The following is a 922,746-nucleotide window of genomic DNA, read 5'->3' on the forward strand; positions in this document are numbered from 1 at the left end:
GCCCGTCGGATTGTTGGGGTTGGCAATAAAGACCAGCCGGGTATCTTCGGCAATGGCATCCAGCATGGCCGGCAAGTCATGGCCGAAGTCCCGGGCAGGCACCTGGCAATGCCGGGCACCACGCGCCTGGGTGCTGAGGCGATACACCACAAAAGCATGCTGAGCGTAGACCGCCGAAGTGCCTTCGTCGAGCAAAGCCAGGGAAGCGAGTTCAAGCAAATCATTAGAGCCATTGCCCAAAGTGACCCAGTCGGCAGGCACACGATGGTGGGCAGCCAGATCAGCCTTCAGGTCAAACCCGTTGGGGTCCGGGTAGCGGCCCTGCAAGCTGGCTGCCGCCTGGCAAAGCGCATCGCGCACACGGCCGGAGCAACCCAGCGGGTTTTCATTGGAGGCAAGCTTGATGATGTCAGCTGCATCCAGCCCATATTCGCGGGCCAGTTCTTCGATGGGTTTACCAGGTTGATAAGCAGCAATGGCCCGGACGTGCTCGGGCGCCAGAAGCGATGTCATGCGGATGCCTTATTGTCGAGGGTAGGAACCGAGAAGCTTGAAAAAAGCAACCTGTTGGCGCAGTTCTGCCAAGGCCTGCTGCACAGGTTCGTCTTGATGATGACCCAGGAGATCAACGTAAAAATAATATTCCCATTGCCCTGTACGGGCCGGCCGGGACTCCAGGCGAGTCATGGAAACCCCGTGGCGCGACAAGGGTGCCAGCATGTCGTAGACCGCACCTGAGCGATTGGGCACCGCCATGATCAGACTGGTCTTGTCACGCCCGGTAGGCCCGGAATCTCGTGCACCGACTGCCAAAAACCGAGTCTGGTTCTGAGGATCGTCCTGAATGCCGCTGGTGACGGAACTTAAGCCCCAGGCCGCCGCAGCGGCGTCGCCGGCAATGGCGGCACAGGTGGGGTCTTCGGATGCCATGCGGGCGGCCTGCGCATTGCTGGCCACAGGCAGGCGTTCGAGCCCTGGGTGGTTGCGACTCAGCCAGGCCTGACACTGCGCCAGTGCCTGGGGATGCCCCAGCACCCGCCGCACGCCCTCGAGCCCCCCGGTACGGGTCAGCAGGTTATGGTGGATGCGAATCGTGCGTTCGCCCAGGACCTTAAGGGAGGAATGCAATAGCAAGTCCAGGCTGCGGTTGACCGCACCTTCGGTGGAGTTCTCGACAGGCACCATGCCGACATCCGCCTGGGCTGCCTCGACCGAACGAAAGACTTCGTCGAAGGATTCGCAGCGCAGGCTGGTGATGGCCTGACCGAAATGCTCGTAGGCGGCCTGCTCGGAAAACGAACCCTGAGGCCCCAGGAAAGCAACCGTCAGGACGCTTTCCAGCCCTCGACAGGCGGAAATGATCTGCCCCCACACGGCAGCCACGGCGGGTTCAGGGATGGGACCGCCATTGATGGTCTGCAAGCGCCGGATAATCTGTGCTTCGCGCTCGGGCTTCAGTACTGGCCCGCTGGCATCGAAACGCTTTTTAACGTCCCCTACCTGCAGAGCCGTCTGGGCACGCTGGTTGAGCAAGACCAGGATCTGCTCGTCCAGTGCATCGATTCGGTCGCGCAAAGGTTCGAGGCTGGCCTGGAGTCTGGACTCATCAGCCATGACGTGCCTCGAAATCCTGCATGAAGGCAATCAAGGCCTGTACCCCAGCCAACGGCATGGCGTTATATAGCGAAGCCCGCATCCCGCCCACCGCCTTGTGGCCCTTGAGGGCCAACAGGCCAGCAGCATCGGATTCAGCCAAAAATGCCGCATTGAGGGATTCGTCGCGCAGGAAAAAAGGAATGTTCATCCGCGAACGCACCGTCGGATGAATGCGATTCTCATAGAGCGAAGACTGGTCGATATAGCGATAAAGTAAAGTGGATTTCTGGGTGCTGGCCGCATCCATGGCCGCCACACCGCCCTGGCCCAACAGCCATTTGAACACCAGCCCCGCCATGTAGATGGCAAAGGTGGGCGGAGTGTTGAACATGGAATCAGCCGCAGCCACCGGCGCATAATCAAAGGTTGAAGGACAATGCGGCAAGGCATGGCCGATCAGGTCCTTGCGCACGAACACCAGGGTGACGCCTGCCGGGCCAGCATTTTTCTGAGCCCCGGCATACACCACGCCCAAGCGGGAAAAATCAATGGCCCGCGAAAGAATATTCGAGGACATATCAGCCACCAAGGGAACGTCCGGCGCCCCTAAACTGGCCATATCGGGCATGACGGCTTGTTCGACCCCGCCGATGGTTTCGTTGGCGCACAAATGCAAATAAGCGGCATCCGACCGTACCTGCCATTGCGCTTGCGTCGGCAGCCAGCACCAGGGACCATATTCGCGGCCATCCAGCATCGCGGCGGCACTGGCGGTGGCGGCCACGGCGATATCGCCATAGCGACCAGCCTCGTTGAAGGATTTCTTGGCCCAATGGCCGCTGAGTACATAGTCGGCCCGGCCGCGCCCGTCTCGGCCAATGAGATTAAGCGGAATCAGGGCGTTCTGGGCGGAAGCCCCGCCTTGCATGAACAGCACCTCGAAGTCATCCGGCACGGCCAGCAAAGTACGCAGATCGGCCTCGGCCTCGTCGCGAATGCGGCTGTAGTGCTTTCCCCTGTGACTCATTTCCATAACGGAAGTGCCACTGCCTTGCCAATCACACAGATCGGCGGCTGCCTGTTGCAAGACATCCAGCGGCAGAACAGACGGTCCTGCGGCAAAATTCCAGGGACGGGTCATGAGAGGTCCTTTGGTGCGGAAGAGTCATCATCGGAGGTCGCATCCGGATCGGAGGCTGCGTCCGGCGCAGACTGATCGTCGAGCAAGATGGCTTCGTCATCAACGTCGTCTTCGTCGGCATCGCTCTCGGCCACCCGGCGCACACTGATCAAATGGCTGTCTTCATCGACATTGATGAGCGTGACACCCTGGGTGGCACGGCCCATTTCGCGGATTTCAGACACCCGGGTACGCACCATCACGCCGCTGGTGGTGATCAGCATGATTTCATCATCAGGCTGCACCAACACGGCACTGACGACCTTGCCGTTGCGCGCTGAAGTCTGGATGGCGATCATGCCCTTGGTGCCCCGCCCATGGCGGGTATATTCCACGATAGAGGTGCGCTTGCCGTAGCCGTTTTCGGTGGCGGTCAGTACGCTGTGGGTTTCATCTTCGGCCACCAGCAAGGCAATCACGGACTGGCCTTCGTCCAGCGACATGCCGCGCACACCGCGCGCGGTGCGGCCCATGGGACGGACGTCGTTTTCATCGAATCGCACGGCCTTGCCAGCGTCGGAGAACAACATGACATCGTGCTTGCCGTCGGTCAGATCGGCGCCGATCAGGTAATCACCTTCGTCCAGACCCACGGCGATAATGCCGGCCTTGCGCGGATTGGAGAAATCCGACAAGGGAGTTTTCTTGACGGTGCCGCGCGACGTGACCATAAAGACATATTGATCTTCGCTAAAGGCCTTGACGGTGAGCACGGCAGTGATGGTTTCGCCATCGATCAGCGGGAACATATTGACAATGGGACGGCCACGGGAATTGCGCGAACCCTGAGGAACCTCCCAGACCTTGAGCCAATACACCCGGCCACGATCCGAGAAACACAAGAGAAAATCGTGCGTATTGGCGATAAAGAGCTGATCGACCCAGTCGTCTTCCTTCATGGTGGTGGCTTGTTTGCCACGACCGCCGCGCTTCTGGGCACGGTATTCGGACAAGGGCTGGCTCTTGATGTAGCCGCTACGCGATAAAGTAACCACCATGTCCATGGGGGTGATGAGGTCTTCGGTCTCGAGTTCAGTCGCGTTGAACTCGATCTCGGACCGGCGCAAATCCTGGCCCGGCGCGGAAAACTCGGCCCGGATCGCCTGCAGCTCGTCGCTGATGATGGTAGTGACGCGCTCGGGGCGCGCCAAGATATCCAGCAAATCGGCAATGGTATCCATGACGCTGCGGTACTCGGATACGATCTTGTCCTGCTCGAGCCCGGTCAGGCGCTGCAGGCGCATATTGAGGATTTCCTGGGACTGGACCTCGGACAGACGATATTGACCATCGGCCTGCAGGCCAAAATGGGCTTCCAGACCATCGGGACGATAGGCGGACCGCCCACCGGAGGCGACATTGGAATCCGCCCGCACCAGCATTTCGCGCACCAGGGACGAATCCCAACTGCGCTCCATCAGGCCTTGGCGTGCCACGGGCGGCGTGGGGGCAGCCTTGATGATGGCAATGAAGTCGTCGATGTTGGCCAGCGCCACCGCCAGGCCTTCGAGCACATGGCCGCGTTCGCGGGCCTTGCGCAACTGGAAAATCGTGCGGCGCGTGACGACTTCGCGGCGATGATGCAGAAAATGCTGCACCATCTGTTTCAGATTGAGCAGGCGCGGCTGGCCATTGACCAGCGCCACCATATTCATGCCAAAGGTTTCCTGTAGCTGGGTATTTTTATACAGGTTATTCAGCACGACCTCGGGGACTTCCCCACGCTTGAGCTCGATGACCAGACGCATGCCGTCCTTATCGGACTCATCGCGAATATCGGAAATCCCTTCGATTTTTTTCTCATTGACCAGCTCGGCAATGCGCTCTTGGAGAGATTTTTTATTGACCTGATAGGGAATCGCATCGATGACGATTGCCTGGCGATTGCCATGGGGCAAGTCTTCGAAGTGCGCCTTGGCCCGCATGATGACGCGTCCCCGGCCTGTGCGATAGCCTTCGCGCACCCCTGCCATGCCGTAGATAATCCCCCCAGTCGGAAAGTCCGGAGCGGGAATGCGCTCGATCAGTTCATCTATCGTGCAATCGGGATTGCGCAGGCAATACAGACAGCCTTCGACGACCTCGGATAGATTATGCGGCGGGATATTGGTGGCCATGCCCACCGCAATACCGGCACTGCCATTGACCAGCAGATTGGGCAAACGCGATGGCAACAGCAGGGGTTCTTGCTCGCTGCCGTCGTAGTTGGGACCGAAATCAACGGTGTCCTGGTCAATATCGGCCAGAATCTCGTGGGCGATTTTTGCTAGACGGACCTCGGTGTAACGCATGGCTGCCGCATTGTCGCCATCGACCGAGCCAAAGTTACCCTGCCCGTCGACCAGCATATAGCGCAAGGAAAAATCCTGAGCCATGCGCACAATCGTGTCATAGACCGCAGAATCCCCGTGAGGGTGGTATTTACCGATGACGTCCCCGACGATACGCGCAGACTTCTTATAAGCGCGATTCCAGTCGTTGTTGAGCTCGTGCATGGCAAACAGCACCCGCCGATGGACGGGCTTGAGCCCATCACGCACATCTGGCAGTGCACGCCCCACAATTACGCTCATGGCGTAATCCAGATAACTACGCCGCATTTCGTCTTCTAATGAAATGGGCAGGGTTTCTTTAGCGAAGGATTCCATGTATATGTCCGAAACCGATGGGCCTGATGCAGCCAGAAGCAATCGCTGATTCTATCATCCGCACTGCGAGACGAAGGTGCCGCCAGTTCTCAACATGTCCCTGGGCACATTTCCACACAGACCGGCCCATGCGTTGCAAAAATCCCACAACCAGACAGTCTGGCCATGCAAAAACCTCCGCAGAGTACCGGCCTAAGCCTGGAAGACTTAACCCGAGGACTAAAAATGCCTTAAGATTTCGGCTAACACGCACCAAACCCAGCGCAATAGACAGTTTTCGAACTAGACATTGCTATACTGGAAATGTTCTATCGAGATGCGGCGGGGGTTCGCTGCGGTCACTTTCAAGCATCATGCTCAAACGAGGAGAAACATGAACAAACCCTCCAAAATCGCTATTGGACTCGCCATCGCTGCCATGTCGGTCGTGGGTTCCGCGTCGGCCTCCGACAACTGGACCAACGTTGACGGTCACGTCTGGAAAGATGCAAGCGGTGAAAACTGCTGGCGCGATGCTTTCTGGACGCCTGCCACTGCAGCCAACGAATTCTGCGGCCTGCCCGTTGCACAATCCAATGTCGTCGCCCCGACGGCTAACAAGATTGTCCTGAATGCCGATACCTTCTTCGACTTCGATAAATCCAATCTAAAGCCCGAAGGCAAGCAAGTCCTCGACCAAGTCGCCCAACAAGCCGACTCGATCAATCTGGAAACCATCATCGCTGTGGGCTACACCGACTCCATCGGTACCGATGCCTACAACCTGAAGCTTTCCGATCGCCGTGCCGCTTCCGTGAAACAGTACCTGGTCAGCAAGGGCATCTCTGCTGATCGCATCTACACTGAAGGCAAGGGCGAAGCCGACCCGGTTGCTACCAACAAGACCCGCGAAGGCCGTGCTCAAAACCGCCGCGTGGAAATCGAAATCGTTGGTACCCGCAAGTAATTTTTCGGGCATACGGTTTGCTGCGCACCACGCGCAGCGGCATTCAGGGCTCCGCGCATGCGGAGCCTTGTTTTTTTGGATTTCGACGCATGCATACAGCCAATGCCAGCCCTGCAGAGCTGGATAAATTCGGTGCTCTGGCCTCCAACTGGTGGGATCCTCAGGGCGATCTGAAAACACTGCACGACATCAACCCGCTACGCCTGGACTGGATCCGCGACCAAGCCGACACGCTGGATCAGAAGAAAATACTGGATATAGGCTGTGGCGGCGGCCTGCTGACCGAAGCCATGGCAGCCGAAGGCGCACAAGTCACCGGCATTGATCTGGCCAAGCCATCGCTACAGGTTGCACGCCTGCACGGCCACGAATCCGGCGTGCAGGTGCAGTATGAATGCATCAGCGCCGAAGACTATGCCAGCCAGCACCCCGGCGCCTTCGATGTGGTCACCTGCATGGAACTGCTGGAACATGTCCCCGACCCAGCCGCGATCGTCCAGGCTTGCGCCACCCTGGTGCGCCCAGGCGGCTTGGTGTGTTTTTCCACCTTGAACCGCAATCCGAAATCCTTCGCTTTGGCCATTGTGGCAGCCGAATATCTGCTGCGCATGGTGCCACGCGGCACCCATGACTATCGGCAATTCATCACGCCCAGCGAACTGGCCGCCGCCGCGCGCCAATCTGGCCTGGACGTCACGAATCTCTGCGGCATCCAGTACCAACCTATTACCCGCCTGTACCAGCTATGCCAGGACACCGGCGTCAACTACATGATGGCCGCACGGCGTCCGGACTAAGCCCATGTCTTCTTATTTGATCCTGTTTGATTTCGACGGCACACTCGCCGACACCGCCCCCGATCTGGCGGCCGCAGCAAACCGCCAACGCGAATATCAGGGCCTGCCCCCCCTGCCCTACGAGGCCTTGCGGCCCTATGCGTCCCATGGCGCCCGCGGCCTGCTGAAGGCTGCCCTGGACCTGGACCCCGGTACAGATACCTACGAACAAACCCGTGCACAGTTTCTACAGGATTATGCACAGGGCATGCTGGATCAAGCCTGCCTGTTTCCTGGGGTACAAGCCCTGCTGGATCAACTGGACCAGGCAGACATGGCCTGGGGCATCGTCACCAACAAGGTCGAATATCTGGCCCTCCCCATGGTGCAACACCTGGGGCTACAAGCACACTGCCGGGTGACAGTCGGAGGCGACACGACACCGCACACCAAACCCCACCCAGAGCCACTGCTGCATGCGGCTCGCCAGGCAGGATTCGCGCCCAGTCAATGCCTGTATGCGGGCGACGACGAGCGCGATATCCTGGCAGGCAAGGCTGCCGGCATGGCGACAGTGGCGGCTGCTTACGGCTACTGCAGCGACGATCCAGCCGACTGGGCAGCGGACGCCATTGCCCGCCAGCCCGCCGATCTCTGGCCGATTATCCAACGTTGGGCTGAGGCCCAACCGAACCTGCAGCCGTAAACAGCACATCCGTCGACGAATTCAGGGCGGTCTCGGCGGAATCCTGCACGACACCGATGATGAAGCCCACACCAACGACCTGCATCGCCAGGTCGTTGGAAATCCCGAACAGGCTGCAGGCCACCGGAATCAACAGCAGCGACCCCCCCGCCACGCCCGAGGCACCGCAGGCGCAAACCGCTGCCAGAATGCTCAGCAACAAGGCCGTGAGCAGGTCTACCTCTACCCCCAAGGTATGCACTGCGGCCAGCGTCAAGACCGTAATGGTGATGGCCGCACCCGCCATATTGATGGTGGCCCCCAGCGGGATCGAGACGGAATAGGTGTCTTCTTCCAGACCAAGCTTCCGGCACAAGGCTATGTTGACGGGTATATTGGCCGCCGAGCTACGGGTAAAAAACGCCGTCACGCCGGACTCTCTCAGGCAAGTGAAGACCAGGGGATAAGGATTGCTGCGAATACGAAAAAACACAATCAGCGGATTGACCACCAGCGCGACGAACAGCATGCAGCCCAATAACAGGGCAATCAGTCGGCCATAATCCAGCAAGGCGTCAAAACCGGTTTCAGCAATCGTTGAAGCCACCAGGCCGAAAATCCCAATGGGCGCCAAGCGAATCACCACCCGCACAATAAACGACAAGCCCAGGGACAAATCCGACACGACGTTCTTGGTGACCCCATGCGCCTGGCGCAAGGCCAGCCCCAAGCCCACCGCCCAAGCCAGAATGCCAATGTAATTGGCCTCCAGCAGCGCACGGACCGGATTATCCACCACACTGAGCAATAGATTGCGCAGCACCTCCAGCACCCCGCTGGGCGGATTCACGACCTCATTGCCCAACTGCAACTGGATGGTCAAGGGAAATATGAAGCTGGCCAGCACCGCCACCAGCGCAGCGGCGAAAGTACCCACCAGATACAAAATCAGAATGGGACCCAGTTGCGTCTTGGCACCCTTTTGGTGATTGGCAATCGAGGCGGTCACCAACACGAACACCAGAAAGGGCGCCACCGATTTCAGGGCCGCGACAAACAGGCTGCCCAGCAGGCCGACCGCGAGCGCCGAATCCGGCGAAATATACGCCAACACAATACCGGCCAGCAGACCAAGCAGAATTTGAGTTACTAAGCTGCCGTTACTGACAAACTGCAGCAAGGCATTGTTTTTACTGGACGAGGCCGCCATGACGATGTATCCGAATGAAAATGGCCGCCATTCTAGCACCCGCATGCCGACAGGCCTGCAAGCCGATACAATAAAATCAGCAAGCACACGCCTATTTTTCTGATCAGCACAAGGACTTCCATGGCTTCATCCCCCATCCGTATTGGCATTGCAGGTTATGGCAATCTAGGCCGTGGCGCCCAAGCCGCCATTGCCCAGCATCCCGACATGCAGTTGGTTGGCATCTTCACGCGCCGCAATCCCGCCGCCCTGGTCCAGACCGGGACAGCCGTGCCGGTCTGGTCGCTGGACGCCGCCGCTGACCACCGTGATGATATTGACGTACTGATCCTATGCGGCGGCTCCAAGGACGATCTACCGGCACAAGGCCCTCAGCTTGCCCGCTGGTTCACGACGGTAGACAGCTACGATACCCATGCACGCATCCCCGACTACTTCGAGGCCCTGGATGCTGCTGCCAAGGCAGGCGGCAACCTGTCGATTCTGGCGGTAGGCTGGGACCCAGGCCTGTTTTCCATCAACCGTCTGATGGGCGAAGCCATTCTGCCCCAAGGCGGGACGTATACATTCTGGGGCAAGGGCCTGAGCCAGGGCCATTCGGATGCCATCCGCCGCGTACCAGGCGTGGCTGGCGGGGTGCAATACACCATCCCGGTACCCCAGGCCGTGCAGCGTGTGCGCTCAGGCCAACTGCCTCAATTAAGCACCCGCGAAAAACACACCCGCGAATGCTTTGTTGTTCTGCAACCTGGCGCAGATGCCCAGCAGGTGGAACACACCATTGTCAGCATGCCGGATTATTTTGTCGACTATGACACGACCGTGCACTTCATCGACGCCGATACGCTGCAACGTGACCACGCCGGCATGCCACACGGCGGCTTTGTCATTCGCAGCGGCATTTCTGGCCAGGATAATGCTCAGGTCATCGAATATTCGTTGAATCTAAGCAGCAATCCGGGGTTTACGTCCAGCGTGCTGGTGGCCTATGCACGCGCCGCCTGGCGGTTGAAGCTGGCTGGCGACACCGGCGCCCGCAGCGTATTTGATGTGGCGCCCGGCCTGCTATCACCAAAATCAGCGGCTGACCTGCGCCGCGAATTGCTGTAGCCCTTTACCGACAGGGTCTTGGGCGCACCACAGGGCCATTCATCCACTTTCAAGGACATCCATCATGACACACGGCCAACTGCACACACCTTCTTCAGCGCACGACGCCCAGGCCATGGTGGATTTCTGGCTGGCGGCCGGGCCCCAAAAATGGTTCGCCAAGGACGAAGATTTCGATGCAGCATTTCGCAACCGCTTTCAAGAGGCGCATTTTGCAGCGGCCCGCCAGAAGCTGGAAGCCTGGCTGCAGGAGCCAGGGTCCGCACTGGCACTGATTCTGTTGCTGGACCAGTATCCTCGCAATGCTTTCCGGGATACCGGGCATATGTTCGCTACCGATGGCCTAGCGCTATCCTATGCCCGCCGCAGTCTGGTTCACCTGGCTGATATCCAGCCGTCTCTGCGCAACTTTATCCTGCTGCCATACATGCATGCCGAAGACCTGGAGGCCCAAAAAACAGCCTTGGACCTGTATCGACAACATGCCCCGGACTCCATGCCCTGGGCCCAAGAGCACCACGATATCATTGCCCGCTTTGGCCGGTTTCCACACCGTAATTCGGCCTTGGGACGCAGCACCACGGCGGCCGAACAAGCGTTTTTAAACGAAGGTGGATTCAGCGGCTAAGTATCCGATGCTGAGTACGCCATTGTGCATACCAGCCATAGCCACTCAGCAACACGACCCCCAGCACCACCAACAAGGCACCCAGCAAGAATCCTTTTCCGATGGGCTCATCCAGCAGCCAGGCCCCCAGCACCACCCCAAACAAGGGGGTCAAAAACGAAAAAACCCCCAGCCGGGATGCCAGGTATTTACGCAATAGCCAGAACCAGGTCAGATAGCTGATAAAGGCCACGAACAGGGTCTGAAATGTCAGGCTGGCCCAAACCAAGGCGGTGGGATTGAAGTGCGTCTGCCCCAGCAAAACAGCCATTAACAACAACCACGCCGCCCCGACCACCAACTGGTACATCAAGGTATGGCTGGCCGGGAGTTCCGCCAATGGCGTTACCCGCACCACCACGGTAGTGGCCCCCCAGGCCGCCCCTCCCAGCAATGCCAGAAAATCCCCCCATAACATGGCTGTCGGATCAACGGCCTGGCCGGGCTCCCGGATCAGAAAAGCCAATCCCACCCCGGTAAAGGCCAGCACCACCCCCAGCCATTGCACCCAGGCCAGGCGTTCCTCGGGCAATTTCCAGTGCAACCCCAACGCCGCAAAAATAGGGGCGGTATACAGCAGCACCACCACATGCCCAGCCGTTGTAAAACGCAGGCTTTCGCCCAGCAGCACGAATTCCAGGGCATACAGGGAGCCAGCCACCACCCCTGGCCGCCAGCAACGCAAGGCGGCCCCCAGGGCTTGGCCCTGCCAGGCCATGAACGCCCCCACCAACACGCCCCCCGCTGCGGTGCGCAGGGCAATCTGGAATACCGGGGAAAAGTCCTGGGCCGTGGCCTTCAGGGCAATCTGCTGCATGGCCCAGATCAAACACAACAGCAGCATCGTGCCGCTGGCCAGGGCATCCATGGGTTGGCGGTTCATGAAATAGGCAAGATATCAACGATGAAAGTCTGTCTATTGTAGAGGGCTTGGGCGGATTGTCCTGCCCGCAGCAGGGAGACCATGAGAGAAGGCCACCATGCAGGTCTATGATGGTGATACACCCATTCATACAGGAGTTCATCCATGTCCGACACACCGATGTTTCCCAATGCCACACCGGACCTGGCCAAACAGCGCGCCGAATTGGCGCCGGATCAGTTGGCGGCCTTCAAGGCCTTCAGCAAGGCCGTGTTTGCCCCCGGTGCCCTGGACGCCAAAACCAAACAGCTGATTGCCGTTGCCGTTGCCCATGTCACGCAGTGCCCTTATTGCATCAAAGGCCATACCGAAGGCGCGTCCCGTGCCGGCGCCTCGGGGGCTGAAATCATGGAAGCCATCTGGGTGGCCGCCGAAATGCGCGCAGGCGGCGCCTATGCGCACTCGAATCTGGCCTTGCAGACCCTGAATAGCCTGCACACACATCAATAGCCCCACCAGTGCTATGGGGCAGTCATAAACAGCCGCCTCAAGGCACCTTGGCCAGCCAGGCTTCGGTGCCGAACTTAGCCTCGATCAACTGCTGCATGGCCAGCAGCTCTGCGGGTTTTAGGGCGTCTTCGTGCAAACCATTGCGCTGGCGAAAGGTCTCCAGCATGCGCTGGATGATGACATCGCGGGCCAGCCCTGTCTGGCTACGCAATGGATCGACACGTTTTGCCGCCGACGCCGTGCCCTTATCAGAGAGTTTTTCACGGCCAATACGCAACACCTGCACCATTTTGGCCGCGTCGATGTCATACGCCATGGTGACATGGTGCAACACCGCCCCACCACGACGGGCCTGAGCAGCGCCGCCTATTTTTCCGCCCTCTGAGGTAATGTCATTCAGCGGCTGATACCATGCCTTGATACCCAGCTTGTCCAGAGTCTGCAGCACAAAACTGTCCATATAGGCATAAGCATCCTGAAAACTCATGCCCTCAATCAGAGACAGCGGCGCATACAAGGAATAGGTAATGGTGTTGCCGGGTTCGATAAACATCGCCCCACCCCCGCTGATGCGGCGCACGACCTGAATGCCATGCCGCTGGGCGGCCTGCGCGTCAACCTCGTTCTTGAGGGACTGGAAGATACCGATCACCACAGCAGGGGCCGCCCATTCCCAGATCCGCAAGGTCGGCGGCCGACGGCCGGCGGCGACCTCATCCAGCAAGACATGGTCCAACGCCATGTGTTGCAATGGCAGCAGGGGCTCGGGATGCAGCAACTGCCAGTTGTGCTCCGTCCATTGGCTACGCGGCGCAGGAGTATTCATGCCAATGCCCTCTGGATGACCACGGCAATACCTTCCGGGCTGATGCCAAACATCTGCACATCGGCAGACAAGGCGTCTTGTACGGCTTGGGCCAGGGCCTGGGCGCTGGTGCCGATGGGCAAGCCCTCCAGGGCTGCATTGATGCGATCCAAGGCCTCGGGCGGTTCGAGAAAGAAATCCCCCGATAGCCGCACCTCGACCAGCCGTCCGTGTCGGGCCTGTAGATCCACCACAACGAGCTTGCCGCCGGGGATTTTGTATTCGCCATGGCCCACCAGGGGACCGTCTGCTTCCTGATTCATGGACACATCCTATCTTGAAGGCCTCTATTATGACGGCTCTCGGCCAGGCAATGCACCATTCCCATGCGGACAACGCGCTAACATAGCCACAGATTCAGGAGCCCAAAAATCAGATCCGCCATGCGCTCGCCACCTCACACTATTCCCCCAGAGGATCACCCAGACACGGTGATGGACCGCGCACCGACACCGATGCCTCATCGGGGCTGGATTCTGGTGGCCCTGATGCTGACCATGTCGCTCGCCGCCATGGACATCACGATTGTGGCAACCGTCATTCCACAGATTGTGGGGGACCTGGGCGGCTTTGAGCAATTCAGCTGGTTATTTTCCATTTATCTGCTGGCGCAGACCATCACCATTCCTATTTATGGAAAGCTTGCCGACCTGTATGGCCGCAAGCCCGTGCTCATTGGTGGTTCCGCAGTCTTTTTACTGGGCTCCGCAGCCTGCGCGCTGGCCTGGGGCATGGTGCCGCTGATCGTCTTCCGGGCCTTGCAGGGCCTGGGTGCCGGATCCATCATGGCCACGGTCAATACCCTGGCGGGCGACCTGTACTCTACCCGCGAACGGGCGCGAGTCCAGGGCTGGCTGTCCAGCGTCTGGGGGGTCGCCGCCATCGTCGGCCCGACGCTGGGTGGCGCCTTTGCCGAATACGCGACATGGCGCTGGGTGTTTTTGATCAACTTGCCTATCGGACTGGCCGCCATTTTCCTGATCGCCCGATATCTGCATGAACACCAACCCAACCACCAGCACCACATCGATTATGTCGGCGCCATCCTGATGATGCTGGCCGGATCGGCAGGGGTTTTCGCGCTGCTGCAGGGCGGCAACGCCTGGGCCTGGTCCTCCGCCCCCAGCTTGATTGCATTTGCCTTGACGGCAGGCCTGATTCTGGCAACCATTCTGCGCGAACGCGCAGCCGCCGAACCCATCATGCCCGGCTGGATCTGGCGCGAACGCGTGATGTTGGGCTCAAATCTAGGCGTGTTGGGCATGGGGCTGGTCATGATGGCACCCGGCGCATACCTGCCTGTATTCGCCCAATCCGTGCTGGGTCTGGGGCCGATCAGCGCCGGCTTGGTGCTTGCCAGCATGAGCCTGGGCTGGGTCAGCGCGTCGGCCTGGTCAGGGCGTCTATACCTGCAATTCGGCTTTCGCGACACGGCCTTGTTCGGCGGGGTGCTGATGCTGCTGGCGGTGTTGGGCTTCGTCCTGCTGCCGCCCCAACCTTCTGTCTGGCTGGTGACCGCAGATCAGATCTTGCTGGGCGCCGGCTTCGGCATGCTGTCCACCCCGCTGCTGGTGGGAGTGCAGTCTACGGTCCCCTGGCACCAACGTGGCGTGGCCACCAGCGCCAATATGTGGTCACGCTACCTGGGGCAAAGCCTGGGCGCCGCCGTCGTGGGTGCGCTGTTCAACAATGCTGTGCAGACCTCTTTGGCCAATGCCCCCGCAACCCTGGCCGATACCCTGCCATCGGCTCAAGACGTCATGACAGCCCTGCAAGCAGGATCAGAGAGCCTGGCCGTGCACCAGTATCTCTTATCCGTCTTTGATGGTGCTACCCGCCAAGTCTATGTGGGCATGATTGCCGCAGCTATGCTGACCTTGATGCTGGTGCTGCTGGTGCCCAAGCGGCCTCGTGTGCTAGAAGAAACCTAAGTGTCCGACGCGTTCTTCGCTGCGCCAGACGCGGGACGCACAGCACAATTCAGTGCGAGAGGCCGGAGCTGCCCAAGTCTTCGCCATACTTAGGGTACAGGGTATGGGTGCCGCGAGCCGCTTGCAGATAAATTTCCGGCAGCTTCAATCCTCGGGCAGCCAGCTCATCCGGACGCAAGGCGATGAGATAATCCTGGCTGTTCTTGGGCGGCGGCAGCGCCTGAGCTGACTGAATCGCCTGCAGTGCCAACAAGGTTTGCTGCGCAGCCTGATGGCCCAGCCCACCAGGCGAGGGCACCACAGCCAAGGCCCCGCCTCCAATCACAAAGGATTCGCGGATGCCAATGGACAAGGGTTTTGCATGTTTGGCAGTCCAGCCCGACAGTTGATCGGGGTTGATATCTTCGGAAATATCGGGCGACTCAGGCAGCCCACCGGCACTGAGCACCAGCAGGATATCCACCTGATCCGTCAGAGCCAGCACCCGGCTTCGCCAATCCACAGCATCTGTGGCCAGATCCACCCCCAGGAACTGGTGTGGCCCCCAATCATGCGCCTGAACCTGCTGAGCTTCGGCGCGTCCGGTCGGGTCCTCGACACCGATGGCACGGATGCGCAAGGGGCTGCGACCCATGAATTGCAAAATATCCCCGATCTGACCCAACGGCAGGACTTCGTGCACCCCGGTGACATTCGCTGCCCCTGGGTAATCGAACAACGCCGGATTCTCGTTGATGATGTAGACCACCCGTGGCGATGCCTGCCCTGCATAGTAGCGGCCGACGTAATCCTGGGCTTCTTCGCCCACCGTGACCAGCACATCAGGTTGCCAGTTGTCAATGATTTCGCGGCTGCGCTGGCTGGCCGCCACCCATTGACGGTCACTGAGGTACTGGGAATACATCATGTAGCGCCAACGCACCGACAAAGGCTGTCGATTGTGTTCGAGTCCGCGCCGGAACCCCGCATCAAAGGCCTGTTCCCAAGGGCCTTCCTCGGAAAATCCGTGCAGGACCAGCACACGCGGTTTCTGGTGATTGAAAGCCACCAAGAACACCAGCAGCAGGACTGCCAGAATCCCCGCGCAGATGACGGCCAGACGATTTTTCATGGGTATCCCTAGTGCAGCCCTAGCCATTGCCAATAAGGAATAGAGGCATAGGCCAGCACGATGCGCAGCGGATTGAGCCACCATGCATAATGAAAAAACAGGGTTTCATTACAGCGGCTACGCAAACCTGCAGACATCGCCTGCTGCAAAGCAGAGTTCTGGTGCGGCATGAACCAGATATCAGAAAACAGCGAAGCCAGAAAGACCACCAACCAGGGGTGGATACCCTGACTAAGGCCCACCGGCAACAGAATCGTCACCGCCAGAATCATGCCTGCTGTCAGCGGCAGCACCAGCCGCAATGCCACCGTGACCATCAAGGCCAGCAGAATGAACCACCCTAGGCTGCCATCCACCCAGGCCAGCCCCCCACCGATGGCCTGAATCATCAAATCATCCAGATTCAGGTATTGCATGGCTTCCATCAAGCCATCCAGACTCAGCAGGAAGAAAATCAAAGGCCAATCGATCTGAGTCTTGAAGGAGCCTTTATTGAACAGGCCCAGCAGCAATAAGCCGACCAGCACCAAACCCGCCAACCAGGCAGCCTGCGATTGATGCCACTGGGGAATGATCGCTCCCAGCAAAAACACCAGAAAGGCAATCGCAGCCACCCATTCGGGCGGGCGCAGCGGCCCCAGCAGTGTAATCTGGGCGCGGATGCGATCAGCCGGCAACGGATGATGCGTCTCGACACGGAATAAAAACCGCATAGCCAGCAAATGGGCCGCAAACAAGCCAAATGCCACAACTGCGGCCCCTACCAGCCACTCTATGCCCTGAAATTCGCTGCGCACCTGCGAGGGCAACATGGTAAATGCGGCCAGGTTGGAGGACTTGGCGGTCAATAGCAAAGGCGAAAACAAGGTTGCCCCGGTAAAGACGGAAATCATCAGCGCGCTGGCCTGCGGCCCCTGGGCAGGGGCCTTCAGGCTTTGATCCATTTCCTGATACAAAGGCAGCAATAATGTCAGGCGGGCATTGGACGAGGGCATGACAATGGACAATAAAAACCCAAACAAGGTCAAGGCTGTGCGATGCCAAAAGGGGGAATCCGGCAACCGGACCAAAACCCAGAGCATCAGCCGATAGGCCAGGCCCGAACTGACCACGACGGCCGCCAAGGCATAGACCCCCAGCAGCAATAAGAATGTGCGCGAATAAAACCCCCGCAAGGCAACCTGAGGGGGAACCAGGTCGATGAACAACATCGCCACGACCGCCAAGATGGGCGGGATAAACTCGTCTACCAGGGCAAACAGCCACATCAGCGACATCAGGGAAAACAGCCCCAGATAGACCGCCCCCTGAGGCGGCAGGCCAGCCTGATCGGCCAACCACCAGACCACGGGCGGCAAGGCCAAGGCGGCAGGCCAGCCGATGCGCTGCTTCAATGGCAGAGATTTGACCATGGGCGTTGACTGCGGCGGCGATTCGGGCAGAGGGAGACCGCCCAGGCGAGCCGCCAGTCCCATCAACGCAGCGGATTTCAGGCCGGGATGGCGTGTCGCCAGACCCCCTAATATGCTACGAGATACCCGCAAGACCTGCACATCGGTCAATGCCAGGGCATCCGTCAGATAAGTACCCGGCTGCGACAGCTGATCGGCAAAGGCCTCGCCGCCAAAGACCTGATCTGCCTCCAGAAGCACCGGCGTCGATGGCCGTACGAGTTCGACCTGGCCGACCAATAGCCAATAACAATACTGGGCTGACTGGCCCGCCTGGTAAATGGGGTCTCCAGCACTATAGCTGCAGGGCTCTGCGGCAGCCAGCAAACGCGCACGATCCTGCTGCGATAGCCAGCCCAGCGTAGGATGTGCCTGAATAGCTGCAGCGAATTGGTCTGCCTGCATGTAAGCCCGAAAATTGATGTTTGCGTGCACTGTAACACCATCACCAGGGCCAGGTATCTGAGGATCTTCCCGTGTTTTTCAGGGCAAAAAACTAGATTGTCTGCCGCAAACAAAGCGCTTATAGTGAAGATGAAATCAATAATTGCAATTTGTCGGAGGCCCTGATGAACATCCAAGCCCTGCATTTTGTATTGGATATAGACGGCAACAACACCATCGCCGGTTGGGAGGCCCTGAACGCCTTGAAATGGGGCTTCGCCTTGCCAGGTCGCCTGCTGACCGAGGCGCTGGGCAATATTCCCTGGATTGCCGATACCGTTGGCATCCAAGCCTCTGCCGCCACGGGCTATGCCAGCTTCCATGGTCTGCTGACCACAGGATCCAGCCTGGTTTTCTGGGTACTGATACTGTATGGGCTAACCCGTATCGGCGCCCGCAAAAACACGAGTGATGCACCCGATCAGCCACCGCGCGTACCCGGCATGCCACACTACCGTGGCCCACAGCCAAAAAAACGCACGGGCTGACTCAGCGTTGGGTGAACAGCTTATAGGCCAAGAAACTTGAAGGGTTTGGTTTCCTTGAACTGATCGTTCACTAAACCGGCGTATATATGGCTCTGGTCGGGACCAAGACTAAGTTTTTTCACCTGGCCGGTAGATTCCGACAAATCCAGTGTCTTCATGTCGACCCAGAAAACATTGGGAGCAAGTGCTGACTCGAAGAAGTAAAGTTTATTCTTCTGGTCGGCCACCGTGCGCCACCGCGTGGATGAAATATTGGGCTGGTCGGGCGTGACGATGCCATAGGGAACAGAGACGTTACGAATGACACTAAAAGCACTGGCCAAGGCATCCGTGGAAGTCCCTGTCTTGGGGATTGCATTCACATAGAAGGATGCGCGCGCAAAACGATCAGAGGCGCGATTGGTGCCCGGTAACATCACCAGGCCACCAATCTGTTGCCAATAAGAATTAAGGGCTAATTGCTGTTCAAAGATCGGTGAATTAGTCATCACCTGATAGGTCCGGCTGTGGTGAATAACCTGGCGTCCATCAATATATTCGATGATTGCGCTGTCACCCGAAGCGTCCGATAAGGAAAGATGCAGGGTGGCGAGTCGATCTTCTCCGGGTACTTTGTCCGTGACTAAAGTGAAGGGTTGCTCGGCAAGCGTATCGACAGCCTCTTGCACGCTTGCAAAATTGTCGAGTACATATTGCGCCCACGCGGCGATCGACAAGCCGGGTGTCGTTCCGTCATAGGCCGGATAGGTGGACTCGACCAGCCAAAGCGCATTAGCGACCAGGCCAGCCTCATTCATGCCATCTGTGGTGGAAATGTCGTAGCCCGACGCTATGACGCTGCCATATTTCGAGGTCCACCTGATTGAATGAGGACCAGCCTCTCCGGATCGTCGCATCCCGCGCGGAAAGATCCATAGATTGGTTCCTATGTCTGATTTCCAATCCATGGACCGCGCGGTGATGATCTCATTGTCAGCGCCATGATAGACAAACCGCGTGCAGGCCTGAGCCAATGGAGCAAGCACGTAAGCCGACACCAGCACGGCAGCGCATGCAGCCGAGAATGCATACTTTTTTAAGAACATATAACGCCTCTTGTGGAAGTACAACGTGGCTATCTCACATATCCACCACCGGCCTTAGAAGCAAAAAGCCTGATAATCCGTTGAATTATCAGGCTTTTTAATACTTGGCGGACAGGGTGGGATTCGAACCCACGGTACGCTATAAACGTACGCCTGATTTCGAGTCCTGCTGTATAGCAAAACATACAACAAAAAACCTTTATTAATCAACGCCAACTGGCGCTATCCAGATATTGGATTGCTACATTTTAATGTTGTTTTGCGTCTACTGCAGGCACGTTCTGGTCACACTGGGCGGGATGAAAAGATGTTCTAACAAGCTACAAATTCGGGGTATCCGGATTTGAGTGCGGTTTCTACGGCGTCACCACGTCCGCCAGAAAGACGGGGTCTGCAATCAAGGAGAACGCCATGAGCGGCGATACAACGTAGCAGCGTAATCCGCTGAATCCCTGAACATTCGGGCGCGTAAAGCCGGGCGATATCGGCATGGGTCAAAAGTTGGCTGATGGCTGGAGGAGCACCCACCCTCTGTATGCCAGGAGACGCCGCCAAAACCACACGGGAAGTACGCGAGCCTGGGAGAAATCCACGCGAACAGGCCCATGTGGGCATGGTTAAAGCCCGTCCCTGCACGCGTCGGTTGCGGTGCAGGGTCATCAATAGTGCTGTAGCTCAGTTGGTTAGAGCGCCCCTCTTTGTGGGGAGTCGGAAAGAGAAATTCCGGGCAGGTGCACCTGCGGCACTGGTTCAATCCCAGTCGGCACTATTGATGGCAAGGGGGGTATAAGGTCCGTGCAGACGGGCTGGTATGCCACCAGTCGCTGGATAACGTAACCAGTACATACCTTGCCTGATGCGTCCTCACCCGCCTCCCACAAGCATCAGGCCACGTCACCACGTCGGTTCCATTGGCATCACACCACAAGCACAAATCATGAAAGAGACCCTTTCGGGCGGGATCTTGCATCTACGCGTCACGCCTGCGCAAATGAATCGGCTCCGATCAGGCGCTGCACTGACAGGAAAGCCCCTCGCGGACTATGTCCGCGGACTGATCGATGATGCGCTAAACCTCAGTGAACAAATCGTTGAGTTGCGCAGCATTATTCTGGACTATCAGTCCCAAGGCGCGGCCACCGAAGCAGCAAGCCCCAACACAGCAGCAACCGCCGTAGTGCAATCCGCATCGGTAGAGACCCTTTTGCTATTGCGTCAACTTGTCAAACCAGAGCACACCAGGGCAGCGCACGCGGATCTTGCACGACTCTCAATTCCTCCAATCCCATTAGCCTAATCCCAGGCAAGGAGTTTCCATGCACTCAGTTATGTGCAGGGCTGCCAGCGTCCTGGTGGCCCTGATCGTCTGCATTCCTGCAGTATCGACCGCTAAAGCACCCACACCATCCATTCGAATAAAGATCATCGATGCCGAACCACAGGCGTCAGCCCCGATCCCTACGCAAGAAATCATTGCGGCTGCGCCAACTGATGCATCTCCGAATTCCACAGCCCCGGACGAAGTGACAGATCCGGGCTTTACAAATGATGTTGTTGCCGTCGAAAACGATATTTTTCGTGAGCCAGAAGAGTGGGTGGTTACAGCAGCGGAGGTCGTACCTGTCGATGTACCAAAACCTACATGGTCAGTGACTGCAGGAACCACGTTGCACGAGGTAGTACAAAAATGGGCGGATGCAGCCGGCTGGTCTTTGGCATGGACCCTTCCTGAAAAAGAGCATTTGCGCATTGATGCGAGCAATATTTTTGTGGGGGAATTTAAAGACGCCGTAATCGAGTTATTCAACGCTCTTCCCCCAGACATTCAAATATTTGCTGAGCTGCGTATACAAAACAACCCGCCACTTATTTACGTGACGCGGCAACAGAGGGTTTACTAATGATTCCAAAAAAGGCCCTCGTGGCAATAACCACCATCGTCTTAGCAGGATGCGGCACCGTGGCAGAAGTTGCTCGGGATATTGATACAGAACAAAGCGTTCGTCATACGGAATTAAAAACACCATTTCGAATGGCACAGCGCAGCCGAGTGATTGAAGTACCTGGCGCGTTTGTCCCAGTTACCGCGATGACATCACTAAACGGTGGGCTTTGGCTACGCACAAAAATGGTTAGCTTAGACATCAAGAAGCCAACACCATTGGCTGCTATCGTATCCAAATTCGCTGAACAAGGCCTCAATATTGCAAGTGATTTGCCTTTAGACAGATATACGTACGTAGGGCGAGTAAACCGGACTGATGCCGACACAGCGCTCAAAACTGTCTTGGGCTCGCTTGGCCTGGACTATCAAGTCGACGATAGTCGTCAACTGATCACCATTCGCCCTGTTGCAACGAAATCATGGACCTTGAACATTGGTAACCGTCGTACCTCATTTGCCACCTCCAGCAATGAAAACACTGCATTCGAGTCCGATGATTCTTCAGGGGTTTATGGAAACAACGGTGCGGCCGGACGTACCGGCTCTACTCCGGCGCAGTCATCGAACTCGCGATCATCTTCAAACTCTTCAGGAAGCAGTGCGGACGGTCAGGGCACTACAGTCCAGTCAAGTGATGACTTCTGGTCCAGTTTGTCTAAGGAGCTGGAGGCACGTCTGACTATCCAAGTGCCAAGCGCTGCGGCCTCAGCGGGTGGAATGGCTGCAAATATTCCACCACCACTGCCTGGTACCACCCCAATGGTTCCTGGGATTGAAGGTGCAAGTTATTCGATGCTGAGCACTTCTGGTACCGAGTCCTATGCAGGTCAAAAGTTAGGCTCATTTTCTATAAACCCAGAGACTGGCGCAGTGTCTGTGCAGGCCCCACAGTGGGTGCTATCCGAGCTTGACACTTACTTTAAAAACGTGCAGGAAATGTACAACACGAACATTTCATTTGCTGGCGAAATAATCCTGGTCACCACATCACGTGGTGATAGTGAAGGATTTGACTTATCAGGGTTCGCACAATGGGCTGGCGGGAAGTATGGGGCCATCATTACAAATAATGCTTTAGGTGGGGTCACGGTAAGCATGCCAGAAGGAGGTGGTGTCCCTGCTGTAGCGGCCAGTGCTCAAGGCGTTGCTGGCCCGCTTATCGGTGGTCAATACCGAAGTGGTGAAAATGCACTGAATATTTTCAACGCATACTTATCCGAAGTGGGTAAGGTTTCTGTAATCCAAAAACCACGGATAACAACCACTTCTGGTGTGCCGGGAGTCTTCAGGAGAAAATATGTTGATTACTACAATGACATAACTCAGGAAGCAGCTGCCGGTGGAACCGGCTCTGCAATTACAGCAACGAAGAACCAAATCATTCCTGTAGAAACCGGCATTGACTTACGCGTGAATCCACGTGTTGATGTCAGCACCGGACTTATTCGAGTGCAGTTGTCTCTTAATCAAATTATTCGATCAGGAACCAGGGTCCTCTCACAGATGATTACCTTCGGAAATACTGCTCAATCGGTAAACACCGCGATTCCGCTATTGACCAAACAAAATTCCCAAGGCGAAGTTCTTTTGCGTGATGGTGACATGATTATTATTGGTGGCCAGACGGAGGACAGTATGAGTGCGGATGAGAGCGGTCTTCCAGGAGGGGCTCGAGGTCCTCTGGGTGGGATCTTCGGCACAAAGGAGGCCAATCGAGGAAAACAGACCTACTACTTCGCTTTGCGTGTCACCGTCAATAAGAGGCAATGATGATTGGAAAAGTGCGCCGCTGGCAAAAGCGCCGGGCGAGAGCGCGGCCTGATCGCCGCCAAGCTCAACGGGGCTTTGCTCTTCTTGAAATCATGATTTCAGTTTTGGTAATCGGAATCCTCTCGGCTGCGTTGGGGCCACTGATGAGGTCGATCATAACGATGAATGAAAGAGCGTACGAAGAGCGCCATCGTTTGAACAACCTCAGGATCGGCGCTGCATTGATGTCGGTTGCATCCAGCTCAAAGTTAGGCAGATTGCCAGCACCGGTAACATCAGGCGCATTGACGAATGCGATATACAACCCCGCAGACAGTACGCCAGCCGGGTTGGCACTATCGTCCGCGCTAGTGCAGGCGGGCGTCAATATGTCCGAAGTCAATGATGATGGACGTACAGCAGCAAATGTGCGCGTTTATCAGATGGTGTCACCGCCCGCAATGCAAACGCCGCTCTTTTTCCAAAGCGGTCCATCAGTGTTTCTTCGTTATGACGTCGGTGCGATTTACTTGACGGCGTGCTCAAAAGGAAGCGCCGACTGTAATCCGGGACCGGGCGGTGTGCCCGGTGACTCTGCGGCCATGACTGTAGCAAACCATGCCAGCTGGGCAACCTCCGGGACTGACGGCAGCCCGTTTTTGATTTCGTCTTTGCCTGTGCAGAAGATGATGCTGGCAAACACTGTTCAGCGACTGGAGCGGTTGCGCGAAGCGATGGTTGGATATCTCCGTGTGCAGCAGCTCACAGCGAGCGCTTCGGACTCTACGAACTGGTATCCGAATCAACTCGGAAACTCAGAACCTGGGTCGCTTGCTACATCTAATCCAGCTGGTAATCAAGATTGCCTGGATGGCTGGTATCGGCTGGATGACTCAAACGACATTTTGCCGACGCTTGGTCTTGCGGGAGAAGAGTTTGGTCAGACCGCTTGGGGTGGGTCAATTGAATATTGCCGCGATTATGACCCCACTGGTCTACAGGATCCAGACCAGCCACCTCACTATGCAGCTTTGCGTATTCTGCGTGATATCTCACAAGGCCTTCCGCCAGATAACGCAGTACGTGGGAACAACGTCTTTCTGACGTTCTAAGCCCTTTATTCATTAAATTTCATTTCTATCGCTCATTGGAGTTCGCATGCACACGCCTGTAGAAAATCAACAGTCAACCGTTCAAACAAGGCCGGATGACAAACATCAATCGAAGCTTCGTCGTCAACGAGGGTTCGGCCTTCTCGAAGTCATGATTGTGGTGGTGGTTGTCGGGATCCTTTACGCTTTATCTGGTCGTTCTCTTGGCGGCTCGACGGAAAAAGCAAACGCAACGGCCATGACGCGCATGTCGCAGAAACTGACCGACAACTGGACAATGATTGCCCAAACCTGCGGAACAACTACGGATCCGGCGAACAGTCCGGTCAGTGGGAATAGCGCAGCCAACGCACTTAATCTGTTGATCGGCGGAAATACTAGCGCAGCAACCGGCGGTTACACGGTTCCCGCCGCATATGAAAGTTGCTACCGCCAGTCAAAAGTACTGCCATTGACTGAATCTGCCCAATGGGATGCCACCAATACGCGATGGCTCGTGTCGAGCTATGAGGTAGTGATTGCGCGATCCACTAGCTCTGGACAAGGCTTTATTGATACCCAATATCAGAACGTACCGTCCGAGCTGGCCTTGCTGATCGTGCAGCAGTTTGTGCCGAGTGTGACAGATCTTGGTGCTGCTGCTAGCAACTCATACGTGGCCGTGCACTATGGTGCCGAAACGGCGGGCGCTCGCACAGTGACTCTGCGCCGGCCAGTCAACTAAACAGCGGAGCTGCTTCATGTACGCAGTGTTCGTCATTGCGTTATCTGCGTGGCTGGCCTACATCTCGGATGGGCTGGTCACGCACTATCGCGAACTCAGTCAGATGTATCAGGAACATGCGCGTGCAATTCAGACCAGGTTGATTGCTGAAGCGCTCGACCAGTATGTCAATGAGAGGGGCGAATTCCCGTTGTCGTTGACGGCTTTGGCAACAACACCTGGTTTTGAGTACGTGCGTGGTTTATATGGCCCTTGGCAGGGATATGACGTCACAACAGGATTAACCGATAGCGTTTGGCGTTACTCCAGAATGACGTTCTTCACAACAAATCCTAAAGACGGGATTTCTCGTGAAACCTACCTTGGCCAGAACTCATGCGGGACAGGCCCCTTTTCGTCAGCCACCAGCTGGTGTGGTTCACCCGGCAGCTCCTGGTACAGGCGCGAAAGCAAGGATTCAGTTCATAACGAGCTGGCCAATCAACGAATACGGCTGCACCGTACTCTTCAGAAACTAGCGCAGCATTACAACAGCCATGGTGCATTTCCAGCCGCGAAGTCTGATGGCTCTGTTATGTCGGATGGCTCTATCCAGACCTTGGCCGATATTGTGGGTTTTTCGTCAGCCCTTAACGACTGTATCGGCGCCTACGCCTTCGAATCGGTCCCTCTGGACTGTGTTGATTTGTACGACCAATGGGGCGGCAAGATTGAATATCAGCTGGAAAGCGACCAAACAATTGTGTTGCTCTCCCGCGCCCCGGTTTTCAATGCTGCTGGCACACAAATAACGGTCGCCGCAACTTACGACCTGTCTTTACTTTAGGCGCACTATGCAAGCAATTGACGTTGCAAAAGAATGGGGATGGAGTAGCCCACCCGAGACGGTTCTGGATGTTGCAGAACACTGCCTCTTGGCTAAAGAACTGAAATCCGGCGACCTTATGGTAAAGCTCGGCATTATCAGCGAAGAGCGTCGCGATCGGTTATTAAGCACCAAGCCCGCCGAGCAGCGCACAGTAACGTGGTTCGCTCAACACGAGTCAGGCATTGCAGCAAATCAAGATCGCATCCTGGCCCTGCAGGCAGGATATCCCTACTACTCTCAGTTAACGGAACTGTCGGTGCATGAATGTATGCATGACCGGGACGTTAAGAAGCGGGCTGATGGCATCGATGCGGCGGTCATGATGATTCAAGACACGCTGCCGGTGCTGGTTTTTGCGACATGGCCGGCGTTGCTAAGCTTCAAATCTATGGGCCGCGCTGAGCAGCAAGCCGACCCGATCGTGAAACATCTGGGTGGCGTCCCACGGTTGGCAGTCGGGGCCCGGGATGCAATCTCCGTCATCATTCGCAATGTGCTGGACAGCACCGATACATCCAGCACCGCTGAACTGGCTAACCTCTGGGTGGCTGCCAGCGCGGAGAACCGTGATAAAGAAGAGAACCGTCTGGTAACCCGTTTGATTGACCATGCGCTTAGTACGGGAGCCACTGACATCGCCCTCATGCCGCAACGAAATGGCGAGTATCGCGTACAAATCCGACGCTATAACGAAATGGTGACGGCGCCCACAATCGGGGATCGAATCAGCGCAGAACAAAGCGCACAGATAATCCAGCTGCTGCAGTCGAAGTCCGGCGCTAATCCGAGCAACACGCAACAACGATTGCCCACCAACGGGCACATTTCTTATAAGAGCTCGACGGCCGGGGATGTGTTTTTACGGCTATCGTTTATCCCACTGAATCATTTGGGCGAACTGCGCAATCTCACGTCATGTTCGATCAGGTTGTTGCCTCGCACTGATGCCAATATTTCTCTGGACAAGCTGGAGCTAGACCCGGTCGTCATAGAAACCGTACGCTTTGCGATGAGGCTCTCGTACGGTCTAGTTGTCGTAGTAGGGCCGACGAACAGCGGTAAGTCAACAACTGTCGCGGGTGCCATCGGTGAGCACGTTAATCTTTTCGGTTCTCGCCGCAAGCGTCTCTCGGTTGAGGATCCCATTGAACGGTTCTTGCCAGGTATTACCCAGGTCAATGTACCGACGCACGTTACTCGAGAGGCTGCATTTGGTGAGGTGCTGCGAGCATTCAAACGCCACGACCCAGACCTGATATGGGTAGGAGAGGTTCAAGACCAGCACACAGCAGACATCTGTGTGGCGCAAGCAAGCACAGGCCATCTGGCACTTTCCACCATGCATGCCAGCAACACGATTCAAGGATTTGATCATCTGGCCAAGATGCTGCCAGCCGATAAACGATTCCAATTGGTGGAAAGCTGCAGCGCCATTATTTCCCAGCGCCTTGTGCAGCGACTTTGTCCTCACTGTCGCATCGTCGACAAGCACACCGAAACGGAAGCGGCCGAATTCGCTGCCTATTGCGAAATGATAGGTGAGAAGGCTTCGCTACCCACTCAAATTGCTCGACCCAATCCTGATGGTTGTGATCGCTGCGGTAATTCAGGCTACGCGGGGGTAGTGCCTGTCAATGAGGTTCTGCTGATGACGCGCGAAGCAAAGGAACATGCGAGAAAGTTGATTGAAGGCGTGGCTTCCCGCGAAGGATTGGCACCCTATCGAAAGCTGACGATGCTCCAGAATCTCGTAAGCCGTTTGGATTCACACCAGGTCGGTTTCGACGCCATCTTCGAATGAAGCGGACAAAGGACTCCCGGAGCGCTCTAACGATCTGGAGTGCCGTCACAATGTCATAAAAAGGTCATCAACATGATGTCGCTTAAACAGATCAATGCAGCGGCCGATGCATTGGCAAGTATGTTTGGTGCCGGCACTGCAATCGACAAGATCATGAAACGGATGTCTTCGTTGCAGCCTGCTCAGAAAGAGTTTTGGCAGAAGGCACAGGTTTCAGTCGAACAGGGCGCCCGCCTTTCTGAACCTCTTTCTCAGGTGTGGCCTTCCAGTCTTGTGAATGCTGTGAGAGCAGGCGAGGCGTCAGGAAAGATTGAGCAAGCTCTTGCTCAAATAGCGGAAACCACTGAGCTTCAACTGAAAATTCAGGCGCAGATATCCAAGCTTGGATATCCGTTTCTGCTGATTGGATGCGGAATCGGAATCTTCATTTTCTACATGGTCGTTGTTCTGCCGAACATTGGTCGGGCATTGGGTACGAAAACACCGAGTCCGATGATGAAATTGTCAGCATGGCTCAGTGAGCTTGCGGCAAACCATGGCTTCATCATTCTTGGAGCGATTGGCATCATCGCTGTTTTGTTGACCAGCTGGTTGAGATCAGCCGAGGCCCGCACAACGATTCTGAACTGGAGCATGGCAGTTCCGGTGCTGCGTAATGCGCTTAGAGACCTGTACTTCGGAATCTGGGCGAACTACATGGCAATGATGGCTGCAGCTGGCATTTCAACCACGCACGGCTTGAGGCTGACCCAGCCAATTCTGCCCGAAGCAATGCAGGAGAGCGTTCAGCAATTTTTGCATGACCTGGAGGTCAATCACCGCTCGATGAGTGATGCTGCAGATCCAAGCTTGCAGACCGATGATCGGGCAAAGTGGTGGCCGTTTTACATCGGCCAGGCCTTCTTGATGGCCGACTCAACTGGGAGAGTGGATACAGCCTTACAAAAGGTTGCTCCATCGCTCATCAAGGAAGGAAGCCAGCTTCTTGCAGCCGTTCTGAAAGGCTTCTGGGTCGTATCGATAACCATAACTGCCATTGTGGCGGTGGCACCTTTAATTGCGTACTACTGGGAGCTTGGTCAGGCTTTCAACCAATCAGGACTGTAAACATGCTTGAAAGATTCAATCGCAAAGCCAGGCCTCAACAACCAGTCTCTGCCCGGCGCGGATACGAAGTGATTTCCGCTGTAGATGACGCACGATTTGAGAACCTCGGGTCGCGCAAGATCCTGCTGGTGGGTGAACCCGTCTTTACTTCTTTGCGAGCGGATACGCATCCAAGCAACTTTGTCTCACAACCAGCGCGAGAAGGGGCAGGTTTTGTACGGACACTTGTTGCCAAAAGCAGCCCAAAAATTCATGTGGCTGTGGATGAGCGACTATTTAAGCGTCAGCGTCATCGTTTTGCGCTCGCGCTGGATGGATACTTGTCTTGGGGTTTCTCTCAGCGGGATCCAGGCACGCTAATCCTATTGGGTGGCGGAGCCAGCGCGGACAACGGCACCAACGTTGACGTACTTGTATTTCAGGGCGGAGTGATCCATGAGGTAAACGAAAAACATCTGCCTAGCGCCGAAGCATCTAGTTTCGTAGATGCCCTGGAAAACATGATCGCGACGCTGCGCAACAGCTACCCCACAGCTCGAATCGTGCAGGCTGCGCCCCTAGCGAACTGGGGGCTGCATGATGTTGCCTACATCGGGGATGCCCCCCTGAAACGTCTGTCGTTTCGACCGTTGGTCCGATCGTATGCAAAAGGCCGTGCTTATTGGATGCCCGCCGGAATAGCAGCGGCCGGCGTTGTCGTTTACTGCGGCTTGTTGATGTTTGGTTGGGGCAGTTACAACGGCGCCCTATCGAAGTACGAGACAGCCATTACCGATGCAGCCATACGCGATGCGGGTGGTATCGACACGAACTTCCTGGACATCATGAATGCGCGCCGCTTCTACATGGAGCAACCGAGGCGGCAGGTGCGGCTGACGCAAGAAGCAATCCGCGTGGTGCGTGGAATCGGCATCGTGCCGGATGTGCAAATTGTGGAACTCAAATTGCCCGCTCCCGCGCTGGATGGTCCAAGGGCAAATGGAAACACCCTGATCTCTCCCGAGCACACACGCCAAAGGAACCAGATCATGCCTGATAGAACACCTGACGTTTGGATGGCCATTTCAGTACCTCGCCAACGGGATACTGCGATTCTCCAAGCGAAGGATGTAATGACCTCTATCGCCAACAGCACCGGAATGTCCTTGAGGCTGTCCCATCAAGGCTGGCGAGAAGACGCGGGGGCCACGGGTAATGGCGCCAGGCGCATCTTCAATATCGAAGGGTTCATTCATGATTAGTCATCAGTTTCGACGTGCACCATTCTTGATCGCCTTGGTTTTTGTGCTGTTGCTGCTGCTCAATGGTTGGGACGCCTCAACCATTTTGCGGTCCAAGGCGGCAGCTCAGGAGACCGTAACTGAAGGTGTGTATCAGTGGCGCCAAAGTTATATGGCCTTACGAGAGGTACTGGGGCAATGGGAGAAAAAATATCGGCGTGATGATTCCATCCAGGATTTGATCTCGCTGTACGCCATGGTGGGCCTTGATCGGTATGGTTTGAGAACAAATGCGGATAACGTAATCCTGAACACAATTGAACCGATTGTGCAGAACAACCTGCATATCGGGCTGACGAAGATTTGTCTCATTTCAACCCGCGGTGCCGACCACGATTCGCTGCTCGTTGAAGCACACGATTACGAGACGCTTTTCAGAGGTTTGAGCCAACTGGCGGATCAGCCCGATATCCACATCGGTAAGATCAGCATCAAGGGTGATTCCTCCTTGGCTACGGCCAACCTCGGCGACTTTTGCATCCTGCTGCGCACCAGCCAATCCTGATGGAGTTTTTATGGCTGCTCAATCATCTAAAAAATTTGCTTCTGGCATGACAGCGCGGACCATCTATATGGGCGCAGCGGTGGTGCTGTTTTTGACGTGGCAAATCACAGACCATGTCATTACTCGGATGCGTCAAATGCCGGTAAAAATGGCTCCCAAAGTCAATCACCAAGGCGACCTGGTCGATCCCAAAAGTTTCTATCCCGTTTGGGTAAAGCAGGCCGTCGCGCTTAAACCAATTGATCCCGATATGAACGTCGATGCTTTTTTCCGAAAGAAAGAGCAGCCGGCTGCACAGGAGCCACTGCCCGCGCCTGCGCCAGAGCCCGACTATGTGGCCCTATTTGCTCAGCAGGTTCGTATTGACGGCATCACTGATAACGGTGTCTTCCTGAACGGAAGGTTTGTGAAACTGGGTTCTGAATTGCAATCGTTGTCCGTGCAACGGCCAAACGGAGGTTCGGTTATACCGGTCTTGTCCGCTATCTCGATGCGGTTCATCGAATTTCGTATTGGGGAACAGTCACTGCGCATCCCATATAGGGAGCCTACGTAATGGAGTGGTTGGATACTTTACGTTATGACTACCCTCGGCTTTTTCGGGTTCTCGTCATTGTTGCACTAATCATTTCACTGGTCGGCGGCTTCATGATTATTCCCGAAGGGTCAATGGCACGAGCAATCGGAATTACTGATGTGCAGCACCGGGTTACTGCCACTTTTAACGGACTCTACTGGTCAGTTCGAGCACACGTACACCAGGACGGTCCTGAGCAACACGTTCAGCTCTACGGCAACATTGAAGGGATTGACGAAACCACACAGCTGGTTGTTTCAATACCCATCAAAGATCAGTTCCAGCAAAAAACCTTTCGGCTGGCCAATACAGAGATCATTGACGTATATGGTGCGGTTCATGCGGTCGGAGCGCTACGTCAGGAGACGGCCCGCTTCGACGTTTATGACGGAAACAATGTCGTCGTTTGGATTCGGGGCACACCTCTGAACGTGAAGTTGATCGAATCCGGTGTGGCACGCCCCGCTCCTAAACCCCCTTCCAACATCTTTGACCGGGCATTTGCCGCTTACTACTGGCGCCTGGCCAAGGCTCAATAGCAGCATCCCCCATCTTTGGAGAGAATCATGAAACTCGGCAAACTTCTTGTCGCGACGGCTGTCGCCCTTATCGTTGCTGTCCCCGCTGTTGCTAAGAATTGGATGTGGGAAACAGGCCAGCAGTCAATCAATGGATCTATCACGGTGCGCTCGACCAATGGTGGCGCTTCGCAGAATGTCGTACAGAACCCTACAGGTGCAGTTGCCAAGGTCGATCAAAGTGCAGTCACCCAGCCCCCCACCATCATCGTTCAACAAACGGGCGGCGGTGATTGCTACCTGGTTTTTTTCAATGTAAGCGGTACGCCAAAAATGCTCATGGGCAACGGGATTTTCGAGGGGAGCACGTTCACCGGCATGCTCTACGGAACCAAGACTGCTGGCTACTTTCGCGAATGCGGCACGGATGCCTCGTGCGCGTGGAATAGCGCCACCTACGGCTACAGCGGCTACGGCATCGTTTCTGTCGTGGGCCTCCCTATCACTCGAAAGGAAGCGGTAGCTTGTTTATAGACTCTAGGCCCTGGACCCTAGACCCTGGGGTGCAGGGGCAAAGCCCCTGCTTTTCGTAAAAGAGAAATGGAACAAATACAACCCACAGACCAGGAGCGAAAGGACTATGCCCTTACGCTTCGCAACAGCGTTGAGCTTGGTCTTGGTAGAGAAGACCCGCTGATCAAGACATCGGCAATGGTGTTCAAAAAATATCCGCACCACCTGGTGCTGATACAGGCCGGCGGGTTCCTCCATGCGTATGGCAAAAGTGCTTACTTCCTGCATAAGCTCAAAGGCTATCGGCTTCGGGTCGTTGGTCCGGAATCCGCACCAAGCATTCGATGCGGGTTACCGGTGTCACGGCATCGTCGTTCGCTTTGGCATGTATTTGCGGATTACAAAGTCCCGTACGTTGTTGCTCTGGGTTCCCGCGGCAACTACGAAGTCCATGTCTCTAGGGAAGAAACCACCAGCAGTCTGATCGATGAGATCCCTGACTCGATCGTCGAGCAGCTGGTCGCCGAGCTGTCGCAAACGGATCGGCTGCGCACGGCGCGAGCGGCACAGATTCTTCTTCGGCCGGAACAAAGCACCTTTCGACTGAAGCAAGCGGTCGACCAGTTGTACGAAGAGACTCACAAGGACTTGAAACGGATGCCGCGTGATCTACGCATTTTCGTCGGGCAAGATGTAGCAGACTGTTTGGGAAGAATCATTCGCATGGTGTACGGATTCTCCAGCTCCGATGATCGAACCGGCCTTCTGAAAAGGCTATCTGGAGACATCGATCTCTACCGGTACTTTTTGGACCATTGGAGGAAAGTGGGGAAACTAAACAATGACAAGTTCAACCTTCGCGCCGCCCTGATTATCGAGATGGGTAGCCTGGTTGGAGGACTGATCAACAAGTACCGGCGCTCTGCACCGGTACGTTGATGGGGTTTGTGGACCAAGTGTGCCTCGTGCGCGTGGAATAACGCCACCAACAACAACAGCAACAACAACATCGTTTCTGTCGTGGGCCTCCCAATCGTTTGAAGCAGGACCGCCGACATCACTCAGGGATGAATGATGGGCAATAATCATTCGATAACAAACTCCAGGGCTTCTGCCCGAAAGCATGTTGAGCGTCAAAGACGCTCAGCCACCCGAGGACGGGGCGGTGACTCTCTCTCATGCAGAGGAGGAGCCGCCTCAAATTCGGTACCCCATCCAAGCGATCCGGGGTATTTTCATCGAATCACCGAGTTGCACAACCTGAATCGACTCTGGTTTCGCACCAAGCAGTCTCGTTCATTGCGTCCTCGTTACGTGAAGTTCAATCTTCGACGGCTTCACTATTTATCGATCATCCAGGCTCGGTTGCGAGAAGGGCAATTCGAGTTTGGCCCGTACCAGTATTTCTGGGTACAGGAAAAAAGCCGACGCTCCATTGCAAATGCACCGCTTAAAGACCGGGTGGTGCAATGGATGCTTTATGAACATTTGATTGGACACTGGAGCCGCCGTTTCATCTACGACTCGTTCGGCAACCTGCCTGGAAAGGGAACGCATGCCGCCGTAAAGCGCGTGGCCGGCTGGGCGCGAAAGACCAGTCTGCCCTACGCGCTGCAGATCGATGTCTCGAAGTTCTTTCCGAGCATTCAGCACCACTACCTTAAACAGATCGTGCTGCGCCGAGAGGGCAATCACGCCATTCGCGAGCTGCTGATTTCTCTTATCGAATCCTTCCAGACGGGCAACGAATTTGACCATCTTTTCCCGGTCGATCATCCCTATCGAAAGACGGTGGACAAGGGGCTGCCATCCGGCAACCTGTCGAGTCCTACCCTGGCCAACATCTATCTGAATGAGTTTGACCATTGGGTGAAAGAGGTTCTGCGATTCAAGCATTACATGCGATACGTCGATGACCTGATCTTTTTCAGTGATTCCAAGGAAGAGCTGCATAAAGTGAAAGACCTGGTGCTTGCAGAACTTCTTCGATACGGTTTGTCAGCGAACCCACACAAGATTGCCATTCGCCGGGTAAAGGATGGGATTCCGTATCTTGGATATGTCGTTTGGCCCAATCACATCTCTGCAGGCAAGTACGTCCGGAAAAAATACGGCCGCTTGCTGCGCAGATCAGAAGGCCGGGACGTAACGCTTTCTCGAGCCTCCTACCAAGGAATTTTCAAACACACAGGCCCAACGAGATAGCAGCGATGCAGGGAGTTTGCGGCCGGAGTCAAGTAATGCGACAAACTCTCCATCGAATCTTATGCAGTGTGGCCGCTGCTTTGTTCCTCGGCGTGCCTGCAACCCAGGCTACCGTCCAGATGCAGTCTGATGACGTGGTAATCGACTCCCCCGCTCTTCATGCCTTGTATGAAAAGTACCCTGCCTACCACGAAGTATTTGACACTTACGCGCTAAAGCAGGGTTTCAAGCGACCCTATGAGCGTATCGGCACCGTCCTTCACGAGCTGATCCATATCGACTCCATGGTGCACCAAGGGTTCTTTATTGAGGGAGTCTATTACGAGCCATATCTTGATGCGGGCGCTTGGCCGACGTTGACCAACAAGGACATTGACGCCCTGCTGCCCAACGAAGAAAAAGACCACAGGATTTTCTGGCAGTACGTTCGTAATACGCCGTCCAACACGCTTGCCAATGCGCTTGATGAGCTTAACGCTTACTCACACGTAACGGCCTGGATGTGCCGGCACGATGAAACTGGAGCGGTTAAACAGCTTGCCAACATAAAAGGCTTCTTGTGGCTGGTACAGACGTTTCTCGATATGACTCACGAGCATACGCCGGCTGAGTCAAGGGCATTGGCGCTGAACCCAGTATCGAGCTCAGCCCTACATCTGATCGTAACTCGGGCCAAGCAGGTGCTGGCTCAGTGCGCCCTCGTTTCATATCTGAATGTCACGGAGAGTGAATGAAAGCCAAGTTTTTGTCTGCGTTTGAAGTTGCTTGCGAGCAAAACGCCTCCGATCTGCATTTGTCGACTGGTCGCGTACCTTACATCCGAGTTGACGGCGTTCTGGTTCCGTTGTCCGACCCGCCGGTGCTCGATCATGAGATCAAGTTGATGGCGCAAAGTGTTATTCATGCGGATCTGATGGAATCCTACCTGGTAAACGAAAGCGGTGATTATTCAGCGGAAATTGAGGCCGGTGGCGTGCTACGACGGGTTCGCGTCAATTTTTACCGCCACCACTTCGGCCCGGCTGCTGCGATCCGTATCCTTCCTCAACACGTCCAGTCGCTTGAAGACATCGGCGCTCCGGCCCTTCTCAGTGAGCTGGCCCAAGCACCACGTGGTCTGGTATTGGTTTGCGGGCCGACCGGGTCTGGCAAGAGCACGACGCTCAATGGGATGGTTCACCATATCAACACCACACAGCAAAGACATGTGCTGACGCTTGAAGACCCCATCGAGCTGATCCATACATCCGCCCGAGGGTTGATCCATCAACGCGAAATTGGCAAAGATACCCCCACCTTTCAAGCGGGGCTGCGTGACGCACTGCGTGAGGATCCCGACGTTATTGTCGTCGGAGAAATGCGGGACCTGGAAACAATTCGCCTTGCTTTGACGGCTGCCGAGACAGGGCATCTGGTTCTGGGGTCGGTTCATACGATGTCGGCACCAAAGGCCGTTGATCGGATCATTGACGTTTTTCCTGAATCTGAAAAAGGCGCAGTCAGGATGATCCTGTCCGAGAGCATTCAGGCAGTGATATCGCAAGTCCTGCTGAAGCGTGTTGATGGACCTGGCCGGGTCGCCGCGCACGAGATCATGGTTGCAACGCCGGCCATTCGGAACCTTATACGTGAGGGTAGGACTGAGTCGATGCGAAGCGTGTTGGCGACAGGAAAAACCGAAGGCATGAAGACACTCGATCAAGACCTGCAGAACCTTCTGACGAGCAAGCGGATTGATCGAGAAGCTGCGCTGGCCTTGGCGCAGGACAGAACATTTTTCAATCGATAGCTCGGATCCTCTCGGGTAAGAGTTGTTTCATTCCCTCACGGCTTTTCACGCATGCGTGAATTTCCCCTTGCCCTTCATCCTCAGGCGTACCGTCTAGAGCTTGCTGCGCCTGGCATTTAAAGGACAGCTTCATGGTGCTCTATAAAGCAGCGGCTGAAATTCCGCAAATTCTGGACCCGGCGCGCCGCCGTTTTCTCGGCAAGGCAGGTCTAGGTTTTGCTGCGGCCATGTTCCCTCAGGCCTTACTGGCAAATAACTTTTGGGAGCAGCCTCGCACACTGTGGATCAAACGGGCACAAACCGGCGAAACCGTGCGTGAGACCTACTGGGCTAATGGCCGCATCGTTAGACCAGGCTACGAGCGAATTTGCCACGTATTGCGCGATGTGCAGGCTGGCGTGACAGGTGAAATGACCCTTCGGGTGCTCGACATTCTGGCGGGCACTCAGGGCTACTTCAAAGCCTACGGCCAAGACCGTCTGATCCTAGCGACCTCTGGGTTGCGCATCAAAGCAACTAACGGCAAGACAGAAGGCGCAGCCAAAGACAGCGAACACACGCGTGCAAACGCGTGTGACTTCACCATGGAAGGCGTCACCCCTTCCTATCTCTCAAAGCTTGGCCTCTACCTGCAAGGTGGGGGTATTGGCTTATACACCGCCAAAAATTTTGTACATGTTGATGGTGGAAACGTTCGATTTTGGCAAGGCTGAAGCCGAGATCTATAGGATTTTTCTATGAACACAAATATTGTCATTTTTCATCGAATCGATGTGCCCTTCAGCCTCAGCGCGGTGATCGAGGTTTACGGAGGTTGCGGTGAAGGCTGGTCCGAGTGGCGAATCATCAACGAAAGCAAGACAGTGCAAGACACGGGATCTGAAGGCTCAAGCAGTTGCCCAGGTCGTCAGTACGGTAGCCCTCAAATAGCCCTACGAGATGCCTTGATGGTTGCCAGCGGCTTGCCAGATCCGTACATAGCTTCTCGATGATTCCTTCCCTCTTTTCTCAGGAGCTTTAGATGAATTATGCAATCCATGCGATGCAAATCGGCGCACTGGTCCTGTCCAGCGCCCTACCCATTTCTGCCATTGCCGATAACTCTTTAGGTGAGGTGCTAACGGGCGACACGCGCTTGGCTTGCGAAGCCATCCTGTGCCTCTCTTCCAGTCTTCGTCCAGCAGAATGCGCACCATCGCTTACCCGGTATTTTGGCATTCAGATTTTCAACAAGCACGGTCTTGATTGGCCAGCAACCGTTGACGCCCGTCGTGCGTTCCTGGGACTGTGTCCAGCAGGCTCAGAGCCTGGGATGCCTGAACGTCTGGATGCAATATCCAAAGGTGCTGGCAAGTGCGATCCGCAATCTTTGAATGCGACATATCGAAGTGTTGCCTACCGTTGGCGCATCATTGGCTATCAAAATTCTGGTGAAGGTGACCGCGCACCCATCTACGAAGTGCATGAAATCCAAACCGTGACCCCTGAAAAACTGCCGGGGTACTGCGTCACCTATAACGATCACGAATGGACATACGACCTGACGGTCAAGTATGTCGGCACTGCACTGCACGGGGGCTATTGGGTGAATGCGGCCAACTACTCAGCTGCTCTTGGTGAGTGGCAGGCAAACCATGGCAGCACTTTCACCGATGGCTGGACATTTTCCTGGACTGACCCAAGGGAAAACACCACTACTCGCCATAACGACGGCCGCTAAACAAGGGGGATAGATGCTAAGGAAGGTCTGAACAAGTCCCCTGGACCTGTCAGAATGTAGGTTGTTGAACGAGACCCAATCAGGAAGCCCCGATGAGCCAGTTGAGTTTTTCCGACGCCGAATTTGCAGGCAAGCGCAAAGTGACGCGCCGCGAGAAGTTCCTGGCCCAGATGGAACGGGCCGTTCCCTGGAAGGTCTTCGCCGACCTGGTCGAACCGCACTACCCGAAGGCCGGCAACGGCCGTAGGCCTTACCCGTTGGAAGTGATGCTGCGCATCCACTTCATGCAGCAGTGGTTCAACCTGTCGGACCCGGCGATGGAAGAGGCGCTGTACGACAGCACCTCGATACGCAATTTCGCCAAGCTCTCGCTCACGCGTGGCAGCATTCCTGACGAGACGACGATCCTGAACTTTCGTCATCTGCTGGAAAAACACGACATTGCAGCAGACGCACTGGAAGCGGTGAACTTGCTGTTGGCCGATCAGGGCATCACGGTACGCAAGGGCACGATCATCGATGCCACGATCATCGAAGCGCCCAGTTCTACGAAGAACGCCGCAGGCGCGCGGGATCCCGAGATGCATCAGACCAAGAAGGGCAATCAGTGGCACTTTGGCATGAAGGCCCACATTGGCGTGGACATGACCGGCCTGGTGCACACTGTGGTGGGCACGGCAGCCAATGTTCACGATGTCACGCAGGCCCATGCGCTGCTGCACGGTGAAGAAGAATTGGTGCTGGGCGATGCGGGCTACCGAGGAGTCCAGGATCGAGAGGAAAACCAGAGTCGCAACGTGCAGTGGCACATTGCCATGCGTCCGGGCAAACGCCGTGCGCTGGGCAAGAGCAACATGGGGCGGATGCTGGAGTCCTACGAACGAGCCAAGGCCAGCCTGCGCTCGCGGGTGGAGCATCCGTTTCGGGTGATCAAATGCCAGTTTGGATTTACCAAGGTGCGCTATCGGGGGCTGGCCAAGAACACGGCGCAGCTGAAGATGCTGTTTACGTTGGCAAACCTGTGGAAGGTGCGCCACCATTTGATGGCTACGGCGGGATAGGTGCGCCCGAAATGGGCGTAGAGGGCCCAAAACGGGCCTGTCAGGGCGGAAATCACCCTGATTCTGGCCTATTTTTGAGCAAAAGTTCTGCATTATGAAATTCAGGTCGATTGGGCTGGAAAAACAGATTCTGAAACCGGCTTGATCAGACCTTCCCTAACTTTCCAAGCCAACCAAGTACAACCAACGGCTGTTGATAACAAGCTGGCAGCACGTCAAGAAGTAGACCAGGGCCGAGACCCTTTAGACGCCTTGCATGATGCTGAAGCCCTACAAAAGGTTCTCCTATTTGTACAGCGTATCTTGCGCGACCCCAGCACGTCCTACCACCTGCGCGACCGAATCCGTGAGGATTTGGCCTGCGCGGACATGCTTCATGCCTTGGATCAAGCGAATCAGCTTGTACAGATCAACCAGGAGCGATGGGATCTGGTCGTTCGCGAATCAAGAAAGGTCGGGCCATGATCGCTGAATTTGCTGCATTGGCGATGGCGTGTGCCCCACAGGTCCACATCAGCACCCTGCATGCCCTGGTCCAAGCTGAATCAGAGGGCAATCCTTATGCCATCGGGGTGAATAGTGAGCCTCGCAAAACTCTGCGCCTTAAAAGCCATCACCAAGCCGTTACAGCCGCCAAGACTGCTTTGGCCCAGGGGCAAAATATTGATGCCGGGTGGGCTCAAATCAATTCAGCCAACTGGGATTGGCTGGGCCTGACGGCAGACACCGTGTTTGATCCCTGCACGAATCTACGGGCTGCTCAGGCAGTCTTGACCGAGTGCTACAAGCGGGCTTTAAAAACGCACGCAAGTGGCCCCCCTGCCCTCATGGCCAGCCTGTCTTGCTACAACACAGGAAACTTCAGAGACGGCCTGGCCAATGGCTATGTGCGGGGTGTTTATGCCCAGGCAAATGCCCCTATTCCTGCCATTGATCAATCCGGGCTGCCTCCGGTTCCTCCGCCATTACCGGGCACTTCCCCGCAAGCCCCTGCACCTGAAACCACAAGCGAAGGCATTGCGGACGGATTTGATGCAGCAGAAATCCAGGATGGCTTTACCAGCAACAACCTGGCTGACGGATTCAAAGACCCGCGCACAGAATCCAGCACACCGCCCAGCGATTCGACTCAATAAGCGCATTGCCAACGCCAAGAATTCAGGCTACCGGCAACTGCCCTCATCTTTTCATTTTCACTATCAACCTACCAACCCGGTTCGACCTGGCTTGGCCAAGCCAGGCGTGTCGGTTTCTGGAGCATATATGCCCAAACACACGATTGCATCCCACCCTCACCAGCCTTCTGGATTGCAGCGCAATTCAGCGCTTCAAAGGCTGATTCAATGCCTGCTGCTCACCATCTTGCTGACGACCAACGCGTACGCACAAGTCGGCGGATTGCAAAAGACCACGACCTTTTTGCAGATGATCGAGTCCGAAATTCACATCATCGTCCCGATCATCGCAATCATTGGCGGGCTGGTGCTCGTCGCGCTCTATATGAACGACATGATCCGAAAAGACACCCTGATCCAGTGGTTTATCGGACTGGTTATCGCGACGATGATCGTTGAAGTTGTTGCATTTGTATTCTAAGAACAGCCATGGACCTACCCACTTCATCTGACCCCGTCGCGGTCCAGCTTGACACCACCCACAGCTACGTTTTCAAGGGGATACGCCGATCAGCCACCATCCTGGGCATCCCCCTATGGCCAGCAGCCATTGCGTTTTGCACGGTCTGGATCATTCAGATGTTTGGTGGCCTGGTTTGGTGGCTACTGCTGCCCGCAATTTTTCCGACCATGTGGATGATCACCAAGTACGACGACAAGGCCTTTGGCATTTTGTGGCTAGGCCTGAAGACGCGCTGGAGCAACGCCAATAAACCGTTCTGGAAGGGATCTTCCTATACGCCACAAACCTATTCGCGTAATCGGCCCTGGCGCCGACGCTAACCAAGGGAGCTAAACCGATGTCTTTGGCATTGCAATTACGCGAACGCAGCTTGGCTCAATACCTGCGCTATTCGCACCACGTCACTCCTAGCATCATCTCTTGCGGAAATCTGGAATACATGAGTGTATTTCGCCTCTCCGGTCGGTCCTGGGACGCAGCCCCCATTGAGGAGCAACGCGAATGGAATAATGCCTTGCACACTTCTCTTTTGGGTCAGCGCTTCGGTGCCACGGGATTTCATACGCATATTGTGCGTAGACAAATTAATGATTATCCCCACAGCGAGTACAAGCAGCCCTTTGCTCGGCGGTTTGCCAGTCGCTATGCGGCGCAATTTGACGAACGTGCGCTGATGATCAATGAAATCTATTTCGCGATTCTGGTACGCCCCGAGGCCGACCCTGTGCTGGGCAAGTTGGCCAAGATGGAAAAATCGACTGCATCGCAGATCGAGGCTTGGCAAGCTGAGCTTGTAGAACGCCTAGAGGGGATCAATAAATCGTTTGAGTCGGCTTTCAGCCGATACGATCCTGAGGTACTAGGGGTTGTTGAACGCGACGGTATGGCGTACTGCCAAATCCAGGAATACCTGGCATTGATTCTGAATGGCCATCCCGTGGCCATGCCTGTGACACGCGGAAAAATTGCGGAGAATCTCCCGGTTGCTCGCCCGATTTTCTCTCAGTGGGGCAGCCTGGCGGAATTGCGTCATTTGGGCTCGGTGCGTACATTCGGAATGCTGGAAGTTCGAGACTTGCCTGAAAAACTGCGCCCAGGCCACCTGGATGCATTGCTGTCTGCCCCCTTTGAGTTTGTGCTTTCACAGTCCTTTGGGACTTTTTCTAAAGCGCAGGCGTTGAAATTGGCCGAACGCCAGCAGCGACTGCTGCGTGACTCAAAGGACTTCTCGAAGTCGCAAATCTTGCAGCTGAACACGGCACTGGATCACATTACCGCAGGCCGCATGGGTCTGGGTGATCACCAGGCTACGCTGCAGATCTTTGGTGGTGACTCTCAACAGGTCAACAGTGCATTAGGCAAAGCGGCAGCCATATTCTCGGATATGGGGATCAAGGCCCTCCCGCTTGGGACTGCTCTAGAAGCCGGTTTTTGGTCCCAAATGCCTGGCAATTGGGACTGGCGCCACCGTCCCGACGGCTTGTCCAGTGAAAACTTCCTGGATCTGAACAGCTTTCATAACCAGTTGTCTGGGAAACCCACGGGCAACCCGTGGGGTCCGGCCGTGGCGATGTTCAAGACCACATCGGGTGCGCCTTACTTCTTTAATTTCCATACATCATTGGATGAGGTGGACGAAACGGGCAAGCGCCGCCCAGGCAACACGGCAATAATCGGTAAAACCGGCACCGGGAAAACTGTGCTGCTGGGGATGCTGGTCACCATGGCTCAAAAATTCGGCACCTCCTTAGTGGCTTTGGATAAAGACCGAGGGCTGCAAGTGACGATCATGGCCCTGGGCGGGCGTTACTTCGTCATGCGCTTGGGGGAGGCAACAGGCTGGGCTCCATTGCAGCTACCGCAAACCCAAAGAAACTTGGCATTCATGCGTCGATTGATTGCTCATTTGGCAGCGTCACGCGGCGAACTGGTGACCACGGCTGACATGCGGCTCATTACCGAAGCACTCAATGGGCTCATGAAGATGGATCGTTCTGCGCGTCGCATCTCAACGCTCCTGACATTTTTGCCGTCAGTTTCTTCAGAGGGGCGAACGAGCGTGCATGACCGCTTATTGCCTTGGTGCGAAGGCGGTGACTATGGTTGGATGTTCGATGGACATACCGACACACTGGATCTGGGCGACGAGTCCAGTCACGATCAAATCACCGTTGGTTTTGACCTGACGGAGCTTTTTGATGATCCGATCGCCCGCAGTGCGGCAACCCTCTTTCTGGATCAACGAATCGCAGTCATCACCAATGGGCGCCGGCTGATCAAACTGGTGGATGAGTGTCAGCACCCTCTCGGTGATAAGCATTTTGCAAAAAGTATGCGAGACGACAGTCGCACCATCCGAAAGAAAAATGGGGTGCTGTGCTTTTGCACGCAGGAAGTAGCTGCACTACTTGAAGTGCCTGAAGGTCAAAGCCTGATCGACCAAGCAGCCACCAAATGCTTCTTGCCCAACCCCACGGCCAAATGGGAAGAGTTTTCTCGCTTGGGTGTCACACGCTCTGTCTTCGATCTGATCAAGTCGCTCGGCGAACATTCTCGGCAAATGGTGGTCCAGCAAGGCTCCAGCATCACCGTGGTCGATATTGGTCTGCCGGGCTGCGAAGACGAACTGCTGGTCTTCAGTGGCAGCGAAGACCTGGCCATCATCGCTGAAGCCGCCGTCGCTGAAGTGGGACCTGACCCCGAGGTCTGGCTACCGGTTTACTTAGAGCGTGCCCGCATTGCCTTGAAAAGCCACTAATCCTTTCGCTGTTCCCGCTTGACGGACCGGCTGCCGGTTCGTATCCACACCCTACAGGAGTTTTTATGAAAACCACCTTTACCCGTCTGGTATCGGCTGCATTGCTGTGCCTGTCATTTAGCTTTTCCGTTCCTGCCGGCGCTCAAGGCATTCCGGTGATCGATGCTGCCTCAATCCTCAAATTCATCGAGCAGATCGCATTGGCAAAAAACCAACTGGATATTGCGACCCGTCAGATTCAAGCGCTGACGGGGGGCCGCGGCCTGGGGATGATCATGAATGATCCCAGCATCCGCGCAACCTTGCCCCAAGATGTGCGTGACCTGCTTGGCCAGCTTGATGGGGCCATGTCCGGGTTGGGGGCATCCACAGAATCGATTCTTTCTCAGGTGCGTGAGCCAGTGACCGACTTTAAATCTGAACGCGCCCAGCTCTACGAACGCAGCGAAGAACTCTCTGCCCGCATGCAGGCCCTGAACCAGGCGGGCTATGAGGCGTTGAACAAACGCTCTGCTCAAATCGATGGCTTGCAACAACAAATCGACCAGACCCAGGACCCAAAAGCAATTGCCGAGCTGCAGGCCCGCATCCAAATCGAACAATCCAACATTGCGATTGAACAGCAACGCCTCGATGCTGGACGCAAGCAATTGGAATCCGAAAAGGAACTACTGGCTCACCGTACCAGGCGTGTCTACAGCGGCTGGTTTACGGCCCCTTTGCGCCCCGGTGATCAGACCGGGAATTAACAAGGAATACCTATGGATATCCCAGCGCCGCAAATTGAACGGATCGATGAGTGGCTGTTTTCAACAGTGGATGACATTCTGATCGATGTGGTCGCTCAATCAGTCAGCAATCTAACTGAAGTCATTTACGAGCCATTGACGCTGTTTGTGACCATTTCACTCATGCTCTACGCTTATGCAGTAATGCGCGGCCTGATTCAAGAGCCGATCAGTGATTTTTTTTGGCGCGCCACCAAAATCTCCATTGTGTCCAGCATAGTCTTTACTGGTGGAGTTTATGCAAAGGACATAGTAGAGATTTTGATATCACTTCCTAACGACCTTTCAGCTGCCGTGTTGGGTCAACAAGGACTAAACAACATAATTTCGGACATGTTGAATGAGATAACAAAGGTTTCTAAATCAAGTTTTGAGAAAATTGATTTTTGGAGTGATATTCCTCTAAGCCTCTTATTAGTTGCATCCGTCGTCATCATGACCCTTTGCGCCTCCTTTCTAGCTGTCGTCAGTAGCCTGGTATTGATTGTGGTGAAAGTCAGCATGGCGCTGCTGGCATGTGTCGGCCCAATCTTTATCGCTTGTGCTGTATTTGATTACTCCAAAGGATTGTTTGATAAATGGGTAAGCCAATGCATCAACTACACAATGCTCGGACTTCTTTTTACGTTGCTGTTTCAAGTGGTCATGAAATTAAATCTGACATTAGTCAGAGCATCAGTTGGTTGGATAGACGGCGGCAATGTGCAAGTCACCGCCATTATCTTTGCCTATATTTTTGTCTTTGGCGCAAGTATTTATATTTTCCTGCAATTGCCCACAATTGCATCCGCCCTTTCTGGTGGCTTTGGGCTGCAATTTGCAAGCCCGACCAGCATGATCAAAAACGCTTTCAAAAGCAAAAAATAACTCTGCGGAGTCTTTCCCATGAAAACCTTTTTTCTGGCCACGGCCTTGACCCTGGCCGGGTCTTTGTCTGCCTGCTCGTTTATTCCTCCCAAGGCTCCTGTGCCAGCCGATAGCACCCGTATTCCGGTCAACGCCACACCGCCGGCACCCGCCATCCAGGCAGGAGACTCACTATGAATATGTTGGAAGCTGTTGAAATGGCTGAACGCGATCGGGGGCTTGAGCGCGATCTCATATCCGAAATCACAAAATCGCGCAAAACTGCCTGGACCATTGCCATCGTGGCCCTGTTCGTGGCTGCGGTTGCCGTGGGCGCGGTCGCCATGCTGACTCCGCTCAAAGCCCCTCCGGAAATGTACGTTGTGCGCGTCGATGATGCTACCGGCAGGGTCGAGCATGTCAGTCGCCTGGGCGTTGCTGCCCAGGATTATGGCGAGCGCATGGCCCGCTACGACCTGAACCGATATATCCAGAACTGCGAAAGCTACGACTGGTACACGGTGCAATCCAAATATGACACCTGCCTGCTCTTATCGGCGCCAGGCCCAAAGGAAGTCCATAAAAAACTGTATGACGTCAATGATCGCAATAGCATCATCAATCGTCTTGGGCAAGGCAGCTACATCGAGGTCAAGGTGCATTCGATCACCTTTTCTCAGGAAGGCTTCGGCGACAACAAATCATCCACGGTTGCCACCATCCGGTTTTCAAGGGCAGAGAAATCCACCAATGGGATCGGCAACAACAAGCTGCCCGAGAGCCTGGTAGCCACGATTGGGTACTACTACACCGACGCTGCCATGAATGAAGAGGCAGCACGAATCAATCCATTGGGGTTTCAGGTGCTGCGCTACCAGGTCGACGATGACCTGACGCGGTCTTGATCCTGAAAGCCCCATGTTTTGGAGACGCGAAAATGACAAAAGCAGAAATTGATCGCCTGGCCGCGCAGCTGCAGGCGATGCGCAGCATTGGTGACATGCACGGCCCCCAAGGGGAAGCCTTGCGCCGCGACCTGGCCCGCCTGGCCCGAGAGGATCTCTACATGGCCAACCGGCTATTTGACACCCACGTGCAAGCGTCCTTGCGCGAGCAGCCCGGCGTGAAGCCCATCACGCTGAAGGTTGCAACCTTGATCGAGCGTCACTATGAGGGTCGTGCGCGTGAAGCCCGACCTCCCGTCCAGATATATAGCGAGCGTGATGCCGAAATCACGCAACCGAAATCTGGGCGAGCTTATGAGGGCGAGGTGGTTGGACGCACCCCCGACTTCATTGTCCAAAAAGTGGATGACGATTATGTGCTGCATCGCCACGCAAATCTGACGCTAGATCCTTCGATTCTGAAAGATAACGTCAGCATCCGCTACCCCTTCACTGGGCCAACGGCCATGGGCCTGGTTCGCGAACGCAACCTGACGGACCACCAGGCACTGAGCCAGTTGGCCAAGTCGGCGCATCAAAAGGACATCGGCATCAGCCACGAAGCCAAGTCCACGCCTGAGCTATCTCGGTAAGCCTGGCAGTGTTCGCATCACATCCACCGCAGCAGCGCCCGTGCGGGCGCTGCAGGAACCTACAGAATGAATAAATTGCACACATTTGCATTGGCGATTGCTTTAGCAGGCGTCTTTACACCCACCACGGTGACGTGGGCTTTGGATGTGCCTAAGTCTTTCAAGGCTGACTCGCGGGTTCGTCACGCCAGCTACAACCCGGAGAACGTCATCCAACTGGACGCGGTGCTGGGCGTGGCGACCATGATTGAGCTTGAGCCTGGCGAAGAATATGTCTATCACGTTTATGGCGATAGCAAGGCGTATGCATTTACCACGCGCAATAACTACTTGTTTTTTAAACCCATTGCGGAACAGGCCGACAGCAACCTGCTGGTTTTGACAAATCGTCGTAGTTACCAATTCAAGGTGAACTACCACGAAGAAAGCAGCAAGGCTTTGTACAAACTGACGCTGCGCTATCCAGACAGCGAAGCTGCAGCGGCGCAAGAGTACGAGCGTGCCCAACAAATCGACAGCCGGTTGGCCCAGACACAGGCCTCCGTGAATTGGCAAACATACACCATGGGTGGTGATTTAGGCCTGGCACCGATCCATGCTTGGGATGATGGCCGCCAGACGTGGCTGCAATTCCCTGCGAGCGCAGAGTTGCCAGTGGTTTACCGGGTGACGGGGGACGGCCAGGAAACGGTCGCGAATTTTCACATGGCGGGTGCCCGCACAATGGTGCTGCATCACACGGCTGCCCACTGGCATTTGCGGGCCGGGTCCATGGTGCTCGCGATCCATAACGAAGGGTTTGGCACGCAACCTATTGCGCTACAAACCGGCACGATCTCCCCTCAAGTTGAACGCTCGGTGGTCGGTGCCACGCCGGCTGCGCCAGTGCTGGAAGATCGTCCTTTGGAGCAAATCCCTGTCTTGGCCAACATGCCTGCAGCAACAGCTGCGCCCACCTCCGCGTCCCCGGTGCCCGTGGACGATGCATCAGTCGAAAGCAACCATTCGCAAGCAGCAATGCCGTCCACAGCCACCACGCCGGTGCCGTCTGCCTCGCTTTCAGCCCAACAGACAGATCCTGGCGCTACCCCCAAAACGCTTGCAACGGGCGGAGAATTTGTGGGGCAAGCCGGTGGCGATCAGCGCCTGATGCCCACCAAGATTCAAATCGAGGGAGAGGTCACGCTGATGCAGTTTGGGGATTTTGTGCCTGGCATTTTCATTTTGGATCAAAACGGCTCTGATCAACTGGTCGGTATGGATTTTCGCCCAGGCAATCTGATTGCCGTCCAGGCAGTGGCTGATCGTTGGCATCTGCGCCACGGTGGATCGTCGCTTGTGCTGGTGAAAAAGGAACCCTGAGAATGTTCAAACGAAAGAAACAGGCACAGACGATTGATGCCGCCTCCGAGCTTGCCAAAATCGAAGGGGAAATGGGACCAAGTCAGTTCATGGACACACGGCGTGCCTTACCGCCTGGCACGCGCTTGTTCATGCTAGTCATCCTGCTTATCGGCCTAAGTGTTGCCGGCCTATTTACGTGGCGTATGGTGCAGCGTGCGGGCCTGGATAAGCCCCAATCTGCTAAGTCCACGGATCGACTGGAATTGGATGCAACCGCACTTAGGAAGCCGCTTCCGCCACCCCCAGTCGAGATAGCCCCTCCAGCACCACCTATCGAGCCCTGGAAAATGCCTGAGATGCCGACTGTGGACATGCCCACCATCGATCCGATTAAAACCAGGCGTCTAAGCAGCCCTTTGAATCTCGATTCTGAGTCTGGCCAGGAAGGTGGCAGTACTGCCAGCGGTGGAGCTGGCCAATCCGCTGATGCTGGGCCTCTGGCTGACAAGCTTCGTCCGCTAGAGCTGTCTCCTGCCTCAGCAAGCATGCAGGGAGATCGCGACATGCTGCTTAGTCAAGGAACCCATATCGACTGCACGCTGATCTCGCGTGTCGTCACCACTCAGCCCGGCATGATTACCTGCATGGTTCCCACGGAAGTGTGGTCATCCAGCGGGCGGGTCGTTTTAGTGGATGCTGGGACTGTACTGACTGGGTATCAGACGGGAGACCTTAAACAGGGCCAAGACACGATTTTCGCGACTTGGTCCACTCTGCGAACGCCTGCTGGCATAGTGGTGCCCCTGAACTCGCCCGGCACCGGTCCGCTGGGTGAGGCGGGGATCAGTGGCCACGTGGACACTCATTTTGGGGAACGATTTGGCAATGCCATCTTGTTTAGCCTGGTGGGCGACTTTGGTGCGTGGGCAGCAGAGCAAGGCAGTCGCAGCCGCGGAGACGGTACTTCCATCCAGCTAAACAATACTCGCGAAGGCACCACCGAGGTCATCAGCAAGGTCTTGGAAAATTCCATGACTATCCCCCCAACTCTTTTCAAAAACCAGGGCGAACGCATTGGTGTCACCGTCGCCCGCGATCTGGACTTCAGCAGTGTCTACAAACTCAGCTCCCTCACTCGCTAGTTCTTCGCGCAACCCGATAGCGGTGCGCCACTTCATGGCACCGCTTCTGTCCTTGCTCGCTGATGCTGCAGTGACAGAACTCGCGATCGTTCGTCCAAGTGAAGTTTTTGTCCGGGTTCGCCGTTCTTGGGAGCGTCACGACATGCCGGAGCTGACAGAAGAGCACCTGGGCAATCTGGCCAAGGTCTTGGCGGTGTTCAATGGGTACGACCCGGCAACACCGATACTATCGGTGCAATTTCCAGATGGCGAACGCGGCCAAATCGTGCGCCCGCCTGCCTGCATTGATGGCACGTTCTCTGTCAATATCCGCAAGCACTCGATGGTGGTCAAAACCCTAGAGGACCTGACCACAGAGGGTGCCTTTGCCTCTTGGAAGGACGTAAGCCATGCATCTGGCGTCCAGAGCGCCCAGCCTGATCTACCGGCTGAAGACCAGGAGCTGCTATCGCTGAAAAATTCTGGCGATATTCCTGGCTTTCTTGAAGCGGCCATCCATCATCGACGAAACATCCTGGTATCGGGCGCGGCCAATGCAGGCAAAACCACTTTTGCGCGCTCGCTGATCGAGCGCGTACCGACGGCCACGCGCGTTCTCACAATCGAGGACACGCACGAACTGTTTTTGCCTAATCACCCAAACCGGGTGCACCTGCTGTACGCCAAAAACCCTGGGCCTGGCCAAATTTCAGCAGCCATGTGCGTCGAGTCGGCCATGCGCATGACGCCAGACCGGATTTTCCTGGCCGAACTGCGCGGGGACGAAACCTGGGAATACCTACAGGCCTTGAACACTGGCCATCCAGGCTCGATCTCCACCACTCACGCCAATAGCCCGTGGGATGCATTCATGCGCCTGGCGCTGCTGATCAAGTCCTCAGAATCAGGTCGCGGACTCGACCTCCCGGCCATTCAGGCCTACTTGCTATCCACAATCCATATCGTGCTGGGCTTCGAGAATTTTGCGCTGAAGGAGCTTTATTTCGACCCTGCGTATGCAAGATCACGTATTGGACTATAGGACCCCATATGAACGCTCCCTTTGAAGGCGTGGGCTACGCAGCCCAGGCATACGCCATCATGCAAAAAATTCATGACAACTACATAGGCCTGGGGTTATCTCCCAAGCAGCTGGCCCAGCAAATTGACCAGGCCTACCCGTGGCAAAAACGTCGAGGTTGGAAATACAAATGTTGGCTAGCCGCCCGTCGTGAGTTTTTCACTCGCAACCAACTGCCAGGCATCCGGGCCTCGCGCACGATTCGAGCCGTTGCCCAAGAGCGCAATCTCCTGTCTTAGCGCTTGTCGATTCACCACTTAATTGGAGGCAGCATGACTCATAAAGACTTGTGCACTCTGGCCCTGAAGTGGCTCAAGCGCCCGAACAGTGCGGGCGGCCCAGGCTGCGCCGTCGCGGTCAGCGAGTGCCGTACAGGCTGGGCTGGTGAGGTGCCGGATGCAATCGGTTTTCGCTACACCGGCCATGCCCCCAGAGACGGTAGCGTGCTGGTAGAGGTCAAGGTATCCCGATCTGATTTCCTGGCTGATGCGAAGAAGCCTCATCGGATCAGTGGTGGCGTCGGCTCCTGGCGCTACTACATGGCCCCTGAAGGCGTGCTTCAGCTATCCGATCTGCCGGATGGCTGGGGCCTGCTGGAGGTCAATGGCCGTGGGCATATCAAAATCCGCGCCGGACACGCCGTGCATTTCAAGGGCCGTCACGATGAATATATCCGGCAGGCTGCGCTGTGGCGCTTTCGGGATGTGGATCTCTTGCGCGAGCAGTTTTTACTGGTGCGCACCATCGCCAATGCAGGCGACCCACAGAAGGTTCTGGACGTGCTGCGCGACGCAAGCAATCGGAATGCCCGCTTGCTGGCCGAGGTAGAGCGCCTGCGCAACAGGAATCAAAAACTGTATGCAGAGGTGGTCGCTGGGCGGCCTGATCCTGGCGCACCGATTCCCCGGAAGGTGGCATAAAGCACATCTCATCTTCCACGTAACCCCAATTTCCCTCGCTTGTCCCACCCCTTATCGATTTTCGTACACGATATTTGTCAAATAAAGAATAGGAGTTATCCCCATGAGCGTCGCGGCCGTCAACTGGGCATTTCAACAACCCATTACCCGATCATCCTCAAAATTCATACTTGTGACACTGGCCAACCTTGTACGCCACGATGCCCCAGCCTGGTTGATGTTTGGTTCAACTGACTATCTATCCAAGGCAACAGGGTTAAACCGCAAAACAGTGCTCGATGCCATGCAGCGACTGCGTGAAGCAGGTTTAATCGTGGATACGGGACGTACAGCCGGTGGCAACCTGTGCATCCCTATTTATCGACTGGCCGGCTGTCCAGCGTCGCAGAAGCAAACCCCCGACCAGCAGGCGCCTCACCAGGGCGAGTTGATCCCCGAAGAAGCCAAAGAGCCAACAGAGCCCGAAAGTCCCTCAAGCAACGATCTGCAGCCGGCGCCGCTGAGCGTGTGTCAGTCCAGTACCTTCATCAATGCCGGCGCACCCGGCACGCCGTTGCCCGGAGTGTGGAGCTTGCCGCCTAGTTGGCGAGTCTGGGCGAAAAAACAAAGGCCGAAGTGGTCTGATGCAAAGATTGATTCTGTGGCTGCAATTTTCCATGCCCACTGGACATCGGAGCCTGGCCAAAAAGCCGAGAGTCAGGATTGGTATGCAGCTTGGCGCCGCTGGGTGCTGAGAGAACTGGAGCCTAAACAAGCAGTAGGCCTACCCCCTCTTGCGTCACAATCATCAGTCCCCCCTGATTACGAGGCGATAGGTGCCGAACTTCGTGCTCTGGTGAACCAGCATTCGCACCAACCTTCGACAAAAAATAATGGGACCAGTACCGAAAACGGGCCTAGCCCAATTTTTCATGCCACTGGTACCGAAAACGGACTTTAACCAGTACCGAAAACGGACTTTAACCAGTACCGAAAACGGACTTTAACCAGTACCGAAAACGGGACACAATAGGGTTTATAGGGTTTATAGGGTTTATAAAAAGGAGTCGCGTGCGCATCCGCGTGGTAGCCGTTGCGGCAAGCCGTCGCATTTGTCCGCCTACCCTTCGGTCGCTGCGCTCCCTTCGCCCCGACGCCTGCGTCGTCGGCCTATGACATCAGTCCCCCACCCTACGGGCGGGGAAGCAGTAGACCCCCTGCCTCACGGGCTAGCACCCTCCCAACAAACACACCTTGCTCCATCACATGTCTTTTGGATGCAAGTCCCCGTGCCTATGGCCCGGGGAACGCTACGCCCCTGCCGAGCCTTCTTGGTGATTACCTCTCACAAAGACGACCATCGCCCTATCCCACTGGCGGCGGGGCTGCTGCCCCCCGTCCAGGCCTTCGGCCTGCCGCCTCGCCCCCCGGAGGGCGCTAGCGCCCCTCCCCCGCCCTAACGGGCGCGGCACCCACCTCGCAACTTCGACACGCTTACAGCGTGTCGGAGGTCTGCAGTTGGTGAGGCGATTTTCCCCTGCTCAGTCCTCGCGCCTAGCCAGCACCCTGGCGACGGCCTCGGGGTCCCCCAGAACGTTCTGAGGATCATGCAAGTGACAAATGAAGAAATCGGCCGGCTATCAAGCTGGCTCGCGACCATTGCGGAAATGCGTGGCCGCCCACCTCCATCACCGGCCGTTCAGACCGTTTTCATCCGGCTCCTAAGCGAGTATCCCTACGATGTGGTCGATCAGGCGATTTTGGCCCATCTGGCAAGTCCTGCAGGTGCATACACATCCCCACTGCAGCCTGCCCAAATTATTGAGCACATCAATAGGCGCTGGCAGCCATCAACCCATGCCCCATCCCAAAGCGCTGGCCACGAACTTCCACCAGTACCAAAGCCCGAAGGCCGCGCCTACTTGGAAATCATCAAGACGCGTCTGAGCACCCCGCTTCAGGCTGACCCAGATGACGCCACTAAACAGGAAAAAACTTATGAGGATACAGAGCGAAGACCAGGCAGTAATTGCCAAACTCGAAGCGCTCAAACCGAAGAGCATCATCGGTCGGCTCAGGCCTCTTTTGCCAACCATTGACCGTTTATTGCAAACCGGCCTGACGCGTGCCGAGATCCTTGCAGAACTGCACAACGCTGAAATTCCAGTATCCAAACTGTATCTGGACACGGTGATTCAGCGATATCGGAAAAAGCTCAAATCAGCGCCAATTCCCTCCCATGGCCTCGCGCCGACCAACCCCACTTCAAGCCTTTCCTCTCACCAGGGAGCATTACCCACGCACCCAGCACCCGGTTCATTGGTTGAATCATCCTCTGCTGTGCCATCAGTACACAACAAGGGGGATCTAGCCCGTGTACGCAGGCGCACACCCGACTTAAACGAACTTGCCCAACTGGGCAAAAAACACAGGACCAAATTATGAAAGTTGTCACTCTCAATTATTCCGGCTCAGTCGGCAAAACAATGGTGGCCAGCCATTTGCTGGCACCACGCATGAATGAAGCCAAGATTTTCGCTGTGGAATCCACCAATGAGTCAGCTCAGGATCTGGGCCTGGTGGCCGACCAGCTGCGTGGCGAGCATTTTGGGCGATTGTTTCGCGAACTTCTCACGCTTGACAATGCCATCGTCGATGTCGGGGCCAGCAACATTGAAGCTTTTTTAGATCACCTGATGAAGTATGACGATAGTCACCTGGAATTCGATTATTTCGTATTGCCGGTCATCGGCAGTGGCAAAGCCCAGCGCGAAACCATCACGACCATTGAAACCTTATCTGAGCTGGGGATTGAAGCCTCTCGAATTCGGGTCATATTTAACCGGGTAAACGCAGATGTGCATGATGAGTTTCCGGCTATCTTCGGCCATCAGATCGCGTATGCCAAATTCATTGCCAACGAATCTGCAGCCGTCTATGACAACGAGGTCTTTGATCTTTTGGCGGCGGCCAAGACCACGATTAATGCGGTCTTGAGCGACGAGACGGACTATCGCCAGTTGCTGCGCGAAACTGACAAATCCAATGCGGCCGAGGTCTCGCGCCTGGCCAACTGCCACGCACTGAAATCCCTGGCGAGGCCGGTGGTGAGAAATCTTGACTTGGCCTTTAGCGCACTATTTGCAGCGCCGGCAGGGAGCACGCCCTCCACAGCAAGGAAGCGGTCATGAGTGAGGCCTCCGACCCCAGGTCCAAGCTGGATGTCATCTACCGGGATGTTATGGGCGAAGTGGGGACCCTGGTAGAGGCACTTGGCCAAGTTTCGCAGACGGTCAATTCTTGCATTGTTGAAGCCAAAAAATTGCCCATGGATGTGCGTCAAGTCGTTGGCGAAACCAATAGACGGCTGAACGATGAGGCCATGCAGGAAATGGCCCGCGTCTGCCAGCGTCTTGAAGCACTGATGCAGCTTACAGAACAACATCGCCGATCAGTTATGTACACCCATAAGCGCCTGGTGGCCCTAACCGCCATCTTGGGCGGTACTGCCGGGGTGCTGGGTGGCTTACTGGCCGCTGCCCTCTGGCTGTCACTTAGCTAACCAGATCTGCACGTCAAGCAAATTTTATCAATTGATATTGAGGAGCATCACCATGGCAGCAGTCAATGAGTCCATATACCTTGCAGGCCCGATGACGGGCCGAGAATATTTGAATTACCACACTTTTAATGCTGTTGCTGCCTGGGCTCGCGCCCTGGGCCGTACCGTGGTCAGCCCGGCTGAACTTGGATTGGCGCCTGACACACCCTGGGAGGATTGCATGCGTTTGGCCACGCGATCCCTGAGCCGTTGCAGCGAAATCCTGATGCTGCCTGGCTGGGAGAAGTCGCGCGGGTCACTCAAAGAAATGGATTTGGCCCAGACCTATGGCATGCCAATATCCATTTTGACATTTGATACCGTTGCAAAGAGTCTGGATGACGGCTTGCCTCGTAAGCTTGTCATTGCCACCTTGGTGTCGTTGATGCGCGCTGAACTGCTTGCGGGCAATATTGTTGAGCTTTGCCAACACAAAATTCACCCCGCAAAAACCACGGACTCTGAGATTTTTTGGGGAGTGAACCCATACGGTAACGATTTCATCGCACCCTTATCCAAGGGCCTGCAGGATTTTGCAGAGATCGGAATTTTTATCTCTGCGCTTCTTGATACCGACACCTGCTACGGTCAGTGCCCTGAAAACCTATGGCGTGCTGATGCACCCCTCCCACACAAACGATAGGTTCATTCATGTCACCTCTTACAAAACGACGCCTAGCGTCATTTTTTTTGATTCTTGGACCTATCCTGGCTTGGCTAATGATGGCCATGTATTCAAGTGGCACTGGGTTGCGTGAGCTACGCTGGCGCAGCATTTTGCATTGGGCAATGATCACGCCCGATTACCCCTTCATGTGGGGAACCTTGATCATCGGATTTTTGTTTGGCATCGCTGCAACCTTTTGGATTGGACGGGCATACAAAACAGAGGGCTTCGAAGGTGCGGGATTCACCCGATTTATCCGTGGCACCCGGGTGGTCAGCGCCAAGCGCTTGGCAAAGATATGCCGTAACCGGTGGGGCAGTACAAAGCAGCTCAACGTGGCGGGTATCCCGATGCCAAGAAAAGTGGAAAACCTGCACTTTTTAGTTGCAGGTGCTACGGGTACAGGCAAGTCCATTCTTATGCGGGATCTTGTGTATTCGGCATTGAAGCGTGGTGATCGTGCGCTGATTGTTGACCCTAATGGCGATATGCTCAGTAAGTTTTATCGCCCTGGTGACAAAATTCTAAATCCATACGACACACGCACTGAAGGCTGGGTGTTTTTCAATGACGTGCGCAAAGACTACGACTGGAAGCGGATCAGTCGATCAATCGTGCCGATGGCAGAAGACAAAAATTCTGAAGAATGGAATGATTACGGACGGCTTCTGCTCAGAGAAACAGCAAAAAAACTCTACTCTGCAGGAATCAACGACATCAAGGAGGTTTTCAATTACTGCACAATCATCGACGACAAGCAGCTTCGCGCCTACTTGACCGGCACACTGGCCGAGTCCTTATTTGCGGGTTCATCTGAGGCCAGCAAGGCTTTGACCAGCGCTCGGTTTGTGCTCTCAAATAAGCTATCGGAGCACACCAGCATGCCTGCTGGACACTTCAGCATCCGAGAGTGGATGGCAGACCCAAATGGGGGAAACTTATTCATCAATTGGCGCGAAGACATGGCCACCGCCATGAAGCCCCTGGTTTCATGTTGGGTTGATGTTTTCCTGCAAGAGCTACTGTCGATGCCGCCATCCCAACAGCGAAGGTGGGTATTGTCTCTTGACGAACTGGCTTCCCTTGATGCTTTGTCATCGTTGGTAGATGGTTTGACAAAGGGCAGAAAAGCAGGCGCCATGATTTTTGCTGGACTACAAAGTACAGCGCAGTTGGATTACATCTATGGCAAAACCATGTCACAGGTCATTCGTGCCAGCTTTCGGAGCCTGACCGTCTTAGGTGGATCAAACACCGATTCTCAAACAGCAGAAGATTTAAGCAAAGCCCTGGGTGAGCACGAAGTAGAGCGACCCGATTACTCAGTATCTCACTCTAATTCGGGGCGTAATACTTCAGACAAAATCATCCGCATTCGCGAGCGCGTTGTCATGCCTTCAGAGATCCAGAAGTTTGAAGAAATGACCGGGTATGTAAGCTTTGCAGGGAATTTTCCAATCGCAAAAGTTGAAATGAAATTCCAGCATTATGCAGAACACACGCCGGCATTTCTGGAAAACGATCAGGTGTTTGCCGTGCCTCAAAATTTGGCAAATATCCACCCTGCCCCCTGATAATTATTCACAGAACCTGTGGATAACAACCCTCACCCACTTCTGAAACCCTTGGCCTACCAGGCCTTGGGTTTTTTGGTGTTTATTTGATCGATATTGGGAATTGAATAGCCATGATTAGCGCGAAGGTACTGCACCGGGCAGATGCAGTGGATGCGGTCAAATACTATGCTGACCAAAAAGACGACTATTACAGTCACGACGGGCAAGCTGCCGTTTGGCAAGGACAAGGCGCTGCAGCCCTGGGCCTGGCCGGGGAGGTGAATCCAGCAGCATTCAAGGCGATGATTGCCGGCCATTACGGTGCCGGTATCCAGATTGCAGCCACCATTCGCAAAGACTCAAGCGCCCGCGCTGGCATTGATTTGACGTTCAGTGCGCCTAAATCTATTTCGCTGCAGGCCCTGGTTGCAGGTGATGGGCGCGTGATCGCTGCACATGACCAGGCAGTGACCGAGGCACTGCGCTTTGTAGAAGAGCAGCTGGCCATGGGTCGATACAAGGTGGATGGCCAGGCCTATGCCGAAATCACCGGCAACCTGATCATTGCTAAATTTCGCCATGAGACGGCACGCCCGACCAAGTTCTCTCGGCCAGACCCCCAACTGCACACACACGCCATCATCATGAACCTGACCCAGCGAAAAGATGGAGCTTGGGTGTCTTTGAGTAATGAAAAGATCATGCAGCTGCAGCGCATGATCGATGCGCAGTACATGAGTGTCTTAGCCACTGAGCTGGAACGCCTGGGCTACAAACTGAGGTTTGAAGCCAATCACATTGAAATTGCGGACTACACACGCCCGCAAATCGAGGCCTTCAGCAACCGGCTCCTGGACATCAACCGTGCCTTGCACGCCATCGGTTTGGATCGAATGACGGCCTCCCGTGCCCAAAAGGCATTGGCCACGATCAAGACCAGGCTATCAAAGGATCTGGTTGAATATACGCGTGAACACTTGCTATCCAGTTGGCGTTCGCTAGCCCAATCGATTGGCATTGATTTGGACAGCTGGAAGGCTCCATTGGATAAAGAAGAGCAGCAGCATGAAAAGTCCGACCAGGAGCCGGATCAGCCTCATGCACCGGACCAGCCCCATGAACCGGACCAGCCCCATGAACCGGATCAGCCCCATGCACCGGATCAGCCCCATGAACCGGACCAGCCCCATGAACCGGATCAGCCCCATGCACCGGATCAGCCCCACACCGATCTGAACGATAAAAACCAAACTGTTCCACCTACCTCTGCTGCGTTAGACGGAGGTAAAGCGGTCGATCAAAAGCAGAACTATGTTGCAAATCAAGCGATTCGCTGGGCAATCAAACATTTATCTGAACGGGAGTCGATCATGAGTGAGTCAGAGATTTTGGCAGCTGCCTTGCACCATAGTGGCGGTCGTGCGGATCTTCCCAGCCTGCGCCAAGCCCTACAGTCAAACTTGGACCGTGGTGTTTTATTAGCAGGCGATCAGATGTACCAACCGGCTGATGATCTGACATTACGCCCCATGACTCGGGCGGGATGGGAGGACACGATCAAGCTGCTTGGTCGTGATCAGAAGGAAGCATCCCGTCTGGTGACAGATGGAATCATCGCTGGTCGCCTCGTTGCGGCCGAGCCTCAATATACGACGGCTAAAGCACAGCAGCGTGAACTACAAATCTTAGCTGACGAGCTTGCCGGTCGGAAGGTATTGGCCCCTATCATGAGTGCGCAAGCCATTGATGCTGCGTTGCTCGACGAACCACTATCACCTGGCCAGCAAGCTGCTGCCCGCCTGATCCTGGGTACTGAAAATCGAATTATTGGGGTGCAAGGCTTGGCGGGGACAGGTAAGTCTCACATGTTAAATCGGACCCGAAAAATACTCGAGCATCGCGGCTACAAAATGGTTGCTCTGGCTTCCTACGGCTCCCAAGTTCGGGCCTTACGAGAGCTTGGGGTCGAAGCCAGCACCATTGCCTCGCGCCTTGAAGCCACCAAAAAAGGACGGTTTACCGGGCAAATTAACGAAAAAACCGTGTTGGTGATTGACGAAGCCGGGGTGGTCCCTGCGCGAATCATGGATAAATTGATCAAGCTGGCCGAACAAACCGGCGCCAAAATGGTGTTATTGGGTGACACTGAGCAGACACCTGCCATCGAGGCTGGAAAGCCGTTTGCACAAATGCAAAAAGCGGGCATGGCAACTGCGATCATGAGCGAGATCATCCGGCAAAAAAACCCCACCCTCAAAGCAGCCGTCGAATTGGCAGCCGCTGGGCGTGCCAGTGCATCCTTGACTCGGGTCAATGATGTCATTGAGGTTAAAGACCCCGGATCACGTTATGAAACGCTTGCCACGCGATATGCCGGAATGACTGAGCAAGACCGGGCTGCAACGCTGATCGTTACCGGCACCAATGATTCACGCAACGAGATCAACCGTGCCTGTCATTCGTTGTTGGGGCTTGCAGGCAAAGGTCGGGAGTACGATCTGTTGACCCGGCGGGACACAACACAAGCCCAGCGTCGTTACGCAAAATACTATGCAAAGGACGACATTATTCAGCCCGAACGCAACTATGCTTGTGGTCTTATACGAGGTGAAATGTACCGTGTATTGGGCGAAGGCAGTGATCATAAGCTGAAGGTATGCCACGAAGCCACCGGTGAATTGTTGGAGTTTTCACCGAGCCGCACACAAAAGATTTCGGTCTATCAGCCGGTACAAGCAGAGCTATCTGTTGGTGACTGGGTGCGTGTCACGCGCAAAAGTGCAGAGCTTGATTTAGATAACGGCGAACGATTTCAAGTCGCGGCAATTACGTCCAAATCGGTCACGATTTCAGGCAAAGGACGCACAATCACCTTACCTGCGGACTTGCCTTTGCACTTGGATCATGCTTACGCATCAACCGTTCACAGTGCGCAAGGATTGACCTGCGATCGGGTGTTGATCAACGCGGAAACCCACAGTCGTACAACCAAGCAAGATGTATGGTACGTGAGCATTTCTCGCGCCAAACATGAGGCTGTCATTTTCACGGATGACATGAAAAAACTACCGGCTGCAATTGCCCGCCGAGAGCCTAAAACAGCGGCGCTTGATCTTGTACCAAACGTGCATAAACCCCAAGTATCTTTGGTCAAAAAGGACGCTGAGTACGAGATTTAAATACCCCGACGAACTAAAAACAGGCCTTGTGCCTGTTTTTTTTGTTGCTTGCCTAGTTCTTGTGCTGGATTTGTCTGTTGTGCGTCCTGTATCTGTCTCGGTCCAGTACTATCCTCGTCTGTTTCTGTATTGAAATTGACTGTGTTTTGATTTAAGAAAGAATCTGTTTTGTCGTGTTTTGTCTTTTCGGCTTCAGATTTCATGTGTGTTTGCTTCAAAAAAACACAAGTAGGACACAGATAATATGAATCATATCAAAGCATTAGATTTGAACTGTATCAATGATGTGTTCTATTTGAAATTCATGGGTTTAGAAAAAGGTCATATAAATCAAGAAGATATTGCACCCACCAGGGTGCGTACTGTGTGTACGCCTTAAGGGACACAAATCTGAAGGATTTGAGGCTCTTAAGGGGGACTGCGGGAACGCCAGTTCACGCGGCGTATGACCCAGGGTCCCGACCACCAGGGCGGGCAACGACGCCACCCAGCAACCACAGCAGCTGCACCACGCCATAGCGACATGACGGCAGGGCAGGATGGCTGATCTGGACGCAGCGGCAAATTGCCGAAGACAAAAAAAACGCCACCAATGATGGGCAGCGGGCGCACAAGAAAATGGGCTGCATACGCAGCCCTGGTCAAGGTAGAGTTGGAGTGTTAGATCACTCGTTCAATTCAGTGGTTGTCAGTCCATGTTGGATGCTGCGGTTTCCGCAAGCAGGTCACGGGCTCGACACACCCAGGCAGGTTCGCCATGCTCTGCGGCGCGAAGGCATGTTGTGGTTTTGATTGCAGCATGATTGCTGTCCGTAGACTGGTCTGCGCCAATCCACGGACTTGTAACTACTCTGCCTGACTAGCCAACTTGATCCTCATGGGTTCTGGAAGCCATCGAGAACCTGCAAGTGCCTTTTCTGCAGCTTCAACCGCAGCCCCTTTTTTCATGGCACCCAGGGCAAGCGCGGCGTCTGCTCCGACCCCCTCGGTGACGACTTGAGTGATCATCCCTTTGCTGACATGCGCCAGGAAGGATTCACCAGTAGGGGCCCACCAATCGGCGATATCGGTTTCGGCCGTAGTTGCCAGTGCGTCCAGTGGCGTGGCGTGTTTGGTATCCTGCGTCTGAATTCCCTGCACGGTGCCTGCGATGCAGTAGGCCAGGAGATCAAGCAGGATTTGTTGATCCTGGGCCAATGCCCAAGGCAAGACCTCTGGCGTCACTTGTCCGTCTTTTGTGGGGAGAATTCCCAGCCAGTGCTGTCGCATCTGGTCCTGGGCATTGGCCGCTTTGCTGTCGTCGTAGTCTGGTGCATGTGTCCGCAGTGCTTCATTCCGCATCGAAATGCCAAGCCCAAAGCCACGCGCCCATCCGGGACCAAGTTTTTCTTGGGTAAGTTGCGCAACCAATACAGCCAGGGCAATGGCGGGCTTGCTCGCCAGATCAGCACTGACGGCACCGACTTTGTGGGCTGTTAGCTGACGCATCAGGCGCTCTGAGTAAGCGGGCCGTGTTGTTGGTGCGGGTAGTGATGTACGCAGCGCCGGGGAATCCCCCCCCCTCGTTTGCCGCCGTCTGGGCTGCTACTTGCGCCGCCCTGCGGTCTTCCGGTCGGATAAGCCCATATGTGATGTTCAATTCCCCCGTGTCACTGATGTAAGCACCGATGCCTGAGAATTTTTTTGCTTCGTCGGACCAATCTCGCGCCGAATTTTTGATTGCGTCAAGTTGATCACTCAAATCTGACATTTCATCGTTCATTTTGTCCCATGCTTCTTCATCGATCCCGTTGGGATCTTCGAGTGCATCCATTGCCGTGTCCAGGGCGTCAATCTGGGCCGTCAGCGCTTTGATTTGCGCGGTTTCGGCCTTTGTCAGCTTGCGTTCTTCGGCGTGGACACGCCCGAATTTGTTGCTATGGCCTACCCAACCGGCCTCGTCCCATGTCAGCACCGTTTCAACCCATGCCCAGCCTTCACTGTGCTGGCTCAGGTTGATCTGCATTTTTTCAAGGGCCAAGGTCTTGATGATTTCGGCATCTTGAAGATAGATACCACTCAAATCACTATCGTCTGCAAAAAGATCGCGCACCACCCTGCCCCCGGCTGCTTCATAAGCATCGAGACCCACAAATTTTGCTATGCCACGATCAGCACTGAGTGCGTTGTCTGTCAGTTTGCTGCGTATGCTTTTTGGTCGAGTATTCATACGGTCCCAGGCACCCATCCCCGCCCAAACTTCAAGCTGTCTTGCATGGTCGTCAGAAATGGTGAAGGCCATCAGCACTGAAAGAGGCATTTCCTTATTGCGGAACGCCTGCAGCAGATCGGGGGCCACAGCCGCAAGTTTCATGCGCCCCCTGACATAGCCCGGATTTCGCCCGAACCGTGCAGCGATATCCTCAATTGTGTTGCCCTGATCGATCAATTGGGCAAACGCCTCGAATTCATCGACCGGCTCCATGTCTTCACGCCCGATATTTTCTGTCAACGATGCTTCGAGGCCGTGCTTTTCTTCGATGATCAACACTGGCACAGCGCGATCATGGGGCCAGCGTCCATCCTCGATCAGAATTTGGATAGCTGCCCAGCGGCGTCCGCCGGCGACAACTTCGTACTGGCTTTTTTTCTTGGCCTTTACAACAACAAGGTTTTGCAGCAGGCCTTGGGCTGCGATGGTGTCTGCAAGCTCGGCCAGGGGCTTTTGGCCTGGAGTTTTCCGGGCCTGATAGCGGACTGACAGAAACAAGTTTTTGGGCAGGATTTCGGTACGTTCGTTGCTTATATTCATGATCACGCTCCAATCAGTGAATCGACTTGATATCGTTTGCGGCATGCTGATCTAGCAGCTTGACCAGGGCAGCAATTTCGCGGCCTTTCAGTGCAGGCAACCGCATAGGCTTGTGGGCCGCGTGGTTGTCGCGCATAAGTGCTGCGAGTTTGGTAAGATCATGGTTAATCATCGCTTTTGCTCCTTACAGTGGTAGCGGTGTTGCCCCTGGGTCGGTTGCTGCCGTCCAGGGGCTTTTGGTTTTAGGTTAAATGCAGGCCCAGACGCGACCGGCACCGAGGCAAGAAAACGGGATGTCGTCGTCCATGTCGTTCAGGCCACCGGACGATGGGGCTAACTGTGGTGCGGCAGCAGGTGCAACGGGGGGTTTCTGTTGGGGTGCTCGGCGTGCTGGTGCCTGGGAAAACCCGGTGTCACCGTCCGGTACGTCGCTGACGGAATCGCGCCCACCCAGCATCTGCATCTGATCGGCAACAACTTCTGTGCTGTAACGGTCAGCGCCGGTGTCCTTGTCCTGCCATTTGCGGGTTTTCAGGCGGCCTTCGACGTAGACTGACCGGCCTTTTTTCAAGTATTCCCCGGCGATTTCGGCCAAGCGGTTGTAGAAGACGACGCGGTGCCATTCGGTTTCTTCACGTCGTTCGCCGGTGGCTTTGTCTTTCCATTGGCTGGTGGTGGCGATGGAGACGTTGCAGATGGCAGTACCATCGGGGCTATAGCGGACTTCGGGGTTGCGCCCCAGGTTGCCGACGAGGATGACTTTATTGACTGATGCCATGGTGATGCTCCTAGATGTTTTCCGTGGATGGGAAGTTCAGCGACAGCCGCTGTCAATGCCCTGACCCGCAGAGCATTGGCCGCAGTTGTCTTTATCCATGGTGCGGGCATGGGTGCCCGTGCAAGTTGTTACAGCCGGAACATGCATTCATTTCGGCCAACTCCTCTACCCAATCTATGGCATCGTTGTAAGCCTGTTCGGCTATTTCCAAAGCTGCACTACGCTGCCCGCCCAGAAACGCCTGTTTCAAATCCGGTTCATCGATAAATAGGTTAGGGACGGGGCTGCTATAGTTGACGTATCCGAATTCGTTCGCTTCTTTCAAGGCGAACAGCCCCAAAGAACTCCAGTGATTGACCTTTGCAATTGCGTAATCGATCCTGATGTCTAGTGCTTGTTGGATGTTCATTTCCGTGGTTCCTTTGAAAAACGTTTCCGGGTTTGGTTTTGTCTGCTGACCGAGCCTGAAGATTGTTAGCCCGGATGGTGATTGGGTGGGATTGCTGGATTTTTCTTTCGCGGTTGTTGCCGCCGATCCTGTGAGTTGCTGAGCCCGTGCCGTCGATTACTGAGCTGACGCTGTACGGAGCAGGACCGTGGAATAAATGGGGGGGACCCGCTTGCGGGGGGTTCCCGTTTATGCCGCGAAAGCCTGCGCAGTGCAGAGGCAGGGCAGTAACGTCGGCGTTTTCGGGCTCAGCGGCTTGCAGGATTGGTGGCATGCGATGGAGGTGGCAGCAAGCGCCACCCGCCGCGCGGCGAGCGCCCCCAGCTGTGCGCCAGGCGCACAGCTCTAACCTGGCCAACGGCCAGCGCAAGCGAAGCGCGCAGCGCCGTCAGGCGCGAAGGCATGAGGGATGAAAGCCCGTAACCGCAGGTGCAGGGTCAGGACCCGGAACGGGGTCTGACCCTGCCAGCCCGACCCCGGCGCCGTGGGCGCCGGGGCATGCACCAAGGGCTTGGATCAACACTGACCGCGTTCTGCGAGTGAAACAGCGTCTGTGGCGCTGACAATGACATGATCCAGCAGGCGCACATCGACCAAACTTAGGGCTTGCTTTAGTTGCGCGGTCAGGGCCAGGTCTGCGCGGCTGGGTTCTGGGATTCCTGACGGATGGTTATGAGACATGATGCAAGCTGCCGCGTTCAAGCAAAGGGCAGTTTTGACGATTTCACGAGGGAACACACTTGCGGTAGACAAGGTTCCATGTGCGAGCTCTACATATTTGATCAGCCGCATTTGTGCATCGAGAAACAGCATCGCGGCGCACTCATGACCCAGGCCGGTTAATTTAGCCTGAAAGAATTCTTTGACGGCTTTGGGTTGTTCCATTGGCGGGCCACTGGCTAGCAAGCTATTGGCAGCATTTCGCCCAGCAGCGAGAATCTGTGCATCAGACGCGACCTGGTAACCGCCTTCGTTATTGCGCACATATAGGTCTTGCACCTCGTTCATATCACTATGGTTCAGAGCAGAAAAAGCATCAAAATTCAAGATGGTTTGCATGACTTTGGTCCTAGATATTGCGTCTGAAGTAGAAATATTTTGTCTGCTGACCGAGCCTGAAGATTGTTAGCCCGGTCGTAATCGGTGGGATTGCTGGATTTTTCTTTCGCGGTTGTTGCCGCCGATCCTGTGAGTTGCTGAGCCCGTGCCGTCGATTACTACGCAGACATGGCGCGGAGCAGGATCGTGGAATAAATGGGGGGGACCCGCGAATGCGGGGAGGCGACCTTTTATGCCGCGAAAGCCTGCGCAGTGCCGGGGCGGCGCAGTAGCGTCGGCGTTTTCGGGCTCAGCGGCTTGCAGGATTGGTGGCATGCGAAGAAGGTGGCAGCAAGCGGCCACTGATGCCGCGCGGCGAGCGCCCCCAGCTGTGCGCCTAGCGCACAGCTCTAACCGAGTCCTGACGGCAAGGTTTTCATCAGATCGACGACTGAACCCATCACCCATAGTGAGGACTTGGCTTGGCTGTCAGTGGTATAAAAAGTGGGGGCCGCAGAAGCGGCCCCCGCTTTTTATGGGCTCAGCTGCTTGGCCAGCTCTGTGATGTTGAGTTCGCGGGCGGCGATTTCTTCAAGTATTGGATTCGGCAGAACGGCGATGAACGCGGCGTGACGCCGATCCAGCTCTATTTTTGCCAACTTGGCCCATTGCTGGTCGCGGTTGAGTAGTTCCATGTTGTTCGGGTTGCTACGAGCATAGCCGCGCATGTAGTCCAACAAGTCAGCGGTGTTCTTTGTCGTCACGGTGGTCTCCGTTGGTGGTGGCCGGGCCCAGATGGCCTGGCCGGTCATTACTGGTTCTGGCCGACTTTGCCGACCAGGTAGGGCTAGCGGAACTTACTAAGCTGCCCATCGTTCTTGCTGATGCCCCCTGCCCTGCCAACCGATGGCTGTGATTCGTTGCTCTGCGGCCGCGTGATACTTCCGATCGAGCTCAATTCCGACAAACCGTCGGCCTGTTTGCAGGGCGGCGACGCCGGTAGAGCCAGAACCTGCAAAGGGGTCGAGCACAATGTCTCGGGGCTTGCTGAAGGTTTCGATAAGCGTGGACAGTATCGAGACTGGCTTTTGTGTCGGATGAAAGCGATTGCCCGAGTATTGCCAAGGCATGACGTCGCTGGGCGGATTGTCCGGCAGATCCGGCATCCCCTTGGCCAGCAGGTAAGCAGACTCATGCTGATAGCGCAGAAACCGACTTTTAGATGCGTAGGGCTTTGCAAAAACGATGTGCCCCACAACGCGAAAGCCTGCTGCCCGCCAGGCGCCGGAAAACTGATCAACCTGGTTCCAGCCGTAAAAGGATATGCACATCGTGTTTTGGCGTAGCACCCGATGGACTTCTTGAAACGCTGGAATCAGCCAACTGCCCTCTTTATCGCCCTCGATCGTTCGCCCGCTGCGGTCTTTGTAGTTGACTAGGTACGGTGGGTCAGTGAGAACCAGATCGACACAGCGATCAGGAAAGGTGGGCATGATGTCGAGGCAATTACCCTGGATGATTCGGCTCATGTTGCTGCTCCTTGTGGCAGCAGCGCGTCGGTGTTGCGCGCTGCACTGCACGAGGCAGGCAGGCGCAACCAGATCAGTGCGGGGTCCAGGGACCGTGGAATAAATGGGGGGACCCGCGCTAGCGGGGGGCACCCTTTTATGCCGCGAAAGCCCTGGACGGGCTGGCTTGGCTACACTTTAGGAGCCAAAGCCTGCACATCCCCGCGAAGGCTGGGGGCGACAGTATGCGTCGTGTAGTGCAGCCCCCATATGCGCAAAGCGCTTGCTTCGGGGCCTTGATGAGGCAGTGCTATCCCGTTAAAAACGGGTAGTTCAATGCGCTAATTTGCTTGATAGATTTATAATTAATCACTATGATTAAAATCAAATCATATGTGGAGGGTTTGGCTAATGAATACTTCCCCGCATAACACGGCAAACGACAAAAGCGATTCGGCTTGGGATCGTGCGGCGAATTTTGAAAAAGAGAATCGCCCAATGCTCACCATCAGCAAGATCGTGATCAAAGGTTCGGTCGATGTCGTTTTTGTTCGTGAGGCAGCGCCTCACCTAGTTGTTGCCGGCGAAAGCCCAGAGGTGATTCGCGGCATCAAAACCCGTTTCAACGGCGATAAGCTGATCATTGAAGATGAAGTCTTTTCTATTACTAGCAGCGGTGAAGCCATTGGAGTGCATCAGTCTGCAGGAGTGAACACCGGGGTGATGCAGGTTTTTTATGGTTCTGTTGGGCAGGTGGCTGGTCGCAGCATCCACGTTGTGGGCTCTGGCAATATTGTGTCTGGTAACGATATGCGTGATGCTGATGGTGCACTCGTTTTTGTGCGGGGCATCGTTCGTGTCGCGCTGCCGGCAGCTCCCAGCATTCGCATCAAGGGCAGCGGGGATGTGACTTTGTACGATCTACAGCAGGATGTACTTGATGTGGGTATTCGGGGATCAGGCAACATCACAGCTTTCGGGCAGGTTGGCCACCTGGTGATCAAGGTGGCCGGGTCAGGCGATGTAGACGTCAGTGAACTCGTAGCCACGTCCGCTGATTTTTCGATAGCGGGCTCGGGCGATATTGACGCCTACGTCACTCACTCAGTGAAGGCACGCATTGCCGGGTCTGGGGACATCGTAGTGCGCGGCAACCCGACTGACCGCGACCAGGCAGTAGCTGGATCTGGCGAAATTGAATTTCAATAGGAGAGGTTAATAATGACCGCAACCACCAAAGTGCTGACTGCCCATGTTTCGCTTCAGCTCGCTGAGAAAGTGGATCAACTGGCTTTACAGCTTGATCGTTCACGCGGCTGGATCATTAAGCAGGCGCTTTCAGCTTGGGTAGCTCAGGAAGAAGAACGCGATAAGTTGACCCGTGAGGCACTGGCTGACGTAGATATCGGGTGCGTCATTGAACACCATGACGTACATGTGTGGGCAGCTAGCCTTGGTACTGATGAGCCCTTGCCGGTGCCCCGTTGATGGAATTGAAGTGGACTAGCAAGGCGCTCTCCGATTTGGCGCGCTTGTACGAATTCCTGGCGCCGATGAACAAATCAGCAGCCGTGCGTACCGTGCAAGTGCTGACCAAAGCGCCAACCATTTTGCTGACTAACTCGCGCATCGGCGAACAGCTTTTTCAGTTTGAGCCTCGCGAGGTGCGAAAAATTCTGGTTGGAAAATATGAGATTCGCTACGAACTCCAGGAATCGATCATTTACGTGCTGCGACTGTGGCATACACGAGAGGACAGGTGAAATGACTTCGTGAATTGGAAGGACTCGCCAGAGTCCTTCCCGCGATATTTTTTGCTGACACATAACTCATTGATATTGAGTAGATTTCCAAAGAAATGTATAATTGAACAATGAATATGAACACTCGCTACAGCCTCAAATCTTCGCCACTGAGCCACGTATCAAAGAGGCGGAAAGTGGGGACCAAGGCATCACAAATGAAACGTCGGCGCTCGACGGTGACATCAGTTTTTGTTCGTGCTTTGGCTCGCCGTGCGGGCATTGCATACACAGCGACGTTCGCAGACAAATGGGCAGTTGATGTCACCCGCCTGGCGGGTGATATCGTCCAAAGCGATTCCACTGATGATTTGCTTGTTGCCCTGGCTCGCTCTGGGAAAATTACAACTGCCGAGCAGCTGAGTATGCTCGTTGCGCATCATCGCCGTGTCCGGTCAGTTTGATCCCTTTGGCGATTTCGCCACAGCTGGTTATCTGCGAAATTCGCAGCGTGAGAAAGATCCTGCAGTCATCAAGGTTTTGGAGCATCAGATTTATAGGACGATGTTGCCAAAGGCTTTAAATTTTCTAGCCGGATTGCGCCGAATCGAGTATGCGGATTTTCTGCAGGTTCATCGGATTCTGTTTGAAGACCTTTATCCGTGGGCTGGTCAGGATCGCATGCAGACTATGCCAGATCGTGCTGTTGTCAAGGGAGAGGTTCGTTTTTGTGACCCTCTTGAATGCGAACGTGCTGTGCTCCATGGCTTGGAGTTGGCACAGGACAAAGGTTTGATGGTGAGTCAGCCTGGCCTTGTCATGGGCCTGTTTGCTTATGGCCATCCATTTTTGGATGGCAACGGACGTACGATGCTGCTGGTGCATGCGGAACTTTGTTCGCGTGCTGGTATGTCGATTGACTGGCATAAAACCAACAAAAACAGCTATCTTACCGCCCTGACAAGAGAGATTGCCGACCCAAATGGCAATCACTTGGATGCATACTTGCAGCCCTTCATTGGCCCACCGATTCCTCGTGCGCAATGGCTTCAGGCAGCTTCAGACTTACGTGGTCTTGAAGGCGGTGCTGGGCCTGCTAATGAGTACGCACCAAGATATACAGACCCGGGGGTTATGGCTCAACAGAAAGAATTTGAGCGACTCCGAGGCTATGACCTAGACATGGGTTTCTAGGCATTTCGAGGTCTGGATTTCAAACTGTATTTCATATTGATTGCTGGCTGGGGGCCTGTGGGCATGTGGTAAAAGCGGGTCTGCCTGTGGGCAATACCTGTGGTCAGGCGGTGGGCAGCGTAGCTGTCCACGGTCTGTCCATCAGGTTTGTCCATAGGCCGAGCGAAGCGAGCCCGCTGGTCTGCGCCGGCACGGCGCAGATTTCCATATGTCCATAGGTTCGTTTTGAAAAGCGTGTAGGGAAGATTTGGCATTGATAATTGCACCGATTCACCGCCAAATTTCAACCACCTGCCTCCAGTCCGTGGTGTACGCCGGTGTCATCCGATCCTGACGCATATGCCAAGCGGCATCAGGGTCAGATAAGGCGCTGGCCACCGAAACTGTGGCTCTGCCAAATCGGTGATTTAAGCCGTCGATGACCCCCATCAGTCTATTCTCGGACGGTAGCGCGGCAAAGAGATTGCCCTGCGCCTGGGCCATGTCAGACGCAGCCAGGTCGAGCAGGCACGCGCCCGCTTTCGCGTACTTGAATCCCGGCCGGAAAATCTTGCGTAATCCTCTGGACATAGCAGTCAGCAGCGTTGCTGTGTCGTCTGTGGGCTGGTCTAGCTGCTCGACTATGCTGCCCGAATATTGCGGATCTGTGCGAAATGGGCTTGTGCGTATAAAAATTTGGATTGCTGAAGTGCAAGTGCCGTCGCTGCGCATCTTCTCGGCGGCTCGGGTGACAAATAGGCTTAACGCCTGCTGCAGGGAAACAATATCAAGAACGGCGTGGCCGAAACTTCGAGAGCACATAATTTGTTGCCTCGCTGCTGGCACAGCTTCCCATCTCACGCACGACATTCCGGCCAGCTCCTTGCTGGTTCTGGCCAGCACGATTGAGAAAGTATCGCGGATCTCGCGATAATCAGCTTGGGCCAGGTCAGCAGCGGTGTGGATGCCCATGGCCTGCAGCTTCGGCGCCAGTCTTCTGCCGACACCCCATACTTCACCAACTGGCACGCGGCTGAGTACGCGCATAAGGCGGGCCTGGTCGATGGTTGTCAGGTCACAGACGCCCAGCAGCCTGGGGGTCAGCTTTGCCAGGTGGTTGGCCAGCTTAGCCAGCGTCTTTGTCGAGCCAATGCCCACGCACGTCGGGATGCCAACCCACTGACGCACGCGCTGGCGAATGTCCGTGCCAATTTCTCTGCCGGTACCAGAAATGCCGGTCAAATCCAGGAATGATTCATCGATGGAGTAGATTTCTTGTCTGGGTGAGAACTGGCCGACCACATTCATCATTCTGCTGCTCAGATCTCCGTAGAGATTGAAATTAGCCGATAGAGCCATCAGGCCCTGGGTCTCAAGGTGCTTGATCTTGAACCAGGGTGCTCCCATTTTGATGCCTAAATCCTTGGCTTCCTGGGTGCGAGCGATGGCGCAGCCGTCATTGTTGGATAGCACAACTAGGGGCCTGTTTTCCAGATCTGGACGCATGACTCTTTCGCAGCTGCAGAAGAATGAATTTCCGTCGATCAGCGCTATGCGCGGTTTTGCTTGAGCGTCCACGTCACCACCCCCCAAATCACCAGCTCCTGGCCGTCACGTAGCTCGATATTTGGAAAAGTCGGATTGGCGGCCATTAATCGCACCAACCCGCGCTTGCGATGCAGCGTTTTTACCGTGAACTCGCTGTCGACCACGGCCACAACGATATCGCCATGCCTGGCCTCCAGGGATCGGTCGACGATCACATAATCCCCGTCCTCGATCCCGGCGTCCCGCATCGATGGGCCACGCACGCGCATGTAAAAAGTGGCGTCAGGCTGATGGATCAGGATTCTATTGAGATCGATGCGCTGCTGCGTGTGGTCATCTGCGGGGCTGGGAAAACCACATTGTGTAGTCGCGACCGTGGCCCAGCATATTGCTGGATTCGGTTGGAAAGGAAGAGGGGCTGACATGGTAATTCACTGTATGAACAAACAGTGTTTTTTACCATGAAATATGCGTCCCAGTCAGCCCTGATGATGGATTTGTTGTGCGTTCATGATGATCCTTGTCAGGGTTCCCGGGAACGAATTCACGCATGCGTGAATTTGCGCTTGCGCTTTATTTTTACTATATTTATAATTCATTAATTATTTCGCTTTCTTGCGAGTTCCTATGAAATCCTTTGCTATGAAAATACTGGCTATCGCCTATCGTAAAGGCGGCGTTGGGAAATCCACGCTTGCTATACACCTGGCATACACTCTTGCTGCACAGGGTAAACGCGTGCTGTTGATTGACACGGACGAAGATGATTTGTCTGAGGCTTTTCCAGATCAAGCCGACTACAGCAATTGTTTAGTGGCCAGCAACTTATTTAAAGGATCTTTGGCCTGCGCGCCCAGGCAGGTTGCTGAGAATATTTGGCTTGTTCCCGCTGATCTTGAAGTCGTCGACGTCGATGATGCGACCCAGGGTGAACTGCCCGATTTGCGATCCACCATTCTGGAAAACTTTTCCGACTCATTTGATATTGCTGTGATCGACACCCCCCCTAATCTACAGCGACGGCTGATCAGTGTCCTGGCAGCTGCTGACGCGGTGGTATCTCCGGTGACGATCAGCTCTTTTTCGATTCATCGCTTGCCGAAATTCCTGAACACCGTCGAGTTGATCAGGTCCCGCTACAATCCCGACCTAAGAAATTTGGGTCTGGTCCCCTTCCTAGTGAATAGCCGATCTCGCAACGAACTGGAGGGTATTGCCTTCCTTTTGGAAGAATACGGTGAAGAAATGGTGATCAACCAGCCCATCATGCAACGTGCATGTGTACCTACGTCGCTTGCCTTGGCAAAACCTATCTTTCAGGCGCCTCGAAGCGGCAGCCAACGCCAGGCTTCTGCCGAAATGCGCAGTGCTTGCAATGAAATCATCGCCCGGCTTTACGCCTGACATCACAAAAAGGATTACTTATGAGTGTTTTTACTAAAGGCATCCGGAAATCCAAGCTGTCTGAATTTGAAGCCCCGCGACCAGGTGAGCAACAAATTGATATCGATACTGACCTGATCGATTTCTTACCCCAGCAGCGCTCCAAAGATAACCCTGGCCTGACAACAGAGGCACTGGAAGAATTAGGTGCAAACATCGTGGCCTTGGGCCAAATCCAGTCCGCTGTTGTGCGCCCGAACCCTGATGCACCTGGCCGCTACATCATGGTTGCAGGCGAACGACGTTGCAGAGCAGTGGCGCTGAAGGGCCTAAAGCTTAAAGCGATTGTTCGTACTCTCACTGAGCTGGAGCATCTTCGCATCCAACGGGCTGAAAATATTCACCGAGAGGCCCTGACGAACGCTGAAATTGCTCAGGCCTTGCGTGCTGACAAAGAAACCTTGGGCACATTGGAAGCCGTGGCCGCCGAATGGCAAAAAAGCACCAATTGGGTTTCTGAAAGACTGCGCTACCTGACGGCAGTTGAGTCTGATCCGGTGGTGCAACAAGCCATCGAGCAAGGTGTCAGCAGTGATGTGACAACCCTCAATGAGCTGAGTCGTCTGGCAAAACAAGATCCTGCTATCGCTGAGGACATCGTCTCGCAAGCAGCTGCAGATCCTGGTAGAAATATCCGACAGGAAGTCCGGGACCAGCTGAAGAAAAAGAAACCTCGCGATCCAGCGGCACCAAAGCCTGCAACTGCTCCTTCGTCACCTACGATGCCTGCGCCACAAACTGTTGCATCAACCCGTATTGATCACACAGCACAGACTGACCTTGCCAAAGTATTGATTTCTGACACAGTTGAAGTGATCAGACATCAGTCGATGTGGCAGTTGGCTGGGCATGAAGCCATTGAATTTTCGACGCTCGATGGCTTAGTAGCTGCAGTGTGGGGCGCGAACCCAGCTATTAAAGTAGTCGTACAAGCCAGTCCTGCAAAACAATAAAGCGATCTGATCGCACAAACGACCCGATCACGTAAACTATCCTTATGGAGGTGGTATGGTATCTAAAGTTATCCTCGGGCTTTTCATAGTCGCCATCGGTGGTGTGATCGGTTGGTTTGCCCCCGAATCGTGGCGGAACTCACAGCAGAAGATGCACAAGAATATAGAGCAGTGGTTCAGAGAACGATGCAGAAAAAACGCTTAACCGACCTAGAGTTTATGAGCCTGGCTGCCGAGATGGGCGAAGTACGTAACGTCCAAGCCCAACGGCTGGCGTATGCGGCCCTGGTGGATGGGCGCACACTTGCAGACATAGCACGGGAGTACGGTGTCACGAGCCCGTGGGTGATGCAGTGTCGGGACCTGTGGTGGGACGCCTACTTGCGCCTGAAATGCTTCCCGCCGGGATGGGTCAAAGCCACCGTCATTGCCCCCGAACCCGAACTAAAGCAATTTTTGGACGATATCGAAGTCCTACGCCAGGCATACCTGGCAAAAGGTGGCGAATAATTCACGCATGCGTGAATTTGCTGTACCCTCCACTGTAATCCCATATTCGGGAATCATATTCCGCATTTGAATGTGCCTTGCTGGCACTATCCAAATATGGGAAAAAAAATCGTCGATGAACTGAGCAGAACGCTCAAACGGGTCACGGGACATGGCACTCGCTATCCTCAACTGGAAGTGATTGCGAGTCGTACGGGCGTCAGCAAATCAACGATTGCGCGTGCACGCACAGGTGAAACCGCACTGAAAATTGATAATTTGGAAGACCTGGCCAAGGCTTTCGGCATGGAGGCCTGGCAGCTCTTGGTGCCAGGCGTTGAGCCGGATAAGCCCCCTATTTTGGTGGATTCCCCTGAAGTGGCTGCCACGACGGCGTGGCCGTTTGCAGATATTGTCAGTCTTGAGGAATACAGAAGCCTGCCGGTTGAAGACCAAATGGCAATTCGCGAATATATTGAGATGAAGGTGCACAAGCACGCAAGCAAAACATTTCGTCCAGACAAAGCCGGCTGATCTAGTTCAACCAGTGGTGCTGTTGCGTTTGATTTGCATTAACGGTCAGCTTCTTGAGTGATCTCAGTTTAGCGCTTGTCTTTGTATACCGAACGCCGGTTTCCGATCCTCAAGACGAGAATACGGACTTCCCCGTTGAAGCCGCGCGCGATATTTGATCAGCTCGCCTCAACGCTACGGCCAACCGCTCTGCAGTGACCGGCCCCTTAATCCTCACCCTCATCGGTACACCTCTCTCCGATTGCCAATACGCACAACTAGGACGCGCAAGGCACCGTCCTGGATCTCACAAATCACCCGACAGTCACCCACGCGGTAACGCCAGAAACCGCCCAGCGGTCCAGTCAACGCCTTGCCCGTGCTGCGCGGGTCCTCCAGCGGGGCCACACGCTCGTCCATGAAATCAACAATACGCCTTGCCACCTGCCGATCGAGTTTACGCAGCTGCGCTCTGGCCGAATCCGCGTAATCAATTGTCCAGGCCAAGATCCTTCCTCACGGCAGCAGCCGAATGCACCTGTTCCTGTCCCTTACGGATGCGCTCCACGGTGCTTGCAGCCAGGTAGTAGTCCTCCATTTCCTCGATGCCCTGCTCGATGATCTCGCGCAGGTAATACGCCTTGGTGCGCCCCGTCTGGGCGGCAAGGTGATCCAGCCTTTTTTCAGTCTCAGGGGCAAGCCGAACGGACGTAGCCATGTTCAAACCTCCTATTGAATACATGTATTCATTGTATCAAAAACAGGGTGATTCAGACGATAAAAGACATCCCTCACAACGGAATGAGGCCGCTCGCTGTTGTAGAACGTGAAATATTCAACCAGCCCTGTGATGCCCCCCGCACCTGTCGGCAAGCGACCAATATTTACGAAGCGTTGCTAAATCCCAATAATGCGCTTAGAATTGCAACACTTTCCCATATTTGGGAATTGCTCCTTAACAACTTACACCGATATAACCGACCCTGGCGCGAACCCAGGGCGGCCACCCGAGTCGTCAGGAACCAGCCCTTCAGTTTTGGGCCAGGCCGGGGCGGCACGTGCACCTGGGTAGATAAAACAGGTGAAAACTCATCTGGTCAGCAAACCAGCAGAGATTGGCGTAACCCAGTTGAAACTGGTGCACTTTTGTTGATTTTAGTGATGACGATCCAGGCTCAAGCCCTGGACGCCGGCAGCGTCGAGAGACGTCCCTCTTGCCCTGGATGGCGCGTAATCCTGGGCTGAAGGCGGCAAATACCGCAGCCCCTGCACCCTGTCGCACCGGCTTTGCCGGGTAATGGCACCAGGCCCTGCAGGTCGTGATCAGAACACCTGGCCCCCGTCGTGGTATCTCGGCGGGCCAGGGTAAGGCCTTGGTCAAGGCCGTTCTGGCAAGTGTCTTGGTTTTCAGGACACTTGCCAGATCGAGAAGTTATTCAACGCGGACGTATTCCTTCCCCCCGATGATTAAGTGACCTGTTTTTTCCTCTATAGATCCTGTAATAGTCATTGGACCAGCGCTAACCTCAAGTTGCCCATGCTTATTTACAGTTGCTGAAGATTTTTTGTTTTCTTCATCTGCAGACCACTTCATACCTCCCGTATGGGTAATGATGAAGTCCTTGCCGTTTTTTTCAATCGTTAGGCCTAGACTACCCCTCGTGGCCTTCCAGGTTCCTAAATATTTTTCACCATCATCGCTTCCGCACGCCGTGAGGCCAAGCATTACCGCTGCGCCAGCGGCAGCCAAAAATGCGCGTCGTTTCATGGAGTGTTCCTTTTCAGTTGTGGAATATTTCATTTACGATTTGTTGATGAATGATACCAGCGTTGATTATCAGCGATATGTTTGAGTAAACATGTTGTTTGTAAAGAAACATCATGTGTATCCATAGAAGCTACCTCACAAGCACAATCCGTGCATGAAAAAGATGCATGAACACATGGCGCGGATCTATACAGCTGCCTCAAAAACAGGTCGATTGGACGAAGATCATAGACAAGCCTCCCTCGCAAGGCTACTAAACGTCAGCGTCCAAAATGTGAATAACTGGGAATCACGAGGCCCTTCCAAAGAAGGTCTCTTGCAAGCTCAGGAGTTTTTGGGCATAAATGCTACTTGGGTTCTAACTGGGCAGGGACCGCTATTAATAGAAGGCTATGACATAGGGAAAAGTGTTAAGTGGCCATTTCGTAAAATCTATCCTCAGCAACTATTCACGCTTTCTGATGAAGAACTCAACGAAATTGAAGAGGACCTTACATACCTTATTGGGAAAATCAGCAGGCGAAAAGGATAAACTGTTTGCAATTTATATAAACATGGTGTTTAATTGGTGGATAGTAGTTATCGCTATCTGCTCCTTAACAACTTGCACCGATATAACCGACCCTGGCGCGAACCCAGGGCGGCTACCCGAGTCGTCAGGAACCAGCCCTTGATCTTTTTGGGCCAGGCCGGGGCGGCACGTGCACCTGGGTAGATAAAACAGGTGAAAACTCATCCGGTCATCAAACCAGCAGTGATTGGCGTAACCCAGTTGAAACTGGTGCACTTTTGTTGATTTTAGTGATGACGATCCAGGCTCAAGCCCTGGACGCCGGCAGCGTCGTGAGACGTCCCTCTTGCCCTGGATGGCGCGTAATCCTGGGCTGAAGGCGGCAAATACCGCAGCCCCTGCACCCTGTCGCACCGGCTTTGCCGGGTAATGGCACCAGGCCCTGCAGGTCGTGATCAGAACACCTGGCCCCCGTCGTGGTATCTCGGCGGGCCAGGGTAAGGCCTTGGTCAAGGCCGTTCTGGCAAGTGTCTTGGTTTTCAGGATACTTGCCAGATCCAACCACTGAATTATTTAAAGTGAAGATATGGTCACTGATGCTGAACTGCTTCCACCCGGTAAAACCGGAGATTTTGAGGTTGTGGACAACATTGGTGGTCCTGGCCAAGAAATATGGCTGATCCGTGAGACGAACCATGGGCGCTACTTTAAGTTGGCGCCTCAGGTTATCAAGCTAGAGCTACGTACCGGCGCGATGTATTGTGGCGCCATCCCCTCTAAGGTTACTATTCGTTAATCGTTGACGGATTTTGTTGTTCCTTCCCTGTGATTTCTCCATAGGGCACCCGTCATCGGCTGCGCCGCGAGTAGCCGATGACCGCCAGGACGAAGGTAACCTGGCATCCTTTTTTGCAGTACGTCAACCGGGTAAACATCCAGGAGATCAACCATGGCTGCAAATCCACTTCCCGTGAAAAAAACATTCAGTGAGACCTATCTCACAAAGCGCAACAAGCGGGTCGCCAAGCACACCACAATTTTTCTTCTCAGAGTCATCTGGGCTTTAGGGAAGGGACTGACTAGCTTTGCTGCAGTCACGCTTTGGCATTTCTTCAGGATTCCCTTCGTTGTCGTTGGTGCGATGTTTGGCATCAGATTCTGACGGACAGTATGCCCCGGCACCTCTTTCGCGCATGCGTGAATCGGTCCGCGATGACATAGGGGGCTGACTAGTCACATCCCACAAGGAGGTTTTGATGGGCCAGGATATCTTCCCCGTGATCATTTCCCTTGGGGGTGAAAGTCGGAGGTTCAGTCCTGACTTCCAGTCCGCGAGTGAGCACGCGCCTGCTTGGAAGCACACGCTCTTAAAAGCCCACGGCCAAGCTATTGTGAGCTGCTGCTGTCAACAAAATGACCAGCCCCGTAGGCTTTCCGTAAAATATCACTCCAAGAGCGATTCGTTTTTTCTGGCCAAATTTCCAGAAACTGGTCATCAGCATGACCCCGATTGCCAGTATTACTCCCCAGACCCTTCTTCTTCCGGAATTGCGGCTTATCAGCCTGGGGTTGTTGAAGAGCTTCCCAATGGCAACCTGAAGATAAAGCTTAAAGTAGGATTGCAAGGCAGGGGTGCCGCAGATGATGATAAAACCCCTCCGCGTGCTCCAACCAAGTCCAAACCCAGTCCAAACCGTCGTCGTGGCAAGCCTGCAGTCACGCTGTTGGGCCTGCTACACCTCATCTGGACGGCAGCAGGCTTTAACAGGTGGTCCCCGAGCATGGCCTGCAGGCGTAACCTCAGCCTGGTGATGTTCCATCTGGCCAAAGCTGCATCGAAAATCGAAGCTGGCCGTGTACCGCTTGCATCCGCTTTGCTGCTAGCCACGCATCAGGCAGATAGCGATCAGGCTGAATACAACAAGGCTTGCGCCGTCGAGGCATCTAAAAACAGGGTGCGTATCGTGGCCATTGCGCCGCTGGCAAAGCACAAAGACGACTACGAAGATGTGGTTGAAAGGCCACCGATTCAGGGTTTCAACGGATTCCCGTACCTGGCTATTGATGATGCGCTGTGGAGCAATGCGCGTAAGCGGTTTGAATCGGCCTGCAGTGCATGGCGTGACGGTGCACGGGTCATGGCTATTTTGCAGCTGGACGTGCCAAAGGCACAGCGCAATGGACAATTCTTGTCCGAGGTCATCGATATCGCTTTAATGCGAGTGTCAGACGACTGGATACCAGTAGATTCTGGCTACGAGGATCAGGCGGCTGGCGCTTTGGTGGCCCAGCACCGTAGGTTTGAGAAGCCCTTGCGCTTTGACAGCGATGCAGATGCAGTTTTTCCTGACTTTTGGCTGCAAGACATTGGTCGAGACTTTCCCATGGAAGTATGGGGGATGCTGACCCCCGAGTACCTTGAGCGCAAAGCAGAAAAAATTATGCACTATGACACCACCTACGGTCCTCAGCCGGAAGGCTGGTGGGGCTGGAATGCTGCTGCCGAAGAACCCATACCGACGCTTCCCCAAAAGCCCTGAATTTTCACAAATGAAATCACTGCACTAACCATCGACGGCTTGTCGAGTCAGATGCGGCCGTTCGGTCAAAGGAGGCATCTCATGCACACGACTGTTTCGGGTGACGAAATCGCTATCAGTCTGGCCGAGGCAGCCCGACGACTAGGGCTGTCATATCAGACCGTATTTGCCAATCGATACAAGATAGCTTTCAGGCTCCCGAATTCAAGAATCTGGCGCGTGTGGCCATCTCGGCTTGAGGAAATGAGCAGGCCGCGCTATAACGTCACACGGATAGCGTCGGTTGGCATCGACAGGAACACATCATGTCAATCCGATTACGTAACGGCGTCTGGCACGTCGACTTCTGCGCGGCAAGCGGCAAAAGAGTTAGACACTCTGCTGGCACGACGGACAAAAAGCAGGCGCAGGAATACCACGACCGCTTAAAAGCCCAGCTCTGGCGACAATCTAAATTTGGTGATCAACCGGACCGTAGCTACGATGAAGCTGCAATCCGGTTCTTGGCAGCTCACGTCAATCAATCCGACTACGAGTCCAAGGCTCGGTATATTGAATATTGGCGTCAGTTCCTGGGGCATCTGACTATCGGGCAAATTACTGCTGATGAGATTTTAGATAACTTACCCACGCACAAAACGCACAAGCACAAGGGCCCCACACCGCTGAAACCAGCAACTAAAAATCGGTACTTGGCGACCATCCGCACGATGCTCAAGATGTGCGTCACTTGGGGATGGATCACTAAGGCCCCGCACTTGCCTATTCTGGACGAACCCACTCGACGAGTCCGGTGGATCACGCATGACGCTGCAGCAAACCTTATCACGGCAGTTCCTCAAACATGGCTCCAAGATGCTTGCATCCTGGGGTTCGCTACTGGCATGCGTGAGGATGAGCTGTACGGACTGGAGTGGCCACAAGTCAATTTCAAGAACCGAACAGCATGGGTCGAAGGTGAACAAGCAAAGTCTGGGCGGGCTCGATCAGTTCCGCTAAACGCTGATGCATTGGCTGTACTGTGGCGTCGTAAAGGCTTGCATGATCGTTTCATTCTGACGCGCAACAATAAACGCATCAAGGGCGGCGACGATAGGATGTTCCACAAAGCATGTGAAACCGCAGCCATCGATAATTTTCGATTCCACGATATCCGACACACCTGGGCCAGTTGGCACGCACAGGCAGGCACCCCACTACTTGTACTGAAAGAGCTTGGTGGATGGGAGACGCTGGAGATGGTGATGAAGTACGCGCACTTAGCGCCCAGCCACCTTTCGGCCCACGCAGAAGCTGTCACGTTTTGGTCACACGACGGTGAAACAGCCAAAAAAAACGGCACACAGGATATGAGCCTGCGTGCCGTAGCGTCTTGATTCCATTGTGTTTTGGCGGACAGGGTGGGATTCGAACCCACGGTACGGGGAAACCGTACGCCTGATTTCGAGTCAGGTACATTCGACCACTCTGCCACCTGTCCGGCTATGACTGCGGTCAAGCTGCGCATTCTAACATAAAATCCGGCGTGGGCAGGCCGACCCGGCGCGCTAGAACGACATCAGGCCAAGCCGACGGATCAAGCAGCCCGAATGGCCTCCAGCCCGCCCATATAGGGACGCAGCACCGGCGGGATGACAATGCTGCCATCAGCCTGCTGGTAATTTTCCAGCACGGCCACCAGGGCGCGACCCACGGCCAGACCAGAGCCATTCAAGGTATGCAGGTATTCTGGCTTGGCCTTGGGGCCTTCGGGACGAAAACGCCCCTGCAGGCGGCGGGCCTGAAAGTCCAGACAGTTGGAAACCGAAGATATCTCGCGCCAAGTGTTCTGTGCGGGCAGCCAGACCTCGAGATCATAGGTCTTGGCCGAACCGAAGCCCATGTCGCCCGCGCACAGCAGCACGACCCGATAGGGCAGGCCCAAGGCCTGCAGCACGTGTTCGGCGTGGCCCACCATCTCGTCCAGAGCCGCCCAGGACTGATCCGGATGCACGATCTGCACCATCTCGACCTTATCAAACTGGTGTTGGCGAATCAGGCCGCGCAGGTCGCGCCCGCCGCTGCCGGCCTCAGAACGAAAGCACGGCGTGTGGGCAGTGAGCTTGACGGGCAAATCCTGAGCATCCAGGATGCGGTCGCGCACCGTGCCGGTCAGGGGAATCTCGGCCGTGGAGATCAAGTACAGATCTTCAGCCTGATCATCATCGTCTGGAGTACTGCCCTGGCCGCCCTTGGTGACCGCGAACATATCATCCTTGAATTTGGGCAACTGGCCTGTGCCGTACAGGGTAGAACTATTGACGATATACGGGGTATAGCATTCCTGGTAGCCGTGTTCGCTGCTTTGCATATCCAGCATGAACTGCGCCAAGGCGCGATGCAGGCGGGCGATGGGACCGCGCAGCATCATGAACCGCGCGCCGACCAATGAACGGGCGGCGTCAAAATCCAGGCCGAAGGGCTCGGCCAGCTCGACGTGATCGCGGGGTTCGAAACCCAGGGCGGCGGGGTTGCCGGATGCGTCGGCCGCCCCCGGCAGCCAGCGACGAGCCTCGATGTTGTCGGTTTCAGATGCGCCATCGGGCACGCTGTCATCCGGCAAATTAGGAATCGTCATCAACCACTGATGCAATTCTTGCTGCACCGCGCCCAAGTCGTGCTCCAGGGTCTTCAGGCGCTCGGGAATCGCCTGGGACTCGGCCAGCACTGCAGTGGCGTCCTCGCCGCGGGACTTCAGTTGCCCGATTTGCTTGGCCAGCGCATTGCGGCGGGCCTGCAGTTCCTCGGTCTGCACCTGGACAGCCTTGCGGCGAGATTCCAGTGCGTGATAGCGGTCCGTGTCGAAAGTCAGGCCGCGACGGCCCAGAGCGCGCACGACGCGATCCAGGTCCTTGCGCAGCAGATTGGTATCTAGCATGGCGATGAGCAAATAAGGGTGACACCCAGGGAATCCCAAGGTGTACGAGACTGGGCCCAGACAGCGGGCGGGCCGAAACCGGAAGTCACGGGCAAATCGCCCGCAACCGGGTTATTGTATTAAATTAAGCCCGTGTTCATGGGCGAATTGAATTCAAGCCATCATGCAGGACATTATTCGTCTGATTCCCGCCGCCGATCTGCTGCCTGTCCCCTGGAAAAACGGGGGAGGGGTCACCCGCCAGATCGCAATTTTCCCGGTCGATGCCAGTCCGGATGATTTCATCTGGCGCGTCAGTGTGGCGGATCTGGCAGCCGATGGGCCTTTTTCCCACTGGGACGACATGGATCGCATCCTGATGCTGATTCGCGGCGGCCCGGTATGTCTGACCCGCACCGACTCTGGTCAGGAAACCCGGCTGGATACCGGCACCCGGCTGTACTTTGCGGGCGAAACCCCCTATATGGCCGTCCTGACCGACGGCCCAGCCCAGGACTTCAACCTGATGCTGCGCCGCAAACAAGCGCATGGCTGCGTGGACATGCGCAGCAGTCGCCAGAAACTGACCCTCAGGCCAGGCGAAACCATCCTGCACTGCGTGCAGGGACAATTCCAGACCGGCCTGCCCCCCCATCTGGGGGGCCAGCGGCTGCTGGATGCCGGAGACACCCTACATATCACGCTGGACTACGTGCCTTTTTTCGGGCTGGAACTGACCCCATTGACGACGGACGCCCGGCTAGTGGATGCCCGCATCAACCTGTATCCCACGACCTGAAATCCCTAGCGATAAACCGGCAAAATATCCAGAACATCGGGCGACAACAAATGAAAACCAGCCGCCAGCACTCCGTAAACCAAGACTACCCCGATCAGAAGACGCTGGGCGCGAGCGCCAAACGATAGGAGGCGGGTCTGGTCCTGCGTCACAGCTCTGGCGTGCTTCCAGTCCATCAGGGCAGGAATGATCACCGACCAGATGGCGGCGGCAAAACCCGCGAAACCAATCGCCATGATGAAGCCATCCGGGAAAAACGTACCGGCCAGCACGGGCGGCGCAAACGCCACCAGAGCGGTTTTGACCCGGCCTAACAAGCGGTCATCAAAACCGCAGACATCGGCGATATAGTCAAACAGCCCCAGTCCGGCGCCCAGAAACGAGGTAACCACCGCCAAAAACGCAAAGATGGACACCACCGGCCCCAACCAGGCACCGGCCTGCACCGATTCGACCGCTGCCAAGTAATGACTAATGTTGCCCCCTTGCGCATAGACAGATTGCAGGCCGTCACGGCCCAATACCCCAAAACCGATCAGAATCCAGACCGCATAGAACAAGGCGGCAATCAGCAGACCGTAAAAAATGCAGCGGGCAATGCGAGGCTGGTCTGGCCCGTAGTATTTGACCAGACTGGGCACGCTGGCATGAAAGCAGAACGAAGTGAGAAAATACGGCAATGTAGCCAACAGATAGGCGACCTTAGGCAAGGTATCCACAGGCTCGGTTGAAGTCGGAGGATTCAGCAGACGGTCCCACTGAAAGGCGGGCAACATGCCTGACAGCGCGACTACAAAAGCCAGCACCATCCCCGCCATCAAAATCACCGACAGACGATCTACCGCTCGGGTGCTCCAGAAGATGCAGCAGGCCAGCAGCACGCCAAAACCCAGGCTGACCAGCCCCTGAGGCCAGGGCAACCCCAGGCTGTGCTGCAAGGTCGCCCCGCCCCCGCTGGTATAGGCGTACATCAACATATACAGCACAAAGCCTACCGACAGGCCATTCAGCAGGTTCCAGCCACGGCCCAGGGTGTCGCGCACGACAGTGTCAAAGCTGGCCCCTGGGCGATAGCGTAGATTGGCCCGCAAAATCATCAGCGCACTGGCGCGCATCATGAAAAAAGACAGAACCAGCACTGCCAGCGTCCAACCAGTCCACATCCCGGCGGCAATAATGGGCAAGGTCAACATGCCAGCACCAATGACGGTGCCGGCCACAATCATGGTGCCCCCCAGAACGGACGGAGTGGCAGTCTGCCCCGGCAGCGGGGCGGATGGCTTATTCAACGAGGCTCTCCGAAACATGCGGATGTGCTGACCCAGAGGCTAAGCGCACGGGATAAGACGGATGCGTACCAGGGCTTTCAAGCGCTACCTGCCTCATCATCCCACAGCCGCAATTGGGTCAATTTTTGGGCAATCTTGATTTCCAGCCCACGCGGTACAGGCTGATACCAGCCAGGTTCGGCCATGTCGTCCGGTAGATAGGTCTCTCCGGCCGCATAAGCATTGGGCTCGTCATGGGCGTAACGATAGGCATGCCCATGGCCGAGTTCCTTCATGAGCTTGGTGGGTGCATTGCGCAAATGCACCGGCACTTCACGGCTTTTGTCCTGCTTTACAAAAGCGCGGGCTTGGTTGTAGGCCATGTAACCCGCATTGCTCTTGGCTGCAATAGCCAGATAGATGACGGCTTGACCCAGCGCCAGTTCACCTTCGGGACTTCCCAACCGTTCATAGGTCAAGGCCGCATCATTGGCGATCTGCATGGCCCTTGGATCGGCCAGACCAATGTCTTCCCAGGCCATGCGCACAATCCGCCGTGACAAATATTTTGGATCAGCTCCACCATCCAACATACGCGTCAGCCAGTAGAGAGCCGCATCAGGATGCGAGCCACGCACTGATTTATGCAAAGCTGAAATCTGGTCATAGAAATTATCCCCGCCCTTGTCAAAGCGCCGGGCATTCAGGGTCAGGGCATTGCTGATGAAGTCGGCATTCACCTGGACGATTCCGCTGGCGGTGGCGGCGGTCTGACATTGCTCCAGCAGGTTCAGCAAGCGCCGGGCATCGCCATCGGCATAGCCAACTAGGGTATCAAGCGCCAGATCATCAAACGCCAGCCCCCCCAAGGCCCGCGCCTGGGCACGCTGCACCAGGGCGCGCAGTTCGTCCTCGGTCAAAGGCTTCAGCACATAGACCTGCGCCCGCGACAGCAACGCGGAATTCACCTCGAAGGACGGATTTTCCGTGGTGGCCCCGATGAAAGTCACCAAGCCGCTTTCGACAAACGGCAGCAGGGCGTCTTGCTGGGCTTTGTTGAAACGGTGGATTTCATCCACGAACAAGAGGGTGGGTTGGCCCTGGGCTTGGTTTTGCTCGGCCTGCGTCATGGCGGCGCGGATGTCTTTAACACCGGAAAACACGGCCGACAAGGCAATAAAGGCACAATCAAATGCCGTGGCGCTTAATCGGGCCAACGTGGTCTTGCCCACGCCGGGCGGCCCCCAGAAAATCATGGAATGCGGCTTGCCGGACTGAAAGGCCAGCCGCAGCGGCTTGCCGTCACCCAACAGGTGCGACTGCCCGATCACATCGTCCAGGGTGCGAGGACGCAGGGTTTCGGCCAAGGGCGCATGCGCGGCGGCCACTGCGGGCACGCCGCCCGCCGCCGGGCCGGATGAACGCGGCGCAGGTTCCCGCCCGCCGCCGCGAAGCAGACGCTGCCCGACAGGGGAATCGGCATCCGGCGGCGTCAAGGCATCGCCCAGGAGGTCTACGGGTTCGACCATCAGTTCATCTTGACCAGATCGGCACCGTTGGGCAACTCAAACTGGAACTGGGCAGCCGGGATGGCGGGATTGGCCTTAAGGCCGGAAAACTGGATGCGCGAGGTCTGGCCAAAAGCATCCAATAGTTCCAGACGCTTGGGCAGGCCATCGGCAAAGCCAATATCCACATGGGTGAAACCGGCATCCGGGGCCTTGGGTACGGCACGCAGCCATTGCAGGCCATCGCGGTCAGGCTGGGCCTGCAGGGTAAAGGCGTCGTCCAGCGTGCCCGCCCCGAACAGCAAGGCGGCAGGCGAAGCGCCAATGGCCTGCCCTGCCGAACGTTCAGTGACCTGATCCAGGTCGGGATCATACTGATACACCCGTTGGCCATCCGACACAATCAACTGAGCATAAGGTTTCAAGACCTGCCAGCGGAATTTACCAGGGCGCTGGAAGGCAAAATCACCGGTCTGGACGCGCGGCGAGCCACCCGTCACGGATTGCTCTTGAGAAAACTGGCCCGTTGCGGATTTGACCTGATCGACAAAGGCCTGCAATTGAACCTGGGCCGTATCCACCGCCCAGGACACGCCGGGGGTGACCAGCAAACCCAACGACAACAAACCAGCGGCAAGCCAAGCATGGAGTCGCAGCCCAAGGGGGCAATTTTCGGTGAGTGCAGGCTCAGCGGTCATGCTTGCACGCGCACTATTCAACAGGGGTTTCATCAACACGTTATTCTTCCTCGACTCTGGCCGGCACCAGAATATCGCGATTGCCGTTGGGCTGCTGAGGGCTGACCAAACCGGCATGTTCCATTTGTTCCAGGATGCGCGCAGAGCGGTTATAGCCGATGCGCAGATTACGCTGCACAAAAGAGATCGACGCCCTGCGGCTGCGCATGACGACCTCGACGGCCTGATCATATAAAGGATCGTTTTCCTGGTCGGCAAACCCGGTGACAGAACTGACGCCATCACCAGTTTCACCCTCCAGAGTGCCTTCCAGCAGGCCTTCGATATAGTCGGGCTCGCCGGATTCCTTCAGGGATTCGACTACGCGATGGACCTCGTCATCATCCACAAAAGCCCCATGCACGCGGGTAGCCACGCTGGTGCCGGGCGGCTGATACAGCATGTCGCCCTGCCCCAATAGCGTCTCGGCGCCCATCTGGTCCAGAATGGTACGGGAATCGATCTTGGACGACACCTGAAAGGCAATCCGCGTCGGAATATTGGCCTTGATCAGGCCGGTGATGACATCAACGCTGGGGCGCTGCGTCGCCAGAATCAGATGAATGCCCGCCGCCCGGGCCTTTTGGGCCAGGCGGGCAATCAGTTCCTCGACCTTTTTGCCCACGACCATCATCATATCGGCCAGTTCGTCGATAACGACCACGATCAGGGGCAAGGCATCCAGCGGCTCGGGTGCGTCAGGGGTCAGCGAGAACGGGTTTGTCAGGGGCTGTTCTTGCTTCTGGGCATCACGGATCTTGGTATTGAAGCCGGCCAGGTTGCGCACGCCCAGTTTGCTCATTAATTTATAGCGCCGCTCCATCTCGGAGACGCACCAGTTCAGGGCATTGGCGGCATGGCGCATATCAGTGACCACCGGCGCCAACAGATGGGGAATACCCTCGTAGACGGACATTTCCAGCATTTTCGGATCGATCAGGATCAGCCGCACCTGGCTGGGGTCGGCCTTGTAGAGCAGTGACAGAATCATGGCATTGATCCCCACCGACTTACCCGAGCCGGTGGTACCGGCCACCAGCAGGTGAGGCATTTTGGCCAGATCCGCCACGACCGGATTACCAGCAATGTCCTTGCCCAATGCCATGGTCAACAGCGAAGCACTGCTGTGGTAGACCTGTGAACCCAGGATTTCCGACAGACGCACCATCTGGCGGCGCGGGTTGGGCAGCTCCAGGCCCATCAGATTTTTGCCGGGTATGGTCTCGACCACCCGGATACGCACCAGACTGAGCGCCCGGGCCAGATCCTTGGCCAGATTGACAATCTGACTGCCTTTGACCCCCGTGGCGGGCTCGATTTCATAGCGTGTGATGACCGGGCCGGACTGGGCCGATACCACCGTGACGCTGACGCCGAAATCAGACAGCTTTTTCTCGATCAGGCGCGACGTGAACTCGATGGTCTCGGGCGATACGGTCTCGGGAGCTTGTTCCACCGCATCCAGCAAAGACAAGGCAGGCAATCCTGCAGCCAGGGAGGGCGCTTCCTTGGGGGTGAACAAAACCTGTTGTTTTTCTTGTTCGACGCGCGGGGATTTGGGGACTGTGGTGACCGTGGGCTCTATCCGCACGGGCTGTTCGTGTACCAACTGGGTCTGACGGGTCTCGACGATTTCCTCGCGGGCGGCCTTGGCCGTCATGCCGGCCCGACGATCCTGCCAGGAATTCTTGAAATCGACCAGGCGACGCCAGGAAAGCTCCAGCACCAACCCGATGCGTTCAGCGATATTCAGCCAGGAAAATCCGAAAAACAAGCTGGACCCCATGATGATGAATGCCAGCAGCAGTAAAGTCCCTCCGGCGTTGCCTGCGGTCGCGGCCAGCATGCTGGCCAACAAATGACCCAATTGCCCCCCAGCCCCGGCAGGCAGCGACGTGCCCCAACTTTGCAGGCGCAGAGATTCAATGCCCATGCAGCCCAGGAACAATAGCGCAAACCCAATGCCGACCTCCCAGCGCACCCGTGGCAGGAGTTCTGGGATTTTGGTGGGCAGCACCACCCGGGTCAGGCGATAGAATTCCGCCACCACCCGACGCAGCAGCAGCAAGACCCACAACCAGGCCGATGCCCCGAAGAGATACAAGAGCAGATCCGCAATATACGCGCCAAACGTCCCCCCCAGATTTTGGGTAACGCCGGCATGCACGGAATGCGACCAGCCCGGGTCAGTGTGATGCCAGGTCGCCAGGACCAGCACCAGCCAAACAGCAACCGCTGCCAGCAAAATCCAACGGGCTTCGCGCAACAGACCACCCAGACGGGCCTGCAGAGCCGAGGGGCCATTGCGCACATTACGAGTCGAGCGGGGGGAGGTCACCGGAATTCTAGCCATCCCGCCATTATAATTGCCGGGTTGATGATGAAGGGAATTTCCGTGATGTCCACTGCAAAACACGCCAAAGTAATGATTTTGGGCTCCGGCCCTGCGGGTTATACCGCAGCGGTCTATGCTGCCCGCGCCAACCTGTCCCCGGTGTTGATCACCGGCCTGGAACAAGGCGGTCAACTGATGACCACCACCGATGTCGATAACTGGCCCGCCGACGTGGCCGGGGTCCAGGGCCCCGATCTGATGCAGCGTTTCATGGAACACGCCCAGCGCTTCAACACGGAAATGGTGTTCGACCATATCGCCAGCGTAGACCTGTCCAAACGCCCTTTCACCCTGACCGGCGACACAGGCGCCACCTACACCTGCGACGCCCTGATCATTGCCACCGGGGCCTCGGCCCAATACCTGGGGCTGGAAACCGAACAGGCTTTCATGGGTCGCGGGGTATCGGCCTGCGCCACCTGCGACGGATTTTTCTACAAAAACCAGGATGTGGTGGTGGTGGGCGGCGGCAATACCGCTGTCGAAGAAGCCCTATATCTGGCCAATATCTGCCGCACGGTCACCCTGGTGCACCGGCGCGATAAATTTCGCGCCGAACCCATTCTGGTCGACAAGCTGATGGACAAAGTCAATCACGGCAATATGCGCCTGAAGCTGTTCTACCAGTTGCAGGAAGTCCTGGGCGACGACTCCGGCGTCACAGGCGTCCGTCTGCTGAACACCCAAACCGGTCAGACCGAAGACCTGGCGGTCACCGGCACCTTTATCGCCATCGGCCATAAACCCAACACTGGACTCTTCGAAGGTCAGTTGACCATGGAGAACGGCTACATCACCACGCGCAGCGGCCTGCAAGGCCTGGCCACCATGACGTCCGTGCCCGGCGTATTTGCTGCCGGCGACGTACAAGACCATGTCTATCGCCAAGCCATCACCAGTGCCGGCACTGGCTGCATGGCCGCCCTGGACGCACAGCGTTGGTTGGAGAATGAAGGAATCTAAGCCCACCCTGGCCGACCTGCGCCGCCTGCGGGAAGCACCTGCCCAAGCGGCAGCCCAGGCCCAGGCAGCAGCCAAACAAGCTGCCGCCAAGCAGGCTGCGGCCGCGCGCCGGGCCAAGGTGCACCAACACCTGATGGCCGCTGCCCACCAGTCTCCCGCTACACAACGACCCGCCGCTGTTCCCCCGGAAAGCCCCAGTCCAGCATTCGCGCTGGACGCGGCGGACTGCGCCCTGTTTCGCCAGGCCATGCGCTTTGTCCAGCCCCTGCCGGATCGAGGACCGCGCGCCCGTGTGCTTAGTGCGCGCGACCCGGATGCCATACTGCAAACACGGCGCCAGCATGCGCAAGGAGACGCTACCCAGCCCTGGTCCCAGACCCCGGCCCTCCCCAAGCAACGGCCGCAAGCATTCGACCCGGAAGCGACCGAGTTTCTGCAAGCTGGCTGCGGCACTGACCTGCTGCGCGGTCTGCATCGGGGGAAATGGACTCCCCAGGCGACGCTGGACCTGCACGGCAGCTCACTAGAGCAGGCCTACGAACGCCTGGATCAATTCCTGGGCTCGTGCCTGGCACATAATATTCGCTGCGTATGCATTGTTCACGGCAAGGGTTTTGGCTCACACAAGGGAAAATCCATTCTGAAGACCCCTATCCGCCAACATTTATGCCGCCTGGAAGCCATCCAGGCCTGGGTGGAATGCAATGAACGCAATGGCGGCGCAGGAGCCGTGATCGCATTGCTGCGCATGCCTGATCCTAACCAGAGCCCCCCATGAATTCCAGCTGGACTTATTTGATCGTGGCCATCATGGCTGAAGTCATTGCCACCTCCGCCCTGAAAGCATCGGAAAGCTTCACCCGCTTGATTCCATCGGCAATCACCGTGGCGGGCTACGCGCTGGCCTTTTATCTGCTGGCCCTGGCGCTGAAAACCATTCCGGTTGGCATTGCCTATGCGGTTTGGTCAGGGGTGGGCATCGTCGCCATCGCCATCATCGGCTATTTTATTTTTGGCCAGAAACTGGACCTGGCCGCCATCATCGGCATCGGCCTGATACTGGCAGGTGTCATTGTGCTGAATGTGTTTTCGGCAGCCGGGCACTGATATCAACACAGAAAATTAAAAACGGGGCTAGTGAATCATCACTAGCCCCGCCGATTTTGGTTCTTATAGGTACAGCCTACAAATGAAAGCGCTATCTCCGTAGCGCCCGGTGCCCAAGCAGGGCATGTCTCCTCACCTGCATGGAGTGCATTATGCAGGTTGAAACACTATCTGACACCTAGGGATGTCCCTAGGACCGCACTGATCAGGCTCACCAAGCTGCCGTTATACTGTTTAATAAAAAAATACCAATAATCAGGCGACCAGCATGGGTATGGGGGATTCCTTATGAATCAAACGCACCAGCCAAAACCAGATGAAACGCCTGCGACTTCTATAGTCCCAGATCTTCGGCAATTGCAAGCATCCATCCAGCAACTGGAACACTCCGAGCGCCTGCAGCGCGCCCTGTTCGCCATCGCCAACACAGCCGCGTCCGGGCTGGATATGCAAAGTCTGCTGAAAAGCCTGCACGGCATCATTGCTCAATTGATGTATGCCGAAAATTTCTTCATCGCCTTGCATGATCCACAGCGGAGCACCGTCCGCTTCATTTATTTTGCCGACACCCAAGACGGCCAGCTATACAGTCCTGACCAGGAGTTCCCCACCAAAGACCTGGGCAACACCATTACCATGCGGCTCATCCGTCACGGAAAAGCCATGCGTGGGGGGTCAGATGAGGTTGCCGCCCATCTGGGGGTGCATACCGGTCAGGGGGTAGGCACCCCTTCGGTGGATTTCATGGGCGTGCCCATGCTGCGCGATGGCGAAGTTCTGGGCATACTGGCTGTCCAAAGCTACGAACCTGGACAGTCTTATACCCAATCCGATCAGGACGTGCTGGCCTTTGTGGCCGAACATGTTCTTAATGCAGTAGAGCGCAAGATCGGCCAGGAGGCCCTGGAGCGCCGGGTGGCGGAACGCACCCACGAATTGGCCCAGGCCAATGCCAGCCTGCAGGAACAGGTTCGCGAACGCGAACGCGCGGCCCACCTGCAAGAAACGCTATATCGTATTGCAGCACTCAGCCATGCTCAAGACACCCAGGAATACTTCTACCGCAACATCCACGAAGCGGTCAGCAAACTGCTGAATGCGGATAATTTTGTGATCGCACTGGTCAGCACGGACGGCCACAATCTGGAGTTTCCATACTATGTAGACCATTCCGGTACGGTTCTGAACACCCGTCCCATGGGCCGAGGCATGAGCGAATATGCTATCCGCCATGCCCAGACCCTGCTCTTGGACGACCGCGATATCGACCACTTGATTGTCCAGGGCGAAGTCGATGCCACCACCTACGGCACCCCAGCCACCAGTTGGCTGGGGGCTCCGCTGCTGGGGGCCCACGGGGTCATGGGGGTATTGGTCGTGCAAAGCTACTTTACCGATATGCACTACAGCCCCCAGGATGCCGACCTGCTGACCTTTGTGTCTTACCAGATCGCCAGCACGCTGCAGCGTCGCCAGCAGGACGAGGCCCTGCAGCAGCTCAATGCACAGCTGGAACAACGCGTGCTGGAACGCACCCAAGAGCTACGCCAACAAATCAGTGTGCGTGAACATACTCAACAACAGCTCAAGCATCAGGTCATGCACGACCCCCTGACCGGCCTGCCCAACCGCCTGTTTCTACGCAATCGCCTGAACCAGGCCCTGGCCAGGCAGCACGCCGACCCCAGCCAGGGGTTTGCCCTGCTATATCTGGATGTAGACCGGTTCAAACTCTTTAATGACAACCTGGGGCACCTGGCCGGAGATGCCGTCCTGAAAGCCGTGGCCGGACGCCTGGCCAGCTGCGTTCGCACTCCCGATGTGTTGGGCCGGCTCTCCGGTGACGAATTCGCCATCCTGCTGGAAAACTGCATCCATGCCGAGACTGCCAGCATGGTTGCCCAACGCATCCTGGCACGCATGGAAACCGCCATGCGTGCCGGTGATCGCCTGCTGCACGTTTCAATCAGCATCGGCATCGCCATGAGTTCCCCCAGCTATCAGACAGTCGACCAGCTACTGCACGACGCCGACACCGCCCTATACCGGGCAAAGCTCACAGGCCGACGGCGTTTTGTACTGTTTGACGAGAACCTGCAAACTACCGTCCTGAACGTGCTGGATCTGGAACAACAAATGCGCATTGCCCTGGATCAGGGACAATTCATCCCTTATTTCCAGCCTATTATTCAGTTGAAAGATGAATCCATCGTCGGCTACGAGGCCCTGATCCGCTGGCAACACCCAGAACGCGGGCTACTGGGTCCAGCGGCGTTTTTGCCTGCCGCCGAGGCCATCGGCCTGATCGAGGAAATCGACTGGCATATGTACCAGTTGGCTTTACGGGCCGCAGCGTCCTTTTTGGGACCAGATCGTATCTTGAATATCAATATTTCCCCCCGCCACTTCCAGAACCGACTTTTTTCAAAGCGCTTGCTGGATCTGCTGGCGCAGACCGGCTTCCAGCGCCAGCAGCTATGCATCGAAGTCACTGAAGGCACGCTGCTATCCGACCCGATCAGCACCGGCAATGTACTGAACGCCTTGAACAAAACCGGAATCCGCATTGCACTGGACGATTTTGGGACCGGCTACTCCTCACTCAGCCACGTCCATCAATTCCCCCTGAAAACCCTGAAAATCGACCGGTCCTTCATCACCCCCCTGGGTTCGGGACACCCAAACCGCAGCACCGCCATCGTCTCGGCGGTGCTGGGGCTGGCAACATCGCTGAACTTGAATGTTGTCGCCGAAGGCGTCGAAACCCCAGCCCAACGCGACACACTCATGGCCATGGGCTGCAGCCTTGCTCAGGGCTATTTATTTGGCCGCCCTGCTCCCGCCGCCGCCCATGTACACGACTTGACAGCCCCGGGCCACTACCGCACCATCCCTGCAGACACCCCTGAAAACTAACGGAGCAATCGCTATGACTGGTCGTGACGAAGAGGTTTTCACCTTTATGGAAGAACCCTCCATCCCGGCCAATCACTCGGCTGTCCCTGCATGGCGGATCTTGCTGGTCGACGACGAACCCGATGTCCATGCCGCCACCCAGTTGGCCCTGAAAAACATGGAGATCGAAGGCCGAACGCTGGAATTCTTCCACGCCTACTCGGCCCAACAAGCCATCGACCTGCTGCAGCGGCACGATGATTTCGCCGTGGCCCTGGTCGATGTCGTGATGGGCACAAACGATGAAGGCCTGCAACTGGTGCGCCACATCCGGGAAGACCTCCAGCAGCACGCCATCCGCCTGATTCTGCGCACGGGCCAACCTGGCTACGCGCCGGAAATCGACACCATTCGCCAGTTTGATATCAACGACTACAAGACCAAATCCGAACTCACCCAGGTGCGCCTGTTCACCAGCCTGACCATGGCGGTGCGATCTTACGCCCAGATCTGCCAACTGGAATCCAGCCGCCAGGGACTGGAACAGATTTTGGCTGCTACCACTCAGCTCAGCAAGCCCGCCGGTCTGAAAAAATTCGCCAGCGGAATCGTCACCCAGCTATGTGCGCTATTGCGGGTAAAAGCCGAATGCCTGGTTTGTGCCGCCACCCAAGAGCCCGGCACGCCCTCTTATATTTTGGCCGCAGCGGGGCACTACGACAGCTGGATAGGCATGTCCCTGCACGATATCCCGGACCAGCGCGTCAAATCCCACCTGACCCAGGCGCTGGAACACCAGCAGCACGACTTTAACGACGGCATCAGCCTGTACTTCCCCGGCAGGGGTCCGCAGGCACTGGCGGCCTTTATCGATATGTCCGCCCCTCTGCAGGACCTCGAACGTGGGCTGCTCGAAGTCTTTTGCAGCAATCTGGCGGTCGCCTTCGAAAATCTGCAGCTCTATTTGGATATCAATGACCTGGCTTATCGGGATGCCCTGGTTCATCTACCCAACCGCAATGCCCTGGTCTCAGCCATTGACGCCCATCCCTCCGGAAAAAATGCCGTGGCGCTACTGGATCTGGACAACTTCGCAGACATCAACAGCATTCTGGACGATAGCTACGGTGATGCTGTCCTGCAGATGGCGGCCGCCCGGCTGCGAGACAGCTTCTCTCCCGAAACCCTGGTGACCCGGATGGGCAGCGACCTGTTCGGCCTTTTTGGGCCTGCCGAACAACTGACCCCTCAGCGTATTGCCCAGGTCTTCGCCACCCCCATCGAGGTATCGGCTGGCGATCCGCTGCGCTTGTCGGCCACCGCCGGGCTGGTGCTGCTGAAAGACACCCAACCAGGCGTTGCCGTCCTGAAAAATGCGGGGGCGGCCCTCAAACAAGCCAAACGCTTCCAGCGCGGCAAGACCATGATCTTCGAAGCCACCCAGGCTGATGCCGCGCGGGATCGCATCCAGATGCTGAACCGCCTGCGGGCCTCTTTTTCCGAAGAACACCTGTTTTTGCATTACCAGCCGTTTGTCAGCCTGGACAACGGCCAGGTGGTGGGGGCCGAGTGCCTGTTGCGTTGGAAAACGCCAGACGGCGAATTCATCCCGCCCGACTACTTCATCCCGCTGGCCGAGCAATCCGGCTTGATGATTCCCATCGGAGAATGGGTGTTTCGCACCGCCCTGAAATGGCGCAAGAGCCTCACCGGAAAAGTAGACCCCGAGTTTCGTGTCGCAGTTAACGTCTCTCACGTCCAATTTGCCGAGCCCGACTTCGTCACCCGGTTTCTGGCCATTCTGGATGATGTCGGCATCCCCGGCTCGCAGCTGGAAATCGAACTTACCGAATCCGTGGCGATCAGCAACATCGAACGCCTGAGCACCCGCCTGGACGCCTTCAGGGCACGCGGCATCAGCATCGCCATGGATGATTTTGGCACGGGCTACTCGTCACTCAGCGTCATCCAGCGCCTGCAGGTGGACCGCCTGAAAATTGACCGCAGTTTTATCAGCGGCGAACAAAGTGTCAACGACTGCTTCGGCATTGCCCGCACAGTGATCGCCCTGGCCCGCCACTTGCAGGTAGCCACGATCGCCGAGGGCATCGAGACCGATGCCCAACGCACTGCGCTCCTGGCGTCTGGCTGCAACGAAGGCCAGGGATACTTGTTTTCACGCCCCCTGGATGCCGACGCCTTCGAGCAATGGCTGGCCAACTGGCAAGCTGACTACCAATGAGGCTGCAGCATGGTTTCCCGACGCGCCCTGCAAACTGCCATGCTGTTGACCGGATTGACCCCATGGGCAGCACGAGCCACCCCCCCATCACGCGCATTCTGGCGCGTCGGCATGCTGTACTGGTCCAATACCATTGCTGGACAACTGGCGTCCTATATCACCTCGAACAACTATCAGGCCGGATACCTGGGCGGTGAATATCTGGCTTCTTTATTCACGGCCGACACCACATTGCGCCTGGTGCTGCTTGAATACCCGGCAGTCTCCTCTACGGTAGAACGCCTGAATGGATTCTTCGATGGCCTGAAGGATCGGAACCGCACTTATCAGATCATGAACACTTACCGCGCCGTCACCCCAAAAGCGGGACGCGCCGCCGGGCAAAAAATCCTCCAGGACTTCCCTGAAAAAAACAGCATCAACGCCTTGTTCGCCGTCAGCGACGGAGGAGGCCTGTCGGTGGTCAAAGCCCTGGCTGATGCCGGGCGCCACGAAATCGCCGTCGCCTCGGTCGATGGCGATCCCGCCGACATCACTTACGCCATCCTGCAAGGCAAGCCCGTGCCACAACACATCACCATTCCTACCTTCCCCATCACTCGGCACACCCTATCCGCCTATCCGGGATGGGCCGGCCCCATCCCGCCTTCTTTCAAGAAAACCTGGGCCTCCAGCCAGCCTGTCTGGCAAGACCTGATCACCCAGACACGCCCATGAAATCCCTGAAAACCCTCAGCACAGGCAGCCTGGATTTCACCACCATGGATCGGCGCATGGCGCTGGCATTCGGACTGCTGATCTTTTCCCTGATGTTACTGGTCTCCTTGTCCATCACCTGGTATGTACGGACCTCCATGGAGCGCGAACAAAACCGTCTGGCCACCCTGACGACCCAACTGCTGTCCGACGCGGTCAGCAAGGTCAGCTTCTCCGGCCAGTATCAGGTCCGTCTGCTGCTGGATAAAATCACCCAGGAACAAAGCGATATCGCCTACGTCCGCCTGGTCAATACCCGTGGTCGCGTCGTGGCTGACAGCAATATGCCCGAACAGGTTTCCACGCGTTTGCCGCCCAGCCAATTGGCGAAAATCACCCCCTTGCTGCAAGGCGACTCACCGCCCCAGATCCACTTGCTCACCTTGCCCGACGGCAAGCAGGTGCGCGAGGTCAGCCTGGCCTACCGGGGGGGCTTCAATAATGAATTTCAGGGTGTGATGCAAGTGGGCATCTCGGAAGCCAACCAAGGGGCAGTCGCACGCAACGGCCTGCTCTATCTTGTCGGGCTGCTCAGCGTACTACTGGTGGTCGGCATGCTCATCACCCTGGCCATCAGCCGATATTTCGGTCGGCCAGTGCGAAAATTGGCTGCCGATCTGACCGACGAACGCCGCCGCCTGGGCGAAATCCTGGACGCGCTGGGGGCAGGAACCTGGGAATGGGATATCAGCAAAAACCAAGTCCGGGTCAACCAGCGCTGGGCAGATATTTGCGGCTATCCTCTTGCAGGCTCCAACATCATCGCGGCCAACACAATCCTGAGCCAATGCCACCCCGATGATATGCAACGCTTCTCGCAGGCCCTGGAAGCCCACCTATCGAGACAGACCGCCAGCTATCTTTGCGAATATCGCATCCCCCACCAGGATGGCCACCCCGTCTGGATACTGGATATCGGACAAACCGTACAAAGCGACGCCCAGGGCCAACCCCTGCGCGTCGTGGGGGCACGTTTTGATATCAGTGACCGGCACCAGGCAGAAGAAGACTTTCGCCGTGAAAATGAACGCTTCCATGTGCTGGGCCGGGTATCCAATACCGGAGTCTGGGAATGGGATGCAAAACACGGCCACCTCTGGTGCAGTCCAGAATACTTCAGCATGCTGGGCCGCGACCCTGCCGCTTACGACCAGTTGGAAACGGAAAATCTGGAAACCGTCTGGATAAACCTGCTGCATCCCGACGACCGCGAAGAAGCCAGCCGCCGCTTCGCCGAATATCTTTCCTCCGACCTGTCGGGCATGTACGAAAGTGAGTTCCGTATGGCCCACGCCAACGGCAACTGGGTCTGGATCTGGTCCCGTGGCAGCACTCTGCGAGACCCCCAGGGACGGGCCACGACCCTGACCATCGGCACCCACATCAACGTCAGCAGCCTGAAAGAAATCGAACGCCGCCTGCGCGAGAGCCAGCAGCGGCTGCAACTGATCAGCAACAACATCCCCGACAGCATGGTGTTCCAGGTCGATTGCGGCCCAAGCGGCGAGCAGCGTCAATATACCTATATCAGCGAAGGTATCCAGCATCTACGTGGCTTGTCCGTTGCCGATGTCAAAAAAGACCCCTCTCTGCTCTCTCGGCAACTGCACCCCGACGACCTGGCCATGATTGCCAGACGCGAACAACTATGCCTGAAAAACCTGTCTACTTTCAGCGCGGAGGCCCGTGCCACCTTACCGGACGGCAGCCTGCGCTGGATACACATCACATCCTCGCCCCGTCGGCTGGATAATGGTCATCTGGTGTTCGACGGCATTACCACGGACATCACCCAGCGTAAGCTGCGGGAACAAGAAATCGAGCGCCTGAATGCCAGCCTGGAGCAGCGCGTGCAGGAACGCACGACCGCCCTGCGGGCCACCCTGGATCGCCTGCGCCACACCCAGGACGAGCTGCTGCAAAATGAAAAACTGGCATCGCTGGGAGCCCTGGTGGCCGGGGTATCGCACGAACTCAACACCCCCATCGGCAATGCAGTCACGGTGGCGTCAACCCTGATCGAAACCCACCGCCGGTTCCGGACCCAGACTGAAACCGGACTGACCCGCAGCGCCCTGGCCAGTTACCTGGATGATGTCGACGAGGGCAGCCAGATCATCGAACGCAATCTCAGCCGCGCAGCCGAACTCATCAGCGGTTTCAAACAGCTGGCCGCCGACCAGACCAGCTACCAGCGTCGGCCCTTCGACCTGCATACGGTGATCGAGGAAATCATCATGGCCATGCAGCCTGCCGTGCGCAAGACCCATATCCAGCTATCCAACAACACCCCCACCGGGCTGACCCTGGACAGCTACCCCGGCCCACTGGGCCAGGTGCTGATGAACCTGATCAACAACGCCTTGATCCATGCCTTCCAAGCGCAGGAAAGCGGCAGTATCCAACTGGGCACCACCCCGGCCCTCGACCAGGACACCATCAACCTGGTGGTGTCCGACAACGGTTGCGGTATTCCCTTCGCCAGCCAGAAACGTATCTTTGATCCGTTTTTCTCGACCCGCCTGGGACAGGGCGGATCTGGCCTGGGCCTGCACATCACCCACACACTGGTCACGGGATTGCTGGGCGGACGCATCCAGGTGGACAGCACCCCAGGCCAAGGCAGCCGCTTCATCCTGCAGCTGCCCCTGCAGGCGCCCCAGGCGGAATACATCGCAAACTGATCTGCTTAGGGACTTTGCCACGATTTGACTGGCACCTGATCGGGCACAAAAAAACCCCGATTTCCTATGAAAACGGAGCCTTTCCTGACTTCAAACGACACGCTATATACCTCGCCAAATACCTCACTGTCGGCTGGCCCCCCCGCCAGCGCCCAGCCTGGTGGAAAAGGACTACTGGATCATGCATTGCCTATGGGGGGGTTCAAAGGCAGCAACCAAGAAACCAGTGAAATACCAAAGAATAATATAAACTGGTACAAACCCAAGGAGAAGACCCATGCGAAATACATCTGTATCCCTCGGACAGCACTTCACCAACTTCATTGATGCCCAGGTACAAGGCGGGCGTTATGGCTCTGCAAGTGATGTAGTCAGGGCAGGACTGCGACTACTGGAAGAACACGAAACCAAGGTGAGGGCACTGCAAGACGCGCTGAATGCTGGCCTTGAATCCGGCGAACCGCGCCCGTTCGATAGCGACGCGTTCCTGAGCCGAATGCACGCGCAGCATGGTTAAGCCTTATCGTCTCTCTCCCTTGGCCGAAGCTGACCTTGAAGAAATTTGGCTCTACACGTTAAGGCACTGGTCGATGAAACAGGCCGACACCTACCACCAGGCCTTTATGGAGGCGCTCAAGGGACATGCAGTGGGCACAAAGCAAGGCCGCCCCTCTGTCCTGCCGAACTTCCAGAAGTATCTATGTGGTTCACATGTGGTCTATTTCTTGGACTACGCCGACCACCTGGACGTTATCCGTATCCTGCACCAAAGACAGGATGCAGAACAGCACTTATAGGCCGCAAAAATCAGAAGCTGCGCGGCAAAATGCGCATGACTTGTGACCCTGAATCACCATTTTCAAAGCCAAGATAACAAGGCCCCGCCTCTCGAAAGAAGCAGGGCCCGGTCAGACGGACATGACGAAAAGCCGTAGAGGCTGGCTTTATCAACCCATCATCGATCAAGGTAAAATGCATGAAACTTCAATGTAATTTCATGCATTCCTAAGCACATCATGAGCTCACAGCACCACCACAACCTGCCACAGAAGGGCTCGGCCGCCGCGCTGGCCCACCATCTTCGTGCCGGTCACGTCTACCGGCGCGAGGATCTGACGCGCCTGTCGTCTGCGGTGGACCGCGACCTGGGCAAGCTGGTGGCCGCCGGGCGGCTGAAAAAACTGGCACAGGGCCTGTACCACGCACCCAAGGCGTCGCGCTTCGGACCACTCCCCCCGGAAGACAATCAAGTCGTGCAGTCCTTTCTGCGCGGCGACAAGGATTTTCTGCTGTTCTCACCGTCCGCCTACAACACGGCAGGCCTGGGCACCACCCAGCTGTATAACCGCACGCTGGTCTACAACCGCAAGCGCCACGGCGTCTTCAAACTGGGCAACCGGGAATTCGATTTCCGCGTGAAACCCCGCTTCCCCCACCAGCTGACGCCCGAATTCCTGTTCGTTGACCTGCTCAACAATCTGAGCGAACTGGCCGAAAATCGCGATGACGTTTTGGATCGCGCCCGAACGCTGTGGCCCGCCCGCGTATCACCCAAGCTGCTCCAGGCCGTCGAACTGTACGGCAACGCAGCCACTCGCAAACACATCAAGGCTTGGATGGATAAGCTCGTTCCTGCATGAACGCCCCGATTTCAGGGTTCTTCCAAACCTATGCCTGGTGTAGACTCCAAGCCATCCGAAGTAACGATTTGACGCAGTGCAGAATCAGGAAAACACATGACCAGTAGCCAGCAACGCGCGGAACTACAACGCCGCATTTGGCAAATCGCCAACGATGTCCGGGGGGCCGTCGATGGCTGGGATTTCAAGCAATACGTACTGGGCACCCTGTTTTATCGTTTCATCAGCGAAAATTTCGCCAGCTATATCGAGGCGGGCGACGACAGCGTCCACTATGCCCAGCTGCCAGACAGCGTCATCACCGACGCCATCCAGGACGATGCCATCAAGACCAAGGGGTATTTCATCTACCCCAGCCAGCTCTTTGGCACCATCGCGGCCCGCGCCAACACCAATGAAAGCCTGAACACCGACCTGGCCGCCATTTTCGCAGCCATCGAGGCTTCGGCCAGCGGCTATCCATCCGAGCACGACATCAAGGGCCTGTTTGCCGACTTCGACACCACCAGCAACCGCCTGGGCAATACGGTCAAAGACAAAAACAGTCGCCTGGCCGCCATCCTGAAAGGCGTGGCCGACCTGGATTTTGGCGAGTTTTCCGGCAGCCAGATCGATCTGTTTGGCGACGCCTACGAATTTCTGATTTCCAACTATGCGGCCAATGCCGGAAAATCCGGCGGCGAGTTCTTTACCCCGCAAAGCGTATCGCGCCTGATCGCCCGCTTGGCCCTGCACAATCAGACCCACGTCAACAAGATCTATGACCCGGCTTGCGGATCGGGATCACTGCTGCTGCAGGCAAAAAAACAGTTTGACGCCCACCAGATCGAAGACGGTTTTTTTGGACAGGAAATCAACCACACCACGTACAACCTGGCGCGGATGAACATGTTCCTGCACAACATCAACTACGACAAGTTCAATATCCAACTGGGCAATACCCTGATCAATCCGCATTTCGGGGATGAAAAACCCTTTGATGCGATCGTCTCGAATCCGCCGTATTCAGTCAAGTGGATTGGCAGTGACGACCCGACCCTGATCAACGATGAACGCTTTGCCCCCGCCGGGGTGTTGGCCCCCAAATCCAAGGCCGATTTTGCCTTTGTGCTGCACGCCTTAAGCTATCTGTCCAGCAAAGGCCGCGCCGCCATTGTGTGCTTTCCCGGCATTTTTTACCGGGGCGGTGCCGAAAAGAAAATCCGCCAGTATCTGGTGGACAATAATTATGTTGAGACCGTGATTTCACTGGCCCCCAATTTGTTTTTTGGCACCACCATTGCGGTCAACATCCTGGTGCTGTCCAAGCACAAGCGCGACACCACCACGCAGTTTATCGACGCCAGCGCTTTATTCAAAAAGGAAACCAACAACAATATCTTGCTGGATGAACATATTCAGCAAATTGTGCAGGCTTTTGACCAGAAAGAGGATGTGCCGCATTTTTCCCAATCGGTGACCCTAGAAGCTATTGCCGCCAACGACTATAACCTGTCGGTCAGCGGCTACGTAGAGGCTGAAGACACCCGCGAAGTGGTGAATATTGACGAGATCAATGCAGAGTTGAAAATAACGGTCGCCAAAATTGACCGACTACGGGCCGATATCGACGCGATCGTGTCTGAGTTGGAAGGAAACAAGGCATGAACCGGATTGATGCTTTGATTGCTGAACATTGCCCGGATGGGGTGGAATGGACACCACTAGGGAAAGTGGCAAGTTTTCAGCGTGGAAAAAGACTGGTCAGAAGCCAACTGGATCAATCTAGCGGATTTCCAGTTTATCAAAACAGCATGACTCCGCTTGGTTTTTATCATAAAACCAATGTGGAGGCAGGAACAGCTTTTGTTATTGCCGCTGGTGCAGCCGGTGAAATCGGCTACAGCAATGTTGATTTTTGGGCGGCAGATGACGTCTTTTTTTGCCCAAAACCAAGTGGTATAAATCAAAAGTATCTGTATCACTTCTTATTGATGAAAAGAAGTGAAATTTCATCTCAGGTGCGCAGGGCAAGTATCCCTCGTTTGTCGAAAATCGTCATAGAGCGACTGTCAATTCCAATCCCTTGTCCAAAAAACCAAAAGCATTCTCTTGACATCCAGGCTGAAATCGTAAAAGTGCTTGACACTTTCACGGAACTGGAAGCGAAGCTAGAAGCAGAATTAAAAGCGGAGCTAAAAGCACGTCGGCAGCAATACAAGTATTACCGCGACGCGCTTCTGACATTCGACAAGCGCACGGATAGCGCCAGCCAGCCAGCCAGCCAGCCAGCCAGCCAGCCAGCCAGCCAGCCAGCCAGCCAGCCAGCCAGCCAGCCAGCCAGCCAGCCAGCCAGCCAGCCAGCCAGCCAGCCAGCCAGCCAGCCAGCCAGCCAGCCAGCCAGCCAGCCAGCCAGCCAGCCAGCCAGCCAGCCAGCAATTATAAGGTGGATGATGCTGAATGAGATAGGAAAATTCATCCGTGGCCGTCGATTTACCAAAGCTGACTATGTAGGAAATGGTATCAATGCCATCCACTACGGTGATATCTATACGCAGTACGGCGTGTGGGCAGACAAAGTCGTTGCGCAAGTAAATCCGGAAATGGCAAACACCCTGCGCTATGCCCAGCCTGGAGATGTTGTCGTTACCGATGTAGGGGAAACCGTCGAGGATGTGGGCAAGGCAGTGGCATGGCTGGGTGACGAAAAAGTTGCCATTCATGACCATTGCTATGCGTTTCGTCACGGCATGAATCCAAAATTTGTTGCCTACTATATGCAAACGACCGCATTCATCGCAGAAAAAGCGAAGTATGTGATGCGCACCAAGGTCAAAACACTATTAATTGACGGTTTTTCCAAAGTTCGCATCCCAGTGCCACCACGGGAAGAACAGGATCGCATTGTCGCCATCCTGGATAAATTTGACACCCTGACCCAGTCTTTGGCCGAGGGTCTGCCCCGCGAAATCGATCTGCGCAAAAAACAATACGAATACTATCGCAATCTTCTGTTGAATTTTCCCAAGCCAACGGCCCAGCCCATCCAGGAACCCCCGCATGGATAAGATCAGCCAAACCAAACAGTTGGTCAGTGAAATCAATCGCCTGCATCATGATTTTTTTAGGGACTATTTTGAAACAGGCCGGATCGAAAAGATCAATTTATCCAGAACCATCCAACGGGTACCGGTGGATCACATCTACAAATACCGCCTGACCTTGCACGAAAGCGTCAACGATTACCTGATGCAGGCAGAGATCGATATTAAATATTTTTACCGGGTAAAAACCCGGGAAAGCATTGACGATAAAATCACCCGGTTTTCGACCCGTGAAAACCAATACCCCATAAACAACTGGTTGAATGATATTTTTGGGGCCCGCATCATCTTGGACACCGATGACATCCAGGCCATCATGGATTTATTGCATGATTGGCAAGATGAATTTGGCCTGAAAAGTTGGTATTTACGCAACACCAACGAATACCGTGGGCTACACGTCTACTTCAAGAACAAGAGCAATTATTATTTCCCCTGGAAACTGCAAATCTGGGACACAAAAGACGTCCAACACAATATTGAAAGCCACGAAAAATTCAAGCGGCATTTTATATAACCCCCTCTGCCATCATGAAAGACTACAGCCCCATTGCCGAATCCAACAATTTCATTATCCTGGATCATTACGACCGGCAGGCGCAGCTGGCGGATTGCTACCAAAGCGAGGCCGCCCTAGAGGACGAATTGATCCAGGACCTCAGCCGTCAAGGCTACGAATACCGGGACGATATCCGCAGCCCCCAGGCCCTATTGGCCAACGTGCGCGATCAGCTGCAGGGGCTAAACGCCGTCATCTTTACAAACGACGAATGGCAGCGCTTTGTGGGCACCTGGCTGGACAAGCCCAGCGAAGGCATCGTGGATAAGACCCGCAAAATTCACGACGATTACATCCACGACTTTGTCTTTGATGACGGCCACATCCAGAACATCTACCTTCTGGATAAAAAGCACGTTGCCCGCAACAAGGTACAAGTCATCCGGCAGTTTGAGCAAAGTGGCAATGCCGCCAACCGCTATGACGTGACCATCCTGGTCAATGGCCTGCCCCTGGTGCACATCGAACTGAAAAAGCGCGGTGTGGCGATCCGCGAGGCCTTCAACCAGATCCACCGCTACAGCAAGGAAAGCTTTAACAGCGAAAATTCTCTGTACAAGTACTTGCAGCTGTTCGTGATTTCCAACGGCACAGATACCCGATACTTTGCCAACACCACATCACGCAGCAAGCATAGTTTCGACTTCACGATGAACTGGGCCAAGGCCGATAACGAGCTGATCCGGGACCTGAAGGACTTCACTGCTACATTTCTTCAAAAGGAAACCCTGCTGAAGGTTCTGCTGCACTATTCCGTGTTCGATACCAGCGACACGCTGCTGGTCATGCGCCCCTACCAGATCGCTGCCACCGAACGCATCCTATGGAAGATTGCCAGCAGCTACCAGTCCAAACACTGGAATTCTACCGAAGGTGGCGGCTATATCTGGCACACCACGGGCTCGGGCAAGACACTCACCAGCTTCAAGGCAGCGCGGCTGGCCACCGAGCTGGATTTCATCGACAAGGTGTTCTTTGTGGTGGACCGCAAGGATTTGGACTACCAGACCATGAAGGAGTACCAGCGCTTTTCACCCGATAGCGTGAATGGATCCGACAGCACGGCAGGGCTGAAGCGCAATCTGGCCAAGGACGACAATAAGATCATCGTCACCACCATCCAGAAGCTGAACAACCTGATGAAAGCCGAGGCCGACTTGCCCGCCTACCGGCAGCAAGTGGTCTTCATCTTCGACGAGTGCCACCGCAGTCAGTTTGGCGAGGCGCAAAAAAACCTGAAAAAGAAATTCAAGCACTTCTACCAGTTTGGTTTTACTGGCACACCGATTTTCCCAGATAACGCCCTGGGGGCAGAAACCACAGGCAGCGTATTTGGCCACCAGCTGCATTCCTATGTCATCACGGATGCCATCCGGGACGAAAAGGTACTGAAGTTCAAGGTGGATTACAACGATGTGCGTCCGCAGTTCAAGGCCATCGAAACCGAGCAAGATGAACAGAAGCTGACGGCCGCCGAGAATAAAAAGGCCTTGCTGCACCCCGAGCGCATCCGCGAGATCACCCAGTACATCCTGAACAATTTCCGCCAGAAGACCCACCGCCTGCGACCGGGTACGCAGGGATTCAATGCCATGTTTGCGGTCAGTAGCGTCGAGGCGGCCAAGCTGTACTACCAGGCCTTCAAAACCCAGCAACAGGGCAGCGACAAGCCTCTGCGGGTTGCTACCATTTTTTCCTTTGCTGCCAACGAGGCGCAGGATGCCATCGGGGATATTGGCGACGAAAGCCTGGAGACCACTGCGCTGGACGTCAGCGCCAAGGAATTTCTGAACGCAGCCATCGCGGACTACAACGCGCTGTTCAAAACCAGCTTTTCCGTGGACAGCCAGGGCTTTCAGAACTACTACCGGGATCTGGCCAAACAGGTCAAGGCCGGAGAGATCGACCTGCTGATCGTAGTAGGCATGTTTCTCACGGGCTTTGATGCACCCAGGCTGAATACCTTGTTCGTGGACAAGAACCTGCGCTACCACGGCCTGATTCAGGCCTATTCCCGCACCAACCGAATTCTGGATGCCACCAAAACCTTCGGCAACATCGTCACTTTCCGCAATCTGGAACAGCCCACCATCGACGCCATTACCCTGTTCGGCAATGAAAACACCCGCAACGTGGTGCTGGAAAAAAGCTATCAGGAATACATGGCCGGATTCACCGACATCGCCACGGGCGAGGCCCGGCGCGGCTTTATCGACGTGGTCGAGGAACTGGCACAACGCTTCCCAGATCCCACGGCCATCGAAAGGGAGTCTGACAAGAAAGCCTTTGTGAAGCTCTTTGGCGAGTATCTGCGCATCGAGCACGTCTTGCAGAACTACGATGAATTCGCCAGCCTGCAGGCCCTGCAAACGGTCGATCTGAACAACCCTGAGGCTGTAGAGGCCTTCAAGGCCGAGCACTACCTAAGCGACGAGGACCTGGCAACGCTGCAGGCCATCAAAGTCCTGCCTGAGCGCACTGTCCAGGACTACCGATCCTCCTACAACGACATCCGTGACTGGCAGCGCCGCCAAAGGGACGCGGATAAAGAGGATCAATCCACCATCGACTGGGATGATGTGGTCTTCGAGGTGGACTTGCTGAAGTCCCAGGAGATCAATCTGGACTACATCCTGGAATTGATCTTCGAGAACAACAAAAAGATGAAAGACAAAGCCGTTTTGGTGGAAGACGTGCGCCGGGTGATCCGTGCAAGCCTGGGCAATCGCGCCAAAGAAAGCCTGGTAGTCGATTTCATCCACCAGACCGACCTGAACCAGATCGACAACAAAGCCAGCCTGATCGAAGCCTTCTTCAGTTTTGCCCAGGCCGAGCAACAACGCGAAGCACAGGCCCTGATTCAGGACGAGCAACTGAATGTCGAGGCCGCCAAGCGCTACATCAGCGCCTCACTGAAGCGCGAATTCGCCAGTGAAAATGGCACAGAACTGAATGCCATCCTGCCCAGGATGAGCCCACTGAACCCACAATATCTGACGAAAAAGCAAGGTGTATTTCAGAAAATCGCTGCCTTCGTGGAAAAGTTCAAAGGCGTGGGCGGCAAGATCTGACCGCTGCCCGTCGGTTAATCCTCCTCCGTATCCGTAGGCAATACTTCCAGATACAGCCCACCGCCATCCGTCAAGGCATAGGGCTTGTCCTTGGGTTTGGCGGCATTGATGACGATAGGGCGCAGCGCATAGGCAAAAGCACGAGACATGGGGCCATGATCCTGAAATTTTGGGGCCATGATAGCAAATATGGCCCCAAACTATGGCCCCAAACTCATGCGATGGCCCCGGATTCAGCCATACCCCACTGGACACTAAAAAGCCCCGCTCTCCTATGAAAGCGGGGCCTTTCTGGACTTCGATGAATCGATCAAAAACTGATTACATGTTGTCGATCATCACCTGACCGAAGCCGGAGCACGATACCTGGGTGGCACCTTCCAGCAGGCGGGCAAAGTCATAGGTGACCTTTTTCGACAGAATGGATTTACCCATGCTGCTGATGATCAGGTCGGCGGCTTCGGTCCAGCCCATGTGGCGCAGCATCATCTCGGCGGACAGGATTTCCGAACCTGGATTGACGTAGTCCTTGCCAGCGTACTTCGGGGCGGTGCCGTGCGTGGCTTCAAACATGGCCACGGAATCGGACAGGTTGGCGCCCGGGGCGATGCCGATGCCGCCGACCTGTGCTGCCAAGGCGTCGGAGACATAGTCGCCATTGAGGTTCAGCGTGGCGATGACGTCGTATTCCGCCGGACGCAGCAGGATTTGCTGCAGGAAGGCGTCGGCGATGGAGTCCTTGACCGTGATGTCGCGACCGGTCTTGGGGCTCTTGAATTTGCACCACGGACCGCCGTCGATCAACTGGGCACCGAATTCTTTCTGGGCCAGGGCATAGCCCCAATCGCGGAAGCCACCCTCGGTGAACTTCATGATGTTGCCCTTGTGCACCAGCGTTACCGTGGGGCGGTCGTTGTCGATGGCGTACTGGATGGCCTTGCGCACCAAGCGCTCGGTGCCTTCGCGGGACACGGGCTTGACGCCGATACCCGAGGTGGCCGGGAAACGGATCTTATTGACGCCCAGCTTATCCTGCAGGAACTCGATCAATTGGCGAGCCTTGTCGGACTCGGCCTCGAATTCGATACCGGCGTAAATGTCTTCAGAGTTTTCACGGAAGATGACCATGTCGGTCTTCTCGGGTTCGCGCACAGGCGAAGGCACCCCCGGGAAATAGCGCACCGGGCGCAGACAGACATACAGGTCCAGTTGCTGACGCAAGGCCACGTTCAAGGAACGGATGCCACCGCCCACCGGCGTGGTCAGAGGACCCTTGATGGAGACGACGTAATCGCGCACGGCTTCCAGGGTTTCTTCGGGCAGCCAAACATCCGGGCCGTAGATTTTCGTGGATTTCTCGCCGGCATAGACTTCCATCCAGTGGATCTTGCGCTTGCCGTTGTAAGCTTTGGCCACAGCGGCATCCACGACTTTCAGCATCACTGGGGTGATGTCCTGTCCCGTGCCATCGCCCTCGATGTAGGGAATGATGGGTTCGTCGGGGATGTTAAGGGAAAAGTCGGCGTTGACCGTGATTTTCTGACCACCGGCCGGGACCTTGATGTGCTGATAGGACATGAGTGCTCCAGAATTGCTGGGGTTGTTGTTTAAAAAGAGAGGGTTTGAGTCTTATATAAGAGTTTAACGTAAACTGGCTGATAAGCGACAGCCGCGTCCGATCCGCCGCAGCCATCAGGCAACAGGCTGCGTAAAATAAGGCTTAATCCAAGCACCCGATACTGTATCACCACTATGTTCAACCCCTCCAAAGAACAGGTTCGCCACTTTTTCACTGATGCGTGGCGCAAACGCCGCGAAGCCGGTGTGCTGACGCCCCTGGAAACCATGGCTGCCGACCTGGTCGAGCGCCATCCCGAATATCACGACGACCTGCAAGACCCCGAGGCCGCTGAACGCGACTACCCGGTGGAAGCCGGGCGCACCAATCCTTTTTTGCACCTATCCATGCACCTGGCCATCCAGGAACAGCTGTCCATCGACCATCCGCCCGGCATCCGGGCAGCCTGGACAGCCCTGCTGCAGACACACGACGAACACGACGCGGCCCATATCATCATGGAAGCCCTGGGCGAAGTTGTCTGGGAAGCCCAGCGCCTCGGGAAGCCACTGGACAACGACCACTACCTGGACCTGATCCGGCGGCACGCCAGCCGGACCTCCTGACACGACCATGACCAAAAATACCGCCACCCCCCAAAACCGATTCGAAGGCACGGATCAATATGTTGCCACCGATGCCCTGAAAACAGCAGTCAACGCCGCCCTGGTTCTGCAACGCCCCTTGCTGGTCAAGGGCGAACCCGGCACCGGGAAAACCATGCTGGCCGAAGAAGTCGCCCGGGCACTGGGACGTCCTTTATTACAGTGGCACATAAAATCCACCACCAAGGCTCAACAGGGTCTATACGAATACGACGCCGTCTCGCGCCTGCGCGACTCCCAACTGGGCGAGGCCCGGGTGCATGACATCCGCAACTATATTGTCCAGGGCGTGCTGTGGCAGGCATTTTCATCAGACACCCCCTGCGTGGTGCTGATCGACGAAATCGACAAGGCCGATATCGAATTCCCCAACGATTTGCTGCGCGAACTGGACCGCATGGAGTTCCATGTTTATGAAACCCGCGAAACCATCCAGGCCCGCCACCGCCCCCTGATCCTGATTACCTCGAACAATGAAAAAGACCTGCCCGACGCTTTTCTGCGCCGCTGTTTCTTCCATTACATCGATTTTCCTGACCGAACGGCCTTGGCCGATATCGTGGCGGTGCATTACCCTGAACTGCGCCAAGACATCCTGACTGCCGCCATGGATGCTTTTTTCCGCCTGCGCGACACGCCCGGCCTGAAAAAACGCCCCTCCACATCAGAGTTCCTGGACTGGCTGCGCTTACTGCTCGCCGAATCCACCCCGCCCGAGGCACTGAACCAAGAGCCCATCCCGCCTCTGGCCGGTGCCTTGCTGAAAAACGAGCAGGACTTATCCCTGCTGCGTCGGCTGGCCATGCTGGGCCAACGAGGACGCTGATTGACCCACCCTCGACAGGTCCTGAACGCACGGTAGACAGGTCACGAACATGCTGATCGATTTTTTCACCCAGTTGCGCGCCGCGGGCATCCCGGTCTCCATCCAGGAATACCTCAGCCTGCTGGCGCTCCTGCGCAGTCCGGCAGCACCGCTGACAACTGAAGACTTTTACTATCTGGCGCGTTTATCCCTGGTCAAGGACGAAACCCGCTATGACCGTTTCGACCGTGTCTTTGCCGTCTTTATCGGTCAGTTGCAGGTCCAGGCCGGGAACAGCGACGTCCCTGCCGAGTGGCTGCAACAGACCTTTCGCAAACACCTCAGCGACGCAGAAAAAAACGCCCTGGAAAAACACGGCTGGGATAAGCTGATGGAGATGTTGCGCGAGCGCCTGGCCGAACAGAAAGAACGCCACGCAGGGGGCAGCAAATGGATAGGCACAGGGGGCTCATCGCCCTTTGGCCATGGTGGATACCATCCCGAAGGCATCCGCATCGGCGGTCCGTCTGCGGGCAACCGCACGGCTGTCAAAGTCTGGGAACAACGCCACTATCAGGACTACGACGACCAACAAACCCTGGGCACCCGTAATTTCAAGATGGCGCTGCGCCGCCTGCGGCGCTTTGCCCGCCAGGGCGCTGCCACAGAATTGGATATGCCAGGCACCATCCGCGGCACTGCCGAACAGGCCGGGCTGCTGGATCTGCAATGGATGCCCGAACGCCACAATACGGTCAAAGTGCTGATGCTGCTGGACGTGGGTGGCAGCATGGACGATCACATCGCCCGGGTCGAGTCATTGTTTTCAGCGGCCCGCAGCGAATTCAAGCACCTGGAAGTTTTTTATTTTCACAACTGCCCGTATGAATCCGTATGGCGACACAATGACCGCCGCCGTGACGAGCGCCTGGATACCTGGGACCTGCTGCGCAGCTACGGCCAGGATTGGCGCCTGATCCTGGTCGGGGATGCCTCCATGAGCCCCTACGAACTGCTGTATCCGGGGGGTTCTATCGAGCATCACAACACCGAAACCGGCGCTGCCTGGCTGCAGCGGATTCTAGGCCATTGGCCCCATGCCGTCTGGTTGAATCCAGAACCGGCCGGGTCCTGGCCCTATCGACAGTCCATCGCCATTGTCCGCGAGCTCATGCACGAACGCATGGTCGGCATGACGATGGAGGGCCTGGAACAGGCCATGAAGCTATTGTCGAAATAAGCTGAAGGGCACTTGGCAAGACCTGATCCTGCTAAATGCAAAAATGGGTATCCCGATCCAGCGGAAAGACAGGTCGGCGCACGGCCCGAAAATCAAACAAGGCATAGTTCGAGCTGGTCACACCGTCACTGTCGCATTCGACATATCCTCGTGCGATGGGGAAAAACACAGGCCGACAATACATCCTGGATTTCAGCAAAACAAACTGTTTTTGCGAAACATCCAGCCCGACACAAGTAAACACCCCGAGATCCCAAGGCTCGTGGGTGCGTTCGGTCACCACGATTTCAGCCCCCTCAATTTCCAGGAGTGCTGTACGCCCCATAGAACAAGTCATGCCATGGTAGGTCGGGCCGGAGATGACGTACTTGCCATCGCTCAAGTATTTAACCTTGCCTGTCAATACAGGCGGCACCTTTCGGACTCCGATCTTGCTTAGATCCCGTTTATTGCCCAGGCCTAAGCTGACTGTGCTGCCCTGTCCCGCCCGGAACAAAAGATCCACGGCCTCGGGATCACAGACCGGTCCGACCGCAATTTCCGTCAGCCCTTGAGCCAAGGATTCCAGCAGAACATCCATCGTGTCGCAGGTCCCGCCGGACATGCAGTTATCGCTGTGATCCAGCAGCAAGACCGGCCCATTGGGATTGCCGCATTCAGCCGAAGCCAAAATAGTTTCGCGTGACATTTGCCGTGCCCTGGCAACCGACTGGGCCAGTGCTTCGCTGGTATAAATGAAGCCTTCCCGATCATCCCAGATTTCCCCGGCCAACTGATCCGCAGCCGCCTGAGCCGACGCTGCATCTTTGCCCACCACGACTACACTGAGGCAAGGCGCAGGAATATCCGCCAATGAAAAACCCGCCATGACGGTCACGGCGTAAATATCGTCCTGAACTTCCAAAGCCCTGGCTTTGTCGACAGCCACCTGCATGGCCGGAGAAAGCGTGGCGCTTTTAAGCGTATGCGTCATCAAAGGCAATTGCCGCCAGGCCAGCGCCGGTCGACAGCGCCCTTGCATCATTTCGTGCATGATAGTACCCGCCAGATAGCCGGACTCATACATATCCACGTGGGGATAGGTTTTGAAACCTGTGATGATATCGGCATGATCCACCATCTTCTGGGTGACATTGCCATGCAGATCCAGGGACACGGCAATCGGCGTATCAGGGCATGCCGCCTTCAGACGCTCAAGCAGATCACCTTCTCCGTCGGCAGACGTCTGCACCACCATGGCACCATGCAAATCCAGAAGCATCACATCACAACCAGGAGCGGCATCCACAATGGCCTGGCAAATCGTCTGGTAGGCAGCGGCATCCACCGGCCCGCTGGGCCACGCAGTCGCCGAGACGGGCGTGACGATTTCCGCCCCCCACTGTTCAGCCAGTGCGATAAACGCCCCCATGGCGGTCGCCGCCCCCTTATTGACCCGATACGCCGCCTCACCGTAGTCGGGCCCATTCAGGCCAAATGCCGACAACGGCGTTGGAACCGGTGAAAACGTATTGGTTTCATGGTTCATGCGCGCAATCAAAACTTTCATTCGGTACTCCTGCTGCGATCAAACATTGACAATGCCCGCTGCCTGCAGCATGGCTTGCAGCAAGACATTCCCGCCGGCTTCGATATGCTCAGGCAAGGCGTCTTCGATCTCGTTGTGGCTGATGCCGTCCTTGCAAGGAATGAAAATCATGGCGGCTGGTGCAACCCGCGCCAGGTAAACCGCATCATGCCCCGCCCCGCTGACAATATCCCGAGACGGCAGACCCAGCCGCTGGCTGGCCTGACGCACGGCACCAACCATATCGGCATCAAACGGTTGGGGAGGAAAATAGACTACCTGTTCCAGCTGCATCCGAACACGCCCATCGGCATCCAACTGAGCGCAAGCGCTTTTCAAACCGGCATCCAGTTGATCAAGCACATGATCATTGGCGGCTCGCAAATCGACGCTCAGGCGCACCGTGCCGGGAATGACATTGCGTGAATTGGGATAGGCGTCAATCCATCCCACGGTTGAACGTGCATCGGGCGCATGATTCAAGGCTAGTTGATTGACTGACTGGATCAATCGCGCGGCAGCCAGCAGGGCATCCTGACGCATATCCATCGGGGTTGGCCCGGCATGGGCTTCCATGCCGGCGATGACCACGTCGTACCAACGCTGCCCCAATGCCCCAGTCACGACCCCGATGGGTGTGTCCGTGGCTTCAAGAATAGGCCCCTGTTCGATATGAGCCTCGAAGTAGGCCTTGATGGGGAAATGCTTGGCTGGCGTTTTCCCGGCATAGCCGATTTTTTTCAATTCATCGCCCACCGACAAGCCCTCAGTGTCCTTTTGCTTCAGCACGCCATCCAGCCCAAAGGCATCGACGAAGACACCGGAGCCCATCATCACAGGCACAAACCGGGAGCCTTCTTCGTTGGTCCACACCACCACTTCAATGGCAGCCCGTGTTTGGATATTGCGGTCATTCAGGCTGCGCAAAACCTCAAGCCCTGCCAGCACACCATAGTTGCCATCGAACTTCCCGCCTGTCGGCTGGGTGTCAATGTGGCTGCCGGTCAGGACGGGCGGCAAGGTGGCATCCCGGCCTTCCCGGCGTGCAAAGATATTGCCAATCTGATCGATGCGCACCGAGCAACCTGCTTCTTGGGCCCAGCGAACAAAAAGGTCCCTGCCCTGTCTGTCCAGTTCTGTCAGGGCAAGGCGGCAAACCCCCCCTTTTTTGGTAGCACCAATCTGGGCAAGATCCATTAAAGAACCCCACAAGCGCTTACCGTCGATACGCATCAGGGACTGCGTGGAAGACACTTTATCCATGACTACTCCAATTCAGATTGATTCAAGCCCAGGCCGTTGGCCTGTCCGTCAGACTGCCTGCGTTTGTTCGCCCACTCCTAAATACCGGTCTTTAACATCGGTATCCTGTTTGAAGGCCTCGTTGTCGCCTTGATAGACAATGCACCCGCTTTCGAGGATATAGTGCCGATCCGCCAGTTGGGTACAGACTTCGAGGTTTTGTTCGACCAACAGGATCGTGACACCGCTGCTGCGGATATGTTTGAGCTGCTCGACGATTTCCTCGACGATAATGGGGGCCAGACCTTCGACAGGCTCGTCCAAAATCAATAAATCAGGCGAGTTCATCAAGGCACGCCCAATGGCCAGCATCTGCTGCTCGCCGCCGGACAACTGCCCGCCGCCATTGCGCTTGCGTTCCTGCAGGCGCGGAAAGATCCGGTAAATATCCGCCAAAGACCAGCGCGATCCTTTGTAGGCAGCCAGCTTGAGATTTTCTTCGACGGTCAGTTGCCGAAAAATACCCCGTTGTTCAGGAATCAGGCAAATATTGCAGCCTGCAATCCGATAGGTAGGCAAGGCAGTGATATCGACACCATTGAACTGAATCTTGCCCTGCTTGGCGGGAACGATTCCCATGATGCTTTTCAGCGTGGTTGATTTTCCAGCGCCATTGCGTCCCAGTAAACAAACCAATTCACCTTGATCGACATGCAGCGAGACATCCTGCAGTACATGGCTCTGGCCATAATAGGCGTGAATATTTTCGACAGTCAGAAACATCAGGCACCTCCGGTAATCATTTTTCCAAGATATGCCTCTCGGACCCGTGCATCGCCTTTGATTTGTGTCGGCGTGCCTTCGACCAGCACTTTTCCCAGTTGCATCACGGTGATGGTGTCGGAAATATCCATGACGATGCCCATATTGTGCTCAATCAACAAAACCGTCAGGTCTTTGCGCAAGTCGCGAATAATGGCTTTCATGGAGTCGATATCATCGATTCCCATGCCTGAGGTGGGTTCATCGAGAAAAATCATTTTCGGCTTTGCTGCCAGCGCCATCCCGACCTCAAGGCGGCGCTGCTGGCCATGAGACAATTGACCGCTGACGCGTTCCATGCAGTGCGTCAGGCCGATCCGCTGCAAGATGCTGTCGATGAGATCACTGTGGTCCGTATGACCCAGCTTGCCCCCCCAGAAATGCAGCGCTTTGCCTGGTTGGATGCCCTGCGCGGCCACGCGCAAGTTCTCACGCACCGTCAAGGATCGGAACAAGGACGTCACCTGAAATGAGCGCGCCATCCCCAATTGGACCCGCTTGTAATCCGGCAACTGTCCGACTTCCGCATCCGTAAACCGAATGGAACCAGAGGTCAGGGGAACAGTCCCTGTCAGGCTATGAAACAGCGTAGTCTTGCCTGCCCCATTCGGCCCGATCACGGAATGCACCGTATTGGGTAGAACATTCAGGCTGACACCGGAGACAGCCGTGAATTTGCCATATCGTTTCACGACATCTTTGGCCTGAAGAATTGCTTGCGTCATGGTGTCTCCTTGTTGGCGGCACGGCTATCCGGTTGTCGCTGCCTGAAAAGTCTTGCCAGCATGGTGCATGCGCCCCACAGGCCACCTTGCATGTACAGACTGACCGCCATCAGCAGCAAACCAAAAATCATCAACCAGCGCGGCCACAGATGAGACAGCCAATCCGACAAAATCACATAAAAAGCAGCACCGAGCACCGATGCAAACAAGCTGCCTGTACCCCCCAGCACCGTCACCAGCAAAATGGATTCGCTCATGTGGTAGTTAATGCTGGTCAGGGGGGCAATGCCTGTCATCATGGCGTAAATGGCCCCACCCAGCGCGGTGACCGCGCCAGACAGCATGAAGGCCACCATCTTGAAATGAATAATGTCATACCCCAAGGCAGCCGTACGATCCGGGTTGTCGCGCATGGCCAGCAAAGTACGGCCAAAGATGGAATCCACCACACGCTGCACGGCCCAGAACACGACAACGAAAATCACCGCCACAAAGGAATAAAACTGCCAGGATGTCTGGTTGGGAAACAAGGTATAGCCAAACACGGAAAAAGCCGGCATGGGGATATCCAGCAAACCGTTATCGCCCCCCGTGACTTCCGGGATGGAAAAAGCCAAAAAATAAAACATCTGCGCCAAGGCAAGCGTCAACATGACGAAATAAATGCCCTTTTGACGTATCGCCAGCCAGCCCACCATACCGGCCACGATCACACCAACAACCATGGACAGGATCAGCACCAGCGGCATGGGCAGGCCTGTCGTGGTCAACAGTATCCCCAGGGTATAACTGCCCATTCCAAAGAATATCCCCTGGCCGAACGACAGCAGCCCCGCATAGCCCAGCAGCAGATTGCAGCCCAAAGCTGCCAGGGCAAAGACCAGCACTTCGGTCGCCAGAGAGCCGGACGACAACACCAATGGCAACACCAGCACCGTCACAAGGGCCAGAATCACATCGCGTTTATTTCGGATCATGGTCATCATTGCGCTCTCCCCATCAAACCATCCGGGCGCAGCAGCAGCACCAGGGCCATGGCCACATAAATCATCAGGCCCGCGCCAGACGGCCAAAGCGTGCTCATCAGGCTTTGCACAATACCCACCAGCAAGCCACCCAGCAAAGCGCCACTGAAGCTGCCCATGCCACCGACCACGACCACGACAAAGGCAATGGCCAGGGCTTCGATCCCCATATAAGGCTCCACCCCCCTCAGCGGCGCAGCCAGCACCCCGGCCAAGCCAGCCGTCACGGCCCCCAGGGCAAAGGTCAAGCCGAATATCCGATAGACATTGATGCGCAGCAGCGTCACCATTTCCGGCTGTTCACTGCCAGCACGGATAATGCTGCCCAAGCGGGTGCGTTCCAAGAGCAGCCACAGGGCAAACGCCAGCAAGGCTGAAAATGCAATGACAAACAGACGATATTGGGGATAGATGAAATCCCCCCAGATGACCACGCCAGACAGCCCCGCAGGCGGCGAGACATTCACCCCGACAGGCCCCCAATACGAGATGATGAGTTCCTGAATGACCCAGGCCAGACCCAAGGTGAACAGGATATGGAACTCGTGCGGCAAGTCATACATCTTGCGCAAGAGCAAGCGTTCGATCACCCAGGCACAGAAACCGACGATGACCGGCCCCAGGACCAGGACCAACCAGAAACTGATGCCTGATTGCACCAAGGCATAACAAACATAGGCACCCAGAAGATAAAAGGCGCCATGGGCAAAATTCACAAATCTCAATAAGCCGAATATGATCGACAAACCGACTGCCAGCAGGAAGTAAAGCATTCCTATGCCGACCCCGTTGATCACCTGGAGGAGGTATAGACTCACGACAGTAGTTTCCTGAAAAAGAGTGCCTCGGCTGCAGAAAACAGCCGAGGAAACAACGACACTTTTTTAATGCCGCCAGAAACTAGCCACGATCAGGCAGGCATCTTGCAGCCTGCTTGCTCTGGACTCAGGAACGATTGCCCGCCATGAACAATATCGCAATAGTCATCTGAATCAGCCATGGCCGATTTGGCTTTTCCTTTCAGGAGATAGTAATTTTTGATCACTTGGTGATCTTCCTTGCGGATTACCTCGGTGCCGGTCAAGCCGTCGTAACTGGTTCCCTCCATGGCGGCGATCACCGCAGCAGGATCTGCCGATCCCGCCTTGACAATGCCATCCGCCATCATCTTGCACATGATGTAGGCACCTGCCAGGCTGTAGTTCGGATTGATATTGAATTTTTCCTTGGTCTGCTGGACAAATATCTTGTTCAGCGGGGAATCAATCTGATGCCAATACTGCACCCCAAAGTAAACGCCTTCGCACAGATCGGCCCCCAGGGTCTCGAATTGCTCCAGGCCCGATGCCCAGGCCATCAAGATCGTGGTGTTGGTTTTCATACCAAAGCTGACTGCCTGGCGCAAAGCTTCCGAGCTTTGTGAACCGAAATTCAACAAGACCAGAACATCCGGCTTGCTGGCCATGGCATTGGTCAGATAACCACTGAACTCGCGCTCATCCAGCGAGTGATAGCTATTGCCGACCAGTTCCAGGTTATTTTCTTTCAGAATATCTTTGGTCGCCGACAGCAGGCCTTCGCCAAACACATATTTCGGCGTGATGGTGTACCAGCGCTTGGCATTGGGCAGCATCTTGATCAGAGGGCCAATGGTTTCCCGAACAGCGCCGTACGTTGGCACGGACCAGCGGAATGTGGCCCGGTTGCAATCTACCCCGGTGATTTCATCTGCCCCGGCTGTCGTCACAAAAACCCCGCCCAGCTTGTCCAGCTCTTTGCCTGCAGCCAAGGCTTCAGAAGATAAAATCCCGCCCCCGAAGAACCGGGCCTTATCCTGTTCGAACAGATCCTGAACCTGGCGTACAGCAGTGGCAGGCTTGCCCTGAGTATCCAGCACCTTAAAGGCTGTTGGCCGCCCGATCAGTGTTTTGTAATGATCGAAAAAGAGTTCAGCCCCCATCGCAGCGAACTTGCCGTTGGCGGCAAAAGGGCCAGACATCGGATTGGGAATGCCAAACAAAATCTGGGGTTCTGCCGCAAAGGCGGATTTCAAGGACAGCGGCGTCGCCAGCAAGGCAAGACCACCTATTTTGAGAAGATCACGTCTGTTCATATTGTCTCCGTATCTTTTATATTGAGCGTGTCAAGAATGCCGCCCATTAATGAACATGCCATGCCTATGCGCGAGGGCGCGCTAGGCTGATGACAAGATGGGAGGGGCGGCCCCCCCGTTCAGCCTCAAGCAAAAAATGTGGATCACAGCCTCACCCCGATTCACGGATCAATCCACGGTTGCCAGCACCGTTGCCAGCGTGCCGAAAAGCTGGGCAATCTGGTCTTCGGTAATGATCAGCGGTGGCGAAACCGCAATGGTGTCGCCGGTGTAGCGCACCAACACCCCTTGATCAAAGCATTTTGAAAAGACCTCGGCGGCGCGGGCGCCCGGCGCACCAGGACGCGGCGCCATCTCGATCCCGGCCACCAACCCCAGGTTGCGGATATCGATCACGTGGGGGCTGCCCTTGAGGGCATGGGCGGCGGCCTCGAAGGGCGCAGCAAGACCTGCTGCGCGCTGGAACAGGCCTTCATCACGATAAATACCCAGGGTGGCTCGGACCGCAGCAGTCGCCAGCGGGTGTGCCGAATAGGTATAGCCATGGAAGAATTCGATGCCGGCTGCGCTGGCATCAATAATCGTGTCGTGTACAGAACGACGCACCGCCACGGCACCGGCTGGCACGGCGGCATTGCTGATGCCCTTGGCCATGGTGATGAGATCAGGCGTCACGCCGAAGAACTCGCTGGCGGTGGCGGCACCCAGGCGGCCAAATCCAGTGATCACTTCGTCGAAAATCAACAAGATGCCGTGTTTTTCTGTGATGGCCCGCAATCTTTCAAGATAGCCCTTGGGCGGCAGCAAGACACCGGTGGAGCCCGCCAGGGGTTCGACGATCACGGCGGCAATGGTAGAGGCATCGTGCAAGGCGATGATGCTTTCCAGGGCATTGGCGAAATGTTCGCCGCCCCAGGCGGGCTGGCCGTGCGACCAGGCGTTGTGGGCCAGGTCATGCGTATGCGGCAGGTGATCCACGCCTGGCAGCAACACCCCTGAAAACGCCTTGCGATTGGGCGAGATCCCCCCAACCGATATCCCGCCAAAGCCCACGCCGTGATAGCCGCGCTCGCGGCCGATCAAACGGGTGCGCTGGCCTTCGCCCCGGGCGCGATGGTAGGCCACGGCGATCTTCAGTGCGGTATCGACGGATTCGGAACCGGAATTGGTGAAGAACACCCGATCCAGCCCCTGCGGCATCATGGCGGCAACATCCGACGCCGCCAGGAACGAGTCCTCGTGGCCGATCTGGAAGCTGGGGGCATAATCCAGACTGGCTGCCTGGCGGCTGATGGCATCCACAATAGCCTGACGCCCATGGCCAGCGTTGACACACCACAGCCCCGAGGTGCCATCCAGCACCTGATGGCTATCGCCGGCGGTGTAGTACATGCCCTTGGCCGCCGTCAGCATACGAGGATGCGCCTTGAATTGGCGGTTGGCAGTAAACGGCATCCACAAATTGGACATGTCTGGGGATTTTTTCACTTCAGTTTGCATAACAGCCTCTCAATGCAGGGTTTCGGAGACCAAAAATCAGTGAATCCATTCTGGTCTGGCAGACAGGCGAAAACCATACACGGTGACAGAATCCTCAGATAACTGTACAGTCAGAACCGAGACAACTGTATTGATTGATAACGATCAGGCCAGCAATCATGATTTTTTTCATCCCGGATCGCCGACGCAAGGAAACGCCCTCCCTGGTGGATCAAACCGTCGCAGCACTGGAACACGCCATCCAACAAAAGACCCTGCGCCCCGGCATGGTCCTGCCTTCAATTCGCCAGTTTTCCCGGGATCACGGACTCAGCACCTTCACAGTCACGAACGCCTATAACCGCCTGGTCGCACGCGGCCTGGTGCAATCCCAGCCGGGGGCAAACTTCCGGGTCAGCCGCCAAAAACCCGTGCTGCAGTCCAGCGTTCCTCAGTGGGTCATGCCGCGTATTGGCTCGTCCTGGCTGCTGGCCGACGTCTTCGCCGATCACTCGATTTCGATCAAGGCAGGGTGCGGGTGGCTGCCGCCCGACTGGCACGACGAAGCCGGGCTGCCACCCGCATTGCGCCAGATCAGCCGGGCCCCCGTCAGTCAGGTATCGTCCTATGGTCATCCGCTGGGGTATCACCCGCTGCGCGAACTCATTACCCAGCGCCTGCAAGACCATGGCCTGGATGTGGAACCCAATCAGATCCTGCTGACGCACGGGGCTACCCAGGCGCTGGACATCGCGGTACGCACCATTCTGCGTCCAGGCGACCACGTCGCCGTCGAATCCCCCTGCTATGCCAATCTGTTGCAGATTCTGGCCCTCAGCCAGATCGTCGTCCATGCCGTGCCCCGCACCCGCGAAGGCATTTGCGAACAAACTCTGGAAGACCTGGCGGCACAGCATCCGATCCGCGCCATGTTTGTCACCACCGTGCTGCAAAATCCCACGGGCGCCAGTTTTTCCATGGCAGGCGCTTTCCGCTTGCTGCAACTGGCGGAACGCCATGACTTTCTGGTCGTCGAAGACGATGTATCGCGCGATCTGCTGCCCGAGCCCGCCCCGCTGTTGGCCGCTTTGGCAGGCACCAGCCGGGTGATTCATATTTCGGGTTTTTCCAAAAACGTCATGCCATCCACCCGGGTCGGCTATCTGACCTGCGCCAAGCCCTTGGTCGAACAATGCACGCACACTAAAATGTCGCTGGGGCTGACCTCAGCCGAACTCATGGAGCGCGCGGTATTTCAAGTCTTGCGCGATGGCCGACACAGCACCTATATGCGCAGTATCCGCGAACGTCTGCATCGGGCCCATGACCAAGTCGCCACCATGATGCAAACGCATGCGTTCGATATCTGGACAGAGCCTGGGGCCGGGCTGTTTCTGTGGGCCAGGCCGCCCTATCCCTTGTCCCGGGACAGCATGATCAGCCTGGCTGCCCGCGCCCTGCAGGCCGGCATCTGGCTGGCGCCCGGCAGCTACTTCGACCCCGAAGGCCAGGAAGCAGGCTGGTTCCGCTTTAATGTCGCTTATAGTGCAAACCCGCGACTATGGCAGTTCTTTCAGGAAGAACGGGAACGCGCGGAATCCGCCCCACCATCGAACCCATCGGCAAAGACTTCCAGCAGATAATCCAGCAACACCCGGACATTGCGCGGCGTGCGGGCCGAATAAGGTCGCAGGGCAAAAATCGTGCGGCCAAACGTATTGACTGCCTGCCAATCGGGCAGGATTTCCTGCAATTTCCCTTCCCGAACCGCCTGCTGCGCCGAAAAATCCGGCAAAACGGCAATGCCCAAGCCAGCGCACGCCATATCGCGCAGCACCTCGCTGTTATTGGCCACAAAACAAGGCTGAACAGGCACCGTGACGGGTTTTTCCACCGATGATGACCGGGTCGGCTTAAATACCCAATTGGTCACCCCTTGCTGGCGGGGATAATGCAAATGATGATGCCCCTTGAGCTGCCAAGGGTCCTGGGGCGTCCCCTGCCTGGCCAGATAGGCAGGGCTGGCCAACAACAGTGTGCGGGTGCTGCACAACGCCCGTGCCACATAAATATCCGGCGGCACTTCGATATGGCGCAAGGCCAGATCGAAGCCTTCGGAGGTCAGGGACACCAGGCTATCGCGCATGTCCAATTCCAGGCGAATCCGGGGATAGCGCCGCATGAATTCCGGCAGGCACGCCACCAACTGCTGACGCGCAAACGCCACTGGCGCCGTCACCCGCAACAAACCCGCCGGCACCGTGGATAAATCCTGGACCTCGGCAAAGCTACGGGCAATCTGTAAGTAGGCATCCCGCGTGTCGTCCACCAGTTGGCGGCCCGCATCGGTCAGGCGCACCGAGCGCGTCGTACGCAGAATCAGTGGGACACCTGCCACAGATTCAAGTTCGGCCATCCGTTGGCTCATGGCGGCCTTGCTGACCGCCAGCCGCCGCGCCGCCGACGTAAAACTGCCTTGTTCCGACAGAACGTTCAACCAGTGAATGTGGGGCCAGAGCCGATCAATGTTTTTGTAATCCATATGATTATTGTTCATTATTTTAAACAATGATTCCAGCTTTTTAGGCTATGCAGTCCAGCGGCCCCTTCCTACACTGGTTTGAAAATCGCGTTACCAGCCACCCACCATTCCCTGGAGACTTCCATGCAGGCTTATACAGATACCGCAGATGTAGTTCATTTCATCAACGGGCAGCGCACCTTGGGGCAAGGGTCAAAAACTCAGGCCATCTTCAATCCAGCCACCGGTGCAGTCGCCCGGCAACTGCGGCTGGCCTGTGCCGCCGATGTCGAATCCGCCGTCAGTTCCGCCGTCGCGGCATTTCCGGCCTGGGCCAACACCCCCGCCCCCCGCCGCGCCCGCGTCATGTTCAAGTTCCTGGAACTGATGAACGCACACTGCGAAGAACTGGCTGCCATCATCACGGCAGAGCACGGCAAGGTCTTCAGCGACGCCATGGGCGAGCTGGCCCGCGGCATCGATATCATTGAATTCGCCTGCGGCATCCCGCAGTTGCTGAAAGGGGACTACACCGAACAAGTCGCGACCGGGTTGGATAACTGGACTGTTCGTCAGCCCTTGGGCGTCGTGGCAGGCATCACGCCGTTCAACTTTCCGGCCATGGTGCCGTGCTGGATGTTTCCGCTGGCCCTGGCCTCGGGCAACTGTTTCATTCTCAAACCCAGCGAACGCGATCCTTCAGTCTCGCTGCGGATCGCCGATCTGTTGCGCGAAGCTGGCCTGCCCGACGGCGTCTTCACCGTGCTTCAGGGCGACAAGAACACGGTGGATGCCTTGCTGACCCACCCTGACGTACAGGCCATCAGCTTTGTCGGCTCTACCCCGATCGCCCGGTCCATCTACGAGCGCGGCGCACACCACGGGAAACGCGTTCAGGCCCTGGGCGGCGCCAAGAACCACATGGTGGTCATGCCCGACGCCGACATGAATCAGGCGGTCGATGCGCTGATCGGCTCGGCTTACGGGGCCGCTGGCGAACGCTGCATGGCGGTTTCCGTCGCAGTCCTGGTGGGCGATGCCGCCGACCGCATCGTCCCGATTCTGGCAGAACGCGCGCGCACCTTGAAGGTTTCGCACGGCATGGACCCTCAGGCCGAAATGGGCCCGGTCATCACCCAAGAGGCCGTCCAGCGCATCACCAATTATCTGGAGATCGGCGTCAACGAAGGGGCAACCCTGGTGCAGGATGGCCGCCAACTGAAGGTTCCCGGCCACGAAGCAGGCTTTTTTATCGGCGGCTGCCTGTTTGACCATGTCACGCCCGACATGCGCATCTACCAAGAGGAAATCTTCGGACCTGTCCTGGCCTGCGTGCGCGCACCCGATATCGAATCCGCGATCCAGATCATCAACACCCACAGCTTCGGCAATGGCGTGGCCTGCTTTACGCGCGATGGACACGCTGCCCGCGAATTCGCCCGCCGCATCCAGGTCGGCATGGTGGGCATTAATGTCCCCATCCCTGTACCCATGGCCTGGCACGGCTTTGGCGGCTGGAAAAACAGCTTGTTCGGCGATATGAACGTCTACGGCGAGGAAGGCGTGCGCTTTTACACGCGCCAGAAATCTGTCATGCAACGCTGGCCCGACAGCGAAGCCAAGGGTGCGGAATTCGCCTTCCCCACGCACGGCTGAGCCACAAAACCGATTGCCAGGTCGCTGAATCCCGGCATGGGCGGCCCCTTCGAGCCGCCCGCTTTGAAGAACCACCGTAAAGGCGGTTCTTTTCATGCCCGGCGGCCCAGCTTCGTCCTTATTTGAAGTAAGGTGATGAACTCTTTCCCACCTCCCGCCTGCATCCATGAATCGACTGAAAACTTGCCTGGCCCTATTGATACTGGCTTTAACTGGCCTGATGCCTGTTTATGCCAGCAACACAGCGGCGCCCGCCGACGGCATCCAGCCCATCGTCACTATCCAGGGCGTCAGCGAATACCGGCTGGATAACGGTCTGACCATTTTGCTGGCACCCGATCCATCCCGCGCCCAGACCACGGTCAATATGAGTTACCGGGTGGGATCACGCAACGAGGGGGCAGGCGAGACCGGCATGGCGCATCTGCTGGAACATCTGCTGTTCCGAGGCAGTCCCCAATTTCCGGACGCCATGGCCGAGTTTTCCCGGCGCGGACTGGCCGCCAATGGCTCCACCACCACCGATCTGACCAACTATTACGCCACCTTCGCCAGCGACCCGGAGACTTTGCAGTGGTACTTATCCTGGCAGGCCGACGCCATGCTCAATGCCAGCATCAGCCGCCAGGACCTGGATGCGGAAATGCCGGTCGTGCGCAATGAGATGGAACAGGGCGAAAACAGCCCCTTCAGCATTTTGATGCAGCAAACCAATGCCGCCGCCTATCTATGGCACCCGTACGGGCGCAGCGTGATCGGGGCCAGATCCGACGTTGAAAACGTAGATATCACCCAGTTGCGAGCCTTTTATCACCAGTACTATCAGCCCGACAACGCCGTACTGATCGTTGCCGGGCAATTCGACCCTGCCCAAGCTTTGCAGTGGATCACCCAATCGTTTGGCACCATCGCCGCGCCCAAGCGCATCCTGCCTCCTGAATACACCACCGAACCCGTCCAGCAAGGCGCACGCGCCGTCACCCTGGAACGCATAGGCGGCAGCCCCATCGCCATTGTGCAATACCATCTCCCCGCCAGCGCCAGCGATACCTTCACGGCTCTGTCCATGGGCACAGCCATGCTGGCCGACAGCCCAGCCGGCCCCCTGTATCAGGATCTGGTTCAATCCGGCCAGGCCAGCCAAGTGTTTGGCTTTGCCCGTGCCCTGCAGCAACCCGGCTATGCGGTCTTCGGGGCTCAGCTACAACCTGGCGCCGACCCTCAGGCTGCCTTGCGCGCCCTGGAAACCGCCCTGGAAACCAGCGGCATCCCCCTGCTGGACCAAGCCGCCCTGGAACGCAACCGCACGGCCTGGCTGAATCAATGGCAGAAAGTCTACGACCACTCGGCCAGCCTGGCCGACGCTTTGTCCGACGCCGTATCGCGTGGCGACTGGCGTCTGTTTTTCATCGAGCCCATGCAGGTGCGCGCCCTGACCCTGGACACCATCCGCCAAGCCCTGACTACCTGGCTGCTGCCGACCAACCGGACCAGCGGGCTTTATCTGCCCACGTCAGATCCTGTCTATGCCCCTGCAGCCCCGACCGCTGACCTGGCCCCTTGGATCGCACAGTTGGAAACCGGCACCACCCGTCCCGCCACGACGGCTTTCGACACGGACCCGCTGGCATTGGATAGCGCCACCCAGCGCAGCGTCCTGAACCTGCCCAACGGCCAGGTAGCCATGGCATTGCTGCCCAAGCCCACCCCTGGCGATCAAGTCTTCGTCAATATCAGCCTGCGGGCGGGTACTGTCCAGCAAATGCAAGGCCTGGGTCTGGTGCCCGACATCACGGCATCCATGCTGCTGCGCGGTGCCCAGGGGCTGACGCGCCAACAAATCGAAGATCGCCTGACCGAACTGGACTCCGGGCTGACATTCGGCAGCGCAGGCAATACCTTGACGGTCAGTATGCGCAGTTCGCGCCAACATCTGCCGACCCTGATGGAATTGGCCTTCACGCTCTTGCGCCATCCCAGCTTTCCGGAATCCGAACTGCAGGAAATCCAGCGCAGCCTGGAGACCAACATCGAAAACCAGGCCGTCAGCCCTGCCTGGCTGGTGCAAAATACTTTGCAACGGCACGATCAGCCATGGCAACCGGACGATGTCCGCTATACCCCAACGGCCCAAGAGCTGAGCGCCCATGCCAAGACCCTGACACGCGATCAACTGCAGGCCTTCCATCATCAGTTTTATGGTGCGGGCGACCTGCTGGTGTCCGCAGTGGGGGATTTTGATCCCCAGGCTCTGACCGACAGCCTGCGTCAGGGGCTGGCGGGCTGGCAACAGGCGCCCGCCTACCAGCGCATTCCCGATCCCTGGTATGCCGTCACCCCCGATGTATTCCACATTCCTGCCCCCGGCAAGGCCAATGCCAATTATCTGGCCGTGCTGCCCCTGAAACTGCAGGATACCGACCCACGCTGGCCCGCACTGGCGCTGGCCAACTACCTGCTGGGCGGTTCGCAGGACTCCCGCCTGTGGCAGGCCATCCGCGTCCAGGGCGGTCTGTCCTACACCGTGGGCAGTCGCGTGCAGGCCTCGGCCTGGGAGCCCTCCGGGGGCTGGTCGCTGTTTGCCACCATGGCCTCACAAAACGCAGCCCCACTGCAAACCGCCATGCAACAGGCCTTGGCCGACGCCCTGAAAACCGGCTTTACGCAGGCCGAAGTCGATCAGGGCGTCAAATCATTGCTGAACTATATGAAGCTGGGCCGATCCAGCGATAGCTGGCTGGCCAATCAGTGGCTGGACTATCTGGATACCGAGCGCAGCTTTGCCTGGCAGCAAGCCACGATCACCCGGCTGCAAGCCCTCAGCGCCGACGAGGTCAACCAGGCCATGCGCGATTTCCTGACACCGGATCAGCTCAGCATCGCGATTGCCGCCGATACCGCCCTCTCGCACTGAAATCCCAAGAAAAACCCCGCATTGCCTGAGGGCAGTGCGGGGTCTACAAGAAAAGCGCCAAAAAGATCAGGAAAAGAAGTTTTTGACCTTATCCGTCCAGGATTCGCTTTTTGGGGAATGGCGGTCACCACCATTACTGAGCGAGGCTTCGAACTGACGCAGCAACGCCTTTTGTTCGTCATTCAAACGCACTGGGGTCTCGACCGCCACGTGGCAATACAGATCGCCCGGATAGCTGGAACGAATCCCTTTGACACCCTTGCCGCGCAAGCGGAAGGTCTTGCCTGTCTGGGTGCCTTCAGGAATGGTGATCTCACCCCGCCCAGACAAGGTCGGGACTTCCAGGGAACCTCCCAAGGCGGCCTTGGTGAATGGAATCGTCAATTCACAATGCAGATCTTCGCCATCGCGCTGGAAGATACCATGCGGAATGATGCGGATCTCGACGAACAAATCGCCCGGAGGCCCGCCATTCACACCGGGTTCGCCATTGCCCGATGAGCGGATGCGCATGCCGTCATCGATCCCGGCCGGGATCTTGACCTGCAAAGTTTTGTTTTTGCGGATGCGGCCTACGCCATCGCATTCTGCGCAAGGGTTGGAGATTTCCTTGCCCGAACCATGACAGGTGGGGCAAGTCTGCTGCACGCTGAAAAACCCCTGCTGCATACGCACGGCACCGCTGCCGCCACACGTCTGGCAGGTATGCGGCGTCGTGCCGGCCTTGGCCCCCGACCCATGACAGAAATCGCAGGTTTCCCAGCTGGGAATGCGGATCTCGGTATCAAAACCGTTGGCCGCCTGCTCCAGGCTGATTTCCAGGTTGTATTTGAGATCGGCTCCGCGATAGACCTGCGGCCCGCCGCCACCGCCTCGCCGACCACCGGCGCCTCCAAATATCTCGCCAAAAATATCGCCAAAGGCATCGGCGAAACCACCCGCGCCAGCGCCCATGCCTGGGCCGGCAGCATTGGGGTCCACCCCCGCATGACCAAAGCGGTCATAGGCAGCACGCTTTTCTGCATCGGACAGCATCTCGTAGGCCTCTTTGGCCTCTTTGAATTTGTCTTCGGCTTCCTTGCTGTCCGGGTTACGGTCTGGGTGATACTTCATCGCCAGCTTGCGATAAGCCTTGCGGATATCGTCATCGGAGGCGTTCTTGGCTACCCCTAGGACTTCGTAGAAATCTCGTTTTGCCATGGCTATCGGTTACTTGCTGAATACGCTACGGTTAAAGGACAGATGCCCGGATCGGTAAACACCGAACCCGGGCGGCAGGCAGACTGCTGCACTGCGCCGACCTCCCGGATGGGATGGTCGGCGACAGGCACAGCAATATTAGTCGCGCTTGACTTCCTTGAAGTCGGCATCGACGACATCATCGTCCGCGGGCTTGGCACCGTCAGCCGCTGTTGCGCCTTCGGCGGCTGCCTGCGCCTGCATGTCGGCGTACATCTTCTCGCCAAGCTTCTGCGCAGCCGTGGCCAGGGCCTCGGTCTTGGCATCAATCACAGCCTTGTCGTCGCCCTTGGCGGCTTCCTCGAGGTCTTTGATGGCAGCCTCGATGGCTTCCTTTTCAGAGGCTTCGAGCTTGTCGCCGTATTCAGTCAAGGACTTGCGGGTGGAGTGTGCGAGCCCATCGGCCTGGTTACGCGCCAGGGCAAGTTCAGCCACGCGGTGATCTTCCTCGGCATTGGCCTCGGCATCCTTCACCATGCGCTCAATTTCGTCCTCGGTCAGGCCGGAACTGGCCTTGATCGTGATCTTGTTTTCCTTGCCGGTGCCTTTATCCTTGGCTGAGACATGCAAAATACCGTTGGCGTCGATGTCGAAAGTAACCTCGATTTGCGGCAAGCCACGCGCTGCGGGCGGAATGCCTTCCAGGTTGAATTCACCCAGGGCCTTGTTGCCGGCAGCGATCTCGCGTTCGCCTTGATAGACCTTGATCGTCACGGCTGGCTGATTATCGTCGGCTGTCGAAAACACCTGTGAAAACCGCGTCGGAATCGTGGTGTTTTTCTTGATCATCTTGGTCATCACGCCACCCAGGGTCTCGATCCCCAGGGACAGCGGCGTCACGTCCAGCAGCAGCACGTCCTTGCGGTCACCCGACAGCACCGAGCCCTGAATGGCAGCACCGGCAGCCACAGCTTCGTCGGGGTTCACGTCCTTGCGGGGATCGCGGCCAAAGAATTCCTTGACCTTTTCCTGGACTTTGGGCATACGCGACATACCACCCACCAGAATCACGTCGTCAATGTCAGAGACCTTGACGCCGGCGTCCTTGATGGCGATACGGCAGGGCTCGATCGTGCGCTCGATCAAGTCTTCGACCAGCGCTTCGAGCTTCGAACGGGTGATCTTCAGATTCAGGTGTTTCGGGCCGGATGCATCCGCCGTGATGTACGGCAGGTTGATCTCGGTCTGCTGCGTGGAAGAAAGCTCGATCTTGGCCTTTTCGGCAGCTTCTTTCAGGCGTTGCATGGCCAGCACGTCCTTGGACAGGTCGGCGCCGGAGTCTTTCTTGAATTCGTCGATGATGTAACTGATGATGCGCAGATCGAAATCTTCACCACCCAGGAAGGTATCACCGTTGGTCGACAGGACTTCAAATTGCTTTTCACCGTCCACATCGGCGATCTCGATGATGGAGACGTCGAACGTCCCGCCGCCCAGGTCATACACGGCGATTTTACGGTCACCGCGCTCGGCCTTGTCCAGACCAAACGCCAGAGCGGCAGCGGTAGGCTCGTTGATGATGCGCTTGACTTCCAGGCCGGCAATGCGCCCGGCGTCCTTGGTTGCCTGACGCTGGCTGTCGTTGAAATACGCCGGCACCGTGATCACGGCCTCGGTGATTTCCTCGCCCAGATAGTCCTCGGCGGTTTTCTTCATCTTGCGCAGAATGTCGGCAGACACCTGCGGCGGGGCCATTTTCTTGTCTTGTGCCTCGACCCAGGCGTCGCCATTGTCGGCCTTGAGGATCTTGTAAGGCATCAGGTCGATGTCTTTTTGCACCGCTTTTTCGTCGAATTTACGACCGATCAGGCGCTTGACGGCATAGACGGTATTGGTGGGGTTGGTCACCGCCTGGCGTTTTGCAGGCGCACCCACCAGGATTTCACCGTCCTGCATGTAGGCCACAATGGAAGGCGTTGTACGCGTGCCTTCGGAGTTTTCAATGATCTGGACCTTCGAACCGTCCAGCACAGCGACACAGCTGTTGGTCGTCCCAAGGTCGATCCCGATGATCTTGCTCATAGTTGATCCTGTCAATGTTTGTATAAGGGGGCGGGCTTGATCCGCCGATGTCTGTGATGTGGGGGCGTAACGACCGATTTCAAGGCTGGCCGGTCGACACCATGACCAAGGCTGGACGCAGCACCCGATCAGCGATCAGATAGCCTTTTTGCAGGCTCTGGGCCACAGCACCCTGGGGGTGTGGCGACGGCACGTTGGAAATGGCCTGATGCCGGTGCGGATCGAAGTTATCGCCCGGCTGAGGCGCGATCTCGCGCATCTGATTGCGCTCGAAAGCGGTATTCAATTGGCGCAAAGTGGACTCGACGCCCTGCTGCCAGTCTTCCGCCGTCTGGTTTTCCTGGGCCAGGGCGGCCTCCAGGCTATCGCGCACAGGAATCAGGCTCTCGGCAAAGGATTCCGTGCCGAATTTACGCGCCTTGGCAACGTCATCCTGAGCCCGACGACGGATGTTCTCGACCTCGGCATGGGCACGCAGCAGTTGATCGTGGTATTCGCCGATCTTGGCCTGCGCTTCGGCCAACAGAACCGCCAGATCCTCGGTTGGCTGTTCAGCCGGGGGGATGCCAAAGGCATCAAAAGCATCGGCTGGACCCTGGGGCGGTACGCCCGTCAATTTCGGATCCAAGTCATCCTGGGGTGCCGACATGGTGCGATCTCCAAAACAGAAAATAGAAAAGTTGCTCTATAAATAAGGGGTAAGCCAGGGATTTCAAGAGCCTGCGACAGAATCATCTGCCCACCCGGCCAGATTGTCCGCCAATAGGCCGGCAAAACCCTGAATCCAATCAGGATTGGCATTCAGGCAGGGGATATAGCGAAAATCCCGGCCACCCGCAGCCAGAAAGGCCTGACGACACTCCAGATTGATTTCTTCCAGGGTCTCCAGGCAATCCGCCACGAACCCGGGACACAGCACATCCACCGACGCCACCCCATCACGCGCCCAGGATTCCAGCGTGGGCTGGGTATAGGGCTGCAGCCAAGGGGCCGCGCCAAAGCGGCTCTGGAAACTGACATGCAGCCGGGCGCCGTCAGCACCCAGTTGCGCGCGCAGCGCTGCCGCCGTCTGCATACAGTCGCGAAAATAGGGATCACCCTGGCGCACACAGGACTGCGGCAAGCCATGAAAGCTGAGCAGCAGGCGCTCCGCCTGCCCCGCCTGATCCCAGTGCGCACGCACCGATCGGGCCAATGCCTGAATGTAGGCGGGCGCCCGGTAAAAGCGATCCAGATAACGCAAGGTGGGCTGATGGCGCAATCGGGCCAGGTGCCGACTGACCGCATCGACCGCCGTCGCGGTCGTGCTGGCGGCGTACTGGGGGTATAACGGCGCCACCAAAATACGGCCACAGCCTGCCGCCTGCAATCGCTCGATGGCGGCATCCAGGGCCGGCTGACCATAACGCATCGCCAGCTCTACCCGCACGCCCAGACCTTGCGCAGCCAACGACTGGGCAACTCCCTGGGCCAAGTCCTGACCATGCACCAGCAAGGGTGATCCGCGTTCCAGCCAGATTTCAGCGTATTTGGGCGCAATGGCGGCTGGTCGGCGCGTCAGCACAAACAGCCGCAAAATCAGTTGCCACAGCACGCCGGGGAGTTCGACCACGCGGGGGTCAGACAAAAATTCTTTCAGGTAGCGGCGCACCGCAGCCGGGGTCGGCGCATCGGGCGTGCCCAGATTGATCAGCAACACGCCCAAAGGGCCTCGGCCCGGGCCGGGCACATCAGGGTCTAGCGCCTGAGGATCAGGCGCTGAAGATAGAAAACGGGTCATGGACAACAAGATATGGAATCAGACATTGGAGGGATGACAGATCTACGAAACACCCTGCCCGAGCGCATTGGACAACATGCGGGCAGTAATATCGACAATTGGGATGACCCTTTCGTAGGCCATGCGCGTGGGGCCGATCACCCCCAAAGTACCGATGACCTCGCCATCCACCCCATAAGGCGCGGTAATGACCGACACGTCTTCCAGGGGCACCAGGCGGGAATCCCCGCCTATGTAGATCTGCACCCCCTGGGCATGGCTGGAGACATCCAGCAAATGCAATAGATCGGTTTTTTGTTCAAAAAGATCAAACAGGCGCCGCAAGCGATCCATGTCGGTCGTCATTTCAGTGACGGACAAGAGCTTGCCTTCGCCAGAAATCACCACGGACTCGTCCAGCGTATCAGGCGTACCAATCCCGGCATCCACGGCTTGCTGCATCAAGTGGGAAATATCCGTGCGCAAGGATGCGAGTTCGGCGGCCAGAGACAGGCGCACCTGATGAAAGGACTTGCCGGAAAAATGCCGGTTGAAAAAATTGGACGCTTCGAGGAGCTCGACCTCGGTGTATTCGCGTGGCACAAACAAGATGCGGTTCTGCACATCGCCGTTGGGCGTGACGATGATCAGCAGGACGCGCTTGTCGGACAGGCGAATGAATTCGATGTGACGAAAGACCTGAGTGCGTTTCGGGGTCAGCACCACCCCAGCAAACTGGGAAAGATTCGACAATAAAGTCGCTGCCGCCGTCACCGCACGTCCGGGTTCGGCAGCCGGCAGATAATCGGCAATCGAGACATCCGGAGAGAACTCGTAGGGCCGCACCGTCAGCAGGCTATCGACGAACAGGCGATAGCCCTGCGGCGTGGGCACCCGTCCTGCCGAGGTGTGGGGACTGTGGATCAATCCCAGGTCTTCGAGATCGGCCATCACGTTGCGGATGGTGGCCGGCGAGAGATCGAAAACCTTGGATAGGGTGCGCGAACCCACGGGCTGACCATCCGCGATATAGCGTTCCACCAGCGCCTTCAGCAAAGCCTTGGCTCGATCATCCATGTTGTTTCACACCCTACGTACAGGACAGTGGCGACACATCAAGCACTGCGATGGCACCCTATCCCCCTATAATCGGATACTCACTATTATTCCATTAAACGAGCGAGGCACTGGGTTTCATGCATTTCAACACCGTGGCCCTGGTCGGCCGCTACCAGGATAGCGGCATGGACGCCCCCCTGCGACGGCTGGGCGCCGTGCTGCAGGCAGCCGGCTGTACCGTCCTGATCGAGGCAGAAACCGGCCGCAATACCGGCATGACCGACTTCGCCCTGGCGTCCTACCAAGAAATTGGCAAGCGGGCCGATCTGGCCATCATCATGGGTGGCGACGGCACCATGCTGGCCGCCGCCCGCCAGCTGGCGACGTCCGGGGTGGCCATGATCGGCATCAACCATGGCCGCCTGGGCTTCATCACCGACATCCCGCTAGGCAGCGCCGACGAGGCCATCACCCGCATCTTGAACGGCGCCTACGTATCCGACGAACGCATGCTGCTGGAAGGCCGTGTCATGCGCGGCGACCAACTGATGACCACCGGGCTGGCGTTAAACGACGTGATCATCAATCGCGCCGGGCGCGGCGGCATGATAGAACTGCGCGTCGAATGCGATGGCGTCTTCATGCACAGCCAGCGTGCCGACGGCCTGGTCATCGCCACACCGACTGGCTCCACCGCCTATGCCCTATCGGCGGGCGGTCCGATTCTGCATCCTCAGGTCGACGCCCTGGTGCTGGTGCCCGTGGCCCCCCAGACCCTGTCCAACCGCCCCATCATGCTGCCCGAGACCTCTTTGCTGAATATCACCATCCGCGCCCTGGGTCGGGTCGAGTCCGGAGCCAGTGTGCACTTCGACATGCAAACGATCTCCAACTGCCAAGAAGGCGACCGCATCGACGTGCGCCGCAGTCCGCACCGCATCCGTTTCCTGCACCCACAGGGCTACAGTTATTTTTCCACCCTGCGCAGCAAGCTCAACTGGAATCGCATGCTACACCCCTGGGATGATCCAGACGAGTCCGCCACCTAGGGAAAATCACTGTTCATCCGCCCCAAGCCTGTTTCGGGGCGCATACAAACCCAGCCCAGCGCCTGCAAAAACCCCCATGCTCTGTTCCCTATCGATTCTGGACTTCGTCATCGTCGACCGCGCCGAGATCATCTTCGAGCCCGGCTTCACTGTATTTTCCGGCGAAACCGGGGCGGGCAAATCCATTCTGATCGACGCCTTGTCATTGGCGCTGGGGGGGCGCGGTGACGCCTCGCTGGTGCGCGAAGGGACTCGCCGGGCCGATATCAGCGCCGTCTTCGATATCCCCCCCGCCGCCGCAGACTGGCTGGCTGAACTCGCCATCGAGGGCGAGGAACTGATTCTGCGCCGCATCATCGACAACCAGGGCCGCAGCAAGGCCTATATCAACGGCTCTCCCGCGACACTGGCCCAACTGCGCGAACTTGGCGCTTTATTAGTGGATATCCACGGCCAACACGCCCACCAAGGCCTGTTACAGGCCGCCAGTCAACGCGACATCCTGGATACCCAGGGTGGTCACGCTACGTTGGTGCGCGACCTGAGCGAAGCATGGCAACACTGGCGCTCGGCACAGGCCGCATTGGACAGCGCCCAAGTCAGCGCCACCCAACAGGCCCAGTTGCTGGATCGCTTGCAACAAGAAGTAGATTTTCTCGATGAGATCGCCCCCACAGCCGACGAATGGCCGCAGCTGTGCGCCCGCCAGGCCCAATTGGCCCATGCCCAGGCACTGTTGGCCGGCGCCAGCCAGGCTGTACAGGCCCTGGACGGTGAGGACGGCTCGGTGGCCAGCGCCTTGCAGGCGGCACTGCAGGCCTTGCAGCCCCTCGTGCGCCACGATGCGCGCCTGCTGGAACACTGTCAGACCCTGGAAACCGCCCGCATTCTGTGTTCCGAGACCGTCTCTGGCCTGAACGCCTATGCTGACCGCCTGGAGCTGGACCCCGAAGCATTGGCGCAAGCAGACGCTCGCATGAGCCAACTATTTTCGGCAGCCCGGCGATTCCATATCGAACCCGACGCCCTGACAGCCCTGCACCAAGAACGATCCAGCCAACTGCAACAGGCCCGCACCGGACTGGATCTGGTCACCCTGACCCAGGCACGGGACCAGGCCCAGACGCGCTATCAGACCATCGCCGAGACACTGAGCCTGGCGCGGGCCGACGCGGCGGCCCAGCTCTCCCGGCAAGTCACCCAGGCCATGCAGACACTGTCCATGGAAGGGGGCTGCTTTCAGGTCGGGCTGCCCGCCTGCGAACCCTCTTCCCATGGTCTGGAAACTGTGGAATTTCTGGTGGCGGGGCACGCGGGCGTACCACCCAGGCCGCTTAGCCGCGTCGCATCAGGGGGGGAACTCGCCCGGATTTCTCTGGCACTGTCCGTGATTGCCAGCCAGGCCGCGCGGGTACCCTGCCTGATCTTCGACGAGGTGGACGTCGGCATAGGCGGCGCGGTGGCCGAGGTTGTGGGGCGCCTGCTGCACCAACTGGGTCAGCGCCATCAGGTCCTGTGCGTGACCCACCTGCCTCAGGTTGCGGCCTGTGCCAGCCACCATTTCCAGGTCAGCAAGACCACACACCAGCAACACACCCTGTCAGCCATCCACGCGCTGGATGCCAGCGCCCGGACAGAAGAAATCGCCCGCATGCTGGGCGGGCTGAAAGTCACTGCCGCCACCCTGGAACACGCCCGCGAGATGCTGCAATTATCAAAAACAGCCTGAAAACCCGATTGCCTCAGGCAAGGAGTCTTCAGGCTGGCCGACGCCCATCAAGCGCAAGCCCAGCGCGTGCCGTTATTTACCGGCCACCGCGCATTTCGGGCAGATGCCATAAAGCATCATGTGGTGGCTTTCCAGGGTGAAGCCGCGTTCTTTGGCAATGCGATGTTGGCGGCGTTCGATTTCGGCGTCGGAAAATTCTTCGACCCGGCCACAGTTGGTGCAAATCAGGTGGTCGTGGTGATCCCCATCATTGAGTTCGAACACAGCCTTGCCACCGTCGAACTGGCTGCGCAGCAAGATGCCGGCCTGTTCGAACTGGGTCAACACCCGATATACCGTGGCCAGACCGATGTCTACGTCCTCGGAGATCAGCGCCCGGTAAATATCCTCGGCGCTATGGTGCCGGGTCTCGGCCTTGCGGAAAATATCAAGAATCTTCAGGCGCGGGAAAGTCGCCTTCAAGCCCATGTTTTTAAGTTCTATTTGGTCATTCATGGTTCAAGTATCCTGGGTTCGGATAAGGAAAGCAAGTAGGGGAATCGGGACGAAACCCTGGCGCATCCGCATGCGCAAATCCGAATACCCTTTATGATAGCGGTTTTGTCGGCCACAATCCGCTGGCCAGCCATCGATCACGGGGGCCACTGTGCGCATCCAAGCTCGTTTCTTTTCTCGCAGAGCCATGTTCTGCTTGGCAGCCGGTGCGCTGTCCATCGGCCTAGCCGGCTGCGGCACAACCAACTGGGGGTTCCCGTATCGGGCCACCATTCAGCAGGGCAACTGGATCACGTCCGAACAAGTCGCCCAGTTGGCCGTCGGCATGAGCCGCGACCAAGTGCGCTTCGTCCTGGGCACACCCACCTTGCAGGATATTTTCCACGCCAATCGTTGGGACTATCCGTATTACAACCAGCCCGGCTACGGCGAAGACGTTCTGCGCCAATTCACGGTCTGGTTCGATCAAGACCAGTTGGTTCGTTGGGCGGGTTCCGAGCAACCCGACCGCCAGCCCTTTCAGCAAACGGACAATGGCGCTGAAGACATCAGCAACCAGGGTCAAAGCAGCGCCAACCAGGCTGCCCTGGACGCCACCTCACCCGGACTGAACGACTCCGCTGCGCCCAATACGGGGGGTCTGGACACCACGACCCCGGAAGCCATCATCCAAACTCAGGAAGATGAGCACACCACTTCTGACAAGGGATTGTGACCATGCGTATCGCCATTGCCGGCGCCTCTGGACGCATGGGTCGCATGCTGATTCAAGCAGTGATCGAATCTGACGACCTGACGCTGGCCGTTGCCCTGGACCGTCCCGGCAGCGACAGCCTGGGCCAGGATGCCGGGACGTTTCTGGGCACCACGACAGGTGTCGCCATCACCGACGATTTGCAGGCCCTGTCCCAAGCCGACTGCCTGATTGACTTCACCCGCCCCGAGGGCACCCTGGCGCATCTGGATGTCTGCGCCGCGCACGGCGTGAAATGCGTGATCGGCACCACGGGCTTTGATGCCTCGGGCAAACAAGCCATCCGCGCCGCCGCCCAGAAGACCGCCATTGTTTTTGCTCCCAACATGAGTGTCGGGGTCAATGCCACCCTGAAACTGCTGGACATGGCGGCCCGGCTGCTCAATAGCGGCTACGACGCCGAGATTTTCGAGGCCCACCACCGCAACAAGGTTGATGCGCCATCCGGCACAGCCCTGGCCATGGGCGAATCCATCGCCAACGCCTGGGGCGTGCCGCTGGATGAAGTCGCCGACTGGGCCCGTCATGGCGACACCGGCGCCCGCGAAACCGGCCGCATCGGGTTTTCGGTCCTGCGCGGCGGCGACATTGTCGGCGACCACACCGTCTATTTTTGCGGCACCGGTGAGCGCATCGAAATCACCCATCGTTCCACCAGCCGGGTCACCTATGCCCAGGGCAGCCTGCGGGCAGCCCGCTACCTGGCCCGCCGCGAATTCGGCCTATTCGATATGCAGGACGTGCTGGCCAGTTAAGCCGCCCCTGGTGCACCAGCGCGGCAACCTCTTGCTCGGCCCCCAAAGGCGCGTGCCAAGGCCGCTAATCCAGCAGCACTGGCTCTTGCTCCAGGCACACCCCAAAGCGGTCTTGTACCGCCTGTCGCACAGCCTGGGCCAGGGTCTGCACATCGGCAGCCCGGGCGCCGCCGTAGTTGACCAAGACCAACGACTGGTGCTGGTGCATGCCCACCGGCCCCAGGCGGCGACCCTTCCAACCTGCCTGTTCGATCAGCCAGCCCGCCGCCAGTTTTACCTGCCCATCGGCCTGCGGATACCAACGTATATCTGGAAACCGCTGCCGCAACGTGGCAGCCAGCTCGGCAGGCACCAAGGGGTTCTTGAAAAAACTGCCTGCATTGCCCAGCACTGCCGGATCGGGCAGCTTCCGGCGGCGGATATCACACACCGCTGCGTATATATCCTTTGGCGTGGGTTTGTCTTCCTGCAGGGCAGGATGCGCCTGCAGATCAGGATAATCCAGCCTGGGCACCCAGGCTTTGGGCAAGGCAAAGCGCACCCGTACAATCAGCCAGCGCCCTGCCCCAGCGCGCTTGAAACGACTGTCCCGATAGGCAAAGCCGCAATCCGCCGGATGCAGCACGCATTCGTGTCCGGCCTGCAAGTCCCAAACTACGATGGAATGCAAGCATTGATCGATTTCCAGCCCATACGCGCCGATATTCTGCACGGGGGCAGCCCCCACCGTGCCAGGGATCAAGGCCAGGTTTTCCAACCCCGGCCAGCCCTGCGCCAAGCAGTGTGTCACAAAACCATGCCAGGACTCGCCCGCCGACGCCTCGACCAGCCAATGTTCAGGGGTTTCCTGCCACAGGCGGACCCCCTGCAAAGCCACCCGCAGCACCTGCCGTCGTGGACTGTCCTGCACCACAACATTGCTGCCTCCGCCCAATATGAACAGGCCTTGGTCGGATTTCACAGCATCGCACAGGCTCGGAATCTGAGCCTCGTCAGCCAGCACAGCCATGGCCGCCTGCGCAGGCAAACCCAGGGTATTGCAGCGCAGCAACGACTGATCGGAAAAAATAAGCGGCATCGCAGTACACAAATGATGATCACGCCGGAGGTTCTCCGGCAAACGCGTAAGCATACCGCGCAGGCCGTATTTGACAGCGTCATATCTTTTGTTTTATAGTTTGCGCCTTGCTTGATTTCGTATCGGTGCAGGGCACTAAAAGCCTCTGCCCCAGTTTGGAAAAACCAATCGCTGGTTTGACAGATAAAAAAATACGATATACAATGCATGGCTTAGCTGGATTGATTTTTAATCCTAGCAACGCGGGAATAGCTCAGTTGGTAGAGCGCAACCTTGCCAAGGTTGAGGTCGCGAGTTCGAGACTCGTTTCCCGCTCCAGATTCAAAAAAGGCCCAGACTACGGTTTGGGCCTTTTTGCGTTTGGTGGTTTCGTTCTGGCGGTTTGGCTGAGTGCTTGCTTAAGACTGAAACGGACTCGCTTCTTTTCATTTCTTTCGCAGCCTTAGCTCAGCGGGCCATGAGCGCAAAAAGCATGTCGCGGTATTAAGTAGGTCGTGTTCTGCTAGCCGCACAGTGTTGCGTATCTTCTTCTCTACATGCTTTACCAGCTTGTTGTAAAGAAACGAGAAGAGTTTATCTATGTCTTTTTGGTTGTCGAAGTCTATCGATGTTCCAGCCTGCTCCCAACGTTCGACTAATATCCAGGCTTCGTTTTGTACGTCGTCGTGTTCACACTCGTTTCGAGTTGCTTTCGCAATCCGCCTAAACTTATATCGATACTTTCTTGAGAACTGCATAAACTCGGCAAGCCGATCGTCATCCATACGGCACCATTCAGTCAGAGAAAGAAGACCTCCAAGTATTTTATAGGGTGATGGCAATTTGACGAAATGAGACGGCAACAAGCCCGCGATTGCCGTCATGGGCGACACATCGCTGTCCAAAGTCCATCAGGTCATCGCCCGTATCTGCGCGTAGCCACCATCACCCAGCGCAGTTCTCAGCGTTGAAACTATAGTTTCATGCAGGCACCAATTTGACGTACAATTATGGTCTGCCTATTTACAGATGTGGAGGTATTTGCCATGAGTGCAGTGACCGATACCAAACAGGAACGCATTAATTTGCGGTTGGAGCACAGTGCTAAGCAGGCACTGGAGCGTGCCGCGCGTTTCGAGGGAAAAACGGTCAGCAGTTTTATTCTGACCAGTGCCCTGGCACATGCTGAAAAGACCATTGACGCGCATGAAGTCATGCGCCTGAACAGCCAGGATTCCGAGGCGTTCTTCAATGCTCTGGACAAACCTGTCCGACTCAACAAGAGGCTGGCCACCGCCCTCAAGGAACATGAGCAGCGCGTGACCAACAGATGACTGATTATTCGTCTCTGTTCATCTCGGCGCTGGACAGCAGCCACGAGAGATCTAGCTTTCACTGCGGCGTGCCTGCGCTGGATAATTATCTCCACAAGCAGGCCAGCCAGGATGTGAAGCGCCGCATCAGTCGCGTATTTGTTGCGACGACACCAGTGAATCCGCACACCATCGTGGGCTATTACACATTGTCCACGCTTTCGATTGAACTCGATCAATTGCCTGACAGTGTCGCCCGCAAGTTGCCTCGACATCCGGTCCCGGCGGCATTGCTGGGTAGGCTTGCTGTCGATCAGCAAGCCCGTGGCCATGGTGTGGGCAGAATGCTGTTGGTCAATGCCATTCAGCGCACGTTGGCAGTCAGCGACCAGATCGCCATTTATGCCATGATTGTCGATGCCATCGACGAGCAGGCACGTAGCTTCTATGAGCAGTTTGGCTTCTCGCTGCTGGACTCGGGCGGTCATCGCCGGTTGTTTCTGCCGCTGAAGTCTGTTTAACGTAAAAGTGGGACACCCTCAGCGGAAAAGCATCAGGGCGCCAAGTCAACGTGGCAGTTCCTGACGTAGTTGGGTGCGGGCTTCGAGCAGAACCTCAAGTGGGCAGTCCACTTCAGTCATGCCAACGAAAGCGCGTTCATATTCGGCTGCGATGTCCTTATCGTTCCCGAACAGCACTTCATGGGTGGGCCGGTTGTGCCCTGCCAAATAGACCACGAAACACTCGACCATGGCATCGGTCAGACCTCCGGTCTGGAACAACTGCCAGACGTCGAACAGATCCCGCGGATGCTGGCGATCCATGGCGGCAACCAACTTGGTGTCGCCAAGGTCTTTGCTGCGGATCAGCCGTGTCTGTACGCCAAGGCGTTCGACGCGCTGCGCGATGGAGGCCAGTTCCTGATTGATACCCTCTAATGCCTGGTCGCGTGGAGTCTGCCAAGGGCGGTACACCACATCTATATCCACCGATAGGCGGGGCATGTCCCGCAGGAACAGATTGATAGCCGTGCCCCCCTTCATGGCGAAGATGTCGTTGTCAAACACGTAGGGCGCGATGTCCAGCAACAGGCGGACGGTATCGGCGTAGTGTTTATCCATGAGGGTTCAGGCTCAACAGGGTTCCGTCATCCAGCCGGCTCATCCATCGCCTGGCGCTGCCGGTGCGTACCATGTATTGCGCCAGCAACTCATCCACGTCGATGACGCCGGTTTCTCGCGCCCAGGTCAGGAGCAGGCGCACGGTCTTGACGCTGGTGCAGCAGGCCAGCAGCCGCCCAAGCACGTCCTTGCGCGGTGAGCGCAGGCCGTCGAACAGGTTGCGGGATTCTTCGAGGCTTTCCCGCGTACCGGTGTCGTAGAGCAGTTCCAGAACGGCACGCTCGGGCACTGCCACCCGCAGCCCAGCGGGCTGTCCGGGTGGTGTGTGCAGGGTCTTGCTGGCGAGGTCATCGTCTGGCCAGACGAACAGCCTGGCGCTGACGTAGCGTGATGGAGTACGACTCGAAGGCAAAGATCATCGTCTATGCAGCCACTCTCGGCGTAGCAGGCGGCCTGTGAACGTATTCAAATTTAATTATATTGAATACAACTACCTAAACAGGAGTGATCATGTCTAGAGCAAACACCACGACTATGACGATCCGCCTCAGCGGTACTCTCAGCGACTTCGTCGCTGCCATTCAGAGCGATGGCTTGCAGCGGCTTGAAAATCTAGTCATTGGCTCTCGTGTTAGGTACAATGATATGTACATATAAAAAGGAGATTGCCATGCGCACGATCAGTTATACCGAAGCCCGGCAAAACCTATCCGCCACGATGCTGCAGACCGTCGAGGATCGCGCTCCAACCCTCATTACCCGCCAAAACGGCGAAGCATGCGTGCTGATGTCGCTGGAGGAATACAACGCGCTAGAGGAAACCGCTTACCTACTACGTTCTCCGGCCAATGCACGTCGCCTGATGGATTCGATTGACAGCCTTAAGCATGGCCAGGGCGTCGAACGGAATATCGCCGAGTGAAGCTGATCTGGTCTGAGCAAGCCTGGGACGATTATCTGTACTGGCAGGAGGCGGATAAGCGCATGGTCAAGAAGATCAACGATCTGATCAAGGAAACCCGCCGCACTCCTTTCGAGGGCAAGGGCAAACCGGAACCACTGCGCCACAACCTGGCAGGTTTCTGGTCGAGACGGATCACCGCCGAACACCGGTTTGTGTATTCGATGACGGATGAGGCGCTGTTGATCGCCGCCTGCCGTTATCACTATTGATGGCTGAAGCTCCTGCCCCCCGATACGATAAGAGCTAGAAGACGGCTTATTTCGCTTTCCGCCAGACATTGCTGACGCGGCATCGGCATCGACCCAGATCCAGCGGCCTGACAACAACATTTGATCAAATCCATCCATTTTCATTTATTTATAACTAAAACAATAACTTAATGCCAAAAACCACCATAACGCCCTACGGCGGCAGCATGGTTTAACCATGAATTGAAAGGGTGTATTGGCAGGAAACAGCGGACTCCACGCTAGCATTTCTGAATAAACTTCACTTCTAAAGTTTTTTGAAGATGAGGCACATATCCAGAATCCCCGCCAAACCGCCCGTCACGGAGGATGCATGACGCAGCGGATACAGCAGCGGTCACCAAGGAGAGGAGATGACCGAATACGTACCCACAGGGATGGATCGGCAGGCGCTGCAGCCATCCGAAAACCTGTCCACGCAGCAACTCATTGATCTGTACCGGCCCATGCGGCTGGCACGCACCTTCGAGACACGGCTTGGGCGCTTGTATCGACAGGGCAAGATCACCGGTGCAGTCTATCTGGGCACCGGCCAAGAAGCCATCGCCACCGGCGTCACCAGCCTGCTGAATCCCGACGATTATATTTCCACCGTGGCCCGCAACCTGGCAGGCTGGTTCGTGCGCGGGGTCGATCCGCGCCACGTCATGGCGCGCTGGTTCGGTCGGGATCAGGCGCCCTCGCACGGCAAGGAATTGGGCCTGTTCCTGGCCGATCTTGGACAGTATGGGATCACCCCCTATCACAACGGTTCCATGGCCGCGTGGATTCCATCGGGCGCGGGCTTTGCCCTGGCCTTCCGGCAACGGGAAGAAAGCCGCATCAACGTGGCCTTCACGGGCGACGGCGCGACCAGCCCAGGCGACTTTTATGAAGGCCTGAATATCGCCGCCATCCACAAGCTGCCCCTGCTGATCATTATCGAAAACAACGGCTACGCCTATTCCACGCCGCCGGCGCAGCAGATGCCGGTCAAGAACGTAGCTGACCGCAGCGCGGCCTTCGGCATTCCGTCGGCCATCGGCTTCGGCAATGACGTCTTCGAGGTCCGCCGACTGGCCCGAACAGCCATTGATTATGTGCGCGCCGGTCATGGCCCTTACCTGCTGGAATTCAAATGTTTTCGCATGCGCGGACACGGCGAGCACGACGACATGGGCTATGTGCCCGAAGCGCAACGCGCCTGGTGGGAGCAACGTGACCCTGTGGTCATGCTGCGCACCTATTTGACTGAACAAGGCGGCTTGTCTGAAGCCACCGTGGCCGCCATCGACCAAGACTGCGAGCAACTGGTGGACGAAGCCGTGGAATACGCACAGAACCTCCCGCTGCCGAAGCCCGACACCGCACTTCAAGGAGTGTTCAAGGTATGACCAGCACCTCATTTCTGGATGCCATCAGCCAGGCCATGCGCGAAGAGATGCGCCGCGACGAACGGGTTTTCCTCCTGGGCGAAGATATCGGCGCTTTTGGTGGCGCTTTCAAGGTCACCCGGGGTTTCCTGGAAGAATTCGGACAATGGCGCGTGATGGACATGCCGATTGCCGAAAGCGGCTTTGTGGGCATGGCATGCGCCACGGCCATCGAAGGCCGCATCCCCATCGTGGAATTTCAGTTTGCGGACTTCATTGCCTGCGCCTTTGATCAGATCATCAATTTCGCCGCCAAGGTCCATTATCGCTGGGGGCTGCCCTGCCCCATCGTCTTTCGCGCCCCCTGCGGCGGCGGCGTACGCGGCGGCCCCTACCACTCAGAATCGCCCGAAGCCTGGTTCACCAATGTGCCCGGCCTGAAGATCGTCTACCCCAGTACGCCCTACGACGCCAAAGGCCTGCTCAAGTCAGCGATCCGGGATCAGAATCCGGTGATCTTTTTCGAGCATAAGCGCCTGTACCGCAAGATCCGTCAAGACTTGCCCGAGGGCGAAATCCTGGTTCCCCTGGGGCTTGCCGACATCAAGCGTCCGGGCAAGGATCTCACCATCATTACCTACGGCGCCATGGTGCACGACTCGATCGAAGCTGCCCAGCGACTCAGCGAAGCTGGCTACGAATGCGAGGTGCTGGATCTGCGTTCACTCTGTCCGCTGGACGATGAGGCCATCTATCGCAGCGTTGCCCGAACTCATCGTGCGCTGGTCGTCCACGAAGCACACCTGACGGGCGGCTTCGGCGGCGAACTCGCGGCCCGCATCGGCGCAGAATCCTTTGCTCAGTTGGACGCCCCCGTGGCCCGCGTAGGCGCGGCGGACGTGCCTATTCCCTACAGCCCACCGCTGGAAGACGCGGTCTTGCCCAACGCAGAAAAGATCTACGCGGCGGCGCTGCGCACGCTGGAATACTGAAAACGGAGACCACCCCATGCCCTTAATCGACGTCATCATGCCCCAGTTGGGCGAATCCTTGACCGAAGGAATCGTCAGTGAATGGCTGAAATCCCCCGGCGACGAAGTCGCCCGGGATGAACCGCTACTGATGGTAGAAACCGAGAAAGTCAACACGGCCATCGAGGCTGAAGTCGGCGGCACCCTGGAAGAAACGCTGGTCGCACCCGGCACCGTGGTGGCCGTTGGTACCGTTATCGCGCGGGTCCGGCAGACAGATGCTGTGGCCTCGAAAGGCCCTGATGCCTTGCCTGACACACAGACGGTTGCTGCAGACGAAGCCCAAACCCCAGTTGCCAGCCGTGGGCATCTGGGCGCCGACAGCCAGGTCACGACCTTCCCAGCCCACGCAGACACCCACCCACAACGCGCCTCGACGCCGATTTCCTCGGCAGACGGGCACTTCGGCAGTCGTGTGCTGGAACTGGCCCAACGCTACCGCGTCACGTCTCAAGAACTGGCCCAGCTCGCCCAGACGCTGGACAGGGCCCGGCCCAGTCCCCAGGATGTCTTGCGCTATGTGGCAGACCGTAGCCTGCACACCCTGCCAACCCAGCACGCTGTCGCGCAGGCAACGGTCGCCGCGACGACACTGTCCTCGGGGCCGGGTATATCGGCACCGCAAGCACCCACGCCGCCGACGCGCTATCGGTACCGTCCAAACGACCGCGATCTGGTCCGGCACATGTCCGCGAAACGGATGGTGATTGCCGAACACATGACTTGGTCCCGGGCGATTTCGGCCCACGCGACCGCGCTGATGGAGGTCAATATGTCAGCGGCGGCAAGCTTCCTGAAGGCGCAGCGCGACCCCCATCAAGCCGCCACCGGCGTACGGCTGACCTACACATCGATCATTGCGCACGCCGCCGTCCAGGCCCTGGAAACCTTCCCGGAACTGAACGCATCGGTCGTGGATGATTCCATCGTGCTGAAACCCTATGTCAACCTCGGCATCGCCGTGGCTGTCCGGGATAATCGCGAACTTGTAGTGCCCGTGGTGCACGACGCCGATGCGCTTTCTTTTACCGAACTGGCGCAGCGCATCACCGACCTGACGGCGCGTGCGCGCGCACAGCAACTGCGCCAAACAGATGTTGAAGGTGGAACTTTCTCGTTTTCCAACCCAGGCACCGTGGGCGGGCTGGCGGGTACGCCGATCATCAACCAACCACAGGTGGCCGTTCTGGCCGCCAATGCCATCGTCCGGCGTCCGATGGTTCTGGAAAATAGCGATACCATCCAGATTCAGCCCATTATGGTGCTCTCCCTGAGCATGGACCACCGCATCATCGACGGCGCCCTGGGCTTTGCTTATCTGGCAGAAGTCCGCAAGCGGCTGGAGCAGTGGACGTCCGAACCCACCGCCTAGCAATAACATCTGCCACACACCTGGTGACGCAAGCGTCATCTGGTGTGTGGCAGATTCTCGTATCAGTCCGGCACAACCGCCGTGACTTCGATCTCGACTTTGGCGCGATCTTCGATCAAGCCGGACACTTCAACCGCAGTCATCACGGCATTGAAGCTGCCGATCAGTTCACGGAACGCCTTGCCGATCGCCGGATAGGCCGCAACGTATTCCTTCTTGTCAGTCACATACCAGGTCATGCGCACAATATGCTCAGGACGGGCGCCACCCTCATGCAGCACTTCAACAATATTCTGCAAGGCCTGGCGTACCTGTTCAGCGATATCGTCTGTTTGAAACTGGGCCTGCGCATCCCAGCCGACCATGCCCGCCACAAATATCATGCGACCACGCACAGACACGCCATTGGAATATCCTTTGGGCCGCGGCCAACCGGGAGGAAGTAGGATCTGCATGGAAAACTCCTTGTCAACAAACTAAAAAATTCGTGCTATGCCACCGAGGCACTGTTGGCCAAAGCGGCGCGGACATCCTCGGGCAGGCTGATGGCACGATGCGTATCCAGATCGGTGAACACCAAGACCTGGCGCGAGGCAACTCGCAAGACCCCATTCCCACTGGCTTCCAAAGCCAGCGTCAACGATTTACCACCGACCCGTTCGACGGCCAGGCTAAAACTGAGTGTCTCGCCCATACGGCCGATGGCGCGAAAATCGCATTCCAGACGCACGATAGGCAGGCCGATGCGACGCGGCCCCAGCATCTCTGTATAGGAAATACCCAAGCCATCGGTGAACCAATCTTCGACCAACTGGTTGAACAGCACTAGATATTGGGGGAAAAATACGATGCCGGCCGGGTCGCAATGCGAAAAACGGATGCGGTAATCACGCTCGAAACGCATGGCAGACTCAAACAGCCGATAAAGTTGGCGCCGAGCGCAGCAACTCGCGGGCAATGATCAACTGCTGTACTTCGGTCGCACCTTCATAAATGCGCAAAGACCTGATTTCACGGTATAGCTTTTCCACAGGCTGTCCGCTGACCACGCCCAATCCGCCAAACATCTGCACCGCGCTGTCAATCACCCACTGCGCGTTCTCGGTGGCCGTCATCTTCGCCATGGCGGCCTCGCGCGTCACGCTGCTGCCCTGATCGCGCAGCCATGCCGCCCGGTAGGTCAGCAAGGCGGCGCTGTCGATTGCCGTGGCCATCTGCGCCAGCTTCGCCTGCGTCAACTGGAAATCCGCCAAGACACCGTTGAACATCCGCCGCGTGGTGGCACGCGTCAGCGCTTCGTCCAGCGCACGCCGGGCGAACCCCAGCGCCGCTGCCGCCACCGAGGTACGGAATATATCCAGCGTGCGCATGGCTACCTTGAACCCCTCGCCCGCCGCCCCCAAGCGCTGGGATGCGGGAATACGGCAAGCATCAAAGCGCAGCCGCGCCAGGGGATGCGGGGCGATGACTTCGATCCGTTCGGCGATTTCCAGGCCCGGCGTATCCGCATCGACCACGAAGGCCGTGATGCCGCGCGCCCCCGGTGCCTCGCCCGTGCGGGCAAAGACGACATAAAAGTCAGCAATGCCGCCATTGGAAATCCAGGTCTTCTCGCCGTCGAGGACATAGTCGTCGCCATCGACACGCGCTGCGCAGGCCAGCGCCGCCACATCCGAACCCGCCTCGGGCTCGGACAGGGCAAAGGCACTGATCGCGTCGCCCGCAGCCACCGGCACCAGATAGCGATTGCGCTGCTCGGGCGTGCCGTGCAGTGAAATCGCCCCCGACCCCAAGCCCTGCATGGCAAAGGCGAAATCCGCCAGACCCGAATGGCGGGCCAATGTTTCGCGGATCAAACAGACGGCTCGGGTGTCGATGACTTCGCCCATGCCGCCATGCGCTGCGCCCGCGACGGCATGACGCAGCCAGCCGTCCCGCCCCAATGCACGCACCAGCGCACGGCAGTCGGCATCCACGTCCGGACCATGCGCGTTGGTCACGTGCGTGGCCGCCCAGGCATCCAGCGCCACCGCGAGTTCACGGTGACGCGGCTCGAAGAACGGCCATTCCAGGTAGGACAGATCAGCCATGTCAGTTCCCTTCGAAGACCGGGCGTTGCTTGGCCACGAAAGCCTCGTAGGCCCGCGTGAAGTCCTGGGTCAGCATGCACAGCGCCTGTGCCTGGGCCTCGGCTTCGATGGCCTGTTCAATCGTCATGGCCCACTCTTGGTGCAGCATGGTCTTGGTGATCCCATTGGCGAAACTTGGCCCTTCGGTCAGTTGTGCCGCCAGTGCCTGGGCTTCAGTCAGCAGCGCATCGGGTTCGCACAGGCGGTTGAAAAACCCCCAGCGCTCACCTTCTTCGCCGCCCAGGCTGCGACCGGTGTAAAGCAGTTCGCTGGCACGCCCCTGACCCACAAGGCGCGGCAAAATGGCGCAGGCGCCCATGTCGCAGCCCGCCAGGCCAACCCGGTTGAACAGAAAAGCAGTCTTGCTGCGCGCCGTGCCCAGGCGCAGATCGGACGCCATGGCGACGATGGCGCCCGCCCCCGCGCACACCCCGTCCACCGCTGCCACGATGGGCTGCGGGCAAGCCCGCATGGTCTTGACCAGCTCACCTGTCATGCGCGTGAACATCAGCAATTCCGGCGCCTTGAGCCGCACCAGCGGGCCGATGATGTCATGGACGTCACCGCCCGAACTGAAGTTTCCCCCGGCGCCGACCACCACCACCGCGTGCACGTCATCAGCCCATTTCAAACAATGGAACAGATCCCGCAGTTCAGCGTAACTGTCGAAAGTCAGCGGGTTCTTGCGCTCGGGACGGTTCAGCGTAATCGTCGCCACGCCCTGCACCACCTCCCACAAAAAGTGGGTGGCGCGGTAATCGGCCATAGGCCGACGATTGCCAGCCAGCAGACGGGGATCAGTACGGTCGTCACTCATGGGGGAATCTCCTTGTTGTTGCATGCAATACATATCATCGGGCTACATGACCTCGCCACCGCAAATAGGCAGCGATAGCCCAGTCAGCGCGCCTGCCCCCTCGCCGCACAGCCAAGCAGCAGCATCGGCGACTTCTTCGGGCGTGACCAAGCGGCCCTGCGGATTGGTCTTCATGAATTCGGCACGCACATCCTGCGGATCGCGGCCGGTCTTTGCCACCACACGCGCAACGCCTGTGCGCACGATGTCGGTATCGGTATAGCCTGGGCAGACCGCGTTCACGGTGACGCCTTTGGTCGCCAGTTCCAGCGCCAGCGCACGCGTCAGGCCGATCACGCCGTGTTTGGCGGCGCAGTAAGCCGTCACATAGGCATAGCCCGCCAACCCGGCGGTACTCGCCACGTTGACGATACGACCCCAGCCGCCGTCCAGCATGCCGGGCAGAACCGCCTGAGTACAGACCATCACCCCGGTCAGGTTGACCGCCAGCATGCGCTGCCATAAATCGGCATCGGTCTTCAGAAAAGGCGCGCTTTCCGCCTGACCGGCGTTATTGATCAACGCCTGTACCGGCCCAAAGCGTGCCTGGGCATCGGTCAGCGCATACCCCACCTGCACCGCATCCGCCACATCGGCGGTCACGGCATGCAAGCGCTCGGGATGACGCGCCGCCATCGCCCGGACGGACTCCAGGCTGCGGCCCAGCACTGTCACGCGCCAGCCCTCGGCGACCAAACGCAAAGCGATGGCGGCACCGATGCCGCGACCGCCCCCGGTGACCAGGGCATGGCGCCCGTCCATTGCCATGCTCATTCAGGTGCCTCCCGCCGCTGCAGCCGCCTGGATGGCCTTTTCACGGGCAAAATTGTTTTCCATCTGCTGCTTGGCCGAGCGATACTGCTTGGGCCAGGTCGTCCCGACATAACCGATCTTGGCAGCTTCGGTCAGTGTCCAGGCCGGATTGGCCAAGTGTGGACGGGCCACAGCACACAGATCCGCGCGACCTGCCGCCAGGATGCTGTTGACGTGATCGGCTTCGCTGATGGCACCCACTGCAATGGTGGCAATCCCCGCTTCCTGCCTGATCCGGTCGGCGAACGGCGTCTGGAACATGCGCCCGTATGTCGGCTTTTCTTGCTTGCTGACCTGCCCGGAAGACACATCGATCATGTCTGCACCTGCGACCTTGAAGGCACGGGCGATCTCGACCGCATCGGCAGGCGTAATGCCGCCTTCCACCCAATCGTGCGCGGAAATCCGCACCGACATTGGCTTTTCCTGTGGCCAGACCGCCCGCACCGCCTCGAACACTTCCAGTGGATAACGCAGGCGGCAGGCCAAAGAGCCACCGTACTCGTCGGTTCTCTGGTTGGTCAGCGGTGAAATAAAAGAGGACAGCAGATAGCCATGGGCGCAGTGCAATTCCAGCCAGTCGGCGCCTGCTTCGTCGGCCGCCCGGGCCGACGCCACAAACTGTGCCTTGACCTCGTCCATGTCGGCCTGCGTCATGGCCCGCGAGACTTGGCTGACCCCTTCCAGATACTGTTGTGGAGAAGCCGAGATCAGCGGCCAATTACCTGTCAGCAGCGGCTGATCCACGCCTTCCCAGGCCAGGCAAGTGGAGGCTTTGGCCCCTGCATGACCAATCTGGATGCCGAATTTGGCATCCGTATTGTCGTGAATCCAGTCGGCGATCCGTTTGAATGCCGTGGTGTGTTCAGGCAGGTACAGCCCTGGGCAGCCTGGGGTGATGCGGCCTTCCGGGCTGACGCAGGTCATCTCGGCAAACACCAGACCCGCACCGCCTTGCGCCCGCGCGCCCAGGTGCACCAGATGGTAATCACCCACCAGCCCATCCTCTGCTGAATACTGGGCCATGGGCGACACCACGACGCGGTTTTTAAGCGTCAGGCCGCGCACCGTCCAGGGGGTGAACATGGGTGGTGTGATGCAACCGGCCTGGGTGGGCACATGCGCACGCTCGGCGAACCAGCGCTCGTAGCCTTCCAGCCATTCTTTGTCGCGCAGGCGCAGATTTTCGTGGCTGATGCGCTGGCTGCGCGTCAGCATCGAATACATCAGTTGTTCAGGCTCGAATTGATCGCAGTAGCGTTCGCCGCAGACCTCAAACCATTCCATCGCATTCCAGGCTGCGTTTTGCAGACGCAAGGTCTCGATACGACGCGCTTCTTGGTAGGCGGTCAGCACTTCGGGCAAATGCGATACGTCGTCGCCCAGCAATTGGAACTGGCGCGTGAGCTCGATGGCATCTTCGATGGCCAGCTTGGTGCCCGAGCCAATCGCAAAGTGTGCTGTGTGGACGGCATCGCCCATCAGCACGACATGGCTGCCCTGGGGGTTCTTCAGCCACCATTGTTCGCACACCACGCGTTGGAAGTTCAGCCACGCAGCCCCGCGCAGATGGCGGGCGTTGGTCATGAGCTTGGCGCCTTCCAGGTTGCCATCGTTGAACAGTTTTTCACAGAAGTCGATCGACTGCTGCTGGTCGGCCTTGTCCAGGCCGTGCGCCAGCCAGACATGCTCGGGACATTCGACGATAAAGGTCGTGGTATTTTCGTCGAACTTGTAAATGTGCGCCTGGAACCAGCCGTGCTCAGTCTTGCGAAAATCGAAGGTGAAGGCATCGTAAAGCTTATTCGTGCCCAGCCAGATATAACGGTTCGGACGCATGACGATGTCTGGCTTGAACGTATCGACGTACTTGTCCCGAATACCGGAGAAGATGCCGTCGCTGGCGATGATCAGGTCCGCGTCCGCATAGGCTTCATCCGACTTCACTTCGGTCTCGAACACCAGTTCGACGCCCAGTTGCTCGCAACGCGCCTGCAAGATGTTCAGCAGCTTTTTGCGGCCAATCCCCACAAAGCCATGCCCCCCCGACCGAATGGTGCGCCCTTTAAAGAGCAGATCAATATCATCCCAGTGGTTAAAGGCTTCCTGGATTTCGTCGGCTGTTTCGCGGTCCCACTGGCGCATATTGTCCATGGTGGCATCGGAAAACACCACGCCCCAGCCAAAGGTATCGTAGGGCTTATTGCGTTCCACCACGACGACCTCGTGCCGTGCGTTCAGTTTTTTCATGAGTAGAGCCAGATACAGACCAGCCGGCCCACCACCAATGCAAACAATCTTCATCTCATGTCTCCTGGTACTTTGGGTGTAGTTTTTGTATCTAATTCACTTGTATCTAATTTACTTGTAAAGTAAATACCTGTCAATTAGAAGTATGGGTGGTTCTATGCGGATGCGCCGCCACCTTAATTTTTGGTCGATGAGGTAGGCACATCTGAGCCCACCTGATGGTAATCACGGTTGAAATACACCAATCCTTTTTGCGCATCGCCACGCCGGATATCCTGGACTTCGCACAGAAAAATGCTGTGTGATCCGACCACGCTGGTGTTCTTGATGCGACAGTCGAAGCTGACGACCGTGTCATCAATCAAGGGACTGCCCGTGGCGAGCCGGCTCCAGCGGACGCGCGTAAAGCGTTCTTCCATGGTGACGTTGCGATCCGCAAAAAGTCCCGGCGCTTCTTTGTTCGACGCGCTCAGCACATTGACGCACAGCACGTTATTGCCCTGGAAAAACCGGTGCGCAAAGGACGAACGATTCATGCAGACCAGCAGCGTAGGGGGCTGATCCGTGACGCTGCACACGGCAGTCGCCGTAAATCCGGCCAGACCGCTGGGACCATCAGTCGTGATGATGTTGACCGCACCAGCCAGCATGGCCATTGCGTCACGAAACGCGTCTACGTCTGCCATCGTGTTCTCCTGATCCGCCATCTCAGATGCCCAGCGCCAGATCATGGGTTCTGGTGTGGGTGCCGCCGCTATCTGCAATTTATTCATGATCCACTCCGTATGATGTGATCCGATCTAGCGCAATGCTGCGTACGCACCAGATCAAAACGACTACCGCATGAAAAGTCCGCCATTGACATCCCAGGTGGCGCCGTTGACGAAACCTGCCTCTTGCGAAGCCAGCCGCGCCACCATATCCGCCACGAACTCCGCATCGCCCAGGTGTCTCACAGGGATGCCCTGCACAATTTGCGCGAGCTTCTCGGGTGGCACCAGGGCATGCACTGAGGGCAGATCCATGGGTCCGGGCGAAATGGCATTGGTCGTGACGCCGCGAGGACCCAGCTCGCGCGCAAAGATCTTGGTCAGCGTGATAATCGCGCCTTTCGAGCAGGCATAGTGCGCCCCGGTGGCCGTGCCGCCGTTCTGGCCTGCCAGCGAACCCATATTGATCAAGCGCCCGTAGCCGGCCTCGGCCATGTAGGCGCCCATCACCTGACAACCAAATAGCGTGCCGCGCAGATTGGTGGCCAGCACCGCATCGAATTCCTCAGGGCCAATGTCCATCACAGGCGTGGCTTTTGTCATGGCGGCGTTATTCACCAGGACGTGCAAATGGCCCCAGCGCGCCAAGACAGCGGCCAGCGCCGTCTCGAAATCCTGCTTGCGCTTCACATCAAGCTGCAGGGGCAGTACGTTTTCGCCCCGTGCATCAATCTGCTCTGCGGCCTTCTGCGCCAGACCCAGTTGATGGTCGGTGATGACCACCTTGAATCCGGCCGAGTGCAGGCGCCTCGCGATGGAGAATCCCAGGCCCTGGGCGGCGCCGGTCACGAGTGCAATTTGATCCATGATGTTTCTCCTGGGGATGGGGTTCAATCAATGATCAATTCGCGCCCGATACGGGCCTCGACACGCATGTATTTCCACAGCTTGTACGTGCCGTCACCCACAGGAGTGGCGCGAAACAGATTGCAGGCATCCGCCACAGTCTCGAAATCCGGCACGTCAGCCAGCACATAGGTGGTCCAGGGAAATTGCACCGAGGGTCCGACCATGATCCGGTCATCGTCCAGATTGCCCAGCACCCGCACGCCGGGCAGATCGCGAATGCCGCGCATCATGGCCAGAAAAGCGACCCAGACATCTTGCATGTCCTGAGGCGTGCCATCCATGAAGTTTTGATTGACGCCGATGCAGAACAGCACACGCAATGATTTTTTGTCTTCCACGAGATTCTCCTGAAATAAGATTGAGTCGGGTTGTGCTCAGAGATAACCCGGCAGGGGCGACAGGCCGAAGCGCATGGCACCTGCATTTTGGTAGATGATGTCGCCCATGAAGGCATGCTGAGTCACCATCTGAGCATCGCGCACCTGCTGGGCCAGCGGGCTGGCTTCATAAACCCCGGTCATGCCACTGAGCATCTGCGCACGACGGGCGACGTCAGCCCCTACCCGGGCGGCGTGCGTCGCCGACAAACGCAGCATGCTGATCAGATGGTCCTCGGGTTTGTCACCCGCGACGAGCACCTGCCAGACATCGTTGATGGCCTCATAGAACCAGCTGCGGGCGGCACGCAATTCGGCCTCGATGCGCGCGACTTCCAGTTGCGCGTAAACGCGTTCACCCAGGTTTGGCGCCCCCGTCACGGACTTGCGGCCTGCGGCCATCTGCAAGACCTCATCAATTGCCCCGCGCCCGATACCCAGAGCGACCACGGCCAGGACTTGCGCCGCAAACGCCAGGGCCGGATATTGATACAGCGGTGTGTCCAGGGACGAGGCGCTGCCGCGCACGAAAGTCCAGTCTTCCTGGACCACGACGCCCTCAGCGACCAAGTCGTTGCTGCCGGTCGCCTTCAGGCCCATGACATCCCAGTTTTGCTCAATGCGGATCTGATCGCGGCGCATGACCGCCATGCGCGGCAAGGCAGCCGCCCCTTCTGCGGGCGGGATGATCCCGACACCGACCACGTCCGACCCCATGCTGCCGCTGGAAAAGTGCCAGCGACCGGAAACCTCGAAACCACCCTCGACGACCTTGACAGGCTGGGGTGGGAAGATCCCGCCAGCGAAGACCTGATCCACGCCGCCATCGGCGTACAGCTTTTCCTGCGTGGCGACCGGCAGGGCCGACAGGTAGATCCCACCGACGGCGAAGCTGGCAACCCAGCCTGTCGAGCCATCGGCCTGAGAAATCAGTTCGATCAGGCGGCAGAATTCGGCAGGCGTGCATTCGTCGCCACCGAAGCGCTTTGCCACCAGCGCGCGATAGACGCCCAGCTTCTTCAGGCGGTCGATCATATCCTGGGGAATATGCCCCAGGGCCTCGAATTCCCGTCGGCGCTTGTGGATATCCTGCAAAAGATCGGCCAGTTCGGGATTCGAACCGATGCCAGCAGGCAAAGAAGTAGTGTCAGTCATTGTCGTCTCCATTGATCGGTGCTTCATGGTGGTGATGCTTGATTGGGTCAGAAGCGATAGCTGCTCTGCACAATTTATTTCCGATTTCAATTGATTTTTGAATTAAATAACTAAAAAAACCCGGGCTCCATTCTGCACGGCAAGTCTTAGCTTTCTAAATAAATCCAAAATCATATATTTAGTTGTAATGCTATTAACCGGAACGAACTCGATCAATAGGGAATATCCCGAATCAGCTGGATATTTTGCTGCTGCGCCGCTTCGGTGCAGCCGCTACGGCCTTGGCTTCGACCTCGGCCTGACGGCTGGCCAGGAGCACCCGCAAGTGGCCCAGGTGCTCGTAGAGCGCGTCCCGGCTGTCACCCGGCAAGCCCTTGAACATCTCGACCAGCCAGCGCTCGTGTTCGGCGGCCATGTCGGTGAATTCGGCACGCCCTTTGTCAGTCAGGATCACGCGCCAGGAACGGCGATCTTCTGGATTGACAATACGACGCACCAGCCCTTCTTTGACCAACTGGTCAGTCAGACCGGTCACATTGCCGCCGGTGACCATCAGGTAGCGCGACAGCAGATTCATGCGCAAGCCGTCTGGATGCCGATCCAGCTGGGCCAGATAATCGAAGCGGGGCAGGCTGGTTGCAAACCGCACGCGCAGCAATTGACGGATCTGATGCTCGATCTGTGTGCTGCAAGCCAACAGACGCAACCAGATTTTGGTTTCCATGTGATCGTCGATCTGGGCACGCGCCTCCAGGCCGATATGATCATCGCCCAATGCCTGCACCAGACGAAAATGTTTGGCATGCGTGGTCACATTCAGCCTCTCTGCTCTATCAAATTATCTACGATTTTGGCTCAAACTGAGGGCTTGCGCGGCACCTGAGGACGTTCCCAGGTCAGTGCGCTCACCCCTCGTTCGCGCAACTTGTATTTCTGAATTTTGCCATTCTCGGTGCGCGGCAGGTCTTCCAACACATCGATATAACGCGGCACGGCAAAATGCGGCAGCCGGGATTCGCACCAGACCGCCAGATCGGGCAGGCTCAGGCTTTGGCCAGGCCGCACCACCAGTGCGGCCATGACTTCGTCCTCGGCCAGATCGGAGCCCACCGGATAGACGGCCACGGCGGCCACGGCCGGATGGCTCGACAGCACCTGTTCGACCTCGTAGGACGAGATATTTTCACCCCGTCTGCGGATCGCGTCCTTGATCCGATCCACAAAACGGAAGGCGCCATCGGCTTCGCGCAACACCCGGTCGCCCGTATGAAACCATAAATTACGCCAGGCCTCGACGGTCTTTTCGGGCATATTGAAGTAACCGGAAGCAAAAGCATAGGGTTCTTGCGCACGCAAGAGCAACTCGCCAGCCTGGCCAACGGCCACCTCCACATCGTCCTCGTCGGCCACACGCGCCTCGAAGCCCGGCAGAATCCAGCCCATCACCCCGCGCCGGGGCGAATCCAGCGCGGTGCCGATCACGAAACTGGTTTCCGTCGAGCCATAGCCTTCCAGTAATTGCACGCCAGTCCGCGCTCGGAATGCTGCGCTTGCCTCGGCGGGCACGCCCGGCCCCAAGCCAATGCGAACACGGTGCGCCTGCTCTGCCGGTCCTTCAGGCTGCGCCAGCAGGATCGGCACCATCGCGCCGAGCAAGTATACGACGGTCGCCCCACAGGCACCCATCGATGCCCAGAAACCCGATGCCGAAAATTTTGGCTGGAATACCACCTCGCAGCCGATCAAGGCCGCCTGCGCATACGTATTGAGGGCATTGATGTGGAACAGCGGCAGCGTCGTACACAAGACATCATCCTGCCGCACGCCCAGGACGCGCAAGGTGTTGACACCCCACCAGTAGTAATGCGCGTGTGGGCAGAGCACGCCTTTGGACGGCCCCGTGGTGCCCGAGGTATACAGGATCGCCAGGGTATCACCCGGCCCCACCGCCTCGGCCTCTAGTGCTGGCCCCTCGGACGGCCATGCGCTGGCCGGCACCTCGCCGATCGCCCCCACAGCATCAGAACCATCCAGCACCCAGATTTGTTGTAACGAGGTCTTGCCCAGATCGACCGTCGCCAGCCGATCCAGATACTGCGCCTCGATCACCAGCAATCGCGCCTGGCTGTTGGCCAGGAAATACTCGATCTGCGGCCCGCGCGAAGCGGTATTGATCGGCACAGCGACAGCGCCTGACCAGCCGCAGCCCAAAAAAGTCTCCAGGACTTCGACCCGATTTGAACTCATGATCGCCACGCGATCTCCCCGGCCCACGCCTGCGGCGCGCAATGCGCCCGCCCGCTGCGCGGCGCGGGGCGCTGCATCTGCGTGTGTCCAGCGGGTCGTGCCCAGCGTCAAAAGCGCTCGATCAGCGTACATCGCTGCCTGCCGCAAAAGCATCTGCGGCACAGTCCGTTGTGCGGGCGGCAGTCCTTCATACAGCATCGTCATTGGTGCCCCCTCCTAGATAAGTGGCTTGTACCCGTTCGTCCTCGGCCAGCGCTGCCGAATCACCCGACAGAGCGATTTCTCCGGTTTCCAGCACATAGCCGAAATCAGAGCTCTCCAGCGCGGCCCTGGCATTTTGCTCGACCAGCAGGATCGACACGCCATCCTCGCGCAAGGCACGCACAATAGACAGGATTTCGCGCACAATCAGTGGCGCCAGCCCCAGGCTGGGCTCGTCCAACATCAGCAAGCGCGGCGCCGACATCAAGGCACGTCCGACCGCCAGCATCTGGCGCTCGCCGCCGGACAGGGTATCCGCCCGCTGTGCGCGGCGTTCAGCCAGTCGCGGAAAACGCGCATACACCGAATCCAGACGATTGCGCAGCGCCTGTGACCGCAGCCGACGCGAATACGCCCCCAGGCACAAATTGTCCAGCACCGAGAGTTCGCCGAACAGTTCGCGCGTTTCAGGCACCAGGCACAGTCCGCGCTCGACGCGCGACTCGACATCCAGGCCGGCCAGGTTCTCCCCTTCGAAGCGCAACATGCCACGCGCGGGGAGCAGGCCCATGACCGCCGATAGCAGCGTTGTCTTGCCCGCGCCATTAGGGCCGATGATGGACACAATCTGCCCAGGCTGCAGAGTGACCGACACCCCGCGCACGGCCTCGACCCGCCCGTAAGCAACCCGCAGGTCTTCTACTTCCAGCATCGGCACACTCATGCGGTTCCTCCCAGATAGGCGTCCTGCACCCGCTTGTCGGCGCGCACGGCGGACGGCACACCTTCCACCAACTTGGAGCCGAAGTTCATCACGACCAGCCGGTCCACCAGATTCATCACAAAATCCATGTCATGCTCCACGATCAGGATGGTCATGCCTTCCTCGCGCAACTGGCGCAGTAGCTTGCTCAATGCCAGCTTTTCCTGACGGCGCAGCCCTGCGGCGGGTTCGTCCAGCACCAACAGGACGGGATCGGAGGCCAGAGCGCGGGCGATCTCCAGAATGCGCTGGGTACCCAAAGGCAAGCTACCCGCCGCTTCATGCGCGCGGTCGCTCAGGCCGATCCTGTCGAGCTGACGCCAGGCCTCGTGCATGATCCGACGCTCTTCTTCCCGGTCCAGGCGCAGCCCGGCGCGCAGCACGCTGGGACGCGTCCTGGCATGAACGCCCAATGCCACGTTATCCAGCAGACTCATGTAGGGGCGCAGCTTGACGTGCTGAAACGTGCGCCCCAGGCCCAGGCGGGCGATTTCCAGCTGCAGCATGCCGGATACATTGCGCCCCAAAAACTGAACCTGGCCGGACGTCATTGACAGCGTACCGGTCAGCAGATTGAACATGGTCGACTTGCCCGCGCCATTCGGTCCGATCAGCCCCAGAATTTCGCCCGCATTCAGTTCAAAGCTGACTTCATTCACGGCAACCAGACCGCCGAAACGCTTGACCGCGCCCTGCACCGACAGAATGGGGGTTCCTGCGGTGGGCATGACGCGACGCGGCAGCAGCCGAGCCGGTGCCACAGGCATCAGGACCGGACGGCTAGGACCATAGCGCCGCTGCCAGCGGCGTACAAAGGCCATGAGACCGCCACGGGCAAAATGCAGCAATGCGATGAACAAGGCTGAAAAAACAACGGAATCGAGCTGACCGGCTCGTTGCGTCAACCATGGCAACACATCCTGCAAAGCGTTCTTGAGCGCCAACACCAGGCCAGACCCCAGCAAAGCGCCCACCAGGCTACCCAAGCCACCTGCCACCGCCATCAGCAGGTATTCGATACTGGCGTGCACGCTGAAGGGCGAAGGGCTGACGAAGCGGTTCATGTGCGCATACAGCCAGCCCGCCAAGCCAGCCAGCAGTGCGGCAGTGACGAACAAGGACAGCCGCAGCCGGTAGGCATCCGCCCCCACGCTGGCCAACAGGGTTGCCCCACCGCGCAGGCCCCGGATAGCGCGTCCGGGACGAGAGTCCAGCAGATTGCGGCTGAACAGAAAACCCAGGCCAACCACGGTCCAGACCAGATAATACATGGCCTGCGGTTCCATCAGCGACCAGCCGCCAATCGTCACGGGCGGGATGCCCGACAGGCCGGTATGTCGGCCCAAGGCATCGATATTGCCAAACAGCATGGAGATCGACAGACCCCAGGCAATCGTCGACAGCGCCAGGAAGTGCCCTCCCAGACGCAGGGTCAACATGCCGATGGCCAAGGCGGACAGCCCCGTCAGCAGCAGCGCAAAGGGCAGGCCCAGCCAGGGCGAAATATCGTAGTTGATCGTCAACCAGGCGCTGGCATACGCGGCGATGCCCACAAAAGTTGCCTGACCAAACGAGGTCGCGCCGCCCACCCCGGTCAGCAAGACCAGCCCCAGGGCAACCAAAGCACCAATCCCGATTTCATTCAGCAACGAGACGGTGAAGGTGCCAAAAAACAGTGGCGCGAGGAGAAAAACAACGGCCAATACTGCCATCGAAATCTTGGAAGCGAGTGGTTTCATTGATCAATCTCCTCGACTTCATCTTCGTGGTGACGTGCCATATAAGAGCGCGCCATCAATACGGGAATCAATAGGCTGAACACAATCACGTCCTTGAGTGCACCGCTCCAGAAAGACGCAAAACTTTCAAAAATACCGACTGCCAGGGCCCCCAAGGCCGTGGCCGGGTAGCTCACCAGCCCGCCAATGATGGCGGCCACAAAGGCCTTCAGGCCAATCAGAAAGCCGGAGTCGTAGTAGATGGTGGTGACCGGCGCGATCAGGATGCCGATGAATCCCGCCAGCAAAGACGCATAGCCGTAGGCCAGCAACGCGGTGCGGGCGGGACGTATCCCAACCAAGCGGGCACCCACACGATTAATGGCCGTTGCACGCAGCGCCTTGCCCATTGCTGTCCGTTCGAAGACAAGAAAAAACAGCCCACTGAGTACGACTGCCATGCCCACCATCAGAATTACCTGACCGCTGACTTCGATCCCGTCACCCAAGGAAAGAGAACCCATGGCCAGAGGCGCCGTGCGCGTACCTTCGGGGCCGAAAAACAGCAAACCCAGGCCAGACAACAGAAAGCTCAAGGCCAGGGAAACGATCAACAGCACCAGCACCGACGCATCGGCGATGGGCTGAAACATCACCCGTGCCAATAGCGGCGCCATCGGCACCACCAGCAGTACCGACGCAATCACTTGGACAGGTGCCGGTGCGCCGGCCCGCGCAACCATCCAGGCAATCAGGCAGGGAATCACGGGCAGCACCCCCCACAGCAGCAAGGCCTCGGGAATGCGACGCCCCTCGCCCCGACGGACCAGACTGCCCAATTCCGTCAGCAGTGCCGCCACAGCCAGGAAAATCACTAAACCAATCGTCGGCGGCACCTGGCCCGCCTCGAATGCCGCCAGGCTGAGAGCGGCAAAGGCAGCAATGTCCCCAAACGGCACAAAGACGACCCGCGTGACTGAAAAAACCAGCACCAACCCCAACCCTGCAAGCAGGTAGATGGCGCCATTGGCCAGCCCATCGATGCCCAAAATGAGGGCGATATCCCATGTCATGATGTCAAACCTCTACGTTGATCACTGCGGGCCGCTGCTCAATGGCCTGGCGGCGTGGATGAGACCAGTTTGTACTGATGACGCAGGAACTCATCACGCCGACCTTGCGACTGCCCTCTTAGGGAACCAACTTCCATTGGCCCTTTTCCAACTGGACCACGACGCGGGAACGCTCGTCCGTGCCGTAGGTTGTGTCGGGCTGGAAGTTGTATACCGCGTGGGTGCCCACCAGTTCCTTGGTGCTGTTGATCGCATCGCGCAGCGCCAGACGGAATTCCGGTGTGCCTGGCTCTGCGGTCGCCGAAGCACGCTCAGCCGCATCCAGGAAGATCAGCCAGGCGTCGAAGGAATAGGCGGAAAAGGCATCGGCAGCCGGTGCGTTGTTGGCCTTTTGGTAAGCGTCACGATAGGCCATCGACACCTGGCGGATAGGATTGCTCTCGGGCAGTTGCTCGGCAACGATGACCGGGCCGGTGGGTGCCAGCAGACCTTCGACGGAACTGCGTGCCACATTGACAAAGGCCGGATTGATCAGGGCGTGGGTACCATACAGCTTGCCTTTGTAACCACGATCAGCCAGCGCCAGGTACGGCAATGCACCCGGTGTGCCCGAGTTCCCCGTAATCACGGCGTCAGGGCGCTGAGAGACAATCTTCAGCACTTGGCCTGCGACTGAAGTGTCGCTGCGCGCATAGCGCTCGTTGCTCACGACCTGAATGCCTGCCGCCGGTGTCGTCTTTTCAAGTGCTTCATAGACCTGATCCCCCCAGGCGTCCGAAAAACCGATATAGCCCAGGGTCTTGATGCCGTCCTGCTTCATGTGATCAACCACGGCGCTGATCATCAAGGAGGCGGGCTGCGGCACTGTCACGACCCACTCAGCCTCCTCCCCCGACAGGGACGCATGGGCAATCGAGATCAGCGGCGTCTTGGACTCGCGCGCCACGGCGGCAATCGCCAGGGCGCCGGGTGATCCAGCCGTGCCGATAATGGCATCGACCTTATCTTCTTCGATCAGCTTGCGGGCATTCCGCGCCGCTGTGCTGGGATCGGAAGCATCGTCCAATTGAATGAGCTGGACTTTCTTGCCATTGATTTCAGACTGGTAGGCTTGCCCCGCCATGATCCCTTTCTGGTAGGGGATGCCCAGGGAAGAAACCGGACCCACCAAAGAGGTGATGAATCCAACCTTGTAATCGGCTGCATGGGCCGATGGGACTGCGGCAATCAGGGCGGTGGCCGAGACCGTTGCAGCCAGGACGCGCAGGGTACGAAAAGACTTCATCATGAACTCCATCAGAAAGGGAGGGAATCAAACGGTTAATTTATAAAAAATTCACTTATAAATAATAAAAACAAGATGCTGGATTGCTGGAAGAGGAGCCTGCTTCAGGCATCCGCCACCAGGGCCAGCACTCGCAGGGGACTACCGCTGCCCTTTTCAATCTTCAGCGGCGGGCAGATCAGCACGGCACCAGAGGCAGGCAACTGATCCAGATTGCACAGACACTGCAAGCCGTAGCGCCCAGTGCCGTGCATCAGATAATGACAAGGATAGGGCGGACGCAGGTGGTATCCCTGGCCCGCATCGGTGCCGATGGCCTCGGAGCCAAAGCCCAAGACGTCGCGCTGCTCGATCAGGAAACGCACGGCCTCGGCGCTGGGCCCCGGCGTATGTTGGCCGGTTTCATCGTAATTCTGATATTCCTCGGGATCGGTGCGCTTGGACCAGTCTGTGCGCATCAGCACCCACGACCCCGCCGGAATACGGCCATGCGCGGATTCCCAGGCTTCGATGTCCTGAATGGTCAGCAGGTAGTCGGGATCGTCCTTGACCTGCGGCGAGCAGTCGATGACGCAGGCAGGCGCCACAAAATTACGCACCGGAATGGTATCCACCGAATTGTTCGGCAAATCGCGGCCAGAAATCCAGTGAATGGGCGCATCAAAGTGCGTGCCGGTATGCTCGCCGCAAGAAAAGTTGTTCCAGTACCAGCCTGGCCCGCGTTCATCGTATTTCGAGACTTCCTCGATACGAAAAGGCCAGCACTGGCCAAATTCTGGCGGCAGCGCAATCTGCGGAAACTCGGGGGTCAGGGTCTGGGTGAGATCGACCACGCGGATGCCGCCCCCCAGCAGAGCTTGGGCAAAGCCCATCAAGGCCTGCGCGCCCGTCATCGGATTGGTATGGGATGTCATGCTTTGCTTCTCCGGGCCATCAGCCACGATTCATCGAAAGTTCACGTTCCAGAACCTTGGGATTGTCGCGCCAGCGTTGCAGCCATTCCTGGGCCACATCGCCGGGATAGACATCCTCGATGCCTTCTTTCAAGGCCTTGACGATGGCATTGGCCAAGGATTCCGGACTGAGTTTGGGTGGCGGCATGTTCTGGTTCCATTCATCATCGACGGGCCCTGGATAGACATTGACGACGCGGATGCCCGCCGGCGTCATTTCCGCCCGCAGGCACTGCGCCAACGAGTGCGCCGCCGCCTTGCTGGCGCTGTAGGTGCCCTGGGGCGGGAAGTTTGCCAGCGCGTAGATCGACAGCAGATTGACCCACGCTGTAGCGCTGGTCGTGCCGTCGGCCGAGCGCCCCTTGAGCGCGGGGCCGAATTCCTGGGCCAGGCGCAACAGGCCGAAATAATTGATGTCCATCTCGGCTCGCGCCACATCCGTGCCGCGTCGCGAGGCAATGCCATGCGTCCGGTGCACCTCGGCATTATTGATGACGATATCCACCTTGCCACCAATCGAGCCGGCCTGCGCGACGATGCTGCGGCCATCACTGAGATCAAGTGGCACCAGCGACACCTGCGGCAACGCTGTAATGTCATCCAGCCCACCCATATTCTTCCAGGGCTCGGCATGGCCCACCCAGACCAGATCAGCACCGGCTGCCACCAGTGCCCGCACAATGGCCTGGCCTACCGGGGTCTTGCCATCGGTGACCAGCACCTTGCGAAACTTCGGGTCGCAACCCATCTCACGCAACATCGGATCATCTGCCATATTTGCACTTCCTTCCATCGGGAATCCAATCAAGACGGCCTGCCCGGCACGATCAAGCCGTGCCCCCACGCGTATTCGCTGCGGCGCAGCACCAACGTCGCCGTGTACATGCACCATGACGGTCGGCCCCGCATCCAAACGCACGAATCCCAAGCGCCAAGGCAGACGCTCGCGAAAGAACAGATCATTGCTGTGGTGCAGCGTTGTTTCACTGAGGAGTTCGCCCGCGCCGTCCTGTTCGCGCCAGACCAACTGGTTGGACAGGCAGTGGTGACAGGCGGAACGCGGCGGATACTGCAGGGTCCCGCAGGCATCACAGGCTTGTAACTCGAAGCGGCCTTCAGCCGCCGCAGCCGTCATGCCCAGGGCCACGCGTCCACGCGCCCAGGGGGGCAAATTCATTTGTTGGGTGCGCAGGACCGGATTCTTGCGCCGGGGCCGCATCAGAGGCATGGTCATTGGCTGCTCCCGAGGATCACCGCGCCCGTACACAGGCAACGGTCGTAAGTCACCATCCCGAACCCCGCCACCAGACCCAGCTTGGCATGGGCCACGGCACGGTCACCAGCCTGGCCTGTCAGCTGGCGTATTGTTTCAGTCAGTCCCATGAACCCCCCTGCAGCCCCTGGCTGCCCGGCCGATAGCTGGCCACCGCCCGTGTTGTTGGGAAAACTGCCATCTACGGTCAAGGTATTGGCACGCACGAACTCGGGGCCTTCACCTTTTTCACAGAATCCCAGATCCTCGAACTGCATCATTACGATGACGGGATAGTCATCATAGGATTGCAGCAGATCAATATCAGCGGGTCCGACGCCGGCCTGCGCATAAAGATCATCGCGATCCTTGCGCCAGCCGCCGCACACCATCACCGGATCATCGAAAAAAGCATTATGGCGCTCGATAGCACCGCGCACCAGAACATGGTCGAGCCCCAGGTCACGGGCACGCTCTTGTTTCATCACCAGAAAGGCCTCGGCACCGGCGCACGGCATGACGCAATCGAACAAATGCAAAGGGTCGGCGATAGGCCGCGCCGCCATGTACTGGTCCAGCGTCAAAGGCTTTTTGAACAGAGCATTGGGGTTGAGCAGCGCATTCTGGCGCTGCGCCACGGCAATGCGGCCGAAGTCCTCGCGCTGGGCGCCGTACTTGCGCATATAGTGCGCCGTAATCATGGCGAAGACCGAATTAGGCCCTCCCGATCCATACGGATAGGTGGCATCTCGGGCAAAATCACTGAAGCCCCCGAGCGTCTGGCGAAACGAATCCACATGATTGGTATCGGCCGCCACGCAGGCCACGATATCGGCATCGCCCACCTGAACCGCCCGGGCGGCACGCCGCAGACACATGACGCCGGACGCGCCCCCCGTCGGGATGTGGTCCAACCAACGCGGCGACAGGCCCAGGTGCTGGGTAACCCCCACTGCAGTATCGGGCACCAGAGAAAAACTGGACAGGCACAGCCCATCAATCTGCTCCTTGGCCACGCCGCTGCGCTCGATCAGCCCGCGCACGGCCTGGCCAATAAACCAGTGCGCACCTTCGTTCGAGAAGCGCTGGTAAGGCACAGTGACCGGCACGGCCACGGCCACATCGTCATACCCCAGGCGTGCCATCAAGATTTCCTTTTATGCATGAATAGATCCTTTGGGCTCAGGCAAACAGCCCATCGACCGGAAACCCCCGGCGCACCAGGGTGTCGCGCAGGAAGCGACCATGTTCGTCGGCCAGGGCCGCATTGCGGATTTCGCGCAGGATGGCGGGTGCCAGCGCGTTCGCATGGCGATCCAACACCGTCATGATGATTTCGTAATTACGCAGACCCCGTGTGTGCGTATCGCTGTAACCACGCACCAGCGTTTGGCATTTGGCGGCTTCCAGCGCCAGACGGGGATCGATGGCGGCTGCCGTGCGCAAGCGCTGCAGCCAGACATCGATACGCGCAGTCTCGACGGCGTAGCGCAAGGTGACGCGCCGCCAGCGCCCCCACCATGCCAGCACATACAGCAAGAAAAATCCACCCAACGAACTGGTGGCAACCACCCGGCCTTCGCGAGTGAAGCGGGCCACCAGGCGATGAATGGCATGCGGCTTGGACAGCCAGCGCCCCAGGCCGGCCGGCAGGGTTTCACAGATTTCCTCGATGCGCGGGTGCATGTATTCAGAAATCGACAGCACCTGCTCGTCGGTCGAGTGCACTTCATCGCGCACACGGTTAAAACGGCTGCCACGGATTTTGAGGTCGGCTACCCGAATAGTGTCTTCGTAGCTCATCCACAAGGCGAGATGGCGGGCTATTTCACGCATCATCTCGGCATCTTCACCGCCGGGCGCAGCTCTTTGCGCATCCAGCCGATCCAGATACAGACGTCCGTAGGCAGGGTCTTGGTAATCCACACAACGACGGATGCCCTCGATCACGATGGGCTGGATGTCTGCTGGGTAGCTGCGGGCATGTTCGACCAGCCTAGCCACCTGTGGATGGCGCGGCGCCACAGTGGCTGGGTCCGGCAAGGCCGGTTTTGCATCGACGGCTGGGCCACCATCCCGCGCCCGCACCGTGGGACGTGAAGCCTCGCTTTGTGTGATCCGCGCCTGCTCAAAGGCATCGGCAAAAGCCGCCAGACTGGCCTTGACGCCCAGGCCGCCGCGTTCGATGGTTGCTTCGAATTGGGCCCGATTGAAGGGCAGCACCCCGGCACCGCTGAGCGCGCCAAACAACACGGCGCTGACCACGCTGCCGTTGCGCTCTGCCGTGCTGGCCATGTCGAAGGCCACCAGCCGGCGGGCGGCACGGCGAATCTGCCGGTGCAGCGCATCGCTATCAACCCGGCCATCGCCCGGATGCGATTTCTCGGCAATCGAATAGACCCGGTGCGTAGACCCGATCAGCGTCGTGCGGTCCTGCGTGACGAAACCGCGCTGAACCGCACGGCCCGCTTCCATGAGTTCGGATGCCAGGACGATATCCACATCGCCCGGCATAGGCGACTGCGCCAACACTGGCACACGGGCATCGGGCCGATCCGCCCCAGGGAATAGCTCGACATAATAGATCGTGGCGCCGGTGCGTTGCGCCACGCCGGGCACGGACGCAGTCTGGGCAAACCAGCCATTGGCTTCGCCCATATCGACGATCCAGTCGGCCAGCACGCCGCCGCCTTCGCCACCCATGGCCAGAATCGCAATCTTGATCGGTTCAGAATACATATCGGCTTATCTCAATGGACCCATTAGAAGACATGCCGGTCGCGACGACGGGCCAGGCCGCGCTGCAGCCAGGCAATGACCGCCCCGCGCATGCGGTGCTTCCATTTGTCCCAACCGGTCGGGTTATTGATGATGCTGGCTTTATAAAACGATGGACACAGCACCGCAGCATGGGCGACCTCGCCGCAATGACCGCACCCCACGCAGCTATCCTCGACTGCCGTGATGGGCTCTTGGCGCAGCGGATCGGGATTATCCTTGATGGTGAGCGACGGACAGCCCGACAAGCGAATGCAGGAGTGATCGCCGGTACATGTGTCAGGATCGACCCCGAAGCGTTCACGCACGACTCGTTTGCCCTCGGCAATGGCTTTGCGCCGCAGCGGTTTTTCACGCCGCTGGAGATTGAGCATGCATTCGCTTTGGGCGATCAACACCTTGGGGCCATGTGAGAGCGTGGTCAGAGCCTCGCGCAGCGCGCGCGTCATGGCCTTGGTATCGTAGGTGCGCCGGATCGTACGCACCCACTTCACCCCCACGCCGCGCACGGCGTCCTCGATTTCGTGGCCGGTGCTGCGGGTCGGATTGACGGTATTGTGCGTGGAAAGTATGTCCTGCCCGCCGGTGGCGGCGGTGTAGTTGTTGTCCACGATAATGGTCAGGTTATCGCTTTGGTTGAACACCGAGTTGGCCACGCCGCTGGTCAGGCCGTTATGCCAGAACCCGCCATCCCCCATGATGGAAATGGCGCGGCGATTGGCGGGTGTACTGCCCGGCGCGACATTCAGGGCCGATGCGCTGGCCCCACCCAGACCATAGCCCATGGTGGTATTGCCCAGGTCGAAAGGCGGCAGGATGGAAAACAGCTGGCAACCAATATCGGCGCTGATGTGATGCACCCCCAATTCGCGTTCAACCAGTCGGATGGCAGAGAAAATAGGCCGCTCCGGACATCCGGTACATAGCCCAGGCGGGCGTGGATACACGGTTTCGCTAAGCGGCGGCAGCTCTTGCCCGGGGGGAACCTCGGCGACCGCCGTCACTTCGATAGCGGCAGTGGTTTCGACCGCCGCCACGGCTGCAACAGCGACTGCTGCTTCCGTGGATTCTGTCACGACCGGCAGTGGCGCATCAGGGGTAACTTCGGGCAAGGCCCAACCGTGCTGTTCCAGAAAAGCCTTCAGTCCGACGCGCACAACGGCGGTCGTGTATTCACCCGCCATCGGCAGCACATCCTTACCGTGCAGGCGGATATCCAGATGACGCTGCAGCACGATCGAAGCAACATTTTGTTCGATAAAGTTTGGCTGCCCTTCTTCCAGAATCAGCAGGGCTTTCTTGTCCTGGCAGAAGCGTTCGAATTCGTCTTCAATCAAGGGGTAGGCCACGTTCATGACATACAGGGGAATCTTCGATTCACCGTATACGTCTGCCAAACCCAGGCGCTGCAGTGCGCGGATCACGGTGTTATAAAGCCCGCCTTGCAGGGCTATGCCAACATCCGCCACCTTTTCGGAGAAAAACTCATTGAGCTGGCGATCCTGGACGAAGCGCACGGCAGCAGGCCAGCGTTCTTCGATTTTTTCTTTTTCGTGCACAAAGCTGGCCGGGGGCAACACAATGCGATTGACATCCCGCACGGGGTTTTCCAGCGCATCGCGCACGGAAAATGCGGGGGCCTGATTGTCGGACGCAATGAACTGCCCATGCAAGTGGCAAGAACGGATACGCACCTGCAGCATGACCGGCGTGTGGCTGGCCTCGGACAGATCAAAACCATCCTTGACCGCCTGTACGATACAAGGCAGATTCGGGCGCGGATCGAGCAGCCAGATCTGGGATTTCATGGCAAAGGCGTGGCTGCGCTCTTGCATGATCGAAGAACCTTCACCGTAATCTTCGCCGACGATCACCAGCGCACCGCCTGTAACCCCGCCCGAGGCCAGGTTCGCTAGCGCATCGGAAGCCACGTTGGTGCCGACCGTGGCCTTGAAGGTGACTGCGCCGCGCAGGGGATAGTTGACGGATGCCGACAGGGTTGCCGCCGCCGTGGCCTCGCTGGCGCTGTTCTCGAAGCGTATGCCGTATTCCGCCAGAATGTCCTGCGCATCCGCGAGAACATCCATCAAGTGCGAAATCGGCGCCCCCTGATAGCCTGCGATATAGCCCACCCCGGATTCCAGCAGCGCTTTGGTGATCGCGAGAATGCCCTCACCACGAAAGACTTCTCCCGCTGGCAATCGTAGCTTCTTGACTTCATTGACAAATGATCGTTCGGCCATTGTCTCGCTCCAGAATCATGAATTCGCCGCCTCTTCCGGGCAAATCTTGGAGCAAATTATAGTTTACGACTGAATCTATTCATTATCATGATTTACCCTAAGCCCATGTCCGGTAATCATCGGACAGGCATAGAATGGCAGCCACGACTGACAGTAGGATACAGATGTCACACGCTACGGAACCCAGCCCTTCTCCCACTCGATTCATCGATGGCTATCTGCCCGCCCTGCTGGCGCTGGCCAGCCAACTGATTTCGGGAGAATTTCACGAGGTGGTCCGCCAACACGGTTTTTCAGTCACTGAATGGCGCGTCATGGCATCTCTGGCTGATGGCAACCTCATCAGCATCGGCGACCTGGCCCAGGTTACCGTCACCAAACAGCCTACCATCACCCGCCTACTGGACCGCATGGAATCAAAGCACCAGATTGAACGGCTGCCCCACCCTAGTGATCGGCGCATCACCCTGGTTCGGATCACGCCCCAGGGGACTACCATGATCAAACATCTGATCGGGCTGGCCCGCGAACACGAAAGCCGCATCCTGGAACCCTTTGGGCTGGTCCGGGCCGAAGAACTGAAGAAGACGCTGCGCCAGATTATTGAACTACACGCAGGGCTGCCAAGCGGCAGCAGCATCCCCAACCAAAGCGACCAGCCCGACTCAGTGCTCGGATAGGTTTGCAAACATATGCTTGAGCGTTTCCATCAACTGCTCCAGTTCTTCCGCAGTCAGGCCCTGATAGCCACGCACGAAAATTCTGTGGGTCGCCTGCTCGATCTGCACGGCCAGCGCCTCGCCGTCGGGGGTGATCACGACATCGGTCACACGCGCATCTTCTGCATTGGTGCGCATCTCGATCAGCCCCGCCTCACGCATCCGCTGAAGAATACGCGTCAATGTCGAAGGCTTGATGACCACGTGCATGGCCAGCGTGGAGACGCTGACAATCCCATGCTGCCGCAAGACAATCAAGACCCGCCGCTGAGGGATACCGGTCTTCAGTCGCTTGAGCACTCTTTCCAGTTCTAGCGTATAGAGGGCATGCAGGCGAACCAGCCAGTAAAACGGGAACTCGTCGTAATGGAAGTCTTTACCTTCCGGAATAAAATGCTGTGGATCAATGCCAGCCATAGTCCCTACCTGATAGCCATCCTGAGCCCGCTTTTTCCCTACGGAACAAGCGGGATTTTCCCACGCATCATACGTCAAGCCAGACCGATATCATTGATTACGCGCCATGAAATCCAATCGACCACTCTTTGACCTGGACTTGCTGAAGGCCTTTATCACGGTGGTGGATCACGGTGGCTTCACAGCAGCCGCCACACGGCTGCATTCGACTCAATCCACGATCAGCCAGAAAATACGCCGCCTGGAAGACATGGCGGGCCATCGCTTGCTGGACCGCGGCAACCGCGAAGTGCTGCCGACCGAAGCAGGCGAAGCCCTGCTGAGCCACGCCCGCCACCTATTGGCCTTGAATGAACAGATCCTGGATGTGCTGGCCGGTGCCGCCGTTGCCGCGACCGTACGGCTGGGCGTGCCAGAAGACTTTGTGGCCCGCCGCACGACGCAGGTGCTGGCAGACTTCAGCCGCCACCATCCACAGGTGAAGCTGGAAATCACCAGCGGACTATGTTCCAGCCTGACCACCAGCTTTGACCGGGGCGAACTCGACCTCATTTTGATCAAGCAACGCCGCCACAGCCGCAGCGCCATCACCCGTCAGGCTGAATCCCTGGCCTGGATCGACAGTGCGCAGCATCCTTGCCTGCATCTCGATCCCATTCCCCTGGTGACTTTTCCCCCCAGGGGCCTGTACCGGGAAGATATGATCCGCGCCGTCGAAGCCATGGGCCGCGCCTGGCGCATTGCCTACACCTGTTCCAGCCTGAATGGCATCCAAAGCGCCGTGGCGGCAGGCCTGGGCATCAGCCTGTTGCCGCAGCGCAGCGTCACGCCGGATCACTCGGTACTCGGCACCCACCATGGTCTGCCGCCCGTGGAACAGTACGAGATTGCATTGCTGCACCGGCCAACGGCCAATGCCATGGTTCAGGCATTGGCACAGGCGCTGGCCGATATGCTGGCCGAAGAAACGCGGATTAGCCGCCCAGACCACCCAGGGTCAGGGCCGCATGGCGATTGACGTCCTTGTACAGCAAGTAGCGGAAGGGCTTGGGGCCACCGGCATAGCAGGCTTGCGGGCAGAAGGCGCGCAGCCACATGAAGTCACCCGCCTGTACTTCGACCCAGTCTTGATTGAGACGGTAGACGGCCTGGCCTTCCAGCACATACAAGCCGTGCTCCATCACATGGGTTTCGGCAAACGGGATGATGCCACCGGGCTGGAACGTGACGATATTCACATGCATGTCATGGCGCATGTCGGCCATGTCCACGAAGCGCGTCGTCTTCCAACGGCCTTCGGTATCCGGCATGGCGATCGGCTCGATGTCCTGCTCGTTGGTGAAGAAGGCCTCGGGCGCAGCCAGACCGTCCACCACCTGATAGCGCTTGCGGATCCAGTGGAAACGCACGGCTGACGCACTGCGATTACGCAAGCTCCAATTCGATGCGGGCGGGATAAAGGCATAGCCGCCCGCTTTCATGGCATGTGCGGTGCCATCCAGCGTGACTTCCATTTCCCCTTCGACTACAAACAACACACCCTCGGCCTTGGAGTCCAGCTCGGGCCGATCACTGCCGCCACCGGCGCTGACTTCGACAATGTACTGGGAAAAAGTCTCGGCAAAGCCTGTCAACGGACGGGCCAGCACCCACAAGCGGGTCTTGTCCCAGAACGGCAGATGGCTGGTCACGATATCGCGCACCACCCCCTTGGGGATGACGGCATAGGCCTCAGTGAACATGGCGCGATCGGTCAACAGGTCGGTCTGTGGGGGGTGGCCGCCTTTCGGGGCGTAGTAAGTCGTGGACATGGAGGACTCCTGGGATGTCATGTGAAGAACCCTGGCGCATCGACACTGGCGCCTTGGAATTGAAGCGAGAGTCCATACCATATCGGACGCACTTCATATTTACAAATTAAATATTGAAATTTCATCATTCATTTTATGAATACATAAACTAAGCAAATCCTGGCTTCGCATCCCCAGCCCGGATCGCATCCCCAGCCCCCCACCGGCAAAGCCCTGGGCCGACTCATCTACAATGCCGTCTTCCCTTTCAATATCAGCATGATGCAGACGCAATGGACATCGCACTTACTCTACTGGCCATCGTCGTGGCATGGCGGCTGCTGTGCCTGCGCTACCAGCGCGGCCACATCGCCTTACTGGGGCGCCATCTAGCCCGCCTGCAACTCGAACGCCACATGGAAACCCTCACGCAGGGCTATACCCGGGCCATCAACGAAAAAGAAACCAGCCGCCAACTGCAGGTACTGGCTGGGTTTGCCCAGACCGAACACGCCGTCGCCGCGCAAATGCGTACCTTGGCAGATGCCATGCACGCAGAAAATGCGCAGGACACGCGCATGGGCATACTGTCATTCTGCCTGCCGTATATCGAACGTTTTCTGCCGGCCTCCACCCGCGACTTTCGTGCCCTGCTGGAGATACACGCCACAGGCCTGCGCCACGTGGTGGACAATGAGAACCACTGGAGCCCGAAAGACCGCGCCTATCATCTTTCAGCAGAGCTATACCTGATGCAGCACAGCTGCCACTGGTACTGCAAGTCGCGGGCTGTGGCCGATGTCAGGCTGGCAGGGCGGCACCGAGTCAAACACCAAAAGGTCCTGGAGTCCGTCTCAGAGGTGACCCGGCAGGCTTATCAGCAATGGTTGCAGGGCGACAGGATATAATCCCCACGGCAACACCTTCATGGGTTCCCTTACCCCATCCACTAAAAAGGCTCATCATGACCTCCCCTTGCGCGCCGTCTTCGCGGGCTTCCAGCTATCTGACTTTGCTGGTTGCATTCCATGTATTCATCATCATCGCCAGCAACTATCTGGTGCAACTGCCCATCGACCTGTTCGGGTTTCACAGCACCTGGGGCGCCTTCAGTTTTCCTTTCATCTTCCTGGCCACCGACCTGACCGTACGACTGATCGGCAAGCATCAGGCACGCCGAGTCATTGCCCGAGCCATGGTGCCTGCGCTGATTGCTTCATATGTGGTATCCGTGCTGTTCAACGACGGCCTGTTCAGCGGCCTGGATGCCCTGGGTCACTTCGATACTTTCGTCTTTCGGATCGCGCTGGCCAGCTTCATGGCCTACGTCCTGGGGCAACTGCTGGATGTGCAGGTGTTCGACCGCATCCGACGCAGCACCGTGGTCTGGTGGGCCGCCCCGGCCGCCTCTGCCGTTCTCGGGCAGGCGCTGGATACACTGGTGTTTTTCTGGGTGGCCTTCTGGCATAGCAGCAACCCCTTCATGGCGGCGCATTGGGGTGAAATCGCCCTGGTGGACTATGCCATCAAACTCTTGGTCAGCCTGCTGCTGTTTGTTCCCTTATACGGCATCATGCTGAATGCCATCACCCGTTTCATGCAGTCTCAGCGCGCCGCTCAGGTCCCTGCGACATGATTGCCATGTGGCGGTAGGGGGTCAAAAAAATGGGGTCAGACACCATTTTTTTACGGCAAAACGGCCCATGTCGAGGACATGAGCCGTTTTTGTAAATCTGGAGGCGCAAGCCGGAATCGAACCGACGTATACGGATTTGCAGTCCGCTGCATCACCACTCTGCCATTGCGCCGATGATGCGCTGGATTGTTCCAGCCAAGTCGATCATTATACGATATTTTTCATCATCGCATTTCAAACGCCTCACGGTGCACCGCCACATCCTTCAGGCCCAAGGCCTGCAACCCGGTTTCCAACTGCCTTGCCAAGCCTGCCGGGCCACAAAACCAGACATCCATGGCATCCCCCTCCTGGACCTGACTGGCACGGTGCAACGTATCCGCCTCCAGACGCTGGCCATGGCTGGCATCGTGCACATGCAAGGTGATGCTGGGTAGTGCAGCACACAGCGCCTGCAACCGAGTCACAAAAGGATCATGGGCAGCATCCCGCACGCAGTAATGCAGTTGCGCTCGGGGAGCGGCCTCGGGACGGGCCTGCAAGGACTCCAACCAGGCCAGAAACGGGGTGATGCCAATGCCGCCCGCGACCCAGGCCTGATTAGCCTGGCCTCGTCGATGGTCAAATCGTCCATAGGGGCCTTCCACCTGCACCGCATCGCCCGCCTGCAGGCGCTGAGCCAGCGTCCGGGTGTAATCGCCCAGTGCCTTGATCTCGAAGCGCAAGTGCCCGGCCTGCTCGGCACTGGCAATGGTGTAGGGGTGGGCACCCTCACGCGCATCAAACGTCACAAAGGCAAATTGGCCCGCCTGATGCCCCGGCCAGCCGGTATTCATCACGCAGTTGACCTCGGTAATCCCCCCTGCCAGTTGGCGCACGGACTGAATATGGCCGACGTGGCGACGACGCTGGCCGATCCGCTGACGCAGGGCCGGAATGGCCGCCAGGCTGCCGCCCAGCATCAAGGCCCCCATGATCAGCCCCAAGGGCTGCAACCACCAGGCCGCCGGGGTCAAGGCCACCACATGGAACACCAGCACGAGATACAGCAACGGCATCACCCGATGCAGAATCCGCCAGGATTTATAGGGGAAAGCCTTCCATAGCGTGATCAACAGTGACACAATCAAGATATAGATCGCCCATTCGCCCACGTCCTTGGCCAAGCCATGGCTGGACACCAAGAACTCCGGCACAATGGTCTTGGGCGGTTTGTTGACTGCTGCCCCGATCAGGCTACGCAAGGTTCCCCCGCCAATTTCCATCAACCAGTGCACAATGCCCAGGCTGATGGCCAGAATGCCAGCCCATTTATGCAGCCGGTAAATGCGGTCCATACCTCCCAGCGCAGACTCCAGCCAGACGGGCCGGGTGGCCAACATCATCACCAGAGACATCAGGCCCATGGCCCAGATGCCAGTCAGGAAAATACCTTCCTTGCGGGCAACCCAGAGCCCATCCCCCGCCATGGGGTTTAAGACCAGGGCATCCCAGGCCCAGGCCAGGGTCAGAATCCCTAGGAACGAGATCAGAACAGTGCGTGTTTTCATACTGATTTCCATGCATTCAGCCAATCCAATTGGCGATGGCGTCAGTATGCAAGCCACTGCCTGAACAAACTGTGAAGCCTGCGTTCATCCGAAATTCATCAAGTATCAAATGTTCTAAGATAGCCCCCGTACATGTTTTCATTGCTTTTTGCAGGACAGGATTCACCCATGGGAACCATTTTGCCTTTGATCACCGGCACGATCTGGCTGTATATCGTCTGGCGCTTCGTCTGGCCGCTGCCTATTGGCATTGCCGGTCGGGCAGGGTTGGCACTGGTACTGTTGCTGGCGGCCCAGTACCACAAGATCATCACACTTTTTTTCGGCACCCTGGCCTCGCCCGAACTTCCCCAGTGGGTGCTGATCATCCTGGCCTGGGCCTTTGGCGTGGTGCTGTTGCTGGCCTTGCTGCTGCTGTTGCGCGACATCGTCGGCCTGCTGGCATGGCTGCCTGCCCGCTCTGTGGGACGGGCCATTCTAAAGGGGCGTAATCTGGGGATAGGGATTGGCGGGCTGGCCGTGGTGTTGTCGGCAATTGGCGTCTGGCAGGCAATCAAGACCCCAGACATCAAGACCATTGCCGTCCAGATCCCCGGCCTATCGACGGAATTCGATGGCTACCGCATCGTGCAGCTCACCGACACCCACGCCAGCCGTCTGCTGCCGGAATCCTGGCAGGCAGCCGTCGTCGCCCGCACCAATCAGCTGGACCCCGATCTGATCGTCATCACAGGCGACCTGGCCGATGGCACGCCAGAAGAACGGGCCGCCGACGTGCTGCCGCTATCCCGGCTGCGTGCCCGCGACGGCGTGCTGGCGATCCCTGGAAATCACGAATACTACTCTGACTATATCCGCTGGATGCCGGCCTATCGAGCGCTGGGCCTGACCATGCTGGAAAACAGCCACGTCCTGATTCCGCGCGGCAATGCCACACTGGCCGTGGCCGGCGTCACCGACCGTCAGGCCACCGCCTTCGGTCTGCCTGGACCAGACCTGCAGGCGGCGCTGCAAGGCATTCCCCCCAACACCCCCACCATCCTGCTAGAACACCGTCCCAGCGATGCCCCGAAGAACGCCGACAGCGGCGCGATTGCCCTGCAACTGTCAGGCCATACCCACGGCGGCCAGATCCTGGGCCCCCATCTGCTGACGAAAATGGCCAATAATGGCTTTGTGTCCGGCTTTTACCGGCTCGGCCCCATGACGCTATACGTCAGCAACGGCACCGGCCTATGGAACGGCCTGGCCATCCGCCTGGGCCGCCCTTCGGAAATCACCCAGATCATCTTGCGGCCTGGTAAATAAAGAGCAAATCTCATGAAAACACGACTATTTGGCACGACAGGCCAATCCGTTTCCGTTCTGGGACAAGGCAGCTGGTATATCGACGACGCCGATCACCATCAGGCCATCAAGGCCTTCCAGGCAGGGCTGGATGCGGGCATGTCACACATAGACACCGCCGAGATGTACGGATCGGGCGCTGCTGAATCCGTGGTGGGGGATGCCATTCGCAGCCGCCGCGACGAAGTCTTTCTGGTCTCCAAGGTCCTGCCCTCCAATGCATCCTACCGAGGCACCATCGCGGCCTGCGAGCGCTCTTTAAAAGCCCTGGATACCGATCATCTGGACAGCTATCTGCTGCACTGGCGCGGCTCGGTGCCGCTGGAAGAAACCTTCCGGGCCTTCGAGGCCCTGCAGGCCGATGGCAAGATCCTGTCTTATGGGGTCAGTAATTTCGACGTGGACGATCTGCAGGAAGCCTGGGACATCCTGGGCCCCGGAAAAATCGCCTGCAATCAGGTGCTGTATCACCTGCAGGAACGCGCCATCGAACACGCCGTCATTCCCTGGTGCCAGGCGCATCAGGTCGCCGTGGTCGCCTACAGCCCATTCGGGCATGATGATTTCCCCAACGACAGCGATGCCGGCGGCCAGATCCTGCAGTCCATCGCCCTGGCCCACCAGGCCACGCCACGCCAGATCGCCCTGGCCTTCCTGACCCGCGAAGACGGCCTGTTTACCATCCCGAAATCATCGTCGGTGGCCCACACCCAGGCCAACGCGGCAGCGGCAGGTATCACCCTGAGCCCGACTGATATTCAGCGCCTGGATCAGGCCTTTCCCAAAGGGCCGCAGCCGTCTTACCTGCCGATGATCTAAGCTCGTGGCAATAACGCCACTGGCCGGGAGACGGGGCTGACGTTCTGCTCAGCCCCGTGCTCGTCCAGGCGGAAGGTTCCCACCAACTGGGCCAGGGTATTGGCCTGATCCTGCAGGCTGGCAGCAGCAGCAGCGGACTGCTCGACCAGACTGGCGTTCTGGTGGGTAACATCATCCATCTGGGCCACGGCGGTATTGATCTGCTCGATGCCGGTGGTCTGCTCGCGGTTTGCAGCGCTGATCTCGCCCATGATGTCAGTGACGCGGCGAATGCCCTCCAGGATTTCCCGGGTGGCCTGACTGGCGCTGGCGGCCTGCTGATTGCCTTTGGCCGTGGCCTGCACCGAGGTCTCGATGAGACCGCGGATTTCCTTGGCAGATGAGGCGCTGCGCTGGGCCAGCGCCCGGACTTCGGCGGCCACGACCGCAAAACCTCGCCCCTGCTCGCCCGCTCGGGCGGCTTCGACCGCGGCATTCAGCGCCAAAATGTTGGTTTGGAAGGCAATGCTGTCGATCACCCCGATGATTTCGGCCACCTGCTGGGATTTGGCATTGATCTCACTCATGGTAGAAACCAGCTCATCGACCGTATGGTTGCCTGCCGTGGTCGTGCTGGCCGCTGCCGCCGACAGTGTATTGGCCTGCTGCACATGATCGGCATTCTGCCGTACCGTGGCGGTAATTTCCTCCATGGTGGCTGCGGTCTCTGCCAGCGAGCTGGCCTGTTGTTCAGTGCGCGACGACAAATCGTGGCTGCCGCTGGCGATTTCAGTAGCGGCAGTCTGGACAGACTGGGATGCCGCCCGGATGCGCAGAAACACGTCAGAGATTTTATTGGCAAATAAATTGAAAGCGCTGGCGATCTGAGTCAGTTCATCCTTGCCGGATTCGCCCAAGCGGCGGGTCAGGTCGCCATCCCCCGAGGCAATATCCTGCAAGGCATCGCGCACCAGCACCAGCCGTCCCAACTGCTGGCGCACGAAACCAGCCATGACCAGCCCCGCGACCAGCACGCATACCAACGCAATCACGACAGCCAGCCACAGCAGACGGTCAAGCGCAGCCGTGGCTTCGGCCCGATCCACGCCAATTCCCAATATCCAAGGCGTGCCCGCCACATTCACCGCATACAGCATCTGGGCCGCACCCCCAATTTCCACGACCAAGTGACCGCCTTGATTTGCGACGGCAGAAACGGCCTGGACGCTAAGATCGGGCGCTAGATCGGTGATCGGCTTCAAGGTCAGATCCGCATCTGGATGCGCCAGGATATTCCCGGTATCCGCATCCATCAAAAAAGCAAAACTGCTTTTATAAGGACGGATTGCCGCAATTTTTCCGATGATGGATTTCATGGTCATGTCCGTCCCGATCACGGCAGTGGTTTTCCCACCCTCGATGACAGGCTGGACAAAACTGATGGTCAACACCCCTGTAGCACTATCTGGATAAACAGGCGTGATGACTGGCTTGCCCGCAGCCTCGGCCTGCTTATACCAGCTGCGCTGCGTGCCATCGTAGCCAGCGGCAACGGGGCGGGTAAAACCATAGGTCTTATCCGAACGCACGAAAAACGCCAGATCGACCCCCGTGTCTTGTATGACTTTCAAGTAGGAAACCGGGTCCTCTTTATTCAAGGCAAGTTTGATCGAGCTGGTGATCTGCTGCTTGTCATCCACCCACTGGGTGAGTTCTCCGGCATAGCTTTTAGCGAGACGATCAATGCTGGTATCCAGTGATTCCAGCACGATAGAACGCATCACCAAAAATACCGCTGCTGTCAAAATGATCAGCGATAGCGAAACAATCAGAACACTCACGCCTGTCAATCGGGCACGCAAGCTATTGAACATGGGCTGTCTCCGGTCACTTTTATTAAAATCCGGAAACCATTCTACCGACGAATGTGGTCAATCCAAATCTATTGTTAGCGATTTGAAGACATTACAACGGTAAACCGACCATGGCCTGGGCCACTGCGGCAGTCAGGCGTTTCGCATAGGGCACATGCAAAAACTCATTGGGCCCATGGGCGTTGGACTTAGGGCCCAAAACCCCGCACACCATAAACTGCGACTGCGGGAAGCCTTGCAGCAGCAAATTCATCAGCGGAATCGTGCCGCCCTGGCCGATATAGCCACACGGCGCATCGAAGTATTGTTGTGACGCGGCATCCAATGCCTGGGTCAACCAGGGGGCGGACTGTGGCGCGTCCCAGCCGCTGGCCACCCCCGGGTCAGGCTGAAACAACACCCGAGCCTGGTAGGGCGCATCCTGCTCCAGCAGGGTTTTCAGTTCCTGGGCGGCCAAGACGGCATCGACCAGCGGCGGCAGGCGCAACGAGAGCTTGAAGGCTGAACGCGGACGCAGCACATTACCGGCGCTGGCCAAGGGCGGCAGGCCCTCGGCCCCGGTCACGGACAGGGCCGGACGCCAGGTACGATTCAGCATGGCCTGCTGCGGGTCGCGCGTCATGGGCAGCACAAAACCGTGATCTGCCCCGCACGCCCAGGGAAAGCGTTGCCATACCTCGTCGCCCAGGATACGGGCGGCCTCGTGGGCCTGATCCTGACGCTTTAGAGGTATATCGCAATAAAAAGACGCCGGCAGTACCCGGCCCGTGCCGCTGTCTTCCAGGCGATCCAACAAATGACGCAAGATCCGAAAACTGGACGGCACAATCCCGCTGGAATCCCCGGAATGTACGCCTTCGTCCAGCACCTGAACTTCCAGTGTGCCGGTCACCAGCCCACGCAGCGAATTGGTCATCCAGAGCTGGTCGTAATTACCTGCCCCCGAATCCAGACACACCACCAGGGCCACCTGCCCCAGACGGTCGCGCAACGCATCAATATAGGGCAGCAAATCGTAGCTGCCGGATTCCTCGCAAGTCTCGATCAAACCCACGCAACGCGGGCGCGGCACGCCCTGGCGATCCAGGGCCTCGATGGCGGTCAGGGACGCATACGCTGCATAACCATCGTCCGCCCCGCCGCGACCATAGAGCTTGCCGTCCTGCATCACAGGCTGCCACGGCCCCAAACCCGCCCGCCAGCCCGAGAACTCTGGCTGCTTATCCAGGTGGCCATACATCAGCACGGCCTGACCATCATCCTGACGCGTCGCAGGGGCCTCGAAAAACAGCACCGGCGTGCGGCCCGGCAAGCGCAGGATCTCGACTTTCAGGCCCCTGACCGGGCGGCTTTCCAACCACTGGGCGGCATCCCGCACCACCTGATCAATATAGCCATTGCGCACCCAATCCGGATCAAACGCCGGGCTTTTGGCGGGAATCGCAATATAGCGTTCAAGCGCGGGAATGATTTCACGATCCCATTGCTCATTGATAAAGGCCTGCAATGGCTGAGGGTCCAGCCCAACAGGCGCAATAGCATTGATGTGTGGCGTATCCATGATGGAATCCTCTGGGCTGGCAAATAGCGCAAAGCTTCATTCTACGCCGACCCAATATCCCCATGACGCCATCGGTCAGCGCGCAAATCCGCTCATTTCATGCCATGCTTACACCACACCAATCCACCGGAGAAAACACACCATGTCCGATACCTGGCTGACTACCCTGATCACCGCCACCCCCCAAGAAGGCTATGAGCTGGCCATCAAACTCTCCCGCATGGGGGTCAAATACACCCAGCCCTCCGCTGAAGTGCGCGATAAACTGCGCCCTGTATACGGCGAGGACGCCAACGCCCTGATTGCTTCATCCCAGGTCGTGGCCACAAACTTCCAGACCATCGCCGCCGCCAACAACTACTGGAAATAATCATGATGCGCTCCTGTACAGTCCGGGCCGCCCTGCGCTAATGGACGACCTGGTCCACGCTGCCATGGCCCGCTGGCCGGATGTGCCGGCGGCCTATGGCTGGCTGTCTCTTTCGCGGCGCGGCCAATGGCGGCTGCACCCGCACGGCGGCGGCTGGGGGACCGACACCCCTGAACCCGGCGAATCCATCACCAGCCCACAGATCCTGGGCTTTATCGGCCGTAACTACCAGACAGACGACAGCGGCTGCTGGTTTTTTCAGAATGGCCCCCAGCGGGTATATGTCCGCCTGGACGGTGCCCCCTGGATATTGCACACCCAGCCTGGCCCGGATACCCAATTACAGTTGGGCACCCACACAGGCCAGGCCTACGGCCCCCCCAGCCACTGGTGGCTGACCCATAGCGGTCTGCTGTATGCCCAGTCGGCCCAGGGTGCAGGGTTGGTACAGGACCACGACCTGGCCCAATTGCTTGACCACCTGCGCCTGGCCGATGGCCGCACCCTGGGGGATAGCCTGGATGGCCTCAGCGCAGACCAACACACGATGATCAGCCTGGCCGGACACGACGCCCCCCTGGGCTGGCTGGACGACAATGCGGTCGCCGACATGCTGGGATTCGTCCGATTCCCCGTTTTTTAGGATGCCTTTCGCGTGGCCGTACCTTAAAATCAGCATATGAACCAGCCTGCCCCCGATTTCTACCACCCCGCCCCCCGCACCCAGCAGTTCTGCTCGCAGTGCGGCCACCCCCTGACACGCGACACACCGCCAGACGACAATCGTCTGCGCGATCTATGCACCCACTGCGGTGCAGTGCACTATCAGAATCCGCGCAATGTCGTGGGGGTGCTCCCGATTCTGGGCGATCAGGTCTTGCTGTGTCGCCGCGCCATCCAGCCGCGCCATGGCAAGTGGACACTGCCAGCGGGATTCATGGAACTGGGCGAGACCACCGAGGAAGGCGCAATCCGCGAAAACCAAGAAGAATCCGGGGCTCAGATCCAGGTGCAATCCCTCTTTACCGTGATTGACGTGCCGTCGGTCAACCAGGTCCACCTCTATTATCTGGCGCAGGCGCTGTCGCCCGATCTGGCCCCCGGCATCGAAACCCTGGAAGCCAAGTTCTTCGATCTGGATCGCATCCCCTGGGACGAACTCGCCTTTCGCACCGTCAGCACCACCCTGCAACACTATCTGCAGGATCGCGAACACGGGATTTTCGCTACGCACCATTATGCGATCGATATCCGGTTTCCCGACTGATGCCGCATGCCTTCCGATCATCCTGCCCTGACGATCCCCTGGCTCAATCCTGATACCGCGCTCCCTGATGCCAGCCAGGCCCTACCGAACGGCCTGCTGGCGGCCGGGCTGGACCTATCCCCCGCCCGCCTGCTGGAAGCCTATGGCAAGGGTGCCTTTCCCTGGTACAGCCCCGGTGAACCCGTGCTGTGGTGGAGTCCGGACCCGCGCATGATTCTGCAATGCGATGATTTCCACCTGAGCCGGTCACTCGCAAAGCGCATCCGGCAATTTGACCGCAGCAGCCTCTCCCCTGATTTCCCAGGGCCAGGCAGTGGCCTACGCCACCCACCCGACACACAATGCGTCACGCTGAATCTGGCCTTTTCCGAGGTACTTGCGCACTGCGCCACCCGAGGTTCCCCCCGACTCAGCCTGGGGGCGGCCCGATCCGGTCTGCCCTGGATGGCCCCTGGCCGGGCAGAGGGACGGGATGCAACCTGGATCACCAGCGACATCGTGGATGCCTACACCGCCTGGCACACCCAGGGCTACGTACACAGCGTGGAAACCTGGGTTGATGGACGCCTGGCAGGCGGTCTGTACGGTGTCAGCCTGGGGCAATGTTTTTTTGGCGAATCCATGTTCAGCCTGGCCGCCGACGCCAGCAAAATCGCCCTGGCTTATCTGGTCCGCTACCTGCAGGCTCAGGGCGTTCCCTGGATAGACTGCCAACAAGAAACCCCGCACCTGGCCAGCTTGGGGGCCAGGCCGATTGCCCGCCCTCAGTTCCTGGCCCTGCTGGCCGCCGGACGCCATGCACCCGCCCCTGCCTGGGGGCGCGGGCGCTTGACCGCCAGCGGACTGGTGTCACAATGATATCTAGTCATCCTTGGCCACGGTCATGAGCAAGCCCAGCGAATCCATTTTCCACCGCCTGCAGTTCTATACCACTGCCTCCTACCCCTGCAGCTACCTGCCTGGGCGGCTGGCGCGGTCCCAGGTCGCCACCCCGGCCCATCTGGTGGACGACGCCGCCTATTCCCGCCTGATCGAACAGGGCTTCCGGCGCAGCGGCCTATTCACCTACCGACCAGCCTGCGGTGCTTGTCAGGCCTGCATCCCCCTGCGGGTCGATACGCTGCATTTCCAACAGGATCGTACCCAGCGCAAGCTCTGGCGGCGCATGCAAGCCACCCTGGATGTCACCCTCAGCCCCCTGCACTGGGACGCCCAGCATTTTCAGCTATACCTGCGCTACCAGCAAAAACGCCACCCTGGAGCAGGTATGGATCAGGACGACCAGGCCCAATACACGCAGTTCCTGCTGACCAGCCGGGTTCACACCGAAATGGCTGAATTTCGAGACCAGGGCGGCGTTCTACGCATGGTGGCCATCATGGATCGCATCGACCACGGGATCTCGGCGGTGTATACGTTTTACGACCCCGACTGGCACGGCAGCCTGGGAACCTACGGGATTTTATGGCAGCTGGATTATTGCCAGCGCCTGGGCCTGCCCTGGCTGTATCTGGGATACTGGATCGCCGAAAGCCGTAAAATGGCCTATAAATCACGCTTCCAGCCCCACCAGATCCTGCAAAATGGCACCTGGGTGGATTCGGAAACCCGACAGGATTCCTCCGACTGAAAAGGCCTATGTCTCTGCTATTCAAAGCCTACCCACTGGCCAAACGCGCCCTGTTTTCCATGGACGCCGAGCAGGCGCACGAATGGACGCTAAAAACCCTGCAGCACAGCCACAACTGCGCAACCACCCGGTTCCTGACCGCCAGCCACCAGCCGACCTTGCCGCGCACCCTGATGGGCTTGCCGCTGCGCAACCCCGTGGGGCTGGCGGCCGGGCTGGACAAAAACGGCGCCTATATCGACGCCCTGGCTGCTCTGGGATTTGGCTTCATCGAAGTCGGCACCGTCACCCCCCGCGCCCAGCCTGGCAACCCAAAGCCCCGCATGTTCCGCCTGCCACGGGCCCGCTGCCTGATCAACCGCATGGGCTTCAATAACGATGGCCTGGATGCCTTTATCGCCAATGTGCAGCGCAGCCAATGGCGGCGTCAGGGCGGCATCCTGGGCCTGAATATCGGCAAGAACGCGGCCACCCCCATCGAACACGCCGTAGACGACTACCTGCGCTGTCTGGATGGCGTCTATCCCCATGCCGACTACATCACGGTCAATATATCCTCGCCCAACACCCAAAACCTGCGCAGCCTGCAAAGCCACGACGCCCTGGACGCCCTGCTGGCGTCTTTGCAGACCCGGCGCCTGGCCCTGGCAGATCAACACGGCAAACGCATCCCCCTGGCAGTCAAAATCGCCCCTGACCTCAGTCCGGAGGAAATTGACGCGGTGGCGGAATTGATCCCGCGCCACGGAATCGATGGGATTATCGCCACCAACACGACCTTATCGCGCGATGCGGTGCGCGGTCTGCCGCACGATGACGAGGCCGGTGGCCTGTCCGGCCCTCCGGTGCATGCGCTGTCGCTGGCGGTGATTCGGCGTTTGCGCCAGCAGCTTGGCCCGGACACCGCCATCATTGGCGTGGGCGGGATTGAATCCGGCCAACAGGCGCTGGAAAAAATCCAGGCAGGCGCGGATGCGGTGCAGGTGTATACCGGGCTGATCTATCAGGGTCCGGGGCTGATCCGGGAATGTGTACAGGCACTGGACGGGTAGCCTTTCTTTTCGTTTTGCGGGATGCTGTTTGGGTTCTTCAGAGGAATCTCATCGCTGTGCGGGGGAGCTTAGAAAACCGAACGCATGTCGGTGGACAAAGAAACACCCAGGGATAGGCATCTGAAAGATAGCCGAGTGAAAATCAGCTATGACATTCCTGCCCCGACACCACCCCTGACTCCTGCGCTTCCTTGAATAATGAGGCATCCCCGCCCCAGGATGCCCGTCATGCCATCGAAGCCCGACCCTCCAAACAGAAAACCCATCACCGACGACCACGACAGCCCCTGGAAACACGCCCTGGAACTGTATTTCCCGCAGGCCCTGGCCCTATTGACGCCCAACGTGCACAAGGCCATCGACTGGGCCATCCCCGCAGAATTCCTGGACAAAGAACTACAAGCCATCGCCATCCCCAGTAAAAAGGGCCGCCGCCTGGTGGATAAACTGGCGCAAGTGCGCCTGCGCGACGGCACAGCCGCCTGGCTGCTGATCCACGTCGAGGTCGAACGCCGACTGGACGGCAAACAGGCCCTGAAGACCTTTGCCTGGCGCTTGTACGAATACCGCTTTCGCATCCAGTCGCGCATCATGCAGCAACGGCGGCTGAGCCTGCCGCCCAAGATCTACAGCCTGGGCATCCTGCTGGAAAGCAAAGGGCTAGGTTGCGAGGTATTCCACACCGACGAATACCAGGGCCAAGGGGTGCGATTCCGCTTTCCTGTCGTAGAATTGGAGACATGGCGCAGTCGCTGGGATGAACTGGAATCCCTGGCCCCAAGCAACCCTTTTGCCGTGGTCGTCATGGCGCAACTGCAGGCCAACCACTATCGGGATAAGCGCACCCGCCTGGGGCCTAAACTGCAGATGGTGCGCCAACTGCAACGCTATGGTTACGATGCGGTGGTGGCCATGCAGGTCTACCGCCTGATCGAATGGATGATCGCTCTGCCCGAAGACCTGGAACCGGACTTTTTACAGGCAGTCGATGCGCTGTCCAAGGAGAACGAAATGACGTATGTGACGCTGATAGAACGCGCTAGCCGCGACAAGTGGTTTGCCGAAGGCCAAGCCAAGGGCCGTGCTGAAGGCAAGAAAGAAGGTAGCGTGAAAGGGCAAACGGAATTACTGCTGCGGCAGGTTCAGCGTCGCTTTGGTCCACAGTCGGACGACATCAACCAGCGCATCCGGACTGCCTCGGCCGCACAACTGGAAACCTGGTCGTTGAATTTTGTGGATGCCACTGAACTGGATGACGTGTTTCGAGATTAATCAGGTTCGATGCCTCGTTGTTGCGACCTATCCTGCCGCTGTCTTCTACCTGGTGGCTGCCATCTTCCGCCCACGACGGGCACGCAGCCGACGGGCTTGCTTCAATGCCCGACCACGCACATAGCCGTGATGCAGGCGGTCCAGGTACAGATACACCACCGGGGTGGTATATAGCGTCAGCACCTGCGACACAATCAACCCGCCCACCATGGTGTAGCCCAGCGGCTGGCGTAACTCGGACCCAGCGCCCGTGCCCAGCATCAAGGGCAAACCAGCGAACAAGGCGCACAAGGTCGTCATCAAAATCGGCCTGAAACGCAGCAAACAGGCCTGGTAGATAGCCTCTCGGGGCGTCAAGCCCTGCTCGCGCTCGGCCACAATGGCAAAATCAATCAGCAAAATCCCGTTTTTCTTGACGATCCCGATCAGCAGCAAAATTCCGATCAAGGCGATCACGCTGAAATCCATGCCGCTGATCATCAAAATCAGCAAGGCCCCCACCCCCGCAGCCGGCAGGGTCGACAAAATCGTCAACGGATGGATATAGCTTTCATACAGCAGACCCAGCACGATATACACCGCCACCAGGGCGGCCAGGATCAGATACGGCTGCGATGCCAGGGATTCCTGAAAAGCCTGGGCTGTGCCCTGAAATGACCCTTGCACCGAGATCGGCACGCCCATCTCAGCCTGGGCCTGCTGGATCGCGTCCACCGCCTGCCCCAAGGAATAGCCTTCGGCCAGATTGAAGGAAATCGTCACAGCGGGAAACTGCCCCTGGTGGTTGATGGATAAATACCCCGTGCCCGAGGTATCCACCTGGACCAGGCTGTCCAGCGGCACCTGCTGTCCCGTCAAAGGCGAGGTGATATACAGTTGCGAGAACACTGCCGGGTCGCGCTGCCATTCCGGGGTGATTTCCAGCACCACGTTATAGCTGTTGATCTGCGTGAAATACTGCGCCACCTGACGCTGGCCCAGTGCGTTGTATATCGTGCTGTCGATCAGGGCCGGGCTGATGCCGAACATCGCCGCACGCGCCCGGTCTATCGTCACCACGGCCGTATTGGCGCGGTTTTGCTGGTCAGTCGCCAAGTCCGTCAAGGGGGCCAACTGAGCAAAACGCGCCAGCAGCCGGGGCGCCCAGGTATTCAGCTCGTCCAGGCTGGCGCTGGTCAGGGTGTACTGATACTGCGTGCGCGACATGCGCCCACCCACATTGATGTCCTGCCCCGCCTGCAAGAACAGCCGCACCCCCGGCACCTGCCCCAACTTCGGATTCAGGCGGCGGATGACTTCGTCCGCCGTGGCTTCACGACCCTCGCTGCGCGGCGTCAGGCTAATGAAGAACCGCCCCGTATTGAACGTGGGCGCATTGCTGGTCATGCCAAAGGCCATGATGTCCGGGTCCTGGCGCAGCACATCAGCCAGCGCCATCATGCGTGCGTTCATGGCTTCAAAAGAACTGTCCTGGGCAGATTCAGCCAGACCAAAAACCGCCCCGGTATCCTGCTGTGGAAAGAACCCTTTGGGGATGGCCACCAACAAGGCCACCGACGCGGCCAGCGTCGCCAGAAACACGCACAGGGTCGCAAAATGGTGATCAAGCACCACATCCAAACTGCGCCGGTAGGCCCCCAGTAGCGCATCAAAGCCGCGTTCGAACGCTTGGGACAGCCGCCCGCGCGGGGCATGCCGCAAGTCCCGCAGATAGCGCGAACACAACATCGGTGTCAGGGTCAGGGTGACCAGCACCGAAATCACGATCGTCATCACCACCGTGACGGCAAACTCGCGAAACAGCCGCCCAACGATCCCGCCCATCAGCAGCAGCGGAATAAACACCGCCACCAGCGACACGGAAATCGACACAATGGTGAAGCCGATCTCGCGGGCGCCCTGCAAGGCGGCCTCCATGGGCCGCATGCCTTCTTCGATGTGGCGCCAGATGTTTTCCAGCATCACCACCGCATCGTCCACAATAAAACCGACTGAAATCGTCAGCGCCATCAAAGACAGATTGTCCAGGCTATAGCCCGCCAGATACATCAGGGCAAAAGTGCCCATCAAGGCCAGCGGCACCGCCACACTGGCGATCAGCGTCCCCGCCACATTGCGCAGAAACAGGAAAATCACCAGAATCACCAGGGCAATCGACAGCAACAGGGTGATTTCGACCTCGTGCACCGAGGCCTTGATGTTCTGCGTCCGATCGATTAGGGTGCTGACCTGAATGCTGGCGGGCATGGACGCCATCAGCGCAGGCAACTCGGCCCGGATGCGGGCCACGGTGTCGATGACATTCGCCCCTGGCTGTTTGGTCACCCCCACCACCAAAGACCGGCCATCCATGACGGCATCCTGCGGCCCCGCCCCCTGCCCTGCAAAGGCCCAGGCGGCCTGCTTGGCGTCTTCTGGCCCCGGCACCGCCTGACCGATATCGCGCACCCGTACCGGCGCCCCATTGCGCCAGGCCACAATGGCGTCATTCCACTGATCCGCGTCCTCCAGCTGATCGTTGGTATAAATGGTGTAACTTTGGCGGGCACCGTCCACCGTGCCCTTGGGCTGGCTGACCGTCGTGGTCGCCATCACCCCGCGAATGGATTCCAGATCCAGCCCCAGCGCAGCGATCTTGCGCGGGTCCACCTGCACCCGGATGGCGGGTTTTTGCTGGCCGAAAATATTGACCTGACCCACGCCCTCGACCCGGGACAGCTGCTGCGCCAGAATATTGTCGGCGTAATCATTGACCACCGTGATCGGCAGCACATCGGATTGCACCGCCAAAATCAGGATTGAAAAATCCGCCGGATTGACCTTGCGAAACGTCGGCGGGCTGGGCATGGTGGACGGCAGTTGCCGGGTAGCAGCAGAAATCGCCGTCTGCACATCCAGCGCCGCCCCGTCGATATTGCGATCCAGATCAAACTGCAAAGTGATGCGCGACGAACCCAGGGCATTTTCAGAGCTCATCTGCACCAGCCCAGGGATGGTGGAAAATTCACGTTCCAGCGGCTGGGCCACGCTGGTGGCCATGGTCTCCGGATTCCCCCCCGGCAATTTCGCCGTCACCTGGATCGTCGGGAAATCCACCTGCGGCAAGGGTGCCACTGGCAACAGCGGAAACATCGCCAGACCCAGCAAAAAAATCGCCACCGCCAGCAGGGTCGTGCCGATGGGGCGGTGAATGAAGGGAGTGGATATATTCATGCCCGCCCCCGTCAGGATGCAGCGTCTGCGGCTGCTGGCGGCGTGGCATCATCTGGACGCAGCCGACCCGGCGCAGCCGCTGCGTCGATTTCAGCCACCAGGGTGCCGGGCTTCAAGCGATATTGTCCATCGACCACCACGCGATCGCCCGCCGCCAGCCCCCGGCTGATCAGACTGCCGCCGTCCTGCGATTCCAGCACCTGCACCGGCTGCACGCGCACCCGGTCGTCGGCATCCACCACATAGACAAACAGGCCATCGGCTCCGCGCTGCACGGCAGGGTCCGGCACCACCAGCGCCCCCTGACGTGTGCCCAGCATCAAATTCACGGTCACGGTCTGCCCAGGCCACAGAGCCAGACTGGGATTATCCAGGCGTGCTTTCAAGCGCAAAGTCGCGCTGCTGCTGTCGATCTGGTTGTCCACCAGCACCAGGCCACCCTGCCCCAATAAGTGCGGCTGTCCCTGCGACCAGACCTGAACCTGCAGATCGGGGACCGGTGGCGATATGCCAAGGTCATCCTGAGGAGTCATGGTTTTGGGGCGAACGGCTGCGGATTCTTGTATGGTGGCCCGGATTTGGGCATAGGCGGCATCCGGCACGGTAAAGCTGACTGCAATCGGGTCAACTTGGTTGATCACCACCAGCCCCTGGGCATCTGCTGCCCGGATCTGGTTGCCTGGATCAACCAACAAAGCGCCCGTGCGACCCGCCAGGGGCGCATGAATGCGGGTATTGTCCAGCTGAACCTGAGCCGCCTGCACCAAGGCCTGCTCTGCCCGCACCGTGGCCTGCAAGACAGCCACCTGGGCCTGCTGCGCATCCAATACCTGGCGCTCGATGGCCCCATGGCGGGCAAGTTCGGTGTAACGCTTTAAATCCTGACGTGCATTGTCCAACTGCACTTGGCTGCGGTGCTGCTGGGCCACGGCCTGCGCCAACTGGGCCTGTTGGGCGCGGTCATCCAGTTGGGCCAATAGCTGCCCCTGCTGAACGGTATCCCCTTCCTGGAAGCCCACAGACTGGAGCTGGCCATCGATGCGCGCCCGCACAGTGACCGTCTGCCAGGGCTGCACCACACCCAAGCCGGTCAAGCGAATAGGCATATCCCGCGCCTGCACCAGGGCGGTATGCACCCGCACCGGCCCACTGACCGCCTGCGGGGCGGGCGCGGCGGCGGGCCGACCCAGCCACCAAAGTGCAAGCAGCACCAGCAGAAAAACAGGCAGGCCAATCAATAACAAAGTACGACGTGTGGAAGACATGGGCTTTGGACTGTCTGCCACCATCGTGGGCGGCTAAGTGAGGGACTTTAAGAGTATAGAGTGTCACCAAATAAATGGGATCAGACCCCATTGACCTAGCCATTGACCTTCTGACGACCAGTATTAGTCTCCGAACACATCATCCAGGGTTTGTGCATCCACAAAATTCAGTGACCAGGCCTCCAACTGGGGGCTGCTGGCTGTGTGGATTTTCTCATGGAGACTATCAGGCTGGCTGCCAAAACGACGTTCGATCAAACGCAACAATAATCGGGATCTGTCCCCGACTCGCTGACATCAACAGGGCGCGATGAATCACGCCCCTACGCTTTGAACACGTCATCCAAGACCTGAGCATCCAGGATGTTCAATGACCAGGCTTCCAATTGGGCGCGGGTGGCTGCATGGATTTTTTCATGGATGTGATCGGGCTGTTTGCCAAAGCGACGTTCAAGCAAACGCAGCAACAAACCTGCCTGGCCTTCGATTCGACCTTCTTCACGGCCTTCTTTCAGCCACTGTTTGGCCCAGATACCGGGTTCTTCGGCAATTATCATATCCAGCTCCTGCAGGGTCTTGGTGGGGGGTAAGGGTTCGGGCAAAGCGGCATTGCGTTCGATCATCAGCACCAGCCAGGCGGTGATGCTGCGGTTCAGTTCCTGGCTTTCGGGCAGGGCCAAAATGGCTTGGGTCAGGGTATGCAAGGATACTTGCCACTGCTCTATCTTACGGTCATGCCGCAAGCGAAACAACAAAGTCGCCAGGTTGTGACTAGGTCGGCCGATGGATTTCAGCAAATCGCGCTCACGAACCAGCAGGTAGCGCATTTGCGGCTGGTACGCCTGCAGCGCCACCGGGACGCCGCCCGCCAGGCTGGACACATCCTGCGCTGCCGTCCAACGGCGTGATCCGCTGTAAAACACAACGGGCAACACCGCTGGCAGCGGCAGGCGGATTTGCCGAGTACGCAGCAGGGTCTGATAGCTTAGACAGGTATAGGTGGCGATGCGCAACGCCATGGTGTCGTCAGGCTGGGATTGCTGCTCGAAGATCAGCAAAATACACAGCCCGTGGGATGATACGCGGTCGGTGGCTTCACCCGCTGGCGGGTCTGTCGTATGCTCTGCATGCCCAGCGGCTGGGAGTGGGGATCTTGTACCGCACGGGTCACCGGATGGACTGCCTGCGTCTGGGGCATCCGCAGCCCAGGGGACCAGCCAAGCACAATCACCCGTGCGTTGCTTCAATCGGTCGCTGATGTGCGATGTGTTGATGGCCGCATCTGCGACCAATCCAGTGCATTGAACAAGGCAGGGTCCATCACGCAGGCCAGGATGTCGCGCAACAATTCTTTGTGTTCAAACAGGCGGCGGTACGCCGCATCCAGTTTCCCCATGATGGCCTTCCGATTGTGTTCAGAAAGAAGCATGATGGGGGGTTAGACGGCTGTTATGGGGGTGGCGGGGGCCATTTTGTCACACTGTAGACCTAAAAAACCGACCGCCTTGCCCGTAGCGCCGTGTATTTGAGCGCGACTCATCGCGACCAGCATCACAAACACGTCGTCCAGCGCCTGGGCGTCTACGAAATTCAACGACCGGGCTTCCAATTGGGAGCCGGACGCCAAACACATTTTTATTGGATCAAAGACAAGACTGTCTGCGGGATTTGATTCGCCTGGGCCAGGACGGCAGTGCTGGCTTGCATCAGGATTTGTGCCCGCGTCATATTGGATACCTCGACAGCATAGTCAGCGTCCTGAATCCGCGACTGCGCTGCCGCTGTCGCCAGCTGCTGCTGGCCCAGGTTCTGAATCGCACTTTCGAACCGGTTGGTCAAGGCCCCGTACTGCCCCCGATAGCTGTCTATCCGGTTCAGCACGTCACGCAACCCGGTCATCGCCTTGCGGGCTTCTTCAATCGGGTCCAGCTCGATTTTATCCATGCCCAGCGACACACTATCTGAAGGCGTGGGCTCGATGGTGACCTTTTCCAGCTCCTGGCCATACTGGGCACTGACCACAATGTCCGTGGGTTCACTATATGGTGGCTGGATTTGATGGCTGGGCTGGGGCATGTGCGTCCAGTTCGCCACGGCGGTGAATGAGCCATTGCCAACCACAATGATCAGCAGGTCCTCGGTCACCTCGTCGATGGTCAGGCGCTCTAGCACACCCCCAGCACCATTTGAACCATTGTTGAAGTCAACGCCAGTCTCATAGCGATCACCATCCCCGCTATAGGAAAAATTCATCCCGTTATAGCTACCAGATGCGCTGCCGTTGATATCAAATGTGGCCCCGCCTTCCAGCAGTTGACCGTCGTCATACACCGCCCCAGGCAAGAAGCCATTGGATTCGGTAAGCACCTTGCCCTTGGCAGAAGCCGCGTCCGTAATCCCTTGACTGATCCAGACATAATCCGGATCAGCCCCAAAAATTGGCGTACCCACCAAGTGCTTGCCGTCCCGAGTAAACAGCTGGATATCGTCATCTGCCCCTATAGAGTTGATATCCAATACAAAATCTGTCGCACCCGCTGGAATATACGCAGTTGACACAATGCCTGATGTGAAAGGGGCTGAGCTGCCCGGGACGGGAAATTTGGCAAAAATTGGCGGCGTATCCCCAACATTGACGGGTATTTTGGTTGATGCATCCGGCCCTAAAGGATAACGACCAAACACTTCAGTGGCCATGGCAATTCGATCAATCTCGTCTCGGACCTGGTGATATTCGGCATTGATAGAGGCCCGATCGTCATCAGACAGCGTGCCATTGGCAGACTGCACGGACAGCTGATAGGCCCTGTGTACCAGGTCATTAATGCCATCCAGCCCGCCTTCAGCAGTCTGCATCAGGCTGATTCCATCATTAATGCCACGCACCGTCTGAGCATCGGCCCGCAGATTGGCCTCCATTCGGTTGGCAATGGCCTGACCGGCCGCATCGTCCTTGGCGCTGTTGATGCGCAGGCCAGAAGACAGACGCTGAATCGCCTGCCCAAGAGCGCTTTCAGACTGCTGGTGGCGGGTTAATGTCTGCTGGGCGGGAAGATTGGTGCGAATAATTGACATATTATGTTACGTTTTGATATAAATACCCGTAGGATTCTACCCAACTTGCCAACTTGCCAACTTGTGGCTAGTCAACTGCAATAAACAAAAAATTTGGCATCTTCCCCTAAAGTTCCTAACCCCCCCTCCGTTAATGAGTCAGAACAGGAGGTCACTCAGTTTGTCATCCTGGGCAACAAGGGCGGATCTCCGCCGAACCACATAGGAGTCTCTCATGGCTGTCATCAATACCAACTACCTTGCTCTGGTTTCCCAGAACAACCTGAACAAATCCCAGTCATCCCTGGGCACCTCCATCGAGCGCCTGTCTTCCGGCCTGCGCATCAACAGCGCCAAGGACGACGCCGCTGGTCAGGCCATCGCCAACCGTTTCTCGGCCCAGATCACCGGTCTGACCCAGGCTGCCCGCAACGCCAACGACGGGATCTCCATCGCACAAACGACGGAAGGCTCCCTGAACGAAATCAACAACAACCTGCAACGTATTCGTCAACTGGCCGTTCAAGCCTACAACGGCACGAACTCCGACGACGACTTGGATTCCATCAACGCTGAAATCAAACTGCGTCTGGACGAAATCGATCGCGTTGCCAAGCAAAGCGAATTCAACGGCGTGAACGTGCTGGACGGCACGATCCCCTCCGGTGCCGGCAATGGCCTCGCCATCCAGGTTGGTGCCCGCGACGACCAAACCATCCTGATCACCGGTACTGACGCCCAGGTTTCTGCTTTGCTGAGCGGCGCCACATCCATTACCTCTGCTGGTCTGGCTCGCGCTGCCAATGTGTCCGGCGCAGGCGCTGCTCAGGGCGTGGTTTCCGGCGCTCTGGCAGAAATCGACAAGGCCATTCAGCGCGTTGATAGCATGCGCAGCGACCTGGGTGCTGTCCAGAACCGCTTCGAGTCCACCATCGCCAACCTGAACAACACCATCAACAACCTGTCAGCTTCGCGCTCGCGCATCGAAGACGCTGACTACTCGGTGGAAGTGTCCAACATGACGCGTGCCCAGATCCTGCAACAAGCAGGCACCGCCGTGCTGGCTCAGGCCAACCAGATTCCGCAGACCATGCTGTCGCTGCTGCGTTAATCTACTGTACCAAGGCGGGTCTATCCCGCCTTATGCAGAAAAAGCCGCCGGAATATTTCCGGCGGCTTTTTGTTTGCTCAGTATTCAGTCTGTTTTGCTGGATGCATCCAACGCCGCGCCCCAGGCATGTGCCCACTGATCCAAAAAAGCGCCTTCCAACAGCCAACCCGACAGCACCGCCTGTCGCAGCGCATCGCCCTTCTGAGCCAATTCATCCATATCGGACAGATGGCTGCGAATCGCCTGAATCCAATCCCGCGGGCGATTACGCACCAACGTTACCGGAAGATCACCACGATAGGGATCGATATCTGTTGCAATGATGGGCACCCCACACGCGCCGAACTCCAGCAGACGCAGGTTACTTTTGCAGCGATTGAATTGATTGATTTCCAACGGAACCACGGCCAGATCCAAATTTAAGCTGACCAATTTAGCGGGGTATTGCTCAAAACCCACCCCTGCATGGTATTCGCAAGCCACTCCGTCAGGCTTCATTCCCATGAAGACCCACTCTACTTCATCTTGTAAGTCCTGGACCACAGGGCGAATTTCCGCTAAATCCCCCGTATGGCTGATGCCCCCCGCCCACCCAACCCGGGGCTTGCGGCCCGCCCGGCGTTGACTGAGCAAATCCCCCCAGACAGCCCGAGGCAAACCATTATGCGCAACACGAATATCGTGATGATAATCACGGTATTCCTCTGCCAGCACAGTTGTAGACACCACCAGCCAATCCACTTCCTCGATCGCTCGGCGCATCTTCTTGATTTCGCTTTGCGGCATCCGCTGCCGATACACACTACGGGCGGGGATATTAGGCAGATAGTCATCGAATTCCAAGACCACCTTAGCGCCAGTCAGGCTTCTATACCGGCGAATTTCTTCCAAGATGCCATCCACGATCCAGGCCCCTTGTAAGACCAGCACGTCAGGCCGCACCCTGGCAACATCGGAAAAATAATAATTACCGATCTTCAAGCTGCCATCCAAGCGTAATTCATCGGATAAGGCCTGAAAAGGGTGTAAAACACGGTAATGTCCACAACCGTCCCAATCCGCATGCATGGCCATTAAAACCGGCAAGGGTCGGCCTGGCAGTGGTTCCTGAATCCGCGAAGCATCGCGGCTAAGCCCAAAGCCTGGGGAAAACTTATCAAAAGCGGGATGATAATTGGGGTCGCGCGCCAGTTGCGGCAACCAGGCAGCAAAAAGCCGGTCACGTTCTTCTACGCTAGGCTCGCTTTTAATGCCGAATTTCCGGGTCAGCAGACGTGTCGCCCCGCCCATATGCCGCAGGCCGGTGTCTGGTTCCAACGCCAACAGGTAACCAGCCTGCGTGGCCCGCATGCATAGATCGGCATCCCCATAGTAAATCGGGAAATCCTTGGCATCGAATCCCCCCAGTTCCTGGAACACGTCACGCCGCATCATCAGACAAGACGCGCTTAAAGCGCTGACATTCTGCTGTGCGACTAGACGGCTCATATATCCGCGACGCTCTGCAGGCTGACCATGAAAAGCCGCGCCAACGCTGCCGTTAAGCCCCAGCACCAAGCCATTCTGATCAACCTTGCCATCGGCCAGGTCCAGCCTGGGGCCTGCCGCCCCCACCTCAGGCCTTAAAGCCAGGGATAAAAGTCGCTGCAGCCAATCCGGTCGCGTCTGTTCAGTAAAACCGATGTCATTATTCAAAAACAGAAAAACATCGCCGCGCGCTTGCTGCACGGCAAAGTTATTGATGGCGGAAAAATCGAAGGCCTGAGGCCAGCGCAATACCTTGACCTGCGCGATGTCCATGGCTTCTAGTTGGGCTAAAAACTGAAGCGCATCGGCATCCCGGCTGTCATTATCCACAATCAGCAATTCATAATGCGGGTAAGTCGTGTGTGCCATCAAACCTTCGACGCAGGCGCGCAGCACGGGCAATTGATCGCGTGTGGGGATGATGATCGAGACCAGTGGCTGGGCCTGCAGCGGATAAGCGACCCGACAGATGCCTGAGTATGCAGTCACCTCCACTGCGGCTTGCGAACCCATGCGACCCAGATGCGCCTGCGTGACCATGGGCGCCCAGACCATTGCCTGGGCTGACTCCACCCAATCCAGCAGGCTGACGCCGCCATACTGCAAAACTTCCGGGATATGGCCCACGACGGGGGGTCCCACTTGTTCCACCATCCGCCACAACAAATCCACCGGCGCAAGATCAGCCAGTTGACCATCCAGCCCTCCCGCCGCCTGAATGGCGGCCGTGCTGAGGATCAGATTACGGCCAACATAAGGATAGCTGCGCAGCAGGTCTACGTTGAAATCTGGTTTTAGCATGGGATTGGCCGGTTCTCCGTCCACCAGAACTGCCTCGTCCGCATACCAGATCAACGGGTCAGGATTGCGCAGGCGGTATTCACCCATGGTCAGCGTGGCATGTGGCACCAATCGGTCGCCCGAGTACATAATCCACAGAAAGTCTGGTGCATTGCCTTCAGTGATTCGCTCAGACAAACGCTTGGGCCACCCACCCGCACCAGGCACGATTTCGATGCCATTCCCTGCAGCTGCTTGTGGTATATCATCACCAATCAGCCAAACCCCATCCACAGGGCGATGCTGAATGCCCAGGCTTTCCAAGGTATTGGCTAAAGGTTGAAGATCCTGGACATCGGGGACGATGACCACCACCCCCAAGGTGCCAACATCGGGGTTGGCTTGCAACATGGTTTGAATGGCCAGAACGCGGGCAGAGGAAGGGGTACGATCAGCTATCCAATCGGGGACAGACCAGCTTGCTGCTGCTTCCTCCTGTTTCTTCAGTTCCGTGACACATGCGCGGATACGCTCGACAAGCGGGAATGGAGTGAAGCCTTTGCTTGGATCGTTCAACGGCTTGATACGAACAAGGTGATTATCTTTTTGACGATGCCAGTCCAATTCCCGGATCATGCGCCTGAAATCACTGTGGCCTTTTTCTCCGACCCCTGGCTGGTCACGGCCTTGCTGGCTGAATTGTTCTTTCGAGACACGGAACTGAGAATAAGGCTCATGCAGAAAGGCCAAATTGCCGCGACGTAATAGTTTGACCACTACAGCCAGATCAGCAACCCACGAAATCGGTTGACGACCTAGATAATAGAGACCAGAATGCCCCCCAGACACAATGGGCTCATAATCTCGCCTGCGAAACATAATGGAGGATGGCTCACCAATGAAGTTCAGCGTTACATCACCCAAGAAAGAACCAAGATCCTTTCCATGAATAATGACATCTTCATCAAACAGAGAGCGCGTTGCAATAATATCCGGCAACTGTTCGCCCTGTTCACCCACTCTTAGCCGACGAGCGGACACCACAGAAATATGATCATCTTGGGATAGCACCTGAACAAATCTGGACAAAACACCAGACAGCAATACATCATCATCAAAAAGCGGTTTGACGTAAGTCCCACGCGCTCGCTTTACGCAAGACGATAAATTACCGCCTTCTCCGTAAGGTGTTGGATTTCTATAGTAACGGAAATTAATTACTTTATTATCTTCGACAAATTTTCTCAAAAACCCAACGACTTCATCTGTGGGGCAATCATCCCCAACCACAATTTCATAATCCGAAAAATCCTGCTCCAAGACACTCTCAAGTGCCGCCTGAAGATAGGTCACTTTATATGCAGGAAGCACCACGGAAACCAAGGGATCACGCTTAGTTTGAGTAGTTTCAAAATCCATTTTCATCAGCCTATTGCAAAAACTTGTTTAGTCAGATTTTCTGAATCAGATAACTATTTTCAAATCCGCGAACAGATCCAATAATATTGAAACCATCAAAATACCCTCCCGCCCGCAGCAGATCAACGGCAGGCCCTACTCCGGGGCTATATACAACATCCGCATAATCATCGAACACAACGAACCCACCTCGAACCAGGCTGGGGGCATATAACAGGAAATCCAGCAGGACATTTCTGCCCTCGTGACCACCATCAATGTGCAGCAATGCCACACTGGGGGAAAGCTCATAGAATCGTTCTGCACATAGCTCTGAAAACCCCCTCAATATAATTGCATCCTGAAACATCAGATTTTTGTAAAAACAGAATTCTTCGTACTGCTTTGGCAACGCGAAAGGATCAATTCCAATAACACGCCTTGAACGATTGCAGATTTCATTCATCAAAGACAGGGATTTTCCTTTCCAGACACCAATCTCGACGATATCGCCGGATACACCTTCAAGCAGCATGCACAAATACGCCAGCAGCTTAACCTGCTCATGAAAAGATATCTCTCTGCGGTCCATGGCCTGTTCAAGAGGCAATGCAGCCTGGGCACGCTCGAAATTTTCTCCCAGTAGTCCCCAGATGGTGGCCACCATTTCATTCAGTTGTGGATTCTCAAGAACCCCATGCAATGCTTCCCTGGTAACCATTTCCATCCTCAAAAATTTATCCTACACACCCATGCTGCTCTGTATCGCAGCTGGCATATTACTTTGATTCGCTCGGTTTACAGCAGTCAAAACGGCCTTCTGTGCACACTTATCCATCCACTCAAAAAACGAGTTTACCCCGAAGTAAGTTCAAGCATGAAAACCGAAATAACCCTTGTTTTTCAGGGTACTCTCCTGTGATTTCCATTCACCTCATGGAGTACAATTGGTACGGTTCTTTATGGGGCTTCCGCAGTTCTTTCCAACGCCGGACAACATGATCTCACAGCGTTGCACTCTCGTCACTGCCCCCAATGCTCAGGTCATTAATAACGCGACCCGGACTTCATGAATTACTGAAAAGGTCTTCAACCATGCCTGACGTCTACCTCAACGCCATCGCAAGTGTTCAGGGCAGCATACGCCAACGCAACGATGCCTCCACCCTGAGCATGCCCGGCTCCCAGTGCGAACGCTTGGTCAACAAGATCGGCATCTCTGAACGACCTGTCGTCGGCCCAAGTCAATACACCAGCGACCTGGCATTGGATTCGATCCATAAGCTGCTCATCGAAAATCCCTGGCTGACTACCGAGGACATCGGTGCCCTGATTGTCTGCACTCAGACGCCGGATCACCTGATCCCCGGCGTGTCATCGCTCTTGCACGGTCGGCTTCGCTTACCTACCGACTGTTTTGTACTCGATATCAATCAGGGGTGCTCTGGATTTGTGCTTGGCACTCAAATGATCACCGCCTTGCAAAAGGTTCAGGCCAAGGGAAAAAGCACCATTCTAGTCAATGCTGATACCTATACCCGGCTACTACAGCCAGATGATCTGACTACGCGTGTCCTGTTTGGCGACGGTGCTACTGCCACTGTTTTTTCGTCACATGTCCCTCGCGGACTGCGTATCATTTATTCCCACAGCTACGCTGATGGCTCGGGCTACGACGCATTCGTAGCCCATGGCTCTGCCTTGCGTCCTAATGGCGAACAGGCAGCAGGCATCCAAATGGATGGCCCCGCTATCCTCAACTTTGCTTTGCGCGTCGTCCCCGACGCCATACAACGGGCTTTGGTAGATACCAGCCTACAGATAGAGGAAATCAAGACGGTCGCCTTTCATCAGGCCAACCACTTTGTCACGTCTCAGCTGAGCAGAAAACTAAAACTAACCCCTGCCCAGGCACCAGAAAACTGTGCTCAGATGGGCAATTTGGTTTCCGCCTCAATCCCTACCCTGCTGGCTGACCAGATGCCTGAATTCAAGCCTGGCGATAAAGTGATGACTGTCGGGTTTGGCGTTGGATTATCCTGGGGGGTTTCTATATTTGAGTATGCACTGGATGAAAGCTAGCCGGCATCGATGTTATTTTTTAAAACCAATGGCGAATATCGAACGCGCGTGCCCCTTCAAGAAAGGAGGCACCCATTTAGTGTCAGATCGAAACGGCAATAAATAAAATGCTTTCCAAAATTTTAGATCCCCTTTGTAATACCACAATGGCTTGCAGCGCGGCCCCGGAAAGACCTCCACATCCTTATAGCCAGATAAACTGAGTAGTTTCTTCAGTGAGATCGGGGTATAAGGACGAACATGGGTGGGATCATTATAAAAATTTCTCCAATCATACTGGAAATTTGGAGTTGACAAGTAGATCGCCCCGCCTGGCTTCAAACACCTGTATATCTCACTTAGAAACAACTCAGGATCATGCAAATGCTCTAAAACAGCTAAACTGATCGCCGCATCGACGCTTAGATCCTCCAATGGAAATGCATCTGTTTCGAAATTTGTTGTATCAATATCCAAACCGATATAGCGGCATCGCAAGTCAGATATAGCAGGCTCTAAATGACGATCGCCACACCCAACATCCAAAAACACCCCACCATCACCCGGAATCTGCCTCCCTGTCAAGCCTAACAAGTTTTTGAAAGTGGCGATTTCCCTGCGACCAAGTTCAATTCTGTAAGAACTTAGCTCTCCAGCAGGCAGGCGAACTTGTTGATAGGCCAGCTTGATTTTTTTCATATTTTTAGAGCTTGAAGAACGTCAAGAGAGACCTTATTGTAGGGTCAAATTTATCTGGATTACGGTAACTTTGCATATGATATTCAGCAACATTCCAGTAAGTTGCCCCCAGCATCAGGGCCAGCAACACATTGGCACTGAAATAGAACTCCGTATATGGCCGATCAGTGGAATAACTTGATAAAGGAAAATCAAGTTTTTCATTATCCATTGCTATCTTTACACGCATTTCCTCTTCTTGAGGGAATGGAACTTGAGCAGATGACTTTATTATTAAATAAACATCTGATTCCGGTTTGCACACAGATTTATTTTGATAAGCCCACATATTCTTACGAGCACGATTCAGCAGGCTCTTCCATGGAAGACGCAATGCAGCGGGCCACTGCACAAGATCCAAATCACATGAAAACTGCGCAATTGAAGCAGCATAAGCCACGCGATCTTCCTCTGAATAATCTCGGTCTACCCCTTTAGTAAGGGGCTCCAGTTCAACCTTCAAAGCCCCCAGTTCCACACTGTCGCCAGTAGACAGCATACACAACTGGTCAGCATCCATCCCAGAGCTTTGCCAGTGTTCAGTAATTTGTCGAGGTGTTGGCTGAGGTTGGAAAGGCGCATGACATGCGCCTTTCCCTCCAAGCACAAATGAACCTGCTGCAGGAACAATTCGACGCGCCATGATGGTTTTGGATAACTGTACAAATTTATCCAGCTTTGCCTTGCGCAAAGCAAGCATGCGTTTACGCTTCTCCTCAGGGGAATAGTTCTTGTAAATAAATGGATAAACACTCGCTCCAGTATAAGGCAGGATTGCCAGATCAACTACGCCGTGCTCTTTCCGTATCATGTCAGCATGTCTTTCTTGCATCGGATTATCCACAGCAAAAAAACATTTCTGGCCATCAACATCCTGGAGAAAAATAGAGGTATCTACATCGACTCCAGAGTCGTTGATCAAATCATCTGATGAACCAGAAAATTGAGAATATATCCGGACCTCATGCTGACCTAACAAGGTCGTTACCCCAAATTCAATTTCAATGATATTTTCAAACCCGAGACTCTTAAGAGACAGAAACATTGCTGGAGTTGAAAATTTTCCAACTATAATCGGAGTTTTTTTGTCAAAATGCTTCAACGTCATCGCATCAAGATGATCACTGTGCAGATGACTTATATATATGTAATCCGGTCGCAATTCCAGATAACCGGATTTCAGCTCTGGTCCGATTGGCGGATAGTTAAAAATCAAACCATGATATATTCCATCAGAAAGCCACGGATCTGAAAGAATAGTCATGCCATCTGAAAATTCAAACAGAAAACAAGCATTTGTAATATATTTGGCTCGCATCTAATACCTCAAAGACTTTGATAAATCAAAAACCAAAAGCCATTTTTAATTGAATATATCCCAACTTATTGGCGTCCCCTTTTTTACGTCTCTCGCCACAATACGCCCAAGCAGAATATTGTAATATTTTGGTGCTAGACCATGCCCAGGACGAATACGCCTTAAGTTTTTCTCTGTCAGGACATCACCCGCTTTGATATCATCACCCGCATACAATGAGCGTCTGCGCAAGCGTGCCTTTTGTTCTGCAGCCGTCGGCCCATAGCTCACTTTTCCCAGCGCTTGCCAGGCTCGTTCAACCTCTTCAACCAAGCATGCCATTTCTTCTGGCTGCAAAGAAAATGTGGAATCGACCCCCCCATCCGATCGTAGCAAGGTAAAGTGCTTTTCAATCACTGTTGCTCCTAAGGCAACCGATGCTATTGCGGCGCCAACTCCCATCGTATGGTCGGATAAACCTACCTCGCACTGAAACAACTCCCGCATATGAGGAATAGTCTTGAGATTTGTATTTTCAGGTAATGACGGATAGGTGCTCGTGCACTTCAGCAGCACCAGATCAGTACACCCAGCACTACGAGCAGCGTCAACAGCCTCATCAATTTCTGCAATTGATGCCATTCCTGTCGAGATAATCAACGGTTTTCCTGTTGAGGCTGCTTTACGAATCAGCGGCAAGTCGACACATTCAAAAGAAGCAATCTTATAACATGGAACGTCCAGTGTCTCGAGAAAATCAACTGCGGCTTCATCAAAGGGCGAACTGAAAGCCAGCATTCCTTGTTTTTTTGCACGCGTAAAAATAGCCTCGTGCCAATCCCACGGTGTATATGCCTTTTTATAGAGAGAATAAACAGACTGCCCCTTCCAAATATTATTTGGATCAGTAATCATGAATTCTCCCTCATCAATATCCAATGTCATTGAATCAGGAGAAAATGTCTGTATCTTAAACCCATCCACACCAGCATTCGCAGCCGCATCGACAATTTCCAAAGCTCGCGTTAAAGATTGATTGTGATTTCCTGACATCTCAGCAATCACGAAAGGCTTCGCCTGCGTTCCGATCAAACGATCACGAATCCTCATATCCGCACCTTGAAAGCACAATAAATACAAATTTTACGAGAAAAATTTTACCAAATCTTCAATAGACTTGAGCCTCTCAGAATCGTCATCGGAAACCTTCTTTCCGGTAACCCCTTCTAATTCTAATAAAATATTATAAAAATCCAAACTATCAATACCTATATTTTTTAGAGGCTCATCTTTTTTTAAATCACTTGGATTAATTTTTAGATTGAGAGCACTATTAATTATAGTAACTATTTTTTCAATGGTCATCATGGAATAGCTCCTAATCAATTCGGTTAATAATTGCCGTGGCCCAGGACAGACCAACGCCAAAACCACTAATTAAAATACGATTAACTTCTTTTTCCAGAAGGCGGTTTTCCAGAAGCAAGGGAATCGATGATGACACAGTATTCCCTGTAGCTTCCATATCTTTTACAAAGCGTTCTTTGTGTTCGCCAAAATTTCGTGCAATAGCATCTACAATTGCATTACTGCCTTGGTGGAGGCAATACAAATCTATATCTTCGTACTTTAAGCCTTCTCGCTCTAGTAGTTTCTTAATATTATCTGCGATTTGAGAAAAGGCGAAATTGAAAACCTGGCGGCCATTCATATGAAGGACCCCACCTTCCTTTTTTAGATATTCACTTCCTGAACCATCTGTACCATAACAAACAGGGCCCAAGCCCCAACCAGGCCCACTTCCCAGCCAAGTTGCTGTCGCAGCATCACCAAACAAAAGGCTCGTCGCCTTGTCTTTCAAATCAACGATTTTTGAATATGGATCAGCTGTAAGAAGAACGCCATTTTTCAGCCCAGAGGATTCCAAAAATCCTTTTAATGCAAAGAGACCATACACATAGCCGGAACATCCCAGAGAGATATCAAATGCCGCAACCGAAACCGGCAACTGCAGCTTCCTTTGCACAATAGCCGACGTATGGGGCAATCCTTCCCCATCAGGATTCTGAGTAACAACGACAACAACATCAATATTTTCTTGATTAAGATCAGGGTTTTTATCCAATAGGTTCTGGAAAGCAGACACAGCTAAATCTGAGGCATCCTCACCTGCCGTCATGCGTGGCAAATGCAAAGCACCAATTTTATTCCGAATGAAATCCTCAGTCTCTCCGAAACCAACAGCTTGGTCAATATTATTTATCGATGACTCAGGGACATAGCTCGCAATGCTTTTTATCTTGATCATTATGGTGCTCCAACAATAAACCGAATTGACCCAACCTTTTTTTTGTCAAGATATATATTATTGACACTAAATTTATTATTGATAAGCTTGACCATATGCACTGAGACATTTTCACAAGCCTTGACCAACGGAAACATTAAGTCCAACTGTCCGAAGACCCACTTTCCATCTACATCAGGAACCACGCTGTAATTCAAGAACTTTGTTAGCGCTATTATATTTTCAATAACAGAATACTCTGAATCAAAGAGAATCTGCGCACTACTTCCCGCCGCATCAAAAACAGCATCCTGGACTATGGAGGCCTCATTGAAAGTTGCCCTACCAGTAACTGCCATTTCTGTTTCAATAATAAACGCACGAACTGGCTCTGTCATTCCACAAGCTCTATAGCGAACTTCCCCAACAACCTTCTTCTCATTATCAGGAGAAATAGTTTCAATAAAACACGATTTCCTGGCAAACCCCCTGAAAGAGAGCCTCTCGATGTATGAACCTTTCTCACCTGTCACATCATCAGCAATAGAAGAAAGACTATTAAATATGTCACTACCGTGGAGATAGTTTCTATTCCCCTTATATGGCAAATCAAGAAGCTTCTTCATCACTACCGCCTATTAATAATTCTGATTATTATTTTTTATTTTACGCAAATTTCTCAAAAACCCCAACATATGAATTTTATGATTTACGGCAAAATTTCCCGAAACAGCCTCTCCATCACTGACATGGTCTATAACAACAGATCCAGCCATCAAGTTTGCATTGCTTCCTATGCGAATATTTTCTTTGACTACCACATGAGTACCGAGAAATGAGTTATTTCCAATAACAGAACGCCTAGCCACTACACACTGATTTGAAATCACCACGCCCATCCCAACCTTGGCTTCATGCCCAATGATAGCACCCAAGCCTATCAGGGACCCATCACCTATTTCAGTAAAATCAGTATCATGTATCGACCTGACGGCCACGGAATTCGCCATCATTGTCACATGATCGCCAATACGCACATATCCTGCATGATTGATGGGAACTATTCTGTTGCTCAACCTTGAATAAAGAATGCCATCCACACCAAGCTTGACCCCTGGACCTATTTGCACATTTGATCCAATTTCAACCCCGTCTGTGATCACCACATGTTCAGCAATTGAAACATTATCACCTATACGGCACCCAGGAGAAATCACTGCAGTCGAATGAATTCGACAATTTTCACCCACCCCCGGATCAAAGGGAAGCCTATAATTACCCGCATTGATGAACTTCTGGTGAATAGCATAAAACATATCACGCGGATTTTCCGCCACCAGCAAACCAGGAATTTTTGCTGCAACTTCAGCCAGGCTGGGGGTTGTTATCAAGGCAGCGATATTTGGATTCTCTACAGCAATGAGGACATATTTTAATTTATCCGCATATACAAGCAGTCCTGCTGATAATGAATCCACATATCCCAAACGAGAAAATTCAAAATCACGGATACATAAGGCATCAGGAACAATACTCGAAAGTCTCATTACAACATCCCCACCATATAATCACCAATGCTTATTTTATGATTAGGCATTAGCTTTTCTTGGCTTTTCCGCATGGCTTTTAATTCACCAACATCCTGGCGAAAACCCTCCAGCCGGGAACGTAAAGAACCGGGCAATTTTCCTGTGAATGCCCCCAGATACACAGCCCCACCGCAAAGATCCATATTCTTTGCCAGATCAACTTGGTTATCTGCGATGCTTATTATCAGCATTGGCACTCTTAATGCACACAACTCCCAAACAGTCGTTCCCCCTGCAGTAATCGCCAAATCTGCCTGCTCCATGAGCACTGCCACATTGTCTGGTTGTACATGCAGCTTGACCGAAGCAGAATCTGTATATCTATGTTTAATTTTTGCGATATGAGGATTTTCCTTCCCCAGGAGCACATCGATAACCACAGTCGATCCAAAAAGTTTGGAGAGCATATCCACCACAGCCAGCGTTGCATTTGGCTTGTCTATACCACCAAAAGAAACAAAAAATCTTTCCATTTTTTTGATTTTCTTATCTTCTGTAATTTTCTGAATGACAGAAAACTCAGGGCGCAACAAGGCATATTCTGGCCCTGCTAATATGCGACATTCAGAAGGAACAAGCTTACTCCATCGCGCAAGTCCTTCAGGAGAATAGGTCTGATCGAGCAGCAGGTCACAAACATGGCTTCGGTTGGCATAACCGTCAATCACCATAAGTTTCATGCCAGAAATCTCTTGTTTAAGCAAGCTTTCCCACCGCCAATCAATGCTGTGATGATCAACTACAACCCAACAGGCTGTTTCATCTCGCAAAAATCCTGCTGTCGATAAGGCATCTTCATGAAAGCTTTCTCCAAGAAAAGAGTCCACATCCAAGTTGCATGAACCACCCACCTGCATAGGTAGAGCGAATACTTGATACCCAGCAGCTACGATTGAATCAATCATGTGTCCCACATGGGCACGACAGATAAAATAAACAATCGCCCCACGGGCCCTCAGCTGATCAGCCAACACTAAACACCGCATGACATGACCTGTTCCGATATCAATAGAGGCATCGACGCGGATGAACACTTTCATGGGGAAGTCTTACCTATCCATTATCTTGAACATTTTTTCCGCCCTGATCCAATCCTCCTGGGTATCTATATCTTGCACTCTATAGCTAGGCAAAACTAATGGGACAGAATGATTGGAAAAAGCCGACAAATTATCTAAAAAAGCGTCTGTTTTGCCCCAATAAAATTGCCCGGCGTCATGATACGCCGCCTCCAAATCCTGAGATCTAGTGGTGCGAAACTCAGGATTAAACATGGCAACCCGTCCGTTTTGGCAAATCTTTAATGCTCTCTGCACAGGTGCCTGAAAGGCAGCGATTGTAAAGACAAATTCACAATCGGACGCAACCAACATATCAAACCCATCTTTAAGATCTTGGGCTGTAGCAAAAGGCGCTGTCGCATACAAGCAGCAAACATAGTCTGGCTTTTTATATATGGACTCGATCTGCTTAATAGCATGATTAATTATCGGCCGAGTGGTTGTGAAGTCATCCGATAACTCTGCAGGCCGCATAAATGGCACATCCGCGCCATAATTTCTTGCTATTTCAGCGATTTTCAGATCCTCAGTTGAAACGACCACATGATCAAACAGCCCAGAACGGATAGCAGAATCAATGGACCAGGCAATCATCGGCTTACCACAAAAATCCCTTATGTTCTTATAAGGGATTCGCTTACTGCCGCCACGCGCTGGGATAATTGCTACGTTCATGTTTAGCTGAGTTCCAATATTGATTGACGAACAGCCTCGCAGACAAAGTCTTGTTGAGATTCGGAAAGTGTGGCATACATCGGCAAGCTGATTGCTTCGCAATAATAGCTTTCCGCTTCTGGAAAGTCGCCTACCTTGAATCCCATCTTTTGATAGAACGGCTGTGTATGCACAGGAATATAGTGCAGATTCACACCTACGCCCTGCTTTCTCAGCGATTCAAAGACATCATTGTGCGCATTCTTCAAGCGATCGGATTGCAATCTAATCACATACAAATGCAGTCCAGAATAGCCATCCGAACTCTGCCACGGGGTTGTAATCGGCAAATCAAAAAATTGTTCTGAATAGCGTCGTGCCAACACATGACGACGCGCCACATAGTCATCCAGTCGCTGCACCTGACTAACGCCCAGGGCCGCTTGAAGCTCTGTCATGCGGTAGTTGAACCCCAAAGCCACTTGCTGGTAATACCAAGAACCATCAGGTTCATGAGTCATCAAATCAGGATCGCGGGTAACACCATGACTGCGCAATAATGCCATGCGTGTGGCGATTGTCGAATCATTGGTCACAGCCATTCCACCTTCTGCTGTTGTGATGATTTTCACCGGATGAAAGCTGAACACTGTAATGTCACTATAGCGACTATTACCGATATATTCATCCTTATATTTCCCACCAATAGCGTGCGAAGCATCTTCAATGATCTTAAAACCATAACGCTGAGATAAGTGGTGGATCACAGCCATATTACAAGGCTGCCCGCACAAATGAACAGGAATGACAATTTTCGGTAAGCACCCATTTTTCTCTGCAAGCTCAAGCTTATACGCTAACGCAGCAGGGTCCATATTATAAGTACGCCGATCTATGTCTACAAAATCCACCTTTGCCCCGCAGTATAAGGCGCAGTTGGCTGTAGCAACAAAGGTAATGGGCGTCGTCCATAGCCAATCGCCCGGCCCCAAGCCAAGAGCGAGACACGCAATATGCAAAGCCGATGTGGCACTATTAGTCGCGACGGCATGCTGCGCCCCTACCTTTTTCATTACAGCCTGTTCAAACTCAGGAACCTTCGGTCCCTGGGTTAAGAAATCAGATCTGAGAACCGCCACGACCGCATCAATATCAGCTTGATTGATATCTTGACGACCATATGGGATCATCTTAGACTTTACCGATTCTCTCACCATTTTCATCGATCCATGCTTGCAGGGCTTCGGGTGGCATCCATTCAGGATTAGAGTCACTGGCATACACAAAGCCTTCTGGCACCTTTATCCCATTTTTGATGCGTTCCATTGAACTGCCCCACCCATTGATAGCAGGCAAAATCTTATAATAATCCTGATATTCATAGGTATAGTGAGAATCCTCGGTACCAATCATCTGCTCGTGCAGTTTTTCGCCTGGGCGAATACCAATAATTTTCTGTTCTGCATGCGGTGCAATCACGCGTGCCAGGTCAGTGACTTTCATCGAGGGGATCTTCTTGACATAAATCTCGCCTCCTTCCATGTCTTCGAATGCATGCCAAACCAACTCTACGCCCTGTTCCAGAGAAATCATAAAGCGAGTCATACGGCTATCCGTGATAGGTAGCTCTCCTTTTTCACGAATCGACATAAAAAAAGGAATTACAGAGCCACGTGATCCCATGACATTTCCATACCGGACAACAGAAAACCGGGTACCATGAGCACCTGCATACGAATTCCCTGCCACAAACAGTTTGTCAGAGGCCAGCTTAGTCGCCCCATACAGATTGATCGGACTGCTGGCTTTGTCCGTTGATAAGGCCACGACACGCTTTACACCTTGATCGATACAGGCATCAATCAAATTCATCGCCCCGATGATGTTTGTCTTTATGCATTCAAATGGGTTGTATTCAGCTGTCGGTACAATTTTTGTCGCAGCAGCATGCACTACAAAATCAACACCATCCAGAGCTCGATGAAGGCGATCTTTGTCACGCACATCCCCAATAAAAAACCGTACGCGAGGATCATCACCATATAGCTTGGCCATTTCCCATTGCTTCATTTCATCCCTAGAAAGAATAATGAGACGCTTTGGGTTATAGCAAGCCAACGTCATTGGCACAAACGAGTGTCCAAATGACCCAGTGCCACCAGTAATTAGAATGGATTTTTCTTTAAGCATGTGCTTTCATTGATGAGTTTTTATGACTCAGAAATTTTTGTCCCATACGACGATGCCAAGATCGCATTATTTCGACATAGCAATGGGATACCACCCACGATCGGATAGATCAAACCAGTTTCCCGTGCCGCAAAAACACCTTCTATAAAATCAAGGGGTGCATGTGTCAGAGGGCAACGCCACACTGTCTGAGAAGGGTTTTGTTCGTGCAATTTTTCAAGCAGAAGCACTCCACTAGGATTCAGTGGATTGAAGCAATAATCCAGCAAGCGGTAATCCAAGATTACACACCCCAGATCCTCGGCAGATTTTTTCAGATTGCGTACATATCCATGACTTCGCATTCGCGCCTGCGCAGCCGCACTTCCCAGTTCATAAATTGGCTCAATAAGAACCACGAACCGGCGAGCCACCCTCAGGAGTTCACGGATCGCCTCAAGCTCGCGACCACCGTTTGGTTCTAATGAATGGGACGTATAAACTATATCTATGCTGCTGTCCGCTAAAGGGATATGAAAAAGATCAGCAACAAACAATTCAGCACATTGACCCATTTGCTTCAGCCAGCCAAGCCCATGGGCGCATCTAGACCAACTGATATCAAACCCAAATGCAGAAATCTGGGGCAGAGAAAGGTGTGCTAACACACCAGATAGGGTGGTCGCCTCGCCAACACCGACTTCTAGCACTGAACCACCTGATTCTTGTAAGTGGGGCGACAATAAATCTGCAATCTGTGATACCCAACGAGCCTTTCCTTCCGGATTTGCACGCGCCAGCTTGACATAGCTTCCAGCTTGCAAGTCATAAGCAATCTGTGTGGCAATGAGTAGATTATCATCGCGCCCAAGAAAACTTCGCGCATACTCCATCGCATTGTCGCCACGAAAGAAAGCAGCACGCATGCCTTCCAACAATTGACGCATCTTGGCTGCATCGGCATCCGCCATGTGAAGATCCGGCTGCTCCACTTCTATGCTCCCTTCTCTGTACGAACCAAGGATTCATCGTGCATGAACTCCAGTGGAAGATTGGGCGATACTGTTATTTTCGCCAATATTCTGCCACCTTTTTCAAAATGGTGCCTGGCCACAAGAAACGCCTTGCGTATATTATCCAGTGCGCAATCTGTTGGATTCGTGCTGATCTCTGGCGAGAAAAAATAACCAGATTTTGAATAATCCAGATCCACGCCACCCACATAAACCTTTGAATAGCCCATATAATAAGCGAACTGGATAGCATCAAGCACAACCGTCCAACCTCCGAATAGCATGACAGTCGGATCATAGGAAAAATTCTCCTCGCTGTCATGCATATCTACACCAGGGGATTCTCGACATTCATAGTGAATAATATTTTGATCTTCAATATCATTTGGTCTGTTTTTATGAATAATTTTATAAACAGAATTCCGGAAGAATTTTTTCCCCGCCTGAACCTCGATGATATCATCAAGAAACATTTGAGCGCCAATCAGGTCGGCCCAAAAATAATATTTTGGCCGAAAATCAATACCTGATTTTTCAATCTCAAAAGCACGGTTGCACCAAAATGACTCGCGTGCCATCAAATCAGAAACATCAAAGCCTCTTAATGAAGGACCATTACCCAATATATAAGCTGTCTGTCCTATCTTGCTGTTTTTCAGTTTTTCTATCTCAGCAACTGACACACTTTGATTTTCTTTATTCGGAGTATTGCTGGTTATCATGCGAGCCTGTTGTCTCACTAGGTCATCGACACGTTCCCGCAACAACCCGCCACCAGAACGCTCAAAGATCGCGAGAGGAACTGTGCGTTGCCACGTCAATGCTTTTTCGTAATCCCCCCAGAGTTCCAGTGTTTCTCGACCGCAACGATGACTTAGTGCAGATAAGCGAGCTACTCTTGGAAGTTGGGCGGATGGTGTCAATAAGCAGTGCCAAAAACCAGGTGCAATAAAATCCTGGAAATGAATCTGCGAGTACGCATCTGCAGCCGATATGCCATCGCCATCCAGCGATACCTCCGATGGCACCATTTGGTGCACATTCTTTCTATCGAACCAAATCGCCTCCTGGAGAGCCGGGGCCGACAGACCAGCTAGAATAAAATTCTCATGAGCGCTCAGTACCTGATAAATACTCTGAGGGCATGGGTCCACCTGCAGCCCCAGCGCTTTGGACAATTCTGACCGAGCTTGCGCCGCAACAGTTTCGACGTTTTCTTCTGGTTTGAGATTCATCCCCCAATCGGCCAGATACAGCACTCGGTGCCCTCTCGCTAATTCATACAGTCGTTCGGCGTAATCCGTGCATTGCAGGTAGCGACCTTGACGAGTCCACAGAGCAGAATCCAACCGATGCTGGCCGACATAGATAAAGGCATCTTCCAAGTCAAAGTAGTAGCACAGATTTTCTGCTCTCCTGCCGCGATGGATGCCCATATTGGCGGCCAGTAGAGCAGCTTCCAATCGCAGCTCCTCTTTAGATACTTGATTATCTACGATACGCGTACGCAAGGTTTCATCGTTAGTGTGCAGTGCAATGTAGACATCTTGCCCAAACCGCAACGGGGAATTCCGAAAATCCAGGAATATGACCCCCCTTTCAGAACAAGCTTGTTTCATCCAAGGGGGCAGGTCGAACGACATTACGAGACTATTTTGGGGAATATATTCAAATAAATAATCCAGGGCTTTACCATTGACTCGATAATAGGTAGCATTCCATAGTGGCATGCCCTCTGGGCATCCTGCCACAGCCAGTTCCCGAAACTGTGCAACATCGAAGCCAGCCCACTTATTGTTGGCAAGTTTCTGCCCACTGAAATTCTGCTGTTCTTGTTGGCGTTTAATATGAAAATCTTTTCTCAGACTAAAAGAGGATATCTCTATACCACAGCCCTGTCGTATCGGTTCTCGGATTAAATTTAAAAACCCACTGCTCATCGAAGGTTGCCCACCGACATAGCGGGCCTTGTACTCATGGAGCAGTTCCGGAAGATAAATGACTTGTGAAAAACTCATGCTCGGGACCGTAGGTTAGGAAACACAGGGATGCATTCAGCTAAAACGACCGGACTCGATCATGGAACCCATCAGCCCGCATAAACGTAAATAGGTTCATCATACCGGGGATCAAAGAAGGTATTACTGAGCACGTCCTGCTCGTACATACGCGGCCATCCTAATTCGCAGCCTCTCCCTATGGTTACCTGGCTGCGAATCGCTGCGCCCATCCTCAGAATGCAATATGCGCCGATTTCGACGCCCGAATCAAGCTGCACACCGCTTTCCAGCCAACACGATGATTTGACCCGGCTGTTTGGGCCGATGATGACGCCGGCATGGATAATTGTATTGAAATCAACTCGGCAACCATGCCCTATGGTCGCATTCGGGCCAATGAACACGTTCATGCCAATGATTGCATCTTCGGCTACGACTGCACTAGGAGAGATCAGTGTATCCAGTCGAAACCCACGCACCATCAATGCCCGCATCAGCTCCATACGTTTCATGTTGCCGAAACTCTCATCAAAAGCAACGAACGCGGTACCGCTGTCGGGTGCCAACGCATCCAATGCCGCCGAATCGAATTCATCGTCATCAGTCTGAGGCACGATGATTTTCTCCACTTGATCACCGGGATATGCTTGTTTGCAGGCGTGAAAGATCACGTCCAGACAATCACCAGCACCCACAATCCATCTAGATTTCATGATCGGTCTCCATCAGCGTGGTGTACCAGCGCTCGATCTGACGATTGGTGCTTTCATACGCCCCCTGGGTCGGTACCGGGGCATCAATATGCAGCCCTGCTTGTACTGCCTCCAGCATGCCAATGTCTTCACTCAGGATTTTTTTGCCATAATGCATATGTGCCAGCAGCACCTGAGGAGAAAAGGCATAGCTCTTTCTTTTGCGAGCCGTCATGAAGAAAAGCTCCACGTCGGTTTTTCCTGGGGAAACTGGCACATGATTCTCGATTGCAAAGGAATATCCACCATTACCGCAAGCAATATGAAGATTCGGATACGCCAGCCAATTGAAATAGGCGTCGGTATCGCCCCAGCGCTCAACCATGTTCATCCAAGGCTCACGTTTAACCGGGTCGATCTTTCCCTCGGGACCGCCGTAGCTGAACGTGCGCATTTCCCGACGCAGCGCTGCAGGCGAACAGTCCTGTAATGGCGCCTCCGCCACATCTACATCAGCTGCCCCAAACGGGAAATTAGCAATCTTCACCAGACTCTTGGCATGCAGGTATTTGATGTGATTGAAATCACGCAAGTTTTCGTAAATCAGCTTCCAGTTGAATTTGGCATGCCAGGTGGTCATGATGACCTCTGTGTCGTATGCCTCGGCGCTGCTCTTGAGCAAAGCGATGAACCCAGGCGGGAACTGATCCTCGAGCGGCAACGGCTCAGGTGCAAGATTGATGAACAGCAGCCCACCCAGCTCGACCAGCGCAAAATTGCGCAATTTGAGAGATTTTTTTCTGTATCACCGATGCGATAGATGGCATCGCAATCCGGTATTTTTTTGACACAGCCACTGCTGTCGTAGCTCCAGGCATGATAGGGGCACACCAGCGGACGCGTTCCCGTAAACCCTTGCTGTAACGGGGCGCTGCGATGCAGACAGACGTTTTCAAATGCCCGCAACTCACCGTTGAAGTTTTGGATAACCACAGGAATCCCTACGATTTTCCGTGTAATGAACGAATTGTGCTTGGGCAAGAATGATTTCAGACCCGCAAATACCCAGGCTTTACGAAAGATTTTGCTCTGCTCTCGATCAAAAATTTCCTGTGACAGATAGTACTTGGGGTGCATCCGTGAACGCATGGTGGTCCTCAGTAACACAATGAGCGGCTATTCAGAAAATCACTCGAGCCGGGTTGCCGAACACAGTCACCCCTGGCGGTACATCCTTAACCACTACCGCCCCAGCCCCCACCGTTGCCCCCTCGCCCACAGTGATATGTGGGATAATCGTGGCATGCGGATGGACGATGGCATAGTCACCAATTCGTGCCCCGCCACCAATAAACACCATGGCACCAATCTGCGCATAATGTCCGATACGCACATCATGGCCAATAATCGTGCCGCTGTGAAAATTAGCGAAATCGCCTACCCAGACATCAGGGCTGAACTGCACTCGAGGAGCCCAGAAGCAGCCTGTTCCTAAATGCACCCCTTTGCTGAGATAACCTTCTGAGTTGAATGGCGTGTAAATATGAATGAATTCACCGCCCTTTTCAAGAATGGGCACTGCGTACTGTGCACGCCCCTTCGGTAGGCCCACCGCACAAACAAAGGCCTCGCCCGCCTGTGGCTGATGGATCAAAGGATCGCCCACAATCGAAACCCCACAGTCGATACCGTCCAACATATGCGCCCGCGTATCCAGAAAGCCCGCAATAGACCAGTCTTTGCCGTAAGCTGATGCAGTGCGCATCTGGATCAGTACCTCACGGCCCCAACCACCAGCGCCAATGATGTAAACCTTTTTCATCAAATCACCGCCCCACCATCCATGACCAGACTGGTGCCGGTGACCCAGCGGCTGGCGTCAGACAGCATATATACGACGCCGTTGGCCACATCATCCGGCGTGCCCAACCCTAGCGGGTGACGAGCCTTTTGTTCTTCGAGCAAACCCGGGTGCATAGCCCTCATGGGCGTGACGATGGTCGAGGGTGAAATGCCATTGACGCGTATCTTGCGCTCGGCCTGCTCCAACGCCAGACACTTGATCATACCCACCAGCCCTGCCTTCATGGCAGAATAGGGTCCAAGACCCCGCGTCCCAACATGAGCAGCGGTGGACAGCATGAAGACGATCGAACCCTGCTGCACCACGGCATCAGCCTGGAGCAGGCGCTGAGTCAACATCACTGGTGCCAGAAAATTGACCTGATACATCTCGCTCATAAGCGATTCATCCAGTTGGTGCACGAGACAGTGACTTTTCAGACCTGCACAATGAACCACGCCGTTCAATACCCCAGCAGTCTGAACCAGGCGGTCCCGGTCACCCTTTTGTGTCAGATCGGCCACCACCTGCACATGCCCGCCACCCGGCAGATCAGCATAAGTCGCCTGCAAGCGTTCGGCATTCCGCCCAGTGATGACCAAACACGCACCACGACGGGCCAGTGTTATGGCGACATGCCGACCCAGATCTGATGACGCACCGGTGACCAGCACGGTTTTTCCTGCAACAGAAAAGGGATAGTGTTGTGTTGTGTCACTCATGCGTAGATATCCATAGGCGTGCTTAAACCGCCATCCAGAATAAAATAATTGCGTGTGACCCAGCGACTGGCATCTGACAAGTAGAACACTGCAGTACTGGCAACATCTTCCGGTTCTCCCATACCCAGGGGGGTCAACGCAAATAATTCATCCATACTACCGCCCCCCTGCCCCAGACCGTCCAGCATCGGTGTCTGCACATAGCCTGGAGCAATGCAGTTGGCGCGTATGCCTTGCTTGGCGACCTCCAGCGCCAACGAGCGCATAGCCCCCAGCAATGCTGATTTGCTTGCAGCATAAGCCGAGGTCGCCAACGCGCCACTGTGTGATGCCAGCGCTGCAATGAACAGAATTGACCCCCCAGGGGCGATCTGTTTTTTTGCCAATAACCCCTTGGTCAGCAGCATGGGCGCGTAGGTATTGGCCGAAAAAATCACATCAAGATGTTTCTGGTTAATCTGCCTGAACGGCACCAGCTTTGAAATACCAGCAGCATGCGCCACGCCATCAAGCACACCAGCTTGTTCTACCAAGTGATCAAGGCCCTCTGGCAACGCCAGATCAGCAGCCACCACAAGGTGACTGCTACCACACAAAGCATCCGCAGTAGCCTGCAAGCGTTCTAGGTTACGGCCTGTTATCACCAGCTGTGCGCCCATTTGTGCGCAAGTCAAGGCAATCTGCTTGCCAATGCCGGAGGACGCACCTGTTACCAGAATGCGCTTGCCAGTCAGACAAAACGGATCATCTTGCCCAGTCATGCTTCAATCAATTCCGGGAAACAAGCAGACTCGATGTCTACAATAGCAGAGCCCCAAGACAGGCCCACTCCAAAGCCGCAAAACAGCAGACGTTTTTTTCCGGTCGCCAACGCATCCCTCAGTCTGACAGACACCGTGACTGGCAAAGAAGCACCACTAGTATTACCAAATTCACGCAAACTAGAGGGAACCTTATCTTCTGATAGCTTTAATTTCTTGCGAATGGTTTCATTAATCATACGATTGGCTTGATGAAAGATAAAATAATCAACTTCATCTTTAGAAACACCCGAATACTCTAAGAGATATTCCACTGCAGGTGGGACACGCTGCGTAGAAAACCCAAGTATCGCGGGGCCATCCAGAATCAAATCAAGATCTGATCGCCAAAAACCATCTTCTCCCTTGTGAGCAAGGGTATGCTCGAGCTGAATAGGGTTACGGTGCCCACCAACCGGAACAATGATGGCTTTGTAACCACTACCGTCGCTATTGAGATCAAAATACATCGGTGGAGCACCTTCCTGATACTCCAATGCAGTTGCCGTACCAGCATCTGAAAACAGCGGGTCTTTTAGCGAATCCCGGTGCTTGTAGCTGGACCGATCACCCAGCAGGATCAGGCCTTTTTTAATAGCACCTGACGAAATCAGACTACCTAAAACCTGCAAAGCAAACGGATAAGCCGAACATCCCAAATTAATATCAAATGCCATTGTGGAATGGGCCAGCCCTAACCGATCCTGTAAGATGATAGAGGTAGCAGGGACCGGATAATCTGGTGACTGAGTGACCACAATCAATGCACCAACTTCATCGCGTGACCACTCTAATTCATCCAGCAGTTTTTCTGCAGCATCGTATGCCAGATCCGAAAAACACTGCCAAGTCGGGCAAACCCGGCGTGTTTCGATGCCAATATTCCTTACTAAGCGTTCGCGCTCTGAACGCAAATGAGGGGGCGCATCGTGCACATTGTGCACTATTTGCTTAGGCACGCAGGTTGCCATACCTGCGAAACGCACATTGGATAATTTAGAGGATGCCATAGCTATGCAATCGCTAATTGATGAAGTTCAGCAATGGTAGTGACTTTAGACAAATCATCCCCAGAGATGGTTTTATCATATTCAGTATCAAACATCACAATAACTCCCAACGTGGCAAGCGAATCCCATTCTGGAAAATCCACAAACACAGAATCAGGCGCGACCGGAACGGGCTCTTGGAAATCTACCGCAATAATAAATTTTTCAATAAAATCTTCGATATTGTTCATGATTGCTCCCGCTAGCGTAATTTTAAATTAATAAATAAAAATCAATCTGTAGCATCGACAGCTAGCCGAACAGCGGCAACAACCCGATCAATTTCTGCAGATGTCATATATGGTGAAAATGGCAACCCAATCAAACCAGAGGCAATCGCTTCAGCGACAGGCGTGACCTGCCTGATCATTTGAATAAAATCAGAATTCTGATGAAGCAAAGGCTGATACCAGCGTCGGGTCGCAATTTTTTGATGTTGGCAGACTCGCTCTAGGCACTGGCGCGCTTCTGCCTTCATGCGTACACACAGCATGGTCGGTGCAGTGACAGGAACACCTGCTTGCCATTGTAAGGCATCCCCACAAGCAAGCTCAAGCGATTGCCGGTATGGACGATAGACGTCCTGACGTCGCTGAACTTGCATATCCCATTGATCCAGGCTGGCGTGAGCCACAGCAGCGTGATATTCAGATAGTTTGGCATTACTACCTACAAAAGACAGATGCCCGACAGGGAAACCTACATTAGCATCCAAATTAATGCCAAAGTTACTAAGCTGTTTAATGTGAGCATTAAGATCGGCGTCGCCACTGACAACCATACCGCCTTCGCCAGCAGCCAGGGCCTTGGTAGCATGCATGCTGTAAACAACAGGAATATCAGGTGATTCCACCCACTGACTACCAAATGCGCCTGCTGCGTCAATGAGTACACGCAGACCAGTGCTACTTTGCAAATCACTCCAAGAGTGGGTATCCAATGGCTGCCCAAAAGCAGCAACTGCAAGCACTGCCTGTGCCCCGGATTTTGAGGCAACTTCCATTGCAACTTCTGGCGTAATCAACCAACTATTAGGATCAATATCCGCAACCACAGGAATATGACCCGCGCGTATGATTGCCGTCAGAGACGCTACAAAAGTCAACGCAGGCACAACGACTTTACTTTTAGGCGGCAAACCTAGGCTACTAAGCGCCAACTCTAACCCCTGTGTTGCATTGCTAACGGTCGTAACGTGCAACGAGTGCGAGGTATGTTGTTGGAATAGCGCTGCCAAACGAGATTCAAGCGCAGTATTGAGTGGTCCAAAATTTGAATACTGTCGACTACTATCAATTTGTTCCAGATACGGCATAATCGCCATCCTGTCAGGCAGCAAAGGCGTTAACAAAGGAATAGCGATTTGTTGCTGATTCATGTGAACCTCAAGTTGCGACTATGCATAAGTAACGCATAAAGGGAAAGGCAAAAAAAGAGAATATTTTTAAAACCACTCGTTATAGTCATTTAATTTCAAGACTAACAGCACACAAGCTATAAAACTTCGAGGCCGATCCCTTTGAGCCTATGGCGACATACCCTATCTACGGCTCTCACCGGAAGGTCTTTAGGTATTCGTCATTGGCCTACTTCAGGGCATCCACCCCCTGGGTAAAGCATAATAAACAACAATGCTCGACATATCAGTGGGATGTGCCACTGAGACCCCAAGTTCCTGCCGGGAAGATTGAACCACTAAAGCAGATCCCAAAGCCAGCCTTCCCAGACCATTTCTTGAATAAATAAAAATCATTGCACCCACGACGGAGGTGCTGTCCCAGCCACGGGCGAGGCATACAGCACGGGATCGTAGTAGGCAAAGCAGAAATGTTGACGCAGTCGAAAACGGCAAGCATCCACCAGGCTGTCCAACTGTTTCATGACATCAAGCAAATCCAGAGCATATTGATAGACGCAGATGACCATCTTCAGGAACGTCAGGTTTTCCAACTCGTCAGCCATCTGGACGGGAGTGAGCCCACCCAGGGATTCATGCGGTCGTTCGTTGTTGTAAGTCCAGAGCCATTCAGTGGCATCATCTTGGGCCTCTTGCAGGCTGGCAAACAGGTTTTTGGTCGGTCAATCATAGCGTACGGTCCTGTTGTAGCGTTCGATGCAAGTGTTTTTCACGGGTTACCCGGCTGGGTATGGATCAACGTGATACGCCACCTGGCAGTCCAATCCAGCAGGATTTTGCCCACATGTTCCGGCTCGTTGTCACACCGAATGGAATCGGGCGGTCCGCGCCAAAGAGCTCGATAGTCTGTTCCTGCCCAAATTGGATAGCCTCGAAGACATTCGCCGCTACAAGAACAGCGCCCAGCAGCAATGGGACGCGCTAATGTCCACGACCGCCCCCACAGCCATGGCCAGACGCAAACGGTGACGCACAACCATTCATTTTTCACCTACTTGGGAAACATCCCCCAAATCGGCCATGCCCTGTCGGGCCTGCTTGTCGGCATACACGCGCCGGTCCACGTCCTTAAGCACGGCCTTCGGCGAACTGACAACCGGATCGACACTGACAACACCCTGGCTGGCGACGAAATAGGACGGAATTTTGAGCAAGCGAGCAATGCCAAGCGAATGGCCGACACCGTGTCATCCGATAGATTGTTCATGTAAATACGGCCATAGCCCAGGTCGTCGGATAAGGCATTCATGAAGCCGCCCATAGTGGTAGCAGCTCTCGCTGATGCCCAACGTCGTGCAAACAATACGGATGCTGACCTGCCGCTGCCCCAGGACTTGCCGCGCCGTCTCTTTGCGTCGAGACGGCCCTACCATTTTTTTGCGATGACCTCCCGGGCGATCTCCGCCTTGCTGCGGTTCAAAGGGATGATCATAGAAAGCACAAGTCCTTGAAAAACAACAATCTTAAGTTAAACTAGAGACATTGAATCCCTATTCAAGGCGCTTTCCATTGAGATAATTTCAACATGAAAAATGACCTGCCCGGCTTGCTTGTTGGCCACCTAAACGCACCGTACGGCCCAATCCTTACTGTAGAAAGCTTGCGTCTGGCGGTTGCCGATGGCTCATGCCGGGCCATCGGCATCCCTGAAGATCAACAAGCGCTGCTCGCTCCGATGTTTGTTGAATGCGCACCTGCGCTGATTGGGCGGGCCTGCATCCATCTAGGGTTTGATATTCGACACGCTCATGCGCTGTATCTTGAATGGCTCGCGCATGGGGGCCAAAAGGTAGGACGTTGGGAAGATGCCATGCGTGATCTATTGGTGTAGAAAAATGAAATCGCAATGACATTTCAGACAAAGCTCTCTCCTGCTCAGATGCAGGCACATATAGATCATGGTTCCTGGCGCAAGCTGGCTTCCATCGCACAAGAAATAACAGAGTCCGCTAGAAAAATTGGAGGATCCTTTTTTTCCCCTGTAATGGGTGGCGGCACTCGTCTTATGCTTGAGATTGCCCACCGGGTAAGTGACGATATCGATCTCTTCATCGACTCACCCAACTGGCTTGGTTACGTATCACCTCGTCTAAACGAGGATTTCGAGGATAGCCTAAGATCCTATTCAGAGGAATCAAGTTACGTTAAGTGGCAATTTGATGAAGGGGAAATCGACTTTATTGTCGGCTCCAGGCTGCTGAATACCGATCTGGATATGCAGAATGGTCTTGTAAAATTTCCGCTAGAGTCGATTGCAGAAGTATTGGCCAAGAAATTGTTCTATCGTGGCTGGGCAATTACACCCCGCGACGTGTTCGATTGGTGCATGATTGAACGACTTGCACCTCTGCCCGAAGACACCAAAGCCCTAAAAACCAACAATCTGAGATGAAGGCAGATCAGACTGACTGAATCCGTCTGCCAGCGCGGCCTAGATGCCCAGCGCCAGCGGAAACAGTCGATACAACTTAGTCATACTGCGGTCCCTCCAACAGACGTATCCTTTCATCAAGCAGGGGCTACGCTGAAGCTTAAAAGGATGCTGGCTGGCGACACTTAGCTAAGGCTTACAGCAATTCCATTATTTTGTGTACTATATAGACAATAACCCAATAAATACACATTATGTTGGATTTATCACTCAGCAAGCCAAACGAAATCGTGAAACGACTGTGCGAACGCCTGCGCACAGAACGACTGGTGCGGCAGATGACGCAGGCCGATGTGGCTGGCCGCGCCGGCATCGGCGTCAATACCGTGTCCAACCTCGAAGCCGGGCGCAATGTTGGGTTCGATAATGTCGTCCGCGTGGCGATAGTTCTTGGCCGCGCCAAAGAACTCGACAATCTGTTTCTGCCCAAACTGGATAGCCTTGAAGACATTCGTCGCTACAAAAATAGCGTCCGGCGGCAACGCACTAAAAAGAAATCTAGCGATGCTTGAACAATACAAACAGCGGCTTCCGCATGCAATCCTGAACCCATTGTCTTAGAATCAAAGGCCGACGCGACGCTGCCTTATCCCATGATTGATTCGCCCTCTTTGCAGGCTAACCTCTTTCGCCATCTCAATGCTGACAAGGCTGATCTGTACCGTCAGATCATGGATTGCTTTGCGGCCGCAAAACGCCAATTCCGCCTGCACTTGCGGCCAGACGAAGTGCTGACCGAAGGCGCCTGGTCCTCTCTGCCGCTGGCTTCACGCCCCAGGCTGGCAGACATCCAGACCGCACTCAACCAGCTAACCGACTGGGGCAATCTGGAGTCCCAGCCTGACGTCTCTCGGGTCACCAGTCTCAGCGACTACTATCGGGCGCAATACCTGTACCGCCTGTCTCAAGAAGGCGAAGCAGTCGAATCGGCGCTGGTCACTTTTGCCCAGGCACTGCACCGCCGGGCAGAGCTGCAAACTGTCGCGCTGGAAGACATCACCTATCGCCTGCAGGCTTTACGAGCACTGGCAGACGACGCTGACCCAGACGCCGCCAAGGTCCATGAAGTGCTGCGCGATTTGGTGCGCGTGTTTGAAAGCCTGACTGACAATGCCCAAGCCTTTATGGCGGGCATCGGGCGCAGCATCGAACTGCAGCAAGCACAAGTACAGGCGGTACTCGGCTATAAAAAACGACTGATCGACTACCTGGAACGTTTCATCGGCGACCTGGTCGCCCGATCAGGCGGCATTGCCCGGCACCTGGAATCTCTGACGCCTCGGATTGACGCCTTGTTATGGCTGACCGCACGCCGCGAGGCACGCGACAGCGCGCCAGGCAATGATCAAGAGCAACTGTCAGCGCTGGAACACTATCAGCATGCCTGGCACGAACGCTGGACCGGGCTGCGGCGCTGGTTTTTATCGACAGGACACGAGCCATCGCAGGCCGAACTGCTGCGCACCAAAGCCCGTGCCGCAATCCCTCAGTTGCTGATGGCCATTACCGCCCTGAATGAACGGCGCAGCGGCCGCAGTGACCGCTCGGCGGATTTTCGCACCTTGGCAGCCTGGTTTGCAGACTGCCAGGATGATGCCCAGGCACACCGTCTGGCGCGCGCCGCCTTTGCCTTGAATCCTGCCCGACACTTGGCGCAGCAGCCTCCGGGCAACCAGGATCTGCCTGCCAGCACACCTTGGGCGCAAGCCAAACCCATCCAGGTATCGCCGCGCCTGCGGGAATACGGGGAGGCCGCCCCGCGCGGGGTACTGCCCAGAATTCAAGATCGTGCCCAGGCACGCAGCCTGCTGGCTGCCCAACTGCAGGAAGAACACGATCAAATCGAAACGGCCCGACAACGCTTGGCGACGGGCCGGATCACGCGCTTGTCGGAATTAGGACCTTTGGACGCACCGACGTTTGCGCTGTTCCTGGATCTGCTGGGCGAAACCCTGACGGCGCAACCAAACCCGGACGCCATCGTCGAGGCGCAAAGCGGCGATGGGCTTTTACAAATACGCCTGCAGCCCTTGGCCGCCGACACTCAGGCCAGCATCCACACCAGCGATGGCTGCCTCAGCGGGCGCGACCATCTGATCATGATTTCCCGCACTGGGCCTGCCGATGAAACGCGATAGCCGCAGCATCCGCCGACAACAAGTCCGGTACCAGGACAATGAGCGCATCCAGGCATTGCGTGCGCTGTTGATGACCCCGCTGATGGTGTCATCGCATGACGCGTTTCCCGCCGTCTTGCACCACGCAGATACCCTGCGCACCTGGTTTTCCCGCGAAGCCGGCTGGACGCTGCATATTGAACGGGACTGCGCGCGCCTGTACAAACGCCCTGCCCAACTAGAGGATGCCAGCCGGGGGCTGCCAGGTTTCGACCGCCGCCGCTATGTGCTGTTGTGCCTGGTCTGTGCAGTGCTGGAACGCGCAAATCCCCAGATTACCCTGAAGATACTGGGCGAGCGCCTGCTGGTACAGACGGCAGACCCGGCCCTGATCGCCCGCGACTTCAGCTTTACCCTGACCACCATGCACGAAAGGCGCGAGTTGGTGGCGGTCTGCCGTACCCTGCTGGAGCTGGGAGTGCTGCGGCGGATTGCCGGCGACGAGGAAAGCTATGTACGCGCCAATGCTGCCGCTTCGGGTGAAACCAATGATGCGCTATATGATGTGCACCGACGGGCGCTGGCGGGCATGTTGGCGGCAATTCGCGGGCCCTCCACCTGGCCATCGGAACAGGCTCCAGTGACTTTATCGGACCGGCTGGATTCGCTGGTGCGAGAATACAGACCAGACACAGAAGATGGTCAACGAACTGCCTTGCGTCATCATCTTGCCCGACGTCTTTTGGACGATCCCGTCGTCTATCTGGACCCATTGACCCCGGAACTGCGCAGCTATTTCATCAACCAACGAGGTGCCATGGCCAGCCGCTTGTGCGAGGCCAGCGGCCTGCAGGCAGAACAACGCGCCGAAGGGCTGGCCCTGACGGATATTGATGGCGACCTGAGCGATATTGCCATGCCTGCCGAAGGCACCGAAGCCCATGTCACCCTGCTGGTTGCAGAATTCCTGGCGCAGGCCCACCACGCTTCCACTGCCGCCACCAGACCGATCCTCCTACAAGACATCGCCGCACATCTGGCGCAACGGCGCGAGCAGTACGGGCGCTACTGGCGCAAGTCTGCTCGGGAAGCGGGCTCCGAGCACGAACTGGCGCAATTGGCCGTCGCCCGTTTGCGGGATCTGCAACTACTGACCGATGATGGCGAGCATATCGCTGCCTTGCCGGCCCTGGCCCGGTTTGCACTGGGATCGGTAAACATGCGACCATCCAGCACCGGCCCAAGCCGCACCCAGCAGCCCGCTGCTTCCCCCATGACTCCTGACCTGTTTTCATGATCCAGGACACATTACCCAACGCCAAGACTGATCACGCTGCCCTGCCTATTCCAAGCCTGAATCGCTGGCAACCCTTGCGGCTGGGGTTAGTGAATCTGTTTTACTACGATAGTGAAGAATTTCATTTTCGGAATGGGCGATTGCTGCTGCGCGGCAACAACGGCACGGGCAAATCAAAAGTCCTGTCGTTGACACTGCCTTTTCTGTTTGATGCCCAGATTCGCCCTTCACGCATCGAACCTGATGGCGACAACACCAAAAGGATGGCCTGGAATCTGCTGCTGGGACAGCACGAACGGCGCATGGGTTATACCTGGGTGGAATTCGGTCGCCTGGATGCCGATGGCCTGCCGCATTATCTGACTCTGGGCTGCGGCCTGTCCGCAGTGGCAGCACGCAGCCAGGTAGAGGCCTGGTATTTCACGCTGACGCAACGCCGCATCGGACAAGATTTTTGGCTCATGAACCCTAAGCGGGTCGTCCTGACCAGGGACAAGCTGGATGAAACCCTGCAAAATCTGGGCGGGCAATTATTTCGTTCTGCGCGGGATTATCGGCGCGCCGTGGATGAACAATTATTCCAGCTGGGACCAGCCCGCTACGACGCCCTGATGGATACGCTGGTCCAATTGCGCCAGCCCCAATTATCGAAAAAACCGGACGAATCCAGTCTGTCGCAGGCCCTGACCGAAGCCTTGCCGCCGATTCCGTCTGAATTATTGGCCGACGTGGCGGAAGCCCTGACCCAGCTAGAGGAATACCGCCAGGAGCTGCAAGAACACGAGGCTCTGGCCCATGCAGTCACACAGTTCAATCGCCGCTATCAACGCTATGCCGCCACCCAGGCACGGCGACAGGCACGCCATGTGCGCAGCGCCCAGACTGCCTTTGACAATGCCAGCCGGACATTGAACGAACAAAACCAGGCACTGGCGGCAGCCCAGACAGCAGAAACACAGGCAGAGGCCCAACAGCAACGGGCCAATACCGACCGCGCTGTCTGTCAGACTCGGCTGGATACCCTGAAGTCTGATCCGGCCATGGCGGATGCGCACACCCTGAGCAACGCTGCCGAGGAAGCCCAGCGCCGCCAAGACGCGGCGGATAAGGCGCGGGAACAACAGCAATCCCGACGGCAACGCCGGGACGAGGAACAAGCCGCCACCAAAAATTGTCACGCTCGGACACAGCAGCTGACACAAACCTTGGCCCAAGTCCGCGCAACCAGCCGCCAAGCTGCAGGCCAAGCAGGCTTAGCAACGGACTATGACGCCAGCCTGCTATCGCGCAGCGACGATAATCGGCCGCTACCGGATCAGGAACTGCAAGCTGCCCAAGCCGACTTGCGCCGGGCGCGAGACCTGCGGCGGGAACAGATCCAGACCGTACTGGAGCGCTGTACAGCGCTGGATCAGGCCAAGCGGACACGCCACGAGGCACAAATCCGGCATGATGAACGCCGCGATGATCTCAGTGATGCTATCGCACGCAGGGAAGACGCTGATGCGCAGGTGCACGACTGCAGCGGTGCCCATCTGGACGCCTGGCGCGAACACCTGGACAGTCTGCGACAATTGCACATCGTGGATGGCGACCAGGTCATTCAGGATCTGGATATCTGGACCATGACGCTGACCGGCACCAGCCCCGCCCACCTGGCGCTACTGGCGGCCCAACAATCGGCCAGCCAGCAATTGGCGCAACAACAAGCCGCTTTGCTGGCGCAACAACAGGCCCTGAAAGACGAACAAATCCTGCTGCAATCCGAGCAAAAAGATCTGCAGAACGGCCATGACCCCCTGCCTGCCCTGCCTGGCTGGCAGAACGCGGCGACCCGCCAAGGGCAAGCCGGTGCGCCTTTTTGGCAGTTGGTGGATTTTCATCCCAACCTGGACGAAGCACAAAGAGCGGGGCTGGAAGCCGCACTGCAGGCAGCCGGCTTGTTGGACGCCTGGGTCAGCCCGCAGGGCGATCTGCTGGATCAACAGGGTGCCCCCATTGTGGGCAGCGCCTGGTGGGTGCCTCGATCCCGACAGGCGGCATCGCTAGCGGGCTGGCTGGCACCGGCCCGCATAGAAGACCTGCCTGCAACCGCCTCCATCCAGCAGGCATGTGCCCGCATCCAGGTCTTGCTGGACGGTATCGCCTGCGGGCCGCAGGATGTCCCAACGGCAGAAGCCTGGGTCGCACCAGACGGTCGTTTTCGCCTGGGCTCTCTGCAGGGTGCCTGGACCAAGCCCCAGGCACAGCACATCGGCCATGCGGCGCGGGCAGCAGCACGGACGCAACGTCTGGACATCATCCATACCCGCCTGCAGGCTATTCAGGATGCGCAACAGGCCCTGGCGCAGCAACAAACAGAGTCTCGTGCGGCCCAAGCCCAGGCTGCGCAAGAATGGCAGACTGCGCCCTCGGACGAGGCCCTGCGCACCGCGCATGCCCTGGCAACGGCCAGCATGCGAACGCACGCCTTGGCCCAGGAATACCTGCAGCAAGCGGCACAGCATCTGCAGCTGGCCGACACAGCGCTAGATCAGGCGCAGCAAACGCTGCAGCAAGATGCCGCCGATTTACATCTACCCGATACCCCAGAGGCGCTGCACAGAATCGGACAGCACCTGCAGGATTTTGCCGACACCATCGTACAACTGGCGCTGGCCACGCGTGAACGGCAACAAGCGCATCTGGAATGGCAGCAGCAGGCAGCGCGTGAACAACACGCCCGCGAAGATGCCACCCAGGCGGATGAACAAGCAGCAGAATGTGCGCTCGAAGCCCAACAGGCCCGCACACGCCTGGAAACGCTGCAAACCAGCATTGGGGCTCAGGTCCAAGCACTACAAGCGCAACTGCTACAGGCCACGCAAGCCCTGCGCCTGGCCGAACAAACCCTGAATGATTGCCATGACGCGCTGCGCCTGGCCTCTGCAAACTACGCCCGCAGCGCCCAAAAAGCCGAGGCAGCCACCGAAGTACTGGAGCAGCGACTGCAGGCACGCCAGCAGACGATCATGCGGTGGCAAGACTTTTGCGGGACAGGCCTACTGGCCTCGGCGTTGCCGGACTTGGCGCTACCCGCGCCACAGGACAACTGGTCCATCGAGACTGCCTTGAGCCTGGCGCGGCGCACTGAGCAGCGCCTGAATCAAACCACGGATGATGACGCCGCCTGGTCGCGCATCCAGGGCGAAATATCCCAGGACTACACCGAGCTGGGCAGTGCCCTGAGTGCGCTGGGCCACCAGGCACAGGCCGACACCAGCGATTTCGGTCTGGTGGTGCACATCATTTACCACAATCGGCCTGAACGTCCCGACCGGCTTGAGGCCCATCTGATTGCTGAAATCGCACAACGCAAGGAACTCCTCAGCGCCCGCGAACGCGAAATCCTGGAAACACATCTTCAGGCCGAGATTTCGAGTGCCATCCAAAAGCGTTTGCGTGATGCACAACAACAAATTCTGGCCATCAATGAGGAACTCCAGCAGCGCCCCACCACCACCGGCGTGCGCTTTCGACTGAAATGGGAAACGCTGCCAGAAGGCGTTGACGGGGCGCCAGTCGGTCTGGAGGCCGCCCGCCGACATCTGCTGAATACCAGCACGGATCTATGGTCTGCCGATGACCGTCGGGTGGTGGGCGAAATGCTGCAGCAACGCATCGAGGCCGAACGCAGCCGCAGCGACACCTTGCCCGGCTCCAGCCTGCAAGAGCAACTGGACCGAGCCCTGGACTACCGTCGCTGGCACCGCTTCCGGATAGAACGCTGGGCTGGCGAATGGCGTTCTTTGATGGGACCGGCCTCCAGCGGCGAACGGGCGCTAGGCCTGACTGTCCCCTTATTCGCAGCAGTCGCCAGTTTTTATTCTCGAGGCAGCAGCAGCCATGCGCCGCGCCTGGTGCTGCTCGACGAGGTTTTTGCCGGGATCGACGAACCTGCCCGGGCCCACTGCTGGGCCTTGATCCGGGAGTTCGATCTGGACTTTGTCGTCACCAGCGAACGAGAATGGGCCTGTTCAGCCGAACTGCCAGGTGTGGCCATTGCCCAATTGCAGCGCCGTGAGGGCATTGATGCTGTGCATGTCTCGCGATGGATCTGGGATGGACGCACCAAGCGACGGGTGCCAGATCCTGATCAGCGCTTTCCGCCCGAGACCGACGCAATAAACAAAGATGCGCATGCCTCCTGACGATGCCCGCCTGCAACGCCTGCTGGGCGGTCCCGAATTGGCAGATCTGCGCCGACGACTGCGGCGCCACTATGAACGCCACCCTGCTGGGCAACACCCCCCTATTCTGCAATTGGGCGGATTAGCGCCCCACGAACAAGCAAGGCTGGCGGCCCTGATGGGCAGGCCGGTGCGGCCCGTCAAGACCATCCGGATTGACCTGACGGACATCGATACTGCATTGCAGCACGCAGGCGTGTGTTCATCTCTGCGCGATGCCTTGGCACAAATCGACGGCCCCTTGATTGATCGACGGGCTGCCAAAACTGAGCAAATTCAGGCCTGGGCCACGCTGGCAACAGGTCAGGTCAACACCGACAGTCACGGCACGCCATCAGACCCACGACTGCTTGCCTGGCTACAAACGCCCGTGGCTATCCCTTTGCTGAAGCGGCTTGGCCGAGCCAATATCCCCAGCGCGGCCAAGCTGCTGTCGCAGGCCGATGCGGTCATGCAGCACTTGCCGGCCCCAGGCATGCCCAGGGCCCAACTTGCTGCCCGCACCCTGGGCGATGCCCATGCTCTGGATGATGGCCAAGCAGTGGCGCAAGTTGTACTGGCGATATGGACCCAAACGGATGGCAGCACATTGTCAGCACCCGACGTCAAGAACGAGCGCAACCGTGCCATCTGGGCGCGCGCCGGTGTTTTGGTCAATGAATTGGCCCGCCCCGCCTTGTGCGTGAACCTGCCCGTGCAGGACCCAGCCACCGCCACCTGGCGGCCAGGAATACCCACCTATCTATCGTTGCGCCAACTATTACGCCATCCGCCCGATTGGGCGGTGGCGGGACTCACGGTGTATATCTGCGAAAACCCCAACCTATTGGCGATTGCCGCCGATTGCTTGGCTGATCATTGTGCCCCGCTGGTTTGTACAGATGGCATGCCATCTGCCGCCCAACGCACTTTGCTGGATCAGTTATCCGCGGCCGGTGCCAAGCTGGCTTATCACGGGGATTTCGATTGGCCTGGACTGCAGATCGCCAATCATGTCCAACACCGCTGGCACGCTCTCCCCTGGCGGATGAGTGCAGCAGACTATATGAACGCCCTGCGGCACGCACCGCAGCGTCCGCCGGATCTAGGAGAACCAGTAGTCCATGCGCGATGGGATCTTGCCCTGACCCCGACCATGCAGGCCCATGGTTTGATCGTTGCCGAAGAAGCCGTCGCCGATGAGCTGATACAGGATTTGCGCCAAACCCAGGCGTCCAGGTGATGCTGAAAATCCAACAATTGTTGAATCACCACGACACAGGCTCTACAAACCATGTCGTGGCAGGCACAGAGGCCACGGTTGGCGTTGAACTCCACGCCCGCTCTTGCTACAGGCACGGCGCAGCCATGGCTGCGCCATTTTTGTCCGTGCGGATTTTTCCGATCTATCCGGCGGACAGGCGGGTCTGCACAATGGGACATCTTTCCGCAGTGGATGTCCTGCCATGCCCGCCACGCAACACCACCCGATGCCGTCCGCCGACACAGGCCAGATCGCCGATGATCACGACAGCCCATGGAAGGAAGCACTCGAATTGTTTTTCCCACAGGCCATGGCCTTGCTGGCCGTTGAGCTGCACACACAAATCGACTGGGCAGCCCCCATTGAATTCCTGGACAAAGAACTGCAAGCCATCCAACGTGCCGCCACCCCCGCCAAGGGCCGCCAACTGGTGGACAAACTGGTCCGAGTCCAGCTATTAACGGGCAGCACCGCCCTGCTGTTAGTGCACATCGAGGTCCAGGGACGCCTGTCCGGCCCCGCCCAGTCCCAGGCATTCAGCTGGCGCATCCTGCAATACAAAATCCTGATCCAGACGCGCGAAATGCGCAAACACCAGACTCCGACGCCACCCCTCATCTACAGCCTGGGCATCCTGATCGACCAGCCCCTGCCAAAGCCTGGCGCGATGCCGCTGACTGCCTTGTGCTATCAGGATAAGTTCTTGTCGCAAAAGACCGAATTCACCTTTCCAGTTGTAGAATTGAATGATTGGCGTAGTCGCCTGGAAGAACTGGACGCCTTGGCCCCGGCCAACCCCTTTGCCGTCATCCTGATCGCGCAGATACAGGCTTCAGCGCATGCCGACAAGGCAGCCCGGCTGGGGCCTTTGTTGAAAATCGTCCGTCGCCTGTACGACTATGGCTACGATGGTAATCAGATCCGGCAAATACTACGCCTGGTGGAATGGATCATCCGCCTACCACCGGATCTGGAACCAGAATACTTTGCAGCAACCGATCGACTGCACCAGGAGCACAACATGAGTTACGTCACCGTTGCCGAACGGGTATACACCCAACGCGGGCTGGAGCAGGGGTTGGAACAAGGGCTGGAACAAGGCCGCGAACAGGGCCAGGCATCCTTGTTGCTGCGACTGCTGCAGCACCGCTTTGGCGCAATGCCTGACGAAACCATTCAGCGCATCCAGGCTGCAGATACCCAACAACTGGAAATCTGGTCCCTGAACACCCTGGATGCCAAAACCCTGGACGAAGTATTTCACGACTAGACTCTGGCACCAGCCCACCTTCAGCTGGATCGCGCCTTCCCTTCGCTCCTCGGGAGGCCATCTTGTCCTGCCACACAACGATGCGCCTGCTAGACTGTCTCCTTTGACTTCTACCGGCCTTATTTGTGACCACACACGCTTTTTCCAGCTTGCCGCTGTCCCCTACCCAACTCGATAACCTGGCGCAGATGGAATACACAGCCATGACGCCGATTCAGGCGCAAAGCTTGCCGATTATCCTGGAAGGCCGTGATCTGATCGCGCAGGCCAAAACCGGCAGCGGCAAGACCGCTGCCTTTGGATTGGGCATTTTGCACCGTCTGGACCCGGCGCGATGGGTGACTCAGGCTCTGGTGATCTGCCCCACCCGCGAACTATCGGAACAGGTCGCCATAGAACTGCGCCGTCTGGCACGCGCCGAGGGCAACATCAAGATTCTGACGCTGACTGGGGGCGCGTCCGCGCGCCCGCAGACCGAGTCGCTGGCGCATGGTGCCCACGTCATCGTAGGCACGCCCGGGCGCCTGTTGGACCATTTGGCCCGCCAGACCCTGGATCTGTCCGCCGTGCACACCTTGGTGCTGGACGAGGCGGACCGCATGGTAGACATGGGATTTTTCGCGGATGTGATGGCAATTGCCAGTACATGCCCCAGCCAGCGCCAAACCTTGCTGTTTTCCGCCACCTACCCGGACAGCATCCGCAACGATGCCGAACACCTGCTGAACGACCCCGCCATGGTCAAGGTCGACGCTATACACAGCGATGCCCAAATCCAACAGCACTTCTACGAGGTCGACGAGGCTGGACGTTTCGATGCAGTGGCGACGCTGCTGCGACATTTCCAGCCCGCCTCCGCGTTGGCTTTTTGCAACACCAAGGCAGCCTGTGCCGCGCTGGCCAGCCACCTGAAACACGCAGGCTTCAGTGCGCTGGCGCTGCATGGCGACATGGATCAGCGTGATCGGGACGATGTCCTGGCGCAATTCTCCAACCACAGCTGCAATATCCTGGTGGCAACCGACGTGGCGGCACGCGGGCTGGACATACCGTCGCTGCCCATGGTGATCAACGTCGAACTGGCCCGCGACCCCCAGGTACACATCCACCGCATCGGACGAACCGGCCGGATGCAGGAAAACGGCCTGGCCCTGAGCCTCTGCGACCCGGCAGACCGCTATGTCGCGTCACGCATAGAAAAAAGCCTGGAACAGACCCTACATTGGGATGCCCTGCCCCGCCCACAGGCATCCAGAGGGCGCCCAACCCCGGCGCCTATGGTCACACTGCTGGTGCTGGGGGGCAAAAAAGCCAAGCTGCGGCCAGGCGACCTGTTGGGTGCGCTGACCGGCGACGGTGGCTTGACACGCGAACAGGTGGGCAAAATCAGCATCACGGATCAGGTATCCTATATTGCCCTCAGCCGAGACATCGCACACCGTGCATTTCCACGCCTGAGCAATATCCTGATCAAAGGCAAAACGCAGCGGATGAAACTGCTCTAGGCCTGCCGACAGGCACAGGCGGGCTCGGGACACTCTACTTAAGCTGGCGCCGCTTATGCAAGAAATACCCAATCTCCAACTCAGCCATATTGCAGGCCCGCAGCATGCCGATGCGGACCTGCACTACGAGGCGCTGGGCACGCTGGCCAGCCAGTTGGGACGCAATATGTCCATGCATCGCCATGACCGATATTTCCAGGTGCACTATGTCCTGGATGGGGCTGTGCGGGTGCAGTTGGAAGACCGCGTCTATCGTCTGCGCGGTCCCATGGTGTTTCTGACCCCCCCCCGCTTTTGTGCATGCCTTTGTCACGGACGATCAGGCCGATGGCCATGTATTGACAGTGCGCCAGCAGCTATTGTGGCCGCTCTTGAACGAGGCCGCCGCCTGGTCGGACGGGGCACACGTGGCACCGCTATGCCTGTCGATCCAGAGCCTGGCTGGGGAATCCGCCGAGGAAGCGCAGCGCCTGGATTTACTGTTTGGGCAACTGCAGCAAGAATACGCCGGTCAGCAGCCGGGCCGCGCCCAAAGTCTGGAGCTGCTGGCCCAGCTGATTTTCATCAGCCTGCTGCGCCTGTCACCCCAAGCCATGGATTCGCCGCCACCCTGCCGTGAGGAACTGCAGCTGTTTCTGGACTTTAATGCCATGATTGAAGACGGCTTTTGCCGCCACTGGACGATTCCGCATTATGCCGAACAGGTGGGGATTTCAGAGCAACGGCTGAATGAAATCTGCCACGGCATCGCGGGCAAGCCCCCAAAACGCCTGATCAACGAGCGCCTGATGCAGGAAGCCCGGCGCCTGCTGCTATACACCAACCAGCCGGTCAGTCAGGTCGGCTATCGGCTGGGCTTCGAGGACCCGGCATACTTTGGCCGGTTTTTTCTGCGGCATGCGGGACTGGCGCCGGGCAATTATCGCAGCCACATGACCCGCGATCTTATGTTGTCTGACCAGCAGCCATGATGCCCTTCAGAACGCGCTTGAAGGCAGCGATTTCTGCTTCATCGAACTGCGACAGAATCTGAGCCTCGTGGTGCTGGGCCAGCGCCCAGATATCGCAGACCCGGGCACAGCCCTCGCGGGTCAGTTCATAGCCACCATCCGCCTGGCGCACCAGGCCTCGGCTGACCAGCAGGATCAGGGTCTGTTCTACGGCATGTACCGGCATATCGGCATCATGTGCCAGGGCCGCGACATCACGGCACAAGCCATCATCCAATAGCATCAGCACGCGGGCTTCGCTGGGCCGCCAGCCGATTTTCACCTGCTCGGGCTGATAGCTTTGCTGATAGCTGCGCACAGCCTGGGTCAGCAGAAAATAGGTATGGTCCGCCAGCCGCCCACGCACACTTTTGTCGACCACCGGAGGGTTTTCTCGTTCGCGCTGAGGGTGGGACAAGACCATCGAATAAGCCCCCTGGTGATACACCAGCGGCGGGCTGCCATTATCTTCAAAATCCACCACTTGGCCAATCATGATCCAATGGTCGCCGCCATCGATGATCTGGTGCTTGCGGCACTGGAAACTGGCGCTGGTGTCTTCCAACAGCACGCAACCTCCGTGGCCGGATCGCCACTCAACCCCTGAGTAACGGCTATCGCTGGGCCGGGCAAAACGGTTGGAGAGCTCGATCTGGCCCATCGACAGGATATTGATGGCGAAATGGCTGGCCCGCTGGAATACAGGAAAGCTGCTGGAGCGTTTGTCGATGCTCCAGAGGACCAGAGGCGGGTCCAGCGAGACTGAACTGAAGCTGTTGGCCGTGACGCCCACCATGGCGTCACCGTCATTGGCCGTCACGATGGTTACCCCGGTGGCAAAGTTGCCCAGCGCACGGCGCAGCACGCGCGGATCAAAAGCTTTGGTTGGCTGGGGCCGCAGGGCATCATGCATGGTGAGGGTTCCTTGGAAAATCTGGGAGAGGCTGGCGTGCGTTTAGCTTTATAAAGCCAAACGCACGCAGACAACACCGCCGTGGGCGGTTTTACTGCTGAAATGCCTTAAATCATCGTAGGATCGGGTTCCATGCCCATGATGGAGCGCCCAAGTATCTGTGAGCACACGTCATAGTCTGTGTACGCGTGGGCCCCGGTCATGTGGCTGTCACGGAACAGCCGCTGCAGTTCGTTGCCATCGAACCAGGCGCTGGCCCCTGCCACGCTGAACAGACGATCCACGGCTTCGATGCACATTTTGACGGCATAGGCCTGATTGGTGCGCCAAGCGGTCAGCGTTTCTGCGGTGGGATATTGCTTGGCCACGCCATGCACACGATGATCTTCCCAGGTCTTTTCCAGGAAGGCCCGCGCAGCACCCACCTGATGGGTGGATTCAGCCAGGCGCATCAAGGCTGGGGTGGCCATGCCGACACTGGCCCCAGTATAGGCGCGCACGCGATTGCGGGTCTTTTCCTTGAAGGCTTCGAGCATGCGCTCGGCCACGCCCAGGCTGATGGCGGCAAAGCCACTGGCAAAATATGGACGATATGGAGTATAGAAAATCTGGCTGTCGGGATACAGACCGAAGCCGGCAGACTGGCCTTCCATCATGCCCTTGGCCGCTTGAATCCGGTGCTCTGGCACAAATACCTTATCCAGAATCAGGGTCTTGGAACCGCTGCCGCGCATGCCCATGGCATACCAGTCGTCGCGGATGGTGTAGTCCTGACGTGGCACCACAGCGAAACAATAGACCTTTTCGCCATTCGCATCGAAACGATTAAAGCCCACAATGGCCCAATCGGCATGATCACAGCCGCTGCTCCAGCCCATTTCGCCGCTGAACAGAATGCCGCCCTCGACTTCTTCTGTGCGCCCAAACGGGGCAATGCTGCTGCTGGCCGTGGCGTCGGGGTTCTGGCCCCAGACTTCATCCTGCAATTGCTTGGAAAACATGGCCAACTGGTGGCTATGCGTGCACAGCAGGCTGAATGCCCAGGAAGTACCCCCGCAGGCCCCCGACAGTGCCACCACGCATTGGGCAAAATCCGGCAAGGACATTTCCAGGCCACCGTAGTGGCGAGGCTGAAAAGCACGATGCATGCCGGTTTGCTTCAGCAGCCGGATATTTTCAGCAGGCACCTGGCGCTCTTTTTCTGCCTGATCGGCGCGTGCAGCGATGTCAGGCAGAATGGCGCGGATGCGATCCAGCATGGGATTGGGGCTAGTCATGGGGTTCTCCTTGGACAATGGGGCGATGTGCTCAGGAGAAATAGTAAATATGTTAGCGATTATCCGGAATGCACATTTTCTGAGGAACCTGGTACTTTTCTCGGAAATACGGGATAACCCCAATGAGTCAATCCTCTCCGATATCCTCATTCCATAAATCCGGATGATCCCGAATGAAGTCTCGCATCAAGGCAATACAGCCAGGGTCTTGAACAACCTCGACCTGGACCCCTCGGGCCCGCAGTAAGTCCTCATCCCCCATAAAGGTTTGGTTTTCACCAATGACCACGCGGGGAATGCCATAGAGCAGAATCGCGCCGGTGCACATAGAGCAGGGCGATAAGGTGGTATAGATGACCGACTGCTGATATATCTGAGCGGGCTGACGGCCTGCATTTTCAAAGGCATCCATCTCACCGTGCAGGATGGCGCTGCCTTGCTGGACGCGGCGATTATGGCCACGCCCCAGCACACGGCCCTGGTGCACAATCACCGACCCGATGGGAATCCCGCCCTCGGCCAGGCCTAGGCGGGCCTCATCCAGGGCAAGTTGCAAAAACTGATCCATGGCGCACTCCTTTACAAAGATTCAAATATAAAGCTTATGCATTGACAATTTTGCTAGATTGCATTAAATTTTTTGGCTGTTCTAGGGGTGTCCGAATTTTCGGGCTGAGACTTCGCCATCCATGGTGATAACCCTTCGAACCTGATCCGGCTCATACCGGCGAAGGGAAGGACCGCACCATTTGCCATTTCAGGCGACCTTCCCCCTTTTTTATCTGCTATCCGGGCACGCTGATGCCCGAACAGCCTGATCGGCGCATACGCGCCAAGGGGACATCATGTTAAGCACTTTTGCCACATTGTCGTGGCTGATCGTTTTTGCAGGCAGCTTTTCCCTGGCGGGCGTCTGGTATGCCCGCCGCAGCCACGACAACCTGGAAGACTTCATCGTGGCGCGCAACAGCCAGAGCGCGACTGCCACTATTCTGACACTGCTGGCCTCGTCACTGGGGGCCTGGATTTTGTTTTCCCCCGCCCAGGCGGCTACTTGGGGCGGGATCGGGGCCATTACCGGGTATGCGCTGGGGTCCATGGCCCCACGCCTGACCATGATCCCGCTGGGCCAGCGCATGCGCGAACTGATTCCGCGCGGCCATACCCTGACCGAGTTCGTCATGGTGCGCTACGGCCGCGGCCTGTACGGCCTGGTGTTGATCATCATGATGTTCTACCTGTTCATTTCATTGACGGCCGAGATCACCGCCATCTCGAAAATGGTCACCCTGATCGCCCCTATCCCTTTGTGGGTCACTGCGGGTATTGTGCTGGGCTGCACCCTACTGTATACCGCCTGGGGAGGCTTGAGAACCTCTATCTTTACCGACCAGGTGCAGATGATCATCATCGTGCCACTGCTGGGCATCCTGGTGCTGCTGGGCTGGCAGGCCAGTGGCGGTATCGGCGCAGTCACCCACGAACTGCAGATCAAAGCCCCTCAGTTGCTGGAATTCGATAATTTTTCAGGCATCAAAGCCGGGCTGACCTTTTTTGTGGCGATCCTGCTGACCGGCCTGTTCCATCAGGGTAACTGGCAGCGCGTCTACGCCGCGAAATCGATCCGCGCGATGCGCCACGGATTCATGCTGGGCGGCCTGCTGGTTGCCCCGGTCATTTTCCTGATGGGTTTATTCGGGCTGGTGTTTGTTGCCCAAGGCGGCGGCGACAGCTCTGTGGCGCTATTTACCGTGCTGATCCCCAATTTGCCGGTCTGGTTTTCCATTGCCCTGATTCCCTTGGGGCTGGCACTGGTCATGAGCAGCGCCGACACGGCCATCAGCGCTGTCTCCAGCATGATTGCCGTGGACGCCCGCCGCCTGATGCCGCAGGCGTCCACTGCACGCCTGATGCACTATTCACGCATGGCGATTTATCTGATGGCCATTCCCGTCTGGCTAGCCTCGGCCCAAGGCTACAGCGTGCTCTATCTATTCCTGCTGGCCGATCTGTTTTGTTCCGCCGCCGCTTTTCCCGTGTTTTTCGGCCTGTACAGCCCCCGCTACGATGGACGCACCGCCTTGATCAGCACCCTGAGCGGGCTGCTGACCGGCATTTCGGTATTCCCCGCCCCAGACGGGAACATGGATACCTTGCTGGAATCCTTTTTGTTGGCGGCCCTGGTGCCCGTAGCTGTATCGGTCCTGATGACCCGTCTATGGCCCAGCCGCCACTACGATCTTAGCCAAATGCAAGGCCGCATCCGCAGCCTGCAAGCCTAATCCGGAGAAAATCATGACCACAAATTTTGCCGCTGGACCCCATACACAGGCACTCTGGCAGCGCGTCCAACCCATCGTGGCCCGCACCGAAGCCCTGCCCTTTCTGAACCAGATGGCCAACGGATCGCTGGACCCGGTCGCTTTTGTCAATTACATCCGCCAGGACAGCCTATACCTGATCGGCTATGCCCGCGCCATGGCGCTGCTGGCTGCAAAGGCCACTACCCGCCCAGAATCTCGTTTCTGGGCCGAGTCCTCGGCCTCGGCAATCAGCGTCGAAGAAGGCATGCACGGCGACCTGCTGGCCGATACCCGCCTGGCTGCTGCCTGCCAGCAACTGGAGGTGGCCAGCAAACCCGCCCAGGCCTCGCCCACCACGCTGGGCTATGTCTCATTCCTGTTGGCCGCCGCTGCTACCGAATCCTATGGCATCGGCGTGGCGGGCGTACTGCCTTGCTTCTGGGTCTATGCCCATGTGGGCAAGGTTCTGGTCCAGCAGGCAGGCACCCTGGCGGCTGACCATCCCTACGCCACCTGGATGGCCGCCTATGACAGCGATGTCTTTGATCAGTCCACCCGCCAGGCGGTCGGCATCCTGGAACAGGCCTTGGGCGACGCCACCGATGCCGAGCGCAGCCGCATGATGGACGTCTTCGAGCAGGCTTGCGTCTACGAATGGCACTTCTGGGCCACCGCCCATGCCTTGCAGGGCTGGGATCTGAGCTAGATGATCCCACGCTGAGCCAAGTCTGACCGGCGCAGCATGGCTGCGCCATTTTTGTCCGTGCGGATTTTTCCGATCTATCCGGCAAACAGGCGGGTCTGCACAATGAGGCATCTTTTCGCACAAGCTGGTCAGAGTCCAGCTATTAGCGGGCAGCGCCGCCCCTCATCTATAGCCTGGGCATCCTGATCGACCAGCCTCCGCCCAAGCCCGACGCGATGCCGCTGACTGCCTTGTGCTATCAGGATAAGTTCTTGTCGCAAAAGACCGAATTCACCTTTCCAGTTGTAGAATTGAACGAGTGGCGTAGCCGCCTGGTCGAATTGGATGCCTTGGCCCCGGCCAACCCCTTTGCCGTCATCCTGATCGCGCAGATACAGGCTTCAGCACATGCCGACAAGGCAGCCCGGCTGGGGCCTTTGCTGAAAATCGTCCGACGCCTGTACGACTATGGCTACTCTGGTCCCTGAATACCCTGGACGCCAAAACCCTGGACGAAGTGTTCTGCGCTTGACTGCGAACGGCCCCATCTCTGTTCGCCCACGTCCCGGACAGGCCATGTAACAGGCAGGGCCTGTCCGAACCAGCGTTTTTCCTGCACAATCGGGGCTTCTGACACTGTCCACAGGAGACAAAATAATGGCTAAAAAACTATTGATGCTGGTGGGTGATTATGTCGAAGATTACGAGGTCATGGTGCCGTTTCAGGCACTGCTGGCGGTGGGCCATGCTGTGCACGCCGTCTGCCCGGATAAAAAAGCCGGGGACTTCGTCGCCACTGCCATCCATGACTTCGAGGGCGCCCAGACCTACAGCGAAAAGCCCGGCCATCGCTTTACCCTGAACCAGGATTTTGCGACCATTGATCCCGCTGCCTACGATGCCTTGGTCGTGCCCGGTGGGCGGGCGCCTGAATACCTGCGCATGAATCCCCGTGTCCTGGAAATCGTGCAGCATTTCCACCAGGCGGACAAACCCATTGCCGCAATCTGCCATGGTGCCCAGTTGCTGGCTGCCGCCGGCATTCTGCAGGGCAAGACCTGCTCGGCCTACCCAGCCTGCGCTGCCGAGGTCCGCCTGGCGGGCGGCACCTATGCCGAAATCGGCATCGATCAGGCCCATACGGATGGCAAGCTGGTCACCGCCCCAGCCTGGCCCGCGCACCCTGCCTGGATTGCCCAATTCCTGGCCGTGCTGGGCACCAAGATCCAGCACTAAGCCTCGCAACGATCTATCCCGTGCCTTGCAGCAGGCTGTCCCTGAAGCGCAGCCTGGCCCCCACTGGAATCTGGCCCAGCAGATCATGCTGGGCACGGCATACGACGGCAATCACCGGATACCCCCCCGTCAGGGGGTGATCCGCCAGAAACAACACCGGTTGACCATTGGCCGGCACCTGAATCGCCCCCACTACAGCCCCTTCGCTGGGCAGTTCCTGGGTCTTGCTGCGCACCAAAGGCTGCTCGCCCGACAAGCGCATGCCCACCCGGTTGGATTGCGGCGTCACTAACCATTCCCGCGTCAGCAGACTATCCAGGGCTGACGGATCAAACCAGTCATCACGCGGCCCCAGTACGACATCCAGCGTCACGACATCTCCGGGACGCGGCAACATGACCGACTCAGCATGATCGACCCCTTTCCCCTGCATACGTCGTACACACGGAATATGCCTCGATGCGTTCACCGGCAGACAATCCCCCCCCCCGCAACGGCTCGGGCCCAATCCGGGCCAGCACATCCGTAGACAGGCTGCCCAGCACAGCTGGCAAGCCCCAACCGCCCTGCACCGCCACATAGCAACGAACCCCGGCACGCACGGCACCAATTTTCAGAACATGACCGTCCTCCAGCCGCAGTGAATGGCCCATAGCCGCAGGCAAGCGCATGCCCGATGCACTGAAAACCGATACGGCGGCTTGAGCGCCCGTGACCGCCACCATTGCCTGCCCATGACAGCGCAGTTGCAAGCCCCCCAGGGCATTTTCCAGTACGGCGGTGTCCGGCGCATTCGCCACCAATTGGTTGGCCTGCCGCATGGCGGCACGATCCAGGGCTCCGGAAACCGATACCCCCATGCCTGTCAGTCCGGGTCGCCCGGCATCCTGCAGCAGGGTCTGCACCCCTGGCTGCAACACCGTCAGGCTGGCTGCGCTGACTGTCTGATCCGATTCGACCCTGGCCCGTTGGCGGCCCACCCTCTCCACAAGAGGGTGATTCGATCCAAGCTGGTCGGCAGACGCATGGGCAGGCCCTTCCAGTGCCCGGAAACGTACCCAATCCCCCGGCTGCAATAAGGCTGCTTGAGCCCGATCCAGATCCCACATGCGTAGTGCCGTCACCCCAAGCAACTGCCAGCCTCCAGGGCTATCTGCGGGATACACCGCGCTGAAGTTCCCCGCGACGGCCACAGACCCCGCCGGCACCCGAGTCCGAGGACTGGGTCGGCGCGGCAGGCCATGAAAACAAGGATCTCCGCCAGTCAAATATAAAAACCCCGGCGCAAAGCCGGCAAAAGCCGCCCGAAACATACTCCCCGTGTGACGCTCGATCACCTGGGTGCAACTCAAGCCCAGATAAGCGGCGACTTCTGCCAAGTCCGCCCCGTCATACTGCACAGGAATCTCAATCACCCGAGCCTGTTCAGGCGGCTGGTCTGAAGAACCGCGATCGCCCATGCTGCCAACATGAGTACCCAACCAGAACAGCACTTGGCCCCGCGTGATCTGATCCGGCGAAAACTGCACCAGCAAGGTCCGGGCAGCGGGCACCAGCGCCACGACCCCCTCGGGCCGGTGATGACCAAGCCGTGCGTACAAGGCCAGCACGGTATCCAAGGTATCCAGTTCTACCAATACGGCAGCATCCCCCGCCGGCAAATAGCGCACCAACGCCATCAAGCCCCCGGCGAATCCGCAAAAGGCCGCAGTTGCACCCCTTCGGCATCCAGCCGGGAGCGCACCGTCTGCGCCAGCGCCAATGCCCCAGGGCTATCGCCATGCACACAGATCGAATCCGCCTGCAGGCGCACCCGCGTCCCGTCAATGGCAGTGATGAAACCCGTCCGCGACCAATCCAACATGCGGGCGGCGACTTGATCCGGATCATGCAGCACGGCCCCGTCCAGTTGCCGCGACACCAGGGTGCCCTGCGGGGTATAGGCCCGATCGGCAAAAATTTCAGCCACCACCCGCAAGCCACGCTGGCGGGCTTGTTCCAGCAAGGGCGAGCCCGCCAACCCCATCAGGATGAGCTGCGGGTCCAGCGCCAGCATGGCGGCAATGACATCCCCCGCCTGCCGCGTATCGGCCGCAATGGTGTTGTACAAAGCCCCGTGAGGTTTGACATAGCGCACTTGGGTGCCGGCCACGGCGGCCAGCCCCTGCAAGGCCCCGATCTGGTAGATCACATCCGCCATCAGTTCGCGGCTGCTGGGGTCCATGGCCCGGCGGCCAAAACCCACCAGATCGGGATATCCCACATGCGCCCCCACAACCACGCCGCGCGCTGCAGCTGCCCGCAAGGTATCCAATATCCCTGCCGGATCCCCGGCGTGAAAACCGCAGGCAATATTCGCGCTGGTGACAATCGCCAGCAGGCCGGCGTCATCGCCCATGCGCCAGGCCCCAAAGCTTTCCCCTAGATCACTGTTCAAGTCCATGGTGAATCCTTATCATGTCGCTACATGCTCAAGATTGTTGAGCAATCCAGAGTCTTAAAAAACAAGTGGTGTCCCCACACACCCCAAAAAGCCCAAAACCCCATGCAATCCAGACATTATCCCAGCACCACCCCAGGCTTGAGTCTGGCGGATTCGGTCGCAGAAAACCTGCGCCAGCAACTGATACACGGCCAGCTGCATGCGGGCCAACGCCTGTCGGAGGCCAGCCTGAGCGAGCAACTGGATGTATCCCGCAATACCTTGCGCGAAGCCTTCCGCATTTTGGTGAAAGAAGGCCTGCTGCACCACGCGCCCAACCGCGGCGTTTCGGTGGTGGTCCCCAGCATTGCGGATATTATCGATATCTACCGGGTGCGGCGCCTGATTGAATGTCAGGCACTGGCCCAGGCCTGGCCCCGGCATCCCGCCCACAAGCGCCTGACCCAGGCCACCGAAGATGCCCAACAACGGCGCGAAGCGGGCGATTGGCAAGGGGTGGGATCGGCCAATATGGCGTTTCATGCAGGCATTGTGGCCCTGGCTGACAGTGCCCGCCTGGCGGCCATGTTTGCCGACATCGCCGCCGAATTGCGCCTGGCATTTGGCCTGCTGGACGACCCTGAATACTTGCACGCGCCTTTTGTGGACCAAAACAGCCACTTGCTGGGCCTGTTTGAATCCGGCGATACCAGCGCCGCCGCCCAGGCGCTGGAGCACTATCTGATCCAGTCCGAGCGCATGGTGCTGTCCGTTTATACCGGGCGCATCGACTAAATCACCACGGCCCCTCCCAGTGCGACGATCAATCGCCCAGCAGCCGCAGCGGCATAGCAAGACAGATTTGATGAGAGAAGTCCTCGGCATTCAGTTGAACGATTTTAATTAATTGATGAACATAATGAGGCTATAACAGCTACAAAAACATTCTTATTGTTGAAAACCCTGATAGCCATCAAATACGCTGTGGGCTACTGTTTCTGCTGATATCCCCAGGGTCGGCATACTGCATCCCGGCCCTCTTTCCCAGGAGACCGCCTGATGAAACGCCGCACTCTGTTTACCGTCACCCTGGCCGCCGGCCTAGGGCTGGCCTTCAATGTCCACGCCGCCACGCAATGGGATCTGGCCGCCGCCTACCCCGCCTTCAACTTCCACTCGCAAAATCTGGAACAATTTTCCAAAGACGTGTCCGCAGCCACCCAGGGCAACGTCAACATCACGGTACATGCCGGGGCATCGCTATTCAAGATGCCGGAAATCAAACGCGCGGTGCAGGGTGGTCAGGCCCAAGCCGGCGAATTCTTCATGGTCAGCTTCCAAAACGAATGGCCGCTGTTCGGACTGGATGGCCTGCCCTTTCTGGCAAGCAACTACGATGAAGCCTGGAAGCTATACCAGGCCCAGCGCCCCGCCCTGGAAAAGAAACTCGACCAACAAGGCATAAAACTGTTGTATGCCGTGGCTTGGCCACCGCAAAGTATCTACAGCAATAAACCCATTAACTCAGTCGAAGACCTGAAGGGCATGAAATGGCGGGTCTACAGCCCCACCACTGCCCGCATTGGCGAACTCGTCGGCGCCCAGCCAGTCACCATTCAGGAAGCCGAACTCACCCAGGCCTTGGCCACCGGGGTCATCGAAGGCCTGATCACCTCCAGCGCCACGGGGGCCGACAACAAGCTCTACGAGCAAATGAAATACTTCACCAACGTCCAGGCCTGGATTCCGAAAAACGCAGTGGTCGTCAACAAAAAAGCCTTTGAAGCCCTGCCCAAGGCCGAACAGGACGGCATCCTGAAAGCTGCCGCCGACGCCGAGGCCCGGGGCTGGGCCGCTTCCCGCCAGGTGGATGCCGACTCCATTGCCAAGCTAAAAGCGGGCGGCATGCAGGTCATTGAACCCTCGGATGAATTGCGTGCTGGCCTGGCCAAAATCGGTGATGTCGTCATCGAAGAATGGACCACCACGGCAGGCGACGAAGGCAAACAAGTCCTGGCCGATTATCGCGCCAACAAATAAAGCCCACCCCCCATGCGCAAAACCCTGAACTTCCTGTATGACGCCAGCGCCTGGCTAGCCGGCCTGTGCATGATTGTCCTGCTGGCCATGGTGGTTACTACCATTTTGGGGCGATTACTGGGTTTTCCCGTGGGGGGCATTGATTCCTATGCAGGGTATGCCATGGCGGGGGCTGGTTTTCTGGCGCTGGCCAGCACCCTGAAAAAAGGCGAACACATCCGTGTCACCCTGGTGTTGGGCATGCTGAAAGGCCAGCGTCGTCGCGGACTCGAACTGACGGCCTTATCGATCGCCGTGCTGCTGGCTGGTTTTCTGGCTTTTTACTCGGCACGTCTAGTCTGGCAATCATGGCTGTTCCAGGATATTTCCACCGGAATTGATGCCACCCCCATGTGGCTGCCTCAAACCTTGATGGCGACCGGCACCCTGGTTTTCTTCATTGCTTTTCTGGACGAATTTTTCCTGGAACTCCTGGGAAAAACTCGTCAGGACACACCAAAAGACCAGCACCATGAATGAAATTTCCACCAGTATTGCACTGATTGTCGTCCTGTTTGCCCTGCTGGGCGGTGGCGTCTGGGTGGGCCTGGCATTGGCTGGCGTGGCTTTGTTCGGCATGGAATTCTTTTCTGCCAGGCCAGCTGGCGACGCCATGGCGCTCACCATCTGGGGCAGCTCCAGCAGCTGGACGCTGACTGCTTTGCCACTATTTATCTGGATGGGCGAAATCCTATATCGCACCAACCTATCCGAAAACCTGTTTCGCGGCCTATCCCCTTGGGTCAACCGCCTGCCCGGTCGCCTGCTGCACACCAATGTGCTGGGCTGCACCTTATTTGCCTCGGTATCCGGCTCGTCTGCTGCCACCTGCGTGACCGTCGGCAAAATGAACCTGCCCGAACTCCGCAAACGTGGTTACCCGGATGCCCAGATCATAGGGTCTTTGGGCGGCCCCGCCACCCTGGGCCTGCTGATTCCCCCATCCATCATCCTGATCGTCTATGGCGTGGCCGCCGAAACCTCCATCGCCAAGCTTTTCATTGCCGGTGTCATCCCAGGGCTGCTGCTGGCCGCCTTGTTCAGCGGCTGGCTCATTGGCTGGGCCTTGCTGCACCCAGACCAGGTCCCTGAAATCACAGCCCGCATGGGGCTACGCGAAAAACTCCGCGAGTCCCGTCAGTTGATTCCGGTGGTGCTGCTGATTTTAAGCGTCATCGCCAGCATCTATACCGGTATCGCCACTGCCACCGAATCCGCCGCCATTGGTGTGCTGGGGGCTTTTGTGCTGTCCGCCTGGCAAAAATCCCTGACCTGGCAATCCTTCAAGGATTCTCTGTTGGGTGCCACCCGCCTGTACTGCATGATTGCCCTGATCCTGTCCGGGGCGGCCTTCATGACGCTGTCCATGGGATACATCGGGCTGCCACGTCAACTGGCGCAGTTTGTCGGCAGCCTGCAGCTATCGCCTGCCATGCTGATTATTGTGTTGGGTCTTTTCTACATCATGCTGGGCTGTTTTCTGGACGGGATCTCTACCATTGTGCTGACCATGGGGGTGGTGCTACCCATCATCCAAGCGGCCGGCATCGACCCGATCTGGTTTGGCATCTTTCTGGTAATCACCGTCGAAACCGCCCAGATCACCCCCCCGGTGGGCTTTAACCTATTCGTGCTGCAAAGCATGACTTCCAAGGAAATCACCTATATTGCGCGGGTCTGTGCCCCCTATTTCTGCCTGATGCTGCTATTGCTGGTGGCGTTGTGGTTTTTCCCCGAACTGGTCACCTGGCTGCCATCGCGCATGTAAGGCGCGCAGTCTTCGGCACACCCCATTTGTCCTGCGGACTATTTAGTGGAATGATCATGGTTTCACCTCCACATTCTTCTGCTGATGTCACACCATAAACCGCTATTACTGACCAGCCTGCTGTGCATGGCTGGCGTCATGCCACTGGCACATGCCCATATTTCCCTGCAAACCCCCAGCGCTGCGGTAGGCAGCAGCTATCAGGCGGTGCTGCGTATCGGCCATGGCTGCCAAGGGTCTGACACCACCCGCATCCGGGTGCGTATCCCCGACGGTGTACTGGCGGTAAAGCCCCAGCCCAAGGCGGGCTGGGTACTGACAGTGACCGACGGCCCCTATGCCCAACCCGAAACCCTGCACGGCGCCAGTATCGACCACGGCGTGCGCGAAATCGACTGGACGGGATCGCTGCCGGATGCTTATTTCGATGACTTCAGCTTTGTGGCAACCCTCTCGCCTTCTCTGAAACCCGGCGATACCCTGTATTTTCCCGTGGTGCAGGAATGCACCCAGGGCGTATCGCGCTGGATTGATACCAGCGGCAATAAGAAGGCCGACAATCCTGCCCCCAGTCTGAAACTCACTGCGCCGCAGCCCAAAGACGGGCACCATTCGCATTGAATATCCCACGCATTCTGCTGACTTGTCTGCTGGCCTGGGCCTGGATTCCCGCATCCTGGGGACATGCCGCCCTGGTGGCATCCGTCCCACAAAATGGGGCAATGCTGGTTCAGCCCCCCAATACGGTCCAGCTACACTTCAGCGAGCCGGTCAGCGCGACCGTGCTGCGGCTGATCGATCCAGCCGGACAGACCAGTGCGCTACAGCCCGGCCCAACGCAAGGCACGGATCTGCGCATTGCCCTGCCCGATCAGGCTGGCGACGGCACTTATTTACTGAGCTGGCGGGTAGTGTCTGCCGACGGCCATCCGATCGGCGGCACACTGGCCTACACCATCGGCGCAGGCTTGCCCAGTAACAATCCGGCTGGCGCACAGGCCGACAACCCGGCCCTGGACAGCACTGCCAGCACCCGACATTTTCTGATCTGGCTAAGTCGCTGGCTGGCTTATATATGCCTGTTCTTTGCCGTGGGCGCAGCCCTGTTCCGGGCGCTGTTTCCGGATATTCTTGGCCAAACATCCACACGGCAAGCACCGAAAAACACACAGGGGCCTGCAGTCCGGCATCACCGTCGCCGCGGGCCCAGCTATCCCATGCTGCTGGCAGGCGCATGCTTGATATTGCTGCCTTTCAGCCTGGCATTGCAAGGCCTGGACCTGCTGGCCGCACCCTGGGCGCAGGGCTTTTCAGCCGCTGTCTGGCGGCAAGCCGCGGCCAGCCCCTATGCCGTCACCCTGGGCTTGATGGCCCTGGCCCTGTTATTGGCAGCCTGCACCATGCACATACATCGCCGGGTCACCCTCAGGCGAACCAGCCTGATTTGCCTGATGCTGGCAGGCGCTGCCCTGGCCGTCAGCGGCCATGCCAGTACCGCGCCGCCCCAGTCCTGGGCCCGCACGGCGATCTTTTTACATGCCATTGCCGCCATGATCTGGATCGGCACGTTGGTGCCCCTGGCCCAGGCATTGCGGCCCGACAATCCCGTGGGAGCTTCCACCCTGGTCAATTATTCCCGCTGGATTCCCTGGGTCGTCGCACTGCTGGTCCTCAGCGGCATCGGCCTGATCTGGCTGCAGTTCCAGCGGCCCGCCGATCTATGGCAAACCGCCTACGGCCAAGTCCTGGCCGCCAAGCTGGGACTGGTGACCTTGCTGTTGTGTATCGCCGCCGTCAACCGCTGGAAGCTGACCAAACCAACACTGCAGGGCCTGCGCCCTGCCAGATTGCAGCTGCGGCGCAGCATCCAGCTGGAAATTGTGCTGGCAATCCTGATTCTGGCCATTGTGTCCTTATGGCGCTTTACCCCACCGCCGCGCAGCCTGGACCAGGCCGCCAGCCAGATTGCCAGTCTCGCACAGGATAAGCCCAGCTTCCCCGCGACCACCCTCAGCATCAGCCGCGTTGCCGCCCGGATCATCCCCGGCACGGACGGCTGGGCCATCCACCTGTCCCAGCCCGATGGTCAGCCCTTTACCGCCGAGGCCCTGACGCTGCTACTGAGCAACCCCACAGCGGGCATCGAAACCATTGAAACCCCGGCCAGCCAAAAAAATAGCGGGCTATGGACAGCCAATCCGCCTGCCCTGCCTGCCACCGGGCACTGGCTGATTGGCGTCCACATATTGGTGGACGATTTCGAGCAAATCAGCCTATCGGATTGATCGGGCCGACAATCTTGGCGCTACACTGGGCTTGGGCCGCTAGACATAAGGAAAGCCATGGATGCCACCTTGCTGATCGATCGCCGCACCCACGACCTGGGGGGTGGCTTCATCGTGGGCCGCGTATTGCCCTTTCGCAAACGCCGCATGGTCGGACCCTTTGTTTTTTTCGATCATATGGGTCCCCTGGAGCTGGCCGCTGGCATCCCGCGCGAACTGGACGTCAAGCCCCATCCGCATATTGGCCTGTCTACGGTCACCTATTTATATAGCGGCGCCATCACCCACCGCGACAGCCTGGGGTCGCTGCAGGAAATCCGGCCTGGCGCCGTCAACTGGATGACCGCAGGCCGTGGCATCACCCACAGCGAAAGGCTGGAATACGCCCGGGCGCACGGAGCCTCCATGCACGGCATCCAGGCCTGGGTGGCCCTGCCACGCGAGGACGAAGAATGCGCCCCCAGTTTCCACCACTACCACGGCGCTGAGCAACTGCCGGAATTCAACGAAGACGGCGTGCACGGACGCCTGATCGCCGGCGCCATCGACGGGCAGACGGCCCTGGTGAAAACCCATTCCCCGCTGTTCTATCTGCACTGGAACATGGCTGCGGACGCCCGCCGCAGCCTGGGCACCCAATACCCGGAGCGCGCCATTTATGTGGCCCAAGGCGCTATTGATGTCGACGGCCAGCCGCTGGCCGAAGGCCAGATGCTGGTCCTGCCGCCTGGCAAAGCAGCCCAGTTGACCGCCCACGAACCGGCCACGGTCATGCTGCTGGGCGGCGAACCCATCGGCGAACGCTATATTGACTGGAATTTCGTGTCCTCGTCCAAAGACCGGCTGGCACAAGCCCGCGAAGACTGGCGGGCTCAGCGCATGAAACTGCCCGTGGGGGATGACCAGGAGTTCATTGCTTTGCCGTCTTAAGCGCAAGGTTATGCTTGATTGCCCTGGGCAGTGCATCCATCCCAGTACCAAGCCAATAGGTCAAAACAGACGTTCTGCGTAGATGCCTTCTGGGAAAAATTGCGTCCAGGGATTGCCGCTTTCTGCCATGAACCGCGCATCCGGCTGTCTGCAAATAGCATTGACAGACGCCCAGAACGCATCATCCACCCCTGGCACCAAGGCACTGAGTTCTGCTGACAAACAAAACAGAGGCTTGTCATTCAGGCGATCGGCCAGCGCATCGGTTGCGTCTTTGTCCGGTAACTGGATGAAGGCACTGACTTGTGCACGCGCCTTCCATAAAGAATAATCAGGTTGAAGCACAAAGCCGGGCACTGTCGATCCCACCATAGCACCACTGAACAGGGCTTTCGGCAGGACGCCATTCTTATAAAAAGTCCCGGCCAACGCAGGCTTATGATCGCCATAGACAATCACGGCCAGCGGCCTGCCTTTGGCCTTGGCGGCTGCCTTGATGTCATGTAAGAACAAATTCATGTCGGCCATGGCTTCTGCAAACCTCTGTAGATAGTCGTGTTCACCAAAATCACCATCTCTGTTCGCATAGTCGCCATGCGTATGCATGGTGATCAAGTATAAAAATGAAGATTGAGAAGACGGTACTTGACGATAATGATCCAGAGCATTCTCATAAAGAATACCATCACCAGGATGCATATTGACCAACAACTTCCCACTAGGATCCATATCTTCTATAAATCTGGAATAGTTGAATCCAAATTTAGAATGGACTGTTTTTATTTTCCAAAAGCTACTTTTATAATTATTCATGCTGATCGTGTCATATCCAGCGCGAGCAAACCGATTGACCAGGGTATCGGCCTTATCCCTGAATCGATCAAAAAAATTCTGATAATCTATCCCCGGCAGCACTGCCGAAGACAAGCCTGTCAATACTTCAAACTCTGCTTCTGCTGTATTTCCACCATATACTGGACTGAGCATATAAAACGGCACCATCCCCTGATCAATCAACGACATCATGGGTGTTTTGAATCCATCATCAAAGGTCGTAAAACAGGACTCGCACAAGATCATCAATACATCAGGCTTGTCTGGATTCAGCATCGCAGGTGCAGCACGACGATAAAAGTCATGCGCCAACATCCGTGGCATTTTTACTGCTTCTGAGGTCATGACCAAATGAGCCAATGCACCGTTTATCCTGGCGTTGGCAGCCGGCACCCACGCGTAATAGCAAATATGCGATCGACACAGAAAATCTTTGGATATTTTTCCTGCATTACCATTGCTGAACATAAATACCCAGATCAATGCCAGCATGGGGACAGCCAGCGGAAGCCTGCCAAAAAACGGCTTCCAACCAGGTTCTCTGTAACGCCAGCCACAATATAAGCAGACAAGCAGCAGGCCCAGCGCAATATACAGCCCCACCGGAGCATAGCTGGTCAGCTGCATGGCCTGCCAAAATTCGATCAAGTCCCGCGCTGTCACGGGCTCACCCGCTTGACTGATTTTTACCTGATTCGCCTGCAGTAATAAAGATTCCAGCAGCAGACTGCTTAACGCCGCTGATACCGGATGAAGCAAGCAAGCCAGCAGTTGAAACAGAAGCAGGGAAAACAAGAATGGCATCAGAAATGACGCCGGATATCCAGAACCATCATCAAACAACAGTGGCAACAACACCCTGCCCAGCAGCAATAAAGCATAGGGCAGGAGCACAAAACACGAACGGATCAGTGATTCCCGATTCATAAAAACCGACCTACCAATGATTTCAATCTACTGCAAAGGCACCGCCAAATATGCCAAGCGGCGAATTTCCCGCCTGGCTCGTGCCAGAGAGTCCAGCACCACACCGACGGCAGCCAGCAATAAGCCCACCACACACAATCCTGTCACCAGCACCGCCGTGGGCAGGCGAGGCACCAGACCGCTATGGGCATAATCAATAAACAGTGGCACGGACAGGCCAACCCCCAGCAGGCACAACAACGCGCCTAGCAGGCCAAACAATATCAGGGGACGTTCCAGCATATACAAGCGCATAATCACTGCAAAAATCCGCAAGCCATCACGCCAAGTGGACAGCTTGCTGACCGAACCATTGGGTCGTGCACCATAGGGAGTTGGCATTTCTCCCCAGGGCATGGCCATTTCCAGGGCATGCACCGTCAGCTCGGTCTCGATCTCGAAACCTGCCGATTGCCCGGGAAAGGATTTCACATAGCGCCGGGAAAAAACCCGATAGCCCGATAGCATATCGCTGAACGAACCCCCAAAAATATGGCGCACAGATCCGGTCAGCAAGCGATTCCCCAGGCGGTGGCCCCGTCGATAGTTTTCCGCCTGCCCAGCATCGGATCGGCAGCCTACCAACATATCCAGATGCTGGTCGATCAAGGTCGCCAGCATGGCCGGCACACTGGCCGCATCGTAGGTCGCGTCGCCATCCACCATGATGTAGTAATCAGCCTCGATATCGGCGAACATACGGCGCACCACACTGCCTTTGCCGCGCTGTGCCACCCGGTGAACCTGGGCACCGGCAGCACGCGCTACGTCCACCGTGCTATCGTCCGATCCATTATCAAAGACATAAGCTTGGATATCGGGGATGGCTACCCTGAACTCATGCACCACCTGGGCCACGGTCAGTGCCTCGTTGTAGCAGGGGATCAGCAGGGCAATTCGGGGATTTGGTAGCATGGTCTGTTTTTTTAAAAAAGCCGAAGATAGTCCAGCGGGCATAAGTAAAAACTCAATCGAAATCAACAACGTCAATACAACATAAAGATGTTACATAATTTAAACGCAAAAAAGGCATTTTTTTCAGTACTCATTTTAATCATTATGGTGCTGGCGTTTAACATCTACCGCCAGGCTCCTACCTTGCTATCAGCGGAATTCAAAAACCCCGATAGCTATACTAGGCTAGTCCTGGTTCGCGACTGGCCAACTACCACCGATTACCAATATATGCCTCGGGACGGTGCGCCTGATGGCAGCTATCTGCATTGGTCCATGGCCCACACCTGGGTCATGCAGCACTTGGCCTGGGGGCTGCAATGGCTGGGTGTCCCATCAACACAAGCGCTGCTATGGGCAGGTGGTGGCCTGACCTTAGGCAGCTTGTTGCTATTAACTATCTTTTGCGCCATGGCCATCATCCAACTGGGCGGGCGGTTGGCCGCTCTAGCGACCGCACTGGCCCTGGTCACCAGCCAGGGTTTGATGTCCTATGCGCAACTATTGCAAATTACGCATCATATTTTTATGCTGATGCCAGTTGCGGTTGCCGTTTGGCTGATATTCAGTCAAAAAACAAATCCGATGCAAGCCAATCTCAGGCATTTCATTGCGGGCCTCTGCTTGGGGGCGGCCTTGTGGATTTCACCGGAAACCATGCCCTTAGTAGCCGCCATGGCGACCATCATGGCAGCCCGCCGACTGCAATTTTCCGATAGCGGCCACTGCTGGCCGCTGGCCGCTGGGATCGGTGCAATCACAGTCACCACCTGGTTGATTGACCCCCCACCGCCCGGTTTTTCGGCCTGGGCGCTGGACCATATCAGCCTGGCCTGGTTAGCCTGGGCAAGCGTACTGGCTATCCTGCTTTGCCTGACAGACAAGCTGGTCGCACATCGCCAGCGATCACTATCAGCCAGCGTCTTTATCCTGGCTCTGGCTGCAATCCTGGGTGGAAGCCTATGGCTTTTTGCAACACCTGGCGCCTTAGCGGGGCCGGCAGGCCTGCTGCCGCCTGAACTCAAAACGCTATGGTGGGACCATATCAAGGAACTCCAACCAGCCACAAAATTTTATCAATACTTATCCTGGGGTGGCCTGCCTGCAATCGCCGGGGTGCTGCTAATGATCCAAGCCTGGCGGCAACGCTGTCTATGGCAAGCGGTACTGGCCTGCACCGCGCTGGTATATGCAGCCATGGCCCTATGGCATCTGCGCATGGGGGCAGCCGCCAGCCTGGCAGGTGCGCTAGCCTGGGGAATCTGGTTATGCGGGCAACCGGTGTTTACCAGTGCGGAGCCCAATCAATTACCCGCAAAAGCCCAGTACCGGGCAGCAGCCATATTATTTGCCCCAGTACTGATCCTGCTCCTAACCCTGATCAGCATTGTGATCGAAAACAAAACCGACACTGACAGCCATTCCAATAAATCTGGCTGCAAGCTGGCCAATATTGCAGATGTCCTGAACAAAATCCCACCTGCCACCATCCTGATTACATTGAACAGCGCCCCGCAACTTCAATGGCTGACTCACCACCGCGTCATCGCTGGTAATTACCACCACAACACTCAGGGATTACTGGATTTTTATCATTTATGGCGCTCGACAGGTGATGACCAGGATGCGCAGGCCATTGCAAAAAAAAAGAAATATAACTTATCTGCTGGCCTGCAAAAACGAAACCGTGGCCAAAGGTGACTTCCTAGGATCGAGGGCAGAAAGAGGAGATCACATCACCTGGATGGAGTCACCGATTCGGATAGAAAACTGGTTGTTGTACAAAGTCACTCATTGAATAGACAGTTAGTGCACAAACAATGTCCTTTTCCAATTGACCAAAATCAACAAGACAAGATGCTATATCTACTTGATCAACCTGAGTTCTGTCAGCGCACCTGCAATCTGAGCAAAGGCTTCTGGCAATTTACTGGCATCTGAGACATCATAATAATTATCTCCAGAGGAGCAATTTTTCATGATGGATTTTTCCTTGACATCATTACTAAGGGTCAAAGTGAAAATACGAATTCCTTTTGCCTTAATATTGGAACACAATTGAGTCATGTAGTTATCCATGGCTGTTTTGGTAATAGCCTCTGTTCCAGGACTAGTGCCTGCCCATCCAATATCTGAATTTATTTTTGTGCAATTACTATTATAGTTAGATCCAGTGACATTATTTGGATTTAAAATTCTCAGTCCTGATACAGGACATTGATTAAAGGAACTCAAGCTACCAAGGCTTATTGTTTTACTTCCTTCATAAGTGTTATTACTTTGTTTATAAGCATAATTTAAACTAAACGCAGCGAATCCGCTGGAATACGCTTCGGATTGGCGCTTTACCACGCCGCTTGGCGCATTGTCTCCATCACTAAGCAGAACAATTACTTTATTTAATTTATCCGTATTGTAGTCGCGCGGCAGGCCTTCATTGCCCCATCCGCCTGTGCCTCGCCACGAGGGATCCAGCATACGCCAAGCCCAAATCAAACCCATACCAACATTAGTACCACCATAGCTTTGCATAGCATCCACAGACGAGCGTAAATATCCATGATCAAGCTCATCCTCTGTTCCAATAAAAAACTTGATATTGGATCTTGCACAGTACTGAGGCTCCAATGAAAAGCGGGTTCTGACTACTGGATTACTACCACTGACAAATTCAGCATTTATTCTACGGTCTTTGTCTTTATCCGAGGGTGCGCCAAATCCAACGCCAGAAGAATAATTATCATTAAAAACTAGACTTTGATTGCCACTGAGACCAAAGCTGCTTTTTCCATAATCAACACTATAGATAGAAACCAATGGTTGAAACCCAGCTGTCGGGGTCAAGGCAGCAGCAGGCAAACGATTATTTGCAGTCCAATTTCCTTCAGGCTCAACAATACAACCCGACCAATTTCTAGACACGTAATTTTCTTGATCAGGAAAACGGTTCAGCCACCCAGTCATCCAGGATTTCGCTGTGGGTATTGCAGACACATTAACCACATCGTTAAATGGCACCAGACCAATAAAAGCACCACGCACTTCGTCATCATCCACGTCCACATAGTCTCCTGCTCCTGCAGCAGCGGCATCCATCACTGTTTTAATCAAATCCTTAGTGGAGGTCTTCAGTACTTGCATCCGAGACTTACCCCCGCCCGCACCCTCATCCATCGATCCAGAATTATCCAGAGCAAGCACCAACTCCAGATCATTGCGTACTTTACGGCGAGCCTCGTTGGTTACCGCAATAGGCCAAGAAGGCTGTTTGAAATACCCCATGCTTAACAGCGGCAAGTTGGTGCTTACGCTCATGGCAACACGCTGAGCAGTGCGGAAATTAGTATTTTCAGCCTTGTCTTCCATGTAATTTATTTTTAGATCATCACAGGTCAAATTCAAACCCATGAAGCCTGAAGGCATATTTGCCATAAAATAATTACACGCATCCTGCTGCCAAATCAAATTCTGATCGGGGTCATTGGGGTTAAGGATTGCCAGCTTGCGACCAGCCGAAATGACCGTAGTGTCCAATGCACTTTGCATTTTAGCCTGTGCTACATTGTGCCTAACCATGTCAACAGCAAACAAGGAACTAGCCAATATGACGGCAAACGATAAAATGCTGATAATAGCAACAGCACCACGCTCATCATGCCGAAAATCACGTATAAAATTATTAATTTTTTGCATAAAGGCACCCATATTTTTGCCAATTACAATAAATAACACTAAATATTAATTATGAAAAAACGCTACAGCGTTGATAATTATTTAAATTATTGCAAAGCATTGAGATCATCAAAACGCGGACGGTAAAATGACGCCGCTCTAAGCGTTCTTGGACCACCTAAAGCCTGCCAGTATCTCGAACTGATCACGAAAGGCTCAAATGTCTGGAATACCTCAACAATGACTATGGTATCGTTATCATTGGGCGCAGGTGTTTCAGTGCCTGTGTATTCTTGTTTGAAGTTTACACAAGCACCTGATCCATCACAGCGCTTTCCCCATTCAGGCATTGTTTTCCATACGGTCTTGGTCTGCTTATTTTGACCTGATCCTGTTGTTATATTTTCAGTTTTCAATAAACGAATTTGTAAACTACCCCCATTTTGGTAGTCTACAGGCCGCATCAAATCAGGCATTAGTGCACCATAGGTACACACATGGTCCGATAAATTACAAGGGCCACCATCGAATAAATCTTGCTGCATGGACACGCCATCTGCTACTGAAAACGCCGCGCGTGTCATCAGAGCATCCGTACGAAAATACTGATAGAGCTCGACTACCCCCATGGCAAAAAATACCATCAAAGGCAATACAATGGCCGCTTCCACAGCGGCAATTCCATGGTCGGCACGAAAAAAATGACGGATATTCATGGTTCATTTTGCACGATAACAGTGCGTTCAAAGCGAAAGAAATCCAAACCCATCAAGGAAATCAGCCCTGTCAGGCCTGGGCGTTCAAAGCCTAATCTAAAAACCACCATATCTCCCGCATTTCCCAAATCGCAGATGATTTTGTCCTTATAATCCGGATCATTAATATCTTTGAAGCTATTATCTATCCCAGGTTTATAAACCTTTGCATCCGCATGCAGATTTTTCGCATCTGTCCAGATTGACAATGCATCTTCCATGATATTCATGACCCACTGGCGACAATCATCGTCCTCTAGCTTGACCTCATTCAGCTCTAAGACCTTGGCCTGCCTAACTACCCGACTGGCTGCGCGATCCAGGGTAGCATCCGCAATCAGCATGACGGCAACTTCCAAGCTGAGAAATATCACGATGAAAATCAAGGGCGCAACAATGGCGAATTCTAGCGCAGTAACACCTTTTTGATTGCGCCACAATCGGCGAGCGCTTATACGGATTCGGTTCATGCTTACCCTTTGAATCAATTATTTTTGATGGGTCCGCAAATAGCGATAAAACGCTAAATTGTCTTGTACCTGACCCCTGGACTGATAGCTAAGCAGGATATTTTCAGCGGTATCTTCACGGCCCAGCAAGCCATAGGCCAAAGCTAGATTATCCCGCCTTTGGGGCAAGCCATGATTGACCCCATCGTATCCCAGCAATACATTCACAGCTTCTCGTGGTTTTCCATCCAGGGCCAAAGACAGGCCCAAATTAGTACGCAATATTTCGTTACCACTATGTTTTCCCAAGCCCTTTCGATAGGTTTCTTGGGCCAAGCCTCGTTGGCCAGATAAATCATAAGCAACCCCCAGCCCTGATAGCACCAGGGGGTCGTCAGGGCTATCGACCAACATAGCCTGATATTGCAGGATCGCCTGATCCAGATTACGTACACGAATATCCACACGCGCCAGAGCTAACCGCGCCTCAAGCAAGCCCGGACTAAGCTGCAGAGCCCGGTTATAACTTGCCCGCGCCGCGGCATAATCTGCAGACAGGAAATGGGCATCTCCCAACCCTACCCAAACATCAACATTTTTTGGATGCGTTTTGCTTAATTCACTATATAAGGACAAAGCAACAGGAACATCTCCGCTTTGCAAGGCACTGGCAGCAATACGCAACTCGCCAGCAGCCAACGCAGTAGTGTCTTGCAAGGTATCAATAGGCCGAACCACTGTTTGCGGAGCAGAACATGCTGCCAGCAAGAGCACCGAAGCCCAAATCAAAGATTTCTTAATCAGTATCAGCATCGCAATCCCATCTTTATCCAGAGCCGGTTATTGGCCGGAAAAAAACCGCATCAAGTTAATTACAGCCGGGCCAGCCCCCACAATAATCACCGTTGGCAAAATAAACAGCATCATGGGGATCGTCATTTTTACAGCTAGTTTGGCTGCGGCTTCTTCCAGTCGCATCATTCGTGCTGTGCGTTCAGTTTTGGCCAGTATTCTTAAGGCCTGTGTGATTGCTGTTCCATATTTTCGAGCCTGAATTAAAGTGCTGACAAAAATACGGATGCCTTCCAAGTTTGTTCGACTAGCCAAGCCATTTAAGACGAATTCTGTATCGCTACTTAGTTTTAGCTGCGAGGCGGTTAATTTAAATTCATCCGCCAACGCCGGAGCAACCGTTTGCATTTCGATCGCTGTCCGGCTAAGGGTTGCATTTAAACCCAAACCCGCATTGGTACAGATGACCATTAAATCCAGAGCATCCGGCAATGCCTGACGGATAGCTTCCTGACGCCGCTTGACTTGATAATCCAGCACCAGGCGCGGAAAAAGGCTACCCAGGTAGGCAGCCACGATCATGCCCATGGTCCAGACTGTCTTGCCATACTGATCCAGGTAAGCCCCCCCAAACCAGGCCATCAAGCCCAACCCAGCCACCACACTGGCTACCGTTAAACCCAAAAGCACCAGCATGGCCTGATCCGAGCGATAGCCCGCTGAAACTAGTTTATTGCTGGACTCCAGCCGCTGCGCTGAGTTTAATAAAGGCAAGGCCCTGCCAAGGCGCAATAAGAACTTCATCCCCTGGCTCTGGATGTGCTGAACTGTTTTTTGCTCTACAACGGCAGACCCCTGCCGAGCAATTTCGGTCTTGATGCGGTCGCGCAAGCGCTGCCTGCGATTGGATCGTGCATACAAATACAGCACAACGCCCAAAAGAACCAGCACAAGTAATAAAGCAGACATCCACTGGTAAGAGTCTTCCATGGTCTATATTTTAATATCTGATATTTTTTGAATCAGGAAAATACCCACTATCAGCATACCTCCAACCACCCATAGCAGGGTATGCCCCGTTTTAGTCAAGAACAGAGTTTCAATATACTTTGGGTTAGATGCATACAAGACTCCTACGATAACAAATGGAATCGCAGATAATAGGCGACCAGAAAACCGACCCTCCGCGGTTAAGGCTTTGGCCTTTAGCTGCAAATCTCGCCGTGCACGGATAATCCCTGAAAGATTTTCCAGAGCTTCTGCAATCGATCCTCCCGATTCGCGCTGCAGCAGCACACAAACAGAAAAAAAGGTAAAGTCCGGCAATAGAATGCGTTGTACCGATTTATCCAACACATCTTGTAAATCTTCGCCCAACAACAAGCCATTACCTATCCGCAGGAACTCTGGCCCCAATGGAGCTTTAAACTGCAGACCCACCTGACGCAAGGCCTGAGTAATTGGTATCCCAGCCTGACTGGATCGGACAATCATATCCATTGCTTCGGGCATCTGAATAAGAAACTTCTTGTTGAAACGGCTTAATAAAAACCGATATAACCAAATACCAACCAGCAATGGCATCCCGAAAACAGCCATCCCGGCCACCCACAGGCCGCCTGGCAAGACCCCTGACATGACCAGGGCCACACCAGCCAGCCCCATTACCAGCAAGACCGACAAAAAATTTCTGACCCCATGGCTACCGGTAACCGTATCCAAGCGATTCAAGTAATAGCCCAGACTACCCAGGGACTCACGGCGGCGACGACGATGGGATTCAGTTCGGGCACGGCTCAAGTCCCGGGCAACTGCCTGGTTGTTTTTGCTCCCTCCAGATCGATCCCGGATCGATTCCAGACGCTGGCGGATCTGATGCCTTGGCCGACGCCGCAGGACATCCAGGGCCAACAACACGGCCAAGCCCAACAGGATCACCAGCAAAAAAAAGGCCAACGTAATGACATCAGCAGTGCTCATGGACGCATCGCCTCGATTAGTGCATTTTCCATCCCGAAATACCGTGCTCGATCCGCGAAAATGGGCCGCAGGCCTGTACTATCAAAAGACCCCCGGACTTCCTCGTCAAAGGAGCTGGCATCATAACTAAAGTGAAACAGATCTTGTGTCACGATAACATCGCCTTCCATGCCAGCAACTTCGGCAATGCTGGTGACCTTACGGGTGCCGTCGCGCATGCGTTCAACCTGAATGATCAGATTTACCGCACTGGCAATCTGGCGACGGATGGTAAACAAGGGCAAATTACCATTGGCCATCATGACCATGCTTTCAAGGCGGCTTAAGGCATCTCGCGGGCTGTTGGAGTGCAGCGTGGTCATGGACCCGTCGTGTCCCGTATTCATCGCCTGCAACACATCCAAGGCCTCTTGCCCACGGGTCTCGCCCAGAATAATACGATCGGGCCGCATCCGCAGCGCATTGCGCACCAGATCTCCCTGAGTAACCTGGCCTGTCCCTTCCAGGTTGGGAAGGCGGGTTTCCAAGCGCACAACATGGGGTTGCTGCAACTGCAATTCGGCAGCATCTTCGATGGTGACGATACGTTCGTGCGCTGAAATATGCCGTGACAATGCATTAAGCAAGGTGGTCTTACCCGACCCTGTCCCCCCCGATACCACCATATTCATCCGGCAGGCAGCAGCAATTTCCAGCACCCGCGACATGGCCCCCGACAAACTGCCTCGGGCAGCCAGCCGGGCCAGGGTAAGGTCCCTGCGCGAAAACTTACGGATGGAAATCGACGCACCGTCAATGGCCAATGGTGGCAGAACGACGTTGACCCGACTACCATCCTGCAAGCGGGCATCAACCATGGGGCTGGTTTCGTCCACCCGACGGCCCACCGTAGAAGCAATACGCTGCGCCACATTGATGACATGCGCATTGTCGCGAAACTTAAGCGGGGTGAGTTCGAGTTTGCCATAGCGCTCGACAAAGACCTGATCAGGTCCATTCACCATGATGTCAGTCACGCTATCGTCCTGCAGCAATGGCTCGATGGGCCCCACGCCAAACATATCGTGCAGGATTTCCTGCCCCATCAGACGCTGCTCAGACAAGGTAACAGGCAAGTTTTCTGTGCGCACCGTATCCCGGATGATGGCATCAACTTCACGCTGCACGGTCTCATGCTTTTGATCGGCGGCCTTAGCTGCATCAATCGAACTGAATACCGTACGGCGAATGCGCCCATAATGTTCAGAACGCACGACAGACTGGTTAAAATGTGCGGCAGATTGCGACGATAGACCCGCAACATCCGCCCCCGGAGGGGCGGGATCAAGCGCTATCTCTGGATATTCAGGCAAATTATCAGTAAGCAACTGACCAGACTGCAAAGCATGATTTGGCTTGGCATCCAGTAGTGTCTCGGGCTGTTCGACACCCAGCTGCACCGTAGACACAGCTGGCGCAGCAGGTCTGCGTCCAAAGCTCATTTTTTACCTTTAGCGATCCGCTTCCACCAAGGCTCTGCTTGTTGAACAGTTGCTTCACCGGTAACCAAACCTGCCAAGGCCTGAATCCCGTGACTGAATTCACAACTGTCCGGCAAGGCTTGGCCTAGATTTTCCGCCAGTGAAGGGCCTTTTGCATCATGAACAATAGTGGCCCGGATTGAATGGCCAGTCACCTCTTGGAAATCAGCATCCTGCACTTGATTGCGCACAGGTGCCCAAGGATGATTGAGAACGGCCAAGACAGTGGGCGGATTGGGCCGCGATTCAATGTGGCGCGTCAAACGGGATAAAGTACGAGCCGAATGGACAGAAGGGTCAGCCAATAAACAAACAATATTGGTACGAGTCAAAATGCTTTCAACCAAGCCACCCGTGCGAGTCGGAACATCGACCACTACATAATGAAAGTACTGACTAAGTGCATCCAGCAGCTGACTTAATGCATCAGGTGCAGGAATATATTCGTCCGAATAGTCCATTTCAGCCGCTAATACATAAAAATCCGGACTGATCTCAGCGAGGGAACGTTCCAGGTACTGGTGATCCAAACGACTGATATTGTTCAGCACATCAACCAGTCCCCCCCCCTCCTGGGCGCCCCAAGAGCCCTGGTCCGCAGCCATCATGTAAATTTAAATCCAAGTAAACCACGCGGCGACGGATGCCTCCTTGTCCCAGGATACGTGCCAGATGCGCCGCCACGGTCGTGGTGCCTACTCCACCTCGGGTGCCCATCACCGCCACGCATTTTCCATAACGGCCCTGGCGAACACTGCTGGATTTATCCTGTACCAAAAACCGTCGCACCAGATCAGCATTCAAGGGCTTGACCAGATAGTCCTGCACCCCGCGTTCCAGCAAACTGCGGTACAGGCCAACATCATTGCGTTCACCCACCACGTAAACCAGCACAGAAGGGTCACAGGCATCTGCCAATCGGGCTAAATCATCCAGCGCTCTGGTCGACGCTGAAATATCCACTAATAAGCGCTGTGGCGATTTTTCTTGTTTGACCAACCATGCAATCGCGGCATCCACCCCGCCCTTATCTACATGAATATCAGTCACTACATCGGCTTGCAAGACGCCTCGCACTTCTTGTAAGCTGGCATCATCATGTAAAAATGCCACAAACGAATACAAGCGACTGATGTCTTTGGCTTTGGTAATGCTGGTGACCATTACGTATCCCTTTAGCTTCCAGACATGCTTGTGGTGTTGGATTTCTGAATTGGTGTCGTTTTGTTTTCGCGATAGCGCGTCACAGCAGAAGCCGCTGCATCAGGCTGATGCCCAGCATAGGGATTTGGCGCAACCAGATCACGGGGCCGAGCAACACTATTGGCTAAATTGGTATAAGTGGCGCAACCAAAAGCCAGCTTTGCACGATTATCAAATGGCCCACGCAAGGCATCCTGATGCAAACTGGCGCACTGCGGCGGAATAGCCACCCATTGGCCGTTTTCTAGCTGCACCTTAATGACATCGGCATCCGGAACCAGGTGATAGTCGCGATCTGGAAAAGCGCAGGCCGACAAAGCCAACACCGCGCCGGCAACCACCAAAACCCTTAGTGATGGGATAATAAAAACCATGCCAACCCCTTAATAAACAAACCCTGCTGCCCCGCTTAAGCGCGGTACAGTGCTTTGCAAGGGATCGTAGCCCATGCGCTGACTCAATAAAAATTCGATATCACTGCTGGCCCGCATACTGGCCACCGGATTGGTCAGTTGATCCGGACTGGTTGGGCGCACCAGATAAGGGGTAACAATAATCACCAATTCGCTTTTATGATTTTTATAATTGGTTGAAGAAAACAACTTACCCAGCACGGGAATGCTACCCAGTCCAGGGATTTTATCAACCAAATCAGAAATATTATTTTGCAATAGCCCGCCAATCGCAAAACTTTGGCCGCTGGCCATTTCGACCGTCGTTTCTGCTCGCCGGACTCGAATCCCGGGAATGGCCAAACCATCCACCAAAATGCTAGCGGACGGATCCAGTTCGCTGATTTCAGGCCGTACTTTCAGGCTGATCCGATCATCAGATAAAACAGTAGGCGTAAAATCCAGAGACACCCCAAAAGGCTTGAACTCGATGCTCATGGTGTCCTTGTCCTGCTTGACGGGGATAGGAAACTCGCCTCCCGCCAAAAAACTGGCGGTCTGCCCCGAGACCGCAGTCAAATTGGGTTCAGCCAATACCGTCAGCAGGTTTTCGCGGTCCAACACATCGATCATGGCCTGGGCTGGTGCGCCAGACTTGGAGTATCCACCCAAAAACGAATACCCTTCGCCCGCCCCAATATAGCCACCAGCGCTATCCACAAAGCTGCGCCCGCTGATCAAGCCCGTCACAAATTGCCCGGGGGTGGCCACCACATTCCAGTTAATCCCCAGCTTTTGAGTAATAGCCTTGGACATCTCCGTCACCCGCACGCGCAAATACACCTGTGTCGGGCTATCTACATGAATACGATTAATCAACTGGTCTTTTTCACCCAAGTAAGGCTGGATCGTGCGAGCGATCGCTTCGGTGACCTCGGCACTGGGGGCCGAACCCGACACCATCAAAGATCCCGGCGCAGACTCCAACGACAGCCGCAGGGCTGGAAACCGCTGAGTCAGGATTTGCTGCAGTTCAGTCAGATTATGGCGCACCACGATGGATTCGCGCAGAATGCGCTTGCCGTCTGCATCCAAGGCATACAGCGTGGTTGTACCTGCCCGCTTGCCTACCACCAGGACAGACAGATTGCTGCCAGATTGCGCAGGCGGCACTTGGACATCAGCAATATTGGGATCGGCCACAAAGACAGTGCGAGCGTCTTTCATGGTTAAGACATCCCCGGCCCCGACAGCCAGATTCAGGGCCTGCGCTGCCGTTGATACCCCAAGCAAAGCCAGACACAGCAGTAAACCAGCCCGGATCGGTCGACCTGACTGAATAGGCGAATTGATGCAAACCATCAGTGACGGGCTCCGTTATTTTGGACGATATTGGACAATGCGGCATTAGCCGAAGAGTTTTGGAGTATTTCCTGAGGCTGTCCCCCTAGCACAAAAGAGGAATCTGAAGGAGCTGTCGGGAACGTATTGAGTGGCATTGCTTGTTGATCGGTTCCTCGGACCACCGTGACATAAGTAGGCTGGCGAACGCTGGCGATCGCGTCATTCACTAGACCAGTGATCGGGGAGTCATTGGCGGCAGTGGCTTGCTGAGCTTCTGCACTCGCGTTTTGACGCGCACGAGAGACGTCATTACCCCAAATAGGGCCGGTTTCGCCCACCTGCTGGTGATTGTCCCAGGCCACCACGGCAGCATCCGAGCCCTGTGCAGAAATCGTTGTATCTGTCCTGGCAAAGCTGCGTAGGGCCAAGGACAGGCTGCCCAGTTCTGAAGCAACTGTAATCGCTTCAGCAATCCGGGGCGGGGCTTCGAAGGTCACGGTATTGGCCCGGATCGGGTTGGTTTTGTCACTACCCCGCTTAAAGCTGGACCCCACAGCAATGATACGCGCCTGCTGGACAACAGTTTCACTGACCACCTGCTTATGATTGCCGCCAAAATCCCCACGGCCACCCAATTGTTGGGTCAAGATGATGTCTACATAATCCCCAGGCTGAATCAATCCGGCGTTACCTGACACGCTATTGACAGGCACCGAAACCGCCACCGTGCCTGGCCGCAATGCAGCCGCCAGAAAACCAGGGGCATCGGACTGGATGACATCATCAATTTTTAAGACTGCGCCGGAATCTACCTGGTGACGCAACAGTGCTCCCACCAATCCGGATGGGTCAGTTCCTTCGGTCAGCGCATTTTTTGGGACTTTGGATTCTGGTACCTGCTGCCAGGATAAATCGGAATCGCGCAATAACAGGCCAGCGGGCAAGTCTGCCGCCGCCACACGAATGCGCACCAGCGAATCGGATATTTGCTTTGGTGTCAGGCTACTAATATAAAAAATCCGTGCACCAATGGCCAAGATAATCGCAGCCAGTAAGATCAATAAAAACTTAAACACCGACGACATAGGCTATTGTATCCCCAGGATTTTAAAATGCTGCCACAACACATATAAACAGCCCGCAGCCAATGCAACACCATAGGGCACGCCTTTTTGAGCCGAGATCGCCCCCAAAAGACCAGCCCCAGGGCGACCACCTATCCGCTGGGCACAGCGGCGATCTGCCAACCAACCCAATATGGCCAACACACCGCCACCCCAGGCAACAATCATGGTTAAAGGCCAAGTCAAGTCGGGGCCCGCCCACAGATAGACGACGGCACCCAGCTTAACATCCCCACCGCCCATGGCACCCAGCACATACAAGGCGAACATGAATACAAATGCCAGCAGGCCGATCAGCAAGTGCCAAGCAATTGCTTGGGCACTTAGCCCATCAGCCCACCAAGCCCCAGCGGCATAAAAAATGAACAATAAGCACAAAGCCAGCACCCAGGCATTGGGTAAACGCCTGCCGTACAAATCGTAAGCAGCCAGAACCAAGGTTACTGCACCAGCTGCTATAACAAGCACAGCAAAGAATACCGGCAATTTTATCTTTTAAAAATATATATCGATTCAATCAAGCATTGACGCAATGCAAGACAATATGAGCATATGGGAACAATTATGAGCCTGAAGCATTTTCTGCCACGTTCAACCCATTCTGTGCTGCGTCGAATAAATTCGTGATGCTATTACCGAACCCGGAAACACCCGCAGCCACCGCCACAATCACCACGGCAGCCAAAATCGCGTATTCAATCGCCGACACGCCGCGCGCATCGTCTTTAAGGTTTTGAAAAGCAACATGCAGCTTACGGCAGAAATTCGTGTACATAAAAACTCCGAATAATTCATATTAAAAAAATAGAGCAGCACTGTTGGCTTATACCCCCAGTAACCCCATTAGTTGCAGTCAAATGTAGCAGAAAAGATCAAAGCCCCTAAAATTAAATCGGGCTCGCATAGCAAATCGGCATAACTCTGAGAAAAGCTAATTTTTCTATGCATATTTTGCATAATTGGTTATGTAGGAACAGATCTAAGCTACCACGGCGTTGGGCCAATACAACGAAGCACCGACGATCTACCTCTGTTTACGCCCAGCAATGCCTCACCTTTAGTTGCCTCAGCAGCAGCTACAATCATGGACTACCCCAGCATAGTCACGACCTTAGCTTCTTTTCGGCCACCTTCGCCCATGCCTCCTAGTCGCCTGCGCCGTTTGCTCCCCCTGTTCCTGCTCCCCCTGTTAAGCGCCTGTACCCCGCGAGCGCCTTCTTTCTTCATGATGGGCTCTTACTTCCCATCCTGGCTGATCGGCATTGCCCTGGGCATTCCCCTGGCCGCCGGGGTGCGGCTCTTATTCATCCGGGCAGGGATTGACGACCACCTGCCCTTGCGCCTGTTCATCTATGCCTGCCTGGCCATTATTTTTGCCCTGGTGTTTTCTTTTTTATTTTCCCCACGATGAGCCGCCCATCCAAGAAACCATTGGCCATTTCCCTGGCCGTGCTGATCGTCGGTACCGCCGCGCTGCTGGCCTGGCTGACCTGGCGTCATTTGGTTGCCCAGCCTATTTCCACAGACGCGTCCCTGTCCGCCGATGTCATCCACATGAGCGCCAGTGTGCCGGGTACCCTGCACACCCTGAATATCCAGGAAGGCAGCCGGGTGCAGGCGGGGGATCTGTTGTTTACGTTGGACGAACATAGTTACCGGCTGCGGGTCCAGCAGGCCAACGCCGAACTGGCCATGGCCCAGGCAGCACTGACGACCCGCACACGTATGATGCGCGCCGAACAGGCCAACGCCCACATCGCCCAGCAACAGATCACCCGCGCCCAGGCCAATCTGGATCTGGCGCAACGCACCGCCAATCGCCTGCGGCCGCTGGCCGCCAAGGGCTTTGCCCCCCAGCAAGAAATAGACACGGCCGAAACAGCAGTGCGCGATGCCCGCATCAGCTTGGCCCAGGCGCAGTCGCAGGCCGACGCCGCCCAGGAACTGATCGTCGAACTCGAAGCCGCCCAGGCGGCGGTCCAGCTTGCCCAGGCGACGGTGGCGCTAGCGGACAAAGCGCTGGCGGACACCCAGGTATACGCCCCGGCCAACGGACTGGTAGTGGGATTGACCGTCTCCCCCGGCGAACACCTGGCCCCGGACCAGTCTTTGTTTACCCTGATCAACACCGATGTCTGGTACGCCACGGCTTTTTATCGCGAAACCGACTTGCCTCATATCCAGGAGGGCGATTGCGCAGTGGTTTATGCCCTGATGGCACCGGACGAAACCCTGACTGGCCGGGTGGCCAGCGTGGGCTGGGGGGTCATCAGCAGCGATGCCATTCAGTTGCCGCGATCCATGCCGCTGGTCCAAAAATCCCTGAACTGGGTACGCGTGGCCCAACGGTTTCCGGTGCGGGTACGGCTGGATAATCCACCGGCTTCGCTGATGCGGGTCGGGGCCTCGGCCACCGTCATGGTGCGCCCCGGCCAAGGCTGCTAGGGCAGCGCATGCGGACAGCCACCCTATGCCGCATCCTGCAGGCCGAACTTGCCCCCTTTGATGGACGTTTGTCCACGGCGTGGCGGGTGGCGGCGACCTGCACCCTGACGGTCATGGTGTTCATGACCTATGGCATCCCGCTGGCAGCCATCGGCTGCTATCTGGTCCTGTTCTTGATGAAGCCCAATCCCGCCGAGACCATGCTGATGGCGATCGGCATCTGCGTGTTGGTGGCCCTGATGGTACCCGTGCTATTTGGCGCAACCCTGCTGGCGATCGAATACCCGGTGTGGCGTATGGCCATTATTGTGGTGCTGTCGTGCTTTTTCATGTTTCTGGGGGCAGCCAGTCAGGTTGGACCGGCGGGGGGGATTATCGCCCTGGTCATCGTTTTTGTGCTGACCATGTTGGGCGAAGTTCCCTTTGGCGAAGTCGCTACCCGGGCAATTTTATATGCCGCACTGATGGCCTTGGTCCCCATGGGCGTGCTGCTGGGCTTTAACGGTTTCTTTGGCCCGTCGGTGCCAGGCCGACTGCGCCAGGCACTGGCCCAACGGCTGGACACCGCTGCCGCCACACTGGACGGCACGGATACGAATGCGCGACATCAGGCCCTGGAAATCCTGCGCGAAGGGAACGGTGAACTGCAAAAAATGGCCTTGTTTATACGCCTGTTCCACATTACCCCAACCCTCGAGACCCAGGCCCTGACCCAAGCCATTACCCAGACCCGCGATTTACTGCTGGCGGCAGCCGCTTGCGCAGCGCCCAGTCACTTGGCCCAACAGATCCGCGCCGATGCCGCCTTATTGCGGGCTGGCCAGACGCCAGCGCTGTCATACCCGGACATCCCGTCCTGGGACGCCGCCAAATCAGCCACTAGCCCCTTGGCCCATCGCGGTTTTTTTGCGGCGGATGCCTGGCGCAATCCCCTGTATGTGCGCTATGCCCTGAAAACCACGCTGGCCGCCCTGATCTGTTATTGGATCTATACCGCGATCCAGTGGCAGGATATCCACACGGCGCTGATCACCTGCTATGTGGGCGCGCTAGGCACCACCGCCGAAACCCTGCATAAATTAACGCTGCGCATCACCGGCTGCCTGATCGGTGCGGCTCTCGGGGTGGCGTCGATTTATTTTTTTATGCCCCTGATGGATTCAATCGGCCAGTTAATGGTGCTGGTTTTCCTGGTGACGCTGCTGGCCGCCTGGGTATCGACCGGGTCTGAGCGCAGCAGTTATGCCGGGGTGCAAATTGGGCTGGCCTTTTTATTGACCGTCTTGCAGGGCTTTGGACCAGACGTCCAGATGGATGCGGCTTTTTATCGCGTGATGGGCATCTTGCTGGGCAATCTGGTGATGTACTTGGTATTCACCCGCATCTGGCCCATCAGTGCGGCAGCCGCCGTGCGCACCCACCTGCAACAGGTGCTGGACAGCTTGTCGCCGTCTGCTCAGCGCCCGCACGGGCCAGATGTCGCCCAACTGCAAACCGATATCATCCCGGCCCTGCAGCAACTGGGGTACGCCCGGGCACAGCTGGCCCTGAGCGTCTTTGAACCCGCCCACGTGCGTCCCAACCCAGCAGAGACCACCCACCTGCGGGACCTGGTGAATCAACTGGAATCCTTTTATCTGCAGGCGGTCAACCCACCAGAGGGCACCACGCCCCCCATCACCGCCATGCGTCAACGGCTGCAAGGCCAGCTGGCGGACAGCCCCCGCGCCAGCCCACCAGCCTGGCGGCCCGGCACCCACGGAGAAAGCCCTTGAACATCCGGCCCATGCTGACGGCAGCCTTGCTGACGGTTCTACTGGCAGGCTGCACCAGCCTGCCATCTGCCCCAGTTGCACCAGACCAGCCTTGGGTCGGCGCGATACCCCCTGGCCCTGACCATCCCTGGGCAGCGCAGACAGCCGCCGCTGCGGCCATCCCTCAATCCGAAAAGCGGCCGAGGCCCACTTTTGAGGTGCCCTCGGTTCCCCTGCCTGCGCAGGCCCCCAGCCAGATCCGTACCGACCCTCAACAGCCCCTGGGTTTGGTTGAGCTTATTGACATTGCCCAGCGCGAAAGTCCACTGACACGTCGCGCCTGGAACGCTGCCCGCCAAGCGGCATTGGGTGTGGACTTGGTGGACGCTACATTTTTGCCTATGCTATCGGCCAGCGTGCTGACCGGCTGGCAAGAAACCCGCTATCCCCTGCCGGATAATCTTCTGGGCATCGACCAGCTACAGGCACGCAGCCACGGCACGGTGCCCTTGCTGGCCCTGAGCTGGCTGCTATTCGATTTTGGCCAGCGCAGCGCCCTGCGCGAGGGTGCCGCGCAGCTTTCGTTTGCCGCCAACGTTCTGTTCAATGCCAGCCACCAGCAGCTGATCCGCGACGTCACCGAGCAATACTATCAATACACCACCGCCCGCCAGCGGGTGCGCTTGTCAGCGCAATCCCTGGCCCTGCAGCAACGGGTGCTGGACGCCGCCCAAGCGCGGTTTAATGCAGGCATCGGCACCACCGTGGATATTGCCCTGGCCCGCCAGGCCGTGGCCCAAGCACGCTTGCAGGTGGTCAATAGCCAAGGGCTGGAAAAAATCGCCCGCCTGGCCCTGTTGGGGACCATGGGCCTGGCCCCCGACGCCCCATTGGCCGTCGCGCCACCCAACAACCATCCCCTGCCCCCCGACGTGCAGGGCATGACGCAGGAAGCACTGCGCCTGGCGCTGACCCGACGACCAGACATCGTGGCCCAATATGCTGCCCTGAAAGCAGAAGAAGCCAAAGTCCAGGCAGCCGAAGCCGCGTTTATGCCCAAGGTCTATCTGGGCGCGGTCTATGCCCATCAGAAACAGCATTTTCAGCTTAACAGCCTGCCCGAACTGGGGATGCAATCCAGCAGCAGTGGCGTCATGCTGGGGGTCAGCCTGCCATTGTTTGACGGCGGCCTGCGGCGCAATCGCCTGCAAAACGCAAAAATATCCGCCCGCCAAGCCCAAGACAATCTACAGACGCTGCAACAAGACGCTCTACGCGAAATGGCTGCCGCCGACACCACCCTGCAATCCGCATTGGCCAGCCATGTGGCGGCCAGCGAGCTGACCCACACTGCCCAGACCGCCTACGAGGCTGCCCTGGCCGCCTACCAATCGGGCCTAGGCACCATCACGGTGGCCAACGAGGCCGCCAATCAGCTGCTGCTGGCCCGCCTGGCTCGTCTGGACGCCCGTTCGGCCAGCCAGATCGCCGCCGCGAATCTGGCGTTTGCCACCGGGGCCATGGTACGTTCCCAGCAACAATGGCTGGCCTCCGACTGATCCAGCCCACCCCATCGGCACAGCACTGGGCACTTTTACCCTCCATCACCGGAAAAACACCCCATGATTGATTTCCCCTTCGCCGTTAAAGTCTTTATGGCCTTATTCGCCATCATGAACCCAATTGCCAACGTCCCGGTGTTTCTGTCCTTTACCCAAGGCGTGCCCGACAGCGCCAGACGCAAAGTCGCCACCACCGTCTCCATCGGGGTGGCAGTCGGCTGCATCTTGTCAGCGGTGGCTGGTGGCCCATTGCTGCATGTGTTCGGCCTGCAGGTTGATGATTTCCGGCTGGCAGGCGGGCTGCTGGTACTGCTGATTGCACTGTCCATGTTGCATGGCTCGGCCAGCACGCAACAGGCCCCCACCAACGATGAAAACGCGGCAATCGCCCAGGCCGACAGCATCGCTATTTACCCACTGACCATCCCGCTGCTGGTCGGGCCAGGCACCATCGCCACCCTGATCGTGCTGGGCCATACTGCCGTCCAGGATGGACAGGAAATTGCCATGGCCCTGGGGCTGGGAGCATTCCTGGCGGTCATGACCTGCGCCCTGATGCTGGCCCCATTATTAGGACACTATCTGTCCCCCAAGATCACCGCGATCACGCAACGCCTGATGGGCATGATTCTGGCTGCCATCGCCATGCAAATGATGGTACAAAGCTTGCAAGCCTTCTTTCCAAAACTTATCTGACCTTACCCATTTTTCCTGGCTTCCAGCAAAAAATTTCTGCTCATTCCTCCAAATTTCCGACCTTCAATAAGGGTCTTGTATGCGAAATATTAAGATTGGCACCCGACTGACGATGGGGTTCGGTTTTTTGATTCTCATTGTCCTGATTGTTTCCAGCATCGGCATCTGGAGAACCCTGCAAGGCCAGGAAGAATCCGAAGTCATCCAAGAACAAAACATGATCAGCGCGGCAATCCTGCAGTGGGTGCGCCAAGTGGACGTCAATGGCACCCGCACGCTGGCGGTGACGCGCCTGGCCACTGAAAAGGACAAGGAGCTGTTCGAGGCCGACATGAAAGCCACATCAGCGCAGATTACCGAACTGCAAAACAAAGTAGACAGCCTCGTTCAGGCGCCCGAAGCAAGAGCGCTGTTTCAAAAAGTATTGGCTGCCCGGAAAAACTACACACAAAGCCGATCGACCGCACTGCAGCAGCAAAAAGATGGGGACACCGCAAAAGCCTCCGCTTTTTTTAATGAGCAACTGCCGCTGTTGTTAAGCGCCTATAAAGAATCCATCGAACACCTCTACGCATTTCAAGCCCGCTACGAAGAAGCGTTGTTTGCACACAGAAAAACACAAGCTCAAAGCACCATTGCCATTCTCGCCATCCTGGCGGCAATTTCCATCCTGCTGGGGATTATCCTGGCCTGGAAAATTCACCAATCCATCTCGCGCCCGCTACAAAAAGCCACGGGTTTGGCCGCCAGTATCGCCAGCCGGGATCTGTCCCTGGAAATCAAACCACAAGGCAAAGACGAAATCACCAAACTGGAAGTGGCCCTGGACACCATGGAAGAAAGCCTGCGTAGCGCCGTCAGCGAAGTCCGCAGCGGCGCCGTGTCCATCGCCTCGGCAGCCGGGCAGATCACAGCGGGCAATCTGGACCTGTCCTCGCGCACCGAACAGCAGGCCAGTTCCCTGGCGCAGACCGCCGCCACCATGGAACAAATCACTGCCACCGTGCGCCAGAACGCCGACAACACCCAACAAGCCAACACCCTGGCTTCGGCGGCTGCCCAGACCGCCTCCAACGGCGGCAGCCTGGTGGCTGAACTCGTCGGCACCATGGGCGAAATCAACAGCAAGTCCCAGCAGGTCGCCGACATCATCGGCGTGATCGACAGCATCGCCTTCCAGACCAACATCCTGGCCCTGAACGCCGCCGTCGAGGCCGCCCGCGCCGGTGAACAAGGCCGTGGCTTTGCCGTGGTCGCCGCCGAAGTCCGCGCTCTGGCCCAGCGATCCGCCGGTGCTGCCAAGGAAATCAAGGACCTGATCGACTCCTCCGTGCAGGCCACCACCAAGGGCAACGAACAGGCCGCCCACGCAGGCGACACCATGCAGGAAATCGTCTCCAGCATCAACCGTGTCACCGACATCATGGGCGAGATCAACGCGGCCAACCGCGAACAAACCACCGGTATCGAGGAAATCAATACCGCCATCACCCAGATGGACGACGCCACCCGCCAGAACGCCAGCCTGGTCGAGGAATCCGCCGCCGCCGCCACCAGCCTGCAGGCCCAGGCCGACAATCTGGCCAGCCTGGTGGCCACCTTCAACCTGGGGCAGCACAGCAGCGCAGCGCAATCCGCCGGTGCAGCACGCCAGCAGCGCAGCCACACCGGCAGCCAAACACGGTCCGGCACGGGCGCACACCAGCAACCCAGCGGTCAGGCGGCACGCATGCCCTCGGCCCCGGAAAAGGTGATCAGTCCGGCTCCGGGCCGCGCCCCCCGCACAGCCCAGGCCCAGGCCCCCGCCGCACCCGCGTCTGCAAGCAGCCGCCCCGCACTGCGCGCCCCCGGCAAACCTGCCCCAGCCACCGCAGATACCCAGGAATGGACTGAGTTTTAAGGAAGCCCGCAGCCAAGCAATCCCATCAACAAGGCGCGTACACTAATGCGTGTCCTCTTTTCAACAGGCTATCAATCATGCATCCATCCAGTACTGCGGTCGCTGCCCCTTGGCTGACCAGCAAATTTTCTCCTGTCCAATGGGCCAGCCTGTTGCTGGGACTGATCATGCTTTGCTGGGGTACAGCCAGCCCGGCAGCCGCTGATGCCAAACTCGAAGCCGAATCCAAGGCAGCACTGGAACAACTGTATAGCCAGCAGCCCATCGCACGCCTGATGTCCGAACACGCCAGTGCCGTGCTGGTTTTTCCGCGTATCGTCAAAGCGGGTCTGATCATCGGGGGCGAGCACGGCCAAGGCGTGCTGTTTCAGAATGGCAAAGCAAGCGGCCACTATTCATCGACCGGCATATCCTACGGCCTGCAGGCGGGGGCCCAGGCTTACGCCTATGCCCTGTTCTTCATGAATGATGCCGCGTTACGCACTCTGGACCAGCGCGATGGCTGGGAAATCGGCGTCGGCCCCAGCGTCGTGCTGATCGACCAGGGCATGGCCAGCAAGCTATCAACCACCACCATGGATAGCGATATCTACGCTTATATTTTCGGACAACAAGGCCTGATGGCAGGTATTGGCATCCAGGGCAGCAAAATCACCCGCTTGGATTGACGGACGCCCAATACAAAAGGCCGAACCCAATGTTTAAAAGGGTTCGGCCAGCGATCTAATTGTTCTGCCCGCCAAATCTGGCGAGCAAAATAATCAAACTACTTCGATCATCGTTGCTTGAGGACCTTTTTGCCCAGCGGTGGATACAAATGAAACGCGCTGGTTTTCTTCGAGGCTCTTATGACCAGAGCCCTGGATGTCGCTGTAATGAGCGAAATGATCCTTGCCACCAGACTCAGGCGAAATAAAGCCGAATCCTTTGTCATTGTTGAACCATTTCACGATACCAAATTCTTTTTTCAAGGTAAATCCTAATGTGTAATAGGGAAAAGTAATCCCGCGCTAATTATAGGGGAGCAAGTCTCTACGATACCAGAAAAATTACTAATTGATACTTTTTTATTTGCTGTGATCAATTTATGGTGATACTTACATCCTGCAGGACGCGCACCAGTTGGGCGCATACAACAAAATGCCTTGACGCTGTGTAGGCGCCAAGGCATGAGTGTTATCTGGTATTCCTGGTGGGCAGTCAGGGACTCGAACCCTGGACCGACGGATTAAGAGTCCGCTGCTCTACCAACTGAGCTAACTGCCCATCGCATATTTCGCGAAGAACAAAACTATACACCCATTTCCATACTGGTGCAAAATCAGATGGCCTGGGCCAGATCGGCAGCCAGGCCAATATAGCTGCGCGGCGTCATGGTCAGCAGACGTGATTTTGCATCCGCGGGCATGTCCAGACCACCGATGAATTCGCGCAAGGCGTCCTGGGTAATGCCTTTGCCACGCGTCAGGGCCTTCAGTTGTTCGTAGGGCTGCGGCAGACCATAGCGGCGCATGACGGTCTGGACGGGTTCGGCCAGGATCTCCCAACAGGCGTCGATGTCCGCATCAATGGCAGCAGCGTTGATTTCAAGCTTAGCCAGACCGCGCAGGCAGGCATCGTAGGCCACCAGGCTATAACCCAGCGCCACCCCAAGATTGCGCAGCACGGTGGAATCCGTCAAGTCACGCTGCCAGCGTGACACAGGCAGTTTTTCTGATAGGTGGCGCAACATGGCATTGGCCAGGCCCAGATTGCCTTCGGAGTTCTCGAAGTCGATCGGGTTGACCTTATGCGGCATAGTGGATGAGCCGACCTCGCCGTCTTTCAGGCGTTGTTTAAAGTAACCCAGAGCGATATAACCCCAAATATCGCGGTTCAAATCCAGCAATATCGTATTGGCACGCGCAACGGCATCGAACAGCGCTGCCATCCAATCGTGTGGTTCGATCTGGATAGAGTACGGGTTTTGCGTCAGGCCCAAATCACCCAGCACACTGCCTGCGAACACGGGCCAGTCGATTTCCGGGTAGGCCGACAAGTGGGCATTGTAATTGCCGGTGGCGCCATTCATCTTGGCCAGGGGCTGCACGGCACGGATAGCGGCCAGGGCGCCGTCCAGGCGGGCCACCACGTTGGCGAATTCCTTGCCCATGGTGCTGGGGGTGGCGGGCTGGCCGTGTGTGCGCGACAACAGCGGCTGGCGGGCATGCTGGTGAGCCAGCTCGCGCAAACGGGCGATCACGGTTTCCAGCACCGGCACGACCACCAGGGAACGCGCCCGGCCCAGCATCAGGGCATGCGAGGTATTGTTGATGTCCTCGGAGGTGCAGGCAAAATGGATGAACTCGGCTGCCTGGGATAGTTCGGCATCATCGGCCACCTGTTCTTTCAGCCAGTACTCTACGGCCTTGACGTCATGGTTCGTCGTGCGTTCGATGGCCTTGATGCGGGCGGCATCGGCTTCAGAAAAATTTTGCACCAAGACTCGCAAGCGGCGGCGGGCATCCGCTGAGAAAGCGGACAATTCCGGCAAGCCAGCATCAGACAAACCGATCAACCAGGCAATCTCGACCTCGACACGGTGCGCCATAAAGCCAGCCTCGGACAGATATGGCCGCAAAGAATCGGCCTTGGCCGCATAGCGCCCATCCAGGGGAGAGAGCGCATTCAGGGCGCTTAACGAGGTAGCAATCTGCATAAATGATCCGGGCAAGTCGATGAGTAGTCTGTGAGCAAGGTTTTGATTCTAACATTTTGCCGCGCTGTCAAGGCTTTCAACAGATAAACCACAGCTATATAACAAACCCCTCTAAAAACCCATCCCCGGGCAGCCTATGCCCGGAACCATTGCGACACCCTGATATACTTTTTGAGCCTTAGACTACCTCGGTTTGACATGAGATTAATCGGTTCACTGACTAGCCCTTACGTCCGCAAGGTCCGCATCGTGCTGGCAGAGAAAAAGCTGGACTACGAACTGGTGCTGGACGACCCCTGGGGGGCGGCCACGCAGCTCACCGCCCATAATCCACTGGGCAAGGTCCCCTGCCTCATCCTGGACGAAAACGATTCTCTGTTTGACTCTCGCGTCATCGTCGAATACTTGGATACGCTATCGCCCGTGGGACGACTGATCCCGCCGCCGGGCCGCGAACGCATCGCAACCAAACACTGGGAAGCCGTGGCCGATGGCATCATGGATGCCGCAGCTGCGGCTTTCATGGAATCCCACCGTCGACCCGAGGCGCTGCGCAGCCCCGATTGGGTAATACGCCAGAACGCCAAGATCACTGCCGCCCTGGCTTATATGGATACGCTGCTGGGCGACCAGCCCCACTGCATGGGGGTCAACCTGTGCCTGGCGGATATTGCCGTGGGGGCCGCTCTGGCCTATCTGGACCTGCGCACCCCGGACCTGGGCTGGCGTGACCAGCACAAAAACCTGGCCCGGCTGGCCGAAAAGCTGGATACCCGCCCATCCTTTGTGTCCACCCGACCGCCTGCCGCCTGATCAGATAATCACGCCGCCACCCAGACAGACAGCGCCGTCATACAACACGGCTGACTGACCTGGCGTCACGGCCCACTGCGGCTCATCAAAGAATAATCCAAAAGCCTGGGCACCCTGCGGTGCCAGCATGCAGGCGGCATCACTTTGCCGATAACGGGTCTTGGCGCCATAGGCACCCGGCTGGGGAGGCTCGCCCGCCACCCAGCTGGCGTCCTGTGCCGACAAGGCGGGCGTCAGCAACCAGGGGTGATCATGTCCCTGAACGACATACAAAGTATTGTCGGCCAGGTCTTTGCGCGCCACATACCAGGCATCAGCCGTGCCATCATCGCGCTGACGGCCCTGCACCCCCCCGATACCCAGGCCCTTGCGTTGGCCCAGCGTATAAAACGCCAGACCCTGGTGCTGCCCCAGAGACTGACCTTCCGGGGTGCGCATAGGCCCTGGCTGGGTGGGTAGATAACGATTCAAAAATTCGCGAAACGGGCGTTCGCCGATAAAGCAGATCCCGGTGGAGTCCTTTTTAGCGGCATTGGGCAAGCCGATTTCCTGTGCAATACGGCGCACTTCGGTCTTGGGGATTTCACCCAATGGAAACAAGGTGCGCGACAGCTGTGCCTGATTCAGGCGATGCAGAAAATAGCTTTGGTCCTTGGTCTGGTCGCTGGCCTTCAAGAGCTGGCTGCGCACCCCGCTGTCGGTCGACACCCGACGTACCCGGGCGTAGTGCCCAGTCGCGATGTAGTCCGCCCCCAAGCCCATGGCATGGTCCAGAAAAGCCTTGAACTTGATTTCGGCATTGCACAGCACATCGGGATTGGGCGTGCGCCCAGCGGAATATTCGCGCAGGAATTCGGCAAAGACACGGTCCTTGTATTCGGCAGCGAAATTAACGGCCTCGATGTCCACCCCGACCACGTCGGCCACGCTGGCGGCATCCAGCCAGTCCTGGCGCGACGAGCAGTATTCGCTGTCATCGTCGTCTTCCCAGTTTTTCATGAACAGGCCGATGACCTGATAGCCCTGCTGCTTCAGCAGCCAGGCTGTGACGGAGGAGTCCACCCCGCCAGACATGCCCACCACCACCCGCGCCCCTGGGGGCGGCAACTGGTCGGGCAGTACGGAAAAATCAGCCATGCATGGCCTCGTCTAGGGTTTCGATCCAGTGGCGCACTGGGGTATCCGTGCCGCTTTGCAGATGGCAGATGCAGCCAATATTGGCCGACACAATGGTATCGGGCAGAGTTTCCTGGATGGCTTGAAGCTTGCGGTCGCGCAGGCCTTTGGAGAGCGTCGGTTGGGTGATGGAATAAGTGCCGGCTGAACCACAACATAGATGGGCTTCGCCAAAAGTCTGCAGATCAAACCCCAGATCCGCCAACAAGCGTTCCGTCAGGGGGCGCAGCCCCTGCCAGTGCTGCAGCGTGCAAGGCGGATGAAACGCTGTGCGCCCGGGTGTACGCCGCATTTTCGCGCGCACCTGGGCCGCCATCGGCGCCAGGAATTCAGCAATATCCAAGACATAGGGCATCAGTCGGGCTGCACGATCCGCGTAGGCCGGGTCATGCTGTAAGTGATGGGCATAGTCCTTGATCATGCCACCGCAGCCCGTGGCATTGACGATGACAGCCTCCACCAGACCGGATTCCAGCAGCGGCAGCCAAGCATCGACATTGGCACGCATCTGGTCGCGGGCGGATGCTTGGGCATCCAGGTGAAAATTGATGGCCCCGCAACAGCCTGATTTTGCTGCAAAGCGCGTCCCCACCCCCATGGTGTCCAGCACTCGCTGGGTAGCGGCATCAATAGAGGGCAGCATGGCCGGCTGCACGCAGTTGCTGAGCATCAGCACCTGACGGGCATGTCGTTGGGCATGGACTGGTATCGGGCCGGCGGGCCTGGGCACGGCAATCTTGCCCTGCAATACGGCGGGCAATACGGGCCGCACCCAGCGGCCCACCCGATACAAAGGCCCAAAGGCAGGCGACAGCATCAGGTGCCGCAATGCGCCACGCAGCCAGCGTTGATACCAGGGGCGCTGCACTCTGTCGCTGACCAGCCGCCGCCCGATATCGACGAGCTTGCCGTATTCCACCCCCGAAGGACAGGTGGTTTCGCAGTTACGGCAGGTGAGGCAGCGATCCAGGTGCTGCTGCGTGACATAGGTAGGCTGCACGCCTTCCAGCACTTGCTTCATCTGGTAGATGCGCCCACGCGGACTGTCGAGCTCGTCGCCCAGGATCAGATAGGTGGGACAGGTGGCCAGGCAAAAACCGCAGTGTACGCAGCGGCGCAGGATTTCTTCGGCCTCGCGGCCATCATCCGTGTCGCGGGCCCACTCGGCGAGTTGGGTTTGCATGATGAGTCCTTAGAGCTCCGGGGCCAGACGCCGGGGATTGAAGATCGTCGCCGGGTCGAACTCTTGTTTTAGCCGGCGGTGGATCTGCATGACCCCGCCCGCCAGCGGATGAAAGGTCGTGATATCGCGCGAGACACCCCCACGATGATACAAGCAGGCTGAACCGCCCAAAGCCTGTACCCGGGCCCGCAACGTGGCCGCATCGGGCTGGCCAGCCAGCCAACGCCGCCCCCCGCCCCACTCGTGCAGGCAAGGCCCCAGGCCCAATACGGGGGCTTTGGGCGGCAGACTAAGACGCCACAAAGGCCGCTGCTGAAAGAATGCATGGGTTTGATCGCGCAGGCCCAGCCAGACAGCGGCGGCCTGTTCGTCGACCAAGGCTTCGCCGCCAATCACTGCCTGTGCCTGGCGCACGGCAGAGCCGTTGCCCGAGAGCCGGACCAGCAACTGCCCTGCCCCTCCATCGGCAGCAGGCAACCAGGCAGTGGCCGAAATAGGCAAGGGCTGGGCACGCCAGCTCAGGCAATGCGCCAAGGCGGCGGCCTCGTCCATGACCAGCACCCGAGTGGCCTCGGCATGCGGCTGGGGCATGACCTTGATGGAGATTTCTACCAAAGCCCCTAATACCCCCAGCGACCCAGCCATCAGACGCGACAGATCGTAGCCCGCCACATTTTTCATGACTTCGCCGCCAAAGCGCAACACATTGCCATCGGTGCCCAGCACCTGCGTGCCCAGAACAAAGTCGGCCAAAGGCCCGGCCGCCATGCGGCGCGGCCCCGACAGGCCAGCGGCCACACAGCCGCCCAGCGTGCCGTCGCCGCCAAAACGCGGCGGCTCAAAAGCCAGCATCTGGCCCTGATCGGCCAGCAGCGTCTCGATCTCGGTCAGCGGCGTACCCGCGCGTGCGGTCAGCACCAATTCGGAGGGTTCGTAGCCCACGACCCCGTGATAAACCGATATATCCAGCCAGTTGAGCGTGTCTTCGGGAGGCAGAGGCTCGCCATAAAACAGCCGGGTCCCGCCGCCACGGATCATCAGGGGGCGTTTTGCCGCCCGGGCCGTGACCACCTGTTCGCTGAGTTCTGAGAGAACGAATTCCATAGCATGACTTTAGAAACGGGGAATATCGGGAAAGCGCAGCTGGCCCTGATGCACGTGCATCTTGCCGTATTCGGCACAACGCACGAGCGTCGGGATGAGCTTAAGCGGATTGAGCAGGCCATAAGCATCGAAGGCGCGTTTGAAGGCCGAAAACGCATCCAGTTCTTCGCGGGAAAACTGAATGCACATCTGGTTGATTTTTTCTATCCCCACGCCGTGTTCGCCCGTGATAGTGCCCCCCACCTGTACGCAAAGCTCCAGGATGGCGGCCCCGAAGGCCTCGGCTCGCTGGATTTCATCCGGCTGATTGGCATCGAACAGAATCAAGGGATGCAGATTGCCGTCGCCCGCATGAAAAACATTGGCGCACCGCAAATCAAATTGCGTCTCCATCTGGGCAATGGCAGCCAGGACCTGGCCCAGATGGCGGCGCGGAATGGTGCCGTCCATACAATAATAATCCGGCGAAATCCGCCCGGCTGCCGGAAAGGCGTTTTTACGTCCCGCCCAGAACCTCAGGCGCTCGGATTCGGAGGTCGAGACCTGCAGGCGACTGGCGCCCACATCACGCAACAGAGCCTCGACCCGCGCGATTTCCTCGGCTACCTCGTCGGGTGTGCCATCGGATTCGCAAAGCAGGATGGCTTCGGCATCCAGATCGTAGCCTGCCTGGACAAAGGGTTCGACCATGTGGACCGAGCGCTTGTCCATCAGTTCCAGGCCAGCCGGGATGATGCCGTCGGCGATGATGCGCGTCACCCCCTGGCCGGCCAGCTCGACACTAGGGAAGCTGGCCATCACCACCTGGGCCAGCTGCGGACGTGGGATCAGACGCACGGTGACTTCCGTCACCAGGCCCAGCATGCCTTCGGACCCGATAAAGGCCTGCAGCAGATTCAATCCGGGCGCATCCGGGGCCTCGCCGCCCAACTCGATGACCTCGCCCTCGATGGTGACCATGCGAACGCGCAGGACATTGTGCACGGTCAGGCCGTATTTCAGGCAATGCACTCCACCGGAATTTTCAGCCACATTACCGCCGATCGAACAGGCGATCTGGCTGGATGGGTCCGGTGCATAGTACAGGCCATGCACGGCGGCGGCCTCGGAAATCGCCAGGTTACGCACCCCCGGCCCCACGACCGCCATACAGGCTTCCGGGTCCAGCCGGATGATGTGGTTCAGCTTTGCCAGCCCCAGCACCACCCCCTGCGGGTGCGGCGTGGCGCCACCAGACAAACCCGTGCCCGCACCGCGCGGCACGACCGGCACGTTGAACTCGCGGCAGGCCTTCAATATCTCGATGACCTGGGCCTCGGTTTCCGGCAGCACCACCACAGGAGGTAATTCGCGATACAGCGCCAGGCCGTCGCACTCGTAGGCACGGGTCTGGTCCACCCGCGTCAGGATGCAATGGGCCGGAACCTGCGTCCCGATCCGGGCCAGGAAGCCGGCAAAGTCCGGCCAGGCGGCTGGGGGGGGGAGTCAAAGGAGCAATGGCAGCATCCATGGGTGACTGTCCTGTCGGTTCAGGCCGAAGCCGCAGGCAGTATCTTGCCTGGGTTGAGGATGTCGCGCGGATCCAGCGCGGCTTTCAGGGCGCGCATCACATCCAGGGCATCGTCGCCGTGCTCGGCCCGCATAAAGACCTGTTTGTGCAGGCCAATGCCGTGCTCGCCCGTGCAGGTGCCGTCCATCTCGATGGCGCGCTGCACCAGACGATGGTTCAGACGTTCGGATTCGGCCCACTCGGCGGGATTGTCCGGGTCCAGCAGCATCAGCACGTGGAAATTGCCATCACCCACATGGCCGACAATGGTGTATGGAAAGGAAGCCGCATCCAGTTCGCGGGCGGTCTCGCCTACACATTCAGCCAAGCGGGAAATCGGCACGCAGACATCCGTGGTGCTGGAGCGGCACCCCGGACGCAGGCCCAGCCCAGCGAAATAAGCATTATGCCGGGCAGTCCATAGGCGACTGCGATCCTCGGGGCGTTCGGCCCATTCAAAATCCAGGCCACCATGATCACGCGTGATCTGCTGTACGGTTTCGGCCTGTTCACGCACGGCAGCAGGGCTGCCATGGAATTCGAACAACAGCAAAGGCGATTCGTTCAGCGTCAGATGACTGTACTGGTTAGTGGCCCGCACCGCACCGCTATCCATGAACTCGACGCGCGCCACCGGAATCCCCATCTGGATGACGTCAATCACACTGCGCACCGCCGAGTCCAGATCTGGAAAATTGCAGATAGCGGCCGAAATGGCCTCGGGCTGGGGATACAAGCGCACAACGACCTCGACAATAATGCCCAGGGTACCTTCGCTGCCGATGAACAGGCGCGTCAGGTCGTAGCCCGCCGAGGATTTCCGCGCGCGATTGGCCGTGGTGATGACCCGTCCATCGGCGGTCACGACCTTCAGGGACATGACGTTATCGCGCATGGTGCCGTAGCGCACGGCATTGGTCCCCGAGGCCCGGGTCGCCGCCATACCGCCCAGGCTGGCATCGGCCCCAGGATCGATCGGAAAAAACAAGCCGGTATCACGCAAGGAATCGTTGAGCTGCTTGCGGGTGACCCCGGCCTGGACCGTCGCGGTAAAGTCCTCGGGGTGCACCTGCAGAATTTGATCCATGCGGGACAGATCCACACAGACCCCGCCCTGCACAGCCAGGATATGGCCCTCTAGAGAAGACCCGGCACCAAAGGGAATCAGCGCAATGCCATGGGCATGGCAATGGCGCGCCACCCAGGCGACGTCGTCCACCGATTGGGCATAGACCACCGCATCAGGCGGCATGGTCGGATATGGGGATTCGTCACGGCCATGGTGCTCGCGCACGGATTGGGCGGTCGAGCAGCGCTCGCCGAAATAATCCTGCAAGGTCGATAAAAACCCTGCAGGCAACGGCCGGGGCCGTTGCGCCAGATGCAATGTGTCCATTGATTCATCATCCCGGAAAAACTTAGATGATACTCGGCATACTCTGCCGAAGCCCCAATTGGCAGCGCAGGCATTGGCGCCAGCGAGACGTCAACAGACGCAGCAGCATACGCCAAACACCATCAGGCGGCACTGCCGACTGCCTTGGAATTGGCCTGGGCCAGTCGTTGGCGGCGAACCTGCACCGCCGTGGCCAAGCGTTCGAGCAAGGCAACCGACGCATCCCAATCCACGCAGCCATCGGTGATGCTCTGACCATACACCAAAGTGCGGCCCGGCTCGAGATCCTGGCGTCCCCCCACCAGATGGCTCTCGATCATCACCCCGAACAGGCGAGCATCACCCGCCTCTATCTGCTGACAGATGTCTTCGACGACTTCGGGCTGACGGCTGTAGTCCTTATGGCTGTTGGCGTGGCTGGCATCGACCATGATGCGGGCCGGGATACCGAATTTTTCCAGGGATTCGGCAGCAGCCTGGACGAATTCAGCCTGGTAGTTGGGGGCCTTGCCACCGCGCAGAATGACGTGGCAGTCGTGATTGCCTCGTGTCGCCACGATGGCCGAATGGCCGCCCTTGGTGACAGACAGGAAATAATGGGAATTGGCAGCGGCCTTCAGGGCGTCGATGGCAATCCGGATATCGCCCGTGGTGCCGTTCTTGAAGCCCACCGGGCAGGATAGGCCGGAGGCCAGTTCGCGGTGTACCTGACTTTCAGTGGTGCGTGCCCCGATCGCCCCCCAGGACACCAAATCGGCGATGTACTGCGGCGTGATCATATCCAGGAACTCGGTGCCGGCAGCCCCAGGGCATTGATGTCGATCAGCAGTTGCCGTGCAGTGCGCAAGCCCTGATTGATGTCGAAGCTGCCGTCTAGGCCCGGATCATTGATCAACCCCTTCCAGCCCACCGTGGTGCGGGGCTTTTCGAAATATACCCGCATGATGATCTCTAGGTCACCGGCAAAACGCTGGCGCTGTTCGGCCAGGCGTTGGGCATATTCCAGCGCGGCTTTGGTGTCGTGAATCGAACATGGGCCAATGACCACGGTCAGACGGTCATCCTGGCCTTGCAGCATATTGTGCACGGCATGCCGAGAATTATGCACGGTGCGGGAAATGTCCGGCGTGCAGGGAAATTCACGCATCACATGCGCGGGCGGGGCGAGCTCGCGGATTTCTCGGATGCGAATATCGTCGGTATTGTGTGACACGGTCTTGCTCCAATGATGTATCCGGTATTCCAGGCGGCAACAAAAAAGCCGCCTGGCTGCGCCGGCGGCTTTTGGGAAATTTGTTGACTACCTAGATGTACAACGAATCCCTTCCTGCGCCAGCGGCGTTGGAAAAGTAAAAAAATAAAAGAAATAGGAAGTCGCGTTCATTTGTTGATCCTAGCACAACAACCCTTATCAGGCAAGCCGCAACCGACCCATTGTTGACCCGATCCCGTCTTGGTTCCGCCGACGGCATCCGTGGACAAATACGGCCATGACACCGTCGATCCGCACCGCCTGTGCGCAGCCGGGTATCCGCTGCATCGGCATCAGCCCTCTGAACACCGATGACCAATCACGCTGATAATTAATTTGTGTTCTAATCATTCTATATGAATATAATAATTGAACGAATGATTTGATGCATATTCATTTACCGTCTAATCATGACAGACCATCCGATCAGGAAATTCTTATGAGCAAAGCACTGAAAACCAGCCTGCTGGCCGCGGCCACTTTCGTGACACTGGGCATCGCCACCAGCAGCCACGCCGCCAATCTGGCCGATATCCAAAAAACCGGCACCTTGCGGGTGGCCGTGGCCAATGAAATCCCCTATGGCTATATGGACCTGAACGACGAAGCCAAGGGTGTGGGGCCCGACACCATCAAGCACATCGCCGATGCCCTGGGCATCAAGAACATCCAATGGACCACCACCAGTTTCGGTTCGCTGATCCCCGGCCTGCAGGCCGACCGCTATGACATTGTGGCCGCCGAAATGGCCATCCTGCCGCAGCGCTGCCAGCAAGTCAGCTTCTCCGAACCCAACAGCTCGTATGGCGAAGGCCTGCTGGTGGCCAAAGGCAACCCGGAAAACCTGCACGATTACGCTTCATTTGCCAAATCCGGCCACAAAGTCGCCATCATGGCCGGGGCCAACCAATTGGAAATGCTGCAAGCCCTGAAAGTTCCCGCAGATCAAATCGTCACGATCGCCAGCAATGCCGATGCGATATCCACCGTCGCCACGGGCCGCGCGGACGGCTATGCGGCCACCAGCCTGACCGTCAGCCAACTGGCCGCCAAAGGCAAAGGCAAGGTCGAAGCGGCCACCGACTTCAAGGACCCAGTGATCGACGGTCAGCCAGTGCGCAGTTGGGGCGGATTTACCTTTGCCCAGAACTCCGATGCCCTGCGTCAGGCCGTCAACCAGGAACTGGCCAAATTCAAGCAAACCGACGGCTGGAAACAGATTCTGGCCAACTATGGGTTTTCGGCGGAAGACGCCACGCAGTCTTTCGAGCGCACGACCGCCCAGCTGTGCAAAGACTAAACCGCTGACTCATGGACTGGACCGATTATCTGCGTCCCTTGCTGACGGGCGCCGGGGTCACGGTGCAACTGACCGTGTACTCCACGCTTCTGGGGGCGCTGTTTTCTTTTCTATTCGGTGTGGGACGGCTGTCGCGCAACCTGGCTTGCCGCTGGGCATCCATCGCGGTGATCGAGGTCTTTCGCGGCACCTCGTTGCTGGTGCAGTTGTTTTGGCTGTTCTTTGCCCTGCCGGTTCTGGGCCAGGCCCTGGGCATCGACCTGCGTCTGCCGCCTGTGGCGGCGGGTACGCTGGCCCTTAGCCTGAACATCGGGGCCTACGGGGCCGAAGTCGTGCGCGGCGCCATCCAGGCGGTGCCCCACGATCAATACGAAGCCGCCAGGGCGCTGGATTTCACCCCCCGGCAAATTCTGTGGCGCATCGCCCTGCCTCAGGCGATTCCTGAAATGATGCCCAGTTTCAGCAATCTGACGGTGCAGAATCTGAAAGACACCGCCCTGGTGTCGCTGATCGGCCTGAGCGACATGGCTTTCCAGGCCGAGCGCATCCGCAATATCACCCAGGACAGTGTATCCGTCTACACCTTATTGCTGCTGATGTACTTCGGCATGGCCCTGGCATTGGCCGGTGCCATGCGCATCCTGGAAATCCGCGTCGGCCGCTGGCGCAGCCGGAGAACCTGAATCATGCTGTTTGGTATCGAATGGAACACAGCCAACGACTGGACCTTTGCCTGGTCGATTCTGCCGATCTTGCTGCGCGGCATGGTCATCACGATCAAAGCGACCTTGCTGGGCTTTCTGGTCGGGGCAGTGCTGGGACTGGCGCTGGCCGCCTTAAAGGGGGCACGCCTGAAAATCGTTTCCTGGCCGGCCCGTCTGCTGACGGAATTTCTGCGCGACACGCCGCTGCTGGTGCAACTGTTCTTCCTGTACTACGTGCTTCCGGAGTATGGCCTGGTGCTGCCTGCTTTCCTGACGGGCGCCCTGGCCCTGGGGGTGCAATACAGCGCCTACATGTCCGAAGTCTACCGGGCCGGCCTGGAATCCATTACCCATGGCCAGACCGAAGCCGCCCGCGCGCTGGATATTTCCCCTTTGCGCACTTTCGCCGTCATCATCCTGCCCCAGGCCATCCCGCGCATCATTCCGGCGCTGGGCAATTACCTGGTTTCCATCATGAAGGACGTGCCGGTGCTGTCGGTGGTCTCGGTACTGGAAATGCTGAATGTCGCCCGCATCATCGGTGACCGCAGCTTCAATTACATGGTGCCGCTGACCATGGTCGGCGGACTTTACCTGATCTTGACCCTGATCGCATCCGCCGGGGTGCGCTATCTGGACGAACACCTGCCCAAGCGCGGCATTCCTTTGCGCGGGTAGTGAAAGGCTGAATAATCATGTCGGAAAAACCCACCCCCTCAGACGATTCCCCCATCATTGTGATGGACAAGGTGGTTAAACGCTTCGGCGCTGCCACCGTGCTCGACCGGCTGGACTTTCAGGTCGCCAAAGGCGAAAAAGTAACAATCATCGGGCCGTCCGGGTCCGGCAAGTCCACCGTGCTGCGGATTCTGATGACGCTGGAAAACATAGACGGCGGCCTGATCCAGGTAGCCGACAAACCGCTGTGGCACGAATACCGCCATGGTCAGACCGTCCCGGCCAGCGAGGCCCATTTGCGCCGGATGCGCAAGGAAATGGGCATGGTGTTCCAGCAGTTCAATCTTTTCCCTCACATGACGGTGTTGCGCAACATCACCGAATCGCCCATCCATGTGCTGGGACTGTCCCGCGAAAAAGCCCGCCAACGGGCCTTCGAATATCTGGATCTGGTGGGCATGACCGATCACGCTGAAAAATTTCCCAGCCAGTTGTCCGGGGGCCAGCAACAGCGCGTGGCCATTGCCCGCGCCTTGGCCACCCGACCCAACATCATGCTGTTCGACGAACCAACATCCGCCCTGGACCCTGAACTGGTGGGCGAAGTCCTGAGCGTGATCCAACGTCTGTCCGAAGAACACGACTTGACCATGCTGCTGGTAACCCACGAAATGGAGTTCGCCCGCCAGATATCCGACCGGGTGTGTTTCTTTGACAAGGGCGTGGTGGTGGAGCAGGCCCCCCCTGAGGATATCTTCAATAACCCCCAAGAGGAACGCACTCGGGATTTTCTGAAAAACTTCATGGAGGCCCGCCAAGGCATCCATTGAAGGCGCTCAAGCGTTCTTCGGGCGCGGTGTCAGTATCTCGTCCGCCCGACGCGATGCGATATGCGCAGGGCGTGGCTGCATGCCGTGAAACGGGGCCACCAGACGATTTTCCACACTGTTGTAGACCATGAACACATTGCTGCGCGGCCAGGGCGACAGATTGCCACCCGACCCATGCAAGGTGTTGCAATCGAAGAACACCACAGATCCCGCCGGGGCAGTCACCGCCCGCAAGCCGCCTTGTTCGGCCAGCAGGCGCAAGCTGACGGGGTCCGGCACGCCGACTTCCTGACGTCGCAGAGATTTTTTATAGTTATCCTCCGGGGTCTCGCCCACGCAGGCCACAAACTGCCGGTGCGAACCCGGGATCAGCATCAAAGGCCCATTGAACGGCGTGTTGTCCGTCAACAAGACCGAGCAACTGAGCGCCCGCATGGCCGGCATGCCGTCTTCCACGTGCCAGGTTTCAAAATCCGAATGCCAATAGAATTCCTTGCCATCCAGCGCGGGTTTCATGTTGATCCGGGACTGGTGGATATAGACCTCGGAACCCAGAATCTGGCGCGCCACATCCAGCAGGCGCGGATCACGCGGCAGATCGGCCAGACGCCTGCCCAGCTCGTGCACCCGAAAAATCGAACGCAGGGCCGTCCCGCCGGGTTCGCGCACGACTTCTTCCCCCTCGCGGACAGCGGGCTCGTGTTCCAGGACATCGGCTTCCTCGCGCAGGGCGCGGACTTCATCCTCATCGAACAGGCCCGGCAGGATCAAAAAGCCATCTTCCTCATAGCGCCTTAATTGGGCGGCCTGCAGCGCCTGGACATAGCGGCCTTCGCCATATACCACAGGGTCCGCCCGCGCAATCAGGGCCGCAGAACGGCTCGTCCGCGATTCATAAAAATCTTTCATCGTGAATACTCCTTTTAAAAACAGGCGGCCCACCATCGCTGGTGGGCCGCCTCCGCCACCCGGCGCACGCGCCGGGACATGCGGTTCAGGACGCGGTTTCCAGCGGGTAGACACCAGCGGCGTCGTGCACCTCGCGCCCGGTCAGCGGCGGGTTGAAAACACAGATGACGCGCAGCGGCGCCGTCCCGCCGCGCAGCCAGTGTTCGTCGTGCTGGTCCAACGCATACACCACCCCCGGTCCCAAGGTATATTTCCGGCCATCGGCAATGGTCTCGATTTCACCATCGCCCTCGATGCACCATACCGCCTCCAGGTGGTTCTGATAGTGGATATGTGTCTCGGTCCCCGGTGCAATTACGGTTTCGTGAAACGAGAACCCCATCTTGTCATCCGCCAACAAAACCCGGCGGCTGGTCCAGTTGGGCGTGACGATTTCCTGATCGGTCCCGATCACTTCGCCGACATGGCGCACAATCATGCATTACCCCCGGCGACCTTGAGCAACCGAGGCCGGCGGCCCAAGGAGGCGAGCACCTCGTTGGTGCTGCGTTCAATGACTTCCAGCCCCTGGATCAGCTGTTCTTCAGGGATGGTCAGGGCAGGCAGGATTTTCAGAACCTCATCATGCGCCCCCGAAGTTTCGATCACCACCCCTTGCTCAAAGGCGCGCCGGGCGATCTGGCTGGCCAGACCATCGCCCACCGGCGTCACCAGCCCCTGAATCAAGCCCCGGCCACGCACCGACAGCCCCGCCGTCCGGCAGCTGTGCGCCAGATTTTCCAGCCAATCGCGCACCAGGCATTCTTTGGCCGCCACAGCCTCGGACAGGACCTCATCGGCCCAGTAAGTCTCCAGGGCCTGGGCGGCGGTGACGAAGGCCAGATTATTGCCCCGGAACGTGCCGCTGTGCGCCCCCGGTTGCCAGACATCGAGTTCGGGCTTGAACAATACCAGCGACATGGGCAGGCCAAAGCCGGACAGGGACTTGGACAAGGTGACGATATCGGGCGAAATCCCCGCTGTCTCGAAACTGAAAAAATGACCGGTGCGCCCGCAGCCCACCTGGATATCGTCCACGATCAGCAGCATGTCGTACCGGCGGCACAGACGTTCGAGTTCGCGCAGCCAATGTTGCGACGCCACGTTCACGCCACCCTCGCCCTGCACGGTCTCGACAATCACCGCGGCGGGATGATCCAGGCCGCTGCTGGGGTCGTCCAGCAGGCGTTCCAGGTAGGCGGCCGTATTGACATCAGGCCCAAAATATCCGTCAAACGGCATGAAGCTGGTATTGCCCAAAGCCACGCCAGCGGCCTGGCGGAATTTTTGATTGGCCGTGGCGGCCAGCGATCCGCCCGACACCCCATGAAACCCATGGGTGAATGAAATGATGTTCTGGCGCCCTTTGATCTGGCGGGCAAGCTTCAGCGCCGCCTCGACTGCATTGGTCCCGGTGGGGCCGGTGAACTGCAGGGTATAGTCCAGTCGGCGGGGTTTCAGGATCAGCCTGTCCACCGTCTGCAGAAAGTATTTCTTGGCGCTGGTGGCCATGTCCAGACCATGCACCACCCCATCCGAATCCAGGTATTCCACCATGCGCTCGCGCAGGATCGGGTTGTTGTGACCGTAATTCAGGGTGCCGGCCCCGCTGAAAAAATCAATATAGCGGCGACCTGCCTCATCGAACAGCTCCGCCCCCCGCGCCTTGGAAAAAATCACCGGAAACGACCGGATGTAGCCCCTGACTTCAGACTCCATCCGGTCAAATATTTCTAAATCCATGCTGTTGCTCCTTGTTGACGTTCGAATAGACGACAGCAACTTATTTCACTGCCGACAAGGAAATGGGCCCAATGCGCAGCAGCGGCTCCGCCTCGTGCGCACCCGCCCCAAACAAAGCCGCCTCGAACAGCGGCAACTCGACCAGCGGGGCCGCCAGCCGATCGGCCAGCCGCGCAAACAAGCGCCGCGAAGCCTGGTTTTTCGGGCCGACGGTGGTTTCCACCCACCGCACCCTGCGCAAAACGCGGCGCAGCAGCAGCTGCCGCAGCATGCGGCCCCCTATGCCCTGACCCCGGATGCGCGGATGCACGGCCACCTGCCAGACAAACAGCACACGGCTGCGCCCCGACGGCAGATACGCCGACACCATGCCCACTATGCCCTGGGCATCTTCGGCCAACACGCAGGTTTGGGGGAAATGTTCCGCCAGCAACAAGTAGAGGTAAATGGAATTCAGGTCCAGCGGCGGGCACTGGGCAACCAGCGCATGCAAGGCGGGGCCATCCGCCTTGCGCGGAGGCCGGAACCGAAGCTGGAATTTATCCTCGGCCGCCGCAAACGGACGGTCGGCCTCTGTTGAATTCAAACCACCAACCCCGATTCGGGCGCTACGCCGGTGACGGGCACATCCAGCATGGGCGACTGCGCATCAGCCACCGGGAGCACGCCGCTATCGGACTCGATCAAACCCACCACGCGTTCGAGCGACAAGGTAATCGTCGCCTGTTCGAGTTCAGGCAGGGCCTTCAGGGAGTCCGCGAGCTTCTGCTGCAGCGGCGAAGGCGTGTCCTGGGCCAGCTTTCGCCCGGCATCCGTGGCGCTGACAAACACAATGCGCCGATCGGCGCGACCACGCTCGCGCACGATCAGGCCTTTGTCCTCCAGGCGGTCCAGGATGCCGACCACGGTGCTGGCGCTGACGTGAACATCGCGGCTGATGGCGGTGGCGGTCAGCGGGCCTTTGTCGATGACGGTGCGCAAGCAGACCAACTGCGGCCCGGTAATGTGGCCGCAGGCTGAAAGCTGCCTGGAATGCAGGGCAACTGCCCGGGTGATTCGGCGCAAGGCCCGCAAGATACGCAGGTCGTAGGCCTGCTGCGCATCCATTTGAGTGTTCATGATGGTGACGTGTTCCTGAAAAATTGATTTCTACTGAAATAATAAGCTAGCTGAACATTATGGTCAAGAACAAATAATCCGGATGCATGGCAGATCAAAAGCCCGGTGCTTGGCGGAACGGGCACGGCATGCGTCTGTGTGCCAGGAATGGGCTGAAATGCTGGCCATATCATAAGTAAAAATGATTTTTATTCGTATTTGCAATTAATAATGATTCTTATTAAGATACCGCAACATCTTTTTTCATGCCTCTGAAAAAACCAACTTTCTCTTGCCCTCGCCGAAGCACCATGAAACTCGTCCCACAGCATTCCCTCCCCTTTGCGCTGTCCCTGCTGACCGCCGCCCTGGGCGCCCCCGTCCTGCAAGCCCAGGAAAACATCACTCAGCTGGACCGGGTGGTCGTGTCGGCTACAGGTTATGAACAGACCGTAGAAGACGCGCCGGCTTCGATTACCGTGCTGCCCCGCGCGGAATTGCAAAAACGCGCCTACAAGGACGTCACCGATGCCCTGAAGGATGTTCCCGGCGTGGTGGTGACCGGCGGTGCCAGCAACAGCGATATCAGCATCCGCGGCATGGGCTCGGCTTATACCCTGATCCTGATCGATGGCCGCCGCCAGAATTCGCGCGAAACCCGCCCCAACAGCGACAATGCAGGCATCGAACAGGGTTGGCTACCCCCGCTGGACGCCATTGAACGCATCGAGGTGATTCGCGGCCCGATGTCGGCGCTGTATGGGTCCGACGCCATGGGCGGGGTGATCAACATCATCACGCGTACAGTTCACCAGGAATGGACCGGCTCGGCGCGGGCTGAAGCCACCATCCAGGAAAATCACAACGCAGGCAATATTTACCAGGGCAGCGTCTATCTGGCCGGGCCCATCAAGTCAGACCTGCTGGGCTTGCAGTTTTATGGGCAATACGTCAATCGCGAGGAAGACCACATCCTGAATGGCTTCAATGATCAGCAACAAAACGCCGGAACGCTCAAGCTGACCCTGACTCCCGATAAAAACCACGATATCGCTGCCGAAATCAGCCGCACCCTGCAAACACGTCGCGCCACTCCGGGCAAATCCAGCGCGGCCACGGGCTGCCGTGGCGGCTGCGATGTGTCGGAAAGCAAATATGGCCGCAACACCTATGCGCTGCGCCATACGGGCCGCTGGGGCTGGGCGACATCCACCACCTATGTGCAGCGCGATGAAACATCCAATGAAGGCCGCAATATGTGGCTGGACAACACCGAGTTCAACACTCAGTGGGTCGTGCCCCTGAAAGCTCACACCCTGACGATGGGATATCAGTTCCTGCGCGAGACCCTGCGCGACGATGGCAACCAGTACGCCACCAGCAGCACCAACCGCCTGGCACGCAACCAATGGGCGATCTATGCCGAAGACGACTGGTACCTGAGCGATACATTCACGGTGACGGCGGGCCTGCGCACAACCAACGACCAGGACTACGGCACCCACTGGACGCCACGCCTGTACGGCGTCTGGCATGCCACCGACAGCCTCAGCATCAAAGGCGGGGTCTCCACCGGCTTCCGGGCCCCCAGCCTGCGCCAAAGCGTGGCCGACTGGGGGCAGATCACCGGCGGCGGGGGCACACCCGCCATCATCATGGGCAACCCGGACCTGAAGCCGGAAACCAGCATCAGCCAGGAACTGGGGCTGATCTGGAACAACGGCAGCAATCTGGACGCCAGCGTGATGCTGTTCAATACGGAATTCAAGGACAAGATTTCCGAGATCCGCCTGTGCACGGATGCGGGACAACAGCCCACCTGCCATGTGATACCGGGCGACGAAGGCTATAAGTTCATCAGCACCCGCACCAATGTGGACCGGGCCACCATGCGCGGCCTGGAAGCCACCATGACCTGGGCCATGACCGACAGCCTGCGGCTGGCCACCAATTACACCTATACGTACTCCAAGCAGAAAACCGGGGCATTTTCCGGCCAGCCGCTGAACAAAATGCCCAAGCACATGATCAATGCCACGCTGGACTGGGACGCCACTGACAAGCTCGGCCTCTGGTCCCGGGCCAATTTTCGCAGCCGCACATCCGAATACCTGAGCCGCACCAGCATGGCGGAAGGCACGCCGTCCTACACCTTTGTGGATGCGGGCTTCAATTATCAGATCAACAAGAAAACCAGCGTGGGCGTGGGGGTCTACAACCTGCTGGACAAACAGATCGGCTACGACGACTACGATACCGTGCTGGACGGGCGCCGCTACTGGGCGCAACTGACGGTGGGTTTCTGACGCTTTCCCTCCATCGACAAAGGCCCCCACAGGGGCCTTTGTCTTATCCGGATCATCCGTGAACGATGTGGCCGATGACGGCAATCACGGATGGATCGCGATCGCGCATCAATGGCCGGAATTCGGATCGATCGCCTCGTCGCTGTGGAAAATGGTGTGGTCCGCCTTGCCCTTGACGGTCAGGAAGCCGGCCACACCCTTTTCAACCCGCGAAAGCGCATGGTCCACCAGCAGGTATCGGCCCGGGTAGTCGGTGACGAACTCGACCATGGTGGCTCCGCCAGGCGGAACCATGGTGGTTTGCACGTCGGTCAGGGGCTTGCTGGTCAGGGACGCCTGATCGTAGACCTTGTCGAAGACCTCGCCAATCACGTGGAAGCTGGAGATCAGGTTGGGGCCGCCCACGCCAAAGAAGATGCGGACATTGTCACCCACGTTGGATTCCATGCTGTAGACCTTGGTCAGGGCATCCATGGAGCCATTGAACATGACGTGCTCCGGATTTTCCGCCAGGAGCTTTTCCAGGGAAAATTCTTGCAGGCCGCTGGCACCGTAGGGCTGGGCGGTATAGAGCTCGCCTTGCATGACATAGAACTCTTTGTCGACTGCGGGCAGTCCGCCCTCGGGCTCGACCAAAATCATGCCGTACATGCCATTGGTAATGTGCTGGGCGACCATGGGCGTGGCGCAGTGATACACAAACAGCCCCACATGGTTGGCCTTGAAGCTAAAGGATTTGGTCTGGCCCGGCGGGACCTGAGTCACGGCGGCGCCGCCGCCTGGGCCAGTCACGGCATGCAGGTCGATCGAGTGGATATGCGTGCTGTCCGGCGCATTGGTGATGTTGAAGGTCACCGTGTCGCCCACCCGTACCCGCACAAACGGACCAGGGACTTTATTGTTGAATGTCCAGAAGCGATACGTGCTGTTATCGCCCAAACGGCCTTCGATTTCGGTGGTCAGCAAGTCAACGGTGATGTCCTTGGGGCCGCGTTTGCCCACCGGAGTGCCGACCTGGCTTGGATCATGGGCAATCTGCGGGGCTTTGACCTGAATTTCATCAGAGGGCTCGCCCACGATGATGTTACCCACCATCCCGGCGGCCTTGTGGCCAGGCAAAGTGCACAAGTATTCAAAGGTGCCGTTCTTGGTCGCCCTGAATACAATCGCCGTAGCGGCACCCTTGCCGGAAATTTGATCTGACTGCGCCTTGAAATCAGGCACTGCAATATCGTGCGTGGCGCCATCGCTATTGATCAGGTTGATCTGCACCACAGCACCCTCGGGGACCTTCAGGTCGGGATTCACCTGGTCCAGAATATCGCCGCGATCACCGATGAAGACGAGCTTGCCGTCGGCAATCGCGGTGCGCAAGGTGAAGGTGACATCGGGCTTGTAGGTGACGGACTGGCTATCGTGGGTGACGGGGCCATGCTCAGCCCAAGCAGGGCCAAGCCCTAGTCCTGCTGCCAACAACAGGCCTGACAGAATATAGCGGATCAATCGCATACTTACCCCCGGAAACTAATTGATATCGAAACAGTTGCCATTTAGACCTTATAGGCCTAATGTCATGATCTCTACTGTACTGCACCCAGGCTGACGGTAGCAGGCAGTTGGGGGAAGACCACGACAAAAAGCAAGACTTCCACACAACAAAATCGGGTGATTAATACTGTAAGCTACAAATATCCTGATAAGGAACTTATAATCCCCCTGGAAGCACGGGGGCTTTTTCTTCCCGTTGCTTATTTTTTTGCGGGCTTCATTATTTTGGCTGACACTCCCTCCCCTGGGCCTAGCACCCGGATCACCATGCTGAGACGTGTCCCGGTGGCTCCCGAGTCCACGCGGTGTTCCACCTGTATGCTCAATGCCATCTGCCTGCCCCTGGGCATGGCGCGCCAGGATGTCGCGAAGATGGACGAGCTCATCAAGGAACGCATTCGTCTGCCCAAAGGCGGCTCCCTGTATCGCCAGGGCGACGCAGCAGAGGCTATCTACGGGCTGCGCTCGGGGTCCATGAAAACCCAGATCGAAGACGCCAGCGGCCAGGTCCAGATCACGGGGTTCTTGCTGCCAGGCGAAATCCTGGGCATGGATGGCCTGATGCACGCGCAGCAGGCATCCCATGCCATTGCTCTTGAAGACACCGAAGTCTGCGTTATCCACCTGGACGAAATGGACCGTCTGACACCCCAGCTGCCCTCACTGAATCTGCAACTACGCAGGCTGATGAGCAAGGAAATCAGCCGTTCGCACCAGCAGTTGCTGTCCTTGGGCAGCCTGCGCTCTGAACAGCGCGTGGCGGCGTTCTTATTGAATCTATCCCAGCGGCTACAGATACTGGGGTATTCACCACACGAATTCATCCTGCGCATGAGCCGCGAGGAAATCGGGAATTTCCTGGGTCTGACCCTGGAAACCGTCAGCCGCCTGTTTTCCCGGTTTGCCCGTGAAGGCCTGATCCGCGTTCAGCAGCGCGAAGTCCAGATCCTGGATGTCGCCAGCCTGCAAGCCCTGTCCGGCGCGGATTGCGGATAATCCACTGACCGCGCAGCCCCCTTCAGTTCAGGGGGTCGCCAAAATCATCCAAGATGACCCCGCGCGGGGCCAGGCGCAAGGTCAGGGCGCTGGATAATGCCGTCATGATCCAGAACAAAAAGAAACCCAGTGTGTATACGGTCAGGCGATTGGCGCGCAGTTCGCCTAAAAACACCAGATCCAAAGGATCGACCAGCACAAACACCACCCCGCTGACGATCCCCGCCATGAGAAATGAAGGCCATAAAATCCACATCAAATCGCGTGTGTGCAGCATAGAGGCCCCCCGTACTTACTGTGTGGATGAGGCTGGCGAAGTCACCACCAACCCTTGCCGGACCCCGCCATCGAATATTTCCTGATCGCCGTAGGACTGGAATGCCAGCACAATCGTGATGACGCAGCCCACCACCGCCACGGCAGGCCCCAACAACAGCAGCCAGGGCCAGCGATGCTGCCACCAGGGGCGGCCTTCGGACAGTTTTGACAGGTCTTTTTGGCGGGCTGGCATATCGGAGGCCTTATTAGTTAGGAACATAAAAACTGGATTTCTCAATGACCTGGGTGGTGTCACCCGGTGTCCGGGAACCCTCGGTCTTGATGCTGATATCGTACAGGCCGGGCTTCAGGTCGCCAATCGGTGCGCGCAGCACCACCGGCACCAAGCGGTTGGACGAACCATCGACCTGCACCATGCTGTCACCGTGGTCAGCCGTCACCAGCACCAGACCCGGCACACCGCTGGCAGACAGATCGAGCACAATGGGTTCCTCGGAGGAATTGATGATCTGCAGCCGATAAACGTTTTCGATCTGACCACCGGCGACTTCCCGACCCAAGGCCCCGCGATCACGAATCACATCTACCCGTAGTGTGGTACGAGTCGCCAGCGAAAACACGAAGCCGATGAAAATCACCCCCAGCAGCGCTGTATACGCCAGAACACGCGGGCGCAGCATGCGACGACGCACCTGCGGCTGCGTCAGACGTTCGGTGATGGCATTGCCTGAGGTATAGCGGATCAGGCCGCGCTCGTAGCCCATTTTATCCATGACCGAGTCACAGGCATCGACACAGGCGCCGCACCCGATACACATGTATTGCAGACCATCTCGGATGTCGATGCCCGTGGGACAGACCTGCACACACAGGCTGCAATCCACGCAGTCGCCCATGCCGGCTTCTTTGTGATCGATCTTGCGTGAACGCCCACCTCGCGGCTCGCCGCGCACGTGATCGTAGGTCACGACAAAGGTATCGTTATCCACCATGACGCTTTGAAAGCGCGCATAAGGGCACATGTACTTGCATACGGCCTCGCGCATAAAACCGGCATTGCCCCAGGTAGCAAAGGCATAAAACAGCATCCAGAACCACTGCCAGGGGCCCAGATCAAAGGCCAGCAAGTGCGCGCCAAGATCACGGATGGGGGCAAAATATCCGATGAAGGTATAGCCGGTCCATAGCGCCAACACGACCCACAGGCTGTGCTTGATGGCCTTCAAGCGGAATTTACGCGCATTCCAAGGCTGCTCGTCCAGGCGGATGCGCGCCAGGCGGTCGCCCTCGACCCGCGCCTCGATCCACATGAACAATTCAGTGTAGACCGTCTGGGGGCAGGCATATCCACAGAATAGCCGCCCCGCCATGGCGGTAAACAGAAACAAGGCGAACGCCGACAGCACCAGCAAAACAGCCAGGTAAATGACATCCTGGGGCCACAGCACCATGCCGAACAAATAGAATTTGCGAGCGCCCAAGTCGAACAGCACCGCCTGACGGTCATGCCACTGAATCCACGGCAGGCCATAGAACACAGCCTGTGTCAGAAAGACCATCAGCACCCGGATGCGGGCAAAATGTCCTTGCGCCGAACGCGGATAGATTTTCGAACGCACATCCGCCAAGGCCTTTTCCACCTGAGGAGACGCACCGCCCCCCGAGCCCTTGCGTATCCGGCGCACGGGCTTCCAGGCCGGGTCGTCACGCGATTCTGGCGTGGCGGCCTGTGGGGGGGATTGCTTCTGCATGGTGTCCTCTGTGTGGCTAACTGGTCTGCGTGACAGGCCCTTGTGGTTGATATGAGATCGGCAGGAGGCAGCCATCCATGATCGAATGGCTGCCTGACTGACTTAGCTGGGATTGGATTGACCCCAGACCCAGGCGGCCAGCAGACGGATCTGCTCTGGCGTCAGGTGGTTTTCCTGGGCCGGCATCTGGTTATCGCGCCCATTGTTGATGGTCTCGATGATGGTGCCCTCGGAGCTGCCATACAACCAGATATCATCCGTCAAATTAGGCGCACCCAACATCGTGTTGCCCTTGGCATCCACCCCGTGGCAAGCCACACAATAGGTATCGAATCCGCGCTTGCCGGCATTGACCCGCAAGGGGTCGTGCGCCAGACCAGACAAGGACCGGACATATTGGGCAATGGCGGCCGCTTCTTCGGGCTTGATCACGGCCCCCCAAGGCGGCATGATGCCGTGGCGACCCTTGGCAATGGTCTCCAGGATTTGCTCGGGTTCGCCCCCCCACAGCCAATCGCTATCGGTCAGGTTGGGGAAGCCCCGCCCGCCTTTGGCATCTGAACCATGGCACTGGGCACAGTTGTTCAGAAACAGACGCTGACCGATATCGCGTGCCTGCAGATCGGCGGCGATTTCTGGAATCGGCATTTCGCGGAAGCGTTCGTAGATGGGCTGAACCTGGGCATTGAGGGTTTCTTGCTGTTCCAGCACCTGTTTGCCTGCCGTAAAGCCCAAGGTACCCTTGAAGCTGCCCAGACCCGGATAAAGCACCAGATAGCCAAAGGCAAAAACACACAACAACAGGTAGAACACCGTCCACCAACGCGGCACCGGATTATTCAGCTCGGTCAGGTCTTCGTCCCAGACGTGGCCGGTGTCTTCGACCACCTTGACGTCGGACTTCAGCCATTGACGCTGTGAAAACAGCAGATACACGCACCAGACAATCCCGCCAAGCGCAATGACGGAAATGTAATAGCTCCAGAAACTATTGATGAAATCACTCATGGGTATCCCCGGCTTTCTTGTCGTTTGGATGCTTGCCTAGCTGGTATTCCTCGGGCAAATCGAAAGGGAGTTTTGCGGATATGCGGTTCGCCTCGGCGCGATGCGACGACCAGGCCCACCAGACAATGCCGATGAAGGTCAGCATGGCCAACACCGTCATCACCGCGTTGATCACGGCCATCATGTCATTGCTCCCCGGTTTTCATGATTGCTTCGGCGGCTGCACGGCTGGCTACGCCCAGGCCCTGCAGATAGGCCACCACGGCATCTTCCTCGGTCTTGCCGACCAGCGCCTGCGGTGCAGCCTCGATGTCCGCATCGGTGTACGGCACGCCAATCATGCGCAAGGCCTTCATGCGATCCTGGACATCAGCCCCTTCGACTGTGTTTTTCTGCAACCAGGGATACGACGGCATATTGGATTCCTTCACCACATCACGCGGGTTGCGCAAGTGAATGCGGTGCCACTCGTCCGAATACCGTTGGCCGACCCGGGCCAGATCAGGGCCGGTGCGCTTGGAGCCCCACAGAAATGGGTGCTCGTAGACGGATTCGCCTGCCACCGAGTAGGGCCCATAGCGCTGAACCTCGGACTGCAGCTTGCGAATCTGCTGCGAATGGCAGCCCACGCAGCCCTCACGAATATAGATGTCGCGCCCCACCAACCGTAAGGATTCGTAGGGGACCACACCCTCGACGGGCGTGGTGGTGGAGTGCTGGAAAAACAGCGGCACGATCTGCGCCAGACCAGAGAAAGACACCACCAGAATGCTGAAGAAAATCAGCAGCCCGACGTTGCGCTCCAGCAACTCGTGAGAAAAACGTTTTTTTGTACCAGACATGGTGGTGAACTCCTTAAGCCGATGCCGGCACGGCAGTGAGGGGAACGTCACGGGGGTCTGCGGTTTTCAGCGGCACAGGCGGATTGATGCCTTCTTGGCCACGCACGGTCAGCCAGGTATTCCAGGCCATCAAGCACATACCCACCAGGAAGAACAGCCCACCCAATGCCCGAATGGCATAGAACGGATAGGTAGCCTTGACGACCTCGACGAAGCTGTACGTGAGCATGCCATCGGCTTCGGTGGCGCGCCACATCAGACCCTGCATGACCCCGGCAATCCACATGGCGGCGATATACAGCACCACACCCAGGGTAGCCAACCAGAAATGCAGGTTGATCAGGCCCGGCCGCGCCATGGATTCACGGCCGTACAGGCGCGGAATCAGGTAGTACAAGGAGCCAAAGGTAATCATGGCAACCCAACCCAAGGCGCCTGAGTGCACATGCCCAACGGTCCAGTCGGTGTAGTGCGACAGGGCATTGACTGTGCGGATGGCCATCATGGAGCCTTCGAAGGTGGACATGCCATAGAAGGACAGCGCCACCACCATGAATTTCAGGATAGGATCGGTGCGCAGCTTATGCCAGGCGCCGGACAGGGTCATGATGCCGTTGATCATGCCGCCCCAGGACGGTGCCAGCAGAATCAAGGAAAACGCCATGCCCAGGGATTGCGTCCAATCGGGCAGCGAGGTATACAGCAGATGGTGCGGGCCGGCCCACATATAGGTGAAGGCCAGCGACCAGAAGTGCACAATCGACAGACGATAGGAATAAATGGGCCGTTCGGCCTGTTTTGGCACGAAGTAATACATCATGCCCAAAAAGCTGGTGGTCAGGAAGAAGCCCACCGCATTGTGTCCATACCACCACTGCACCATGGCATCCTGCACCCCAGGATAGATGGAATAGGATTTCCAGGCCGACACAGGCATTTCAAGATTATTGAATATGTGCAGCATCGCGATCGTCAGGATATAAGACCCAAAGAACCAGTTCGCGACATAGATGTGCTTGACCCGGCGCTTGACGATGGTGCCAAAGAAGACCACGGCATAAGCCACCCAGACCAGCGTGATCAGGATGTCCAGTGGCCATTCGAGTTCGGCGTATTCCTTGGTGGAGGTGAAGCCCATGGGCAGCGTGATGACCGCCCCCACCAGCACGGCCTGCCAGCCCCAGAACGTGAACGCGGCAAGCTTATCCAGGTATAGCCGCGCCTGACAGGTGCGCTGCACCACGTAATAAGAAGTGGCGAACAATGCGCTGCCGCCAAAGGCAAAAATCACAGCATTGGTGTGCAAGGGCCGCAGGCGCCCGTAGCTCAGCCATGGCGTGTTGAAATTAAGCTCGGGCCATATCAATTGCGAGGCGATAAAAACGCCCATCCCCATGCCCACAACCCCCCAAAATATGGTGGCTATCGTGAACTGGCGGACGATTCGATAATTGAAAGTTTCGGCCGATGCTCCGGAGCTCCCGGTCGTGCCCATAGGTATTCCCCTCGAAACAAGTTAAAACGAAATTTTTATAAACCTGAATGTTCCCTGAACCAGCAGGAATTGGCCTTGATTTAAATCAATCTTGTGCAGAACACCCCCTGTCGTCATCGTCCAGGACGGATTGGGCGGCAGCCTGGGTATCATCGAATTGACCGGAAAATATCGCCCACCAAAGCGCCACCCCGATCCCCAGGACAAACAGCAGCGAAATCGGCAGCAGCAGAAATAAACCGTCCACGGAAGGCCTCAGGCAAGTTCGACGGCGGATTGGCGGCCCTGCCCGCCCAGCGAACCGATACGGGTCAACCGCCAGGCATTGGCAGCCACCGCCAGAGAAGACAGCAGCATCGTAATGGCGGCCAGCCAGGGTTGCACCAGACCAAAAGCAGCCAACGGTGTCATCAGCACATGCCAAGCCAGTGAGCCATACAAATTCTGGAGAGCGACGCGACGGGTGGCCTGATCCAGCTGTGCGGGCTGCGGGTTGGGCGAAGTATCTGCCAGTCGCAGCCACGCCGCCCGGCGGGCCGCCAGGGCGGACGGCACCGACATGGACATGGCACAGGGACAGCTCATGACCAGCAAGGCTACTGTCACTGCCAATGCTTGCGAGGAACCGGCCTGCCACCACCAGGCGCCGACCAGCGCGGCCAGCAGGATCTGGATGCAGACGAACCAAAAGGCCACGCGATCTGCCTGCGCCAACAAATGCGCGTCGGCGGCCATCTGGCCGGACGGAGTTTGATCAGGACTTGGATCGGCGTCATCGGACATGCCGACTGACTGGCGTGCGCAAAATTCCAGAAAACGGGCACTCAGCAAAAAGGCCACGAACATGGAGACCGAGTCGAAATAGACCTCGCCCACATCGTTCCAGGTCGCCCACACGCTAGGAATGAATGCCGCCAAAATACCCAAGGCCACCGGCACATCCATGCCTACCTTGGCCTGAGCCAGACTGCGCAGCGCGCCGCGCCACACAGGCCAGGCGCAATACAGCACCAGGGGCACACAAAGGATCAGGCTAAGCCAATTCATCAATAGAATGGCTTGCTCCAGTGCCTGCTGGGAATCCGCCGAACGTGCGCCATGGCGCAGATAGCCAGGAAAAGCCAGCATCATGACCTGCATCATGATGAGCCAGGCCAAGCCAGTACGCGCCAGCATATGCCGACGGGACCGGCGCATGGCGTCGCTCATGAATGGCGGTGGCGTCAGCAAGGATAACGTGGACATGAGTGGACTATAGCCAGTCGATCTCACCCTGGCTTTGACTTAAATCAAAATTGATCCAGATCATGGCCGGGCTGAATTTGAAGATTAAAAAAGCCGCCCCAAAAGGGACGGCCTTAAAGCGATGCCGCCGACTGCAGAGCCGACGGCAATCAGCGAGACAACTTAGTTGGCCGAGGTGCGCTTGGCGGTGACGGGCTTGGCAGCCTTGGTCACATCAGCAGCGGCCTTCAGGGTGGCGTTGGTGGCTGCCGTGAAGTTCGACTCGGCGGCGCTGGCGGCCTGACGAGCGGCCTTGGTGGCGGACTCGTAGGCGTTGTTGGCGGTGGCCAGGGAAGACTTCAGGATGGCGACAGCGCCTTCCGAGCCCGTGGGGGCGTTGCGAGCGATTTGCTCGACGACTTCAGCCACGCGGTCCTGGTTTTGGGACAATTGGGCTTCGGCCAACTTGCTCAGTTCACCTTGCATGCCGGTCAGGATTTCGTAGACGTCCTTGCCGTAGGACACGGCCTGCTCGGGGCGCACCCAGGCGGAGGTCAGAGCCAGCAGCTCTTGGGCGTCTTTCAGCTCGGTGGCGTCTTGGGATTTCTGGGCCACGTCGTCCAGAGCAGCCTTGGTGGCCTTCAGGTTCAGGTCAACCAGCTTTTCGAAGCTGCTGAAAATCGTGCCTTGCACGGCCAGGAAATTGTCGACGACGGCTTTTTGCGAGACCAGCAGGTTTTGGGGGGTTGCGCTCATGATGACTCCTTGTCAGTAAGTGAAGGCTGCCATAGAGGCATAATGCCTGGGGCCTTCTCGATCGCAGCTTAATTGCTGCATCGCACAAATGAAATTTTAAAGGAATCCAGCTGTATGTCAAGAGTTATTTGCTGCAACGCAACAAACTAATGTTGTGCCTCGTAGCCCAGGGCTTCGGAAATACTGGAGGTGGCCGTCAGCAGCAGGGGAATCCAATCGTCGCGCATGCGCTCGGCGGGGGCCGATAGGGAGAGCCCCGCCAGCAAAGTTCCGGTGTCGTCATACACCCCGGCGGCAATGCAGCGCACGCCGAGTTCGAGTTCTTCGTTGTCGCGTGAATAACCATGGCGACGCACCAGGGCGAGTTCGCGTTCGAGTTGATCCAGCTGGGTGAGGCTGTTGCGGGTGGTGCCTGACAATCCTGTGCGCATGGCATAGCTGCGCACGGCGCGCGCGTCCCAGGTGGCCAGGAAAAGCTTGCCGGTGGAGGTCAGGTGCAAAGGCGCCCGCCCCCCGATGGCACGCACCACTTGCATGCCGGAGCGTTCGCTCCAGGCACGCTCGATATAGACGATTTCGTCACCCTGGACCAGAGACAGATTGACCGTCTGGCCGGTCTGGCGATGGAGTTCGCGCATGGGGCCGATTGCCGCTGTGCGCACATCCAGGCGACCCTTGACCAGGGAGCCGAGTTCCAGCAAGCGCATGCCCAGGCGGTACAGGCCGCTGTCCACGCGCTCGACATAGCGGCCCACTGCCAAGTCAGCCAGAATGCGGTGGGTGGTGGAGGCATGCAGACCAGTAGCGGCCGCCAGATCCTTCAGGGCGATGGGATCGCGTTGACTGGCCAGCGCATCCAGAATACGCATGGCCCGATCCAGCACCTGTATGGTGACAGGACCTGACTCAGTCGCTGAATCATGCAGCGCTGGTGAGAGAGACGACTCGGCGGGACGAGAGCTGGATAAACGGGCCATGATTTGCTTTTGTTGCGTTGCCACAATTCCATATTATGAAATAACATTCCATATAGCAAGCCCTGATTAGCAATCAAAGGGGTGGATTCAGGCTGCCGCCCAGGGCTTGAACCTGATCGCGCAGCCAGGCCAGCGCCTGGGCAGCGGCTTCGGGCGCGCCCTTGACGCCTAGTTCGATATGGGGGTGGCCACCACGATCCCCCACATTGGGCAGGCTGAAGGCACGGATACCCGGCCAGTGCTGCTCCAGGAATTCCAGTGCAGGGGTGATGCGGGATTCTGGCAACCCAAATACCAAAAAAGAATGTTCGATGCGAATTTCCTGGTGATGCCAGCAGGCGTAGCGCGTGTCCAGCGTCCAGGCCATCATGGCATGCGCCATGACAGGAAAGCCCGGCATGAAACTGTGATCGCGGATAAAGAAGCCCGGAATCCGGTTATAGCTGTTGGGAATGATCTCGGCCCCCAGCGGGAATACCCCCATCTGCAGGCGCTGTTGATTTTCAGGGATGGACATATCGGCACTGCCCTGGCCTTTGGCTGCAGTCTCGGCACAGCGTTCGCCAATCAGGCGAGCGGCCTCGGGGTGTAGCGCCAGACCCACACCCAGGGCACGCGCAGCCGCCTGACGGGTGCGGTCATCCGGCGTCGCGCCTATGCCCCCGCAACAAAACACCAGATCCGGCGTCGCGAAACTGCGCTGCAGACAAGCCACGATATCGTCCTCGTCATCGGAAATGAATTCGGCGGCGTGCAGGCGCATGCCACGGGCCTGCAGCAGTTCGATGAGCTTGGTGAAATGCTGATCCTGACGGCGCCCGGACAGTATTTCGTCGCCGATGGCGATCAGGCGCACCCGAGGCACAGGCAGGCCGGACGAGGCGGGCTCGGGGGCTGGCGCATGCAAAGCATGTTGTGACACATCTGGCTGGGTGGGCATGATGGAAATCCAAATAAGCTTAGTATGGTGCAGCCGATCCGGCAGATACGGCTCGCCGATTACATATCAATCACGGTCTCGGCCCGCAGGCGGGCGATGGCGGTGAGGCAAAAATGGGCATATACCAGCGCCGAAAACACAGGCATGACCAGCCAGAACAGAGGAATCAGATTGATCAAGCCCAGAATACCGGCGATCAACCACAACTGACGGCTATGCCGCCGCCACAACAGGCGACGTTCTGTTGGGCTGGCATGTTCTATCATGGCATCCACCCGCAACATGCGGTTTAACGCAAAAGCCCACCAGAACACGGGCAGGATCAGCGGCATCGGGGGGATCAGCCACAAAGGCATGGTAATGATCCAACCCAGGCAAAACAGAATGGCCACCCAGATGGCATTCCAGGTGCCCAACACCGTAGCATGCTGGCCCTGACGGCCAAGGCCCTGGTACTGGCGGTGTTCCAGATGCTGCAGCACCAGCGGCATGACAAAAACAGCCGCAATCACCAAGCCCAATATACCGGCCATGGGCAGCAGCAGGCCGACGGCCATCAAAGGCACCAGCCAGAGTTTCAGGGAAAACAGCCCGACCGCCACCAGCCAGCCATCCACGGTGTTGAACACCCCCCAGGACGAGGCTTCCTGGTTCAGCCAGTCGGTCAGGGGAGTCCAGAAAAACCACAGCAGCAGCACCGCCCCCAAAGTGGCGATCAAAAAAGGCAAAAACAGCGCCGCCAGCATGCGCGGATGCAGCTGACTGCGCAGTGCGCGCCGAAAAGCCTGTCCGACCAGGGACAAACCATTGGATACTTGTGAATCCCGCACGGCGGGAACTGGATGCCTCATGTGGCACACACCTGTCAGAATGTAGAAAGAAATTCCATACTATATTGCGCCTATGAAACTATTCAACCCCCACACTGACTTGTCGGCCCTGCGCACCCGTTTGACGGAAGATCACGGACTGCGCGTGGTCTGTTATTGCGCCGCCTGGTGCCGCACCTGCGATACCTATAGGCCTGCCCTGGAGACCCTGGCTGGGCAGTTGCCGCACTGGACTTTCATCTGGGTGGATATCGAAGACAGCCCCGGCTGGCTGGGGGATGAAGACATCGAAAACTTCCCGACGGTCCTGGTGCAAGACCGCGTCGGCACCCGTTTTTGGGGCGTGCAACTGCCATATGTCGAACACCTGCAGCGCCTGCTGGAGGGGGCGGAACACCTGCCTGTCACTGCCGACGGCCCTGGTCAGGTGGATCAGTTGGTGCAAACCTGAATCAGATGGGCTTGCGGGCGCCGCCCAGCAATACACCCACCGAATACCGGGCGGGGGCGGCAGCGGGCCGTACATTGGCCCCAGACACCGCCTGGCCGGCTGGGGCAGGCACATAGGGCTTGGTGAAAAAATCATCCAGCGGCGCCTCGGCGGCGCGCCAGCCACCACTGGACCGATGCCCACCCACGGGGTGGCGGCGGGATACCCGGGGCAGGTCCAGCTCGCCGCGCGGAATCTTGGTCTTGATGAATTTTTCGATATCCAGCAAATAGCGTTCTTCGTCGGGCGTGAACAAGGCAATAGCCTCGCCCTCGGCGCCGGCTCGGCCGGTACGGCCAATGCGGTGCACATAGTCCTCGGGATTGCGCGGAAGGTCATAATTGATGACGCAGGGAATGCCCGCCACATCCAACCCTCGGGCGGCGACATCGGTGGCCACCAGGACCTCCAGGGTGCCGGCCTTGAAGGCGTCCAGCGCCTTCATGCGTTCGATCTGGGATTTATTGCCGTGTATGGATTCGGCGCTGACGCCGTCTTGTTCCAACTGGCGGGCCAGCCGACTGCAGCCGATCTTGGTGTTGGAAAACACGATCACCTGGCTGAGCTTGCGGGATTTGACCAGATGCACGACCGCCCGGCGTTTGGCATCGGTATCCAGCGGATAGGCGATCTGGGTGACCGTATCCGCCGTGGCATTGGGGCGGGCGGCCTCGATTTCGACGGGCGTGCGCAGAAAACTGCGGCCAAGCTTGCGGATCTCGGGGCTGAAGGTTGCGGAAAACAGCAGACCCTGGCGCCCCGGCGGCAGCAGCCGCATGATGCGGTCCAGATCCGGCAGAAAGCCCATATCCAGCATGCGGTCGGCCTCGTCCAGCACCAGAATGCCCACCTGGCTGAGGTTGACGTTGCGCTGTTCTATGTGGTCAAGCAATCGACCAGGCGTGGCGATGAGGATTTCGCAGCCCTGCCGCAACTGTTCTTTTTGGGGACGAATATCCACCCCGCCAAACACGACAGCTGCCCGCAAGGGCACAAACTGGCTGTAACGCTGCACGTTTTCGTGGATCTGATCTGCCAGTTCGCGCGTGGGTGTCAGGATCAGGGCCCGTACCGGGTGGCGCGCCGGCGATGCACTGGTGTTGGCAAAAGGCATCAGACGATGCAGAATGGGCAAGGAAAATGCAGCGGTCTTGCCGGTACCGGTTTGGGCGGCCCCCATGACATCGCGCCCAGACAGGGCAATGGGGATGGCTTTGGCCTGGATAGGCGTGGCAGACACATAGCCAGTGGCCTGGATGGCCTGCATAATGCCTGGATGCAGGCCAAACTGGCCAAACTGAACAATGGGTTCGGCGGTGGAGTCGGTAGGGGTGGATTCGGTCATTCGTAGCCAGGGGAACACAGGTGCCCGAATTGGCTCTGTGCGTTATGAACACATCATTTTACAGTGCATCGTCGCCAGGCGGGCAATTGGTACAATATGACCCAACTAATTATGGGAGAAGGCAATGTCCATGGCTGACCGCGATGGGGTGATCTGGTATGACGGCAAGCTCGTGCCTTGGCGCGACGCCACCACCCACGTCCTGACACATTCCCTGCATTATGGCCTGTCGGTCTTCGAAGGCGTGCGCGCCTATAAAACCGACCACGGCCCGGCAATCTTCCGCCTGGAAGAGCACACGCGCCGCCTGTTCAATTCTGCGCATATTTACCAGATCAAGATCCCCTACACCCACCAGGCGATCTCGGACGCCCAAATCGAAGTCGTGCGCCGCAACCAGCTGGACTCCTGCTACATCCGGCCCATCGTGTTCTATGGCTCCGAAAAAATGGGGGTCTCGCCCAAGGGCTCCCAGGTGCACGTCGCCATCGCCGCCTGGTCCTGGGGTGCCTACCTGGGCGAAGAAGCCCTGAAACAAGGCATTCGCGTCAAGATCTCGTCCTATGCGCGCCAACATGTCAACGTCACCATGCCGCGGGCCAAAATCGCCAGCACTTACGCCAATTCCATCCTGGCAAACGCCGAGGCCCTGGACCACGGCTACGACGAGGCCATCTTGCTGGACACCAATGGTTTCGTGGCCGAAGGCGCGGGTGAAAACCTGTTCATCGTGCGCGACGGCGTCCTGATCGAACCCGACATCGCCTGCGCCCTGACCGGCATCACGCGCGCCTCCATCCACCAGCTGGCCGCCGACCTCGGCATCCAGGTGGCCTCGCGCCGCCTTACCCGCGACGACCTTTATATCGCCGACGAAGCCTTCTTCACAGGCACCGCCGCCGAAGTCACGCCCATCCGCGAGATCGACGGCCGCCAGATCGGCGCAGGCGAACGCGGGCCCGTCACCGCCCAGCTCCAAAAAGCCTTCTTCGATGCCGTCACGGGCAAAACCCCTAAATACCACCATTGGCTCTCAAAGGTCTGACAGGAACAAGCATGAGCAGCACATCCAACCCCACCCAGAAACCCGACCCCATCGTGGTCGGCGCCGCCGATCTGCCGGTCTATTGCCCCGGCCCGGATGCACCGCTGTGGCGCATGCACCCGCGCACCTACATCGAGGTCCTCAAGAACGGCGTGGCCAAATGCCAATACTGCGGCACTGAATACGTGCTGCGCGAAGGCGATCATCCCCATAGTCACGAACAGGCCGGCATTCGCCTGTAGCCTCCTGAACCGGCCCCTTTGCGGGGCCGATTTTTATCCTACCGCCTGAAAGGCTCCAGCAGGGCCCGCCGGTTTTCCAGGTGATCCCGCAGCTCGCGGATCAGCATATCCAGGCGCGACTGCTCGTAGAAATCCTGAGACAGGTTACGCGCCTGCTGCAGATGTTCCATCGCTGTGGGCAATGCCCCGGTCTGCTCAAAATACCGGGCCATGACCTCGTGGGCCTGAACCTTGTCGCCCAGGCGCTCCAGGCTATTGGCCAGCAACTCCAGGAAATCAGGCACCTGCGGCCACTGCTGGACGACGGCTTGTAGAAACTTGACTGCGGCCTGATCCTGCCCGGCCGCCTGCAAGGCACGCGCCCGGGCATCCGCCACCCCCTGGTTTTGAGGCCAACGCTTCCAGGCCTGGGCCGAGGCCTCCAGGGCCGCAGCAACGCCCTGCTGGCGCGCCAGACTGATCAACAACATATCCAGCTGTGGCGCACCCTGGATTGCCTGAGCCTGCTCAATCCGCTGGCGGGCAGCAGCCATATTGCCAGCCTTCCAGTCCAGCCAGGCCAGGCCAAATAAAGCGGCGGCCTTGCGACTGCCCTGATCGTCTCGGATATCGCCCCGAAATGCCTGTTGCAAGCGCTGCAGGGCTTCGTTGCTGCGCGCCTGGATCAGGGCCAGCCGGACCCGGATAAACCAAAATTCGGCGTCCATGGTCGACACACCACCGGTATCCTCCGTGAGACGATTTTCAATATCGGACATGCGCTGGATCGACAAGGGATGGGTGGATGCATAGCCGCCCCCCGTGCCTTCGTTCAGACGCGACGCATTCATCAGGCGACGAAACATATCCAGCATGCCCCGGGGATCAAACCCCGCCTGGCGCATCATTTGAAAGCCTGCGCGGTCGGCTTCCTGTTCGGCGCTGCGCGAAAACCCCAGCTGACGATCAATCGTGGCGGCCTGGCCAAAGGTGGCCATCCCCATGGCCAGATCGCCCTGCCCGGCCAGGGCCGCCAGCAAGGCCCCGATCATGCTGGCCACCATCAGGCCGGTGCCCTGGGCCTGTTGCGTGATGCCACGCGCAATATGGCGCTGCATCACGTGCCCGATTTCGTGGGCCAGCACCCCGGCCAATTCAGATTCGCTCTGGGCGGCCAATACCAGACCGCTATTGATACCGATATAGCCGCCCGGCAAGGCAAACGCGTTGATCGCGGGATCGCGCACCGCAAACACCGTGATGGTCTGTTCCAGGGGCTGTGGGGCTTTGGCAGCCAGTTTGCGCCCCAGATCCGTCAGATATTGATTCACATCCAGGTCGGCGATGTAGGTCGGATCGTGACGGCCTTGTTCCATGATGGCCTGCCCCAGCGTGCGTTCGACCAGGGGTGAAAGCTCGGCAGCCGAAGCCGCCCCCAGAGAGGGCAAGCCCACGGGCTGCGCCTGCAGCGGAGCCACGCCTGACAGGCCCAGTGCCAGGCAAAGCGCCTGGGCGGCAAAACGCTGCCGAATCGGCTTCATGAGGCGGTTCCTAGCTTGCGCGGCAAGTGCCGGATGCCTGGTTGCCGCAAACGCCCCTTGGAGGACAAGCGCAGCCAGGTGGCCAGGGCCACCAGCAGGCCAAAGGTTTCGACCAAGGCGGCAGGCACCCACATCACCAAGCCGCCGATCACCTGATCATCCAACGCGGTAAAGCCAGGCAAGGCCCGTCCGCAAAGATCAAACAAAGGATAAAGATCCACCGTGGAAAAAGCGATGAAAGCCCCTGCCACCATCTGCGGCGCCATTGTCAGCACCGGCGATAAAATCCGGCCCTTTGGGGTCATGGCTGCCGGGAGATGCGGTCGGCGATCCAGAATCAGGTTCCAGTACAACAGCCCGCTGATCACGACCGACCAGTTCATGAAGCGGTAGATCCGCCAATCCAGCATGGAATAAAACTGCACGGTGGGCTCCAGCCAGACCAGCACCAGCAGGACAAACAACAAGGGAATCAAAATACGGTGCGTGGCCAGGTGTTCCAGCACGCGCAGCGCACTATGCCGCCGCGCCGCCGCCAGCCTGACCCGCCAGGACAAAGGCAAGCCGGCCCGCAAGACTTGCCCCGGATAGGCCGCCATCACCAGCAAAGGCCCCAGGTGGTGCAGCACCAGGTGCTGAATGCGATGAATGAAGAACATGCGCTCGGCGTAGTAGTCCACCCGCGTGTGCAAGGACAAATACAGCATGATCCAACCAAGCCAGAACAGCCATTGCCGCAAGCGACCCACCCGGTGTGCGCGGCACCCCCGCACAAACAGCCAGGCCGTCGCGATAAAGGCCAGCACCAGCGTGGGAGAGGATTCCCAGGGCTGCAGCCAGGCAAGCAAATCGATCACCGCACAGTCATCCCAAAAACATAGCGCTTCATTGTAATAGACCCGAGCGCACCCCAGCGCGTTAAAATGCCTGTTTTCCCACCCCATTCCTCCATGCCTGCCCCGACTTACGACATCGCGATCCTGGGTTCCGGCCCGGTTGGCTGCGTACTGGCCCTAAGCCTGGCGCGCCACGCCCCCGATCCCCGGCGTATTGCCCTGATGGGTCCGGCCCCGGCCACCCGACAGCCGGGGCAATCCATCGACCCGCGCGCACTGGCACTGAATCACGGCAGCCAGCACATCCTGCAGCATCTGGGGGCCTGGCCCGCGCTGGCTGCCGATATCCTGACCGTACATGTCTCCCAGGTGGGGCACTTGGGCCGTACGCTGATCGATCAGGCGGAATTGGCCGCCCCCCGGCTAGGCAGCGTGGTGGCCTATGACGACCTGCTGGATACGTTGCAGGCGGCGGTCCAGACCAGCGGCATTACCCGCATTCTTGAACACCCGCCCCGGCCCCTGGCCGGTCGGCCTGTCACCTTGGCCCTCGCCGAGGGCCAGGCCCACAGCCGACTGGCCTTGATTTCCGACGGCGCCCGCCCCAAAGGCCTGCAGCGCCAATATCAGCAAAGCGCCGTGCTGGCCACCATCCGAGCCAGCCGCCCGGCTGTCGGCCGCGCGTTTGAACGCTTCACCCGCACAGGTCCTCTGGCCCTGCTGCCGCACCCCGCAGGCCCCGATCTATACAGCCTGGTCTGGTGCATCCACCCCCAGCAAGCCCAAAAGCTGGCGGCACTGCCCGACGCGGCCTTTGACCAAGCGCTGCAACAGGCCTTCGGCCAGCGCCTGGGCAGCCTGCAACGCCTGGGCCCAGCCAATACTTTCCCGCTCTCGCTGCACGTCGGCCCCAGCCTGCAAGGCCAGGGCATCGTGGCCGTCGGCAACGCCGCCCAAACCATGCACCCGGTCGCCGGCCAAGGCCTGAACCTGGGACTGCGCGATGCCATGCAACTGGCCCACACCCTGCAGCCCTGGCTGACCGCCCCCGAACAGGATGCCCAGCCATTGTTGGCCCAATTCGCCCGGGCACGCCGCCTGGACCGTGGCCTGACCATCAGCATTACCGACACCCTGCCGCGCTTGTTTGCGACCGAAAACCCGTTGATCCGCCACGCCTGCGGCCTGGGCCTGCTTGCCCTGGACCTGATCCCCGCACTGCGTAAGCCACTGGCTCGTCACCTCCTGCAGGGCCAGCGCCTGTAAGGCGCCCGACATCATGCACATTGGCCCCTGGACATTTCCGCATCCGGTCTTTGCCGCCCCCATGGCCGGAGTCACGGATCGCCCTTACCGCCGCCTGTGCAAGGCGCTGGGGGCGGCCTATGCGGTTTCTGAAATGGCGGCCAGCAACCCCAGGCTCTGGGACAGCGTCAAGACCGCCAGGCGCCTGGATCACACAGGCGAATCCGATCCCATCGCGGTACAGATCGCCGGAGCCGATCCCGACATGCTGGCCGAGGCCGCTTTATTCAATATCCGCAAGGGCGCCCACATCATTGATATCAATATGGGCTGTCCAGTGAAAAAAGTCTGCCAGGTGGCGTCCGGCTCGGCCCTGCTGCGGGATGAAGCCCTGGTGGCCCGCATTCTGCAGCGCGTGGTGGCCGCCTGCGCCCCCCTGAACATCCCCGTCACCCTGAAAACCCGCACCGGCTGGGATCGTGAAAGCCGCAATGCCATCCGCATTGCCCGCCTGGCCGAAGACTGCGGCATCGCCGCCCTGACCCTGCACGGACGAACCCGCTGCGACCTATACCAGGGCGAGGCCGAATACGACACCATCCGCGAGGTCCGCCACGCCATCAAGATTCCCTTGATTGCCAACGGCGACATCACCAGCCCCGAGAAAGCCCGGCGAGTTCTGGACTACACTGGGGCCGATGCCATCATGGTCGGTCGCGCCGCCCAGGGGCGCCCTTGGATTTTCCGCGAAATCGCCCACTACCTGGCACACGGCCAATATCTGCCGCCCCCGACGTACGGCGAACTCCGCGAACACCTGCTGGGCCACCTGGAAGACCACTACTCGTTTTATGGTGAACACACCGGGGTACGCACGGCACGCAAGCACATCGGCTGGTACTTGGCCGATCTGCCCGGCGCCAGCACCCTGCTGCCTTTGCTGATGACGCTGGGCAGCACCGCACAGCAATCCCTGGCCCTGCAGCGCTGGCTGGATGCCCAACCCGCCGATGCGCCCATCACGGCAATGGCAGCAGCCCTGCATTAACTCCACATCCGACGTTACCCCTGAAATTCCACCCATGCATACCACTACGCCTCTGGAACAAGCCGTCCGCGACCAACTGGACCAATATTTTGAAGACCTCGGGGATTCCATCCCGGGCGACATGATGTCCATGGTCAATCTTTGTGTCGAGCGCACAGTCTTGCAAGTCGCCCTGGAACGTACCAACGGCAACCAGACCCGCGCCGCCGAGATGCTGGGAATCACCCGCGGCACCCTGCGCAAAAAACTCCAGCTGCACCAGTTGTCCGCCTGATTTTTTCTTCTGCTCATCGCTACCATGACTATCCAGACTGCTTTGATCTCCGTGTCCGACAAAACGGGCATTGTCGAATTTGCCCAGGCCTTGGCCCAACGCGGCGTCGCCCTGCTCTCCACCGGCGGCACCGCGCGCCTGCTGCTGCAGGGCCTGCCGGTCACCGAAGTCGCCGCCCACACGGGCTCGCCTGAGATCCTCGATGGCCGCGTCAAGACCCTGCACCCGCGCATCCACGGCGGACTGCTGGCCCGCCGCGACGACCCGCAACACATGCAAACCCTGAAAGACCAGGACATCCCTCCCATCGACCTGCTGGTGGTCAATCTGTATCCTTTTCAGCAAACCATCAGCCGCCCGGACTGCATTCTGGCCGACGCCATCGAAAACATCGATATCGGCGGACCGGCGATGCTGCGCTCCGCCGCTAAAAACCACGGCTCGACCCAAGGTGGCGTCACCGTCATCATCGATCCATCGGACTATCCGCGCGTGCTGGCCGACATGGACGGGCCCAGCCACCAGCCGTCCTATGGCCTACGTCTGGAGCTGGCCGCCAAGGTCTATGCCCACACGGCAGCTTACGATGGTGCCATCGCCACGTATCTCAGCAGCCTGGCCGAGGCCGAGCCTGCTCCGGCTCAGGTCCCAGCCCGCGAGGCCTGGCCCCGGGTACTGACAGTGCAGATGCAGCGCCAGCAGGCCCTGCGCTACGGCGAAAACCCACACCAGGGGGCAGCCTTCTACCATGACCTCTCCATAGGCGAGGGCCTGTTGGCCGCGTACCGCCAGATTCAGGGCAAAGAGCTGTCCTACAACAATATCGCCGACGCCGATGCCGCCTGGGAATGCGTGCGCAGCTTCAGCAGTACTGCCTGCGTCATCGTCAAACACGCCAACCCCTGCGGCGTGGCCTTGGGTACTGATGCACTGAACGCCTACCAACAAGCCTTCAAGACCGACCCGACTTCGGCCTTTGGCGGCATCATTGCATTCAACACCACCGTAGACGAAGCCACCGCCCAGGCGGTCAGCAATCAGTTCCTGGAAGTCCTGATCGCCCCGGCCTACACTGGCGCCGCCCTGGCCGTGCTGGCAACCAAGAAAAACGTCCGCGTGCTGCAACTGCCCGCGGGCGCGGCACGCAACCCCTTCGACGTCAAGCGCGTTGGTGGCGGCTGGCTGGTGCAAGACCCGGATGGCCGCCCCCTCAGTGCCGCCGACGTGCGCGTGGTGACCCAACTGGCCCCCAGTGCCGATCAAATGCAAGACCTGCTGTTCGCCTGGAATGTCGCGCAATACGTCAAATCCAACGCGATCGTCTTCTGCGGCCAGGGCATGACCCTGGGCGTCGGGGCTGGCCAAATGAGCCGCATCGACTCGGCCCGGATTGCGTCCATCAAGGCTGAAAAGGCCGGCCTGTCGCTACAGGGTTCCGCCGTGGCGTCGGATGCCTTCTTCCCGTTTCGGGATGGTCTGGACGTGGTGGCCGAAGCAGGCGCCACCTGCGTCATCCAGCCCGGCGGCAGCATCCGCGACGACGAAGTCATCGCCGCCGCCAACGAACGCGGGGTCGCCATGGTGTTCACCGGCACCCGGCATTTCCGCCACTGATGCGTATCTTGGGCGTAGATCCAGGCCTGCGTCGCACGGGCTTCGGCGTGATCGAAGCCCACGGCGCACGTCTGCGCTATGTCGCCAGCGGCACCATTGTGGTGCCGGCCGCCCTGCCCTTGCACGCCCGTCTCAAGGTCATTCTGGACAATCTGCGCGAGGTCGCCCGCGACACCCAGCCTGATCAGGCCGCCGTGGAAAAGGTTTTCCTGAATACCAACCCGGCCTCGACCCTGCTGCTGGGTCAGGCACGAGGGGCAGCCCTGTGCGCCCTGGCCGACAGCGGCCTGGCCGTGCAGGAATACACCGCTCTGCAAATCAAAAAAGCCGTGGTGGGGACAGGACGCGCCAGCAAGGAACAGATCCAGACCATGGTGCGACATTTACTGAGGCTGGACGGCACCCCCGCGCCAGACGCCGCCGACGCCCTGGCCTGCGCCATCTGCCACGCACATTGCGCCCCGCTGGCGGCCCGGCTGCAGGCCCTGGCCCCCGAGACACTCTCGGTACGCGGCCGACGCCTGCGCACTGGCCGACTGGTATCCTGATCGGCATGTTGTCCCTTTTTTTACCTCTACCCCCACGGAGCCTGCCATGATCGGCCGCATCACCGGCACCCTGGTCGAACTCACGCCACCCACCGTCTGCATCCAGACCGGCGGCCTGGGCTACGAAATCGACGTCCCCATGAGTACGCTGTATAAGCTGCCGCCCGTCGGACAAACCGTCACCCTGCATACGCACCTGGCCATCCGGGATGACGCGCACGTGCTCTATGGGTTTTCCGCCCCCGCCGAGCGCCTGGCCTTTCGGGCGCTGATCAAGGTCACCGGCATCGGCGCGCGCACCGCCCTGGCCGTGCTGTCGGGCCTCAGCGTCGAAGACCTGGCCGACGCCATCGACCGCCAGGAGTCCGGCCGCCTGATCAAAGTACCCGGCATCGGTAAAAAAACCGCCGAACGCCTGCTGCTGGAACTGCGCGACAAGCTCTCTCCCCTGGCGGGCAGCCCCCGCCCCGATGGCAGCCTGGCGCCCGCCGGATCGGGGGACGTGCTGAATGCCTTGCAGGCCTTGGGTTATTCCACCGCCGAGGCGCGCCGCGCCATGGCGACCCTACCCGACGACTTGAACGTCTCGGACAGCATCCGCCAGGCCTTGAAAGCCCTGTCCAAGGCCTAGGCAAGCAAACACCATGCACGACCAAACCATACCCATGTGGGATGAAACCGGCGACCTGCTCGATGGGCTGGACGCGGCATCGGACACGGGCCGCAGACCTGCCAACAACATGGCTGGGCCAGGCCGTTACAGCACCGCCCTGGATGCCTTGCGGGAAGTCTTTGGCTACGATGCCTTTCGCGGTGAGCAACAGGCCGTCATCGACCACATCATCGCAGGCGACAACGCTCTGGTACTGATGCCCACGGGCGGAGGCAAATCGCTGTGCTACCAGATTCCGGCCCTGGTGCGCCCCGGCACCGGGGTGGTGGTGTCCCCCCTGATCGCCCTGATGCAAGACCAAGTGGATGCCCTGCAAGAACTCGGTGTACGAGCCGCCTTTCTGAATTCCAGCCAGACCTCGGCACAGGGCCGCGAAGTCGAACGCGCCTTTTTGCGCGGCGAGCTGGACCTGCTGTACGTCGCCCCAGAACGCCTGCTGACCCCGCGCTGCCAGGACTTGCTGGATCAGGGAAAAATCGCCCTGTTTGCCATCGACGAGGCGCATTGCGTATCGCAGTGGGGGCATGATTTCCGCCCGGAATACCAAGGCCTGAGCCTGCTGGCCGAGCGCTGGCCCACGGTGCCCCGGGTGGCACTGACCGCCACGGCCACAGCAGCCACCCGACGCGACATCATCAGTTGCCTGGCGCTGGACGACGCCCCCCAATTCGTCGCCAGCTTCGACCGGCCCAACCTGTGCTACCGCATCATTGAAAAACAAGAAGTCCGCCGCCAGTTGCTGGGCTTCATCCAGGCCGAACACAGTGGCGAGTGCGGCATTGTCTATGCTTTATCGCGCACCCGGGTCGAGCAGACCGCCGAATTCCTCAGCCGCCACGGCATCATCGCCCTGCCCTACCACGCCGGGCTGGATAACCGCACACGAGCAGCCAACCAGGCCCGCTTTCTGCGCGAAGACGGCATCGTCATGGTGGCCACCATCGCCTTCGGCATGGGGGTGAACAAACCCGACGTGCGCTTTGTCGCGCATATCGACATGCCGAAATCCATCGAGGGCTATTACCAGGAAACCGGCCGAGCCGGGCGCGACGGCCTGCCGGCAGACGTCTGGCTGGCTTATGGCCTGCAGGATGTGGTGCAACAACGCCGCATGATTGATGATTCGGACGGGGATACGCTGCACCAACGCCGTCAGGTACGCCAACTGGACGCCATGCTGGCCCTGTGCGAGACCGTGACCTGCCGACGCCAGGATCTGCTGGCGTATTTTGGTCAGACTATTGCGCCCTGCGGCAATTGTGATACCTGTCTGGACCCCCCGGCGGCCTGGGATGGCACCGTGGCCGTGCAAAAACTACTGTCGACCATCTACCGCCTGCTGCGCGAACGCGGCCAGCGCTTTGGCGGCGGCCATGTGATTGATATTCTGCGCGGTCAGCTGACGGATCGGGTCAAGCAACTCGACCACCAATCCCTGAGCGTCTTTGGCGTGGGTGAAAGCCTGTCGGTGGATGCCTGGCGCAGCATTTTACGCCAGGCACTGGCCCTGGGGCTATTGACGGTAGACCTGGAAGGTTATGGCACGCTGGCACTGACCGAGTCCAGCCGAGGGGTGCTGAAGGGCGAACGCACGCTGATGCTGCGCCCGTTAGCGGTGAAGAAAGCCAAGGTCAGCCGTCAACGCACGACCACGGCAGCTCAGCTGGACGCCCTGCCGCCGGACGCTCTGGCGCGCTTCGAGCATTTGCGGGCCTGGAGAGGCCGTGTGGCACGCGAACACAGTGTGCCGGCCTATGTGATTTTCCATGATGCGACCCTACGAGAGATCGCCTTGCAGTGCCCGGATGATCTGGATGCGCTGGCAGGCGTCAGCGGGGTGGGGGCACGCAAGCTGGAGACCTACGGAGAGGCGGTGATTGCCTGCATCCGGGAAGTCGCCCGCTAGAGCAACAGAGGTTCGGTGCCGCCGGACGGGGCCTGAAGGCCCAGATGCTGCCAGCAGCGACGGGTAGCCATACGGCCCCGAGGGGTGCGTTGCAGATAGCCATGCTGGATCAGGTACGGTTCGATCACGTCTTCGATGGTGTCACGTTCCTCGCCGATGGCAGCGGCCAGGCTGTCGACCCCGACAGGACCGCCATCAAATTTATGGACGATGGCTTCGAGTAGTTTTCGGTCCATCAGGTCCAGCCCCTGGGGGTCGACCTCGAGCATGGCCAGGGCGGCCTGGGCGGTAGCGGTGTCGATGCGGCCATCCGCACGGACCTCGGCGTAGTCGCGCACGCGGCGCAGCAGGCGGTTTGCGATACGCGGGGTGCCGCGCGAACGGCACGCGATTTCAGCCGCGCCATCCGGCGTGGTATCGGCCCCCAGCAAGCCGGCACTGCGCCGGACAATATGCGCGAGGTCTTCGGCTGAATAGAATTCCAGCCGCGAAACAATGCCAAACCGATCACGCAGCGGATTGGTCAGCATGCCGGCACGCGTGGTGGCCCCCACCAGGGTAAAGGGCTGCAGGTCGATCTTGACGCTACGGGCGGCGGGGCCTTCGCCAATCAGGATATCGATCTGAAAGTCTTCCAGCGCAGGGTAGAGTATTTCCTCGACGACGGGCGACAGACGATGAATTTCGTCGATGAACAGCACGTCGTTGCGTTCCAGGTTGGTGAGCATGGCCGCGAGATCGCCGGGACGTTCGAGTACCGGGCCGGAGGTCTGGCGCAGCTGGACGCCCATTTCGTGCGCCACAATATGGGCCAGCGTGGTCTTGCCCAGGCCTGGCGGACCAAACAGCAGAACATGATCCAGAGATTCGCCGCGCCGACGGGCAGCCGCGATGAAAATATCCAGTTGTTCACGCACACGATGCTGACCAACGTAATCCCCCAACGATTTGGGCCGCAGGGCGCGTTCGATGGAATCCTCGGCGTGCGAAGCCACGTCCGGCGTGACCAGGCGGGATTCGGCAGGACCGGAAGACAAGGAATCGGGTTGTATGGCCATGAACGCTGTCTATGCAATAAAAGGGGATGCCATCATTCACCCCCAAGCCTGTCGAAGCGCACATGAGGGGGCTGATACCAGAAAAACCGCAAACTGTCTATAAACACAGTATATTATATTCTGCCCAAAGCCCTCTGGTCAGGCCTTTGCCAAGTCTGACCAGAGGGCTTTGGGCCGCTGAAGCCAGCCAATCATCTTATACTGATTCCAGTCTTATCACGGGATCTCACCCATGCGCAGTTTTAATGATGCTTCGGGGCAGCAGTGGGATGCCGCCCTGCTGGATGCCTCGTATGGCAATATCCTGCTGATTTTCAGCGCCCGCCGGGGCCAGGACAACCGCCAACTGTTACTGGCGGCCGAAAATCAGGCCCAGGCCGAGGCCCAATTGGCGGCATATTCAGATGATGAACTGTGCGCCCAGCTGAACCAGGCCCAAGCCTGGGACCCGACCCGGCTGTTTTGATTGGCCTCGGATAGCACGACAAGCTGCTCACCGAAAAATCCGCCCAAAACCCAATCATTTCTTCCGGTGCTGCAGTATCAGCGCCGACGTGGGGTCAGGACAAAAGCATCCTCGCTGTCCACGGCACGCTTCAGCTGAGAATAGCGTTCCAGCAGATCGGATTTATAGACCACCCCCAACAGACGGGCCGGACGATCACGGCTGACGACCGGCAGGCGTTCGCCCTGAAAAGCACTGAACCGGGCCTGCGCTTCATCCAGGCTCAGGTCTGGGTACAAAGGCGTGACAAAATCCAGCCGCAGCACGTCGCCGCAGGTCTTGGTGGCCACGTCCACCTCGCCCAGCATCATGCGGGTCAGGTCCTGCTGGGCGATCACCCCCTGCCAGCAGGACTCCTCGTCCACCACATACAGGTATTTGACCGGATAATCCAGAAACATCTCCTGGGCCTGCCGCACTGAAGAAGTCGTCCGCACCACGGTCTCGGCAGGGCGCAACAGACTGTCCAGCCGCGCCTGGCGCAAGCGCTGGCGCAAAGCCTGATTGTCCTCATGGTGCAGCGTGACCTCGTACATGACCGCCTGCGCCAGGCCACGCGACACAAAATACGCCACCACACAGGCCAACACCAGGGGCAGCACCACCTGGTAGCTCAAGGTCATCTCGAAAATCATCAAAATTGCCATAAATGGCGCACTGGTGGCCGCCGCCAGAAAGGCCCCCATGCCCACCAGGGCAAACATCGCACCATGCCCCGCCAACACCGGCCAAGCTTCAGCCAGCACCTGACCAAACAACATGCCTAGGGCGCCCCCCACAAACAGCAAGGGTGTGAAAACCCCGCCAACCGCCCCCGAGCCGACCGTCAACGAGGTGGCCAGGACCTTGCACAGCAGCATCAACAAGACGGTCTGCCAGGCCCATTCATTGTGCAGCAGCGACAGCACCACCCGATTGCCGTTGCCTGCCATCTCCGGCAACTGCGTCAGCACAGCACCCAGCAGCAAGCCCCCCAGCGCCAGCCGCAAGGGCAGCCCCAGGCCGGTGCGATCAAATACCGTGCGCACCCCATGAATGGTACGTAGGAACTGGGCCGCCCCCACGCCCGCCAGCACGCCCAAGGCCAGACAAGGCAGCAACAGCTCGACGGGCATGGCCTGCAGGTCCGGCATGGGATAACGCACCGCGTAATCGCCGCTCAGGTGCATCACCAAGCTGGCCACCGCCGAGGCCACCAGCAAAGGACCAAAATTCTGAAAAGACATGGACCCGAGAATGATCTCGCCCACGAAGACCGCCCCGGCCAGCGGCGCACCATAGGCCGCCGACACCCCCGCCGCTGCACCACAGGCCGCCAGCAAACGCAAATGCGCCGTATCCACCCGCAGAACCCGGCCCAGACCCGACGACCATAGCGCCGCCAGATGAACCATCGCGCCTTCCCGGCCAATCGAGCCGCCCGACGCCACCGTGCACAGAGAGGACAAGGAGCGCAACAGCCCCTGACCTAGCGACATGCGGCCATCGCCGATCGCCACGGCTTCCATGTAGCTGGAGTGTTTGTCCTTGGACACGCGGCGTGCTGCCAACAATAAAAACCCGGCGCACAAACCACCCAGCGCAGGCACCCCCAGACGCAAAGGCCAGGACAAACTGGCCATGACCTGGGTGATCTGACCGGACTCGTCGGCAAACAAGCGCTGGAGCGCATGAATACCCGCATGAAAGGCGATGGTGACCAGCGCTCCACCCAGGCCAGCCAGCGCCGCCCAACACAACATCGCCGCCACGCCATCGGCGCGCATCCGCCAATCAGGCATGAAAATCCGGCGGGACAGGCGGGCGCGAACGCCCCAGCATGCGCCAATACACCCATAGATTGAAAATCAAGGCGACGGGAAAGGCGATCACGGCAGCTGACAAGGTCAGACGCAAGGTCAGCACGGGCGCCGCCGCATCCCACAAAGTGACCTCGTCCAGCACCACATAGGGGAAAAAACTATAGGCCAGTCCGCCAAGGAGCAACAGGCAAATGACCAGCACCAGGGCGTAAGGCAGGGCCGAGGCCCGGTAGCTTTGGGCGATCATGCGCTGCAAGGTCATTTCGGTCAGGACGAAGCACAGCAGCAATACCCCCCAGACTAGACCCACGGCCCACCAGTGATCCCCATCACCCCATTTCAGAAACACCCCGGCGTTGGAAAAATCCAGCACCACCGAAATTCCGACGGCCCCGACTGCGCTCCAGCGCAGAGTGCGCCGCGCCCAACCCACGGCCCGCACGCGCAGCTCTCCTGCCTCGCGCATCATCAGCCAGGACGCCCCCAACAAGCCATAGATAGCAACCGCGCAGGCACCCATCAGGAGCGCAAACCCGGTATAGCCAGCGCCGGCCTCGTAGGCCACGGCCACCTGGGCCAGCAGATAGCCATGTGAAAAGGCGACCAACACAGCCCCCAGACCAAAACCGAACTGCCAGCGGCCCTGCTGCTGCGCTGGCGCACGCAAGCGCCATTCGAAGCACACCGAGCGCAGCAAAGTACCCAGCCCCAGCAAAGACAAGGGAATATACAAACGGCCCAGGGTCTGGGACCAGGCATACGGAAAAGCCGCCGCCAACAACCCCACCCCCAGAAACAGCCAGAACTCGTTGGCGTCGCGCCAGGGATTCAACAAAGACAGCATGCGCGGGCGCAAGGCTGCGGGCGCCACCAGGGACACGCAGCCCACGCCAATATCGAAACCATCCAGCAGCACCCCTGCCACCAGAATGAAAAAAAACATGCCCATCAGCGCCAAGGGCATCCAAAAAGCAGGGTCTTGCGCCCCCAGGCCCACCAGTGCAGCCAGCGAATCAATCATGCGCGCCCCCGATGACGGGCAACCGGCACCACGCCATAGCGCAGCGTATGCCCCAACAACTGCCGAAATCCCAGAATCAAAGCGCCATACACCAGCACCTGCAAGCCCAGCATCAGCCACAGGCCGCCATTGCTCTGCGCCGTGCCGATCTCGCGCAGGGTGACCGTGCCATAGACCGCATAAGGCAGGCTGCCAATCATGAGATGGCCCCAGCCCAACGCCTGGGCCAGCAGCGCCACCCAGGCCATCGAACGCAGGCTGAAGCGCCCCATGCCGTTGAGCTTGTCGGGTTCGAAACCCAGACGCCACGCCCGCCACAGCCCCCACAGCCCCATCAGGCCCAAGAGCATCATCAGGCCGACTGTGAGCCGCGAACTGAGATAAGTAGGCCAGACTGGCGGACGCATGCCAATCAAGTCATCCAAACCCTGGATCATCGACCCCGTGGCGGCTTCAGCCGCATCCGGGGCCACCGACGGCGCCAGCCAGCCAGTCGGCGGCAAGGCCCCCAGCCAGGCCCAGGTATTGCGCCCATTGGCAACATCCAGTCGGGCCAGCAGCGCAATCGGGTCGGGCGTGCCGCTATGCCACTGGGGGATGACAGCCGCCAGACGCGCAGGCTGTACCGGCAGCAATTGGCTGCCCAGACGGGCGGCCAGTCCTGCCTGGGCCACCACCGCCAGCAACAGCAGCCCGATGGCACCGGCAAACATCGCCCGATCGCCAGCGTCACTGGGCCGTATCCGGGCACGCTGCGCGGTAATCGCCAGAATCATGGTCGCGGCGAGCATCAGCCCCCCCGTCAGCAGGACGCCAAACAAGGCAGGCGCAGCCCCATTCATGACAGCCAGCCAGCTACTGATCTGATAGTGTTGCTCTACCAGCACGGCCCCCACGGGCCACTGCAGCCAAGCCAGCAAGACGACCACCCACCAGGCGGTCAACGAGGTGCCCAGCGCCACCATGCCGACCACGATCATGTGTGCAAGATTGGACAGACCACGCTGACCATACAGCATGGCCCCCAAAAAGCAGGACTTGAAGATAAAGGTGGTCAGCACCGCCATGGCCAGCAAGGGCCCGATGATTTCACCCGCACGATCCATCAGGCCCTGCCACAGCGTGCCCAGCTGCAGAAGCAGCGGCAAACTGGCGGCAAACCCAATCGTGAGGGTCAGCGCATAGACGCGCACCCAGAAGCGATATGCCAGCATCGCAGCCCCTGTACGGCGGGCGCGCAGGCGCAAAATAAACAGCACCCACACCAGGCCGAGTTCCAACGCCAGGAAGAACAACAGAAAGCCCAGGCTGAGGTAGAACTGGGTCAGCGACAGAACCCATGCAGTTTGAGTCATAATGTGCGCTAGTTTATTATGCACCGGACCGTATGACCACCGAACCAGCGCTTGTTTCCAATTTTCTGCGCACCATCATCGACAACGACCTGAAATCAGGCCAGTATCAGGGACGCCAATGGGCGCCGCCGCCCAGCCCGGCAGCGGTACGCCTCGCGGGTGCCATCGATCCCGCCCGCATCCGCACGCGCTTCCCGCCCGAACCCAACGGCTATCTGCACATCGGCCACGCCAAGAGCATTTGCCTGAATTTCGGCTTGGCCCGCGATTACCAGGGCATCTGCCATCTGCGCTTCGACGACACCAACCCCGAGAAAGAAGAAGACGAATACGTTCGTGCCATCATCGAACTCGTGCAGTGGTTGGGCTTCAGCTGGACCGTGGATGGCGCCGAGCACCAATACTTTGCCAGCGACTACTTCGAAACGCTGTACCAGTTTGCCGAATCCCTGGTGCAGGCGGGCCACGCCTATGTCGACGAGCAGTCCGCCGACCAGATGCGCGCCACCCGCGGCACTCTGACCGAACCAGGCACCAACTCGCCCTGGCGCGACCGTCCCATGGCTGAATCCCTGGCGCTGCTGCGCGATATGCGGGCAGGAAAATACCCCGATGGCGCCCTGGCACTGCGTGCGCGCATCGACATGGGCTCGCCCAACATCAACCTGCGCGATCCGGTCCTGTACCGCATCCGCCACGCCAGCCACCACCGGACAGGCGATGCCTGGTGCATCTACCCCATGTACAGCTGGGCACACCCGGTCGAAGATGCCCTCGAAGGCATTACGCACAGCATCTGCACGCTAGAATTCGAAGACCAGCGCCCGTACTACGACTGGATACTCGAACGCCTGACCGAACTCGGCCAGTTGGCGGCACCGCTGCCGCGCCAGTACGAATTCGCCCGCTTGAACCTCAGCTACGTCGTGACCAGCAAACGCAAGCTGCGCCAGCTTGTTCTTGAAGGCCATGTGCAGGGCTGGGACGACCCCCGCCTGCCCACCCTGGCGGGCCTGCGGCGCCGTGGCTATACCCCGGGTTCCATCCGTCTGTTTTGCGACCGCATCGGGGTCTCCAAGGCGGATTCCCGCATTGATTACAGCGTGCTTGAACAGGCTTTGCGCGATGATCTCGACCCCGTGGCCGCACGCGCGGTGGCCGTGCTGGACCCGATCAAACTCATCATCACCAATTTCCCGGCCGACCTCACGGAGCCCTGTTCGGCGCCAGTCAATCCGCATGACCACGACGGCCCTCGGCGCGAATTCCCGCTGACGCGCGAACTCTGGATCGAACGCGATGATTTCCGCGAAGATCCCCCTAAAAAATACTTCCGCTTGTTTCCCGGCAACCTGGTCCGCCTGAAATACGGCTACGTGGTGCGCTGTACCGGCTTTCTGAAGAACGAGCAGGGCGAGATCACCGAAGTTCACTGCGAATACCTGCCCGAGACGCGCAGCGGCACCCCCGGCGCCGACGCCATCAAGGTCAAGGGCGCCATCACCTGGGTCAGCGCAGCACATGCCGTGGCTGCCGAGGTTCGCCTGTACGACCGCCTGTTTCGCGAAGCCCACCCCGACCGCGGGGATCAGGATTTCCTGCAAGCCATCAACCCGGACTCCTGCCGCACCGTGCAGGGCTGGCTGGAACCCGGCATCCAGGCTGAACCGGGCCATTGCTGGCAATTCGAGCGCCTGGGCTACTTCGTCGCCGACCGGCACGACTCCAGCATCGAACGTCCCGTGATCAATCGTGCCATCACCCTGCGCGATACCTGGATCTGACGCGCGCATGGCATCCCGATCCGACGTTCTGGACTTTAAAAGCGCTACCCTGTATATGGTGCGCGCCGTCTTGCACACCGCTGATACTGCGGCCCTGCTGCAGGCGCTGGAGCAGCGCCTGCAGCAGGCAGGCGCCTTCTACGAAAACGAGCCCGTCATTCTGGATGCTCAGGCGCTGGGCCAAGCCCCCGATTGGGCAGCACTGGCTGCCGCCCTGCGGCGGCACCATCTGCACCCCATCGGCGTCCAGGCCCAGGCGGCGCTGCTGCCCTCCATCCTGCAGGCGGGCCTGGCCCCCCTGGTGGCCTCGACCGGCCGCACCACCGGACCCAGCACCGTAGAGCCCCAGCCTCCTGCCAGCCCACCGGTCCCGCCAGAAACACCCGCCCAGGCTGACAGCGGCAGCGACCTGCCGGTTTCAGGCCATACGCTGGTCATCCGCCATCCGCTGCGCTCAGGCCAGCGCATCTACGCCAAGGGCAGCGACCTGATCGTCATGGGACTGGTCAGCCAAGGGGCCGAAGTCATCGCCGACGGCCATATCCACGTTTATGGCCCGCTACGCGGCAAGGCCATCGCCGGCGCCCAGGGCCGTACCGACGCAATGATCATGACCACCCAACTGGACCCGGAACTGCTGGCCATCGCGGGCGTCTACCGGATCATCGAGACCCGGCTACCGGACACCTTGCACAATCACCCGGCCCAAGTGCATCTGGATGGAGACACCTTGCGCATCCGCGAAATTTAAATACCTGGTCACACACAGAAACCTTCTTCCACGACTGACTGAATATCCACTGACATTTTGCTTTACGATGTCATGAACTTGAAAATTACAGGGAAATACTGACACTATGGCGCGCATTGTTGTAGTCACCTCCGGCAAAGGCGGGGTCGGCAAAACCACCACCAGTGCCAGCTTTTCAGCCGGGCTGGCCATGCGTGGCCACAAGACCGCAGTGATTGACTTCGACGTCGGCCTGCGCAATCTGGACTTGATCATGGGTTGCGAACGCCGGGTCGTGTATGACTTCGTCAACGTCATCCAAGGCGAAGCCAGCCTGAATCAGGCCCTGATCCGCGACAAGCAGCTGGATAATCTATATATCCTGCCGGCCTCCCAGACCCGGGACAAGGACGCCCTGACCCGCGAAGGCGTGGAAAAAGTCCTGACCGATCTGCAGGCCATGGATTTTGAATACATCGTCTGTGATTCTCCGGCCGGCATCGAGACCGGGGCCGTCATGGCCTCGTATTTTGCCGATGATGCCCTGGTGGTGACCAACCCGGAAGTCTCCTCGGTGCGGGACTCCGACCGTATCCTGGGCATCCTGTCCGCCAAGTCCCGCCGCGCCGAACAGGGCGACGAACCGATCCGGGAACACCTGCTGCTGACCCGCTACAACGCCAAGCGCGTGGCGGATGGCGAAATGCTGTCGCTGGGCGACATCGAAGACATTCTGCGCATCCGCCTGATTGGCGTGATCCCAGAATCCGAAATCGTGCTGCAGGCCTCCAACGAAGGCATTCCGGCCATCCACAAAGACAATTCCGACGTGGCCCACGCCTACCAGGACGTCGTCGCCCGCTATCTGGGCGAAGAAAAACCACTGCGTTTTGTCAACTATGAAAAGCCCGGCCTGTTAAAGCGGCTTTTCGGGGGGAAATAAGCATGGCGTTCCTGGATTTCCTGCGTGGGCAGAAAAAAAACCTCGGCCAGCGTGGCCAAAGACCGCCTGCAGCTCATCCTCATCAACGAACGCAGCAGCGGACACAGCCCCGATTTTCTGCAAAAATTGCAGGCTGAACTGATCGCGGTCATTTCCAAATACGTGCAGATCAACCCGGACGACATCAAGATCAACCTGGACCGCCAGGACTCTTTGGAAGTCCTGGAAGTCAAGATCGAAATGCCCCAGGCCGACAGCCGCGATTAAGGGCGCCAAGCCCGGCTAGATCCACGTCAGCGTCGCCCATACCACCAACGGGATGGTGACGACAGACAGCACATTGCCCAGCAATACCACGCTGGCCACGGTGCGGGGTTCCACCCGGTACTGTTCGCACAGCAGGTAATTCAGTACCGCCGGCGGCAGCATGACCGACAGCGCCACCATGCGAGCCCAGGCCGGAGTCAACGGCAACAGCCACAGCACCAGCGGCAGGGTCAGCAGGCCCGCCAGCAGATACAGGCCATTGATGCGCAGCGCCAGGCCCAGCTGTTCGATGCGATCCTGCGACAGACGCACCCCCAGACCAAACAGCATCAGCGGAATCGCGATCTGCCCGGTCAGGTCTATAGAAGTCGTGACAAAATCAGGAATCCACGCTCGGTGCGGCGCCAGCAGCACCCCCAACAAGGCCGCCCAGATATTGGGATTGCGCAGCCACAGCCAACGGTTGGTGCCGCGCGACAGCAAGAACAGCCCCAAGGAAAAGTGCAACAAATTGGACAGCACGAACAGCACGATAATGTCGCCCAGCATCTCCTTGCCATAGGCCAGCATCATCAGGGGAATGCCGATATTGCCGGTATTGCGGAACATACCCGGCACCAAAAATGCGGTCCGGGATATTCCTGCACAGCGCACTCCGGCCAACAGCAGCCCCGGGATGATGATGATCAGTATCCCGGCCACCACCAGGGGCCAGCCCTGGCCCAGGTCCACCGGATTGGCCACCAGCGCAGAAAACACCAATGCCGGGCAAAACACCATTACATTGGCATAGTTGATGAAGCTCATGTCGGGCGCCCGCGCCTGGCGCCGCCCAAAGGCAAACCCCAGGACCGCCACCGCAAACACCGGCAACACAATGTTCAACAACGTCAGCAGCATATCCATGCCCAACACAAAAGCGCCAGTGTACCGCCAGCCGCTGCCCGGCTCCTGACACGACTTGGCGACAGGGCCGCATGCAGCAGCCCTGTCGCCAAGTCACAAGCCAGCCAGCAACCCGCTGGATCAATAGCCCAGTGCGAAGTCCTCGGCAGGCAGATCCAGCAGGACTGCGGGACCGGCCTTCATGGCTTCGGCATGCGCCAAGGTACGCGGCAAGATACGGGTGAAATAGAACCGGGCCGTATGCAGCTTGGCCTGATAAAAAGCCTTGTCACCTTCGCCGGCCTTGATCTTTTCAGCCGCCACTCGTGCCATGTCGGCCCAAAAATACGCCAGCGTCACATAGCCGGAATACATCAGATAATCGACCGAGGCCGCCCCCACCGCGTCGCGATTGGTCATCGCCGACATGCCGATCTTCATGGTCAAGCTGCCCCATTCCTTATTCAGTTCGGCCAAGGGCTTGACGAATTCCGAGATCGCCCGGTTACCGCTTTGGGCCTTGCAGAACTTGTGCACGACTTTGGTGAAGGCACGCAAAATCTCGCCTTGCGTCATCAGGACCTTGCGCCCCAGCAGATCCAGCGCCTGAATGCCGGTCGTACCCTCGTAGAGCATGGAAATACGGCTATCACGCACATTCTGCTCCATGCCATGTTCGGCGATGTAGCCATGCCCGCCGAATATCTGCACCCCATGATTGGCAGCCTCGAAACCGGTTTCCGTCATGAAGGCCTTGGCGATCGGCGTCAGGAAACTGAGCAGTTTTTCAGCCGTTTCCCGAGCCTCGGCATCCTGGCTGTAATGCTCGATATCGACCTGCTGCGCGGCGTAATACAGCAAGGCCCGGTTCCCCTCGGCAAAGGCCTTGATGGTCAGCAGCATGCGGCGCACATCCGGGTGCACGATGATGGGGTCGGCGGGCTGATCGGGGAATTTGGCGCCGCTCAGGGCGCGCATCTGCAGGCGCTCGTGGGCATAGGCATTGGCCCCCTGGAAGGCGACCTCGGCGTGCGCCAGGCCCTGGATCGCGGTGCCCAGGCGTGCCGTGTTCATGAAAGTGAACATGCAGTTCAGGCCTTTATTGGCCGGGCCGATCAGAAAGCCCGTGGCGCCATCGAAATTCATCACGCACGTGGCATTGCCATGAATCCCCATCTTGTGCTCGATAGAGCCGCAACTGACCGCGTTGCGAGCGCCCAGGCCACCCTGCCCGTCCGGCATGAACTTAGGCACGATGAACAACGAGATGCCCTTGGTGCCCGCAGGCGCATCCGGCAGACGGGCCAGCACGATATGCACGATGTTTTCCGCCATATCGTGTTCACCCGCTGAAATAAAGATCTTGGTGCCGCTGATTTTGTGGCTGCCGTCGGCCTGGGGTTCGGCCTTGGTGCGCAGCATCCCCAGGTCGGTGCCGCAATGCGCCTCGGTCAGGCACATCGTGCCGGTCCATTTGCCGGACACCAGCGGCTCCAGGTAGGTCTTTTGTTGCTCTGGGGTGCCATGCGCCTGCAAGGTATTCATGGCGCCATGCGACAGGCCAGGGTACATGCCCCAGGCCCAATTGGCCTCGCCCATCAGCTCGCTGATCGCCATGCCCAGGGATTCGGGCAGGCCCTGGCCGCCATGGGCCGGGTCATGCGACAGCGCCGGCCAGCCGCCCTCGATGTACTGGGCATAGGCTGCTTTGAAACCTTTCGGGGTGGTGACACCATCAGCCGACCAAGTGCAGCCCTCGTGGTCGCCGACCTGGTTGAGCGGAGCCAGGACTTCCTGGCAGAATTTTGCGCCTTCTTCAAGAATGGCATTGACCATATCGGGCGTCGCGTCCTCGCAGCCCGGTAAAGATTGGTAGTGATCGGGGTAGTTCAGGAGCTCGTCGCGCACGAACTTCAGGTCACGCAGGGGGGCTTTGTAGTCAGGCATTTCCAGGTCTCCAGATGGGCCACCGTCAGCCAGCAGGATATTGCCCACGGCTGACAGTCATTCAATTATTATTCAAACAATCGTTTGAATTTAAGTCAAAAGACCCTGGAAAGTCAAGAAGTATGCTGCTCTCGCCCATTAAAAAAAGCCTGCAACAGGCTTTTTTAATGCTGCACGAATGCGCCATCCGGCGCATCTGATGGATTATTTCTTTTTTCCGACCTGATCACCGACAACACCACCGATGGCAGCGCCACCGACCGTGCCCAGGACTCCGCCCCCGGTGATGACGGCGCCTGCCACCCCACCGATACCCGCGCCCGTGACTGCGGATTTCTGGCGGTGGCTCATGTTATCCCAAGAGGAACAACCCGCCATGGCGCCTGCCAGCAGCAATACTGCACCGAATTTTCCAAGGGTATGAATGGTCATGAAAGGGCCTCCTACAATAATTTCCTGACTCTTTTATAACGGAACAAACCCCTGGAAACTGTAAGCTCAGTGTGCTTTTTGGTGAGAATAAATTGGGGTTTGCCCTTACTTAACCAGTGACAGTACCTGCCGGAATGCAGGATTTTCAGGGGTTTCCAGCCACTCATACATGGCCATTTCCGAGGTGATGGTCTCCAGTCCATAGCGGCGCCAGCGGTGGCAGGCTGCTTGCAGGTCCGCAGACCGGCGCGACCCAATCCCATCAACCACCAACACAGGGTCGTAACCGGCCTGTGCCAGCCCCAAGCCGGTCTGCAGCACGCAGATATGCGCCTCGGTGCCGGTCAGCAGCACCCGGCGACGACCTGCTGGCCAATCCTGCAGAAATTCAGGTTCGCGGCAGGCATTGAAGTGGGTCTTGGTCACGACACTATCGTCTGGTAACAATAAACCAGCATGTGTAGGCCCGATTTTCTCAGGCCAATGCTCAGTCGCCATGACCGGCACGGACACCAACCGCGCCGCCTGGGCCAGCCGCCCCACCCGGACGCACAAGGCATCCGCATCCTGGATGGCGGGCAGCAGTTTTTCCTGCATATCCACAATCAGCAGCAAGCTGGTATCCGCCGATAGCAGGGCCTGGCTCAAGTCCATGTATTTCATCGCCTAGTTCCTTTGTGATCACCCCGACTCCAAATACAGCGCGAGCCCGAATTACCGATTATTTCAGCGCCTTGTACCGAATGCGCTTGGGTCGGGAGGCTTCTTCGCCCAAGCGCTGGCGTTTGTCGGTTTCGTATTCCTGATAGTTGCCATCGAAGAACACGACATTGGAGTCGCCCTCGAAGGCCAGAATATGGGTCGCGATGCGATCCAGAAACCAGCGATCATGGCTGATCACCAACACAGAACCGGCGAATTCCAGCAAGGCGTCTTCCAGGGCTCGCAGGGTTTCCACATCCAGGTCGTTGGAGGGTTCATCCAGCAGCAGCACATTACCCCCGGCAATCAAGGTCTTGGCCAGATGCAAGCGGCCACGTTCGCCGCCAGAGAGCTTGCCTACCTGCTTGTTCTGGTCGCCGCCCTTGAAATTGAAACGCCCCAGATAAGCCCGCGACGGCATTTCAAAGCGCCCCACGGTCAGGAGGTCTGCCCCATCGGAAATCGCATCGAACACGGTCTTGTCATCCGGCAACGAATCGCGCGACTGATCCACAAAGGCCAGGTTCACGGTCTTGCCCAGAACGACTTCGCCGGCATCCGGGGACTGCTGCCCGGCAATCATGCGAAACAGCGTGGATTTACCGGCGCCGTTGGGGCCGATAATGCCGACAATCGCCCCAGCGGGGACCTTGAAGCTGAGATCGTCGATCAGTACGCGATCACCAAAGGACTTGGATACGTTCTTGAATTCGATGACTTCATTGCCCAGACGTTCGGCCACGGGAATGAAGATTTCCTGGGTTTCGTTGCGCTTCTGGTAATCATGCGAGGACAGTTCCTCGAAGCGGGCCAAACGCGCCTTGGCCTTGGCCTGACGGCCTTTGGGGTTCTGTCGCACCCACTCGAGTTCTTTCTTGATTGTGCGCTGGCGCGCGGACTCGGCGGATTCCTCATGTTTCAGGCGGTCTTCTTTTTGTTCCAGCCAGGAGCTGTAATTACCCTTCCAGGGTATTCCATACCCGCGATCCAGTTCCAGAATCCATTCTGCCGCATTATCCAGGAAGTAGCGGTCATGGGTAACGGCCACCACGGTGCCGGGAAACTGTCGCAAAAAGACTTCCAGCCATTCGACGGATTCGGCGTCCAAGTGGTTGGTGGGTTCGTCCAACAGCAGCATGTCGGGTTTCGACAGCAGCAGACGGCAGAGCGCCACCCGGCGTTTTTTCGCCCCCGGACAGGGTGGCGACCGCAGCATCCCAAGGCGGCAGGCGCAAGGCATCAGCGGCAATTTCCATCTGCGTCTCGATGTCGTCGCTGCCGCTGGTCGCGGCGGCGGCAATCACGGCTTCGAGTTCGGCCTGCTCGGCGGCCAGCGCATCAAAATCTGCGTTTTCATCGGCATAGGCCGCATAGACCTCATCCAGCCGCTTGCGTGCCTCGAAGACCTGGCCCAGGCCAGCTTCGACGGACTGGCGCACGGTGTGTTCCGGGTCCAACTGCGGTTCCTGGGGCAGATAGCCGATCTGCAGGCCCGCCATCGGGATGGCTTCGCCCTCGATGTCCTGGTCTACCCCCGCCATGATTTTCAGTAGCGTAGATTTACCCGAACCATTCAGGCCAAGCACACCGATCTTGGCTCCTGGAAAAAAAGACAAGGAAATATCGCGCAGGATCTGGCGCTTGGGGGGCACGATCTTGCCCACCCGATTCATTGAGTACACATACTGTGCCATGGCGTCACCGTCAAAGCTGTGGCCAAGGGATTCGGCCGCACAAACCAGTTATTGTAGGCCGGACCCGGCGATGCAGCACAGTCCGGCCCGGTTTGACATGCCCTTTCCAATCCAGGCTTCTCGGCTATCCGCCAGCCTCGTACAATCTCCCCAAACTTGCCAATCACGGAGGCTCCGATGCCCCTTAGCTTCACCCCGAAAGACGCCGACCTCCTGGGCCGCACCGCCGACGCTCTGTGCGCCTACATGGGAAAGCCCGTCATCGCCGAAATCATTGCCGAACCGGATGAAGGTTTTGAATGGGTATTGTTTGCCCTGCCCCTGGCGCCCAACGATGAGGACGAGCGCCCGCACGTCCAGGCTGGTGGCCCAGGTGCCCGGTTCGTAGGCAACAACGGCGGGCTGGACCTGGCTGACGGACAGCCCATTGATTGCGAATTTCTCTGGGCCATCCAACTGAGCGAACTGGAAGGCTGCCGCTATACCAAGGTAGACGCCAGTGGCGAAGAAACCGGCTGGTCCGATAACCTGGCCGAACTGCTGCCGTTTCAACTGGTGGATGACCCGCAGCCCGACGATCAGGATGACCCGACCGAACTGGAAGACTGAGCACGCGCCTGTCGCAGGACAGGCTACAACATCGTGCGCCCCGCCGCGCCGATAGAAAAGCAATCACGCACAAATAGCCCCGCCCCGATCGGCCACATGCACGCCACCAGACAACGCGACAGCAGATGCGTCAGCCGCCGTCCCGTGGGCCGAGTCACGTGGCGCCGCCGCAAATGCAGGGAAAACCGCGTATATCGGGCGGCGGCGGCCAAAAATGTCATCGGCTGATAGCGCAGCCAGGGCAGACAGCACTCTACCGTGTCATAGGCCAGCAACCACAGGCCCAAGGCATGCCGGGCGCCATCCGAGCTGCGGCCCTGGCGCGACAGGCTATCGGCACTGTCGTGATAGACCCGGAAAACCTGATTGACGAAACGGGTCAGGTAGCCCGCCCGAGCGATTGCCCGCCAAACCAGGCTTTCGGGCACAAAGCCGGGGATATCTTCCGGAAAAGGAAACTGACGCAGCACATCGGTACGCAGGCAACCGAATTTCTCGCCCCGCACATGATGCCGAAACGTCATGTCCAACGAAGTGATATCCATCACATCCTGCGGATACATATCTCCCACGATTTGCCCATCGGGTCGGGCACACAAACCGGTAATCGCCACATAGCGATGGCGTTGCGCCGGAGAAATCTGGTCCCACACTGATGCCATCTGATACAAGGCATTGGGGTCCAGCTCATCATCGCTGTCAATCGCCACCAGCCATTCGCCACGCGCCTGCCGCACCCCGTTGTTGAACGCGGTTTTCTTGTGCTGATTGGTTTGCCAGACATAACGGATCGGAAAGCTGGCCTCGGCCTGCCACGCCTGGATCAGATCCCGGGTATGGTCGGTGGAACCATCGTCCACCACCACCCATTCAAAGTCCTGAAAGGACTGTTCGCGCAGGGAATGATATACACGCTCTAGGGTGTGGGCCCGATTGTAGGTGGGGGTAAGCACGGTAAACAAATGACGCCAACATGCCATTCAGATGGACTCCTCTCCTGTCTTATTGAGGGTCGCCAAACCAGGAAACAGGGCGGCAACCGCCAATGGGACTGAATCAGTCGACCGATGAAAGCCATGATAGCGGCAAAAAAAAACCACGAACTGCAATGTCCGTGGTTTCCCTGATGCCGAATTGTATGAAAACAATACGGCAAGATAGGCGCGGTTTAGACGCGCTTGACCTTTTCCAGCATCTTGAAGACGCCTTTGGGTGCGCGCACAAAAAGGCGCTTGAAGGCCTTGCCTAAACAACGGCGTTCCAGGGTGTTGCGCCGGTTGCGTTTGATTTCTGCCATGAGGATCTCCGTGAGGGCGGGCAATGCAAAACACGCCATTTTAGCAAATTGCAGCCCAAGCCATCAAAATACCTTAAACAAGTCCAATACACGCGGCCAAACAGCACGCTGCAGCACTTACCCACAATGATAGACAAGGTCTTGCTGCAAGCACATTTCGGGCGGATTATGATGGCGCCATGAACGCACCCATTCGCATTATCGGCGCCCGCCAGAACAATCTGAAAAACCTGGATGTCACTATCCACACCGGCGAACTGCTGGTGATGACGGGCGTTTCCGGGTCAGGCAAATCCTCCTTGGCCTTCGACACCCTGTATGCCGAAGGCCAGCGGCGCTATGTGGAAACTTTTTCTCCTTATGCCCGCCAGTTTCTGGACCGCATGGACAAGCCCCAGGTCGATCGCATCGACGGAATTTTGCCCGCGATCGCCATCGACCAGGTCAACCCGGTCCGCAATTCGCGCAGCACCGTGGGCACGATGACCGAGCTGAATGATCACCTGAAGCTGCTGTATGCCCGGGCGGGACACCTGCACTGCGCCCAATGCGCCCGGGCGGTTCGACGCGATAACCCCGCCAGTATCCGGCAACAGCTGGACACGCTGTGCGCCCAGGCCGACCCCCGGCTGGTCGTGAGCTTTCCGATCACGGTGCCGGACAACTACACCGAGGATGAGATTCGCGGTTTTCTGCAGCAACAGGGCTACACCAGGACACACGCGCCCGCCACCGCAACGACTGCAAGCGACAGTGCTGATCCCGTGCTGCCCAAAACCCGTCGTCTGTATGTCATCCAGGACCGATTCCGACTTGGCAACGCGGAGCCCGCCCGGGTCGACGAGGCCCTGGAAACCGCGCTGCACCAGGGCAAAGGACGGCTGACGGTCTTTGCCCTGAGCGACGATCACGAAACTGCCTGGCGTTTCAGCGCGGGCCTGCACTGCGCCCACTGCGACATCGAATACAGCACGCCGCTGCCCAGCACTTTTTCCTTTAATTCACCGCTGGGGGCCTGCGAGGCCTGCAAGGGCTTTGGCCGGGTCATGGGCATCGACTACGGCCTGGTGATACCAGACGAACGTCGCACGCTGAAGGACGGTGCCATCAAACCCTGGCAAACGCCCAGCTACCACGAATGTCAGGAAGAACTGGAAAAGTATGCCGCCAAGATCGGCATCCGGCTGGACGTGCCCTGGCAGGCCCTGAACGCCGCCGAACAATCCTGGGTCATCCACGGCGCCCCCGACTGGAAGGGCGGGCCATCCGCCTGGAAGCATCAGTGGTACGGCATTCAGCGCTTCTTTGATTGGTTGGAAACCAAAGCCTACCGCATGCATGTGCGCGTGCTGCTGTCCAAATACCGCAGCTACACCCCCTGCCCGCAATGCCGCGGCGCCAGACTGAAGCCCGAAGCCAGCCTGTGGCGCCTGGGCCGCAGCACGGACGCCATCCCCGGCTATCCCCGCTTCAGCCCGGCAGGCACCCATTGGACGGCAGCGCAGTTGGCGGCCTTGCCTGGCCTGGGACTGCACGACCTGATGCGCCTGCCCATCGAACGGGTGCGCGACTGGTTCAATGACATTGAGCTGGGCCAGACACTGGACGATGCCCTCATCGAACTGCTGGACGAAGTCCGGGCCCGGCTGCGCTTTCTATGCGATGTGGGACTGGGCTATCTGTCGCTGGATCGCCAGAGCCGCACCCTGTCCGGCGGCGAGGTACAGCGCATCAACCTCACGACGGCATTGGGCACCTCGCTGGTGAATACCCTGTTTGTGCTGGATGAACCCTCGATCGGCCTGCATCCACGCGATATTCACCGCATTATCCAGGTCATGCATCGACTGCGCGACCACGGCAATACCCTGGTGGTGGTCGAACACGACCCGCAGGTCATGGTGGCGGCTGACCGCATTCTGGATATCGGCCCGGGGCCGGGCGAACGCGGCGGCCAGATCATTTTCGACGGCAGCCCTGCCCAACTAGCCGCCGCCGATACCCTGACCGGCCGCTATTTCAGTGGTCGGCAACGCATCGAGGCGCCACGTCCCATGCCCGTGGCCAAGCAGACGCCACGCTTGCTGCTGCAGGGCGTGCGGGCCAATAATCTGCACAATATCGACCTGTCTTTGCCCCTGGGCCGCCTGGTGTGCCTGACGGGGGTTTCAGGGTCGGGCAAATCCACGCTGGTGCAGGATGTGCTGTACCCCGCCCTGCTGAAGCGCCTGGGGCGGCCCACCGAAGCCCCCGGCGAATTCGACATGCTGCTGGGCGCCGAGCAAATCGCCGACGTGGTGTTGGTGGATCAGACCCCCATCGGCAAAACTGCCCGCTCCAACCCCGCCAGCTATGTAGGCGCGTTCGACGCCATCCGCAAGCTGTTCGCCGCCGCCCCCTTATCCCAAGAGCGAGGCTACACCGCAGGCACCTTTAGCTTCAATACGGGAGACGGACGCTGCCCAGGCTGTGGCGGCACCGGCTTTGAACACGTCGAGATGCAGTTTCTATCGGACGTTTATCTGCGCTGCCCAGACTGCGATGGCCGACGATTCCGGCCCCAGATCCAAGAGGTACGCATCGAACACCTGGGCCGTAGCGCCTCCATTGATGAAGTGCTGGCCATGACGGTCAGCGAAGCCCTGGAGTTCTTCAAGGGCCTGCGCGACGTGCAATGGGGGCTGGCGCCACTGGCGGATGTCGGCCTGGAATACGTCCGCCTGGGCCAACCCGTGCCAACCCTGTCGGGCGGCGAGGCCCAGCGCCTGAAGCTGGCCGGACACCTGGCCCAGGCGGCGCGCTCCCGGGCGCCCCGCAATCTGTTGAAGGGCAGCCTGCTACTGTTTGACGAACCCACGACCGGCCTGCATTTCGACGATATCGCCCGCCTGATGCAGGCATTTCGCAAGCTGCTGACAGCCGGGCACTCTCTGCTGATCATCGAGCACAACCTGGACGTCATCCGCGCCGCCGACTGGATCATCGATCTGGGCCCGGAAGGCGGCGACCAAGGCGGCCGCATCATGGCCCAGGGCACGCCGGACGAGCTGATGCAGACGGCGGCATCGCATACCGGCCAGGCGCTGGTGGACTATTTGCGCCAATTGGATAACCCGGCCTTGCCGCTGCGGGAACCTGCCCCAGCCATCAACTCCCCGACGATCAGCCAGAACATCCAGATCATCAATGCCCGCGAACACAACCTGAAAGGCATCGATGTCAACATCCCCCGCGACGTCTTTACCGTCATCACGGGTGTGTCGGGTTCTGGGAAATCCACCCTGGCATTCGATATTTTGTTCAACGAGGGCCAGCGCCGCTACCTGGAATCCCTGAACGCCTACGCCCGCGCCATTGTCCAGCCAGCGAGCAAACCCGACGTGGATGCCATCTACGGTATTCCGCCCACCGTCGCCATCGAACAACGCACCAGCCGGGGTGGGCGCAAATCCACCGTGGCCACCATGACGGAAATCCACCATTTCCTGCGCCTGCTGTATGTGCGCCTGGGGACGCAAATGTGCCCGGACTGCCAGGTGCCGGTGGCCCCCCAGACTGCCGAGCAGATCGTCGCCCAACTGCTGCGCGACCATGCCGGCGAACACATCGGCCTGCTGGCACCGCTGGTGGTGGCCCGCAAGGGCTATTACACGGATCTGGCCAAATGGGCGGCCAGCCATGGTCATAGCCACCTGCGGGTGGATGGCCAGTTCATCCCGGTCAAACCCTGGCCACGCCTGGATCGCTATCAGGAACACAACATCGAACTCCCGGTGCGCGATCTGATCGTGGACGTACGCGATGAACCGGCGTTGCGCGAAGCCGTGCGCGAAGCCCTCGCCCTGGGTCATGGCACCTTCCGGGTGCTCAGCGGGCTGACGGTGGCCGGGCCGCAGACCATCGATGCCCGTCGCGCCGCCGGACTGGCCCCCAATCCGCTGGTCCTGACTTTCTCGATCAAGCGCGCCTGCCCGCAATGTGCGACCAGTTTCCCAGAGCCGGACCCCCGTCTGTTTTCCTATAACTCGCGCCACGGTTGGTGCCCTGGCTGCTTTGGCACAGGTTTGTCGCTGACGGGCTTTACCGCCGATCAAACCGGCGAGGAGGCCAGTTGGCTGGAGGATGACCCAAACGCCCAACTGCCCTGCCCCCAATGCCACGGCCAACGCCTGAACCGGGTGGCGCTGGCGTTTCGCTGGCACGATCGATCCATTGCCGCCCTGGCCGCCCTGCCCATCAGCGCTGCCCAGCGGTTTTTCCTGGGGCTGGGCATGCAGGGGCGCGAGGCCGAAATCGCCCGCGATATTCTCAGCGAGATACGCGGACGCCTGAACTTCATGATGGAGGTAGGGCTGGGCTATCTGGCGCTGGACCGTGCCGCGCCAACTCTATCCGGCGGCGAAGCCCAGCGCATCCGATTGGCGGCCCAGCTAGGCTCCAACCTGCAAGGCGTCTGCTATGTGCTGGACGAACCCACCATCGGGCTGCATCCGCGCGATAACCGTATTTTGCTGGATGCCCTGGGCCGTCTGGAGGGTAATGGCAATACCCTGGTGGTAGTCGAACACGACGAAGACACGATCCGGCGTGCCGGGCACGTCATCGATATCGGCCCAGGCGCCGGTTCCCGAGGCGGCATGGTCGTCGCCCAGGGCACGGTGGACGATATCGCCCGCCACCCGGCATCCCTGACCGGACGCTATCTGCGCCAGCCGCTGGCCCACCCCATGCAGCCGCGCCGCCCCGTGGACAAGCAGACCCCCGCCATCGACATCGTGGATGCTTCCCTGCACAACCTGCGCCATGCGCGGGCACGCATCCCGCTGGCACGCCTGAGCGTCGTCACCGGCGTATCGGGCTCCGGCAAATCCACCCTGGCGCGCGATGTCCTGCTGGACAATCTCAGTCGCCGCATCGGCAGCCGCCTGAGCACCCCCTGGCAGGGTTGCCACGACATCCGTGGCTGGGAAGCCATCGACCGGGTGCTCGAAGTCGATCAGACACCCATCGGCAAGACCCCTCGCTCCTGCCCGGCCACCTATGTGGGCTTCTGGGACGATATCCGCAAGCTCTACGCCAGTACCCGCGAGGCCCGGATGCGCGGCTGGACGGCCTCGCGGTTTTCATTCAACACCGTCGGCGGGCGCTGTCCGGAATGTGATGGCCAGGGCATGCGGACCATAGAAATGAGTTTTCTACCCGACGTCAAAGTCCCGTGCGAAGCATGTCATGGGGCACGCTTCAACCACGAAACCCTGTCCGTGCAATGGAACGGCCACAGTGCCGGGGATGTACTGCGTATGGAGGTCGATGATGCCATCGGGCATTTTTCGGCTCACCGCAAAATATCCCGCGCCCTGCAACTGATGCAGGATGTCGGACTTGGATATCTGACGCTGGGCCAGCCATCGCCCACCCTCTCGGGCGGCGAGGCCCAACGCATCAAGCTCGTCACCGAGCTGACCAAGGCGCACCTCGATGAAGGCGTGATCCGCACCGGCCGGGCCTCGCGTATTCCACACACCCTGTATGTGCTGGACGAGCCCACAGTCGGTCTGTCCACCGCAGATGTGGAAAAACTGATCGACGTACTGCATCGCCTGGTGGACGCCGGACATACAGTGGTGGTCATCGAGCACAACCTGGATGTCATGGCCGAAGCCGACTGGATCATCGACCTCGGCCCCGAGGGCGGCGACCAGGGAGGGCAGGTCGTCTCCCAGGGCAATCCCGAGGCCGTCTGCCAGGACAGCACCCACACAGGCCGCATCCTGGCCGAATTCCTGGCACGCCAGACACCCGCCCCATGAACCCGACTACGGATATCCCGGTGCTGACATCCACGATGCCTACACCGCCAGACAACGACCACCAGACCACCTGCCGCTTCGATGACGGTCTGGCGGGCTGGTCGCTCTGCCTGGATCATTGCATCGAACGCATCGCAGTACATCGCCGGGCCGACCTGCAGGCCGCCTGGAGCAGCATCGAAAGCGCGCGCCAGCGCGGCCACTGGATCGCCTTGCTGCTGGACTATGAACTAGGGGCATGGCTAATTGACACACCTGAAGCCGAGACGCCATCACAGCCAGTCACCCCGACGCCGCTGCTGACCGCTCTGGTGTTCGGGCACGCCCAAGAACAGGGACAGCGCCCCAACGTTCTGGGCCCTGCGACGGCCCCCCATCCGCCGACGCCCGCACAGGCATCGGCATCCCATCCTGTTTCAAGCTATGGAACGGCACACCCCAGCCAGACCCAAGTTCAATACCGTCAGGCCATCGAGACCATCCGTCAGGGTATCGCCCGAGGGGACTACTACCAAGTCAACCACACCTTGTCCCTGCGACTGGACTGGCCAGCGGCGCTGGCCCCCGAGGCAGTCTACCGGACGCTGATCCGCCAACACCCAGTCGCCCACGCGGCCTATATTCGCGATGGCGAACGCCAGATTTTGTCCCTATCCCCAGAACTCTTCGTGGCCCGTCAGGGCAGTACCCTGTACGCCCGCCCCATGAAGGGCACGGCCCCCCGACATGCGGACCCGGTCCTCGACCAGGCAGCCGCCCAGGCCCTGCTGCACAGCGAAAAAAACCGGGCCGAAAATCTGATGATCGTCGACCTGCTGCGCAACGACCTGGGCCGCATCGCCATTCCCGGCAGCGTCCGGGTGCCTGCCCTGTTCAAACTGGAAGCCTACCCATCCGTCTGGACGCTGACCTCATCCATCCAGGCCGAAGCACCAGGGATTTCGCTGGCCAGCATCCTGCAGGCCCTGTTTCCCTGCGGCTCGATCACCGGCGCGCCAAAGCTGGCAGCCATGCAGGCCATCCGCACGCTGGAGGGCCGACGGCGCGGCATCTATTGCGGCAGCATCGGCTGGCTGGCCCCAAACGGGGATTTTTCTTTGAATGTCGCCATCCGCACCATCGAAATCCAGGCTGAACAAGCCCAGTTCGGTGTAGGCGGCGGCATCGTCTCCGACTCAGACGCCGACGAGGAATGGCAGGAATGCCACTGGAAGGCCCGTATCCTGAATGGCTGGAACACGACACATGCAGCAAACACACCCGGCACTGATTGAAACCATGCGGCTGGCCGATGGCCAAATCGCCCTGTGGCCAGGTCATCGCTCACGCCTGCTGGCCTCGGCGCAGGCACTGGGCTACCGCCTAGACCCCGCACAGATCGAGCAGCAGGTGGCCCTGGAAACTCACCGGCTGAACGACCTGCCCCGCCAAGCCGCCTGGCGCGTCCGACTGCTGCTACAGGAAAATGGCCTGTGCACGCTGAACAGCAGCCCGCTGCCCGACACCCCGGTGCCCGTGCAACTGGCCTGGGCCAGCGACGCCTTAGCAGGCCATACAAGCCCTGTCCTGCTGGATGGCGACGACACCTGGCGGCGACACAAGAGCACCCACCGCCCCTGGTTTGCTGCAGCCCAGGACTGGTTGCAGCAGCACTCGGATCATTTTGATCTGGTCTTCTGCGATCTGGCTGACATGCCTTGCGAGGGCAGTCGCTGCAATCTTTACGTCCGCGACGCACAGGGCACCTGGTTGACCCCCCCAGCCAGCATGGGCCTGCTGCCAGGCGTGCAGCGCCAGTCCCTGCTGGCGCAGAAACTGGTCCAGGAAGCCCCCCTTAGCCGACACGATCTGCAAACCGCCCCTGCATTGCGGGTATCCAATGCTTTGCGCGGCTGGCTGGACGCCAGACTCAGTTGAACTGGTCGGATACACAGCTTTACCTGACCAGACCGTTCCATTAGAATCGAAGGATTTCCCGCTGGGCGGGTAATATCGATTAGATCCGCTGATCAGGTCCACAAAGTAGATCTGTTCATCCGTTGCATTTATCAGACCTGCCCCAAAAAACGATCACTCATGCCTCCACCACATCACGCCCACGTCAGATCCTCATCCATGATTGTCTTGTCCCGCTGGGCGCGGCTTGCCTTATGCGCAGGCCTGGTCGCCCTGGCGGGATGCGCCACCCAACCGCGCCAGACAGCCGATGCCAGTTCCAATCACCTGTTGCGCGACAGCTATCTGCTCAGTACCCAGGCCGACCCACTGGGCGCCTGGCTCGACAGCAAAGACAGCCTGGCCATCGACTACCCTCGGTCCTCGGCTCAAAACACCACCACCCCCTCAAAAACCATGGCCAGCACCGCGCTCAGGTTTCTTGGGGTCAAATACCGCTACGGCGGTGACGGACCAGGCGAGGGCTTCGATTGCAGCGGCCTGGTTGCCTATGCAGCCGAGAAATCCCTGGGCTTGAAGCTTCCCCGCACTGCCAGCAGCCAGGCCCAGGAAGGCATCTCGGTCGGCCGCAATGAACTACGGCGCGGCGACTTGGTGTTCTTCAATACCCTGGGACGTCGATTCTCCCATGTGGGCATCTATCTGGGGAATCAGAAATTCGTGCACGCCCCGCGTGCCGGTGCCGCCATCCGGGTCGAGAACATGGATATCAGCTACTGGCGCAAACGCTATAACGGCGCCCGTCGCCTGAAGCCCGAATCCGCCACCGCACGGCGCTGATCACACCAAGCCTCCACCACAGGGGGTTACTGGTCAGCGGCCAGTATAAAAAAAGCCGATCAATACACATTGATCGGCTTTTTTTTTATACCCAGATGATTCAATGCATGCTGACCATCCGTTGGTCCAGGGCCTGCTGGCGCAGCGGGCATGCCTTACAGAAGCCACATTGATCCAGGGCCTGCTGCATGCTGCACACCGAGCGTCGGCAGGTCATGACCCGAACACCGGCGCGCTGCGCGGCCGCCCGAAATGTCTTCATGACGTTATGGCCCAGAAAATCCGTTAGCAAAATCACCAATTCCGTGCCGGACGGCAGATTGGGGGCTTTTTTCTGATGCGCCGTGTCCCGGCCGCTGATGTGATGCGAGATGGCGATATTGTGATCACGCAGCAAATCCGGGATATTGCCCAGCCGATCTGCACCGACGATTAAAGCACTGACTTGAGACTGCTCCATGAGGATGGCTCCTGAACCGAAAAAGGGAGGAATTCATTTCCTTCCAGCACATACAAATAATAATCATTCTTATTTAGAAATGCAATTGGTTCAGTAGGGTTTTATCAGAAAAAATGAAACAGTCGGGATCAGGCGACCTCGCGCACCGCTGGCGTGGGCTGCGCCACGGCCTCGGAGACCCGGTCGCGGCTGAGTTCTGGCGCCAGCATTTCCATCAGCACATAGACATAGTCCCGCAGGAAGACCCCGCGCTTGATGGCGACGCTGGTGGTGTGCTTGCCAAACAGGTGACCAGCCGGCAAGCCGACCAGCCCTTTGTCTCGGCGAGGATCAAAGGCCACCCCCGCGATAATGCCAATGCCCAGGCCGATATCGGCATAGGTCTTGACGACATCCGCGTCAATGGCTTCCAGCACGATATCCGGCGTAATGCCGGCCTTTTCAAAGGCCGCATCAATCGCACGTCTGCCCGAAAAAGCCCGGTCATAAGTAACGATGGGGTACTGGGCCAGGTGTTCCAGCGACAAATTGCGCGCAGCGCTGGACGTCAGGCTGGTCAGGGGGTGATCCGGCGGCACCACCAGGGTGTGTTCCCAGGAATACACCGGCAATGCCACCAGACCCGGTGTGTCGGCCAGGGTTTCCGTGGCAATCGCCAGATCCGCCTGTTCGTGCAGCACCAGCTTCGCCAGATGTTCGGGGTTGCCCTCGGCCAGGGAGACATGCACCTTGGGAAAACGAGCGCGAAACGAGGGGATGACACGCGGCAGCAGGTAACGCGCCTGGGTGTGGGTGCAGGCAATGACCAGCGCGCCTTCGTCGCGTTGGGCGAACTCGTCGCTGACCTTTTTCAGGTTATCGACCTCGCGCATGATCCGGTCGATGACGCCGGAGACAGCATGCCCAGGCTTTGTCAGGCCTTTCAGCCTTTTACCGTGGCGTTCGAAGATCTTGATGCCCAGTTCGTCTTCGAACTCGATGATGGCTTTGGAAACCCCAGGCTGCGAGGTATACAAGGCCCGCGCGGCTTCAGTCAAATTGAAATTGCGCCGGATAGTTTCGCGGACGAAACGGAATTGCTGGAGATTCATATGCCATCATCCTGTGAGATGGATTCATTATATGGAATATGGAAAGCCTTTTATATGACTTTTTGTTATTAACTTAGGAGCAGCCCAGAATCAAGCGCCTGCACCAGACAGGCAGGCTGCTAAACCCGTTTTGCCAAACGCAATCACTGCTGTCTGGGCGGGATTGCCCAGACAGCAAAAGCCAATAGCATCAGACAAATCCCGATGCTCATGATGTTGGTCCCATTCCACCCCATCCAGGTCAGCAAAAACGCAGGTGCAAACGCGCCCAGCGTCGCCATCACGGCAATGCCCAGATCGTTCAAGCCCTGGACCTTGACGGCAAAACCAGACCAGTCTTCGAGCCCTTGCGTCAGCAAAGCGCTGCCGCCCACATAAGTGAAATTCCAGCCCAAGCCCAGGACGACCAAAGAAAGGGTCAAGGTCAGGTAATCATGGGCAACTATGTTGATGACGCTGCTTAGAAGCAGCAATAAGATGCCACCGTAAACAATCGCCCTTAAGCCAAGCCGTTGGATGAGCGCGCCGGTAAAGAAAGAAGGCGCAAACATCGCCAGCACATGCCACTGAATGGCGGTGCTGATATCGGAAAAATGCACCTGCCGGTCGGACATATACATAGACGACTGGATCATCAGCAAGTTCATCAAGCCATAGCCCACCGCCGCCAGCAGGATTGCCAGTGCCACGGCCTTGTTTTTCAGAACCGCATACAAGCCGATAGACTGAGCGGCTGATTCATGCTCAGCACCGCGCTGAGGAGGAATGGCTTTGACACACAAGTTCAGCACCAGCGAGACCAGCGCCAAACCGACGAACGCGGCATAGCAAGCCGCAAAAGCCGGCAACGCACCAAAATCCTTCAGATACGTCGTCAATAAAGGGCCAAAAACGGCCGCCAGCACACCCCCCGCCACCACCAGTGAAATTGCGCGCGGCTTCAGGTGGGCAGCAATCGCGTCCGTTGCGGCAAAACGGTTGAAATTGGCAAATGCAATATAGACGCCCAGCAAGGCATGGGCCACGATCAGTAAGGAAAAAATCTGCTTTTCGATAGCCAGAAAACCTGCAACCCCCGACGCAGCCAGCGGGATGGTGGCCAGCAGAAATGAATTTTTTCTGCCTATCCTGGTCATCAAGCGGGCGGCCGGGTAGGTCATCAACATGACAAAAAGAAACTGAAAACCATACGGCACCGTGGACAGCCATAGTTCTGGCGCCAAGGTCGCCCCCACCAGGGCAGCCATAGTCACCGACATCACGGCGGTGGTCAGATTGACCGACTGCGCCAGAAAATAAATGTATGTCTTAAAAGGCAGACTATCTCTCATCATCCAGGTCCATTGATCCAGCCACCGGGAGTGTAGCCTTCATTACCCCGGTTCATAAGCGGTATCCCATTAAAAAAAGGCCCCGCAGGGCCTTCTGATGTGCAGTAGAGGATTACTGCATGGCAATCGTGGTATTGATATCCGTGGGGTGTGCCTGCCAGCGAGCCGTAATGGTCTTGGTTTGAGTCCAAAAATAAATCGACTGGCGGCCATTGGGGCCCAAATCGCCTAATTTGGATGCCCGCGAACCGGTAAAGCTGAACCAGGCGACTGGCACCGGAATGGGAATATTGATGCCCACCTGACCGACGTCGATGTGGTTCTGGAAATAACGGGCATGACCGCCATCCTGGGTGAAGATGGACGTGCCATTGCCGTTTGGATTGGCATTGACGAATTCAACGGCCTCTTCCAGGGTATCGACCAGGACCACGGACAAGACCGGTCCGAAGATTTCTTCTTCGTAGATGGTCATGTCGGCCTTGACCTTATTGAAGATGGTCGGACCGACGAAGTTGCCGTGCTCGTAGCCGGGCACCTGGACACCCCGGCCATCCAGCAAGAGTTCCGCGCCTTCATCCACGCCTTTCTGGATCAGGCCTTCAACGCGTTTTTTGGCGGCGGGTGAAATCAGCGGCCCCAGATCGGCCTGACGGTCAGTGCCAACGTTGATCTTCAGCTTACGGGCGCGTTCGACAAAATCCGGCAGCCACTGCTGGGCCTCGCCCACCAGCACCAGCACGGAAATTGCCATGCAGCGTTCTCCGGCGGCGCCAAAGGCAGCCCCCAGCATGGAGTTCAGGGCGGCTTCGCGATCGGCATCCGGCATGATGACGCTATGGTTTTTAGCACCCATCATGGCCTGGCAGCGTTTTCCGGCATCCGAGGAACGGCGGTAGATTTCGGTGCCTACCCGCGTGGAACCAATAAAGGACACGGCCTTGATGTCAGGATGATCGCACAGAGTGCCTGCCACGTCCTGGCCACCATGCACGACATTCAGCACACCAGGAGGCAGGCCGGCCTGCAAGGCCAGCTCGGCCACCATCAGGGATGCGGTGGGGTCTTGTTCGGAGGGCTTATAGACAAAGGTATTGCCCATGGTGACGGCAATGGGAAACATCCAGCACGGCAACATCACCGGAAAATTGAAGGCCGTGATGCCGGCGCAAACCCCCAGCGGCTGCAGCACGTTGTAGACATCGATGCCGGTGGCCGCATTTTCTGCGTAATCCCCCAGTTGCAGAACATTGGCCGACACGGCATGTTCGACGCCTTCGAGGCCGCGGGCGACCTCGCCTTCTGCATCAGGCAAGGTCTTGCCGTGTTCACGCGACAGGACTTCAGCGATTTTTGTGGCATTCTGGCGCAGCAAATAGGCCAGATCGGTCATGATCTGGCGGCGCTTGGCCTGGCTGACATTGCGCCAGGTCTTGAAGGCTTCTTTGGAGTTGGCAATGGCCCGTTCGACCTCGGCCGGGGTGGCAAACGGTACCCGCGCAACGATTTCCTGGGTGGCCGGATTGATGATGTCGCGCCATTCCTGGGTTTCGGACTGGACCAGTTTCCCGTCGATCAGTAGTGGGACGCGTGGGATATCGCTCATGCAAAGCTCCTTAGTAGGCAGATCGGGCCGCCTGGCAAGCCAAGCCGGATTTGTCTCGGTGTGTGGGCTGTGCGTGTCAGGCCAATCATTGCCCGCCGCCAGCTATTCAAATCAGTGTAGTTGTGTAAAAAACTTATTACCAGCAAAATATTTGCACATTGCTTGACGAATTTTGCACAAGGAAATCCATGCACGACTGGGATGCCATTCGCTATTTTTTAGAGGTCGCCCGCACGCAACGCGCCAGCGCTGCGGCCCTGCGGCTGGGGGTGCAGCACAGTACCGTCACCCGCCGCATCCGGGCGCTGGAAGCCGGGCTGGGCGTCATGCTGTTCGAGAAATCCCGGGCCAACGGCTTTACCCTGACCGAAGAAGGCCAGCAGTTCTTTGTCTATGCCGAGCAGGTTGAAAGCGCCCTGCTGGCTGCCCAGGAAGCCCTGTCAGGCGCGGCCCAGGGTTTGACCGGACACCTGCGGATTGGCTCCACCGAGGGCTTTGGCAGCACGATCCTGACACCCCTGATGGTGGATTTCCAGCGCCGCCACCCCGGCATCACGCTGGATATCATGCCGGTGCCCCGCTATATCAGCCTGTCAAAGCGCGAAGCCGACATCGCCATTGCCCTGGAGCGCCCCCAGCACGGCCCCTATCTGTGCACAAAACTCGCAGAATATGCCTTGAAGCTATACGGGACGCGCGACTATCTGGACCGCCACCCGCCCATACACCAACGATCCGACCTCAGTCACCACACTTTTATCGGCTACGTGGACGAACTGCTGTTCAGCGACCGGCTGCGATATCTGGATGATTGGGTACAGGCCAGCCAGGTGGTGTTTCGCAGCACCAGCGTGCTGGCCCAGTATCAGGCGGTTTTAGGAGGCCAGGCGCTGGCCATCCTGCCGTGTTTTCTGGCGGCCCAGGACAGCCGTCTGGCGCCCGTGCTGAATGCGGACATCCACGTCAGCCGCAGCTTCTGGATGTACTGCCACGAGGATCTGCGCCAGACACGACGGGTCATGGCCATCTGGGACTATCTGAAGCAAGCGATCAAGCTGAACCAGGACTTGCTGCTGGGCGAGCAGCGCACATTGCAGATCCCAAGCTGAGCTAAGCAGTGGCAGGAGCTGCGGCGCGGCGCGGCTTGCGCATGCGCGTGCGCCGCCACAGCAGCCCCAACCCCAGGGCCAAGAACAAAACGTGCACCAACCAGACTCCGACCCCGAAAGACAAGGTCCCATTGGCAATCCAGCCGCGCGAGAGATTGATCAGATTCATGTAAAACAGCGCCAGCAGCCCCGCCAACAATAAATCGCCCGAACGCCCCAGGCGGGGATTGACCGCCCCCAGGGGCAGCGCAATCAAGGCCAGGTTCAGGACGGCAATCGGCAGCGCCAGACGCCACATCAGCTGTGACAGGGATTCGTCATCGCCCCGCACCAGCAGGTCTGACGTAGGACGGGCCTTGATTTCCTGCAGGGCTTTCTGGCGGGCCGCTTCCAGGGCGCCTGGGCCGGTCCGGCTCTCGATGCGCACCCCGTAATTATCAAAATCCAGCAGGCGCAATTCCGGCGTACCGGGCTTCAGGTCGTAGCGATGACCAGGCCCCAGCACCAGAAACCTGTCGCCGTTGTCCTCGGTGCGGATGGCGGCGCTGTCTGCCGTGATCACGCTGAGCCAATCCGGCTCGATCACCCGGGCGACCACCCGCCCCAGCTCATCGTCCGGGTTTTTAGGGGATTCGGCAAAAAACACCCGCTGGCCGTCGTCGGTCTCGATGAACTGTCCAGCCGTGACCTTGGATAAATCAGAGCGCTGCTCGAAGCGCTGGCGGTATTCGGCAATCTGGCCATAGGCCCAGGGCGAGGCCACCAAGGTCAGCACTGCGACCAGCGCCGCCACGGGCACGGAAAACATCATCACCGGACGCAGCCAACTGCCCAGAGACAAGCCGCTGGCAAACCACACCGGCATTTCGGATTCGCGATAGCTGCGGGTCACCGTCGTCAGCACGGCCACAAACAGGGCCACCGATAGAATGACCGGCAAGGCCGTGATACTGGAAAACGCAGCCAGCCCCAGCACCACATTGGCCCCGATGTCACCTGCGGCAGCCTGACCCAGCAAGCGCACCAGCAACACGCTGAGCCAGACCACCAGCAACGTGGAAAACACGATGCCGGCATGGCTGGTGATCTCGGAAAAAACAGCGCGTTTAAACAATGACATGGGAAAATGCGGAATAATGAACTGTTAATCCCGAAAGCGTGTGATGCCTGAAGCGACACACGGATAGCTGGACCAAAGGAAAATACGAATGGAATTTAGCACAAGCACCGCAACCGCCCTGCATACCCTAAAGACCCAGGCGCTGGCCGTGGGTGTCTTTCAGGACGGCATCCTGAGCCCTGCCGCCGATGCATTGGATCAGGCCACCAATGGCGCGATTCGTGCCGTCACACAAGCCGAATTCGATGCCGCGCCCGGCAGCAGCCTGACCCTGCATGCGCCGCCGGCGTCACGGCGGCACGCGTCATTTTACTCGGTCTGGGTAGCCAGGAAAAACTCTCTGCCGCCACCCTGGCAAAAGCCCACCAGACGCTGGCGGCGTATTGCGTGCGCGCAGGCGTCGCGACCGCCGTGTCCACCCTCTGCAGCCTGGATTGCCCCGGCGCGCCGGTCGCCGACTTGGCCCGCACCACAGCCCGCCTCGTCAGCGCCGCCACGTACCGCTACAACCAGACCTTCAGCCAGGCCAAGCCCACTGTGCAGTTGCGCAGCTTCACGCTGATCCTGTCCCGCAGCCAGGCAGCCCAGGCCAAAATCGGCCTCGCACAAGGCGCCGCCATCGGTGCCGGTGTCAATCTCGCCCGCCTGCTGGGCGATTTGCCGCCCAATGTCTGCACCCCTACCTATCTGGGTCAGACGGCCCGCGATCTGGCCAAGCAATACAAAACCCTCAAGGCCGAAGTCCTGGATCAGAAAAAAATCGAAGCCCTGAATATGGGCTCCTTTCTGTCCGTGGCCCGCGGCTCGGTGCAACCGCCCGCCTTTATCGTGCTGCGTCACAGCCCCAGCCAGCCAGCCGACCGCAAGGCCGCCCCGATTGTGCTGGTGGGCAAAGGCATCACCTTCGATGCGGGCGGCATCTCGCTCAAGCCCGGCCCTGCCATGGACGAAATGAAATTCGATATGTGCGGCGCAGCCAGCGTACTGGGCACCATGCGCGCAGTGGCCGAACTTGACCTGCCCCGTGAAATCATCGCCATCGTCCCCAGCTGCGAGAACCTCCCCAGCGGCGCGGCCCTGAAGCCCGGCGACATCATTACCAGCATGTCTGGCCAGACCATCGAGGTCCTGAACACCGACGCCGAGGGCCGTCTGATCCTGTGCGATGCCCTGACCTACGCCGAACGCTTCAACCCCGCCGCCGTCATTGACGTTGCCACCCTGACCGGGGCCTGCGTCATTGCGCTGGGACATGTCAACAGCGGCCTGTTCACCCAGGACGAGACCCTGGCGACCGATCTGCTGGCCGCTGGTCACCAAGCCCAGGACCCCGCCTGGCGCATGCCCCTCGAAGACGCCTACCAGGATCAGCTGAAATCAAATTTTGCCGATATGGCCAATATCGGCGGACGACCCGCCGGCTCCACCACAGCCGCCTGCTTCCTGTCGCGTTTTACCGGCAAATACCGCTGGGCACACCTGGACATCGCCGGCACGGCGTGGCTGGAAGGCAAACAAAAAGGCGCCACTGGCCGCCCCGTCCCACTGCTGATGCAATACCTGTTGGGCCAATCCCAGGCATGAGCCGGATTGACTTTGCCTATGGTGCGGCACACCGCCTGCTGGCGGCATGCCGCACCACGGCCCGGCATGTCCAGGCCGGGCACCGTCTACTGGTCTACTGCACTGACCCAAAGCGCCTGCGCCGCTTCGATGGCCTGCTCTGGGAATTCGACCCGATCAGCTTCATCCCGCATGCCCTGCCGGATGATCCCCTGGCTGATCAGGTGCCCGTCATTTTGTTGCCGGACGCCGCTGCACTGGCACAGGCGCCGGACGCAAAATGGCTGCTCAACCTGGACCTGGACTGCCCACCCGACGCCCAACGTCACGCGCGCATCCTGGAAATCGTCTCGCACCACGCAGCCGATCAGCAGGCCGCCCGCCAGCGCTGGGCCCACTACCGCCAGGCGGGCCACGATGTCCACGGCCACCAGTTACCGGCGGGAACCTGAGCCATCAACTTTGGTCTAATCCTTATCTCGCTGGACGTTGACGTTCAGCTTCATGTAAGATTCAAGAAACCTTCGGCTATCCTCTATACTGCAGGATTAGACTGATCCGACACTAGACAGGAAAACATCATGTCCGATTTTCGCCAATCTCTACCTCGTGCCGGCACTTACGACGGTTCGGTCACCGCGCGTAACCGCGTGCTGCGCAATACCTACTGGCTGCTCGCCCTCTCTTTGATCCCCACAGTATTGGGGGCCGCGCTGGGCCTGACATCCGGCTTCAACCAGTTCATGCTCGACAGCCCCGGCACCAGCACCATGGTGTTCCTGGTGGGCGCATTCGGCCTGATGTTCCTGGTCGAACGGAATAAGAACTCATCCCTGGGGGTGGCCCTGCTGCTGGGCTTTACCTTCTTCATGGGCCTGATGCTGTCACGCCTGCTGGGTCATGTGCTGGGCATGGGCAACGGCGCCCAACTGATCATGCTGGCCTTTGGCGGCACTGCGGCGGTCTTTGGCACCATGGCCACGGTAGCCAGCACCACAAAACGCGATTTCACCCACCTGCAGAAGTTCCTGTTCGTCGGTGTCATCCTGCTGCTGGTGGCCATGGTGGCCAATATGTTCCTGCAGATCCCAGCCCTGATGCTGACCCTGTCCGTCCTGGCCATCGGTATTTTCTCTGCCTTCTTGCTGGTTGATTTGCAGCGCATCATCAATGGCGGTGAAACCAACTACGTCTCGGCCACGCTGGCGGTCTACCTGGACCTGTACAACATCTTCACCAATTTGCTGATGCTGTTGGGGATCTTCGGCGGCAGCCGCGACTGATATACACATCATCGGTACAGCATGGCGGGCTCCGGCCCGCCATTTTTTTGGGTGCTCAAGCGTTTCTGGCTGGCAGTTTCCTGACCCCTTCAAGGGCGATCAGCCCCACCGCCAGCCAGATCGGCCCGTAGGTCAACCACTGGGACGGCGCCACCGGCTCGCCCATCAGCAAAAATGCCACCCAGAACAGCAACACCGGCTCTACATAGCTGAGCAGACCAAACAGGCCCAGCGGCAACAGTCGGCTGGCCGCCAGATACATGGACAGCGAAACGACGCTCAGCAAGCCCAAAAACGGCACCTGCAGCAGCAAACGCGGGTGGTCTGCAAAAATACGGGCGGCCTCGATCGCCTGAGCCTGCAGAATCAGGACCGCAACCGGCAGCAAGAACAGCATATCGAACCACAGGCTGCTAAGCGCATCGACCTGCAGGCGGCGGCGCAGCATGAAATACGGCGGATATCCCAGCGCCACCAGTGCAGTGGCCCAGGACACCGAGCCCAACCGCCACCATTCGTGGCCGACGCCCAGCAAGGCAAACCCGACTGCCCAGAGCTGCCAGTTGCTGAGGCGTTCGCGATACACCAGCCGACCCACCAGCACCATGACCAGCGGCAGCAGAAAATAGCCCATGGATACGTTCAGGGCATAGCCGTGCAAAGGCGCCCAGACGAACAGCCAAAGCTGCACCCCCAGCAAAGCCGAGCACAACAGCATTGCCGCCAAGAAACGTCCTCGTTTGAATCGATGCACCGTCGTGCGCAATGCCGTCCAGCCCCGTGCGCGGTGCACAACCAGCGCCATCATGGGCAAGCCCATCAGAATGCGCCAGGCAAACACAATGTCGCCGTCGAACGGCTGCATCAGCGTCGCATAAAAATACATGCCTGCAAACAAGGCCGAGGACGCGACCGACAGAATGATGCCACGCTGCATAAAAGACAAACCTGGAAAGAGACTCAATAACGCTGCAGATCCATGAGAACCTGGCGAGTACGCAAGGGGGTATCCAGCAGTTCATCCAGACGCTCCCGCAATGCCTGTCGCAGGACTGGTTCAGTGGTGGCGTCGTCGAAATCGGGCGCAGGCGTATCCAGCCCATAGCCCGCCTGTTCCAGCAGCAGCCATTCGAAGCGCCGCAAGACAGCGGCATGTGGCCGACTGTCGCTCAAGGCATTCAAGGCGGTTTCATAGGCATCATAGACGCCGGGATGCGGGTCTTCCCGAGCCAGCAGCCGCATGATCAGTTCATTCAGGTACCAAGCCGACATCATGGCGCGCCCAGCCAACAAGCGCACCGGGCCGGATTCGGCCCGCGTCAGGGTATGAATATCACCCGCGCCGACCGACCAGGACAACCATAAGGGCTGAAATGCCACCAACACCGGACGCAACACTGAATAAGGCCGTTTGGCCCCTTTGGCCACCAGGGCCAGCAGGCCATGGTCCCGGCTGAAGCACTGAACAATCAACGAGGTCTCACGCCAGGGACTGGCATGCAGCACATACGCGGACGCATCCTGGATGCGCGTTCCGCGTTTACTCATAGCCCAGTTCGCGCAGCGTCGCCTCGCGCCCGGACCACCCCTTGCGCACCTTGATGTAAATTTCCAGATGTACGGGCTTGTCCATCAAGCGCACAATATCCTGACGCGCTTCAGTGGCAATCCGCTTCATGTGCTGGCCACCCGCCCCCAGCAGAATAGGCCGATGCGTATCGCGCTCGATGACGACGCAGGCTGCAATGCGCGCACCCATGTCGTTTTCCTCCCATTGCTCGATGACGACCGTACACCCATACGGAAGCTCATCCCCCACCAGTCGGAAGATTTTTTCCCGGATCAGCTCGGAGACCAGAAAACGCACCGACCGATCCGTAAAGGCATCTGCCTCGAACAAGTGTTCGCCGGCAGGCAGGTAGCGGGAAAGTTCCTGCATCAGAATATCGAGCTGCACCCCCCGCAACGCACTAAGCGGCACGACAGCCGCATAAGGAAATTCCTGGGTCAGGCGCGTCACGTAGGCGAACAAGGCGTTCTTGTCCTTCAAGGTATCAACCTTGTTGACCGCCAGAACCACTGGCCGCTGACGCGGCAGCAAGGGCACGACGGCAGCGTCGCCCGCCGACCATTTACCGGCCTCGACCACATGGACCACCACATCGACCTCGGCCAGCGCCTGGGTGACCACGCGATTCATCATGCGGTTCATCGCCCCACCGTGGCGGGTTTGAAACCCCGGCGTATCCACAAAGACAAACTGATCGGTCCCCTGGGTCAGCACACCATGAATACGATGGCGCGTGGTCTGGGCTTTACGCGAAACAATAGATAGTTTTGTACCGATCAGGGCGTTGCCCAGCGTGGACTTACCCACATTGGGCCGCCCCACCAGCGCTACAAACCCGCAACGACTGGTCGGCTGGCCATCCCCCTGGGGAGCATCCGCGTCCGAAGCAGTAGAAGAATCTGGATGAGTCATGGTTTCTCCGGGGAAACGGGGGGGGACTGAAACGAGATGGTCGGCTTATGGTGCCGACGCCGGGACCGCTTGACGGGCCCCAGGGCCTGCAAGACGGCAATCACCTGCGTGGCGACCGCCTGTTCTGCGGCACGTCGGCTGCTGCCTGAGGCCTGCAGCTGGATATCCAGCGACGGTACCGCACAACAGACCTCGAAGATCTGGTCGTGCGCCGCGCCATGGATGGACAGAACATCGTAATGCGGCAAATCCAGGCCCCGTCCCTGCAGAATTTCCTGCAACTGGGTCTTGGGGTCCTTGCCGCTGGCCCGAACGTCCAGATGATCCAATAAGGGACGGTATAAATGTTCGATAACGCCCCGCACCTGATCGTAGCCGCCATCGAGATACAGAGCACCCAAAATGGCCTCGACCGCATCGGCCAGAATGGACGGGCGGCGAAAACCACCACTTTTCAGTTCGCCTTCTCCCAGGCGCAGATAATCGGACAAAGACAAGCGCTGAGCAATATCAGCCAGCGTGGATTGCTTGACCAGATTGGCCCGAACCCGCGACAGATCGCCTTCGTCCATTTCTGCGTGTTCGGCAAACAACAGGGTGGAAACCACGAAATTCAGCACCGAATCGCCCAGAAATTCCAGGCGTTCGTTGTGCGGCATGCCATGGCTGCGATGCGTCAGGGCCTGCACCAGCAGCCCCTGATCCCGATAGTGATAACCCAGGGCTGTCTGCAATCGATCCAGACCGGCCATCAACGGAACCCTCCGATGCGGCTGGGAGAGCCAAAATTCATCCAGACGAAGAATGCCCGACCTACCAGATAGCTGTCTGGCACAAAACCCCAGTAACGGCTATCCAGACTATTGTCGCGGTTATCCCCCATCATGAAATAATGGCCCGCAGGGACGGTGCAGCGCACCCCATCGCTTAGATAATCACAGTTTTTGAAATCAGGAAAGCGCGTGATCGGCATGATGTCCTGAGCACTCGTGGCGTTCAGCAAGATCCGATGGGACGCCTGCCCCAATTGTTCTTGGTACTGGCCTACATACACGGCCCGGTCAGGTTCGTAGTAATCGCCATCGCGGGTGCGCGGCACCGGCTGGCCATTGATCGACAGATTTTTATTGCGATATTCGACTACATCACCCGGCAAGCCGACCACGCGCTTGATGTAGTCCACATTGGGGTCCACCGGGTAGCGGAACACCACCACGTCGCCACGATCAGGGGTGCCCAGAGGAATAATTTTCTGATCGACGACCGGCAGCCGGATGCCATACTGAAATTTATTCACCAAAATCAGGTCGCCGTTCTCCAGGGTGGGCAGCATGGACCCGGACGGAATTCTGAAGGGCTCGACCACAAACGAGCGCAGCACAAAAACAAACAAGATCACCGGAAAGAAACTGACGCAGTATTCCACCCACCACGGGGCCTGAAATGCCTGGTCGTAGGCTTGTTTGCATTCAGCCTGCAAAGCCTGGTCATCCAGGCCACCTGCATTATTGCGGCAGGCCTGGGCAGCGGCCTCGGCCCGCGTCCGACGGCTGGCCCGCAGGCGAAAACGATCCAGCAGCCAGACCAGGCCAGTCACCACCAAAGCAATAAACAGCAACAGGGCAAAATCCCAACTCATTGAGTATCCTTACTTATCGTCGGTCTGCAAGACGGCCAGGAAGGCTTCTTGGGGGATTTCGACGTTACCGACCTGCTTCATGCGTTTCTTACCGGCCTTTTGTTTTTCGAGCAGTTTTTTCTTGCGGGAAATATCCCCGCCATAGCACTTGGCCAGCACGTTCTTGCGCATCGCCTTGACGCTCTCGCGGGCCACGATTTCGACGCCGATCGCCGCCTGGATGGCAATATCGAACATCTGGCGCGGAATCAGGCCGCGCATACGGGTCACCACATCGCGCCCTCTGATGCGCGCATTGGCGCGGTGCACAATCATGGACAAGGCATCGACCCGATCGCCATTGATCAGCAAATCAACCCGCACCACATCAGCCACCCGGTATTCCTTGAACTCGTAGTCCATGGAGGCATAGCCTCGGGAGACGGATTTCAGGCGATCAAAGAAATCCAAAACGATCTCGGCCAGTGGAATCTCGTAGCTGAGATGCACCTGGCGGCCATGGTAGCTCATGTTCAGTTGCGTCCCGCGCTTGGCGGTGCACAGCGACATCACGGGGCCAACATATTCCTGCGGCATGAACAGCGTGACCGTCATGATGGGTTCGCGGATCTCTTGGATATGGCCGACTTCCGGCATGCGGGCCGGGCTGTCCACCATGATCAGGGTGCCATCGCGATGCAGGACCTCGTAGACCACGGAGGGCGCCGTGGTGATGATGTCCATATCGAACTCGCGTTCGAGGCGCTCTTGCACAATATCCATGTGCAACAAGCCCAGAAAGCCGCAACGAAAGCCAAACCCCAGCGCCTGGGAGACCTCGGGCTCGAACATCAGCGCGGAATCGTTGAGCTTGAGTTTTTCCAGAGAGTCGCGCAATTGGTCGTATTCACTGGATTCAATCGGATAAACACCGGCAAAAACCTGCGGCTTGACTTCCTTGAAGCCCGGCAAGGGGGCGCTGGCGGGCTTGCCCGCCAAGGTGATGGTATCGCCGACCTTGGCGTGTTCGAGTTCCTTGATGCCGGCAATGACGAAACCGACCTCGCCTGCGGACAAAGACGTGCGCGGCTGGGATTTCGGAGTGAATACCCCCAGTTGTTCACACAAATGGGTGGCGCCGGCGGCCATCAGCAGGAGCTTGTCCTTGGGACGCAAAGTGCCGTTGACGATGCGCACCAGCATGACGACCCCGACATAATTATCGAACCAGGAATCGATGATCAAGGCCTGCAACGGGGCAGCCGGGTCGCCCTTGGGCGGCGGCACGCGCGCCACCACGGCCTCGAGTATCTCGTCGATACCCAGGCCGGTCTTGGCGCTGGCCTGGATGGCATCGGTAGCGTCGATGCCGATGACATCTTCGATTTCGGCAGCGGCGGAGTCCGGATCCGCCGAGGGCAGATCCATTTTATTGAGCACCGGCACGACCTCGACGCCGAGTTCGATGGCGGTATAACAGTTCGCCACCGTCTGGGCCTCGACCCCCTGGGTGGAATCGACCACCAGCAAGGCGCCTTCGCAGGCCGACAGCGAACGGCTGACCTCGTAGGAGAAGTCGACGTGGCCCGGCGTGTCGATCAGATTCAGGGCATATACCTGGCCATCGGCGGCGGTATAGCTCAAGGCGGCGGTCTGGGCCTTGATCGTGATCCCGCGCTCGCGCTCGATATCCATGGAATCAAGCACCTGGGCCGCCATCTCGCGGTCTTGCAGACCGCCACAGCGATGGATCAGGCGATCGGCCAGGGTCGATTTACCATGATCGATGTGCGCAATGATGGAGAAGTTGCGGATGTGGTCCATAAACAGGGGGCAGGAGTAAGATAAAAATCAGGTAAGGCGGGGCGCAAGCGCTGCCAGTGAAAAAGGGAGCGCTTCGGGGCGCCCCCTTCCGTTTAGACTGTATTTTAGCTTTTTCCCGACAGGGGGGCGTACACCCCCCCAGAGCCAGTCATCAGGGCTTGAGAATCACCCACTGGGATTGCTGATCACGGCTGACCAACAGCACGACGGGCTTGTCCTTGGGCAGGGCTTTGACCACTTTTTCGTACTGTTTCGGGCTGGTGATGTCGTTATCGTTGATGCGCAGAATGATGTCGCCGGCCTGGATGCCAGATTCGGCAGCCACCCCCTCAGCCAGGCTGACCTCCACGCCTTCATCCGTGCCTGCATCCGCGGGCAAGGCCTTGACGGCAAGACCCAGACGATCGGTGCCCTCCGCTTCTGGAGCCTGCTCACCGGACTGATCAGCGGCCGGCTGTTCGAGTTCGGCAACCTTGGCCTTCAGATCCACGGTCTTGCCCTTGCGCCAGACCTGGATGGTGGCATCCGTGCCAGGCTTGGAGGCCCCCACCAGACGGGGCAGATCGGACATGTGCTTTATTTCCTGGCCATCGAATTGCGTGATGACGTCGCCCGGATGCACCCCGGCCTTGGCGGCTGGGCCATCGGGGTCCACGCTGCTGACCAATGCCCCATGGGCATCACCCAACCCCAGCGCAGTGGCGACTTCGTCCTGAACTTCGGTGATTTGCACCCCGATACGGCCACGGATAACCTTGCCATGGGCCTTGAGCTGATCCACCACACGCATGACTTCATCGATGGGAATCGCCAAGGAAATCCCCATAAAGCCGCCGCTGCGCGAGACAATCTGTGAATTGATCCCCACGACATGGCCTTCGAGATTGATCAACGGACCACCCGAGTTACCAGGATTCACGGCGACATCCGTCTGAATGAACGGCAGATAATCGCCGGTATCGCGATTGATGGCGCTGACGATGCCCGCCGTGACCGTGGAGTCCAGGCCAAAAGGCGACCCGATTGCCAATACCCACTGACCTTTTTTAAGGGTATTGGAGTCACCGATCGGCAAAGGCTTCAGGTCCTTGGCATCGATCTTGAGCAGAGCAATATCAGTACGGGCATCGGTGCCGATGACCTTGGCTTTGTATTCCTTGCCATCCGTCATGGTGACGAAGATGCCATTGGAATTATCAACCACGTGGTTGTTGGTCAGGATATAGCCATCCTGGGACAGGATGAAGCCCGAGCCGATGCCACGCGGCACTGTGCGTTCTTTAGGGGCAGCCTGATTGGGTTGATTCGGCTGGGCGTGCGGGCGCGATGGCTTTTGTGGCGCAGCCCCAGGGGGCGCGAAGTCCGGGCCGAAGAACCAGCGAAACAGATCAGAGGGGTCGCCGCCTGGTCCACCCTGCATGCGCCCGACGGGCACGGTCTCGGTGGTGCGAATATTGACGACGGAGTTTTCGGTATCAGCGACTATCTGGGTGAAATCCGGTAGCCCTGCCACCGTCGAGATGGCAGGCTGGGCCTGTGCCGCCGCCATAGGCGAGGCGGACACCAGGAACAGGCTGGTCGCTGCGCAGGCAACCAGTCGCTTGACAAGCGGTGCACTGGGCAAAGTTAAAGCCATGTAATTCTCCTTGGAATTGGGTGCTTAGTGGGCTGCTTGCGGCACATATTGCACTGCACGCACCAGATCCCGGACAGTCCGGGCTGGGACTTCGCCAACAGCGGTCAGCCAATAGGATGCAAGACGCATCCGGTAAACATTGACGGTTCCCTGTCGCGAGTCTCCCTGTCTGATGTTTTGATCACGTTCGGGGTCAAAGGTTTCAATAAAAATTGAAATAGCAGCCAAACCGTCTGAAATCACATACTGATTGACCGCATGCGCCCGGCCAATCTGGCGGGTCAATTGGATCACAGGCAGGAAACCCGCAGGCAAGGTAAAGCGCCAGCCCTGGGCCTGCAAATTGGTCTCGGCAACGGATTCGGTGACCAACCGCCAGCTACGCGTGTCCCAGGAGGGCACCAGCGTCGCAGGCTGAGCATCGGCCCCCAGTTGAATATTGCTGAAGGCCGTCTGGTCGATCACCTGGCCTTCCGTGTCCAGCGTCTGGAGCTTGAGCAATAAATGGGTCTGGGTGTCGGTACAAAGACGATAGCTGTAGCGCAGATCGTCGCGCGCCTTCAGATCAGAGACAGCGCATTCACGCCCGGCCACCCGATAGTGATGCGGCAGAGGCTGCCAATCGTAGTGATTGACGATGGACTGCGCATTATCCAGCAACAAACCCGGAAAATGGTCGCTGCGGGCGGGCTGGCTGACGATCAGTTTGGCACCCGGATGCAGGCATTGCTCGATGCCGTTCTGGCGCAGGCATTCGCGTGGGGGGCCGTCCAGGACCTCTAGACGTTCGCGTTCGCCCATGCCATCCAGCATATGCGTCAGGTGGAAAGCCATCAAATGATGGCCTTCCTGATAGGTATAGGTGCCGACGTAGTCCAGCTTGCGAGCCGAGTCCTGAACCTGCTGCAAAAACGCCAGCACATCCGGGGCGGCCTGAGGGCTGGGCTTGGGATCTGCGGCATAAGCCCCCCCCAGCAACAGGCCGAGCAGCAGGCCTACCCCCCAGCGAGCCACGCCGCCGGGGCTGGTCATTGGTCCGGTCCCATGCTGTCGAACGACACCTGACGCACGGGTTCTGCCCCCGCCATGGCCTGATGCGCCGCCATATAGCCCGCCAATGAAGGATCATTGACATCGGCCTCTGCCGCCTGCGCCAGCACGGGCGTAGCGGCCACGGGCGGTGCATCGGCCCCCATCAGGAAAGGCCTGGCCACCCAGACCACCGACGCCACGGCGGCGGCCACCGCCAGGCCGGACAGGCCCAGGCGCCAGGAATGATGCCGACCCAGACGTGCTGGTGCCAGGACGGTGGGCTCGGCGTCCAGCGCTGCAGAGACGCGGGCATAGAAGCGCTCTGAAGGCTGTAAAGCGAGGTCCTGACTGCGCATGACGTCACCGATCAAATGATAGGTATCCCAGACCTGTCGGCCATAGGGACTGTCCAGTTCGTCGGCGCGCAGGTCTGCCTCGCCATCTACCCAGGTGGAAACAGCAGCCTCCCAGGCGTGATCGGCGGGGATGGGTTCGGGTTTGGTGTTCATGAGCATTCCTTACCAGCGGCGGGCCGGGTCTTGTTCCATGACAGGACGCAGACGCGCCGCAATGGCCTCTCGGGCCCGGAAAATACGTGATCGGACCGTCCCGATCGGGCACTGCATGGTGTTGGCGATGTCTTCATAACTCATCCCTTCGATTTCTCGCAACACAATGGCCGTGCGCAAATCATCAGGCAAGTCTTCGATGGCTGCATTGACCGTCTGCGCAACCTGACGGCTGGCCATCATGGATTCGGGCGTGTTGCTATCACTTAGGCCATCGATTTGGTCAAAAGTTTCACCGTCTTCGTTTTCGAGCGCGGAAACCGTGACCGGACGCCGAAAATTGGCAGCCTGCCAGTTACGGGCCGTATTGATGGCAATGCGGTATAGCCAGGTATAAAAGGCGCTGTCGCCGCGAAACTGGGGCAAGGCCCGATAGGCCTTGATGAAAGCTTCCTGGGCCACATCTTCGATATCGGCGGAATCGTTGATCATGCGCGACAGCAGGCGCATGATTTTTCGCTGGTATTTGATGACCAGCAGATCAAAGGCATGCCGGTCGCCGCGTCGCACACGCTCGACCAGCGCGAGGTCGACCTCGCGCTCGCTCATGCCGCTGCCCTTACAGACGTCCCACGATCATGGAACCGTTGGTGCCGCCGAATCCAAAGGAATTCGACAAAGCCACATCGATTTTCAGATCGCGTGCCTGATTGGCGCAATAATCCAGGTCGCACTCGGGGTCCTGATTGAAAATATTGATGGTGGGTGGCGACACCTGGCGTTGGATGGCCAGGGTGGTGAACACGGCTTCAATCCCCCCGGCAGCCCCCAGCAGGTGTCCTGTCATGGACTTGGTGGAATTGACCACCAGGCGACGGGCATGATCACCAAAAGCAAGCTTCAGCGCTTCGGTCTCGTTTTTGTCGCCCAAGGGGGTGGATGTCCCGTGTGCATTCACATAACTGATCTGCTCGGCATTGACATGGCTGTTACGCAAAGCGTGCAGGATGCCGCGCCGTGGGCCGTCCTGATCCGGCGTGGTGATGTGGTGCGCGTCGGAGCTCATGCCAAACCCAAGGAATTCGGCATAGATGCGGGCACCACGCTTTTTGGCGTGTTCGTATTCTTCGAGCACCAGCACCCCGGCTCCTTCGCCCAAGACGAAACCATCGCGATCCCGATCCCAGGGACGTGAGGCCGTAGCGGGATCGTCATTGCGGGTGGACAGGGCGCGCATCGCGGCAAAGCCCCCCATGCCCAGGGGCGACACGGAGCTTTCGGCCCCGCCAGCCAGCATGACGTCAGCATCGCCGTATTCGATCAGGCGGGCTGCGTCGCCAATACAGTGCAGTCCCGTGGTGCAGGCCGACACCACCGCATAACTGGGGCCCTTGAGGCCCAGCATGATGGAAATCTGGCCGGAAATCAGATTAATCAGGGAGGCAGGCACAAAAAACGGCGATATCCGCCGTGCACCGCGCTGCAGGAATTCAATCTGGGTTTCTTCGATGCGCGGCAGTCCACCGATGCCAGAGCCAACGATCGTCCCGATGCGATCCGCGTCCTCGCGCTCGATATCCAGCCCGGAGTCGCGCCAAGCCTGTATACCCGCTGCCACGCCATAATGGATGAAGGTATCCATTTGCTTGGCTTCCTTGATGCCGATGTAGTCTGTGACCTGAAAGTCTTTGACTTCACCAGCGACCTGGCTGTTTAACACCGAGGCGTCGAATCGCGTCACCCGACCAATCCCTGATCGGCCATGAATCAGATTGTCCCAAGCAGTTTCGACATCATTTCCCACCGGCGACACGATGCCTAGCCCGGTTATCACGACTCGTCGTTTCACATATGGCTCCTGAAATAAAAAAAGCAGCTCATGGCAGATCATCAGGTCGGACACGCAAGCCTGCCTGCCCGATGATCACCCGTCACGAACTGCCCGTGGCCCGGACGCGGCCCACTGCCGGCGTCGGGTCGGAAAAAGATTACTGTTTGCTATGCGAGGTGATGTAATCGACCGCCTGCTGCACCGTCGTGATTTTTTCGGCTTCCTCGTCGGGAATTTCTGTTTCGAATTCGTCTTCGAGGGCCATCACGAGCTCGACCATGTCGAGCGAATCGGCACCGAGGTCGTCAAGGAAGGAAGATTCGTTTTTGATCTCGGCTTCATTGACGCCAAGTTGCTCAGCGACGATCTTCTTGACGCGCTGTTCGATGCTTTCCATGCATATCTCCAGTTAGGAAAAATCCCGCGAATTATAGCCAAACGAGGACAGCTGGGCTGCGGGGTTGTAGTCAAAAAAAAGCAGCTCGGGACCAGACGCATATACGCTGGCAAGTAAAAGCACCGAGTCCTGCCTACAGAATCTGAACGGATTTTACCTTAGACAGCAATATCCGTTCTTAATGGATTACATGTACATACCGCCATTGACGTGCAGCGTAGTGCCTGTTATGTAACCTGCCTGGGGGCTGGCCAGGTAGGAAACTGCGCTGGCAATGTCTTGATCCGTGCCCAGGTGCCCCAGGGGAATCTGCTGCAGAATGGCGGATTTTTGGGCGTCAGTCAGGGTGCGCGTCATGTCGGTGTCGATAAACCCGGGGGCCACGCAATTGACGGTAATGCCCCGGCTGCCGAGCTCCTGGGCCAGTGACCGCGACAGGCCAGCAACACCAGCCTTGGCGGCAGCGTAATTGACTTGGCCGGGATTGCCGCTGTAGCCCACCACCGATGAGATATTGATGATACGACCCCACCGGGCCTTCATCATGGTCCTGGCCACTCCGCGCGACAAGCGGAACACGGCGGACAGATTGGTGTTGATCACCGCGGCCCAGTCGTCGTCCTTCATGCGCAGCACCAGACCATCTCGGGTGATGCCCGCGTTATTGACCAGGATATGCGGCCCGCCTTGGCTGGCCAGCTCGGCCAGCAGAGCGTCGCAGGCAGCGCTATCGTCTACATTCAGCACAACCCCGCGGCCACCCTGAGCCGACAATGCAGCCGTAATGCCATCGGCGCCAGCCGATGACGTGGCAGTACCGATCACGGTCGCGCCTGCGGCAGCCAACTGCTGGGCGATTGCCCGGCCTATACCGCGTGATGCACCCGTCACCAGGGCGATTTTTCCAGTCAGACTATGGTCTTCCATGTCAGGCTCCCAGGGCGTCCAATGTTTGCTGCAAGGACGCCGGATCAGTAATGTTGTAAGCGACCAGATCGCGGTCGATGCGCTTTACCAGGCCAGAGAGCACCTTGCCTGGGCCACATTCGACCAGGTGGGTGATCCCCTGCTGTTTCATGGATTGGATGGTCTCTACCCAGCGCACTGGATGCCAGGCCTGACGCACCAAAGCATCCCGGATCGCAACCGGGTCGGCGGGCATGGCCACATCGACGTTATTGATCAACGGAATGTTCGGTGTATGAATCTCGATGGCAGCCAGCGTGTCTTGCAGCACCTGGGCGGCCGGTTGTAGCAAACGCGAATGAAAGGGCGCGGACACCGGCAAGCTCAGGGCGCGCTTTGCCCCGGCAGCCTTGGCAAGCTCGCAGGCCTTTTCGACGGCAGCCACATGGCCTGCAATCACCACCTGCGCAGGCGCGTTGTAATTGACGGCCTCAACGATCATCTGATCCCCGCTGGCCTGGGCACAGACCTGACGCACGGCCTCGTCATCCAGCCCCAGGATGGCAGCCATGCCCCCCTGGCCCACCGGAACCGCCGATTGCATGGCCTGAGCCCGCACCCGTACCGTGCGCACGGCATCGGCCAGATCCAAGGCACCGGCCGCCACCAGCGCCGAATATTCACCCAGACTATGACCAGCCACCAGCGCGGGCGTCAGGCCACCTGCCTGTTGCCAGGCACGATACATGGCCACCGAGCACAGCAACATGGCCGGCTGGGTATTGGTGGTGAGATTGAGCGCATCAGCCGGGCCATGGGCAATCAGGCCGGTCAGGTCTTCGCCCAAGGCATGGTTGCCTTGCTGCAAGACAGCCTGCACGCCAGCATGCTCAGCCCAGGCATCCATCATGCCGACTGACTGAGAACCCTGACCAGGAAATAGAAATGCAACTTTCATGCGTAGTCCTTAGAGTTTGACAAGCACGGAGCCCCAGGTGAAGCCACCCCCCACCCCCTGCAGCAAGACCAGTTGACCAGCCTGCATGCGGCCATCGCGCCAAGCGACATCAAAGGCCAACGGTACGCTGGCTGCCGACGTATTGGCGTGCCGGTCCAGCGTGACGATGAGTTTTTCCTCGGGCAGATCGAGCTTGCGACCGATGAAGTTGAGAATACGGATATTGGCCTGATGCGGTACCATCCAATCCAGCTCGGAGAGCTGGACACCGGCTTCCTCGCAGACTTGGCGCGCCGAGCGTGTCAGAGAATTGACCGCCAGCTTGAAGACGGCTTGGCCATCCATGCGCAAAAACGGATCGCCCGTGATCTGCCCCCCGGACACATTGCCTGCGGCACACAGGATATGCTGTTGGCGGCCATCGGCATTGAGCTGGGCCGCCAGGATGCCTGGCTGATCAGAAGCGCTCAGGATCATGGCCCCCGCACCATCACCGAACAGCACACAGGTGCGGCGATCAGACCAATCCAGGATGCCGGAAAAAACTTCGGCGCCAATCACCAGCGCGTGACGTGCACGCCCCGCACGTATCATGGCATCCGCCGTCGCCATGGCATAGACAAAACCGCTGCAAACCGCCTGGATATCAAAAGCAGCCGCCCCCCCGACACCCAGATTGGCCTGCACCACGCAAGCAGTGCTGGGAAAAATAAAATCCGGGGTGGAGGTGGCCACGATGATCAGATCGATGTCCTCGGCCCGCAGGCCGGCATTTTCCAGCGCGGCCTGAGCCGCAGCGGTGGCCAGAGTACTGGTCTTGGTGCCCGGATCAGCGATATGGCGCTGGCGGATGCCGGTGCGCTCTGTGATCCAGGCGTCTGAGGTCTCGACACCACGTGTCGCTAGATCGGCTGCCAGCTCGTCATTGGTGACGACATGAGTAGGCAGATAACCGCCGGTTCCGGCAATCCTGGCGTAGGGCATATCGATTCCGAATAAAGGTCTAGACAGCCGATGTCGCATCGCCCGACTGCGGGGACGGCATCCGACTGCGCAAAGCATCCAAGCGCTGGATAGTCCCCTGAAGCAGACCATTAAGGACTGCTTCACGGGCGCGTTGCAGAGCCTGCCCATAGGCATAGACATCCGCCGAGCCGTGGCTCTTGATGACGATGCCACGCAGCCCCAGCAGCGCTGCGCCATTGTAGCGACGATTGTCGACCCGGGCACGGAACCGCCGCAACACCGGCGTGGCCACCAGGCCGGAGGCCATGGTGAGCGGGTTGCGGCGGAACTCCTCACGCATCATGGTGCTGATCATGCGCGCCAGACCTTCGACGGATTTCAAGACGACATTGCCGACAAAGCCGTCGCAAACGACCACATCGACTGTCCCTTTGAAAATATCGTCGCCTTCAACGTTGCCGTAGAAGTTCAGACCGCTGGCACGCAGCAACTCGGCAGCCTGTTTGACGACCTCGTTGCCCTTGATGAGTTCTTCACCAATATTGAGCAAGCCCACCGAAGGCTGAACCTGTTTATCCACTGCCGATACCAGGGCCGCGCCCATCAGCCCGAACTGCAGCAGATGGTCCGCCGTGCAATCGACATTGGCCCCAAGATCCAGCACCGTGGTGGCCCCGCCTTTTTGGTTGGGCAGCGCCGTGGCAATGGCTGGCCGATCAATGCCTTCCAGGGTCTTCAGGACATAACGGGAAATTGCCATCCAGGCCCCGGTATTGCCTGCCGATACTGCAGCATCGGCGTGACCGTCCTTCACCGCCTGGGCAGCCACCCGCATGGACGAGTTTTTCTTGCGGCGCAAGGCGACCTCGACCGAATCGTGCATCGTGACGACTTCGGAGGCATGCAAAATATCAAGCTGCCCCGCCAAGCGCCCATGATCGACCAGCAAGGGACGGATCTGAGATTCATCGCCCACCAACAGACAGCGGGTATCGGGGTATGCCTGGGCAAACGCCACCGCCGCCGGCAAAGTCACGGGCAGGCCATGGTCGCCGCCCATGCAGTCGATGGCAACGGTAATAGTACGATCAGGCATTGAATGAAAATTCAGCCGATAACCTGATTATTCGTCGTTCTTGGTCTTGAGGACCTTGCGGCCACGATACACCCCGTTAGGGCTGATGTGATGACGCAGATGCTGTTCGCCCGTGGTGGGCTCGATGGCCGTGGCGGGCACCGTGAGGAAATCGTGTGAACGATGCATGCCGCGCTTGGACGGGCTCTTTTTGTTTTGCTGAACAGCCATGGTGACTCCTGAGATCGGGGCCGCTCATTTTAAGATAAGCATGAGCCCGCGAGTTAAATAAGGTGTTAGTGTTTCCTGAGCTGTTCGAGAACAGCAAAGGGTGATGATTTATCCTGAGCAACCGAATCCGCCTGATCCACAGCTACCGGACAGACATCGTGCCGGGGCGCATAAGGCAAAACCAGAATCAGCTCGTCTTCGATCAGCGCCAGCAAATCCAGCCGCTGGTCCGCCAAAACGTATTCGATATCCGACCCTTCGCCACTGGAATCCAAGGCGTCCAATGCATCCAAACGCGCCTGATCACGGGCCAGACCGACGACATTATCCACCTGCAGCAGCACAGGCATGGCCTCAAGACAGCGCTGGCACACCAGACTGACCTGGCCTTGGGCCTGGATACCCAGCCCCATGCGCCCGGTTGGGACATCGTGCCGTCCGGATACCTGCCAGCTGATTTCGCCATCCTGAGGTTGGGGCAAATCCTGACACAAACGGGTGAATTCATGCGCTACTGTGCGCCCCTCGGCCACACGCATCGCCCGCGAAAACTCCAGGGCATCAATATGCATCGATCATGGCCTCTAGGAAAACATTAGATTTTAATTGACTTCGACAAGCCAAGTCAATTTGAACCCGCAACGTAGCGCAGTAAACTGCCTGTTTTGCACAGAAACCATGACGCTTATCCTGGCTTCCAGCTCGCCCTACCGACGCGAACTGCTGCAACGCCTGCAGTTGCCCTTTCAGTGCTGTTCACCGGAGATCGACGAACAGCCACAGCCCGATGAATCACCGCGCGATTTGGCCAAGCGACTGGCTGTGGAAAAAACCCGCCGTATTTTGGCTGATTTCCCCGACGCGCTGGTGATCGGGTCCGACCAAGTGGCTGATTTCAATGGACAGGCCATTGGCAAACCGGGTTCACATCAGGCCGCCCAAGCACAGCTACAAAGCTTTAGCGGGCACACGGTATTATTCCACACAGCGGTCTGTGTCAGTGATGGGAAGCAATTCCTGCTGGAAGAAATCCCCACCGAATGCCGTTTTCTGCCGCTGTCCGCCGCCCAGATCCAATATTATCTGGAAACAGAGCAGCCTTACGATACGGCAGGCAGCGCCAAGGCCGAAGCCCTGGGCATCGCCCTGATGGACAGCATGCGCAGCGATGACCCGAGCGCGCTGATCGGCCTGCCGCTGATGGCTGTCTGTCGCATGCTGCGCACCTTCGGCGTCGATCCCTTGAACCCATTATCTCTTGCCAAACCATGACGATTTTGCATCTTATCCCTGTCGGACTGGGGGATAGCGCCCCCGAACGCTGGCTACCCCAGACTGCACGCGAAATCGCCGCCCAGCTCAGGTTTTTTATCGCTGAAAATGCGAAATCCGCCCGAGCCTTCCTGAAGCTGATCGGCACTGCAGTGCCGCTGCAGGAAATCACGATTCACACGCTGCGGGCTGATACGACGGCACAGGAAATTCGCGACTGGCTGGCCGCCGTGCCCACAGACCAGGACCTGGCGCTGGTATCAGAGGCTGGCTGCCCGGCGGTGGCCGACCCTGGTGCGCTGGTGGTCGCACAGGCACAGGCACGCGGACTGCGCGTGCAGCCCTGGACCGGGCCATCATCGATCATGCTGGGCCTGATGGCCAGCGGCCTGCAAGGTCAGCGATTTGCCTTTCATGGCTATGCGCCAGTCAAAGCCCACGAACGCGATGCGCAGTTGCGAGCCTGGGAGTCTCTATCGCACAAACACCAGCAGACGCAGATTTTGATTGAAACCCCCTACCGCAACCTGGCGTTGTTCGAGGCCTTATTGAGCGTCTTGCGAGAATCGACGCGCCTGTGCGTAGCCAGTTCCCTGACCTGCAAAGAAGAATCCGTACGCACCTTGAGCATCCAGGAATGGCGCAAGGCAGGTGCGCCCGACTTCGAGCGACAGCCCACATTATTTCTGTTTTTGGCCGGATAAATGCTTTGCTTCAAGCCGTACGGGCTTTGATCCAGGCCTGCATGTCCGGTACCGTCTTCACCAAAGCGGTGGGACGGGCGGATTCGAGCAAATCGGCCCGATGCGCCCCATAGGCAACCGCCAGACTATCGAGGCCCGCCGCCCGCGCCATCAGGACGTCGTGGGTGGTATCGCCCACCATCAAAGTGGCGTCCGGCGTCAGATCAAGCTCGGACAATAGCTGATTCAGCATGTCGGGATCGGGCTTGCCATGGGCCTCGTCGACGGTGCGGGTGGCCTGGAACAGGCCTTGCAGGCCCAACTGCTCGATGGATTGATCCAAGCCACGACGGCTCTTGCCGGTGGCGACCCCCAGGATAGTCCCATTGGCATGCAGCGCGCGCAGCAGTCCGACCTGGCCGTCAAAAAAGTGGATCTCCCCCTGGCGCTGCATGAAATGAGCCCGATAACGGTCAACGAAGGGGTCAATCTGCTCTGGCTTCAGCCCTGGCACCAACTGCTCAAGGGCGGCCTGCAGCGACAGACCAATGACCCAGCCCGCCGCTTCGCGGCTGGGTTCTGGCAGGCCCAGGTCCCGGCAGGCGCCGATCAGGGCACTGACAATATGATGGGTGGAATCCAGCAAAGTGCCGTCCCAGTCGAAAATGACAGCGCGATAGGCAGAGAGACTGTGGTGTGTTTGCATCATGGTTTTCCAGCAGAGCGCACATAACCCTGGCTGAGGCTGTCCAGAAACGCCTGGCACATGGCAGGCAATGGCGCTTCCAGTCGCAAGGGTTCGGCAGTGATGGGATGGGGGATTTCCAGGCGATGCGCATGCAGAAACATGCGCCGCAAGCCCTGCGCGAACAAGGCCGTGCGGATGGACTCAATGCCATATTTCTCGTCGCCCGCAATGGGGTGGCCTTGTGCGGCCAGATGCACCCGGATCTGGTGGGTGCGCCCTGTGCGCAGCTCGGCATCCACCAAGGAATACGCACCGCCATAGCGATGTTTCAAGCTAATGATGGTGTGGGCGGCCTTGCCTTGGGCATCGACCCGCACGCGGCGCTCGCCGCTGGGGGTTAGATACTTCAATAAGGGCAGACGAATATGCTGGCGGTCATTGACCCAATCGCCGACCACCAGGGCCAGGTAGTGCTTATGACCCTGGCTATTGCGCATCATCTCGTGCAAGGCCAGCAGCGCCTTGCGGCTACGGGCAATCATCAGCACGCCGGAGGTCTCGCGGTCCAGTCGGTGGGCGAGTTCCAGCAGACGCTCGTCGGGGCGGGCAGCACGCAGTTGTTCGATGACCCCAAAGGACACGCCACTGCCACCATGCACGGCCACCCCCGCAGGCTTATCGATAACCAGCAGATGGGGGTCCTCGTAGAGCACGGGAAAACTGGCAGGCGGCACCGGGCGTCGGGCACCAGGATCGGGCAGCCGCAGCGGCGGAATACGCACCTGATCCCCCACCTGCAAGCGTGTATCCGCCCGGCAACGGCCTTTATTGACCCGCACCTGACCATCGCGAATGGCTTTGTAGAGATGGCTTTTGGGGACGCCTTTGCTGAGGCGCAACAAGAAATTATCCAGCCGCTGCCCCTCTGATTCGGTATCCACCACCACCTGGCGCACCTGTGGCGCGCTCGTCTCTTTGGGGTCGGATGAAGTATCTATTTTGCGCATAGGGAAAAGCAGCATATAATCGCCGTAGCCTTATAGAGGCCGAAAACCGCCATACGTAGAGACACGACACACGCGTCTCCGGCTGGCTGCAGGGACACCATTGTACTGCCTGGATTTCGGCCTTCGGGTCTTTGGTCGCCGGCCTCGTCCTGGTTGACTGTCTGCTGGATCAGACAGCAATCGACACATCGCCGCGTGCGACGCTGCAGATTTCTGCTCGTTCTTCCGCACCGAACGCCGCGCTATGCGCGTTCGCCGTTCCCAGCAACTCTTCGTCAACCACGACCGTGACCCTGACTCCCATGCTGCCAGAACCACGCGCCTACCAGCGCACCGTGCCATCCCCACCGGAGACTGGCGCGGCCTGAACACGTCCGCAGCCACCTCTCCCCGCAGACTGCCGCATCGCAACCAAGTGACCCGTGGTCGTGCGCCGAATCCGGCGCACCCTGACAACGGAGAAACCCACTCATGAAACGCATGCTGTTCAATGCGACGCACCAAGAAGAACTACGCGTCGCGATTGTCGATGGTCAAAAACTCATCGACCTGGACATCGAAACCGCCGGGCGCGAGCAGCGCAAAGGCAATATTTATAAAGGTGTCATTACCCGCATAGAACCAGGTCTCGAAGCCTGCTTCGTCAGCTACGGCGAGGAACGCCACGGCTTTCTGCCCTTCAAAGAGGTCGCTCGCAGCTACTTCAAGGAAGGCGTGGATGTGCGTTCCGCCCGGATACAAGATGCCCTGACTGAAGGTCAGGAACTCATTATCCAGGTCGAAAAAGAAGAACGCGGCAACAAGGGCGCTGCCCTGACCACGTTTATTTCATTGGCGGGCCGCTACCTGGTCCTGATGCCCAATAACCCGCGCGGCGGCGGCGTTTCGCGCCGCGTCGAAGGCGAAGACCGCCAAGAACTGCGCGAAGCCATGGACCAGCTGGATATCCCGGCCGGCATGAGCATGATTGCACGCACGGCCGGCATCGGCCGCAGCGTCGAAGAACTGCAATGGGATCTGAACTACCTGATGCAGCTCTGGACGGCCATCGACGGGGCTGCCCGTGAAAACAAGGCTCCCATCCTGATTTATCTGGAATCCAGCCTTGTCATTCGCGCCATCCGCGATTATTTCTCGCTGGAAATCGGCGAAATCCTGATCGATACCGACGACATCCACGACCAGGCCCTGGCCTTCATGAGCGTGGTCATGCCGGATAACGTCAGCCGCGTCAAGCGTTACCACGATGACGTGCCCCTGTTTTCCCGCTTCCAGATCGAACACCAGATCGAAACGGCCTACTCCCGCACGGTGACCCTGCCTTCAGGCGGCGCCATCGTCATCGATCACACCGAAGCCCTGGTGGCCGTGGACGTGAACTCGGCACGCTCCACACGCGGTGCCGACATCGAGGAAACTGCGGTACGCACGAACCTCGAAGCAGCCGACGAAGTCGCCCGCCAGTTGCGCCTGCGCGACTTGGGCGGCCTGATCGTGATCGACTTCATCGACATGGAAGACGGCAAGAATCAGCGCGCCGTCGAGCAGCGCCTGCGCGATGCCTTGCACTTTGACCGAGCCCGCGTACAGATGGGCAAGATCTCCCGCTTCGGCCTGATGGAGCTATCCCGCCAGCGCCTGCGGCCAGCCCTCAACGAGGGTTCGCACGTCACCTGCCCACGCTGCACCGGCACCGGTGTCATTCGCGACGCCGAGTCCAGCGCCCTGCATGTGCTGCGCCTGCTGCAAGAAGAAGCCATGAAGGAAGGCACCGCCGCCCTGCACGCCCAAGTGCCGGTGGACGTCGCCACCTTCCTGCTGAATGAAAAGCGCCACGACATCAGCCAGATCGAAGCACGCCTCAAGGTCAATCTGGTCCTGATCCCGAATAAATCCCTGGAAACACCGCACCACCACATCGAGCGCCTGCGCCACGACGATCCACGGCTGGATGACAATAAAACCAGCTTCGAACTCGCCCAGGAACCTGAAGACAAGCTCGTCTGGCAGCCCAATAAAGCCCAAGAGGCCGGCACCCGCCCCGAGGCGCTGGTCAAAAGCATCCAACCGGCCCAGCCTGCGCCACCGCACGTCGACCGGCCTGCAAAGTCCGCGTCGGCCGCTCCGGCGCCAGCCGACACCGGTGGTTTCTTCAAGCGCATCCTCGCCTGGTTCTCCGGCGCTTCTGCGCCAGCCAGCACACCGACGGAAAAGCCGTCAACCAGCCCCGCCAGCTCGGACGAAAAACCACGCCGTGGCGGCGGTGGTCGCCACCAGGGCCGCCGCGCCGATGGCCGCAATCACCACCGAACCGACCGCGCCCCACGCGGTGAAAAGTCCGAATCCACCGAAGCGCGCACAGATCGCTCGGACCGATCGGACGAGGCTCGTCACGAACCACGCCACGGCGCACGCCGCGGCCGCAGCGGGTCGGATCGCAATGCCGAAGAACGCGATATCCAGTTGGACAAGCCGATCGCACAGGCATCCCCGGAAGCCAGCACGGACGGCGGCGATTCCCGCCGTGGCCGCAATAGCAACAGCCGCCGTGGCCGTGGCCGCACGCGCCAGGACGAGGTCCAGGATACCGTGGCAACGCCCGAGGCCGAGAGCAGCGTCAGCACTGTGGTCGAAACCAAGCTTGCTGTTGCAGCAGCCAGCACGGCACCTGCATCCAACTTCATCGACATCCTGCCGCCACAAGCAGAGACCATGGCCTCTGCGGGCCCTGACATCGACATAGACGAAGATGGCGATACCGAGACCCCTGATCCCGAGCGCAAGCGCCGCCGCCGCCGTGGCCGCCGTGGCCGCCGCACCAACGAGGCTGGCGAGTCCACCAACAGCCACGATGGCGACGACAGCACCATGCCCAACGAAGCATCGGATCTCGAAACGCACGAAACACCACGCTTCGATCCCCAGGCCCTGGATGTGACGACCGAGGCCCCACAACCCGTGGTTGCACCGCTTGTCGCTGTCGAGACGGCCCAGGTCATCACGACCATCGAGACAGTCACCCCTGCTGAGATCCATCCTGTGGCTCAAACTCCCGCAGCGGCAGAAACTGCTGTTGCAGTCGAAACTGCTGTTGCGGTAGAAACTGCTGTCGTGATCGAACCCGTCACGACGGAGGTCACCGCCGCTGCCGACGCCATCAAGACGACAGCCGCGGCAGAAAACGCCGCAGCCGAACCCATCGAGACCGTCGATACGGTGCAGGCAGTAGAAACCGAACAAGCCGCTCAAGCCATTGAAACAGTCTCCTCGGTGGATACAGTGGCCCAGGCGGACGCAGAAATCGTGGCGACGGCGGCTGTCCAAGCTGTCCAAGTCATTGACGCGCCACAGCAAGCCGTCGAAGCAGCCCCACAGGCCTCGACCTCGGCGACAGCAGCAGCCAGCCAAGCAATCGTCCTGCCCCCCCTGGCTGAGTCCCTGCAAAATACCGGCATGCAGATGATTGAAACCCGGACAAGTGCAGCCCCGGCAGCGCCTGTTGACGCCCCGAAGCTTGGCCGCGCCCGTAAAACCGTCGCACAACGGACAGAGGAACCCCTGCAACAGGTGGAAACCTCACACTGACAGGTGCAAACACGGCCCTCTGACAACCAGAGGGCCGGTACTGAACAGTGTCCGATATAGAAAGACCCGAGATTCCAAGAATCCCGGGTCTTTCTATATACGTTAAAGAGAGATAAAGGATAAAGGGGTCAGACTCCATTTTTGATAAAGGGGTCAGACTCCATTTTTCAAAAAATGGAGTCTGACCCCTTTATCCTGACGTGACCCCTTTATCAGGCGATCTTGGCGACGACCTCGATGGGCTGGCGCGTGAACAAAGCCAATAGATGGGCGACTTCGGCCTGGAGTTCGCGACGGTCGATGACCCGGTCGATAGCGCCTTTGGTCAACAGAAATTCAGCCCGCTGAAAGCCTTCCGGCAACTTTTCACGCACGGTCTGCTCGATGACGCGCGGCCCAGCAAAACCAATCAAGGCATTGGGCTCGGCAATCACCACATCGCCCATGAAGGCGAAGGAGGCCGACACGCCCCCCATGGTGGGATCGGTCAGGATACTGATGAACGGCAGGCCCGCATCGGACAACTGATGCAGCATGGCAGTGGTCTTGGCCATCTGCATCAGGGAAAACAGGGATTCCTGCATGCGCGCACCGCCCGAGGACGACACACAGATAAAAGGCATGCGCTGCTCAATGGCGGCCTGGATGCCACGTGCGAAACGTTCACCCACCACAGAGCCCATGGAGCCCCCCATGAACGCAAATTCAAAGCAGGCCAACACGGCGGGCACCGACAGAATGGTGCCACTGACCACAACCATGGCCTCGGATTCACCGGTTTGTTTGGTGGCCTCGGTGACGCGCTCGGGATATCGACGCGAGTCCTTGAATTTCAGCGGGTCCATGGGGCGCGTCTGGGCACCGATTTCGGTGCGGCCCTCTGGGTCCATCAGGGAATCGATCCGGGCACGAGCACCAATCCGCATATGATGGCTGCACTTGGGGCAGACATTGAAGGTGGCCTGCAGGTCTTCCTTATAGAGTACGGACTCGCAGGATGGGCACTTGACCCATAGGCCTTCGGGCACGCGTTTGGACGTGGCATCGCTATGGCGATTGATGCGGGGAGGCAGTATCTTTTCGAACCAGCTCATGGTTAGCCTTTTTGAATTTTATCGATGTCCTGGCGCACGTCGGCCAACCATCCAGCCACGGCCTGAATAGCCGCCTGGGGGCCATCGCGGCGCGAGGTATCTTCGAGGATTTGGATGAGTTTGCTGCCGATGACGACAGCATCGGCATGGGCGGCGACACGCGCCGCACTGGCGGCATCGCGGATGCCAAAACCCACCCCGACGGGAATGGCAACATGGCGGCGAATGGTGGCCAAATGTCGCGCCACATCATCGGTATCCAGATTGCCAGCCCCCGTGACCCCCTTGAGGGACACATAATAGACGTAGCCACGTGCCAGACGGGCGATGGCTTTCATGCGGGCTTCGGTGGACGTAGGCGCCAACAGATAAATCGAGTCCAGGCCGACAGCGGACAACCGGGCGGCAAAGTCGGCGGATTCTTCCGGTGTGTAATCCACCACCAGAACACCATCCACGCCGGCAGCAGCAGCCTGATCGGCAAAAACTTGCTGGCCGAGGCACTCGACCGGATTGGCGTACCCCATCAAGACCACCGGGGTCCGCTTGTCGCGTTGACGGAATTCAGCCACGATGGCCAGCACCCGGGTCAAGCTGACCCCAGCGGCAATGGCACGCTCGCCTGCCTGCTGGATCACGGGGCCATCGGCCATGGGATCAGAGAACGGCACCCCCAGCTCGATGACATCCGCCCCGGCTGCCACCAGAGCATGCATGAGATCAGGTGTGGACCCGGCCAGCGGATCGCCTGCGGTAATGTAGGGAATCAAGGCCGTGCGCCCCGACAGGCCGCCGAAACAAGCGGCCAGGCGTTGATTGGATGCTGCAGCTGTCAAAGCGGGCTCCTAAAGCGTAATGCCGCTGTATTCGGCAACGGTATGCATGTCTTTGTCGCCCCGCCCCGAGACATTGACCAGAATGATCTGGTCGGGCGACAGCGTGGGGGCGAGCTTGGTGGCATAGGCAATTGCATGCGCGGATTCCAGTGCCGGCATAATGCCCTCGATGCGGCAGCACTCATGAAACGCGGCCAGGGCTTCTTGGTCGGTAATGCCCACATACTGGGCACGGCCGACATCCTTCAGCCAAGCGTGTTCCGGGCCAACGCCCGGGTAATCCAGGCCAGCGGAGATGGAATGGGTCTCGGTGATCTGGCCATTGGCGTCCTGCAGCAAATACGTGCGATTGCCGTGCAGCACCCCCACCACACCGCGATTAAGCGATGCGGCATGATGCCCGCTGTCCAGGCCCTGACCGGCAGCCTCGACCCCGATCAGATGGACGGATTCGTGTTCGATATAGGGGTGGAAAATACCGATGGCATTGGAGCCCCCTCCGACCGACGCGACCACGTAGTCGGGCTGGCGGCCCGCATCACGCGGCATTTGCTCCAGGCATTCACGGCCGATGATGGTCTGGAAGTCGCGCACCATCTGGGGATAAGGATGTGGCCCAGCCACCGTCCCGATAATATAAAAGGTGTCCTCGACGTGGGCAACCCAATCCCGCATGGCCTCGTTGAGTGCGTCCTTGAGGGTGCGCGAGCCGGATTCGACCGGCACCACCTGGGCGCCCAAGAGCTTCATGCGGTAGACATTGGATGCCTGACGGCGGACATCTTCACTACCCATATAGACCACGCATTCCAGGCCGTAGCGTGCCGCCACGGTGGCGGTGGCCACCCCATGCTGACCGGCCCCGGTCTCGGCAATGACGCGGGCTTTGCCCATGCGTCGGGCCAGCAAGGCCTGGCCAATGCAATTATTGACCTTATGGGCGCCGGTGTGATTGAGGTCTTCACGCTTGAACCAGATCTGGGCGCCGCCCAACTGTTGCGACCAGCGTCGCGCATGATAGACGGGGCTGGGACGCCCGACAAAGTGTTCAAGTTCGTCGGCGAACTCGCGCAGGAACTCCGGATCGTCACGGTATTGCTGATAGGCATCCCGCAAGGCATCCAGGGCATGCACCAGGGTTTCGGCCACGAACGAACCGCCAAACTGTCCGAAATGCCCCTGGGCATCCGGCAAATGATAGGGTTTCAAATCCAGACTCGCTTCTAAGGTGCCCAAGTCGGGCGGACAGACCACTGCGGCCAGCCAAACAGCCATTTTAGCAGCGCCCATCGTGATGCGTCGGGCTGCGCAAACTGGAGGTCAATGCCGACTGGCCTGAACCCCGGGCAATTCGTTGACCGCATCCAGCGCCTGACGGATCTGAGCGCCATCGCGGACCTCGATGGTGAATACCATATGGGCCAACGAACGACGGCTATGAGTCGTGACCCGCACCACACGCAGCCGCAAGCGGGCAAAGACCTCGGACAGGTCGCGCAACAAATTGGGCCGATCCTGGGCATGGATATTGAGGTCGACCGGATACATGGCCTGGCCGGTTTCGCCCCAATCCACCTGTATGCAGCGTTCTGGATGACGCAATACCAAGGCAGCCCAGGCGCTGCAGTCGCGACGGTGAATCGACACGCCTCGACCCCGGGTGACAAAGCCCTCGATGGCATCGGGCGGCGCTGGGCGACAGCAGCGCGCCAGCTGTGTCATCAGGGAATCCACCCCCACCACCAGTACGCCGCTCTTGCCGGTGCGCGATACGCTGCTGGCCTCGCTGGCATAGACCCGCGCCGCATCCGGCAGCGGTGCGCCGGGCTCGGCTTCGCGAAAGGCCTGATCGATCTGACGCAGGCTGAATTCTTCTTTGGCGGCGGCCACATAAAGATCATCGGCACGGGCAAAGCCGAGCTGCTGCGCCAAGTGTTCTTGATTGATGGCGGTCTTGCCCAGGCGCTGCAATTCCTTTTCGACCAGGGTCTGGCCTTGGGCGATACGCTGTTGCAGTTCGACCGCATTGAACCAGGCCCGGACCTTGGCCCGTGCCCGGGGGCTGGCCAAATAGGCCAGTTGCGGATTCAGCCAATCGCGCGAAGGTCCGCCGGACTTTGCGGCCATGATCTCGACGGTCTGCCCTGTACGCAGCCGGGTAGACAAGGGCACCATCTGGCCATCCACCCGCGCACCCCGGCAGCGATGCCCCAGATCGGTATGCAGCAAATAGGCAAAGTCCACCGGCGTCGCCCCAGCGGGGAGTTCGAGCACCCGGGCCTGGGGCGTCATGACGTAAATATGGTTGCTGACGGGCGGGGCCTCGGGGGCGGGCGCCGGGCCACCGTCCTCCTTCCAGGCCAGCAACTGGCGCATCCAGGATATCTTCTGGTCATCGGCGCCTGCCGCCGACACCTGCCCACCCCGGGCACCGGCTTCTTTATAGCGCCAGTGCGCGGCCATGCCGTATTCGGCGAAGCGGTGCATCTCGTGGGTGCGGATCTGCACCTCGAAGGCCCGGCCTTCCGCATCGGCCACCACGGTATGCAGGGAACGATAGCCATTGGGCTTGGGGCGGGCGATATAGTCGTCGAATTCCTCTGGCACAGGGATCCACATGGCATGGACCAGGGCCAGTGCGGCGTAGCAGGTACGCTCGTCAGCCACAATCACCCGCAAGGCACGCAGGTCAAAGAGCTGGTGGAATTCAAGATGCTTGATCCGCATCTTGTTCCAGATGCTATAGATGTGTTTGGGTCGGCCACTGATGTCGGCCCGGATATGCGCATCATCCAGTGCCGCCTGGAGGCGGCTCATGACCGCCTCGATGAAGGCCTCGCGCTCGATGCGTTTTTCCTCGAGCTGACGCGCAATCGACTTATAGGTATCGGGCTGTAAAAACCGGAACGACAGGTCTTCCATTTCCCATTTCAGTTGCCAGATCCCCAGGCGATTGGCCAATGGCGTATATAAGGCCATGGTCTCGCGGGCGAACTCGGGGGGGCACGGCGTACGGCTGGCGGCATACCAGCGCAAGGACTGCAGCCGCGAAGCCAACCGCATCAACACGATGCGCAGATCCGCCGCCATGGCCAACAGCATCTTGCGCTGCATTTCTTTTTGGTCGGCCCCGGAATCCGCCCCGGCACGCCCAGCCACCGCCCCCAGCATCAGCAGGGCGCGCGCCCCCTGAACCAGCGTGGCGACATCTGGGCCAAAGGCCTTGCGCAAAGGGTCCGTGCGGGACAACTGGCCCGCCGGGACGGGCTGCACCGCCAGCAATGCCCCCGCCCGGGTGGCAGCATCCGAGCCCAGCTCGGCAAGAATCAGCGCAACTGCGGCGCAATGCGCATCCAAGGCCTCGCCTGTGCTGGCCATCGCCTGCTGCAAAGGTAGACGCACCCAATCCACCGCCTGCTGCAGCAAGGCTACCCCGGCCTCGTCCAGCCCCTGGGAGGCAGCCCGAAACCAGTCCGCATCGAAGGGATCAGAAGGTGCTACGACGGTAGAGTGGCTCATGACACGAGAAACATTCAGATAGGTTCGGCGGATACTAGACTCTATACTACTTGAGTCCAGCGGGCGGCACCCCTACCTGCATATCAGGCTCTGGCTGCCAAGGCACGTAAATTAGGTAAAATCCCGGATGGCCTTTGTTGGCTTTGTTTTTCTGCCGGAGCACCTCATGACCCACGTCGTCACCGAAAACTGTATTAAATGTAAATATACCGACTGCGTCGATGTCTGTCCGGTGGACTGTTTTCGCGAAGGGCCTAATTTTCTGGTCATCGACCCCGAAGAATGCATCGATTGTGCTGTCTGCGTGCCAGAATGTCCGGCCAACGCCATTTTCGCCGAAGAAGACGTCCCCCAGGATCAGGTCGATTACATCCCGCTGAACGCAGAACTTTCTCCTACTTTTGGCCCCATCAATCGTTCGCTCACCCCGCTGGATGGCGCCGACGACTGGAATGGCGTGGCTGACAAACTCAAGTATTTAGAGCGTCCCTGACGCTTCTGTCTGCAAAAGGCAACTCTTGCGACCGGGTATTTACTCACATCGGGTAATCCCGCTAGCGCATCGTCATGTTTACCGGTACTTTATATCTGCACGCAATATACCTTGGCGCACGATCTGCGCCGCTGCAGACCACCGGAACGCACCACTATGCTGTATGACCTTCATGAACTCCAGCGCACTATTCTTGCGCCTCTGACTGCCTTTACCGAAACTGGCTCACAGCTGTTCTCCAATCCCTACAGCCCCCTAGCGTATACCCCGCTGTCGCGTCAATTCGCCGCCACCTACGAACTGGCCCACCGCATGGGCAAAGAATACGAAAAACCCGCCTGGAACCTGCACACCACAACAATCGACAAACAAGAAGTCGCCGTCACCGAAGAAACCGTCCTGGCGCAGCCCTTCTGTCGCCTGGTGCATTTCCGCCGTGACACACAAAATCAGGACCCCTGTATTTTGCTGGTGGCCCCCCTATCGGGCCACCATGCGACACTGTTGCGCGACACGGTCCGTACCCTGCTGCCCAACCACGATGTCTACGTCACCGACTGGATCGACGCCCGCATGGTGCCGGCCAGCGAAGGCACCTTTGGCTTGGACGACTACGTTCACTATGTCCAGACTTTCCTGCGCCACCTGGGACCGGATACCCACGTCATTTCCGTCTGCCAGCCCACAGTGCCGGTACTCGCTGCCGTATCGCTGCTGGCCAGCCACAACGACCCCTGCCAGCCGCGCACCATGACCATGATGGGCGGCCCGATCGACGCCAGCAAATCCCCCACCCAGGTCAATCGGCTGGCCACCACAAAATCCTACTCCTGGTTCGAGGACAACCTCATCCACCGTGTTCCCGCCCGCTACCCGGGCATAGGCCGCCAGGTCTATCCCGGGTTTCTGCAGCACACCGGCTTTGTCGCCATGAATCCGGATCGCCACCTGAAATCACACTACGATTTCTACCTGCACCTGCTGCGCGGCGACGATAACGACGCTGAGGCCCATCGCCGTTTCTACGACGAATACAACGCCGTTCTGGACATGCCAGCGCAGTTCTATCTGGACACCATTCGCACCGTATTCCAGGACTTCCGCCTACCCCAGGGCACTTGGATCATTGATGGCGACCTGGTCGACCCGACCGCCATTCGCCACACCGCCTTGCTGACCATCGAAGGCGAACTCGACGATATCTCCGGTTCCGGCCAGACGCATGCCGCCCAGGATTTGTGCAAAAACCTGCCAGACTCCATGCGTGAAGCCTACACCGCCGCCGAGTGCGGCCATTACGGGATTTTCTCCGGCCGCCGGTGGCGTTCGCGGATCTATCCTAAAATCTCCGCTTTCATCCGCGCTCACCCATAAATCCAGCCCTTCTCGTACTGCCCTGCCCCAAACGGCAGGGCATGCGCATTGCGCGGCACTCTTTTACACTGGCCGTGCCATGTCTTCCCTGATCGATACGCTTGACGCCCTGCTGCCCCAGACTCAATGCGGCCAGTGCGGCTTCGACGGCTGCCGTCCCTATGCGCAGGCCATGGCCGACGGCCAGGCTGAAATCAACCGCTGCCCACCGGGCGGCCCGCAGACCATTGCTACCCTGGCCCAGGCCCTGGGTCGTCCCATCCTGCCGTTGGACCCCGACTGTGGCACCCACCAGCCGTTTCGCGTTGCCCTGATCGACGAGGAACACTGCATCGGCTGCACCCTCTGCATCCAGGCATGCCCGGTGGATGCCATTCTAGGGGCCAACCAAAGCATGCATACCGTGATCGAGGACGACTGCACAGGCTGCGAGCGCTGTGTCGCCCCCTGCCCGGTCGACTGCATCAGCATGGTGCCCGCCGGACGCGACTGGACGATACAGGACGCAGATACCGCCCGCGTGCGTTATATGGCCCGCAACGAACGCCTGCAAGCTCGTCACGCCGAAGCCGATAGCCCAGCCGCCCGCACCCTGGCCAACAAACCCACCCTGGCCGCGCCCACATCCGACCACGACAAACAAGACCGCATTGCCCAGGCTCTGGCTCGGGCACGCGCCCGACGCCCATGAAGCGCACCGCCATCGAAGAATGCTTTCGCCGCTGGCAAGCAGCCAACCCCCACCCGGAAACCGAACTGGAATACGACAGCACCTTCCAGTTGCTGATTGCCGTCATCCTGTCGGCTCAGGCCACCGACCGATCCGTCAACCTGGCCACCCAGCGATTCTTCCCCAAACACGGAACCCCCGAAGGCCTGCTGGCCCTGGGCGAAACAGGGCTGACCGAGGCCATCCGCACCATCGGCCTGTACAAGACCAAGGCACGCAACATCATCCGCACCTGCGAACTGCTGCTGCAACACCACGCTGGCCAGGTGCCTGACCAGCGCGAAGCCCTGGAAGCCCTGCCTGGCGTGGGCCGAAAAACCGCCAATGTGGTCTTGAACACCGCCTTTCGTCAGCCCACCATGGCAGTGGACACGCATATATTCCGGGTCTCCAACCGCACCGGCATCGCCCCGGGCAAGACCGTGCTGGCCGTAGAGCAGGCCCTGCTGCGGCGTGTGCCCAAGGCCTATCTGCTGGATGCCCATCATTGGCTGATTCTGCATGGCCGCTACGTCTGCGTGGCCCGCAAGCCCAAGTGCCCGCAATGCCCCATTGCCGATCTGTGCGACTACCCGGACAAAACGCCCCTCTGATGTAAAACCCCAATGGCGATCCGCAAACTGTTATCTCATACTTAAAGCACTTCGCCACACGGGCATGACAAAAAGTTTCGACACATCAGGGCATCATGGGCACAGATCAATCCATCATCCTCGAAACCCGCAACCTCACCAAGACTTTTCTGGGGTTCGTCGCGGTCGATGCAGTCAATCTTCAGGTGCAGCGCGGCCATATTCACGCTCTGATCGGTCCCAACGGCGCAGGCAAGACCACCTGCTTCAATCTCCTCACCAAATTCATCAAACCCACCCAGGGCCAGATCTATTTCGACGGCCAGGAGATCACCCACGATCAGCCCGCCGACATCGCCCGCAAAGGCATCATCCGATCTTTCCAGATCTCCGCCGTATTTCCTCAGCTGTCCGTGCTAGATAACGTGCGTATCGCCTTGCAGCGCAACACCGGCCTGTCCTTTCACTTCTGGCGCAGCGAACGCAGCCTCGCTCCCCTGAACCAGCGGGCGCAGGCGCTGCTCGACGAAGTCGGCCTGGGTGGCTTTGCCGACGAAATCACCGTGAATCTGCCCTATGGCCGCAAACGCGCCCTGGAAATCGCCACCACCCTGGCCATGGAACCCAGCCTGATGCTGCTGGACGAACCCACCCAAGGCATGGGCCACGAAGACGTGGACCGCGTCACCCAGCTCATCAAACAGGTCAGCGTCGGACGCACCATCCTGATGGTCGAGCACAATATGAAGGTCGTTTCCTCGATTGCCGACCGCATCACGGTACTGGCCCGAGGGGCCGTCCTGGCCGAAGGCGATTATGCGGCTGTGTCCAACAATCCAGCCGTGATGGAAGCCTACATGGGCACCACCCAAGGGGAACTCGAAGGAGCCCAAGCATGAACAGCAGCACCCCCGCCCTGGAAATCTCCGACCTGCAAGCCTGGTACGGCGAATCCCATGTCCTGCACGGCGTCAATATGCGCGTTGAACCTGGTCAGGTCGTCACCTTGTTGGGCCGCAATGGCGCGGGACGCACCACAACGCTGCGCGCACTGCTGGGCCTGACCAGCCGGCGCACTGGCTCCATCCGTATCCAGGGCACCGAATCCATCCACATGCCCACTTACCGTATTGCCCACCTGGGCATCGGCTACTGCCCCGAAGAACGCGGCATCTTTGCCTCTTTATCGTGCGAAGAAAACCTGCTGCTGCCACCCACTGTAGGCAATACGCTGGGCGGCGGCATGTCGCTGGCTGAAATCTACGATATGTTTCCCAATCTGCTGGAACGCCGCCACTCCCCCGGCACCCGCCTGTCCGGGGGTGAACAACAAATGCTGGCCGTGGCCCGCATTCTGCGCACCGGCGCCAACCTGCTGCTGCTCGACGAGATCTCCGAGGGCCTGGCCCCCGTCATTGTCCAGGCCCTGGCCCGCATGATCACCACCTTGAAGGCCAAGGGCTACACCATCGTCATGGTCGAACAGAACTTCCGTTTCGCCGCCCCGCTGGCCGATCACTTCTACATCATGGAACACGGCCAGATCATCGAAGAATTCCCCGCTGCCCAGCTCTCAGAAAAAAAACACACGCTCGACAGCCTGCTGGGCGTCTGACGTTCTTTACCTCATCCGCCGGCATCGCCGACTACTTCAGGAGACTTCCCATGAAATTGCGTACCCTATCAGCCGCACTCGCTGCGGTCGGCCTGGGTCTGAGCCTATCCGCCCAGGCTGCCGGGATATCCAACGATGTCATCCGCATCGGTTTCATCACCGATATGTCCGGGGTCTATGCCGACGTGGATGGCAGTGGCGGGGCCGATGCCATCCGCATGGCCATCGCCGACATGGGTGGCGAGATCGACGGCAAGAAAATCGAATTCCTGGCCGCCGACCACCAGAACAAGCCGGATATCGCCTCGGCCCGGGCCCGCGACTGGTTCGATACCGAAAACATGGACATGCTGATAGGCGGCACCAATTCGGCCACCGCACTGGCCATGGCCGGCGTCGCCGCCGAAAAGAAAAAACCCTTTATCGCCATTGGTCCGGGGTCTTCTCTGCTGACCAACGATAAATGCACCCCCTATACCATCCACTACGCCTACAACACGACCGCTCTGGCCAATGGCACGGGCTCGGCCGTGGTGAACGAAGGCGGCAAATCCTGGTTCTTCCTGACGGCCGACTATGCGTTTGGCCATTCGCTGGAACAAGACACCGCTAAGGTCGTCAAGGCCAACGGCGGTACGGTCGTGGGCCAGGTCCGCGCCCCCTTGTCCACCACCGATTTTTCTTCGTTCCTGCTGCAGGCTCAGTCCTCCGGCGCCCAAGTCCTGGGCCTGGCCAACGCCGGGGGGGACTTCATCAATTCGGTCAAGGCCGCCAAGGAATTCGGCATCACCGAAACCATGAAACTTGCCGGGCTGCTGGTGTTCATTAACGATATCCATGCCCTGGGGCTGGACAACACCGCCGGCCTGTACCTGACCACGCCCTGGTACTGGGATCAGTCCGATGCTTCCCGCACCTGGGCCAAGCGTTTCTTCGACAAGCTGGACCGCGCCCCGTCATTCGTCCAGGCCGCCGATTACTCCGCCGCGCTGAACTACCTGAAAGCCGTCAAAGCCACCGGATCGGATGATGGCGACACCATCATGAAATACCTGAAATCGAACAAAATCAACGATATGTTCGTCAAGGACGGCTATGTCCGCAAAGACGGCCTGTTCATGCACGATATGTACCTGGCTCAAGTCAAACGCCCAGATCAATCCAAAGCACCCTGGGACTACTACAACATCGTGCGCGATCTGCCTGCAGAAGCCGTCTACGGGGCAGAATCCACCTCTACCTGCCCCTTGCTCAAGGGCTGATTGCCACACCTGAACCGGATGGCCCTGCACCTGCGGCAAGGCCATCCCATCGTGTACTCCGGTCACCCGCCTTTGTTGCAGCCCTATGATTGAACTCTTTGGTGTACCTATCCAGGCTTTGCTGGGCCAGCTGTTGCTGGGCTTGGTCAATGGCTCGTTTTATGCCGTGCTGTCCCTAGGGCTGGCCATTATCTTTGGCCTGCTCAACATCATCAACTTCACCCACGGCGCCCTATACATGCTGGGTGCTTTTGTGGCCTGGCTGGGGCTGCAATACCTGGGTCTCAATTACTGGGTGATGCTGGTGCTCTCGCCCATCGTGGTGGGGCTGTTCGGCATCATCCTGGAGCGCCTGCTGCTGCGCCACTTGTACAAACTCGATCCACTCTATGGCCTGCTGCTCACCTTTGGTCTGGCCCTGATCATCGAAGGCCTGTTTCGCAGCATCTACGGCGTATCCGGCCAGCCCTACTCCACGCCTGCCTTGTTGCAGGGCGGGGTAAATCTGGGCTTTATGTACCTGCCCATCTATCGCGGCTGGGTCGTGATTGCCTCCATTCTGGCCTGCCTGTCCACTTGGTTCCTGATTGAAAAAACCCACTTGGGGGCCTTGCTGCGGGCCGGCACTGAAAACGCAAAACTCGTCGAGGCTTTCGGCGTCAATGTTCCCTTGATGATCTCGCTCACCTTTGGCTTGGGCGTGGGCCTGGCCGCCTTTGCCGGCGTGCTGGCCGCCCCCATTCTGCAAGTCTCGCCGCTCATGGGCTCCAACCTCATCATCGTCGTGTTCGCCGTGGTCGTCATCGGCGGCATGGGCTCCATCCTGGGGTCTATCGTCACCGGCCTTGGATTGGGCATCATCGAGGGCTTCACCAAGGTCTTCTGGCCTGAGGCCTCCAGCACCGTGGTCTTCATCATCATGGTGATTGTCTTGCTGCTGCGCCCGGCAGGGCTGTTCGGGAAAGAATCATGAATCGTCAACTTATCGGCTACCTGATCGCCATTCTCGTCATTGCGGCGCTGCCTGCCATCGGAGCCTATCCGATCTTCATCATGAAGGTCATGTGCTATGCCCTGTTTGCCTGTGCCTTCAATCTGCTGCTGGGCTACACCGGGCTGCTGTCCTTTGGTCATGCGGCGTTTCTGGGGCTGGCAGGCTATGCCTGCGGCCAGGCCCTGAGCATCTGGGGCTGGCCCACGGCCAGCGGTCTGTTATTCGGCACGTTCAGCGCCGCCTTGCTGGGGCTGGTGTTCGGCCTGCTGTCCATCCGGCGCAGCGGCATTTATTTCGCCATGATCACGCTGGCGCTGGCGCAAATGCTGTTCTTCTACTTTCTGCAGGCGCCCTTCACGGGCGGCGAAGACGGCCTGCAAGGCATTCCACGTGGCAGCATCCTGGGCCTGGATCTCAGTCAGGACATCAATCTGTATTATGTGGTGATGGCGATTTTCGTCCTGGGCTATGCCCTGATCTGGCGCACAGTGCATTCACCCTTTGGTCAGGCCCTGAAGGCCATCCGCGAAAACGAGGCCCGCATGGTCTCCCTGGGCTACCACGTCGATCGCTTCAAACTCCTGGCCTTTGTGCTGTCGGCCGCTTTATCCGGCCTGGCGGGTGCCACAAAATCCGTGGTCTTCGTCTCGGCCACGCTGTCTGACGCCACCTGGCAGATGTCCGGCATGGTCATCCTGATGACCCTGATCGGCGGCATGGGCACCCTGACCGGGCCGGTACTGGGGGCCATTATCGTGGTGGCACTGGAAAACAAGGTCGGTGACATCGGTCGATTTCTGATGCAGGAAACCGGGATCGTCTGGTTCCGGGTGCTGGGCGAATCCGTGACCATCGTCATCGGCCTGATCTTTGTCATCTGCGTACTGACCTTCCGCCGAGGCATCATCGGCGAATGGCTGCATCGTCACCAACTGCGCAAGGCAAAAACCTGATAATTGGCAGCTATTGCATTGATTCGGCCTTGGCTGCCCTGGTTTCCCAGGGTGCCAAGGCCGAACTTTTAGCCTGAAACGCATGCTTCGCTAGTCAGGCAAGTTGAAAAACAGCCGTGATCAGCCTTTGACCAGCGGACAAGTGCTGTCGGCCAAAGGGATAGACACGAGATCAGCCGGCAAGGTGCGCAGGATATTGTAGTAATCCCAAGGGCCCTTGGATTCGGCAGGGGTCTTGACCTGCACCAGATACATATCGTGCGCCATCCAACCGTCCTTACGTACCACCCCGTTTTCAGCAAAGAAATCATGCACGGGAAGTTCGCGCATTTTTTCGGCCACGACCTTGCCATCCGTACTGCCCGCCGCCTTCACAGCCTTCAGGTAGTGCAAGGTCGATGAATACACACTGGCCTGCACCATACCGGGCTGGCGGCCGGTTTGCTCCATGAAGCGAGCAGAGAATTTCCGGCTGGCATCATCGCGGTTCCAGTAAAACGGCGTGGTCGCCACCAGCCCCTGGGCCTTTTCCAGCCCCAGCGCATGCACATCGCTGATGACGATGCCCAGAGCGACCAGCTTCTGGCCTCCTTGGGTCAGGCCGAACTCAGCCGCTTGCTTGATGCTGTTGCTGGTATCGGCCCCGGCATTGGCCAAAGCCACTGCCTGCGCCTTGGAGGACTGAGCCTGCAGCAGGAAGGACGCAAAATCCGACGTCCCCACCGGATGGAAGACCTCGCCCACGATCTGGCCGCCGTTTTTCTCCACGACCTTGGTCAGGTCAGCTGCCAATTGCTTGCCATAGGCATAATCCGCCCCCAGAATAAACCAGCTCTTGGCACCTTCCTGGACCAAGCCAGTTGCGGTACCGACCGACGAGGCATAAGTGTCGAACGCCCAATGAAAACCCGTCGGCGAGCAGGCCTTGCCGGTCAAAGCGGCAGAAAACGGCCCGGAAGCAATCGTGATCTTGCCTTTTTCCTGGGCCAGGCCCTGCACGGCCAGCGCCACGGCGGAATTGGTCAAATCCCCAATCATCTCGACATGATCGACATCGAACCACTTACGCGCGACCGACGTCGCAATATCGGTCTTGTTCTGGTGATCAGCGGAGACAACCTCGATTTTGCGCCCCAGGACCTCGCCGCCAAAATCCTTGACCGCCATCTGCGCCGCTGTGACGGACGTTGCGCCGCCAAAATCAGAATACAGACCGGATTGGTCATTCAAGATCCCAATACGCAGTGGCTCGGTGCCCGCAGCACCAGCCCACGATGGAATCGCCGCCGCCAGCGCCATCCACAGCAATAGCTTCTTCGTCTTCATGGGTGTTGTCTCCGATGTCGTTATATGGTGGACCTCGGACCCCATCCAAGTTGGCACTGCCTCATGAACCACAGGGGCGCGATGTCCTCAGACAACCATCCGAAGCTTCCCTGTCGAGGTTATCGCCATGCAGACAGACATGTCAATGTGACGTAAGGTGAGTCGGCAGTGCGAGGCTCACACCATCGATAATCGTGTCGCTCTTTTGGCCGCCGATCCAGCCCTTGAGTTCGAGCAAACCTCCGGGCCGACCATATCGCCCCTTCGGCAATCAGGGTGGCCAGGCGCCTATCTTTGCGGCAATCGGGGTGGCCAGGCACCTGGCCACCCCGATGAGGTCTCGAACGAAGGCAGAGCTGGCCTGCAGGGCGCTCCGACTCGCCTGGCGCAAAACAGTCCTCAAGGACTGTTTTGTGTCCCGGTCTCCCCACCTCGCGCCTTGCAGGGCGCTCCGACTCGCCTGGCGCAAAACAGTCCTCAAGGACTGTTTTGTGTCCCGGCGAGTCCCAGATAACTTTCGATGATTCGGGGATGACCAGACAGCGAGGCAGCATCGCCCTGCAGCACCAAAGAGCCAGTTTCCAGAACATAACCAGCATCCGCAACGTGCAAAGCGGCGCGGGCATTTTGCTCGACCAGCAGAATCGACACCCCGGTACTGCGCAAGTGGGAAATCGTCTGGAATATTTCGCGCACCACCCGGGGCGCCAGGCCCAGGCTGGGTTCATCCAGCATCAACAAAGAGGGCCGCGCCATCAAGGCCCGTCCCACAGCCAGCATCTGACGTTCGCCGCCGGACAAAGTCCCCGCCGCTTGCTGGGCGCGTTCTTGAAGCCGGGGAAACAGATCAAATACCTGATCCAGCGTGTCCTGCCAGCCATGCTCGCCGGCGCGGTACAACCGGAAGCCCCCCAGCAATAAATTATCGTGCACCGACATGCTGGCAAAGAGTTCGCGCTTTTCTGGCACCAGGCTGAGTCCCAGGCCCACCCGGCGCTCGATATCCCAATCCTGGATCGCCTGCCCCTGGAACAACACCTGCCCCTGACTATGGCCGCGCTGCGGCAAAGCCCCCATCAAGGCATTGAGCAAAGTCGATTTTCCGGCCCCATTCGCGCCGATCACCGTGACAATCTGTCCGCGTCCCACCACCAGATCAATCGGATCCAGCGCGGCCACCTTGCCGTACTGGGCCGACAGGCCCTTGACCGTCAGGACGGCATCCGTCGTGTTATTCATGAATGGGCCTTTTGCTGGATCGCCGAGTCGGCAGGCGGAGGCGTCTGCGCAGCAGCCGAGACATCCCAGTCCTCGTCCACGCCGCCCAAATAGGCCTCCAGTACAGCGGGGTCATGGCGGATATCGGCCGGAATCCCCTCGGCCAGACGTGTCCCGAAGTCCATGACCAGCAAATGATCCGTGAGCTTCATCACAAAATCCATGTCGTGCTCCACCAGCAGCAGGCTCATGCCTTCTTGACGCAGTTGATCCAGCACCGTCGCCAAGGCCTGTTTTTCCTGGAAACGCAAGCCGGCGGCGGGCTCATCCAGCAACAGCAGAATTGGATCGCCACACAAGGCCCGCGCAATCTCGACGATGCGCTGACGACCCAACGGCAGACTGCCTGCCGGCCGATCCATCACATCCCCCAGCCCGACGCGCTGCAGTTGGCGGGCGGCTTCTTGCATCAACGACGCCTCGCTGGCGCGATCCAGCCGCAAGGCCGCTGACATCACCCCGGCCTGACTGCGCAGATGCGCCCCCAGGGCCACGTTGTCCAGTACCGTCATATCGGGCAACAACTGCACGTGCTGGAAGCTGCGCACCAGGCCACGACGGGCGATCTCATGCGCCGACTGGCCATCGATGCGTTCGCCCATGAACCGAACCTGCCCCGCGCTCAGTGCCAGCACACCGCTGATCAAATTGAAGGTCGTGCTCTTGCCGGCCCCATTGGGACCGATCAAGCCCATGATTTCACCGGCACGCAAGCTGAAGCTGATGTCGTTGACGGCCACCAGGCCGCCGAATTCTTTGCGAACCTGATCGACCTCGAGCACCAGTGAACCGGCGGCAGGCAAGGCGCGCCGGGGTAAATCGGCGGCAGGCGCTGCATTGCGCACGGCTTTTTGCGCCTGCGTGTCCGGCCCGCCCCCCAGCCAGTGACCCAGCCGCGCCAGCCACGGCCACAGGCCATCGCGAGCAAACTGCAGCACCAGGATCATCAGCACACCAAAGACCAGCAAATCGAGATTGATGCCTGTACCCACCAGCTTGGGCAAGACATTCTGCAACTGGTCCTTGACCAGCAAAATCGTGGCGGCCCCAACAACAGCCCCCCAGACGCTGCCCGCGCCGCCCACCACGGCCATGAACAGGTATTCGATACCATATCCAAGCCCAAAAGGGCTAGGACTGACGGCCCGCTGCATGTGGGCATACAACCAGCCTGATACGCTGCCCAACAGGGCAGCATAGACAAAAATGACGACTTTATAGTGCGCCAGGTCCACCCCGAAGGATTCGGCCATGGCACCGCTGCGCAAGGCCCGGATGGCCCGCCCTGAACGGGAATCCAGCAAATTATGCGTGGCCCACAGAGCCAGCAACAAAGCCAACCAGATCAAGACATACATGGATTCGCTGGCCCCCAGCGACCAGTCGCCCAGGCTGATGGGCGGAATCCCGGCAATGCCGTCGTAGCGTCCGAGAAAATCCAGGTTGCCGTACAGGTAGTACAGCGCCAGACACCACGCCAGGGTGCATAAGGGCAGATAATGACCTGACAAACGCAACGTGATCAGGCCCAGACCATAGGCCACCAGGCACGTCAGCAACAAACCCGCCAACAGCCCCAGCCAGGGCGAGACGCCCACCGCCGTGGTCAGCCAAGCCGTGGAGTACGCCCCCAGCCCCACAAAGGCGGACTGTCCAAACGAGGTCAGGCCCCCGACCCCTGTCAATAGCACCAGCCCCAGCACCACCAGGCTGTACAGGCCGATGTAGTTCATCTGGGTAATCCAGAAAGCCGGTATTCCGGGAATCCAAGGCAAAAAAGCCAACACCAGCAGGGCTGCGCCTGCAATCAAACGGCTGCGCATCGGCTAGTCCTCCTCGTCGAGATGCACACTGCCGAAGGAACGCCACAGCAGGACAGGAATGATCAGGGTAAAGACAATGGCTTCCTTGAATGGGCTGGCCCAGAACGACGAAAAGGCCTCAAGGATACCCACGAACAAGGCACCGATGGCGGTGACGGGATAACTGACCAAGCCACCAAAAATCGCAGCTACAAAGCCTTTTAGCCCGATCAGGAATCCGGTGTCGTAGTAAATCGTGGTAATGGCGGCAATCAGCATGCCCGACAGGGCCCCGATGGCGGCCGCCAGCGTGAAAGTCAGGCTGCCCGCCACGCGGGTGCTGATGCCCACCAGCCTGGCCCCTCGACGGTTGACGGCGGTGGCCCGCAAGGCCCGACCATACAAGGTACGGCCAAAAAACAGCCACAGACCGACGATCAATACCGCATACAGGCCCAGCACCGCGAAAGTCTGTGCCGTCCAGGTGACTGGCCCCAACTGGACGCTGCCCTCGACCAGGGCAGGCGTGCGCCAGCCTTCGGCCCCGAAAAACAGCAAGCCCAGGCCGGTCAGGGCAAAATGCACCGCCACGGAAATAATCAGCAATACCAGCACACTGGCCTGCTCGACTGGCTGATAGACCAGGCGATACACCATGGGGCCCATGGGCACCACCAAAGCCAGGGAGAACAGCACCTGCAGCAGCAACGAGACGTCTTTACCCGCTACCCACGGTGCCAGGGCCAGCAAACACAGCGGCAACACCAAAGCCCACAACAGCATGCGCCCATAGCCCTGCCAATGCCGGGTGCGCCAGGCCGACACGGCCTGGACCAGACAAACCAGCACACCCATGCCAACCAGCAGGTAGGCTGTCCCCGGCACCCGGCCATTGGCCAGAAAGGCCAACGTCAGGGCGCCAAAGGTGACGAACTCGCCCTGGGGGATAAAAATCACCCGGGTCACCACAAACACCAGCACCAGGGCCAGCCCCAACAGGCCATAAATGGCCCCATTCAGCAAGCCATCCTGCAGGAGGATCAGCGCAATCGTCAGATCCACCAGCGCCTCCCGGGCTTATGCAGCAGTCGTTCAGTGTGAAACATCATCAGAGATCCGGCTGATAGGTCCATTTACCATCCACGACCTTGACCATCACCCGGGCGCGCTTGTCCAAGCCAGCGTGATCGGTCGGGCTCATGGTGAAGATACCCTGGGAGACAGCCAATTCATTGACCTGTTCCAGCGCATCGCGCAGGGCCGCGCGGAACTCGGGCGTACCAGGCTTTGCACCGGTCTTCAAAGCGCGAGGAATCGCATCGGCGATCAGTTGGCCCGCATCCCACATATGACCGCCAAAGGTATTGGTTGTCCCTGGGCCGTATTTACCTTCGTAGGCCTTGACGTAGACCAAGGCGCTGTCTTTGACCGGATTGCTGTCGGGCAGTTGTGCAGCCACCAACAGGGGGCCAGCCGGCAGAATCATGCCTTCGCAGGCCTGGCCGCAGACCCGCAGCACATCATTATTGGCAGCCCCGTGGGTCTGGTAGATCTGACCTTTGTAGCCACGCTCGATGAGTTCGCGCTGCGGCAGGGCCACCGGCGTGCCGGAAGCGGCGATCAGAATGCCATCGGGCTTCGCCGCCAAGAGCTTGAGCGTCTGGCCGGTCACGCTGGTGTCCGGACGGGCAAAGCGCTCGGTTGCCACAAGCTTGATGCCCTTGGCTTCGGCCGCTGCCTTCATTTCCTGCAGCCAGCCCTCGCCATAAGCATCGCTGAAACCAATGAAACCCAGCGTCTTGACGTTTTGCTTGACCATGGCATCGGCCAGGGCGCTGGCCATCAAAGCATCGTTTTGCGGGGTCTTGAAGACCCATTTGCGCGGCCCATCGACGGGCTCGACCAGTTTGGCATTGGCCGCCACACTGACCATCGGCGTACCGGTCTCGGCGGCTACGTCCGACATCGCCAGCGAAGCCGGGGTAATCGACGTGCCCAGCACCACATCCACGTGGTCGTCCGCCGTGAATTTACGGATGTTCTTGACTGCCTGTGTGGTGTCGGTCGCATCATCGAGAATGATGTATTCCACTGCCTGACCGCCGATTTCAGTGGGCAGTAAAGCCACGGTATCGCGCTCTGGGATACCCAGCGAGGCGGCCGGGCCTGTGGCCGAGACCGTCACGCCCACCTTGATCTGTGCCGAAACGGCCAGCGGCAAGGCCGCCAACAGGGCAGCAGCACCCAGGGTCAATCGAAATGAAGTTGCTAAACGCATGCTTGTCTCCGTGTAGTATTTGGGGCATGAATAGCCAGCATCAACCGCAGCGCACCATGTGCCGCTACGCAATCCATATTTATAAATCAGCTACTTCCCAGCATGAATCATAAATGGGGGTCATATTATCCCAGCCACACGCAATCTGCTGCTAATTTCTTAGGTAATCCACAAAAACAGCGGACTGGCCCGAAAATCCGGTATGAAATGCAACCAGCAATGACCCCGCCCGCACTCGCTGCGCAATCTCGTATAAGATAAAGCTTTGTCTGTTCAGACATCTATCTGTTACTGCCTGTTTTCCGTGAACAAGATCACCCGCACCGACGCTCAATGGCGTGCTCAGCTCTCCCCCGACGAATTCAACGTCACCCGCCTGAAGCACACTGAACGCCCCTTTACCGGCCGCTACTGGGACAGCACACAAGCTGGCACCTATGTTTGTGTCTGCTGCGGCACCCCGCTGTTCGTCTCCGACACCAAGTTCGATGCAGGCTGCGGCTGGCCCAGCTATTTTCAGCCCATCCGCCCCGACAGCATCCGCGAAGAACGCGACGACAGCCACGGCATGGTGCGCATCGAAACCCTTTGCGCCACCTGCGATGCCCACTTGGGGCACGTGTTTCCGGATGGCCCCGCGCCGACCGGTTTGCGCTATTGCATCAACTCTCTTTCTCTTAAATTCATCCCGGCCGAATGAAAAAATTTCTCTTCGACCTTTTCCCGCTGATCCTGTTTTTTCTGGCCTATAAGCTAGGCGACAGCTATGTGGGCAAGGACGCTGCCATTTATGTGGCCACCGGCATCGCCATTGTTGCCTCTGTCTTGCAAATTCTCTGGCTGGCCCTGACCCGCCGAAAAATCGAGGCCACCCACTGGATCAATGTCTCCATTATCACGGTGTTCGGCGGGGCCACAATCCTGCTGCACGACGATACTTTCATCAAATGGAAACCCACGGTGCTGTACTGGCTGTTCGGGGTGATCTTGCTGGGTACGCGCCTATTTGCCGGACGCAATCTGATGCGCCGCCTGATGGGGGAAAAAATCGCCCTGCCCGACCACGCCTGGGCCCGCCTGAACGACAGCTGGGCCGGGTTCTTCATATTTTCCGGCATGCTTAACCTGTATGTGGCGTTTTCCGGGCGTTTCACCGAATCCCAATGGGTGGACTTCAAGGTCTTCGGCCTGACGGCGCTGCTGGTGGTGTTCGTCATCGTGCAGTCCCTATGGCTGGGCCGGCATATGCAAGCCCAGCCCGACACTGCCCCCGAACATCTTCCGGCCAAGCCCACGGACCCCTCATGAGCACCCCTGCCGACTTACCGTCTGCTGCGGTTTTATTACGCGACCAATTACTGCAGCGCCTGCAGGTTCTGTCGCCCAGCACCCTGAATCTGATCGACGAATCGCACTTGCATATCGGTCATGCCGGCGCCGAAGGCGGCGCACGGCACTTTCGGCTGCAAATCGTGTCCAATCAATTTCATGGGCACTCTACTCTCGCACGCCATCGTCTTGTGTATGATTGCGTGCGCGATCTGATGCCTTATCCTGTTCACGCATTGGCCATCGAGGCCAGCACTCCCCCCTCCGAAGGACTTTCATGAAACGTTTTGCTGTTGTTGCCCTGGCAGCCTCTCTTGCCCTACCGGTCTACGCCAAGGATATTGCCACTGTCAATGGCCAAGGAATCACCCAAGAAAAATTCGATCAGTTCATCAGCCTGCTCGTCACCCAGGGTGCCCAGGATTCCCCCCAGTTGCGCAGCCAGGTCAAACAAGAAATGATCAACCGTCTGGTCGCCGTCCAGGCCGCTGAAAAAGCCTGCAAAAAGACCCTGCCGTCAAACAAGAAGCCGAACTCGCCACGCAAAGCATTCTGGTGCGTGCCCTGATGGCCAAATACCTGAAAGACAATCCAGTCACCGAAGCTGACCTGAAAAAAGAATACGACACCATCAAGGCCGAGCAAGCCAACCGCAAGGAATTCAAGCTGCGGCACATTCTGGTCAAGACCGAAGACGAAGCCAAGGCCTTGATCAAAGCCATCAAAGCGAAGAAAACCACCTTCGAGGCAGCGGCCAAGAAAGACTCCATCGATACCGGCAGCGGCCAAAATGGCGGGGAACTTGGCTGGGGCCCCACCACCAACTACGTGCCTGAGTTCGCCCAGGCCGTCGAAAGCATGAAGAAAGGCCAACTCAGCACGGATCCGGTGCAAACCCAGTTTGGCTGGCACGTGATCCAAGTCGAGGACGAACGTCCGGTGGCCTTCCCCTCATTCGACGAGGCCAAGCCCCAGCTGGAAGAAATGATGCGCCAGCAAGAACTGTCCACCTATCAAAAGAAACTGATGGCAGACGCCAAGATCGTGGATAACAGCGACGCTAAATAATTCGCTTTTGGTCTGGCGGTACAGCGGGGCGGTCTTTTCAAGAAAGACCGCCCCGCTGCTTTGGCCTAGCCTTTTTATGCGTCCAACAATTTCAGCAAGCCCGCCTCATCCAGGATCGCGACGCCCAGCTCCTGGGCTTTGGTGAGTTTGCTGCCGGCATCGCTGCCGGCCACCACCCAGGCGGTTTTGCGCGAGACAGAGCCGCTGACCTTGCCCCCGGCAGCCAGCACCCGACGGGTTGCCTCGTCACGACTCAGGGTGGGCAAGGTACCGGTCAGCACCAAAGTCTTGCCTGCCAGGGCCTTGAGACCCTGCGGAGGGGCTTCAGTCTGGGGCTGAACCCCAGCCTCCTGCAAGGCGGTCACGACTTCGCGGTTATGCGCTTCGGCAAAAAAACGCCGGATGGAAGCAGCGACGACAGGGCCGACCTCAGGTACCTGCAGCAGGGCGTCCTCGGACGCATCCATCACCGCCGACAAGGTGCCGAAGTGGCGCGCCAGATCACGCGCCGTGGTATCCCCCACATGGCGGATGCCCAAGGCATACAGCAACCGCGATAAAGGCGGCTGGCGGCTGGCGGCAATGGCCTGCACCAGATTGGCGGCTGATTTACGCCCCATGCGTGGATATGTGGAAAGTTCCAGTTCGGTCAGGCTATAGAGATCGGCCAGCGTGTGCACCCGCCCGCCATCGACCAGTTGTTCAATGAGCTTGTCACCCAGACCATCAATGTCCAGCGCCTTGCGGCTGGCGGCATGCCACAGGGTTTGTTTGCGTTGAGCAGGACAGAACAAGCCGCCCGTGCAGCGCGTGATGATCTCGCCCTCCGGGCGCTCGACCGCCGAGCCGCACTCCGGACAGACAGGGCAGACCGCCAGCAAATCGAAGACTTGCGCATCGGCGGGACGATGCTGCAGCACCGGCGCCACGATTTCAGGGATCACATCGCCCGCGCGCCGCACGACCACGGTGTCGCCGATGCGGATGTCCTTGCGGCGGATTTCGTCCTCGTTGTGCAAGGTCGCATTCGTGACGGTCACCCCACCGACAAACACCGGCTGCAGCCGCGCCACGGGCGTGAGCGCGCCGGTGCGGCCCACCTGCACATCGATCCCCAGCAAGCGGGTGGTTTCTTCCTGGGCGGGGAACTTATGGGCAATGGCAAAACGCGGGGCGCGCGCCACAAAACCCAGGAGATCCTGAGCCTGCAGACTGTCGACCTTATAAACCACCCCATCGATATCGAAGGGCAGTGTGGGCCGAAGCGCCCCGACCGTCTGGTAAAAATCCAGCAAGGCCGCCGCCCCCCGGCAGGCCTGACGCCCCGGACTGACGGCAAACCCAAAGCCTGCCAGCCAGTCCAGCATGGCGGCATGGGTGGCATGCGGCAGCATGTTCTGGCCTGTGCCATCTTGAATCTGGCCCCAGCCATAGGCATAAAAGCGCAAAGGTCGGCTGGCTGTAACGCGCGGGTCCAACTGGCGCAGACTGCCTGCGGCCGCATTGCGCGGATTGACAAAGGGTTTTTCGCCACGGACGAGCTGCTGTTGATTCAGGTGCGCAAAATCTGCACGCGCCATCAGCACCTCGCCCCGGACTTCCAGGATTTCAGGCGCCTGAGCATCCCCATGCAAGCGCAACGGCACAGAACGCAAAGTACGGATATTCGCGGTGATGTCCTCGCCTTCGGTGCCATCGCCTCGCGTGGCGGCCTGGACCAGTTGACCATGTTGATAGCGCAGACTGACGGCCAAGCCATCGAATTTGTATTCGGCCAGATAATCCACCCCGGCAGGCTGTGCTGACCCAGGCGCAAACAAATCGGGCTGGGGACTGTCCGATTCGCCTGTCGGCTGCCGGGCCAGCAGGCCGGATTCGATCAGGATGGACTGCACCCGCTGGTCGAAGGCATAGATATCCTGGTCCTGGAAAGCATTGCCCAGAGACAGCATCCGCACCGCATGATGCACCGGCGCAAAGTGCCCGACAGGTGCCGCCCCCACCCGCTGGCTGGGAGAATCCTGTGTGATCCAGTCCGGGTGGGCTTGCTCGATGGCCTGCAACTGCTGCATCAGGCCGTCATATTCCGCATCCGAGACAGACGGATCGTCCAGCACATAATAGCGGTGGTTATGCGCCCGAATCTGCTCGCGCAAGCCCAGCAACTGCTGATGTAAAGCCGTATCGTTCACGAAAATATCCGGGCCGTGCGCTCAGTGCCTGCCAGAAAGCCGGATTTATCCAGCTGATCATACAAGGCACTGATCTGCCGGTCGATGGGTGGCGCTGAGCTGTCCTGGAACGTCCGCCCCTGATCATCCAGCACGTGGGCGTCCAAGCGTCCGGCCAGATCCCGGCCCACCGCCACCATGCGGCTGAAGGCCTGATCATCCGGGATGCTATTGGGTACATCCAGCAAGAGATCCACCCGATGCGTGTCTTCCCGGGCTGCAGCACCCAGCAGCAGGACAAAACGAGGCAAACCATTTTCAGCCATCCAGGCCCAGCCCTTGCTGGTCTGGACAAAACCGACCTCGGCTGCCGCCTGGGTGATGGCGGCCACCGAGCGCGGCGAGGCCAGCTGCAAAATCAAACCGACCTGCGCATCCATGGCAGCACAGCGGGCGTCCAGATCCGCCGCTTGGCTGAGGACGACAGATTGTTCGGGCGCCTCGATCTGGCCCTCGAAGCGTTCCGCCAGATTCTGGGCCTGGTTCCAGAGCTTGGACCATTCGATCGCCGTCAGGGGCCCACTGCGGTTGGCCATGACCACCGCCAGCTGCACCGACACATAGGACTCATCGGGCTGCACCTGAGCACCATAGCCCCCGCCCTCGCACTGGGCAAACACGCGCACAGGTTTCTTGCCGACCTGGGCCACATCTTGCAAGGCTTCCGCCAATGCAGCGCCCGGCACGGGATGCGCCAGCGCAATATCAATCACGGCCTCGCAGGCCGCATCAATATCCGCTGTGTCATCCAGTGGCGGGACTGGAGCAGGCTCGCCATCCCACAGGCCAGGTTCGCGCCGTTGCACGGTATTTTGCAACAGCACATCCTGGCCGGCATCGGACAGGGTGGGCCGCATACTGCGGCGCGCACGCCATTCCTGCCAGCCGTTATACAGCAGTACCAGGACGATCAGTGCCGCCCCTATCGAAATCAGCAAAATCTGCAATTCGCTCATGTGAACCTCGGTTGCGTGCCTAGCCTGCCGCAGCAGCCCACTGCAAGGCAGAATCCATATCTACCGCCACGATACGCGATACCCCTTGTTCCTGCATGGTGACACCCACCAGTTGACGGGCCATCTGCATGGCGATTTTATTATGTGAAATAAAGAGAAACTGAGTTTGACTGCTCATGCCACGGACTAAATTGGCATAGCGCTCGGTATTGGCATCGTCCAACGGAGCATCGACTTCGTCCAACAGGCAAAAGGGGGCTGGATTCAGTTTGAACAGGGCAAACACCAAAGCCGTGGCCGTCAGGGCTTTTTCGCCCCCCGACAGTAAATGGATGGTGCTGTTGCGTTTACCGGGCGGCTGCGCCATCACCTGGACCCCGGCATCCAGGATTTCATCGCCCGTCATGCTCAGGCGGGCTTCCCCACCGCCAAACAACTGCGGAAACAACTGGCCAAAATGCTCATTGACCGTATCGAAAGTCTGTACCAGCAATTCGCGAGTCTCGCGGTCGATCTTGCGAATGGCATTTTCCAAGGTTTCAATGGCGGACAATAAATCCTGGTATTGACTATCCAGAAAGCCTTTGCGTTCCTGGGCGACCTGGAGTTCCTCTAGTGCAGCCAGGTTCACCGCACCCAAGGCATCGACCCGCCGTGATACGCGCTGCACCTCGGACTGCAACCAATCCAGTTGCTGCCATTGGGGAGACTGTTCGGCCAGTTGCCGCTGCAAGGCTGCCCTATCCACCTGCTGGGCATCCAGTTGCTCGGCGTATTGTTCGATGGCCAGCCGCGCTGCCTGTTCTTTAAGCTGCAATTCGGTGATCCGGGCGCGCAGCGGGTCCAATTCATGCTCCAGGGTCAGCCGCCCCTCGTCGGCCTGACGCAGGGCCGCTGCCGCGTTGTCCTGCTGAATGCGCGCCTCGCGCAGAGTTTCTTCGGCCTCGGCACGGGTCTCCAGGGCATCTTGCAAGCCCGCCTGGGCGACCGACTCATCCAGTTCGAAGAGTTCGCCTTGCAAGGTATCCAGTTCGGCCTGAGCACGACGCCCCTGATCAGCGGCCAGCTGCAGATTGCGCCGCAACTCATCCAGACGGTGATGCAGGGTGCGCACCGCATACTCTGCCTCCTGGGCGGCACGTTCGCGTTCACGGCCCTGTTGACGGGCCTGTTCGGCCTGCTGCGCCAGCGCCTCGATCTGCTGATCCAAAACCGCATGGTTTTCCTGCTGCTCAGCCAGCACGGCATCCAGGGACTCGAAGCGAGCCTCGGCCTCTTCGCGCTGCCCCGCCAAAAGCTGCATTTGGGTCTGCGTCTCGTCCATGTCCAATGCCAGACGTTGGGCTTGCTCGTCGGTCTGGGCCAGTTGCTGCGTCAAGCGATGCTGCTGCAGCTGTGCCTCGTGCTGCGCCTGCATGCGTTCGGCAATCTGCACCCGCGCAGGCTGCAGGGCCTGATCCAGCGCCCTGCGGCGGGCCTGCGCCTGGGCCTGGGCATCCAAGGCCTGGTCAGCCACCAGTTGGGCGGCCCGGACTGCTCTGGCCAAGTCATCGATCTGCTGCTGGCGGGCCAGCAGCCCGGCCTGTTCGGAATCTGCGGCATAGAACCGCACGCTGCACAGATCGACCTGGTGCCCGGCGGGCAGCACCCAGCGCCCCCCGGGAGGAAGCTCGGCACGCCGGGCCAGGGCCTGCGCCAGGTCATCGCAAATAAACACGCCCTGCAGCCAGACTGACAGCAGAGGCGTCAGGGCAGAATCCCGCGCCTGAACCTGATCCAGGAGACGTACAGCCCCTGCAGGTGCAGGCAGGGCCGCAGCCTGGGCGTCTGGCAGTTGATAAAAGGCCAGCCGCGTCGGCGGGCTGTCCTGGGCAAATGCACGCACATGATCCAGCGTCCGCAGCCCCAGGGCATTCATGCGTTCGTGCAAAATGGACTCCAGCGCCGTGGCCCAAGCAGGCTCTACCTGCAGTTGCTGCCATAGACGCCCGAGTTCCTGCAAGCCCTGATGCTGCAACCAGGGCTGCAAGGCATCGTCGGATTGAATTTTTTCCTGTAATGCCAGCAAAGCCTGACGCCGGGCATCCAGACGATCCAGGTGCTGGCGGGCGTCCTGGCTGGCCTGTTGGGTCTGGGTCAGATCGGCCTCCAGCACCGACTGGCTGGCTTCAAGCGCCAGTACATGCGCCTGTGCCTCAGCCAGGCGCGACTCGGTGACCTTACACTCGCCGACCCAACGCTGCAATTCAGTGGGATCTGGCGCCCCCAGCGTCTGGCGCTCGTGCTGCAGGCGCGCCAGACGTTCGGCCAGCCTGCGCCATTGATGGTCCGCATCGCGCTGCGCCTGTGCCAGCAAGGCCAGGTCCTGCTCGGTACGGGCCAGGGTACGGCGCGATTCATCCCGTTGCTGATTGAAGGTACGCAGTTGTGCGTCCAGGCCGGGCAGGCCGTCTTGTGCAGTCTGGGACTGATCAGCCAGGATTTCGGCGCGGGCCTCGGCCTCGTCGCGCTGATCCTGGGCGGTCTCCAGGGCGGTCGTGCCATGGGCATGCTGATCCGCCCATTCCTGGATCTGGGACTGCAACTGGGTGCGCCGCGCCTGCAGGCGGTGGCGGGCATCCACGACATGGCGGATTTCGGCCTCGAGGCGGCTGACCAGGGCACCCGCCTCGAACAGGCGGCCTTGGGTCTGGTGAACGGCTTCGCCGGCGGCAAAATGCGCCTCGCGCTGGGACTCCAGACCTGCTTCCAGCGCCCGCAGCCGCGCGACGGCGGCATCGAGCTGGCTCTGGGCCTGCTCTGCCTGCAGCGCCAGGGCCTGGCGGCTGTCTCGGGCTGCTTGTTCGCGCAGCAACCACAGGGCTTGTTGCTTGAGTTCACCCTCGGACTGCAGGGCGCGATAGTCCGCTGCCACCTGAGCCTGGACCTGCAGCTTGTCGAGTTGGCGGGTGAGTTCGCGCAGGATATCGTCCAGGCGAGTCAGGTTTTCCCGGGTGTCCTGCAGGCGGTTTTCGGTTTCCCGGCGGCGTTCTTTATAGCGCGATACCCCGGCGGCTTCTTCAAGATAAACGCGCAGTTCTTCGGGGCGGGCCTCGATCAGGCGATTGATCATGCCCTGACCGATGATGGCATAGCCCCGCGTTCCCAGGCCTGTACCCAGAAATATATCGTGGATATCGCGTCGGCGCACCGCCTGGTTGTTGACAAAATAGCTGCTGGTGCCATCCCGGGTCAGGACCCGGCGCACGGCAATCTCGGCAAAGGTGGACCACTGGCCCGCAGCCCGGCCCTGGCTATTGTCGAAGACCAGTTCGACCGAAGCCCGGGCGGCGGGCTTACGCTGGCCCGAGCCATTGAAGATCACGTCCTGCATCGACGCACCGCGTAATTCAGAGGCTTTGGTTTCGCCCAAGACCCAGCGTACGGCGTCAATGATGTTGGATTTGCCGCAGCCGTTAGGGCCCACCACGCCCACTAATTCGCTGGGCGTAGGGATCACGGTCGGATCTACAAAGGATTTGAATCCGGCAAGTTTGATCTGCGTGAGGCGCACGGGAATCTGGCAGGCTGAAGGTCGTATCGACAGGAACGAACAGCATATGATAACGCACCCCAAAAGCAGACCCCCGGCACAGCCACCATGAAGCTGCCATGAAAACCCACGTTAACCGCTATACTGCAAATCCATTTCACAGACACGCACTCCCATCAGGAATGCCGATCTACTACCGATTACCTTGGGGTTGACGCTTGAACAAGGGCTTTTATATGGTCATGGCGGCACAGGCGCTCTCGTCTGTTGCAGATAACGCCTTGCTGATTGCGGCCATCGGATTGATCGCCGACCTCAGCGGCCCAGACTGGATGGCCCCCATGATGAAATGGTGGTTTGCGCTGGCTTATGTGGTGCTGGCGGCATTCGTGGGCGCCTTCGCGGATTCTTTCCCCAAAGGCCGGGTCATGTTCGCCACCAACGCGCTGAAAACCTGTGGCTGCCTGCTGATGTTCAGCTATGGGGCTTTCAACTTTACCCACGAGCACCAACTGGTGCTGATTTTCGTGGCTTACACCATTGTGGGGGTGGGCGCCGCCGCCTACTCGCCGGCCAAATATGGCATCGTCACTGAAATGCTGCCGCCCGAACTCCTGGTCAAGGGCAATAGCTGGATCGAAGGCCTGACCGTGCTGTCCGTGATTGTCGGCACAGTGCTGGGTGGCGTCTTGATCAGCCCGACTGTGTCAACCTGGCTGATGTCCTTTGACTGGGTCAACACCCTGGCCAACAACACGGCGCAGTGCGCCATTCTGATGATCAGCCTGGTCTATGTAGCGGCTGCAATCTGCAATCTGCTGATCCCCGACACCCATGCCTATTACCCGCGCCAGCAAACCCGTCCCAGCGCCCTGATCCGAAATTTCATCCGCTATGTGCGCGTCCTCTGGAGCGACAAGCTGGGTCAGATTTCATTGGCGGTCACAACCTTGTTCTGGGGGGCGGGGGCCACCTTGCAATTCATCGTGATCGAATGGGGTGCCCAGCATCTGGGATACCGCCTGGACCAGGCTTCGATTCTGATGGGGGTGGCGGCCTTTGGCACCGTGATCGGTGCCATGATTGCCGGGCGTGTACCCTTGCGCAAGGCGCTGTCCGTGCTGCCTATCGGGGTGGCCATGGGGTTGGTGGTTTTGCTGATGCCGCTGGTCTATACCCCCTGGACGGTCTATGTCCTGCTGCTGCTGATCGGCGGCCTATCGGGATTCTTTGTAGTCCCCATGAATGCGATGTTGCAGCATCGCGGTCACGTGCTGCTGTCGGCCGGGCATTCGATTGCCGTGCAGAACTTCAATGAACAGCTGAATATCCTGCTGATGCTGGCCGTCTATAGCCTGATGTTATGGCTGGGCCTATCCATCAATATCATCATTGCCCTGTTTGGCATCCTGGTGGCCTGCCTGATGCTGGTCTTCATCCAGTGGAATCGCCTGAACCACCGTGCCAATCCCGATCTGGAAAAACAGATCGGCCAGACCGGGCACGGGACCGCACTGGACTAATCCACGCCGACAGGGCATCCGGGACAAAAACAACCGCCCTCCTCAGGCCCACCTCCGCTGCGACTCAATCCACGATCTGGCTGGCTTGCACGGCCTGCGCCAAGCCAGCCAGATCCCGCCAGGCCTGGGATTTCAAGGCACCGCGCACCAGCATCGAGGCTGGCTGATGTGTCACCCAGACCGGTGTTTCCACGCCATCCGCAGCGCGATGGGTTTGCGCCGCCCCGCGCACGGCATCGAAATCCACCGTAGCGCCCAGCACCGCCTGGGCAGCCACCCGCCCCAGCGCCAGAATCCAATGTGGCCGCAAGACAGCAATTTCGTGCTGCAGATAGGGGATGCAGGCAGCGATTTCCCCCACATCGGGCTGCTGCCCGCCCAGGGCGCGGCATTTAACCGCATAAGTACCATACCGCGATGCCGCCTGCGGCAGCCGCACCGCCGCCAGCATTGCATCCAGCAAACGACCCGCATCCCCCTGAAACGGCAGGCCTGCGACCTCGTCCTCGATGCCCGGCTGTTCGGCCACAATCAGGTAAAAGGGACGATCCGCCTGCCCCGCACCCGGCACGGCCCGCAGCCGCTGCTCGTGGCGCGGACACTGTCGACAGGCCTGGATAGCCGCCGCCAAGGCAGGCAAATCGAGGTCCGCCAGGACCACCCGATCACCCTCTGACACAGGTGGCGTGGCCGTTGGCAGTGCCCGGACGCCAGCGCCGCCTGGCGGTTGCAGCCGTCCAAGCAAGGACTTGACCGAGACAGGACCGACGGGCGCGGCAGAGGCGACTGGCCGTGTCTCGGATGCGGGCGGTGCCGACTCGACCGTCGGCAACGACACGGCAGCCGCCGGAGCAGCGGCCATTGGCTGAGTCTCCAGCCAATGCATATCCACGCCGATTTCAGCCAGCCAGGCGGCCTGCTCCAGACGCAACACAGGTTTCATGGGGACTCCGGCAGGGTAAGCGTCATGATCCAGGCATCTTCGCGCACGCCCTGAACAGCCGGATAATAAGCCCGCCGCAAGCCCTGTTGCACAAACCCATGCTGCTGATAAAAGGCAATCGCCTGCGTATTGCTGGGGCGGACTTCGAGGGTCAGAGCAGGCAAACCGGCCTGGCGGCAATGCGCCAGGCAATGCCGCAAAAGTACCGCGCCCACGCCCCGGCGCTGTGCGTCGGAACGCACGCCGATAACTAGCAAATGGACCATATCCGGCGTATTCATGACCAAGGCAAAACCCAACATCGCTCCCAGGCGGCGCACCACCCAGCCACGATATCCTGCGGACAGGGCATCCGCAAAATTCTGTCGTGTCCAAGGACTGGCTTGCACCTGGCGCTCGATCGCGGCGACCTCATCCACATCACTCAGGGCCATATCATGTACGCTCCAGTGCGCCGCATCGGCCTGCGGATTGCCCCCCAGGCCCTGCGCGCGTTCCACCGTGGTGTAGGCGACCTTGTCGCGCACATAGGCAGGGGCAGCCAGGGCGGGGTCCAGGTATTGACCATTTTGCCAGGCATGCGCAGCCAGGCGCGCCACCGTAGCGGCCTGCGCCCAGACCGGGGCCCCGTCATCCAGGGGGATCACCGCCCCCAGCGACCGCAGTTCGTCGGCCAGCCCATCAAACACCTGAACCGCGTCTCCGTGGACGGCCCAGCCGCCCCCCGCCTGCATGGTCCAGGCGGCAGATTCATGGCTGGCCCAGGCGACAATATCATGCCGGGCAATCAGCGCGGGTGCCTGCAAGGTAATCCAGTCTGTCCCTTGGGCCTGATAGGCTGCCGCATAGAGTTCCTGCATGCGCGCGTCCTGCAACACCACCTGCACCCCGACTGGATCAGGCCCGGCCTGCTGCACAGCAACGGCGCACAGCGAATCCACCGGCAGCACAGGGATATCCAGGGCCACCGCCAAGCCCTGGGCCACACCGCACGCCACCCGCAGCCCAGTAAACCCGCCCGGCCCCTGGCCAAAGGCCACGGCCGACAGGTCACGACGAGCGAGGCCCGCCTGCGCGAGCAGGCCGTCTGCCAGCGGCAGAATGCGTTCTGCATGCTCTTGGCGACCCTGGTGCTGAGCCGTATACAAGTGCACGCGCCCAGCCTGTTGTGACCATAAAGCCACGCTGCAAAAAGTGCTTGATGTCTCAAAGGCTAGAATGTGAAAATCGTCCATCATCTTGATATTTTAGTATTGTGTAAGCGCTTGTGATTCATGCTGGTGCCTTCTTCCTGTCCCTGTTACATTTAATCTATGAACACACATAATCAGACCCTCACCCGCAAAATTCTCATCGTCGACGACGACCCGCGTCTACGGGACCTGCTGCGGCGGTATCTGTCCGAACAGGGGTTCAATGTCTACGTTGCTGAAGATGCCAAAGAAATGGCAAAACTCTGGCAACGTGAACACTTCGACCTGCTCGTGCTCGACCTGATGCTACCCGGTGAAGACGGCCTGTCGATCTGCCGCCGTCTGCGCGGCAACCACGACAATACCCCGATTATCATGCTGACCGCCAAGGCCGAGGAAATCGACCGCATCGTAGGGCTGGAGATGGGCGCCGACGATTATCTGACAAAACCCTTTAACCCGCGCGAGCTCCTCGCCCGGGTCAATGCCATTTTGCGCCGCCGAGGCACCGATGAGCACCCCGGCGCCCCCAGTCAGGAAAACGAATCCGTCGAATTCGGCCCCTACCTGCTGAACCTATCCACCCGCACCCTCACCAAGGACGGGGAATCCGTGCCCATCACCACAGGCGAGTTCTCTGTCCTCAAAGTCTTTGCGCGCCACCCCAAAGTCCCTCTGTCGCGCGACAAGCTGATGGAGCTCGCTCGTGGGCGCGAATACGAAGCCTTCGACCGCAGTCTGGACGTGCAGATTTCACGCCTGCGAAAACTCATCGAACCCAACCCATCCAAACCCGTCTTTATCCAGACTGTCTGGGGATTGGGCTATGTCTTTGTCCCGGACGGCGGACAATAAACGACTCCTTGCCCGCAGGGTAAATCCCTGCGGGTCATCCGCATGACACTCCCAAAACGACTCCGGCACGCGATCCTGCCGCGCTTGCGCCTGGGCCTGTTCACCCGGTCATTTCTGCTGATTGCCAGCCTGATGCTGGTCAGCCTGGGCGCCTGGCTGCAGATTTTCTTCGATATCGAACAAGGCCCGCGCGCGATGCAGCTGGCCCAACGCATCTCCACCACCGTCAGCATCACCCGCTCGGCGCTGGTCTATGCCCCGACAAAAGTCCGTCCAGCCCTGTTGCTGGACCTGGCCACCCAGGAAAGCCTGCGGGTTCAGCCCCGCGAACACACGGATGTCCTGGAGCCCTTGCCGCACACCGACTATTGGGATAATGTCTCGGCAGAAGTGCGTAACCGCCTGGGCTCCCAAGCGAGCATAATGTGGGCAGTCAACGAAATGCCCGGCATCTGGGTCAGCTTTCATATCGACGACAAACAATACTGGCTGGTCTTTGACCGCGACCAGTTGCGCATGACCAGTGGCCGCGAATGGCTGGGCTGGATTACCGCTTCCCTGATGCTGGCGCTGCTGGGCGCAGCCATCAGCGCCCGCTTTGTGAATCACCCCCTATCCCAACTGGCCAAGGTCGCCCAGCAATTGGCGCGGGGCCAGACCCCCACCCCATTGCCCGAAAAAGGCCCCGTCGAAATCCGCGACATGAACGCGGCGTTCAACCGCATGGCCCGGGACATACGCCAGAACGAAGCCGACCGCGAGATCATGCTGGCGGGTATTTCACATGATCTGCGCACGCCATTGGCCCGCATGCGCCTGGAAATCGAAATGGGCCACCTCAGCGACGAGGCCCGGCAGGCCATCGACGACGACCTGGCTCAAATCAACCACAGCATCGGCCAGCTCATGGAATATGCCCGCCCGGCAGGACTGGTGCCGGAAATCGGCATCGATGTATCCCGTGTTCTGGAAGACCTGGCTGAACGCGAGCGCAGCCACACCGAGACCCTGGGCGGCCACCTTCAAACCAGCATCGAGCCCGGCCTGCAGGCGCGCATCAGCGCCAACGACTTGAAACGCATCGTCAGCAATCTCATCGAAAATGCCCGCCGCTATGGCCGCAGCCCACACGACAACCAGGCGCATATCAGCCTCCATGCCTACCAAAGCGGCCCCGTGCTGCGCATCGAGGTCCAGGACCAAGGCATCGGCATCCCGCCGACCGATATCCACCGCTTGCTGCGGCCCTTCGCGCGCGGCGATCTGGCACGCACCGGGGTCAGCGGCGCCGGCCTGGGGCTGTCCATTGTCGAACGCCTGCTGGGCCAGGTCGGCGGCAAATTCGAGCTGCACTCACAACCTGCTCAGGGCCTGCTGGCACGTATCGAAATCCCCAAGGCCAAGGTCCGCCCGACCGACAAGCCTATGACGTAGAATGAGGTGGCGGCCCTGTTGGCCGCCCCCATCTCAGGAGCCCCGATGAAAACCATAGGCGACAAACTCGAGGCCTTTCGTGTCACGGGCGTCAAGCCCGGCTTCAGCCAACCCGAGGAAAAAGGCGTTTCCGCCTTCGAGGACATCACCGAGTCTTCCTTTCCCGGAAAATGGAAGGTCATTTATTTTTACCCAAAGGACTTCACCCAGGTCTGCCCCACCGAAATCATCGGCTTCAATGCCCTGGCGGATGACTTCGAAGAACGCGACGCCATCCTGATGGGAGGGTCCACCGACAATGAATACGTCAAGCTGGCCTGGCGGCGCGAAAATCCCGACATCAACAAGCTCAATCACTATCAGTTCGGCGACACCAACGGCGCCCTGATCGACCAGCTAGGCATACGCGACAAAATCGAAGGCGTCGCCTTGCGTGCCACCTTCATCATCGATCCCGACAATATCGTCCAGCATGTGTCGGTCAATCATGCCAACGTAGGCCGCAACCCAGAAGAAACCCTGCGCATCCTGGATGCGCTGCTGACTGACGAACTCTGCGCCTGCAACCGCGCCATCGGCGGCGCAACGCTGTAAGGCCTGTGCCCGTGGACCGCCCCTAACAAGGGGCTGGTTCAGCCGCGTCGGCCCAGTGCTGCCTCTACTGATGTGCCAGCAGCACCACTGCGCTCGCTGCAATGCCTTCGCCGCGTCCCAGATAGCCTAGTCCTTCGTTGGTCTTGGCCTTGATGTTGACGTCCGCCACAGACACCTCCAGATCCTGGGCCAGGCAGGCTGCCATGGCAGCGGCATGCGGACCGATCTTGGGCGCCTGCGCATGCACCGTGGCATCCACATTCACCACCCGCCAGCCTGCTGCCTGAGCCAAACGAACGGCCTCACGCAAGAACACGCGGCTGTCGGCCCCTGCCCAGCGCGGATCACGGTCAGAAAAATGGCGGCCAATATCGCCCTGGCCCGCCGCCCCCAACACCGCATCGGTCACGGCATGCAGCAAGACATCGGCATCCGAATGGCCTGCCAGGCCACGCTCAAAAGGAATGGTGACGCCACCAATAATCAAGGGACGATCCGGCACCAGCACATGCAGGTCATGGCCCTGGCCAATACGGAAAGGGAAAGGGTTGGACATCAGCCGGGCATCCTTGGAAAAAATAGTGGGTGAATTTTGCAGCCAGGTCTCGTACCAGTCGAAATCTTCTGGCCAGGTCAGTTTGTCGTTGCGACGACTGCCTCGCACCAGCAAGGGCGAACGCCCACCAGAATACTCCAGCGCAGACGCTTCATCCGTAATGCGATCGTCTTGCGCACAAGCATCCAGCGCAGACAATAGCTCTGCCGCAGGGAACATCTGCGGGGTCTGAGCCAGCCAGAGATGATCGCGGGCCAGGGTCCGGCAGACTTCAGGCGCAATCGGCCCCGTCCCCGCGCAATCCGCAGCAAGCTTCACCGTATCGGCCACCGGCAAGGCCAACAAGCCTCCGCAATCATGCCGCCAGCAGGTCTCAATCAGATCCGACAAAGCCTGCGCGGGCAAACCTGGCCGCGCAGCATCATGCACCAGCACCCAGGCGTCAGGCGGCAACTCCGCATCGTGCAATGCTGCTCGTACCGTATCCGCCCGGCTTGGCCCACCACAGGGCCGCCAGACAGTGCGTGGCAGCCCCGCCAGCGCTGCATCGACCCACGGGTCACCCAAGGCCACGGCAACCCGCACCTGAGCAATACGCGCATCCGCCAGCAGCGCACACACCGTGCGCCGCAGCATGGGCTGGCCACCAAGCAGGGCATATTGTTTGGGCAGCCCCTGAGCCCGCGCCGCCCGCGCACCGATTCCGGCGGCAGGCACCAAGGCAATCAAAAGAGGATTCATGGAGAGGATTCTAATGTTTCCAGAAAATGTAATCCATCAAAACAAATAAGCCTAAAAACACAAGACGAACGGAATAAATGTAATATAGCTACATTATTTATCCCTGATCAGGAATCCTGTACTCATGTCCCCACTAGACCTACTCAAAGCCAGCCCGGTCATGCCGGTCATCGTCATCCAGGACCCCGATACCGCGCCCGAACTGGCGCAAGCCCTGGTCGACGGCGGGATTCGCACGCTGGAAATCACCCTACGTTCGACAGCGGCACTGACCGCCATCCGCCGGATTCGCGATCAGGTGCCCGAGGCGCTGGTGGGTGTGGGCACCGTGCGTGACCCCCAGCAGCTGGACGCCGCCATCCAGGCAGGAGCCTGTTTTGGGGTCAGCCCCGGCTGCACCGAAGCACTGGCCCTGGCCGCCAGCCAGGCCGGAATCCCCTTTTTACCAGGGGTGTCGACAGCCTCCGAGGCCCTGCGCGCCGCCGAGCTGGGTTTTACGGTACAGAAACTATTTCCGGCGGAGGCAGTCGGCGGGGTCGCCCTGCTGAAGGCCTGGTATGGCCCGCTGCCTGATCTGTCTTTTTGTCCCACCGGGGGTATTCATGCGGGCAATGCTGCCAACTATCTGGCTCTGCCCAACGTCGGCTGCGTCGGGGGATCATGGCTGACCCCTGCCAGCGCCATTGCAGCCCGCCAATGGGAGCAAATCACCCAACTGGCGCGCCAGGCCTGCAGCCTATAAACACACATCAATACCCAGCGGCCTGCAACTGAGCGAGGCTCGGCAGGCCCTCGGTATCGCCCAATACCTGCACCGCCCGGGCACCGATCCAAGCGGCCCGGGCCACCGCGCGTTCCGGCGACAGGCCTGCCAGCAAGCCGCTGATCACGCCCACGGCAAAACCATCGCCCGCCCCCACGGTATCGACTACCTGTGCCACGGGGCAGGCCGGCACGACACCATGCTGCTGTCCATCATCAAAATAAGCCCCTTCGGGACCGAGCTTGACCACCACCAGACTGGCGCCCTGGTCCAGATAGAAACGCGCAATATCCGAGACCTGGCGATAGCCCGTCAGCAAGCGACCTTCCTCGATGCCGGGCAGAACCCAGTGCGCCTGCGCGGCCAGCGCATTAATGCCCTGGCGCATGGCGTCGCGCGAGGCCCATAATGTAGGCCGCAAATTCGGATCAAAAGACACCGTGCGCCCTGCCTGGCGCATGCGTTTCATGGTGTCCAGATTCAATTGGTAGGTCGTGTCAGACACGGCGGCAAACACCCCGGTAGCATGCAAGTGGCGGGCGGCCAGCAGCCAGGCCAGATCCACATCCGCCGGTCCCATCTGGCTGGCGGCCGACCCGGCCCGATGATATTCGATGGGGGGGTCACTGCCATCGCTGACCTGCCCCTTGAACATCATGCCGGTGCGCCCCCCGGCCAGCAAGGACACCCGGCTGCAATCCACCCCTTCCCGCTGGATGCTGTCCAGCAGGAAGCGCCCCATGGAGTCCTGCCCTAAACGACTGGCCCAGCCGACCTTCAGCCCCAGCCGGGCCAGGCCGATGGCTACGTTGGTTTCAGCGCCGGCCGTGCGCTTGTAAAATGAGTCTGCGGCCTCTAGTGGACCGGCCTGGCCGGCCACCAACAGCATCATCGCTTCCCCAAAGGTCACGACATCCAAAGGCTGCGTCATCCCATCTCTCCCCATGCTTAATCACAGCGGATTATAGTGAAACTACTTTTTAAACCACATTTAATTTCATAACATGGCTTAATGTAGCTTAACTACTATTCAGATTCCATCGCAACCAGGTTGAATTGCCCTGAACCAGCCCGCTTATATGCCCCCCATCCTGCCCGACCTGCATGGCCGCCTGTCGCAACTCAGCCGTGCAGCGGCACGGGTTGCCCAGTTCATCATTGCCCAGCCCGCCGACGCCTCGCGCATGGCCATCAGCGAGCTTGCCGAGGTCGCCCAGGTCAGCGAGCCCACCGTCATCCGCTTGTGCCGCACGCTGGGCTATGGCGGTTGGCCGGATTTCAAAGTTCAGTTGGCGGCCAGCCTGATCAGTGGCGTGCCATATGTACACTCGGCCCTGAACCCACACGATGACATCCCCACCCTCAGCAACAAGATATTCGACAATGCTGTGTCAGCCTTATTGCGTGTGCGCGATACCCTGGCGCCCGATCAAGTCGCGCGCGCCATCGACAGGCTGAGTCAGGCGCGGCGCATCGAATTCCATGGCCTGGGCAATTCCGGCATCGTCGCCAACGATGCCCAACTGAAGTTCTTTCGTTTCGACCTGGCCGTCGTGGCCTATACGGACAGCCATACTCAAAGCATGGCGGCTGCATTGCTGGGCCCCCAGGATGTACTGATCGCCATTTCGCATTCTGGCCGTTCGCGTGAGCTGCTGGACGCCACGGCCTTGGCGCAGTCCAACGGCTGCCCTATCATCGCCATCACCGCATCGGGTTCGCCCTTGGCGGGGCTGGCTGATATCCTGCTGCAATCCGACATCCAAGAAGACACCGATCTCTATAGCCCGATGATTTCCCGGCTAGCCCACTTAGCCATCATCGATGTGCTGGCCCTGGGCCTGGCGCTGCGCTGCGGCGCACAGGCCAGCCACGCACTGGGCCGCACCAAGCAGGGCCTGAAAGGCAAACGATAAGCACGCCGCCCCGACACCAGACTAGCGTTAGCAATTTCCATGGCAATGACCGATACCGCATCCTCTATTACCCTCCCTTCGCTGAACACCACCCTGACGGCGCTCAAGCCAGGCCAACGCTATACCCAGCCGCGCCCTCCTGGCTCTGGCGATGCCCTGTGGCTGGCTGCACTGGCACGGCAGTCCCGACACCCGCTGGCGGCCTTCTGCGCCGATCCGCTGGCAGCCCAGAGGCTGGCGGACGAAGTCGCGCTGTTCGACCCCGATCTGCGCGTGCGCTTTCTGCCCGACTGGGAAACATTGCCCTACGACAGCTTTTCTCCCCATCAGGACTTGATTTCAGAACGGCTGCGCACCCTGCACGCCCTGGGGCAGGGTGCGGTGGACATGCTGATCGTGCCGGTCACGACTGCCCTGGTGCGCCTGGCCCCCCCTGAATTCCTGGCGGCCTATACCTTTCAGTTTCGCCAGGGCGATAGCCTGGACGAAGAACGCCTGCGGGCGCAACTGACCCTGGCCAACTACAGCCACGTCACACAGGTCAGTGCGCCTGGTGAATTCTGCATCCGGGGCGGACTGATCGATTTGTTCCCCATGGGCTCGGCCCTGCCTTACCGCCTGGATCTGTTCGACCAGGAAATAGAATCGATTCGCAGCTTCGACATCGACACCCAGCGCAGCCTGTATCCCGTGCGCGAGATCGAACTGCTGCCCGGCCGCGAATTTCCCATGGACGAGGCCGCGCGCAATCATTTCCGGGCCCGGTTTCGCGAAATTTTCGAAGGCGATCCTTCCCGCGCCCTGCCCTATAAGGACATCGGCAACGGCATGGCCTTTGCCGGCGTCGAATATTATCTGCCGCTGTTTTTCGAACATACCGCGACCTTGTTCGACTATCTGCCGGCCAATACGCTGGCCGTCACCTTGGGGGATATTTCAGGGGCCATCCAGCGATTCACAGAGGATGCACAGAAGCGCTGGCAGTTTCTGAAATCCAACCCCGAACGTCCCGTCCTGCCGCTGGACATGCTGTTTCTGGATGACGAAGGCTTTCACGGCCAACTGCGTCAACTGGCCAGACTGGCCTTGAACAACGACCAGAGCCATCCGGATTTTGCCGCCAGCCCGGATGTCGCCATCAACCGCCGGGCAGACGATCCTCTGGCGGGGCTGCGCCGCCACCTGGACAGCAGCCCGCTGCGCACGGCGTTGTGCGTGGATTCGGCGGGTCGGCGCGAAACCATGACCGAATTGCTGGGCGACTACCAGATCCAGCCGGATGCCGCCTTTGATACCTGGCAGGATTACCTGAATAGCGACACGCGCTTTGCGCTGATTGTTGCACCCCTGACGGCGGGATTCCTGATGCCCGATTCGGGCCTGGCCATCCTGACGGAAAACGACCTGTATCCCGCCCAGGCTGCCCGCCCGGCGCGCAGCCGACGCCGTCGCAACGAGCAACACAGCGACATCGACGCCATGGTACGGGATCTGGCCGAGCTGCACGTGGGCGATCCGGTGGTGCATGTGCAGCACGGCATTGGCCGCTATCAAGGCCTGGTCAGCATGGACCTGGGCGACGGCCCGATTGAGCTGCTGCACCTGGAATACGCCCGCGAAGCCACGCTGTATGTGCCGGTGTCGCAACTGCACCTGATCGCCCGCTACAGCGGGGCCGATCCGGATCAGGCTCCGCTGCATCCGCTGGGCTCTGGCCAATGGGAAAAAGCCCGCCGCAAAGCGGCCAAGCAAGCGCGCGACACCGCCGCCGAGCTGCTGGCCCTGTACGCCCGACGGGCGGCCCGCGAAGGTCTGAATTTCCAGTTCCCGGCACGCGATTACCAGGCTTTTTCCGAGGGTTTCGGCTTCGAGGAAACCCCCGATCAAGCCGCCGCCATCGCGGCCGTCATCCAGGACATGACCTCGGGCCACCCCATGGACAGGCTGGTCTGCGGCGACGTTGGCTTTGGCAAGACCGAAGTCGCCTTGCGGGCGGCCTTTCTGGCCGTCATGAATGGACGCCAGGTCGCCCTGCTGTGCCCCACCACCTTGCTGGCCGAGCAACACGCGCAGAACTTTGCCACGCGCTTTGCAGACTGGCCGGTACGCATTGCCGAACTATCCCGCTTTCGCACGGGCAAGGAAACCGCCAAGGCCATTGCCGGGCTGGCGGATGGGTCCGTCGATATCGTCATCGGCACCCACAAGATCCTGTCCAAGGACGTGCACTACAAGCAGCTGGGTTTGGCCATCATCGATGAAGAACACCGTTTCGGCGTGCGTCAGAAAGAAGCCCTGAAGGCCTTGCGGGCCGAAGTCGATGTGCTGACCCTGACCGCCACCCCGATCCCGCGCACCCTGGGCATGTCGCTGGAAGGCATTCGTGATTTTTCCGTGATCGCCACCGCCCCCCAGAAGCGCCTGGCCATCAAGACCTTTGTACGCCGCGAAGACGGCAGCACCATCCGCGAGGCCATTTTGCGCGAACTGAAACGCGGCGGACAAATCTACTTTCTACACAACGAAGTCGATACCATCCAGAACCGCCGCGCCCGCCTGGAAGAACTGGTGCCCGAGGCCCGCATTGCCGTCGCCCACGGCCAGATGGGCGAGCGCGAACTGGAAGACGTGATGAAAGGCTTCTACCAGCAACGCAGCAATGTGCTGCTGTGCACCACCATCATCGAGACCGGCATCGATATCCCCTCGGCCAACACTATCATCATCCATCGCGCCGACAAACTTGGTCTGGCTCAGTTGCACCAACTGCGGGGCCGGGTCGGGCGTTCACACCACCAAGCCTACGCCTACCTGCTGACGCCCGGCGAGGACGCCATCACGGCCAACGCCAAGAAACGCCTGGAAGCCATCCAATCGATGGAAGAACTGGGAGCCGGTTTCTTCCTGGCCATGCACGACCTGGAAATCCGAGGCAGCGGCGAAGTCCTGGGGGAATCCCAATCCGGCAACATCCAGGAAATCGGCTACACGCTGTATAACGACATGCTGGCCGCCGCCGTGCGCGCCCTGAAATCCGGCGAGGAGCCCGATCTGGATGCACCCTTCGGCAGCCAATGCGAGATCAACCTGCACGCACCCGCCCTGCTGCCCTCCGACTACTGCGCCGACGTACAGGCCCGCCTGGGGCTGTATAAGCGCCTGGCCCACGCTGCCGACAGCGATAGCCTGAGCCTGATCCAGGAAGAGCTGGTGGACCGCTACGGCAAACTGCCGGAAGCCGGCCAGACCTTGCTGGCGCTGCACCGCCTGCGTCTGCTGGCTGAATCCCTGGGCATTATCAAAATCGACGCGGGCGACAGCCAAGCCGCCATTCAGTTCAGCCCCCAGCCCAAGGTCGAACCCCTGCGCGTCATCGAGCTGGTACAGCAAGACCGCCAAGTGCGCCTGAACGGGTCCGATCGCCTCAAAATCAGCTTCGGCGGCAACGTGGACGTGCCTGGCCGGGTACAAAAACTACGGGGCTTGTTACAACGTTTGGGAGGCCAAGCTGCCTGAACCCTTATAAATCCGTTTGAATTGATAACAATTCTCGTTTAGAATCCAATCCGAAATAAGAATGATTTTCATGATCTTTATCAATATCTGGAGAGGACCTTGGATTTACGCGCGGACAATCATTTCGGCAAATTAAGCGGCGGGCTAGTCACCGCGCTGGCGACACCCTCCCTGCTACTGGCCTCGGCGACTGCAACGGCGCAGGATGCCGAGCCAACCACCCTGAGTCCCATCAAGGTTGAAGGCACCCGACCTGCGCCTTTCCTGGTCAAGGAATCCGCCTCGGACAAATTTACAGCGCCCGTACTGGATACGGCCAAATCCCTGCAGATCATCCCGCAGGAACTGATCCAAAGCCAGGCAGCCACCACATTGACCGATGTGCTGCGCAATTCCCCCGGCATCACATTCGGGGCCGGCGAAGGCGGCAATCCCCTGGGTGACCGCCCCTTCATCCGAGGCTATGACGCGCAATCCAGCACCTTTATCGACGGCATGCGCGACATCGGCGCCACGTCACGCGAAGTTTTCAACCTGGAACAGGTCGAGATCATCAAAGGCGCAGACGGTGCCTATACAGGCCGCGGCGGGGCGGGCGGCAGCATCGACTTGGTCAGCAAGACCGCCAAGCTGCGCGACTTCACCAATGTGTCCCTGGGCGCGGGCTCGGCCAAATACCTGCGCCAGACCGTGGACAGCAATTGGCAGTTGGGCGAAACCACCGCGTTTCGCCTGAACGCCATGCACCACAACCAGGACGTGGATGGACGCGATTCCGTGGACTACCGCCGCTGGGGCGTGGCCCCTACGCTCTCCTTCGGCCTGGGCACCCCCACCCGCGTGACGCTCAGCTACTTCCATCTGGAGACCGACGACACGCCAGACAGCGGTATGCCCTACACCTTGCCGGGGGGTAAGCACATGCGTACCCCGGTCGACGTGGACCGCGATAATTTCTATGGCCTGGACAGCGACTATCGCCAGACCCGCAACGACATGGGCACGCTGCTGATCGAGCACGACTTCAGCGACACCCTGACCCTGCGCAACCAGACCCGCTACACGCGCGGCACCCAGCGCTATGTCGTCACGCAACCCGACGACAGCAAGGGCAATGTCAACAATGGCACGGTCTGGCGCCGGGCCAATACCCGCGACAGCCGGGTCAGCACCTGGGCCAACCAGACCGAGCTGCTGGGCGAATTCCGCACTGGCCAGTTGAAACACCGCTTCCTGAGCGGCATCGAACTGTCTTCGGAAGACGGACGCAAGGACGCCCTGGCGGTCAATCGCGGCAAGGCCAACTGCCCCGACGGCATAGGGGCTGCCGGCAACTACACCTGCACCAGCCTGTATGCCCCCAACCCCTCCGATCCCTGGGTCAATACCCTGAGCGGCGGACCGCTGGGCGAACCCACCTATACGCGTACGCTGACGAAATCCATCTACGCCTTCGATACCATCGAATTTCATCCTCAGTGGCAGACCACGCTGGGACTGCGGCTGGATGACTACACCACCCGCGTCAATCCCTATGCCGGTGATCGGATCGACCGCCACGATACCTTGCTGAACTACCAGTTGGGTCTGGTCTACAAGCCCGCTGAAAACGGCAGCATCTACCTGTCTTACGGCACCTCGTCCACCCCGGCAGGCGCAGGCCTGAATGAAGGCAGCGGAAACTCTGTCACACCTGGCGGACGCACGCCCCTGAATGCCGCCGATACCGCACCGGAGAAAAACCGAACTATTGAACTGGGCACCAAATGGGACGTGCTGGACGGCAAGCTAGGATTGACCGCAGCCATCTTCCGGGTCGAAACCACCAACGCCCGCATCACGGATGCCTACGGCCTGTACACCATGGGCGGCGACCGTCGGGTCGATGGCTTCGAGCTGGGCTTTTCCGGCAGCGTGACCCCACAATGGCAGGTCTACGGGGGCTATACCTACCTGAAAAGCCGCATTGGGGAAAATGGGGCAAACAGCCAATATGAAGGCAATGCCTTCCCCAATACCCCGGAGAGCAGCTTCAGCCTGTGGAATACCTATGCCTTTACGCCGCAGTTGAGTGCCGGGCTGGGCGCCTACTACGTTGACCAACAATTCGGCAACGAGGCCAACACCATCAGCATCCCTTCCTACTGGCGCTTCGATGCCATGGTGGGCTACCAGTTCAGCAAAACCGTCGATCTGCAGGTCAACGTCAACAATCTCGCCAACAAGACTTATTACGACAAGGCCTACGCGTCACACTACGCCTCGATTGCGCCGGGACGCTCAGCAGTGGCCACGCTTAACCTGCATTTCTGATGCCTACGACAGCCTCACCCGCAACCCAGCAGAGTGCCGCCCTGACAGGCGCCTCTCTGCTGAACAAGCACTCTATCGATCAATTACCGCCTGAACGCTTGGCGGTCCGATTGACCAGACTTCTGGCGGGTCCCCCCGGCCCGGCTGCCGCCGCCTTGCATCGCGCGGCCCAAGGCGGGGTGGTGCAGGCACAACTGGTGTACGGTCAATGGTTGCTGGACGGGCGCGGCGTCACCCGCAATCCAAACCAGGCCGTACAGTGGTTTGCATACGCTGCCCGCCATGGCGAACCCATGGCCTTGAATATGCTGGGCCAATGCCACGCACACGGCTGGGGTGTTGACCGCAACCCGCTGATGGCGGCGTACTGGTTTCGGTTGGCAGCCCTGGGCAGCCTGGACTGGGGCATGTACAACTACGCCACTGCGCTGGCCCTGGGCCAAGGGGTGGAGACAGACCACCCTGCCGCGCTGGGCTGGTTTGAAAAAGCCGCTGCCCTGGGCCATGCCAAATCCATGAATATGGTAGGCAGCTTCCACGAAGACGGCTGGGCCGTTACGCAGAACCAGGACATCGCCCTGCAATGGTACCGGCAAGCTGCCGAAGGCGGCGACTTTCGCGGCCAGTTCAATACGGCCCGATTATTGCTGGAGCGCGGAGAGGCCCAAGCGGCCCTGTCTTGGCTGGCGCATGTGCCGGACACCGCTACCCCGGCTTTTTTACGCCAGGCCGCCCACTGGCTGCAATCATCCCTGAATCATCCGACATCTATCCCCGCTGCGGTCCAGGCGCCCCTGGCTGCGCTGATCCGGCAATACCACGACAAGGCTGTCTTGCACCATGCTGATCACCCTGCCTGATCTTCTCAAGCCGGAATTGGTATGCCAGTGCCGACAAGCCCTGGAAGCCGCCGACTGGACGGCTGGCAGCCTCACGGCTGGGCACGTGGCCGCCCATGTCAAGGCCAACCGCCAGTTGGCCCTGGACGATCCCATCGGCCTGCAGATCGGCCAACGCATCACCCAGGCCCTGAACCAACATCCGGTCTTTCAATCCGCCGCCTTGCCGGCGCGCATCCTGCCGCCGCGCTTCAACCGCTATGAAGGCGGTGAACACTACGGCGATCACATCGACAACGCGATATTCCGGGTTCCCGTGATCGAACGGGCAGGCGCTGCCAGCATAGGCTATCGCGTCGCGCCGCCCGATATGCTGCGCACGGATATCTCCACCACGGTATTTTTCAGTCACCCTGATGAATACGAAGGCGGCGAACTGATTATCCAGGATACCTACGGTGAGCAGCGCATCAAGCTACCCGCCGGTCAGGCGGTGGTCTACCCCGGCACCAGCCTGCATCAAGTCACGCCAGTCACTCGGGGCGTGCGCTATGGGGCTTTTTTCTGGACCCAGAGCCTGGTGCGCGACGATACGCGCCGCAGTATTCTGCTGCAGCAGGATATCGCCATCCAGCGCCTGATCCAGGCTGGCGGCGACCCGACCATCGTCAGCCAGTTGACCGGGGTCTATCACAACCTGCTGCGCCAGTGGGCCGAAACCTGCTGACGCCAGGCCGATCAGACCCGCCTGATGAACAGCCTAATGCTGACGCCGAAACCAGTTCAGCACCGCATCCAGCGGACTGACGTTCAGGGAGAACCGCGCCTGGGCGCGCACCACGGGCTTGGCCCGGTAAGCCACCGAGTAATAAGCGAGGCCCATCATCTGCAAATCGTTGGCACCATCCCCCAGCACAATAATCTGCTCGGGACTCGCCCCCAGAGATCCGGCCATGGTCTGCACGTGACGGGCTTTTGCGGCCTCATCCAGAATCTCGCCCAGCACCCGCCCCGTCAGTACGCCATCCACGACCTCCAGCGTATTGGCGTGGGCCGCATCCAGCATCAGGCCGCGCCGCAGGCGCTCGGTAAAGAAGGTAAAGCCCCCCGACACCAGCAGCGTCTTCAGGCCGTGTTCGCGTGCCGACTGGATCAATTTCTCAGCCCCCGGATTGAGTCGCAAGCGCTGAGAAAAAACCTGTTCCAGCGCGGATTCCGGCACACCTTCCAGCAGGGCCACCCGCCGCCGCAAACTATCGGCGAAATCGCGGATTTCGCCCCGCATACTGGCTTCGGTAATCGCAGCCACCTGCGCCTTGCGGCCCACGACATCGGCGATTTCATCAATGCATTCGATATTGATCAGCGTCGAATCCATGTCCATGGCCAACAGCTTGCAATCCGCGAAGCGATGCACCTCATCCAGCCAGGCCGCATCCATCCGCGCCGTCTGAGCCATCGCCAGGACCTCGGCCTGGGTGGACGGGTCGACATTCAGCAGGCGATAGGCAGTCGGCCCCATTTCCTGGACGCCCTCGGCGCAGGCCATCGCCGCCAGCCGTTCGATATCCGCAGCCAACAGGCTCGGAGCCTGCAAGATAATATGTGCCATGAATCCATGCCTCCGCTATAGTGCGCGGCTATTTTACCCGTCCCCACCAATCACACCATGCCCGCTTCTGCCTTGCCTCCCAATTGCGCTCAGGATTACGCCGTCCTGGCCCAACAACAGCTGGACCCTGCTACCTGGGCCTGGTTAGAGTCGGGCGGCGCTGATGAAATCACGGCCCGCGCCAACCAGGCGGCCTACGCCAGACGGCACCTGCGCAGCCGGGTACTGCGACCACTGGCGGGTGCCCATACACGACTGAATCTGGCGGGTCTGGCCCTGCACCACCCCATTTTGATTGCCCCCACGGCGTGGCACGGCCTGGTGCACCCGGAGGCAGAGTCCGCCACTGCCCTGGCTGCCGCCGCCACCCACACGCCCTACATCGTCAGCGCCCAATCGGGCACCCCGATTGAAACCCTGGCCACCCTGCCCGGGCCACCCTGTCTGTGGTTTCAGTTGTATGCCCAGACCCGACGCGAGGACACCCTGGCCCTGGCCCTGCGCGCGCTGGCCGCAGGCGCCAGGGCGCTGGTGCTGACGGTGGACGCGCCGGTCAATGGCGTGCGCAATGCCGAACAACGCAGCGGATTCCGTCTACCCGACTCTATCCGGTCCGTGCATTTGCAAGGCCTGTCGCCCGCCACCGCACGGCCGGTGCCCCCCGGCGGCAGTCCTTTGTTCGACAGCGGCCTGCTGGACGCAGCCCCCACCTGGGACGACATCGCCAGTCTGCGCGCACAATTGCCCGGCACACCCCTATGGCTGAAAGGCATTCTGGACCCGGATGACGCCTTGATGGCATTGGATCGACAGATTGACGGCATTATTGTTTCGAATCACGGCGGCAGATGCCTGGACACCTTGCCCGCCACCCTGGACGCCCTGCCTGGCATCGCCAGCGTTGTCCAAGGCCGCGTTCCCATCCTGCTGGATGGCGGCATCCGGCGCGGCACCGACATCCTGAAGGCCCTGGCCCTGGGGGCTCAGGCTGTCCTGCTGGGCCGCTCCATTCTGCATGCCCTGGCAGCCGGGGGCGCCCCTGCCGTGGCCCATTTGATCCAGACACTGCGCGGGGAGCTGGAAGTCGCCATGGCCCTGACGGGCTGCCGCACCCTGGCCGATATCAGCCCGGACAGTCTGCTGTCAACAGACTGTCCAATGCGCTCTGCTCAACCGCGCTGATAGGCAAGCCGTGCCGCGCCATCGATGGGCAACGTCTGATCGTCATGCAGCTGAAAGCTGGACACCAACTGCAGCAAGGTGTCCGCCTGGGTCTGCAGGCTGGCGGCAGCCGTAGCCGAGTGTTCGACCAGGCTGGCATTTTGGCGGGTAACCCCGTCCATCTGCATGATGGCCGTATTGATTTCCTCGATGCCGGAGGCCTGTTCGCGGCTGGCGGCGCTGATTTCGCCCACTATATTTGTGACCTGGTGAATAGCCGCGACGATTTCCTGCATGGTCGCCCCGGCGTGATCTGCCTGCTCATTGCCTTTATGACTGGAAGCCACCGATGCCTCGATCAGCAACTTGATTTCCTTGGCCGCCGATGCGCTACGCTGGGCTAAGGCTCGGACCTCGGAGGCCACCACGGCAAAGCCGCGCCCTTGTTCACCGGCGCGCGCGGCCTCGACGGCCGCATTGAGCGCCAGAATATTGGTCTGGAAGGCAATGCTGTCGATCACGCTGATAATGTCGACAACCTGCTGAGCCTTGCCATTGATCTCGCCCATGGTGCCGACCAGCTCAGCCACAATCACCCCGCCGTTGCTGGCGATCTGTGCCGCATTATTGGCCAGCGTATTGGCCTGCCGGGCATTATCGGCATTCTGGCGCACGGTGGCAGTGAACTCCTCCATGGTGGCGGCGGTCTCTGCCAGCGAACTGGCCTGCTGTTCTGTGCGTGCGGACAGATTGAGGTTTCCGCTATTGATCTGCCCCGAGGCAGTCGCCACATTGCGGGCGCCAGTACGCACCCGCGCAATCATATCAATCAGGCTGGACTGCATGGTGCGCAGGTGATACATCAGACTGAAATCATCCTGGCTCTGCACCTGGACCGTGTGCGTCAAATCCCCCTGGGCCACATGCATGACCAGACGATTGGCCTCGGCTGGTTCGCCCCCCAGGGGACGCAGCACCAGGCGGCCAATCGCCCCGCTCAGGCAAAGTACCGTCAAGATGACGCTCAGCAGGCCCAAACCCGCTGAAAGCCACTGCAGGCTACGTACATCCTTCAAAACCTGGTCATTCGGCAAGGTCACGGCAAACGCCCAGGGCGCTGTCACACCCGGAAAATAAACGGGCACCTGAATCACCGTGGCCTCGGTTTTGAGCAAGGGGTCATACAAGCGTGTGGCCAGGGTGCCTCCCTCGGCGATGGTGCTCAGGGCTGCCTCAAGATCCGCTGGGCTAAGGCCCAGGTCTTCGCTAAGACGCACGCCCAACAGGCTGCTATCACGGTCACCCGCAAAATACCCCTGATTGGACAGCAGGCTGGCATAGCCGGTTTCAAAAGGCTGCAGTTGACTGACGACCTGCTGCAGACTGGCCAGATCAATGTCGATGTCGACCGCCCCCACCCAAACCCCCTGCCTGAAAATTGGCGCGGAAATTGTGGCCACCAGTACGGTGCGGCCATCTTCAGTGCGCATGGTTGGGTCACTGACGGTCATGTCGCCAGTCTTCTGCGGACTCAAGCCAGCGTCCAACTGGCCAACGCGATCCGCAGCCGCCTGGACAATGCTGCCGTCAGGCTGGCGATCCAGGCGTATCTGATAGGGCTGGTCTGTATCCTGCGATGCTGCGCCCACGGGCTGAGCCCCATGCCCGCCAAAGGCATTGGATTCCCAGGCCACCCGCACGCTCAGATAGGCTGTCTGCTGTTGCAGCACTTGTCGCACCAGGGCGACGGCCTGGGCACGACCTGCCGCACCGGCTGCGCCGAGGACATCCAGAGCGACTGTCAGCGTGCGGGCGGTTTCCACCGCCTGACGCATCTGCTCTGTGGCGTCCATCCCTTCGCTGCGGGCTAACTCTGTGCCATAGCGCGTGGCGCTATCAAGCTGGAAATGGGCGGCCTTACGGGTAAAGACTGTCAGCGTGATTGCAAAACCAGCAATCACGATGCAGGCGACAATCAGCATGAGTTGCTGACGCAACGTGAATCGATGAAACAGGGTTTTCATGGCAATCAATAAGTCTCTGGTGTTTCAGCGGGAAAATTTACCGGATGACCAAATACACTGAGCTAAATAATGAAGACAATCGGGCCAGATAGAATCTTATAGGACGGGCTGAGCACAGATTTGCACAAGCCTGCCAGGAACTTTATCCCTGGCTGTCATCAGGCTGAAAAAAGCCAGATCTCGAAAGAATCACGGCCAGCCTGATATCTTTCAGCGACGACGACGCTGCAACAGGTAATGCCAGACAAAACCAGGATATCCCAGCACCAGGAACAGGGCAAGCGTCACCGCATAGAATTCCCAACCCTGGGGAAACGCGTTGCCCAGGTCGAGTTCCAGCGTAAAGCCTATCGTGCCGATCAACAGATAGCCGACCAGCGCCTCTAGGAAGCGATCAATAAAGGGCTTGGGATCGATAGGCTTGCCCCGCAGCGCAGGATCGGTATCCGCCACCTGATGCGTCCGCGCCAATATTCCCGGCAAAGACAACAGTACGAACAGCAACACCAGGCTGACCAGCAATTTGACGATGAAGAATAAATTGCCCACGCCGCCAAAAGCCCCACCCACCAGGCGCAGAGTGCCCCAGGCCCACAAGGCCAGCAAGGCCAGAAATCCCAGTGCAGAAACCCAGCGCATCAGCCCGCCAAACGACTGCAGCGTCCGCCCCCATGGCCAGGGGGCCAAGGGGCGGTCGATCAGAAACGGTAGATTGGCCAGTGCCAAAGCACCCAGAATGACCAGCCAGACTGAAAAATCAAGGGGCATAGAACCAACCTAAACTGGCATCAGAAGCGCAAGGATTGCTGAATCACGCTGATGCACAAAGCCATCAATCCACCTGGCAAAATGCCCAGGCCGATCACCAGCAGGCCATTGAGCGACATGATCCCCCGGGTAGCCACCGTTCCTGAGCTGAGCATGACATTGTCATCGGGCTCATCAAAGTAGGCGGTCTTGACGATTCGCAGGTAATAGAAGGCGCCGATCAGTGACATCATGACCGCAAACACTGCCAGCCATACATAGCCTGCGCCGATCAGCGCCTGCAGCACGACCAGCTTGGCATAAAAACCAGACAGCGGCGGAATGCCTGCCAACGAGAACATGGACAGCAGCAGTACCCCCGCCAGCAGCGGATTGCGACGGTTCAGGCCCTTGAGGTCGGAGATTTCCTCGCACTCGAAGCCCTGCCGCGACATCAGCAGAATCAAGCCAAAGGTGGACAGCGTCGTCAACACATAAATGACGATATAGAACAACGACGCCCCATAAGCAGCTGCGCTGGCCCCCGGTTGGCCATCATAGACGCCCGACAGCAGGCCCAGAAAGACAAAGCCCATGTGGGAAATGGTGGAATACGCCAACATGCGCTTGAAGTTGGTCTGGGCAATGGCGACGATATTGCCGATGGCCAGCGACAGTGCCGCCATGATCAGCAGCATGGGCTGCCAGTCGATGGCAATGCCGTGCAAGGCCTCGATCAGCAGGCGCAGCATAATCGCAAAGGCAGCGAATTTCGGTGCAGCACCCACCAGCAGCGTGACGGTGGTCGGCGCTCCTTGGTAGACATCGGGCGTCCACATATGAAATGGCGCAGCGGTCAGCTTGAAGGCCAGGCCCGACACAATGAACACGACGCCAAACACCAGCGGCAGGCGCTCGGCGCCGCCTTCGCGGATGACCTGGGCGATTTCAGCCAGGCCGAGTTCCCCGGTGGCGCCATAAATCATGGACATGCCGTACAGCAGGATGCCCGAGGCCAGGCAGCCCAGCACATAGTATTTCATCGCCGCTTCGGTCGCGGGCAGATGATCGCGTCGCAGGGCCACCAAGGCATACAGGGCGAAGGACATGAGTTCGACCCCCAGATACACCGTCAGCATGCTGCCTGCCGAGATCATGATGAACTCGCCCAGCAGCATCAGCAAGGACAGGGAGTAAAGCTCGCCCCCGCGCAACAGCATATCGCGGTTCTCAGCATAGGCCCGGCCATAGATCAAAGTGACGGCCACCGCAATGGCAGACAGGATCTTGAGAAAGTGCGCCAGGGAATCCGTGACGTAAAGATTACTGAAGGTACGTCCCTGGACGCCTTCGCCCCACTGGCCCCAGGAGACCACCACGGCCACCAGCAAAGTGCCCATGGTCAGCATGAACGTCATGCGTCGCTGAGGTTCAGTACCAAAGGCGTCGATCAGCAGTACTGCCCCGGTCAGCACCAGCAGAACAATCTCGGGGGTCGCCAGTGCGAAGTCGAAAAGATTTTGCATCGTGATTCCGGTCTACAGTTTGGATTGAGCGACGTGATCCAGCAGCGCCTGCACCGAGGGGTGCATCAGATCCGTGAAGAAACTGGGGTAGATCCCCATGAATAGCGTCAGGATGGCCAACAAGCCCAGAATCAGGAATTCGCGGCTGCAAATGTCCTTCATGCCATCGACCTGTTCGTTGACCACGGGGCCAAAGGCCACGCGTTTTACCATCCACAGAGAATACCCGGCACCCCAGATCAAGGCCGATGCGGCCAGCAGACCGATCCAGAAGTTGTATTCCACAGCCCCCAGGATGACGGTGAATTCACCGACAAAACCACTGGTGCCGGGCAGACCGGCATTGGCCATGGAAAACAACACAAAAAAGGTGACGAAGCGCGGCATGCGATTGACGATGCCACCGTAGGCATCAATGCGACGCGTGTGCAGCCGGTCGTACATCACGCCGATACACATGAACATGGCCCCGGACACAAACCCGTGCGACAACATCTGGATGATGCCGCCTTCGAGGCCGGTGACGTTGAAGACAAAGAAACCCAGCGTGACAAAGCCCATGTGCGCCACAGACGAATAGGCCACCAGCTTCTTCATGTCGTCCTGGACGATGGCGACCAGCCCGATATAAATCACCGCTACCAGCGACAGGGCGATCATCACCCCGGCCAGGCTGTGCGAGGCATCGGGTGCGATGGGCAGCGAGAAACGCAGGAAAGCATAGGCCCCGAGCTTCAGCATGATGGCGGCCAGTACGATGGACCCCCCGGTGGGGGCCTCGACGTGGGCGTCAGGCAGCCAGGTGTGGATGGGCCACATCGGGATCTTGACGGCAAAGGCTGCGAACAGCGCCACGAAGATGAACATCTGCTCGGTGTAGCCCAATGGCAGTTGGTGCCAGGTTGCCACATCGAACGAGCCATTGGCCGCATGCCACAGGTAGATGAAGGCGATCAGCGTGAGCAGCGACCCCATCAGGGTATACAGGAAGAACTTGAACGCAGCATACACGCGGTTGGGACCGCCCCAGGCGCCGATGATGATGTACATCGGAATCAGGGTGGCCTCGAAGAACACGTAGAACAGCATGCCGTCCTGCGCGCTGAAGACCCCGATCATCAGTCCCGACAGAATCAGAAAAGCCGCGTTGTACTGCGCCACACGGGATTTGATCACTTCCCAGCCCGCCAGAATGACGATGATGGTGATGAAGGCCGTGAGTAATACGAACCAGACCGAAATCCCGTCGATCCCCAGGTGGTAATTGAGGTTGAATGCCTCGACCCACGGGGTATTCTCGACGAACTGCATATCGGCCGTGCGGGGATTGAACCCCGTGTACAAGGGCAAGGTGACCAGCAGGCTGAGGATAGAGCCGACCAGCGACAGCACCCGGGCGGGGCCTAGATTGTTGTCGCGGCCAATCAGCAGGACGAGCAGACCAAAGAAGATCGGTAAAAAGATCGACAGGGTCAGCCAAGGAAGGGTAGAAGACGCCATTTCGCTAGCCATCAAGGAACCATCAGGACGAAGAATGTGAGAAACACCATGATGCCGATGATCATGGCGAAGGCGTAGTGGTAGATGTAGCCGGACTGCAGCAGACGGACAGTGGCGGCGGTCGCCCCCACCAGCCGAGCACTGCCATTGACGATGATGCCGTCGATGATGCCGCGATCACCACCCTGCCACAGGCCTCGGCCCAGAGCACGGGCGAAGCGGGCCACGATCTGCTCGTTGAACCAATCAAAGTAGTACTTGTTGTCCAACAGACGATAGACCGGCGCAAAGACGCGGGCGAAGGCCGCCGGCACCGCCGGATTGACCAGCCAGCAATACCAGGCCACCACCAGCCCAGCCAGCAACAGCACGATCGGGAACGCCGTGAAGCCATGCAGGCCATAGGCGACCCAACCATGCCATTCGGCGGTCAAGGCAGCCATGGCGGGGTGCTGGGCCAGTACCGTGATGGATTGCCCAAAGTAGCCGTCGAACAGCAAGGGATCAACAAACCAGACACCCGCCACGACCGACATAAAGGCCAGAATGACCAGCGGCACGGTGACCACCCAAGGAGATTCCTTGGGTTCGGCACCATGCAGAGCATGGATGCCCGGACCATCGCCATGGTTGGTCCAATGACCTTCATCGTGAGCATGGTCTTCGTGGTGATTCTGGTGGTAGCGGGGTTTGCCGTGAAATACCAGGAACAACAGGCGGAAGGAATACAGCGAGGTGACGAACACACCGCACAAGGTCATGACGTAGGCAAAGCCCGCGCCTGGGACGTTCGCGGCATGGACAGCGGAAATAATGCTTTCCTTGGAGTAATAGCCGGAGAAGAACGGCGTCCCGACCAAGGCCAGACTGCCGATCAGCATCGTGATCCAGGTGATCGGCATGCGCTTCCACAGCCCGCCCATGTGACGCATGTCCTGATCGTGCAACATGCCCATGATGACCGAGCCGGCGCCCAGGAACAGCAGCGCCTTGAAGAAAGCGTGGGTCATCAAGTGGAAGATGGCGACCGAGTAGGCCGAAGCGCCCAGCGCCACCACCATATAGCCCAACTGGGACAGGGTGGAATAAGCCACCACGCGCTTGATGTCGTTCTGGATGACCCCCAGGATACCCAGGAAGAAGGCCCCAAAGGCACCGATCACCAGCATCACGGATAGCGCTGTGTCGGAGAGTTCGTAGAGTGGTGAAAACCGCGCCACCATGAAGATACCGGCCGTCACCATCGTGGCGGCGTGGATCAGGGCGGAAATCGGGGTCGGGCCTTCCATCGAGTCGGGCAGCCAGACGTGCAGCGGCGCTTGAGCGGATTTACCCATGGCACCCACAAACAGGCACAGACAGGCCACCGTCAGCATCTGCCAGTCGGTCCCCGGGAAGACGATTGCCCCCAGACGGTCAGCCTGGGCAAAGACCTCGGTGTAGTTCAGGCTGCCGGTGTAGGCGTACAGCAGGCCTATGCCCAGCACAAAGCCGAAATCGCCCACGCGGTTGACCATGAAGGCCTTGAGGTTGGCGAACACAGCGGAGGGCTTCGAGTAATAAAAACCGATCAGCAGATAGGACACCAGACCGACGGCTTCCCAGCCGAAGAACAGCTGCAGCATATTGTTCGACATCACCAGCATCAGCATGGAGAACGTGAACAGGGAAATATAAGAGAAGAAACGGTTATAGCCGGGGTCTTCTGCCATGTAGCCTATGGTGTAGATGTGCACCATCAGCGACACGCCGGTGACCACCACCATCATCAGGGCAGTCAGGGAATCGATCAGAAAGCCGATCTCGAACTTATACGGCCCGATCATGGACCAGGTATAGATGGTGCCATTGAAGGTCTGCCCATCCATCACCTGTTGCAGCACGATCAACGAACCGACAAACGAAATCAACACCCCCAGGATGGTCAGGCCATGGGCAGCGCGTCGACAGATCCAGGACCCCATGAAGCCGGTGCCGAAAAAACCGACCACCAGCGCTGTCGCCAGCGGAGCCAGCGCAATCAATAAATAAAGACTTTGTGCAGACATGGTGTCCTTACCCCTTCAGCTGGTCAAGCTTGTCAACACTGATGTTGCTGAGATTACGGAACAGCAGCACCAGAATGGCCAGCCCGATGGCAGCCTCGGCGGCAGCGACGGTCAGCACGAAAAACACGAATACCTGCCCGTCAGGATTGCCCGACCAGGCGGAAAACGCGACAAAATTCATGTTGGCGGAGAGCAGAATGAGCTCGATCGACATCAGCAGCACGATCAGGTTGCGCCGATTGAGAAAAAACCCGAATACACCCGTGGCAAACAGGATTGCCCCGACAATCAGATAATGGCTAAGTCCGATTTCCATCATTTTTCGGCTCCTTCGGATTCGGCTGGGGTATCCACCACGGTGGCCATCTGCACCACGCGGATGCGATCGGCAGCCTTGACCCGAACCTGGCGGTTGGGGTGGGTGCGTTTATAGTCGGTGCGGGCGCGCATGGTCAGGGCAATGGCGGCAATCATACCCACCAGCAGGATCAGCCCACCAATCTGCACGGCATACGCGAAATGCGTGTACATGGCGGTCCCCAGCACCAGGGTATTGTCGACGTTATCAGCCGGCAATTGCAGCGGCGGCGCATTGCCCCAGGCACGCAGCACCACAAAGACCATTTCGGCCACCATGATCCCACCGATGACCAGCCCCAAAGGCAGATAGACCTTCATGCCGCTCTGGAGGCCTTCCAGGCGCATGTCCAGCATCATCACCACGAACAGGAACAGCACCATCACGGCGCCGACATAGACGATCACCAGGGCCAAGGCCAGGAACTCGGCCTGGATCAGCATCCACATCATGGAGGCTGTGAAAAAGGCCAGAATCAGGTGCAAGACCCCAGTGACGGGGCTGGTAGCCGTGATGACGCGAAACGCCGCCACGACCAGCACAATGGCCAACAGATAAAAAAGAATTGAATCAAAACTCATGGTCGGTCTTCCGGCATCAGCGATAAGGTGCGTCGGCGGCGCGACGGGCGGCGATTTCCGGCTCGTAGCGATCCCCCACGGCCAGCAGCATGTCCTTGGTGTAGTACAGATCACCTCGTTTTTCGCCGTGGTATTCGTACAGATGGGTCTCGACGATGGCATCGGTCGGACAGGCTTCTTCGCAGAAACCACAGAAGATGCACTTGGCCAGATCGATATCGTAGCGTGTGGTGCGACGGCTGCCGTCCTCGCGCTGTTCTGATTCGATGGTAATGGCCAATGCCGGACAGACGGCCTCGCAAAGCTTGCAGGCAATGCAACGTTCCTCGCCGTTATCGTAGCGGCGCTGCGCATGCAGACCACGGAAACGCGGCGACGTAGGCGTGTTTTCCATCGGGTAGCGCAAGGTGATCTTGCGCTTGAAGAAGTATTTGCCCGTCAGGCGCATGCCTTCGAGCATTTCCTTCAGCATCAGACTGCCGAAGAAGTCTTTGATTGCTTCCATGATGATCCCCTTACTGCTGCCAGATGTTCCAGGGCGTCTGCATCCAGATCGCCACCACCACCAGCCAGACCCCCGTCAGGGGGATGAAGACCTTCCAGCCCAGACGCATGATCTGGTCGTAGCGGTAGCGCGGGAAGGTGGCGCGGAACCAAATGAACATGGATACGACGACAAAGGTCTTGATGCCCAGCCAGAGCCAGCCCGGCACCCAGGTAAAGGGCGCGATATCCAGCGGCGGCAGCCAGCCGCCCAGGAACATGACCGCTGCCATGGCCGACAGCAAAATCATATTGGCATATTCGCCCAGGAAGAACAGGGCGAAGCCCATGCCCGAGTATTCGACCATATGGCCGGCGACGATTTCGGACTCGCACTCAGCCATGTCGAAGGGGTGGCGGTTGGTTTCGGCCACCGAAGCGATGATGTAGATGATGAACAGCGGGAACAGCGGCAGCCAGTTCCAGGACAGAATGCTGACGCCATGATCGGCAAACCAGCCCATCCCCTGCCCCTGGACGATGCCAGAGAGATTCAGTGTGCCCGAGACCAGCAGCACCGTCACCAGGACAAAGCCCACCGCCAATTCGTAGGAAACCATCTGAGCCGAAGCGCGCAGGGCAGCCAACAGAGCGTATTTGGAATTGGACGCCCAGCCAGCCACAATCACGCCGTACACACCGACCGACGTGATGGCCAGGATGAACAGCAGTCCGGCATTGATGTTGGCCAGCACGACTTCAGGCTGGAACGGAATCACCGCCCAGGCCGCCAGCGCCGGTGTCAGCGTCACAATGGGCGCCACAATATACAGGACCGGGTTGGCTTTGCTGGGGACGATGAGTTCCTTGGTCAGCAGCTTGAACACATCGGCAAACGGCTGCAACAGGCCGCGATAGCCGACGCGGTTAGGCCCCAGGCGCACGTGCATGAAGCCGATCATCTTGCGTTCCCAGTACGTGAGATAAGCCACGCACAGGATGATGGGGACGGCAATGACGACGATTTTCACCAGCGTCCAGACCACCAGCCAAGGGGTGGCACCGATCATCTCGGTACCGTAGGCGTTAAGGATATTCAACCAGTCCATTAGCGTCGCTCCAGCTGGATGGCACCTGAGCCCATGCCCAGGGCTGCGGTCTGTTCAAAGGCGCCGGCGATACGCACAGCATCGTCAGCCACGGTATCGTCCCGGGCAGCAGTCAGGTCCACCGATCCGTGGACACTGGACACCCGCACGGCATCACCGGCGGACAAGCCCTGCGCCTGCAGCGTGGCGGCATTCATGGCGGCCTGCGGCGGCGCCGAATTGATGTGTTCCTGCAGCGGCTGCGATCGGCGCACCAAGGCATCCGTGCGATAGATGGGGAGTTCGGCCACACGTTCGAGGCCAACTGCCTGAGCGGCGGCCACGCCCGGTGCCTGGCGGATCTCGTTGGACAGGCGTCCATCCACCCCACCGACCATCACCGTGTCGCGCACAGATTCGGAGGTCTCGTCGTCGAAGCCTTGCAGCCCCAGGAGATTGCCCAGCACGCGCAGCACCTTCCAGCCCGGACGGGTATCGCCCACCGGGGCAGCCACGCCCTTGAAGCTTTGCACTCGGCCTTCGGCATTGACAAAAGAACCGGAGGTCTCGGTGAACGGCGCGATCGGCAGCATGACGTCAGCCCAATCCTCGGCCGCCGAACGGAACGCCGTGAAGGCCACGGCCATGGCCGAGCCTTGCAGCGCACGCACGGCGCGTTCGCCGAGCTCGCTGTCCAGGCGCGGTTCGGCATGCAGCACCAGATACGTCTTAAGCGGATCACCACCCAGCATCTGGCGGGCATTTAAGCCGCCAGCGGCAGGCACTGCACCGGCCAGATAGCCACCCACCGTATTGCCGCCCGAGGTCAGGAAGCCGAAGCGTCCTCCTGCCAGTTGAGCGATCAACTGGGCATTGGCAGCCAGCAAGGCAACCTGATCGTCGGACACGGCCAGGTTGCCCATGAAAACAGCCACGCGTTCGCCCGAAGCCAGGCTATCGGCGATGGCGCGAGCGGCATCGCCTGGTTGGACGCCCGTGAGGGTGTCGGGCAGCGGCTGGGACTTCAGTGCGGCCAAGGCCACGGCGATTTCAGCCAGTGCCTGAACCACGCCGGAGGGCTTGACCGTGATGCGACCGGCGACAGGCACCAGCGGGTCCGTCGCCACGCTATCAACCAGCGAAAGTTGCATGCCCTGTTTAGCGGCCTGGCGCAGACGCTGGGCCATCAGGGGGTGGTCTTTGCGCAGGAAGGAGCCCACCACCAGGGCGCGGTCCAGCGTATTGAGATCGGCAATCGGCATGCCCAACCAAGGAGCACCACCCCGCACGGCGTCCAGGGCCGCGCTATCGCCGCGCAGACGGAAGTCGATGTTCTCGGAGCCCAGGGCGCGAGTCAGACGCGCCAGCAAGGCGAGTTCTTCAAGAGTAGCGGTTTCGGTGCCCAGGACACCGATCTGGCTGGCGCCACCGTCTTCGCGCACCTGATTCAGGCCGGTCACCACGGACTGCAGGGCGTCGGACCAGGAGGCCTCGTGCCACTGGCCATCGCAGCCACGCACCATGGGGTGCTGCAGGCGATCCTCGACGTACAGACCAGCATACGAGAAGCGGTCACGGTCGCTGATCCAGCATTCGTTGATCGGCTCGTTTTCAAAAGGCACCACGCGCAGGACGCGGTCCATCTTGCTTTGCACGACCAGATTGGCCCCAACGCTGTCATGCGGGCTGATGGAACGGCGACGGGCGAGTTCCCAGGTACGCGCACCCATCATGAAGGGCTTGGACAGCAAGGCCCCCACCGGACAGACGTCAATCATATTGCCGGAGAGTTCGGATTCGACGGCCTCGCCCACAAACGTGGTGATTTCGGAGAATTCACCCCGATTGAGCATGCCGATTTCCATGATGCCGCCGATTTCCTGGCCCACGCGTACGCAGCGGGTGCAGTGAATGCAACGCTGCATTTGTTCGGCTGAAATCAGTGGGCCCATGGGCTTATGGAAGACCACGCGCTTGGTTTCCTTGTAGCGCGAGGCGGATTCGCCATAGCCCATGGCCAGATCCTGCAGCTGGCATTCGCCACCCTGATCGCACACGGGGCAATCCAGGGGGTGATTGATCAGCAGGAACTCCATCACGGCGCGTTGCGCCTCGACGGCTTTGGGAGATCGCGTGTACACCACCATGCCGTTGGTGACTGGTGTGGCACAGGCCGGCAGTTGTTTGGGGGCCTTTTCGACCTCGACCAGACACATGCGGCAGTTGGCGGCAATGCTGAGTTTCTTGTGATAACAGAAATGCGGAATGTACAGCCCGGCCGCATGAGCAGCCTGGATGACCATGCTGCCTTCTTCGGCTTGGACTTTGAGCCCATCAATGGTGAGTTCTACCATGGCTTGTCCTGACCCTACAGATACTTGGCAACCACACAGTCTTGGTGGTCGACGTGGTGGACGAATTCGTCGCGGAAGTGCTTGATGAAGCTGCGTACCGGCATAGCGGCGGCGTCGGCCAGCGCACAGATGGTGCGACCCATCATGTTGTGCGCCACCGAGTCCAGGGTTTCGATGTCTTCCATCGTGCCCTGGCCATGTTCCATGCGCTGCATCATGCGATACAGCCAGCCTGTGCCTTCACGGCACGGCGTGCACTGACCGCAGGATTCTTCCATGTAGAAGAACGACAAGCGCATCAGTGATTTCACCATGCAGCGGGTTTCATCCATGACGATGACCGCGCCTGAACCCAGCATGGAGCCGGCCTTGGCAATGGAGTCATAGTCCATGTTGGTGTTCATCATGATGTCGGCAGGCAGCACGGGCGACGAGGAACCACCCGGAATGACGGCTTTCAGCTTACGTCCGCCCTTGACCCCGCCGGCGAGTTCCAACAAGGTAGAAAACGGCGTGCCCAGGGGGATTTCGTAGTTTCCGGGCAGTTCGACATCACCCGAAATGGAAAAGATCTTTGTCCCGCCGGCTTTTTCGATACCCGCCTCCAGGTAGGCCTGGCCCCCCATCTGAAACACAAAAGGCACCGAGGCGAATGTTTCAGTATTGTTGATGGTGGTGGGCTTGCCGTACAGGCCAAAGCTGGCTGGAAACGGCGGCTTGAAGCGCGGCTGACCTTTTTTTCCTTCCAGGGATTCGAGCAACGCGGTTTCTTCGCCACAGATATAGGCGCCAAAACCATGGTGGGCATGCAGCTGGAACGAAAAATCCGTCCCCAGAATGCGGTCGCCCAGAAAGCCGGCCTGACGGGCCTGTTCGAGGGCCTCTTCGAAGCGGCTGTAAACCTGGAAGATCTCGCCGTGGATATAGTTGTAGCCCACGGATGCGCCCATGGCGTAACCGCCGATGATCATGCCCTCGATCACGGCATGCGGGTTGTAGCGCAGCAGATCGCGGTCTTTAAAGGTACCGGGTTCGCCTTCGTCGGAATTGCACACCACGTATTTCTGGCCGGGAAGCTTGCGCGGCATGAAAGACCACTTCAGGCCCGTGGGAAACCCGGCTCCCCCGCGCCCACGCAGGCTGGAGGCTTTGAGCTCGGCGACCACGTCGTCAGGCGTCATGCCGGTCGAGAGGATTTTTTTCAGGGATTCATAGCCGCCGCGCGCCACGTAATCCTGGAGCCCCCAGTTGTCGCCGTTCAGGCCGGCCAACATCATGGGTTTGATATGGCGACCATGGAAGATCATGCTGCGCGCAGGATTATCACCCAAGGCAGGATTCAGCGCATCCGTGCCGTATTTTTGCAAAACATCCAGGGCGCTCATGCCGACTCCTTCAGTTCGCGGATCAGGGCATCGATTTTTTCAGGCTGCATGCGGCAGCACATATGTTTGCCATTGGCAATCATCACCGGCGCATCGCCGCAGGCGCCCATGCATTCACCCTCGAGCAAGGTGAACATGCCATCCGGCGTGGTCTCGTGAAAATCGATCCCGAGCGTGTCCTTGAGGTGCTGGGCCGACTGCGTGCTGCCCTGCAAGGCACAGGGAAGATTGGTGCAGATCGTCAGCGTGTAACGCCCTACTGGCTGGGTGTTGTACATACCATAGAAGGTCGCGACTTCCTGGACGGCAATGGGCGGCATGCCCAGGTAGTCCGCCACGTCGCGAATGACTTCGGGCGACACCCAGGATTTTTCATCCTGGGCAATGGTCAGCGCAGCCATTACGGCGGATCGTTTTTGATCCGCCGGATATTTAGTGATTTCCCGGTCGATATCCCGGTAGGCTTGTTCGGAAAGCAGCATCGTCATGGTTCCTGTGGTGTCCGGGCCTTTAGCGATCGATTTCGCCAAACACGATGTCCTGGGTACCAATAATGGTGACCACGTCGGAGATCATGTGGCCCTTGGACATTTCTTCAAGCGCGTGCAAATGGGCAAAACCCGGCGCACGAATTTTCATGCGATAGGGTTTATTGGCGCCATCGGACACCAAGTAGATGCCGAACTCGCCCTTGGGGTGCTCGACGGCGGCATAGGATTCGCCTTCAGGCACGTGCATGCCTTCAGTGAAGAGCTTGAAATGGTGGATCATGTCTTCCATGCCGGTCTTCATGTGCTCGCGCTTTGGCGGAGCGACCTTGTGATTGCCGGTGATGACGGGGCCGGGATTGTTGCGCAACCATTCGATGCACTGGCGAATGATGCGGTTGGATTGGCGCATTTCCTCGATGCGGCACAGGTAGCGGTCGTAGCAATCGCCATTGGTACCCACGGGAATATCGAACTCGACGCGGTCATAGACCTCGTAGGGCTGTTTCTTGCGCAAATCCCACTCGATCCCCGAACCGCGCAGCATGGGGCCGGTGAAACCCAACGCCAAGGCGCGCTCTGGCGATACCACCCCGACATCGACCAAGCGCTGCTTCCAGATACGGTTATCGGTCAGCAGCACTTCGTACTCGTCCACGCAGGCGGGGAAGCGATTGGTGAAGTCCTCGATGAAATCCAGCAAAGACCCGGAGCGCGCCTCGTTCATGGCACGCAGTTCTTTGTCGGAACGGTATTTGGAGCCCTTGTATTGGGGCATGGTATCGGGCAGATCGCGGTAGACGCCGCCTGGCCGGTAGTAGGCTGCGTGCATGCGCGCACCGGAGACGGCCTCGTAGCAATCCATCAGGTCTTCGCGCTCGCGGAATGCATACAGAAACACCGCCATGGCACCCACGTCCAGCGCATGCGAGCCCAGGGACATCAAGTGATTCAGGATACGGGTGATCTCGTCGAACATCACGCGTATGTACTGCGCCCGCAGCGGGATCTGAATGCCCAACAGGCGCTCGACCGACAGGCAATACGCGTGCTCATTGCACATCATGGACACATAGTCCAGGCGATCCATATAAGGCAAGGTCTGCAGAAATGTGCGGTGTTCGGCCAGTTTTTCGGTGGCGCGATGCAGCAAACCGATATGCGGATCCGCCCGCTGGACGACTTCGCCGTCAAGTTCGAGCACCAGGCGCAGCACCCCGTGCGCAGCCGGATGCTGAGGGCCGAAGTTAAGGTTGTAGTTCTGGATTTCTGCCATATCAGTACCGCTCTATGCCGTAGTGGTCCTCGCGCACCACGCGCGGCGTGATTTCACGCGGCTCGATGGTGACGGGCTGGTAAATGACGCGTTTTTGTTCGGCGTCGTAGCGCATTTCCACATGCCCGGAAATCGGGAAGTCCTTGCGGAAAGGGTGACCGATGAAACCATAGTCAGTGAGAATCCGGCGCAGGTCCGGGTGGCCTTCGAAGACGATGCCATACAGGTCGAAGGCTTCGCGTTCGAACCAATTGACAGCCGGCCAGATATCGACCAGGGATGCCACCACGGGGAACTCATCGTGCTCGGCGTAGACCCGCACGCGCAGGCGCCAGTTATGGGTGACCGACAGCAGATGGATAACCACCGCAAAGCGATGCGGATGGATATGGCTGTGGTCTGCGCTGTAAGTGGGGGCCTTCCAGGCGGAATAATCCAGTCCGCACAGGTCCATACAGGATTCAAACCGCAGGTCGGCGTGATCGCGCAGCGTGCGGCAGACGTCGACCCAAGCAGACTGGGGTAATTGCAGGGTAAGCTCGCCCAGGGATTCGGTCAGGTCGATCGAATTCCCCAGGACATCGCGTAAATTGGTTTCTAAGGTCTGTAGCCGTGTCATATGCGGATCGTCATGGTCGGATCAAAAGGGAGCTGCCAGGCGAAGAACGGAGATACTCCCGGCCTTCGGGCATCCCGCTAGCGAGCAATGGTATTGGTCAGGCGGATTTTGTTTTGCATCTGCAACAAACCGTAGACCAGGGCTTCAGCCGTCGGCGGACAGCCCGGCACATAGACATCGACGGGCACGATACGGTCACAGCCACGCACCACCGAATAGGAATAATGGTAGTAGCCGCCACCGTTGGCACAGGACCCCATGGAAACCACCCAGCGGGGCTCCGGCATCTGGTCGTAGACCTTGCGCAGGGCCGGCGCCATCTTGTTGCATAGCGTACCGGCGACGATCATCAGGTCGGATTGACGAGGACTGGGCCGGAAAATAATGCCGAACTGATCCAGGTCGTAGCGCGCCGCGCCCGCATGCATCATTTCGACCGCACAGCAGGCCAGACCGAAGGTCATGGGCCACAGCGAGCCGGTTTTCGCCCAGTTGAGGAATTTATCCGCACTGGTTGTCATGAAGCCTTTTTCCATGACGCCTTCAACAGCCATTTTGCTTACCCCTTATTCCCAATCCAGCGCACCGCGGCGCCATTCGTAGATGAAGCCCACCGTCAGGATGCCCAAAAAGATGGCAACCGCCCAGAAGCCCACCATGCCCACTGCGCCATTCGCCATCGCCCAAGGGAACAAAAATGCGATTTCCAGGTCAAACATGATGAACAGAATGGCCACCAGGTAGTAGCGCACGTCGAATTTCATGCGCGAATCACCGAAGGATTCGAAGCCGCATTCGTAGACGGAGAGCTTTTCGGCATCGGGGATATTGCGCCCCAGCAAACGCCCCGCCACCAGCAGTGCCGAGCCAATCAGCGTGGCAACGATGATGAAAAGCAGCACCGGAAAGTACTGTTCTAGATTCATGGATGGCCCCTGCCAAAGAAGATCAAACTACAGGATTGTAGCATTTCGACAAGCACTGTCGTGGGGAAAACCAGTAGGCTGCGCATTTGGTCGCGATGGGGTCAGAGAAGCACAAACAGGCTTTCAGAGACCTGAAAGCCTGTATCAAGATACTGCAGGCTTAAAGCACGTACACCGGCAGCAAATTCGCCATGTTCAGCAGGTGGAAGATTGCCGCCAGCACCCCGAAAGCAATCACGATCCAGGCCAAGGCATTACCGCCGGGGCATTTGAAGCCAGTATCCCGACCGGCCTGCAAGCGACGACTTTTAATCACCAGCCAGCCCGGGATGATGCACGTCCAGATGGTCGCCACAGCACCTGCGTAGCTGATGGCAAATACAAAGCCGAAAGGCACCAGCAAAGATCCCAGCAGCGGCGGCAAAAAAGTAACCAGGGATGTTTTCAGACGTCCCATGCGGGTGTCTGCTATACCCAGCAGATCGGCCATGTAATCAAACAGCCCCAGCCCCACGCCGATGAACGACGATAAAATGGCCGCCATCGAAAAAGCTGTCAGCATATTGTGCACAAACGATGAATTGACGGTGTCGCCAATGGCTGTCAGCAAGGTATCCACATCCCCACCCGCCGCCATCACCGGACCGAACTCTGGGCGCGGCACATTGCCAAACACCCCCAGCAGCCACACCACATAAAAGACGACTGCAATGCCCGTACCACCCAGGATGGCCAGACTGGCGCGCCGCTCGTCGCGATAATAAATCCGCATGGAAGCCACCGAATGGTGGTAGCCGAATGACGTCACCGCCACCGGCACCAGCACCAGGGCGTACTTGGCATAGGATTCATCCATCTGGCTGTGGTTCAGCAAGACGGCAAGATCGATATTCGCCACCAAGCCATAGACGCTCAGGCCGAAGGTGCCCAGCATCAAAATGATCAACAAGGTAGAGACGCGATCCACCAGGCGGGTCGACCACCAGACCAAGGCCCCAAAAACAATGACATACAAGATGGCGGCGAACTTGCTCTGCAAGCCCAACAAGCCCTGCAAAATATTACCCGCCGTGGTGGTGTACGCATACAACAGGATGGCACCCACAAAATAGACGGCCAGGTTGTTGATGACGCTGACCACCGGACCCAGCAGTTCCTTGGTCACCGTATGAAACGATGCCCGGAAATTCGGAAAGGTCTTGAAGGTTTCCAGCAACATCCAGCCCGACGCCGTCATCACGATCATGGTCAGGATAATCACCAGAATGGACCAGGCAGTCCAGGCGCCTGCCCCCGCGCTGGGCAGGGCCAGAATCCCCGCCCCCACGCAAACCCCTGCCACAATGCAGGCTCCGCCAAAAATTGAAGGCGAACGCGCCATGTTGTCTCCTTGGTATCGGCTTGGTCCCGATATGTAAAACCATGCCGCAAAGGCATGGTTATTTATTATGTGATGCCAGCGTGCGCTGGCGGCAAACCGACCCGGGCAAGCTGCACCCAGGCCCTGGAAGCGGATCTTTAAGCGATTTCTTTCAGGCGCGCAGTAAAGTGGCGCAGCACCGGAGGTTCATAGATGAAGTCCAGACCCTTGATGTTGCCAGCCCCTTCCTTGACCTTCTGGAATGCCTCGATGATGTAGTCCATATGGGTCTGCGTGTAAGTGGCGCGCGGAATGGTCAGCCGCAGGAGTTCTGCCGGGCAGGCCATTTGCTCGCCGGTCTTGGGGTCGCGGCCTTGCAGCAACGAACCGATTTCCACCGCCCGCACCCCACCGACCCTATAGAGCTCGCAGCTGAGGGCATGGGCCGGGAATTGCGTGCTGGGTATATGCGGCAACAACTTTTGAGCATCCACAAAGGCTGCATGTCCACCTGCCTGCTGGCACTGAACGCCCACGCTTTCCAGCCCGGCCACCAGGTATTCGATCTGGCGGATCCGGTAGGCCAGCCAGTCTTCACGCATGCCGTCATGCAGGCCTACGCTGAGGCGCTCCATGGCGCCGCCCTCGAGACCGCCATAGGTCGGAAAGCCTTCTTGCAATACGCACAAAGTCCGGCATTCGTTATAGACGTCTTCAAGCGACTCGTCTTTGATGCAAAGCAGGCCGCCCATCGGGACCATCGGGTCTTTTTTGGCGGACATGGAAATCACATCGCCGTATTGGTAGGTTTCACGCGTGATTTCCGCGATCGTCCAGCCCTGGTATTCAGCTTCGCGCTGCTGGATGAAATAGGCGTTCTCGGCAAAGCGAGCCGAATCAATCACCAGGGGAATGTCGTATTTCTTGGCGATGGCATGGACTGCCTTGATATTGGCCAGCGATACGGGCTGGCCACCTGAGGAATTATTCGTGATGGTGGCGACGATATACGGCACGTGCTGAGCACCGACTGCCTGGATGGTGCGCTCGACCTGATCCAGATCGAAATTGCCCTTGAAGTCGGCGCGTGCTGCCGTATCAAAAGCTTCTTTGGTATAGGCATTGACGACCTGACAACCATTGATCTGGGTATGGCCCTGGGTGGTATCAAAGAAATAATTGGAGATCGCCGTCATCTTGCTGCGATCCAGGCCTTTTTCTTTTTCACGCTTTTGGATCAGCACTGGGATATAGAGCTGCTCGGCACCACGCCCCTGGTGAGTCGGAATCGTGTATTGATAACCGAAGATATCCTTGACCGTATCGCGCAGGCGGTTGTAGCTGCGGCTGCCGGCATAGGCTTCGTCGCCGCGCAACATGGCTGCCTGCATATCCTGAGTGACCGCACCCGTGCCGCTGTCCGTCAGCAGATCAATGAACACGTCCTCACTATCCAGCAGAAACGGGTTCATCCAGGCCTTTTTGATGGCCTCTTCCCGATAGGCGCGGGTGGTGCGTTTGACGGGCTCGATTACACGAATCCGAAAGGGTTCCGGCAGGTGCTTAAAATTTTCCACGACGTTATCCTGGCTTTGATAAAAATAAATAGGGCCACGCACTATCTGAGAAAACAATAATTTTGTTTAGGCTCACTGGGAATAGTTTCCATGCTTCAGAAACATAATGTGAACCTGTCTCAAATAATACGATTAAATGATATTAATTGAGCAGTAATTTATCAAATACTAGGGTTTATATCTAATTAATTGATAATTTATCAATAATATAATAATTATTTATCAATTAATCGCGATCAGGAGATAGAAATGCGGCATAACATTGGCTTGATCGATTTCCTGGGCCAGGTATTAGGGCCAGACTACGGCATCGCTCTGTACCAGCATACCGGCACAGACTTCACCGTCATCGCCGTCAGTAATGGCCACATCTGTGATTGCGGGCTGGGTGCCACGCTGCCCGCCGCATTGCGGCTGCGCCTGGAACAAGACGCCAGCCAGGCCAGCACGCGGGTCACACCGATGGCCCACGTGACGCATCAGCAAAAAATACTGCGCGCCTCGATCCACCCGCTGCACAGCCCCGATGGCCAGCTAACGGGGGCCATCTGTATTTATTTCGACGACAGTCGCTATCGCAACCTAAGCGCCCAATTGCTGCGCTTGCGCCATCCGGATAGCTTTGTGGATCATTATTTTGAAGCATCACCCCCGCACGATCCAGCCCTGTCGTCCATTGCCTCCGCGTCTGGCACCGAGGCCCTCAGTCCGGAACGGATCTTGCAGAAATATCTGTCTCCCTGCGCCCTGCCCGCCCCCGGCAAACTCAGCACCAAAGAACGCAAGGCGCTAGTCGGGAAGCTGATGGAGGCGGGGTTTTTCGAGCTTAAAGGGGCCATCCCAGCACTGGCCAAAAGCATGGCTTGCTCGCCTGCCACTGTGTACCGTTACGTCGCAGGCCACAAAAGATGAGCTGGCAAAGAAATGGAGATCAAGGGCGAAATACATCGCCCAGAACTTTGGCATCCACAAAATTGATCGACCAGACTTCCAATTGTGGTGCCTTGGCATGGCGAACACGCTCGGCCATTTCTGCCGAGATCGGACCGAAGCGGTGTTGGAGCATGCTTAGCAATTGCTTTGCCTGACCTTGTTCTATGCCTTGTTCTATGCCTTGTTCTATGCCTTTTTCCAGGCCTTTTTTCATGCCTCTTTCTATGGCGAATTCTTCCATAATGGTTAGTCGCATCACGTTGGGCTCCTGTCGCAGGGTATTCAGTGCCTGCATATAAACGGGTTTCAATACCGTGGGCAAGGTCAGCATCCATTCCACCAAGCTTAAAATCTGGCGAGTTTCCTGAGGACTATAACCGTAGCTCAATAATTGCTGGACCATGTGTTTCAACGGTCCCAGCCGGGTGCTCTTTGTGGGATGGCGGCTGGCCAATAACTGGGCCATCAGCACCACGGCAAACGGGTTGCTTGGAGCTTGAGTCTGCAGCATCGCCCAGCGGCCCCACCACCTGTCCAATTCTACGACAGGAAAGGTGAACCAGATACCTTGGCCCAGGAATTCATTGGCATGCACCAGATACACCAAATCAGACTCATCCACCTCAGCGCCAACACGCCCTTGAATGAGAATACCCAAGCTATAAATCAATGGTGAAGCTGGGCTGCCCGCCAATTGCCTGCCATGCAGCTGCAAGGGCAGACGGTAATCCACCATGCGCTGGCTGAATGCCTGCACACCCCTGGGGCCACGCAGGCGGCCCTGGACTTCGATATGAATCAGCAGCCAGATGCAATCACCGTTCAGCAAACGCACACTGGCCAATTTATCCACATATTTGCGACCCTTCACCCCAGGCGGACCAATGGATTGCAGCTCCTTGTCCAGGAATTGCGGTGCGACCGACCAGTCGATGGCGGCATGCAAACTGGGAACCAACAAAGCCAGCGCCTGAGGCAAATAGCATTCCAATGCCACCTTCCAAGGGCTGTCGTAGTCATCCGCTGGACTATGGATCGCTGCAGGATCGACATGCAAGCCCGCAACCGCGTCAGCAGAAAAGGCAGCCCCGCATCGGCTATCGTCATCCGGGATGGTGTTGGCGTGAGAGGGCTTGTGATGATTTGTGCCGGACATAGCGCACCTCTAAAAATAGGCATGCCCGGATTGTGGACGACACAGCAAGCGCGAACCAGATCGGAAAAATACGAACGGACAAAAATGGCAACCCACCGTCAGGGAAGTTTCCCTAGCGATTGAAAAAAGTCGACAAAGCCGGATGGACCAGCCAACAAAAAGCCACCCCGAGAGGTGGCTTTTTGTTGGGGACCAAAGTCCCCGTGTTCATGACAGCCTGCCGAGGCGAGCCGCATCGCTGCGTGGACAAGCCACGCGAGGCGATTAGAACTTGTGGTTCAGGCCGACACCGGCTTCCGTACCCTTCAGGTCGCGGACGTAGCCAATGTTCTTGCCGTACGTAGCGTAGGTGTAGACACCGGTGCGCTTGGACAGCGGGTAGAAGTAGTTGATCTGATAGGTGCTGAGGTTACCAGCATCATCGCCCCACTTATCGCCATCATCCAGGTTGCTGGTGGAGTAGTTCACGCCAGCGTACAGCTTACCAGCACCCACCGGGGCGCTCAGGCCAATGTGGTAGTTGTTGGTCTTCAGGTCGTTGTAGGCGCTCAGATTAGCAGCATTGCCGAGGGCATTGACGAAATTGCCGCCATTGCCGCCCCAGCCCAATTTGCCGTTACGGTCCTGACCGAAGGCCAGGGACAGTTTTACGACTTCAAAGTCGTAAGCACCGTTGATGTGCCAGCTGGTGATGCTGTCTTCAACGTTGGTGGTGCCTTGACGATCATAGCTGGCAGCGCCGCTGATCGGGCCGTTGGCGTAGGTAGCAGCCACGGACACGCGCGAATTGCGCTCGGAGCCACCATAGGACTCGCCGTCGATACGGTCGATGCGATCGCTGCCGCTAGAGCCGTACAGAGCGATGAACTTGAAGCCGGACAGATCAGGCGTCACGTACTTGAAGGAGTTGTCAATGCGGTTGCCGTAGCCCACGCCACCGAAGACCTTGTCCATATCGCCCAGGGACCAGCCGTTGACGTTCATGTCACCAGCCATCACGCCAGCGGAGTACTGACGACCCATGCTGAAGGTACCCCAGTTGTCGCTGGACAGACCAACGAACGACTGACGATGGAATTGCTTGCCGGAGCTAGGAGCGCCGGTACCCAGATCGAAGCCTTGCTCCAGTTGGAAGATGGCGCGCAGGCCGTCGCCCAGATCTTCGGATCCCTTCAGGCCCCAACGGTTACCGTTGACGATGCCGCTGACCAGACCCGAGGACTTCGAGGTGGCTTGGAAGCCATCACGATCATATTTGTAATTCGAGTAGCCGTAGCCGGTATCCACGATACCGTACAGCGTCACGGACGTTTCTGCTTGAGCAACGCCAGCGGTAGCAAAACCGGCCAGCAGAGCAGCAGCGAGCAGAGTCTTTTTCATGTAAGAAATCTCCGTAGATTTGTGAGAATCAGAGCAGGCCAACATCATCCTGTGCTGCTGCTCTTTCTAACTCCGCAAAGGGAAGTTGTTGGTATTGCATCAAAAAACCGGGCCTTATGCCATGCTGGGCGTTCGAAACCACTCAGTTTCCCCGAAAGACGTTGCAGAACCACAACAACTCGTGGGTTTCACCCAGGGGGCTGGTGATATGGACAAGGCACCACATCCGAGTCCCGGCGGGTCGTCCGGCGACCCCCACACCAAGCCTCAAACAGCAGCATACAATGCTTCCACAGATAAGATGGCCCCCCTTCATGATGCGACTGAATACCCCCTTGGTTTGGGATTTACCGGACGAGCAAGCCACCGACACCCTGGCCCGCCAACTGGCAGCGCTGGTCTGCGGCCAGTCACCCCAGTCTTTGGCTGCCGGGGGCCGCATTCACCTGCGCGGCGAGCTTGGTGCAGGCAAAACCAGCTTGGCGCGGGCGTTCTTGCGAGCGGCTGGGGTGACCGGCCGCATCAAAAGCCCTAGCTATGCGCTGCTTGAAAGCTATAATGTCTCTAGCTTGTATTTCTATCATTTTGATTTCTATAGATTTAGCGATGCGCACGAGTGGCGCGATGCGGGGTTCGACGAGCTGCTGGCCGACCAGGCAGTCATTCTGATTGAATGGCCTGAACAAGCCGGCACCCGCCTGCCACCACCCGACCTGGATATTCTGCTGGAATATGCCGACAACGGTCGACGCGCCTGGCTACGCGCCTGCAGCGAAAAAGGACAGCTATGGCTACAGCACCTGACCCCATCGCCCTGATGAATGCTCCCGCCCCTTTGCGGCGTAAATTTCTCGTCGGCAGCAGCGCATTGCTGCTATTGCCCGTCATTCCGCGCCTGGCGCACGCTGCCACCATTCTGGCCGTGCGTACCTGGCCTGCCGACGAGTACACCCGCGTGACCCTGGAAATGGATCACGACCTGAAAGCCGAGCATTTCACCCTGGATGGCCCGGACCGCTTGGTGGTCGATATCCAGGGCCTGCGCCTGAGCCCCGCCATCGACCGCCTGGTCTCGCAGATCAAGCCCAACGATCCCTACATCAGCGCAGTGCGCGTGGGTCAGAACACGCCCAACGTCGTACGACTGGTGTTCGACCTGAAACAAGACGTCGCGCCCCAGGTGTTCACCCTGAAACCCATTGGTGAATACAAATACCGGCTGGTGCTGGATCTGTATCCGAAAATCGCACAAGATCCGCTGATGGCCCTGCTGAAGGATGCGGATAACGATCCTCTGGCGGGGATTCTCGAAAACCTGGCCCAGAACAGCCCCACCGAAGCCCCGATCCCGTCCGTAGAGGGGCAGAAGCTGCCCCCGCCGCCCAGCCCACCACCAGTGGCGGTCGCGCCAAAGCCCACGCCACCTGGTTCGCGCAACGACCGGCCCATCCTGATCGCGCTGGACCCCGGCCACGGTGGCGAAGATCCTGGCGCAATCGGCAAACGCGGCACCCGCGAAAAAGATATTGTGCTGCAAATCGCCCAGCGCCTGAAGAAAATGATCGACGCGCAACCCAATATGCGTGCGTACCTGACCCGTGATCGCGATTATTTCGTGCCGCTGAACGTACGGGTGCAAAAGGCGCGGCGGGTGCAGGCAGATCTGTTCATCTCCATCCACGCGGATGCCTGGATAAAGCCCTCGGCTCGGGGATCGTCAGTCTGGGCGCTGTCCCAGAACGGCGCCACCAGTTCGGCTGCCCGCTGGCTGGCCAAAAAAGAAAACGATGCCGACTTGATCGGCGGGGTGAATCTGGGATCGCACAATCGGCAGGTGGCGCAGGTGCTGCTGGATCTATCCACAGGCGCACAAATCAACGATTCAATTCGGGTGGGGTCGCAGGTCTTGCAGGAAATCGGCAAGATCAACCGCTTGCATAAAAGCCACATCGAACGCGCCGGTTTTGCTGTCTTGAAAGCGCCGGATATCCCATCCATCCTGATCGAGACAGCCTTTATCAGCAACCCCGAAGAAGAATCTCTGCTGCGCACCCCGGCACATCAACAGAAAATCGCCTCGGCGGTATTCAGCGGTGTGCGGGATTACTTTGCAGCCAACCCCGCATTGGCCCGGCGGGCCTGATTCAATTCAGGACAGGTCTAAACCAGCCCCAGCCAAATCGGCAGGGTGACGGTCGACAGCAGAGTTCCCAGCGACATCGTCACCGCGACCAATCGCCCATCCCCGCCCATGCGGGCGGCCAGCACATGCGCCGCCGACGAAGTAGGCACCGCTGAAAACAGCAGCAACACGGCGGATTCACGCGCCGGCAACTGCATCATCCACGCCAAGGCCAGGGTCCACAGGGGCAATAACAGCAGTTTTGCGCTGGTCATCCAGGCGATCAGCGGCGCGTGCTGGCGGCCACCCTGCAACGAGAGCGCCGCGCCCACGCACAATAAGCCCAGGGCAATTGCACAGGCGCCCAGGCCCTCTAAAGCCCGGCCCAGCACCTGCGGCACCGGGATCTGGAAAAAATTGCACGCCAGGGCAGCCAGGGTGGACAGGATAAAGGGATTGACGGCAAGCTGCCGTAGCGTCCGGCCACCATGGCGGCTGGCCAGCGCATGCACGGCCCCGACATTGCTGATGGGCACGGCAAACCCCAGAATCACCGCCATGGTGGCCTGGGCATCGGCCCAGCCCAAGCCGGTGGCCAGCGACAAGGCCAGATAGCTGTTGAAGCGAAACGCGCACTGGGCCGTGGCCGCGTGCGCCCCAGCATCCGGGCGCACCAGCAAGCGCCCCAACCAGGCCATGGCAATACCCCCCAACATCACCCCCAGGGTCGCGGCCAGCAGCACGGTGGCGCTGCCCAACGCAATGGGTGCGCGGGTGATCGAATGAAACAGCAAGGCCGGAAACAACACAAAATAGACCAGCTTTTCGGCCTGGGTGAAAAAATGCCGGTCGAAACCAAAGCGATGCAGTAACAGCCAGCCCAGGGCGATCAGCAGGAAATCCGGCAGGATCAGCAGGATGACGGACATACGACAGAATCAGGCGGTATCCGGGTGGCGGCGCAGCATTTTCCAGAGCACCCCCAACACGGCAGGTATGACCGCCGCCCCAATACCGATCAGCACAATGGTGTTCAGGTGTTCCTTAACTATCGGCACATTGCCGAAAAAATACCCCAGCGTCACCAGGCCAGCAATCCAGGCCACCGCCCCGATGACGTTGTATAGCTGAAACATGGCAATTCGCATGCCCGCCACCCCTGCCACAAAAGGCGCAAAGGTACGAAACAAGGGTAGAAAGCGAGACAGCACGATGGTCTTGCCGCCGTGCTTCTCGTAAAAAACATGGGTTTTCAGCAGGGCCTTGCGGTCCAGAAAGCGGTAGTCATGAGAAAAGACCTTGGGGCCGATGTAGCGGCCCACGGCATAATTGACGGTATTGCCCAAAATCGCCGCCACGATCAGGATGCCAGCCAGCAAGACCGGGTCCAGCAGTCCATTTGCGCCAAAGGCCCCGGCAATGAACAGCAAAGAATCCCCCGGCAAAAAAGGCAATACGATCAGGCCAGTCTCGCCAAAGATGATCAGGGCCAGAATCAGATAGATCCAGGCGCCATACTGGGCCACCCAGACCCCCAGAGACTGGTCGATATTAAGCAGCAAATGAAAAAATTCGGCCATGACCGTTTGAAGCCCCATGCATGGTGTTGATGGACGTGTAAAACTTTCTTGGTGAAGCCTATCACTATAATCGTTTTATGACGCGTCCCATCTCTGCCCTGCCCGACACTCTGATCAGCCAAATCGCCGCTGGCGAGGTCATCGAGCGCCCCGCATCCGTCCTGAAGGAACTGCTGGAAAATGCCCTGGACGCAGGCAGCCGGGCGATAGAGATCCGCCTGGACGGCGGGGGCATCCGGCGCATTCTGGTGGCCGATGATGGCCACGGCATCCCACCGGATCAACTCAGCCTGGCCTTGCAGCGTCACGCCACCAGCAAGATAACGACCCTGGCTGAACTCGAATCCGTGGCCACCATGGGATTTCGCGGCGAGGCGCTGGCCTCGATCGCCTCAGTGGCGCAGTTGACCTTGGTTTCCCGCACCGCAGACACCGATCAGGCCTGGCAACTCGGCCCGGACCAGGCTGACCCCAGCCCGGCAGCGGGGCCGGTAGGCACCCGGATCGATGTCCGGCAACTGTTCGACCATATCCCCGCGCGACGTAAATTCCTGCGCTCCGAGGCCACGGAATACAGCCACTGCCTGCAGGCCATCGAGCGCATCGCACTGGCCCACCCGGAAATCGCACTGCGGGTATTCCATAACGACAAGCCGCAGCGCAACTGGCCGGTCAGCGATATTTTGGGGCGCATCCACGATGTCCTGGGGGCTGAATTCCAGGCACAAAGCCTGCCAGTCACGACCGATCAGGGCCTGATCACGCTGGAAGGCTGCATCACGCGACCGACGTTTGCCCGCCCCCGGGCAGACCGCCAATACCTGTATGTCAATGGCCGTTATGTGCGCGACCGCACGGTGTCACACGCCATCCGCCAGGCCTATGCCGACGTGCTGCACGGAGACCGCCAGCCTGCCTACGTGCTGTTTCTCAGCCTCGACCCGACCGGCGTGGACGTGAATGTGCATCCGGCCAAGAGCGAGGTTCGATTCCGCGACAGCGGGGCCATCCACCGCTACGTCAGCCAGACCTTGGGCCAGGCCCTGGCCCAGCGCGGTGGTGCGGCAGGCGAGGCGGCAGACACCCCGCCCGACCCGTCTAGCGCAGAACCCCGCCCGCCCATCAACCTGGCCCTGCAACCGGGCACGCTGCCGCCCAGCCACCGCCCCCCTGCATATCCGCAGCGGGTGCCTGTACAGCAACGGTTCTCGCTGCATGATGCCCAAGCGGGCCAAGACTGGAAAAAACTATATCAGCCACTGGCGACGAACCGGGATCTCAGCCCTGTGCATCCCGCAGGCTCGACCATCGGCCCAGACAAAGCCCCCGCCACCGACGAGTTGCCCCTGGGCCTGGCCCTGGGCCAACTGCACGGCATTTATATCCTGGCGCAAAACAGCCGTGGCCTGGTGCTGGTGGACATGCATGCCGCCCACGAACGCGTGGTCTACGAACGGCTGAAAACCACCCTGGATACGGCTGCGCTGCCCACCCAGGATTTGTTGGTACCCGTTGTCTTTACCGCGACCGAAACCCAGGTGACTACCGCCCAGGAACATCAAGACACCCTGGATAGCCTGGGCCTGCGCATCCACGCCACCGGCCCCGCATCCTTGGCTGTGCGCGCCGTCCCCGCCCTATTGGCCCAGGGTGACATCGAAGCCCTGGCCCGTGGCGTGCTGGCTGATATTGAGCGCTTTGGCGAATCAGCCCGCCTGACCCAGCAACGCAACGAACTCTTGTCCACCATGGCCTGTCACGGTGCCATTCGCGCCAATCGCCGCCTGACACTGGATGAAATGAATGCCCTGCTGCGTCAAATGGAACGCACCGAACGCGCCGACCAATGCAATCATGGCCGCCCCACCTGGTTCCAGTGGAGCCTGTCCGACCTGGATAAGCTGTTCATGCGAGGACAATAAGTCCAACACCACCCAGAGTATTGCCATCGTGACTCCCTCCCCCTCTCTGCTCTGCCTGGCTGGCCCGACGGCCTCGGGCAAATCGGCTGCTTCCATCGCGCTGGCGCAGCGCTGGCCGATCGAGTTGATCATCATGGACTCGGCCACCATCTATCGCAGCATGGATATCGGCACGGCCAAGCCCAGCCCCCAAGAGCAAGCCCTGGTGGCACATCACCTGCTGGATATCCGTGATCCAGCGCAATCGTATTCGGCGGCGGACTTTGCCCATGAGGCCGCCGCCCTGGTGCAGGCTATCCATGCGCGCGGCAACATCCCGGTGCTGTGCGGCGGCACCATGCTGTACTACAAGGCACTGCGCGAAGGCCTGAACGATCTGCCCGAGGCCGACCCTAGTATCCGCCAGGCCCTGGATGCCGAGGCACAGGCGCGCGGCTGGCCTGCCTTGCACGCTGAACTGGCCCAGGTTGATCCGGTCACTGCCGCCCGCCTGGCCCCCAACGACAGCCAGCGCCTGCAGCGCGCCCTGGAAATCTGGCGCAGCAGCGGACGCCCCATGAGCGACTGGCTGGCCCAGCCTCTCCAGCCCGTGCTGCCCGGTTGGCGTTTTCTAACGATCAGCCTGGAACCCTCCGATCGTGCCGTGTTGCATGCGCGGATTGCCCAGCGTTACCGAGTCATGCTGGACATGGGGCTGTTGGATGAAGTGCGTGCCCTGCACGCCCGGCCAGACCTGCATCCTGGCCTGCCATCCGTGCGCTGCGTCGGGTATCGCCAACTATGGGATCACCTGGACGGGCACGTACCCCTGGACACCGCCATCGAGCAGGCCATTGCCGCCACCCGCCAATTGGCCAAGCGCCAGATCACTTGGCTGCGCAGCCTGCCCCAGCGTCATATCGTGGATTGCCTGTCGGACCAGGCAGTGCCGGAAATAATCCGGCACTGCGAGCAGACATGGGATGCCGCACCATCATGACCCCCTGTCCGAGCAAAAACGAGATTGGTAAAACCGATCAATTCACGATGGTCTGGGGGCCATCGGGTTGTTGGGCTTCCACCTGGCCCAGGGTATAGACCGTTTCGCCGTGGGACTGCAGCGTAGCGGTAATGGCGGCTACCTGGGCGCTGTCCACCACCAGTACCATGCCGATGCCGCAGTTGAATACACGGGCCATTTCGTGGTCGGACACCCCGCCCTGGGCCTGTAACCACTGAAACAGAGTGGGCCACTGCCAGGCGTCGCGATGCACGTGGGCGCACAGACCAGCGCGCAAAATGCGGGGGATGTTTTCCAGCAAGCCCCCACCGGTAATATGCGCCAGACCCTTAATCGTCCGGCGATGGGCAGCCAAAGCAGCCAGCACGGATTTCACATAAATCCGGGTGGGCTGCATGACCACATCACCCAAGGGGCGCCCACCCATATCCTGATCGGGGTGGGCATTGGCATGCTGCAGGATTTTACGCACCAGCGAATAACCATTGGAATGTGCGCCGCTGGAGGCCAAGCCAAGCAGCGTATCGCCCACCTGGATATCGGATCCGTTAATCAGATCGGATTTCTCGACGGCACCCACGGCAAAGCCGGCCAGATCGTATTCACCATCCGGGTACATGCCCGGCATCTCGGCGGTCTCACCGCCAATCAGGGCGCAGCCGGCCAGTTCGCAGCCGTGGGCAATCCCGCCTACCACCTGGGCGGCCGTATCCACAGAAAGCTTGCCGCAGGCAAAATAATCCAGAAAATAAAGGGGCTCTGCCCCCTGGACCAGAATGTCGTTGACGCTCATGGCGACCAGATCAATACCGACAGTATCGTGGCGCTGCCATTCAAAGGCCAGGCGCAACTTAGTGCCTACGCCATCGGTGCCGGACACCAGCACGGGTTCGCGCAGATGCGGGGGTACCTGGAACAAGGCCCCAAAGCCGCCGATGCCGGCCATGACGCCAGGACGCATCGTACGAGCCGCCAATGGCTTGATGCGGTCGACCAGGGCGTCGCCTGCATCGATATCAACACCCGCATCGCGGTAGGTCAAGGAGGGGGAGGTGCCGTGTGTCATGAGAAAAGCCGCCGAATGTGCAAGAATTGCAGGTTTGGACAATAGTGGCCTGATTTTAACCCGGCCAGCCGGACTGCACGATACGCATGGCATGACACAGCAATTATTACTGGACCTTCTGCCTGGGGCGCTGCCTACCCTGGATGGTTTCGTGGCGGGCGCCAACCAGGCGGCCCTGGATGCAGTGCGTGCGCTGGCTCCTGGGCGCGCACTGTATCTGTGGGGCGGAATCGGTTCGGGACGCAGCCATTTATTGCGCGCCTGCGTGCAGGCCAATGGTGGACACTATCTGGATGCACGCACGCCGGCGCACTGGCTGCAGGGCATGGCCACGGACGAGGACCAGGCCCTGAGCCTGGTCGCCGTAGACGATGTGAATGACCTGAACGATGCAGCCCAAGCAGCCTTGTTTGCCCTCTTCAATCGCTGGCGCGCCACGGCCAGCACGCCGGATGCCTTTGCGCTGCTGACCGCAGGTGATCGCGCGCCACTGACCATGCCGCTGCGCGAGGACCTGCGCACCCGATTGGGCTGGGATCTGGTCTTCAGGGTCGAGCAGCTGTCCGACGAGGAACGCGTCCAGGCGTTGCGTGACCGCGCCCGACAGCGCGGCCTGGTCCTGCCCGACGATGTTCTGGATTGGATACTGATTCACCACGCTCGCGACATGGAAGGCCTGAGCAGCCTGATCGACCGGTTGGACCAATATTCCCTGGCACGCCACCGACCGGTTACCCTGCCCCTGCTGAAAGCGCTGCTTTCCGATCAACACTGACCCCCCTGACGCCAGGATTGACCCAACGCGATGCACGCGTCCCTCGACAGGCTCAGATTTTTATAGATGAAACCGATGAACACGTACTCACACCTGGCCTTATTTGATCTGGACCATACCCTGCTGCCTTTCGACAGCGATTATCAATGGGCGGAATTTCTGGCCCGCACGGGGCGTGCTGGCGACCCCGACTTGGCCCGCCAGCGCAACGACGATTTGATGCGGCGCTACAACGAAGGCACGCTGTCAGCCGAAGAAGCTGCCGACTTCATGCTGGGCCTGCTATGCCTGGGTTCCCCCCTGGAACTCGCTGCCTGGCATCAGGAATACATGCGCGAAGTCGTCGCCCCCGGCCTGCTGCCGACAGCCCAGGCCCTGGTCGCCGAACATCAATCCCGTGGTGGCCTGTGCGCCATCGTGACCGCCACCAACGCCTTTGTCACTGAGCCGATTGCCCAGGCGCTGGGCATTGAGCACCTGATTGCCACGATTCCCCAGCGCGACGCCCAGGGCCGCTATACCGGACGCATCGAAGGCACGCCCAGCTTCCAGGCGGGCAAAGTGCTGCGGGTACGCAACTGGCTGCAGGACCTGGGCCTGCAACTGGAAAGCTTTGCCGAATCCTGGTTTTACAGCGACTCCATGAATGATCTGCCGCTGATGGAGGTCGTGACACATCCGGTCGCGACCAACCCCAGCGACAGCCTGCGAACCCTGGCTGAGGGCCGTGGCTGGCGTATTCTGGACTTGTTTGCGGACATGCAGGATACAAAGTCCTAAAATACGCGACATGCTCAAGCAGACCATCAAAACTTTCGTCTCCCGCCTGTTTGCCACACCGCCCAGTGGCCCAGTGCGCCTGTCCTATGACAAACACGGCATTGACCGCCGCCTGGTGTCGCGTCACGCCATCAAGGTCTGTGAAGTCCTGAACCAACAGGGATTTGACGCTTATATTGTGGGCGGGGCCGTGCGCGACCTGATTGTCGGCCTGCAACCGAAAGACTTCGACGTGGCCACCAACGCCACGCCCAACCAGATCCGGCCGCTGTTTCGCCGGGCACGCATCATCGGCCGACGATTTCAGCTGGTGCACGTGGTGTTTGGTCAGGAAATCATCGAAACGTCCACATTCCGGGCGCCGGCCTCCGGCACCCAGGAAACCGACGAGCACGGGCGCATCCTGCGCGACAACGAATTCGGCACGCACGAAGAAGACGCTGCACGGCGCGACTTCACCATCAACGCCCTGTACTACGACCCCCTCAAGGAAGAAGTCATCGACTTCCACCAAGGGGTGGCCGACCTGAAAAACCGCGTGATACGCATGATCGGCGACCCCGACACCCGCTACCGCGAGGACCCGGTCCGCATGCTGCGTGCCCTGCGGTTTCAGGCCAAACTCAGCGCCCGGATCGACCCGGCCACCGAAGCCCCGATCACCCGGCTAGCCAACCTGATCGAGCACGTCCCTGACTCGCGCCTGTTTGACGAGACGCTGAAGCTGCTGACGTGCGGCCATGCCATGGACTGCCTGCGCGAACTGCGTCGGTCAGGACTGACCAAAAGTCTGATCCCCCTGATCGACCGCATCTTCGCAGAAGACGGTGGCGAGGCCTTTGTCGAAATCGCCCTGTCGCGCACAGACGCCCGGATTCGTGCCGGCAAGCCCATCAGCCCCAGTTTCCTGTTTGCCGCCCTGCTGTGGCGCCTGGTCCAAAAGCGCTGGGTCAAGCTCATGGCCCAGGACGTCCAGCGCAACGAAGCCCTGATCCGCGCCGCAGATTCGGTCATCGAAGAACAAATGCACAATCTTGCCATCCAACGGCGGCACCAGGCGGATATGCGCGAAATCTGGTTGATGCAGGCACGTTTTGAACGCGCTACTGTGCGATCCATTTGGCGCATGATGGAACAACCCCGCTTTCGTGCCTCGGTGGATTTCCTGCAGTTACGCGCCGAATCCCGCGAAGTCGACAGCGTGCTGGCCCAATGGTGGATGGATCTGGCCAATAGCGGCGACGAACGCCGCAGCGAAATGATCGATGCCTGGCAGGCTGGTCATACCGGCGCCCGACGTATCGGCGCAGGCAACCCCAGCCGAAAACGACGGCGGCGGCGCAAATCAAGCAGCGACACAGGTGATCAAGCACCATATCCCGCGTCTGATCAGTCAGACTGAGTCCTGCCCGGCCTCAATCCGCCGGGCTATGTTTTATCCGTAGCGTATTCCCATGAGCCATCCTCACCCCAGTGATCCGGTGCAATCCTATATTGGCCTGGGGGCCAATCTGGGCAATGCACGCGCTACACTCCGCGCTGCTGCCCAGGCACTGGCCGCCACCCCCGGCATCAATGCGGTGCGCCTGTCGCCGTTCTACCGCACCGCTCCGGTGGGCTGTGATGGCCCGGATTATGTCAATGCCGTTGCGGAAATCAGCACCACCCTGGATGCGCTGGCGCTATTGGATATTTTGCAGGGCATCGAATTGGCCCATGGGCGGCAACGCCCCTACCGCAATGCCCCCCGGACACTGGATCTGGACCTGCTGTGCTACGGCAACCAAACCATCCAACTGCCGCAACTGACCGTGCCCCATCCCCGCATGCACGACCGCGCCTTTGTGCTGCGCCCGCTGATGGATCTGGCCCCCTCCCTCAGCCTGCCCGGCCTGGGTAGGGTGGCAGATCTGCTGGCGGCCTGCGCCGGACAGGAAATCCACCGCCTGCCCCCTATCCGCCTGGTGGTAGCCTACACGGACAACCGCATCATTGGTCACGATGGTGGCATGCCCTGGCATCTGCCCGGCGATCTGGCGCACTTCAAACGCAGCACGCTAGGACACCCCATCCTGATGGGCCGCAAAACCTGGCTGTCGCTGGGCCGTCCCCTGCCGGGACGACGCAATCTGGTGCTGACCCGGGACGCTGAATTCAAGGCCACAGGGGCTGAATGCTTCGGGTCGCTGGAGACAGCCTTGGCCACCTGCCCAGAGGCGGAATGCGTCTGTGTGATTGGCGGGGAACAGATCTTCAAGCTGGCCCTGCCCTTGGCCGATGAATTGATTGCCACCGAAATCCACGCCCAAATCAATGGCGACACCTGGTTTCCCCCTCTGCCGGATGGGCAGTGGCAAGAAACCGAGCGCCAGCCGCAGGCCCCCGATGGCGATCTGCAATACGATTTCGTGACCTACCGGCGCGTAATCTGAAACAGATTCCCTCTGGGATCTGATCCCGCACAGTCTGGCCGGAGTGGCCTGTCGGCCCAGATACGGTCAAGCCGGTCAAGTGCCCTGTTTTTCCCGCGCCCGGATAGCGGTGACAGGTTCGCCTGCAATCCCCCAGTTATCGGTATCAACTTCTTCGATGACGACGAACGTGGTTTTGGGGTTCTTCCCCAGCACGTCCACCAATAACTGCGTGGCCCCCTGCATCAAACGGGCTTTCTGTTCGGCAGTCACGCCTTCGCGGGTGATCTTGATATTGACGTACGGCATGGTGAGTCTCCTAGGTATGGTGCAATGCGATTTGCGGTGGCTGGGCCAGCCCTCTGGGCGGTAAGTCTGTAAAAAAGGGAGGTTGCCCCCCCTTTTTTACAATCAGCCTGGCAACATCAGACCACGCTTGCTTCAGTGGCCGACGATGCGTAAGCCTCCATCGGCGGGCAGGCGCAGTTAAGGTTGCGATCCCCCCAGGCATTATCCACCCGAGACACGGGTGGCCAATACTTACGGGCAGCCATGCCAGGCAGCGGATAGGCCGCCTGTTCGCGTGTATAGGGATGCGACCAGTCCTGCGCCAGCAACAGATGCGCCGGATGCGGTGCATTGACCAGGACGTTGTCCTGCAAGGGCTGCTCGCCGCGCTCGACAGCCGCGATTTCCTGGCGGATGGCAACCATGGCATCAATGAAGCGATCCAGCTCTTCGATGCCCTCGGACTCGGTGGGTTCGACCATCAGTGTGCCCGCCACCGGAAAGCTCATGGTGGGCGCATGAAAGCCATAATCCATCAGGCGCTTGGCGATGTCCTCGGCACCAATGCCGCTGGAATCCTTAATGGGGCGGATATCCAGAATGCATTCATGCGCAACCCGGCCATTGGCCCCGGCGTACAAAATCGGATAGTGCGGCGCCAGTCGTGCGACCAGGTAATTGGCGTTGAGAATCGCCACCTGGGTAGCGCGACGCAGGCCAGCCGCCCCCATCATCATGATGTACATGGTGGAAATAGGCAGGATGCTGGCCGAGCCGAATGGTGCCGCCGAGACCGGCCCGGACTGGCCCGCCGGCAGGCGGCCGTCTTCGCCGACCACGCCGGGCAGATAAGGAGCCAGGTGGGCGCGCACCGCCACAGGGCCGACGCCCGGGCCGCCGCCGCCGTGCGGAATGCAGAAGGTCTTGTGCAGGTTCAGGTGCGAGACATCGGAACCAAAGCGACCGGGTCGGGCCACGCCAACCATGGCATTCATGTTGGCGCCATCCAGGTAGACCTGGCCACCGGCTTCATGGATCAAATCGCAGATTTCGGTAACCGTGGTCTCGAATACGCCATGCGTGGACGGATAGGTGATCATCAGCGCGGCCAGATGGTCGCCCACCTCGGCGATCTTGGCACGCAAATCGGCCATGTCGATATTGCCGTTGTCGTCGGACGCCACCACCACCACATCCATACCGGCCAGGTGCGCCGAAGCCGGGTTGGTGCCATGGGCAGAGGCCGGAATCAGGCAGACATTGCGCTGGTGTTCGCCATTGGCCTGGTGATAGCCACGGATGGCCAGCAGACCAGCATATTCACCTTGAGCGCCGGAATTGGGCTGCAGGCTGATGCGGTCGTAGCCGGTGATTTCGCACAGGGCCGAGGACAGGCGGTCGATCATTTCCTGGTAACCCTGGGCCTGACCTGCCGGCGCAAAGGGGTGCATATGCGCGAATTCTGGCCAGGTGACCGGGATCATCTCGGCGGTGGCGTTGAGCTTCATGGTGCATGAGCCCAGCGGAATCATGGTGCGATCCAGGGACAGATCCTTATCGGCCAGGCCGCGCAGGTAGCGCAGCATGTCGGTTTCGGATTTGACCTTGGAGAAAGCCGGATGCGCCATGATGGCGCTCTGGCGACGCAAGGCTGCCGGAATGCCATCAGCCGTGCTGGAGAAGTCAGGCGCCACCCGCTGGGTGCCAAGGCCCGCAGCCAGTACGCCCATCAGGGTTTCGATGTCCGACTGGCCAACGGTTTCGTCCAGCGACAGGGCAACGTGCGTGTCGTCCACGCGGCGCAGATTGATCCCGCCATCCACCGCTGCATCCAGCACCGCCTGGGTGTGGCTGCCGGTATCCAGCTGCAGGGTATCGAACCAAGAACTATTGCACACCGACACCCCCATGGCACGCAAGGCCGTGGCCAGTTGGGTGGTGTGCGTGGCGACCCGCTGCGCAATGCGACGGATGCCATCAGGGCCATGCCAGACGGCATACATGGATGCCATCACGGCCAGCAGCACCTGGGCGGTACAGATATTGGACGTGGCTTTTTCGCGACGGATATGCTGTTCGCGAGTCTGCAGGGCCAGACGCAGGGCAGGCTGGCCCTGCGCGTCCTGGGACACGCCAATCAGACGGCCGGGCAGGTTGCGCTTGTAGGCGTCCTTGCAGGCCATGAACCCGGCGTGCGGGCCGCCATAGCCCATGGGCACACCGAAACGCTGGGCCGAACCCACGGCGATATCGGCACCCCATTCGCCCGGCGGCGCCAAGAGCGCCAGAGACAGGAGATCGGTGGCGACAGCCACCACAGCACCGGCATCATGCGCAGCCTGCGTCAGGGCGCGGTAATCGGCCACACCGCCCAGGCTGTGCGGGTACTGCAGCAACACGCCAAAGCAATCCGGCAATCCGGCAGCCTCGTCACCCACCACAACATCGATGCCGATACCGGCAGCGCGGGTACGAACGACTTCCAGGGTCTGGGGATGGACGTGGATCGAGACAAAAAACTGGCTGGATTTGGCACGCGACACGCGGCGGGCCAGCGTCATGGCCTCGGCGGCGGCAGTGCCCTCGTCCAGCAGGGAAGAGTTGGCAATATCCAAACCGGTCAAATCAGTGACCAGGGTCTGGAAAACCAGCAGGGCTTCCAGACGGCCTTGGGAAATTTCCGGCTGGTAGGGTGTGTAAGCCGTATACCAAGCGGGGTTTTCAAGGATATTGCGCAGAATAACGTGCGGCACATAGGTGCCGTAATACCCCTGGCCGATATAGCTGCGCAACACCTGATTGCGCGACGCGATGGCTTTCAGATCAGCCAGCGCCTCGACTTCGCCCAACGGACCGGGTAGATCCAGGTAAGGAACATCGGACAGGATGTTTTCCGGGACGACTTCCGCGATCAGGGCATCCAGGCTGGATGCGCCGATAGCAGACAGCATGGCCTGCTGGTCGGCGTCGGATGGCCCGATATGGCGGGCAATGAATTCAGAATGCGTGGCGGGGTCGCGCAGCATGGGGTAACTCCTTAGACCTGGGCCTGGTAGGCGGCGGCATCCAGCAGTGCATCGACGTCGGCGGCATTATCGGGGCGGATCTTGAAGATCCACTGATCGTAAGCAGCTTCGTTGACCAGGGCAGGCTGCTCGTCGAGGGCTTCGTTGAAGGCCACGATTTCACCGGCGATCGGCGCATAAATGTCGGACGCGGCCTTGACGGATTCAATCACGGCGGCGGTTTCGCCAGCCTCTAGGTGCGCGCCGACCTGCACGTCGCCGACAAAGACCAAGTCGCCGAGCTGGTCCTGGGCATCATCGGTGATGCCGACCAGAAAACAATCGCCGTCGGCTTTGACCCACTCGTGCGATTCCGTGTATTTGCGGTCATTGGGAATGGACATGGTGTACCCCGTTTATAGTGTTGGTATAAAACAAAAATGATGTGATGACTGGCAGCCCAGCAACGCCAGGCTGCCAGGGTTGAATGATTTAGACCAGCGCCTGGCCGTTGCGCACAAAAGGTGGGCGCACGACCTGGGCAGCCAGCCACTTACCGCGGATCTCGACCTCGATCGGATCGCCCGGCTGGGTACCGGCGGGCACCCGGCCCAAGCCGATGGAAAAACCCAGGGTGGGCGCCATGGAGCCGCTGGTGACTTCGCCTTCGCCATGCGGCGTGCGGATCTTCATGTGGCTGCGCATGATGCCGCGATCCAGAAGTTTCAGCCCGATCAGTTCGCGGGATTTATCGGCGGCCTGCAGGGCGGCGCGGCCGATGAAATCGCGGGACTCGTCTTTAAAAGAAACTGTCCAGGACAGGCCGGATTCCAGTGGATGAACGGATTCGTCCATATCCTGGCCATAGAGATTCATGCCGGCTTCCAGGCGCAGCGTATCACGCGCACCCAGGCCGCAGGGATGGACCCCGGCCGCGACCAAGGCATCCCAGAAGGCCTTCACGACGGTGGCCGGCAGCACGATCTCGAAACCGTCCTCGCCGGTATAACCCGTGCGGGCCACCAGAACGTTTTCGTCGACCATGGTGCCGGTAAAGGGTTTCAGGTCTTGGGTGGGGGCCTGCCATTCAGGGTGCACAGACCAGACGATTTCGCGGGCCTTGGGGCCCTGAACAGCCACCATGGCCAGGTCGCGGCGCGGCGTGATAGTGACGCCGCCAAAGGCCTCGGCCTGCTGCTGCATCCATACCAGGTCTTTCTCGGCCGTACCGGCGTTGACGACCACGCGCCAGAAATCGGAGGCAAAGAAATAAACAATCAGATCGTCGATCACGCCGCCTTCGGGACGCAGCATGCAGGAATACAGTGCCTTGCCCGGCACGCCGGCAATTTTGGCGACGTCGTTGGCCAATAAATGACGCAAAAAATCAGGGGCCGACGCGCCTCGCACATCGACATTCAACATGTGCGAAACATCGAACACGCCTGCGGACTGTCGCACCGCGTGGTGTTCTTCAAGCTGCGAGCCATAGGCCAGGGGCATGTCCCAGCCGCCGAAATCGACGATTTTTGCGCCCAGGGCGACGTGAGTATCAAAAAGAGGTGTCTGTGCAGACATAGGAAGAGGCTCCATAGGCAAAGGGACGGCAAGCAATACCGCAGCGCCCTTCTGTCCTTTTGCCTGAGAGTTGCCCCATCAAGAGGGGTTTCACCTTCGGCGCCCACCCCAGCAAATGGGGGGAGTCTCTCCAGAATGCTGCGATGCACTGACGGCATCATGGGGATGGTACGGGGTGCCTGAGCGATTCTGGGCGAATTGCGCCTTCGGCGGCTGCCATAAACCGGGCAGCGCTCTCCCACCCACATCGGGTGACAGCAAAGGCAAAATATACCCCGAAACAGGGATGTTTAACAATCAGATGTAGCCTTTCTGACGCCAACGTGCCTTTGTATCAGCATCCACCCCCAGTTGTTCCAGGATGGCGTCCGTGTGCTGGCCCAATGTGGGCGCGGGCGCATCGATGCCCCCCGGCGTGGCGGAAAGCTTGGGCACAATGCCGGGCACCTGGCAGGGCGTGCCATCCGGCAAAGGCTGATCCAGAATCATGTCACGCGCTCGGTAGTGCGGATCAGCGGCAATATCGGCGATATCGTAAATGCGCCCGGCGGGGATGCGGGCGTCATTCAAGATCGCCAGGACCTCGTCCTGGCAACGACCCGCCGCCCAATCACCAATCGCAGCATCGATGCGGGCCACATCAGCCACCCGTCCGGCATTGTGGGCCAAGGCAGGATCATTGCTGAGGTCTTCGCGGCCAATGGCCTGCATCAGGCGCTGAAAAATACTGTCGCCATTGCCCGCAATCAGCACATAGCCGTCCTGACAGGCATAGGCATTGCTGGGGGCGATGCCGGGCAGACTGCTGCCGGCGGGCTGACGCACGGCATCGAATACCGCGTACTCGGGCAGCAGGCTTTCCATCATATTGAAGACAGACTCATACAACGCCACGTCGATCATCTGTCCCGCACCATCCCGATCCCGCACCCGCAGAGCCAGCAGCACGCCAATCACGCCGTGCAGGGCCGACAATGAATCCCCGATGGAGACCCCCACCCGCACCGGTGTGCGGCCAGGTTCACCGCTTAGGTGGCGCAAGCCCCCCATGGCCTCGGCCACGACGCCAAAGCCCGGCCGGTCGCGATAAGGGCCGGTCTGGCCGTAGCCAGAGACACGCAGCATGACCAGGCGGGGATTGATGGCCTGCAGATCATCCCAGCCCAAGCCCCAGGACTCCAGGGTGCCGGGCTTGAAGTTCTCGACCACGACATCGCATTCGGCCACCAGACGGCGCACCAGCGCCTGGATCTCGGGCTGGCGCAGATCCAGCGTCAGGGATTTTTTATTGCGCGACTGCACCTGCCACCAGACCGAGGTGCCTTCATGCAGCAAACGCCAGTTACGCAAGGGGTCGCCCTGGCCTGGGGGTTCGATCTTGATGATGTCGGCGCCGAACTCACCCAGGATTTTCGTGGCGAAAGGGCCTGCAATGAGCTGGCCCATTTCCAGCACCCGAATGCCGGTCAGGGGTTTGGTCATGTCTGTACTCTGGACTGGTGATGATGCTGCTGATTCTAGCGCGGCTGCAAGGCCCGGCCACAGGCCACGCCTGAGGCCCAGGCCCACTGAAAGTTATAACCGCCCAGCCAGCCCGTGACATCAACGGCTTCGCCAATGATGTGCAGACCGGGACAACGGTGCGCCTGCAGGCTGCGCTGATCCAGTTCGTCGGTATCGACCCCGCCGCGCATGACTTCGGCCTTTTTATAACCCGCCGTGCCGGTGGGATACAGCGCCCAGCCATGAATGGCGTCAGCCAATGCCTGCAGACGGCGATCCGGCAGATCGGCCAGCCGCAAGGCGGCCTCGTCGCCCAGCCAGGACTCTGCCAACCGCCGCGGCCAGTGCGCAGCCAAGGTGCTCAACAAGGTCTGGCGACTGCCTGTTTTGGCGGCAATCAGGTGACGAGCCAGCGCCTGATCAGGGGCCAGATCGATGTGGATGGGATCACCCGGCTGCCAATAGCTGGAGATCTGCAGAATCCCCGGACCCGACAGGCCGCGATGGGTAAACAGCAGGTCTTCCAGGAACTCGGCGCGGGCGGCGGCACGCACACGCTTGCGCACGGTGCGCGGCGCGCGGCCCACCGGCTTGCCATCCACCGAGGCGGACAAGGCTGGATCGTTCTGCATGGACTGCGCGGCGGTCGCCGGTAAGCGTGGCTCGTGCGACAAGCGAACCTCCAGCGCCATCCCGGCCAAAGCCGCGTAGGGCTGCCACTGCGTCGCATCAAAGGTCAGGGGTACCAAGGCAGGCCGGGGCTCGATGATGCGCAAGCCGAACTGACGGGCAATACGCAGGCTGAAATCCGTGGCTCCCAACTGAGGAATAGCCATGCCGCCGGTGGCCAGCACCAACTGGATGGCCCGAATTGGCCCGGCATCCGTGTCCAGCACAAAACCAGAGCCCTGGTGAGCCACGGACTGTACCTGACACGGCATACGCCAACTGACCTGCCCGGTCTGACACTCGCGGCGCAAGAGTTCGATGATGGCTTCGCTGGAGTCGTCGCAAAACAACTGTCCCCGATGCTTTTCATGCCAGGCCACCTTATGCTGACGCAACAGATCCAGAAAATCCTGCGGCCCATAGGCACGCAGCGCCGAACGGCAAAAATCGGGATTGCGCGACAGAAACTGCGCCGGGCTGGTGCCCAGGTTGGTGAAATTACACCGTCCGCCGCCGGAAATACGGATTTTCTCGGCCAAGCGCCGGGCGTGATCCAACAGCACCACCCGCAGGCCGCGCTGGCCGGCCACGGCGGCAGCCATCATGCCGGCCGCCCCCGCGCCGACAATGGCCACATCAAAATCCGTGTCGGTACGCGCCATGAATGATTTAGTTTTCGCGGATGCAATCGACGTAATAATGGCGCTGGCCGTGGTCGCCGGTCTCGTAGGCCAGACCATGCACGTCGGTCTCAAAGCCCGGGAATTGCAGATTGAATTCGCGGGTAAAGGCCAGATAATCGACGATATCGCGATTAAAGCGCTCGCCGGGGATCAAGAGCGGAATACCGGGCGGATAAGGGGTCAGCAGCACCCCGGTCACGCGGCCTTCAAGCTGATCCACCGGCACACGCTCGACCTCGCGGTGAGCCATGCGGGCATAGGCATCGGCCGGCCGCATGGCGGGCACCATGTCGCTCAGGTATACACGGGTCGTCAGGCGGGCGAAATCATAACGACGATAGGCTTCATGGATTTCCTGGCAAAGATCGCGCAGACCCATGTGCTCGTAGCGTTTATGCGCCCGGTAGAATTCCGGCAGCACGCGCCACAGGGGCTGGTTGCGGTCGTAGTCGTCCTTGAACTGCTGCAAGGCGGTCAGCAGTGTATTCCAGCGGCCTTTGGTAATGCCGATGGTAAACAGGATGAAAAAAGAGTACAGGCCGGTTTTTTCGACCACCACCCCGTGTTCGACCAGATAACGCGACACCAGGGCGGCAGGAATGCCGGAATCCGCAAACGTGCCGGAGATATCCAGGCCCGGCGTCACCACCGTGGCCTTGATCGGGTCCAGCATATTGAAGCCATCGGCCAGATCACCGAAGCCGTGCCATTCGTCGCCGGATGCCAATAACCAGTCATCGCGATTGCCGATGCCTTCGGACACCAGGCGGTTCGGTCCCCAGACCTTGAACCACCAGTCGTTCTTGCCGAACTCGGATTCGACCTTGCGCATGGCGCGACGGAAATCCAGGGCTTCGCGGATGGACTCCTCGACCAGGGCGGTGCCGCCGGGGGGCTCCATCATGGCGGCCGCCACATCGCAGGACGCAATAATGGCGTACTGCGGCGAGGTGGACGTATGCATCAGGAATGCTTCGTTGAAGATATTGCGATCGAGCTTACGGGATTCGGAGTCCTGCACCACGATCTGCGAGGCCTGCGACAGACCCGCCAGCAGCTTATGGGTGGAGTGCGTGGCATACACCATGGTGTCATGGCTGCGCGGCCGGTTGGGGCCGATGGCGTGCATGTCTTCGTAGAACGTATGGAATGCCGCATGCGGCAGCCAGGCTTCGTCAAAGTGCAGCGTATCGATTTCCGAACCCAGTTTTTCCTTGATCATTTCCACGTTGTAAATGACGCCATCGTAGGTGCTTTGCGTCAACGACAGGATACGCGGACGCTGATTGACGGCTTCGCGGGCAAAGGGATTGGCCTCGATTTTCTTGCGGATGTTTTCGGGATCGAACTCTTCCAAAGGGATCGGCCCGATGATGCCCAGGTGGTTGCGCGTGGGGCGCAGAAACACCGGGATGGCACCCGTCATGGTGATGGCATGCAAAATGGATTTATGGCAGTTGCGGTCCACCACCACCACGTCACCCGACGCCACATTGGCATGCCAGACGATTTTATTGGAGGTAGACGTGCCGTTGGTGACGAAAAAGCAGTGGTCCGCATGAAAAATACGGGCGGCATTGCGCTCGGACTCTGCCACCGGGCCGGTGTGATCCAGCAGTTGGCCCAGCTCTTCCACGGCATTGCAGACATCGGCGCGCAGCATGTTTTCACCGAAAAACTGGTGGAACATCTGCCCGACCGGGCTTTTCAAAAAAGCCACCCCGCCCGAATGCCCTGGGCAATGCCAGGAATACGAGCCATCCGAGGCGTATTCCAGCAGTTCGCGGAAAAACGGCGGTGCCAGGCTGTCCAGATAGGCGCGTGCCTCGCGGATGATGTGGCGCGCCACGAATTCGGGGGTGTCCTCGAACATATGGATGAAGCCATGGAGTTCGCGCAGGATATCGTTCGGGATATGCTGCGAGGTACGCGTCTCGCCATAGAGATAAATGGGGATGTCTTCGTTGCGAAACCGCAACTCACCGATGAAGGTGCGCAGGTTCTTGATGGCGTTGGCCACATCCTCGGGGGAATCCTCATCGAATTCTTCATCGTCGATGGACAGAATAAAGGCGCTGGCGCGGCTTTGCTGCTGCGCAAACGAGCTGAGATCCCCGTAGCTGGTTACCCCCAGCACCTCGACGCCCTCGGCCTCGATGGCCGAAGCCAGGGCGCGAATGCCGAACCCCGACGCATTTTCGGAACGATAGTCTTCGTCGATGATGACGATGGGAAAACGAAATTTCATGGCTGTCACCGTCGGGGCTGACCATGCAGCCCCCTATCCCCGGCAGGCATCCTGAAACCAGGCCGGGATTGTGTCTGTGTTCAGGACACTAAGTACGAGGCAAGGTGACCCCTTGCTGACCCTGGTATTTTCCGTCCCGATCCGCATAAGAAGTCTCGCAGACCTCGTCGCTCTCGAAGAACAGCATCTGGGCGCAGCCTTCGCCGGCGTAGATCTTGGCCGGCAAGGGGGTGGTGTTGGAGAATTCAAGCGTCACATGGCCTTCCCATTCGGGTTCCAGCGGGGTGACGTTGACGATAATGCCACAGCGAGCGTAGGTGCTCTTGCCCAGGCAGATGGTCAGCACCGAACGGGGAATACGGAAATATTCAACCGTGCGTGCCAAAGCAAACGAATTAGGCGGAATGATACAGACATCGCCCTCGAAGTCCACGAAAGAACCCGCATCAAAGGCTTTTGGGTCGACAATGGACGAATTGATGTTGGTAAAAATCTTGAATTCCCGCGCGCAACGGACATCATAGCCATAGCTGCTGGTGCCATAACTGACGATCTTCTGCCCATCGACCGAGCGCACCTGGCCGGCCTCGAAGGGCTCTATCATGCCGGATTCCTGCGCCTGACGGCGAATCCAGCGGTCGTTCTTGATGCTCATGGCCATCCTTGATTCGTGATTGCCGTATTTTAGAAGAAAACCCCGGCGCGTCGATGCTGCCGTCCGGCACAACGGCGCTGAGCGCAAAAATCATCAATCCATGGAAAACCAGCGATACACCAGCGCCAGCCCGCTGACAGTGCCAACCGTCATTTCCGCCCGCAAGCCGCGCATCAATCGATAGCTGAGACGGGCCACGGTTCCGGTCTGGGACAATGCCTGTTCCAGGCTGACCTTGAGGTCCTGGCTCAGGGTTTTGCTGGCCATGACAAAGCGCTGCTCGATGGGACTGACACCGCTGTCCAGGCCGCTGACCACGCTCTGGACCGGCAAGATACTGCCCGTACTGCCAAGTTCACCAGAACGGAGGCTGAGCTCATCGAGGCCAAAGCGCCTGTAAAAAGGTTCGCCATCCGCCAAAAACGAGCTGCCGACGGAAAACAGCAACGACATATCCGCCCCGCCCTCGTCGGGCCCATGCCCCAGCAGCAGCCAGGTCAGCTTTTCAGTTTCGCTGACCTCGGGAACCGAGATCAGGTCAATGCGCGGGCGCCGCGCCGTACCGACCACCTGCACCCCGGCCTGGACGGCAACATTGGTGCGCAAAGCCTGAATATCCAGGGTTGGATTGCTGATGTCGCCCTGGAAGGTAATGGTGCCACGACGCAGCTGCAGGTGCTGGCCATAGGCATCAATGGCCCCACCGCGCGTGCGCAAGGCTCCCAAGGCGGTCAGCTTATCATCATGCAGCCGCAGATCCAGGCTGCCCACCAAACCCGAATCCAGTCCATAGCCGGTCAGGTAAAACCGTGGCCCCAGGTCGACCGTCAGGGCAACCTCCATATTCAGAGGAGGCGAGGCATCGGTTTCGACCTGCTTCTGACCAGGTTTCAGCACCACCACATCGCTATCCAAAGAGGGGATATTGTTCAGCATATCCAGATCGAACCAGCCAGCATCCGCGACGATTTTTCCTGTCAGGTCCACCCGTGGCAAGGCAGCGCTGATCCGCAAGTCGCCGCTGATCATGGCGTAGCGGTCGGCTCGTTGTAAGATCGGATAACGATGAAATTCAATATTGACGAGGCCATCGTTGGCGCCCAGATCCCACTGGCCGCCCAGATCCAGGTAGCCATCCTGAGCATCCGGATTTTCAGCCACCCAGGTGGCTGTGCGCCATTCTTTGGGGGTCACCCGGCGCACCGCCGGGAAACGCAGATGGTCCAGCACCAGGTTCATGCCCTCGAAATGCGCCTGCAAGGTGCCATCCAGCAGGCGCACGCCCTCGTCGACCATCATGAAACGCATGCCTTCGCCACGCACCGGCCCCGTCAACAGCCACTGGCCATCGGGACGGCTGCGGCCCTGAACATCGGCGTGCACCGTGCCGCCAACCTCCAGCGCCCCGCCCAACAGCAGATTGACCCATGCCAGGTCTTCGGATTCAGCCACCAGATGCACACGTTTTTCGTCCTGGGCGCGCAACCCCAATGTGCCATCGGGGGAGACATGAACGGGCGATTCAGCCTGTATCCGCAGACTGCCCATTTTCTGGGTGCCGACCTGCAGGTCCAGCAGCGCACGACTGAGCGTATCGCTGCCGGGCTTCAGCGTGAGGTCCAGCTGCGCGGCCTTCAGGCCCAACTCGATGGGCACGTCGCCCGGCACAACCAGATCCCCATCCAGACGCTGCAGTCGGATATTGCCGCTGAGGGCCGGATTGCGCAGCACATGCCAATCCAACGCCAGCGTCAGGCGGCTGTCGCGCGCCTGGGCGGACAGCGCTGTCTGCACCCCACCCTGGCGCTGCTCCGCCTTTTGCCCCAGCCAAGCCTGAATCCGCTGGATGCGCTCTGGGGTAATCAGCAAAGGATCGATACGGCCCTGAGTCTCCCAGTGTCCAGCCTGGCCGCTGGAAGCCCGATGCTGTACCTGCAGCAAGGCCTGGCCATCCAGTTGCAGGTCAACGAGGCCCCGGCCTACTTGCCAGCCCCCCGCCGCATCGAACTGCAGCGGCACATTGCCTTGGGTATCCAGCTGAACCCCTGCGTGCCGGCCCTGCAGACGGGTCACAGCCCCTTGCCAGCCATGCTCTGCCGACCAGCCACCCAGCAAGGCCAGATCCAGATCGATGGGGGCCTGCCCAGGTTCGGTGAGCTGTTCATCCGCAGGCACATAACGAGCCTGAAGCTTGATCTGCTGCTTTGCCAGCGCCCCCTGAAGGTCCAGGGTGACCCGCCCGCCGCCCGGAATATCAGGCCACAAGACATCCAGGGCGGGCAGCGTGGCCTGCAACGCCAGCGCCGTCTTATCCACAGAGAGCTGGCCGTCGAGCCGGATCTGATTGGCGCCCATATCCAGCGCGACCTGCAAGTCCTGAGCGCGAATCCCGAACAAATCGGTCAATGGGTCCTGCCCGTCCAGCAAGGGTCCTTGGGCACGCGACAAATGCGCAAGCCGTACATGACCGGCCAGGGGATGTCCATTCCAGCGGCTGGGTGTATTGATGTCCAGTTGCAGGCCCAGGTCCTGCAACTGATGGGTCGGTGTCAAGCGGGCCTGGATCTGTCCCTGAAAATCCAGCAAGGTCGCGCCGATGGTCGGCGGCAACCAGGGATTCAACGACAGGTGCCGCATGGCCCAGCTGGCCTGCAAGGGGCGCAAACCATCCGGGCCGGGAGCCCCTGGCTGTATCTGCAGGGACAGGCCCGCCTGGTCCGGCAAGGTCAAATCCAGCGTGGTCTGACCCAAGGGAAAGGCCTGAGCAGGCAGAATCCTGGCATCGGCCTGCAAGGACATGCCTTCGCCCTGCCCCTGCGCCTGCAACTGAAAAACATCGGGCGTGCCTGCCAAGCGTACATCCAGGTCGATACGGCAAGCTTGGGAAGCTGCGGGCCTGATCGCCTGACGGTCGGTGGCCGGCCATTGCTGGCTCAGGCAGACAGGGGACTGCGCGCCGCGTCCCAGCGCCGTGCCATGTAGATTGACCTCAAAAGGCCAGGGCGCCGCCAGGCCGCGCAAGGCCACATTGCCATTGAGCGTCAGCAAAGTATTGTCATACGCCATCTGCAGCTGATCCAGCGTCACCGCAGCGGTGTCGGCATCCAGCGTCAAGGCGGTGGACACAGACAACACGTCGACAGGAAGCTGCGCTGCGCCGTGCAAGCCCAGGCCACCCAGCGACAAGCGATCCACCCGCAGGCTGACGGGTAGCGACGGCATGCTAAAGGATTCGGCGGGCGCGGCATCCGAGGCGACGCCAGGCCGTACGGTAATATCCACCCGCACCGCTGATAAGTCGTTGATGTGCAAGCGGCGGTTCAGGAGTTCGTGCCACAGCACCTTCAGGTGCAGCCCAGTGACCCGCACGTCGGCATCCGGCAGGGACAGGCTAAGGCCCTGCACATACAGCCCGCGACGAATCGTGCCGTTGACCCCCTGGACCTGGCCGTCGAACTGCGCAACCGCCGTCTGCAACAGCCAGCGCGTGCCTGCCGTGCTGGCCACGCACCACCAGGCAAATCCTAGCACCAGCGCCAGGGCCAGCACCAGAGGGGGCAGCCCCCACAGACTAAAACGCCGCAAGCCACGGCCGAGGCGACTCAGCCAGGACACGCGTCTGCTCAAAATGCGATGCCCATGGAAAACTGCAGCCGCAAACGACTGTCTTTCTGAGCCCAGGCCAGATCCACGCTGAAGGGGCCGGCAGGCGTACGCACGGCCAGACCCACCCCATAGCCCAGATGCCAGTCAAACTGGCTGAAAGAGGGAGCTGCATCACCCGCGTCAATAAACACATTACCCCCCAGCATCTCGGTAAAGTAATGAGTGTATTCCAGACTGACCACCCCCAGCGTCGGCGCGCCGACTACTGCGCCGCTGCGCTGCAGGCCGATGCTTTGATAGCGATAGCCGCGAATCGTGCGCGACCCCCCGGTGCGCCAGGAAAAATCCTGCGGCAGCCGATCCGTGTCGGACCAGACCTTGCCGATTTCACCGCGCAAGGTCAGCACATCCAGATCGCCAATAGGCCACCATTGCTGGACACGCAGGCTACTGCGATAAAAAGGCTGCCCATCGTCCAGCGTGGTCCCTAGGCCGACGCCGAACTCAATCAGATTGCCCTCGCGCGGATCGTATTTTGCGTCCACGTCCCGGCGCAGCCATTGCCAGGTCATGGCCCAACTGGGAACCTCGTAGCGATACGCGCCTTCGGTGCGGTTTTTGTCATAGGACACCAGGGCGGCCAGGGCGGTTTCATAATCCACCCGGCTATTGCCCGCTGCCTGGCGCTGCTGAACACGCTTCCAGCCAATCGCGGCACGACTGGTCTGCAAGCCCTCGATGTCGGATTGATCGTAGAGCAAGCCAAAACTGTCACGATAGTTATCGAGGGTCGGCGGCAGGTGTACATCAAAAAACGCACGCTGACGATTGATGTCCACCCCGGCCCCGGTTTCGATCCAGACCGGCAAGCCATAGACCACATTCTGGCGGTACAGGCCCTCGACCCGGATGCCGTGATCGCTATCCGCCCCCAGGGACGCACTGGCATAACGGGCGGGGGCCTCGGTGACTTGCACCCGCACCGGCAGGGTGACCGGCGCAACACCCGCCGCTGCCGACGCAGGGACGCTATCAGCATCGGCCAAGGTGACAAACGCCCCCCGGAAAAAGGCCGTGGACTGCAAGGCCTGCTGCCAGTCCTCAAGCTGAGTCCGATCATAGGGGTCGCCGGGCTCGTAGCGCACATAGCGACGGATCAAGGACTCGGGCACACGTTTCAGGCCGATGATCTGTAAATCGCCAAAACGCACGGGGGGACCGCTATCGACCGTCACAGATAAATCAGCCTGCGAGTCCTGCGGGTCCACCACTGCCCGCGTAGGGTTCAGCCGGGAAAAATAAAAATCCTGCTGCGCCACCGCATCCTGCAAATCGGATTTGGCCGTGGACCAGTCATCGTTGATAAAAGGCATGCCCGGCTTCAGCAGCCAGCTATCACGCAAAGCCTGGCGGCGGGCGACATAGTCCTGACCCGCCAGCGCACCCCGAAAAGACAAGCCCAGATGCCGCACCCGGGCACGCGTACCCGGATCAATGGTGATATCCCAGTACTCGCCCCCCCCCCGGGGCGTCGGGCGTGACGTCCAGCACGACCTTGGCCGCGAAATAGCCCTGCGTCTGCAAGGCCGCCTGGACGGCATCCCAGGCACGGCGGCGCAGGCGCGAGACTTCACGCACGTCCTGATCCTCCGCAAGGCGGGTAATGGCCCCGACGGCGTCCGTGATGGATCGCAGTACCTTAGGGGGCGCACCGCCCGGATCGATAATGACCTGGGGCACGACAGCCTGGGCCGGATGCCCAAAAAACAAAGCCAGCAAAAAAACACCGCACAGGCCACAACGGATACCCATGTCGGCCTGGATGCCGCGAAGCCAGACAGGTTTGCTCTGCCTGCCCAGCATCAGGTGCTGCGCGCCACGACCCGGGGCCGGACACCGGAGTCGTCCAGTGGCTGGCCCGCCACATGAATGGCCAACTGGCGGGCAATCTGATGATAGAGCCCGGCCGCCTTGCCCTGGGGCGAGGCCACCACGCTAGGCCGCCCAGAGTCGGTTTCCTGGCGGATATCGAGTTGCAGCGGCAAGGCCCCCAACCAGGGCAGATGATAGGTAGTTGCCAACTGGCGACCGCCGTCCTGTCCAAAAATAGGCTCTATGTGTCCGCAATTCGAGCACACATGCACGGACATGTTTTCCACGATGCCCAGCACCGGTACGTCCACTTTCTGGAACATGATGAGGCCCTTACGGGCATCGGCCAAGGCCAGATCCTGGGGGGTTGTGACGATGATTGCACCCGTCAACGGGACTTTTTGGGCCATGGTGAGGGCGATATCGCCCGTGCCGGGCGGCATGTCCACAATCAAATAATCCAGGTCATCCCACTGGGTCAGCGATAATAGCTGAGTCAGCGCCTGGGTGACCATGGGGCCGCGCCAGATGGCCGGGCCGTCGTCATCCATCAAAAACCCGATGGAATTGGCCTGCAGGCCATGGCCGATCATGGGTTCCATGCTCTTGCCATCAGTGCTTTTGGGCTTGCCCGACAGGCCCAGCATAATGGGTACGCTGGGGCCATAGATATCGGCATCCAGCAGACCGACCCGCGCCCCTTGGGCGTGCAGCGCCAGGGCCAGGTTGACTGATGTGGTGCTCTTGCCCACGCCGCCCTTGCCCGACGCCACTGCGATGATGTTGCGCACGGAATCCAGCGGCCGCAGGCCGCGCTGCACCGCATGGGTAGCGATCCTGGACTGGAAGCTCAGCGCCCCTATTGGTGCCGGGATAGCAGCCAGCGCGGACTCGATCACCTGACGCAGCGCGGACTCGCCATTGAATATGGGATAGCCCAGGGTTACAGTGATATCAAAGGCCGCCCCAGCTGGCGTGATCTGCAGCGCGGATTCGGTGACCGCCAGTGTCTTGCGGGTATCCGGGTTGATGACTCGCGACAAGGCGGTGCGGATGTCCTGGAGGATGGTGCTCATGAAATATCCGGATGAAAACAATCGAAACCACAAGCATAGCGGATTCCCCTGGAAATCTGCGGATTGACCCCAATATGGACACAAGCACATCCATGAAACTTTTTCCGGCCACAGAGGTCCCATCGCCATGAAAATCATTCAACAAGCCCTGCGCGCCGCCCTGTTCCTGGTGCTTGCCTTCTTTGGCCTGATCATGGCCATCATCTTCATGGCATCCACGCTATTGGCCATCGGCGTACTGTATATCGTGGCCCGGCTGCAAGGTCGGCCCTTTGGCGTCAAGGCCTACTGGGCCGAGCGCCGCCGCCCGCCCATGCCTACCCGGTCCGGCCAGACAAGCCCGGCCCGCCCCCAGGACGTCACAGACATCGAGATGCGCGAAATCCCCTGAATGCACCAACAGCCTGCCAAGTAACAACAGGCACCCGGACCGCAGGGACCAGCAGAGTGCCACTAGACTGCTAGAATCAATCTCTTTTGATCTCTCGGCTATTTTCCATGTCGCGCACGATATTCGTCACCACTGCCCTGCCCTACGCCAACGGTTCTTTTCATATCGGCCACATCATGGAGTACATCCAGGCGGATACCTGGGTGCGGACCATGCGGATGGCGGGCCATACCGTGCACTTCGTCGGGGCCGATGACGCCCACGGCGCACCCATCATGCTCAAGGCCGAAGCCGAAGGCATCACGCCGCAGGCCCTGGTGGCACGCTACGCCAGCGAACGCCCGAAATACCTGAATGGCTTTCACATCCGCTTCGACCACTGGCATTGCACGGATTCGCCGGAAAACATCCAACTGTCCCAGGATATCTACCGCGCCTTGAAATCCGCCGGCTTCATCGACAGCCGCGAGATCGAGCAATTCTACGATCCTGTGAAGGGCATGTTCCTGCCCGATCGTTACATCAAGGGCGAATGTCCCCGCTGTCATGCCAAGGACCAATACGGTGACGCCTGCGAAGTCTGCAGCGCGGTCTACAGCCCCACCGAGCTGATCGAGCCTTATTCCACGCTGACCAATGCGCGGCCCGTGCTGCGCAGTTCAGAACACTTTTTCTTTCGCCTGTCCGATCCGCGCTGTGTGGCTTTTTTGCAGGAATGGACCACCAGCCAACAAACTGACGGCAGCCCGCGCCTGCAGCCCGAGGTCCTGGGCAAAACCCGCGAATGGCTGGGCACCACCGAAGGCGAGCCCGCCAATCTGGCGGACTGGGACATTTCCCGCGACGAGCCCTATTTCGGCATCCCCATCCCGGACGCCCCCGGTAAATACTTCTATGTCTGGCTGGATGCTCCGGTGGGCTACCTGGCCTCGCTACAGGCCTACTGCCAGACCCAAGGTCTGGACTACAATGCTTTGCTGGACCCGGATGGCAAGACCGAACAGGTGCACTTCATCGGCAAAGACATCGTCTATTTTCACGCCTTGTTCTGGCCCGCCATGCTGAAGTTCTCCGGGCGCAAAACCCCGGATATGCTGCACGTCCACGGCTTCATCACGGTCAGCGGCGAGAAAATGTCCAAAAGTCGCGGCACAGGGATTTCACCGCTGCGCTATCTGGATATCGGCATGGACGCCGAATGGATGCGCTATTACATCGCCGCTAAACTTAACGCCCACGTCGAAGACCTGGACTTCAATCCCGATGACTTCGTGGCCCGCGTCAACAGCGACCTGATCGGCAAATACGTCAATATCGCCAGCCGTGCCGCCACCTTCATCACCCGGCACTTCGATGGCGCCCTGGCCTACGCGGGCGACACGGACGCCCTGCGCACCGAGCTGCAGTCCTGCGCCCAGCAGGTCCAGGCCGACTTCGAGGCGCGTGAGTATGGCCGCGCCATTCGCCGCATCATGGCCCAGGCCGACAAGATCAACCAGGCTTTCGATACCGCCCAGCCCTGGGTCCTGGCCAAAGGCATCGCCCAGGCCGATGACGCCCAGAAAACAGCGCTGCAGGATATCTGCTCGCGGGCGCTGGCCGGGTTCCAGGCTTTGTCGGTCATGTTGACGCCTGTGCTGCCTGCCCTGACCGACCGCGTCGCTCGCGAATTATTCGGCCGCCAGCAGGCCTACGTATGGGCGGATGCGAGTGACTTGCCCGGGCATATCAATGCCTTCAAGCACCTGATGCAGCGGGTCGATCCGGCTCAGCTGGACGCCTTGTTCGAAACCCCCGAAGAACCCGCCTGCGTGCCGGGCGGCGAGCCCATTGCCGAGACCATCGACATCAAGGACTTCGCCCGCATCGACCTGCGCATTGCGCGCATCGTGGAATGCACGGCGGTGGATGGGTCGGACAAGCTGCTGCGCCTGTCGCTGGACGTCGGCGAAGGCCGCCTGCGCCAGGTGTTTTCCGGCATCAAATCCATGTATCAGCCCGAAGACCTGACCGGCAAGCTGACGGTGGTGGTGGCCAATCTGGCCCCGCGCAAGATGCGCTTTGGCGTCTCCGAGGGCATGGTGCTGGCCGCCAGCCACGCCGACGAAGCATCCCAGCCCGGCATCTATGTGCTGGAACCCTGGGAAGGCGCCCAGCCCGGCATGCGGATTCACTGATCCGGCGTTTTCTCGCCAAACAGCAGGCGCGTGATCAAAGCTTCGTCGATGGTCTCGCCGCTGAGGGTACGCGCCAGAATCTCGCTGCCCAGCGCCTGCAGAGAAATCACAATATCCGGATTAACCATCCGGATCTTGGCCAGATGCACGGGCGAATTCACCAGGGCAACCAGCTTGGTGTCGGGGCCGCCGGCCTCGCGCCCCGCCATGATGATGAAAGCGTTTTCGGCATCATCATGGCGCAGCGCCAAAATATACCGCGCCTGTTTAGCCCCGGCCTGCAGCAGCGTGTCCGTATCGGACGCATCGCCTTCCAGCACATCGGCACCCGCAGGATAAGGGTGACCATCGACGGACGGCAAAATCACCGTGACATCATGCCCACGATGCAACAGGGCCTCGTGCAGGCTTTGCGCCAAAGGGCCGCTACCGGCCAGAATAATGTGGTTTTTGCGCATGGTATGCGAGATCCTCCCGTGCATCAGCCGCTGAATATTACCCCCCACCAAGGGCCCCACCACCGCACTGATCGAGGTGGCAAACACCGTAATCCCCAAAATAATGATGGACACCGAGAACATCCGGGCGGCATCGGTCTGCGGACTGATGTCACCGTAGCCGACGGTAGACATGGACACGATAGAAAAATAAAAAGCGGTTAGGGGATCGTGGATAGGCGGGGAAAATTCGGCCCCCAGATACAACACGCCAAAAACCGCATACACCAGCAGGCTGAATACGCTGAGAACGGCGAACAGACTGCCGGCAGTCAGGCTGGCGCGATTGAAATGCCGCCAATAGGCGACCAGCACCACCACCAAGAAGATGGTGTAGGCCAGCAGCACCGTATGCGTCTGCCCCTGCCACCATGAAAAAACCGCCACACCGGCCAGCAGCAGCAGGCTGATGACCCAGGCAATGCGCGCCCGATACAGCAGGCCTACCGCCATCACCTGGATACCCAGCCCCAGCATCAGCGGCATCATCTTCTGGATACCGCCGGCCTCCAGAAAGGCGGCGACTGTGGCCCCGTCACGCACCTGCAGCGCCTGTAACAGACCCTGCTGTCGAATCAACTGCCACAGGGGTTCCAGAAACAGATACCCATCCACCGCCACCAACACCGCGATCAGCCAATGCCAGGGAAACTGACGCATCAGGCGCAGGCGATGTGTCGCCAGAGGTGAAAAACGAAGCCGCATCCAGGGTGATCCTGTATGTCCGATAAGCCTGTCAGTGTACTGCACGGATTTCAGAGAGACGCCCGTATACTGACGCGTATGTCTTCCCCATCGAACCATCCCCCTGAGACCCCCGAACGCCAGCAAGCCGCCAAACGCAGCACCTGGGTCAGTGTCTGGGTCAACCTGATCCTGACCGCTGTCCAACTGGTGATCGGCGTATTTGCCCAGTCCCAAGCCCTGGTGGCTGACGCCATCCACTCGCTGTCCGACCTGGTGTCCGACGGCATCGTACTGTTTGCCAACAAGCACAGCGCCAAGGCCCCGGATGCCGGCCATCCTTATGGCCACCTGCGCTTTGAAAATGCCGCCACCCTGGGGATCGGCCTGATCCTGATCGCGGTGGGTCTGGGCATGCTGTGGCGCAGCTTCGAACGCCTGCAGGCGCCTGAACTTATCCCCGTGGTGCACCCCATTGCGCTTTTGGTCGCGCTGCTGGCCATATTGTCCAAAGAGCTCTTGTTTCGATATATGCTGCGCGTCGCCCGGCGTGTGCGCTCCACCATGCTAGTGGCCAATGCCTGGCACGCCCGATCAGATGCAGCGTCATCCCTAGTCGTGGCCCTGGGGATCGGCGCCAACCTGGCCGGGCTGCCCTTGGCAGACCCCCTGGCAGCCCTGATCGTGGGCCTGATGATTACCCGCATGGGCTGGAAGTTTTCCTGGCAGGCCTTTAATGACCTGGTGGACCGGGCCGCCGACAGCGATACCGAACAAGCCATCCGCGAGCGCCTTCTGGGCACGCCGGGCGTGCGCGGCATCCACGATCTGCGCACCCGCAAGATGGGCGACATGATCTGGGTAGAAGTGGATATCGAAATGGATGGCCAGCTAACGATTGAAGCCGGTCACGCGATTGCGGTGGACGCCCGTGAACGGGTCATGGCCGACCTGCCGGTGCTGGATGTGATGACGCACTTTGATCCGGTGTGATGGCTAAAGATGCGTGCTGTGCAACGGTTTTTCAGCCGTTTCCATCTGGCTGAGGCCCCGCACAATCCCGCAGTCATCCACCGCCTGTTCAGCCGGACACTGTTCGCGCAGGCCGATCAACTGGCGGCGTAAGTCCTGAAGTTCCTGCAAGCGCACCTGCACATGGGCGATATGCTCGTCCAGCAGGTGGTTGATGTTGCCGCAATCCCGGGCGGGATGGTCGACCATGGCCAGCAGGGCGCGGATTTCGTCGTGGGCCATGTCCAGGGTTCGGCAGTTGCGGATAAAACGCAGGCGTTCCAGGTGGGCCGGGCCATAGTGTCGGTAATTACTGTCTGTGCGCCCAGGGGCGGGCAGCAAGCCGGTTTTTTCATAGAACCGGATAGTTTCTGTGGAGCAGTGGGCCGCGCGGGCCAGTTCGCCGATTTTCATCAGATTCTTCCTGTGAATCAAGGCTTGACCTTGAAGCAGCTACAAGGTTTCTACTGTCATCATCATAGAACACCTGATGGATGATCACCATGCCTCATCAGCACGAAGAACATACTGAACACGCGCACTGCTGTCACAGCAGCAAGCCTGCCGATGCCACCTCATCACCTACTGCACTGGCCTCGACTACGGTTTCGGGGGAAAACCTGCGCACCCAGTTGCGCATCCTGCAAATGGACTGCCCCACCGAGGCCGAGCTGATCAAGCAGGCACTGGGGCGTCTGCCTCAGGTAAAAACCCTGGAATTCAACCTGATGCAACGCGTGCTGACGGTTGTTCACGCGCCGGACGCCTTGGATGCGATTTTGCAAGCGATCCGCAATCTGGGCTTTACGCCCGAACAGGCCACCGATGAGGCCGCCCCCGTCCAGCCCCCCCCAAAACCCTGGTGGCCGCTGATTGCCGCCGGGGTGGCCGCCCTGCTGGCAGAAGCCGCACACTGGCTGGATACCCCCTGGTTCATCCCTGCCACCCTGGCAGCCCTGGCGGTGCTGGGCGCTGGCCTGGGCACTTACCGCAAGGGCTGGACCGCAATCCGCCATGGACAGCTGAACATCAATGCCCTGATGAGCATTGCCGTCACCGGCGCCCTGCTGCTGGGCCAATGGGCCGAAGCCGCCATGGTGATGGTGCTGTATGAACTGGCCGAACGCATCGAGGCCTTATCCCTGGACCGCGCCCGCAATGCCATCCAGGGCCTGATGCAGTTGACCCCGGACCAGGCCAGCGTACGCCAGAGCGATGGGCAATGGCTGGAGATGCCCGCCACCCGCGTGGCGGTGGGTGCCTTGGTGCGCGCCCGACCAGGTGAACGCATCGCCCTGGATGGGGAAATCCTGGCAGGCCGGTCCACCATCGACCAATCGCCCATCACCGGCGAAAGCCTGCCCATCGACAAGACCCCCGGCGACCCGGTCTATGCCGGCACCATCAACGGCGCTGGCACGCTGGAATACGAAGTCACCAGTGCGGCAGGCGAATCCACGCTGGCGCGCATCATTCGCGCCATCGAATCAGCGCAGTCCGCCCGCGCACCCACGCAGCGTTTCGTTGATCGCTTTGCCCGTGTATACACACCGCTGGTCGTGCTGCTGGCCCTGATCATCGCCGTTGCGCCACCCTTGTTCGGCCTGGGTGGTTGGTACGAGTGGATCTACAAGGCCCTGGTGCTGCTGGTGATTGCCTGCCCCTGCGCCCTGGTGATCTCCACACCGGTGACCATCGTCAGCGGCCTGGCTGCCGCCGCCCGGCACGGGGTGCTGGTCAAAGGCGGGGCGCACCTGGAGCAAGGCCGATTGTTGCGCTGGCTTGCGCTGGACAAGACCGGCACCGTCACGCACGGGCGTCCTGTCCTGACCGATCAAATCATCCTGAATGCTCAGAACCCTGAGGCTATTCACGCCCTGGCCACCCGCCTGGCCAGTCACTCGGATCATCCGGTTTCGCGGGCGGTGGCCCAGGGCCTCACGGCTTTGACCGGCGACCCCGTCGACGATGCCCACGTTACACAACAAGAACAGATCAGAGACTTTGAGGTCCTGCTCGGGCGCGGCACTCAGGGCTGGTTGGGCGATACCCGCTATCAATTGGGCAATCATCGCCTGATTCACGAACAAGGCCTGTGTTCCCCCGCGCTGGAATCCCAACTGGAGACCCTGGAGCGACAAGGCAAGACCGTGGTGATGCTGACCGACGAACAGCAAGTGCTGGCTCTGTACGCCGTGGCCGATACGGTCAAGCCCGAGAGCGCCGCCGCCATCCAGGCATTGCATAATCAGGGCGTGCGCACCATTATCTTGTCGGGCGACAACCCCCATACGGTGGCTGCCATCGCCGCGCAGGTGGGCATAGACCGCGCCGAAGGCAATCTGCTGCCCGAGGACAAGCTACAGACAATTGCCCAGCTGACGGCCAATGACACGGTCGTGGGCATGGTGGGCGACGGCATCAACGATGCCCCCGCGCTGGCACGGGCGAATATCGGCTTTGCCATGGGCGCCATGGGCACCGACGCCGCCATTGAAACCGCAGATGTGGCCCTGATGGATGATGACCTGCGAAAAATCCCCTGGTTCATCGGCCTGTCGCGCGCCACGCACCGGATTTTGCTGCAGAACATTGCCCTGGCCCTGATCATCAAGGCGGTCTTTCTGATCCTGACCGTGATCGGCCTGGGCACCATGTGGATGGCGGTCTTTGCCGACGTGGGGGCCAGCCTGCTGGTGGTGGCCAATGGGCTGCGGCTGCTGCGACACCCAAAGGTCAGTATCTGACCCATGCATCATGGGACGGGGTGGCGATCAGCCGCCCCGGTTTTATTTGACCGAGGCAGGCTTGCCTTCCAGGGTCAGCACATCGCCACCCGCCGTGGTCAGCACCAGCACCGGCGTCCGGGCGTCGCCCAGCAGGCCGGCTGCCAGATCGCCCTTCAGGTGCAGCGCCACGGCCTGGTCCAGCTCCATCAGCGCTGAGTCACAAGCCATCATGGTCGAGGCCAGGCCCTTGAGCTGCAAAGCACCCGCTTTCAGGACGTAGCCGCCGAACTGGGTATTACAGCCCCCCCGGACAGAAATGGACTGATCGGAAAATGCCAGATACAGCGCGGCATTCACGCCAGTCTGCAAGGCGGGAATATCCCGCCCTCGAGCGTCTTCGGCCTTGACCAGATACCAGTGATAGGCTGACAAAGTGGTGGCATTCAGACTAGGGCTGGTCATGACGGCAGTGCCTGGGGCAGAAGAAGAAACAGGGGCAATCTGGGCGCAAGCCCCCAGCAACAAGGACAAGGCACTGACAACAAGGATTTTTTTCATGGAATAAGACATCAAAAACCGACGAACGACCTGGCATGAACATCCTGCATGCAGCCAAACCGCGAATTGAGAAAAGCAGGCAGAAAATCAGTATATTGCATTCAATGGGCCCACGTACCTGGGCCAAGACAGGCCCCGGCACGCGACCGGCAAGAAAAATCAGGGCAAAGAGAATATGGATCTGACTTATCAATGGCTGTATGACACCGTGCGCAAGCGTTTTGATTCCGAACAGGCCATGGAATCCTTTCTGCCCCAGGTGCTGACGGCGGAACAGCTGCAACACAAAACGGATGACCGCTATCTGTCTGCCATGACACTAAGGGTATTTCAAGCAGGCATGCAGCACACCGTCGTCGAGGCCAAATGGCCTGCCTTCGAGGAAGCTTTTTCAGGTTTCCAGCCGGAGGCCATGGTGTTGCTGGATGACGAGGACATCCAGCAACACATGCAGGACCCACGCATCATCCGCCATCTGGTCAAGCTGCAAAGCATCCCTAAAAACGCCCGCTTCATTCTGGATATCCGCCAAGATCGAGGCAGCTTCGGGGCCTTTATCGCCAACTGGCCTGATACAGATACGATTGGCCTGTGGCGTCTGCTGGGCCAGCGCGGCGCCCGCCTGGGAGGGCGTTCGGCGGCTGGATTTCTGCGCCTGGCGGGCAAGGATACTTTTTTCCTGACCAGCCACGTGGTAGAGCGCCTGGTGACTGCAGGCATTATTGCCCGTACACCCACCAGCCAGCGCGACCTGCAAACTGTGCAAAACACTTTCAACGCCTTGCAGCAGGAATCCGGCAGGCCGCTGTGTCAGCTGTCATCCATGCTGGCTCTCAGCATTCATCCGGCGTTCTGACACCTGACTACTGAACACAACAAGAGGCACACGATGCACATCACCGAAATCGAAGCACGCGAACTGGCACCCAACGGCATTTTGCGGGCCGCCATCAACACGGGCAATGCCGTCCTGGCGCGCCGTGAACCGGCGCCGGTCGGCGCATCCGGGGTTTCCGTGGACCTGGCGCAGCACCTGGCACAACAAGCCGGGCTTGCCCTGGAACTCGTGATCTACGCCACGGCACGCGACTCCGTCCAGGGGGTGAAGAATGGTGCCGCAGACTTCGGGTTTTTCGCCATCGACCCAAAACGCGGCCAGGATATTGCGTTCACCGCCCCCTATGTGCTGATCGAAGGCAGCTATCTGGTGGCCGAAGCATCGCCCATCCAGGATATCGCCGAAGTCGATCAACCCACGCACACCGTCGTGGTCGGGCAAGGCAGCGCCTATGATTTGTTCCTGACGCGCGAACTGAAGCAAGCCACCATTGCCCGCGCTGCAACCTCACCTGCGGTGGTCGATACCTTTCTGCAATCGGGCGCCGATGTCGCCGCCGGCGTGCGCCAGCAGTTGGAAGCAGACGCGCAGCGCCTGGGCGGCTTGCGCCTGTTGCCCGGCCATTTCATGCTGATCCGCCAGGCAATGGGGGTGTCTCACAACCGAGGGCCGCGCGTGGCGGCACTGCTGTCCCGCTTTCTGGAAGACGCCAAGGCAAGCGGATTCGTCGCCGAGGCCATCGCCCGCCACCGCATCCCCGGGGTTGCGGTGGCGTCGGCGGCAAACACATTGGCGTGACAGCGCCAAAAAAGAAAAGCCCAGGCCTGATGGGGTCTGAGCTTTTCTTGAATCCTGGAGCGGGTGATGGGAATCGAACCCACGACGCGAGCTTGGGAAGCTAGAGTTTTACCATTAAACTACACCCGCATCAGCGCAATGAACTGATGTGTAAGGATTTATGGGTAAAATCAGATACCACAGACATCCTTGAAGCCCTGTAGTTTACCTTATTTTGAATCAGCCTAAGCCCCCCCCACCCATTGTCACGGCGCAAGAGCCTTCCGGCAGCACGCACATCCGCAGCTTTGTCCATCGCCGCGCCCACATCACTCCCAGCCAGGAACAAGCCATTGCCAGTTGGCTGCCCCGCTGGGCGATCACCTATCAGAATCATCTGCTGGACCTGGAGGCCGCTTTTGGCCGCCAAGCGCCTACGATTCTGGAGATCGGCTTTGGCATGGGCGAGACCACCCAGCAAATTGCTCAGGCCCGGCCTGACGATAATTTCCTGGGGGTAGAGGTCTTTAACGCCGGGGTGGGTGCCCTGCTGAAGCGTATTCACGAACACGAACTGGACAATATCCGCATCATTCAGCACGACGCCGTCGAAGTGCTGCGCGACATGATCGCGCCAAACACCTTGGCGGGTGCGCATATTTATTTCCCTGACCCCTGGCCCAAGAACCGCCACCATAAGCGCCGCCTGATCCAACCCGCATTCATCCAGTTGCTGGCCAGCCGGCTGGCGCCCGGTGCTTATATCCACTGCGCGACAGACTGGGAACACTATGCCCAGCAAATGCTGGAGGTATTGTCGGCAGAACCCGGACTGCAGAACACCTGCACGGATTATGCCCCTCGTCCGGACTATCGTCCCCTGACCAAGTTCGAAAACCGGGGCCTGCGCCTGGGGCACGGGGTCTGGGACCTGATCTTCACGCGTCGCCCCCAGGGGGACGACGCTCATGACACAAAGGCAGATTGATGTATCCAGAAATCCAACCATACGCCCAGGGCTACCTGGATGCCGGCCAGGGCCACCGTGTGTACTGGGAATTATGCGGTAATCCTCAAGGCACGCCTGCCGTATTCCTGCATGGCGGGCCAGGCGCCGGATGCTCTACGGCACACCGGCGGGTATTCGATCCCAGCCGCTACAACGTCCTGCTGTTTGATCAACGCGGCTGTGGCCGTTCCACCCCATCGGCCTATCTGGAACACAATACGACCTGGGACCTGGTCGCCGATATTGAGCGCCTGCGCACCGAAGTGCTGCAGGCCGATCAGTTGGTGGTATTTGGCGGATCCTGGGGGTCCACCCTGGCGCTGGCCTATGCGCAAACCCATCCAGCCCGGGTACGCGCCTTGATTGTGCGCGGTATTTTTCTGCTGCGCCAGGCCGAATTACGCTGGTTCTACCAAGAAGGCGCGTCATGGCTGTTTCCCGATATCTGGGAAGGCTACCTGGCCCCGATCCCAGAAGCCGAGCGCCACGATCTGATCGCCGCCTACCACCGCCGACTGACCGGCGACGATCCCCAGGTCCAGCTACAGGCCGCCCATGCCTGGACCCAATGGGAAAGCCACACCATCAGCCTGCTGCCCAACCCCCAGCACATCCAAGCCCATGCAGCCGACCAAGCCGCCCTGGCCTTTGCCCGCATCGAAAACCATTATTTCGTGAACAAAGGCTTCATGGAAGAAGGCCAGCTGTTACGCGACGCCCACAAACTGGCCAATATTCCCGGCGTGATCGTACAAGGCCGCTATGACGCCTGCACCCCGGCAAAATCCGCCTGGGAACTGCACCGCGCCTGGCCCCAGGCCGAATTCCATATGATCCCCGATGCGGGCCACGCCTTCGATGAACCCGGCATCCTGAAGCAGCTATTGGCCGCTACCGACCATTTTGCCTAAGCGAGATCCATCATGAGCCTGAGCATCCATTTGAATGGCCAAGCCACGACCCTGGACAATGTGCAAACAGTACAGGACTTGATCACCCACCTGGGCTATCAGGACAAGCGCATCGCCGTAGAACGCAACGGCGACATCGTGCCCCGCAGCCAACACGCCACCACCCAACTGGCCGACCAAGACCACCTGGAAATAGTCATCGCCGTGGGGGGTGGATAAATCCGGACATATGACAGCCCCTGCGGGCTGTCATATGTCCGGATTTATCGGAGCGCCTTGCAAGGCGCGAGGTGGGCGAGATTGGACACGGCATAGTCCCCTGCGGACTATGCCGTGCCTATCGAATCGAAGCGGCCTGCAGGCCGCGCCGTGGAGAGATGCCACAATCCAAAACAAGCCCCTGCGGACTGCTGCTTGCGTTACTTCAACCCGCCGCGCCCCAACCCGGCCAGCCCTTTCATGCCCCCCATGGCGCGCATCATTTTCGCCATGCCGCCTTTTTTCATTTGCTTCATCATCCCCTGCATCTGCTCGAATTGCTTGAGCAGGCGGTTGACCTCCTGAACCGGCACGCCGGAGCCCGCCGCAATGCGGCGCTTGCGCGAAGCCTTGATCAGATCGGGTTTGGCGCGTTCCTGGGGGGTCATGGAATTAAGGATGCCTTCGGTGCGGGCCAGCTGCTTTTCAGCCTGACCGCCCTGCACCTGGGACGCCGCCTGGGCAAACTGAGCAGGCAGCTTTTCCAGCAAAGACCCCATATCGCCTAGTTTTTTGACCTGTTGCAACTGATCGCGAAAATCGTTCAAGTCGAATCGGTCGCCGGATTTCAGGCGGGCTGCAAGCTTTTGCGCCTCGGCGACATCGATATTTTTCTGAGCCTGCTCGACCAGCGAAATAATATCGCCCATGCCCAGAATCCGCTGGGCCATGCGCTCGGGGTGAAAAGGCTCCAGGCCATCCAGTTTTTCAGAAACCCCGACGAACTTCAGGGGCTTGCCGGTGATCTGGCGCACCGACAGGGCCGCACCACCCCGGGCATCGCCATCGAGCTTCGTCATGACCACCCCGGTCAGGGGCAAGGCATCGGAAAACGCACGGGCGACATTGACCGCATCCTGACCCTGCATGGCATCGACCACGAACAGCGTCTCGATGGGATTCAACAACTGATGCAGAGTGCGGATCTCGTCCATCATGGCCTGATCGATCCCCAGGCGACCCGCCGTATCGACGATCAGCACATCATAATGATGACGTTTGGCGTGATCCAGCGCGTCACGGGCAATATCCTGAGGCTTTTGCTCTGTGGTGGTCGGCAGGAAATCCACCCCGACCTGAGCCGCCACGGTTTTCAACTGCTCGATGGCCGCCGGGCGGTAGACGTCGGCACTGACCACCAGGACTTTTTTGCGGCTGGTCTTGCGGCCATGCTGGACATGATTGCCCTCGGCCAGCCATTTGGCCAATTTACCGGTGGTGGTGGTTTTCCCCGCGCCTTGCAGGCCCGCCATCAAAATGACGGCTGGGGGCTGGGCAGCCAAGGACAGCTCGCCGGCCTCTGGGCCCAGGTCGCCACCCATCAGGCTGGTCAGTTCCTTATGCACCAACCCCACCAAGGCCTGGCCGGGATTCAGGCTGTCGGCAACATCCTGACCCAGGGCTGCGGTCTTCACCCGAGCCACGAATTCACGCACCACGGGCAAGGCAACGTCGGCCTCCAGCAAGGCCAGACGCACCTCGCGCAGCATTTCCTGCGTGTTGGCCTCGGTCAGGCGCGCCTCGCCGCGCATCGTCTTGACGATGCGTGACAGACGAGAAGTCAGGTTATCAAGCATGGGGGATTTTCCGTAAAACTGGTTGATCTGCCGGGCAGCGCATAAAATGGAAGTTTTTGGGGCGCACACCGTGCGCCGGACACCGACAGGACTATGTCAGTCAGCATTGTATTTCACTTGCTTGCCGCGCTGGCTTATGCCGTGCTGGGCTTGGCGCTATGGCGCCCAATCATACACACCCAGGCGGTGCGTCCCAGCAGCGCCATTGGCCGCAGCTGCCTGCTGGGCGCCATCGCCTTGCAGGGTATCGCCCTGGCCACAGCCATTATCGTCCCCACAGGCCTGTTTCTAGGCTGGGCCTTGGCCCTGTCCACTGCCATGTGGCTGGGCATGCTGGTCTTCTGGGCCGAGAATCTGCTGCGGCGCCTGGATAGCCTGCTGCTGATCCTGCTGCCGGCTGCCGCCCTGATCAGCCTGTTGGCCGCCCTCTTTCCATCCGGCCACCTGGTGCCGCACGCCAACAACGACTGGCTGCGCATCCATTTGTTGATCGCCATGATGGCCTACGGCCTGATGACCGTGGCGGCCCTGCATGCCATGCTGATGACGGTATTGGACCGACACCTGCATCGCCCCATCGAGACCGAGGCCCAGCAAGGCCTGCTGGGGCGCAGCATGGACGCCATGCCGCCGCTGCTGACCTTGGAACAACTGCTGTTCCGCCTGATCGGCATTGGTTTTCTGGTGCTGACGCTGACTGTCATCACAGGAATTTTTGTCTCGCTACGCATCAGCGGGCAGGCATTGCCCATGGATCATAAGACCGTCTTCACGCTATTGTCCTGGGCGATTTTCGGTATTCTGTTGGCCGGTCGACGTATCCAGGGCTGGCGCGGGCGCACCGCCTTGCGCTGGACACTGACCGGCTTCGCATTTTTACTGCTGTCCTATACAGGCAGCCGTTTTGTTCTGGAAGTCATCCTCCAAAGAGGCACACTTGGGTAAATTTCTGCTGTGGGCGATCATTATTTTGGCCGTCCTGATTGTTTCACGCGTACTCAGCCACCAAAAGGCCCAGGCCCGTCAGGCAGCCAACCGACGCCAGGAAGCCGTTGCCCGCGACGCGGCAGAGGCCATGGTGCGCTGCGCCCATTGCCAGATTTTCCTGCCCAGATCCGAGGCCTACATGAGCCAGGGAAAAACCTGGTGCAGCGCAGATCATGCGCGGCTGGGGCTGAGAAGATGACAGCGGCGGAGCCGTTTGCCGATAATCCAGCAGACGCCGCCTTTGATCTGACGATCCAGCCAGACGGCTGGCTGCCCCTGCAAGCCGGGGTACTGCATCACCCATCCCCCAACCACGACCAGCGGCCAAACAGCGAAGACCCCTATCTGCTGGTGATACACAACATCAGCCTGCCCCCCGGCGTGTTCCAGGGGGATGCCATCATCGATTTCTTTCAGAATCGATTGGACCTTAGCGCCGACCCCTGGTTTGAGAACATCCGCGACCTGCGGGTATCCGCCCATTTCCTGATTCGCCGCGATGGCGTGATCGTGCAGTTCGTGCCGACGCTGCTACGGGCCTGGCATGCGGGCATATCGTCCTTTGAAGGCCGCGAACGGTGCAATGATTTTTCCATCGGCATCGAGCTGGAAGGCACGGATACCTTGGCGTACACGGATGCGCAATATGCGCGATTAGGTGCGCTGGCGGCGGCGATCCGGGTGCGGCATCCGATCCGTGCCGTGCAGGGGCACGAGCATATTGCGCCGGGTAGGAAGACTGATCCGGGGTTGGCGTTTGATTGGAAACGGTTTGGGCAAGGCCAAAACTGAAAACCGGGTGCCTTACACTTCCTCTACAAAAGCACTTTCTAGCAATATCTAACAGTATATAGCCTTGTATATCATGGAATAGATATACATGACTATAAGCCCTTATCAAGAATCATTCGCTGCTCGCGGGAAAATCCTGAACTCATCATATGACATACTACGATGAAGCTGTATTACGCATGTCATTTTGAACATCCGCCAAGAGAGGAGCATCGTGGAAATCCAAATAATCGCATCAGAGTTACTGGCTGAGGCTGTTAAACGGCACATTGGCTAGTCTGTCCGACCACGTGATCGAGGTGCAGATGGCGCTCCAGTATCGAGCGTTTGAGCTGTATGGATGGTATCCAGAAGAGGTGACGAGGCCCGTGAAACCCGACTTCTATCCCTCAAAATGGCGGGAGCCGCAACCAGACACCGTAAAGGTGAGGGAACCCCGTATGGCCTCTGCGCCCTCACGATCCACAAGCAGGCAGCCGACTCACGAAAATCATCGAGAACTCAGAGACCGGATTGTCAACTGGTCTCACAAACCAGCTTTGAACGTGCACAAAATTATTGCTCTCGTCGTTCAATCACCCGATGGGATCAGCCGCAGTAACCTAGTCAAACAAGTTGCTAGATACACGCAGTCAAGGAATCCAGACGGCGCGGTAGCAAGCCTGCTGACGAACAGCGGCAACGCCTATGGGCGGGTCTTCAACATGAATGATGAAAGAGTAATTACCCTTCACCCGAAGATTGAGAAAGAGGTTCGTGCGCTTACGTGGAACGTCGATTAGCACCTGAACATCCAAACCCAAGCAGAACCCTATTCTGAACATAGGTTCAGACCATATCTCTCCGCACGCCTGTTAGGATGGCTTCAGTCCCTGAGGAAACACCTACCCCAGGGCTCATGGTGCCCTGGGTTCCATCACAGGGCGGGCTGCAAGCAACCCTTCCGGAGACTCTCATGACCAACACAACCATACAGGCCTATATCAACCGACATAAGTACCTGCTGGCCGCACCGCTGATAATTGCCGCCCTTACCTTGGGCTGTATCAATATCGCCTCGGCGGAAAACAAGACCGAGGCCAAGAAGCCCGCTGGTCTGACCACGCTGATCACGGAGACCCCGGAGGCAGGCTTCGCATTGGCGGTCAAGCTGTCTCAAAAAGGGGTCAGCACGGTCCAGACCGACCCGGAAGTCCGCAAAAAACAGCGGCCAGAATATTCGCATGATGCAGACAGCTTGATTGCGGTGTCGCAAGTGGTTGCCATCAATTTCCAGACGGTGGCGGCTGCGAACAACTACTGGCGCAAATAATCAGACCGGCTTCAGGGCTGCCGCGTGGTGGGCGATGTGATCACCGATGAAGCTGGCGATGAAATAGTAGCTGTGGTCGTATCCCGCCTGACGGCGCAGCGTCAGGGGGTGACCGGCCTCGCGGCAGGCGGCCTCTAGCAGGTCCGGGCGCAACTGGCTATCCAGAAACTCGTCGTCCAGCCCCTGATCCACCAGAATCGGCAGGCGTTTTGTCGCCGTGCGGATCAATTCCACAGCATCCCACTGGGCCCAGGCCAGGGGATCATCGCCCAAGTAGGCGGTGAATGCCTTTTGCCCCCAAGGGGCCTGGGTAGGCGCCACAATAGGCGAAAACGCCGATACGCTGTGATAACGGCCCGGATGGCGCAAGGCAGTCACCAGCGCCCCGTGTCCGCCCATGGAGTGCCCGCTGATGGCGCGGGCTGACGTCGCCGGAAAATGCTGTTCGATCAGGTCGGGAAGCTCGTCCGCCACATAGTCCTGCATACGGTAATGATCTGCCCAGGGCGCCTGGGTGGCGTTCAGGTAAAAGCCCGCCCCCTGCCCTAGATCGTAGGCTGAGTCATTGGCGACGACATCGCCCCGGGGGCTGGTGTCCGGCGCCACCAGAATCAGGTTATGCAAGGCGGCATAGGCCTGGGCACCCGCCTTGGTGATGAAGTTCTGCTCGGTACAGGTCAAGCCAGATAGCCAGTACAACACAGGACACGGTTCGCCGCGCACGGCGGCGGCGGGCAGATAAATGCCGAAGCGCATGTCGCAGCCCAGCGCGGCGGACGCATGCTGCCAGACTTCCTGGCGGCCGCCAAAAATCGCGTGCTGTTCAATACACGCCAATGCAGTTTCCTGATGAGTAGCGGTCATGGGGGAATTCTCCTGTCGGCAATAACACTTGGCAGGGACACGCCCTGCCAGGATATTCAACGACTGTTGTGGTTTATTGGACTGCGCTCAAGACGCGCGACGGCGTTATTGAGGGTCGTTTTGGTAGTGCACGACCGAGCGGATGGATTTTCCCTGGTGCATCAGGTCAAAGGCATGATTGATGTCGGTCAGCCCCATGGTATGAGTGACGAACGGAGCCAGATCGATGTCGCCGCGCATGGCTTCCTGCACCATGCCGGGTAGTTGGGAACGGCCTTTGACCCCGCCAAATGCCGTGCCGCGCCAGGATCGGCCGGTGACCAGTTGGAAAGGACGGGTGAAGATTTCCTGACCGGCGCCCGCCACGCCGATGATGATGGACTGGCCCCAGCCCCGATGGGCGGATTCCAGGGCGGCGCGCATGACATTCACATTGCCGATGCACTCGAAGCTGTGATCCACGCCCCAGTCGGTCATGCCGACGATGACCTGCTGGATGGGTTCGGCATGGTCCTTGGGATTGACGCAGTCGGTGGCACCAAAGACTTTGGCCAGGGCGAACTTATCCGGGTTGGTATCGACGGCGATAATGCGCCCCGCCCCTGCCTGACGGGCGCCCTGCACCACGGCCAGACCGATGCCGCCCAGCCCGAAGACTGCCACAGTATCGCCGGGTTGGACCTTGGCCGTGTTGCGCACGGCACCGATGCCGGTGGTCACGCCGCAGCCCAGCAAACACACCTGTTCGGGGTTGGCAGTGGGATCGATCTTGGCCAGTGAGACCTCGGCCACCACCGTATATTCGCTGAAGGTAGAGCAGCCCATATAGTGGTAAATGGGCTGACCCTGATAGGAAAACCGTGTAGTGCCATCCGGCATCAGGCCCTTGCCCTGGGTGGCCCGCACGGCCACGCACAGGTTGGTCTTGCCGGATTTGCAGAACAGGCATTCGCCGCATTCGGCGGTATACAAGGGGATGACATGATCGCCGGGCGCTACGCTGGTGACGCCTTCGCCCACCTGCACCACGATCCCCGCGCCTTCGTGCCCCAACACGGCGGGGAAGACGCCTTCCGGGTCGTCCCCGCTGAGGGTGAACGCATCGGTATGGCAGACCCCGGTATGGGTGATTTTGACCAGAACCTCGCCTTTGCGGGGCGGTTCCACGTCGATTTCAACAATCTGCAGGGGTTTACCAGCCTCGAAGGCCACAGCGGCGCGGGATTTCATCTATACGGCTCCAATTCTATTCAATAGCACGACATCAAGAGCCGATTATGGACAGTTGCGGGCCATAAGACAAACGGGCCGGGGTCCAAGATTTCAGAATTAGCCGGAAGCATAGTTTGAATCCACAAAGACAAAGTCCCGAGCCACCGGCTCGGGACTTTGTCTTACCTCGTAGAAATCAGGCTTTCAACAGCAAGCCATTCATCCGCTTCACAAATGCAGCCGGGTCTTTCAGCGCTGCGCCTTCGGCCAGCATGGCCTGATCCAGCAGCAGTTCGGCCCAATCGCCAAACGCTTCGTCAGGCTGCGCTTCCATGCGCTTGACCAAGTCATGATGTGGATTGACCTCCAGAATCGGTTTGACGTCAGGAGCTTCCTGGCCGGCCGCCTTCAGCATGCGCAGCAGATGCGGACTGAGTTCGTTCTCGTCCACCACGACGCAGGCGGGCGAATCCACCAGGCGAGCCGTGGCGCGGACTTCCTTGACCCGATCACCCAGGGCAGTCTTCAGACGCTCGATGGTCGGCTTGAAGGCCTCGGCGGCTTCGGCTTGCTGCTTTTTTTCTTCCTCGTCGGCCAGGGCGTCCAGATCCAGGCCGCCCTTGGCGACGGAGACCAGCGATTTGCCTTCGAATTCGCGCAGATGGGACAGCATCCACTCGTCCACGCGATCCGACAGCAGCAGAACTTCCAGCCCCTTGCGGCGGAAAACTTCCAGGTGCGGGCTATGCGCCGCAGCGGCATAGGAATCCGCCGACAGGTAGTAGATCTTGTCCTGGCCGTCTTTCATGCGGCTGATGTAATTGGACAAGGACACCGTCTGGGCGGGGCTGTCGGAATGCGTGGTGGCAAAGCGCAGCAGCCCGGCAATGCGGTCCTTATTGGCGGGGTCCTCGCCAATGCCTTCTTTCAGAACCTGGCCGAACTGAGCCCAGAATTCGGCGTATTCATCAGGTTTGTTTTCGACCAGATCATCCAGCAAGCCCAGGATGCGCTTGGCGCAGCCTTCGCGGATCGAGCGCACATCGCGGCTTTCCTGCAGAATTTCGCGTGAGACATTCAGCGGCAGGTCGGCGGAATCCACCACCCCGCGCACAAACCGCAGATAGGCCGGCAGCAGTTGCTCGGCATCATCCATGATGAAGACGCGCTTGATGTAGAGTTTGACGCCACGGCGGGCATCGCGATCATACAAATCGAACGGCGCGCGTTTGGGCACATACAACAGCTGCGTGTACTCGCTGCGGCCTTCGACACGATTGTGCGTCCACGCCAGCGGATCGTCGAAATCATGGGCGACGTGCTTGTAGAATTCCTGGTATTGCTCGTCGGTAATCTCGGATTTGGAGCGCGTCCACAGGGCATTAGCCTGGTTCACGGTTTCCCATTCGTCCGTGCTTACTTGCTCGGATTTTTCCGCATCCCATTCTTCCTTTTTCATTTGAATAGGCAGAGAGATGTGATCGGAATAACGGCGCAGGACCTCGCGCAGCTTCCAGCCCGACAAAAAATCGTCTTCGTCGGCGCGCAAGGTCAGGGTGACAGAGGTGCCACGAGCTTCGCGATCAATGGCGGAGATAGAGAATTCGCCCTGGCCATCGGACTCCCACAACACGCCCTCAGTGGCCGGCAAACCGGCGCGGCGGCTACTGACCGAGACCTTGTCGGCCACGATAAAAGAAGAATAAAAGCCCACGCCGAACTGGCCAATCAGTTGGGCGTCTTTTTGTTTGTCGCCGGTCAGCTGGGAAAAGAACTCGCGGGTGCCGGACCTGGCAATCGTGCCCAGATTGGCAATCGCCTCGTCGCGCGACAGGCCAATGCCATTATCGGTAATGGTGATGGTGCGGGCGGATGGATCGAATTCGACCTGAATGCGCAGTTCGCTATCAGTTTCCAGCAAATCGGGATGGTCGATGGCCTCGAAGCGCAGCTTGTCGCAGGCATCAGAAGCATTGGACACAAGCTCGCGCAAAAAGATTTCCTTGTTGCTGTACAAGGAATGGATCATCAGATGCAGCAGCTGTTTGACTTCGGCCTGAAAGCCCAGGGTTTCGGCCGTTTGGGTATCGGTTTGGCTCATGGTGCGTACACGTGTATTGGTTGATATCGCGAAACTCTCTGCTTGTCGGCCACTTGGGCCGGTCAGCAGGAAGACTGCTACCTTAGTTGGGGATAGCCGGTCTGATTTTCAAGCCCGTGCCCAGAGGCATGGGTATTTCCCCTGATACGCCGCAAGTTCATGTGGCTGAGCAAATAAACCCTATTTCAGGGAAGACATCCACCCTTTTCAATAATCCCGGTAAGGTTACGATATCCGGGATCAGGGCCACGCCACCACGTATCCCCGTCCGATGCACTCATTCGCTGGGAGACCCACTTATGCACGCGCCCAAAACCCAAAAAACAGGCAGGATGACCCGTGCCACACTGGCGACCCAGCTGTTTCTAGCCGCATCCCTGATCACCATCGTCGTCATGGCCATTTTGGCCTCTCTCATCACCTGGCAAAGTCGGCAGACTGCTATCGCCAACGTCAGCGCCGCCAATCAGATGGGCATGCAGGACTACGATCGCACCTTGCAGCTGATCTTCAATATCGGCCAGAATCGCAACCAATCTCTATATCCGGTGCTGATGCGCTACATGGGAGGCACCCCCACGCCCTCAGGCCAGACGGAAAACGGCATGCCGGTCTTCAAAGCAGGCGACAAGGTAGTGAATGGCGACCAGACGCTGATGCGCAGCGTCACCGGCATGACCGCCGAAATCTATGCCCGCACGGATCGCGGCTGGATGCGCATCGCCAGCGCCTATCAGGATCAGCCCGGCTACGCGCTGGGCCAGACGCTGGACCCGGCCGACCCGATCGCAATAGCTCTGGATAACGGGGCCGTGATCAACCTCCCAGAGCTGGTCAACGACAAATGGCATCTGGTCACCACAAATCCCCTGAAAAACAGCAGTGGCGCGATCTACGGCGGCATCATCAATCGACTGGACATCAGCGCACAGATCGACCCGGTGCTGCAGGATCTGATCCAGACCAAACTCGCAGGGTATGGCCAACTGTTTGTGCTGCGCGCCAGCCATGACAATAAAGACTGGGTACGGGTGGCGGGCCAGTTCGGCAAACCTGGGGACTTACTCAGCGCCAGCAACCCAGCGGCCGACTTTACGGTACTGGACAGCTCGTTTCGCAGCGCACCCATTGGGGCCGAGCAGGTCACGATCAAAGGCGAACCCATTTTTCTATCCTGGAAAGCCATCCCGAACTGGAACTGGATGATTTACGCCTTTGGGCCCATGGACAGCTATCTGGCCGACAGCAACCGCCAGATGTGGATTCAACTGGCCCTGATGCTGGCGGGTACCTTGCTGATCGGCGCGGCAATTTTCTGGCTGGCGCGTCATACTCTGGCGCCGGTGGATGCGGTTGTTAACGGCATGCGGCGACTGGGTGCCGGGGATCTCAGCCAGGATATCCCCGATAGCCCGGCCAATAGCCACAATGAAGTCCACTTGCTGCTCAATAGCCTGAACAGCACCCAGGAAGCCCTGCGCCAGATGATTCGCCAGGTGCGCTACAGCGTGGGCGAGATCCACACGGGCGCCCACGAGATCGCCGTCGGCAATACGGATCTGTCCAGCCGCACCGAAGAACAGGCAGCATCCCTGCAACAGACCGCTGCGAGCATGGAAGAGCTGGCCAGTACGGTGCGCCAGAATGCCGACAACGCCCGCCAGGCCAATGCGCTGGCCACCGGCGCTTCGGACACGGCGCAGCACGGCGAACACGCCGTCGAAGGCATGGTCGACACCATGCAGCGCATCGCCGACAGTTCCAGCCGTATCACCGACATCATTGGGGTGATTGACAGTATTGCCTTCCAGACCAATATCCTGGCCTTGAATGCAGCCGTCGAGGCTGCCCGCGCGGGCGAACAAGGCCGCGGCTTTGCCGTGGTGGCCTCCGAGGTTCGCGCCCTGGCCCAGCGCTCAGCCGACGCCGCCCGCGAAATCAAGCACTTGATCGAAACTTCCTCTAACGAAGTCCAGGCAGGCACCCGTCAGGCGGGCGAAGCCGGCACCATCATGGTCGAGGTCCTGTCCGCCGTCAAACGCGTCACCAGCATCATGGGCGAAATTGCCGCAGCCTCCAACGAGCAATCCACCGGCATCGACCAGATCAATCTGGCCGTCATGCAAATGGACCAGGTCACCCAACAAAACGCGGCCCTGGTCGAAGAGGCGGCCGCAGCGGCAGATTCCCTCAGCGAACAGGCAAACCGACTGGCCGACAGCGTCTCTGTGTTTCAGACCGGACACGACGACACAGGCACAGCACCGGCAGTACAACAACGCGGTCAGGCCACACCACTGCGCTTGACTGCCCGCTAGCGTACAGCACGCGGCCATGCAAACACGGCCCCGTGACCTGCCTCGGACGTCTGGCTGATATCATGAGCGAAATCATCCAAAGCCCTTGCCGTGCCCGCCCCTGATATCACCAGTGAATTTCTCCACGTCCTGTTCCTTATTGCCATCGCCGCCGAGGCCATGACCGCTGCCCTGGCGGCTGGACGGCGCGAAATGGACTGGCTGGGTGTCTGTATGCTGGGCTGCGTCACAGCCCTGGGCGGCGGATCGGTGCGCGACGTATTGCTGAATCACCACCCGCTATCCTGGATCGCCCACCCCTATTACCTGCTGATCACAGGCGGGGCCGCACTGATCACCATTGCCATTGCCCGCTTCGCGCACTCCTTGAGCCGCCTGTTTCTGTTCCTGGACGCGGTCGGTCTGGTGGTGTTTACCATCATCGGAGTCGATATCGCCCTGGGTCTGAGCCTGCCCTGGGGGATTGCAATCATCTCGGGCATGATTACCGGCTGCGTAGGCGGGGTGCTGCGCGACGTGCTGTGCAACGAGGTCCCGCTGCTGTTTCGGGCCGAACTCTACGCCACGGTATCCATCGTCAGTGCAATGCTGTATCTGGCCGGTCTGGCGATGGCCTGGAACCATAATATAGTGGTGGGCGGGTCGCTGCTGATCGGTCTGTCCCTGCGGCTGCTGGCCCTGCGGTTTCGCTGGAGCATGCCGAAATTCGTCTATACGCGGGATTTGCACTGAGGAAACGGGGTCATGGAAACGGGGTCAGACACCATTTTCCGAGGAAAATGGTGTCTGACCCCGTTTCCTCCCCCGTTTCCTCCCATTTCCTCTATCCCTTTATGGACAGCCGCTGTGAAAGCGAAATTCTGGGTCGGGGGATTCGATCAGATGTTGCTCCTGGCGGCGAATGCGGGCGATGGCGCGGTCTACGTCTGCAGCTTCTCCAAAGCGCCGGGCAAAGCGCAGATAGCCTTGGTAGTGGCGGCTTTCAGACTGCAGCAAACCGGCATAGAACGCAGCCAGTTCTTCGTCCAGATGCGGCACCAGCGCGGCGAATCGTTCACAGGACCGGGCCTCGATAAAGGCCCCGACAATCAGCAAATCAATCAGTTTTGCGGGTTCGTGCGTACGCACCACCGTCCGCAGGCCTGCGGCATAGCGACTGGCCGTCAAAGGCCGCTGGGGGATGCCCCGGCGCTTCAGCAAACGCAGTACCTGTTCGTGATGCACCAGTTCTTCGCGGGCCAGTTTGGAGAGCGCCATGGACAAGTCCATGTCCTGATGACCATAACGGGCGATCAGGCTCATGGCTGCGGCAGCCGCCTTCAATTCGCAGTTGCGATGGTCCAGCAGCAGAATATCCTGCTGTTCCAGGGCGGCCTGCACCCAGGCGGCAGGGGTCGGACAAGACAGGAATTCGATCAGATCGGCAGGCAGGGACATGAAATGGGACGGCTTATGGCAAATGTTGCGCCATCTTATACAACAAATGGGCGCGGACTTCCGGCCATTCGCCCGCCAACAGGCTGTACATCACGGTATCGCGCACCGTGCCATCCCGGCGCAAGGCATGGTGGCGGATGGCGCCATCGCGCTTGGCCCCCAGGCGTTCGATGGCCCGCTGCGATGCCAGGTTGAAATTATCCGTGCGCCAACCCACCACCGCCGCCCCCAGCGTATCGAAGGCATGCTGCAGCAGCAGTAGCTTGCAGGCGGTATTGACCTGGGTGCGCTGCACGGACTGCGCATACCAGGTGTAGCCGATCTCCAGTCTGGCCACGGCAGGCAAAATATCGTGATAGCGGGTGGTCCCCAGCACCGCCCCGGTGTCGGCGGCCAGCACGGCAAACGGCAGCATATGGCCGTCCGCCTGCCCTTGCAGGGCAGTGGCGACATAGGCCTCGGTGTCGGCAGGTTCTGGCACCGATGTAACCCGCAGATTCCAGAGCTCGCCATCGGCAGCAGCGATGCGCAGGCCGGGGATGTGATCCAGAGACAAAGGCACCAGGCGCACGCCATGGCCTTGTAGGGTGGTGGGGGCTGGCGCTTGAGTGAAGGATGTCGTCATGGGAATCAGGGGCTAGCACACGATCTGCCAGTGTAGCCCCGATTCACAGCAAATCAGATCGGTGAAAGTTCTCAGCCGTCAGACGTTGAAGGGAAAATAACGAAGTATCTCGTTGATAAATAATATAACTATTTGTACTCGTTTTTATACTCATTTCTGTGATAGCTTCTTTTTAGATAGCGCCTTGGCGTGCTGGGCGGCAGGTTCTGAATAACGAGATCTAGGCAGGACTCCGCCTCTGATGCTCACGCAAGCATTTGCACAAGACGTCATTGGTCCGTTACAGGTTCTCGACGGAAACTTCAGCGCCCGTCGATTGCAGCAAACTCACCAGCCGCTTAGCCTGAGATTTAGGGGTCGCGATCACCAGTAACCTTTGCGCACGCGAGACACCAACATAAATTTTGCGAACCTCTTCATTATCAGCCGCCCCCGTCTGGCCAACGAGCGAGTCCATGATGCCCTTCGCCGTGGCCGACGATAGCACAACACAGACCGCAGGAAACTCCATTCCCTTCACGCTGTGAATAGTATGGGCGGAATGCCCAGTGAGGGGAGCGTTGATCAGCACATTGGCAATATCTACATTCCGACGCAAACGCTGATTGATAGTTTGCTCACTATCGGCGGGCAAACACGGCGCGAGCAATTGACGCGCACACGCAAGCCAGGCATCTACCGTAGCGAAGCGCACTGGATCAAACCGCAAGGCTTCGGCGACTTGCAACACCTGGGGGCGCCAGACATCAGGCGTCAACCCCGACTCAGCTATATATTGGTGGTTTTACGGTAGCCGCCAGATGCGCAACCACCTGAACCGGCAGGGCCACGCGGTCAACCGCAAGCGCGTGCAACGCCTCATGGGAGTGATGGGGCTACAAGCTGTGGCACCGGGGCCGCACACCAGCGTTCCACATCCCGAGCACAAGGTCTACCCGTACCTGCTGCGCGGGATGATCATCGACCGGTGTCAATGGCCATTTATTTTGACCCACTTTTGGCCAATAAAATTGACCCACCCCTAAGCCCTATTCGGGCATTTTTTGTCTTAAACGGTAGCTCTCTCCTCCCAGCATGAATACGTTGGAATGATGGATGATGCGGTCGATGATGGGGATGGCCACGTTATCGTGATGGAAGAACGCCCCCCAGTCAGCGAACCCCTTGTTAGTAGTCAAGATAATCGACCGGTACTCATACAGGGTATTGACCAACTGGAACAGGTTGAAACGGGCCTGCGGTGTCATGGGTAGGTAGCCCAGCTCGTCGATTACCAGCAGGTCGAATTTGGCCAACTGATTGATGCGTTTTTTCAGTTCCCCCTTCATCTCGGCCAACTCCAAGTCCTCGACCAAATCCAAGGCAGTGCGAAACAACACCTTGTAGCCACTGGCCACGGCCTTGTGGCCAATGCCAATGGCCAGGTGGGTCTTGCCAACGCCGGGAGGGCCAATGAATATGATGTTCTCTCGATTGTCAATGAAGCTGAAATCCAGCAATGTGTTGACTTGGCGCTTGCTGATCGTCGTCTGGTGACGGTAATCAAACCCCTCCAGGTATTTGCCGGTAGGCAGTCCCGATGCACGGCGGTGCCGTTCAATACGTGTGCTTGCACGCTCGGCCAGTTCGTGCTCGGCTAGCAGGTGGGCAAAGTCCAGGTAGGATAGTTCTCCCGCCTCGGCCCGGGCGACCAGATCCACTAGGTTGTGGCCAATCGCATTCAGGCGCAGGGCACGATACTGGGTGCGGGCTATCTCAAGCGCACTCATGGTCCACCTCCTGGCCACCCGGTTGGCCAACCTGGGCGTAGACGGTCAGATCCAGCGGCTCAGCCCCATCCGCTCTGGACTCCCACAATGCGCCAGTGCGCCCACGGGCATGTGCCGATGCACTGGCTTGCAGATAACGCTCCAGCTGTGTGGCCGTCATACTTGGCCGACGAGCTAGTGCGGCAATCAGCCCGGCGTCTGTCTTCGCGTATACGCGAAGCATCTTGCAGACAGCCACCAACTGGTCTTTATAGATCCGTGGCGATGTATGCTTCAGGGTCGCGCACAGGGCCTGAGCATCCGGCGATGGAATCAGGGTGGCAATCTCCTGCTCCAAGTCAGTGATGCGTTGTGCATGGTCGCGGTAATGGTGATTGTTCTTGGCGATTTGTCCGCGCCCGACGCATAGGGTATGGGTGGCGATCACAGAACCAGATTCCAGGTCTGTAATAACTAGGCCACCATCTTGCTCGACCACGCCCACATAGGCCCGCTGCCAGGCCAGCGGGACAGAATATTTGTTGGACTGCCACGAGATCAGCCCCGTCTTGTCTGCCCGGCGGCGCTGCCAGACAGCCGACTGGGTGGTCAAGTCAAATGATGGGTTGTAAGGGCGCAAATGCTTGCGCTCTTCCTTCTCAAAAAGTTCACGCGGAATCTGTCCTGTGGTGCCATGCAGCCGGGCATTGGCTACGTCCTCCAACCATTGGGCGAGGTGTTCGCGCAGCGCCTGCTCGCTGGCAAACTCCTCGCCATATAGGCAGTCCGTCTTGACGTACTTGACGCCTGCCTCGACCTTGCCCTTGCTCTCGGGGTCATAGCCCTCGCAGGCATGGATACGAAACCGGGCATGGGTGGCGTATTCATAGAAACGCGCGTTGACAGTCAGTTCGCGGTAGCGCTCGTCGATAACCACCAGCTTGGTCTGATCATAGATGCACTCCTCTGGTACCCCGCCAAAGTAGCGCATCGCTTGGTCATGCAGTTCGATGAAGGCTGCTGTATCGAGCGCCTTGAACGCCAGCCCCACATACAGCAGCCGTGAATACGACAGGACAAACACTACAAAGTGCACCGTGCGTGCCTGGCCGCCAATCAGCACCTCGCGCAGTTCACCCGGGTCCACCTGGCACTGCACGCCAGGCACCGTCTGTAAAACCGGCTCGTAATAGCGCAGTTGCCCGCAGGCGACCTGTTGCTTCAGGTCCTGTACATAACGCCGGATGCTGCGATCTGATACAGCCAAATCGCCAACCTTCGCGCGCAGGCGTCGGGCAAGCTTCACTGCCGTGAGCTTCGGATAACGCTTCAGTTCAATGGCCAGGTAATCCCGGTAGGTATCGAGCGATTTGCTGCGTGACTGATAGGCTTGCTTGTCACTGATCTGCGTCTCGTCCATCTGCAGGTACTTACGCACCGTGTTGCGCGAGATCCCCAGCTCGGCGCTGATGGCCCGTATCGACATCCCGTGACCCTGATCGTACATCCCTTTTATCTTGTGAATCACAACCCACTCCTTCATCTGTGCGCTCCTTCCTACCTGCCATTGCGGGGTCGGAACGCTATACGGTTTGTGGCCTCATGGCCACCCGGGAGGTGGGTCAAAATTATTGGCCATTAGTGGGTCATTTTATTTGGCCATTAACAACCGGCCCAACCAGGTCTGGGCTACCGACATCAGTTATATTCCGCTGGCACACGGCTTCATGTATCTGACAGCGGTCATCGACTGGGCGACGCGCAAAGTCCTGTCATGGCGCGTCTCGAACACCATGGAGACGTCGTTTTGCGTGGATGCCCTCGAAGAGGCGTTACATCGTTATGGCACGCCGGAAATTTTCAACACGGATCAAGGCTCGCAGTTCACCAGCGACGAATTCACGGGTGTTCTCAAAGACTACGGGGTGAAGATCAGCATGGATGGACGCCGCCGCTGCTATGACAATATCTTCGTGGAGCGGCTCTGGCGCTCGGTAAAATACGAATGCGTCTACCTGAACGCCTTCGAGGATGGACGGGAGCTGCGCCGCGCACTCTCGAGCTATTTCGACTGATACAACAAAGAGCGCCCGCACAAAGCGCTGGATAGGAAAAGTCCAGATGATGTGTATTTTGCCGGTGGGCAGAATCTGTTGGTAGCCTGAGCCAGAAACTATGGATCAGAGCTTACGAACCCCTTCAGGCTGTCTGATGAAAGGGGGCCACTTCAGTGCTCTCGTCGTACTTCAAGCCAAAGACACACCCGGAGATTGCCTGATCTGATGCTGCAGTGATCAGACGCCCCTGTTGCCCAGGGCTAAGATCAGTAAAATTTCCTATAATTTCGAACTTACGATCTGCGCCGCCAAACCGAATATCCGTAGGCTCACAGTACAACTCACGCCGACCGCCGAGAGGCATGGTCAACAAGCGGATGGCATCTATCGCATTGCTCTTGCCGCCATTGTTCTCCCCAACCAGAATCGTCAAGTCTCTACAAAGCGGAATTTCCGCATGCTCAAAAGATCGAAAATTCTCCAGTGTGAGTTTCTCGAAATACATCGCTTCCTCATGTTTGCCTAAGCTCACCAATGATATATGAGCATTGAAACAAGCATTCATCGAAATCAATGCTCATTTGCATGCTCGAACGCATAGAAACCATCATTGCTTGAATACATATCGGGCTCCTTGGCCCCGCCCCGGCGGCTGCACGCCTGGGTTTTCCTGGCGAAGCTCCGCCATCAAGCGATACACCTGGTTGCGGTCGAAGTGCGTGATCTGCCGGATTTCCTGGTTGCTCAAACCGGGCTCGCCCCGCTTGACACGCTCCATCAGGATGCTGAGCACACGAACCTTGGCCGCGTCCCAATCGATACGACGACGTTTTTCGCTCTGCCCATCGCCCGTCAATCGGCGATACAGCGCCGGTGACAGACACCAATAAGTCCCCCTGCCCGTGCCCCCATGCTCGACATAGTCATTGGACTCCATCCCGGACAAACGTTCCCGGATTTCGGCTTCACTACGCTGGCACAAAACTGCAGCCGCTGCGGTATCTACCTCGGGATGCTGGCGCAAGTGGCCCAATAACAGCAGTTCATCCACGCCCAGAATATGGCCTTTCTCCGCTTCTTCGGCGACAAAAAGGCGCATGGCAGCATCGAACTCCCGCTTGGCAAAACTGACCAGTACAGAATCACCGATCTCACGAATCACCGGTGGCTCCTTGCCTTCCACTAGCAACGATGAAAACATTCGGTTGATGCCGAGATTGCTGCGGTTGACCAAACGCAAACGGGTGAGCGCTTCTACCAACAGGGGGTTCCGGGCCGCAGGCTGATGGTGCAGGATATTCTCGGGCGTAATACCTGCGATAAACCCGCCGTTGTTGCTGATCTCCAGCCGGTCACGGTACAGCTTTACCATCACCGGCCCCGCAATCCGCAGATCCGCGTGACAAAATGCGTTCATCAGCGCCTCGCGCAAGGCAATTTCCGGCCAGGTGCGATATTCGTAGTGGAACAGGCCCTGCTTGTAAGTCGTGATCGGGTTGAACGGCAACAGTAGCTCTTCCAGCCGCTGCACCGCCAGGGGCAACGCACTGACACGGTCTTCACGATTGGCGTAATCAGTGTCGGAGGCCATGTGCAGAAAGGTCCATCCGTGGCCAGGCACATATTCGCGAATCGCTTCCTCCGTTCCCGCCAAGAGCAGCGCTGCCCGGGTCAAGCTGCCGTTCTTGATCAGACCCAGGGTACGCAAAAGCTCTATATCACCCAGCCTGAGAAGCTCGTCGGGTGCGCGTTCCCGACGCGCCTGATTCCGCAAGGCCTCCAGCGCGGTCGCCGACAGAAACCGAGGATTGGCTTCAGCAACAAGCTGGCCGGTATAGTCTGACTCGCCTGTTTCCACGCCAATCTTGCGGCGCAGTGTGCCGGTCAGAGGCTGGCAATCCTTACCGATTCGGATGGTGCCTTTACCGGCGCTATCGGTGTAGGGTGGCATGCCCGGATGAATCTGCATCAGCAACAGGCGCCCGGTGCCTTCCGACACCGGCAGCTCTTCAAACACAGGCATGATTTTCGGATCAGTCTGATCGTAGACCGCCGCCTTGAGCATATTGGTGTCAATTTCCGGTGGAACACCCAGAATCGCCCTACCGCGCCCCTTCACCCGATCAGCCACACCAAACACAACTGTGCCGCCGCCACCATTAGCCATGCACACGGCCATTTGCACCAAAGTCTTCACAGCCTTGTCTCGGCTTTGCGTATCCCATTGTTTGAAGTCGAGATCCTGGTCTTCCAGGTCATCCGCAACGCACAGCTCCAACTCGGGCAGCAAGGCTTCTATCTGGGCTGCAGAACGCATGAATGGCCTCCCATAAATGAATATTTTGTGTCTACATACATAGTAGCCATGAATGCAAATTGTCCAACACGCTGTTGGACATCTTTTGCCTGGCAGCACCATGCACGGCACGTGGCCGCAACTCGATGCCAATCAGAGAGGATGGACGCATCTGTCATTCGATTTTCCCCACGCCGTAGCCCCTGATTTCTACAGAAATCGAGCGCAGCGGCCACATTCTTTGTGCTCTGGCGCAGCAGCACAAAGAATGTGTGAACTGCCGTGGGGACATCAGCATCCATAGCCGCGTCCATCCCTGAATGCTGTCGACATTGAGTGGGTATTGTGGATTCATTGCGCCATACCAGTGGCGCCAACGTGTCGATACAACGGTTGCTTTGTGTGCGCAGCGTGTTAAACAGAAAGGCAACAATGTGTTGACTCTGCGGCATCATGCCGTCTGCTATCTGTCTCATAGTGACACCCATGCCGATCATTTCGACCAGGCATTGGACAACAAAGCCGCCTGCTCAAGCACCAACTCAACCGCCTCAGGCTGTTTGTCGGGGGGGTACTTCCAACGTTGCAGCGTCCGTCGCACCAAAATCCGCAACTTGGCACGCACGCTTTCACGCACCTGCCAATCCACAGTCGTGCTATTGCGCAGCTTCTCGGTGATCTCAACAGCGATTTTCTTGAGAATATCGTCGCCCAGCTCCCGTACCGCGCTTTCATTATTGGCCAAGGCATCATAGAAAGCGACCTCGTCTGGGTTCAGCCCCAGCGCCGCTTCACGTTCCAGCGCCGCCTGGAAGTCCTTGGCCATCTGAATCAGTTCCTCGACGACCTGCGCCGTCTCCACCGCCCGGTTGTGGTACTTGCGCAGGGTTTCCAGCAGGCGGTCGCCATACTTCTTCTCCTGCACCACGTTGTTGCGTGCCCGCGCCCTGATCTCATCGCGCATCAGCTTTTCCAGCAACTCCACCGCCAGGTTGCGGCTCTTCATCTGCCGCACGTCTTCCAGGAATTCATCTGACAGCAGGCCGATATCTGGTTTATCCAAACCTGCCAGTTCGAAGATATCTGCAACCCCATCAGCCACAATGGCGTTGTCCAGGATCTGTTTGAGCGCGCTGTTCTTGTCCGCATTGGTGCGCTTGCGATCCACCGTCGTGAACTTGACGATGGCGGCCTTGACGGCAGCGAAGAAGGCTATTTCCGTGCGCAAGGCGGCGGCTTCGTCCAACGTGCTGCACAAGGAAAACGCCTTGCTCACGGCCAGCATGGCATCGAGGAAGCGCTGCTTGCCGTCCTTCAGCCCCAGGATGTGGTTGGCCACTGGCACCAACAGTTGCAGCGCATCGGTTTCGAACCCGCTGTAATCGAAGCCGTGCATCAGCCCGCGCACGATGTCCAGCTTCTCCAGCAGCACGGCCAGGGCTTCGGCCGCGTTGTGCGCCGGGTCGCCCTTGCCCTTGGATTCGGTGTAGGTCTTGAGCGCTGCTTTCAGCTCGTTGGCGATGCCGATGTAATCCACCACTAGGCCACCGGGCTTATTGCGGAACACTCGGTTCACACGGGCGATAGCCTGCATCAGGTTGTGGCCCTTCATGGGCTTGTCCACATACATGGTATGGCAGCAAGGCGCGTCGAAACCAGTCAACCACATATCGCGTACGATCACCAGTTTCAGCGGATCCGCCGGGTCCTTGAATCGTTTTTCCAGGCGCTTCTTCACTTGCTGGCTGTACAAGTGCGGCTGCAGCAGCGGCTTGTCCGCGGCCGAGCCAGTCATCACCACCTTGATCGCGCCCTTTTCCGGGTCGTGTTCATGCCAATCCGGGCGCAAGGCCACAATGGCGTTGTATAGCTCGGCACAGATGTCGCGGCTCATGCAGACGATCATTGCCTTGCCTTCCAGCGTAGCCGTGCGCGTCTCGAAATGCCGCACCAAATCCGCTGCCACCTGCTCCAGCCGTGGCTGGGCGCCAACTAGCTTGGTCAACGCCGCCCAGTCGCTCTTGGTCTTTTCGCGGGCGGTGAGGTCCTCCTCGTCCTCGATGACTTCATCCACCTGCGCATTGAGCGCGTCGATCTCGGCCTGGTTCACGTCCAGCTTGGCCAGGCGGCTTTCGTAGTAGATCGGCACCGTAGCGCCATCATCCACCGCATCCTGGATGTCGTAAATGCTGACATAGTCGCCGAACACCGCCCGCGTGTCCTTGTCTTCCAGGGCGATGGGCGTGCCGGTGAAACCGATGAAGGTAGCGTTGGCCAGCGCGTCACGCATGTGCTTGGCATAGCCGAACACGTACTTACCGGTCTTGGTATCCAATCGCCCCTTCATACCGTACTGGCTACGGTGCGCCTCGTCGGAAATCACCACAATATTGCTGCGATCCGACAGCAGTGGGTGCTGTTCCTCATCGTCCAGCAGAGCGAACTTCTGCACCGTGGTGAAGATGATGCCGCCCGCCTCACGCGAGGCCAGCATCTCCCGCAGTTCCTCGCGGCTGCCTGCCTGCACGGGCATCTGCCTGAGCAGGTCTTCGGCGGCACAGAAGGTGCCGTATAACTGCCCGTCCAGATCGTTGCGGTCGGTCACCACCACCAGCGTGGGATTCTTCATCTCCGGCTGCTGCAACAGTTTGCCGGCGTAGCAGGCCATGGTGATGCTTTTGCCCGAGCCCTGCGTATGCCACACCACGCCGGCCTTGCGGCTGCCGGGTTGTACTTCCTTGCCATAGGTGGCACGCGGCTCCTGCACCTCCAGCATGCCCTTGTTCGGGCTGCTGGCGGCGATCACCGTCGCCTGCACCGCTTCGCGTGCCGCGTGGAACTGGTGGTAGCCCGCGATCTTCTTGATGATCTGGTCGGCATCCTGCTCGAACAACACAAAGTGGCGCACATAGTCCAGAAACAGCGCGGGCTCGAAGAAACCGCGAACTAGTGTTTCCAGCTCGAACTCCAGCAGAGGCCGATCATCCTCGTTGGAAATCGCCCGCCAGGGTTGCATGCGTTCCTGGTTCGCCGTGAGTGACCCCAGCCGCGCCGTGAAACCGTCGCTGATCACCACCGCCACATTGGTGTTGAACAGGTCGCTGATCTCATCCTTGTAGGTCTGGATCTGGTTGAAGGCATCCCAGATGTCGGTCTGCTCGTTGGCCGGGTTCTTCAACTCAATCACCGCCAGCGGCAGGCCGTTGACGAAGGCCACCAGATCGGGGCGGCGCGGCTGCTTGATGCCACTCACGGTGAACTGGCTGACCAGCAGGAAATCATTGTTGCGTGGGTTGGCGAAGTCGATCAGGTTGACCAGATCGCTGCGCTTTTCCTCGCCTTTGGAGAACTCGACCGGGATGCCGGACAGCAGCAATCGATGCACACGGCGGTTGCGGGTGATCCGCAGGGGTTCGCTCGCCGTCAACAGTTCATGCACTGCCTGTTCCAGAGCAGCGGTAGGAATGCTCGGATTGATGCGGGCCAACGCAAGCAGCAGGCGCTCGCGCAGCACCACTTGGCGGTAATCGGTGCGTGCGGGCTGCTCGCCATCTGGAGCAAGATCGAGGCCGAATTCAAAACGCCAGCCGATTGCTTGAAACCACTCCAAACATAATTCTTCTAGCCGCTGTTCATTTACCATGGGAAAACCTATGTTTGAGTGACTCATTCAAATACCACTTGCCGGCGCGACACAGCAATAGCAAGCCTCAAAATTTGTTCCAACAAACTGTGATCATGGCTTCCATCGTCAGCAACAGATGTTGAATACCATATAGGCCGAATCTTCAGTTGTAGTAATCGAGCCTCTTTTTGAGCTCGCTCTTGCGGTGTAGCCGGCTCATTGAGTAGGGCGAAGTGATCAGGTATTTCGAATGCAGCCTCATCAACGACTGATTTGAACAGATCAAGAGTCTTGTCCTGCTCCAAACTGCAACCTAGGAACAACAAGGAATGGCTGATGAAAATCTGTCGCAGTGCCCGTGGCAACTGATTTTGGAATGAAAAAGGCTCGCCGTAGGCAATCCGGTATTGCTCTTGTGTAAAGACATATGTGTTATCTTGGCGCGCGTCACCATGCAGCTTTAAGATGCAGCGCTCACCGCGCAGCAAACGCTGAACGAAAGCATTGCCAGGCTGCATTCCATACATATACCCATCCAACGCCTGGCCACGCTGTTGGAAAAGATCTTCGATCATTGAGTCGAAGTTGGTCGTGACGATACAACCTTGTGCCAATTCGGGTAGTAAAAGAACTGGTCCTGCAATTGCGCCCGCCCGCTGACGGAATTCCGTTTTTATGAAGTGTTTCACCTGATCTGCCGCTGCTTCGTATAGCAGCTGTGCAGCTTGCAGATAATCATATTGCGCCATCAAAGGCTCAATATCTTGGACCCCCACGCCATTAATCTTTTGCGCTATTTTGCGTAGAGCTTCACCCCACATCGGGTAGCCACACGCTTTTGATATACCTGCTCCTACAAAGGGTGAAATTCGCGCTAAGCGAACGGCATCTACCAGATCGAGGAACACAGCCACCTGATCCGAATGCTTAATGAAGCGTATTGCAGCGTCATGCTGACTGATCTGACAACTGCCTTCCCACTGATCAAGTTCGTCGAGATAAGCATCCCGATCTGTCCAGTACAACACCTCGCTGATTGGGTAGGCATATTGATGCTCGGGGTCTTTCAAACTCCTGAACGCAAGAGGCTCCGCTTCATCCAAGACGGCATTGAAGTCCCCGTTGGATGAGTACGCCGCCTGCAAAGCTTCCTCGATCTTGTCGACGATAAGTTTGTTCTCACGGAGCTTCTTAATGTCCATCAGATGGCTCCAGTGGTATCAGCAAGCCCAACTATTTTGCCGATAGCTAGCTCCCCTGAAAGCAGTTTTGGAAGGAGGGCGTCGCGGAGGTCGGCCAATTTCCCTGACTGCAATCGCAGGGAAATAACTTGATTAAATATAGGGGAAATATTTTCTGAAGCAGCTCTCATCACATCAGGCTTGGGAACTGCAGTTTTTGCATCCGATAAATGCTTGCGTTGAATATGTCCCATAGTTGTGGCTTTATCTGCTGCTATTTCACGGAACTGCGGCAAATAGTGCTTTGTGGCGAAGTAGTAGAACCACTTCGGCACGCTTTCCGATGTGATTTTGAACAGGTGTTGATTGAGTGCTCCCACTCCACCCGTCCATACGTCCACCTCCAATGAACCAGACCACGAAAACAAAACATCTCCATCTTGCACGATGTATTCGGGTTTAATGTTTTTTGAGGCACGATCTGCTCCGCTCGCATATCCAGCGCGCAACTGAGCAATCTTTATAACTGACAAGTATTCATCTTCACTTTCAGGGGGGAATTTTTGCAATGCAAGCCCATTCAAATAGGAAGCTATTTGATCTAGCGATTTTTCCTCCCACCCCTGCGGAATCTCCCCTAACTCCGACTCTTCCATTGTCTCGGGAAAAAGCGCGGCAGTGGTAGCGAGTTGATCGTGTTGCTCGCGGGGTATCTGGTCAAGTTCGGCATCGGTTTTGCCGCTAATGGCGCACATGGCGGCGCGCAGCGGGTCTTGGCCTTGTTCGATGGCAGCCATCTTGGCCTTGACCGGGTCAAAGTCGACAAACCAAGATTTGAAGATGACTTTCGCCATGGCTTCGAGGGTTTGGTTGATGTGGCGATTGAGGTCGATCTTCGAATCAAGCGAACCAAGTGCTTTCGCAATACTCGTTTCCGCCTGATCATGGCGTGGAATCTCAATTTTTTCTAGGACAGGTATGCGAATATTGCTGACCGTTGAGCCTGTTCCCTCATTCCATCGGATCTGGTTCTGAACGAATGGGGACTGAAGCGCATAAAGTAAGTAGTCCGCATCAACATCAGCTTTGGGTCGTAGCAGTACTTGTCGTTGCCCGAGGCAGCACGTCAATCCTTCTGGAATTTTGCAGACTTCTCCCATAGGGGCTTCGCGAGTGATCACAATGTCGCCGGGCTGAGGAGCCATACGTCGAATGCGTTGTTTGAAGTGCTCCCCGTCGGTAAAACTCGGCTCGGAAAGATCTAGCCTGCCATCCTTAATGTTTTTATTTCGCAGTACGACATAGCCGGATTTTGACCAAACAGGTGTGGAATGCGGGCAATCAATGACAGCCTCGCACATTGATGCTAGCGATTCAGTCTTCAACGACATAACCCAGCCCTGCCAAATTCTTCTTGATCTCTGCCTCCAGCTTCGCACTCTCCGTAAACTGCTCGGCCAGTTGCGCGGTCAGCCGCTGCATCTTTTCGGCAAAGGGCTCGCCGTCATCTTCTTGCTCCTCTGCTCCCACATAGCGCCCCGGCGTGAGCACATGCTCGTGCTTGCGCACGTCTTTCAGCGTGGCGGAGTAGCAGAAGCCCGGTACATCTTCATACCTCTCGCCCTGCTGCCAAGCATGGAAAGTATCGGCGATTTTCTGGATGTTGTCCGAGGTGAAATCGCGTAGTACGCGGTCTTTCATGTAGCCCAACTGGCGGGCGTCGATAAACAGGAGCTCACCGCGCCGGTCGCGCTTCTTCTTGTCCAGCGCGAAGCCGTTCTGCTTGTCGCGGGTCAAAAACCAGATGCAGGCTGGGATCTGGGTATTGGTGAACAGCTGGCCGGGTAGTGCAACCATGCATTCCACATAGTCGTCCTCGATTAGCCGCTTGCGGATTTCGCCTTCGTTGTTGGTGTTGGAGCTCATGGAGCCATTAGCCAGCAGCAATGCCATGCTGCCGGTGGGCGCCAGATGCCAGAACATGTGCTGCAACCAGGCAAAGTTAGCGTTGCTTGGCGGCGGCGTGCCGGCGATCCAGCGCGGGTCGGCTGCCAATTTTTCGTTCCACCATTCCTTCATGTTGAAGGGTGGATTGGCCATGACGAAGTCAGCACGCAAATCCGGATGTAGGTCGTCGAGTAAAGTGTCCGCCGGGCCGCTGCCGAAGTTGAAGTCGATGCCGCGAATGGCCATGTTCATGGCGGCCAACCGCCAGGTGGTGGGGTTGCTCTCCTGGCCGTAGACGCTGATATCGCGTTTGCCGTTCTTGATCTGCCCAGTGTGGCGTTCGACAAATTCCTCGCTCTGCACGAAGAAACCGCCAGAGCCCATGGCGGGGTCATAGACACGACCCTTGAACGGTTGGAGCATTTCCACGATCAGGGTGACGATGCTCTTGGGCGTGTAATACTGGCCACCCTTCTTACCTTCAGCCAGGGCGAACTGGCCGAGGAAGTATTCGTAGACGTGGCCGAGGATGTCCTTGGATTTCAGGTCCAGCAGCTGGCCTTTGTATTCCTTGGCACTGAAGTCTGTATCCGAGAAGTGGCTGATCAGCCCGGCCAGCTTGCTGGAGTCGAGCTGCACGCGGGCGAAGTCCTTGTTGAGCACATTCTTCAGACGGATGTTCTCGCGCTCGACAGCTTCCATGGCATTGTCGATCAACCAGCCGACCGAGCGCATTTCCTCCGACTCGTCCTTGCCCGGTTTATTCCAAGGCAGAGCTGCCTTGGGCGGCAGTTGCGCGCAATCGCGTAGGGTTTGCCAGCGTGCTTCCACCGGCACCCAGAACACGTTCTTCTCGGTGTAGTAGTCGCGGACTTCCAGCTCGGCGGCGATGTTCTCTTCGTACTCCTGCGTGCCCGCGCCACCGTATTCGTCCGGGTCCATGTAGTAGTCATGGTCTGGATCGGTGAACTGTTCGCGCAGTTCGCGTTGCCGTTCTTCGAAGGCATCGGAAATGTATTTGAGGAAGATCAGCCCGAGCACGATGTGCTTGTACACGGCTGCATCAAGGTTGGATCGCAACTTGTCGGCAGCGGTCCAGAGCTTTCTTTCCAAGTCGTTGAAGAATTGTTGTTCTATGGGTTTCATGTACAAATGCCTTGTTCTATATGTTTCATACCATTATGCGATCATCGCCCTACGCCCGGTGCAATACGCACCGGCTGCTTGATACGGGCGCGGACTTGCTGATAGATCGGAATGTCTTCCTTCGCTTCCAACGTCACAGCGAGCCCGTAGGGAATGACAGCATCGAGGCGTGCAGTTGCGTCCTTTTTGCAGGTGACGCGAATGCGCAAGGTCTCGCCATCCTCGAAGGCCTGGATCTGCTTCTTGCCTTCGAGCACTTCATGCTGCACGGTGCCACGCTCCACCTGCCGCCAGTCTCCGTCTTGGCGCTCTAGACCCAGAGTTTGGTTTGCCCAATTCCCCCCGCCGGGCTCTAGCGTCAGTTTGGCCTCCCGGAGATTGCGATGGTCCGGATTGATCGGTGTCAGCCAAGCCAAGGTCACGATTAGCCGCCGCCAAATCTTTTGGGAAGAGAATCCGGGAGGGATAGGGAAGGCATACTCATGCACCTCGTTTTCTCGTATCTCTCCGCAGCCGAGAACGGTTGCTCGCTGGGCAGTACATGTCAGCACACGCTCGATATCCACGGCTCCATAGCCAAGGTAGCGCGTGATGACTCGTTTGAACTGACGAGAGTTGCGCGCATCTTTCAGCGCTTGTTCGATGTGTTGCTTGCCAGCGTCGTCTTGCTTAGCGCCATGTACCAGTAGCGCCTTCATCAGCACCGACATCAACGTCTCGGGAATATCCTCCCCCTCCTCGTTACGTAGTCTGTCCAGCATGTCGTACAGCCGCACCGCACCTCGTGTGGCTAGGGCCGTCGCATTGCTGGTGCCACGCCAGAAAGCTACTTTGTTCAAAACGCCTTGCTGCTCGCTGTCCAGTGCGACCTTTTGGCCTGGCGCACCGATGGAGTTGTTGACACTGTATTGGGTAGAACCATTCAGCACAGGGGCATTGTAGAGTTGCCGACCTCCGGGCATGAGGATGTCAGGCTTTATGGAGCGTTTAAAACCAAAGCCCAGGCGGGTGGCAGGGCTGAGCAGTGTTGGTGAAGGCAGCACATCGACACGCTGGCCAAATTGCGGATATGCATCTCCAGAATCATCGGCGTGAGCAGCTCCTACCGTAATGGCGTTCATCGCTTCTGCCGGCGAAAGCAGACGCCGGGAGGTCAGGCTATTTGATATCGCTTTGACGGTGGCGCTTATCTTTTCGACATCAGAAAGAGCGGCGAACTGCTGTTGATTGAGTCCGATATCAATTTCGTCGCAGTAGTTGCCCGCGCTGACGCAGAACAGCACGCGGTGGCGGTAGGCCAACCAGTCAAGCAACCGTGCCCAGGGACTCGGCGTGTGGATAAATTCCCGTGCTGTATCACCAATGGAAAGATTGATGACCTTGACCGTAGGCGCTTGCGCGGGGACGTCGCCAGAGCCTTCGAACATGCGCCGAACGGCAATCTGGATGCGGTCTTCAAAGAAAACTTCATCCGGCACATGTTCATCATGTTCGCGTGTCTGATGGTCAGGCTGCATCACCGGGATGCAATACAGTCTGTGCGGTAGCGGTTCGGACTCGGGATTGCTGCGATCCCCATGAAGAATTAAGGAAGCCATGGCGGTGCCATGCTTACGCTCGCCAGGTTGATAAGTGGCCTCCAAGCCAAAGGTGTCATCAACCAGCAGTCGGTCTTTCAGCGCTTCATGCAATTGCAAGGGAGCGCCATCAAGGAGCGCTGCGACAGGAGGAAGTTCACTGACACTTTCGGGGAACGCAGCCGGCTCTCCCTCGCCCTCCCCAGAAACCGCCAGGCTTTGCCCGGTAGGGCGGAAATACATGATGCCGGCGAATTTGAACAGTTCGATGTCGATATCAGTTCTATCCGCAGCTACTTGATCGAGCAGCGACTGAATGGCGTGAGCAGGCAATTCGGCCTTGACCGCATGGAATGCGATCTGAGGCATATCAAGGAACTCCGAAAGCGTTTGGCCTCCGAGGCCTTCAAGCAATGAACGAATTGCTGCTTCATTATTTCGACGCCTCTCAGCCCTCTTGCGGTAGAAAAGCTCAATTTGAAATCGTATTTTCTCTTCGGGGTTGAGGGGTTCAAGCAGGTCCTGCCAGCGGTCGATCATTCCTGTTTCGACCAATGTCTCCTCAATACCCCAGCGCCTCAACACGTTCAATTGCTCGAAAACGGCTTTCCACTTTGTTTTTCCGTGGGGCAGGCTTTTATTAGCTTTCCATTGCTCCCAAAGTGCGAGAATCTCTTGCATGCCCGCCATGTTGCTCATGGCCAAAAACATGCGACCGCTCAGCGGCTTAACTGCAGGTTGACCGGCAGCATCTCGCTCATGGAAACCATCATCCTCAGCCTCCAGGTCGTCGATTTCCGTCTCTCCTAGCCACTCCAAGCCCGCAGCTTCAACGGCTTGTCGGAAGTCGTCCAGGCGTCCAACGATCTCGATGACCAAGACCATTTCAGGTTCGAGCCCGGCCAGTGCACCAGTCAGGCTGGCCTGATAGCGTGCGAAGTCTTCTTCCAGATGCTCGATCTGTCTTCCAATACGGGCTACTTGGGCATCATGACCGGGCAAATTCTGTTTTCCCGGAGAAAAACCGTTGCCCTTTTCTGGCTGGAGAATTCGCTTTTCAGGAAAAACCAGCAACGGCAAGTACTCATCAGGCATATCTCCCCTCCTTGTGCCTTATTCGTCTGATGCGTCTTTATTGGCAGGTTTCAACCGTTTCTTCCATTGCTCCAGCCTGGAAAAAACGATGGTTTTAGCGTTATCTACTGATTGATCCAATACCGCTCGCCGAACTACCCCCAGGCAGAACTCTTCCACCTCTGAAAAGCTGAGGCCTAAGAGTCGTTTCGCGATGGTCTCAGGTGCCAAGCCAAAATTGACTTTGCCGCGTTCGCTAATCGAGGCGACGAACGCAGTCAACTGTGCGCGTGTGGGAAGGGGGAGTTCCAGTCGAACCTGAAAGCGTCGCCAAACGGCTCTATCCAAGAGTTCTGGGTGATTGCTAGCAGCAACGACAACGACATAATCTGGAAGATCATCGAGTTGAAGCAGCAAAGAACTGACGACACGCTTTATCTCCCCCGTTTCATGAGTGTCACCTCGCTCTTTGCCCAATGTCTCGAATTCGTCAAAGAGCAACACGCAGCGCCGTGTTCGAGCGTAGTCAAGCAAGGCTTTCAAGCGGATAGAAGTTTCACCCAGGTAGCTGCCAATCAACGACTCATAGCGCACAACGATCAGCGGCACCATCAATTCAAATGCCAACGCTTCAGCAACCGATGTTTTACCGTTCCCTGGCGCCCCAGCCAGTAAGATTCGATGCCTTGGGCTCAAGCCGTGAGCATGCAGCAACTCAGCACGATGCTGCTCTTCGACAACTTCTCGTAACTGCCCGCGAATACTCTCACTAAGCACCAAGCTTTCCAGTGAACGCTCTGGTATTAACTCGGCAATCAGATCTTTCGGTGCGATACCCCCTGTCTGGGTTGGTCGCGCCGTTGTCACGGAAGACTGGAACGAGGTTGGTTGATGAGCAGACGCTCGTAATGCCTTTTCCAGACGCTCGGCTAGGATTCGGTGTCCTTTGCCGCGTTCTTCTTGAATCAAGGCTTCGGTCAACTTTCGAAAAGAAGATTGGTCGCCGCTGCTGGCTGCTTTTACCAGGGCGACCAAGGTATCAGCTTGTGCCATATGTATTCACCTTGACGAAGGGTTTAGGTGGCATTTCCGTGCTCATGTCTTTCATTGCCACCTCACGCGGGCCAGTACAGCCGCTTCAGTGGCACGATGCGTTTGGTTTCGGCGTCCGTAGCATCGTAGTGCTCGATCAGGGCACGCACCACATGATCCAGCGTCCACATCGCCAGGGGGATAGATGCCCGGTCTGCTTCGTACTGGGCATCCTTGGTGAAGCCGCCAGTGCTGACATACAGTCCACGATCATCCTTGTGGCGGCCACCAAGGAAGCTACGAATTTCCTGGCTGCCCATCTGCCCCTTGCGGTGTTTGACCTCCACGACGATGCGCGGGTGTTCAAAGCCAAAGCCATCGGGTGAGGCGACGATATCCTTGCCCCGGTCGGAACCGGGTGGCGAGACCTGGGTCTTGTAGCCCATGGCGCGCAGGATGCCGGCGACCAGTTGCTGCATATCGTCCCAGTCGAGTTCGTTGACCTGGTCCTTGATGCGCTCCAATGCCTGGGAGTCAATGTCAGCCAGCGGGTCGGCGATGACTTCTTCGGCTTCATCTTCCGCCGCCGATATCGGTTTACCCTTCAGTGCTGCAAGCACTTCGGCTGCCGCGCCGGACGGCACCTCGAACAGGGTCAAGGTGGAACCCAGGCTGTTTTTTGTACTGGTGCCCAAGCTGTCGCGCGGTAGTTCCTGCGTTTGCCACTGCACCTTGCGCGCCAGCGGCATACCTTGCTCGGCCCACTCCGGATGATGTTCGGCTGGGCCAATGACCTTGCCAATTGAATACAGACGATTGGCTGGTGAATAGGTGATGACCCAATCGCCACTCTGGATGTCGTTGACAAATCGCCAGACCTGGGATGCACCCGACACCACTGTGCCTTGTTTTGCCTGAGGCTCGGCGGACTGATACAGGGTGATTAGCTGCTTGCGCCCGACACCGGGTTTAGCATGGGCCGCTAATTGATTCCAGCCCACAGCGGCCACGCCGCGCTCACGAAAGGCATCGTACAGGCTGCCGCCTTCACCGCGCACCATCCACATCCGTGCCATTGCATTCCTTTTTGTGTTCATAGCCATCAATCCAGCACAACCAAAAATTCGATCGCCAACACGGTGGGCTGAACATCTCGGACATTGCGTTGTAGCGACACCAGTCCATAATCGGCCATCAACCGCAAGGTGCGTGACAGGTTCGACAGTTTGCGTCCGCTCAGTGCTGCCAACTCTGTCAGAGACTTGGGCTGCTTGTCATGGATCAAACGCAGCAGACGACGATTGTCATCCGAGAGCACGGCTGCCAGCGACGCAAATGACGGAAACCAGATACTGGGTGGCTCGCACCAATCGGGAACAGAACACGAACCATTAACTTGACATATGCCGATGACACATCGCTTCATGGCTATCCATTCAGATTGATACAAAACGTTATATTATCATCTTCTGATAACAATGAACAATGGCATCTCAAGGCCCAAGTAGTGTCAATGAACCTCGGCTCGAAACCATCTTCTCTGGCCGGACCAGACGAGGCGCTTCGATCGAAAAAGGCGATAACACGCCTGATGATCTCGCCTGTCCAGCCAGCCCATAATACCGCCGCGTCTTCGCCGACAAGTGACCCAACCCACGACTAACCACATCACCAGCTTGGGTACTCTTAATGTCTGCAGCCCACTGGTGCCGAAAGCAATAAGCAGTCACGGCATGAGGGTGTGTTGGCCACAAACACTTGGCCAGTCGCCGGACTTCCACAGTGAAGTTCCCAGGACGTTCGATTTGCACATTCAGAGGCAGTTCGGCACCATCGCTATTCAGCAGATCCACGATGGCACGCATCAAGGGATGCGGGTCATTGGCTCGATAAGCAATCAACCGATAGGGTTGCCCGTGCCCTTCCTTGACCTTGACGCCATCAACCCTGAAAACGATCAGCTCTTCAGTACTTTCAGTGTGTTGCTCACGCGAGACGACAATACCCGCCTGAAGCTCTGCAGGGCGGCAGCCTGTCAACGCAGCAACCAGCATCGCATAAGCGTATTTCCCGTTTCTTGCACGCACGCAGAGTTGGTCTCGCCAATCGTCTGGCAGACCACGCAGGGCCTGCCGCTTACTGGCGCGTTTTCGGCGCGTCGTAGTAAAGCCTAGTTTTTGCCGGTCGTGATACCCACGAAGCAGACCGCAATGGTTCCGCCAACGACAGAACCACTCAGGATCAGACCTTTCCTCCACACGGCAGCGAGTCTGTGCTTCCAAGAGCAACTGTTGGTGCTGAGTGGCCAGCAGATATCGGACCGCCGCCATCCGCTTGTGATAGCTTGACGAACGCGAGGTCGCCAGTACCATAGTCATCAAATCAGCTCCAGATCTCTGGGCCTTTCGCACCAACCCCAAAGTCAACTTTGCATAATCCATTCGCGTTTTCTTTGACACTGACCCCAAGGGATTCCTGCCTCGGCAAATCTGCTCAAACAAGTCTTGGCACTCACGGACTAAACCGGCTACATCATCCTCAACCCCCGGCATACCGGCCTCTACCAACTGAAGCGCCGGGCTGCAGATACTTTGCCAGATGCAGGGTCATCGGATATGCCGACCTGGGCGGGCTGGGCGATCGGTAGCGTTCCACCATCGCATTGATCACCGATTGGGGATCATGCCGGATTGAACCTTCCTGAATTGCCACCTGGATGGCTCGGTGGACCTCTCCCTGAAACTCAAGCGGAATGCCCGACATATCCACAGATTGTGGATAACTATTTTCCGTTGTCGTTTCAGTTAATAGTTTCTGTTGTTTGTTAGTGTTATGCCGAACTTTTCCTGCAGAGGTATCGATACCATATCCATACCCTTCGGCAGAAGTATCAACCAACCCCGTCAGGACCGCACTGAGCCAGTGTCGCTGCTCCTCCATCAAGCGGCTGCGATAGTCCGTCAGAAATTCGTCCAGCCAGGAAGCCGGAATACGGTTTATCTCCTCCACAGCTCGGCCGCGCAACTTCACACCCATCGTTTGCCGAGCATTATGGTGTTCCCACCAGACGCGTACCCAGACCATGAGGCGTTCATCATCGTAGCGAGCCAGAGCCCTCTCCTGCAGCCGATTGACGACATCCCGCCACTGCTCCTGCGTCCAGCCAAGCTCAGCCCCTGCATGGCGTGGTACGAGCGTATAGACCCCCGTAATGTTGCTCTTCGGCCCAGTCAACAGATGGATGAGCGCAAACTTGTCTTCGGAGGTGCACCCCTCCAGCCGGGGCGCATGCCAAAAGTTTTGGTCATTGATTGTTCGTTGGCGCCCCATTTCAGTCCTCCCGGGACGAAACTGGACGCGCAGCCGCTTGGTTCTCCAGCCATCGATCGATCTCGTGCTCCAGAAATCCGACGGCGCGACCGCCCAGATTGATCGGCTTGGGAAAATCTGTTTGCTGACACAGACGCCATAGGGTCGTACGGCTGAGAGAAATCTTGTTGCAGGCTTCCTGGATACGCAGAATCTTCATGGTGAACCTCGAAACGAATTGAACGTGAGGCCATGATCCATGCGATACGGATAAAAGTCGCGGGCATTAAAGCCGAAGAAATCTCAGCTTTAATGCCCGCACAATTTTTTGCAGCCTAGCCCGAGCGTCTGATTACCGGCGATCCTCCGGAATGAAATTTGGAATCCCCTTCCATTGCTCGCTGACGCAGTTTTGAAGGCTGACCTCGAACCACTCCTCTTCGCCGTGTTCGCCTTCCCAGCCAGACGTCCACCTGACCGCATGCGGCACGGGAGTCGTGCGCAATGCACGCAAGACGGTCATTGCTCGGCTCTTGGTCAAGGACTCCGCAACTCCAGCCATCTCGAACACGGCAGCAAGGCAACGCACAGCGTCCGGCAGATTGGGCTCTGCTTGATGCTTCACCTCATTGCTGCCATTGGCCATCCGAATCGGAGACCATCCCGTCGCATGGCAAATTCGGACGAACTCTCGCGCAGCCCAGTGCTCGGCGTGTAATTTCGCACGCCCTGATGACGATGCTCGCGACAATTTTGCCGAAGCCTTCTCTAGTTCACCCAAAGAATCAGTCTGGATCGTCAATGGTAGGGCTTGAAACGGCCAATCGCCCGAGCAGAGCCTGTCTTCACGATCTTCCTTCTCACTTACACTGGCGTGAGTCCATTGCAACGTCATTTGCTCGCCCAGCGTGCGGATCTCTTTGGGAGCGAGTTCGGCCAGTAAGGCAGCAAGCTGCTGTGATCGGGCTGATATCCTGGCAAACTTGGCCCGAGCATCATCTTGCTCAGATTGCCGTAGCTGCCGATATTGATACTCTTTTGCCAGTCCGAACATGTGTCGGCAAAATCGACCCCGATCACGGAAAACGGCGAGGCCCCTTCTGCGAAGGCGGATTTGTGTCTCTACGGCGATCTGCGCGAATTTTCGCTGCGCCTCGGTCAGTTGGCCCTCATACCCCTCAGGTAAATACGGTAATTTCTTCATTTGTTTTTCCACGCCTCCAAGTGATCCGCCCAATCCTGCATCATCGCTCTACGCTCATCAAAGTAAGTCGCATGGTTGTAGGCGCGGCGCACGTTATTCTGATCCGCATGGGCCAGCTGAGCTTCGATAGCATCCGGCCGGTATCCCATTTCATTCAATCGCGTGCTACCGGTTGTTCGGGTGGCATGCGGGCTATATACCCCGCTCCACCCTAGCACCTTCAAGGCCTGGCGCAAGGAGGCCACCGACATCGGCCCATTACGATTATCCCGGCCCGGGAAAAGGTTTCTGCGGCCGCCTGTCAGCATATGCAGTCCTTTGAGCATTTCCACTGCCTGGTTCGGCAAAGGCACGGTATGAGCTTTCTTGGCCTTCATCCGTCGTGCAGGAATGCTCCAGGTAGCTGCGGCTAGGTCAAACTCGGACCACTCCGCTTCAGCGGCCTCAGAAGGCCGTACCAGTGTCCACCACATCAGTTGCATGCAGTAGTTAACCTGAAAAGTGCAGCGGTGATTGTCAAAATCGCGCAGCAGCTTGCCGATCTGCTCGACCGTCAGCGCCGTTTTGTGCTGGGTTTTATTGACCGGGATTGCCTTGCGCACTGGCCAGACAGGATCCGTATCTGCACGCAAGGTCGCCACAGCGAACTCAAATACAGCCGACATTGTCCGCCGCGCCTCGGCCGCCACCGAGGGCGCTCCACGTTTCACTGTGGCCTGCAGAATGCCCAGAACATGTGCCGGGGTAACATCGCGCACCGGCATCTTGCCGATACTCGGAAAGACGACGCGCGTCAGCATGTCCAAGCGTCGATCCTTGGTCACATCCTTCCAGTCTTTCGTCTGCAGCCATTCCCTGGCGACTGCTTCAAAGGTATTTTTCGCCTCGCTGGCCCGCCTGACGCGGTCGAGCTGCCGTTGCTGGGCGGGGTTGATACCCTGCTTCACAAGCTTGCGCGCAGCTTCACAAAGCTCGCGAGCCTGGGATAGCGTCACTTCGGAATAATTGCCCAAGGCATACATGCTGGCCTTGCCACTGAGGGTATAGCGATAGCGCCAAGCCTTTACGCCAGAGGGCTTGACCTCCAGATAGAGACCACGATGGTCATTGAGCCGATACAGCTTGTCCCGAGGCTTGGCATTGCGGCAATGCGCGTCCGTGAGCATGGTGTGCTACCTTTGAAAGCAGGGCAATTTCACCACTGTACTCATATCTTATGCTTACATCAACCACATGTACTCAGTTATGTACTCACAAAGCACTTAGTAACCACAGAAAGACACAGGAACAGATCGAAACCAAAAAACCGCGTATTCACACTGTTTTTCAGACGAATTGATGCTTTCATCTTGCTCCAGGAAACCCCACGGAACCGACTATTCCGTCTAGACGTTAAACAGGAAATTCAGCACATCCCCGTCTTTAACAATATAGTCCTTGCCTTCAGCCCGCATTTTCCCGGCTTCCTTGGCGCCTTGTTCACCCTTATAAGCGATGAAGTCGTCAAAGGCGATGGTCTGGGCGCGGATGAAGCCGCGTTCAAAATCGGTGTGAATGACGCCAGCGGCCTGCGGGGCGGTGGCGCCGACGTGTACCGTCCAGGCGCGGACTTCTTTGACACCGGCAGTGAAGTAGGTCTGCAGGCCCAACAACTGGTAGCTGGCGCGGATGACGCGATCCAGGCCCGGTTCGGTCATGCCCATGTCTTCCAGGAAGACGGTTCTGTCGTCTTCGTCCAGATCGGCGATCTCGGCTTCGATGGCGGCGCACACGGCCACCACGGGAGCGTTTTCGGCGGCGGCGTAGTCCTGCACGACTTTCAGATGAGGGTTGTCCTGGAAACCATCGTCGCGCACGTTGGCGACATACATGGTGCGCTTGGCGGTGATGAAGCAGTAGCCGCGAATCAACGCCTGCTCGTCTTCGTCCAGCCCCAGGCTGCGCACGGATTTACCCGCGTCCAGCGCAGCGACCACGCGCTCCAGCAAGGCGGTTAGCTGGATGGCTTCCTTGTCGCCGGAATTGGCCAGTTTGCGATTTTTCTGCAGGATTTTGTCGGCAGTTGCCAGGTCGGCCAGCGCGAGTTCGGTATTGATGACTTCGATGTCGGAGATCGGATCGATCCGACCGGCGACGTGCACCACGTTTTCGTCCTCGAAGCAGCGCACCACGTGCACAATGGCGTCTGTTTCGCGGATATTGGCCAGGAACTGATTGCCCAGGCCCTCGCCCTTCGAGGCCCCGGCCACCAAGCCGGCGATATCGACGAATTCGACCACGGCGGGCACGACACGCTCGGGTTTGACGATGGTGGACAACTGGGCCAGGCGGGGATCGGGCACCTCGACCACGCCGACATTGGGCTCGATGGTGCAGAAAGGGTAGTTTTCCGCCGCGATGCCAGCCTTGGTCAGGGCGTTAAACAGAGTGGATTTACCGACGTTGGGCAGGCCAACGATGCCGCATTGCAGTGCCATGGGGTTCCTGAAGGAAAATAAGATGAAAAATCAGGACGATATTGTAGCCCGGACCAGGATTTGGCAGGCTGTTTGCTCTGATCCGGGACCGTCCGCTTTCAATACGCCGCCAGTTGGGGGGCAAAGTGCAGCACCAGGCCGATCAGCAGCAAAGGACCGCCATTGAAAATGGCATGCAGCGCCATCGAAGCCCCGATACCGCGCTTCACCCGAATCCAGCCCAACACCAGGCCGGTGACCCACTGCGGCAGCACCAGCAAAGACATCAGCACCAGATTGATGGACGTATGCCGGAAGTTATACAAATGCACCGCAGCAAAGGTCAGGGCGACCACATGAAATAACAGGGGATAGAGTCGGCGCACACGTCGACGCCAGCGCCAGGGCGTCACCCAAGCCGCCTGCCAGCGATAGCCAGCGGGATACCACTGAGGCGCCAGCGCCAGCAGCAAGGCCACCCCGGCCAACAAGATCGGCACAGGCCCCACCCCCTGGACCATGATCATGGCCATGATCGGGACAAACCACAGCAGCATGACAGGCCGCCGCAGCGCAAAACGGAACGTGAGTTCTTCGACGATCGGCGCCCAGATCAGGGCGGTCAGCCAGGGCAGATTATGGATATCCAGGCGGTGTTGCGCCCCGGAGGCCTCGGCGGCGGACAACGCCAGCGGGGCAAAGACAAAAATATTGACCATCCACAGCAGGACCGCCCAGTGCACCAGCCGCCACAATGGCGCGTTCAAGGAAAAATCGACGCGAACGCCCGGCCCCAGGCGGTGCGCACCCAGCCGTGGCCCTGGTTTGGGGTGTACGACAAAACGCAGAAAATCCACGATTTCCTGCCCCATGGTGGGCAGGCCAGCAGGACGATTCAGCAAGGCCGATACAGTCATTGACATCCTCCGACGACAGCCTGTGGCCATCTGGACAAGCCTTCGCGGTGCGGGCTTCTGTGGGCCCGGGCGGTTTCTGGCAAGACATCATGCCACCGACCACGCCCGGGCGGCCACGGGCGATTTCCCGGATCAGGCTTCAGCGCGGTTGCCTTGGTGCAGGCGCTCGGTGACGCGATCGAATGCCCCATCCAGCAGCGCGGGAAGCTCGACCCGGCAACGGCGGATGACTTCGTCGATATCCGGCATCTCCTGTTGACGCGGCGGATGCAGCACAAAATTGACGACGGACTGCGCCAGCCCCAGGCTGCGCGGATGGCCGATGCCAATGCGCAAACGCCAGAATTTCGGCGTCCCCAGCACGGCCTGGATATCGCGCAAGCCATTGTGTCCGGCATGACCGCCGCCGAACTTGAGCTTGACGGCACCGGGCAGCAAATCCAGTTCGTCGTGCAGAACCAGGATTTCCTCGGGCTGCAACTTATAGAATCGCGCCAACGCACCCACCGCCTGGCCGGATTTATTCATGAAGGTAATGGGCTTGGCCAGGATGACCGCCTGCCCAGCATGACGCGCGCGCGCCACCGAGGCAAAGAACGACTTATCCAGCGTAAATCCGGCATGCAGATCATCGGCAAAATGATCGGCCAGCCAAAAGCCTGCGTTATGGCGAGTGGTTTCGTATTCGGGACCGGGATTGCCCAGGCCCACGATGAGACGGATGGGCGTGGTCATCGAAGATAGTCAGGAAAGAATTTGGCGGCCTCCATCATACGACAAAGACCGGCAGGCACAGGCAGCGCGTCGCCCTGCGGATAATAAGCCAATGCCCATGGCTGAAGACAGATTCTGTCACCAGGCACATGGACATTGAAAGGCTTGGTGCCCCAATCAGGCACCAGGCGCAGGCTGAGGATTACTCGGCAGCCGGGGTTTCGGCGGCGTCATCAGCGGCCGCGCCCTTGGGGGCGGCTGCCTGAGCCAGCAGCGGATTGACGTCATCGCCATGCGGCACGAACTTGACACCGATCGGCAGGGTGATGTCGGCCAGATGCACACGCGAATTGCCGATCATATTGCCCAGATTGACTTCGATGAACTGGGGCAGATTGGCCGGCAGGCAGGTGATGCCGAGTTCGGTGGGGCCATGGGTAATGACCTGACCAGCGAGCTTGACGGCAGGGCTTTGATCAGCGTTCAGGTAATGCACGGGGATTTTGGTGTTGACGGCCTGGGAGGCATCAACGCGCTGAAAATCCACATGCAGGACTTGGGCCTTGTAGGGGTGCCATTGCACAGCACGCACCAACACGGGTTCGATCTTGCCGTCCAGGCTCATGTCCAGGATGGAAGCGTGGAATTCTTCCTTGTGCAGGGCATGGTAGATTTCGTTGTGATCGAGCTCGAGGTTGGCGGGGGCGGATTTGCCACCGTAAACGATGGCAGGCACCCGACCGGCGCGGCGCAGGCGGCGGCTCGCACTCGAACCCTGAACGCTACGCGAAGTGGCGGTGAATTTCATGGAAAACTCCGGTATGGGGCCTATGGCCCCTGAATAACGCAGACTACGCTGCAAATCACCCCCCGCCGCGACCAGCAGAGGGCAGAAAAATCAATCGGCGAACAGCGAACTGACGGATTCGGCCGTGGCGATACGCAAGATGGTTTCACCCAGCAGCGAAGCACACGACAGCTGGCGGATCTTGGGGCACTGGCGGGCGGTATCGGACAGCGGGATCGTATCGGTGACGACCAGTTCGTCGAGCGCGGATTCGTTGATGCGCTGTACGGCTTCGCCCGACAGCACCGGGTGGGTGCAATAGGCATAGACCAAGCCCGCGCCACGGTCTTTCAGGGCTTGCGCGGCCTTGCACAAAGTGCCGGCGGTGTCGACCATGTCGTCCATGATCAGGCAGGTACGGCCATTGACATCGCCAATGATGTTCATGACTTCGGAGACATTGGCACGCGGGCGGCGCTTGTCAATGATCGCCAGATCGGATTCCAGCTGTTTGGCCAGCGCACGCGCACGCACCACGCCGCCGATATCCGGCGACACAACCACCAGGTTCTGAAAGTTGCGGCTCCAGATGTCGCCCAGCAAGATCGGACCCGCGTAAATATTGTCCACCGGGATATCGAAGAAACCCTGGATTTGGTCGGCATGCAGATCCATCATCATGATGCGATCGACGCCGACGGACTGCAGCATATTGGCCACGACCTTGGCCGAGATGGAGACCCGCGCCGAGCGCGGCCGACGATCCTGGCGGGCATAGCCGAAATATGGAATGGCGGCGGTGATGTTGCGTGCCGACGCACGGCGCAGCGCATCGACCATCACCATGATTTCCATCAGGTTGTCGTTGGTGGGGGCACAGGTGGGCTGCAGCACGAAAACGTCCTTTCCGCGGACGTTTTCATTGATTTCGACCATGACTTCGCCATCGGAGAAGCGACCGACGGTCATCTTGCCCAGCGACATATCCAGATGATTGACTACATCCACCGCCAGCCTGGGATTGGCTGTACCGGTGAAAATCATGAATCTGTCTTGTGCCATGGTGCCGAGCCAATGTCTCAAATGACAAGGCTGTTGACGATTAGCCCCACACAGGGCATGTTCAACAGCCTGAATTGATGTTTGCGTATAAGCGAATGGCTGGGGAAGAAGGATTCGAACCTTCGCATGCTGGAATCAAAATCCAGTGCCTTAACCAGCTTGGCGATTCCCCAACTAATCCATTACCCAATCCCGCAGTGGATGATCATCCAGCCCCTGGCATAGCCAACTGCCGTTGATGACCACATCGGGTAGGTCATGCATTTTACCGATTATCTGGTTTCTTTGCACCCGGGCAAGCCGCGCATCAGAAAAACCCACAAAAACACAAGACCCCGATCCCGTCATGCGTGCCGCCAGACCTGCCCCACGTAGCGTAGCCAATAACTGGTCTACCATGGGCTGCTGCCGACACACGACTGTTTCCAAGTCGTTGCGGCCAAATAAGCCGCTGTGTTGTGTTTGCCAATCAGCAAAGACCGAGATTTTTACCGATTCTGAATCTCTTGTCAAATCGGGGTCATTAAACACCGCCGCAGTCGAGACCGAAGCATCTGGGTGCATGACCAAATAGGCCTGTGGCGGCAAGGATATCGGGGCCAGATCCTCGCCTATCCCTTGGGCAAATGCGGCCTGTCCAAACACGAAAACGGGCACATCCGCCCCCAGCGGCAAGGCCAGACGCAGCAGCTCGGCGCGCCGCAGGCCAGTGCCCCACAGCCGATTCAGGGCAATCAAGGTGGTGGCCGCATCGCTGGACCCGCCCCCCAGGCCACCACCGGCAGGAATGACCTTGCGGTAACGGATGCGTGCCCCATACCGCGTACCCGTGGCTTGTTGCAGGGCGTGCGCCGCCCGCAAGACCAGATCCTGGGCTGCCGGCAGGCCCGCCAGTCCGTCGCCATCGCGCTGGATACTGCCATCCGGAGTGCGTTCGAAATCCAGGCGATCACACAGATCAATAAATCGAAAAACCGTCTGCAACTGGTGATAGCCATCCGGGCGGCGTCCCACCACGTGCAAAAAAAGATTCAACTTTGCCGGTGCGGGAACATCCAGCAGCGTGGTCAGAGGCAAACCGCCTGCGCCCGGAGGGGCCGATGAGCCAGCCGAAGGGAAATCCACCATCAGGGCCGGTCCATGATCAGTTGCAAACGCCATTGCCCCTGGGCATCCTGACGCAGCAGGCGCACCCGTCCCGGCCCTTGGTCGTCGTAATCGGACAGGCGGATTTCCCAGCCATCCTGCTGCAGGGTGGTCAAGCGGCCCTGGGCGTCACGCTGCATGGCCGTGGCAGGCGACCCAGGGGTGGCCTGGCCCTGAATCCAGTACCGCAGGCCGGTGACCGGCATGGGATAGCCCCAAACCTGGGCCAGCAGCGTATCGGCACTGGCGGCAGACGTTTGACTGCCATCGCTGCGCTCCAGCACCGCTTGACCCGGTATGACCTGTATACGGGCCAGCACACCGCCCAGAGGGCTGCTGAGGTCCAGGCGCAGCACCCGACCATCATCGCGCCAGGAAAACCCGCCTTGGGCGGCATAAGGGGGCTGCGCCATGGGCTGCAGATTGACTGCAAAGCGGCCTACCCGATCAAAGGCCGTCCCCTGGCCCGCGATCCGGCTGGGGGTGGCGCAAGCCGCCAGCCAGAAGGCCAGACACAACACCAGCCACAGCCGAATGACGCGCAGGCCTTGGTAAAGGCTCATGGCAGCGACACGCCCAAGCGCCGCAAGGTGGATTTCAGGGTCTCGTTGTCGGGATCGGCCTTCAGGCCCTCGGCCCAGATCCGACGCGCCTGTTCCGGGCGCTTCAGCATCCACAAGGCTTCGCCCAGATGAGCCGCCACATCGGCAGCCGGCAATTGATCGTAGGAGCGCCGCAAGTATTCCAGCGCCCCTTGATAGTCTTCTGTGCGAAACAGGTACCAGCCCACGCTATCGAGGATAAAGGGATTCTCCGGGTCCAGATCCAGGGCGCGCTCCAGCAGATCCCGGGCCTCGGGCAGATTACGGTTGGTATCGGCATAGGTATAGCCCAGCGAGTTATAGGCGTTGGCATCATCAGGGTCCAGCTCGATGACGCGCTTCATCAGGGTTTCGAATTCGGCGGTCTTGCCCTGCTGATGCAACAACATACCCAGCTCGTATTTGATTTCCGGCATATCCGGCATGGCCAGATCAGCGGCCTTCAGGGTGTCCACTGCCTGGTCCGTGCGCCCTGCCCCCCGATAAATGGACGCCAGCGTCAATTGGATGACGACCCGTTCACGCCGGTCGATGGGCTTGATGGCATCCAGTGTGGCCCGCGCCTTAGGCAGGTCGCCCAGCTTGCCGTACAGCACGGCCTCGTGCGTCCGGGCCTGGAAACGCAGGCTGGACTCGTCGATGGCATGCAACTGGCGGATGGCTTCGGCCAGATCATCCTGGCGCTCGGCGATCTGCACCAACAGCAAGCGAGCATCAGAGACATCGGCCTGGGCGCTGGAGGCCCCTTCGGCCAGCGACCGGCGGCGCTGCTGCTGGATGGTAATGTATTCGTTCAACAGGGATTTCGCGGCGACATAGCGCCCCGCCCGCGCATTGACCTCGGCCTCGGTGTACAGCAAATCGAAATCCTCGGGGGCCTGACGGCGCATATCGCCCAACAGCTTCAGCGCCTCGTCGAACTGCCCCCGCCCCGTCAGGCGGCTGACCAGCAAAAGTTGCAGGCCCCGGTGACCGGGATGGTCGGCCAGATAGCGATAGGTATCACGAATTGCCTCTCGGGGCTCAATGCGCAGACCATATTCCAGGATGCGTTCGGCGGCATCCAGAGAATCAGGCGCCAAGCCTTGGGCGCGATAGGATTCGTCCAGCGCGCGGCGCGGCTCGCCGGCAGCCCAGGCCGTATCGGCCAGGGCGAGGTGCGCGAGCGCCGAAGTATCGATCACCCCCGCCACCGCCTTATCCAGCACATCCAGGGCCAGGCGTTTATCGGTCATCTTGGAGACAATACCGACCGCCTGCGCCACAGCTTGTTCTTTATCGTCTGCCGAATCGATGCGGCGCGCCAAGGTACGCGCCAGGCCATCGGTCTGGCCACTGGAGGCAGACAAGGCCAGCGAGGCGGCAACGGCCTCGGGGTTATCCGGGTTCAATCGGGCCCACTCGCGGGCGGCCTGCAGGGCCAGGGCCAGATTGCGACCCGACATGGACATCTGAAAAGCCCGTTGAGCCAGGCGAGGATCCAGGGTGTCGCGTGCCAACGACAGCAGCCCCTGAGCCGCATCATCGTACTGGCCCTGCTGGGCAGCGAGTTCAGCGACTAAAATACGGTAGAGAAGCTCGGGCGTGAGGCTGACGGCCGGGAGTTCGCCCGGGCGCAAACGGATCGTTTCAACCGCATCTGGCGGCGCAGGCACCGGTGACGCAGCCCATCCCATCTGGGGCAGCGCGGCAAGCGCCAGCACCATAGGCATGACAGAGGCAGAAATTCTCATCGGCGGTAACCAGGGCCGCAACGCGAGAAATGCCCGCGTCTGGTGGCAAAATTGCTTCATCGAAAGAGGATGTTATCACCCCGCCATGCCTGAACTGCCAGAAGTCGAAACCACCCGTCGTGGAATTGCCACGATCATGCCAGGCCGCACACTGCGCCAACTGCTCGTGCACGAGTCCCGATTGCGCTGGCCAATCCCGCCGGATCTGCCCGCTCTGCTGGCCAATCAGGTGGTCTTGGCCTGTGATCGGCGGGGCAAGTACCTATTGATTCAATTCAGTCACGGCACACAAATCGTGCACCTGGGCATGTCGGGGTCATTACGCCGGGTGCCGCTGGATGCGCCCCTGCGCAAGCACGATCATGTGGAATGGATATTCGACGATGCGCGGTTTTTATTGCACGACCCGCGCCGCTTTGGCGCCGTGCTGTGGCATCCGGCCAACGCTGGTCCCATCGACAGCCATCCCTTGCTGGCCAAACTGGGGGTAGAGCCTTTTGATGCAGCATTTACCCCGGCCCTGCTGCACGCCGGGGTCCACACCCGCCAGCAATCCATCAAGCAACTGCTGCTGGCCGGACACCTGGTGGTGGGGGTGGGCAATATCTATGCCTCTGAATCCTTGTATTTGGCCGGTATCGACCCGCGCACACCCGGCAAACGGCTGTCCCGCCCGCGCTGCGCGCGCCTGCACGCTGCGATTCTGCAAACCCTGAGCCAGGCCCTGGAATCCGGCGGCAGCACCCTGCGCGATTATGTCAATGCCCAGGGCACCCCCGGGGCATATTTCACGCTGCACGCTGCGGTGTACGAACGTGCGGGCCAGCCCTGCTCCCATTGCGGGCAAGCCATCCGCCGTATCGTCCAAGGCCAGCGGGCGACCTATTTTTGCCCACACTGCCAAAAACGATGACAACCAGGCTGGCGCACGTCCGCATAACAGGCAAGCACACCGCAGACGGCGCCATTGAGCCACCCTCTTGGGTAGTATCATGGCGCCGTCTTTCCTTTAATTTAGAGCACACTCCATGACGATTCAACGCATTGAACCTGGTGTCCGCATGAGCAACGCCGTCGTCCACGGCAACACCGTCTACCTGGCCGGCCAGACCGGCGAGGGCGAGGATGTCCAGGCCCAGGCGCGCTCTGCCTTGGCGGCAGTGGACGCCCTGCTGGCGCAGGTCGGCAGCCATAAGTCAAAAATCCTGCAGGCCACGATCTGGCTGCGCGACATCGCGGATTTTGCCGCCATGAACACCGTCTGGGAAGCCTGGATCGACCCATCCAATCCTCCTGCCCGCGCCACCGGCGAGGCCCGTCTGGCCGCCCCCGAGCTGAAATTCGAGGTCATCGTCATCGCTGCCCTGGATTGATCCCCAAGGCCCGCGACTTACAAGACTTTGCCTGGATTCATCATCCCCGATGGGTCCAGCGCGTCCTTGACGCGCCGCATCAGCGCCATTTCCACCGGGTCTTTATAGTGCGGCAAAGCATCTCGCTTTAACTGCCCCACTCCGTGTTCGGCGCTGATGGACCCACCCACCGCATGCACGCGGGCATGCACCAGGGCATACACGTCCTCCTGGTGCGCCAACAACTGCCCTTCGGCCCAGTTCGCCCCGCGCGCCACGTTGTAATGCAGGTTTCCATCCCCCAAATGCCCGAAGATCACATTGACGATCCCAGGAAATGCCGCCTGCAGCGCCGCATTGGTCTGTTCAACGAACTCGGCCATGCGCGACACCGGAACGGAAACATCGTGCTTGATGCTTTTGCCGGTTTCCTTCTCGGCCAGGGGGATGCTCTCGCGCAGGTGCCACAGGGCATGGCTTTGGGCCATGGACTCGGCAATCACCGCATCCTGCACCTCGCCCGCCTCGATGGCATCGCCCACGACGACCTCGAAGCGCTCGCGGGCATGCGCCTCGGACTCGCTATCGGAAATTTCCAGCAAGGCATACCAGGGCAAATCCGCTGAAGGGCCGCTGAACGGCAGGCGCTGCTGGGGAAAACAGCGCACGACGGCTTGCAGGCAATTGCCCGCCATCAGTTCAAAGCCGGTCAGGGATGGTCCCAGCCCGGCGCGCGCCCGGCCCAGCACGGCAATCGCGGTTTCGATGGAATCCAGTGCCAACAAAGCCGTGCAACGCGCCACGGGCAAGGGATGGAGCTTCAGCGTAGCCGCCGTGATGATGCCCAGCGTGCCTTCGCTGCCGATGTACAGGTCGCGCAGGTTGTAGCCGGTATTGTCCTTGCGCAGGCCGCGCAGGCCATGCCAGATCTCGCCCTGGGCGGTAACGACCTCCAGCCCCAGGGTGAGTTCACGCATATTGCCGTAACGCAACACCTGGGTGCCGCCCGCATTGGTGGCCAGATTGCCCCCAATGGTGCAACTGCCCTCGGCGGCCAAGCTTAGGGGGAACAGGCGCCCGACATCCCGTGCGGCCTGCTGCACCGACTGCAAAATGCAGCCGGCCTCGACGTCCATGGTGTCATTATCGGTGTCGATGCTGCGGATTTGATTCAGCCGCTGCAGCGACACGATCACTGCCTGGCCGGAATCATCCGGCGTGGCTCCGCCGCACAGACCGGTATTGCCGCCCTGAGGAATGACGGGCAGCCCGGCATGGGCACAATACCGCACCACAGCAGCGACCTCGGCGGTGCTGCCAGGACGCACCACCGCCAGCGCCCGGCCTCGGTAGCGTTCCCGCCAATCAACCTCATAGGCCTGGGCATCCGCCCCGGTCAGTACCTGCGACGCACCCACTGCCGCCCGCAACGCATCCAAGTGTTCCATAAACCATCAGTCCTCTATCCAGTCCCGTATCATCGGGCCAGCCAGCACATTGTCCTGCCCATGCAAGACTCTGCATTTTAATCGGCGATAATAAGCCTTTGCTCATATCGAACGAGAGTCACCGTGTCTGACGCCCTGCCTGCCTCTGTTTTCAAAGCCTATGATATCCGCGGCACCGTGCCGACGCAGTTGAATGATTTCTTTGCCCATCGACTGGGCCTGGCGCTGGCCGCGCTGGCACGCCAGGAAAACGTGCGCAGCCTGGTCGTGGGCCACGACGGGCGCCTCAGCAGTCCAGGGCTATCCACGGCCTTGCAGGCCGGCCTGCATGCCGGGGGCATCGATACCGTGGACGTCGGGTTGGTGCATACGCCGCTGGTGTATTTTGCCACTCACCTGGATGGCAGCGGGTCCGGGGTCGCCATTACAGGCAGCCATAACCCCCCGGATTACAACGGCTTCAAGATGATGATGGCGGGACGCACCCTGCACGGGGCCGATATCCAGGCCCTGCACCAGCGCATGAACGATATTCAGCCCCCCACCGGCATCCAGCCCGGACAGTCTCAGTCGCGCAACCTGGTCGATACCTACATCAGTCGCATCACCGACCACATCCAGCTGGCGCGCCCCATGCACATCGCCATCGACTGCGGCAACGGCGTGGGCGCCGTGGCCGCCAGCCGATTGTTCCAGGCCCTGGGCTGCACGGTGGACGAGCTTTATTGCACGGTGGACGGACACTTTCCCAACCACCATCCGGACCCCGCCGAACCGAAAAATCTTCAGGATCTGATCCACCACCTGCAGCGCACCGACTGTGAAATCGGCCTGGCCTTCGATGGCGACGCCGACCGCCTGGGCGTGGTCACCAAGTCCGGCCAGATCATTTGGCCCGACCGCCAACTGGTGCTGTTCGCCCGCGACATCCTGCAGCGCGTGCCGGGGGCCTCGATTATCTTTGACGTCAAATGCAGCCGCCACCTCAGCCAAGCCATCCGCGATGCCGGGGGCAAGCCCCTGATGTCCCAGACCGGGCACTCCCTGATCAAAGCCCGCCTGGCCGACACCGGCGCCCCGCTGGCCGGTGAAATGAGCGGCCACCTGTTCTTCAAGGAACGCTGGTACGGGTTCGACGACGGCCTGTACGCAGGCGCGCGCCTGCTGGAAATCCTGTCGCGCAGCGACGATCCCGGTCAGTTGCTGGAAGCCCTGCCCCAAGGGATCTCCACCCCCGAACTCAAGCTTCCCATGGCCGAAGGCGAACCCCATGCCTTTGTGGCCCGTCTGCAGGCCGAGGGCCAGTTTCCTGGCGCCCTAGAACGCATCACCATCGACGGCATCCGGGCCGAATACGCAGATGGTTTCGGCCTGGCACGGGCATCCAACACCACTCCGGTGGTGGTGCTGCGCTTCGAAGGCGATACGCCTGCCGCCCTGGACCGGATTCAGGCTGAATTCCGGGCTGCCATCAGCGCCTTGCTGCCAGGGCGCGAACTACCGTTTTAAGGCGCCGGGATCAACGGCCCAGCAGCTCGCCATACACGGCCAGATGTCCCTGCACAATACTTTGCAGGCCATAGTCGCGCTCAGCCAACGCCCGGCCTGCCGCCCCCATTTGCATGCGCAATTCAGCATCCCGGGCCAGGCGGCCGATGGCATCGGCCAGCGCCTGGGCATCGCGCACCGGCACCAGCAGCCCACTGACATTGGGCTCGATCACATCCCGGCAACCCGGCACATCGGTGGTCACCACCGGACGGCCACAAGCTGCGGCCTCGATCAGGGATTTAGGCAAGCCCTCGCGGTAAGACGGCAAGGTGACAATATGCGCCTGGGCATAAAAACCCGCCACATCCGGGCATTCGCCCACATAGTCCACGATCCCCTCGGCCTGCCAGGCCTGCAGTTCGGCGGGCTGTACCGATGCCGGGTTATCCAGGTCCAGGCTGCCTGCCAGACACCAGCGCAGGGCTTCACCCCGGGCTGCCGACAGGCGTGCGGCCTCAATGAATTCGCGCACCCCCTTGTCGTGCAACAAGCGCGAGGCCATGGCGACTGTGATGGGTCCATCCGGCCAGGGCGCCGGAGAGAAACGACCCAGATCCACCCCGGAACCGCGCAGCATGACGACTTGCGTCGGACGCACCGCCCCCGCCTGCACCAGCACATCGCGATCGGCCGGATTCTGGAAAATCACCCGACTGCGTGGATGCCCCAGGGCCAGACGATATAAAACCAAGGCCAAAGAACGCAGTACCCGGCGCTTGCCGGTGCCCTGAATAAACACGTAGCCCAGGCCGGAGATCGCCGCCACATAGGCTGGCACTTGTGCCGCGCGCGCAGCGATCCCGCCATATAGCACGGACTTCAAGGTCACGGCATGCACCAGATCGGGCCGTACCCGGCGAAACAGGCGCCAGACGGCCCATAGGCTGCGGGCTTCGGTCCAGGGTCGCATGCTGGTGCGCGACATGGGCAAGACGTGATGCGTCAGCCCCAGGGATTCCAACTGGGCGACAGCAGGCCCCCCCATAGACGCCACGTGCACCTCGTATCCGGCATCCCGCGCGGCCAACGCCACGGGCAGCCGGTGCGACACCAGAAAGGCGGGGTTGGTGATGAAAAAGAGCACGCGGCGCGGCGCGGCATCCACAACATAAGCAGTCTCTGCTACCCCGGCAACCGCTTGGCCACGATGATCGCCACGGCGCTGCCCCCAGCCGGGGTAATCCTGCGCCAGGCGTCGCCAGACTTCGGCATAGCGGTCTGTCATGGCCTGCAGGCCATAGCGGCGAGCGACTGAAGCGCGTGCCCGGTCACGCTGACGCCCCCAGTCAGGCCCCCGCACGGCAGCAATGGCCTGGTCCAGGCCATGCGCCAGGGCCATGGCATCCCCCGGCGGCACCACCCAGCCATATTCTCCGACGATTTCAGCCGCATCCCCGACATCGGTGACGACACAAGCCACCCCCGAGGCCATGGCTTCGGACACCACATTGGGAAAACCTTCTGCCTTGCTGGACAGCACATGGATATCAAGTGCCGGCATCAGGGCGGGCACGTCATCGCGCCGCCCCAGAAAGATCAGCTGATCCAGCACCCCCAGGTCACGCGCCTGGGAAACCAAGGCGGCATTATCACGCGACATGCCCAGGCCGATCAGTGCGCAGCGCAGTTGCGGGTGTTTTTGCAGGCTGATGGCCAGGGCCGCCAACAGATTCGCGTGGTCCTTCAGGGGATTCCAGCGCGCCACGCAGCCCAACAGCACGACATCATCGGGCACCTGCCACTGCCCCCGCACCGCCGCCCGCTGCGCGGCATCCGGCTGCCAGACTGATAAATCATAGCCATTCGGAATGACCATCAGGCGATCAGCACGATAGCCCCAGCCCTGGTGCACCTGGGCCGCCCGCCGGGCGCACGCCACGATCACCCCAGGCACCCAGCCCGACAGCCGGGCGCACAACCAGGCGGCCACGCGCGAGGAACGACTGCTTTCCGCCAGGCTGACACCCGAATTGCGCACCCCCCAGGCCACGGCCCGCACCCCAGCCAGACGCGCCACAAGCCCACCCAGCAAATCCGCGTGATACATCCAGGTCTGGACCACGTCCGGGCGCTGAGCGCGCAAACGTCGATACAAGCGCCACAAACCCCGCAAGCTGCCCCAGGCACCCTGCATATCCAGGGTAACGACTTCGATGCCGGCGGCCCGCAACGAAGCCCCCAACACGCCTTCTCCGGTCATGGAAATCACGGTATGACGCACGGGCGCATCCGGCTGAACGGGGGCCGTAACCAGGCGCTGCAGGACGGTCTCCGCCCCGCCATGCAGCAAGCCGGAAATAATATGCACCACCTGCAGGCCCGCCGTTGGCCCAGGCCACCCCGCATCCTGCGACCCCAAGCCATCATCATCCGGCACGGCCACATCGGCCTGCGTCATCAGCGACTGAGCACGATCACACGGCGGCGTGGCGGCCCACGCCTCATCCCAGGCTGCCAGCACGGCATCCAGCGCAAAACGCGTCCGTACCGATTCGGCAGCGGCACGGCCCCAGGCCTCGCGCTGGGCGGGGTCGGCCTGCATGACACGAGCCAAGGCCTGCGCCAGGGCAGGCTCATTTCCCAAAGGCACCAACGCAGCCAACTGCCCACCCTGGGTCAATTCAGCAGGGCCTGAGGGGCAATCCGTCGCCACGCAGGGCAGGCCCAAGGCCATGGCTTCCAGCAAGGCATTGGGAAAGCCTTCGACGCGGGAGTTCAACACAAAGGCATGGGCGCTGGCCAGGTCCGCCCAGGGGGTCTGGCTATAGCCCGGCAAATGAATACGATCCGTCAGGCCCAAGGCCTGCACCCGGGCCAGACAATCGGCACGCTGTGCCCCATCCCCATAAATGACCAGATCCCAATCCGGGTGCGCTGGCGCCAGTCCGGCAAAGACCTCGATCAGGCGGTCGAATTGTTTGATGGGGCTAAAACGCCCCAGAGCCACCAACTGATAAGGGCGGCGCACAGGCATCCGGCCATCGTCCGCCTCGTCGAGCGCTATTCCCGCAGAAGGCTCGTGTTCGCGCACGCCGGACAAGCCGTCGGGCAAGGGGTTGGGAATGGCCATCAGGCGACGCACCCGAGGGGCGACCTGCAGCAAGTGCGGCAGGCTATGGGGCGTCTGTACGACCACCTGTTGCGCCCACGGATAGGTCCAACGGCGCAGCCAGCGCAGGGGTTTTTCCAGATTGACGCTATGGGCGGGATCGGTGCGTTCGCTGACCACCACCGGCAAGCCCAGACCGCGCAAGGCCACCAAGGCAGTCACATTGACGTTGGTCAGAAACGACAGCACGCGATCCGGCTGCAATTCGCGGGCCAGGCGGCGCAGGGCCAGCAGCTTATGAACCGGACGCAGCCACGCAGGCCCGCGCAGCCGATCCGCCAGCCAGATCAGACGCACATCGGGGTCCAGTTGCTGCTGACAGTGCCCCCGCCCGGAATAACAGCACACCAGGGTGACCTGATCGCCGCGCCGAACCCAGGCATTGGCCAGGGTGGCTGCCACCCGTTCGGCCCCGCCGCCATGCATGGAACTGACTAGAAACAGGAAGTGCATTCAGGCCAACCCTTGTCCTTGGAAGATTTGTTGCCATAGCGCCATAATACGCGCGGTGCTGAAGCGGTCCCGCACGTCCAGCGCACGATCGGCATAGCGCGCGCGCAGGGCGGGGTCCATCATCAATGCCACCAAATGCCCAGCCAGGGCCTCGGGATCTTGTACCGGACGCACCAGCACGCCATCAATCCCATCGCGGATGATTTCACGCGGCCCGGTATCGCAATCGAAAGCCACGCAAGGCAGGCCGCTGGCCATGGCTTCCAGCAGTGTATTGGATAGACCCTCGGCCCGGGAGCTGAGCACATAGAGATCCGCCGCCGCGTACCAATCGCCCATATTGCCGACCCGCCCCGGAAAACTGACCCGATCCTGCAGCCCCAGGGCATCGCGCTGAGCCTCCAGCGCGGCCCGTTCTGGCCCCTCGCCGAGAATGGTCAAATCCCAATCGGGACAAAAAGACGCCAGTTGGGCAAAGGCCTGCAGCAGGCAATCGAAGCCCTTGACGGGATGCAGGCGGCCTACCGCCAACAAGCGCAGGCGACCGGGCGGACGCGCGGCATCCAGACGGGGTTCTTCATTGGCCGGTGGCCAATGCACGGCATTGGGGATGACCTGGGCCTGCACACCGGGCACCTGAGCATCCAGCCACTGCGCCGACCCCTTGGTCAAGGCAATCACGGCATGCGCGCGCGGGTAGGCCCAGCGGCGCAAGCGCTGCCAGGATGACGGCAGATTTTGAATGGGAGGATGCGTATGCTCGGTGACCACCACCCGGCAGGACAGGCCTCGGGAGGCCAACACCGAGAGCACCGAGCCACGCGTCATCATGCCCAGCACCACGGCCGGGCGCCGGCGCCGCAGCAGATGCCGCAAGGCCAGAAAACGGCGCAAGTTCCCCCACAAGGCTGCCAACGGCCCTCGACTATCGCCCGCCAAGCCCAAAGCCCGGCGCTCGACCCCATCGGGCATGGGGTACGCATCCTGGCTGGCATCAGTCTGAGTCACCAGACAGACCCGACAACCCCGTGCCTGCCAGTAGGCTGCCATATCCACGGCAACGCGCTCGGCACCGCCGCCGCGCAAGGAGTGAATCACAATCACCAGATCAGACCGTGCACGCATTATGTGCCACCCCCCGCTGCAGGCGTGGCCGACGGCATGCGCAAGGCCAGAAATAAATAACCCAGGTACGACATTGCATACATGACACTGGTTGCCAGCATAATGCCCGCCACCCCCATCTGCGGTGCCAACACTGTATTCAGCACCGCCTTGACCAGAAAATTACCCACGGCAATCGCCGCCATCCAACCGTAGCGGTTCTGGCTGGCCAGCAACTGCACCAGGATCAACACCCCAAAAAAGAACGGCAACTGCAACAACCCCCAGCGCAGCGCCTGCGCCACGGCCAGGGTGTCCTGGGCGGTAAAGGCGCCGCGCTCGAACAGCAGCGCCACTCCCCAGGGGGCCAACCACCAACCCAGCAGCACAGCGACTGCGCCTGCGCCCAACATGGCAGCCGACCATTTCAGGGCCATGGAACGGGCATGCGCGGCATCGCCCCGACCCTGGATATCAGCCAGGACGGGCAAGGCTGCCCGCCCCACCGAAGCCGCCCCCAAGCCGATCAGCAGCGAGAGCAGCCGCGCAGCATAACCCAGCGTGGCATTGGCGTTATTGCCCAACTCGGCAGCGGTATATTGGTCAATCGGGCCGACAAAGCTCATGGCCAACTGCCCCACCAACATGATGCCCGCAGCGGCCGCAAGGCTGGACCAGGGTGGCGCCCGACGGCTCAGGCGCAAACGCGTGGGCACGCCATCGGCACGCTGCGCCAACTGCCGTTGCCACCAGGCTTGCAGCATATAGCCCAGCACCGTGCCCCACAGCAGCGGCATGACGCCAGCATCCGCAGGCGCCGCCAGCACCCAAATCAGAATCATCAACGCCGGCACGCTATCCAGCAGGGTATTGATGTGGCGCTCATGCGCCCGCAGACGCGCAGCGCTTAGCCCCGTCCAGATCGTGCACAAAGCGGCAGGCGCAAAGCCCAGAATCAGCAGGCGACTCATGGACTGGACCTCGGGGGACAGGCCCTGCCCCGCCACCTGCAGCACCAACGGCCAAGCCAGCAGCAGCACCCCGGCCACCAGCACGCCCAGCAACAGCGCCCAGGCCTGTAGCTCGCCCAAAAAACGGCCATGCACGCTGGGTTCGCGACGGCTGCGCACCAAGGCGGGAATCAGCACCACCGAACAGGCCCCGACCAAGGTCACCGGCAACCAATTGGCCAGCGTCAAGGTGAATTGATAAGCATCCACCACATCGCTGATGCCGTAGCGGTAGGCCACCGCCATTTCCTTGAAGGCCCCGACGGCCTTGCCCATCAGCAAGAAAAAGGCGACCCGCGCCGCCCCCAGTGCGATGCGTCTATGATCCGCGTGCAGCGCCGCCAAGCGGCGCTTCAAGGCAGAGATCAACGCAGAAACTGGATATACCAAGGCATGGCAATATCCAACCCTTGTTGGATATTGAACTGCGGTGCATACCCCAGCAAAGCACCCGCCTTACTGACGTCAGCCTGCGAATGGCGCACGTCGCCCGCCCGGAAATCGCCATGACGGGGGGCGCGCGCATAGGCAATCTGATTGCGCCCCAGCGTATCGCGCAAGAGATCAAAAAGCTGATTCAGGCTGGTACGGGCGTTGAAAGCCACGTTATAGACCTGATTGCGGCCTTCCGCACCCGCCACCGACGCCAGCAGATTGGCCTGCACGACATTGTCGATATAACAAAAATCCCGGCTGGTTTCGCCGTCGCCGTTGATCACGACATCCTGGTCGAGAATCATTGCCGCCACCCACTTCGGGATCACGGCAGCATAGGCCCCATCGGGGTCCTGGCGCTGACCAAAGACATTGAAATAGCGCAAACCGACTGTCTGGAAATCATAGGCGCGGGCAAACACGTCAGCGTAGAGTTCATTGACGTATTTGGTGACCGCGTAGGGCGACAGGGGTTTACCGATACGGTCTTCGACCTTGGGCAGGCCGGGATGGTCGCCGTACGTAGAGCTGGACGCCGCATACACAAAGGACTGCACCCCGGCATCCCGCGCCGCCACCAACATATTCAGCTGGCCGGCGACATTGACGGCATTGGTGGTGATGGGGTCGGCCAGGGACCGGGGCACCGAACCGAGGGCCGCCTGATGCAAGACGTGCTGCACCCCGGTGACTGCCTGACGGCAGGTGTCCAGATCGCGGATATCGCCCTGGATGAAACGAAACCGCGCCCATTGCTGCGGACTGACGCGAGACTGGACCTCGTCCAGATTATGCTGATAGCCCGTAGAAAAATTATCCAGCCCAACAACGGCCTGATCCAGCCCCAACAGGCTTTCCAGCAAATTTGAACCAATGAAACCGGCGCAGCCAGTCACCAGCCAGGTACGGGGTTGGGTCTGCAATTGGATGCGCAGTGCTTCGTAGCGTGTCATCAAGGTCATCTCTTACAAACGTAGGTCGGATTGGTCTGCATCCAGCACATATTTCAGGTCATACAGGACGTGATCGGGTTTGCCCAGCGCGCGCAAGGCAGCAGCCCCCATGGCGGCAAATTGTTCGTGGGCCACGGCAATAATGATGCCATCATAAGCACCAAGCGACGGCTCGGAGACGGGCGTGATGCCGTATTCGTGCAGGGCCTCGGCGGGCTCCACCCAGGGGTCGTACACATCCACGGCAATGCTGTATTCGCCCAATTCGCGGACGATATCCACCACCCGGGTATTGCGCAGATCTGGGCAGTTTTCCTTGAATGTCAGGCCCATCACCAAGACATGCGAACCTTGCACCTGAATGCGGCGCTTGGTCATGGTCTTGACCAGTTGCGACACCACATAGCCCCCCATGGAGTCATTCAGACGGCGGCCTGCCAGGATGATTTCCGGGTGATAGCCGATGGACTGGGCCTTGTGGGTCAGGTAGTAGGGATCGACCCCGATGCAGTGCCCGCCCACCAGGCCTGGGCGAAACGGCAGAAAATTCCATTTTGTGCCCGCTGCCTGCAGCACATCCAGGGTATCGATGCCCAGGCGATTGAAGATCAGGGCAAGCTCGTTGATCAGGGCGATATTGACATCGCGCTGCGTATTTTCAATGACCTTGGCGGCTTCGGCGACCTTGATGGAGGAAGCCTTGTGGGTGCCTGCTGTGATGACCTGGCGATACAGGGTGTCGATCAGCTCGGCGACCTCGGGGGTAGAGCCAGAGGTGACTTTGCGGATAGTGGCCACCCGATGTTGCTTGTCGCCCGGGTTGATGCGCTCTGGGCTGTAGCCCGCGTAGAAGTCTTCGTTGAAGCGCAGGCCGGAGGTTTCTTCCAGCACAGGCACGCAGACTTCTTCGGTGGCCCCTGGGTATACCGTGGATTCATAGATCACGATGTCGCCGCGTTTCAGCACGCGGCCGATGGTCTCGCTGGCCCGCACCAAGGGTGACAGGTCGGGCTGCTTGAAGCGGTCGATGGGCGTAGGCACCGTGACGATAAAGACATTGGCCGACGCGAGTTCGGCCATATCGCTGGCGTAGCGCAGATAGGCTGCCTGGGCAAGTTCGGGGCCGGAGACCTCCAGGGTATGGTCCCGGCCGGCGCGCAGTTCTTCGATGCGGCGCGCATTGATGTCAAACCCCAGTACATCACGCTGCTTGCCGAATTCGACGGCCAGCGGCAGGCCTACATAGCCCAGGCCGATCACGGCCAGACGGACGTCCTGAATGTTCATGAATTTCTCCCCGGCACAATAGCCGTATTGATCGAAAGCATTTTAATCGTGCCGGTCCCGACGGCCCAGGGTGGGCAGCAACAGCCAACGTGGCCGGCGCCAGGTCACCAGGCGGATATAGAGCCAGATGTAGACCCCGGCGAACACCGCCATGCTGAAGCACAGATACCAGGCGTTATCCCACCAGATGGTGGCTGGCACCAGGCCAATCAAGGCCAGCACCCACAGATAGGGGGATGTCATGGCATTACATAAAGCCGGTACGGCATGGCGGCGGTCACGGCTGAAAGTGATCCGCACCAGACGCCGAAAGACCAGTTGGTGCAGATGCAGGGCATCAGGTTGATCGACCGGCACGCCGCGCTTGAATTTGCGCCGCCAGATGGAAAACAGGGTCTCGAATACCGGATAGAACAGCACGGCCAGCGCATAGAACGGCGACACCCCCGGATTGCGCACCACCAGTTGCACAGCCAGCTCGGCCAGCATGAAGCCCAGGAAATAGGCCCCGCCATCGCCCAGAAACACGCGCCCAAAGGGAAAGTTCCAGACCAAAAAGCCCATCGTGGCTGAGGCCAGCGCCGTGGCGATCAGAAAAATGGGGATGTCCTGCACCTGCAGGGCCACCAAGGCCAAAGAGACCGCCATCAGCGTCGCAATCATGCCCGCCAGGCCATTCATGCCATCGATGATATTCAGCGCGTGGGTACAGCCCCCCACCGCCACCATCGTGAACACCAAGGAAATAATCGGCCAGTTCGACAATAAGGCATCAGCCCAGGGCAGACCCACGCGCGATACCCCGCCCAACACCCACCAGGCAATACCCGCCGATACAAACGCCGCCAACAGGCGTTTGCCTGAACCGATGTCCTTGGTGATGTCTTCGAGCAGACCCGCCACGAATACGGGCAAGGCCGCGACAAACAAGGCAGGCCATAGCCAAGTGAGAGTCATATTATGGGGCCCCAGCACCAGCAGCCCAGCCAAACTGCCGGCCACCACGGCCAATCCGCCGACTCGGGGGGCCGCGCGTTTATGCATGGCCTGGGGCTTGTGCATGTCGGTATCGCCCGTGAAGCGACCATGCCAGCGCTCGGACATGACAATCAAACCGCCCACCATAAAGGCGACGACCCCGATCAGGGGCCAGCTAAGAGAAGCGGACAGGCTGGCAGCGTTCAAGGCAATCCCGAATAGACAAATGCAGATTATCGACGATATTTGTAACTCATGCTGTTGTGCAACCGACACAGATGCAACAAAAGCGCCACATCTGTGCATGTGCTGATTCTACCTGCGCAGCACCAGAAAACCAGGGGGTCATGCGGCAGTCATGATTACAATTGAGGGTTGGTTTGCTTTTGAAGAAGTGACGCATTGTCACCCGGAGTTTGTATGGAAATCACCCTCAATGCCCACTACACCCTGATTATCGCCGCCGTCGTGATGCTCGTGGGGCATTGACTGGTCTTTCGCGTCAAGACGCTGTCTGCATTCAATATCCCGGAGCCCGTGGCTGGCGGCCTGCTGGCCGCTGCCATCATCACGCTGCTAAATGCCACCCTTGGTCTGAAACTCAAGCTCGATACCGACTTGCAGACGACTTTCATGCTGATGTTCTTTGCCTCCATCGGCCTGAGCGCGGACTTCACCCGCCTGAAAGAAGGCGGCAAGCCTCTGATCAAGCTGCTGATCCTGGTGTCTCTCTTTATCATCATCCAGAACATAGTCGGCGTCGGGCTGGCGACCCTGCTGGGACTCAAGCCCTTGATCGGTCTGGTGGTCGGTTCAATCACCCTGACCGGCGGCCACGGCACCGCCGGGGCCTGGGGGCCAGTGCTGGAAGCCAAATATGGCATCGCCGGCGCCACGACACTGGGGATTGCCACGGCCACCTTCGGTCTGATCTTCGGCGGTTTGATCGGCGGACCAGTGGCACGCCATCTGATGCGTAAAAAACAACGCCAGCCCCTGCAACAGGCCCAGGCGCGCAGCAACATTGACACAATTTCCGGTCAGCCTCGCCACGCGCAAGCCAATCCCGACGCTGAATCAAAGCGTCTGACATTTGAACTCTTTGATCAGCCTCGCCTGATTACCGCCTACGTCGTGATCGAGACCCTGGCCATGTTCGCTGCCTGCCTGATCTGTGCCGACCTGCTCGGTCGCTGGACCCACGGCACGGCGCTGGAATTGCCCGCCTTCATCTGGGCACTGGCCAGCGGCGTGGTAATCCGCAATATCCTGACCCATCTGTTTCGTTTCGAGATGTTCGACCGGGCGATTGACGTCTTTGGCAATACCTCGCTGTCGCTATTCCTGGCCATGGCGCTGGTCAGCCTGCGTTTATGGGAGTTGGCCGACCTGGCCGGCCCCGTCGCCATTATCCTGACAGCTCAGGTTGTCATCATGATGTTGTACGCAACCTTCATCACCTACCACTTCATGGGGGCGGATTACGATGCCACTGTCATCGCGGCGGGCCATTGCGGTTTCGGCCTGGGGGCCACCCCCACCGCAATTGCCAATATGCAGGCCGTCACGGATCGTTTCGGGGCGTCATACAAGGCTTATCTGATCGTGCCCCTGGTGGGTGCATTTTTTGTGGATCTGATCAACGCCACTGTGCTACAGGCTTTCACACAGATTCCATTCCTGCAATAGCCACGCTGGCGCACAAAAAAAAGCCCAAGATCCGAAGATCCTGGGCTAAATCCACCAAAGGAGGAGGGTGGAGGAGACAATCGTGGCATGTCTGGCTGCTAAGGTCTGGGACCTGAGCCTACGCGCTAGGGTTTTCCCTTTGCAATCGCGTTTCGACATCCGATAAAGAGATTATATAGACTATGTTTGCTGCAATGCAAGATTTTTTTGATGTCAATAGATGCCGACCATAGGTTTGTTGCTTTTAAGGAACAATCCAGGGTAAACCTTAGCCTGCTGCCACCCAGTTTTTGATCAAATCCGATAAGCCGTCGTGGTCATGATGCGCGACATCAGCCGCATCGCCCCGCGCACCAAGGTCGGCAAGGGCGCTGCGCCATGATTCTCGGCTGTGGTGCGGTGACCGATCTCATCGTCGCGCATCTGTGTAACGACCTGACGCGAACGTCGATCCTGATCAGGCAACGTCGTCAAATGGCCATCCAGATGTTCCTCGACCTGGCGCTCGGTCTCGGCCATAAAGCCCAGGTTATAGGGGATGCCGGCACGGCTGGCGAGCAGCCCCAAGCCAAACGAACCCGCATACCACAAAGGATTCAGCAAGCTGGGGCGATCATGCAGTTCGTCCAGCCGCCGACGGCACCAGGCCAGATGATCGACTTCCTCGGCGGCAGCCTGCAGCAACACCCCACGGATGCGTTCATCGCGGCACAGCAAGGCCTGCCCGCGGTACAGGGCCTGAGCGCAAATCTCGCCCACGTGGTTCACCCGCATCAGGCCAGCAGCATGGCGCGACTCGGCGTCGGACAGCACCGGATCATCCGCCTGGACCGGACCGACAGGATAGGCGCGATCATGTGCCACAGTGCCATCAAGCACCTGCAAAGCGCGTCCGGCCTCGGCCAGCAAAGCATCCAATGGCCCCTGGCGGCGTTGCCAACGCGTCGCATGGGACTGGGCCGTGTTATCCATGATTACCCCCTATCGATTCAAGAAACGCCAGATCGGCCGCAACGACGCGACCAGCCAGCACGAGGGTAACACGATCGCCAGCACAATCAGCCCGCGTCCCGCCCAGTCCTGGTCATCCTGCAGATAGGCATTGCACAGACGGATGGGTTGATCCAGATAGACCATGCCGACAATTGCGCTCATCCAGCAGAAATTGCCCAGAAAGAAGAGCTTGATGACCACATTGGCCTGGCGCACAGAGGCGCGCAATAGCCAGCCGCAAATCGGCAAGCCCACATACTTGAACGCCGCCACACGCCAATCCACCAAAGCATCATCCAGCGCCTTGGGAATCATCCAGCCCGCGCCGACCAGGCTGACCAGTAGCAGCCCTGGGATGCCATAGGCGTTATAGGACCACCGAATGCGTCGACCAGAAGTAGGCTGCCACATCAGGTTCGGCTGTTCGTCCTGGGCGCGACGGCGGCTGATGGCCGTCGAGGTCTGGTGTTCCGGGCGCGTCACGCACCAGGCATGCCAGGCCTGTTCTGCCAATACCCCCGCAGCTACCAGCAAGGGAATCTGAACCAGCATATGCAGGCTCATCAGGGCTGTCAGGGGGCCACGCAAGCCCAGCGCCAGTCCGGCGCATAAAAACGCCAGCAGCAGCGAGGTCAGGCCAATGCCGTGCGCACGCATCATGGCTGCCCTCGTGCGACACCGTCCTGTGGCGCCAAGGTGCGAGCGGCCTGCAGGGCCAACCCTGGCTCGTCCAGATCAAGAATACGCACCAAGCGCCCATCAGGCGTCACGATATGAAAGGCTGCGTTATGCTCGAATTCGCCCAATGGCGCAGGCACCACCACAATACCGAACTGATCCAGCAGGCCTTTGCGCTGGTCTGCATCAGCCAGCGTCAGAAACTGCCAGACAGACGGATCAGCCCCCATGCGCACGCCATAACGCGCCAGATCGTCGGCATCATCACGCGCATCAAAACTAAGGCTGATCAGCCGGATGCGATCCTGCAGCCCCTCGGTTTCGATGGCCTGTTGGAGTTGCTCGGTCAACGACCCTTGCGCCAGACACAGGGCATTGCAGCGTGAATAAAAAAAATTGACGATGGCCACTCGGCCATCGTCGTGTAAATTTTCTGCAAGGGATTGCCCCCCCCCAACGGCATCCAGCACCTGGGCGGGCAGCAAGGCCCGAGGTTGCGCCGCAATCATCTGGCGACGGGCGGCCTCGGCTGTCAGGACGGTAAACCCGTCCGTCAAGCCATAGAGAACCCCAATACCCGCTGCCAGAGACAGCACCAACGCAAACACCCACCGCATGACATCAAGCTGCGATTATTTTTTGTCGAGCAGCGGGCGCAAATCCTCGTCACCCTTCCAGGGCGTGGTCTGAGACTTGGTTTCCTCGCGCACCTGTGCCGCAAACTTCGCGTCGATGGTGGAGGCGGAATTACCAAAGCTGGTGCGGACATGGCTGACAATGGCAGCGACTTCCTCGTCGGAGAACTTATCCTGGAAGTGCGGCATCTCGCCGTTATATTGAACGCCTTCGACGGTCAGCGGGCCATGGATGCCATGCAGCACGATCCGCACCATGACCCCTGCGTCTGCCGCATCCACCCATTCGGATTTGGACAAGGGCGGGAAGACGCCAGGCACCCCGCTGCCGTTGGCCTGGTGACAGGCCACGCAGTTGGCCGTGTAGAGCTGCCCACCGTCGGCACTGACCGGCACCATGAAGTCGGCGGCAATCCGGTCATCGCCTACATCGGCCGGCATGGGGGTATAGCTGGCATACAAATGCCAGACCGCCCACAACAGCAAAGCAGCAATAATGCCCAGCACGACCAGGGGAATTGGATGGCTGCCTTCGTAGGGCTCCGCATGTTCGCGGCGCTGTTGGGTAAATTTCTTACTCATTTGCGGCTCCTTCGACTGGCTTTTCAAGCTGATCTTTTACCGTCGTCGGCAGCGTGGCATCGGGGTTGAACGGATAGGTATGATTCAGGCCGATCAGGTAATCGACCAGCGCCAGGGCATCGGGCGTGGCCACCACGACCTGCCCATTGGGTGGCGCATAACTGGGCGGCAGATTAACGACCTTATCACCCGGTGCGGCCTTGTCCTTGATTTCGAACATAAAAGGAAAAGACGGCATATTGCTGCCTGGGGTATAGGCCCGCGGCTGGTACAAGTGGCCGAGGTTCCAGTCGACGCTGGGTTGGCGCGCCCCGATATTGAACAGGTCAGGCCCGGTACGCATGGTGCCCAGCAAGTGCGGCGAATCATAGTAATAATCGCCGGCGACCGGCGCACGACCCCAGCCGCGCTCAAAGTCAGGCGCAAAGGACTGGCTGCGTGGCTGCTGCGTATGGCAGTAGACACAACCCATCTCGATGTAGACCTGACGCCCGCGCAATTGCTGCTCGGTGTAGGGCTGGAGTCCCGGCGGCGGCTGGACCGAGCTGAGCTGCAAGTACGGCACCACGACCAGGGTGGCGGTGGCCAAGGCAAGGGTGACCATCGCCCCGCTTAGAAGTTTGTATTCGCTTTCCATGATCAGGCACCTGCAATCGCCTGAACACCAGGCTGAGACTTGTTTGTATGCAACAGGGCGGGGCCCACGCGATGGGCGCCGTAGCGCAATGCCATCAGCACAAAGTGCACGGCAAAGACCAAGTGGCCCAGCGTCATCAGGCTACCGCCCAGCGTACGGGCTTCGAGATAGGGCATGGTGACCAGCACAGACTCCATGAAGGGCTTGGTCGCATCCAGCATCGCCAGGCCCTGCAGCCAGCCACCGATGGACAGGCCGACGAAATACACGCCGATGCCGATGGTGACCAACCAGAAATGCAGGCTGATGAGCTTTGGATAAGGCCATTCCCAGGACATGACGCGCGGCATGACGAAATAGATGGCGCCGAACATGACGATGGAGAAGAAGGCATACAGCCCCAGGTGCGCATGCGCCACCGTGAAGTGCGTGAAGTGAGCCACCCGGCTGATGGAACGCAGGGCCTCGAGGGAGCCCTCGAAGGAACTGAGCGTATACATCATCGCGCCCAGGACGATAAAGCGCAGCGTGGGCGAGTAATACATGGTTTTGAAGTGACCGCGCATCGTCAGGTGCTGGTTGACCGTGAAGGCCAGCACCGGAATGATCATCATCATGGACTGCACGATGGACAGCGAAATGAGCCAGTGCGGCACAGGCCCACCGACCAGGTGGTGTCCCCCGACCTGTCCGTAGAAAAAGGCCAGCCCCCAGAAACCAATCAGCGACAGGTTATAGGATTGAATGGGACGACCGATGATTTTTGGCAAGAAGTAATACACCGAGGCCAAGGCAATCGGGGTGTAGTACAAGCCCAGCACATTGTGGCCGAACCACCAGTTCATGGCGGCCTGTTCAACCCCGAAGTGAACCCCGGGGACCTTGCCCACCAGATACAGCACCGGGAACCAGAACAAAGCCGCCCCCATGTACCAAATGGACACGTACAGGTGATCGACCTTGCGGTTGCGCAGGGTAAAAACCAAGGGGAAAGCGATGCAGGCACCGCCCAGCACGATCAGAATGCTGATCTGCCAGGGCACTTCAAGCCATTCCAGGCCATCGTTGATCCCGACGGCAATGGCGCCCAGGCCTGCGATCAGGCCTGCATTCCAGAGAAAACAGCCCAGCAAGGCAAAGCGGGCACCATAGAGGCGGGTTTTCAGCAGGCGCGGCAACACCCAGATCGCGATCCCGAAGGCCGCCATCGGACACCAGCCGTAGGCCACCATGTTCAGATGCAGCGTACGCGTGCGGCCGAACGTCAGCCAGGCGTATTCTGTGAGGAATTCCGGATTATGCAGCTTGATCGAGCTGATCAAGCCAAAGGTCGAGGCGGCCACCAGCCAGACGATGGCACAGGCCAGGAACGTGAACGTGACAAAGGCAGTAGACTGATCCGCCTCCAGGCGCTCGGCCAGCTCGACTTTCAGCTTATCTGCCAGCGAGGGGTCAATGACGGCCTTGCCGCTTTCAGTGACGATCCGCTGCAGACCAGCCCGCTGTTCGGGCGTGGCGGACGGGTCCTCGACGTGACCGATTTCCCCAGTCGAGAAAATCACCCCTGCCGCTGCGGGGTTGTCGTCAAATAAATTCCGCCGCAGCGACCAGATAAAAATACCCAGCCCGGTGACGGACAATATGAAGGTCATGAGTAATACGGTGACGGTATCCACAGCGCTTCCAGTGAAGGACAATCAAGGCCCACGCGCAGACCAAATCCACGCAGTGGTAGCTCGCAATTGTAGCGTTAGTTTTGATCTATGATAAATCCAGCGACTCAAACATCATTCATAAGTCCCCTCGAAACTCAGGGGCTTTCTGAGATTTTCCCCTTTTTTTCCTAGCGCATGACTAGGGAAAACACCTAAAACATCACATCGAAAGGATAGGACCATGGAGTGCACCCTGGATTGGCAAGGCCCCGAGGGCATGCTGTTTATTTCACGCACGGGCAGCGGCCATGTGCTGGCCATGGATGGCGCCCCCGATGGTGGCGGGCAAAACCTGGCTGCACGCCCCATGGAGACCCTGCTGACCGGCGCGGGTGGCTGCGCGGCCTATGACGTAGTGCTGATTCTGAAGCGTGGTCGCCACGCAATCACAGGCTGTCAGGTCAAGCTGACGGGTGAACGCGCCGACACAGAGCCCAAAGTCTTCACCCACATCCATTTTGAATTTCGCGTGACAGGCAAGGGCCTGCCCCTGGCCGCTGTCGAGCGGGCAGTGCATCTATCGCATACGAAATACTGTTCAGCCGTGGCGATGCTGGAAAAAACCGCAAAAATCACGCATTCGATCACGCTGATCGACGCCTGACGCGCACCCTGCGGCGGCTTACACCGCCATTGGTGCTGTCAGCGGAGGATGATGCTGATAACCATCCAGGGAAAAATCGGATGGCTCGACCTTTTCCAGCCAATCGGGCTCGAATCGGCCGGTCTGGGCGTACGCCGGGATGCGCTCGGACAAAAGCAGCTGCGGCGCAGGATATGGGGTACGCCGCAGCTGTTCGCGCAGCATGCCTACATGAGTCTCGTAGATATGCGCATCACCGATGAAATAAGTCAGCCAGCGCGGCTTGTAGCCGGTCAGGCGAGCCACCAGATGCACCAGAGCAGCGCCCTCGGTCAGGTTGAAGGGGGTGCCCAGCCCGACGTCGTTGCTGCGCACATACAAGCACATCGATAGTTCGCGTGTGCCTGGGTTGGCCAAAAACTGATACAGCAAATGGCAGGGCGGCAGCGCCATTTCTTCCAACTGAGCCCAATTCCAGCCATGAAACAAGATGCGCCGACTGCCGGGGTCGTGCAGCAACGTATCCAGGCAACGGCGCAATTGGTCGACGGCCTTATAGAGCAGCACGCAATCCTGATCCTGGTCACGCACCGGGCCAATCAGCCGATAGCCAGCAGCCTGTGCAGCCTGAATGCGGGCCAGGGCATCGGCCGGCAAGACCTTATACGCTGGCCATTGGCGCCATTGCACGCCATACACTGGCCCCAGGTCATCCGCCCCATCGCGCCAGGGACTGTCCAGCCAAGCCTGATTCTCGTTGGCATTTTGATCCCAGACGCGGCAACCCAACTGGCGGAAATCCGCAGCACTATCGGCCCCACGCAAAAACCCGACAAGTTCGCCAATGGCGGACTTGAAGGCGAGACGTTTGGTCGTGACAGCGGGAAAGCCACGCTGCAGATCAAACCGCAGGCAGGCACCCGGCAGGCTGAGCGTACGCACCCCGGTGCGGTTATCCTGCCAGGCGCCCTGGTCGAAAATGGATTGCACAAGATCCAGGTAGGCTTGCATGCCGGAGGCTTCCTGTTTGTTGTTAGTGATTGAACAGCGTCAGGCGGCGCGTTCCAGCACACGGCGGGCACGCTCGATCAATGCCAGATCCACCATGCGGCCATCCAGCCTGAAGGCGTATTCGCCCGTGCCGTCGGCGTGGTCCACCACCCGCCGCGCCCAATCCAGCTCTTCGGGCAAGGGACGATAGACCTGATGCACCACGGGCACTTGACTGGGGTGTATGCACAGCATGCCGCCAAAGCCCATGTCACGCGCGAGTTCGGCTGACTGGGTCAGTCCGGCGGCATCTGAAAAGTCCGCAAAAATAGTATCCAGCGGATCGGCCAGGCCATGCATGCGACTGGCCTGGAGAATCTGAAATCGAACCTGATCCAGAACCCGCCCGGCACCTTCGGTATGCGGACGAGAGCCGAATTCGACCATGATATCCAGAATGCCAAAGGTCAGGCGCACCACCCCGTTGGCGGCGGCGATGCGATCCATGACCCGCAGCCCCGAGGCGGATTCGATGGCCGGCATCAGGGGCTTGCCGGCCCCCGAGACTATATACACGTGATCTGCGGTCTGGGCCTTGGGCAGAACGATCCCGGCGACCGACGGCAAGGACCGGCAAACCGCCAGGTCATCCTCGAACCAAGGTGTCGTGCCATCATTGATGCGCACCCACAAAGGCTCATCGGGGTGGGCTTCCGCATAATTGGCCAAGGCATCGCGGCCCGCTGATTTTGCACCTGGCGCCACCGAGTCTTCGAGGTCGATGATGACGGCATCGGCCCCGCTGGCCACGGCCTTGGGGAAGCGATCCGGCCGACTGGCCGGCACGAACAGGGCACTGCGCATCAGGGTTTTATGCATGGTGGTGGGCTCCGGTTATTTCCCCTGCCACACGGGGGGGCGTTTTTCGGCAAACGCCGTGGCGCCTTCGCGGGCATCGGCAGAAGTGAAAATATGCGCAACCCGCGAACGCTGCAGATCGAACATGTCGTCCGGACGCCAGTTTCGCGACTGGGCAATGACGGACTTTGCCGTGCGTACCGCCAGCGGGCCATTGGCCGCAATCGTGCGGGCAAGCTGCAGCGCCACATCCAAGGCCTGGCCTGGATCGGCCAGACGATTGACAAAGCCCAACTGATAAAGACGTTCGGCGGTGAAAAAATCGCCCGTCAGTACGGCTTCCATGGCGATATGGTAAGGAATGCGCGACGGCAGGCGCAGCATGCCGCCCGACCCCGGCACCAAACCGCGCTTGACCTCTGGCAGGCCAAAGCTGGCCTCGCGCGAGGCCACGATCAGATCGCAGGCCAGGGCAAGCTCGCAGCCGCCCGCCAACGCATAGCCTTCGATGGCGGCAATCAGGGGTTTTTCGGGGGGGCGTTCACACAGCCCGGCAAACCCGCGATCCCCGACATAAGGGCGCTGGCCCGTCGCCGCAAAGGCCTTGAGGTCCATGCCTGCACAAAAATTTCCACCAGATCCTGTCAGCACACCCAGGCGCAACTGATCATCGCCATCCAGTTCGTCCAGGGCCGCTGCCAGCGCCTGGGCAGTTTCCAGATTGATGGCATTGCGCGCCTGAGGGCGATTCAGGCGGATGACTAGAACTCCGTCCAGCCGTTGAGTTTCCAGGCAGTCGCTCATGATTTCTCCGACAAAAAACAGAAGTGGATAAAATGGCCGTTTTGGGCACAGTCTGAACTGTACCCGAGTTTCGGACACGAACCCTGCGAAGACCCGCCACGTCATGCTTACATTTCAACAACTAATTCTATCGCTCCAGCAGTATTGGGACCGTCAGGGTTGCGCCTTGCTGCAGCCCTACGATATGGAGGTCGGGGCCGGAACCTCGCATACGGCGACCTTTTTGCGGGCCATTGGCCCCGAGCCCTGGCGTGCCGCCTATGTACAGCCATCCCGGCGCCCCAAAGACGGCCGCTACGGCGACAACCCCAACCGCCTGCAGCACTACTATCAGTTCCAGGTGGTGCTCAAGCCCGCGCCTCTTGATATCCTGGACCTATATATCGGTTCTTTGCAAGCCCTGGGCATCGACCCCCAGCAACACGACATCCGCTTTGTCGAAGATGACTGGGAAAACCCCACCCTGGGCGCCTGGGGTCTGGGCTGGGAGGTCTGGCTGAACGGCATGGAAGTCACGCAGTTTACGTACTTCCAGCAGGTCGGCGGCCTGGACTGCAACCCCACCATGGGCGAGATCACCTACGGACTAGAGCGTCTGGCCATGTACCTGCAAGACGTAGAGTCCGTCTACGACCTGGTCTGGACCAAGGCCCCCGATGGCCGGGTGGTTCACTACCGCGACGTGTTCCACCAAAACGAGGTCGAACAGTCCACTTATAACTTTGAATACGCTGCCACCCCCATGCTGTTTGCCCATTTCAACGACTACGAAACCGAGGCCAAGCGCCTGATCGACGTGCCCCTGGCGCTGCCCGCCTACGAAGCCACCCTGAAGGCCGCCCACACTTTCAACCTGCTGGATGCCCGAGGGGCCATCAGCGTCACTGAACGCGCCACCTACATTGGCCGCATCCGCAACCTGTCCCGCGCCGTGGCTCAGGCCTATTATGATTCCCGCGAGCAACTGGGCTTTCCCATGCTGGAGGCCCAACCATGAACACGCAAGCCCTGCTGGTCGAACTGCTGACCGAGGAACTGCCCCCCAAAGCCCTGCAGGCGCTGGGCGAGGCCTTTGCCAACGGCATCCAGCAAACCCTGGAAAAGCAACATCTGCTGGCCGACGGTTGCAGCCTCACGGTCTATGCCACACCGCGCCGCCTGGCCGTGCACCTCAGCGCAGTACTGGACCAGGCACCGGACCAGTCCTATGCAGAAAAGCTCATGCCCGCTGCCATCGGCCTGGACGCAGAAGGCAATGCCGCCCCCGCTCTGCTGAAAAAACTGCAGGCCAAAGGCCTGTCGCATTTACAGCCAGCCGATCTGGCCCGCCACCACGACGGCAAACAAGACGTGCTCTACGCCGAGGGCACCGCCCCTGGCGCACAACTGAGCGATGGACTGCAACAGGCGCTGGATTACGCCGTCACCCACCTGCCCATCCCCAAGGTCATGCAATACCAATTGGCGGATGGCCACACCAACGTCAAATTCGTGCGGCCAGCCCATGCGCTGCTGGCCTTATGGGGTGACACCGTGGTGCCGGTTCAGGCCCTGGGCCTGCAGGCCGGCCGCATCACCCGCGGCCACCGATTCCTGTGCACCGATCCGATCTCGATTGACTCGGCAGACGACTGGGCCACGCAACTGTCCTCCGGGGGCTACGTCGTCCCCAGTTTCGACGAACGTCGCAGCCGCATTGCGCAACAACTGGCCGACACCGCCGCCAGCCTGAACACCACCATCGGCCACACCCCGGAAACGCTGGCCCTGCTGGATGAGGTCACGGCCCTGGTCGAATGGCCCACGGTGTATGTGGGGGCTTTTGATGCGGCCTTTCTGGCCGTACCGCCCGAGTGCCTGATTCTGACCATGCAGCTGAATCAAAAATATTTTCCGCTGTTCGACCCGACCAACAATCGCCTGACCCACCAGTTCCTGATCGTCAGCAATATGCAGCCAGCCGATCCAGCGCTGATCATCCAGGGCAACGAGCGCGTCGTGCGTCCGCGCCTGGCCGACGCACAGTTCTTTTATCAGACCGACCTGAAGACGCCGCTGACTGACCGCGTGGCGGATCTGGCCAACAGTGTCTACCACAACAAGCTCGGCACGCAGCTGCAACGCACTGAACGCGTGCGCAAAACGGCCCGCTGGCTGGCCCCGCTGGTGGGCGGCGACGCGCTGCTGGCGGCCAGATCCGCCATGCTGGCGCACGCGGATCTGGGCACCCTGATGGTGGGCGAGTTCCCCGAACTCCAAGGCATCATGGGGGCTTATTACGCCCACCACGAAGGCCAGCCGCCCGTCGTGGTGCGCGCCCTGCGGGACCAATACCGCATCCGCCTGGACGAACCGGTCACCCCCGACACACTGACCGCTACCGTGTTGTTCATGGCCGAACGCGCCGAGACCCTGATTGGTATCTGGGGCATCGGCCTGGCCCCCACCGGCGAACGCGACCCTTACGGCCTGCGGCGTGCCGCACTGGGCCTGATCAGCGCCTACGAACAGCTGACCGTCGGCGGTTGGCTGCAGGACAGCCAGGACAGCCCTGCCAATCTGGCCGAACTCCTGGCCCAGGCAGCCACCAATTTTCCAGCGGGCGTGCTCGACAAGGACACCATTCCCGCCGTCCAGGACTTTATTTACGAACGCTATCGTCACCAGTTGGCCGCGCACCACGAACGTGCTGCCATCGATGCTGTGCTGGCGCTGCGCCCGCCACTGCACCAAGTCAATGCCCGGGTCCGTGCCTGCATGGAGTTCATTCGCCTGCCCGAAGCCGAATCTCTCGCCGCCGCCAACAAGCGCGTCAGCAATCTGCTGAAGAAAGCAGACCAGACACTGCCGGATTTCGATCTGGCCCTGCTGGCCGAGCCCGCCGAACGCCAACTGGCCCAGACCATCACCACGCTGACGCCCAAGGCCCAGGCCGCGCTGCAGGCGGGCAACTACACTGACAGCCTGGCAATTCTGGCCCAGGCGCGCACGGCGGTGGATACCTTCTTCACCGAAGTCATGGTGATGGCCGAAGACCCTGCGATCCGCACCAATCGCCTGGCCTTGCTGCAAGCCCTGCACCAGTTGATGAACCAGGTGGCCGATCTCTCAAGGCTAGCCCAGTGAAACTCATAATTTTGGATCGCGATGGGGTAATCAACCAGGACAGCGACGACTACATCAAATCCCCCGACGAATGGGAAGCCATCCCAGGCAGCCTGGAGGCCATTGGCCGCCTTAGTCAGGCAGGGTGGCGGGTGGTCGTGGCCACCAATCAGTCGGGGCTGGCGCGCGGCCTGTTCAGCATGGAAACCCTGGGGGCCATCCACCAGCGGATGCACCAGGCCGTCAGCGCAGCCGGGGGACAGATCGACGCTATTTTCTTCTGCCCCCACAAGCCTGATGAAAATTGCGACTGTCGCAAGCCCAAACCCGGGATGCTGCACGATATCGCCCGACGCCTGGATGTACGCCTGGAGGGCATTCCCTTTGTCGGCGATACCCTGCGCGACCTGCAAGCAGGCGCGACAGTGGGCTGCGCTCCCTGGCTGGTTTTGACCGGCAAGGGCCGCCAAACCTGGGAGACCTCGGGCACTTGCGGCGAACTCCCGGCCGGGACTGAAGTTCGAGATGATCTGGCGGCAGTGGTCGACGCCCTGCTAAAGGGCTCACCATGATATTTCTGCGCTCCGCCCTGTACATGACGTTTCTGGTCGTGACGATCATCCCCTATGCCGTTTGTTGCGTGCTGTGGGCCCCCCTGCCCCTGACCTGGCGCTACCGCCTGACCCTGGGCTGGCCTGCACTGGCGCTGTGGGGGGCTCGCTGGATTCTCGGTATCCGTTACCAGGCGCGGGGCACCGAACACCTGCCCGATGGGCCGGCGATCATTCTATCCAAGCACCAATCCGCCTGGGAAACTCTGTATTTCGCCGTCAAACTGCCTCGCGATGTTGTTTTTGTCTATAAAAAAGAACTGCATCACGTGCCTTTTTTCGGTTGGAGTCTGGCGCTGCTCAGCATGATCCCAGTGAATCGCGCCAAGGGCCGCGAGGCCTTCGAGCAAGTCGTCCGCATCGGCAGCCAACGGCTGCAAGAAGGCCGCTGGCCCGTGCTGTTTCCCGAAGGCACCCGGGTAGCACCCGGCGAAATCGGCCGCTACAAACAAGGCGGCACCATGCTGGCCTGCAAGACCGGCGTGCCGGTGATCCCTGTGGCCCACAATGCCGGCGAACGCTGGCCGCGCAACGCCTTCATCAAGACCCCAGGCCTGGTGACGGTGTCCTATGGCCCACCGCTGGACCCCGCCAACTACAATTCTGTGACGCTGAACAATGCCGTGCGCGATTGGATCGAAGCCGAAATGCGGGTACTGAACCCCGAGCGCTATGCGGACGCCAAGCCGTCCGGCGGTCAGCGCGCAAGCTCCCATTCGTGAATCAGAACACAGAGACTTCCAGGCAGCTGGATTTGTTTGATACGGCTCCGTTCACGGCCAAGACCGGCGCCAGCAAACGGCCGCCCGTTGCCGTTCAGCCCGCCGCCAACGCCCTACCCGCCTATGTCTTGCGTCGTTCCCGGCGCAAGACCATCGGCCTGACCCTGCGCGATGCCCAACTACACGTACAGGCCCCCACCTGGGTCACCCGCCGCCAGATTGAAGACGTCATTCGCGAAAAAAACAGCTGGATTCAAAAAAAACTGGCCATCCAGCAGGAACGACTGAGCCTGCTGGCCCTGCAAAACACCCAATGGCGGAATGGCGGACGCATTCCGTACCTGGGCACGATGATCCGCCTGGCCCTGGACAGCACGGCCCAAACTCATTTCGATGATTCGATCGACCTGCCGGAAACGGGGCGGGTGCTGACGCTGGCACTGCCGGATAGCGCCGACAGCGCGCGCATCCAGGACCTGACTCAGGCCTGGCTACAAGCGCAGGCCACCAGACGATTCAAGCAACGCCTGCAGCATTATCTGGATCTGGCGGGACAGCAAATCCGCAGTTGGGGCCTGTCCGGCGCCCAAGGCCGCTGGGGCTCATGCTCGGGACAGCGCCGCATCCGCCTGAATTGGCGCCTGATCCACCTGCCACCCGATCTGATCGATTATGTGATTGCCCACGAAGTGGCCCATTTAAAGGAAATGAATCACAGCCCCGCTTTCTGGCGCGAAGTGGCCTGCCTGTATCCGGATTACAAGCAGGCCCGCGACACCCTGAAGCAGCACCACCCAGCGACCTTGCCGCTGTTTTAAGCGCGGCTGCTGTGGGGGTCGATCTGTATCCGGCCCCGCATGGCGATCCAGTGGAAGAAGCCCCCCAGGAATGCCCCGATGATCCAACCGAAGCCACCCAAGGTTTCACCCACCACCGGCACCCAGACAGTGGCCATCGAAAACACCGCCGCAAGCCCCACCGCCGCCAAGGCCCGGTAGTTCCAGCCGTTATTGAAGTGGTAGACGCCCTTGTCGGACATGGTGAACATATCGGCCACATACAAGCGGCCCTTGCGCAAGATATAGTAATCACATACCAGCAAGCCATACAGTGGTGCCAGCACTGCCCCCAAGGTATCGACGAATTTGTCAAAGCCCATGGGAGCAATCACGGCAACCCACAGCACCGCGATCACGAAACCCACTGTGGCGGTGATCAGGCCCCCGATCCGAAAGGAAATTTTCGAGGGCCAAAGATTGGCCAGATCGTAGGCGGGCGGCACAAAGTTGGCCACCAGATTGATCCCCACCGTCGCGATGAAAAAGGTCACCGCCGCCACCAGGGTCAGGTAGGGATTGCCCACCAGCCCGACAATATCAGCGGGGTTGGTCAGTGGCTGGCCACCGCCATGCTGCAGGGCAATATAGGACCCCGCCGTGATGAACAGGGCCAGGAACGTAAAAAGCGTCAGTGACACCGGCAAGCCATAGAAATTACCCCGGCGCATGTGCGACAAAGACCGTGTAAAGCGCGAGAAGTCGCCGTAATTAACCACCACGGCAGCAAAATACGCCACCATGGTGCCCATCACCCCAAAAAAGGCCGATATGGCTGCCCAGCCGGAGAGTTCAGCCGACTGGAACATGGTGCCAACCCCGGTGAGCAGCTCGTCGCCGGCCTCGGTCCAGAGGAAAATCAAGAGCAGAATCATCACCACATAGACCGCCGGTCCTGCAAAATTCAGAAAGCGGGAAATCCAGCCTATGCCGCGCATGAAGATCAGCAACTGGAAAAAACTGACGATGATGATGGATAGCCAGCCCACCCAGGTCAGGGACAGAAAGGTCTCGGCAGAGTGATGCGGCACAAAGACATTGATCGCCAGTGCCACGGCGGTAGAGGCGAAATAGGTCTGGGCACCAAACCAGAACATGCCCACAATGCCGCGCAGCAGCGCCGGGAACCGCGCCCCCAGCACCCCCATATTGGTGCGGGCAATGACGGCATAGGGAATGCCGTAGCGTACGCTGGGCTTGCCCGATAGATTGACCAGAAACATGACCAACACGCTGGCCAGGATAATGGCCAGGAATACCAGCCAGCCGCTGATACCCGCCGTGATGAACAGGCTGGCCGCCAGGGTATAGCCCGCCAGCGACTGCACGTCGTTCGTCCAGACATTGAAAATCTCCAGCGCCCCCCAGGTGCGCTTGGAGGCCGGAACAGGCGCCAGGTCTTCATTAAAGAGCTTTTCGTTGCGGTCGGTGATGGTGTAGTCACCATCAGCCAGCAAGCCCGTGGTGGTGGATATACGCTGATGCAGATCCTGAGAACTCATGACGCCCCCTATTAGTGGCACGGCCGCTATCAACCCGCAGGGCCGCCCAGCCCTGCCAGCATGGCCTGGTGCCAACTTAACATGGCATTAACAAGAAATCGACAGCGTATTTATGCTATGCAGAATATGCGGTAACGTCAGCTGTGTGGTTCCCAGATCAATCAGCCTGCAGGTAACAACATGAGCGCAACACAGAAAGACCAGCTGATCGTGGTCGGCTTCGATGGGTCACGCGAAGGTGATTTTGCACTGGAATGGGCCGCACGCGTGGCTCAGCGGCGGGCTTGCCCCCTGCTGATCATTTCAGCCACCGAGGTCGACCCCGACAGCGTCGAGCTCGCCCGGCCCGGCATCCAGGAAATGTACCTGCGCCGGGCTCAGCAGCTTGCCGAATCCGGTATTCCTCGGGCACGCATGTTCACCGACACCGAGGTCAGGGCCAGTGGTCAGCCAGGCGATGCCGCCAATGCCCTGGTCGAGGGCGCGGACCACGCAACCTTGCTGGTGATCGGCCACCGCACGCGGGGGATACTGCCGGACATCATCCTGGGCTCGGTGGCCTTCAAAGTCACCAGCCATGCCACCTGCCCAGTGGCCGTGGTGCGTAAATCACCACGCCCCCTGCCCTCTGACAAGTTCCCGGTGGTGGTCGGCGTGGACGGCTCGAAATTCGGGGTGCGCGCATTGGACGAAGCTGCCCACCTGGCGGCTGAAACCAACTCATTCCTGCGCATCGTGGTGGCCTGGAAACGCCCCAACTGGGATCTCTGGTCGCTGGCGTCTTCCCTGCGGCCCGCCGACAACCGCAGCCTGGCCGATCAGGCCGCCGACGAAAAAATCTATCAGCAGGTCGTGGCGGATACTTCGCGCCAGGCCGAGACCATCGCCCAGCAAGCCATCGACCAGATCCAACAGCGCTACCCGGACCTGCGCACCGAGTCCGTCATTACCGAAGGACCGGCTGACCAGGCCATTCTGGCGGCGGCCAGCGATGCCAGCATGATTGCGGTGGGTGCCCGGGGCCTGGGCGACTTGCCCGGCCTGCAAATCGGTTCCATCAGCCGCAAGGTCATGCAGCGCGCCGAATGCGCCGTCTATGTCGTGCGCTGACCCGGCACAATCCGCAGCGCCCCCGGCAGCCGCCTTCTGGCGGGGCCGAGGAGACAGCGTCACAGATTCCAGTCGCGCAGGCATAAAACCTGCGTATCATAGGTCTGTCAATACTGTCTGATCAGGAACACATCATGCGACTTCTACACACCATGCTGCGCGTCGGCAATCTGGACCGGTCCCTTATGTTTTACACCGACATCCTGGGGATGCGGCTGCTGCGCCGCAAGGACTACCCCGATGGCCGGTTTACGCTGGCCTTTGTCGGCTACCAGGACGAAGACGAAGGTGCCGTGCTGGAACTCACCCATAACTGGGACACCGAGACCTACGACATCGGCGATGGCTATGGCCATATCGCCATCGCAGTCGAGGACGCGTATGACACTTGCGCCACCATCAAGTCCCGCGGCGGGCTGGTGGTGCGCGAGGCCGGCCCCATGAAGCATGGCAACACCGTGATTGCTTTTGTGCAGGACCCCGACGGCTACAAGGTCGAACTGATTCAGCGCAGCGGCCGAGAGGACTGATCCAAAGCCCTGCTAAACGGCCCTGGAGGGGGTCAGCGCATCCGCCATATCCATGAGTTGGGCGACCGATAGTTCCTGGGGACGCGCCGTGGGGAAAACACCCAAGGCCTCCCAGTCCAGCTGTTGGGCCCAGCCGCCCAGGCTGCCGCGTATCATCTTGCGGCGATGCTCGAACACCCGCGACACGAGTTGATCGAACACGGCAGGGTCCAGCGGCAAGCGGCGCTGATCAGCGGTCAGGGGGCGCATGCGCACGATGGCCGACATCACCCTAGGAGGGGGATCGAAGGATTCCGGCGGCACATCAAACAAATGCGTCATGCGATAACGCGTCTGCAGCATCACCGACAGCCGCCCATACTGGCTGTCGCCCGGGCGGGCCACCATGCGATCGATGACTTCCCGCTGCAGCATGAAATGCTGGTCCTGCACCAGATCGGCCCACTGCATCAAATGAAACAACAGCGGTGTGGAGATGTTGTAGGGCAGGTTGCCGACCACCCGCAATCGCCGAACCGGCGCATCGGGCTGCCCGGGGGACTCCACCGATCCGGTAGTGGGCGGCAGCAGCTCGGAAAAATCGACTTTCAGGGCATCAGCCTGCACCAGCGTCAGGCGATCCGCAGGCCAGGCATGACGCAGCCGCCGGGCCAGATCACGATCCAGCTCGACGGCAGTCAAGTGTCGCAAGCGACCCAGCAAGGGTGACGTCAGGGCCGACAGCCCTGGGCCGATCTCGACCATGCAATCATCCGGCAGGGGATCGATCGCCCGCACGATGGCATCCACGACGGATTCATCACTCAGAAAATGCTGGCCGAAACGCTTGCGTGCCTGATGTTGCATAGGATTATTGCTGCCCGCTGAGGGTGTTGTCCAAGCGGTTATCGATATAGGCCTGGCTGCGCAACTGATCCAGCCAGTCTTCGTATGCCGGGCCGATGCGCCGCTGCATGAGTTCGCTGCGAGCCTGCATGCGGCGGAACTCGTTTTCCATGTTTTTGCTGCGACGTTCCTGTACCTGGATCAGGTGCCAGCCAAAGGGCGATTTGACGGGCAGACTGACCTGGCCGTCCTGCAGATCGTTCATGGCCTGTTCGAATGCGGGCACGGTCTCGCCGGGGCTCAGCCAGCCCAAATCGCCGCCCTTGGGGGCAGAGGCGTCTTGGGAATAGCGCTTGGCCAGCTCGGCAAAGGACTCACCATGCTCGATACGCTGGCGCAGCCCATCCAATGTGTTGCGTGCCTTATCGTCATCCACCACCTGGGTGGTCTTGATGAGTATGTGACGGGCATGCGTCTGGGTCACCATCATGGGCCCAGTGGGCTGCTGAGTCTGAGCCTGGACCTGTGACGGAGCAGCAGGCTTGGCGGCCTGTCTGGGCGCTGGCTGCTGAGCATAGCCACGCCGCAGAACCTTGAGAATATGGAAGCCTCGACCGCTTTGAACGATTCCGCTGAGGCCGCCGGCCGGCGTATTCTGAATCGCCTGAGAGAACAGATCAGGCCATTCTTGCAGGGGACGTATCCCCATCTCGCCCCCTTGCAGCGCCTGAGGACCATTGGAGGACGCAGCGGCCACCCCGGCGAAATCCGCACCTGTCTTCAGTTTGCGCAAGATGGCTTCAGCCTCTTGGCGTTTTTCCATCACCACGGACTGAGCGGCATAATCGGGGACCTCGATCAGTATTTGCGCGAGTTCGATCAATTCCGGGCCGGTGGCAACAGGCGCAGCGGCGGATTCGGGCGCGGGCGCTGTCATCGCCTGCGGCGGGGGCAACTGGCCGCCCTGAGATTGCAAGAAGGCATCGATATCATCATCGCTGATGCTGATGCGATCTTCGACCAAGCGCTGGCGCAGCATGTCGTCCTGTATCTGCGAACGCAGTTCTGACTGGTATTGCTCCCAGCCCATGCCGCTGCCCAGGATTTCCTTGCGCAGTTGGTCGACGCTAATCCGGTTACGCTGCGCCACGGTCTGGATGGCATGGGTCACCTGGGCATCGGTCACGCGAATGCCTAGCCGCCGGGCCTCGTTATTTTGCAGCATCGTATTAATCATTTGCTGCAGCACCTGATGTCGAAGAATCGTAGTCTCCGGCACCGGAATGCGCTGCTGCTGCATTTGTCGGCGCACTTCTACGATCTTGTCGTCCAGTTGGCCCAGGGTGATGACCTGCTTGTCGACAATGGCAGCAATGCCATCGACAAACTGCTGGGCCGGGGCCGCCTGACGCGCAGCGGATTTACCCGCTGCCAGGGCCGGGGAGGCCAGAACGCTGCCGCCCAGCACCAAGGCCAGGAACATCGTACCAGCGGGATGACGCAAGCCAGACATCATTCATACCTCTCGAAGACAGTTTTTTCGGGCGTGGGTGAAATCACGGACTGATACCCGGTAATCCGCTGGGACAGCAGGGACATGGGATCAGTACCCAATGTCCCCAGACCTGTGAGTTCCAACTGCAGGAACAAAGCTGTATTGGCTTTTTCGGTGGACACGGCATAGCGCTGCAACACGGCGCGCGCCGCCCAGCCCCCATCGCCGCGATATTCGAGCCCGACGATAGACTGGGTATTGCGTTTCTCAGCCAGGGAGTAATCATAGCGGCCTACGCCGAACCAGTGGGGCGTCAGCGGCCATTGTGTACTGAGGCTGATCTGCTCATGCGACTGCAAGGATGCATCGGGCGGCAAAACGCGATAAGGGTCCGTGTATAAATTGGGGTCGCGCTCGTAGCGATAGGCCAGGGCCAGGGAAGCAAGGCGTTTAGGTGCCCAACGCACCCCTGAGCTGAGACGATTGCGTTTATTGGTCTCGTGGTCGAACTGACCGTCGAAATACATGGAAAAGCGATCTGTCAGGGCAAGATAGGCACCCACCAGATAGTCTGATTCAGATGCCTTGCGCGGCGTCTGGCTGGGCAAGGTGACCCTTTGATCTGCGAAATAAAAGCGCTGGGCCACCGACAAGGACATGCGTTCGAAGCCCGTATCCGCATCCAGCCAGTTGGTGGTCAGGCCTGCCGTCAACTGATTGGCATTGGCAATGCGGTCCCAACCGCCGCTGAAGATGTTTTCGTCGAAGGCCTGCTGGTAGCTGAACGAGGCCATGCCGGTATCAAACACCGGCAAGCCGGATTGGTCGCGATACGGCACATACAGATAATACAGGCGCGGCTCCAGGGTCTGGATGGCTGCGTTGCCAAACAAGGTTGCTTCGCGCTCGAAGGTCAGCCCGGCATCCAATGAAGCGATTGGCAAGACCCGCGACTGGCTGCTGGGCTGGCCCATGAGTTCGGGCGGCAGGCTGCGGATGCTGTCATAAAACCAGTCGGTCTGATATTGGCTGAGATGCATGCCGATCTTGGGGGTAATGTAGGCCCCCGGCCACACAAAGGGCCGCGCCACCGAGGTATAAGAGGTCGCGCGCATGCCATTGGGCATCAGGCGCTGGTCGGCTTCCTGGGGGAACGCATCGCCCTGGTAGATCGGAGCCAGGAAGCGAGTGGCATAGTTGTCCGACACCACATCAAAGCCATTCCAGTTGTAGTGCTGGGCACGCACATGGAGTTCGGGCAATTTATTGTAGGGCGGTGCCAGGAAGGTCCCGGTGGAGTCCTGCAGGGTCTGGTAGGTATAGAACTGCAACGAGGCACTGAGGTACGGACTGCCGGCCCACGTCAGCATTGCCTGGCTGGGCATATAGGTAATGGCCGCATCCGTCATCCCGAAAGAGGAAAAGTCACGGAAATAGTCATCATCAGAGACTTTGCGGGCATCCAGATAGGCCTGCACGCCACCGCCCAGGTTCTGGGTGTGCTGGACGGAGTACAGCCAACGATGGTCGCCGGTCTGGCGGTCGCGCATGATGTAAGTGCCGAACAGTTCGGAATGCGAACGCTCGCTGAGGTGGCGGAACTCGGCCCCCAGCAGCACCCCGCGCTTGCTCATGAAGCGCGGCGACAGGGTGGCGTCGTAATTTGGGGCCAGATTGAAATAATACGGGGTGGTGAGTTCGATGCCAGCGTTGCTGGATGTGCCATAAGTGGGCAGCAAAAACCCGGATTTCCGATCCTTGCCCAGCGGAAAGCTAAGATACGGCGAATACAGAATGGGGACGCCTTTAAAGCGCAAGACCCCGTTGCGCGCCACTCCTTCGTTTTCGTCCATGTACAGATCGACCTGCTTGGCATCGATATACCAGGCAGGATTCTGGCCGGTCCAGCCGGTATAGCGCACATCATCCAGCCGCATATGCTGGCGGCTCAGCACATCCGCATACGCGGCATGCCCTTGGCCCGCGGACGCCCCCAGCCAGAACTCGGGTGCCTGAATGGCCCCCTGGCTGGTGCCGGTGTTATAGCGCAGATGCGGGGCCTTGATGATATTGCCATCGCGCATCATCAGGCCATGCCCGCTGACTTCGATTTCGCCGGTGTCCTGATCGTAGTCGATGCGGTCGCCCTTGATGACCCCATCCAGCCGCCGCACCTGGGCATTGCCCTGCAGGCTGACACGCCCTTGGGCGTCGCGACTGATGTCATCGCCGATCAAAAAGGCCGGCAGTGCGTCATCCTGAGGGGCGGAATGCAGGCGCAGGCTACCCACCGTGCGCAACTCGCCCGTCGGCGCCACTGGCTGATCTGCCATCGCCGGGGCGGATATGAACACGCTGACAAGAATGATGCGGCTAATCCAATGCACGTAAACCGGACCCTTAAAAAGGAGGGAGGAAGAAAGCACTGGTCTGCGCACCACAGAGACCAGCGACCCGGTATTATAAAGAAGCCACGCCTTAGGCGTACGACTTGCTGATTTCATGGTGCAAAATTCTTCATGACCTCTCCTAATGCTTCCGACCCCCGCCTGATGGCGCTACATCTTTGGCTAGACCAACAGGACAGCGCCCTGGGCTTGCAGGCCGATAGCCTGGTGCCTGTGTCTGGCGATGCCAGCTTTCGGCGGTATTTCCGCCTGCAGGCAGCCAAAGGCCCCCTGATCGTCATGGATGCCCCGCCCCCGCACGAGGACTGTACGTCTTTCGTCGAGGCCGCAGCACGATTGGCCGCCGGCGGGCTGCGCGTCCCCGATATTTTGGCCCAGGACCAGACCCACGGCTTTTTACTACTGACCGACATGGGACGCCAGACCTTTTTCCAGGCGATCCAGGCGGGGGCCACCCAGGACGACGCCACCTGGCAGCAGCACATGCGGGGGGCCTTGCGTGCCTTGGTGCGCCTGCAGCACTGCGACACAGACGGGCTGCCCACCTATGATGCCAGCCGCCTGCTGCAAGAACTTTCCCTATTTCCCCAATGGTACCTGCAGGCCCACCTGGGCGTCACCCCGGACGCCGACACCCAGGCCATGCTGACCCGCACCTTCGCCCTGTTGGTCGGCCAGACAGCGACCCAACCCCAGGTGTTCGTGCACCGCGATTATCATTCACCCAATCTCATGATCGGCATGGGCGCCCCGGATTTCGTCCCTGGCATTATTGATTTTCAGGATGCTGTGCTAGGCCCCATCAGCTATGACCTCGCCTCGCTGGTGATGGACGCCCGCACCACCTGGGACGAAAGCCAGCAATTGGACTGGGCCATCCGCTACTGGGAACACGCCCGCACCGCCGGCTTGCCTGTCCCTGCGGATTTCACTGAATTCCATACCCAATACGAATGGATGGGACTGCAGCGCAACTTGCGCATCCTGGGCATATTCGCCCGACTCGCGCTGCGCGATGCCAAGCCTCAGTATCTGGACCACATCCCGCGCGTCCGAGCTTATGTCAACCAAGTCGCCAGTCGCTACCAGGTGTTCCATCCCTTGCTGCGCATGCTGGAACACGCCGAGAACGCCCCCACCCGCGACGGCTATTCATTCTGATGCGCGCCATGATCCTGGCTGCGGGACGCGGCGAACGCATGCGCCCCCTGACCGACCATTGCCCCAAACCCCTGCTGCCTGTAGGCGGCCAGCCCCTGATCACCTGGCACCTGCAGGCCCTGGCCCAGGCCGGCATCCGGGATATCCTGATCAACCACGCCTGGTTGGGCGAGCAGATCGAGGCCGCCCTGGGCAATGGTCAACCCTGGAGCGTCCGTCTGCAGTATTCGCGCGAAACCCAGGCGCTGGAAACCGCCGGCGGCATTGCCCGCGCGCTGCCGTTCTTCCAGGACCAGCCCTTTTTGGTCGTCAACGGCGATATCTGGTGCGACTGGGACCCCGCCCAGGCACTACGCTGGGCCGACAAGCTATCCCCCCGCGCCCAGGCCCATCTGCTGCTGGTCGACAATCCCGATCACCATCCTGACGGGGACTTCTCCCTGTACCCAGATGGCCGGGTGGATGAAAAGCAGGCCGCCTCTGCAGACATCCCGTGCCTGACCTTCGCCGGCATCGGCCTGTACCGCCCCAGCCTGTTCGCCACGACATCCCCCGACCACCCCGCCCCGCTGGCCCCCCTGCTGCGCCAGGCTATGGCCGGACAAGCCGTCCAAGGCACCCACCACCTAGGCAGTTGGGTCGATGTCGGCACCCCTCAACGCCTGGCTCTGCTGGATGCCCGTCTGCGCGGAAAAATTCGCAACCAACTGTAGACATCGGGGCAAACACTCCCCTTAAACCGTTTATGCTTATGGGTTTCAGCACAGGCATCCACCGAGGATGCCCAGTACCCCGCCTTGCCCCCAGGAATGCTTATGTCTTTTGGATCCAACCGCCCCACGTTCAAGCCCACCCCCTACGGCTATACCCGCCGCAGCCGGGGCATTCCACGCTGGTTATTGCTGCTGATCACGGGCATCGTGCTGGGCGCAGGCGGCGTATTGTTCCTGCAACGCAGCTATGGCCCTCAGCGCCTGACCGTCGAGCAATCCGAGCAGCTGCGCATGGACCTGAACACCACCAACCTGGAAAACCAGCGCCTGAACAACGAAGCCAAGACCATCCGCCAGGATATTTCTCAGGTCAAGGAGTCCCAGGCAGCCCAGGACGTCCGCATGCAGCAGTTGCGCAAGCAAACTGCCGATATGGAAGCTGGTGTGGCCAATCTGATTGCCGCCATTCCGCCTGATCCGCGCGGCACGACCCCCGGCATTCGCTACGCCGACCTGACCGTCCAGGACGGTCAACTGGACTACCAGATACTGCTGATTCAGGACTTGGCCGAAGGCCAGACCGAAACCCCCAATCTACGGGGCGAGATCAAGCTGGTCGGCGTGGGCACCTACCCCAATGGCAATACAGGATATGTGGATCTGATTGCGCAACCCCTGGAAATGGGCCGCTACATCGTCGTCAGTGGCCAGGCCGATCTGCCCAAGGCCTATCGCCTGCGCCAAGTCACCATCCAAGTCGTGGGCGAGGGTTCGGATACGGTCATCGCAACCCGCACCCTGAGGGTCACCACCGTCAAATAAAGCCCAGCAACACGTCAGCTGACGTGTTGCAGAAAGTCCTTCAGGCGCTGGCTGGGAGGATTGTTCAGCAGGACCTCGGGCACGCCGTCCTCGGCGATCTTGCCCTGGTCCATGAAGATCAAGCGGCTACCGACCTTGCGAGCGAATTCCATTTCGTGCGTGACCACAATCATGGTCATGCCTTCCTCGGCCACATCCTGCATCACCCGCAGAACTTCGTGGCGCAGTTCAGGGTCCAGAGCCGATGTAGGCTCGTCAAACAGCATCAACAGGGGCTTGATGGCCAGCGCCCGCGCAATCGCCACGCGCTGTTGCTGTCCGCCGGAAAGCTGTCCGGGGTAGTGATTCGCACGTTCGGCCAAGCCGACCTTGGCAAGCAGTTCCTGGGCCTGCTGGCGAGCCTGGGATTTTGGCACGCCCCGTGTGTGCACGGGGCCGAACATGACGTTTTCCAGCGCCGTCAGCTGAGGAAACAGATTGAACTGCTGAAATACCATGCCGGCCTCGCGGCGCAGTTCACGCACCTCAGAGGCCTTGCCCAACACGCTGAGGCCATTGACGATGATATCCCCGCCCTGAATGGTTTCCAGGACATTAATGCAACGCAAAAATGTGGATTTGCCCGAGCCCGACGGCCCGACCACCACCACGACCTCGCCCGCATCAATAGAAAGGCTGATCCCATCGAGCACCACATTGTCGCCAAAGCTTTTGGTGACATTTTTGAATTCAACAATGCTCATACGATGCGGGTCCGGTGTTCGATGAATTTAAGCGCCAGGGCAATGAACCCGGTCATGATCAGATAGATGACGGCCACCGCCCCCCAGATCTCGACCGCCCGGAAATTGCCCGCAATGATTTCCTGGCCCTGACGGGTGAGCTCGGCCACCCCGATGACGATAAACAGCGAGGAGTCCTTCAGGCTGATGATGCACTGATTGCCCATGGTGGGAATCATGCGGCGCAAGGCCACAGGCCCGATGATGTGGGCCAGGATCTTATAGAACGGCAAGCCCATGGCCTGACCGGCTTCTTGTAAACCTTTAGGGACGGACAACAGCCCGCCGCGAACGATTTCGGCGATATAGGCGCCGGAATTGATCATCAGGGTGACGGTCGCCGCTGTAAAGCCATCAATGCGCAGATTGACCAGCAAGGGCAGCGCAAAATAAATGAACATCACCTGCACTACGATCGGGGTGCCGCGCACGACAAGAATATAAATCTGGGCAATCAGCGACAACACCACAGGCGCCCAGGCCATGCCGCGCCAGACAATCAGCACCAGCACCAGCAGGCGCAATCCCCACCAGACGGCGCTGGACAAACCGGCCAAGGGGCCTGTCTCCAGCCAGGAAAACACCCACATCAGGGCGTACAGCAGCACCAGGCCAACAGCGCCCCAGCCCAAATTGCGGCGGGTGATGGGGACTGGCACATAAGTGACGACCACCCCGGCCAAGCCGCCGATGATCGTCCCCCCTACCAGCCCGATCAGCGTGATCTGGACGGTCATCCAGGCGCCGGCCATGAGGTCGGGCCAGGCAGCCCAGATAGCAGACCATTCAAAAGTCACGATGATGTCCTGTCCTGATTAATCGGGCTTCTTGCCGAACCAGGTTTCGTAGAGCTTGTCGTAGGTGCCGTCGGCTTTGATGTCGGCCAGCGCTTTGTTGACGACGACGACCAGATCGCTGCCCTTCGGGAACGCAATACCATAGAAGTCGCCGCTTTTCAGGGAACCCACGACCTTGACCTTGCCTTTACCGGCGGTATTGGCGTAGTACTGGACGTTCGGGGTATCGTGCACCACGGCATCCACCCGGTTCGTGGCCAATTCCAGGAAGGCATTGTCGATATTGGGGAAGAGTTTGAGCTTTGCCGAGGGCACATTGGCCTTCATGTAGTCCACTGTCGCGGTGCCGATCTTGACGGCCACGGTTTTGTCTTCCAGGTCTTTGGCGGTCTTGATGGTGCTGCTTTCGGGCACCAGAATGGCCAGGCCGGACTCATAGTAGGGATCGGAGAAGTCGATGACTTCGGCACGATCGGGACGAATGGTGATGCCAGCCAGCGCAGCATCGATATTGCGGGTCTGCAGGCCCGGAATGATGCCATTGAAGTCCATCGGCTGCAGGCGGTATTTGAGACCGGCCTTGTTGGCAATGGCTTCCCATAACTGGATGTCAAAGCCGGTGTATTTGCCGTCTTGCTTGAACTCGAAGGGCACGAAGGCCGTATCGGTGGCGATGATGAGTTCTTTGTCGGCGGCCTGCGCGGTGGGCAGCACCAGGGCAAAGGCCAGCCCCATCAGGGCTGCTTTAAAGGTTTTGGGCAACATCCAGGTCTCCTTGTGGGATGGGTTGATCGCAGCCAACAGGCCACATCAGGCGTTCATGTTAACTGAAAGACCCGGGCGGTCCGCCAGCACATTGGCGAAAATCCCGGGTCTGGTCATGGTTTTTCGGGAAATCCCCTACGGATCGTTGAGGTTTCCAGGAATACGCCCGGCTTAGAAAGCTGGGACGATGGCACCCTTATATTGGGTCAGGATGAATTCGCGCACCTTGTCCGACTGCAGGGCCTGAATCAGCTTCTTCACGTCCGCATTATCAGTCTGGTCAGCTGGCACCACCACCAGGTTGGCATAAGGAGAATCCTTGTCTTCGATGAACAGGGCATCCTTGATCGGGTTCAGCTTGGCTTCCAGCGCGTAGTTGGTGTTGATCAGGGCCAGATCCACATCAGGCAATACACGCGGCAGGGTGGCGGCCTCCAACTCGCGGAATTTCAGGTTCTTGGGGTTGTCGGCAATGTCGCGCGAAGTCGCCAGGATATTGCTGGGGTCTTTCAACGTCAGCAGGCCTTGCTTTTGCAGCAGCAGCAAGGCACGGGCACCATTCGAGGGATCATTGGGGATGGCGACCAAGGCGCCGTCCTTCAGATCCTTGATGTCCTTGATCTTGACTGAGTAGCCGCCAAAGGGCTCGACGTGCACAGCACCCACCGAAACCAGCTTGGTGTCGTGTTCTTTGTTGAAGGAATCCAGATAGGGCTGGTGCTGGAAGAAATTGGCGCCGATTTGTTTGTCAGCCACCTGCAGGTTGGGCTGGACGTAGTCGGTGAACACCTTGATGTCCAGGTCCACGCCTTCCTTGGCCAAGTCGGGTTTGATGAATTCCAGCAGTTCGGCATGGGGCACCGGCGTGGCGGCCACCGACAGGGTAGCGGCATGGGCGGGTGCGGCAAAAGCCAGCGGCAGCGCCAGCACCAGGGCGGGCACGAATTTCTTCAACATGAAAATCTCCTGAGTATCAGTGAATAAACAAAATTGCTGCCAGGGCGGGGCATGAGCATGCCGGCGCCCCGCCGCATTACTTGCGATTAAGCCGGGCAACCCAACGATCGCCCAGTACTTGAAACACCTGCACCATGATGACCAGAATGACCACAGTGACGGCCATGACATCGCCCTGATAGCGCTGATAGCCATAGCGCACGGCCAAATCCCCCAGGCCACCCCCGCCGATCACACCCGACATGGCCGAATAGCCCACCAGGGTGATGGCAGTCACCACGACGGCAGCCAGGATGCCGGTAGTGGCCTCGGGCAGCAGCGCCCACAGCACCGTCTGGCGCGACGTGGCGCCCATGGAACGGCAGGCCTCGCTGACCCCTGGGTCCAGTTCACGCAGGACATTCTCGACCAGGCGGGCAAAAAACGGCGCGGCGCTGGCCACCAAGGGCGGAATCGAGCCCTGCACCCCCAGCGCCGTCCCCACCAGCAGACGCGACATGGGAATCATCACGATCAACAAAATCAGAAATGGCACGGAACGCAGCACATTGACGATAAAAGCGACGCTCTGGTAGGTGCCTCGGTGGCTCATCATCTGACCAGGGCTGGTCAAAAACAGCAGCACCCCCACCGGCAGTCCGATCAGGATGGTGAACAGCAGGGAAAAGCCGGTCATCAACAAGGTATCGACCGTGGCTTCGCCGATCAACCACCAATCTACATTGGCCATCATGTCCGTAGTACCTCGTAGTGCACCCCGGCTTGGTCCAGCATGCCCCCCAGCGCGGCCAGATCCGCCGGCGCACCTTGGGCGGCCACGATCAACTGACCGTAGGGCGTGTCCTTGATGCGCCCGACCGACCCCTGAAGAATGCTGAGATCCAGGCGCAAGTCCCGGCTGATACGACTGAGCAGCGGCTGGGTCGTGGCATCACCACGATAGCTCAGGCGCAGCAAATGCCCCGTCAGCCCATCAGCCATGGCGCGCCAGCCTTCTTCGCCCTCGTCCAGTCCGCTTTCGGACAGCAGAGAACGCGTGGCGTCGTGCTGCGGATGCAAAAAGACCTCCAGCACCTGGCCGGACTCGACAATGCGGCCCGATTCAATCACCGCCACCCGGTCACAGACCGTGCGGATCACATCCATGCTGTGTGTGATCAGCACAATGGTCAGGCCCAACCGTTGATTGATATCCCCCAGCAAACGCAGGATGGACTGGGTGGTTTCCGGGTCCAGTGCAGAGGTCGCCTCGTCGCACAACAATAAACGGGGCTTGCTGGCCAGCGCCCGGGCAATGCCCACGCGCTGCTGCTGGCCGCCCGACAACTGACCGGGATACTTGTGGGTCTGATCGGACAGGCCAACCAAGGCCAGCACTTCCTCGGCGCGGGCAATACGTGCCGCACGCGACATACCGGACAAGCGCAGCGGAAAGCACACATTGTCCATGACCGTGCGCGCCCGCAAGAGATTGAAGTGTTGAAACACCATGCCCACCTGACGGCGGTATTCGCGCAGCTGGGCATCGGTATAAGCGGTAATGTCGCGGCCATCCACCCGCACGGCGCCTTCGGTGGGCCGTTCCAGCAAGTTCAGCATACGAATCAGCGTGCTCTTGCCTGCGCCAGAGCGGCCGATGATGCCAAAGACTTCGCCTTCGCGGATATTCAGATTGATATCGGCCAGCGCATGCACGGTGCGCCCAGCCGAAGCAAAGGTCTTACGGATGTTCTCGAGATCGATCAAGAGTCAGGGTCACTAAAATTACAACGTCCCGGATCAGCAGGACCTGAGCCGAGAATTTACCATGGGGATTCCTAGGATTAACCCTGTAGCATATAACAAAATCTTATTTAACGCCGCCGACCGGATGGCTTGTTGGCATACATATCCGTATCCGCGTGCTTCAGCAGGGTCTCGGGATCACGCACATCGTCAGGCCAGCAGGCCACGCCTATGGCCGCCCCCAGCCGAGCTGTCGCGCTGGCAGGCAGATCCTTCAAGGTTTCCAGCGGGGCTTCAATCAGAGCCTGGAGCTTGGCCTTGAAGGCCGATAAGGTGCTGGACGACTGTTGGGCGGAAACCGGCACACCTTCAGGAAAAGCAGCCTCCAGCACGGAGGACGAGCCATGCACATGAAAATGCACGGCCTGCGCGATGCGCGATGCGCGATGCCATGGCCCGCATATATTGATCTGAAAACTGGCCAATATTGCGGCTGGCGGACCAATAAAAGGTGCCGCCCAGCGTAACCGCCACCAATATAATCAGCAGCACATACGGCAGGATCAGAGAAACCCGCAAGGATCGCAAATTCATTAGACTGTCTGGAGATCGCAAATAGCCACGCAAGGCAGTGCACAGGATGATATGCATGCACCACTAAAAAGCACATTCATAATGTGTTATTGGCCATACCGCCCTGGCCCGACTTTCCTATTGAGGCTGCGTCTTTCATGATGATGGACCATTTTTTTCTAACGGCTGCCGATGGCACGGATTTTGTGGTGGGCACCTATCACCCAGGGCTGGTGTTGCTGTCGGTGCTGGTGCCGGTCTGCCTGTCGCTCATGGCGCTGCACACCGCCCACATCGCCCTGCAGACCCAGAACCGCCCCTACCGGCATATTGCCATCGGCATGGGCGGCATCGCCCTGGGTGGCGGCATCTGGTCCATGCACTTTATCGGCATGCTGGCCTTCAGCCTGCCTGCCCCGGTGCGCTATGACCTGCCACTGACCACGCTATCGCTGCTGCCGGGCTGGGCGGCCTCCTGGTTGGCGCTGTACATCCTGTCGCGCCGCCAGATCTCGCCTGGCCTGCTGCTGGGCAGCGGGGTGTTGGTGGGGGCTGGCATTGGCATGATGCACTACACCGGCATGATGGCCATGGACACCCCATTGTTGATGCGCTACGACGCCTCCCTGTTCCTCTTGTCCATCGGTGTGGCTGTGATACTGGCCATGCTGGCCCTGTGGATCAATTTTGGCCTGCGGCGCACCCACTTGAATCCACGCCTGCGGTTTGTCCTGAGCGGCATCATCATGGGGGTGGCGATTACGGGCATGCATTACACCGGCATGGCGGCGGTCCGGTTTCTGGGCGAACCTACCCTGGCGGACAACACGATCCGCGTGGATGCCGCCTACGGCGCACTGGCCCTGTCGTCCCTGACCATTACCATCGGCGTGCTGGTGGCTGCGCTTAATGGCCTGATCCATACCCGCGAGCTATACCGCGAGATGGAACTCAGCAAATCCCGGCTGCGCGCCATCGTGGATACCGCTGTGGACGCCATCATCACCATCGACGGCAAGGGCACGGTACAAGAATTCAGCCGCTCGGCCGAGCTCTTGTTTGGCTATGCCGCCGCCGAAGTCATCGGCCAGAATGTCAAGATGCTGATGCCCGAACCCTATCATTCCGAACACGACGGCTACCTGCAACGCTACCACGACACCGGCGACCCGCACATCATCGGCACGGGCCGCGAGGTCATCGGTCGCCGCAAGGACGGTGGCCTGGTGCCGGTGCGCCTGGCCGTGGGCAAGGTCGACCTGACCGGCGCCGACCGCCTGTACGTGGGCCTGCTGGCCGACATCAGCGAACGCCAGGCCCTGGAGGCATCCCTGCGCGATGCCGCCCAACAGGCCGAGCACGCCGCCGCCACCAAAACACGCTTTCTGGCCAACATGAGCCATGAAATCCGCACGCCCATGAACTCCATCATCGGCTTTGCCACGCTGCTGCAGCAAACCGACCTGACTCCTTTGCAACGCAGCCACCTGAATACCATCAGCCAATCGTCCCGATCCCTGCTGCGCCTGATCAACGACATCCTGGACACCACCAAACTCGAACACGGCCGCCTGGATCTGGAAGTCCGGGACTTTTCGCTCAAGGCCCTGGCGCACCAGATCGAATCTTCGCTGCGCCTGAGCGCCCTGGCCCGCCAGCTACACCTGAACACGCACTACCCAGCCGATATGCCGGAGTTTTTCCAGGGCGATACCCTGCGCCTGCTGCAAGTGCTGACCAACCTGGTGGGCAATGCCATCAAATTCACAGAAACCGGCGGCGTGGATATCTACTATGCTTATGACGACCAGCAGATCCACGTGCGGGTGCGCGACACCGGCATTGGCATGACACCGGATCAGGTGAGCACGATTTTCGAACCCTTCACGCAAGCCGATGCCTCCATCAGCCGACGTTTTGGCGGCACAGGCCTGGGTACCACCATCGCCCACCAACTGGTGCAGGCCATGAACGGTCGCCTGCAAGTCGACAGCCAGCCGGGCCTGGGCAGTACCTTTCATGTCTGGCTGCCCTTGCCGCTGGGTAAGCCGCCAGCGGCGCCCGCCTCCACCACATTGGCGATCAACCTGCCCCCTTTGCACGTACTGATTGCAGATGATGTTGCGCAAAACCTGGAATTACTGACCCTGGTGCTGCAAGCCAAGAACCACCGCGTCAGCGCCGCCCATGACGGGGCAGAAGCCGTCCAGCTGTTCTTGTCCGGGGAATATGATGTGGTGCTGATGGATGTGCATATGCCGGGGACGGACGGCCTGCAGGCCACGCGCCTGATCCGCCAGCACGAACGGCTGCAGAACCTGTCCCCTACCCCGATCATCGCCCTGACGGCCAGCGTCATGGCCCGCGACCGGCGCGAGGCCCGCCAGGCGGGCATGGACGGCTTTGCCGTCAAACCCCTGGACGTTGAACATTTATTTGCCGAAATCGCCCGGGTACTGAACCACCAGCCCAGCGGGGCCGAGGACGCCGCTGAATTGCTGATACCTGGCACCACACCCTTGATCGACTGGGATCGCGGTATCGGTCTTTGGGGGGATCGCGTCCGACTGGCCCAGCGCATCAGCCAGTTCCTGGATCAGGCAGCCACCCAATACCCGCTGCCCGCCCCTGGCGCGCCACCAGACGCCGAGGCGTTGCGCTTCAGCTTGCATGGGCTGAGAGGCGCCGCCGGCAACCTGGCGCTGATCGCGATTGCCCAGTTGGCCGCCAGCCTGGAAGAATGTGTCCGCAACGGCCATATCGACGAGGCATTACAGCAACTGCCCTACCTGCAGGCCCTGATCGCTGCCAGCCGACAGCAGGCCCACACCGATCAGCCCATGGCCGCAACCGCCGCTTCCACCATGCCGTCAGGCAATACGGCGGGGAATCCTGTCCCTACCCTGCCTGAGCTGCAATCCGCCATGGCCGCGCTGGCGGCTGTCCTGGCCCATAACGAGCTGGATGACAGCCTGCTGGAGACCGTGCGCGCCGGTCTGAAATCCCAGGGCTTATCGGCCCAGGCCCAGTCTCTGGATGCCGCCCTGGATGCATTTGATTTTGATCGAGCCAAAAATCTATTGGACACCATCCTGAACCATGACTGAGCATTCCGATACCAGCCGCGCCACCATTTTGCTGGTGGATGATGAGTCCACCAACCTGCAGGTGCTGCGCCATACCCTGCAGGCCGACTATCGCCTGCTGTTCGCCAAAGATGGCCCCACCGCCCTGGCGCTGGTGGAAAAAAACCACCCGGACTTGATCCTGCTGGATGTGATGATGCCTGGCATGTCTGGCCACGAAGTCTGCACGACCCTGAAAAGCAAGTCCGATACCCGCCATATCCCGATCATCTTCATCACGGCGCTGAGCGACCCTGATGACGAACGTCGAGGGCTGGAACTCGGCGCGGTGGACTACATCACCAAACCTTTCAGCCCACCCATTGCGCAAGCGCGGGTGCGCACGCATTTATCCCTGGTTCAGGCTGATGAAGTCCGCCAGACACGCCTGCAAATCATTCGCTGCCTGGGGGCTGCCGCCGAATACCGCGACAATGAAACCGGTCTGCATATTGTGCGCATGAGCCACTATGCCTGGCGTCTGGCCAAGGAAATCGGCTATAGCGATGCGGACGCCAACGAGCTGCTGCACGCAGCGCCCATGCATGATGTGGGCAAGATCGGCATCCCGGACAGGATTTTGCTGAAACCCGGCAAACTGAACGACGACGAGTGGGCAATCATGCGCCAGCACCCCGCCATTGGGGCACATATCCTGGGCGAGCACCCCAGCGGACTGCTGAAACTGGCCGCCACCATCGCATTGCGCCATCACGAAAAATGGGACGGCACCGGCTACCCCGATGGGCTGGCTGGCGAAACCATCCCGCTGGCGGCCCGCATCGTGACCTTGGTGGACGTGTTCGATGCGTTGACCAGCGTGCGGCCCTACAAGCGCGCCTGGTCGATCTACGAAGCCATGGATTTCATCCGCGAACAATCGGGGCGGCATTTCGACCCGAAGCTGGTGATCGCTTTTGAACGCTGTCTACCGGACGTGCTGGTTTTCAAGGATCGCTGGGCAGACGATGCGGTACAGGACAGCACGGGGCATATACCCTAAATCAGTAGCTTCGTCCTTCGCCGACCTCTTCGTAGGTAACACCATCGCGGATGTGATAAATACGTTTAAATGTCGGGATGATTTTTTCGTCATGTGTCACCACGATCACAGCCGTCTGATATTGCTGCGCCATCTGATTCAGGATGCGCACGACGGCCAGGGCGCGTTCGGAGTCCAGCGGGGCCGTGGGCTCGTCGGCAAGAATCACCGGCGGTCGATTGATCAAGCCCCGGGCAATCGCAACGCGCTGCTGTTCGCCCCCAGACAAGCGCACTGGCTGGGCCTGCGCGCGGTGCTGCATGTCCAAGGCCGCCAGCAATTCCTGGGCACGCTGCCGGGCAAGCCCATTGGGCACCCCCGCCAGCATAGGTAACAGGGCCACATTATCCAGCACATTCAAAAACGGGATCAAATAGGGCGACTGGAACACAAAACCTATCTTGTCTCGGCGCAAACCTGCCAGATCTCGTACCTGCCACGTCTGATCAAAAATGACATCATCCCCCAGCATCATGCGACCCGTGCTTGGGCTGATGACAGCCCCCAGGCATTTCAGCAAGGTGCTTTTGCCCGACCCTGACGGCCCAACCAGGCCCACGACCTCGCCGGGCTGCACCTGCATATTGACGTCCTTCAAGGCCGTGACCGCAGTATCCCCAGAACCAAAACGCTTGCTGAGGTGCTCAATATAAATACCATGACGCATGCGTTCACCCGATCGCATCAGCCGGGTCGACTTTCAAGGCAACCCGAATAGCAACCAGACTGGACAGCACACAGATGGCCAGGATAGCAGCCAAGCCAACCCCCGTATCAGCGGGCACCAACCAGACAAATTTAGGAAAGATCGGAGCCGACCAGGTCGCAGAAATTTTTCCCACGGCAAAACCGATCAATCCCAACACCAACGCTTGCTGCAGAATCATCCCGGCAATCGTACGATTGCGCGTGCCCAGCAGCTTGAGCACCGCAATTTCACGAATTTTATCCATCGTCAGGGTATAAATAATGAATGCAATAATGGCGGCGCTGACAATGGCCAGAATGATCAAAAACAAGCCAATCTGTCGGGCCGAACCGGCAATCATTTTGCGCACGACGATGTCGTCCATTTGGGCTCGATCGTATACGGTCAGACGCAGCCAGCGCCGGACGGGTTCTGCAACGGCAGAAGGTGAATACCCAGGCTTCAGCCGCACCAGCATTGCATTGACCTGATGATTGCTGCTCTGGCTGGCATTGACGGCATCCAGCACCCCAACAAGCCCAGGCTGCTTGAAAGCCGGGTTTTCGGCATTTCGGCGGCGCTGCATCAGAATGGCCTGATTATCTTTCAGAAATTGAATTTCCTGTGCGTCCTTCAGTGGGATAAACAGCATGGGATCACCGCTGGAAGACACCATTCTTTGCGTCAACCCCACCACCGTATACACATTGCGCCGCACCTGAACGGTATCCCCCACTCTGAAACCACTGGCCTGGTCAGCAACGGCCTCGTAGTGGCCCCGCGTGATCTGGCGCCCGGCAATCAGTTGCCGGGGCCAGCCGGGCGTCCCTGGACCGCTGGCCTCGATCCCCACCACCATGAGGCGCAAGTCAGTCTTATCACGGCGCACCTGCAGGGTTTGGTAGGTGACGTTGGCAGCCCGATCCACCCCTGGCATCACGGCTACGCTGCGCCATAAATCATCGGGGATGCTGGAAGATTCTGCATAGGGGCCCAGCGTGTCTTTTTGGACAATCCAGAGATCGGCCCCACTCCCATCCAGCAGGGCCCTGCCGTCTTCGATCAGCCCCCGATACACCCCGGCCATCACCAAGGTGACGCCAATCAGCAAACCCAGGCCTATCCCCGTGAAAACGAACTTGCCCCAGGAATGCAAAATATCCCGACCAGCCAGACTGATCATCCCGATCCCTTTTGAAGCTGCGTCTGCACCAGCACTTTCGAGGTCACCGTCAAGGTGGACTGGCTATAGACCACAAACTGATCGTCAGGGCCCAGACCATCCTGGACCAATACCCCACCAGCCAGATCACTGGCCCCCAGGTCCAGCGCACGGAATACCAGCTTGCCATCCTGGTATTGCCACACCCCAAGCGCCCCATTCTGTGCCTGAATCGCTGCATTGGGAATGACCAGCGCTGCCGGATATTCGACCAATTGGACTTCGACCTCAGCCAGCTCTCCGAGTGGCGGCAAAACCGACAGCGGCTGATCCAGCACGATTTTGGCCAAGGTTTCTTCGGTAATGGCATCCGCCAACGGCTCAATCCGATCAACGCGGCCGACCAAGGCCTGAGATGGCCGTGAGCGCAAGCGTATCGTCACAGGCAATCCAGGTGCCAGACCACCAGCCTGGGATTGATCAAACCGTGCATCCACCCATAGTTGGCCAGGGTCAATCAGTTCCAGAGCCGTTTGTCCGGCCATCAAAGTCGACCCTGGTTCAGCCTGGCGCGCAACCACCAGTCCGTCCACTGGCGCCTTGATCTGCAACTGAGCGCGCTGGGATTGCAATGCTGCTTGTTCGGCTTTCGCCTGATGCAGCGCTTGCACTGCAGCCTGTTGGTCGGCTACCGCGTAAATGGATTCCTGTTGCTTGCTGAGGGCTTCTTCCTGGCTGACACCGTTAAGGCTCAGAAGCTTGCGATACCTCTCTGACTGCGTTTGAGCATAGCGTGTCTGGGCTTCGGCTTTACCCAGACGTGCCTGGGCAGCGCTTAGGGCAGCTTGCTGAACACGAATGCGATCATCCAGGTCGACCGGATCCATATCCACCAGGATCTGCCCTGCGCGGACCGAGTCACCAACCTGCGCCGACAAACTGGCTACCCGACCCGCGGCCGTGGGCCCAATCGCATAGCGGTAGCGCGCCTGAACTGTACCCAGACCGGACACAGCAGAGGTCAGCGAACGGACTTCGGCCTGCTGCACAGTCACCGGCACGGGGGCCAGCGGCCCGGTACGCAGGGCCACATAAACAAAAAGCCCCAATAACGGCATGACCACCGCCAGCAGCCCCATCATGCGCCGCGACCAAAGCAGTTGTTTCATACTTGGCCCTGGATTCCACGTGCATACAAGGCAAAGACACCATCGGCATGGCGTTGGACATGCAAGGAATCATTGGCAATCAGCGACTGGATCACTAGACCTTGGATCATGCCGAGAAACTGCACGGCAGCTGCGTCGACGTCCAGATCAGCGGCCAATTCGCCATTGGCCTTGCCCGCTTGCAAATATTCCCGCAAGGCTTTGCCATAGGCCGTGGTCATGGCCTTGACCGCCAATTTTTGAGGAGAATCATCAGCACTTTGGAGTTCGCCAAAGACCAATCGAGGCACACCGGGATGCCGTGTGACGAAATCAACATGCGCGGCAAAAATGGCCCGCAAAATAGCCAGGGTACTGTCTTGCCCTGCGGCTACCTCTTGAATCCGCGCGAACAGACTGTGGGATATCCAGCTGATGACCGCCTGCAAAATGGCATCCTTGTTGGCAAAATGGCGGAACAAGGCGCCCTGGGTCACACCCATACGCTGTGCAATAGAGGCTGTCGTGATACTGCTTGGGTTCTGTTCTGCAGCAAGGCCCACTACTGTTGCTACGGTGACTGCCCGTCGCTCATCGGCAGAAAGATGTTTGCTATGCGCTGTCATGACAAGCCCAAAAGATAGTAATCAATTACTATCTTACGCATTTGCTTTTGAGCCAGCAAGTGCAGTTACTTTTGCTTGCCGCATAAACAGAAAAAAACCCTTTATCGCGCACACGGCTGTCACATGCGGGGAAACACATATTCACAGGCGCGCCAACTGGCCGCAAAATACAAGGGTATTGGTGCCCGCATGTTTGGGGCAAGATATCTGGCATGAATGCCAGAAAAAAGAAATTGGTGGGTCGTGCGCGGTTCGAACGCGCGACCAACGGATTAAAAGTCCGGTGCTCTACCGACTGAGCTAACGACCCAACCTAAGCCCGCAATTATTGCACCATATTAAAATAATGTCAAGCAAGCCCTTGGAGACCCACCACCATGTCAGAGCACCATGATCCCAGTATCCTGCGACTGCATATTCTGTCGGATCTGCACCTCAGCATGCAAGGCCTGGCATTGCCTGACATCCAGGCAGACATCACGATACTGGCCGGTGATATTGCCCGCCCCCAAAAAGCCATGCAATGGGCATCACATATTCAGCGTCCTGTGCTGTATGTGCCGGGCAACCACGAATTCTACAGCGGCGCCATACCCGAGGTTCGCGCGCAATTGGCCCAAGCCGCCACCGAGCACAGCATCCATCTGCTGGACCAGCAGGCACTGATCATCCAGGGCGTGCGGTTTCTGGGGACGACGCTATGGACAGACTTTGAACTGTTCGGCACGGACCAGCGCGACCAGGCCATGGAGCAAACCAGGCATTTCATGCGGGATTTTCAGGTAATCCGCAACGGCGACGGTGCCACCTTCAGCCCCCAAGACTCGATCGGCCTGTTCCGACAACAATATGATTGGCTGGACAGCCAGTTGGACCAGGCTTTCGATGGGCCTACCGTGGTGATTACCCATCACGCCCCCAGCCTGCGCAGCGTCCATCCGCGCTTCGAGGATTCGCTGGTCAGTGCAGGGTTTGTGTCGGACTGCACCGGCCTGATGGGGCGGGCCTGTCTGTGGGTACACGGCCATACCCACGATAGTTTTGATTACGTGGTGCGCGGCACCCGGGTGTTATGCAATCCCCGGGGTTATTGCCGCGATGGCATCAACGAAAACCCGGCATTCGATCCGGGCTTATGCGTCAGTATTCCGGTGACCAATGCCCTGCATGCATAAGCATCCGCCCCCAACGGATGGGGGCGGAACAAGCATCAACGCGCCCGGGATATCCGGACTTCAGCCCCCCGGCGCTTGACCTCCAAGCCTTCGGAAGGCAGGATTTTCAGGCCTTCCAAGCCTTTGATGTAGCTGGACCCTTGCATTTGCATGACGCGGATTTTGTTGCGCATGACCACCGGATTGTGTTCCGGCATGCCGAACATCCAGACTTCCTCGAGGATTTTGGCGGAATTGATTTCGCCCGTGTGCTGGGCCACCGGCCCCAGGCACAGCATATGGCCTTCGCGGCCAAACACCGGCAGCGCATCCAGGCCGGGATTCAGGGTCCAGCGGGTGCCACCTTCGTAGCGCCAGCCCGTGGCCAAATCCCACCAGGCATCACCCTCGGGCAGATAGATCTCGGCCTGGCCGCCTGGCTGCATGACAGGCGCCACCAATAAGGCCGGCCCAAGCAAATACTGGGTGTCCCAGGCATGCGCCTGCGGATCGGCCGGGTAGGCCTGCGCCATGGAACGCTGTACCGGCAGCCCGGTGCGTACCGCATCGTCAATAATGCCGGCCACATAGGGCAAGAGGCGATAGCGCCATTGCAGCCAATGACCGATCAAGTTCCGCGTAGACGCATCGAAGGCATCGGGCATCAGGTCTGGATGGCCCTGGAAACTGAAATTGGCCGAAAACACGCTCATGGCCAGCCAGCGCAGATAAAGCTCGGGGGTCATGGTCCGCATGGATCGACTGGCACAGCCCAAGGCATGAGTCTGGACGGCCACCCCCGCATTGCCTACCGACAGGGCGGCCCGCAAGGTCTGAGCATAACCATCCCAGCTATTGTCCACATCCGGCCCCTGCTGCCAGGCAAAGCGCTGTACCCCAGGGAACAGGTCGCGGCTGAGCATCACGCCTTCCTGAGGGGTGCGCGGCCCGGCGACGGCATCAAACAGGGCGCGACGCGCCAAGTGCGGGTACGACGTGCGCAACACGGCGCCGGCTTCGCCACTGCGGGCTTCCAACTGTGCCGGAAAGTCGAAGCGCGCCTGACAAACGGGGGCCGCCAAACCATCATCCAAGGCCTGTTGATGACGCTCGGCCCAAAACCGGGCGGTGTCCTTGTGGGTGAGGTCCAGCAATGCAAAGGGACGATCCCCCGAGGCAGCCGTACCAGGACACACCCAGGCATTGCCATCTTCGTCGCATAGCAGCCAGCCGCGGTCTTCCCATTCGTCGAACAAGTCTGTGCCCTGCAGGACGCCGGGAATGCAGCTGCCCGCCAAGTGAATGTTCTGTTCTTGGGCGGCCGCCACGATCTCGCGCCAGTCATCCACGGCGGCAGACCATTCGAAGACCGGCTTATCCGCCTGAAATCCGAGAATCGCCGGATCAGCCAGTCGCAAGGCATCCAGCGCCAATCCCTGGGCACGCAGGCTGCGCACCTGCTGCAGACTGTGGGCAATGGTCTGCCCAGGGGCCTGATCCAGCCAAACCCCCAGAGGCCAGAGGTTGGGCTGGCCGGCTCGTCCGGTCAAGGCCGTGTACTGATTGAGGATTTCGCCCGGATCACCGACAAACAGGAATACATCCAGCCCTGCCCCATGCACCTGCATCTGCAGGCGCGACGGCGCACGCAAATCGTGCACCACGCGGTCCAGGGTATTGGCGTACACCCCCCAGCCCGCTGGCGTCCAGGCCAAGGGCAGGCAGCGGTCTGCCGCATCGTCAGAGACCAGCCGCAGGCCCCGTCGATCGGGATCGGCGCAAGTCTCGCCCAAGCCAAAGACACCCTCGGTGTCGCCCAGCGTCCAGTCGATGGACCAGACAGGGTCGCCGGCATCATCTACCACAGGCTGTAGCGATAGCTGCGCCCGCGCAACAGGCTGCTGCTGGCGCATCAGCTGTAATGCAAACCCCTGATCCCCCAGTGTCAGGCAGGCATCGCCCTGAGACAAATGCCAGCCTCCGGTATCTCCTGCCTGGCACTCCAGTTCGCTGACGGCCTCGTGACGGGCCAGCAACATGTCGGCCTGACGCTGCGCGCGCGCAGTAGCTTTAGGGGGTTCCAACCAAGCGATCGGACCGCAGCGCAGCCGAAAAACGCCTGGCGCATGGGCCTCGATGCGCAGACACCATTCGTCTGACTGATAGACCCACTCGACGCAGGAAGACGTCCTGGTGACCGGGCCAGTCTCGAATAATTGGTCCGCCAATTCAATGGTGGGCGACACAGCGTAATCCTCTGGGCGGTTCGCCCACGTGAATCTTGTAAAAGACCCTATTTTGACGGATTTGCGCCATAAAATAAAATCCAGCCTGATTTCAGGGTAATTGAGTAGCCTACCACGACCACTCAAACACACGAAAAAACTGTTTGACGCATCCTTAACGCAAGCGAATCCGATGCTGCAATTCCCGTTCGATCGGCCAGGGTTCATCATCCAGCCGGGCGGCCATCAAATCCCCCGCCAAGGCCGACCAGCTAAGGCCGCGCGACCCATACGCGCAGGCCAGCCACAACCCCGGATGCTGCGCAACCGCGTCAATGATCGGCAAATGATCGCGGGTGGCCGCCCGCCAACCCGCCCAGCCTTCCGGCGCTGCCGCGCCCAACCAGGGAAGGGCAGCGTCCGGCAGCCACCCGCCTATGCGCCTCAGAATATCTCGATGGCCGGCCTCATCGACCTCGGCCACCGACACATGGGGCCGGTACGTGCTGCCGGCCACCGCCCAGCCCTGCCGGGGCGGCAAACAATAGCCCTGGCCGGACACCACACAGCGCGGCACGGCCGGCATGTCGGCGGGCACCGGATACAGGCTGACCTGCCCGGCAAGCGGCGTCAAACCAGACAGCACGGGCCAGGCGGAGATCTCCGCCACCCTGGCCAACAAGGCCGGTGTCTGGCGCGCAGTGGCCAAGACGACCTGGTCCGCCTCGCCCAGCAGCCGACCATCGGCACTCTTGAACTGCCAGCCACCGGAAGATAGAGGCAGGAGTTCTGTCACCGTCCCCGTCCGATACTGCACCCCGGGGCTGGTCAACAAGGCAGCCTGCAGCTCGCCCGGACACACCCGCAAGGCCTGGGCAAACCATAATCCGCCATACGCAATCGGGATGCCCGCCTGTCGGCTGGCTTGGGCCGCATCCAACCAGCGCACCCAATCGGCCGGAAAGCCCAGCCGGGTCAAGGCCTGCTGCTGGGTCAAGGCCTGCTGCGGCGACTGCGCGCACACCAAAGCGCCACAAGGGTCTGGCCGCGCATCTCCAGCCAGGCCCGCCCAGCGCGCCCAGGCCCGCTGCAACCCCACCCGGGACAAGCGGGAACGCGTGTCATCATCCGGACTGAGGGCCGGCACCAGCGCCGCTGCCCCCCGGCTGCGCACGGCGGCAGGCACACGATCAATATCCAGCGGGTCCCAGACCTGCACCTGATGACCCCGCAAGGCCAATGACTGTGCCAGCCCCGCCCCAGCCAGGCCGGCGCCCACCACGGCCACCGACAGGCGCCTGCGCGGACCTGGTGTCTGGCCCAACCCAGGGCGCAGCACAGCAATCGTCATGTCGCGCTTACCGGCAACCCCCGGAACTTTGTTGACCAAAAATCCGGCATCGCGCAAGTCGCGGCGCACCTGACCCGCCGCACACCAGGTTGCTGCCGTCGCCCCTGCCCGCGCCAGCCGCCGCAGTTGGCCGAACAAGGCAGGCGACCACATAGCCGGATTGACGCGCGGCGCAAAACCATCCAGAAAAAAAGCATCCACACAGGCCTGCACCTGACGCGCAGTGCGGCGTATATCCCCAAACACCAGGGTCAGGCTGAGGCCGCCCGACTGCAGCGTCAATTGGTGCAGGCCCGGCAACAAGGGGGGCCACTGAGCCGCCAATTCGTCCGCCAGCGGCTGCAATCCTGCGGGCAGCCCAACCCAGGCGCGACGCAAATCCGGCAACGCAAAGGGATGGGCCTCAAAGGACAGATAATGCAGGCGCGCACTGCGCTGCGGGTCATCGCGCCAGGCCTGCCAGGCAGCCAGAAAATTCTGCCCCAGGCCAAACCCGGTCTCGCAGATCGTGAAGGCATCCCGCCCACGCCAGCGTGCAGGCAGCTCATTGCCCCGTAAAAAAACCTGCTGCGCCTGCGCCAACGGCCCGGCTGCGCCATGATAGACATCATCGAACAGGGTGCTGCACGGCACGCCCTGGGCATTCTCCTGCCAAACAGCGGGAGTCAAAGGTTCATAAGGGCCAGACATAAGGGACACTCAGGGACTGCTCACGTACAATGGGTTAAGCGCCAGGCGGGCGTATCACAGGAACGACACAGAATGACACCGCATCTCCTGTCGGCTGACTACTTGGACGCCGCTGTCACGGCGGCCCATGCAGCTGCGGCCATTTTACAAAGCCACGCGCTGCACCGCTCCGATCTGATCATCGACACCAAACAACGCAACGACCTGGTCTCTCAGGCCGACCGCGAAGCCGAACAGGCCATCATCCAGATCCTGCAGGCCCGCACCCCGGACATTGGCATCATCGCCGAAGAATCCGGCGGCCAGGCGGGCAGCCAGGCCACCTGGTGCATCGACCCCCTGGATGGCACCACCAATTTCCTCAGCGGCATCCCGCACTATGCGGTTTCCATTGCCCTGATCGCCCACGTCGGCAGCCAGCCCGACGGCCAGACGCCCCTGCCCCAGGACACCCCTTTGATCGGGGTGATCTACGATCCGAATCGCGAAGAGCTTTTTACCGCCCTGCACGGCATCGGGGCCTGGCTCAATGGCCGACGCATCTACTGCTCCGACACCCGCTTGCTGGCGGATTCCGTATTGGCCACGGGTTTTCCATTTCGCGATTTTTCCTTTGAATCCCAATACATGCCGGGCTTCACCGACGCCATGCATCAAACCCGGGGCGTGCGCCGCTTGGGGGCGGCTTCGCTAGACCTGGCCTGGACCGCCTGTGGGCGCTACGACGGCTATTGGGAAATGGGTCTGGCCCCCTGGGACGTAGCGGCGGGCACCGTGCTGGTACGCGCCGCCGGCGGCGTCTGCGAAGACCTGCACCACCAGGCCCCCTGGCCCGACAGCGGCTATGTCGTGGCCAGCAATGCCCATATTGCCACTGCCCTGGACATTCTGATCAGCAGACACTTATGAAACAAGCCCTATTCGATACCCTGGGCAGTTGGCTGCCCGACATGACCGAGATCCGCCGCGCCATCCATGCCTGGCCCGAACTCGCCTTCCAGGAAATCCGCACGGCCGACACCGTGGCCCAGTTGCTGGAATCCTGGGGCATCCCCACCCACTGCGGCCTGGGCACGACGGGGGTGGTCGGCTGCATCACCGGCCAGCGCCCCGGCCCCAGCATTGGCCTGCGTGCCGATATGGATGCCCTGCCCATGCCTGAAGCCAATACCTTTGCCCATGCCAGCCAGAATCCAGGCGTGATGCATGCCTGCGGTCATGACGGCCATACCGCCATGCTGCTGGCGGCGGCTCGCTACCTGGCCCAGCACCCGGACTTTCCTGGCACCGTGGTGCTGATCTTCCAGCCCGCCGAAGAAGGCGGCGGCGGCGCCCGCCACATGATCGAGGACGGCCTGTTCGATCTTTTCCCCATGGATGCGGTGTTTGGCATGCATAATTGGCCCGGCCTGCCCGTGGGCACGTTCGGCCTGACGGCAGGCCCCATCATGGCCTCCAGCAACCGCTTCCAGATCACCTTGCAGGGCAAGGGCGCACACGGCGCCATGCCGCACCTGGGGGTAGACCCCGTGGTTGCAGCCGCCCAGTTGACCCTGGCCTTCCAGACCATCCTGACCCGCGACCAGGACCCCCTGGACGCAGGGGTGATCAGCGTCACCCAGATACATGCGGGTTCCGCCGATAATGTGATCCCCGATCAGGCCATTCTGCGCGGCACTGTTCGCACCCTGTCCACCACCGTGCTGGACCAGATCGAAACCCGCATGCGCGACCTGACCCTCCACCTGGCCCAGGCGCTGCGCTGCACGGCGGATTTCCATTTCAGCCGTGAATACCCGGCCACCATCAACCACCCTGCCGAAACCGATCTCAGCACCCAGGTGCTCACGGACCTGGTCGGTGCAAATCACGTCCGTACCGGCGTACGGCCATCCATGGGAGCCGAAGACTTCGCCTTCATGCTGCAGGCCCGGCCCGGCTGCTACATCTGGATTGGCAATGGTGAAGGCGACCATCGCACACCAGGCCATGGTCTAGGTCCCTGCACCTTGCACAACAGCAGCTACGACTTCAATGACGACCTGATTCCCCTGGGGGCTGCCTACTGGGTCATGCTGGCTCACCGATTTCTGCAGTCAGGCCAGGATTGATTTTTAAAATTAATGGCCCTGCCCCCGGCGCGTTGACGTCTATCGCCTAAAATACGCGTGACACCGGGCAAGTCACGCGGACTGCCGTACCCCAAACTCACCGAGGTCTTCATGTCCACACCCCTGCCCCCCCACGATCACCCCCCTGTGATTCGCGTCATGCCCATGCCTGCGGACGCCAATGTCCATGGCGATGTCTTCGGGGGCTGGATCATGTCTCAGGTCGATATCGCGGGCTCGGTCCCGGCATCCCGCCGTGCCGGCGGGCGGGTGGCCACCGTGGCTGTCAATGCCTTTACCTTCAAGCAGCCGGTCTTCGTGGGCGATCTCGTCAGTTTCTATGCCAGCATCATTCGCACAGGGCGCACCTCCATCACCGTCGCGGTCGAGGTCTACGCCCAGCGCCAGGGCCTGGATGCCGAGGCCATCAAGGTCACCGAGGCCACGCTGACCTACGTCGCGACCGACGAAAGTCGCAGAAGCCGCCCCCTGCCCCCCCTCTGAGGAACCGGATTCATGGCTGATCAGCCGGTTGAACAAACCGCTACCTCTGTTGTCATCCCTCGCCGCCTGGACCCGGAAGACGCCCAACTGGCCTTGCAGGAGCTGCAGTCCATCCTGAAGCGCCAAGAGGTCGTGGAGGCGATCGCCCAGCGTCAGCACGACACCGAGGATGAAGACGGCTCCAACCTGCTGGAAGGCATGCTGCAACGCCAGCACGAAGACGAAATCCGCCTGATCGTCAACACCCTGCATCCAGCCGACATCGCTTTCATCCTCGAATCCCTGCCCGTTGCCCAGCGTCAGATCATCTGGGAACTGGTCAGCCAGGAATACGACGCGGATGTGCTGCTTGAGGTCGAGGACTGGGTGCGCGAGTCCCTGATCGAGTCCATGGACCACGAGGACCTGATCGCAGCCACCGGCAATATGGATGCCGATGAGATCGCCGATCTGGCTCCCGACCTGCCCCCCGGCATCATCGCCGAGGTCCAGAAGGGTCTGACCGACGCGGAGCGCGCCCAACTGATTGCAGCGATGGGCTACCCCGAGGACACCGTCGGCGCCATCATGGACTTCGATATGGTGCGCGTGCGCGAGGACGTCACCCTGGAGGTCGTGCTGCGCTACCTGCGCCGCCTGCACGAACTACCCGACCATACCGATCAGATTTTCGTGGTGGATCGCAGCGACCTGCTGCGCGGCACCCTGTCTCTGTCGCGCCTGCTGGTCTCCGAACCCGACACCCTGGTCAATGCGGTCATGGAGCCCGACGTCCTGAGTCTGAATCCCCTGGATTCGGACGCTGACGCCGCTGGCGCCTTTGAACGCTATGACTTGGTGTCCGCGCCCGTGGTAGATGAACAAGGCCGCCTGATTGGCCGCGTCACCATCGACGAGGTGGTGGACGTGCTGCAGGAAGACTCCCAGGAACAAGAACTATCCCGCGCCGGCCTGCAAGAAGAAGACATCTTTGCCCCCGTGCTCTCGGCCCTGCGCAACCGCGCCCCCTGGCTATTGGTCAATCTGTGCACCGCCTCGATTGCCTCGTTGGTGGCCTCGCGCTTCGAGGACACGGTCAGTCATATCGTGATCCTGGCCTTTTTGATGTCCATCGTCGCCGGGATTGGCGGTAATTCTGGCAATCAGACCATGACCATGATCATCCGCGCCATGGCCACAGGCCGGGTCACTGGCGCCAACATCCGGCAACTGGTCAAACGCGAACTCCAGGTGACTTTCCTGGTGGGTTCCTGCGGCAGCCTGGTTGCCGCCACCTTCGCCTGGATGATCTCGGATTCCTACGCCATCGCGGCCGTGATGATGGCCGCGATGGTGGGCAATATGCTGATCGGCGCCGCTCTGGGGGTATTGATCCCTCTGCTGCGCGACCGCTTCGGCAAGGACCCCGCCATGGGGTCTTCAGTGCTGCTCACCTTTGCCACCGATTCCCTGGGGTTTTTCCTGTTTCTGGGACTGGCAACCGTGTTCTTGCTGTAGTTTGAAAGGGGACAGACCCCGATTTCTGAAAGAAATCGGGGTCTGTCCCCTACGCCAACTTGCCGTGGCAATGTTTATATTTCTTGCCGCTGCCGCAGGGACAAGAATCATTGCGACCCACCCGAGGCACCGCCCCGGCATCACCCGCCTGGGCAGCAGGCGCTTGATCCAGGCCAGGGTCTTCGCCGCGCAACGCGGCATCATAATCCGCATGGTGATAGCGCACGTTTTCCAATGCCGGAGCGGCGGGTTCCTCGACCTCGACCTGTTCGGCTGATTGGATGCGTACCGTCATCAGAACGCGCACGGTTTCATTGCGCACCCGGTCCAACATATCGGAGAACAGGGCAAATGCCTCGCGTTTGTAGGCTTGCTTTGGATCGACCTGGGCATAGCCACGCAAATGAATGCCCTGGCGCAAATGATCCAGCGACGCCAGGTGCGAGCGCCAGTTGGAGTCCAGCGCCTGCAACAGGACCGAGCGCTCGAAGGGCTCCCAGCCTTCCCGGCCAACCAGGGTGATTTTTTCGTCGTACAGGCGGCGGGCCTCGGCCAGCACGCGTTCCAGCAAATCGTCATCCGTCAGGTTCGGTTCTTGTTCCAGCATGTCCGCCAGCGCCATCGGCATGGCCCAGTCGGACTCCAGTGTCGTCTGCAGTGCCGACACATCCCACTGTTCCTCGACGGTTTCCTCAGGGATATACCGACGAAATACAGCGGTGATTTCAGCATCACGCAAATTGGCAATGATGTCGGCCACCGACGAGGCCTCCAGGACCTCGTTGCGCTGGCCATACAGGACCTTGCGCTGATCGTTGGCCACATCATCGTATTCCAGCAGTTGCTTGCGGATATCGAAGTTACGGCCCTCGACCTTGCGCTGGGCGGATTCGATGGAGCGCGACACCATGCGCGCCTCGATGGGCTCGCCCTCGGGCAGGCGCAAGCGGTCCATGATGGCCCGTACGCGATCACCGGCAAAGATACGCATCAGCGAATCATCCAGCGACAGGTAGAAACGCGAAGAACCCGGATCGCCCTGGCGCCCGGCGCGACCGCGCAGTTGATTATCGATACGGCGCGACTCGTGACGTTCAGTGCCGATGATGCGCAAACCCCCGGCCGCCTTCACGGCCTCGTTGAGAGGCACCCATTCGGCACGAATCGCCGCAATGCGGGCATCCTTGTCGGCAGCCGACAAATCGGGATCAGCACGCACCAGATCGATTTGTTTTTCGATGCTGCCGCCCAGCACGATGTCCGTGCCCCGGCCGGCCATATTGGTGGCGATGGTGATGTGGCCCGGCTTACCGGCCCCGGCGACGATCTCGGCCTCGCGGGCATGCTGTTTGGCGTTCAGCACCGCATGGGGCAGGCCATCCCGGGTCAGGGCATTGGACAGGAGTTCGGAGTTCTCGATGCTGGTGGTCCCCACCAGCACGGGCTGACCGCGCTTGTGGCAATCGATGATATCCGCCAGAATCGCCTGGTATTTTTCGGCATCGGTCTTGAAGACCTGGTCATTCTGGTCATCACGCGCCATGGGACGATTGGTCGGAATGATGACGGTTTCCAGGCCGTAGATTTCCTGGAACTCGTAGGCTTCAGTATCCGCCGTCCCGGTCATGCCGGACAGCTTGTCATACATCCGGAAGTAGTTCTGGAAGGTAATCGAGGCCAGCGTCTGGTTTTCGTTCTGGATCCGCACACCTTCTTTGGATTCGACCGCCTGATGCAGGCCATCGGACCAGCGGCGCCCGGCCATCAGGCGCCCGGTGAATTCGTCCACAATGACGATCTCGCCGTTTTGCACGACATACTGCTGGTCTTTGTGAAACAAATTATGCGCACGCAGCGCCACCAACAGGTGATGCATCAGGGAAATATGGCGCGGATCATACAAGGATTCGCCCTCGGGCAGAATGCCTTGCTTGATCATGATTTGTTCGGCCTTGATCTGGCCGGCCTCGGACAGGTGCACCTGCTGGGCCTTTTCATCCACCCAGAAATCACCCTCGGGTTCAGGTTCGTGGGACTTGGGCTCTTCGGTCATCCGCACCATCAAAGGCGGCACGGCATTCATGCGTACATAGAGTTCGGTATTGTCGTCGGCCTGACCGGAGATGATCAGCGGCGTGCGGGCCTCGTCGATCAGAATGGAATCGACCTCGTCGACGATGGCGTAGGACAGACTGCGTTGGCGGCGGTCTTCCGGACGGAATTCCATATTGTCACGCAGGTAATCGAAGCCGTACTCGTTATTCGTGCCGTAGGTGATGTCGGCCTGATAGGCGGCGCGTTTTTCTTCGTTTTCCTGCTGGGGCACGACCACGCCGGTGCTCATGCCCAGGAATCCGTATAGGCGGCCCATCCAGTCGGCATCGCGCCGGGCCAGGTAGTCATTGACTGTGACCACATGCACGCCACGGCCTGACAGGGCATTGAGATACACCGCCAGGGTCGCCATCAGGGTCTTGCCCTCGCCGGTGCGCATTTCGGCGATCTTGCCATTATGCAAGGCAATGGCACCCAGCATCTGCACATCGAAGTGGCGCATGCCAAACACACGCTTGCTGGCCTCGCGCACAACGGCAAAGGCCTCGGGCAGCAAGGAGTTGAGGGATTTCCCATCCGCAATGCGCTGGCGAAATTCCGCAGTCTTGGCCCTGAGCTCGTCGTCGGACAGCGTTTGCAGTGAGGGTTCAAGCGCATTGATCTGCGCGACCTGCTTGCGGTACTGCTTTAGCAACCGGTCGTTGCGGCTGCCAATAATTTTTTTGAGCAGAGAAACCATAGTATGTCGTCGCTGGGGTGGGTACCAGCTCCGGGGTCTGCAAGAGCTGGCAACCGAAAGAATTGTCAGGCACGGCCACCGGACGGCGACCGCAGGTAAACGATGCAGTTTAACGCAGCTGGGAGTCTGTCGCTTTGACTGGGTTTGCCCCTGCCAGTTGAACGGGATTGCCAGCTTGCAAGGTAGGTGTTCCCGGCTGGATAAACAAGGTCGGGTCCAGCGGATAATCCGCCATGCGGATTTCGAAGTGCAAATGCGAGCCGGTGGAACGGCCCGTGCTGCCTACTTTAGCGATCAAATCTCCTTGGCGAACCAAGTCGCCGGCCTTGACCAGCAGGCTGGAGGCATGGGCATAGCGAGTGCGCAAGCCGTTGCCATGATCGATCTCGACCATTTTTCCATAGCCGCGGATGGCCCCTGCACGAACCACCAGGCCACCGGAAGCCGCCCGGATGGGTGTGCCACGCGGTGCGACGAAATCCAGGCCTTCATGCATGCTGCGCCGACCGCTGACCGGATTGCGCCGCCAGCCAAAGGAAGAACTGAGGGCGGGATAATCAACCGGTGCCAAGGTGGGCAAACTGGCCTGAAACCCCGTCTGCCGGGACAAGGCGGCATCCACCAGGGCATAGGCATCTTCCTGCTGGTCCAACTGGGTGCCCAGCGCGTCGATATGACGGCCTAGCGCCTGGGCTGAACCCGTCATATCCAGAGGCTCGGCATCCATGTCGTCCAGCACCTGGGCAGGATCGGCCTCGGGGTGCAGCCCAATGACAGGCGCGGTCGCCAGCGGCGCGAGTTCAGGAGCGCTGTAGCTCAGGCCCGCCGCCTGCGCGATCCGCCCGCGCAAGGCATCCATGGCCAGGACACGCCCCTGAAGCTCACCGACCTTGCCCGCCAGACCGGTAATGCTGCCCTGCAAAGTTGCGACGTCTTGCAGACGCTGTGCATCCAGCGCCAAACGCTGCGCAGGATCGGGCTGCTGCGTGCGCCAGGCCTGCCAACTGGCCCCACCCCATGCAGCAAGCGCCAAAGCCAGCAATAATCCGATTGGCTTTAGAAACCTCGCGTTAGAATGGTTCAGCTTGCTTGCTGCTTGCTGATCCCTAGACTGCATATTCATTCAATCGTTCCTTTATGTCCTCGGCCTCTCGCCATCGCAGCTATTCCGCCGGGGTATCCGCCCTGGATTGGCTCGACCATCATCCCCAGGGCGCCCAACTGATGCAGGCAGCCCATCAGTTGATGGCAGCGCAAGCCGTGCTGGCAGCCGGCTTGCCGCCTGCCTTGCGGGCATGGGCCCGAGTCGCCCGTATTGATGGACAGCAAATGACGGTGGTAGTTCCCGGCCCGGCGCACGCCGCCCGGCTGCGCCAGTTGACCGGCCAGGCAGCCCGCCACCTGCAAAACGCAGGCTGGGCCATTGACAGTATTGTCGTGCGCATTGACGCGGCCATGGGGCGTGACGTGACACAAAAGCCCCAGCGCGATGCCCAACCACTGAACGCCCAGGCGTTGCAGGCGTTCGAGGCCCTGGGCCAGCAGCTAAGCCCCAGCCCGCTGGCCGATGCGGTATCCAGATTATTGCGGCACCATCGCGGCTAACGCCGCTTAAGCCAGCTGCCAATCACGGGTGAAGGCGGCAGGGGCGGTCTCGGCCGATTCGTAGCTGATGAGTTCCCAGGCGTCCTGTTGGGCCAGCAAGGCCCGCACCAGGCGGTTATTCATGTCGTGACCGGATTTATTGGCCACATACCGCGCCACCAATGGATGCCCAATCAGATACAGGTCCCCGATGGCATCCAGGATTTTATGTTTGACGAACTCATCGTCGTAGCGCAGCCCATCGGTATTGAGCACGCGGTATTCGTCCATGACGATGGCGTTATCCAGGCTGCCGCCACGCGCCAAGCCCATGGCCCGCAGGGCCTCGACCTCGGAGGCAAAGCCGAATGTGCGCGCCCGGGCGATGGTCTTGACGTAGGAGTCCTGGGAAAAATCCACCTGCGCCTGGTTGGCTGTGGCGTTGATGGCCGGATGGTGGAAATCAATCGCAAATGACAGGGCAAAGCCATGATGGGGTTCCAGCCGGGCCCATTTGGCGCCGGGACCCTCGCCATCACGAATCTCGATGGGCTTGAGTACGCGGATGAAGCGCTTTGGAGCGGGCTGTTCGACCAGACCTGCGCTGCGCAGCAGATACACAAAGGTTCCTGCGCTGCCATCCATGATGGGGACTTCTTCGGCGTTCAGGTCGATGTGCAGATTATCGACCCCCAAGCCTGCCAGGGCAGACATCAGATGCTCGACGGTGGATACCCGGACGGCACCCTGCTGCAGCACCGAAGCCAGGCGGGTATCGCCCACGGCATCCGCGCGTGCCGGCAAATCGACCACCTGAGGGAGATCGACACGATGGAAAACAATGCCGGTATTGGGCTGAGCCGGACGCAAGGTGATTTCCACGCGGCTGCCCGAGTGCAGGCCTACGCCTTTAGTGGAAATGGATTGCTTGATGGTGCGCTGTAGGAGCATGGGCAATGACTGGTTGGCAATGGGGTATGACAAAAACATCACACACCAAGATAATCCCGCCATTGTACCCCGGCCTAGGGTTTTCCACGAATTTAATCGGTAGCAAAATCAAACAGCTAAGCCCCCAGGACGTGCGAAGACACATGCTCCCCCAGGGGCCAGGGGGGCATGTGTCAGGCGCCGCGACCGGCACAACAGCCGCGATGTGAGGTAAAAACGGTCAGGCCTGCCTGTAGGTCAGTCCGCCTGTTTACGCAGAAACGCCGGGATGTCGAAATGATCCATTCCGGCACCTTCCAGGGCGCGCACCTGGGCCGAGGCATGTGTGCGCGGATTGCGAATCACCGAAGGCACATCGGTGCCGGAGAAATCATGGCCCAGATGCACAGGCTGATCGTCCGTTCCGGTGCGCTGGGCCTCAGCCGGCGTGGTCACCAGCTGCGGACGGCTGTTGGCGGCACCCAGGCCCGTGGCGACCACGGTGACCCGCAGGGTTTCGCCCATGGATTCATCATAGGCTGTCCCGAAAATCACGGTGGCATCTTCCGACGCATAGCTGCGGATGGTCTCCATGATTTCACGAGTCTCACGCATCTTCAGAGTGCGGCTGGCCGTAATATTGACCAAGATGCCACGGGCACCATGCAGATCCACGCCTTCCAGCAAGGGGCAAGCAATCGCTTGCTCCGCAGCGACCCGGGCGCGATCGGCACCAGCCGCCACGGCGGTGCCCATCATGGCCTGTCCCTGCTCGCCCATGATGGTCTTGACGTCCTCGAAGTCAACGTTGACGTTGCCTTCGACATTGATGATTTCCGCAATGCCTGCGCAGGCATTGTGCAGGACATCATCCGCCGCCTGGAAGCAGTCTTCCTGGGTGGCATCGTCATCCATCAAGTCATACAGGTTTTCATTCAGCACCACCACCAAAGAATGCACGTGGCGAGACAGTTCGCGTATGCCTTCCTCGGCCAGGCGCATGCGCTTGTTGCCCTCGAAGATAAAGGGTTTGGTCACCACGCCAACCGTCAGAATGCCCAGTTCCTTGGCGACCTCGGCCACCACGGGCCCCGCCCCGGTGCCAGTGCCCCCGCCCATGCCGGCGGTGATGAATACCATGTGCGCGCCATTGAGGGCGGCACGGATTTCCTCGCGTGCGGTTTCAGCCGCCGCGCGCCCCTGATCGGGCTTTGCCCCCGCCCCCAAGCCGGAGCGGCCCAGGCGGATCTGCACCGGGGCTTCACTGGTGGCCAGGGCCTGAGAATCGGTATTGGCGCAGATGAACTCCACCCCTTGCACCCCGGCATTAATCATATGAGACACGGCATTGCCACCGGCACCACCGACGCCAACGACCTTGATCACGGTCCCGTTGCGGCTGGTATCCAGCATTTCAAAATTCATCATGTTTGACTCCCTCACATACGGATAAACAAAACATTCCCCTGAAGATCCATGGTTAATTCATGAACCACTCTTTCATTCGCGTCAGAATGGACTTGACTGCTCCTTTCTGCTGCGCGACTTTGCGACCGCGTGCCCGCTGCATGCGCGCCTCGGTCAACAATCCCATCACCGTCGAGAAGCGCGGATTGCGCATCACATCGGCCAAACTTCCTTCATACATCGGCACGGCCACGCGCACCGGCTTCAAAAACACATCCTCGGCCAGCTCGACCATGCCCGGCATCAGGGCAGTCCCGCCCGTCAGCACGACCCCGGAAGCCAGCAATTCTTCGTAACCGGATTCACGCACCACCTGCTGCACAAAACCAAACAGCTCTTCCATGCGCGGCTCGATCACCGCGCCCAGTGCCTGACGCTTGACGCTGCGGTTAGGACGGTCGCCCAGACCCGGCACCTCGATCATCTGCTCGGCATCCACCAGGACTTGCTTGGCCACGCCATAGCGCAGCTTGATTTCTTCGGCATCCGGCGTTGGGGTGCGCAGCATGGCGGCAATATCGCTCGTGACCTGATCACCGGCAATCGGCACCACCGAGGTATGACGGATCGCCCCCCCCGTGTAGATTGCAATATCTGTGGTTCCGCCACCGATATCCACCAGCACCACACCCAGTTCTTTTTCATCCGCCGTCAGGCACGACAAGCTGGAGGCCAGCGGCTGCAGAATCAGATCCTGGACTTCCAGGCCGCAACGGCGCACGCACTTGACGATATTTTGTGCCGCACTCACCGCGCCGGTGACAATATGCACCCGGACTTCCAGACGCATGCCGCTCATGCCGATGGGTTCGCGAATGTCATCCTGCGCATCGACAATGAATTCCTGGGTCAGCACATGCAGTACCTGCTGATCCGTCGGAATATTCACCGCCTTGGCCGTCTCCACCACCCGGGCGACATCGGTCGCGGTCACTTCCTTATCCTTGACAGCAACCATGCCGCTGGAGTTGAAGCTGGTGATGTGGCTGCCGGCGATGCCGGTATAAACTTCGCGGATCTTGCAGTCCGCCATCAGTTCGGCTTCTTCCAGGGCGCGCTGGATGGAATTCACGGTGGATTCGATATTGACCACCACCCCCTTGCGCATGCCTTCGGACTCATGCTGGCCCAGACCCAGCACTTCGAAGCCGCCGCTGGGCAATATCTCGGCCACGACAGCCACCACCTTGCTGGTGCCGATATCGAGAGCAACGATCAGGTCTTTGATGTCACGGGTCATGGTTTGAGCGGTTCAGAGTGAGCAGCGGTTTCAGGGGCCAGCGTGATGGCGAATCCATTCGGATAACGCAAGTCGGCACTGGCAATCAATCGATCGCCCAGGCGCCGGGTCAAATCCGGCCAAGCCTGAACAAAACGTTCTATACGGGCGGCAAAGGGCAAGGCCCCCGAGCGGCCATGCGGGTCAGTTGCATCTGCGGCAGGGTCGCGGCCCAGGTTCAGCTGCACACCGTCCGACAAGGCCACTTCCCAGGCATAACGGGGCGTCAGGGTGGCCTCGCGCACGCGCAACCCCAGCGGAGCAAACCAGCGAGCGATTTCCGCATAGCGCTGCACCACCAGCCGTTCGGAATTGACGGGGCCATTAAGCTGCGGCAGCACGACCTCATCGGGCAATTCACCCGCACTGGCCGTGAAGGCTTCGCCCCAGGTATTAATCATCTGGTTCTCGTTCCAGAGCGCCAAAGGCTGTTGTTCTTCCACGTGCACCAGCAAGGTCGCAGGCCATACCCGGCGCACGGTGGCATGGCGCACCCAAGGGACGTTCTCGATCTGTTGACGCACCTGATTCAGATCCAGCAGGAAAAAATTACCCCGAACCTGGCCTGCCAACGCAGCCTGCATGCTGCTGGGCGAAACATACTGCAGGCTGGCATCGGCAATGGGCGCCAGCTCGATGCGGTTGATCGAAAAATACGGCCGCCGGATCGTCCACGCCAGGACACTGATCAGCATGGCCGACACTGCCAGCAAAGCCAGCAGGTTAGCGATCAGATTGGTCAGGCGGGCGTCGGCAAACATCAAAGTCTCCAGCGTCTCATTGCCCAGCCACACGGTGCACTTTGCAGCGCGCCGTGGCCAGGATCGCCACACACAATTCGCCATAGCTCATGTCCAGCGCCTTGGCGGCCATGGGCACCAACGAATGGCTGGTCATGCCGGGCGACGTATTCATCTCCAGCAGCCAGGGGCGGTTTTCTGCATCCAGCATCAGATCGGCGCGGCCCCAGCCCTCGCAGCCGAGTACCTGGTATGCCCGCACGGAGAGTTCCTGGATCTGTTGGGTCAGCGCCGCAGGCAAGTCCGCCGGGCAGATATAGCAGGTCTCATCGGAGACATATTTATGTTCGAAGTCGAAATTCCCCTCGGGCGCAATGATCTCGATAACTGGCAATGCCCGCGCCTGCTTGCCAGTCCCCAACACACTCACGGTCAGTTCGCGTCCGCGAATCAGGGGTTCGACCAGCGCCCGGTCATCGTGCCGGCAGGCCAGGGCCAGCGCGGCGTCCAATTGATCCAGAGACTCGACCCGGGTCAGCCCCAGCGATGAGCCCTCGTGGGGCGGCTTGACGATCAGCGGCAGGCCCAGGGCCTGCACGGCGGGCAAATCATCCGCCTGGCGGTATACCGCGAAATCAGGAGTAGACAGACCGTGCTGCAACCACAAGCGCTTGGTCGCAATCTTGTCCATCGTCAGGGATGAAGCAAGCACGCCACTGCCGGTATAGGGAATACCCAGTAATTCCAGCACCCCCTGGATCGTGCCGTCCTCGCCAAATCGTCCATGCAAGGCGATAAAGACTCGCTCAAATCCGGCTGCAGCCAGCTCGGCCAGGTCTTGACGCCCGGTATCGAACAAATGCGCGTCCACACCAGCATCACACAGAGCCTCGCAGACCCCCTGCCCGGAAATCAAGGACACTTCGCGCTCAGCGGACAAACCGCCATACAGCACGCCAACTCGGCCAAAATCCGTTGTCATAGTGGACTCCCTAGTTGTGCGGGCACACGGCTGACAGAGCCGGCCCCCATGATGATGACCACGTCGCCATCACGTGCGAAATCCTGGATGGCGGCTGCCATATCACCGACCTGCTCGATAAATACAGGTTCGACCTTGCCCGCCACCCTCAAGCCACGCGCCAGCGCACGGCCATCGGCGGCGATCAACGGCGCTTCGCCTGCGGCATAAACCTCGGTCAACAAAACCGCATCGGCCTGACTGAGCACCTGAATGAAATCTTCGAAGCAATCGCGAGTGCGCGTGTAGCGGTGCGGCTGAAATGCCAGCACGATGCGCCGGTCCGGCCACGCCCCTCGGGCCGCCGCCAGCGTGGCGGCCATCTCTACCGGATGGTGCCCATAGTCATCCACCACGGTGTAGCGGCCACCGCCATGGCCTGCGGCAACTTCAAACTGGCCGACCTGGGTAAAACGACGTCCTACGCCGCGGAACTGCACCAATGATTCCACGATTGCCTCGTCGGATACCCCCAGCTCGGTGGCCACGGCAATCGTGGCCAGGGCATTGAGCACATTGTGCCGCCCCGGCAGATTCAGACAAATATTCAGGGGCGCCAACGCCCCATGCGCCCCTTGGCGCTCGACCACAAAGCACATAGATGTCCCCTTGGCCTGCAAATCGTGAGCACGCACCTGGGCCGGCATATCAATGCCATACGTGGTGATGGGCCGGGAAACAAAGGGAATGATCTCGCGTACGTTCGGGTCATCCAGGCACAGAATGGCGCTGCCATAAAAGGGCAGGCGCTGGGTGAACTCGACAAAGGCGCTTTTCAGCCGCGCCACATCATGACCATAGGTATCCATGTGGTCCATGTCGATATTGGTGATCACCGCCATGACCGGCAGCAGGTTCAGGAACGACGCGTCCGACTCGTCGGCCTCGACCACGATATATTCACCCTGCCCAAGCCGGGCATTGGCATCCGCGGCATTCAAACGTCCGCCAATCACAAAGGTCGGGTCCAGGCCGCCAGCCGCCAAGACGCTGGCCACCAAGCTGGTGGTCGTGGTCTTGCCATGGGTGCCGGCCACCGCAATACCGCGCTTCAGGCGCATCAGTTCGGCCAGCATCAAGGCGCGCGGCACCACCGGCACATGCGCAGCCCGCGCCGCCAGGACCTCTGGGTTATCGGCATGAATGGCCGTGGACGTGATGATTGCCCCCGCCCCCTGGATATGCTCGGCGGCATGGCCGATGCTGATGCGCGCACCCAGGGCCGCCAGACGGCGGGTGACGGCGGTTTCCTGTACGTCGGAACCGCTGATGGCATAGCCCAGATTCAGCAGCACCTCGGCAATGCCGCTCATGCCGGCACCGCCAATGCCGACAAAATGAAGATTATGTATCCGATGTTTCATGCCGATTCCTCTTTGGTATGAACGCAGGCCTCGGCAATCAGCTGCGTGGCATTCAAACTTGCGTGTTCATGGGCGTGTTGGGCGACCGCAGCCAGCTCGTCCCGGCTGCGAGCAGCCAGCCAGTCCGCCAGCCAGTCCGGGTCCAGTTCTGCCTGGGGCTTTAGCCATCCCCCCTGACAGTCCGACAGATATCGCGCATTGGCGGTCTGGTGATCATCAATCGCAGACGGCAGAGGAATGAATAGCGCAGCCACCCCGACGGCGGCGATCTCGGCCACCGTCATGGCGCCCGCCCGACAGATCACCAGATCCGCCTCGGCCAGCGCCTGCGCCATGTCGTCGATAAAGGCGACCGGGCGCGCCTGTACGCCCAGCCGCTCGTAATGTTGCTGCACCTGAACCAGATGGCGCTCGCCAGTCTGATGCAATACCTGCGGGCGCGCGGCGGAATCCAGCCGCGCCAGCGCATCCGGCACCAGGGCATTGATGCGGGCAGCCCCCAAACTGCCGCCCAGCACCAACAGGCGCAAGCCCCCTTGGCGCTCAGCGTAGCGCTGCGCGACGGGGGCTACCGACAGCAAGGCCTGGCGCACAGGATTCCCCACCATCACGCACCCCGGCAAAGCACCCGGAAAGCCCGCCAAGCTGCGTCGGGCCAGACGCGACAGCAGCCGATTGGCGGTTCCCGCCACGGCGTTCTGCTCGTGAATGACCAGGGGGATGCCTCCGAGGCGGGCCATCAGCCCGCCCGGCACTGCCGCATAGCCGCCCATGCCCAGCACCACATCCGGGCGATGCAGGCGCAACAGCCGATGCGCCTGCAAACAAGCGGACGCCAGCGTAAACGGCAGCTTCAGCAAAGCCATCAGGCCCTTGCCACGCACCCCGCCAAAATACAAAGGCAACAAGGTAATTCCCTGGGCGGGCACCAGGCGCCCTTCCATGCGATCCGGATTGCCCAGCCACAACACGCGCCAGCCCTTTGATTGCAGCGCCTCCGCCACGGCCAGACCCGGCATGATGTGCCCGCCAGTGCCGCCTGCCATGATCAGAATCAGGGCTTGCTTCATCGCCTTTTCCCCCGCATCATGCTGCGCGTCTCGTAATCCACCCGCAGCAACAAGGCAATGCCGACCAGATTCAGCACAATGCCCGATCCGCCATAGCTCACCAAGGGCAGGGTCAGGCCTTTGGTGGGCAACAGGCCCAGGCAGACACCGATATTGATGAAGGCTTGCACGCCGATCCACAATGCCACGCCCTGAGCCACCAGCCCGTCAAACACGCGCTCCAGCACCATGGCCTGGCGGGCGATATCAAAGCCCCGCAAGACGATGAAGATGAACACCGCCACCAGACAGGCCACCCCGACAAAACCCAGTTCTTCGCCGATCACCGCCACGATAAAGTCCGTGTGGGCCTCAGGCAGATAATGCAGTTTTTCAATACTGGCACCTAGGCCCACGCCAAACCATTCTCCGCGCCCCAGGGCGATCAGGGAATGGGAAAGCTGATAGGCGCTGCCGTACGTATTTTCAGGATTCCAGGGGTCCAGATAAACGAACAGGCGTTCCCGGCGCCAGGGCGACATCCAGATCAACAAGAAAAAACACGACATCACCCCCGCCAGCAGCGTGATGAAAAGCTTGAGGTTGATGCCGCCAATAAACAAGATGCCCACCGCAATCGCACCGATGACGATGAAGGCCCCCAGATCAGGCTCGGTCAGCAACAAGAAGCCCACCACGCCCAGCGTGGCGGCCATCGGCATGAAACCGCGCAAAAAACCTTGCAGGTGATCGCGTTTGCGCACGACATAATCTGCCGCGAACAGCACCACCGCGACCTTCATCAGTTCGGATGGCTGGAAATTGATGGGTCCCAACGGCAACCAGCGTCGCGCGCCATTGACCTCGCGACCGATGCCAGGCACCAAAACAACCATGAGCAGCAGCAGGGTCAGGGCAAACAAAGGCAAGGCAAGCTTTTGCCAGACCCGCATGGGCACGCTGGCGGTAAATAGGGCTGCCAGCAAACCCACCATGATAAATATGGCATGTCGGATGACAAAATAGAACCGGCCGTAGCTTTCATAGCGCGGGCCATCCGCCAACGCAATGGAGGCCGAATACACCATTAACAAACCAAACAAGGCCAAGGCACTGACCGCCACAATCAGCCCCATATCAATGCTGGACATGGTGGTACGCCCCGGCGGCACCGTATTCAAACTGGCTCCGAGGCCGGCGAGCACGCTCACGACACCTCTCCCCGATCCGCCGCCAACTCGCGCACCGCTTCAACAAAGCAGGCGCTGCGATGTGCATAATTGCGAAACATATCCATGCTGGCGCAGGCGGGCGACAGCAATACCGCATCCCCTGGCTGGGCCAGATCCAAGCCCTGGCGAACCGCGTCCTCCAGGCTGCTGCATGACCGCAATGGCACCTCGCTGGCAGCCAGCGCCTGGCGGATCAGGGGGCCGTCCTGGCCGATCAGCAGCACGGCGCGGGCGTGGGCCTGTACTGCCGGCAACAAGGGAGAGAAATCCTGGCCTTTGCCCAATCCCCCGGCGATCAACACCACCGGCTGCCCCAAGCCCTGCAAGGCTGCCAGCGTGGCCCCGACATTGGTGCCCTTGCTGTCATCAATAAAATCCACCCCGGCAATAGCCTGAATGAACTCCGTGCGGTGGGCCTCACCGCGATAGCTGCGCAAGGCATGCAACATGCCTGCCCAATCCCACCCCGCCGCCGCCCCCAACGCCAACGCCGCCTGGGCATTCAGCGCATTGTGCCGCCCCCGGATCTGCAAGGCATCGACCGGCATCAAGGCCTGCGCTGCACCGTTCGGGCGGCTATTGATCACGGGAACATTGGATTTACGCCGGGAAGCGGGCATCCCCCCCTCTAGCGCCGTCGGCGTCACCGTCGCCAGCCAATCCAGGCCATGACGCGACCACAGTCCCAAATCGCCCTCTAGTTCAGGGGTATCCAGACCAAAGCTGCGCACCTCCGCTGCGGCCAGATCAGCCACCATGGCGCGCACCACCGCATCGGCGCGATTGACCACCCGCACGCGGCTCATGCCCAGCAAACGGGCCTTGGCAGCAGCATACGCAGCCATCGAGCCATGCCAATCCAGATGATCCTGCGTGACATTCAAGACGACTGCGGCATCCGCTGCCAGCGAAAAAACCGACTCCAGCTGGAAACTGGAAAGTTCCAGCACCCAGACCTCCGGCAAATCATCGGCCTGCAAGGCATCTTGCAGGCTCGCCAGAGCAGCAGGGCTAATGTTGCCGGCCGCCCGGACGCTGCGCCCACAACCTTCGGCCAGATGTCGCACCAACGACGTGACCGTGGTCTTGCCATTGGTGCCGGTGATCGCCAGCACAGCAGGGGCATAGCCCTGGGTCTTCAGATCGTTCAAGGCCCGGGCAAACAATTCGATCTCGCCCAGCACCTCGACTCCCCGGCTACGCGCCGTGGCCAGCAGGGATGATAAAGGCTCAGTATGCGGATTCAGCCCCGGACTCAGGACCAGGGCGACGACCTCTTCCAGCACAGCATCCTGCAGCGCATCCGGCCCCAGCTGAAAATCCGCTTCGATGCCCAAACGCTGGACGTCGGACAGCCCGCTGGGGGCAAGTCGCGTATCCGCGACGCGCAGACCCACCCCCTGGCTGGCGCACCAATGGGCGGCAGCCACGCCGGTCTCGCCCAACCCCAGAATCAGGGTCAGGCCATCGCGGCGCAAGGAGGGGAACTGGTACGCGGCCATCATCGCAATTTCAGACTGGACAGACCAATCAACACCAGCATCATGGTGATGATCCAGAAGCGCACCACCACCTGGGTTTCCTTCCAGCCGGAGACCTCGAAATGATGATGCAAAGGGGCCATGCGAAAAATACGCCGACCCTCGCCATAGCGTTTTTTGGTGTATTTGAACCAACTGACCTGCAACATCACCGACAGGGTCTCGACCACGAAGACCCCGCCCATGATGAACAGCACGATTTCCTGGCGCACGATGACCGCAATCGTGCCTAAGGCCCCGCCCAGGGCCAACGCCCCCACATCGCCCATGAAGACCTGGGCCGGATAGGCGTTGAACCACAAAAAGGCCAGCCCGGCCCCTGCGATGGCGGCACACAGCACCATCAGTTCGGAAGCCCCGGGAATATAGGGAAACAGCAGGTATTTGGAATAATCCACCCGGCCCACCACATAGGCGAAAATCCCCAGCGCCGAGCCGATCATCACGGTGGGCATGATGGCCAGGCCATCCAGGCCATCCGTCAGGTTGACCGCATTGCTGGTGCCCACGATGACCAGCCAAGTCAGCGCCACAAAGCCGAATACCCCCAGGGGATAGCGCACGCTCTTGAAAAACGGCACGATCAGATCAGCCTGGGATGGCAGCGGCATGGCAAAGCCACTGAACACCCAATCCCGAAACAAGGGCCAGAGTTCAGTATTGGCAGGCACCGAGACGGCAAAACTCAGGTACACAGCCGCCACGGCGCCAATCAAGGCCTGCCAGAAAAACTTCTGCCGCGCCGGCATGCCTTCCGGATCATGGTGCACGACCTTGCGATAATCATCGGCCCAACCTATCCAGCCAAACCCGAACGTCACCAGCAAGACCACCCAGACAAAACGATTGGTCCAATCGGCCCACAGCAGCGTACTGATGGCAATGGCAATCAGGATCAAGGCGCCGCCCATAGTGGGCGTGCCGTTTTTCTGCAGGTGCGTCTGGGGGCCGTAGCTGCGTACCGACTGCCCGATCTTCATGGCGGTCAGGCGACGAATCAGCCACGGCCCTGCCAGCAAGCCAATGGCCAGTGCCGTGGCCGAGGCCAGCAAAGCCCGAAAGGTAATGTATTCAACAACACCGAAGGCCCGAAAGTGATGATCCGCCAGCCAGCGGGCAAGCTCAAGCAGCATGGTCACCCCCCTGGGAGGCAGCCTTGCTGGCGTGCAGGGCCTGCACGACACGTTCCATCTGCATGCTGCGCGACCCCTTGACGAGAATATGCGCAGGCCGCGCAGCCAGCAGCACTGGCAGCAATGCTTCAATCTCGTCAAAGGCCTGGGCGCCCTCGCCAAAAGCCCGAACGGCTTCGTGGCAGGCCGGTCCCAGTGTCAACAAGACCTGTATGCCGCACTCGCGGGCATACACTCCGACCTCGGCATGCATGGCAGGCCCCTGATCACCGACTTCGGCCATATCGCCCAGCACCAGCACCCGCCGCCCATCCAGTCCGGCCAGCACGTCAATCGCGGCACGCACTGAATCAGGATTGGCATTGTAGGTGTCGTCGATCAGTTGAAAGCCGTCGGCCATGACCTCGGGGTGCATGCGCCCCCCGACCGGACGAAATGCGGCCAGCCCAGCGGCAATGACCGCCATGGGGGCACCCGCCGCACCCGCGCAAGCAGCGGCGGCCAGGGCATTATGCAGATTATGTCGTCCGGGCGCGTGCAGCGTCACCGCCACAGAATCGTGATTGATCTGCAGGCGGAATTCGGTCTGCTCGGTGCCGGCACGGATCTGCGCCGCATGCACCGGCGCCGAGGCTCCGAAACCAAAGCGCTGTACGGTGCGCGCGCCCGCCAAATCCTGCCAGATATCGCTATAGGGTTCGTCATCCGGAAAGACGGCCACCCCATCGGCGGGCAAGGCCTGCAGCACCGCCCCGTTTTCCCGCGCCACCGCTTCGACCGAACTCATGAACTCCTGGTGCTCGCGCTGGGCATTATTGACCACGGCCACTGTCGGTTGGGCGATCTTGGCCAGCACGGCGATCTCGCCTGGGTGGTTCATGCCCAGTTCCAGCACGGCGGCCCTGTGTTCGGGGCGCAAACGCATTACCGTCAGCGGCAGACCAATGTCATTATTGAAATTCCCACGGGTAGCCAATCGGCTCGCCTCACCCCACCAGGCCGCCAGAATGGCACTGAGCATTTCCTTGGTGGTGGTCTTGCCGTTACTGCCGGCCACCGCGATCACCGGCATGGTGAACAGGCTGCGCCAGACAGTCGCCATGCGTATCAACGCCTGGCGGGTATCACCCAGCACGATCTGGGGCAGTTCGGCCCCATCCACGCGCTCGGCCACAATCGCCGCCCGGGCGCCCGCTTGGGCAGCCGCCGACAGATAGTCATGGCCATCGAAGTATTCCCCACGCAAGGCCAAGAACAGCGCCCCCTCGGGCAACTGGCGGCTATCGGTGGACAGCGGCTGACCGTGTTGCCACGTCAGTGCAAAGCGCGCCCACTCCCGATCATCGAAGGGGCTGCGGACGTGCTGGACTTCCTGGTAGGTCTCGTGACCCTTGCCCGCCAGCAGCACCACGTCTTTTTCACTGGCGCGCCAGATGGTGTCCAGAATGGCCGTGGCCCGATCCGCCTGGACCTGAGCCCCGTGGGGCATGCCGGCCACAATGGCGTCGATAATGGCCTGCGGGTCTTCGGTGCGCGGATTATCCGTGGTGACCACGACGGCATCAGCCAAGCGGCTGGTGATCTCGCCCATCAGCGGACGTTTGCCGACATCGCGATCGCCGCCGCAGCCAAACACACACAGCAAGCGCCCCCCGCGGCCCTGGGCCAGCGGACGCAGGGCCAGCAGCACGCGCTCCAGCGCATCCGGCGTGTGGGCATAATCCACCACCACCAGCGGCTGTCCGGCGCTGCTGCCGCCCACGGCACTGACCAGTTGCAAGCGGCCTGGCACAGGCTTCAGGGCAGACAGCGCCCGGGCGGTGCGGCTCAATCCCCAGCCCAGCTCGCGCAAAACACCCGCCACCAGCAGCAGATTAGAGACATTGTGTTCGCCCACGACGGGGGCCATGATCTGCACCCGTCCGCCGGGCGTGATCAGATTGAACATCAGGCCATCGGCGCCATGCTGAATATCTTCGGCCCTGAAACCGGCCCCACTGTCGCTGCGCAGGCTATAGGCCACGCGATGCATATCCGGCGCACCGGCCAGCAGCTCGACGCCCGCCGCATCATCGGCATTGATGACGGCACTGCGCAACCCGACGCGCGTAAACAAGGCGAATTTCGCCTGCTTGTAGATCTCGAAGGTGCCGTGATAGTCCAGGTGATCCCGAGTCAGATTGGTAAAACCCGCCACCTGAATATGCACCCCATCCAGCCGTCCCTGTTGGAGGCCGATGGAGGACGCTTCGACAGCAGCCGCCTGGCCACCAGCCTGGGTGATGGCCGCCAGGCTGCGATGCATGGTCAGCACATCCGGGGTGGTCAACATCCCGCCCAGATTGCGGCCATCCGCCAGCGTGACCCCCAGCGTGCCTACCGTGCCGCAAGGCATGCCTTCGGCATTCAGGGCATCGGCCAGCCAGCGCGTCGTCGAGGTCTTGCCATTGGTGCCGGTCACGGCAATCACCGCCAAGGCATCGGATGGTCGGCCATACCAGAGATGGGCAGTCTCGCCCAGCAGCGTATTCAAGCCATCGACTTGCAGCAGCGGAACCTTGGGTGGCGCACTCTGTCCGCCCCCGGCCATGCACACAATGGCGGCGGCCCCGGCATCAACAGCCTGCTGCAGGTAGTCGCGGCCATCGGTGGCTTCCCCCGGACAGGCAAAAAACACATCACCGGGTTGAATCTGGCGCGAATCCAGACAAAGATGCGCCTGGCGATTCACACGCTCGTCCAGCCAGGCCAAAATATCAATTGCATTCATGGTGTACGTCCCTTCTGCCCCGCCACCGCCACCAGGGAATCCACTGGTGCATCAGGCCGCACGCCCAAGCGGCGCAGAGTGCTGGAAACAATATCGGAAAAAACGGGTGCGGCCACGCGGCCGCCATAATACCCCCCCGCACTGGGCTCATCGATGGACACAGCCACCACAATGCGTGGATCAGACACGGGCGCCAGCCCCACGAATGATCCCCGGTATTTATTCGTGCTGTATTGCCCATTGACAATCTTGCGGGCTGTCCCGCTCTTGCCGGCCACGCGGTAGCCCTGCACCTGAGCACGCCGTGCGCCGTCAGGCCCCGCTGCGGCTTCCAGCATGCCGCGCATCATCCGGGCAACCTCGGGGGTATAGACCTGCACGCTGGTCGGTCGGCCCTCGCGGCGCAAGAGCGACAAAGACACCATATCGCCATTGCGCGCAAAAGCCGTGTATGCATGCGCTACCTGGATCAGGGACACCGACAGGCCATAGCCATAGGCCATGGTGGCGCGTTCAATGGGACGCCAGCGCTGCCAGGGCCGCAGCAGGCCGGCAGCCATGCCCGGAAAATCCGTCTGCAATACCCGGCCAAAACCCAATTCGGAAAACTTGGTCCACATCGCTTGCGATGTGAGCAGTTCGGAAATCATCGTCATTCCGACATTGCTGGAATGCTGGATGACCCCGCCCACGTCCAGCACGCCATAGCGTCCGACATCAGAAATCAAGGCGCCCTGATAGCGATACCGCCCATTGCCCGTATCAAAACGGGTCTTAGTGGTAATAATGCCGGAGTCCAGCGCCAAGGCTGCGGTGAACGGCTTCATGATGGAGCCGGGCTCGAAGGTATCGGTCATGACCCGATTGCGCAGGGCTTGGCCGGTGCGCTGCGCGGTGTCATTGGGATCGTAAGAGGGCAAATTGACCATGGCCAGGATGTCGCCCGTCTGGGCATCGACCACAATCGCGGCACCAGCGCGGGCCTTGTGTTCCTGGATAGCTTCGCTCAGGGCCGTATAAGTATCGAACTGAATCCCCGCATCAATCGACAACTGCAGATTCTGACCATCCACCGGCGGCACCACCGCCTGCACGTCTTCCACCACCCGGCCTAAACGGTCCTTGATGACGCGCCGCGACCCAGGCTGCCCCGACAAAAGGTCATTAAAGGCAAGCTCTATGCCCTCAATTCCACGGTCTTCGATATTGGTAAAACCCACGATATGCGCCATGACCTCGCCTTCGGGGTAATAACGCCGGGTCTCGGGCAACTGCTGAATACCAGGGATCTTCAGCTGACGGATCTGGTCCGCCACATCCAGGGCGACCTGGCGCTGCAGGTAGACGAAGTTCTTCGCCTCGTCCTGCGTGCGCTGAAGAATATCCTGAGCCTTCATGCCCAACAACTGCGCCAGGGACGCTACCTGGGCATCGCTGGCCTTGTGGAAATCCTCGGGGATGGCCCAAACGGCACGGGCCGACATGCTGGAGGCCAGCACCACCGAACCGCTGCGATCGAAAATCTTGCCGCGCGAAGCAGGCAATACCAAAGTGCGTTCGTAGCGCCGTTCGCCTTGGCGCTGCAAAAACTCATTGGATAGAATCTGCAGGCTGATGGCTTTGGCAATCAAAGCGGCAAACGCCAGCATCAGCACAATCACGACCAGGCGCGCACGCCAGAATGCCGGACGGCCCGCCAGCACCGGACTTTCATGAAAGCCAAAACGCTTCACCGGGGCCTCCCTTCAGGAACGGAAGCCGCAGGCATCTGCAAATAAATCGTGCGATCCGGCGTGACCGAAACCAGGTGCAATTCGGTTCTGGCCAAGGCGTCGATACGGGCATTACGCGCCAGCTCGGCACGTTCCAGTTGCAAGCGGCGCCATTCCGTGTCAAGTTCCTGGGCCTGGGACTTCAGACGTTCGGAGGACACGAATAATTCGCGTGTCTGAAAACGCACCGTCACCAGTGAAATCGCAGACCCCATCAGGATCACTGCCAACAGCAGGACCGCCCGAGTCATCGAGCCGCCCTCCGGCCGGGCCGGGCCGCAGGCCGTCGCCCCGGCACATGGACCAGATCGCGAGCCTGTTCGATGCTCAATGGCCGATCCGTGCGCTGTGCGGCACGCAGCACCGCCGAACGCGAACGGACGTTATCCTGCACCTCGGCCGCATCGGCCTGCACTTTACCCAGCAAAGTCACCCAGGGCTGCGGCATATCCTTTTCTGGAATCGGCAGACGCGCCTGTTCCTGGCCGGGCCGGGCCGCCATCGCCAGACACTGTTTGACCATGCGATCTTCCAGAGAGTGGAAGCTGATCACCGCCAGGCGCCCGCCAGGCCGCAGGTGGGTTAAAGCTGCCGGGAGGGTGTGCGCGAGCTCCTCGAGCTCCGCATTGATGTGAATCCGTATAGCTTGAAAGGTGCGGGTGGCCGGGTGCTGACCCTTTTCGCGCGTGCGGACGACACCGGCGACGAGCTGGGCCAATTCGCCCGTGGTGCACAGCGGGCGGGATTCGCGGCCCGCAACAATCGCCTTTGCAATCTGGAAAGCAAACCGTTCTTCGCCATAATGTGCGATGACCTCCTTGATCTGATCCTGTTCAGCCTGGGCCAGCCACTCGGCGGCAGTCTGCCCCCGCGTGGTGTCCATGCGCATGTCCAGCGGGCCATCCCGCATAAAAGAAAAACCACGGGTGGCATCGTCGATCTGGGGTGACGACACCCCGAGATCCAGCAACACGCCATCCACGCCAGTCAACCCCAGCCGGTCCAGTTGGTTCGCCAAGGTGGCAAAACCATCATGGATGACCTCGACCCGGGCGTCCTCCCGACTAAGCGCCTGGGCCACTTCGATGGCGACAGGATCTTTATCGAATACCAGCAGACGTGCATCAGGGGCCAGGCGCTGCAACAATAGGCGGCTATGTCCGCCCCGCCCGAATGTGCCATCCACATATACCCCTCCGGCCGACGGCGGCGTCATGCCCGAACGACGGCCGAACGCAGAACTCAACAATGCGTCGATAGCCGGTTCCAGCAGAACGGTACGGTGGGAATACGTCATGAGGGGACTCAGAAAGAGATCTGCTCAAGTATGGCTGGATCTAGTTGTTTGACATCCTGCAGGCTGCGCGCCTCCCATTGCTCGCGATCCCACAGTTCGAAATTGGACCCCAGCCCCAACAGCATGACTTCGCGCGACAACCCTGCTGCCGCCCGCAATTCGGGCGACACCAGGATGCGTCCTGCGCCATCCATATCCACATCCATCGCAGACCCCAGCAACAAGCGCTGCAAAGGTCGGGCGCTGGCTGGCAATGCGGCAATCTGGGCGCGTTTGGTTTCCCAGATCGAGCGCGGATAGAGAATCAGGCAGCCATCGGGATGCTGGGTAAGTGTCAGGCCGCCGCGTTCATCCGCCAGCAGCGCGTCACGATACCGGGCCGGAATTGACATCCGTCCCTTGGCATCTAACGTCAACGCATTGCTTCCCTGAAACACGCGGACTCTTCCCCCACTTTGATCCACAAAATTCTACTTTGGCCCACTCTACGGGAACTCGCCCCCCCGGTCAAGTCAAAAGCGGAATTTATCCAATGACAACAAGCACTTACAACTATTTTCCATAATATCTCAAAAAGCAAAAACGTTGAAAAATCAACATGCTGCATGTTGAACTGAATGTCCTTTATTAGAAAATCACGCTGCCCGCTCCCACCCAGCCCACCACCGACCTGCACCAATCCCTCATTGACACAGCACAGGACAACCTTTGTAATGGATTCAAGCCTCGCCCGAGGCGGCCTTACCGGCACCCAGGTGCCAGACTCGAAAGCATCCGAGCCTTTTACGCGTTTGCCTGTCCTGTGCCAGCTAACCAAAAGGAGACTCTTCATGTCGGATCATCCCTTCCCGCACCCCGCATCTCGCCGCCAATTTCTACTCAGTCTAGGCGCAGCTGGCGGTACCTTGGTGCTCAATACCCTGCCGTTTTCACGCGCTATGGCCGCAGGGGCTCCACCCGCCATCAATCTCGGTCAGGTGCTTCCCATGACGGGTTCCGCCGCAGAGTTCGGCCCCTATTACCGGGATGCCGTCGCCTTGGCTGTCAACCAGATCAACACCGCAGCCAAGCAAGTCTTTGGCGGGCCCATCATTGCCAACCACGTCACGGCAGATAGTTCCACCCTGCCCACGGTGGGTGTGCAGGCTGCCCGCCAGATGGTCGACACCCAGCACACACCTGTCATCATCAACGGCTGGTCCAGCGGCGTCACAGTGGCCATTGCCACGTCCGTCACTATTCCGTCGGGGGTTCTGCAAATCGGCAATGGCACCACCTCGCCCCTGGTCACCGTGCTGCCCGCCGACGCCAAAGCTGATCTACTGTTTCGCACCAGCGCATCCGATGCCATGCAGGGCGTCGTGGCTGCCCAGTTCGTCAACGGTGAAATCGACCCGGACTACAAGTTCAAGCGCGTCGCCACCATCTACATCAACAATCCCTACGGCCAGGGTCTGTCCAACGCCTTCACGGCAGCCTTCAAAAAGCGGGGCGGCACTGTTCTGGCCGAAGTCCCACACCCCGAGGAAGTCCAGCCCACCTATAAATCCATGCTGTCGCAAGCCCTGAAGGACAAACCGGATCTCCTGCTGATCGTCAGCTATCCCGCCCACACCATCGCCATCTGCAAAGAATCCCGCGATACCTTCAGCTTCACCAAATGGCAGTTCACCGATGGCAATGCCAGCATCGACATCATCAAGGAAGTCGGCGCCAAGGACATGGATGGCCTGTACGGCACCGCCCCCGGCGAAGACACCAGCACCCAGTCCTACAAGGACTTTGCCAAAACCTATCTTGGGACATACCAACGCGACCACTTCCCGCCGTTCACTACATGTTCCTATGATGCGGGCATGGTGGCCGGTCTGGCCATGGCGGCCGTCGTGGCCAATGGGGCCACTGACGCCTCGAAAATCACCGGCACGGTCTTGCGCGACCAACTGCGCAACATCGCCAACCCGCCGGGTGAAATGATCGACGGCGGCGATCAGGCCCGGATCACCCAAATGCTGCAGGCCCTGAAGGACAAGAAAAAAATCAATTACAACGGCGTCGCAGGCCCCTGCGACTTTGATAAAAACGGCGATGTCATTACCCCGGTCAATATCTGGAAATACACCGGCGACAAGATCGACACGGTCAAGATGGTCCCCGCCAAGGACATCCCGGCTGAATAACACATCCGTAACAGGCATGAAAAACACCCCAAAGGTTGAATCAGTGTCCAACTTTTGGGGTGCAGTTCACGACGTGGTCTTTTTTCATGCCTGGGAACAACCCGCCTCAGTCTTCCGGCACGTCTTTCAAAAACCGGGACACGCGTTTTTTCTCGGGCAAGATCCCCTGAGGCCGAAACAACACAATCAACGCCAGCAGCAGCCCCACAAAGGCCCAGCGCAGGAACGACATCCGCGCCGCCATATCCGGCGCCACACCTTGCAAAGCCACCTGCAGATAATCCGTGACAAACCCGGTGCCGCTCCAGACTGCCCAGATCACAAAAGCCCCCAAGATGGCGCCTTTATTGTTGCCACTGCCCCCCAGCATCAACATCACCCAGACCAGAAAAGTCGCAAACAGGGGCTTGAAGTGGCTGTAGTCAATCGTGACCATATAAGGCGCATACAAGGCGCCGGCGACCCCGATGACCACGGCCCCCAGCACAAAGGACTGCACCCGCAAGGATTTGACCGGCTTGCCATTCATGGCCGCCGAATCTTCCTCGTCGCGCACAGCTCTTAAGGCCCGCCCCCAGGGAGAACGCACCATGGCTTCCAGTACCCCATACACCAGCGCCAAGGCCAAGGCCACAATCGCCAGGTACAAATAGCTGTAATCCCGGGGCTGCAGGGCCGACAGCGTCTGATTGACAGCGTCAGGCAACCAACTGCAGCCTTCGGCATCGAAAACACAGGACAGAGGCTGGGTAATCCCCGAGAGCGGCTGCGGCCCATTGGCCAGCCAGCGTTCGTTCTGGAAAATCAACCGGATGATTTCGGCAATGCCCAGGGTGGCAATCGCCAGAAAGTCAGCACGCAAGTGCAAGATGGGCTGGGCAATGAAATACGCCACTACCCCGGACATGATGCCAGCGGCAGCCACCCCCACCAGAAAGGGCGCATTGAAGCCGAACCACTGCTGGGCATACGCCGCCATCACGCCCGCAGGCATCGAGGTGACAAACAAGGCCATGGTAAACGCCCCCACGGCAAAAAACCCGGCAATGCCGAAATTCAGGTGGCCGTTATACCCCCACTGGGCATTCAGGCCCAGGGACAAGATCGAGTAAATCATCGCCATGATGCTGAAGGACACCAGATAATCCATGATGCCCGGCAGCCACCCCGCCACCCCGAAAGCCAGCACCCCACCCAGCACCAGAGCCGCCGACAGGCGCAAAGGCCAGCGCCAGCGGGAAAACAGCAGACACCCCAGCAAAAACGCCGGCACGAACAGGAAGCAGGCCTTGAGCAAATGCGCAGCATCCATGACGGTCTCCTAGCGTTGAGCAAACAGGCCCTGGGGCCGCATCAGCAGCACCAGCACCATCAAAACAAAAGCCACCGCCGGGCCATAGGCGGGATTGAGAAAGGCCGAGGTCAGCTGCATGGCCACCCCGATGATGATGGCCCCTACCAACGCCCCCCAGGCGCTGCCTATGCCCCCCATGATCACGGCGGCAAACAGCGGCAACAACAACACAAAACCCATGTCCGGCCGCATCTGCGATGCCAGCCCGTACATGACCCCGCCCACGGCGGCCAGCCCGGCGCCAATCGCCCAGGTCCAGGCAATGACCTGTTCGGTATTGATGCCACGCACCTGGGCCAGGTCCGGGTTATCTGCCGTGGCGCGCATGGCCTTGCCGATCCGGGTTCGGGTCAGCATCCAGTACAGCAGAGCCACCAGCACAATGGCCAGCACAAAGACGAAGATCTGGTCCGCCTGCAGGCGCAGCCCCAGCGGCAAGGACAGGGCGGGGTTGGATCGACCCGAATAATAAAAATGGAAATCCGAGCCCCAGATCAGATAGACAATGCCGCGCAGCAAGAACTCCATGCCCAGGGATGCCATGGCCAGCAACACCAGCGGCGAGCGATGCCTGCGCAAGGGGCGATACAGCAGGCGGTCGATGAGTATGGCCACCAGGGCCGTCACGACGGCAGCCACCAGAATCCCGGCCAGGAGTTCCCAACCGAAGGAAAACTGCCAGATGGGATTGGACTGCGGCAGGACCAACACCATCCCGTAGGTGATGTAAGCACCCAGGGTCAGGAACTCCCCGTGGGCGAAATTGGGGAATTTCAGCACCCCATAGCACAGGGTCAATCCGATCCCCCCCAAGGCGATAATCCCCCCCAGCATGACGCCCCAGGCAGTCAGCGACAGCATCTCCTGGGCATCCGTGCCTGAAAGCCAGCCGGCCACCCACATGCCGACCAGCACCAGCAATAACACCCCGCCGACAAAACGGCTGCTGCGTGCGCCAGCGGCATCCCGTGCATCCACCACGGCATTCTCGAGAGGATCGGTGGCATCCAGACTATTGTTTGCAGATTGTGCAGAATCAGCCATCGGAATCAGCCCCCCAGATAAAGGCGCCCTACATTGGGATCATCGAGCAAGTCGCGCCCCGTGCCCTCGTGGCGGTTTTCGCCATTCGCCAGAACATAGCCGCGATGCGCCATGCCAAGGGACTGGCGGGCATTTTGTTCGACCATCAACACGCCAATCCCGGATTCATTGATCCGGGCAATGCGCTCGAAAATCTCGTCGACGAGCTTGGGCGATAAGGCAGCAGTGGGTTCGTCCAGCAGCAGCAGTTTTGGATTCATCATCAAGGCGCTGCCCATCGCGACCATCTGCCGTTCTCCGCCTGACATTTTCCCCGCCAACTGACGCCGTCGCTCGCGCAGTTTGGGGAACATCTCGTAGACACGGTTTTTGTGCTCGGCAAGATCCGCCGCCCCCAAAGGGAAGGCCCCCATTTCGAGGTTTTCCTCGACGGTCAGCGTGGTGAACACATTGGCCACCTGGGGCACATAGCACATGCCCAGGCGCACGATCTGGTGAGGCGCCGTCCGGGAAATATCGTGCCCATCAAATGTGATGCCCCCTTGGCGGGGATGCAACAGGCCAAAAATGGTCTTCATCAAGGTGGACTTGCCCGCGCCATTGGGCCCGATGATGGAAATGACCTCGTCCGCGTTGACCACAATGGATAGATTGCGCAGGATTTCGGTATCCCCGTACCCTGCCGTGATGGCATCAACCTGCAGTAGCGGCATATTGCCCTCCCAGGTAGGCTTCCAGCACTGCCCGATTGTTGCGCACGGCCTCGGGCTCACCTTCGGCGAGCTTGCGTCCCTCGCTCATGACAATCACCGGATTGCACAGGCTCATGACCATGTTCATGTCGTGTTCGATCAGCAAAAAAGTAATGCCACGGTCACGGGCCAGCGCCTGAATATTATGGATAATGCTTTGCAGCAAAGTGCGGTTGACCCCGGCGGCAGGCTCGTCCAGCAGAATGATTCGTGGATCGGCCATCAGCATGCGGCCCATTTCCAGCAGCTTCTTTTGGCCGCCTGACAGATTGGCGGCGTACTCGTATTTGACGTGCGACAGCTGCAGATAATCCAGGACCTCGAGGGCTTTGGCCAGATTGGTGGATTCTTCGGCACGCACCTGCGCCGGACGCAGCAAGGCATTCCACCAGTATTCGCCGGACTGTCCCGCTGGCACCAGCAGCAGGTTTTCCAGGACGCTCATGGTGCCGTGTTCACGCGGAATCTGAAAAGTACGGCACAGGCCACGCGCAAAGACCTGATCGGGCCGCAAATGCGCGATATCCTGACCATCCAGTAAGATTTGGCCGGAATCTGGCCGAATGAAGCCTGTAATGAGATTGAATGCCGTGGTCTTGCCCGCGCCATTCGGGCCGATCAAACCGGTAATGGTGCCCTGCTGAACCTGAAAGGAGCAGCGATCCACCGCCCGCAGGCCGCCGAAGCTTTTCGCCAGATCGCGGACTTCAAGCAGCGGAGGTCGCTGGCTGAGGGCCGTGCCCGACAGGGATGTAACTGTCGAATCTGTCACCGAGGTCTCCTGCTGGATATCCGTGTATGGAATCCGGCAGGCGTACCCGCCCTATACGAAACTTATCCGACCTGGGCAGGCCGTCGGTTCGAAAGTTGTATTCAGGGTAGCACAGGCGCAGCGGCTGCCGCATACGCATAATTCCCTATGGGCGGCACAGCAGAAAGAAAAGTGCGGAACAGATCTATAGGCCGGATTTTGTACGCCGGGCGAACCCGACGGGCAATCATTCCTCTGGTCTGGCCATTACTGACCAGCTCTAGCCATCTACCCGCATGCTAGGGCGGGCCGCCCTGTCGGCACGAAGCCGGCGCATGCCTATTTGATGTTGCTCCGGATAGAGGTTACCGCGTTTCACCCTGCCACGCCCTATCGGCCAAGCCGACAGGCAGTACGGAGTGGCCGTACCGGAGTGCCCTATTGGACACCCTCGTGGCAGTCTCGTCTCTGTGGCCCTGTTCCTCGGCTTGCCGTAGCTCGCCGGACGGCTGTTAGCCGCTACCCTGCCCGATGGAGTCCGGACCTTCCTCGGAATTTTCATCCCGCGATTGCCCGATCTGCCCCGCAGCCGCATTGTACGCCAGGCAGCACAAACTGCGACAATAGGATTTTGGCTGAATTCACCGGCCCTGCCTGACGCGTTTACAGAGATTTCATTGATATGTCCGATACCCTGCTTGCTCTCACCCAGGCTCAGTTGGCCTATGGCCACCACCCCTTGCTCGACCGTGCCGACCTGGCCCTGCAAAACGGCGAGCGTATTGGCCTGATCGGGCGCAATGGAGCAGGCAAATCATCCCTGTTGCGGGTGCTGGATGGACGCACCCAGCTGGATGATGGCGACATCCGCCGTCAAAAAGGCCTGCGTGTCGCCACAGTCGAACAAGAACCCAGCCTGCCCGAAGACCAAACTATTCTGCAGTATCTCCAAGGGGACTATCTGGCGGCCGAAGACTGGTCGCGTGGCGCCCGCGCGGCATCCCTGATTGACTCCCTGGGCCTGGATGGCGACCTGCTGATTGCCGGCCTGTCCGGCGGCACCCGCAAGCGCGTCGCCCTGGCCCGGGCCCTGGTCGAAGAACCCAATCTGCTGCTGTTGGATGAACCTACCAACCATCTGGACTTCGAGGGGATTGCCTGGCTGGAAACCCTGCTGCGCCAGGCCCGCATGACAATCGTGCTGATCACCCACGACCGGCGCTTCCTGGACGAGGTCGCCACGCGCATCATTGAACTCGACCGCGGCCAGCTATTCAGCTTTCCGGGAAACTTCTCGGACTGGCAAACCCGCAAGGCCCAATGGCTGGAAGCCGAGCAACAGGCCAATGCCCGCTTCGACAAGCTGCTGTCCCAAGAAGAAGTCTGGATCCGCAAGGGTGTCGAAGCTCGCCGCACGCGCAACGAAGGCCGCGTCAGGCGCCTGGAAGCCTTGCGCCGCGAACGCACGGCACGGCGCGATCAGCAAGGCCAGGTGCGCTTTGCCGTCAGTGACGGCCAACGCTCGGGCAAGCAAGTCGCCGAACTCGAAAACGTTACACACGGCTTCGATGACCGCGTCCTGATCCGCGACTTCAGCACACTGATTCTGCGCGGCGACCGCATCGGCCTGATCGGCCCCAACGGCGCGGGCAAAACCACACTGCTGCGCATCCTTCTGGGGGAACTCACCCCCCAGCATGGCAGCGTGCGCCTGGGCACGAACCTATCCATCGGTTACTTCGACCAGATGCGCGATCACCTGGATGAGTCCGCCACCCTGGCCGACACCATCAGTCCAGGCAGTGACTGGGTGGAGATCGGCACCCAGCGCAAGCACGTCATGAGCTACCTGGAGGACTTTCTGTTCCCCGCCGCCCGCGCGCATTCCCCCGTATCCAGCCTTTCTGGCGGAGAACGCGCCCGCCTGGCCTTGGCTCGGATGTTCGCCCAGCCGCATAACATTCTGGTGCTGGACGAACCCACCAACGATCTGGACATTGACACGCTGGAGCTCTTGGAAAGCCTGCTGCAGGACTACCAGGGCACTGTCTTGCTGGTCAGCCACGACCGCAGCTTCCTGGACAATGTCGTCACACAAACCATTGCCGCCGAAGCAGATGGACACTGGCAGGAATACGTCGGCGGCTATGCCGACTGGGAAGCCCAGCGGCCCCAAGCATCGGCCTCCGCTGCCGCCCGCAAGCCAGACGTTGTTGCTCAGCCAGCCCAGGCGCCAATGTCAGGCCCGTCCGGCGCAGTGTCTCCCGAACCCGAGTCCTTGGCCGATCGCCCACGGCGCAACCGTCTGGCCCCCTGGGAAGCCGACGAGCTGGCCAAGCTGCCCGACCAGATCGCCACCCTGGAGGTCGAACAGGCCAAGCTTGCCGCTGCGCTCTCTGATCCTGATCTCTATCGTGAAGGCCCCGATGAGGCCAATCGCATTCAGCTTGAGCTGGATACCCTGGAAACGCAGCTGGATGCCCTGTTCGAGCGCTGGACCACCCTGGAAGAAAAAAACAGCGACTGAAGCCGAGCCACCTTAATCCTGTACCCGCCAATCCAGCGATTCCCCTGCCGCCAAGGGCACGAGTTCTTCGCCCGCCAACGGCAGTGTCGCCGGAATCACCTCGGGGGAACGCACTAAAGTCAGCGTTCCCTGATTCACTGGCAAGCCATAGAAGGCCGGCCCGTTCAGGCTGGCAAACGATTCCAGTCTATCCAGCCGTCCAACGGATTCAAAGGCTGTCGCATACAACGCCATGGCATGGCGCGCCGTATAACAACCCGCACAGCCGCAATCCTGCTCTTTTGCCCCCCGAGGATGCGGTGCGCTGTCCGTGCCCAGAAAAAACCGTGCATCCCCGCTGGTGGCAGCATCCAGCAAGGCCAAGCGATGGCGTTCGCGCTTCAGGACAGGCAAGCAGTACCAGTGAGGCCGCAACCCACCCTGGAACAGGGCATTGCGGTTGTACAGCAAATGGTGTGCCGTGATGGTCGCCGCCACCGGGCCTTCGGCCTGACGCACATAGGCCACCCCTTCTGCCGTTGTCAGATGCTCGAACACGACCTTCAGTGCCGGATAAGCCTGACGCAAGGGCCGCATCACCTGATCGATAAAGACCGCCTCGCGATCAAACAGATCGATCGCCGGATCGGTGACCTCGCCATGCACCAGCAAAGGCATCCCACAGCGCTGCATGGCATCCAGCGCGGCACGACAATGCCCCAGCAGATCCGTCACCCCGGCATCCGAGTGCGTCGTCGCCCCGGCCGGATATAGCTTCACCCCATGCACCAGGCCGCTGTCCTTGGCGCGCAGGATTTCGTCCGCAGGCGTATTGTCCGTCAGGTATAAGGTCATCAGCGGCTGAAAATCCCCAGCGGACAGCCCCACAGCCTGCAAGGCGCGCAAAATCCTATCCCGATAAGCCTGCGCATCAGCAGTCGTCAGCACAGGCGGCTTTAAGTTAGGCATGATGATGGCGCGGCCAAACTGGCGTGCAGAGTCTGCCACCACGCTGTGCAGCACCGCGCCATCACGCAAATGCAGGTGCCAGTCATCCGGGCGCGCCAGGGTCAATCGTTGTATGGCAGTGCTGCCCGCTGCGGCATGGGCCGCCTGCACATCAGATAAAGGGATTTTAGAGGTCATTTTTACTACACCAGAGGAAAAACCTGCTTTTTTTAGGCAGGCGCTTTGTCTTTGAGGGGAACACGCGTTAAGCTTCGGGGGCTATTCATTCAATCAAGTAGGAGCCTGTTTCATGGCAACCACCGAAAAACCCGGACGCAAGCCCAATGCGGCCTTCATGAAGCCCCTGACACCCAGCGCTATCCTGGCTGCCGTCATTGGCGATGAAGCCGTGCCCCGCACGGAAGTCACCAAACGAATCTGGGAATACATCAAGAAACACGACCTGCAAGACCCAGCTAACCGTCGTAATATCAATGCCGACGATAAGCTGCGTCCTTTGTTCGGCAAAGACCAGGTCTCAATGTTCGAGCTGACCAAACTCGTCAGCCAACATCTGAAATAAGCCTGTTCTGCCCCAGGGCCATCCCATGGCCCAATGGGTGATCCCAACCAGGCATCACCCCGCCCAGGGCAGCACACAGGCCGGTCAGGATGCAGTGACCGGGGTGTATTACCCCCCACGAACCGCATCCTGCACCAAAACGCTTACAGGCCAGGCAGGGGGGTCTCACCCGAGAAATGCGCCAGCCAGCCTTTCATGATGCGATAAATAATCCAGATAAAGGCCACCAGGCCCGTGGCATAGCCCACGAAGATCAGCATCAGGGCGGCACTGATCAGCATCCACAGCAAGCCCCACCAGAATGTACGAATAATCCAGTCGATGTGGCCGGCATAGACCGTCCCCACCATGTCGCTGCGCTTAAGATAAGCCAACACCACCGCCGCAATGGCTGCCGCGCCCAGTAAGCCGGCTGACAGCACGCCGATGGCAAACAGGGCATACATCAAATGAACCAGTTGGCCTTGCGTCAGGCCCCTGTCGATGTGGGGGCTGTGGGGGCTATCGTCTTGAGTCATGAAACCTCCGGGGCGTGCAGACGCCGCAATTAGATCGGAGTTCATTCTAACGAATATTCAACTGAAAAGACAAAACCCCTGCAGCGGATAAGCTGCAGGGGTTTTGCGGAATAAAAGCCTGACGATGACCTACTTTCACAGGTGTCCACCCACTATCATCGGCGCGAAGGCGTTTCACTGTCCTGTTCGGGATGGGAAGGAGTGGGGCCACCTTGCTATGGTCGTCAAGCATAACTGGTTGTGTGCTAGTTTTTTAAGGACTAGCGCACGAATTTGGAAGAAGCACACTGTGCATTGCTGTGCGGCGTGTCGATTTGACAGCGGCGCAGTGTAGCAGGTTTTAGGCCTGCTTTGCACGGGTTGTTTTGTACGATTGTTTGTTGCGTTCGAATTGAATTGGGCTTTACACACGATTCACTATTCTCATACAGGCAAGCCTTTGGCTAACCTGCAAGGTTATAGGATCAAGCCGCACGGGCAATTAGTACTGGTTAGCTGCACGCATTACTGCGCTTCCACACCCAGCCTATCAACGTCCTGGTCTCGGACGACCCTTCAGGGGGGTCAAGCCCCCGGGATACCTAATCTTCAGACGAGTTTCGCGCTTAGATGCCTTCAGCGCTTATCTCTTCCGCACGTAGCTACTCGGCAATGCCATTGGCATGACAACCGATACACCAGCGGTGCGTCCACTCCGGTCCTCTCGTACTAGGAGCAGGCTCCGTCAAGTATCCAACGCCCACGGCAGATAGGGACCAAACTGTCTCACGACGTTTTAAACCCAGCTCACGTACCTCTTTAAATGGCGAACAGCCATACCCTTGGGACCGGCTACAGCCCCAGGATGAGATGAGCCGACATCGAGGTGCCAAACACCGCCGTCGATATGAACTCTTGGGCGGTATCAGCCTGTTATCCCCAGAGTACCTTTTATCCGTTGAGCGATGGCCCTTCCATACAGAACCACCGGATCACTATGACCTGCTTTCGCACCTGTTCGACTTGTCAGTCTCACAGTCAAGCACGCTTATGCCATTGCACTATCAGCACGATTTCCGACCGTACCTAGCGTACCTTCGTACTCCTCCGTTACACTTTAGGAGGAGACCGCCCCAGTCAAACTGCCCACCATGCACTGTCCCCAACCCGGATAACGGGCCAAGGTTAGAACCGCAAACAGACCAGGGTGGTATTTCAAGGTTGGCTCCACTGCATCTAGCGACACAGTTTCAACGCCTCCCACCTATCCTACACAGGCCGGTTCACAATCCAATGCAAAGCTACAGTAAAGGTTCATGGGGTCTTTCCGTCTAGCCGCGGGTAGATTGCATCATCACAAACATTTCAACTTCGCTGAGTCTCAGGAGGAGACAGTGTGGCCATCGTTACGCCATTCGTGCAGGTCGGAACTTACCCGACAAGGAATTTCGCTACCTTAGGACCGTTATAGTTACGGCCGCCGTTTACCGGGGCTTCGATCAAGAGCTTGCACCCCATCACTTAACCTTCCGGCACCGGGCAGGCGTCACACCCTATACGTCGACTTTCGTCTTGGCAGAGTGCTGTGTTTTTAATAAACAGTCGCAGCCACCGATTCACTGCGGCCCCTTCATGCTCAGTGCGCAGGCACCTCACACTACCAGGGCATACCTTCTCCCGAAGTTACGGTATCAATTTGCCGAGTTCCTTCTCCTGAGTTCTCTCAAGCGCCTTGGAATATTCATCCCGTCCACCTGTGTCGGTTTGCGGTACGGTCTCGTGAGACTGAAGCTTAGAGGCTTTTCCTGGGACAACTTCCGATCAGTCCAGGAACCGAAGTTCCTGTTCACCCACACCCTTGAATTACGCGCCCGGATTTGCCTAAGCGCCTTCTATGATGCAGCAACGGGGACATCCAACACCCCGATGATCTTGCAGTCATCCGTCCCCCCATCGCATCTCACGACGGTGCTGGAATATTAACCAGCTTCCCATCAGCTACGCATCTCTGCCTCGCCTTAGGGGCCGACTCACCCTGCGCCGATGAACGTTGCGCAGGAAACCTTGGACTTACGGCGAGGGGGCTTTTCACCCCCTTTATCGCTACTCATGTCAGCATTCGCACTTCTGATACCTCCAGCAGACCTCTCGATCCACCTTCGCAGGCTTACAGAACGCTCTCCTACCGCGTGCGCCCAGTGGCGCACACCCGCAGCTTCGGTAACTGGCTTAGCCCCGTTACATCTTCCGCGCAGGACGACTCGATCAGTGAGCTATTACGCTTTCTTTAAAGGATGGCTGCTTCTAAGCCAACCTCCTGACTGTCTATGCCTTCCCACTTCGTTTCCCACTTAGCCCGTTTTAGGGACCTTAGCTGGCGGTCTGGGTTGTTTCCCTCTTGAGTCCGGACGTTAGCACCCGGTGCTCTGTCTCCCACACTGTACTTGCCGGTATTCGGAGTTTGCCATAGGTTGGTAAGTCGCCATGACCCCCTAGCTATAACAGTGCTCTACCCCCGGCAGTAATCATGTGAGGCACTACCTAAATAGTTTTCGGAGAGAACCAGCTATCTCCAGGCTTGTTTAGCCTTTCACCCCTATCCACAGTTCATCCCCTAATTTTTCAACATTAGTGGGTTCGGTCCTCCAGCACGTGTTACCGTGCCTTCAACCTGACCATGGATAGATCGCCTGGTTTCGGGTCTACACCCAGCGACTAATTCGCCCTATTCGGACTCGCTTTCGCTACGCCTTCCCTATTCGGTTAAGCTTGCCACTGAATGTAAGTCGCTGACCCATTATACAAAAGGTACGCAGTCACCCCCCTTTAAGGACTCTCTACAAATCCGCTCGGGATCTGCTTCAGCCTATGATCTTTTGATGCGGCTGCGCCGCACCGAAAGCCCTTAAAGGGGGGCTCCTACTGTTTGTATGCATACGGTTTCAGGATCTATTTCACTCCCCTTCCGGGGTTCTTTTCGCCTTTCCCTCACGGTACTGGTTCACTATCGGTCGATTACGAGTATTTAGCCTTGGAGGATGGTCCCCCCATCTTCAGACAGGATTTCACGTGTCCCGCCCTACTTGTCTGACGCCTAGTCTCACACTCCAAATTTCGTCTACAGGGCTATCACCATGCTACGGCTGGCCTTTCCAGACCATTCGACTATTTGAAGTGCTATCTCGTCACGGCTCTTCCGGTTTCGCTCGCCGCTACTTCCGGAATCTCGGTTGATTTCTTTTCCTCGAGCTACTGAGATGTTTCAGTTCACCCGGTTCGCTCCGTGCAGCTATGTATTCACTGCACGGTACGCCATTGCTGGCGTGGGTTTCCCCATTCGGACATCTGCGGATCAAAGCTTGTTTGCCAGCTCCCCGCAGCTTTTCGCAGGCTACAACGTCCTTCGTCGCCTGTAATCGCCAAGGCATCCACCATATGCACTTATTCGCTTGATCCTATAACTTTGCAGGTTATAGGAATTTGAGTTTCGCGTGTTTGTGCCGTTCAATTCCATTAAAGGCTCATCAACCTTGCATCCCGAAGAACGCAATGTTGCTTGAATCTTAGAACTTTTGAACAATTGATTTTGCAATCACAACCCGTAAATTACCCATCACGACAATTAAGTCGATCATGATATTTACATTTGTTGTGCTTCTTCCAGATTGTTAAAGAACATGGTAATACTACTGAATTCCCACTCGGGCAAAAACCCGAAGATGAAACCCAGTCAGCAGTATCCTGATTTACAATCAAGCGCAGCACTAAGCTGCGATCAATTCAATCAAGCCACTCTTGACTGAGCGCCTGGTGGAGGATGACGGGATCGAACCGACGACCCCCTGCTTGCAAAGCAGGTGCTCTCCCAGCTGAGCTAATCCCCCGTTTTTAAGCCTATCGCCAAAAACCGTGGTGGGTCAAGATGGATTCGAACCATCGACCCCCGCCTTATCAAGACGGTGCTCTAACCGACTGAGCTACTGACCCCCTAGTCGTGACCACTGCCGTCTGCGTTGACTGCAGTGCTTGGACTTCAGACCATGTTACTAAACAAACAGCCGATAAGCGTGGACGCTATGACAACAAGCACAGTGGCTTGCTCTTAAAGGAGGTGATCCAGCCGCACCTTCCGATACGGCTACCTTGTTACGACTTCACCCCAGTCATGAATCTCACCGTGGTAAGCGCCCCCCTTGCGGTTAGGCTACCTACTTCTGGTGAAACCCACTCCCATGGTGTGACGGGCGGTGTGTACAAGACCCGGGAACGTATTCACCGCGACATTCTGATCCGCGATTACTAGCGATTCCGACTTCACGCAGTCGAGTTGCAGACTGCGATCCGGACTACGATCGGGTTTCTGAGATTGGCTCCACCTCGCGGTTTGGCATCCCTCTGTCCCGACCATTGTATGACGTGTGAAGCCCTACCCATAAGGGCCATGAGGACTTGACGTCATCCCCACCTTCCTCCGGTTTGTCACCGGCAGTCTCACTAGAGTGCTCAACTGAATGTAGCAACTAATGACAAGGGTTGCGCTCGTTGCGGGACTTAACCCAACATCTCACGACACGAGCTGACGACAGCCATGCAGCACCTGTGTTCCGGTTCTCTTGCGAGCACAATTCAATCTCTTGAATCTTCCAGACATGTCAAGGGTAGGTAAGGTTTTTCGCGTTGCATCGAATTAATCCACATCATCCACCGCTTGTGCGGGTCCCCGTCAATTCCTTTGAGTTTTAATCTTGCGACCGTACTCCCCAGGCGGTCAACTTCACGCGTTAGCTGCGCTACTAAGGTTAATAAACCCCAACAGCTAGTTGACATCGTTTAGGGCGTGGACTACCAGGGTATCTAATCCTGTTTGCTCCCCACGCTTTCGTGCATGAGCGTCAGTATCATCCCAGGGGGCTGCCTTCGCCATCGGTATTCCTCCACATATCTACGCATTTCACTGCTACACGTGGAATTCTACCCCCCTCTGACGTACTCTAGCCCGGTAGTTAAAAGTGCAGTTCCGAGGTTAAGCCCCGGGATTTCACACCTTTCTTTCCGAACCGCCTGCGCACGCTTTACGCCCAGTAATTCCGATTAACGCTTGCACCCTACGTATTACCGCGGCTGCTGGCACGTAGTTAGCCGGTGCTTATTCTGCAGGTACCGTCATTAGCCCAGGGTATTATCCCAGGCCGTTTCTTCCCTGCCAAAAGTGCTTTACAACCCGAAGGCCTTCATCGCACACGCGGGATGGCTGGATCAGGGTTTCCCCCATTGTCCAAAATTCCCCACTGCTGCCTCCCGTAGGAGTCTGGGCCGTGTCTCAGTCCCAGTGTGGCTGGTCGTCCTCTCAAACCAGCTACAGATCGATGCCTTGGTAGGCCTTTACCCCACCAACTAGCTAATCTGATATCGGCCGCTCCAATAGTGAGAGGTCTTGCGATCCCCCCCTTTCCCCCGTAGGGCGTATGCGGTATTAGCTGACCTTTCGGCCAGTTATCCCCCGCTACTGGGCACGTTCCGATATATTACTCACCCGTTCGCCACTCGCCACCAAAGAAAGCAAGCTTCCTTCGTGCTGCCGTTCGACTTGCATGTGTAAAGCATCCCGCTAGCGTTCAATCTGAGCCAGGATCAAACTCTTCAGTTCAATTCCTGTAATCGTAGTTCCTTGTCTATAAATAGACAGAAAGCTACGGTTCGCTTGCATCACTCAAAAGAAATGACAAAGCTTGGTGTTAACCTTACTTCTTCATTTCTATCTGTGCGAGCACTTGGTATAACTTGTTTGCATTTCCAACACAGGACCGGTTCGTGAGAACCAAATCCGCGTCGGGCCATGCTGCTTGTTACCCAGCGCCCACACTTATCGGCTGTTAAGTTTTTAAAGAACAAATCTGCCAGAAGCAGAGAAACGAGATTATGAAGCAGTTTTTATTTCCTGTCAAGCCGCTGACCCGGGAAGGTATAAGTTCGCGATTCCGCTTACCTAAACCACATCCTGCCGCTGCCTGACTAAAAACAACCCATATCCCGAGAACGAAGCCCCTGTCGCAATAAGCGACAGGGGCTTCGAGGAATAAAAGCCTGACGATGACCTACTTTCACAGGTGTCCACCCACTATCATCGGCGCGAAGGCGTTTCACTGTCCTGTTCGGGATGGGAAGGAGTGGGGCCACCTTGCTATGGTCGTCAAGCATAACTGGTTGTGTGCTAGTTTTTTAAGGACTAGCGCACGAATTTGGAAGAAGCACACTGTGCATTGCTGTGCGGCGTGTCGATTTGACAGCGGCGCAGTGTAGCAGGTTTTAGGCCTGCTTTGCACGGGTTGTTTTGTACGATTGTTTGTTGCGTTCGAATTGAATTGGGCTTTACACACGATTCACTATTCTCATACAGGCAAGCCTTTGGCTAACCTGCAAGGTTATAGGATCAAGCCGCACGGGCAATTAGTACTGGTTAGCTGCACGCATTACTGCGCTTCCACACCCAGCCTATCAACGTCCTGGTCTCGGACGACCCTTCAGGGGGGTCAAGCCCCCGGGATACCTAATCTTCAGACGAGTTTCGCGCTTAGATGCCTTCAGCGCTTATCTCTTCCGCACGTAGCTACTCGGCAATGCCATTGGCATGACAACCGATACACCAGCGGTGCGTCCACTCCGGTCCTCTCGTACTAGGAGCAGGCTCCGTCAAGTATCCAACGCCCACGGCAGATAGGGACCAAACTGTCTCACGACGTTTTAAACCCAGCTCACGTACCTCTTTAAATGGCGAACAGCCATACCCTTGGGACCGGCTACAGCCCCAGGATGAGATGAGCCGACATCGAGGTGCCAAACACCGCCGTCGATATGAACTCTTGGGCGGTATCAGCCTGTTATCCCCAGAGTACCTTTTATCCGTTGAGCGATGGCCCTTCCATACAGAACCACCGGATCACTATGACCTGCTTTCGCACCTGTTCGACTTGTCAGTCTCACAGTCAAGCACGCTTATGCCATTGCACTATCAGCACGATTTCCGACCGTACCTAGCGTACCTTCGTACTCCTCCGTTACACTTTAGGAGGAGACCGCCCCAGTCAAACTGCCCACCATGCACTGTCCCCAACCCGGATAACGGGCCAAGGTTAGAACCGCAAACAGACCAGGGTGGTATTTCAAGGTTGGCTCCACTGCATCTAGCGACACAGTTTCAACGCCTCCCACCTATCCTACACAGGCCGGTTCACAATCCAATGCAAAGCTACAGTAAAGGTTCATGGGGTCTTTCCGTCTAGCCGCGGGTAGATTGCATCATCACAAACATTTCAACTTCGCTGAGTCTCAGGAGGAGACAGTGTGGCCATCGTTACGCCATTCGTGCAGGTCGGAACTTACCCGACAAGGAATTTCGCTACCTTAGGACCGTTATAGTTACGGCCGCCGTTTACCGGGGCTTCGATCAAGAGCTTGCACCCCATCACTTAACCTTCCGGCACCGGGCAGGCGTCACACCCTATACGTCGACTTTCGTCTTGGCAGAGTGCTGTGTTTTTAATAAACAGTCGCAGCCACCGATTCACTGCGGCCCCTTCATGCTCAGTGCGCAGGCACCTCACACTACCAGGGCATACCTTCTCCCGAAGTTACGGTATCAATTTGCCGAGTTCCTTCTCCTGAGTTCTCTCAAGCGCCTTGGAATATTCATCCCGTCCACCTGTGTCGGTTTGCGGTACGGTCTCGTGAGACTGAAGCTTAGAGGCTTTTCCTGGGACAACTTCCGATCAGTCCAGGAACCGAAGTTCCTGTTCACCCACACCCTTGAATTACGCGCCCGGATTTGCCTAAGCGCCTTCTATGATGCAGCAACGGGGACATCCAACACCCCGATGATCTTGCAGTCATCCGTCCCCCCATCGCATCTCACGACGGTGCTGGAATATTAACCAGCTTCCCATCAGCTACGCATCTCTGCCTCGCCTTAGGGGCCGACTCACCCTGCGCCGATGAACGTTGCGCAGGAAACCTTGGACTTACGGCGAGGGGGCTTTTCACCCCCTTTATCGCTACTCATGTCAGCATTCGCACTTCTGATACCTCCAGCAGACCTCTCGATCCACCTTCGCAGGCTTACAGAACGCTCTCCTACCGCGTGCGCCCAGTGGCGCACACCCGCAGCTTCGGTAACTGGCTTAGCCCCGTTACATCTTCCGCGCAGGACGACTCGATCAGTGAGCTATTACGCTTTCTTTAAAGGATGGCTGCTTCTAAGCCAACCTCCTGACTGTCTATGCCTTCCCACTTCGTTTCCCACTTAGCCCGTTTTAGGGACCTTAGCTGGCGGTCTGGGTTGTTTCCCTCTTGAGTCCGGACGTTAGCACCCGGTGCTCTGTCTCCCACACTGTACTTGCCGGTATTCGGAGTTTGCCATAGGTTGGTAAGTCGCCATGACCCCCTAGCTATAACAGTGCTCTACCCCCGGCAGTAATCATGTGAGGCACTACCTAAATAGTTTTCGGAGAGAACCAGCTATCTCCAGGCTTGTTTAGCCTTTCACCCCTATCCACAGTTCATCCCCTAATTTTTCAACATTAGTGGGTTCGGTCCTCCAGCACGTGTTACCGTGCCTTCAACCTGACCATGGATAGATCGCCTGGTTTCGGGTCTACACCCAGCGACTAATTCGCCCTATTCGGACTCGCTTTCGCTACGCCTTCCCTATTCGGTTAAGCTTGCCACTGAATGTAAGTCGCTGACCCATTATACAAAAGGTACGCAGTCACCCCCCTTTAAGGACTCTCTACAAATCCGCTCGGGATCTGCTTCAGCCTATGATCTTTTGATGCGGCTGCGCCGCACCGAAAGCCCTTAAAGGGGGGCTCCTACTGTTTGTATGCATACGGTTTCAGGATCTATTTCACTCCCCTTCCGGGGTTCTTTTCGCCTTTCCCTCACGGTACTGGTTCACTATCGGTCGATTACGAGTATTTAGCCTTGGAGGATGGTCCCCCCATCTTCAGACAGGATTTCACGTGTCCCGCCCTACTTGTCTGACGCCTAGTCTCACACTCCAAATTTCGTCTACAGGGCTATCACCATGCTACGGCTGGCCTTTCCAGACCATTCGACTATTTGAAGTGCTATCTCGTCACGGCTCTTCCGGTTTCGCTCGCCGCTACTACCGGAATCTCGGTTGATTTCTTTTCCTCGAGCTACTGAGATGTTTCAGTTCACCCGGTTCGCTCCGTGCAGCTATGTATTCACTACACGGTACGCTATTGCTAGCGTGGGTTTCCCCATTCGGACATCTGCGGATCAAAGCTTGTTTGCCAGCTCCCCGCAGCTTTTCGCAGGCTACAACGTCCTTCGTCGCCTGTAATCGCCAAGGCATCCACCATATGCACTTATTCGCTTGATCCTATAACTTTGCAGGTTATAGGAATTTGAGTTCGCGTGTTTGTGCCGTTCAATTCCATTAAAGGCTCATCAACCTTGCATCCCGAAGAACACAATGTTGCTTGAATCTTAGAACTTTTGAACAATTGATTTTGCAATCACAACCCGTAAATTACCCATCACGACAATTAAGTCGATCATGATATTTACATTTGTTGTGCTTCTTCCAGATTGTTAAAGAACATGGTAATGCTACTGAATTCCCACTCGGGCAAAAACCCGAAGATGAAACCCAGTCAGCAGTATCCTGATTTACAATCAAGCGCAGCACTAAGCTGCGATCAATTCAATCAAGCCACTCTTGACTGAGCGCCTGGTGGAGGATGACGGGATCGAACCGACGACCCCCTGCTTGCAAAGCAGGTGCTCTCCCAGCTGAGCTAATCCCCCGTTTTTAAGCCTATCGCCAAAAAACCGTGGTGGGTCAAGATGGATTCGAACCATCGACCCCCGCCTTATCAAGACGGTGCTCTAACCGACTGAGCTACTGACCCCCTAGTCGTGACCACTGCCGTCTGCGTTGACTGCAGTGCTTGGACTTCAGACCATGTTACTAAACAAACAGCCGATAAGCGTGGACGCTATGACAACAAGCACAGTGGCTTGCTCTTAAAGGAGGTGATCCAGCCGCACCTTCCGATACGGCTACCTTGTTACGACTTCACCCCAGTCATGAATCCCACCGTGGTAAGCGCCCCCCTTGCGGTTAGGCTACCTACTTCTGGTGAAACCCACTCCCATGGTGTGACGGGCGGTGTGTACAAGACCCGGGAACGTATTCACCGCGACATTCTGATCCGCGATTACTAGCGATTCCGACTTCACGCAGTCGAGTTGCAGACTGCGATCCGGACTACGATCGGGTTTCTGAGATTGGCTCCACCTCGCGGTTTGGCATCCCTCTGTCCCGACCATTGTATGACGTGTGAAGCCCTACCCATAAGGGCCATGAGGACTTGACGTCATCCCCACCTTCCTCCGGTTTGTCACCGGCAGTCTCACTAGAGTGCTCAACTGAATGTAGCAACTAATGACAAGGGTTGCGCTCGTTGCGGGACTTAACCCAACATCTCACGACACGAGCTGACGACAGCCATGCAGCACCTGTGTTCCGGTTCTCTTGCGAGCACAATTCAATCTCTTGAATCTTCCAGACATGTCAAGGGTAGGTAAGGTTTTTCGCGTTGCATCGAATTAATCCACATCATCCACCGCTTGTGCGGGTCCCCGTCAATTCCTTTGAGTTTTAATCTTGCGACCGTACTCCCCAGGCGGTCAACTTCACGCGTTAGCTGCGCTACTAAGGTTAATAAACCCCAACAGCTAGTTGACATCGTTTAGGGCGTGGACTACCAGGGTATCTAATCCTGTTTGCTCCCCACGCTTTCGTGCATGAGCGTCAGTATCATCCCAGGGGGCTGCCTTCGCCATCGGTATTCCTCCACATATCTACGCATTTCACTGCTACACGTGGAATTCTACCCCCCTCTGACGTACTCTAGCCCGGTAGTTAAAAGTGCAGTTCCGAGGTTAAGCCCCGGGATTTCACACCTTTCTTTCCGAACCGCCTGCGCACGCTTTACGCCCAGTAATTCCGATTAACGCTTGCACCCTACGTATTACCGCGGCTGCTGGCACGTAGTTAGCCGGTGCTTATTCTGCAGGTACCGTCATTAGCCCAGGGTATTATCCCAGGCCGTTTCTTCCCTGCCAAAAGTGCTTTACAACCCGAAGGCCTTCATCGCACACGCGGGATGGCTGGATCAGGGTTTCCCCCATTGTCCAAAATTCCCCACTGCTGCCTCCCGTAGGAGTCTGGGCCGTGTCTCAGTCCCAGTGTGGCTGGTCGTCCTCTCAAACCAGCTACAGATCGATGCCTTGGTAGGCCTTTACCCCACCAACTAGCTAATCTGATATCGGCCGCTCCAATAGTGAGAGGTCTTGCGATCCCCCCCTTTCCCCCGTAGGGCGTATGCGGTATTAGCTGACCTTTCGGCCAGTTATCCCCCGCTACTGGGCACGTTCCGATATATTACTCACCCGTTCGCCACTCGCCACCAAAGAAAGCAAGCTTCCTTCGTGCTGCCGTTCGACTTGCATGTGTAAAGCATCCCGCTAGCGTTCAATCTGAGCCAGGATCAAACTCTTCAGTTCAATTCCTGTAATCGTAGTTCCTTGTCTATAAATAGACAGAAAGCTACGGTTCGCTTGCATCACTCAAAAGAAATGACAAAGCTTGGTGTTAACCTTACTTCTTCATTTCTATCTGTGCGAGCACTTGGTATAACTTGTTTGCATTTCCAACACAGGACCGGTTCGTGAGAACCAAATCCGCGTCGGGCCATGCTGCTTGTTACCCAGCGCCCACACTTATCGGCTGTTAAGTTTTTAAAGAACAAATCTGCCAGAAGCAGAGAAACGAGATTATGAAGCAGTTTTTATTTCCTGTCAAGCCGCTGACCCGGGAAGGTATAAGTTCGCGATTCCGCTTACCTAAACCACATCCTGCCGCTGCTCGACAAAAAGACTCCATCTTCTCGTCGAAGGCCAGAATTGAAACACATTTAAGTTTCAACGTCAAGCCCTACCGCATTCGGCCTAGACCGAATCTTCGTCGTCAGCGGGAAATCCTGAATCGGGCTTTAGCCTGCAAACTCTGGCTTTCCTGCCTGGCTATCCATCGGTGTTACCCGGTGAATTCAGGGTTAACCCCTGGGTGCCTGGCGGCGAAGAGGTCGAACTATAGCACGGTTTTTTTGAGTTGTGCAAATGGGTCTGAAAACCACGATCGAAGCCTTGGGTGGGGCAGGCAAGCCTGATTCAAGCCGCACAGGAAGAACGCCGCCAGATCGCTGACCTGTATGCGCAACAGGTAATCCATATCGCCTGATATGGTGCAGCACTGGATGATCTCGGGCCACATAGCGACGGACATAACCTGGCTCTTCGAGGCGCTTGTCGCGCTGCAAACATGGGTTGGGCGAAAGGCCCGCTGACGGGGTTCGTTTCGTCCAGATCAGCAGAATGCGTCATGAGGTATTCAGGGAGTCACCAAGTAAGCTGCAATTGGCAATCCGAGTGCATACAATGGGCGCTATATTCCGCTAAGCCGCTCTGTTGCACACCTGCGGATTGATCTGGTCGCCTTTGTTATCCCGCCCCAACCTGCCCCGCCCCCTTCCCATGATGCCCCTTCTGTCCTATCTGAATACGATCCGCCAGCGCAGCACACATATGTTCATGACCATTGCCCGCATCATGGTGCCGGTGATGGTCATCGTGTATGTCGCGGATCGCCTGGGACTGGTCAGGCTGGCGGGCGAAGCCCTGGCGCCCGCCATGGCGCTGCTGGGCCTGCCGCCCCAGGCCGGCATCATCTGGGTGACCACGGTCATTACCAATATCTATGGCGGCATGGCATCCATGGCGGCGCTATCGGACGGATTGGACATGAGCGTCGCCCAGGTCAGTGCGCTGGGGGCCATGATGCTGTTTGCCCATAACATCCCGACCGAACAAGCCATTGTGCGCCGCGCCGGGGCCAGTGCGCTGGTGACCGGCAGTCTGCGTATCGGGGTCGGGATTTTATATGGCGCGGCAGTGACCTGGACCTGTCATGCGCTGGGATGGCTGCAGGAACCGGTGTCATTTGCCTGGATGGGGCAGGATGCGGGGCTGAACCAGGGCCCACCGGACTTTCTGCCCTGGTTATGGACCACAGCAGAATCACTGCTGCTGGTGCTGGCGGTGATCGTGGTACTGGTGGTGTTGCTGGATTTGCTGGAACGCCTGGGCATCACACGGCTGGTGACACGGCTGCTGACGCCCGTGCTGCGTCTATCGGGCCTGGAAGAACGCGCCGCACCGCTGACCACGGTAGGCGTACTGCTGGGGCTGGCTTACGGCGGGGCCTTGATCATCGAGGCGGCAGAGCGCGAGAACTTCAGTCCACGCACGCGATTGCTGGCCCTGTCATGGTTGTCGCTATGCCATGCACTGATCGAGGATACTTTGCTGATTATGGCCCTGGGGGCCGATATCTGGGTCATTCTGGTGCTGCGCAGCCTGGTGACGCTGGGCATACTAGCGGGCATGGCGGCATTGACTCAGCCGCATACCCGGTGGGGCCGACGCCTGGCCGCGCGCGCAGTTGGCGCCGGGCCGTAGCAATCGCCCAAGCGAATGCTCACTTCTCTTAGTGGGTTCAGCAAGAATGACGAATCACGCGACAGGCAGAGCGATTACTGGCTGCTGTCCAGCAGATGGGCGTAGCGTTGGCGGAATTTTGCCATTTTCGGACTGATGACAAAGCGACAGTAGCCCTGGTCGGGATAGCGCCGGTAGTAGTCCTGGTGTTCGGGCTCGGCAGGCCAGAAATCACCTGCGGCCTGGATGCGGGTACAGATCGGCGCATCAAAATACGTCTGTGCCTGAGCCCGTGCATCGTTGGCGATCTGATGCTGATGGTCGTCCAGATAGAAAATAGCCGATGCGTACTGTGGGCCGATATCGTTGCCCTGCCGGTCCGGGGTCGTGGGGTCATGAATGCCGAAGAAAACATCCAACACTGCACGATAGGATATTTTTGCAGGATCGAACCGCAGCCGCACGACTTCGATGTGGCCGGTGTCCTGACCACAAACCTGTTGGTAGGTGGGCGACGGCACATGCCCGCCGCAATAGCCAGGCTGGACATCCTGCACCCCCGCCAGCGCACGGAATACGGGCTCCAGGCACCAGAAGCAACCGCCGCCCAATACTGCATGTTCCATCTGATCCCCCTACCAAATAGCGCGTCAAAAGCCCAACTAAACTATTATCCATGATTGTTCTATCTTGCGGTGCCTGACATGCTTTTTCCTCATATCGACCCCGTTGCCTTGCAGATCGGCCCGGTGGCCATCCATTGGTACGGACTGATGTACCTGGCAGGCTTTGCCCTGGCCTGGCTGCTGGGACGCTGGCGCATCCATCACCATCCCTGCGGACTGAACCTGCGCGACCTGGAGGACATTATTTTCTATGGTGTGCTGGGTGTGGTGCTGGGCGGGCGCCTGGGGTATGCGCTGTTTTATAAATTCGACGACTATCTGGCCCACCCGACCTCGCTGCTGTATGTCTGGCAAGGCGGCATGTCTTTTCATGGCGGCCTGCTGGGTGTTGTGATTGCCATGCTGATTTTTGCCCGCAAGCGCGGCATGAAGCTGCTGGCCATCGGGGATTTCATTGCCCCGCTGATCCCCTTGGGGCTGGCCGCCGGGCGGCTGGGCAACTTCATCAATGGGGAACTTTGGGGGCGCCCCACAGATTTACCCTGGGCCATGGTGTTTCCGGGCAGCCAGGACGGGATTGCACGGCACCCGTCTCAGTTGTATGAAATGGGGCTGGAGGGCTTTGTGCTGTTTGCCGTGGTGTGGTGGTTTGCCCGCAAACCCCGCCCCACGGGACAAACCAGCGCCGTGTTTCTGATGGCTTACGGGGTATTGCGGTTCTTGGTGGAATTCACCCGCGAGCCCGATGATTTCCTGGGCCTGCTGACGGGTGGCCTGTCGATGGGGCAGTTGCTGTCTATTCCAATGGTGTTGATTGGCCTGGGTCTGTTTTGGCGGGCTGCAAAACAATCACCCCCTGCACCGACACGCTGATGGTTTGCTGGCCTGCTTCCAGAGGGGCTGCAACCTTGTCGGCTGCCATGGCGCTCATCATCATGCGCGGCGCAGGTGCATACGAGATTTCGCCCGAGCCGCCCAGATCCAGGGAATGTAAACGGTAGCTGGGAAATTGCAGCGCCTGTGTCAGGGCCTGAGCACGATCCCGGAAGGCCTGCACGGCCTGTTGCATGAGTTTTTGTTCCTCGGCCGCCTGGCGTTTCCGGGAGACGGAAAACGACAGGCCATCGATGGACAGATGCGGGGACATCTGGGCCGCCAACTGCGACGTGGCATTGAAGTCCTGGGATTTCAACAGGATTTCGGCACGGCCGCGCCATTCGGCTATTTTTCCGTCACGGTCGTTGGAAGGCCAGATGCGATAGGCGCCGCTGCGGACCTCGATATTGTCATGCCCCTTGGCCTGTTTCATCGCGGCATCCAGTCGTGTGTTGAGCTGATCCGAGACCTGCTGCTGAGTCGTCCCGGAAAGTTCGGCCGACAGCGTGACCTGTACGGTGTCCTGCTGGACTTCGGTACTGGCCTGGGCCGACAGCGTGGCTCGGGGATAGGAATCGGCGGGTTCGTGCGCCTGCGCCAGCGGCGCCAATGCCAATAACCCACCCAAGACCATCGCGTGCCATGAAAGCCGGGCAGGTTTCAAGGCCGATTGATGCCAGAAGGAACGACCAAACCGGCCGCAAGCGTTGGAGGAAGAGATGGTCATGAGTGGCCCTAAAAAAAAGGCCTGCCGTATTTCACGGCAGGCCTGCTGTAAATGCCCCGCCTGTGCCGTCTAGGCCGGCATCCCGGAACCGGAGTTCACGGTGGTCGCTTTCAGTCAGATTTCGGGCTATCCAGTGAAGGTAGCTCTCCTAGCTGTCAATCCAGCAACCGTATGCCAATAGCATTGGTTCAAGGAATGTATGGCCAGGTCTCGAACACGGCAGGGACTTGGAAGGCAGGATGCCTGAAAGGGCATCCCAAAATCAAATACAAGAGCAAGGCTTCTAGTTTACGCGCAATTTTACCGGGTGACAGGCAAACCGTCGTTAATCGGCGCCCCCGAGGATTTCGTCGAGCATATGGTTCATGCCTTCGATTTTACCCCTGAAGTCGCCCACGGCGATCTCGCTGAGTGGGCCATCGGGTGCGCGCAGGGTAAGAAGTTCATTGGCAATATGAATCGCGGCCATGACGGCGATGCGTTCATTGCTGGCGACTTTGCCGCTGCCCTTGATGGCCAGCATGCGCTGATCAACCTGGCGTACTGCGGCCAGAAGGGCGTCTTTTTCGGAGGCGGCGCAGGCCAGCGAATAATCGCGGCCCAGAATAGAGACATCTACGCGTTCCATGGATCAGACCTCCGCGCCGGGCAGGCGTTCTAGGATGAGTTCAATTTGTTCTTGGGCCCCGGTAGCAGCAACACGCAGACGGTCGCAATCGGCCTCGGAAGCCAGCAAGCGCTGCTGCAGGGATTGTGCACGCGCGTGCTGTTCGTGCAGCTGGGTTTCAAGAGTACCGTGCGTCTGAGTGGCTTCGTTGCGCACGGCCTGAAGCTCGAGGTCGTGGCGGGCAAGCCGTTCGGACATACGGGCGAACTCGTCGCGCTCGGTGGCCTGCTGGGCCTGGAGTGCCAGGTATTGCTGCTGGAGTTGCTGGATTTTAGCCTGCAGGGCAGCGCGTTCGGCCTGCAGGCCCTGTGCCAGCTGGACGGTCCGCTGTACGCGCTGCGACAGGGCGTCGAGATCTTCGAGCATGCGATCTATCCTGTGTTAGGTGGTGGACTGGTTACGGGAAGGCCCGACAAGTGTCGGCGACTGGCTGACGGGCGCAGTGCCGCGATGCCCCCGGTGACGCAAATAGCGGTTCTCGCGCCCGCGCCGAAACAACAGGCTGGAGAGCTCGTTGAGGGCCAGGGTGTAGACTTCGCGTTTGAATTCGATCACAGCGTCTAGTGGTACCCAATAGGCATTCCAGCGCCAAGCGTCGAATTCGGGCGTATCGCTGGCGCGCAAGGACACATCGGTGTCTCGTCCGACCATACGCAGCAAGAACCAGATTTGTTTCTGGCCTTTGTAGTGGCCGCGGAGTTCTCGGCGCACATAGTGGTCTGGCACGGTATAACGTAGCCAGTCCCTGGTTCGCCCCAAAATGCGGACATGATCGGCCTGCAGGCCGGTTTCCTCGTGAAGCTCGCGGTACATCGCCTGCACGGGAGTTTCGCCGTGCTTGATGCCGCCCTGCGGAAATTGCCACGCGTGTTCGCGGATGCGTTTACCCCAGAAAACCTCGTTTTTCTGGTTCACGAGAATGATGCCGACATTGGGACGGTAGCCTTCGCGATCCAACATGGGCCACCTCGGTTGTGAATTCAATACAATTACCTTCGATTATACGTACCCAGCGGGATCCCTACCATGTACGCCACCAAGTACCACCTGAACACCCTGAAAGAAGCCCCTGCCGATGCTGAAGTCGTCAGTCACCAACTGATGACCCGCGCCGGCATGATTCGCAAAATAGCCGGCGGCGTTTATACCTATATGCCCATGGGGCTGAAGGTTTTGCGCAAGATCGAGGCCATTGTGCGCGAGGAAATGAACCAGGCGGGCGCCATCGAGCTGCTGATGCCCGTCGTCCAGCCCGCCGAACTATGGCAAGAATCTGGCCGCTGGGAACAATACGGCGCCGAACTGCTGCGCATCAAGGACCGCCATCAGCGTGACTTCGTGCTGCAGCCCACCTCTGAAGAAGTCATTACGGACATTGCACGCAATGAAATCCACAGTTGGCGTCAACTGCCGCTGAACTTCTACCATATCCAGACGAAGTTTCGCGATGAACGCCGACCACGCTTTGGCCTGATGCGCGGGCGCGAGTTCACGATGAAGGATGCCTATTCGTTCGATCGTGACGAAGCAAGCGCCCTGGCCAGTTACGACATCATGTACGCCGCCTACCAGCGCATTTTCACGCGCCTGGGCCTGACTTTCCGGGCGGTAGCGGCGGACACGGGTTCGATTGGCGGTTCGCGCAGCCACGAATTCCAGGTGATCGCCGACACGGGCGAAGACCTGATCGTCTATAACCCGGACTCAGATTATGCGGCCAACATCGAGCTGGCCGACGCCCCCTGCCTGTTGTCGGGCCGCGAACCGGCCCGCGAAAGCATGGAAAAACGCGCCACGCCAGATGCCCCGAAATGCGAAATCGTGGCCGAGCAACTGGGCTTGCCGCTGGCGCGCACCATCAAGTCGGTGGTTCTGGCCTCCGACCCTGCCGATGGCCCTGCCCGTCTATGGCTGCTGATGCTGCGCGGCGATCACGACACCAACGAAATCAAAGTCGGCAAGCTGGCCGGCCTGGAAGACGGCTATCGGCTGGCCACCGAGGCTGAAATTCAGGATGTATTTGCCTGCACCCCCGGGTATCTGGGCCCCGTGGGTCTGGATCGCAGCAAAATCACCGTCATTGCCGACCTGACGGTGGCCTATATGGGTGATTTTGTCTGCGGCGCCAACGAAGCCGGTTTCCACCTGAGCGGCGTGAACTGGGGCCGCGATCTGCCCGAGCCTGATCGGGTGGCGGACTTGCGTAATGTGGTGGCGGGCGATCCCGACCCCCAGGGCGGCACGCTGGCGATCCAGCGCGGTATCGAGGTCGGCCATGTGTTTTTCCTGGGCGACAAGTATTCCCGCGCCCTGAATGCGACATTCCTGGATACCGATGGCAAGCCCGTGGTCCTGCAGATGGGCTGCTACGGCATTGGTGTCAGCCGCATTGCCGCCGCCGCCATCGAACAAAACCACGACGAACGCGGCATGATCTGGCCGCGCGCCCTGGCGCCCTTCGAGGTCGTGCTGTGCCCCATCGGCATCGGCAAAAGTGCAACCGTGCGCAACGCCGCCGAGACCCTGTACCGGGCCTTGCTGGCCCAAGGCGTGGATGTGATACTGGATGATCGCGACAATCGCCCAGGCACCATGTTCGCCGACTGGGAGCTGATCGGGGTGCCGCTGCGCGTGACCCTGGGTGACCGAGGACTGAAGGAAGGCATTGTCGAGATCCAGACGCGCCGCGAAAAGGAGGCGGCAAAAATCAGCCCGGACCTTGCAGTGCAGCATATTCTGCAAGCCCTGGAATCGCTTTGAAAACCAGGCCCGTCCCCTGATATGTCACACCGGTTAACGAAAAAATGAGCAGCAATCCGCCCAATTCTTCCGACGAACTGGCCATTCGCGTATATTACGAGGACACCGATACCGGTGGCGTCGTGTATTACGCCAATTACCTGAAATTCTTCGAGCGCGGCCGCACCGAATGGCTGCGCGCGCTCGGGGTCGACCAACGCGAACTTGCTGCTCGGGAACAAATGATGTTTGTAGTCAGACATGCGGACATTGCCTATCGGCAGGCGGCACGTCTGGATGATGTCATCCACATCCGAACTTCGGTCTCGCAACTGCGGGCGTCCCTGCTGGAATTTCACCAGCAGGCTTGGCGCGACGATCAACTGCTGGCTTCGGCCACAGTCCAGATCTGCACCATACACGCCCATACTTTCAAACCCATCCGTCTGTCTCCTGCCCTGCGGGATCTTTTGAACAAGGCCATTCATTAACCATGGAAGCTTCTAGCGATTTGTCGCTGCTGTCCCTGATCGGCGACGCCAGCCTGCCCGTGCAGATCGTCATGCTGATCCTGCTGGGCGCATCAGTCCTGTCCTGGACCTATATTTTCAGCAAGCGTGCCGCCCTGAAACGCGCCAACGCCCAAACTCGGCAATTCGAGGATGATTTCTGGGCGGGCGGCGACCTGACGGTGCTGCAGCAGGCCATTGCCAGCCGCCGCAACGAACATGGCGCCCTGGCGCGCATTTTCGATGCGGGCATGACCGAGTTCATCAAAGCCCGGCGTTCCTCGAATCGCGGCGACACCATGCTGGATGCCCCCCGGCGGGCCATGAAGGCCGCCTTTCAGCGTGAAATGGACAGCCTGGAGTCGCACCTGGACTTTCTGGCTTCTACCGGCTCCGTCAGCCCCTACATCGGCCTGCTGGGCACTGTCTGGGGCATCATGCACGCCTTCATGGGTCTGTCCACCATGCAGCAGGCAACTCTGGCGGCCGTGGCCCCCGGCATCGCCGAGGCGCTGATTGCAACAGCCATCGGCCTGTTTGCCGCCATTCCGGCGGTACTGGCCTATAACCGCTACACCAACGAAATCGACCGCTTGTCGATCCGCTTCGAAACCTTTGTCGAAGAGTTTCTGAATATCCTGCAGCGCCAGGTGCACTGACATGACTTCCCTCAGCAATCGCCGCGCACGCCGCATGAAGAACGACATCAATGTCGTGCCCTACATCGATGTCATGCTGGTGCTGCTGGTCATCTTCATGGTGACCGCCCCCATGATCACCCCGGGTCAGATCGAACTGCCTTCGGTGGGCACGGCCTCCGAGGTCCCCGTCCAGCCGGTCGAGGTCCAGATCGACGCGCAGGGTGCCTTGGCGATGCGGGTACGCGAAGGCGGCGCATCGTTTCAGCCGGTCGACAAGGCCAACCTGCTGGCCGCCGTGCGCGCCGCCGTCACCCCGGATACGCCCGTGGTGATCTCGGCGGACGGCAAGGTTCCTTACGAGACTGTCATGCAGGTCATGGACCAGCTGCGTGAAGGCGGCATTTCCAAGCTAGGCCTGTTGGTCAACCAAAACGCCGCTGGCACGCGCCAGTGACGCAACACGCAGGCAGAGTCCCCATTTCATGACATGGCTTGATCGTTTCCGGCGCGACAGTGACAACCCAGATCGACGCGACGACCGCTTCGGTCTGTTATGGTCCGCAGCGGCCCACGGTGCCCTGATCTTGCTGATGGTGCTGGGCTTTTCCTCGGCGCCGGATAATGCCGGACCGGTCCAGGTCGAACTGTGGGCCAAAGGCACGGTGGCCGAGGCGACATCGCCCAGCGAACCCGCTGAAGCGCCACCCGCCGAGCCCGCCGAAACACCGACGGAACCCAGCCCGGACGAGGCCGCTGAAGCAGCCGAACGCGAGGCGGCCCAAGCCCGCGCCGAGGCCAAGGCCCAAGCCGAGGCGGCTCAGGCAGAAGCCGCCCGCGCCGCTGCCGCCGAACAGGCCAAGGCCGCACAACAGGCACAGCTGGCCGAGGCCCAGGCACGCGCCGAAGCCGCCGCCAAGGCGCAGGCCGACGCCGAAATCGCGCTGGCCCAAGAACGCAAAGCCCGCGAAGAAGCCGAGCGCCTGGCTCAGGAACAACTGAAAAAGGAAAAAGCGCGCCAGGAGGCTGAAGCCACGGCTGCCAAGGAAAAAGCCGCAGCCGAGAAGGCAGCCGCTGAAAAGGCGGCTGCCGAAAAGGCCGCAAAAGAAAAAGCTGCCACAGAGCAAGCTGCTGCCGAAAAAGCCGCTGCTGAGAAAGCAGCAGCTGAGAAAGCCGCAAAAGAAAAAGCCGCCGCCGAAAAAGCGGCAGCGGAGAAAGCCGCTGCTGAAAAGGCAGCAACCGAGAAAGCCGCTGCCGAGAAAGCTGCCGCTGAGAAAGCCGCGACAGAAAAAGCCGCTACTGAAAAGGCGGCAAAAGAGAAAGCAGCGGCGGACAAAGCGGCCAAGGAAAAAGCAGCAGCAGCCAAGGCAGCAAAAGAAGCCGCCGCCAAGCTCGAAGCCGCAAAGGCCGCCCTGCGGGGTGCCGCGTCTGAAGCGGCAGGCATCCCCGAGGGCAATGCGGATCGTAATCAACGCGGCGGCGGAGGCGGCAACGATGGCTACGCCGCCAAGGTTCGCGCCTGCGTCAAGCCCGGCGTCATCTATAACCCGCCTCCTCGCAGTGGCGGCAGCAATCCGACCGTGGAATTCCGCACCCGCCTGGGCTCAAATGGCCAGGTCCAGGGCGCGACCTTGATCCGTTCGTCCGGCATTCCGCGCTTCGATGACGCCGTTCAAAAGGGGATCTCGGCCTGCTCGCCCTTCCCCAAGCCGCCCAGCGGCAATTATCCGTCGTATATTGACGTCCAATACAGCATGTATGAGCCTACAGATTCAGAAAGGAGATAGCCCATGACCCTCCATACAGCCTCCGGCTTTCTAGGGCGCCTATGGCGGCGCGCAACGGCAGCCGGCCTGGGCCTGGCCTTGGTCGCACTCGCGTCCGGCCCTGCCCAAGCCCAATTACGTGTCGATATTTCCGGTGTCGGCGCCACCCAATACCCCATTGCCATCGCCGATTTTTCCGGTGACGCCAGCGGCACGTCTGTCCCGGAAGTCATCCGCGCCGACCTGACACGATCTGGCCAGTTCCGGCTGATCAACACAGCCGGGGCCGACCTGAACCTCCAGAGCGCCGTGGACTACGCCACCTGGCAGGCGCGCGGCGCCGACTATCTGGCCCTGGGCACCATCGCTAAAAACGGCGACCAATACTCCGTCAGCTACCGGCTGGTGGATAACGTGCGCAAGGCCGAATTGGACACTGCGGTATTCAATGGCACAGAGGCCGAATTGCGCCGGATTTCCCATCGTATCGCCGATCGGATCTACGAAAAGATCACAGGCATCCGAGGTGTTTTCTCCACTCGCATCGCCTATGTGTTGCAGAGCAGCAACGGCTATGAGTTACAAATTGCTGACGCCGACGGCCAGAATCCCCAGGTGATGCTGCGCTCCAAACAGCCGATCATCTCGCCCGCCTGGTCGCCGGACGGCTCGAAGCTCGCTTATGTCAGCTTTGAATCCGGCAAGTCCGTCATCTATGTTCAGACCTTGGCCACCGCCCAACGCCAACCGGTGTCCAACTACAAAGGCAACAACAGCGCACCGGCCTGGTCGCCCAATGGCCAACAGATGGCGATTGTGCTGTCAATGGACGGTATTTCACAGATTTACACCATTAACGCCGATGGCTCGAATCTACGCCGCGTGATGCGTTCGCCCCTGATCGACACCGAACCCTACTTCACCCCCGACGGGCAATCCCTGCTCTTTACCAGCGACCGCGGCGGCAGTCCCCAGATTTACGAAGTCCCTGTTGCCGGTGGCGAAGCCCGCCGCATTACCTACTCCGGAAGTTACAATATTTCACCCAGGGTCTCGCCGGATGGGCAGCAACTGGTGTACGTTACACGTAGAAATGGTGCTTTCAGAATCGCCAGCCTTGCCTTTGGCTCGGGCTCCGAACAGCTCCTGACGGACGGACCGGACGATCAATCGCCCAGCTACGCGCCCAATGGCATGCAGGTACTCTACAGCTCCATCCAAAATGGACGCAGCGTACTGGCAGTCACATCCATTGATGGCCGCGTTCGCCAGACCCTGTCGATGCTCAACGGCAAAGTCCGCGAGCCCGGCCTGGGGCCCTTTCACTAATTGATTTTTTCGTGTGACGCTTTTTTCTTAAAGGATATTAAATGAGCTCGCGCATCACCAGGACCCTGACCATTGCCGCTTTTGCTGCCTCACTGGCCGCTTGCAGCTCCGTGCCGCTGGACGAGAACGCCGGCGGCGCCGGATCGGATTCCGCATCCGCCGGGCAGATTATGGATCCCTTCAATCCACAAAGCCCGCTCGCGCAGCAGCGTTCGGTTTATTTCGACTTCAACAGCTACACTGTGCCCGAGCAATACCGTAGCGTGGTCGAAATGCACTCCAACTACCTCAGCGGCCACCCGCAGCAAAATGTGCGCGTCGAAGGCAACACTGACGCTCGCGGCAGCACCGAATATAATCTGGCCTTGGGCCAGCGCCGTTCGGACGCCGTGACACGCATGATGCGACTTCTGGGGGTTAACGCCAACCAGATCGAAGCCATCAGCTACGGTAAGGAACGCCCGAAGGCATTGGGCACAACCGAAGCCGACTACGCCGAGAACCGCCGCGCTGACATCGACTACCAACGTTGATCGTCAATAGGCCATGACGACGCCGTAGCGGTAACGCTACGGCGTTTTTTCTGCCGATTTCCTGCACGGAAGGAACAAGCTATGCATGCAATGATTCATCGACTGGCTGTTGTCTCAGCCACCACCGCCTTGATGCTGGGCGCATCTGCCGCCCATGCTTTTTCTGACGACGAGGCCCGCCGCGCCATTCTGGAACTGCGCACACAAATCCAACAGCTGAAAGACCAAAATCAACAAGCACGCCTGCAGCTGGCCGACCAGATGGATATGCTGCACCAGGAAATCGCCACGATGCGTGGCCGCGTGGAAGAACTGAACCGCCCCGCCAATAATACCAATGGCCCGGCCAATGCCCCGCAGGTCTCGGTGCAGACCAACGACCCGCAACAACAGGCGGTCTATCAGGCCGCTGCCGATCAATACCGCAATGGTCGCTACTCAGAAGCCGCCACCAGCTTCGCCGCCTTTGTGGATGCCTATCCAGACAGCGAACTGGCTGCCGATGCACAGTTTTACCTGGGCAGCAGCCAATATGCGTCCAAGGACTTCAAGAAATCCATCCAGAGCATGCAGGCGCTGGTTCAGTCACACCCGGATAATGCCCGCGCGCCGGATGCATTGCTGGTAGTGGCCGCCGATCAGATCGAGCTGAACGACTTGAAAGGTGCCAAGGCCAGCCTGCAACGCATCATCAAGGACTACCCCAGCAGTGCCGCCGCTGAAACCGCCAAAAGCCGTCTGAAGCTGCTGTAATGCCGCCGCCGGATCTACCTCATCATATCCTGCCCCTGGCAGACACCCAGCTGCACTACACCCAGCATGGCAGCGGGGATTCTGCCGTCCTCTTGATCCACGGGTCTCTGTGCGACTACCGCTACTGGCGCTGGCAAATCCCGGCCCTGTCTGAACAGCACAAAGTGCTGGCCCCCAGCCTGCGCGGTTGCTGGCCCACAGGGCAGCAGCATCCTCAACCGGGCTATAACATTCATACCCACGCGCAGGATCTGGTCCATCTGGTACGCGCTCTGGACCGGCAGGATGGCGTGCATGTGGTGGGGCATTCACGGGGTGCCCAGGTCGCCATGGTTTTTGCCACGCTGGCCCCGACGCTGTGCCGTTCACTGACACTGGCTGATCCAGCCTTCCGCTTCGAGGACGAGCCGGAAACGCCCGCTTTTTATACCGAGACCGTGGCCCAGTTACAGGCAGGCCAGATCGACACGGCCCTGGAAGGCTTTATTGATACGGTCAATGGCCTGGATACCTGGCGGCGCATGGTGCCGTGGTTCAAAGACATGAGCCGCGACAATGCCCTGACGCTGCTGTCGCAGATCCGCGAGGCCAATACGCCAATCGCTTTGCAAGATGTGGCAACCTTGGCGTGCCCGCTACTGCTGGTGGGCGGGGCCAACAGCCCGGCTAAATATGGCACCCGTCAGGACCGCTTGCAGCAACTGGTGCCGCGCGCCCAGCGGGTGCGGATTGCCATGGCCTCACACGGCATGAATCTGGCTAACCCCCGGGCATTCAATCAGGCCGTGCTGGATTTCACGGTGGCTGCCGAGCAAGCCGCTGGTTAGTGCTTGTGCTGATCCATGCCCGGCATAGCCTTGGGCGAGCGGATCTCGCATTGTGCATTGACCTGGCTGCCGTCGGCCAAGGTAAAAACCAGCGGAATGTGATCACCCACCGCCAAGCCATCGCGGGGTTGCTCCAGCATCAGGTGATAGCTGCCGGGCTTGAATGCCAGGTCGGCGCCCGCAGGCAGGCTGACCTGATGCACCATGGACATCTTGCTAAGGCCGTTTTCCTCGGTGGTCTGGTGCATCATGGCATGACCGTAATCAGCCGCATGCACCCCCGTCAGCGCAACATCCTGAGCACCCTTATTATGAAACAAGAGAAACCCGCCCGATGGCGCAGGCGCAGGCATCTGGCGTATCCAGCAGTCGCTGGCGGTGACGGTATTGGACACCGGCAAGCTGGCAGACGCGGCCTGATGCGCGTCATGCCCTGCTGCCCAGGCAGAAGTGGCCAGCGTCAGTGTGGCGGCCAAGGCTGATCCGTAAGCAAAAACTCTGTTCATTGTGCAACCTATATTCCAGGCCCGACCGATGCCCCCATGGCAGCGAAATCCGACCCTGCGAGCCAGTGTACTATGGACTTTTCCGTGTTCATTTGAGCCATGTCTAAGCCAACCGTCTTAGCCGCAGCCCCAGACCAGGAAGCTGCGCCTGCGTCGCATATCACTCTTGAAGAATTCCGCGATCTGCTGACTCGCCTGCACCCTTTCGCTGCGGCGCTGGGGATCGAAATACAGGATATTCGCCACGGCCAGGCTACCTTGCGGCTACCGCCCAACCCGGCCAATCAGCGCCTGGGGGGCATTGTGGCCGGCCCCATGCTGATGGGCTTGGCCGACCTGGCCCTGTATGCGGCGGTGGTCAGCGCCACCGGCGTGCCCGAATCGGTCACCGCCAGCCTGACGATCAATTTCCTGCGCGGGGCGCCCGCCGGCGGCATTATCGCCCAGGCGCGCGTACTGAAAACCGGCCGTATGACGGCCGGTGAGGTTCTGCTATTACCCGAGGGCGGCGGAGAACCCGTGGCCCAAGTGATCAGTACCTGGTCGGTACCCCGCAAGACTGCCTGAGACACTTCGTCCAGACCGCACGCGGGGCCCCCGTCAAGGCTGGCCTGAATCAGTTCTTGCTGAGCTGGCCAATCACCCCTTCAACGTAGTAGTCCATCGCGTTCAGGCCAGCATCATCCAAAGCGCCTTCTGCCAGGATGACCTTGCCATCGTTGGTCTTGATCGGGGCAGCAAAGACATTGAGCGTGCCATCGGCGATGGCCTGCTCTTGGGACAGGAGTTCTGCCTTCAGCTTGTCATCGACATCGGGGCCCAGGCCCTCGAAGGCCACCATTTCTTCCTTAAAGCCGCCCCATACCTGGGTGGGTTTCCAGGTACCATCCAGCACGGCCTGAGCCTGGCTGGTGAAATAAGGCCCCCAGTGATGGGTGACCGCCCCCAACTGGGCCTTGGGGCCATATTTGCTCATGTCGGAGTGGTAAGCCACAGCCCATTTACCGCGTTCTTCGGCGGCCTGTACCGTGGCGGTGGAGTCCGTGTGGTGCGTGACGACATCTGCCCCCTGATCCAGCAAGGCCAGAGCCGCATCACGCTCTTTACCTGGATCGAACCAGCTGTTGACCATGATGACGCGCACCGTGGCATCCGGTTTCACGCTGCGCAGACCACGGGTGAAGGCGTTAATACCCTGCAAGACTTCGGGAATGGGATAAGCGCCGACATAGCCGACCACGCTGGTCTCGGTCTTATGGCCTGCCAGCACCCCGGCGACATAGCGAGACTGGTAGAAGCGGGCATTGGTGGTGCCGACATTGGGCGCAGTCTTGTAGCCTGTGGAGTGGACGAATTTGACGTCCGGGAACTGACGCGCGACCTTGATAGTGGGGTTCATGAAGCCAAACGACGTCGTGAAGATCAGCTTATTGCCTTGTTGGGCCAGATCCCGGATGACGCGTTCGGCATCTGCACCTTCGGGCACATCCTCGACGTACTGGGTCTTGATTTTGTCACCCAGCTTTTCTTCCATGTATTTACGGCCCAGGTCCTGCTGCCAGGTCCAGCCGGCCTCGCCAATGGGGCTGACATAGACAAAGCCGATTTTCAGGGGCTCTTCGGCCATGGCCGGGCCAGCCGCCCAGAGACAGGCAGCTGCGGTCGCAGCCCCCAGGGTTTTGAGTAGGGTGTGTTTTTTCATGTGAGCAAGCTCCGTGATCAATGGTTGGGGTTGAAGACGCGCCCCAGCGAAGCGGGCATGTTGATACGTATCCAGTTGACGTTGCGAGATATCAGGACCAGCACCAGGATGGTAGCCAGATAAGGCAGCATGGACAACAGTTGCGAAGCAATGGGCACCCCAAGGGCCTGCATGTGGAAGGTCAGGATGGTAATGCCGCCGAATAAATAGGCGCCCACCAGCACGCGCAAGGGCCGCCAGGTAGCAAAGGGCGTCAGGGCCAACGCGATCCAGCCGCGTCCGGCCACCATGCCCTCGACCCACATCGGGGTATAGACCAGCGACATGAAAGCCCCGGCCAGGCCGCAACAGGCCCCGCCAAACAATAGAGCCACCAAACGAATGCGGCGCACGGAATAACCCAGGGCATGCGCGGATTCGGGGGATTCACCCACGGCACGCAGCACCAGGCCGGCCCGGGAGCGATACAGGAACCAGGTCAGCCCCACAGACAGCAGCAAGGCACCATAGACCATGGGGTGATGCTGAAACAAAGCCGGGCCGATAAAGGGGATATCGCCCAGGAACGGGATCGACCAGGAGGAGGCCTGAATCGTGGCCCCGACATACGGCAGGCCGATGGAGGCCGAAGCCCCCACGCCAAACAACGACAAGGCCAGGCCGCATGCGACCTGGTTGGCGCCCAACCACACCACCAGCCAGGCAAACAGGCCAGCCATCAGGGCACCTGCCAGCGCCCCCGCGGCAAACCCGATCGCGGTATTACCCGTGTGCACCGTGATGGCGAAACCGAGGGCGGCCGCCACCAGCATCATGCCCTCGGAACCGAGATTGATCACCCCGGATTTTTCATTGATGAGCAAACCCAACGCAGCGAGCATCAGGGGGGTGCCGGCATTCATGGCAGCGGCAATCAGAGGGGCCAGAGCATCCATGGTTCAGCGCCTCCAGCGCAAGCGTTGATTGATTAAAACATCACAAGCCAGCAGCGAAAACAGCAAGATGCCCTGAAAAATGCCGGTGATGGCACTGGGCATGCCCAGCCGTGTCTGGGAGAGTTCACCGCCGATGTAGAACAGCGCCATGATGAAGCTGGCGAATATCACCCCGATGGGGTGCAGGCGCCCCACAAAGGCCACAATGATGGCGGCAAAGCCATAGCCGGGCGACACCGAGGGAGTGAGCTGCCCGATGGGGCCCATGATCTCGGCCGCCCCGGCCACCCCGGCCAGTGCCCCTGAACCCAGCATGCAGCCCCAGAGCGCCTGACGCGAGGAAAACCCGGCATAACGCGCGGCCATGGGAGCCAGGCCGCCCACCGTCAGCCGATAGCCTGCAAACAGACGAGACAGCAGCAGCCACGCCAGCAGCGCAGCCAGCAAGGCCAGTGCCAGCCCCAGATGCAGGCGCGTCCCAGGCCAGACCGGCAGCAGAAAGCCGAAGTCGAACAACCTGGACTGGGGAAAGCCAAAGCCATCGGGGTCGCGCATGACCCCATGCACCAGATAGCTGAGCAGGAGTTCGGCCACATAAACCAGCATCAAGGAAACCAGGATTTCGTTGGCGTGATAAAGATCGCGCAGCCAGGCCACCAACGCGGCCCAAAGCGCACCGCCGACGGCCCCGGCCAGCAGGGCCAGCGTCATCATCAAAGGCCCGCCACCACCACCCATCCCATCATCAAACTGCAGGATAAAGGCACCCGAGGCAATGGCCCCCATCACCAGTTGGCCTTCGGCACCGATATTGAAGATATTGGCCCGAAAACAAAGTGCCAAGCCCACGGCGCAGAGCAGCAAAGGCGCGACCTTGACGCCGATTTCAGACCAGCCTTGTACGCTGGTCAGCGGTTGGATAAAAAAAACATTCAGGCCTTGCAGCGGGGATTTACCCACGATCAGGAACATGAAGACGCCGCACAGTGCCGTCAGGCCCAAAGCCAGGATCGGCGAAATCCAGGCCATACGGCGAGAGGGTTCGGCCCGGGGGATGAGTTCAAGCATGGACGGACTCCTGGGCAGAGTGGACGACATCGGCATCGGCACCGGGCCACAGGCCGCTCATCCACTGTCCGATCTGTTCACGGTTGGCTTGCTCTCGCGTCACCGGCGGCGACAGGCGGCCCTTGGACATCACCAACAGTCGATCGGAGAGTTCGAGCAGTTCGTCGAGTTCTTCGGAAATCAGCAAAATGGCGCAGCCGGCATCGCGCAAGGCCAGCAGTTCGCCATGGATCTGGGCAGCGGCCCCGACATCGACCCCCCACGTAGGCTGGGCAATCAGCAGCAGACGCGGCTGTCGCACGACCTCGCGGCCCACAATGAATTTTTGCAGATTGCCGCCGGACAGGCTGCCCGCCAAGGCATGCGGGCCAGAGGCCTTGACGTGAAAGCGCTGGATGATTTCGCTGGTAATGCGTTGCACCACCCCAGTGCGAATCCAGCCATGGCGGATGGTATCGGCCCCCTGGTGCGACAGCAGCAGATTACGCGCCAGAGAGAGTTCAGGCACTGCACCGCGACCAAGACGTTCTTCAGGCACGAATGCCAGCCCCTGGGTGCGTCGCCAAGCTGACGATTGGCGTCCAATCGGCTGGCCGTCGAGGATGATGGTATCGCGTGCCACACGGCGATCCTCGCCGGAAAGAACACCCATCAGTTCTTGTTGACCGTTGCCGGACACCCCCGCTATGCCCAGGATTTCCCCGGCATGCAGATCGAAAGACAATTGCGACAGCGCCGTGGCAAAAGGATGGGCCTGGGGGAGATCCAAGTGGCGCACCTGCAGCAAGACCGGGCCGGCCTCGCGAACCTGGCGCTGCTGCACGGGCAGATCCGCCCCGATCATCATGCGCGACAGACTGGCGTCGGTTTCCTGGCGCGGGTCGCAAATCCCGGTGACCCGGCCAGCCCGCATGACGGTGCAGCGGTGACACAGGCTGCGGATTTCATCGAGCTTATGGCTGATGTATAGAATGCTGCAGCCTTCTTCGGCCAACTGGCGCAGCACCTGAAATAAACGCTGTACCGCCTGGGGCGTCAACACTGACGTGGGCTCGTCCAGGATCAGCAGCTTGGGTTTGCCCAGCAGGGCCCGCACGATTTCCACACGCTGGCGTTCGCCCACCGACAGCGTATGCACATGACGATGAGGCTCGACATCCAGACCGTACTGGTGGGCGGTGTCGGCAATGCGGCCAGCGAGTTCCTGCAAGTCGATATCGGGCGATAGGCCCAGGGCAATGTTTTCCACCACAGTCAGGGTGTCGAACAGAGAAAAATGCTGGAACACCATGCCCAGCCCCAATGCCCGGGCCGCAGCGGGATTGGCAATATGCACGTCGGCGCCATCCCACTGCACCGTTCCACTGTCAGGACGCACAACCCCATAGATGATTTTCATCAAGGTGGACTTGCCCGCCCCGTTCTCGCCCAGCACCGCGTGGATTTCGCCCGCTTCGACGGTGAGATCCACCGCGTCGTTGGCGCGCACGGCGGGATAGGATTTAGATATTTGATGTAAGGCCAGTCGCGGTGGCATGCAGGCGTCCTGTTCGGAGGGTTCGTGAAACGCTGAAGTCCGAAAAATTCTACTCAGGAAGCAGGATTAGGCCTAAAGGGGATTAACCCCTAGGCTGACGGAATCGACCCGGATGAAACGGGCTGACAACCGCGCTATCTCGTCTTGTTCAGTGATTTTGCGCGGGAACATCACGCTGAATGAATGTTCAATATTAGCGCACAATGATGACACCCCGCCCGACGATGCTTCAGGCTTCAAACGCCATGCGCCCGGCGAACCACAGGAACAACAAACCAACCATGCCACTGCCGCTACGCGCCAGTCCCTGGCGGCGTCGAAAGGCCGCAGCCAGACGCGAGCCGCCAAAGATCAAGGCAGACAGATAGATGGCGCTGCACGCCTGCAGAATCAGGGCCAGGATCAGAAACGACAGGGATGGGTGGGCATAGGCCGGGTCCACGAACTGCACGAAGAACGACAGCAGGAACAAAATCGCCTTGGGATTGAGCAGGCTGAGCAGCAAGGCCTTTTGAAATGGACTGCCCGAGGCAATCGAGACGGTCTTGGGGTTGTCATGCGCAGGCCGCCAGGCCGACCACAGCAGCCGGATGCCCAGATAGCTGAGATACACCGCGCCCACTGCCTTCAGGGCCAGAAACACCACCGGCAGCAGTTTCAAAACCGAGGCTGCGCCTGCTGCCGTCAGCGTCATCAGAATGGTGTCCCCCAGAAACACCCCGCACGCGGCCTGATAGCCAGCCCGCACGCCACGACCAGCCCCCACCGCCAGCACGAACAACGAGTTCGGCCCTGGCAGCAGCACAATAAAAATCACGCCGGCCAGATATGTCCAGACATCCAATACACCATATTCAGAAAACATGAATGACCCACCCTCAGAATGAGCAATAGTTTATGAGGCAGGGACGGCCTTCGACAAGTTCAAAATGAACGGCAGGCACCAAGGGAACCTCTGAATAAGTCGAGCGGTAAGCAGGCGTTGTCGTTCGGGATGGGATGCAAGACGCAAACCACAGCGATAGCCGTAGCTATCGCGAGGATTTGCAACGCAGCAGACTGCCCGAATCGACAAATGCCAGCGGCGCGAGGACTTGTTCAGAGGTTCCCAGGGGATAGGCGGCCAACGCACGCCTAAAAAAACTCCCCCTGATTAAAGGGGGAGTCCAGTATCACCGGGAAAGATATTTACGCGGCGGCTGTTTCGTCCGCATCCACGGAACTGCGGATCAAATGGTCGAAGGCGGACAAGGCGGCCTTGGCCCCATCGCCCGCGGCGATGATGATCTGCTTGTAGGGCACCGTGGTGGCATCCCCTGCGGCAAACACACCAGGCACCGAGGTCTGGCCACGGGCATCAACGATAATCTCGCCATGCGGCGTCAGATCCACCGTACCCTTGAGCCATTCGGTGTTGGGCACCAGACCGATCTGGATAAAGACCCCGTCCAGGTCAACCCGATGATCTGCCCCGCTACTGCGATTCTTGTAGCTAAGACCAACCACGCGCTTGCCATCGCCATGAATTTCTGTGGTCTGGGCCGAGACCAGAATCGTGACATTGGGCATGCTGCGCAATTTGCGCTGCAGCACATCGTCGGCGCGCAACGCAGCGCCGAATTCCACCAGGGTGACATGGCCCACGATCCCGGCCAGGTCGATCGCGGCTTCAACGCCCGAGTTACCTCCGCCGATGACTGCCACGTGCTTGCCCTTGAACAAGGGGCCGTCGCAGTGCGGGCAGTAGGCCACGCCGCGATTGCGGTATTCGTTTTCGCCCGGCACATTGATCTGGCGCCAGCGGGCGCCGGTGGACAGGATGACGGTCTTGGCCTTCAGCACGGCGCCGCTGGCAAGTTCGAGCTGAATCGATTTGCCGGGCACCAGGCGATCCGCCCGCTGCAGGTTCATGATGTCGACCTCGTAGGCCTTGACGTGCTGTTCCAGCGCCACGCCGAATTTTGGCCCTTCGGTTTCCAGCACGGAGATGTAGTTCTCGATGGCCATGGTGTCCAGCACCTGACCGCCGAAACGTTCGGCGACCACGCCCGTGCGGATGCCCTTGCGGGCGGCATACACGGCAGCGGCGGCACCGGCTGGCCCACCGCCCACCACCAGCACGTCGAATTCTTCACGGGCATTCAGGGCATCGACCTTGGCGCTATCGTCGCCGACGTCCAGTTTCGCCAGGATTTCCTCGACCCCGGCGCGGCCTTGGTGAAAGATTTCGCCATTGAGGAACACGGCCGGCACAGACAGGATCTCGCGCTGCTGGACCTCGTCCTGGAACAAGGCGCCATCAATCGCCACATGGCGGATGCGCGGATTGATGACCGACATGGCGTTCAGCGCCTGGACCACGTCCGGGCAATTCTGGCACGACAGGGAGAAATACGTTTCGAAATGGTAGTCGCCCGGCAATGCGCGGATCTGCTCGATGACGGCATCATCCAGTTTCGGGGGGTGACCACCCACCTGCAACAAGGCCAGCACCAGCGAGGTGAATTCGTGCCCCAGCGGCATACCGGCAAAGCGCACACCGATATCGGTGCCCGCCCGGGCGATCTCGAAGGAAGGAACCCGCATATCGGCAACGTCGAGCAGCGTGATCTTATCGGACAAACTGGCGATTTCTTCCAGAAAGGCACGCAATTCCTGCGCCTGAGCGCTGCCGTCCACAGAGGCACGCAGCTCGACAGGTTGCGTGACCCGTTCGAGGTAAGTTCCTAATTGTCCTTTGAGGTTTGCATCCAGCATATATGTACCTTTTTGGAAAAAAACACGCCCTTGTGGGGAGAGACCGGCCTTTGCTGATCTGCCTCAGCACCCTTGATCGGAACCGAGGCGGATCATGCCGCCGGAGGGAGAGGCCCTGATGAAGGGGCCTCTGTGCCTGTCAGGGCTTTAGATCTTGCCGACCAGGTCCAGGGACGGGGTCAGGGTCTTGGCGCCTTCTTCCCATTTGGCGGGGCAGACCTCGCCGGGGTGGGCAGCGATATAGAGTGCAGCCTTGACCTTGCGCAGCAGTTCGGAAGCATCACGGCCGATGCCGTTGTCGTGGACTTCCAGGACCTTGATTTCGCCGGCAGGATTGACCACGAAGGTGCCGCGCAGGGCAATGCCTTCTTCTTCGATCAACACTTCAAAGTTCTTGGACAGCGCATGGGTCGGGTCGCCGATCATCGGGTAGTTGACCTTCTTGATGGCTTCGGACGTGTCGTGCCAGGCCTTATGGGCGAAATGCGTATCGGTGGACACGGAGTAGACTTCCACGCCCAGCTTCTGGAATTCAGCGTAGTGATCAGCCAGGTCTTCGAGTTCGGTCGGGCACACAAAAGTGAAGTCGGCGGGATAGAACACGAACACGGCCCACTTGCCGGCAACGCTTTCGTTGCTGACTTCCACGAACTTGCCATTGTGATAAGCAGTGGCCTTGAAGGGCTTGATAACGGTATTGATGAGAGACATGTGGACTCCTGGTTCAGTAAATGGCCTGAGTGGCAACAAATTCAGTGTAGGCAATCTCTATTGATAAGTAAAATGAATAGTTTTTATTGATGTGATTGCTTTAGACTATGAGCAACGCTTGGTCTCCCGGCCTGAATGAGGCCTACGATGAATAGCCCTTTATTCTTGATGTCGATATACCTATGAATTTTTTGTCTCCTGTTGCTCTTGTCACTGGTTCCACTTCCGGTATCGGGGCCGCCATTGCTCGACGGCTATCCAACGAGGGATTCGCCATCATCTTGCATTCGCGCAATTCAGTCGATGCTGGGCATGCATTGGCCAGCGAGTTAGGCATGGCTGCTTATATACAAGCTGATTTGGCGAATGAGGCGGACCGAGAGAGGCTTGTGCGCGAAGCAGTTGCCATGTGGGGACGACTCGATGTGCTGGTCAATAACGCTGGCGTCAGTCGCGTCATCCCCCATGCAGATATCTTGGCGGCCACGCCGGATATATGGCAGGAACTGCATGAAATCAATGTCGTAGCCCCATTCCGTTTGGTGGCGCACGCTGAATCCGCGCTCCGTGATGCGGCTGCGCGGGGAAAGCCTGGTTGCGTCATTAATGTCAGTTCGCATGCCGGCGTCCGACCAAAGGGTGCGTCCATTCCTTATGCAGCGACCAAGGCGGCGTTAAACCATGTGACCCGCCTGCTTGCTCTTTCGCTTGCCCCGCATATTCGGGTGAACGCTGTCGCACCAGGCCTGGTCGATACGCCCATGACAGCGAACTGGATGCAGGCACAGCAAATTTGGAAAGAACAGGCGCCTATGCGTCGGGCGGCTAGCCCAGAAGATATCGCACAAGCTGTTGCAATGCTGGTCGCTTCAGACTACCTGACGGGTGAAATCCTACTGTCGGATGGCGGCTTAAACCTCACATAAGCCTACGCGTATCAATCGACCAGCCATTTCGGACTCCATTGGTCGTCCGCTTCGGGTTGATGGCAGACGCCTCAAATGGCCGATCTGAGTAAGCCGTTGGCAGTTGTCGAACGCCACTGAGCTCTGAATCGCCACCTCTTTGAAATCAGTACGTTACAGGGAAAACACCATCGTGTCTCGAACAACATAGTCATTCAGTTCTGAAATTTCCGTACTTTCCGTCGTTTAGTTTTGAACTTTCCGGATTGTTCTATATGAACGGCTGCTATCGGCTGCCAAAAGCCGACATTCGCTGCCGCAGCCTTGTGGTCAGAATAGCCCAAATGCAGCCATTTAGGCGTGAAGTTCCTTGGGCGAAAACCTAGGTCGGGCTACGAAGCCAATTCGCGAGATCACTCCCCAGGCGGCAACGCAAGTACTAACCCCTTCGGTCCAACTTCGACGAGCCGGACTTGAACCTTGGTTCCCTTGGGAAAACGAGCTGAGTACGACCCGACATCACCCAAGTATTTGGCGTGGACAAGACCCTTTTGCCCACGGACCTCCACGAAGATGCCGTATCCCTGGTGCCCTGTAACCGTGCCCTCATAGTTTCCACCCGGGAATAGATCTTCGAGCGGCAATGGCGATGCTACCCCTCGGTAGGGCGAAACAACGACTCGATCGAGATGAGTCTGGACCTTGGTTACCACCACTTCAAGGTCTCGCCCTCGCCGACGGCTGAAGCCCTCGTCAACGAGAAGCAGGGCAAACAGTCCCCCTTCGAGCTCGACAGTCATGTTCTGCCCGACCTGCTTCGTAACTGTTGCCTTGATCGGTTCACCCGATTGCAGCTTGCGCGCAACTTCGTCCCAAGCTGGCGCAGACTTGCGCCGCGCCAGAGCGACTTGAACCGACTCCAAAGACTGACTTGCGCTCGCCGAATCATCCGATTCAAGGATAGTCTGCAACCGATACCAGGCGCCGGCATTCGGGTGGCGTTCGATGGCTTGGACGAGGTCCTTCGCAATTGCCCGAGCGCGGTCGTCATCGCGAAGGCGTCGCAGGCATTTGCCGGCAATGAGGGGCCAAGCAGGGTGCGACCGATCAGCCTGCAACCAATCGAACATAGCATCGACGACTTCAACATCTGCGAGTCCGGTATCCATCATGGACTCCAAGAGATGTCCGGCTTCGCCGCGCGAGAAGTTCTCCAATTGAGCCAACAGTTTCGGTGCGTGATCCTTCAGCCCTAGGGCATCCCCCGCAGGCAAGCGGTTCCTCCGCTTAAGCACCTCCAGGAACGTCGGCAACCAATCCGACCGATCTTCTCGACCAGTCAACCACGAGCAGGCCTGCGCGACCAGGGCGCGCTCGTCGACGGTCTCGGGTAGCAGCTGGGGACGCTCCAGCAGAGCCTGCCAGACGTGGGGCCATTCAGCGCGATCTTCTCGACCAGTCAACCACGAGCAGGCCTGCGCGACCAGGGCGCGCTCGTCGACGGTCTCGGGTAGCAGCTGGGGACGCTCCAGCAGAGCCTGCCAGACGTGGGGCCATTCAGCGCGATCTTCTCGACCAGTCAACCACGAGCAGCCCTGCACGACCAGGGCGCGCTCGTCGACGGTCTCGGGTAGCAGCTGGGGACGCTCCAGCAGCGCCCGCCAGACGTGGGCCCATTCAGCGCGATCTTCTCGACCAGTCAACCACGAGCAGCCCTGCGCGACCAGGGCGCGCTCGTCGACGGTCTCGGGTAGCAGCTGGGGACGCTCCAGCAGCGCCCGCCAGACGTGGGCCCATTCAGCGCGATCTTCTCGACCAGTCAACCACGAGCAGCCCTGCACGACCAGGGCGCGCTCGTCGACGGTCTCGGGTAGCAGCTGGGGACGCTCCAGCAGAGCCTGCCAGACGTGGGGCCATTCAGCGCGATCTTCTCGACCAGTCAACCACGAGCAGGCCTGCGCGACCAGGGCGCGCTCGTCGACGGTCTCGGGTAGCAGCTGGGGACGCTCCAGCAGAGCCTGCCAGACGTGGGGCCATTCAGCGCGATCTTCTCGACCAGTCAACCACGAGCAGGCCTGCACGACCAGGGCGCGCTCGTCGACGGTCTCGGGTAGCAACTGGGGACGCTCCAGCAGAGCCCGCCAGACGTGGGCCCATTCAGCGCGATCTTCTCGACCAGTCAGCCACGAGCAGCCCTGCGCGACCAGGGCGCGCTCGTCGACGGTCTCGGGTAGCAGCTGGGGACGCTCCAGCAGCGCCCGCCAGACGTGGGCCCATTCAGCGCGATCTTCTCGACCAGTCAGCCACGAGCAGCCCTGCGCGACCAGGGCGCGCTCGTCGACGGTCTCGGGTAGCAGCTGGGGACGCTCCAGCAGCGCCCGCCAGACGTGGGCCCATTCAGCGCGATCTTCTCGACCAGTCAGCCACGAGCAGCCCTGCGCGACCAGGGCGCGTGCTTCATCTTCGCCCGCCGAATTTACGGCGAGAGCGAGCATGTCTTGGAGCACAAAAGCCCAACACGGCACATCCGGCAGCTCAAGTTCGGCAAGCGCCAGTCGACGCGACGTCTCAAGTGCGTCCAGACCTTGGAGTGACAGCTTCTTCCACACGAAGTGCCAGTCCGCTTGTTCTTGACTGCATTCAAGCCAGCGTACCGCGACATTGGCCATCTCAGACGGAACGCCCTGCGTAAAGGATTGGTGCTCGGCAAGAGCCTCCCAAATCCGAGACCACTGCGGGATCTTCAATCCTTCATCCGACACGATTCGGCGTATTGCCCAGCCCGCCAATGATTCGTCATTCGGATGAGATCTCCAAAGCCGCCACCAATACGCCGGCCAGTGGGCTTGGCGCGGATCTGAATCGCGCCACTGGTTCAGAGTCTCAAGCGCCTTCTGAATCAAGTCGTTCACACCTGTACCCAGGCTTGCATGCGCTGCGCGCCAACAGGCCCAACTGGTGGCCATGTCGGACTGAATCCTCCGATCTCCCCCGGGTGGCAACGTCCGCCACTTCGCAACGCATCGCGCGGCCAGCCCGTGCATGTCGACGTCTACCAAACGATCAGCCAGCAGACTCCGGTCGGAAGCGGAAAACGTCCGCAGCAGCCGAGCGGCAAGGGCATGGTCCCCCTCGTCTACCGAGCGCTCGAATGCCAAGGCAAGATCACGGGCGTATGCCTGCGGGGTGGAGGGTCTGACGAGTACCCGGTAGATAGCATCGCTTAAATGCGGATGGGTGAGACGTACAAGTTGACTTGCTGGCTGGAGTTCAAGCACTGAGAAGTCACCATCGCGATTCAGTGCCTCCAGTCGTTCCCGGTCCGATTCCTTTAGCCATCTGTAGGGCGCCCGCAGGTACAGTCGGTTGAGCGCGAGCAAGGGCCGCAGCGGTTCCTGCAAAGAAGCAGCTGCGAGACGATCGCAGAACCGGGCGCCAAACTGTCTGAGGTCCCCAAACTCCAGTTCGGTGGCCATAGAGACAAAGAGGCCTTGGCTTTGCTGCGCTTGCGCAAACGCCGCGCCTTGGCCGGACGCCGCTGATCCGCGCCTCTCGCTAACCCAGTGCAGAACATCGGCGGCTTCGCTGCCGCCAACTGGATCGATCGGTGCGGCTGTGACCTCGAACCCACGGAATCGCGTCGCATCTACAAATGCCTCCGCGAACTCAGTCGGGCCACAGGTAACGAGTAGAGGCCACCCGCGGGGTCCCTGCTCGTCGACATAACTTGCGAGTCTGGACAAATCCAGTTGCTCACGCGCATCTCGATCGTAGATGTCGTCGGTAGCGATGAACTCAGGCGCTTCGTGCGGCGGCAAATTCTCCATGTCCCGGAGTGCGCGATCTAACAAGCTGGCGTCACCGCTAAGCCACTGTACCCGGCGTCCGCTCAAGACCAGATGCTCAAGCAGTTGAAGCAGCAGCACGCTCTTGCCGACACCGGACCGTCCTCTCAGCCAAAGCACCCGTATGGCTGCCTCTGGAGAGAGCGCGGCGAGATCGCTGAGCGCAGTCGCCCGCTCTGCCAGTATCGCGACTCGCGCGTCACGAGGCATGTACTGACCAGCGCGCATGCGCGCCAGAGTTGCCTGCCGGCCCACCTCAAGGCGAAAGCGCTCCACTCGCCTGTCCGGCGCGAAGTCGGCGACCGAAAGCAACTGCCCCACGCGAGGTCCCGTGCGACGTGAAGCTGCGTAGCGCTCGGCGATCGCATCTCTGCACAGACGGGCGTCGTCAGGGTCAACTCGCCTCAGCAGTACGCGCTCAAAGGCGAATCTGGCGAACGAATACGGATCATCAACGTGAGGCCAAACTGCAGTGACAGCGCGCCACCACGGATCTTGTTCAATGCGGGGCGAAACGAGACGCCCCTGTGCCTCCAAGTTCCCGATCAGATTTTTGTGAAGCGACCCCTTGGGCAGATCAGTCCATTGCGTTGCCCCGGATGTGAAGGCAGAAACAACTCCGTACTTGAGCGCTCCCTTCAATTCGGGTCTGGTCGTGGAAACGAACGACTCGATTGCATTGACCTCGCCCGCAGCCGAGTCAAGGGTGGCAGACGTCAGCGTGCGCTTTACCTGAAGCAGCACGAGTCGCTGAGCCGCATCCCACCTAGCGATGTCTGACAAAGCCTCGACAAAAACATCACCCTTGCTACGTAAGTCATCGCCCGATCTAGCGAGAGCCTCAGCTAGTTCCGCAACGTAGACCCGCGCTTGGAAGGCAAAGCCAGCCATCGCATAGATGCCACCCGTGGCCCGCCGCGGCTCGGCGCTTGCATATTGACCAAGCAGACTTGTGATATCTGAATCCATACTCCATAACGGTAAGGGCCACGATCAATCGCCTGAGCGCTTCTTCCCCGCATCTAACTCGAAGTGGGGACCGCATGTCAAGCCGACTGGACTCAGCAACATGGTAGCGCACACGATTCTGGTGGAACTCGGCGAAATTTCGGTCGCTCAGGTGGATGTTGCGAACGGCAGCAACGGGTCGAGGCTGTGTGAAAACTCATTTGTAGAGAACTCACGAGGGTCACTACCCCCTCCTTGACCTTTGATCGTGCAATACAGCACGATCTGAGAGGTCGGTTTTGCTCAAAAGACTTCTTGAACGCTCAGATTTTGCGTTTTCACACAGCCTCGGCCCAAAGCAGCCAACATGGCTGGTCTGCCCCGAAAAGGGCATCCAAGCCCAGAAAACCACCAAAACAAGGTTTTCTTGCAGACTACCTCAGTCCCATTTTTGACTGGGAACCCGCATTAGCACTCGCTTTAGGTGTTTTTCGGAGTTCCAAACTGAGCGGCGGAAGTTCCAAACTCAGCGGCGTTCGACAACAGTATCAATTAGCCCGATCAAATGTAACTGCTGTGAACACCCCCTTGAAATAGACAGAATCGTCCTTATAATTAGCACTCGATGGGGTTGAGTGCTAACAACTACGACCCCCACCTTTTTCAATCACTAATAGAACAGGAGTTCCTCCATGGCACTGCGTCCTTTGCACGATCGTGTGATCGTCAAGCGTCTGGACAACGAGCGCACCACTGCCTCGGGTATCGTCATCCCCGAGAGCGCCGCCGAAAAACCCGATCAGGGCGAAGTCCTGGCCGTTGGCCCCGGTAAGAAAACCGAGGACGGCAAGCTCATCGCGGTCGACGTCAAGGTCGGCGACAAGGTGCTGTTCGGCAAATATGCCGGCCAGTCCGTCAAGGTCGATGGCGACGAAGTTCTGGTCATCCGCGAGGAAGAAATCCTCGCCGTGATCCAGTAAACACACGTGCCGAAGAAACCGCCGCATCTGCAAGGCGGTTCTTCCTGCCCCTGGCCTTGTCCGCAAGGCCAAACTGTCCTGAATCATCCCAAGGAATTTCAACATGGCTGCAAAGCAAGTTTATTTCGGTGACGATGCCCGTTCGCGCATCGTCCGTGGTGTCAACATCCTGGCCAACGCCGTCAAGACCACCATGGGCCCCAAAGGCCGCAATGTGGTGCTGGACCGCTCGTTCGGCGCCCCCACCGTGACCAAGGACGGTGTGTCCGTGGCCAAGGAAATCGAACTGAAAGACAAGTTCGAGAACATCGGCGCCCAGTTGGTCAAGGAAGTCGCTTCCAAGACCTCCGACAACGCTGGTGACGGCACCACCACCGCCACCGTGCTGGCCCAATCCATCGTCGAAGAAGGCCTGAAGTACGTGGCCGCCGGCATCAGCCCGATGGACCTCAAGCGCGGCATCGACAAGGCCGTGGCCGTGGCCGTGGCAGAGCTGCATAAGCTCTCCAAGCCCTGCACCACCAGCAAGGCCATCGCCCAGGTCGGTTCCATCTCGGCCAACAGCGACGCCTCCGTCGGCGAGATCATCGCCAACGCGATGGACAAGGTCGGCAAGGAAGGCGTCATCACCGTCGAAGACGGCAAGTCGCTGGAAAACGAGCTGGACGTCGTCGAAGGCATGCAATTCGACCGTGGCTACCTGTCTCCCTACTTCATCAACAACCCGGACAAGCAAGTCGCCATCCTGGACGACCCGTTTGTCCTGATCTTCGACAAGAAAATCAGCAACATCCGCGATCTGTTGCCGGTGCTGGAACAAGTTGCCAAGTCCAGCCGTCCGCTGCTGATCGTGGCTGAAGACGTCGAAGGCGAAGCCCTGGCCACCCTGGTGGTGAACAACATCCGCGGCATCCTGAAGACCACCGCTGTCAAGGCCCCGGGCTTCGGCGACCGCCGCAAAGCCATGCTGGAAGACATCGCCATCCTGACGGGCGGCACGGTAATCTCCGAAGAAACCGGCCTGTCCCTGGAAAAAGCCACGATCGAACTGCTGGGCCAAGCCAAGCGCATCGAAGTCGCCAAGGAAAACACCACCATCATCGACGGTGCCGGCCAAGCCGCCAACATCGAAGCCCGGGTCAAGCAGATCCGCGCCCAGATCGAGGAAGCCACGTCCGACTACGATCGTGAAAAACTGCAAGAACGCGTCGCCAAGCTGGCGGGCGGTGTTGCCGTGATTCGCGTCGGCGCAGCCACCGAAATCGAAATGAAGGAAAAGAAGGCCCGTGTTGAAGACGCCCTGCACGCCACGCGTGCCGCCGTCGAGGAAGGCATTGTTCCGGGCGGCGGTGTTGCGCTGATCCGCGCCAAGGCCGCTGTGGCCCAGGTCAAGGGCGACAACGCTGACCAGGACGCCGGCATCAAGCTGGTCCTGCGCGCCATCGAAGCCCCGCTGCGCACCATCGTCAGCAATGCCGGCGACGAAGCCAGCGTGATCGTCAACGCCGTTGAACAAGGCGAAGGCAATTACGGCTACAACGCCGCCACCGGCGAATACGGCGATCTGGTCGAGCAAGGCGTGATCGACCCGACCAAGGTCACCCGCACCGCACTGCAAAACGCGGCCTCCGTGGCCAGCCTGTTGCTGACGACCGAAGCCGCTGTGGCCGAAATCGTCGAAGACAAGCCTGCTGCCGGCGGTATGCCCGACATGGGCGGCATGGGTGGAATGGGCGGCATGGGCGGCTTCTAAGCCCCTGCGCTCCGCTGGTCGGCCCCCGTGCCGACCAAGCCTGCATGAAAAACCCCCGCAACAGTTTGCTGTTGCGGGGGTTTTTCTTTTCAGACACGGATCTCAGGGGGCCAGTGTGCGTGTACGCTGCCAGTGCAGCCACTCACCGACAATGCCACGCCGGAAAGCGAGGACGCAAACCACGAAAATCAGGCCGATGACGATAGTGACGGATTCGCCCAGGACGCGGAACCACTGGATGCCGGTTTCTTGCATCAAAAAGCGGCCCAAATCGCCCACCTTGTTTTCGAGGGCCACCACGACCACGGCGCCCAGTACAGGGCCGACCAGCGTGCCCATGCCACCGATCAGCGTCATCAGCACGACCATGCCTGACATATGCCAGGTGGCATCGGACAAGGTCGCCGACACAAAGACCAAGGATTTGGTGGCGCCCGCCAAGCCGGATAAAGCGGCTGAAAGCACGAAGGCCAGGAGTTTGAAGCGATCGACGTGGTAGCCCAGGGAGACCATGCGGGCCTCGTTTTCGCGGATGGCCTTCAGGGCCTGGCCAAAGGGTGAATGCACCGTGCGCCAGATCAAGGCATAGCCCAGGACAAAAATCGCCATCACCACATAATATAGATTGATGTCCTGGCTGAGATTCAGGCCCAGAATGCTGCCGCGCGGAATACCCTGCAAGCCGTCTTCACCGCCGGTGAAAGGCGCCTGAAGAAAATAAAAAAACAGCATCTGCGCCAGCGCCAGGGTAATCATGGCGAAATAAATACCACTGCGCCGGATGGACAGCAGGCCGAACACCAGCCCCAGCAAAGCAGCACTGGCCGTGCCAAACAGCAGGCCGCTGGCAGTGGACCAGCCCCAGACGGTCAGCGCCTGACCGCAGGCATAGCCCGCCAACCCCAGGAATGCCGCATGACCAAAGGACAGCAGGCCGGTATAGCCCAACAGCAGGTTAAAGGCACAGGCAAACAGGGCGTAGCACATGACCTTCATGATGAAGACCGGGTAGGCCCCGAGCGCAGGCAAGGCCGCCAGCAACAAGAAAATGAGCAGATACGCAAGCAGTTGACGATTCATGATTTTTTCCCGAACAGCCCGGCGGGGCGCAGTAACAGCACGATCACCATAATGACGAACACGACAGTGCTGGATGCCTCAGGCCAGAACACCCTGGTCAGGCCTTCGACGATGCCCAGGCCAAGGCCTGTGATGATGGACCCGAGGATGGAACCCATCCCGCCGATGACCACCACGGCAAAAACCACAATGATGAGATTCGAGCCCATCAGGGGTGAAACCTGCAAAATCGGAGCAGCCAACACACCGGCAAACGCGGCCAACCCCACGCCAAACCCGAAGGTCAGCGAAATCATCAGCGGCACATTCACCCCGAAAGCCTCGACCAATTTGGCGTTTTCAGTCCCGGCACGCAGCAATGCGCCCAGGCGCGTTTTCTCAATCACAAACCAGGTCAGCAAGCAGGCCAGAACAGAAGCCACCACGACCCAAGCACGATAAATGGGCAGAAACATGAAACCAAGATTGATGCCGCCGGTCAACAAGGCGGGGGTGGGGTAAGGCTGGCCCGACACGCCATAGAAGCTGCGGAACAGGCCCTCGATGAGCAAGGTCAGACCAAAGGTCAGCAACAAGCCATACAGATGATCCAGCTTGTATAGTCGACATAACAGGACGCGCTCGATCAGCACACCGAACGCCGCCACGACCAGCGGCGCAAGCAGCAGCATCACCCAGTAGTTCAAACCCAGATACTGCAACCCCATCCAGGCAATGAAAGCGCCCAGCATATACAGGGCACCATGCGCGAAGTTGATGATATTGAGCAGGCCAAAAATAATGGCCAAACCCAGCGAGAGCACCGCATAGAAGGAGCCATTGACCAGGCCCAGCAGCAACTGGCCCAGCAAGGCTTGAATGGGAACACCGAAGATCAGCATCTCTTGAATTCCTCCCTCAGACGCCCAACAGGCTGTCGAGCGTGTTTTGTTTTTCGGCCAGTTGAGCGGCGGAAAATTCTTCGATGATCTGGCCGTGTTCCATGATGTAGAAGTGATCGGCCAACGGGGCGGCGAAACGGAAGTTCTGTTCGACCATGACCACGGTGTAGCCCTTGGCCTTCAGGGTGGTGATCATGCGGGCCAGGGCCTGGACGATCACGGGGGCCAGGCCCTCGGAGATCTCGTCGAGCAGCAGCAGGTTGGCGCCGGTGCGCAGAATGCGGGCCACCGCCAGCATCTGCTGCTCTCCCCCAGATAAGCGGGTGCCAGGGGAGTGGCGGCGTTCCAGCAGATTGGGAAACATATCGTAGATTTCGGCCAGCGACATGCCGCCGCCCAGCGTATTGCCTACGGTGGGCGGCAGCAGCAGGTTTTCTTCGCACGATAAAGAGGCAAAGATGCCGCGTTCTTCGGGACAGTAGCCGATGCCCAGGTGGGCAATGCGGTAGGTGGGCAGGTGGATGGATTCGGTGCCCTGGATGCGGATGGAGCCCGTGCGCCGGCTGGTCAGGCCCAGCAGCGCGCGCAGCGTTGTGGTGCGTCCCGCGCCATTGCGGCCCAACAAGGTGACGACCTGACCAGGTTCGACACGCATATTGACGCCGTGCAGGACATGGGATTCGCCGTACCAGGCTTGCAAGTCGGAGATTTCCAGGGCGGGGGTGCTGCTGTTCATGCATGGGCTCCTTCGAGTTCGCCCTGTGTGGTACCCATGTAGGCTTCCATCACAGCGGGATTGCTGGATACGGCGGCGTAGTCGCCTTCGGCCAGGACGGCCCCCCGGGCCAGGACGGTAATGCGGTCAGCAATGGAGGAAACGACCTTCATATTGTGCTCGACCATCAGGATGGTGCGTCCGGCGCTGACCTGCTTGATCAGTTGGGTGACGCGGTCCACGTCTTCGTGGCCCATGCCCTGGGTGGGCTCGTCCAGCAGCATCAGGCTGGGTTCCATGGCCAGGGTGGTGGCGATTTCCAGGGCGCGTTTGCGTCCATAGGGCAGATTCACGGTGATTTCGTCGGCAAAACCGCCCAGGCCGACTTCGTCGAGCAGTGCCCGCGCCCGTGCATTCAGGGAGGTGAGGCTGCGTTCGCTGCGCCAGAAGTGAAAGGACAGGCCGGTGTTGCGCTGCAGGGCGATGCGCACGTTATCCAGCACGGAGAGCTGGGGGAAAACGGCGGAAATCTGGAAGGATCGGATGATGCCTTTGCGGGCGATGTCGGCAGGCTGATCGTGGGTGATTTCCTGGCCGTCGAAATAGATCTGGCCCTGGGTGGGCTTGATGAATTTGGTCAGAAGATTGAAGCAGGTGGTCTTGCCTGCGCCATTGGGGCCGATCAGCGCATGGATCTGGCCGCGTTGCACCTGGAGATTGACCGCATCGACGGCGACGAAGCCCAGAAAAGTCTTGGTGAGGTTGCGGGTTTCGAGGATGATGGAGGTTTTCATATTGAACGTTAGCCTCTTTGATACGAACGCACGGTGCCATCAGCCATATGCCTGGTCACAGACGATCGGTTGTTTTGCCTGGACGGAAATCGACTGAGCAGCGCTTCTATTTTTTTCTTTGCCTCCAACAGCAACGGAACGTAGCGGTTTTCGACTTCTTCTAGTTTCACGATTCTGGCAATGGCAATCATATTGATCACACAAACCACTTCGCCGTCATGCATGATGGCTGCAGCAGCGCCCCGATTTGATTTCAAAAATTCCTGATCTGAAAGTGCATAACCCCGGCTGAGGGTTTCGCTGATGATCCGGCTGGTGGCGGCCTGGTCTTTGGCCAGCTGCTCGTATGGGTCGTCCGATAGGGCCAAGCGTTTCAGCAGGGCCTGCTGCTGTTTTTCCCCTATATTTGCCAGATAGGCCCGGCCGGTGGCAGACGCCATCATGGGCACGCGCGAGCCCACGCTGCGATTGGATGACAGCATCCCGGGCTCCCGGTTCGTATCCACAATGACCATTTTGTCGTGCTGAAAAACAGTCAGATCAGACGGCCAGCCCAAGTCCTCTCGCAAACTGGAGATGACGGGGGCGGCAATCTGCAGAAGCTGCTGCCCATACGACACATTGTTGGACAACGCCAATGCGCGCAGGCTGACCTGATAAACCTGGCTGCTGGGGTCATAAGTGACATAACCATGTTCATGCAGGGTTTCCAGCATACGGAACACGGTTGCCTTCGGCAGCCCGGTTTTACGCCAGATATCGGACAGTCCTGCTGGGCCGGACGCGTTCAGCGTTTCCAGCACCAACAGGCCCCTGACGAGTGCATTGACAGGTATGACGGAAGTGCTCACCTTGATCTCCTTGTGCCGCACATGGGCTGCACCCGAATGCTTTTATATGATTTCTTTTTGATCGAAGCTCGGCGCATGTCGTGAGATGCCGCACGGCGTTTTTGAAAACCGGATCGGCGGACGAGTGACGACAATGTCCCCCTCGGTGGGATGCTTCAACCGCATGAAAAAGCCAACAGCTCGCATATGATCATCATCCAACAGCTCCTCCAGGGAATTGACAGGCGAACAGGGGATATCTTCCGGAGCCAGCAGCCTCATCCATTCTCCTGTGGCGCGCTGCACCAGTATGTCTGCCAGACGCCCATACAGATCATCGATCATGGCGGCCCTTGCCTGTGTACTCAATAGCCGCGCATCGGCTGCCCATTCCCCGCGTCCCGCCAACTCGAAAAATGCTTTCCATTGCTTGCCGGTATATGGCATGACACTGATGTAGCCATCCAGTGTCCTGTAAGGTCGCCTGTGGCGCGACAGCAGCCTGGAATAGCCTGTATGTCCCAATGCCGGCTGGAAAGTCTTACCGGCCAGATGCTCAACCAGGAGGAAAGAAGCCAGGGTCTCATACATCGGCACCTCGACATATTGGCCTTCGCCAGTCCGTTCGCGGTGCAGCAAGGCCGCATTGATGGCACTGACGGCGTACAGCGCCGATATCTTGTCGGCCACAATCGTGCTGGCGTATCTGGGTTCACCCTGGGTACGGCCTTCGAGCTCGGCCCAGCCGCAAGCCGCCTGGATGATATCGTCATAAGCGGGGCGATCACAGTAGGGGCCGTCCTGACCATAGCCCACAATCGCACAATAGATCAGCCGGGGATTGCATGGCGCGAGATCCTCGAAAGCCAGCCCCAGCCGTGCAATCGCTCCCGGCCTCATGTTGTGCAGCAGCACCTGAGCATTGGCGGCCAAATCCAGCAGCCTGTCTCTGTCCCGGCCATTCTTCAAGTCCAGCGTCACGCTTTGTTTGTTGCGATTGCAGTTCAAGAATGCTGCGCCCATCCCAGGGGATCTGGATGGGCCAGGCCCGCGCATGATATCCCCGCCGGGCGACTCGATCTTGATTACCGTGGCCCCCATGTCTCCAAGAATCTGGGCCGCATAGGGACCGGCGATCACTGTGCTGAGATCCAGCACGGTCATTCCATGCAAAGGACCTTGCGGGGCATTCAAATGCATATGTTGCTCCTTGTTGCCAGTGCACAGAACACGGCCTGTCTGTGGCTCCGCACCGGCATCAGTTCTTGCAGCACCTTGCCGAACGGCACCCAACCATATTTGCGGCGAGGTTAGCATCGGATTTCACGACCGTAAAGAAAATGAGACTATGGTCCGCCAGATGAACCAGTGAAGCCTCAAAAGGACGGGAAGTGAACCAACGGTTGTGACCCGGAATAGTCTTGGTTAGGATTGCCGTGACTGCACCCAGCGCCGTAAATATTTCTATACCCGCCAGCCCGCTGGCGGCCCCGTTTCACGGCATGTCTGGATTTAAAACAGGAGACATGTATGTCAAATATCGTCAAAGTGGCTGCCGCCCAACTGCAGCCAGCCTTCATGAACCTTCAAGGCTGCATCGATATCGCAGAGTCGGCCATTCTGGAAGCCGGTCGCCACGGGGCAAAACTGATTGCTTTCCCGGAAACCTGGCTGCCTGGTTTTCCAGTGTGGACTTTTTTCGAGACCGGCTGGAAAGACCCCAGGCACCTGCAGGCGTATGCACATCTGACCGCCAACTCAGTCGAGGTCGGTGGCCCGGAAACCGATCGTCTGTGCGAGGCTGCGCGCAAGGCGGGCATCAATGTCGTCATGGGCATGAATGAACGAGACACCCGATTCTCACGCGGCACCCTGTATAACTCGCTGCTCTATATCTCGGACCAGGGCACCATCCTGGGGGTGCGCCGCAAACTGAAGCCTACCCATGGAGAGCGCATCATCTGGGGCGAAGGCGATGGCAGCAGCCTGCAGGCCTACGACACCACCGCCGGACGGGTCGGAGGGTCCATCTGCTGGGAGCACTGGATGCCGCTGAACCGCTTTACCATGCATGCGCTTGGCGAACAGATTCATGTGGCGGTTTTCCCGGATATTGCCGAGCACAATATGATCGCATCCCGCCACTACGCGTTTGAAGGCAGGTGCTTTGTCATCGCCATGGGCATGGTCCTTCGCCGCGCCGACATCACGGAAGACTTCGGCTTGCCGATCGACATGTTGACCAGCCCGTCAAAAACCAGTGATCGCGACGAATTTGTCCTGGCTGGCGGCTCGGGGATCATCGGGCCGGATGGACGCTGGATTGTCGAGCAGAAATTCTATGAAGAAGAAATCATCTATGCCGATATCGACCTGGATGATGTATCCAAAGGCAAACTCTCTCTTGACACGGCGGGACACTATAACCGGCCCGACGTCTTTCAACTCTATGTCGACAACAGACGCAAAGACCCCGTCAACTGGAGCGTGCCCATGGCAGCCTCGACAGAGGCGAAGATCCAGACAGTCGAAAAACAGACCGAAATCCCGGGCCTGATATTCAAGCAATAAGCAACGGATACACACCGCAGGCTTTTGCTGCAGAAAAAATCATCTCGCCCCCCTTCTGACAGGCCTCAGTGTCGATTCCGACATCCTGAGCAGAAGGGTATTTTTATAAATTGGAGACATCAAAATGAAATTTTCCAGACATTTCCTCTACGGCTGCCTGCTCCTGGCCGGCATGGGCATCTCCTCCGTTCATGCTCAGGACGTTGTCCGCATCGGCGTCGGCAATGACCGATCCGGCGCGTATTCGGATCTTGGCGGCATTGGTTCGGAAATTGCTGTGCGCATGGCTGTCGAAGACTTCGGCGGCAAAGTGCTGGACAAAAAAATTGAAGTCATCGGCGGCGATAATCAAAGCAAGGTCGACGTGGCTTCCGGCATGGTGCGCAAATGGTTCGATACGGAAAACGTCGTAGCCTTCATTGATGGCGGTGCCAGCTCCACAGGATTGGCATCCATGCACGTCGCGGTGGAAAAAGGCGGTTCGGCCCTGATGACTGCGGGTTTTGCCAGCATCTTCAGTGGCAAGGAATGCTCGCCACGCAGCACCCAATGGGCCCCGGATACCTATGCGCTGGCCAATGCAGTGGTCAGCAACACCATCAAGAACGGCGGCAAAACCTGGTATTCCATCACAGCGGATTACGTTTTTGGCAAGAGCCTGGAAGCCTCGGCCAACCAGTTCGTCAAGGACAACGGCGGACAGGTGCTGGGCAATACCAGATATCCTTTTGGTTCGACAGAGGACTACGCCTCGTTCCTGCTGCAGGCTCAATCCTCGGGGGCTCAGGTGGTCGGCCTGGCCAGTGCTGGCAAAGACTTGGTTTCTCTGGTCAGGCAGGCCTATGACTTTGGGATCGCCCAAAGCGGCCAGAAACTTGCCGCCTATCTGGTTTTTGTCACGGATGTCCTGGGCATGGGCCTGACCAATGCACAAGGCCTGCGATTCGCGACTCCGTTTTACTGGGATGCTGACGAAGGGACGCGCAACTGGAGCAAACGCTGGCAGGAGCAGACCGGCTTCAGCCACCCCCCCACCATGGTGCACGCCCTGGGCTATGCCGCCACGACCCATTACCTGAAGGCAGTCGAAGCCGCCGGAACCTTCGAGGGTGATGCGGTCAACGCCAGGATGCGTGAATTCAAGATCGATGATCTGCTGATCAAGAATGCGCACATCCGCCCAGAAGATGGCCGTGTGATCATGGATATGTACGAGGTCGAAGTCAAAGACCCGAAAGCCTCAACATCATCGAACGATATTTACAATATTGTCTCGACGATCTCCGGTAAGGATCTGTTCCTGCCTTTATCCGAGAGCGAGTGCCCGTTGGTGAAACAGGGCTGATCCCACCACACAGGAAAAAAAACGCAGTCCGGCGGGATGCCTGACATGGGCGGCATGGGTGGCCGCTAAGTCCCTGCCTGCCTCGACCGATACGCCATGATGCATCTTGGTCGCCCCCGGCAATCTCCAGCCCCCAGGCGCTGAACAGCGCGATGGGGGCTTTTTTGCGCCTGACCCAAAGCATTACGATCTTCTCATTGTGACAATGACATAGCGAGTGTTACGCTGCTCTCACGTTTACCTTTAAACCTCAAGCAGGAGTCCCCTATGGCCCGTCGAAACCACGCACTCGATACAGCCGCTTCGCCAGGCAGGCGACGCATCCTGCAAGCGGCCCTGGCGGGTTCGGCCCTGGGGCCTTTGGCCGCCTGCAGCGATGGCGGCACCAGTTCAGGCAACACCGACTATACAAACACCATCCGCGACGGTCAGGCTGCGATTGCGCAAGCCATGGCCGATACCGACACCTCATCAGTATCGGTCGCGCTGCTGGATGGCCAGCATGTCGTCTGGCAAGAAGCATTCGGCGTCATTGACAGTGCCAACAAGCAGCCGGTCGGCATCAACACGCTATATAACATAGGCTCGGTCAGCAAAGTCTTCTCGGCGGTGGCCATCATGATCCTGGTGGATCGGGGGCTGGTGGATCTGGACTCGCCGGCCTCTGACTACGTCCGTGATTTCCGGATGCTATCGCCAGATTTCGCCAAAGTAACGGTCCGCATGCTGCTGAGCCATACGTCCGGGTTCGCAGGCGCAAATTACAGCAATATTTTTACCTTCGAACCCATCCTCGACTATGCCCGCAACACGCAAGCCATCCTGGCGGGGCAACATCTGAAACACACGCCGGGCGAACTGGCCGTGTACTGCAACGACGGCTTCACCCTGGCCGAACGCGTTGTCGAGGAAATCAGCGGCAAACCCTATTCGACCTTTGCGACACGGGAAATCCTGGAACCACTGGGGATGAGCCTCAGCCGCTTTCCGCTGGCGCATTATCCGGCTGGCAGCTTTGCCCACGCCCTCGTGGGAGGGACCGATCAAGGACAGGAGTTCGTTAACGCCTACGGCTCTGGCGGCCTGAGCAGCACGCCGTCTGAAATGATGAACCTGGCCATTATGTTTCTGCAAAAAGGCGAATTCAGGGGCCGACGCATCCTCTCCGCTGAAGCCGTGGCGGAAATGGGCCGCGATCAGACCGGCGACGTGGTGCTCAACCCTGCTCCAAGCTGGAAATGGGGCCTGGGTTGGGATCAAACCGATCACCCAGGCATGCGCGCAGCCGGCTTTAACTGTTGGCAGAAAAACGGCGGCACCAATTTCTTTGGCAGTGATTTTTTTGTCATGCCCGACACGGGGCTGGCGGTGATGATCACCGGCACCTCGCTGGCCTATGGCGCCGGGGCATTGGCCGAGCGCATTTTGCTGCACGCCCTGGTCGATCAAGGCAGCCTGAAACACCTGCCGCCGCCCTTGCCCACCGCCCTGCCGCCAATCGCCGCCACCGACCCAGCAGTCCTCGGGGCCATCGAAGGCTATTACGGCAGCTTCGAAGGCGTCAGCCGAGTGGCCAGAAACGATAGCGGCTCGGTCACGCTATCGCGTCATGAATCAGGCCAGTGGATCAACATCGCGTCTGGCCTGAGCTACCGGGAAGACGGCTGGTGGTCTGCCGATGGCCTGCCGCTGTCCTACCGCACCTCCGACAACGGCCCATATCGCTATCTGATGATGCGGGTGACTGCGGGCAGTGGGCACTACCAGATTCTCCTGCCCTACGGCCAGCAGATTCAGGCGGCACCAGCCCTGCCCGCCGCCTGGCGCGCACGCCTGGGCAAACACTGGGTGCTGATCAACGAGCATGAATCCTCGACGGTATTCAGTGCAGAATCGCCGCTGTTCACCCTGACAGAGATCGCCGACCTGCCCGGCTACGTGCAGATCGACGGCCGCCAGCCCCTGCTGCCGGATACCGCCCAGCGCACCCGTCAGTTCATGAAAATCCCGGTCAACCATGGGCGCGATCTGTACGAGCTGATTGCACAATCACAGAATGGCGCCGAATGGCTGACCTTCGGGGGATACCACTATCAATCCCTGGACTCCATTCCCTATGCTGCCTTGGGCACACAAACCGTCACCATCGGCGCGGACGGGTATTGTCAATGCTTGAAAACGCGCGGCGCAAGCACCCTGACCATCACGGGCGCACGCGCCTGGCGGCTGTTCGACAGCCAGTGGAAGGCGCTGAAATTCGTACAGGGAACCGGCAGCGCGACACTATCCGCCGATCAGAATTTCTTTATCATGATCCACGGCGAAGCCACCAGCCAGGCCCATGTCTCGTTAGCCTGAGCGCAATTGTTTACAATGCCCGCACATTCCCCAGGCAGTGATTGCGATGACTCCGTCTTCTCCCTACAAAAGCACAGGCGGCCTGATCCGCATCATTCGCGCCTTGCGCTACTCGCTGCAGGGCCTAGGGGCCGCTTGGCGACATGAGGCCGCCTTCCGTCAGGAAACCATTCTGGCGGTGATCCTGATCCCGCTGGGCCTGTGGCTGGGCAATACAGCGGGCGAACGACTGCTGCTATCAGGCATGCTGGTGGGGGTATTGATCGTCGAACTGATCAATTCCGCCATCGAGGCGCTGGCCGACGCCATCAGCACGGACCAACATCCTTTGCTGGGACGCGCCAAAGACATAGGCAGCGCAGCGGTATTGCTGATGCTGTTGCTGACCGGCGCCGCTTGGGCCAGTGTGCTGATTCCCCGCTGGATTTTTTAATGGTGTCTGACCCCATTGTGTTGTGACCCCATTGTTGTTGGGAAGCCGTCTACAATCGTGACGACACGGCCCGAGGGATTACCCATATAGTTCATCGGGTCATTGCTTAACTCATTCAATTTTGCCGCCATGAACTTCATCGACAAACTGAACCGCGCCTGGATCAGCCAGGACTCTCTGCTGATGGTGGGGTTGGACCCTGATCCCCGCCGTTTCCCAGACGAACTGGCTGGCCGCCCGGATGCCGTCCTGGAGTTTTGCCGCCGCATCGTCGACGCCACCGCGCCTTTTGTCTGCGGTTTCAAGCCGCAGATCGCCTATTTTTCAGCCCTGGGGGCCGAGGACCAGCTACTGGATCTGTGCCAGCATATCCGCCAGCAGCATCCCACGCTACCCATTGTGCTGGACGCCAAACGCGGCGATATCGGCAGCACCGCCGAACAATACGCCCGCGAAGCCTTCGAGCGCTACGGGGCCGACGCCGTCACGGTCAATCCTTATATGGGGCGCGACTCGGTGCAACCCTATATCGATTATGGTGACAAGGGCGTCATCATCCTGTGCCGCACCTCGAATCGCGGCGGTGCCGATCTGCAGGACATGCGCCTGGCCAACGGCACCCCGCTGTACCTGCACGTGGCCGACCAGATCGCGCGCGTCTGGAATACGACGGGCCAATGCGCCCTGGTGGTGGGAGCAACCTTCCCCGAAGAAATCGCGCAAGTGCGCCGCCGGGTGGGCGACATGCCCCTGCTGATCCCCGGCATCGGCGTCCAGGGGGGCGATATCCAGGCCACCGTGCAAGCCGGCCGCACCCCACATGGCAAGGGCATGATGATCAATTCATCCCGAGCCATCCTGTATGCCAGCAATAAGGAAGACTGGGCCGAGGCAGCCACCAAAACCGCCCGCGCCACCCGTAGCGCCATCCGCCAAGCAGTTAGCGACACAGAGAGCTAAACCCGCTGCCGTAAAAACTACATACATTTCCCCCAAGATTCAGTAGAATCTTCGCATCATGTGCCAGTCTATTGCCAGCAGCCTGTCTTGGGCCCGGCGATCAGGCCCGTTCCTGTCGCTGACAGCTCTTGCGTTTCTGCTGATTTACTTCAGCTTGATGTTCCACCCTCTATTGGGCGATATCGGTTTCTGGCCGGCCAACGCATTATTGGCCGGTGCTTTGTTGCGCGTATCATCCATCCCCCACCGCTACCGGTGGCCCGGCGTCATTTTGGGGGTCATGGCCGCTTACGCATACTGGTACGACGGCTGGGATGTCGCACTGCTCAATACCCTGGTCAACCTCTCCGGCGTATGGCTGGCGTGGTTTCTGTTGCATCGGGTCTGGCCGCTGGACACCATGCGTACCCCAAGGGCCATCACCCATGTCTTGCTGGCAGGGCTGGCGGCGTCGGCCTGCACGGCGCTGGCAGGGTTGATCGGCTACCAGACCTCCACCCCGCTGCCCCTGGATATGCCGCTGCGCCCGATCATCGGGATCTTTTTTCAGCAATGGCTGGGCTATAGCGCCATTCTCCCCGTCTGTCTGCTGGCCACATCACCGGGCCGCAGCCTGATCGACCGACGCCGGTCTTTGGCCCGTATCCTGCATCAGTTGCTGGCAGGCAGCCGCCAATGGCCCTTGCTCGTATTGCTGGGATCGATCTTGCTGGCGGCTTTACTGGGCGGACCCGGCACGGCGGCATTCCCAGTCCCGGCCTTGCTGATCTGTGCCTATGCCTATCAGCAAAAAACCTGCGCCTGGCTGACGCTGGCAGCATCCATTGCCCTGATGGTCAGCCATACCCAGGGCTGGGCGCTGGTCGCCTCAGATATACCCTCGGTCTGGGTGCAGGTGTCCTTGCAAATCGGGCTGCAGATGATGGTGGCCACCCCCCTGATGGTATCCAGTTCGCTGATGGCGCGCAACGACCTGGTGCAGTCCCTGAACCAGGCCCTGGACCATGACGAACTAACCGGGGCCATGTCGCGTCAGGCATTTATGCGGGGGGCCACCGAATACCTGCAGCAATCCCCTGCCGCGTTTTATGGCAACTGTGTGATGATGTTGGACATCGACCATTTCAAGCGGCTGAACGACAACCACGGCCACGCGGCAGGCGATAGCGTGCTGCGTGAATTCGCCCGCATCATCCAAAACGCCATCCGGCCCGAAGACCTGTTTGGTCGTCTGGGGGGCGAAGAATTTGGCATTGTCCTGCCCAACACAACCCTGCGCGATAGTCTGGAAATCGGCGAACGCCTGCGCAAAGCCGTAGAAGAAATCCGCCTGTACTACGACAGCGACGAACCATTGCGAGTCACTGTCAGTATCGGCACCATCCACGACAGCCAGAAGCCCCACGCCACCATGACCCAACTGCTGGCGCTGGCCGATCAGGTCATGTATCAGGCAAAACACGAAGGCCGCAACCGCGTTTTGTCCCTATCAGCCGGCCAGTTGCGGGATCTCAACCCGGCACCACTGACCTAAGCGCCTAAAGACCTATAACTGCGGCAGGCCTTCGATGGCGGTCTGCAGCACAAAGCGCACCGCCGCCAGACGCACGGCATCGCGATCACCATCAAACACCCGGGTGACTGCCCGAGTATTGATGCCATCCCCTGCCCGATAGGCAATCCCGAAGCACACCATGCCCACCGGCTTACCCGGCGTGGCGCCTCCTGGCCCGGCAATGCCAGTAGTCGCCAGCCCCAAACGGGCGGCCGGGGTAGTGGCCAGCACGCCAGCCGCCATTTCCATGGCGGTTTCCTCGCTGACGGCCCCGTGGCGCTCTAGGGTGTCGGGTAAAACCCGCAACTGTTCTGTCTTGGCGCTATTGCTGTAAGTGATGAAGCCGCGATCGAACCACAGGCTGGCCCCAGGACAGGCCGTGATGGCCCCTGCCAATAGTCCTCCGGTACAGGATTCGGCGGTGGCGCACAGCCAGCCCAGCGCCCGCAATGCAGCCCCCAGTTCGCCCGCCAGCGCGCGAGATTCTCTGTCCATCATGGCGATCTCCTAGTGTTCATGACTCTGCGCCAGTCAGCCTGAAACCATCATGGCCACCACAGCCCGAAGCGTATCAGCACGGCGGCAAGCAGCAAGGCATACAGTGCAGCAAAGATGTCATCGATCATGACGCCAAAACCATTCTTGAAACGGCGATCCAGCACGCTGACCGGTGGGGGCTTAAGAATATCGAAGCCACGAAACAGCGCAACCCCGGTCAACTGCGACCAAAACCCTGCAGGCAGCAGCCACAAAACCAGCCAAATCGCAACGATTTCATCCCAGTTGATGCCACCGTAATCGGCCACGCCCAGATCCTGGCCAGCACGCTGTGCCGCCCAGCAACCCACCAGAAAGGACAGCAACAAGAGCGCCGCGATCCAACCATCGGGCAGGCCCTGCAGGCACAGCGCCCAGATCAGCCAACCGACCAAAGTCCCCCAGGTGCCGGGGGCCGGATAGATCAGGCCGGAACCAAAGCCAAAGGCCAGGATGCGTTCCGGTCGCGAAAACACCCAACGCGCTGTCGGGCGGGGGATAGGGGCGCGTGTACTAAAACCAAAGGACATAGTATCGAGATCAAAGAGGCGCAGCGAAATGATCAAAACCACGGCGCTGAATGGAGACTTCCTGGCCCTGTGCGTCCAGGACGCGCAGGCCCGACCCACTGCGCAGCGTACCGACCCGGGTAATGGGCAAGGCCAACTGGCGCGACAGGGTATCGATTTGTTCGCGCCGCCGCGGATGCGCAGCAAAACATAATTCGTAGGCATCGCCACCCGCCAGCAGTGCATCGCGGCGCACGGCTTCGTCCAGCCCCTGCAAAGCGGCATGAGCGGGCAAGAAGTCCAGCCAGAGATCAGCCGCGCACTGGCTGGCATCCAGCAGATGGCCAAGATCCTGCAACAGACCATCGGAGATATCAATGGCGGCATGCGCCACCCCCGCCAGGTAGCGGCCAAGCTTCAGGCGCGGCATGGGCGCCTCGAGGGCGTTACGGCACAAAGCCAGGCGGGCCGGGTCTGGTGGCAAACTGCCCAGCATCAGCCGCAACGCGATATCAGCCGCCCCCAGTGTCCCTGACACCCAGAGATCATCGCCCAGACGGGCCGCAGCGCGGCGCAAGGCCTGGTGGCGACGGACCTCGCCCATGACGGTAATGCTGAGAATGATCTGGTCGGCGCCGCCGGTGGTATCCCCGCCGATCAGCGGGCAATGCGCATCACGCGACAGCGCATGAAAACCATCCGCAAAGGCCTGTAGCCAATCGGCATCCACCCGTGGCAATGAAATCGCCAGGGTGCAGGCCAGCGGGCGCGCACCCATGGCAGCCAGATCAGAAAGATTGACCGCCAGGGCCTTGTGGCCCAGCAAACGCGGATCGCCATCGGCAAAGAAATGCCGCCCTTCGACCAGCATATCGGTGCTGACGGCAAGATCCCAGCCCTGGGCAGGGGACAACAAGGCGCAGTCGTCGCCGATGCCCAGCATGCCACTGGGCGCCGGGCGTTTGAAGTACTGCGCGATAAGATCGAATTCGCCCTGTGACTGCATAGGCTTATCCTGGGTTGCTTAGCCGCGGCCAGCGGACTGGACCTCGGGGGCACGGACCTCGGCGGCCAGCTTATCCAGCACCCCGTTGACAAAGCGATAGCCATCGGTGCCGCCAAAGGATTTGGCGAGTTCGACGGATTCGTTGATTGCCACGCGGTAAGGGACCTCGGGGTGCTGAACGAGTTCGAAGGTGCCCAGCAACAGGACGGCATGTTCGATGGGGGAGAGTTCGGGCAAGGGCCGGTCGATGTAGGGCACAAAGCGGGTGCGCAAGGCATCGGCCTGATGCGTGGCCCCCTGGAGCAGGGTGTGATACCACTGGGTATCGGCCTGGGAGAAATCATCGGCGTCACGCACATGGGCGTCGATCTCGCCGAGTTCGGCAAGGTCAACGCCCCCCCGCAGCAGCCAGGCGTACACCCCTTGGAGGGCGAATTCTCGGGCCATGCGACGAGCGCTGCGGGCGTTGCTGCGCCCGTTGCGCGGTTTGGACGACTCAGTCATCGACTTCCTCTTCGAAGTCGTCACCTTCATCGTCCTCGTCATCGTCGTCGTCGTCGGACTCCGGTTCCAGAGCAGCAACGAGATTGGCCATTTCGACAGCGGCACGGGCGCAATCGCGGCCTTTGTCGGCGGCACGGGTCTGGGCCTGTTCGTCGGTTTCGACCGTGAGCACGCCATTGGCCACCGGGATGCCGGTTTCAAGGGCAACGCGGCTGATGGCGGATGCGGATTCGTTGCTGACGATCTCGAAGTGATAGGTCTCGCCACGGATCACGGCACCCAACGCAATCAGGGCATCAAATTCGAAGGATTCGGCCATCTGTGCAAGAGCCACGCCGAGTTCCAGCGCACCCGGCACGGAAGCCACCATGATATCCCGTTCATCCACACCCAAGGCAGCAAGCTCGTCCAGGCAGGTTTGTAGTTCGGCTTCGCCGATTTCGGCATTGAATCGGGCACGCACGATGCCAATGTGCAGGCCTTCGCCGTTCATGTCGGGGGTCATCACATAAGGGTTCATAGCCGTGATTCCTATTGGGTTGGGGCGTTATCGGCGCCCGGTTCATTATGGTAACCCGTAATGGTCAGGGAGAAGCCCGCCATACTGGGCATTTTGCGTGGTCGCGCCAGCAGCCGCGCCTGGCCCACACCCAGGTCGCGCAGGATCTGGGCGCCAATGCCGAAAGTGCGCAAGCTATGGCGCTCGCCACTGAGCACGGCAGCCGCAACCGGCGTGGCGTCAGGGCTACGGGCCCAGGCGTCGAATTGGGCAAACAGCAGGTCGGCCTGTCCATGGCAGTTCATCAGCACGACCACCCCGCTGGGCGCAGCGGCAATGGTGCGCAGCGCCTGGGGGATCGTCCAGCTATGGTTGGTCGTGCATTCGCATAAAAGATCCATCACACTGGTGGGTTCGTGTACCCGCACCAGGGTTTCCTGGTCTGGCTGGATATGGCCATGAACCAGCGCCAGATGTGGTGCGCCAGATGCCCGATCACGGTAGGCAACCGCCTGGAATTCACCCCATGGCGTGGTGACAGAGCGCGTGACCAAGCGCTCGACCATGGTTTCGTGCTCGCTGCGATACTGGATAAGATCGGCGATTGTGCCGATTTTCAGGCCGTGTTCTTGGGCAAAGACCATCAGGTCCGGCAGACGGGCCATCGAACCATCGGGCTTGAGAATCTCGCAGATGACCGCTGCCGGGGTCAGGCCAGCCATGGCAGTGAGGTCGCAACCGGCCTCGGTGTGGCCTGCCCGCACCAGCACGCCGCCGGGCTCGGCCCGCACGGGAAAAATATGCCCGGGCTGCACCAGATCGGCCGGGCGGGCATCGCGGGCCACAGCGGCCTGAATGGTACGCGCCCGGTCGGCGGCGGAGATCCCGGTATCCACCCCCTGGGCGGCCTCGATGGACACGGTGAAGTTCGTGCCATAGCGGGTGCCGTTCTGGTTTGCCATCATCGGCAACTGCAGTTGATTGCAGCGATCCTGGGTCAGGGTCAGGCAGACCAGACCACGGGCATGGGTGACCATGAAATTAATGGCATCGGGGGTGACGAAATCAGCCGCCATGACGAGGTCGCCCTCGTTTTCGCGGTCTTCTTCGTCAACCAGAATGACCATATGACCGGCGCGCAATTCGGCCACGATTTCCTGTACGGAGGAAATCACAAAGGGCGATGCCGGATCAGGCAGCGCCTGGGTATCCGTATTCATTGATGCTATTCCTGTAAAGAGGCGGTTCTGCTGGAAAACCCCATATTAGAACCATCCTGAATTCTTCATTTTAGCGAGTCTGGGCGGCCACCCAGCAGGGCGTCGGCAAATTCAGCGGCCACAAAAGGCTGCAGGTCCTGCATGCCCTCGCCCACCCCGATCCAATAGACCGGCACCGGGCGCACCCCCTGGCTACCCGCAGCCACCGCCGCCAGCGTGCCACCGCGTGCGGTGCCATCCAGCTTGGTGACCACCAGACCGGTCAACCCCAGGGCCGCATCAAAGGCGCGGATCTGGGCCAGGGCGTTCTGGCCGGTATTGCCATCGACCACCAGCAGGATTTCATGCGGCGCACCAGAATCGGCCTTGGCAATGACCCGCTTGATTTTCTTCAGTTCTTCCATCAGGTGCAACTGGGTGGGCAGGCGTCCCGCCGTATCCACCAGCACCACATCCGCCGACCGGGCCCGTCCGGCGTTAACCGCATCAAAGGCCACGGCAGCGGGGTCCCCGCCTTCCTGGGCAATGACGGTGACGCCGTTGCGCGTTCCCCAGGCGACCAACTGTTCGCGCGCAGCGGCACGAAAGGTATCGCCCGCCGCCAGCAGCACACTGGCCTGACGCGCCTGCAGGGCATGGGTCAGTTTGCCGATGGAGGTGGTCTTGCCCGCGCCGTTGACCCCGGCAATCATGACCACCATCGGGGCGGCTTCGCCCACGACAAAGGGCTTTTCCAGGACTTTCAGATGATCCGTCAGGATGTCCTGCAACGCGGCCCGCACGGCATCAGGCTGGTCCAGGCGCTGTTTGCGCACCCGGGCGCGCAACTGGGTCAGCAATTTTTCCGTGGCCTCGACGCCGGCATCCGCCATGATCAAGGCGGTTTCCAGTTCTTCGAACAGGCTCTCGTCGACCTTGACGCCCACAAACAGACTGCCCAGGCTTTGACCGGTCCGCGACAGGCCTTGCCGCAGCCGCCCCAGCCAGGAGGTGGATTCGGCAGCGGGCGCAGGGGCGGCGGTCTTGTCCAGGCGGGCCAGAGGGTCCGGCGAAATATTGGGCGTGCCATCGGACCAAGGATCGGGCGGCTGGACGACGTCGGCCTGATCGGCGGGCGGGACTGCTGCTGCACGGGTGTCGGGGGCCGGAAGATCGTCGGCAACCAGCGGGGCCGCCTCAGGCGGCGCAGCCGCGGTCTCCGGCAGCGCGGGCTCAGTCTGAGGCTGAGCCGCAACGACCGCCAGGGTCTCTGGCGGAAGCTCGGTAGGCGCCACTGGCGCAATATCCGGGGTATCGACCAAGTCCTGAGAAAGATCAGGGACGGGCGGAGATTTTTTGCGTTTAAAGAAACTGAACATAGGCTTTACACTGAACGGTCCGGCGAGTGCCCGACGCCGTATCAGAGATCACGGGCCGCGCATGAAAAAACATCAGATTCGTATTGTAGGCGGTGACTACCGCCGCACACCCATTACTGTGCCAGATGGCGCACATCTGCGTCCCACCCCAGACCGGGTGCGCGAGACGCTGTTTAACTGGTTGACCCATTTCTGGGGCGGAGATTTCGCCTCGCGACGGGTGCTGGACCTGTTCGCCGGCAGCGGAGCCCTAGGCTTCGAGGCGGCATCCCGAGGGGTCGCCCAGGCCCAATTGGTGGAACAGGCCCCTGCCGCTCTGGCTGGCCTGCGGGCGGTACAACAGCGTCTGCAGGCACCGGCCATCCACATCCACGCGGGCGACGCGCTGGCGTATTTACGAGCTCAGGCCACGCCGACCTTCGACCTGCTGCTGCTGGACCCGCCTTTTGGCAGCGACTGGCCTGCACGCATCCGGCCCTGGCTGGGCCAGGCACTGCGGCCCGAAGGCCTGTTGTACCTGGAAAGCGACCGCCCGGTGGACGCGCACTGGGCGGACGACTGGCACGTGCTGCGCCGAGGACGCGCCAGTCAGGTACATTACGCTCTGTTGCAGTTTGCTGCAACGCAGAAAAATCGTAATAATGGCCCCTCGGCATCGGCCGATGATATTCCTTCCCCACCGGAGCACATATGATCACCGCCGTTTATCCCGGAACATTCGACCCCCTGACCCGTGGGCATGAAGACCTTGTACGCCGCGCCGCCAGCCTGTTCGACCACGTCGTGGTCGGGGTCGCTGTCAGCCAGAATAAAAAACCTTTCTTCAGCATCCAGGAACGCCTGGAAATCGCCGAAGAAGTCCTGGGACACTATCCCAATGTCCAGGTGCGCAGCTTTGGCGGGCTGCTGAAGGATTTCGTCCGGGAACAAGAAGCCCGGGTCATCGTGCGCGGTCTGCGGGCAGTGTCCGATTTTGAATACGAGTTCCAGATGGCAGGCATGAACCGCCACCTGTTGCCCGAGGTCGAGACCCTGTTCATGACGCCATCCGATCAGTACCAGTTTATTTCGGGCACCATCGTGCGCGAAATCGCGATTCTGGGCGGAGACGTCAGCAAATTTGTGTTCCCCTCAGTAGAGCGCTGGCTGCACGCCAAGGCCAAGGCCCTGCGCGAACAACAATCGACCGAAAACTGAGTCTGCCAGCCAGGGCTTCATGCCCGCTGGCACACGGATTGCTTAGGCTGGATCAGGCCACTGCACCGCAGCGGCATCGGGATGGATTTTCAGCAGGCGGCAGGGCTGGCCCAGCCATTGTGTGAACCAGGCGGCGGCCAGATCGCCCTCGTCGACGGCACGCACGGCCTGCCGTCCCACCTGTGCCTGGCATTCGACGCTGGTATCGTCCTCGATGACATCCAGGGGGATATCCAGGCGTAGCATGCCCGGAGCGCGCACCACCAGATAGCCAAATCGCAGGCTGAGTTCAAGGCCCGACAATCCCGGGGCCTGCTCGGTGTTCAGGCAGGCATGATCCGGGCCAACCAACAGCCAGCGACGATCGTAGGCCTGGGCCCGTTCGTCGGCCACGGGGCTGGCGCCGACAATTGGTTGTGCGGTGGTGTGATTCATGATGATCCTTTTCATTGGCCCAGCAGGCCTTTCAGGGCGTTGCCGATGCGCTCGACGGGGTCTTTGTCGACGGCAGGCGCGGCGGGTTCGGTCTCGGGTTCAGGCAGCAACTGGTCGATGGGGTCATTGCCCTTCAGTAGCCCCATCAAGCCGGATTTGACCACCTGCTGGATGGTTTGATTGCGAATGGCATCCCACTGCACGGCATAATCCGGCGCAACCCAGGCACCGGTGAGCTGCACGGGGATCGTCACCCCGGCCAGGCTGCGCAGGGCATCTTGCAGGGCTTTCGGCGGGCGAGTCGCCACCTGAATCAAAAGCTGCAAGTCCAACTGTTGTCGGGGCACATCCAGCGTGGCGGGCTTGCCTGCCGTTACCCGCACAGAAGCGGTATTGACCTGCAGCTTTGTGACCTGTCCCTGGCCGTTTTTCAGGTCTACCCGGCCATCCAGGGTGCTGAACAAGGTACTACGTCGAAGATCAAAGGGCGAGGACACCGCATCCATGCGGCCCTTGGCGATATTGCCCAAGGAAGCCGCAAGCTCGGTCAGGGTCTGGGCGGCATCCACCCCATGCACTGCACCCTCGCGCACCTGCCAGGACACCCGCCCCGACAGCGCCTGCATCCAGGCCTGCAGGCTGGTCCCCTGTGTTTTCAAATCCAACTGTGCTGCCGCCCGCCCGGACAAGAGATTATGGCCGGTCAGCGCCTGCATCAGGGGGGCGGCCGAGACCTTGTCCAGATCCATTTTCAGCGCCAGCGTCTGGGCAGCCGCCTGATTGACGGCCAGTTGCAACTGGCCGACGGCGGAACCCCCATAAAGATCCGCCGAGAACGCAGGCACCGCCAGCACACCACCAGCCAGTTGAATCGGCAGCGCCACCTGGGTCAGCTGCATATCATGCACGCGCAAATCAGCGATGCTGACATCGCCCTTGATGTTCTGTCCTTTGAGCCAGGCCAGGTCGATCGGCGTCTCTGCAGGGGGCTGGGCTGCGGCAGGCTGATCTGCCGTATCCGGCTGGACTGCGGGCGCGCTGTCTGGCGCCACGGGCGCCACCGCTGCATCCCGGGGCAGCCAAGGATCAAGCAAAAGGCGCTCGGCACTCAGGGAAAATATGGTCTGCGGATCATCCAGACCGGTGGTCGTGGACTTTAAAATCGCCTGGCTGCCATCGATCACAGCACTAAGGTCCACGTCCAGAACATCTTGAAGCAGGTCCAGGTGCAGGCTGCCGATCAAGGGAAATTCAGCCAAGGCCTGCTTCTGAGCAGACTCGCGCAGACTGACATCGCCCTGGATGGCCGTGAGGGCGCCCTTGCGCAGGCTGGTGTCCCAGGCCAATGGCGACGTGAACTTCAGGCGCAGCAAACGCTGGTCCTGGGTCAGGGCGGTGTCCAGGCTGGCCGTGCGAAACTGCCATTGTCGGGCATTGCCGGTCAGCCCCTCCAGGCCCAGCGACATGGCCAGGGCGACCTGATCGTTCGTGGATTTGAAGGTGGCGACCAAGGGGTCGGCCTGGGCGGACTGTGGCGAGATCGCCAAGGACGGCGCATCCACGGCAAGCACCAATTGACGGCCTCGATCCTGACCCTCGGCGCGCAAGGCGAGCTTGGCGACCTGGAGTTCCATCTGCGCCTGATCCAGCCTCAGCTGACTGGCACCAAGACTGGCCTTCAGGTTGGCAATGGGGTGCGCCCCTACGATCTCGCCACGAATGGTCAAGGCCAGATTATCGGCGGCAAAGCGGCGCTCCGCGCCCTTATAGGCCAGACTGCCCTTCAGGGCGGCTTCGGCCTGATCCAGATTGCCCAGACGGCCATTCAACTGGACGTTGATCTTCTGGGCTGAATAGCCCTGTCTAGCCGGGTCCAGCCGCAACAGAGCCTGTGCCTGCAACTGGGCGTCCTGAACGGGGTCGGCACCCGCGATCTTCGCCCGCAGCGAAACATCAAAAGGCTGATCGAACGTGACCCGCCCGGTATTGGCCTCGATGCCCGACAGCGTGGTGGACAGGCCATCGGCCTGGTCCAGATAGTGGATCTGCCCACCTTTGAGTTCTAGTCCGGCAATGTCGATATTCAGGTCGGAACGCCCCCCAGGCCGGGGGGCGATGGCCCGCGCCACCACCGCCAGCGGGCCAGTGACTTCGGCAGCATCCGGCGCAGCGCGCTCGTCGGCACCCAGCAAATCGCTGAAATTGAATCGGCCATGGGAGTCGCGCACCAACCAGGCCTTCAGGCCCGTGATGGCGACGTGATCCACCACCAACTGGTTGGACAACAGCGGCCAGATCGCCACCGCAAAGCGGGCACTGTCGATCGAGATAAACGTGTCATCGGCCTGACGGTTGGACAATGACACCTGACTGACGGCCAGGCCGATGCGCGGAAACAAGGACAGGCTGATGTCGCCGTCTATCGTGAGGGTGCGCGCATAGCGATCGAACACAATCTGTTCAAGTCGGGATTTATAGGCATTCGGATTAAAGGTCAGCAGGAAAATAGCCAAACCGACCACGGCCACCAGCAAGGCCAAGACCAGACTGAATACCCCCCGCTTCAACCAGACGTTCATAAAAATCCCGTGATTTCAAACCGTGCAGACCGCGATCATGCGGACAATAGCCGAAATGCTAACCCATGCCTGACCCTGACCGTGCAGGAATCGAAGACGAAACGATACGTTTGCGCCTCTACATATAAGCATGGCTGAATAATCCATATTTATATTACTTATAGCTATATACAAAGCGCAGCAAAATGCTGTGTTCAAACGCGGTTCGCCATTACCATGGACGTTTGCTCGACCACAACATATCGCAGGAGGCGACATGAGCCGAAAATTCGAGACCCTGGCCATTCATGCGGGCTACGCCCCCGACCCCACCACAAAATCGGTCGCGGTCCCGATCTATCAGACCACATCCTATGCATTCGATGATACTCAGCATGGTGCCGATCTGTTCGATCTGAAGGTGCCGGGCAACATCTACACGCGCATCATGAACCCCACCACGGCGGTTCTGGAAGAACGTGTGGCTGCCCTGGAAGGCGGCGTAGCTGCCCTGGCGGTGGCCTCTGGCATGACGGCCATTACCTATGCCATCCAGACCATCGCCCAGGTGGGCGACAACATCGTCTCCACCAGCAAGCTCTATGGCGGCACGTATAACCTGTTTGCGCATACCTTCCCGCGCCAGGGGCTGGAGGTCCGCTTCGCGGCCCACGACGACATCGATGCCCTGGAAGCCCTGATCGACGACCGCACGCGCGCGGTGTTCTGCGAATCCATCGGCAATCCGGCAGGCAACATCATCGACATCCAGGCCCTGGCCGAGGCTGCCCACCGTCATGGCGTGCCGCTGATCGTGGACAATACCGTGGCCTCGCCCGCCCTGTGCCGCCCCATCGAATGGGGCGCCGATATCGTCGTGCATGCCCTGACCAAATACATGGGCGGCCACGGCACCAGCATCGCCGGGGCCGTGGTGGATGCCGGGACTTTCCCCTGGGCCAAGCACCGCGACCGCTTCCCCATGCTCAACGAGCCTGATCCGTCCTACCACGGCGTGGTCTACACCGAGGCCTTCGGCCCAGCGGCGTTCATCGGACGCTGCCGCGTTGTGCCGCTGCGCAACACCGGTGGGGCGATCTCACCGTTCAATTCGTTTCTGATCCTGCAAGGCATCGAAACCCTGCCGCTGCGCATGGAACGCCACACCGCCAATGCCATGGCGGTGGCACAATTCCTGCAGTCGCATCCGCAAGTCGCCTGGGTCAATTATGCGGGCTTGCCGCAGCATGCCGAACACGCCTTGGCGAAAAAATACATGGGCGGCGCCCCCGCCAGCATTCTGTCGTTCGGCATTAAAGGCGGACTGCCGGCCGGCACGAAATTCATCGATGCGCTGCAACTGATCCTGCGCCTGGTCAACATCGGCGATGCCAAATCCCTGGCCTGCCACCCGGCCTCCACCACCCACCGGCAACTCAACCCCGAAGAACTGGCCCGCGCCGGCGTTGGCGAAGACATGATCCGCCTGTCCATCGGCATCGAACACATCGACGACATCCTGGACGACCTGCGCCAGGCACTGGACGCCAGTCATTGAATAACGGACAGATCATGTTCTTGCTCATACATAAGCACAGGAGATCACAATGCAGATAGGCATTCCGCGTGAGACCCTGCCCGGGGAAACCCGGGTGGCCGCGATTCCGGATACCGTTAAAAAACTGGTTCAAGCCGGCCATCAGGTGCGGATCGAACGCGATGCGGGCCTGGCGGCACGATATCGCGATTCCGATTACGAAGCCGTCGGGGCCACCCTGGTGGATAGCGCTCAGGCGCTGGGGGCCGAACTCGTCCTGAAGGTCCGCCGTCCTGACGCTGCCGAGCTGGCCCACATGCCATCGGGCGGCGTCTTGCTGGGCATGCTGGACCCCTTCGATCTGGACGGGCTGCGGCCGCTGGCCGACGCGGGCCTGACGGCCTTTGCCCTGGAAGCCGCCCCACGCACCACCCGGGCACAGAGCCTGGACGTGCTGTCCTCGCAGTCCAATCTGGCTGGCTATAAAGCCGTACTGCTGGCCACCCAATACTATGGTCGCATCTTCCCCATGATGATGACGGCAGCCGGGACGCTGAAAGCCGCCCGCGTCGTGGTGTTGGGCGCTGGCGTCGCCGGTCTGCAGGCCATCGCCACAGCCCGGCGCCTGGGCGCGGTGGTCGAGGCCTCCGACGTGCGTCCGGCGGCCCGCGAACAAATCGAGTCCCTGGGCGGGAAATTCATCGACGTGCCCTACGAGACCGACGAAGAACGCGACATCGCCCAAGGCGTCGGCGGTTATGCCCGCCCCATGCCCGCCGCCTGGATGGCGCGTCAGGCCGCGCTGGTGGCCGAACGCTGCAAACAGGCCGACATCATTATCACCACGGCCTTGATCCCGGGGCGCCCTGCCCCCGTGCTGATCCAGCCAGAAACCGTGGATGCCATGAAACCCGGTTCCGTCATCGTGGACATGGCAGTCGAACGTGGGGGCAACTGCCCGCTGTCGGTCGCTGGACAGGTCATCGAACACCAGGGGGTGACCCTGGTCGGCCTGACCAATCTGCCCGCCCTGCTGGCCACGGACGCATCCGCCCTGTATGCCCGCAACCTCCTGGATTTCCTGAAACTCATCATCAATGCCGAAGGCCAGCTTGCCCTGCCGGACGATGACGACATCATCAAAGCCTGCCTGGTGTGCCAGGGCGGCCAGCTACTAAGGAGCGCCTGATGGAAGCCGTGAATCCCACCCTGATCAACATCATTATTTTCGTGCTGGCCGTGTATGTCGGCTTCCACGTGGTCTGGAATGTCACCCCGGCCCTGCATACGCCGCTGATGGCGGTCACCAACGCCATCTCGGCCATCGTGATCGTGGGCGCCATGCTGGCCACAGCCCTGACGGACGGCGGCCTGGCGCAAAGCATGGGCGGCATTGCCGTGGCGCTGGCGGCGGTCAACGTGTTCGGCGGTTTCCTGGTCACCCAGCGCATGCTGGAAATGTTCAAGAAAAAGGAACGCAAGGGGGGTCAGTCATGATTTCAGCCAATCTTGTCACCCTGCTGTATCTCGTCGCCTCGGTGTGCTTCATCCAGGCCCTCAAAGGCTTATCGCACCCCACCACCTCGCGCCGGGGCAATGCCTTCGGCATGATCGGCATGGCCATTGCCATCCTGACCACCGCCGTGCTGATTATCGGCCTGGCCCGCGATGGCACCACCACCCTGGGTCTGGGGCGCGTGATCCTGGGCCTGCTGGTCGGCGGCAGCATCGGCACCCTGCTGGCACGCAAGGTCGAAATGACCAAAATGCCGGAACTGATCGCCTTCATGCACAGCATGATCGGCCTGGCAGCCGTGGCGATTGCCGTGGCCGTGGTGGCGGAACCTCACGCCTTTGGCATCGCGGCAGCGGGCGATCCCATCCCCACCGGCAACCGGCTGGAACTGTTCATCGGCACTTTTGTCGGAGCCATCACGTTCTCGGGCTCGGTGATTGCCTTTGGCAAGCTCTCCGGGAAATATAAATTCCGCCTGTTTCAGGGGGCCCCCGTGGTCTTTCCCGGCCAGCATCCGCTGAATCTGATCCTGGCCATCATCATGTTGGCCTGCGGTTTCTGGTTCATGGCCACCCAATCCTGGCTGCCGTTCGTGTTGATGACCGCCATCGCCTTCGTTCTGGGCGTGCTGATCATCATCCCCATCGGCGGGGCCGACATGCCGGTGGTGATCTCCATGCTGAACAGCTATTCGGGCTGGGCGGCGGCGGGCATCGGCTTCTCCCTGAACAACCCCATGCTGATCATCGCCGGGTCGCTGGTGGGTTCGTCCGGGGCGATTCTGTCCTACATCATGTGCAAGGCCATGAATCGCTCGTTCTTCAATGTGATTCTGGGCGGCTTCGGGGCCGAAGCATCGGCTGGGGCCAGCGCCGCCACGGGCCAGCGCAACGTCAAATCCGGCAGCCCGGATGACGCCGCCTTCCTCATGAGCAACGCCGACACGGTCACCATCGTGCCGGGCTACGGCCTGGCCGTGGCCCGCGCCCAGCACGCCCTGAAAGAACTCGCCAGCAAACTGTCCGACAAGGGCATCACGGTGAAGTACGCCATCCACCCGGTCGCCGGCCGCATGCCGGGCCACATGAACGTACTGCTGGCCGAGGCCGAAGTCCCCTACGACCAGGTCTTCGAAATGGAGGACATCAACAACGAGTTCAGCCAGACGGACGTCGTGCTGGTGCTGGGGGCCAACGACGTGGTCAACCCCGCTGCCAAAAACGATCCGGGCTCGCCGATTGCCGGCATGCCCATCCTGGAAGCCTACAAAGCACGCACCATCATCGTCAACAAGCGATCCATGGCTGCGGGTTATGCCGGACTGGACAACGAGCTGTTCTACATGGATAAAACCATGATGGTGTTCGGCGATGCGAAAAAAGTGCTGGAGGACATGCTGAAAGCCCTGGAATAAGGCGGCGCAGCAAGCAGCCGGGGTTTCCCAGATGCCCTGACGGCAAGCACTGAATCAGGTGACCCCTGGCATAACGGCCCGCGTTTGCGGGCCGTTATCGTTTAGAATCAACACTGGAAACATTCAGTCCTTTATTTTTCTGATTATGGCCTTTGCAGAAGACGACCCCTTCGCTGTATCACAAAAATTCGAAATCCAAAGCCTGCTTCAAGGGCTGCTGGATAAGCACGTCCTGGTGCGCCTGGATGTGCCTGGTCATGCCGTGTCGATTATCTCCACGGTTCTCGACCTTGACCCCAAAAAAGGCTTGGTCATCCTGGACAATGCTTCCGAAGACGCCCTGAACCGGCAGCTACTGCAGGCACCGGCCGTGCGGCTGCAGGGCCTGCTGAATCGGGTCATGATCGAATTCCAGGGCCCCATGCACCCAGCCTCCCAGGGCGGCAAGCCCGCCTTGGCTCTGGAATGGCCCACGACCGTGCGGCGCATCCAACGGCGTGAATCTTTCCGCATGGACGTGCCCACCACCCGGCCCGCCACCTGCCTGATCCGCGATCCAGGCCTGCCCGAAGGCGAACTCAGCTTCAATCTGGCCAACATCAGCGCGGGCGGGCTGCAGTTGATCGACCGCACCGGCTTGCTGGCCAGCCGGGAAGTCGGCACTTTTTTCGATGACGCCATCCTGAGCATGCCCGACGTCGGTGTCCTGGATGTCAATCTGCGCCTGCTGCGCCACGACCAACTGATCCAAGAAGGCGGCAAGCCGCCCATGCAACTGATCGCATTGCGCTTCTTCAACCTGGCCTCGAACCTCCAGATCACCATACAGCAGTACGTCAGCACCCTGGAACGCGCCGTCCTGGCGCGACGCTGGGGCGGCGATTAATATACTGATTGCATATTTAATGACGCTGTGCCACCATGGGGGGAGACTATCCAATCGACCCCCAAGGACTCCATGCACGCGACTTCCTGCGACATCGCCATCGTTGGTGGCGGCATCATCGGCGCCAGCTGCGCCCTGGCCTTAAGCGATCTGGGCCAGGATGTCCTGCTGATCGAACCCCAGGATCTGGCCAGCGGCGCCAGCAAGGGCAATGCCGGGGGGCTGGCATTTGCCGATATCCTGCCGCTGGCTTCGCCGCGCATCATCCGCCAGGCATTGCATTGGCTATCCGATCCCTTGGGGCCATTAAGCCTGCCACCGGCATATCTGCCGCGCATGCTGCCGTGGCTGGTGCATATGTGGCGCGCCAGCCTGCGCGACCGCTATTCAGCCAACATCCGCGCCCAGGCGGCCCTGATGACGCTGGCGCACGACGAAATGATGGCCATGCTGGAACAAGCCGGCTTAATGAACCATCTGCACAGCCAGGGGGTGCTAGAGGTCTACGAAGGCGAAAAACGCTACCAGGCCTCGATGGACAATACCCACTGGCGCACCCGCTATGGCATCGAAAGCCAGACCCTGCAGGGCGCGGATTTGGCGCACTGCCAACCCGGCCTGTCACCGCAGTTCACCCACGGCATCTATATCCCCAGTTGGCGCAACGTAGCCGACCCGCAGGCATTAGGCCAGGCCATCGGCCAGGCAGCGATAGATCGCGGGGTACGGCATCTGCGCCAGTCCGTGCGCTGGCTGCAGCCCATGGGCGCCGGGGCACGCCTGATCCTGGAAGACGGCAGCCAACTGCAGGCACGTCAGGTCGTGCTGGCGGCGGGCGCGCACTCGCACCTGCTGGCGCGTGGCCTGGGGGACCGCATTCCGCTGGAAACCGAGCGCGGCTACAACACCACCCTGGCGCCCGACGCGCTGGACCTGCGCCAGCAGATTACCTTTGGCGATCACGGCTTTGTGATTTCGCCGCTGACCTGCGGCATCCGCGTCGGCGGGGCGGTCGAACTGGCCGGCCTGGATCGGGCGCCCAATTATCGCCGCGCCCAGGTCATGCTGGATAAAGCCAAGGCATTTTTTCCAGACCTGAAAGCCGACGGCGGCACGCAGTGGATGGGGTTTCGCCCCAGCCTGCCGGACTCGCTGCCAATCATTGCGCGTTCGCCCCGGCACCCCGCCGTGGTGTACGCCTTTGGACACGGCCACCTGGGTCTGACACAAAGCGCAGCCACGGCGCGGTTGGTGCACGACCTGATCAGCGATCAGACCCCGGCAGTCGACTTGCAGCCATATCGGGTGGATCGCTTCCGCCTGCTGTAAACAAAAGACAGAAAAGGGAATTGATGGCATGAAACGTATTTCGATCTTGGATTCGCACACGGGCGGAGAACCCACCCGGCTGGTGCTGGATGGGTTTCCGGATCTGGGCACAGGCGACATGGCGCAGCGCCGCGACGTGCTGGCCCAGCAGCACGATGCCTGGCGACGCACGGTCATTCTGGAGCCGCGCGGCCATGATGTGCTGGTCGGCGCCCTGCTCTGCCCGCCCCAGGACCCCACGGCGGCGGCCGGGGTGATTTTTTTCAACAATACCGGCTATCTGGGCATGTGCGGACACGGCACCATCGGCCTGATCGCTTCGTTGGCGTACCTGGGCCGTATTCAGCCGGGCATGCACCGCATCGAAACCCCGGTGGGCACCGTCGAGGGAACATTGCACGAAGACAGCAGCGTCAGCGTGCGCAATGTGCCGTCCTACCGCTATCGTCAGGCGGTACAGGTCTCAGTCCCCGGCGTGGGCCAGATTACAGGCGACATTGCCTGGGGGGGAAACTGGTTCTTTCTGGTCGATGCCCCGGATCTCGTGCGCCCAGGGGCCGATACGCAAAAACTGACAGACATTACCTGGGCCATCAGCCAGGCACTGCAAGACCAAGGCATCCACGGCCGCGACGGGGCAATCATCGACCACATCGAGCTTTTCGGTCCGGATGAGCACGCCGACAGTCGCAGTTTCGTGCTGTGTCCCGGCAAGGCCTATGATCGATCGCCCTGCGGCACCGGCACCAGCGCAAAAATCGCCTGTCTGGCCGCCGACGGCAAGCTGCAGCCCGGCGCCACCTGGCAGCAGGCCAGCATCATCGGCAGCCGGTTCTTCGCCAGCTACCAGCCTGGGGACGACACCGGCACCGTGATTCCAACCATTCGGGGATCAGCCCATATCAGCGGGGAAACCACGCTGATTCTGCAGGACGACGACCCATTCATCTGGGGGATCAGCGCCTGATGACGCCCGCACCGACCAAACAAAGGGCCACCGAGTCAGCCTATGATGCCATCGAACAGCTCATTGCCACCTTGCAGCTGGAACCCAACCAGCCCATTGTAGAAAGCGACCTGATCCAGCTTACCGGCCTGGGTCGCACACCGATTCGCGAGGCCTTGATGCGGCTGGTAGCCCGCGGGCTGATCGAACAACAGCCGCGCCGAGGGCTGCGGGTCAGCGAGATCCGCATTGCCGAGCACCTGATCCTGATCGACACACGGCGGGTCCTGGAGCGCCTGATCGCAACTTCGTCCGCCCGCCGGGCCACACCGGATCAACGCGCACGCCTGCTGCAGTGCGGACAGGATATGATGGATGCTGCACAACGCAGCGATCTGACGGCTTATATGCAGGCAGATCAGGCGCTGGACCGGATCAACCACGAGGCCTGCCGCAACCCCTACGCGGTACAGGCCATCGTGCCGATGATCATTCAGTGCCGTCGATTTTGGTATGCCTATCAGCACGAGGGCGATCTGGAACGCGGCGCGCGCAGCCACCTGATGGAAGTCGAGGGCATCCATGCCAACGACGCAGAACGCGCAGTCGCCGGGGCCGATGCGCTGATGGATTATCTGACGGAATTCACACGGACGGTAATCGAGGCCTGATGGGGCTTGCGCTTCAGCGAATGCCCCCACTGCCGCCATGGTGGTGCCATTGCCAAGACTGGGCGACAATGGACCGTCTGAACCACATGCGGGCAGGCTGCGATGGTCATCCAGCAAATTTCTCGTCGGCGATTTCTCCAGACCGGGCTCTGCGGCCTGACCGTGGGGGTTGGTCTGGGTCTTCCGCTGATGTTCCAGCCCTCGCCAGCCTGGGCGCTCAACCATATTCGCCCACCGGGCGCCCTGGACGCCAATGCTTTTGATGCGGCCTGCATACGCTGCGGGCTGTGCGTCCAGGCCTGTCCCTACGACACCCTGCGCCTCTTTGGCCTGGACGGCTCAGCCCAAGGCGGCACCCCTTATTTTGTCGCCCGCGAAGTCCCCTGCGAAATGTGTCCCGACATCCCCTGCCTGCAGGCCTGCCCGACCGGGGCGCTAGACCCCGGCCTACAAGACATCAATGACGCCACCATGGGCGTGGCCGTCCTCAGCCATCCCGAACTCTGCAACAGCTACGTCGGCAATTCCTTTTGCGACAGCTGCGTGCGTGCGTGCCCCTTGCAGGGCCAGGCGATTTCGCTGGTGGTAGGCCCTACGGCCATGGGTGGCTTGTTCACGCCCACCGTCGATCCCGATATTTGCACCGGATGTGGCAAATGCGAACATGCCTGCATCGCCGAACCTGCCGCCATCCGGGTCGTGCCGCACCATGCTTGAAAAGAAAAAGTACCTCTTATTGCGTCGCATCTGCCAAGGTCTGATTCTGCTCGCCTTCACCCTGAGCGCCTGGCTGGGCACGTCCATCGCCCAGGGCACCTTGGCCAGCAGCGTCTGGTTTGGGGCGGTGCCACTTTCTGATCCCTTCGTGCTTTTGCAAAGCCTGGCGGCGGGCCACCCACTGGCAGGCAGCGCGCTTTGGGGCGGGCTCATCATTCTGGTGTTTTACGCACTGGTCGGCGGACGCGTTTTTTGTGGCTGGGTCTGCCCGATCAATCTGGTGACCGACGCGGCCCAAGGGCTGCGCCGTGCCCTGGGCTGGCGCAAAGCCCGGGTGCTGCGAATCGACAAGCGGCTGCGCTATGCGATTCTGGTGCTGGGTGTGCTGGGCAGCGCCATCAGCGGCCTGGTGCTCTGGGAACTGGTCAACCCCATCAACCTGGTGATGCGATCACTGGTATTTGGCTTATGGCTGGGCGGGCTGACTGCGGCCATCGGCATCTTTCTGTTTGATTTCTTACTGCTATCCAACGGCTGGTGCGGGCATGTCTGCCCAGTCGGTGCCTTTTACGGCACCCTGGGCCGCTACAGCATCGTGCAGGTGGCGGCCGTGCGGCGCGATGACTGCAACGATTGCGGTGACTGCTTTACCTATTGCCCCGAGCCACAAGTCATCAGCCCCGCACTGCGGGCCATCGGCGGGCATGGCGTACAGATCGACGAAATCGACTGCCTGCGTTGTGGCCGCTGCATCGATGTCTGCGAACAGCAGGTATTTGAATTCTCGGTGGTCGGGCTTGCAAAGTCAGGGGCGCGCGGCCCATAAGCACCGCGCGCCCCTGACTTGCAACAACGCTGGTGACCTTAATTCACGTACCAGATGGTTTTGGTTTGCTGGTACTGGTCCAGCGCTTCCAGGCCATTATCGCGGCCCCCGAAACCAGACTGCTTATAGCCCCCAAAAGGCGTGGTGATATCGCCCTCGGAAAACCCGTTGATGGACACCGTGCCCGCCTGGATGGCGCGGGCAACACGCTGAGCGCGGCCCACGTCGCGGGTGTACAAGGATGCCGCCAGACCATAAGCGCTGTCGTTGGCCAGCTCAATGGCCTGTTCTTCTGTGTCGAAAGGGGTCACGGCCAAAATCGGGCCGAAGACTTCCTCGCGGAACAAACGGGAACCTGCGCTGACCTGGTCGAAAATGGTGGGTTCGACATACCAGCCGCTGCCCAGCTCGGCATGAACGCGTCCGCCATGCACCAATCGGGCGCCTTCGGCAACCGCATCGTCCAGGAAACTGCGGACCTTCTCGAAGTGGGCACGTTCGACCATCGGGCCGATCTGCACCGACTCATCGGTCGGCAGGCCGACCTTCCAGGTGGACAGGCGGGCCTGCAGACGCGCCAAGAGTTCGTCCTTGATGCTGCTGTGCGCAATCAGGCGCGAACCGCAGCTGCAGTTTTCACCCATGTTCCAGAAGGCAGCTGCCAGGACATGATCCACCAAGCCATCCAGATCCGCATCGCCAAAAATGATCTGAGGACTTTTGCCACCGCACTCCAGCACGATTTCCTTCAGATTGCTTTCGGCGGAATACTTCAGGAAATAGCGGCCGACCTCGGTGGACCCGGTAAACGACACGACATCCACGTCCATGTGGCGGCCCAGGGCCTCGCCGACGTCCTCACCCAGGCCAGTCACCAACTGCAAGGCACCGGCGGGCACGCCGGCCTCGTAGGCCAGTTGAGTCATGCGATAGGCGCTGAGTGACGTCAACTCAGCGGGCTTGACGATGACCGCATTGCCTGCCACCAGGGCGGGAGCAACCTTCCAGGCGTACATCTGGGCCGGGAAATTCCAGGGCAGCACTGCGCCCACGACCCCGATGGGTTCTTTAATGATCAGGCCCATAGCGTCCGGGCCAGTGGGCGCCACACGGCCATAGCATTTGTCGATTGCCTCGGCGTACCAGCGAAAGGTATCCAGCGTGGCGGGCAGGTCAGTGTTCAGGCACTCGGTGATCGGCTTGCCGGCATCGATGCAATCCAGGGCGGCGAGCTCTTCGGCGTGTTCGGTCATCAGATCGGTCCAGCGCAGCATCACGCGCTTGCGCTCGGCAGGGGGCAGTTGAGCCCACTCGCCGGACTTGAAGCTGGCGCGGGCATTGCGCACGGCCAGATCGATATCGGCGGCGGTGCCGGCCTCGATGGCGCCGATCACGCTATTGTCGATGGGGGTGGTGTTTTCCAGGCGCGCTCCGCCTGTAGTGTGCCCCGGCATCAGGTGCCCGGCCCAGAGCTTCCCGGCACGGGCCAGTTCGAAGATTTGTTCTTTAGTTTGTGGCATGAAGCGCCTCCGGTTGCCTGGAAAATCGGGCCAAAAACAGCCCGACCCCAGTAAAAACAAAGTAGTGATCCCACAGAAACGCGGGTGATCAGCCCTTATACGCGTTCAGGGCCTTCAGGAATTCCTGGCCATCGGCATCGGACAAAGGCGCCAGGGGCAGACGCACCGTGCCTGCCTCGATCCCGTGACGACGGCAGCCGAGTTTTGCTTTTTGGTTGTAGTCGCCGGATTCCATGGCCAGAATGACCGGATACATGCCGGCCATCAGGGAACGAACCTCGTCCCAACGGCCATCAACGGCGGCCTTGACCATGGCGACCTGCTCAGCCGGGAACACGTTGGCCCCGCCGCTGATCCAGCAACGCACACCCCAAAACAGGAAGTCAGCCGCCATGTCGTCAGACCCGCTGATGATCTGGAAGTCTGGAATGCGGGACTGGATCAGGTGCAAAGCGCGGTTGAAATTGCCGCTGCTTTCTTTAATGCCGACAATATTGGGGACCTTGGCCAGCTCGAGCACGGTTTCAAGGGCAATCTGCACCCCCACGCGCTGCGGGAAATCGTACAAGATGATGGGCAGCGGCGTGGCGGCGGCCACCGTGCGGAAGTGCTGCAAAATACCGGCCTGTTCGGGCAGGCTGTAGGGCGGCGTGGCCAGCATCAGGCCGTCGTAGCCCAGATCCTGGGCCTGCTTGGCATACAGAATGGATTGCGGCGTGGACAGCGCATTGATCCCGGCGATGATCTTGATGCGGCCCTGGGCCGTGTCGGCCACGGTGCGCAGCACCAGTTCGCGCTCGGCCTCGTCCAGCGCATAGTATTCGCCCGTGGTGCCGCAGGCCACAATGCCTGCCACCCCAGCCTGGATGAAGTGATCCACCAACTGACGCAGTGCATCAGCGTTGACGCGGCCGTCGTCCGTGAACGGCGTAATGATGGGGACGAGGATACCTTCGATGAACATATGCTTTCCTAAAAAATGTGAAAGTTAGAAGCCGACGATACGCTGCGGCAGCCAGGTAGCCAAGGCGGGGAACATCGCCACAATGGCCAAGGTAAGAAACTGAACCAGAATAAAAGGCACCACGCCACGGCAGACCTGAGCATATTTCATGTCTGGCGGCGCGATCGATAACAAGTAGAAAATCGACGATGCCATGGGCGGCGTCAGATAGCTGGTCTGGATGACAATGATCACCATGGTGCCAAACCAGATCGGATCGACACCCGCAGCAACCAGCACAGGCAGGAACAAAGGCACACAGATCAGGACGTTGGCCGTCCAGTCCAGCACGAAGCCCAGCAAAAACACCACGCACAGAAACAGCACCAGCGTCCCGGTCAGCCCCAAGCCCATATCCGAAATCAACATCTGAATCAGTCGCCCGCCGCCATTGGCCGCAAAGATCCCGGTGAACATGATGCCGCCCGCCACAATCAGCAGAATCATGGCGGAAATCCGAACGGTAATCGCCAGCGACTGGCGCAGCATCAAAATACTGAACTGGCCATAGAAAATACACAGGATCAGCGCGCCGATGGCGCCGACAGCCGCCGCCTCTGTCGGCGAGGCAATCCCGGCCATCAAGGAACCCAGCACCGCGAAAATCAGCAGCATCGTCGGCAGCAGCCCACTGGCGGTGATTTTTAGTTTTTCCGACAAGGGCAGGCGCATGTCGGGGTCATCCGCCCGAGGCCCTTTCTTGGGGTCCAGCAAACATATGCCGACGATATACAGGATGAACAAGCTCACCATGATCAGGCCGGGAAACAGCATGGCGGCAAACAGCTCGCCGACCGAGATCTGGGCCAGCGACGCATAAACCACCGCGACGACAGAAGGCGGAATCATGGTCCCCAATGAACCACCGGCACAAATCGTGCCCGCGATCAAAGAGTTGTCATAGCGAAACCGCTGCATGGCCGGAATGGCCATCAGCCCTACCATGACCTCTACGGCCCCCACCACCCCAGCCGCCGCGGCGAACGTAGCCCCCATGGCGATGGTGGCCACTGCCAGCCCGCCGGGCAGCCGACCCAGCCAAAGCTGCATGGTGCGAAACAATCGTGCCGCAATCCCCGAGCGCTCGAGAATGGCCCCCATCAGCACAAACATGGGAATCGCCGACAGAATGTAGTTGGTCGTGGCGGAATAAAAACTGCCATACAACTGATTGAAGACCTGATCGCCAAAGGCAAACCAACCAGCGACCAGGGCAGGGATAATCAGTGAAAAAGAAACTGGAATGCCCAGGAAGATCAGCAGGAACATCCCTGGGAACATGAGAGCGGCAACGGTCGGGTTCATGCATGTTCCTTTTTGGCGTTCAGGCTCTGGCCGGAAAACCCACGCAGGCCTTCTGCCACCAGTTGCAAAGTCAGCGCAATCAAACCGATTGCAATCATGAGATAGAACGGCCACATAAAGGGTGCCCACGGGCTGACGGTTTCAACCTCGTGGCGCACCCAGGCCCGCCACGTATGCGTTGCCGCGATCCAGGACAGCATCCCGAAGAACGGCGCCAGAATCAGCAGATAGGCAACCCCCTGCACAACGCCATTCAGGCGTGCCGGCAGGCGATTGCGCAGCACGTCGATGCGGATATGCGCATCTTCGCGCAACACATAGGCCACCCCCAGCACGAACACTGCGCCGTTGGCCATATAGGCAATATCAAAAGCCCAGACCGTCGGCGCATCAAACAGATACCGGGCAAAGACCTCATAAACCATCGACAAGGTAAGCACCGCCACCGCCACACTGGCCAGTTGCGTCGCGCACCACGAAAAACCGTCAATCAATCGATTCAGGGTATTGAGCATCTTTGCCTCCCTCGCATTTATCCTGGCTTCAATCGCGAATCAGATAGTTGCTTTCGGCCTTCCAACGCTTGTGATAGGCCTCGTAATCAGCCAACACCTCTGCCATTTCCGGCTTGCCGGCGGTCTTTTGAGCCTGGGCGGTTTTATTCATCCAGTCATACCCCGCATCCGACAGCTGCTTGACGAAGGCTGGGTCCAAGGTGATGACTTCATTGCGCCCACTGCGATATTTCTCCATGGCCTTCATGTCCGCGTCATAAAAATAATCCAGGCTTTGCTCTGTCGTCAGTTGGGCAGCGGCCTCGATCAGGGGTTTCAGGTCATCAGGCACTTTCTGCCAGGTTTCGTCCTTGACCACGACTTCCCACATAAAGGTAGGCTGGTGCACGCCAGGCACCACAATGTATTTGGCGGCCTGGTGAAAACCTTCGGGCATATTGGCTGAAGGCGGGGCCCACTCGACGGCATCCACCCCCTTGCGTTGCAACAAGGTATAGGTTTCACCGGCTGGCACAACCGTGGGCACGGCGCCAAAATAGTCGCGCATGACTTCGGCCCATGCGCCGGAAGTGCGGTATTTCATGCCTTTCAGGTCTTCGGCACTGCGAATGGGCTTATTCGAATGGGCCAGGATTTCAGTCGATCCGATCCCGACAATCATCGTCTTCAGACCTTGCTCGGCACGCAGCTTTTCCAGCTTCTCTTTGCCGCCGCCCTGATACAGCCAAGCCTTATAGGCATCCGGCCCCATGCCGCCGGGAAAGCCTGCAAAAATGGCATTGATCGGATTTTGATTGACGAGATAGCTGGAGGTGGAGTGCCCGGCCTCGACCACGCCATCCTGCACCGCCTCATAGACTTTCAGCGCAGGCACAATGACCCCGGCCCCAAAAGGCTGGATATCCACCCGGCTGGATGTCAGCGTTTGCACATTATTGGCGAAGCGCTCTAAAAAATTCTGATAGAAGGGCGAGCCTTCCGGCACTGAAGTAGGCACACGCCAAGTGATCTCGGCAGCGCTCGCCGCACCGACTGCGAAAGCGGACAATGCCGCGACTGCCAGACTACGAAAAATGAGTTTCATGTTTCCCCCTGATGGTGTGGACAGCGGCATTTGCGCTGAGACATCAGTCTAATATGCCCTTAATATATTTACAACATATTAAGGGTAAACGTGTACAACACGGCAAGCGCGCTCACGGACACTCTCCGAAAAACGGCGGGTACACTAGGCTTCTTGTTTTGACACTGAATGGATGCCCCATGCCCACGCTGCATATCGAACTGTTCGAAGGCCGTACCCTCGAAAAAAAACGTGAACTTGTTCAGGCCCTGACTGAACGCACCTGTGAAGTGCTGGGCTGTCAGCCGGATGGGGTGGACATTATCCTGACCGAAATCCGCAAGGACCTCTGGGCCACTGGCGGGGTGCTGTGGTCCGAGAAGTCCTGACAAAAACCCCTAAGGCAACTGCTGGCTGACCAGCCGCTCGACCTTCTTGCGCAAGTCCGGGCTTTTGTTCACCGCATGGCTGATGCCGTTGTATTCGGCCACGCTCATGCCGCCGGACTCCACCTGGTCCATCATCTTTTGATCCGCCTCGGTGCGCACGGCCTGCTTGGCCTGCTGGCCCTGGGCGCTGGCCAGTCGTGGCTGATACTCAGCCACGACATCGCTGACTTGACGCACGGCCGAGGCATAGCGCTGCAGCTGTTCGTCCGTGGGCTGCTCAATGACTTCAAAATTCGCCGCTGCACCGGTTGCACGCACTGCGGTCATAGGACCGGCCAGCCCTAAGGCAATCACGGATGCCGCCATAAAAGCCTTCATCATCTGGTTCATACTTGACTCCTGATACAGGTGAGTGACGGTTTCATGATGGCGAAGGCCCAGGCCGGATACAAGTTTCTCGATCTACAGTCCTGTCACGGCATGCTACGAGCCAAGGCACACGGATCGGCATTACACTGAAGCGCCTGGTGGTGCCCCTCTCCGTCCCCCGACAGCCTGCCTCGCTGGCCAACGGAGCACTGAAGCACCCTCCTTATCCTAGGGTTTATCCCTAGCATTGATGAACCCGAGTGAAAGTTATGGATACGAATTTCTGGCTGCAGCGTTGGCAGAACGGACAAACCGGTTTTCATCAGGACCGGGTCATGCCACTGCTGCAAAAACACTGGTCAAGCCTGGGCTTGGCGGCAGACGCACCGGTGCTGGTGCCCTTGGCTGGCAAATCCCTGGATGTGGCCTGGCTGGCAGGTCAGGGGCATCCCGTGTTGGCGGTCGAACTATCTCCGCTGGCGGTGACACAGTTTTTTGCCGATCAGGGTTTGACGCCCACTGTGCACGAAACACCCCAAGGGCGCTGGTATCAGGCGGGCAATATCCGCTACCTGTGCGGCGATATTTTTAATCTCAGCACAGCACAGCTGGCTGAATTCCAGGGCTGCTATGATCGCGCCGCCCTGATTGCCCTGCCGCCTGATTTGCGGCAACGCTATATGGACCACGTGTACGGCCACTTGCCAGTGGCTTGCCAGACCTTGCTATTGACCCTGGATTACCCGCAAGAACAAATGGACGGGCCACCCTTCGCCGTGCCCGATACCGAAGTACAGCAATGTTTTCACCCCCTGTGGCAAATCCAACAGCTGGAATCCCGCGATGTACTGGCCCACGAGCCAAAATTCGCCGCCAGGGGCTTAAGCCGCATGGAGACAACGGTCTATCATTTGACCAAGACATGATCTCCACCGCCTGAAAACGCGGCCCAGTCCCGACAAGTAAGCCATGATTCGGCGACTGCTAGACCAATCAAATACTCCGGGTTTACCCTAATATATTGGGTACCCGGTTCAGGTCCGTCCGTAGTCAATAAAGGATCTGCGGAAAAAACTGCATTTTCTTATTACTTACGTTTGCGCCATGCCCTGCCTGCTTTGGCAGCGACTTCGCATGGCACAGACCCACACAGGCGACCCTGATCAATACCCATGAAAAACCTGACTATCCGAGCGCGGCTGGCTGCCGCATTTGCATTTTTGTTGTTTCTGTCCCTGGTGGTTGCTGCGATTGGCATCTGGAACGCCCGCAGCGCACAGGCGCTTTCGCAAGAAATCGTTGAACGCCAGGAAATCAACCAACTGATGACGGAATGGGCACGGGCGGTCGATGTCCGCGCCAATCAAGTCATCGGCTATGTGCTGATCTCTGACCCCGATGTGCTGGAGCACATGAAAACCGGCATTGACACTGCCACAGAAAACATCACTAAATATGATGCTCGTGCACGCATCCTGTTGACGTCCGGCGCGTCACTGCGCATGTACGAAGACATCATGAATTTGCGCCAGCAATACCTGACGGCAATGAACGCGGCCTTCGACGCACTAAAACAGAATCAGTCAATGCGTACCATCGAAATCGTGCGCGACCAGTTGCCCGCCCTAGGCACGCCATATATACAGAGCATCGACAAACTACGCCTCTACCACCAGAACGGCATCAGCAACGCGCGGACCGAGTTAAGTGATCGGGCCGCGCTCAGTGAAAACATCTTGCTGTTGGCCACGATTTTGGCCTTTATCCTGGGACCGTTGTTCGCCTGGCGTGTCATGATTGCCATCACCCGTCCCTTGGCTAACGCCGTATCGATTGCTGAAAGCATTGCCAAAAACGACCTCAGCCGCGATATCAACACGGATTCCAACGATGAAATCGGCCAATTGCTGCGCGCCTTGGACACCATGGAAGACAGCCTGCGCGACACGGTTGGCGAAGTCCGCAGTGGCGCCAACACGATTGCCTCGGCAGCCGGACAGATCACGGCGGGCAATCTGGACCTGTCCTCGCGCACCGAACAACAGGCCAGTTCCCTGACACAGACCGCCGCCACCATGGAACAAATCACCGCCACCGTGCGCCAGAACGCCGACAACGCCCAGCAGGCCAACTCCCTGGCCACCGCTGCCGCTCAGACAGCGTCCAACGGCGGCAGCCTGGTGGCTGAACTCGTCGGCACCATGAGCGAGATCAACAGCAAGTCCCAGCAGGTCGCCGACATCATCGGCGTGATCGACAGCATCGCCTTCCAGACCAACATCCTGGCCCTGAACGCCGCCGTCGAGGCCGCCCGCGCCGGTGAACAAGGCCGTGGCTTTGCCGTGGTCGCCGCCGAAGTCCGCGCCCTGGCCCAGCGATCTGCCGGCGCCGCCAAGGAAATCAAGGACCTGATCGATTCCTCCGTGCAGGCCACCACCAAGGGCAACGAACAGGCCGCCCACGCAGGCGACACCATGCAGGAAATCGTCTCCAGCATCAACCGCGTCACCGACATCATGGGCGAGATCAGCGCGGCCAGCCGCGAACAAACCACCGGCATCGAGGAAATCAACTCCGCCATCACCCAGATGGACGATGTCACCCGCCAGAACGCCAGCCTGGTCGAGGAATCCGCCGCCGCCGCTGGCAGTCTGGAAACCCAAGCCGACCACTTGGCTGGCTTGGTTGCCACCTTCAACCTGGGCGATCAGGCCAGCGCACAGCACAGCAAAATCCGCGCCGGGGCGTCCGCCCGGACACAGTCGGGGGACACCGCAGGTACTCAGGCCCGCCGCGCAACCGCCGCACGCCTGCCCTCAGCCCCGGCCAGCCCTTGACAAGCCCCCAGGCCTTCGCCTAATTTGTCGCAACCCAATTTTGACAAAAGGCAGTCATGTCGATCCGTTCGTTACCACTTGTCACCCTGCTCGCCAGCCTGATCCTGGCCGGATGTAGTGACGGATCGGGTTCATCTGATTCGCCCCCCGCCCCCCAAGACCCCCTGGCAGTCTACAAAAACCAAACGGTCCAGTGGCACGATTGCAACGCCTATTTCTCTCCCAACGACCCAAATCCCAACAAAGCCTACGAATTCCAGATCGCCACCGACCTGGGCCAGCGCTTGCAGTGCGCCGACATCCAGGCCCCGCTGGACTACGCCCACCCTGATCAAGCGCAAATTTCCCTCGCCATGATGCGGGTGCAGGCCACAGATTCCCCCGCAAGCAAACCCAACCTGTTTTTCAACCCTGGTGGCCCAGGTGTGGATGGACAAACTTTGGCCATGCAATACGCCTATATCCTGGACAACGGCAGCGAAGCCACGCTCTTGGGTCAAAAATACCAAGAAATGGCGCAGTCCTATAACTTTGTCGGGTTTTCACCCCGAGGAGTAGGCGGTAGCACCCGCCAGATCTGTGCCGGCAACGAACTCGTCTATCAAACCGACCCCACCCGCTGGGGGAACACCCCGGAAAACATCCAGAAACTGACAAACGAAGCCCGCTACACCGCAACCAACTGCCAGAAAAACCCCATATCGGATTTCATCAATACCGATGCAACGGCACGCGACATGGACTTGATGCGCCATCTGCTGGGTGATACGCAGCTGCATTATTTTGGCATTTCATATGGCACCTGGCTGGGCTTCTGGTATGCGGGTATTTTTCCTGACCGTATTGGCCCCATGGTACTGGACAGCAATATGGACTTCAGCCAAGCCATGGCGGATGCATCCATCCTGTACAAAAAAGGGCAGATACTGTCTTTCATGGACTTTGTCGCACCCTATATGGCCCGGCACGACGATATCCTGGGCATGGGTAAAACCGCCCCTGAGGTCATCGCTCATGTGCAATCCCTGGGCCATGAAGCCACTGCGGCATTATTGGGCCTGGGCGTGGGCTTTCGGGTCGAACCCGCTGAAATCCCCGCCTATATTGCCGCCCTGAAGCTGATGACGATCACCCAAGACATGCTGGCTCAGGGCATGCCCTTGGACGACATCCAGCAAGCCTTGGCCGCCGTCCCCCCCATCGCCGACCCAGCCATCGACGAAACATTTCGCGACATGATAGACCCCGCAGTCCAGCAGATCGAAGCCCGTCGGTCCCCCTTGTTCTACACCACCTCAGACTTCTTCGCGCTGGATAATAGCGACTCTGTGTGGAATACCGTGGTGTGCAATGACGAAGCTATGCCCAACGGCCAGGATCAGGCCTATTGGACTCAAACCGCCCTGGATCTGGCGGCACGGGTACCCATCATCTCCAATTCTCTGATCGAACAGCCCTGCCTGCATTGGATGCGCCCCGCCAACATCACCAAACCGTCCATCGACAGTCTGAAGGACGCCCCACTGCTGATGCTGCAAAGCCAGTACGACGTACCCACCCCCTTGGAGGGAGCCCTGCGAACCTTTGATCAACTCCCCGCCACCAAAATGGTGCAGGTGAACAACGAAGGCACGCATGGGCTGATGATTTACGAAACCGAATGCGTGGACCTGCCCGTGATGGACTACCTGCTGGGCACTCCACCGGCTCAACGCCTGACTACCTGCCCAGGCAAACCTCTGACACTGGATCAGCAGCACAGCCAGCTCCAGAAAGCCCAGATGCCTGCGCCATCCAACTTCAAAAACCCGGTACTGGTCGAGGCCGTGATCAAACAACTGCGCCAATCGATTCGATAAGCCAAGGCGGCTTGCCACACCAGGTCGGCCGCCATTTTTTCACCAAAACAACAGAACTATTGTGTAACAGGGCCTCTGTTAAAGTATTCAGTTCCAGATACACTTCATACAATCCATAAAACACATTGGTCCATGCGGGTTGGCTGCCCGCGCGGCTCCATATTGCCCTTACACCCCGAGGACTCCATGCGCAACCTGAAAATCGGCACCCGGCTGGCACTGGGTTTTGGCTTCATCATTGTTTTACTGATCATCATGTCCGGCATCGGCGCGTGGCGCATGATATCCACAGAGTCCGGCAATGCGTCTCTGCAACACCTGCAGACCAACAACGCCCTGATTCTCCGTTGGGCGCGTCAGGTCGATGTCAACGCCAACCAGGCCTTGGCGGCAGCCAACCTGACCAATCCGGATGTACTGAAAATCTTCCGCGACGGCATGGCCGAATCCGACCAGAGGTCCGATGAATTACAGACCACCATCCAGAAAAACCTGGAAACGCCTGCCGCCGTGGCCCAATTCAACAAAGCCCTGAGCGTGCGCGAAACCTATCACACAGGCCGCGAGCAAGCCTTCAAAGACCTGGACAACGGCGACTACGCCAAGGCCGATACCTTCTTTAACCAAGAGATGCCCAAAATCACCGCCGAATATATCGGCGAAATTGACAAGCTCTCCCAGATACAAGGTACCGAAGTCCGGCACACTTTCACTGAATCCGCACAGACCAACCAACTGGGCCTGAGCCTGCTCGGCATCGCCACCTTGCTGGCGCTGATTTTCGGGCCGCTGTTCGCCTGGCGTGTCACCCGTTCGGTCACCCATCCTTTGCGCCACGCCATCGGGCTGGCAGAATCCGTGGCCCAGCGGGACCTCAGCCACGAGGTTCACGCCACCGGCAAGGACGAAATCGGCCAGTTGTTGCGCGCCTTGGACACCATGGAAGACAGCCTGCGCAACGCCGTCAGCGAAGTCCGCAGCGGCGCCGTGTCCATCGCCTCGGCGGCCAGCGAGATCTCCGCCGGCAACCTGGATCTGTCCTCGCGCACCGAACAGCAGGCCAGTTCCCTGGCGCAGACCGCCGCCACCATGGAACAAATCACTGCCACCGTGCGCCAGAACGCCGACAACACCCAACAAGCCAACACCCTGGCTTCGGCGGCTGCCCAGACCGCCTCCAACGGCGGCAGCCTGGTGGCTGAACTCGTCGGCACCATGGGCGAAATCAACAGCAAGTCCCAGCAGGTCGCCGACATCATCGGCGTGATCGACAGCATCGCCTTCCAGACCAACATCCTGGCCCTGAACGCCGCCGTCGAGGCCGCCCGCGCCGGTGAACAAGGCCGTGGCTTTGCCGTGGTCGCCGCCGAAGTCCGCGCTCTGGCCCAGCGATCCGCCGGTGCTGCCAAGGAAATCAAGGACCTGATCGATTCCTCCGTGCAGGCCACCACCAAGGGCAACGAACAGGCCGCCCACGCAGGCGACACCATGCAGGAAATCGTCTCCAGCATCAACCGTGTCACCGACATCATGGGCGAGATCAACGCGGCCAACCGCGAACAAACCACCGGTATCGAGGAAATCAATACCGCCATCACCCAGATGGACGACGCCACCCGCCAGAACGCCAGCCTGGTCGAGGAATCCGCCGCCGCCGCCACCAGCCTGCAGGCCCAGGCCGACAATCTGGCCAGCCTGGTGGCCACCTTCAACCTGGGGCAGCACAGCAGCGCAGCGCAATCCGCCGGTGCAGCACGCCAGCAGCGCAGCCACACCGGCAGCCAAACACGGTCCGGCACGGGCGCACACCAGCAACCCAGCGGTCAGGCGGCACGCATGCCCTCGGCCCCGGAAAAGGTGATCAGTCCGGCTCCGGGCCGCGCCCCCCGCACAGCCCAGGCCCCCGCCGCACCCGCGTCTGCAAGCAGCCGCCCCGCACTGCGCGCCCCCGGCAAACCTGCCCCAGCCACCGCAGATACCCAGGAATGGACCGAGTTTTAAGATTCAAGCAACCTGGACCACACCGCCTACAATTGCATACAATCAGCTTGCGATCTGCACCACTTGGCCCGCATCCTGCGGGCCTTTTGACACCAGGGAATCACTTGCGATGAAGAACTTGAAAATCGGCACCCGGCTGGCATTGGGCTTTGGCGTGGTTATTCTGTTGCTGGTGGTGCTTTCCTCTATCGGCTTCTGGCGCATTCTGGACAGCAACACGGCCAGCGCCAATTTGCGTGAACGCCAACAAATCAACACCCTGGTCCTGCAATGGGCGCGTCAGGCTGAAACCAACACCAGCCTGGCGCTGGGCGCGGCCAACATGAACGATCCAGAGGCCCGTGGCCGCGCCGAAACAGGCATGGCCAAATCCGACGAGGCCATCATGGCAGCGCGCAAGGCCCTGCAAGCGCACAATACGCAGCCAGAATTCACCGCACTGTTCAAACAAGCCAGCACCACCCAGGATGTTTTTTTTGCGGGTCGTAAAAAGGCCTTCGAGGATCTGGAAAACTGGGAAATCGGGCGGGCCAATGATTTCTTCAACCACGAAATGCCCAAGCTGACCCAGACCCTGATCCAACAGGTGGATCAACTGGCTACTTTTCAGCAAGGCTTAATTGATCAGATCAATCAGGAAACCCAGTCATCCAATCAATTGGGGCTGATGGTCCTGATCACCGCCACCTTGTTGGCGCTCTTGATCAGCCCGCTGCTGGCCTGGCGCACGACCCGCAGCATCACCCACCCCATGCACAATGCCATCGGGCTGGCTGAAGCCGTCGCTCAGCGGGATCTCAGCCACGAAATCCACGCCACCGGCAAGGACGAAATCGCCCAGTTGCTGCGCGCCCTGGGCCGCATGGAAGACAGCTTGCGCAGCGCGGTCGGCGAGGTCCGCAACGGAGCCAACTCGATTGCCTCGGCAGCCAGCGAAATCTCGGCCGGCAACCTGGACCTGTCCTCGCGCACCGAACAGCAGGCCAGTTCCCTGGCGCAGACCGCCGCCACCATGGAACAAATCACTGCCACCGTGCGCCAGAACGCCGACAACACCCAACAAGCCAACACCCTGGCCGCCACTGCCGCCCAGACCGCCTCCAGCGGCGGCAGCCTGGTGGCTGAACTGGTGGGCACCATGGGCGAAATCAACAGCAAGTCCCAGCAGGTCGCCGACATCATCGGCGTGATCGACAGCATCGCCTTCCAGACCAACATCCTGGCCCTGAACGCCGCCGTCGAGGCCGCCCGCGCCGGTGAACAAGGCCGTGGCTTTGCCGTGGTCGCCGCCGAAGTCCGCGCTCTGGCCCAGCGATCCGCCGGTGCTGCCAAGGAAATCAAGGACCTGATCGATTCCTCCGTGCAGGCCACCACCAAGGGCAACGAACAGGCCGCCCACGCAGGCGACACCATGCAGGAAATCGTCTCCAGCATCAACCGTGTCACCGACATCATGGGCGAGATCAACGCGGCCAACCGCGAACAAACCACCGGTATCGAGGAAATCAATACCGCCATCACCCAGATGGACGACGCCACCCGCCAGAACGCCAGCCTGGTCGAGGAATCCGCCGCCGCCGCCACCAGCCTGCAGGCCCAGGCCGACAATCTGGCCAGCCTGGTGGCCACCTTCAACCTGGGGCAGCACAGCAGCGCAGCGCAATCCGCCGGTGCAGCACGCCAGCAGCGCAGCCACACCGGCAGCCAAACACGGGCCGGCACGGGCGCACACCAGCAACCCAGCGGTCAGGCGGCACGCATGCCCTCGGCCCCGGAAAAGGTGATCAGTCCGGCTCCGGGCCGCGCCCCCCGCACAGCCCAGGCCCCCGCCGCACCCGCGTCTGCAAGCAGCCGCCCCGCACTACGCGCCCCCGGCAAACCTGCCCCAGCCACCGCAGATACCCAGGAATGGACTGAGTTCTAGCGCCGATGAGCATGTCGAAGATGGCAAATCATGGCCATCTTCGCCTCAATGTCCGGGGACCATGATTTCATGCCAAAATGGCCTGAAATTCTTAATATTGTGCCCACACGAACTGGAGACATCCCCGTGCGTTTTCCTCTCTTGACCATGGTGCTTGGCGCCGCATTATTCAGCAGTTCCCCGATTGTGCTGGGGCAAGTCAAAATAGGCGTCGTCACCTCGGCCACCGGCCCCACGGCACTGGTAGGCATCCCACAAAAAAACACGGTGCCGCTGCTGCCCCCAAAAGCAGGGGATCTCAGCATCGAATATATCAGCCTGGATGACGCCAGCGACCCCACCCAGACCGTCACGGCATTCAAAAAACTGATCAGTGAAAACCACGTCGATGCCCTGATTGGCCCCACGGGTTCGCCCAACTCCATGAGCGTGCTGCAGTTTGCCGCCGAATCCGGCACCCCCATGCTGGCGCCCGTCGGGGCGGCATCCATCGTGCTGCCCATGACAGACGATAAAAAATGGGCCTTCAAGACCACACAGAACACCGACATCATCGCCCAGGCGCTAGTCCAGGACATGGTCAAACGCGGGATCAAGACGGTAGGCTTCATCGGCTTTGCCGACGCCTACGGAGAAGACTGGTACCAGGTATTCAGCAAGCTCGCCCAGGATAACGGCCTGCAACTGGTGGTCGCCGAACGCTATCAGCGCACAGACAGCTCCGTCACGGGCCAGGCCTTGAAGGTGCTGGCCGCCAAACCTGACGCCGTGCTGGTGGCGGGCACCGGCGGCGCAGCCGCCCTGCCCCAGACCACACTGGTGCAACAGGGCTATAAGGGCCAGTTCTACCAAACCCACGGTGCCGCCCTGCCGGCCTTTCCTGACCCTGGGCGGCCCTGCCGTCGAGGGCACCATCCTGGCTGCCAGCCTGATGCTGGTACTGCCCGAAATCCCCGACAGCAACCCATCCAAGCCCATCGCCCAGGACTACATCCAACGCTATCAGGCCAAGTACGGCGAAAAGCCCGCCACCTTTGGGGCCAATGTCTACGACGCCGGCCTGCTGCTGCAACACGCCATCCCCATTGCCGCCAAAACCGCCCAACCGGGCACACCTGAATTCCGCCGGGCTCTGCGCGATGCGCTAGAACAAACCCACGAACTCACCGCCACCCAGGGGGTCTACAACATGAGCCCCGCAGACCACAGCGGCTTTGACAAACGCGGACGCGAACTCATCACCGTCAAAGACGGCAAATGGGTATTGGTGAAATAACCGTCCTTACAGCCAGGCCAATTAAAGGGGTCAGACACCATTTCCCGGAGCAATTAAAGGGGTCAGACACAATTAAAGGGGTCAGACACCATTTCCCGGAGGAAATGGTGTCTGACCCCTTTAATTTTGCGCCCGGTATATCTGCCGGGTGCTGAGGCGCTAAAATTGACATCTACACAGACTGGTGATGTCGATGAAAACAAAAGCATGTGCTGGACGGCCACAATCGCTGCGCAACTTCTTGTTGATCGTCCTGCCCCGGTGCCTAGGCCATGTGCCCTTGTTCATCAGGGTCTCATTGGCTTATTTACTGGCGATTGCAGTGGCCTGTCTTTCGTTAGGTATGTTTGTGTTTGTGCTGTTGGCCATGCAGCACATTTTTTAATGGGGTCATTTTAATGGGGTCAGACACCATTGCTTCAACAGCAGTGAATGGTGTCTGACCCCATTGTTTGGTCCTTAGCAAAAAATCACACGGGTAGGGCAACGCCTGGATTGCCCAGCATGGGATCATCTTTTCTGGATGCCAGCGCCCGATCCAGATCCAGCCCCAGCGCCTGGGCTACGCCTGCCCCATAGGCCGGGTCTGCGGCATGGCACTGACGAATATGCCGGAACTTCACGAACTCGGGGGCATCCCCCATGCCACGGGCCGTGTTGCCAAATAGAACGGCCTGTTGTGCGGGACTCATGAGCCGGAACAAGCGCCCTGGCTGTTCAAAATAATCCGCATCATCCTCGTGGAAGGGCCAGCAAGCGGCATCTCCCTGAATTTTCAGGGGAGGTTCGGCAAAGTCCGGTTGGCTTTGCCATTGACCGAAGCTATTGGGCTCGTAGTGCAGGGTCGACCCATAATTGCCATCCACCCGCCCCTGTCCGTCACGATGGTTGCTGTGCACAGGGCAGCGTGCCTGATTGACCGGAATCTGCTGGTAGTTGCTGCCCAGGCGATAACGCTGGGCGTCGGCATAATTGAACAGCCGCGCCTGCAGCATGCGGTCGGGGCTGGCGCCAATGCCGGGCACCAGATTGCTGGGGGCAAACGCGCTTTGTTCGACGTCGGCAAAAAAATTATCCGGATTGCGGTTCAGCTCGAATTCCCCGACGGGGATCAGCGGATAGTCGCTTTGGTACCAGACCTTGGTCAGGTCAAAGGGATGCACCCCATAGGTTTCAGCCTCGGCCTCGGGCATCACCTGGATGTACATGGTCCATTTCGGGAAATCTCCGCGTTCGATCGCCTGATACAGGTCACGCTGATGACTCTCGCGGTCCTGCGCAATCAGGGCGGCAGATTCTTCGTCTGTCAGGGTTTTGATGCCCTGCTGGGTCTTGAAATGCATTTTTACCCAGAAGCGCTCGCCGGCGGCATTCCAGAAACTGTAGGTATGGGACGAAAACCCATGCATGTGGCGATACGACGCGGGGATGCCCCGGTCGCTCATGACCACTGTGATCTGGTGCAGCGCCTCGGGCAGCAGCGTCCAAAAATCCCAGTTATGGCTGGCTGACCGCAAATTCGTGCGCGGATCGCGCTTGACGGCTTTGTTCAGATCGGGAAACTGACGCGGGTCACGGACGAAAAACACTGGGGTGTTATTGCCCACCATGTCCCAGTTGCCTTCCTCGGTGTAGAACTTCAGGGCGAAGCCGCGAATATCGCGTTCAGCGTCGGCCGCGCCGCGCTCGCCCGCCACCGTGGTGAAGCGGGCGAATAGTTCGGTTTTTTTACCAATGGATTCAAAGAGTTTAGCTCGGGTATAGCGTGTGATATCGTGCGTGACCGTGAAGGTGCCAAACGCCCCCGAGCCTTTGGCGTGCATGCGTCGCTCGGGAATGACCTCGCGCACGAATCCGGCCAGTTTCTCATTCAGCCATAAGTCCTGCGCCAACAGCGGGCCGCGTGGCCCAGCCGTCAGGCTGTCGCGGTTATTCGGCACCGGGGCACCAAAATCAGTGCTCAGGTGGGTAACGGGACAATGTTGAGCATCCGTTTTTTTCATCAAAACCTCCGGTTTCAGGGGAACAGGCAGTCTGTATCCAATGTATCGGTAATAATATTAAGATCGTACCTTATGCTACCAATATGTTTGCCACACGCAGCACCCACCATCTAATACCGGGCCCCAAGGATCGGCCTCGGTCAACATGACCGCTGCGCGTTCCTTTTTGAAAAACGCAGGGGCGTTGTACTTGGTCCAGATATTGGCGTTTCTGGTGCCTGTGCTCGAAATCCCTTTGTTGGCCAGGACCCTGGGCGTCAGCTTATATGGTCAGATCCTTTTTTGCCAAGCCCTGGCAATTACCTTGTCGCTGTTGGTAGAGTACGGCTTTGGCATCAATGCCGCACAGCAGACTGCGCTGGCGCACGGCAAAAAGAAAGTCCTGAACCGTTTGGTTTCCCAGGTATTGCTGGCCAAATCCATGCTGGCCGCCCCCATGGTGGCGCTGATCCTGCTGGTATGGGCGGCTGGCTGGTTGGATACCTACCTAGAGCATATCGCCTTGCTGGGCTTTGTGCTGGCGTATTTTCTGGCCTTCGGCTTTAGCCCGCTTTGGTATTTTCAGGGGCGTGAACAAATGGCGCTGCCTGCCTCTCTGGATATCATCCTGCGCCTGGCGGGGCTGGGGGTGCTGGCGATCTGGGTCCAAGGCCCACAGGATTTCATCCTGGCCTTGCCATTGCTCTGCGTGCCCACCCTGCTAAGCACCGCTGGAACGCTGCTGTGGTGCCGCCGCCAAGTCGGTCCACTGCAGCTCGATTTCGCCGGCGCCTGGCAACAGATCGTGCAGGGCTTTCATTTCTTTGTCTATCGTGGCGCCAGCAATCTGGCGATTGCCGCTGTGCCGGTGCTGCTGGGATTGACCTCTGGCAAGCGCGCAGTGGGCGAGTTCGCTCCAGCGGAAAAACTCATCAAGGGCATGACTGGCCTGGGCATGCCCTTTCTGACAGCGGTGTTTCCGATTTTTTCCAGGCGGCTGCAGGGTCCGGCGAATGCCGCTGCCTTGCGCCTGCCCTTGCTGGTGCTGCTGGGGGTGATGGTGGTGGCGCTGGCTGGCACCGCCTTGGCCTGGTGGCTGGGCCCCTGGGTGCTGGACACCATGCTGGGAACAGGCTATCCGGGCGCCGGCACCATCTACCAAGCGCTGCTGGCCCTGGCCCCCTTGCGCATCCTGAACCAAAGCATTGCCATGGTGCTGCTGATCCCCGCTGGTCGCTCCAGATCCGTCAGCTATGTGGTGCTGATGTTTTCCTTATTGGGCTTGGGCACGGGCACAACCCTGTCTGTCTTCTTCGGCGGCATCGGCATGGCTGCAGGCCTGGTCGGAATAGAAGCCTTGCTCTTGCTCGTGATGCTGTTGCTGGCCAGAAGAACCGTGCGCTTGGCTTAAGGATGGATGCACTATGATGCGTAGTTCAAGCAGCACCGCCGCAGAAAACCCAACAACATCCATGACAGGAAATGAATAAATAGTGCCAGATACGCAATCATCGACAGATTCCTCTGCCTCTCACGTCGAACGGCGACATTCCCGCTGGTACGAGATCGTTTTGCTCAGCACGCCATTTCAGATGCTGGCCGGCCTGATCGTCGTCCTGCTGCTGCCTGCCATGGGCGCCTGGGGGCTGGACTTCTGGCGCTACCCGGACGGCCCCCGGGTCAATACCCAGTGGGTCGTGGGGCTGTCTTTTATTCTGATCGTACTGGTGTTGCGCCGCTTATCCGGGTTCGCCGGAGGCGGCTTGATCGCCCATGTCGCGCCGGTGGTCAGCGTGATTTATCTGCTGGCGTTTGCGGGGCTGTTCTTTACCCGCAGCGATTATTCCCGGCCTGTGCTGTTATCGGCCTATGTGCTCAGCCTGCTGTGGTGCTACGCAGGATATTTTGTTGGTCGCCGCTACCGCAAGGTCAAGCTGGCCGTCTTGCCCATGGGGCAGGATTGCACACTGCCCTCGGGGCCCAATCTGGAAGTTCGCCATCTGACTGAACCCGATCTGCATGGGGTGCGCTACGACGCGCTGGTAGCGGACCTGCGCAGCCCAGCCATGACCGCAGAATGGGAACGCTTCGTGGCTCGCTGTATCCTGGCACAGATTCCGGTGATTCATGTGCGCCGGGTGATGGAAAGCCTGAGCGGCCAGGTGCGCCTGGATCATCTGTCGGAAAACGAAGTCGGCACCTTGCTGCCATCGCCGCTGTACGTGATGTGCAAACGGTGGATGGATATTGCCGTGGTGCTGTTGGCTGCCCCACTGGCGCTGCCCGTGATGGTGGCCACGGCGGTGGCGATCCGCCGCGACAGCCCCGGACCGGCCTTGTTCGTGCAAAACCGCGTAGGCCTGGGCAATCATGACTTTCGCATCTATAAATTTCGCAGCATGCGGCTGGATGCCGAATCAGCCGGGGCGCGGCTGGCGGCGGACGGTGATGAGCGCATCACACGCGTGGGCGCCTTCATCCGCAAAACCCGCCTGGACGAACTACCGCAATTATGGAACGTCCTGAAGGGCGACATGAGCCTGATCGGCCCCCGCCCCGAGCAGCGGGTATTCGTCGATCAGTTCGACGCCGAAATCCCGTTTTATATCTATCGCCACGTCGTGCGCCCCGGCATCACTGGTTGGGCGCAAGTGATGCAGGGCTATGCGGGTGACGCCGACGCCACCCGCATCAAAATCCAGCACGACTTTTACTACATCAAACACTTTTCATTATGGCTGGATATCCTGATCCTGTTCAAAACCGTGCGTATCGTCCTGACCGGCTGGGGCGCGCGATGAAATAAAGGGCTCAAAATAAAGGGGTCAGACACCATTTCTCTGAAATGGTGTCTGACCCCTTTATTTCTCGGGGACAGACCCCGATTTATTAAATCGGGGTCTGTCCCCATTATTTAGTTCTTGATTAAATCGGCTCGTCCAACCCGAACTGGACTTGTTCGGCAGCACGCAGCAGGGCACGCGCCTTGGCCTCGGTTTCCTGCCATTCTTTTTCCGGGTCCGAATCGGCCACGATCCCGGCGGCGGCCTGGACATAGAGCATGCCGTCACGGATGATGCCGGTGCGAATAGCAATGGCCATGTCCATTTCACCGCCATAGCTGAGATAACCCGCTGCCCCGCCATAAATACCGCGCTGCACGGGCTCCAGCTCGTCGATGATTTCCATGGCGCGAACCTTGGGGGCGCCGGTCAGCGTACCCGCCGGGAAAGTGGCCCGCAATACATCCAGGCTGCTCATGCCGTCTTGCAGTTCGCCGCGCACATTGGATACCAGGTGCATCACGTGCGAATAGCGCTCGATCGTCATGGTGTCCGTGACCTCGACCGAGCCGGTCTTGGCCACCCTGCCTATGTCGTTGCGGGCCAGATCGATCAGCATGACATGCTCGGCGCGCTCTTTCGGGTCGGCCAGCAGTTCTTGTTCCAGGCGCAGATCCTCGTCTTGGGTGGTGCCGCGCTTGCGCGTACCGGCCAAGGGGCGGATGGTGACCATCTCGCGGGTGTGGCCGGAGACAGTTTCGCGGTCCTGACGCACCAGGATTTCTGGCGACGCCCCCACGACATGGAAGCTGTCGAAGTTCCAGTAGTACATATAGGGCGATGGATTCAGCGAACGCAACGCCCGATACAAGGACAGGGGTGAATCGCGGAAAGGTTTGGCAATCACCTGGCCCACCTGAACCTGCATCAGGTCGCCTGCGGCAATGTATTCCTTGGCCTTCAAGACAGCGGCAATGTAGTCGTCTTTCTTGAAGTCGCGCTCGGTGGGGGTCTGCATGCTGGCGTAGGCATAGGGGATGACCACCGGCGTGCGCAGTTTCTCGCGCAGGGCACGCAGGCGACGGCGGCCCAGAGCGTAGGCCTCGGGCTGGGCCGGATCGGCATAAACAATCAGGTAAGTACGCCCGGCCAGATTATCCACGATGACCAGTTCATCCACCTGCAACAGCATCATGTCGGGCGTGCCCGGCTGCTGGCCCGCAGGACGGGGTTTCACGCAAGGCCCCAGACGCGGCTCGATGTGGCGCACCGTGTCGTAGCCAAAATAACCTGCCAGACCGCCCGCAAAGCGCGGCATGCCGGGGCGCAATGCGACCTTGAAGCGCTGCTGGAATGCCTCGATGAAGGCCAGCGGATCGCCTTGGTGGGATTCCACCACCTGGCCCTGGTGCACGACCTCGGTGGTATTGCCGGTGGCACGAATCAGGGTCTTGGCCGGCAAGCCGATAAAGGAATAACGTCCGAAGCGTTCGCCGCCCACCACGGACTCCAGCAGGCAGCTGTTGCGACCGGCCTCTGGGCCCGCATGGGCAAGCTTCAGATAAATAGCCAACGGAGTGTCCAGGTCGGCGTAGGTTTCCGCAATCAATGGAATACGGTTGTAGCCTTGGGCGGCCAGTGCATTGAATTCGATTTCTGTCATGGAGGTCGATGTGGTGAAGTTACAAAGGACCGGGACAGAAAAAAGCCCGGCCAAAAGAAGGTCCGGGCGGTGCGTACAGGGCGGCGCGGCCATAGGACCACGCGCGCCAGGAAGCCATTACCCGGAACGCCAGCGCCACCAGCGCCAAGTGGCGCGGGTGACGATCGGGTAATAGGACAAAGGTGTCATGTGGCTTGTGGGTGAGTCTGGGCTGCCCATTGGGCGGCCTCTAGGATGGTTTCCACTATAGCATCCACCGGCAAGCTCTGCACAGACTGGCCTTCGTTGTACCCATACGGCACGGCCAGCACCGGGATACCGGCGGCTTGTGCTGCCTGGGCATCATTGATCGAATCCCCGATGAACAGCGCCTGTGCGGGCTTGATGCCCAGCAGGTCGCAGGCATGAAACAAGGGCAGCGGATCGGGTTTCTTGCGCTCGCAGGTATCCCCGCAGACAACGGCGTCGAAATAATCGGCCAGACCCATGTGCTGCAACAACGGGGCGGTGAATGCCTTGCCCTTGTTGGTGACCACGGCCAACCGGGCGCCCTGGTCGCGAAAAGCCTGCAAACCGGCAAGCACATCCGGGTAGAGCTGGCTGTAACGACCATTAAGCACTCGGTAATGGTCCTGGAACCGTGCTAGGCCACGCATGACGAAGTCGATGCTGGGGGCCGGGCTGTCGTGGCCCAGGGCCCGCATGACCAGTTGTTCGACGCCTTTGCCGACAAAAGTGGCAATCAGGGCCTCGGGCAAAGGAGGCTGTCCCATATCCAGGCGCATGGCATTGACGGCAGCCGCCAGATCGGGAATGGTATGCACCAAGGTGCCATCCAGATCAAACAGTATTCCGGAAAACTGCATTTTTTAGCAAATCCAGGACGCAAAGCCTACTATCGTAACACGAAACGACGGATAAAGGGCTTATTTATGTATCAAATGACGGGCGTCCCCCTGGGCAATGCCCTGGCGCAGGGTGGCGATTACCTGGGCATAGTCCGGTTGCCCGAAAATCGCGGAACCCGCCACAAAAACATCAGCCCCGGCGGCGCGGATATCAGCGATGTTATCGGCCTTGACCCCGCCATCGACCTCCAGGGCAATCGGCTGTCCACCCTGGGCCTGCCAGGCATCGATGCGCGCCCGCGCCTGGGTCAGCTTGGCCAGGGTGTGGGGAATAAAGGACTGGCCCCCGAAACCGGGGTTGACGGACATCAGCAAGACCAGGTCCAGGCGTTCCATCAGGTGGTCCATCCAGTGCAGCGGCGTGGCGGGGTTAAAGACCAGCCCGGCCTGACAGCCATGATCGCGGATCAGGGCCAGGGTGCGGTCCACATGGCGCGAGGCCTCGGGGTGAAAGCTGATGATGTTGGCCCCGGCCTGAGCAAAAGCAGGGATCAAAGCATCCACGGGCTCGACCATCAGATGCACATCGATAGGGGCCTGGGTATGCGGGCGCAATGCAGCACACACCATGGGCCCCATGGTCAGGTTGGGCACGAAATGGTTATCCATCACGTCAAAATGAATCCAATCGGCACCGGCGGCGATCACCGTCGTGGTTTCATCACCCAGGCGAGCAAAATCAGCGGCGAGCAGGCTGGGGGCAATGCGGGCGGCAGGCAATGGGGAAGTCATAGGAAAAATGGTCACAGGTTGATTAGAATCTGGCGGGCACCCCCGGCAAGCAAGTCGCGGGATGTGTCATGATGGCGATGGTTCGATTTCCTCATTTTAAATCAGCTGGTTCTGAATGAATAAACTGCTCTGGTCTGCGGCCGTATTGGCTCTGTTAAGCGCTTGCTCCTCGATCCCCGAGCATGAGGCGTCCGCCCCTCTGACGGAATCCGCAGCCCTCAAGCCGCTGGTGGTCCCCGCCTTGGCAGCCCTGCCCGAAACTCCGCCCCGCGCCCTGAAGGGCCACTTGGCGGCGGCGTCCTGGCAACAGCTGCCCGGCTGGGGCAACGATGATTTATCCCACGTCTGGAAGGCCCTGCTGAATGACTGCCGAGGGCTGATGCGACCCGTCTCAGGGTCGCTGGCGCTGCCGACGCGGGCCGCCCCCCGAGCCTGGCAGCCCGTCTGTCAGGCAGCCGTGCAGGCTGGCCTGGGGCCCAATGCAGCGGGCCAGCCTGTACGCCAGTTCCTGCAGGCGCATCTGCGGCCCTGGCGGCTGGATCAATCCCCCGGCCAGGCGGCCAGCGGCACGGTCACCGGCTATTACGAGCCCCTGATTCGCGCCTCGCGCAACCAGGAAGGACAGTATCAATGGCCGCTGTATGCCACGCCGTCTGATTTGCTGATGATCGATCTGGGCGCAATCTACCCGGATCTGGCCGGCAAACGCGTGCGCGGCAAGCTGGATGGGCGGCGCGTAGTACCCTACGACACGCGGGCTCAGATCGCGGCCAATCCAGCCCGCCAGCCGCCGGTCATCGTCTGGGCCAACGATCCGGTCGAGGCGTTTTTCCTGCAGATTCAGGGCTCGGGCCGCGCCCTGCTACCCGATGGCGGGGTACTGCGGTTGGCCTACGATGACCATAACGGCCAGCCCTACGTCTCCATCGGTCAATGGCTGGCACGCCAGGGCGAAATGCCGTTGGCACAGACCTCCATGCAAAACATCAAACAATGGGCACGCAATCACCCGGACCGGGTGCAGACCCTGCTGAATGTGAACCCGGCCATGGTGTTCTTCCGGGCAGAATCCATTACCGACCCCGAACTCGGGCCGAACGGTGCCTATGGAATTCCCTTGATGGCACAGCGTGCCGTGGCGGTGGATACCGAATTCGTGCCCCTGGGAACACCGCTGTGGCTGGACACTAAACAACCGGGCGGGGCACCCCTGCAGCGGCTGGTATTCGCCCAGGATACCGGCGCGGCCATTCGCGGCGCGGCACGGGCCGACTTTTACTGGGGCACGGGCGACGAAGCCGGTGCGGCGGCGGGGCGCATGAAACAACCCGGACGCATGTGGCTATTGTGGCCAACGGCGGCAGGCACACCGTCGGCTCGATGAACTCAAAGGCAGCATCATGAACCCTCCTATTCTGGTTTGCGGCACCGGCATCGCCGGCTTGGCATGCGCCCTGGGCTTATCACGCGCCGGCCTGCCCGTCGCCCTGCTGGGGCCGCGCCACCCCCCTGCCCTGCGCCCCGCAGACGACTATCATCCCCGGGTATATGCCATTTCAAGCGCCAGCCAGGCACTGCTGGATCGCCTGGGGGCATGGCGGTTGATGGACATGCGCCGCGTCACGCCGGTCGAAACCATGGAAATCCACGGCGACGCCCAGGGCACGCTGGACTTGTCCGCCTGGCAGGATGCCCGCGACACCCTGGCCTGGATTGTCGAATCCGGCGAGATCGAACGCGCTTTGCAGCAGGCCGTACAAGTCATGGGGCTGGCCTGGCACGAGGACCACTTCCTCAGCCTGAACACCAGCCCCGACGGGGTGCAGGTCACGACCCAACAGGGCCGACAATGGCACACGCCGTTGCTGGTGGGGGCCGATGGGGCGCGATCCCCCGTACGCCAGGCCGCCGGCATCCAGCACGATTACACACCGTATGGCGACATGGGGGTGGTGGCGCATCTGGATATAGGCCGCGCGCACCAAAACTACGCCTGCCAGTGGTTTACCGGCGATAGCGTATTTGCCCTGCTGCCCATGCCGGACACGGCCAATGGTCCACAGGCCTCGCTGGTCTGGTCCATGCCAGAAAGCCAGGCACGCCAGTGGATGGCCATGGATACCGATGCGGCCCAGACCTGGTTTGCCAGTCACGCCCAGGCCATCACAGGCGGGCGGCTGGGGGCTTTGCGCCTGCGCACCCACCCCCAGGGCTTCCCCTTGACGCTAGAGCGCAGCGCCATGACGGCGCCGGGCGTGGCACTGGTGGGCGATGCCGCGCACCGGGTACATCCCCTGGCCGGACAAGGACTGAACCTGGGATTAGGCGATGTGGATACCCTGCTGCAGGTGCTGTCCACCCGCGAAGCGCACCGCCCACTGGGCGACCCACGCCTGCTGGCCCGCTATCGCCGCCGCCGCGCCGAACCCGTCATCGCCATGGGCCTGGTCACCCACGGCCTGCACCGCTTGTTTGCCACCCCGTGCGTCCCGCTGGCCTGGGCGCGCAACCAGGGCATGCTGGTGGCCAACCAGATCCCTTTTCTGAAGCGCCAACTGATTCGCGCCGCAGCGGGCAACTGATCAAGACACCCACCCGGATTGCATCCTCGCATTAAAATGCGGTTCAACACACCAAAAGTATTTGCCATGAAATTTCAAATTTATCTTGCCGCCCTGATCCTGGGCGCAGGCCTGTCCGGCGTGGCATCAGCAGCCCCCGCCGATGCGGACACCCCCGACGCCGTCGTGATTGGCACCAGCGGCACCGCCAACGCGCCCGATGCCAAAGTCCTGTCTACGGCAGCCACCCCCGAGCAAATTCAGACGATCAGCCAGGCGTTTGGCCAGCGCTTTCCTGGTATCCAGGTAGACGCCGTGCGCCTGACGCCGATGCCGGGTATTTTTGAAATCCAGGTCGGGCTGGATCTGGTCTATGCGGACGACCAGGTCAATTATGTCCTGCAGGGTTCGCTGATCGACGCCAAGGCGCGCCGCGACCTGACCGCCGAACGCCTGGAACTCCTGCAGCAGGTGGCATTCGACAGCCTGCCCCTGGAACGCGCCATCCGCCAGGTCAAGGGCACCGGCGCCCGCCAGATCGCGGTATTCGAAGACCCCAACTGCGGCTACTGCAAGCAGCTGCACCAGACCCTGGAAAGCATCGACGATGTGACGGTGTATACCTTTCTATATCCCATTCTGTCGCCTGATTCCAATACCAAATCACGCGATATCTGGTGCGCCTCCGACCCGGCTGCCACCTGGAAATCCTGGATGGTCAGGGGCGAAGTCCCCGCCACCGCCGATTGCTCCACACCGATCGACGAAAACCTGGCCCTGGGTCGTCAGCTGAATGTACGCGGCACACCCGCCATCTTCTTTGCCGACGGCAGCCGCGTCAATGGCGCCCTGCCTCTGGACGCCCTGAAGCAAAAGCTGGATGCGCAGGGCGCAGGCTAAATCGCATCGGCCAGCGTCGCCGATCTAGGCACCTGGTACATATGGTGTCTGACCCCATTACATATGGGGTCAGACACCATTTCCTCCGCAGCAGTCAAACCACGAAGGCGCAGGCCTCAAGCGCCTTATTGTGTTGCTGACGGGTGTGTTCGACCAGATAATCCAAAAAAACCTGGGACCGCTGTGGGATGAATTTGCGGCTGGGCATGGCCGCGTACATCGCCAGCCGCCCGGTGACCCAGGGGCTCAGCACGCGGACCATTTCGCCCCGGGCAAGATACGGCGCGACAATGTCCAGCGATATCGACGTAATGCCCGCGCCATCCAGCGTGGCGCGCAGCAGGGTATCGGTATGGTTTGCAATCAGCACGGGTTCGGCATTGACCTGAGTCTGGTCAGCGCGACCCGGCCCGCGCCACATGCGCCAGATATTCAGCGCTTCACCTACCTTGTTAAGCCGCAGGCATTCATGTTTGCTTAAATCCTCTGGGATTTCCGGCTGGCCCTTGCGCGCCACATAACCCCGCGACGCCACCAGCACCACATCGGACTCAATTACCTTGCGGGCTACGATATCCGCATCAAAGCCGACATCGGCGCCCAACAAGGTAATGTCGTAGTTCTCGATGGGCGAGTCTGTGTATGTTTCGACATCGATGTCGATCACGATGCCGGGATGGCACTGACGAAAGCCGGACAGCAAAGGCGCAAGCACGTAGCTTGCCAGGACCGGCTGCGTATGCACACGCAAACGACCGGCGAGGGCTTGGGTGTGGGCGCTGGCCATGGCATCCGCCTCGGCCACGTCCTGCAGAATCTGGCGCACGCGTGCCAGATAGGCTTCTCCGGCCTCGGTCAGTGTCACGCGCCGTGTCGTCCGCTGAAACAAGCGGGTCCCAAGCTGGGTTTCCAGTTCGGCAATCAGGCGTGTCACCACGGGCGGCGACAGATGCAGCGCCCGCGCCGCCGCCGCAAACCCGCCTTCGGTGGCGACCTGTTCAAAAATTCGCATTGCGCGTAAACGCCCCATACCCGATCAATCCATCATTATTCCATTAATAGGAATAGTGTATATCTATTTTGACTATTTATTCTATTAAGCAAAATTATTAAAATTCTCTTGTCGATACCTATAAAGATCAAGCATCAAACAACAAAACATGCAAACCTTATCGCAAAAACCCCCGCGCTATACCCGCACAGCTATTTTTCTGCACTGGCTGGTCGGGTTGGGCCTGATCGGCACCTTTTCTCTGGGCTTTTATATGGAAGGCCTGCCCTTGTCGCCCAGCAAGCTGCAGCTGTATTCGTGGCACAAATGGGCAGGTATGACATTGCTGCTGCTGGCCGTGGTGCGCCTGGCCTGGCGCATGAGCCACCCCGCCCCCGCGCTGCCCCTGTCCATTAGCCCCACCGCTCGCCTGGCCGCACATGCCGGGCATTGGGTGCTGTATGCACTGATGCTGGCCATTCCGGTCAGTGGCTGGTTGATGAGTTCCGCGCAAGGTTTCCCGGTGGTGTGGTTTGGCGTGCTGCCTTTGCCCGATTTGGTTTCAAAAAGCACCGCCCTGGGCGATATCCTGCACAGTACCCACGTCGCATTGAACTACGCGCTGGTGGCGGCGGTTGTCGGACATATAGGCGCGGCCCTACACCACCATCTCGTCAAAAAAGACACAATCATGACCCGGATGCTGCCGTTTGTCGGTCAGGCCTGAAGCCCTGCAACCACCACCCATCTCAAAGGACACCCCGATGAAGTTTTCTTTCCTGCGTCCGCTCGTGCTTTCCGCCGCATTGGGCCTGGGCTTGCTGGGTAGCGCCCACGCGGTCGAATACACCACGCTGGATTCCGCCGCCAGCACGGTCACCTTTGGCTATAGCCAGATGAATGTCAAAATGGATGGCAGCTTCAGCGAACTGAAAGCCACCAAACTGAGCTTTGATCCCGCCGCCCCGGAAGCCGCCGAAGTTGCCATCGAAGTCGCCTTGGCAAGCATTGATGCGGGCTACGCAGAAGCCAATACCGAACTGGAAAAAGCAGAATGGCTGGGACTGGCAGCGCATCCGCTGGCGACGTTTACCTCAAGCAAGGTCACCCCCCTGGACGAGAACCGCTATCAAGTCACCGGCGACCTGTCGATCAAGGGCATCAGCAAAGCAGTCACCGCGCCTTTTACCTTCACGCAAGACGGCGAAACAGGCATTTTTGAAGGCAGCTTTACGTTCCAACGCGCCGATTTCGGCATAGGCGAAGGCGAGTGGAAAGACTTCAGCATCGTTGCCAACGATATTCAAATCACTTTTCATATTGTGGCAAAACCGTAATTGCCAGACATTTCCCCTTTCATGATTCAATTAAACACAGGACCTCTGATGAAAAAGACTCTGATTGCCGCAGCATTTTCCGCTTTCTTTGCCGCCCAGGCCATCGCTGCCCCGCAAACCTATGTACTGGACTCCACCCACACCTTTCCGCGGTTTTCGTACACCCACATGGGCCTGTCCAAGCAGATCCTGCGCTTCGACCAAACCACCGGCACCGTGGTGCTGGACAAGGACGCCAAGCAAGCTCAGGTGGATGTCACCATCGACATGAGCACCATCAGCACCGGCTTCGATGCCTTTAACGGCCACATCCAGGGCCCGGACTTTCTGGACACCAAGCAGTTTCCCACCGCTACGTTCAAGTCCACCAAAGTTGTGTTTGACGGGGATAAGCCCACCAGCATCGAAGGCGACCTGACCATCAAGGGCGTGACCAAACCGGTCACCCTGACCGTCACGTCGTTTTTCAATGGCCCGCATCCCATGCTGAAGAAAGACGCCATCGGCGCAAACGCCACTGCGGTGATTTCGCGCAGCGAATTCAATGCCGGAAAATTTGTCCCCGCCGTGGGCGACGAGGTGACCCTGGATATCGCACTGGAAGCCATCGTCGAATAAGCAGGCACAGAATATCGGGCCAGGCAAGCGCCACGGCCCGGCATACAAGGGAAATCATGGGACTTTTAGTTGATGGCCAGTGGCACGATCAATGGTATGACACCAGCAGCACAGGCGGGCGCTTTGTGCGCAGCGACGCCCAGTTCCGCCACTGGATCACCCCCGACGGCAGTGCCGGGCCCAGCGGCGATGCGGGTTTCCAGGCCGAAGCCGGGCGCTACCATCTTTACGTTTCCCTGGCCTGCCCCTGGGCGCACCGCGTCCTGATTCTGCGGGCGCTGAAGGGCCTGGACAGCATGATCAGCGTATCCGTCGTGAACCCATATATGGGCCAGCATGGCTGGACTTTTGAAGCTGGTCCGGGCGTGATCGCCGACCCCGTGGGCCAGGCCCAATACCTGTACCAGGTGTACCTGCGTGCGCAGCATGACTACAGCGGGCGCGTAACCGTGCCTGTCTTGTGGGACTTGCAGCGCCGCACCATCGTCAGCAATGAGTCCTCGGAAATCATCCGCATGTTGAATTCCGCCTTCGACGGCATCGGCGCCAAAGCAGGCGACTACGCACCGACGGAGTTGCTGCCGGAAATCGATGCCATCAATGCAAGAATCTACGATGCCATCAACAACGGCGTCTACAAGGCCGGTTTTGCCACCACGCAGCGGGTCTACGAACAAGAGGTCAACGCGTTGTTTGCCTGCCTGGATCAGCTGGAAGACACGTTGGGCCAACAGCGCTATCTGCTGGGTGACCGCATCACCGAGGCCGACTGGCGCTTATTCACAACCTTGATTCGCTTTGATGCCGTCTACCACGGCCATTTCAAATGCAATTTGAAGCGCCTGATCGACTACCAGCATCTGTGGCGCCACACCCGCGAGCTATATCAATGGCCGGGGGTGGCGGACACGCTGAACTTCGACCACATCAAGCAGCATTATTACCGCAGCCACGGCAGTATCAACCCCAACGGCATCGTGCCGTCGGGACCAGTGTTGGATATCTTGTCGCCTACCCGTATGTAATCGTTAATGTTTGTACCGCCTGAGCAGATTCAGCGCCGCGCAGTTGTCTCTGGATACAAGCCGTGTTGTTAGGTAGGGTTTCTACCAGAGAGTTGAACCACAATGCTTGGACTTGAACTGCGCAAAGGCGACTCATGAAAAAAATGATACTGGCTGCCGCCGTGACACTGGGCCTACTGACGGCTTGGCCTGCCGCGCAAGCGGGCGATATAGATTTGAGTATCGGCATCGGCATCCCAGGCCTGATGTTTGGCGGCCCCCCTGTGTACTACGCCCCCCCACCCCCTCCGCGTGTCGTCGTGGTGCCGCAACCTATGGAAGGTCTGAACAAGTCCCCTGGACCTGTCAGAATGTAGGTTGTTGAACGAGACCCAATCAGGAAGCCCCGATGAGCCAGTTGAGTTTTTCCGACGCCGAATTTGCAGGCAAGCGCAAAGTGACGCGCCGCGAGAAGTTCCTGGCCCAGATGGAACGGGCCGTTCCCTGGAAGGTCTTCGCCGACCTGGTCGAACCGCACTACCCGAAGGCCGGCAACGGCCGTAGGCCTTACCCGTTGGAAGTGATGCTGCGCATCCACTTCATGCAGCAGTGGTTCAACCTGTCGGACCCGGCGATGGAAGAGGCGCTGTACGACAGCACCTCGATACGCAATTTCGCCAAGCTCTCGCTCACGCGTGGCAGCATTCCTGACGAGACGACGATCCTGAACTTTCGTCATCTGCTGGAAAAACACGACATTGCAGCAGACGCACTGGAAGCGGTGAACTTGCTGTTGGCCGATCAGGGCATCACGGTACGCAAGGGCACGATCATCGATGCCACGATCATCGAAGCGCCCAGTTCTACGAAGAACGCCGCAGGCGCGCGGGATCCCGAGATGCATCAGACCAAGAAGGGCAATCAGTGGCACTTTGGCATGAAGGCCCACATTGGCGTGGACATGACCGGCCTGGTGCACACTGTGGTGGGCACGGCAGCCAATGTTCACGATGTCACGCAGGCCCATGCGCTGCTGCACGGTGAAGAAGAATTGGTGCTGGGCGATGCGGGCTACCGAGGAGTCCAGGATCGAGAGGAAAACCAGAGTCGCAACGTGCAGTGGCACATTGCCATGCGTCCGGGCAAACGCCGTGCGCTGGGCAAGAGCAACATGGGGCGGATGCTGGAGTCCTACGAACGAGCCAAGGCCAGCCTGCGCTCGCGGGTGGAGCATCCGTTTCGGGTGATCAAATGCCAGTTTGGATTTACCAAGGTGCGCTATCGGGGGCTGGCCAAGAACACGGCGCAGCTGAAGATGCTGTTTACGTTGGCAAACCTGTGGAAGGTGCGCCACCATTTGATGGCTACGGCGGGATAGGTGCGCCCGAAATGGGCGTAGAGGGCCCAAAACGGGCCTGTCAGGGCGGAAATCACCCTGATTCTGGCCTATTTTTGAGCAAAAGTTCTGCATTATGAAATTCAGGTCGATTGGGCTGGAAAAACAGATTCTGAAACCGGCTTGATCAGACCTTCCCTATCTATGTGTCTCCGCCACTACCATACTATTATGATAAGCATGCCTATAAGCATGCCGAAAAACGCTGGCGAAAACAGCAGAAAAGAGCCTGGAAGGAATATCGTCACGGGCGGCATGGCGACCGCGACGATTGATTAATGGTGATTAATGGGGTCAGACACCATATTTTTTTGGCCTGCCGAGGCCTTTTGATTCTGTTTGCCTGCTTGTCAGAGCCATAATTTGCTGTTTGAAACGATCACTGCCGATTGCCCAGCCTTTATGGGTCAATTCACGAATCACCTGCAGATCCTGGCCAGACAACGCTTCGTGGAACAAGGCCCGATACGCTGCACGACGAGATTGATCACAACGACCCAGGCGCATATATTGCATATGCGGCTTCAGCCACTGCGTGTTGACTCCGGTTCCTCCCCAAGCATTGAATGCGTAACTGGACCAGGGATAGCTGCCTGGCAAGGCCACCATCCCAGCACGAACGGGATTGAGTTCGATATATCGCATCAAGGTCAATAGATATTGCTCGGTGTCCACCACCGTGGCGCGATAGCGTCCTTCCCAAAGAGTGCCGCTGCGCCCATATTTGTCATTGAAATAACGCACATATCGCCTGCCTGCCGACTGAAAGACCTTGCTGATACTACCCACCTGCCCAGGCGTTGCCAGCAGGTGCACATGATTGATCATCCAGACATAGGCATGAATCGCCAAATCGTATTCCTGTGCCGCCAGAACCAAGACATCGCGAAAATATTCATAATCTTCTTTAGCGACAAAAATAACCTGTTTATTATTGCCGCGCTGGATTATATGCTGCGGTTGCCCCGGAATCACATAACGAGGAAGGCGCGCCATGATTATTCCAATAATATAAAACAAACAACCAGCGTAGCATTGATATTGACCCCAAGCCCTGCAGCAGGATATTTGTGTCATTGAAATAATTTATGGGGTTTATGGGGTCAGACACCATTCATCCTTGAAAATGGTGTCTGACCCCATTTCCTTGTTCGGCCGCTCTGACGTTAAAATGGTGTCTGACCCCATTATTTTCGGGAATTTTTGCTATGCAAATCAAGAGTCAGAAGGATTTTTTTTCGGGCTTGCTGTTTTTCATGACTGGTGCAGCGTTTGCCTGGGGGGCGGCCCAGTACAGGCTGGGTACCAGCGCGCATATGGGGCCAGGGTATTTTCCCTTGCTTTGCAGCATTTTATTGATGGGGATCGGGGTGGTGCTTTGCATCAAGGCTATTTCCTTGACGCCCCAGGATGATGGCTTGATCGGGCGGTGGGCGCTGCGGCCTGTTGTGCTGATCACAGGGGCCAATATTCTGTTCGGCATTTTGCTGGGCGGATGGTCCCAGCTGCATATCCCCGTGTTTGGCTTTGCCGTGGCGGCACTGATTCTGGTGGTGGTAGCCGCAATGGCGGGCCCCGAATTCAAAGCCCGAGAAGCCCTGATCCTGGCCTTGATCCTGACCATCGGCAGTTGGCTGGTCTTTATCTTTGCGCTGAACATGCAAATGCCCAGCTGGCCCAGTTTTCTTTCCCTCTAAGCATCACCTGACAGAACTGAAACCATGGAAATTCTCGATCATCTCGCGCTGGGGTTCAGTGTCGCCTTTACGATGCAAAACCTGATGTATGCCTTTGTGGGCTGTCTACTGGGCACCCTGATCGGTATTTTGCCCGGATTGGGCCCCACCGCCACCATTGCCATCCTGTTGCCCAGCACCTATGCCCTGGACCCAACCTCGGCCCTGATCATGCTGGCCGGCATTTATTACGGCGCGGCCTATGGCGGTTCCACGACATCCATCCTGGTCAACCTGCCTGGCGAAATCTCGTCCGTGGTGACCACCTTGGACGGCTACCAGATGGCCCGCAAAGGCCGCGCTGGCCCCGCATTGGCGGCCAGCGCCATTGGATCTTTTGTCGCCGGCTGCTTTGGCACGCTGGTTATTGCCGCCTTTGCAATCCCGCTGACCGAACTGGCCTTCAAGTTCGGGCCGGCCGAGTATTTTTCCTTGATTGTCGTCGGGCTGATCGGCTCGGTCATCCTGGCCTCCGGCTCCGTACTCAAGGCACTGGGCATGATCGTTCTGGGCCTGCTGCTGGGGACCATGGGCACAGACGTCAATTCGGGGCTCCAGCGCTTTACTTTCAATATCCCGGAAATGAGCAGCGGCATCAACTTCGTCGTGATCGCCATGGGCCTGTTTGGATACGGCGAGATCATTTCCAACCTGTCCCGTGGTCATGAAACCCGGGAAGTCTTCAAGGTGAAACTCTCGGGGCTTTATCCCAGCCGCGCCGATTGGAAACACATGATGCCGTCCATCGGACGCGGAACAGTGATTGGATCGATCCTGGGAATCCTGCCCGGCGGCGGTGCGGTCCTGTCATCTTTTGCCGCCTATGCCACCGAAAAGAAAATCCGGCTTCAGCCCGATGAGGTACCTTTTGGCGAAGGCAATATCCGCGGAGTCGCGGCTCCCGAAGCTGCCAATAACTCTGGCTCTCAGACGTCATTCATTCCTTTGTTGACCCTGGGGCTGCCACCCAACAGCGTGATGGCGCTGATGATGGGCGCCATGATCATCCACGACATTCAACCCGGCCCCCAGGTCATGTCCAGCAATCCCGAACTATTTTGGGGGCTGATCGCGTCGATGTGGATCGGTAATGCCATTCTGGTGATCCTGAACCTGCCCCTGGTAGGCCTGTGGGTCAAGCTGCTGACCCTGCCCTATCGATGGCTGTTTCCCGCGATTGTGCTGTTTTGCGCCGTGGGCGCGTATTCCTTGAGCAACAGCACCTGGGACATCTGGATGCTGGGCTGGTTTGGCATCATCGGCTATGTCTTCATCAAACTGGGACTGGAAGCCGCCCCTTTGTTGCTGGCCTTGATTCTGGGCCCCATGATGGAAGAAAACCTAAGGCGCGCACTGCTGCTGTCACGCGGCGACTGGAGCACGCTGGTCACCCGGCCGATTTCCGCCAGCCTGCTGATATTGGCCCTGGTGCTACTGCTGGCGCTGCTGCTGCCATCCATCCGCAAGCGCCGTCAGGACGCCTTTGTAGAAGAAAATTAATGGGGTCAGAAAATTAATGGGGTCAGACACCATTTTGATGCGGTCTTTCTGATGCGTAAATGGTGTCTGACCCCATTAATTCCGGTCTGTCCCTTATTCCAGACGGATATTCTGGGATTCAATGATGTCGCCCAGCAGTTTGGCCTCGGAGGCGACACGCTGCTGCATGCCTTCGGGGGTTGACCCCACTGCCGTCCAGCCCTGATTAAAGAGCTTCTGGCGGATTTCAGGAGTCTGCAGAATCTGCATGATGGCGGTCGAAACCTGTTGCTGTACGGGTTGGGGCATGCTGGCAGGCCCCACCAAGGCGTCCCAGACCTCTAGGTTGAAATCTTGGACACCCGCATCGGCCAGCGACGGCACGCCTGGCACCAGATCGCTAGGTCCGGCGCTAGTCACGCCAACGGCATTCAGTTTGCCCGCCTTGACCTGGGGCATCGCCACCCCCGGCGGCATCAGCGCCATCTGTACCTGTCCGCCAATCAGGGCCGTCACCACCGCCGGATTACCGCCGGTATACGGCACCTGCATCGGTAGGAAACCAGGGACGCGGCTCTTCAGAAGTTCCATGCCCAGGTGCGAGACTGAACCGACCCCTACCGAGCCGTAGTTCCAGCGGTCGCCTTCGGTCAGCGCCTTGTCAAAGAAGGCCTTGCCTGTTGGCTCCGCCTTGGGGACGACCAGGACCAGCGGCGCGGTGGCCAGCAAGCTGATGTAGCTGAAGTCCTTCAGCGGATCGTAGGGCAAGCTGGGATAAAGCTGCTTGGACGAGGTCAGGTTGCCATTGATCACGATGCCTAAGGTATGGCCGTCCGTGGACTTTGCCACATAATCGGCCGCGATATTGCCACTGGCGCCCGGCTTGTTCTCGACAATCACGGGTTGCCCCAAGGCCTGGGACAGAGGGTCGGACAAGGTCCGGGCAATCACGTCCGGCGTAGACCCACCCCCGAAACCGACCACCAGCTTCACCGGTTGCGTAGGCCAGCCCTGAGCCTGCGCAGAAAAAGACACTGCCAATGAGGCAGCTATCGCAGCAATCACAAAAACACGTCGTTGCATATGAGGATCTCCGGAGTGAAAATGGGGTCAGACACCATTATTCCATGTTAAGGGGGTTAATGGGGTCAGCCACTGTTTCCACTTTAATGGTGTCTGACCCCATTAATGTGAGAAAAAGGGTCAGACACCATTTCGCGTTTGGAAATGGTGTCTGACCCCTTTTTTTTTGTTGCGGGAAAACTTAGTTGGTGAAGTAATCAGTGGCAGCGGTAGCGCCAGTGACTCCGGTCAGTTGCACCACAATATCTCCGTCGCCGCAATCAAGATCGCCTGAAGCAATACCATAGGTATCGCCATCATATTCAACAAAACCATTGGCAATCAATATTACTTCGCTGGCGTTTACTGTGATGTCTTTCAGTTCGGTAAGGTATTCAGCAGCGTTTACTGCACTATTGATACTGGCGGACAAGGTGCCGATGCCCACAGCGGCGTCAGTATTAACATCAAAGTCAGTGATCGTGACAACTGTCAGGCCAGCGCCCGGAAGAACGGAAACAGAATCGCTACCAAGACCTGTCGTGACGGTGAAAACCGCACTGGCCCCCACGATGGAAGCACCTGTGATATTGATTACATCAGCAGCGCTGCCAGTGGTCACATCAGCCTTGGCGGCGGCTGTGATATTAAGCCAGTTTTGGCCAAGGGCCGAGCCCAAGAAGGTCGCGGTATCGGCGTCGATCACGACCGCTATCGAGCCACCCACCGTGCCCTGGGCATCTGCAGCATTGACGGTAACGGCTTTGGCAGTCAATTTGCCCAGTCCGATATCGCCGGGGATACCGCTGACCTGAACGTTAATAAGTCCGGTGTGTGCACCACCAGCGTCGTCAGCCACCGTGATGTTGCCCAGCGTGACATCACCCGACATCTTGGTGGCCAAGACAGTGACAGAATGATCGGCGCTGGTATCAATCGTGCCAATCGTCAGGCCTTTCAAGCCATTGGCAGTGACTGTGATGTCTTGATTCAAAGCAACAGAGCCCAGATTACCAAGCGTGACCGTACCACCACCCTTAGTATCAAGCAATGAAATCGAGTGAATCTCAGTCAATTCAGTATCGAGCGTCAGTATGCCATTGGCGCCGACATGGGCCGTCAGGGATGTCAGAGCAGTCAGGGTGGAACCCGTCAGATCAAGCTCATCGTCCGCCGCCACGGTGGCCTCCAAAGTCACCAACCTAGTTGTGGTCAGCTTAAGCGCCGATGCACCTGTGGTGTTCAACGTGGCACCACCGGCCACCTTAGTAACGATGGTGGCGCCATCCACCAAGCCATTGGCCGTGATATTAGAAGCCGAAGACGCGGTAATCGTGCCCGTGTATGCGGTATTGGTATCTATATCCAGCGTCAGATCGCTGCTGCTGCTCACCCTGATGTTGGTGTCATTGCTGTCCGGCGTGGCCGTTGTGGCCGTTGCGCCCGCCACAACATTAACGACTGTCGTGCCTCTGTGATCCGAAATCACGGTGCCAGCGCCATCACCCAGCAGCTTAAACCCCAAGTTGGCCGTAAGCGGTGCATCTCCCCCATTATTCCCAGGCGGCGAGATTCATGGCTAAATCTTGGTCATGAGTATTCCACGGCAACAGCGCCTCGATTTCGTCCACTGTTTGGGCCATCGGCAGGTGTTCCAGCACAAAGCGCAGCCACGCATAGGGCTCGCGCCCGTTGGCCTTGGCCGTTTCCAGCAGCGAATACAGTACCGCGCTGGCGTGTGCACCCGCCGGGGTATCCGCAAAAAGCCACGCTTTTCTGCCAATCACAAACGGCCTGATGGCGTTTTCTGCGGGGTTGTTATCGATGGGTAAATCGCCGCACTCGGTATAGCGGATCAGGCGCGGCCAGACCTTGTGCAGATATCCCAACGCTTCGCCCAGCTTGCTCCTGGGCGTGACCCCCGGCAGGGTTTCATCCAACCATGCACGCAGCTTTTGCAGGATCGGCAGGCTGTGGGTCTGGCGCGCCTCGAAGCGCTGCGCATCGCTCGCTGTTTTCAGCTTGGCCTCGATACGATACAGCCGGGCGAACAGATCCAGCGCGTGGTCTGCGCGGGCACTCTTGCCTTTGGGGCTGACCCGTTTGGCTTCGACGAACTTGCGCCGAGCATGGGCTGCGCACGCCAGGTGCTCCACACCGGGCAGGCGCGCCACCGGCGCGTAGCCTTCGTACCCGTCGGTCATCAGGTAACCCTGCCAGCCTTCGAGCAGGCGTACCGGTATCTGCCCCGAACGGCTCGCCTCGTAATCAAACAACACCACCGTGCGCCCCGGCGGCCCGCCGCGCTGCACCCACATATAACTTTTAGAGGTCGGACTTCGCCCTGGTTCTTTCAACACTTGAACCGTGGTTTCATCCATGTGGATGACGGGCGCATCCAGCAAGGTGTCGCGGGCCAGATTGTGCAGCGGCTGCAAGGCCTGGGCGAGCCTGATCATGGCCCGCGTCATGCTCTGGCGTGGGACGTCCACCTGGTGGCGGGCCATCACCTTCTCGAAGCGCGCCAGAGGCAGGCCGTCGACATACTTCACCACCGCCATCATCGCCAGGAACCCGGCGCTGAAGTTGCTGCGCGGCAGGACCTGCGCCGGTGCCGGCTGCTGTACCGGTGCCTGATCGCCCTTGGGGCAGGCGTAGCGCGGGCGCACCGTGCGGATCACGCGGATTTGCATCGGCACGATGTCCAGCTGTTCACTCACGTCTTCGCCGATACGCACCATGGGGGTGCCGCAGGCGCATTGGCGTTCTGCTTCGGGGACATCGACCAGGAACTCGACGCGGGGCAGCTCGGGCGGCAAAGCGCGGCGATGACCGCGCTTGGGGCGAGGCGTGTTGTGCGCGGGCGCGCCCTCGTGTGCGTCTTCGAGATCAGCGGCCTGCTCGGCCAAGGCTTCCACTTCGTTAAACAGCTCGCCCTGGTGCGACTCGCTACTGGGGCCGAACACCTGATGCCGGGCCAAGCGCCATTGCTCAAGGATGCGTTGCACCGCCTCGGCGACCCCTGTGGCGACGCCGGCGGCAATCCCTTCTTGCAGTTTCCTCTCGAACTCGGATTGCATCGCCGAACGCAAGGCGTGAAGGTGGGTTTCGTTCTGCGCCTGCAGCGTGGCCCGTAACTCGGCCAGCGTCTTTTCGCGCTCGGCTTTCAATGCCGCCTGGAAGGCTTCAACCGAGGTCGGCACAGCGCCGATTTCGGGGCTGTGCTCAGGGGGGAAGGATGGGGTGGCTGCAGGGCGATCAGACATGCATAATTATACCAGAATTATCACATAACTGACTGATATTTCAGTGTTTTATGAGGATGATTCGCCCATAAATCAAACCCTTCCAACAGCCACTCCAACTCTTTGGGGGTGAGTGTCACGGTCGCTTGCGCGCCTGGCGCGGGCCAGGCAAAGCGCTCTTTCTCCAGCCGCTTCTGCCAAAGGCAAAAGCCGTTGCGATGCCAATACAGAATCTTGATGCGGTTGCGCTGGCGATGCACGCAGCACAAGTAGACCTGCCCAATCGCCACTCCCGGGTGCATCAATGCACCTGCTCAGTCAGCGCCTGACGCACCTGCGCCAGCCACTGCGGGCTGGGCAAGCCGGGCAGCTCCAGACGCAGGCCAGCGCCCAGCACCAGTACATGGCGATCCGCCGCGACAGGGTGATCGACAGCGGCGAGCGGACCCACGCTGACCGGCACAAACTGGCGCGCAACCGGCGCAGCCACCGCCTTGACGGGCACCTGAGCCTTCCGCTCCAGGGCTTTGAGGCGCCGGCGCCAATAATACAGGCTTGAGACCGGCAACCCCTCACGCTGCGCGTAGGCCGTGGCGCCAATGCCCTCGCGCGCTATCGCGTCAAGGTGCATTTCCCACCAGGCCTGCCCTGGTCCTCGACTCGTCGACATCCTCGGTTCTCCTGTTTGCTTGCAGAACCGATACGATGCCCCACAGAGCGGGCGCGAACAATCATGGGAAAAATGGAGCGTTTATGTTCTTGATGGTCGGCATCGTACCGGTGATATTGCCACCGTAGAATTTGAATACGTCATTGCCGCCCGCGCCGTCGAGCTGGTCAGCTGGGCCTGTTGTATTCGCAGCGCCATTTCCGCCGATAAAGGTATCGTTGCCGGAAGTGCCGGTGAAGTTATCGATACCCACAGTGAGCGTAATAGCCAGCTACTCTGCAATCCATTTATAAATCAAAGACTTACGCGCGTTTTGAAGCCTCCTAAGCGCCCACTTCCGACCATTTTCCTACCGCAAAAGGCATATTTTCAGTCTGATCGTATATTTTCTTTGTCTTTTCAAAGACTTAGCCGCGTCACCTATCTATATAGACGCAATTTGCAGCCAATCAGACGTACCAACTACCTACCAACCGAAGCCATCGAGTGCAAAGGCCACCCAATGTGTCTCATCAGGTGGCCTTTGTGCCTTTTGGGTGGCTCGGGATGCTGTACTCATTGTGGCGCATCAGGCGGGTTTTGTGCCTTGAGAATGACGCCAATCGCCCCGTCATCGCGGGTGACGAATTCGATGCCGGCCAGGGTCAGGGCCTTGGCCACCTTGTTGAGCGTGGAGCCTCGGCTGTCGGCCAGCGCCCCTTCCATGCGCAGCAGCGCCGACATCGAGATGCCCGAGGCCTTGAGCAGGTCCTCTCGGCTCCAGCCCAGCATCGCGCGTGCGGCGCGGATCTGTCTTCCGTCGATCATGGTCGACTCCTCTTCTTTTTACTCAGTCTTGGTAGGTGAATATTTCTGTTTGATTAGACGTTTTTTGTGTCCTTTTCGGCGCATTGTATCGTAGCATGACCCTCGTTAGATAGAGGAGCACGACGATGCCAGCACAAGCGTTGACGACCGAATTCCTGGCCACGCTGCCAGGTCGCGAGCCTGCCTCCGGGGCCGTGAGTTACTTCGATACGGAGATCAAGGGCTTCTTGCTCGAGCATCGCGCCAGCGGCGGAGCGACCTTCTACTTCCGCTACCGCGATGCCGCCGGCAAGGTGCGACTGAACCGGATTGGTCGGGCCGATGAGATTTCAGTGTCGGACGCCCGGGCCAAGGCGCACAAGATGAAGCAGATGGTCACCGAGGGTGGCGACCCAAAGGTGGAGAGCCACCGCTTCAAGGATGTGCCGACCTTCGGGGATTTCGTGGCCGAACGCTATCTGCCCTACGCCAAGACAAGGAAGCGGAGCTGGGCAACTGACGAAATCATGCTGCGATGCCATATCCTGCCGGTGTTTGCCGATTTCCGGATGAACCGGATCACCCGCTCGGATGTGGTGGCCTTCCACCACACGGTGTTCGAGAAGGGCTACGCGGCCGGGACCTGCAACCGGATGATCGTGCTGATGAAGTTCATCTACAACTGCGCGATCCGCTGGGACATCCTGCCGCCCAAGAGCAACCCCTGCGATGGCGTGGAGCCCTTTGAAGACCACGGTGCGCGAGAGCGTTACCTGACCACCGAGGAGGTGCAGCGACTTTTTGACGAGTTGGACACCAACAGGAACGTGCAGGTCGGCCAGGTGATCCGGTTGCTGCTCTACACCGGCGCTCGCAAGCGCGAGATCCTGGATGCCCGGTGGGACGAGATTGACTTCAACCGGCGGATGCTGACGGTGCCAGCGGCGCGCTCGAAGTCGAAGAAGCCGCGTCACATTCCGCTCTCCGATGCGGCGGTGGAACTACTGCTATCGCTGCCCCGGCAGGATGACATCCCCTGGGTGTTTTTCAATCCGAAGACCAAGAAGCCACCGGTGTCGATCTTCTCGGCCTGGAACACTATTCGAAATCGTGTCGGAATGCCGGAACTACGACTGCACGACCTGCGCCACAGCTACGCGAGTTTCCTGGTGAACGCCGGGCGGTCACTGTACGAGGTGCAGAAGCTCCTCGGCCATCACGATCCGAAGGTGACAATGCGCTACGCACACCTGTCGCCGCAGGCGATGCTCGAGGCGGTCAATGTGGTGGGGAATGTGGTCGCCGGGGCTAGGGCGGGTCGGACTGTGGTGGGTGCGAATCAGCCGCAAACGGCAGTGGCCACCGCCTGATTTGTCCGAATAGTGTTGCTTACTTTCGGACAAGAGTCCTCGATGCCTCGCATTTTGTCCGATTTGTGTATATACTATTCGGACAGGAGGGCGCCATGCGAGGTCCCAGTCTCAATCTCAAATCACAGATCAGCCATCGCGTAGCTGGGCATCAGCCGGGCTACGTTTGGACGCCTGTCGACTTCCTCGACCTCGGGCCACGCGATGCCATCGACAAAGCGCTACAGCGCCTGGTGGCAACGGGAGATTTGCGGCGTGTGGATCGCGGCCTCTACGATCAGCCCCGACACAATGCACTGACCGGCAAGACTGCAGCACCAGACTACCGCAGCGTGATTGATGCTGTCAGCCGCCGAGATCAGGTGCGTGTGTTGGTCGACGGCATGACCGCTGCCAATGCCCTCGGGCTGACCGATGCGGTGCCTGCCCAGGTGGTGGTGCATACCGATGGACGCCTGCGTCCCATTCAACTTGGCAACCTCACCATCCAGTTTCGCTTGACGGCCGCCAGCAAGTTGTACTGGGCTGGCCACCCGGCCATGCAGGTCATCCAGGCATTGCACTGGTTGCGCGACACCCTGTCTGAGCAGCGCGATGCCGTCATCGCCCGACTCACGCGATTGCTCGCCAGCGACGCCAGCGGAGTGCTGAAAGATGACCTCCGGCAAGGACTGCCCACACTGCCTGCGTGGATGCAGGATCTGCTGCGCGAAATCCTGAAAGAAACCGACGAGGCCGATGCGAGCGGCAAGGCCTATTTGATGGTCCCAATGCCATCAGCGCCTCACGCTGAGCGGCACGTCGCACAAGGAGCCCATCAATGACGCCCGGATTCCAGGACATCATTGCTGCAGCAGAAGCGGATCGCCGTGACTTGTTTCTGAGCACGTCAATGCGACTGGGTACGCCCATTCAGAATGTCGAGAAAGACTTCTGGGTGTGCTGGGTACTGGACCTGCTGTTCAACGGGGCCGGTGCTGATGAGCCCCGGCTGTTGTTCAAGGGCGGCACGTCCCTCTCGAAGAGCCATGGCCTGATCTCCCGGTTTTCCGAAGACATCGACATCACCGTGTTCCGTGAAGATCTCGGTCAGGCGGTTGATGTGGAAGCCTTGGAAGGCCTGAGCGGAAAAAAGCAGCGTGCGCATCTGAATGCAATCAAGGACGCCTGCCAGCGCTACATCACCTCGACGCTCAAGACACGCCTGACCGCCAGCATTGCGTCGGCGTTTGAGAAGGCTGGGCTGCTCTTCAATCCGTCGGCTGTCGCCTTGGACCCTGACGATCCGGATCAGCAAACCCTGCTGATCGCCTATCCCGCCGTCAGCGCCCAGCCTGGGGACTACAACCCGCCGACCGTGAAAATCGAAGCGGGGGCCAAGTCAGCACTCGATCCGCACCGCGCCACGATGGTCACGCCCTACCTGGCAGAGGATGTGCCGAACCTGATGCTGAGCGTGACCAACGTCGTGACCATCGACGCCGAGCGGACGTTCTGGGACAAGGTGGTCATTCTTCACGGTCAGCGTCGCTGGTTTGAACGACGCGGTGAGCTGCGTCGCCAAGGGCAGCGCGTCTCCCGTCACTACTACGACATCTACCGCCTGCTGCGCAGCGATGTCGGCCAGCGTGCGGCGCGCGATCTCGGCCTAGCGAGGGACTGCGCACGTCACGCCCGGATGTTTTTCAACAGCAACGATCTGGATCTGGCCACCGCCCATCCTGGGACATTTGCGCTGTCGCCACTGCCGGAAATGGATATCCAACTGCGCAGAGACTACACGGCCATGGCTGGGATGATCTTCGGCGAAGTGCCTGAGTGGGAGAGCATTGTCGAAACCATTCTGCAATTCGAAGAGCAGGTCAACGCGGGCACCAGCCAGTGACGAACACCGCACTGATCGAGTAATTGCGCAAATTTGCGCATTTCCCGACAGCCACCCTGGGCCGGCTCTGGCCAAAAATCCGCCAATTGGCGGATTTATCAGTTGGCCATCTGCACAAGGATGCGCAATTTTGCGCACCCACCAAGGCGGCAGCGCGCCTGCACAGCGTTACGCAAATTTGCTGATCGGCGGCCACCCCGACAAGTTCCGCCCATGGGCGGATTTCCGGCAGCAATCTCCGATGTGCAAATTTGCATCGCGGGTGGAGCCACGAGCGCCGTTGGCAGCTGACCACCACCGAAACCGTGCCAATTGGCATCTCCTGGCTCTTTCGTCCCCACCATCCGGAAACCGGCAAATTTGCCGGATTTCACCTCCCTCCTGAGTCCAGCGATGTGCTGACCACCTTCCGCAAATTTGCGGAAGGTCCGTCCTGCTCCGTCCCAGTACGCCACCCGATCTCCACTGCCCAGCGCTGCCTGCGCCAATTGGCGGAGCCAACACTCCCTCATCACCCGCGCGCATTGCGATGCAGGCGGCCTGATCGAGCCGCTGCTCGACCTCAAGGGCGGGGCCAAACTCAAGATGATCGCCAGCCTCGCCAGCCGCCACCTGATCGAACAGGCTGATGGTCAATGGCGCCTGACCGCCACGGCCATCGCGATCATCAAGGGCGAGGCCAAGCCGGAAGATGTGCTGCCGCCAACCGCGACGGTGGCACCGGCCACTAACTCAGCTACGCCGGCGCAGACAACGCCGCCGCCCGATGACCCAGAGATGGAAGCCGCCGTCACCGCCGCCGAGGCGTCCTGGCAAACCGTGCAGGAAACACCCCGGGTGCGGGTCGACAGCAAGCAGGCCCAGGTCATCGCCCTGCTGCAACGACCGCAAGGCACCTCGATTGCCGAGATCATGGCGCTCACCGGCTGGCAAGCGCACAGCGTTCGTGGCCTCTTTGCCGGAACGCTCAAGAAGCGCGGCATCGTGGTCACCTCCGAGAAGACCGAAGGCGGCGAGCGGGTGTATCGGGTCGCGGCACCTGAAGCCGCCCTCGCCTGATCAAATGGACGCAGACCGGGTTGCCAGCACCTGCGCAACCCGGCGCCCTCACTGCGTCAAGCCCTCACGCCACCAACTCCTCCAGCGCCTGGTGGATCGCGCGGTCAATCAGATCGGCCACGCCCCGCACATCAGGCTTGTCGACCACCAGCGCGACGATCTCGGGGGCCACCTTGTTGGGGATCTGCTGCATCCTGTCCCGCAGCTGACGCGCCAGCGTAAAGACCTTGGCATCCACCTCGTCCTTGCTCACCAGCTTGTCGCTGCGTTCCTCGAACTCCAGCTTCGCCAGCCGCGCGGCGTAGGTTTCTCGCACGGCACGGGCCTTGTGATAGTCGACACCACGCGCTTCGTCGACAGCCGAAGGGGTGGGCGGCGCGGTGGATGGGCGGGAGGTTGCCACAGGCGTTGCCACCCGGGTTGCCACGTTTTTTTCGCTGGGCAGCGGCGCAGGCCGGGTGTGCTGCAGCCATTGCGCATCGGCTTTGGCCGGATCGATGCTGCCATCGGCTTCTTTGTGGATACGCCCGGCAGCAATGGCCTTGCGCACGGCTTCGTGGCTGACGCCACGGTGTTGGGCATAAGCCCGTATAGACATTCCCATGAGTGAGCCACCAAGTTGACGTCAAAGTATTATGGCGTTAAATCAACTACTTAAAGATATTTTTAATGTCTTTTTAGGGAAATCCTACCCTTTTCCTACTTCGCGGCAGACCCACGCCAAGCGCAAAACCCCGACAAAAAAACATAACCCTTTGTTTAATAAAGAAGTTATTTGAATTGGCCCGCAAAAAACCACCTACCAATTCAACCCCACCGATCAACGCTTCAAAGACGAAAGACCTCGTCCAAGGTCATCGACTCCAACACACGATCTCCCCACAGCTCCAGTTGCGCTGAAGTTTCTTCAGAAATCCGGCCAACAAGCACACAGGGGAGCGCACCAAAGCGACGGATAAGTTCAACGGTGCAGCGAAAGAGCCTCGCTTTTAGTTATGCCCTTTGCCTGGTTTGCGCCGGTCAGACCATTTTGATGACCAGCCGCTTACCGCAGGCATGAGCGTACTTGCGCAATGTGGCGAACGAAGGAGAATGGTTTTCGCTGCGGATCGAGGCTTCCAGACGCGACACGGCACTTTTGGTTGTACCCATGCGAGCAGCGACTTCTTCCTGTGTGAGCCCTGCCTGCTTGCGGGCCTGAAGTAACTCGTTGAGTGCGGTGTACTCCTCTTCCAGTCCGTCCCAGGCGGCTTTGAATCCCGGCCGTTGCATAGCGCGGGCCAACTCGGCCTTGGTGTCCAGGCGAACCGGTTTGAATTGCTCACTTTGCATGTTTGGCCTCCTTAAGCCGTTTGCGGGCTGTTTTCAGTTCCCGGTCGGGGGTTTCCTGCGTTTTCTTGATGAAGCTGTGCAGGATCACGATCTCGCGCCCGATCACCGTGCAGTAAAACGCACGACCTATTCCTTCTGCACCCTTGCACCGTAATTCGAAAAGCCCCCCACCCATCGCGCGTGAGTGCGGCAGGCGCAAGTCAGCACCGTGCTCTTCAACGAGCAAGATGAGACGTAGATAGTCGGCATAGATGCCAACGGGCCACTCGGCGATCTCACGTTGCACGCGTTCGTTAAAGTAACTGACGGCCCAATTCATGCGCTGAATGTTAGCAATTTTGCTAACTTTGTGCAACTGTTCGCCCATGGTTAAAACGATGCCCTGCCACCTCGGTGTTCGGGTGGGAGTAGGCCACGAGGGTTAGCACACTACACCAAAGCAGAGGCCTACCCCAGGCGATGCGAACGCTCGCAACAAGCCCCTACTTGAACGTTGCATGACATCAATCGTCCAAACCCTCATCCCCAATACGGCGGCCTTCAATCTGACGCGCTGACGTCTGTACTGCCAACGGCTGGACCATCATCGTGTAGCCCCCTTGAGGCTGATCATCCAGCATTCGCACCCCGGCAGTGGCAAAGGCCTCCTTCAATTTGGAGACCGTGGACAGACGCGGACTGGCCGCACCTGACTCCAGACGGGCAATCGCCACAATGGAGACGCCCGAATGATGTGCCAGATCGGGCTGAGACCAACCCAGCGCGGCACGTGCAGACTTCACGAAAGATATGATACGAGCCTCTTGCGACATGATTACTTCCTGTGTATGCTGTATTTAGACATTATTCATGTCTTTTTGAATGTGGTCAATATCGCAGGAGAACAAAATGCCGTCACTCATCTTCACCGCCAAGGCACTCAAGGATCTGGTCTGCCCGGCCGGCACCGCCAAGATCGACTTTCATGACAAGGGCTGCAAGGGCCTCATGCTGGAGGCGAGGATATCCGGCAAGCGCACATGGTACCTGCGCTATCGGGATGCTCGCGGCACACAGCGCCAGTTTCGTCTGGCCGATGCGCAGGACCTGCCCCTTGAGCAGGCGCGCAAACGGGCCGATGAGCTGCGCGGGCAAATTGCCCTGGGACACGATCCGGCAGCTCAGAAAGCGGTGCTGCGCTGCGTACCCACCTTTCAGGAATTTGCCACCCGCTACCTGGACTACGTCAGACACAGCAAACGCTCATGGCAAACCGATGAGAGCCTGCTGCGCAACCACCTGCTGCCGCGCTTTGGCACCCGCCATCTGGACGAAATCCGTAAAGACGACATCATTGCCCTGCACCACGGCCGACGGGCTGAAGGCGCGGCACCCGGCTCAGCCAACCGTCTGTTGATTCTGCTGCGCTATATGTTCAACCTGGCACTGCGCTGGGAGGTACCGGGCCTGACCAAGAATCCAACCGCCAGCGTTCCCTTGTTTGAAGAAAACAACAAACGCGAACGGTACCTGACCCAAGATGAGGCGCGACGTTTGTACGAAGCGGTATCCAAAAGCGAAAACACCATGCTGGCGTTCATTGTCCCCGCCCTGATCATGACCGGCGCACGCAAGCGCGAGTTGCTGGACGCACAGTGGTCGCACCTGGATCTGACCCAACGGCTCTGGCGCATACCCATCAGCAAATCCGGCAAAGCACGCCATGTGCCGCTTTCGGACGGACTGATTCAACTACTGGCACAGATCAAAGACCTGCAAGCAGGCTGGCCTGCACCACTCAATGCGTGCCCTTGGGTGTTTGCCAACCCGGCAACCGGCAAACCTTATGTGTCGATCTTTCAGGCGTGGAATACCGCGCGCAAACGAGCCGGATTGCCCGAGGTTCGCATCCACGACCTGCGCCATTCCTTTGCTTCGTTTTTGATCAACAACGGGCGCAGCCTGTACGAGGTGCAGAAAATTCTGGGCCACACCCAAGTGCGCACGACACAGCGTTATGCTCATCTGGCGCAGGAAACCCTGCTTGAAGCGGCCAACACCGCCGTCAATGCCTTGGGGGATGCGTTTGCGCCGCCAACGGTCGCGCGGAAAACGTCCGACCCGTGTCCGCTGTTGGAACATGCGTAGCTCAAGGCAGGCGCTTCACTTGTTGCACTTATTGCACTTGAGATATAGTACTGATGAGCGCCTGATGGACGTCAGGCCCATCATTGGCACACCAGGATAGCGATAATGCGCATTATCGGCAGAGTTCGCGAGGCTTCGCCACCGCTACTCAACCCGAAAGATCAGGAGATGGCCCGTGCTGCGCACCGCTGCATCGTGGCAGCACTCGATCACTCGCGCGCGGCCACCATCACGTTAACAACGGACACGGGCGAACGTCCAACCGTTGAACTTCCGCCTGCCGCCTTGAAACTGATCGGGCAACTGCTGGGAGCCATGAGCCAAGGACGTCCTATTACACTCATGCCCACTGAGCAGGAATTCTCCACGGTCGAAGCGGCTAACTTCCTGAATGTATCGCGACCGTTCGTCATCAAGGAAATCGAGGCAGGGCGCCTTGCACACCGCAAAGTGGGATCGCACCGCCGCATTGCCTTTGACGATTTACTCGAATACGCCCAGCAGATGCGTGCCCGCCAGGCCAATGCCTTAGAGCGTATGGCAGAAAACGCGCGTGAACTGGGCCTGGATTACTGATTCTTGAAGTGACGCACACTTTCTGCCATCGTCGTCCCGTTAACCATCCGCACCAGAGGCTCCCATGTGGCTACTGACCCCCGAAGGCTTTTTCTCCATTGTCCAGAAACCCGGCGATGCAGCGCGCGGCACACTGACGGTACGCGCTCGCGTGGCCGCTGACTTGGACAACCTGCGCCGCACCGTTCTGCCGACTCTTGAAGCGACCGAAGCCGGCATTGGCACCGATTACCGATTTCGGGCCACTGCGCCGCGTGAAGAGGTGGCTCGTGCGTTGGGTGAGCTTGCCTTGCGCACGACCTACAGCAACTTCAAAAATGAGGTCGCCAAAAGGCAAGGCCCGCAACGGGCGGCGCTGTACCATGACGTGTGGGATGTCCTGTACACGTTGCAGGATAAACAAGCCTGATTCGACCACCACGACGCCCATATCTGCTTTGACACCATGACGACCCATACCTGCTACCACCCGCGCTGCAACGATCATGGCCAGCGTGTACGGCTCAAGCATCCCAGCACACCCACACCCCTTGATGCATGGGACAATGCCCGCCAAAGCGCCTGTGTGGTGCCCGATGGCCCCATGCCCGCGCAGGTGAACGGGATCGTCGTTGAGTCCTGGCGCCATGCTCCCACCACGCCAGACGGCTGGGAAGCGCTGGCCTGCAGCACAGTCATTGCGGAGCCCGCCTTTAACGCCCCGCCCGGCTACAAGAAGTCCGCAGGAGCGGTGATTATCGAACCGGATCACCGCGTCTGGCTGGTGGCGCCCAGCAATGCCTTCGCGGGCTATCGGGCCACCTTTCCCAAAGGCACGTTAGAGTCCGGGGTCAGTGCCCAGGCCAGCGCCCTGATAGAAGTCTTTGAAGAAACCGGGCTGCAGGTTCAATTGCAACGCCACCTGATCGACGTGCCGCGTAGCTTGAGTTACACCCGCTACTACGTGGCCCAGCGCGTGGGCGGCTCACCCGCCGACATGGGCTGGGAGAGCCAAGCGGTGCTGCTGGTGCCGGTGGATCACCTGGCCAGGCATTTGAACAGCCCCTACGATGTGCCCGTTATCAACGCCCTATTGAACGTGCTGGGTCAGATCCCTTAACTGGGCGCGATTGGCCTGCAGGTGGTTCTGCCATGCGGGCACCAGACCTGCCTCATTGCGCTGGATCTGCGCCACCAACTGCGCATAGGTTCGTCGGTGCATGCGTGGGGGGCGCTGCGGCACAGGAAACATCAAACAGTTACCCGGATCCAGCCGGCGACGCAGGCGATTGGCCCGGTCCATCTGGCGCAGCAAAGCGTTCTCCCATTGGCTCGGGTAAGCCAGCGCCGCACACGTTCGGCAGCGCCAGCCGTGCCCCACCTCGCCATACAGCAGGTAAGCGTAGCGGGGGCAGGTCGGGCATTGGAAGATGGGCCGATGACCACCAAAGCGGCAGGCTCGCCAGAGCACGGGCAGTCGTTGCTGACCCTGCAAAGGCGGTGTTGATGAAGGCAGCCGGTCATGGCGGTAACTAACCAGCCCCTGATCGGTCACATCCAGTCTGCAGCCCAAGGCGGGCACCCACAGCCGTGTGCCTGGCTGCAGCGTCCCTACGCGCGCCAGTTGACGGATATCCAGCTGCACACACGCCGTGACCGTTTTCTTGCGTGTGGGGCGCACCCAACGCCCGCTACCCAAAGCACCCATGACGTTTTTTCTCCGAAATCGCTTGCCAACCAGTGTGGGATCACGACAGGGTGTCGCCAAGAACGGCGACCTGTGCCAGCCGGCGATTATTCTGGCGAAAAAAAACGCCGTACCCAATTACGGGTAAAACGGCGTTCACAACCCCGGATCAGGGGAGATCAGGGAGGTGGGGAGGTTGTTCTACCCGCTGAAAAACTAAAGAACACAAAACATTAATATATTCAGGAGTGGGAAAGCACTCCCCTACCTCCCCAACTCCCCTTTTAATGTTTCGCCAAACGGTCAGCGGCCGGCCCAGGCCCGCGCCGATTCAGAAGACCGTCTCCAGTTCCACCAGACTCCAGCGCGCCGTCTTGTCCGCACCCGCATGCTTGCAAAACTGCATATCATTCGTGCGGCGGTTCTGCTGGCTACCCAGCCACTTACCCAAGGACACGCTGTTAATGGCGCCATTTTTGCCCGCCACCACCAGCAAGGCTTCGCGCAGGGTTTCAGACGCCTCACTGCGATCACCATAAGGGTTTTGAAAATGTTGCGTGGCACGTCGAATCACCTCGGCCACGGTCACCTTGTCACTACCAAACACCGCTCGCCACGCATGCATCACGTCTCGCAGGGCTTCGAGCTTGGGGTCATTCTCACGGGTGAACGTCATACTGTCTACCGGGTCCGCTTGGTTCAACCAAAGCAGTGCGCCACGGACCCAATCGCTCCAGTCCTCAAAACTGCCCAACAGTGGACGCTGACGTGGCCGACCGGCCAGATGAAACGAGCGCAGCACGATCAAGGCATCACGCACATACGCGGCACGTTGCCGACGCACAGACTGCAGTGGGTTGGTGTCAAACTGGCGCAGTTCCGGACGCTCACACTGGGGGTCAAGACGACATAACAACGCGCGGCGCGTCATATCGCCCTGGATGACCAGCGCATTGCCCGTGGCGAACATGGCGATGGTGGTCGGCACATCACGTAACTGAGACCCCCCCAAGGGACGCACACGCACCGTTGGCTGGGTATGAATCTGGCACAGTAAATCACCATCCAAGGGCTGAGTGCAATTATCCAGGCTGATTAACGCATCCCCGGCAAGCAGCGCACCGTGCAACCGCTTTTCCATTTCGGCATCATCGCGGCCCTGACTCAATACCGGTGCTTGGTGACCCTGCGCAATCAGACTGCACACATCCACCAGCATGGACTTCCCGGAGCCTGCAGTCGGTGCTGTGAACGCATGCATGGGTGCGGTGGGCAACGCCCTGCGAATACACGCGGTCAGGATGCCACTGAGCGCTACCGCTCGATCCACCTCACTCACGAAGGCAAACTCCTTGAGCAAGACCAGAAGTCGCGCCAATGCGGCTTTTGCATCGTCCCGCGTCAACTGCTCGGGTAGAGGCTCAAACATTATTGCCCCGGGGTCAAAATACAGTCGAGTGACCGGGTCGTAACCCGGCTGATCCAACACACTGCCATCGAGCCGCAAGGTGGGCGCATTGATGACCCCAATCAATGGCGGCAACGCCCACTGGCCGACACGCGCCAGGTACGTTTCAGCAATTTTGAGCGGCGGGTCGACCGGCACCGGCAGCTGATCCTTACCCCGAAGCCTTTGCCACACCGCAATCCGCCCCAAACGTTCGGACAGGTGGTGCTTGGTCACAGGCACCAGTCGTACCATCGTCACGCTTGTACCTGCCCCATCGGGTAGCGTATCGCGCGTAACACACACGACGGCCCCTGCACGCTGGAATATGTACGGGCAGTACTTCAACAACAAGCGCTCGGCCTGATCCACCAGCGCAGGCAACTGTCCCTGTTCAAGCGTAATGATGGGCAGCGCCTGCGCCGCGTGGGCAGACGATGGCGCATCAAGCGCGTCAAGCTCGAACGTTGAATCGCAGATCCAATCTGTTGACTCGTCATGGTTCATGGTTTCACCTTTGAACACAGATACAAAAATTGCCAAAAAACGATCCGGCACTGAGCTGGTTTGCGCGTCTTGACGATTTCCCACAAGAGGAACATGTCCGAACCGCGCGTGTGATTCAGGATGATCGCCATACGGTCTCCACGAAAAAATGGGTGGCGGGTGTACACAATTCGTAGGACTTGATGCTTGAGGCCGCCGACAAAAGTGGCGCAACAACCTGGGCAAACCCTGCCAACCGCTCGCGGGTCGGCTCCAGGTCGTTCCAGCCCAATGGCACATCGATCAGATCGAGCATAGCCTCGTGCAGCAGTTCGGCCTGCTCCGTTGCATCATGGCAAAGGGTCAGGCGAGCCAGCACACGCACGGCGGCTTCGTGGCCTTCGGCGCGAGGGGTAGTGGACAGCGTGCTCATGGCTGGCTCTCCTCGCATGGCATGATGACCATGAACGCATCCAGGTCAGCCTGGCGGTACCTCACCGCCCGCCCCACGCGGACAAACCGGGGCCCACGGCCAAGGGAACGCCATGAGATCAGCGTGGTTTCAGACAACGCCAGATACAGCGCGGCTTGCCGGGTATCGAGCAACGGACTCGGTGAAGGAAGAACGTGATTACGCATGGAATGCTCCTGAAAATCATAAGTAGGAGCACGCTGCAGCATGCTGTAATTATATTAGTCAAGGTCATCGGCACATACCTCCCCGATTTAATCGACACCCTAATTCAAGCGCTCAGTCGTCCAGGAGTTTCTCCAGCGGAATCAAGCCGTTACCGAGTACGCCTTTTCCGGACAAGTCGGCTTTGAGCGCATAGTACGCGGCCTCGATTTTCTTGCGAAGATTGTTTACGCGAATCTCCCGAGCATCGAAACCAACGGATGAACGTGGGCGTGTCGGCTGACCCGGATTGGAGAGTGCATCGCGTGCCAACGCAACGCGCCGGATGGCCTCGGCTTCGGACAAGGGTTGGCCCGACTTCACAGCGCGCTGCAACTGCGCCCACACATCCATCGCCAGATCAGCATGATGGCTGTGTTTCGGTGGCTGACTGCGCCTGCGCCGTTTAACCGGGGTGTTTTTTAACTGCTCCAGTTCGTCCTGCAACACCCTAAGTGCCGCCCCGTGCTGCGCTGGATCCGGGCGATTCTGCGCCGCCAAGTCAGCGCACAATGCCGCCAGAACCTGCCTCTTGATTTCGCCCCTAGAGGGCGCCTGCGGACGACCCACCGCGCCCTTACGCTTGCTCTTGCGCTCCAGCCAGCGCGCGTGCTGCTTCCTGGCGCCTTCGATCAACGTTGTCACGATCCGCAAACCGTACTCACGCACTCCAACGGGCATGCGGCGTCGATGCTGGATGTTGTCGATCAGCAGCGCAAGCAGTTCGCGATACGCCCGGACACTGCCTTCATCAAACGCGACAAATAGGCTCGCATCAGGATCGAGAGGATGATGACGGAAATAGGCCCAGACATGGGCGTTATGAAGGACAGGCAGGCTTTTATCTACGGACATGATCAGCCGATTCTAAATGCAACTTTGACATTTTCTTGAATAAGAATCATTCCACCTGTGGCCTATAGGAAAGCCCCACAACCTTGCGATTATGAGGCTATCTTGCTGAAGCAACTTTGTCATTCCATTTGCGCTGAAACTCAGAACTCCCGATTGGGCTTCATTCGACAGCACTTCAGAACATACTTTGCTACATCAGCGATTTCTTACTAAGACTTCAGAAAGTAGGGGCAGTACGGTAAACCGTGGTCTGACCCCCTTTTCGTTAGACGACGTAGTCCACCTGGATTTGCGCTGCGCCTCCAACGATGGTGATGGCATATGTATCGGCGGTGCCAACTGAAGCATCGTATTGAATATTGGTAGCGAACTCGCCTGCCTCAATAATACCGTTGCCGTTGGTGTCTTGGTAAAGAACAGCGTTGGTGGTTTGACCTGTTGTCGTGCCTGCAGCGTTTACCAACAGGAAGCCGTTAGCCGCCACAGTGGTCGTGCCCAGATTAACAGTCGTAGCCGCAGCAATGGAAGTTGCTGCTACGCCCGTCTTCAGGGTGATGCTGTAATTATTGAGGGCTACTGCTGCAACGTCAGATATGAAAACTGTGTCAGCAGTGTTTGCCAGCGTAGACACAGTGGTAACAAAGGAATCTGCTGCGGACGTAATCAAAGTCACAGCGGTCCCGTGTGCGACAGTATTGCCCAAGCGAGTAGCCACCAAGCTAATCTGATCAGCACCAGCGCCGCCGGTAATCACGTCGTTGCCACCACCGCCAATGATGGTGTCGTTGCCTTTGCCGCCATCGATCGTGTCATCACCTTTGCCGCCATCGATCGTGTCGTCACCTTCGCTGCCCGTTAGCGTATCGTTGCCGTTTCCGCTTTGGATATAAACACCAAACCCGGATCCTGCCGCTGCGGTCACAGAGATTGATCCGTATGTCAGACCGGCTGCCTGGATATCGCCTTTCAGGTTGACGATATCAAACCTGTGCCCTGCGGTTGCCACGATAAATTCATTCAGCACCAGATCTTTACCGTCGGCCAGCGCCGCCGCATCCACTGTTATGGTGCCAACGGCGGCATTATCGTAGCGCAACGTAGTTTCACCATCACCCAATACAATGGTCTTGATCCCCGCAATGGGGAAAACATCCCCCAGATTGATGTGGTTTGAACCAAATAGCTCGATCCGTTCCACATTGCGGACTTTTGAAAAATCAGCATGAAAATTACTGCCTTGGCTACCGCCATGTAAGGTATCGATTTCTAAGGTGAACCTAATGGTATTGACGCCCGCATCGCCAAGCACTTGGCTGTCACCGCGCAGCTGGACATTATCGGTATACACAAAAACATCATCACCATCCCCACCATTGATGGCGTTTTCCCCATTGCCACTGTAAATTATGTCATCACCAGCCCCGCCATCGATCGTGTTATTGCCAGCGCCGGCGCGGATCTCCAGCGCTTTGGTATAAGCCACCGCGCTGATGGTAGCGTCAACGTCTGCGCCGTTGATCTGTAATGCACCATCTGCAATCGCCGCGTTTAGGCTGGCGGCATCGGCGGCGTCAAATTCGGTATTGCTGAGTGTGATTGCGGTGATGCCATTGGCCTTGACCTTGGCAAGATGACCGATCAGGCCGGCCTGATCGGATGTCACCGCTCCCAGCGTGGCCGCACCATCAGCCAGTGTTGCAGCCAGGTGCGGGGTCACCAGCGTGGCGGCAGTCATCGTCACCCCGGGGACAGCGGTAATGCCGCTAACTGCCACATCAGCGATGGCCGGTTGATTGGTGGCCTCAATACCGCCACGGGTAAAGATCAAGTGAGTCCCGTCCGTGGTCAGGTTGATGGGGCCGGTTTCTGTCCCGCCAAACGTGATCATGTGCGTGGCAGCATCCCACATCACCGTAAAGGCTTCCGGGGTGCCGCCACCGCCATCGCCACCATCATGGGGCACGTCGAATACATCATCCGACAGCACTAACCCATCGGGGACCATGACTTCGGACGGGACCACCAGCCGCAGCGACGAGCCCGCGGGCGGCAGAAAATCCACCGGGATAAACGCATCGGTACCCGGCGCCCAGCCGTCCGGACGCTGAAAATCGGGAAAAAACGGCGCCACGGCTTTGACACGCAGCAAGGCTTGTTCGATATCGCCCGTGGCCAGAAGCTGGGCAAAAACCGGGTCGCCGGAAAAATCAGACAGGGCTACGCCATTGCCCAGGTCGCGGGCTTCTTGTACGCCATAGTTCAGCAGGTGTTCATAGGGGCTGTTGCCGCTGGCGGCCACATCGGGATTAGCGTTTAGATATTGGCCCAAGTTAATTGCCGGGTTGATCACGCGCGGTTCGGTATAACCGTGCAAGACAAAATGCTGGGCGGCGGACTGCACCGTGCCGTGGGCAATTGCGGCGGCCACATCCGGGTTTTGTTGCAGATAAAAGGCGGCATCAAACAGCGGCGTGGGAATCCGGCCCTCGGCAGCGCCGTAGTCCTGGAAATGACCCCATGCCGTGGTCAGCCCCGCGTTGACCGCCGCGGCCACATCCGGGTACTGGTTCAGGTATGTCTGCGCATCGAACATAGGTGAGGCACTGCGGCCTTCGGCGCGTCCCAACTGGTCAAAGTGGGTTTCGGCATCGATCAGGCCGGCGTTGACGGCAGCCGCCACGTCGAGATTTTGACCAAGGTACCAGGCTGCGTTGAACGGTAACGGAGTAAACATACTTGGATCCCGAGTGTGAAAGGCAAACCTAGCGCATTAGTCATGCACCGAAATGATATCAACGTACCTTATCACTTCTCATGAGATTAAATACCATTAACCCATTAATTTGTCGTCCCTGAAAAATTCATTTGCCCTGTTTCAGGCCGGATTTCCGGCGATCTGAGGCCACGGATTTCGATAGGGCAGGCAGCCCACCGGATCAACCCAATCGCCTCTCGAGCCCATCATGGGCATCAGGCGTTGAATCTGACGACCAATCCACGCAATAAATCGGCACAAAAATAAAGGGCCGATGCCCTTGCGGGCAATCATGCGCAGCAGCCACTTGATATTGAAGCCTGCCGCGCACAACACCGCATGGATCGCATCACCCGTTTGGCCTTTCAAATGACAGCGATTCATTCCATGATCGCTTTTCAGATGTCCAATGATCGGCTCCACCGCCTGCCGTCGTTTAAGCATTCGACGCTCCTGGTCGGTGAGGCGTTTGAATTTGCCTCGGTGTTTAAGGCTATATTCCGGGATCTCGGCATCAACGCCTCGATAGCCCAGATCCGTGTAGACGGTCTGCGGGGCCACGTCCACCGCCTCCATCAGGATGCGGGACTGCTCCAACTGCTCGGCCAGCGTGTGGCCATCGTACGGATTGCCAGGGAAGCTGCGTGCTCCCACGATCAGATTCCCCTTCAAGGTGGTGACAATGCCCACCTTCACTCCAAACTCATAGGGCGTACGGGCCTTGCCCTTGCTGATGCACTCCACCTCATCGGCGTGCCAGCTGTAGACCTTGTCTTTTCCCTTCACCTTGGCACCCCGACGGCTCTGAGCCGCGATCTTATGTGCGCGAGCTAATAACGGGTCCAAGGCGTCCTGGATGCTCTGCGCCAGCACTGTCTTGTTGCGCCCAATGTCACGCGCCAGACGGCCCAGAATCGTGCGCTGGCGCTTGATCGTCTTATGCATGCGCCGATACTGCTTGGCATGCGCATAGCGGCCCGCTTTCCTGGCCAACTCCCGGCCTTCCTTGGCGTAGCTCTGCTTTAACGCAATGCCGTGCGCCTTGGCCGCGCAGGCGATCTTCTGGCGAGCCACCTCCAGCAGACGGCTGTCGGTGGGATGCGCCACCGCCTTGGCTTGCACGGTGCTGTCCACTATCACCGACTGCATCGCCGTGCGCTCGATCAGCCCCAGTTTGATGGCCACCACCAAGGTCTGTACCAGCAGCTCTTCGACGCCTTCCTCACCCAGTAGCCCCCGGAATCGGCTGATGGCGCTGGGATCGCACGGCAGGCGGTTCTCGAAATACTCCTGACCCGAGAAGTACTGCCAGGTGGGCGCATCGCTCCACCGTTCGCACACGCCTTCGTCGCTTTCGTTGAAGGTGTGTTTCAAATAGAGAAGCGAAATCATCAGTCGCATCGGCAGCCGAGGGCGCCCCGCGTTTGAATGACCGGTTCCCACCACCGCCACCGTCGGACCAAATAGATCACTATCCTCAACCTTTCTGCCGGTGCGCACCTGGCGAGCGAAACGGTGCGCGACGGCGGCCTCCAATTCTTGCCAGGGAATATGCGTGGCAAGCACCGCCAGCGGTTTACGCAGATCAATCATCTGATCCAGGCGGCTGCGGAAAAAATCGTCGATTTGATTCATGCGAATTTAGGGCAATCTCCCAGAAAATCGTGCCAAAAAGGCTATTTTTGAGAGATTTGATAGACCGGAAGGATTGTATTTTACATTGAAATCAATGCGTTATTGATATTTCATGGCCAACTAATTTATTCAAGCTCAAAGCATAATGGAAGAAAATAGTAAGCGGTGCATGTTCCCCATTATTCTCCGGCAGCCAGATTCATGGCTAAATCCTGGTCATGAGTATGCCACGGCAACAGCGCCTCAATCTCGTACACCGTTTGGGCCATCGGCAGGTGCTGCAGCACAAATCGCAGCCACGCATACGGTTCGCGACCATTCGTCTTGGCCGTCTCCAGCAGAAAATATAGTACCGCGCTGGCGTGAGGGCCTGCTTGGGTATCGTCGGTTCCGTCTTGATTATGCCTGTGCTGTCGCTACGGCCTAATCAAGACGGCCAGGGGTAACCGTTTTTTTACGAGTCTCGGAGGCGCACAAGCCCTTCACTGATTGCTCAGGCAATAACTGATTGATGGCAAAACAGGTCAGACCGTGGCTGGTCAAACCTTTTGGGGTCTATGTGCTGTTGAGCACGATGGTCTGTTTAGAAACCAGCCAGCACATTGCCTCAGGGACAGAGGCGACGGCCTCACAGAAAGTGCGGATATATGGCTGCAATCTGCTACCGTTACGACATCTTGAAATTATCGCTTGGCAAAACAGGGGCGACCATATATGACCCCTATTTTCTTCTTAAATCAGCGCTTCGAGGCCTTTACGTTCAAGCAGGTTAAGCAACTTCTGTGATGGGCCACTTGGGCGTTTGTCACCCTGTTCCCACTGACGTACCGCTGACGGACTGGTATTAAGCAATGATGCTAATACGGTCTGGCTTAATTGATAATGCTCACGTAGGGAGCGTATTTTTTCCCGGTCGTAGATCGGAATAGGCTCAAGACAGAGCGCATCAAATTCACGCATTTTGCGTTGATCAATAAAGCCTAAGCGGTGGAAGTCTGCCGCCGTTTCATGAACGGCCTCCAAGATACGGCTTTTTGCTTTAGTTTTAACAGTCATAGGATACCTCTTGTAGAGCGCCGTCCTTAATTGCGGCTGCCAACTGTTCGCTCGTGTGCGATAGCAGGCTCTGAGCAAGAACCTGAATAGTTACCTTCTCTTGCTCACTGATGTTGGCTCGTTCATTCTTCTCGAAACCAAAAACGAAAAACCATTGGTTCCCCTTATTGGTCGCCACAAGGGTACGGGCACCGCCACTCTTGCCACGACCTGCTAAACCGACGCGTTTTTTCACAACGCCGCCGCCTAGATCAGCATCTATCAACCCCTGCACCATTTCTTGTACGGCTTTATAGAGAGCATCATCGGTAAGATCCGTCTTACGCATCCAGCGAAAAAAGTGACGAGTTTTATAGACGCGAAGCATGATCAAACTATACCACTAAGTGTTATAGTAAACAAGATTTTCTCCTCATGCCATTATTTCAACGTAGGGTCGCATTATATTCGCTACTCGATATCCCTAGCGGCACTTTCCTTGTCGTCGCGTCGGGTTTGTATGTCATGCTCCAGCGCGTCGACAACTATCGAACTATCGTGGTCTAGTTGAATGGTCGCCCCTACCCAACACGGCATCAAAGTGCCAAAGTAGGCTTGCGCCAGTGCCCACTACTGGGGTAGGAAACTTACTGAGTTAGGTCATGAGTTGATGCTCCTGCTGGTGGAGCACTTTAAGCTGCTATGTGAATCGAACCGGGTTTCACGGAGGCTGTTTGGTTAAAGTAAAACGGGTTCTGCAGCCTGCTTTGTGAGCTGTTGATAGTAACGTTCTTCAGCCTCTGCCGGCGGGATATCACCGATCGATTTCAGCAGGCGTTGGTGGTTAAACCAGGACACCCATTCCAGAGTAGCCAGTTCGACGGCAGCCTTGGTCTTCCAGGGGCCTCTGCGATGGATCACCTCAGTCTTGTATAAGCCATTAATAGTCTCGGCTAGTGCGTTGTCATATGCGCTGCCGGTGTTGCCCACGGAAGGATTAATACCCGCCTCGCTCAGGCGCTCGGTGTACCGAATGGACACGTATTGCGATCCACGGTCGCTATGATGAATCAATCCATCCGATTCCTTTGGTCGTCGGTCATACAAGGCCTGCTCCAGGGCATCCAGAACGAAATCCGTTGTCATGCTGCTGCTTGCCCTCCAGCCAACGATCCGTTTAGCAAAGGTGTCAATCACGAAGGCCACATATAGCCAACCCTGCCAAGTGGAAACATAGGTGAAATCTGCTACCCACAGTTTGTTTGGACGGTTTGTATCGAAGCGCCGATTGACTAGATCCCGTGTGCATACATCCGACTTGCTTGGCACTGTGGTTCGTACCCGTTTGCCACGGCGCACACCCTCGATACCGTGTCTACGCATCAAACGCTCGACCGTGCAGCGAGCAATCGTGAGGCTTTCGCGATTCATCTGGCGCCATACCTTGCGAGCGCCATAGACTCGAAAGTTCTGATTCCAAACCCGGTAGACATCGACCATCCGCACCTCGTCGCTCTTGGCTCGGGAGCTGCGCAGCTCCGGATTGCGGCAACGGGCTGCATGCAGTCTGTAAGCTGATGGGGAAACCTGCAGTACTTTGCAGATCGGCTCGACCCCATAGAGATCCCGGTACTCGTCAATGTAGGCATTTATCTCTTCAGTTGGCGGTCGAGCTCCGCCTGGGCGAAAAAAGCGCTCGCCGTCTTCAGGATCTCGTTGGCACGGCGCAATTCCTTGACCTCGCGCTCCAGAGCCTTGATGGTAAGCGGTGCATCTCCCCCATTATTCCCAGGCGGCGAGATTCATGGCTAAATCTTGGTCATGAGTATTCCACGGCAACAGCGCCTCGATTTCGTCCACTGTTTGGGCCATCGGCAGGTGTTCCAGCACAAAGCGCAGCCACGCATAGGGCTCGCGCCCGTTGGCCTTGGCCGTTTCCAGCAGCGAATACAGTACCGCGCTGGCGTGTGCACCCGCCGGGGTATCCGCAAAAAGCCACGCTTTTCTGCCAATCACAAACGGCCTGATGGCGTTTTCTGCGGGGTTGTTATCGATGGGCAAATCGCCGCACTCGGTATAGCGGATCAGGCGCGGCCAGACCTTGTGCAGATATCCCAACGCTTCGCCCAGCTTGCTCCTGGGCGTGACCCCCGGCAGGGTTTCATCCAACCATGCACGCAGCTTTTGCAGGATCGGCAGGCTGTGGGTCTGGCGCGCCTCGAAGCGCTGCGCATCGCTCGCTGTTTTCAGCTTGGCCTCGATACGATACAGCCGGGCGAACAGATCCAGCGCGTGGTCTGCGCGGGCACTCTTGCCTTTGGGGCTGACCCGTTTGGCTTCGACGAACTTGCGCCGAGCATGGGCTGCGCACGCCAGGTGCTCCACACCGGGCAGGCGCGCCACCGGCGCGTAGCCTTCGTACCCGTCGGTCATCAGGTAACCCTGCCAGCCTTCGAGCAGGCGTACCGGTATCTGCCCCGAACGGCTCGCCTCGTAATCAAACAACACCACCGTGCGCCCCGGCGGCCCGCCGCGCTGCACCCACATATAACTTTTAGAGGTCGGACTTCGCCCTGGTTCTTTCAACACTTGAACCGTGGTTTCATCCATGTGGATGACGGGCGCATCCAGCAAGGTGTCGCGGGCCAGATTGTGCAGCGGCTGCAAGGCCTGGGCGAGCCTGATCATGGCCCGCGTCATGCTCTGGCGTGGGACGTCCACCTGGTGGCGGGCCATCACCTTCTCGAAGCGCGCCAGAGGCAGGCCGTCGACATACTTCACCACCGCCATCATCGCCAGGAACCCGGCGCTGAAGTTGCTGCGCGGCAGGACCTGCGCCGGTGCCGGCTGCTGTACCGGTGCCTGATCGCCCTTGGGGCAGGCGTAGCGCGGGCGCACCGTGCGGATCACGCGGATTTGCATCGGCACGATGTCCAGCTGTTCACTCACGTCTTCGCCGATACGCACCATGGGGGTGCCGCAGGCGCATTGGCGTTCTGCTTCGGGGACATCGACCAGGAACTCGACGCGGGGCAGCTCGGGCGGCAAAGCGCGGCGATGACCGCGCTTGGGGCGAGGCGTGTTGTGCGCGGGCGCGCCCTCGTGTGCGTCTTCGAGATCAGCGGCCTGCTCGGCCAAGGCTTCCACTTCGTTAAACAGCTCGCCCTGGTGCGACTCGCTACTGGGGCCGAACACCTGATGCCGGGCCAAGCGCCATTGCTCAAGGATGCGTTGCACCGCCTCGGCGACCCCTGTGGCGACGCCGGCGGCAATCCCTTCTTGCAGTTTCCTCTCGAACTCGGATTGCATCGCCGAACGCAAGGCGTGAAGGTGGGTTTCGTTCTGCGCCTGCAGCGTGGCCCGTAACTCGGCCAGCGTCTTTTCGCGCTCGGCTTTCAATGCCGCCTGGAAGGCTTCAACCGAGGTCGGCACAGCGCCGATTTCGGGGCTGTGCTCAGGGGGGAAGGATGGGGTGGCTGCAGGGCGATCAGACATGCATAATTATACCAGAATTATCACATAACTGACTGATATTTCAGTGTTTTATGAGGATAATTCGCCCATAAATCAAACCCTTCCAACAGCCACTCCAACTCTTTGGGGGTGAGTGTCACGGTCGCTTGCGCGCCTGGCGCGGGCCAGGCAAAGCGCTCTTTCTCCAGCCGCTTCTGCCAAAGGCAAAAGCCGTTGCGATGCCAATACAGAATCTTGATGCGGTTGCGCTGGCGATGCACGCAGCACAAGTAGACCTGCCCAATCGCCACTCCCGGGTGCATCAATGCACCTGCTCAGTCAGCGCCTGACGCACCTGCGCCAGCCACTGCGGGCTGGGCAAGCCGGGCAGCTCCAGACGCAGGCCAGCGCCCAGCACCAGTACATGGCGATCCGCCGCGACAGGGTGATCGACAGCGGCGAGCGGACCCACGCTGACCGGCACAAACTGGCGCGCAACCGGCGCAGCCACCGCCTTGACGGGCACCTGAGCCTTCCGCTCCAGGGCTTTGAGGCGCCGGCGCCAATAATACAGGCTTGAGACCGGCAACCCCTCACGCTGCGCGTAGGCCGTGGCGCCAATGCCCTCGCGCGCTATCGCGTCAAGGTGCATTTCCCACCAGGCCTGCCCTGGTCCTCGACTCGTCGACATCCTCGGTTCTCCTGTTTGCTTGCAGAACCGATACGATGCCCCACAGAGCGGGCGCGAACAATCATGGGAAAAATGGAGCGTTTACAAAAGAAATGGTGTCTGACCCCATTTTTTTCTGGCTCCATCATAAGCATCCGGTCAGGGCCGTCTTGACGATTTTATCTGATGGCATCAACGACTAAGCCGAACCCGTCTGTCTTAACAGATGGGTCCGGCTTAGGGTGTTTCTTATAGCCTAAGCGATCAAATGATCTGTGCTCCATTTGTCTTGCCATCTGGGAAAACCCCTGCAGCTTGACTTCAGAACATTAAACTTTGATCTGCTGAGTTAGAAGCAGGCCGAGTCTTCCCGGCCTGTCAAACCAAGGTTTAGATTAGGCAAGCAGGATATGACCAGCCAAGTTAGCTGCGACATCACCGGCCAACTCGATCACCATGTCACCAGCATTAAAGCCGTCGGTTGTAGCCTCATCAACATAGACATAGGTGTTGCCCTCGAAAAGAAAGTGAGTGACAACATTATTCCCTGCGGCGTTAGCGTTTGTCAAAGCACCAACCGCTGTCAGTGCCCCAACAAGATCCATACCAGTGAAATCTATGCTATTGACCTGCGCCTGTAGCGTCGTATTGGCCACCTTGGCACCAGTAAAGCTGGTCAAATCAAGATTATCAGCCCCAACACCAAAATCGGTGACCTTGACCGTGGACACGAAATCAGCAATTGTGGCACCAACATTAGTACCAGCAACTACAAACGTATCGGCGCCATCGCCGCCCGTCAGGGAAAACGCCTTGGTTGTGGCAGTGATGGCCGACACGGAGATAGCGTCAGCACCGGCACCAGCATCAACTTCTAGCGCTTTCCCAGCAGCAGCTGCGGTGATGGTGATCTGGTCGTTACCAGAGCCAGTAGACAGAGCCGTCAGAGCAGTGAAACTTGCTTGAGCTGCTGTGATGGCCAAGTTGCCGCTGGAGTCAGCGCCATCAATGACCTTCAGTTTCCCAGCATCTGCAATAACAACATTAGTATTTGACGTCAGATCTACGTCCAAAGTGGTCAGTTTGGCGAGGCTGTTAAGATCCACATTCAGCGTGGAATTAGCCGTACCTGCCACGACGTTCAAGTTGCCATCAATATGCAGAGTGCCCAGCTTGGCGTTAGCAGGAGCAGCAGCATTCAGCACAACATTAGATGTGGAGCCCACACCATTCAGGTTGACTGTGCCTTCTGTTGCGGTAGCACCGAAATTAACGGTTGCAGCAGCTGCAATAACTTGAGCATTCGCGCTGCTGAAGCCGACCTCGACGCCACTGGCTGCAGTAACCGCACCAAAATTCGCAGCCCCATTACTGATTTGGTTCAGGTTCTGAACACCAGCATAGGAAGCAGCAGACAGGATTGTGCCAGCGGCAGCCGCTGCAGATACATCCAGATTGACTGTGTCAATGTTGGCAATCTTCACGCCAGCAGGGATGCCCGTAGCGCCAGCGCCAATTGCCAGGTTCAGAACATCATTGCCAGAAACGCCGTCAATCTGGTCACCCATATTCAGGGTGCTAGTGGTGACAGTACCATCGCCCAGCACAGCATAGAACGTATCGTTGCCGATCGTGCCATTTACGACTTCACCCACAGCATTAGTGAGCGTGAAAGTCTGGCCTGCATCTGGGTTGCTGTCGAACGGAGCACCAGGACGACCTTCTTCGTAGCCAAAAGCGTAGAACTGGTTAGCCAGTTGATCTTGCTGGGCGTCGGTCAGTGAAGTGGCTTTGGAGTCGATGCCAAAGGCAGTCTGCAGATCTGGGTTAGCCAGAGCATAGGCCAGCAGATTAGCGGGGGTCAGTTGGGCACTAGCGGAAGGAGCACGGCCTTCATTGATGCCAAACGTGGTGAAGTGCGAGAACAGATCGGCAACGGTCAGGCCGGCATCGATCAGGTCTGGGTTATCGGCCAGATAGAACTGGCTGTCAAACCACGGAGCAGGCTTACGGCCTTCGTTGGCGCCGAAAGCGATGTAGTGGTCCCAAGCGCCTTGGCTGGACAGACCGACCACAGCGGCTACGTCAGGGTTGTTGTTCAAATAGTATTGTGCGTTGAAGTACGGATTAACCATAGTGATAGTCGTCCTAGTTTGTTTCGGGTTACACCCATCGATGGATGTTATCTAAGCAGGTACCCGACGACCGTCGTAAACCTACCCATCAATAACACCGGCGAAGTTTAACACTATGCCACTGGCTGTCAATACAGGGAATTGCAGTCCTTTTGGGTATTCAACCAAGGTACTACAAGACAATACAGCCCGGAAAGCAGGCAAGTAGGGAATCGTAAAATTGCGGCGGAGATGTTGCATAAGCACAACGGCACGGATTCCTATGCTGGCTTAGGCTTACGACAAAGCAAAAGGTTCCGCTATGTTATTTAGCAGGAATTAGTGGTACAGGCGGTCAGGTGCCGTTGCCACGACAAGCAAAGCTAAAACTAGATGGTGCGGAGAACAATTGAGGGGGACAGTTCAATGGCTGGGGCGGCAGTCGCCAACCTAAGCCGACTCCGCCTCTGTACTGTGTCGACGTAATCACCGGGTAAGCGGTGCATCTTTCCTGTCGTAGAATTGGAGACATGGCGCAGCCGCTGGAACGAACTGGAATCCCTGGCCCCCAGCAACCCTTTTGCCGTGGTCGTCATGGCGCAATTGCAGGCCAACCACTATCGGGACAAACACTGCCGAAGGCAAAAAAGAAGGCAGCATCGAGGGGCAGGCTCAATTTCTGCTGCGATTGATTCAACGCCGCTTTGGCCCACAGACGGACAACATCAACCAACGCATTCGGACCGCGACGGTCGCACAGCTGGAAACCTGGTCGTTGAACATTCTGGACGCCACTGAACTGGATGACGTGTTTCGAGATTAATCAGGTCTGATTGGCGATATCTATACATTTTATATATTAAAAATGGTGTCTGACCCCATTTAGCCCTACGCCATAGTTTTGCCAGCTTTCTGGTGAATGCCGGACGCAGCCTATACGAGGTACAGGAACTACTGGGACATGCCGATATCCGAACAACCAGTCGATATGCCCACCTAAGCCGCGAAAGGCTGCGCGAAGCGGTGGAAACAGTGAGCTTGGTGATTTAGTAAATCAAACTCAGCCCCCCGGCAATATCAGACAAGGACAAATCCCCGATGACTGCCAGCAGTTGGATGCCGCTGCTGCCCTGGCTGCCATCACCATCCAATCCCAAGCAGACCTGGCCCGTCGCGTCCTGCCAGTAAACCAACAAAGGATCACTGGCACCGTGCCGGGCCGCCAGGGCAACATCCACGCTGGCGGACGTATGTTGACCATAGAGCACGACGGGGGCATCCAGCACGGGCGTGCCCAGGCCTTTCAGCACCAGGGTGTCACGACCACCGCCAGTGGATAGATGGATGGGCTGCTGGATGCTGATGGCATAGGCATCGTCCCCTGCCCCTCCGTGGATGGCCAAACTGGCGGTTTTGACCAGCGATAGATCCACGGCGACACCAGCCAGGGATGCGCTGGCGTCCAGCAGCTTTAGATGCGGGGCGGCCAGCACGCCCAGATCGACGGCAGCCTGGGCGTCGACACGCACGGTGTGCAGGCCATCCAATACCGTGGATGGCTGACCGCCAAAGCCTGGGCCAGGGGCCCCGGCAATGCCCCCCAACGCCGAAACCCCACTGACGCTGATGTCCAGGATATTCAGGCTGGCGGGGCCATGGGTATTGAAATACAGCTGGGCGCCGCCGGGCTTTAGCCAGACATTGTCCAAGCTCAGATGCTGTACTGCGCGGCCATCCAGCGCCTGAGGCTGGTAGCCCAGGGTGATGTGGTTGGGCTGGCCTGCCGGGTCCTTCACAGAAACCAGATTGTTCAGGTGCACGTCCACCAGGTCGGGCAACTGCTGGATGGTCAGCGGCGCCAGGGATTGGGTAATGGTCAAGTCCGCCAGCCCTTGGATGTGGGCGGCCAGCACGGTGGTGGGGTAATAGGCACTCAGTTGCAGATGCTCGATGCCAGTCAGTTGCGGGGCGATTGTGCCGCCCGCCAGATCGGCGATCAGGGTATCGGTGCCCGCGCCGCCATCAATGCGGTCGCCCAGCTGCAGGGTGCTGGTGTGGGTGGCGTCGACCTGGACAATGGGCGCATGAAAGACCTCATCGCGGTCGGTACCGGTCAGGGTATCCGACTGGATTGTCAGGCGGTTGGGCTGGGGGCTGCGGCCTTCGGCCATGCCCCAGGTCAGATAATGGATGAACAAGTCCGGAGGGGACAGCCCCGCCATGGCCAGATCGGGATTCTGGGCCAAATACCAGACGGCGTCGAACCAGGGGGCCGGGGCGCGACTGGTCGCCCCCTGCAGGGACTCTGCCGCGCCATAGTTGATGTAATGCTGCCAAGCGGCGGCAGGGGTGTTCAGGCCTGCGGCATAGACATCTGGATTCTGGGCCAGATAATGGGCAGCGTCAAAGGCCTGCGGGATCGGATATTGCATGTGATTTCCTTACACTAGATTAATGCACTGGATTTAGTGCAAATCTAGTGTAAAAAAAACACACCATTTGATTACTTTGAAATATAGCTTTAAATGACTGATTTCTAATGAAATTATTAACCATCAGGCACAGGACGATAGGGCGTTTGGTGGCAAACAGCTATAATATGGGCACCTGTACTTTCACCTTTTAATAGGCTGGCCCCTTATCGGCCCAGTTCTTGACCTACGCTGCTCATGCTATCCAATCCTGTGCGTCGTTTTCTTACTCGCGCCCGCAACGCCCTGGGCTATGTCGCCCGCGGAGAATTCAGCAGCCTGATTGCCCGTATCCAGCATCTACGTCATGCCACGCCGATGTACGCAGAACACCCCGGCGACATCCTGCCCGGCACAATCCTGCAGTGGTGCATCATCACCCCGCCGCACACTCTGTTCATCGCCCATCTGCTGGCTCGTCGGCTGGCCCAGTTGGGCTGCAGCACACAGATCACCACCCAGGTTCCCGACACGATCCAGGCTCATTTCCATATCGTGCTGTGCCCGCAGGTTTTTACGCGGCTGCCCCCACCAGAACGCACGTTCTTTTTCCAGATGGAACAATCCGTCAGCTCGCGCTGGTTTACCAAGGCATACCTGAACACCCTGCTGAACTGCCGGGGCGTGCTGGACTATGCGCTGGTCAATCTGGATTTCCTGCAAGACAAACAGATCCGGTTTCCGCACACCAATTACCTGCCGATTGGGTCAGACCCGGATTATCTCGACGGACAGCCCCCCGAACCCAAGCAATACGATGTGCTTTTTTATGGCGATGCGGCCAGTTCGCCGCGCCGCCAGGCCCTGTTGCAGGCACTGCAGAAACGCTTCAATGTGCATTGCTGCAGCGAGGTCTTTGGCGACGACATGAAGCGCGAAATCCGCCGCGCCAGGCTGGTAATCAATCTGCACTATTACGAAAACGCGCTGCTGGAAACCCCCCGCATCCAGGAATGCCTGGCCCTGGGCGTGCCTGTGGTGTCAGAATCAGCCCAGGATCAGGCAGATTACCCAGAGCTGGACGGCGTGGTGCGGTTTTTCCCCGAAGGCGATGCCAATGCCATGCTGGACGCAATCCAGGGCGCGCTGGACAATCCAATCCCAGCCGACGCCATTGCCCGCAGCACCCGCCAAAGCTGGCAGCGTTTCTGTTTTTTGTTTGACCGATTCATGGTGGGGGCCAAATTACTGCCTTATCATCATCTGAATCACCAGCCGCCCTATCTGAACCCGCCCATACAGCCTGTCGATGCCAACCCCCGGCTGATTCTGTCCATGCCCGAGACCATCACCCGGCGGCGCGACTACATGACCACCCCTGTGCGCAACAGCATCGTGTTCGACGGTGTACGGTATACGCCTGGCTGGATCGGCTGTGGACTGTCGTATGGGGCCATGGCAAACCATGCCTTGCGCCAGCAACTGAAGCGCCTGACGGTCCTGGAGGACGACGCCGAGGTCGGCCCGGATTTCGAGGAAAAAATGGCAATCATCCATCGCTACCTGGATCAGCTGGACGAGCAATGGGACGTATTTTGCGGCCTGATTGCCGTGGTCCACGGCGACACCCAGATTTCGCGGGTGGATGACTTCGAGGGCATGCGCTTTATCACGGTCAACCGCATGATCAGCGCAGTCTGTAATATCTATAGCCCCCGCGCCCTGCAACTGCTGGCTGACTGGAACCCAGGCACTGCCGACGAGCACAGCAACACCATTGACCAATACCTGGGCAGCCGCACCCAGTTGCGGGCAGTGATTGCCTTGCCGTTCGTGGCCAGCCTGCGCAAAGAACTGGACTCCACCCTATGGGGCATCGGCAACAGCCGTTATCTGACCATGATTACGGATTGCCAGGAAATCTTGCAGAAAAAAGCGGCGGATTTCCTGCAACAACAGACTAGCGGCTAAGGCCTGGCACGCTGGTCACGGCAATCTGCACCCCCTGTGCCTGGGGGACAGCCCCAAACAGGCGCTCCAGCGCATGCAGGACGCTGCCATCCACCGGCAGCGGTTCGTCCGGGTAATCGTCGTACTGCAAGCCCAGATCCAGAAAAGGCTGCAGTACCTGGGGCCGCAGCCAGAACATGGTGCCTGCCGGAAACAAAAATTGCTGGGGCAAGTTGGCAACGCCCATCCACTGGGCCAGCAATTGGGCGCATTGCAAATTGCCATCCCAACCCAACAGCAGTGGATCATCCGCAAAGGCCATCCCCCATTGGGGATGCGCCGCCATCTGTGCGACGATCTGATCCAGCATGGCCCCCCCTTGTGATCCACCCAGCAGATTTTCCATCAGAAACACCCGCCAGCGCTCGATGACCTGACGATCTGCATGGGGGCTGCGCTTGGTGTGAATATGACCGATCAAATCATAATCACGCGCCAATTGTGCCCCGAACGTGCTGATGAACGGCCCGATATCGCGCCCCCGATTGGGGACGATCTCGATGGACAACACCCGTCCCTGGTAATCCGCCAATAGATCGGTGGCCTGTGCCTGCTGGACGGCCCCGGGCACGCTGATGAATAAATCAGGCCGGGTCCGGTTGAGGTGCAGACGATCGATCATGTCCACCAGCATATCGGGGTAATAGGCGTGGATATGCAAGGCCGTGCGCAAGGCAGGGCGCCAGTGTTCAGGCAAAGCCCCTGGCCGGATGACGGGAAAATCCCAAGGGCCGACGGGGCAGCCCTGGCGCAGATAATCTGCAAAGGGGGTGGGCTGCAATATTGGCGGCGATGCGGCCCCATCGGCGGCATCCAGCTTCGCGACATGGTGTTGCGCATAAATGCCAGGATGAAACCCAGCCCTGGGCTTGCGCGCCCCCATGCCGCAGCGCCAGGCATGAATGTAGCTAAGGGCATCACTGCAAACAGGCTCGTCCTTCAGGTTGACGATTTCCCCCATGAATGCCGCATCCAACTGGCCGGATTGCGTCAAGACGGCCTCGTCCTGCCATGCCTGTTGCATCCGGTCTTTGGCCTGGGCGCACAGGCCCAGGATGGCGTCCGCATAGGCGCCTTGGCCCAGCGCCCGCCAGTCGGCCTGCGCCAAGGCCGTCGCCAGCCCCTGACGGGCCTGATCATCGCCCACCAAAACCAGCAAGCGCTGGGCCAGAGCGGGAATGTCTCCCAGGGGGGCCAGGCAGGGCTGGGCAAAGCCCTGATCAGCAATGGCCTGGGGTGCGCCATCGACCCCGGCAAACCCCAGTACCGGGATACCCTGGCCCAGCAAATACCCCGCAGGCGATTGGGATAGCGGGGTGCGATGGGGCAGCAGGCACAGATCCGCCTGCGGAAGCACTCCGCCATCAGCCCTGGTTTTTTCGGTCAGATAATCCAGAGAAATCAGATTAGACAAACCTGCCAGGGCGATTTCTTCGCGCAGGTCGAGCAGGAATTCGGGGTCTGGCGCAGTACCGGCATCATCCAGCAGCCACAGGAAATGCCAGTTGGATGCGGCATCGCCCGCCTGCTTCAAGGCCAATGCGCATTGCACGAAGGCGTCCAGCCCCCCGGCACGGCTGGCCGGCCCCAGCCCAGAACCTGCCGTATAGCGGGAGGTTCTGGGGTAGCGGGTATATTGGTCGCGGCAGGCTGGACGGCAGGCGCCCAAGGCGCCCCCGGCAACAAACCGACATGATCAAGCCGCAGATAAGAACAAATCGCCAGCGCCTGGCGACGGGCCGAGGCGGAAACAAAAGCCGTGTAGTCCGCCCAAAAAAACAGTTCTTGCCAAAAATAAATGTCGTCGGCATAGACGGCGGCATCCGGCAGCACGCACAACACCGGCACCCGGCAGCCCACCAGCGCGGGCAAGACGCTTTTGCAGTGCTGGCCCAACACCAGGGCCGTGCAATCGGGCGCATGCTGGGCCAGCCAGCCGTGGGCCTGGCGCACATATTGCCGTGCCAGGGCATAGTCTTCCCTGGCGTCCGGGGCCGTCGCATAGCCTGCAACGCTGTCCTGGATGGCAGCTTGGACGGCATCGCCCAGGTTCCACAGAAAGATATTGGCCCGGTTTTTCAAAGTGGCCAGCATCTGCTGCAGTTGCGCATCAACAGCCGGAGACTGCCCCAGGGCAGTGATCAACCAAAGGTCGGGCAAGCTATCCTGCCGGGCCTGCGCGCCTGCGACAAAAGCGGGATTTTCCGGTGCCGCATCAGGGCTGTCCGACGCGAGCACGGTGCCGGTGTTTTCCGGTGCGGTGACGGGGGCAGCCAACCCTGCTGCCGGACGGCCCTGATCCAGGGCGGAGCCCAGGGCTTGTTGCCGTAAGCGCGCCCGGATCTGCCGCAGCGCACGGCGCATTTTCCCCATGCGCCACAGACGGATTTGTTCCTGCAACCAACTGATGTCTCGTTGCTGGCGACTGATCTCCGCATCCCGCACATCCAACACGGCATTGAGTTCATCGATATGGTGCTGCAAGCGGCGTGCCACTACTTGCTGCTGTTTTGTCTGGGCGTCCAGGCGCGCTGCCCGCTGCCGATGCAAGACCGCGCCGGTTTCCACCTGAGCCCGCCAGACATCTGCCGCCTGCGCCCGCGCCTTGGCCAACTGTAAGCGCCGGTCGGCATCCAGCTTGTCACCCATTGCCATCATCCCGATTATTGATTCATGAAAAGTTGATGCGCGCGCTGCTTCTTGCTGCCTGGTGGCCAAGATTTTCCGCGCCAACTGGTAAACTTGGATTCTACCTGTCGTCACCCTCTATCCAGCCTTGAAATCCACCCTGACTACCCAATTTCCTGCCCTGTGGCAACACCGGCAGTTGATCGCCCGCATGGCCTGGCGCGACATCCTCGGGCGCTATCGCGGGTCGGCGGGTGGCCTGGCATGGTCGCTGCTGACCCCCATCCTGATGCTGGCGGTGTATACCATTGTGTTCAGCGGCATCTTCAAGGCCCGCTGGTCGGCGGACTCTACATCGCCACTGGATTATGCCCTGCAGCTTTTTGTGGGCTTGATTATCCATGGCTTGGCCGCCGAATGCTTTAACCGCGCTCCCGTTTTGGTCGTGTCCAATGTCAGCTACGTCAAACGCGTCCTGTTTCCGCTGGACACCCTGCCAATCGTCAATCTGATCTCGGCGCTGTTCCACGCCGCCATCAGTGTGGTCGTCCTGCTGGTGTTTTTTGCGACGCTGGAACATCACCTGTACCTGACGATCCTGTGGCTGCCGGTTGTGCTGCTGCCTTATCTGGTGATGTTGGCAGGCATCAGCTGGCTGCTGGCCGCCCTGGGGGTTTATCTGCGTGATATCGCCCAGCTGATGGGGCTGGTCAGCATGGTGTTGATGTTCTTGTCGCCCGTGTTCTATCCGATTTCCAATCTGCCGGCGCGTTTTCATATTTTCTTTCAGCTGAATCCCTTGACTGTCATCATCGAGCAAGCCCGCGCCGTCATTTTGCATGGCCAAGCCCCCGATTTCACAGCCCTGGGGCTGTATATGCTGGTGGCCATGGCCGTAGCCTGCGCCGGACTGGCTGCTTTCCATAAACTGAAAAAAGGCTTTGCCGATGTGCTCTGATCTCAGCCAGCCGACAACGCCCGCCCCAGACAAACAGGCCGACATTGCCATCGACGTGCGTGGCGTGGGCAAGACCTTTCGCCTATATAAACGCCCCCAGGATCGTTTATTACAGCATTTCACCCGGCGCACTTTGTTTCGCGAATTCCACGCCCTGGACGACATCAGCTTCCAGGTGCGGCGCGGCGAAACCATTGGGATCATCGGGCGCAATGGCTCAGGAAAATCCACCCTGCTGCAAATGATTTGCGGCACCCTGACCCCCACCCAAGGCCAAGTCACGGTGCATGGCCGCATCGCTGCGCTACTGGAACTGGGCGCAGGCTTCAATCCAGAATTCACCGGCCGCGAAAACGTCTATCTGAATGCCTCTATTCTGGGGCTCAGCCCCCGCCAGGTGGATGAGCGCCTGGATGATATTTTTGCATTTGCCGATATTGGCGAATTTGTTGATCAGCCGGTCAAGACCTATTCGTCAGGTATGTACGTGCGTTTGGCGTTTGCCGTGATTGCCCATGTGGATGCCGACATCCTGGTGATCGACGAGGCCCTGGCAGTAGGGGATGCACTGTTCACCCAGAAATGCATGCGGTTTTTGCGAAAATTTCGCGAAACAGGAACAATTTTATTCGTCAGCCATGACAGCAGTGCCGTCACCAATCTGTGCCAGCGCGCCATCTGGCTGGCCGATGGGAGCATCCGCCAGCATGGCAGCGCAAAAGACGTCTGCGAATCCTACCTGGCCTGGTTGTTCGGCAGCCAGAATCAGCGCCAGGCGGTGCGCGGCAGCCAGACCGAAACCGCCCAGCCCCAGCAATGGCACGATGCCCGCCTGCCCTATATCAATGCCAGCAATTTGCGCAATGACCTGGAAATCTTTCGTTTCGATCCTCAACAAGCCAGCTTTGGCCAAGGCGGGGCGCAGGTCACCGATGTTTTTCTGAGCAATCCGGAAGGTGAACGCCTGGCCTGGGTCGTGGGGGGGGGAAATCACCATCCTGACCATCCATATTGCCATCCATCAGCCCCTGGATCGCCCGATTGTGGGTTTTTATGTGAAAGACCGCCTGGGGCAGACGCTATTTGGTGATAATACCTATCTGGATTATGCCGATAGCCCGGTAGCCGCCACGGTCAACCAACAACTGATTGCCAATTTCCGGTTTCCCATGCCGTTGTTGCCAGTAGGCGATTATTCGATTGCCGTGGCCGTGGCCGATGGCACCCAGGAAGACCACGCCCAGCACCACTGGATTCACGACGCGCTGCTGTTTCGTTCACAATGCAGTGCAGTGTCGGCGGGGCTGGTGGGTATCCCCATGCTGGCCATCGAACTGAAAACCGCTCCGCCCGAACCCGCCCCAGAGGCCTGAAGTATGCCAGCGACATCACGCTACGATTATCAATTCGATCCGGATGACGACAGCACCCCCGCGCAAATCTGCCGCCTGATCGGCCATGGGCAGCGGGTGCTGGAATTAGGCTGTGCCGCCGGGGCGATGTCGGTGGTGCTGACCCGGCACTATCAATGCCAACTGATCGGCCTGGAAGCCGATCCCGCCGCCGCCGAGGCCGCCCGCGCCCACGGCATTGATGCCCGCGTCGCGAATCTGGAATCGCCCGATTGGGCCGCAGGCCTGGCCGACGCGTCATTTGACACGGTATTGGCCGCCGATGTGCTGGAACACCTGCACGACCCCCTGGGCTGCCTGCTGCAGCTGCGCCGCCTGCTGTCCCCTCAGGGGCGCTTGGTCGTGTCAGTACCCAATATCGCCCACAGCGGGGTGCTGGCGGCGCTGCTATGCGACGCCTTCCCATACCGCGACACCGGCCTGCTGGATCGCACACATGTGCACTTTTTTACCCGGCAAAGCCTGCAGCAGATGCTGCATCAGGCAGGATTTGCAGTCACCCAGGTGCAAACCGCCGATACCGGGCCGCATCACCCAGAGTTTGTCGCGTATTGGGATGCCCTGCCCTCCCCCCTGCGCCACCACCTGGCAGCTAATCCGGTGGGCCGGGCCTACCAGGTGATCATGCAGGCAACGCTGGCGCCTACGACGATATCCGAGACCGATAGTCCGCGCGCCCAGGAAGCTGATGTTTCTGTCCGGCAGACGCAGCCAGAGCACCATCAACAAACCTGGCTGAAGTCTGTGTCCGATCGGCTGGCCCAGGTCGATACCCTGGAAGAACAGCTTGCCAGTTTGCAAGCATCCCTTCAGTCCACAATGGTCGAACACGAACAACTGATCAAGCAACTAGAAGCCATGCAGCGGTCACGATCCTGGCGCTGGACGTCTTTTTTACGCCGCAAAAACCATTAATCGGGCTGTTTGAGATCCCGCACATAAACACGCCGGTATTGCAGGAAAGGCTTTTCGATCAGGTGGTACGTCAAAAGAGAAATCAGTAGCGTGGCCGGCAGGGCGACCAGCAGGCCATTCAGCACCACATTGGTGGCCTGATCATGTAGCAAGGGAATAAGCGGGACGTGCTTTGCCACGACCATCACCACAAACATATGCACCACATAGATGGAAAAGCTGAGTTCCCCGAGCTTGGCCAGGATTCGACCAGGTGCCGTTGGCAGACGGAACCGAAAGTACATATAGGACAGCACCAGCAGCGCCCAGGCCAGGCCTTCGACCAAGGGCCAGACAATCCACCAGGCCGCATCCATATTGGGCGAGCCACCATGATGATTCAACCAACGGACGGCAAACAGCAAAATGGCAAAGGACACCGGCAGCGCCAATGCATTTGAAAACAGACGCCGGCCTTGTCCACTGCTGTACATCCAGCCGCATACATAACCGATCAGGAATTGATCCAGACGGCCAAACAAGGTTTCGTAGGCCAAAAACCGCACTGAGCCGAATTCCAGATAAACACCTGACCGCACAATCAGCAACAACAGGGAAATACCGACGAAGTATTTAAGCCCCCAACGCTGAAAAAACGCATGCAGAAAGGGAAACAGCAGATAAAAGGAAAACTCGACTGGAATCGTCCAGAGGTGGGAAAAATAGGATAACTGGGCAATGGTTTCAGGCCTGAAGGCCAGCAGCCAGGCAATAATATCGAATACGCTGCGGCTTTGCCCCTGGTTATAGACCATCAGGGTCACAGCCAGGAAAACCGCAAAAATATACAACGGGTAAATCCGAATGAACCGGTTATAAACAAACCAACCATAACGGACGGTCTTTTGCTGGGCAATCACAGAAAAAATAAACCCGCTAAGCACCATGAAAAGGCCGATCCCCACATGCCCTTCATTGATCAGGCTGGCAATCGGATTGGAAAACTGCACATTCCCGATAAACTGATGGAAATAGTGATAAAGCAGGACCAAGGCAGCGGCATAAAATCTAAGATGATCCAGACGGGGCAGATAGCTTGTATTCAGGCTTTTCATTTTTTATGATCTAAAAAGACGGTTTATCCACGAGTACGGCGCACGGTCAGGGCCCGAATGTTTTTCTTGATCATGGTGTATAGCTTGAATTCCCCCAAGCCATAAATAATAGAAACCACCATTGAAAACACCAAGGAGGCCAGCATCAGGGGATAAAATCCAGTCAGTTGGTCTTGCACAAGCGCAATAAACAGCACAATCACCGGAGCATGAACCAGATAAATACCATACGATGCATCCCCGATGCGTTCCAGCCAAGGGATATTCAAATGCCGCACCCCCAGCAACAAGACTGCGGCAAGACCCAAGGCATACAGCATCAGCGCTCCTGCCGACGAGGTAACATACAGAATTTCGCCCAATGCACAAAGCACAATCGCTGCCAAAGCCAAAGGCAGCGAGGGCAGGTTTCGCACATAGTGATAATGCAGGCCCAGCAAAAATCCAGCAATAAAAAATATATTATAAGGAGACAGCCAGAGCCAGAGACCGGGAGCCACCACAGAAACTGATGTGTACCTGGATACCAGCACAATCATCAGCAGCCAGATCACACAAAGTCGGGTAATGGTCTGCACCGAGCAGCGCAAAGCAATCACGCTGGCCACCAAAAAATAAAACCCAAGCTCGTAGGCCAGTGTCCAGTAAGGAATATGGTAGCTATGATTCAAATCGGTTGGCATCAAGAAAAAACTGGTCCAGCTGAACGACCACTGATAGACCGGATTAATCAATAACAATGCTGACACCGCAATGGTCAGCCAATACCCTGGATAAATACGCTGGATTCGATTCCAAAAAAACCGATTTCCCTGGGATAGGCAACCCGCCATGACGAACCCTGAGATCGTAAAAAACAGATTGACGCCAATACCGCCAAAGCCAATTTTCAGGTACTGCATATAATCCAGACCAAGCGCTTGGCAAGCATAATAAATTGCATGCTGCAAAACGACCCCAAATGCTGCAATGGCACGCAGACACTGCAAACCGCCAAGACGTTGCTGCAGGCTGACCACCCCAGGCGGCTGGGCGGTGGATGTTTGACGGAACAGATACATGGCGAAAGCCCCAGTGGCAGGAAGGTCGCCCCAAAAAGGGCGACCCTTTTTTACTTTAACTCGCTATGCAACCTGCAGCGCCTTGAGCACCGGCAAATTCTTCACGGCAAAATCCGCAGCCTGCTGATTCAGCTCGGCCAGGTTTTCCTCGGGGGTTTCCAAGGTTTTAGCATCTTTCAGCAAACGCTGGCCCTGGGATTCAATGATCTGCCAAGCGTGTTGCGCCCATTCAGGCGGGTTTTTTCGACCCAGTGCCCGAGCCAGCAGAAATAGCTGGTGGAAACGCCCTACGGCAACCCCCCCGCCCAGCACCGGACTGGCCAGTGCGTCGATATCGTTGGAGTATTGTGCGCGCTCCATCAGGTGACGGTTCAGCTGATCGCAGCGCTTATGCACCTGGCGGGCGGCAGCGTCAGTCTGGCAGGGGGCTGCCACCCCCGTGCCCACCAGCACAATCAGGGCCTCAAGCACCTGGGGTTCTGCTAAACCGGGTAAGGCGGCAACCAGGTCGCGCAGGGTCTTGGGGGCATGTTGCTGGCCGGCCAATGCGTCCAGCAGGGGGCGATAAACGGATTCCTGTAAGGTCGCCTCACCCCCAGCGGTATTGACTTTCAGGGGCACATCCGGCGCGTGCTTCAGCAGCACAAACCGCGTTTGCAGCAGCTGATGGCGACGCTGTGCCGGCGACAGCGTGATGGGGCCGCGCATATATAGGTCTTTGCGGAATTGCTGATTGATGAAGTAGTCGCGCGCCTGTTCACGCAGGATGGGGTGCGCGATGGAGGCCAGGAATGTCCGCGCTTCGGCGGTCAGGTTGACCGATTCGACGATGTCCAACGGAACAGCTGTGCAGGCATAATCCAGCTTTGCTGGCCCCAACGCCTCGACGACGTCAGAAAAATACATGCAGTTCCATTCATGGTTCAGGTATTCGTGTGCCAGATAATGGCGGTTCTGCTTCACGATCTGCTTCAGTCGCTCGGGCAGGCTGGGCACGGCCTTAAGATAGGCGGGGCCAGCTGCCAGCAAATCCTGGGAAAACTTCATAGCGCTATCTACCCGCGCGGTCACATCACTTCCGCCTGGGATATAGCGATCGTGCAAGGCAAACAGCTGACGCAGCGGATAGGCAGGCGACCAACCCGGAAAGCAGTTATAGCTGACGTATAGATAGCCACCAGGCTTCAAGTGACGTCGGGCAAATTCAGTGACGATTTTTTGATTATCCAGACTGATCCAGGTCCAGATGCCATGCAGGCTGATGCTGTCGAACTGCGGCAGATCCGTGCGTTCCAGCAGTTGCTCGAAGCTGTCATCCCATACCCGGGCGCCACTACCAGACGCCTGGACCAATTGGTTGGCATGCGCGGCGTGGGTGGGGTTGAAGTCCGTGCCGACGTAATGGCCAGGATTCGCGGCCGCGTGGATGCTGAAAGACACCCCCTGGCCAAACCCCAGTTCGCAGTGCTGCGGCGTGGAGGATTCCTGGGCGGCAAAGCCGCGCAACAAAAGACAGAACCGCTGAAATACTGGATTGATTTCGCGGTAATAGCCGTAGGTATAAGTGGCGTCAGTGAAATAGCCTTCGTTCCAGACTGTGCTGCTCATGTGTGTTTGCCAATAAGTTGTGGGGAGTCTGAGGATTGTATTAGAGGATGATGGGAAATGTCGGAAATGGGGTCAGACACCATTTCCTATAAACAGGAAATGGTGTCTGACACCATTTCCTATAAAAATGGTGTCTGACCCCATTGTTTACGCAGGGGCAAAAGTGTCCCACGACCAGTCTGCTGGGCGCGTGATCCCCTGACAATCAGGGGCATGGTCAAACCACATGATGCTTCGTACAAGCTGCTGTTTTCCTCGCCCGAGATGGTGCGCGATCTGATCGTGGGTTTTATCCCCGATGAGTGGCTGCATCAGCTGGACTACACCACCCTGGAACGGGTCTCTGGCAGTTACATCACTGACGATCTGCGCGAACGCGCTGACGATATCATCTGGCGGGTACGGGCTGATGATCAGTGGGTTTACCTATACCTGCTGATCGAGTTCCAAAGCCGCGTCGACCCCTGGATGGCGGTTCGCATCCTGACCTATGTGGGCCTGCTATATCAGGATCTGATCCGCCGAGGCGAGATATTATCCGACTACCGTTTGCCGCCGGTGCTGCCTATCGTGCTGTACAACGGCGAGCGGCGCTGGCGGGCGGCTACCAATATCGCGGACTTGATCCCCAAGCTGCCAGGTCGCCTGTCACGCTATCTGCCCCGCCTGGAATATGTGCTGATCGACGAGAAACGCTATACCCCGGCACATCTGGCTCAACTGCATAACCTGGTGGCAGCCATGATGCGTGTCGACCGCCCCGAAAGCAAGCAAGACCTGATTGGGCTGGTAGACCTGATCAGCGAAATGCTGCAAGATAAACCAGAATTACGGCGGACATTCGCCACCTGGATACGCAGTGTGCTGGTACGCCGCAGCGACTACGCTTTAGTTTTGCCGCAGGTCCAAGACCTGGAGGAGATAAAAATGGGACTGTCGGAACGACTTGACCAGTGGGCTGAACAATATAAACAGGAAGGTCGTCAGGAAGGCCGCCAAGCTGGTGAGGCGCTGTTGCTGCAGCGTTTATTGGCCAAGCGATTTGGCCCGTTGCCCACCAATATCACCCATAGGATCTCATCGGCTAATGCTGCCGATCTGGAAGCCTGGTTTGATCGACTACTGGATGCTGAGACCTTGGACGAGGTATTCGCGCTGTAGCTCTGTTTATGTATTCTGCAGCCACTGCTGCGGATTAGCCGCCTGATCGTAGCCAGGATCGCTGGGAAACCGGCCATGTTCGTCGGCCCAGAGAATCTGCATGACGCGGATGTGTGCGCCGAATCGATTGCTGGCCTGCGCAACGCGCTGGGCCAAGACGAATGGCGTGGTGACGTCCACGACGCGCACGGGGATGCGCACGGCATCTGTCGGGGTTTCGCCATCTGCCAGGCCATCACGGTGTTTAGCATGGGCGACTACGTCGCTGATGACGTCCATGGCCAGGGCATGATCCAAGACGCCGGTGATGATGAGCTCGGGCAGATTGGATCGGGCCAGACCGATGGTGTGGATAAACCATTCTGCCTGGGGCATGTCGTCATCGGCCACCACCAGATGGGTATATTCGTGCCATTTCAGCTTGTCTTCCAGGAAACCCTGGAGTTTCTGGCGGTTGCGTTCCGCTTCGGTCATTTCATTACCTATCGTTAGCGGGAAGATAATGGGGTTGGCAAACAATGGGGTCAGACACAAAAAAATGGGGTCAGACACCATTTTGATTTCAAAAATGGTGTCTGACCCCATTTTTTTCTTTGAGGTGTAAAACGGGGTCTGACCCCATTATTATCAGCCCATCCCCGGAATCGTGTTGGAGAAACCGCAATCTACGTGCAGGATTTCGCCGGTGATACCGGCTGCCAGGTCGGACAGCAGGAAGGCGGCGGCGTTGCCGACGTCTTCGATGGTGACGTTGCGGCCCAGGGGGGATTGGGCTTCGACGAATTTCAGCATGTTGGAAAAGTCCCGGATGCCGCTGGCGGCCAGGGTCTTGATTGGGCCAGCGGAAATGCCGTTGGCGCGCAGGCCCTGCTTACCCAGGGATTTTGCCAGATAGCGCACGCTGGCTTCCAGGGATGCTTTGGCCAGGCCCATCATGTTGTAGTTGGGAATGGCTTTTTCGGCCCCCAGATAGGTCAGGGTCAGCACGGAGCCCTGGCGCCCCTGCAGCAAGGGCAAGGCGGCCTTGGCCAGGGCGGGGAAACTGTAGGCGGAAATATCGTGTGCCACGCGGAAGTTTTCGCGGGTCATGCCGTCCAGGAAATCGCCTTCCAGGGCATCGCGGGGTGCAAAGCCGATGGAGTGCACCAAGCCGTCCAGGCCGTCCCAGCGCTGGCCCAGGCTGTCGATGGCCGCCGCGATCTGGGCGTCGTCGCCAACGTCGCAGGGGATGACGATGTCGCTGCCCAGGTCTTTGGCAAACCCCCGGACGCGTTCTTCAAAGCGTTCGCCCACATAGGTCAGGGCGATTTCCGCACCCTGGGCACGGCAAGCGTGCGCAATGCCGTAGGCGATGGATCGATTGGACAGCACGCCCGTGACTAGGATGCGTTTGCCGTTGAGAAAGCCCATGATGTGAAATCCTGTGGTTGAAAGTTAATTGGGCACCTGCAGGCGCTTGCCGGTGGACAGCGCCGAGCTTTTGAGGTTATTGAGCTTGCGCAGGGAATCGACCGAGGTGTTATAGCGCCGTGCCAGGGCATACAGGGTATCGCCCTGGCGCACAGTGTGGGTGCGTGCACGAGGGCTGCTGCGTGTTTCGACGATGCGCACCCGGGAAGCGGGCTGATCGGCCTTGGTGCTGGCGGCGGCAGTCTGGCCTGGGACGGTGACGTGGCGGATAGTGCGGCTATTGTCGTCAGCGGCTGGCGGGCTGTAAGAGGCCAGGCGAAAGCCGCTGTCGGCGGGAATATTATCGGCGGGGATCAACAGGGCGGCAGCGCTGGCCTGGGTTTGTTTGCTGCCCAGATTATTGGCCTGGCGCAGCTGGTTCAGGGTGATGCCGTAGGTTTTGGCGATGCCTGCCAGAGACTGGCCGCGTTTAGGGTGTACGACCTGCCAGGAGGACAGTCGGCCTGTGTAGGCTTTCAGGTTGTCGTTGAAGATATCGACCTTATCCAGGGGCAGATGCAGCGCGGGCTTGTGTTCGGCCAGCATCATGGGCCGGTTATAGGCTGGGTTCAGCGCCTGGAAGTCTTCCAGGGGCATTTCAGCCAGGGCGGCGGCCACGGCGATGTCCATGTCGCGAGACTTATGCACCGTGGTGAAATAGGGCACGTTGCTGACATTGGGCAGGGTAATGCCGTATTTTTCGGGCTGGGCGATGATGTTTTTGATGGCCTGCAGCTTAGGAACGTAGTTCCGGGTCTCGTCAGGCATGGTCAGCTGGGTATAGATGGGCTCCAGGCCGTTGTCCTCGGCTTTGTCCATGGCGCGTTTGACAGAGCCCTCGCCCCAGTTATAGGACGCCAGGGCCAGATACCAATCGCCCTGAAATTCGTATAGGTAGCTTAGGTAATCCAGCGCAGCCTGGGTCGAGGCAACCGGGTCGCGGCGCTGGTCGCGCCACCAGTCCTGCTGCAGCTTGTAGTGCAGGCCCGTACTGGGAATGAATTGCCACAGGCCCGAGGCCTGTGAACGTGACAGGGCATTGGGGTTGTAGGCGGATTCCACAAACGGCAGCAAGGCGAGTTCTGTCGGCAGACCGCGGCGGCTTAATTCATCCACGATGTAGTACAGGTACTTGCCGGCCCGCTGGCTCATGATCAGGACCGATTGGGGGTGTCCGGCATAGTAGTCCGTCCAGTAATCGACGCGTTCGCTGCGTAGATTAGGGATGGAAAAACCGCGTCGGATGCGGTCCCACATGTCGCGCGGCGGGTGGGTGAGGTCTACCGTGCGGGAGGTGTCTGCGGCCACGTAGGGCTGGCTGCTTTTGGTGTCTTGGGGGCCTGTGGCGCAACCAGCCAGGATCAAGAGGGCCAGTGGCAGCAGGTATCTCAGGATTTTCATGGGTGGATTATTTATATTTTATGGCACCGGTGTTCTTAAGCCTTGTTTTTCCAGGCCCGCAGGCTGGCGAATACCGCCTGGGGGGTGTCCAGCATGGTGCCGTCATGCTGGCTGGCCGCTGCCATGATGGCCGGGTGGCTGGTGCGCAGAAATGGATTGGTCTGATGTTCCAGGGCCAGGCGTGAGGGCACGGTAGGCAGCCCCTGAGCACGCAGCCGGGCGGTATCCCGGGCGCGGGCCTGCAGCATGGCGTTATCAGGATCTACCTGTAATGCCCAGCGGATATTGGCAGCCGTGTATTCGTGCGCGCAGCACACCAGGGTGTCTGGCGGCAGATGTCCGATTTTACCCAGGGATTGCAGCATTTGGGCAGGGGTGCCTTCAAATAGCCGACCACAGCCCGCCGCAAACAGGGTATCGCCACAAAAGACAACGGTCTGGTCGGCATCCAGCTGGCCTGCATAGGCGACATGGCCGGCGGTGTGACCCGGCACGTCCAGCACATCGAATTGCAGCCCGCTGCCGGGCAGCGTGATGCGGTCGCCCTGCCCCACAGGGATGTCGCAATGAGGGATTTTTTCGTGGCGCGGGCCATAGACGCGGGCACCGGTTCGCTGGTGTAATGCCAGCACGCCACCCACGTGATCCTGGTGGTGGTGAGTGACCAGAATGGCTTCCAGGGTGATGCCTGAGCCCAGATGCGCCAGCACCGGGGCGGGGTCGCCCGGATCGACGATGATGGCGTGATGGTTTTTTTGTACCATCCAGATGTAGTTATCGGACAGTGCCGGAATGGGCGTCAGCGTGGCCGGGGTGTCTGGATTGGGTGGATTCATGTGTAAGGAGCGATGGTGGCACCGCAACGCGCTATGCCGATAAAACTGGCTGAATGGCTGGAAACCCCAATGGGGCAATATGTGCGCGCCTGGGAGCAGCGCCAAGTCGATGCGATGGTCAGTAATGCCTTTGGGTATCATGCCATACAAATCGGCCTGCCGCACTGGGATCTGCTGCAAGCCAACCGCATCCCTTATAAAGCCTGGGCGCACAGCCCGGATGCGCCTTTCGGCACCCGCGCCGGGCGCCTGATCTGCGAACCGGAACAACTGCCGTTCGATAGCCAAAGCGTGGACCTGATGGTGATGCCGCATACGCTGGAATGGTGCGGCGACCCGCACCAGGTGCTGCGCGAAGTCGAGCGCGTGCTGATGCCCGAGGGCCGGGTGGTGATGACGGGGTTCAATCCCTACAGCCTGTGGGGCCTGCGCGAATCCTTACCCGGCCTGGCGCTGCAATTGCCGGTGCCGGTGCCGTCGCAGGTGTCGCCTACGCGCCTGAAAGACTGGTTCAAGCTGCTGTCCTTCGAGCTGGATCGCGGACGTTTCGGCTGCTATGTGCCGCTGTGCGCCACCGAGACCTGGCTGCAGCGCTGGCAGTTCATGGAACATGCAGGCGACCGCTGGTGGCCTGCGGGCGGCGCGGTCTACGCGATTGCCGCCGTCAAACGCGTGACCGGCATGCGGCTGGTGGGCCCGGCATGGCGGAAATCCAAGCGACGGCGCGTGCGCCGAACGGTGGTGCCCGTGGCGAATCAGGTGCGCTCAGACCCGGATACGGACCAGGCTTTATGATGTGCGCCCGAAGCCACTGAATACCGGCTTCATATTCTTTAGGAAACCCAATGGCGGAACCCATCGTGGATATCTGGACGGATGGCGCCTGCAAGGGCAATCCCGGTCCTGGCGGCTGGGGCGCCCTGCTGCGTCAGGGACCACACGAAAAAACCCTGCACGGCGGCGAACCGCTGACGACGAACAACCGCATGGAATTGATGGCGGTGATCCAGGCACTGCGGGCACTGAAGCGCCGTTGCGTAGTGACAGTCCACACGGATTCGGTGTATGTGCAAAAGGGCATGACGCAATGGTTGGCCAACTGGAAGCTGCGCGATTGGCGCACAGCGGATAAAAAGCCGGTGAAGAACGCGGATCTCTGGCAGGATCTGGATGCCTTGGCCGGACAGCATGAACTACACTGGCGCTGGGTCAAAGGCCATGCGGGCGACCCCGGCAATGAACGCGCCGACGCCCTGGCCAACCAAGGGGTTGCAGAACTCGGTTCTGGCTGATCCCTCATAAATGGGGTCACATCATTAAATGGGGTCAGACACCATTTACCCCAAGCCGCTGTGTTGCCGATAATAATGGTGATAATGGTGTCTGACCCCATTTATTCTTCAACGGATATTGTTTTATGCGTCAAATCGTCCTGGATACTGAAACCACTGGGCTGGAGCCGGAGCAAGGGCATCGCGTGGTCGAGCTGGCTTGCGTGGAGATCGTCAATCGTCAGGTGACGGATCACCATCTGCATCTGTACCTGAATCCGGATCGTGACAGCGACCCGGAGGCTCTGCGGGTGCACGGCCTGACGACCGCGTTCCTGTCGGACAAGCCGCGTTTTTCGGCGGTAGCCCAACAACTGGTGGATTTTGTGCAGGGCGCCGAGGTCATCATCCATAACGCAGCGTTTGACGTGAAGTTCCTGAATGCCGAACTGAAGCGCGCCGGGCTGCCGCCGTTTACGGACCTATGCGCCCAGGTGACGGATTCCTTGATGGTGGCGCGCGAGATGTTCCCCGGCAAGCGCAACAATCTGGATGCGCTGTGCGACCGATTCGAGATTTCCAATGCACACCGTACGTTGCACGGGGCGCTGCTGGATTCCGAACTGTTGGGCGAGGTCTGGCTGGCGATGACCCGCGGCCAGAACTCTTTGCTGGGTGGCGATGCGGACGATGCCGTTGGCCGTCAGGGGGTGAACGCAGGCGCCTCGATCCAGCGTTTTGATGCGTCCGGCCTGCCGGAGGCGCAGCTCAGCGCAGCGGATCGGGCGGCCCACGAAGCCTACCTGGACGGCCTGGACAAGGCTGTCGGCGGACGCAGCCTGTGGCGTGAAATCGAGGCCGGGCGAAACTGAGACTAGTGGCACGCATGTCCCTGGGCAGATTCTGAATGGGTAGGACGCCAGAGCCGTGATACCACTTAAATTTATGTATAATGGCGATCTTTCCAGTCGGCTGTTACTGCGCTTCCTGCGCACATACTGACAGCGTCCGATTGGGCGGTTAGCTCAGTGGTAGAGCACTGCCTTCACACGGCAGGGGTCACAAGTTCGAACCTTGTACCGCCCACCAGAATTTAAAAGCCAGATCAAGCGTTTAGCTGATCTGGCTTTTGTTCGTCATGCATCCCAAGGCAGATAGCCCGCCTAAAACAAAACCCTGGTTTCTCGATACACTAAAACCCACTTCAACCAAATGGGTATCATCATGTCCATGCTTCTTGCGCCTGCCAGGCTTTTTACCCGACGCCAACTGGTTTGCGTGCTGTCCGCCCTGGCCCTGGCCCTGACGGCTTATGCCACCCAAGCTGCCGGGGCCTCGTCAAGCCAGGCCTCCAGCTATATCATTGGCGGTAAAACTTATCAGGCACTGCCTGCCACTACCACCCCGCCCGCCGGGGCGGTCTCGAAATCCGCACCTGGCAATACCGACACGCAAACCCGCCTGAAAGACGAACGCGGTCTGGTCGGGGTCAGCCACCATAAAGTCGTTACCCTGGGGGCATCCGAGTCCCAGATACAGGCGATTCTCAGGGACGCGGCAATCCAGCCCACCCAGATACTATCCAGCCCACCCTCCGGCATGATTTTCATTCAGTTTGCCAGCATGACACAGGCTGTCCAGGCCTTCGATCTGCTCAAGACCCGCCTACCCGACGCCCAGGTGTCCCTGCCAATTCAATACAGCAAGCCCGTCTTGAAATAACTCATATCTCATTGCCATGGCCATCACTCTTCCTCCTTTCAAGCGGTTTTCGATTTTGCTGGGGGCCGTCCTGGCCATCAGCCTGAGCGCGTGCAGTGATTCGGGCGGTGGCGACAACCCAATCCAGCCTGTCCCGCCTCCTCCTGATCCAGACCCCACCGCCTTCCAGACCGGGGCCACTGAACCCTTATATCCATTTCAGTGGGCGTTAAATCACAAGGACAGCTATTTCAGTGCCTTTGCCTCCGCAGCCAACGGGACGGATCTGAACGTCGAAGATGCCCACCGGGCGGGTGTCAAGGGGCAAGGCGTCCGGGTGCTGGTGCTGGATTCCGGGGTGGACCTGCACAATGAAGACCTGGCCTCCAACGCCGACCCAAGCATGTCCTGGAATTTCGTGAATAACAGCCATGATCCTTATCCGACCATTCTGAACGACCATCACACCGCCCCCCACGGCACCGCCGTGGCCGGCATTATTGCAGCCGCGCAAAATCAAAAAGGCGTGATGGGCATCGCCCCTAGGGTGAGTCTGGGTGGCGCCAACGTGCTGGATGCAGATGACAGCGTCAACGCAGAAGACTTACAAGCTCGCTTCGCTCTGGCCTACGGGGGGGCCGATTGGTCGCGCCAGGCCGACCTGATCAATGGATCGTACGGAGAGGACGAAATGGCCAAACCCTACGATGACGTTGATTCGGACAATATGCAAGACCTCGAAACCCCCTTGGTTCGCGGGCTGAAAACCTTGCGCGATGGGCGTGGGGTGGTCTTTATCAAATCCGCAGGCAACGAATACACCACCAATGGGGATCAAACCATCGTGTGCGACGGCCCCACAGCCAGCCGGGCATGCGTAAACGTAGCCAATGACCCCCTCTCCCTGGAACCCAATGTCTTGCATATTGCAGCGCTCACCGCACAAGGGCAGGCGGCGACCTATAGCAGTGCGGGGTCCGTGAATTGGGTCAGTGGCATGGGGGGCGAATACGGCGACTATGGTCTGTATGGCGAAAACCCCGATAACCAACACCAAGGACGTGGCCCTCTGGACGGCCCCACCTTGTTTTCCACTGACATGCGCGGTTGTGCGGCAGGCTATAGCTACCAGGGCGGCAAAGTCCCCGCCGCCACGCCTTTTCTGCGCGGCGAAACCCAACGCAATGGGATGGCTGACAATCCCGCCTGCGATTACAGCTACATGAATGGCACCTCTGCAGCCGCCCCCAGCATCAGCGGGGTGGCGGCGCTGATACTCAGCGCCAACCCTGAACTCAGTTGGCGCGATGTGCGCGATATTCTGCGGCTATCGGCGCGCCGGGTGGATGTCGATTATCTGCAGCGCCGCCCGGACGGGCCAGAAGGCACTCTGCCCCGATTCGGGGATCAGCTGGATCTGAGCAACAATCAGTGGGTGAATGCCCTCAGCAGCCCGACGGACATCGCAGCAGCAGCCACCCGCGTCCCGCTGGACCTGGGCTGGCAAACCAATGCGGCTGGGCTGGCTTATTCCAATCGCTATGGTTTTGGTCTGCCCGATGCCAGCCAGGCCGTGGCGTTGGCCCAGGCCTATGCCCGCGATCCCAGCCTGGGACGGTTGGCCGATGTGCATATCCCAAACTTCACGACCACGGTGTATTGGCATAAAAATATGGGCGATCTGATGGAAACCCAAGACCTGGCAGGGGTCGTACCTGCCGAGTTGCCTGGTGGGTTCCCCTATCGCCAGGTATCCCTGCTGGGCACATTCAAGGTCGCGCAGGGCAACGCCATCGTGGATGAGTTCCAGCTACGCCTGTCCGGGCAGGGTGTCTGTCTGGGGGCGATCGGCCTGGCGGTGAAATCCCCCAGCGGCACGATGTCCTTGCTGAAGCTGCCCAACGATCATTTCAGCGGGGGCGCAGAGTCAATCGACGACGGCACCCGCATTCCGGTTGATGAGTTCCTGCAATACGGGCTAGGCAGCTACGCGTTCTACAACGAGGCCGCAGCAGGCGACTGGTCCTTGTATATGCTGGCGGCCAACCCGGATACGGCCAGCGCCATCAAGACCTTTATCGACTGCCCCTCTGTCCTGGACGACGCCCCCAGGGACTTTGCCTTTATTGTTGAATCCCGGGTGATTACGCAGTAAATCAAACTGCCTGAGGACAACACCGCCCTGTGCAACGCGCAGGTTACGCGGCGCGGCAATAAATGGGGTCAGACACCATTCCTAGAAAGAAATGGTGTCTGACCCCATTTCTTTGATCTCATTCATTGCTTGTTTTGGCAGGCTCGAGCCATGAATTCGTCCGCCACCGCCCGGGGCGCCCGAGTACACAGGCTGACGACCACGAACAGCACAATCGACACCGGCAGGACCCAGACCCCAGCGGACAGGCCCAGGGGGCGCATGCCGGTGGCAAACATGGTCAATACCACGGCGCTGCCACCCAGAATACTGGCCAGCGCCCCGGCAGCAGTGCCTCGGCGCCAGAAGAACGCGCCGATAATGGCCGGGACGACCACCGCCAGGCCGGTGGAGGCCGCCACGGACAGCACGGCAATCAAATTAAGCTGCAGTTCGGCGAACATCAGGGCCAGGGCGGCGATCACGGCCAGCACCAGTTTGCCGAAGCGCAATTGACGGGCATCGTCACGGTGGCCCGCGACGTGCGCGTAGACATCGCGCGACAGCATAGATGACAGGGTCAGCATGATGGAATCAATGGTGGAAATTGCCGCTGCCAGAATGCCGATCATGACGACTTCCGCCAACAAGGGCGGAATGACATCCGAAGCCAGCAGGCTGGGGGTGGCCAGGTCTGCCTGCGACAAGCCAGGCAAAATCAGCAAAGCACCAAACCCCCAGGTGACCGACACCAGGGTATAGACCAGGCCAAAGCACAGAAAACCGATCAACATCACGCGCAGAGCGGACAGTGATTTAGGCATGAACAGCCGCTGGCTGACCTGGGGGTTGGACAAACTGAAGAAAAACCACGGCAGGGTCAGCCCCAAAAAAGTGGCAAAGGAAAAAAAACCCGGCCCTGGGACGGTCAGTACATTACCCTGAACGGCGGATAGCTGATCGAACATGGGCCCCAGCCCCCCTAGGTGCCGCACCACCAGCCAGGCGACCACCGAGGCCGAGATCAACATGAATGCAGCCTGCAAGGCATCGGTCCACATGACCGAGCGCATGCCGGCTATATACGAGAACACCAGCGCCACGATGGTGGCAAATATGGTGCCGGTGGTGAAGCTGATCGCGCCGTCGCTCATCCCAGCCAGCAGATAGCCGACCCCGGCCAGTTGCACGGCAGCATAAGGGATCAGAAACAGGCAGTTGGTCAGGGCGGTAGAGACGGCGACAGAACGGCTCTGGTAGCGGTGGCCCAGCATTTCGCTGGGGGTGATGAAGTTATAAGCGCGGCCGACCCGCCAAAAACGCGGGCCGAACACGGCCACCAGCGACACACCCACGAAATACACGATTTCGAAACCGAAGGCACCCACCCCCGCCGTGTAGGTCAGCCCGGCCAGCCCCACCATCATGAAGGCGCTGTACGTGGTGGCGCTGTAGCTTAGCGCGGAGACAAAACCGCCAAAGCGCCGCGCCCCCAGGAAATAGCCCGACATGCTGACGCTGCGGCCATTGGTGGACTCATCCCGCGCCAGCCAGGCCACGGTGACCGCAACCAGCAGATAAACGGCCACCCCCAACCAGATTGCGGTCGCGCTCATTCGTCTTGCCCCTGGAAATCCCGCGTGGCGATCAAATTGCAGATAATCACCAGCACCCCGGCTACCCCCCAGAACAGGAAGCTGCCATACCAGGCGTTAACCTGATCCAGCACCCAGTAAGGCACCACGAAACACAAGATCGCCAGCACCCAGACGCATGCAAGACTGATTTTTCTAGCCATGGGGAATCAGATATAAGATACAAGACTGCTAATGCTAGCAGCTTCAAGCAGCTTTCTGGGGGACAGCCATTTTGGCAGTACTGGAACCAGCGTGCCCCGCCCATGCCAGAAAGAGAATTTCGGGGCCAGCCTTGCTGATAAAGTAGGGGGCATTCACCTCTTGAAAGAGATACGCGTATGACCAGAACATTGCTGCAATCCTGGCGCCGCCAGGTGCTGGCGCACCGGGGGCCGGCGCTGGGCCTGTTGCTGGCGCTGGCGGCCATGGCCTGGCTGCTGCTGGATAGCGCGGCGCAATCATTTGCCGGACATAACCGCACGTATCTGGGATATGCCGCATTGGGCGGGCTGGTGGGGTTTGGAGCCACAGCCCTGGGCGCACTGGGGGCGCTGACGCTGAGGCAGGTGGACAACCGGACGCAGGACTGCATGCTGGGATTTGCCGCTGGCATGATGCTGGCGGCGGCGTCTTTTTCCTTGATTCTGCCGGGGCTGGATGCGGCGCGAGATCTATTTGACAGCAGTGTTGCCGCCGCTACCACCGTGGTGGTGGGCCTGGGACTGGGGGTGCTGCTGATGCTGGGACTAGATTATTTCACGCCCCATCGCCATGAAAGCAGCGGCCTGTCCGGCCCGGAGACCAGCCGGATCAGCGGCGTATGGCTGTTCGTGCTGGCCATTATTCTGCACAATTTACCTGAAGGCATGGCGATCGGCGTAGGCTTTGCCCAAGGGGACCTATCCGTGGGTGTGCCATTGACCATGGCGATTGCCATTCAGGACATCCCGGAGGGCCTGGCCGTGGCACTGGCGCTGCGGGCGATTGGCCTAGGCTCTGGCCGAGCGGTGGGGGTTGCGGTGGCCTCTGGCTTGATGGAGCCCTTAGGCGCCCTGATCGGCGTAGGCATGGCCAGCGGCCTGCCCATCGCCTACCCGGTCAGCCTGGGGATTGCGGCGGGCGCCATGATTTTTGTGGTATCCCACGAGGTCATTCCCGAGACTCACCGCAACGGCCACCAGACCGCCGCCACCGTGGGCCTGATGGCAGGGTTCGGGGTGATGATGTTTCTGGATACGGCGCTGGGTTAAAAGAAAAAGGGAAAATGGGGTCAGACACCATTACTAAAAACAATGGTGTCTGACCCCATTTCCACCATTTCCAAGCTTAGGAGTCGGCCTTGCCCATCTGAGTCAGCAGGTCTTTCAGCAGCGCATACGCTGGCCGCCCCTGATTGGAGATCAAATCCCGAACCTGGGCAAATTGTTCTGCGCGGGCGCTATCCAGAATGCGCGCACGCGTCTGGCGATAGGCTTGCAAGGCCTGCTGGAACGGCTGACGGGTTTCAGCTTTTGGGTGGCGGCGGCAATACTGCACCCAGGCGCGGTCCAGCAATTCATCGATCTGGCCAATGCGCTGGACGACGGGTTCGACCTGGGCATAGGACTCAGAATTTTTGATCAGGATATTGCAGGCGCGCAATTCCTCGGCGCAGGATACCAGCACGTCCAGGGCACGCTGTTCCGGCAGCAAGGCTGAAACATCGCGCTTGAACGAACCGACCAGGTTTTGGATATCGCGGATCTCAGTGTTGCTCTTGGCCACCCATTCGAGCGATTTATCGGTGGCCTGAGACAGAGCTTCGACATCGCGGGCCATGGTGTGGCCCAGTTCGACTTGGGCCTGCGCCACGGCAGCCATTTCGTCCGACATCTGGCCGGTATGCTGGGAGTGCTGGCTGATATCCGCCAATAGATCTTCGACCTGGGAGGTCTGCTCGGCACCCAGCAGGATGTCCTCCAGGACGGCCTTCAGAAAGCCATCGGCCGCCGACGTGCTGGCGGTGATGCCGACAATCATCTGCCGGATTTCGGTTGTGGCTGCTTCAGTGCGGGAAGCGAGCTTGCGGACCTCGTCGGCCACCACGCCAAAGCCCCGGCCGTGTTCGCCGGCACGGGCGGCCTCGACGGCAGCATTGAGAGACAGCAGATTCGTCTGCATGGCAACGTCCTGAATCAAGCGCAGAATGGATTCGATCGCGCCGGCCTGCCGGGAGACTTCGGCAAAGCGCTCATTGAGTTCCTTGGCGGAATCCACCTGGGCACGCGTGCGCGCCGAGGCCTCGACCAGCAAAGCGTTACCCCGCAGCGCCAATTGATGCACGCTGTTGACCTCTGTTTGGGTAGTCTGGGCGGACTGATTCACGGCGTCCACCTGATCCACCAGTTGCCCCATGTGAGCCCGGAGTTGCGCCAATACCGTCGATTGCTCGTGGGAGGCCGACACGACGTTGGTAAAGGCCGACATCATGCTGGCGTTACCCATCACGACCTGCAGGGCCTGTGTGTCCAGGCGCTGCAGGGCAGCTGTGTGGCGGCGCGAAGCCCATGGCAACATAGCAGTCTCCTTTTTAGCTAACATGTTAGCAATAGATGCTTATGATAATAGCTAAATACGAAACAGCAGGCAATCTACGTAAACCCTAGACAGAAACCTTAATCTGGAAGAGGATTTACGCCCCCTCCAGCCCGATGCGCTATTCCTCAGTCACCGGTGCGTCAGGTGCCCCTTTTTTCACGGACTCGATGCTGTGCTGCGCACTTTGTTTGCTTGAGTACCCCTCGGAGCTGATGCAGACGATGTTTCCATTGGCCGCCTTCAGCCGCCAACGCCACTCTCCGCGTGCGTCTTTGTATAGGGTAAATTTCATGGCTGCTCCTGCATATTTTTATGAGCGCACATCGCGCACATTTATCGTAGGATTGCGCCATGCCAGCCGGTATTGGGGTTTTTACCTGATCATTGCGGCGCAGCATGACAGACAAGGGACATTTGCAGAGTCATACCCACCAAGGCCACATTAAAGGCGAGAAAAAACCCAGCAAAGCTTCTCCAATCTGAAATTTAGCTGTATAAATACACAGCTAACAAGTGGAGTAAGCCATGTACACAATCACCCTTCAAGACGCCCCTGCCGACATCCCCGAGAAAGCCCGCCAGGACGCCGAACGACGATTTCAGCGAACCCTGGACCGCGCTCTGGGCGGGCCTGATGAAGTCCTGGCCGCTTACCAGGCCTGGGCAACAATCGAGGACACCGCAGAAGACGAAATGAGCCCCGAAGATGTAGCGCTGGCCAAACAGTGGATCGCAGCGGCTGGCCGGGCGCGGGATGATGCGTTTCAGAACCTGGGGGAGACTGAGGCCTGGTTTGAGGTGAAGGTGGAAAAGTAGGCCACTTGGCACCATTGCCGTTTAACAAGAATCACTTCTTTTTTGCCTGCTCCGCCTTGGCAGCCATTTCCTCGTCTGAAATGTTGTAGCGATTCTGCTTAGGAATATGGGGAAACTGCTCCCACTCTCCGTCAGGCAGGAGATGCCAAGCGGTGTTGTCGTCACACAGCGCTGCAATACTATTGCCGTACGACGCAATTTGAATGATTCTTTTCATGAAAGCACCTCTCTGCAAGATGCTTTCATTTAACTACGTATCACCCTACTTAGGGCAGCACCTCCCGTTTATGGGGTAGCGCCTAGAGCCCGGAACAAGAAAATGGGGTCAGACACCATTATTTTTTAATAATGGTGTCTGACCCCATTTCGGATCCTGGCGGACAGAGGGGGATTCGAACCCCCGATACGCTATTCACGTATACACGCTTTCCAGGCGTGCGCCTTCAACCGCTCGGCCACCTGTCCTGCATGTCTGGTAAAACCAAACAAACGAAGTCCGTAATTCTAGCACGATTTAGATGGCAGGCATGATGACGGAGCCCATGCTGCCGACCATGCGTTCGACGTAGCGGGCAATCAGGTCGATTTCCAGGTTGACGTTGGTGCCGACCTGAAGATTGCGCAGGGTAGTGACCTGGATGGTGTGGGGGATCAGGTTGATGGAAATTTCGGTGCCTTCCTCCTGATCATCGACGCGGTTGATCGTGAGGCTGACGCCGTTGATGGTGACTGAGCCTTTGTAAGCCATGTATTTGGACAGGTGGGCGGGCACGATAATACGCAGTTCGGTGGACTCGCCGACCGCGTCAAAGCAGGTGACCTGGCCGATACCGTCGACGTGGCCGGAGACCAGGTGGCCGTCCAGGCTGTCGCCCACGCACAGGGCGTGTTCGAGATTGACCTCGCCAGGTGCTTCCAGGCCGCAGGTACGCACCAGGCTTTCGCGCGAGACATCGACTTCGAATTGTTCATCGTGCAGGGCAACGACGGTCATGCAGGCACCCTGAATGGCGATGGAGTCGCCCAGACGGCTGGAAGTCAGCGGCAAGCCGCCGGCATCGATCATCAGACGCACGCCGGATTCGGCCTGGTCGCCCAGCGGGCTCACCTGGGTAATGCGGCCTACCGCCGCGACGATTCCTGTAAACATGATCATGTCATCCTTTTTGAGAATGGGTGGTTTTACGCACTGCTGGGCAGGCCACAAGCGGTACTCAGGGCCTGCCAGCGGGCAGTGTCACGCAGATGCAGGCGCAGGTCGGGACCAATGGGCCGGGCGTCCAGAAACTGGTATCGAGGGGCCTGGGCCAAGGTCTGCAATGCGCTGGGCAATGCGGCCAGACCCTGGCCGTCGCCCAGAATGCAGGGGGCCACATAGACCAGCCATTCATCGATATGGCCTCCGGCCACCAAAGCACCCTGCAGGCGGGCACCGGCCTCGACGTGTACCTCGTTGATGTCGTGCTGGCCCAGCCACTGCATCAGGGCATCCAGATCTAGTGCCCCGCTGACAGACGGAGGCAGGATGATAACGCGGACATTGCGTCCGGCCAAACGGGCGGCCTTGGCGCCATCAGGGCGTGAGGTGAAAATCCAGACGGGGTTGCCGTTGAAGATCCGCGCCTGTTCGGAAATAATGAATTGGCTATCCAGCACCGCGCGGATGGGCTGGCGCGAGGTGGGTACGGCGCGCACATCCATTTGGGGGTTGTCGGCCAGGATAGTGCCGATCCCGGTCAGCACCAGGCAGGCGCGGGCACGCCAGTGGTGGCCATCGGCGCGGGCATGGTCGCCGGTAATCCATTGGGACTGGCCGTCCGGCAGAGCAGTGTGGCCATCCAGGGACATGGCGGATTTCAGCCACAACCAGGGGGTACCGCGCGTCATGCGGGCGCAGAACCCAGGGTTCTGCAGCAAAGCGTCCTGAGCCATCAGGCCTGCATCGACCTGGATGCCAGCCTGGCGCAGGCAGGCAATGCCGCGGCCGGCCACCAGGGGATTGGGGTCCTGCAAAGCCACGACGACGCGATGAATGCCTGCGTCGATCAGGGCCTGGGCGCAAGGCGGGGTGCGGCCCTGATGGCTGCAGGGTTCCAGGGTGACATAGGCGGTGGCGCCAGCGATGTCTATGCCCTGCTGGGCCGCCTGCCACAGGGCCTCGGCTTCGGCGTGACGTTCGCCGACCCGCTGTGTGTGGCCTTCGGCCAGCCAGCGGCCATCCCGCACCAGCACGCAACCCACGCGGGGGTTGGGGCTGCTGAGAAACAGGGATTTTTCAGCCACAGCCAGTGCCCGGCGCATCCAGCGGTGGTCTTCGGTGGAGAAATCAGGGGGTATGATCATCCGGGGAGCGAAACTCATCAATGGTGTGGGCGAATTCGCGGATGTCTTCGAAGCTGCGATAGACCGATGCGAAACGGACATAGGCGACCTGGTCGAGCTGGCGCAATTCGGCCATGACGAGCTCGCCGACCTGATCGGAGGTGATTTCGCGTTTGCCGCTGGTCAGGAGTTTTTCCTGGATGCGGACCACGGCGGCGTCCAGCGCGGGAGCGCTGACGCTGCGTTTGCGCAAGGCCAGCGCCATGCTGGCGCGCAATTTTGCGGGATTGAAGTCCACCCGCGAACCATTGCGCTTGACCACGGCAGGCATCATCAGATCGACGCGTTCGTAGGTGGTAAAGCGCCGGTCGCAGGCCGTGCAGCGCCGCCGACGGCGGATGGTATCGCCTTCTTCGGAAACCCGGGAGTCAACCACCTGGGTGTCGGGACAACTGCAAAATGGACACTTCATCTGTGTACCGGGCGCCCGCAGGCGCCCGTCCTGTTAGCGGTAGACCGGCAGACTGGCTGTCAGCTGGTTGACACGCTCGCGCACACGGGCAATGTTGGCCTCGTCGTTGGGGTTATCCAACACGTCGGCGATCAGGTTGCCGGTGAGCTCGGTCTCGGATTCCTTGAAGCCGCGGGTCGTCATGGCGGGGGTGCCCAGACGGATACCGCTGGTGACAAAGGGCTTTTCAGGATCGTTGGGAATGGCGTTTTTATTGACCGTGATGTGGGCCTGGCCCAGCACGGCTTCGGCGACCTTGCCGGTGATGCCCTTGGCACGTAGATCGACCAGCATCAGGTGGCTTTCGGTGCGCCCGGAGACAATGCGCAAACCGCGCTTGACCAGGGTTTCGGCCAGCACGCGGGCATTGGCGGCGACCTGGGCGGCGTAGGCTTTGAACTCGGGCTGCAAGGCCTCGCCGAAGGCAACTGCCTTGGCGGCGATGACGTGCATCAGGGGGCCGCCCTGAATCCCCGGGAAGATGGCCGAATTGATGATTTTCTCGTATTCGGATTTCATCATGATGACGCCACCGCGCGGACCACGCAGGGATTTATGGGTGGTGGTGGTGACGAAATCGGCGTGCGGCACGGGATTGGGATAAATGCCCCCGGCCACCAGCCCGGCATAGTGGGCGATATCGACCATGAACAGGGCACCGTTGTCGTGCGCGATGCGGGCCATGCGTTCGAAGTCGATGTGCAGGGAATAGGCCGAGGCGCCGCCGACGAGGAGCTTGGGCTTGATGGTGCGCGCCAGTTCTTCGAGCTTGTCGTAGTCCAGGACTTCGTTGGCATCCAGGCCGTAGGAATGAAATTCGTAGAGCTTGCCTGAAGCGTTGACCGGCGAACCGTGTGTCAGGTGACCGCCTTCGGCGAGGCTCATGCCCAGGACCTTGTCGCCGGGCTTCAACACGGCCATGTAGACGCCCTGGTTGGCCTGCGAGCCGGAGTTGGGCTGGACGTTGGCCGATTCGGCACCGAAGATTTCCTTGACCCGGTCGATCGCCAACTGTTCGACGATATCGACGTATTCGCAACCACCGTAATAGCGCTTGCCCGGATAGCCTTCGGCGTACTTGTTGGTGAGCTGCGAGCCTTGGGCCTGCATCACCGCCGGGCTGGTGTAGTTTTCCGATGCGATGAGCTCGATGTGTTGCTCTTGGCGGATGTTTTCTTGTTGGATGGCTGCCCAGATTGCGGGATCAGCCTGATCAAGGGTACGGGAGCGGTCAAACATGAGGGTTCCTGGAAAGGAGGGAAGAAAAGGGATGCGCGTACGCTGCGCGGCAAATCCGATCATTCTAGCGCGAACGACTAGCGGCGGACACTGTGCGCCTTTTAGCATGGTCCACCTGAAAAGGCAGCCAGCCCAGGCGCGTGGCAGATAGAGCAGCAGCGGGCTACAGGGCGTGCAGGCGCGGATTGAGCGTGTAGGTGCCGGTAATGCTGGCGCTGGCCAGCGTATGGCCCTGCAAAGCGGCTAGCGCCTGGGCGCCGGTAAATCGGCCATCCAGGGGAAATTCGGCAATATCCAGGGCATACACCGTGAAAATATAGCGATGCATCAGGGCGTCGTTCCAGGGCGGGCAAGGGCCGTCGTAGCCGAAGTAATCGCCATTCATGTCGCGGTCAGCGGCAAACCAGCCGGTGAAGTCGTTCAAGCCCTGGCGGGTATTGTCCAGCGCCAGAGGACCGGCCTTGCCTCGCGGCGTGATGCCATTGGCATAACTGCCTTCGGGCAGGCTGCGCACATCGGGGCCGACATCGACCAGCACCCAATGATAAAAATCCACCCGGGGCAGGTCAGTGGGGACCTCGCGCCCAGGCTGGTTGACGTCATCGGGCCGACTCGGCACATCAGGGTCGACACACAGAATGGCAAAAGAGCGCACGCCATCAGGCACATCGGACCAGGCCAGATGCGGGTTGCGGTTGCCCGCCAGGGCCACATGGGTTTGCGTATCGATGCGCCCAAAGGCGTTTTGTTCGGGGATGATCCCCTGATCGGGGAAAGATTCGCTATGCAGTTTCATGAGGCCTCCGTGCGGTGCGGCTAGGTCAGGGTGACCCGGGCGTATTTGCGTTTACCAACCTGCATGACATAGGTGCCGGCGGGCAACTGCAGGGATTTGTCTTCGATGCGGTCGCCGTCGATACGCACCCCTCCTTGTTGGATGTTGCGCTGGGCTTCGGTGGCTGAGGCAGCCAGACCGGCTTCGCGCAGAATTTTCAAGATCCCCATGGGGGCGGAGCCCACGGTGATTTCGGGCATGTGTTCGGGCATTGCGCCATCGCGAAACTGGGCATTGAAGTGCGCCAGCGCCGTCGCGCCCTGCCCTGTCCCATGGAAGCGATCGACGATTTCCTGAGCCAGCAAGACCTTGGCATCGCGGGGATTGCGGCCACCGGCGATATCGGTTTGCAGAGCGGCGATGTCTTCCAGGGTACGGAAGGACAGGAGTTCGAAGTAGCGCCACATCAGGGTGTCGGAAATGGACATGAGCTTGCCGAACATGGAGTCCGGCGTTTCGGAGATGCCGATGTAGTTGCCCTTTGATTTGGACATTTTTTCTACGCCATCGGTGCCTTCGAGTAGCGGCATGGTGAGAATGCACTGAGGTTCCTGGCCATATTCCTTTTGGAGTTCGCGGCCCACCAGCAAATTGAATTTTTGGTCGGTGCCGCCGAGTTCCAGGTCGGCCCGCAGGGCGACGGAGTCATAGCCCTGCAGTAAAGGGTAGAGGAATTCATGGACTGAAATGGGCACGCCGCCGCGAAAACGCCGGGTGAAGTCGTCGCGTTCCATCATGCGCGCCACGGTATAGCGCGAGGCAAGCTGGATCAGGCCCCGGGTGCCGAGCTTATCGTTCCATTCGGAGTTATAGCGGATCTCGGTGCGGGCCGGGTCGAGCACCAGGCTGGCCTGGGCATAGTAGGTCTTGGCGTTTTCCTGGATTTGTTCGGGCGTCAGTGGCGGGCGGGTGGCATTGCGCCCGCTGGGGTCACCGATCAGGGCGGTGAAGTCGCCAATCAGGAAAATGACGGTATGGCCAAGATCCTGCAGCTGGCGCATTTTATTCAACACCACCGTATGGCCCAGATGGATGTCGGGGGCGGTGGGGTCCAGGCCGAGCTTAATGCGCAGAGGCACACCGGTTTGACGGCTGCGGGCAAGTTTCGCGGCAAATTCGGAGGCAACGAGAAGTTCGTCGCAGCCCCGCTGAGCCACGCGCAGATCCTGGGCAATCTGGGGGTCCTCGGGGGCGATGGGGGACGGCATGACTGGGTCTTTATCAGAAAAGTTTAAAAAAGGCTCGATATATCGGGCACAATGCGCTAGCATAACGTGCCGCCGCAGCTTATGTACAACACATTCGACGTTCGGGCATAGGCGCAGCCTCATATTAGCAGAGGCTCCGCCTGCCTGGTGGCCCCCCCGGCAGGTCTGCGGGCACCTTTGGGCGCTTTGCATGTCGGGCAAGCAACACCCCGATTCCGCCCATCCCTACCCGTTTTTACCCATGACGCCTGCAGACAAGCCACGCCATCGCCATATCACACGCAGTTTTCTGTTCGCCGCCGCAGGCCTGTTCCTGACAGCCGCCGCCTTGGCTGTCGTCCAACCTGCCCAGCCCCCTGAACCGGTCTATCAGGCCCGCCAGACGCTGGACCTGCCCGCCACGGGCAGCGCTACAGAAGCAGCCACACCAGCCCCTTACATTGCCTCCACGCGCATTCGCCGGGGCGACACAGTGTCCGATCTGCTGCATCGGCTAGGGGTCAACGAGGAAGGGCTGCTGACCTTTTTGACGCACGACGAAGGCGCACGATCCATCTATAAGCTCTACCCCGGGCGCACGGTACAGGCCGCGCTGAACGATCAAGGCAATATGGTCTGGCTGCGCTATGCCCACACCCCCGGCGCTGCCATGAAATCCGGTATCCAGTCCGCCTGGCTGGAAATCCGTCCTGACGCAAAAAACCAATTCACCGCCCACGAACGTACCACGGCCGCCGCACGCGAGACCCGGGTGGCCGAAGGCGAAATCACCAGTTCACTATTCGGGGCTGCCGACGATGCCGACTTGCCCGATGCCATCACCATGGAAATGGTGGACATCCTGGGCAGCCGCATTGATTTTCTGAAAGATCTGCGCAAGGGCGACCGTTTCCGCATCGTCTACGACGCCTATATGCACGATGGTGAACAGGTGGGGTCCGGCCATATCCGCGCCCTGGAGTTCATCAACAAGGACAAGACCTACAGCGCCGTGTGGTTCACCGACGCCCAGGGCCAGGGCGGGTATTACGATTTTTCCGGCGCCAGCCTGAAGGGCGCGTTTCTGCGCACCGCCATCAAGTTCACCCGCATCAGCTCGCGCTTTGGCATGCGTAAACACCCGATTCACCAAAAATGGACAGGTCATAAGGGCGTGGACTACGCCGCCCCATCGGGCACGCCGATCCATGCCACGGCAGACGGCACGGTGGAATTCATCGGCTGGCAAAACGGCTATGGCAATATTATTGTCTTGAAGCATTTCGGCCAGTATTCCACGGCTTATGCCCACCAAAGCCGTTTTGCCAAAGGCCTCAAAAAAGGCGACCGCGTGCAGCAAGGCCAGTTGATCGGCTATGTTGGCTCGACTGGCTGGGCCACTGGCCCGCATCTGCACTACGAATTCCGTATCGCCAAAAAACAGGTGGACCCCCTGGCCGTCGATCTGCCGGTGGCCCGCCCGCTGGAAGCCGCCGATAAAAAGACCTTTGCCGCCCAAGTCGAGCACTACCAACCCCAGATCCAGATGCTGGCCCGTCTGCAGGACAGTCGGGTAGACCTGCTGGCCGAACGCTAAATAACAGCTTCTTGAATCGTGCGCCCGCATTACATCGGCCTGATGTCGGGCACCAGCACAGACGGCGTGGACGGGGTGCTGGTGCGGGCGGACGATGCACATCCCGTGTCGGCTGCGCCGTCTGATGCGCCTGGCTATGCCCTGACACTGATGGCCGAAGCCAGCCTGCCCCTGCCGGACGGGCTGCGCCAACAACTCCTGACCTTGAATACCAGCGGCCCCGACGAACTCGTCCGCAGCGCCCTGGCGGCCAACGCGCTGGCCGATTGCTATGCCCAGGTTGTCCATACCCTACTAGACGAAACCGGCCTGCGGGCGGCGGACGTGCGTGCCATCGGCGCCCATGGTCAGACCGTGCGCCATAAGCCGCAGGCGGGCTACACCATACAGATCAATGCCCCGGCGCGATTGGCCGAGCACACGGGCATCGCGGTGGTGGCGGATTTTCGCAGTCGGGATGTGGCGGCGGGGGGCCAGGGTGCGCCCTTGGTTCCGGCCTTTCATGCGGCATGTTTTGGCTTGGATTCGGGACGCGTGATCCTGAACCTGGGGGGGATCGCCAATGTGACCCTGCTGGATGGCGGGGTCCGAGGTTTCGACACAGGGCCGGCCAATATGCTGATGGATGCCTGGGCGCAATTGCATCTGGGTCTGCCGTATGACCGCGAAGGGCGCTGGGCAGCCAGCGGACGCTGTCATGCGGGCTTGTTGGCCGCGCTGCTGGCCGAACCCTGGCTGGCATTGCCACCCCCCAAATCCACCGGGCGCGATTTATTCAATCTGGATTGGCTGCATACGCGCCTGGATGCGTACCAGACAAGCCCGGCTGCTGCCGACAGACCGCGCGGCAGCACCGCCGCATATCACCCGCCCGTGGCGCCAATATCCGCCGGGGATATCCAGGCCACCCTATTGCAGTTGACGGTGCAGACGATCTGCGAGGCCGTCCATCAATATGCCCCCACAGCGCGCGAGGTGCTGGCCTGCGGCGGGGGGGCGTTAAATCCGGTGTTGATGGATGCCTTGGCGGGCGCCCTGCCCTGTCGGCTATCGACAACCGCCGACTATGGAATCCCGGTGCAAAGCGTAGAAGCGCTGGCCTTTGCCTGGTTGGCGCAGGCGCATGTGCAGGGCCAGGCCACCTGCCTGCCGGCTGTGACGGGCGCCAGCCATGCCAGCGTGGCTGGCTGCCTGTATCCTGCCTGAAACACAGGATGATGCGCCCGGCTTAGGGTGCGAAGGACGAGCCGCAGCCGCAGGTGGTATTGGCGTTGGGGTTGCGAATCACGAACTGCGAGCCTTCGAGATCGTCTTTGTAGTCGATTTCCGAACCGATCAGATACTGGAAGCTCATGGCATCGACCAGCAACTGGACACCATCGCGCTCGATGGTGGTGTCGTCGTCGGCCACGTCTTCGTCAAAGGTAAAGCCATATTGAAAACCGGAACAGCCGCCGCCCTGGACAAATACGCGCAATTTCAGGGCGTTATTGTGTTCCTCGGCGATGAGTTCACGGACCTTGGCCACGGCGGCATCGGTAAAGACCAGCGGGCTGGGCGGTACGGCGAGATCGACGTGTTGGAGGGTAGTCATGATTGGGGCTCCTGCACGGAGGGTGCCGTGCGATTCAAGACGGTATCCTGGCTGGCCCGCACGGTGTCGCCTTCCAGGATTTCGAGGCGGATGTGCTGGATTTGCAGGTCGGCGGGAACCTGCAGCACCCCGGTGCTGCGCTGAAACTGGTCGAATGCCAGCGCCAGCGAGCCATCCGTGGCCGTTGTTGTAGCGGCTGCATCGGACGCGGATAGCGGGCTTAGGTCTATTCTAACGGGTTTACCCTGAGATTGGCCCTGCGCCACAAACCGCATGCGGCCTTTGAAGGCATCGGCACCCACCGGAGCGTTACGCGTGAGCAGCACCCGGTAGCGCAGTTGATCGCCTTCGGCCTGAATATCAAAGGCACGAATGGCGACCGCCCCCGCAGGGCCTGGGGGGATGAGCTGTTCGTAGAAGGCCAGTTGGTCGCGTACCTGACCCAACTGCTGTTGCAGGCTGGTCATGGTGTCCTGCAAAGTGCGCTGGCTGGCCGACTGGACATCGGCCTGGCTGCGCGTGGCGGCCAGATCGGCGCGAGACTGGGTCAGGTCTGCCTGCAGGGCGGCCAACTGGGCCTGCTGGGCCCGGATCATGTCCTGATCACCCGCGTGCATGCCCAAGTGCATGGTGGCGGCCCCAGCCAGGAACACCAGTGCCAGCAGCAGTAAAAAACTGAGCTTGCGGACCAGCCAGCGGCTTAAGCCGCCTGATTTTTCTGATTTTGACATATGCCCCCCTACTGGGATCAAGGCAGGATGGCGACCTGCTGCAGGCCGGTGGTCTCGGGCAAACCGAACATCAGATTCATGTTCTGCACGGCCTGGCCGGCCGCGCCTTTGACCAGATTATCCTGCACCACCAACACCACCAGGGTGTCGCTGCCAGCCGGACGATGCACCGCAATGCGCAGCATATTCGAGGCCCTGACGGAACGCGTCTGGGGCAGGCTGCCCGCAGGCATGACGTCGACAAAGGGTTCGTTGGCGTAGCGGTTTTCGTACAGGGCCTGAAAATCGGTATCCAGCGCGTCCGGCAAAATGCGCAGGTACAGGGTAGAGAACATGCCCCGGATCATGGGCACCAGATGCGGGACAAAAGTAAGCCCCACCGGCGTGTCGGCAATGCGGGTCAGGCATTCGGCAATTTCGGGGTGGTGGCGATGGCCGGCCACGCCGTAGGCGGAGAAATTATCACCGGCTTCTGCGTACAAAGAGCCGACCTGGGCCTTGCGCCCGGCCCCGGAGACGCCGGATTTGGAGTCGGCAATGATGTGACCGACATCCACCAGCGGCTGGGCAGCCTGCAGCACCGGCGCCAGGCCCAGCAGAACGGTGGTGGGATAGCAGCCGGGGTTGCCTACCACCCGCGCCTGACGAATGCGATCGCGGTCGAGTTCGGGCAGACCATAGACTGCGTCGCGCAGCACAGCAGGGCAGCTATGGGGCATTTTGTACCAGTGCTCGAAGGCGTCTGTATCCTGCAAACGGAAATCAGCCGCCAGATCGATGATGCGCACATCATGCTGCAGCAACGCGGGGGCTTGCTGCATGGCCACGCCATGAGGAGTCGCAAAGAACACCACATCGCATTGGTCCAGGGCCGCGTCTTCCGGGGTCTGGAAACACAGGCTGACATGACCGCGCAGATTGGGGTACATATCGGCCACCGGCAGGCCGGATTCTTTGCGGGAGGTGATGGCGTGCAACTGGACGCCGGGGTGCTGGGACAGCAGCCGCAGGAGTTCGACCCCGGTGTAGCCGGTGCCGCCGACAATGCCGACCTTGATGCGCGATGTGCTCATGGATGTAATGCCCTGAAAAAAACTCGGTATGGTTCATTATGGCATGCTGCCGGATGGAATGACCTGCCGCTGAGCAACAAAAAACCCCGACACGCGGCCGGGGTTTTTTGTTGCAAAGGGTGGCGCAAGGCCACCCGGCAGGCGGATTAGCGCTTGCTGAATTGCTTGCGGCGACGGGCCTTGTGGAAGCCGACCTTTTTACGTTCGACTTCACGGGCATCGCGCGTGACCAGCCCAGCTTGTTTGAGCGAGGGCTTGAGGGTTTCGTCGTACTCGATCAGAGCACGCGTGATGCCGTGACGCACGGCACCGGCCTGGCCGGATTCGCCGCCACCGTGGACATTGACGTGAAAGTCAAAGGATTCCAGGTGGTTGGTGAGTGCCAGCGGCTGGCGCACAATCATGCGGCCGGTTTCGCGGGCAAAGTATTCGTCAACGGGACGACCGTTGACGGTGATCTTGCCCGTGCCTTTTTTAAGAAACACCCGTGCCACCGACGTTTTGCGGCGGCCAGTGCCATAATTCCAATTACCGATCATGATGGCCTATCCTTAGAAATCCAGGGTTTGTGGCTGCTGCGCGGTATGCGGGTGCTCGGCACCGGCGTATACCTTGAGCTTTTTAGCCATGGCGTAGCCCAGGGGGCCCTTGGGCAACATACCCTTGACGGCTTTTTGCAGAGCCCGGCCCGGAAAACGCTGTTGCATTTTCTGGAAGTTGGTCTCGGTGATGCCGCCCGGATAGGTGGAGTGACGGTAGTAGCGCTTGTCGGTAGCCTTGGCGCCGGTGACAACGATGTCAGCGGCGTTGATGACGACAATGTAGTCGCCGGTATCGACGTGCGGTGTGAATTCGGGTTTGTGTTTGCCACGCAGACGGCGTGCGACTTCGCTGGCCACACGGCCGAGGACCTTGCCCTTGGCGTCGATCACAAACCAGTCACGCTTGACTTCATGCGGCTTTGCCACAAAGGTCTTCATGATGGTGTTCCTGAGAAAATGAATAAAGGCGTTTACATCCGGGTAGACCGGGGCGCGATGCCGGGGTCTTATCGGACTGGCCAGGGCTTTATGTGTAAGAGTCACAGGCGGGGGTGCTACTGGGTGCTGCCAATGCCGTGGCTCTGAAACCCGTACCAATACGAATCCAGAAAGAAAACCCGACGATTTTACATGGATTTTTGGTTTGGTTCAATGAGCGGTCAGGATTCTACGCAGCAGGCCGGAACAGCGGGGAGAGAGAAACGGGGAGAGAAACAATGGGGTCAGACACCATTTCCTTTTCGGGAAATGGTGTCTGACCCCATTGTTTTTGGGGAATCAGGATTTTTTCTGGCGGGCCAGGGCGGCACCCAGGTAGTTGTCGTAGGAACCTTCGGCGACGCGGAACCAAGGGACGATGTTGTCGCGAAAGCCCATGTAGTTGTCGTAGATCTTCTTGAAGCCTGCGTTTTTGTCGCAGAATTCTTTGTAAAGATCATTGGAGGCCTGGAAGGACGCATCCATGACATCACGCGGGAAGCTTTTGAGTACAGCGCCCGAGGCAATCAAGCGGCGCAGGGCTTCGGGGTTGTGGGCGTCGTAGTCCTCGACCAGCTTGGTACCGGCGGCACGGGCAGCGATCTCGACGGCAGCCTGGTAGGGCTTGGGGAGTTCGGCCAGGGCCTTGTCGTTGACGTACAGCGAGACTTGGGCGGAGCCTTCCCACCAACCCGGGTAGTAGTAGTACTTTGCGACCTTTTGGAAGCCGAGCTTTTCGTCATCGACCGGGCCGACGAATTCGACTGCATCCAACGCGCCTTTTTCGAGCGACGGATAAATATCACCAGGGGCAACCTGCTGAGGAATGACCCCCATGCGCGAGAGGACCTCGCCAGCGAAGCCGGCGGTGCGCATCTTCAGGCCTTTCATGTCTTCGATGCTGTTGATTTCCTTGCGGTACCAGCCGCCCATCTGGGTGCCGGTATTGCCCAGGGGGAAGTTGACGATGCCATAGGGGGCAAAGAGTTCGCGCATGAGTTTCATGCCGTCGCCTTCGTACATCCAGGCATTCATCTGGCGCACGTTAAGGCCGAAAGGCACGGCGGTGTCGAAACACAATGAAGGGTCTTTGCCGTAGTAATAGTAGGACGCGGTCTGGCCGCATTCCACGGTACGGTTGCCGACGGCATCCAGAACGCCAAAGCCGGGGACGAGTTCGCCAACCGGGTATAGACGGATATTGAAATTACCATCAGTGAGATCTTTGACCATGCTGCAGAACAGTTGCGCCGTGGAAAATAGCGGCGGCAGGGACGGCCCGTAGGTAGAGGTCATTTTCCAGTTTATCTGGGGGCTGGACTGAGCAATGGCGGGGGCGGCCACGACGGCGGTACCGGCCATGGCACCCAGCCCGGCTTTTTTCAGGAATGCACGACGCTGCATGATGGGAGATCTCCTGTGGGTATTGGAATGTGTGCCCCGATATTACACCGCGCATCGGGGTCTTGGGCAGGCCGCGCCTTAAAGCCCGGCCACGGCCATTTTTTCGATCAGGATGGAGCCGGTGGATTTTGCGCCCCGGTGGTGGACGTCCGCACCAATGGCGATGATCTGGCGGAACATATCGGACAGATTGCCGGCAATGGTGACTTCGTGAACCGGGTGGCTGATCTGGCCGTCTTGCACCCAATAGCCAAATGCACCCCGAGAATAATCGCCGGTGACGTAATTGACGCCCTGGCCGATGAGTTCGGTGACCAGCAGGCCAGTGCCCATTTTCTGCAACATGGCGGCCAGGGTATCGTCCGGCTGGGTCAGGCGCGAACGCAAGCTGAGGTTATGCGAACCCCCGGCGTTGCCCGTGGTGGACATGCCGAGTTTGCGCGCCGTGTAAGTGGACAGAAAATAGCCGGTCAGCAGGCCGCAGTCGACCACGCGGCGGGCCTGAGGGCGAACCCCTTCGCCATCGAAGGGCGAGCTGCCCTGGGCGCCCGGAATATAGGGATTTTCGACCACATCCAGGTGATCGGCCAGGACGGTTTTTCCCAGGCTGTCCAGCATGAAGCTGGCCTTGCGGTACAGCGCGCCGCCGCTGGTAGCCTGGACCAGCGCGCCCAACAGGCCCACGGCCAACGGGGCTTCGAAAAGCACCGGATAGTGGCCGGTCTTGATGCTGCGGGCATTCAGGCGCGACAAGGCGCGCTGGGCGGCATATCGGCCCACCTGGAGGGGGGCAGCCAGCGTCTGGGCATCGCGGGCAGCGGTATACCAGTAGTCGCGCTGCATGCCGTCGCCATGACCAGCGATGGGCGCCACCGAGAGGCTGTGGCGCGAATACGGATAGCCCCCTAGAAAGCCCTGGGTATTGCCCAGGACGAAATGGCCTTCTGAGGTGTCCAGCGAGGCCCCTTCGGTATTGGTGATCAGGTCGCTGGTGGCCAGGGCAGCACGTTCGGCGCGGATGGCCAGGCGGGCGGCCTCGGGGACATCGATGGCCCAGGGGTGATGCAGATCCAGATCCGGATAGTGCAAGGCCAACTGGTCGGGGTCCGGCAGGCCGGCGGCGGGGTCTTCGGCGGTGTGCCGGGCAATGTGCCAGGCGGCCTCGACGGTGCGACGGATGGCATCGGCGGAAAAATCCGAGGTGGAGGCCGAGCCACGGCGCTGCCCGGCAAACACCGTAATCGCCAAACCGCGATCACGGGTCTGTTCGATGGTTTCCAGTTTGCAGTGGCGCACCGCCACCGACAAGCCACGGCTCTCGGAGATCTCGGCAGCGGCGTCCGAGGCACCCACCTGGCGCGCGCACTGCAACGCATCGCTGATCAGGTCGCGAAACTGCGCCTGCTGTGCGGGGATATCGAGGAAATCGTCGGTAGATTTTGTCATGCGCGGTCCGTCCAGAGTCAAGACGGTTATCATAGTCAATTACCAATCATTTTATGCCCGAACCCATGGATGAGCACCCACAGGACGATGATCCAGACGCCTACCGGGGCCCCAGCAAATCTCAGGTCAAGCGCGATATGCATGCCCTGCTGGACCTGGGCCGCGAACTGATTGCCCTGCCTCAGGGAAAACTGGCGCAGTTGTCATTGGATGAAAAACTGCGCGATGCGATTGCGCTGGCCCAGCGCATCAACAGCAACGAAGGCCGCCGCCGCCAGGTCCATTATGTCGGAAAACTGCTGCGCCAGACGGATGCCCTGCCGATCCGCCAGCAATTGGCCGAGTGGGCAAACGGATCGCATGAACAAGCGCGTGCCATGCACCGTCTGGAAGCCCTGCGCGAACGCCTGCTGACCGACGACGCTGCCCTGACTGAATTGCTGGATGCGTTTCCAGACATGGACATCCAGGCGCTGCGCGCCCAGATTCGGGCTGCCCGCAAGGAAGCCCACGACAACCAGGCCCGCCAGGCCACCCAGGAACCTGCCCGCAAGCATTACCGGGCGCTGTTCCAGACCTTAAAGCAACTGGATTTCGAGGACAAGACCCCTGATGGACACAATGCTGGAGACTATTGAACGCACCACTGGCCCCAACCCCACGCACAGCGTGATCTGGCTGCATGGCCTGGGGGCCGATGGGCATGATTTCGAACCCATCGTGCCGGATCTGGCAGACCCCCGGCTGCCGGCCATCCGGTTTGTGTTTCCGCATGCGCCGGTGCGCCCGGTGACGCTGAACCAGGGCATGCCGATGCGGGCCTGGTATGACCTATACGGTCTGGACCGCGATGCGCGCGAGGACGTGGATGGCATCCGCGCGACGCGGCGCGCTGTTGAGGCGCTGATCACGCGCGAGGCCGAGCGCGGCGTGCCGCATAAGAACATCGTGCTGGCGGGGTTTTCGCAGGGCTGTGCGATGGCGCTGTACACGGGGCTGCGGCTGGATGATTCGCTGGCCGGGATTCTAGGGCTATCGGGGTATTTGCCGTTGCGCAATACGTTGGCGGCGGAGCATCATCCGGCCAATGCGCAGACGCCGGTGTTTTTGGCGCATGGGACTCAGGATATGGTGGTGCCGTTGACGTATGCGGAAATCAGCCGCGATGTGCTGGAGGGGTTGGGGCAGCCGCTGCAGTGGCAGACGTATCCGATGCCGCATGGGCTGCATCCGCAGGAGCTGGATGATATTCGGGAGTTTCTGGTGCGGGTGTTTGCTGCTGAGGTTTGATTGCTGGCTTTTGTTGCTGATGCTGGCGTTGATACGCTGGTTTTTGTCACTGTCGCTGTCGCGATTCAGTGCCTGATGTTTTCGGCCCAACCAGCGGTCCGCCCGATGGGCGGACTACCCGGATCTTCCTCGTACGCCGAGGCGTCGGGCGAACTCGGCCTGCGGCCTCAGACACGCCCGACGAAGGCCCCCCGGCTCCCTTCGGAAGCATCCGGCGCTGGTCGACCGTCCGAAAACATCAGACACTGAATCACAACGGGGTGGTGGCACATGTTGCCGTTTTCGCGTTGCCGCTAGTTGGTGACTTCGGTGCTATCGGCATGAAAATCGGCGGGGCGTGGATGGTGGCGCCGAACGTCACTGAACTTTCCAAATCGATGGACATAAACGACTGCTTTCGGCCAAAATCAGCCATTTGAACGAAACACTCCATGTTGGGCAAGCATCCATGTCAATATCTTGGTTGGTTTGATATTAAAGGAATAATCTTGAAGAAGAAAGTCATACCTTTTGACGGATTCGAGTCATTTTATGGCCGCGACTATAAGCTGGAACATACTCAGCAGGAATCAAAAAAATTTCGAATCGATTGATAAATGGTTGTATCTGGGCACCGATGCAGTAGATAAGAATTTCGCCAAAATTGGCATGACGACGGGGAACCTCGCGTCAAGATCGTATAGTTCAAGCCGCCCAAGCTATCATTTATTTTGCGCCTTCAAATTTAGGTACAACATATCCATGCAGGAAGTTAAGCGTGTGGAAGTAGATGTTTTGTCAAGGATTGATGGGCTGCATCGTGATGAGGATGGCTCATCTAAGAGAATGACTCACTACGAGTCGGGTCTGCCTTCAGAATGTTTTTACCCTGTAGATTTTTTTGCTTTTTACAAAGATTTGCATGATCAGATTTATGATCATCATCGAGGCGGCTTCGTGATTTCTGGTCATGAAAACGAATATGGCGTAGATGACGGAGAGTTTGTGGACTGTATTTTTAACCCGCGCCAAAAGAAACGCCATAACGAATATATAAAAATGATTCTCCGATATGATTGAATTGAAGCAAATATTAGAATCAAAGTAGCGGCTGACTGCTCTGGGCCGAAAGCAGCCAGTCACGGATGGCGGCTTTCGACCCGAAGCCGACGGTGGACAACAATACCAAAAGCGAAAGTTCGATGGGGATAGCCCGGCGACTGCTTTGCAGCGACTGCCGTTACTCATCCTCACTCACTCTAGATACGCAATCTGTCGTTTCTAGCCCGACGCGCTGTTTTTTCATTGAGCGCCCGCATTGTGCATTGACCTTTGCATTGCGAATTCTTTCAAGGGGAGAACTCAAAAATAGTGAGTGCCGCTGCACCCTGGCTGAGCCACTGTAGCAAATCTCGGTACAAAATCAGCAAACGGGCTTAACCAGAGAGGAAAATCTTCACTTAAAGACTTTTCCGAGATTCAATGCTTTGGTGAGGCCATAGAACACCTCGTATTCTTGGCCTGTTTTGACCTTGGGCGAAATATTGGAATAATTTCTATCTTTGAAGCACCAATGAATGAATGGCTTATGCTGCTCGGTCCGCTCTATGTAGCAAATAATATTTAAATCATAGAGAAACTGTAGAAAATCATTTGCCGTGGACATGAAATTTGGCGGATCTACCGAAATTGTTTTAATGTAGGATTTGAGATTTTCAAATGCCTTGAGGTAGGTGGAATAATTAAATTTTCCTTGACCATTCAAGAATTCAAAAAATTTCAGAAATATGTCGTAGTGATCTGCGCCATAGTAAAATGAGAGGTGATCCTTTACCTCTCCAAGAAGATAGTTTGAATAAGCACGCTTGAAATGTGGATCTTCAAAATCATCAACAGTGAATGACTGTTTGCTGGTATCGCTGTTTGAATTATTTATCAGCAGATCCAGCATTGTGATTATGTCGCGAGGCCTATAGTAAGACCAACGAATAAAACTCAGAAAGGATGTGGGGCGGTCGTATTCCTCAAATACATTTGGCGAGTTCCAGGGGAAATATGAATCCCATGTATCTCCCAGATGGTGCCTAGTCTGCTGCTGCATTTCCAGTAAATTATCAGTTACCGAAAAGATCTCTGATTTTCTGTGATTCACATACTCCGTCCGCCAGTCCAGAAAGACCGAATTATCTCTAATTTTCGTATTCTGGTTTTGCAGACCCAGCTTGTCGAAGATATCGGGCCTAATTAATAGAACTGTCCTTAGTCGCTTAGAGTCCTTGATTCCCGGGAAAAAATCATTATTTACTTCCCAGACTGCATTTGCCAATCCCTTAATGCAATCTAAATATTCCGCGTACGGGATAGAACTGGGGCGGATGTCAATGCCATCAATGAATAGCAAGTGATCTTGGGAGAGCTTTATCTGCCCAAGTGCCAGCTCAAACTGCTTTTGAATATAGAACAGGTTGAGTTGAAATTTACTCTCAACGAATGCTAACGACTCCTTCTGCTCTCCTGAAGCCTTGGCATGCTTTGCAATGAGTTCGGCTGCTAGCTTTGACTCTTGAATAAAGTTTAGTGCATAAATTATTTCCGGCGAGAAGGCATTTGAGTAGTATTCATCGATTGCATCATTTAGTGCCTTGAATCGCCTGTAGTTCAGTAGCTTTGATGTGACTGGTTCCTTTTCCAGAACCTGCTTGGCCAACAGAAGATATATTATCACCTTCCATATGCTGGAAAATTCGGAAAGATTTAGATGCCTCTCTTTTTTCATTGAGACGAATTTTTGATATTCAGTCTCGCGAATATATTTCGTAGCGGCGAATATATTTTTGTAATTATTATTGGATAGAAATATGGAGTAGGCGGTCTTGCCGGTTCCTTTTTCTCCAACCAAGAATGAGACATTGGGCCGGCAAAGCTCATCTAGAAACTCATTGCGAATGAATACCTTGTTGAAGAGGTCTTTGTTTTCTCGACGCTTATAATTTTCGGCATCGGCATACCCTGTTTCCAAGTCTTTGATTAGCCTCATAATTCTATTCCTTAGTGTCTGGAAGTTATTATTTTTATTGCTGGATTAACGTGTAATTCGTATTTCTATTTTTCAATGCGGCGGTCATAATTGATTCCACGAGTTGGTGATATAAAATATCCAATTTTTTGCAGCCTTCGCACCTACACAGCCCTCCGTAATTGAACACACAGAATAACAGTAGCACGGCCCCTAATACACAGTCCGGCTTTACTCTTTGCAGTTAGTTGCAGACCCCGGAGTAATAGACTCAAGGACAGCATCCAGTCTTCACTGGGCATTGGCTCAACGAAGGCGAATGTCAGCTCCTGGCCGAAAGCAGCCAACAAATTGATCTGCCCCAGAAAGGACATCCAAGCCCAGAAAACCACCAAAACAAGATTTTCTTGAAACCTACATCAGTCCAATTTTTGACTGAGAGCCCGCATCAGCACTCGCTTTAGGTGTTTTATGGTGGATGGCATTCAGGCACAGCAGCATGGGCGGCCTCATGATTTTTCGACCGGTCGACCAGCGCCGGATGCTTCCGAAGGGAGCCGGGGAGTCTTCGTCGGGCGTGTCTGAGGCCGCAGGCCGAGTTCGCCCGACGCCCCGGTGGACGAGGAAGATCCGGGTAGTCCGCCCACGGGGCGGACCGCTGGTTGGGGCGAAAAATCATGAGGCTGCCCATGCTGCGGCTTAAGAACCCCATCAGGCGCTCCGATGAACCAGGCACGAAATAGTCCACTCGGACTTATTTCGTGTCCAGGTTCATCCACACCCTCCGCATGCCTGGGTCTTCTGCGTCGGGTTCGTTAGTCATGCCCAGCGAAGTCATCAAGCCCAGCATGGCGCGGTTGGAGGACAAAACGATGCCTTCGATGTAGACCAGCCCCTGGCGGCGGGCGACCTGCAAAAGACTGGTCATCAGCTTTGAACCCAGGCCCCGGCGTTGCCAGTCGTCGGCGATGACCAGGGCGTATTCGGCGCCCTGACCGTCGGCATTGCGCAGGTAGTGCGCAAAGCCGACAATGCGTTCACGCAGCAAGCCACGGTTTTCTGGATTGGGCACCTGCACTGTGGCCACCAGCGCCACTTCGCGGTCGTAGTCGATGCGGGTGTAGCGGGCCAGCATACGGGGGGTGAGTTCGCGCAACATCGACACAAAGCGCATGTAGCGGGACTCGTCGGATAGATTGCGGATGAACTCCTGCAACAGCGTTGCGTCTTCTGGGCGGATCGGGCGCAGCAACCATTCCTGGCCATTATCCAGAACCATGGGGCGTACCTGGCGACGCGGATAAGGGTGGATGGCCATGTGCCGATAGGCCTGGTTTTCGGGGCGCTCGCCATCGTAATTCGGGTCCAGGGTGATCTGGATGTTTTCGGCAAACAGGCTGGTGTCATCCCACCAGATCGGGTCGATGCTCAGCGTCCGCACACCCGGCAGTTGGCTGATGATTTCAGAAATGCGCTCCAGCGCCTCGCGCAGTTGTTCGAATACGGCGGAACTCAGGTCTCGTTCGAGGACGCGGGACCAGAATTTCCCGCGCTGGATGAGCTGGCGCGCCAGGTAGTTATTCAGCGGCGGCAGTTCGATCTCGCGGTGGGCGGTGGCCAGTTGCGCGGGTCGGCCACCAGGGCCGAACTGGATATATGGCCCGAAGCGCGCATCCTGATGCACATGAATGGCCATGGGCAGGTTTTGCCGGGCCAGTTCGGACACGGGCTGATCTTCGGCCAGAATAGGCACATGGAAACAGTCCAGCAGCCAGCGGCAGGCGGCGCGGTCCAGGGTCAAGCGGCCCGACATGATGGCGTCGCCCAACAGCGTGCGGGCCTCGTCCAGCCGGGGCGGCCGATTCAGCATCTCGGGCGGCAGTGCCTGCTGGGCCAGGGTCTGGTTGTAATGATAGGCGGCCAGAATGCTGAAAGCATTGGCAGCGGATTCGGGGGTGCGAAAGGCCGGCAGCCCCACGCTGTCCAGGCGGTGGCGCAGCGAACGCATCGAGGCATCGCCGATGAAACACGAAATGATGGGTTTGTTGGCCGCGTCGGAGAACTGTGCCAGGGCGTCGGCGGCAGCATCCATATCGGATAGGGCATCGGGCGCAATCAGCACCAGAACCCCATCGACATTGGTATCCGCCGACAACAGGGTCAGGGCCTGCTGCAAGCGCGCGGCATCCAGCGGCGCGTGACTGACCACCGGGTTATCGACCAGGGCGCCCGGTTCCAGCAGTGCAGCCAGATCGCGGCGGGTCTGCGTGGCCAGATCCGCCCGGACGAGGGCATCGGCGGGGTTCATGGCATCCAGGGCCAGATGCGCAGCCCCATAGCCGTTGGCAAACAGGGCAAGGCGTCGGCCGCGCTGGTGTTTGATATGCACCAGAACCTTCAGCGCTGAGAACAGTTGGACGAAAAAACGGATACGCACGGCGCCGGTGCGGCGCAGCAAAGCGTCAAAAACGGCATCGGCGGCAGCGCTGCCACCCGGCCCCTGGCGGCCGGTTTTCAGGACAATGACGGGCTTGACACTGGCTGCGGCCATCAGGGCGCTGGTGAAGCGGCGCGAGGAATCCGCTTCTTCGAGGTACAGCACGATGCTGTCGGTGCGCGAGTCCATGGACAGGAATTCCAGGACCTCGGCGACGGTGACGCCGGAGGTGTCGCCGGTGGAGACCACGGCGGAAAACCCCAGTTGGATGTCGCCTGCCCAATCCAGCACCGCAGCGGCCACCATGCGCGACTGGGCCACCAGCGCCACCCGCCCCGGGGGGGCGGCATGATCCACCAGCCCCAGGTTAAGCCCCAGGTGGGGGCGCTGTACGCCCAGCGCCCCAGGCCCCAGCACCAGGCAGTCGTTCAGCCGACCCCAGGCCTGGCAGTCGGCGCGGGTTTTCGGCGGGTTGGCCGACGGCGTCTGGTGGGGCAGCAGCATCAGGGCGCGGGGCCGGTGGATGCGCAAGGCATCCAGCGCCGCAGGCAGGGTAGCCGGGTCCAGGCACAGCAAGGCCATGTCCAGGCGCTGCCCGGACTGGAGAAAATCCAGGGTGGCCGGAAAATCCCATTGACCATCCGCCGAGACCGGCACATCGGCGATACGGCCGCGCAACAAGGACGGCGGGTCCTGCACGACCGGCAAACGCCGGGTACTCAGCACCAGGAGGGAGCGCGGCTCGAACAAAGCCGCCAGACGATGACGCAACATGATTAGGCCTCGGACCCCCAAAAATGGGGTGTCCCTTAAAATACACGATTTCCATCCTGATTTTACAGGGATCGGACTCCGTCCCCCCTGCCATACCCAATACCACCATGACCGCTGCTACTCGCCCTGTGCGTACCCGTTTTGCCCCCTCTCCCACCGGCTATCTGCACCTGGGCGGCGCCCGCACGGCGCTGTTTTCCTGGGCCTTTGCCCGCCATTACGGCGGGACATTCGTGCTGCGCATCGAGGACACCGACCTGGAGCGTTCCACCCCCGAGGCCGTACAGGCCATTCTGGATGGCATGCGGTGGCTGGATCTGCAGCCCGACGAGGGGCCGTTCTATCAGATGCAGCGCATGGACCGCTACCGCCAGGTCATCGCCGACATGCTGGCCCAGGGCACGGCCTATCATTGCTACAGCACCCCCGCCGAGGTCGAGGCCATGCGCGAACACGCCCGCGCCATCGGGGCAAAGCCCCGCTACGACGGCACCTGGCGGCCAGAGGCCGGCAAGACCCTGCCCCCTATCCCGCCGGATGTCTCGCCGGTGGTGCGGTTTCGATGCCCCCTGGACGGCGTCACCACGTGGGATGACCTGGTCAAAGGCCCCATCAGCTTTGACAACAGCGAACTGGATGATCTGGTGATCGCCCGTCCGGATGGCACGCCCACCTACAATTTCTGTGTGGTGGTGGACGACTGGGATATGGAAATCAGCCACGTCATCCGGGGCGACGATCACGTCAACAACACCCCGCGCCAGATCAATATTCTGCGGGCGCTGGGGGCCGAACTCCCCCGCTATGGCCACGTCCCCATGATTCTGGGGCCGGACGGCGAGAAGCTATCGAAACGCCACGGCGCCGTCAGCGTGATCGAATACGACCGCCTGGGCTACCTGCCGGAGGCCATGGTGAATTACCTCGCCCGCCTGGGCTGGAGCCACGGCAACGACGAGCTGTTCACCCGCCAGCAGTTCGTGGAATGGTTTGATCCGAAACACCTCAGCCGATCAGCGGCGCAATGGGACCCGAAAAAACTGAACTGGGTCAACGCGCATGGCTTGCGTCAGCTGGACCTGGATGATCTGGCTCGCCGCGTTGCACCGCGCATCCTGCGCCTGGGCGGCCAGCCCGAAGCCATCGACCTGGAGGCGGTGCTGGCGCTGCTGCGTGACCGCAGTGAAACCCTGGAAGACCTGGCCGACGGCTGCCTGCTGTTCTGCGGCCCCTACACCCCGGCAGATGCCGAGCTGCGCGCCGAGGTCCTGGATGCAGCGGCCCTGGACCTGCTGCAGGATTTTTCAGCCCAGGCCCGTGCTCTGGACGCCTGGGACGAGGCCACCCTGGATGGCTTGGTCAAGGCCATGCTGAAAACGCACGGTGTGAAAATGCCCAAGCTGGCGATTCCTTTGCGGGTGGCAGTCACGGGACGCAAGCACACGCCGTCCATCGGGGCGGTGTTGGCTCTGTTGGGGCGCGACGTGGTGCTGCAGCGCCTGGATATGACGCTGGCGGGTTAAAACGGCAGGCGATAGCCGGGCGACATGCGCTTGGCCTGCACCCGGCCTTGCGGCCCCTGCAGGCGCAAGGCATTGGCATCGGCCCGGTCGACCCGGTAGCGGTTGGTGTAGATCGGGTCGTCCAAGCTGACGGGCAAGCCGTTGGACTGCAGGGTGCGCAGCAGCAGATCCGCCCCTTGTCGCGACCAGCAGCCGGATTCTTCCAGCCCCTGAGAAGGCGTGCGCGGGCGCTTTACCTGCTCGACATAGCTCATGGTGCCATCCGGATTCAGGGTATAAAGAGTGCGCACCGATCCGGCCACGCCTTTTTGGGTGCTGACGGACAGCCAGTTGCCCACCAGCGCATCACCGGCTGCTGCCGGCACGCAGGCCGGCGGGGTTTGAGCCGTCGCATCAGGCGAACTGGCGGGCTGCAGCGGCGCGCAGGCAGCCAGAATCCCCAAGGCAACCGCACCGGTTGCCCACATCGAAAGACGAATGAATCGCATTACTTTGCCTCTGTTCATGACAAATGTCATCCTAGCCCCCGCCCATGGCAGGGTGAATCCTGCGTATCCGGTGCGTCGGGCCTACAATTTTCACGTCCCTGTGCAGACTGCAGGAAAACCATTATTTTACTGACATGAGCCATTTCATACTTGTGACTTTGCATCTGTTTGCCGCCATCATGTTCGTGGGCACGGTGTTCTTCGAGGTATTGATTCTGGAGGGCATCCGCAAGCCCCTGGGACGCGATGCGATGCGCAATGTAGAGCTATCCATCGGGCAGCGCGCACGCAAGCTGATGCCTTTTGTGATGCTGGTGCTGTTTGGTGCCGGGATCAGCATGGCCTGGCAGTTTCGCGAAGTCCTCTCGCAGCCTTTTGCCAGCCATTTTGCCACGCTGCTGTGGCTAAAGATCATTCTGGCGTTCAGCGTGCTGGGGCATTTCATCTTTGCGATGACCATGAGCGGTAAGGGCAAGCTGAAATCACGCCACTTCCAACTGATCCACCTAAGCGTGTTTTGTCATGTGGTGCTGATTGTGTTTTTGGCGAAAGCGATGTTTTATCTATGATGTTGCGATAGACTGCAGGGTGTTATTTCTCATGCGCCCCAGGAGCATCACTATGGCATCTGCCAAACCCGCTGCGGCCAAGCCCGCCACAAAGTCACCCGCCACAAAGGCCGTCACGAAAAAATCGACGCCCAAATCTGCGGCGGCCGAGGCGGCTGTGGACAGCAAGAAAACCGGGGCCGCCAAGGCAGCGGCGACCAAGACCAGTACCAAGGCCGTCGGAAAGGCCACTGCAAGCAAGGCCTCCACCGCCAAAGCCAGTGCCAAGCCTGCCGAAAAAGCAACGGCAGGGGCCAAGGCCGATAAGGCGACTGGCGTCAAGGCCAAAACAGCGGCTAAGGCCACACCCAAAACAGCCACCTCAAAGACCGCCACGCCCAAGAAAGCCGCACATAAGCCAGAGGATGCGGCACCGGCAATCCGCACGGATGCAAACCCTGCCGGCAACTGGCCGTTTCCGCTATTTGAACGACCCTGATGGCCAACGCACGGCTGCAAATCGAAGCTTGGTGGCCTGCCTGCGGTGGCAAAAAACTTCGCTTGCCCGGCTATTCGTGCAAATGCGACAATGACCGACTAATTGCTGTCTGAGAACAAGGCATGGTCCGCGATATTCTGATTTTCCTGCTTGATATTGTTTTTTCGCTGTTTGGCATCGTATTGATTCTGCGCGCCTGGATTTTTGCCATCCGGCTGCATCCGTTCAATCCCTATTCGCAGGCTGTACTGCGGGCCACCGATTGGCTGGTGCTGCCGATCCGGCGGGTGATTCCCGTCAGCGGGCGTTTCGATTGGCCCAGTATTCTGGCGTGCTGGATAACGGCGATCCTGTATTTGCTGCTGACCTGGCTGATCGGTATGGGCGGGGCGCTGCCGCCCGCCAGCGCCATTGGTGGGCTGCTGTTGTCCGGCCTGCTGGTGGGACTGAAGTGGCTGTTTAATGTGATTGTCTGGGTGACGCTGATCCAGGCGGTGTTGTCCTGGGTCAATCCGCTATCGCCGGTGATGCCGGTATTGTTTACCCTGACGGCACCTCTGCTGGACCCAATCCGGCGGATTTTGCCGCGCATGGGGGGGCTGGATTTATCCCCGCTGGTGCTGCTGGTGATTGCCCAAATCGTGATGATGATTCTGAACCACCTGGCATTTACGGCATTCGGGCTTTAAGGCCGTGCGCCACACAGGGCGCTGCTTTTTTGGATCTGTGATCGGGGCTGGCCTTGCTTTCTTTGGAAAGCAGGACCAGCCCCGACCTTTATGACGACTACAAAGGCACGACGCGGGCGGGGCCTGGCGCCGCTGATGACCTGAACACGCTGGCCAGAGCTTAAAACGATATCATTGGCCTGGGCAATGACGCGGGTTTCGCCATTATCCAGGCGGATAGTGATTTCCAGGCCCTGGGTTTTATTGATCTGGTTTTCGACGGCATTACCGGCCAGACCGCCCAGCAAGGCACCACCGATGGAAGCCAGCACCTGGCCAGTCCCCCCACCGATCGTGCTGGCGGCGACGCCGCCCAAGGCGCCACCCGCCACGGCGCCGACGCCGGAAGACTGAGCAGATTGAATGACGATGGGACGCACGGACACAACGGTGCCGTAGCGCACGATTTGTTCTTGCTGTGCCTGCCCGTAGGTATAGACGGACCCGGAGGCCGACTGATTGGCGCAGCCCACCAGGGCCACAACAGACACTGACAAGGCGGCAGCAAGCGTCAGACGCATGGCGCGCGACGGGACCGTGGAAATCAGATTCACCATAAGATGGTTTCCTGTGAGAAAGACGCGAGGGATTCGCTAATTATGTGGTGACGTGCGTTCTTCAACAAGTCCAAGGAAAGAACGCGGTACAACAAGAAAGATATCAGCTGAAGCTGGCCTGTATGCCGTAATTGCTGTGCAAGGCAGCGGCGATCTGCTGGGGCTTGGGTTGGTGATTTTGCGGCCCCTGGCTGGCGATCTTGAAGCCGCCCATGATGTTGGCCAGGCAGCAGGCATCGTACAGCGACCAATCATTGACCAGACCATACAACAGACCAGCCCGGTGGGCATCGCCGCAGCCGGTGGGGTCCACCACCTGAGTGACTGCGGCGGCGGGAATGTCGGTCTGCTTGCCCTGGGCATACAGAGTGCTTCCCTGCGCGCCCCGGGTGATGACGGCGGCCTGCAGGTCGGCTGCGATGACGGCAATGGACTGGCCAGTGCGTTCTTCGATGACGCTGGCCTCGTAGTCGTTCGCAGTCAACATGCTGGCCATGGCCAACATGCGACGCAGATCGTCGCCATCAAATAAGGGCATGGCCTGCCCCAGGTCGAAGACAAACGGGATACCCTCGGCATGCAGCCGCTGTGCATGGGCAAACATGCCGTCTTTGGAGTCGGGCGAGACAATCGCCCAGCCAGCCGCCCTGCCTGTGAGATCATTTTCGGCCGAGCGCAACATGGCGCCCGGATGAAAGGACGCAATCTGATTGTTGTCCTGATCGGTGATGATATGGCACTGGGCGGTATAGGTGCCGGACAGCACGCGCACCAGGCTATCGTCTATGCCCAGGCTGCGCAGGCGCTGCAGATAATCTTCGGCATCCTGGCCCACGGTGCCCACCGGCACCGGCTGGCCACCCAGCAGCTTCAGGTTATAGGCGATGTTGCCGGCACAGCCACCGTAGTCACGGCGCAGGCTGGGCACAAAAAACGAGACGCTGAGGGATTTGAGGTTATCCGCATGCAGATGGTCGCGGAACAGGCCTTCGAACACCGCAATGGTGTCAAACGCCATCGAGCCACAAACCAGCACGTCCTTATTGAGTGTCATGGTGAGCCTTCAGGGATAAAACAGGTCTAGCTGATAGCCATTGATGATCAGGCCATTCAGGGTAAAGGGCAGACGGATCAGCACATCGCTGTGGGCCGCGAACGGTTGGCGGGCAGCATCGGCCCCCAGGTATTCAGCGGCGGTCACATTGCGGCGCACCAGCAAGGTGCCCGCCGCGTCCTTCAGATCCAGGATCAAACTGGGCCATTCCTGAGGATAGTCGGCCTGATTGCGCAAGGTCGCCTGCAGCACATAGTGCTGGGCGGTATCTGCCAGCGGGTCAACCGGCGGTGTGTCCGCTGCCGCCGCATCGGCGGTATCAGGAGGCGCGTTGGGCAAGGGGTCCTGGAGCTTCAACGCCGAACCGGTAATCGTGAGCTGACCCAGGTTGCGGGCATACGGCACCTGGCAGCGCAAAGGCACACAGGCCTGCAGCAGCCAGGGCCGCAAGGCCGGGACAGCCTGTGCCAGATTAGTCCGATAGACATAGGCCAGCTGGGCCACGGCCAGCAACAGCAGAATCAACAACACCAGGCCCGACAACAAGCGGACCAGACGATCCCACCAACCGGGCCCCTGGCGGGCGGATTGCATCAAGGGCGCTGCGCTCCCCCCCTGGCTGCGATGCCCTGGCCGGGCTTCGACCACAAAGGGTTCAGGGGGACGGCGGTCCGAATCAAACTGGGGCTCGACCCGCCAATGTGGAGGCTCGAGCGGGACTTCAGGCGGAGGAACGCTGCGTCCAGAGCGAAAAACCTGTGGGCCATCGGGATCGGGCCGTGCCGAATCCGGCACATAGAGCTCATCCGGCTGGATGTCTGGTGCATGGGCAGGCGGCGGCACCGAGGGCACGGTATGGGGCGGTCTGTCTACCGCAACCGCAGGGGACGTTGGCGGCGCGGCCACAGGAAGGGATGGCTCAGACGGTTCGGGCGGTGCAGACACGACCTCGGCATAGCCATCGAAAATATGGGCGCACTGCACACAGCGGATATAGCCCTTGCGCAGTTGCAGATCAGCCAGACTGGCCTGAAATTCTGTCCCGCAACGGGGACATCGGGTGGTCAGGTCCATCAGAGGCCTCCGGCGCTAGGGTTGCTGTCCAGCCAGGCAGACCCAGCCTTCGCGGGCAGCCCAGACCTGCAGGGGCAGCCACGGGGCGTAGGCGGCGATGACTTCGTCGGCCTGTCGTTCAAGCACCCCGGAAAGCACCAGAGACCCACCTGGGGCCACCCGGGCACTGAGCATGGGCGCCAGGATTTTCAGGGGATTGGAGAGAATATTGGCGACGACGATCTGGTGAGTGCCGGACGGCAAATCATCTGGCAGGCAGGCCTGAATATCGACGTGGTTGGTGGCGGCGTTTTGGATGCTGGACAGCACGGCCTGTTCGTCGATGTCTACGCCCAGCGTGGGACCCGACCCCAACAAGCGGGCGGCAATGGCCAGAATACCGGAGCCGCAGCCATAATCCAGCACGGTTTCACCGCCCTGCACGTGGCTGGAAAGCCATTCCAGACATAAATGGGTCGTGGGATGGCTGCCGGTGCCAAAGGCCAGGCCAGGGTCGAGCTCCAGGCGCACAATGCCATCGTGGCTGCCGACGGCAGGCAAACCTGCATCCTGGCGGTGCCAGCTGGGCACGATCCAGATACGTTCGCCCACGGTGATAGGGCCGAATTGAGACTGAGTCAAGCGCACCCAATCCGCATCGGGCACATCCCGCAAGCACCAGTCTTCCGCCGTAGGCGCGGGGCCAGCCAGACCATCCAGCGCGGTCAGCAACTGGTGGGGGTCGTCGCCATCGGCCAGCAGGGCCACCAAGCGGTTGCGCTGCCAGGCCTGGGTATCAGGCTCGGTGCCGGGTTCGCCAAACAAGGCCTGTTCGTGATCGGTATCACGGTCGGCGTCCTCGACTGAAACCGACAGCGCGCCGGCACTCAGCAGCGCATCGGACCAGGGTTCGGCCTGTTCGTGGGCACAGTTCAGCACCAGTTCTCGCATGGCTTGCCTTTAGGGCCGTTGGGCCAGTTTATGTTCCAGGTAGTGGATGCTGGTGCCACCCTGGATGAAGTGTTCGTCCTGCAGGAGTTCACGATGCAGCAGAATATTGGTGCTGATGCCTTCCACAATCATCTCGGACAACGCGATGTCCATCCGCATCATGGCCTGATGGCGGGTATCGCCGTAGGTGATGAGCTTGGCCACCATGGAATCGTAATAAGGCGGCACGGTGTAACCCGTAAAGACGTGTGAATCCATCCGCACCCCGGGGCCGCCGGGCACGTGCCAATTGGTGACCTTGCCGGGGCTGGGGGTGAATTTATGCGGGTCTTCGGCGTTGATGCGGCACTCGATGGCGTGGCCATGCAGGTGGATATCACGCTGGCGCAAGGTGAACTTCTCGCCGGCGGCGACGCGGATCTGCCATTGGACCAGATCCAGGCCGGTAATCATTTCGGTGACGGTGTGCTCGACCTGAATCCGGGTGTTCATCTCGATGAAGAAGAACTCACCGTTTTCATACAGGAATTCAAAGGTGCCGGCGCCGCGATAGCGCATCTGGCGGCAGGCCTCGGCGCAGCGTTCGCCAATGTGGTCGATCAGGGCGCGATCAATGCCGGGCGCGGGGGCTTCCTCGATGATTTTCTGGTGTCGACGCTGCATCGAGCAATCGCGCTCGCCCAGCCAGACGGCCTTGCCCTGGCCATCGGCCATGATCTGGATTTCGATGTGGCGCGGGTTTTCGAGGAATTTTTCCAGGTAGACCTCGGGGTTGTTGAAGGCAACCCCGGCCTCGGTGCGGGTCATGGCCACGGCATTGATCAGGGAACCGGCATCGTAGACCACGCGCATGCCACGACCACCGCCGCCGCCAGCGGCCTTGATGATGACCGGATAGCCGACTTTTTCGGCAATGCGCTGGATCTCGGCGGGGTCTTCGGGCAAAGCACCTTCGGAGCCAGGCACCACGGGCACCCCGGCGGCAATCATGGTCTGTTTGGCAGTGACCTTATCGCCCATGGTACGGATGCTGTCGGGACGCGGCCCGATAAAGACGAAACCGCTTTTTTCGACGCGCTCGGCGAAGTCGGCATTTTCCGATAGAAAGCCATAGCCGGGATGGATGGCTTCGGCGTCGGTGACTTCGGCAGCGGAAATAATGGCCGGCATGTTCAGGTAGCTGTCACGCGGAGAGGCCGGGCCGATGCAGACGGATTCGTCAGCCAGGCGCACGTATTTAGCATCGCGGTCGGCTTCGGAGTGCACCACCACGGTCTTGATGCCGAGTTCGCGGCACGCACGCTGAATCCGCAGGGCGATTTCCCCGCGATTGGCAATCAATATTTTTTCGAACATGGCTTAAGCAATAATGAATAGCGGCTGGCCGTATTCAACGGGTTCGCCATTGTCGACCAGGATTTCCTTGATCGTGCCGGATTTGTCGGCCTCGATTTCGTTCAGGAGCTTCATGGCTTCGATGATGCACAGCGGATCACCTTCCTTGACGGTCTGGCCGACCTCAACAAAAGAGGGCGAGTTGGGGTTGGGGGCGCGATAGAAAGTGCCCACCATGGGGGCCTTGACCTGATGGCCCTGGGGAACCGTCGGCGCAGCCGGGGCGGCTGGCGCAGCAGCGGGAACCGCTGACGCCACCACCTCTGTTGGCGCGGCGACGACGGGCGCCACCACGGGCGGCGTCTGGGAAAACTTGACAATACGGACCTTACCATCGCCCTCAGTGATTTCCAGCTCGGCAATGCCTGAGTCGGCCACCAGGTCGATCAGTGTCTTGAGTTTTCGAAGATCCATGAGAAAAATTCCTGTGTGCAGGCCACCCAGCAGGTGGCCGATCAAAATTGGAGGCGGGCGCTAAAAACAAAGATGCCGTCGGGTCATCCCGAGACCGGGAAGATCCACGACGGCCACATCTGCAGCGACGTCGGCAGGCGATTCTGGGGAGTATCGTCACCCGAATAGCCATGCGCATCAGCCCTTAGACCGCCTTTTTACGCTAAAACCAGCGATTTGTCTATTAAAGCAGGGCTGAAAAGCCTATTTACAGCGCTGGTTCAAGCCTCAAGTATTTTGTCGATGCGGGCCTGCAAATCGTCGTGTTTGAGTTCGCCCATGGCCGCCGATACCAAGTGGCCATCGCGGTCGTAGAAAGCGGTAAACGGCAGGCCACCTGACTTGTTGCCAAGTTCGCGCATCAGCGGAATACCCTGCGTGCCGGTCAGCAGCACGGGGTAGGAAACCTGGACCTTATCGAGAAACCGCACGACATTGGCGCGGGTATCGACGGCCAGGCCCACCAAGGCCAGATCCGGGTGCTGATGATGCAAGGCTTCCAGCAGGGGCATTTCGCGCACGCAGGGCGCGCACCAGCTGGCCCAGAAATTGAACACCACCGGACGCCCGACATACGCCGATAAAGCCTGGCCCACGCCCTGAAGATCATCAAAGGTACGGCCAAAGACGGGATCGGCGGGCAGCAGCGCGGCCCGTGCCAGTGCCGGGGCCGCCAAAGCCCCCAAGATCAAGGTGGATGCTGCGTGTAAAAACAGGCGCCGATTCATGATGCTGTTCCAGGAAAATCACAGGCCAGGCCATCATAGCACTGGCCCTTTACAATACAGACTGGAACGCTGCGTCGTGGTCGGCAAGACACGTCGGGACGGGAAGAAAGCCGTGCGCGCGTCCGCGCATATTTGGGATAGCAGGATAACGATGCACGTACATATACTGGGAATTTGCGGCACATTCATGGGGGGACTGGCCCTGATTGCCCGCGCGGCCGGGCATCGGGTGACCGGCTGCGATGCCGGGGTGTATCCCCCCATGAGCACACAGCTGCGCGAACAGGGCATTGAACTGATCGAAGGCTTTGAGGCTGATCAGACCCGGTTGGCCGCCGACCTGTACATCATCGGCAACGTGGTCAGCCGCGGAAACCCCCTGATGGAAGCCATTCTGGACCAAGGACTGGCCTATACGTCCGGCCCGCAGTGGCTCGCCGACCATATCCTGCCTGGCCAACACGTATTGGCCGTGGCCGGCACGCACGGCAAAACCACCACCAGCGCCTTGTTGGCCTGGATTTTCCAACATGCCGGGCAGCCTGCCAATTTCCTGATCGGCGGCGTGGCCCCCGATCTGCAGGTATCCGCCAGCTATCAGCCGCAGCGCCGCCATTTCGTCATCGAGGCCGACGAGTACGACACGGCTTTTTTCGACAAACGATCCAAATTCGTTCATTACCGGCCACGCACGGCGATCCTCAATAATCTGGAATTCGATCACGCGGATATTTTCCCCGATCTGGCCGCCATCGAAACCCAGTTCCATCATTTGGTGCGCACCATCCCGGCCAGCGGGCTGATTCTGCGCCCGGCCATCTGCCCACCGCTGGATCGCGTGCTGGCCCGGGGCTGCTGGACGCCAGTCCACAGCTTTGGTCCCGAGGGCCGCTGGCAAGCACAGCCCGACCCGGCAGACAGCCGCCGTTGCACCGTTTTCCTGGAAGGCCAGGCGCTGGGTCTGCTGGACTGGGACATGGCTGGACAGCACAACCGCGACAACGCCTTGGCGGCGATCGCCGCCGCCCACCATGCGGGGGTGCCTGTTGCGGCAGCATTGGATGCCCTGCACGCTTTCCAGGGTGTGCGTCGCCGCCTGGAGCTGCGCGGCATCCGGCGCGACATCGCCGTCTATGACGACTTTGCCCATCACCCCAGCGCCATCGCCACCACCATTGCCGGCCTGCGCCAGCGCATCGGCCCCCAGGGCCGCATTCTGGCGGTGCTGGAACCCCGATCCAACACCATGAAACTGGGCACCATGGCCCAACGCCTGCCCGCATCCCTGATGCTGGCCGATCAGGTTTATTGTTATGGTCAGGCCGACGGCAAGCAATCCCTGGGTTGGGAACCAACCCAGGTGCTGGCCCCACTGGGGCCCAAACTGGCCTGGACGGGCCATGACCTGCCTGCCCTGGTAGCCGCGCTCTGCGCCAATGCCCGCGCCCAAGACCATATTCTGATCATGAGCAATGGCGGTTTTGGCGGCATTCACACCCTTTTGCTGGACGCCCTGGCGTCCGCCCCCCAATAGGCTCTTACAGACACCCTATGCATGTTCTCTACGAAGACGCCGGCAAACTAAAGGCCGAAACCATATTCTCCGAAGCAGATACCTCCTTGCAGGTGGAATCCGCTTCGGGCAAACGCAGCAAAATCAAGCGCAATGCCGTGCTGCTGACCTTTGCCCAGCCAGCGCCCGATGCCCTGCTGCCTGCGGCCGAAGCACTGGCAGCCACCCTGGAGCCTGATTTTCTCTGGGAAGTCGCCCCCCAGGAAGAATTCGAGGCAGCCACCCTGGCGCAGGACTATTTTGGCCATGCCCCCGATGCCATCGAAAAGACCGCGCTGATTTTGGCACTTTCGGCCGCGCCCGCCTATTTTCACCGGCGTGGGCGAGGCACCTTCCGCCCCGCCCCGCCCGACATCCTGCAGGCCGCTCTGGCGGCCATCGAGAAAAAACGTCTGCAGGCCCAGCAGCAGCAGGAATGGACCGATGCCATGGTGGCGGGCCAGTTGCCCGACGCCGTGCGCCCGATGGCCGTGACCTTTCTGGATCAGCCCGACAAGAACACACAGCAATGGAAAGCTTTTGATGCCGCTGTCCAACAACTGGCCATCAGCCCGGAAAAACTGCTGTTGTCCCTGGGGGTATGGGCCAATCCGCTGGCCATGATGGTGCAGCGCTTTCTGGCCACACATTTCCCCAAGGGCGCTGAATGGCCGCCGGTGGCCGTAGAGGACTGGGGGGCCGACCTGCCCCAGGTCGAGATCGAAGCGTATTCGGTGGATGACTCCAGCACCATTGAAATCGACGATGCGCTGTCGGTCACCCAAACAGATGCCGATACCATCCGCGTCGGCATCCACATCGCCGTGCCGGCCCTGGCCACGCCGCGCGGCAGCGAATTCGACACCATGGCCCGCAGCCGCATGTCCACGGTTTATATGCCGGGCGACAAAATCCCCATGCTGCCACGCGAACTGATCAGCGCTTTTTCTTTGGACGAGGGCCAGTGGCGCCCGGCACTGTCGCTCTATGTCACGGGCAAGCTGCAGACCGGCGAGATCCTGGACACAGAGACCCGCCTGGAGCGCATCCAGGTCACAGCCAATCTGCGCCATGATCAGTTGGGTGATCAGGTCACCGAAGCCGCTCTGGACGATCCGGATGCCGCACTGCCCTATGGCCACTGGCTGCGGCCTCTGTGGCAGTTCGCCCTGAAACTGTCCGCCGCCCGCGACCAAGTTCGCGGCAAGCCCGAAAACAACGATCGCATTGAATACAGCTTCGAGCTGGACGGCCCTTCTGATGACCCGGACTCGGTGATCCGGCTGATTCCCCGGCGGCGCAATGCACCCCTGGAGCGCCTGGTCGCCGAATATATGATTCTGACCAACACCCAATGGGGGGCTTTGCTGGCCCGCCACGGTGTGCCAGGCATTTACCGATCCCAGCAAATGGGACGCACCCGCATGTCCACCCAGGCGCTGCCGCACGAATCCATCGCTGTGCCGCAGTACATCTGGTCGACCTCGCCGCTGCGTCGCTATGTGGACCTGATCAACCAGGGCCAGATTGTGGCAGCGGCCCAGCACGGGGTGTCGGCCCGGCTGGTGGCCCCCTTCAAGCCCAAAGATGCCGACCTATATGCACTGATCGGCGCCTTTGATTCACAATACACGCTATGGGGCGAGTTCCAATCAGCCATGGAACGCTACTGGTGCATACGCTGGCTGCAGCAGCAAGGCCTGAAAGAAGTCCGCGCCCATGTGCTGCGCGAAAACCTGGTGCGCCTGGCCTGCGCCCCCTTGGTCACCCGGATCAATGGCCTGCCCAGTTTCGAGCGCGGCCAGGAATTGGTGCTGGACATCCTGGGCTACGACGAGATGGGGCAGGATATCGAATGCCGCCTGCGCGAGGCGGTTTAAGGATAGCGAACCACCATGACAGAGCCTGCCAGCCCACTGTCCCTGCAACTGCTGCAACCCTCGCCCGAGGGCCGCAGCCGCATGGCGCTGGCTCTGCTGCTGTCAGTCTGCGCACATGGCCTGTTGCTGCTGTGGCATCAGGCCACTCCGCCGCCACCCCCCCGCACCGCGCCGCTGGAGATCACCCTGGTCAACAGCCGCAGCCCGCAGGCGCCGCTAAACCCTCAGGCCCTGGCCCAGCACGATCTGGATGGCGGCGGCGACCAAACAGAAGGCATGGCGGCCACTGTCTTGCCACACACCACGGATGCGCCAGTCAACGAAACCGTGCTGGAGGCAGCACGCAGCCGCCAGGCCGAACTGGAGGCAGAACAACAGCGCCTGCTGACGCAACTGGAAGCGCTCGATCAGGTGGCTCAAGCCCGCCCCAATCCCGAATGGCTGGGTCAGAGCCCGGACGCGGGCCAGGATGACCGCGAACAGGACAGCTTGGTGTTGAATGCCCGCATCGCTGCCCTGAAAGAACAGATCCAACGCTATAACGCCCTGCCCAGGCAGACCTTTGTGGCGCCGTCCACACAGGCGACGGAGATGGCCACCTATGTCGAGGCCTGGCGCCAGCGCATCGAACAAATCGGCACCGAGCACTACCCGCCACAGGCGCGGGGCCGCATTTACGGCGACCTGCAGCTGACTGTCTATATCCGCCGCGACGGCCAACTGGAGCAGTTGGTTTTTGACCGGCCATCCAGCCAAGCGGTCTTGAACAGTGCCGCCCGGCGCATCGTCGAACTGGCGGCTCCGTTTCCACCGCTGCCCGAGGCGATTGCCCGGGACACGGATATTCTGGCGATTACCCGAACCTGGCACTTCACCCGGGCTGGCCTGCTGGATACGGGCCGACCATGACGTCGCGCCTGCGATTCTGGATCTCCGGCCTGGCGCTGCTGGCCCTGTGTGCAGGCTTTCTGTACCAGATTGGACTGTTCGGCATGGTGGTGTGGTTCAATTTCCGCGATCCGGGCAGCACCCCGATCATGCAAGACACGCTGCAGGCCGTACGTTTGCATGACCCCACAGCGCCGCTGCAATACGAATGGGTGCCTTATGACCAGATCAACAAAACCCTGAAGCAGGCGGTGATTGCCTCGGAAGACGCCGGTTTCATGGATCATGACGGGATTGAATGGGATGCCATTCGCAAGGCCTGGCACTATAACCAAAAGCAGGAAGCCCAGGGCAAAACCCGGCGCCGCGGCGGGTCCACCATTACCCAGCAGTTGGCGAAGAATCTGTTTCTGTCGAACTCCCGCAGCTATCTGCGCAAGGCCCAGGAACTGATCCTGACCTATATGATCGAGCTGGTCATGAGCAAGCGCAGGATTCTGGAGCTGTACCTGAATGTTGCACAGTGGGGCCAGGCGACTTTCGGCGCCCAGGCTGCCGCACAGCACTATTTCAAGACCAGCGCCGCCCGGCTATCGACCCGCCAGGCCGCCCAGCTGGCGGCCATGCTGCCCAACCCGGCCTATTACGACAAGCACGGACAGACCCGTTATCTGCGCGCGCGCATCGCAACTGTACAGGCCCGCATGCGCCAGGCCGAAGTCCCCTGAGGCGAACAAAGGGATCGGGGTACTATGTGGGTTTTCGCTGCACCTGCACCCATGCGCACGGCCCGTCACTATCTCGCTCGTGAAATCTACCGCTCTACCCTGGTCGTCCTGGTGGCCCTGGTGGGCCTGTTCATGTTCTTTGCCCTGATCGAGGGCCTGGACAAGGTCGGCGAGCGCCTGTCTCTGGTCAACCTGCTGTATCTGCAGGCGCTGGATCTGCCCAATCACCTGTACGAACTCCTGCCCATCGGGCTCTTGATCGGCGCGGTCCTGGCGCTGGCGGGGCTGGCGCAGCGCAATGAACTCACGATTCTGCGGGCTTCTGGGGTCAGTGGCCTGAAGCTGCTGGGCACCTTGTGGCTGATCGCCATTCCCTTGATGGCCGGAGCCTATGTGCTGTCGGAATACATCACACCCGCCGCTGAACTGCACGGCAGCGAATCCCGTCTGGCCCTGCTGGGACGTACCGATGGCGGACGGCTGTCCAGCGGCTATTGGTTCAAGGAAAGCGACCCTGCCACAGGCGGCACACGCGTCATCAACATCCACCGGCTGGACGGCAAAGGCCGAGTTCAGGGCGTGGTGCTGTATGAGTTCAGGCCGGACGATACCCTGCGGGCCTATGTGCAGGCCGAACGCGGCGAATTCGACCAAGGCAGCCTGATCCTGGATGATCTGACCGAGACCCGGATTCATTCCCAGTCCGCCAGCGCCCTGTCCGATGCCCAGGTGCCACAGACCCCGATCGCGCAGGTCGTGCACCTGGACCAGCGCAGCATCCCCACCTCGCTGACCCCGGAACGCCTGATTGCCCGCATTCTGACCCCGGAACGCATGGCGATCACCGATCTGCTGGACTATATCCAATACCTGCAAAGCAACCATCTGCAGACAGACCGCCAAGAGGTCGCGCTATGGCGCAAATTGGCCTACCCATTTACCTTGCTGGTGATGATGACGATTGCCACGCCCATCGGCTTCATGCAGACGCGGCGCGGCGGCGCGGGCGCCAAGGTATTCCTGGGGATTATCCTGGGGGTGGGCTTTTTCATGCTGAACCAACTGGCCTTGAATGCCGGGATGCTGGGCGACTGGCCGCCTTGGGCCACGGCCCTGGTACCCAGCCTGCTGGCGCTGGGACTGGCATTTCTGATCTTGCTGCTGATGGAGCATCGCCACCCGCTGGCTTTATGGTGGCGCCAGCGGCGGCTGCAGCGCAACACGACTTAAAGCACATCCCCAAGAGGAAAAATGCCTGACTCATCACGCCCCGCCGCCCCATCCGCCGCAAGCCCTGAAATCTGGGTGATCGGCGACGTGCAGGGCTGCGCGGGTGCCCTGCAGACGCTGCTGGCCCATCCGGCGCTGGCCACACCGACAGCGGAATTCTGGTTTGCCGGCGATCTGGTGAACCGGGGACCGGACTCGCTGGGGGCATTGCGCCTGATCCGCAGCCTGGGGGCGCGCGCCAAGGTGATCCTGGGCAATCACGACCTGCACTTGCTGGCGGTGGTGACAAAGGTGCGCAAACACGCCAAATCCGACACGCTGCAAGATATTCTGCAAGCGCCGGACCGCGACGAGTTGATCGACTGGCTACGCCACCAGCCGCTGATGGTGCGCGCACACGGACATGTCATGGTGCACGCCGGCATCTTGCCGTCCTGGACGCTGGATCAGGCCCAGGCGCTGGCGGGCGAGATCGAATCAGCTTTACGCCAAGACAGCTGGCCACAGGCAGTGCATGATTTTTACGGCGAAGAACCTCTGCTGTGGGACGATGGCCTGCAAGGACCAGCGCGCATGCGGGTCATCGTCAATAGCCTGACACGCATGCGGATGTGCCATGCCAGCGATGGACGGATGGAGTTCCGCCACAAAGGCGAGCCCGTGGCGGCGGATGGCCTGGTGCCATGGTTCGATTTGCCGGGACGGCGGGACCTGTCCGAGCCGATCGTGTTCGGCCACTGGTCGGCGCTGGGCCTGATGATCCGGCCGGATGCGATCTGTCTGGATACGGGCTGCGTCTGGGGGCGGGCCTTGACTGCGTTACGACTCCGCGATCACCAAGTCGTGCAGGTGGATTGCACACGTTGTCGCTGATGCTCAACGACGCTGATCAATATCACAGCGTATCCAAGTAACGCTGCAAAATGACGGCGGCAGCCATGGCGTCGTCGGGGGCGTTGGTACCCAGGATTTGCTGGGCTTCGCGGCTGGAGCCGCGTTCGTCCACCAAGACGACCTGCACGTGGAAACGGCCTTCAAGCTGATGGGCGAAGCGCCGACTATGCTGCGAGGCAAGCTGCTCACCGCCATCCAGGGTCAGTGGCAGGCCCACGACCACCCGATCCGGCTGCCAGGCTTCCAGCAGGGCCGCGACCTGAGAGAAACGCTGATCACGGGTGCCGGGTGTCAGAATGCATAAGGGCCGGGCCTGGGCCGTCAGGGTATTGCCCAAGGCCACGCCAATTTTTTTCAAGCCAAAATCAAAGGCCAGCAAGGTTTCTTCGGACACGGTCAGTGCTGCCTATAAAGACCGCGTCCGGGCGTGCGCCATCGGCGACCAAACGGATTCAGGCATGCCCCGCATCGCCTGTCAGCATGGAAGAATGAATCCCCAACTGGGCCAGGGCGGCATCGTAGCGCTGGTCCGCCGGGGTCTCGAAGAGGACTTCGTGAGAAGCCCCGACATTCAACCAGGCGTTGCGGGAGATCTCGTCTTCAAGCTGACCCGCGCCCCAGCCGGCATAGCCCAGGGTGACCAGCAGACGGGCAGGACCGTGACCCGCCGCGACATCCTGCAGCACATCGCGCGATGTCGTCAGGGCGACATCCTCGCCCAAGGGAATGCTGGAGCTATATTGACCGCGTGGCACATGCAGCACAAAGCCCCGATCGGTCTGGACGGGACCGCCGAAAAAAACCGGGGCTTCGCGCACGGGGCCGATCTCTAGCGACAGGGGCAGATCAATGCGCTGCAACAAATCCCCGATGGTCAGGTCGGTGGGACGGTTGACCACCAGCCCCAAAGCGCCGTGTTCGGTATGTTCGCAGACGTAGATGACGGTATTGGCAAGTTCGCCCGCGACCATGCCCGGCATGGCCAGGAGAAACTGCCGGGACAGATCAATACGCGTACCGTTGGCGGAATCATGTGGTTCTGTCGTCATGGCAAACCTCCTGAGATAAGGCATCAAGCCTATACGCCTAGAGTATCAGATATGGGGCAATCCATTAGAATGGACGCCATAGTACCCAATCCAGCAATTCCGCTGCTGTTTTTTGTCTGTTCCATGGTGTCTCCCCTGATTTCTTCTCTATCCCTGCCCCTGATCATCGGCCCCCACGACCCCACAGGGGCCGCCAATCTGCCCGTGGACGCTGTCATTTGCGCCGGCCAAGGCCTGCCCGCCGGCTCGGTGATCACGGCGATCCATATCCAGGACACCAGCGGCGTCGAAACCATCCAGCGGCTGTCACCCGAACTCATCGACGACCAGGCGCGCTGCCTGCTGGAAGACATGGCCATCAGTGCCATCAAGATCGGCCCCCAATACGACCCGGAAACCATTGCAGTGCTGGCCCAGATCGCCGCCGACTACTCCACGCTGCCGCTGGTGCTACAGTTGGCCACGCCGCCCAGCATGCCGGACCTGGACGATCTGGACCCGGACGACACACTGGGGGCCATGCTGGACCTGTTGGTGCCCCAGGCCAGCATCGTCATCATGGCCCCGCGCCAGGCCGAACAATGGGCGCAACAGGGCCTGATGTCGGCAGCCAGCGCCGCCAACCCCATCGATGCTCTGCTGGAATTGGGGGCGAGCCATGTGCTGTCGTGCCAGCCCACCCCGCACGCGGGATTCAGCCTGACGCTGCAGTCCGCTGAATCCGGCGGGCGCCACTGGCCGTGGCCCGCATCGCTGGTGCGCCCAGACGACCGCGACAGCCTGCTGGCGACCCTGTTGGTCTGCGGCCTGGCTCGAGGCCTGCCCATGGTTGAGGCCTGCCACCAAGCCGTCACGACAGCGACCACGATGATGGCCCACACCCTGCACCCCGGCATGGGACAACACATACTGCGACACACCACATCATGACTGCCTTGAGATTTCCCCGCGGACTATACGGGGTGACCCCGGACTGGTCCGATACCGACCGGCTGCTGTCCGCCATCCGCCTGGCCCACGCTGGTGGCATGCGCGTGCTGCAGTGGCGCCGCAAAAGCGACACCGAACCCCAACGCCAGGCTCAGGCCCAGGCGGTACTGGACGTATGCCGATCCCTGAAACTGCCCCTGATCATCAACGACGATTGGCAACTGGCCGCCATGCTGGACGCCGATGGTGTCCACCTAGGGTGCGACGACGCACCCGTGGGCCAAGTGCGCCAGGCGTTGGGCGCCCATAAGCTGATCGGCGTGTCTTGTTATAACCAGCCTGATCTGGCCCGCCAGCACCTGCAGGAATCCGTGGACTATATTGCCTTTGGCGCGGTTTACCCATCCCAGGTCAAGCCCGACGCCGCGCGCGCCACCCTGGCAGACCTGCGCACTGGCCGCCAACTGACCCAGGCACTGTCGCCCCGTCCGGCGGTGGTGGCCATCGGCGGCATCACGCCGGACAACGCCGCCCCGCTGATCCAGGCCGGAGTAGACAGCATCGCCGTGATCAGCGCCCTGTTCGACGCCCCTGACATCCAGGCCGCCGCCCTTGCCTGCAGCCGCCTGTTTTCCTGAACCTTTTTTGCCACTCCACACCATGTCCCGTAATACCGAACTTTTCGACCGTGCCTGCAAGGCCATCCCCGGTGGGGTCAATTCCCCCGTGCGCGCCTTTCGTTCCGTGGGCGGCACCCCACCCTTCATCCAACGCGCCCAGGGGCCCTACCTCTGGGACGCCGAGGGCACGCGCTATATCGACTATGTCGGCTCCTGGGGGCCTGCCATCCTGGGACATGCCGACCCGGAAGTCGTCCAGGCCGTCCAGGCCGCCGCCAGCGGAGGCTTATCGTTTGGCGCCCCCACCGAGGCCGAAATCGAGATCGCCGAAGCCATCATCGAGCGCATCCCGTCCATTGAACAGGTGCGCCTGGTCAGTTCGGGCACCGAGGCCACGATGTCCGCCATCCGTCTGGCCCGAGGCCACACCCAGCGCCATAAAATCATCAAGTTCGAAGGCTGCTATCACGGCCACTCCGACAGCCTGCTGGTGAAAGCCGGATCGGGCATGCTGACATTCGGCAACCCGTCCTCGGCCGGCGTGCCCCCCGAATTCGTCCAACACACCCTGGTGCTGGACTACAACGACCTGGCTGCCGTCGAGGCTGCGTTTCAGCAGTACCCCGACGAGATTGCCTGCATTATTGTCGAACCCATGGCCGGCAATATGAACCTGGTGCGCCCGGCGTCCGGGTTTCTGGAAGGCCTGCGCAGCCTGTGCACCCAGTACGGTGCCATCCTGATTTTCGACGAAGTCATGACTGGCCTGCGCGTCGGCCCTCAGGGCATGCAAGGTTTATGCGGCGTGACGCCGGACCTCACGACGCTGGCGAAAATCATCGGCGGCGGCATGCCGGTGGGCGCTTTTGGCGGACGTACGGACATCATGGCCGACATCGCCCCCCTGGGGGCCGTATACCAGGCCGGCACGCTGTCCGGGAACCCCGTGGCGGTGGCCGCCGGGCTGGTCACCCTGCGGCGACTGGCCCAGCCTGGGCTCTATGAACAACTGCACCACCAGACCGGCAAGCTCATCCAAGGTCTGGTGGAACGCGCCCGCCAGCATCATGTACCCCTAAGCGGCGACTGGCAAGGCGGGCTGTTCGGCATCTATTTCAGCGACGCCATCCCCACCAGCCTGGCCGAGGTTTCCGCCTGCGACCAAGAAGCTTTCAAGCGCTTCTTTCATGGCATGCTGGCTGGCGGCGTGCATTTTGCGCCTTCGGCCTTCGAGGCAGGTTTCGTGTCCACAACGCACGACGACACAGTGATCCAGAATACCCTGGACATTGCCGACCAGGTGTTTGCCCGACTGAAATCCTGAAAACCTCAAATTTCTTGACCCAGAACAAGGACATCTGAAACATCGGCACATACACTCGGTCTATCACTCACCACTTAGTGGCCGCTGCAACGGCCCCAGGCGCCATGACCGACTACGCCCAATATGCCGCCACGCAACACCCTGCGGTGGCACCCGATGTCCCGGATCTAGAAACCCGCGCCACAGGCCAGGCCGCTGACCTGCGCCTGTGGCTGCGCATGCTCAGCTGCTGTACCCTGATCGAAAACGAAGTCCGCAGCCGTTTGCGATCCGAATTCAGCACAACCCTGCCGCGCTTCGATCTGATGTCCCAGCTCACCCACGCCCCCAAAGGCCTGAAAATGAGCGAACTCTCGCGCCTGATGATGGTCACCAACGGCAACATCACCGGCATCACCGATCAGCTCGAAAAAGACGGGCTGGTCGAGCGCATGAAAGACGACAGCGATCGCCGCAGCTCGCTGATCCGCCTGACGCCAAAAGGCAAACGCTATCACCGCCGCATGCAGCGGGCCCACGAAACCTGGATAGAAACCCTGCTGGGCGGACTGGCGCCGGCCTCACGCAATACGCTGTTCGATCTGCTGGGCGACCTGAAGCAATCGACCTACGCGCGCCTGCCCGCCGCCTAACAAGCACGGGCGCTCACGCGCGTCCAAAACGCCCCCATTCGGCATAGAATGGGGGTTTTCTGTTTGGGCGTTTTTGCACAAGACCATCATGGCCATCAATCTGCATATCCCGGCGCGTGACGCCATCTTTCCAGTCGCGGGTATTCGCATCGGCACCGCCGAGGCCGGCATCCGCAAGGCGGGCCGCCGCGACTTGACGGTTCTGCTGCTGGACGCCGACACCAGCGTTGCCGGCGTGTTCACCCGCAACCGCTTTCGCGCCGCGCCCGTGCAGGTCTGCGAGGCCCACCTGGCCGATGGCCAGAACATCCGGGCGCTGGTCATCAATACCGGCAATGCCAATGCAGGCACCGGCGCCCCCGGCCTGCAAGCCAGCCACGACACCTGCCAGGCCCTGGCCGACGCGCTACAGCTGCAACCACAACAGATCCTGCCGTTTTCTACCGGGGTGATTCTGGAACCCCTGCCGGTGGACCGCCTGATTGCGGCCCTGCCCGCCGCCCTGGCAGATGCGCAGCCCGACCACTGGTTCGAGGCCGCGCACAGCATCATGACCACCGACACCCAGCCCAAGATCCATTCCCGGCAACTGGATCTGGGCGGCACGACGGTCACGATCACCGGCATCAGCAAAGGCGCGGGCATGATCCGCCCCAATATGGCGACCATGCTGGGCTACCTGGCCACGGACGCCGGCCTGGCACCCGCCCTGCTGCAGGCCCTGACGCGCCAGATCGCCGATCAGTCCTTCAATCGCATCACGGTCGATGGCGACACGTCCACCAACGATTCCTTCATCATCATGGCCACGGGGGCCAGCGGGGTCCGCATCGAATCCGCCCAGGACCCGCGCTACGCCCCCCTGGCCCAGGCCCTGACCGACGCTGCCCGCGACCTGGCCCAGAAAATCGTGCGCGATGCCGAAGGCGCGACGAAATTCATGACCATCCAGGTGGAACAGGCCGCCAACACCCAGGAAGCCCTGAAGATCGCCTATGCGATTGCCCATTCGCCGCTGGTCAAGACCGCTTTTTATGCATCCGACCCCAACCTGGGGCGCATTCTGGCGGCGATCGGCTATGCCGGGGTGGATGATCTGGATGTCAGTCGACTGACCTTGTGGCTGGGGGACGTGCAGGTCGCCACCCAAGGCGGCCGAGACCCGGATTATCGCGAAGAAGACGGCCAGCGCATCATGGCGCAGCCCGAAATCCTGGTGCGGGTGGCGCTCGGGCGCGGCGAAGTCAGCGATACGGTATATACCTGCGATTTTTCGCATGACTACGTCAGCATCAACGCAGATTACCGATCTTGAAGACCCTCTGAAAAATCCCGCGTCACCGCCAACGGTGGATGCGGGCGGTCTGCCGCGCCGCAAGCCACAGAAAGCCCTGAATCGTCGTAAAAAGCCAAAATCCTGTTGATTTGAAAACGAAAATCTGGGAAAATGACGGGCTTGGCTATGGTCATCAAAAGGCCATTGTCATTTTTAGCAAACCCAGGCGTGATTCCTGCGTACCGATATCTGCCCTGATGCATACTGTCAGCGGCCTTGTCGGCATCACAGCGGAGCACCATGAAACCTGGGCAATTTCACAGGAAAAACCCATGTACGCGGTCATAAAAACCGGTGGCAAGCAATATCGCGTTTGCGCCGGCCAAAAATTGAAAATCGAACAGATACCGGCTGACATTGGACAAGAAATCTCGCTGGACCAGGTACTCTCGGTCGGCGAAGGCGAAACACTGCAAATCGGCACGCCCTTCGTCGCCGGTGCTGCAGTCAAAGCCACGGTTCTTGCCCAAGGTCGTCACGACAAGGTCAAAATCTTCAAGATGCGCCGGCGCAAGCACTACCAAAAGCACCAGGGCCATCGTCAGAACTACACCGAAATCCGCATCGACGCAGTTGCGGCCTAACCCCTCAGGAGCACAATCATGGCACACAAAAAGGGCGGCGGCTCAACGCGTAATGGTCGCGACTCAGAATCGAAACGCCTGGGCGTTAAGGTCTACGGCGGCCAACTGATCTCGGCAGGCGGCATTATCGTTCGCCAGCGCGGCACTCAGTTTCATCCCGGCGTCAATGTCGGCATCGGCAAGGACCACACTTTGTTTTCCCTGGTGGAAGGCAAGGTGAAGTTCTCGATCAAGGGCGCGCTGAATAAGCGCACCGTCTCGGTCGACGCTGTCAGCTGATCCACTCAGGATCACCCAAAAGACCCTGCCCACCCGGTAGGGTCTTTTTTTTCATAGAATAAACAACATGAAATTCGTAGACGAAGCCACCATCGAAGTCGTTGCCGGCAAGGGCGGCAACGGCGTTGCCAGTTTCCGCCGGGAAAAATTCATTCCCATGGGCGGTCCCGATGGCGGCGACGGCGGGCGCGGCGGCTCCATCTTGGCGGTGGCCGATCGCAATATCAATACCCTGATCGACTATCGCTATGCCCGCCTGCACCGCGCCAAAAATGGCGAAAATGGCCGCGGGTCGGACCAATATGGGGCTGGGGCGCCGAACATCGTCCTGCGTGTCCCGGTCGGCACCGTCGTACACGACGCCAACACCGGCGAACAACTGTTCGATCTGGCCCAGCACGGCCAGCAGGTCACGCTGGCCGCCGGCGGCGAGGGCGGACTGGGCAATCTGCACTTCAAGTCCAGCACAAACCGTGCACCCCGCCAATTCACCCCAGGGCGCGAGGGCGAGGAACGCCGCCTGCGGCTGGAACTCAAGGTCCTGGCGGATGTGGGCCTGCTGGGCATGCCCAATGCGGGCAAATCGACACTGATCGCCCGGGTCTCCAACGCCAAACCAAAGATTGCCGATTACCCCTTCACGACGCTGCACCCCAACCTGGGGGTAGTGCGGACATCGCCTGCGCACAGCTTCGTCATTGCCGACATCCCCGGTCTGATCGAGGGCGCCTCCGAAGGCGCCGGCCTGGGGCATCAATTTCTGCGACACCTCAGCCGCACGCGCGTGCTGCTGCATCTGCTGGACGTGCAATCCCCCGATCCCGACATCGACGCCTGCGCCCAGGCCATCCAGGATGCGCGTGCCATCATCCAGGAACTGCACCACTACAGCCCGGAACTCGCGGCCAAGCCGCGCTGGCTGGTGCTCAATAAGCTTGATATGGTCGAAGACCCGGGCGCCGTGCAGGCACGCATCTGCCAGGAACTGGATTGGAACGGCCCAACCTTCAGGATCTCGGCGCTGACAGGCGATGGCACCCAGGCCTTGATGAGCGCCATCCAGTCGTGGCTGGACGAGCAGCAACGCGCCGCCCACGCCCACGATGAAGACCCGCGCTTTGCCGCAGACCGCACCGACGATCCATCCTGACCACTCAGCCACTGTTCACCCAGCACTACACATGTCTACTTCTGCCTTGCCCCCCTCGGTCGCCCGGAACGCCCACCGGCTGGTCCTGAAGGTCGGATCGTCCCTGGTCACCAACGAAGGTCGCGGCATCGATCTGCAGGCCGTGGCCCAATGGGCCGAACAAATCGCCGCCCTGCACGCAACTGGCCGCCAGTTGGTGCTGGTATCCAGCGGCGCCATCGCCGAGGGCATGGCCCGCCTGGGCTGGCCCCGGCGCCCGAAGATCATGTCCGAGCTGCAAGCCGCCGCCGCCGTGGGCCAGATGGGCCTGATCCAGGCCTACGAAGCCGCCTTTGCCCGCCATGGCATCCGCACGGCCCAGATTCTGCTGACCCACGAAGACCTGGCCGATCGCCGACGCTACCTGAATGCCCGCAGCACCCTGGTCACCTTGCTGAACCTGGGCGTCGTGCCCATCGTCAACGAAAACGACACTGTGGTCACCGACGAAATCCGGGTGGGCGACAACGACACCCTGGGCGCCCTGGTGACCAATCTGGTCGAAGCCAGCGTCCTGATCATCCTGACGGACCAGGCCGGCCTGTTCAGCGCAGATCCACGCAAGCATCCGGATGCGCAGTTCATCCACCAGGGCCAGGCGGGAGACCCCTCCCTGGAAGCCATGGCAGGCGGCTCTGGCAGCGCCATCGGCACCGGCGGCATGCTGACCAAAGTCCTGGCCGCCCGACGCGCCGCCAACAGCGGCGGGCATACGATCATTGCCTCTGGGCGTGAAGCCGCCGTGCTGCAGCGCCTGACGGCAGGCGAACCCATCGGCACCGAGCTACAAGCCGTCCTGCCCGTGCGCTCCGCCCGCCAGCGCTGGATGGTGAATCACCTGCGCCTGCGCGGGCGCGTCACCCTGGACGTGGGGGCGGTGCGCGCCCTGACCCAAGGCCATCGCAGCCTGCTGCCCATCGGCGTCACCGACGTCGAGGGCGACTTCGAACGCGGCGATGTCGTGGCCTGTGTCGACGAACATGGGGTGGAATGTGGCCGCGGACTGATCAATTATTCCGCCGCCGACACGGCCCGCATCCTGCGCCAGCCCAGCGCCCGCATCGCCGAGATCCTGGGACACGTCAGCGACCCGGAACTGATCCACCGCGACAACCTGGTGGTCACGCGACCACGCGTGGAAGTCCCGGTTAGCGCTGCGCAGGCACAAACAAGGTCTCCTTGACCTCCTCCATCACCACGCAGCTTTTGGTCTGCGTTACCCCCGGCAAGCGCAGCAGGATATTGCCCAGTAAATTCCGATACTGGCTGATTTCCTTGATGCGCGCCTTGACCAGATAGTCAAAATCACCCGATACCAGATGACATTCGAGCACCTGGGGCACGCACAGCACCTCTCGGCGAAACTCCTCGAAGGTGCGCTCGGACTTGCTGGACATGCTGATCTCTACAAACACCAGCAGTCCTGCATCCAACGCAGCAGGTGACACGCGGGCATAGTAGCCGGTGATCACCCCGTCGCGCTCCAGACGCCGCACTCGCTCGATGCAGGGCGTGACCGTGAGGCCCACCGCATCCGCCAGCTCGGTCATGGACAAGCGCCCGTTTTGCTGCAATAAATCCAGAATTCGCCGGTCTATCTTATCCAGCGTATGCACGGATTCTTTTTGAACACGCATAAGAGTCTCCAGAAGATACCAAGGGGCCATTCGGGGTGATTGACTGCCATCCGAAAAAACAATACCCGGATGCCCCTTGCAAGACCTGAGGATTCGGCCTAAAACAAACACATAGAAACAATCAATAAACAGGAAAAACCCCTGAAAAACAGCGTTTATCAGTATGCGCAGATATTGCCAGCAATTTGTCCTGCCCGCCAGTAAACGCCACGACCAAACGCATCAATTTTCCTGAAAAAATGATTTTTTCATGAAAAATAACCTGAAGATATTGCCTATCATCATTAAAATTTAACCCAATCGAGGTTCATCATGAAGGTTCTGGTTTTAGGGGCCGGCGTTGTGGGTGTCACAAGCGCCTATTACTTGGCACTCCAGGGGCACGACGTCACCGTCATCGACCGCGAAATCGCCACCGCAGAGGAAACCAGTTTTGCCAATGCAGGCCAGCTATCCTTTGGTTATTCCTCTCCGTGGGCAGCGCCAGGCATCCCCCTGAAGGCGATCAAATGGCTGTTCACCCAACATGCACCGCTGACGATCCGACCCGATGGCAGCCTGTTTCAGCTGCGCTGGATGTACGATATGTGGCGCAACTGCACTCCGGCGCGCTATGCCATCAACAAAGAACGCATGCTGCGCATGTCGTCCTATAGTCGGCAATGCCTGCACCAGCTGCAGGCCGATACCGACATTCAGTTCGAAAGCCGCCGCCAGGGCACCCTGCAGGTATTTCGCACCCAAAAGCAAATGGACGATGCCCAGCGCGACGTACAGGCCCTGAGCGACGCTGGCGTGGCCCACGAACTGGTCCCCAGCGACCGCCTGGTCGAATACGAACCCGCCCTGCATCAGGTGCAACATAAGCTGGTGGGTGGCTTGCGCACCCCCGACGATGAGACCGGCGATTGCCACCTGTTCACGCATGCCCTGACCCGCCTGGCCGAGGGCTTGGGCGTGAAATTCCGCTACGGCGAGCTCATCCAGGCCGTACATCAGGCGGGCGGCCAGATCTCGGGTGTGCAATGCGCTTCGGGCCTGATGCAGGCGGATGCTTATGTGGTGGCGCTGGGTTCGTATTCGACGCCATTGCTGCGCGGCATTGTCGACCTGCCCGTCTATCCCATGAAAGGCTATTCCATCACCGTCGACATCGACGATACGAATCGTGCCCCGATATCCACCCTGCTGGACGAGACCTATAAAATCGCCCTGACGCGCTTCGACCAGCGCATCCGGGTCGGCGGCATGGCCGAGGTCGTGGGCTACGACACGCACCTGGACAGCCGCCGTCAGCGCACCCTGGAAATGGTCTTGAACGACCTGTTCCCCGGCAGCTACAAACCCGGCGACGTACACTTCTGGACTGGCTTGCGCCCCAAGACTCCGGACAGCACCCCGATCGTCGGACGCACAAAAATCAGCAACCTATACCTGAACACCGGCCACGGCACCCTGGGCTGGACCATGTGTTGCGGCAGTGGCCAGTTGATCGCCGATATCGTGTCGGGCAAGGCCACCGCCATCCGCAGCGAAGACCTGGGCGTACAGCGCTATCTCTGATGCACGGGGTTGGCCCGCATGCCGGGCCAACCCCGTGCAGCTTATTCAGATTGCCCAGGCATAGCCGTAGTCCCGCAAGGACTCGATGGGCGGCCTGGGCAGGCCTGCACGTTCGGCGCGGCCCCGCAAGCGGCTGAACAGATCCCGGCAGCCCGTCAGCTGCAGGGATTTATGGCGGTTTTCGGGCCAAATCTGCATGACGGCATCCAGCAGAACCTGATGCGGCAGCACATGGCCCGGGGCCTCGAACAGGCCCAGCAACATGACGCGCTCGGCGGGAGTCAGACGCAGACTGGCCTCGCCGTGCATCAGCAGCCAGCCCTTTTCGGCCAACTGCCAGGGGCCGATGCAGTAGCGGCTGTCAATCATTCCTTTGGGCAAGCGCCAAGGGGCCTCGACGGAGGCTGTCTGTTGTGCCCGACGATAATCCAAAGCCCGCAATACGGCCAACAGGCAATCCGCCGTGTCTTCAGGCCGCAGAACGCAATCCACCCCCTGACTGAGCAAGGCCGCGATTTCATTACCCAACGGCAACTGCGCGCGCGCCACCAAGAACAGCCCATGCCCCCGCGACCTGATCTGCTGCGCAACCCGGCAGTTGGCCGCAACATCCCCCATCAGCACCACGGCATGCACCGCCTGATCGGCCAGCATCCGATACTGGCGGCAAAGATCCGACGCCTGTTCAAAGCAGCGCAGTTGGTAGCCATTGTGAGCCAGGCCGCTGCCCCAGCTATTTTCTTCTGGAGCCAGCATCCAGACTGACAAATGATCTTTCTGATTATTCTGCATGGTTTCTTGCGTTCAGGCTACGAGAACGGTAATCGGCGGTCATCAAAAAAAGCCATCGTGATCGCCCAAGTACTGGGGGTGGATTTTACTGGCTGATGCACGGCGACATCAATAAGCCTCTGACACTGCCTGCCCATCATATCCACGAGCAAACCCAGCCTTGGCCGTTTCCCAGCATCGATCCGCATCAGTTCTGGGCATTGAAGATCAAGGACCGCAGCGCCATCGAATCGGCAGTTGCGGTCCTGATCGAGAAGCTGCAGCCATTTAAACCGAAACCAGACTAGCCTGGACGGTTATTTCACCGCATACAAAAAGAGCTCGACGCGACGATTCAGCGCCCGACCCTGCGTGGTGTTGTTATCGCCAATCGGATTGGCCGAGCCCAGGCCTTCGGTCATTAGCCGCCCCTGAGCCACTCCCTGGCCAGCCAGGTATTGGGTGACTGCCTGTGCGCGGCGCTGCGACAAGGGCAGGTTAATGGAGTTGTTACCGGTGGAATCGGTGTAACCGATGGCCTTGGCACGCAATTCCGGGTGCTGGTTCAGGGCGCGTGCCACGCTGTCCAGCACGGGCAACAAGGCGGGCTTCAGGGTCGATTGATTGGTATCGAAAGATACATTGCTGGGTATATTGACCTTCAGGGTGCCGTCTGGCATCTCGATGACGGCAACCCCCAGGCTGGATGCGCCGGACTGCTCGACATCACCCTTGATGGCCTTCCAGTTATAGCCGACCACGCCGCCGATTACAGAACCAATACCAGCACCGATCAGGGCAGCTTGGCTGCTGTCACCAATCAAGACCCCCAACCCAGCCCCGAGTGCGGCGCCTGCGCCAGCACCAAGCGCCGTATTCTGCCCCTGCGGAGAGACATTGGCACAGGCAGTCAATAGAGCCAGACTGCCAATCGCAGCGGCCCGAGAGACATAAGTGATGCTTATATTCATGGAAAGGCTCCTGTAGCGATCGAAACAGCCATCAGAGTAACAATTTGCCCTGTACCAATTGCTACATTTTGAAAGCTTGGCACGCATCTCTGCGCCAGACACACAGAACAGGCCCAGCCAGCATACAATCAGGCCGAATAGTCCCTCGGGCCTGAAGCAGGGTTCCATGATCGAATTTCAGCACGTCTTCAAATCTTATGGGCGTGGCCGCAATATCCTGGCCGACGTCAATTTTTCCATTGCCCCCGGCGAATTCATTTTCGTCTCCGGGCCTTCTGGCGCGGGCAAATCCACCCTGCTGAAGGTCGTCGGCGGGCTGGAACCCGCCAGCCGGGGCAGCGTCACCGTCAATGGCCACCGACTCGACCATCTGTCCGCCCGTGCCTTGCCCTATTTGCGCCGCACCGTGGGGCTGATCCTGCAAGACGCACACCTGCTGTTCGATCGCCATGCCTTTGACAACGTATTGCTGCCCCTCGCGGTCCAGGGTCTGGACTCATCCATGGCAGCGACCCGCGCCCGGGCAGCCCTGGAAAAGGTCGGCCTGCGCGGCAAGGAAAACCTGTTGCCCATTGAACTATCAGGCGGTGAGCAGCAGCGCCTGGCCATTGCCCGGGCCATCGTCGGACGCCCGGCCATCCTGATTGCCGACGAACCCACCGCCAACCTGGATCACGATAGCGCCACCCACATCATGGATGTTTTCCGAGACTTCAACCGCGTCGGGGTCACCACCCTGATTGCTTCGCACGATACGGCCCTGATGGCCCGTTATGCCCAGCGCACACTGCATATCGATAACGGACGCTTTACCGATCTGCCGGGAACGCCGCAATGAAACGCTGGCTGCGCCACCACCGTTATGCACTCCTGCTGGCCTTGCGCCGCCTGCGCCTGCATCCTTTTTCATCGCTGGCGAATATCGTGGTCATTGCCCTGATGCTGGCCGTGCCGATCCTGGGGGCGGCAATCCTGCAGTCCAGCCAGCCGCTGGCCAGACAGCTGTCGGTCACCCCAGAACTCACCCTGTTCCTGGCTTCGGGCACCAGCGCCGATCAGCAACAGGCGCTCTTGCAGCGCGTACAGGCTGAATCCGGCGAGGAAATCACCGACGCCCAACTACTCCCGCGCGAGCAGGCCATGCGTCAGCTGCAAGCCGATCCGGCCTGGGCGCAAGCGCTGAATGCCTTGGGCGACAACCCACTGCCCGATGCCTTGATCGTCACGCTGCGCGACTCCGACACCCCGGTGCAGCAGGCCCGCCAACTGGCCGAGACCTGGCGGCAATGGCCCGGGGTCGAACATGTGCAGATGGACAGCGAATGGGTCCGACGCCTAGAAACGCTGCTGTCCTTTATCCGGGTCGGCCTGGGCATGCTGGCCGTGGCCGTGGCCGTGGTGGTGCTGGCCACCGTATTCAATACGGTGCGCCTGCAGGCGCTGACCCAGCGCGATGAAATCGCCGTGGCGCGGCTGGTGGGGGCCACCGAATCTTTCGTGCGGCGGCCATTTTTGTATCTGGGGGCTCTGACGGGCCTGGCTGCCAGCCTGCTTGCCCTGCTGCTGGCATGGCTGGCCCTGGTGCCGCTGAATACCCTGCTGGGCCATTTTGCCCAAAGCTACGGCATCCACTGGTCCATGCAGCTGCCTGCCACCCAGGACTTGCTGTTGGCGGGTGCGCTGGTGGTGGTGCTGGGGGCGGTGGCGGCCCGGCTGTCGGTCACCCGACACACCCGGTTCTGATGTCCGCAGGCGATCCGGCATCGCTGATCGCCGCCTGGCAGGCCCTGGCGGGCCGGCACGACCTGCCCTGGCAAGACACCCGGGACGCCTACCGCATCTGGTTGTCCGAAATCATGCTGCAACAAACCCAGGCGAATACGGTGATCCCGTATTTTCACCGTTTTCTGTCCCGCTTCCCTGATGTGTGCAGCCTGGCCGATGCGCCGCTGGACGCTGTGCTGCAGGCCTGGGCCGGGCTGGGGTATTACGCCCGCGCCCGCAATCTGCACCGCTGCGCCCAGCGCATTCGTGATGAGCACAGCGGCCAGTTCCCGGCGCAGCCCGAGACTCTGGCTCAGTTGCCTGGCATTGGCCGCTCGACGGCGGCAGCCATTGCTGCCTTTGCCCATGGGGTGCGCGTGCCGATCCTGGATGGCAACGTACGCCGCGTGCTGATCCGTTATCTGGCCCTGGCGGGCGATCCGCAATCGACCGCCATGAACCGCAGGCTCTGGGCCCAGGCCCAGGCCTGGCTGGATCAGGCGCCGGCAAATCTGGACATGCAGGCCTACACCCAGGGGCAGATGGATCTGGGGGCCATGGTCTGTACCCGCAGCCGGCCCGACTGTAGTCGCTGTCCATTGCTTGAAAGCTGCGCCGCCCACAGGTTGGGCCAACAAGACAGCTTGCCCAGCCCCAGGCCGCGCAAGGCACAGCCACAGCATCAGGTCTGGTTGCTGATCATGGAATACCAGCAGCAGCTCTGGCTGCAGCGCCGCCCGGATACGGGCGTCTGGGGCGGCTTATGGACGCCGCCGCTGCTGGGCAGCCCCGCCGCCCTGCAAACTGTGCTGCAGGGCCTGGGCCAGCCCGACACGGTTGCGCTGGCTGGCTTCGAGCATGTATTCACGCATTTTCGGCTGACGATGCAGCCCGTCTGGCTGCGGCTACCCAAGGCCGCGCCTGCGATCCAGCCAAGCTGGCAGCAACTGCCCGCGGGCAAGGGAGCCACCGCGCGCAATCCTGTCCTGATCGACCTGGACGCAGGCCAATCAAGCTGGACCCCGCTGACGGCCCTGAATGGCCTGGGCATGCCCGCGCCGGTAGCGACCCTGCTGGACGGACTGTATCCCGCCGCTGCAGCGCTATGACGCCCCAGGCCGTTGATCAGGCTGATGCGCCCCGATGCTCATCAACAGACCGCAGGCAATCCCCAAGGTCAGCAAGGCCGTGCCGCCGTAGCTCATGAAGGGTAAAGGCACCCCCACGACCGGCAGAACACCGGTGACCATGCCGATGTTCACAAAGACATAGACAAACATCATCATGGACATGGCCCCGGCCAACAGGCGGCCGAATTGGGTGGGCGCACGCACGGTGATGGTCAGGCCGCGCAGCACCATCAGGGCATACAACACGAGCAAGGCCACCCCGCCATACAGGCCGAATTCCTCGGAAAAGACAGCAAAGATGAAATCGGTGGTGCGTTCCGGGATGAAGTCCAGGTGGGTCTGGGTGCCCTGCATATAGCCCTTGCCATAGACACCACCAGACCCCACGGCAATCATGGATTGAATCGTGTGAAAGCCTTTGCCCAGGGGATCGGTGCCCGGATTCAGCAACACGCAAACACGGTACTTCTGGTAATCATGTAAAACCACCCAGTCCACATCGGGTTGACACAGTTGGTCCTCGTAGGCAATCAGGGTACCCAGCCCCAGCACGACCGCCAATACCACCGGCACCAGCAGCTTGAATGAAAACCCCGCGAAATAAATCACACAAAAACCAGATGCCAGCACCAGCAAGGCAGTGCCCAGATCCGGCTGATCAATGATCAGGCCAGGCTGGTACCAGCAGCAGCACGCCCGCCACCAGAAAATCCCGGATGCGAAACCGGCTGCCCGACTGGCGCTGGAAATACCAGGCCAGCATCAACGGCACCGCAATCTTCAGCATTTCCGACGGCTGCACGCGGATGAAACCCAGGTCCAGCCAGCGGGTTGCGCCTTTGCTGGTGACTCCGAAAAACATCACGGCCAGCAAGAGCAACACGCCCAGCACGTAGAAGTACGGGGCAGTCCGCATAATGAAACTGGGACGCAGCAGGGCAACGGTCCACATGACCGCAAAAGCGATCAAAAAATTACGCAGCTGATCGGCAAAACGCCAATCCGTATTGCCCACCGCCGAGTGCATGGTGGCCATCCCCACCAGGGCCATGACAATCAGCAAAATAAGCAAGGGCCAATCCAGCACCATCAACAGTCGGCGCGCGGCCAGCACGATGAACTTCATAGGGGTTCCTCTTGAGCGCCATCCCCAGCGGGCGTATCCACATCCGGCAGGGGAGCCGCTTCGGGCGCAGGCCCCTGATCCGGTTCGGGCAATGCCACTGGCATATCGGCGAGCAGATGCCCTTCATCCGTTGCAGCATGCAGCGCGGATGGCGTCATGGCCTCCAGGCGCTCGCGGCTGCGTTGTTCTTCGTCAAGACGCTGCTGGCGGTGTGCGATGCGCGACGGGGCCAGCCAATAATCAAACAAAGTACGCGCAATCGGGGCGGCCACCGACGCCCCCCAACCACCATTTTCCACAATCAGGGCCAGCGCAATCTGCGGGTTATCGACTGGCGCATAGGCCATGAACAGCGCATGATCGCGCAGCCGTTCGTCCACTGCCTGAGCCTTGTATTTGGCACCCTTCAGACTAAAGACCTGCGCGGTACCGGTCTTGCCGGCGGCCTGGTAGGTTGCCCCCACGAAGGCGCGCCGCGCGGTGCCCTTGCGCACCACATCCACCATCGCATCTTGCACGACCTTCAAGTTTCCAGGCTTAAGCGGAATGGTGTATTGCGGCGCGCGCACCGGATAGGTGAACTGCCCGGTCTGCGGGTCGATCATGCGCCGCACCAGATGCGGCTTCATGTAGACGCCATTGTTGGCCAGCACCGCCGTGGCCTGCGCCAGTTGCAACAGGGTAAATGCGTTATAGCCCTGCCCTACCGCCACCGAAACAGTCTCGCCCTGATACCAGTGCTGCTGCGAAGGTTTTTTATAAGCCTCGCGCTTCCAGGCACGCGAAGGCAGCACCCCACGGCGCTCGCCATCCAGATCAATGCCGGTGATCTGCCCAAAGCCGAATTGCTTGCTGAAGTCGTGCAAGGCGTCCACGTCCATCATGGCGCCCAGAGAATAAAAATAAGTGTCGGAGGATACGACAATCGCCCGATGCATGTCGGTAGCGCCATAGGCCGCCCCCCCGGCGTTACGAAAGCGCTGCCCGCCAAGCTCGAAATAGCCTGGGTCCGACAGGCGCTCATGGGGGCCGCGCAAGCCCATTTCCAGTGCACCCAGTGCGACAAAAGGCTTGTAAGTGGAACCAATGGGATAAGTGCCGTACAGAGGACGGTTGATCAGCGGATGATCGGGCGATTCATTGAGTTTGCGCCAGTTTTCTACGTCTATGCCATCAATAAATAAATTGGGATCAAAAGACGGTGACGACACAAAAGCCAGGATTTCACCGGTCTTGGGCTGGATGGCCACCAACGCACCCCGTCGTCCCTGGAATTGGGCTTCCGCCAGTTTTTGCAGGCCAATGTCCAAGGCAAGTTCCAGGTTATCCCCTGGAATCGGATCCGTGCGATTCAGTTCGCGCACCGGCCGCCCCGTAGCGGTGACCTCTAGTTCCTCGATGCCAGTGCGCCCGTGCAAAACGGTTTCCCAGGTTTTTTCTATGCCTTTTTTACCGATTTCCTGGGTGCCGCGATAATTGCCTTCCTGGTCGGTGGCCTCCAGGTGCTGCTCGTCGGCCTCGGAGATGCGCCCGACAAAACCCAGCACATGCGCGGCGGACTCTTTCTGGGGATAGGATCGCACCCAGCGCGCCTGCAGATTCACCCCAGGGAACTCGAAAGCATACACAGCAAACCAGGAAGCCTCGATGTCGTTCAGGTTATTGCGCAGCAGCACAGGCGCATAACGACCGCTTTGCTCATAGAGCCGCAGAAATTTACGCTGGTCGCTATCGCTGATATAGACCAATTCGCGCAGACGATCCAGCAGGTCTTCGATCTTGCCCTCGACCTGGGCACGGGTCACCACCAGCGTGTAGTCCCGTAAATTGGTGGCCATGATCCCGCCTTCGCGATCCGTGATCTGGCCGCGCCGGGGAGGCACAGGAACAATCGTAATGCGGTTCTGATCGGCACGTGCAGATAGATTGTCATAACGATCCACCTGCAAAAACCACAGCCGCCCCACCAGCAACAGCAAGCAGATCAGGGCAAAGATGCCAGCCACCCAAGCCCGCAACAAAACAGTTTGGCGTTGGTGCAGGCCGGTTTTGCGAAACTCGAACATGGCAGCGGGCTAGACAGCCCCGACGTCGTCGCCATCCAGACGACGCTGGGGCAGAAGCAACAAGACATCGACCAATGGCAGCAAAGCCCCGGTGATCAAGGCCGACCACAACCAGTCCCAGCCTACCCATTCGCCATTGAGCCAGGCCCCCAACAGACGTGTGATCAGGGCCGCCCCCACCAGTAACGGAATGATATGAAACGTCTGGACCCAGACATTGAAATGCCGCAAGCGTCCGTGCAGGCGCAAAACCCCATAGGCACACAGCAGATAATTCAGCGCGTGCAGACCCAGCAGACTGGCGTCGTGTGCGTCCATCAACAGGCCCAGCACCACGGCGGTTACCAGGCCCACGCGGTTGGGTTCGTGCAGGCACCAGAACACCAGCACCAGCAGCAGCATGTCCGGCACCGGATTCAACAAACGCCAAGGCAACAGGGACACCAGCCAGACCAGAAACAAGGAACCCCACACCAGCCAGGCTGAAGATGGCCGTTGGAACGGAGCCGCATCCACGGGCTGCAGGGACATCAGCGAAGACGAACCTGCGCGGGATTTATGGCTGGGCAAGGGCATGTTCTAGCTCCTCGGATTGGGGGATCTTCGAGACATCCACCCGCAGCACCAGAAAGTGACGGTAGCGCTCTGGGTGCGACAGGGGCTCGGCGATCGCCATGGCAAACCCAGTGCCCGGATCGCGATCCACCGTGTCCACCCGGGCAACCGACAGCCCAGCGGGAAACAGGCCGCCGATCCCGCTGGTGACCAGCGTATCGCCGGGCTGCACGTCCATACTGGCGGTCAGATAGCGGACCTCCAGTTTGCCAACCTCGTCGCTGCCAAAGGCGATCAGGCGCAGGCCATTGCGCAGCACCTGCACCGGAATGGAGACTTGGTCGTCGATCAACAGGGCGGCCTCAGAGGTGTATGGCGTGACGCGCACGATCTGGCCCACCACACCGCCCTCATCAATGACCGGCATGCCAGGCTGAATCCCGGCATCGGTGCCTTTGTTGAAGATCAGGCGGTGGCTGAAGGCATTGGGCGGTTCGTAGAAGACCTCGACCGCCACCGACGACTGGGTGATGGACTCGGAGATCGTCAGCAGGCGGCGTAGTTGTTCGTTTTCGGTGGTCAGTTGGGCGGCATGCGTCACCAACTGGGCCATCTCGATCTGCTGGCGGCGCAAAGCATCTTGTTCTTCGCGGGCCAGAGCAGCCGCATGAGACCAGCTATTGACGTATTCCAGCGCCTGACGCGGCGCCATGACAAATTGCTGAAACGGGTAGACGGCCACCGACAACGCCTGCCGCACAGGTCGTAAAACCGACCAGTGCGCATCCGTGATGATCAGGCCCATACACAGCACCAGCAGCAGGACCAGCCGGACCTCGATGCTGGGCCCGCGCTTGAAGAGTCTGAGATTACCGGGTTCGCGCATCACGACACCAGTCTTGCGTCAATCAATCGTAGATGAACACCCCACCCAGGCGTTCCAGGTGTTCGAGGGCCTCGCCGCAGCCGCGCACCACGCAGGTAAGCGGGTCTTCGGCCACCACCACGGGCAGACCGGTTTCTTCTTGGAGCAAGCGGTCTAGGTCGTGCAACAACGCGCCGCCGCCGGTCAGGGAGATGCCCTTGTCGGTAATATCCGCGCCGAGTTCCGGTGGGGTCTGTTCGAGGGCGGTCTTGACGGCCGACACGATCTGGTTGAGCGGATCAGTGAGGGATTCGAGAATCTCGTTGGACGACACGGTAAAGCTGCGTGGCACGCCCTCGGAGAGATTGCGGCCCTTGACTTCGATTTCGCGGATTTCAGAACCGGGAAAAGCCGAGCCGATTTCTTTCTTGATCAATTCGGCAGTGGGTTCGCCAATCAGCATGCCGTAATTGCGGCGAATATAGTTGATGATGGCTTCGTCGAATTTGTCGCCGCCGACCCGGACCGAGCCCTTGTAGACCATGCCGCCCAAGGAAATCACGGCGACTTCGGTGGTGCCCCCGCCGATGTCCACCACCATGGAGCCGCTGGCATCGGACACGGCCAAGCCTGCCCCGATGGCAGCCGCCATGGGTTCCTCGATCAGGTAGACCTGGCTGGCACCCGCACCCAAGGCGGATTCGCGAATGGCGCGGCGTTCGACCTGGGTGGAGCCACAAGGCACGCAAACAATGATGCGCGGGCTGGGGGCCAGCATGCTGCGCGGATGCACCATGCGGATGAATTGCTTGAGCATTTGCTCGGTGACGGTGAAGTCGGCGATGACGCCGTCCTTCATGGGGCGGATGGCCTCGATGTTGCCGGGCACCCGGCCCAGCATTTGCTTGGCCTCGTGGCCCACCGCCTGAATGATTTTCTTGCCATTGGGCCCGCCATCGTGGCGGATGGCAACAACAGAGGGCTCATCGAGCACGATGCCCTTGCTGCGAACATAGATCAGCGTATTGGCCGTACCAAGGTCAATCGCCATATCGCTGGAGAAATAGCTGCGTAGGAATCCGAACATGGGCGCACAAATAAAATGAAAATGGAACGATCCTGCGCTAAAAATCACCTGAACGATCAAGCGCTTGGCTGACGGTTCAGATAGTTCTTAAATGGCCCGGAGTCGCTGGCGATCAGAGGCTGACGTGGCAGCACAGTCCAGGCAAGCCGCATCGAATCGCTAATGATAACTTATAATCCTCTATGGTCAGGGCATGAATTGCAGGGAAAGTATTGCAAAACATCCTCTTTTCTTGACCTCGACACATCCGCACACACCCGGCTGTCCCGCAACGGCAGCCTACAGGGCTAGATAACATGGCACTCACAGAACAGGATATCGCCCGGCTGGCACGGCTTTCAGGCCTGCAGCTGGATTCCACCGAGCAATCCCGCGCACAACAAGAACTCTCCCGCATCCTGGATCTGATCCAGGAACTGCAGGCAGTGGACACCAGCGGCATCGAACCCATGGCGCACCCGCTGGCCGCCCACCAGGCCATCACTTTGCGCCTGCGCGACGATGCTGCCGATCCGGCCCAATCCACCGCCCAGCGCGATGCCTATCTGAAAAATGCCCCGGCCGCCCATCAGGGCCTGTTTCTCGTGCCCACCGTCATCGAATGAAGCCCATGCCCTCGTTATCCCAATTTCGCAGCATCCAGGCACTGGGCGCTGCCCTGCGCAGCCGCCAGATCAGCGCAACAGAACTCGCCACCGACGCCCTGCGCACGGCGCACCAGCACCCGGACCCCAACGTCTTCCTGCACATCGACGATGACCTGACCCTGGCCCAGGCCCAGGCAGCCGACCAGGCCTTGGCGCATGACCGGGCCGGCCCGCTGACCGGCATCCCCATTGCCCATAAAGACCTGTTTGTCACCCAGGGCTGGCGCACCACCGCCGCCAGCCGCATGCTGGCCAACTACGTCAGCCCTTTCGATGCCACCGTCGTCAGCCAACTGCAACAGGCCGGGGCCGTGTCCCTGGGCAAGCTCAGTTGCGACGAATTCGCCATGGGCTCGGGCAATGAAAACTCCGCCTTTGGCAGCGTCCAAAATCCCTGGGACACCCAGCGTATCCCCGGCGGCTCGTCGGGCGGCTCGGCCGCTGCGGTGGCTGCCGGCCTGGTGCTGGGGGCCACTGGCACCGACACCGGCGGCTCGGTGCGCCAGCCTGCCGCCTATTGTGGCGTCAGCGGCATCAAACCCACCTACGGCACCGTCTCGCGCTACGGCATCATTGCCTACGCGTCCAGCCTGGATCAGGCTGGCCCGCTGGCCCGCAGCGCCCAGGATCTGGTGCCGCTGCTGGACGCCATGAGCGGCTTCGATCCCCAGGATTCCACCAGCCTGGAATCCTGCGACGGCCAGGCCAACGCTCAGGGTCGCGTCCAGGCCGACTACACCGCCGCTCAGGCCCGTTTCCAGGCAGCCGGGGCGCTGCCCCTGCAAGGCCTGCGCATTGGCGTGCCGCGCGAATTCTTCAACGAAGGCCTGGCTGACGATGTCGGTGCAGCCATCGAGGCCGCCCTGCAGACATTTGAATCTCTGGGCGCCGTGCGGGTGGATATTTCCCTGCCACGCACCCGACTGGCGATTCCGGCCTACTACGTGATTGCGCCTGCCGAGGCCTCCAGCAATCTCTCGCGCTACGACGGCGTGCGCTATGGTCATCGGGCCGATTCCTATACCGACCTGGCCGACATGACCAGCCGTTCTCGGACCGAGGGCTTTGGCGACGAGGTCCGCCGCCGCATTCTGGTCGGCACCTATGTGCTGTCGCACGGTTATTACGATGCCTACTATCTGCAGGCCCAGCGCGTGCGCCGCATGATTGCCGACGACTTCCAGCGCGCCCTGTCACAAGACTGCGATGTGATCATGGGGCCGGTCACCCCCACCACGGCCCGCCTGATCGGCGATAACCGCCAAGACCCGATTGCCGACTGGCTCAGTGATATCTACACCCTGGGTGTCAGCCTGGCGGGCCTGCCCGGCATGTCGATCCCCTGCGGCTTTGGCGGCCCCGGCGCACGCCTGCCGATCGGCCTGCAGATTATTGGCCGCTATTTCGACGAAGGCCATTTGCTGGCCCTGGCCGACCGCTACCAGCAAGTCACCGACTGGCACCAACACTCACCGGAATACGCATAATGGATTGGGAAATCGTCATCGGGCTGGAAACCCACGCCCAACTGTCCACTGAGTCAAAGATATTCTCGCGCAGCAGCACGTGCTTTGGTGCCCAACCCAACACCCAGGCCAATGCCGTCGATATGGCACTGCCCGGGTCTCTGCCTGCCATGAACCGTGGCGCAGTAGAACGCGCCATCCAGTTCGGCCTGGCCGTGGGCGCCCGCGTGGCCGAACGGTCCGTGTTTGCGCGTAAAAACTACTTCTACCCGGACCTGCCCAAAAACTACCAGATCAGCCAATTCGAGCTTCCCATCGTGGTGGGCGGCCAGTTGTCTTTTTTTGTGGGCGAGACCGAACACACCCTCAACCTGACGCGAGCCCACCTGGAAGAAGACGCCGGCAAGTCCCTGCACGAACACTACACCGGCCCGCACGGCGAATCCTCCAGCGGCATCGATCTGAACCGCGCAGGCACTCCTTTGCTGGAAATCGTGACCGAACCCGAGATGCGTTCCGCCGCCGAGGCGGTGGCTTATGCCCGCACCCTGCATGGTCTGGTGGTCTGGCTGGGCATCTGCGATGGCAATATGCAGGAAGGATCTTTCCGCTGTGATGCCAACGTGTCTGTGCGTCCACGCGGCCAGGCCGAATTCGGCACCCGCTGCGAAATCAAGAACCTGAATTCTTTCCGCTTTCTGGAACGCGCCATCCAATACGAAGTCCGCCGCCAGATCGAACTGATCGAGGACGGCGGCAAGGTCGTGCAGGAAACCCGTCTGTACGACCCGGATCGGGACGAAACGCGCAGCATGCGCACCAAGGAAGATTCTGACGATTATCGTTATTTTCCAGACCCGGATCTGCCGCCGCTGGTCGTGTCGTCCGACTGGATCGATGCCGTGCGCGCCACGATGCCAGAACTCCCCGCAGCGAAGCGCGCACGCTTTGAGGCCGACCTAAGCCTCAGCCCCTACGACGCCGCGCAACTGACGCTACACCGTGCCATGGCCAATTATTTCGAGGCCACCGCCGCTGCCCTGCCCGCCGACCAGGCGAAACAAGCCGCCAATTGGGTACTGGGCGAGTTATCCGCCGCGCTGAACCGCGATGATCTGGAGATTGCCCAGTCGCCGGTATCCCCCGCCCAGTTGGCTGCCTTGATCCACCGTATCCTGGACGGCACGATTTCCAACAAGATCGCCCGCGATGTCTTTGCCGCCATGTGGACAGGCGAATCGGGCGGCGCGGCGGATGCCATCATCGAATCCCGCGGCCTACGCCAGATCAGTGATACGGGGGCGATTGAAGCGATGATCGTCTCGGTGCTGGCTGACAATCCCGCGACGGTGGCTCAGTACCACGAGGGTAAGCAAAAGGCGTTCAATTCGCTGGTGGGTCAAGTGATGAAGGCGGCCAAGGGCAAGGCAAACCCGCAGCAGGTGAATACGCTGCTGAAGCAGATGCTGGATGCTTGATTTTGGGTTTTAAGGTTTTATGCTTTGAGGTTTTAGGTTTGGGTTCTTGACACGCCCATGCAGAGGGGGTGGTCAGTGAGCGCAGGTCGGCCGGTCCCGCCCTTGCCGGGACTGCTCGGGCGAATGCGCATGATTGGGGCGCTCACCAAACGCGCGGGGCGCACAGTCCACTGGACTGTGCGCAAGCGTCCCGCTTGAACGGTGGTTCGCTTGCACCCCCAATCATGCGCATCCGCCCGACGGCCTCCAACAGCGCCCACTGACCACCCCCTCTGCATGGGCTTCAACAGCGATTAGTCCGGGCTGTCCTCATGGCAGTCTCCACCTGGCCTCTGCATAGATTTGCCCAGGCTGGACAGGGTCAGGCAATTTTTGGCGCTGTTGGAGGTCGTTGGCCATTGCCCGGCAATCGGGGAGGCAAGCGAGCCACCGTTCAAGCGGGACGCTTGTGGACAGTCCGGGGGACTGTCCACCCCGCGCGTTTGGCGAGCGCCCCGATTGCTGGGCAATGGCCAAGCAGTCCCGGCGCAGCCGGGACCGACCGACCTGCGCCAAAAATTACCTGACCCTGTCCAGCCTGTTTAGAACCCAAACAACAAACCCCAAAAAGCACCCAAACCATCAAACCCCATACCGATCCCGATAATCCCCCACCGCCCCCCGGTATTCCGCCAGCGTGGCATCGCCTTCCAGCAGCGCCATCACATCCACCAAAGATGCAATACTGATCACCGGAATCCCGTAAGTCTGCGCCACATCCTGTACCGCCGAATGCGCGGACAAGGCCCCGTCGGCCCCCGCACGTTCCATACGGTCCAGTGCGATCAGCACCGCCGCCGGGCGCGCCCCTGCCGCCCGGATCAGGGCGACGGATTCGCGCACCGACGTCCCCGCCGTGATGACATCATCGATAATCACCACCCCGCCCTGCAACGGCGCACCCACCAGGACCCCACCCTCGCCGTGGTCCTTGGCTTCTTTGCGATTAAAAGCAAAGGGCACGACCCGGCCCGCCATGGAAGGCTGCTGGGCCAGGGCCACTGCAGTGGTGGTGGCCAGCGGGATACCCTTATAGGCCGGCCCGAACAACATGTCGAAATCCAGCCCGGCAGCCACCAAAGCCTGGGCATAGAACTGCCCCAGCCGTCCGACGCTCGCACCATCGTTGAACAGGCCCGCATTGAAAAAATACGGACTGAGACGGCCGGATTTTGTCTGGAATTGACCAAAACGCAAAACCCCTTGGTTCAGGGCGAAGCGAACGAATTCTTGGGCGTGCGAACCAGGCATGGCATTATCTCGATCTGGGAAAACCCATATTATCGGTCATCGATATGCTCTCTGGCATCAAGCCCTGCGGTCTTTGTGTGCCCCGCATGATTTGTGCATGGCAGCGTCCTGTGTTTACGCCTATGATGACAAACCATCCAAATAGCTCCAAAAACAAACAAACCTATGCGTCAACCGGTGTATTTCATTTCCCACGGCGGCGGTCCCTGGCCCTGGATGCCTGATCCCGCAGGCAACTACGTCAAGCTGGCCCAGGCTCTGCGCGGCATTCCCGCCTCTCTGCCTCAAGCACCCCGCGCCATTCTGATGGTCTCCGCCCACTGGATCACCCGCGACAAGCTCAAGGTCAGCGGCCATCCGCAACCCGGCATGGTGTACGACTATCATGGGTTTCCTGCCGACACCTACGACATCCACTACACGTCGCCGGGTTCGCCCCGTCTGGCCGCCCGGGTTCATACCCTGCTGTCGGCCAGCGCTATCCCGATTGTCGAAGACAGCCGCCGCGGCTACGACCACGGGGCCTTCGTGCCTGCCTATGTCATGCTCCCCAAGGCACAAATACCCATGGTGCAGCTCTCCATCAATGCCAATTTCGACCCAGCCTGGCACCATGCCCTGGGGGTGGCATTACAGCCGCTGCGCGATGAAAACATCCTGATCATCGGCAGCGGCCTGAGCTTTCACAACATGAAGGGCTTTAACGCCGCCGGCGCCGAACCCTCGGCCCAGTTCGATGCCTGGCTGCAGGACACCCTGGCCTGCCCGACAGCCCCCGAACGCAAAGCCCTGCTATCCCGTTGGGAACAAGCCCCGGCCGCCCGTATCTGCCACCCCATGGAAGATCATCTGGTGCCGCTGTTCGTGGCCAATGGTGCGGCCGGCGACGACACCGCCTCCTGCTTTCACCACGACACAGAAGTATTTGGCGGGCTTACCATCTCCAGTTTCCGTTTTGGCTAAAGGACGCTTGTGCTGCGCATCACCTCCCTCAATGTCAATGGCATCCGTGCCGCCTTTCGCAAAGGCCTGGCCAACTGGCTGCAGGCCCAGCAACCCGATATCGTCTGCCTGCAGGAAATCAAGATCCAGGATGCCGATCTGGTCGACGAACTGCGCCACCCGGACGGCTACAGCGGTCAGTTTCATCACGCCCAGAAAAAAGGCTATAGCGGCGTCGGCCTATACATGCGCCAGCCTGCCGATGTAGTCACCATGGGCATGGACTGCCCGGAATTCGATGCCGAAGGCCGCATTCTGCGGGCCGACTGGCCGGGGCTCAGCGTGATCAGCGCCTATTTGCCATCGGGCTCCAGCGGCGACCCGCGTCAGGATGCGAAATATCGATTCCTGGATCACTTCGAGGGCTGGCTGGACGGCCTGATGCAAGAACACCGCAATACCGAACGCGAATTCATCATCTGCGGCGACTGGAATATCGCCCACCACGAGATCGACCTGAAAAACTGGAAAGGCAACCTGAAAAACAGCGGTTTCCTGCCCGAAGAACGCGCCTGGCTAAGCAAAATCATTGACCAGCACGGCTGGGTGGACGTCTATCGTCGCCTGCATCCAGACACCACCGGAGAAGCCTACACCTGGTGGAGCAATCGTGGCCAGGCCTGGGCCAATAATGTAGGCTGGCGCATCGATTACCACATCGCCACCCCCGGCATCGCCGCCCGCGCCCAGTCCGCCGCCATCTACAAAGCCGAACGTTTCAGCGACCACGCGCCCCTGACGATTGATTACGACTACCCTGCTTGATTGCATGCACAGCCGCCAACTATGTCATAACCGGATGGAATGCCGTATAATCAAGCTCAATAGTCATACTACCGCTAGTCTCAGCAGGAGAACCCCATGTCAGAATCCGTTCAAAGCGCTGTTGCCGCCGCATCAGGTCTGCAAAACTGGACCATGATGCAAGAAAAGCAAAACCTGCTGCTGAATAAGGTGCTGGACAGCCAAGCCAATACGATTCTCAGCCTGGTCAATTCCGTTCCCAGCACCCCGCAGCTGGCCAGCAGCGGCTCTGTGGGCACCCTGCTGCACACCACCGCCTAAATTCCCAGTTTCTGTTTGGTGACAGCCATACAGTTATAGACCCGGCAGCATCAGGGTCCATTTAAGCCCCGCATTCGTGCGGGGCTTTTGCATGCTGACCATCCTGACGCTGATAATGCTGTGCCAACACAGCGCATACCATCAACTGGATCTGGTGAAAAATCATCAACGGCAGCAGTACCGGCCCGATGGCGCTGGCGCTGAACAGCACCCCTGCCATGGGCACGCCGGTGGCCATGCTTTTCTTGGAGCCGCAAAACACAATCGTGATTTCGTCCTGGCGGTTAAAACCCAAACGACGGGTAGACCAGGTATTCAGCACCAGCACAATGGCCAGCAGCACGCAACAGCTGACGATCAGCCATGCCAGGGATAGCGTATCGACCTGGCTCCAGAGGCCAGCCACCACGGATTCGCTGAACGCCGTGTACACCACCAACAGAATCGAGCTTTGATCGACCTTGGTGACCAGCGGGCGGTGCCGATCCATCCAGCGCCCAATCAGCGGACGCATCAGATGCCCCGCCACAAACGGCAGGAAAATCTGCTGGCCAATGCGCAAGATGGACTGCAGCAAGGATGTGCTGTCCAGCGCCGACGTATCGGTTTCCAGCAACAGTTGCAATAGCAGCGGGGTAATCACAATACCAATGATGCTGGACGCCGACGCGGCACAAACCGCTGCGGGGACATTGCCCCGGGCGATGGAGGTAAAGGCGATTGCCGACTGCACGGTACCCGGCAGCACACACAAATACAGAACCCCGACATATAAAGGCTCGCCCAGCAAGGGCAGCAGCACCGGGCGCATCGCCCAGCCCAGTACCGGGAAAATCACAAAGGTCCAGATGAAGATGACGCCATGCAAGCGCCAATGCGTGGCCCCGGCAATGATGGCCTCGCGCGAGAGCTTGGCCCCGTGCATGAAAAACAGCAGGGCAATCGCTACTGTCGTCAGCCAATGGAAAAACACCGCACCCTGGCCATGCGCTGGCAACAGGGTCGCCGCAGTCACCACCGCGATCAAAATCAAGGTAAATCGGTCGAACAGCAGACGTAACTTAGAAACCATTTGGGCTTTTCCAAGAGAACCAAGCAAGCGGAACGTGCCAGCTTAAACCACCTTGGGTCTGGCGCTTAACGATAAACAACGCATAATTGGCGATGAACAGACATTCACCGGATATCGGCATCCAAGCGATTCACCAGTTCCCGCATCCACCACAGCAGCACCAGACCAGGCAGTGCAATGCCGACCGTCACCACGAAAAATACCGGCCAGCCCAGGTGCTCGACAAATACCGGCGTTAATGGTCCCGCCAGATAAGTACGTCCCACTGCCGACAAAGCCGACAGCAAGGCAAACTGTGTCGCAGAGAACTGCTGGCGACACAAAGCCATCAGCAGCGCCACGAATGCCGCCGTCCCCAAGCCGCCGCAGAGATTCTCCACCGCCACCACCAAGGCCATGGAATACAAATGGGGCGGCGTCACTGCCAACATCCAGTAACCCAGGTTGGAAACCGCCTGCAGCAAGCCAAAGGCCAGCAATGCCCGATACAAGCCCAGGCGCAGCATCAAGCCACCGCCCGCCAGCGCCCCGATAATAGTGGCGACCAAGCCGAAAACCTTGTTGACCATGCCAACCTCGGTCACATCGAAGCCGGCTCCCCGAATCAAGAACGTCGTGGATAAAGCCCCCGCAAAGGCGTCTCCGAGCTTATACAACACGATCAGCAACAAAATGGACCAAGCGCCGGGACGGCCAAAGAATTCTCGCAATGGCGCCACCACCGCCTGCTGCAAGTCGCGGGGCGGCAGGCTGCTGTGTTCGGGCTCGGGCGCCCATAACGTGGCCAGGGACGATATTGCCATCAGCCCGCCCATCACCAGATAGGTATTGCCCCAGCCCAACCACTGGTCGGCCATGATCAGAGCCAGGCCGCCCGACACCACCATGGCCAGGCGATAGCCCATGACCTTTAGTGCAGCCCCTGCGGCACGCTCCTCGTGGCGCAGCACATCTGTGCTGTAGGCGTCAAAAGCAATATCTTGTGTGGCTGACAGAAACGCCACCCACACCGCCAGCAGGGCCAGAGTTTCCAGCTGCGAGCCCGGCGAAAAAAAGCCCATGGCGGCAATCGAAGCCGCCAGCAGCCACTGGGTCAGAAACACCCAGCTGCGTCGACGCCCCAACCAAGGGGGGGCATAGCGATCCACCAGGGGTGCCCAGAGGAACTTCAACGTATAAGCGGTCCCCGCCAGCGTCAGAAAACCGATGCTTTGCAGAGAGACCTGTTCGACCGTGGCCCAGGCCTGCAGCGTGCCGGTGGTCAGCGCCAGTGGCAATCCGCTGGCAAAACCCAGCACCAGCAAAGGAGCAACCCGGCGCTGGCCGTAGACTCGCCAGCCAGTGGTCACGAACGCTCGCCCAGGGGGGACTCGAAGCGATAGACCGCCAGCGTGCTGCGCCAGCCGCGCAGCCAATGGATTTCCCGGTCGCCTCGGAAAGTCGCGAAGTGAGTAATGCGCAGCCCCAGCTGCGCCGCCAGCAGCTGGAAATCGCGCAGCGTGCACAAATGAATATTGGGCGTGTCGTACCACTGATACGGCATCTGATCGTTGACCGGCATGCGGCCCCGCAAAATGGACCAACCGTGAGGCCAATAGCCGAAGTTGGGGAATGACACGATGCCGTAGCGCGCCACCCGCGCCATTTCCTGCAGGATATGTTCCGTGTGATGCATGGACTGCAGGGTCTGGGACAGCACCACGGTATCGAACTGCTGGTCGTCGAACAGCGCCAGGCCTTCTTCCAGGTTTTGCTGAATCACCCGCACCCCGCGGCGCACAGCAGCGATCACCTGATCATCGCTGAGTTCCACCCCGGCACCCTGTACCTGGCGGGTGCGCTGCAGATAGGACAACAGATAACCATCGGCGCAGCCCAGATCCAGCACCCGACTGCCAGGCGCGACCCACTGGGCGATGCGCTGCAAATCGATGCGCGGAACAGCATCAGTCTGTGCCGAGGTGCCGACAGGCATGGTATTGCGCCCCTGCGTAGTCGCAGTTGAGTTCATGCCAGCACCCCCGTGGTCTGACGGCGTTCGCCCAGCCCCAGGCGCAGGGCGATCTGGTCATAGTAGCCTTGCACAATGGCATGGTAGCGGGCATCGTCCAGCAAAAAGGCATCATGCCCATTCGGCGCATCGATTTCGGCATAGGTGACCTCGCGCCGGTTCTTCAGCAAGGCCTGCACGATTTCACGCGAATGCGCAGGTGCAAAGCGCCAATCGGTGGTAAACGACACCAACAGAAAGCGCGCCTGGACGGGGGCCAATGCCTGAGCCAGATCCCCCCCCCGTCGCCCGGGCAGGGTCGAAATAATCCAGTGCGCGAGTCAGCAGCAAATAGGTATTGGCATCAAAATGGCGCGAGAATTTCTCGCCCTGATAACGCAGATAAGACTCGATCTCGAATTCGACTTCGTAGTTGTACCGATAATCGCCGTCAGGCCCCGGCGCACGCTGAGTGCGGCCGAATTTGGCGGCCATGACCTCGTCGGACTGATACGTAATATGGCCCACCATCCGGGCTACCGACAGGCCGTTGGTGGGCACCACGCCCTGGGCACTGTAGTCGCCCCCCCGAAAATCCGGGTCGGTCAGGATGGCGCGGCGGGCGACCTCGTTGAAGGCAATGTTCTGGGCTGTCAGGCGGGCGGTGCTGGCCACTACGATGCAATCACCCACGCGATCCGGACAGGTAATGGCCCAGCTCAGTGCCTGCATGCCGCCCAAGGACCCGCCCATGACGGCAGCAAATCGCTGAATCCCGAAATAATCGGCGACGCGGGCCTGGGCGTGCACCCAGTCCTCGACCGTCAGCAAGGGAAACGACGCCCCCCAAGACTGACCAGTGGCCGGATTGATCGTGGTGGGGCCGGTGGAACCAAAACAAGACCCCAGATTATTCACCCCGATCACAAAAAAACGGTCAGTGTCCACGGCCTTGCCGGGGCCAACCATATTGTCCCACCAGCCAATCTGACTGGGGTCATCGGCATTCATGCCCGCCACATGATGCGAGGCATTCAGGGCATGGCAAACCAGCACGGCATTGCTGCATTCAGCATTCAGCGTGCCATAGGTTTCGATGGCCAGAGAGTAAGACGGCAGCACCTGGCCGCTGGACAAGATCAGCGGCTGATCAAAATGCAGGTATTGGGGCGTGACATAGCCTACGCTGCCCGGTGGCACCGACGCATGCGGGGATTTTGGGGGCGCCACGGCAGCGGCGCAATTGGAAGAATCGACAGGTGTGGTCATAGGACCTCTTTAGCTGGATTTATGGGGCGCCCGCAAGCGGATCAGGCAAATCGGCGCCAAGTCAATCTTCATTCTAGCACCAGGGCTTGCGGGGATCAGGAAAACCCGCTTTCACGCCACGGGACTTACCCTGAGCCCCGACCATCAAATGCGCAAGCATTGACTTATCGCAAATATGTTAGCCAAACAACCCATTAATCACTAGGGTTTGTGTTTTCTACGTAAACACCGTGATACATTCATTAACGAAAACGAGTTGTTACAAATTAGGATGCCTACAGAGGAAACCCCATGGTAAAGCTGACTTCTCGCCATCGCGCCTGCCTGTATTGGGCATCCCAGGGCAAGACCAGTTGGGAAATCGGTCAAATTCTGGGCATCACCGAGCGCACCGTCAATTTCCATTTCGGCAAGCTCTACGACCTGCTGGGCGTGCATACCCGCCAGGCCGCCATCACCGCCGCCGTGCAGCGCCAACTACTGGATCTGAACCAAGTCCCCATCCCCGGACTGACGCATCCACAAACCCTGACGATCCCCGACAGCATCCAACCCTCTCTATTTCAGTAAGCCCTTATTTCCCCCGCCAGCTCGGCTAAAATCATTCCATTCAGACTAACCCGGTACTCTTTATCATGACACAGGCTTCCGATCGGCGTGCCCGCATCGCTGCGCACCCAGAACTGCTGCGAGGCATCCGGCGGGGCATCGAAAAAGAAGGCCTGCGGGTGGATGCTCACGGTCGATTGGCGCACACCCCCCACCCGCTGGCGCTGGGATCGGCCCTGACCAACCCCCACATCACCACCGACTACTCCGAATCCCTGCTGGAACTCGTCACCAGCCCTGACGCATCGACCGCCGCCCTGGTGCAGGAACTCACCGATATACATGCCTTTGTGGCGTTGCGCAATCCGACTGAAACCATCTGGAATCAATCCATGCCAGCCCACCTGCCGCCCGAGGCAGACATCCCCGTGGCCTGGTACGGTCCCTCGAATACCGGCATGCTAAAGCACGTCTATCGCCAAGGTCTGGCCTGGCGCTACGGCAAAATCATGCAATGCATTGCCGGCGTGCACTATAACTACTCGCTGCCCGAGGCGGCCTGGGATTTTCTGGCGACGGGCGATACCGAAAAAGATCGTCGCAATTCGGGCTATATGGGCCTGATCCGCAATTTCATGCGCTATGCCTGGCTGCTGATGTATTTATTCGGCGCAGCGCCCGCCGTATCACGCAGCTTTCTGCAACACGCCGGCCTGGAATCCCAACTGACCCGCCTGAGCCCGGACACCTATTGCCTGCCTTGGGCCACCAGCCTGCGCATGAGCGACCTGGGCTATAAAAGCCCCATCCAGTCCGAACTGCAGCTTTGCTACAACGACCTGGACACTTTCACCGCCCGCATCCACAGCGCTGTCACCACGCCCTGGCCCGCCTACGAGGCCATCGGCACCCACCGCGACGGCCAACGCATCCAGCTCAACACGAATATTCTGCAGATCGAAAACGAGTACTACGCCACGATCCGGCCCAAACAAACTGCCGGACGCTGCGAACGGCCCAACACGATTCTGCACGAACGCGGCATTCAGTACATCGAGGTGCGCTGCATGGACATCGACCCCTGGGAGCCTGCGGGCATCGCTGCCGACACCTGCCGGTTCCTGGATGCATTCCTGCTGTTTTGCGCCCTGGAAGACAGCCCCCTGTTTCCCATCCCCGGCACCTGCCAGGAAAGCCAGGCCAATTTTGGACTGGTTGCGCGCGAAGGACGCCGCCCCGGCCTGATGCTGCAACACGACGAACAAGCGATCGGTTTGCAGGACTGGGCTCAGGACATCCTGCAGCGCATCACCCCCTATGCCGCACTGCTGGACGCACACACCGACGACCCGCACCACGGCGCTGCCCTGCAACTGCAACTGGCCAAGACCCAGGACCCGGCACTGACACCATCGGCCCGCCTGCTGGCCGCGCTACAGGATAGCGGCCAGGAATTTCACGACTGGACCCTGGCCCAAAGCCAGGCCCACTGGGCCGCATTACAGGCACGCGGCCTGCCCGCCAGCACTCTGGCCGCCTACGACCGAACCGCCCAGGCATCCCTGGCCGAGCAGGCCACCCTGGAAGCCGAGAACACCGAAAGCTTCGAAAACTATGTGGCGCGGTTTCATGCAGCGCTGGCAAAGGCCGCCTGAACGCATATGCCCCGCCAGGGCCCCTTGATTCTTCGCAGCCTGACTTGCCAAGTCCTGATTTGGGGCCTGCTCTTGCTGCTCGCGGGCGGCGCGCTGGCGGCTTGGCAGTACCAATCGCTGATCAGCACGCTTGAAAACGAAAGCAACGCCCTGCATCGGTCGGCCTCACAAAGGGCCGATCAGCACGATGCGCACTTGACGGCCCTATCGGCTGTGGCCAATGCCTCAGCCGACCCGAGCCACAAGCTTTTTCTGGATGTGGCCACGACCGTCGCACAGTTCTATCCGCGGATCGACGATATACAACTGGTCCCACTCGACGCCCGCGAGGCGTCCGCAGGCCTCCATCCACTCTCGCCCGACCTCGCACAGCGCATACGCGCAGCCGTCAATGCATCCAATGGGCAAATTGCCGTCTTGCCTTACCCTGAACGCCCAGAGCACTACATCTTGCTCAAGCGCAGCCCTAATACCCCAGCAGCGCGCTACGGCCTGATGCTCGGCATTGATGCCCATCAGCTGATTGGCGAGGCCAGTCCCTTCTGGTCAAAACCAGGCGTCAATTTGCGCTTGTCCCTGCCCGACGGCCAAGTGCTGGTCAGTCGCGCACCTGCATCGGCAGGCACCCTTCACTTTTCCAAGGCGCTGGCCAGCGCGTCGCAGCCACTCATGCTTGCGACAGGGATGACGATCGGGCCAGGCGACCTTTTCCCTCTGATGCCGACCACATTGGCGCTGCTGCTGGTGAGCGCCGTCTACATCGCCGTGCTGGCCGCCTGGCGCCAACGGCTGAGCACACGCGCAGCAGTCGAACAGGCACGCCTGAGCGCGCTGGAATCCCGTCTGGCGCACGCCTCGCGCGTGAACGCGCTGGGCGAAATGGCCAGCGGCCTGGCGCACGAACTGACGCAGCCCCTGACCGCTATTCTGGCTCAGACACAAGCCAGCCGCAGGATGTTCACGCAAGGCAATCCCGCTTTGGGATCGGTGTTTGAAGACACCGTTGCCCAGGCAAAGCGGGCCTCCGCCATCCTGGAGCGATTCCGCAATTGGTCACGCCCTCAGCCGGCCAACACGGCGGTGTTCGACCTGCGCGAGGCCCTGGGCAACGTCCAGGCCTTGCTGGCCCCTCAGGCTGCCGCATCACAGGCCAGGCTGACGTTTGACCTGCCTGCCCAGGCGGTGCTCATCCAGGCAGACCCCATCGAAATGGAGCAAGTGCTCTTCAACCTTGTGCGCAACGCCCTCGAAGCAGTGGCTCAGCAAGACGCCGGACAAATTACCGTCACCCTGCGGCAAACTGGGACTGACGTGGTGCTCGATGTGTCTGATAATGGCCCAGGGGTTGCGCCAGAAATCCAACACCGGCTGTTCACCCCCTTTACGACCAATCGGCCCGACGGCACAGGCCTGGGTCTTGCCCTGAGCCAGCGTCTGGTAGAACGCGCAGGCGGGGATGTTTTTCTGGCTGACAAAGGTCCTGGCACCACCTTCAGGGTCACGCTGAAGGCACAGACCCCGCCCAAAGAGGAAAACGTATGATGCACCCGGTCTATCTGGTCGATGACGACGATGCAGTATGCCGCGCACTGAGCCTTTTGCTATCCACCGTTGATATCCAGGTGACCGCCTTTACCGACCCGCAAGCATTCCTGGCCCAAATGACGCGACTGACGCCCGGCTGCCTGATTCTGGATATCCGCATGCCGGTCATTTCAGGGTTGAAGCTGCAGGAACGGCTGACCGACAGCGGCGTGGACTGGCCCACGATCATCATCTCCGGGCACGGCGATATCGAAGCCTGTCGGCGGGCATTTCGCAACGGCGCCGTCGATTTTCTATCCAAACCCATCGACGAACAGGATCTCATCGAAGCAATACAAAAAGGGCAAGACGTCCTGGACCGCAAGCTGCGACAACAGGCACAGCAGGCCGAAACACTGAGTCTGCTGGCGCACCTGACGCCGCGCGAACACCAGGTGCTGGATCTGGTCGCCCAAGGCTTTACCACGCGGCAGATTGCAGATGCCCTGAACCTGTCCTCGCGCACCATCGACACACACCGCGCCAGCATCGGCACCAAGCTGGGCACGACCTCACAGGCTGAACTCACCCGGCTGTGGCTGGAAGGCAAAGGCCCCTAAAGCAGCGAGCCCCCATGTCCGACTCGGTATAACTGCGTAGTACCGCGCTAGCCCTACGAATAGCTGCGCAATGGGGCAGACAGTAAGCTTTCCCTGTCTGTTCACTTGAAAGGAAAACAACATGATCCGCACGCTCTCTATTGCCGCATTGCTCTGCGCCCCCATCGTCGCCTCTGCTGCCACAGCGCTGCCCAGCGCGCCCTATCTGCCGCTTGAGCTGGCGACCAAAGCTGCGCAAACCGCCTTGCAGACCTGCAGCGACCAAGGCTACAACGTCAGCGTCGCCATCGTGGCGCGAGATGGCTCGACCAAAGTGCTGCTGAAGGCCGATAACGCCGGCCCGCACACCGCCAGCAGCGCACAGGGCAAGGCCTTTACCTCGGCAGCCATGGGCCGCGATACCGCAGGGCTGGCCAACTTCATCGCCAGCGAGCCGGCCAATAACGGCCTGCGCGACATGGACTCCCGCATGGTGATTCAAGCCGGTGGTCTGCCGATCAAGTTCGACAAAGCCCTGGTGGCTGGAATTGGCGTGGGTGGTGCCCCCTCGGGCGACATCGACACAAGTTGCGCGGCAGCAGGCCTGAAGGCAATCGGCGCTGCGTAAACAGGAGGCCCTATGACCAAATCACTGCTTGCGATCATCTGCGCCGTCTTGATGCTTGCAGGGATGCAGGCGCGTTCAGGAGAATCCGTGCAGCAGTATCCCTTGCACGCCGCAGCCCGGCAGAACGATGTACAGGCGCTTGAGCAACTGCTTGCGAAAGGCACCGACATCGAAGCGCGGGACGCATCGGGTTCGACCGCGCTGCTGGTCGCAACCAGGGAAAATCAGGTCAATGCCGCCCGCGTGCTGATGGATGCCGGTGCCGATGTGAATGCAAAAGACCGCATCAACGACAGCGCCTATCTGTATGCGGGTGCGCGGGGTCATCTGGACATACTCAAGATGACGCTTGCGCACGGTGCCGATCTGCAAAGCACAAACCGCTATGGGGGCACCGCCTTGATTCCAGCCGCCGAGCGCGGTCACGTCGAGACGGTGCAAACCCTGATCGAAGCCGGTGTCGCCGTCGATCACGTCAACAAGCTGGGCTGGACTGCGCTGCTTGAAGCCATTATTTTGGGGGACGGCGGTGAACGCCACCAGCAGATCGTGGCCCACCTGCTGCAGGCTGGCGCCGATCCCAGCCTGGCCGACCGCGAGGGCGTCACGCCTTTGCAACATGCCCGCGCACGCGGCTACCGCCAGATCGCCAGCGAGTTGGGGGGTTAGGCCTATAGCGGTGGTATGCCAGATGTGTGCAATATGGCGCGCCCGACAGGAATCGAACCTGTATCAGAGGCTTCGGAGGCCCCTATTCTATCCATTGAACCACAGGCGCACTGGACGTCAGCCAAGATGCTGACGCAAGCCGTGCATGCTGACGACGCACGGGTCGCACATTGTAGCGGGTTTATCCTAAGCCTGCATCGTCCTGGGGCTGTCGCTATAATCGAAGATTGAGGCCTGTAACAGAAGCCGCCCGGCTGACAGGACACGGGCTGCCGTCCAGGCCGTCGGCCGCATTCACTATCCCAGGAAACCACCATGAGTCTCCCAGAACACGCAGGAAACGGGCACAAAAGTGCCACCAAGTCCCCAAAGCAGCTGCTGATCACGATCGTGCTGGCTTTCCTGATCCCGATTGTGATCGTCGTCCTGCTGTATAACCTGCTGAGCAATCTCATTGTCACCAACTACGGTTCCAACAGCCTGTCTGAAGAAGCCATCGCCAAGCGCATCCAGCCCGTGGCCGGCTTCAAACTCGTCGATGCCGACGCCCCAAAGGTCTTGAAGACTGGCGAACAGGTCTACGAATCCACCTGTTCCGCCTGTCACAGCTCGGGCGTAGCGGGTGCCCCCAAGTTCGGCGACAAAGACTCCTGGGCTCCCTTCATCAAACAAGGCTACGAAGACCTGCTCAAGAACGCGCTCCACGGTATTGGCGCCATGCCACCCCGGGGCGGCAATGCGTCGTTGGCTGACATCGAAGTCGCCCGCGCCGTGGTCTACATGACCAATCACTCGGGCGCTGACTTCCCGGAACCCCAGGAATCCGGCGACGGCCAGTCCGCTGAAGCCGCCCCGGCAGCAGCACCCGCAGCCGACGCAGCACCGGCACCTGCCGCTGATGCCGCCCCGGCAGTCGCTGCAGCGCCCGCCGCCGCCGACGCAGCGCCCGCCCAGGATGATGCTAAAAAAATCACCTCCGACAATGTCGTCGGTGAAAAACTCTACAAGTCCGTCTGCATCACCTGCCACAGCACCGGGATTGCAGGGGCGCCTAAATTCGGCGATGCCGCCGCCTGGGACCCCTTCGTCAAAACCGGCCTGGACACCATGCTGAAAAACGCCATCTCCGGTGTGGGCGCCATGCCCCCGCGCGGCGGCTCGCAGGCCACCGATGACGAACTGAAGGCTGCCATCGAATATATGCTGGCCGCCAATCAATAAGGCTTTACGCCGCTGTCCTACAGGCCTGTCATTGCAAGATGACAGGCCTGTTTTTTGTGCCGCGCCAACCCAGACAGTGATGCGCCCGAGCTTGATGTCCCTCGATCCAGGATTACCCGAATGATTTCAAACGGTCGTTTGATTTAAAATGGGGGATTATTCCCAGGAGATAGCCCATGCCCCGCTCACTTGCCGCCTTGCTGCACCAGTCCATGACACTGCCAGCCATGGCAGCCCCCATGTTCATCATATCGAACCCGGATCTGGTCATTGCCCAATGCGCCAATGGCATTATCGGATCGATGCCGGCCCTGAACGCCCGCCCCCAAAGCCAGTTGGATAACTGGCTGACCCAGATTGAAGACGGCCTGGCTGCGCTGCGTAACACCCACCCGGACCGCCCTATTCCGCCCTACGCGATCAATCACATCATCCATCAATCCAATGACCGCCTGCAGGCGGACCTGGAAACCTGCGCCCGGCATCAGGTGCCCCTGATTATTACCAGCCTGCGCGCCCCCAATCAGGTGGTGGACGCCGTGCACGCCTGGGGCGGCAAGGTATTCCATGACGTGACCACCCTGCGCCACGCGCAGAAGGCCATCGAGGCCGGCGTGGACGGCCTGATCCTGGTGTGTGCCGGGGCCGGTGGCCATGCTGGCACCCTCTCGCCCTTTGCCCTGCTGGGCGAAGTCCGACGGATTTTCGATGGCCCCATTTGCCTATCGGGTGCCATCAGCCGGGGACAGGACATTCTGGCCGCACGCGCCATGGGCGCGGATTTCGCCTATATCGGTACGCGTTTCATCGCCAGCACCGAAGCCCACGCCCAACCCGAATACAAGCAAATGATTGTAGACAGCGCCGCCGCCGATGTTGTCTATACCCCGTATTTCACCGGCATTCCCGGTAATTATCTGAAGCCCTGCATCCGCAATATCGGGCTGGACCCCGATGCCCTGCCCGATGCCCAAGGCACAAATTTCGGCAGCGACAGCAAAAAGACCTGGCGCGATGTCTGGGGCGCGGGTCAGGGGGTGGGCAATATCGACAGCATCCTGCCCACCGCCGACATCATCGCCCAGCTACGTGACGAATACCAACAAGCCCTGCTGTCTCTGCAGGACGGCTTCCTGACACAGGTGCGCGCATGATCCGCCTAAGCCGCAACGGCCCCATCCTGGAAATCCAGATCGACCGCCCGGAACGGCGCAATGCCCTGACTGACGCGATGTACCGCGAGATCAATCAGGCCCTGCTGGATGCCGATGCCGATCCCGCCTGCTCCGCCGTGATTCTGCACGGGACCGGCGGGCATTTCACAGCCGGCAATGATCTGGCCGAGTTCCAGACCCTGCCCGATCACAAAGATGTCGGATCGATTGCATTTCTGCACACGCTGGCTCAGATCAATGTGCCGGTGATTGCCGCCGTGCAGGGCCAGGCGGTGGGAGTGGGGGTCACGCTGCTGGCACACTGCGACTTTGTCTATGCCGACACCAGCGCCGTGTTCCACCTGCCTTTTGTGCCGCTGGGCTTATGCCCGGAAGGCGCATCCAGCTACCTGCTGCCGCGCCTGGCTGGCGCCCGCCGCGCCACCCGCTGGTTGCTGCAGGCCCAGCCTTTCGATGCCCAGGAAGCCCTGGCGGGGCAGTTATTGACGGATATCCAGGGCGATCCCCTGGCCGCCGCCCGGGCATGCGCCCAAACCCTGGCCGCCCAGCCCACGCAGGCCGTGCGTACCAGCAAACAACTGCTGCGCGCCCCGGATCGCGATCTTGTCCACCAGGTTCTGGATACCGAAGCCGCCCTGTTCTTTGAACGCATCCAGTCCCCCGAAGCCCAGGCGGCCTTCCAGCGCTTCTTCGCCCGCAAAAAACCCTCCTGATCAAACCTGAGGGCAAAGGTGCCCTCAGCTCACGCCGGCTGGCGCGCATTGCCGCATAAACGCAACAGTATTTTTACGGCAGAGGCTGGGCGTGGCTGTTTTTGCCTGAATTTCTCATCAAATGCTCAACACTAGGGTTTACCCCTATCTTTATTCTAGGGTTTACCCTATACTGACCTTGTTGAAATCTGAAGCTTCTGAAACAGGAGTCAGTTGTGAATATTGTGATGACCACCCAAAACTTGATGATGTCCGATGCGCTGGAGCGCGCCTATGCCCAAACGATTCTGAGCGAATCCGAATCCCTTTCCCTGAAAAAGGGCTTGTTTGCAGCGGGTCGTGCCCTGCGTCGGGGGGCCAAGGCCTTCGCCCGTGGTATCGCTGCCGTCATCAATGCCCAGGCCGAAGCCCGGGCCCGCAGCATGCAGTACACCCGCAGCCCCTGGTAATCCGACCAGCGCTGACGCGCCCGAAAAGCCACCTTGGCAAAATCCAATGTGGCTTTTTAACGTTCTGACATCAAGTTCAGCGCTTCAATAAATTCTTCAGGCTGCTCAAGGCCCGATCCGGGTCCATTTCCGGCGCCAGGCTGGGACTATCTGCCTGGGCTTGCAGTCCCATTTCGGCAATAAACCGGGATGGCTCGCACATCACGTCCTCGCGCGCCCGACGGCGCTTGCGGCACCAACTGATCTGCAGGCTGCGCTGCGCCCGCGTAATGCCCACATACATCAGTCGGCGCTCTTCTTGGATATGGCGCACCCGCGCCGCCATGGCCGCCTCGCTGACATCGCCCTCGTCATCCCCTCCCCGGTGCGGCAACAGACCTTCCTCGACCCCGATCAGGTAGACGTGCGGAAACTCCAGGCCCTTGGAAGCATGCAGGGTAGACAGCTTGACGGCATCAGGTTCTTCCTCGTCCGAGCGCTCCAGCATCGTGACCAGGGCGACATGCTGGACCAGGTCCAGCACGGTCAGGTCGCCCTCGTCGGCCTTGCGCTTCAGCCATTCCAGCAGTTCCAGCACATTGCTCCAGCGCGCCTGGGCCTGGCGTTCGTCCACCATGTCATACAAATAGCGTTCATAGTCCATGGCCGACAGCAAGTCATCCAACACCTGCGACGCGGAATCCTCTCGGGCACCATCAATGCCCACCGTTGGTTCTAATGCGGGTTCTGAATCCAGATCGAAAGCCAGCAGATCCCCTTGAACCGCAACGCCCGGCAGCGCCGGAATGGTCCCGCCACGGCGTTCGGCCCGGGTCTGAAAATGCTGGATCAGTTGGACAAAAGACTGCACTGCCTGACGTTGTCTGGGCACAGGCAACAGACCTTCGGTCACCTGGGCGGCCACGGCGAACAGCGATACACCAAGACGCGCGGCTTCGGTGCCCAAGGCTTGCAGCGTACCCTGGCCAATACCACGGCGCGGGGTGGTGGCGGCACGGATGAAGGCGGGGTCTTCGTCCTCGTTGGCCACCAGGCGCAGCCAGGCCAGCACGTCGCGGATTTCGGCCTTGTCGAAAAAAACTCTGGCCACCCGAGACCGTATAGGGAATTCGCAAGGTGCGCAGGGCCTGCTCCATCACCCGCGCCTGATGATTGCCGCGATACAGCACGGCAAAATCCTTCCATTGCGCCTGACGCTCGAAGCGCGATGCCGAGATCCGCATGGCAATGGATTCGGCCTCGATCAGATCCGAGCCCATCGGCGTGATGCCAATGGGCTCGCCCGTACCGAGTTCCGACCACAGGGTCTTGTCAAAGGTCTTGGGGTTATGACTGATGACCTGATTGGCAGCCTGCAGAATGCGCTGCACAGAGCGGTAGTTCTGCTCAAGCTTGATGACTCGCAGGCGCGGATAATCGCGTTCTAATTGGGCCAGGTTTTCAACGGTGGCTCCGCGCCAGGCATAAATGGCCTGATCATCGTCCCCCACCGCCGTCAACATGGCCCGATCCCCGCACAGCAGGCGCACCAGCTGATATTGGCAGGCATTGGTGTCCTGGTATTCGTCCACCAGCAAGTACTGAACCCGGGCCTGCCAGCGCTCGCGCACGGCCTCGTCCTGCTGCAATAACTGCGCCGGCATGCGGATCAAATCATCGAAGTCCACCGCCTGATAGGCGCGCAACGTGGCCTCGTAGCTGCGGAATACCCGCACGGCCTCGGCCTCGTCGGCACCCTGGGCCTGGCGTGCCGCCGCATCCGGGTCCAGCAAAGCGTTTTTCCACAGAGAGATCGTCTGCTGCACCGCCCTGAGGCGGGCGCGGTCGGTGGTGGCCAGCAGTTCCTGGATGATCCCCTGGGCATCGGTGGCGTCCAGAATGGAAAACCCGCGCTTCAGCCCCAGATGGAGAGCTTCTTCGCGCAAAAACCGCAAGCCCAGGGAATGAAACGTGCCCACGGTCAGGCCGCGCAGCAGCCTGGCCTCGACCAGCGTACGCACGCGCTCATTCATTTCGCGAGCGGCCTTATTGGTGAAAGTCAGCGCCACGACATGGCGTGCCTGATAGCCGCATTCACGCAGCAGATAGGCCATCTTGCGGGTAATCACCCGGGTCTTGCCACTGCCCGCCCCCGCCAGCACCAGACAGGGGCCATCCAGGTACAGCACGGCCTCGTTCTGGCGTGCGTTCAAATCCATCCTAAATCTCCTGGGGGTCGATTTCGACCCCCCAGCGCACGGGTCGGCTGGCGGGCAAGCCATCCAGTTGGGGCAGCAACGCCTGCAGCAAAGCATGCAGGGGACGACGGTGATCGGACTCGATCAATAACTGAGCGCGCTCGACCCGGGCCACCCGCACCACCCGCAAAGGCACTGCATCATAGAGCCGCACGCCCGCAGACGTCGGCAAGGTCCGGGCCAGATCCAGCACCACCTGCAGAAACCCCAGCGCATCGGCCAAATGCGTGGCCTGCGCCGTCAGCAAAGCCTGGTGAGAAAAGGGCGGCAGCGACAAAAGCTGACGTTCTTCCAGCGCCGCCTGGGCAAATCGCTGGTAATCGTGCCGCAACAAGGCCTGATAGACCGATTGCTCCGGGTAATCGGTCTGCACCAGGACTTCGGCACCGTCCATGCGCCGCCCGGCCCGCCCAGCCACCTGCATCAGTTGGGCAAATAGGCGTTCGGGCGCCCTGAAGTCCTGGGCAAACAGCATGGCATCGGCGTTCAGTACCCCGACCAGCCCCAGGCGGGCAAAATCGTGACCTTTGGACACCATCTGCGTACCCACCAAAATATCGGCTTGGCCGTCGTGTACCTGAGCAAACAAGGCCTGGGCGCTGCCCTTGCGCCGGGTGGCGTCGGCATCGATGCGCACAATACGGGCCTGGGGATAGCGTTCACCCAGGAATTCTTCGACCCGCTGAGTGCCCCGCCCCATGGGCTGCAGATCCTGATCACCGCAATCGGGACAGGCCCGGGGCACTGGCCGGGCGTCGCCACAATGGTGGCACTGCAGCACAGCGCGGCGCCCCGTTGTCCGGTGCAGGACCGTGTGCGCCGTGCATTGCCGACATTGACTGACCCAGCCGCACGAAGCGCAGCGCAAGACCGGCGCATAGCCCCGACGATTGAGAAACACCAGACTCTGGTCGCCGCACTCCAGGCGCTGGTCCAGGGCCTGCAGCAACTGGGGCGTAAAACCCTGCTCCAGCTGCGCCCGGCGGGTATCCACCAGGCGGATGGTCGGCAAGGACTGGGCCTGGGCCCGCTGCGGCAGGGACACCAGTTGGTATTCGCCGCGCTGGGCCTGACGCCAGGATTCCAGCGAAGGCGTCGCCGACCCCAGCACCACAGGAATGCCCAGATCGTGACCACGCCAGACGGCCAGATCCCGGGCGGAATACCGCAAGCCGTCTTGTTGTTTGTAGGATGGATCGTGTTCCTCGTCCACCACGATCAGGCCCAGGCGCGGCATGGGCGTCATCAGGGCCAGGCGCGTGCCCAGCAACAGCCCGGCCTGACCACGCACCACCCGCAACCAGGCGCGCAGCCGTTCGCCATCCGCCAGACGGCTGTGCAACATGGCCAAGCCGCCAGGCCCCAAATCCAGCCGGGTCCGCACCACCTGTTCCAGCTGTGGGGTAAGGTTGATCTCGGGCACCAACAGCAGCACCTGGCGCCCCTGGGCCAGCACCTGGCGAGCCAGATGCAGATAGAGTTCGGTCTTGCCGCTGCCAGTGACCCCGTGCAGCAAAGCCACCCCACGCCCCCGATCCAGCAGCGCCTGCAAGGGCAAGAGCGCCTGCTGCTGCCCTGGTGTCAGTGGCGGCGGTGGCGTGACAGCGGGCAGCGGCGTCCGATCGACAGCGCCCGGACGCCGGTCCGCCCGGCACACCGGCCCGCCCGCCGCCCGGGCCCCGGTATAGGCGGCGGGTTTGCGCAAGCTGGGCGGCAGCGCCGGCAAAGCGACCTCGCCCAGGGGGCGGTGGTAATAGCGGGCGGCAAAATCCACCAGCCGCAACCAATCCTGGGCCAAAGGAGGTAAATCATCCAATACGGCTTCGATGGCCCGCACCCGATCGATGGCCACGACCGGGCTGGTTCGCACGGCCCACACCAGCCCCACCATGACCCGTCGACCGAACACCACCCGCACCCGCACGCCCGGCATAACCGGCACATCATGCCAGTAATCAAACAAGCCCGGCAGCGGCACATCCAAGGCCACCGCCAGATATACGCGGTCTTCGGTCATGAAATCTTGTGGTGGGACGCTATCCCGGCCAGCCTGTGGATAACTTTGTGGAAAAAGTGGGTGTAATGACACCGACAACGGGATCAGAGAAGCGTCAAGACCTGATATAAATACAGTAGTTGATTAAATTTCTTTTATAATCAATTACATACAATAAAAATACAGAACGATTCGCGAATCATCAGTACAAACCCCAATCCCATGAAAATTGTGCATAAGCACATAAACCTAGGAGACATCATGCGGCACCCAGCGGCCAAATCATCAAAAACCAGATAAACCGCCCGTCTTGGGCGGACCAACGCGCAACGCCAGTCAGCCCAGGACGAATGGACGATCAGGCGTGGTAGGCCCGGCTGGCGCTATGGACCTCGTCGACCAGCGACAGCACGGATTCTGGCGGGGTGAATTGTGAAATCCCATGGCCCAGATTAAAGACATGGCCACCATCGCCCACCGTGCCAAAATCAGCCAGTACGCGACGGACCTCGGCCCGGATGGCGGCATCCCCGCCAAACAAGGCCATGGGGTCCAGATTGCCCTGAAGAGCAACCCGATCACCCACCACCTGGCGAGCCCTGGACAGACTGGCGGTCCAGTCCAGCCCCACGGCGTCGCAGCCCGATTGGGCGATATCCGCCACCCACTGGCCCCCGCCCTTGGTAAAGACGATGGCTGGAATACGTTGGCCATCGTGTTCACGCAGCAAGCCATCCAACACCAGGCGCGTGTAATGCAAAGAAAATTGCTGGAACAAGCCATCGGCCAGCACCCCGCCCCAGCTGTCAAAAATCATGACCGCCTGCGCGCCCGCCCGGATCTGGGCATTGAGATAAACCTGGACGGCTTGGGCGTTGACTTGCAGGATATGCTGCAGCAAATCGGGGCGCTGATACAGCAAGGTCTTGATCTGACGGTAATCCGAGCTGCCCTGCCCCTCGACCATATAACAGGCCAAGGTCCAGGGGCTGCCGGAAAACCCGATCAGCGGCACGGCGCCATCCAATTCCCGGCGAATCAGGGATACCGCGTCAAACACATAGCGCAGATCGTCCATGTCGGGTACTCGCAAAGCCTGGATGGCCGCCTCGTCGCGCAAGGGGCGCTCGAAGCGCGGGCCTTCGCCGGCCACGAACTGCAGGCCCAGACCCATGGCGTCCGGCACCGTCAGGATGTCGGAAAACAGGATGGCTGCATCCAGCGCAAAGCGACGCAGCGGCTGCAGCGTGACTTCACAGGCGTATTCGGGGTTTTGGGCCAAATTCAGAAAAGACCCGGCCTGGGCGCGTGTCTGGTTATATTCAGGCAGATAGCGCCCCGCCTGGCGCATCATCCAGACAGGCGTATAGGGGACTGGTTGGCGCAGCAGCGCCCGCAGAAAAATATCGTTTTTTAATTGGGTCACGTAGGAGTTCCTGTGGCCTATTGCATGAGCCATGCAATATCGGCTGGGTCATGGGGGAGAGCCCCAGATTTTACCCGCCTTAGGCGATGATGGGTCCTCGACATCCACCCGATAGGGAGTCGGGTCGATATCGTGCTTGCGCATCAGGGTCCAAAAGGCCCGGCGATGCTTCTGAGCCATGCGTGCAGCCAGCGTGATATTACCGCCATGACGCCCCAGCGCCGCCCGGATATAGGCGCGCTCGAAGCGGGCCACCACCTGATTTTTGGCGTCCCGAAACGAATCCTGGGTCGTGGCACGCTGCATGGCCAAGGCCACGGCATAGGCCTCCAGCTCGGCCCCGGAGCGATCCAGAATCGTATCGCACAGATCCGTCTCGGTCAGGGGCTGGTGATGCAAGCCGACATTGGTCTGGCCGTAGTCAGGCAGCGGCTCGGCAAGGCGCACAGGAATCAGGCGCTGCAAGGCCGCCTGCAGCCGCGCACGAAGTTCTTCCGGGCAAAATGGCGGCCGGACAAAATCAGCCACCCCCAGAGAAATAAGATCATGCACCGCCTGGGCCCGCAAACCCACGGCATACACCAGCAGCACCGCCGGCAGCCGCCCGGCCCGCGCCGCCAGGATTGTGCGCCAGACCGACAGCGAGGCTTCGTCGGCATACAGCAGGCCGGCATCGTAGCGACCGCGCACCAAGGCGGAATCATCCATCAAAGCTTGCGCACTACTGCGCTGCGGCTGCAAGGCGTGCAGATGCAAGCGCCCCCCCAGGTGCGCCCCCTGCAGGGCATTTACCCAATCACCCCGGCCTGGGGCCAGCAAAGCGCAATCCAGTCGTTCTCGCATATCAAGTCTCCGTATCGGTCTTAGTGTGTACAGCGGGAAACCACAGGATAGGAAAGCGCCGGGCTTTGTCATAGTCGCAAGACTACGTCAGTGATAACCCTAGGAGATGGGCGGGATTTGCCCTATTTAGAGGAATTTCCTGCATTCGCCAAATTTTTAGACATTTCGACTGAAATCATGGTGGTAGCATGGCGGCAATTTTAATCGGGTAAGCAGGAGACTCACTTGGAAACCCTTATGTCGCTCATCAATCAGGTCAATGGCCTGGTCTGGGGCCCCCCCATGTTGGTGCTGATCCTGGGCACTGGTTTTTTCTTGATGATTTTGCTGAAGTTCATGCCGTTGCGACGCATCGGCACGGGCTTTGCCATGATCTGGCGGGGCCGCAAACGCGGTGACGCCAGCACGGGTGAAATCAGCCCCTTCGAAGCCCTGATGACCTGCCTGGCCGCCACGGTCGGCACCGGCAACATCGCCGGGGTCGCGACCGCCATCGCCCTGGGTGGCCCCGGCGCCCTGTTCTGGATGTGGTGCACCGCCCTGGTCGGCATGGCCACAAAATACGCCGAGGTCGTGGTCGCGGTCCATTTCCGTGAAAAAGACGAACGCGGCGAGCATTCCGGTGGCCCCATGTATGCCATCAAGAACGGCTTGGGCCGCAAATGGCTCTGGTTGGGCGTGGCCTTTGCCATCTTCGGCGGCTTCGCGGGCTTTGGCATCGGCAACATGGTGCAGGTCAACAGCATGGCCCTGGCGCTGGAATCCACGTTTTCTGTACCGACCTGGATCACCGGTGTGGTCACCATGGTGCTGATCGGCCTGGTGATTCTGGGCGGCATCAAGCGCATCGGCGCAGTCGCAGCATCCCTGGTGCCCTTCATGTGCGTGGCCTATGTGTTGGCTGGCCTGGCCGTGCTGATCGTCAATGTGGATCGCATCCCCGCCGCGCTGGATCTGATCTTCACCCATGCGTTCTCGCCCATCGCCGCCACAGGCGGCTTTGCCGGAGCCGCCGTGATGGCTGCCATCCGTTTTGGGGTGGCACGCGGGATTTTCTCCAACGAAGCCGGCCTCGGTTCCGCCGGGATCGCCCAGGCCGCCGGCACAACCAGCAACGCAGTCGAATCCGGCCTGATTGGCATGATGGGTACCTTTATCGACACCATCATCATCTGCAGCATCACCGGCCTGGCCATCGTCTGCTCGGGTGTGTGGAGTTCCGGTGAAAGCGGCGCAGCGCTGTCGGCAGCCGCTTTCGAAGCCTCCTTGCCTGGCTTCGGCGGCATCGTGCTGACGATCTCTCTGGTGATTTTCGCCTTTACCACGATTCTGGGCTGGAGCTACTACGGCGAAAAATGCTGGGAGTTTCTGCTGGGTGCAAAATCCACAGTGCCTTACCGCATCGTCTGGGTGGTGGCCATTCCGTTTGGTGCCATCACGCAGTTGGACTTTGCCTGGTTGCTGGCCGATACGCTCAATGGCCTGATGGCGCTGCCTAACCTGGCTTCGCTGATTTTGCTCAGCCCGGTGATCGTGAAGCTGACGCGGGATTATTTCCGCGGCCAGAGCACGGAACTCAGCGCCCAGACACGCTAAGGTTTTCCCGCCCGACGCCTGTTTCTGTTGGGCAACAAAACTGCACCACGAGAATGATCTTGCGGTGCAGTTTTTTTATCCTCAGACAGCCTCAGGACGAAGACGGATGGGCCTTGGCCAATGCCACATGACAGCGAAACTGATGGGCTGGGTCGCCTGTTGGCGCCTGCAGCACCTGGGGCTGTTCACAGCCAGCGGTCGCCCAAGGGCAACGGTCGCGGAAAAAACAGCCCGTCGGCAATAGACGGTTGCCTGGTAATTCGACCGGCGCAACCGGCCCATCATCCTGCCAAACCCGGTGCAATCGAGGCACCGCGTCCAAAAGCTCACGAGTATAGGGATGACGCGGGGTTTCCAGCACCGCCGCAGTCGGACCCTGTTCGACGATCTGGCCCAGGTACATGACCGCAATGCGGTCACAGAGATGGCGCACCACCGACACATTATGAGAGATCAGGATATAGGTCAGTCCATGCTGGCGGCGCAGGTCGTGCAAGAGATTCAAAATCTGGGCCTGCACCGAGATATCCAACGCCGACGTAGGCTCATCCAGGACAATGACGTCGGGGTCGGACGCCAAGGCCCGGGCGATCGCAATGCGCTGGCGTTGGCCCCCGGAAAACTCATGTACATAGCGACCCAGCGCCTCTGGGTGCAGTCCTACACGCACGGCCAGTTCGGCGGCGCGGGCACGCAAGTCCTGTCCACGACGGCCAGCCGCCTGACGTCCACGAACCACCAGGGGCTCGACGATGACTTTCCAAGTCGGCAGCCTGGGGTCCAGCGAGGACTGCGGGTCCTGAAAAACAATCTGGATATTGGCTGTCCGGCCATCCGTCCGCGCAAGATGAACCACCCGGCCGGCCGTGGGCGGCAGCAAGCCCATCAGGACTTGGGCCAACGTGCTCTTGCCACAGCCGGACTCCCCCACGATGCCAAAGGCCTCGCCGCGCCGAACCTGCAGATCAATGCCATTGAGCGCATGCGCGGACTGCACCACGCGACCACGCCAATCGCGGCGCACGGGAAAGCGCACCTGCAACCCTTGGATATCCAGGGCCAGATCGACCCCTGGCTCAATGAACGAAACTGACGGCATGGCTCAGCCCTCCCCCAGAGGATGCCAGCAGGCCAACTGGCGGGTGGCCGCGCCCTGATCTGGCCCCTGGCCCGCCAGGGCTTGCAACGCCGGACGTACACGGCAGGCTTCGTCGGCATAGGCACAGCGATCGTAGAACAGGCACCCTGCCGGAGGATGACGCATATCCGGCACCTGGCCTGGGATGGCTGCCAGCGCGGCACCCGGGGCGGCGTCATCGGGCAGGCCATCCAGCAGGCCGCGTGTATAGGGATGACGCGGATCACGCAGCACCGCCTGGGCAGGGCCTTGCTCGACCACCATGCCGGCATACATGACATAGATCCGATCACACAGCTGCGAGACCACCGCCATATCGTGCGTAATGAAGAGAATGGCAGTCTGCCGTGCCCGCGCATGATGCCGTAAAAGCTGCAGCACCTGACGCTGCACGGTCACATCCAACGCGGTAGTGGGCTCGTCGGCGATCAGCAAATCCGGCTGACAAGAAAAAGCCATGGCCACCATGACTCGTTGGCGCATGCCACCAGACAGCTCAAACGGATAGGCCCGCAACACTTGAGCCGGGTCAGGGATCATCATGTCCCGCAGCAGCGTCTCTGCCTGGGCCAGGGCCTGGCGGCGGCCCAGGTCCGGCTGATGCACGCGCAGCACGCCAGCCATCTGATCGCCAATCCGCTGCGTGGGATTCAAGGCGGTCATGGGTTCCTGGAAAATCATGGCGGCTCGGCGGCCCCGCCACTGACGCAGGACGGACTCGGGGGCCGTCAATACATCATCGCCCGCCAGTCTTACGCTGCCCTGCAGGACCTGGTAGCCACCAGGGGGCAGCAGGCGCAAGGCAGTCATGGCAGTGACGGATTTACCTGAACCGGACTCACCGACAATGCCGACAATTTCGCCGGGCATGACCTGAAGGCTGACACCATTGAGCGCCTGCACCGCCCCGCCAAACACCGGAAAGGCCAGAGACAGGTTGCGGATATCGAGAATAGGGTCTTGGGCCATTATTTCACCCTGGACTTAGGGTCCAGCATGTCGCGCACGCCATCGCCCACCAGATTGCAGGCCAGTGCCGTGACTAAAATCGCACAGCCCGGCATCACCGTATACCACCACTGATCCAGCAGATAATTACGCCCCGTGGCCACCATGGCCCCCCATTCGGCGGTGGGCTGCTGCGCGCCCAGGCCAATAAACCCCAGCGCTGCCGCCATCAGAATGGCCCCGCCGACATCCAGCGTGGCCTGCACCACAATGGGCGAAACCGCATTGCGCACCACATGCCACCGCACTACATGACGGCGGCTGGCGCCGAAGGTCCAGGACGCCTGCACATAGGCCATTTCGCGGATGCTCAGGGTCTGGCCACGGGCCAGGCGTACATAAAAAGGGATACGCACCACCGTGATCGCCAGCATGGCATTGAACAGGCTGGCCCCCAGGGCGGCCGCCAGCGCCATGATCAACACCAGCGAAGGCACCGACAGGACCACGTCCATGGCCCGCATGATCAGGCCATCCAGCCGCCCACCCAGAATGCCGGAAAAGCAGCCAATCACCGCCCCCACAACGCTGGCGCAGGTCGCCACAAACAAGCCGACCCCAATCGACTGCCGCCCGCCATACAGGACCCGGCTGAAAATATCGCGTCCGACCTCGTCGGTCCCGAACCAATGCTGGGCGGACGGCGGCGCCAGTCGCCGAACCAGATTGATCTGATCCGGGTCGTATGGAGCGATCCAGCCAGCCAGCGCCACCGCCAGGCACACGGCCAGCAATACCAGCAAGCCCACCAACATCAAGGGACTATGGCGTAACTGATACAGAAAATATCTCAAGCGGCCCCCCGAATTCGCGGGTCCAGCCAGCGATAGACCAGATCAACCACCAGGTTCAGCAGAACATAGGCAAACGACACCACCACGGCAAAACCCATGACAGCCGGGAAATCCAGGGCCTGGATGGAGTCCACCACATAGGCGCCCATGCCAGGCCAGCTGAACACGGTTTCGGTCAGGACGGCCCCATAGAGCAAATCGCCCAACGCCAACCCCAGCACAGTGACCGAAGGAATCATGGCGTTGGGCAGCGCATGGCGCAGCACCACGACCCAGGCCGACAAGCCATAGGCCCGCGCCGTACGGATGTAATCCTCGGATAGCTGTTCAAGCATGGATGAGCGCACCTGACGCGCGACCACCCCCAGATGCACAAAGCTCAGCGTCAGGGCCGGCAGCAGAATATGCCGCAAGGCACTGCGCCAGACATCCCATTGCCCCGCCCAGGCCGCATCGATCAGATACAGGCCGGTGACGGCAGGCGGCGGTGTCATGCCTTGCGCCAGGCGCCCACCACCTGGTAGCCAGCCCAGTTCGCCATAAAAAATGACAATCAGGCCCAAGCCCAGCCAAAACGCCGGGGTGGAAATACCCGCCACCGCCAGGGTGCGGGCAATATGGTCAGTCAAGCGATTGCGATAGACCGCAGAAAGCACCCCCAGGGGGATGCCCAGCAAGGTCGCCAGGAACAACGCCACCAGCGCAAGTTCCAGGGTGGCTGGGAAAAAGGCCGCCAGGTCCTGCAACACGGGCCGGTGCGTACGAATCGATACCCCCAGATCGCCATGCAGCAATTGCCACATATACCGCAGGTATTGCTGCGGCAAAGGTAAATCCAGCCCCAGCTGCGTGCGGATATGGGCAACGATTTCCGGGGTGGCCCGGTCGCCTGCGATCAGGCGGGCCGGGTCCCCTGGCACCAAATGCGAAATGGTGAAGGTGATGAGGGACACCCCCAGCACCACCCACACCAGGCTGAACAGGCGTCGGCCAATAACCGGCAACCAGGCGCCATTCATGCGGCCTCCGATTTATTTCGTCATGTCGGCAACATTGAAGACACGTTCCAGCATGGGGTTAAAGACAAAGCCCTGGACATTCGCCCCCAGCCCGGCCTGGTAGTTTTTTTGGTACAGATAGGCGTAGGCTGCGTCCTTCATGACCTGATCCTGGACTTTTTTGTACAGCGCCACCCGCTGGGCCTGGTCGCTGAGGGTGGCGGCCTCGCGCAGCCATTGGTCAACCTGGGGGTTGGAGTAGAACGACCGATTCCCCGCCAGCCCTTTTTTATCTGAATCAAACCAATAGCTGGTGAACATATACGGATCGGCGAAGTCCGGGCTCCAGTTGCCGATGGATATGTCGAAATTGCCCTGGCCCAGGTTCTCGCGCAACGTCGCGTTGGCCAGTTTTTCGAGTTTGACCGGCATGCCGATCTGGTTGAGGTTGGCCTGCACCGTCAGGGCGATGGGTTCCCAGGCGGGGTCCTGGGTGGAATAGCGCAGCAGCAAGGGGGTCTTGACCCCACCCGCCTTATCGACCAGAGACTTTGCAGCCGCCACATCCTGCTTGGGCTGAGGCAGGCTTTCATCATGGCCCCACATGCCTTCGGGAATAGGGCCACGCATGGGCTTGGCCTGGCCCAGCATGATGCCATCCACGATGCCGTTGTAATCCAGGGCATCCACTACCGCATGGCGCAGATCGGGGTTTTCCAATGGGCCTTTGGCATTGTTCAGGTACAGATAGGTAACCCGCAGCGAGGGATATTCAGCCACCCGCACAGCAGGGTCTTTTTTCAAGGCCTGCAACTGATCCACCGGCAGTTCCTCGGCAACGTCCAGATCGCCTTTTTGCAGTTGCAGGCGACGAGCCGAGGATTCAGGCACGATCTTGACGACGAACTTGTCCAGTGTCGGTTTTTTGGAACCGGCATAGTGCGGGTTGCGCTCTAGCGACAGGGCCTGGCCTTTTTGCCAGGACATCAGCTGGTAAGGCCCGGAGCCCGCCGTATTGCCCGACAGCCAGACATCGGCGTCATCGCGCTGCATGGCCTTGGGATTGACGATGGATGCGCCATTATTGGCCAGCGTGTACAGGAACGGGGCAAAGGGCTGCTTCAGGGTGAAGCGCACGGTATTTGCATCCACGGCCTCGATCAGCATGTCGGCCGGAAAGGCTTCGGACGGGCCTTGTTTTTTATCCAACAGGCGCTGGAACGACAGCTGCACTGCCTTGGCATCTACTGGCGAGCCATCCGAGAATTTTTGGCCATCGGCCAGAGTGAATGTCCAGACCAGGTTATCCGGCGATGTGGCCCAACTGGCGGCCAGATCGCCCTCGACCTCGGTGGAACCCTTGCCGTCCACCTGCTTATAGCGCATCAGGCGCTGATAAGCCGGATAGGTGACCGTCCAGTCGTTGTTGTCTATTGTCACGGCTGGGTCCAGGGTCTGGGGGTCGGCGGGCTTGCCGATCACCAGGGTGTCGGCCGGCGTCGCGGCCCAGGCCCCACCCGACAGGGCCAAGGCCCCAACGCCCAGCAGGGCAGCCATCAATGCGCGGCATACACGAGTCTGAATCATGGATTGCATGGTGTCTCCTAGGGGGTGTGCTGTATGAGTCAGTGCGTCTGGTACACCCGGACCATGTCGCTCTCCGGTAGTAAGGCATATTCCTGCGCATTCGGCAACTCGTAGTGCCACCATTCCGTGGAAATCGAGCAGAACCCGGCCTGCAGCATAATGCCCAGCAGCAGGTGGCGATTGCGCTGGACCTCGGGCGACAGATCGTCGCGGTCGTGATGGGACTGGTCGCGCATATCGTCGAAATCCGTGCCCATATCCAGTGGCTGGCCGCTGGCTTCCAACAAGCCGACATCCACTGCCACCCCACGGGTGTGGTTGGACCCTAAAGCCGCATCGGCCACATAGCGCGGATCGGGCATCGTCGCCCAGAATATGGCCTGAGCGGCTGCGGGCCGGTAGGCATCGTAAACGACCAACATCAAGCCGGCACGACGGGCTGCTTGCGCCGCTCGGCGCAGGCAGTCGGCAGCCTGGGGGCGCAAGGCAGCCCGAGCCCCCGGCGCGTATACCGGCCGCCCCGCAAGATTATCCGGCGTGGCGTAGACCAAGGAAATCTGCACGCCATCGGCGGCAGTCAATTCAATCAGATCAGTCATTAATACTCCTAGGGCCTAAAGCGTTCTTCAGGGGGAGTCAGCCCCGCAATTGGTGAATCCAGTGACGGGTAGAAATATCATGCTCCGTGGCATCCTGCGCAGCATCCGCCGTTGGCGACAAAGCCTGCACAATGCCACGCGCCAGTATCTTGCCGTATTCGACGCCCCATTGATCAAAAGAATCTATGCCCCAGATGATCCCCTGTGTGAATACGCGGTGCTCATACAGGGCCAGCAAGGCCCCCAGCGAGTAGGGCGACAGGCGCGGCAAGGCGATCAGATGATTGGGGCGCCCTCCGGGATGAACACGGTGCGGTGCCAGCGTGGCGGCTTGTTCAGGACTCAGGCCTTCCGCCAGACACTCGGCCAGCGCCTGGGCCTGGGTCTTGCCGCGCATCAGGGCTTCGCGCTGGGCCAGGCAATTGGCCAATAGCTGGCGGTGGTGGCCAGGCCAATGATGATCGGCATGGCAGCACAGAATGAAATCCACCGGGGCGCCATCGCTGCCCTGGTGCAGCCACTGGAAAAAAGTATGCTGGGCATCGGTGCCCGGCATACCCCAGACAGCGGGCCCGGTGGGCACCCCCACGGGGCGGCCCGCCTGATCGACGGATTTACCCAGCGACTCCATGTCCAGCTGCTGCACGTAGGGAACCAGATTGACCAGGCGGGAATCATAGGGCGCGATATTCAGCGACCCGTGTCCCAGGATGCTGCGATTGACGACCCCGGCCAGCGCCATCCGCACAGGCGCATTGACGGCCAGCGGCGCTTGGGCAAAATGTGCATCCATGGCTGCTGCCCCCATGCGCAGGCCCGCCAACACATCAATGCCGACCGACAGGGCGGTGGTCAGGCTGACGGCAGACCACAGCGAAAACCGGCCCCCCACCCAATCCCATATCTGGAAAACCTGGGCTGCCGGAATGCCCCACGCCCGGGCGCGCTCCGGCTGCGCGGTAATCGCCACCATGTGGCTGGCCGGGTCCAGTCCTGCCGCCTGCAGCCATTCGCGGGCACGCGTGCCGTTTTCCAGGGTTTCGGTCGTGGTAAAGGACTTCGACACCAGCACGACCAGGGTATCGCGCGGGTCCAGGCCCGCCAGGCCGCCCTCGATGGCGTGGCCATCGATATTGGCCACAAACCGCACCTCGCGCCAAGTCCCGGCATAGCCAAAGGCGGTCACCGCCAGGCGCACCCCCCAGTCCGAACCCCCGATCCCGATATGCACAATATGCCGCCAGCGGCGTTCGGTATCGGCCCGGCGCACCCAGGCATCCATGCGCTCGCGTTCGGCCAACACCTCGGGCGGAGCGGTAGGAGCGCGCAGCACCGTATGCCAGGCAGCGCGGTTTTCAGTGATGTTGACGATCTCTCCGGCCAGCAGACGACGGCGTTGCTCGTCAAAGCCGCGCGCCTGCAGCAGGGCCTGCCCGGCCGCCAGCAAAGCGGGTGAATGGCGCTGACCGCTGGCATCCAGCGTCAGGCCGGGAGCCTCGATCAGATCCATGCCGTCGGCCTGACCAGGACAGGCATGGGCGGCCTGCACAAAGCGCTGCCACTCGGGCAGCGCAGTCAGAGGGGCAAAATCCATCGGGAAAGCAGAGGTAGGGGTCGTCGACATCTGCGCAGTATAAAAGCATGCGCCCGTTTGGTCAGCCTTTGCGCCGCTGCATCAGCAACGCGCAAAACTGATAAGGGCGGGTTTTAAACCCGCCCTTATCGCGCTTGCACGGCCATCCAGGCCGCACAAACAATCAGCAGCGTTCGTAAATCCCGGCTGCCCCCATGCCCGACCCTACGCACATGGTGACCATGCCATATTGCAGATTATGGCGGCGCAAGGCATGAATCGTGGTAGCTGAACGAATCGCGCCAGTTGCCCCCAGCGGATGCCCCAGGGCAATGGCACCGCCCATGGGATTGACCACGTCTTCATTCAGGCCCAGATCGCGGATCACCGCCAGGGACTGCGCGGCAAAGGCTTCGTTGAGTTCAATCCAGCCCATCTGATCCAGCGTCAGGCCCGCCTTTTTAAGGGCCGCCGGGATGGCTTCCTTGGGACCAATGCCCATGATGTCGGGCGGCACGCCGCGCACGGCAAAGGAGACAAAGCGCGCCAATGGCGTCAAATTATGCTCTTTCAGGGCGCGTTCGGACACCACCAGCAGGGCGCCGGCGCCGTCCGAGGTCTGGGAACTATTGCCTGCCGTGACGCTGCCCTTGGCGGCAAACACCGGCCGCAGGCGCGCCAGGGCCTCCAGGGTGGTATCGGCACGCGGGCCTTCGTCCAGCGTCACGATCCGGTGGCTTTCATGGATTTCGCCCGTGCGCAGGTCCGGCACTCGGCGCACGATATCCACCGGCAGCATTTCATCGGTGAATTCGCCCGCCTGCTGGGCCGCCAGGGCACGCTGATGGGAACGCAGGGCAAACGCATCCTGATCCTGGCGCGAAATATCCCAACGGTTGGCGACTTGTTCGGCGGTGGCACCCATGCCGTAGGCAATCCCGATATTGTCATCATTCAGGTAGACATCGGGGCTGAAAGACGTGTTGATGCCCATGGTGGGCACCAGACTCATGGATTCCGTGCCGCAGGCCAGCATGACATCGGCTTCGCCGACGCGGATGCGATCAGCCGCCATGGCCACCGCCGTCAGGCCCGAAGCGCAAAAGCGGTTGACCGTGACGCCGCCCACGGAATGCGGCAGGCCGGCCAGCACCACGCCGATGCGGGCGACATTCAGCCCCTGGGGGCCTTCGGGGATGGCGCAGCCGACGATGGCATCCTCAATCGCGGCGGGGTCCAGGCTGGGCGCCTGGGCCAGCACGCCCTGGATGACCTTGGCCAGCAGTTCGTCCGGCCGGGTGTGGGAATACATGCCGCGCGGGGCCTTGCCGATGGGGGTGCGGGTAGCCGCGACTATATAGGCTTGTTGTAAAGCAGTCATCGAAGGTCTCCTTAGTTGCGCACAGGCTTGCCGGTTTGCAGCAGCCCGGCAATGCGTTCTTGGGTCTTGGGGTTGGCGAGCAGGCCCAGAAAGGCCGCACGCTCCAGTTTCAGCATCCAGGCTTCATCCACGAGGCTGCCCGGGTCCACATCCCCACCGCAAATGGCGGTGGCGACCTGCTCGGCAATATGGAAATCGTAGTCGGTGATGTAGCCACCCACGTGCATATTGACCAGTTGGGCCTTCAGGGTAGCAATGGCATCGCGCCCGGCCACCGGAAAGCGTGCGGGCAGCGGCGGACGATAGCCCTGTTCGGCCAGGTTGGCGGCTTCACGCACCGCGACATACAGCAGTTCGTGACGATTCATGACGATAGGATCGGAATCGCGCAGATAGCCGATTTCACGGGCCTCAAGGGCGGATTTCGACACCCGCGCCGTGGCTACGGCCAGGACGAATTCCTTGATATAAGCCAGCAGCGGGGCGTCTGGCGCCGACTGAGCCTGGACTTCTGCCGCACGGCGGGCGCTGTAGGTGATGCCGCCCGCCCCCGGCACCAGGCCAATGCCGACCTCGACCAGGCCGATATAGGTTTCCAGGTGCGCCACGCGACGGGCGCAATGCACGGAAAGCTCGCAGCCCCCGCCCAGCGCCAGACCGGCCACAGCCGCCACCACCGGCACCTGTGCATAGCGCAAACGCAACACCATGTCCTGCATTTCCTGCTGGATGGGTTCGACGGCCTTGACCCCGCCCTTCATGAAGGCGGGCAGCATGGCCTTGAGGTCGGCGCCCGCCGAGAAGGGGTCTTCAAGCTGACCGATGACCAGGGCTTTATAGCCTTGCTCTGCCAGATCGACAGCATGGATGACGCCGCGCACCACATCGGGACTGAGCGTGTGCATCTTGGTCTTGAAGGACGTGATCAGCACATCTTGTGGATGCGGAGTCGGCAAGGTCCAGCACAGCACGGCGTCGTTTTCGTAGACGACCTGGGGCACGATGGCCGGGCCTTCGCCCACCAGGCGGGGAGCACCCACCTGGCGTTGGTAGACCGGCAACGCACTGCGCGGTACATAGGTGTTTTTGGCCGGAGAAAACGAGCCACCCGGGGTATGCACAGCCTGTGTGTCCCAGACCGGGCCGCTGGTGACCCAAGCAGGCAGGGGGGCGGAAGACAGGGTCTTGCCCGCTGAAATATCGTCGTTGATCCAGCCCGCCACACGCTGCCAGCCCGCCGCCTGCCAGATTTCAAAGGGGCCGAAGCTGTGGCCAAAACCCCATTTCATGGCCTGGTCGAGTTCGCGCGCGCTGTCGGCGATATCGCCCAGGTGCACCGCGCTGTAATGGAAAGTATCGCGCAGCACCGCCCAGACGAACTGGGCCTGCGGGTGATCGGAATCATGCAGGGCCTGCAGGCGGGCAGCCGGGTCGCGTTCCTTCAGGATGTCCTTGATCTCGTCATCGGCTTTTTCGTCAGCCGGCACGTAGGTGCCCGCCTTCGGGTCCAGGCGCAAAATGGCCTTGCCTTCTTTCTTGAAGAAGCCGGCCTTGGTTTTCTGGCCCAGGGCACCCTTTTCGATCAGGCCAGCCAGCACGGGCGGGATACCGAAATGCGCATAAAAAGGATCGTTGGGCAGTTGTTCCTGCATGGTATTGATGACATGCGCCAGGGTGTCCAGACCCACCACGTCGGCGGTGCGATAGGTGCCGGATTTTGCCCGGCCCAAGCGCGTGCCGGTCAGGTCATCGACCAGCTCATAGGGCAGGTCAAAAGCCTGCGCGTGATGGAACACCGACAAAATGCCAAAGACGCCGATACGGTTGCCGATGAAGTTCGGCGTGTCCTTGGCGCGCACCACGCCCTTGCCCAGTTGCGACACCAGAAAGGTTTCCAAGTGATCCAGCAAGGCGGGTTCGGTGGCGGCCGTCGGGATGAGTTCGACCAGCGGCATGTAGCGCGGTGGGTTAAAGAAGTGCACGCCGCAAAAGCGATGACGCAGGGTCTCGGGCAGGGCCTCGGCCAAAGAGGCAATCGACAGCCCGGAAGTATTGCTGGCCACGATGGCATGCGGGTTCAGTGCGGGGGCAAGCTTATGGTACAGGTCGTGCTTCCAGTCCAGGCGCTCGGCAATGGCCTCGATGACCACGTCGCAGTCGGCCAGTAAACCCAGGTCTTCTTCGTAGTTGGCTGGGGTGATCAGGTCGGCCAGGCGATTGACGCCCAGCGGCGCGGGGCTCAGTTTTTTCAGCTGGGCGATAGCGCGTGCCACAATGGCGTTCTTGCTGCCTTGGCCGTCGTCTTTGGCCAAGTCGAACAGTACGACCGGCACACCGGCGTTAACACAATGGGCGGCAATCTGCGCGCCCATGACCCCGGCACCGCACACCGCCACACGGCGGACGAACAGGGGGGCGGACTGACTGGTTTGCATGATGGTGTCCTTCACGATGATGGAAAATCCCGGCATGACAGGCCTGTTGTGGTCTGCTGTGCCAGCCCTGACGGGTGCCGGGTGGATGCAGCAAATCCGGGCTGGGCTTTGATGGGCGAAACCGCCGCTTGCCGATGACCGATTTTTCGATTGTCGCTGATTTATGGATAAAATTCAAACAATCGTTTGATTTTCTTTTTTTCGGTTTTTCTGCCATATTTTTCTTTCCTCCGCGCAGACCCCTCAGACCATGTCCCGCCTGTCCCGACTCTATGCGCCGCGCATCCCCCAACTGATCCAGGCTCGGTTCCACCAGCCACTGGCCGTCTATGACGCCCCCATCCCCAGCGCTATGCTGGACACCATCGCCCGTTGGCTGGCCGAAGCTATCCGCAGCACGGCCATGCCAGCGGCAGGCGCAGCCCCAGGCATGACCGCGCTGGCCGTCCATGCCTGGGTGGTCTTGCCGGATCAGATCACCCTATTGGCCACGCCGGGGGACGCACAATCGTTGCCGCGCCTGATGCAGGGCCTGGGCCGACGCATCGGATCGGGCTTGCTGCGCAGCCGCGTGCTGACTGGGCGCTACCACAATGCCCTGCTGGAACCGGGCCGCTGGGTACTGCCCGCCATGGTGTGGGTCGAATCGCGGGCAGTCGTCAGTGGCCGGGTCATGCAGGCGACCCAGTGGCCATGGTCTTCGGCAGCGGAACACGCCGGAGACAACGCGATGTTCAGCGGCTGGCTGCGGGATCATCCGGATTTCTGGGCGGAAGGCGATACGCCTTTTGCCCGTCAGGCGGCCTGGCGCAAACGCCTGGTCTCAGGCCTGAGCCCGATACAGGCACAGCAGATAGAAGCTGCGCTGCACGGTCAATGGGCCTTGGGAGAAAAAATATTCCTGGCCCACCTGGAGCGTCAGGCATCCCGACGGATCAGCCCTGCCCCCCGAGGGCGGCCAGCGCACACGAAATAACTCGGCCCCCTCCACCCTGAGAACCGGGATGGAGGGGGCCTTGGCCACCGATCAGAACGCGCTGCTGACTTCCATATAGAAGGTGCGACCAGGCTGGTTATAGGTGTAGGCACCGGCTCCCTGGATTTCATTGACGGCACCCAGGTTCACGCCAATGGCATTGCCCCGTCGATGAATCCGCTTATCCAGCAGATTATCGACCCCGGCGGTGACGCGCAGATTTTTGTTCACCTGGTATTGCGTGCTCAGGCCAAACAGGGCATAGGCCGGGACGGTATCCGTGGCGCTGCCCGTCAGGGGATGGCCGTAGTAGTCGTATTTAGGGCCTTCCTGTTCGCCATAGACCGTGGCCTTGGCACGCAGGGACCAGGCCGGGGTTACCGTCCAGTCCAGGGTGCTGTTGATGGTGTATTTCGGGATGGTGGACAGATGCTCGCCAGTGTCCTTGTTCTTCGATTCGATCATGTAGGTGAAGTTCGTGGACCACAGCCAGTCCTGAGCCACCGGCCAGGTCAGATTGCCTTCCAGACCCTGGACCACCGCGCGCGGGACGTTTTCCCACTGGAACACATTGGTCACATCGCCCAGGCTGTTGACGAAGCTGTCGACAGGCGTACGGCCGGCTTCGATCTTGTTGCGGTAATCATTGTGGAAATACGTCAGGCTGGCACCCAAGCCGGAAGGATCGAAGAATTCGATCCCCAGTTCCTTATTGATGCTGGTTTCGGCCTCCAGGCCCGAATTGCCCAGCAGGAAGCAGCCTGTCGTCCCGCCCGACACATTGCCCCAGCAGCCATTGCCTGCGCTATATAGGGCATAGCCAGCATTGTTCTGGTACAGATTGGGTGCCTTGTAGGCACGGGCGATGCCGGCCTTGACCGACCATTGCTCATTGACCTGATAGGACAGGTTCAAAGACGGGCTCCAGTTACTGCCCTGGATGCTGTGATAGTCGTAGCGCAGGCCGGGGGTGACGGTCCAGTTCTCGCCGATATACAGGTTGTCCTCGGCAAAAACGGAATAAATGCTGGCATGGATCTTGGGTTGATAGGAAAAAGGCACGGCGGGCATCTTATTGTTGGAAGGGTTACGCCCGCCCAGATCCGAGGCCCCATCATCCAGGTCCTGGCGCACCCATTCCAGACCGAAGGTCCCCATTTGGTCGATACCGCCCCAGTTCAGCCGACGATTGAGTTCGGTGTGAGCAGTCAGGGTGCGCAGGTCGGAATCACCAAAATCATTGCCGGCGAAAATGCCTTCGGTGCCACCGGCCAGACCTTCCAGCACGCGGGTATTGCGGGTGGTTTCGTATTGCAGATAGCTCAGGCTATGAGTGTCTGGGTTCCAGTCGCCATTGTGGGTGATAGCGTAGGCCTGCCGATAGATGCGGTTGGTTTCATTGCCCAGTTGGGCTTGTACATTGGCATTGGTATTGGTGTTCTGGGTGTCGCCCACATAGACATTGCCGTCGCGGCCATAGCCGGCCTCGAAATCCAGACGATGTCCGGCGGCAGGCCGCCAGCTAAGCGCACCGCGGATATCGCGGTTCTTGAAGCCCTCGCGTCCGGCGGGAAAGGTGTCTTTGACAGATGGATGGCTGCCTCGCTGGGATTGGTAGCCTTCGTTGATGTCCCAATCGTCCCCCTGGAAATTAGCGGCGCTGCCGGTCAGGCGAAAATCCAGGCTCTCGGAAATCGGGCCGGTCAGACTGAAGGTCGTGCGGGCGGTAGACCCTTCGTCGCCGTGCTGCGGCGCATTGGCATAGACGGACACCGAACCACTGAGCTTGTCTGCCGTCGGTTTGGTGATGATATTGACCACCCCGCCTGCGGCCCCGTTGCCATAACGGGCGGCGGCCGGCCCCCGCAGCACTTCGATGCGTTCGACCTGTTCAGGCGGCACCCAATTCGTGTCACCTCGGGTGTCGCGTTCGCCACGCCAGCCGAAACGCACGGCGCCGCGCGACGACACAGGTTTGCCGTCGATCAGAATCAGCGTATTTTCCGGCCCCATGCCGCGAATATCAATCTGCCGATTATTGCCGCGTTGCCCGCTGGAGGAATTGCCAGTCAAGTTCACGCCCGGCATGGTGCGGATGATCTCGTTTATATTGTTGGCGGGAGGGGATTTCTGGATGTCTGCTGCTGTAATGGTGGACGCACCCGGCGTCTGCTTTAACTCCTGCTCGGCATTGACGACGACGCGTTCAAGCTGAGCAACATCTTCAGGCGATTGCGCCACGGCAGGCGCGGCACCCAGGCCCAGGGCAATCAGCAGGCCGATAGGCGGCAGGGCGCGGCCCTGGTTTTTGGAGACAGACATGAGATTCCTTGAATGATGACAAGACATCGAAAATCATGTGAATATAAACGATAACTATTCTTATTTACAATAACCATACTCAATAAACAAGTTATTGGGCGATGATCACAATCAAGCAGACAATAACCACCGCCAACCAGGCATCAGCGAGTCTGCCGAAGCGCTTTGGTGGTGGTGGCCGGGCAGCACGGCAGCGTGCAGCCGCAGGCCGGGGCAGCGGGCAAAATCCGCTGCCAGGTTCTGCAGGCCATCCACCATGGCGCGCGACTGACGCTGCCTCAGACGATGTTCACGCGTCATGGCATCCAGGGCAGGATCAGCCTGTTCCTGGGGGCTCAGGCCCTGCTCATGTGCGCCCACCGTCAGCCATAGGCCCAGCGGGGGCAAGCCCTGGCCGCAGAGCCAGTCCAGGCGCCGCCGCCGCAGACGATCCAGGTACTGTTGCCCCCACCAGACGGAAGGACTGGACAGCGCATAAGCACTGAAAGCGCGCGGGCGATGCAATAAGACATACAAGCCGAACAAGGCCCCCAGTGAATGGCCACAAAACACCTGCCGGCCAGGGTCCAGACGAAAATCACCGGCAATTAGGCCACGCACCTGATCCAAGGTGCGCAGCCAGGCCGCTGCACCCGCGCGTCCGGCGACAGCCTGCGCGGACATCGGGCTGTCCGGCAGCAGATCGGCGGATGCCACGGTATCACCCGGGCCTTGCCTGCGCCGCCAGCCGGGCAGGCACATATTCAAGCACCCGATCCTGCGGCACTTGTGGCCCCAGGCCCACCAACAAGCCCGGCAGGCCCGCAGAATCGGCGCGCATCACATCGAACTGCTTCAAGTCCAGCACATAGGCCACCGGCCAGCCCTGGGGTGGCATCAATCCGGCAGGCAACGCCACGCGCACCGCGCAGGGACGGCAATCGGGCGCAGACAGGTTAAATTCGCGAAGTACGGACATAGCACCAGACCAATCGGGCAGGGATAAAACCGGCATCGTCAAGACGCAGGGCAGTGTCATCCTCTATACTTTCACAATTGTAAACGGTTCTCATTCTTTTCAGACTTGCAGCGCATCTTCCGCTCCCCTATCTCGCGGCCGACCAGCGCCGGGTCCCGTCTCTCCCTATTCCCTGAATGGACGCATCCCTGACACGCCCCCCCTCCGCCCTGGAAGACTATCAACGCATGCTGCGCCGCCGCTGGCTGATGGTGGCCGTCTTGCTGATCATTATCTTGGCCTCGATCCTGGCCGACTTCATGCTGGGCCCCTCCGGGCTAGGTTGGGCGGAACTCAGTCACGCCTTGCTGCATCCCGATCAGGCGGACCCCACCACGCGCGTCATTGTCTGGGATATCCGCCTGCCGTTTGCCCTGATGGCGGTGGCCATCGGCCTGGCCCTGGGCCTGGCGGGCGGCGAGATGCAAACCATTCTGAACAACCCACTGGCCAGTCCCTTTACGCTGGGCATTTCATCGGCGGCGGCCTTTGGTGCCTCGCTGGCGATTGTGCTGGGCCTGTCGCTGCCCGGGGTGCCGCAGTCCTGGACCATTGCCGCCAACGCCTTTGTCTTTGCCCTGGTTTCGGCCATGCTGCTGGATGCGGTGGCGCGCTGGGGCTCCATGAGCACCTCCGGGCTGGTCCTGTTTGGCATCGCCCTGGTTTTTTCCTTTAATGCCGCAGTGTCGCTGGTACAGTTCGTCGCCAGTGCCGAGGCCCTGCAAGGCCTGGTGTTCTGGACCATGGGCAGCCTGGCGCGATCCTCTTGGCCCAAGGTCGGCCTGATGTTGCTGACTTTTGTGATCCTGCTGCCCTTGTCGCTGCGCGACACCTGGAAGCTGACGGCCCTGCGGCTGGGCGAAGACCGCGCCGCCAGCTTCGGCATCGACGTCCCCCGACTGCGGCTGACAGCCCTGGTGCGTATCAGCATCCTGGCCGCCATGGCGGTATCGTTTGTCGGCACCATCGGCTTCATCGGCCTGATCGCCCCGCATATCGCCCGGCGCATGTTCGGCGAAGACCATCGTTTTTACCTGCCGGGCAGCGCCCTGGTGGGGGGTACTATTCTGTCGCTGGCGTCCATCGCCTCAAAAAACATCGTGCCCGGCATCATCATCCCCGTGGGCATCGTGACCTCTCTGGTAGGGGTGCCGTTTTTCCTGGCCGTCGTGTTACGACGGCAAATCAAATAAGCCATGCTGCAGATACAGGACCTGTCGGTGGCCTATGCCCGCCGCACCATTATTCACCACCTGTCTGCCGGGCCGCTCATGCCGGGTCGGCTGGTGTCTTTGATCGGGCCTAACGGCAGCGGAAAATCCACGCTGCTGAAGGCCTTGGCAGGGCTGCTGAAGGCCAGCCACGGCCAGGTCATGCTGGATGGGCAGGATCTGACCCGGCTATCCTTCGAACGCCGCGCCCAAAGTGTGGTCTACCTGCCGCAGTCCCTGCCTGCCTCGGTGCATTTGCGGGTATTCGAGTCCGTCATGGTGGCGGCCCGCGCCTCGGACCTGGACCCCGCCGCACAGGCAGTGGACCCACAGCGCATCCTGGATGTACTCAAGCGCCTGGGCATCGAACACCTGGCCATGCATTATCTGGACCAGCTCTCGGGCGGACAAAAACAACTGGTGGGTCTGGCGCAGGCGCTGATCCGCACGCCGCGCCTGCTGCTGCTGGACGAGCCACTGTCCGCGCTGGACCTGAACTATCAATGTCATGTAATGGATCTGCTGGCCCAGGAAACCCGCGAACACGGCCTGACCACCCTGATCGTGCTGCACGATTTGAATATCGCCCTGCAGCGCAGCGACGAAACCTTGCTGATCCGCGCAGGTGAACTGGTGGGCCATGGCTTGCCCGCCGACGTGATCACCGCCGAATCTCTGGCTGACGTCTATCAAGTGCGTGCCCGGGTCGAGACCTGCTCGCGCGGCTTATCCCATATTTTGATCGACGGCCTATGTTCGACTACGCCCTGACCCGATTGTTTCAAATCACGACGACGCTGCTGCTTGGCCTGACCTTCAGCCTGGCGGGGCCGGTATTGGCCGAACCCATCCAAGTCACGGATATCCTGGGCCGCCAGGTAACCCTGCCCAAACCCGCCCAGCGGGTGGTGCTGGCCCAAGCGCGACATTTCCAGGTGCTGTCCCTGCTGACGCCAGATCCCGCTGCCATTCTGGCCGGCTGGTCCGACGAATTCCGGACCTCGTTCAAACCCGACTACCAGGCTGCGCTGGCGCGTTTCCCCAGCCTGGCCGACGTCCCGGTGGTGGGACGCCACACGGCGGACTCCTTCTCGGTCGAGGCCACGCTGGGCCTGCGCCCAGACCTGGTGGTGATGACGGTCTCCTTCGCCGGTCTGGCCCCCGGACAATCCGCCGATGAGTCCCCCTTGATCCGCCGTCTCGAGGCGGCGAACGTCCCCGTCATCGTGATCGATTTCTTCATGCAGCCCATGGAAAACACCGTCCCCAGCCTGCGCGCCCTGGGCCGGGCCATCGGCCATGAAGAGCAGACCGAATCCTTCATTCAGTTCTATCAGGCACATATGCAAGCCATCCGCGACCAGTTGGCCGACCTGCCTGAAGATCAGCGTCCGCCGGTTTTTGTCCACGCCCATGCGGGCAGCACCGACTGCTGCAATTCCCCCGGCGTGGGGACGTTCAACGACATGATCACCTACGCCGGGGGACATAATATCGGCGCAGACGCCCTGAAAAGCGCCACCGGCAAACTCAATTTCGAATTCATCAACGCCAAGGCCCCTCTGGTCTATGTGGCCACGGGCACGGGATCGCGCGCCGCCACTGGCCTGGCCATCGGCGCCGGGGTCAGCCAGGGCGAAGCCCGCACCAGCCTGCAGCGATTGATCGACAGCAATCACCTGGGCGCACTGCCCGCCGTGCGCTCGGGCAATAGCCACGGCATCTGGCATGCCTTCAATGATTCACCGTTGCACGTGGTCTTTATCGAAGCGCTGGCCCATTGGACGCACCCGGATCGCCTGGTCGATATCCATCCAGCCAAAACACTGGCTGAAATCAATCAACGATTCCTGGCTGTCCCGCTGCAGGGCACCTATCTGGTGGATCTGCAAGCCCCATTGGCCAAATGAGCCTGCACGCAACACAGCTGTCGGATTCACCCGCGATGGGGGGCATGGCGCGACGACTGCGCCTATATGCGCCGGACGCCCCGCCACCGCCCCAGGGCTGGCCCTTATTGACCTTGCTGGACGGGGACTGGGTCTGGCCGCTGGCCAATCAGGCCCTGCAACACTGCGCCGTCCTGATCCCCAGCCACGGGCCACTGGGATCTGCGGGGCCGGAGGCCCTGGCGCGCCGCGCCCTGGACTACACCCCCCCTGCGCCAGATGGCGGGCATTGGCCTGACCCGCGCACGCCACAGTGGCAGGGTGGCGGCGCCCCTGCGTTTCTGGATGCGCTGCTGGGCCCCATGCTGGCCTGGGCCAGCATACAGACCCGTCTGGACCCCGCCAGACATGCACTGTACGGGCATTCGTATGGCGGCCTGTGCGCCTTGTTTGCCTTAAGCCACAGGGCGGATGACTTCGCCCATATTCTCTGCGCCAGCCCATCCCTGTGGTGGCACGACCAGGCCATCCTGAAGGTGCTGGATCGGCTGGGAGACCACCCGCCTGTCCGGCCGATCCGGCTGACCCTGATGGCAGGCACCGACGAGCGCTGGTACCCGCAGCCAGTCAACCCGCACGCACCGCGCACCCGTCAAAACGGCATCCCCACCTTGCCCGCCATGCAGGTTCTCATGCGCAAACTGGCCTGCATTCCACGCCTGGACTGCAGGCTGGAACTGCTGGACCAGATGGGCCATGGCCAGGTCTTGCCCGCTTCGGCCCAGCGCGCTATCGCGCTGGCGGCAACCTAGAGCACCCATGGAACCATGTTTTGTCCTGGCGTTGAGCGGTCTGCCGGATGCAGCGCTGGCCGCACGGCTATGCCGTGTTCTGCCCGCCGCCGAATGGCAATGGATTCAGCGCCTGCATCGGCCTGAGGACCGTCTGCGCAGCCTGTGCGGACGGGCGGCCCTGCGGATTTTGCTGGCCCCCAGGCTGGGCTTGCCCACCACCAGCATCCCGCTGTGCACCGGCCCTTGGGGCAAACCCATGCTGGCCAGCCCAGCCGGAACGCCGCCAGATTGGCATTTCAATATTGCCCACAGCGCAGACCAGGTGCTGCTGGCCATCGGACGTCAAGCGCTGGGCGTTGATGTCGAGGCCTGCCCAAAACAGCCGGACCACGCGCTGTACCGGCTGGTGACAGGCCACGCCCCGCAGTCCACCGAGCAAGCCCAAAATCCGCTGGATTTTTGCCGACAGTGGGTCTGTCGGGAAGCGATTCTGAAAGCCTGTGGCATGGGGCTGAACGCCCCTATGGGTGCCCTGCGGCTGCACCCCAGCGAATCAGGTTGGTGGCGGGTATCAGGCCTCCCGGCTGCTGAAGGGCTGCTTGTCCGACAGCTCTGGCAATCAACGGCACACTGCGCCGCCCTGTGTCTGCCGGATACGGCTTCCTGGCAGTTGCAGCAGCACGACGGCACATCGTGGTTTTATACTAGAATATAATCATTCTCATTATCATAAGCATGGTCAATATGATCTCTATGCTTCCCACACAAATCTGGCCGGACGACTTGGCTGCCCGCTATCGCGCGGCGGGATACTGGCGCAACGAAACTTTCGGCGCCTGGCTGCACGAGCGTGCCGTGACGCATCCGGACCGGCTCGCTGTCGTAGGCGGCGCACAACGTTGGACATACGCGACCCTGGATCAGCGAGCGTCTTCACTGGCGGCCGGATTCCTTCAGGCCGGCCTGGTGCGCGGCGACCGCGTACTGATCCACCTGCCCAATATCCCGGATTTCATCGCTGTCGTGATGGGCCTGTTTCGCGCCGGTCTGATTCCGGTATACGCCCTGCCCGCCCACCGCATCACCGAAATCGAACACTTCGCCAGGGGCTCGGACGCCCGTGCCTATATCGCTGCCGATCATCACGCCGGCTTCGACTACCGGGCGTTGGCGACAGAATTGCGCCAGCGCTGTCCAACTATTCAACGGATCTGGGTCCATGGCGATGCCGGGCCATTTTCATCCCTGGAAACTCTGGTTGCCACAGATGGCAGCGCCGTCCCACCCAATATATCGCAGGGTACGGATGTCGCTTTTCTGCAGATTTCGGGCGGCAGCACGGGCTTGTCCAAGCTTATCCCCCGCACCCACGACGATTACATCTACAGCTTGCGAGAATCCGCACGCATCTGCGGCCTGGGGCCCGACACCGTGTTTCTGGGTGCCTTGCCGATCGCGCATAACTTTCCCATGAGTTCCCCTGGTTTTCTGGGCACGCTGTATGCCGGAGGCCGCGTCGTCCTCAGCCTTGCGCCCGACCCCGAATCCGCTTTCGCCCTGATCGAGCGCGAACACGTCACCGTCACCAGCCTGGTGCCGCCCTTGCTGCTGCAATGGTTGGATCTGGCCGCCGACACTGCATACGATCTGCACAGCCTGCGCACCATCCAGGTCGGCGGGGCAAAGCTGTCGGCGGAAATCGCCCGCCGCGTGCGTCCGATGTTAGGCGCCACCCTGCAGCAGGTTTTCGGCATGGCCGAAGGCCTGGTCAACTACACCCGCCTGGATGACCCCGAAGACACCATCATCCATACCCAGGGCCGCCCCATCAGTCCAGACGACGAAATCCTGATCCTGGACGACGATGGCCAGGCAGTGACCCCAGGCCAGGCGGGCCACTTGCTGACCCGCGGCCCCTACACCATCCGCGCTTATCACAACAACCCTTCGGCCAATGCCCGCTCCTTTACTGCGGACGGCTATTACCGCACCGGCGACGTGGTACGCATGACCCCCGATGGCTACCTGGAAGTCCAGGGCCGCGCCGGGGATCATATCAACCGGGCCGGTGAAAAAATCTCCGCCGAGGAAATCGAGGACTACCTGCTGTCGCACCCACAGGTCTTCGATGCCGCCGTGGTGTCTATTCCCGACGAATATCTGGGTGAGCGCAGCTGCGCTTTCATTATCCCAAAGGGCGCAAGACCCCGGACCATCGAACTGAAGACATGGATACGCGGACGCGGCATCGCCGACTTCAAGATCCCGGATCAGATTGTCTTCGTCGATCAGTTTGCCACCACGGCTGCCCTGAAGCTCAGTCGAAAAGCCCTGCGCGCCGAGCTGCGCACACGCTTGCTGGACCAAGGCGCCGACCAGACGCCGCCGTCCTCGCTGCCTCAGTAAATTTATTGTCACTCGCCACTGTACACGATGAACAGCCTGTCCCTGGAGCGCATGCGCGCCGATATTGCCCACCTGCTGCACGAACCCCCCGAAGACATCCATGACGACGATAATCTGATGGATCTGGGGCTGGACTCGATGCGTTTGATGAAACTGGCCTCGCTCTGGCGTAAGGCCGGCGCCCAGGTGGAGTTTTCCGACCTGGCCGCCGACGCCACGCTGGCCCAATGGTGGGCGCTGGTCAGCGCCGGCAACGACGCACCATGACAGCAGAGACACTGCCTTCCAACACGGCGGCTGCTCTCCTGCTGGATTGGGTGCCCCTGACCGAAGCCCAGGAAGGCCTGTGGTACGCGCAACGGCTGGACCCGGCCAACCCAATCTTCAACCCGGCCCACTGCACGACCCTGCGCGGTCCGCTGGATGTGCCGCGCTTTATCCGGGCGGTCAATCAAGCCTTGGCCGAGGCGCAAGCCCTGTCACTACGATTCAGGGAACTGCCCGACGGTCCCGTGCAAGCACTGGACCCCGGACTGAGTCCCAGCCTGGAAGTCCACGATCTGCGCCATAACGCACCCGATCGGGCGCAAGCCCACGCCTGGGCTTGGATTCGGGACGATCTGGCCCGTCCGGTCGATCCCCTGCGTCAAGCCCTGTCACACCAGGCATTGTTTCTGTGTGGCCCCACCCTGACGCTTTGGTATCAACGCGTCCACCATCTGGCGGCGGACGGCTATGGCATGGCCCTGATCGAGGGCCGCGCCACCCGCCTGTATGCGGCTCTGGGCAATACTGCGACGCCTGTCGAGCCTCCGCTGGCGCCGCTGGCACCGGTCTGGGCCGAAGACCAGGCATGGCGCGCCAGCGAGGCGCGCCGCCGGGCTCAGGCTTTCTGGCGCGACCACTGCCAAGGCCACCTGCCTGCCGCCAGCCTGACTACCGACACAGCACTCAGCGCCCATGTCTGCCTGCGCCATGAAACCGATGCAGATCCCAGCTTAGTCGCGGCACTGCAAGCTCTGGAAGCCAGCACCGAGGTCAGCTGGCCGGATATTCTGACAATTCTGGGCGCGGCCTATATAGCGCGCCATCTGGGACCGGCCGAATGCAGCGTCGGCGTTCCCGCCATGGGTCGCCTGGGTAGCCGTAGCGCCCGGGCCGTGGCCACCGTCATGAATATTGTCCCCTGGGTATGTCAGCTGGCCGAAAACATCCCCCTGGCCGATACCCTGGTGCAGGGTGCCCGCAGCCTGCGCACCTTGCGCCGCCACAGCCGCTATCGGGCAGAGCATCTGCGCCGCGATCTGGCCCTGCCGGGCGGTCTGCCGCGCCTGCATGGAGCCATCCTGAATGTGCTGCCGTTCGACGCCCCCTACGCCGCCGTCGGCCTGGACGCTGCCCAGACGGTCCTGTGCACCGGCCCCGTCGAGGACATTACTTTCAGCTTTCGCGCAGCGCCCGATGGCAGTGCCCTGCGCCTGGAAGTCGAGGCCAACCCTAGCCTCTATACATCAGCCCAGGCCCAGGCATACCTGACGCGCCTGGCCGTGTTTCTGTCTGCCGCCCTACAGGCCCAACAGCTGGCCGATGTCGCCACCTTAACCCCCGCCGAACACGAGCGCTGGGCCTTGGCGCCAAATCGCACCGACCACCCCCTGCCGGACGGCACACTCTGGTCGCGCATCCAGACTTGCCTGTTGGCGCAGCCCGACCATATCGGGCTGCAGGATGCCACAAAAGGCACCCACCCCTGGACCTACGCTGAGATCGACGCCTGGACTGCCCAAGCAGCCTGGCAACTGCAGCAACGAGGCGCACGACCCGGCACCCGCATTGCCGTGGCCATGCCTCGCTCTGCACTACGGGTGCTGTGCCTGCTGTCGATCCTGCGCAGCGGAGCCGCCTACCTGCCGCTGGATGCAGCCCAGCCGCCAGCCCGCCTGCGCCATATTCTGGACGATGCCCAGGCCCTGTTACTGATCTCGTCGCTGGATCTGTGCGACGGTCTTGTCACCCAGGCGCTGGACCCTGACACGTTGGGGCAGATGACAAATTTCAGCCCTGCCGCTCCGCGTCCCGATCCTTACCCTGCCAGCCCCCAGGACCCTGCCTATCTCATCTATACCTCGGGTTCGACCGGCGCCCCGAAAGGCGTCATCGTGTCCCATGCCGCCATCGTCAATCGGCTGGAATGGATGCGTATGCACTATGCCATCGACGCTGCCGACCGCATCTTGCAAAAAACCCCAGCGACCTTCGACGTGTCGGTCTGGGAACTATTTCTGCCCTTTTTATCCGGCGCACGTCTGGTGGTCGCTCCGCCCGATGCCCATCGCGACCCAGCCTGGCTATGCCGTCTGATCCGCCAGCACACCATCAGCGTGCTGCATTTCGTGCCATCCATGTTGGCTGCCATTCTGGAAGAACCCGACGCCCAGGGGCTGGAAACCCGGCTGGTTTTCTGCAGCGGCGAAGCACTGCCAGCCGTGTTGCGCGACCGATTCAAACGCACCATCACGGCCCAGCTGCATAATCTTTACGGCCCCACCGAGGCCGCTGTTGATGTTTCATATTGGCCAGCCGATAGGGATGACTACAGCCAGCCTGTCCCCATCGGCTGGCCGGTCTGGAATACACAAATGCACGTCCTGGACGTCGGCTTGCACCCCGTACCGCCGGGTGTGACCGGACAGCTGTATCTGGGCGGCTGCCAATTGGCCATTGGCTACCTGGGGCGGCCAGACCTGACTGCCGAACGCTTCATCCCGGCCCCAGTCGGCCTGCCCGGCCCCCGGTTGTACGCCACCGGCGACCTGGCCAGCCGCCGAGACGACGGGGCCATCGTCTACCTGGGACGGCTGGACCACCAAGTGAAACTACGCGGCCAGCGTATTGAGCTGGGTGAAATCGAAGCGGTGCTGACGGCCCACCCGGCAATTGCGCAGGCCGCCGTATTAGTCCGCGAGGACGAGCCCGGCCATACTCTGTTGGTGGCCTATCTGGTGATGACCGAGCCCGGCCAGACCGCCGAGCCCGTCGCCCTGAAGGCCTATGCCGCCAGCCTGTTGCCGGACTAC

At 59.1% G+C, this 922,746-nt stretch carries 833 protein-coding genes, 15 tRNA genes, 6 rRNA genes, 2 other RNA genes, 27 pseudogenes, 4 riboswitches and 1 other annotated feature (2 of these 888 cut by a window edge); of the genes and pseudogenes, 384 read left to right on the forward strand and 499 right to left on the reverse strand.

Features of this window, described 5'->3' with window-relative positions:
- The 4 genes in view from hisC to gyrA are tightly spaced (at most 9 nt apart) and all read right to left on the reverse strand, a layout consistent with a single transcriptional unit that may run on beyond the window.
- Window positions 1–513 carry the 5' end (the start) of a histidinol-phosphate transaminase gene (gene hisC, locus VDP81_RS02790; protein ID WP_322994519.1) on the reverse strand. Its footprint begins 600 nt before the window's first position, so 513 of the gene's 1,113 nt are visible here — the first part of the coding sequence; it begins with the start codon at window positions 511–513; its stop codon lies beyond the left edge, outside the window.
- Window positions 514–522: 9 nt separating this feature from the next.
- A complete protein-coding gene (gene pheA, locus VDP81_RS02795) occupies window positions 523–1,614 on the reverse strand; it encodes a prephenate dehydratase (protein WP_323011455.1) in 1,092 nt (363 codons plus the stop codon).
- On the reverse strand, window positions 1,607–2,737 hold the full coding sequence (gene serC / locus VDP81_RS02800; protein WP_323011456.1) for a 3-phosphoserine/phosphohydroxythreonine transaminase: 1,131 nt from the start codon (window positions 2,735–2,737) through the stop codon (window positions 1,607–1,609). The genes pheA and serC overlap by 8 nt, the downstream gene beginning before the upstream one ends.
- Window positions 2,734–5,424: a DNA gyrase subunit A gene (gyrA, locus tag VDP81_RS02805; protein ID WP_323011457.1), complete on the reverse strand. Its 2,691-nt coding sequence runs from the start codon at window positions 5,422–5,424 to the stop codon at window positions 2,734–2,736. The genes serC and gyrA overlap by 4 nt, the downstream gene beginning before the upstream one ends.
- Before the next feature lie 373 nt (window positions 5,425–5,797).
- On the opposite strand from gyrA, the gene ompA reads away from it, so the two are divergent.
- The 3 genes from ompA to VDP81_RS02820 all read left to right on the forward strand — a co-directional run bounded on the left by ompA (window position 5,798) and on the right by VDP81_RS02820 (window position 7,852).
- Window positions 5,798–6,370 (forward strand): outer membrane protein OmpA, encoded by a 573-nt coding sequence (gene ompA, locus VDP81_RS02810; protein WP_323011458.1) that lies wholly within the window; start codon window positions 5,798–5,800, stop codon window positions 6,368–6,370.
- Window positions 6,371–6,459: 89 nt separating this feature from the next.
- Window positions 6,460–7,167, forward strand: a complete 708-nt coding sequence (gene ubiG, locus VDP81_RS02815; RefSeq protein WP_323011459.1) for a bifunctional 2-polyprenyl-6-hydroxyphenol methylase/3-demethylubiquinol 3-O-methyltransferase UbiG — start codon at window positions 6,460–6,462, stop codon at window positions 7,165–7,167.
- A 4-nt stretch (window positions 7,168–7,171) separates the two neighbouring features.
- Window positions 7,172–7,852 (forward strand): HAD-IA family hydrolase, encoded by a 681-nt coding sequence (locus VDP81_RS02820; protein ID WP_323011460.1) that lies wholly within the window; start codon window positions 7,172–7,174, stop codon window positions 7,850–7,852.
- Here the strand turns inward: VDP81_RS02820 and sstT are convergent.
- The gene (gene sstT, locus VDP81_RS02825; protein WP_323012382.1) at window positions 7,809–9,041 is read right to left on the reverse strand and encodes a serine/threonine transporter SstT; all 1,233 of its coding nucleotides are present in this window, start codon (window positions 9,039–9,041) and stop codon (window positions 7,809–7,811) included. The genes VDP81_RS02820 and sstT overlap by 44 nt on opposite strands.
- 120 nt (window positions 9,042–9,161) lie before the next feature.
- Here sstT and VDP81_RS02830 point away from each other — a divergent pair, with 120 nt between their 5' ends.
- Together VDP81_RS02830 and VDP81_RS02835 are read left to right on the forward strand one after the other, a co-directional pair.
- Window positions 9,162–10,151, forward strand: a complete 990-nt coding sequence (locus tag VDP81_RS02830) for a diaminopimelate dehydrogenase (protein ID WP_323011461.1) — start codon at window positions 9,162–9,164, stop codon at window positions 10,149–10,151.
- Window positions 10,152–10,215: 64 nt separating this feature from the next.
- A complete protein-coding gene (locus VDP81_RS02835; protein ID WP_322994511.1) occupies window positions 10,216–10,779 on the forward strand; it encodes a DUF924 family protein in 564 nt (187 codons plus the stop codon).
- Here the strand turns inward: VDP81_RS02835 and VDP81_RS02840 are convergent.
- Window positions 10,769–11,701: a DMT family transporter gene (locus VDP81_RS02840; RefSeq protein ID WP_322994510.1), complete on the reverse strand. Its 933-nt coding sequence runs from the start codon at window positions 11,699–11,701 to the stop codon at window positions 10,769–10,771. The genes VDP81_RS02835 and VDP81_RS02840 overlap by 11 nt on opposite strands.
- Before the next feature lie 144 nt (window positions 11,702–11,845).
- Between VDP81_RS02840 and VDP81_RS02845 the strand changes: the two genes are divergently transcribed.
- Complete coding sequence (locus VDP81_RS02845; RefSeq protein WP_322994509.1) at window positions 11,846–12,190, forward strand: carboxymuconolactone decarboxylase family protein; 345 nt, start codon at window positions 11,846–11,848, stop codon at window positions 12,188–12,190.
- Between the two features lie 37 nt (window positions 12,191–12,227).
- Here VDP81_RS02845 and VDP81_RS02850 read toward each other — a convergent pair whose 3' ends face one another.
- Both VDP81_RS02850 and VDP81_RS02855 read right to left on the reverse strand, forming a co-directional pair.
- Complete coding sequence (locus VDP81_RS02850) at window positions 12,228–13,016, reverse strand: biotin/lipoate A/B protein ligase family protein (protein WP_322994508.1); 789 nt, start codon at window positions 13,014–13,016, stop codon at window positions 12,228–12,230.
- Window positions 13,013–13,318 (reverse strand): biotin--protein ligase, encoded by a 306-nt coding sequence (locus VDP81_RS02855; protein ID WP_322994507.1) that lies wholly within the window; start codon window positions 13,316–13,318, stop codon window positions 13,013–13,015. The genes VDP81_RS02850 and VDP81_RS02855 overlap by 4 nt, the downstream gene beginning before the upstream one ends.
- Before the next feature lie 120 nt (window positions 13,319–13,438).
- Here VDP81_RS02855 and VDP81_RS02860 point away from each other — a divergent pair, with 120 nt between their 5' ends.
- Entirely contained in the window at window positions 13,439–14,986 is a 1,548-nt protein-coding gene (locus VDP81_RS02860; protein WP_323011462.1) for an MDR family MFS transporter, read from the forward strand.
- Window positions 14,987–15,035: 49 nt separating this feature from the next.
- Here VDP81_RS02860 and VDP81_RS02865 read toward each other — a convergent pair whose 3' ends face one another.
- Window positions 15,036–16,097 carry a hypothetical protein gene (locus VDP81_RS02865; RefSeq protein WP_323011463.1) on the reverse strand — a complete coding sequence of 354 codons (1,062 nt, stop codon included), beginning with the start codon at window positions 16,095–16,097 and terminating at the stop codon, window positions 15,036–15,038.
- A gap of 8 nt (window positions 16,098–16,105) precedes the next feature.
- Window positions 16,106–17,953 (reverse strand): SLC13 family permease, encoded by a 1,848-nt coding sequence (locus VDP81_RS02870; RefSeq protein ID WP_323011464.1) that lies wholly within the window; start codon window positions 17,951–17,953, stop codon window positions 16,106–16,108.
- A 164-nt stretch (window positions 17,954–18,117) separates the two neighbouring features.
- Here VDP81_RS02870 and VDP81_RS02875 point away from each other — a divergent pair, with 164 nt between their 5' ends.
- Window positions 18,118–18,480 (forward strand): hypothetical protein, encoded by a 363-nt coding sequence (locus VDP81_RS02875; RefSeq protein WP_322994503.1) that lies wholly within the window; start codon window positions 18,118–18,120, stop codon window positions 18,478–18,480.
- A 20-nt stretch (window positions 18,481–18,500) separates the two neighbouring features.
- On the opposite strand, the gene VDP81_RS02880 is transcribed toward VDP81_RS02875, so the two are convergent.
- Window positions 18,501–19,565, reverse strand: coding sequence for a linear amide C-N hydrolase (locus tag VDP81_RS02880; RefSeq protein WP_323011465.1), 1,065 nt, complete (start codon window positions 19,563–19,565; stop codon window positions 18,501–18,503).
- A 664-nt stretch (window positions 19,566–20,229) separates the two neighbouring features.
- Between VDP81_RS02880 and VDP81_RS02885 the strand changes: the two genes are divergently transcribed.
- The 43 genes from VDP81_RS02885 (at window position 20,230) to mobF (ending at window position 60,054) form a co-directional block, all read left to right on the forward strand.
- Window positions 20,230–20,334 (forward strand) — tRNA-OTHER (locus tag VDP81_RS02885).
- 168 nt (window positions 20,335–20,502) lie between these two features.
- Window positions 20,503–20,862 carry a hypothetical protein gene (locus tag VDP81_RS02890; protein ID WP_323011466.1) on the forward strand — a complete coding sequence of 120 codons (360 nt, stop codon included), beginning with the start codon at window positions 20,503–20,505 and terminating at the stop codon, window positions 20,860–20,862.
- A gap of 19 nt (window positions 20,863–20,881) precedes the next feature.
- Window positions 20,882–21,466: a TcpQ domain-containing protein gene (locus tag VDP81_RS02895; RefSeq protein WP_323011467.1), complete on the forward strand. Its 585-nt coding sequence runs from the start codon at window positions 20,882–20,884 to the stop codon at window positions 21,464–21,466.
- A 59-nt stretch (window positions 21,467–21,525) separates the two neighbouring features.
- Window positions 21,526–23,280, forward strand: a complete 1,755-nt coding sequence (locus tag VDP81_RS02900; protein ID WP_323011468.1) for a hypothetical protein — start codon at window positions 21,526–21,528, stop codon at window positions 23,278–23,280.
- Window positions 23,277–24,371 carry a type II secretion system protein gene (locus VDP81_RS02905; protein ID WP_323011469.1) on the forward strand — a complete coding sequence of 365 codons (1,095 nt, stop codon included), beginning with the start codon at window positions 23,277–23,279 and terminating at the stop codon, window positions 24,369–24,371. Before VDP81_RS02900 ends, VDP81_RS02905 begins: the two co-directional genes overlap by 4 nt.
- A gap of 46 nt (window positions 24,372–24,417) precedes the next feature.
- Window positions 24,418–25,095 (forward strand): type II secretion system protein, encoded by a 678-nt coding sequence (locus VDP81_RS02910; RefSeq protein ID WP_323011470.1) that lies wholly within the window; start codon window positions 24,418–24,420, stop codon window positions 25,093–25,095.
- 16 nt (window positions 25,096–25,111) lie between these two features.
- Window positions 25,112–25,921: a hypothetical protein gene (locus VDP81_RS02915; protein WP_323011471.1), complete on the forward strand. Its 810-nt coding sequence runs from the start codon at window positions 25,112–25,114 to the stop codon at window positions 25,919–25,921.
- A 7-nt stretch (window positions 25,922–25,928) separates the two neighbouring features.
- Window positions 25,929–27,764, forward strand: a complete 1,836-nt coding sequence (locus tag VDP81_RS02920) for a GspE/PulE family protein (protein WP_323011472.1) — start codon at window positions 25,929–25,931, stop codon at window positions 27,762–27,764.
- A gap of 72 nt (window positions 27,765–27,836) precedes the next feature.
- Entirely contained in the window at window positions 27,837–28,871 is a 1,035-nt protein-coding gene (locus tag VDP81_RS02925) for a type II secretion system F family protein (protein WP_323011473.1), read from the forward strand.
- A 2-nt stretch (window positions 28,872–28,873) separates the two neighbouring features.
- Window positions 28,874–30,112, forward strand: a complete 1,239-nt coding sequence (locus VDP81_RS02930; RefSeq protein ID WP_323011474.1) for a hypothetical protein — start codon at window positions 28,874–28,876, stop codon at window positions 30,110–30,112.
- Entirely contained in the window at window positions 30,105–30,656 is a 552-nt protein-coding gene (locus VDP81_RS02935; protein WP_323011475.1) for a hypothetical protein, read from the forward strand. Before VDP81_RS02930 ends, VDP81_RS02935 begins: the two co-directional genes overlap by 8 nt.
- A gap of 10 nt (window positions 30,657–30,666) precedes the next feature.
- Window positions 30,667–31,212 (forward strand): hypothetical protein, encoded by a 546-nt coding sequence (locus tag VDP81_RS02940; RefSeq protein ID WP_323011476.1) that lies wholly within the window; start codon window positions 30,667–30,669, stop codon window positions 31,210–31,212.
- A complete protein-coding gene (locus VDP81_RS02945; protein ID WP_323011477.1) occupies window positions 31,212–31,772 on the forward strand; it encodes a hypothetical protein in 561 nt (186 codons plus the stop codon). Before VDP81_RS02940 ends, VDP81_RS02945 begins: the two co-directional genes overlap by 1 nt.
- Window positions 31,773–31,799: 27 nt before the next feature.
- Window positions 31,800–32,285 carry a hypothetical protein gene (locus VDP81_RS02950; RefSeq protein ID WP_323011478.1) on the forward strand — a complete coding sequence of 162 codons (486 nt, stop codon included), beginning with the start codon at window positions 31,800–31,802 and terminating at the stop codon, window positions 32,283–32,285.
- A gap of 66 nt (window positions 32,286–32,351) precedes the next feature.
- Window positions 32,352–33,203 carry a hypothetical protein gene (locus VDP81_RS02955; RefSeq protein ID WP_323011479.1) on the forward strand — a complete coding sequence of 284 codons (852 nt, stop codon included), beginning with the start codon at window positions 32,352–32,354 and terminating at the stop codon, window positions 33,201–33,203.
- 375 nt (window positions 33,204–33,578) lie between these two features.
- Window positions 33,579–34,469, forward strand: coding sequence for an RNA-directed DNA polymerase (locus VDP81_RS02960; RefSeq protein WP_323011480.1), 891 nt, complete (start codon window positions 33,579–33,581; stop codon window positions 34,467–34,469).
- A gap of 35 nt (window positions 34,470–34,504) precedes the next feature.
- Window positions 34,505–35,203 carry a hypothetical protein gene (locus tag VDP81_RS02965; protein WP_323011481.1) on the forward strand — a complete coding sequence of 233 codons (699 nt, stop codon included), beginning with the start codon at window positions 34,505–34,507 and terminating at the stop codon, window positions 35,201–35,203.
- The gene (locus VDP81_RS02970) at window positions 35,200–36,258 is read left to right on the forward strand and encodes a PilT/PilU family type 4a pilus ATPase (RefSeq protein ID WP_323011482.1); all 1,059 of its coding nucleotides are present in this window, start codon (window positions 35,200–35,202) and stop codon (window positions 36,256–36,258) included. Before VDP81_RS02965 ends, VDP81_RS02970 begins: the two co-directional genes overlap by 4 nt.
- Window positions 36,259–36,389: 131 nt before the next feature.
- Window positions 36,390–36,971, forward strand: coding sequence for a YcbK family protein (locus VDP81_RS02975; protein ID WP_323011483.1), 582 nt, complete (start codon window positions 36,390–36,392; stop codon window positions 36,969–36,971).
- Window positions 36,972–36,995: 24 nt separating this feature from the next.
- Window positions 36,996–37,250 carry a hypothetical protein gene (locus VDP81_RS02980; protein ID WP_323011484.1) on the forward strand — a complete coding sequence of 85 codons (255 nt, stop codon included), beginning with the start codon at window positions 36,996–36,998 and terminating at the stop codon, window positions 37,248–37,250.
- 29 nt (window positions 37,251–37,279) lie between these two features.
- Window positions 37,280–37,978 carry a TrbM/KikA/MpfK family conjugal transfer protein gene (locus VDP81_RS02985; RefSeq protein ID WP_323011485.1) on the forward strand — a complete coding sequence of 233 codons (699 nt, stop codon included), beginning with the start codon at window positions 37,280–37,282 and terminating at the stop codon, window positions 37,976–37,978.
- 92 nt (window positions 37,979–38,070) lie between these two features.
- Window positions 38,071–39,039, forward strand: coding sequence for an IS5 family transposase (locus VDP81_RS02990; RefSeq protein WP_323011486.1), 969 nt, complete (start codon window positions 38,071–38,073; stop codon window positions 39,037–39,039).
- Window positions 39,040–39,500: 461 nt separating this feature from the next.
- Window positions 39,501–40,175, forward strand: coding sequence for a lytic transglycosylase domain-containing protein (locus tag VDP81_RS02995; RefSeq protein WP_323011487.1), 675 nt, complete (start codon window positions 39,501–39,503; stop codon window positions 40,173–40,175).
- Window positions 40,176–40,302: 127 nt separating this feature from the next.
- Complete coding sequence (locus tag VDP81_RS03000; RefSeq protein ID WP_323011488.1) at window positions 40,303–40,635, forward strand: TrbC/VirB2 family protein; 333 nt, start codon at window positions 40,303–40,305, stop codon at window positions 40,633–40,635.
- Window positions 40,636–40,643: 8 nt separating this feature from the next.
- Window positions 40,644–40,997 (forward strand): VirB3 family type IV secretion system protein, encoded by a 354-nt coding sequence (locus tag VDP81_RS03005; RefSeq protein WP_323011489.1) that lies wholly within the window; start codon window positions 40,644–40,646, stop codon window positions 40,995–40,997.
- A 17-nt stretch (window positions 40,998–41,014) separates the two neighbouring features.
- A complete protein-coding gene (locus VDP81_RS03010; protein ID WP_323011490.1) occupies window positions 41,015–43,435 on the forward strand; it encodes a VirB4 family type IV secretion/conjugal transfer ATPase in 2,421 nt (806 codons plus the stop codon).
- 65 nt (window positions 43,436–43,500) lie between these two features.
- Window positions 43,501–44,184: a type IV secretion system protein gene (locus VDP81_RS03015; protein ID WP_323011491.1), complete on the forward strand. Its 684-nt coding sequence runs from the start codon at window positions 43,501–43,503 to the stop codon at window positions 44,182–44,184.
- A gap of 12 nt (window positions 44,185–44,196) precedes the next feature.
- Window positions 44,197–45,090, forward strand: coding sequence for a type IV secretion system protein (locus VDP81_RS03020; protein WP_323011492.1), 894 nt, complete (start codon window positions 44,197–44,199; stop codon window positions 45,088–45,090).
- A gap of 18 nt (window positions 45,091–45,108) precedes the next feature.
- Window positions 45,109–45,267: a conjugal transfer protein gene (locus VDP81_RS03025; protein WP_323011493.1), complete on the forward strand. Its 159-nt coding sequence runs from the start codon at window positions 45,109–45,111 to the stop codon at window positions 45,265–45,267.
- On the forward strand, window positions 45,264–45,974 hold the full coding sequence (locus VDP81_RS03030) for a type IV secretion system protein (protein ID WP_323011494.1): 711 nt from the start codon (window positions 45,264–45,266) through the stop codon (window positions 45,972–45,974). The genes VDP81_RS03025 and VDP81_RS03030 overlap by 4 nt, the downstream gene beginning before the upstream one ends.
- Before the next feature lie 32 nt (window positions 45,975–46,006).
- Entirely contained in the window at window positions 46,007–46,606 is a 600-nt protein-coding gene (locus VDP81_RS03035) for a hypothetical protein (protein ID WP_323011495.1), read from the forward strand.
- Between the two features lie 66 nt (window positions 46,607–46,672).
- On the forward strand, window positions 46,673–47,968 hold the full coding sequence (locus VDP81_RS03040) for a TrbG/VirB9 family P-type conjugative transfer protein (protein WP_323011496.1): 1,296 nt from the start codon (window positions 46,673–46,675) through the stop codon (window positions 47,966–47,968).
- 2 nt (window positions 47,969–47,970) lie between these two features.
- Window positions 47,971–49,092, forward strand: coding sequence for a type IV secretion system protein VirB10 (gene virB10, locus VDP81_RS03045; RefSeq protein WP_323011497.1), 1,122 nt, complete (start codon window positions 47,971–47,973; stop codon window positions 49,090–49,092).
- Between the two features lie 34 nt (window positions 49,093–49,126).
- A complete protein-coding gene (gene virB11 / locus VDP81_RS03050; protein WP_323011498.1) occupies window positions 49,127–50,113 on the forward strand; it encodes a P-type DNA transfer ATPase VirB11 in 987 nt (328 codons plus the stop codon).
- 8 nt (window positions 50,114–50,121) lie between these two features.
- Window positions 50,122–50,391 carry a hypothetical protein gene (locus VDP81_RS03055; protein WP_323011499.1) on the forward strand — a complete coding sequence of 90 codons (270 nt, stop codon included), beginning with the start codon at window positions 50,122–50,124 and terminating at the stop codon, window positions 50,389–50,391.
- Between the two features lie 33 nt (window positions 50,392–50,424).
- Complete coding sequence (locus VDP81_RS03060; RefSeq protein WP_323011500.1) at window positions 50,425–51,072, forward strand: adenylosuccinate synthase; 648 nt, start codon at window positions 50,425–50,427, stop codon at window positions 51,070–51,072.
- A gap of 103 nt (window positions 51,073–51,175) precedes the next feature.
- Complete coding sequence (locus VDP81_RS03065; RefSeq protein ID WP_323011501.1) at window positions 51,176–52,012, forward strand: hypothetical protein; 837 nt, start codon at window positions 51,176–51,178, stop codon at window positions 52,010–52,012.
- A gap of 1,037 nt (window positions 52,013–53,049) precedes the next feature.
- Window positions 53,050–53,496 (forward strand): hypothetical protein, encoded by a 447-nt coding sequence (locus tag VDP81_RS03070; protein WP_323011502.1) that lies wholly within the window; start codon window positions 53,050–53,052, stop codon window positions 53,494–53,496.
- Complete coding sequence (stbB, locus tag VDP81_RS03075) at window positions 53,493–54,242, forward strand: StbB family protein (RefSeq protein WP_323011503.1); 750 nt, start codon at window positions 53,493–53,495, stop codon at window positions 54,240–54,242. The genes VDP81_RS03070 and stbB overlap by 4 nt, the downstream gene beginning before the upstream one ends.
- On the forward strand, window positions 54,239–54,613 hold the full coding sequence (locus VDP81_RS03080; RefSeq protein ID WP_323011504.1) for a hypothetical protein: 375 nt from the start codon (window positions 54,239–54,241) through the stop codon (window positions 54,611–54,613). Before stbB ends, VDP81_RS03080 begins: the two co-directional genes overlap by 4 nt.
- 52 nt (window positions 54,614–54,665) lie before the next feature.
- Window positions 54,666–55,295, forward strand: coding sequence for a DUF4406 domain-containing protein (locus VDP81_RS03085; RefSeq protein WP_323011505.1), 630 nt, complete (start codon window positions 54,666–54,668; stop codon window positions 55,293–55,295).
- An 8-nt stretch (window positions 55,296–55,303) separates the two neighbouring features.
- On the forward strand, window positions 55,304–56,893 hold the full coding sequence (locus VDP81_RS03090; RefSeq protein WP_323011506.1) for a type IV secretion system DNA-binding domain-containing protein: 1,590 nt from the start codon (window positions 55,304–55,306) through the stop codon (window positions 56,891–56,893).
- 113 nt (window positions 56,894–57,006) lie between these two features.
- On the forward strand, window positions 57,007–60,054 hold the full coding sequence (gene mobF, locus VDP81_RS03095) for a MobF family relaxase (protein WP_323011507.1): 3,048 nt from the start codon (window positions 57,007–57,009) through the stop codon (window positions 60,052–60,054).
- On the opposite strand, the gene VDP81_RS03100 is transcribed toward mobF, so the two are convergent.
- The 10 genes from VDP81_RS03100 to VDP81_RS03145 form a co-directional block, all read right to left on the reverse strand.
- Window positions 60,051–60,257, reverse strand: a complete 207-nt coding sequence (locus VDP81_RS03100; protein WP_323011508.1) for a hypothetical protein — start codon at window positions 60,255–60,257, stop codon at window positions 60,051–60,053. The two genes, mobF and VDP81_RS03100, sit on opposite strands and share 4 nt — an antisense overlap.
- Window positions 60,258–60,488: 231 nt before the next feature.
- Window positions 60,489–60,683 carry a hypothetical protein gene (locus VDP81_RS03105; RefSeq protein ID WP_323011509.1) on the reverse strand — a complete coding sequence of 65 codons (195 nt, stop codon included), beginning with the start codon at window positions 60,681–60,683 and terminating at the stop codon, window positions 60,489–60,491.
- Between the two features lie 217 nt (window positions 60,684–60,900).
- The gene (locus tag VDP81_RS03110; protein WP_323012425.1) at window positions 60,901–61,542 is read right to left on the reverse strand and encodes a hypothetical protein; all 642 of its coding nucleotides are present in this window, start codon (window positions 61,540–61,542) and stop codon (window positions 60,901–60,903) included.
- Window positions 61,499–62,845, reverse strand: coding sequence for a ParB/RepB/Spo0J family partition protein (locus VDP81_RS03115; RefSeq protein WP_323011510.1), 1,347 nt, complete (start codon window positions 62,843–62,845; stop codon window positions 61,499–61,501). The genes VDP81_RS03110 and VDP81_RS03115 overlap by 44 nt, the downstream gene beginning before the upstream one ends.
- A 13-nt stretch (window positions 62,846–62,858) precedes the next feature.
- Complete coding sequence (locus VDP81_RS03120) at window positions 62,859–63,017, reverse strand: hypothetical protein (protein WP_323011511.1); 159 nt, start codon at window positions 63,015–63,017, stop codon at window positions 62,859–62,861.
- A gap of 75 nt (window positions 63,018–63,092) precedes the next feature.
- Complete coding sequence (ssb, locus tag VDP81_RS03125; protein WP_323011512.1) at window positions 63,093–63,623, reverse strand: single-stranded DNA-binding protein; 531 nt, start codon at window positions 63,621–63,623, stop codon at window positions 63,093–63,095.
- A gap of 91 nt (window positions 63,624–63,714) precedes the next feature.
- The gene (locus VDP81_RS03130; protein ID WP_323011513.1) at window positions 63,715–64,032 is read right to left on the reverse strand and encodes a hypothetical protein; all 318 of its coding nucleotides are present in this window, start codon (window positions 64,030–64,032) and stop codon (window positions 63,715–63,717) included.
- A gap of 555 nt (window positions 64,033–64,587) precedes the next feature.
- The gene (locus tag VDP81_RS03135; RefSeq protein WP_323012383.1) at window positions 64,588–65,079 is read right to left on the reverse strand and encodes a JAB domain-containing protein; all 492 of its coding nucleotides are present in this window, start codon (window positions 65,077–65,079) and stop codon (window positions 64,588–64,590) included.
- Between the two features lie 563 nt (window positions 65,080–65,642).
- The gene (locus VDP81_RS03140; RefSeq protein ID WP_323011514.1) at window positions 65,643–65,921 is read right to left on the reverse strand and encodes a hypothetical protein; all 279 of its coding nucleotides are present in this window, start codon (window positions 65,919–65,921) and stop codon (window positions 65,643–65,645) included.
- A gap of 48 nt (window positions 65,922–65,969) precedes the next feature.
- Entirely contained in the window at window positions 65,970–66,638 is a 669-nt protein-coding gene (locus tag VDP81_RS03145; protein WP_323011515.1) for a DNA methyltransferase, read from the reverse strand.
- A gap of 390 nt (window positions 66,639–67,028) precedes the next feature.
- On the opposite strand from VDP81_RS03145, the gene VDP81_RS03150 reads away from it, so the two are divergent.
- The 5 genes from VDP81_RS03150 to VDP81_RS03170 all read left to right on the forward strand — a co-directional run bounded on the left by VDP81_RS03150 (window position 67,029) and on the right by VDP81_RS03170 (window position 69,553).
- Window positions 67,029–67,826 carry a GIN domain-containing protein gene (locus tag VDP81_RS03150; protein ID WP_323011516.1) on the forward strand — a complete coding sequence of 266 codons (798 nt, stop codon included), beginning with the start codon at window positions 67,029–67,031 and terminating at the stop codon, window positions 67,824–67,826.
- A 12-nt stretch (window positions 67,827–67,838) separates the two neighbouring features.
- Complete coding sequence (locus VDP81_RS03155; protein WP_323011517.1) at window positions 67,839–68,105, forward strand: ribbon-helix-helix domain-containing protein; 267 nt, start codon at window positions 67,839–67,841, stop codon at window positions 68,103–68,105.
- Window positions 68,105–68,380: a type II toxin-antitoxin system RelE/ParE family toxin gene (locus tag VDP81_RS03160; RefSeq protein WP_323011518.1), complete on the forward strand. Its 276-nt coding sequence runs from the start codon at window positions 68,105–68,107 to the stop codon at window positions 68,378–68,380. The genes VDP81_RS03155 and VDP81_RS03160 overlap by 1 nt, the downstream gene beginning before the upstream one ends.
- 197 nt (window positions 68,381–68,577) lie before the next feature.
- The gene (locus VDP81_RS03165) at window positions 68,578–68,823 is read left to right on the forward strand and encodes a hypothetical protein (protein WP_323011519.1); all 246 of its coding nucleotides are present in this window, start codon (window positions 68,578–68,580) and stop codon (window positions 68,821–68,823) included.
- Window positions 68,792–69,553: a Fic family protein gene (locus VDP81_RS03170; RefSeq protein WP_323011520.1), complete on the forward strand. Its 762-nt coding sequence runs from the start codon at window positions 68,792–68,794 to the stop codon at window positions 69,551–69,553. The genes VDP81_RS03165 and VDP81_RS03170 overlap by 32 nt, the downstream gene beginning before the upstream one ends.
- A 270-nt stretch (window positions 69,554–69,823) precedes the next feature.
- On the opposite strand, the gene VDP81_RS03175 is transcribed toward VDP81_RS03170, so the two are convergent.
- A complete protein-coding gene (locus tag VDP81_RS03175) occupies window positions 69,824–71,110 on the reverse strand; it encodes a Y-family DNA polymerase (RefSeq protein ID WP_323011521.1) in 1,287 nt (428 codons plus the stop codon).
- Window positions 71,083–71,505 (reverse strand): translesion error-prone DNA polymerase V autoproteolytic subunit, encoded by a 423-nt coding sequence (locus VDP81_RS03180; protein WP_323011522.1) that lies wholly within the window; start codon window positions 71,503–71,505, stop codon window positions 71,083–71,085. Before VDP81_RS03180 ends, VDP81_RS03175 begins: the two co-directional genes overlap by 28 nt.
- Before the next feature lie 202 nt (window positions 71,506–71,707).
- On the opposite strand from VDP81_RS03180, the gene VDP81_RS03185 reads away from it, so the two are divergent.
- From VDP81_RS03185 to VDP81_RS03200, 4 genes are all read left to right on the forward strand, one after another.
- A complete protein-coding gene (locus VDP81_RS03185; protein ID WP_323011523.1) occupies window positions 71,708–72,484 on the forward strand; it encodes a ParA family protein in 777 nt (258 codons plus the stop codon).
- 20 nt (window positions 72,485–72,504) lie between these two features.
- Entirely contained in the window at window positions 72,505–73,476 is a 972-nt protein-coding gene (locus tag VDP81_RS03190; RefSeq protein WP_323011524.1) for a ParB/RepB/Spo0J family partition protein, read from the forward strand.
- A 186-nt stretch (window positions 73,477–73,662) separates the two neighbouring features.
- Window positions 73,663–73,986 (forward strand): TrfB-related DNA-binding protein, encoded by a 324-nt coding sequence (locus VDP81_RS03195; RefSeq protein ID WP_323011525.1) that lies wholly within the window; start codon window positions 73,663–73,665, stop codon window positions 73,984–73,986.
- A 96-nt stretch (window positions 73,987–74,082) separates the two neighbouring features.
- Window positions 74,083–74,499: a helix-turn-helix transcriptional regulator gene (locus tag VDP81_RS03200; RefSeq protein ID WP_323011526.1), complete on the forward strand. Its 417-nt coding sequence runs from the start codon at window positions 74,083–74,085 to the stop codon at window positions 74,497–74,499.
- Window positions 74,500–74,718: 219 nt separating this feature from the next.
- On the opposite strand, the gene VDP81_RS03205 is transcribed toward VDP81_RS03200, so the two are convergent.
- From VDP81_RS03205 to VDP81_RS03215, 3 genes are all read right to left on the reverse strand, one after another.
- Window positions 74,719–74,985: a type II toxin-antitoxin system RelE/ParE family toxin gene (locus VDP81_RS03205; RefSeq protein ID WP_323011527.1), complete on the reverse strand. Its 267-nt coding sequence runs from the start codon at window positions 74,983–74,985 to the stop codon at window positions 74,719–74,721.
- Complete coding sequence (locus VDP81_RS03210) at window positions 74,969–75,196, reverse strand: ribbon-helix-helix protein, CopG family (protein ID WP_323011528.1); 228 nt, start codon at window positions 75,194–75,196, stop codon at window positions 74,969–74,971. Before VDP81_RS03210 ends, VDP81_RS03205 begins: the two co-directional genes overlap by 17 nt.
- Before the next feature lie 714 nt (window positions 75,197–75,910).
- Window positions 75,911–76,246, reverse strand: a complete 336-nt coding sequence (locus VDP81_RS03215) for a hypothetical protein (protein WP_323011529.1) — start codon at window positions 76,244–76,246, stop codon at window positions 75,911–75,913.
- A gap of 154 nt (window positions 76,247–76,400) precedes the next feature.
- Here VDP81_RS03215 and VDP81_RS03220 point away from each other — a divergent pair, with 154 nt between their 5' ends.
- The 4 genes from VDP81_RS03220 to VDP81_RS03235 all read left to right on the forward strand — a co-directional run bounded on the left by VDP81_RS03220 (window position 76,401) and on the right by VDP81_RS03235 (window position 80,673).
- The gene (locus VDP81_RS03220) at window positions 76,401–76,778 is read left to right on the forward strand and encodes a helix-turn-helix transcriptional regulator (protein WP_323011530.1); all 378 of its coding nucleotides are present in this window, start codon (window positions 76,401–76,403) and stop codon (window positions 76,776–76,778) included.
- Window positions 76,779–77,706: 928 nt separating this feature from the next.
- Complete coding sequence (locus VDP81_RS03225; RefSeq protein WP_323011531.1) at window positions 77,707–77,919, forward strand: hypothetical protein; 213 nt, start codon at window positions 77,707–77,709, stop codon at window positions 77,917–77,919.
- 94 nt (window positions 77,920–78,013) lie between these two features.
- The gene (locus tag VDP81_RS03230) at window positions 78,014–79,297 is read left to right on the forward strand and encodes a DUF1173 family protein (protein WP_323011532.1); all 1,284 of its coding nucleotides are present in this window, start codon (window positions 78,014–78,016) and stop codon (window positions 79,295–79,297) included.
- Between the two features lie 305 nt (window positions 79,298–79,602).
- On the forward strand, window positions 79,603–80,673 hold the full coding sequence (locus VDP81_RS03235; RefSeq protein WP_323011533.1) for a site-specific integrase: 1,071 nt from the start codon (window positions 79,603–79,605) through the stop codon (window positions 80,671–80,673).
- Window positions 80,674–80,686: 13 nt separating this feature from the next.
- On the opposite strand, the gene VDP81_RS03240 is transcribed toward VDP81_RS03235, so the two are convergent.
- Together VDP81_RS03240 and serS are read right to left on the reverse strand one after the other, a co-directional pair.
- Window positions 80,687–80,777: transfer RNA gene (locus VDP81_RS03240), tRNA-Ser, on the reverse strand.
- Window positions 80,778–80,873: 96 nt separating this feature from the next.
- The gene (serS, locus tag VDP81_RS03245) at window positions 80,874–82,214 is read right to left on the reverse strand and encodes a serine--tRNA ligase (RefSeq protein WP_323011534.1); all 1,341 of its coding nucleotides are present in this window, start codon (window positions 82,212–82,214) and stop codon (window positions 80,874–80,876) included.
- Between the two features lie 163 nt (window positions 82,215–82,377).
- Here serS and VDP81_RS03250 point away from each other — a divergent pair, with 163 nt between their 5' ends.
- Window positions 82,378–82,992, forward strand: a complete 615-nt coding sequence (locus VDP81_RS03250; protein WP_323011535.1) for a HutD family protein — start codon at window positions 82,378–82,380, stop codon at window positions 82,990–82,992.
- Between the two features lie 5 nt (window positions 82,993–82,997).
- Here the strand turns inward: VDP81_RS03250 and VDP81_RS03255 are convergent, their stop codons facing one another.
- The 4 genes from VDP81_RS03255 to VDP81_RS03270 form a co-directional block, all read right to left on the reverse strand.
- On the reverse strand, window positions 82,998–84,281 hold the full coding sequence (locus VDP81_RS03255) for an aromatic amino acid transporter (RefSeq protein ID WP_323011536.1): 1,284 nt from the start codon (window positions 84,279–84,281) through the stop codon (window positions 82,998–83,000).
- Window positions 84,282–84,358: 77 nt separating this feature from the next.
- A complete protein-coding gene (locus VDP81_RS03260; protein WP_323011537.1) occupies window positions 84,359–85,789 on the reverse strand; it encodes a replication-associated recombination protein A in 1,431 nt (476 codons plus the stop codon).
- Window positions 85,789–86,499, reverse strand: coding sequence for an outer membrane lipoprotein chaperone LolA (lolA, locus tag VDP81_RS03265; protein ID WP_323012384.1), 711 nt, complete (start codon window positions 86,497–86,499; stop codon window positions 85,789–85,791). The genes VDP81_RS03260 and lolA overlap by 1 nt, the downstream gene beginning before the upstream one ends.
- Before the next feature lie 7 nt (window positions 86,500–86,506).
- On the reverse strand, window positions 86,507–88,858 hold the full coding sequence (locus VDP81_RS03270) for a DNA translocase FtsK (protein WP_323011538.1): 2,352 nt from the start codon (window positions 88,856–88,858) through the stop codon (window positions 86,507–86,509).
- Between the two features lie 45 nt (window positions 88,859–88,903).
- Between VDP81_RS03270 and trxB the strand changes: the two genes are divergently transcribed.
- The 14 genes from trxB to VDP81_RS03340 all read left to right on the forward strand — a co-directional run bounded on the left by trxB (window position 88,904) and on the right by VDP81_RS03340 (window position 107,900).
- Window positions 88,904–89,863, forward strand: coding sequence for a thioredoxin-disulfide reductase (gene trxB, locus VDP81_RS03275; RefSeq protein ID WP_323011539.1), 960 nt, complete (start codon window positions 88,904–88,906; stop codon window positions 89,861–89,863).
- Entirely contained in the window at window positions 89,850–90,641 is a 792-nt protein-coding gene (locus tag VDP81_RS03280; RefSeq protein WP_323011540.1) for a Smr/MutS family protein, read from the forward strand. Before trxB ends, VDP81_RS03280 begins: the two co-directional genes overlap by 14 nt.
- On the forward strand, window positions 90,638–90,970 hold the full coding sequence (locus VDP81_RS03285; protein ID WP_322994493.1) for a multidrug efflux SMR transporter: 333 nt from the start codon (window positions 90,638–90,640) through the stop codon (window positions 90,968–90,970). The genes VDP81_RS03280 and VDP81_RS03285 overlap by 4 nt, the downstream gene beginning before the upstream one ends.
- Before the next feature lie 357 nt (window positions 90,971–91,327).
- The gene (locus VDP81_RS03290) at window positions 91,328–93,886 is read left to right on the forward strand and encodes an EAL domain-containing protein (protein WP_323011541.1); all 2,559 of its coding nucleotides are present in this window, start codon (window positions 91,328–91,330) and stop codon (window positions 93,884–93,886) included.
- Window positions 93,887–93,899: 13 nt separating this feature from the next.
- Window positions 93,900–96,107, forward strand: coding sequence for an EAL domain-containing protein (locus tag VDP81_RS03295; protein WP_323011542.1), 2,208 nt, complete (start codon window positions 93,900–93,902; stop codon window positions 96,105–96,107).
- Window positions 96,108–96,116: 9 nt separating this feature from the next.
- A complete protein-coding gene (locus VDP81_RS03300; RefSeq protein WP_323011543.1) occupies window positions 96,117–96,824 on the forward strand; it encodes a substrate-binding domain-containing protein in 708 nt (235 codons plus the stop codon).
- Entirely contained in the window at window positions 96,821–99,547 is a 2,727-nt protein-coding gene (locus VDP81_RS03305; protein WP_323011544.1) for a PAS domain-containing sensor histidine kinase, read from the forward strand. The genes VDP81_RS03300 and VDP81_RS03305 overlap by 4 nt, the downstream gene beginning before the upstream one ends.
- Before the next feature lie 277 nt (window positions 99,548–99,824).
- Window positions 99,825–100,064: a type II toxin-antitoxin system ParD family antitoxin gene (locus VDP81_RS03310; protein WP_322994488.1), complete on the forward strand. Its 240-nt coding sequence runs from the start codon at window positions 99,825–99,827 to the stop codon at window positions 100,062–100,064.
- Window positions 100,057–100,344, forward strand: a complete 288-nt coding sequence (locus tag VDP81_RS03315; protein WP_323011545.1) for a type II toxin-antitoxin system RelE/ParE family toxin — start codon at window positions 100,057–100,059, stop codon at window positions 100,342–100,344. The genes VDP81_RS03310 and VDP81_RS03315 overlap by 8 nt, the downstream gene beginning before the upstream one ends.
- 219 nt (window positions 100,345–100,563) lie before the next feature.
- Entirely contained in the window at window positions 100,564–101,187 is a 624-nt protein-coding gene (locus tag VDP81_RS03320) for a hypothetical protein (RefSeq protein ID WP_323011546.1), read from the forward strand.
- Between the two features lie 96 nt (window positions 101,188–101,283).
- Window positions 101,284–102,834 carry a type I restriction-modification system subunit M gene (locus tag VDP81_RS03325; protein WP_323011547.1) on the forward strand — a complete coding sequence of 517 codons (1,551 nt, stop codon included), beginning with the start codon at window positions 101,284–101,286 and terminating at the stop codon, window positions 102,832–102,834.
- Window positions 102,831–104,234 carry a restriction endonuclease subunit S gene (locus tag VDP81_RS03330; RefSeq protein ID WP_323011548.1) on the forward strand — a complete coding sequence of 468 codons (1,404 nt, stop codon included), beginning with the start codon at window positions 102,831–102,833 and terminating at the stop codon, window positions 104,232–104,234. Before VDP81_RS03325 ends, VDP81_RS03330 begins: the two co-directional genes overlap by 4 nt.
- Window positions 104,227–104,787 (forward strand): hypothetical protein, encoded by a 561-nt coding sequence (locus VDP81_RS03335; RefSeq protein ID WP_323011549.1) that lies wholly within the window; start codon window positions 104,227–104,229, stop codon window positions 104,785–104,787. The genes VDP81_RS03330 and VDP81_RS03335 overlap by 8 nt, the downstream gene beginning before the upstream one ends.
- Before the next feature lie 14 nt (window positions 104,788–104,801).
- Window positions 104,802–107,900: a type I restriction endonuclease subunit R gene (locus VDP81_RS03340; protein ID WP_323011550.1), complete on the forward strand. Its 3,099-nt coding sequence runs from the start codon at window positions 104,802–104,804 to the stop codon at window positions 107,898–107,900.
- 14 nt (window positions 107,901–107,914) lie between these two features.
- On the opposite strand, the gene VDP81_RS03345 is transcribed toward VDP81_RS03340, so the two are convergent.
- The gene (locus VDP81_RS03345; protein ID WP_323011551.1) at window positions 107,915–108,049 is read right to left on the reverse strand and encodes a hypothetical protein; all 135 of its coding nucleotides are present in this window, start codon (window positions 108,047–108,049) and stop codon (window positions 107,915–107,917) included.
- A 172-nt stretch (window positions 108,050–108,221) separates the two neighbouring features.
- A complete protein-coding gene (gene icd / locus VDP81_RS03350; protein WP_322994481.1) occupies window positions 108,222–109,478 on the reverse strand; it encodes an NADP-dependent isocitrate dehydrogenase in 1,257 nt (418 codons plus the stop codon).
- A 174-nt stretch (window positions 109,479–109,652) separates the two neighbouring features.
- Between icd and VDP81_RS03355 the strand changes: the two genes are divergently transcribed.
- From VDP81_RS03355 to VDP81_RS03365, 3 genes are read left to right on the forward strand one after another with little or no spacing between them, the layout of a single operon-like run.
- Complete coding sequence (locus VDP81_RS03355) at window positions 109,653–110,084, forward strand: DUF1841 family protein (protein ID WP_322994480.1); 432 nt, start codon at window positions 109,653–109,655, stop codon at window positions 110,082–110,084.
- 7 nt (window positions 110,085–110,091) lie between these two features.
- Window positions 110,092–110,949 (forward strand): MoxR family ATPase, encoded by an 858-nt coding sequence (locus VDP81_RS03360; RefSeq protein WP_322994479.1) that lies wholly within the window; start codon window positions 110,092–110,094, stop codon window positions 110,947–110,949.
- Window positions 110,950–110,998: 49 nt separating this feature from the next.
- A complete protein-coding gene (locus tag VDP81_RS03365) occupies window positions 110,999–112,168 on the forward strand; it encodes a vWA domain-containing protein (protein WP_322994478.1) in 1,170 nt (389 codons plus the stop codon).
- 31 nt (window positions 112,169–112,199) lie between these two features.
- Here the strand turns inward: VDP81_RS03365 and VDP81_RS03370 are convergent, their stop codons facing one another.
- The 8 genes from VDP81_RS03370 to VDP81_RS03405 form a co-directional block, all read right to left on the reverse strand.
- Window positions 112,200–113,717 (reverse strand): M81 family metallopeptidase, encoded by a 1,518-nt coding sequence (locus VDP81_RS03370; RefSeq protein ID WP_322994477.1) that lies wholly within the window; start codon window positions 113,715–113,717, stop codon window positions 112,200–112,202.
- Window positions 113,718–113,735: 18 nt separating this feature from the next.
- Window positions 113,736–114,998, reverse strand: coding sequence for a Zn-dependent hydrolase (locus VDP81_RS03375; RefSeq protein WP_322994476.1), 1,263 nt, complete (start codon window positions 114,996–114,998; stop codon window positions 113,736–113,738).
- A 48-nt stretch (window positions 114,999–115,046) separates the two neighbouring features.
- Complete coding sequence (locus VDP81_RS03380; protein WP_322994475.1) at window positions 115,047–115,760, reverse strand: ABC transporter ATP-binding protein; 714 nt, start codon at window positions 115,758–115,760, stop codon at window positions 115,047–115,049.
- Window positions 115,760–116,524 carry an ABC transporter ATP-binding protein gene (locus VDP81_RS03385; RefSeq protein ID WP_322994474.1) on the reverse strand — a complete coding sequence of 255 codons (765 nt, stop codon included), beginning with the start codon at window positions 116,522–116,524 and terminating at the stop codon, window positions 115,760–115,762. Before VDP81_RS03385 ends, VDP81_RS03380 begins: the two co-directional genes overlap by 1 nt.
- Window positions 116,521–117,510 (reverse strand): branched-chain amino acid ABC transporter permease, encoded by a 990-nt coding sequence (locus VDP81_RS03390; RefSeq protein WP_322994473.1) that lies wholly within the window; start codon window positions 117,508–117,510, stop codon window positions 116,521–116,523. Before VDP81_RS03390 ends, VDP81_RS03385 begins: the two co-directional genes overlap by 4 nt.
- Window positions 117,507–118,367, reverse strand: coding sequence for a branched-chain amino acid ABC transporter permease (locus tag VDP81_RS03395; protein WP_322994472.1), 861 nt, complete (start codon window positions 118,365–118,367; stop codon window positions 117,507–117,509). Before VDP81_RS03395 ends, VDP81_RS03390 begins: the two co-directional genes overlap by 4 nt.
- Before the next feature lie 92 nt (window positions 118,368–118,459).
- Entirely contained in the window at window positions 118,460–119,662 is a 1,203-nt protein-coding gene (locus VDP81_RS03400; protein ID WP_322994471.1) for an ABC transporter substrate-binding protein, read from the reverse strand.
- A 168-nt stretch (window positions 119,663–119,830) separates the two neighbouring features.
- Window positions 119,831–121,162, reverse strand: a complete 1,332-nt coding sequence (locus VDP81_RS03405) for an aspartate aminotransferase family protein (protein WP_322994470.1) — start codon at window positions 121,160–121,162, stop codon at window positions 119,831–119,833.
- Window positions 121,163–121,320: 158 nt separating this feature from the next.
- Here VDP81_RS03405 and VDP81_RS03410 point away from each other — a divergent pair, with 158 nt between their 5' ends.
- Window positions 121,321–122,784 carry a PLP-dependent aminotransferase family protein gene (locus VDP81_RS03410; RefSeq protein WP_322994469.1) on the forward strand — a complete coding sequence of 488 codons (1,464 nt, stop codon included), beginning with the start codon at window positions 121,321–121,323 and terminating at the stop codon, window positions 122,782–122,784.
- On the opposite strand, the gene VDP81_RS03415 is transcribed toward VDP81_RS03410, so the two are convergent.
- Window positions 122,715–123,698, reverse strand: a complete 984-nt coding sequence (locus tag VDP81_RS03415) for a LysR family transcriptional regulator (RefSeq protein ID WP_322994468.1) — start codon at window positions 123,696–123,698, stop codon at window positions 122,715–122,717. The genes VDP81_RS03410 and VDP81_RS03415 overlap by 70 nt on opposite strands.
- Window positions 123,699–123,806: 108 nt before the next feature.
- Between VDP81_RS03415 and VDP81_RS03420 the strand changes: the two genes are divergently transcribed.
- Together VDP81_RS03420 and VDP81_RS03425 are read left to right on the forward strand one after the other, a co-directional pair.
- Window positions 123,807–125,318: a CoA-acylating methylmalonate-semialdehyde dehydrogenase gene (locus tag VDP81_RS03420; protein WP_322994467.1), complete on the forward strand. Its 1,512-nt coding sequence runs from the start codon at window positions 123,807–123,809 to the stop codon at window positions 125,316–125,318.
- Between the two features lie 166 nt (window positions 125,319–125,484).
- Window positions 125,485–128,232: a pitrilysin family protein gene (locus VDP81_RS03425; RefSeq protein ID WP_323011552.1), complete on the forward strand. Its 2,748-nt coding sequence runs from the start codon at window positions 125,485–125,487 to the stop codon at window positions 128,230–128,232.
- Window positions 128,233–128,298: 66 nt separating this feature from the next.
- Here the strand turns inward: VDP81_RS03425 and dnaJ are convergent, their stop codons facing one another.
- The 5 genes from dnaJ to hrcA form a co-directional block, all read right to left on the reverse strand.
- Complete coding sequence (gene dnaJ / locus VDP81_RS03430) at window positions 128,299–129,432, reverse strand: molecular chaperone DnaJ (protein ID WP_322994465.1); 1,134 nt, start codon at window positions 129,430–129,432, stop codon at window positions 128,299–128,301.
- Window positions 129,433–129,570: 138 nt separating this feature from the next.
- A complete protein-coding gene (gene dnaK / locus VDP81_RS03435) occupies window positions 129,571–131,493 on the reverse strand; it encodes a molecular chaperone DnaK (protein ID WP_322994464.1) in 1,923 nt (640 codons plus the stop codon).
- Window positions 131,494–131,572: 79 nt separating this feature from the next.
- Window positions 131,573–132,142, reverse strand: coding sequence for a nucleotide exchange factor GrpE (gene grpE, locus VDP81_RS03440; protein WP_322994463.1), 570 nt, complete (start codon window positions 132,140–132,142; stop codon window positions 131,573–131,575).
- A gap of 63 nt (window positions 132,143–132,205) precedes the next feature.
- The gene (gene hemH / locus VDP81_RS03445) at window positions 132,206–133,273 is read right to left on the reverse strand and encodes a ferrochelatase (RefSeq protein ID WP_322994462.1); all 1,068 of its coding nucleotides are present in this window, start codon (window positions 133,271–133,273) and stop codon (window positions 132,206–132,208) included.
- Between the two features lie 42 nt (window positions 133,274–133,315).
- Window positions 133,316–134,329, reverse strand: coding sequence for a heat-inducible transcriptional repressor HrcA (hrcA, locus tag VDP81_RS03450; RefSeq protein ID WP_322994461.1), 1,014 nt, complete (start codon window positions 134,327–134,329; stop codon window positions 133,316–133,318).
- Between the two features lie 119 nt (window positions 134,330–134,448).
- Between hrcA and VDP81_RS03455 the strand changes: the two genes are divergently transcribed.
- Both VDP81_RS03455 and recN read left to right on the forward strand, forming a co-directional pair.
- Window positions 134,449–135,360: an NAD kinase gene (locus VDP81_RS03455; RefSeq protein ID WP_322994460.1), complete on the forward strand. Its 912-nt coding sequence runs from the start codon at window positions 134,449–134,451 to the stop codon at window positions 135,358–135,360.
- Window positions 135,361–135,436: 76 nt separating this feature from the next.
- Window positions 135,437–137,089, forward strand: a complete 1,653-nt coding sequence (gene recN / locus VDP81_RS03460; protein WP_323011553.1) for a DNA repair protein RecN — start codon at window positions 135,437–135,439, stop codon at window positions 137,087–137,089.
- Between the two features lie 72 nt (window positions 137,090–137,161).
- Here the strand turns inward: recN and fur are convergent, their stop codons facing one another.
- Window positions 137,162–137,584, reverse strand: coding sequence for a ferric iron uptake transcriptional regulator (gene fur, locus VDP81_RS03465; RefSeq protein WP_322994458.1), 423 nt, complete (start codon window positions 137,582–137,584; stop codon window positions 137,162–137,164).
- 187 nt (window positions 137,585–137,771) lie between these two features.
- Between fur and VDP81_RS03470 the strand changes: the two genes are divergently transcribed.
- Together VDP81_RS03470 and dapB are read left to right on the forward strand one after the other, a co-directional pair.
- Entirely contained in the window at window positions 137,772–138,299 is a 528-nt protein-coding gene (locus VDP81_RS03470) for an outer membrane protein assembly factor BamE (RefSeq protein WP_322994457.1), read from the forward strand.
- A 2-nt stretch (window positions 138,300–138,301) separates the two neighbouring features.
- Window positions 138,302–139,093 carry a 4-hydroxy-tetrahydrodipicolinate reductase gene (dapB, locus tag VDP81_RS03475; RefSeq protein WP_322994456.1) on the forward strand — a complete coding sequence of 264 codons (792 nt, stop codon included), beginning with the start codon at window positions 138,302–138,304 and terminating at the stop codon, window positions 139,091–139,093.
- Between the two features lie 64 nt (window positions 139,094–139,157).
- On the opposite strand, the gene murB is transcribed toward dapB, so the two are convergent.
- Window positions 139,158–140,171 carry a UDP-N-acetylmuramate dehydrogenase gene (gene murB / locus VDP81_RS03480; protein ID WP_322994455.1) on the reverse strand — a complete coding sequence of 338 codons (1,014 nt, stop codon included), beginning with the start codon at window positions 140,169–140,171 and terminating at the stop codon, window positions 139,158–139,160.
- Between the two features lie 242 nt (window positions 140,172–140,413).
- Here murB and VDP81_RS03485 point away from each other — a divergent pair.
- Window positions 140,414–140,489: transfer RNA gene (locus VDP81_RS03485), tRNA-Gly, on the forward strand.
- Between the two features lie 107 nt (window positions 140,490–140,596).
- Here VDP81_RS03485 and VDP81_RS03490 read toward each other — a convergent pair.
- Complete coding sequence (locus VDP81_RS03490; RefSeq protein ID WP_322994454.1) at window positions 140,597–141,034, reverse strand: hypothetical protein; 438 nt, start codon at window positions 141,032–141,034, stop codon at window positions 140,597–140,599.
- A gap of 162 nt (window positions 141,035–141,196) precedes the next feature.
- Here VDP81_RS03490 and VDP81_RS03495 point away from each other — a divergent pair, with 162 nt between their 5' ends.
- Complete coding sequence (locus VDP81_RS03495; RefSeq protein WP_322994453.1) at window positions 141,197–141,484, forward strand: DUF1778 domain-containing protein; 288 nt, start codon at window positions 141,197–141,199, stop codon at window positions 141,482–141,484.
- The gene (locus tag VDP81_RS03500) at window positions 141,481–141,984 is read left to right on the forward strand and encodes a GNAT family N-acetyltransferase (RefSeq protein WP_322994452.1); all 504 of its coding nucleotides are present in this window, start codon (window positions 141,481–141,483) and stop codon (window positions 141,982–141,984) included. Before VDP81_RS03495 ends, VDP81_RS03500 begins: the two co-directional genes overlap by 4 nt.
- Window positions 141,985–142,032: 48 nt before the next feature.
- Here the strand turns inward: VDP81_RS03500 and VDP81_RS03505 are convergent.
- Window positions 142,033–142,584, reverse strand: a pseudogene (locus tag VDP81_RS03505) (nucleotidyl transferase AbiEii/AbiGii toxin family protein); the annotation flags it as partial.
- Window positions 142,577–142,990, reverse strand: a pseudogene (locus VDP81_RS03510) (type IV toxin-antitoxin system AbiEi family antitoxin domain-containing protein); the annotation flags it as partial. The pseudogenes VDP81_RS03505 and VDP81_RS03510, both read right to left, overlap by 8 nt.
- A gap of 264 nt (window positions 142,991–143,254) precedes the next feature.
- On the opposite strand from VDP81_RS03510, the gene yefM reads away from it, so the two are divergent.
- The 5 genes from yefM (at window position 143,255) to VDP81_RS03535 (ending at window position 147,551) form a co-directional block, all read left to right on the forward strand.
- Window positions 143,255–143,506: a YoeB-YefM toxin-antitoxin system antitoxin YefM gene (yefM, locus tag VDP81_RS03515; protein WP_322994451.1), complete on the forward strand. Its 252-nt coding sequence runs from the start codon at window positions 143,255–143,257 to the stop codon at window positions 143,504–143,506.
- Window positions 143,503–143,757: a Txe/YoeB family addiction module toxin gene (locus VDP81_RS03520; protein WP_322994450.1), complete on the forward strand. Its 255-nt coding sequence runs from the start codon at window positions 143,503–143,505 to the stop codon at window positions 143,755–143,757. Before yefM ends, VDP81_RS03520 begins: the two co-directional genes overlap by 4 nt.
- 392 nt (window positions 143,758–144,149) lie before the next feature.
- The gene (locus VDP81_RS03525) at window positions 144,150–145,169 is read left to right on the forward strand and encodes a thiamine pyrophosphate-dependent dehydrogenase E1 component subunit alpha (RefSeq protein ID WP_323011554.1); all 1,020 of its coding nucleotides are present in this window, start codon (window positions 144,150–144,152) and stop codon (window positions 145,167–145,169) included.
- Complete coding sequence (locus tag VDP81_RS03530; protein ID WP_323011555.1) at window positions 145,166–146,140, forward strand: alpha-ketoacid dehydrogenase subunit beta; 975 nt, start codon at window positions 145,166–145,168, stop codon at window positions 146,138–146,140. Before VDP81_RS03525 ends, VDP81_RS03530 begins: the two co-directional genes overlap by 4 nt.
- A gap of 16 nt (window positions 146,141–146,156) precedes the next feature.
- Window positions 146,157–147,551, forward strand: a complete 1,395-nt coding sequence (locus tag VDP81_RS03535; protein WP_322994447.1) for a dihydrolipoamide acetyltransferase family protein — start codon at window positions 146,157–146,159, stop codon at window positions 147,549–147,551.
- A 62-nt stretch (window positions 147,552–147,613) separates the two neighbouring features.
- Here VDP81_RS03535 and VDP81_RS03540 read toward each other — a convergent pair whose 3' ends face one another.
- The 21 genes from VDP81_RS03540 to VDP81_RS03640 all read right to left on the reverse strand — a co-directional run bounded on the left by VDP81_RS03540 (window position 147,614) and on the right by VDP81_RS03640 (window position 171,263).
- Window positions 147,614–148,006: a RidA family protein gene (locus VDP81_RS03540; protein WP_322994446.1), complete on the reverse strand. Its 393-nt coding sequence runs from the start codon at window positions 148,004–148,006 to the stop codon at window positions 147,614–147,616.
- Between the two features lie 35 nt (window positions 148,007–148,041).
- Window positions 148,042–148,455, reverse strand: coding sequence for a thioesterase family protein (locus VDP81_RS03545; protein WP_322994445.1), 414 nt, complete (start codon window positions 148,453–148,455; stop codon window positions 148,042–148,044).
- A gap of 7 nt (window positions 148,456–148,462) precedes the next feature.
- On the reverse strand, window positions 148,463–149,641 hold the full coding sequence (locus VDP81_RS03550; RefSeq protein ID WP_323011556.1) for an acyl-CoA dehydrogenase family protein: 1,179 nt from the start codon (window positions 149,639–149,641) through the stop codon (window positions 148,463–148,465).
- 1 nt (window position 149,642) lies between these two features.
- A complete protein-coding gene (locus VDP81_RS03555) occupies window positions 149,643–150,497 on the reverse strand; it encodes an enoyl-CoA hydratase family protein (protein ID WP_323011557.1) in 855 nt (284 codons plus the stop codon).
- Between the two features lie 42 nt (window positions 150,498–150,539).
- Window positions 150,540–151,310, reverse strand: a complete 771-nt coding sequence (locus VDP81_RS03560; protein WP_322994442.1) for an SDR family NAD(P)-dependent oxidoreductase — start codon at window positions 151,308–151,310, stop codon at window positions 150,540–150,542.
- Entirely contained in the window at window positions 151,311–153,653 is a 2,343-nt protein-coding gene (locus VDP81_RS03565) for a bifunctional salicylyl-CoA 5-hydroxylase/oxidoreductase (protein WP_322994441.1), read from the reverse strand.
- Between the two features lie 122 nt (window positions 153,654–153,775).
- The gene (locus tag VDP81_RS03570) at window positions 153,776–154,372 is read right to left on the reverse strand and encodes a flavin reductase (protein WP_322994440.1); all 597 of its coding nucleotides are present in this window, start codon (window positions 154,370–154,372) and stop codon (window positions 153,776–153,778) included.
- A gap of 63 nt (window positions 154,373–154,435) precedes the next feature.
- The gene (locus VDP81_RS03575) at window positions 154,436–155,176 is read right to left on the reverse strand and encodes an SDR family NAD(P)-dependent oxidoreductase (RefSeq protein WP_323011558.1); all 741 of its coding nucleotides are present in this window, start codon (window positions 155,174–155,176) and stop codon (window positions 154,436–154,438) included.
- A gap of 23 nt (window positions 155,177–155,199) precedes the next feature.
- On the reverse strand, window positions 155,200–155,499 hold the full coding sequence (locus VDP81_RS03580) for an IacB protein (protein WP_323012385.1): 300 nt from the start codon (window positions 155,497–155,499) through the stop codon (window positions 155,200–155,202).
- A 93-nt stretch (window positions 155,500–155,592) separates the two neighbouring features.
- Window positions 155,593–156,750, reverse strand: coding sequence for an acyl-CoA dehydrogenase family protein (locus VDP81_RS03585; protein ID WP_322994438.1), 1,158 nt, complete (start codon window positions 156,748–156,750; stop codon window positions 155,593–155,595).
- Between the two features lie 232 nt (window positions 156,751–156,982).
- A complete protein-coding gene (locus VDP81_RS03590) occupies window positions 156,983–157,564 on the reverse strand; it encodes a MarR family transcriptional regulator (RefSeq protein ID WP_322994437.1) in 582 nt (193 codons plus the stop codon).
- Between the two features lie 41 nt (window positions 157,565–157,605).
- Window positions 157,606–159,201 (reverse strand): ATP-dependent acyl-CoA ligase, encoded by a 1,596-nt coding sequence (locus VDP81_RS03595; RefSeq protein WP_323011559.1) that lies wholly within the window; start codon window positions 159,199–159,201, stop codon window positions 157,606–157,608.
- Window positions 159,185–159,922 carry an ABC transporter ATP-binding protein gene (locus VDP81_RS03600; protein WP_322994435.1) on the reverse strand — a complete coding sequence of 246 codons (738 nt, stop codon included), beginning with the start codon at window positions 159,920–159,922 and terminating at the stop codon, window positions 159,185–159,187. Before VDP81_RS03600 ends, VDP81_RS03595 begins: the two co-directional genes overlap by 17 nt.
- A complete protein-coding gene (locus tag VDP81_RS03605; protein ID WP_323011560.1) occupies window positions 159,919–161,700 on the reverse strand; it encodes a branched-chain amino acid ABC transporter ATP-binding protein/permease in 1,782 nt (593 codons plus the stop codon). Before VDP81_RS03605 ends, VDP81_RS03600 begins: the two co-directional genes overlap by 4 nt.
- Entirely contained in the window at window positions 161,697–162,752 is a 1,056-nt protein-coding gene (locus tag VDP81_RS03610; protein ID WP_323011561.1) for a branched-chain amino acid ABC transporter permease, read from the reverse strand. The genes VDP81_RS03605 and VDP81_RS03610 overlap by 4 nt, the downstream gene beginning before the upstream one ends.
- Before the next feature lie 118 nt (window positions 162,753–162,870).
- A complete protein-coding gene (locus VDP81_RS03615; RefSeq protein ID WP_323012386.1) occupies window positions 162,871–164,037 on the reverse strand; it encodes an ABC transporter substrate-binding protein in 1,167 nt (388 codons plus the stop codon).
- 104 nt (window positions 164,038–164,141) lie between these two features.
- Entirely contained in the window at window positions 164,142–164,951 is an 810-nt protein-coding gene (locus tag VDP81_RS03620) for a cyclase family protein (RefSeq protein ID WP_323011562.1), read from the reverse strand.
- A 19-nt stretch (window positions 164,952–164,970) separates the two neighbouring features.
- Window positions 164,971–166,224 (reverse strand): SDR family NAD(P)-dependent oxidoreductase, encoded by a 1,254-nt coding sequence (locus VDP81_RS03625; RefSeq protein WP_323011563.1) that lies wholly within the window; start codon window positions 166,222–166,224, stop codon window positions 164,971–164,973.
- Window positions 166,221–167,387 (reverse strand): thiolase family protein, encoded by a 1,167-nt coding sequence (locus VDP81_RS03630; protein ID WP_323011564.1) that lies wholly within the window; start codon window positions 167,385–167,387, stop codon window positions 166,221–166,223. Before VDP81_RS03630 ends, VDP81_RS03625 begins: the two co-directional genes overlap by 4 nt.
- Before the next feature lie 37 nt (window positions 167,388–167,424).
- On the reverse strand, window positions 167,425–168,981 hold the full coding sequence (locus VDP81_RS03635) for an indolepyruvate oxidoreductase subunit beta family protein (protein ID WP_323011565.1): 1,557 nt from the start codon (window positions 168,979–168,981) through the stop codon (window positions 167,425–167,427).
- A gap of 23 nt (window positions 168,982–169,004) precedes the next feature.
- Window positions 169,005–171,263 (reverse strand): indolepyruvate ferredoxin oxidoreductase subunit alpha, encoded by a 2,259-nt coding sequence (locus VDP81_RS03640; RefSeq protein ID WP_323011566.1) that lies wholly within the window; start codon window positions 171,261–171,263, stop codon window positions 169,005–169,007.
- Between the two features lie 164 nt (window positions 171,264–171,427).
- On the opposite strand from VDP81_RS03640, the gene VDP81_RS03645 reads away from it, so the two are divergent.
- Entirely contained in the window at window positions 171,428–171,943 is a 516-nt protein-coding gene (locus VDP81_RS03645; RefSeq protein WP_322994427.1) for a MarR family winged helix-turn-helix transcriptional regulator, read from the forward strand.
- Here VDP81_RS03645 and VDP81_RS03650 read toward each other — a convergent pair.
- Window positions 171,929–172,399 (reverse strand): MarR family winged helix-turn-helix transcriptional regulator, encoded by a 471-nt coding sequence (locus VDP81_RS03650; RefSeq protein WP_322994426.1) that lies wholly within the window; start codon window positions 172,397–172,399, stop codon window positions 171,929–171,931. The two genes, VDP81_RS03645 and VDP81_RS03650, sit on opposite strands and share 15 nt — an antisense overlap.
- A gap of 106 nt (window positions 172,400–172,505) precedes the next feature.
- On the opposite strand from VDP81_RS03650, the gene VDP81_RS03655 reads away from it, so the two are divergent.
- Window positions 172,506–173,417, forward strand: coding sequence for a LysR family transcriptional regulator (locus tag VDP81_RS03655; RefSeq protein ID WP_323011567.1), 912 nt, complete (start codon window positions 172,506–172,508; stop codon window positions 173,415–173,417).
- On the opposite strand, the gene VDP81_RS03660 is transcribed toward VDP81_RS03655, so the two are convergent.
- Window positions 173,374–174,210: a bifunctional allantoicase/(S)-ureidoglycine aminohydrolase gene (locus tag VDP81_RS03660; protein ID WP_322994425.1), complete on the reverse strand. Its 837-nt coding sequence runs from the start codon at window positions 174,208–174,210 to the stop codon at window positions 173,374–173,376. The genes VDP81_RS03655 and VDP81_RS03660 overlap by 44 nt on opposite strands.
- Before the next feature lie 272 nt (window positions 174,211–174,482).
- Here VDP81_RS03660 and VDP81_RS03665 point away from each other — a divergent pair, with 272 nt between their 5' ends.
- The gene (locus VDP81_RS03665; protein ID WP_323011568.1) at window positions 174,483–175,097 is read left to right on the forward strand and encodes a hypothetical protein; all 615 of its coding nucleotides are present in this window, start codon (window positions 174,483–174,485) and stop codon (window positions 175,095–175,097) included.
- A 56-nt stretch (window positions 175,098–175,153) separates the two neighbouring features.
- Window positions 175,154–175,825, forward strand: a complete 672-nt coding sequence (locus VDP81_RS03670; RefSeq protein WP_323011569.1) for a 7-cyano-7-deazaguanine/7-aminomethyl-7-deazaguanine transporter — start codon at window positions 175,154–175,156, stop codon at window positions 175,823–175,825.
- A 98-nt stretch (window positions 175,826–175,923) separates the two neighbouring features.
- Here the strand turns inward: VDP81_RS03670 and VDP81_RS03675 are convergent.
- Both VDP81_RS03675 and VDP81_RS03680 read right to left on the reverse strand, forming a co-directional pair.
- Window positions 175,924–175,997 (reverse strand) — tRNA-Cys (locus VDP81_RS03675).
- A gap of 52 nt (window positions 175,998–176,049) precedes the next feature.
- Window positions 176,050–177,375 (reverse strand): ferric reductase-like transmembrane domain-containing protein, encoded by a 1,326-nt coding sequence (locus VDP81_RS03680; RefSeq protein WP_323011570.1) that lies wholly within the window; start codon window positions 177,373–177,375, stop codon window positions 176,050–176,052.
- Between the two features lie 168 nt (window positions 177,376–177,543).
- Here VDP81_RS03680 and VDP81_RS03685 point away from each other — a divergent pair, with 168 nt between their 5' ends.
- Window positions 177,544–178,683 (forward strand): metallophosphoesterase, encoded by a 1,140-nt coding sequence (locus VDP81_RS03685; RefSeq protein WP_323011571.1) that lies wholly within the window; start codon window positions 177,544–177,546, stop codon window positions 178,681–178,683.
- Between the two features lie 12 nt (window positions 178,684–178,695).
- Entirely contained in the window at window positions 178,696–179,541 is an 846-nt protein-coding gene (locus VDP81_RS03690; RefSeq protein WP_322994418.1) for an aldo/keto reductase, read from the forward strand.
- On the opposite strand, the gene VDP81_RS03695 is transcribed toward VDP81_RS03690, so the two are convergent.
- Together VDP81_RS03695 and VDP81_RS03700 are read right to left on the reverse strand one after the other, a co-directional pair.
- Window positions 179,538–181,394: a methyl-accepting chemotaxis protein gene (locus tag VDP81_RS03695; RefSeq protein WP_323011572.1), complete on the reverse strand. Its 1,857-nt coding sequence runs from the start codon at window positions 181,392–181,394 to the stop codon at window positions 179,538–179,540. The two genes, VDP81_RS03690 and VDP81_RS03695, sit on opposite strands and share 4 nt — an antisense overlap.
- 91 nt (window positions 181,395–181,485) lie before the next feature.
- Entirely contained in the window at window positions 181,486–182,955 is a 1,470-nt protein-coding gene (locus VDP81_RS03700; RefSeq protein WP_323011573.1) for a M20 family metallopeptidase, read from the reverse strand.
- A 142-nt stretch (window positions 182,956–183,097) separates the two neighbouring features.
- Between VDP81_RS03700 and VDP81_RS03705 the strand changes: the two genes are divergently transcribed.
- The 7 genes from VDP81_RS03705 to VDP81_RS03735 all read left to right on the forward strand — a co-directional run bounded on the left by VDP81_RS03705 (window position 183,098) and on the right by VDP81_RS03735 (window position 188,546).
- Entirely contained in the window at window positions 183,098–183,325 is a 228-nt protein-coding gene (locus VDP81_RS03705; protein ID WP_323011574.1) for a hexameric tyrosine-coordinated heme protein, read from the forward strand.
- A gap of 40 nt (window positions 183,326–183,365) precedes the next feature.
- Window positions 183,366–183,968 carry a DUF2946 family protein gene (locus VDP81_RS03710; protein WP_323011575.1) on the forward strand — a complete coding sequence of 201 codons (603 nt, stop codon included), beginning with the start codon at window positions 183,366–183,368 and terminating at the stop codon, window positions 183,966–183,968.
- Window positions 183,969–184,004: 36 nt separating this feature from the next.
- Window positions 184,005–184,592, forward strand: coding sequence for an NUDIX hydrolase (locus VDP81_RS03715; RefSeq protein ID WP_323011576.1), 588 nt, complete (start codon window positions 184,005–184,007; stop codon window positions 184,590–184,592).
- Between the two features lie 6 nt (window positions 184,593–184,598).
- A complete protein-coding gene (locus tag VDP81_RS03720) occupies window positions 184,599–185,450 on the forward strand; it encodes a leucyl/phenylalanyl-tRNA--protein transferase (protein WP_416233203.1) in 852 nt (283 codons plus the stop codon).
- Window positions 185,451–185,475: 25 nt separating this feature from the next.
- Window positions 185,476–186,222 (forward strand): arginyltransferase, encoded by a 747-nt coding sequence (locus VDP81_RS03725; RefSeq protein WP_322994412.1) that lies wholly within the window; start codon window positions 185,476–185,478, stop codon window positions 186,220–186,222.
- A gap of 8 nt (window positions 186,223–186,230) precedes the next feature.
- Window positions 186,231–187,274: a quinone-dependent dihydroorotate dehydrogenase gene (locus tag VDP81_RS03730; protein ID WP_323011577.1), complete on the forward strand. Its 1,044-nt coding sequence runs from the start codon at window positions 186,231–186,233 to the stop codon at window positions 187,272–187,274.
- Window positions 187,275–187,502: 228 nt separating this feature from the next.
- Window positions 187,503–188,546, forward strand: coding sequence for a DUF4351 domain-containing protein (locus tag VDP81_RS03735; RefSeq protein ID WP_322994410.1), 1,044 nt, complete (start codon window positions 187,503–187,505; stop codon window positions 188,544–188,546).
- Window positions 188,547–188,591: 45 nt separating this feature from the next.
- Here the strand turns inward: VDP81_RS03735 and VDP81_RS03740 are convergent, their stop codons facing one another.
- The 6 genes from VDP81_RS03740 to VDP81_RS03765 all read right to left on the reverse strand — a co-directional run bounded on the left by VDP81_RS03740 (window position 188,592) and on the right by VDP81_RS03765 (window position 196,099).
- Window positions 188,592–191,759 (reverse strand): efflux RND transporter permease subunit, encoded by a 3,168-nt coding sequence (locus VDP81_RS03740; protein ID WP_323011578.1) that lies wholly within the window; start codon window positions 191,757–191,759, stop codon window positions 188,592–188,594.
- Window positions 191,760–191,770: 11 nt separating this feature from the next.
- Window positions 191,771–193,024: an efflux RND transporter periplasmic adaptor subunit gene (locus tag VDP81_RS03745; RefSeq protein WP_323011579.1), complete on the reverse strand. Its 1,254-nt coding sequence runs from the start codon at window positions 193,022–193,024 to the stop codon at window positions 191,771–191,773.
- Between the two features lie 123 nt (window positions 193,025–193,147).
- Window positions 193,148–193,288, reverse strand: a complete 141-nt coding sequence (locus VDP81_RS03750) for a DUF4351 domain-containing protein (protein ID WP_322994408.1) — start codon at window positions 193,286–193,288, stop codon at window positions 193,148–193,150.
- Window positions 193,289–193,347: 59 nt separating this feature from the next.
- Window positions 193,348–194,082 (reverse strand): Rpn family recombination-promoting nuclease/putative transposase, encoded by a 735-nt coding sequence (locus VDP81_RS03755; RefSeq protein WP_323011580.1) that lies wholly within the window; start codon window positions 194,080–194,082, stop codon window positions 193,348–193,350.
- Between the two features lie 185 nt (window positions 194,083–194,267).
- The gene (locus VDP81_RS03760) at window positions 194,268–194,420 is read right to left on the reverse strand and encodes a hypothetical protein (RefSeq protein WP_323011581.1); all 153 of its coding nucleotides are present in this window, start codon (window positions 194,418–194,420) and stop codon (window positions 194,268–194,270) included.
- A gap of 239 nt (window positions 194,421–194,659) precedes the next feature.
- Window positions 194,660–196,099: a flagellin gene (locus VDP81_RS03765; RefSeq protein WP_323011582.1), complete on the reverse strand. Its 1,440-nt coding sequence runs from the start codon at window positions 196,097–196,099 to the stop codon at window positions 194,660–194,662.
- Between the two features lie 214 nt (window positions 196,100–196,313).
- On the opposite strand from VDP81_RS03765, the gene VDP81_RS03770 reads away from it, so the two are divergent.
- On the forward strand, window positions 196,314–197,189 hold the full coding sequence (locus VDP81_RS03770) for a flagellin (protein ID WP_323011583.1): 876 nt from the start codon (window positions 196,314–196,316) through the stop codon (window positions 197,187–197,189).
- 84 nt (window positions 197,190–197,273) lie between these two features.
- On the opposite strand, the gene VDP81_RS03775 is transcribed toward VDP81_RS03770, so the two are convergent.
- Window positions 197,274–200,921: a glycosyltransferase gene (locus tag VDP81_RS03775; protein ID WP_323011584.1), complete on the reverse strand. Its 3,648-nt coding sequence runs from the start codon at window positions 200,919–200,921 to the stop codon at window positions 197,274–197,276.
- A 25-nt stretch (window positions 200,922–200,946) separates the two neighbouring features.
- On the reverse strand, window positions 200,947–201,621 hold the full coding sequence (locus VDP81_RS03780; protein ID WP_323011585.1) for a class I SAM-dependent methyltransferase: 675 nt from the start codon (window positions 201,619–201,621) through the stop codon (window positions 200,947–200,949).
- 368 nt (window positions 201,622–201,989) lie between these two features.
- On the opposite strand from VDP81_RS03780, the gene VDP81_RS03785 reads away from it, so the two are divergent.
- Window positions 201,990–202,976, forward strand: coding sequence for a ketoacyl-ACP synthase III (locus VDP81_RS03785; protein ID WP_323011586.1), 987 nt, complete (start codon window positions 201,990–201,992; stop codon window positions 202,974–202,976).
- 12 nt (window positions 202,977–202,988) lie between these two features.
- Here VDP81_RS03785 and VDP81_RS03790 read toward each other — a convergent pair whose 3' ends face one another.
- From VDP81_RS03790 to VDP81_RS15330, 25 genes and pseudogenes are all read right to left on the reverse strand, one after another.
- A complete protein-coding gene (locus VDP81_RS03790) occupies window positions 202,989–203,654 on the reverse strand; it encodes a class I SAM-dependent methyltransferase (RefSeq protein ID WP_323011587.1) in 666 nt (221 codons plus the stop codon).
- Window positions 203,655–203,658: 4 nt separating this feature from the next.
- The gene (locus VDP81_RS03795; RefSeq protein WP_323011588.1) at window positions 203,659–205,011 is read right to left on the reverse strand and encodes an MBL fold metallo-hydrolase; all 1,353 of its coding nucleotides are present in this window, start codon (window positions 205,009–205,011) and stop codon (window positions 203,659–203,661) included.
- A gap of 45 nt (window positions 205,012–205,056) precedes the next feature.
- The gene (gene pseI / locus VDP81_RS03800) at window positions 205,057–206,100 is read right to left on the reverse strand and encodes a pseudaminic acid synthase (RefSeq protein WP_323011589.1); all 1,044 of its coding nucleotides are present in this window, start codon (window positions 206,098–206,100) and stop codon (window positions 205,057–205,059) included.
- A 33-nt stretch (window positions 206,101–206,133) separates the two neighbouring features.
- Entirely contained in the window at window positions 206,134–206,358 is a 225-nt protein-coding gene (locus VDP81_RS03805; protein WP_323011590.1) for an acyl carrier protein, read from the reverse strand.
- A 10-nt stretch (window positions 206,359–206,368) separates the two neighbouring features.
- The gene (locus tag VDP81_RS03810; RefSeq protein WP_323011591.1) at window positions 206,369–207,298 is read right to left on the reverse strand and encodes a ketoacyl-ACP synthase III; all 930 of its coding nucleotides are present in this window, start codon (window positions 207,296–207,298) and stop codon (window positions 206,369–206,371) included.
- Entirely contained in the window at window positions 207,298–207,903 is a 606-nt protein-coding gene (locus VDP81_RS03815; RefSeq protein ID WP_323011592.1) for a hypothetical protein, read from the reverse strand. The genes VDP81_RS03810 and VDP81_RS03815 overlap by 1 nt, the downstream gene beginning before the upstream one ends.
- A gap of 12 nt (window positions 207,904–207,915) precedes the next feature.
- Complete coding sequence (locus VDP81_RS03820) at window positions 207,916–208,824, reverse strand: DapH/DapD/GlmU-related protein (protein ID WP_323011593.1); 909 nt, start codon at window positions 208,822–208,824, stop codon at window positions 207,916–207,918.
- Complete coding sequence (gene pseG / locus VDP81_RS03825; RefSeq protein ID WP_323011594.1) at window positions 208,824–209,906, reverse strand: UDP-2,4-diacetamido-2,4,6-trideoxy-beta-L-altropyranose hydrolase; 1,083 nt, start codon at window positions 209,904–209,906, stop codon at window positions 208,824–208,826. Before pseG ends, VDP81_RS03820 begins: the two co-directional genes overlap by 1 nt.
- Window positions 209,907–209,915: 9 nt before the next feature.
- Window positions 209,916–210,602 carry a pseudaminic acid cytidylyltransferase gene (pseF, locus tag VDP81_RS03830; protein WP_323011595.1) on the reverse strand — a complete coding sequence of 229 codons (687 nt, stop codon included), beginning with the start codon at window positions 210,600–210,602 and terminating at the stop codon, window positions 209,916–209,918.
- A 2-nt stretch (window positions 210,603–210,604) separates the two neighbouring features.
- Window positions 210,605–211,771, reverse strand: a complete 1,167-nt coding sequence (gene pseC, locus VDP81_RS03835; RefSeq protein WP_323012388.1) for a UDP-4-amino-4,6-dideoxy-N-acetyl-beta-L-altrosamine transaminase — start codon at window positions 211,769–211,771, stop codon at window positions 210,605–210,607.
- A gap of 1 nt (window position 211,772) precedes the next feature.
- Complete coding sequence (pseB, locus tag VDP81_RS03840; RefSeq protein ID WP_323011596.1) at window positions 211,773–212,771, reverse strand: UDP-N-acetylglucosamine 4,6-dehydratase (inverting); 999 nt, start codon at window positions 212,769–212,771, stop codon at window positions 211,773–211,775.
- Window positions 212,772–212,791: 20 nt separating this feature from the next.
- Window positions 212,792–213,721 (reverse strand): methyltransferase domain-containing protein, encoded by a 930-nt coding sequence (locus VDP81_RS03845; protein ID WP_323011597.1) that lies wholly within the window; start codon window positions 213,719–213,721, stop codon window positions 212,792–212,794.
- A gap of 23 nt (window positions 213,722–213,744) precedes the next feature.
- The gene (locus VDP81_RS03850) at window positions 213,745–215,781 is read right to left on the reverse strand and encodes a hypothetical protein (protein WP_323011598.1); all 2,037 of its coding nucleotides are present in this window, start codon (window positions 215,779–215,781) and stop codon (window positions 213,745–213,747) included.
- Between the two features lie 71 nt (window positions 215,782–215,852).
- A complete protein-coding gene (locus tag VDP81_RS03855) occupies window positions 215,853–216,476 on the reverse strand; it encodes a UDP-3-O-(3-hydroxymyristoyl)glucosamine N-acyltransferase (protein WP_323011599.1) in 624 nt (207 codons plus the stop codon).
- On the reverse strand, window positions 216,466–217,239 hold the full coding sequence (locus VDP81_RS03860) for an RHO alpha subunit C-terminal catalytic domain-containing protein (RefSeq protein WP_323011600.1): 774 nt from the start codon (window positions 217,237–217,239) through the stop codon (window positions 216,466–216,468). Before VDP81_RS03860 ends, VDP81_RS03855 begins: the two co-directional genes overlap by 11 nt.
- Before the next feature lie 98 nt (window positions 217,240–217,337).
- A pseudogene (locus VDP81_RS03865) lies at window positions 217,338–217,604 on the reverse strand (Rieske 2Fe-2S domain-containing protein); the annotation flags it as partial.
- A 31-nt stretch (window positions 217,605–217,635) separates the two neighbouring features.
- Window positions 217,636–218,277, reverse strand: coding sequence for a NeuD/PglB/VioB family sugar acetyltransferase (locus VDP81_RS03870; RefSeq protein ID WP_323011601.1), 642 nt, complete (start codon window positions 218,275–218,277; stop codon window positions 217,636–217,638).
- Window positions 218,277–219,020 (reverse strand): SDR family oxidoreductase, encoded by a 744-nt coding sequence (locus VDP81_RS03875; RefSeq protein ID WP_323011602.1) that lies wholly within the window; start codon window positions 219,018–219,020, stop codon window positions 218,277–218,279. The genes VDP81_RS03870 and VDP81_RS03875 overlap by 1 nt, the downstream gene beginning before the upstream one ends.
- Window positions 219,017–219,781 carry an SDR family oxidoreductase gene (locus VDP81_RS03880; protein WP_323011603.1) on the reverse strand — a complete coding sequence of 255 codons (765 nt, stop codon included), beginning with the start codon at window positions 219,779–219,781 and terminating at the stop codon, window positions 219,017–219,019. Before VDP81_RS03880 ends, VDP81_RS03875 begins: the two co-directional genes overlap by 4 nt.
- Window positions 219,778–220,830 (reverse strand): ketoacyl-ACP synthase III, encoded by a 1,053-nt coding sequence (locus VDP81_RS03885; protein WP_323011604.1) that lies wholly within the window; start codon window positions 220,828–220,830, stop codon window positions 219,778–219,780. Before VDP81_RS03885 ends, VDP81_RS03880 begins: the two co-directional genes overlap by 4 nt.
- A gap of 2 nt (window positions 220,831–220,832) precedes the next feature.
- A complete protein-coding gene (locus VDP81_RS03890) occupies window positions 220,833–221,060 on the reverse strand; it encodes an acyl carrier protein (RefSeq protein WP_323011605.1) in 228 nt (75 codons plus the stop codon).
- A gap of 41 nt (window positions 221,061–221,101) precedes the next feature.
- Window positions 221,102–222,247, reverse strand: coding sequence for a DegT/DnrJ/EryC1/StrS family aminotransferase (locus tag VDP81_RS03895; RefSeq protein WP_323011606.1), 1,146 nt, complete (start codon window positions 222,245–222,247; stop codon window positions 221,102–221,104).
- 371 nt (window positions 222,248–222,618) lie between these two features.
- The gene (locus VDP81_RS03900; protein ID WP_323011607.1) at window positions 222,619–222,831 is read right to left on the reverse strand and encodes a hypothetical protein; all 213 of its coding nucleotides are present in this window, start codon (window positions 222,829–222,831) and stop codon (window positions 222,619–222,621) included.
- Window positions 222,832–222,843: 12 nt separating this feature from the next.
- Window positions 222,844–222,936: pseudogene (locus VDP81_RS15325) on the reverse strand (integrase core domain-containing protein); the annotation flags it as partial.
- 330 nt (window positions 222,937–223,266) lie between these two features.
- On the reverse strand, window positions 223,267–223,440 hold the full coding sequence (locus VDP81_RS15330; RefSeq protein WP_416233251.1) for a hypothetical protein: 174 nt from the start codon (window positions 223,438–223,440) through the stop codon (window positions 223,267–223,269).
- A 371-nt stretch (window positions 223,441–223,811) separates the two neighbouring features.
- Between VDP81_RS15330 and VDP81_RS03910 the strand changes: the two genes are divergently transcribed.
- From VDP81_RS03910 to VDP81_RS03955, 11 genes and pseudogenes are all read left to right on the forward strand, one after another.
- A complete protein-coding gene (locus VDP81_RS03910; RefSeq protein WP_323011608.1) occupies window positions 223,812–224,117 on the forward strand; it encodes a hypothetical protein in 306 nt (101 codons plus the stop codon).
- 15 nt (window positions 224,118–224,132) lie between these two features.
- Entirely contained in the window at window positions 224,133–224,678 is a 546-nt protein-coding gene (locus tag VDP81_RS03915; RefSeq protein ID WP_323011609.1) for a nucleotidyl transferase AbiEii/AbiGii toxin family protein, read from the forward strand.
- Window positions 224,679–224,914: 236 nt separating this feature from the next.
- The gene (locus VDP81_RS03920) at window positions 224,915–225,229 is read left to right on the forward strand and encodes a helix-turn-helix transcriptional regulator (RefSeq protein ID WP_323012389.1); all 315 of its coding nucleotides are present in this window, start codon (window positions 224,915–224,917) and stop codon (window positions 225,227–225,229) included.
- A gap of 81 nt (window positions 225,230–225,310) precedes the next feature.
- Entirely contained in the window at window positions 225,311–226,855 is a 1,545-nt protein-coding gene (locus VDP81_RS03925; protein WP_323011610.1) for a TIGR02677 family protein, read from the forward strand.
- A complete protein-coding gene (locus VDP81_RS03930) occupies window positions 226,842–228,131 on the forward strand; it encodes a TIGR02678 family protein (protein WP_323011611.1) in 1,290 nt (429 codons plus the stop codon). Before VDP81_RS03925 ends, VDP81_RS03930 begins: the two co-directional genes overlap by 14 nt.
- A complete protein-coding gene (locus VDP81_RS03935) occupies window positions 228,128–232,321 on the forward strand; it encodes a TIGR02680 family protein (protein WP_323011612.1) in 4,194 nt (1,397 codons plus the stop codon). Before VDP81_RS03930 ends, VDP81_RS03935 begins: the two co-directional genes overlap by 4 nt.
- A complete protein-coding gene (locus tag VDP81_RS03940; protein ID WP_323011613.1) occupies window positions 232,305–233,582 on the forward strand; it encodes a TIGR02679 family protein in 1,278 nt (425 codons plus the stop codon). Before VDP81_RS03935 ends, VDP81_RS03940 begins: the two co-directional genes overlap by 17 nt.
- 223 nt (window positions 233,583–233,805) lie before the next feature.
- Window positions 233,806–234,873: a DUF4351 domain-containing protein gene (locus tag VDP81_RS03945; protein ID WP_323011614.1), complete on the forward strand. Its 1,068-nt coding sequence runs from the start codon at window positions 233,806–233,808 to the stop codon at window positions 234,871–234,873.
- Window positions 234,874–234,998: 125 nt separating this feature from the next.
- Window positions 234,999–236,378: an ATP-dependent RNA helicase DbpA gene (gene dbpA, locus VDP81_RS03950; protein ID WP_323011615.1), complete on the forward strand. Its 1,380-nt coding sequence runs from the start codon at window positions 234,999–235,001 to the stop codon at window positions 236,376–236,378.
- A 166-nt stretch (window positions 236,379–236,544) separates the two neighbouring features.
- Window positions 236,545–236,655: pseudogene (locus VDP81_RS15335) on the forward strand (AraC family ligand binding domain-containing protein); the annotation flags it as partial.
- 19 nt (window positions 236,656–236,674) lie between these two features.
- Window positions 236,675–237,349: a helix-turn-helix domain-containing protein gene (locus VDP81_RS03955; RefSeq protein WP_323011616.1), complete on the forward strand. Its 675-nt coding sequence runs from the start codon at window positions 236,675–236,677 to the stop codon at window positions 237,347–237,349.
- Here the strand turns inward: VDP81_RS03955 and VDP81_RS03960 are convergent.
- The 3 genes from VDP81_RS03960 to VDP81_RS03970 all read right to left on the reverse strand — a co-directional run bounded on the left by VDP81_RS03960 (window position 237,324) and on the right by VDP81_RS03970 (window position 240,125).
- Window positions 237,324–238,280, reverse strand: coding sequence for a p-hydroxyphenylacetate 3-hydroxylase reductase component (locus tag VDP81_RS03960; protein ID WP_323011617.1), 957 nt, complete (start codon window positions 238,278–238,280; stop codon window positions 237,324–237,326). The two genes, VDP81_RS03955 and VDP81_RS03960, sit on opposite strands and share 26 nt — an antisense overlap.
- A gap of 107 nt (window positions 238,281–238,387) precedes the next feature.
- On the reverse strand, window positions 238,388–239,557 hold the full coding sequence (locus tag VDP81_RS03965) for a p-hydroxyphenylacetate 3-hydroxylase oxygenase component (RefSeq protein ID WP_323011618.1): 1,170 nt from the start codon (window positions 239,555–239,557) through the stop codon (window positions 238,388–238,390).
- A gap of 127 nt (window positions 239,558–239,684) precedes the next feature.
- Window positions 239,685–240,125 carry a nucleoside deaminase gene (locus VDP81_RS03970; RefSeq protein WP_322996916.1) on the reverse strand — a complete coding sequence of 147 codons (441 nt, stop codon included), beginning with the start codon at window positions 240,123–240,125 and terminating at the stop codon, window positions 239,685–239,687.
- A gap of 73 nt (window positions 240,126–240,198) precedes the next feature.
- Window positions 240,199–240,310: riboswitch (TPP riboswitch) on the forward strand.
- A gap of 92 nt (window positions 240,311–240,402) precedes the next feature.
- Between VDP81_RS03970 and VDP81_RS03975 the strand changes: the two genes are divergently transcribed.
- From VDP81_RS03975 to VDP81_RS03990, 4 genes are all read left to right on the forward strand, one after another.
- Entirely contained in the window at window positions 240,403–241,839 is a 1,437-nt protein-coding gene (locus tag VDP81_RS03975) for a sodium:solute symporter family protein (protein ID WP_322996915.1), read from the forward strand.
- A gap of 13 nt (window positions 241,840–241,852) precedes the next feature.
- Window positions 241,853–242,566 carry a TenA family protein gene (locus VDP81_RS03980; protein ID WP_323011619.1) on the forward strand — a complete coding sequence of 238 codons (714 nt, stop codon included), beginning with the start codon at window positions 241,853–241,855 and terminating at the stop codon, window positions 242,564–242,566.
- Window positions 242,567–242,817: 251 nt separating this feature from the next.
- Window positions 242,818–243,033 (forward strand): hypothetical protein, encoded by a 216-nt coding sequence (locus VDP81_RS03985; protein ID WP_322996913.1) that lies wholly within the window; start codon window positions 242,818–242,820, stop codon window positions 243,031–243,033.
- A 169-nt stretch (window positions 243,034–243,202) separates the two neighbouring features.
- Window positions 243,203–243,781, forward strand: a complete 579-nt coding sequence (locus tag VDP81_RS03990) for a DJ-1/PfpI family protein (protein ID WP_323011620.1) — start codon at window positions 243,203–243,205, stop codon at window positions 243,779–243,781.
- Between the two features lie 13 nt (window positions 243,782–243,794).
- Here the strand turns inward: VDP81_RS03990 and VDP81_RS04000 are convergent.
- Together VDP81_RS04000 and VDP81_RS04005 are read right to left on the reverse strand one after the other, a co-directional pair.
- Window positions 243,795–245,460, reverse strand: a pseudogene (locus VDP81_RS04000) (5-oxoprolinase/urea amidolyase family protein).
- Window positions 245,460–246,224 (reverse strand): 5-oxoprolinase subunit PxpA, encoded by a 765-nt coding sequence (locus VDP81_RS04005; RefSeq protein WP_323011623.1) that lies wholly within the window; start codon window positions 246,222–246,224, stop codon window positions 245,460–245,462. Before VDP81_RS04005 ends, VDP81_RS04000 begins: the two are co-directional and overlap by 1 nt.
- 102 nt (window positions 246,225–246,326) lie before the next feature.
- On the opposite strand from VDP81_RS04005, the gene VDP81_RS04010 reads away from it, so the two are divergent.
- The 7 genes from VDP81_RS04010 (at window position 246,327) to VDP81_RS04040 (ending at window position 253,265) form a co-directional block, all read left to right on the forward strand.
- On the forward strand, window positions 246,327–246,998 hold the full coding sequence (locus tag VDP81_RS04010; RefSeq protein ID WP_323011624.1) for a GntR family transcriptional regulator: 672 nt from the start codon (window positions 246,327–246,329) through the stop codon (window positions 246,996–246,998).
- Between the two features lie 264 nt (window positions 246,999–247,262).
- A complete protein-coding gene (locus VDP81_RS04015) occupies window positions 247,263–248,243 on the forward strand; it encodes a TRAP transporter substrate-binding protein (RefSeq protein ID WP_323011625.1) in 981 nt (326 codons plus the stop codon).
- Window positions 248,244–248,255: 12 nt separating this feature from the next.
- Complete coding sequence (locus tag VDP81_RS04020) at window positions 248,256–248,762, forward strand: TRAP transporter small permease (protein WP_323011626.1); 507 nt, start codon at window positions 248,256–248,258, stop codon at window positions 248,760–248,762.
- A complete protein-coding gene (locus tag VDP81_RS04025; RefSeq protein ID WP_323011627.1) occupies window positions 248,755–250,050 on the forward strand; it encodes a TRAP transporter large permease subunit in 1,296 nt (431 codons plus the stop codon). The genes VDP81_RS04020 and VDP81_RS04025 overlap by 8 nt, the downstream gene beginning before the upstream one ends.
- 84 nt (window positions 250,051–250,134) lie before the next feature.
- A complete protein-coding gene (locus VDP81_RS04030; RefSeq protein ID WP_323011628.1) occupies window positions 250,135–250,671 on the forward strand; it encodes a YcnI family protein in 537 nt (178 codons plus the stop codon).
- Entirely contained in the window at window positions 250,668–252,335 is a 1,668-nt protein-coding gene (locus tag VDP81_RS04035) for a copper resistance CopC/CopD family protein (RefSeq protein WP_323011629.1), read from the forward strand. Before VDP81_RS04030 ends, VDP81_RS04035 begins: the two co-directional genes overlap by 4 nt.
- Window positions 252,336–252,392: 57 nt before the next feature.
- Entirely contained in the window at window positions 252,393–253,265 is an 873-nt protein-coding gene (locus VDP81_RS04040; RefSeq protein ID WP_323011630.1) for a pirin family protein, read from the forward strand.
- Window positions 253,266–253,325: 60 nt separating this feature from the next.
- On the opposite strand, the gene VDP81_RS04045 is transcribed toward VDP81_RS04040, so the two are convergent.
- Together VDP81_RS04045 and VDP81_RS04050 are read right to left on the reverse strand one after the other, a co-directional pair.
- The gene (locus VDP81_RS04045) at window positions 253,326–255,026 is read right to left on the reverse strand and encodes an LTA synthase family protein (RefSeq protein WP_323011631.1); all 1,701 of its coding nucleotides are present in this window, start codon (window positions 255,024–255,026) and stop codon (window positions 253,326–253,328) included.
- A gap of 27 nt (window positions 255,027–255,053) precedes the next feature.
- Window positions 255,054–255,980 carry a glycosyltransferase family 2 protein gene (locus VDP81_RS04050; RefSeq protein WP_323011632.1) on the reverse strand — a complete coding sequence of 309 codons (927 nt, stop codon included), beginning with the start codon at window positions 255,978–255,980 and terminating at the stop codon, window positions 255,054–255,056.
- 315 nt (window positions 255,981–256,295) lie between these two features.
- Between VDP81_RS04050 and VDP81_RS04055 the strand changes: the two genes are divergently transcribed.
- Window positions 256,296–257,720, forward strand: a complete 1,425-nt coding sequence (locus VDP81_RS04055) for a hypothetical protein (protein WP_323011633.1) — start codon at window positions 256,296–256,298, stop codon at window positions 257,718–257,720.
- Between the two features lie 165 nt (window positions 257,721–257,885).
- Here the strand turns inward: VDP81_RS04055 and VDP81_RS04060 are convergent, their stop codons facing one another.
- The 14 genes from VDP81_RS04060 to VDP81_RS04125 form a co-directional block, all read right to left on the reverse strand.
- Entirely contained in the window at window positions 257,886–259,724 is a 1,839-nt protein-coding gene (locus VDP81_RS04060) for a hypothetical protein (RefSeq protein ID WP_323011634.1), read from the reverse strand.
- A 74-nt stretch (window positions 259,725–259,798) separates the two neighbouring features.
- Window positions 259,799–260,407, reverse strand: coding sequence for a TadE family protein (locus tag VDP81_RS04065; protein WP_323011635.1), 609 nt, complete (start codon window positions 260,405–260,407; stop codon window positions 259,799–259,801).
- The gene (locus VDP81_RS04070) at window positions 260,404–260,916 is read right to left on the reverse strand and encodes a TadE/TadG family type IV pilus assembly protein (protein WP_323011636.1); all 513 of its coding nucleotides are present in this window, start codon (window positions 260,914–260,916) and stop codon (window positions 260,404–260,406) included. The genes VDP81_RS04065 and VDP81_RS04070 overlap by 4 nt, the downstream gene beginning before the upstream one ends.
- Before the next feature lie 18 nt (window positions 260,917–260,934).
- A complete protein-coding gene (locus tag VDP81_RS04075) occupies window positions 260,935–261,708 on the reverse strand; it encodes a tetratricopeptide repeat protein (RefSeq protein ID WP_323011637.1) in 774 nt (257 codons plus the stop codon).
- Window positions 261,709–261,735: 27 nt separating this feature from the next.
- Entirely contained in the window at window positions 261,736–262,677 is a 942-nt protein-coding gene (locus VDP81_RS04080; protein ID WP_323011638.1) for a type II secretion system F family protein, read from the reverse strand.
- Window positions 262,678–262,680: 3 nt separating this feature from the next.
- On the reverse strand, window positions 262,681–263,667 hold the full coding sequence (locus VDP81_RS04085; protein ID WP_323011639.1) for a type II secretion system F family protein: 987 nt from the start codon (window positions 263,665–263,667) through the stop codon (window positions 262,681–262,683).
- Window positions 263,664–264,920, reverse strand: coding sequence for a CpaF family protein (locus tag VDP81_RS04090; protein ID WP_416233204.1), 1,257 nt, complete (start codon window positions 264,918–264,920; stop codon window positions 263,664–263,666). Before VDP81_RS04090 ends, VDP81_RS04085 begins: the two co-directional genes overlap by 4 nt.
- A gap of 224 nt (window positions 264,921–265,144) precedes the next feature.
- Complete coding sequence (locus VDP81_RS04095) at window positions 265,145–265,795, reverse strand: hypothetical protein (protein ID WP_323011641.1); 651 nt, start codon at window positions 265,793–265,795, stop codon at window positions 265,145–265,147.
- Complete coding sequence (locus tag VDP81_RS04100; protein WP_323011642.1) at window positions 265,740–266,351, reverse strand: hypothetical protein; 612 nt, start codon at window positions 266,349–266,351, stop codon at window positions 265,740–265,742. Before VDP81_RS04100 ends, VDP81_RS04095 begins: the two co-directional genes overlap by 56 nt.
- Before the next feature lie 11 nt (window positions 266,352–266,362).
- Window positions 266,363–266,764 carry a CpaD family pilus assembly lipoprotein gene (locus VDP81_RS04105; protein ID WP_323011643.1) on the reverse strand — a complete coding sequence of 134 codons (402 nt, stop codon included), beginning with the start codon at window positions 266,762–266,764 and terminating at the stop codon, window positions 266,363–266,365.
- 9 nt (window positions 266,765–266,773) lie between these two features.
- Complete coding sequence (locus VDP81_RS04110) at window positions 266,774–268,144, reverse strand: type II and III secretion system protein family protein (RefSeq protein ID WP_323011644.1); 1,371 nt, start codon at window positions 268,142–268,144, stop codon at window positions 266,774–266,776.
- Window positions 268,144–269,211, reverse strand: a complete 1,068-nt coding sequence (gene cpaB / locus VDP81_RS04115; protein ID WP_323011645.1) for a Flp pilus assembly protein CpaB — start codon at window positions 269,209–269,211, stop codon at window positions 268,144–268,146. The genes VDP81_RS04110 and cpaB overlap by 1 nt, the downstream gene beginning before the upstream one ends.
- 3 nt (window positions 269,212–269,214) lie before the next feature.
- Entirely contained in the window at window positions 269,215–269,688 is a 474-nt protein-coding gene (locus VDP81_RS04120; protein WP_323011646.1) for an A24 family peptidase, read from the reverse strand.
- 124 nt (window positions 269,689–269,812) lie between these two features.
- Window positions 269,813–270,025 carry a Flp family type IVb pilin gene (locus VDP81_RS04125; protein WP_323011647.1) on the reverse strand — a complete coding sequence of 71 codons (213 nt, stop codon included), beginning with the start codon at window positions 270,023–270,025 and terminating at the stop codon, window positions 269,813–269,815.
- Window positions 270,026–270,475: 450 nt separating this feature from the next.
- Between VDP81_RS04125 and VDP81_RS04130 the strand changes: the two genes are divergently transcribed.
- From VDP81_RS04130 to VDP81_RS04160, 7 genes are all read left to right on the forward strand, one after another.
- Window positions 270,476–270,661: a YtcA family lipoprotein gene (locus VDP81_RS04130; RefSeq protein ID WP_416233205.1), complete on the forward strand. Its 186-nt coding sequence runs from the start codon at window positions 270,476–270,478 to the stop codon at window positions 270,659–270,661.
- The gene (mdtN, locus tag VDP81_RS04135) at window positions 270,658–271,695 is read left to right on the forward strand and encodes a multidrug transporter subunit MdtN (RefSeq protein WP_323011649.1); all 1,038 of its coding nucleotides are present in this window, start codon (window positions 270,658–270,660) and stop codon (window positions 271,693–271,695) included. Before VDP81_RS04130 ends, mdtN begins: the two co-directional genes overlap by 4 nt.
- Window positions 271,696–271,703: 8 nt before the next feature.
- On the forward strand, window positions 271,704–273,470 hold the full coding sequence (locus VDP81_RS04140) for an FUSC family protein (protein WP_323011650.1): 1,767 nt from the start codon (window positions 271,704–271,706) through the stop codon (window positions 273,468–273,470).
- Window positions 273,467–275,008: a TolC family protein gene (locus tag VDP81_RS04145; RefSeq protein ID WP_323011651.1), complete on the forward strand. Its 1,542-nt coding sequence runs from the start codon at window positions 273,467–273,469 to the stop codon at window positions 275,006–275,008. Before VDP81_RS04140 ends, VDP81_RS04145 begins: the two co-directional genes overlap by 4 nt.
- A gap of 63 nt (window positions 275,009–275,071) precedes the next feature.
- On the forward strand, window positions 275,072–275,707 hold the full coding sequence (locus VDP81_RS04150) for a MarC family protein (protein WP_323011652.1): 636 nt from the start codon (window positions 275,072–275,074) through the stop codon (window positions 275,705–275,707).
- 79 nt (window positions 275,708–275,786) lie between these two features.
- On the forward strand, window positions 275,787–277,607 hold the full coding sequence (locus VDP81_RS04155) for a methyl-accepting chemotaxis protein (RefSeq protein WP_323011653.1): 1,821 nt from the start codon (window positions 275,787–275,789) through the stop codon (window positions 277,605–277,607).
- A gap of 77 nt (window positions 277,608–277,684) precedes the next feature.
- Window positions 277,685–278,275, forward strand: coding sequence for a YSC84-related protein (locus VDP81_RS04160; RefSeq protein ID WP_323011654.1), 591 nt, complete (start codon window positions 277,685–277,687; stop codon window positions 278,273–278,275).
- A gap of 93 nt (window positions 278,276–278,368) precedes the next feature.
- On the opposite strand, the gene VDP81_RS04165 is transcribed toward VDP81_RS04160, so the two are convergent.
- The 3 genes from VDP81_RS04165 to purB form a co-directional block, all read right to left on the reverse strand.
- A complete protein-coding gene (locus VDP81_RS04165; RefSeq protein ID WP_322996895.1) occupies window positions 278,369–278,578 on the reverse strand; it encodes a cold-shock protein in 210 nt (69 codons plus the stop codon).
- Window positions 278,579–278,797: 219 nt separating this feature from the next.
- Window positions 278,798–278,873, reverse strand: a tRNA-Lys gene (locus VDP81_RS04170).
- A gap of 55 nt (window positions 278,874–278,928) precedes the next feature.
- On the reverse strand, window positions 278,929–280,305 hold the full coding sequence (gene purB, locus VDP81_RS04175; RefSeq protein ID WP_323011655.1) for an adenylosuccinate lyase: 1,377 nt from the start codon (window positions 280,303–280,305) through the stop codon (window positions 278,929–278,931).
- Between the two features lie 198 nt (window positions 280,306–280,503).
- Between purB and VDP81_RS04180 the strand changes: the two genes are divergently transcribed.
- Window positions 280,504–281,118, forward strand: coding sequence for a glutathione S-transferase N-terminal domain-containing protein (locus VDP81_RS04180; protein WP_322996893.1), 615 nt, complete (start codon window positions 280,504–280,506; stop codon window positions 281,116–281,118).
- On the opposite strand, the gene mnmA is transcribed toward VDP81_RS04180, so the two are convergent.
- The 6 genes and pseudogenes from mnmA to aroG all read right to left on the reverse strand — a co-directional run bounded on the left by mnmA (window position 281,119) and on the right by aroG (window position 288,739).
- Window positions 281,119–282,255 (reverse strand): tRNA 2-thiouridine(34) synthase MnmA, encoded by a 1,137-nt coding sequence (gene mnmA / locus VDP81_RS04185; protein ID WP_323011656.1) that lies wholly within the window; start codon window positions 282,253–282,255, stop codon window positions 281,119–281,121.
- Window positions 282,248–283,477, reverse strand: a complete 1,230-nt coding sequence (gene glcF, locus VDP81_RS04190) for a glycolate oxidase subunit GlcF (protein ID WP_323011657.1) — start codon at window positions 283,475–283,477, stop codon at window positions 282,248–282,250. The genes mnmA and glcF overlap by 8 nt, the downstream gene beginning before the upstream one ends.
- A gap of 9 nt (window positions 283,478–283,486) precedes the next feature.
- On the reverse strand, window positions 283,487–284,581 hold the full coding sequence (glcE, locus tag VDP81_RS04195; protein ID WP_322996891.1) for a glycolate oxidase subunit GlcE: 1,095 nt from the start codon (window positions 284,579–284,581) through the stop codon (window positions 283,487–283,489).
- A 9-nt stretch (window positions 284,582–284,590) separates the two neighbouring features.
- A complete protein-coding gene (locus VDP81_RS04200) occupies window positions 284,591–286,027 on the reverse strand; it encodes an FAD-linked oxidase C-terminal domain-containing protein (protein WP_322996946.1) in 1,437 nt (478 codons plus the stop codon).
- Between the two features lie 83 nt (window positions 286,028–286,110).
- Window positions 286,111–287,526 carry an FAD-binding oxidoreductase gene (locus VDP81_RS04205; RefSeq protein ID WP_323011658.1) on the reverse strand — a complete coding sequence of 472 codons (1,416 nt, stop codon included), beginning with the start codon at window positions 287,524–287,526 and terminating at the stop codon, window positions 286,111–286,113.
- Window positions 287,527–287,648: 122 nt separating this feature from the next.
- Window positions 287,649–288,739: pseudogene (gene aroG / locus VDP81_RS04210) on the reverse strand (3-deoxy-7-phosphoheptulonate synthase AroG).
- A 478-nt stretch (window positions 288,740–289,217) separates the two neighbouring features.
- On the opposite strand from aroG, the gene ehuB reads away from it, so the two are divergent.
- Genes ehuB through ehuA form a run of 4 tightly spaced genes read left to right on the forward strand, consistent with a single transcriptional unit; the run spans window position 289,218 to window position 292,290 of the window.
- Window positions 289,218–290,078, forward strand: coding sequence for an ectoine/hydroxyectoine ABC transporter substrate-binding protein EhuB (gene ehuB / locus VDP81_RS04215; RefSeq protein WP_322996888.1), 861 nt, complete (start codon window positions 289,218–289,220; stop codon window positions 290,076–290,078).
- 11 nt (window positions 290,079–290,089) lie between these two features.
- Window positions 290,090–290,761 (forward strand): ectoine/hydroxyectoine ABC transporter permease subunit EhuC, encoded by a 672-nt coding sequence (gene ehuC, locus VDP81_RS04220; protein WP_322996887.1) that lies wholly within the window; start codon window positions 290,090–290,092, stop codon window positions 290,759–290,761.
- 3 nt (window positions 290,762–290,764) lie between these two features.
- Window positions 290,765–291,460 carry an ectoine/hydroxyectoine ABC transporter permease subunit EhuD gene (gene ehuD, locus VDP81_RS04225; RefSeq protein ID WP_323011659.1) on the forward strand — a complete coding sequence of 232 codons (696 nt, stop codon included), beginning with the start codon at window positions 290,765–290,767 and terminating at the stop codon, window positions 291,458–291,460.
- 17 nt (window positions 291,461–291,477) lie between these two features.
- Window positions 291,478–292,290, forward strand: coding sequence for an ectoine/hydroxyectoine ABC transporter ATP-binding protein EhuA (gene ehuA, locus VDP81_RS04230; protein WP_322996885.1), 813 nt, complete (start codon window positions 291,478–291,480; stop codon window positions 292,288–292,290).
- Window positions 292,291–292,296: 6 nt separating this feature from the next.
- Here ehuA and thpD read toward each other — a convergent pair whose 3' ends face one another.
- From thpD to VDP81_RS04255, 5 genes are all read right to left on the reverse strand, one after another.
- Window positions 292,297–293,199: an ectoine hydroxylase gene (gene thpD, locus VDP81_RS04235; protein ID WP_322996884.1), complete on the reverse strand. Its 903-nt coding sequence runs from the start codon at window positions 293,197–293,199 to the stop codon at window positions 292,297–292,299.
- 85 nt (window positions 293,200–293,284) lie between these two features.
- Entirely contained in the window at window positions 293,285–293,677 is a 393-nt protein-coding gene (locus VDP81_RS04240; protein WP_322996883.1) for an ectoine synthase, read from the reverse strand.
- Window positions 293,674–294,981: a diaminobutyrate--2-oxoglutarate transaminase gene (gene ectB / locus VDP81_RS04245; protein ID WP_322996882.1), complete on the reverse strand. Its 1,308-nt coding sequence runs from the start codon at window positions 294,979–294,981 to the stop codon at window positions 293,674–293,676. The genes VDP81_RS04240 and ectB overlap by 4 nt, the downstream gene beginning before the upstream one ends.
- Window positions 294,982–295,021: 40 nt before the next feature.
- Window positions 295,022–295,567, reverse strand: coding sequence for a diaminobutyrate acetyltransferase (gene ectA / locus VDP81_RS04250; protein WP_322996881.1), 546 nt, complete (start codon window positions 295,565–295,567; stop codon window positions 295,022–295,024).
- Window positions 295,564–296,100 carry a MarR family transcriptional regulator gene (locus VDP81_RS04255; RefSeq protein ID WP_322996880.1) on the reverse strand — a complete coding sequence of 179 codons (537 nt, stop codon included), beginning with the start codon at window positions 296,098–296,100 and terminating at the stop codon, window positions 295,564–295,566. The genes ectA and VDP81_RS04255 overlap by 4 nt, the downstream gene beginning before the upstream one ends.
- Before the next feature lie 290 nt (window positions 296,101–296,390).
- Here VDP81_RS04255 and VDP81_RS04260 point away from each other — a divergent pair, with 290 nt between their 5' ends.
- Window positions 296,391–298,385, forward strand: coding sequence for a ligand-gated channel protein (locus VDP81_RS04260; protein ID WP_323011660.1), 1,995 nt, complete (start codon window positions 296,391–296,393; stop codon window positions 298,383–298,385).
- A gap of 108 nt (window positions 298,386–298,493) precedes the next feature.
- Here the strand turns inward: VDP81_RS04260 and nirK are convergent, their stop codons facing one another.
- Window positions 298,494–299,894, reverse strand: a complete 1,401-nt coding sequence (gene nirK, locus VDP81_RS04265) for a copper-containing nitrite reductase (RefSeq protein ID WP_323011661.1) — start codon at window positions 299,892–299,894, stop codon at window positions 298,494–298,496.
- 306 nt (window positions 299,895–300,200) lie between these two features.
- Between nirK and VDP81_RS04270 the strand changes: the two genes are divergently transcribed.
- Complete coding sequence (locus VDP81_RS04270) at window positions 300,201–300,929, forward strand: helix-turn-helix domain-containing protein (protein WP_322996877.1); 729 nt, start codon at window positions 300,201–300,203, stop codon at window positions 300,927–300,929.
- 22 nt (window positions 300,930–300,951) lie between these two features.
- Here the strand turns inward: VDP81_RS04270 and VDP81_RS04275 are convergent, their stop codons facing one another.
- The 13 genes from VDP81_RS04275 to VDP81_RS04335 all read right to left on the reverse strand — a co-directional run bounded on the left by VDP81_RS04275 (window position 300,952) and on the right by VDP81_RS04335 (window position 311,052).
- Window positions 300,952–301,206, reverse strand: coding sequence for a hypothetical protein (locus tag VDP81_RS04275; RefSeq protein WP_416233206.1), 255 nt, complete (start codon window positions 301,204–301,206; stop codon window positions 300,952–300,954).
- Between the two features lie 15 nt (window positions 301,207–301,221).
- Complete coding sequence (locus VDP81_RS04280) at window positions 301,222–301,440, reverse strand: hypothetical protein (protein ID WP_322996876.1); 219 nt, start codon at window positions 301,438–301,440, stop codon at window positions 301,222–301,224.
- 13 nt (window positions 301,441–301,453) lie between these two features.
- Window positions 301,454–302,959: a cytochrome c oxidase accessory protein CcoG gene (gene ccoG, locus VDP81_RS04285; protein ID WP_322996875.1), complete on the reverse strand. Its 1,506-nt coding sequence runs from the start codon at window positions 302,957–302,959 to the stop codon at window positions 301,454–301,456.
- 102 nt (window positions 302,960–303,061) lie between these two features.
- A complete protein-coding gene (gene ccoP / locus VDP81_RS04290) occupies window positions 303,062–303,967 on the reverse strand; it encodes a cytochrome-c oxidase, cbb3-type subunit III (protein WP_322996874.1) in 906 nt (301 codons plus the stop codon).
- Entirely contained in the window at window positions 303,960–304,151 is a 192-nt protein-coding gene (locus tag VDP81_RS04295; RefSeq protein ID WP_322996873.1) for a CcoQ/FixQ family Cbb3-type cytochrome c oxidase assembly chaperone, read from the reverse strand. The genes ccoP and VDP81_RS04295 overlap by 8 nt, the downstream gene beginning before the upstream one ends.
- 1 nt (window position 304,152) lies before the next feature.
- A complete protein-coding gene (gene ccoO / locus VDP81_RS04300; protein WP_322996872.1) occupies window positions 304,153–304,809 on the reverse strand; it encodes a cytochrome-c oxidase, cbb3-type subunit II in 657 nt (218 codons plus the stop codon).
- A 13-nt stretch (window positions 304,810–304,822) separates the two neighbouring features.
- The gene (gene ccoN, locus VDP81_RS04305) at window positions 304,823–306,304 is read right to left on the reverse strand and encodes a cytochrome-c oxidase, cbb3-type subunit I (RefSeq protein ID WP_322996871.1); all 1,482 of its coding nucleotides are present in this window, start codon (window positions 306,302–306,304) and stop codon (window positions 304,823–304,825) included.
- An 85-nt stretch (window positions 306,305–306,389) separates the two neighbouring features.
- Window positions 306,390–306,551, reverse strand: a complete 162-nt coding sequence (ccoS, locus tag VDP81_RS04310; protein WP_322996870.1) for a cbb3-type cytochrome oxidase assembly protein CcoS — start codon at window positions 306,549–306,551, stop codon at window positions 306,390–306,392.
- 8 nt (window positions 306,552–306,559) lie between these two features.
- On the reverse strand, window positions 306,560–307,549 hold the full coding sequence (locus tag VDP81_RS04315) for a hypothetical protein (RefSeq protein ID WP_322996869.1): 990 nt from the start codon (window positions 307,547–307,549) through the stop codon (window positions 306,560–306,562).
- Between the two features lie 162 nt (window positions 307,550–307,711).
- Window positions 307,712–308,284, reverse strand: a complete 573-nt coding sequence (locus tag VDP81_RS04320; protein WP_322996868.1) for a phasin family protein — start codon at window positions 308,282–308,284, stop codon at window positions 307,712–307,714.
- Between the two features lie 146 nt (window positions 308,285–308,430).
- On the reverse strand, window positions 308,431–309,261 hold the full coding sequence (locus tag VDP81_RS04325) for an IclR family transcriptional regulator (protein WP_322996867.1): 831 nt from the start codon (window positions 309,259–309,261) through the stop codon (window positions 308,431–308,433).
- Window positions 309,262–309,334: 73 nt separating this feature from the next.
- On the reverse strand, window positions 309,335–310,201 hold the full coding sequence (locus tag VDP81_RS04330; protein ID WP_323011662.1) for a competence/damage-inducible protein A: 867 nt from the start codon (window positions 310,199–310,201) through the stop codon (window positions 309,335–309,337).
- 59 nt (window positions 310,202–310,260) lie between these two features.
- Window positions 310,261–311,052 carry an EI24 domain-containing protein gene (locus VDP81_RS04335; protein ID WP_322996865.1) on the reverse strand — a complete coding sequence of 264 codons (792 nt, stop codon included), beginning with the start codon at window positions 311,050–311,052 and terminating at the stop codon, window positions 310,261–310,263.
- 52 nt (window positions 311,053–311,104) lie between these two features.
- Between VDP81_RS04335 and VDP81_RS04340 the strand changes: the two genes are divergently transcribed.
- Window positions 311,105–311,482 (forward strand): thioredoxin family protein, encoded by a 378-nt coding sequence (locus VDP81_RS04340; RefSeq protein WP_322996864.1) that lies wholly within the window; start codon window positions 311,105–311,107, stop codon window positions 311,480–311,482.
- Between the two features lies 1 nt (window position 311,483).
- Here the strand turns inward: VDP81_RS04340 and VDP81_RS04345 are convergent, their stop codons facing one another.
- On the reverse strand, window positions 311,484–312,866 hold the full coding sequence (locus VDP81_RS04345) for a DEAD/DEAH box helicase (RefSeq protein WP_323011663.1): 1,383 nt from the start codon (window positions 312,864–312,866) through the stop codon (window positions 311,484–311,486).
- Window positions 312,867–312,990: 124 nt separating this feature from the next.
- On the opposite strand from VDP81_RS04345, the gene VDP81_RS04350 reads away from it, so the two are divergent.
- Window positions 312,991–313,911 carry a branched-chain amino acid transaminase gene (locus tag VDP81_RS04350; RefSeq protein ID WP_322996862.1) on the forward strand — a complete coding sequence of 307 codons (921 nt, stop codon included), beginning with the start codon at window positions 312,991–312,993 and terminating at the stop codon, window positions 313,909–313,911.
- Window positions 313,912–313,922: 11 nt separating this feature from the next.
- A complete protein-coding gene (locus VDP81_RS04355; protein WP_322996861.1) occupies window positions 313,923–314,153 on the forward strand; it encodes a zinc-finger domain-containing protein in 231 nt (76 codons plus the stop codon).
- Between the two features lie 38 nt (window positions 314,154–314,191).
- Here VDP81_RS04355 and VDP81_RS04360 read toward each other — a convergent pair whose 3' ends face one another.
- Both VDP81_RS04360 and VDP81_RS04365 read right to left on the reverse strand, forming a co-directional pair.
- Window positions 314,192–315,673, reverse strand: a complete 1,482-nt coding sequence (locus VDP81_RS04360) for a M48 family metalloprotease (protein ID WP_323011664.1) — start codon at window positions 315,671–315,673, stop codon at window positions 314,192–314,194.
- Window positions 315,670–316,527: a cytochrome c oxidase assembly protein gene (locus VDP81_RS04365; protein ID WP_322996944.1), complete on the reverse strand. Its 858-nt coding sequence runs from the start codon at window positions 316,525–316,527 to the stop codon at window positions 315,670–315,672. Before VDP81_RS04365 ends, VDP81_RS04360 begins: the two co-directional genes overlap by 4 nt.
- A gap of 96 nt (window positions 316,528–316,623) precedes the next feature.
- Here VDP81_RS04365 and VDP81_RS04370 point away from each other — a divergent pair, with 96 nt between their 5' ends.
- The 7 genes from VDP81_RS04370 (at window position 316,624) to recQ (ending at window position 323,817) form a co-directional block, all read left to right on the forward strand.
- The gene (locus VDP81_RS04370; RefSeq protein ID WP_323011665.1) at window positions 316,624–317,775 is read left to right on the forward strand and encodes an FAD-dependent monooxygenase; all 1,152 of its coding nucleotides are present in this window, start codon (window positions 316,624–316,626) and stop codon (window positions 317,773–317,775) included.
- Between the two features lie 13 nt (window positions 317,776–317,788).
- On the forward strand, window positions 317,789–318,802 hold the full coding sequence (gene dusB, locus VDP81_RS04375; RefSeq protein WP_322996858.1) for a tRNA dihydrouridine synthase DusB: 1,014 nt from the start codon (window positions 317,789–317,791) through the stop codon (window positions 318,800–318,802).
- 34 nt (window positions 318,803–318,836) lie between these two features.
- Window positions 318,837–319,076, forward strand: coding sequence for a helix-turn-helix domain-containing protein (locus VDP81_RS04380; RefSeq protein ID WP_322996857.1), 240 nt, complete (start codon window positions 318,837–318,839; stop codon window positions 319,074–319,076).
- Window positions 319,077–319,100: 24 nt separating this feature from the next.
- Window positions 319,101–320,690: a bifunctional phosphoribosylaminoimidazolecarboxamide formyltransferase/IMP cyclohydrolase gene (gene purH, locus VDP81_RS04385; protein ID WP_323011666.1), complete on the forward strand. Its 1,590-nt coding sequence runs from the start codon at window positions 319,101–319,103 to the stop codon at window positions 320,688–320,690.
- Window positions 320,690–321,238 (forward strand): crossover junction endodeoxyribonuclease RuvC, encoded by a 549-nt coding sequence (gene ruvC, locus VDP81_RS04390; protein WP_323011667.1) that lies wholly within the window; start codon window positions 320,690–320,692, stop codon window positions 321,236–321,238. Before purH ends, ruvC begins: the two co-directional genes overlap by 1 nt.
- A 46-nt stretch (window positions 321,239–321,284) precedes the next feature.
- Window positions 321,285–321,869 (forward strand): Holliday junction branch migration protein RuvA, encoded by a 585-nt coding sequence (gene ruvA, locus VDP81_RS04395; RefSeq protein ID WP_322996854.1) that lies wholly within the window; start codon window positions 321,285–321,287, stop codon window positions 321,867–321,869.
- 109 nt (window positions 321,870–321,978) lie between these two features.
- Window positions 321,979–323,817 (forward strand): DNA helicase RecQ, encoded by a 1,839-nt coding sequence (gene recQ, locus VDP81_RS04400; protein WP_322996943.1) that lies wholly within the window; start codon window positions 321,979–321,981, stop codon window positions 323,815–323,817.
- Here recQ and ruvB read toward each other — a convergent pair.
- A complete protein-coding gene (gene ruvB / locus VDP81_RS04405) occupies window positions 323,814–324,875 on the reverse strand; it encodes a Holliday junction branch migration DNA helicase RuvB (protein WP_322996853.1) in 1,062 nt (353 codons plus the stop codon). The genes recQ and ruvB overlap by 4 nt on opposite strands.
- Before the next feature lie 232 nt (window positions 324,876–325,107).
- Between ruvB and VDP81_RS04410 the strand changes: the two genes are divergently transcribed.
- Window positions 325,108–325,341 carry a hypothetical protein gene (locus tag VDP81_RS04410; RefSeq protein ID WP_322996852.1) on the forward strand — a complete coding sequence of 78 codons (234 nt, stop codon included), beginning with the start codon at window positions 325,108–325,110 and terminating at the stop codon, window positions 325,339–325,341.
- A gap of 77 nt (window positions 325,342–325,418) precedes the next feature.
- On the opposite strand, the gene VDP81_RS04415 is transcribed toward VDP81_RS04410, so the two are convergent.
- The 3 genes from VDP81_RS04415 to VDP81_RS04425 are packed head-to-tail and all read right to left on the reverse strand — an operon-like array spanning window position 325,419 to window position 329,558.
- Window positions 325,419–327,161, reverse strand: coding sequence for a ClcB-like voltage-gated chloride channel protein (locus VDP81_RS04415; RefSeq protein ID WP_322996851.1), 1,743 nt, complete (start codon window positions 327,159–327,161; stop codon window positions 325,419–325,421).
- Window positions 327,154–328,203 carry a cytochrome d ubiquinol oxidase subunit II gene (locus VDP81_RS04420; RefSeq protein ID WP_322996850.1) on the reverse strand — a complete coding sequence of 350 codons (1,050 nt, stop codon included), beginning with the start codon at window positions 328,201–328,203 and terminating at the stop codon, window positions 327,154–327,156. Before VDP81_RS04420 ends, VDP81_RS04415 begins: the two co-directional genes overlap by 8 nt.
- Window positions 328,200–329,558 carry a cytochrome ubiquinol oxidase subunit I gene (locus VDP81_RS04425; protein ID WP_323011668.1) on the reverse strand — a complete coding sequence of 453 codons (1,359 nt, stop codon included), beginning with the start codon at window positions 329,556–329,558 and terminating at the stop codon, window positions 328,200–328,202. The genes VDP81_RS04420 and VDP81_RS04425 overlap by 4 nt, the downstream gene beginning before the upstream one ends.
- 32 nt (window positions 329,559–329,590) lie before the next feature.
- Between VDP81_RS04425 and VDP81_RS04430 the strand changes: the two genes are divergently transcribed.
- The 4 genes and pseudogenes from VDP81_RS04430 (at window position 329,591) to minE (ending at window position 333,282) form a co-directional block, all read left to right on the forward strand.
- Window positions 329,591–331,342 (forward strand): glutamine--tRNA ligase/YqeY domain fusion protein, encoded by a 1,752-nt coding sequence (locus VDP81_RS04430; RefSeq protein ID WP_322996848.1) that lies wholly within the window; start codon window positions 329,591–329,593, stop codon window positions 331,340–331,342.
- A 7-nt stretch (window positions 331,343–331,349) separates the two neighbouring features.
- Window positions 331,350–332,093: a septum site-determining protein MinC gene (minC, locus tag VDP81_RS04435; RefSeq protein WP_323011669.1), complete on the forward strand. Its 744-nt coding sequence runs from the start codon at window positions 331,350–331,352 to the stop codon at window positions 332,091–332,093.
- 106 nt (window positions 332,094–332,199) lie between these two features.
- Window positions 332,200–333,015, forward strand: coding sequence for a septum site-determining protein MinD (minD, locus tag VDP81_RS04440; protein WP_322996846.1), 816 nt, complete (start codon window positions 332,200–332,202; stop codon window positions 333,013–333,015).
- 2 nt (window positions 333,016–333,017) lie between these two features.
- Window positions 333,018–333,282 (forward strand): annotated as a pseudogene (minE, locus tag VDP81_RS04445) (cell division topological specificity factor MinE).
- 15 nt (window positions 333,283–333,297) lie between these two features.
- On the opposite strand, the gene VDP81_RS04450 reads toward minE, so the two are convergent.
- The 5 genes and pseudogenes from VDP81_RS04450 to ettA form a co-directional block, all read right to left on the reverse strand.
- Complete coding sequence (locus VDP81_RS04450; protein WP_322996844.1) at window positions 333,298–334,188, reverse strand: AEC family transporter; 891 nt, start codon at window positions 334,186–334,188, stop codon at window positions 333,298–333,300.
- A 120-nt stretch (window positions 334,189–334,308) separates the two neighbouring features.
- On the reverse strand, window positions 334,309–336,114 hold the full coding sequence (locus VDP81_RS04455; protein WP_323011671.1) for an acyl-CoA dehydrogenase C-terminal domain-containing protein: 1,806 nt from the start codon (window positions 336,112–336,114) through the stop codon (window positions 334,309–334,311).
- A 204-nt stretch (window positions 336,115–336,318) separates the two neighbouring features.
- Window positions 336,319–336,546 carry a glycine zipper 2TM domain-containing protein gene (locus VDP81_RS04460; RefSeq protein ID WP_322996841.1) on the reverse strand — a complete coding sequence of 76 codons (228 nt, stop codon included), beginning with the start codon at window positions 336,544–336,546 and terminating at the stop codon, window positions 336,319–336,321.
- A gap of 105 nt (window positions 336,547–336,651) precedes the next feature.
- On the reverse strand, window positions 336,652–337,209 hold the full coding sequence (locus tag VDP81_RS04465) for an isochorismatase family protein (RefSeq protein WP_322996840.1): 558 nt from the start codon (window positions 337,207–337,209) through the stop codon (window positions 336,652–336,654).
- Between the two features lie 58 nt (window positions 337,210–337,267).
- Window positions 337,268–338,942 (reverse strand): annotated as a pseudogene (ettA, locus tag VDP81_RS04470) (energy-dependent translational throttle protein EttA).
- A gap of 177 nt (window positions 338,943–339,119) precedes the next feature.
- Here ettA and VDP81_RS04475 point away from each other — a divergent pair.
- Window positions 339,120–339,551 carry a hypothetical protein gene (locus tag VDP81_RS04475; RefSeq protein WP_322996838.1) on the forward strand — a complete coding sequence of 144 codons (432 nt, stop codon included), beginning with the start codon at window positions 339,120–339,122 and terminating at the stop codon, window positions 339,549–339,551.
- Window positions 339,552–339,574: 23 nt separating this feature from the next.
- Here the strand turns inward: VDP81_RS04475 and VDP81_RS04480 are convergent, their stop codons facing one another.
- Window positions 339,575–340,531, reverse strand: coding sequence for a glycosyltransferase family 2 protein (locus tag VDP81_RS04480; protein ID WP_323011672.1), 957 nt, complete (start codon window positions 340,529–340,531; stop codon window positions 339,575–339,577).
- 188 nt (window positions 340,532–340,719) lie between these two features.
- Window positions 340,720–340,848, reverse strand: a complete 129-nt coding sequence (locus VDP81_RS04485; protein ID WP_268248096.1) for a hypothetical protein — start codon at window positions 340,846–340,848, stop codon at window positions 340,720–340,722.
- Window positions 340,849–341,027: 179 nt separating this feature from the next.
- Between VDP81_RS04485 and uvrA the strand changes: the two genes are divergently transcribed.
- The 4 genes from uvrA (at window position 341,028) to VDP81_RS04505 (ending at window position 349,394) form a co-directional block, all read left to right on the forward strand.
- A complete protein-coding gene (gene uvrA, locus VDP81_RS04490; protein ID WP_323011673.1) occupies window positions 341,028–346,658 on the forward strand; it encodes an excinuclease ABC subunit UvrA in 5,631 nt (1,876 codons plus the stop codon).
- A complete protein-coding gene (pabB, locus tag VDP81_RS04495; protein WP_416233207.1) occupies window positions 346,655–347,932 on the forward strand; it encodes an aminodeoxychorismate synthase component I in 1,278 nt (425 codons plus the stop codon). Before uvrA ends, pabB begins: the two co-directional genes overlap by 4 nt.
- The gene (locus tag VDP81_RS04500; RefSeq protein ID WP_323011674.1) at window positions 347,904–348,575 is read left to right on the forward strand and encodes an aminotransferase class IV; all 672 of its coding nucleotides are present in this window, start codon (window positions 347,904–347,906) and stop codon (window positions 348,573–348,575) included. Before pabB ends, VDP81_RS04500 begins: the two co-directional genes overlap by 29 nt.
- Before the next feature lie 159 nt (window positions 348,576–348,734).
- Window positions 348,735–349,394 carry a C40 family peptidase gene (locus VDP81_RS04505; RefSeq protein WP_323011675.1) on the forward strand — a complete coding sequence of 220 codons (660 nt, stop codon included), beginning with the start codon at window positions 348,735–348,737 and terminating at the stop codon, window positions 349,392–349,394.
- A 100-nt stretch (window positions 349,395–349,494) separates the two neighbouring features.
- Here the strand turns inward: VDP81_RS04505 and VDP81_RS04510 are convergent, their stop codons facing one another.
- From VDP81_RS04510 to VDP81_RS04525, 4 genes are all read right to left on the reverse strand, one after another.
- Complete coding sequence (locus VDP81_RS04510) at window positions 349,495–349,854, reverse strand: DUF2325 domain-containing protein (RefSeq protein WP_322996833.1); 360 nt, start codon at window positions 349,852–349,854, stop codon at window positions 349,495–349,497.
- Window positions 349,855–349,982: 128 nt separating this feature from the next.
- A complete protein-coding gene (locus VDP81_RS04515; protein WP_322996832.1) occupies window positions 349,983–350,945 on the reverse strand; it encodes a CysB family HTH-type transcriptional regulator in 963 nt (320 codons plus the stop codon).
- A 143-nt stretch (window positions 350,946–351,088) separates the two neighbouring features.
- Window positions 351,089–352,279 carry an MFS transporter gene (locus VDP81_RS04520; protein ID WP_322996831.1) on the reverse strand — a complete coding sequence of 397 codons (1,191 nt, stop codon included), beginning with the start codon at window positions 352,277–352,279 and terminating at the stop codon, window positions 351,089–351,091.
- Window positions 352,280–352,388: 109 nt separating this feature from the next.
- Window positions 352,389–353,882 (reverse strand): CoA-acylating methylmalonate-semialdehyde dehydrogenase, encoded by a 1,494-nt coding sequence (locus VDP81_RS04525; RefSeq protein WP_322996830.1) that lies wholly within the window; start codon window positions 353,880–353,882, stop codon window positions 352,389–352,391.
- A 188-nt stretch (window positions 353,883–354,070) separates the two neighbouring features.
- On the opposite strand from VDP81_RS04525, the gene VDP81_RS04530 reads away from it, so the two are divergent.
- Entirely contained in the window at window positions 354,071–354,991 is a 921-nt protein-coding gene (locus tag VDP81_RS04530; protein ID WP_323011676.1) for a LysR family transcriptional regulator, read from the forward strand.
- A gap of 1 nt (window position 354,992) precedes the next feature.
- Here VDP81_RS04530 and lptF read toward each other — a convergent pair whose 3' ends face one another.
- The gene (gene lptF, locus VDP81_RS04535) at window positions 354,993–356,111 is read right to left on the reverse strand and encodes an LPS export ABC transporter permease LptF (RefSeq protein WP_322996828.1); all 1,119 of its coding nucleotides are present in this window, start codon (window positions 356,109–356,111) and stop codon (window positions 354,993–354,995) included.
- An 88-nt stretch (window positions 356,112–356,199) separates the two neighbouring features.
- Between lptF and VDP81_RS04540 the strand changes: the two are divergent.
- The 3 genes and pseudogenes from VDP81_RS04540 (at window position 356,200) to VDP81_RS04550 (ending at window position 358,957) form a co-directional block, all read left to right on the forward strand.
- Window positions 356,200–357,695 (forward strand): annotated as a pseudogene (locus VDP81_RS04540) (leucyl aminopeptidase).
- Entirely contained in the window at window positions 357,692–358,126 is a 435-nt protein-coding gene (locus VDP81_RS04545; RefSeq protein ID WP_322996827.1) for a DNA polymerase III subunit chi, read from the forward strand. Before VDP81_RS04540 ends, VDP81_RS04545 begins: the two are co-directional and overlap by 4 nt.
- Before the next feature lie 129 nt (window positions 358,127–358,255).
- Complete coding sequence (locus tag VDP81_RS04550) at window positions 358,256–358,957, forward strand: Bax inhibitor-1/YccA family protein (RefSeq protein ID WP_322996826.1); 702 nt, start codon at window positions 358,256–358,258, stop codon at window positions 358,955–358,957.
- Window positions 358,958–359,012: 55 nt separating this feature from the next.
- Here the strand turns inward: VDP81_RS04550 and rarD are convergent, their stop codons facing one another.
- The 18 genes from rarD to VDP81_RS04640 all read right to left on the reverse strand — a co-directional run bounded on the left by rarD (window position 359,013) and on the right by VDP81_RS04640 (window position 374,994).
- Window positions 359,013–359,894: an EamA family transporter RarD gene (rarD, locus tag VDP81_RS04555; RefSeq protein ID WP_323011677.1), complete on the reverse strand. Its 882-nt coding sequence runs from the start codon at window positions 359,892–359,894 to the stop codon at window positions 359,013–359,015.
- A 23-nt stretch (window positions 359,895–359,917) separates the two neighbouring features.
- The gene (recO, locus tag VDP81_RS04560; RefSeq protein ID WP_322996824.1) at window positions 359,918–360,505 is read right to left on the reverse strand and encodes a DNA repair protein RecO; all 588 of its coding nucleotides are present in this window, start codon (window positions 360,503–360,505) and stop codon (window positions 359,918–359,920) included.
- Window positions 360,498–361,439, reverse strand: a complete 942-nt coding sequence (gene era, locus VDP81_RS04565) for a GTPase Era (protein WP_323011678.1) — start codon at window positions 361,437–361,439, stop codon at window positions 360,498–360,500. The genes recO and era overlap by 8 nt, the downstream gene beginning before the upstream one ends.
- Window positions 361,436–362,191 (reverse strand): ribonuclease III, encoded by a 756-nt coding sequence (gene rnc, locus VDP81_RS04570; RefSeq protein ID WP_322996822.1) that lies wholly within the window; start codon window positions 362,189–362,191, stop codon window positions 361,436–361,438. The genes era and rnc overlap by 4 nt, the downstream gene beginning before the upstream one ends.
- Window positions 362,191–363,078 carry a signal peptidase I gene (lepB, locus tag VDP81_RS04575; protein WP_323011679.1) on the reverse strand — a complete coding sequence of 296 codons (888 nt, stop codon included), beginning with the start codon at window positions 363,076–363,078 and terminating at the stop codon, window positions 362,191–362,193. The genes rnc and lepB overlap by 1 nt, the downstream gene beginning before the upstream one ends.
- Window positions 363,079–363,087: 9 nt before the next feature.
- On the reverse strand, window positions 363,088–364,881 hold the full coding sequence (gene lepA, locus VDP81_RS04580) for a translation elongation factor 4 (RefSeq protein WP_323011680.1): 1,794 nt from the start codon (window positions 364,879–364,881) through the stop codon (window positions 363,088–363,090).
- 151 nt (window positions 364,882–365,032) lie between these two features.
- Window positions 365,033–366,517, reverse strand: a complete 1,485-nt coding sequence (locus VDP81_RS04585) for a Do family serine endopeptidase (RefSeq protein WP_322996819.1) — start codon at window positions 366,515–366,517, stop codon at window positions 365,033–365,035.
- A gap of 24 nt (window positions 366,518–366,541) precedes the next feature.
- Entirely contained in the window at window positions 366,542–367,549 is a 1,008-nt protein-coding gene (locus VDP81_RS04590) for a MucB/RseB C-terminal domain-containing protein (RefSeq protein WP_322996818.1), read from the reverse strand.
- The gene (locus tag VDP81_RS04595) at window positions 367,546–368,058 is read right to left on the reverse strand and encodes a sigma-E factor negative regulatory protein (RefSeq protein WP_322996817.1); all 513 of its coding nucleotides are present in this window, start codon (window positions 368,056–368,058) and stop codon (window positions 367,546–367,548) included. The genes VDP81_RS04590 and VDP81_RS04595 overlap by 4 nt, the downstream gene beginning before the upstream one ends.
- A 9-nt stretch (window positions 368,059–368,067) precedes the next feature.
- Entirely contained in the window at window positions 368,068–368,667 is a 600-nt protein-coding gene (rpoE, locus tag VDP81_RS04600; protein WP_322996816.1) for an RNA polymerase sigma factor RpoE, read from the reverse strand.
- A gap of 10 nt (window positions 368,668–368,677) precedes the next feature.
- Window positions 368,678–369,907 (reverse strand): beta-ketoacyl-ACP synthase II, encoded by a 1,230-nt coding sequence (fabF, locus tag VDP81_RS04605; protein ID WP_322996815.1) that lies wholly within the window; start codon window positions 369,905–369,907, stop codon window positions 368,678–368,680.
- 139 nt (window positions 369,908–370,046) lie between these two features.
- Window positions 370,047–370,286 (reverse strand): acyl carrier protein, encoded by a 240-nt coding sequence (gene acpP, locus VDP81_RS04610; protein WP_043680887.1) that lies wholly within the window; start codon window positions 370,284–370,286, stop codon window positions 370,047–370,049.
- A gap of 186 nt (window positions 370,287–370,472) precedes the next feature.
- On the reverse strand, window positions 370,473–371,213 hold the full coding sequence (gene fabG, locus VDP81_RS04615; RefSeq protein ID WP_322996814.1) for a 3-oxoacyl-ACP reductase FabG: 741 nt from the start codon (window positions 371,211–371,213) through the stop codon (window positions 370,473–370,475).
- Between the two features lies 1 nt (window position 371,214).
- On the reverse strand, window positions 371,215–372,150 hold the full coding sequence (fabD, locus tag VDP81_RS04620; RefSeq protein ID WP_323011681.1) for an ACP S-malonyltransferase: 936 nt from the start codon (window positions 372,148–372,150) through the stop codon (window positions 371,215–371,217).
- 9 nt (window positions 372,151–372,159) lie between these two features.
- Window positions 372,160–373,134 (reverse strand): beta-ketoacyl-ACP synthase III, encoded by a 975-nt coding sequence (locus tag VDP81_RS04625; protein WP_323011682.1) that lies wholly within the window; start codon window positions 373,132–373,134, stop codon window positions 372,160–372,162.
- Between the two features lie 19 nt (window positions 373,135–373,153).
- Entirely contained in the window at window positions 373,154–374,212 is a 1,059-nt protein-coding gene (plsX, locus tag VDP81_RS04630; RefSeq protein ID WP_323011683.1) for a phosphate acyltransferase PlsX, read from the reverse strand.
- Between the two features lie 27 nt (window positions 374,213–374,239).
- Window positions 374,240–374,422: a 50S ribosomal protein L32 gene (rpmF, locus tag VDP81_RS04635; protein ID WP_322996810.1), complete on the reverse strand. Its 183-nt coding sequence runs from the start codon at window positions 374,420–374,422 to the stop codon at window positions 374,240–374,242.
- Window positions 374,423–374,487: 65 nt separating this feature from the next.
- A complete protein-coding gene (locus VDP81_RS04640) occupies window positions 374,488–374,994 on the reverse strand; it encodes a YceD family protein (protein WP_322996809.1) in 507 nt (168 codons plus the stop codon).
- A gap of 106 nt (window positions 374,995–375,100) precedes the next feature.
- Here VDP81_RS04640 and VDP81_RS04645 point away from each other — a divergent pair, with 106 nt between their 5' ends.
- Complete coding sequence (locus tag VDP81_RS04645; RefSeq protein WP_323011684.1) at window positions 375,101–375,694, forward strand: Maf family protein; 594 nt, start codon at window positions 375,101–375,103, stop codon at window positions 375,692–375,694.
- Window positions 375,691–376,398, forward strand: a complete 708-nt coding sequence (locus VDP81_RS04650; protein WP_323011685.1) for an SAM-dependent methyltransferase — start codon at window positions 375,691–375,693, stop codon at window positions 376,396–376,398. Before VDP81_RS04645 ends, VDP81_RS04650 begins: the two co-directional genes overlap by 4 nt.
- Window positions 376,399–376,408: 10 nt before the next feature.
- Here the strand turns inward: VDP81_RS04650 and VDP81_RS04655 are convergent, their stop codons facing one another.
- Together VDP81_RS04655 and VDP81_RS04660 are read right to left on the reverse strand one after the other, a co-directional pair.
- A complete protein-coding gene (locus VDP81_RS04655; RefSeq protein WP_322996806.1) occupies window positions 376,409–377,086 on the reverse strand; it encodes an HAD-IA family hydrolase in 678 nt (225 codons plus the stop codon).
- The gene (locus tag VDP81_RS04660) at window positions 377,083–378,087 is read right to left on the reverse strand and encodes an RluA family pseudouridine synthase (RefSeq protein ID WP_323011686.1); all 1,005 of its coding nucleotides are present in this window, start codon (window positions 378,085–378,087) and stop codon (window positions 377,083–377,085) included. Before VDP81_RS04660 ends, VDP81_RS04655 begins: the two co-directional genes overlap by 4 nt.
- A 456-nt stretch (window positions 378,088–378,543) precedes the next feature.
- Here VDP81_RS04660 and VDP81_RS04665 point away from each other — a divergent pair, with 456 nt between their 5' ends.
- Window positions 378,544–381,657 (forward strand): Rne/Rng family ribonuclease, encoded by a 3,114-nt coding sequence (locus VDP81_RS04665; protein WP_323011687.1) that lies wholly within the window; start codon window positions 378,544–378,546, stop codon window positions 381,655–381,657.
- 212 nt (window positions 381,658–381,869) lie between these two features.
- On the opposite strand, the gene accD is transcribed toward VDP81_RS04665, so the two are convergent.
- The 4 genes from accD to VDP81_RS04685 form a co-directional block, all read right to left on the reverse strand.
- A complete protein-coding gene (gene accD / locus VDP81_RS04670) occupies window positions 381,870–382,751 on the reverse strand; it encodes an acetyl-CoA carboxylase, carboxyltransferase subunit beta (protein ID WP_322996804.1) in 882 nt (293 codons plus the stop codon).
- A gap of 2 nt (window positions 382,752–382,753) precedes the next feature.
- Window positions 382,754–383,587, reverse strand: a complete 834-nt coding sequence (gene trpA, locus VDP81_RS04675) for a tryptophan synthase subunit alpha (RefSeq protein WP_323011688.1) — start codon at window positions 383,585–383,587, stop codon at window positions 382,754–382,756.
- A gap of 9 nt (window positions 383,588–383,596) precedes the next feature.
- A complete protein-coding gene (trpB, locus tag VDP81_RS04680) occupies window positions 383,597–384,796 on the reverse strand; it encodes a tryptophan synthase subunit beta (protein WP_322996942.1) in 1,200 nt (399 codons plus the stop codon).
- Between the two features lie 111 nt (window positions 384,797–384,907).
- Window positions 384,908–387,106, reverse strand: a complete 2,199-nt coding sequence (locus VDP81_RS04685) for a bifunctional (p)ppGpp synthetase/guanosine-3',5'-bis(diphosphate) 3'-pyrophosphohydrolase (RefSeq protein WP_322996802.1) — start codon at window positions 387,104–387,106, stop codon at window positions 384,908–384,910.
- A 166-nt stretch (window positions 387,107–387,272) separates the two neighbouring features.
- On the opposite strand from VDP81_RS04685, the gene fdxA reads away from it, so the two are divergent.
- From fdxA to VDP81_RS04730, 9 genes are all read left to right on the forward strand, one after another.
- Window positions 387,273–387,599, forward strand: coding sequence for a ferredoxin FdxA (fdxA, locus tag VDP81_RS04690; RefSeq protein ID WP_322996801.1), 327 nt, complete (start codon window positions 387,273–387,275; stop codon window positions 387,597–387,599).
- A 156-nt stretch (window positions 387,600–387,755) separates the two neighbouring features.
- Window positions 387,756–388,973 carry a polyhydroxyalkanoate depolymerase gene (locus tag VDP81_RS04695; RefSeq protein WP_322996800.1) on the forward strand — a complete coding sequence of 406 codons (1,218 nt, stop codon included), beginning with the start codon at window positions 387,756–387,758 and terminating at the stop codon, window positions 388,971–388,973.
- Window positions 388,864–389,664 carry an RnfABCDGE type electron transport complex subunit B gene (locus VDP81_RS04700; protein ID WP_323011689.1) on the forward strand — a complete coding sequence of 267 codons (801 nt, stop codon included), beginning with the start codon at window positions 388,864–388,866 and terminating at the stop codon, window positions 389,662–389,664. Before VDP81_RS04695 ends, VDP81_RS04700 begins: the two co-directional genes overlap by 110 nt.
- Window positions 389,661–390,296, forward strand: coding sequence for an endonuclease III (gene nth / locus VDP81_RS04705; protein WP_322996798.1), 636 nt, complete (start codon window positions 389,661–389,663; stop codon window positions 390,294–390,296). The genes VDP81_RS04700 and nth overlap by 4 nt, the downstream gene beginning before the upstream one ends.
- Window positions 390,297–390,391: 95 nt before the next feature.
- On the forward strand, window positions 390,392–391,174 hold the full coding sequence (locus VDP81_RS04710) for an ABC transporter ATP-binding protein (RefSeq protein WP_322996797.1): 783 nt from the start codon (window positions 390,392–390,394) through the stop codon (window positions 391,172–391,174).
- Window positions 391,171–391,890, forward strand: coding sequence for an ABC transporter ATP-binding protein (locus VDP81_RS04715; protein ID WP_322996796.1), 720 nt, complete (start codon window positions 391,171–391,173; stop codon window positions 391,888–391,890). Before VDP81_RS04710 ends, VDP81_RS04715 begins: the two co-directional genes overlap by 4 nt.
- A gap of 50 nt (window positions 391,891–391,940) precedes the next feature.
- Window positions 391,941–393,152, forward strand: a complete 1,212-nt coding sequence (locus VDP81_RS04720) for an ABC transporter substrate-binding protein (RefSeq protein WP_323011690.1) — start codon at window positions 391,941–391,943, stop codon at window positions 393,150–393,152.
- 85 nt (window positions 393,153–393,237) lie between these two features.
- Window positions 393,238–394,125, forward strand: coding sequence for a branched-chain amino acid ABC transporter permease (locus VDP81_RS04725; RefSeq protein ID WP_322996794.1), 888 nt, complete (start codon window positions 393,238–393,240; stop codon window positions 394,123–394,125).
- The gene (locus tag VDP81_RS04730; protein WP_323011691.1) at window positions 394,122–395,099 is read left to right on the forward strand and encodes a branched-chain amino acid ABC transporter permease; all 978 of its coding nucleotides are present in this window, start codon (window positions 394,122–394,124) and stop codon (window positions 395,097–395,099) included. Before VDP81_RS04725 ends, VDP81_RS04730 begins: the two co-directional genes overlap by 4 nt.
- 120 nt (window positions 395,100–395,219) lie before the next feature.
- Here the strand turns inward: VDP81_RS04730 and VDP81_RS04735 are convergent, their stop codons facing one another.
- From VDP81_RS04735 to VDP81_RS04755, 5 genes are all read right to left on the reverse strand, one after another.
- Entirely contained in the window at window positions 395,220–396,425 is a 1,206-nt protein-coding gene (locus VDP81_RS04735) for an ABC transporter substrate-binding protein (RefSeq protein WP_322996792.1), read from the reverse strand.
- Window positions 396,426–396,902: 477 nt separating this feature from the next.
- Window positions 396,903–397,664: an ABC transporter ATP-binding protein gene (locus VDP81_RS04740; protein WP_323011692.1), complete on the reverse strand. Its 762-nt coding sequence runs from the start codon at window positions 397,662–397,664 to the stop codon at window positions 396,903–396,905.
- The gene (locus VDP81_RS04745; RefSeq protein WP_323011693.1) at window positions 397,661–399,526 is read right to left on the reverse strand and encodes a branched-chain amino acid ABC transporter ATP-binding protein/permease; all 1,866 of its coding nucleotides are present in this window, start codon (window positions 399,524–399,526) and stop codon (window positions 397,661–397,663) included. Before VDP81_RS04745 ends, VDP81_RS04740 begins: the two co-directional genes overlap by 4 nt.
- 3 nt (window positions 399,527–399,529) lie before the next feature.
- On the reverse strand, window positions 399,530–400,567 hold the full coding sequence (locus tag VDP81_RS04750) for a branched-chain amino acid ABC transporter permease (RefSeq protein ID WP_322996789.1): 1,038 nt from the start codon (window positions 400,565–400,567) through the stop codon (window positions 399,530–399,532).
- Window positions 400,568–400,613: 46 nt separating this feature from the next.
- Window positions 400,614–401,783 (reverse strand): ABC transporter substrate-binding protein, encoded by a 1,170-nt coding sequence (locus VDP81_RS04755; RefSeq protein WP_322996788.1) that lies wholly within the window; start codon window positions 401,781–401,783, stop codon window positions 400,614–400,616.
- A 304-nt stretch (window positions 401,784–402,087) separates the two neighbouring features.
- Between VDP81_RS04755 and msrB the strand changes: the two genes are divergently transcribed.
- The 4 genes and pseudogenes from msrB (at window position 402,088) to VDP81_RS04775 (ending at window position 404,180) form a co-directional block, all read left to right on the forward strand.
- Window positions 402,088–402,483: a peptide-methionine (R)-S-oxide reductase MsrB gene (gene msrB, locus VDP81_RS04760; protein WP_322996787.1), complete on the forward strand. Its 396-nt coding sequence runs from the start codon at window positions 402,088–402,090 to the stop codon at window positions 402,481–402,483.
- Window positions 402,480–403,091: a septation protein A gene (locus VDP81_RS04765; RefSeq protein ID WP_322996786.1), complete on the forward strand. Its 612-nt coding sequence runs from the start codon at window positions 402,480–402,482 to the stop codon at window positions 403,089–403,091. The genes msrB and VDP81_RS04765 overlap by 4 nt, the downstream gene beginning before the upstream one ends.
- A complete protein-coding gene (locus VDP81_RS04770; RefSeq protein ID WP_322996785.1) occupies window positions 403,088–403,393 on the forward strand; it encodes a BolA family protein in 306 nt (101 codons plus the stop codon). The genes VDP81_RS04765 and VDP81_RS04770 overlap by 4 nt, the downstream gene beginning before the upstream one ends.
- Window positions 403,390–404,180 (forward strand): annotated as a pseudogene (locus tag VDP81_RS04775) (peptidylprolyl isomerase). Before VDP81_RS04770 ends, VDP81_RS04775 begins: the two are co-directional and overlap by 4 nt.
- Window positions 404,181–404,254: 74 nt before the next feature.
- Here VDP81_RS04775 and ligA read toward each other — a convergent pair.
- From ligA to smc, 3 genes are read right to left on the reverse strand one after another with little or no spacing between them, the layout of a single operon-like run.
- Window positions 404,255–406,372, reverse strand: coding sequence for an NAD-dependent DNA ligase LigA (gene ligA, locus VDP81_RS04780; protein WP_322996783.1), 2,118 nt, complete (start codon window positions 406,370–406,372; stop codon window positions 404,255–404,257).
- Entirely contained in the window at window positions 406,369–407,367 is a 999-nt protein-coding gene (locus VDP81_RS04785) for a cell division protein ZipA C-terminal FtsZ-binding domain-containing protein (RefSeq protein ID WP_323011694.1), read from the reverse strand. Before VDP81_RS04785 ends, ligA begins: the two co-directional genes overlap by 4 nt.
- 19 nt (window positions 407,368–407,386) lie before the next feature.
- A complete protein-coding gene (gene smc, locus VDP81_RS04790) occupies window positions 407,387–410,920 on the reverse strand; it encodes a chromosome segregation protein SMC (protein WP_322996781.1) in 3,534 nt (1,177 codons plus the stop codon).
- Window positions 410,921–411,117: 197 nt separating this feature from the next.
- Between smc and lplT the strand changes: the two genes are divergently transcribed.
- Window positions 411,118–412,422 carry a lysophospholipid transporter LplT gene (lplT, locus tag VDP81_RS04795; RefSeq protein ID WP_322996780.1) on the forward strand — a complete coding sequence of 435 codons (1,305 nt, stop codon included), beginning with the start codon at window positions 411,118–411,120 and terminating at the stop codon, window positions 412,420–412,422.
- 64 nt (window positions 412,423–412,486) lie between these two features.
- Here the strand turns inward: lplT and VDP81_RS04800 are convergent, their stop codons facing one another.
- Window positions 412,487–413,365: a uracil-DNA glycosylase gene (locus VDP81_RS04800; protein WP_322996779.1), complete on the reverse strand. Its 879-nt coding sequence runs from the start codon at window positions 413,363–413,365 to the stop codon at window positions 412,487–412,489.
- On the reverse strand, window positions 413,362–414,600 hold the full coding sequence (gene tsaB / locus VDP81_RS04805; RefSeq protein WP_323012391.1) for a tRNA (adenosine(37)-N6)-threonylcarbamoyltransferase complex dimerization subunit type 1 TsaB: 1,239 nt from the start codon (window positions 414,598–414,600) through the stop codon (window positions 413,362–413,364). The genes VDP81_RS04800 and tsaB overlap by 4 nt, the downstream gene beginning before the upstream one ends.
- 78 nt (window positions 414,601–414,678) lie before the next feature.
- On the opposite strand from tsaB, the gene ompR reads away from it, so the two are divergent.
- From ompR to VDP81_RS04820, 3 genes are read left to right on the forward strand one after another with little or no spacing between them, the layout of a single operon-like run.
- A complete protein-coding gene (ompR, locus tag VDP81_RS04810; protein ID WP_322996778.1) occupies window positions 414,679–415,413 on the forward strand; it encodes a two-component system response regulator OmpR in 735 nt (244 codons plus the stop codon).
- A gap of 42 nt (window positions 415,414–415,455) precedes the next feature.
- Complete coding sequence (locus VDP81_RS04815; RefSeq protein ID WP_322996777.1) at window positions 415,456–416,847, forward strand: sensor histidine kinase; 1,392 nt, start codon at window positions 415,456–415,458, stop codon at window positions 416,845–416,847.
- A 45-nt stretch (window positions 416,848–416,892) separates the two neighbouring features.
- Window positions 416,893–417,441, forward strand: a complete 549-nt coding sequence (locus tag VDP81_RS04820) for a peroxiredoxin (RefSeq protein WP_322996776.1) — start codon at window positions 416,893–416,895, stop codon at window positions 417,439–417,441.
- 64 nt (window positions 417,442–417,505) lie between these two features.
- On the opposite strand, the gene ispF is transcribed toward VDP81_RS04820, so the two are convergent.
- Entirely contained in the window at window positions 417,506–418,738 is a 1,233-nt protein-coding gene (ispF, locus tag VDP81_RS04825; RefSeq protein ID WP_323011695.1) for a 2-C-methyl-D-erythritol 2,4-cyclodiphosphate synthase, read from the reverse strand.
- 124 nt (window positions 418,739–418,862) lie between these two features.
- On the opposite strand from ispF, the gene VDP81_RS04830 reads away from it, so the two are divergent.
- On the forward strand, window positions 418,863–419,480 hold the full coding sequence (locus tag VDP81_RS04830; protein ID WP_322996773.1) for a bifunctional 4-hydroxy-2-oxoglutarate aldolase/2-dehydro-3-deoxy-phosphogluconate aldolase: 618 nt from the start codon (window positions 418,863–418,865) through the stop codon (window positions 419,478–419,480).
- Between the two features lie 7 nt (window positions 419,481–419,487).
- Here VDP81_RS04830 and VDP81_RS04835 read toward each other — a convergent pair whose 3' ends face one another.
- The gene (locus VDP81_RS04835) at window positions 419,488–420,432 is read right to left on the reverse strand and encodes a sugar kinase (protein WP_322996772.1); all 945 of its coding nucleotides are present in this window, start codon (window positions 420,430–420,432) and stop codon (window positions 419,488–419,490) included.
- A 148-nt stretch (window positions 420,433–420,580) separates the two neighbouring features.
- On the opposite strand from VDP81_RS04835, the gene VDP81_RS04840 reads away from it, so the two are divergent.
- The 5 genes from VDP81_RS04840 to VDP81_RS04860 all read left to right on the forward strand — a co-directional run bounded on the left by VDP81_RS04840 (window position 420,581) and on the right by VDP81_RS04860 (window position 428,812).
- Window positions 420,581–421,417, forward strand: a complete 837-nt coding sequence (locus VDP81_RS04840; protein ID WP_322996771.1) for an SIS domain-containing protein — start codon at window positions 420,581–420,583, stop codon at window positions 421,415–421,417.
- 45 nt (window positions 421,418–421,462) lie between these two features.
- Window positions 421,463–424,933, forward strand: a complete 3,471-nt coding sequence (gene mfd / locus VDP81_RS04845) for a transcription-repair coupling factor (protein ID WP_322996940.1) — start codon at window positions 421,463–421,465, stop codon at window positions 424,931–424,933.
- Between the two features lie 99 nt (window positions 424,934–425,032).
- A complete protein-coding gene (locus VDP81_RS04850; protein WP_416233208.1) occupies window positions 425,033–427,246 on the forward strand; it encodes a TonB-dependent receptor in 2,214 nt (737 codons plus the stop codon).
- Window positions 427,246–428,106 carry a tetratricopeptide repeat protein gene (locus VDP81_RS04855; protein WP_323011696.1) on the forward strand — a complete coding sequence of 287 codons (861 nt, stop codon included), beginning with the start codon at window positions 427,246–427,248 and terminating at the stop codon, window positions 428,104–428,106. The genes VDP81_RS04850 and VDP81_RS04855 overlap by 1 nt, the downstream gene beginning before the upstream one ends.
- Window positions 428,087–428,812: a Fe2+-dependent dioxygenase gene (locus VDP81_RS04860; protein WP_322996769.1), complete on the forward strand. Its 726-nt coding sequence runs from the start codon at window positions 428,087–428,089 to the stop codon at window positions 428,810–428,812. The genes VDP81_RS04855 and VDP81_RS04860 overlap by 20 nt, the downstream gene beginning before the upstream one ends.
- Before the next feature lie 33 nt (window positions 428,813–428,845).
- On the opposite strand, the gene serB is transcribed toward VDP81_RS04860, so the two are convergent.
- A complete protein-coding gene (gene serB, locus VDP81_RS04865) occupies window positions 428,846–429,697 on the reverse strand; it encodes a phosphoserine phosphatase SerB (protein WP_323011697.1) in 852 nt (283 codons plus the stop codon).
- 57 nt (window positions 429,698–429,754) lie between these two features.
- Between serB and VDP81_RS04870 the strand changes: the two genes are divergently transcribed.
- Window positions 429,755–430,879 (forward strand): alpha-hydroxy acid oxidase, encoded by a 1,125-nt coding sequence (locus VDP81_RS04870; protein WP_323011698.1) that lies wholly within the window; start codon window positions 429,755–429,757, stop codon window positions 430,877–430,879.
- On the opposite strand, the gene VDP81_RS04875 is transcribed toward VDP81_RS04870, so the two are convergent.
- The 18 genes from VDP81_RS04875 to tnaA all read right to left on the reverse strand — a co-directional run bounded on the left by VDP81_RS04875 (window position 430,867) and on the right by tnaA (window position 451,198).
- The gene (locus VDP81_RS04875) at window positions 430,867–432,882 is read right to left on the reverse strand and encodes a methyl-accepting chemotaxis protein (protein WP_323011699.1); all 2,016 of its coding nucleotides are present in this window, start codon (window positions 432,880–432,882) and stop codon (window positions 430,867–430,869) included. The two genes, VDP81_RS04870 and VDP81_RS04875, sit on opposite strands and share 13 nt — an antisense overlap.
- 210 nt (window positions 432,883–433,092) lie before the next feature.
- On the reverse strand, window positions 433,093–433,650 hold the full coding sequence (locus tag VDP81_RS04880) for a DUF2818 family protein (protein WP_322996765.1): 558 nt from the start codon (window positions 433,648–433,650) through the stop codon (window positions 433,093–433,095).
- Window positions 433,651–433,670: 20 nt separating this feature from the next.
- The gene (gene nuoN / locus VDP81_RS04885) at window positions 433,671–435,155 is read right to left on the reverse strand and encodes an NADH-quinone oxidoreductase subunit NuoN (RefSeq protein ID WP_322996764.1); all 1,485 of its coding nucleotides are present in this window, start codon (window positions 435,153–435,155) and stop codon (window positions 433,671–433,673) included.
- Window positions 435,156–435,167: 12 nt separating this feature from the next.
- The gene (locus VDP81_RS04890) at window positions 435,168–436,655 is read right to left on the reverse strand and encodes an NADH-quinone oxidoreductase subunit M (RefSeq protein WP_323011700.1); all 1,488 of its coding nucleotides are present in this window, start codon (window positions 436,653–436,655) and stop codon (window positions 435,168–435,170) included.
- An 11-nt stretch (window positions 436,656–436,666) separates the two neighbouring features.
- A complete protein-coding gene (gene nuoL, locus VDP81_RS04895) occupies window positions 436,667–438,703 on the reverse strand; it encodes an NADH-quinone oxidoreductase subunit L (RefSeq protein WP_323011701.1) in 2,037 nt (678 codons plus the stop codon).
- A gap of 7 nt (window positions 438,704–438,710) precedes the next feature.
- Window positions 438,711–439,019 (reverse strand): NADH-quinone oxidoreductase subunit NuoK, encoded by a 309-nt coding sequence (nuoK, locus tag VDP81_RS04900; RefSeq protein ID WP_322996938.1) that lies wholly within the window; start codon window positions 439,017–439,019, stop codon window positions 438,711–438,713.
- A complete protein-coding gene (locus VDP81_RS04905; protein ID WP_322996761.1) occupies window positions 439,019–439,642 on the reverse strand; it encodes an NADH-quinone oxidoreductase subunit J in 624 nt (207 codons plus the stop codon). Before VDP81_RS04905 ends, nuoK begins: the two co-directional genes overlap by 1 nt.
- Window positions 439,643–439,658: 16 nt before the next feature.
- Window positions 439,659–440,147: an NADH-quinone oxidoreductase subunit NuoI gene (gene nuoI / locus VDP81_RS04910; protein WP_322996760.1), complete on the reverse strand. Its 489-nt coding sequence runs from the start codon at window positions 440,145–440,147 to the stop codon at window positions 439,659–439,661.
- A gap of 10 nt (window positions 440,148–440,157) precedes the next feature.
- Window positions 440,158–441,234 (reverse strand): NADH-quinone oxidoreductase subunit NuoH, encoded by a 1,077-nt coding sequence (gene nuoH / locus VDP81_RS04915; protein ID WP_322996759.1) that lies wholly within the window; start codon window positions 441,232–441,234, stop codon window positions 440,158–440,160.
- Window positions 441,234–443,567 carry an NADH-quinone oxidoreductase subunit NuoG gene (gene nuoG / locus VDP81_RS04920; RefSeq protein WP_322996758.1) on the reverse strand — a complete coding sequence of 778 codons (2,334 nt, stop codon included), beginning with the start codon at window positions 443,565–443,567 and terminating at the stop codon, window positions 441,234–441,236. Before nuoG ends, nuoH begins: the two co-directional genes overlap by 1 nt.
- 14 nt (window positions 443,568–443,581) lie before the next feature.
- Window positions 443,582–444,874 carry an NADH-quinone oxidoreductase subunit NuoF gene (gene nuoF / locus VDP81_RS04925; RefSeq protein ID WP_416233240.1) on the reverse strand — a complete coding sequence of 431 codons (1,293 nt, stop codon included), beginning with the start codon at window positions 444,872–444,874 and terminating at the stop codon, window positions 443,582–443,584.
- A gap of 74 nt (window positions 444,875–444,948) precedes the next feature.
- Window positions 444,949–445,434, reverse strand: a complete 486-nt coding sequence (gene nuoE, locus VDP81_RS04930; RefSeq protein WP_322996937.1) for an NADH-quinone oxidoreductase subunit NuoE — start codon at window positions 445,432–445,434, stop codon at window positions 444,949–444,951.
- A 28-nt stretch (window positions 445,435–445,462) separates the two neighbouring features.
- The gene (locus VDP81_RS04935) at window positions 445,463–446,716 is read right to left on the reverse strand and encodes an NADH-quinone oxidoreductase subunit D (protein WP_322996756.1); all 1,254 of its coding nucleotides are present in this window, start codon (window positions 446,714–446,716) and stop codon (window positions 445,463–445,465) included.
- Between the two features lies 1 nt (window position 446,717).
- A complete protein-coding gene (locus tag VDP81_RS04940) occupies window positions 446,718–447,335 on the reverse strand; it encodes an NADH-quinone oxidoreductase subunit C (RefSeq protein WP_323011702.1) in 618 nt (205 codons plus the stop codon).
- A gap of 77 nt (window positions 447,336–447,412) precedes the next feature.
- Window positions 447,413–447,889: a NuoB/complex I 20 kDa subunit family protein gene (locus VDP81_RS04945; RefSeq protein WP_066457841.1), complete on the reverse strand. Its 477-nt coding sequence runs from the start codon at window positions 447,887–447,889 to the stop codon at window positions 447,413–447,415.
- A gap of 12 nt (window positions 447,890–447,901) precedes the next feature.
- Window positions 447,902–448,261 carry an NADH-quinone oxidoreductase subunit A gene (locus VDP81_RS04950; RefSeq protein ID WP_322996754.1) on the reverse strand — a complete coding sequence of 120 codons (360 nt, stop codon included), beginning with the start codon at window positions 448,259–448,261 and terminating at the stop codon, window positions 447,902–447,904.
- Between the two features lie 160 nt (window positions 448,262–448,421).
- A complete protein-coding gene (locus VDP81_RS04955) occupies window positions 448,422–449,642 on the reverse strand; it encodes an aromatic amino acid transporter (RefSeq protein ID WP_323011703.1) in 1,221 nt (406 codons plus the stop codon).
- Window positions 449,643–449,779: 137 nt separating this feature from the next.
- The gene (gene tnaA, locus VDP81_RS04960) at window positions 449,780–451,198 is read right to left on the reverse strand and encodes a tryptophanase (protein ID WP_323011704.1); all 1,419 of its coding nucleotides are present in this window, start codon (window positions 451,196–451,198) and stop codon (window positions 449,780–449,782) included.
- A gap of 249 nt (window positions 451,199–451,447) precedes the next feature.
- Between tnaA and VDP81_RS04965 the strand changes: the two genes are divergently transcribed.
- Window positions 451,448–452,110, forward strand: coding sequence for a PAS domain-containing protein (locus VDP81_RS04965; RefSeq protein ID WP_323011705.1), 663 nt, complete (start codon window positions 451,448–451,450; stop codon window positions 452,108–452,110).
- Between the two features lie 19 nt (window positions 452,111–452,129).
- Here the strand turns inward: VDP81_RS04965 and VDP81_RS04970 are convergent, their stop codons facing one another.
- Both VDP81_RS04970 and VDP81_RS04975 read right to left on the reverse strand, forming a co-directional pair.
- On the reverse strand, window positions 452,130–453,287 hold the full coding sequence (locus tag VDP81_RS04970; protein ID WP_323011706.1) for a DUF4351 domain-containing protein: 1,158 nt from the start codon (window positions 453,285–453,287) through the stop codon (window positions 452,130–452,132).
- Between the two features lie 264 nt (window positions 453,288–453,551).
- Window positions 453,552–454,667, reverse strand: a complete 1,116-nt coding sequence (locus tag VDP81_RS04975) for a porin (RefSeq protein ID WP_323011707.1) — start codon at window positions 454,665–454,667, stop codon at window positions 453,552–453,554.
- 314 nt (window positions 454,668–454,981) lie between these two features.
- Here VDP81_RS04975 and tsaE point away from each other — a divergent pair, with 314 nt between their 5' ends.
- Together tsaE and VDP81_RS04985 are read left to right on the forward strand one after the other, a co-directional pair.
- Window positions 454,982–455,485, forward strand: coding sequence for a tRNA (adenosine(37)-N6)-threonylcarbamoyltransferase complex ATPase subunit type 1 TsaE (gene tsaE / locus VDP81_RS04980; RefSeq protein WP_323011708.1), 504 nt, complete (start codon window positions 454,982–454,984; stop codon window positions 455,483–455,485).
- Complete coding sequence (locus VDP81_RS04985; protein WP_323011709.1) at window positions 455,455–456,810, forward strand: N-acetylmuramoyl-L-alanine amidase; 1,356 nt, start codon at window positions 455,455–455,457, stop codon at window positions 456,808–456,810. Before tsaE ends, VDP81_RS04985 begins: the two co-directional genes overlap by 31 nt.
- 17 nt (window positions 456,811–456,827) lie before the next feature.
- On the opposite strand, the gene VDP81_RS04990 is transcribed toward VDP81_RS04985, so the two are convergent.
- Complete coding sequence (locus VDP81_RS04990) at window positions 456,828–457,718, reverse strand: AEC family transporter (protein ID WP_323011710.1); 891 nt, start codon at window positions 457,716–457,718, stop codon at window positions 456,828–456,830.
- A gap of 9 nt (window positions 457,719–457,727) precedes the next feature.
- The gene (locus VDP81_RS04995; protein ID WP_323011711.1) at window positions 457,728–458,369 is read right to left on the reverse strand and encodes a VTT domain-containing protein; all 642 of its coding nucleotides are present in this window, start codon (window positions 458,367–458,369) and stop codon (window positions 457,728–457,730) included.
- 77 nt (window positions 458,370–458,446) lie between these two features.
- On the opposite strand from VDP81_RS04995, the gene mutL reads away from it, so the two are divergent.
- Window positions 458,447–460,291 (forward strand): DNA mismatch repair endonuclease MutL, encoded by a 1,845-nt coding sequence (mutL, locus tag VDP81_RS05000; protein WP_323011712.1) that lies wholly within the window; start codon window positions 458,447–458,449, stop codon window positions 460,289–460,291.
- Window positions 460,292–460,319: 28 nt separating this feature from the next.
- Complete coding sequence (miaA, locus tag VDP81_RS05005) at window positions 460,320–461,270, forward strand: tRNA (adenosine(37)-N6)-dimethylallyltransferase MiaA (RefSeq protein WP_322996743.1); 951 nt, start codon at window positions 460,320–460,322, stop codon at window positions 461,268–461,270.
- A 37-nt stretch (window positions 461,271–461,307) separates the two neighbouring features.
- Here the strand turns inward: miaA and purM are convergent, their stop codons facing one another.
- Window positions 461,308–462,357 carry a phosphoribosylformylglycinamidine cyclo-ligase gene (gene purM, locus VDP81_RS05010; RefSeq protein ID WP_323011713.1) on the reverse strand — a complete coding sequence of 350 codons (1,050 nt, stop codon included), beginning with the start codon at window positions 462,355–462,357 and terminating at the stop codon, window positions 461,308–461,310.
- A 91-nt stretch (window positions 462,358–462,448) separates the two neighbouring features.
- On the opposite strand from purM, the gene hda reads away from it, so the two are divergent.
- The 5 genes and pseudogenes from hda to VDP81_RS05035 all read left to right on the forward strand — a co-directional run bounded on the left by hda (window position 462,449) and on the right by VDP81_RS05035 (window position 466,344).
- Window positions 462,449–463,132, forward strand: a complete 684-nt coding sequence (gene hda / locus VDP81_RS05015; RefSeq protein ID WP_322996741.1) for a DnaA regulatory inactivator Hda — start codon at window positions 462,449–462,451, stop codon at window positions 463,130–463,132.
- Between the two features lie 75 nt (window positions 463,133–463,207).
- Window positions 463,208–463,912, forward strand: a complete 705-nt coding sequence (locus VDP81_RS05020; protein ID WP_323011714.1) for an HAD family hydrolase — start codon at window positions 463,208–463,210, stop codon at window positions 463,910–463,912.
- 10 nt (window positions 463,913–463,922) lie between these two features.
- Window positions 463,923–465,314: a polynucleotide adenylyltransferase PcnB gene (gene pcnB, locus VDP81_RS05025; protein WP_323011715.1), complete on the forward strand. Its 1,392-nt coding sequence runs from the start codon at window positions 463,923–463,925 to the stop codon at window positions 465,312–465,314.
- A 52-nt stretch (window positions 465,315–465,366) separates the two neighbouring features.
- Window positions 465,367–465,861 (forward strand): annotated as a pseudogene (folK, locus tag VDP81_RS05030) (2-amino-4-hydroxy-6-hydroxymethyldihydropteridine diphosphokinase); the annotation flags it as partial.
- The gene (locus VDP81_RS05035) at window positions 465,850–466,344 is read left to right on the forward strand and encodes a dihydrofolate reductase (RefSeq protein WP_322996936.1); all 495 of its coding nucleotides are present in this window, start codon (window positions 465,850–465,852) and stop codon (window positions 466,342–466,344) included. The pseudogene folK and the gene VDP81_RS05035, both read left to right, overlap by 12 nt.
- 75 nt (window positions 466,345–466,419) lie before the next feature.
- Here the strand turns inward: VDP81_RS05035 and VDP81_RS05040 are convergent, their stop codons facing one another.
- The 11 genes and pseudogenes from VDP81_RS05040 to apbC all read right to left on the reverse strand — a co-directional run bounded on the left by VDP81_RS05040 (window position 466,420) and on the right by apbC (window position 483,506).
- Window positions 466,420–466,632: a 4-oxalocrotonate tautomerase family protein gene (locus VDP81_RS05040; RefSeq protein ID WP_322996738.1), complete on the reverse strand. Its 213-nt coding sequence runs from the start codon at window positions 466,630–466,632 to the stop codon at window positions 466,420–466,422.
- 116 nt (window positions 466,633–466,748) lie between these two features.
- Window positions 466,749–469,637: an aminomethyl-transferring glycine dehydrogenase gene (gene gcvP, locus VDP81_RS05045; RefSeq protein WP_323011716.1), complete on the reverse strand. Its 2,889-nt coding sequence runs from the start codon at window positions 469,635–469,637 to the stop codon at window positions 466,749–466,751.
- Between the two features lie 11 nt (window positions 469,638–469,648).
- On the reverse strand, window positions 469,649–470,020 hold the full coding sequence (gcvH, locus tag VDP81_RS05050; RefSeq protein ID WP_322996736.1) for a glycine cleavage system protein GcvH: 372 nt from the start codon (window positions 470,018–470,020) through the stop codon (window positions 469,649–469,651).
- 88 nt (window positions 470,021–470,108) lie between these two features.
- A complete protein-coding gene (gene gcvT, locus VDP81_RS05055) occupies window positions 470,109–471,194 on the reverse strand; it encodes a glycine cleavage system aminomethyltransferase GcvT (protein WP_323011717.1) in 1,086 nt (361 codons plus the stop codon).
- 41 nt (window positions 471,195–471,235) lie between these two features.
- Window positions 471,236–471,338, reverse strand: a riboswitch (glycine riboswitch).
- 12 nt (window positions 471,339–471,350) lie between these two features.
- Window positions 471,351–471,445, reverse strand: a riboswitch (glycine riboswitch).
- Window positions 471,446–471,491: 46 nt separating this feature from the next.
- Entirely contained in the window at window positions 471,492–472,676 is a 1,185-nt protein-coding gene (locus VDP81_RS05060; protein WP_323011718.1) for a CoA transferase, read from the reverse strand.
- 35 nt (window positions 472,677–472,711) lie between these two features.
- Window positions 472,712–474,028: an aminoacetone oxidase family FAD-binding enzyme gene (locus VDP81_RS05065; protein WP_322996733.1), complete on the reverse strand. Its 1,317-nt coding sequence runs from the start codon at window positions 474,026–474,028 to the stop codon at window positions 472,712–472,714.
- A gap of 7 nt (window positions 474,029–474,035) precedes the next feature.
- On the reverse strand, window positions 474,036–476,297 hold the full coding sequence (locus tag VDP81_RS05070) for an arginine/lysine/ornithine decarboxylase (protein WP_323011719.1): 2,262 nt from the start codon (window positions 476,295–476,297) through the stop codon (window positions 474,036–474,038).
- Window positions 476,298–476,385: 88 nt separating this feature from the next.
- A complete protein-coding gene (gene dcd / locus VDP81_RS05075) occupies window positions 476,386–476,952 on the reverse strand; it encodes a dCTP deaminase (RefSeq protein ID WP_323011720.1) in 567 nt (188 codons plus the stop codon).
- Window positions 476,953–477,045: 93 nt separating this feature from the next.
- Complete coding sequence (locus VDP81_RS05080) at window positions 477,046–480,567, reverse strand: translocation/assembly module TamB domain-containing protein (protein WP_323011721.1); 3,522 nt, start codon at window positions 480,565–480,567, stop codon at window positions 477,046–477,048.
- 8 nt (window positions 480,568–480,575) lie between these two features.
- A pseudogene (locus tag VDP81_RS05085) lies at window positions 480,576–482,370 on the reverse strand (autotransporter assembly complex protein TamA).
- A 50-nt stretch (window positions 482,371–482,420) separates the two neighbouring features.
- Window positions 482,421–483,506 carry an iron-sulfur cluster carrier protein ApbC gene (gene apbC / locus VDP81_RS05095; protein ID WP_323011724.1) on the reverse strand — a complete coding sequence of 362 codons (1,086 nt, stop codon included), beginning with the start codon at window positions 483,504–483,506 and terminating at the stop codon, window positions 482,421–482,423.
- Between the two features lie 127 nt (window positions 483,507–483,633).
- Here apbC and VDP81_RS05100 point away from each other — a divergent pair, with 127 nt between their 5' ends.
- Both VDP81_RS05100 and metG read left to right on the forward strand, forming a co-directional pair.
- Entirely contained in the window at window positions 483,634–483,897 is a 264-nt protein-coding gene (locus VDP81_RS05100; RefSeq protein ID WP_322996728.1) for a hypothetical protein, read from the forward strand.
- A 107-nt stretch (window positions 483,898–484,004) separates the two neighbouring features.
- A complete protein-coding gene (gene metG, locus VDP81_RS05105) occupies window positions 484,005–486,074 on the forward strand; it encodes a methionine--tRNA ligase (protein ID WP_323011725.1) in 2,070 nt (689 codons plus the stop codon).
- Here the strand turns inward: metG and kch are convergent.
- Window positions 486,068–487,276 (reverse strand): voltage-gated potassium channel protein, encoded by a 1,209-nt coding sequence (gene kch / locus VDP81_RS05110; RefSeq protein WP_323011726.1) that lies wholly within the window; start codon window positions 487,274–487,276, stop codon window positions 486,068–486,070. The two genes, metG and kch, sit on opposite strands and share 7 nt — an antisense overlap.
- 78 nt (window positions 487,277–487,354) lie before the next feature.
- Here kch and VDP81_RS05115 point away from each other — a divergent pair, with 78 nt between their 5' ends.
- Window positions 487,355–488,248, forward strand: coding sequence for a cation diffusion facilitator family transporter (locus tag VDP81_RS05115; protein ID WP_323011727.1), 894 nt, complete (start codon window positions 487,355–487,357; stop codon window positions 488,246–488,248).
- A 3-nt stretch (window positions 488,249–488,251) separates the two neighbouring features.
- On the opposite strand, the gene cadR is transcribed toward VDP81_RS05115, so the two are convergent.
- On the reverse strand, window positions 488,252–488,680 hold the full coding sequence (gene cadR, locus VDP81_RS05120) for a Cd(II)/Pb(II)-responsive transcriptional regulator (RefSeq protein WP_322996724.1): 429 nt from the start codon (window positions 488,678–488,680) through the stop codon (window positions 488,252–488,254).
- A gap of 89 nt (window positions 488,681–488,769) precedes the next feature.
- Between cadR and VDP81_RS05125 the strand changes: the two genes are divergently transcribed.
- A complete protein-coding gene (locus VDP81_RS05125; RefSeq protein ID WP_323011728.1) occupies window positions 488,770–491,013 on the forward strand; it encodes a heavy metal translocating P-type ATPase in 2,244 nt (747 codons plus the stop codon).
- A 42-nt stretch (window positions 491,014–491,055) separates the two neighbouring features.
- Here the strand turns inward: VDP81_RS05125 and VDP81_RS05130 are convergent, their stop codons facing one another.
- Window positions 491,056–491,553: an META domain-containing protein gene (locus VDP81_RS05130; RefSeq protein WP_323011729.1), complete on the reverse strand. Its 498-nt coding sequence runs from the start codon at window positions 491,551–491,553 to the stop codon at window positions 491,056–491,058.
- Window positions 491,554–491,728: 175 nt separating this feature from the next.
- On the opposite strand from VDP81_RS05130, the gene VDP81_RS05135 reads away from it, so the two are divergent.
- Together VDP81_RS05135 and VDP81_RS05140 are read left to right on the forward strand one after the other, a co-directional pair.
- Window positions 491,729–492,409 (forward strand): DNA-3-methyladenine glycosylase I, encoded by a 681-nt coding sequence (locus VDP81_RS05135; protein ID WP_323011730.1) that lies wholly within the window; start codon window positions 491,729–491,731, stop codon window positions 492,407–492,409.
- Window positions 492,410–492,442: 33 nt separating this feature from the next.
- The gene (locus VDP81_RS05140) at window positions 492,443–493,189 is read left to right on the forward strand and encodes a transporter substrate-binding domain-containing protein (RefSeq protein WP_323011731.1); all 747 of its coding nucleotides are present in this window, start codon (window positions 492,443–492,445) and stop codon (window positions 493,187–493,189) included.
- Window positions 493,190–493,244: 55 nt separating this feature from the next.
- Here the strand turns inward: VDP81_RS05140 and VDP81_RS05145 are convergent.
- Window positions 493,245–493,318, reverse strand: a tRNA-Gly gene (locus VDP81_RS05145).
- Between the two features lie 85 nt (window positions 493,319–493,403).
- Between VDP81_RS05145 and trmB the strand changes: the two genes are divergently transcribed.
- Genes trmB through thiS form a run of 3 tightly spaced genes read left to right on the forward strand, consistent with a single transcriptional unit; the run spans window position 493,404 to window position 495,307 of the window.
- Window positions 493,404–494,156: a tRNA (guanosine(46)-N7)-methyltransferase TrmB gene (trmB, locus tag VDP81_RS05150; RefSeq protein ID WP_323011732.1), complete on the forward strand. Its 753-nt coding sequence runs from the start codon at window positions 493,404–493,406 to the stop codon at window positions 494,154–494,156.
- Entirely contained in the window at window positions 494,153–495,088 is a 936-nt protein-coding gene (gene pip, locus VDP81_RS05155) for a prolyl aminopeptidase (RefSeq protein WP_323011733.1), read from the forward strand. Before trmB ends, pip begins: the two co-directional genes overlap by 4 nt.
- Window positions 495,089–495,106: 18 nt before the next feature.
- Window positions 495,107–495,307: a sulfur carrier protein ThiS gene (thiS, locus tag VDP81_RS05160; RefSeq protein ID WP_323012393.1), complete on the forward strand. Its 201-nt coding sequence runs from the start codon at window positions 495,107–495,109 to the stop codon at window positions 495,305–495,307.
- 200 nt (window positions 495,308–495,507) lie between these two features.
- Here the strand turns inward: thiS and ffh are convergent, their stop codons facing one another.
- Entirely contained in the window at window positions 495,508–496,923 is a 1,416-nt protein-coding gene (ffh, locus tag VDP81_RS05165) for a signal recognition particle protein (protein ID WP_323011734.1), read from the reverse strand.
- A gap of 93 nt (window positions 496,924–497,016) precedes the next feature.
- Between ffh and VDP81_RS05170 the strand changes: the two genes are divergently transcribed.
- From VDP81_RS05170 to VDP81_RS05185, 4 genes are all read left to right on the forward strand, one after another.
- Window positions 497,017–497,868: a cytochrome C assembly family protein gene (locus VDP81_RS05170; protein WP_322996715.1), complete on the forward strand. Its 852-nt coding sequence runs from the start codon at window positions 497,017–497,019 to the stop codon at window positions 497,866–497,868.
- Entirely contained in the window at window positions 497,861–498,109 is a 249-nt protein-coding gene (locus tag VDP81_RS05175; protein ID WP_322996714.1) for a PP0621 family protein, read from the forward strand. The genes VDP81_RS05170 and VDP81_RS05175 overlap by 8 nt, the downstream gene beginning before the upstream one ends.
- Window positions 498,106–498,702, forward strand: a complete 597-nt coding sequence (gene ampD / locus VDP81_RS05180; protein ID WP_323011735.1) for a 1,6-anhydro-N-acetylmuramyl-L-alanine amidase AmpD — start codon at window positions 498,106–498,108, stop codon at window positions 498,700–498,702. Before VDP81_RS05175 ends, ampD begins: the two co-directional genes overlap by 4 nt.
- Window positions 498,703–499,657: 955 nt before the next feature.
- The gene (locus VDP81_RS05185) at window positions 499,658–500,014 is read left to right on the forward strand and encodes a hexameric tyrosine-coordinated heme protein (RefSeq protein ID WP_323011736.1); all 357 of its coding nucleotides are present in this window, start codon (window positions 499,658–499,660) and stop codon (window positions 500,012–500,014) included.
- On the opposite strand, the gene fghA is transcribed toward VDP81_RS05185, so the two are convergent.
- From fghA to htpG, 3 genes are all read right to left on the reverse strand, one after another.
- A complete protein-coding gene (gene fghA, locus VDP81_RS05190) occupies window positions 500,015–500,878 on the reverse strand; it encodes an S-formylglutathione hydrolase (RefSeq protein ID WP_416233209.1) in 864 nt (287 codons plus the stop codon).
- Between the two features lie 105 nt (window positions 500,879–500,983).
- Window positions 500,984–502,108 (reverse strand): S-(hydroxymethyl)glutathione dehydrogenase/class III alcohol dehydrogenase, encoded by a 1,125-nt coding sequence (locus VDP81_RS05195; RefSeq protein ID WP_323011737.1) that lies wholly within the window; start codon window positions 502,106–502,108, stop codon window positions 500,984–500,986.
- Between the two features lie 178 nt (window positions 502,109–502,286).
- Window positions 502,287–504,191 carry a molecular chaperone HtpG gene (gene htpG, locus VDP81_RS05200; protein WP_323011738.1) on the reverse strand — a complete coding sequence of 635 codons (1,905 nt, stop codon included), beginning with the start codon at window positions 504,189–504,191 and terminating at the stop codon, window positions 502,287–502,289.
- A 299-nt stretch (window positions 504,192–504,490) separates the two neighbouring features.
- On the opposite strand from htpG, the gene VDP81_RS05205 reads away from it, so the two are divergent.
- Both VDP81_RS05205 and VDP81_RS05210 read left to right on the forward strand, forming a co-directional pair.
- Complete coding sequence (locus VDP81_RS05205; protein ID WP_323011739.1) at window positions 504,491–506,509, forward strand: methyl-accepting chemotaxis protein; 2,019 nt, start codon at window positions 504,491–504,493, stop codon at window positions 506,507–506,509.
- 90 nt (window positions 506,510–506,599) lie between these two features.
- Window positions 506,600–507,241, forward strand: coding sequence for a trimeric intracellular cation channel family protein (locus tag VDP81_RS05210; RefSeq protein ID WP_322996709.1), 642 nt, complete (start codon window positions 506,600–506,602; stop codon window positions 507,239–507,241).
- A 99-nt stretch (window positions 507,242–507,340) separates the two neighbouring features.
- On the opposite strand, the gene VDP81_RS05215 is transcribed toward VDP81_RS05210, so the two are convergent.
- The 3 genes from VDP81_RS05215 to VDP81_RS05225 form a co-directional block, all read right to left on the reverse strand.
- Window positions 507,341–507,946, reverse strand: a complete 606-nt coding sequence (locus VDP81_RS05215) for a tRNA-(ms[2]io[6]A)-hydroxylase (protein ID WP_322996708.1) — start codon at window positions 507,944–507,946, stop codon at window positions 507,341–507,343.
- Window positions 507,947–507,959: 13 nt separating this feature from the next.
- Entirely contained in the window at window positions 507,960–508,571 is a 612-nt protein-coding gene (locus tag VDP81_RS05220; protein WP_323011740.1) for a GNAT family protein, read from the reverse strand.
- A gap of 280 nt (window positions 508,572–508,851) precedes the next feature.
- Window positions 508,852–509,301, reverse strand: a complete 450-nt coding sequence (locus tag VDP81_RS05225) for a 3'-5' exonuclease (protein ID WP_323011741.1) — start codon at window positions 509,299–509,301, stop codon at window positions 508,852–508,854.
- 52 nt (window positions 509,302–509,353) lie between these two features.
- Here VDP81_RS05225 and VDP81_RS05230 point away from each other — a divergent pair.
- Window positions 509,354–509,539 (forward strand): annotated as a pseudogene (locus VDP81_RS05230) (IS3 family transposase); the annotation flags it as partial.
- Window positions 509,540–509,599: 60 nt separating this feature from the next.
- Here VDP81_RS05230 and istB read toward each other — a convergent pair.
- Both istB and istA read right to left on the reverse strand, forming a co-directional pair.
- Window positions 509,600–510,340 (reverse strand): IS21-like element helper ATPase IstB, encoded by a 741-nt coding sequence (istB, locus tag VDP81_RS05235; RefSeq protein WP_323011742.1) that lies wholly within the window; start codon window positions 510,338–510,340, stop codon window positions 509,600–509,602.
- A complete protein-coding gene (gene istA, locus VDP81_RS05240) occupies window positions 510,327–511,847 on the reverse strand; it encodes an IS21 family transposase (protein WP_323012395.1) in 1,521 nt (506 codons plus the stop codon). The genes istB and istA overlap by 14 nt, the downstream gene beginning before the upstream one ends.
- Before the next feature lie 142 nt (window positions 511,848–511,989).
- On the opposite strand from istA, the pseudogene VDP81_RS05245 reads away from it, so the two are divergent.
- Window positions 511,990–512,484, forward strand: a pseudogene (locus VDP81_RS05245) (IS3 family transposase); the annotation flags it as partial.
- A gap of 34 nt (window positions 512,485–512,518) precedes the next feature.
- On the opposite strand, the gene VDP81_RS05250 reads toward VDP81_RS05245, so the two are convergent.
- The 24 genes from VDP81_RS05250 to VDP81_RS05365 form a co-directional block, all read right to left on the reverse strand.
- A complete protein-coding gene (locus tag VDP81_RS05250) occupies window positions 512,519–512,941 on the reverse strand; it encodes an AAA family ATPase (RefSeq protein WP_323011743.1) in 423 nt (140 codons plus the stop codon).
- A 42-nt stretch (window positions 512,942–512,983) separates the two neighbouring features.
- Window positions 512,984–514,795: an RNA-binding domain-containing protein gene (locus VDP81_RS05255; RefSeq protein WP_323011744.1), complete on the reverse strand. Its 1,812-nt coding sequence runs from the start codon at window positions 514,793–514,795 to the stop codon at window positions 512,984–512,986.
- A gap of 370 nt (window positions 514,796–515,165) precedes the next feature.
- On the reverse strand, window positions 515,166–518,315 hold the full coding sequence (locus VDP81_RS05260; RefSeq protein WP_323011745.1) for a type I restriction endonuclease subunit R: 3,150 nt from the start codon (window positions 518,313–518,315) through the stop codon (window positions 515,166–515,168).
- A 23-nt stretch (window positions 518,316–518,338) separates the two neighbouring features.
- Window positions 518,339–519,499 (reverse strand): SIR2 family protein, encoded by a 1,161-nt coding sequence (locus VDP81_RS05265; RefSeq protein WP_323011746.1) that lies wholly within the window; start codon window positions 519,497–519,499, stop codon window positions 518,339–518,341.
- A complete protein-coding gene (locus tag VDP81_RS05270) occupies window positions 519,499–520,869 on the reverse strand; it encodes a restriction endonuclease subunit S (protein ID WP_323011747.1) in 1,371 nt (456 codons plus the stop codon). Before VDP81_RS05270 ends, VDP81_RS05265 begins: the two co-directional genes overlap by 1 nt.
- Window positions 520,853–522,571 (reverse strand): class I SAM-dependent DNA methyltransferase, encoded by a 1,719-nt coding sequence (locus tag VDP81_RS05275; RefSeq protein WP_323011748.1) that lies wholly within the window; start codon window positions 522,569–522,571, stop codon window positions 520,853–520,855. The genes VDP81_RS05270 and VDP81_RS05275 overlap by 17 nt, the downstream gene beginning before the upstream one ends.
- 41 nt (window positions 522,572–522,612) lie before the next feature.
- Window positions 522,613–525,243: a S8 family peptidase gene (locus tag VDP81_RS05280; RefSeq protein ID WP_323011749.1), complete on the reverse strand. Its 2,631-nt coding sequence runs from the start codon at window positions 525,241–525,243 to the stop codon at window positions 522,613–522,615.
- Between the two features lie 18 nt (window positions 525,244–525,261).
- Window positions 525,262–526,275 (reverse strand): ATP-binding protein, encoded by a 1,014-nt coding sequence (locus VDP81_RS05285; protein WP_323011750.1) that lies wholly within the window; start codon window positions 526,273–526,275, stop codon window positions 525,262–525,264.
- Between the two features lie 62 nt (window positions 526,276–526,337).
- Window positions 526,338–527,330, reverse strand: coding sequence for a restriction endonuclease (locus VDP81_RS05290; RefSeq protein WP_323011751.1), 993 nt, complete (start codon window positions 527,328–527,330; stop codon window positions 526,338–526,340).
- A 26-nt stretch (window positions 527,331–527,356) separates the two neighbouring features.
- Window positions 527,357–527,680 (reverse strand): helix-turn-helix domain-containing protein, encoded by a 324-nt coding sequence (locus tag VDP81_RS05295; RefSeq protein ID WP_323011752.1) that lies wholly within the window; start codon window positions 527,678–527,680, stop codon window positions 527,357–527,359.
- Window positions 527,681–527,747: 67 nt separating this feature from the next.
- Window positions 527,748–528,632 (reverse strand): hypothetical protein, encoded by an 885-nt coding sequence (locus tag VDP81_RS05300; protein WP_323011753.1) that lies wholly within the window; start codon window positions 528,630–528,632, stop codon window positions 527,748–527,750.
- 160 nt (window positions 528,633–528,792) lie between these two features.
- Window positions 528,793–529,584: a hypothetical protein gene (locus VDP81_RS05305; protein WP_323011754.1), complete on the reverse strand. Its 792-nt coding sequence runs from the start codon at window positions 529,582–529,584 to the stop codon at window positions 528,793–528,795.
- A gap of 1 nt (window position 529,585) precedes the next feature.
- Window positions 529,586–529,783, reverse strand: coding sequence for a helix-turn-helix transcriptional regulator (locus VDP81_RS05310; RefSeq protein ID WP_323011755.1), 198 nt, complete (start codon window positions 529,781–529,783; stop codon window positions 529,586–529,588).
- A 132-nt stretch (window positions 529,784–529,915) separates the two neighbouring features.
- On the reverse strand, window positions 529,916–530,767 hold the full coding sequence (locus VDP81_RS05315; RefSeq protein WP_323011756.1) for a hypothetical protein: 852 nt from the start codon (window positions 530,765–530,767) through the stop codon (window positions 529,916–529,918).
- Window positions 530,764–531,933: a tyrosine-type recombinase/integrase gene (locus VDP81_RS05320; RefSeq protein ID WP_323011757.1), complete on the reverse strand. Its 1,170-nt coding sequence runs from the start codon at window positions 531,931–531,933 to the stop codon at window positions 530,764–530,766. The genes VDP81_RS05315 and VDP81_RS05320 overlap by 4 nt, the downstream gene beginning before the upstream one ends.
- 219 nt (window positions 531,934–532,152) lie before the next feature.
- Complete coding sequence (gene ychF, locus VDP81_RS05325; RefSeq protein ID WP_323011758.1) at window positions 532,153–533,244, reverse strand: redox-regulated ATPase YchF; 1,092 nt, start codon at window positions 533,242–533,244, stop codon at window positions 532,153–532,155.
- 98 nt (window positions 533,245–533,342) lie between these two features.
- Entirely contained in the window at window positions 533,343–534,140 is a 798-nt protein-coding gene (locus VDP81_RS05330) for a type II CAAX prenyl endopeptidase Rce1 family protein (protein WP_323011759.1), read from the reverse strand.
- A 132-nt stretch (window positions 534,141–534,272) separates the two neighbouring features.
- A complete protein-coding gene (gene pth, locus VDP81_RS05335; RefSeq protein WP_322996676.1) occupies window positions 534,273–534,875 on the reverse strand; it encodes an aminoacyl-tRNA hydrolase in 603 nt (200 codons plus the stop codon).
- Between the two features lie 181 nt (window positions 534,876–535,056).
- On the reverse strand, window positions 535,057–535,662 hold the full coding sequence (locus tag VDP81_RS05340) for a 50S ribosomal protein L25/general stress protein Ctc (protein ID WP_323011760.1): 606 nt from the start codon (window positions 535,660–535,662) through the stop codon (window positions 535,057–535,059).
- 90 nt (window positions 535,663–535,752) lie between these two features.
- Window positions 535,753–536,703 (reverse strand): ribose-phosphate pyrophosphokinase, encoded by a 951-nt coding sequence (locus VDP81_RS05345; protein ID WP_323011761.1) that lies wholly within the window; start codon window positions 536,701–536,703, stop codon window positions 535,753–535,755.
- Between the two features lie 96 nt (window positions 536,704–536,799).
- A tRNA-Gln gene (locus tag VDP81_RS05350) sits at window positions 536,800–536,876 on the reverse strand.
- Window position 536,877: 1 nt separating this feature from the next.
- A complete protein-coding gene (gene ispE / locus VDP81_RS05355; protein ID WP_416233241.1) occupies window positions 536,878–537,831 on the reverse strand; it encodes a 4-(cytidine 5'-diphospho)-2-C-methyl-D-erythritol kinase in 954 nt (317 codons plus the stop codon).
- A complete protein-coding gene (lolB, locus tag VDP81_RS05360) occupies window positions 537,831–538,412 on the reverse strand; it encodes a lipoprotein insertase outer membrane protein LolB (RefSeq protein ID WP_323011763.1) in 582 nt (193 codons plus the stop codon). Before lolB ends, ispE begins: the two co-directional genes overlap by 1 nt.
- Window positions 538,409–540,184: a tetratricopeptide repeat protein gene (locus VDP81_RS05365; protein ID WP_323011764.1), complete on the reverse strand. Its 1,776-nt coding sequence runs from the start codon at window positions 540,182–540,184 to the stop codon at window positions 538,409–538,411. Before VDP81_RS05365 ends, lolB begins: the two co-directional genes overlap by 4 nt.
- Window positions 540,185–540,269: 85 nt before the next feature.
- On the opposite strand from VDP81_RS05365, the gene mutM reads away from it, so the two are divergent.
- Together mutM and VDP81_RS05375 are read left to right on the forward strand one after the other, a co-directional pair.
- Window positions 540,270–541,097 carry a bifunctional DNA-formamidopyrimidine glycosylase/DNA-(apurinic or apyrimidinic site) lyase gene (gene mutM, locus VDP81_RS05370; RefSeq protein WP_322996671.1) on the forward strand — a complete coding sequence of 276 codons (828 nt, stop codon included), beginning with the start codon at window positions 540,270–540,272 and terminating at the stop codon, window positions 541,095–541,097.
- A gap of 115 nt (window positions 541,098–541,212) precedes the next feature.
- Window positions 541,213–541,557 carry a RidA family protein gene (locus VDP81_RS05375; protein ID WP_322996670.1) on the forward strand — a complete coding sequence of 115 codons (345 nt, stop codon included), beginning with the start codon at window positions 541,213–541,215 and terminating at the stop codon, window positions 541,555–541,557.
- Between the two features lie 17 nt (window positions 541,558–541,574).
- Here VDP81_RS05375 and VDP81_RS05380 read toward each other — a convergent pair whose 3' ends face one another.
- The gene (locus VDP81_RS05380) at window positions 541,575–542,984 is read right to left on the reverse strand and encodes an FAD-binding oxidoreductase (protein ID WP_322996669.1); all 1,410 of its coding nucleotides are present in this window, start codon (window positions 542,982–542,984) and stop codon (window positions 541,575–541,577) included.
- A 123-nt stretch (window positions 542,985–543,107) separates the two neighbouring features.
- Between VDP81_RS05380 and VDP81_RS05385 the strand changes: the two genes are divergently transcribed.
- Window positions 543,108–544,493 carry a phosphomannomutase/phosphoglucomutase gene (locus VDP81_RS05385; protein WP_322996668.1) on the forward strand — a complete coding sequence of 462 codons (1,386 nt, stop codon included), beginning with the start codon at window positions 543,108–543,110 and terminating at the stop codon, window positions 544,491–544,493.
- Between the two features lie 10 nt (window positions 544,494–544,503).
- Here VDP81_RS05385 and VDP81_RS05390 read toward each other — a convergent pair whose 3' ends face one another.
- From VDP81_RS05390 to VDP81_RS05425, 8 genes and pseudogenes are all read right to left on the reverse strand, one after another.
- The gene (locus tag VDP81_RS05390; RefSeq protein WP_322996932.1) at window positions 544,504–545,640 is read right to left on the reverse strand and encodes a glycosyltransferase family 4 protein; all 1,137 of its coding nucleotides are present in this window, start codon (window positions 545,638–545,640) and stop codon (window positions 544,504–544,506) included.
- Between the two features lie 213 nt (window positions 545,641–545,853).
- Window positions 545,854–546,933 (reverse strand): annotated as a pseudogene (locus VDP81_RS05395) (glycosyltransferase); the annotation flags it as partial.
- A 45-nt stretch (window positions 546,934–546,978) separates the two neighbouring features.
- A pseudogene (locus VDP81_RS05400) lies at window positions 546,979–548,097 on the reverse strand (glycosyltransferase family 4 protein); the annotation flags it as partial.
- Window positions 548,098–549,222 carry a glycosyltransferase family 4 protein gene (locus VDP81_RS05405; RefSeq protein WP_323011765.1) on the reverse strand — a complete coding sequence of 375 codons (1,125 nt, stop codon included), beginning with the start codon at window positions 549,220–549,222 and terminating at the stop codon, window positions 548,098–548,100.
- Window positions 549,222–550,577, reverse strand: coding sequence for a murein biosynthesis integral membrane protein MurJ (murJ, locus tag VDP81_RS05410; protein WP_323012396.1), 1,356 nt, complete (start codon window positions 550,575–550,577; stop codon window positions 549,222–549,224). Before murJ ends, VDP81_RS05405 begins: the two co-directional genes overlap by 1 nt.
- Window positions 550,577–551,599, reverse strand: coding sequence for an NAD-dependent epimerase/dehydratase family protein (locus VDP81_RS05415; protein ID WP_323011766.1), 1,023 nt, complete (start codon window positions 551,597–551,599; stop codon window positions 550,577–550,579). Before VDP81_RS05415 ends, murJ begins: the two co-directional genes overlap by 1 nt.
- 12 nt (window positions 551,600–551,611) lie before the next feature.
- Window positions 551,612–552,886: a Vi polysaccharide biosynthesis UDP-N-acetylglucosamine C-6 dehydrogenase TviB gene (tviB, locus tag VDP81_RS05420; RefSeq protein WP_322996665.1), complete on the reverse strand. Its 1,275-nt coding sequence runs from the start codon at window positions 552,884–552,886 to the stop codon at window positions 551,612–551,614.
- Between the two features lie 42 nt (window positions 552,887–552,928).
- A complete protein-coding gene (locus VDP81_RS05425) occupies window positions 552,929–554,011 on the reverse strand; it encodes a glycosyltransferase (RefSeq protein ID WP_322996930.1) in 1,083 nt (360 codons plus the stop codon).
- 273 nt (window positions 554,012–554,284) lie between these two features.
- On the opposite strand from VDP81_RS05425, the pseudogene gltS reads away from it, so the two are divergent.
- Window positions 554,285–555,553, forward strand: a pseudogene (gltS, locus tag VDP81_RS05430) (sodium/glutamate symporter).
- 294 nt (window positions 555,554–555,847) lie between these two features.
- Here gltS and coq7 read toward each other — a convergent pair.
- The 6 genes from coq7 to VDP81_RS05460 are packed head-to-tail and all read right to left on the reverse strand — an operon-like array spanning window position 555,848 to window position 560,754.
- Entirely contained in the window at window positions 555,848–556,525 is a 678-nt protein-coding gene (gene coq7 / locus VDP81_RS05435; protein ID WP_323011767.1) for a 2-polyprenyl-3-methyl-6-methoxy-1,4-benzoquinone monooxygenase, read from the reverse strand.
- A 9-nt stretch (window positions 556,526–556,534) separates the two neighbouring features.
- On the reverse strand, window positions 556,535–557,206 hold the full coding sequence (locus VDP81_RS05440; RefSeq protein WP_323011768.1) for a hypothetical protein: 672 nt from the start codon (window positions 557,204–557,206) through the stop codon (window positions 556,535–556,537).
- Window positions 557,203–557,841 carry an SCO family protein gene (locus VDP81_RS05445; protein ID WP_323011769.1) on the reverse strand — a complete coding sequence of 213 codons (639 nt, stop codon included), beginning with the start codon at window positions 557,839–557,841 and terminating at the stop codon, window positions 557,203–557,205. Before VDP81_RS05445 ends, VDP81_RS05440 begins: the two co-directional genes overlap by 4 nt.
- 15 nt (window positions 557,842–557,856) lie before the next feature.
- Entirely contained in the window at window positions 557,857–558,441 is a 585-nt protein-coding gene (locus tag VDP81_RS05450) for a cytochrome c (RefSeq protein ID WP_322996660.1), read from the reverse strand.
- Window positions 558,434–559,078 carry a cbb3-type cytochrome c oxidase subunit II gene (locus tag VDP81_RS05455; protein ID WP_322996659.1) on the reverse strand — a complete coding sequence of 215 codons (645 nt, stop codon included), beginning with the start codon at window positions 559,076–559,078 and terminating at the stop codon, window positions 558,434–558,436. The genes VDP81_RS05450 and VDP81_RS05455 overlap by 8 nt, the downstream gene beginning before the upstream one ends.
- 2 nt (window positions 559,079–559,080) lie before the next feature.
- Window positions 559,081–560,754: a cbb3-type cytochrome c oxidase subunit I gene (locus VDP81_RS05460; RefSeq protein WP_322996658.1), complete on the reverse strand. Its 1,674-nt coding sequence runs from the start codon at window positions 560,752–560,754 to the stop codon at window positions 559,081–559,083.
- 220 nt (window positions 560,755–560,974) lie between these two features.
- On the opposite strand from VDP81_RS05460, the gene VDP81_RS05465 reads away from it, so the two are divergent.
- The gene (locus VDP81_RS05465) at window positions 560,975–561,397 is read left to right on the forward strand and encodes an OsmC family protein (RefSeq protein ID WP_322996657.1); all 423 of its coding nucleotides are present in this window, start codon (window positions 560,975–560,977) and stop codon (window positions 561,395–561,397) included.
- A gap of 18 nt (window positions 561,398–561,415) precedes the next feature.
- On the opposite strand, the gene VDP81_RS05470 is transcribed toward VDP81_RS05465, so the two are convergent.
- Genes VDP81_RS05470 through VDP81_RS05480 form a run of 3 tightly spaced genes read right to left on the reverse strand, consistent with a single transcriptional unit; the run spans window position 561,416 to window position 564,028 of the window.
- The gene (locus VDP81_RS05470) at window positions 561,416–562,387 is read right to left on the reverse strand and encodes a thymidylate synthase (protein ID WP_322996656.1); all 972 of its coding nucleotides are present in this window, start codon (window positions 562,385–562,387) and stop codon (window positions 561,416–561,418) included.
- A gap of 39 nt (window positions 562,388–562,426) precedes the next feature.
- Window positions 562,427–563,245, reverse strand: coding sequence for a CoA ester lyase (locus VDP81_RS05475; RefSeq protein WP_322996655.1), 819 nt, complete (start codon window positions 563,243–563,245; stop codon window positions 562,427–562,429).
- A gap of 15 nt (window positions 563,246–563,260) precedes the next feature.
- Window positions 563,261–564,028 carry a crotonase/enoyl-CoA hydratase family protein gene (locus VDP81_RS05480; protein ID WP_323011770.1) on the reverse strand — a complete coding sequence of 256 codons (768 nt, stop codon included), beginning with the start codon at window positions 564,026–564,028 and terminating at the stop codon, window positions 563,261–563,263.
- Window positions 564,029–564,131: 103 nt separating this feature from the next.
- Between VDP81_RS05480 and glyQ the strand changes: the two genes are divergently transcribed.
- The 5 genes from glyQ to VDP81_RS05505 are packed head-to-tail and all read left to right on the forward strand — an operon-like array spanning window position 564,132 to window position 569,284.
- Window positions 564,132–565,025, forward strand: a complete 894-nt coding sequence (gene glyQ, locus VDP81_RS05485) for a glycine--tRNA ligase subunit alpha (RefSeq protein ID WP_322996653.1) — start codon at window positions 564,132–564,134, stop codon at window positions 565,023–565,025.
- Window positions 565,022–567,154 (forward strand): glycine--tRNA ligase subunit beta, encoded by a 2,133-nt coding sequence (gene glyS / locus VDP81_RS05490; RefSeq protein ID WP_323011771.1) that lies wholly within the window; start codon window positions 565,022–565,024, stop codon window positions 567,152–567,154. Before glyQ ends, glyS begins: the two co-directional genes overlap by 4 nt.
- Window positions 567,151–567,705 carry a D-glycero-beta-D-manno-heptose 1,7-bisphosphate 7-phosphatase gene (gmhB, locus tag VDP81_RS05495; protein ID WP_323011772.1) on the forward strand — a complete coding sequence of 185 codons (555 nt, stop codon included), beginning with the start codon at window positions 567,151–567,153 and terminating at the stop codon, window positions 567,703–567,705. The genes glyS and gmhB overlap by 4 nt, the downstream gene beginning before the upstream one ends.
- Window positions 567,702–568,466 carry a lysophospholipid acyltransferase family protein gene (locus tag VDP81_RS05500; RefSeq protein ID WP_322996650.1) on the forward strand — a complete coding sequence of 255 codons (765 nt, stop codon included), beginning with the start codon at window positions 567,702–567,704 and terminating at the stop codon, window positions 568,464–568,466. Before gmhB ends, VDP81_RS05500 begins: the two co-directional genes overlap by 4 nt.
- Window positions 568,463–569,284: a SprT family zinc-dependent metalloprotease gene (locus tag VDP81_RS05505; protein WP_323011773.1), complete on the forward strand. Its 822-nt coding sequence runs from the start codon at window positions 568,463–568,465 to the stop codon at window positions 569,282–569,284. The genes VDP81_RS05500 and VDP81_RS05505 overlap by 4 nt, the downstream gene beginning before the upstream one ends.
- Here the strand turns inward: VDP81_RS05505 and VDP81_RS05510 are convergent.
- Complete coding sequence (locus VDP81_RS05510) at window positions 569,281–570,804, reverse strand: NCS1 family nucleobase:cation symporter-1 (protein WP_322996648.1); 1,524 nt, start codon at window positions 570,802–570,804, stop codon at window positions 569,281–569,283. The genes VDP81_RS05505 and VDP81_RS05510 overlap by 4 nt on opposite strands.
- A 180-nt stretch (window positions 570,805–570,984) precedes the next feature.
- Between VDP81_RS05510 and VDP81_RS05515 the strand changes: the two genes are divergently transcribed.
- Entirely contained in the window at window positions 570,985–571,914 is a 930-nt protein-coding gene (locus tag VDP81_RS05515; RefSeq protein WP_323011774.1) for a universal stress protein, read from the forward strand.
- A 134-nt stretch (window positions 571,915–572,048) separates the two neighbouring features.
- On the forward strand, window positions 572,049–572,444 hold the full coding sequence (gene gloA, locus VDP81_RS05520) for a lactoylglutathione lyase (RefSeq protein ID WP_322996646.1): 396 nt from the start codon (window positions 572,049–572,051) through the stop codon (window positions 572,442–572,444).
- A gap of 12 nt (window positions 572,445–572,456) precedes the next feature.
- Here gloA and rsmA read toward each other — a convergent pair whose 3' ends face one another.
- Genes rsmA through VDP81_RS05535 form a run of 3 tightly spaced genes read right to left on the reverse strand, consistent with a single transcriptional unit; the run spans window position 572,457 to window position 577,151 of the window.
- Window positions 572,457–573,290, reverse strand: coding sequence for a 16S rRNA (adenine(1518)-N(6)/adenine(1519)-N(6))-dimethyltransferase RsmA (gene rsmA / locus VDP81_RS05525; RefSeq protein WP_322996645.1), 834 nt, complete (start codon window positions 573,288–573,290; stop codon window positions 572,457–572,459).
- A gap of 4 nt (window positions 573,291–573,294) precedes the next feature.
- Window positions 573,295–574,785, reverse strand: a complete 1,491-nt coding sequence (locus VDP81_RS05530; protein WP_323011775.1) for a peptidylprolyl isomerase — start codon at window positions 574,783–574,785, stop codon at window positions 573,295–573,297.
- On the reverse strand, window positions 574,782–577,151 hold the full coding sequence (locus VDP81_RS05535; protein ID WP_322996643.1) for an LPS-assembly protein LptD: 2,370 nt from the start codon (window positions 577,149–577,151) through the stop codon (window positions 574,782–574,784). Before VDP81_RS05535 ends, VDP81_RS05530 begins: the two co-directional genes overlap by 4 nt.
- Window positions 577,152–577,283: 132 nt before the next feature.
- Between VDP81_RS05535 and VDP81_RS05540 the strand changes: the two genes are divergently transcribed.
- From VDP81_RS05540 to VDP81_RS05550, 3 genes are all read left to right on the forward strand, one after another.
- The gene (locus VDP81_RS05540; protein WP_323011776.1) at window positions 577,284–578,333 is read left to right on the forward strand and encodes an aminoglycoside phosphotransferase family protein; all 1,050 of its coding nucleotides are present in this window, start codon (window positions 577,284–577,286) and stop codon (window positions 578,331–578,333) included.
- Window positions 578,333–579,046 (forward strand): N-acetylmuramate alpha-1-phosphate uridylyltransferase MurU, encoded by a 714-nt coding sequence (gene murU, locus VDP81_RS05545; protein ID WP_323011777.1) that lies wholly within the window; start codon window positions 578,333–578,335, stop codon window positions 579,044–579,046. The genes VDP81_RS05540 and murU overlap by 1 nt, the downstream gene beginning before the upstream one ends.
- Before the next feature lie 102 nt (window positions 579,047–579,148).
- On the forward strand, window positions 579,149–579,868 hold the full coding sequence (locus VDP81_RS05550; protein WP_323011778.1) for a hypothetical protein: 720 nt from the start codon (window positions 579,149–579,151) through the stop codon (window positions 579,866–579,868).
- Between the two features lie 14 nt (window positions 579,869–579,882).
- On the opposite strand, the gene glnQ is transcribed toward VDP81_RS05550, so the two are convergent.
- The 7 genes from glnQ to VDP81_RS05585 all read right to left on the reverse strand — a co-directional run bounded on the left by glnQ (window position 579,883) and on the right by VDP81_RS05585 (window position 585,379).
- Window positions 579,883–580,611: a glutamine ABC transporter ATP-binding protein GlnQ gene (gene glnQ / locus VDP81_RS05555; RefSeq protein WP_322996640.1), complete on the reverse strand. Its 729-nt coding sequence runs from the start codon at window positions 580,609–580,611 to the stop codon at window positions 579,883–579,885.
- Window positions 580,608–581,447 (reverse strand): ABC transporter permease subunit, encoded by an 840-nt coding sequence (locus VDP81_RS05560; protein WP_322996639.1) that lies wholly within the window; start codon window positions 581,445–581,447, stop codon window positions 580,608–580,610. Before VDP81_RS05560 ends, glnQ begins: the two co-directional genes overlap by 4 nt.
- An 18-nt stretch (window positions 581,448–581,465) precedes the next feature.
- Complete coding sequence (glnH, locus tag VDP81_RS05565; RefSeq protein ID WP_322996638.1) at window positions 581,466–582,212, reverse strand: glutamine ABC transporter substrate-binding protein GlnH; 747 nt, start codon at window positions 582,210–582,212, stop codon at window positions 581,466–581,468.
- 171 nt (window positions 582,213–582,383) lie between these two features.
- A complete protein-coding gene (locus VDP81_RS05570) occupies window positions 582,384–583,169 on the reverse strand; it encodes a MetQ/NlpA family ABC transporter substrate-binding protein (RefSeq protein WP_322996637.1) in 786 nt (261 codons plus the stop codon).
- A gap of 76 nt (window positions 583,170–583,245) precedes the next feature.
- Window positions 583,246–583,902 carry a methionine ABC transporter permease gene (locus VDP81_RS05575; protein ID WP_322996636.1) on the reverse strand — a complete coding sequence of 219 codons (657 nt, stop codon included), beginning with the start codon at window positions 583,900–583,902 and terminating at the stop codon, window positions 583,246–583,248.
- Window positions 583,899–584,915 (reverse strand): methionine ABC transporter ATP-binding protein, encoded by a 1,017-nt coding sequence (locus VDP81_RS05580; protein WP_322996635.1) that lies wholly within the window; start codon window positions 584,913–584,915, stop codon window positions 583,899–583,901. The genes VDP81_RS05575 and VDP81_RS05580 overlap by 4 nt, the downstream gene beginning before the upstream one ends.
- 107 nt (window positions 584,916–585,022) lie before the next feature.
- The gene (locus VDP81_RS05585) at window positions 585,023–585,379 is read right to left on the reverse strand and encodes a diguanylate cyclase domain-containing protein (protein ID WP_323011779.1); all 357 of its coding nucleotides are present in this window, start codon (window positions 585,377–585,379) and stop codon (window positions 585,023–585,025) included.
- Window positions 585,380–585,625: 246 nt separating this feature from the next.
- Between VDP81_RS05585 and VDP81_RS05590 the strand changes: the two genes are divergently transcribed.
- Together VDP81_RS05590 and VDP81_RS05595 are read left to right on the forward strand one after the other, a co-directional pair.
- Window positions 585,626–588,574 (forward strand): MHYT domain-containing protein, encoded by a 2,949-nt coding sequence (locus tag VDP81_RS05590; RefSeq protein ID WP_323011780.1) that lies wholly within the window; start codon window positions 585,626–585,628, stop codon window positions 588,572–588,574.
- A complete protein-coding gene (locus tag VDP81_RS05595; RefSeq protein ID WP_322996631.1) occupies window positions 588,567–589,595 on the forward strand; it encodes an HD domain-containing phosphohydrolase in 1,029 nt (342 codons plus the stop codon). Before VDP81_RS05590 ends, VDP81_RS05595 begins: the two co-directional genes overlap by 8 nt.
- A 1-nt stretch (window position 589,596) precedes the next feature.
- On the opposite strand, the gene VDP81_RS05600 is transcribed toward VDP81_RS05595, so the two are convergent.
- The 5 genes from VDP81_RS05600 to VDP81_RS05620 form a co-directional block, all read right to left on the reverse strand.
- The gene (locus VDP81_RS05600; protein WP_322996630.1) at window positions 589,597–590,301 is read right to left on the reverse strand and encodes an ABC transporter ATP-binding protein; all 705 of its coding nucleotides are present in this window, start codon (window positions 590,299–590,301) and stop codon (window positions 589,597–589,599) included.
- Between the two features lie 4 nt (window positions 590,302–590,305).
- A complete protein-coding gene (locus VDP81_RS05605) occupies window positions 590,306–591,505 on the reverse strand; it encodes an ABC transporter permease (protein WP_322996629.1) in 1,200 nt (399 codons plus the stop codon).
- Window positions 591,502–592,653, reverse strand: a complete 1,152-nt coding sequence (locus VDP81_RS05610) for an efflux RND transporter periplasmic adaptor subunit (protein WP_322996628.1) — start codon at window positions 592,651–592,653, stop codon at window positions 591,502–591,504. Before VDP81_RS05610 ends, VDP81_RS05605 begins: the two co-directional genes overlap by 4 nt.
- Window positions 592,650–593,258 carry a TetR/AcrR family transcriptional regulator gene (locus VDP81_RS05615; protein WP_322996929.1) on the reverse strand — a complete coding sequence of 203 codons (609 nt, stop codon included), beginning with the start codon at window positions 593,256–593,258 and terminating at the stop codon, window positions 592,650–592,652. The genes VDP81_RS05610 and VDP81_RS05615 overlap by 4 nt, the downstream gene beginning before the upstream one ends.
- 234 nt (window positions 593,259–593,492) lie before the next feature.
- Window positions 593,493–593,568 (reverse strand) — tRNA-Lys (locus tag VDP81_RS05620).
- A gap of 67 nt (window positions 593,569–593,635) precedes the next feature.
- On the opposite strand from VDP81_RS05620, the gene VDP81_RS05625 reads away from it, so the two are divergent.
- Window positions 593,636–594,433 (forward strand): metallophosphoesterase, encoded by a 798-nt coding sequence (locus VDP81_RS05625; RefSeq protein WP_322996627.1) that lies wholly within the window; start codon window positions 593,636–593,638, stop codon window positions 594,431–594,433.
- Window positions 594,434–594,468: 35 nt separating this feature from the next.
- Here VDP81_RS05625 and VDP81_RS05630 read toward each other — a convergent pair whose 3' ends face one another.
- Both VDP81_RS05630 and mnmC read right to left on the reverse strand, forming a co-directional pair.
- Window positions 594,469–596,658, reverse strand: a complete 2,190-nt coding sequence (locus tag VDP81_RS05630; protein WP_322996626.1) for a glycoside hydrolase family 31 protein — start codon at window positions 596,656–596,658, stop codon at window positions 594,469–594,471.
- Window positions 596,659–596,812: 154 nt separating this feature from the next.
- Window positions 596,813–598,678 (reverse strand): FAD-dependent 5-carboxymethylaminomethyl-2-thiouridine(34) oxidoreductase MnmC, encoded by a 1,866-nt coding sequence (gene mnmC, locus VDP81_RS05635; RefSeq protein ID WP_323011781.1) that lies wholly within the window; start codon window positions 598,676–598,678, stop codon window positions 596,813–596,815.
- A 72-nt stretch (window positions 598,679–598,750) separates the two neighbouring features.
- Here mnmC and VDP81_RS05640 point away from each other — a divergent pair, with 72 nt between their 5' ends.
- From VDP81_RS05640 to mgtE, 4 genes are all read left to right on the forward strand, one after another.
- Window positions 598,751–599,587 carry an inositol monophosphatase family protein gene (locus VDP81_RS05640; protein ID WP_323011782.1) on the forward strand — a complete coding sequence of 279 codons (837 nt, stop codon included), beginning with the start codon at window positions 598,751–598,753 and terminating at the stop codon, window positions 599,585–599,587.
- On the forward strand, window positions 599,584–600,789 hold the full coding sequence (locus VDP81_RS05645; RefSeq protein ID WP_322996623.1) for a M20 aminoacylase family protein: 1,206 nt from the start codon (window positions 599,584–599,586) through the stop codon (window positions 600,787–600,789). Before VDP81_RS05640 ends, VDP81_RS05645 begins: the two co-directional genes overlap by 4 nt.
- 111 nt (window positions 600,790–600,900) lie before the next feature.
- Window positions 600,901–601,293: an acyl-CoA thioesterase gene (locus tag VDP81_RS05650; RefSeq protein ID WP_322996622.1), complete on the forward strand. Its 393-nt coding sequence runs from the start codon at window positions 600,901–600,903 to the stop codon at window positions 601,291–601,293.
- 12 nt (window positions 601,294–601,305) lie between these two features.
- Window positions 601,306–602,790, forward strand: coding sequence for a magnesium transporter (gene mgtE, locus VDP81_RS05655; protein ID WP_322996621.1), 1,485 nt, complete (start codon window positions 601,306–601,308; stop codon window positions 602,788–602,790).
- 49 nt (window positions 602,791–602,839) lie between these two features.
- Here the strand turns inward: mgtE and secA are convergent, their stop codons facing one another.
- Together secA and VDP81_RS05665 are read right to left on the reverse strand one after the other, a co-directional pair.
- A complete protein-coding gene (gene secA / locus VDP81_RS05660) occupies window positions 602,840–605,584 on the reverse strand; it encodes a preprotein translocase subunit SecA (RefSeq protein ID WP_323011783.1) in 2,745 nt (914 codons plus the stop codon).
- Between the two features lie 109 nt (window positions 605,585–605,693).
- Entirely contained in the window at window positions 605,694–606,617 is a 924-nt protein-coding gene (locus VDP81_RS05665; protein WP_322996619.1) for a M23 family metallopeptidase, read from the reverse strand.
- Window positions 606,618–606,721: 104 nt separating this feature from the next.
- On the opposite strand from VDP81_RS05665, the gene VDP81_RS05670 reads away from it, so the two are divergent.
- Window positions 606,722–607,189 (forward strand): DciA family protein, encoded by a 468-nt coding sequence (locus VDP81_RS05670; RefSeq protein WP_322996618.1) that lies wholly within the window; start codon window positions 606,722–606,724, stop codon window positions 607,187–607,189.
- 6 nt (window positions 607,190–607,195) lie between these two features.
- Here VDP81_RS05670 and lpxC read toward each other — a convergent pair whose 3' ends face one another.
- The 15 genes from lpxC to mraZ form a co-directional block, all read right to left on the reverse strand.
- Window positions 607,196–608,119 carry a UDP-3-O-acyl-N-acetylglucosamine deacetylase gene (lpxC, locus tag VDP81_RS05675; RefSeq protein ID WP_322996928.1) on the reverse strand — a complete coding sequence of 308 codons (924 nt, stop codon included), beginning with the start codon at window positions 608,117–608,119 and terminating at the stop codon, window positions 607,196–607,198.
- 237 nt (window positions 608,120–608,356) lie between these two features.
- Entirely contained in the window at window positions 608,357–609,526 is a 1,170-nt protein-coding gene (gene ftsZ / locus VDP81_RS05680; RefSeq protein ID WP_322996617.1) for a cell division protein FtsZ, read from the reverse strand.
- 52 nt (window positions 609,527–609,578) lie between these two features.
- Window positions 609,579–610,805: a cell division protein FtsA gene (gene ftsA, locus VDP81_RS05685; RefSeq protein WP_322996616.1), complete on the reverse strand. Its 1,227-nt coding sequence runs from the start codon at window positions 610,803–610,805 to the stop codon at window positions 609,579–609,581.
- On the reverse strand, window positions 610,802–611,605 hold the full coding sequence (locus VDP81_RS05690; protein ID WP_322996615.1) for a cell division protein FtsQ/DivIB: 804 nt from the start codon (window positions 611,603–611,605) through the stop codon (window positions 610,802–610,804). The genes ftsA and VDP81_RS05690 overlap by 4 nt, the downstream gene beginning before the upstream one ends.
- A 16-nt stretch (window positions 611,606–611,621) precedes the next feature.
- Window positions 611,622–612,566 carry a D-alanine--D-alanine ligase gene (locus VDP81_RS05695; protein ID WP_322996614.1) on the reverse strand — a complete coding sequence of 315 codons (945 nt, stop codon included), beginning with the start codon at window positions 612,564–612,566 and terminating at the stop codon, window positions 611,622–611,624.
- On the reverse strand, window positions 612,563–613,969 hold the full coding sequence (gene murC, locus VDP81_RS05700) for a UDP-N-acetylmuramate--L-alanine ligase (RefSeq protein WP_322996613.1): 1,407 nt from the start codon (window positions 613,967–613,969) through the stop codon (window positions 612,563–612,565). The genes VDP81_RS05695 and murC overlap by 4 nt, the downstream gene beginning before the upstream one ends.
- A complete protein-coding gene (gene murG, locus VDP81_RS05705) occupies window positions 613,966–615,039 on the reverse strand; it encodes an undecaprenyldiphospho-muramoylpentapeptide beta-N-acetylglucosaminyltransferase (protein ID WP_322996612.1) in 1,074 nt (357 codons plus the stop codon). Before murG ends, murC begins: the two co-directional genes overlap by 4 nt.
- On the reverse strand, window positions 615,036–616,229 hold the full coding sequence (gene ftsW, locus VDP81_RS05710; protein ID WP_322996611.1) for a putative lipid II flippase FtsW: 1,194 nt from the start codon (window positions 616,227–616,229) through the stop codon (window positions 615,036–615,038). Before ftsW ends, murG begins: the two co-directional genes overlap by 4 nt.
- Window positions 616,226–617,752, reverse strand: a complete 1,527-nt coding sequence (gene murD, locus VDP81_RS05715) for a UDP-N-acetylmuramoyl-L-alanine--D-glutamate ligase (RefSeq protein ID WP_323012397.1) — start codon at window positions 617,750–617,752, stop codon at window positions 616,226–616,228. The genes ftsW and murD overlap by 4 nt, the downstream gene beginning before the upstream one ends.
- Complete coding sequence (gene mraY / locus VDP81_RS05720) at window positions 617,752–618,924, reverse strand: phospho-N-acetylmuramoyl-pentapeptide-transferase (protein ID WP_322996610.1); 1,173 nt, start codon at window positions 618,922–618,924, stop codon at window positions 617,752–617,754. The genes murD and mraY overlap by 1 nt, the downstream gene beginning before the upstream one ends.
- Window positions 618,914–621,694, reverse strand: a complete 2,781-nt coding sequence (murF, locus tag VDP81_RS05725; protein WP_323011784.1) for a bifunctional UDP-N-acetylmuramoyl-L-alanyl-D-glutamate--2,6-diaminopimelate ligase MurE/UDP-N-acetylmuramoyl-tripeptide--D-alanyl-D-alanine ligase MurF — start codon at window positions 621,692–621,694, stop codon at window positions 618,914–618,916. Before murF ends, mraY begins: the two co-directional genes overlap by 11 nt.
- Window positions 621,691–623,427, reverse strand: coding sequence for a penicillin-binding protein 2 (locus tag VDP81_RS05730; protein WP_322996608.1), 1,737 nt, complete (start codon window positions 623,425–623,427; stop codon window positions 621,691–621,693). The genes murF and VDP81_RS05730 overlap by 4 nt, the downstream gene beginning before the upstream one ends.
- Window positions 623,424–623,717 (reverse strand): cell division protein FtsL, encoded by a 294-nt coding sequence (ftsL, locus tag VDP81_RS05735; RefSeq protein ID WP_323011785.1) that lies wholly within the window; start codon window positions 623,715–623,717, stop codon window positions 623,424–623,426. Before ftsL ends, VDP81_RS05730 begins: the two co-directional genes overlap by 4 nt.
- Window positions 623,714–624,763, reverse strand: coding sequence for a 16S rRNA (cytosine(1402)-N(4))-methyltransferase RsmH (gene rsmH / locus VDP81_RS05740; RefSeq protein WP_323011786.1), 1,050 nt, complete (start codon window positions 624,761–624,763; stop codon window positions 623,714–623,716). Before rsmH ends, ftsL begins: the two co-directional genes overlap by 4 nt.
- 8 nt (window positions 624,764–624,771) lie before the next feature.
- Entirely contained in the window at window positions 624,772–625,200 is a 429-nt protein-coding gene (gene mraZ, locus VDP81_RS05745) for a division/cell wall cluster transcriptional repressor MraZ (protein ID WP_323011787.1), read from the reverse strand.
- Window positions 625,201–625,593: 393 nt separating this feature from the next.
- On the opposite strand from mraZ, the gene VDP81_RS05750 reads away from it, so the two are divergent.
- Entirely contained in the window at window positions 625,594–626,943 is a 1,350-nt protein-coding gene (locus VDP81_RS05750) for an ABC transporter substrate-binding protein (RefSeq protein ID WP_322996604.1), read from the forward strand.
- A 106-nt stretch (window positions 626,944–627,049) separates the two neighbouring features.
- Here the strand turns inward: VDP81_RS05750 and VDP81_RS05755 are convergent, their stop codons facing one another.
- The 5 genes from VDP81_RS05755 to rnpB all read right to left on the reverse strand — a co-directional run bounded on the left by VDP81_RS05755 (window position 627,050) and on the right by rnpB (window position 631,429).
- Window positions 627,050–628,255: a branched-chain amino acid ABC transporter permease gene (locus VDP81_RS05755; protein WP_323011788.1), complete on the reverse strand. Its 1,206-nt coding sequence runs from the start codon at window positions 628,253–628,255 to the stop codon at window positions 627,050–627,052.
- Window positions 628,256–628,264: 9 nt separating this feature from the next.
- On the reverse strand, window positions 628,265–629,341 hold the full coding sequence (locus VDP81_RS05760; protein ID WP_323011789.1) for a branched-chain amino acid ABC transporter permease: 1,077 nt from the start codon (window positions 629,339–629,341) through the stop codon (window positions 628,265–628,267).
- A gap of 5 nt (window positions 629,342–629,346) precedes the next feature.
- Window positions 629,347–630,054 (reverse strand): ABC transporter ATP-binding protein, encoded by a 708-nt coding sequence (locus VDP81_RS05765; RefSeq protein WP_322996601.1) that lies wholly within the window; start codon window positions 630,052–630,054, stop codon window positions 629,347–629,349.
- Window positions 630,035–630,865, reverse strand: coding sequence for an ABC transporter ATP-binding protein (locus VDP81_RS05770; RefSeq protein WP_322996600.1), 831 nt, complete (start codon window positions 630,863–630,865; stop codon window positions 630,035–630,037). Before VDP81_RS05770 ends, VDP81_RS05765 begins: the two co-directional genes overlap by 20 nt.
- Window positions 630,866–631,036: 171 nt before the next feature.
- An RNA gene (gene rnpB / locus VDP81_RS05775) (RNase P RNA component class A) lies at window positions 631,037–631,429 on the reverse strand.
- 97 nt (window positions 631,430–631,526) lie between these two features.
- Between rnpB and VDP81_RS05780 the strand changes: the two genes are divergently transcribed.
- On the forward strand, window positions 631,527–633,371 hold the full coding sequence (locus VDP81_RS05780) for an ATP-binding cassette domain-containing protein (protein WP_322996599.1): 1,845 nt from the start codon (window positions 631,527–631,529) through the stop codon (window positions 633,369–633,371).
- Between the two features lie 12 nt (window positions 633,372–633,383).
- Here VDP81_RS05780 and pyrC read toward each other — a convergent pair whose 3' ends face one another.
- Window positions 633,384–634,496 (reverse strand): dihydroorotase, encoded by a 1,113-nt coding sequence (gene pyrC, locus VDP81_RS05785; RefSeq protein ID WP_323011790.1) that lies wholly within the window; start codon window positions 634,494–634,496, stop codon window positions 633,384–633,386.
- Between the two features lie 112 nt (window positions 634,497–634,608).
- Here pyrC and VDP81_RS05790 point away from each other — a divergent pair, with 112 nt between their 5' ends.
- The gene (locus tag VDP81_RS05790) at window positions 634,609–634,881 is read left to right on the forward strand and encodes an SWIB/MDM2 domain-containing protein (RefSeq protein ID WP_322996597.1); all 273 of its coding nucleotides are present in this window, start codon (window positions 634,609–634,611) and stop codon (window positions 634,879–634,881) included.
- Window positions 634,882–635,024: 143 nt separating this feature from the next.
- Here the strand turns inward: VDP81_RS05790 and VDP81_RS05795 are convergent, their stop codons facing one another.
- From VDP81_RS05795 to VDP81_RS15340, 12 genes are all read right to left on the reverse strand, one after another.
- A complete protein-coding gene (locus tag VDP81_RS05795; RefSeq protein ID WP_322996596.1) occupies window positions 635,025–635,399 on the reverse strand; it encodes a hypothetical protein in 375 nt (124 codons plus the stop codon).
- A gap of 116 nt (window positions 635,400–635,515) precedes the next feature.
- Window positions 635,516–635,628 (reverse strand): 5S ribosomal RNA (gene rrf / locus VDP81_RS05800).
- Window positions 635,629–635,859: 231 nt separating this feature from the next.
- Window positions 635,860–638,833 (reverse strand): 23S ribosomal RNA (locus VDP81_RS05805).
- Between the two features lie 353 nt (window positions 638,834–639,186).
- Window positions 639,187–639,262, reverse strand: a tRNA-Ala gene (locus VDP81_RS05810).
- A gap of 26 nt (window positions 639,263–639,288) precedes the next feature.
- A tRNA-Ile gene (locus tag VDP81_RS05815) sits at window positions 639,289–639,365 on the reverse strand.
- 117 nt (window positions 639,366–639,482) lie between these two features.
- Window positions 639,483–641,025, reverse strand: a 16S ribosomal RNA gene (locus tag VDP81_RS05820).
- Between the two features lie 435 nt (window positions 641,026–641,460).
- Window positions 641,461–641,573 (reverse strand): 5S ribosomal RNA (gene rrf, locus VDP81_RS05825).
- A 231-nt stretch (window positions 641,574–641,804) separates the two neighbouring features.
- Window positions 641,805–644,778: ribosomal RNA gene (locus VDP81_RS05830) — 23S ribosomal RNA — on the reverse strand.
- A gap of 352 nt (window positions 644,779–645,130) precedes the next feature.
- Window positions 645,131–645,206, reverse strand: a tRNA-Ala gene (locus VDP81_RS05835).
- 27 nt (window positions 645,207–645,233) lie between these two features.
- Window positions 645,234–645,310, reverse strand: a tRNA-Ile gene (locus VDP81_RS05840).
- A gap of 117 nt (window positions 645,311–645,427) precedes the next feature.
- A 16S ribosomal RNA gene (locus tag VDP81_RS05845) occupies window positions 645,428–646,970 on the reverse strand.
- The 16S, 23S and 5S rRNA genes sit together here with 4 tRNA genes alongside, the layout of an rRNA operon.
- Before the next feature lie 586 nt (window positions 646,971–647,556).
- Window positions 647,557–647,751, reverse strand: coding sequence for an Lrp/AsnC ligand binding domain-containing protein (locus VDP81_RS15340; protein ID WP_416233210.1), 195 nt, complete (start codon window positions 647,749–647,751; stop codon window positions 647,557–647,559).
- 248 nt (window positions 647,752–647,999) lie between these two features.
- Here VDP81_RS15340 and VDP81_RS05850 point away from each other — a divergent pair, with 248 nt between their 5' ends.
- The gene (locus tag VDP81_RS05850) at window positions 648,000–648,983 is read left to right on the forward strand and encodes a nucleoside recognition domain-containing protein (RefSeq protein WP_322995461.1); all 984 of its coding nucleotides are present in this window, start codon (window positions 648,000–648,002) and stop codon (window positions 648,981–648,983) included.
- A 74-nt stretch (window positions 648,984–649,057) separates the two neighbouring features.
- Here the strand turns inward: VDP81_RS05850 and msrA are convergent, their stop codons facing one another.
- Window positions 649,058–649,588, reverse strand: a complete 531-nt coding sequence (gene msrA, locus VDP81_RS05855; RefSeq protein WP_322995462.1) for a peptide-methionine (S)-S-oxide reductase MsrA — start codon at window positions 649,586–649,588, stop codon at window positions 649,058–649,060.
- A gap of 78 nt (window positions 649,589–649,666) precedes the next feature.
- Here msrA and lgt point away from each other — a divergent pair, with 78 nt between their 5' ends.
- Window positions 649,667–650,461 carry a prolipoprotein diacylglyceryl transferase gene (lgt, locus tag VDP81_RS05860; RefSeq protein WP_323011791.1) on the forward strand — a complete coding sequence of 265 codons (795 nt, stop codon included), beginning with the start codon at window positions 649,667–649,669 and terminating at the stop codon, window positions 650,459–650,461.
- Here lgt and VDP81_RS05865 read toward each other — a convergent pair.
- The 5 genes from VDP81_RS05865 to VDP81_RS05885 form a co-directional block, all read right to left on the reverse strand.
- Entirely contained in the window at window positions 650,385–651,191 is an 807-nt protein-coding gene (locus tag VDP81_RS05865) for an SIMPL domain-containing protein (protein WP_322995464.1), read from the reverse strand. The two genes, lgt and VDP81_RS05865, sit on opposite strands and share 77 nt — an antisense overlap.
- 49 nt (window positions 651,192–651,240) lie before the next feature.
- Window positions 651,241–651,420: non-coding RNA, 6S RNA (ssrS, locus tag VDP81_RS05870), on the reverse strand.
- Between the two features lie 96 nt (window positions 651,421–651,516).
- On the reverse strand, window positions 651,517–651,819 hold the full coding sequence (locus tag VDP81_RS05875; protein ID WP_322995465.1) for a cell division protein ZapA: 303 nt from the start codon (window positions 651,817–651,819) through the stop codon (window positions 651,517–651,519).
- 3 nt (window positions 651,820–651,822) lie between these two features.
- Window positions 651,823–652,224, reverse strand: coding sequence for a hypothetical protein (locus VDP81_RS05880; protein ID WP_322995466.1), 402 nt, complete (start codon window positions 652,222–652,224; stop codon window positions 651,823–651,825).
- Between the two features lie 15 nt (window positions 652,225–652,239).
- A complete protein-coding gene (locus tag VDP81_RS05885; RefSeq protein WP_322995467.1) occupies window positions 652,240–652,818 on the reverse strand; it encodes an RNA pyrophosphohydrolase in 579 nt (192 codons plus the stop codon).
- Between the two features lie 66 nt (window positions 652,819–652,884).
- On the opposite strand from VDP81_RS05885, the gene VDP81_RS05890 reads away from it, so the two are divergent.
- The 9 genes and pseudogenes from VDP81_RS05890 (at window position 652,885) to VDP81_RS05930 (ending at window position 660,952) form a co-directional block, all read left to right on the forward strand.
- On the forward strand, window positions 652,885–654,618 hold the full coding sequence (locus VDP81_RS05890) for a proline--tRNA ligase (RefSeq protein WP_322995468.1): 1,734 nt from the start codon (window positions 652,885–652,887) through the stop codon (window positions 654,616–654,618).
- 44 nt (window positions 654,619–654,662) lie between these two features.
- Window positions 654,663–655,088: a tol-pal system-associated acyl-CoA thioesterase gene (ybgC, locus tag VDP81_RS05895; protein ID WP_322995469.1), complete on the forward strand. Its 426-nt coding sequence runs from the start codon at window positions 654,663–654,665 to the stop codon at window positions 655,086–655,088.
- 2 nt (window positions 655,089–655,090) lie between these two features.
- Complete coding sequence (gene tolQ, locus VDP81_RS05900; protein ID WP_322995470.1) at window positions 655,091–655,765, forward strand: protein TolQ; 675 nt, start codon at window positions 655,091–655,093, stop codon at window positions 655,763–655,765.
- Between the two features lies 1 nt (window position 655,766).
- Window positions 655,767–656,201 carry an ExbD/TolR family protein gene (locus VDP81_RS05905; protein WP_322995471.1) on the forward strand — a complete coding sequence of 145 codons (435 nt, stop codon included), beginning with the start codon at window positions 655,767–655,769 and terminating at the stop codon, window positions 656,199–656,201.
- A gap of 28 nt (window positions 656,202–656,229) precedes the next feature.
- The gene (gene tolA / locus VDP81_RS05910; RefSeq protein ID WP_323011792.1) at window positions 656,230–657,531 is read left to right on the forward strand and encodes a cell envelope integrity protein TolA; all 1,302 of its coding nucleotides are present in this window, start codon (window positions 656,230–656,232) and stop codon (window positions 657,529–657,531) included.
- A 3-nt stretch (window positions 657,532–657,534) separates the two neighbouring features.
- Window positions 657,535–658,843: pseudogene (gene tolB, locus VDP81_RS05915) on the forward strand (Tol-Pal system beta propeller repeat protein TolB).
- Window positions 658,844–658,880: 37 nt separating this feature from the next.
- Window positions 658,881–659,372 carry a peptidoglycan-associated lipoprotein Pal gene (pal, locus tag VDP81_RS05920; RefSeq protein WP_322995474.1) on the forward strand — a complete coding sequence of 164 codons (492 nt, stop codon included), beginning with the start codon at window positions 658,881–658,883 and terminating at the stop codon, window positions 659,370–659,372.
- A gap of 81 nt (window positions 659,373–659,453) precedes the next feature.
- Window positions 659,454–660,125: a tol-pal system protein YbgF gene (gene ybgF, locus VDP81_RS05925; protein ID WP_322995475.1), complete on the forward strand. Its 672-nt coding sequence runs from the start codon at window positions 659,454–659,456 to the stop codon at window positions 660,123–660,125.
- Window positions 660,125–660,952 carry an alpha/beta hydrolase gene (locus VDP81_RS05930; protein ID WP_322995476.1) on the forward strand — a complete coding sequence of 276 codons (828 nt, stop codon included), beginning with the start codon at window positions 660,125–660,127 and terminating at the stop codon, window positions 660,950–660,952. The genes ybgF and VDP81_RS05930 overlap by 1 nt, the downstream gene beginning before the upstream one ends.
- On the opposite strand, the gene VDP81_RS05935 is transcribed toward VDP81_RS05930, so the two are convergent.
- A complete protein-coding gene (locus VDP81_RS05935) occupies window positions 660,949–661,428 on the reverse strand; it encodes a copper chaperone PCu(A)C (protein WP_322995477.1) in 480 nt (159 codons plus the stop codon). The two genes, VDP81_RS05930 and VDP81_RS05935, sit on opposite strands and share 4 nt — an antisense overlap.
- A 129-nt stretch (window positions 661,429–661,557) precedes the next feature.
- On the opposite strand from VDP81_RS05935, the gene VDP81_RS05940 reads away from it, so the two are divergent.
- On the forward strand, window positions 661,558–662,025 hold the full coding sequence (locus VDP81_RS05940) for a PaaI family thioesterase (RefSeq protein ID WP_322995478.1): 468 nt from the start codon (window positions 661,558–661,560) through the stop codon (window positions 662,023–662,025).
- A 49-nt stretch (window positions 662,026–662,074) separates the two neighbouring features.
- On the opposite strand, the gene VDP81_RS05945 is transcribed toward VDP81_RS05940, so the two are convergent.
- The 7 genes from VDP81_RS05945 to ahpC all read right to left on the reverse strand — a co-directional run bounded on the left by VDP81_RS05945 (window position 662,075) and on the right by ahpC (window position 670,168).
- Window positions 662,075–663,160 carry a BMP family ABC transporter substrate-binding protein gene (locus VDP81_RS05945; RefSeq protein WP_416233211.1) on the reverse strand — a complete coding sequence of 362 codons (1,086 nt, stop codon included), beginning with the start codon at window positions 663,158–663,160 and terminating at the stop codon, window positions 662,075–662,077.
- A 17-nt stretch (window positions 663,161–663,177) separates the two neighbouring features.
- A complete protein-coding gene (locus VDP81_RS05950; RefSeq protein WP_322995479.1) occupies window positions 663,178–664,095 on the reverse strand; it encodes an ABC transporter permease in 918 nt (305 codons plus the stop codon).
- Window positions 664,096–664,098: 3 nt separating this feature from the next.
- Complete coding sequence (locus VDP81_RS05955; RefSeq protein WP_322995480.1) at window positions 664,099–665,163, reverse strand: ABC transporter permease; 1,065 nt, start codon at window positions 665,161–665,163, stop codon at window positions 664,099–664,101.
- The gene (locus VDP81_RS05960) at window positions 665,156–666,700 is read right to left on the reverse strand and encodes an ABC transporter ATP-binding protein (protein WP_323011794.1); all 1,545 of its coding nucleotides are present in this window, start codon (window positions 666,698–666,700) and stop codon (window positions 665,156–665,158) included. Before VDP81_RS05960 ends, VDP81_RS05955 begins: the two co-directional genes overlap by 8 nt.
- Before the next feature lie 229 nt (window positions 666,701–666,929).
- On the reverse strand, window positions 666,930–667,565 hold the full coding sequence (gene leuE / locus VDP81_RS05965) for a leucine efflux protein LeuE (RefSeq protein ID WP_322995482.1): 636 nt from the start codon (window positions 667,563–667,565) through the stop codon (window positions 666,930–666,932).
- A 323-nt stretch (window positions 667,566–667,888) separates the two neighbouring features.
- Complete coding sequence (gene ahpF / locus VDP81_RS05970; protein WP_322995483.1) at window positions 667,889–669,457, reverse strand: alkyl hydroperoxide reductase subunit F; 1,569 nt, start codon at window positions 669,455–669,457, stop codon at window positions 667,889–667,891.
- A 147-nt stretch (window positions 669,458–669,604) separates the two neighbouring features.
- Window positions 669,605–670,168: an alkyl hydroperoxide reductase subunit C gene (gene ahpC, locus VDP81_RS05975; protein ID WP_322995484.1), complete on the reverse strand. Its 564-nt coding sequence runs from the start codon at window positions 670,166–670,168 to the stop codon at window positions 669,605–669,607.
- A 182-nt stretch (window positions 670,169–670,350) separates the two neighbouring features.
- Between ahpC and VDP81_RS05980 the strand changes: the two genes are divergently transcribed.
- Window positions 670,351–671,094, forward strand: coding sequence for an SDR family oxidoreductase (locus VDP81_RS05980; protein WP_323011795.1), 744 nt, complete (start codon window positions 670,351–670,353; stop codon window positions 671,092–671,094).
- Between the two features lie 392 nt (window positions 671,095–671,486).
- On the opposite strand, the gene VDP81_RS05985 is transcribed toward VDP81_RS05980, so the two are convergent.
- Window positions 671,487–673,568 (reverse strand): hypothetical protein, encoded by a 2,082-nt coding sequence (locus tag VDP81_RS05985; RefSeq protein ID WP_323011796.1) that lies wholly within the window; start codon window positions 673,566–673,568, stop codon window positions 671,487–671,489.
- 2,990 nt (window positions 673,569–676,558) lie between these two features.
- Between VDP81_RS05985 and VDP81_RS05990 the strand changes: the two genes are divergently transcribed.
- Both VDP81_RS05990 and groL read left to right on the forward strand, forming a co-directional pair.
- A complete protein-coding gene (locus VDP81_RS05990; protein WP_322995485.1) occupies window positions 676,559–676,846 on the forward strand; it encodes a co-chaperone GroES in 288 nt (95 codons plus the stop codon).
- Window positions 676,847–676,949: 103 nt separating this feature from the next.
- A complete protein-coding gene (gene groL, locus VDP81_RS05995) occupies window positions 676,950–678,599 on the forward strand; it encodes a chaperonin GroEL (protein ID WP_323011797.1) in 1,650 nt (549 codons plus the stop codon).
- Window positions 678,600–678,701: 102 nt separating this feature from the next.
- Here groL and VDP81_RS06000 read toward each other — a convergent pair whose 3' ends face one another.
- The 6 genes from VDP81_RS06000 to VDP81_RS06025 are packed head-to-tail and all read right to left on the reverse strand — an operon-like array spanning window position 678,702 to window position 684,099.
- Complete coding sequence (locus VDP81_RS06000; protein WP_323011798.1) at window positions 678,702–679,679, reverse strand: branched-chain amino acid ABC transporter permease; 978 nt, start codon at window positions 679,677–679,679, stop codon at window positions 678,702–678,704.
- Entirely contained in the window at window positions 679,676–680,560 is an 885-nt protein-coding gene (locus VDP81_RS06005) for a branched-chain amino acid ABC transporter permease (RefSeq protein ID WP_323011799.1), read from the reverse strand. Before VDP81_RS06005 ends, VDP81_RS06000 begins: the two co-directional genes overlap by 4 nt.
- 16 nt (window positions 680,561–680,576) lie before the next feature.
- A complete protein-coding gene (locus VDP81_RS06010; protein WP_323011800.1) occupies window positions 680,577–681,296 on the reverse strand; it encodes an ABC transporter ATP-binding protein in 720 nt (239 codons plus the stop codon).
- The gene (locus VDP81_RS06015; protein WP_323011801.1) at window positions 681,293–682,069 is read right to left on the reverse strand and encodes an ABC transporter ATP-binding protein; all 777 of its coding nucleotides are present in this window, start codon (window positions 682,067–682,069) and stop codon (window positions 681,293–681,295) included. Before VDP81_RS06015 ends, VDP81_RS06010 begins: the two co-directional genes overlap by 4 nt.
- Before the next feature lie 8 nt (window positions 682,070–682,077).
- On the reverse strand, window positions 682,078–682,920 hold the full coding sequence (locus VDP81_RS06020; RefSeq protein WP_323011802.1) for a helix-turn-helix domain-containing protein: 843 nt from the start codon (window positions 682,918–682,920) through the stop codon (window positions 682,078–682,080).
- Between the two features lie 42 nt (window positions 682,921–682,962).
- Window positions 682,963–684,099, reverse strand: a complete 1,137-nt coding sequence (locus VDP81_RS06025; RefSeq protein WP_323011803.1) for a CoA transferase — start codon at window positions 684,097–684,099, stop codon at window positions 682,963–682,965.
- 330 nt (window positions 684,100–684,429) lie between these two features.
- Between VDP81_RS06025 and VDP81_RS06030 the strand changes: the two genes are divergently transcribed.
- The 6 genes from VDP81_RS06030 (at window position 684,430) to VDP81_RS06055 (ending at window position 692,100) form a co-directional block, all read left to right on the forward strand.
- Entirely contained in the window at window positions 684,430–685,470 is a 1,041-nt protein-coding gene (locus VDP81_RS06030) for a carbon-nitrogen hydrolase family protein (RefSeq protein ID WP_323011804.1), read from the forward strand.
- A gap of 124 nt (window positions 685,471–685,594) precedes the next feature.
- Window positions 685,595–686,815, forward strand: coding sequence for an ABC transporter substrate-binding protein (locus VDP81_RS06035; RefSeq protein WP_323011805.1), 1,221 nt, complete (start codon window positions 685,595–685,597; stop codon window positions 686,813–686,815).
- 267 nt (window positions 686,816–687,082) lie between these two features.
- A complete protein-coding gene (locus tag VDP81_RS06040) occupies window positions 687,083–689,173 on the forward strand; it encodes a serine hydrolase domain-containing protein (RefSeq protein ID WP_323011806.1) in 2,091 nt (696 codons plus the stop codon).
- Between the two features lie 46 nt (window positions 689,174–689,219).
- On the forward strand, window positions 689,220–689,606 hold the full coding sequence (locus tag VDP81_RS06045; protein ID WP_322995488.1) for a diacylglycerol kinase: 387 nt from the start codon (window positions 689,220–689,222) through the stop codon (window positions 689,604–689,606).
- 129 nt (window positions 689,607–689,735) lie between these two features.
- Window positions 689,736–690,566 (forward strand): orotidine-5'-phosphate decarboxylase, encoded by an 831-nt coding sequence (gene pyrF, locus VDP81_RS06050; protein ID WP_322995489.1) that lies wholly within the window; start codon window positions 689,736–689,738, stop codon window positions 690,564–690,566.
- 58 nt (window positions 690,567–690,624) lie between these two features.
- Window positions 690,625–692,100: a GGDEF domain-containing protein gene (locus VDP81_RS06055; RefSeq protein ID WP_323011807.1), complete on the forward strand. Its 1,476-nt coding sequence runs from the start codon at window positions 690,625–690,627 to the stop codon at window positions 692,098–692,100.
- 12 nt (window positions 692,101–692,112) lie between these two features.
- Here VDP81_RS06055 and VDP81_RS06060 read toward each other — a convergent pair whose 3' ends face one another.
- The 7 genes from VDP81_RS06060 to ftsY all read right to left on the reverse strand — a co-directional run bounded on the left by VDP81_RS06060 (window position 692,113) and on the right by ftsY (window position 697,754).
- Window positions 692,113–692,619 carry a CinA family protein gene (locus VDP81_RS06060; RefSeq protein ID WP_416233212.1) on the reverse strand — a complete coding sequence of 169 codons (507 nt, stop codon included), beginning with the start codon at window positions 692,617–692,619 and terminating at the stop codon, window positions 692,113–692,115.
- A 47-nt stretch (window positions 692,620–692,666) separates the two neighbouring features.
- Entirely contained in the window at window positions 692,667–693,188 is a 522-nt protein-coding gene (locus VDP81_RS06065; protein WP_322995491.1) for a phosphatidylglycerophosphatase A, read from the reverse strand.
- A 10-nt stretch (window positions 693,189–693,198) separates the two neighbouring features.
- The gene (gene thiL, locus VDP81_RS06070; RefSeq protein ID WP_323011808.1) at window positions 693,199–694,173 is read right to left on the reverse strand and encodes a thiamine-phosphate kinase; all 975 of its coding nucleotides are present in this window, start codon (window positions 694,171–694,173) and stop codon (window positions 693,199–693,201) included.
- Between the two features lie 18 nt (window positions 694,174–694,191).
- On the reverse strand, window positions 694,192–694,677 hold the full coding sequence (gene nusB / locus VDP81_RS06075) for a transcription antitermination factor NusB (RefSeq protein WP_322995493.1): 486 nt from the start codon (window positions 694,675–694,677) through the stop codon (window positions 694,192–694,194).
- A complete protein-coding gene (gene ribH / locus VDP81_RS06080) occupies window positions 694,670–695,197 on the reverse strand; it encodes a 6,7-dimethyl-8-ribityllumazine synthase (protein ID WP_322995494.1) in 528 nt (175 codons plus the stop codon). The genes nusB and ribH overlap by 8 nt, the downstream gene beginning before the upstream one ends.
- A gap of 11 nt (window positions 695,198–695,208) precedes the next feature.
- On the reverse strand, window positions 695,209–696,396 hold the full coding sequence (ribBA, locus tag VDP81_RS06085; RefSeq protein ID WP_322995495.1) for a bifunctional 3,4-dihydroxy-2-butanone-4-phosphate synthase/GTP cyclohydrolase II: 1,188 nt from the start codon (window positions 696,394–696,396) through the stop codon (window positions 695,209–695,211).
- Window positions 696,397–696,461: 65 nt separating this feature from the next.
- On the reverse strand, window positions 696,462–697,754 hold the full coding sequence (ftsY, locus tag VDP81_RS06090) for a signal recognition particle-docking protein FtsY (protein WP_322995496.1): 1,293 nt from the start codon (window positions 697,752–697,754) through the stop codon (window positions 696,462–696,464).
- Between the two features lie 61 nt (window positions 697,755–697,815).
- On the opposite strand from ftsY, the gene VDP81_RS06095 reads away from it, so the two are divergent.
- Both VDP81_RS06095 and coaD read left to right on the forward strand, forming a co-directional pair.
- Window positions 697,816–698,448 carry an RsmD family RNA methyltransferase gene (locus VDP81_RS06095; RefSeq protein ID WP_322995497.1) on the forward strand — a complete coding sequence of 211 codons (633 nt, stop codon included), beginning with the start codon at window positions 697,816–697,818 and terminating at the stop codon, window positions 698,446–698,448.
- A complete protein-coding gene (gene coaD / locus VDP81_RS06100) occupies window positions 698,445–698,951 on the forward strand; it encodes a pantetheine-phosphate adenylyltransferase (protein ID WP_322995498.1) in 507 nt (168 codons plus the stop codon). The genes VDP81_RS06095 and coaD overlap by 4 nt, the downstream gene beginning before the upstream one ends.
- 42 nt (window positions 698,952–698,993) lie before the next feature.
- Here the strand turns inward: coaD and VDP81_RS06105 are convergent, their stop codons facing one another.
- Together VDP81_RS06105 and VDP81_RS06110 are read right to left on the reverse strand one after the other, a co-directional pair.
- Window positions 698,994–699,386, reverse strand: a complete 393-nt coding sequence (locus tag VDP81_RS06105; RefSeq protein ID WP_323011809.1) for an MOSC N-terminal beta barrel domain-containing protein — start codon at window positions 699,384–699,386, stop codon at window positions 698,994–698,996.
- An 11-nt stretch (window positions 699,387–699,397) separates the two neighbouring features.
- Window positions 699,398–701,965, reverse strand: a complete 2,568-nt coding sequence (locus VDP81_RS06110; RefSeq protein ID WP_323011810.1) for an AsmA family protein — start codon at window positions 701,963–701,965, stop codon at window positions 699,398–699,400.
- Window positions 701,966–702,221: 256 nt separating this feature from the next.
- On the opposite strand from VDP81_RS06110, the gene VDP81_RS06115 reads away from it, so the two are divergent.
- The 10 genes from VDP81_RS06115 (at window position 702,222) to napH (ending at window position 711,786) form a co-directional block, all read left to right on the forward strand.
- Entirely contained in the window at window positions 702,222–703,502 is a 1,281-nt protein-coding gene (locus VDP81_RS06115) for a bifunctional O-acetylhomoserine aminocarboxypropyltransferase/cysteine synthase (protein ID WP_322995501.1), read from the forward strand.
- A gap of 49 nt (window positions 703,503–703,551) precedes the next feature.
- On the forward strand, window positions 703,552–704,670 hold the full coding sequence (locus VDP81_RS06120) for a Re/Si-specific NAD(P)(+) transhydrogenase subunit alpha (protein ID WP_322995502.1): 1,119 nt from the start codon (window positions 703,552–703,554) through the stop codon (window positions 704,668–704,670).
- Window positions 704,670–704,978, forward strand: a complete 309-nt coding sequence (locus VDP81_RS06125) for an NAD(P) transhydrogenase subunit alpha (protein ID WP_322995503.1) — start codon at window positions 704,670–704,672, stop codon at window positions 704,976–704,978. The genes VDP81_RS06120 and VDP81_RS06125 overlap by 1 nt, the downstream gene beginning before the upstream one ends.
- Window positions 704,975–706,411, forward strand: coding sequence for an NAD(P)(+) transhydrogenase (Re/Si-specific) subunit beta (locus tag VDP81_RS06130; RefSeq protein ID WP_322995504.1), 1,437 nt, complete (start codon window positions 704,975–704,977; stop codon window positions 706,409–706,411). The genes VDP81_RS06125 and VDP81_RS06130 overlap by 4 nt, the downstream gene beginning before the upstream one ends.
- A gap of 145 nt (window positions 706,412–706,556) precedes the next feature.
- Entirely contained in the window at window positions 706,557–707,297 is a 741-nt protein-coding gene (locus VDP81_RS06135; RefSeq protein WP_322995505.1) for a flagellar brake protein, read from the forward strand.
- A 72-nt stretch (window positions 707,298–707,369) separates the two neighbouring features.
- Window positions 707,370–708,626: an FAD-binding oxidoreductase gene (locus VDP81_RS06140; protein ID WP_323011811.1), complete on the forward strand. Its 1,257-nt coding sequence runs from the start codon at window positions 707,370–707,372 to the stop codon at window positions 708,624–708,626.
- Between the two features lie 28 nt (window positions 708,627–708,654).
- The gene (locus tag VDP81_RS06145) at window positions 708,655–709,593 is read left to right on the forward strand and encodes a 4-hydroxyproline epimerase (protein WP_323011812.1); all 939 of its coding nucleotides are present in this window, start codon (window positions 708,655–708,657) and stop codon (window positions 709,591–709,593) included.
- The gene (locus VDP81_RS06150; RefSeq protein WP_323011813.1) at window positions 709,593–710,243 is read left to right on the forward strand and encodes a GntR family transcriptional regulator; all 651 of its coding nucleotides are present in this window, start codon (window positions 709,593–709,595) and stop codon (window positions 710,241–710,243) included. Before VDP81_RS06145 ends, VDP81_RS06150 begins: the two co-directional genes overlap by 1 nt.
- Window positions 710,244–710,345: 102 nt before the next feature.
- Window positions 710,346–710,960, forward strand: coding sequence for a MauM/NapG family ferredoxin-type protein (locus tag VDP81_RS06155; protein WP_322995509.1), 615 nt, complete (start codon window positions 710,346–710,348; stop codon window positions 710,958–710,960).
- A complete protein-coding gene (gene napH / locus VDP81_RS06160) occupies window positions 710,953–711,786 on the forward strand; it encodes a quinol dehydrogenase ferredoxin subunit NapH (protein ID WP_322995510.1) in 834 nt (277 codons plus the stop codon). The genes VDP81_RS06155 and napH overlap by 8 nt, the downstream gene beginning before the upstream one ends.
- A 38-nt stretch (window positions 711,787–711,824) precedes the next feature.
- Here the strand turns inward: napH and VDP81_RS06165 are convergent, their stop codons facing one another.
- The 5 genes from VDP81_RS06165 to dctP all read right to left on the reverse strand — a co-directional run bounded on the left by VDP81_RS06165 (window position 711,825) and on the right by dctP (window position 717,213).
- Window positions 711,825–713,306, reverse strand: coding sequence for an aldehyde dehydrogenase (locus tag VDP81_RS06165; protein WP_322995511.1), 1,482 nt, complete (start codon window positions 713,304–713,306; stop codon window positions 711,825–711,827).
- A gap of 88 nt (window positions 713,307–713,394) precedes the next feature.
- Window positions 713,395–714,270 carry a 4-hydroxy-tetrahydrodipicolinate synthase gene (dapA, locus tag VDP81_RS06170; protein WP_322995512.1) on the reverse strand — a complete coding sequence of 292 codons (876 nt, stop codon included), beginning with the start codon at window positions 714,268–714,270 and terminating at the stop codon, window positions 713,395–713,397.
- Window positions 714,271–714,294: 24 nt separating this feature from the next.
- The gene (locus VDP81_RS06175) at window positions 714,295–715,614 is read right to left on the reverse strand and encodes a TRAP transporter large permease subunit (protein WP_323011814.1); all 1,320 of its coding nucleotides are present in this window, start codon (window positions 715,612–715,614) and stop codon (window positions 714,295–714,297) included.
- Window positions 715,611–716,129, reverse strand: a complete 519-nt coding sequence (locus VDP81_RS06180; RefSeq protein ID WP_322995514.1) for a TRAP transporter small permease subunit — start codon at window positions 716,127–716,129, stop codon at window positions 715,611–715,613. The genes VDP81_RS06175 and VDP81_RS06180 overlap by 4 nt, the downstream gene beginning before the upstream one ends.
- A gap of 28 nt (window positions 716,130–716,157) precedes the next feature.
- The gene (gene dctP, locus VDP81_RS06185) at window positions 716,158–717,213 is read right to left on the reverse strand and encodes a TRAP transporter substrate-binding protein DctP (RefSeq protein WP_322995515.1); all 1,056 of its coding nucleotides are present in this window, start codon (window positions 717,211–717,213) and stop codon (window positions 716,158–716,160) included.
- A gap of 179 nt (window positions 717,214–717,392) precedes the next feature.
- On the opposite strand from dctP, the gene VDP81_RS06190 reads away from it, so the two are divergent.
- Entirely contained in the window at window positions 717,393–717,581 is a 189-nt protein-coding gene (locus VDP81_RS06190; protein WP_322995516.1) for a 4-oxalocrotonate tautomerase, read from the forward strand.
- Between the two features lie 9 nt (window positions 717,582–717,590).
- On the opposite strand, the gene VDP81_RS06195 is transcribed toward VDP81_RS06190, so the two are convergent.
- A complete protein-coding gene (locus tag VDP81_RS06195; RefSeq protein WP_323011815.1) occupies window positions 717,591–717,971 on the reverse strand; it encodes a DUF4168 domain-containing protein in 381 nt (126 codons plus the stop codon).
- A gap of 248 nt (window positions 717,972–718,219) precedes the next feature.
- On the opposite strand from VDP81_RS06195, the gene VDP81_RS06200 reads away from it, so the two are divergent.
- The 6 genes and pseudogenes from VDP81_RS06200 to VDP81_RS06225 all read left to right on the forward strand — a co-directional run bounded on the left by VDP81_RS06200 (window position 718,220) and on the right by VDP81_RS06225 (window position 727,847).
- On the forward strand, window positions 718,220–718,876 hold the full coding sequence (locus tag VDP81_RS06200) for a thiopurine S-methyltransferase (RefSeq protein WP_322995518.1): 657 nt from the start codon (window positions 718,220–718,222) through the stop codon (window positions 718,874–718,876).
- Window positions 718,877–719,122: 246 nt separating this feature from the next.
- Window positions 719,123–720,787, forward strand: coding sequence for a methyl-accepting chemotaxis protein (locus VDP81_RS06205; protein WP_323011816.1), 1,665 nt, complete (start codon window positions 719,123–719,125; stop codon window positions 720,785–720,787).
- A 56-nt stretch (window positions 720,788–720,843) separates the two neighbouring features.
- The gene (locus VDP81_RS06210) at window positions 720,844–722,646 is read left to right on the forward strand and encodes an alpha/beta fold hydrolase (protein ID WP_323011817.1); all 1,803 of its coding nucleotides are present in this window, start codon (window positions 720,844–720,846) and stop codon (window positions 722,644–722,646) included.
- Window positions 722,647–722,832: 186 nt separating this feature from the next.
- The gene (locus VDP81_RS06215) at window positions 722,833–724,647 is read left to right on the forward strand and encodes a methyl-accepting chemotaxis protein (protein WP_323011818.1); all 1,815 of its coding nucleotides are present in this window, start codon (window positions 722,833–722,835) and stop codon (window positions 724,645–724,647) included.
- Window positions 724,648–724,756: 109 nt separating this feature from the next.
- The gene (locus VDP81_RS06220) at window positions 724,757–726,571 is read left to right on the forward strand and encodes a methyl-accepting chemotaxis protein (protein ID WP_323011819.1); all 1,815 of its coding nucleotides are present in this window, start codon (window positions 724,757–724,759) and stop codon (window positions 726,569–726,571) included.
- 147 nt (window positions 726,572–726,718) lie between these two features.
- Window positions 726,719–727,847 (forward strand): annotated as a pseudogene (locus tag VDP81_RS06225) (ABC transporter substrate-binding protein).
- 470 nt (window positions 727,848–728,317) lie between these two features.
- Here the strand turns inward: VDP81_RS06225 and VDP81_RS06230 are convergent.
- Complete coding sequence (locus VDP81_RS06230) at window positions 728,318–729,850, reverse strand: catalase (protein WP_323011820.1); 1,533 nt, start codon at window positions 729,848–729,850, stop codon at window positions 728,318–728,320.
- Window positions 729,851–729,995: 145 nt separating this feature from the next.
- Here VDP81_RS06230 and VDP81_RS06235 point away from each other — a divergent pair, with 145 nt between their 5' ends.
- Window positions 729,996–731,240 (forward strand): oligosaccharide flippase family protein, encoded by a 1,245-nt coding sequence (locus tag VDP81_RS06235; protein WP_322995524.1) that lies wholly within the window; start codon window positions 729,996–729,998, stop codon window positions 731,238–731,240.
- A gap of 82 nt (window positions 731,241–731,322) precedes the next feature.
- Window positions 731,323–732,630, forward strand: a complete 1,308-nt coding sequence (locus tag VDP81_RS06240) for a sugar transferase (protein WP_323011821.1) — start codon at window positions 731,323–731,325, stop codon at window positions 732,628–732,630.
- Between the two features lie 124 nt (window positions 732,631–732,754).
- Here VDP81_RS06240 and trpE read toward each other — a convergent pair whose 3' ends face one another.
- The 3 genes from trpE to rpe form a co-directional block, all read right to left on the reverse strand.
- Window positions 732,755–734,275: an anthranilate synthase component I gene (gene trpE / locus VDP81_RS06245; RefSeq protein ID WP_322995526.1), complete on the reverse strand. Its 1,521-nt coding sequence runs from the start codon at window positions 734,273–734,275 to the stop codon at window positions 732,755–732,757.
- A gap of 185 nt (window positions 734,276–734,460) precedes the next feature.
- Window positions 734,461–735,141 (reverse strand): phosphoglycolate phosphatase, encoded by a 681-nt coding sequence (locus VDP81_RS06250; RefSeq protein ID WP_323011822.1) that lies wholly within the window; start codon window positions 735,139–735,141, stop codon window positions 734,461–734,463.
- Between the two features lie 60 nt (window positions 735,142–735,201).
- The gene (gene rpe / locus VDP81_RS06255; RefSeq protein WP_322995528.1) at window positions 735,202–735,915 is read right to left on the reverse strand and encodes a ribulose-phosphate 3-epimerase; all 714 of its coding nucleotides are present in this window, start codon (window positions 735,913–735,915) and stop codon (window positions 735,202–735,204) included.
- Between the two features lie 115 nt (window positions 735,916–736,030).
- On the opposite strand from rpe, the gene VDP81_RS06260 reads away from it, so the two are divergent.
- The 3 genes from VDP81_RS06260 to VDP81_RS06270 all read left to right on the forward strand — a co-directional run bounded on the left by VDP81_RS06260 (window position 736,031) and on the right by VDP81_RS06270 (window position 739,376).
- Window positions 736,031–737,299 (forward strand): murein transglycosylase A, encoded by a 1,269-nt coding sequence (locus tag VDP81_RS06260; protein WP_323011823.1) that lies wholly within the window; start codon window positions 736,031–736,033, stop codon window positions 737,297–737,299.
- Between the two features lie 16 nt (window positions 737,300–737,315).
- Window positions 737,316–738,497 (forward strand): FAD-dependent monooxygenase, encoded by a 1,182-nt coding sequence (locus VDP81_RS06265; protein ID WP_323011824.1) that lies wholly within the window; start codon window positions 737,316–737,318, stop codon window positions 738,495–738,497.
- 66 nt (window positions 738,498–738,563) lie between these two features.
- The gene (locus tag VDP81_RS06270) at window positions 738,564–739,376 is read left to right on the forward strand and encodes a thioredoxin fold domain-containing protein (RefSeq protein ID WP_323011825.1); all 813 of its coding nucleotides are present in this window, start codon (window positions 738,564–738,566) and stop codon (window positions 739,374–739,376) included.
- A gap of 94 nt (window positions 739,377–739,470) precedes the next feature.
- Here VDP81_RS06270 and VDP81_RS06275 read toward each other — a convergent pair whose 3' ends face one another.
- Window positions 739,471–740,388, reverse strand: coding sequence for a LysR family transcriptional regulator (locus tag VDP81_RS06275; RefSeq protein ID WP_323011826.1), 918 nt, complete (start codon window positions 740,386–740,388; stop codon window positions 739,471–739,473).
- A gap of 148 nt (window positions 740,389–740,536) precedes the next feature.
- Here VDP81_RS06275 and VDP81_RS06280 point away from each other — a divergent pair, with 148 nt between their 5' ends.
- The 6 genes from VDP81_RS06280 to VDP81_RS06305 all read left to right on the forward strand — a co-directional run bounded on the left by VDP81_RS06280 (window position 740,537) and on the right by VDP81_RS06305 (window position 744,704).
- Window positions 740,537–741,094, forward strand: coding sequence for a cytochrome b (locus VDP81_RS06280; protein WP_322995533.1), 558 nt, complete (start codon window positions 740,537–740,539; stop codon window positions 741,092–741,094).
- A 37-nt stretch (window positions 741,095–741,131) separates the two neighbouring features.
- Complete coding sequence (locus tag VDP81_RS06285) at window positions 741,132–741,704, forward strand: YceI family protein (RefSeq protein ID WP_322995534.1); 573 nt, start codon at window positions 741,132–741,134, stop codon at window positions 741,702–741,704.
- 48 nt (window positions 741,705–741,752) lie between these two features.
- Window positions 741,753–742,322, forward strand: a complete 570-nt coding sequence (locus VDP81_RS06290) for a YceI family protein (protein ID WP_323011827.1) — start codon at window positions 741,753–741,755, stop codon at window positions 742,320–742,322.
- A 56-nt stretch (window positions 742,323–742,378) separates the two neighbouring features.
- Window positions 742,379–743,347: a glutathione S-transferase family protein gene (locus VDP81_RS06295; RefSeq protein ID WP_323011828.1), complete on the forward strand. Its 969-nt coding sequence runs from the start codon at window positions 742,379–742,381 to the stop codon at window positions 743,345–743,347.
- Between the two features lie 134 nt (window positions 743,348–743,481).
- Window positions 743,482–743,703, forward strand: a complete 222-nt coding sequence (locus VDP81_RS06300) for a hypothetical protein (protein ID WP_323011829.1) — start codon at window positions 743,482–743,484, stop codon at window positions 743,701–743,703.
- Between the two features lie 32 nt (window positions 743,704–743,735).
- Complete coding sequence (locus VDP81_RS06305; RefSeq protein WP_323011486.1) at window positions 743,736–744,704, forward strand: IS5 family transposase; 969 nt, start codon at window positions 743,736–743,738, stop codon at window positions 744,702–744,704.
- Window positions 744,705–745,016: 312 nt separating this feature from the next.
- Here VDP81_RS06305 and VDP81_RS06310 read toward each other — a convergent pair whose 3' ends face one another.
- Entirely contained in the window at window positions 745,017–745,718 is a 702-nt protein-coding gene (locus VDP81_RS06310) for a transposase (RefSeq protein ID WP_323011830.1), read from the reverse strand.
- Window positions 745,719–745,930: 212 nt separating this feature from the next.
- Here VDP81_RS06310 and VDP81_RS06315 point away from each other — a divergent pair, with 212 nt between their 5' ends.
- On the forward strand, window positions 745,931–746,419 hold the full coding sequence (locus VDP81_RS06315; RefSeq protein WP_323011831.1) for a tripartite tricarboxylate transporter TctB family protein: 489 nt from the start codon (window positions 745,931–745,933) through the stop codon (window positions 746,417–746,419).
- Window positions 746,420–746,443: 24 nt separating this feature from the next.
- Window positions 746,444–747,958 carry a tripartite tricarboxylate transporter permease gene (locus tag VDP81_RS06320; protein ID WP_323011832.1) on the forward strand — a complete coding sequence of 505 codons (1,515 nt, stop codon included), beginning with the start codon at window positions 746,444–746,446 and terminating at the stop codon, window positions 747,956–747,958.
- Window positions 747,959–748,051: 93 nt separating this feature from the next.
- Here the strand turns inward: VDP81_RS06320 and VDP81_RS06325 are convergent, their stop codons facing one another.
- From VDP81_RS06325 to VDP81_RS06355, 7 genes are all read right to left on the reverse strand, one after another.
- A complete protein-coding gene (locus VDP81_RS06325; RefSeq protein ID WP_323011833.1) occupies window positions 748,052–749,020 on the reverse strand; it encodes a Bug family tripartite tricarboxylate transporter substrate binding protein in 969 nt (322 codons plus the stop codon).
- Between the two features lie 181 nt (window positions 749,021–749,201).
- A complete protein-coding gene (locus tag VDP81_RS06330; protein WP_323011834.1) occupies window positions 749,202–750,524 on the reverse strand; it encodes a hypothetical protein in 1,323 nt (440 codons plus the stop codon).
- A gap of 28 nt (window positions 750,525–750,552) precedes the next feature.
- Window positions 750,553–752,079, reverse strand: a complete 1,527-nt coding sequence (gene tnpC, locus VDP81_RS06335) for an IS66 family transposase (protein WP_322995367.1) — start codon at window positions 752,077–752,079, stop codon at window positions 750,553–750,555.
- Between the two features lie 206 nt (window positions 752,080–752,285).
- A complete protein-coding gene (tnpB, locus tag VDP81_RS06340; RefSeq protein WP_323011835.1) occupies window positions 752,286–752,546 on the reverse strand; it encodes an IS66 family insertion sequence element accessory protein TnpB in 261 nt (86 codons plus the stop codon).
- A complete protein-coding gene (tnpA, locus tag VDP81_RS06345) occupies window positions 752,546–752,914 on the reverse strand; it encodes an IS66 family insertion sequence element accessory protein TnpA (protein WP_269360395.1) in 369 nt (122 codons plus the stop codon). Before tnpA (VDP81_RS06345) ends, tnpB (VDP81_RS06340) begins: the two co-directional genes overlap by 1 nt.
- Window positions 752,915–752,975: 61 nt before the next feature.
- Window positions 752,976–753,167, reverse strand: coding sequence for a hypothetical protein (locus VDP81_RS06350; RefSeq protein ID WP_323011836.1), 192 nt, complete (start codon window positions 753,165–753,167; stop codon window positions 752,976–752,978).
- A gap of 302 nt (window positions 753,168–753,469) precedes the next feature.
- Window positions 753,470–753,721, reverse strand: a complete 252-nt coding sequence (locus VDP81_RS06355; RefSeq protein ID WP_323011837.1) for a helix-turn-helix domain-containing protein — start codon at window positions 753,719–753,721, stop codon at window positions 753,470–753,472.
- Between the two features lie 125 nt (window positions 753,722–753,846).
- Between VDP81_RS06355 and VDP81_RS06360 the strand changes: the two genes are divergently transcribed.
- The 4 genes from VDP81_RS06360 (at window position 753,847) to VDP81_RS06375 (ending at window position 758,014) form a co-directional block, all read left to right on the forward strand.
- On the forward strand, window positions 753,847–755,070 hold the full coding sequence (locus tag VDP81_RS06360; RefSeq protein WP_323011838.1) for a tyrosine-type recombinase/integrase: 1,224 nt from the start codon (window positions 753,847–753,849) through the stop codon (window positions 755,068–755,070).
- Between the two features lie 95 nt (window positions 755,071–755,165).
- Window positions 755,166–755,894 carry a DUF6088 family protein gene (locus VDP81_RS06365; protein WP_323011839.1) on the forward strand — a complete coding sequence of 243 codons (729 nt, stop codon included), beginning with the start codon at window positions 755,166–755,168 and terminating at the stop codon, window positions 755,892–755,894.
- The gene (locus tag VDP81_RS06370) at window positions 755,891–756,955 is read left to right on the forward strand and encodes a nucleotidyl transferase AbiEii/AbiGii toxin family protein (protein WP_323011840.1); all 1,065 of its coding nucleotides are present in this window, start codon (window positions 755,891–755,893) and stop codon (window positions 756,953–756,955) included. The genes VDP81_RS06365 and VDP81_RS06370 overlap by 4 nt, the downstream gene beginning before the upstream one ends.
- Before the next feature lie 417 nt (window positions 756,956–757,372).
- Window positions 757,373–758,014 carry a DUF3489 domain-containing protein gene (locus VDP81_RS06375; RefSeq protein ID WP_323011841.1) on the forward strand — a complete coding sequence of 214 codons (642 nt, stop codon included), beginning with the start codon at window positions 757,373–757,375 and terminating at the stop codon, window positions 758,012–758,014.
- A 64-nt stretch (window positions 758,015–758,078) separates the two neighbouring features.
- Here VDP81_RS06375 and VDP81_RS06380 read toward each other — a convergent pair whose 3' ends face one another.
- The 4 genes from VDP81_RS06380 to VDP81_RS06395 all read right to left on the reverse strand — a co-directional run bounded on the left by VDP81_RS06380 (window position 758,079) and on the right by VDP81_RS06395 (window position 760,128).
- Window positions 758,079–758,618, reverse strand: a complete 540-nt coding sequence (locus VDP81_RS06380; RefSeq protein WP_323011842.1) for an elements of external origin — start codon at window positions 758,616–758,618, stop codon at window positions 758,079–758,081.
- A gap of 416 nt (window positions 758,619–759,034) precedes the next feature.
- Window positions 759,035–759,286, reverse strand: a complete 252-nt coding sequence (locus tag VDP81_RS06385) for a helix-turn-helix domain-containing protein (RefSeq protein WP_289175758.1) — start codon at window positions 759,284–759,286, stop codon at window positions 759,035–759,037.
- A 49-nt stretch (window positions 759,287–759,335) separates the two neighbouring features.
- Entirely contained in the window at window positions 759,336–759,713 is a 378-nt protein-coding gene (locus VDP81_RS06390; protein ID WP_323011843.1) for a type II toxin-antitoxin system RelE/ParE family toxin, read from the reverse strand.
- A 136-nt stretch (window positions 759,714–759,849) separates the two neighbouring features.
- Window positions 759,850–760,128, reverse strand: a complete 279-nt coding sequence (locus VDP81_RS06395) for a helix-turn-helix transcriptional regulator (RefSeq protein WP_323011844.1) — start codon at window positions 760,126–760,128, stop codon at window positions 759,850–759,852.
- A gap of 106 nt (window positions 760,129–760,234) precedes the next feature.
- Here VDP81_RS06395 and VDP81_RS06400 point away from each other — a divergent pair, with 106 nt between their 5' ends.
- The 4 genes from VDP81_RS06400 (at window position 760,235) to VDP81_RS06415 (ending at window position 763,148) form a co-directional block, all read left to right on the forward strand.
- Window positions 760,235–761,473 carry a tyrosine-type recombinase/integrase gene (locus VDP81_RS06400; RefSeq protein WP_323011845.1) on the forward strand — a complete coding sequence of 413 codons (1,239 nt, stop codon included), beginning with the start codon at window positions 760,235–760,237 and terminating at the stop codon, window positions 761,471–761,473.
- 105 nt (window positions 761,474–761,578) lie between these two features.
- Window positions 761,579–762,049, forward strand: coding sequence for a helix-turn-helix domain-containing protein (locus VDP81_RS06405; RefSeq protein ID WP_323011846.1), 471 nt, complete (start codon window positions 761,579–761,581; stop codon window positions 762,047–762,049).
- A 64-nt stretch (window positions 762,050–762,113) separates the two neighbouring features.
- Window positions 762,114–762,458 (forward strand): hypothetical protein, encoded by a 345-nt coding sequence (locus VDP81_RS06410; RefSeq protein ID WP_323011847.1) that lies wholly within the window; start codon window positions 762,114–762,116, stop codon window positions 762,456–762,458.
- Between the two features lie 36 nt (window positions 762,459–762,494).
- Complete coding sequence (locus tag VDP81_RS06415; RefSeq protein ID WP_323011848.1) at window positions 762,495–763,148, forward strand: NUDIX hydrolase; 654 nt, start codon at window positions 762,495–762,497, stop codon at window positions 763,146–763,148.
- On the opposite strand, the gene VDP81_RS06420 is transcribed toward VDP81_RS06415, so the two are convergent.
- The 15 genes and pseudogenes from VDP81_RS06420 to VDP81_RS06490 form a co-directional block, all read right to left on the reverse strand.
- Window positions 763,119–763,736 carry a hypothetical protein gene (locus VDP81_RS06420; protein WP_323011849.1) on the reverse strand — a complete coding sequence of 206 codons (618 nt, stop codon included), beginning with the start codon at window positions 763,734–763,736 and terminating at the stop codon, window positions 763,119–763,121. The two genes, VDP81_RS06415 and VDP81_RS06420, sit on opposite strands and share 30 nt — an antisense overlap.
- Before the next feature lie 310 nt (window positions 763,737–764,046).
- Window positions 764,047–765,669 (reverse strand): hypothetical protein, encoded by a 1,623-nt coding sequence (locus tag VDP81_RS06425; RefSeq protein WP_323011850.1) that lies wholly within the window; start codon window positions 765,667–765,669, stop codon window positions 764,047–764,049.
- Between the two features lie 115 nt (window positions 765,670–765,784).
- Complete coding sequence (locus VDP81_RS06430; RefSeq protein WP_323011851.1) at window positions 765,785–766,081, reverse strand: hypothetical protein; 297 nt, start codon at window positions 766,079–766,081, stop codon at window positions 765,785–765,787.
- Window positions 766,078–766,287, reverse strand: a complete 210-nt coding sequence (locus VDP81_RS06435) for a helix-turn-helix domain-containing protein (protein WP_323011852.1) — start codon at window positions 766,285–766,287, stop codon at window positions 766,078–766,080. Before VDP81_RS06435 ends, VDP81_RS06430 begins: the two co-directional genes overlap by 4 nt.
- A 112-nt stretch (window positions 766,288–766,399) precedes the next feature.
- Entirely contained in the window at window positions 766,400–767,179 is a 780-nt protein-coding gene (locus tag VDP81_RS06440) for a hypothetical protein (RefSeq protein ID WP_323011853.1), read from the reverse strand.
- 265 nt (window positions 767,180–767,444) lie between these two features.
- Window positions 767,445–769,607 (reverse strand): hypothetical protein, encoded by a 2,163-nt coding sequence (locus VDP81_RS06445; protein WP_323011854.1) that lies wholly within the window; start codon window positions 769,605–769,607, stop codon window positions 767,445–767,447.
- 447 nt (window positions 769,608–770,054) lie between these two features.
- The gene (locus VDP81_RS06450) at window positions 770,055–771,569 is read right to left on the reverse strand and encodes an IS5 family transposase (protein WP_322996249.1); all 1,515 of its coding nucleotides are present in this window, start codon (window positions 771,567–771,569) and stop codon (window positions 770,055–770,057) included.
- Window positions 771,570–771,748: 179 nt separating this feature from the next.
- Window positions 771,749–771,910, reverse strand: coding sequence for a transposase domain-containing protein (locus tag VDP81_RS06455; protein WP_416233242.1), 162 nt, complete (start codon window positions 771,908–771,910; stop codon window positions 771,749–771,751).
- A 391-nt stretch (window positions 771,911–772,301) separates the two neighbouring features.
- On the reverse strand, window positions 772,302–772,625 hold the full coding sequence (locus tag VDP81_RS06460) for a DNA-binding transcriptional regulator (RefSeq protein WP_323011855.1): 324 nt from the start codon (window positions 772,623–772,625) through the stop codon (window positions 772,302–772,304).
- Window positions 772,615–772,992, reverse strand: a complete 378-nt coding sequence (locus VDP81_RS06465) for a type II toxin-antitoxin system RelE/ParE family toxin (protein ID WP_323011856.1) — start codon at window positions 772,990–772,992, stop codon at window positions 772,615–772,617. The genes VDP81_RS06460 and VDP81_RS06465 overlap by 11 nt, the downstream gene beginning before the upstream one ends.
- A gap of 350 nt (window positions 772,993–773,342) precedes the next feature.
- Window positions 773,343–774,364 (reverse strand): annotated as a pseudogene (locus VDP81_RS06470) (IS3 family transposase); the annotation flags it as partial.
- Window positions 774,183–774,299, reverse strand: a sequence feature (AL1L pseudoknot). Its footprint overlaps the pseudogene before it by 117 nt.
- A 22-nt stretch (window positions 774,365–774,386) precedes the next feature.
- On the reverse strand, window positions 774,387–775,913 hold the full coding sequence (gene tnpC / locus VDP81_RS06475; RefSeq protein WP_322995367.1) for an IS66 family transposase: 1,527 nt from the start codon (window positions 775,911–775,913) through the stop codon (window positions 774,387–774,389).
- Between the two features lie 206 nt (window positions 775,914–776,119).
- Window positions 776,120–776,380, reverse strand: a complete 261-nt coding sequence (gene tnpB / locus VDP81_RS06480; RefSeq protein ID WP_323011857.1) for an IS66 family insertion sequence element accessory protein TnpB — start codon at window positions 776,378–776,380, stop codon at window positions 776,120–776,122.
- Entirely contained in the window at window positions 776,380–776,748 is a 369-nt protein-coding gene (gene tnpA, locus VDP81_RS06485; RefSeq protein WP_269360395.1) for an IS66 family insertion sequence element accessory protein TnpA, read from the reverse strand. The genes tnpB (VDP81_RS06480) and tnpA (VDP81_RS06485) overlap by 1 nt, the downstream gene beginning before the upstream one ends.
- 374 nt (window positions 776,749–777,122) lie before the next feature.
- Entirely contained in the window at window positions 777,123–778,862 is a 1,740-nt protein-coding gene (locus VDP81_RS06490; protein WP_323011858.1) for a hypothetical protein, read from the reverse strand.
- Between the two features lie 559 nt (window positions 778,863–779,421).
- Between VDP81_RS06490 and VDP81_RS06495 the strand changes: the two genes are divergently transcribed.
- Together VDP81_RS06495 and VDP81_RS06500 are read left to right on the forward strand one after the other, a co-directional pair.
- Window positions 779,422–779,664: a DUF4351 domain-containing protein gene (locus VDP81_RS06495; RefSeq protein ID WP_323011859.1), complete on the forward strand. Its 243-nt coding sequence runs from the start codon at window positions 779,422–779,424 to the stop codon at window positions 779,662–779,664.
- 74 nt (window positions 779,665–779,738) lie between these two features.
- A pseudogene (locus VDP81_RS06500) lies at window positions 779,739–779,891 on the forward strand (tyrosine-type recombinase/integrase); the annotation flags it as partial.
- On the opposite strand, the gene VDP81_RS06505 reads toward VDP81_RS06500, so the two are convergent.
- A complete protein-coding gene (locus tag VDP81_RS06505; RefSeq protein ID WP_323011860.1) occupies window positions 779,888–781,273 on the reverse strand; it encodes a hypothetical protein in 1,386 nt (461 codons plus the stop codon). The pseudogene VDP81_RS06500 and the gene VDP81_RS06505 sit on opposite strands and share 4 nt — an antisense overlap.
- A 237-nt stretch (window positions 781,274–781,510) precedes the next feature.
- Between VDP81_RS06505 and VDP81_RS06510 the strand changes: the two genes are divergently transcribed.
- Window positions 781,511–783,223: a hypothetical protein gene (locus VDP81_RS06510; RefSeq protein ID WP_323011861.1), complete on the forward strand. Its 1,713-nt coding sequence runs from the start codon at window positions 781,511–781,513 to the stop codon at window positions 783,221–783,223.
- On the opposite strand, the gene VDP81_RS06515 is transcribed toward VDP81_RS06510, so the two are convergent.
- Together VDP81_RS06515 and VDP81_RS06520 are read right to left on the reverse strand one after the other, a co-directional pair.
- Window positions 783,213–784,814, reverse strand: a complete 1,602-nt coding sequence (locus VDP81_RS06515; protein ID WP_323011862.1) for a rhamnan synthesis F family protein — start codon at window positions 784,812–784,814, stop codon at window positions 783,213–783,215. The two genes, VDP81_RS06510 and VDP81_RS06515, sit on opposite strands and share 11 nt — an antisense overlap.
- On the reverse strand, window positions 784,793–785,920 hold the full coding sequence (locus tag VDP81_RS06520) for a hypothetical protein (RefSeq protein WP_323011863.1): 1,128 nt from the start codon (window positions 785,918–785,920) through the stop codon (window positions 784,793–784,795). Before VDP81_RS06520 ends, VDP81_RS06515 begins: the two co-directional genes overlap by 22 nt.
- A gap of 181 nt (window positions 785,921–786,101) precedes the next feature.
- Here VDP81_RS06520 and VDP81_RS06525 point away from each other — a divergent pair, with 181 nt between their 5' ends.
- The 3 genes and pseudogenes from VDP81_RS06525 to VDP81_RS06535 all read left to right on the forward strand — a co-directional run bounded on the left by VDP81_RS06525 (window position 786,102) and on the right by VDP81_RS06535 (window position 789,175).
- Entirely contained in the window at window positions 786,102–786,848 is a 747-nt protein-coding gene (locus VDP81_RS06525) for an ABC transporter permease (protein ID WP_323012398.1), read from the forward strand.
- Window positions 786,838–788,221: pseudogene (locus VDP81_RS06530) on the forward strand (ABC transporter ATP-binding protein). The gene VDP81_RS06525 and the pseudogene VDP81_RS06530 overlap by 11 nt, the downstream one beginning before the upstream one ends.
- A gap of 3 nt (window positions 788,222–788,224) precedes the next feature.
- Window positions 788,225–789,175 (forward strand): class I SAM-dependent methyltransferase, encoded by a 951-nt coding sequence (locus tag VDP81_RS06535; protein WP_323011864.1) that lies wholly within the window; start codon window positions 788,225–788,227, stop codon window positions 789,173–789,175.
- On the opposite strand, the gene VDP81_RS06540 is transcribed toward VDP81_RS06535, so the two are convergent.
- The 3 genes from VDP81_RS06540 to VDP81_RS06550 form a co-directional block, all read right to left on the reverse strand.
- On the reverse strand, window positions 789,172–790,269 hold the full coding sequence (locus tag VDP81_RS06540; protein WP_323011865.1) for an acyltransferase: 1,098 nt from the start codon (window positions 790,267–790,269) through the stop codon (window positions 789,172–789,174). The two genes, VDP81_RS06535 and VDP81_RS06540, sit on opposite strands and share 4 nt — an antisense overlap.
- 23 nt (window positions 790,270–790,292) lie before the next feature.
- Window positions 790,293–791,330, reverse strand: a complete 1,038-nt coding sequence (locus VDP81_RS06545) for an acyltransferase (RefSeq protein ID WP_323011866.1) — start codon at window positions 791,328–791,330, stop codon at window positions 790,293–790,295.
- 63 nt (window positions 791,331–791,393) lie between these two features.
- Window positions 791,394–792,938: a class I SAM-dependent methyltransferase gene (locus VDP81_RS06550; protein WP_323011867.1), complete on the reverse strand. Its 1,545-nt coding sequence runs from the start codon at window positions 792,936–792,938 to the stop codon at window positions 791,394–791,396.
- Between the two features lie 213 nt (window positions 792,939–793,151).
- Between VDP81_RS06550 and VDP81_RS06555 the strand changes: the two genes are divergently transcribed.
- Window positions 793,152–794,099, forward strand: coding sequence for an Rpn family recombination-promoting nuclease/putative transposase (locus VDP81_RS06555; RefSeq protein ID WP_323011868.1), 948 nt, complete (start codon window positions 793,152–793,154; stop codon window positions 794,097–794,099).
- Between the two features lie 6 nt (window positions 794,100–794,105).
- Here VDP81_RS06555 and VDP81_RS06560 read toward each other — a convergent pair whose 3' ends face one another.
- The 4 genes from VDP81_RS06560 to gloB all read right to left on the reverse strand — a co-directional run bounded on the left by VDP81_RS06560 (window position 794,106) and on the right by gloB (window position 797,785).
- Window positions 794,106–794,573, reverse strand: coding sequence for a DUF4262 domain-containing protein (locus VDP81_RS06560; protein ID WP_323011869.1), 468 nt, complete (start codon window positions 794,571–794,573; stop codon window positions 794,106–794,108).
- A gap of 153 nt (window positions 794,574–794,726) precedes the next feature.
- The gene (gene fabI, locus VDP81_RS06565) at window positions 794,727–795,509 is read right to left on the reverse strand and encodes an enoyl-ACP reductase FabI (RefSeq protein ID WP_322995571.1); all 783 of its coding nucleotides are present in this window, start codon (window positions 795,507–795,509) and stop codon (window positions 794,727–794,729) included.
- A 24-nt stretch (window positions 795,510–795,533) separates the two neighbouring features.
- Window positions 795,534–796,949, reverse strand: coding sequence for a transglycosylase SLT domain-containing protein (locus VDP81_RS06570; RefSeq protein ID WP_322995572.1), 1,416 nt, complete (start codon window positions 796,947–796,949; stop codon window positions 795,534–795,536).
- A gap of 35 nt (window positions 796,950–796,984) precedes the next feature.
- Entirely contained in the window at window positions 796,985–797,785 is an 801-nt protein-coding gene (gene gloB, locus VDP81_RS06575; RefSeq protein ID WP_323011870.1) for a hydroxyacylglutathione hydrolase, read from the reverse strand.
- Window positions 797,786–797,800: 15 nt separating this feature from the next.
- Here gloB and VDP81_RS06580 point away from each other — a divergent pair, with 15 nt between their 5' ends.
- The 6 genes from VDP81_RS06580 (at window position 797,801) to VDP81_RS06605 (ending at window position 802,912) form a co-directional block, all read left to right on the forward strand.
- Window positions 797,801–798,580: a class I SAM-dependent methyltransferase gene (locus VDP81_RS06580; protein ID WP_416233243.1), complete on the forward strand. Its 780-nt coding sequence runs from the start codon at window positions 797,801–797,803 to the stop codon at window positions 798,578–798,580.
- 50 nt (window positions 798,581–798,630) lie between these two features.
- Window positions 798,631–799,077, forward strand: coding sequence for a ribonuclease HI (rnhA, locus tag VDP81_RS06585; protein WP_323011871.1), 447 nt, complete (start codon window positions 798,631–798,633; stop codon window positions 799,075–799,077).
- A 125-nt stretch (window positions 799,078–799,202) separates the two neighbouring features.
- Window positions 799,203–799,928 (forward strand): DNA polymerase III subunit epsilon, encoded by a 726-nt coding sequence (gene dnaQ, locus VDP81_RS06590; RefSeq protein ID WP_322995576.1) that lies wholly within the window; start codon window positions 799,203–799,205, stop codon window positions 799,926–799,928.
- A gap of 142 nt (window positions 799,929–800,070) precedes the next feature.
- Window positions 800,071–800,145: transfer RNA gene (locus VDP81_RS06595), tRNA-Val, on the forward strand.
- Window positions 800,146–800,280: 135 nt separating this feature from the next.
- The gene (locus VDP81_RS06600) at window positions 800,281–800,778 is read left to right on the forward strand and encodes a hypothetical protein (protein ID WP_323011872.1); all 498 of its coding nucleotides are present in this window, start codon (window positions 800,281–800,283) and stop codon (window positions 800,776–800,778) included.
- Between the two features lie 16 nt (window positions 800,779–800,794).
- The gene (locus VDP81_RS06605; protein ID WP_323011873.1) at window positions 800,795–802,912 is read left to right on the forward strand and encodes a S8 family peptidase; all 2,118 of its coding nucleotides are present in this window, start codon (window positions 800,795–800,797) and stop codon (window positions 802,910–802,912) included.
- Window positions 802,913–803,034: 122 nt separating this feature from the next.
- Here the strand turns inward: VDP81_RS06605 and VDP81_RS06610 are convergent, their stop codons facing one another.
- Both VDP81_RS06610 and VDP81_RS06615 read right to left on the reverse strand, forming a co-directional pair.
- A complete protein-coding gene (locus VDP81_RS06610; RefSeq protein ID WP_323011874.1) occupies window positions 803,035–804,507 on the reverse strand; it encodes a sodium:solute symporter family protein in 1,473 nt (490 codons plus the stop codon).
- Complete coding sequence (locus VDP81_RS06615) at window positions 804,504–804,689, reverse strand: hypothetical protein (protein ID WP_323011875.1); 186 nt, start codon at window positions 804,687–804,689, stop codon at window positions 804,504–804,506. Before VDP81_RS06615 ends, VDP81_RS06610 begins: the two co-directional genes overlap by 4 nt.
- A gap of 177 nt (window positions 804,690–804,866) precedes the next feature.
- On the opposite strand from VDP81_RS06615, the gene VDP81_RS06620 reads away from it, so the two are divergent.
- Entirely contained in the window at window positions 804,867–805,778 is a 912-nt protein-coding gene (locus VDP81_RS06620; RefSeq protein WP_323011876.1) for a ZIP family metal transporter, read from the forward strand.
- A 76-nt stretch (window positions 805,779–805,854) separates the two neighbouring features.
- On the opposite strand, the gene VDP81_RS06625 is transcribed toward VDP81_RS06620, so the two are convergent.
- Both VDP81_RS06625 and VDP81_RS06630 read right to left on the reverse strand, forming a co-directional pair.
- Window positions 805,855–807,084, reverse strand: coding sequence for a methyl-accepting chemotaxis protein (locus VDP81_RS06625; RefSeq protein ID WP_322995405.1), 1,230 nt, complete (start codon window positions 807,082–807,084; stop codon window positions 805,855–805,857).
- Between the two features lie 139 nt (window positions 807,085–807,223).
- Window positions 807,224–807,397, reverse strand: a complete 174-nt coding sequence (locus VDP81_RS06630) for a YegP family protein (protein ID WP_323011877.1) — start codon at window positions 807,395–807,397, stop codon at window positions 807,224–807,226.
- Window positions 807,398–807,630: 233 nt separating this feature from the next.
- On the opposite strand from VDP81_RS06630, the gene VDP81_RS06635 reads away from it, so the two are divergent.
- Window positions 807,631–807,921: a hypothetical protein gene (locus VDP81_RS06635; protein WP_322995407.1), complete on the forward strand. Its 291-nt coding sequence runs from the start codon at window positions 807,631–807,633 to the stop codon at window positions 807,919–807,921.
- A 31-nt stretch (window positions 807,922–807,952) separates the two neighbouring features.
- On the opposite strand, the gene VDP81_RS06640 is transcribed toward VDP81_RS06635, so the two are convergent.
- From VDP81_RS06640 to tyrS, 8 genes are all read right to left on the reverse strand, one after another.
- Window positions 807,953–808,138 (reverse strand): hypothetical protein, encoded by a 186-nt coding sequence (locus tag VDP81_RS06640; protein ID WP_322995408.1) that lies wholly within the window; start codon window positions 808,136–808,138, stop codon window positions 807,953–807,955.
- 157 nt (window positions 808,139–808,295) lie between these two features.
- Window positions 808,296–808,386: transfer RNA gene (locus VDP81_RS06645), tRNA-Ser, on the reverse strand.
- Between the two features lie 49 nt (window positions 808,387–808,435).
- Window positions 808,436–809,071, reverse strand: coding sequence for a riboflavin synthase (locus tag VDP81_RS06650; protein WP_323011878.1), 636 nt, complete (start codon window positions 809,069–809,071; stop codon window positions 808,436–808,438).
- A 32-nt stretch (window positions 809,072–809,103) separates the two neighbouring features.
- Window positions 809,104–810,264: a bifunctional diaminohydroxyphosphoribosylaminopyrimidine deaminase/5-amino-6-(5-phosphoribosylamino)uracil reductase RibD gene (gene ribD, locus VDP81_RS06655; RefSeq protein ID WP_323011879.1), complete on the reverse strand. Its 1,161-nt coding sequence runs from the start codon at window positions 810,262–810,264 to the stop codon at window positions 809,104–809,106.
- On the reverse strand, window positions 810,248–810,715 hold the full coding sequence (gene nrdR, locus VDP81_RS06660; RefSeq protein ID WP_323011880.1) for a transcriptional regulator NrdR: 468 nt from the start codon (window positions 810,713–810,715) through the stop codon (window positions 810,248–810,250). Before nrdR ends, ribD begins: the two co-directional genes overlap by 17 nt.
- A gap of 33 nt (window positions 810,716–810,748) precedes the next feature.
- Window positions 810,749–811,993 (reverse strand): serine hydroxymethyltransferase, encoded by a 1,245-nt coding sequence (glyA, locus tag VDP81_RS06665; RefSeq protein ID WP_323011881.1) that lies wholly within the window; start codon window positions 811,991–811,993, stop codon window positions 810,749–810,751.
- 163 nt (window positions 811,994–812,156) lie between these two features.
- Window positions 812,157–812,789, reverse strand: coding sequence for a YbhB/YbcL family Raf kinase inhibitor-like protein (locus VDP81_RS06670; protein WP_322995600.1), 633 nt, complete (start codon window positions 812,787–812,789; stop codon window positions 812,157–812,159).
- 20 nt (window positions 812,790–812,809) lie between these two features.
- Window positions 812,810–814,036, reverse strand: coding sequence for a tyrosine--tRNA ligase (tyrS, locus tag VDP81_RS06675; RefSeq protein ID WP_322995601.1), 1,227 nt, complete (start codon window positions 814,034–814,036; stop codon window positions 812,810–812,812).
- A 190-nt stretch (window positions 814,037–814,226) separates the two neighbouring features.
- Here tyrS and VDP81_RS06680 point away from each other — a divergent pair, with 190 nt between their 5' ends.
- Entirely contained in the window at window positions 814,227–815,612 is a 1,386-nt protein-coding gene (locus VDP81_RS06680; protein ID WP_322995602.1) for a peptidoglycan DD-metalloendopeptidase family protein, read from the forward strand.
- Between the two features lie 18 nt (window positions 815,613–815,630).
- The gene (locus VDP81_RS06685) at window positions 815,631–816,818 is read left to right on the forward strand and encodes an anhydro-N-acetylmuramic acid kinase (RefSeq protein ID WP_416233213.1); all 1,188 of its coding nucleotides are present in this window, start codon (window positions 815,631–815,633) and stop codon (window positions 816,816–816,818) included.
- A gap of 22 nt (window positions 816,819–816,840) precedes the next feature.
- On the opposite strand, the gene erpA is transcribed toward VDP81_RS06685, so the two are convergent.
- The 7 genes from erpA to pmbA all read right to left on the reverse strand — a co-directional run bounded on the left by erpA (window position 816,841) and on the right by pmbA (window position 822,879).
- The gene (gene erpA, locus VDP81_RS06690) at window positions 816,841–817,206 is read right to left on the reverse strand and encodes an iron-sulfur cluster insertion protein ErpA (RefSeq protein ID WP_322995603.1); all 366 of its coding nucleotides are present in this window, start codon (window positions 817,204–817,206) and stop codon (window positions 816,841–816,843) included.
- Window positions 817,203–817,937, reverse strand: coding sequence for a DUF6776 family protein (locus tag VDP81_RS06695; RefSeq protein ID WP_322995604.1), 735 nt, complete (start codon window positions 817,935–817,937; stop codon window positions 817,203–817,205). Before VDP81_RS06695 ends, erpA begins: the two co-directional genes overlap by 4 nt.
- Window positions 817,938–817,954: 17 nt before the next feature.
- On the reverse strand, window positions 817,955–819,019 hold the full coding sequence (gene argC, locus VDP81_RS06700) for an N-acetyl-gamma-glutamyl-phosphate reductase (protein WP_416233244.1): 1,065 nt from the start codon (window positions 819,017–819,019) through the stop codon (window positions 817,955–817,957).
- A gap of 137 nt (window positions 819,020–819,156) precedes the next feature.
- A complete protein-coding gene (gene rpsI, locus VDP81_RS06705; RefSeq protein ID WP_322995606.1) occupies window positions 819,157–819,549 on the reverse strand; it encodes a 30S ribosomal protein S9 in 393 nt (130 codons plus the stop codon).
- A gap of 12 nt (window positions 819,550–819,561) precedes the next feature.
- Window positions 819,562–819,990 (reverse strand): 50S ribosomal protein L13, encoded by a 429-nt coding sequence (gene rplM, locus VDP81_RS06710; RefSeq protein WP_322995607.1) that lies wholly within the window; start codon window positions 819,988–819,990, stop codon window positions 819,562–819,564.
- 339 nt (window positions 819,991–820,329) lie between these two features.
- A complete protein-coding gene (locus tag VDP81_RS06715; protein ID WP_322995608.1) occupies window positions 820,330–821,433 on the reverse strand; it encodes an ABC transporter substrate-binding protein in 1,104 nt (367 codons plus the stop codon).
- Window positions 821,434–821,511: 78 nt separating this feature from the next.
- Window positions 821,512–822,879, reverse strand: coding sequence for a metalloprotease PmbA (gene pmbA / locus VDP81_RS06720; RefSeq protein ID WP_322995609.1), 1,368 nt, complete (start codon window positions 822,877–822,879; stop codon window positions 821,512–821,514).
- A gap of 53 nt (window positions 822,880–822,932) precedes the next feature.
- Here pmbA and yjgA point away from each other — a divergent pair, with 53 nt between their 5' ends.
- The 3 genes from yjgA to VDP81_RS06735 all read left to right on the forward strand — a co-directional run bounded on the left by yjgA (window position 822,933) and on the right by VDP81_RS06735 (window position 825,228).
- The gene (yjgA, locus tag VDP81_RS06725; protein ID WP_416233214.1) at window positions 822,933–823,517 is read left to right on the forward strand and encodes a ribosome biogenesis factor YjgA; all 585 of its coding nucleotides are present in this window, start codon (window positions 822,933–822,935) and stop codon (window positions 823,515–823,517) included.
- On the forward strand, window positions 823,492–824,169 hold the full coding sequence (locus tag VDP81_RS06730) for a carboxylesterase (protein ID WP_323011884.1): 678 nt from the start codon (window positions 823,492–823,494) through the stop codon (window positions 824,167–824,169). The genes yjgA and VDP81_RS06730 overlap by 26 nt, the downstream gene beginning before the upstream one ends.
- 741 nt (window positions 824,170–824,910) lie before the next feature.
- The gene (locus VDP81_RS06735) at window positions 824,911–825,228 is read left to right on the forward strand and encodes a hypothetical protein (protein WP_323011885.1); all 318 of its coding nucleotides are present in this window, start codon (window positions 824,911–824,913) and stop codon (window positions 825,226–825,228) included.
- A 376-nt stretch (window positions 825,229–825,604) separates the two neighbouring features.
- Here VDP81_RS06735 and VDP81_RS06740 read toward each other — a convergent pair whose 3' ends face one another.
- On the reverse strand, window positions 825,605–827,185 hold the full coding sequence (locus VDP81_RS06740; protein ID WP_323011886.1) for a P-loop ATPase, Sll1717 family: 1,581 nt from the start codon (window positions 827,183–827,185) through the stop codon (window positions 825,605–825,607).
- Window positions 827,186–827,918: 733 nt separating this feature from the next.
- Complete coding sequence (locus VDP81_RS06745) at window positions 827,919–830,375, reverse strand: GNAT family N-acetyltransferase (protein ID WP_323011887.1); 2,457 nt, start codon at window positions 830,373–830,375, stop codon at window positions 827,919–827,921.
- 107 nt (window positions 830,376–830,482) lie between these two features.
- Between VDP81_RS06745 and gltX the strand changes: the two genes are divergently transcribed.
- Window positions 830,483–831,898, forward strand: a complete 1,416-nt coding sequence (gltX, locus tag VDP81_RS06750) for a glutamate--tRNA ligase (protein WP_323011888.1) — start codon at window positions 830,483–830,485, stop codon at window positions 831,896–831,898.
- Here the strand turns inward: gltX and VDP81_RS06755 are convergent.
- Window positions 831,895–832,386, reverse strand: a complete 492-nt coding sequence (locus VDP81_RS06755; protein WP_322995615.1) for a hypothetical protein — start codon at window positions 832,384–832,386, stop codon at window positions 831,895–831,897. The two genes, gltX and VDP81_RS06755, sit on opposite strands and share 4 nt — an antisense overlap.
- A gap of 134 nt (window positions 832,387–832,520) precedes the next feature.
- On the opposite strand from VDP81_RS06755, the gene VDP81_RS06760 reads away from it, so the two are divergent.
- The 3 genes from VDP81_RS06760 to VDP81_RS06770 all read left to right on the forward strand — a co-directional run bounded on the left by VDP81_RS06760 (window position 832,521) and on the right by VDP81_RS06770 (window position 834,122).
- Window positions 832,521–832,955 carry a hypothetical protein gene (locus VDP81_RS06760; RefSeq protein WP_322995616.1) on the forward strand — a complete coding sequence of 145 codons (435 nt, stop codon included), beginning with the start codon at window positions 832,521–832,523 and terminating at the stop codon, window positions 832,953–832,955.
- A gap of 52 nt (window positions 832,956–833,007) precedes the next feature.
- Entirely contained in the window at window positions 833,008–833,433 is a 426-nt protein-coding gene (locus VDP81_RS06765; RefSeq protein ID WP_323011889.1) for a histone, read from the forward strand.
- A gap of 122 nt (window positions 833,434–833,555) precedes the next feature.
- Entirely contained in the window at window positions 833,556–834,122 is a 567-nt protein-coding gene (locus VDP81_RS06770) for a YggT family protein (RefSeq protein ID WP_322995618.1), read from the forward strand.
- A gap of 97 nt (window positions 834,123–834,219) precedes the next feature.
- Here the strand turns inward: VDP81_RS06770 and VDP81_RS06775 are convergent.
- The 7 genes and pseudogenes from VDP81_RS06775 to VDP81_RS06805 all read right to left on the reverse strand — a co-directional run bounded on the left by VDP81_RS06775 (window position 834,220) and on the right by VDP81_RS06805 (window position 840,352).
- Window positions 834,220–834,682 (reverse strand): annotated as a pseudogene (locus VDP81_RS06775) (glycine zipper 2TM domain-containing protein).
- Between the two features lie 139 nt (window positions 834,683–834,821).
- The gene (locus tag VDP81_RS06780; protein ID WP_322995620.1) at window positions 834,822–835,772 is read right to left on the reverse strand and encodes a carbohydrate kinase family protein; all 951 of its coding nucleotides are present in this window, start codon (window positions 835,770–835,772) and stop codon (window positions 834,822–834,824) included.
- A 9-nt stretch (window positions 835,773–835,781) separates the two neighbouring features.
- Entirely contained in the window at window positions 835,782–836,846 is a 1,065-nt protein-coding gene (locus VDP81_RS06785) for a zinc-ribbon and DUF3426 domain-containing protein (protein WP_322995621.1), read from the reverse strand.
- Window positions 836,847–836,861: 15 nt separating this feature from the next.
- Window positions 836,862–837,776 (reverse strand): 50S ribosomal protein L11 methyltransferase, encoded by a 915-nt coding sequence (gene prmA, locus VDP81_RS06790; RefSeq protein ID WP_322995622.1) that lies wholly within the window; start codon window positions 837,774–837,776, stop codon window positions 836,862–836,864.
- Between the two features lie 9 nt (window positions 837,777–837,785).
- On the reverse strand, window positions 837,786–839,132 hold the full coding sequence (accC, locus tag VDP81_RS06795; RefSeq protein WP_322995623.1) for an acetyl-CoA carboxylase biotin carboxylase subunit: 1,347 nt from the start codon (window positions 839,130–839,132) through the stop codon (window positions 837,786–837,788).
- A 3-nt stretch (window positions 839,133–839,135) separates the two neighbouring features.
- The gene (accB, locus tag VDP81_RS06800; protein ID WP_323011890.1) at window positions 839,136–839,585 is read right to left on the reverse strand and encodes an acetyl-CoA carboxylase biotin carboxyl carrier protein; all 450 of its coding nucleotides are present in this window, start codon (window positions 839,583–839,585) and stop codon (window positions 839,136–839,138) included.
- 260 nt (window positions 839,586–839,845) lie between these two features.
- Window positions 839,846–840,352, reverse strand: coding sequence for a TlpA disulfide reductase family protein (locus VDP81_RS06805; RefSeq protein ID WP_322995625.1), 507 nt, complete (start codon window positions 840,350–840,352; stop codon window positions 839,846–839,848).
- Between the two features lie 151 nt (window positions 840,353–840,503).
- Between VDP81_RS06805 and mpl the strand changes: the two genes are divergently transcribed.
- The 6 genes from mpl to VDP81_RS06835 are packed head-to-tail and all read left to right on the forward strand — an operon-like array spanning window position 840,504 to window position 847,503.
- Window positions 840,504–841,886 carry a UDP-N-acetylmuramate:L-alanyl-gamma-D-glutamyl-meso-diaminopimelate ligase gene (gene mpl, locus VDP81_RS06810; protein ID WP_323011891.1) on the forward strand — a complete coding sequence of 461 codons (1,383 nt, stop codon included), beginning with the start codon at window positions 840,504–840,506 and terminating at the stop codon, window positions 841,884–841,886.
- Window positions 841,887–841,903: 17 nt separating this feature from the next.
- Window positions 841,904–843,784, forward strand: coding sequence for a ribonuclease catalytic domain-containing protein (locus tag VDP81_RS06815; RefSeq protein ID WP_323011892.1), 1,881 nt, complete (start codon window positions 841,904–841,906; stop codon window positions 843,782–843,784).
- A gap of 15 nt (window positions 843,785–843,799) precedes the next feature.
- The gene (locus VDP81_RS06820) at window positions 843,800–844,693 is read left to right on the forward strand and encodes a TonB family protein (protein ID WP_323011893.1); all 894 of its coding nucleotides are present in this window, start codon (window positions 843,800–843,802) and stop codon (window positions 844,691–844,693) included.
- Window positions 844,690–845,400 (forward strand): monofunctional biosynthetic peptidoglycan transglycosylase, encoded by a 711-nt coding sequence (gene mtgA, locus VDP81_RS06825; RefSeq protein WP_322995629.1) that lies wholly within the window; start codon window positions 844,690–844,692, stop codon window positions 845,398–845,400. The genes VDP81_RS06820 and mtgA overlap by 4 nt, the downstream gene beginning before the upstream one ends.
- A gap of 51 nt (window positions 845,401–845,451) precedes the next feature.
- Window positions 845,452–846,630 carry an LPS export ABC transporter permease LptG gene (gene lptG, locus VDP81_RS06830; protein WP_322995630.1) on the forward strand — a complete coding sequence of 393 codons (1,179 nt, stop codon included), beginning with the start codon at window positions 845,452–845,454 and terminating at the stop codon, window positions 846,628–846,630.
- Between the two features lie 21 nt (window positions 846,631–846,651).
- Window positions 846,652–847,503: a symmetrical bis(5'-nucleosyl)-tetraphosphatase gene (locus VDP81_RS06835; RefSeq protein ID WP_323011894.1), complete on the forward strand. Its 852-nt coding sequence runs from the start codon at window positions 846,652–846,654 to the stop codon at window positions 847,501–847,503.
- Window positions 847,504–847,525: 22 nt separating this feature from the next.
- On the opposite strand, the gene ruvX is transcribed toward VDP81_RS06835, so the two are convergent.
- Window positions 847,526–847,918, reverse strand: a complete 393-nt coding sequence (gene ruvX / locus VDP81_RS06840; RefSeq protein WP_322995632.1) for a Holliday junction resolvase RuvX — start codon at window positions 847,916–847,918, stop codon at window positions 847,526–847,528.
- A gap of 58 nt (window positions 847,919–847,976) precedes the next feature.
- The gene (locus tag VDP81_RS06845) at window positions 847,977–848,573 is read right to left on the reverse strand and encodes a YqgE/AlgH family protein (protein ID WP_322995633.1); all 597 of its coding nucleotides are present in this window, start codon (window positions 848,571–848,573) and stop codon (window positions 847,977–847,979) included.
- Window positions 848,574–848,642: 69 nt separating this feature from the next.
- On the opposite strand from VDP81_RS06845, the gene VDP81_RS06850 reads away from it, so the two are divergent.
- The 9 genes from VDP81_RS06850 to proB all read left to right on the forward strand — a co-directional run bounded on the left by VDP81_RS06850 (window position 848,643) and on the right by proB (window position 856,650).
- Window positions 848,643–849,503 carry a bifunctional hydroxymethylpyrimidine kinase/phosphomethylpyrimidine kinase gene (locus tag VDP81_RS06850; protein ID WP_323011895.1) on the forward strand — a complete coding sequence of 287 codons (861 nt, stop codon included), beginning with the start codon at window positions 848,643–848,645 and terminating at the stop codon, window positions 849,501–849,503.
- Complete coding sequence (thiE, locus tag VDP81_RS06855; protein WP_322995635.1) at window positions 849,500–850,141, forward strand: thiamine phosphate synthase; 642 nt, start codon at window positions 849,500–849,502, stop codon at window positions 850,139–850,141. The genes VDP81_RS06850 and thiE overlap by 4 nt, the downstream gene beginning before the upstream one ends.
- A 22-nt stretch (window positions 850,142–850,163) precedes the next feature.
- The gene (gene hemL, locus VDP81_RS06860; RefSeq protein ID WP_323011896.1) at window positions 850,164–851,447 is read left to right on the forward strand and encodes a glutamate-1-semialdehyde 2,1-aminomutase; all 1,284 of its coding nucleotides are present in this window, start codon (window positions 850,164–850,166) and stop codon (window positions 851,445–851,447) included.
- A gap of 104 nt (window positions 851,448–851,551) precedes the next feature.
- The gene (locus VDP81_RS06865; protein WP_323011897.1) at window positions 851,552–852,079 is read left to right on the forward strand and encodes a MarR family transcriptional regulator; all 528 of its coding nucleotides are present in this window, start codon (window positions 851,552–851,554) and stop codon (window positions 852,077–852,079) included.
- An 88-nt stretch (window positions 852,080–852,167) separates the two neighbouring features.
- Entirely contained in the window at window positions 852,168–853,394 is a 1,227-nt protein-coding gene (gene argJ, locus VDP81_RS06870; RefSeq protein WP_323011898.1) for a bifunctional glutamate N-acetyltransferase/amino-acid acetyltransferase ArgJ, read from the forward strand.
- A 293-nt stretch (window positions 853,395–853,687) separates the two neighbouring features.
- Entirely contained in the window at window positions 853,688–853,999 is a 312-nt protein-coding gene (gene rplU, locus VDP81_RS06875; protein WP_322995639.1) for a 50S ribosomal protein L21, read from the forward strand.
- An 18-nt stretch (window positions 854,000–854,017) separates the two neighbouring features.
- Window positions 854,018–854,278, forward strand: a complete 261-nt coding sequence (rpmA, locus tag VDP81_RS06880; RefSeq protein WP_322995640.1) for a 50S ribosomal protein L27 — start codon at window positions 854,018–854,020, stop codon at window positions 854,276–854,278.
- 67 nt (window positions 854,279–854,345) lie between these two features.
- Complete coding sequence (obgE, locus tag VDP81_RS06885; protein ID WP_323011899.1) at window positions 854,346–855,428, forward strand: GTPase ObgE; 1,083 nt, start codon at window positions 854,346–854,348, stop codon at window positions 855,426–855,428.
- Window positions 855,429–855,459: 31 nt separating this feature from the next.
- Complete coding sequence (proB, locus tag VDP81_RS06890) at window positions 855,460–856,650, forward strand: glutamate 5-kinase (protein ID WP_322995642.1); 1,191 nt, start codon at window positions 855,460–855,462, stop codon at window positions 856,648–856,650.
- On the opposite strand, the gene VDP81_RS06895 is transcribed toward proB, so the two are convergent.
- Window positions 856,616–857,104 (reverse strand): winged helix-turn-helix transcriptional regulator, encoded by a 489-nt coding sequence (locus VDP81_RS06895; RefSeq protein WP_322995643.1) that lies wholly within the window; start codon window positions 857,102–857,104, stop codon window positions 856,616–856,618. The genes proB and VDP81_RS06895 overlap by 35 nt on opposite strands.
- 312 nt (window positions 857,105–857,416) lie before the next feature.
- On the opposite strand from VDP81_RS06895, the gene VDP81_RS06900 reads away from it, so the two are divergent.
- Entirely contained in the window at window positions 857,417–858,667 is a 1,251-nt protein-coding gene (locus VDP81_RS06900; RefSeq protein WP_323011900.1) for a D-amino acid dehydrogenase, read from the forward strand.
- Between the two features lie 45 nt (window positions 858,668–858,712).
- Here VDP81_RS06900 and VDP81_RS06905 read toward each other — a convergent pair whose 3' ends face one another.
- On the reverse strand, window positions 858,713–859,459 hold the full coding sequence (locus tag VDP81_RS06905) for a hypothetical protein (protein WP_322995645.1): 747 nt from the start codon (window positions 859,457–859,459) through the stop codon (window positions 858,713–858,715).
- 95 nt (window positions 859,460–859,554) lie between these two features.
- Here VDP81_RS06905 and VDP81_RS06910 point away from each other — a divergent pair, with 95 nt between their 5' ends.
- The gene (locus VDP81_RS06910) at window positions 859,555–859,746 is read left to right on the forward strand and encodes a hypothetical protein (RefSeq protein ID WP_323011901.1); all 192 of its coding nucleotides are present in this window, start codon (window positions 859,555–859,557) and stop codon (window positions 859,744–859,746) included.
- A gap of 9 nt (window positions 859,747–859,755) precedes the next feature.
- Here VDP81_RS06910 and VDP81_RS06915 read toward each other — a convergent pair whose 3' ends face one another.
- The gene (locus tag VDP81_RS06915) at window positions 859,756–860,409 is read right to left on the reverse strand and encodes an OmpA family protein (RefSeq protein WP_322995647.1); all 654 of its coding nucleotides are present in this window, start codon (window positions 860,407–860,409) and stop codon (window positions 859,756–859,758) included.
- A gap of 166 nt (window positions 860,410–860,575) precedes the next feature.
- Here VDP81_RS06915 and VDP81_RS06920 point away from each other — a divergent pair, with 166 nt between their 5' ends.
- From VDP81_RS06920 to mutY, 3 genes are read left to right on the forward strand one after another with little or no spacing between them, the layout of a single operon-like run.
- Window positions 860,576–861,247, forward strand: coding sequence for a cell division ATP-binding protein FtsE (locus VDP81_RS06920; protein WP_323011902.1), 672 nt, complete (start codon window positions 860,576–860,578; stop codon window positions 861,245–861,247).
- Window positions 861,244–862,152, forward strand: coding sequence for an ABC transporter permease (locus tag VDP81_RS06925; RefSeq protein ID WP_323011903.1), 909 nt, complete (start codon window positions 861,244–861,246; stop codon window positions 862,150–862,152). Before VDP81_RS06920 ends, VDP81_RS06925 begins: the two co-directional genes overlap by 4 nt.
- Window positions 862,152–863,282, forward strand: coding sequence for an A/G-specific adenine glycosylase (mutY, locus tag VDP81_RS06930; protein ID WP_323011904.1), 1,131 nt, complete (start codon window positions 862,152–862,154; stop codon window positions 863,280–863,282). Before VDP81_RS06925 ends, mutY begins: the two co-directional genes overlap by 1 nt.
- On the opposite strand, the pseudogene rodA reads toward mutY, so the two are convergent.
- The 5 genes and pseudogenes from rodA to VDP81_RS06955 all read right to left on the reverse strand — a co-directional run bounded on the left by rodA (window position 863,277) and on the right by VDP81_RS06955 (window position 869,002).
- Window positions 863,277–864,429 (reverse strand): annotated as a pseudogene (gene rodA / locus VDP81_RS06935) (rod shape-determining protein RodA). The gene mutY and the pseudogene rodA overlap by 6 nt on opposite strands.
- Window positions 864,426–866,495 (reverse strand): penicillin-binding protein 2, encoded by a 2,070-nt coding sequence (gene mrdA / locus VDP81_RS06940; protein WP_323011905.1) that lies wholly within the window; start codon window positions 866,493–866,495, stop codon window positions 864,426–864,428. The pseudogene rodA and the gene mrdA overlap by 4 nt, the downstream one beginning before the upstream one ends.
- A 9-nt stretch (window positions 866,496–866,504) precedes the next feature.
- Window positions 866,505–867,071, reverse strand: a complete 567-nt coding sequence (mreD, locus tag VDP81_RS06945; protein WP_323011906.1) for a rod shape-determining protein MreD — start codon at window positions 867,069–867,071, stop codon at window positions 866,505–866,507.
- Window positions 867,052–867,936 (reverse strand): rod shape-determining protein MreC, encoded by an 885-nt coding sequence (gene mreC / locus VDP81_RS06950; RefSeq protein WP_322995654.1) that lies wholly within the window; start codon window positions 867,934–867,936, stop codon window positions 867,052–867,054. Before mreC ends, mreD begins: the two co-directional genes overlap by 20 nt.
- A 22-nt stretch (window positions 867,937–867,958) precedes the next feature.
- On the reverse strand, window positions 867,959–869,002 hold the full coding sequence (locus VDP81_RS06955; protein WP_322995655.1) for a rod shape-determining protein: 1,044 nt from the start codon (window positions 869,000–869,002) through the stop codon (window positions 867,959–867,961).
- Window positions 869,003–869,298: 296 nt separating this feature from the next.
- On the opposite strand from VDP81_RS06955, the gene gatC reads away from it, so the two are divergent.
- The 3 genes from gatC to gatB are packed head-to-tail and all read left to right on the forward strand — an operon-like array spanning window position 869,299 to window position 872,593.
- On the forward strand, window positions 869,299–869,607 hold the full coding sequence (gene gatC / locus VDP81_RS06960; protein WP_322995656.1) for an Asp-tRNA(Asn)/Glu-tRNA(Gln) amidotransferase subunit GatC: 309 nt from the start codon (window positions 869,299–869,301) through the stop codon (window positions 869,605–869,607).
- A 5-nt stretch (window positions 869,608–869,612) separates the two neighbouring features.
- Window positions 869,613–871,136, forward strand: a complete 1,524-nt coding sequence (gatA, locus tag VDP81_RS06965) for an Asp-tRNA(Asn)/Glu-tRNA(Gln) amidotransferase subunit GatA (protein WP_323011907.1) — start codon at window positions 869,613–869,615, stop codon at window positions 871,134–871,136.
- On the forward strand, window positions 871,136–872,593 hold the full coding sequence (gene gatB, locus VDP81_RS06970; protein WP_323011908.1) for an Asp-tRNA(Asn)/Glu-tRNA(Gln) amidotransferase subunit GatB: 1,458 nt from the start codon (window positions 871,136–871,138) through the stop codon (window positions 872,591–872,593). The genes gatA and gatB overlap by 1 nt, the downstream gene beginning before the upstream one ends.
- Window positions 872,594–873,214: 621 nt before the next feature.
- On the opposite strand, the gene pyrE is transcribed toward gatB, so the two are convergent.
- Window positions 873,215–873,883, reverse strand: a complete 669-nt coding sequence (gene pyrE / locus VDP81_RS06975) for an orotate phosphoribosyltransferase (protein ID WP_323011909.1) — start codon at window positions 873,881–873,883, stop codon at window positions 873,215–873,217.
- A 216-nt stretch (window positions 873,884–874,099) separates the two neighbouring features.
- Here pyrE and VDP81_RS06980 point away from each other — a divergent pair, with 216 nt between their 5' ends.
- The 3 genes from VDP81_RS06980 (at window position 874,100) to VDP81_RS06990 (ending at window position 875,950) form a co-directional block, all read left to right on the forward strand.
- Window positions 874,100–874,846 carry a class III extradiol ring-cleavage dioxygenase gene (locus VDP81_RS06980; RefSeq protein WP_323011910.1) on the forward strand — a complete coding sequence of 249 codons (747 nt, stop codon included), beginning with the start codon at window positions 874,100–874,102 and terminating at the stop codon, window positions 874,844–874,846.
- 9 nt (window positions 874,847–874,855) lie between these two features.
- Window positions 874,856–875,650, forward strand: coding sequence for an exodeoxyribonuclease III (locus VDP81_RS06985; protein ID WP_322995661.1), 795 nt, complete (start codon window positions 874,856–874,858; stop codon window positions 875,648–875,650).
- Window positions 875,651–875,746: 96 nt separating this feature from the next.
- A complete protein-coding gene (locus tag VDP81_RS06990; protein WP_323011911.1) occupies window positions 875,747–875,950 on the forward strand; it encodes a hypothetical protein in 204 nt (67 codons plus the stop codon).
- A 61-nt stretch (window positions 875,951–876,011) separates the two neighbouring features.
- Here VDP81_RS06990 and VDP81_RS06995 read toward each other — a convergent pair whose 3' ends face one another.
- The 4 genes and pseudogenes from VDP81_RS06995 to metX all read right to left on the reverse strand — a co-directional run bounded on the left by VDP81_RS06995 (window position 876,012) and on the right by metX (window position 880,281).
- Entirely contained in the window at window positions 876,012–877,022 is a 1,011-nt protein-coding gene (locus tag VDP81_RS06995) for a bile acid:sodium symporter family protein (protein WP_323011912.1), read from the reverse strand.
- A gap of 104 nt (window positions 877,023–877,126) precedes the next feature.
- A complete protein-coding gene (locus VDP81_RS07000; protein ID WP_322995665.1) occupies window positions 877,127–878,371 on the reverse strand; it encodes a muropeptide transporter in 1,245 nt (414 codons plus the stop codon).
- Complete coding sequence (metW, locus tag VDP81_RS07005; RefSeq protein ID WP_322996412.1) at window positions 878,368–878,997, reverse strand: methionine biosynthesis protein MetW; 630 nt, start codon at window positions 878,995–878,997, stop codon at window positions 878,368–878,370. The genes VDP81_RS07000 and metW overlap by 4 nt, the downstream gene beginning before the upstream one ends.
- Window positions 878,998–879,029: 32 nt before the next feature.
- Window positions 879,030–880,281, reverse strand: a pseudogene (gene metX, locus VDP81_RS07010) (homoserine O-succinyltransferase MetX).
- A riboswitch (SAM riboswitch) is annotated at window positions 880,270–880,348 on the reverse strand. (Overlaps the previous pseudogene by 12 nt.)
- Before the next feature lie 224 nt (window positions 880,349–880,572).
- Between metX and VDP81_RS07015 the strand changes: the two are divergent.
- From VDP81_RS07015 to VDP81_RS07040, 6 genes are all read left to right on the forward strand, one after another.
- On the forward strand, window positions 880,573–880,851 hold the full coding sequence (locus VDP81_RS07015) for a helix-turn-helix transcriptional regulator (protein ID WP_322995666.1): 279 nt from the start codon (window positions 880,573–880,575) through the stop codon (window positions 880,849–880,851).
- Window positions 880,852–880,916: 65 nt separating this feature from the next.
- The gene (gshA, locus tag VDP81_RS07020; protein ID WP_322995667.1) at window positions 880,917–882,485 is read left to right on the forward strand and encodes a glutamate--cysteine ligase; all 1,569 of its coding nucleotides are present in this window, start codon (window positions 880,917–880,919) and stop codon (window positions 882,483–882,485) included.
- 6 nt (window positions 882,486–882,491) lie between these two features.
- A complete protein-coding gene (locus VDP81_RS07025; RefSeq protein WP_323011913.1) occupies window positions 882,492–884,027 on the forward strand; it encodes a sensor histidine kinase in 1,536 nt (511 codons plus the stop codon).
- Window positions 884,024–884,629 carry a response regulator transcription factor gene (locus VDP81_RS07030; protein WP_323011914.1) on the forward strand — a complete coding sequence of 202 codons (606 nt, stop codon included), beginning with the start codon at window positions 884,024–884,026 and terminating at the stop codon, window positions 884,627–884,629. The genes VDP81_RS07025 and VDP81_RS07030 overlap by 4 nt, the downstream gene beginning before the upstream one ends.
- 121 nt (window positions 884,630–884,750) lie before the next feature.
- Window positions 884,751–885,236, forward strand: coding sequence for a GlcG/HbpS family heme-binding protein (locus tag VDP81_RS07035; protein ID WP_323011915.1), 486 nt, complete (start codon window positions 884,751–884,753; stop codon window positions 885,234–885,236).
- 12 nt (window positions 885,237–885,248) lie between these two features.
- Window positions 885,249–885,905, forward strand: coding sequence for an ankyrin repeat domain-containing protein (locus VDP81_RS07040; protein ID WP_323011916.1), 657 nt, complete (start codon window positions 885,249–885,251; stop codon window positions 885,903–885,905).
- A gap of 34 nt (window positions 885,906–885,939) precedes the next feature.
- Here the strand turns inward: VDP81_RS07040 and VDP81_RS07045 are convergent.
- Window positions 885,940–886,014, reverse strand: a tRNA-Arg gene (locus tag VDP81_RS07045).
- A gap of 206 nt (window positions 886,015–886,220) precedes the next feature.
- On the opposite strand from VDP81_RS07045, the gene VDP81_RS07050 reads away from it, so the two are divergent.
- The 4 genes from VDP81_RS07050 to VDP81_RS07065 all read left to right on the forward strand — a co-directional run bounded on the left by VDP81_RS07050 (window position 886,221) and on the right by VDP81_RS07065 (window position 889,463).
- Entirely contained in the window at window positions 886,221–887,126 is a 906-nt protein-coding gene (locus tag VDP81_RS07050; protein WP_323011917.1) for a c-type cytochrome, read from the forward strand.
- A 176-nt stretch (window positions 887,127–887,302) separates the two neighbouring features.
- A complete protein-coding gene (locus VDP81_RS07055) occupies window positions 887,303–888,280 on the forward strand; it encodes a nitronate monooxygenase family protein (protein ID WP_322995676.1) in 978 nt (325 codons plus the stop codon).
- Complete coding sequence (locus VDP81_RS07060; RefSeq protein ID WP_323011918.1) at window positions 888,277–889,014, forward strand: enoyl-CoA hydratase/isomerase family protein; 738 nt, start codon at window positions 888,277–888,279, stop codon at window positions 889,012–889,014. Before VDP81_RS07055 ends, VDP81_RS07060 begins: the two co-directional genes overlap by 4 nt.
- Before the next feature lie 227 nt (window positions 889,015–889,241).
- On the forward strand, window positions 889,242–889,463 hold the full coding sequence (locus VDP81_RS07065) for a hypothetical protein (protein ID WP_323011919.1): 222 nt from the start codon (window positions 889,242–889,244) through the stop codon (window positions 889,461–889,463).
- Window positions 889,464–889,539: 76 nt separating this feature from the next.
- Here the strand turns inward: VDP81_RS07065 and VDP81_RS07070 are convergent.
- The 4 genes and pseudogenes from VDP81_RS07070 to VDP81_RS07085 all read right to left on the reverse strand — a co-directional run bounded on the left by VDP81_RS07070 (window position 889,540) and on the right by VDP81_RS07085 (window position 895,965).
- Window positions 889,540–891,661 (reverse strand): annotated as a pseudogene (locus tag VDP81_RS07070) (UvrD-helicase domain-containing protein).
- 1 nt (window position 891,662) lies between these two features.
- Window positions 891,663–893,717 (reverse strand): primosomal protein N', encoded by a 2,055-nt coding sequence (locus tag VDP81_RS07075; RefSeq protein ID WP_323011920.1) that lies wholly within the window; start codon window positions 893,715–893,717, stop codon window positions 891,663–891,665.
- A gap of 337 nt (window positions 893,718–894,054) precedes the next feature.
- Entirely contained in the window at window positions 894,055–895,155 is a 1,101-nt protein-coding gene (gene hemE, locus VDP81_RS07080; RefSeq protein ID WP_416233215.1) for a uroporphyrinogen decarboxylase, read from the reverse strand.
- A 15-nt stretch (window positions 895,156–895,170) separates the two neighbouring features.
- Window positions 895,171–895,965, reverse strand: a complete 795-nt coding sequence (locus tag VDP81_RS07085; RefSeq protein WP_322995682.1) for a helix-turn-helix domain-containing protein — start codon at window positions 895,963–895,965, stop codon at window positions 895,171–895,173.
- A gap of 237 nt (window positions 895,966–896,202) precedes the next feature.
- Between VDP81_RS07085 and VDP81_RS07090 the strand changes: the two genes are divergently transcribed.
- The gene (locus VDP81_RS07090; protein WP_322995683.1) at window positions 896,203–897,561 is read left to right on the forward strand and encodes a sodium:alanine symporter family protein; all 1,359 of its coding nucleotides are present in this window, start codon (window positions 896,203–896,205) and stop codon (window positions 897,559–897,561) included.
- Window positions 897,562–897,652: 91 nt separating this feature from the next.
- On the opposite strand, the gene VDP81_RS07095 is transcribed toward VDP81_RS07090, so the two are convergent.
- The 9 genes from VDP81_RS07095 to VDP81_RS07135 all read right to left on the reverse strand — a co-directional run bounded on the left by VDP81_RS07095 (window position 897,653) and on the right by VDP81_RS07135 (window position 909,074).
- Window positions 897,653–898,660: an ABC transporter ATP-binding protein gene (locus VDP81_RS07095; protein ID WP_322995684.1), complete on the reverse strand. Its 1,008-nt coding sequence runs from the start codon at window positions 898,658–898,660 to the stop codon at window positions 897,653–897,655.
- Window positions 898,661–898,663: 3 nt separating this feature from the next.
- The gene (locus tag VDP81_RS07100; RefSeq protein WP_322995685.1) at window positions 898,664–899,668 is read right to left on the reverse strand and encodes an ABC transporter ATP-binding protein; all 1,005 of its coding nucleotides are present in this window, start codon (window positions 899,666–899,668) and stop codon (window positions 898,664–898,666) included.
- Window positions 899,668–900,501, reverse strand: a complete 834-nt coding sequence (gene ddpC, locus VDP81_RS07105) for a D,D-dipeptide ABC transporter permease (RefSeq protein WP_322995686.1) — start codon at window positions 900,499–900,501, stop codon at window positions 899,668–899,670. The genes VDP81_RS07100 and ddpC overlap by 1 nt, the downstream gene beginning before the upstream one ends.
- A complete protein-coding gene (locus VDP81_RS07110) occupies window positions 900,498–901,520 on the reverse strand; it encodes an ABC transporter permease (RefSeq protein WP_322995687.1) in 1,023 nt (340 codons plus the stop codon). The genes ddpC and VDP81_RS07110 overlap by 4 nt, the downstream gene beginning before the upstream one ends.
- Before the next feature lie 12 nt (window positions 901,521–901,532).
- Entirely contained in the window at window positions 901,533–903,095 is a 1,563-nt protein-coding gene (locus VDP81_RS07115) for an ABC transporter substrate-binding protein (protein ID WP_322995688.1), read from the reverse strand.
- 29 nt (window positions 903,096–903,124) lie between these two features.
- Window positions 903,125–903,685 carry a D-alanyl-D-alanine dipeptidase gene (gene ddpX, locus VDP81_RS07120; RefSeq protein WP_323011921.1) on the reverse strand — a complete coding sequence of 187 codons (561 nt, stop codon included), beginning with the start codon at window positions 903,683–903,685 and terminating at the stop codon, window positions 903,125–903,127.
- Between the two features lie 37 nt (window positions 903,686–903,722).
- Complete coding sequence (pgi, locus tag VDP81_RS07125; protein ID WP_323011922.1) at window positions 903,723–905,279, reverse strand: glucose-6-phosphate isomerase; 1,557 nt, start codon at window positions 905,277–905,279, stop codon at window positions 903,723–903,725.
- A 163-nt stretch (window positions 905,280–905,442) separates the two neighbouring features.
- Window positions 905,443–906,639 (reverse strand): acetyl-CoA C-acyltransferase, encoded by a 1,197-nt coding sequence (locus VDP81_RS07130; RefSeq protein ID WP_322995691.1) that lies wholly within the window; start codon window positions 906,637–906,639, stop codon window positions 905,443–905,445.
- Window positions 906,640–906,650: 11 nt separating this feature from the next.
- The gene (locus VDP81_RS07135; protein ID WP_323012400.1) at window positions 906,651–909,074 is read right to left on the reverse strand and encodes a 3-hydroxyacyl-CoA dehydrogenase/enoyl-CoA hydratase family protein; all 2,424 of its coding nucleotides are present in this window, start codon (window positions 909,072–909,074) and stop codon (window positions 906,651–906,653) included.
- Window positions 909,075–909,324: 250 nt separating this feature from the next.
- On the opposite strand from VDP81_RS07135, the gene VDP81_RS07140 reads away from it, so the two are divergent.
- Window positions 909,325–910,050, forward strand: coding sequence for a hypothetical protein (locus VDP81_RS07140; protein WP_322995693.1), 726 nt, complete (start codon window positions 909,325–909,327; stop codon window positions 910,048–910,050).
- 51 nt (window positions 910,051–910,101) lie between these two features.
- Here VDP81_RS07140 and VDP81_RS07145 read toward each other — a convergent pair whose 3' ends face one another.
- The 3 genes from VDP81_RS07145 to VDP81_RS07155 form a co-directional block, all read right to left on the reverse strand.
- Window positions 910,102–912,372: a TonB-dependent siderophore receptor gene (locus VDP81_RS07145; protein WP_323011923.1), complete on the reverse strand. Its 2,271-nt coding sequence runs from the start codon at window positions 912,370–912,372 to the stop codon at window positions 910,102–910,104.
- Between the two features lie 111 nt (window positions 912,373–912,483).
- A complete protein-coding gene (locus tag VDP81_RS07150) occupies window positions 912,484–913,113 on the reverse strand; it encodes an alpha/beta hydrolase-fold protein (RefSeq protein WP_323012401.1) in 630 nt (209 codons plus the stop codon).
- Window positions 913,073–913,330 carry a hypothetical protein gene (locus tag VDP81_RS07155; RefSeq protein ID WP_323011924.1) on the reverse strand — a complete coding sequence of 86 codons (258 nt, stop codon included), beginning with the start codon at window positions 913,328–913,330 and terminating at the stop codon, window positions 913,073–913,075. The genes VDP81_RS07150 and VDP81_RS07155 overlap by 41 nt, the downstream gene beginning before the upstream one ends.
- A 176-nt stretch (window positions 913,331–913,506) precedes the next feature.
- On the opposite strand from VDP81_RS07155, the gene VDP81_RS07160 reads away from it, so the two are divergent.
- The 8 genes in view from VDP81_RS07160 to VDP81_RS07195 are tightly spaced (at most 38 nt apart) and all read left to right on the forward strand, a layout consistent with a single transcriptional unit that may run on beyond the window.
- On the forward strand, window positions 913,507–914,562 hold the full coding sequence (locus VDP81_RS07160; protein WP_323011925.1) for an iron ABC transporter permease: 1,056 nt from the start codon (window positions 913,507–913,509) through the stop codon (window positions 914,560–914,562).
- A gap of 3 nt (window positions 914,563–914,565) precedes the next feature.
- Window positions 914,566–915,351, forward strand: a complete 786-nt coding sequence (locus VDP81_RS07165) for an ABC transporter ATP-binding protein (protein WP_322995697.1) — start codon at window positions 914,566–914,568, stop codon at window positions 915,349–915,351.
- Window positions 915,333–916,490: an ABC transporter substrate-binding protein gene (locus tag VDP81_RS07170; protein WP_323011926.1), complete on the forward strand. Its 1,158-nt coding sequence runs from the start codon at window positions 915,333–915,335 to the stop codon at window positions 916,488–916,490. The genes VDP81_RS07165 and VDP81_RS07170 overlap by 19 nt, the downstream gene beginning before the upstream one ends.
- Complete coding sequence (locus tag VDP81_RS07175; protein ID WP_323011927.1) at window positions 916,487–917,281, forward strand: alpha/beta hydrolase; 795 nt, start codon at window positions 916,487–916,489, stop codon at window positions 917,279–917,281. Before VDP81_RS07170 ends, VDP81_RS07175 begins: the two co-directional genes overlap by 4 nt.
- A 7-nt stretch (window positions 917,282–917,288) precedes the next feature.
- Window positions 917,289–917,978: a hypothetical protein gene (locus tag VDP81_RS07180; protein WP_323011928.1), complete on the forward strand. Its 690-nt coding sequence runs from the start codon at window positions 917,289–917,291 to the stop codon at window positions 917,976–917,978.
- Window positions 917,979–918,016: 38 nt separating this feature from the next.
- Window positions 918,017–919,669, forward strand: coding sequence for a (2,3-dihydroxybenzoyl)adenylate synthase (locus VDP81_RS07185; protein WP_416233216.1), 1,653 nt, complete (start codon window positions 918,017–918,019; stop codon window positions 919,667–919,669).
- 27 nt (window positions 919,670–919,696) lie between these two features.
- Complete coding sequence (locus tag VDP81_RS07190) at window positions 919,697–919,936, forward strand: phosphopantetheine-binding protein (RefSeq protein WP_322995702.1); 240 nt, start codon at window positions 919,697–919,699, stop codon at window positions 919,934–919,936.
- Window positions 919,933–922,746, forward strand: the 5' portion of a protein-coding gene (locus tag VDP81_RS07195; protein WP_323011930.1) for an amino acid adenylation domain-containing protein. Its footprint extends 1,170 nt past the window's final position; 2,814 of the gene's 3,984 nt are visible here — the first part of the coding sequence; the start codon lies at window positions 919,933–919,935; its stop codon lies off the right edge, out of view. Before VDP81_RS07190 ends, VDP81_RS07195 begins: the two co-directional genes overlap by 4 nt.

Source organism: Castellaniella sp., assembly GCF_034675845.1.
In the GTDB taxonomy this organism is placed as follows: domain Bacteria; phylum Pseudomonadota; class Gammaproteobacteria; order Burkholderiales; family Burkholderiaceae_B; genus Castellaniella.

Coding starts and splice junctions, on each gene's coding strand:
- VDP81_RS04460 (WP_322996841.1), bottom strand. CDS start 336,546: ATGACCATTCATACCCTTGGAAAATTCGGTGCAGTATTGCTGCTGGCA.
- VDP81_RS02965 (WP_323011481.1), top strand. CDS start 34,505: ATGCGACAAACTCTCCATCGAATCTTATGCAGTGTGGCCGCTGCTTTG.
- VDP81_RS02905 (WP_323011469.1), top strand. CDS start 23,277: ATGATGATTGGAAAAGTGCGCCGCTGGCAAAAGCGCCGGGCGAGAGCG.
- VDP81_RS03400 (WP_322994471.1), bottom strand. CDS start 119,662: ATGAACAGACGTGATCTTCTCAAAATAGGTGGTCTTGCCTTGCTGGCG.
- VDP81_RS05140 (WP_323011731.1), top strand. CDS start 492,443: ATGCACATCACCGAAATCGAAGCACGCGAACTGGCACCCAACGGCATT.
- VDP81_RS03635 (WP_323011565.1), bottom strand. CDS start 168,981: ATGTATTCTGAACCGATCAAGATTGCGATTCTGGCCATGGGTGGCGAA.
- rpe (WP_322995528.1), bottom strand. CDS start 735,915: ATGACTTCCCCATTGCCTGCCGCCCGCATTGCCCCCAGCCTGCTCGCC.
- VDP81_RS15340 (WP_416233210.1), bottom strand. CDS start 647,751: ATGTCCGTCGCTATGTGGCCCGAGATCATCCAGTGCTGCACCATATCA.
- mreC (WP_322995654.1), bottom strand. CDS start 867,936: ATGCGCGAACCCGGTAATCTCAGACTCTTCAAGCGCGGGCCCAGCATC.
- dapA (WP_322995512.1), bottom strand. CDS start 714,270: ATGTTCATCGAAGGTATCCTCGTCCCCATCATTACGCCGTTCACGGAC.
- ccoN (WP_322996871.1), bottom strand. CDS start 306,304: ATGGGCACGACCGGGAGCTCCGGAGCATCGGCCGAAACTTTCAATTAT.
- VDP81_RS06205 (WP_323011816.1), top strand. CDS start 719,123: ATGAAAAACCTGACTATCCGAGCGCGGCTGGCTGCCGCATTTGCATTT.
- VDP81_RS05305 (WP_323011754.1), bottom strand. CDS start 529,584: ATGGGGCGCCAACGAACAATCAATGACCAAAACTTTTGGCATGCGCCC.
- VDP81_RS06405 (WP_323011846.1), top strand. CDS start 761,579: ATGCGCATTATCGGCAGAGTTCGCGAGGCTTCGCCACCGCTACTCAAC.
- VDP81_RS06370 (WP_323011840.1), top strand. CDS start 755,891: ATGACGCCCGGATTCCAGGACATCATTGCTGCAGCAGAAGCGGATCGC.
- VDP81_RS03280 (WP_323011540.1), top strand. CDS start 89,850: ATGAAGGAATCTAAGCCCACCCTGGCCGACCTGCGCCGCCTGCGGGAA.
- VDP81_RS06730 (WP_323011884.1), top strand. CDS start 823,492: ATGGACACAATGCTGGAGACTATTGAACGCACCACTGGCCCCAACCCC.
- ribBA (WP_322995495.1), bottom strand. CDS start 696,396: ATGAATACGGATACCCAGGCGCTGCCTGATCCGGCATCGCCCTTTGTG.
- VDP81_RS05270 (WP_323011747.1), bottom strand. CDS start 520,869: ATGTCGTTGAAGACTGAATCGCTAGCATCAATGTGCGAGGCTGTCATT.
- VDP81_RS05880 (WP_322995466.1), bottom strand. CDS start 652,224: ATGCTCGAAGATCTCGACGCCCTGTCGCAGCGCGTACAGCGGACCGTC.
- tsaE (WP_323011708.1), top strand. CDS start 454,982: ATGATGCGACTGAATACCCCCTTGGTTTGGGATTTACCGGACGAGCAA.
- gyrA (WP_323011457.1), bottom strand. CDS start 5,424: ATGGAATCCTTCGCTAAAGAAACCCTGCCCATTTCATTAGAAGACGAA.
- VDP81_RS02970 (WP_323011482.1), top strand. CDS start 35,200: ATGAAAGCCAAGTTTTTGTCTGCGTTTGAAGTTGCTTGCGAGCAAAAC.
- VDP81_RS04020 (WP_323011626.1), top strand. CDS start 248,256: ATGCGCAAAACCCTGAACTTCCTGTATGACGCCAGCGCCTGGCTAGCC.
- rpmF (WP_322996810.1), bottom strand. CDS start 374,422: ATGGCTGTTCAGCAAAACAAAAAGAGCCCGTCCAAGCGCGGCATGCAT.
- pabB (WP_416233207.1), top strand. CDS start 346,655: ATGAACCCGACTACGGATATCCCGGTGCTGACATCCACGATGCCTACA.
- VDP81_RS03615 (WP_323012386.1), bottom strand. CDS start 164,037: ATGAAGTCTTTTCGTACCCTGCGCGTCCTGGCTGCAACGGTCTCGGCC.
- VDP81_RS03415 (WP_322994468.1), bottom strand. CDS start 123,698: ATGAACAATAATCATATGGATTACAAAAACATTGATCGGCTCTGGCCC.
- VDP81_RS03885 (WP_323011604.1), bottom strand. CDS start 220,830: ATGGCATCCTCTAAATTATCCAATGTGCGTTTCGCAGGTATGGCAACC.
- VDP81_RS04515 (WP_322996832.1), bottom strand. CDS start 350,945: ATGAATCTCCAGCAATTCCGTTTCGTCCGCGAAACTATCCGGCGCAAT.
- ftsZ (WP_322996617.1), bottom strand. CDS start 609,526: ATGATGAATTTTGAAATGCTGGATACCAGCCGCAACGGGACCGTGATC.
- mnmC (WP_323011781.1), bottom strand. CDS start 598,678: ATGTCTGGCCCTTATGAACCTTTGACTCCCGCTGTTTGGCAGGAGAAT.
- VDP81_RS06805 (WP_322995625.1), bottom strand. CDS start 840,352: ATGAATCGGCGCCTGTTTTTACACGCAGCATCCACCTTGATCTTGGGG.
- VDP81_RS02975 (WP_323011483.1), top strand. CDS start 36,390: ATGGTGCTCTATAAAGCAGCGGCTGAAATTCCGCAAATTCTGGACCCG.
- VDP81_RS04260 (WP_323011660.1), top strand. CDS start 296,391: ATGAAACTCGTCCCACAGCATTCCCTCCCCTTTGCGCTGTCCCTGCTG.
- VDP81_RS06155 (WP_322995509.1), top strand. CDS start 710,346: ATGGTCATCCAGCAAATTTCTCGTCGGCGATTTCTCCAGACCGGGCTC.
- VDP81_RS04800 (WP_322996779.1), bottom strand. CDS start 413,365: ATGAAACCTGTGTTGCGTCTGGAGCAGGCCGCCTGGCTGGCTGAAATC.
- VDP81_RS04130 (WP_416233205.1), top strand. CDS start 270,476: ATGATGGGCTCTTACTTCCCATCCTGGCTGATCGGCATTGCCCTGGGC.
- VDP81_RS07025 (WP_323011913.1), top strand. CDS start 882,492: ATGCCCCGCCAGGGCCCCTTGATTCTTCGCAGCCTGACTTGCCAAGTC.
- VDP81_RS04520 (WP_322996831.1), bottom strand. CDS start 352,279: ATGATGAGAGATAGTCTGCCTTTTAAGACATACATTTATTTTCTGGCG.
- serB (WP_323011697.1), bottom strand. CDS start 429,697: ATGGCACATATTATCTTGCAGGCTCCGAGCCTGTTGGCTGCGGATATC.
- VDP81_RS06535 (WP_323011864.1), top strand. CDS start 788,225: ATGCCAGCGACATCACGCTACGATTATCAATTCGATCCGGATGACGAC.
- VDP81_RS06610 (WP_323011874.1), bottom strand. CDS start 804,507: ATGAGCGCGACCGCAATCTGGTTGGGGGTGGCCGTTTATCTGCTGGTT.
- VDP81_RS07145 (WP_323011923.1), bottom strand. CDS start 912,372: ATGTCTGTCTCCAAAAACCAGGGCCGCGCCCTGCCGCCTATCGGCCTG.
- VDP81_RS03850 (WP_323011598.1), bottom strand. CDS start 215,781: ATGAGTTTTTCACAAGTCATTTATCTTCCGGAACTGCTCCATGAGTAC.
- VDP81_RS04370 (WP_323011665.1), top strand. CDS start 316,624: ATGCCTGCCCCGACTTACGACATCGCGATCCTGGGTTCCGGCCCGGTT.
- VDP81_RS02980 (WP_323011484.1), top strand. CDS start 36,996: ATGAACACAAATATTGTCATTTTTCATCGAATCGATGTGCCCTTCAGC.
- VDP81_RS05600 (WP_322996630.1), bottom strand. CDS start 590,301: ATGCGTCATGGTATTTATATTGAGCACCTCAGCAAGCGTTTTGGTTCT.
- icd (WP_322994481.1), bottom strand. CDS start 109,478: ATGTCCTATCAGCACATCAAGGTCCCGGCCGGTGGTCAGAAAATCACG.
- hemE (WP_416233215.1), bottom strand. CDS start 895,155: ATGGCTCATGCAATAGGCCACAGGAACTCCTACGTGACCCAATTAAAA.
- VDP81_RS06300 (WP_323011829.1), top strand. CDS start 743,482: ATGAAAAAAATGATACTGGCTGCCGCCGTGACACTGGGCCTACTGACG.
- VDP81_RS06410 (WP_323011847.1), top strand. CDS start 762,114: ATGTGGCTACTGACCCCCGAAGGCTTTTTCTCCATTGTCCAGAAACCC.
- VDP81_RS05255 (WP_323011744.1), bottom strand. CDS start 514,795: ATGGTGCTGCCAGGCAAAAGATGTCCAACAGCGTGTTGGACAATTTGC.
- VDP81_RS05575 (WP_322996636.1), bottom strand. CDS start 583,902: ATGATGGCCAATGTAGATTGGTGGTTGATCGGCGAAGCCACGGTCGAT.
- VDP81_RS03595 (WP_323011559.1), bottom strand. CDS start 159,201: ATGACGATGCTGTATGAAGGACTGCCGCCCGCACAACGGACTGTGCCG.
- VDP81_RS05530 (WP_323011775.1), bottom strand. CDS start 574,785: ATGATGTCTGGCTTGCGTCATCCCGCTGGTACGATGTTCCTGGCCTTG.
- VDP81_RS03845 (WP_323011597.1), bottom strand. CDS start 213,721: ATGGCGGATGCCGATGCAGCCAAGATGCGTCAATTGTTGGAAGGCATG.
- VDP81_RS03340 (WP_323011550.1), top strand. CDS start 104,802: ATGAAAGACTACAGCCCCATTGCCGAATCCAACAATTTCATTATCCTG.
- VDP81_RS06095 (WP_322995497.1), top strand. CDS start 697,816: ATGAAAAAACATCAGATTCGTATTGTAGGCGGTGACTACCGCCGCACA.
- VDP81_RS06760 (WP_322995616.1), top strand. CDS start 832,521: ATGAGCCATTTCATACTTGTGACTTTGCATCTGTTTGCCGCCATCATG.
- VDP81_RS03940 (WP_323011613.1), top strand. CDS start 232,305: ATGCGCATGCCTCCTGACGATGCCCGCCTGCAACGCCTGCTGGGCGGT.
- VDP81_RS06295 (WP_323011828.1), top strand. CDS start 742,379: ATGGGACTTTTAGTTGATGGCCAGTGGCACGATCAATGGTATGACACC.
- ftsL (WP_323011785.1), bottom strand. CDS start 623,717: ATGACTCGGGCGGTCCTGCTGTTGGCAGTGATCCTGATGGGGTCTGCG.
- VDP81_RS03160 (WP_323011518.1), top strand. CDS start 68,105: ATGGAATTGAAGTGGACTAGCAAGGCGCTCTCCGATTTGGCGCGCTTG.
- VDP81_RS03935 (WP_323011612.1), top strand. CDS start 228,128: ATGATCCAGGACACATTACCCAACGCCAAGACTGATCACGCTGCCCTG.
- ehuD (WP_323011659.1), top strand. CDS start 290,765: ATGCTGTTTGGTATCGAATGGAACACAGCCAACGACTGGACCTTTGCC.
- VDP81_RS02990 (WP_323011486.1), top strand. CDS start 38,071: ATGAGCCAGTTGAGTTTTTCCGACGCCGAATTTGCAGGCAAGCGCAAA.
- glnQ (WP_322996640.1), bottom strand. CDS start 580,611: ATGAGCATTGTTGAATTCAAAAATGTCACCAAAAGCTTTGGCGACAAT.
- dnaK (WP_322994464.1), bottom strand. CDS start 131,493: ATGAGCAAGATCATCGGGATCGACCTTGGGACGACCAACAGCTGTGTC.
- VDP81_RS03330 (WP_323011548.1), top strand. CDS start 102,831: ATGAACCGGATTGATGCTTTGATTGCTGAACATTGCCCGGATGGGGTG.
- istB (WP_323011742.1), bottom strand. CDS start 510,340: ATGAGTGCGCTTGAGATAGCCCGCACCCAGTATCGTGCCCTGCGCCTG.
- VDP81_RS06125 (WP_322995503.1), top strand. CDS start 704,670: ATGGAAGCCGTGAATCCCACCCTGATCAACATCATTATTTTCGTGCTG.
- VDP81_RS05905 (WP_322995471.1), top strand. CDS start 655,767: ATGACTTCCCTCAGCAATCGCCGCGCACGCCGCATGAAGAACGACATC.
- VDP81_RS07060 (WP_323011918.1), top strand. CDS start 888,277: ATGATCCGCCTAAGCCGCAACGGCCCCATCCTGGAAATCCAGATCGAC.
- VDP81_RS06110 (WP_323011810.1), bottom strand. CDS start 701,965: ATGAACGTCTGGTTGAAGCGGGGGGTATTCAGTCTGGTCTTGGCCTTG.
- VDP81_RS03040 (WP_323011496.1), top strand. CDS start 46,673: ATGAATAAATTGCACACATTTGCATTGGCGATTGCTTTAGCAGGCGTC.
- VDP81_RS06680 (WP_322995602.1), top strand. CDS start 814,227: ATGTCGGGCAAGCAACACCCCGATTCCGCCCATCCCTACCCGTTTTTA.
- VDP81_RS06045 (WP_322995488.1), top strand. CDS start 689,220: ATGACTCCGTCTTCTCCCTACAAAAGCACAGGCGGCCTGATCCGCATC.
- gcvT (WP_323011717.1), bottom strand. CDS start 471,194: ATGTCTGCACAGACACCTCTTTTTGATACTCACGTCGCCCTGGGCGCA.
- VDP81_RS06385 (WP_289175758.1), bottom strand. CDS start 759,286: ATGCAACGGCCGGGATTCAAAGCCGCCTGGGACGGACTGGAAGAGGAG.
- VDP81_RS07055 (WP_322995676.1), top strand. CDS start 887,303: ATGCCCCGCTCACTTGCCGCCTTGCTGCACCAGTCCATGACACTGCCA.
- VDP81_RS05515 (WP_323011774.1), top strand. CDS start 570,985: ATGAGCGCAACACAGAAAGACCAGCTGATCGTGGTCGGCTTCGATGGG.
- lptF (WP_322996828.1), bottom strand. CDS start 356,111: ATGTCATTGTTTAAACGCGCTGTTTTTTCCGAGATCACCAGCCATGCC.
- mreD (WP_323011906.1), bottom strand. CDS start 867,071: ATGCCCTTGCCCAGCCATAAATCCCGCGCAGGTTCGTCTTCGCTGATG.
- VDP81_RS06625 (WP_322995405.1), bottom strand. CDS start 807,084: ATGTTGCCATGGGCTTCGCGCCGCCACACAGCTGCCCTGCAGCGCCTG.
- VDP81_RS04940 (WP_323011702.1), bottom strand. CDS start 447,335: ATGACACGGCTACAGACCTTAGAAACCAATTTACGCGATGTCCTGGGG.
- VDP81_RS03405 (WP_322994470.1), bottom strand. CDS start 121,162: ATGCAAACTGAAGTGAAAAAATCCCCAGACATGTCCAATTTGTGGATG.
- VDP81_RS04880 (WP_322996765.1), bottom strand. CDS start 433,650: ATGCCCCTTGATTTTTCAGTCTGGCTGGTCATTCTGGGTGCTTTGGCA.
- VDP81_RS06990 (WP_323011911.1), top strand. CDS start 875,747: ATGTCAGAATCCGTTCAAAGCGCTGTTGCCGCCGCATCAGGTCTGCAA.
- VDP81_RS03225 (WP_323011531.1), top strand. CDS start 77,707: ATGGCTGCAAATCCACTTCCCGTGAAAAAAACATTCAGTGAGACCTAT.
- VDP81_RS06640 (WP_322995408.1), bottom strand. CDS start 808,138: ATGAAAAGAATCATTCAAATTGCGTCGTACGGCAATAGTATTGCAGCG.
- VDP81_RS03575 (WP_323011558.1), bottom strand. CDS start 155,176: ATGGATCAAATTGCACTCGTGACCGGCGCCGCCCAGGGCCTGGGATTC.
- VDP81_RS04340 (WP_322996864.1), top strand. CDS start 311,105: ATGAAACTATTCAACCCCCACACTGACTTGTCGGCCCTGCGCACCCGT.
- rsmA (WP_322996645.1), bottom strand. CDS start 573,290: ATGCAACATCAGGCACGCAAGCGTTTCGGCCAGCATTTTCTGAGTGAT.
- VDP81_RS07035 (WP_323011915.1), top strand. CDS start 884,751: ATGATCCGCACGCTCTCTATTGCCGCATTGCTCTGCGCCCCCATCGTC.
- lepB (WP_323011679.1), bottom strand. CDS start 363,078: ATGAGTTGGGATTTTGCCCTGTTGCTGTTTATTGCTTTGGTGGTGACT.
- VDP81_RS06635 (WP_322995407.1), top strand. CDS start 807,631: ATGTACACAATCACCCTTCAAGACGCCCCTGCCGACATCCCCGAGAAA.
- VDP81_RS03740 (WP_323011578.1), bottom strand. CDS start 191,759: ATGAATATATCCACTCCCTTCATTCACCGCCCCATCGGCACGACCCTG.
- VDP81_RS03145 (WP_323011515.1), bottom strand. CDS start 66,638: ATGAGCCGAATCATCCAGGGTAATTGCCTCGACATCATGCCCACCTTT.
- hemH (WP_322994462.1), bottom strand. CDS start 133,273: ATGACCCGTTTTCTATCTTCAGCGCCTGATCCTCAGGCGCTAGACCCT.
- pyrC (WP_323011790.1), bottom strand. CDS start 634,496: ATGACCTCTAAAATCCCTTTATCTGATGTGCAGGCGGCCCATGCCGCA.
- pyrF (WP_322995489.1), top strand. CDS start 689,736: ATGAACTTCATCGACAAACTGAACCGCGCCTGGATCAGCCAGGACTCT.
- VDP81_RS07130 (WP_322995691.1), bottom strand. CDS start 906,639: ATGACTGCTTTACAACAAGCCTATATAGTCGCGGCTACCCGCACCCCC.
- VDP81_RS05470 (WP_322996656.1), bottom strand. CDS start 562,387: ATGCAAGCCTACCTGGATCTTGTGCAATCCATTTTCGACCAGGGCGCC.
- VDP81_RS06320 (WP_323011832.1), top strand. CDS start 746,444: ATGGAAATTCTCGATCATCTCGCGCTGGGGTTCAGTGTCGCCTTTACG.
- VDP81_RS05315 (WP_323011756.1), bottom strand. CDS start 530,767: ATGAAGAAATTACCGTATTTACCTGAGGGGTATGAGGGCCAACTGACC.
- VDP81_RS06230 (WP_323011820.1), bottom strand. CDS start 729,850: ATGAAAAAAACGGATGCTCAACATTGTCCCGTTACCCACCTGAGCACT.
- VDP81_RS03990 (WP_323011620.1), top strand. CDS start 243,203: ATGGCTAAAAAACTATTGATGCTGGTGGGTGATTATGTCGAAGATTAC.
- VDP81_RS04685 (WP_322996802.1), bottom strand. CDS start 387,106: ATGAGCCACTCTACCGTCGTAGCACCTTCTGATCCCTTCGATGCGGAC.
- VDP81_RS06150 (WP_323011813.1), top strand. CDS start 709,593: ATGACGCCCGCACCGACCAAACAAAGGGCCACCGAGTCAGCCTATGAT.
- thiE (WP_322995635.1), top strand. CDS start 849,500: ATGACTGCCTTGAGATTTCCCCGCGGACTATACGGGGTGACCCCGGAC.
- VDP81_RS03220 (WP_323011530.1), top strand. CDS start 76,401: ATGAAAAAGATGCATGAACACATGGCGCGGATCTATACAGCTGCCTCA.
- VDP81_RS07050 (WP_323011917.1), top strand. CDS start 886,221: ATGAGTCTCCCAGAACACGCAGGAAACGGGCACAAAAGTGCCACCAAG.
- VDP81_RS04140 (WP_323011650.1), top strand. CDS start 271,704: ATGCGGACAGCCACCCTATGCCGCATCCTGCAGGCCGAACTTGCCCCC.
- dctP (WP_322995515.1), bottom strand. CDS start 717,213: ATGAAACTCATTTTTCGTAGTCTGGCAGTCGCGGCATTGTCCGCTTTC.
- VDP81_RS04875 (WP_323011699.1), bottom strand. CDS start 432,882: ATGAAAACCCTGTTTCATCGATTCACGTTGCGTCAGCAACTCATGCTG.
- VDP81_RS03915 (WP_323011609.1), top strand. CDS start 224,133: ATGACATTTCAGACAAAGCTCTCTCCTGCTCAGATGCAGGCACATATA.
- VDP81_RS03490 (WP_322994454.1), bottom strand. CDS start 141,034: ATGACGGCAATCGCGGGCTTGTTGCCGTCTCATTTCGTCAAATTGCCA.
- VDP81_RS05755 (WP_323011788.1), bottom strand. CDS start 628,255: ATGGATGCTGCGCATTTGCTCAAGGCCTGCTTCCTGTTCGTGCCGGCG.
- VDP81_RS05445 (WP_323011769.1), bottom strand. CDS start 557,841: ATGCGGTGGGTGTTTGCGTTGGTGCTGTCTCTGGCAGCGGGTATTGGG.
- VDP81_RS05455 (WP_322996659.1), bottom strand. CDS start 559,078: ATGGAAAGCGAATACAAACTTCTAAGCGGGGCGATGGTCACCCTTGCC.
- VDP81_RS05795 (WP_322996596.1), bottom strand. CDS start 635,399: ATGACTCAAGACGATAGCCCCCACAGCCCCCACATCGACAGGGGCCTG.
- VDP81_RS06460 (WP_323011855.1), bottom strand. CDS start 772,625: ATGACTGTTAAAACTAAAGCAAAAAGCCGTATCTTGGAGGCCGTTCAT.
- VDP81_RS03230 (WP_323011532.1), top strand. CDS start 78,014: ATGGGCCAGGATATCTTCCCCGTGATCATTTCCCTTGGGGGTGAAAGT.
- ruvC (WP_323011667.1), top strand. CDS start 320,690: ATGCGTATCTTGGGCGTAGATCCAGGCCTGCGTCGCACGGGCTTCGGC.
- VDP81_RS03895 (WP_323011606.1), bottom strand. CDS start 222,247: ATGAATCAGCAACAAATCGCTATTCCTTTGTTAACGCCTTTGCTGCCT.
- VDP81_RS06715 (WP_322995608.1), bottom strand. CDS start 821,433: ATGCAGCGTCGTGCATTCCTGAAAAAAGCCGGGCTGGGTGCCATGGCC.
- VDP81_RS05345 (WP_323011761.1), bottom strand. CDS start 536,703: ATGGCACAAGACAGATTCATGATTTTCACCGGTACAGCCAATCCCAGG.
- VDP81_RS02840 (WP_322994510.1), bottom strand. CDS start 11,701: ATGAACCGCCAACCCATGGATGCCCTGGCCAGCGGCACGATGCTGCTG.
- VDP81_RS06105 (WP_323011809.1), bottom strand. CDS start 699,386: ATGAATCACACCACCGCACAACCAATTGTCGGCGCCAGCCCCGTGGCC.
- VDP81_RS04050 (WP_323011632.1), bottom strand. CDS start 255,980: ATGCTACCAAATCCCCGAATTGCCCTGCTGATCCCCTGCTACAACGAG.
- gshA (WP_322995667.1), top strand. CDS start 880,917: ATGACACAGGCTTCCGATCGGCGTGCCCGCATCGCTGCGCACCCAGAA.
- VDP81_RS03130 (WP_323011513.1), bottom strand. CDS start 64,032: ATGAACATCCAACAAGCACTAGACATCAGGATCGATTACGCAATTGCA.
- VDP81_RS04665 (WP_323011687.1), top strand. CDS start 378,544: ATGAAACGCATGCTGTTCAATGCGACGCACCAAGAAGAACTACGCGTC.
- nrdR (WP_323011880.1), bottom strand. CDS start 810,715: ATGAAGTGTCCATTTTGCAGTTGTCCCGACACCCAGGTGGTTGACTCC.
- mgtE (WP_322996621.1), top strand. CDS start 601,306: ATGGCTGATCAGCCGGTTGAACAAACCGCTACCTCTGTTGTCATCCCT.
- VDP81_RS04695 (WP_322996800.1), top strand. CDS start 387,756: ATGCTGTATGACCTTCATGAACTCCAGCGCACTATTCTTGCGCCTCTG.
- VDP81_RS05320 (WP_323011757.1), bottom strand. CDS start 531,933: ATGCTCACGGACGCGCATTGCCGCAATGCCAAGCCTCGGGACAAGCTG.
- VDP81_RS02930 (WP_323011474.1), top strand. CDS start 28,874: ATGCTTGAAAGATTCAATCGCAAAGCCAGGCCTCAACAACCAGTCTCT.
- VDP81_RS03815 (WP_323011592.1), bottom strand. CDS start 207,903: ATGAAGAAGCTTCTTGATTTGCCATATAAGGGGAATAGAAACTATCTC.
- VDP81_RS05135 (WP_323011730.1), top strand. CDS start 491,729: ATGGATCTGACTTATCAATGGCTGTATGACACCGTGCGCAAGCGTTTT.
- cadR (WP_322996724.1), bottom strand. CDS start 488,680: ATGAAAATCGGCGAACTGGCCCGCGCGGCCCACTGCTCCACAGAAACT.
- VDP81_RS03715 (WP_323011576.1), top strand. CDS start 184,005: ATGAACCAGCCTGCCCCCGATTTCTACCACCCCGCCCCCCGCACCCAG.
- tnpA (WP_269360395.1), bottom strand. CDS start 776,748: ATGTCGACGAGTCGAGGACCAGGGCAGGCCTGGTGGGAAATGCACCTT.
- minC (WP_323011669.1), top strand. CDS start 331,350: ATGGCATCCCGATCCGACGTTCTGGACTTTAAAAGCGCTACCCTGTAT.
- VDP81_RS04595 (WP_322996817.1), bottom strand. CDS start 368,058: ATGAACACCAAACCCGAACCCATCCCCGCCGATCACGCCTGGGAGGCT.
- VDP81_RS03645 (WP_322994427.1), top strand. CDS start 171,428: ATGTCACACGCTACGGAACCCAGCCCTTCTCCCACTCGATTCATCGAT.
- VDP81_RS07150 (WP_323012401.1), bottom strand. CDS start 913,113: ATGTGCCTGCCCGGCTGGCGGCGCAGGCAAGGCCCGGGTGATACCGTG.
- VDP81_RS03670 (WP_323011569.1), top strand. CDS start 175,154: ATGACCTCCCCTTGCGCGCCGTCTTCGCGGGCTTCCAGCTATCTGACT.
- VDP81_RS03975 (WP_322996915.1), top strand. CDS start 240,403: ATGTTAAGCACTTTTGCCACATTGTCGTGGCTGATCGTTTTTGCAGGC.
- VDP81_RS06175 (WP_323011814.1), bottom strand. CDS start 715,614: ATGAACCCGACCGTTGCCGCTCTCATGTTCCCAGGGATGTTCCTGCTG.
- VDP81_RS03725 (WP_322994412.1), top strand. CDS start 185,476: ATGAGCAAGCCCAGCGAATCCATTTTCCACCGCCTGCAGTTCTATACC.
- VDP81_RS03210 (WP_323011528.1), bottom strand. CDS start 75,196: ATGGCTACGTCCGTTCGGCTTGCCCCTGAGACTGAAAAAAGGCTGGAT.
- proB (WP_322995642.1), top strand. CDS start 855,460: ATGTCTACTTCTGCCTTGCCCCCCTCGGTCGCCCGGAACGCCCACCGG.
- VDP81_RS05540 (WP_323011776.1), top strand. CDS start 577,284: ATGACCTCTCCTAATGCTTCCGACCCCCGCCTGATGGCGCTACATCTT.
- VDP81_RS03705 (WP_323011574.1), top strand. CDS start 183,098: ATGTCCGATACCTGGCTGACTACCCTGATCACCGCCACCCCCCAAGAA.
- VDP81_RS06035 (WP_323011805.1), top strand. CDS start 685,595: ATGAAATTTTCCAGACATTTCCTCTACGGCTGCCTGCTCCTGGCCGGC.
- VDP81_RS04065 (WP_323011635.1), bottom strand. CDS start 260,407: ATGAATATCCGTCATTTTTTTCGTGCCGACCATGGAATTGCCGCTGTG.
- VDP81_RS07160 (WP_323011925.1), top strand. CDS start 913,507: ATGGACGCATCCCTGACACGCCCCCCCTCCGCCCTGGAAGACTATCAA.
- pseF (WP_323011595.1), bottom strand. CDS start 210,602: ATGAACGTAGCAATTATCCCAGCGCGTGGCGGCAGTAAGCGAATCCCT.
- VDP81_RS06540 (WP_323011865.1), bottom strand. CDS start 790,269: ATGAAAAGCCTGAATACAAGCTATCTGCCCCGTCTGGATCATCTTAGA.
- VDP81_RS06815 (WP_323011892.1), top strand. CDS start 841,904: ATGCATGTTCTCTACGAAGACGCCGGCAAACTAAAGGCCGAAACCATA.
- VDP81_RS03585 (WP_322994438.1), bottom strand. CDS start 156,750: ATGACTGACACTACTTCTTTGCCTGCTGGCATCGGTTCGAATCCCGAA.
- VDP81_RS04430 (WP_322996848.1), top strand. CDS start 329,591: ATGACCACCGAACCAGCGCTTGTTTCCAATTTTCTGCGCACCATCATC.
- ybgF (WP_322995475.1), top strand. CDS start 659,454: ATGCATGCAATGATTCATCGACTGGCTGTTGTCTCAGCCACCACCGCC.
- VDP81_RS06845 (WP_322995633.1), bottom strand. CDS start 848,573: ATGACGACAGAACCACATGATTCCGCCAACGGTACGCGTATTGATCTG.
- VDP81_RS06195 (WP_323011815.1), bottom strand. CDS start 717,971: ATGAACCAGATGATGAAGGCTTTTATGGCGGCATCCGTGATTGCCTTA.
- ssb (WP_323011512.1), bottom strand. CDS start 63,623: ATGGCATCAGTCAATAAAGTCATCCTCGTCGGCAACCTGGGGCGCAAC.
- VDP81_RS07135 (WP_323012400.1), bottom strand. CDS start 909,074: ATGCAAACCAGTCAGTCCGCCCCCCTGTTCGTCCGCCGTGTGGCGGTG.
- VDP81_RS05330 (WP_323011759.1), bottom strand. CDS start 534,140: ATGACTGTATCGGCCTTGCTGAATCGTCCTGCTGGCCTGCCCACCATG.
- VDP81_RS06060 (WP_416233212.1), bottom strand. CDS start 692,619: ATGATGGACAGAGAATCTCGCGCGCTGGCGGGCGAACTGGGGGCTGCA.
- VDP81_RS04745 (WP_323011693.1), bottom strand. CDS start 399,526: ATGCGCAGCCGTTTGATTGCAGGCGCAGCCCTGCTGGTGTTGGCTTTT.
- VDP81_RS06450 (WP_322996249.1), bottom strand. CDS start 771,569: ATGAATCAAATCGACGATTTTTTCCGCAGCCGCCTGGATCAGATGATT.
- VDP81_RS06325 (WP_323011833.1), bottom strand. CDS start 749,020: ATGCAACGACGTGTTTTTGTGATTGCTGCGATAGCTGCCTCATTGGCA.
- VDP81_RS05875 (WP_322995465.1), bottom strand. CDS start 651,819: ATGGAACGCGTAGATGTCTCTATTCTGGGCCGCGATTATTCGCTGGCC.
- pseB (WP_323011596.1), bottom strand. CDS start 212,771: ATGCTTAAAGAAAAATCCATTCTAATTACTGGTGGCACTGGGTCATTT.
- VDP81_RS06550 (WP_323011867.1), bottom strand. CDS start 792,938: ATGAGCAGCACAGTCTGGAACGAAGGCTATTTCACTGACGCCACTTAT.
- VDP81_RS03190 (WP_323011524.1), top strand. CDS start 72,505: ATGAGTGTTTTTACTAAAGGCATCCGGAAATCCAAGCTGTCTGAATTT.
- VDP81_RS03720 (WP_416233203.1), top strand. CDS start 184,599: ATGCCTTCCGATCATCCTGCCCTGACGATCCCCTGGCTCAATCCTGAT.
- VDP81_RS03305 (WP_323011544.1), top strand. CDS start 96,821: ATGAAATCCCTGAAAACCCTCAGCACAGGCAGCCTGGATTTCACCACC.
- ccoG (WP_322996875.1), bottom strand. CDS start 302,959: ATGCAGAAGCAATCCCCCCCACAGGCCGCCACGCCAGAATCGCGTGAC.
- ychF (WP_323011758.1), bottom strand. CDS start 533,244: ATGGCACTGCAATGCGGCATCGTTGGCCTGCCCAACGTCGGTAAATCC.
- VDP81_RS05205 (WP_323011739.1), top strand. CDS start 504,491: ATGCACGCGCCCAAAACCCAAAAAACAGGCAGGATGACCCGTGCCACA.
- VDP81_RS03710 (WP_323011575.1), top strand. CDS start 183,366: ATGGACGACCTGGTCCACGCTGCCATGGCCCGCTGGCCGGATGTGCCG.
- VDP81_RS05340 (WP_323011760.1), bottom strand. CDS start 535,662: ATGAAATTCACCGCCACTTCGCGTAGCGTTCAGGGTTCGAGTGCGAGC.
- VDP81_RS04735 (WP_322996792.1), bottom strand. CDS start 396,425: ATGAAGACGAAGAAGCTATTGCTGTGGATGGCGCTGGCGGCGGCGATT.
- VDP81_RS03820 (WP_323011593.1), bottom strand. CDS start 208,824: ATGAGACTTTCGAGTATTGTTCCTGATGCCTTATGTATCCGTGATTTT.
- VDP81_RS03015 (WP_323011491.1), top strand. CDS start 43,501: ATGAAAACCACCTTTACCCGTCTGGTATCGGCTGCATTGCTGTGCCTG.
- VDP81_RS04150 (WP_323011652.1), top strand. CDS start 275,072: ATGATTGATTTCCCCTTCGCCGTTAAAGTCTTTATGGCCTTATTCGCC.
- VDP81_RS06365 (WP_323011839.1), top strand. CDS start 755,166: ATGCGAGGTCCCAGTCTCAATCTCAAATCACAGATCAGCCATCGCGTA.
- VDP81_RS05250 (WP_323011743.1), bottom strand. CDS start 512,941: ATGAATGCTTGTTTCAATGCTCATATATCATTGGTGAGCTTAGGCAAA.
- accC (WP_322995623.1), bottom strand. CDS start 839,132: ATGTTCGAAAAAATATTGATTGCCAATCGCGGGGAAATCGCCCTGCGG.
- nuoL (WP_323011701.1), bottom strand. CDS start 438,703: ATGTCTGCACAAAGTCTTTATTTATTGATTGCGCTGGCTCCGCTGGCG.
- VDP81_RS06270 (WP_323011825.1), top strand. CDS start 738,564: ATGAAATTTCAAATTTATCTTGCCGCCCTGATCCTGGGCGCAGGCCTG.
- mfd (WP_322996940.1), top strand. CDS start 421,463: ATGACCGATACCGCATCCTCTATTACCCTCCCTTCGCTGAACACCACC.
- VDP81_RS07075 (WP_323011920.1), bottom strand. CDS start 893,717: ATGACCGAAGACCGCGTATATCTGGCGGTGGCCTTGGATGTGCCGCTG.
- VDP81_RS07155 (WP_323011924.1), bottom strand. CDS start 913,330: ATGTCCGTACTTCGCGAATTTAACCTGTCTGCGCCCGATTGCCGTCCC.
- VDP81_RS04830 (WP_322996773.1), top strand. CDS start 418,863: ATGTCCCCACTAGACCTACTCAAAGCCAGCCCGGTCATGCCGGTCATC.
- ehuB (WP_322996888.1), top strand. CDS start 289,218: ATGAGCAAAGCACTGAAAACCAGCCTGCTGGCCGCGGCCACTTTCGTG.
- VDP81_RS03620 (WP_323011562.1), bottom strand. CDS start 164,951: ATGACATCCCATACCAATCCGATGACGGGCGCGCAGGCCTTGATGGGC.
- ectB (WP_322996882.1), bottom strand. CDS start 294,981: ATGGATTTAGAAATATTTGACCGGATGGAGTCTGAAGTCAGGGGCTAC.
- VDP81_RS03200 (WP_323011526.1), top strand. CDS start 74,083: ATGGGAAAAAAAATCGTCGATGAACTGAGCAGAACGCTCAAACGGGTC.
- VDP81_RS02935 (WP_323011475.1), top strand. CDS start 30,105: ATGATTAGTCATCAGTTTCGACGTGCACCATTCTTGATCGCCTTGGTT.
- VDP81_RS06745 (WP_323011887.1), bottom strand. CDS start 830,375: ATGTTGCGTCATCGTCTGGCGGCTTTGTTCGAGCCGCGCTCCCTCCTG.
- VDP81_RS06165 (WP_322995511.1), bottom strand. CDS start 713,306: ATGCCACAAACTAAAGAACAAATCTTCGAACTGGCCCGTGCCGGGAAG.
- VDP81_RS03300 (WP_323011543.1), top strand. CDS start 96,117: ATGGTTTCCCGACGCGCCCTGCAAACTGCCATGCTGTTGACCGGATTG.
- ahpF (WP_322995483.1), bottom strand. CDS start 669,457: ATGCTGGATGCAAACCTCAAAGGACAATTAGGAACTTACCTCGAACGG.
- VDP81_RS04425 (WP_323011668.1), bottom strand. CDS start 329,558: ATGACTCAAACTGCATGGGTTCTGTCGCTGACCCAGTTCTACCTCAGC.
- VDP81_RS06560 (WP_323011869.1), bottom strand. CDS start 794,573: ATGACCGAAGCGGAACGCAACCGCCAGAAACTCCAGGGTTTCCTGGAA.
- VDP81_RS04995 (WP_323011711.1), bottom strand. CDS start 458,369: ATGGCCGAATTTTTTCATTTGCTGCTTAATATCGACCAGTCTCTGGGG.
- murU (WP_323011777.1), top strand. CDS start 578,333: ATGCGCGCCATGATCCTGGCTGCGGGACGCGGCGAACGCATGCGCCCC.
- VDP81_RS03420 (WP_322994467.1), top strand. CDS start 123,807: ATGCAGGCTTATACAGATACCGCAGATGTAGTTCATTTCATCAACGGG.
- VDP81_RS06435 (WP_323011852.1), bottom strand. CDS start 766,287: ATGCGTAATCACGTTCTTCCTTCACCGAGTCCGTTGCTCGATACCCGG.
- VDP81_RS04970 (WP_323011706.1), bottom strand. CDS start 453,287: ATGTCCGGCACAAATCATCACAAGCCCTCTCACGCCAACACCATCCCG.
- ispF (WP_323011695.1), bottom strand. CDS start 418,738: ATGAATCCTCTTTTGATTGCCTTGGTGCCTGCCGCCGGAATCGGTGCG.
- VDP81_RS05070 (WP_323011719.1), bottom strand. CDS start 476,297: ATGAAATTTCGTTTTCCCATCGTCATCATCGACGAAGACTATCGTTCC.
- VDP81_RS03910 (WP_323011608.1), top strand. CDS start 223,812: ATGAAAAATGACCTGCCCGGCTTGCTTGTTGGCCACCTAAACGCACCG.
- murD (WP_323012397.1), bottom strand. CDS start 617,752: ATGGCCGCGTACCAGTTCCCCTCCTTGCGCCGCGATGGCCTGACCCTG.
- VDP81_RS06030 (WP_323011804.1), top strand. CDS start 684,430: ATGTCAAATATCGTCAAAGTGGCTGCCGCCCAACTGCAGCCAGCCTTC.
- VDP81_RS05290 (WP_323011751.1), bottom strand. CDS start 527,330: ATGGCACGGATGTGGATGGTGCGCGGTGAAGGCGGCAGCCTGTACGAT.
- VDP81_RS03690 (WP_322994418.1), top strand. CDS start 178,696: ATGAAAACACGACTATTTGGCACGACAGGCCAATCCGTTTCCGTTCTG.
- VDP81_RS03610 (WP_323011561.1), bottom strand. CDS start 162,752: ATGACATGGGATATCGCCCTCATTTTGGGCATCGATGGGCTGGCCAAT.
- VDP81_RS03650 (WP_322994426.1), bottom strand. CDS start 172,399: ATGGCTGGCATTGATCCACAGCATTTTATTCCGGAAGGTAAAGACTTC.
- VDP81_RS03580 (WP_323012385.1), bottom strand. CDS start 155,499: ATGGATGGCACGCCTCAGGACATGCAAGATGTCTGGGTCGCTTTTCTG.
- VDP81_RS04160 (WP_323011654.1), top strand. CDS start 277,685: ATGCATCCATCCAGTACTGCGGTCGCTGCCCCTTGGCTGACCAGCAAA.
- VDP81_RS06285 (WP_322995534.1), top strand. CDS start 741,132: ATGAAGTTTTCTTTCCTGCGTCCGCTCGTGCTTTCCGCCGCATTGGGC.
- VDP81_RS03155 (WP_323011517.1), top strand. CDS start 67,839: ATGACCGCAACCACCAAAGTGCTGACTGCCCATGTTTCGCTTCAGCTC.
- VDP81_RS06905 (WP_322995645.1), bottom strand. CDS start 859,459: ATGCAGAATAATCAGAAAGATCATTTGTCAGTCTGGATGCTGGCTCCA.
- VDP81_RS06695 (WP_322995604.1), bottom strand. CDS start 817,937: ATGTCAAAATCAGAAAAATCAGGCGGCTTAAGCCGCTGGCTGGTCCGC.
- lolB (WP_323011763.1), bottom strand. CDS start 538,412: ATGAGCCTTTACCAAGGCCTGCGCGTCATTCGGCTGTGGCTGGTGTTG.
- VDP81_RS03605 (WP_323011560.1), bottom strand. CDS start 161,700: ATGAAACCACTCGCTTCCAAGATTTCGATGGCAGTATTGGCCGTTGTT.
- VDP81_RS05285 (WP_323011750.1), bottom strand. CDS start 526,275: ATGGCACAAGCTGATACCTTGGTCGCCCTGGTAAAAGCAGCCAGCAGC.
- VDP81_RS06015 (WP_323011801.1), bottom strand. CDS start 682,069: ATGAAAACCTCCATCATCCTCGAAACCCGCAACCTCACCAAGACTTTT.
- VDP81_RS04030 (WP_323011628.1), top strand. CDS start 250,135: ATGTCACACCATAAACCGCTATTACTGACCAGCCTGCTGTGCATGGCT.
- VDP81_RS05590 (WP_323011780.1), top strand. CDS start 585,626: ATGATGATGGACCATTTTTTTCTAACGGCTGCCGATGGCACGGATTTT.
- VDP81_RS06770 (WP_322995618.1), top strand. CDS start 833,556: ATGGTCCGCGATATTCTGATTTTCCTGCTTGATATTGTTTTTTCGCTG.
- VDP81_RS03530 (WP_323011555.1), top strand. CDS start 145,166: ATGACCAGCACCTCATTTCTGGATGCCATCAGCCAGGCCATGCGCGAA.
- trpE (WP_322995526.1), bottom strand. CDS start 734,275: ATGACAGAAATCGAATTCAATGCACTGGCCGCCCAAGGCTACAACCGT.
- VDP81_RS07100 (WP_322995685.1), bottom strand. CDS start 899,668: ATGGCCCAAGACCCTATTCTCGATATCCGCAACCTGTCTCTGGCCTTT.
- recN (WP_323011553.1), top strand. CDS start 135,437: ATGCTCTGTTCCCTATCGATTCTGGACTTCGTCATCGTCGACCGCGCC.
- VDP81_RS05865 (WP_322995464.1), bottom strand. CDS start 651,191: ATGACCATCTCTTCCTCCAACGCTTGCGGCCGGTTTGGTCGTTCCTTC.
- pseI (WP_323011589.1), bottom strand. CDS start 206,100: ATGAGGATTCGTGATCGTTTGATCGGAACGCAGGCGAAGCCTTTCGTG.
- metG (WP_323011725.1), top strand. CDS start 484,005: ATGTCGCGCACGATATTCGTCACCACTGCCCTGCCCTACGCCAACGGT.
- VDP81_RS04815 (WP_322996777.1), top strand. CDS start 415,456: ATGACACTCCCAAAACGACTCCGGCACGCGATCCTGCCGCGCTTGCGC.
- VDP81_RS07085 (WP_322995682.1), bottom strand. CDS start 895,965: ATGCGAGAACGACTGGATTGCGCTTTGCTGGCCCCAGGCCGGGGTGAT.
- VDP81_RS06895 (WP_322995643.1), bottom strand. CDS start 857,104: ATGCGTGTTCAAAAAGAATCCGTGCATACGCTGGATAAGATAGACCGG.
- pmbA (WP_322995609.1), bottom strand. CDS start 822,879: ATGACAAAATCTACCGACGATTTCCTCGATATCCCCGCACAGCAGGCG.
- VDP81_RS05690 (WP_322996615.1), bottom strand. CDS start 611,605: ATGTTTGCCGACGCCCGCCTGACCAATCTGATCGCTAACCTGCTGGCT.
- VDP81_RS03365 (WP_322994478.1), top strand. CDS start 110,999: ATGCTGATCGATTTTTTCACCCAGTTGCGCGCCGCGGGCATCCCGGTC.
- secA (WP_323011783.1), bottom strand. CDS start 605,584: ATGGTTTCTCTGCTCAAAAAAATTATTGGCAGCCGCAACGACCGGTTG.
- VDP81_RS04345 (WP_323011663.1), bottom strand. CDS start 312,866: ATGACCGAATCCACCCCTACCGACTCCACCGCCGAACCCATTGTTCAG.
- VDP81_RS04740 (WP_323011692.1), bottom strand. CDS start 397,664: ATGAATAACACGACGGATGCCGTCCTGACGGTCAAGGGCCTGTCGGCC.
- pal (WP_322995474.1), top strand. CDS start 658,881: ATGAGCTCGCGCATCACCAGGACCCTGACCATTGCCGCTTTTGCTGCC.
- VDP81_RS06360 (WP_323011838.1), top strand. CDS start 753,847: ATGCCAGCACAAGCGTTGACGACCGAATTCCTGGCCACGCTGCCAGGT.
- VDP81_RS06765 (WP_323011889.1), top strand. CDS start 833,008: ATGGCATCTGCCAAACCCGCTGCGGCCAAGCCCGCCACAAAGTCACCC.
- VDP81_RS02845 (WP_322994509.1), top strand. CDS start 11,846: ATGTCCGACACACCGATGTTTCCCAATGCCACACCGGACCTGGCCAAA.
- VDP81_RS03355 (WP_322994480.1), top strand. CDS start 109,653: ATGTTCAACCCCTCCAAAGAACAGGTTCGCCACTTTTTCACTGATGCG.
- minD (WP_322996846.1), top strand. CDS start 332,200: ATGGCGCGCATTGTTGTAGTCACCTCCGGCAAAGGCGGGGTCGGCAAA.
- VDP81_RS04765 (WP_322996786.1), top strand. CDS start 402,480: ATGAAAAAATTTCTCTTCGACCTTTTCCCGCTGATCCTGTTTTTTCTG.
- VDP81_RS04770 (WP_322996785.1), top strand. CDS start 403,088: ATGAGCACCCCTGCCGACTTACCGTCTGCTGCGGTTTTATTACGCGAC.
- VDP81_RS05060 (WP_323011718.1), bottom strand. CDS start 472,676: ATGACCAAACCCCTGACCGGCATTCGGGTGCTGGAAATGGGCCAGCTC.
- ruvB (WP_322996853.1), bottom strand. CDS start 324,875: ATGGCCATACAACCCGATTCCTTGTCTTCCGGTCCTGCCGAATCCCGC.
- VDP81_RS06570 (WP_322995572.1), bottom strand. CDS start 796,949: ATGAAAATCCTGAGATACCTGCTGCCACTGGCCCTCTTGATCCTGGCT.
- VDP81_RS04380 (WP_322996857.1), top strand. CDS start 318,837: ATGCATACCACTACGCCTCTGGAACAAGCCGTCCGCGACCAACTGGAC.
- VDP81_RS06135 (WP_322995505.1), top strand. CDS start 706,557: ATGGCCTTTGCAGAAGACGACCCCTTCGCTGTATCACAAAAATTCGAA.
- VDP81_RS03020 (WP_323011492.1), top strand. CDS start 44,197: ATGGATATCCCAGCGCCGCAAATTGAACGGATCGATGAGTGGCTGTTT.
- VDP81_RS06055 (WP_323011807.1), top strand. CDS start 690,625: ATGTGCCAGTCTATTGCCAGCAGCCTGTCTTGGGCCCGGCGATCAGGC.
- VDP81_RS04180 (WP_322996893.1), top strand. CDS start 280,504: ATGAGATTAATCGGTTCACTGACTAGCCCTTACGTCCGCAAGGTCCGC.
- VDP81_RS04045 (WP_323011631.1), bottom strand. CDS start 255,026: ATGAATCGGGAATCACTGATCCGTTCGTGTTTTGTGCTCCTGCCCTAT.
- VDP81_RS05850 (WP_322995461.1), top strand. CDS start 648,000: ATGATGCCCCTTCTGTCCTATCTGAATACGATCCGCCAGCGCAGCACA.
- VDP81_RS07175 (WP_323011927.1), top strand. CDS start 916,487: ATGAGCCTGCACGCAACACAGCTGTCGGATTCACCCGCGATGGGGGGC.
- VDP81_RS05275 (WP_323011748.1), bottom strand. CDS start 522,571: ATGAAACCCATAGAACAACAATTCTTCAACGACTTGGAAAGAAAGCTC.
- dnaQ (WP_322995576.1), top strand. CDS start 799,203: ATGCGTCAAATCGTCCTGGATACTGAAACCACTGGGCTGGAGCCGGAG.
- VDP81_RS03810 (WP_323011591.1), bottom strand. CDS start 207,298: ATGATCAAGATAAAAAGCATTGCGAGCTATGTCCCTGAGTCATCGATA.
- VDP81_RS03235 (WP_323011533.1), top strand. CDS start 79,603: ATGTCAATCCGATTACGTAACGGCGTCTGGCACGTCGACTTCTGCGCG.
- rarD (WP_323011677.1), bottom strand. CDS start 359,894: ATGCAGCGTGGCATCATTCTGTCGGTCGCGTCCTCGGCCTTGTTTGCA.
- VDP81_RS05065 (WP_322996733.1), bottom strand. CDS start 474,028: ATGGCGCGTACCGACACGGATTTTGATGTGGCCATTGTCGGCGCGGGG.
- VDP81_RS06520 (WP_323011863.1), bottom strand. CDS start 785,920: ATGATGGCAATGGGTGACAAGCTGGATGCCGACCGGCGCTTACAGTTG.
- VDP81_RS03930 (WP_323011611.1), top strand. CDS start 226,842: ATGAAACGCGATAGCCGCAGCATCCGCCGACAACAAGTCCGGTACCAG.
- grpE (WP_322994463.1), bottom strand. CDS start 132,142: ATGTCGGCACCCCAGGATGACTTGGATCCGAAATTGACGGGCGTACCG.
- VDP81_RS07065 (WP_323011919.1), top strand. CDS start 889,242: ATGACCACCCAAAACTTGATGATGTCCGATGCGCTGGAGCGCGCCTAT.
- VDP81_RS03215 (WP_323011529.1), bottom strand. CDS start 76,246: ATGAAACGACGCGCATTTTTGGCTGCCGCTGGCGCAGCGGTAATGCTT.
- VDP81_RS05645 (WP_322996623.1), top strand. CDS start 599,584: ATGAAACAAGCCCTATTCGATACCCTGGGCAGTTGGCTGCCCGACATG.
- VDP81_RS05450 (WP_322996660.1), bottom strand. CDS start 558,441: ATGAGTAAGAAATTTACCCAACAGCGCCGCGAACATGCGGAGCCCTAC.
- ribD (WP_323011879.1), bottom strand. CDS start 810,264: ATGATCATACCCCCTGATTTCTCCACCGAAGACCACCGCTGGATGCGC.
- VDP81_RS05100 (WP_322996728.1), top strand. CDS start 483,634: ATGAAAATCATTCAACAAGCCCTGCGCGCCGCCCTGTTCCTGGTGCTT.
- VDP81_RS02945 (WP_323011477.1), top strand. CDS start 31,212: ATGGAGTGGTTGGATACTTTACGTTATGACTACCCTCGGCTTTTTCGG.
- VDP81_RS06310 (WP_323011830.1), bottom strand. CDS start 745,718: ATGGCGCGCCTTCCTCGTTATGTGATTCCGGGGCAACCGCAGCATATA.
- VDP81_RS05625 (WP_322996627.1), top strand. CDS start 593,636: ATGTCAGAGCACCATGATCCCAGTATCCTGCGACTGCATATTCTGTCG.
- VDP81_RS03790 (WP_323011587.1), bottom strand. CDS start 203,654: ATGAAAAAAATCAAGCTGGCCTATCAACAAGTTCGCCTGCCTGCTGGA.
- VDP81_RS07095 (WP_322995684.1), bottom strand. CDS start 898,660: ATGCCGTCAGTTTCGTTCATTGAGCCAGGGGTCGATCTGGCCCTGGAT.
- VDP81_RS06980 (WP_323011910.1), top strand. CDS start 874,100: ATGCCTGATCCCGCAGGCAACTACGTCAAGCTGGCCCAGGCTCTGCGC.
- VDP81_RS03325 (WP_323011547.1), top strand. CDS start 101,284: ATGACCAGTAGCCAGCAACGCGCGGAACTACAACGCCGCATTTGGCAA.
- VDP81_RS05125 (WP_323011728.1), top strand. CDS start 488,770: ATGCCTCATCAGCACGAAGAACATACTGAACACGCGCACTGCTGTCAC.
- VDP81_RS06510 (WP_323011861.1), top strand. CDS start 781,511: ATGCTATCCAATCCTGTGCGTCGTTTTCTTACTCGCGCCCGCAACGCC.
- pgi (WP_323011922.1), bottom strand. CDS start 905,279: ATGGATTTTGCCCCTCTGACTGCGCTGCCCGAGTGGCAGCGCTTTGTG.
- VDP81_RS05610 (WP_322996628.1), bottom strand. CDS start 592,653: ATGAAACAACTGCTTTGGTCGCGGCGCATGATGGGGCTGCTGGCGGTG.
- nuoG (WP_322996758.1), bottom strand. CDS start 443,567: ATGGTAGAACTCACCATTGATGGGCTCAAAGTCCAAGCCGAAGAAGGC.
- VDP81_RS03665 (WP_323011568.1), top strand. CDS start 174,483: ATGGACATCGCACTTACTCTACTGGCCATCGTCGTGGCATGGCGGCTG.
- fghA (WP_416233209.1), bottom strand. CDS start 500,878: ATGACCGCTACTCATCAGGAAACTGCATTGGCGTGTATTGAACAGCAC.
- VDP81_RS06120 (WP_322995502.1), top strand. CDS start 703,552: ATGCAGATAGGCATTCCGCGTGAGACCCTGCCCGGGGAAACCCGGGTG.
- mobF (WP_323011507.1), top strand. CDS start 57,007: ATGATTAGCGCGAAGGTACTGCACCGGGCAGATGCAGTGGATGCGGTC.
- ispE (WP_416233241.1), bottom strand. CDS start 537,831: ATGGTGGATTTCCCTTCGGCTGGCTCATCGGCCCCTCCGGGCGCAGGC.
- VDP81_RS04410 (WP_322996852.1), top strand. CDS start 325,108: ATGCGCAGTTTTAATGATGCTTCGGGGCAGCAGTGGGATGCCGCCCTG.
- VDP81_RS04080 (WP_323011638.1), bottom strand. CDS start 262,677: ATGGAAGACTCTTACCAGTGGATGTCTGCTTTATTACTTGTGCTGGTT.
- VDP81_RS04060 (WP_323011634.1), bottom strand. CDS start 259,724: ATGGGTGCCTTTATGCAAAAAATTAATAATTTTATACGTGATTTTCGG.
- VDP81_RS03115 (WP_323011510.1), bottom strand. CDS start 62,845: ATGAATATAAGCAACGAACGTACCGAAATCCTGCCCAAAAACTTGTTT.
- VDP81_RS04715 (WP_322996796.1), top strand. CDS start 391,171: ATGAACAGCAGCACCCCCGCCCTGGAAATCTCCGACCTGCAAGCCTGG.
- stbB (WP_323011503.1), top strand. CDS start 53,493: ATGAAAGTTGTCACTCTCAATTATTCCGGCTCAGTCGGCAAAACAATG.
- purH (WP_323011666.1), top strand. CDS start 319,101: ATGACTATCCAGACTGCTTTGATCTCCGTGTCCGACAAAACGGGCATT.
- VDP81_RS05960 (WP_323011794.1), bottom strand. CDS start 666,700: ATGCCACCGCGACTGGCCTTACATCAAATATCTAAATCCTATCCCGCC.
- VDP81_RS06260 (WP_323011823.1), top strand. CDS start 736,031: ATGAATAAACTGCTCTGGTCTGCGGCCGTATTGGCTCTGTTAAGCGCT.
- VDP81_RS05500 (WP_322996650.1), top strand. CDS start 567,702: ATGATATTTCTGCGCTCCGCCCTGTACATGACGTTTCTGGTCGTGACG.
- VDP81_RS03545 (WP_322994445.1), bottom strand. CDS start 148,455: ATGCGTTTCGAGCGTGATTACCGCATCCGTTTTTCGCATTGCGACCCG.
- VDP81_RS04025 (WP_323011627.1), top strand. CDS start 248,755: ATGAATGAAATTTCCACCAGTATTGCACTGATTGTCGTCCTGTTTGCC.
- VDP81_RS06305 (WP_323011486.1), top strand. CDS start 743,736: ATGAGCCAGTTGAGTTTTTCCGACGCCGAATTTGCAGGCAAGCGCAAA.
- VDP81_RS03735 (WP_322994410.1), top strand. CDS start 187,503: ATGCCATCGAAGCCCGACCCTCCAAACAGAAAACCCATCACCGACGAC.
- VDP81_RS03470 (WP_322994457.1), top strand. CDS start 137,772: ATGTTCTGCTTGGCAGCCGGTGCGCTGTCCATCGGCCTAGCCGGCTGC.
- fabI (WP_322995571.1), bottom strand. CDS start 795,509: ATGGGCTTTCTCAACGGCAAACGCATCCTAGTCACGGGCGTGCTGTCC.
- VDP81_RS03560 (WP_322994442.1), bottom strand. CDS start 151,310: ATGAGCATGGCAATGGACGGGCGCCATGCCCTGGTCACCGGGGGCGGT.
- VDP81_RS04950 (WP_322996754.1), bottom strand. CDS start 448,261: ATGAATCTAGAACAGTACTTTCCGGTGCTGCTTTTCATCATCGTTGCC.
- VDP81_RS02820 (WP_323011460.1), top strand. CDS start 7,172: ATGTCTTCTTATTTGATCCTGTTTGATTTCGACGGCACACTCGCCGAC.
- VDP81_RS06140 (WP_323011811.1), top strand. CDS start 707,370: ATGCACGCGACTTCCTGCGACATCGCCATCGTTGGTGGCGGCATCATC.
- VDP81_RS02890 (WP_323011466.1), top strand. CDS start 20,503: ATGAAAGAGACCCTTTCGGGCGGGATCTTGCATCTACGCGTCACGCCT.
- VDP81_RS05955 (WP_322995480.1), bottom strand. CDS start 665,163: ATGCTTGAACTCATCCCCCGGGCCGAACCCTCTCGCCGTATGGCCTGG.
- VDP81_RS04455 (WP_323011671.1), bottom strand. CDS start 336,114: ATGCCTGACTACAAAGCCCCCCTGCGTGACCTGAAGTTCGTGCGCGAC.
- purB (WP_323011655.1), bottom strand. CDS start 280,305: ATGCAGATTGCTACCTCGTTAAGCGCCCTGAATGCGCTCTCTCCCCTG.
- VDP81_RS05760 (WP_323011789.1), bottom strand. CDS start 629,341: ATGGCTGATTCTGCACAATCTGCAAACAATAGTCTGGATGCCACCGAT.
- VDP81_RS05695 (WP_322996614.1), bottom strand. CDS start 612,566: ATGACAACGGATTTTGGCCGAGTTGGCGTGCTGTATGGCGGTTTGTCC.
- pheA (WP_323011455.1), bottom strand. CDS start 1,614: ATGGCTGATGAGTCCAGACTCCAGGCCAGCCTCGAACCTTTGCGCGAC.
- VDP81_RS03780 (WP_323011585.1), bottom strand. CDS start 201,621: ATGGAAATGGTTACCAGGGAAGCATTGCATGGGGTTCTTGAGAATCCA.
- plsX (WP_323011683.1), bottom strand. CDS start 374,212: ATGCCTGATCGTACTATTACCGTTGCCATCGACTGCATGGGCGGCGAC.
- pseG (WP_323011594.1), bottom strand. CDS start 209,906: ATGAAAGTGTTCATCCGCGTCGATGCCTCTATTGATATCGGAACAGGT.
- VDP81_RS03315 (WP_323011545.1), top strand. CDS start 100,057: ATGGTTAAGCCTTATCGTCTCTCTCCCTTGGCCGAAGCTGACCTTGAA.
- glcF (WP_323011657.1), bottom strand. CDS start 283,477: ATGCAAACCCAACTCGCCGAGTGGGCCCGCGACACGGATGATGGCCGC.
- nuoF (WP_416233240.1), bottom strand. CDS start 444,874: ATGATCTTCCATGGTCGCCATATCAAACCCATGATGTTGGCCGGCCTG.
- tnpA (WP_269360395.1), bottom strand. CDS start 752,914: ATGTCGACGAGTCGAGGACCAGGGCAGGCCTGGTGGGAAATGCACCTT.
- VDP81_RS05640 (WP_323011782.1), top strand. CDS start 598,751: ATGACACCGCATCTCCTGTCGGCTGACTACTTGGACGCCGCTGTCACG.
- ompA (WP_323011458.1), top strand. CDS start 5,798: ATGAACAAACCCTCCAAAATCGCTATTGGACTCGCCATCGCTGCCATG.
- VDP81_RS04500 (WP_323011674.1), top strand. CDS start 347,904: ATGCAGCAAACACACCCGGCACTGATTGAAACCATGCGGCTGGCCGAT.
- trxB (WP_323011539.1), top strand. CDS start 88,904: ATGTCCACTGCAAAACACGCCAAAGTAATGATTTTGGGCTCCGGCCCT.
- thiL (WP_323011808.1), bottom strand. CDS start 694,173: ATGCAGTCACAGGGCGAATTCGATCTTATCGCGCAGTACTTCAAACGC.
- VDP81_RS04330 (WP_323011662.1), bottom strand. CDS start 310,201: ATGCCCACCCAGCCAGATGTGTCACAACATGCTTTGCATGCGCCAGCC.
- VDP81_RS06025 (WP_323011803.1), bottom strand. CDS start 684,099: ATGCATTTGAATGCCCCGCAAGGTCCTTTGCATGGAATGACCGTGCTG.
- VDP81_RS04985 (WP_323011709.1), top strand. CDS start 455,455: ATGGCTACAGCACCTGACCCCATCGCCCTGATGAATGCTCCCGCCCCT.
- VDP81_RS03700 (WP_323011573.1), bottom strand. CDS start 182,955: ATGGATACGCCACACATCAATGCTATTGCGCCTGTTGGGCTGGACCCT.
- VDP81_RS04590 (WP_322996818.1), bottom strand. CDS start 367,549: ATGACCAGCCCCGGCGGCGTGGCTCGCTGGGGGGTAGGCCTGCTGCTC.
- era (WP_323011678.1), bottom strand. CDS start 361,439: ATGACTCATCCAGATTCTTCTACTGCTTCGGACGCGGATGCTCCCCAG.
- VDP81_RS04625 (WP_323011682.1), bottom strand. CDS start 373,134: ATGCCCTACGCCAGGATTGCCGGAACCGGCGGTTATCTGCCTACTCAT.
- VDP81_RS05615 (WP_322996929.1), bottom strand. CDS start 593,258: ATGACAGCGCATAGCAAACATCTTTCTGCCGATGAGCGACGGGCAGTC.
- tnpC (WP_322995367.1), bottom strand. CDS start 775,913: ATGCAATCCGAGTTCGAGAGGAAACTGCAAGAAGGGATTGCCGCCGGC.
- VDP81_RS06465 (WP_323011856.1), bottom strand. CDS start 772,992: ATGCTTCGCGTCTATAAAACTCGTCACTTTTTTCGCTGGATGCGTAAG.
- VDP81_RS07190 (WP_322995702.1), top strand. CDS start 919,697: ATGAACAGCCTGTCCCTGGAGCGCATGCGCGCCGATATTGCCCACCTG.
- glyA (WP_323011881.1), bottom strand. CDS start 811,993: ATGTTTGACCGCTCCCGTACCCTTGATCAGGCTGATCCCGCAATCTGG.
- yefM (WP_322994451.1), top strand. CDS start 143,255: ATGCGCACGATCAGTTATACCGAAGCCCGGCAAAACCTATCCGCCACG.
- VDP81_RS06040 (WP_323011806.1), top strand. CDS start 687,083: ATGGCCCGTCGAAACCACGCACTCGATACAGCCGCTTCGCCAGGCAGG.
- VDP81_RS03630 (WP_323011564.1), bottom strand. CDS start 167,387: ATGGCACGCCTGGGGTATGACGATGTGGCCGTGGCCGTGCCGGTCACT.
- nuoI (WP_322996760.1), bottom strand. CDS start 440,147: ATGGAAGCAATCAAAGACTTCTTCGGCAGTCTGATGCTGAAGGAAATG.
- VDP81_RS06065 (WP_322995491.1), bottom strand. CDS start 693,188: ATGTCCTTTGGTTTTAGTACACGCGCCCCTATCCCCCGCCCGACAGCG.
- VDP81_RS03345 (WP_323011551.1), bottom strand. CDS start 108,049: ATGTCTCGTGCTTTTGCCTATGCGCTGCGCCCTATCGTCATCAATGCC.
- rpmA (WP_322995640.1), top strand. CDS start 854,018: ATGGCACACAAAAAGGGCGGCGGCTCAACGCGTAATGGTCGCGACTCA.
- VDP81_RS04320 (WP_322996868.1), bottom strand. CDS start 308,284: ATGAGCGCAACCCCCCAAAACCTGCTGGTCTCGCAAAAAGCCGTCGTC.
- VDP81_RS06605 (WP_323011873.1), top strand. CDS start 800,795: ATGGCCATCACTCTTCCTCCTTTCAAGCGGTTTTCGATTTTGCTGGGG.
- VDP81_RS04415 (WP_322996851.1), bottom strand. CDS start 327,161: ATGCCTGATTGGCGGATGCGCGCCGATGGCGTGGCGGCGATGTTGTGT.
- VDP81_RS04105 (WP_323011643.1), bottom strand. CDS start 266,764: ATGGTTTTTATTATCCCATCACTAAGGGTTTTGGTGGTTGCCGGCGCG.
- VDP81_RS04730 (WP_323011691.1), top strand. CDS start 394,122: ATGAATCGTCAACTTATCGGCTACCTGATCGCCATTCTCGTCATTGCG.
- VDP81_RS04255 (WP_322996880.1), bottom strand. CDS start 296,100: ATGAACACTCAAATGGATGCGCAGCAGGCCTACGACCTGCGTATCTTG.
- virB10 (WP_323011497.1), top strand. CDS start 47,971: ATGTTCAAACGAAAGAAACAGGCACAGACGATTGATGCCGCCTCCGAG.
- VDP81_RS03570 (WP_322994440.1), bottom strand. CDS start 154,372: ATGAATAAATTGCAGATAGCGGCGGCACCCACACCAGAACCCATGATC.
- accD (WP_322996804.1), bottom strand. CDS start 382,751: ATGAGCTGGTTCGAAAAGATACTGCCTCCCCGCATCAATCGCCATAGC.
- VDP81_RS03000 (WP_323011488.1), top strand. CDS start 40,303: ATGCCCAAACACACGATTGCATCCCACCCTCACCAGCCTTCTGGATTG.
- VDP81_RS03870 (WP_323011601.1), bottom strand. CDS start 218,277: ATGAAAAAGGTTTACATCATTGGCGCTGGTGGTTGGGGCCGTGAGGTA.
- VDP81_RS06200 (WP_322995518.1), top strand. CDS start 718,220: ATGGATACGAATTTCTGGCTGCAGCGTTGGCAGAACGGACAAACCGGT.
- VDP81_RS06380 (WP_323011842.1), bottom strand. CDS start 758,618: ATGGGAATGTCTATACGGGCTTATGCCCAACACCGTGGCGTCAGCCAC.
- VDP81_RS05940 (WP_322995478.1), top strand. CDS start 661,558: ATGTCTAAGCCAACCGTCTTAGCCGCAGCCCCAGACCAGGAAGCTGCG.
- VDP81_RS06545 (WP_323011866.1), bottom strand. CDS start 791,330: ATGTATCTGTTCCGTCAAACATCCACCGCCCAGCCGCCTGGGGTGGTC.
- VDP81_RS07180 (WP_323011928.1), top strand. CDS start 917,289: ATGGAACCATGTTTTGTCCTGGCGTTGAGCGGTCTGCCGGATGCAGCG.
- VDP81_RS04645 (WP_323011684.1), top strand. CDS start 375,101: ATGACGCTTATCCTGGCTTCCAGCTCGCCCTACCGACGCGAACTGCTG.
- VDP81_RS05650 (WP_322996622.1), top strand. CDS start 600,901: ATGTCCACACCCCTGCCCCCCCACGATCACCCCCCTGTGATTCGCGTC.
- VDP81_RS03295 (WP_323011542.1), top strand. CDS start 93,900: ATGACTGGTCGTGACGAAGAGGTTTTCACCTTTATGGAAGAACCCTCC.
- VDP81_RS05605 (WP_322996629.1), bottom strand. CDS start 591,505: ATGATCAGTCTGGCTGGTCGGGATATTTTGCATTCCTGGGGCAAGTTC.
- VDP81_RS06220 (WP_323011819.1), top strand. CDS start 724,757: ATGAAGAACTTGAAAATCGGCACCCGGCTGGCATTGGGCTTTGGCGTG.
- VDP81_RS04205 (WP_323011658.1), bottom strand. CDS start 287,526: ATGGACACATTGCATCTGGCGCAACGGCCCCGGCCGTTGCCTGCAGGG.
- VDP81_RS03925 (WP_323011610.1), top strand. CDS start 225,311: ATGATTGATTCGCCCTCTTTGCAGGCTAACCTCTTTCGCCATCTCAAT.
- VDP81_RS05185 (WP_323011736.1), top strand. CDS start 499,658: ATGACCAACACAACCATACAGGCCTATATCAACCGACATAAGTACCTG.
- VDP81_RS05280 (WP_323011749.1), bottom strand. CDS start 525,243: ATGCCTGATGAGTACTTGCCGTTGCTGGTTTTTCCTGAAAAGCGAATT.
- VDP81_RS03880 (WP_323011603.1), bottom strand. CDS start 219,781: ATGACTGGGCAAGATGATCCGTTTTGTCTGACTGGCAAGCGCATTCTG.
- VDP81_RS05260 (WP_323011745.1), bottom strand. CDS start 518,315: ATGGTAAATGAACAGCGGCTAGAAGAATTATGTTTGGAGTGGTTTCAA.
- VDP81_RS06600 (WP_323011872.1), top strand. CDS start 800,281: ATGTCCATGCTTCTTGCGCCTGCCAGGCTTTTTACCCGACGCCAACTG.
- VDP81_RS05790 (WP_322996597.1), top strand. CDS start 634,609: ATGGCAACCACCGAAAAACCCGGACGCAAGCCCAATGCGGCCTTCATG.
- VDP81_RS06415 (WP_323011848.1), top strand. CDS start 762,495: ATGACGACCCATACCTGCTACCACCCGCGCTGCAACGATCATGGCCAG.
- fur (WP_322994458.1), bottom strand. CDS start 137,584: ATGAATGACCAAATAGAACTTAAAAACATGGGCTTGAAGGCGACTTTC.
- groL (WP_323011797.1), top strand. CDS start 676,950: ATGGCTGCAAAGCAAGTTTATTTCGGTGACGATGCCCGTTCGCGCATC.
- VDP81_RS03855 (WP_323011599.1), bottom strand. CDS start 216,476: ATGAAATCTAGATGGATTGTGGGTGCTGGTGATTGTCTGGACGTGATC.
- VDP81_RS03120 (WP_323011511.1), bottom strand. CDS start 63,017: ATGATTAACCATGATCTTACCAAACTCGCAGCACTTATGCGCGACAAC.
- VDP81_RS06630 (WP_323011877.1), bottom strand. CDS start 807,397: ATGAAATTTACCCTATACAAAGACGCACGCGGAGAGTGGCGTTGGCGG.
- VDP81_RS05405 (WP_323011765.1), bottom strand. CDS start 549,222: ATGCGTGCACGGTCTGATCTGGTGATTGTGATTCACTCCTTGCGCGGC.
- coq7 (WP_323011767.1), bottom strand. CDS start 556,525: ATGGATAACACGGCCCAGTCCCATGCGACGCGTTGGCAACGCCGCCAG.
- VDP81_RS03195 (WP_323011525.1), top strand. CDS start 73,663: ATGCAGAAAAAACGCTTAACCGACCTAGAGTTTATGAGCCTGGCTGCC.
- VDP81_RS03370 (WP_322994477.1), bottom strand. CDS start 113,717: ATGAAAGTTTTGATTGCGCGCATGAACCATGAAACCAATACGTTTTCA.
- VDP81_RS06740 (WP_323011886.1), bottom strand. CDS start 827,185: ATGAGGCTAATCAAAGACTTGGAAACAGGGTATGCCGATGCCGAAAAT.
- VDP81_RS04660 (WP_323011686.1), bottom strand. CDS start 378,087: ATGCTGCTTTTCCCTATGCGCAAAATAGATACTTCATCCGACCCCAAA.
- VDP81_RS06190 (WP_322995516.1), top strand. CDS start 717,393: ATGCCCACGCTGCATATCGAACTGTTCGAAGGCCGTACCCTCGAAAAA.
- VDP81_RS06910 (WP_323011901.1), top strand. CDS start 859,555: ATGCACGGCGACATCAATAAGCCTCTGACACTGCCTGCCCATCATATC.
- VDP81_RS03805 (WP_323011590.1), bottom strand. CDS start 206,358: ATGATGACCATTGAAAAAATAGTTACTATAATTAATAGTGCTCTCAAT.
- VDP81_RS06265 (WP_323011824.1), top strand. CDS start 737,316: ATGAACCCTCCTATTCTGGTTTGCGGCACCGGCATCGCCGGCTTGGCA.
- VDP81_RS04010 (WP_323011624.1), top strand. CDS start 246,327: ATGCAATCCAGACATTATCCCAGCACCACCCCAGGCTTGAGTCTGGCG.
- VDP81_RS05220 (WP_323011740.1), bottom strand. CDS start 508,571: ATGACGACATCCTTCACTCAAGCGCCAGCCCCCACCACCCTACAAGGC.
- tolQ (WP_322995470.1), top strand. CDS start 655,091: ATGGAAGCTTCTAGCGATTTGTCGCTGCTGTCCCTGATCGGCGACGCC.
- VDP81_RS06180 (WP_322995514.1), bottom strand. CDS start 716,129: ATGCTCAATACCCTGAATCGATTGATTGACGGTTTTTCGTGGTGCGCG.
- VDP81_RS03065 (WP_323011501.1), top strand. CDS start 51,176: ATGAGCGTCGCGGCCGTCAACTGGGCATTTCAACAACCCATTACCCGA.
- VDP81_RS03900 (WP_323011607.1), bottom strand. CDS start 222,831: ATGGCTGACGAGTTGGAAAACCTGACGTTCCTGAAGATGGTCATCTGC.
- gatC (WP_322995656.1), top strand. CDS start 869,299: ATGGCACTCACAGAACAGGATATCGCCCGGCTGGCACGGCTTTCAGGC.
- fabG (WP_322996814.1), bottom strand. CDS start 371,213: ATGGAAGACCATAGTCTGACTGGAAAAATCGCCCTGGTGACGGGTGCA.
- VDP81_RS06210 (WP_323011817.1), top strand. CDS start 720,844: ATGTCGATCCGTTCGTTACCACTTGTCACCCTGCTCGCCAGCCTGATC.
- VDP81_RS06820 (WP_323011893.1), top strand. CDS start 843,800: ATGACAGAGCCTGCCAGCCCACTGTCCCTGCAACTGCTGCAACCCTCG.
- VDP81_RS04935 (WP_322996756.1), bottom strand. CDS start 446,716: ATGGCAGAAATCCAGAACTACAACCTTAACTTCGGCCCTCAGCATCCG.
- VDP81_RS06430 (WP_323011851.1), bottom strand. CDS start 766,081: ATGAGCACGCTGTCCACTACCCCTCGCGCCGAAGGCCACGAAGCCGCC.
- VDP81_RS04550 (WP_322996826.1), top strand. CDS start 358,256: ATGTCCGATTTTCGCCAATCTCTACCTCGTGCCGGCACTTACGACGGT.
- VDP81_RS02950 (WP_323011478.1), top strand. CDS start 31,800: ATGAAACTCGGCAAACTTCTTGTCGCGACGGCTGTCGCCCTTATCGTT.
- tnpB (WP_323011857.1), bottom strand. CDS start 776,380: ATGCACCCGGGAGTGGCGATTGGGCAGGTCTACTTGTGCTGCGTGCAT.
- rplM (WP_322995607.1), bottom strand. CDS start 819,990: ATGAAGACCTTTGTGGCAAAGCCGCATGAAGTCAAGCGTGACTGGTTT.
- VDP81_RS03135 (WP_323012383.1), bottom strand. CDS start 65,079: ATGAACGAGGTGCAAGACCTATATGTGCGCAATAACGAAGGCGGTTAC.
- VDP81_RS04905 (WP_322996761.1), bottom strand. CDS start 439,642: ATGAGTTTTGATTCAATTCTTTTTTATCTGTTGGCCATTGTGCTGGTC.
- VDP81_RS03890 (WP_323011605.1), bottom strand. CDS start 221,060: ATGAACAATATCGAAGATTTTATTGAAAAATTTATTATTGCGGTAGAT.
- VDP81_RS03965 (WP_323011618.1), bottom strand. CDS start 239,557: ATGACTAGCCCCAATCCCATGCTGGATCGCATCCGCGCCATTCTGCCT.
- VDP81_RS05510 (WP_322996648.1), bottom strand. CDS start 570,804: ATGAGTTCTCAGGATCTGCATCAGCGTATATCCACCACCACGGGCTTG.
- VDP81_RS04100 (WP_323011642.1), bottom strand. CDS start 266,351: ATGGTCACCAGCATTACCAAAGCCAAAGACATCAGTCGCTTGTATTCG.
- VDP81_RS03960 (WP_323011617.1), bottom strand. CDS start 238,280: ATGCATGATGCCCTGCGGCCCCAGCCAACCAAAGCTTTTGATCCGCGC.
- VDP81_RS03310 (WP_322994488.1), top strand. CDS start 99,825: ATGCGAAATACATCTGTATCCCTCGGACAGCACTTCACCAACTTCATT.
- VDP81_RS02880 (WP_323011465.1), bottom strand. CDS start 19,565: ATGTTCTTAAAAAAGTATGCATTCTCGGCTGCATGCGCTGCCGTGCTG.
- VDP81_RS06955 (WP_322995655.1), bottom strand. CDS start 869,002: ATGTTCGGATTCCTACGCAGCTATTTCTCCAGCGATATGGCGATTGAC.
- VDP81_RS06650 (WP_323011878.1), bottom strand. CDS start 809,071: ATGTTTACAGGAATCGTCGCGGCGGTAGGCCGCATTACCCAGGTGAGC.
- VDP81_RS03085 (WP_323011505.1), top strand. CDS start 54,666: ATGGCAGCAGTCAATGAGTCCATATACCTTGCAGGCCCGATGACGGGC.
- VDP81_RS04820 (WP_322996776.1), top strand. CDS start 416,893: ATGAAAACCATAGGCGACAAACTCGAGGCCTTTCGTGTCACGGGCGTC.
- lolA (WP_323012384.1), bottom strand. CDS start 86,499: ATGAAACCCCTGTTGAATAGTGCGCGTGCAAGCATGACCGCTGAGCCT.
- VDP81_RS05765 (WP_322996601.1), bottom strand. CDS start 630,054: ATGCCGCTACTGCAGGTTGATGCCATCACGGCAGGGTACGGGGATACC.
- nusB (WP_322995493.1), bottom strand. CDS start 694,677: ATGACTGAGTCGTCCAAACCGCGCAACGGGCGCAGCAACGCCCGCAGC.
- VDP81_RS02860 (WP_323011462.1), top strand. CDS start 13,439: ATGCGCTCGCCACCTCACACTATTCCCCCAGAGGATCACCCAGACACG.
- VDP81_RS05440 (WP_323011768.1), bottom strand. CDS start 557,206: ATGATGCGTGCGCACGGCATTGGCCTGACCTCGCTGCTGCTGGCGTTT.
- VDP81_RS05020 (WP_323011714.1), top strand. CDS start 463,208: ATGAACACGTACTCACACCTGGCCTTATTTGATCTGGACCATACCCTG.
- VDP81_RS05985 (WP_323011796.1), bottom strand. CDS start 673,568: ATGCTCGCTCTCGCCGTAAATTCGGCGGGCGAAGATGAAGCACGCGCC.
- VDP81_RS03250 (WP_323011535.1), top strand. CDS start 82,378: ATGCAGGACATTATTCGTCTGATTCCCGCCGCCGATCTGCTGCCTGTC.
- VDP81_RS03555 (WP_323011557.1), bottom strand. CDS start 150,497: ATGAGTGACGACCGTACTGATCCCCGTCTGCTGGCTGGCAATCGTCGG.
- VDP81_RS03185 (WP_323011523.1), top strand. CDS start 71,708: ATGAAATCCTTTGCTATGAAAATACTGGCTATCGCCTATCGTAAAGGC.
- VDP81_RS04860 (WP_322996769.1), top strand. CDS start 428,087: ATGCTGATCACCCTGCCTGATCTTCTCAAGCCGGAATTGGTATGCCAG.
- ddpX (WP_323011921.1), bottom strand. CDS start 903,685: ATGACTGATCTGATTGAATTGACTGCCGCCGATGGCGTGCAGATTTCC.
- VDP81_RS03035 (WP_323011495.1), top strand. CDS start 46,007: ATGACAAAAGCAGAAATTGATCGCCTGGCCGCGCAGCTGCAGGCGATG.
- VDP81_RS03090 (WP_323011506.1), top strand. CDS start 55,304: ATGTCACCTCTTACAAAACGACGCCTAGCGTCATTTTTTTTGATTCTT.
- VDP81_RS06835 (WP_323011894.1), top strand. CDS start 846,652: ATGCCTGACTCATCACGCCCCGCCGCCCCATCCGCCGCAAGCCCTGAA.
- mrdA (WP_323011905.1), bottom strand. CDS start 866,495: ATGTTCGAGTTTCGCAAAACCGGCCTGCACCAACGCCAAACTGTTTTG.
- murC (WP_322996613.1), bottom strand. CDS start 613,969: ATGAAACATCGGATACATAATCTTCATTTTGTCGGCATTGGCGGTGCC.
- tsaB (WP_323012391.1), bottom strand. CDS start 414,600: ATGGACGATTTTCACATTCTAGCCTTTGAGACATCAAGCACTTTTTGC.
- VDP81_RS05980 (WP_323011795.1), top strand. CDS start 670,351: ATGAATTTTTTGTCTCCTGTTGCTCTTGTCACTGGTTCCACTTCCGGT.
- VDP81_RS04870 (WP_323011698.1), top strand. CDS start 429,755: ATGCCCGCTTCTGCCTTGCCTCCCAATTGCGCTCAGGATTACGCCGTC.
- VDP81_RS03970 (WP_322996916.1), bottom strand. CDS start 240,125: ATGGATCAGTTTTTGCAACTTGCCCTGGATGAGGCCCGCCTAGGCCTG.
- ribH (WP_322995494.1), bottom strand. CDS start 695,197: ATGAACCCTTATGTGATGACCCCCGACATGAACGGCGAAGGCCTGCAC.
- VDP81_RS06250 (WP_323011822.1), bottom strand. CDS start 735,141: ATGCAGTTTTCCGGAATACTGTTTGATCTGGATGGCACCTTGGTGCAT.
- VDP81_RS04475 (WP_322996838.1), top strand. CDS start 339,120: ATGCCCCTTAGCTTCACCCCGAAAGACGCCGACCTCCTGGGCCGCACC.
- ampD (WP_323011735.1), top strand. CDS start 498,106: ATGACAGCGGCGGAGCCGTTTGCCGATAATCCAGCAGACGCCGCCTTT.
- VDP81_RS04335 (WP_322996865.1), bottom strand. CDS start 311,052: ATGAGGCATCCAGTTCCCGCCGTGCGGGATTCACAAGTATCCAATGGT.
- VDP81_RS03010 (WP_323011490.1), top strand. CDS start 41,015: ATGTCTTTGGCATTGCAATTACGCGAACGCAGCTTGGCTCAATACCTG.
- VDP81_RS05550 (WP_323011778.1), top strand. CDS start 579,149: ATGTCTTTTGGATCCAACCGCCCCACGTTCAAGCCCACCCCCTACGGC.
- gatA (WP_323011907.1), top strand. CDS start 869,613: ATGCCCTCGTTATCCCAATTTCGCAGCATCCAGGCACTGGGCGCTGCC.
- VDP81_RS03025 (WP_323011493.1), top strand. CDS start 45,109: ATGAAAACCTTTTTTCTGGCCACGGCCTTGACCCTGGCCGGGTCTTTG.
- yjgA (WP_416233214.1), top strand. CDS start 822,933: ATGCCCGAACCCATGGATGAGCACCCACAGGACGATGATCCAGACGCC.
- coaD (WP_322995498.1), top strand. CDS start 698,445: ATGATCACCGCCGTTTATCCCGGAACATTCGACCCCCTGACCCGTGGG.
- VDP81_RS03140 (WP_323011514.1), bottom strand. CDS start 65,921: ATGACCGGCCAGGCCATCTGGGCCCGGCCACCACCAACGGAGACCACC.
- VDP81_RS02995 (WP_323011487.1), top strand. CDS start 39,501: ATGATCGCTGAATTTGCTGCATTGGCGATGGCGTGTGCCCCACAGGTC.
- VDP81_RS02940 (WP_323011476.1), top strand. CDS start 30,667: ATGGCTGCTCAATCATCTAAAAAATTTGCTTCTGGCATGACAGCGCGG.
- VDP81_RS05945 (WP_416233211.1), bottom strand. CDS start 663,160: ATGAAAAAACACACCCTACTCAAAACCCTGGGGGCTGCGACCGCAGCT.
- gcvH (WP_322996736.1), bottom strand. CDS start 470,020: ATGTCCATTCCCAATGACCGCAAATACACGGAATCGCACGAGTGGGTC.
- VDP81_RS03375 (WP_322994476.1), bottom strand. CDS start 114,998: ATGGATAAAGTGTCTTCCACGCAGTCCCTGATGCGTATCGACGGTAAG.
- VDP81_RS07185 (WP_416233216.1), top strand. CDS start 918,017: ATGCTTCCCACACAAATCTGGCCGGACGACTTGGCTGCCCGCTATCGC.
- VDP81_RS03410 (WP_322994469.1), top strand. CDS start 121,321: ATGATTTTTTTCATCCCGGATCGCCGACGCAAGGAAACGCCCTCCCTG.
- VDP81_RS05425 (WP_322996930.1), bottom strand. CDS start 554,011: ATGGTGGGCGGTTTGATTGTCATGTCCGAGCGCTGGCATGGTCGCTTC.
- VDP81_RS03525 (WP_323011554.1), top strand. CDS start 144,150: ATGACCGAATACGTACCCACAGGGATGGATCGGCAGGCGCTGCAGCCA.
- VDP81_RS02920 (WP_323011472.1), top strand. CDS start 25,929: ATGCAAGCAATTGACGTTGCAAAAGAATGGGGATGGAGTAGCCCACCC.
- VDP81_RS04725 (WP_322996794.1), top strand. CDS start 393,238: ATGATTGAACTCTTTGGTGTACCTATCCAGGCTTTGCTGGGCCAGCTG.
- VDP81_RS06755 (WP_322995615.1), bottom strand. CDS start 832,386: ATGCGATTCATTCGTCTTTCGATGTGGGCAACCGGTGCGGTTGCCTTG.
- sstT (WP_323012382.1), bottom strand. CDS start 9,041: ATGGCGGCCTCGTCCAGTAAAAACAATGCCTTGCTGCAGTTTGTCAGT.
- ftsA (WP_322996616.1), bottom strand. CDS start 610,805: ATGACCCGTGACATCAAAGACCTGATCGTTGCTCTCGATATCGGCACC.
- nuoH (WP_322996759.1), bottom strand. CDS start 441,234: ATGGACTGGTTGAATATCCTTAACGCCTACGGTACCGAGATGATCGGT.
- VDP81_RS06555 (WP_323011868.1), top strand. CDS start 793,152: ATGGTCAAACCACATGATGCTTCGTACAAGCTGCTGTTTTCCTCGCCC.
- VDP81_RS04155 (WP_323011653.1), top strand. CDS start 275,787: ATGCGAAATATTAAGATTGGCACCCGACTGACGATGGGGTTCGGTTTT.
- VDP81_RS02915 (WP_323011471.1), top strand. CDS start 25,112: ATGTACGCAGTGTTCGTCATTGCGTTATCTGCGTGGCTGGCCTACATC.
- VDP81_RS03455 (WP_322994460.1), top strand. CDS start 134,449: ATGCATTTCAACACCGTGGCCCTGGTCGGCCGCTACCAGGATAGCGGC.
- ccoP (WP_322996874.1), bottom strand. CDS start 303,967: ATGAGTGATTTCATCAATAGTTTCTGGAGCTATTACATTTCCGTCATT.
- pcnB (WP_323011715.1), top strand. CDS start 463,923: ATGCTCAAGCAGACCATCAAAACTTTCGTCTCCCGCCTGTTTGCCACA.
- lpxC (WP_322996928.1), bottom strand. CDS start 608,119: ATGCTCCTACAGCGCACCATCAAGCAATCCATTTCCACTAAAGGCGTA.
- VDP81_RS03260 (WP_323011537.1), bottom strand. CDS start 85,789: ATGGTCGAACCCGTAGACCTCCTGGGCGATGCCTTGACGCCGCCGGAT.
- acpP (WP_043680887.1), bottom strand. CDS start 370,286: ATGGAAAGCATCGAACAGCGCGTCAAGAAGATCGTCGCTGAGCAACTT.
- VDP81_RS02865 (WP_323011463.1), bottom strand. CDS start 16,097: ATGAAAAATCGTCTGGCCGTCATCTGCGCGGGGATTCTGGCAGTCCTG.
- tyrS (WP_322995601.1), bottom strand. CDS start 814,036: ATGCCGTCCCCCATCGCCCCCGAGGACCCCCAGATTGCCCAGGATCTG.
- mutY (WP_323011904.1), top strand. CDS start 862,152: ATGTCCGCAGGCGATCCGGCATCGCTGATCGCCGCCTGGCAGGCCCTG.
- VDP81_RS06785 (WP_322995621.1), bottom strand. CDS start 836,846: ATGGACCTGACCACCCGATGTCCCCGTTGCGGGACAGAATTTCAGGCC.
- tnpB (WP_323011835.1), bottom strand. CDS start 752,546: ATGCACCCGGGAGTGGCGATTGGGCAGGTCTACTTGTGCTGCGTGCAT.
- VDP81_RS04530 (WP_323011676.1), top strand. CDS start 354,071: ATGCACGACTGGGATGCCATTCGCTATTTTTTAGAGGTCGCCCGCACG.
- VDP81_RS03765 (WP_323011582.1), bottom strand. CDS start 196,099: ATGTCAATTATTCGCACCAATCTTCCCGCCCAGCAGACATTAACCCGC.
- VDP81_RS03745 (WP_323011579.1), bottom strand. CDS start 193,024: ATGTCTTCCACACGTCGTACTTTGTTATTGATTGGCCTGCCTGTTTTT.
- VDP81_RS06420 (WP_323011849.1), bottom strand. CDS start 763,736: ATGGGTGCTTTGGGTAGCGGGCGTTGGGTGCGCCCCACACGCAAGAAA.
- thpD (WP_322996884.1), bottom strand. CDS start 293,199: ATGAAAGATTTTTATGAATCGCGGACGAGCCGTTCTGCGGCCCTGATT.
- obgE (WP_323011899.1), top strand. CDS start 854,346: ATGAAATTCGTAGACGAAGCCACCATCGAAGTCGTTGCCGGCAAGGGC.
- VDP81_RS06920 (WP_323011902.1), top strand. CDS start 860,576: ATGATCGAATTTCAGCACGTCTTCAAATCTTATGGGCGTGGCCGCAAT.
- VDP81_RS03980 (WP_323011619.1), top strand. CDS start 241,853: ATGACCACAAATTTTGCCGCTGGACCCCATACACAGGCACTCTGGCAG.
- VDP81_RS03640 (WP_323011566.1), bottom strand. CDS start 171,263: ATGGCCGAACGATCATTTGTCAATGAAGTCAAGAAGCTACGATTGCCA.
- ahpC (WP_322995484.1), bottom strand. CDS start 670,168: ATGTCTCTCATCAATACCGTTATCAAGCCCTTCAAGGCCACTGCTTAT.
- ffh (WP_323011734.1), bottom strand. CDS start 496,923: ATGCTTGATAACCTGACTTCTCGTCTGTCACGCATCGTCAAGACGATG.
- metW (WP_322996412.1), bottom strand. CDS start 878,997: ATGCCTGTCGGCACCTCGGCACAGACTGATGCTGTTCCGCGCATCGAT.
- VDP81_RS05115 (WP_323011727.1), top strand. CDS start 487,355: ATGTCTTCCCCATCGAACCATCCCCCTGAGACCCCCGAACGCCAGCAA.
- VDP81_RS03785 (WP_323011586.1), top strand. CDS start 201,990: ATGCCTGACGTCTACCTCAACGCCATCGCAAGTGTTCAGGGCAGCATA.
- VDP81_RS04890 (WP_323011700.1), bottom strand. CDS start 436,655: ATGGCGTCTTCTACCCTTCCTTGGCTGACCCTGTCGATCTTTTTACCG.
- ybgC (WP_322995469.1), top strand. CDS start 654,663: ATGAGCAGCAATCCGCCCAATTCTTCCGACGAACTGGCCATTCGCGTA.
- VDP81_RS06005 (WP_323011799.1), bottom strand. CDS start 680,560: ATGCTGATCTTCGGTGTTCCCATTCAAGCCTTGCTGGGCCAGTTGCTG.
- VDP81_RS03180 (WP_323011522.1), bottom strand. CDS start 71,505: ATGTCAGCCCCTCTTCCTTTCCAACCGAATCCAGCAATATGCTGGGCC.
- VDP81_RS05375 (WP_322996670.1), top strand. CDS start 541,213: ATGACGATTCAACGCATTGAACCTGGTGTCCGCATGAGCAACGCCGTC.
- VDP81_RS05170 (WP_322996715.1), top strand. CDS start 497,017: ATGTCAGTCAGCATTGTATTTCACTTGCTTGCCGCGCTGGCTTATGCC.
- VDP81_RS04480 (WP_323011672.1), bottom strand. CDS start 340,531: ATGGCATGTTGGCGTCATTTGTTTACCGTGCTTACCCCCACCTACAAT.
- VDP81_RS05570 (WP_322996637.1), bottom strand. CDS start 583,169: ATGTTGAAGAAATTCGTGCCCGCCCTGGTGCTGGCGCTGCCGCTGGCT.
- VDP81_RS05670 (WP_322996618.1), top strand. CDS start 606,722: ATGTCCTCGGCCTCTCGCCATCGCAGCTATTCCGCCGGGGTATCCGCC.
- VDP81_RS06355 (WP_323011837.1), bottom strand. CDS start 753,721: ATGATCGACGGAAGACAGATCCGCGCCGCACGCGCGATGCTGGGCTGG.
- VDP81_RS03770 (WP_323011583.1), top strand. CDS start 196,314: ATGGCTGTCATCAATACCAACTACCTTGCTCTGGTTTCCCAGAACAAC.
- VDP81_RS03070 (WP_323011502.1), top strand. CDS start 53,050: ATGAGGATACAGAGCGAAGACCAGGCAGTAATTGCCAAACTCGAAGCG.
- VDP81_RS04315 (WP_322996869.1), bottom strand. CDS start 307,549: ATGTCCACGTTATCCTTGCTGACGCCACCGCCATTCATGAGCGACGCC.
- VDP81_RS06865 (WP_323011897.1), top strand. CDS start 851,552: ATGACCGACTACGCCCAATATGCCGCCACGCAACACCCTGCGGTGGCA.
- VDP81_RS04720 (WP_323011690.1), top strand. CDS start 391,941: ATGAAATTGCGTACCCTATCAGCCGCACTCGCTGCGGTCGGCCTGGGT.
- VDP81_RS04505 (WP_323011675.1), top strand. CDS start 348,735: ATGCCTCCACCACATCACGCCCACGTCAGATCCTCATCCATGATTGTC.
- napH (WP_322995510.1), top strand. CDS start 710,953: ATGCTTGAAAAGAAAAAGTACCTCTTATTGCGTCGCATCTGCCAAGGT.
- VDP81_RS05365 (WP_323011764.1), bottom strand. CDS start 540,184: ATGAGAATTTCTGCCTCTGTCATGCCTATGGTGCTGGCGCTTGCCGCG.
- cpaB (WP_323011645.1), bottom strand. CDS start 269,211: ATGTCGTCGGTGTTTAAGTTTTTATTGATCTTACTGGCTGCGATTATC.
- VDP81_RS04295 (WP_322996873.1), bottom strand. CDS start 304,151: ATGATGGCCGTGATCAACGCGGTGATGACGGTGTTGGCCATGCTGACC.
- VDP81_RS04975 (WP_323011707.1), bottom strand. CDS start 454,667: ATGAAAAAGACTCTGCTCGCTGCTGCTCTGCTGGCCGGTTTTGCTACC.
- gloA (WP_322996646.1), top strand. CDS start 572,049: ATGCGACTTCTACACACCATGCTGCGCGTCGGCAATCTGGACCGGTCC.
- VDP81_RS03600 (WP_322994435.1), bottom strand. CDS start 159,922: ATGAGTGTGCCGATGCTGGAAGTAGAAGACCTGCGGGTTGCTTACGGG.
- hda (WP_322996741.1), top strand. CDS start 462,449: ATGACACAGCAATTATTACTGGACCTTCTGCCTGGGGCGCTGCCTACC.
- VDP81_RS02925 (WP_323011473.1), top strand. CDS start 27,837: ATGATGTCGCTTAAACAGATCAATGCAGCGGCCGATGCATTGGCAAGT.
- VDP81_RS04755 (WP_322996788.1), bottom strand. CDS start 401,783: ATGCGTTTAGCAACTTCATTTCGATTGACCCTGGGTGCTGCTGCCCTG.
- VDP81_RS06275 (WP_323011826.1), bottom strand. CDS start 740,388: ATGCGAATTTTTGAACAGGTCGCCACCGAAGGCGGGTTTGCGGCGGCG.
- VDP81_RS03165 (WP_323011519.1), top strand. CDS start 68,578: ATGAAACGTCGGCGCTCGACGGTGACATCAGTTTTTGTTCGTGCTTTG.
- tolA (WP_323011792.1), top strand. CDS start 656,230: ATGACATGGCTTGATCGTTTCCGGCGCGACAGTGACAACCCAGATCGA.
- VDP81_RS03360 (WP_322994479.1), top strand. CDS start 110,092: ATGACCAAAAATACCGCCACCCCCCAAAACCGATTCGAAGGCACGGAT.
- tviB (WP_322996665.1), bottom strand. CDS start 552,886: ATGAACATTCAGGACGTCCGTCTGGCCGTGATCGGCCTGGGCTATGTA.
- mtgA (WP_322995629.1), top strand. CDS start 844,690: ATGACGTCGCGCCTGCGATTCTGGATCTCCGGCCTGGCGCTGCTGGCC.
- VDP81_RS03320 (WP_323011546.1), top strand. CDS start 100,564: ATGAGCTCACAGCACCACCACAACCTGCCACAGAAGGGCTCGGCCGCC.
- VDP81_RS03550 (WP_323011556.1), bottom strand. CDS start 149,641: ATGGCTGATCTGTCCTACCTGGAATGGCCGTTCTTCGAGCCGCGTCAC.
- VDP81_RS05885 (WP_322995467.1), bottom strand. CDS start 652,818: ATGTTGGATCGCGAAGGCTACCGTCCCAATGTCGGCATCATTCTCGTG.
- VDP81_RS03500 (WP_322994452.1), top strand. CDS start 141,481: ATGACTGATTATTCGTCTCTGTTCATCTCGGCGCTGGACAGCAGCCAC.
- VDP81_RS04640 (WP_322996809.1), bottom strand. CDS start 374,994: ATGCATATTGATGCCCTGGAGTTTTCGCGGGCGATGCGTGTGGCCGAG.
- ccoO (WP_322996872.1), bottom strand. CDS start 304,809: ATGTCTGGTACAAAAAAACGTTTTTCTCACGAGTTGCTGGAGCGCAAC.
- VDP81_RS06615 (WP_323011875.1), bottom strand. CDS start 804,689: ATGGCTAGAAAAATCAGTCTTGCATGCGTCTGGGTGCTGGCGATCTTG.
- VDP81_RS04350 (WP_322996862.1), top strand. CDS start 312,991: ATGTCCATGGCTGACCGCGATGGGGTGATCTGGTATGACGGCAAGCTC.
- VDP81_RS03110 (WP_323012425.1), bottom strand. CDS start 61,542: ATGCGTCAGCTAACAGCCCACAAAGTCGGTGCCGTCAGTGCTGATCTG.
- mutL (WP_323011712.1), top strand. CDS start 458,447: ATGACGCGTCCCATCTCTGCCCTGCCCGACACTCTGATCAGCCAAATC.
- glyS (WP_323011771.1), top strand. CDS start 565,022: ATGAACACGCAAGCCCTGCTGGTCGAACTGCTGACCGAGGAACTGCCC.
- VDP81_RS04855 (WP_323011696.1), top strand. CDS start 427,246: ATGCCTACGACAGCCTCACCCGCAACCCAGCAGAGTGCCGCCCTGACA.
- VDP81_RS06490 (WP_323011858.1), bottom strand. CDS start 778,862: ATGGTTAATCCGTACTTCAACGCACAATACTATTTGAACAACAACCCT.
- VDP81_RS03495 (WP_322994453.1), top strand. CDS start 141,197: ATGAGTGCAGTGACCGATACCAAACAGGAACGCATTAATTTGCGGTTG.
- VDP81_RS04465 (WP_322996840.1), bottom strand. CDS start 337,209: ATGAAATACATGGACTTGAGCCAGGCCCTGCTATCGGCGGATACCAGC.
- VDP81_RS03335 (WP_323011549.1), top strand. CDS start 104,227: ATGGATAAGATCAGCCAAACCAAACAGTTGGTCAGTGAAATCAATCGC.
- dnaJ (WP_322994465.1), bottom strand. CDS start 129,432: ATGGCAAAACGAGATTTCTACGAAGTCCTAGGGGTAGCCAAGAACGCC.
- VDP81_RS05750 (WP_322996604.1), top strand. CDS start 625,594: ATGTCGGATCATCCCTTCCCGCACCCCGCATCTCGCCGCCAATTTCTA.
- glnH (WP_322996638.1), bottom strand. CDS start 582,212: ATGTTGCCCAAAACCTTTAAAGCAGCCCTGATGGGGCTGGCCTTTGCC.
- VDP81_RS05040 (WP_322996738.1), bottom strand. CDS start 466,632: ATGCCGTACGTCAATATCAAGATCACCCGCGAAGGCGTGACTGCCGAA.
- VDP81_RS06115 (WP_322995501.1), top strand. CDS start 702,222: ATGAGCCGAAAATTCGAGACCCTGGCCATTCATGCGGGCTACGCCCCC.
- VDP81_RS04585 (WP_322996819.1), bottom strand. CDS start 366,517: ATGGCTTTAACTTTGCCCAGTGCACCGCTTGTCAAGCGACTGGTTGCC.
- nuoE (WP_322996937.1), bottom strand. CDS start 445,434: ATGCTGCTTTCCGAACAAGCCTACCGGGATATCGACCGGGAAATCACT.
- ruvA (WP_322996854.1), top strand. CDS start 321,285: ATGATCGGCCGCATCACCGGCACCCTGGTCGAACTCACGCCACCCACC.
- VDP81_RS02870 (WP_323011464.1), bottom strand. CDS start 17,953: ATGCAGGCAGACCAATTCGCTGCAGCTATTCAGGCACATCCTACGCTG.
- ubiG (WP_323011459.1), top strand. CDS start 6,460: ATGCATACAGCCAATGCCAGCCCTGCAGAGCTGGATAAATTCGGTGCT.
- VDP81_RS04110 (WP_323011644.1), bottom strand. CDS start 268,144: ATGGTTTGCATCAATTCGCCTATTCAGTCAGGTCGACCGATCCGGGCT.
- hrcA (WP_322994461.1), bottom strand. CDS start 134,329: ATGGATGATCGAGCCAAGGCTTTGCTGAAGGCGCTGGTGGAACGCTAT.
- VDP81_RS04945 (WP_066457841.1), bottom strand. CDS start 447,889: ATGGCTGTTGAAGGCGTCATGGAAAAAGGCTTCATGACAACCAGTGCG.
- ehuC (WP_322996887.1), top strand. CDS start 290,090: ATGGACTGGACCGATTATCTGCGTCCCTTGCTGACGGGCGCCGGGGTC.
- hemL (WP_323011896.1), top strand. CDS start 850,164: ATGTCCCGTAATACCGAACTTTTCGACCGTGCCTGCAAGGCCATCCCC.
- VDP81_RS05595 (WP_322996631.1), top strand. CDS start 588,567: ATGACTGAGCATTCCGATACCAGCCGCGCCACCATTTTGCTGGTGGAT.
- tnpC (WP_322995367.1), bottom strand. CDS start 752,079: ATGCAATCCGAGTTCGAGAGGAAACTGCAAGAAGGGATTGCCGCCGGC.
- VDP81_RS02850 (WP_322994508.1), bottom strand. CDS start 13,016: ATGAATACTCCTGCGCCGCGTAGCCAATGGACGGAGCACAACTGGCAG.
- ftsY (WP_322995496.1), bottom strand. CDS start 697,754: ATGTTCAGTTTCTTTAAACGCAAAAAATCTCCGCCCGTCCCTGATCTT.
- VDP81_RS06670 (WP_322995600.1), bottom strand. CDS start 812,789: ATGAAACTGCATAGCGAATCTTTCCCCGATCAGGGGATCATCCCCGAA.
- VDP81_RS06850 (WP_323011895.1), top strand. CDS start 848,643: ATGGACGCCATAGTACCCAATCCAGCAATTCCGCTGCTGTTTTTTGTC.
- VDP81_RS03005 (WP_323011489.1), top strand. CDS start 40,644: ATGGACCTACCCACTTCATCTGACCCCGTCGCGGTCCAGCTTGACACC.
- VDP81_RS04965 (WP_323011705.1), top strand. CDS start 451,448: ATGCGGCATAACATTGGCTTGATCGATTTCCTGGGCCAGGTATTAGGG.
- VDP81_RS03760 (WP_323011581.1), bottom strand. CDS start 194,420: ATGGGGAAACTGGATGCGGCGTACCGCCGCCTGTTTGAACACAAAGAA.
- VDP81_RS06280 (WP_322995533.1), top strand. CDS start 740,537: ATGCAAACCTTATCGCAAAAACCCCCGCGCTATACCCGCACAGCTATT.
- htpG (WP_323011738.1), bottom strand. CDS start 504,191: ATGAGCCAAACCGATACCCAAACGGCCGAAACCCTGGGCTTTCAGGCC.
- accB (WP_323011890.1), bottom strand. CDS start 839,585: ATGGATCTTCGAAAACTCAAGACACTGATCGACCTGGTGGCCGACTCA.
- VDP81_RS04005 (WP_323011623.1), bottom strand. CDS start 246,224: ATGGACTTGAACAGTGATCTAGGGGAAAGCTTTGGGGCCTGGCGCATG.
- fabD (WP_323011681.1), bottom strand. CDS start 372,150: ATGAAAGTTGCATTTCTATTTCCTGGTCAGGGTTCTCAGTCAGTCGGC.
- VDP81_RS06235 (WP_322995524.1), top strand. CDS start 729,996: ATGACCGCTGCGCGTTCCTTTTTGAAAAACGCAGGGGCGTTGTACTTG.
- VDP81_RS06900 (WP_323011900.1), top strand. CDS start 857,417: ATGAAGGTTCTGGTTTTAGGGGCCGGCGTTGTGGGTGTCACAAGCGCC.
- VDP81_RS07030 (WP_323011914.1), top strand. CDS start 884,024: ATGATGCACCCGGTCTATCTGGTCGATGACGACGATGCAGTATGCCGC.
- VDP81_RS05950 (WP_322995479.1), bottom strand. CDS start 664,095: ATGGATGCTCTGGCCCCTCTGATTGCCGCTGCCATGAATGCCGGCACC.
- VDP81_RS03875 (WP_323011602.1), bottom strand. CDS start 219,020: ATGAGTGACACAACACAACACTATCCCTTTTCTGTTGCAGGAAAAACC.
- VDP81_RS05380 (WP_322996669.1), bottom strand. CDS start 542,984: ATGGAACACTTGGATGCGTTGCGGGCGGCAGTGGGTGCGTCGCAGGTA.
- VDP81_RS07115 (WP_322995688.1), bottom strand. CDS start 903,095: ATGCAATCCATGATTCAGACTCGTGTATGCCGCGCATTGATGGCTGCC.
- gatB (WP_323011908.1), top strand. CDS start 871,136: ATGGATTGGGAAATCGTCATCGGGCTGGAAACCCACGCCCAACTGTCC.
- VDP81_RS04125 (WP_323011647.1), bottom strand. CDS start 270,025: ATGTACACGAATTTCTGCCGTAAGCTGCATGTTGCTTTTCAAAACCTT.
- VDP81_RS06735 (WP_323011885.1), top strand. CDS start 824,911: ATGCAGGAAGTTAAGCGTGTGGAAGTAGATGTTTTGTCAAGGATTGAT.
- VDP81_RS05780 (WP_322996599.1), top strand. CDS start 631,527: ATGTCCGATACCCTGCTTGCTCTCACCCAGGCTCAGTTGGCCTATGGC.
- VDP81_RS04450 (WP_322996844.1), bottom strand. CDS start 334,188: ATGGATATGCTGCTGACGTTGTTGAACATTGTGTTGCCGGTGTTTGCG.
- virB11 (WP_323011498.1), top strand. CDS start 49,127: ATGGCACCGCTTCTGTCCTTGCTCGCTGATGCTGCAGTGACAGAACTC.
- VDP81_RS06925 (WP_323011903.1), top strand. CDS start 861,244: ATGAAACGCTGGCTGCGCCACCACCGTTATGCACTCCTGCTGGCCTTG.
- erpA (WP_322995603.1), bottom strand. CDS start 817,206: ATGACTACCCTCCAACACGTCGATCTCGCCGTACCGCCCAGCCCGCTG.
- VDP81_RS02910 (WP_323011470.1), top strand. CDS start 24,418: ATGCACACGCCTGTAGAAAATCAACAGTCAACCGTTCAAACAAGGCCG.
- VDP81_RS06145 (WP_323011812.1), top strand. CDS start 708,655: ATGAAACGTATTTCGATCTTGGATTCGCACACGGGCGGAGAACCCACC.
- VDP81_RS03105 (WP_323011509.1), bottom strand. CDS start 60,683: ATGCAGCCCATTTTCTTGTGCGCCCGCTGCCCATCATTGGTGGCGTTT.
- VDP81_RS05130 (WP_323011729.1), bottom strand. CDS start 491,553: ATGAAAAAAATCCTTGTTGTCAGTGCCTTGTCCTTGTTGCTGGGGGCT.
- VDP81_RS05195 (WP_323011737.1), bottom strand. CDS start 502,108: ATGAAATCCCGCGCCGCTGTGGCCTTCGAGGCTGGTAAACCCCTGCAG.
- VDP81_RS04085 (WP_323011639.1), bottom strand. CDS start 263,667: ATGAGCACTGCTGATGTCATTACGTTGGCCTTTTTTTTGCTGGTGATC.
- gltX (WP_323011888.1), top strand. CDS start 830,483: ATGACCGCTGCTACTCGCCCTGTGCGTACCCGTTTTGCCCCCTCTCCC.
- apbC (WP_323011724.1), bottom strand. CDS start 483,506: ATGAGCACCATCCTCCAGGACATCCGCACCGCCTTGTCGCGAGTCATC.
- rpoE (WP_322996816.1), bottom strand. CDS start 368,667: ATGAGCGAGCGCGAGGTCGACCTCGCGCTGGTCGAGCGTGTGCGACGC.
- VDP81_RS06010 (WP_323011800.1), bottom strand. CDS start 681,296: ATGAACAGCAGCACCCCCGCCCTGGAAATCTCCGACTTGCAAGCCTGG.
- nuoK (WP_322996938.1), bottom strand. CDS start 439,019: ATGGAAATCGGACTTAGCCATTATCTGATTGTCGGGGCAATCCTGTTT.
- argJ (WP_323011898.1), top strand. CDS start 852,168: ATGGCCATCAATCTGCATATCCCGGCGCGTGACGCCATCTTTCCAGTC.
- VDP81_RS05990 (WP_322995485.1), top strand. CDS start 676,559: ATGGCACTGCGTCCTTTGCACGATCGTGTGATCGTCAAGCGTCTGGAC.
- VDP81_RS02830 (WP_323011461.1), top strand. CDS start 9,162: ATGGCTTCATCCCCCATCCGTATTGGCATTGCAGGTTATGGCAATCTA.
- VDP81_RS03080 (WP_323011504.1), top strand. CDS start 54,239: ATGAGTGAGGCCTCCGACCCCAGGTCCAAGCTGGATGTCATCTACCGG.
- VDP81_RS04485 (WP_268248096.1), bottom strand. CDS start 340,848: ATGGCAGAAATCAAACGCAACCGGCGCAACACCCTGGAACGCCGTTGT.
- VDP81_RS07090 (WP_322995683.1), top strand. CDS start 896,203: ATGTCGCTCATCAATCAGGTCAATGGCCTGGTCTGGGGCCCCCCCATG.
- VDP81_RS05310 (WP_323011755.1), bottom strand. CDS start 529,783: ATGAAGATTCTGCGTATCCAGGAAGCCTGCAACAAGATTTCTCTCAGC.
- prmA (WP_322995622.1), bottom strand. CDS start 837,776: ATGCGAGAACTGGTGCTGAACTGTGCCCACGAACAGGCCGAACCCTGG.
- VDP81_RS07170 (WP_323011926.1), top strand. CDS start 915,333: ATGTTCGACTACGCCCTGACCCGATTGTTTCAAATCACGACGACGCTG.
- VDP81_RS03285 (WP_322994493.1), top strand. CDS start 90,638: ATGAATTCCAGCTGGACTTATTTGATCGTGGCCATCATGGCTGAAGTC.
- VDP81_RS04075 (WP_323011637.1), bottom strand. CDS start 261,708: ATGCTGATACTGATTAAGAAATCTTTGATTTGGGCTTCGGTGCTCTTG.
- mnmA (WP_323011656.1), bottom strand. CDS start 282,255: ATGGCTGATTTTTCCGTACTGCCCGACCAGTTGCCGCCCCCAGGGGCG.
- VDP81_RS03565 (WP_322994441.1), bottom strand. CDS start 153,653: ATGAAGATTGTTTGCATTGGTGGTGGGCCGGCTGGTCTGTATCTGGCT.
- lgt (WP_323011791.1), top strand. CDS start 649,667: ATGCTTTTTCCTCATATCGACCCCGTTGCCTTGCAGATCGGCCCGGTG.
- VDP81_RS05475 (WP_322996655.1), bottom strand. CDS start 563,245: ATGCATAAAACCCTGATGCGCAGTGCCCTGTTCGTGCCGGCCAGTCGG.
- VDP81_RS03385 (WP_322994474.1), bottom strand. CDS start 116,524: ATGACGCAAGCAATTCTTCAGGCCAAAGATGTCGTGAAACGATATGGC.
- VDP81_RS03680 (WP_323011570.1), bottom strand. CDS start 177,375: ATGAAAACACGCACTGTTCTGATCTCGTTCCTAGGGATTCTGACCCTG.
- rnc (WP_322996822.1), bottom strand. CDS start 362,191: ATGGCCGGTCTGGATCGATTGCAGACAGCCCTGGGTTATCACTATCGG.
- murG (WP_322996612.1), bottom strand. CDS start 615,039: ATGAAGCAAGCCCTGATTCTGATCATGGCAGGCGGCACTGGCGGGCAC.
- VDP81_RS06915 (WP_322995647.1), bottom strand. CDS start 860,409: ATGAATATAAGCATCACTTATGTCTCTCGGGCCGCTGCGATTGGCAGT.
- VDP81_RS07140 (WP_322995693.1), top strand. CDS start 909,325: ATGTCCCGCCTGTCCCGACTCTATGCGCCGCGCATCCCCCAACTGATC.
- serS (WP_323011534.1), bottom strand. CDS start 82,214: ATGCTAGATACCAATCTGCTGCGCAAGGACCTGGATCGCGTCGTGCGC.
- mpl (WP_323011891.1), top strand. CDS start 840,504: ATGCACGTACATATACTGGGAATTTGCGGCACATTCATGGGGGGACTG.
- VDP81_RS03730 (WP_323011577.1), top strand. CDS start 186,231: ATGTCTCTGCTATTCAAAGCCTACCCACTGGCCAAACGCGCCCTGTTT.
- VDP81_RS04710 (WP_322996797.1), top strand. CDS start 390,392: ATGGGCACAGATCAATCCATCATCCTCGAAACCCGCAACCTCACCAAG.
- VDP81_RS06315 (WP_323011831.1), top strand. CDS start 745,931: ATGCAAATCAAGAGTCAGAAGGATTTTTTTTCGGGCTTGCTGTTTTTC.
- msrA (WP_322995462.1), bottom strand. CDS start 649,588: ATGGAACATGCAGTATTGGGCGGCGGTTGCTTCTGGTGCCTGGAGCCC.
- VDP81_RS03055 (WP_323011499.1), top strand. CDS start 50,122: ATGAACGCTCCCTTTGAAGGCGTGGGCTACGCAGCCCAGGCATACGCC.
- pth (WP_322996676.1), bottom strand. CDS start 534,875: ATGACCACGCCCATCCGTCTCATCGTGGGCCTGGGCAATCCCGGTCCC.
- VDP81_RS05415 (WP_323011766.1), bottom strand. CDS start 551,599: ATGACACGCTACGAAGCACTGCGCATCCAATTGCAGACCCAACCCCGT.
- VDP81_RS03380 (WP_322994475.1), bottom strand. CDS start 115,760: ATGTTTCTGACTGTCGAAAATATTCACGCCTATTATGGCCAGAGCCAT.
- VDP81_RS06000 (WP_323011798.1), bottom strand. CDS start 679,679: ATGAATCGTCAACTGCTTGCGTATCTGCTCATTTTCTTGTTGCTGGCG.
- VDP81_RS02985 (WP_323011485.1), top strand. CDS start 37,280: ATGAATTATGCAATCCATGCGATGCAAATCGGCGCACTGGTCCTGTCC.
- purM (WP_323011713.1), bottom strand. CDS start 462,357: ATGACACACGGCACCTCCCCCTCCTTGACCTACCGCGATGCGGGTGTT.
- VDP81_RS04280 (WP_322996876.1), bottom strand. CDS start 301,440: ATGCCAGCCCGCCAAAAAGACCTGTCAAAACTGTCCGAAGGCCGCCCC.
- VDP81_RS02835 (WP_322994511.1), top strand. CDS start 10,216: ATGACACACGGCCAACTGCACACACCTTCTTCAGCGCACGACGCCCAG.
- VDP81_RS03270 (WP_323011538.1), bottom strand. CDS start 88,858: ATGGCTAGAATTCCGGTGACCTCCCCCCGCTCGACTCGTAATGTGCGC.
- pseC (WP_323012388.1), bottom strand. CDS start 211,771: ATGATCCCATATGGTCGTCAAGATATCAATCAAGCTGATATTGATGCG.
- gcvP (WP_323011716.1), bottom strand. CDS start 469,637: ATGCTGCGCGACCCCGCCACGCATTCTGAATTCATTGCCCGCCATATC.
- VDP81_RS03060 (WP_323011500.1), top strand. CDS start 50,425: ATGACTCATAAAGACTTGTGCACTCTGGCCCTGAAGTGGCTCAAGCGC.
- dcd (WP_323011720.1), bottom strand. CDS start 476,952: ATGAGCATCAAGAACGACCGCTGGATTCGCCGTCAGGCGCAGGAATCC.
- VDP81_RS06620 (WP_323011876.1), top strand. CDS start 804,867: ATGACCAGAACATTGCTGCAATCCTGGCGCCGCCAGGTGCTGGCGCAC.
- recQ (WP_322996943.1), top strand. CDS start 321,979: ATGGCTGGGCCAGGCCGTTACAGCACCGCCCTGGATGCCTTGCGGGAA.
- VDP81_RS03030 (WP_323011494.1), top strand. CDS start 45,264: ATGAATATGTTGGAAGCTGTTGAAATGGCTGAACGCGATCGGGGGCTT.
- VDP81_RS03795 (WP_323011588.1), bottom strand. CDS start 205,011: ATGCGAGCCAAATATATTACAAATGCTTGTTTTCTGTTTGAATTTTCA.
- VDP81_RS03655 (WP_323011567.1), top strand. CDS start 172,506: ATGAAATCCAATCGACCACTCTTTGACCTGGACTTGCTGAAGGCCTTT.
- VDP81_RS06505 (WP_323011860.1), bottom strand. CDS start 781,273: ATGCAATATCCGATCCCGCAGGCCTTTGACGCTGCCCATTATCTGGCC.
- VDP81_RS06130 (WP_322995504.1), top strand. CDS start 704,975: ATGATTTCAGCCAATCTTGTCACCCTGCTGTATCTCGTCGCCTCGGTG.
- kch (WP_323011726.1), bottom strand. CDS start 487,276: ATGCGGCTTCGTTTTTCACCTCTGGCGACACATCGCCTGCGCCTGATG.
- VDP81_RS03625 (WP_323011563.1), bottom strand. CDS start 166,224: ATGACCATGCCTCTGATGCGGCCCCGGCGCAAGAATCCGGTCCTGCGC.
- VDP81_RS06215 (WP_323011818.1), top strand. CDS start 722,833: ATGCGCAACCTGAAAATCGGCACCCGGCTGGCACTGGGTTTTGGCTTC.
- VDP81_RS05465 (WP_322996657.1), top strand. CDS start 560,975: ATGGAGTGCACCCTGGATTGGCAAGGCCCCGAGGGCATGCTGTTTATT.
- VDP81_RS03535 (WP_322994447.1), top strand. CDS start 146,157: ATGCCCTTAATCGACGTCATCATGCCCCAGTTGGGCGAATCCTTGACC.
- lepA (WP_323011680.1), bottom strand. CDS start 364,881: ATGGACCACATCCGCAACTTCTCCATCATTGCGCACATCGATCATGGT.
- VDP81_RS02875 (WP_322994503.1), top strand. CDS start 18,118: ATGAACATCCAAGCCCTGCATTTTGTATTGGATATAGACGGCAACAAC.
- VDP81_RS02895 (WP_323011467.1), top strand. CDS start 20,882: ATGCACTCAGTTATGTGCAGGGCTGCCAGCGTCCTGGTGGCCCTGATC.
- VDP81_RS05300 (WP_323011753.1), bottom strand. CDS start 528,632: ATGACTATGGTACTGGCGACCTCGCGTTCGTCAAGCTATCACAAGCGG.
- VDP81_RS04040 (WP_323011630.1), top strand. CDS start 252,393: ATGGATGCCACCTTGCTGATCGATCGCCGCACCCACGACCTGGGGGGT.
- VDP81_RS04955 (WP_323011703.1), bottom strand. CDS start 449,642: ATGGCGCGTTCGCCTTCAATTTTTGGCGGAGCCTGCATTGTGGCAGGG.
- VDP81_RS04240 (WP_322996883.1), bottom strand. CDS start 293,677: ATGATTGTGCGCCATGTCGGCGAAGTGATCGGGACCGATCAGGAAATC.
- dapB (WP_322994456.1), top strand. CDS start 138,302: ATGCGTATCGCCATTGCCGGCGCCTCTGGACGCATGGGTCGCATGCTG.
- VDP81_RS03150 (WP_323011516.1), top strand. CDS start 67,029: ATGAATACTTCCCCGCATAACACGGCAAACGACAAAAGCGATTCGGCT.
- VDP81_RS04650 (WP_323011685.1), top strand. CDS start 375,691: ATGACGATTTTGCATCTTATCCCTGTCGGACTGGGGGATAGCGCCCCC.
- VDP81_RS07015 (WP_322995666.1), top strand. CDS start 880,573: ATGGTAAAGCTGACTTCTCGCCATCGCGCCTGCCTGTATTGGGCATCC.
- serC (WP_323011456.1), bottom strand. CDS start 2,737: ATGACCCGTCCCTGGAATTTTGCCGCAGGACCGTCTGTTCTGCCGCTG.
- VDP81_RS04070 (WP_323011636.1), bottom strand. CDS start 260,916: ATGAACCGAATCCGTATAAGCGCTCGCCGATTGTGGCGCAATCAAAAA.
- VDP81_RS06290 (WP_323011827.1), top strand. CDS start 741,753: ATGAAAAAGACTCTGATTGCCGCAGCATTTTCCGCTTTCTTTGCCGCC.
- VDP81_RS07040 (WP_323011916.1), top strand. CDS start 885,249: ATGACCAAATCACTGCTTGCGATCATCTGCGCCGTCTTGATGCTTGCA.
- VDP81_RS03540 (WP_322994446.1), bottom strand. CDS start 148,006: ATGCAGATCCTACTTCCTCCCGGTTGGCCGCGGCCCAAAGGATATTCC.
- VDP81_RS07165 (WP_322995697.1), top strand. CDS start 914,566: ATGCTGCAGATACAGGACCTGTCGGTGGCCTATGCCCGCCGCACCATT.
- VDP81_RS05930 (WP_322995476.1), top strand. CDS start 660,125: ATGCCGCCGCCGGATCTACCTCATCATATCCTGCCCCTGGCAGACACC.
- VDP81_RS04785 (WP_323011694.1), bottom strand. CDS start 407,367: ATGAGCGAATTGCAGATTTTGCTGATTTCGATAGGGGCGGCACTGATC.
- ehuA (WP_322996885.1), top strand. CDS start 291,478: ATGTCGGAAAAACCCACCCCCTCAGACGATTCCCCCATCATTGTGATG.
- VDP81_RS05295 (WP_323011752.1), bottom strand. CDS start 527,680: ATGAAGCGATGTGTCATCGGCATATGTCAAGTTAATGGTTCGTGTTCT.
- VDP81_RS06400 (WP_323011845.1), top strand. CDS start 760,235: ATGCCGTCACTCATCTTCACCGCCAAGGCACTCAAGGATCTGGTCTGC.
- VDP81_RS04510 (WP_322996833.1), bottom strand. CDS start 349,854: ATGGAGCAGTCTCAAGTCAGTGCTTTAATCGTCGGTGCAGATCGGCTG.
- VDP81_RS03390 (WP_322994473.1), bottom strand. CDS start 117,510: ATGATGACCATGATCCGAAATAAACGCGATGTGATTCTGGCCCTTGTG.
- VDP81_RS03685 (WP_323011571.1), top strand. CDS start 177,544: ATGGGAACCATTTTGCCTTTGATCACCGGCACGATCTGGCTGTATATC.
- VDP81_RS04545 (WP_322996827.1), top strand. CDS start 357,692: ATGAGCCGGATTGACTTTGCCTATGGTGCGGCACACCGCCTGCTGGCG.
- VDP81_RS06995 (WP_323011912.1), bottom strand. CDS start 877,022: ATGGTTTCTAAGTTACGTCTGCTGTTCGACCGATTTACCTTGATTTTG.
- glcE (WP_322996891.1), bottom strand. CDS start 284,581: ATGGAATTCGTTCTCTCAGAACTCAGCGAACAGGTGGTCACGGCCCGG.
- VDP81_RS04055 (WP_323011633.1), top strand. CDS start 256,296: ATGGCCCACACCTGGGTCATGCAGCACTTGGCCTGGGGGCTGCAATGG.
- VDP81_RS03100 (WP_323011508.1), bottom strand. CDS start 60,257: ATGAAATCTGAAGCCGAAAAGACAAAACACGACAAAACAGATTCTTTC.
- VDP81_RS06440 (WP_323011853.1), bottom strand. CDS start 767,179: ATGTCCGTAGATAAAAGCCTGCCTGTCCTTCATAACGCCCATGTCTGG.
- VDP81_RS04840 (WP_322996771.1), top strand. CDS start 420,581: ATGCCCCCCATCCTGCCCGACCTGCATGGCCGCCTGTCGCAACTCAGC.
- VDP81_RS04270 (WP_322996877.1), top strand. CDS start 300,201: ATGCTGAGACGTGTCCCGGTGGCTCCCGAGTCCACGCGGTGTTCCACC.
- VDP81_RS04325 (WP_322996867.1), bottom strand. CDS start 309,261: ATGGCCCGTTTATCCAGCTCTCGTCCCGCCGAGTCGTCTCTCTCACCA.
- gloB (WP_323011870.1), bottom strand. CDS start 797,785: ATGAATCCACCCAATCCAGACACCCCGGCCACGCTGACGCCCATTCCG.
- lptG (WP_322995630.1), top strand. CDS start 845,452: ATGCGCACGGCCCGTCACTATCTCGCTCGTGAAATCTACCGCTCTACC.
- VDP81_RS06425 (WP_323011850.1), bottom strand. CDS start 765,669: ATGAACCATGACGAGTCAACAGATTGGATCTGCGATTCAACGTTCGAG.
- VDP81_RS05480 (WP_323011770.1), bottom strand. CDS start 564,028: ATGAGCGACTGCCTGGAAACTCAACGGCTGGACGGAGTTCTAGTCATC.
- VDP81_RS04835 (WP_322996772.1), bottom strand. CDS start 420,432: ATGACGCAGCCTTTGGATGTCGTGACCTTTGGGGAAGCGATGATGCTG.
- glyQ (WP_322996653.1), top strand. CDS start 564,132: ATGCTTACATTTCAACAACTAATTCTATCGCTCCAGCAGTATTGGGAC.
- VDP81_RS06525 (WP_323012398.1), top strand. CDS start 786,102: ATGGCCTGGCGCGACATCCTCGGGCGCTATCGCGGGTCGGCGGGTGGC.
- mutM (WP_322996671.1), top strand. CDS start 540,270: ATGCCTGAACTGCCAGAAGTCGAAACCACCCGTCGTGGAATTGCCACG.
- VDP81_RS06390 (WP_323011843.1), bottom strand. CDS start 759,713: ATGGGCGAACAGTTGCACAAAGTTAGCAAAATTGCTAACATTCAGCGC.
- rplU (WP_322995639.1), top strand. CDS start 853,688: ATGTACGCGGTCATAAAAACCGGTGGCAAGCAATATCGCGTTTGCGCC.
- VDP81_RS03945 (WP_323011614.1), top strand. CDS start 233,806: ATGCCCGCCACGCAACACCACCCGATGCCGTCCGCCGACACAGGCCAG.
- VDP81_RS05265 (WP_323011746.1), bottom strand. CDS start 519,499: ATGGACATTAAGAAGCTCCGTGAGAACAAACTTATCGTCGACAAGATC.
- VDP81_RS03775 (WP_323011584.1), bottom strand. CDS start 200,921: ATGAAAATGGATTTTGAAACTACTCAAACTAAGCGTGATCCCTTGGTT.
- VDP81_RS04990 (WP_323011710.1), bottom strand. CDS start 457,718: ATGTCCGTCATCCTGCTGATCCTGCCGGATTTCCTGCTGATCGCCCTG.
- uvrA (WP_323011673.1), top strand. CDS start 341,028: ATGAACGCACCCATTCGCATTATCGGCGCCCGCCAGAACAATCTGAAA.
- leuE (WP_322995482.1), bottom strand. CDS start 667,565: ATGTTTTCTGAATATGGTGTATTGGATGTCTGGACATATCTGGCCGGC.
- VDP81_RS04355 (WP_322996861.1), top strand. CDS start 313,923: ATGAGCAGCACATCCAACCCCACCCAGAAACCCGACCCCATCGTGGTC.
- VDP81_RS04095 (WP_323011641.1), bottom strand. CDS start 265,795: ATGATGGCTGCGGACCAGGGCTCTTGGGGCGCCCAGGAGGGGGGGGGA.
- fdxA (WP_322996801.1), top strand. CDS start 387,273: ATGACCCACGTCGTCACCGAAAACTGTATTAAATGTAAATATACCGAC.
- mdtN (WP_323011649.1), top strand. CDS start 270,658: ATGAGCCGCCCATCCAAGAAACCATTGGCCATTTCCCTGGCCGTGCTG.
- rsmH (WP_323011786.1), bottom strand. CDS start 624,763: ATGACGTATTCCCACCGTACCGTTCTGCTGGAACCGGCTATCGACGCA.
- VDP81_RS03425 (WP_323011552.1), top strand. CDS start 125,485: ATGAATCGACTGAAAACTTGCCTGGCCCTATTGATACTGGCTTTAACT.
- nuoN (WP_322996764.1), bottom strand. CDS start 435,155: ATGCAAAATCTTTTCGACTTCGCACTGGCGACCCCCGAGATTGTTCTG.
- VDP81_RS04360 (WP_323011664.1), bottom strand. CDS start 315,673: ATGAAGCCGATTCGGCAGCGTTTTGCCGCCCAGGCGCTTTGCCTGGCA.
- VDP81_RS07110 (WP_322995687.1), bottom strand. CDS start 901,520: ATGAATGGCGCCTGGTTGCCGGTTATTGGCCGACGCCTGTTCAGCCTG.
- recO (WP_322996824.1), bottom strand. CDS start 360,505: ATGAGTAAACGCGGAACGCGCATCCAGGATGCGTCCGCGTATGTGCTG.
- VDP81_RS02955 (WP_323011479.1), top strand. CDS start 32,352: ATGGAACAAATACAACCCACAGACCAGGAGCGAAAGGACTATGCCCTT.
- VDP81_RS04525 (WP_322996830.1), bottom strand. CDS start 353,882: ATGAGCGATATCCCACGCGTCCCACTACTGATCGACGGGAAACTGGTC.
- murF (WP_323011784.1), bottom strand. CDS start 621,694: ATGAATGCAATTGATATTTTGGCCTGGCTGGACGAGCGTGTGAATCGC.
- rpsI (WP_322995606.1), bottom strand. CDS start 819,549: ATGATCGGTAATTGGAATTATGGCACTGGCCGCCGCAAAACGTCGGTG.
- VDP81_RS06780 (WP_322995620.1), bottom strand. CDS start 835,772: ATGACACTCAATAAGGACGTGCTGGTTTGTGGCTCGATGGCGTTTGAC.
- nth (WP_322996798.1), top strand. CDS start 389,661: ATGAAGCGCACCGCCATCGAAGAATGCTTTCGCCGCTGGCAAGCAGCC.
- ompR (WP_322996778.1), top strand. CDS start 414,679: ATGAACACACATAATCAGACCCTCACCCGCAAAATTCTCATCGTCGAC.
- VDP81_RS05215 (WP_322996708.1), bottom strand. CDS start 507,946: ATGTCCCTGCCTGCCGATCTGATCGAATTCCTGTCTTGTCCGACCCCT.
- VDP81_RS04420 (WP_322996850.1), bottom strand. CDS start 328,203: ATGATTGATTCGCTGGCTGCACTGGTGGGCCTGGGGGCGCAAGACCCT.
- VDP81_RS05890 (WP_322995468.1), top strand. CDS start 652,885: ATGTACGCCACCAAGTACCACCTGAACACCCTGAAAGAAGCCCCTGCC.
- nirK (WP_323011661.1), bottom strand. CDS start 299,894: ATGCGATTGATCCGCTATATTCTGTCAGGCCTGTTGTTGGCAGCAGGA.
- VDP81_RS04015 (WP_323011625.1), top strand. CDS start 247,263: ATGAAACGCCGCACTCTGTTTACCGTCACCCTGGCCGCCGGCCTAGGG.
- dusB (WP_322996858.1), top strand. CDS start 317,789: ATGCACATTGGCCCCTGGACATTTCCGCATCCGGTCTTTGCCGCCCCC.
- VDP81_RS04275 (WP_416233206.1), bottom strand. CDS start 301,206: ATGCTGCACACACGCGATTTGATGTGGATTTTATGGCCTTCATTTCTC.
- murB (WP_322994455.1), bottom strand. CDS start 140,171: ATGCCGCTTATTTTTTCCGATCAGTCGTTGCTGCGCTGCAATACCCTG.
- VDP81_RS04655 (WP_322996806.1), bottom strand. CDS start 377,086: ATGATGCAAACACACCACAGTCTCTCTGCCTATCGCGCTGTCATTTTC.
- VDP81_RS03660 (WP_322994425.1), bottom strand. CDS start 174,210: ATGTCCACGACTTACTACGCCCCGAAAGGCGGCCACCCCCCACAGACC.
- VDP81_RS03695 (WP_323011572.1), bottom strand. CDS start 181,394: ATGTTCAATAGCTTGCGTGCCCGATTGACAGGCGTGAGTGTTCTGATT.
- mraY (WP_322996610.1), bottom strand. CDS start 618,924: ATGCTGCTTGAGCTTGCCCGCTGGCTGGCGGATCATCACTTTCGGGCC.
- rnhA (WP_323011871.1), top strand. CDS start 798,631: ATGGCGGAACCCATCGTGGATATCTGGACGGATGGCGCCTGCAAGGGC.
- VDP81_RS02855 (WP_322994507.1), bottom strand. CDS start 13,318: ATGAATCAGGAAGCAGACGGTCCCCTGGTGGGCCATGGCGAATACAAA.
- pyrE (WP_323011909.1), bottom strand. CDS start 873,883: ATGCCTGGTTCGCACGCCCAAGAATTCGTTCGCTTCGCCCTGAACCAA.